Genomic DNA, 878,019 nt, shown 5'->3' with positions numbered 1-878,019 from the left:
ATCTGTAAGTGGTAGCACAAGTGCCACCTTTGATCACAAAACCATGCGGTTTCGTGACGCATCCGGTATTAGCCCCGGTTTCCCGGAGTTATCCCAATCTTACAGGCAGGTTACCCACGTGTTACTCACCCGTCCGCCGCTAACCTTTCGGAGGCAAGCCTCCAAAGGTCCGCTCGACTTGCATGTATTAGGCACGCCGCCAGCGTTCGTCCTGAGCCAGGATCAAACTCTCCAATAAAAGTTTGACTGACTACGCATAGTCGCCTATGCGATTTTTTTAAAACATTTAGAATTAACAGGTACGTTTGTCTTGTTTAGTTTTCAAGGAACTTTTTTCGCCGCTCTTAAAGCGACCATATAAATATATCATCTGTAAAAATAATAGTCAACAACTTTTATAAAAAAAATTAGATTTAAAAAAACTTGCCCTTATTTTATGTAATCAATCGATAAATCATTTCTCTAGCTTAAAGAAATGATCTCTTCATTAACACTGATGAGCGGTCGTGAGAGAGAGTCGTTTTCGTGAAAAACGATTTCTCCTATTTTCCCGTTAGAAAGAACAATAGTAGAATGTTTTAAAGAGTTCATTATGAATATAGTGATTCGCTTCATTACAGCTTCATCATAAAAAATCAGATGCTGCCTCGTAAAGTTCTCAAAAGACATCAGCCAATTTGAATCATTTCTCTTATTTTTTTCTATAAAAAAATCAATAACCGCTCGAGAACCTGAAAGGATTTTACCAAATAAATGAATTTGATCTCCTTTGATAGATAAAGGATATCCGCTCCCATTTATAAGCTCATGATGCTGAAGGATTGCAACCTTTGCTTTTTGCGATATCACCGAAGCGTTTTCTAGCATTTTACAGCTAAGGGCCGGGTGTTTTTTGTAGAGAGCATCAACCTTCCTATCTCCGTGCGAAAGCTGGGATATCCCACAATCAGATAAATAGCCAGCCAATGCAATTTGTACAATATCTCCCCGATCCATTTGCATTTTTGCTGCCGTAATTGCTCCAAGTAGTGCCATACAAATGGAATCTGTGCAGGTAATCCTTCTCTTTCAATTGCAAAAGCTTCTTAAAAACCTTCTCAGGGGATGATAACGACAAATCAACCAACGGCAAAATCGCTTTACGAGCAGAAAAGACATCAACCTTACTCCCTGCTTGCCAAGACATAAAATCCTTTTCGTATGCTTTCACAGTTATCGTAAATTCTTTATCAAAGTCCGACGGCTGATGATTTTGCTCTTTTTCAGACGTATCAACCGGAGCTGCGCTTTCATTATCTATAAGAAAAAACAGCTGAAGCATCGTGATATGTTCCTCATCCAACACTGTTCCTTTTTTTTTAAAAAGGAATGGACGAATAAAGAAAAATATCTTGATTAAGAGTATCTCCCGACTGAAGGCGGTCATTCAACATAAACAAACATTCCTTTCAACATAGAAATGAAATCGAATAATGAGAAAAAAGACCTATATATTTATACATATTATATAAGAAAAAATACCCAATGTCTTTACTTGGTATCTTTATTCCCGACAAAAAAGAGCCAGGAATCATCCTGGCTCTTTTCTTCTTTATTCTTCTTTCGCTTCAATTTCTTCAGCCGTTTCTTCTTCCAGTTCTTCATTTTTTTCAACCAATGCAACTGTAGCAACATGCTCTTGCTCGCCCAAACGGATCAACCTGACCCCTTGAGTTACACGGCCGGTCTGAGAGATATCATTGATATCCATACGGATAATCACTCCGCTGGCTGTAATAATCATCAAGTCCTCTTCCCCGTTTGTCGCTTTGACAGTAATGAGAGAACCGTTATTTTCCGTTATCTTACACGTTTTAAGCCCTTTTCCTCCACGGCTTTGAACTCTGTAATCTTTTGCAGGAGTTCGTTTTCCATATCCCTTTTCCGTTACGATCAAGACATGGGAATCTTCTTCTAGAATCTCCATTCCAACGACTAAATCATCTTCAGAAAGACTGATGCCTTTGACTCCGGCAGCTGTTCGGCCCATTTGGCGGACATCGGTTTCATGGAAACGGATCAGAAGCCCGTCTTTTGTTCCAATAATGATATCCTTTTTGCCATCTGTCAGCCGAACCGAAATCAGCTCATCATCCTCCCGAAGGCCCAGAGCAATCAACCCGTTATTTCGGATGTTGGCAAACTGGGAAAGCGTCGTGCGTTTTGAAATTCCTTGCTTCGTCGTAAAGAAAAGATAAGACGAATCATCAAACTCAGTCACAGGAATAATGGCATTAATCCATTCTCCTTTTTCAACTTCTAACAGATTGATAATCGGAATCCCTTTAGCCGTTCTGCCGAATTCAGGGATTTCATATCCTTTCGCTCGATAAACCTTCCCTTTATTTGAAAAGAAAAGTATCGTATCGTGCGTGGAGGTAGAAATAAGATGTTCAACAAAATCATCTTCGTTTGTTCCCATCCCTTGAATTCCTTTTCCTCCGCGTTTTTGACTGCGGTAGGTTGAAGAAGGGAGACGTTTAATGTAGCCATTGTGAGTAAGCGTGAGAACAATATTCTCTTGTGTAATTAAATCTTCATCTTCGATCGCTTCAATTCCCGCGGTGATAATTTCAGTTCGCCGCTCATCATTAAAGCGCTCCTTGATTTCAATGAGCTCTTCTCTGATAATTTCCAGAACCTTTTCTTCATTGGCGAGGATTTCTTTTAACTCCGCGATCAAGGCAATTAATCCTTTATACTCATCTTCAATTTTTTCTCGTTCAAGTCCAGTTAAACGCTGCAAACGCATATCCAAGATGGCTTGAGCCTGTTTTTCTGTTAATGAAAATTGCTCGATCAAGCCATTTTTAGCGATATCCCCTGTTTGAGAACCTCTGATAAGTGCAATCACTTCATCAAGGTGATCAAGTGCAATTCGCAATCCTTCGAGAATGTGGGCCCTTGCCTCGGCTTTTCTTAACTCAAACGCTGTCCGCCGTTTAATGACAACCTTTTGATGTTCCAAGTAATAAAAAAGACACTGCTTCAGGCTTAACACCTTCGGCTGTCCGTTAACAAGCGCCAAAAGATTGATTCCAAAAGAAGTTTGCAAAGCCGTTTGCTTATACAAATTATTTAAAAGCACATGGACGTTTGCATCTCTTCGTAATTCAATGACAATTCTCATTCCGTTACGGTCTGATTCATCCCTGAGATCAGTGATCCCATCGATTTTTTTGTCACGGACTAGATCGGCTATCTTTTCGATTAATTTGGCTTTGTTTACCTGATATGGCAGCTCTTTTACGATAATAATCTGTTTTCCGGATGCTGTTGTTTCAATTTCCGTTTTTGCCCGGAGTGTAATGGATCCCCGGCCGGTTTCATAGGCCTTGCGAATACCGCTTCTGCCGATAATCTGTCCGGCTGTCGGAAAATCAGGGCCAGGAATGATTTCCATCAGCTCTTGTGTGCCGATTTCTGGATCATGGCTGACTGCCAAAACTCCGTCAATGACTTCTCCAAGCTGGTGAGGGGGAATGTTTGTTGCCATTCCGACTGCAATTCCTGACGCACCGTTTACAAGAAGATTTGGAAACCTTGACGGCATGACAATTGGTTCTTTTTCCGCACCATCGTAATTGTCCTGATAATCAATCGTGTCTTTCGTAATATCGCGCAAAATTTCCATCGCGATTTTTGACATCCGCGCTTCGGTGTAACGCATCGCTGCAGCAGAATCGCCATCTACCGATCCAAAGTTACCATGGCCATCCACCAGCATATAACGATAGTTAAAATCCTGTGCCATCCGAACCATTGAATCATAAACGGCCACATCACCGTGGGGATGGTATTTTCCGATGACTTCCCCAACAATACGTGCAGATTTTTTGTATGGTTTGTCGCTGGTCATACCAAGATCGTTCATGGCATACAATATTCTTCTATGCACAGGCTTCAGTCCGTCGCGGACATCCGGGAGAGCCCGTGAAACGATAACACTCATCGCGTAATCTAAAAAGGACGTACGCATTTCTTGGCTAATATTAATTCCGGTCACTTTCGGTGTGTTATTTTGCTCACTCATAAAAAAAACCTCCCTAAAGGTTTACGTGAAATGACGGGAGCAGAAGTAAATTCCATTCATTTCATTCTTATCTTTCGTGCATAAAACGTCTATTCTTCATTATATCAATAATCTCGTACTTATACACCTCTAATTGATAGAATATCAACAATTTCAAGATTTTTTAAGCTTCTATCAATAGATTCCACCTGGTTTTTAATAAAACAGGAGGCAACTCAGGAAATCAGCATGAGGCTTTTATCCCTGAATCACCCCCTAAAATATTAGATATCTAGATTTTTTACATATTGCGCATTTTCTTCAATGAAATTTCGGCGTGGTTCTACCTTGTCGCCCATTAACATTTCAAATGTTTCGTCTGCATCCATTGCATCTTCCAGCGTCACCTGCAAGAGGGTTCTGGTTGATGGATCCATCGTCGTTTCCCATAATTGGGTAGCGTTCATTTCACCTAGACCTTTGTAGCGCTGAAGACCCGGCTTCGGCGTTTGGGGCAAGTTGCTAAGGACCACTTCCAATTGCTTGTCATTGTATGCATATTCAATGCGCTTGCCCTGTTGAATTTTGTATAAAGGCGGCTGGGCAATGTAGACATATCCGCTTTCCAGAACTTGACGCATGTATCTGTAAAAGAACGTAAGGAGCAGCGTTCGAATATGCGCTCCGTCAACATCAGCATCCGTCATGATGACAACTTTATGGTATCGTGCTTTTTCAATATTGAAATCTTCTCCGATACCCGTGCCAAGTGCTGTAATCATGGAACGAACTTCATTATTCGAGAGAATTTTATCAAGCCTTGCTTTTTCCACGTTTAAAATCTTACCCCTTAGAGGCAGAATGGCTTGAAAATGCCGGTCTCGGCCTTGCTTAGCAGATCCCCCAGCAGAATCCCCCTCAACAATATACAGTTCAGAAATCGAGGGATCCTTTGAAGAACAATCGGCGAGTTTTCCTGGCAAGTTCGATATTTCCAGCGCACTTTTCCGTCTGGTCAGCTCACGGGCTTTTTTTGCCGCCATTCGAGCTCTTGCTGCCATAACACCTTTTTCAACAATTTTCCTTGCTGAATCAGGATTTTCAAGCAGGAAGGTTTCAAACGCTTCAGAAAACAGGTTATCGGTAATTGTTCGTACTTCAGAATTTCCGAGCTTCGTTTTTGTCTGTCCCTCAAATTGAGGATCGGGATGCTTGATACTGATGATCGCTGTTAAGCCTTCCCGAACATCGTCGCCTGTCAAATTCGGATCATTCTCTTTGAAAACGCCATTTTTTCTGGCGTAATCGTTAATCACTCTAGTTAATCCGGTTTTAAAGCCCGATTCATGAGATCCGCCTTCGTACGTATTAATATTATTCACGAAGGAATAAATATTGCTGGCAAAGCTGTCATTGTATTGCAGAGCCACTTCGACAACAATGTTATCTCTTTCCTTCTCAATGTAGACAGGCTCTTCATGCACGACTTCTCTTTTTCGGTTTAAATGGGCAACGTAGCTTTTAATCCCGCCTTCATAGCAATATTCTTTTTTTTGTTCTTGTCCTTCGCGCGTATCTTCAATTGTGATTTGGACACCTTTTGTCAAAAACGCCAGCTCACGAACACGATTCGCAAGCGTATCAAAATCATAGACAATTGTTTCTTTAAAAATTTCCGGATCAGGAGTGAAATGAGTGATAGTACCGGTCACATCGGTTTCACCAATAATTTTAAGATCAGCTTTAGGTACTCCTCTTTCATACTCCTGATAATGAACGTTTCCATCTCTGTGGACGGTGACATCCAGACCTGTTGAAAGTGCATTTACCACAGAGGCGCCAACCCCATGCAGTCCGCCGGAAACTTTGTACCCGCTTCCGTCAAATTTTCCGCCGGCGTGAAGAACGGTCATGATAACTTCGACTGCCGGTCTCCCCATCTTTTCCTGAATCCCTACAGGTATCCCTCGTCCGTTATCCTTTACCGTAATGCTATTGTCTTTTTCGATGATCACATTGATTTCATCGCAGTATCCAGCAAGTGCTTCATCAATACTGTTGTCAACAATTTCCCAAACTAAATGATGCAGCCCTTTGGCACTGGTAGAACCAATATACATCCCAGGTCTTTTTCTTACAGCCTCAAGACCTTCCAGTACCTGTATTTGATTTTCATCATAATTATTGTTTTGCTGTTCCATTGCCATGATCATTCACCTACTCTTTTCTTGAACATATGTTTCAAAGAACTTTCGTCTGCCAACACGTGAAAGACCGCCTCTACAAGTGAGGGATGCATGATGCACGCTTTTTTAAGGTTCTTGATGATAAAGGGGACAGGTACACATTTTTTTCAGTCACAACAAATGACCGGGGCGATCCGCCTGCAGTAGAAATTATTGTTTCGGCGTGCCCGTTTAAAAAATCTTCGACAATTGGAGAATTATTTATTTTGAAATCAAAGATTGCAACGATATCCCGAATGGGAACGACAATGTCATCACCTATATGGATATACACGTTCCTACCCCTTTTCTCTTAGGTTAGCATTCCATTATCGACACGATAGATTGCCGCTTCCTTCAGTGTTTCATGGTCAATTCCTTCAATACTGGTAGTTGTTACAAAAGTCTGCACGCGGCCTTGAATCGTATTGAGCAGATGTGATTGTCTGTAACCATCAAGCTCTGACAAGACATCGTCCAATAAAAGAATAGGAAATTCGCCAATTTCCTCCTCAATTAGGTCAATCTCCGCCAGCTTCAGAGATAGCGCTGTTGTCCTTTGCTGCCCCTGAGATCCGTACGTTTGCACATCTCGTCCATTCACATAAAAAAGAAGATCATCCCGATGGGGGCCGGAAAGCGTTATCCCCCGGTCAATCTCTCTCTTTTTCAAACCGGAAAAAATTTCTTGATATCTTGTAATCATTTTCGACAAATCCGGAGCATCTGATACATCAAGCGACGTTTTGTAGTCAAGAGCGAGCTCCTCCAGCCCTCTTGAAATGCCCAGGTGAATCGGTTTTGCCCATTTTTCCAGCTGAATAACGAACTCAAGACGTTTCGCGACAACCTTTGCTGCTGTTTCAACCAGCTGCTCTGTCAGGACATCGAGCATCGTTTGATCAGATTCTTTTTTTGTTTGCAGAAGCTTTAACATGTGGTTTCGCTGAACCAGGATCTTCTGGTATCTGGAAAGGTCATGCAAATAAACAGGAGAAACCTGGCCGATTTCCATATCAAGAAACCGTCTCCTTACTTGCGGGCTTCCTTTGACCAAGTTTAAATCCTCAGGCGCAAACATAATCGTATTAAAAGCTCCGATATAGCGGCTGAGTTTTTGCTGCTCAATATGATTAACTTTTCCTTTTTTTCCTTTTTTCGAAATAACTAACTGAATCGGAACGGGGCCGTTTCTTTTTATGATCCGTCCTTCTATTTTAGCATACTCTTGGTCCCATTGGATGAGTTCTTTATCATTTGATGTGCGATGGGACTTCGCCATAGCTAGAACATAGATCGATTCCATTAAATTTGTTTTTCCTTGAGCATTTTCTCCTATGATGACGTTCACTTTATTTTGAAACTCAAGTGAGACGCGGTCGTAATTTCGGTAAGATGCTAACGCAAGACTCTCGATATGCAATCCTTTTTTCACCCGCCTCTAATTGACAACTTGAAATGATCCGACTCCCTCAATGTCTACCAGATCTCCGACATAAAGCTTACGTCCTCTTCGGTTATCCGGTTCGCCATTGACCAAAATTGTATGCTCTGACAAAAACCATTTGGCCATCCCGCCAGATTGAATAACCTCCGCCAATTTTAAGAATTGGCCGAGCGTGATCATATTTGTATCAATGGATACTGGATTCGCCATTTTATCGACCTCTTTCAAATATCACTAATTATTCATTATACTAAAAAAACGGAAAACAAGAAAATGAGAATTTTGGAAGATAAAAACGAAAAAACACTTTTTAAAAAAAGTTGCCAGCTTTAGCTGCCGGCAACCTTGAATTAGTATGTTCGAACAGGAAGAATCAACTGCACTATTGATTCATCGTTCGGGGTGCGAATTAAAAACGGGCGCATAGGGCCTGAAAAACTGATATGAATTTCTGTGCCCTCTAATACTTTTAGCGCATCAAGCATGTATTTCGGGCTGAATGATATATTTAACTCTTCACCGTCGAAGCTCTCAGACACGACGGATTCAATTACTTTTCCGATTTCAGGAGAATTCGATGAAATTTCAACAATTTTGTCAGGATTTGCCGATAGTTTTACTACGTTATTCCTTCCCTCTCTTGCCAGCAATGAAGCACGATCAATCGCTTGTAAAAACTCCTTCGTATTGACAATAAAATCTGTATTGCTTTCCTGTGGAATCAGCCTTGATGTATCTGGATAAGTCCCATCTAGCAGCCTGGAGAAAAACAGGATATTTTTCGTTTTGAACAACACTTGAGTATCCGTAACAACGATATCTACCAGCTCCCTGCTGTCATCCAATATTTTGCTCAATTCGGTCAGGCTTTTCCCAGGGATCACGACGTTATAGGATTCTTCATCCCTCAGCTCAAGAGCAGCTTTTCTATAAGCCAAGCGGTGGCTATCTGTTGCCGTGCAAAACAATTCATTATTCCCGATCTTCCAGTTTACACCTGTCAAGATAGGGCGTGTTTCTGAGGTGGACACAGCGAATACCGTTTGCCTGATCATATTTTTCAGTAGATCAGTCGGAATTTGAAAGCCGTGATGCTCTTCTAGTTGAGGCAGCAGTGGATATTCCGATGCATCCAGTCCATTAAGGCTGAATTCAGCTTTCCCTGACCGGATAATCGTTTCATGCTGATTTTGAACTTCAATTTCTACGATAGACATCGGTAATTTTCTTACGATTTCACTGAAAAAGCGTGCTTGTAAGACTATGCTTCCAGCTTGATGAATCGTAACGTTCTCGTTTTCTTCCTCAATGCATGGAATAAAGGATTCAATCGAAATATCTGAATCACTTCCAGTCAATGATACACCCTCAGTAGAAGCTTCAATTTTTATCCCGGTTAAGATAGGAATGGTTGTCCGAGATGAGACAGCCTTTAATACACTTTGTACGCTTTCTACCAGCCGATCTTTTTGAATCGTGAATTTCATGATTCTCCTCCTTGATGATATATATATATTTATATTAAAAAAATAGTAGAAGTAATAGTAGGGCATGTGGATTTGTGGATAAGTACGCAGAGGGAAAGGAAACACAGTCTATCCACATGTGGATAGACTGTGTATGACCATGCGTTTTTTATTCACACTTTTCCCAACTTATCTTAATTGTTCTCTAATCTCTTTTACTTGTTGCTGCAGCAATTCATCATTGCTTAATAGCTTTGAAATTTTTTCATGGGCATGAATGACGGTCGTGTGATCGCGTCCCCCAAATTCTTCCCCGATTTTCGGTAGAGACGAGTCTGTCATTTCTCTTGATAGATACATAGCAATTTGTCTAGGGAATGCGACAGACTTTGTCCGTTTTTTTGCTTTGAAATCTTCAAATTTTATATTAAACTGCTGGCCGACAATCCGCTGTATGTCTTTAATTGTAATCACTTTAGGCTTAGAGGAAGGAATAATATCCTTTAATGCTTCTGCGGCAAGATCCGCATTAATATCTTTATTGATTAAAGACGAATATGCGACGACCCTGATGAGTGCGCCTTCCAGCTCTCTGATATTGCTGTCGATTTGATTGGCGATATACAACATCACTTCATTTGGAATATCAAGCCCTTCCGCCTTTGCTTTTTTCCGCAAAATAGCGATCCTTGTTTCCAAATCCGGCGGTGTAATATCTGTGATCAAACCCCATTCAAAGCGGGATCTGAGTCTGTCTTCAAGAGTCGGTATTTCCTTTGGCGGACGGTCGCTGGAAATGACTATTTGTTTGCTTTCATCATGCAATGCATTAAACGTATGAAAAAATTCCTCTTGTGTTTGTTCTTTCCCTGCCAAAAATTGAATATCATCAATCAGCAGCACGTCTACATTTCGATATCGATTACGGAAATCTACGGCTTTATTATCTCTGATGGAATTAATAAACTCATTCGTGAATTTTTCTGAAGATAAGTAAACAACTTTTGCAGAAGGATTATGGTCCAATACATAATGGCCAATGGCATGCATCAAGTGCGTTTTGCCAAGCCCTACTCCCCCATAGATAAACAACGGATTGTAGGCTTTAGCAGGTGCCTCGGCCACTGCCAAAGAAGCAGCGTGGGCAAAGCGGTTTCCTGATCCGATAACAAATGTATCAAAGGTATATTTCGTATTCAGCATGTTTTGCGGAAATTCAGATTGCTCGTCGTCCTTGGGCATATTCTTTATCGGAGCTTTTGGTGCGATGTTTTGTTCTTCCTGATTTTGCGGAATCACAAACTTAATGGCCAGCTCCTCGCCTGTTAAATCAAAAATCGTCTCGGCTACTAAACCTAAGTATCTTGAATTCAGCCAATCTCTCGCAAATTCGTTTGGAGCAGTTATGGTCATTGTGTCTCCTTGAAGAGAATGGGCTTTTGTTGATTTCATCCATGTTTCAAAGCTCGGTTTGCTTAATTTCCCCTCTATTTTTTCAAGAGCCTTATTCCATAATTCTGATATATTTTCCATGTATTAAAGCGTCCCTCCTTTTTTCAAAATAACCAAGCAGCTACTGTTATATAACACTAAAAAATAACAACATTTAACCCTATTTACGTCAGAAAGCCCCCCTTGTCTATGTAAAGAAAAATTTCAAGGGATGAACTGTACGTAAAACCAGGGTTTAGTGGGAAGAATGAGCATTGTATAATAATTGAGTTATGCACATCAAATGTTGAAAAGAGTATAATATAGTAGAAAAATGTCTTTTAAACTTATTAACACCTTTGTGGAAAAGCTAGTCCTCACCTTGTTAAAAAACTTTCCACAAATTATTCACACTCTGTGGATAAAGTCAAAACTGCATCCAGTTGTTAAGAGTGAAAACACAAATATAATATCAAAATAAAGCTTGAGTTGCAATGGGTGATCTCAACTTATCCACACACCAAACATCCTGTTGATCTTTTTTTGTCCACACTAGTTAAGAATGTGAAAATCTTGTTTAAAACACAAAAAAACGTCGAAATGCGTCCGGAAAGATATCCACAGTGGATAATAGAGATAAATGATCTTTCGACATGGAGAAAAAAAGGGGTTTCTTATTGTCACCCGATGTGATATTCTATATGGGTTACAAATTGGGGAAGTTGACAGTAAAGTGGTGCCAACCATATAATATATAAGACTGTCTTAAGCAGAATATACTCAGTCAATCCTCGAGGGAGGTGTCGTAAGATGAAAAGAACGTTTCAACCAAATAACCGTAAACGCAGCAAAGTTCATGGCTTCCGCAGCCGTATGAGTTCCAAAAATGGACGTCAAGTATTAGCACGCCGCCGCCGTAAAGGTAGAAAAGTGTTATCAGCCTAGGCCACTGAATCCTAATCAGTGGTCTTTTTTACATAGAGGAATACTGGATAAATGCAGCTGGCTGCTCTTCATCCGTCATTTTCTCTGAAAAGCTTGATATCGGAGTGAAGAACGTCATGAAGAAAAAAAACCGATTGAAAAAAAATGAAGAGTTTCAAACTGTATTTCAACGAGGAAAGTCGATGGCAAACCGCCAGTTTGTGATATATATTCTTAACCAGCCGAAGCTGGACGAGTTTCGAGTAGGACTGTCCGTCAGTAAAAAAATTGGCAATGCAGTTACTAGAAACCGGATAAAACGGCTGATCCGCCAGGTCATTCTTGAGGAAAAGGACAAATTGAAATGCAAAAACGATTATGTCATCATTGCTAGAAAGCCTGTGTGCGACATGTCTTATGAAGAAATCAAAAAAAGTCTTCAACATCTTTTCAGAAAATCATTTGTTTATCAATCTGATAGAGGACGTGGCGATAAAAATTGAAAACTTTCATCTTTTTGAAGTAAAGCGCTTCCTCGTGGATTTATCTTATACAATGAAGAGCAATTGGGCACAAATGATGATAGAATACAGGTTAGAAACAGACTTTAATGGATCCACATTGATCAGGTAGGAGGAAAAGTTGTTGAAAAGGCGAAATTTGTTATTGCTAGTTTTAGTTGGGGCATTGATACTGCTTGCCGGTTGTACTCAACTGAATGAGCCGATTACATCTGAAAGTACAGGATTTTGGGACCAATATATTGTTTATCCTTTATCACAAGTTATTATCTTTTTTGCAGAATTAATGGGAAATAACTACGGACTCTCTATCGTTGTTGTTACGATATTAATCCGTTTGCTTATATTGCCGTTAATGCTTAAGCAGCTCAGAAGTTCAAAGGCTATGCAGGCTTTGCAGCCGGAAATTTTGAAGCTTAGAGAAAAATATAGCTCGAAGGACCAGAAAACACAGCAAAAGCTGCAGCAGGAGACAATGTCTCTTTTTCAAAAGAATGGGGTCAACCCGCTTGCAGGCTGCTTTCCTATTTTAATTCAAATGCCTATTTTGCTTGGTTTTTATCAAGCGATTATGAGAACCCATGAAATTAGTAACCATAACTTCCTATGGTTTGATTTGGGAGACAGAGATCCGTTCTTTATACTTCCTATCGTAGCGGGGATTACAACGTTTACTCAGCAAAAGCTGATGATGGCAGGAAATCCTGCAACATCACAAAATCCGCAAATGGCGATGATGTTATGGCTGATGCCGATTATGATTGTTGTTTTTGCGATCAATTTCCCGGCTGCACTTTCACTTTATTGGGTCGTAGGGAACTTGTTTATGATCGGTCAGACGTTTTTAATTAAAACGCCTGAAGTTAAGACAGACACCACACCGCAAAAATCAAAAGGAAACGCAAAAAAATGAAGGAGCTGACTGCTACTGGACGTACCGTCGCTGAAGCAGTAGATTCCGCATTAAAAAAATTAGACGTAAAAATAAATGATATCGAATATGAAGTGATTGATGAAGGGAAAAAAGGGATTTTTGGACTCTTCGGCCATAAACCTGCCGTCGTAAAAGTCATCGAAAAACCTTCTCCAATCCTCGCAGGTAAAAATTATTTGGAACAAATCGTGAATCATTTAGAAATAGAAGCCGAGATCACTGCTTTTGAAAAAGAAAATGTAGTGAGCTATGAGATCAAAGGCAATCAAACGGCGCTTTTGATAGGAAAAAGAGGACAGACTCTCAATGCTTTGGAAACCTTGGTCCAGATGGCAATCAATCGCGTATCCGAAAAATACTTGCAAGTGACCGTGGATGCCGAAGGATACCGGGAAAAAAGAAAAAATACGCTTATTCAATTGGCCCATCGAATGTCGGATCAAGCGATGAAGCAGAAAAAATCCATTCAGTTTGAACCGATGCCGTCAGCAGAAAGAAAAATCATTCATAAAGCACTTTCTAATGACCAGAGGAATATCGAAACATATTCCGAGGGTGAAGGGCGAAATCGCCATGTCGTTATTTCATATAAAGGGAAGAGCGGTTCGAACAATTAAATAGTATGAGAGATACCGGAGCTTTGCAAATGCAAAAGCTCCTTTTTTTTTATAGAGAAAAAAGCATTTCACTGAGAGTAATTATAATTTTTCCCGGTATGATTGAATCAGATCCGTTTAAATTTTCGCTTTTTAGGTGTAAGCTGTTGATAAAAGAAATGGAGCGTAAAAAATATTGTTATTCACATGTGGATAAGTTAAAGTGGTAGAAGTGCAGATTTTTAAAAGGTTCCCTCCTGTGGATAATTTGAAACAGAAACACATTTATGGTATCTTTAAGTGTTGATTGACCAAAAAATCAATTTTTTTTATATAGATAGAATGACAAAAAAGAGGTGAATGAAAGTGGCTGAAGCGGATACGATTGCTGCCATATCGACACCGATGGGTGAAGGTGCAATTGCTATAGTAAGGCTAAGCGGACCGGAAGCATTACCGATCGCAGACTATATTTACAAAGGACCCGGAGAAAAAAAACTTAGCTCCGTGGATTCCCATACCATTCATTACGGACATATTGTCGACACGGAAACGAATGAAACGATTGAGGAAGTCATGGTTTCAGTATTAAAAGCCCCGAGAACTTTTACACGGGAAGATGTCGTTGAAATCAATTGTCACGGCGGAATTGTGACTGTCAATAAAGTTCTTCAGCAAGCTCTTAAAAACGGAGCAAGGCTGGCGGAACCAGGGGAATTTACGAAGCGTGCATTTTTAAACGGGCGGATCGATCTGTCTCAAGCGGAAGCCGTCATGGATTTAATTCGCGCGAAAACAGACCGCGCCATGAACGTGGCAATGGGGCAAATGGAGGGGAAGCTCTCCAAGCTCATTACACAGTTGAGGCAGCAGCTTTTAGAAACTCTTGCCCATATTGAAGTAAATATTGATTATCCGGAATATGACGATGTGGAGGAAATGACTCATCGAATTTTAGTAGAGAAAGCAGCCTTTGTCCGCAATGAAATTGAAGGCCTCCTTCAAACCTCGTCACAAGGAAAAATTCTTCGAGAAGGTCTTTCTACAGTGATCATCGGGAGACCGAATGTCGGAAAGTCATCTCTTTTGAACAGCCTTGTCCATGAAACGAAAGCGATAGTTACAGATGTACCCGGTACGACGAGAGATGTGATTGAAGAGTATGTCAATGTCCGGGGTGTGCCTCTTCGTCTTGTTGATACCGCCGGAATTCGTGAGACTGAAGACATTGTCGAACGAATCGGCGTTGAACGGTCAAGACAGGTGCTGAAGGAAGCGGATTTGATTATGCTTGTCTTAAATTACAACGAGCCATTATCTGATGAAGATATCAAGCTGTTTGAAGCGACTAAAGGAATGGACAGGATTGTGATCGTCAACAAAACGGATCTTTCGCAGGTGCTGGATATGGACCGTGTCCGAGATCTGGCTGAAAACCGCCCTGTCGTTACCACCTCATTATTGAAGGAAAAAGGAATCGATGAATTGGAATCCGCGATTCAGTCGTTATTTTTTTCTGGAGGGATTGAAGCAAAGGACTTAACGTATGTCAGCAACTCCAGGCACATTTCGGTTCTTCAGGAAGCAAAATCGGCGATCAACGATGCATTAAATGGAATTGACCAGGATGTACCGATTGATATCGTTCAAATCGATTTAACCAGGTGCTGGGAGCTGCTGGGGGAAATCATTGGCGACACCGTGCACGAAAGCTTAATTGACCAACTGTTTTCACAGTTTTGTTTAGGAAAATAAAAAAAGGAGGAATTCGTATGTCCTATGAAGCAGGCAATTTTGACGTCATTGTCGTGGGCGCCGGACATGCCGGCGTTGAAGCAGCCCTCGCTTCAGCAAGGCAAGGGGCAAAAACCCTTGTTTTGACGATTAATTTGGATATGATTGCATTTATGCCTTGCAACCCTTCCGTCGGCGGTCCCGCTAAAGGGATTGTCGTCCGTGAAATCGATGCATTAGGCGGAGAAATGGCAAAAAATATTGATAAAACGCACATCCAAATGCGTCTTTTAAATACAGGTAAAGGACCAGCTGTGCGCGCACTTCGAGCACAAGCTGATAAATTTCAATATCAGCATGAAATGAAAGCAACAATGGAAAATGAGCCTAATCTAACCCTCCTTCAAGGAATGGTTGATCGTCTGCTCATTGAAGACGGAGAATGCCGCGGTGTTATTACGCAAACCGGAGCAATCTACCGCTCAGCCTCTGTTGTTCTTACGACTGGAACCTTCCTAAGAGGGAAAATCATTCTTGGCGATCTTTCTTATTCAAGCGGTCCGAATAACCAGCAGCCTTCTATTAAGCTGTCTGAACATTTGGAGGAGCTTGGATTTGACCTAGTTCGTTTTAAAACAGGGACCCCACCAAGGGTAAACAGCCACAGCATTGATTACAGCAAAACAGAAATACAGCCGGGGGATGACGTTCCACGCGCTTTTTCATATGAAACTGTCGAGTATATTACGGACCAGCTTCCATGCTGGCTCACATATACTAGTCCGGAAACTCATGAAATCATTGATGACAATTTGCATCGTTCACCGATGTATTCAGGAATGATTAAAGGAACAGGGCCAAGATACTGCCCTTCGATTGAAGATAAGGTGGTACGATTCAACGATAAGCCAAGGCACCAAATATTCCTTGAGCCGGAAGGAAGAAATACGAAGGAAGTATATGTTCAAGGATTGTCAACCAGCCTTCCTGAAGACGTTCAACAAAAAATGCTTTCCACTATTCCGGGTCTTGAAAAAGCACAGCTAATGCGCGCCGGCTATGCGATTGAATACGATGCAATTGTACCGACTCAGCTTTGGCCGACGCTGGAAACGAAAAAAATCCCTTATCTCTTTACTGCCGGTCAAATCAACGGAACATCAGGGTATGAGGAAGCAGCTGGACAAGGAATTATGGCCGGTATCAATGCGGCCAGAAAAGCGCTCGGCAAGGATGAAGTGATTCTAAGTCGTTCTGAAGCTTATATCGGCGTATTAATCGATGATCTTGTGACAAAGGGGACGAATGAGCCATACCGGCTGCTAACCTCACGTGCAGAATATCGATTGCTATTGCGTCATGACAATGCTGATTTGCGCCTAACGGAAATCGGTCATCGGATTGGCTTAATTTCTGATGAAAGATATAATAAATTTTTAGAGAAAAAAGCCGCGATCGAAGAAGAGAAAAAGCGGCTGCTATCAACAATCATTAAACCATCTGCTGAAAATCAAGAATACATCCGCTCACTCGGAGGAAGCGAGCTGAAGGATGGAATTCGGGCATCAGACTTATTGAAACGTCCGGAAATGACTTACGAAACAGTCACGAAGCTTGCTCCGGGGGATCAAAACCTTAGAGAAGATGTAAAAGAGCAGGTAGAAATTCAAATCAAATATGAAGGCTATATCGAAAAATCACTGCAGCAGGTTGAGAAGCTGAAGAAAATGGAAAACAAAAAGATACCGGATCGATTGGATTATGACGCCATCCGCGGGATTGCCACAGAGGCCAGACAGAAGCTGAAAGAGGTTAGACCGCTTTCTGTTGCCCAAGCTTCACGCATTTCCGGAGTGAACCCTGCAGATGTATCCATTTTGCTCGTCTATCTTGAGCAAGGAAGAATAGCGAAGGTAGCAGAATAGAAAGGATGTCCGCATGAAAATCGATCAGTTTTCCTCCAGCCTCGAAGAGAAGGGGATTTCTCTTTCTCCCCGTCAGCTGGAACAGTTTGACGATTATTACAGCTTGCTTGTTGAATGGAATGAAAAGATGAACCTGACAAGCATCACTGACAAAGAAGACGTATACCTTAAACATTTTTTCGATTCGATCACCGCAGCCTTTTATTTTGACTTTAATAAGGTTAAAAGCGTATGTGATGTGGGCGCTGGAGCCGGGTTTCCAAGCATTCCGCTTAAAATCTGCTTTCCTCATCTCGAGGTAAGCATTGTCGATTCGTTAAAAAAACGAATTACTTTTTTAGAAGAGCTTTCTTCGGCCCTCGGGCTCACTCATACTGCTTTTTATCATGATCGCGCCGAAACGTTTGGCCAAAACAAAAACCACCGTGAAAGCTACGATTTGGTTACCGCACGTGCGGTTGCCCGTCTTTCTGTCCTTAGTGAGCTTTGTTTGCCACTCACCAAAAAAGGCGGAATATTTATGGCTTTAAAAGCCGCTTCGGCTAAAGAGGAGCTCGCTGTCAGCAAAAAAGCAATCTCGCTCCTTGGAGGGAAACAACAAGACACTCACTCCTTCCGTCTTCCGATTGAAGAAAGCGAACGGACGATTATTGTCATTAGTAAAGTAAAGGAAACACCGAAAAAATATCCTAGAAAGCCTGGATTGCCCGGGAAATTACCGATTGAAAGCTAGTTCTCCTTTTCGCCTTGAAATCCGTTTATTCTGCAAAATTCAAGACTTTACGGAAGGAAAAAACATGAGAAAATAGAATTAGTAAATGGGAGTTTCGAAAGGTGGCGTTGGTTCATGAAGCATTCATTCTCTCGTCTCTTTGGAATTGGTGAGAAAGAAGAAGAGGAAGCGGAGTTGTTTGCAGAAGAAACAAATAAAGAAGAAATACAAGAAATAGAAGTCGATGCCATTGTTCCGAATCGTTTTCAGCCCCGCACCATTTTTTCGGACGAAAAGATAAACGAACTGGCTACAACTATTCATACCCATGGCATTATCCAGCCGATTGTCGTTCGTAAGACAGAAGACCAGTCAACCTACGAGATTATCGCTGGTGAAAGACGCTGGCGGGCTGTGAAATCACTTGGCTGGGATAAAATTTCCGCCATTGTTAAGAATTTTAGCGATACAGAGACAGCTTCCGTTGCGCTAATAGAAAATTTGCAGCGTGAGGAATTATCATCAATTGAAGAAGCACATGCGTATGCTAAGCTTTTGGAACTTCATGATTTGACGCAGGAAGCACTTGCCCAGCGGCTGGGAAAAGGACAGTCGACTGTTGCTAATAAGCTGAGGCTCTTAAAGCTTCCGGAAGAAGTCCAGCAAGCAATTCTTCAAAAGAAAATAACCGAGCGCCATGCACGTGCTCTTATTCCATTAAAAGCTCCTGAGCTGCAGCTAAAGCTTTTGGAAGAAATGGTCGAAAAAAATCTGAATGTCAAGCAAACCGAGGACCGTGTCGTGAAGATGCTTGAACAGGACAAGCGGAAGCCAAAGCCAAGAAGAAAAGCATTTAGCAGAGACACGCGTATTGCCATGAATACAATTCGGCAGTCGTTATCTATGGTTGAAGACAGCGGAGTAAAATTAAATACGGAAGAAGAAGAATTCGAAGAGTATATCCAGTTAACGATTCGAATTCCGAAGAAGTAAAGCTCTCCAGCTGATATGGAGAGCTTTTCTTTTTAATTACTGAAGATTAGAGGTGGCATGTGTATACACAAAGAGATTGAGAGTATTTTAGACAATTGGATTGAAAAAACCAATAAAAATGAATTTTATCTCGCCCACTCATTTGATAAACTGATTAATCGTAAAAACAGTGCGGAAGCATTTGAATATATTTCACAAATGATAGATGCGATAGTAGAAACAAACGAGGATTTTATCGCTTCCCTATTGATTTTTTATTTGAATTGCCTTTATGAAAAAGCAAACACAACTGAAATCCATCCTTATCTTTCATCTAAAATAGAGCAATTAGAAGTACATATTTTTCATCTTCAAGGTGAATATTCGAAACGTGAATATCAAGAATTCAAAAGAGATGTAAGATTACTAAGATAACTGTGTTGGATCAGACTAAGCATTATATGTATCTACACGTACTTTTTAACTTTTCACAGTATACCAAGTTGCTGTACTTGTTATTAAAGATATTAAAGGAAAGATGCCGATCCATATAAAAAAGCTGCTATCCCCATTTGCCATCACATACAGAAAAAGAATGGTTAAAATCAGAACAAGAAGGGGTGCGATCCAAATTTTTTTCGCAATCAAAAAACCGATAACTCCAAGAAGTGCAGATGTGATAGGGAAAACAATGAGAATAAGAAACATTGCATTCAGCATATTAGCGACCTTCCTTCACCTTAATAGGAGCACAGATAAGAAAAAAATTCCTTGTAAAATCATTATATAATATCCTAATTTTGGTTGGTATATTTATTTTTAAATTTTCAATCAATTCTGAGAAAAGAGATGAGCTGTTTTTTTATCAATTTATGATTTCAACCTAAGACCCATCTTTGTATACTCTTAATTTTATTTTTTTTGACAAAGTATCAGTGATTTATACTCCATAAAGAGAAACGGCGATGATATTAAAGAGTATTGGGAAGAAATACAATACGATATTACATACAATTCCCACTAAAGATGGCTTATCTTTGTATTTTCGATACAATATAAATCCAAGAAGTGCTCCTATTGGACAAAAGTAAAATGGCATAATCATTGGCAGCCCTTGAATTTTTAAAGGTATGAATCCAGTGAAAAAGTTAACTATTAACAATATTAATGCAAATGGAATAATGATTGAAATCGTTGATATCATACTATTTTTTCTTTCAACATGTTTCCTGTCTCTCATAGAAATCCTCTCCAATTATTTGCAAAGTAACTTTATTCTAAAACAAAAACAAAATGGCGATGAAAACAAGTGCGAAAATAGGATAATAACGGAAAAAATTCTTTCATCCTCTTTTTTGCCGAAATGATCGGTTTATGATAGAAGCTATAATACGTTTACGAATCATAAGCGAATTGGTTCCCGCTGAATCAATGCTGTTTTTTTGGCCAGTAATATCGATACTGATATCATCTCATCCTCTGGTGCTCTGTCTTCAGAAGAAATTATATAAGAATAACAATAACTAAAAAACAGTAAAAGGGATATAAAGGTAATTAGTAAAAAAACGCAATCGAAAAAAACTGAAAAAGAGGAAGGGACAAATTTGGTGCGGAAAAATTGAAAATAAAAAGATACAATTTCAAATGGTCGAATGGCAAAAATCGCTTAAATCACAGAAATTTCTCTAAACGAGTCGAACAATAAATGAAAAAATAAAACTTTTTCATCTTTTTTTTTGATAAAATAGAGAAATGAAAGAAACTTGCTCATATGTGAAAGTAGGTGACATCTTGGGAAAAATTATTGCTGTGACAAACCAAAAAGGGGGAGTTGGAAAAACAACAACTTCAGTCAACCTTGGGGCTTGCTTAGCATACATAGGAAAAAAAGTTCTACTCGTAGACATTGATCCCCAAGGAAATGCAACAAGCGGCATCGGAGTGGAAAAAGCTGATGTAGATCATTGCATATACGATATTCTAGTAGACGATACAAATGTCATAGATGTGATTCGCCCGACATCCGTAGAAAATCTGGATGTCATTCCTGCGACGATTCAGCTTGCCGGAGCAGAAATCGAATTAGTCCCAACCATTTCTCGAGAGGTTCGCTTGAAAAGGGCATTGGAAAATGTGAAACAAAACTATGATTATATGATTATCGATTGTCCTCCATCCCTTGGCCTGTTGACAATCAATGCTTTAACTGCTTCAGATTCAGTTGTTATCCCTGTTCAATGCGAGTTCTATGCACTTGAAGGGCTCAGCCAGCTGTTAAATACCGTCCGGCTTGTGCAAAAGCATTTAAACACAGAGTTAATGATTGAAGGTGTTCTGCTTACTATGCTTGATGCAAGAACAAATTTGGGTATACAAGTAATAGAAGAAGTAAAAAAATACTTTCGGGAAAAGGTTTATTCAACTATTATTCCTCGCAATGTCCGGCTTAGCGAAGCACCAAGTCATGGACAGCCCATAATTTTGTATGATCCTCGTTCAAGAGGAGCGGAGGTTTACCTAGACTTAGCGAAGGAAGTGGCTGCGAATGGCTAAAGGTCTTGGAAAAGGAATTAATGCGCTGTTTACAAATGTCGATTTGTCTGAAGAAAACGTAGAAGAGCTAAAGCTTAAGGATTTACGTCCTAATCCTTATCAGCCTCGAAAAATTTTTGAAGAAGAGGCATTGCATGATTTAAAAGAATCTATCATGCAGCACGGAATCATTCAGCCAATTATCGTCAGAAAAACGATTAAAGGATTTGAGATTATTGCCGGCGAGCGTCGATTTCGCGCTGCAAGCTTAGCAGGTCTATCTACGATTCCTGCGATTGTCAGGGAAGTATCTGAATCATTAATGATGGAAATTGCTTTGCTTGAAAATCTTCAACGGGAGGATCTATCACCTCTTGAAGAAGCCAAAGCCTATGAAGCATTACTCAGCCATTTACAAGTTACCCAAGAACAGCTGGCCAAAAAGCTTGGAAAAAGCAGACCGCATATAGCTAATCACTTAAGATTGCTGACACTTCCAGAAGATGTTCAAGAGCTCATTGCAGACGGAACTCTTTCTATGGGCCACGGAAGAACGATCCTTGGATTGAAAAACAAAAATAAATTGAAGCCTTTGATTAAAAAAATATTATCTGAGGAATTGAATGTTAGACAGGTAGAACAGTTAATTCAACAGTTAAATTCAAATGTTTCACGTGAAACAAAGAAAAAAATTCCGCCTAAAGAGCCTGCAATGAAAGAACGAGAATCATATCTTCAAGAATACTTTGGAACGCCTGTAACGATTAAAAAGCAAAAGAAAAAAGGCAAAATAGAAATCGAATTCTTTTCGAATGAAGATCTGGAGCGAATATTGGAATTGCTGCAAGAGAATAAGTCGTGAGTAACCATCCAATTGTGATGGTTTTTTCTTTACTGTTTTTTGGGGTCGACATATTGCTGGAACGATATATTTTGGAAAGGAATGAATCTTTCTTGTTTAAATGCCGATCTCTCTAATTGATAAATGCTTTCGGCAAGGATATCTGCCATACTGACGACAAGGTGAAGCCTCGTATTTTGCAGAACAAAATACTCCATAAAACCGCTCACATTTACGATGCCATTAATATGAACATCCCCAACCTCTGGTAATTCTTTTTGAACGCCTGCGCCTGGCTTTAAAGGTCCTTTTCCGAGTTGATAGGATCCTACATTTTTTACACGGCCGAGACAAGCATCCACTGCAATAATAAAAGGATCATTATGAGAAAGGTGGATTTCTTCTATTTTTTCCTGCATGTTTACGGCATGGACAGGATCTGAAAGTGTTCCGTAAACAGAAAAATGACGAAGACGCATAGAATACAGCTGAGTACCGACAAGCGGGCCGAATGAATCGCCGGTAGACCGATCTGTGCCAATGCAGAGAACAACGATGGATCTATTCTTTTGTACATTTTCCAAAAAAGAAGATAGAATACGATGGATTTTTTTGGAAGCAAGAGCTTCTTCATGAGAAACATACGTTTTTGGTTGTTCTGAAGAGAAAAGTCCGCCTTTACGAATCATAGTTTCACTTCCTTGTCTTAGTACTAACAGTATTGCTTTGGAGTGTTTTTGAGTATGAATGGTTGTTTACATTATATCCATTTTCGTCTTTTTTTATGCTTTATTTGTCTTTGTGCTGATAGTAGAGTATAGGTGGAGATAACGAGGCATGGTTTTGAGAGTGATTTGATATTAGAAAATAAGTAATCTTTTTGTCTATTAGGGAATAAGTGTCCGTGTGTGTCTAGCGTAAAAGATAAAGGACCGGGCGGGGGTTGCCCGGTCCTTTACGTATTGTCAGTTTCCGCTAAAATGATGGGAAAGACAGGGAGAATTACGGATAAACCGAGTCAGCATCAAGGCAATTTCGTCAGAGGGAAGCGTTCGACCGGTCATGAACCAATGCTGGATCAACCCGAACTGCCCGGAGCCCAGATAAGCGATGATATAACCGGCGGGCTGAACGGACCAACTCGAACCGGGCTGTTCCTGCTTCAGACTTTCGTACAAACGGGTTCCGACCAGATACTGCAGCCGCTCTCTCAATTCGACAGGGGCGGAGGGATGAAAGACGGCCTTGAAAAAAGAAGCATGACGGTGCAAATATCGAAAGGCATCAGCAATAGCCGGGAATGGCGATTTCTCATCCGAATGCTTCATCAGATCGCTCAGCCGAATGGGCTCGAATATTTCCAGCAAGCCCCGCATCCACTCCGTTTGCTCGATCAGGTCGAAAATATCTTTGTAATGCAAATAAAAGGTGCCGCGGTTAATGCCGGCTTTTTGCGACAGATTTTTAACGGTTAACTCCTTGGTCCCCTGATTGCTCAGGATGTCTGTCAGCGCCTGCTCGATGAGCTTGCGGCTCCGAACCGCCCGCAGATCCGTACTTCTCTCCATCATCCTTACTCCTTTCGATAGCCAAACGTAATGGACAATATTTCTTTTGTGTTCTTTATTGAACAGTTCACCTGCATTGTTGATTGTTCCGAACGATTGGCCTAATTATAATGGATAACATAAAGCATATCAACACGTGTTCATTAAAAAGGAGATGGATATTCATGCAATATCGAGATTTAGCGCGCACGGGCGTTAGGGTGAGTCAATATGCCCTTGGGGGGGCGTTTTTGGATCGCTTGCCAGCAAAGAAGAGGGGATCCGAATCATTCACAAGGCGCTGGACGCCGGCATCAATCTGATCGATACTTCCAACCGTTATGGGGACGGAGAATCGGAGAGAATCATCGGCGAGGCGATCAAGGGCAGACGGGACGAGGTTACTCTGGCAACGAAATTCTGGGCGGAGCCGAATGGCGAGCGAAATCAAGGCGCTTCCCGCCGCTGGGTTCGGCAAGCGGTCGAACAAAGCTTGCAGCGGCTGCAAACGGATTATATCGATCTTTATCAGCTGCATCGCCCAGTCGGGGACGTTGCTTTCGAAGAAATTCTGGGCGTGCTGAGCGATCTGGTGCAAGAAGGCAAGATACATCATATCGGCACTTCCAATCATCAAGCCTGGCAGCTGGCAGAGGCGCAGGCGGCGAGCGAGCGTCGCCACTTGCAGCGGTTTGTCAGCGAGCAATCTCCGTACTCAATTCTTAACCGAAGCATCGAGATGGATATTGCCGAAGTCGCTCGGCGCCACGATCTCGCTTTGTTGACTTACAGCCCGCTGGCCGGCGGGCTGCTGACGGGCAAGTATGCGTTCAGTCGGGCGGCCGACAGCGGGTCGCGGGCGGCGCTTTTAAAGGGGCCTGCCGCTCGCATGCTCGATCCGGAATTGCCGGAAAATGCGCAAAAATTCGCGGTCATCGAAGAGCTGAAGCAAGTTGCCGATCAGGCGGGGATGACGCTGGCGCATATGGCTCTAGCGTTTGCCCAGAGCCATCCGGTTGTCACTTCGATCATTGTGGGACCGCGCACACCGGAACAATTGAGACAATATTTAGCTGGAGCGGATTTGACGCTTAGCCCCGATCTGCTGGACGCCATCGATGGGATCGTTCCTCCCGGGAGAAGAATGGACGATCAAGATCCTGCTTGGACGCCGGAATGGCTGGATGCTTCCCGGCGCAGGCGGTAAAGATAAGATAAGATCTGATCGAGCAGCGCAGGGCGAACGCTGGGTGCTGCTTCAGATCTTATCTTTTTCCGGGAATGCCGTATCTCCTCGCGCTCCACGCGATAATTAACGCAACAAGGGGTACCCGTCAGGAAACCGCATTTTCCTGACGGTACCCCTCTATAAACTAAATAAAATGACAAATTTTACAAACATGATACGGGCAGTCTCGTTTATAAAGTGGAGAAATAAAGATTCCGTTATCGATGAGTAACTGCTGCTGAAATTGAAATTGCAGGTGAGGAACAAGCATTCTTCTCATTCAAAATTGAGCAGGATGAATTAAATTGGCCCGATCTCCCATCTAACTTTTTAAAAGAATTTCATGAATTTCATTCTGGGAGTGACGAATTAATAGAGCTTGACTTAGAACCAAGATTTTTCAAAACCAAAGAAGAAGCATTACAAACAGCCATTGATGCCATAGAAAATATTTTACGTAAATATAAAGCACCGGATAAATTGGGATTCCCTTCTTCTGGAACGAATCATTATTTTAAAAAAATAATAGTTTCGTTTATTTTGATTTGATCTTGATATTGCCCTTTCAATATAACATTATGTACAATAGTGGAAAGGAACAACTAAAGAAAGGGTGAAATGGATGGCGGATAAAGACTTCGACCTTAACGATGTGGTTGAAATGAAAAAACCTCATCCCTGCGGAACGAACCGTTGGAAAATCATCCGAATGGGCATGGACATTCGCATTAAGTGTGAAGGATGCGGACACAGTGTGATGATTCCTAGAAGGGAATTCTCAAGAAAAATGAAGAAAATTTTAGTAAAGCATGAAGAGCCTGTTTCTGATTAATAGCCGGTTCTCATGCTTTTTCAATTGAAAAAAGGTGGAAATTTATTTTTACGGGAAAAGCTCAGTGCATAATGAATTTTTAGAACAGTTGCAGGACGAAAGATTAATCGAACGAACGACTTAAATGACGCCTTCGAACCATTATCAGTTGATAGATAGTGCAAGGCTAAAAAAGGATAGTTTGTTCATAAAAACTTGGTTTTCCAGTTTTGCAATCGGTTATTGAAGTACAGTAGACTGTCAATGCAGTATCCTCCGTGTCTAATAAGCTTGCGTTTTTCTCGGCAACTTCCTTATAATTGGTGAAGGTTCGAATGTCAAAAACATGCGCATGCTTTACGATAGAGGAGATGAAGAAATGGCTTTAACAGCTGGAATTGTTGGCTTGCCGAACGTAGGCAAATCGACGTTGTTTAATGCAATAACCCAGGCAGGAGCGGAGTCGGCTAATTACCCGTTTTGTACGATTGATCCGAACGTTGGGATTGTTGAAGTACCCGATACCCGCTTAAACAAGCTTACAGAGCTTGTTAAACCGAAAAAAACGGTGCCAACCGCTTTTGAATTCACGGATATTGCAGGAATAGTGAAAGGTGCTTCAAAAGGTGAGGGACTTGGTAACAAGTTTCTGTCTCATATCCGGCAGGTTGACGCGATTTGCCATGTCGTTCGCTGCTTTCAAGATGAGAATATCACTCACGTATCCGGAAAGGTTGATCCAATCTCAGACATTGAAACGATTAATCTTGAGCTGATTCTTGCTGATCTTGAAAGCGTGGAAAAAAGAATTGGACGTGTCAGCAAAATGGCAAAGCAGAAAGATAAAGAAGCAGTAGCTGAATTCGAAGTCTTAACGAAGCTGAAAGAGACTTTTGAATCAGACAAGCCCGCACGTTCTGTTGAGTTCACCGAAGATCAACAGAAGATTGTGAAACATTTGCACTTACTAACGTCTAAGCCAGTATTGTACGTAGCAAACGTCAGCGAAGACGAGGTTGCAGATCCTTCAGGAAATGAATATGTGCAAAAAGTAAGGGAATATGCTACTGCTGAAGGCGCGGAGGTTATTGTTGTCTGTGCAAAAATAGAATCGGAAATCGCTGAGCTTGAAGGGGAAGAAAAAGAAATGTTCCTGGAAGAGCTGGAAATTGAAGAATCCGGACTAGACCAGCTTATAAAAGCATCCTATTCTCTTCTTGGCCTGGCTACTTATTTCACTGCCGGAGAACAGGAAGTAAGGGCATGGACATTTATTAAAGGCATGAAGGCTCCAGAATGTGCCGGAATCATTCATACTGATTTTGAGAGAGGATTTATTCGCGCGGAAACGGTATCGTATGATGACCTTCTTCAAGCAGGAAGCCATAGTTTAGCGAAAGAAGCAGGCAAGGTGCGGCTTGAAGGAAAAGACTACATCGTAAAAGACGGCGATGTCATTCATTTCCGTTTCAATGTATAAGAGTCTTGATAATAGACGGCAATCTTGTTATAATGTAAACTTGTGAGTAATAGAATTATTGCTCCTTGCCCATTTGTGGGCCGTTTAGTCCAAAAGGAGGTGCTAACAGATGAAAAAGTACGAAGTTATGTACATTATCCGTCCAAACGTTGATGATGAGTCAAAAAAAGCAGTTATTGAGCGTTTTTCTACAGTTTTGACTACTAACGGGGCGGAGATCACTGGAACAAAAGATTGGGGAAAACGCCGTCTTGCATATGAAATCAATGATTTCCGCGAGGGTTTTTACCAAATCGTTAACGTTCAAGCTGATGCTGCAGCCGTTCAAGAATTTGATCGCTTAGCTAAGATCAGTGATGACATCATTCGCCATATTGTTGTTAAAGAAGAAGAATAATTGAAATATATGCTTGAATAAAGCAAAAAGGTGGTCTCTTTCTTATGCTTAACCGAGTTGTATTAGTCGGAAGACTGACAAAAGACCCAGAGTTGCGCTACACGCCAAGCGGAGCAGCTGTTGCTACCTTTACTCTTGCTGTAAACCGTGCGTTTACAAATCAGCAGGGGGAACGAGAAGCCGATTTTATCAATTGCGTGACCTGGAGAAGACAAGCTGAAAACGTTGCAAATTTTCTTAAAAAGGGAAATCTTGCTGGTGTTGACGGCCGTCTCCAGACTAGAAATTATGAAAATCAGCAGGGACAGCGTGTATTTGTTACAGAAGTGAATGCTGAAAGTGTTCAATTTCTTGAACCGAAAAACAGCGGTTCTGGTGGATACAACAGTGGCGGCAGCCAGGGACAATACTTCGGCGGAGACCAGAACGATTCAAATCAATTTAATCAGCAAAATCAGCAAAACCGCAGGCAGGGTAATTCGAACTTTAACGATGACCCATTCGCCAATGACGGAAAGCCGATAGATATTTCAGATGACGATTTGCCGTTCTAAAAAAGAACTGAAGAAAGGAGGGGAATGACATGGCAGGAGGACGCAGAGGTGGTCGTGCGAAACGCCGTAAAGTGTGTTATTTCACTTCAAACGGAATTACGCATATCGACTATAAAGATGTAGATCTTCTTAGAAAGTTTGTGTCAGAGCGTGGTAAAATCTTACCTCGCCGTGTAACTGGTACAAATGCGAAATACCAACGTAAATTGACAGCAGCGATCAAACGCGCACGTCAAATGGCTTTACTTCCATACGTAACTGGAGAGTAAGCTGTATAATAAAAGCAGCCGGGACAGGGTTCCTGGCTGCTTTTATATTTGGGAAGAGGGACATGTATAACGATTAATTGTTATATCACTATATATTGAAAAGTTAGGTTGATTTATTGTCGATATCTCAGAGTGTATTTTATTTCTTCCCTTTACGTTTTTCATATTCTTTTTTCAGCGTAGGGATCACTTTTTCTTTTATGGATTTCTGCACTTTGGGATCACTTAGAGCTTTTTTTAGCATAGATTTTAAAGACATAAGCTTCCTCCTTTATGGTGGAACTTGTATTAAAAATCAAACTTCTTCTCTTTAGCTTACATGGAGATACACCTGATATCAACAAAAAAGGTGTTCCACGTGAAACATACCAGTTTTCTGGTAAGTAATAAACCTCTTCCTAGTTTTACTTCCAATTTCGTGATGTGCTAAAATAGAAACTATGTATACATTCGTTGTTTCATGCTTTTAGATCGAATCGCAAGTCTGACGAGAGGTGTTTTCCCTGAGAAAAACGAATGCGTTAGTTGAAGGAGCTATAATGATTGCTCTTTTGGCTGTTTTGACACTGGCTTCAATTTATCTTCCTGTCATAAGTATGATCTTAATATTTGCCATTCCACTCCCTTCCATCATACATACGATCAGACATGGGGTGAAGCAGGGGATATGGATGGCTGTTGCCAGCTTGCCTGTTCTGCTGATCGTCGGTCAATTGCAGTCGCTTATAGTGATACCGTTTATTATTGCAGGCGTAACGATGGGATTTTACTACAAAAGAAAAGAAACGGCCTATGCAATTGCTTCCGGTGCAATTGCATACGTTATAAGTATTGTCATTTCCTATGCAGCAGGAATCTTATTTTTTCAATTCGACCCTATTTCTTTTTATAACGAAACGATGAATGAGGCCTTTAAAGCATCTCAAAGCCTTATGGGAGCTGTGGGCAATCAAGAGCAAGCAGAAGCACAAATCAAGGTCATGAAAGAACAGATGCAGCTGTTGCCATATTTACTGCCGACTGTGTTTGCTGGGTCAGCTGTTGTCAGTTCATTTATTACCCATTTTATTGCAAAGCCTTTTTTAAAGCGATTTGCATCAGGTACACCTCCTTTAAAACCCTTTAGGGAATGGAAGCTTCCTAAAAGTATCATTTGGTACTATTTAGTAGCGATTTTTCTTTATTTCTTTCCTTTAGAACGGGGAGACTTTTTATATTCAGTTCAAATCAATGCAGAAATCATCCTTGGCACACTTTTAATGATCCAAGGCTTATCTTTTGTGTTTTTCTACTGTTATATGAAAAACATTCCAAAGGCTGTGCCGATAATTGCGGTTATTTTATGTTTTGCTAATCCTTTTATTATGTATGTTGTGAAAATTGTAGGCATTGCTGACATAGGCTTTACTATGAGAGAAAAATTAAAAAAAATGTAGTCAGGAAAGAGGGCTCACGAAGGTGAGGAGTTGATAAAAAATGCCAAGCTTTTATAAGAAACCATTATTTCGTTATCCAATTTATGCCCTGATTGCTTTAACAATCATCGCGGTCTTGTTCCTTTTCTTTTATAATTGGCTGATTGGATTGTTTGGCATTTTGATCCTTGGAGCTATTCTATATTTTCTTCTGCGTGCGGATTATAAGGTTCGTACGGAACTGGAAGAATATATTAGCACTTTGTCATACCGCTTAAAAAAGGTTGGCGAAGAAGCGTTAATGGAGATGCCGATCGGGATCATGCTTTATAACGATAATCATTACATAGAATGGGCTAATCCGTATTTGGCATCCTGTTTTCAGGAGGATTCATTGGTTGGACGATCTCTTTCAGATACCTCAGAACATCTTATTTCGATAATTAATCAAGAGGTTGAAGCGGAAACCATCTCAATAAATGACCGTTTATATGAAATCATGATTAAAAGAGATGAACGGCTGATTTACTTTTTTGATGTAACAGAGCAAGTAGAGATTGAAAAGCAGTATGAAGACGAAAGGACAGTTATTTCCTATATTTTCTTAGACAATTATGACGATATAACACAGGGGTTGGATGATCAAACCCGCAGTACCATTAATAGTGAAGTGACGTCGCTTCTAAACAATTGGGCTCAGCGCTACGGCATATTTATTAAACGTATTTCGTCAGAACGATTTTTAGGTGTATTGAATGAAAACATTCTTTCTGAACTAGAACATTCCAAGTTTTCAATCTTAGATGAAATACGGGAAAAAACAACCCATCACAATATTTCTTTAACGTTAAGTATCGGTGTAGGCGCTTCCGTCTCATCACTCAGCGAATTAGGCGATTTAGCTCAATCCAGTCTTGATCTGGCTCTTGGAAGAGGCGGAGATCAAGTAGCAATCAAACTGCCGAATGGCAAAGCAAAGTTTTATGGCGGCAAAACCAATCCTATGGAAAAAAGGACGAGGGTTCGTGCACGCGTCATTTCCCATGCGTTAAAGGAAATTGTTACAGAAAGTGAACAAGTGATCGTGATGGGGCATACATTTCCGGATATGGATTCCATTGGCGCAGCAATCGGTATTGTAAAAGTTGCACAGGCGAATGGAAAAGAAGGATACATTGTCATTGATGTTGACGAGATCGGCACCAGTGTGTCTCGTCTCATAAATGAAATTAAACAATATGAAGACCTGTGGTCCCATTTTATTTCCCCGGAAAAGGCGATGGATATTTCAACGAATGAAACGTTGTTAGTTGTGGTCGATACTCATAGACCTTCCTTGGTATTGGAGGAAAGGCTGCTCAGCAGATTAGATAAAGTAGTTGTCATCGATCACCATAGAAGAGGCGAGGAGTTCATTAAAGACCCGTTGCTTGTCTATATGGAACCTTATGCCTCTTCAACGGCAGAGCTAGTGACAGAGCTTTTGGAATATCAGCCGAAGCGGCTCAAAATCAGCATGATCGAAGCAACAGTATTGTTGGCAGGAATTATCGTAGATACGAAAAGCTTTTCATTAAGAACTGGCTCTCGTACCTTTGACGCCGCCTCCTATTTGAAATCAAAAGGGGCAGATACAGTGCTGGTGCAAAAGATGTTAAAAGAGGACGTTGACCATTATATTAAACGCGCGAAGCTTATCCAGCATACATCGTTATATAAGGAAAGCTTAGCAATTGCATCTTTGCCTGAAGATACGTTAGACTATTTTGATCAGGTGATTATTGCGCAGGCAGCTGATTCTCTGCTTTCGATGAATGGCGTAGAGGCATCCTTTGCCGTAGCAAAACGGGACGACAATACGGTATGCATCAGTGCACGGTCACTGGGAAATATCAATGTTCAAATTATTATGGAAGCTCTTCAGGGCGGCGGCCATTTGACAAATGCAGCCACCCAGCTTCCTGGAATAACGATAGGGGAAGCTTTAGATAAGTTAAAAGAATCAATCGATGAGTACTTTGAGGGAGGCATTGAAAGATGAAAGTGATTTTCTTGAAAGACGTAAAAGGAAAAGGAAAAAAAGGCGACATTAAAAATGTGGCAGATGGATATGCACAAAACTTTTTAATAAAAAATGGCTACGCAGTTGAAGCCAATACATCAAATATCAATGCGCTGGAAGGCCAAAAAAATAAAGAGAAAAAAGAAGCGGCGCAAGAGCTGGAGAATGCCAAGCAATTAAAGAATACACTTGAAAACTTGACAGTTGAGCTTTCCGCAAAATCCGGAGAAGGCGGAAAATTGTTTGGATCAATTACGAGCAAACAAATTGCTGATCAGCTCAAAAAGGCAAGCGGGATCAAACTGGATAAACGGAAAATCGAATTAAACGATGCGATCCGTTCATTAGGATACACAAATGTGCCAGTAAAGCTTCATCATGAAGTCCAAGCCACTCTTAAGGTTCATGTAGCTGAAGAAAATTAGGTTTAGTAAAGAAGCCAGCAGAAATGCTGGCTTTTATTATGTTGTCGCTATATGTAATCAAACCATATTAAGTAAAACAAGGCAAAAAGAACAGAAAGGAGAAGAGCCCAAAGCTTATGTACATGATGAAGCCGTACCATAGGAAACATAATAACAACAAATAAAGCGGACCACCCGAAATGCCAGCCATTGTGATAAATTAACATACCATACTGATTACCAATCCATTCGATCAATAAAAAAATAAGGATCCATTTTAAGATGTATATGATTTACTGTCTGCGTTTACTTGGGAAATTCGATAAATACACCAAAGTGATCAAAGGATTGATAATTAGATTGTGAACAAAATGAACATTCATAAGATTAAACATTGAATCTTTTCTAAGCTCCCATAAATGATAATGGCTATGCGAGATAAATTCATAAAGAAACGTCGCTAAAGCTGTGTACAGCATTGTCGGATAGTATTTCTCCCAGTTTCTCCAATCTCCTTTCACCAAGGTACTAAGGATTACAATGACAACAAGTATTAAGTTCATTTCAGCTTCTCCTTAGTACTTTTGTAAGTAGTATTATTCACTCCGTAAATACAAATAATACCAATCAGAATTCGAACAGTGAAAAAAGGAAAAGCCTTTAAGTTTTTGATATTTCTTTGCTATCTTCTTTTGTTTGACCTATTGCTGAAAGCACTGCTCCCACAGCTTGAATCCAGCTGCCGTTCACTTCTAATGACTGTTCATCTTCTTCTTTAAGCTCGTAAATGCCTCCCCATGCTTGTAATGAATTACCTATGATTTGCAAAATGTTTCCGGTAATACCGAATACTTTATCAAGTGTTTTTCTGCCATCCAATTCATCTGAAAGGGATACTCCCCCGCCTAAGGCTTGAAGAAAATTTCCTTTAATGATTAATACCTGCTTTGTGTCTTCATCAAATTCAATCACCATTCCAGCAATGACTGTGGTATTTCCAATTGCCTGAATTTCATTTCCAATTTTATCTAATGAAATCGTTTCTTGAGCGTCTGCCATCAGGGCATTCCCGGTTGCCTGAAGAACATTTCCCCAAGGTTAAGGTTATTCAAAAATTCCTCATCGACTCCTTGCAGCGGTGTACTCCCGATAGCAGAAAGAACTGTTCCGATCGCTTGAATCCATGAACCTAATAATCCTTTAAGAAGATGATCCATTTGCTGACCACCCATCGCATCGTTTATTGCTCCCGCTTCTTAAGTAAAGTTGCAAGCGGGAAAGTTTTAGTCTCTTTTTAAGTGTATTCTAATGCTGAAATGTTGTTAAAACGTATATGGATTTAGCACGTTGTAAAAAGTTTTTCAGTATAATAATATATTCGAAGAAAACGATTATTAGAATTGAACACAAGACAAGCATAAAATTAATTTTTTAAATAAACATTGAATCACTGTGAGTAAAGCTTGATTGCCAATAAAGAAAAATCTGGGTTTCTCTTAGGTCTATTTTTTTTCATTTCACATGGTAAAATATAAGTTGACATGTTTTTAGAGAGGATGGTGCCTTGCATGAACGAACTGATAGCGGACCGGCTGCCTCCGCAAAATATAGAGGCAGAGCAAGCGGTGCTTGGGGCGATCTTTTTAGAGCCATCCGCTTTAACACTCGCGTCTGAAGTACTCATACCTGAAGATTTTTATCGAATGTCTCATCAGAAAATATATAATGCTATGCTGCTTCTCGGAGATCGGGGAGAGCCGGTCGATCTTGTAACGGTAACGTCAGAACTGGCCAACACCGAATTGCTTGAGGAAGTTGGCGGAATTTCTTATTTAACAGATATAGCAAATTCTGTGCCAACTGCTGCTAACATCGAATATTATGCAAAAATTGTGGAGGAAAAATCGATCCTCAGGCGATTAATCCGTACCGCCACAACGATTGCACAGGATGGATATACGAGAGAAGATGAAGTCGAGGATCTGCTCAATGACGCAGAGAAAACGATTATGGAAGTGGCCCAAAGAAAAAATACGAGCGCCTTCCAAAATATAAAAGATGTCCTAGTCAAAACCTATGATAACATCGAACAGCTGCATAACCGAAAAGGCGATATTACTGGTATTCCTACTGGATTTTTTGAGCTTGACAGGATGACAGCGGGCTTTCAGCGGAATGATCTCATTATCGTCGCAGCGCGTCCTTCTGTCGGGAAAACGGCTTTTGCGTTGAACATCGCCCAAAACGTGGCGACAAAGACAGATGAAAGTGTCGCGATCTTCAGTCTTGAGATGGGTGCTGAACAGCTTGTTATGCGTATGCTTTGCGCAGAAGGGAATATTAATGCGCAGAATTTACGAACAGGTAATTTAACCGAAGAGGATTGGGGCAAGCTTACGATGGCGATGGGGAGCCTTTCCAACAGCGGAATTTATATTGACGATACACCTGGAATTCGAGTCAGTGAAATCCGGGCCAAGTGCAGACGGCTAAAGCAGGAAAACGGCCTTGGCATGATACTGATCGACTATCTTCAGCTCATTCAAGGGAGCGGGAGGTCGAAGGATAATCGCCAGCAAGAGGTGTCTGAGATCTCACGTGCACTTAAATCATTGGCAAGAGAACTCGAGGTACCGGTCATTGCGTTATCCCAGCTTTCCCGTGGAGTCGAGCAGCGGCAGGACAAGCGCCCCATGATGTCTGACATCAGGGAATCAGGAAGTATTGAACAGGATGCCGACATCGTAGCGTTTTTATATCGTGATGATTACTATGATAAAGAAACAGAGAATAAAAACATCATAGAGATTATTATTGCAAAACAGCGTAACGGCCCTGTAGGAACTGTATCTCTCGCTTTCGTCAAAGAATACAACAAATTCGTCAATCTGGAACGCCGCTTTGACGATGCGGGTGTTCCACCAGGCGCATAGCCAAAAAGCTTTTTCTTAGGAAAAGGCTTTTTAGCTATTTTTCATCATCGTTTTCTGCAATCTTTTTCAGAGAAATTGCCCGATCGAATAGCAGCCTTCTCATGTATTTTTCTAAAAACAGCTTATCTGCAAGCACGCCGAGTAAACCAAACGGCGACTTATATTCAAAGATATCGGTTATCATGGTGCCCCCGGCATGCTGATTGAATAAATGGTGATGTGTGAAGGAAGAAAAAGCACCTTTGACCATCATATCCGTAAAATAATGAGGTTTTTCCATTCTGGTGATTTTTGCAGTAAGCCTTTGGCGGATACCGAAATGAACAGCTTCCCATGTGACAGTGTCTCCTTCTCCCATCAATCCATTGGTTACTCCTGCAATCGCCTTTTCTTTTGTTGTTTGAAGGGTTTTCGTGTGAATGCCAACGTTCCTGGCGCTGTCAAAGCAAATTTCAATCGGAGCGTTGATCCATATTTTTTGTTCGATAATTGGCATGTTCAACGATTCCTTTCTATCATCTATATATCTATTATACTGGTAAACTTTATCCTGCTAGTCTGTAAATTTATCTAACAAAAACAGTTCTATTAACGAACAAAAAGACTTATATGTAAAAATAATGTTCGGATTTTGATTTGACTTTCTTTGTTTGGATTGATAAAATGAATGTGTTTGAAATGATATCGTTTTGGAAAGGGTACGGAGGTGGACGAAAGATGTCATCAGTTGTAGTAGTAGGTACGCAATGGGGAGACGAAGGAAAAGGAAAAATTACAGATTTCCTCTCAGAAAATGCAGAAGTCATTGCACGCTATCAAGGTGGAAACAATGCTGGCCATACGATAAAATTTGACGGTGAAACGTATAAGCTTCATTTAATTCCATCCGGCATTTTTTATAAGGATAAAATTTGTGTGATCGGAAACGGAATGGTTGTAGACCCGAAAGCATTAGTGCAGGAGCTTACATACCTTCATGAGCGGAATATCAGTACTGATAACCTGAGAATCAGCAATAGGGCCCATGTGATTCTGCCTTACCACTTAAAGCTGGATGAGGTTGAAGAAGAACGGAAAGGCGCTAACAAGATCGGAACAACGAAAAAAGGGATCGGACCTGCATACATGGATAAAGCGGCCAGAATAGGCATCCGGATTGCGGATCTTTTGGATCGCGAGACGTTTGAAGAAAAATTGGCACGTAACCTCGAAGAGAAAAACCGTTTGCTGGAAAAAATGTATGAGACCGAAGGCTTTAACATAGAAGATATATTAGACGAGTATTATGAGTACGGACAGCAATTCAAGCAATATGTCGTCGATACATCTGTCGTTTTGAACGACGCCCTTGATGATGGTCGCCGCGTATTATTTGAAGGTGCACAAGGCGTTATGCTTGATATCGATCAAGGAACATATCCATTTGTTACTTCTTCCAATCCGGTTGCAGGTGGTGTAACGATCGGATCCGGAGTCGGCCCATCAAAAATTCAGCATGTAGTTGGAATTTCGAAGGCGTATACGACTCGTGTAGGAGACGGACCGTTTCCAACTGAATTGCATGATGAAATTGGCGATCGAATTCGCGAAGTCGGCCGCGAATACGGAACAACGACAGGAAGACCGCGCCGTGTAGGCTGGTTTGATAGCGTCGTAGTCCGTCATGCGAGACGAGTAAGCGGAATAACCGACTTATCATTAAACTTAGTTGATGTGTTGTCCGGAATTGAAACGCTTAAAATCTGCGTTGCCTACAAGTACAAAGGGGAAATTATTGAAGAATTCCCTGCAAGCTTAAAGGTTCTTGCAGAATGTGAGCCGGTTTATGAAGAATTGCCAGGCTGGACAGAAGATATTACCGGAGTAAAAACGCTAGGAGAGCTCCCGCCAAATGCCAGACATTATTTGGAGCGCATTTCCCAGCTTACTGGTATCCCTCTTTCAATTTTCTCTGTTGGACCTGACCGTTCACAAACGAACGTCGTCCGCAGTGTTTACCGTTTAAGCTAATATAGTGATCGAAAATCCTCTGCCAGTGTGCAGAGGGTTTTTTTGCATGAAGACGCGTAGGGCGGGTATATAAGCAGAAAAATTGGTGCCATGGGAGGATATATTCTGAAAACGGGCGGATAAAATATCTCTATCTTGTATAATAAAGAAAAAATGGAGAGGATTATCCAAAATGAAGATTACTTTAACTCAAGATGCCGATATCATCGCCCGGCTCAACCAGCCAGTACAAGAGCTTCATCATACATTATCTCCAGAAAACTTTAATCCTTATTGTTTCGACGACATCAAAGACTTTTTTAACAGGATTATCCAAAAGCCGGAGCACCTCTTTCTCCTTATTGAAGAAGAAAAACCATTTGGCTATGCCTGGATTGAAATAAAAAAATCCCCAAAAAACCCTTTTAAAAAGGCCTATACATCTATTTATGTCCATCAAATTGGTGTGCTTGATTCCTATCGAAATAAGGGCTGCGGCTCAATGCTATTAGAAAAGATCGATCAGATAGCGGTTGAGCATGGTGCTTCTGAGGTGAAGCTTGACTATTGGACCCAAAATGGTGAAGCCAAAAAATTTTATAAAAATAAAGGCTTTAAGGTGTATAGAGAATCAGTTCATAAGCTTATAACTACCAGTGAAACAGCAAAAAATAAATAGGAAGCTCCTGCGCTCATGCCCCCTTTTTTGAAGAATATTTAGTTTAAGTGAAAAAAGATATTGCCTCACTTTATCATTCTGTGATAATATAAATCTCGTTGTTGTTTACGAGATTTATATTTTTGGATGAAGCTCTTTTAACTCAGTCTTCAAAGCAAGTATCCATTGAGCTGCTTCTAGGATTGCTTCCCGAGATGGAGACGTCGTAATTATCTAGTATCCAAAGAGTGTTATATAGCAAGAGCCATTAGCTCAGTCGGTAGAGCATCTGACTTTTAATCAGAGGGTCGAAGGTTCGAGTCCTTCATGGCTCACCATTTTTTCGTTAAATGAAGGCCCGTTGGTCAAGCGGTTAAGACACCGCCCTTTCACGGCGGTAACACGGGTTCGAATCCCGTACGGGTCATTGCTTTATCTTTTAATCCTCACTTGTCTTTAGGGGGCTGCCCACGACAGCCTTCTAAAGATAGGTACTGTAGATTTTGACGAAGGATAAACAGCAATTACATAGTGTACGGCTCGGTAGCTCAGTTGGTAGAGCAACGGACTGAAAATCCGTGTGTCGGCGGTTCGATTCCGTCCCGAGCCACTTCCAAAGCGTGTTGGCTGACTACAGCTGATGCGTTTTATTTTCTTCTTACTCTCCCCTCTTTTGGTAATATAACCCATAAAGTTTGTAACGTCATTTATACATTCCTATTACATTTTTGTAACGAGTAATATAAGCATCGATTCAATATGGTATTTTAGTTAAGCAGGAAAGTTATCATTGCCTAGAAATGTGACTTTTTGCCTATTTTTCTTTGGAGGTAAAGTCTTGAACAATGACAGACGTAAACTGCGAAAGCGGTTTAAACAGATACTAATACCGATCGTACTATTAAGCTCACTAGCTTTTTCAATATCTTCAGCATCTGCAGAAGAAGAAGACAATGTATTTCTTATTTTCGTAAATGATAAGTACATAGGTACTGTTAGCGATAAAAAATTAGTTGATGAATTTGCGGAAGAGAAAACTAGAAAAGCGCAGCGGGAATTTAAAAATCTATCTTTGACTACAGAGCCGATCCGTGTTGTAAGCAACCAAACGTTTCATCCGCAATCTGATAATCAACAAACGCTTGAAAGGCTGGATCACGAGCTTCCCGTTTTAACAGAAGGATATGCCCTTACAATTGAGGGAGAGGAAGTAGCTTATCTGCAAAGTAAAGAGGATGCTGAACATGCTATAGAAAACATAAAGAAAAAGTACGTTTCAGATAAAACTCTAAAGCAACTTGAAAACGATAAAAAGGAACCGATTAATGAAAAAGATATGTCCATTTTTGATGTATCGCTTTCCAAAAACGTTTCCATCATTCAGAAAAATATTCCGCCGGAAGACGTCCTAAATGTCGAACAAGCAACGAAGCTTATTGAAAAAGGAACACTTGCGAATAAGGATTATAAGGTCCAAGCAGGGGATACTGTCGGGGAAATTGCCGCTCTTTATGACCTTTCTTTAGAAGAGCTTTTGAAACTAAACCCGGGTTTAAAGGAAGAAAGCAAAATCAAACCGGGTGATGCGGTACATATTCAAATGTATGAACCATTTGTAAAAGTTATCGTCAAAGCAGAAAAAAAAGAAAAAGAACAAATCAATTTTCAAACAGAGACAACAGAGGACCCGTCACTTCCTAAAGGCGAAAAAATCGTTCGAGAAAAAGGAGAAAATGGTGAAAAAGAAACCACTTACTCCCTTGTCTTAGAAAATGGAAAAGAAACAAATCGGGAATCAGAAGATGAAGAGATTTTAAAAGAGCCTGTCAAAGAAAAGGAAACGATCGGCACCAAGATCATTCCGGAAAAAGGGACAGGAGATTTCGCTTGGCCGGCTAACGGTGGAATTGTTTCAAGCAAATTGGGGCATAGATGGGGGAAAATGCACAAAGGAATTGATATCGCGGGCCCAAGCAATGATGAGATTAAAGCAGCAGACAATGGAAGAGTGGTCTCAGCCGGTGAAGATGGCGGTTACGGCAATAAAGTGACAATTAACCATAACAACGGAATGGAGACCGTGTATGCGCATCTCAACTCGATAGATGTATCTGTTGGCGATATCGTAACAAAAGGGCAGAAAATAGGTGTAATGGGGTCAACCGGAAATTCGACAGGCACCCATTTGCACTTTGAAGTATATGAAAACGGAACGCTGCAAAACCCTCTGAAATATGTGAATAAATAGATACTCCAGTCATCTCTGGAGTTTTTTCTTATTTAACAACAACAAATGAACGAAGGCGAACCCATAGTCACCCTGGTTTCTAGTGGCTGATATAATAGTCATACAAGTTCAAATGAAAGTAAGAGGCGATCACTGAAGAATGGAAAACACTGATAGATCCCTCATATCATAGAACCATATGGTACAATAAATGAGATATCCTCTTTTAGGACAAATAGGATTTTTTAATATTTGTGGACATAAACGTTATAATGATTGAGACCTTGCTTATTTGCTCGATATTTCAGGATATACTACGAAAGATATACGATAATAGAAGGAAAAGCATCAAGGAGGTTACAGGCAATGGAAAAAAAGATTTTGGTTGTCGATGATGAAAAACCGATTGCAGATATATTAGAATTTAACCTTCGAAAAGAGGGGTTTGAGGTTCATTGTGCCTATGATGGAAATGAGGCGATTGAAATGACAGAGGAGCTTCAGCCGGATTTGATATTGCTCGATATTATGCTTCCTAATAAGGATGGAGTAGAGGTATGCCGTGAAGTACGCAAGAAATACGACATGCCGATTATTATGCTGACGGCAAAGGATTCGGAAATTGATAAAGTGATCGGACTGGAGCTCGGTGCCGATGACTATGTCACAAAGCCTTTTAGTACGAGAGAGCTCTTAGCGCGTGTGAAAGCTAATTTACGCAGGCAAAATACAATTGCTGCCCCTGAGGAAGAAGTAACATCTAACGAAATTCACATCGGGTCTTTAGTTATTTTCCCGGATGCTTACGTCGTATCGAAAAGAGATGTGACGATTGAACTGACTCACCGTGAGTTTGAGCTTCTTCATTATTTAGCAAAGCACATTGGACAAGTCATGACCCGCGAGCATTTGCTGCAAACGGTATGGGGATATGATTATTTTGGTGATGTACGGACAGTAGACGTTACCGTTCGAAGACTTAGGGAAAAAATTGAAGATAACCCGAGTCATCCAAGCTGGATCGTAACAAGGCGCGGAGTGGGTTACTACTTAAGAAATCCGGAGCAGGATTAGCTTTATGAACAAGGTTGGATTTTTTCGATCCATACATTTCAAGTTTGCCGCGATATTTGTGCTGCTTCTCGTCATTGCTATACAAATTATCGGCGTGTACTTCGTACGGCAGCTTGAAACTTCTCTCGTTAATACGTATAAAGATTCAACAAACCAATGGATCGACGTTCTTTCATATAATGTTGAACAAGAAATGAGCAAATCAAGAAATGAAAGCACACCGACTTTAGAAGAAGATATTAATCGGGTATTGGCCAATACCAGAAGAGAAGAAATCCTTGAAATACGCGTTCTTAATTCGTTCAGTGATGTCATTACGAAGTCCGACAGCACAAATTCAGATATCGTTGGGAAAAAAATAAGAGAGTCGATCATCAAAAATTTTCTCATCAATCCTGAGAAGACAAATAGTAAACAATATTATGACGACGAAAACGATCGAAGGGTACTCATCACAGTGACTCCAATTAAATCGAGGGAGTCTCAGGAAAACCTGGGTGCGATATATGTTCTTTCATCGATGGACAATGTCTATGGACAGATAACAACAATAAACGGGATTCTTGCCTCAGGTACGGGAATGGCGTTAGTCGTTACTGCTGCACTTGGAGTGTTTCTTGCGAGAACGATTACCCACCCTTTAACGGATATGAGAAAACAAGCAGTGGAGCTGGCCAAAGGGAACTTTTCACGGAAGGTTAAAATCTATGGCTTCGATGAAATCGGCCAGCTGGCAAGCTCGTTTAATCATTTGACTCATGAGCTGGAAGAGGCACAGCTGATGACTGAAGGCGAACGAAAAAAACTTTCGTCGGTTATTGCCTATATGACGGACGGGGTTATCGCTACGAACAGCAACGGCGCCATTGTTTTGTTAAATAGCCCTGCTTTGGAACTATTAAATGTTTCACGTGAAACTGCCTTGGAGATGCCGATTACGTCCTTGCTAGGGTTAGATGATCATTACACATTTGAAAACCTGCTTGAACTTCAGCAGGAGTCACTCGTATTAGAAATTGAAAAGGACGGAGACGTTTCTGTTCTCCGCGTAAATTTCTCGGTCATTCAAAAAGAACACGGAATCAACGAGGGTTTGATTGCTGTAATCTATGATGTGACAGAGCAGGAAAAAATAGATCAAGAGAGAAGAGAATTTGTTGCAAATGTATCTCATGAACTGCGTACGCCGCTAACAACGATCAGAAGCTACTTGGAAGCATTGGCGGAAGGTGCGCTTGAGAATAAAGACCTGGCTCCGCGTTTTTTAAGTGTCACTCAAAATGAAACGGAACGAATGATCCGTTTGGTGAATGATTTGCTTCAGCTCAGCAAGTTTGACAGCAAGGATTACCAGTTCAATCGAGAATGGATTAACTTTCCACGCCTGATGCTGCTCGTTATAGACCGGTTTGAAATGACGAAGGAGCAGCATGTTGACTTTATACGGGAGGTACCGATAAAAGAATATTACGTCGAAATTGATCAGGATAAGATTATCCAGATCCTCGACAATATCATTTCCAATGCATTGAAATATTCTCCCGAAGGCGGACATATTACCTTTAAGGTGAATGCGAATGAGCAGGAGCAGCTTCTTTATATCAGTGTAAAAGACGAAGGAGTAGGCATACCGAAAAAGGATATTGATAAAATTTTCGAGCGATTTTACCGAGTGGACAAAGCAAGAACGAGAAAGCTTGGGGGAACCGGCCTTGGTTTAGCAATAGCCAAAGAAATGGTACAAGCCCACGGCGGTGATATTTGGGCTGAGAGCGAAGAAGGGAAGGGAACAAAAATAACTTTTACTTTGCCATACAGGGAAGAGCTAGAGGATGAGTGGGATGAATCGTGAAACTCTGAAATCATACTTTTTGATTTTTCTGATATTAGTTAGCTGTTTTTTCACCTATAATATTTGGACTTATCAGCCGTTAAATCAGGCAACTGGTTCTGAGTCTGAGACGTCAGAGAAAGAAGTTATCAGTACTGAGAAAAGAGATTTGAGTGATTTAGTCAGACCTAATCAAATGTTTTTTCACAATAACGGATTGCACTACGGACTGAACCAATCTGATGATTTTGATAAAGTATGGGAAAAAATCAGAAAGTGGAACGTTACGAATACGAGAAATATTTCTGAATCAATGAACCAGGATGACATTAATTTTCCCTCATGGTTATATGGGGAAGACGGCAGCACGAAGCTTGTCCTTTCCTTTAGTGACGAACTCCCAATAGATCTTTTTCGATCATTGTTTCAATGGACGGACGAATCCTATGAAGCGAAATCATTTGATCAAATTGTTATTCCGAGTCTATCATATGACTCGAACAAACGAATTTATTTAGTTTCATCCTCACAGCAAGTTGTTATTGAAGCTACCGTTGAAGCGGCAGACTTTCAGAATTTGATGGCAGAAGTAGATAACAATAAACAAAACTATCCGACCTATTTTACGGAAGACCTTGAGCAAAAGCAGAAACAGTTTTTTTTACCAAATCAACCGTTGCACATGGACAGAAAGCTTTTTGCAACAAAGAACTATTCATCGGAAACTTTTAAAAGCGCGCTGTTTGATAATCTAAAATATGTGAAGCAGGAATCAGGCTTTAACAAAACACTTTTTACAGATGGAATCAAGTTGCTTCAGATTATCCCGAGTCAAAAACAGCTTCAATTCCAAAATCGGAAAATCACTCCGACAACAACCTTGCCTAGTGCCCAGCTTATTAGACGGAGTCTTGAATATTTAAACAGCCATGGAGGATGGACGGACAACTACCAGTTTTTTTATATGACGGACCGGCAGGAAGTTTACTTCAATATGGAAATGGACCACGTTCCGGTATTAAACAATCCTGATAATTCTTATGGCATCCCATCGATTGAATTGCAATGGTCCAATGAAGAATTATGGGATTATAAAAGACCGACCTTTAGTCTTGACGATATTCCGCTTGAAACAAACGATACGGAAATAATGAGCGGCAGTGAGCTCGTGAAGTGGCTTAAGGATCAGAGTATGTACAAGTTTGATGATATTGATCAGATTACGCCAGCATATATGTTATCTCCGAGTGAACAAGACCGTTATGTAGTAGCAACACCAGTCTGGTCACTGGTTCTTAAAAATGGTCAAATCGTTCTGCTTACGGAGAATCTAATGAATGAAAAGGGTGAAGGCAGTGGAGTGGAGTAAAACAACAACAATTTTCATCATTGCCTTCCTGATACTCGATATCTTTCTCGCAGTCGAATATTTTAAAAAGAAAGAAGAACGACCAGAAAATATTGTAAAAATGACCCGTCAGCAAGAAATGGAAGCTGAAGGAATAAAAAATTTGAAACGGCTGCCTACGACTGTAGAAAAAGGTTCGTACATTACCGCTCAAAGAAAGAGCTTTTCCAAGGAAGAAATAGAATCGTTAAGAAATCAAAAACCGTTAAATTCATTGAGTGAACCAAAAGAAGACAACCCTGTCAACGAACTCAACATGGGTCTCACGGCTCCGTATGCGTTAATAGAATCAGATCTTGCAAGCAGGGCAAACGAATTTGTCGCCAAGCAGCTATTAAACGGAAACAACTATAAGTTATGGAAGATAGATAAAGTAAGCAGGCAAATTATTTATTATCAAACCTATAATGGCCGAACACTCTTTGAAGGGGAGGGCACCGATGCCAATATGGGGAAAATTACGATTTATTATAATGACAAAAATGAAGTGACTGGCTACACTCAGTCTATGCTGACAGATATAAAAGAATTAGAGAATCCGGAGCCGATGTTATCAGCTTCAGAAGCCGTGAATGTGATTTACAGCCAAGGCCGTCTGCAGGAAAACAGTGAAATTATTGAATGGGAATTAGGCTATTATACGCAGTATCCGTTGCCCACATTTCGAAATCTGGCTCCCGCTTGGCGCATCGAAATTAAGCGAAAAGATGAAAATGGACAAGAAATATACGAGGAATTTATGGTTCACGCAATTGATGGTGAAATCATTAAAGGAGAAGTAAAGCAGAAAGAAAACGAATAATGGAGTGAGAGAAATATGAGCTTGCAATTCAGCGTGCTCGCGAGCGGAAGTACGGGGAACTCTTTTTATCTAGAGACCGAAGACCATGCATTTTTGGTGGATGCGGGATTAAGCGGTAAAGCGATGGAAGGCCTGATGAGCCAGATCGGCAAAAAGCTGGATCAATTAGACGGAATCTTTGTCACGCATGAACACAGCGACCATATCAAGGGACTTGGCGTCCTCGCAAGAAAATATAAGCTTCCGATTTATGCGAATGAAAAAACGTGGAAAGCGATGGAAAATATGATTGGCACTGTTCATTCAGACCAAAAATTTATTTTTCCGATGGAAGCAGTGAAATCCTTTGGCTCATTGGATATTGAATCCTTCGGCGTTTCACACGATGCGGCAGAACCGATGTTTTACGTGTTTCACTATGGCGGCAGAAAATTAGCATTAATGACGGACACGGGCTATGTCAGTGACCGGATGAAGGGGATCATCCGATCAGCAAACGCATTTGTATTTGAAAGCAATCATGACGTTGGAATGCTGCAAATGGGAAGATATCCGTGGAACATCAAGCGCAGAATATTAAGTGATGTGGGACATGTATCGAACGAAGATGCGGCGCTTGCGATGACGGATGTAATCGGAGATCAAACCTCGAGAATTTACTTGGCGCATTTAAGCCAAGACAACAATATGAAGGATCTGGCCAGAATGTCTGTCAAACAAACTCTTGCATCGAAAGGATTTGTGACGGGGGAAACGTTCGAACTGTATGATACCGATCCAAAGATACCTACCCCTTTAGTTGCCATATAAATTTTTTCATACGAATGACTATAATTCATCGAAATGATCACAATATAGGTAAACGTCTGGCCCAGAGAGGATGAACAGATTGGATACCTATAATCACAAATACATACCTGAAAAACCTCGGAGAAGCCGGAAGGGCTACTTTATCTCGAGTTTGATCGGGGTTATTATCGGAGCTATTCTTGTTCTGATGGCGCTGCCTTTTTTATCAAGCAGAGGCCTTTTGCCATATGATATGCAAACCGGCACGCAGCAAGTTGAACAAGACGCTTCAGAGCTCCCGGTCAGGTCAGTATCTGTCGATGTCAACAATGCAGTTACAGATGTTGTCCAAAGAGTTTCTGATGCGGTTGTCGGAGTTGTTAATATCCAAAAAACGAATATTTGGGATGAAAGCGGCGGAGAAGCAGGAACCGGGTCAGGTGTGATTTATAAAAAAACCGACGGAACCTCATATGTGGTCACAAATCACCATGTGATCGAAGGAGCGACCAATCTTGAGATCAGCTTGAAGAATGGGACTCGGGTAGGTGCAAAGCTGATCGGAAGTGACAGTTTGACCGATCTTGCTGTATTAAAAATCAATAACAGCAAAATAAAAGCGGTTGCTGACTTTGGAGACTCAGATAAAGTAAAACCTGGAGAACCGGTCATTGCGATCGGAAATCCGCTTGGACTGCAATTTTCCGGCTCAGTGACCCAAGGTGTGATATCAGGAACAGAGCGTGCTATCCCCGTTGATTCAAACAAAGACGGAGAGCCGGATTGGAATGCAGAGGTTCTTCAAACCGACGCAGCCATTAACCCGGGGAACAGCGGAGGAGCGCTCATAAATATTAATGGCAAAGTCATAGGCATTAATTCAATGAAAATTGCGGAATCAGCCGTCGAAGGCATTGGCTTGTCCATACCTGTTAATTTGGCTATTCCAGTAATCCAAGATCTTGAATCGTACGGAGAGGTTAGGCGGCCGTTTCTCGGAATTGAAATGAAATCACTCACTGATATTTCCAGCAACCATTGGCAGGAGACGTTAAAGCTTCCTCGAGATGTGACAAAAGGGATCGTCGTTATGGGCGTTGATCCGAATTCACCCGCCGGAGAGGCTGGGATGAAGGAGCTCGATGTCATCACCGAATTTGACGGAAAACCTGTGAACGATATTATTCAAATAAGAAAAGTTCTCTATAAAAAGAATATTGGCGATACCGCACAAATTCGTTTTTACCGTAATGGGAGTCAAAAATCGGCAAAAGTCACTCTCACTGAATCAAATGCGATAGGACGATAAAAAACGCGCAAGGAGCACGGTTAAGCTCTGCGCGTTTCTTTTTTAGAGCAGGCGATGCCCGCCGCCGCCTTGTCCAACTGTATCCGTAACGAAACGGTTTTTTAACAAGTAAAAGACAGCTTCAGCCACTACTTTCATCAGCCCCTTCATTGATTGCCAGTTTTACTGAAGCCAAACCAATTCCAGAGCTGTTTTATTTTGCAGCGTCAACGCTATCACCATCTGCTATTTTGATTGAAAATACCTCTTCTAAGTGGTGATCAAGTGCTTGTAAATATTGATCAATTGCCGGATTTGAGATGACATCATGCAAAGAGAAGGTTTTAAGCGGCTTCATCCCAACATATGCTTGAGTTTTGTGAAAATGGAACAACGCTTCATCGACATTTTTCCCCTCAAAAAACGAGTTCTCATCAAGAAACGCTTCGTTCGGTGAGTTCCAAGTCAAAGAAAGCATATATTTTTTTTCAGTAAATAGCCCTCCCTGTCCGTATTCATCCGAACCAGTGAAAAACACTCCATATTGATAGACCTGGTCAATATAAGTTTTAAAAGAGCCGGGAATGCTAAACCAGTATATCGGCGTTTGGAAAATCACAGCATCGGCCCACTCGAATTTTTTCTGCTCTTCACTGACATCATAACCATCTTGAATAACTGTAGTCTGGATTGAGTAAGTATCCTCCAGCCTTTCCGTGATACGAGAAAAAATGGTTTGATTTAATGTTCCTTTGGCTTGGGGAGGATAGACCTCATGCCCGTTTATAAGTAAAATGTTTTTCACTGTTTTGACCTCCTTTTTATATTAGCCTTCCCCTTCATTATTCGTCTATTACTTCCCTTTGTAAAGTAGTGATATATCATTCATATAATTTCATAAAAGAAAGTAATTGATATATAAGGATTTAAAAAGCTATAATTAAAAAGAAAAGAGGTGTGAAATGTGGAAGAAACGAAAATTATTCTTGAAAGAAGCGATGATGAACAATGCCCTATTGAAAAATCATTAACTATTATTAGTGCAAAGTGGTCATTCTTAATCATTCGGGAATTACTAATAGATGGGACATTGCGTTTTGGCGATCTGTTAAAAGGACTTGAGGGAATCAGTCCAAAAACGCTGTCCTTGCGTTTGCGGGAATTAGAGGAAAATAAAATCATCACTAGAACCGTATATCCGGAAATTCCCCCAAAGGTGGAGTACTCATTAACGGAAAAGGGAAAGCAGTTGGAGGGAATCTTGCTTGAACTGAAACGATTTGGATTAACATTGGAATAAAACGCTTTCATTTATTCACTCAAAATAGGCTTTATTTAAAAAAGGAGATTTTGGGATAAAATAGGCGAACGTCCTGTAAAATTATTCTCGTATCCTTTCGATTTCAGCATCAATTAGATCTGTTCCTTTTTTTAAAAAGTCAAAGATGATCTCAAGTTCTTCTGGTGAGTATTCCTTGCAAAGAGCAATTGTCGATTCAGATAAACCGGAAAACAGCTTTTTAATCGGTTGTCTAGATTCCTGCACGGGGACGATGATAACCCGCCGGCGGTCGTTCGGGTCATTTTCCCTTTTTACATATCCTGCGTTCTCCAAGCGGTCGACCAGTGCTGTTACTGAGCCTGTACTGAGCCCTGTCTTTTTTCCAAGCTCTCCTGCTGTCATAGGTCCGAATTCGATCAAAATATCAGCAGATTTTAAATCGGTATGAACAAGGCCGAGAGACTGGGCGGCCAATTGATGAAAAAGAATCATTCTGGTACTCAGCTTTCGAAAAAGACGGATTGTCGTTTCCTCAAATTGCTCATCATGTAAGTTTTTAGTTGACATTGCTCACCACACCTTATAGAATTTAGTTTGATCATCAAGATATTTAATTACTAAATTATTATTTTTATCTTATCAAATGTTTGCATAAAACGTAAGTGAAACGATATAAGGAGGATAAAATGGACCGAAAAGATTCTTCCAATAAACTGGTGGTAGCCGGACTATTGCTCGGGATTCTCATGGCTGCCATGGATAATACCATCGTCGCGACTGCGATGGGAGCGATCGTGTCGGACCTTGGAAGCTTTGATAAATTTGCCTGGGTAACTGCTTCATATATGGTAGCCGTTATGGCCGGAATGCCGATTTACGGAAAGCTTTCTGATATGTACGGACGAAAACGTTTTTTTGTGTTCGGGCTTATTTTTTTCTTGCTGGGCTCAGCGTTATGCGGAATTGCTCAATCCATGAATCAGCTGATCGTCTTTCGGGCAGTTCAAGGGATTGGCGGAGGCGCGCTGCTTCCGATCGCATTTACGATTATTTTTGACCTTTTTCCGCCTGAAAAACGCGGAAGAATGAGCGGATTGTTTGGCGGCGTATTCGGCTTATCCAGTGTACTCGGACCGCTTTTAGGCGCTCTTATTACCGATTCTGTCGGCTGGCATTGGGTATTTTATATTAACGTTCCAATTGGAATCTTTGCCTTATTTTTTATCATTCGTTACTACAATGAATCACTGGAGCATAAGAAACAAAAAATTGACTGGTGGGGAGCTATTACGTTAGTCGTCTCGGTTGTCTGCCTGATGTTTGCCCTTGAGCTGGGAGGCAAAACGTATGATTGGAACTCCGTTCAGATAATTGGCCTTTTTTCTGTATTTGCTATTTTTTTTGTGGCCTTTTTTATTGCGGAAAGAAAAGCGGAAGAACCGATTATTTCGTTTTGGATGTTTAAAAACCGTCTATTTGCTACCTCTCAGATTCTGGCTTTTCTGTACGGAGGAACGTTTATTATTATTGCGGTATTTATTCCGATATTCGTACAAGCCGTATACGGAAGCTCGGCCACGAGCGCTGGATTTATTCTGACGCCGATGATGCTCGGTTCCGTTCTTGGCAGTATGATCGGAGGAATCTTTCAAACAAAGGCGAGCTTCCGGAATTTAATGATTTTATCCGTTCTGGCCTTTTTTATCGGCATGCTTTTGCTCGGGAACATGAGTCCTGATACGGCAAGGTATATGCTGACAGTGTTTATGCTTGTGGCAGGCTTTGGAGTAGGATTTAATTTCTCCCTGCTGCCTTCAGCCTCAATGAACGACTTGGAACCGCGATACCGGGGCTCAGCCAACTCAACCAACTCCTTCCTCAGATCGCTTGGGATGACTCTTGGTATAACGATCTTTGGTACAATTCAAACAAATGTGTTTACGAATAAACTGGCTGATGCCTTTCGCGGGATGGGCGGAACAGGTCCTATGCAGGATATGGGAGATCCTCAGCAAATTTTCCAGCCTGATACACGGTCTCAAATTCCCGATGAAATCTTGAACCCGATTATTCAAGCGATGTCTGATAGTATCACGTACATCTTTATGCTGACGCTCGTACCAATTGCCATTGCCGCTGTCACCATTCTATTTATGGGCAATGCAAAGGTCAAAACATCGCAGGAAACGGCAGAAAAATCCAATTAAGTGAAGAAACAGCACAGGTTGTATACTTGTGCTGTTTTTTTAAAAGTGAAAGAAATTATACTGAAAATCCTAAAACAAAAAACGTTTTTATAAATGTATGCGTTTTAATACTGCAGAAGCTTTACTAAAATAGGAAAGTTCTAAATTTTTATTCTTGTTAAATTTTTATATGTTGTTTATCATTAGTAATTAACAAATAATTCTTTACTTACTGAAATATATGAAAAGGATGAAGGAAACCATGACAATCGCAAATGAACGGTCCAAATGGATTAATGAAGTTCGGCAGCAAGTCATTGATTGGAGACGGCATCTGCACGAAAACCCTGAGCTTTCTTTTGAGGAAGAAAAAACCGCCGATTTTGTATACAACACTCTCGAATCCTTTGGCGGGATTGAACTGTCAAGACCGACAAAAACGAGTGTGGTTGGGAAAATCAACGGGATATCTCCCGGCAAAATCCTAGCGATTCGAGCAGATATGGATGCTTTGCCGATTGAAGAAAAAACCGGCCTCCCGTTTGCATCAAAAAATCCAGGCGTCATGCATGCTTGTGGCCATGATGGTCATACATCGATGCTGCTTGGCGCTGCGAAAGTCCTTTCTGAAAACAGAACCGGCTTTTCCGGTGAAATTCGCTTGATCTTTCAGCATGGGGAAGAGCTCTTTCCAGGAGGAGCCGAAGAGCTTGTTGAAGCAGGCGTAATGGGTGGCGTTGATTTTGTGATCGGCACCCATCTTTGGTCTCATCTTGAGGTCGGAAAAATCGGTATCGTATACGGCCCGATGATGGCTTCCCCAGATACGTTTCTTATTACGGTGAAAGGGAAAGGCGGACACGCTGCTATGCCGCATAATACTGTAGACAGTATTGCCACGGCTGCCCAATTTGTTACCAATGTACAGCACATTGTCTCCCGAAACATCAATCCACTGAAGCCTGCTGTTGTTTCCGTTGCCAAATTTGTATCGGGTACAACCCATAACGTGATTCCAGGTACAGTGGACATCATGGGTACAGTCAGGACGTTTGATCCGGAAGTGAGAAAAGAAATTCCAATTCTCATGGAAAGGATTTTGAAAGGAATTACAGATGCCCACGGAGCAGAGTATGATTTCGAATATCAATTTGGTTATCGTGCCGTTATTAACGATCAAGACATAACCAAAATAATTGAAGAAATTGCTGTAGATGTATATGGCGAGGAAGCTATCGAACATATGGATCCTGCCATGATTGGTGAAGATTTTTCTGCGTATCAGCAAGTGGCAAAGGGTGCTTTCTTTTATGTTGGGGCAGGCAATGCTCAAAAAGGCATTACATTCCCTCACCATCATGAACGCTTTGCCATCGATGAGGATGCACTTGAAAAAGGAGTTTCATTATTCGTTCATTCAGCTTTTAAATTTCTAGAGTAAGAATTACAACAGGAGGTTGCTTCATGCACGCAATAAAATGGCTGGCTCTAGTTCCTCTCATTGGAATTATTGTTGGCGTTGTATTTTTTAACCAAGTAACACCGTTTATACTCGGCATGCCTTTTTTACTTTTTTGGCTAGTGATGTGGACGATATTGTCCTCTCTTATCATGGGAATTGTATTTAAATTCGACCCTGACAGTAAGGAGGACAAGTAACGATGAATATTGCGCTAATTATCATTTTCGGTGTAATTATCTTATCTATTTTACTAGGTATTCAAGCGAAAAAAGGTAAAGATATGGACCTTGAGCAATGGACAGTCGGCGGAAGAGGCTTTGGTTCTCTTTTCGTGTTTTTGCTGATGGCTGGAGAAATTTATACGACGTTTACGTTTTTAGGCGGAAGCGGTTGGGCCTATGGCAAAGGAGGACCGACGTACTATATTATTTCTTACGGGGCAATTGCCTACATCATGTCTTACTTTCTATTGCCGAAAATATGGCAGTATGCAAAGGATCATGATCTTCTGTCCCAATCTGATTTTTTCGTATCGAAATTTAAAAGCCCTTATTTAGGAGTTTTTGTATCTCTCGTCGGTGTTGTCGCGATGATTCCGTATTTTATCACACAATTAAAAGGGCTCGGGCTGATTGTATCGCAAGCTTCTTTCGGCAGCATTTCACCGACGGCTGCGATTTGGATCGGCGCGATAGCTGTAACGGTTTATGTTATGATTTCCGGGATCCACGGCTCTGCATGGACGGCGATTGCGAAGGATTTTTTAATTCTGGCTGTGGTTTTATTTCTCGGAATTTATTTGCCGCTTCATTATTATGGCGGCATTCAGCCGATGTTTGAAGCTATTCATGCGGCAGACAGTAATTTCTTGGCTCTTCCCGAACAAGGGCAAAGCTCATCATGGTTTATCTCGACCGTTCTTTTGACGGCATTTGGTTTCTATATGTGGCCGCATACGTTCGGTTCAGCTTATACGGCTCAAAACGCAAATGTTTTCCGTAAAAATGCAGCAATCATGCCTTTATATTCTCTTGTCCTTTTATTTGTTTTCTTTGTAGGCTTTGCCGCAATTTTAGAGGTTCCTGGCTTAACAGGAGGAGACACAGATCTTGCGTTGCTTAAAATTTCCATGCAAACCTTTGATCCGTGGGTAATCGGCGTGATCGGTGCAGCAGGAGTATTAACTGCACTTGTTCCGGGGTCACTGATTTTAATGTCGTCTGCCACGCTGTTGTCCAAAAATATTTACAAGGTGCTAAATCCTAAGGTCACTGACCAGCAAGTAGCAAAAACGGCTAAATTCCTCGTACCGGTCGTTGCATTGATTGCCGTGTACTTTACGCTAAACGGCGGGGAAACAATCGTCGCCTTGCTGTTAATGGGATATAGTCTCGTTACACAGCTTTTCCCGGCACTATTATTTAGTTTGATGAAAAACAATTTTGTCACAAAATACGGCGCCTTTGCGGGGATAGGTGCAGGAGTAGCGACAGTCGCCTTCACAACTCTTTCAGGGCACACGATCGGTACACTTCTGCCTTTCTTGCCGCAAGCCGTTAAAGACCTAAATGTGGGCATCATTGCGATGATTATAAATTTGGTTTTCCTTATCGGTGTCAGCTTGGCAACAAAACCTCTGTTAGCTTCGAAATCGTCTGAAGCTATGCTGGAAAGATAAAAGATTGAAAATCCATCCGATCAACTTCGGATGGATTTTTATTAAATGTTTCACATGGAACATTATAGATCTCTCAATTCAGGCGCATTTCGGTGCTTAGTTGCTTGCTCGTAGCCATAAGCAATTTTTAAAAGAGCGGGTTCTTCAAAGGCTTTTGCCGTAAAAGTAATTCCAAACGGTTTCCCCAGAAAGGTGTAGCCAGCAGGAACTGTTATCGATGGGTAGCCGGCTTTTGCAGCAATCTCACTGCCATAATCATCGGCAAAAAGTATGGCGTCAAGCTTGTGCTCATCCATTACGACATCAATGCCTTTTTCCTTTGCTCTCTTGAGGTCGTTCAAACGGTCCAATATATACTCAGTATCCGTCAGTGTTCCGCATTTTTCTTGAGATTCAAGCAAGATTTTTTGTCCAAATTGCAATGCCGACACTCTGTTTTCTTCGTTCCAAACAATGACATCCCGGAGAGAGTGAACCGGAAGATGCGGGGCAGCCTTCGATAAATACGCATTCACTCCGGCCTTGAATTCGTGAAACAGAACACTCGAATCCCACTCCAGCTCAGAAATGGTATCAATGTGAATGAGATCAGCCCCTTGTCTTTCAAGCTCATCAAGTGCATGTTCAAAAATTGAAAGCTCTTCTTCATTCAGTCTGAAAAAATGTTTCTTTTCAATCCCTATTCGTGCACCATGTAACCCGTCGTTTTGAAGACAGCTTGTATAATCAGCCAGCATTCGATCTTTGCCGACAGTTGTAGCTGGATCTTCAATATCTTCACCAGTTAACGCTCCGAGTAATAATGCGGCATCCCATACTGTACGAGCCATTGGCCCAGCCGTATCCTGGCTGTTGGCAATAGGGATAATCCCGGAACGGCTAATGAGTCCCACGGTAGGCTTAATGCCGACAAGGGAATTTTTACAGGACGGATTTAAAATACTGCCGCTCGTTTCCGTTCCTACTCCTGCCGCTGCCAAATTCGCTGCGATCGCCGCACCTGTACCGGCGCTTGAACCGCCCACATCAAACGTACGCGGTCCATAAGGGTTGAGAACCTGTCCGCCTCTTGAACTGTATCCGTTTGTCATATTGTATGCCATAAAATTTGCCCACTCCGTCATATTGGTTTTGCCAAGAATAACGGCACCTGCTTCGCGAAGCTTTTTGACAACAAATGAATCTGTTCGGGCGTAATGATCAGCCAAGGCTAGTGAACCAGCACTGGTATGCATCGAGTCATTGGTATCAATATTATCCTTAATCAAAATGGGAATGCCATGTAAAGGACTTCTTGCGCCATAGGCCGCTCTTTCTGCATCTAAGCTTCGGGCAATGTGAAGGGCATCCGGATTAAGCTCCATCACCGCATTCAGGTGTATCCCATTTTTGTCATAGGCTGCAATTCGCTCCATGTAAAGAATCGTCAGGGCTTCAGAGGATAGCTCCCCATTTTCCATTGCCTGTTGCATCATGTCGATCGTGGCTTCTTCGATTTGAAAGGATGATTTCATCTTTGTCTCCTCTTTTCATATGATTATGAAGTCAAGTCCTATCTGTTTCATCCAATAATACTGTATTAGCGATCGCCAATCATAAGAGTATTCGGCCGGACAATGTCTCCCATTTTCCTTGTGTTTTCCGGGCAATCCCTCCTTGTCGTCTGAAAAAACTGAAAATCTTACAATCTATTATATTATAAATGGTAGATATGAATCGCCTGAGTCGTTTCAGTTTTCACATTATTTAAACCTATTCCGCGTACAGGGCTTATCTTCTAATATCTCTTTTCTCACTTTCGATTGAAGGGACTCACATCTTGTTACTCCTAATACCAGTATAAACTGACTCCTATAATAGGAAAAAAACATTGAGTAAGATAAAAATGAAAAGAGGTGATAATTAATCATGCTGACAAAACGAATGGTTTGGCTCCTTTCTGCAACAGCTGGTTTTACTGTGGCCAATGTCTATTTGAATCAGACATTGCTCGTAAGTATGGCGGATTCCTTTGGTGTCTCGGCGACTCAGATTGGAATGATTGCGACCTTATCCCAGATCGGATATGCACTTGGCAATCTTTTTCTCGTTCCATTGGGAGATCTTTATGAAAGACGGCGAATCATTTTGCTTCTGCTTGCTTTTGTATGTGTGGGATTATTGGCATCGGCTATGGCGCAAAGCTTCATATGGATGGTTACGGCAAGCTTATTTTTAGGGTTTGTGACCATCGTTCCACAGATCATTGTCCCTCTGGCCGCGAGTCTTGCTAAGGCGAATGAAAGAGGAAAAATCCTCGGAAATATTGCGGTCGGATTGGTCTCCGGCATACTAGGCGCGAGACTTGTGAGCGGGTTCGTGGATGCCCAATTCGGGTGGAGAGCTGTATATTGGCTGTCCTTGGGATTTACCGTTCTATTTATCGTTCTTATTCGCCTGGGGCTTCCAAAAAATAAAGAATCACAAAACATGTCGTACAAACAGCTGCTGCTTTCGTTAGGGCCGATCTTTATGAAGGAAAACGTCTTAAAGAGGGTATGCCTCAGCCAGGGGATGATGTTTGCTGCGTTCAGTTTATTCTGGACTACACTCGTCTTTCTTTTAACCTCGCCGCCGTATTCCTACGGAAGCGGAGCGGTTGGCACAATTGGTCTCGTGAGTATTGGCGGAGCATTTGCAGCCCCGGTTATCGGGCGATTTATCGACAATAGAGGCGCCGGTCTTGCAAATATGATCTGTATGGTCATCGGTTTGCTGTCCTTTATTGTTGCGTTTGCCGGCGGCGGATTCTTGCCTGCAGTGATCGCCAGTGCGCTGCTTGTGACTGTAGGTACACAAGCTAATCAAGTGGCATGCCAAGCGAAGCTGTTTCAGCTTTCTCCGGAAAAGAGAAGCCGTTTAAATGGATTGTATATGGTTTCAACGTTTCTTGGCGGTGCACTCGGATCTTTTGTAGGGGTTCAGGCTTGGAGCCATTTCCATTGGACAGGTGTTTGTACCGCAGGCTTGATTATGGTCGCTATCGCTTTGAGTTCAGCAATTGGTTCAGAAAAACAGATGCCAGTGGCGTCACACTAAAATGAGAAAGGTGAGGATTGATAATGAAGCTAGATGAAAACTATACAAAAGGTTTGGAAGTCTTAGAGAAAATTGATAAGGAAAATTACGAGGCTATTGTAAACAGCTTTAAAGATTCAGTTGCTCCGGATTTAGGGGTGCTTGCTGTTTCATTTAATTACGGACAAATCTTTTCAAGACCAGGCTTGGATCTAAAATCAAGGATGCTGGCAACAGTGGCAGGCTTGACGGCGCTTGGAAATACCGAACAATTGCGTTTTTACATCAATGGAGCATTAAATGTCGGATGGACAGAGGAAGAAATCCTGGAAGCAATGATGCAAATGATCATTTATTCCGGCTTTCCAAACGGCTTAAACACAATTCTCACCGTCGCATCGGAAGTTTTTGAAAGCAGAAAAGAAAAGCAAACAATCTAGGGAATTAAAAAACAAGCGAAGAATGATAGAAATGTAAAAGTCATCTAGCGACATAGATGGCTTTTTGTTGTTTATAAAGGGTTTAGCATTAGCTGCCTATCGACTAAAGAAGCATAAACAAAGCCGACCCGGTACACGGATCGGCTGAAATATTATAAGTAAGTAGAATATCTAAAATTAGTTCCTAAAAAAGGCACATCTTAAGAAAGGATCCTATTGCTTGGCTTCTATAATATTAGTTTAAACGAAAGCTCATTATAAGTCTATATCTTTATAAAAAAATAATTTATTGTAGACATACCTGGCCGGGAATATTTGAGAGGAGTGCAGTTGGAAAAAGCTTTTCATGCAGTGCATTGTAATTAATCCTTAGTTAGGGGGGGAACTTTTGCAATGGCTTTCATGGGATCTTAACCTGAAAACCAGGTTAATTGGCGAGACTATCTTCAATTTAATGTATTGGATGTATTTCCCTTTTATTGCGCTCTACTTTAGCGATGCTCTCGGCAAAACAACGGCCGGAATTTTGATGACCTTACCACCGCTTATGAACATCATCGGCAGCATGCTCGGCGGATTTCTATCTGACCGATTTGGACGCCGCCCATCCATGCTGATGGGGTCTTTATTGCGGGTAGTAATGTTTGTACTGTTTGCTATGTCAACATCCCATTGGATTGATTATCTCGCATTTATCGGGATCAGTCTCGGCGGATCAATTTACAAGCCGGCAAGCTCGGCGATGGTAGCCGATCTAATCACGGAAAAGGATCGAAGAAGGGTGTTCGCCACCTTTGTAACAGGTATGAATATTGGGGCCGTATTTGGACCGGTACTGGGAGCGATTTTCTTCTTTCATTACCGGAGCGGATTGCTGTGGACCTGTACGATCGTCTCACTGCTCTATTCCATTGCGATCTTTGTTTTGATTCAGGAAACACTGCCGAATTCCATTAAGAAAGATGAGAAATCGAACACCATGATCTCTGTTCTGAAGGATCAATGGAAAAACTATGCCGTGATCTTCCAAGACAAAGTCTTTTCCCTTTATATCCTGGCTGGCGTTTTTGTTACGGTTGCGTTCATGCAGTTGGATTTGTATTTGGCTGTATACGTGAATGATTATGTGCCGGCACAAACGATGTTTACTTGGAATGACTGGTCGCTTTCGCTCAGCAGCGCAGAGGTGTTCGGATGGATGCTGGGGTTAAACGGACTCATGTTTGTCCTTTGTGTCATTCCTATCACCAAATGGTTTGAAAATTGGAGTGACAGAAATACAATGATTCTTTCAACACTGCTGTTTGGATCAGGAATGTTTTTGATCGGACTAACCACAAACGTTTGGCTGTTGCTCGGATTTATGGTTATATTAACGCTCGGGGAGGTAATCAGTTCACCAGTGGGGCATAGTTTTGTGAGCAAGTATGCACCAGAAAATGCGAGAGGTCAATATATGGGAGCTTCTGATCTCCAATACTCGGTAGGACGCTTTATCGCACCATTGTCGATTGTTCTTTCTGCGTGGCTGCCGCCAATCGGCGTTTTTGGATTTCTATTGCTTTGTACGTTGATCGGTGCTGCTCTTTATGTACGGTTATTTCAAATCATGCCGATAAGTGATCAAGAGAAAAAAGAAGATGGCGTAAGTTAACTACAGGAATGTAGCATGCTGGACGGACCAAGACTGTATTTCAGTTTTGGTCTGTTTTTCTACGCTTATCCATATAAAGTTTCAGAGAAATGGAAGACTTCGTCTGAAGATTCTTTTTATTTTTCATCCCGGCACATTTGTAGGCCTATTCACCCTGGAATGACAGAAAAAGAGGAAAATAAACCTATTTAAGGAAAGAGTCTTTCTCCTTACACTTAAGATGTGGGAAAAGATGACATACACTGAATCCAGTTTTAACGAGGTGAAACAATTGTTCAGCTTGGAGAATCTAGCACAAATCCGCGGTGCCATAACGGGCCAAGTGGCAGATGTGGAAGAAAAGATTGAAAGATTGAAAAAAGCCAAAACAGAAATTGAGCACCAGCAAAATGATTATTTGGGTGAAAGCAAGAAAATTAGTAAACCCGAACTATCGAAATCCTGGACAGGCTCCCGGGCAGATCAGTTTAATGATGTCCGAAATGAAGCCCAGCAAACGATTGAAGACATTTTGAATGATGAATATGAAAGCTACAAAGACAGTATAGATTGGGAGATTACACAATTAAACATTCAAAAGGAAGCACTGTCTTTTGCAGGCATCCTGGCGCGCGAAGCGGAAGAAGTAGCGGACGCTGGAAAAGAGACGTTGGAAGCTGCAGGAGACAAATTTAATGATCTAAAAAGGTGGCTGTTTTAATGACAACGATCCAACTAAGGTCAAAAGAGGTTTTAGCGAAGCTGAATGAAATAAAAAATGAGATTGACGCACTTTCGTTAAAAGGTCCGTCTATGTCCTCTCTCGGAGACAATAAACTTGATTTTACCGCAAAGTGGCGGGAAAGAGAAACGAACATCCATGAGTTGGTCTCTCAATATAAGGAGGCCGTATTAAAAAATCTCGAGGATACACGAGATAACGTAAACACCTTAAAGGAACAGGATGAAGCGATCAAATAAAAATGAAAGAAAGGCTTGGATTGAATGGCGAATAAAGTCTATGAAGCGAAAACATTAGAATCTGCGACAAAAGCACGTGCCGAGGAGTATCAAGAGCTTAAACGCCAAATGAATCAGGTAAAACAGAACATGCAGGCACTTGTTGACCTCGATGGGTTTCATGGAAAAGGTGCGGAGGCAATCAAAGGTTTTTATCAAGCACAGATTGACGTAGTGAATGAGTGGATTCAACTGATTGATAAAAATATTGCCTTTATGAAAGGGATTCCAGGTACTGCAGAGGATTTTGATCTTGCCGGGGATACGGCTGTCCAAGTTCCTTTTGTGGAGGAGGATGTATCGAACAGCCTCAGTCGTGCGAAGGAAATGGTTTCTGAACAGCACCGGGAATTAAAAGGTACATTCAGTCAAATTGACGACTTGGTCTCCCTCACACCTTTTTCAAAAGAATCCTTCCATTCCCAAATCGAGGATTCCGAAAAAAAACGTTCGGAAACGGTAAAAGAAGTGAATGAGCTGGACCGTGTGCTAAAAGAGGAATATGAAATGCTGGAAAGCGATGAAGCCATCGTCACCACACTTTATCAGCAATTGTTGGCTTCGACTGGAAGCGGCGGGAACGTCACCTCGATCCACTTCGATGCCAAGGCCTATCACAACAGCGAAATCTACAAGCTCCGGGAAGAAAATGCCGCCAGACAAGCGGAGTACTTGCAATTTAAAAAGGATCAAATCGAACAAAGGAGACTGGCAAAAGAACAAGAAGAGCTGGAAAACCGTCCTTGGTACGAAAAAGCGTGGGATGCAACCTGCACCTTTACGGGAGAGCTCACAGGATATTATGATTATAAGAGAGCAATAGAAGGTATTGACCCCGTCACAGGCGAAAAGCTATCTACCGCAGAACGTGTCGCCGCCGGAGCAATGGCAGCTGCGGGCTTTATACCAGTAGTCGGCTGGGCCGGCCGGGCAATCAAAGGCGGAAGCGCGATTTATAAAACTGCAAAGGGCTTAAATGCGGCGAACCACGCCTTATACGCCTATAAGAGCACCAAAGGTATGGACATCCTCCAGAAAAGTGAAATGGGTATCTACGGCTTAGTTGCAGCCAACGGCTTTAGCGAAGCAGCAACCGGAAGGGATATGTTCGGCAACAAGCTTTCAGACGAGAAACGCACGCAGAGCCTGACAAATGCACTTGGAATAACGGCATTGGGAGGACTGGCGCGATATGCGGATCATGTGCAAACAAGAAATCTACCTAATACAAAAGCGCCGTACAGCAACCAATATGTCAGCAACAAAATAAACCAAGCCAAAAATGCGCTTGAGAAGGTCAAGAGAAATGTTGGGCAGTTTGAGGTGCCTGTCAAAGTCCGTGTTCAACAGCTAGCAACCCCAAACAACATTCCAATGGCGGCCCACTTTAGCCTCGAGAAAAAGTCAGTGAGCGAGATTGCACAGGCGTTTTCGGTGAGGAATGGTACTAAGGGTACGGGTAAAGAAAGTAAGATTGAAATTGGTAAAACTGATATAGATGCACTAAGGAAAAAATGGAATGTTCCAGAAACTGAAACAGTTGCAGTTGGAAAGACTGATGTAAATGGATTAGAAGATTTGACTTTTGAAGGAGGATCGCCGAAAGTACGAAAAGAAGCTAGATTACCTGATTTAGATGAAGTAATGCCCGACAGGAATATCAAAGCCCCAGGGAATAACCCATTGTTCACTAGGCATGCAGAGGAAGGTGTTCTGAATGAATTTGATTCAGCAGTAATAAAGGCAGGTATAAAACCAGAAGATGTAGTAGGAACATTAAAACTTCATCAATCGAATCCTTCAGGTGTATGTAGAAAGTGTTATCAGGGGTTAGCGAATGATAAAGTTCCGCCTGGTGTGTTAAAGCAATTAAGTTTAAAATATCCTAATTTAAAAATTGAAGTAACATCGGAAATTGATGAAAGCATTAAAGTAACTGGTAGGCTTAATCTAATGATTAAACATGGAAAGTATATTGATTAGTTGGAGGTTAATTATGGCTAATACTAACTTCAGTAGTTTAACAGAAGACGGTAAAGTAGTATTTTTTCTTGGACTTTCAGAAAAAGTTTTGTCGGTATTTTCTCAAAAGGAAGATCAAATTTTAGCCCAGGAAGTTATATATAAATGTTGGGAGTGGCTAAAAGATAAAGAAAATATAGGGGATATTCTTTATGAATTATTAGATAATGAGGAAAATGGTATAACAATAATTCAAGAGATGTCAGATAATGAAACAGACGTCATGGCTTGGAACTGTATTATTGATGCAGTTGCTTATACTAGTAGAAAAGCATTTGAAAGAGAAGGTGTCAAATATTATCCAGAACCAATTGCTTTAGTTGATGATACATTAGTAGACCATTTTATAGACTGTTTTGAAAGATGTATAGAGAATTCAGATAGTTATATTCAGAGAATAAATTTTTTATTGGATGATTACAAGAATGGGAATATTGCGAGTGATTTGCGGACAGAAGTTTTAAGGGAATTACAAATACAAAATTAACTATTACTCTATTATTTTATGAACTTTTTTGGATTAGAGTAATCAAATTAGAAAAGGATGTTTGCAGTTTAGAGTTGCAGGAATCCCTATTATGCATAGAAATAGCACTTGATTTCCTTTTAGGTAACAAGTGCTTTTGTTTTCTTATAAAATATTTATGTCTGGAAGATTAAAAATGATTACTTGAAATTCAAAATTCATGATGGTTGTACCATCTTGGGCAGACATGCAAGATTTGTAAAAGACGACTACGTTTGCTCGTGGTGATAAGCAATAGGAATATTGTAAAAGCACTTTTGATTTACAGTATCATAAAGTTCTTATCCACCTTTCGCCATGGAAGTTATAGGCTTTAAGAAAAAATAAAGATACAATAGAATTAATTGGCAACAGGCGAAAAGCTAACCTCCGCAGAACAAGTAGCTGCCGGAGCAATGGCCGCAGCCGGGTCCATCCCGGTAGGGCGATTAATTGCGGAAACACGATCTATAAATCCGCCAAAGGCTTAAACAACGGCGAACCACGCCTTAGACGCTTATAAGAACACCAAAGGTATGGACATCGTCCAGAAGCAGAAAATTTAAGCGTAATAAAAGTTACCGTATTGACAATCTTTTAAACTTATAAATTATAAGAACCATTAAGTACAGCACTGAATTATCTAGACATAAAAATACCTTAACTGCGTTCTCAGTGAGAAGCGGTTGAGCAGGTACTAATGTTACGGTAATGGTTAAGGGAGCCAGTGGGTTTAAAATGATTTTATTAAAGATGGAATAGTGCGTTAGGAGGTAAACATGTGAAGGTATTTGAGGATTATTTTACAGAATTACAAGCAGATATGGTGGCAGTTTGTTTAGAGTATGTTGATAATAAAGCAGAGGATATCTTTATCTATTGTTCATATGAACCAAAAATGTATGCTTTTGATTTTTTCTGTAAAATTAACGGGAATATTGTCCATAAACATCAACTAAATGAGGCTACAAAAGAATTGGGTAGTCAACACAATCAAGTTTATGATGTTTCAAGAGAAAGACAGAGTGCTGCACTGAAAATTGGTAATCAAAATTTAATGTTTATCCATAATAAGTGTGAAGAGTTCAATAAAGAAATGCCTACGGAAATGAAATTGCATTATAATGTAAAACAAAACAGTCTAAAAGGACAATATAAATATGACTTAATTTATTCGAATGATGACGAACTATTACCTGATGATATTTTTGATTTATGGTTCGAGGAAGTGAAGCAAAATAATTTATAAAAAGCTTACCGAGATTTTTAAATATAACTCAACTTTCGCAGAATAAAAACATGTTCGATTCTTTTTTGGTAGGGCTAACATGGATGATATTAATCCGGATAGAGAGTTTTAAAACGCCATATAAACTTATTAAAAACCGAAAATTGTTACAATATTAGACAAGCTGTATAAGGAGGTACTAACAATTGTGGATCAGAAGCTTGATTTCTTAAAAAAATATACTATGAAGAAAGATGGAAATGTACGCATTATCCTAGAGGATGAAATTGAAAAAATAGATTCATTCCCCCTGTTAGGGGTATGAAAAGGAACGAATGATCGGTGCCGAATGGCCTCTTTATCTGTGCATTGTAGGGTATATATGTTATTCATTTGTTAGCATAATAACAATAGGGAATAACCTTTTTAAAATTAGCAATGGCCATTAAAGGAACAAATACATGTGGTTGATTATTATTGCAAATAATAAAGAATATTCTTGAAAAGCAGCTCATATTTTAATATAATAAAACCTTCTAAATGAAAGCGTTTTATATCGGTTTTAATTACTTAGAATCTTTTTTTATATCGTTAACGTGAGAAAATATGACATATTTCTTGTTTAATCAAATTGATATAATCATAATTTAATAGGTCATTATCTATCTAGATAAGTAGCAAGGAGGAGCATAATTGGAGAAATTTGTTTCTGGTTTAAATGGTGTTTTGTGGAGTGAGCCGGTTATATACATATTAATGATTATCGGTCTAACATTCTCAGTTTTGACTCGTTTTCTGCAGGTTAGACATATTAAGGAAATGATTAAATTGATGTTCCAAGGGAAAAGCTCAGAAGCAGGAGTCTCATCTTTTCAAGCATTATCCATTGCGTTATCAGGACGTGTGGGTACAGGGAATATTGCTGGTGTAGCGACAGCCATCGCATTTGGCGGGCCGGGTGCTGTATTTTGGATGTGGGCCATTGCGTTTTTTGGCGCATCCAGTGCTTTTATCGAATCAACTCTCGCGCAGATTTATAAAGTAAAACAGGATGGGCAATACCGAGGAGGTCCGGCCTATTACATCGAAAAAGGAATAGGATGGAAATGGTTTGCTTTTCTTTTTGCTTTTGCTGCACTGATAGCAATGGCTATTCTTATGCCAGGGGTACAATCGAATTCCATTTCTGAGGGTGTAAAAAATGCATTTGGTATTCATCCCGCGATTACTGGGGTATTAATCGTTCTTTTATTAGGTTTCATTATTTTTGGCGGTGTAAAAAGAATTGCAAATGCAGCCCAGTTAATCGTTCCTTTCATGGCATTAGGCTATATCCTGTTATCTTTAGTCATTGTTATTACGCATATTGACCAATTGCCAGGTGTTATTTCACTAATTTTCAGAAGTGCGTTTGCACTGGATTCCGCATTTGGCGGGCTTATTGGTATGGCTATTTCATGGGGAGTGAAACGAGGCATTTATTCAAATGAGGCTGGCCAGGGCACAGGTCCTCATCCGGCTGCTGCCGCTGAAGTTTCACATCCCGTTAAACAAGGATTGGTCCAAGCGTTCTCTGTATATATTGATACGCTCTTTGTCTGCTCCGCTACAGCGTTTATGATTTTGTTTACGGGAATGTATAATACCGAAGCTGCAGATGGATCTTTCATAGTCAACAATTTAAAAGGGGTTGAAGCAGGTCCTGGATTTACACAGGCCGCTATTGACAGTGTCATCCCTGGATTTGGAGCCGGATTTGTTGCCATTGCCTTATTTTTCTTCGCTTTTACAACAATCATGGCCTACTACTATATTGCAGAAACAAATATTGCATACATTGCTCAAGGGAAAAATAGCAAATGGGCAATGTTGATTTTAAAGCTTGTGATTTTGGCATCTACATTCTATGGGACCGTGAAAACCGCAGAATTAGCATGGGCATGGGGAGATGCCGGACTCGGAATTATGGTTTGGCTGAATATTATTGCAATCGTCCTCTTAGCAAAGCCGGCGCTTGCTGCATTAAAAGATTATGAGAAACAGAAAAAACAAGGCATTGACCCAGTATTTGATCCGAAAGCGTTAGGAATTAAAAATGCTGATTACTGGGAGAAAGAATACAAAAAAGATCACTAATGTAGCTTTGAAATAAAGTTTGATTAAAAATATCCCACAAATCCTCATTCTACGGCATATAAAAAGAATCCATTTTGAAAAAGATTGATCAAAATGGATTTTTTTCTTTTTGAAAGAACATTTCGTAAAAAAGTTTAAAAATGATTACACTTTTTTATAAATAATACAACTTTATTTAAAATCATAGCTAACATATAGATTGCTGACCTAAAAATAATTGGGTCAGTTTTTTTATATTTGCCAACCTTCCCATTTTATACTATGATAGTTCCATGAATATAAAACTATCAGAAGATCAAATCAGAGTACAGATATTTAAAGCATTAGCGGATGAATCACGGTTGGCGATTGTTCGAACATTATACAAAAACCAAAGGGAATTAAGCTGTGGAGAGGTTGGTGAACAATGCAATATTGTTAAGACAACAGCATCGTATCATTTTCGTACGCTTCGCGAAGCTGGCTTAACAATCGTAAGAAAGGATTCAAGAACAAGGTACATTCGTTTAAATTTAGAGACATTTCAAAAGTATTTGCCTGATTTTCTAGACACTTTATAAAACGTTCAGGTAGACAGCTGTATTTTGCCGTTTACCTGGAGTATCGTGTTTCTTTTTTTATTCTATAGTTTCATAATTTTAAAACTATTACACCGGAGGTTATCATGAACAAAACGATTGCTTTATTCTTTTTTATTATGTTCGTCATCGGGACGGATACATTTTTAATTTCTCCTTTATTGCCAATACTTAGCAGCCTTTACGATGTAACTACCGATGTGTCTGGATGGATGGTAAGTTCCTATGCGTTAGGCTATGCATTATTTGCTCTTGTTGCAGGCCCAATTTCTGATAATCTCAATCGGAAGACTGTTATGATTTATGGATTGGCAGCTTTTGCTTTATCTACATTTCTCTGCGGGCTGGCGCCTGATTTTTGGAGCATGTGTGCTTTCAGATTTATCGCCGGAGTAAGCGCAGCATTTGTAACGCCTCAGGTTTGGGCTTCTATTCCTTTAATAGTAAAACCGGATCAGATTGTAAAAAGCATGGGGATAGCCACTGCTGGTTTGGCTGTTTCGCAGGCTTTGGGACTTCCGATGGGAAGCTTCTTGGCTTCGCTTTCGTGGAGGGCACCTTTTTTTGTCTTGGCCGCTTTTTCAATCGTGCTGATTTTCTTAACGGTTTTTATGCCGGCAATCAAGTCCTCTCAACAAATAAACCAGCAATCTATTTTTAATAGATATAAACATCTGTTTTCAGAGTCGCACGTTTTCATCGTTTTCTTTGCCTATCTGCTTTTTCAAACCGGAAATTTTGCGGCGTTTACGTTTTTGGGGACATGGTTAAGTGATGATTATCATTTCAATGTGGCACAAATTGGTACAGCTATGCTGGTACTTGGGATGGGGAATTTTATCGGAAGTTTCTTTGGATCCCGCTACATATCTAAAATCGGTCAAACAAAATCTTTACTTGGTGGAATCCTTCTTATGGGGTTATTGTATTTCTGCCTTCCTTTCTTTCCGAGTGTGATTCTCGTTGAGATCTCGTTCTTTTTGCTGTTTTTTTTCGCAGGTATTCTTTTTCCAATTATGATGAGTCTGTTTCAATCGCTTAACCCCTCCGCAAGAGGAACGATCGCTTCACTGTCTAATTCAGTTATGTACTTTGGAACTACACTCGGTGCATTTATCGCCGGCCAATTATATGCTCACTTTGGAAATTTCAATTCAGTTACATCGTTCACGGCAGCCATGTTTCTTTTATCGATCATTACTTATAAAGCAAGCGGAATTTTGGGTGCTGAACAGAAAGTGAACAAACCTGCATCATAAGCTATAAACTGAAAAACACCTCTCGAAGGATGAGCGGTATTTTATCTTACTACTTGATAAGGTACATGGCTCTGTTCAAATAGCATCTAACGCAATTCTCACTTTTCTTGCAAAAATCAATGGTTTTTCAACAGTTTCAATATTGACATAAATTAAATTGGGATTATCGAACAACCATTCATTATGGATAGACGAAACGGTTATTCCCTGATCACGAATTACAGTAATAAACGGTTCGACTTCATCTTGTAAAAGTGCTATTCTTCCTAAACATAATGCTTTCCCACTGAACTTACTTATTGATTCGAATGAGAAAGAAGAAGTCACCTCAAACCTCTTCTCCAAAATTGTAGCTCTTATTTCATTTCGAGATATTGTAGCCACACATTTTCCACCGGCAAATCCAGGCTGCCCACCTATAATGTCCGCAAACTTGTTGCACAGTGTTTCCTCATTGTTCATCATGATTTATCATCTCCTTTTACCTTTGATCTATGACAAATGACATACATTCACTTTCTTTAATACATCCTATTAACACTTACTTAATGATGTACAGGCAGTTGTAGGTGGGGAATCGTGGATTTATTGTGTAGGAAATAAGAAAAGCCGTTTAACATATTAGTCATGTTTAATATGTTAAACGGCTTATTTTTCGATTTTTAATTTTTTTGTTTTGATAAGATCGTGCCATTTTATTAGACAGCTCAAGCAGTCACTTTTTTTGTATCAATCCAAATCCCAGCCCAACAGGGTCTTCCAAGTATGCTAAATAAAACTCGTCAAACTCCATTTTCCCGCGCACAAGCTCTGCACCGCTCTCTAAAGCTTTTTCGATAGCGTCGTCAATGGATTCTACCTCTATTTGTATCCGGGTTCCCTGAGGATATTCGATAGGTCCTAAACTAATGCCTCCATTAATCCCGGTACTGCCATCGTCTCCTGTAGTTACCGGCCAATAGTCGTAGTTCGGAGCAGCGATTTTCCAATTAAATACCTTAGAATAAAACTCGGCGGCTTTTTTTGGATCCTGGCTGCTTAATTCAAATGCTACAACACGTGCCATTTTAGCTCCCCCTTCACTTTTTTTATTCTTTTCCCATTATCTTTCTGTATGAATCTTTTAATTCCTGCATAAAACGAACGCTGGCACTTCTTTATAAAATCGGTTCTTCAATTTCCCTTATCAACATCCATCGGCCACCTTGAATCTCCCAGTTTTCGATGGTAAATAATTTTGCAACGATTTGTTGTTCTTTTTCAATGATTTGTTCATGCCTTCAATTGCTTCTTCCCGTGTGAAAAATACGGGCTTTTCCCGTTCGTTAGAAAAGAAAGTCACATAATAGCCGGAAGACATCGCTTGCAGAGCTGAAGTTTCGCCGGTATCCATGGCAAGCTCCCAAGCTTTTATATATTCGTCATGAAATCTAGTAAAAGTTAGTTCATCTTCTGTTATAGACTGGCTCAAAAACTCCCCCCTTTTTTTAACAATTGTTATGAAAGTATTCTATTGTTATAATCTGAATCCTTGTTTTGCGATGCTTTTATTGATCAAATCGTTGATTCTTGGGCTTATATATCCATCTTCCGTTCACGTCCGGGATAAAATTTATTCTCTTTCTCCAGCGGATTTTCTTTGGCGCTGAGATGTTCTACGCTAATACTAATGACCGATGTGGCGCTGCCCTTGCTTGAACGATATTTTTCTATATGTTGTTTGGACAAGGGGGTATCGAAATATCCTGGAACATATTTATTTAACAATTGCTGCATAGATTCAGTCGCTTCTGTCAAATCTGTGACGTGGTGCGCTTTTCCAAAAGCCATGACACTCATGTAGGCGGTGTCTGTCTTGGCTGGGACCGGATTAGCGATTGTTCCGTATTCTTCGCTTACCGTAAAGCAAACCTGAGGATTCTCTTTTATCATGTCAATTTTTCGTCCTGTATCGGCTCCGTGGAAATAAATCTTTCCCTGCCACCACACGTAATTTAATGGGACAACGTACGGCTGTTCTTTCTGGGCTAAACCAAGATAACCTACTCTCGCATGGTTCAAAAAGTGTTGAATCTTTTCCTTATCTGTGCACTCTAAGAAATGAAAACGCATTGGCATCATCGCCATAACCTCCTGTATATGTATCTTTATTTTTACTAGTGTAATGATTATTGTCCCTGATTGTTAGAGCCAATTTTAACGTTTATAATAGGGTCAATTATGGAAGACGGAGGTTCACATGCTGGAGATTACGCTTAATTTGTATGAGGACAAAAAAGATCCATATTACGTGCAGTTATATCGGCATATTCGCCAAGAAATCAAAAGCGGGCGCATCCATGCCGGCACGCGGCTGCCTGCGATCAGGCGGCTGTCAGAACACCTGGATATCAGCCGAAACACTGTAGAAGCTGCCTACCTGCAGCTTGTATCCGAAGGCTATGTAGAGAGCAGGCCCCGAAGCGGATTGTATGTCCTTAAGCTAGAAGAAGATTTTTCATTCCTAGAAAAAGTGACCAATCAAGAACCCGGACGACAGGATGCGGAAGAGATCGTAGAAACGAAGCCAGCTGCCTCCCCCGTGCTTCGATGTGATTTTCGAAATGGCACGATTGATTTGAGCTCTTTTCCTTTTTCAGTTTGGAACAAGATCTCCCATCAAATCATGCAAGAGTATACAAACTCTTTGTCGTTATACGGCGATCCGCAGGGTGAGCCCGGTCTCCGACATCAACTAGCAGGATATCTGCGTCAATCCAGAGGGGTTCGATGCTCACCAGACCAAATTATCGTTGGAGCTGGCACCCAGCAGATGCTGCTATTGCTATGTCAACTGCTCGGAACAGAACGACAGCCTGTCGCTGTGGAGGACCCAGGCTATAACGGGGCAAGATCTGTCTTTTCTGAGCTTAACTTCCCGATGGTGCCAATCCCCTTGGAAGAAGACGGAATTGATATGGAGTATCTGATGAAGTCCGAAGCAAAGCTTGTGTATGTAACCCCCTCACACCAGTTTCCGTTCGGCATGATCTTACCGATACATAAACGTATAAAATTGCTGCAGTGGGCAGCTGAACATGACAGGTACATCATTGAAGACGATTACGACAGCGAATTCCGGTATCAGGGGCGGCCCATTCCCGCACTGCAAGGTTTGGATAAGAGTGGCCGAGTCATCTACATGGGGACCTTTTCCAAGTCTCTATTGTCAGGAATCCGTATCAGCTATATGGTGCTTCCTGAATCACTGATTTCAAAATACAAGGACAAAAAAGCATTCCTTGAACCGACAGCCTCCCTTATCCACATGCAAACACTGGAACGATTTATGGAGGAGGGCTGGTGGGAAAAACATCTGCGCAGAATGAAGAATGTGTATAAGAAAAAGCATGCGTTTCTCTTGTCAGCCATCACCCGCTTTTTTGGAGAAAGGGTGAAGGTTATTGGGCAGCATTCCGGTTTGCATATCGTCATTGAGGTGAACGATGGCCGCTCTGAATCGGAGCTTGTTCGCAAGGCTGAAGAAAAAGGAGTGAAGGTCTATCCTACATCACCGTATTGGATAACCTTCGACACTCAGCTGCCTCCCCGCCTTCTATTAGGTTTTGGAGGGTTGTCAGAGAATGAGCTGGAGGCAGGGATTCGATTGTTAAAAGAAGCCTGGACGTGATAGTCGATGACAAAAAAACCCTCCTTAAGAAATTCCTATCTTAAGGGGGGTTTTTATACGTATCAATAATGCATCTGCTCAATCAGCTGGATCAAGATTCATTCCGCAATTCCTTAACCGTCTGAGGATTCTTTTTTCCGAATGTAAAGTAATAAAGAATCGCACTCGCCAGAACCACAAGACTTAATAACAGGATGAGATTACTGTACAAATATGCCTTGGAGTTTAAAACAAACGGATGCAGCGGAAAATTGAGCACGGCCTGCTCCAATACTCTGGCAACGACAGCTGTTCCTACTGCCCCTGAAATAAACGAAGTCATGTTATAAAAACCCATGCCGACTCCGATACGATCAGGAGGCAATATCTGCGTGACACTTTCCGTTAATGCCGTTTGCAAGAAGGAGAATCCGATGTACATAATGATGAGTGACAACGCAATGTACCAGACCCAATAACCGATGGATGAAGACTGCAGCAATAGACTTAACGCAATCAATATCAACCCCAGGTATACGACAAAATGGCTTCCCCTATTCACCGTCAACTTCCCGGCAACTCTTCCGAATATGACTGCGCTAAAAGCACCCGGAAACATGACGAGCCCAATGTTCTCTGTCGATAAACCGTACATATTACTCAGCATCAACGGGATCACAAACATCATCGACATGACCGTGCTGAAGATAAGAAAACCAATGATGAGTCCGCTGCGGTAAAGCGGATTCGTGAATAGGGCTGGATCGACAAAAGGTTCATCCGCCCGCCGGATGCGTATGATAAATAGGACGAGCGCTATCACACCGATAAGCAAATAAAACCAGCTGGCTTCTACTGTAAATAAAATCAAGCTTGAGACCGCGATTCCCATCAGTACGGCTCCAAGAACATCCAATTTGCCTGCGCTCGGCTTTTCTACCGGAAGGAGCTTTTGGAAGAAAGGAATAGCGATTAGTGCAGGTAGCGGCACAAGAAACAAAAAGGACCAGTGGAACGATCCGGCGATATAGCCTCCAAGTACCGGTCCGATGCCGATCGCGAAGGAAACGGTAGATGTGATGATACCAAACATGTTTCCCCGTTCTGCGGGTGAAAAATATTTGGCGACAATGACCATGATAAGTGCCGGTATAGCGGATGCGCCTGCCCCTTGAATCGCACGGGATATAATGATCCCCGGATACCAGGATTGCAGAGCAAACCCCAAAATGGAGCCCATTCCATAAAGGACAATTCCGATCGTGATCAGTTTTTTGACACTAAACAAATCTGAAAGCTTTCCGAAAATAACGGATCCCATACCGAATATGATAATAAAGACCGTAATTACCCAGCTTACACCAGAAGCGCTCAGATCAAACTGCTCGGCAATATCCGGAGTTGATACATTAAAAACTGATTCGTTCAATACGGCAAAAAACAGAATGTAATAAATCCAAATGACACTTTTTTTCATGTTTGACGAATTCGTTTCGGTATAGGTACTTTCCACGTTTTTTACGCTTCCTTTCTTTCTAGGGGGATTCCCTGATTTAACCGGTCCTGAATTTCTTTCCAGCATGACAACGTTTCAAGTAACTGTTTTTCCTGTCCCTTGAGCACTTCGATTTGCTGTTGTACATCTGTAAGCTTGCTTTCGTAGAGTTTGACCGCTTCATATGCGCATTGAAAGTGATCTGGCGACTCGGATTCTGGTAAATGGATGAGGTTTGCGATATCATTCGTTCCCATACCAAGCCCTAAGTAAAATTTAATCAGCTGAATGCGCTCGATGTCATCTTGACTGTATTGCCTGTATCCATTTTCAGTGCGCTTTGGAATCAACAGCTTCTTTTTCTCATAATATCGAAGGGAACGTGCGCTAACGCCGGTTTGCCGTGCCACTTCATTTATGGTAATTCGGATCTCCTCCTTGTTTTGGAATTATCTTGATTATAAAGATTGACATTGTGTCAATGTCAAGAAATTTATTTTCACCTTAGAAATGGCATTAGCCCTTTATTGAAAAGATCGAATATTATAAAAATGGTACTGAGCCATGTTGGCAGGTAAGTCCTAACAATCTATAATTGAGATAGGAATAAGGATCGACCAGTAATCGATGTGAAAATCAGTCGAATGCAGCCAAAAATGAGATCAACTAATAATGGGATCAGAAAGGATTGTCAGCTTATGAAAAAATCACTTCAAGAGCAGATCGCTGAACGTGAGGGGAAGCGTTTCCCTTCCAAGACATATACATCCATCGTGTTAGAACCTGCCTATAATCATGCAAAACAAAATTTCACCGAAGCGATGATTCAAATTCATTATGCACATCTTATCATGCTAGTAGAACAGGATTTGGTTGAAAAAGAGGAAGCGAAAAAAATTGCAGCTGCTGTACGAAGTATTGATATTGATGAGTTGAAATCGAGCAGCTATGATTCTAGATTTGAAGATTTATTTTTTCAAGTGGAACACGCATTGATCGAAAAAGCTGGTGATATCGCTGGAAATTTACATATTGCCCGGAGCCGGAATGATATGGGGATTGCACTTTATCGAATGACGCTGCGCAAGAAAATTACAGAACTAATGAATTCCGGATTGCAGCTGCGCAAGACATTCATTGAGCTGACAAAAGAGCATTGCGATACGATCATGATTGGGTACACGCATACTCAGCAGGCGCAGCCTACAACCCTCGCTCACTATTTTAATGCAATGACCGATACGTTAACAAGAGATTTGAAACGGTTGGCGGCGGCTTACCAAACGGTTAATCGAAGCAGTATGGGAGCGGCTGCACTTACTACTTCGGGTTTTCGTGTGAATCGGAAGCGAGTTCAAGACCTGCTTGGCTTTGAAGAGATGATTGATAATGCATGGGATGCTGTAGCAGGGGCAGATTATATTGCAGAAACGGCATCCGCTGTGCAGCTGTCCGCCCTAAATTTAGGAAGGTCCATACAGGATTTTCTCTTATGGGGGACACAAGAATTTGGTGTCTTTACCCTCTCTGCTCCGTACGTTCAAATAAGCTCCATTATGCCGCAAAAACGAAATCCGGTATCCATCGAGCATATGCGTGCACTATTATCGAGTGTAGCCGGAGATACACAAACGGTGCTGCTAATGATGCACAATACCCCGTTCGGAGATATTGTGGATACCGAAGATGACATGCAGCCCTACATGTGGAAGGCAATCGAAACGTTAGAAGGGATATACCGTCTTCTTTCAAGCGTGCTAATGACAATGGAAGTTAATAAGGAAGTCCTTCTCAATCGCGCAAAAGAAAGCTTTGCCAATGTCACAGAGCTTGCGGATACAATGGTGAGAGTCGATCGGCTATCGTTCCGTCAAGCACACCATGTAGTCAGTTCAACAGTGAAAGCGTTGATCGAAAAAGGAAGCGGATCCCTCCAAGCACTGACACTTGATGTATTAAACGAACACACAAAAAGAATCGTCGGCCGTGAATCAAGGCTTACAAACGAACAGCTAAATAATTGTTTAAGCCCGAAGTACTTTGTTGATATTCGATCGCTTGAGGGTGGACCTTGTCCTGAGCGGATGCGTGAAACCATTAAGATTCGCAATGAAGAGCAAACCGCTTGGGAAGGTTGGCTGGAAGAAAAGACTAGCATTCTATCAAGGTCGGATGATGAAGTGCAGCGCATTATTAATGAATGGAGAGCCGAAGATGAGTAAGCTGCTGCTTGCGGTTGATGGCGGCGCTACGAAAACGATAGCTGTTATTACAGATGCTAAAGGTGCAATACTCGGGAGAGGAAAAGCAGGTTCATCGAATTACCAAGTCGTTGGTGAGCTTGGAGCGGTACAAGCACTTACAAAATCGATTCAAGAAGCGTTGGACGAATCTGGATTAAATGAAAAAAGCCTTACTCGAATTGACAAAGCAGTTTTTGCACTGGCAGGTATTGATACCTCGATGGACGAAAGAACAGTTAAAGGTTTTGTCCGAAAAGCGGTACAGCAATTATCTTTGACGATTCCAGAACTAATAATCGAAAATGATTGCCAATCCGCACTATTAGGTGTAACGCAAGACAAACCAGGTGTATTACTGATCGCTGGCACGGGTTCCATTGCTTTTGCTCACGATGGAAGAGGGACATTTGTACGAGCAGGAGGCTGGGGACACCGGGTTGGGGATGAGGGCAGCGGCTATTGGATCGGCAAGGAAGCGATTCGATCCGTTTTAAAAATGCTTGACGGACGAGAAAAAAATACGATCCTGGCAAGACTCATTTTAGAGCATTTTCAAATTGCCAGCATAGAGGATTTATACAACTGGGTTTACAGCGTGGAGTATACTGTTGACGACGTAAGCGCGCTAACGCAGTCTGTAGAAAAAGCCCGCGAGCTGGGCGACGAAGTGAGTAAGTCTATTTTAGACAGCGCTGCTGAAGAATTGGGGCAATTATTGCTAACGGTTATCCAAAAAACGGACATCGTAAATGATGAATTTGATCTCATTCTGCAAGGCGGTGTATTGCAGCACAATCAATACATACGGGAAAAAGTTAAGTTGCGCATAAAAGAGCAGGCTGAGCAGGTAAAGGTTGTAACAGCAAAGGAAGAACCGATTTTTTATATCATCAATCGTGGTTTGGCGATAACAGAATGATTCATAAAGGATAGAAAGCTATAAGACGATATAAACTGATTCATAGGGAAGACTCTTTTGTGAATATTGTGTGGTAACTCAATTCTACTAGAAAAGGTCTTCCTTTTTTTGATTATTACACAAGATATTTTACGCTCTCAGGAGGAGTTGAATAATGTTATCTCATGAAGCTTTTAATTATGTCAGGTATGAATTTGTTTTTTTTATAATTATTTTGATTGCGTTGTTTATAAATATTGTTTTTCTTAAAAAAAAGCTCGATTTAATCAATTGGTTTACTGTGATTAGCATTTCGTTTATTTGTATAGTTGTTTCAGTTTTAAATCTTATCATGTTAGGATACGCTTCTGACGAATTGAATCTTAGAATGGCTGAATGTACATATATGTTTATTGCAGTAGTGATTTTGGCTGTCATTAATTCTGCTATTTCTTATAAAAAATAATTAATAATGCTATAAAGCATGAAACAGATGAATTTAAATGTTTTTTTGCACTTGCTGCCATATAAAAATACACCCTCGCATACATAAAGTGCGTGAGTGTATTTTAATGATTTAGCAGATAATTGTTCTATTATTATTCCGTTTATGACTTTACTTATTTAAAATAGGTATCTCTCCAAGCAGATTCTTCAATTTAATAGAATCCCACGGCAAATGCTCTGTTATACCTAACCCAACTACATCTGTTTCTTCAGATAGTTCTTTAATCAGATTAAGTAGTTGAGGCATTTGCATTGTTCCCTCAGGAGAAAAATTGAAGGGTGCTTCAGGGTTGGCGAATAATAAAGAACGAAATGCCTTTGGATCAAGTACGTCTAAATCAAGGTGAATAGCTAGGTGCTTAATGCCACTTTCTTTAATCCACTCTTTTATAGGTTCAGTGCTGTTCGTTAACTCTTTTGTTCCAGCAGTTTTAATACCTAGTCTTTGAATAACTTCTGTTTCTTGTTCTGTAGGAGCTATACCTAGTCTTTGAAACGCCTCTGAAATCACTTCTGTTTCTTGTTCTGTAGGGGCTGCTAATCCCGCGATAAAGACATTTTCAGGTTTTAAAGGGGTTTTCACATGTTTGGCGAACTCCTGATCTCCTTCTCCCAAAAGATTCCCGAGAGGTAATGAATGTCCGTTATCATACCCGACATATCTAACTAAATCAGGGTGAGCATCGATCCAAATTAAACCTAACTCCCCGCCGTATCGTTCGTTTAAATAGGCAAATGGGGCTTGTTCGACTAAGCAGTCACCACCAAACATTACAATACGATCTGGCTTATGAGCATCAATGATTTGATGAGCAGACTTCAATTGTTCAAGTAGCTGTTTTCTCCCATTAATACCGTTCTCGTTTTCAAGCGGAGTTCCATCATAAGCTTGAACTGGTACATTAATAAGGGGTTGATCATTGTCTGGAGCGAGCCAAGCAAGCAGTTCGGCTCCAAAAGAGTAGTTAGGGTTGTTTCCCCCTTGCCATTGCGGCATTAACAGGCGTATTGTTTTTTCAGTCATTTTTTTCTCCCCTTTACTTCAAAGTAAGGTTAGTATAAACTGTGCACAAATAAAAAAGTAGTACGTACTTTATTGATAGGTACTACCCGAAAGGATAGTGTAAATATGAGTATGGCTGAATTTAAAGGTAAAGTTAAAAATATTCAAGATACACCTTTTGGTTATACATTGTCAGTTATTGGTGGTAAATGGAAAATGGTTATTATTTACCTCCTAGCAGAAAACCAACCGGTTCGCTTTAATGAACTGAAAAGACAGATAGGAGCTATTACTTATAAAACATTGAGTTCACAACTTAAAGAATTGGAAACGGATGGTATGGTGAAACGGAAAGAGTATCCTCAAGTTCCACCTAAAGTCGAGTACAGTCTCACAGATAAAGCTGAAACACTTTTACCTGTTTTGGAAGGCTTATGTGAGTGGGGGGTAAAAAACCAAAATAATTAAAAACTGCAGATGGCTGGAGAAACCAATTTTTGTGCATCACAAAAAATGTAGAGATACCAGGGTTTACCTCAGCCACCATTTCAGTATTTTTTCCGGAAAAGTAAGGTACCTTTGAAATGGAGTGATTGGTTTTGCGCCCCTTGATTTCTTCATGCTCTCGTCCGCCTGCACAGTTTCATAATGGGCTATGCCTTCTTACATCTATAACAGACGCCTTTTTATCGGAAATCTAAAAAGAAAAACGCTTGCCAGAAAAATTGGCAAGCGTTTTTAATTATTTAAAATACTTTCTTCCAAAACAGCCTTTTTATCCCCGTAAATTTTTGTAATATGGTTTTCTCCCCAGGAACAAAGAGAATCCAAAATCGATTGCAAACTCCAGCCGTATTCGCTGAGTTCATATTCCACTTTGGGAGGGATTTGTTGATAAACGATTCGATTGATGACCCCGTCTTCTTCCAGCTCACGCAATTGCTGAGTCAGCATTTTTTGTGTAATGTTCGGCATTAGGCGCTTCAGCTCACTCGTCCGTTTTTTGCCGTGAGTCAGATGGCAAAGAATGACGCATTTCCATTTTCCGCCGATTATTTCCAGTGTAGCTTCGACAGCGATGTTGTACTTTTTTTTCTGCATATATATCCTCCTTATAGGAACTAAAAAGTACCTATAGAACTTTTTGGTGCCTATAGAACTTTAAAGTGCGTACTTTCCATTAAAACTTATATCAATCATAATATCACTTGCGAGCTCATAGATGTACCCCCAATATTTTTTATCGTAAAACTAAAAGGAGGAGAAAGTCATATGACGATAGATAAAAAACGAAGCACACTGGCATTATTGGCGCTGGCAATCAGTGCATTTGCCATTGGTACAACAGAGTTCATCAGCGTTGGGCTCCTGCCGCTTATCTCTCAGGATATGCAAATTTCGGTAACGACAGCCGGTCTTACCGTTTCGTTATATGCCTTAGGCGTAACAGTTGGAGCACCTATTCTAACTGCCATGACATCCAATATGTCACGCAAGTCCTTATTATTATGGATAATGGTTGTTTTTATTATCGGAAACGGCATAGCGGCCAGTGCAACGAGCATCGGTGTCCTGCTGGCTGCCCGCGTGATCTCGGCATTATCTCACGGGATCTTTATGTCGATTGCCTCTACGATCGCGGCGAATCTGGTTCCTGAAAATCGCAGGGCGAGTGCGATTTCCATGATGTTTACCGGACTTACGGTTGCAACGGTGACCGGGGTGCCGATCGGAACATTTATCGGGCAGCAATCTGGCTGGAGAATGGCATTTCTGGCGATAGTTATCGTCGGCATCATTGCGTTCTTGGCAAACATCTTTCTTGTTCCGTCTCATTTACAGAAAGCAGCTCGTACAACTTTTGGCGATCAGCTAAAGCTGTTAACAAACGGCCGTCTGCTGCTAGTATTTATCATTACGGCTTTAGGCTATGGGGGAACATTTGTCGTCTTTACGTATTTATCACCATTGCTTCAAGAGATTACAGGATTTCAGGAAGGAACGGTGGCAGCGATCTTGCTTGTATATGGAATTGCGATTGCCATTGGGAACATGGTCGGGGGACGACTTGCGAATCAAAAGCCGATTACAGCTTTATTTTATATGTTTATCATTCAAGCAATCGTCCTATTCATTTTGACGTTCACCGTTCCATTTAAAGCTGCCGGACTGATTACAATCATTTTTATGGGATTATTTGCTTTCATGAATGTGCCCGGGCTGCAGGTGTATGTTGTCATTCTGGCTGAGCGGTTTGTCCCGAGTGCCGTTGATGTGGCATCGGCCATTAATATTGCGGCTTTTAACGCGGGAATTGCTATTGGCTCGTATTTAGGCGGGGCAATTACAGATTCGATCGGACTTATTCATACAGCTTGGATCGGCGGCTTAATGGTATCAGGTGCTGTTATTTTAACAGGAGTCAGCCGTTTTCTCGAAACGAAGGACCAACTTACAGTCGCAGTTAAATCATAATTCATACAAAACATTTTTGGGAGGATCATTTACTAATGAAACATTTACAAGATACAGTAACATTGCATAACGGTGTGAAAATGCCAGGCATCGGACTTGGTGTATTTAAAGTAGAAGAAGGTGATGAGCTAATTTCTGCAGTAAAGACAGCCATCGTCCATGGCTATCGCAGCATAGATACTGCCGCAATTTACGGAAATGAAGAAGGAGTCGGCAAAGGGATCCGTGAAGGGATCAAAGCAGCCGGCCTCTCAAGAGAAGACGTGTTTATCACATCAAAGGTTTGGAACGCTGATTTAGGATACGAAGCTACGCTCAAAGCCTATGAAACAAGTTTAGAAAAGCTTGGCACAGGGTATTTAGATTTGTATCTTATACATTGGCCGGTAGAAGGGAAATATAAAGAGGCGTGGAAGGCGCTCGAGACACTTTATAAAGAAGGTCGTGTCAAAGCGATTGGAGTCAGCAATTTCCAAATTCATCACCTTGAGGAATTGATGAAGGATGCGGAAATCAAGCCGGTGGTGAATCAAGTGGAATATCATCCGCGATTAACGCAAAAAGAAATTCAAGCGTTTTGCAGGGCAAACGATATTCAGCTGGAAGCATGGTCGCCACTAATGCAAGGCGAGTTGCTCGATCAAGAGCTTCTGCAAACAATCGCAGAAAGCCATGGTAAATCTGTCGCGCAAATCATTCTGCGCTGGGATATCCAGAATGGAGTAGTTACAATTCCCAAATCAACAAAAGAGCATCGAATCGTTGAAAATGCATCGGTATTCGATTTTGAATTGACGCCAGAGGAAATGGAACAAATTGATGGATTGAATCAAAATCTTCGAGTAGGCCCAGACCCAGATGATTTTGACTTTTAAAAAATAGATAACTCCTCTTTCAAAGAAGAGGAGTTATCTCCCTATACATAGGATTAGGAGGTTTTTATCATGGATTTAAGCTTAAACGGAAAAAAAGCATTCGTTACAGGTTCTACATCCGGAATTGGAAAGGCAATCGCCGCGTCATTGGCAAAAGAAGGCGCCGAAGTCATTATCAATGGACGCCGGCAGGAAAAAATTAAACAAACGATTGATGAAATCCTGAAAGAGTCTCCTGATGCGGTTCTTCACGAGGCAGAAGCCGATCTCGGAACAGAGGAAGGCTGCCAAAAGGTCATGGAAGAATATCCCGAGGTAGATATCCTAATTAATAATCTGGGAATATTTGAGCCTGCGGAATATTTTGAAATCCCGGATGAAGAATGGTTCAAAATGTTTGAAGTCAACATTATGAGCAGTGTGAGATTGACTCGCCAATACTTAAAAGAGATGATTCGTAAAAAGGAAGGGAGAGTCATCTTTATCGCAAGTGAAGCTGCTATTATGCCATCTCAGGAAATGGCGCATTACAGTGCAACCAAGACGATGCAGCTCTCACTTTCCAGAAGCTTGGCAGAGCTGACGAAAGGAACGAATGCAACGGTCAATACCGTCATGCCAGGCTCCACATTAACAGAAGGGGTAGAGTCGATGTTAAATACCCTTTATGAAAATGAAGACCTGACGATTGAAGAAGCAGAGAAGAAGTTTATGGAAGAGAATCGCCCGACTTCCATTATTCAAAGACTCATTCGTCCGGAAGAGATCGCCCATCTTGTCACCTTTGTCAGCAGTCCGCTTTCGTCAGCCGTCAATGGAGCTGCATTGCGCGTTGACGGAGGATTGGTACCTACCGTCTTTTAAAATAAGCTTGAAGATCAGTGAGGCTGATCTTCAAGTTTTTTTGTCTCAAACAAATAAAACGCAAAATCGGTTGGCACCCCCGGATGTCCCAACTGCCGGAGCATGGCTGTGATATTTCCCCGATGGTAGGTGCCATGATTGACAACATGCTGAACAAGCTCAGAGTGGCTTGCCTTTAAGGTTCCATAGCGAGGGTGGCTGTAAGAAGCGATCGTTTCCATATCTCCTGCCTGATGAAAGAATTCCTGAAAGCGTTCAGTTAAATTTTCATACAGCTTTTCCATTTCTTCAAGACTTACTCCCTTCGTCTCTTCTATCCACAAGTCTCTCATTCGAACCGTTTCGTCAAAGCTGTGACCAGACAGAACGAACAGCCACACATTATCGACGAGATAAATATGAGCTGCAGCGTCAGAAATGGAAGGAAACACACTTTGTATTTCTTGCGTGTAAATATCACGAGGGAGTTCATTTAAGTGTTTGAAAACTTTGCGGTTTGCCCATACATGGTAATCGTAATGCTGTAAGGAGTGGTCGGTTGAAGTTCCTTCAGTCTCTTGAGGGTATAACCCTTTTTTAAATACCGCATACCATTCATCTAACTGCTCGCTCTTCATGACGCCTAATTGATCTAAAATCAGCTTTGAAAATTCCAATGCGGCAGTTTCGTTCGCTGTAATGATGTTGCCGTCGCAAATGGCCTGTGCATCGATATAGTTTTCATCCCCGCGGTAATTCGGCGCATTCTGCTTTAAATAAGATAATGTGTACCCTGTATGCTTATTGTTATCGAGAAAACCGTATTTCGCTAAAAACGTCCCCGCATCACAAATCGCTGCGACCGGAATGTTATGTTTCAGGCATTCTTCTATCAAATCTTTTGCCTTATGATTTCTTTCATTCCTCCAATCGTTTCCGCCAGGGAGAATGAACATGGCTACGTTTGAGACATTAGCAAAATCCTTTAGGGAATAGTCAGGAAGAACACGTAATCCGCCCATCGATTGCTTCGGCTCTGTATCGATTGCAATCGTCTTTATTTGATAATCGGTATGCGGCTGATTCAGTTCTGCCATCACATAAGAAGCTTCCCAATCTGCAAACCCGTCAGTAAGAAAAACCAATACTTCTTTCATTATTATCCCTCCTCAGATTTTGATCCCATTGTAATACAACTTGACTGTCAAAAACGGTCAGTGAAGTTCAAGTGTTTGATAATAAGTTAACAATTCAGACGCCGCTTCTATTAATTTTTCTTTCACCAGCTGCGGCTCAAGCACCTGAATCGATTTCCCGTATGATAGCAGGATGAAAGGGGCGTAGTGAACGGCCATGTCTTTTTCAAGCACAAAGCAAATCATATGCTCTGATCGTTCGATAATCATATGGCCGAACAGCCAGTGACTGGCTAAATCATTGATGGCTGGCTGATTTCCTTGAATTCGGATCGGGATGAGCTGCTCTTTGTTCTCAGGGTCGGGCAGCAGATTTTTAAGAAAGAATGTTCTTGCTGAAAAGTCTTTCGGCCGTTCGAATTCGGCATCTGTCCGTGAAAGCCCCTGAATGCGATCGACTCGAAACGTTCGAATGTCTTCCCGCAGGTGGCAATAGGCAACCGAATACCAGCTGTTTTTCCAATGAACGAGTCCATATGGATCAATATGCCGGATTTTTATAGATTCCTCATTCTTAGTCTGATACTCCATGCGAAGTGTATAGCCATCGGCTGCCGACAGCTCAAGCTCTTGAAGGACGGCTTCCAATGATGGATCAACAGGAGCCGTTATAACCTCAAATCCTTCCTCGTGGCGGTGGATTTTGTTTAATTGTTCAGGATTGGTATACTTTTTTAATTTTGAAATGGCTTGCTGCAGGGATTCGCCAAACGGATATCCGGCTTCTTTCGCAAAGGCGGCTGCATGAATGAGAGCCTTCTGTTCATTTGTATCAAAAAACAACGGAATGTCAGTAAAGTCATGAAGCAGACTATAGCCCCCGTTATGGCCGGAGTCTGCTATAATTGGCACGCCGCTTGCGCATAAGGCATCGATATAACGGTACACCGTACGAATATTAATTTCTAAGGCATTTGCGATCTGCTTTGCCGTCACTCGTTTCCGCTCTTTTAGCATCCACAAAATTGAAAGCATATTGTCTGCTTTGGACATCCGTCAATTTCCTTTCCTATCAGAATACTTTTTCTCTATTTTCTATTCCGCATCTTGATAGTAAATTCCTTTTTTCTCTGGTTTGCAAAATGAAAGACGCTGGGATGTTCCAGCGTCAGCGTTTATCCATGTTTCAGTAATAAATTTTTACAAAGGGATGAAGACATATAAGCTTTATTATCCGTAACTCATTTGCTATAATATGGTAATAAAATAGAGGAAACAAGACTATAAAGGTTGGGGAAAGCTTGCAGGGTATATGGGTCTCAAATGCATCATTTTTATCGTAAAACATTCCTTTGTCTAATGGATTAGAAGAATGATTTACTTTTGAAAAATTACAATGAATATTTTGATGAAGAGAAGTGAGGTCGCAGATGAAAAAATGGATTTTTCTAAGCGCTTTAATTGTCACGGGACTTTTTTTGCAACAGGGGTTAGTGGTGAATTTGTTAGAGCTGAAGACCACAATCTTGACCCAATAGGGGATAAAATGGGTTGGCAAGAGGGCAATCCAAATGAAGACCCGGTTGTTGCAAATGATGGTTTAGAAGACGGAGTTAATGATCAGTCTTCTGTGAATATGAAGATAACTAAAGTATCGGATGATATACTTTCCCCCCAAGGATTTGGAAAGTTCGGTGAATGAGTGAACGAACGGCCGAATACCTTAATATATAAATGATCAGTCGAATTTCTTTTGTAGATAATATAAGAAAGTCCTTTTCTAAGCTTATTAAAACAATTGAATCCTCAACTTCTTGACCTGAAGTTGGGGATTATTTCTTTGGGTAACAGATCTTTGTTTCGTTTAAGCACTAATTATTTTTGAGTTTGTTTTTGGATATAGGGATCACCAAATTGGAAGTGTTTTATAAGAGATAGAATGGGTATTAAATAAAATAAGAAACTAAAAAATAATGAGGGAGGAATTATCATGAAAGTTGCTGAAGTCATGACAGCCGATGTTGATTGTTGTACTCCTGAAAATTCTTGTACCGAAGCAGCGGTGAAAATGAAAGACCTTGATGTAGGAGTAATTCCAATATGTGAAAACGAAAAATTATTGGGGATCATAACGGATCGCGATATAGTCGTAAAAGGATTAGCAAACAACCTTTCTGGTGAATCTAGTATTTCTAAATTAATGACAAATGATGTTGTGAGTGGAACCAAAGAAATGTCAGTTGAAGAAGCTGCCAATATAATGTCCCAGCATCAAATTCGTCGACTTCCTATTGTGGAAAATGACAAATTAGTCGGTATCGTTTCTCTTGGTGATTTAGCTGTAAGTCATCAGTCGGATGAAAAATCCGGAAAAACCCTTGAAAATATTTCAGTACCAGCTGAACCCAACAAATAAAACACTTCTCCAAAAGCGCAGTGGACCAGACCGATTTATTTTGACATTAGATCATTTTCATTTTTTGGGAATGTGTGTAGTTGTAGTTCTACCCCTAACTAATTTTACTTTCCAAACAATTTCGTAATACATCCACGTTTAATTGATTGTTGTGAACCTCTCTAACTAAATCATAGATTTTAATGAAGCATCCCTTATCTTTGATACAACTCCAAAATTAAAACAGCTTCTGAGTCTGGAAGCTGTTTTGTTATTGCCAACAACTCACAGTACGATAATGAGTCGATTGATTATACGTGTGATTTTATTTCATCCTTGCTAAGGACCACATCAATGTTTCACCGATGATTCCTCATCATACGGATTGTCCTTTTAATATGGAAAGCTTCTCTGATCATAATTCACTGAAATCCATTTTAACGTCGTAAATTCCTCTAAACTCCATTCACCGTTCAAACGGCCAAGTCCTGATTGTTTTACACCGCCGAATGCCACGATCGGTTCATCGTTTATCGTGATATCATTTACATGAATCATCCCTGTATGTATCTTCTTAGCCATTTCTACTCCGCGGTTGAGATCACCTGTATGAATGGCTTCACTCAATCCATATTCTGTATCATTAGCCAACAAAATAGCTTCTTCCTCTGATTCGAATGGTACAACATACACAACAGGCCCAAATAATTCTTCCTGAGCTATCTGCATATCTGGTGTAACATCGGTTAAAATCGTGGGTTCAACGATAGTTCCGGAAATATTTCCTTTAAGTACAGCTTTTGCTCCTTGCTCCAGCCCTCGATTAATTTGCAATTGAAGATTTACTGCCTGTCTTTCATTCATCACCGGACCGATAACCGTCTCAGGATCTCTAGGATCTCCAACCTTAAGCGAAGCTACCTTAGCTTTGTACTTCTCGATAAATTCCTCATAAATTCTTTTATGAACAAAAATACGGTTTGCAGACATACAAATTTGTCCCTGGTGGGTAAAGCGGCTGAATGTTGCTGCATTTACCGCGTAATCAATATCTGCATCATCCAAAATGATAAATGCGCTGTTTCCGCCTAACTCTAATAGCGGCTTTTTAAAGTTCTTAACTGCCAGCTGACCAATATGACTTCCGACCTTCGTGGAACCAGTAAAGGATATAACTCTTGGAATCGGATGCTCAACAAATGCATCCCCAATCTCATCGATATCTGTTACCACAACATTTAATAACCCCTTTGGAATGCCAGCCTCTTCAAAAATTTTCGCAATCAGGGTTCCTCCAGTAATCGGTGTTTCTTCATGCGGCTTTAACACAACGCCATTTCCCGCACCTAATGCAGGCGCAACCGATTTAACCGATAGGAAAAACGGGAAATTAAACGGGCTGATTACGCCTACCACACCAACCGGAGTACGATATAATCGATTCTCTTTCCCATCCTCAATTGAAGGTAATATTTTTCCTTCTATCCGTAAAGGAAAGGTAGCCGCTTCCTTAATCATATTTTTAACCAAACCGATTTCAAAGGCAGCCTTTAACCTAGTTCCACCTAACTCATCCATAATAATGTTGGCAATATCCTCTTCGTTATCATCGATGTAGCTAACAGCCTTCTCGAGAATATCACGCTTTTGATAAGGATTAACTTTATCCCAATCTTCCTTCGCTTTTAAAGCCGCTTTATAAGATAAATCAACGTCATCTACATTCGCCATTGTAAATGCTGCTAAAACCTCTCCATTATAAGGATTGATGTCGGAAAGCCTGCTCTCGCTCTGACCATCCCTCCAGATTCCGTCTATGTATTGCTTGGAAAGTGATTGAATATTCATTTTTAAATCCTCCTGTAAATTTGGATTTATTATTGATAGTAATAGTAATGTGTCAGCCTCCAATATTACATTTTCGACATTGTACAATAAACTCCTTGCGATGTCGTTAAAACAATGAGAAAATTATGTAAATTTTTTCTAATTTTAGTGGTGATAATTTAATTATGATTATCAAGGGAGGAATTAAGATTGATACTGCATATTGTTGATAATGAAGAATGGTTAAAAGCGAAAGATAAGGGTATTTATGCTCCCTCAAGTTTAGAAAGTGATGGTTTTATACATTGTTCTACAAAAGAGCAAGTAATTGAAGTAGCTAATTTTTTATTTAAGGGACATACTGGTCTGGTACTTTTGTGTATAGACTCAAATAAAGTCAAAGCTAAGATTATTTACGAAGATTTATATGAGACAGGAAAATTATATCCACATATTTATGGTTCATTACATGCGGATGCCGTATTTAAAGTAATTAATTTTGAGCTTAAAAAAGATGGGACTTTTAATTTTCCTAAAGAAATAGATGATATTGCTCTTTAGCTGTGTTGTATTTGAATGAATAAGCTTTAGTAATACCATGAATTTTTGTTTTCCAGCTGCATATCAATTCACCACATTACAAGCAGTAAGCCCCCCACCTCGAAAGACTTTAGGTTATCCTAAAGATGTCTAGGTGGGGGGCGGGCTGCCCGTAAAAGTTAGGATTGGCTTAACCAAACTTGTCAGTGGGGGACGAATGTACGAAGGCTAGTTACTCAGGCATCCTGTGCGGGGGCCTGCACTAGCACATCCTATTTCGTCGAAGCCCCCACTGAAGGTTCACTTTATTTCTTCGGATAGGTATTCACGTTTTGAAAGGTACTCGTTCCGTTCCAGACATTTAAGCCGAAATAACCGGAAGAGAGCGAATTATCTTTGGTTCGGATCGCTAATTGATCATTAAAATGCACCTTTATTTCTTTACCCTCTGTAGTGACTTTTAAGTGATTTGTCGTTTCAGGATCAATTTTAGCGGGATACGTAGCTAAAATTGATGCTTCACCGTCCACTTTTTTCCAAAGTTTCACCATCTGTCCGGGTTGATCAATTGTTGCGACATACGCATTTTTGGCTGTTTTGTCAGAGCGGAACACGAGGCCTCCAGCACCTTGATTTCCTATCTTTACATCTGTTTCGTACGTGAAATCTTTTCCTCTTGAATCTGCTAGTTTAAAAGAGTCGACTGTATCGCTGCCTTGTGTCCCCGAAATGGTATCTGCCCATCGGCCATTTAACGCTTCCCATCCGCTCAGATTTGAATGAAACAAACTGTTACCCCATATGCGGTTAAGCGGATAGACATGAAGGGACTCAAGGGTTACGTCCCCGTCGCTTGAGAAGAGCTCTATCCCGTCACTTGACCCCTTAGGAAAAATTTGATCCGTAATGGATACTTGACCGTCATTGCCGAAGAGTTCAACGGATGAACGATCGACGAGAATACGCATTTTCACATGTCCATCAACGGGTTCTAACGGCGCTTCATGAACTTTGGCAAATTGATCATTAAAATAACTTTCTCCTGAGAAAGAACGGTCGAGATAAATTGTCTTCTTCTCATTGTTATATCCAATCGAAGTTGCTTGATCATCGCCTTTTCGTACCCTGAAACCGAATGCCTTTGAAGTTGTCATTTCGTCTACCTTAAAGTCGGCAACGAGCTCAACTGTATCACCTTTTGCATTCGCCAAAAAATTGGTGTTCGGCTTGATCACTTGAGATGGATATGATTTTTCTTTGCCGCGAAGCGTCTCCAATTCTTGAATCGGTGATTGAACCAGCTTAACCTCGCCATTTTGGGACGTTTTTAATTCAAGCTTTCTCGGAACGGTCATTGCACTTCTCCAAGCAGATGTCGGAGTATCATTTGCATACTTCCAGTTGCTCATCCAGGCAATCATGGTACGGTATTGATCGTTGTTCGGCGCGTTTTCCCATGTGACGCCAGCGTAAAAGTCAGCACCGTAATCGATCCACTCGGCTTCCGGTTTATCAGGTGTGAATGTCTTGCCGTCAAAAGTTCCGACGTAATACTCCATCCCTGAGCCGCCGGCAATCGCTCCATCTCCCAAGCTGGTTGTCAAAACCCACTTCTGCTTATCTTTTTCTCCGTCAACCGGGAGAGGGAAAAGTTCAGGACATTCCAATAGTGTTGCTCCGCTCGCGTTTTGCGGCTTATATTCACTCGCGAATGACCAATCCTTTAAGTTTGGTGACGTATACAGCATCACTTTATCTTTAGCCGCTAAAGGCATAATCCATGATTTTGTTTCTTCGTGCCAAAAGACTTTCGGATCACGCCAATCCGGATCAGGAAAGTCTTTCATAATCGGATTGCCTTCATATTTTGTCCATGTGTTTCCGTCATCCGTGCTGTAGGCCAAGCTCTGGACTTGATGGCCATCTTTGTTTTGCGTGTATAAGGCAACGAGTGCATCCTTGCCAAATCCGCTTGTATTGTTGTGATCAACAACAATACTGCCAGAGAAGATGTCTCCATTATGATCCGGAGTAAATGCAACGGGACGATGCTCCCAATGGACAAGGTCTTTACTTACTGCATGTCCCCAATGCATTGGTCCCCATTTCGCATCGTAAGGATGGTACTGATAAAACAAATGGTATTCACCCTTATGGAAAACCATTCCATTCGGATCGTTCATCCAGTTTGCCTCTGGTGAATAATGGAATTGAGGCCGGTACAGCTCGTTATAATAACTGTTAGCTTGAACTGGTGGTTTAGTTACATTATCATTTTGCTGTGCTTCTTGCTTGGGTTTTACTATATAATAAGTGGTTATGCCAGAAGCGATACACAGCACAAAGACGAGTGAAAAGATGAATATCTTTTTCTTATTCATGCAGTCTCCTGTCTCCTTTAATCATTTTTATTTAATAAATTAGAATTCTAGCATCCTTCTCTATTATTACGCAAGAATCGAAATTTTTTACACCTAAAATTCTGAAAAATTTAAGTATACTAAAATATTACTCCTACTAAAAGGCTAAACCATAAAAACCTTGATAAAAAGAAGTATTATTTCCCAATCAGCCATTGTACTTATTGTATCAACGCCTTTACCGATTCATATAATAACTCAAATTTTATTTTATTGAAATTGACAGAGGTATTTAGTCCCGTTTTTTATGAAAAAGAATTGTTAAAATATATTGACAATTATTGAAAACGCTTTATAATCAAAATCAATCAATACCATTCACTCAAATAATCATTAACGGTCATTTTCGTTCAAAGTGAGTGGTGGAGAAACAATCAGTGGAGGTGAGGGGGGCCAGCTGCACATTGGGCTTTTCTTTATAATATTAATGAAAGCGCTAACAAAGGGGATCAAATTTTATTAACGATGGGGGATAAACAACAATGAAAAAGACTTTAAGATTTGCTTTGGCTGTAATGATGACTTTCATATTACTTTTATTAGGTGCATGCAGTATGGAGGAGCCTACGTCTGGAGGCAGTGAAAACAAAGAAGGCGGAGAAGGAGATCAAATGGTTATCGGCTTGACGGTCGGAACACTTGCAAACCCTTTTTTCGTATCGATGGCTGACGGTGCGAAAAAAGCAGGTGAAGAAATGGGTGCCAAGGTCATCGCTGAAAGCGCCGATTATGATTTGGCAAAGCAAACGACACAAATCGAAAACTTCATTACTAAGAAAGTGGACTTAATTCTATTAAATGCAGTTGATTCAAAAGGAATCGCGGGCGCTGTGGCTCAAGCTAAATCTGCAGGAATTCCGGTGATTGCCGTGGATGTTGATGCAGAAGGCGGAGTAGATGCAACAATTACGTCTGATAACTATCAAGCTGGTAAACTCGCAGGGGAATATGTCGTGAAGGAGCTTGGCGGCAAAGGCAAGATTGCAATCATCGATGGACCGCCCGTTTCAGCCGTAACGGACAGGATTAAAGGGTTTGAAGAAGCCATCAAGGATTCTGGTATCGAAGTTGTAGCGAAACAAAATGGTGAAGGCAGCAGAGAAAAAGCGCTTACAGTAACAGAAAATATTCTTGAAGCGAATCCAAAAGGGTCATTGGATGCCATCTTTGCTATCAACGACCCTGAAGCGCTGGGCGTCCAAATTGCTCAAGAACAAGCGGGACGGCAGGATGAATTCTTTATTGTCGGAGTAGACGGAGCTCCGGAAGCAATAGATGCAATGAAAAAAGAAGGCAGTACGATTGCCGCAACATCCGCACAGCATCCAGATGAAATTGTGAAAGAAGCAATCGAAATCGGTCAAAAGATCAAAGACGGAGAGAAAGTCGAAGGTTTGATCAAGGTTCCGGTTGACCTTGTCACCCAGGATAATTTGGATTCTTATAAAGGCTGGTAAGAGAAATAAGGAACATACAGTCCGCTTATCGGACTGTATGTTCTAACAAAAGGAGGAAGATCTGGTGGGAAGCGAGCAGGTATTCATTGATGCAGGAGAAATGCCGCGGCCTGTACTTGAAATGAAGAACATCAGCAAAACTTTTTCAAGTGTCAAGGTGCTAAAAGACGTAAAAATATCCCTATATCCCGGTGAAGTCCATGCGCTGATGGGGGAAAACGGAGCCGGAAAGTCGACTTTGATGAAGATTTTAGGCGGGATATACACTCCGGATGCAAATGGAGAAATTGTATATAAGGACTCACCCATTGAGTGGAAATCGCCGCTAGAAGCAAGAAACAAAGGGATCAGTGTCATCCATCAGGAGCTGAATCTTTCACCCAACCTAACCATTAGTGAAAATATATTAATGGGTACCAAATTTCCGAAAAAAACCTTTGGGATAGTCGATTGGGAAAAGGTTCATGAGAAAGCGGGAAGCATTCTGCGCTCCATGGGCTCAAGCTTAAACCCCAAGACGCTTGTTTCCAAGCTGAGTGTCGCGGAGCAGCAGGTGGTGGAAATTGCGAGAGCTTTGTCCTTCAAGGCAGAGGTGCTGATAATGGATGAACCGACGGCATCTTTATCTGATAAAGAAATAAATAAATTATTTACGATCATCGAAGATTTGAAGAAGCAAGGGGTAGCTATTATTTATATTTCGCATCGGATGGATGAAATCTTCAAAATATCCGATCGTTTTACTGTTTTACGTGACGGGGATTGGATCGCAAGCGGACCAATCGAAGAAACCAACCCGGAGCATCTGGTCAAATTAATGGTCGGAAGGGACCTGAAGGATCTATTCAAGCGCCAAACGCGCAAGCAGGCCACCGGTAAAAGGGTAACAAACAAACCTGTACTTGAACTTCGGAATGTAACCGATCAAACATTTGTACAGGATGTTTCTTTTCAAGTATATCCCGGGGAAATCGTCGGGATCGCGGGATTGGTGGGTGCGGGAAGAACAGAGCTTGTCCGCGCGATTTTTGGCGCTGCTTCCCTTAAGAGCGGAGAAATCCTCGTTGATGGGCAGCCGGTTCATATCCGAAACCCAATCGATGCGATCAAAAATGGAATTGCCCACGTGCCGGAAAGCCGGAAGGAGCAGGGGCTATTTCTGGATATGTCAGTGAAAGAAAACCTCATCATGACAGAAATGAGCAGCTTTTCTAAATTTGGAATGCTGAGCTGGAGGCAAGCAGGAAGCGCAGCAGGAAAGCACATTCAAAATCTAGGGGTAAAAGTAGCTAATCCTGAATTGCCGGTATCTTCATTAAGCGGTGGAAACCAGCAAAAAGTCGTCATTGCCAAATGGCTTTCGATTCATCCAAAGGTCCTCCTTCTTGATGAGCCAACCCGCGGTGTCGATATCGGGGCGAAAACCGAAATCCACAAAATCATCAGCGGTTTGGCCGAGCAGGGATTGGCTGTCTTGATGATATCGTCTGAACTGCCGGAGGTACTTGGAGTCAGTGACCGGATTCTCGTTATGAGTGAAGGACGTTTAACCGGTGAGCTCCAGCGAGAAGAGGCAACACAAGAGAAGATCATGCACTATGCGACAGGAGGCAAATAACAAATGAAACTAGGATCGGAAGCATCATTACAAAAATCACAGGCAGGATGGAGAGTCGTTGAATTACAAAACCGTCTTGGCATGATCATTATTTTAGCCCTATTGTGTCTTATTCTTTCTTTTACCGCACCTAACTTTTTGGAAGTCTCAAATTTACTCAACGTATTAAAACAAGTATCCATCATTGCGATATTGGCAGCGGGGATGACGATCGTCATTTTGACAGGCGGGATTGATCTCTCTGTCGGCTCGACAGTCGCTCTAACCGGAGTCGTCTCTGTTATGGCTTCTGCAGCGGGAGTAAATACCTTTCTCGCGATGCTTATTGGTATTGGAACAGGCTATATTGTCGGCCTGATCAATGGGTTTCTTACCGCCAAAGCTAAGCTGCCCGCTTTTATCGTGACCTTGGGAAGCTTCACATACGTAAGGGGACTTGCTTATGTCATCAGCGGAGGGTATCCGATCGCGCTTCAGGCTGCCGGCTTTAAATTTGTAGGTGCCGGCTATATTTTCGGCATCCCGGTGCCAATATATATCATGCTGATCGTGTACGTGATTATGTTTCTCGTTTTGAAATACACCATGTTCGGCCGTCATATATATGCCATCGGAGGAAACCAGGAAGCAGCAAGGCTGACAGGAATTAAAGTAGAAAGATCGTTGATCAACGTGTACTCCATTAGCGGGCTTCTTGCCGGACTCGGTGGGGTTGTGCTCGCGGGCCGACTGTATTCCGGCCAGCCGACAGCAGGTCAAATGTATGAACTTGATGCGATTGCCGCCGTCATTTTGGGAGGCACAAGTCTTACAGGCGGAGTAGGGAAAATTCAAGGAACGATTATCGGGGTTCTGATCATGGGTGTCATCAGCAACGGACTGACATTAATGGATGTCAACTACTACTGGCAGCTTGTTGTCAAAGGCGGTGTAATCATCACTGCGGTTCTGATTGACCGTCTGCGTGCCCGAAACTCGTAAGCGAGGGGTGGCTTGTCCGCCCCTTAAAGTCTCTATACTTTAAAAAATTAACAACATATTTGGAGGAAGAGAATGAGACTGATAAGCAGGCTGTTAATTGTTGCTTTGTTATGTTCGGTCGTTTTTCAGTTTAATATAGGAACAGCGGCCGGTGCTGATTATTACAAAGAGCCGTTTCGGAACCAATTTCATTTTTCTCCGGAAGCCAATTGGATGAATGACCCAAATGGAATGGTTTTTTTCGAAGGCGAATATCATCTTTTTTATCAATACTATCCATATGGCACCACCTGGGGACCGATGCATTGGGGGCATGCGGTCAGCAAGGATCTTGTAAACTGGGAGCACCTCCCTATGGCCTTGCTGCCGGATGAAAATGGCTGGATCTTCTCTGGAAGCGCTGTCATTGACAAAAATAATACTGCCGGTTTCGGTCAAAATGCCATGGTGGCTATTTTTACTCATGCAGATGGACCGAAGCAGGTACAGAGTATTGCGTACAGTCTTGACAAAGGGAGAACCTGGACGAAATACAATGGGAATCCAGTTATGCCAAATCCGCCAATTCCAGATTGGCGAGATCCTAAAGTTTTTTGGCATGACGGAACACAAAAATGGGTGATGACCCTGGCAGCGAAAGACAAAATTATGTTTTACACCTCACCTGATTTAAAGAATTGGTCTTACGCAAGCGAATTTGGCCCGGATGGGGGCATTCAGGCAAATACTGCTAAAGGGAAATATGCATACAGCCTTTCAAATGATAGAGGCACCTCTTTCACGTACGAAGGGGACGTTATGAATGTTGAAAAGAATGGAAGGATTGGTGCAGGAGGACTTCTCTTCCGTTCGGATGATCCGGCTAAAAACGGATATGCGGCATTGCTTGACGCCGAAGAAAACAAAGTGAAGCTCGTAAAAATCGAAAACGGAATTCCAACAGAAATTCGCTCCAAAGATATGTCAATTCAACCATCAAAAAGTTACCATTTAAAGGTCGTTACAGATGGACCGAACATTTCCGTTTTTGTGAATGGCACTTCAGAGCTCACAGCTTCAGATACAAGTTTTGAAAACGGTAAATTCGGACTTATCGGGCGCAATTCCACCGCTGTGATTCGGAATGTCACATTTACGAACACGACGAACGTAATCACAAACCTATCCGGTTTTCAACCTGCCGGCGGTGAATGGACAAAAACATTAGAAGGACTGACGGGTTCTTCTCCATCGGACGCATTTACCGTTGCAAACGAGACTGGGACCGACTTAATTTACAAAGCAGACATTAAGGTATCAGGTTCGTCTGGAGGAAAAGGTGCAGGTGCCCTTCTCTTTAAAGCAGACAGAGCCGCCCAGAACGGATACGTTGCCAATGTGGACGCGTTAAATGACAAAGTGAAGCTGATGAAAATCGTTGGCGGGCAGATTTCCGTTCTCGCTGAAAAAACGATTGCTCTGGAAACAGATAGACAATACGAATTAAAAGTTGCCACGTTAGGTGACAACATCAAGGTCTACCTTGATGAAACACTTATTCATGATATACATGATGGCGCCTTTTCAAGCGGACATTTTGGTTTAAATGTTTGGAACGCAAAAGCCGTTTTCCAGAACATTAAGGCAGAAAAAAATATTGTTACCAATGAAACGAACATTAAAAATGGAGATTTTGAAACAGGCAATTTCTCCGGGTGGGAAGTATTATCAGGAAATGCCTTCAGCAATGCTCATGTTACAAATGCTACCTCTTATTGGGGAGGATCGTTTGGACAACAAGGGAATTATCATTTGTGGGGAGCGGCACAGATTCCTTTTGATGAACCAACAGGTGAAGCGAGGTCATCTTATTTCAAATTAGCAGGCTCAGGAGAAATCAATTTCATGCTTGGGGGAGGAAACAACGAATCCACCTATCTGGCTTTGATGAGAGCTTCGGATGATAAGGAAATTTTACGGCAGACCAATACAAAGTGGAAAGAAGATGAAACGTACCGTCGTTATATTTGGGATGCTTCTGCTTTTCGAGACGAGGTCCTCTATCTTAAACTCGTAGATTATGAAAAAAATGGATGGGGACATATCAATGTTGACGACATTAAAGTTAATAATACCGGTAGCATGCCTGAAAACATAGACAAAAAAGCACAACCGGTTGAGGAGAACGGGGAAGCAAGGAATAACGGAACGATCGACAACTGGACCGCCGTATCAGGAGAATGGGTGAACTCCACATATGGAAATAACGGAGGCGTGTGGGAATGCCCGGCTCTATTCCAGCTTCCGGTGGCAGGCGATCCGTCGAAGAAAAAATGGGTCTTACAAGTCAGCGTTGGAGATGGTGCGGCTGCGGGAGGCAGCGGCGGCCAATATTTTATCGGCGAGTTTGACGGCAAAACCTTTAAAAGTGACAATCCTCCGCAAGAAACATTATGGACGGATTACGGAGCTGATTTTTATGCCGCTGTTGAATGGAACAATACCGAAGGACCGAACGGAGAAAAATACTGGCTCGGCTGGATGAGTAACTGGAAATACGCAAACCACACGCCGACGACCACTTGGAGAAGCTCAATGACACTGCCGAGAAAAATGGAATTGGCGCAGACTCCGGAAGGTTTACGATTACAGCAGACTCCTGTTTCGCTTCAATCGCTAAGACTAAGCGGGCAAGGTGTTCAATTCCACAATAAGCTGATTCAGTCCGGTCAATCGCTTTCTGCTGGGAAAGAAGCAGAATCGGCTGAATTCATCGTCGAATTTGATGTGGCAGGTTCAGGAGCGAGTGAGGTTGGCTTGAAAGTGCGAAAAGGTATAAATGAAGAAACGGTGATCGGCTATGATCTTCAGGCAAAAAAGCTGTTTGTGGACCGCAGCAAATCCGGTTCATTTGACTTCGGTCCGGATGTAAAGGGTATCCATGCTGCTCCAATGCCTTCAGAACAAGGGAAAATCAGGCTTCATGTGTTCCTTGATCATTCGTCCGTTGAAGTATTCGGCAATCAAGGAAAAAAAGTCATTACCGATCAGATTTTCCCTGGTGCGGCAAGCAAAGGCGTTGAATTGTACAGCAAGGGCGGTACAGTGAATGTTGCCAAATTTGAGATGTATCCTTTGTCGTCTATATGGAAAGAAAGCCCGTTTTCATCCAATCTCACCGGATGGCAAACAAAAAGCGGATTATGGGCCGACACGATAAAAGGCAAGCAAGGGCAAAGTGAAGGAGATTCCTTTATCCTTTCCAGCCAGACTGGCACAAACTTCACCTATGAAGCGGATATTGAGGTGTTGGACACGGATTCCCACCCAAATGATCCGAATAAAGATACCGTTGACAATCGTGTGGGTGCAGGCGGACTGGTATTCCGCTCGGATAATACAGCCAAAAACGCCTATGTTGCCAATGTCGATATTCACCACGACGCCATGAAGCTGATCCGATTTAATAACGGAGTACCGGAAGAGCTTCAAGTCGTGCCGAAGGATCTGGACCCGAACAAGAAATATCATCTCAAGGCAGTCACGAATCAGAATACGATCAAAATCTACTTGAACGGCGAGCTAGTGATTGAAAAAAATGACGATGTCCTTACTAATGGATATTACGGGTTGAATGTGTGGCATTCGACAACAGCCTTCCAAAATGTCCGGGCAACTCAATAACGAGAAAAAACCATGTTCGGAGCTGATCCGGACATGGTTTTCTAGTTATAAATTTACACTTTTCATCCCGGCTTCATGATAACGATCACCGACAGCAGCTCCAAGCGGCGCTGCTTCGTTGATTCGCGCCACGTCACTTTCTGATAAGTGGATATGAAGGGCGCCGATATTTTCTTCTACATATTTTATTCTCTTCGTACCCGGGATCGGTACGATGTCATTCCCTTGAGCCAGCAGCCAGGCAAGAGCGAGCTGTGAAGGCTGACAGCTTTTTTCCTCAGCTATTTCTTTTATCCTGTCTACCAAATCGAGATTCTTCTGGAAGTTCTCGCCTTGGAAGCGTGGAGAAAAACGACGATAGTCGTCCTCGTCTAAGTCGTCAAACGTTTGAATTTGTCCGGTCAAAAATCCCCGGCCTAACGGGCTGTAAGGTACAAACCCAATTCCCAACTCTCTAATCGTCGGCAGGATTTGTTCCTCCGGTTCCCTGCTCCAAAGCGAATACTCTGTTTGCAGCGCAGAAATTGGATGTACGGCATGGGCCCGCTTAATCGTTTCCGGTGCAGCTTCAGATAATCCAATGTATCGCACCTTTCCTAGCTGAACCAAATCTGCCATGGCTCCAATCGTTTCTTCAATGGGAACCGTAGGATCGACCCGGTGCTGATAATACAGGTCAATATAATCAACACCAAGACGGCGAAGGCTTTTATCACAAGCCTCTCTCACGTAATCCGGATGGCCGTTTACCCCTAAAAAGGTGCCGTCTTCTGCTCTGACGTTGCCAAATTTGGTTGCCACAATCACTTGATTTCGAATGCCTTTGATTGCCCGGCCGACTAATTCTTCGTTTTTTCCGACACCGTACATATCGGCGGTATCTAAGAAATTGATCCCTGCATCAATGGCATAATGAAGTGTTTTGATCGATTCCTCATCATCCCGTGCACCATAAAAATCCGACATGCCCATACATCCCAATCCAAGAGCGGATACTTCCAAGCCTGTGCTGCCAAGCTTTCTTATTTCCACGGTTACCCATCCTTCCATTTTAAATTATATATAAATTTCGATAGGAAACGGGAGAATCCTTTCTGGGAATTGTTAAAGTTTCATGTTTCAGCTATTGTCTGTTGGAATTTATAGTGCCGGAGCTTGGAATGATGCCGGAATTCTGTCCACCTTTAAATACAACCGTAATTTTCCAAGGTAAATTTTTACGGAATATTTATCTTAAATTTACAATTAATTTTTATTCGTTCTGTAGAATCGGCACTAGGTCAAATTTTATCTAAAAAAGGAGAAGGATATTTTGAAGTTGAACCAATTCAAAAAAGCAGCAGCAATCGCAGCCGTATTCTTGCTAACCTTAGGTATGTTTTTTGCAGCTCCCGGTATTTCGGCAAAAGCAGCGGAAAACCCTATGAATGTTACTCCAGATCCAAATGCGCCAAAAGGAAACGTAAAAAAAGTCATTCCTACATTCACTGGGGATGCCAAGACGACAAAAGGATTTACTTGGTATACAACACATGCATCCGGGGCAAGTGATTTGCAAATTGTAGAAAAAACAAATGAAACTCCCGATTTTAGTAAGGCGAAAAAGTTTAAAGGGATCAGCTACGTATCAACAAACGATAAAGAAGAAATCGTACATAAAGCAGAAGCAAAAGGCTTAAAAGCCAATACCGAGTATCAATATCGTGTCGGCGATGAAAAGCTTGGCATATGGAGTGAAGTAGGGACAGTGAAAACAGCGCCCGAATCAGGTGCGTTCACATTTATGAACTTAACCGACCCGCAAGCAAAAACAGAGGAAGAAGCCATTTTGGCCGCTCAAACGTTTAATAAAGCAGCCGAAACGATTAAAGGAGAATCGTTTATGGCGGTAACCGGCGACTTTGTTGACAAAGGCAATATTGAGGATCAGTGGGACTGGCTAATTGAAAATAGTAAACAAACGTGGGGAAATACGACAGTTGCTCCTGCTGCCGGAAACCATGAAAAGCAGCCTAATTCTTTTATAGACCACTTTAACATTCAAGAAGCACCGGGCAGTGATACTACAACCGGCGCATATTATTCATATGATTACAGCAACACTCATTTTGTCGTATTAAATAACAATGAAGATTCTGAAGAATACGCTGATTTTACACCTGCACAAATGAAATGGATGAAATCAGATATTCAAAAAGCGAAGGCAAACGGGGCAAGATGGGTGATTGTTTTAATGCATAAAGGTCCATATACAACCTCCAACCATGCGACTGACTCAGATATTATTGATGAAAACGGGGTTAGAAATAAGATTGCACCAGTCATTGCTGAGCTTGGCGTTGATTTTGTATTCCAGGGACATGATCATATTTATGCCCGTTCAAAACCAATTAATAAGGAAAACAAAGCTACAGAACAAACAAAAATTAAAGAAATGATAAACGGAAAGTCGATTGAATATACAGTCAATCCGGATGGATCGATTTATTTTATTCCAGCCACATCCGGTCCTAAAGTATATTATAAAAATCAAGATCCAATCTTGGGTGATGAATTTTACAGCAAATTTGAACTTGCCGATGAAAACCATGCAGCTAAATATGGATCAGATCCGGAAGATTCATCAAGGCCGGTTCGTGGAGCGATTCAAAACTTCGCAAGTGTAACGATTGACGTCAACCGGTTAACTGTTGTTTCGTATGAAATTGATCGAAATAAAGGAATGGACCCATACATTATTGACCAGTTCGGGATTGAGAAAAAAGATGTACAAGCTCCTGCAAAGCCAAAGGTCGACGATGTAAGTGATGCAGATGCATTCGTCACAGGCACAGCAGATGCGAATGCGAAAGTGACAATCAAAAGCGGAAACAACGAAATAGGCAGTGCTTCAGCCGACAAAAATGGGAAATTTAAAGCTGAGATTCCGAAACAAAAACCGGGAACAGAGCTCACGGTATATGCAGAAGATGCTGACGGAAACAAAAGTGAAGAAGTAAAGGTGACTGTCAGCGATAAAACAGCGCCAGCAAAGCCGAAGGTAAACGAGGTTAATAACGAGGATACAGCCGTTACAGGTAAAACAGAAGCAAATGTAAAAGTCACAGTAAAAGCAGGAAATACCGAATTGGGAAGTGCTTCTGCCGATAAAGAAGGCAACTTCAAAATCGCTATGGAAAAACAAGCGGCAAACACAGAACTAGTTATCTCTGCAGAAGATATGAGCGGAAATAAAAGTGAAGAAACGAAAATCAAAGTCGTTAAAAAAGAGGTATCTGCCGAGCCTATTTCCAATACTAATGAAAATGACGATGACAGCAAAGTCTCAGGAAATGACGAAAGCTCAGACGACAGCAGCCAAAACAATGATATCAACGATAATCAAGAATCAACTGACAGCAGCATGGACGATGTATCAGAAAATGAGTTGCCTGATACCGCAACGAATATGTATACATTGCTTTTAATTGGGGCTGCTTTCATTGTTATTGGTGGCGTTAGCTTTATAGTTAATAGAAGAAAAATGGTTTAGTCTCATTGAAAGGCGAAAAACCAGATCATGGAATTTTCCTGCTCTGGTTTTTTAGTTTCACGTGAAACAAGAATGGTAAATAGATAATGTATGTTATGATAAATATTGGTATTTTATCTGTGGAGGGAGGATCATAAGTTTGCTTAAAATCTTCCGTATTCTAATTGCTGTCATCGTCATTATTTTATCAGGCTTTTCATTACTTACAGATTATACAGGGATATTGCCTATAATGAATTTTTTCTTAGGTTTGATGTTGCTTGTTATGGGAATAGAAGAAATAAAAGCAAACAAAAAACGATTAGGTTATATCTTAATTATTTCATCTGGCGTTATATTTATTGTGTTTATCCTAACTCTAGTCGGTTGAAAAAAATTCCAAAACGAACTAGATGTCTACTTTGAGATTTTCATTTATTCATAATCCTGCTTAACACTTCGTTTTCTAATTCGATCAATTTTGAATCGGCGAGCTGTCTTGGCCGCGAAGAATGATTCTTTACATCCAACCCGATTTTTCCATCTTCAATCAAAATTACCCGATCGGCTAAACGCACTGCTTCTCTGACATCATGAGTGACAAGGAGGGCGGTGAAACCATTTTCCAGCCAAATTGTTTCAATGAGCTGCTGCATCTCCATGCGAGTTAACGCATCAAGTGCACTTAAAGGTTCATCCAGCATGAGCAACGAAGGTTCTCGAACTAGCGCTCGGGCCAAAGCAACCCGCTGCTGCTGTCCTCCTGATAATGTTGAGGGCCATTCATCCTGAAACGAAAGCAAGCCGACGGCATCGAGGACTTTTTCCGCTTTTTCCTTCCATTGTCCATTTAACCCCAATCCAACATTATCGATAACTTTCTTCCATGGAAATAGCCTAGAGTCCTGATACATCATAGTCATATTTTCTTTTGATTCTTCCGGTGTTTGCCCGTTAAACAGCAATGAACCTGAACTAATTTTCTCCAACTTTGCAATCAAACGAAGCAATGTGCTTTTTCCGCTTCCGCTTTTGCCGACAATCGCTAAGAATTGTCCTTTTTCAATAGAGAGATTTATGTCTTTGAGAACTTCTTTTTCTCCAAAACTTTTATTTACATGTTTAAGTACGATCTCTATCGGCTCAATGGCTGTATTTGCTACAGCCATATGTGGTGTTCGCGCTTGTTCCAAATTTCTCACTCCTATGCTTGCTTCCGGTAATTTGGATGCCATCTAAGGGCATATTTTTCACCCAACTGAGTCAGTATATCCGCAAGCTTGCCAAACAAAGCATAAATAACGATACTGACAATAATGACATCCGTTTGCATAAATTGTCTTGCATTCATAGCTAAATATCCGATTCCTTGATTAGTCGCAATTGTTTCCGAGACAATAAGAGTTAACCACATGACACCAAGAGCATATCGAATTCCTACAAAAATTGAGGGAAGAGCACTAGGCAGATAAACCTGCTTAAACAATTGCCATCCTTTTAAACCATACATCTTTCCGACCTCGACAAATCCTGGATTTACGGTTCGAATACCGTGTAACGTATTAATATAGATCGGAAACATCACACCTAAAGCCACTAAAAAAATTTTAGAAGGCTCTCCGATTCCAAGCCAGACAATAACCAAAGGTAATAACGCCAGGTGCGGAATATTCCGTATCATCTGGATGGAGGTATCAATAGCCTGAAAAGAGAAGTTTGACCATCCATTTAAAACACCGAGAAGCAAACCAATAATCCCTCCAATTAAAAGTCCCGTGAAAGCTCGGTACAGGCTGATCTCAATATGATCGACTAGTACTCCGTTTGAGAGTAAACCCCAAAATGACGAGAGGACAGATGTTGGGGCAGGAAATAGGCTCGGAGAAACGACTTCAAGCACAGCTACTATTTGCCAAAGGATTAAAAATAGGACGGGAATAACCCAAGGCAGAGCTTGTTTTTCTAAAACTTTTTTCATGAATCCTCACCTTCAGATGAATTTACTTTTGGTTTCCACTCTGGATCGATAGGCATCACCTCAGAAACATCTACTTTTTTTTCTATAATGCCAAAGCGATAGAAATCATCTGCTTCTTTTTGCTGAGCCTCTACTATTTCCGGCGTAATTCGATCGACACCATACTCTCTTCGATCAATTGCTCTTTCCATGACCTTTACATCGATGCCTATGATCTGTGCGACTTGTGCTGCCACTTCTTTTTTGTGTTTATTTGAATATTGATCGGATCGATCCGTCTCCTCTAATATTGCTTCCACCAAATTTGGATGCTGATCAGCAAATTCTTTTGTTGCATAATAAAAGGTACGGTTTGGGTAATCATCAGGTGTTAAATTATGCTTTAATGTTTTTGGCTTTAGGCTTTCTTCCACACCTGCAAAGAAAGGATCCCATGTAGCGAGAGCATCCACTTCACCTGATTCAAAAGCAGCTCTTCCTTGGGAAGCGTCCGATGTGTACACCCATTCAATATCCTCTTCAGTAAGTCCTTCTTGTTCTATTGCTAAAAGAGCGAGATAATGGTGATTTCCGCCTTTAAAAACCGCTACTTTTTTACCTTTTAAATCTGCATAGGTTTGAATATCGCTGTCTTGTTTTACCATGGTGCCAACGCCCTCTAGATTTGGAATGCTTGCCCCAGTGTATACAAGCTCCTTCCCGGTAGCCTGCGCAAATATTCCCGGTCCGTCTGCTGCATTTCCATAATCAATATTTCCAGTTGAAAGAGCCTCCAGTAATGTCGTCCCAGATTCAAACTCTATCCATTCGACTTTGTATCCGTCTTTTGCTAGCCTTTCATCTAAATAACCATTCTCCTTCAAAATATTTAAAGTGTTACCTTTTTGGTAGCCGATCTTAACTGTTTTGTCCCCGTTTTCTCCACTCGATGAATTTTGACCGCAGGCTGAAAGAATAAGAGTAAAGAAGATTACTAAAAATATGTAGATGAAACCATGTTTTAACTTCATGAGTATCTCTTCCTTTATGGTTGTATTTTTTTTATTTCAGTAGATTGAATGAAGAAGGTAATTGATAGACTCCCCCTGAAATCGATTGATTGTATCCACTATTTTCATTAGTCAAGCTTACTAAGAATGGTCTTTCACCCCTTTCATCCAATACGCTTGAGACGATCCCATCTCCATTCTCTGCGGCAAAAACTAGATTTGTACCAGGTAGATATAACGTCTGGCACTTTGCTTGAAGCGTGTCATCTATAAACACGGGACCAGATTCAAGTGAAAACCAGCGTTTCCAATTCTCCACTGATTTTGTTAAATCGCGGACTGAAAAAACCACCTTAGTAAATGGTAATTTCTTTTCCTGAGTTGATTGAACAATCCCTTGTTCAGAGAGCTCTTTATACCTATCTTCATCACTACTTCCCCAGTCGATAAAGAATGGGAGAGGCAAGTCTGAGCCTTCATCATGTGCATAAAGCAATTCCCATTCAATAAGAGTACCATCCGGACGCCTTCTCGAAAGAGGTACTGGACCATTTGTCGATAATCCTTGGTTTTGGAGACTTTCAGCTAACTGATGCAAATTGTTTGTTCGCAAAGCTATTCGAGCAAATCCTTCTTTAAATCCATCCTTTTCAATAGTAGAAAACGGACTGAATGTGACTTGGGCAGCCTCATTTTCTCTAAATAACTGTCGATCGAATATCCCTAATAACTCGATATAACTTAATCCAAAGTGGCTTAAATAATTATTTGTCCCTCTTGTTTCGTGCTTTCCGCCCTCTACAGAGTGTATTCCGAGTTTAGCTAAGAACTCGCTTGTTTTTTTGGGATGTTCTACGTAATGAATAATATGATCAAAGCTTATATTCATATCAGCAACTCCTTCATCATTTTAAGTATACTAAACAAATAGGAATATAAGTGATTTAAGCATACATTTATTAGAATATCAATATAAAATTCAAATAATTAGTAATTGTAAGAATGATAATGATAAAGATTAATATAAAAAAAGCGGAGCCCTTAAACAGCCGGGTCTCCGCAAGTATCTTTTATTTTTAAGAACTAACATTCTTCAGTTGTACAGCAACAGCTTCTCTAACCAAGATGACGACAATTCCGAGCGCAAGCACGAGAAATACCGAGCCCCCGATTAACGATGGAACGATATGCTCACTAAAGCTGTCAGGAGACGTGATGGCAGACCCCGATCGGAAAATCATCGTGCAAATCGCGATACCGAAAACACCGCCAAGCTCACGGGTTGCATTGCTTACTCCGCTTGCCTCACCTGAAGATGATTCCGGTACAGAGGAAAGAATCCCATGGGCGAGCGGGGTGAAGCTTAGACCCATACCAGTCCCTGTAATCATCATGAAAGGAGCGAGATAACCGAAAGGAGAATCAGCTCCAAATGCCGTGATAATAATGGCAAAACCGGCTACCCCGATTGCTTGCAGCAGCAGCCCAAGAGACAGGACTGGTCTTGTTCCAAGCTTCGTGACGGCAAGACCGGCAAGCGGAGCGGCGATCATCGTGCATCCTGTCCATACCATTTCTCTTACCCCTGCCTCCAGCGGGCTATAGCCTTGTGCCTGCTGCAGAAATAGTGTCAGAAGAAAAATGGTTCCAAAGATTCCCCCATTCATAAGGAATCCAGCAAAAATAAGTGCCGTGTAGCGACTGCTGCGAAAGAAATCAAAGCGGATAAACGGTACCTTGCGTCTTCTTTCGTAAGCATAAAACAACAGTAAAAACAGGATTCCCCCGCCGATTGAACCTACGACAACCATCGAGTCCCAGCCTCTAATATTTCCTTCTTGCAATCCGAAAATGATTCCAAACATACCGGCGCCAAGGAAGAGGATACTGAAAAGGCTGATTGGCTTTGACTCGCCTTTGGATTCTGGCAGCAACCTTAGACCCAGCAGGAGTGCGAGGATGCCAACCGGAACGTTCACCCAAAAAATCAGCTGCCACGGGAGCCCTTCGGTAATTAATCCGCCGACAAGTGGGCCAACAGAAAGCCCGAGGCCTGATATACCGGACCAGATGCCCATCGCTGCAGCCCGTGTATCTTCAGTAAAAACATGATGAACAAGGGTAAGGCTAAGGGGAACGATCGCTGCCCCGCCGATGCCTTGCAAAGTACGGGATAAAATGAGCTCGATTGGACTTCCGCTCAATCCAGAAAACGCCGATCCCAAGGTGAAAAGGATAACTCCCATTAAAAACATCCGCTTTCTGCCAAATCGTTCTCCCAGCATGCTGAAAGGAATAAGCAGTACAGCAAAGGCAAGCGTATAGGAATTCATAAACCATTCCAAATCAGAGATGCTTGCATCGAACGATTCCTGAATCGAAGGCAAAGCAACACCTAAAACCAAATTATCGAGCATCGCCATAAATAGAGCAGCACAAGTAATCACCAATACTGTGACTCTTGTTGATGTAAACATAAGAAATCATCCCTTCAATTATTTATTGATAAATAAATATGATATGGAACTACAGCAAAGCCTAGAACTTCATTGGCTTTGCTGATAAAAAAATCTTATTTCTCTGAATCGTCATCCCATGGAATCAACTTCGGCATATCTAAAACTTCAGCCATAGAGATTAAAAGTCCCGTTCCGATAAATCCACTTGCCTTAGTTTCAGGATCATCCAGCCCTGCATCAGCAAAACGGTCTTTTACACGTTCGAACACCGAATCAAATTCAGCTTTCACATATTCTCTGATCGCTGTTTCTGGAATCGTAAAAGCCATCATGACCAACAAAATTTCGTTACGAGAATCGGTCAAAAGCTCTGTGAATGCTTTGCCCATCTTGTCTTCCAGTTGATATGACGGTGCATCTACGCTGGAAAAAGCATGCATGACTTTTTCGTTTGCTCTCTGTAAAACAGCCAAATACAGTTCTTCTTTCGTTTTAAAAAAATGGAATACGTAAGGCTGTGTCACCCCAACCAATCGGGCTACATCAGCTGTGGTGGTTTTATAATACCCTTTCTCGGCAAAAAGCTCTGCGGCTGCATTCAGGACCTGCTCTTTGCGATTGCGGGCGATTTCCTCTTTACTGCTCATAAACTATCCTTTCTTTTATTTATTAATCAATAAATGAAAGTTACCATAAGGACAATAGCATTGTCAATAAAGACTTTTCCAAGAAAATTAATACTCTCTCCTTCATTGGATGTGATATATTGATTTTATGAAAAATATCAATCAAATTAGTCGAATTTCTCTTCGGGATCAAGTGTATCAAAAGCTGCGATTGGCCATTATCAATCTTGAATTAAAGCCGGGGGAGCGAATTAATGACAAGAACCTGGCTGAGCAATTCGGAGTGAGCAGAACTCCGGTCAGAGAAGCTCTTAAAAGGCTGGAGGATGAGAGCCTGATTGAATCATCCCCGGGAGCTGTGACAAGAGTGACCTTAGTAAATGAACAGGAGGCGAAACACGCGTTTACGGTTGTGGCGACCTTGCATTCCTTAGCAGCCAAGCAGGCACTTCCATTTTTGGACGATTCTCATGCGAAAGAAATGGAAGAAATAAATAAAGAATTTGAACGAGCAATTAATGATGGAGACGGGATGAAAGCTGTAAATGAGGATAGAAGGTTTCATGAGATCATTTTAAAAGCATCCAACAATCCCGAAATCGGCGTTGCCCTTGAACGACTGATGCCGAAAATTCACCGGCTTGAGCTTTTAAAATTCAGCTCGATGAAAGGGACATCCTCTGTCAATGAACACCGCCAAATCATTCACCTCATCAAACAAGCCGATAAAAAGAATCTCCCGCAGCTTATTGAAGAAAATTGGATGAGTCTATCCCAGTTGCTCACAGAGCCATGATTCAGACTGCCCCCGAGATAGAAGGGCAGTCTGTTAAATAATCTAACAGATTAGTGGTATTTCCATATTTTCATGATAAAAATAAGTAGAGCAGATATTGCTTTTTTTCTTTGTTAAAATTGATATATTGGTTTTTGGTTTTTATAAAAGAAGGGAGAGTTGAAAAATATGAGTACACCCACCTATCAGAAAGACGCGCATGAGGTCCATGATCCTGAGGTTCTGAGTAAGGCGAGAGCCATCATTGAAAAATGTTCGTCACCTAAATTGATGCAAAAGGAAGTCATTGATGCTGTTGAACGAAATGCGATATGGAGAGGAGAAGAATGCCTGAATTTATTGGCTCCTGAAGCGCCAACGAGCCCGACGGTCAGAAAGCTTTTGGCGTCAGAGGTCGGAACGAGAGCAGCAGAAGGACACATCGGCCCGACGCAAAGATGGTTTGCAGGTACGACCCATATTGATGAAATCGAAGCTCTTTGTGTAGAGCTGTTAAAGAAGGTGTTTAAGTCTAATTACGCAGATCATCGGCTGGTTGCGAGCATGCTGGGGAACCTTACCGTTTATGCAGCACTGACGAAGCCGGGAGATAACATCATGACGATTCCGCAGCCAACCGGAGGCCATTCCAGCAATCGTTACGACGGGCCCGCCGGAATCAGGGGATTGAATATATACGATGTTCCTATGGATCCGCAGGAGTTGACGGTTGATCTTGATGCGTTTGCAAAAAAAGCGAGAGAGATCAAGCCTCGATTAGTTGCCCTTGGAGCATCCATGACCCTATTCCCGTTTCCATTAAAAGAAATGACACAGATTGTTCAGGAATGGGGAGGAAAGATTTTCTTTGACGGAGCACACCAGCTCGGATTAATCGGCGGCGGCCAATTTCAGGATCCGCTGTCTGAAGGTGCTTGTGTGATGACGGGTTCGTCTGGGAAGACCTTCAGCGGACCGCAAAGCGGAATTATCCTCTGGAATGATCCTGAAATCAACAAGCCGATTACGGATGCGATTTTCCCGGCGCTTGCAGCGACCCATCAGGTGAACCGTGTAGCTGCGTTAGCGGCAGCTGCCGCTGAATTTTTGGCATTTGGTGAGGAATATATGGCGCAAATTGTGAAGAATTCAAAGGCGTTAGGAAAAGCGCTTCATGACAGAGGAGTAACGATGCTCGGCGCTCATAAGGGATTTACGAAAACCCATCAGGTCATAGCTGATGTACGCTCATTTGGGAACGGACTCGATATCGCTAAGAAATTAGGTGATGCAAACATTATTACGAATAAAAATCTCATTCCAAGCGATAAGCCTGAGGATTGGGATTACCCAAGCGGCTTACGGATCGGGACAACTGAAGTCACAAGGCTCGGAATGAAGGAAAACGACATGGAAACTGTTGCAGACTTTATGATCGACGTCCTCGAAGACCGGAAGCAGACGGAACAGGTTCGAAAGGAAGTCATTGAGTTCCGCAAAGCCTATCAAAAAATTCATTATTGCTTTGACTAAGAAAAAGAACTCCAAAGGGGAAAATCCTTTGGAGTTTTTAATAGCCGGTTTCCACAGCCGCATTGACGATGTACATATGATCTGTATTCGTTTCTTCTGATTCATTTGCGCTTCGCGTCGCCATACCGCCTTCTCTCACTTCAACGGAAACAGAACCAAACGGCAGCACCGTTTTCACTTTTTCAACATCGACCTGATCTTTATCTCCGGGAACGGCAAGCTTAATATTCACCTTGAGCCTGTCAAGATCTTTATCGGGAAGAACCTCTTTAATACCCGGAATCGAATTTGAAAGAACAGCATTTTCCACTGCCCGGATTGAAGCCTTCGTTACATCTTTTCCATGCAAATCTATGCCATAGCCAGTCTGTATAAACAGCAAGGTATTCACCGTATCACGCTCCTGTTTTTATTTGTTAGTACTGGTGTTTCCCCCGGAGCTATGATGAGAAACCTTTATTGAAACATTGATATTTACCGAAAATTGAGAATATTGTTGTATGATAGAAAGAAAGGAGGGCGTATTCCTTTGTCTATGAAAAAAGGAAAGGCACTATTTCTTATGATCCTCGTGGTATTATGTTTGTCTGCGTGTTCCAAAAATATGACGTTTAGCGGTGAGAGTGAAAATTGGACAGCTGAATTCTTTCTTTTTCAACATAACGAAATGGAAGATGCGAACATCGTGCTTCGCTATAAAGGTGAGGAGGAGATTAATTCTATCGGTCCATTTGAATATAAAGCTGAGAGCATTGGGTATGGATTTGCCAGGGGAGGAGCCGAATTAAATAAGGAAGGAGTTTTTGAAGACAGTGAGGGACTGAGCGAAAGAACGACTCCTGAAAACGAGGAAATCGAGACGACTGTGAAATGGAAGGGGAAGACGGAAAAAATCATATTAACGTTAAAGACTAATACTGTTGGGCCTCTTTAGGTAAATATGTTTTGCCCCGCCCCAACTCTACCGATAAAGCGCCCCTTTCTAAAAAAGGCGCTTTTTTTCTAAAATAAGGAATACAGTAACTATCTATCTATTAGCCTCTTGAATAGCATCTATAATTTCCACTGGCTTGCTGACTATAAAATCAGGATTTGCTTGGGACAAAAGCTCCTCAAAATCATACCCCCACGTTACTGAGATGATTTTAATGTTACTTTTTCTACAAGCAATAATGTCACGGTGCTCATCCCCAATAAAAATAACATTCTCCCTTGCAACTTTTTCTTTTTTAATGTAATTGTTGAGAGTTAAATGTCTACCGAAAAAACGATGGGACGTGAGGATCTCATCAAAATATTCCATTTGATTTAATTGTAAAAATTGCTCAATGTTTTCTTTAGAATTTGCAGAAAGAAGTATTAATTTAAATCCTGATTCCTTTAATGTCTGCAAAACAGACTGAATATCTTCAACTGGTTCAAGATAAGGAATAGCTTCTTTATATTTTTTGACAATATCGATTGTTAACATTGGAATTTTTACAAGAGGAACATTAAACTTTTTAAAACGCTCTTTAAAAGTAATCGTACGTATGTAATCGCTTTGATCTTGGGGCATTCTTGTGTACTTGTATTTATCTGCAAAGCTATTAAAAAGGTCAAATACTAGTTGTGCTGACTCAACGATAGTTCCATCAAAATCAAAAATAGCTGTTTTAATCATTCTTCACGCTCACTCTTCTTAATTAGTTTAATACTAATGAAAATGTATCGTATTAATTAAATTTTGTAAATATAACTATTTTCTTAAAATTAAATCATTTTAATTGCTCCATTTCCAAGTCCAGAACACCGCTTTAAATCTTTCCGACAAATAAAAAAAGCGCCCCTTTTAAGGCGCTTTTCTGTCTTCTATGCATCTAATTGAGTTTGCACGACTGTCTCTTTTTCAGGTACTGTTCTGAGAATTGGTTTCAGCGCAGAGGCCAGCAGCACGAGAAGGCTGACAAAACCGATTTCGAGCAGAATCGTCGTCGGAGCGTTCAACCTCAAACCTTGATCGAAGAAAAATAATTCACGAAGCCCTTCGACCATAAAGCGCATCGGCAGCCAGGAGTAGATCCACTCACGGTAAAAATCAGACATAAACTCCGGAGCCATAGCCAATAGCGGTGCGCCAAAGAAAAGGGTAAGAATAAAAATCGGAATTCCTCTCAAGCCAATCCATGAAAGAATCGCCGAAATCATTAAGAAAAAGCTAAAATACGTGATCGAAAGAAACAAGGCTGTATCTGTAAATCGAGGGATATCGATGCCAATCCAGTTATCAGAAATCCACGTCGCACCAAATCCGACAAGAAGGGCCAATACTCCCCCAACAAGTACTTGTGTCAGTTTCGCAGCTAATGTTTCGATTCGGTTGGTAAAGACCAATCGATTAATAACGAGAAATAAAATGACGGAGCCAATAATGCTGCCCATCCATATTGGCTGAAATAACGAGACGGGAGCATTGCCGTTCGCGCTGTGAGTGCCGATCTCATTTACGTTAACGACCTTTTTGGTGATCGGGGTCACCAAGGCAGAAGCCTGAGTCGTTGTGACTGTGCCTCCTTGTTTTTCAAATCCTTCTAAAACCTGCGTCCGAACATTATGATTCACATTGTCGACAACTTGATTGAGAATTTGTGAAGCTGCATTCGCAGCGGCTGTGTTCATTCCCTGATTCACGAGGATTTGCACTTCCGGAGCGGACGGCTTTTGCGTTTGCAGGGAAGCCTGCTTCTGGCTGAAATTCTCCGGAATGACGAGAGCAGCGTAATAATCCTGATGATTTAAACCGTCCCTTACTTCTTCCTCACTATTCACTTCAATCCAATGTACAGCATCTTCTTCATTTGCATTCTGGATATTTTCAACAATGGTGTCTCCCATATTTAATTTTTGTTGATTAGGAAGAGTTACTCCTGCATCTTCGGTGACAACAGCAATAGGCAGGTTCGTAGGAGTGGGATTAATGGATGGAATCATCGTAAGGCTAAAGATCAAAACAACCGCCAAAATTATAACGGGCGACAATAAGACTAATCTTTGTTTTAAAAGTTTCATTTTACCATCCTTATCCTAAAAATTTTAATCAGATAATGAACACATTGTTGATTATCTGTCTTGGAATTCATTATAATATGATTAAAAATGAATGCAATAAACAATATTTTTGAAAATGGCCATTACTTAACACATGCATCGTAAATGTTAATTATCTTGATAATTATTTCACAAGGTGGGGAAATATGGAGAAGCAAACAAACGACAGACGAAGTATTCGAACGAAGCGATTGATTCGCGACGCCTTTACGAAATTAATGGAGGAAAAAGGCTTCGAGAGGATCACCGTTAGAGATTTGACGCAAAAAGCAGACATTAATCGCGGCACGTTTTATTTACATTACCGGGATAAACATGATTTGCTGGAGCGGAGTGAAGCTGAGATTCTGCAAGAAATCGAAGATATTCAAAAGATTGCAGGGAAAATCAATCCGATTGAAATATTAAACAGCGACTTTAAAGAACCGTTGCCCTTCATTATGAAGCTTTTTGAATACATTGAAGAGAACGCTGATTTTATCAAGGTAATTTTAGGTCCAAAAGGAAACCCCGGTTTTCAAGTGAAAATTAAAGAAATGATGAAAAAAAATATGCTGCAAAAAATCGTAGAGCATAAAGAAGAGGACACACTGGTTCCTGAGGAATATTTAATTTCATACGTCACCTCTGCATATATCGGAGTGATCCAGCAATGGTTAGACGGCGGCTTGGTTCAATCGCCGCGGGACATGTCTTTAACTTTATCACGAATGAACATTCTTGGGCCTTTTCGTGCGGCGGGATTGTTTAAGCCCGAATAATCAATTGAGGGGAGATAACCATGAAACGAATTGTTTTCGCGATAAGCATTATAGCCATGGCGCTCACTGGCTGCGGCACAAATCAGGGGAGCATTCCCGAGGAAGAACAAGCATGCATTCAGGGCAAAGTTACAGAAGTAAATCATCATAAGCAGACAGGCAATATCCCTGAGGGTGAGAAGCAGGACATAGATCCTGAACAAAGAGTTTCAAGTGATGACCCGGGAGGAACCTCTTCACAGAATGATCACATCGGTTCTATTTTTGTTGAAGGAGAGAAGGAATCCGATAAGTTTGTGATTTCTGTTGATGACAATACGGAAATCATCGGGCAAGCAGAAAAAGAGATCGAGTTTACGGAAATCTCCGAGGGGGCTAAAGTGGAGGTTTACTGTGTTGGTGGAATACAAGAATCATATCCCGCTCAGGGGATGGCAGGAAAGATCATTGTGACCGAATAAAGGAACAAGGATGCTGAACCTTAAGCATCCTTGCCTGCGTTTGATCAATGAAACGTTTGTTTCATTCTTTTTTTCTAACCGCGCGAGCCTTTCGGTAATTTTTTTCAGCTCCTGGACGATCTCGTCGTTTCAAGAATGCTTGTCAATTTCAATTGCAACAAAGCGGATTACCTGGATAAAAATATAGAGAAGGATACAAATAAAAACCAAACCTAATAAAAAATGCCGACTATGTAAACAAAGTTATGAACACCCCATATCTATTTGTAACAAATCCACAACAAGATAGGAAGAATAGTTGTACTCTGGATAACATGTGGATAAAATGTAACATGGCAAAAAAGTTATGCACCTGTGAATTGTTCACAGAAAAATCTCTACTTTTCCACAAATTTTGAGGAGGATTTTTTTTATGAAAAGCTGCGAAGAACATATAGAAACAGTGATTGATATGTATGTAGACGAGGAAGAACTCGCACCAGAAATCAGAAAAATCAAAACTACACACAGTTTATCCACAACCTGTGAATTATGCAACAAACCCGCTGTATATTTAGTGGGGAACGAATGATCGCCTACAAGATACAGACATTTTATCCACACCTGTGGACAAAACATAGGGATAACTTGTTCTTAAGGTGGGGATGATATGTTGATATTGTAAATTTTCTTCATATAAGGTTAATGTTTTTCGACAAATTGGAAAGAAAAACATACATAGCCCCCACTTCAAAGCGAAGTGGGGGCAGTTCGTATTTTTACATTTTATTAATATTGCACGTTCATCTGAGTTTATTTTTTATCAAGGATAATATACTTCGGTTTTATAGCTCGAAATCCTGCCTGGTATTGCTGAACACGACCATTTGCGAGACCCCTTTATGAATGTTCAACCTTTCTTACTTACATCCAAAAGCATAAAGTGCTGCGAAACTACAAAATGTTATGACTACTGCCATTGGCATAGCCGTTTTGGCTTCAACCAATTCCAACGATTGGTGCGGTAACAGATTGACCGTTCGATTCACCATCTTTATAAAGCAATAGCCTCTCCATCTATTGATGACTGGAAAAAAGTACATGTTCATCACGTTGAACAAGATCGTCCTACCCTTTGGATGAATATTCTCTTTAGTCACTAATAAATATGCTACAATTTCAATACATATCCTCAGAGAGGAAGTTGAAATTTATGGGATTGAGAGATAGTCAATGCCAAGTTTTATGGGTATCTAGAATTGATTATTCTAAGAATAGTGGGGTGAAACAACATAGTCATGATTTTTTCCAGCTTCTCTTGGTAATTGATGGAGAAGGGCTCATAGAAATTGGAAACGAAAAATATAACGTCTTAGCAAATCGTTGTTATATATTCAAACAAGGCTATAATCATTCGTTTTATTTTACAAAAAATACGATTACCATTGATTTTAAATTTACTCTGAGCAAAGACATCATTCAATTTATCCAGGAAAATAATGTAATTAATATTTATCAGATGAAGGATATTACTCCATTTAAGGAATTATTTAAACTTTCAATTTTAAAACTTGACGATGCAAATGCCTTGCTTCCATTTAGAATTGATGTCGGGTTTAAGAGTGCCTTATTAGGGATATTACAAGAAAACCTTTCTCAATATGTTGAAAACACTATTAATGTTCCTTTGATCAACACGGATAAAGGCTATCCTATGGTACAATATCTCGAGAAGCATATGCATACAAAAATGAGTCTTGAAGAAATGGCCGATTATTTTGGTTTTCATCCCCACTACCTTATCGAATTATTTAAAAAAAATACAGGAACTACACCAATGCAATATTTGCAAGCTCTTCGTTTGGATAAGGCAAAAGAATATTTGGAATTTACAACCCATACCATATCTGAAATTGCAGATTTCATCGGTTTGACAGCACCATATTTTTCAAGGTTATGCTGCGATCGTTTTGGCAAATCTCCAACTAAATTAAGAGAGCAGATGAGAAAGGTGGTAGGCAAAGATATTGTTTTAGAACAAGATTTCACACTCGATACTCAGCCATTAATTTCAAATAAAACACCTATATGAAAGGGCTTGCATTTCTTTCTATAAAAAAAGCCTCTGTAGTGTTGAGTTACAGAGGCTTCATGATTATGTTAATCCGTTTAAAATTCCCCCCTGTTTTAAACCAATTTTTATTTCGTGAATAAGATCATCGTAATTTTTTTGTGACAGATATTTTTTCGATTTAGGAGAATTAACAAACGCCTCACCCCATTCAGGTGAATCTTTTACCTTGGGTACAACATGAATATGCAAATGTGATACTAGATCACCGTAAATAGCAAAGTTGATCTTATCTGGATGAAAAAGCTGATCTAGCACCTTTGCTACATTTGAGATATCCTCTATAAAGTAATATCGTTCTTCCTGTTTTAGCTGAAAGAGTTCTCTCACATGACGATCAAATGCGATAATGCATCTTCCTTTATGCGTCTGATCCTTATTTAAGTAGAGAGTTGATACATTTAACTTTGTGATTTCTATCATTAAACTCTCCAATGCTTGATCTTTACTGCAATAAAAACAATCCCGATTCTCCATGATAAGCCGCCTTACTCATTCTGTGAAGCATTTACATCACAATCAATGATGACGTGAATGACATCACCACTTCGGTCATTCCGGAGCTTAAATGCTTCTTCAATCTTCTCCAACGGGAAGATATGAGTAATTGTCTCTTTGGTATTTACAAGTCCGTCAGTTACTAACCTCAACCCTTCTTCAAAAAACCTTCGATTATCGATATCACGCTTCGGCTCAGTCGATAAGATGTCCAATCTTTTTTTATGAATTTTAAAAAAATCAATAGGCTTGTGGCTCGTTCCAATACAACCATACATGACAATCCGTCCATTTTGCGCTGCAGCATCAATAGCATCTACCATGCCCGATCCTTCAAGCAGACACGGGATAACGACATCAAATCCATCTGGAAAGTCCTTGCCAACAATATCCATCGTTCTTGTGTCTGCAGCTGGCAATTTATAAGTGTGAGTGGCTCCATATTTTTTTGATAGTTCCAATTTTTCATCAAAAAGATCTGTTGTAACAAGATTTTTAGGACTATAAAGTCTAATCATTTGTGTCATGGCAAGACCGCTTACACCTTGCCCCATGATAAGCACATTCTTATGAGGAGAAATCTCTGCTCTTTCAGCAGTGTGAATAAGAGGAGGCAATACCTCTATAAGTGATCCTTCAATAAGAGGGAAATCCTTTGGCAATACTTTCACAGCAAATGGACTGCAGCATACATACTCGGCAAATGCACCCCAGACATAACGCAGGGAAACGTGATCGCCTTCTCTTAATCCGATCACATTTTTACCAATCTTATCAATGATGCCAGCCACTTCATGACCTAAACGAGTAGGATAAGTCAGAAATTCTGGTTCTCGTGCTCCTCGATAAACTTCAAGATCGCTGCCGCAAATACCAACCCATTTCACTTTGATTCGAACTTCATCTTCTGCAGGTTCAGGTATTAATGCACGTTTGACTGAAATTGAACCGAGATCCTCCATAACCGCACACATTTGTGTTCCAGGTCCATCTTTTTCAACTAATTGCATAGGTGGAACTGTCATTTTTGTTACCATGTTATGACCTCCAAGTAAAAGTTAATAGAATCAGTACATTCAGTTTAATGGAAACGCTTTTATTCATCCATATCGAAAATTCATGTCATTTTAAACAAAATTCATATGTTACATCCTAAATTTTAAAAACCTGAATTTTAGACAATCATATATGTGTTTCAGATATAGCCATAGCCAATACCTCCGAGATACAATGATCACAATCGAAATGAAAGGGGTTACATTCATGGTGAGCCGAAAAGAGTATGAATCAATAAAGCATGAATGCATGGATTTACTTAACAAAGCTGGTATTGTTCTTTCTCCTAGTGAAACCGAGTCACTAGAAATTGCCGATTTTGGTTTAGGTCGTATTCGCGAGCTTGGATTACAGTTAATTACCTATATCAATACGAATCGCTATTGTGCAAAAGAACTGATATTACTTCCTTTCCAAACGTGTCCGGAGCATTTACACCCGCCTGTAAATAATGAAAAAGGGAAAGAAGAGACATTCCGATGCAGGCAAGGTCTTGTTTACTTATATGTGCCGGGACCTAAAACAGAAAACCCGCATTCCGTAATTCCCGCTAATTATAATTTGTATTTAACAGTTTGGCATGAAATCACGTTGCATCCTGGAGAACAATACACGATTCAACCGAATACACCGCACTGGTTCCAAGCTGGGAAAGACGGCGCTATTGTTTCAGAATTTTCTTCAACAAGCACAGATGAAAACGACATTTTTACTGATCCAAATATAAACAGAATGCCAGTTATAACGGATTAAAAGAAGGAGGAGAGAAAAGATGGCAGTCTTATCACTTGAAAAGAGGACGATAAGGAAAGTAACATTACGAATTGTTCCATACATGTTCATTGCTTATTTAGTTGCATTTCTAGATCGGGTAAGTATTACCTACTCTTCAATGGGCGGAATGGATGAGGCATTACAATTAACTGCCAGTACGTTCGGTCTGCTCTCAGGGATATTTTTTATCGGATATTTTCTATTTGAAATCCCTAGTAATCTATTGCTAAATAAGTTCGGGGCGAGAAAATGGATTGGCCGTATCCTAGTTACTTGGGGGATTGTAACCGTTATAACTGCGTGGGTTGAAAGTGCTACTCATCTTCTTATTCTTCGATTTTTATTAGGGGTTGCGGAAGCAGGTTTTTTTCCCGGGATGATCTTGTATATTACTTTTTGGTTCAGACAAAAAGAACGTGCAAAGGTTGTCGCACTATTCATGACAGCTCCGCCAATTGCTAATGCTTTAGGTGCCCCTTTATCAACCTGGATCGTAGAAAATATCCATTGGGCGGGTATGCCAGGTTGGCGATGGCTTTTTATTTTAGCAGGCTTGCCAGCAGTTGTGTTAGGTATTATCACCTTTTTCTATTTAATTGATAAACCGGAAAAAGCAAAATGGTTAACATCGGAAGAAAAAGGATGGTTAAACTCGGAATTAAATAAGGAAAAGGAAAGTAAAATTAAGGTTAATAGTCTTTCAATGAAAGAAGTTTTTAAGAACAAGGTTGTCTGGAGATTTACTTTTATCAATCTCACCTTTGTTATAGGATTATATGGTATCAGTTTCTGGATGCCGCGCATCATCCAATCACTATCAGAACTTTTTACAGACGCAACCTTAGGATTTGTCACCATGATTCCGTTTTTATGTGGTGCAATTACTATGGTATTAGTAGGAAGAAATTCCGATCGGACGGGGGAGAGAAAGTATCACTCAGCGATAGGGCCTCTACTCGGATCGCTAGGTTTAATAGGAGTGTTGATTTCGCCTCATCCTATTGTTTCTGTCATTTTAATTTGTGTAACCACAGCCGGTTTGTATAGTTTTTCTGGTCCCTATTGGGCTTTCGCTTCATCTATGATAACAGCGGAAGCAGCTGTTGTTGGTATTGGTATTGTCAATTCAGTAGGTAACTTTGGTGGGTTTATTGGTCCTTATATGATAGGGATTTTAAATGATGCCACAGGGAGTGTGGTTTTTGGTATTGCTTTTCTTGCCTTGATGTTAATCCTTACAAGTATTCAGCTTTTAACGGTTAGGAAAGAAAAAATAGGAATAATTAATAAAGATCAACCATCTATTCCTAAAAATTTGCAGCAAAAAATGTAAGCGTTTTATTAATATGGAGGAAAATCAGGCTGTATTTCCAAAAGGAAAAACAGCCCGTTTGCTATGCCGTTTCAGAATAATTCCTTTTTCGTATCGAGAAAGAGACAATGGCCGCAGCCAACCCCAAAGCTATCGTACTGCTCGCTGCCCATGGATGATAAAGGACTGTGGATGCCGAATTCACAAGAATTCCCCCTAAACCTGCACCAATAGCCATTCCTAAATGTATAATCGATGTGTTCAAACCAAGTATGAAATTGCTTGACTGAGGTGCTTGTTGAATAAAGTACGAATTAATACCAGGAGCCGCCATAAAGATAAACATCATCCAAATCGTTAATAAAACCAATCCAATAGGCAGTATTGCCGTAAACATAGGCAGAAAAGCAAGAGCACCAAATGAAACTAAAAAACTAAGAGAAATCATGCGGACAGTTCCCCAAGCATCGACACCTGATCCATCCAAGCGTGAGCCGATTACTCCAACCACTCCTAATACAAGCATCATGAGACCGACACCAGAAGTATTTAAATGAAGGATAGTTTCAAAAAATGGAGTTAAATACGTAAACATGATTGAATTACTCATACATAAGATTTATTTGATAAACTAACTTTTGTTGGGAGGTGTCATTTTGGAAAGCTCTTTTGAAGAAAACGAAAAAATTTGTTCAAATATTTGTCAAGTCTTACAGATTATTGGCTCGAAGTGGTCCTTTCCGGTAATTGCGGAGCTGGCTCAAGGACCAATACGATACAATCAACTACAAAAAAAGATCGAAATCATCAGGCCGCAGTCTCTCACAAACACACTGCGCCAATTAGAACAAAATGGCTTTGTCCACCGGCAGGTTTTCCCAACGATACCAGTAACCGTAGAATATTCATTGACAGAAAAAGGCGAGGATTTCCAAAATGTTTTGAAGGAAATGGACAAATGGGCGTTAAAGTGGGTAGGTAACAATGAATAAGGGGCAAATACCAAAAAAGACGCCGGCATATCGGCGTCTTTTGCATTTATTTATTTTTAAGATTGAATAATTTCATGAGGGGATTTTTAAATTTATCGTTAATCCTCAACTCATCCATAATTATCTTCTCTTGATGGTCAGCAATCCATTTTTTTAGCTCTTGTTTGTCCTGACAGTGAGTGTAGTAAGTTTCTCCACACTTACCGACAGCATTTACAACGTATCTGCAAGATGATTTCCCCATGTTAGCCACCTTTACAATCAAATTATCACGTATGGATTATAACAGCTTCTGAAATGGTTTATCCACCTTTTTTTTAATCTTTTACAAATAATTTATTCATACTTTTAGTAAGTGGAAAACCAGGCGTACCGTGTGAGTTTTCTTGACACAATAAGCCGCCCCAAAAGGCTCTGGATCAGGCCATCAGCTATTAATTGAATGGATCAAGCGGGAAGCGGGCTGGACTGACGCTAAGCACTAATAATATGTATGCGAAGGGCAATGCAGTTTTTTCGAACAGCACGGAGTTTGGAAGGACGAAGAAGGAAATATAAAAGGAGAAGCTGATGTCTCTTCCCACATGAGAATAGAAAATGGAAAAGTAATGTATCTATCTAGATATGACAATGTGGAACAAGCGCTAAAAGATGCTAAGTTAACCAGTAAGGATCGAATACGGTGTTGATCAAGCAGTAAATGAGTATTATCATTTTGAAGCTGAGCTAGAAGGCTATGAATTCTGTAGGCCAAAAAGAAGTCAGAAAGCCAGGGAAAAGTCCTTCATAGAGGTTGTGAAGGCCAAAAAGGCGTAAGAAAGCCAGAAAAAAGTCCTTCATACGGGTTAACTTATCGTAAAGTAGATGCTTAAGGCGGCAGCCTCTCAATGAAATTGGTCTGAGTGCAATCTACTGATACCTTTTAATGAAGCACATTGATAAAAGCCTCAACACTTTTTTTATTTTTCATGATGGGCAAATAAACATAAGAAAAAGTTCGGGCAAAGGATTGTTTTTTTAATTGTATAATTGAGTCCCCCAAAACTCGTCAAAAAGCCTTTGCTCAATAAGAGCGAAGGCTTCTTTTTTACCAGATCCTAAGGAGGTCCATTATAGTACAAGTGCCAATTCTGACACGTGTATTTTATAACTTTATCTATTTATCCCAAGTGCTACCTAATTTGTATACATCCAAAGAAGTTATCTTAACATCTCCATCTTTTGAATAGATCTCTAATCCATCACTACTAGGGTCAGGGAAAATTTGATTGGTCAGAACCCTTTCACCATCGTTTCCAAAAACTTCAACGGAAGAACGATCAATGAAAATATGCATCTTAATTTTATTGTCCTCTGAATCTAATGGGGCTGTATAAACACCGGCGAAGTCTTCACTGAAGTCAGTTCGTCCAGATTTTCTCCGATCAACAAATAGTTCTCTCTTCTTTGCATCATATCCGACTTTTGTGAACTCCCCGTGTCCTTTTCGAACATAAAAGCCAAACTCATCTGCTGAACCTAATTCAAACTCAGCTACAATCTCCTGTGTCTGTCCACTTATCTTTGGAATTTTGATATTCTCCGATTGAATCTTACGGTTTTTAAATTCAAATTTTTTATCCCTAATTTTCTTTATCTCATGTATTGGTTTCTGAGTGAGCAGGATCTCACCATTATCTGTCTTTTTTAGCCCCACTTCTCGCGGTATGGACATAGCACTGCGCCAAGGAGATGTAGGGATTTTTTCAGCATAATTCCAATTATTCATCCAAGCTATCCATACTCGTCGCTGATTCATATTGTCCCAAGATTGACTAGCATAGAAATCCTTTCCATAATCCACCCAGTTAATCTCTTTTGGCTCTTGCTTAGTTTTGAAGGTTTTCCCATCAAAATCCCCTATAAAATATTGTCCACCAGAACCACCTGCAACTGCACCTGGGTTAATATCTACGCCCAATACCCATTTTGTATGGTTTGGATTACCGTCTACAGGTATTTCAAATAGATCAGGGCATTCCCAGACACCTCCATGAGCACCCATTCCTTCACCAAATTCACTCTTATATTCCCATTCCTTCAAATTTGATGATGAATATATTTGTATGCGATTACCAGCTGCTACGACCATGACCCACTGTTTTGTATCCTCATGCCAGAAGACCTTTGGATCACGAAAATCTGCAATCCCCGGATTTTTAATAACGGGATTTCCTTTATATTTCTTCCATGTCCGTCCGTTATCCTCACTATAGGCAATACTCTGTTGCTGCGTATCCCCTGCATGAGTGAAAATTGCGACTAATCCGCCTGAACCTTTTTTAAAGAGTCCACTAGTATTATGTTTATCTACAACCATACTGCCTGAAAAAATCATCCCTAATTCATCCGGTTTCAAAGCCACATCGAGGTGTTCCCAATGTAAAAGGTCCTTACTAACAGCATGTCCCCAACTCATATTTCCCCATGTGTTTCCCTTAGGGTTGTATTGATAGAAAAGGTGATACTCTCCCTTATAATAAACCAATCCGTTAGGATCATTCATCCAATTCTGTTCGGGAGTGAAGTGGAATTGAGGGCGATAAATCTCATTATAATAATGACGGTTAGTATTCAATTGAACTCCGGGTAATTCCCCTAATCCTTTTACTTCTCTGGAATCATTGGCTATCGAACTCGTTGGGTACGAGAACAAACCAGCCACTAATGTCACAGTGGTAACAAAGGCTCCTAAACGATAATTTTTTTTCACATGCTCTCCTCCTTAATTGTGGATAAAACACCTAGGGTTTCTTTAGACTGCTAAGCTATCAATTAAAGCGCTTTCAATTAGTATGATATGTCAACCTGTATCATGTGTCAACCGGTTTCATAAATATAATATTGTCATTCAAAATAGGGACTTGGGATGAATGTTGAAGGAAAAACGTTTCGATAGGGATAAAAGCTTTTGGAACAGGAGGACTTGTTGGACCGGTACTTTTAGCAGGATTAGGATATTTTTAATACTCTATAATTATTTAAATAAGGAAATCCATTTGAAAGAGTAATCCTGTGCGTGCAAACTCCTGTAGCGTTTTTCTTAATTAAATAAGTGTTGTAAAATTATAGGTACAGGAGAGTTTGCTCCATACACCATGTGAAGGGAGACGAAAAATGGCAACCGTCGAGTCGAAATACATACAGCAGCATCTTGCAAATGAACGAACTTATCTGGCTTGGATCAGGACGGCGATCGCCATTGGCGGAGTAGGTTTCTTGGTTACGAACCTTCATTTTAACCCTGCTTCTGAAGTGAGTGATTGGGCAGATAAGATCGTTACGGCAATCGGATATTTATCGATCGTCTTAGGAATTTTTACATTAATTTTTTCAACGATCAGCTATCTCCGCAAACGGAAGCAGATCAATGAGCAAACCTTTGAATCCTCGCATGTGATTGTAGTGTTTTTGACTGTTTGCATGATCTTGGTTTTCTTGACCTTTTTTGCTTATTTGTTGCTGCGGTAAATGTTTGGGCTGCCAGGCAGTCCTTTTTTAATTGGAATAATTGTGATCACCATACTTTATGGGGTTATTTGGTTTTAGAGAGCCGTAGGATATAATGAATCATAAGAAATAACTACAAATGCAGGAGCGACGAGCAATGAAAATCACCATAATTACCGTAGGAAAACTAAAAGAAAAATACTTGAAACAAGGAATCGATGAATACATCAAACGCCTATCCGCCTATGCAAAGGTGGACATCATTGAACTCCCCGACGAAAAAGCCCCTGAAAACTTAAGCGAACAGGACATGAGAATCGTAAAAGAAAAAGAAGGCGAACGAATCCTCGCCAAAATCAACCCGGACGACCACGTCATCGCCCTCGCTATTGAAGGGAAAATGAAAACCTCAGAGGAATTCGCTGATACGATAGATAAGCTTGCAACTTACGGAAAGAGCAAAGTCAGCTTCGTTATTGGCGGATCTCTCGGCTTGAGTGACGAAGTATTGAAGCGGGCGGATGAGAAGCTGTCGTTTTCTAAAATGACGTTTCCGCATCAGTTGATGAGACTGGTTTTGGTGGAGCAGGTGTATCGTGGGTTTCGGATTATTCGGGGGGAGCCTTATCATAAGTAAATGAGGTTTCTATAGAAGAGTGGTCTTTTAAGATTGCTCTTTTTAATATTCCGCAAAAATACTAGGAACGAATGTTCGGTTTATCTATTGGCCATTTCGCTTGATAAGGATGAATTTAATGAATTTCTTTCGTTGCACTTGAACTAGTAAAGTCCCAATAGGTAAAAAAGTTTTTGAGTACATGTGCAAACTACTCATACTAGACATTTACCTTACCCGAGTCTCCACGTTGGAACAGGCAGAGGAAGGATACAGTATTGATGAACAGGTCCGGGTGCTGAGAGAAATGTGCGAGTGAGAGGGTTACGTTGTTCATAAAGAGTACGTGGACCGAGGGGAAAGTGGTAAGAATATCAAGGGTAGACCTGCTTTACAACAATTACTCCATGATGCCAAAAGTAAAGACTTTGATTTGGTGCTAGTTTGGAAGGTAAATCGCTTTTCTCGCAAAACAAAGGATTTACTTAATATTGTTGAAGAGCTTGAAATGAGAAACATTGTGTTTCACTTTAAAGGGGGGAGGATTCATCTATTACGGATGAGTTCTCTCCCCCTTTTTCTATTTTAATCGACTCATAAAAAGGAGCAAATAACATTTGAGAATTATTAATGTATTCAGAAATTACATGGAGGAGCATCACCCACATTTAGCCTGGAAGGACTGGAAAGCTGACGTTAAAACCCTTTCAGTGGATGACATAAGAAACGAAGAGGTAAAGGCTAATATTCCAGAAGAACACAAATAAGAACTGACTTGCTGGGTATTCTTCTATGATGGCGGAGTATCGAACGTTGTTTATTTGTTACAGGATAAGCAAGGTCTGAAGGATATCGGCATTGGTCTTTTGAACGATGGTAAACTTGTTAAGCCTATTAGCTTTGTGTGAAGAACTGGTTGTCAGAAAGATAGCACAATTAAATATTTTTACACGTCAGAGAGGTTGGCTCTAAAAGAGTTGCGTCTCTTTTTTCGTGCGTGATTTTATGGTAAAGGAGGTGATAGCATGACACCAATTGACTCATTTAAAGCAGGTGTGGCGTTTGGAGTATCCATCTATGTATTTATAAAGAAGAACACTTATTTTGGAAAAAAAAGGGGGATTAGTAATGCAAAACTTTCTGCTGGGAACAGTCGTTGGGATTGTAGTTTCTTTGGCAACGGAATTAACACAGCACAAAAAACCAAATAGGAGCTATCGATAATGAAAATAATAAAGATAAGATATTGGATGATTTTCAAGAAATTCAAGGTAATTATCAAGAGGAATTTATAGAGTATTTAAAGGGCGAATTTTATTGCTTATATGAATACTTAAGTAATGGTGAATCAATAGACAATTGTACCCTTTCTAACACCCAGACTATGGTAATATTAGAGAATGAAAGAGAATTGAAAATTATCAAAAAAAGAAGTTGTGATATAGAGTTTGTGGATGAAGAAAAGATACAAGATTTAATTACTCCAAGGATTGGTCTTAGACATGAACATGATATTCAGCTTCATTACTGTTTGAAAAGCATACAAAAAGCAATATAAGCTTCAGTCGGAATCAAGAATAAGGAAGAAATCTTCCTTTTCATGTGTAGCCTGCTAGAAGCTTAATACAAAAGGAAGGGAGAAAAGGAATGGAACTAAGTATCTATAAGCAGGTTACTACAAGGGAAGATTTTATTAAATTCTTACGAGAAAAAGAAATGCGTAGAATTGGTGAAAGTAAAACATATACAAGTAGAATTGTGGTAAATGAAGAGGAGAAAGTAGAGCAAGTAATTATTGATTTTTTCTTTAAGTTAGATTCCGAGGAGACAGTTGAAATAGAGTGGGCTAACTATTGGAGTGGTTTTTTTGGGGATGCCTCTAAAAAAACAAAAACTGTTGAATCGGCTTTTGGCATGATTATTCTTGAGTTAGATAATAATTTATATGCTATATCCTTAGGAAGAGGTCATAGCTACGCTAATAACTTTGCTGATATGGATTTTGGCTTCGATATTGCAGAGATAATACATGATGAAACTTCTATTGAAGTTAAATCAGCTAAGTTCTTTAAACAATCAAAGAATAAATCACTTACTCAGTATAATACAAATTCATACGTCACATCAGAAATTGGGGAAAGTCATGAATTGTTAGTAAGTAAGATTAATATTGACGAGAAATATTCTGGTTTCTTGCTATATTCGTATGAGGACAAGATGAGATTTGGTTCAGCTGTAAAACTTGAAATAAGTGATTATACTCCAAGGGATATTATCGATATCGTCCATGAGTTACATTATATATGTTTAAACGAAGAAAAATCAGGAAGCCTACCAAGAATGAATTTCCTGAAAAATAATGTAGACAACCAGCCTATGATTTCTGATTTAAATAGTATGCTATTAGACGCAATTAAGACGGTAGTACCAAGTGTGAGCCTATCATATTTTATGGAAGATGATGGAGGTATATTAATAGAACCAGCAAAAGAAGACAGTGTAGAGATGATTTATGATAGAAGAAGTTATTTACTTGATTCTTATTCAATTGAATCTATTGGTCAGAAACTTAATGAGATTGATTGTATTGATGTATCAAGGGTTTCAATAAGACCAAGGTCTGACAGAGGAAGCCAAATCAGCTTACTTAAAATCTTAGACTATAGTACTGAATATCGCAGAAAAGATTATTGTTTATATAAAGGAAAATGGGCAAGTTTCAATAAGTCTTATATGGATTTTATTGAGCGAGAAATAGTTAAGGTTAATGAGTGTGCAATCTTCATTCCAGGTTATAATCTCACTGATAAAGCCTTAGAAAAAGGAAGGGAGATTCAAGCATCAGATATAGAAGAGTATGACCAAGTTGCATATGCGGAATATCCTTTTAACATTTTCTTAAAGGATGAATTCAATTTTATTTTACTTGATAGAAAGAAGGGGCAACATTTTTATAAAAATGTTGAGTTTGCTGACCTTTATGATGTTAAAGAGAATGCCTTAATTCATGTCAAAATAGGAAGTACTCCTGATATACGTTACTGTATTCAGCAATCGATTCACAGTGCTGAAATATTTAATACCCAAAGTGATGCATTAGAAGTTCATGGTATAGATAGAGTTAAAAAAGTCTCAATGCTTTTAGTGCTACAGTCTGAAAATATTATTCTAGAAGATGGAACAATCGATTTTTCAATTAACAAATCAATTTACCTCAAGATAGAAATCATCGAGTGGTTAACAAAGATGAGGATGTTAGGATATATCCCTGAGATTTTAATTGCCAAGGATTTAAGAGAAACCAAAAGTAAGCCAAAGGAAGAGATTGCTACAACATAATGGAGCTTATTAGGATGTTGCAGCGGGGGTAGTTATCCCTTGGTTTCGAACAGTATTCTATAATTTAGTTAAATTTATTTGTGTTATATTTACTGACAATAACAGAGGAGGAATAAATTATGGAAGAACAAGTTATAAATTTAGGTACAAGACTTGCAGAAGCTTTAGGTAAAAGCTCGTATAGTTGGGTTAGTACTAAAATAACGCAAGCAAAGGAAAAAAAAGAAGAAGGTGAGAAACAACTCATTTATGATGAAATAATCTCTAATTTATTGCAAGATAAAATGGAATTAGAAATGGTAGCACGTGAATATAAAGCCCTATACGAAAAAATTACTATTAGCGACGATGACATTGAGCATCTTCAGAAAACTATTAAACATGTAGTTGAATTATTTAGCACTTCACCAACATTAAATAGCGGTCAAGTTGAAGTGTTAATTAGTTTAGTAAATAAAGACACCTTAAAGACAATGCAATTGTTGGGTTTTAACTATAAAGAAGCAATTGGACAACCATTGACTGAAGTATGCGCAAGTGCTATTCATAGAAGTTTAGGGGGAGGTAAAAATGGCGGTGGAAAAAATCAAAAAAATAGATAGTAAGAAGCTCTGTCATTAATAAGAAAAGTGAAATAGATGGACGATATTAAAATGTATTTTTCTTATAGTGAATTACCAAACCTACCCTTTTACAGAGCAGAAATATATAGAACCTCATTTAGATACATCACGGAGAACCGTATCATAAGTGAGGTTACTAAAAAGTAAGTGGTATAAGTGCCACTATAACATTAATTTTTGAAATTTAAAAAAGAAACTATATTAAATAAGGACTGATGAAATGAGCAACCAAAATCAATTAGAAAAAGCTGTCCGCAGCGCTAAAGCTTCACTTGCCGTTGAAGGGCTTTATGTAACAGCCGAAGAAGAAGCTCTTATTCTAGAACATCTAGAAGGCAAAATTACAGAAGAAGAATTTCATAAACGAGCGTTAGAGCTAATCAATAAGTAAGCCTGTTTCTCAAAATTTGAGAATGGGTTATGTTCACATCTATCTACCGACTAGAGGATTGGTTCTGGATAGAATGAGTAAATTGGAGAAAAACGAAAAACGATGATTTTGTTTCTCAGGTTTTTTTGGACTATTTCCCAAAAACAAAATCATCGCTAATCGCATAAAATAGTTGTACTTGAGGGTTGTAGTGCAAATCACTTAATTTAAAGGTAGTTTCTTAAGTTCCAAAATCAAAAGAAATATTCATTATGCATTCTCTACTCACTTATATTATGGGCTATCCCGGAACTTGTATCTCTTTTCCTAGTTTTTTTAATATGATAAAAGCAAAATAGAAAACAAAAAAATCAAACAACAAATTCCATACTTTAAAACTAATTAGCCAACCTCCATAATAAGCTAACCACTGAGCCGGAAATCCCAAAAAATAGTGAGACTCTTCAATTTGAATCCCAATTCTAGGAACCAAAGAAAAGATAACAACTGTAATGAGACTGAGATAGTGTATTTTTTTCACAATATTCCTCTTTTCTATAAATCTTCTGCAATGGCAAAATCCTCTGACACCTCATAAAGGGTTCGCTAACCTGTAACAACGCAAGAACCAATGATGTGAATAATGCCGTAGTCGAATCCTTCCATTCCTCGCAATAGGCGTAAGAATTCAGCACCCAATCAAGGGTGAAACGAAACGTACATGCACTACTACAATTATACATGACCTTTTACAAAATAAATGAAACTGCCACATCCCCGTCGAATTCAGGGCTGTGGCAGTTTCATTTTCTTCTTTTATTTTGCAAATTAGAATTTATATTGATAGTTTTTAATTTCCCAATCATGAACAGTTGTGCGGTAGTCGTCCCACTCTGCTTTTTTCGCAGCTACATATTCATTGAATACATGTTCTCCAAGCGTTTTAAGACCAATTTCTCCAGCTTCCAATTCAGCAATTGCTGCTTCTAATCCAGCCGGTAAACTGTCAATTCCAAGCTCTTTTCGACGTGCATCTGTCATATGGAAGATATCCTCGTTGATTGGAGCGGGTGCTTGTAATCCTTTTTCTACACCATCTAAACCTGCAGAAGCAATGACTGCAAAAGTTAAATATGGATTAGAAGAAGGATCTGGACAACGTAACTCAACACGCGTACCCATTCCACGTGCTGCAGGAATACGAATTAACGCTGAACGGTTTGAAGCAGACCAAGCAAGGTAGCAAGGAGCTTCATAACCTGGTACCAAACGTTTGTAAGAGTTTACTAGAGGGTTTGTAATCGCAACAAAACCTTTCATATTCTCTAATAATCCAGCAATAAATGAATATGCTTCATTTGAAAGTTGTAATTCATCAGACTCATCAAAGAATAGATTTTCTCCATCTTTAAAGAATGACATGTTAACATGCATTCCTGAGCCGTTGATTCCAAAAACTGGTTTCGGCATAAATGATGCATGCAATCCAAACTGAGCTGCAATTGTTTTAACAACCCATTTGTATGTTATTGCTAAATCTGCTGCACCTAAAGCGTCAGCATATTTAAAGCTAATTTCATGTTGTCCTTCTGCAACTTCATGGTGAAGAGCTTCAATTGTGAATCCCATTGCTTTTAATGTTTTGAAAATTTCAACTCGAACTTTTTCTCCTAAATCTTTTGGAGACGGCTCAAAGTATCCGCCTAAATCACCTAGTTCTGTAGTTGGATATCCTTTTTCATCTGTTTTGAATAAGAAAAATTCTAATTCGGGACCAACAGAAATGGTATAGCCTTTTTCAGCAGCACGTGCAACTGTTTTCTTAAGAACGTTACGTGTATCGCCCTCAAACAATGTTCCATCCGTATTTGTAACAGAGCAAAGGAAACGTGCTTCTGCATAACCTTCTGTTTCAGTCCAAGGCATCACTGCGAACGTATTTAAATCAGGTAATAAGTAACAATCCGATTTATTAATAGGGGAAAAACCTTTAATAGATGAACCATCTAACATGATTTTACCCTCTACAGCATCGTCTAATTGATCTGTAGTGATCGTAATATTTTTTAAGATGCCTTCAATGTCAACAAATTGAAGATGTAATAGTTCTACATTTTTTTCTTTAATTGTACTCTGAATTTGTTCTACTTGTCCTACTTGTTCTAACGTAATTTGAGCCATGATATATAACCTCACATTTTCAGTTCTTTTTTCTCACATTGATTTAAATTATAAATAATTTATAACTTTTGCACAATGGTTTTTGTAATTTTAAAATATTCCAGCAGGAAGTGATATGGATAAAAACTGATAAAAAGAACGTACAATAGTCGGAATCAAATATTCGATGATGGAGTGTAAGGGGTTTTAGGAGGCGTTAATAGAATAAAGACTCTATGTGTTTTAATGGATAAAAAAATATTTGCTAGTTTATTTATATTATAGTTAAGTAGGTGTGGAAATTTTTAATTTATATTGGAGTTGCTATACAATGAAGTATTTCACTTACGATTTATTGACAACAATTAACCATGAAGGTTTAAATGAGGAAAAAATTGAAGCTGCCGAACAACAATGGAATAATAATAGTGTTTTATACGCAAAAACTTTTCAAAGTCTAATTGATAGATTACCTTTTGAGGTTTACGATCGATTTAATGGTTTTGGGTTCCATGAGTATCAGTTAGAAAAGTTGGCTCTCGGTCATACTAGTTTATTGCATACAAATATTGATTTAATTCTTGAGAATGATAATGAACGTTGGAAACTTTCTTTTATCAACATTTCAAATTTCAAATTTAATCATTTAAATCAAGGTGCTATAAACCCGATATTCAATCCTACTTTAGATTCTTGGGTACAAGAAGAATTCTTATCAGTTGATGATGATACTTTGAGCTTCGAAGTATTGTTTGCATCAGGTGCTAACATTCAAATATATTTTAAAAACAATAATATTACGATGGAAAAGTTATAATTAGATCAAGTTTCCAAGACGGTAAGTAAAAGCATGACAATTTCACAAAGTTAAGACGCTTATTCATAGGCTCAAGGATCGGTTTCTGGGCTTGTATAAAGAAAGGCAACCGATTCTGTGTTTACTTAGGAATAAAATTAAATGAATCAATTTAAAGCCCTGCTTAGAGGGCTATTTTTTTTACATGTATGAAAAATAGCGGAGATTGAATTTTTTTAGTAAGCAGAGATGTTTTCAACGAGTCTCCGTTTCAACCCCTTTTTATAGATTAATACATAATAGTACGCAATCAAATTAAGGTTAGATACCATTTTCCAGGGCTTTAAAAGGGTAGTTAGTTTACGGTTTTTTAACAAAATTTTCATAAAGCCAACATGTTTACAAGTTACGGTAGAAGTAATAAAGGAAAGGAAGGAACTGCAACTGAGGATTTTTTTGATAACCATAGTTGAGAGATAAGTTCTAAAGTAGCTGTAAGGGGGGATTTGAATGGACATTATAAAACGCATATGTAATGGGAAAATTGTAACGCCAAATGAAATTATCGAGAATGGAACAATCGTGATAGAAGGCAATACGATTGTAAATATTGAGAGAAATAAAATCTCTCCAGTGGACTTAAATGACATTGACGCCGCTGGGATGTGGGTATTCCCCGGACTAATCGATAGTCATAGTGATGCGATCGAGCAAGAAATACAGCCAAGGCCAACGAGTGTCATGCCTGTTTCCAGTGCATTCTACGAATTGGAAAGAAAATTAGCAGGTCAAGGGATTACTACCATGTACCATTCGTTAAGTTTAAATTATACAGAAAGCAATGGGAATTGGGTACGCCGTAATCATAACGTTGAAGCCATTATTAAGAAAATTCTTGAGTTGACGAAAGAGCAATCATTAATAAGAAATAAGATACATCTTCGTTATGAACTTAGAAATATTGAAGGCTATCCAGTCGTTGAAGAGTTACTGAAAAGGAACCTCATTGACCAGGTGTCCTTTATGGATCACACTCCCGGCAAAGGGCAGTGGCATGATATCGAGATTCAGAAAAAGAAGTTTATGAAGCAGTTAAATCTAACTTCTGAAGAAGCGGATCTCCATATTTTAGAACTGCAGCATGATACAAATCTGAATTTTGATGCTATTAAAGACTTGGCAGACCTTGCTTATCAAATGGGAATTCCGCTTGCTTCCCATGATGATGATACGATTGAAAAAATAAAAATGCTGGAAACATGGAAAGCGGCAATTAGTGAATTTCCAATTTCTTTAGAGATTGCTGAAGAAGCAAGAAGAAGAGGCTTTTATGTTGTCGTAGGCGCTCCAAATCTCCTTTTAGGCGGGTCACATAATAAGAATCTATCCTCTTTCGAAGCCATACAAGCAGGACTAGTCGATATTCTTTGTTCGGATTACTACCCTGGATCCTTATTGCACGGAATCTTCTATTTATATAATCGCGGCCATGATTTAGTCGATGCTGTAAAGCTTGCTACTCTAAATCCGGCAAAGTCATTAGGTTTAGCAGATTTTACAGGCTCCATTGAGATAGGAAAGCGGGCAGATATCCTAATAATCGATGATGAGAAAAATCAGCCGAAGCTACATAAGACGATCCTTGATGGTGAGGTCATTTATCAAATTCAGTATCGGAATTTAGAAAAATCAATCGTGAAATAATACCATTATGAAGCTTTTAAAAATGATAGAAGTAAGACGACGTGCCTTGTTCATCGCCAGCATCTGGCCACTGCTGGAATAGGTGTAGGACCGGATGACGTTTCCTGAGCCGATTTTCTGATTTAATGCGTTTGGAGAAGAAAAGAAAGTCACTATACTACCGGTCAGCTGCATAGCGACTTTCAAACATGGTTTATTTTTAAAGAAGTCAGAGAGATCATTCTACGATCCATTAATTTCGGATCAGATAGTCAAATGCTCCTAAAGCTGCGTTAGCTCCAGATCCCATCGAAATAATAATCTGATTATACGGACCATCTGTACAGTCACCTGCAGCAAACAATCCAGATACGTTCGTAGCTCCATGCTTATCTATTACAATTTCACCGATGCGATTGCGTTCAACGGTCTCGGCTAACCAATCTGTATTTGGCACAAGCCCGATTTGAACAAATACACCTTGTAATTCGATATGCTTCTCTTCTTCTGTATCACGCTCAACATAGGTAATACCATTTACATTATCTGTACCAGTAATTTCTTTTGTTTGAGCGTTCTTAATGACAGTTACGTTAGGAAGGCTGTACAGACGTTTTTGTAGGACATCGTCAGCTTTTAGCTCTGGGTTAAACTCAATAACAGTTACATGCTTCACAATACCTGCGAGATCAATTGCTGCCTCAATACCAGAATTACCGCCGCCAATTACCGCTACGTCTTTTCCTTCAAATAATGGACCGTCACAGTGAGGGCAGTATGCGACACCTTTGTTTTTGAACTCTTGTTCACCAGGCACGCCAACATTGCGCCAACGAGCACCTGTTGAAACGATGACACTTTTACTTTTTAGTACAGCGCCGCTTTCGAGTTCAAGTTCAAAAAGATCTTTCTTTTCGATACGGTTGGCACGCTGTAAATTCATGACATCAATATCGTACTCTTTCACATGCTCTTCAAGGCTTGCAACGAGTTTAGGACCTTCAGTACGCTTCACACTGATAAAGTTCTCAATGCTCATCGTGTCTTGGACCTGACCGCCAAACCGTTCAGCAACAATGCCTGTACGAATACCTTTGCGCGCCGCATAGATCGCTGCACTTGCACCGGATGGGCCGCCTCCAACAACAAGCACATCGTATGGATCTTTATTAGAAAGCTCTGATGCATCCGCACCTTTACCCATCTTGGCAAGAATTTCTTCAAGTGATATACGGCCGCCACTGAAGAATTCACCATCTAAGAAAACCGATGGTACTGCCATGACATTTTTGCTTTCTGCTTCTTCTTTGAACGCCGCACCATCAATCATCGTGTGCGTAATGCCAGGATTGAGAATGCTCATCACGTTTAGTGCTTGTACAACGTCAGGGCAGTTGTGGCAGCTAAGGCTGATGTAAGATTCGAAGTGGTATTCACCGCTAATGTTTTTAATTTGATCAATAACGTTCTGATCAACCTTTGGCGCTCTTCCGCTAACCTGCAGCAAAGCTAATACTAATGAAGTAAATTCGTGGCCTAAAGGAACACCGGCAAATGTGACGCCAGTATCTTCGCCGACACGATTTACACTAAAGCTCGGCGTTCTCGTTAATTGTGTTTTCTCAACTGTAATTTTAGATGACATGGAAGCTAGCTCATCAACGAGAGCTAGCATGTCATTTGATACGTTATCGGAGCCAGTACTTACTTTCAGCACTATATCACTTTCAAGTAGTTGAAGGTATTGATTTAATTGTGCCTTAATATCTGCTTCAAGTACCATTTACCGCACTCCTTATAACTTTCCTACAAGATCAAGGCTAGGCTTAAGTGTTTCAGAACCTTCCTGCCATTTAGCCGGGCAAACTTCACCTGGATTATTGCGAACATACTGTGCTGCTTTAACCTTGTTAACAACAATACTTGCATCACGGCCAATGCCACCTGCGTTAATTTCAGCAGCTTGGATGATACCGTCTGGATCGATGATAAACGTACCGCGATCAGCAAGACCTTCTTCTTCGTTTAGAACATCGAAGTTGCGAGAGATTGTTTGAGATGGATCTCCGATCATGGCATATGTAATTTTGCCAATCTTTTCTGAAGAATCGTGCCATCCTTTATGTGTAAAATGAGTATCTGTTGAAACGGAATATACTTCAACTCCAAGTTCCTTCAAAGTAGCATACTCGTTTTGTAAGTCCTCAAGCTCAGTAGGGCAAACGAAAGTAAAGTCAGCTGGGTAAAAACAGAATACACTCCACTGACCTTTTAGAGTCTCGTCAGTAACATCGATAAACTCACCATTTTTGTAAGCTTTTGCGTTGAATGGTTTTACTTCAGATCCGATAATAGACATAATAAATCTTCCTCCTAGATGTAGTTTGAGAAATAACATAAAGTGAATACTTTAGTTATCTATAATTATTCTAATTACATATTTATTATTAAGTAGGATTTGTTTTTTGTCAAGAAAAAATATAAATTTGTTTTTTGTTTTTATATTGAATGCAATAGATTAATAATAAGTCCCGAAATGGAATGCTTGGTCCGGTTAGAAGGAGAAATGGTAGATTCGTATTAGTACATAAACTCAGTCACACTCTAAGTGAGTGGATGGAAATTGTAAAGGTCAATAAACAGGTAAAGGGAAGAGACATTTTAATAATTTTTCTCTTTCCCTTTATATAACTAACCAAAAGGTGAACAAGACTCTAAATTTCGCGAAATATACTTTCTAAATCCTTGTATCCTCTAACATCATCCCTCTTTGGATCGTCGGATTCTACCGTCCACTCTTTATTAATAGGAGCTAACTCTCCATTGTTGTTTTTTATATAGGGGATATGGATATGAAAGGTTTTACCGTCTTTTTTAACTGTATAACCCATATAGTATCGTTCAGCTTGTCCTTCTTCTTCAAAAATGCCGACATTTTCTATACCGAATTTATCTATATAATGCTCAAATGACTGTTGTAATTCATTAATAATTTGTTCTCTTGATAAATAATCCATCAATTTTGCTCCCTTCCTAATAAAAATCATATAGTTAATATGTCTCTCTCTGTTTTTATTAAACGTTCAACATCATAAAAAGTCAGGATTAATTTAACAAAAAACTCGAATATTTGGTAAAATTATTTCAATTAACTTGATAATGAATTACCGACAATTGACTTACTCAAGCACTTTCTTTGATGGAAAAGGTATAATAAATTAGCAGAAGCAAACATTAAAAAAAGTTGCAATGTGCTTTATAGAATGTGAAAAACGTTTATGATTTCTGTTTTCATATAAAGGGAAAACAATAAAAGACAAGAAAATCAAAGGAGGAACCATGACAAAAAGTAAACAAACAGAATGGAACTTCGACAACACCTACGCCCGCCTGCCAAAATCATTTTTTTCCGACACCAACCCAACTCCTGTAAACTCACCAGAACTCGCCATTTTCAATGATCAATTGGCAGAGTCTTTGGGTTTAAACGCAGAGGCACTAAATACCGAAGACGGCGCGGCGATGTTTGCTGGAAACGAGATCCCAGAAGGGGCTTCGCCTCTTGCGCAAGCTTATGCGGGGCATCAATTCGGGCACTTTACGATGTTGGGTGACGGACGCGCGGTGCTCTTAGGGGAGCAGATTTCGCCTAAAGATGAGAGGTTTGATATTCAGCTGAAGGGGTCAGGCAGAACGCCTTTTTCTCGCGGGGGTGATGGTCGGGCGGCGCTGGGGCCGATGCTTCGCGAATACATTATTAGCGAAGCGATGCATGCGCTTGGTATTCCTACCACCCGCAGTCTGGCAGTTGTGACAACTGGTGAGCCAGTCATCCGTGAAACCGAGCTACCTGGTGCCATACTAACCCGTGTGGCTGCCAGTCATCTCCGCGTTGGGACTTTTGAATACGCGGCGAGATTGGGCAATGTAGAAGAGCTTCAGGTTCTGGCTGACTATGCAATCAAGCGTCATTATCCAGATATTGAAGATAATGAAGACCGATATCTTTCGCTTCTTGAAGAAGTGATCAAACGTCAGGCTGAGCTTATTGCCAAATGGCAGCTGGTTGGTTTTATTCATGGGGTGATGAACACTGATAACGTGACGATTAGCGGAGAAACGATCGATTATGGACCTTGTGCCTTTATGGATACTTATGATCCGGAAACAGTGTTTAGTTCCATTGACGTTCAAGGCCGTTATGCTTATGGCAACCAGCCATTGATTGGCGGATGGAATCTTGCACGATTTGCTGAGACGCTTTTGCCGCTTTTACATGAGAATCAGGATCATGCTGTCGAATTGGCTCAGGAAAAGATTTCAGACTTTAGCAACCTCTATCAATCCCATTGGCTCAAGGGAATGAGAGCAAAACTGGGGTTATTTAACGAAGAAAAAGAGGATGAAGCGCTTATAAATGATCTTCTCAGTATGATGAAGGAGCATCGGGCGGACTATACCAACACCTTCCGAGCTTTAACTTTTGAAAAACACGATGATACAGCCCTGTTTGGGATCCCGGAATTTACTCAGTGGCATGAGCGCTGGCATGTGAGACTGAGCAGACAACAGGAATCGAAAGACTCTGTCAATCAATTGATGCAAAACAGCAATCCTGCAGTTATCCCGCGGAACCACCGGGTAGAAGAAGCATTAGAAGCCGCAGTGGAAAATGGAGACTATAGCGTGTTGGGAAAGCTGTTGGATGTTCTTTCAAAGCCTTATGCTCACTCCGCCGAACAGGAAGAATACTGTGCAGTTCCTAAGTCAGCAGCCCCTTACCAAACTTTTTGCGGTACCTGATAGAAAGAACTTTACTATTACCGAATGCAGCCCTCATGGCGGCATTCTTTTTTATTGAGAAAAAGCCACTACTCAGCTTGAAGCACATTAATAAACGTCTCAACACTTCTTTTATTTTTCATGATGGGCAAATAAACATAAGATAACGTTCGGGTAAAGGTTTGGTTTTTTAATGGAATGATGGAGAGATCCCCGGATTTTACTTCCCTTTCTATTACACTATTGGACAAAAGAGATAGTCCCATCCCGTTAAGAATGCATTCTTTTATTCCTTGACTGCTGCTGATCGTAAGAATTGATTTTACTTTTAACCCATTTGAACGGATAAAGTGGTTTAAATATTCTCGTGTGCCTGAACCTTCTTCTCTCGTAACCCATTCCCTGTTGTGAAGGTCAGCCGTTGTCACTTTTTTCTGATGAGCAAGCGGATGATCGTTGGAAGATACGATGGACAGCTTATCTTCCATAAATGGATGGACTGACACTTCTTTCTCATCCGTTTGTCCTTCAATTAAACCAATGTCTACTTTAATCATTCGCACGTATTGAACAATCTCGTTTGTATTTCCAATGACCACTTTCAGGGTAAGCTGCGGGAAGTCTTTTTGAAGCCGAGACAGAAAAGCAGGCAAAATATACTCTCCGATTGTAAAGCTGGCCCCAATGATCAATTCTCCCTGTACATCATTATGATGGACTAAGATATCTTCTTTCGTCTGTTCATACATCGTAATCATTTGCTTGGCGCGATTGTACAAAATTTCACCGGTAGGCGTGATTTGTACGGATTTAGGAGACCGTACAAACAGCTTCGTTTGAAATTCCTTTTCTAAATTTTTTATATGCAAGCTTACACTCGGCTGTGAAATATGAAGGATTTCCGAAGTCTTTGTGAAATTACCCACTTCTACCAGGGTGACGAATGTTCGTAAAGCATCGTAATACACGTTCACTCCTCCTTATTATTAGTGAAACTAATAATAACAATCATTTATATATATTTCACTAATGATTATTCCTTCTATAAAGTATAAAGGGAGAACACAAAGGAAGTGAACGAACATGGGTAAGGCGATCGAAAGTGTCAAACCACATATATCGATTCCTAATATGAAGGGGACAGGAATTACATTAGTGATCGCGTTAGCCGCTATGTATTTATCTCATTTTCCTTTTTTATCAATGATGGGCCAATTGGTCATTGCCATATTATTAGGAATGATTTGGAGGGCAGCATTTGGCCTTCGTGAGAATCTTCAGCCGGGCGTAGCTTTTTCCAGCAGGAAGCTATTAAGGATGGGAATTATTTTATTAGGAATGAGAGTCAATGCAACGGACATTTATCATGCCGGAAGCAGCGTGTTTCTGCTTGCAGTTATTGTGATCGCATTTGCTCTTATTGTTGTTTATGGATTAACTCGCATGTTTGGAGTGGAAAAGAGATTAGGGATTCTTACGGCTTGCGGAACGGCTATTTGCGGGGCAGCAGCCGTAGTGGCCATTGCACCGCAAATCAAGGCAACGAAAGAGGAAACGGCAATAGGGGCTGCTGTTGTTGCTATATTAGGTACATTTTTCACATTGGCTTATACAGTCATGTATCCCATTTTGAATTTATCCCCGACCGGATATGGAATATTTGCTGGCGGAACATTGCATGAAATCGCTCACGTGATTGCAGCCGCAGAGCCTGATGGTGCTGCAGCAGTTGATATGGCAGTCGTCGTAAAACTAACAAGAGTGGCATTATTGGTTCCTATCGCATTAATCATTGGTTTTTTCATTCAAAGAGGCAGTAAGGAGAATACCAAGTTTACCTGGTCCGCGGTTCCATGGTTCATATTTGGATTTCTTGCGATGAGTATGTTCAATATGCTCGGAATTGTTTCTGAGTCGGCCGCTGGCATTCTTGTTAAGATCGCTTATTTGTTAATCGGAATGGCCATGGCCGGACTAGGGATGAATGTCGAAATAAAAGCATTTCGAAAAGCAGGAATTAAAGCTTTTGGAGCAGGCCTTATCGGATCGGTGCTTTTAGCGGGGGTAGGGTATGGTTTAGTGTTTTTATTTCATTTGAATTGACCGCGATTCGTTAGATAAATATTTCAAACTCTTTCGCTTCCCTTCCAGCTCTTAACCAAAAATTTGTGCAGCAATCCCGAATAATGTTTTGTTTCTAGGTGGCAAAGTAACAGAATTGATTACCATTATTGGGGGTTGATTCACTTTAACAAATCCCCTTTTCTTCAAAAATAACATAAACTCATCTTTACCTGCTGGCACATCAATTCTTAATTTCCCCTGATACTCTGAAGATAATTTATCTATTAGAAGTGATGCTGTTTGGTGGTCAGATGCTACAATAGGACCTAATATAAGATTTATTGGTCCTAGAATGGAAAGTCCGTAACCTATAATTGTTCCATTTTTATCTTTTACAACAAAACACTTTTCAGACTGTTTTATTCTATTCATAAGAAAATGACTTCTTCTATCTCCAAAGGCTTCCTCATCAAGCTTAAGAATGTTATTAAAATTAACTCCATTAAACTCTTCAATGATAACATCACTGTTATTCAACGGTTTAGTAGTATCTATATAGTTTTCACAAAGATACTTATGAACACTATCAGCAGTTTTAAAGCCCATTTTTTCATATAAGGGTTTTCCTTCTTCTGTTGCAATTAGCATAATAGAAGTGTCTTTAGAAACACTTTCTATACATTTCAATGTAGCTGTTTTCCCTAAGCCCAAGCCTCTATATTCTTTATTAACAATGACCATTCCGATTGAAGCTAAATTAGTATCGTAAGGAATTATTGCAGCACTTGAGACGATGTGCCCCTCAGTATTTTTATGTCCGAATATTTTACCAGATGACATAACAGTCCCGATTTCATGTTCATCATAATCCCAGCCAACTGATGCGGAAAGTTTAATTAACCCAGGAACATCATTATGATCATATTGGACTAATTCTGATATTGTTTTACCGTATTTCACCATTAAGATGTCTCCTTCTTTATTTATCAATCTTTATAGAAAAAAGGCTGATTTAAAAGATTTGATTCAAACTTAAGACTCTTTATTGTTAAGTTACTATTATACAGTTTGGCTGGTGTTGTTGTAGCATATTATACAATATGGTATTGGCTATAGCTGAAGGGAAATATAGTTATAGGCCTATGAAAACTTTAGCTATTTATTTTACTGAATCACTGCTTCAATGATTTTTTCAATAGCGAGCCTTTCCTTCAGACCGATACTTTACTCATTAGTGCAGCAAAAACAAACGCAGCTCGATTGAAAAATGTTTCGTTGACGAATGAAACAATTTAGCACAAGATATTTATAGTTACTAGAATTAGCTTCCTAGATAATTAATGTGGAGGGAATCGGTATGCTGCATTCTCGGATGATTTCTATTTTGCAAGAACTGATGGCAACCTCGTCAACTGTGACAAGCGAGCATTTGGCGAACATCAATCAAGTTACATCTAGAACGGTTAGAAATGATATGAAGGAATTGGACCGATTGCTTTCTGAACATGGAGCTGCCATTCATTCTGTTAGAGGAACGGGCTATGAGCTTAAGATTTTTGATGATCGATCTTTTTATAAGCTATTAAAAGAAGAGACTCACTTTTTCAATCGTGGGATCATCCCAACTCTCCCGGAAGAGCGTACACAGTATTTAATCAGGCGTCTACTTCTTGCTGATCAATATATTAAGCTTGAGGACTTAGCCGATGAATTGTATGTCAGCAAATCGACCGTCCAAAATGATTTGCGGGAAATCAAGAAAACGTTTCAAAACTATGGAGTTGTCTTGGAAAAACGACCCAATTACGGGTTGAAAGCAAAAGGGAATGAGTTGAAGCTGCGCTATTGTATGGCGGAACATATTTTTAATCGACGGGAAGTAAAATCAAATTTGTTTGATGAGCGGATTTCAATTTTGCCTTCAGATGAAATATCGGCCATCCGCCATCATATTCTGGAGCATATAAAAGCTACTCACATTACATTATCGGATATTGGCCTGAATAATTTGATTATTCATATCGCGATTGCATGTAAGCGCATACGAAATGAGAATTATGTGTCGATCTATCCGGATGATCTAAAAGACATCGTCAAGCAAAAGGAATATGAAGTCGCAGTTCAAATTGTAAAAAGCATTGAATACGATCTACATCTTGTTTTTCCGGAGGCAGAGACAGCTTATATTGCCATTCACCTCCTGGGTACTAAACTAGCAAGCTATAAGAGTGAAAAAGAGTTAGAGCTTCAAAGCTTTATTGGTCAAGATATCTATGATCTGACAAGGACGATACTAGAAACCATTGAAAATGAGTTAAAACTTGATATTAAAAATGATCAAGAGCTTCTTACGGGTTTGAGCCTCCATTTAAAGCCTGCCATTAATCGGTACAGGTATGAGATGAACCTCAGAAATCCGATGCTTGATGAAATCAAAGCAAATTATCCTTTAGCATTTGAAGCTGGAATTCTTGCGGGTATGGTGTTAAAAGAAAAATTAGGAATTGAAATGCACGAAAATGAAATTGGCTATCTTGCCCTGCATATAGGAGGGGCGATTGAAAGGAAAAAAATAAGCAATAAGCCAAAGCGATGCATTATTGTTTGTGCATCTGGAGCAGGAAGCGCAAGGCTCCTGCATTATAAGCTGAAGTCTAAATTTGGGACGAGCCTTACAATTTTGGGAACGACACCGTATTACAAGCTAAATCAGATGTCGCTCGATTCCCTGGATTTTATTGTGACTACGATTCCCATTTCTGAAGCTCTGCCTTTGCCGGTTATCGAAGTAAATACGATTTTGGGCGGAAATGACCTGGACAAGGTAGAATCGTTTATCCATAAGATAGAAGACAAACCTTTCGAATATACAAAAGAAAAGTTAGTATTTCTCCAGCAAACCTTCGACACAAGGGATGAAGTACTGAATTTCTTAGGCGAGCAGCTCGAGCAATTAGGACTCGTAAGTGAAGCGTTTATTGATTCTGTTTTTGAAAGAGAAGCTGTATCGCCTACATGTTTTGGCAATCTGACAGCCATCCCCCATCCGATCATGCCGCAGTCGGACACAACGTTTTGGGCAATTTGCACGTTGCAAAAACCAATTGAATGGGCGGATAAACGAGTCCAATTTGTCTGTTTGTTATCCGTTGAAAAAAACACCGACGCTGATTTGCAACACATGTATGACTTGTTGGGGGGCATCATCGATGATGTATCGCTCGTCAAGCGTCTATTGAAATGTAAAACCTATCCGGAGTTTATTTCGATGTTTCAAAAAAAACAATCCTGTGTGTAAAGCCGGGATTGTTTTTTAATCTTTTTCCGCAGTCAAAGGAAAAAGATTGTGTGTAAATGTAAGCGTTATTATATTACGATTTGAATAGAAAGAAACATGAAGCCCAAGCATTTTACTATGGCGGGCTGACATATTTTCTACTATCTATTGGAGGGGATACAGATGAATATTTTACTATGTTGTGCAGCAGGAATGTCGACCAGTTTACTCGTAACAAAGATGGAAAAAAGCGCTCATGAACAAGGTGTGGACTGTAAAATTTGGGCTGTTCCGGGAGATGCCGTCAGAAAACATATCGATGAAGCAGATGTGTTATTGCTTGGACCGCAAGTAAGATATTTGCTGCCGCAATTAAAAAAATTAGGAGAGGAAAAAGGGGTTCCTGTCGATGTCATTAATTCGGTCCATTATGGGACTTGCAACGGCGGTGAAGTTTTAAAATATGCTAACCAGCTAGTTGCAGTAAAGTAAGCAAGGGGAGTGTTCTCTATGAATAAAGTAAATCTCTTTTTAGAAAATAGAGTAATGCCCATTGCTGGCCGGATAGCAGGACAAAGGCATTTATTGGCATTGCGTGACGGTATTGTTCTCACAATGCCACTTATTATCGTCGGCTCTCTATTTTTAATCTTAAGCAATTTGCCAATTCCGGCTTATTTAGACATGATGGCCCGTTTGTTTGGCGACGAGTGGTCTGTGAAGCTGTCCTACCCGGTTGGCGTGACATTTGACATTATGGCCCTTGTTGCCTGTTTCGGAATTGCCTATCGCTTAGCGGAACGATACGAGGTCGATGCATTGTCATCAGGCGCAATTGCCGTTGCTGCCTTTCTGTTGGCAACTCCGTACGAGGTTCCGTTTTTACAGGAAGGTTCCGACACTCCGATTATGGTAGACGGGGGAATTCCAGTCGTATTGATGGGCAGCCAAGGTTTATTTGTGGCGATGATCATCGCTCTTTTCTCGACTGAAGTATTCCGCTTTGTGATTAAAAAGAATATTGTCATCAAGATGCCGGACGGAGTGCCTCCAGCGGTAAGCCGGTCATTTATTGCTCTTATTCCCGGTTTTCTCATTATTACGATCATATGGATCTTGCGTTTAATCGTTGAGCAAACCAGTTTTGGAAATTTGCATAACGTTGTCGGTGATGTGCTGGGACAGCCAATGAGTGTACTTGGAGGAAGCCTCATCGGAAGTTTAATTGCCATGTTGATTATGATGGTCCTTTGGGCTTGCGGGTTGCACGGATCGAATATCGTTCTTGCCGGGATTATGGCTCCGATTTATTATGCGGCCATGGATGAAAACCGCTTAGCCTTCCAAAGCGGAGAAGAGCTGCCGAATGTTTTCACACTACAGTTCTTTGAAGTATGGATTAATGTGGGCGGAAGCGGGGCAACATTGGCTCTTGTGGTGGCGATGGTCATCTTTGCGAAAAGCCAGCAAATGAAGTCGTTGGGAAGACTCGCTGTTGGTCCGGCTTTCTTTAACATCAATGAACCGATTATCTTCGGGATGCCGATTGTCATGAATCCGTTGCTGTTAATTCCTTTTATTTTTACTCCGCTTGTCACTATTGTTACGACGTATATTGGCATGTCGACCGGATTAGTCGCTAAGCCTGCTGGTATCGCGGTACCTTGGACCATGCCGCCTATCGTCTCTGGATACTTGGCAACAGGAGGAAGCATATCGGGTGCTATCTTGCAGGTGTTCAATTTCTCCATATCGTTAGCGATTTATTATCCATTCTTAAAAATGTGGGATAAGCAAAAAGTAAAAGAAGAAAATGCTTCTGAAGAGACAAGTGATATATCAGTAGAAAAAACTCAGGAAGAACGAGTGATGTAAGGAGGAACATGAAATGGAAAACCTACAAGAACAGATTTTTCAGCTTATTCTTCATGGCGGGAATGGAAAAAGCTTAGCAATGGAAGCGATTACTTCAGCTAAAGGAGGAAAATGGGCTGATGCAAGAGAGAAACTCGATCAAGCATCAAACGAGTTGAATAAAGCACATTATATCCAAACATCATTAATCCAAGGAGAAATCAAAGGAGAAGCCGCTGAAATTTCTCTCTTAATGATTCATGCCCAAGACCACTTAATGAATGCAATGACAGTGAAGGATTTGGCTACAGAATTTGTTGAGTTGTATGAAACGATAAAATTATCAGGAGGAATCAGCTTATGAAACAAGGAATTAAAATCGTAACCATTGGCGGAGGCTCTAGCTACACCCCTGAACTTGTCGAAGGATTTATTAAAAGATATGAAGAGCTTCCAATCAGCGAACTTTGGCTTGTCGACGTGGAAGAAGGAAAAGAAAAATTAGAGATTGTTGGTAATCTGGCGAAGAGAATGGTGAAAAAATCTGGTCTGCCTATCGATATTCATCTGACTCTCGATCGAAGAGAAGCGTTAAAGGATGCTGACTTCGTTACTACTCAGTTCCGAGTAGGATTATTGGACGCTCGTTCAAAAGATGAACGCATCCCTTTAAAATACGGAGTTCTGGGCCAGGAAACAAATGGACCTGGAGGCCTATTCAAAGGTCTTCGCACCATTCCTGTCATCCTGGATATTTGTAAGGATATTGAAGAACTGTGCCCGGAAGCGTGGTTAATTAACTTTACGAATCCTGCCGGAATGGTAACCGAAGCCGTGTTACGCTACAGCAATATCAAAAAAATCGTCGGCTTGTGTAATGTGCCAATCGGTATGGAAATGGGCATCGCAAAGTTATTAGACGTAGACCATTCCAGAATCCGCATTGATTTTGCAGGTCTTAATCATATGGTATACGGATTAAATGTGTATCTCGACGGAGTCAGTGTCAAAGACAAAGTAATGGAAATGCTGAGAGATCCAAATAACAGCAGTTTTGTTAAAAATATTGACGGGCTGGGCTGGGAACCTGAATTTACCAAAGCATTAAACGTATTAACGTGTCCTTACCATATGTATTATTACAAGACACAGGAAATGGTAGAAAAAGAAATTGAAAACTATGAAAAAGGGGAAACAAGAGCGGAAGTTGTTAAAAAACTTGAAAAAGAATTGTTTGAACTTTATAAAGATCCGAATCTAGACATTAAGCCGCCTCAGCTTCAGGAACGAGGAGGCGCGTATTACAGCGATGCAGCAGTAAGACTTATCACCTCTATATATACGGATAAAAGAGACATTCAGCCGGTAAATACGATGAATAACGGTGCAATCGCAAGCATTCCAAATGACTCTGCAGTGGAAGTCAGCTGTATCATTACGAAAGATGGTCCAAAGCCAATTTCGATTGGAGATCTTCCTGTTCCTGTAAGGGGGCTTGTCCAAACGATTAAATCATTCGAACGTGTCGCGGCAGAAGCAGCGGTAACCGGAGATTACGATAAAGCGGTTATGGCACTGACGATAAATCCGCTGGTCGCTTCTGATAAACTAGCAAAACAAATCGTCGATGAAATGTTGGAAGCCCATAAAGATTATCTACCGAAGTTTTTTAAAACAGTGGAAGCGTAACAAAGAAAGCCTGCAAGGATCATGATCCTTGCAGGCTTTTTAATTGCTTAGGAAACGATAAAATCTGGAACCTATTGAAAACCCCCCACATGACAAGTGGCTAAATTGCGAATTTTATTGCAGCGGACGTTTTTTTAAATAGGAATAATCGGCAGTACACGAGGAAGGCGAATGATTTCGCATCTGGGCACAAAAAAAGCGAAAGTGGTCGCAATAAATTCGGAAGAGGGCACAATAAAATGAAAACTGGTCACAATCATTCCCGGAATGGGCAGAAAAACCCGGAATGTGCGTCATCTCCAAGCCGCTGAACTACTTCCAGCGGTCGCTTCTCAAATGAGCACCGATGAAAACGGGCAGTACACGAGGAGGGCGAAAGATTTCGCATCTGGGCACAAAAAAAGCCGAATGTGGTTTTTATCCTTGCTCCGCTTGCAGCAACAACAGCAACCTATTTAGCGATGGATTTTGGCTGGGTAGCCAAACCAGCTGGTATCGCTCTTCCTTGGACGATCCCTCCGATTATTGGAGGGTACTTGGCTACAGGCGGAAAAATTTCTGGTGCAGTCATGCAGCTGGTCAATATAGGAATATCCCTGATGATTTACTACCCATTCTTTAAAATGTGGGATAAACAAAAGATGATAGAAGAGAACGCTGCTGTGGAAAGCGTGGAAGTGATGCAAGCAGAGGAAAAAACGGCGTTGAAAGGGTAAGAGGTGAAAAGATGGCTTGGAAAAAAACAAGCTATTTTTACTTCATTGCGATGCCTATAAGGAGGGCTGAAAACTGGTCTAGTACAAGGGCAGGGGTTGGCCGCCCCTGCCAATTGTTGAATGAAACGGTTCTCTTTTTGTTTCTATCAGGGAGATTTACTCCTTTCGACCAATCATTTTTTGTGCAAAATCAGGGTCTTCCAGCAGTGGGCGTCCGATAGCCACGGCATCTGCTAGCCTGTCCCTGATGATTCGGTCTGCAAAGCTGCGGGTATAGATTTTGCCGACTGCGATAACAGGTACGTTAAGATGCTGTTTAATTGCAGCTGCATCAGGCAGTTGATAGCCTGGATGAATATCCGCAGGCTGGACGGGCAGCAGACCGCCAGATGATACGTCAACCGCATCAAGAAGCCCGTCAGTTTCAAGTGGTTTGAGTATCAGCCCCAGCTCCTGAGGATTTAGGCCGCCGTCGATATAATCGGTCGAGGAGATACGTACGATCACCGGATAATTGCTGCCGGTTTCAGCGCGTATTGCGGCAAGGGTGTCTCGCAAAAATTTCGTCCTGCCGTGACGCGTTCCGCCGTATGCGTCGCTGCGATGATTGGAGATCGGCGACAGGAACTGATGAATCAAAAATCCGTGAGCCGCATGTACCTCAATCCCATCAAAGCTCGCCTCGATACTGCGTCTAGCGGCCAGGTGATAACTTTCAATGAGGCCCTCAATTTCGGAGATCGACAATTCTGCAGGCTTTCCGTACGAATCGTCATAGGGGATCGCGCTAGGAGCAATGAGACGATTCGTTACTTCCGGTGCCGATTTTCTTCCTCCGTGAGACAATTGAACGAATATAGGTGTATGCCGGGTATGAACGGCTTCGGTTACTCTTTTCAACGCTTCGGTGTGTCGATCCGAATAAATGCCGATGTCGTTTGGCCAAAGTCTGCCGTTATTGGACACAGCCGTCGACTCCACTATCATTAAACCGATCCCGTTCGCCCTGCTCAAGTAATGCTGAATATGATGCTCTGTAGCATAACCTTCCGGCGAGCCTTTATACTGTTGCATAGGCGCCATAATTAACCGGTTACGAAGCTTGATGCCACCAATGGTGAGAGGGGTGTCAAGGGAAAGTGAATTTGTCTTGATCATTTGATATCCACTCCTTCAAATTCTATTTGAATGACATTTTATATGGTTGGAGTTACAATTTACATATATAAATAAAGTTATTAAGAAACAAAATTATTTATATTAAAGTTAAAAATACGATTACAGCATATAAAATAAAGGAGAAGACTCATGATGGACAGAATCGACAGTAAAATACTATCACTGCTACATGAGAACGCGCGAATTTCTGCTGCCGAAATCGGCCGGACGATCGCTATGACACAGCCGGCAGTTACCGAACGAATTCACAAGCTTGAGGAAAAGGGGATCATAGCAGGCTACAGGGCGGTCCTTTCGCCCAAGAAACTGGGTAAAGACGTCACGGCGTTCGTGCAGTTTAAAACGAGCAATTGTCTGGACTTCCAGGAATTCTGCTCGCAATCCCCAGATGTCATCGAATTGTACCGCATTAGCGGGGAGTATAATTTCTTGATGAAAATAACTACCGCATCGATGGAGTCGTTGACCGCTTTTCTCGATACGTGCGGCCCGTACGGTTTCTCTTCAACGCTTATCGTGCTTTCGGAAGCGATTCAGAATAAGAGTATGATTGCTGAGGATGGAGATTATATACAAGATACTTGAAAAATGATGGAAGTCTCAGTGGAACATAGCGGTTTGTGTTGCTTTGAATAGAGGGAGACTCAATTTCAACAAGCTTGTCCCCCTCTCTTGCCATTTAATATGATCTCTCTTTTCCTGTCTTTTGAAAGGAAAGCCAATTTTGTTTACAAAAAAACTCCCAATCTGGCACAAAACCAAATCAGGAGAAAAGACTGCTAGATTACTGGTAATAAAGCTTCCCTTTATCATCGATATAAACAGACTTAATAATCGTTCTTTGGAATTTCTCTTTATCTAAGCTTCCATCAATATCGATCGTCATATTGTAGACACCTTCACCAATGTTTGGCAGCTTAAAGGTTTCGTTATTTTTTTTCTGTCCTTTTACTTTTCTTTGTTTGAGCTTTCCGTTTTTATTATAGTATTCAATCGTCATATCTGTTTTTACCTTCAGCTTCTGATCCTTTAGGTTCACCTTCAGATCACCGTTTGCAAGAGTTGTACTAAGTAAATCGTTTAATGGACTGACAAAGGATGCGTTCAACAAGTAATGCTCTTTTTGATCAGAGTTCGCTTGTATCACCCATTTCCCTTCCTCAGGATTTTCTATTTTAATTGAATGATGATAAGACCCTTTTAAATTATCCGATTCTTTAGTCGTTGTAAAAGCTGTATAAGTTTTATTGTTAGGAGAGATAAGAGTCAATTCTGTTCCTGATTGATCACTAGCCCAATCAATATTGATCTCTTTCACTCCTTTTTCTACATAAATATCCTCATTTTTCGTTCCTTCGTACTCGCCCCCGCGGGTGTAATTGCCAGCCTGATTATCAGCAGGTGCGCTGTTTTCTAAGCTTTGTGCTTGAAAGCTTGCAGAAGAATACTGAGTTTCATTCAAATAATTCTTAAAAAGCTGAAAGGTAGATGACCCTACCCTAATTGTGGAATGGTCCCAACTTCCTACTTTAATCTCAGTTGCATATGGAAGTCTTGAACTATTCACAGTCACAACACCATCATTACTGCCGTAAGCTCTTAAATATAGACCTCCCCAATACATCGAGCTTCCGAAGCTTCCCCATTCGGTCCCGCCAAAGGTGTAAATCGGAGCTTTATTCACATAAGGATGATTGTCTGTTAAAGAGCGAAAATACTCCATGTAACCTGTTTGCATGGAATATGTCCCATCATTTTTGCTCCCCAATAAGTCAGCCAGCCAACCGGCCCAGCTGCTATAAGCTAAATCAGCTAATTGTGAGCCGTGATGAGGGGTAGATAGTGTAATCACTCTCTCAACATAAGGGTATGCTCCATTATGAATAAGAGCGACCTGAGTATCAATTCCACCTTTGCTATGAGCGACTACAACCACTTTTTCACCGAAGTGATGATACATTTCCTCTAGTTTCTGCTTTAGCAGATACCCATTGTCCCACATGTTTTTGGTTGGATATAAATCGATGAATGCCGTTTCATATCCGTTTTGGTAGGCGGTATTATACATGTCGTTATCCAGATGCCAAGTGTCAGACGAGCTGTTTAATCCATGTACAAATAGAACCGGACGATTGGAAGGCGCAACATTCGCAGGAGTCGCTCCAACATACCATTGACCTGGGGTTCCTTGTAGCTCACTACCTCCGATAGATCCTGCCTTACTGATTGCCGGAACGAAAAAGAACAAAGCGACAAGAACAATCAACACCTTTTTCATCTTTACCATTTTTCCTCTCACCTTCACTAATTTTTAGGAAGTCATGAGGCGTGTCTAAGAGGAGATCCCATAATAATATAACGGAAGGAAAAGGTAAACGAATACATAAATTAGAAAAAACAGTTAAAAACTAATAGTTTATTCCTAATTTATACATTTATTTAATGCGAAAGACTTACTTGCTAAAGCATTTTTGTCTTTAAATATCAACAATACAAGTCGATTATTGTTAAAAAAATTTAAAAGTTTGTTTAGAGGATGTTTAGAAATAGGCATTAATCTTAAAATAGATTTTCATTCAAGAATCCGAAGTGTGAAATTATTGAAACTTAAAAAAAGCTGGTGGTTATTAGTCATTGTATCTTTGGGAGTAATCGTTCCTTTTGCAGCACCATATTTAACATTCGATCCTGACAATAGCCGCATACGCATGACATCGACAACCATCCAATTTCCCCTATTAGTTGCTCATATTATATTTGCATGTGTTGCCCTAATATCAGGTTTTTTTCAATTCATAGATCGTATTCGAATGAAGAACCCCAAAGTTCATCGCTATCTAGGAAGGATATATGTGATCAGTGTCTTTATAAGCGGAGTACTTGCATTGGCGACTATTTACTATATTGAAAACTTTTCGAAAGCAACTTCTTTCCTTGTTTTATCGCTAATATGGTTATTTACTTGCTGGAAAGGGTATCGTACCGCTGTAAGAAAAGACTTTGCGAGCATCGCAAATGGATGATACGGAGTTTTGGTGTCACTTTAGTAGCAGTAAGTGGACGTGTAGCGGTGCCAGTATTGCTATTAACCTATTATACTTTAAATGGGTTCTCTCTCCCTGGAGGAAGAGAGAAGATGGTGGAGGAAGTTTTAAATGTTAATATATGGGTAGGGCTAATTGTTAATTTTATAATAGTCGAGTACTTAAATCAAAAATAATAGACAGTAGATGAGGGGATACACAACTAAAACGGTGAGTAGTTTTGATTAAATTGCAGGTTAATATAAGAGAGGGAGACTCAAGCCCCTTGAGTCTCCCTCTCGTGCTATTTAAAAAGAAGACTTAAGATGCTGTACCAACGCTTCTGCACTTTCATTCACTTGCTCTGTTGTAATAGTGTTAGCTCCATGAGTTAAGTACATTGGCAGAAAATGCATGCCTGTAAAGTTGGCCATTGCTTGAAATGGCTTTGTTATTTCACTCATACTGAAGTGATTAGAGCCGCCTGCTTGATAGGCTTCCTCTGGTGAGCCTATAGAAATCGCTAAACTAAATTCTTTTCCTCGCAATTTTGTCCCCTCTGATCCATATGCCCATCCGTATGTAAGGACAACATCCTGCCACTCTTTTAATAATGATGGACTGCTGTACCAATAAAGCGGGAACTGGAATACAATTCTTTCATGATCCAATAATAGCTTTTGTTCGCGTTCGACATCGATTCGTTTATCAGGATATTGTGCGTATAAGTCATGGACGGTAATATCTTGTTCCTGCTGTAATCTTTCCATCAAAGCCTTGTTTATGACTGAATTTGCTAAATTCGGATGAGCGACAATGACTAATGTTTTCATTCATATTCACCTCTAGTTATTATTTGTACGTGAAAATGTTAATTTGAAAAACGACTAAGAAGTAAAGTGGCTTTACAACATTATTTGTATATGCAAATGAAAGAGTAAAAAAAGATGAAATTAACTTTTCTTTTCTAATTTAATGCATGCATCGTTCAGCATTTTACTTAATTCAAGACTAAATTCTTTCCCTAACGATTTCGAGTAGTCTGCATACAATTCATTTAAAGAAATTCGAAACTGCTCGTAAACTTTTTCGCCTTCTTCTGTTAAAGAGATGTAGGATTGCTTGCCGCACATTTTTCTGGACACAAGCTTTTGTTTTTCAAGCTTATCGATGAATCTCGTACTTGTAGAAGGAGCGATTGACATTTTTTCGCAAATTTCTTTTTGGGTAATTTGCGGGTGGAACTTAACAATCATGATCATATAAAGATAAGAAGGTGCAAGGTTACTGAAATCAAATGTTTTTTCCGCCAGCTTTGTAATATTTCGCGCAAATCGGTTAGCGGTAAAAAATAAGCATTGAGTTAGTAATAGTTCTTCTTCGTTCAAAACCTTCAGTCCCCTCTTTCATTTGCATATACAAATTAACATGGTGGGATGTGTGATGTCAAACAAATTATTCCGTCAAAAAAAATAACAGCCACTCCTAACAAGAAATACCACGTGGACTATACCAACACCTACTGCGCATTAACTTTTGACATGAGGATACGATCCTGTTTGAGACCCCGGAATTTACTCAGTGGAATGAGCATTGGCAAGCAAGACTAGGCAGACAGTAGGAATCGAAAGCCTCTGTCAATCAACTGATGCAAAACAGCAATCCTGCGGTCATCCCGTGGAACCATCGGGTAGAAGAAGCGTTGGAAGCTGCAGTGGAACAAGGAGACTACAGCGTGATGGAGCGGCTTTTGGATGTTCTTTCAAACCCTTGCGCACACTCCATAGAACAGGCTGAACACTGTACGGTCCCAGAGTCAGCAACTCCTTACCAGACCTTTTGCGGTACTTGATATATGCAAAAGAAACGAATCTTGAATTTAAGGTTCATTAGAAAATCCCCCTAATGCGAGGGGGGATTTTCTAATAGCTGAAACAGAAATAATTCAACTTGGAAATGTACATAACCCCTAGCTTTGATTAACGTTTTGTCAGTTTTTCGTGTTAACTTCTATAAAAGCTTGAAAGGAGGTGTCTTACAATTATCTTTGCTGTTTTGATATCTGTGTCTAATGACCATTGACGGTAATGCAGATATTCAAAGACCTGCGATGACACACTGTTTGATAGCCTCTACGCTAACGAATTCAAATTTATTTAACGGATCCCTTTGTTGAATGAAAGGAGTTTTAAAATAAGTTGCGATAAGAGCAGCCTATTTCGGTAAGCAAAAGTGTTTCGTGTTCAGGACCTTTGGATAAACTTTCAATTTAGAAAACATGGATAATCTGAAGAGGTGTCCATTTGGATTAGAGGTTCTAGTATTAAGGCAGAAAAAAATTATTTAAGATCTAAAAAATCAGGTATATTTTGACTGTGACTGAATTAAATGGTAAAATCGGTATAGTTTAAGCCTCATAAAAGAAGTTATGAGGGTAATTGGTGAATTTCTGTCAAGCTTTATCTCAATTGTAATTCCACTGCTAATCAAGCTAATTACAAATGATATTGCTTCTGAATAACTGGGCATTTGGATACCTCCAATCGTCATAATCAACCAATTCAATATACTAATTATAGTATAAGCTAATAGTGCATCTAGTAGTCTCTTTATAGTCTAGCAATAGCCTATAATTCGAAAGGAGAGTATGCTTGCAAGGGTTTCTTTTAAAGAGTAATAGACTACGATTACATACCCTTGCTAGCTCTGCCAAAAAATGAATAAGCAAAAATATAGAGTTAAGGGATATACACATCTAGATAATAAAAAATCTATCGAAAAAGTTAAGAATAATATACAAAATCCCAGATGGATTGCTAAACATGGATTTTATCCATTTATACATTTTAAAATTAAGTTTCACAAGTATAATAGAAAGCTTAAAAAGCCGAAAGAAAAAATCCGAAAAATATTTTATGCTTCTCATATCGATAGCTTTATTTATAAGTATTATGGTGACAAATTAAATAATCACTATAATTCTGTTGTTGAAGAATTAGGTATTAATGATGTTGCTATTGCTTATAGAAATAACTTATCCGGGAAAAGTAATATTAATTTTGCTAAAGAAGTTATTGATTTTATCAAAGCACAACAAAATGCATATATCTTTGTTGCAGATTTTACTAATTTCTTTGATACTTTGGACCATAGGTATCTAAAAGAGAAAATCCGCTATACCCTAAAAAAGGAAACCTTACCTGATGACTATTATAATGTCTTTAAAAATATAACGAGATTCAGTTATTTTATAAAAGATACAATAGAATCTGACTTGAAAATCAAATATACTGAAAGTGAAATAAAAAATAAATATAAGTATTTTACCGAAGAAGAGTTTAGAGCTTTTAAGCATAAAAATATATATAAGAATTCTAAGAGTTTTGGAATTCCTCAAGGAGCTGGAATTAGTTCGGTCTGTTCAAATATTTATCTCTTAGATTTTGATGAAAAAATAAAGAAGTATGTAGATGAGCGAAATGGATTATATAGAAGATATTGTGATGATTTAATTATAGTAATTCCTCATGGGGGAGACGCCCAGCTCTATAATTTTCAAATTCATCAACAATTTGTGGAAAATGTAAAAAAGCAGGTTCCAAATTTAGAGATTCAACCTGAAAAGACTGGAAATTACTTTTACACTAATAATAAAATAATGGACTTAGAATTTAATGAAACAAAATTAGATTATCTAGGGTTTAGCTTTAATGGCGAGGAGGTTCGAATCAGAGAAAAAAGTCTTTTTAAATATTATACGAGAACATATCGAAAAATAAGGATATGTAATCGTAAGTCAAAAGAGTTCGCTCGTAAATCCTATAGAAGAGAGTTATATAAAAATTATTCACACTTGGGTAAAAATAAGAAGGGACATGGAAATTTCCTGAGCTATGTCTCAAGAGCACAGAAAATATTTGATGAAAAATCTAGTACTGAAAACCTTATGGAAACTCAAGTGAAAAATCATTGGAAAAATATTGAATATCGATTAGAAGACCCAAAATTATAAAGACAAGTCTGATTCTAGTTAATTAAGAGCAGGCTTTTTTTATTTATATATATCTTAAAATAAATTTCTAACACCTTAGATGTAATAATGTGTAAAATGGGTTCTTATTAGGGCAGTAGGGGCTTTATATGTTCCAGCTAAGAATTCCTCTATTTAGATGAAAGGACTATACGAAGATATTTATCGTCGGTAGAAGAGGGGTTAGTCAAGGAAGTTATGCAAACTGATATAGCTAATAAGCTGAATTGGAAACTTTATGTTTCTCTTGGGGAGATGAGGAAGTTGCCTGTAGCAGTAGGAATTACAATACCAAATGTAGGGGAAAAGAAAAAAGGAAAAGCAGGTACAGTCTCTGTTCAAATGAGTAAAGCGCCTACTGTCGACTCGCAATTTGATAAGTTATTTAAGTATCTTGAGCCTGTGCTACAGTACTTAAGGGATTTGAACTCGCAATTTGGTCTCAGCTTGAAAATGGACAATTTGTATACTATTCATCTGAGGTATCTCTACCAAAAGGATATGAAAATGCTTAACTCCTTAAGTATAGGTACTGACTTTTATGATTTCGCAAAAAACTGGGTAGAAAATGGTGATGCTTTCGAAAAGTTATAGAAGAAAGCAATGGCAATAGAAAAGAAGCTGCTTAAAAAGTATTTACGAATATATATTCACTTCCAATAGATTCACAAAGAAAGTATTGCAAAAATCATTCATGATAACTTGAGAGATTCAATTCTTGAAGACCTAACTTTTGGTAGAGCATTAAACTTTGGCGAGAGAAGAGCATGTTCTAAATACTAGTGATAGAAATACATTTTTTGAATCAACCTTAAAAGGTGTTGATAGAATTATGAATCGAGAAGAAAGACGAAAATAAAAATGATTTGTTTGATATAGCAACTAAACCAGCCGTAACAATTTTACTAATCGAAATTGTCTGATAATAAACAAGTAGGGGGAAGTGATAAAATGACACATTGGTTTGAATATTCAATAGTCGCAGTACATATGAAAAATGCAAAAGATTGTATAGAAAAAATGCAAAAAGTGACATTCAAAGAGATAGGTTATAATTATGGTAAAGTAGAAGAGGGTATTTTTTTTAATAACACAAGGTATGGTGTTTTAGCTATTTATAGTATTAATGCTACCCTAGAAACAACAGTTGCTATGACATCAAGAGTATTAACAGTAAAAGCAAAACATTTTAATGTTAGGGTTGATAAACTAACTGAAAAAGGAATAATTACAAAGGATTTGACCCTAAAAAATCTAATACAGTTAAGAAAGATAAGAAATCTTATATCTCATTGGGAAGAAAATCATTTAGAGCTTTTAGGAACTTCAAGTTATTTACCTGTAATGTTTTCTAAAACAGTATCTAAAAATAAGAACGAAGAGTTAATTAGTATGCTTACACCAGACCGGATGAACCAATACTTAGACGATTTAGCAGGTTTGTTAAATAATATAATACATAATATTGATAAGGAAAAATATAATAGGTTGTATTATAGTCTTAAGCAAATTAGAGATGGACTACTTGTAATTGGATATTAGATCAAGCGTGAGTGGATCAAAGGGAATTTTGGTAATAGTCATTAAAGTAGAAAAAATTCATATAGTTTTCATCTACTTCAACTGTGTTTTTTAACGGTGGTCACGTCATTAATAAAGGGGGAGAATGCCTCTCTATTAAAGAATACCAAAAGAATTTTGCATCCTAGAATAGTGTTATACCTTTTCCTACTTCTCTAAACCCTAAACCATCAACAAAAATCAACTGATGTATAAAACAAATACCTTACTAGGAGCCACCCTAATGGACATCCAAAAAAAATTGATCGTAAATTCAGAAAAGGGAAATTTGTTAATAGAATTAATACGTTCAATTAGTGAGTGCAAAAGTTTTTATTTTAGTGTCGCATTTATTAATTTTAGTGGCCTTCAGCTTTTGCTTGATCCATTAAAAGAAGCAGGAGAAAAAGGAATCAAAGGGAAGATCATTACGTCTACTTATCTAAATTTCACCGATGCAAAGTCCTTAGAAAAGATAAGAGAGTTTAACAATGTGGAGCTAAAGGTTTTTGTTACAGAAAAGGAGCTCGGTTTTCATACGAAAGCTTATATTTTCGAGTACGAGGAAAGCTATAAGGTGATTATCGGTTCATCCAATATTACACAAAGCGCCCTTAAAAGTAATATTGAATGGAATGTTGAAATCGTTTCTAAAGAAAACGCTGGTTTTATAGAAGAGGTTTTAAAGGAATATCAAATTTTGTGGGACAGTAGCGTCTATGCTGATCAGGATTTTATTGATAGGTATGAAGGTTTTCTTAAGAGTCTCAAAAAATCGCAAATGACCCATCAACTGATCTATGAAAATCGGAAATATATTGTTCCAAATAGAATTCAAAATCGTGCGATTGAGAATTTAGAACGGCTTAGACATTTTGGCGAAAGAAAAGCTCTGGTGATTGCAGCCACTGGTACGGGGAAAACCTATATGTCAGCCTTTGATGTCAAAAGGTTCAAACCAAAAAAACTTCTTTTTATTGTCCATCGCGAAGAAATTTTAAGAAAAGCAAGAGATAATTTTGAAATGCTCCTTCCGAATGAAGGCCTTACTTTCGGGTTGTTGACAGGAAATCAAAAGCAAAAACACGTTGACTATGTATTTGCTACTATTCAAACAGTGTCCAAATGCTTTCATGAATTTAAGAAGGATGAGTTTGATTACATCATTATTGATGAGGCTCATCATGCAACGAGTCCAACCTACCAAGGTGTTTTAAATTACTTCGAGCCACAATTCACTCTTGGGATGACTGCATCGCCAGAAAGAAGCGACAATCATAATGTGTTTGAGCATTTTGATAATAATGTCGCGTTAGAAGTACGATTACATGAGGCTTTAGATGACGAGCTGATCATTCCTTTTCATTATTTTGGCATCACAGATTTTGAAGGCATTGACCTAAGAGGTGTTTCAATTGATGACATAGCTGAAGTTACCAAAAGGTTAAAGGTGAATGAACGTGTTGATTTTATCATTGAGAAGATGAATTTTTATGGGCACGATGGAGAGAAAAGAAAGTGCCTAGGATTTTGTGCAAGTATTGAACATGCGACCTTCATGGCGGCGGAGTTTAATAAAAGGGGCTACCTAAGTATTAGTTTAGATGGCACTGATACAGTTGAGCAACGCGGAAACTATATTCAAAGATTAGAAGATGAAAATGATGAGTTACAATGCATCTTCACAGTAGATATCTTTAATGAAGGCGTAGATATCCCTTCTGTAAATACTGTATTAATGCTCAGACCAACGAACTCTCCAATTGTCTTTATTCAACAATTAGGAAGAGGACTGAGAAAGTACAAGAATAAGAGCTTTTTAACAGTTCTTGATTTTATCGGTAACCATAATAAAGCCTTTCTAATTGCCATCGCGCTAAATGGAAGTAGATATTATGATAAAGAAAGTCTTAAGGTAGCCATTTCAACGGGATTTGCTAATATCCCAGGATGTACACATATTCAAATGGATAAAATATCTCAGGAAAGAATTTTAGAGCAAATTGATAAGGAAAACTTCAATTCCATGAAATATTTAAAGGAAGAGTATTTCGAATTTAAGAAGCTCAATCAAGGATATATTCCATATTTCTTATTAGATTATCTGAAATTCGATGCGGCACCTGATCCTATTAAATTTATTGATCGTGAAAAAACGTATTTACAATTCGTAGCCAAGGTTGAGAAGGATGATCATCTGAAAAACCTGTTACATAATGAAATTTTTGAACAGACATTAAAAGAATTATCAAGCAAGCTGCCATTAAAACGAATACACGAATTTGTTATCATTCGATATCTTTTTGATCACGATGAAATATCTCTTGAAACAGCTACGCTTGAAATTTTAAAAATGGTTAAAGACGTTGATGGGGATAGTGTATTACATGCATTTGAGTGTTTAAATCAGGATTATTATGATAATATCCAGAAAAACAACAAACCGCAATTATTTACGAATAGTAGCGGTATTCTAAAGAAGACTCGAGCCTTTCCGCAATTGCTAGAGAAGAAAGAATATAGAGATTACATCGAAGATATCGTGAATTATGGGATTTTCCGCTATGAAAAAGAATATAAACAGGAATACTATGGTGTTCCGCATTTTAAACTGTACGAACAATATCAAATGACCGACGCTGCATTGCTTTCCAACTACCGAAAAATTCACACAGCCTTTCGAGGTTCAGGGTTGCTAACAAATGGAAATGATTTTTTCCTATTTATCGACTTGCACAAGGAAGAGGATATTAAAGAAAGCATTAATTACAATGATCAATTCCTTGATGAACAAACCTTTCAATGGGAGACGCCAAATAGTACAGCTCAATCATCTGAAAGAGGAAAGAATATAATTCATAATAAACAACGGGGAATTAACCTTCACTTGTTTGTCAGGAAGTACAAGGAAATTGATAAAAAAACGCAGCCATATATTTATATTGGGAAAGGCGATACTGTTCATTATGAAGGAGAAAAGCCAATTACTACCCAAATCAAATTGGAGAACGAAGTCCCGGCAAATTTGTATATCGAATTCACTGAAAAAGTATAGTCTTCTCAATTAAGAAAAGACTATTTTTCCGATATTAATTGTTTTACAGCAGGAACGTCAGCTGGTGCCCACTTTAACGAATCAAGGTTCTCTCTTTTCAACCAAATTAATTTTGAATGTTCACTACGAATCGGCGTTCCTTTGACAATGCTGCATTTAATAGCAATTAGGTTGATAATAAACGTATCATATTCATGGACATTTTCATTCAGTATTTCTTTCGTTTCGATTTGACACTGCAATTCCTCGTTTATTTCTCTTACTAAAGCGGAGAAGATATCTTCATCTGCCTCCACTTTGCCACCAGGAAATTCCCACATGTTTGGAATCTTCATTTCCGGAGATCTTAGTGCACAGAGAATTTCTTCTTGATCATTTTCAATAACAGCTGCAACTACTTTGACTACTTTTTTCAATGTTATCCCTCCATTTGTAATGATAGCATGTTTGAGAGGGTGATTCTTGATTTATTATCTATTCAGTCAAGGCTTTCTCATCGGGCAAAACTGACCGCAGCCTCACACTCCTATACCATTGAAAACAAAGAACAATGATCAATACAAGGTCTACAGCATCTCCCCCATAATACATAATCATTGCACCTTGATCAGCTTGCTCTCTCGAAACACCGCTAGGCGGATAGGCATAGATCATTTTCGAGAGAATGCTGTGGCCGGCTAACGCAATGATTAGGACAACTGCCCTGTACATAAAACTGTGGCGATATGGGTCTGGATCAATCGAGAGAATGGAAGAGGTAAAGACGTATCCCACCAAAAATATATGGATATGAACCAGGATATGGACAAGGGTATTCTGGTTCATTACTGCGTATAACTCAGTCATATATAGAACCCATAGTCCGCCGATATTCAAAACTGTAGCTGTAATGGGATCAGTCAGGATGCCAACGGGTCTGCTTTTTAATAGTTTGGACAGGCGTCTTGCCGCTGTAATTGGAATTGCCCGAAGAATGAGTGTCATAGGGGCAGCTAAAACGAGCAGAAGCGGCGCCAGCATGCCGAGCAATAAATGTCCGATCATATGTGCGGTGAAATCCATATGTGCTTTTTGTACCAACGGGCCAATTACGCTGGCTGCTACGCAGATGATGCCTGTACTCCAAAGCAGGTAGCGGTGCAGCGGCCATTTTTTGTATCGGCGGTTGGATACGATTCTCGCAATAAAATAAAGTACGATTAATAAGAAGAAGGCAACAGCCAGGACTGGCTCAATTAAAGCTTGATCGCTTGAATGAGTGTGATGGACGTGTTCACTGTTCATTATAAGAACCTCTCTTTATCTGCACAGGCCGCTTATTCGAGAGGGAATTGAGGATTGCTCCAATAACGATCATAATAATAGCGGTAACATTCCAAACAATATCGTAAGGAACCACATTTACATAATAGCGGATTTGGTGAAGCCCCATGAGCTTGTGCTGGATGATGCCGTCATAAAGCTGGAACACACCAGCGCCAAGAAACATACCGCCAATCCATCTTTTGCGAAAAAATGATTTCTGCGGCGGAGATCGGCCACCATGAAGAGTGATCCGACCGTTGCAAACCAGCTGAAGGCGTGAAATAATCCATCGGAAACTAGACCAATTGCCGTTGTCGATTTATCGTAGAAATGATGCCAATGCAACAGCTGATGAAAAACCATTTCGTCGAAAAAGGCGATAAGTCCAAGACCAAAGAGAATGCCAGACCAGAGATTGCGTGACTGGTATTTCGGTTCATCTTTCTCATTTGTTTTCCTGGCAGCCATCATATCCTCCCCTTGTCGTTTTTTCTTTTTTCTATATGTATGGTTTCCTCATTTTAGTAGGTGTAAACTGTATCCAACTACGTTTGCATGATTCGATTAAGTAGTGTGAGGAATTCATCCTGCTGCATGTTTCGTTAAAGTTGCTGTATCGGATCAATCCGTTTTGGGTAGTCAACAACAATGATATTTTCTATTATTCCTTTATTGGTTGCTAAAAAATCCTGATGCTCAGGGTGCTTTAAGTAATCACGGCTCGCTTGCAAACTCTCAAAGGTCACTCTCATGCTGACTGTATAGCCATGGATATGCTGCGTTTCTTCGGTTGAGTTGACGCCTGCACTTAGATCAATAATGCCGGGGATTTTGTCTTTAAACTTTAACAGCTGATGGACCAACTCTGACTTTTCCGCAGATGTTAAATCCGATTGAAATTTAAAGATGATGAGATGTTCGTACATGGATGTTTCCACCTTTAGTTCGAGATGCTTGTACTCAGAAACAGAATGAATATAAAACTAGTTTCTTTTCATGGTATTCCCTTTCGTTTTTTTAAATAAACGATATGTTGAATCTATGAAAAAAGGCGAGCAAGCACCAAAGCACTCACTCACCTTCCAATCTAATACACCTTATCTCCATTAAAAATCGAATTCTTCACAATCACATAATCAACATTTCGAATCGCATCCAGCTTATTGCCACCAGCATAAGAAATAGAGGATTGAAGGTCTTGCTCCATTTCTGTCAATACGTCCTGCAGCGATCCTTTATACTCAACATACATTTTCTTTCCTTCTACATTTTTCCGTTCACCTTTTTGAAATTAAGAGGCGGAGCCAAAGTATTCTTTGTAGAGCTTTCCGTCAATCTCGACGGTTTCTCCCGGTGACTCTTCGTAACCGGCAAACAGGGATCCGATCATGACCATCGTCGCTCCGAACCGGATTGATTTTGCGATATCTCCGTGGGTGCGGATGCCGCCGTCGGCGATAATCGGTTTGCTTGCCGCCTTGGCGCACCAGCGCAGAGCCGCCAGTTGCCAGCCGCCGGTACCGAATCCGGTTTTGATTTTTGTGATGCAGACCTTACCAGGCCCAATCCCAACTTTTGTTGCATCCGCTCCTGCGTTTTCCAGTTCTCTTACCGCTTCCGGAGTCCCGGCGTTTCTGGCAATTACGAAGCTGTATTCTTCCTCTTTCACGCCGACACTGATCGAAGCGAATAATCCTTTTTCGTGCATCTCTTTAATGAATACGGTACGTTTTTCCGGTTCAAATCGGTGCATGACATAAAAGTAACCATTTCCGCTAAGGTAATGGCGATTTTTTCATCAATAATTGTTTGCATATTTGCAGGTACGACAGGAAGCTTAAATTTTCGTCCGCCGAAGGTGACTGAAGTGTTTAATTTCGTTCGTCCTTAGGTGCTATACACCATTTATCAAATCAGGTCAAAGGTTTTTGCTTTTTATCATTTTTATCGTCCGAATGAAAGTTAATTAAAAAACAATATTGACACTGAATAAAGAACATGTCATAATCCAAGTAAATTTATATGAATGATAAAAAATATTCTTATCAAGAGCAGGCGGAGGGACTAGCCCGATGAAGCCCGGCAACCGACTCATGAGCACGGTGCTAAATCTTGCAACAGAAATGTTGAGTGATGAGAAGTTGTTTTTTCGAAAACCTCTTCTTATGTGGAAGAGGTTTTTTCATTATACAGGAAATGACTTTCAGTAATGCTGAAATGAAAGGAGGCGTTGGCAATTATGGCAGAAGTAATTGCTGTTTATCAATTGGCTGCTGAGCCAGAAAAGCTGGAAAAGAAAGCGGAGGATATTGCCCTTGGATTAACGGTCGGCTCCTGGACCAACCTTCCTCTGTTAGAGCAGGAGCAATTAAAGAAACATAAAGGCCGTGTGGTCGAAATAAAAGAAATCGGTGAAACATTGCCTTCTGGGAAGAAACTTTCGGAAATACATATTGCGTTTCCAAGTGATAATTTTTCAAATGATTTACCGGCGATTTTAACGACAACCTTCGGGAAATTATCGCTTGATGGTGAAATTAAGCTGCTCGATTTAAAGCTTGATCCGGAGCTTGAAAACGATTTTCCCGGCCCTCGTTTTGGGATAAAAGGGATTCGCGAGAAATTAGGCATCTATGACAGACCGCTCGTAATGAGCATTTTTAAAGGGATCATTGGGCGAAATATGGAGTATTTGCTGGGTCAATTGCGGGAACAGGCCTTGGGCGGGATTGATATTGTGAAGGATGATGAGATCCTGTTTGATAATGACCTGACCCCATTTGAACAACGGATTTCAGAAGGGAAGAAGGTTCTCGACCAGGTGTACGAGGAAACCGGGCATCGGACCTTATATGCTGTCAATTTAACAGGGCGGACTTTTGATTTAAAAGAGAAAGCAAGAAGAGCGAAAGAGCTGGGTGCGGATCTTCTTTTGTTTAATGTTTTCACTTATGGTCTTGATGTGTTGCAAGCCTTGAGGGAAGACGAGGAAATCGCCCTTCCGATTATGGCTCATCCTGCCTTTAGCGGCGCGCTGGCTTCTTCTGAAAAATTTGGCCTTTCCCATCACCTGCTTCTCGGGAAATTGTTAAGACTTGCGGGAGCGGATTTGTCGCTGTTTCCTTCACCATATGGCAGTGTTGCGCTAGAGAAGGATAAGGTCTTGGCGTTAAAGGAGGAGCTAATTAAAGAGTCTACACTATCATCTGTCTTTCCAGTCCCGTCTGCAGGGATTCATCCCGGACTTGTCCCTCTGCTCGTGCAAGATTTCGGCAATGATTGTGTCATTAATGCGGGCGGCGGAGTTCATGGACATCCGCAGGGAGCCAGAGGAGGCGGGAGAGCATTCCGTCAAGCTGTCGACCTCGTTCTATCCGGAAAATCACTGGCCGATGCACCGCCTGATTCCGAGCTTCAAGAGGCGATCAAGCTTTGGGGATGGAAGGAAGAGGTTCAGCGGTGAGTAAGCCCATCATCTTTTGCGACTTTGACGGAACTGTAACGAAGAAAGACAACATTGTAAACATCATGAGGCAATTCGCCCCGCCGGAATGGGAGAAATGGAAGGATGACGTGTTATCTCGGAGCGTGAGCATTCAAGAGGGAGTCGGAAATATGTTTGCACTTCTGCCCTCTTCCTTACAACAGGAGATTACGAGATTTGTTTTAGAGAATGCTGTCATACGTGAAGGCTTTAGCGAGTTTGTCCAGTTTACAAAAGAACAGCGAATTCCTCTCTATATCGTCAGCGGGGGAATGGACTTTTTCGTAAACCCTATGCTTGAAGGCTTTGATTTAATTTCTGGGGTGTTTTGTAATGAAGCGGATTTCAGTGAAGACAAGATAAAGATTCATTGGCCCCACAAGTGTGATGAGAAATGTTCGAATCAAAATTGCGGATGCTGCAAGCCGGCCATTATTCGGAACATATCCAAGGATGATACATATGTGATTGTCATTGGCGATTCGGTTACTGACTTGGAAGCAGCAAAATGCGCGGACACGGTGATTGCGAGAGATTATTTAGCTGAAAAATGCGAAGAACAATCGATTCCTTATCGGGCGTTTGAAACGTTTTATGATTGTATAACTGTTTTAGAAGGCTTGCTGCAAAGAGATCAAAATACTATCGATGAAGTAGGTGAACCAAATGAGTTACGTTTTAACTCGACATCATGAGCTTGCCGAGATCAAGGAGGAGCTGGCAGAACGTGATTGGTTTATGGGGACGAGCGGCAATTTGGCCATCAAAGTCCAGGATGACCCTTTACAATTTCTCGTGACAGCGAGCGGCAAGGATAAACGGAAAAAAACAAAAGAGGATTTTTTGCTTGTCGATCAGAACGGCGATCCTGTTGGCAGCACCAACGTAAAGCCATCGTTTGAAACGCTGCTTCATTGCGAAATATACAAGAAAACTGCTGCCGGCTGCAGTCTTCATGTCCATACGGTGGCCAACAATGTCATTTCTGAGCTGTATGGCGATGAAGGGAAAATTGTTTTCCAAGGACAAGAGCTCATAAAGGCTTTTGGTTATTGGGAAGAGGATGCCGAGTTAACGATTCCGATCATTCACAACTATGCACATATTCCTAGATTAGCAGAAACCCTTTCATCCTTTGTCAACGACGACAAAGGAGCGGTTCTTATTCGAAACCACGGAATTACCGCTTGGGGAAAAGACGGTTTTGAAGCGAAAAAAATCCTCGAAGCATGCGAGTTTTTATTTCAATACCAGGTCACATTGCTGCAAACAAAAGCTGGCCGGGCAATCAAAATATAAGGAGGAAATAACATGACAACGATTCGTATTCAAGAAACAAACGAAGTAATTGAAAACCAAGAGGAAGTCATTGAATTTTTGCAGGAGCAAGGCGTGATTTATGAGGAGTGGGATATCGAAAAGTTACCTGAACGTCTGCAAGAAAAATTTCTATTAGACGAAGATGAAAAGCAAGAAATCATCAATGCATTTGAAGATGAAATCAAAGATATTTCAGCAAGACGAGGATATGAGGCGTGGGATGTGATCTCGCTTGCTGAGCATACTCCGAACCTTGAAGAATTGCTGAAGAATTTCCAGCGTGAGCACCATCATACAGACGATGAAGTCCGCTTTATCGTCAGCGGACACGGAGCTTTCGTTATTCAAGGGAAAAACGGACAATTTTTTGAGGTGCATTTAAACCCAGGAGACCTTATTTCAGTCCCAGTCGGAGTGCGCCACTATTTCACGTTAGCAGAGGATCGTAAAGTCGTTGCTATCCGTATCTTTGTGACAGCAGAAGGCTGGGTGCCTGTATACGAAGCAGAGAATGCTAAGTAAAGAGATACAGGAGGGGAATGCTTTGAAGGATTTTACATCTGCTTATTTTACGATGAATGAACAGGATGCCCTGGAATATATCAAACAAAAGGGCGGTTTCTTTGGGGAGAATGCAGATCTCCATTGCCAGGAAATTGGTGATGGAAACCTGAATTATGTATTTCGAGTCGTGGATCGAAAGAGTGATCAGTCCATTATTTTGAAGCAGGCGGGACCGGTAGCGCGTATTTCCGACCAATTTAAAGTGTCGCCGGATCGAAATCGGATTGAAAGTGACATTTTAACGCTTTACGGAGAGCTTGCTCCTGATTTCGTCCCGGTATTCTATTCCTATGATCCGATCATGAATTGCTGCCTCATGGAGGATTTGTCTGATCATGAAATTTTGCGATCGGCCCTTTTAAACCATAAGAAGTTCCCTTTATTTGCGGAGCATATCACGACGTTCCTAGCAAACACGCTGCTGCTCACGTCAGATGTCGTGCAGGAGCATAAGGCGAAAAAGGAATTAGTCAAAAAGTTCACGAATCCGGAGCTTTGCGAAATAAGCGAGGATTTGGTTTACACTGAACCATTTTACGATTGCGAGCAAAACGATGTATTTGAAGGGACTCGCGAGTTTGTTCGCGAAACGATCTGGAACGACCATCAATTAAAATTTGAAACGGCGAAGCTGAAGTTTGATTTTATGACAAAGGCACAGTCGTTGCTTCATGGTGACCTTCATACAGGATCGATTTTTATTAAAGAAGATTCGACAAAAGTGATTGATCCGGAGTTTGCTTTTTACGGTCCGGCTGGATATGATGTCGGCAATTTGATTGCGAATTTGATATTCGCTTATGTCAATGCAGCTTTTACGATAGAAGACGATAAGGAAAGAGCGGATTATTTAAGCTACTTGGAACAAACGATCAAAGATGTCATTGAACTGTTTCAGGAAAAATTTCTGCAGCTGTGGGATGAAAAAGCGACAGAGCAAACAGCTGTTTTGCCTGGCTTTAAAGAAATTTATTTAGATGCCATCATCGAAGATGCCGTAGCTGTAACAGGGCTTGAGCTGTGCAGAAGAATTATCGGAATCGCTCATGTCAAAGATATGACATCAATTGCCGAGCAGTCAGACCGTGTCACAGCAGAGAAAATTTGCTTAACAGCAGGGAAAGCCTTTATTCTTAAGCGGTCTGAGATTCGAACGGGAAACGATTTTTTCAATCGATTACGTGATAGCGTCCGCCTGTATAAGGAAGGAGTAAGCAGCCATGACAACACCAGTAGCGGCGATTCAATCCGTGCAGCTCGATGATGAACAGAATGCGCTTATTTTATTAGACCAAACACTTTTGCCAAATGAAAAAGTCTTTTTGCAGCTGACCACGGTGGAAGAAATTTGGGACGCCATTTACCGGCTGAAGGTTCGGGGAGCGCCTGCGATTGGAATTGCCGCAGCATATGGAGTTTATTTAGGAACAAAGCAATCAAATGCTGCAACATTTTCTGAATTATCTGCGGATTTTCAAGCAGTAAAGCAATATCTTGCATCTTCGCGTCCAACGGCTGTGAATTTGTTCTGGGCATTAAATCGAATGGAAGAACGGTTAAAAAAAGAAGCGGAAAAAAGCGTACAGGAGATAAAGGATGCGCTAAGGGATGAAGCGGAAAGCATTCGATTGGAAGATGAGAAAATTTGCTACTCAATAGGCGAGCATGCCCTTTCCTTGCTTCAGCCTGGCTGGGGACTTTTAACTCATTGCAATGCGGGAACAATAGCCACGGCTAAGTACGGTACAGCGCTTGCGCCGATTTATTTAGGACAGGAGCAGGGGTATGATTTTCAAGTATTCGCGGATGAAACGAGGCCGCTTCTCCAAGGGGCGCGGCTAACCGCTTGGGAACTGCAGGAGGCTGGTGTCGACGTCACTTTAATTTGTGACAATATGGCCTCGCATGTCATGAAAGAAGGAAAGGTGCAGGCCGTTCTAACCGGATGTGACCGGGTAGCTGCTAATGGCGATACTGCCAATAAAATCGGTACCTCCGGCTTGGCTGTATTGGCAAAGCATTACGGAATTCCGTTTTATATATGCGCTCCATTATCGACGATCGATTTCGAATGTAAAACAGGAGAGGACATCCCCATCGAGCTGCGAAAGCCGGAAGAAATCACGACAACGTGGTACGAAAAGCCGATGGCTCCTGAAAATGTGAAGGCTTATAATCCTGCGTTTGACATTACGGACCATGAGCTGATTACGGGAATCGTCACAGAAAAAGGAATTGCCTATCCTCCGTATCAAGAAAGTTTGGCTTATTTGCGTACGAAGGATTGATAGTGGGAGAATTATACTGGTTAAACAATAGTATTTAATATAAATTAAAGTGGCGAAGCACCTGCTCCGCCGTTTTTTTCGTTAACAGAACTGTTATTTCCGATGGTTATCAATTAACGAAAAAGTTTCTCCATGAATCACACTTCGTACATGGTCCGTTTTAAGAAAGTCATGTGGAAAGCACTTTTGAAGTCCCTAGATCCCAAACCCTCTCCAAACGTCATCGTTTCAAGAGCGAGCCCCGACACTCGTAATCCACTGTTCCCTAATAACTTATATCTCATATTTTATATTGCTGGACAGAACAATCTTATATCGATAATTTTTTCTATCAGATAAAGTATTGCCAAAATCAGGTTTGCTGTGATAGGATAAATTTCAATAAAACATATTATTCACACCTGTTAAGTATGAATTTCAATTTGGTAAGAGCAATTATGAGTGATTAGCTTTGTAAATAATATCAAATGGCCAATTATTCTTGGACCTGAAGCAAACAATCCAATCTAGTGTAAAAAGCGGAAGAATAGGGATATACATGTTTTGGGGTTTCAGAGCACCATCCATGTGTTATCTATTTTAACACTAGAGTCGAGTCGATCCTTGCATTGGAAAAGCATTAGATGGACCTCTTTTATCCACGATGCGTTACAGTGCGGTACCGCGAATAACTAAAAAGACTTCGAAGATCAATGGAGATAGCTGAATATAGAAGTTCCTTTTTTTTATAATAAATTGTTAATTTTTTCTATCTTGGTTAAGTGGTAGGCGTAACAGAGGAAGGTTTAAATATCTTGAAAAAGGGCTAGAAAAGTTTAGGGAGTAGGGGAAGTATAGGTTAAATCATATTTTTTAGATGTGAATAAAGGGTTTTAGAGATATTTTGATTATACTCCACTCAAGTTTTAGATGAACAATTACAAGTTTGGGAAACGGAGATGCTAATGATGCAAAGATTACTAGTAAACAGAGGTATTACCGCATGTATCGTATTACTAGGTTCCTTGTTTTTAGTTTTTTCTATTAATTATTTTTTGCCCAGTGATGTAGTCGATCAGTTGTTAGCTGAAAATGGATCTAATCCAGAAATAGCCGAAAATCTTCGAAAAGAGCTTGGATTAGATTTACCGTTTCATGTGCAATTTTTTAATTATATAACGAACTTGTTTCAAGGCGATTTTGGTCAGTCCATCATAAATGGTGAGCCCGTTATTGAGAAAATTTTTGCTCAACTTCCGGCAACGATCATGTTAACGATAGCAAGTGCTGCCATTGCCATCTTTATAGGAGTTACGTTAGGAGTTTTAGCTGCTATTCATCATAATAGCCTTATTGATTATATGGCGAGAATCGTTGGTTTAGTTGGAATATCAATGCCTACGTTTTGGTCAGGCATTTTATTAATATTGATTTTTTCGATTCAATTAGGATGGTTTCCAGCAATGGGATCAAATGGTTTTAGTACGTTAGTTATGCCTGCTGTAACACTAGGATTAGTAGGGGCTGGTTTTATTGTTCGGATTGTTCGAAACAGTATGCTTGAAGTGATAAATGAATCATTTATTTTAACTCTGCGTTCCAAGGGAATTTCCGAACGGTTAGTGATGTATCGACATGCTTTACGGAATGCACTTATTCCTGCAATTACAATGATTGGAATTATTATTGGAGATTTTTTAGGAGGTGCTGTCGTTATTGAAACGGTATTTGCTAGGCAAGGAATCGGCCGCATTGTCGCAGATGCCATAATGGCGAAAGATTTACCAGTTGTACAAGGTGTGGTTTTCTTTTCAGCAATTATATATGTTTCCATTAACTTGCTTGTAGACATCTCATATTCATTGATTGATCCGAGAATTAGACGTAGCCAGTTAGGAGGTTTCAGCAAATGAGAGAAGCAAATTCAGTACTCGTGAAACAAAAAATGGCTTCTGTACCTCAACGAAAATTTTTTCGTCTTAAATTTTGGGGCTTAGAAAATTTGTTTATCTATTTAGCGGTATCTATTATCGTTTTTTTAACGATTTGTGCCATCGTACCGCAATGGATTGCCCCTTATTCTCCTACTGAAATGTTTTCAGATCAAATATTGCAGTCTCCTTCAGCAAATCATTGGTTTGGAACAGATTATTTTGGAAGAGATGTTTTTAGTGTCGTTGTATATGGCAGCCGCTATTCCATATTAATTGGTTTCTCAGCCGTGTTAGTTGGAGGGATAATTGGCAGTTTAATTGGAGCTATTGCCGGCCATGTTGGAGGAATTGTGAATATGATTTTTATGAGGTTGATTGAAATTTTACAGACGATTCCTGGTTTGTTACTGGCATTAGCATTTGCAGCTGCGCTCGGTGCCAACTTTTTAAACATTGTACTGGCGGTTTCACTTGCTTCGTTACCAAGCTATGCAAGAGTTATATGTGGTCAGATTGTTAGCGTGAAAAATCGGCCATATGTATTAGCATCAAAATCAATTGGTACGTCTAATATTATGATTTTTTTGAACCATGTTTTGCCAAATTCTTATCCTCCTTTGTTAGTAATGGCTTCCAATGGTCTCGGCGTAGCTATTTTAACGGGAGCAGGTTTAAGTTTTCTTGGACTAGGTGTTGTGAGTGAGATCCCAGATTGGGGAGCTTTATTATCTCAAGGCAGAGGTTATTTAGCTGCAGCCTGGTGGATTGCGACTTTTCCTGGTTTAGCTATTTCGATGTTTGTTCTATCGGTGAATATAATTGGTGATCGTCTTCGTGATTATTTTGATCCGAAAAAAAGAATAGCTTAAGGGGGGATATTGTTGAGTACGTTATTAAATGTCCAAGACTTAACAGTAGATTTTAAGACAAAAAAAGGCTTATTAGAAGCCATATCGGATGTCAACTTTACTATAAGACCTGGTGAAACGGTTTGTTTAGTTGGAGAATCAGGAAGTGGGAAATCAGTTACTTCTAAAGCCATTATGAGATTAATTGATTACGAAAATGGAAAGATATCGAATGGCCAAATTTTATTTAATCAAGATGATTTAGTTACAATGTCTAAAAAAAACCTAAATCGAGTACGCGGGAAAAAAATATCTATGGTATTCCAAGAACCGCTAGCGGCTTTTGATCCCGTTTTTACGATCGGGCAACAGCTTACAGAGATAATTCTTCAACATACAAATGTTACAAAAAAGCAAGCGTGGATAAAGGGAGTTACTTTACTAAAAAGGGTGGGAATTTCTGAACCCGATATACGAATGAAGCAATATCCTAATGAATTATCAGGTGGCATATTGCAACGGGCAATGATTGGGATGGCGCTTGCGTGTGAACCGGAGCTGCTGATTGCCGACGAACCAACGACGGCCTTGGATGTAACTATTCAAGCACAAATTATTGATTTATTAAATGAGTTAAAAACAGAGTTTAATATGGCAATTCTTCTAGTGACACATGATTTAGGTGTTGCCGCACAGCTAGCCGACCGAATTATTGTGATGTATGCAGGGAAAATAGTGGAAGAAGCGACTGTTCAGCAGCTATTTCAAAAACCACATCATCCTTATACTCGCGGCCTTTTACAATCGATCCCGAAGAAAGAGAAACGAAAGCTTTATTCAATTGAAGGTTCGATTCCTAACCTTTCAGAAATGCCGATAGGATGCAGGTTTCATCCAAGATGCCCTTTTGCTACAGAAAAGTGTCAAGCGGAAAGTCCTCCATTATTTTTTGTAAATGATCGGTACAGTGCTTGTTGGTATACAGAGAAGTTGGTGGAGGATAAAAATTGGTTTGAGCAAGAAACGGTTAACCATTCTCCTTTACGGGTGAAGGAATCTAAAGAAGAGGAAGAACCTGGAGAAGTCATCGAGAAAAAAGATTTATTTGAGATTAAGGGACTAAGTAAATATTACGCTTTAAAACAATCAGGTAAACAGATTAAAGCCGTAGATCAAGTGTCATTTTCCATTAAAGAAGGAGAGACATTTGGGTTAGTAGGTGAATCTGGGAGTGGAAAATCGACATTAGGTCGAGCGATTCTTCAACTGGAAAAAATGACATCAGGTGATGTGTTGTTTCAAGGACAATCATTGTTACAGTTGAAAAACTCGGAAATGAGAAAAATCCGGAAAAATATGCAAATGATTTTTCAAGACCCTTATGGCTCCATTGACCCACGCTGGACCATCGGTGAAATTATTGCTGAACCGTTAAAAGTACATCAAAAAAGAAAGGCAACGAAACAAATAGAAACAGAAGTGAAAGAGCTTTTAACAAAAGTGGGACTTAATCCTGATTGGCATCAACGTTATCCTCATGAGTTCTCAGGCGGACAGCGGCAAAGGATTGGTATAGCAAGAGCAATTGCTGTAAATCCATCATTTATTTTAGCTGATGAAGCGGTTTCGGCATTAGATGTTTCAGTGCAAGCACAAATTATTAATCTGTTAAAAGAGCTGCAGCAATCGCTGAGGCTAACGTATCTATTTATCGGACATAACTTAAATATTGTACGTCATATTTCTGATCGGGTAGGTGTGATGTACTTAGGGAAAATAGTTGAAATTGCTCCTAGTGAAGAGTTATTTAACCGCCCTGCTCATCCCTATACAGAAGCGTTAATAAGGTCTATTCCTCATTCTGATCCGACGAATCTAAAGAAGAACGTTGTTTCCATTCAAGGAGAAATTGCATCTCCGGTTAATTTGCCCTCAGGCTGCCGATTCCGAACGCGGTGTCCGTTTGCGACGGAGCGTTGTAGCGAGGAGGTGCCTGAATTAAAAGAATTTAAACCAGGACGCCATGTTGCATGCCATTACTCTTCATTAGTTTTTGATAACGAAAAGAAAGTTATTTCATAGTTTGAAGGGATGAATATGATGATTACAAGAAACAAGCCACACAAGAAAATACTTATTCAAATTGCATGCCTCCTGTTTCTTTTAGCCGGTTGCTCTAATGCTGGTAATTCGAACTCATCAACTATAGGTACAGAAGAAAGTAAGTCGAGTAAGCCAGTGTCTGGTGGAGAATTTACATATGCATTATCCACTCCTCCGGATACTTTGGATCCCCAAGCAAGTGGTTTTGCAGTTTCGTACAGGGTACTTAAAAGTATTTTTGAAACGTTAGTATATCAGTCTAAAGATAATACGATTGAGCCTTGGCTTGCTACAGAATGGGATATTTCTGAAGATCAAAAGTCTTACACATTTAAATTAAGAGACGATGTCACTTTTCACGACGGTTCTAAATTTAATGCCGAAGTGGTGAAATATAATTTTGAAAGAATATTAAATCCAAAAACAAGAGCTACAACTGCAGCGTCCTATCTAGGAAAATTTAAATCTATAGAAATATTAGATGACTATACAATAAAAATTAACTTATCTGAACCATCGGCTACATTTTTAACTCTATTAGCTCATACAAATCTCTCCATTGTCTCACAAGAAGCTGCAGAAAAGTATGGAGATCAATTCAATGCCCATCCCGTAGGGTCAGGTCCTTTTAAATTTGTTGAACAAGTAGAAAATGATCGGATTGTACTGGAGAAGAATGAAAATTATCATGGAGGATACCCTTTTGCTGAACATGATGGCCCGGCCTATTTGGATAAACTTGTTTTTAAAATCATACCTGAAGAGGCAACTCGAATTGGAAGTGTCCAAAGCGGGCAAGTGAATGCGATTGAAACTGTACCTCCACAAGATGTAGTTTCAATCAAAGCGAATAATCAATTAAACATTCTTGAGGCAGCTACAGGAGGACTTCCCTATACGTTGTTTATCAATCAAACGACGGCACCTTGGGATGATGTAAAAGCAAGACAAGCTTTAAAGGCAGCTATTGATGTAAAGACGATTGTGAATACATTATACTTGGGAACGTATAAAAGAGCATGGTCTTCACTGGCGCCTATTACCTTTGGTTATGATAAGAGTCTCGAAAATAAAGACTCATATGATGTGAAAAAAGCGAACCAATTATTTGATGAATTGGGTTGGGAAAAAGCATCTGACGGATTACGTAAAAAAGATGGAAAAACACTTACTTTACGTATACTTAACGATGCTATCAATCGTGAGAAAAGACAAGATATTTCACTAATGGTTCAACAACAATTAAAAGAAGTAGGCGTACAAGTGGAACTTATTACAACAAATGATCCATTGAGTATTCTGAAGGATGCAAAAGGATACGATCTTCGTGGAAACAGCCGAGTGGCTTTAGATCCTGATGACTTAACTCTTTTTTATCATTCTCAAAAAACTCGTGATACGGGAGGACTTAATCTTAGTTGGATAAAAGATAAGGAAATCGATACTTGGTTAGAGAATGCCGCTGTAGAATTAGATAAAGAAAAACGGGCGGATCTCTATAAGCAAGTGCAACAAAAATTAATTGATCAGGTTGCGGTTATTCCAATTTATGATTTCCCATATACAGTTGCTGCAGCTAAAAAAGTGCAGGGGCTAAAGTTTGATTCGCTTGGCTATCCTTTATTTTTTGATGTGAATTTACAAAAATAGGAGGAATTCCAGAATCGTGTTGAAAAACACAGGTCACCTGTATGATAGGTGTTTAGCTTAGTTATTCAATGAAAAATAGAGACTGCATCACATATCATACAGGATTTTATTAATCAAACGTTTATCCCGTAAAAGTCCGATTGGTTCAACTAACAATCAGTGGGGGACGAATGTACGAAGGCTAAAAGCTCAGGCGTCCTGTGCGGGCGCCTTCACTAGCATATCCTATGCGTCGACCCCCCCACTGATTGAAGTTTCACTTTATTAAAGACAAAAAATATGAAACCGGTTAATCAATAGATAACAAAATAATATGAAGGGGGTTTAAAAGTTGAAATTTGTTTTGATTAGCCTTTTGAGTAATCACCCAAACGGCGTGACCGGAGAAGTATTTACTGAGCAACAAATGTTTCAAAACGTGCTAAATCAGGCTGTTCTCGCTGAAGAACTTGGTTTTGATGGCTATGGGGTGGGTGAGCGTCATGGTGCACCATTCTTGTCTTCCTCACCGGCAGTGACGCTGACGGCCATTGCAGCTCAGACCTCAAAAATCCGTTTGTTGACTACAGTAATGGTTCTGAGCGTGCTTGACCCGGTACGTGTGGCTGAAGATTATGCTACACTAGACCATCTTTCAGGCGGACGACTAGATGTAATAATTGGTAAAGGGAACGATCCGCGACATTATCCGCTTTTCGGGATTACCGAGGAGGAGCAATGGGAATCTCTTGCAGATCGGTATAAGCTTCTGAAGCTCTTATGGAATGAAGTAGGCGTCACTTGGGAGGGGAAATATCGCCCGCCTATAAACAATGTAACCACAAAACCTAGACCTTTTCAAAAACAAATTCCAGTGTGGCATGGCAGTGCATCAAGTCCGCTTTCTACTGAGCTTGCTGCGAAGTATGGCGAACCTATTTTTTCATCGAATACGTTTCATCCGATGGCTAAGTACAAAGCGTTAATTGATCACTATCGCGAACGTCTAGCTTATTATGGCCATGATCCTAAACAGGCAGTAGTCGGATCAGGCGCAAGAGGCTTGTATTTGGCAAATACTACGGAAGAAGCAATTAAACGCTATCGCCCGTATTATGATGCCCATATGAATACAGAAGCATCGAGGTTCAATCAACCGCCTTTTAGAGATCTGGAAGATCACATTCAAAACGGATCTGCACTAGTTGGCAGTACTGATCAAGTGATCGAGAAGATTTTAAAATACTACGAGGCTTACGGACATCAAGTGCAAAGTATTAGTGTAGAGGGATTAAGTAAAAATGAGCAGCGAGAGCAACTCGAGAGATTCGCCACTGAAGTTATGCCGGTGTTGCGACGTGAGATCCCAAGCACAGTATGGGACAGTAAACGGCCAACACTGATATAAAGTGTTCATTCCTAAAAAAGTGTCTAATCCTTTCATTGGCAGAACTATGTAATATCATCAGGTATTGGGTTAGAGAATTCGACGTATAAATAAAAAACAGGTTGTACCTCCTTGTAACGCTTCTTCCTCTTATTAATCTAGACAAAAGAATCACCGAGGTTTAAGGACATCCCCCATCTATTGGCTTCTTAAAAAAGAAACACGAAGAAGTTAAGGTTGAATGTCCTTTTGTGGTGGTACAATGCTTAGGGCGAATAATAGTCCCAAGTGAGTTCTCTACTTGGGACTCGTTTAAGTCGCGTTAGCGATTTTGTTCTAAAGTATTATTTCCGATGGTTATCAATTAACGAAAAAGTTTCTCCATGAATCACACTTCGTACGTGGTCCGTTTTAAGAAAGTCATGTGGAAAGCCTAACTCGATTTTGCTTGCTTCATCGAGTTGTTTGAGATGATCTGCGCTTAATGTGAAATTCAAGCTATCCAAATTATCTTTTAGCTGAGTTGCTTTTCTTGCGCCAACGATCGGAATGATTTGGTCAGATTGCTGGCGTACCCAATTGATGGCCACTTGTGCCGGAGATTTGTCGATTTCATTGGCGATTTCCACAACAAGCTTCGCGATTTCTTTATTTTTTTGAGTTAAACGAGGGTTGTCCTGAGAAAGCCGTTTAGACTCTGAATTTGCATCCTCTGATTGATTCAAATACTTGCCTGTCAGCGCCCCGCCCGCAATCGGCGCCCATGCGGTGACTCCGATATCGAACGCTTTTGCCATAGGCAATAGGTCTCTTTCCGGCGCTCGCTGCAACAAGCTGTATTCAATTTGCAGTCCGATGAATGGAGTCCATCCACGTAAAGCAGCTAACGTATTCGCTTGGGAAATGATCCAAGCAGGTGTATCAGAAATCCCGACATACAACACCTTGCCAGCTCGTACTAAATCATCTAACGCCCGCATGACTTCTTCAACAGGTGTGAGAAAATCCCATGCGTGGAGCCACAGTAAATCAATATAATCGGTTTGCAGCCTTTTTAAACTGCTTTCAACGGACTGAACCAAATTTTTCCGATGATTTCCTCCGCCATTGGGGTCGGTACTCCGATTCGTTAACGTATACTTCGTACCAAGTACTATTTGCTCTCTGACCGGTTTGATAAACTCACCTAGAAATGCCTCACTTGATCCATCGGTATAGAAGTTGGCAGTATCAATGAAATTGCCGCCGGCTTCTACAAACAGGTTAAACATGTCTTGGCTTTCACTTTTTGAAGTTCCTAGATCCCAATCCTCTCCAAACGTCATAGTTCCAAGAGCAAGCTCCGACACTCGTAATCCGCTATTCCCTAACAGCTTATATCTCATGTTTACTGCTCCTTTTCGTTATGATTTGGCTTCTTTTTTAGTCTAGAGCCTAGAGTGCACTCGAGGTCAAGAATTATGTATTCTACCACCCGAAATGCATGGAGATGTTTAAACGGTTCAATTAAATGGAAAAGTCCAGAGTAGATATGTTTTTAAACAAAGGTGGTGGATAAAATGAAGTATGGCATTCATTTTGGGTACTGGACACAGGAGTGGGATACCGATATCAAACCGCTAATCCCCAAGGCCGCAAATCTTGGTTTTGATGTGTTGGAAGTAGGGCCATTTCCAGGATTGATGGAGCAGGACCAACAGGAAATGAACGAGGTAAAACGCATTGCAGCTGACCATAACATCGAGCTGACCTATTGCTTGGGTTTATCACCGGATTTGGATCTTACTTCTCCAGATGATACTACCCGGATAAAAGGGATTCGCTACATTCAGCAGCTTATCGAATCGGTGTATCAAATGGGCGGAAGCCAGTTAAGCGGCATTTTATACAGTGATTGGCCGGCCATGTACAAAGAAGTCAAAACGATGGATGATAAAAAGAATGCGTTGGTTCGGGCGGAAGAATCGTTAGAGGTGGTTTTAGAAACCGCTGTCTTCTACGGTATTCATTGTTCCTTGGAGCTTGTTAACCGCTTTGAGCAGTGGCTGATGAACAGTGTGGATGAGGGGGTTGCTTTTCAGGAAAGCTTAAACCATTCGAACTGTTCTCTATTGCTGGATACCTTTCATATGAACATAGAAGAAGACGACATTCCCGCAGCAATTCGTCGAGCCGGACAAAATATTGGTCATTTTCATGTTTGTGAAAACAATCGAAAAGTGCCTCGTCCAGGGTCAAGATTGGATTGGCCAAGCATTCTTCAAGCGTTGAAGGATATTGATTATTCAGGACGGATCGTCTTTGAACCGTTTGTGAAGCCTGAAGGAACAATTGGGAAAGACATTCGCATCTGGCGCGATCTTAGCGGCCAAGCGAATGAGGAACAAATCGACCAGCAGCTGAAAGAAGGATTGCACTATTTGAAATCTACATTTTCTCATTAATCGATACTAGAAAAGGATAGTCTTCTCGGTTTCGAGGAGGCTATTTTTCCGATAGTAATTGTTTTACCGCAGGAATGTCAGCAGGCACCCATTTTAAGGAATCAAGATTTTCTCTTTTAAGCCAGATTAATTTTGAATGTTCGCTCGGTGTTGGAGTTCCCTCAACAATACGGCATTTAATAACGATTAGATTAATAATGAACGTGTCATATTCATGGAGATTTTCAATTAGGATTTCTTTCGTTTCAATTTGGCAGCTCAATTCCTCGTTTATTTCTCTTACTAACGCGGAGAAGATATTTTCGTCGGCCTCTACTTTCCCTCCTGGAAATTCCCACATATTCGGGTTATTCATTTCCGGAGATCTTAGTGCACAGAGAATCTCTTTTTGATCATTTTCGATAACGGCCGCGACGACCTTGACGGTTTTTTTCAATGTTATCCCTCCAATTGTAATCACGTGAGGGAGATTCTTGATAAGAACATAACATAAGCCACTATATTAAATAGTTTAACTTCCTCTTTGGAAAAGTCCTTCCTAGTATTGTTTATGATCAATCTCAGGATAAGAGCCTCAGATTCATATTCTCATTATGCTCATGATTAGATTCTTTTTCCTTCCCCACTGCTGAGAATGGGGTTGTTTTTTAATTTTTTTTATGAAAGAAATCGGAAATTGCATGAATAATCTCTGTTCCTTGATACAGAAATAAACTAAGGGCTGTTAACGAAAAACACGCAATTATAATACTTCTCAACCAAAACATCATCAATACCTCCTTAATATTGCTTATAGGGTAAGAGTCTCAGATTCCTGTTCGTATTATGGGGGTGATTAGTCGGTAACCAATTCTTTTTTCTTCTTCACTCTCGCTGTCAAGTAGTACGTGCCGGATAAACACCTCGTTACATTCTCTAAATGCAAATTGTTGACTGACGTCCAAGGCAACGACACCTGCTTATCCGACTAACATTTGTCGCATGAAGTCCGTTAAATGGCCTTCTTTAATTGTTTTTGATTATCTTTCATTCTCTTTCTAAGACACATAAAGGCAAAAAGACATAATCCTGCTCCAATTCCCATTGTTAAATTAGCAAAAACAGTCAACAAAAAGGTAACCATTAAAATCAATGAATGTCCCGATTTTTCTTTTAGGATACTAGCAAATTGTTCCTTTTTGCTTATGTTCCATGACACAACCATCAAAACCGGAGCTAGGCTAGCAAGCGCAACATGGGAAGCATAGGGTGCAAGTAATAATAATACTAATAAAACGAATAAAGCATGTGTTATTCCTGCAATTGGCGATGAGCCACCATTTTTGATATTTGTGACGGTTCGTGCTACCTCCCCAGCCGCTGGAATTCCATGAAATAAAGGTATAACCATATTTACAATGCCCTGTCCAATTAGCTCTTTTTTACTGTTATGCTTTGAACGAGTCATTTCATCTGCAACTCGAGCCGTTAATAAAGATTGCAATCCAATAAGGATGGCAATTACAAAGGAAGATGGCAAGAGATATATGATTTTTTCTATGGTCACCTTAGGAAAATCAGGTAAAGGTAATTGATGTGGGATTTCCCCATAAATAGAACCGATGGTTTCTATTTGATTCGAATAGAAAAAAGACGAAACTAGACTTGAGACAAGGATGCCTAGTAAATAGGAAATCCCTCCAACTTTAGGAAAATAACGTTGCGCAATTACAATAATCAGTAAACAAAGAAGTGCAGTGATTATAGTATAGATGCCTACAAGGTAGAGATTTCCTACTATTTCCTTGATATTTAAATGAAAATATTCGTATTTTTCAATATTGTGCAATCCTAGAAAGTTTGGAATTTGACCGCTGAATATAATAACCGCAATACCAGACTGAAAACCAATAATAATTGACTGAGGAAAAAATTTGATTAAATTTCCTACCTTGCATAGCCCAAAGATGATAAGCAAAATACCAGCCATAAACCCGGCAATTAATAAGTTTTCAAATCCGAATTGCAAAATAATACCCAATAAAACCGGAACAAAAGCACCAGTAGGACCTCCAATCTGAAATCTGGATCCTCCTAAAATGGAAATCAATAAACCGGCCACAATCGTTGTATAAAGTCCTGTGACAGGAGATGTTCCAGAAGCAATCGCAAACCCTAATCCCAATGGAATAGCTATAATACCAACAACAGTTCCTGATAGCACATCTTTTTTTAAGTTGTGTAAGGAATAGTCTCTGAACGCGTCTAAGTTCACGTACGTTACCCTCCCAATTGAATTATTAAAAAGGTTATTTTGTAACTTGAGTTAATACGAACAATGGGATTTTCGGTAAATATTATTAATGTTAATATGACGAGAGTTAAGACTTATCACAGTGACAGGGACACTATAGATATTTACTCTATTTAGATTCACCACAAAATAATTCTCATTTTAAAAGCAGAAAACATGCCTCCAATAATGAAGTGTAGAGGCAATACCCAACTTTACCTGAAGCAAAATCAAATACCATCAATTAATGGAGGCACAACAATCACTTGCTGCTTGAGAAAAACTACATAGTGACTGGGTTGGATTTCTTAGAATTGGCCTGTTTATATCCATCTGTGATGAGATCTAATTTACCTGTTTCAGGACAGATCACCATACCATGAACGGAAATATTTTCTGGCATTAAAGGGTGGTTTTTAATCAAATGAACACTATTTTCCACATTCTTCTCTACACATTCAAAACCCGTCAGCCATTCAGATACATTAATACCGGCATTAACTAGAGTATCAATTCGATCTTCGCTAACACCATTTTGCTTTGCGCTGTCTAGAATGGAACCAGGTTCAAGGCCTTCCATTCCACATCCGCGGTGCCCAATCACACATACTTCTTCAGCTTTTAATCCATATATAGCTACAAGAATACTGCGCATAATGCTGCCAAAAGGATGCGATACCACAGCTCCAGCATTCTTGATGATTTTCGCGTCCCCGTTTTTTAAACCCATCGCTTTTGGAAGTAGTTCCAGCAAACGAGTATCCATGCACGTGAGAATAACAATTTTTTTATCTGGAAACTTTGAGGTCTGAAATGCTTCATAATTTTTTTGGTTTACAAAGGAATTATTAAATTCCGTAATTTTCTGAATAATAGACATGGATTTTCCTCTCCTTCGTAATTAGCTTAAAAAGATTTTTTTATTGATTTTATTGGTTTGTTTCTTCAGGTTTTATCGTTTCTATTTGCTAATATTCATTCCATCCTCTCACCCGGCAAAATTACAAACACACATATGTTTAACCCTCCCTTGGAAACGATTTTAAATTGGTCAAAGGCAATGCCTGATCAGTAAGAGCTACATCGTAAGATTGAATTGTACAACGATTCAAATTGTACAGTATGCAAAACCAGAGTCTATCATTCTGCGATAACAAGATGATTTATCGGGGTAAGAGAACGTTTTCAGGAAGATATGTGAAAGTATTAGTCTGATTAATGATGTTAATTTTGGAGAATAGAAGTTAGTATAGGTATCGACTGGCTCTCGCAACAAAAGTAAACAAACTTTAACAGAAAGTAAACAAATTTAGGAGGGGTATTTTCTGTCCATTTTCCCTCGACCGTCAGATAAATAGTCTAATAGGATTAAAGAAAAGACATCGAACATCCATTTAAATAAGAAGAAAGTCATAAGGTAGAGAGTGTTCTCAGGGGAAATATAAAAACTCATAAATATTTCAAATTATTGTAAAAATTCATAATTTCTTTACAATACTACTTTATAATTGTGAAAACATAATCAAACGCAAAGAACCTTTACAAATTTAAAAAGTGGTTGAAGTGTTCCAATGATCTCTATTATGAAGAATTTGTTTAAGATAAAGTTCATGCATGTGTAGGAGGGAACCAGAAGGTTGATTTTTTTTCTTTCCATAATTGAATCGTTTGTCTATTTGTTTTTAGTTTTCACCATATTTGGTATAGATTGGGCACGTTTCAAGAAACATGCCGTTTGTTTTATTGGTCTTTTATCTTTATTCAAGTTATTATTGTTCTTAAAATTTCCCATTGAGTTGACAATGATCGCTCACGCTATTTTCAATATTTTTTTATTGAGAAATCTTTATCTCTTCTCGTGGAGTGTGGCTGCTCTAATTAGCCTGTCCCAATTAGCTATCCAATCAATGGTAGAGAACATAATGATTCATTTGTGTGATGTCACTTCTCTTTATTACCTTAAGGATAAATTGGAATACTCGGTAAGGGAATTACTCATCATGTTGGGTATTGACTTTTTGCTGTTTTTAATCGGACTATTTTTCTATTTAAAAAAGATATCTTTCTTAAAATGGTTTACAGTCCAACATACTGAGTTTACGAATTACCTCCTCTTTCTAATGGGGGTGTTCCTCATTCAAGATGAGCTCATAAGCCTGATCAGTATACGAAATCTAAAAATGACACAACAGTCTGGGGATTATTTTATTATCATCTCGATGATTTCAATTGGAATTATGGGAATAACCATGTTTTTGCTATATTCTTTTGGAAAGAAACTTGAACTTCAAACCATGGAACAAACTGAAAGAGTTTACCTACGGAATATAGGGGAATTGATTTCCTCCGTTCGTGCTCAACGGCATGATTATCACAACCACATGCAGGTGATTTCCGGGTTAATCCACCGGAAGGAATACGAAGAAGTTTCTGAGTATCTAAACGAATTGAATGTTGAGTTACAATCGCAACAGGCAATATTGCATTTAAACCATACTGCCCTGAGCGCATTATTTCAGGCAAAAAAAGAAATCGCACAAGTTCATCATGTTACGATGAAGATTGATGCTTATACATCGATTCCTTCTATGGAAATTAAATCCTTTGAACTGGTACAAATTCTGGGAAATCTTCTTGATAACGCCATTGAGGAAGAAATAAAAGTTCCTTCTAATAGGCGAATGATAAAGGTAACAATAGACCGAATGATGAACAGCATGGTTGTTTTTCACGTTCATAACCTCAATTCATGGATTGAAGCGAACAAGATGAGCATAATCTTCCAGGAAGGATATACAACCAAGGAAGGACATAAAGGGATTGGTTTGCTAACTGCAAAACGGCTTTCGTTAAAATATCAGAGTCATATTGAGGTTGAAAGTGACCCGGAATCAGGAACAACATTTTCTGTTTTTATCCCTTTTTCGAAAAAGAAGGAATGAAAGGAGGATCCGAAGTGTCCTATACCGTAGTAGTTGCCGAAGATAATGAGAAAATACGAAATGAACTAGTCGAGTTTATGAAATATAATGGATTTACTATCATGGCTGAAGCAAAATCGGCAAAAGAAACAAAAAAATATGTACAAAATCTGCGACCGCAAGTTTTGTTTGTGGATATTAAAATGCCGGATGGAGATGGATACACGATTGCCAAAGAGTTACGTTTGCAAATTCCTGACTTGCGCATTGTGTTTATTACTGGAACGACAGAATTTGCGTCTCAAGCGTATGAGATCGAGGCTGTTGATTATGTTGTCAAACCCTTTTCCCATGAGCGTTTATATCAATGCTTTAAGCGCATTGATAAGTCTTTTGAAACCAGTCAAACGACGCAATTTCTTCCTCGGTTAAGCATCCGAAGCCGGAACATCGTGGAAGTTATAGACCAAGAAGAAATTATATTTATTAGTACAGAAAATAAATCTACCCAAATTATGGTTGCTGGAAAACCGACTAAAGAAATCAGAACATTGGAATCTTTGAAAAATATGGAGGAAAGACTTGATCCGTCTATCTTTATACGTACCCACAAGAGCTACATTATTAATATCAAACATATCAGCCGAATTGAGCCTTCGGGTCAAACTTATGTTGTATTTTTCAAAAATACATCAAAGATGGCGTTTGTCAGCCGGAATTATTTATCTAGCTTGTATAAGAGGTTACAGATAGATTAGACCGACATACGGAGGTAAGATGAAATGGCATTTATTCTAATGACAGCTTTTTTTATCGCGATTATCATAGGAATTTCTATCAGTTTTAATAAAAAACCCTCGCTACAATACGGAATTCTATTTATGGTATTAAGTATTATCTTATTTATTGTAAGTTTTATTGTTGGAAGATGGGAAGGAATGGGGCTCGGTGTTATTAGTGTTTCGTTGCTTATCTCATCGATAATCTCCCTCTTTTTCATATGTTTTTTAAGGTTTTCTAAAGGTTAGATTTAAAATAAGAAGGTGTCTCAAAAGCATAGCTTTAAAGACATCCTATATTTTTGAATGATGAAAGCTTTTTAATCTAGCAAGTATCTATTTATTGGTAAGACTAAGACTCTTTGTTGTTATATTAGTTTTTTTAATGTAAAAACAATTAGAACGGCCAAAATAATAGTTGGAATGATTAAGAAATTTAACGCAAGCACCGATAAATAACTTTCACGAAGAATTAATGCTATAACCGATATTGTAACCATGGCCCTTGTAGTATAAGTATAATGATTCTTTTTGCTAGACGTTACTAGTTTAATATTGAGATTACTGTTAGGTATTTAAGGTTTTATGACGAATACAATGTCAGAAATGTACCCATTTGTGCTCATTTCTTTTGCACTCTTAGCTTTTGTTTTAGGAATCAAAGAACTAAGAGTTAATCAAAATAAACCAATTACAATAATATTTTTTCTATCATCTGTTTTTTTTGTTTGTAATTTCTATTTTTCTCCTGTTTCTACCCCAGTGATCAAACCTGGTTTTAAACTTAAAAAAGGATGCCCCAATATAAAGTTTTAGGGAATCCCTCTTTTCTTCTAAAGTACCAAACTTACATATATCAAAGATGCAAGTGATCGCTTCCCCAGCTGCACATTGCTTTAAGAATGGGTTCAAGTGACTCGCCGTATGGCGTTAAAGAGTATTCAACTTTAGGAGGGATTTCATTATATATTACGCGGTAAATCAAACCATCTTGCTCTAACTCCCTAAGTTGATTCGTTAACATCCCTTGAGTAATTCCATCCAACTGTTTTCTCAACTCACCAAACCGTTTTGTTCCTTCTTCGGAAAGAATAAATAAAATTAACGGTTTCCATTTCCCTCCAATTACTTTTAGGGTAACTTCAATTGGGTATTTAAGTGATTGTTTTACCATCATAAACCCCCTTTTTATCGACTACTTAATCATTGCGTTGTGTGAACTTTGGATATGCTCCACGTATTTCCGCGCTTCTGATGAAATGTATTCATCCAAACCTGCATCTGCATTATATGTGACAAATATCGGGAGAAAGCTTCCGTTGCACTTCCATAGCGTGGCTTGGATAGGTCTGAAATATTCACTAATTGTAAACCAATTATCCCCGCCAGCACGGAATTCTCTTTCAGTTCCCCCTGCTGTGGTTGCAATAATAAACTCTTTCCCTTTTAGCTTATCGCCTTGCGACCCAAATGCCCATCCGTACGTCAACACATCATCAAACCATTTTTTTAAGAGAGGAGGGCAACTGTACCAATAAAAAGGAAATTGAAAAACGATACGATCATATTTTAATAGTAATGCTTGCTCTTGCTCGATATCAATGCTCCAATCGGGGTATTTTTGATAAAGATTCACAACTGTAATCTCTTCGTGCTTGCTCAACTCATGCATAAAAGAGCGGTTTGCTCGAGATTCCTCTAGATTAGGATGTGCAACGATAACCAGTACTTTCATATCAATCATCCTTTTCGATTTGTTTTTCTAACTAAAAATGATTATTTCATGCTGAAATAAGAATAAAAAGTACTTATTTTTTTCGTACTTAGTACGTTTTTTCGTACCATTGGGAGGATAAAGGTCTCTACAAAGTAATCTCCCAAAATTCAAGGTCTTCCATCACGAGGTCATAGCTTGTCTTAATATCCGCCCATCGAATACTTCGTTTATGTGAAATTGGCAGATATTCTTTCCCGTTTAAACTAGTAAAATATTCAATAATTCCGGAAGCTTGAACGGCTTCTTCAAGGTACGAATATAATAGAGTTAAACACTTTTCTTCCATCGAATTCCCGTTTACTTGATATTTCAACGGCAGGAAATTATGACTGGCCGCTACTTGATGTTTGAATGAAAAGTGGGCACTATAGGTAAATCTTGCTTTCTTTTCGCTATTGTAATTATTTTCAAAATATAAATGTGTGAAATCTAATTCCGTTTTAAAAACATTTGGTTGTTCCGGCGATACAGGGTTTAAGCCAAACGAACCCGTAGGCAGTCTCATTGGCGAAGCGATGTAGATATATTGAGTCATACTCTTACTCCTTTTATAACGGTATTGCCAAAGCTATTTCACTAATGCTGCTCTCAAATTGACACCATATTCTAAATAACCCTTTAAACAGGTCAACATGTAAACCCAGCCCTCTTTATTATCTATTAATTGATTGATTAACTCCGTATCATTTTCTTTAAAACCTTCTTGGTTAACTTCAATAATGGTACTCGAATCATCCGACTCTTTTAGCTTAATCGTAACAATATGTCCTTCCTCATCTTGAAAGATGATTTTGCTATTTTTCTCTACTTCCAATATTTCTATATCGCCTTGGGCATCGTATTCCTCATACCTCAATGTTATCGTCTTGCCCTCTTCCCATCTCTCAGAGCTCGACGAGAACCAAAAACTCCCGATTTTTTCAGGGTCTACAAAGGCTTCGAATACTTCATTAGCTGGCTTTCCTATTTTCATTTTCGTAAGGTTGTTCACACTTATCAACTCACTTTCTATTTTTTTCCTCTTCCTCCTTCTATATTGGCATGGAATATTGGGTAAGTAAATGAACCATCACAGTAGAAAGGAATTTCTTATGTTGAAAAATACTATAAAATCTCGGCTTGTAGATATAGGAGGGAGGCGAATTATTTCGCAAGTGGGCAGAAAAAAATCGCAAGAGGTCGCAATAAATGCCGAACTGGGCAAAAAAAATAAAAACCGGTCACAATTATTCCCGAAGTGGGTAGAAAAACCGGGGGTGAGTGGATGTACATCCACGCTGTTGAATGACCGGCGGTGGCCGTTTTTTTGTCATGTTGGAATAGGTGAGAAATCAATGCAGGGGGAGGACGAATTATTTTTCAAGTGGGCAGAAAAAAATCGCAAGTGATCGCAATAAATGCCGAACTGGGCAAAAAAAATAAAAACCGGTCACAATCATTCCCGAAGTGGGCAGAAAAAACGGGGGTAAGTGGATGTGCTGCCATTTTAGCAGGTTAGATTGATAATTGGTATTCATTGTCTTGTATCCCCTAAGAAAGGTATAATACAGTAAATAAAAGAAACTCACTAAATATTAAATGTACCTCGTCGTTCTCTATTTCTACTAAAATTCATTGCAAATATCTCTGCAGGAGGTCACTATGAACTGGTTTACTTTTGTTTGCTTAAGTATTGTCTTTCTCATCACTCCTTTTCAATGGGGCCTGTATTATGAACCGGACATCCGTCTTTGGGAATTGTTAATTTTTGCACTGTTTATTCTTAATGTCATCTGGTATTGGGTGAAAGAACCCGAGGTTTTAATAAAAAATAAGTTGTATTTCCTTGTCTTGCTTTTGCCCTTTATGTATTTGATCACGGTTCCTTTTGCTTTAAACCAAGAAGGCAATTGGAATACGATTTTCAGATTTTCTACATATGCTTTCTTTTTTCTTCTATTAATTTGGACGAAGGAATCGCCGAGGGTCAACAGGCTCTATCCGTACGTCTTTCACGTATTGGGAGCTGCGTTTCTGCTTTTTGCTGTTGCCAATCTGTTTGGTCTGATTCGGCTTGACATGTTTATGGTTGGCTGTGAACCAACACGTTCATGCGGACCGGTTCGGTATCCGAATACGTTTGGCGCGATCATGGGCGCCTATTGGTTTTATATCTTTGCGATCTTTATTCGTCGAAAAACGTTTCGTAGGTTAGACGTTCTTCTCATTATTTTGCTTGCCGGATATGGTGCGATTCTATTGCATACGTATTCTCGGGGATCCTATATCTTTTTTGCGGGTACATTTGCTCTGGCATTTCTTCTCTTAATCAAGCAATGGAAAAAATTCATTTTGTTTTCGGTTTCTGCCCTTGTGCTATTTCTGGTTGCGTTTAATTTATTAACCTTCGACCAGCATAAAGGGATTCGATTGATTCCTGACAGTTTAATAACGAGAATCTCGGAAATCAGTCTCTCGACACAAAATGCAGTTACAAGGTTTGATTTCTACAAAGAAGCGTTAGCTATGAGTAAAGAATCTCCGTTGATTGGCTTTGGCGGCGACAGCTGGACAATCTATTATCCTAAGTATGCGAATCGATTATTCGGGCTTAATCAAGTGCACAACGGGTATCTGGACTTCTTGATCGAGATTGGCTGGATCGGCATAGCAGTATATGCTCTGTTTTTTGGTCTGATGGTCTTCCTAATTTTTAAATCTGGAAAAGCATTAAAACATCGAATTGGGGTTATTTTGGCATTAACGATGTTGTTCGGACATGGGATGGTTGATTATGACTTTTCATACGGGACCTATTGGCTGCTTATTTTCTGGTTAATTGCCGTAGGGGTTGGTGTCCGCCCGTTTGCGAAAGAAAATATTGTTTACAGATAACTAGGGGACTCCCGAGTGAATTCGACGAAAAGTATTGTTGAAAAGCTAAATCTGAATAAATATCCAACCAAGCTGATTCTAAATCTCCCTGATGATATTCATGACTTCAATGAATTGGAATATGACACTGATATTGAAAAGGGTCTTTATCTTCGTGTTTAGCTTGGAGGATTTTGCGAAACAGCTTCAGTACGTGATCGAAAAACTAGTCATAAGCGATAAAGGCTATTTATTCTTTGCGTATCCCAAGAAGAACAACCGGCAATACAAAGAGTATATCGACCGTGACAGCTTCTATGAGGCAATCCCTATGGATGAGGAAGGGTTCGTTTACGAAAGCCGCTTAAAGTTTTCAAGAATGGTCAGTTTAAACGAAGTGTTTACAGTAGTTGGCCTCAAGTCAGATCCGAAGAAAGCGAATAAGGCCGGCACACAAAAAAGTCAATGTGTTGATGACTATATTAAGAACGTTGAAGATATAAAGCAATATTTGAGCAAGAATGAAGATGTATTGAAAAGATACAATGAATTAACCTTTGGCTATCAAAAGGATTGGGCGCGATACGTTTATAGCGCCAAAAGAAAAGAAACACAAGAAAAACGATTGCTGGAGATGGAAACAATCGTAGGAGAAGGCTATAAATCGATTGATTTGTATCGTAGAAACAGGAAATGAGAAACGTTGTATTTATTCGATCAGTTGGGGAAATCCCACTGATCGAATGGTCCATTTTGTACGTAGCGCTTAAGCCTCTTACTTACTCTTTTCTCGGCCACTCCCCGACAAATTCAACCTCATCATATTCGAAGAAGTTTTTCAGAATGTCTTCGCGATCATCAAGGAAAAGCTGATCCGCCACCGCAGACGCAAGCTTCGGAATAGCGTGTCTCATACCTGATAGTGCAGAGGCTGAAAGACCGCAGCTGATTAAAGCTGAGTAGTTAAAGGCAAACAACCCATGCAGGAGCCTTTTTCCTTTTTCATCACGGCTGGTGAGCGCAAAGCCGGGGCTGAGGTAAGGGTGCGCGTCAAGCACTGGATTCGCCGCCTCTTCCGGAGCCTTATAGATGTCTCCCCAGCGGGCGATATGGCTTTCTACAGACTGCAGCTCCGGACGCAAAGCTGGATCGGTGAGAAGGCCGGTACTGATGATCAGGAAGTCGAAAGTGAATTTGCCCTGAGGCGTTGTCACTACTGCCCCCTCGCTTGTCGCTTCGACATCAAGCCATGGAGCGCCTAAGTGCAGCTGAAATCCTGGCCATGAGGCGGCGCGTTCAAATGTATCATTGGTTGGCGGCTGATTTTGCTTAAAGAAATGGGAGATCACCGCATATTTATCTTCGTCTGACAAGGCGTGGAAGCGTTCGATCATGCCGGAAACCTCCATCTGGCGGATCGGATTGATTTGAGGCAGCTTCTTGCGGCGGACAAAGACATGGGCCTCAGCCACACCTTCTGTTAGTGCAAAATTGGCATTATCAAAAGCAGAGGCTCCGCCGCCTAAAATAGCAATCTTCTTGCCTTGAAGCCCTTCAAAATCAATAAGCTTAGAAGTGTGAGAATAGAGATGACTCGGTAATTTTTCAGAAATCATCTGCGGTACATGCCATTCTCCTCCGCCCTGTATGCCGGTGGCCAGAATGACTTTGCGTGCCAGTAAGGTGTCTGATGGTGCTCCCGCTCCTTCGATATGAAGGCGGTAGATCCGTTCTTCAGTTGGCTCGATCTGCTTAAGCTTTACCTCATTCATGACAGGCAGATTGAGAACCTTCCGATACCAGCGCAAATAGTTCATCCAGTCGCCTCGTGGAATCTTATCGACTTCTTCCCATCCTTGCGGGCCGAATTGCGCTTCCCACCAGGAGCGGAAGGTCAGAGAAGGTACCCCGAGGTCAATGGAGGTCAAATGCTTGGGCGTTCGCAGCGTCACCATACGGGCATAGGTTTCCCACGGACCTTCTAATCCTTCCGGGTTTTCGTCGATGACGAGGATATTGGATACCCGCTCGCGCAACAGCCCGAAGGCAGCTCCTAAGCCGCATTGGCCGCCGCCGATAATCACTGCATCGTAAACATGTCCTTCCGAAGACCTATGCTTGCGCACCCAGTCTGGTCCCCCATAGGCAATATAGGAAAGATCTGTTTTCACTTGTTCGTTTAAAGCCTCTACACTCATGATTTTCATTCCCTTCAACTATGTCTCTAAGAGTTCACAATCTTTCCCGCATATGCTAAAGCTGTAATATGTTCCTCTTTTATCCACCCCAAAGAGAAAACACAGCTTAATGTAATGTTTTATAACATCATATGTGCTTATCTTATATCTTATCATGTCAATAATTATATTGAATGTTTATAATGTCTAAAATTTCTAGAACAAATTGTTCATAATCACTAGCAGGGAGCTGCCGGGCACAATGAATCCACTAGAGACCGAGATTTTTTAGTCCAATTCAGTTGAGTAATCTAGTCATCCTGTTATGTTGACTAATTGTAAAAACGCAATGCTATTAAAGCGCTTATTATTAAGTGATCTTAGTCTTTATGTAATGAATATGTAATAAACGGTCTTTGTTAATATTTGCGTGATAAATTAAAGGTGTTGCCATCGGCGGAGCAAGCCTTTGGATGTCAAATGGCAAAAACGAAGCCGAACATCGAACAAGTGAACGCCGCGATTAATAAATCGAACGATGCAAGAGGCAAATAATTTTAAATCATTAAGCAAAGAGTAGAGAATAAAGCTATAGATGTAGCTTTGTTCTCTATTCCTTTTTATCCGCTAACTACAGACTGTAAGCCCTTCACTGAATCAATTTATAAATGAGAGGATTGAGGAAAATGAGACAAACGAAAATATATGGCCATCGCGGTAGCATGGGAATTACTCCGGAAAACACGTTATTAAGCTTTCGTCATGCTTTGGATTCAGGCGTTGATGGGATCGAGCTTGACGTGCAGCTGACAAAAGACGGAGAAGTCGTTGTGATTCACGATGAAACAATTGATCGAACGACAGACGGTACAGGATATGTGAAAGAGTACACGCTAAATGAAATACAGCAATTTAGTGCAGGCATAAAATTCTCACATTTCGAACTGTTTGATAGAAATGTTTGGGAGAAAGAGCGGATTCCGACGCTGGCAGAAGTGTTGGAATTGATTGCTCCTTATCAGATTGAGTTAAATATCGAATTAAAAACCAATATTTTTGCTTATGAAGGCATCGAAGAAAAAGTATTAGCCATTGTGAATCAGTTTGATTATGCCGATAAAATTATTTACTCATCCTTTCATCTGCCTTCCATCCTAAGATTAAAAAAGCTTGAACCAAGTGCAAAAATCGCATGGCTAGTCCTATATGAACTGAGCCGCCCTTCTGAATACGTTGAAAGCCTGGAATTAGAGGGATTACACCTCCACAAAGATTTATTGCTGCAGGGTGATGTTCAAAGTGCCGATGATTTTAGCATCCGTGTGTGGACGGCCAATGATGAAAAGGAAATAGAACAATTATTAAGCACGAATCACGTTGAAGCGATTATGACGGACTTTCCGAAGGAAGCCATTTCGTTAAGACATGCTATCAAAGTGTAAAGCTGTTTCATTCGTATGACGACCAATGCTGGGTTTTTCTAGGCGGACGATTGGTTGTGGTTTCATACATAGATCGCTTCCGTCAAATTTTCTTTTATTCGACCGTATATCACTATATTGAAGAGCCCTTTGTATTTTAAGAAAGGGCTCTTTTTTCACTATATTAAAGTAATAAGGAATTTTTCAAAACTTTTGATTCATACTAAAGACGTGTTCACTATTTTCTATATTCGATCATGATTGTTCCTAAAATAGAGTTTTGCCTTTTCTTTTTACTCATATCAACCCTCCCGCTTTATTATTTGACATTAACAAAAGATTTGATTTTCCCCTCCTCGAAATCTCTGGGTAGAGCTTCTCTTGATAAATCAGCAATCACACTTCTACAACAGTCCCCACATTACAATAAAAGAATCTATCCCCAAATTCATGCGCCAACTGATTAGCGACCTGAAGTCCTGTACAATGTGAAACGCCTAAGTATTGCAAATTCATCTCTTTTAATGCCTGAATACTTTTATCTTTCTGCTCTTCGCCAACGGGTGATAAATGGGTACCGCCGATGACAGTATGAATGCGGTTTTCACCTGTCTTTTGAACAGCGTAATTAAGTATATTGATGATCCCTGCATGGGAACATCCGAGAATCACAAACAAGCCTTTTTCGGTTTTCATAATAATGGACTGGTCATCCGTGACTGGATCTTGGACATACCCGTCTTTTGTCTTCAAAACGATATCGGTATCGCCGGTCTCAAAATTCGTAACCCTGGGAACCTCTCCCGTTAGGAAAACATCTGGCGCAATTTCGCTGAATTCTGTGTTGAACTTAAAGTTTGCCCCGTTGCTTTCAAGTGCAACTTTTGAAAAAGGAACTCCGATGTATTTGTGGCCTTCGCGTACAAGATATCCCTCTTTGAACAACTCTGGATGTGCATAGACATTAATCGGTTTTTCCCTGGCTGATTTTACAGCTTCCATTAAACCCCCTGTGTGGTCGATATGATGATGACTAAGTATGATTCCTTTAATGCTGGATAAATCTTTTTTAAATACATGAGCATTATTAAGTAGTGCCTTTCCTGTCCAGTATCAAAAAGATAGTTTCCGTGGTTTGTTTCCAGAAAAACGGCCCAGCCGTGTTCTGCAATCGCTCCTAAGTTACCGAATACACTGTTTTCAGAAAGAACTGTTGCCCTGAATTTCATATCAAATCCCCCTAAATTAGTTTAGATACTAAACTATATACTTAAAAAAATTATTTCTCCAAAAACTCATTTAGCTTTTGAATGCATTTTTCGAAAATTTGGATCTCCTTTTCGTCTAGTTGAGCGCTAAGTTCTTTGTAAAAATTCAGATGTAATTCTTCGTGGACACGGAAAGCGTTTTTTCCTTTTTCAGTCAGTGAGATGATTACAGCCCTAGAATCATTTGCGTGAGGGGAACGTTTAACGAGACCTTTGGATTCTAGACGACGGAAAATCTGCGTAACAGCACCTTTCGTAATACTGAGACGGGCAGCAAGCTCGCTCATAAGGATACCGCCTTCGCAACCAATTGCGTCGATCGTGTGAATTTCGCTGGGCGTCAGTGGTCCACCTTCCCCGAAAGTACGAGGATGGCGTTCGAGTTGTCGCAGCTTCATGATTAAACGGCCAAGATTTTGACTGCCTGTTTTACTGCTATTATGGTTATTTGATTGGATTTTATTGTTATTCATAATTTTAGTTTAGTAGCTAAACTTTTATTCGTCAACAATTTTATCACTTAATCGCTTAAAGAAAATTGTTTCTTAATCTGACTTATGCATATTTATCTGATAATCAGACATTTAAATCAATATCAAGAAACAAAAAAACATCTATAATATTCATTTACAGGAATATTCTCAAAAGGGTATATTGAATGCAGGAACACTAATAAAAGAAATTCGAACCATGATAACAAACAATAGTCCTGCCAAAGGTGATTCTTTACCGGCACTGAATTGGATGAAGAGGTAAACAGCTTTCCTGCGTGCTCCAAACGGCAACACTTTTAGAGTACGAAGGAAAGACACAGCTCACATTAACACGACAGCAGTACCTTGTAGGTATGGAGGAAGGATGGGAGAAAAGCCTAGATCTCGCCGAAGAACTAAAATAAGGGGTGATTTTTATGGAAAAAGTAATTTCAAAAGACGGTACCACTATTGCTTTCGATCGACTGGGTGAAGGGCCGGCGATCATATTGGTAGGCGGTGCGTTAAGCTACCGATCGCACGGGAAACAGGTGCAGCTAGTCGAGCTCTTGGCGAAGCACTTCACGGTAATTAACTATGACCGTCGGGGGCGGGGGGATAGCAGTGACACGTTGCCGTATGCGGTAGATCGTGAAATTGAAGATATCGAGGCATTGATAGATGAAGCAGGTGGATCTGCATTTGTGTACGGTATGTCCTCAGGTGCAATCCTTGCCCTTGATGTCACTAACAAGCTTACCAATAAAATCAAGAAGCTTGTGGTGTTTGAGCCGCCGCTTGTCCCCGACAACAGTCGTCCTCCATTGCCTGAGGATTACGTAGAACAGATCAACGAGGCTATAGCGGCTGGTAACCCCAGTGAAGCGGTCGATATCTTTTTGACGCAGGCAGTGCTCATTCCTCCTGAATACCTGCCAGCTTTGAAGGAAGACCCGATGTGGAAAGACTTTAATGCTGTGGCACACACACTGGCCTATGACGGTATTATCGCGAAAGATGTGATGGCGGGCAAACCGTTACCACCCAACAAGTGGTCATCAGCAACCTCCCCCACACTAGTGATAAGCGGCGGGAACAGCGAAAAGTTTTTCCATGACTCTGCAAAAGCGATCATCAATAACCTAACCGATGCGAAGTATCATGTTTTGCAAGGCCAGGGCCACGACGTTGCCCCGGAAGCCATCGCTCCCGTGTTAGTAGAGTTCTTAAACGGCACCGGTCAGAGCTTTGTCGCGGCGACAAACAAAAAAAGTTAACGGAAAACAGTCCGCAATTTTTTTTACCTGAGGTTAGGGAATCTCCCTAATCTTTTTGTATTTGGTGTGAAAAATCCGCATTTGATTCCAGGAGAACACTCCCTATTTTAAATTCCACTCATGGGCATGATTACGTATAAATTTAATATCTTTTTGATAATGATCGTAATGACCTTCACTGATCATATTTTGAAAAGCAGTATCGCCTTCATTCGCTTTTCTGGTCATCGTCTTGCATAGGCCTTCTAATCGTAATAATACGAAGTCAATAATTTCAGTCGGTACCTTCTCCCCATAGGATTCAAAAAATAATTTAACTCTCTCTTCTCGAAGCTTTGCATGCAATAAAGGATCATAATGAATTTTCTCACCTTTTTCAGAAAGATAAAATCTGCTTAAAGGCACACAAGTATAGAGAGTATACGCCACGTCCCAAAGCTTAGGGCCAGGTCCGGCAACATCAAAATCAATAATTCCTACAGGCGTCTTATTATGAAAAATAATGTTATAGATAGCAAAGTCATTGTGGCACAACACCTCTGCCTTTTTAGGAGTGTTGTCTAACCATTCCCAATCATCATCTATTGGAAAATCACTGACGGAATCATGATAACGACGTTGCATTTTGGCAATTTGACTTAAAACGTCATTTGACCACATATAGCTCTTTAATGGATAATTTCCCGCTTCCCCTTCGAAAAAAGATAATATTTCTCTGCCCTTCTCATCGATGCCTAAAAACTTTGGAGCATAATCAAATTCTTTATCTGATAAGTGGATTAGTAATTTATGAATTTTAGTGCTGTTTGACTTCATTTTCCGTCTAACGGTATTTCCAACACGACATACTTTAGAGACATTTCCACCGGTTAATATCTCTTCGTTTGGCATATGGCCTCTCCTTTCTCATAGAACTGAATAACTTAGAGTTTCAATTCACACACGTAAAACTCCTTTAGATTCTGGCTCGTATGTTAGAGAAAAGTACACCTTTCTGTAGAACATGACGGCGGTACTATTGCCATAGTCTTAATTTATTGATAATTGTGCATTTCATTATTCATAAATATATAATTAATAGTATGGTAAATTCAGGGGTGAAGGATTAGTTAAAGGATTTTTCGAGTGCTGATTAAGTGAAATTTTATGAGGAGGGGTTCAAAATGATTCGTTTCGAGAAATGCTCTATAAAAGGATCTCGAGAATTAAATGAGGATGTGCTTGTTGTAAACGAACAGGATCAAATTTTTGCTGTGATTGATGGGGCGACATCTGTAACCCCTTATAAAAATCGTAATGAAGAAACTGGCGGCTTTATTGCAGCGAATTTATTAGGGTCATTTTTACAGGATGTTGATAAAACCAGCAGTCTTGAAAATCAAGTGCTTCTGGCAAATGACTCATTACACGAATTGATGGTTGAAAGTGGTATCGATACGAATAAAAAAACGGATTTGTGGAGTGCAGCTTTTGTTGTTGTACGTATTAAGGAAACAACGCTTGAATATGTTCAGACAGGCGATTGTATGTTATTTGCCAGATATTCAGACGGGCAGATACGAACAATTACTCACGATCAAGTAAGCAGGTTTGATTCGAAATCTTTAAAAAAATCACTCGATGGAAAGCGGTTAGGCTATCACGATCCGAATGAATTATTTCAATACTTACTCCCAACAATCAGAGAAAATCGGAATATGGCGAATACGTTTGATGGATATTCTGTATTAAATGGAGACCCGAGGCTGGCCGACTTCTTGGAAAAAGGAACGATAAACCTATCCGGTGTGGAGAGGATTTACATGATATCTGATGGATTGTTTTATCCTTCAACGTCAATCGAGGAAAAAACAGACTGGAATGCTATCGTATCAACAATTGATCATTTCGGAATATCAAATTATGCAAACAAAGTGATTCAAATGGAAGAATCTGATCCTCAGTGTGATAAGTATCCCAGATTGAAAACATCTGATGATAAAACTGGAATCGTCATTGACCTAAGCCAGAAAAGAGAATTTGCAAAATCGGAAACTGTTCAGCATGCAACAGCTAAAGATGTATAAAAAAGGATAAGCATCAGCCTATCCTTTTTTAATTCTCTACGGATGTGATCATTTTCAACGCTTCTACAGGATCTGAAGTATTTGGCACGGCTTCATACACATCTTGACCGTTTTGCCAAATGGCTGCGTTATGACCCTCGTTTTCATAATCGACACTGATCTGGCCATATTTGTTCGGGATTGGCAGCGTATTTGTCTCAAGAAATTCAACCATATCTTTTGCATCGTCTTCCAAATTAATCGCATTATCTGTATTGGCTCTTAAATTTAAAAACCATCTGCCTTCGTTCCAGCTTAGATATTTTGAACCGGCGGCACCTTCCTGCAATCCTTTAATCCCGTGTCCCAAGTCGATATTTTCTTGCTGAACCTCTTGATAGCCTGTCTCTTCTTGAGCTGATTGTGCTGAATCGTATTTCGTTCCCGTCAATGTGACAAGTTGATTCTCTTCGCCAAGATCGTTCAACTCCGCGTCATTAATTTGCAGAGGCTTGTCTGTTTGAAAAATAATCACGCTGTATCCGGCTGATTTGTTGTCAATGGCGGCGCTGTAATAGGTATTATCATCTTTAGGAATATCGGTTGGGGCGACAAACGGCACGTCTGTTTTTAAATTGGCTTCGACGTCTTTTAGTAAAGCTTCGAGTGACGTATAGCTTTTCTCAGAAGTGTTTTCATCCTGGGCGTTATTAGATTGATCAATAATTTGTACTTGATGCTGATTCGATTGAACCCCTTTCGCTGATGAGCAGCCTCCTAAGATTAATGTAGGAACAAGCAAACTAGATGTAAGAATCATTTTTTTCATGCGATGCATCCCCTTCCATTATTTGGTCACTCATAAAACGATTCCCTAGATGAAATGAAAAATAACATCCTCAGGCATTTTTTTATATTCTTTTCCTTTTCGTCTGTTTCCCTTGCTGTAGTTTCCTTCTGATAGATTTTAAGAAAGGCATCAGATCGGAGCTTTCCGTAAATGACTTTTACAATTCACTGTTCCTTGCCACTTTCATTTGAGTGAAGTATATAGGTACTTTCCGTTCTATAGCTTTCTGTTTCATTTGTTGTTATTGCATAATAAGCTTCAACTGCGATTCTTAGTGAATTTATTCAGCTGCTGGTTTTAAATCCCGCTGTTGTCGTTTGTATGCCAATACCCCGAAGATAACAAATAGTGCTGTAACGCCGAGTTCAATTTCTAATTTTTTCAACGTATCCTCCTTTCTTTATTGGTATCAGTAAGTACATTTCACATTTTATAAGCAACCGCTTCATGAAGAAATTGATTCATCTTTCAATTCACTTACACGGCTGTAAGGTAGCCCGTGTCTTTTGTGAATCTTACTATTACATGCCATAATATACCTAAGCAAAGGAGAGTCGGATAAATGCAAAAAATTATGATCGTAGAAGATGATCCGAAAATCGCGGAATTGCTGCATTCGTACATTATGAAATACGGGTATCACGTCATTTTAGTCACTGAATTTGACCATGTGATGGATGAGTTCAGGAAAAACAAGCCCGATTTGGTTCTTCTCGATATCAATCTGCCAAGCTTTGACGGATATTATTGGTGCCGGCAAATTCGTACAGAATCGATTTGTCCTGTTCTTTTTATTTCGGCACGTACAGGGGAAATGGATCAGGTGATGGCTTTGGAAAACGGCGGGGATGATTTTATTACGAAGCCGTTCCACTCTGAAATTGTCATGGCGAAAATTCGAAGCCATCTGCGCCGGGCTTATGGAGAATATGCGCATAAGACTGAGGAGCGGGTGCTGGAAAGGGACGGGCTTCAGCTTTTCCCTGAGAGGCTGGAATTAAAATTCGGAACAAATATGGCTTCTTTGACAAAAAAAGAATCGGACATAATTGAAAGTTTAATAGAGCGGTACCCGAGAGTTTCCGGACGAGAAGATTTACTTGAAAAGCTATGGGACGATCTCGCGTATGTAGATGAAAATACACTTAATGTGAACATTACACGCGTCAGGAAGAAATTTCAGGAGCTCGGTATAGAAAACGCGGTAGAAACTGTGCGGGGCGCAGGATACCGCTTGAACGTATCTTGGGCAAAGGCGGGAGAGGAATGAAGCTTTTTTTCAAAGAGCATTCGCTATTAATTGCCGTTCAGACGCTGCAATTTTTCTTCATTTTGTTGATCTACTGGCTTGACGGGTACAGGAACATCAGGCCAGCGCTTTATGCCGCTTTCCTCGGATTTTTCTTTCTCGGATGCTACCTTCTCTATCACTATTATAGCCGCCGCAGGTACTATCAGCGTCTTAGCCAGCCATTGGAGTCGCTTGACGATTCTTTTCAAAAAACGGATCTGTCGCCTGCAGCAGAAGCGCTGGACCAGTTATTGCATAGCCAGTACAAATACTATCGCCAGGAATTAAAAGCGTCAGAACGCGATCGAAATGAGCATCTGATGTTTATGGATCAGTGGGTGCACCAAATGAAAACACCGCTGTCCGTTATTGAACTGACGGCGCAAAACCTGGATGAGCCGGAATCTTCCAATATACGTGAAGAAACGGAGCGAATGAAGATAGGTTTACATACGATTCTGTATATGGCTCGGCTTCGTACAATCGAGAAGGATTTTCACGTCAAACCGGTCCATTTATCGAAAATAGTTCATGAAGTAAACAGTGACAATAAGCGCTTCTACATCCGCAGCCAGGTATATCCGAAATTGCAGGAGCAAAAGGAAAACATGACAGTGGAAACCGATGAGAAATGGTTGTTTTTTATCCTGTCTCAGTTCGTGAACAATGCGGTGAAATATTCTAAGGGAATAAGCAATAACATCGTCATTATCCTTTATGAAAAAGATGAGGAAGCAGTACTGGAGGTGGCCGACTTTGGGGTCGGCATTCCTGATATGGATCGAAAACGAGTTTTTGACCCGTTTTTCACAGGGGAGAATGGCCGGAAATTCAGGGAATCAACGGGAATGGGCCTTTATGTAGGCAAGTCAGCTGCGGATCATCTAGGTCACCGAATCGAGCTGGAAACGGAGGAGGGTAAAGGTACGACGATCCGAATCATTTTCACGTCAACACAAAACCTTACATCCATGTAATATAAGTGAAAGAAGAATCGATAGTTGCCCCTCTTTATCTTTAGGTACACTGATCACAGATCGAATGATAAATACGAAAGGAGATCTTGTGATGCTTCAAGTAAAACAAGCGAGTAAAGTTTATGAAGGGAAAATTGCTTACCGGGCATTGACGGATATCAATTTAACCATTGATAAAGGTGAATTTGTCGGAATTATGGGACCATCCGGCAGCGGGAAAACAACACTGTTGAATATGATCGCAACGATTGATGAACCGACAACGGGCGAAGTTTTACTCGACGGTCGTAATCCGCACCTGCTGAAAAAAGATGAATTGGCGAAATTCCGCCGCCGTGAGCTGGGCTTTGTGTTTCAAGATTTTAATTTGCTCCACACATTGACTATTGAAGAAAACATCGTTCTTCCTTTGACACTGGACGGAAAAAACGTTAGTGATATGAAACAAAAGGCAAAAGATATTGCCGGAAAACTTGGGATTTCAGAAATCATGAAAAAGCGTATTTTCGAGATTTCGGGTGGACAAATGCAGAGAGCAGCTGTGGCAAGAGCTATGATTCATTCGCCAAAGCTCTTGCTTGCCGATGAGCCGACAGGAAACCTTGATTCCAAGTCGTCTAAGGATGTCATGGAAATGCTAGAAGCAATCAATCGAAACGAGCAGACAACGATGATGCTTGTCACCCATGATCCTCAGGCAGCCAGCTATTGCAATCGGGTCGTCTTTATCCGCGACGGGAAGTTTTATTCGGAAATTCACCGCGGCGATAACCGCCAGGCTTTTTTCCAAAAAATTATCGATACACTTTCCTTGATGGGAGGGAATGCAAATGACCTTTCGTCAGTTCGCGTTTAATAACGTTACCCGCAATAAAAGGCTGTATATAGCGTACTTCCTTAGCAGCATGTTTACGGTGATGGTATTTTTTACTTTTGCAGTTTTTGCTTTTCATCCAGCATTAAGCGGTGATGCTCTGAATTCAGATATGGGCGGTAAAGCTTCCTTTGGACTTTATGTGGCGGCAGGTATCATTTACGCCTTTTCCTTTTTCTTCGTTTTATACTCGATGAGCGCCTTTCTTCAGTCTCGTAAGAAGGAGTTCGGGGTATTGATGGTTCAGGGAATGTCTATGCGCCAGATTCGAACGATGGTTTTTCTGGAAAACATGCTGATCGGATTTTTTGCGACCATCGGAGGAATTGCTCTCGGATTGGTATTTACCAAGGTGATATTACTGGCAGCGGAAAATGTGCTGATAATCGAAAACAAGCTGAATTTCTATTTTCCGCTGATGGCCATTCTTTTAACGCTTGCTTCCTTTATTGTTTTGTTTTTGTTCATTTCATTCTTTGTTTCCTTTGTGCTTCGCTCCAGAAAACTGATTAACCTAATAAAAGGTGACAAGAAATCGAAAGGGGAGCCAAAGGCGTCAATCTTTTTAACGATTCTGGCCGTTTTATTGCTTGCCTCCGGTTATTGTTTAGCTTTGATGACAAAGGGAGTTCAGGTGTTTAATGTCATGCTTCCGGTGGTTATCGTTGTGATTCTAGGGACGTATTTATTGTTTACTCAGTTAAGTGTATTTGTGATTCGAAGACTTAAGAAAAAGGATACCGTCTTCTGGCGTAAAACAAATATGCTTTTGTTTTCTGATCTATCCTTTCGGATGAAGGATAATGCGCGGACGTTTTTTATGGTGGCTATTATTTCAACCGTCGCATTTAGTGCGATCGGGACTCTATACGGATTACATTCACTGCTCACCGGATCAACAAAGAACTTTAATGCCTATACTTTTTCGTACACCTCTCAGGAAGATAATACTGAGGAAGAGAAGGATGTAGCTTTTATTAATGAAACGTTAAATAACAAGCACATTGAGACAGAGAAGATGGAAACGATACTCGGGTACTTTGATATGAATGGACAGGAACAATTGATCGCAAGACAATCTGATTATAATCAATTTGCAGAGTTGATCGGGGAGAATAAAATTGAGCTGGCTGACGGAGAAGCAAAAGTTGTAGACTTTGAAGGATACCCATACAGCAATGGAAAACAATTGCTCAATGAACCAATCCCTCTTGAATCGGGACTGCAGGTTCAGCCAAAAGAAATCATCCAGTCAAAAGCTTTACCTAATTTGAAATCGTATTATGTTGTCACTGATGAAGATTATGAACAGTTGAAAAATCCGATAAATGTAGAAAGAATCTATGCCTGGCAGGCTGAATCAGGAAACAAGCAGACAGTGATTGAGGCGGGAGAGATTTTATCGAAAGACCTCGAGCCCTATCAACTCAAGGCTAAGGATTACGAATTGTATGATATCAATAGACAATTCGGTCCGGTCTTGTTTATTGGATTATTTATCGGCGTCGTCTTTTTCGTCTCTGCCGGAAGCTTCCTTTATTTCCGCCTTTATTCCGATTTAGACGATGATAAACAGAAGTTTAAAGCCATTGCCAAAATGGGATTGACCGAAAACGAACTGAAAAAAGTGCTGAACAGGCAAACTGCGATTCTTTTCTTCGCGCCAATTTCTGTCGCTCTTATCCATGGAGCCATTGCACTTACAGCCTTGTCCCATGCGTTTCAATATGATTTATTTAAAGAGTCTGCCGTGGTGCTTGGTGTCTTTTTCGCCATACAGGTGATCTACTTTTTCGTCGTCCGCTTCTTCTATTCGAAGCAGATTCAAGCAGAAATCTAAATTGTTGTGCCTAACAAGGAAGTTGTCTTGTTAGGCATTTTTTAATGGACTGCGTGTTTAATAAGAAAATTCTTTTTTCTAGTTTTACACCTTTTTCACATGATGAACAGATCGCTCGTTTTGCACGTTTCCTGTATTTAATAATTCGTATGGTTCGATTAAAGCTACATATGCTTCTTCTTCTGCCAAAGGCATGTGTTCTACACCTTTAGGGATTACTACCATTTCCCCCTCTTTTAAAACTATATCTTGATCCCGAAGCTTTATTGTAATTTGACCTTTCACTACTAAAAATAATTCATCGGAATCATCGTGATGATGCCATAAAAATTCCCCTTTAATTTTAACCAATTTCATTGAGGAATCATTTACACTAGCAACACTTATAGGCTGATAATAGTCGTGAATCTGATCAAACGCAGATAAAAGATTTACTTTCTTTATCATTTCTCCCCTCCGGCTTTGCGTCTTATTTTCATATTAGCAGAATGATGATGTCAGGCAACTGAATTGCCAGCAAACAAGAAGAAAGTAATTGAAGATGCTGCTTCATTCATCGAGCGAGGAGAGCACTTAGAGGTTCGAGACCGACAAAAAGAATATAGTTATATCGAAAAATCTACTGTTGTATTAGAAAAATATAATTGTAGGATGTGGTATTTTGAGGTTAAAAGTAATAATTCCGGTTGTTGTTTTTACGTGTTTACTGTTTATTGCCCCCAATTCAATCTTTGCGCAAGAAGTTTTACATAAAGGAAGTCGAGGAGAAGAAGTTTATAAATTGCAAGAGGATTTAAAAAAAATGGGTTACTTTACTGATCAGCCGACAGGGTATTATGGTTCTATTACAGATAATGCTGTTAGACAATTGCAGCTAGATACTGGATTATCACAAGATGGAGACGTTGGATCCGAAACACAGCAAAAATTAGATGATATAGAAATGATGGCAAAGGTTGTTCAGGGAGAAGCACGCGGTGAGCCGTATGAAGGAAAAGTTGCTGTAGCTGCTGTTATTATAAACCGAGTGTCAGAATCAGGTTTTCCTAATAATACTCACGATGTTATTTTTCAGCCAAATGCTTTTACAGCTGTAAATGATGGTCAATATAATTTGACTCCTGATAGCGATTCTTATCATGCAGTGATTGATGCTTTAAAAGGCTCGGACCCTACATTCGGTTCGGTTTATTATTATAATCCAACTATAGCAACTAATGATTGGATCTTCACTAGGGAAACAGAGATTAAAATAGGAAACCACATATTTGCAAAGTAAAAGATAACCTAAAAATCCCTCAAATCAAGGTTCTTTCATATGTGTAGCTTTCAAAGAAAGTTGCACTGAAAAAAGTCCAACCGTTTAAAAAAAGTTTGATCAAAATCTGAACTGAAAGTATATTCTCTCTAATTAGCCTTACAGGGTGCTCAACAAAAAAAGAACTAGTCTTAAAGCCGATTTCCTTCACAAAGGGGAATCGGCTTTATTCTAATTAGATTTATAGTAGGAGATTAAATAGGAGATACAAAGTTTTAAAGCTTAACTTATTATGAGGATGTGACTAATCAGGGATTTCTTGGGATAAAAAGCTTTTTTGATAGGAATAACAGCAAGGTGTTAAGAAGTTAATTTTAGATGAATTTAATAGAGAGACAGCAGGAATTTAGGGGGATTTTAGATAGAAGCGGGTTAGGGGTGAAAGTATGCAAAGCAATAAAGAAGATTCTTCATTTAAAGATATCTCTTGGAAAAGTTTTTTCTTAATGTACGGCATTTCCATAACGATACTATTCGGGGGCGGGTTCTTGATTCGATTTTTTCGTGATGGTGATTTTTTTATCCTTGAATTTGTTGCAGGAGTTATTGGTGTTATTTTATTATCGGTCGGTGTTTTTTTAAAGAACAAATAACTATACTACTACTCCATCCTTAACTTGACCCTTACGTCACGTAATGGTTTATATTGAAGTTACCGGTAAAAATAGTCGCGCGAGATGAGGGGATGGTCATCGAAAGTAAAAAGTATTGGAAAGTAGGAGAACTTGCAAAGCTAACAGGATTAACAATTCGAACTTTACGATATTATGATCAAATTGGCTTGTTTTCACCGTCCGTCTATTCTGATTCTGGATACAGACTGTATGACGAATCTGACATATCGCGATTGCAGCAAATTTTAACCTTAAAGGATTTGGGCTTATCGCTGGAGGAAATTAAATCTATTTTATCTGATGACAATTACAATCCATTCGACGTCGTATCACTTCAAATAGCCCGTCTAAAGGAAAATATCAGAATTCAACAAAAACTTTTAAAGGAATTACAGAATGTATCTAGCCTTATGCAAAATCATGAACCACCGACTGTTGAGGATTTTACAAATCTATTAGGAATGATGAAGAAGAGTCACGAGAGATATTTTGCCGAAAGGAAAATGAACATGGAATACCAATTCGACAGGCTCGGCAATTTTCTTGCCAAGCATCCGAATGAACCAAACTAAGGAGGAATATGTAATGAGCAAACGATTTGTAACGCATGATACTTTTGTGATTGAAAGGGCTTACGAATCCCCGCCTGCACAGGTGTTTTCGGCCTGGGCGGATCCTGTAGCCAAGGCCAAGTGGTTTACGAAGTCTGACGAGTTCGATTTTCGAGTCGGCGGGCGAGAGAGCAGTCGGGGTGGTCCTCTTGATGGACCTGTATACACTTTTGACGCCTATTATCAGGAGATCGTTCCTGACGAGCGCATTGTTTATTCCTATACCATGGATCTCGATGAAACTCGCATTTCCGTATCAGTGACAACAGTGGAGTTCAAGCCTGCTGAAGGCGGAACACAGCTGATTTTCACCGAACAGGGGGCATTCCTCGACGGCCATGATTCACCAGCCGACCGTGAGCACGGAACGAAGATTATGCTGGACAAGCTGGGAGAGGAGCTGCAAAAAGAGTACTCTCCTAGGAGCAAGGGATGAAGAGCACCATGACTGGGAGTGACAGTCAAGCTGGCATACGGGAGTGGATCGGTCTGGCAGTGCTGGTTCTGGCTTGCTTGATCGTTTCTATCGATGTTTTCGTACTAGTCCTTGCACTGCCGTATTTGAGTGCGGACCTGGGTGTAAGTAGCATTGAACAGCTGTGGATTATGGACATCTACGGGTTTATGCTCTCCGGGTTCTTGATTACGATGGGTACTTTGGGCGATCGCATCGGCCGGCGTAAGCTGTTGTTGCTGGGGGCAGCGGCATTTGGTTTGGCTTCAATACTAGCGGCATTCTCCACGAGCCCCGAAATGCTGATCGCGGCCCGCGCTCTGCTTGGCATCGCTGGGGCTACGTTGGCTCCATCTACCCTGGCGCTGATCAGCAACATGTTTAACGATCCAAGGCAGCGGGGTCTGGCCATTAGTATATGGATGGCAGGCTTCATGTGCGGAGCAGCCTTTGGCCCGTTAATCGGGGGTGTAATGCTGGAAAACTTATGGTGGGGCTCTGTATTCCTGCTAGGCATACCTGCGATGATACTGCTGCTCGTGCTTGGTCCTGTGCTGCTGCCTGAATATCGTGACACGAATGCCGGACGTTTGGATCTAGTGAGTGTCATACTTTCGTTAGGAGCGATCCTGCCCATCGTCTATGGCTTTAAGGAACTGGCCAAGAACGGTTTGCATCCGCTGAATATCTTCGTCATCGTGGCCGGCTTGGCTGTTGGTGTGATATTTGTACGACGTCAACATGCTCTTCACGACCCGTTGCTTGATCTTCGACTGTTTATCAACCGCGAGTTAAGCACAGCGATGGGTGGGCAGCTGTTTTGCACCATGCTGATGGGGGTGATTATGGTGTTAGTCACTCAGTACCTCCAGCTTGTCGAGGGATTAACGCCATTGAGAGCGTCTTTGTGGATGATACCTGCTGTGGCAGCGCAAATGACTAGTTTCTTGCTATCACCTCTTCTCGCACGTCGAATCCGTCCGGCATATTTGATAGGAGCCGGATTGGCTGTCTCGGTGACTGGCCTCTTCTTGCTCACCCAGGTCGATATGAGCACCGGTATCACGACGTTGGTGATTGGTTACGCCCTCACGAACTTCGGTTCAGGGCCGCTAATGACCCTGTCACCCGATCTGATCGTCGGATCCGCTCCTCCCGAGAAAGCGGGATCTGCAGGAGCGATGTCTCAAACTAGTAGTGAGTTAGGCTTCGCCTTAGGACTTGCTGCACTAGGCAGCATTGGCACATCTGTGTATCGTAACCAGATTGCTGATGGCATTCCCGCAGGTACCCCAACCGAGTCAGTACATGCCGCCAGTGACACTCTTGTCGGAGCTGCAAAAACAGCTCAAAATTTGCCAAGTGAAATTGGTATGCAGCTCCTCGCCTCTGCTCGCGAGGCGTTCGCCAGTGGAATGAACACAGTTGCCACGATCAGCGCCATACTTTTGATCGGTGTTGCTGTATTTGCAGTTACCCTTCTCCGTCATATACGACCTAGCGGAGAGACACAGCAAGAACAGGTCGACAGTATTCCAGCCCCCGTAACCGACACCGAGAACTAGCCATGCTAGTTATATAAAAGAGTTTGGCCATAGTAAGGAATTAAGGCTTGTAAGGTCTCCTGAATACTTTAAAGACTAATATACGATAATGTATATTAGTCTTTAGAGTACACAATAAGGAATGAGGAGCATCTTCATGAGACTAAATTTTCTACCTATATTATTACTAGTTTTAATAGGAATTCTAGCAGGGTGTCAAGAAGGCAGCTCTTCAAATGAATCAAAAGAGGCAGCAAGCGCAGCTGAAGACAGGGAAGCTAAGGATATTAAAATCAACGAAGCTCCTGAAAATGTCACTTCTCCTTCTGATGCCGCGATTCATCAGTATGAAGTTTCTTTTAAAAACGGTGAGAAGGCTTTTCCAGAAACAAGCTCTATCATCACCGAAACAACGCTAGGCAATCATAGTATAGTGGCGATTCGTTCTCCGGAAGGGAAAAATAAGTATACCGTTTTTCTCTATGAAAATAAAAATGAATGGATAATGAATGGATTTATGAGATTAGGAGTAGCAGAGGAAAATTCTTTTACAGGTAATGGCTTGAATTTACCAATGAAAAAATTTAGTTCAAGCAATATTGAATTGGCAGATAAGAATCAAGAAGCTTGGGCATTTGTTGATGAAGAAAAAATCATTACCATTGCTAGATTTAATCAATTATCCTTCGAGGAGAACCCAGAAACGAAAATTATTTCTCTCAATAACGGATATGAAGCTTTTATCTCGAAAGATAAGTTCAAAAATAGCTTTTTGTACTATTTTGATACTGAAAAAACGGTTGTTGTTTCAGGGAACGTAAAAGAAAAATAGCTTGTTGAATTAGCAAATTCATTACCTTCCGTTGTTCCTCCCGACTTCCCAAGTGCAGAAAAATAGGGTATCCCAACTTCAGGATCCCCTACTTCCGATGCATTTTAAATTTCAAAAATAACTCATTATAATAAGCCAGATTTTTTCGCCCGAGGTTCTCATATACCTCCAGCTTCTCCGTTAGCTCCGGCGGGGGATAGAATCTTTCATCAGCGACCATTTCTTCCGGCATGTATTTAAGAGCCTCTTTGTTTGGTGTCGAATAGCTGACGTATTCTGTATTTTGCGCTGCAACCTTCGGATCGAGCATGAAGTTAATAAATTGATGGGCCGCATCCACGTTTTTTGCCGTTTTTGGGATGACCATATTATCGAACCACAGGTTGGAGCCTTCCTTTGGAACGACATACTCCAAATCTTCATTTTCAGCCATGATTTCTGATGCTACACCTGACCATACGAGGCCAATCGCCGCTTCTTTATTTTCAAGAAGCATCCGGTTTTCGTCTCCGACAATGGCTTTTACATTTGGGGTTAGCGTGTCCAGCTTTTCCTTCGCTTTCTCCAAATGGTCCTTGTTTGTATCGTTAAGCGAATAACCTAAGCTGTTCAGTCCCATTCCGATGACTTCTCTCGCGCCGTCGATCAAAAGGATTTCATTTCTTAGATCAGAATCCCACAGGTCGTTCCAGGTCGTAATTTTCGTGCCGTTCAGCATGCTTGGGTTATAGACAATGCCGACGGTTCCCCAGAAATAAGGGATAGAGTACTGATTGCCGGGATCAAACGGGAGATTCATAAATCGCTCGTCAATATTCTTTAAATTCGGAAGCTTCGAATGATCGAGAGGGATGAGCAAGTCCTCCTGTCGCATCTTATCAATCATATATTCCGATGGGACGGCAATATCATACGTCGTGCCGCCCTGTTGGATTTTTGTCATCATCGCCTCATTGGAATCAAACGTTTCATAAATCACCTTGATGCCTGTCTCTTTTTCAAAGCGATCGATTAACTCGGTATCAATATAGTCGCCCCAGTTATAGATCGTTAACGTGTTGCCGCCTGAAAAGCCCTGCGAGGCGTTCAATCTCGCTATTGCAAATAAAAGCACCGCAGACACAAGGATAACTGTTAGAAAAACACGGATCAGTTTATTCATTTTCTAACCCCCATTCCACTCGGCTTGTTGCGCTGTGTAATAAAGTAGTAGACGATGACAAGCAGGATCGTGAATAGGAAAAGCAAGGTCGATAAAGCGTTAATATTCAATGAGATTCCGCGGCGCGCCAACGAATAAATTTCAACGGAAAGTGTGGTAAACCCGTTTCCAGTCACAAAGAAGGTAACGGCGAAATCATCGAGTGAGTACGTTAACGCCATAAAGAAACCGGCGAAAATTCCGGGTGTAATATACGGTAAAATCACCTTTGTCAGCACATCCAGCCGGCTCGCCCCAAGATCCAGAGCCGCGTCAATTAACGTCGGGCTCATCTCCGATAATTTCGGCAGTACCATCAGGACAACGATCGGAACGCTAAAAGCGATATGGGACAGGAGCACCGAATAAAAACCAAGCTGTATTCCGGCCATCGTGAACAAGATTAGAAAGGATGCTCCGATAATCACGTCGGGACTGACAATCAGCACATTATTTAACGATAACCACGTATTTTTCGTTTGCCTCCGTTTAAACGAGCGAATCTCCAAAGCACCGATCACACCGATGATGGTCGAAATGAGCGCCGATAATAAAGCAATCACCGCAGTATTTAAAACAATAATGAGGAGCCTTGTATCGCTAAACAATTCTTTGTACCAATCCAAGGTGAAGCCTTCGAAATTGTACATCGTCCCCCCGCTGTTAAACGAGTAAATAACTAGGAAAAAAATCGGTGCATAGAGGATGAAAAAGACCCCAACCAAAAATACTTTAGATAATGGAGATATTTTTTTATCCACGTTACACACCTCGCTTTCCGTTGCCTGTAACAGACATCATCAGAAACATAAAAAAGATTAAAAAGACCGCAATGGTAGAACCCATCCCCCAGTCCTGCGTCACAAGAAAATGCTGTTCAATCGCAGTTCCAAGTGTAATGACACGGTTTCCGGCGATCAATCTCGTTAGCATAAACAAGGATAGTGCCGGAATGAAGACAAGCTGGCAGCCGGATTTCACGCCGTCTATCGTGAGCGGAAAGATGACACGTCGGAAGGTTGTCCATTTGGAAGCTCCTAAATCATTGGCGGCGTCCAAAAGCGTCGGGTTGAGTTCATTGATTGAATTAAAAATCGGCAGAATCATGAACGGGATAAAGATATAAACCGACACAAACACGAAGCTGAAATCAGTGAATAATAGCTGCTTGGATCCAACCCCGATCAATTCCAAAAAGCTGTTTGTCACACCATACGTTCCGAAAATACCGAGAAACGCATAGGCTTTTAACAGTAAATTGATCCAAGAAGGGACAATGATTAGTAGAAGCCAAAGCTGCTTATGCTTTGTCTGTGTGAGCAAATATGCAGTCGGGTAAGCAATAACAAGCGAAATCAACGTGATCAAAAGTGCATACCAAAGTGAACTGAGCGCCATTTGAAGGTACACAGGAGTAAAAAAGTTTTGGTAATTGGTAAACGAAAAATTTCCTTCAATATCGATGAAGGAATAATAGAGAACAAGGACAATTGGCGCGATTACAAATAGTGCAATCCAAAGCACATAAGGCAGCATATATAAATTCCGGGTCAGCTTATTTTCCATGAGCGTCTCCTGCTGAATACGCTTCTAAACGGCGGTCGAATTCTTCCTCTGTTTCCCCAAAGCGCATGACGTGAATCGCTTCCGGATCAAAAAAGAGGCCGATTTGATCTCCAACCGTCGCTTTTTTCGTGGAATGGACGAGCCATTCATTGCCGTCTTGGTCGTAGCTGCTGATTTCATAATGGACACCGCGAAACAACTGGGAATCGACACGCACTTGAAGCTTCCCGTGTTCCAAAGAGGTGATTTCCAAATCCTCCGGACGGATCACAATCTCTACCGGCTCATTCTTGTCCAAACCGCGGTCGACGCATTCGAACCGCTTTCCAACGAATTCGACGAGATAATCGTCAAGCATGATCCCTTTGACAATATTGGATTCCCCGATAAAATCAGCAACAAATCGGTTGATCGGCTCATCGTAAATATCTGTTGGCGAACCGCTTTGCTCGATTTTCCCTTTATTCAAAACAAATATCTCATCTGACATTGCCAACGCTTCCTCTTGGTCGTGGGTGACAAAGATAAAGGTAATCCCCAGGCGCTGCTGCAGCTCTCGCAATTCATACTGCATTTCTGTACGCAGCTTCAAATCGAGTGCTGACAAAGGCTCATCAAGAAGAATGACCTCCGGCTCGTTGACAATCGCCCGGGCAATCGCAACTCGCTGTCTTTGGCCGCCTGACATTTCTCTGATTTCCCGAGTTTCATAGCCTTCCAGGTTGACGAAGCTGAGCGCTTCCCTTACTTTCGATTCGATGTTCGTCTTGCTCATTTTTTTAATCCGTAATCCGAACGCCACGTTTTCAAATACATTTAGATGAGGAAAAAGCGCATAATCCTGAAATACTGTATTCACCTGCCGTTTATTGGCAGGCACGTTGTTGATTTTTTTTCCGTTAAAATAAATCTCTCCCCCGGTTGCCTCTGTAAATCCGGCAATTAATCTTAGAATGGTAGTTTTCCCGCATCCGGAAGGGCCGAGGAGCGTATAAAATTTCCCGCGCTCAATCTCAAAGCTTACATGATTCAGAACTGCTGGATCATTGTCGAATTGTTTTGTCACATTTTTAAATTGAATAATAGCATCGTTCTTCATAGCATTCTCCCTTTTGCTGGATTATCAAAAGCCAGGGGGCGATCCAACTTCAATTGTCCTTTATTTTGAGTTTGGAAATAATTATACAATAAACGATTTATATTTAAAATTATCAAAAAGTAAACACTGGCAGTATTCGATCATGCGGATTATAAAATTGTTCCGATCCTGTGCATGTTAATAAATAATTTACTAAGTAATAACACACAAAAAAGCTCTAAAAACTTTTACGTTTTTAAAGCCTTTTTGCACACATTAAAACAATTTAAAAAACATTTTATCTCCCTTTATTAATAGAAGGATAACCTGCAAAGCCGAATTTTCCTCCTACCACTTCTTTTACCTCATGGATAACAATAAAGGAAGCAGGGTCGATTTTTTGTACATTCTTTTTGATTTTTAGCAGTTCATTCTTTTTAATTACAACATAGATAATTCGTTTATCTTTATTAACATAGTATCCATATCCATAAAAAATGGTTGCGGCATTCCCAAATTCACTAGTAATGACCTGAGCAATTTCTTCATATTTATCAGACATAATAGTCATTGCTTTTTTATTGTGGAAGCCCTCAATTACTAAATCAACTATTTTAGCGGACAAATAAACAAATATAAACGTATAAAGTGTGTTATTGATACCGATAGCGAATACAGAAGCTAATATAATGACACTGTCCATATAGAACATGCTTTTTGAAATGTTATAGCCTTTTGTATAATTTAATAAATAGGCTAAAAGAGTAGTTCCGCCAGTAGATCCTTCAGCAATAAAAATCAGCGCTAATCCTGTCCCCATTAATACCGCACCAAACACAATACCTAAAATCATGTCATGAACTGCAAATGGAATAAAGCTTACAATACTAAGGAAAACAGAGGTCATAATAGTACCTAGTACAGTATAAAGAATCGTCTTTTTCGTTAAAAATTTATAAGCTAAAGCAATAAAAATAAGATTAACGATAAACGTACTGACGCTTGTAGGTATATGAAATAAATAATATAAAACCAGAGCTATACCAACCGTACTTCCGTCCCCTAACTTATTTGGGATCACAAAAAAATCAATAGAAGCAGCAACAAGAAATGCTCCAACAATAATTAAAAGGATATCTTTATAAATTGTTTTCAATATGCGAAAACCTCCTTAATAGTTTAGAATATCCCACCTATGCTTCGCTTATAAGTGGGGGCTTACCTCTATAAAATTTTTAAAGATAAAAAACGCCTCAGAAATTGACTAGTTAAAAAACTAATCAATTTCTAAGACGAAAAGAATGATGATACTTATTTGCATGTCAATGAATGATTACCCTCAATGTCAATGATGATATAAGCATCTCAACTTTATGTCAATGTTATAAAAAATGTTCAATTTTTCAAAAAATAAACTAAATATATTCAAAAGGATATGTAATATAAAGGGAACTCTTTGCGACGACTGTAAAGGGTTTTTAAGTTTGTTTTATTCAATTTTGAGGGTTCATCGCATTACTATATCCGAACTAACTTATAGTTGTCGAATCAGAATGTGGAAGCAGCAATTGATAAAGAGATATAATTGATATAACTTACTTCTTTTTGGAGGTGTTCAGAAGAAATGGAAGCAAATTTCAATTTAAATGGAAAAGTAGCGTTGATCACAGGAGCTGGCAGAGGTATCGGAAGAACACTTGCAGAGGGGCTGGCTAATGCGGGGGCTAATGTCGTGTTAGTGGCGCGAACGTTAGAAGAATTAGAACAAGCAGCTGCGGAAATTACTAATCATTCAGGAAAGGAAACGCTGGCAATGGTTTGTGACGTAACAGACAGTGACTCAGTACAAGAGACAGTCAATCAAGCAATGAACCGTTTTGGCCAAATTGATATTTTAATAAACAATGCGGGGACGAGTGTAAGGGAAACGGCGTTCAATATATCGGAGGACGACTGGGAGAAAGTAATGAATGTCAATTTCAAGTCTGTATTTCTTATGTCAAAGGCAGTCGGTAAGCATATGGCAGAGCAAAAGTATGGAAGGATCGTCAATGTTGCCTCTGTGGCCTCTTCTCTTAGTCTTTCATCAGGAACCCCGTACGGACCAAGCAAAGCAGGCGTTGTGCAACTGACCAGGCAGCTGGCCAATGAGTGGGCAGAGCAAGGCATTACTGTAAATGCGATCAGCCCTTGGTTTTTCAAAACGTCTCTGAACGAAAAATCACTGGAAAACGAAGAGTTTCGGACGCTTATCGAGAAAAGGACTCCTATGAGAAGGTTGGGACAGCTGGAGGAACTTATTGCACCTGTTATTATGTTTTGTTCGGATGGTGCGAGTTATATCACTGGGCAAAACTTATTTGTTGATGGCGGCGTTACAAATTATGCGTTTTAGGTGGTGAAAAGGGGTAAAGCCACGATTGTGAAGATTTATCACACATAAACGGGCAGTTAGCCCCTACTCAGAAGAATAGGTGAAAACTGCCCGACTTATACTTTATTTTAAAAATTAGGGGACACGGATCATCTATTTCAAATCAAATAAATTTTTATACACTTTAAAAATTTTATCCAGTTTGTCGAAGGCTTTTCCATCACTAGCTCCACCTTCAATTACCGGACATTCTAAATCACATTTCGGGCTTTCTGTTTGCGATACCGTCATTAACCCGAATTGCAATTCATTAACAATTTGAGTGGTTGCACCATCAACTGCTAATTGGATAGTTGGGGCAAGGGTACCTCCAAAGTGAGCGAATTGGAATTCGGCTGGAAGAGTACCAACTTGTTGAATCGGAATACCCTGCAGGTTAAAGTTATCAATGAAGCTAAGAACGGTAAAGTCTGGAAGAACTAGCCAAGAATATGCTTGGAATGGCTCTTGAGGTGGGTTTGTAATGACAAGTCCCCCGTCATTTAACGGAATGTAATCTCCCCGAAGTGCATCGGCTACAAACCCGTACAAACCATCTGGTCCAGGTCCTGGTTCAAGTCCAGGTGCAAATGTAAACTCGTGGGAGTCCGTGAATAAATAGTAAAGACCGTCTCTGACAACGATATGAGGTCGTTCTGTTTGTTGATTTAAACAAGTCGCTTCAAGTAAAGCTGGAAGCAGCTCCCATTCAGTAAAGTTATCATTTTGAAGAAGGGCAATTCCGATATTTCCCGAAAATTGATTAGCTTCTGGTGGTACACCTGGTCCGCAATCAATTTCATCAGCAGTGCCCCCGACATTTCCCTCGAATAACAAGTATTCACAGCCTGTTGCTGGATCTTTAAAGAAAAATGGGTCACGGAAAGCATAAATAATGCCGCCGCTGGATTGTTCTTGTGTTTGATACAGCACTCCATCTGGCTCTAAAATAATTTGGTGCGCTGAAAAGTTATCAAATAGAACCCCATTGAGATCAGAAAAAACATCGCTGCTTGCAAGAGCAATTCGCTGTTCAAATGTGGTTTCGGTCTCACCTCGTCTGCCGGTTGCAGTATAAAAGAAATATACCGTTCCATCATTGTCCAGCATTGTAGAACCTGCCCATTGACGGGAACCTAATGCTGTTCCAGGCGGGAAGACTTCTCCTCCTTGGATCCAGTCAAGACCATCTCTAGAATACCAGTACGCAATTCTTGCCACGTCATGACGCTGGCCAGGTAATACGCTGCGGGGCGCTGATAGAGCAAAAAGTACTCTCCAGCCGCCTGGGAGAACAGCAATCGAACCATCTCTAGTTGTTAATGGCCACATATCCCAAATCCATAAGTCTGCTGATATTCTCGGGAATGGTTCGTTGATTACATTCGTAACGTTGTCTGGAGTGATTCGAATTTGTTCTGCTTGTTCCCTGGTCCAAACCGAAGGCTCAACATTTTGATGTTCTCTTAAACAACGGTCGAAATCTCTGCTAGGATCATAATCGCAAAACTGCCTAACTTCTTTTCTACTGAAGGTACGAAACTGTGTAACTTGAGCGCCTCCTCCAATACTGCTTGGGAAATTTCGGTTAGGTTGCCCACCTAGGATAGGAGACTTAGACAGCTGATTTTCTGTAGAACCAGCAATCGGAAAAACCTGCTTGCAAAACTTTCCGTCTTTATGAAAACCTGACAAGTTTATACACCCTTTCTTTCAACTTTAATAAGCTCATAAACATGTTATGTTCGATCGATAGAAAAGGTATAGACAAGCGTTTAGTCTCTATATATATTAAAAAAATTGATAGAACTGACCAGCACCCTATTAGCAACTATCTCGATTCTCTAATCTTGGAGACAAGGATCAAACGACTATTGCAAAAGAACAAAGTAAATTCAAAAACAAAGAGATTTATCGGACGAATTTAGGTGAAAATAAAAAGGCCTATGCTGAACTTAGCATAGGCTACAAAATATTGACTTTGGTAGACCAGGAAATGCTTTCATTTTATCGTTCAATATAGATATAAATAATCGAGATTGTAAAATAAATCACTCATGGTTAGACCTTTGCTCCAAATCTGAGATCATCTTTTTATATCTTTTTTCAGTTAAAGGATAGAAACATATGATGATTATAGAAAGTAAAATAAATACTCCTGGTATCAAGGCATTCATATTTTTAATAGCGTTAAGTGAAGTTAAAGTCTGCTCTACATTAGGCACATAGCCTGCGATCCCTAAATAAATGGCAGAGAACGACCCAGCAAGTGCAACTCCTAATTTATTAGTAAAACTCATGCTGGAAATAACAACTCCATCTGCCCGAACTCCAGCTTTCCATTCCGCATAATCTACACAATCCGCAATCATACCCCAAGCAAGCGTATTTAAGGGAGTTGTAAAGAATCCCGAAGCAAATAACCAAATGAAAATTAACGTGACTGAAGTATAAGGAGTAAAGTGCAGCCCGACGTACGAAATAAGAGATATAGCAGCTGATATAATCATCATGTTCTTTCTACCCCACTTTTTGGAAAATGCAGGTATGAATAAGTTACTAATTAACGCTGCACCAAAAAATAAAACGGTTCCCAAGAACACTAATTCCTTTTGATGGATATTGTACGTAAAGTAGTACACCATTGTACTGATTTTAATATTAAACCCAATTGAAAACACCAAAAATGCTGAAGTTAGAATTAACAAAGGCTTGTTTTTAAATAAAACAGATAAAGTCATTTTAATTCCATGTTTCTTGCTTTTTTTAGGGACAACTCGTTCTCGTACTGTAAAAAAGCTAAGGAGGTTCAAAATTATACTTACAATTGCATAGACTAGAGCAGTCATCTGAAATCCAAACGCTTGATTCTCCCCTCCAAAAGCTGTTGCAAGTGGTGTTGCACACGAAATGGAAAGAAGGATCCCTATATAAACCAATACCATACGAGTAGTCGTTAATATCGTTCTTTCTTGCACATCATTAGTAATCCGCCCTGTTAAGCTGTTAACTGGAATCGTTTGCATACTAAAGGACATGCCCAGTAAAATATAGGTAACGTACGCATATAAAATGTTCCCAGTTGGTCCAAAGGGAGGGGAGGTAAAACACAAGAATAAGAATAATGCGAAAGGAAGTGAGACCCACAATAAATATGGCCTTGCTTTTCCCCACCGCGTATTGGTTTTATCCATAATGACTCCCATTATAGGATCAAAAATAGCATCTAAAATTCGAACGACCAAGAATAAAGTGGCGATAACCGCGGGGTGAATGCCGCCGACATCCGTATAAAAGAATAGAAGATACGCGTTAACAAATTGGAAAACAAGATTATACGACATATCACCAAGTCCGTATCCAATTCGTTCTGACCAGGGCAAACCAGCATTAGTATAGGGTTTATTTCTGTTTTTCGCCTCTGCTACCGTTATTTGTTCTGGTTCTATCATGGATCTACCTCCTGAATCCGTTTTCAATATTAAGCTTCATTGGGAGTATTCAAGTCGATAAGATGGAAATGCCAAACCAATCTCCTCCATCTCTCCTCCTAATAACTTCTTGAGTAGTAAACCTTTTAAACAATGATCAACTTGTCCCTTCAACAGCCTGTCTATCTCATCGTGATATTTAAAAGATAAAATATCGGGAGGGATTGATATTGTTATTCTGCTAGATATCAAATCCGCTCCAGGAGTGTTAAACCGCTTTCTAATTATGCACTTTCATTTCATCAGTTTGATTATCGCCCACTCGGGTGCTGCCATTTGGATAGACAATAATTTTTAAGCTTTCATTCTTAAAGTTAAGTGCTCGTTCCATCGCCTCACGTGTATCTTCTAACGTAAATTTATCCGTCACAAGATGCTTAGTGTCAATGATACCGGAAGCGAGAAATTGGATTCCTTTTGGATACGTGTTGGCATAACGGAAAATGCCGTAAATATCAATCTCATTGTCCGCAATAAATGGTACATTAAGAGGAATTTCATTCTGGGCAGGCAAGCCCACAATGGCAAGCTTACCGCCACGGAGCAATGAAGCCAGTGCGGTTTGCAGCGCTTTCGGATTTCCGGCTGTTTCCCACGCCACGTCAACTCCTCTGCCATTCGTAATGGTTTTGATTTCATTTAGAGGGTCTTGTTCCCGAATATTGATCACATGAGTTGCTCCCATTTTTCTTGCTGCCTCAAGCCGCAGCGGCTCCAAATCGGTCACGATGATTGTGCCTGCCCCAAATGCTTTTGCGGCAGCAACAGCCATTAAACCGACCGGTCCCATTCCCATAATCGCAATGGTTGATCCCGGCTGAAGTTTCGTTCTCATCGCTGCATGAATACCGACAGAAAATGGCTCTATCAGGGCAGCATCTTCAAATGAAAGAGAATCTGGGATTGAAAAGACAAAGTCCTGGCGAATTTTTATATATTGGACAAACGCGCCGTCCACCGGTGGCGTTGCCAAAAATTGTACATCGGGGCAAAGGTTATAACGTCCTTCTTTGCACGCTTCGCAATGTCCGCAGGTTACACCTGGTTCAACAGCAACGCGATCGCCGACGTTAAAACGATTGACAGACGATCCTACAGCTGCCACCTCACCTGAGCATTCATGACCAAGGATAAATGGTTTCTCCACAATGTAATTACCAATCCTGCCATGAGTATAATAATGCAAATCCGACCCGCAAATTCCAACGGCCATAACCTTAATCAATACTTCGTCATCACCGATTTGAGGTACAGGTATTGTTTCAATGTTAATTTCTCTTGTACTGTGCATAACTGCTGCTTTCATCGTTTTTGGTACTGTGTTATTCATCGGCAATTTTCCTTTCTTTAAATAAAGTTTTTATATACCTATTAAAATGATTTATATTAGAATGAATATAAATTCATCTTATAACCCGGGCGGTTGACGATGTTATCGCATACAATTTAAAATGTTATCGCATACATAATAGAATGTATAATCTAATTTTAGATTCTCATAAAGAGATTGAGTAGTTTTTTATACTGTATAAAAGTACAGTTGCGCTGTACTTTTTAATTTTTGATGCATCGATAGAAGAAAATAAGCAGGAGGTGTGCAGGAATAATGGCTGAACTAGAAGATCAGATACAATTTGCGGAGCTGTTATCGCAGGGGGTTAAGTCACTAAAACTCCATCCTGATTATAAGATTAGCAGAAAGAAAAGTGAAAATGTTTCTGTGGGGCAGTCTTATGTAGATAAAATCGCTTACCAGATTGGGGTCTCGTCTAACACAATTAAAAGCTGGATAGGACAAATGGGTCCGAAATATGTTCCTGGCCGGATTGATGACGGGAAGCTTTTCGGTATGATTTGGATCATTATGAAAAGTGACATGGATATACAGTGGTTTATTAGATTACTAGAGACGACTTCCCTCCCTGTGCTCAAACCTGCATTACCTGTATGGGTAGCTTCATGTCTGAAAAAAGCAAAAATGCTCAGAAAAGACGGGTCATTCGGCGCACCTCTTGATGAAGAGATTGAACACGTAATTAGACGATTGTTTCATGATATACCAGATAGCAAAAAAATTGCGCTTACTGACCATCCAATGACGCATAACTTGCCAACACGCTGGTCAGGGGTCTTTATCGGACGGAGATTTGACTTGGAAGCGATTCGGCAATGGCTGCTGTCTCCTTCACCGGTATGTTTAATTACCGGATGGGCCGGTATGGGGAAAACGACGACAGCTCTTGAAGCAGCATATGCATGTGTGAGGGATTCCCATGGAGATTCTGTTCGTGTCGACGCAGACTGGCCAATATTTAACTGCATCATCTGGGTCAGTGCTGATTGGAAAGGGTTAACCTTTAGTGATTTCCTGAATACAATCGCTTATCAGCTCGGACGAATGGAACAAATCGATACATCGATTAATGAAAAACGTTTTGTTGTCCGCAACGCGTTGGCAAACTATTCTAGGGAAGAACGGGTGCTGCTTGTTATAGACAGCATTGATACGGCGGAAAGTGAAATTCGCGAATTCATTACCAACCTGCCTCAAGGTGTAAAAGTCATCCTGACATCTCGCGAGAACTTGAATCAAACATATCGGGATGCCTTTCGGGAAATGGTTACGATTCAGCTGAAGGGCCTTGAAATAGCTGAAGCGCTTGATTTTCTTTCTCATGAAGTTCGTCGTCATTTACAAACATGTAATTCACCGAATAAACGAGAAAAGATCAAACAATTATTGAATATATCCCCAGAAATCCAGCACCAGTTAATTTTGGCGACAGCGGGAAACCCTAAAGCGATTGCTCTTAGCATAGCCTATATTTTAGATGATGACATTCCTGCGGAGCAACTGATTCAGGAACTTGGGAAAGCCGGCTACTCCCTCTTGGAATTGTTTGAATTCCTCTTTGGCCGTACATGGCAGCGATGCAACGAAGATACCCGGCGTTTATGGCAGGTGCTATGCTTTTTCAGCAAACCTCCTGATGAAGAGAGCTGGGCAACAGCTGCTGGATTAGATGTTCGGAATTTTCATTATGCCGTTGAACAGATGCGGGCCTATACCTTGATTCAACCAGAGCGTATAGAAGGGGATTTGCAATATTTGGGACATCAAACGGTTGTAGCATACGGCGAACAACATTTGTCCGAGAATCAGGAATTTGAAAAGGAAGCGCGCAGTCGATGGGGCAGGTATTATGTTGAATATTTGGAAACCCATTTAAAACGAAAGCAGCTAAATTCTGAGTATTGGAGTTACTTGCTTGGACGTGATTTGGATCAAATGAAAAAAGAGTGGCCGAACATACTTAAGGTCATAAAGTGGGCAAGCCAAACTGGAGAAAAGGAGCTATTAATTGAACTGGTAACGCGCGTCAGTCATTTTTTAAGCCGGGTTAACTTGCCATTACGAATCGAATATGGAATGAAAGCTGCTGAATGTGCCAATCAATTAGAAAACCATCCGCTTGAGGCATTATTTCGAATAGATACTGCGGGTTGGGCCCTTATGGAAGTCAATGATTTGGATGGAGCGCTCCAGCAAATCGAAACAGGGCTTAAGGTCCTGGAGGGATTAACTACTGATCATAAGGATGTAAACGATTTAAAGGTTTGGGGACTTGCCTTAAAAGCGAGACTTTATTTAAAAGCAAGCTGCCTTAAGAAAGCAGAAGCCATTTTAGAAGAAATCATAGATACTCCTGCTTCGCCCCTTATCCAACATAGAGTTTTATTAGTTCGGGGGGACCTATGCTTTCTGCGTAGAAATTATGAAGAGGCAATTCAATTATACAAAACAGCCAATGAAATAAGCAAAATCTATGGCGGTGAAAAAACGATAGAAGCCTATTTTAATCTAGGTGTCGCTTATGTTCATTGTGATGAATTCGAGGAGGCGGTATCATCTTTTCATAATATTCTCTATGACAAAAATAAGGCGAATCAGATTGAGTTAATTTATTATCATTATGGGATGGCCCAATTGTTATCCCGCAAAAGGGACCATGCAAAAGCACTGCAATCAATTGAAAAGGCTATCAACCTTATTGATTCATGGGAACCAACCATAAGTATTCGAAAAGAAGTTGAACGGTTTAGTAAGTTAATCAAGGAATTGTAAAGACAATAGAGTATTTTAAAATTAACATAATCGCTGAGATTAAAAACTTGGTTGAGAGCCTTTGAAACGTTGGTAATTATGTTTTGCGGAGTGTAGTGAACGACGAACGCCTTTATGATATTAAACTCAAAAGTAGACACAGTTTGTGATAAAACTAATTAATCATATGAGGTGTCTACATGAGCAGAAAAACGTTTGATGAAGGTTTAAAAAGAAGCACTGCAGATGATGATCGAACAAAACAAGTTCGTTGCCAAAACAGTCCTGGATCTAGAGATCAGTCCCAACACGGTTCATAATTGGAAAAAGAAATACTCTAAGGAGTTCATTAAAAGCGCGGTAGAGGAAAAAACCAAAAAATTATGTCTGCTTTATTGATCTATACCAAATTTTGCTCTATTAATTTTATTGAAGAGGATACACTTGTTTTCTTAAACTTACTGGGCAAGGTAGTTAAATAGAAAGTTAACACTTGAAGAGTTGAAAGTGACTTTTTTCCAAAGCAAAATGAATTATAAGGGGATAATTATTTAATGACAAACAATAATAATGAGATTACTAGTGAAAGTAAAAATGAGAGGGGCATTTTTTTAATCACTGGGATAATGGCAGCAGGTAAATCTACAATTGCTCAACTCCTTTCAGAACGTTTGGAAAAGAGTGTCCATGTTCGTGGAGATTTGTTTAGAAAAATGATAGTAAATGGTGGAGTCGGAATGTCAGACACCCCTTCAATTGAAGCATTAGAGCAATTAAGACTTCGTTATAAACTCGCAGCTAAAGTCTCTGATGAGTATTATCAATCAGGATTTAATGTGGTTTTACAGGATGTAATTATTGGACCTATGCTACAGGATATTGTTGAATATATTCAACATCGACCCCTGTATGTAATTGTGTTAACACCCCGTCCTGAAATTGTGGCTGCTAGGGAAGCATCTCGACCGAAAAAAGGGTATGGTGCAATGGATATCTCTTCTCTTGAAAGTGTCTTGCAATCAGAAACCCCAAGGATAGGTATGTGGATTGATTCATCAAATTTAACACCAGAAGAGACAGTTGATGAAATTCTAAGAAGAGTTTTTACAGAAGCGAAAATTCAATAGTTCAAACAGCTAATTAAGCCTGTTTGTAATAGAGATTGATAAGAAACCTGTTTATTAGAGTGTTTTTTCTTCAGCAAACGGTCAATTTAATTGAGTAAGTGTATGGGACTAACAATGATTTCTTTAAATAAGTCACCTTGAATCAATGTACATTCCCTAAACATAGTGCATAGAATAATTTTATAAATCTGTGAAGGGAATAAGATAAATGTACTATGTTCCTTATATGTATCCATATCCTTATTGTGTTAACACATCAATGTATAACTATGGAAGACAGCCTGTTTATTGGACTATTCCTAATGGGAAAGAACATGCTAAACGATTTGGTTTATTACAATCATCAAAGGGAAGAGATAAAATTGAGTTAAAAGATTATGGACCAGAACCCTTTGCAGTTAATATCAATGAGGCTACGAAGCAAAACAGTACGTATCGTACAGCTTTATGGACAGGAAATCATTTGCAAGTTACATTAATGAGTCTCAATGTTGGTGAAGATATCGGTTTGGAAATTCACCATAGCGTTGATCAATTCTTACGTATTGAACAAGGTCAAGGGGTTGTTCAAATGGGTAAGAGTAAAGATAAATTAAACTTTAAAAGAAAAGTCTATGATGACTCTGCCATTATGATACCTGCTGGAACATGGCACAATGTAACCAATACAGGTAATTTACCGCTAAAACTTTACTCGATATATGCACCTCCACACCATCCACATGGTACTGTACATGTAACAAAAGCCGATGCCGTGGCAGCTGAATAAAACTATCAGATGAATCATTTTAGTTGATGTACCAAAAGTTTGCAGTGTACAGTTTAATACTATTTCAGTTACTTGGCATCTCGAGTTTTTTAAACGCGTTGCTGTTGTTCGGTCTAGAGAGAAGGGGAACATTCCAATATGATAGCACTTCAAAATTGCACGACAAATAAACTGAAGATATTTTTGTCGCATTAATTAACAAAAAGTTGTTTTTTCGTCAATATAGTATATATTTAGTTTAATAGCTTGTTTGCGTGTCCTTAGGAGAAGACCGTAGGATCTATTCCTGCAAAACACTACCCGGTTACCTTAATCTAAGACCAATCATAAAAAAGGTCAACCAAGAATAACTTGGTTAACCTTATAATACGAATACCCATCTGTCAGGCGGGTGCAACCTCAATTTCTAACTTTCTGTTAAACAAATGTTTTTTATCATTTATGCTTCCAAAACTTTAAATGCTTCTCTTACTTTCCTAGCAAAATCCAATGGTGGTTCAACTGATTCAAAGTGCATATACATTGCTCGTGGTTCTTCGAATAACCAATGGTTATGAATTGCTGTTACAATAATATCTCGTTTTCTAAGTTCAGTTAATAAGGGATTGACTTCTTCCTGTAATAGCACTGTTTCACCTAAATTCAAAGCTCTTCCTCTACTATCGACATCTTCAAAAGAAAAAAATTGCGGAACGACCAATGGAGATTTAGTGGGTCTTCCAAGAATAGTAAAATCTAGGTTTCTAAACTTTTGCACAAGACAAACATCATTTTCATCTAAACTACCCATTCCCCCGAGAATCTCGGCATATTTCTGACAGAGGTCTTTGCGTTTTCCCCACAACATAGATTTACCTCATTTCTTAACTAATTTTGAAGGAGTTTCACTTTAAATAAATAATTTCCCTTCTCTACTAATAGTATGATTCGTCCTATAAATTCGAAATGGACAAGGGTATAGGGTGAAAGTGGAAAATATTCAAAGTAATAATAAAATAAAACGGCAAAAAAGATAGAAAAAATAATCCCCGACTGGAACAAAACTAGCACATTTTGTATACTACAATTGTGTAGTTTCTATAGAGGAGGATCAGGATTGCAGAAAAATCACTTATCTATTTTATCTAAATTGCTCGGACCGCTGGAGCTTCAGATTATGAAAATCATTTGGGAGCGTGGTGAAGCTTCAGTGCAAGAGGTTCTTAACGATTTAAACAAAGAAAATGATTATGCCTATACGACCATTATGACAATCATGAGCCGGTTGGTTGACAAAGAGATTCTGCATCGAATAAAGTCCGGACGGTTTTATGTTTATAAACCGGCATATGGTCCGGAAGAATTTATTGAGCGCATGTCATCACAAGCTGTTATAGAGCTGCTCGATGATTACGGGGATGCCGCTATCGCCCAGTTCGTCGGGAATGTTAGCACAAACCGGGAGCAGCTGGTTAAGTTAAAGCATTTCATTGAAAAGCTGGATCAGGGGGAAGGGGAAAAGGATGAAACGTAATACGTTTCTTAAGCTGTTTGCTGCTACTGTTTTTATCGAGGCAAGCTTCTTTATTACTGCGATCGTTTCGACGAATGCGGCGATCAACACCATGTTGGATTGGATGATCTCATGCTGCAGATTCGTTTTTCAAAACCATCGGATTCCGTTGACCTTCTTTATTTTCTCGTTCCTCATTTTGATCGTACGTACTCTTTTTGTTGGGCGAACATTGCGGATTCTGCGAAGAACTCATAAATTGATTTCTTCTTTGCGATTCCGAGTTGTCGAATGGAACAATCCCATTATTGATAAATTTAGCAATAGCAAACGAGTCCCGGTAGATGTGGTGTATACCACCGAACCCTATGCTTTGGCTTACGGTTTGTTTCGCCCCCGCATCCTGCTCAGCCATTCTTTGATTGAGATCATGGACGAACGGGAACTTCTAGCCATTTTAGAACACGAGTATTATCACTGTACACAAAAAGATCCGATCAAAATTTTGTTTGCCTACGGAGCAAGCTGTTCTTTGTTCTTTTTACCTGTAATCAAGCATCTGCGTGATCGCTACTTTTTGGAGAAAGAGCTTGATGCGGATCAATACGCGATTCAATCTATTGGCGAAAAAGCCCTTGCTTCTGGTTTGTACAAGTTATTGCAGTTTAATTTTGAGAAGCTGCCGAATACTGCAACGGTTGGGCTAAACAATTCGATTGATGCCCGTATTGAAGCAATAGTAAATGGAAATTCTGCGAAAGAAAAAATATCGACGAAGGCATGGATTCTTTCCTTTGCCAATCTTACTGTTATTACTGTTCTTATTGCTGCCTTATTAACCTCCTTATCGCATGTTCAAGTGTAACAATTGACAGACAGTCTTTCTAAATACTACAATAGTGTAGTAAATAGTCAGGCTGCTTGCTTGCGCATATAAAGGAGGAATTCAGATTAAGATGAGCGTGTCCGAAGCCAAAAGGCACAGCAATTCCTGGCAATCCTATGAAGCAGCAGAATTTTGGCGACGCAATGCAGCGGAGCGTATGCGAATAATTGGAAACGCAACGCAACTGATGCTCGAAGCCGCTCAAATTAGGTTAGGCAGCAGGGTGCTCGACATTGCAGCAGGTACTGGGGATCAAAGCCTTATGGCTGCACAAGTTGTCGGGTCGGCAGGATATGTTCTCTCGACAGATATCTCATCCAGCATGATCAAGGTGGCAACTGAGGTTATACGACAGGAAGGGTTAACCAACGTTGAGACCAAAGTCATGGATGCCCAGAACATCGATCTGGTACCTGATTCATTCGATTCGGCCATTTCGCGTCACGGTTTGATGTTTATCCCTGATCTTCAAAAGGCTTTGACCAGAATTAACAGAGTTCTCCGAACGGGCGGCAAGTTTGCGGCATTGGTCTGGTCAAAAGCGGAGAACAATCCGGTGCTTGGATTGCCCATATCTATTTTTTATCGATATACGGGGATTCCACTTCCGAAGCCTGGAAGTCCAGGGGTGTTCGCTCTCAGCGATCCCTATGCTCTTTCAGATGCTTTTCGGTCCGCAGGTTTTCATGAAGTAAGGGTTCAAGCTGTTCCACATGTTCATCGCGCATCCTCAGCGGAAGAATTTGTAAGCGCTCGTGCGAATGCTACGTCCGGTCCTCTTGGAGAGGCATTCAGTTGGTTAAGCGAAGCTGATCGTAAAAAGGCGAAATTGGAAATCGTGCAAGCTCTTCGGAAATTCGACGGAGATAACGGCTTTGAAGGACCAGGTGAATCGCTGCTTGTGGTTGGGAGTAAATGAGTAAATGCCAAATTGCAACTCTTTGCGATGATTACTTGTATTGCGGCACTGGGAAACAAGCGATGATTCGCCGAGACCAAGTTGTCACTCCTATATGTTTATGATTCTTGTTTATTTAAAAAAGTGGTGGGAAAACTTACATGGTGTAGAAAAAAATTATGGTCAAGGAGGCAAAATGTATGCCACATGAACAGTATCAAAAGCTTCTTCAAACGTTACATGAATGTATGACGGAATGTAATCATTGTTTTGATGCATGTTTAAAAGAGGAAGATATGAAAATGATGTCTGAATGCATTCGGTTAGATAGGGAATGTGCTGAGATTTGTGGTTATCTAGAACAGGCAATCGCACGAGGAACCCCATTTGTTTCTGAATTAGCTTCTGTTTGTGCTGCGGTTTGTGAAGCCTGTGGAAATGAATGTAAAAAACATGATCATGATCACTGTCAAAAATGTGCTGAAACCTGCTTTAAATGCGCAGATCACTGCAAAGAAGTAGCTTAGAGATTTTAAAAAAGATGTAACCTTTAAAAAGCTTAAAACGAGAACATAACTTGATTTTAAGCATTTTTAAAGGTTAATAAAAAACAATCCACATACCTTAGGGGGGTAAAGTAACAATGTTGAGGAGGTGGAGGTTGAAATCGACCAATGTTGTTGATCAGATGGTGAAAGAAAAAGTCACCATTCAGATAAAATGAAAAATAATTTAATAACAAGATTACATTAAATTGAAGGACAAATAAGAAAAAGAAGCGTGGTACAGTAAAAAAGGAGGATTTTTTACATGCTGAAAAAACAGGTTATATTGTCTTTAATTGCAACTCTTTTCTTAATACTTGGTGCCTGCGCCAACGCTAATGATGAAAACACAAAAAACAATGAACACGCAGAACATGGGGAAAAAACGGAAGACATAGAAGGCATGGATCATGATAATATGAACCATTCTAGCTCAGGTGAAGTTCCTGAAGGTTTAAAAGAAGCAGAAAATCCAACCTATAAAGTTGGAAGTCATGCAATTATCGAAACAGATCACATGGCAGGTATGAAGGGTGCTGAGGCAACGATTGTAGGTGCATATGATACGACCGTTTATACGATTTCGTATACTCCGACAACTGGCGGAGACAGAGTGGAAAATCATAAATGGGTGATTCATGAAGAGTTACAAGATGCTGGTGAGGCACCATTAAAGCCTGGAACAAATGTTAAAGTAAATGCAGACCATATGGAAGGTATGGATGGCGCAACTGCTGAAATTGATTCTGCCGAAAAAACGACTGTATATATGGTTGATTTCACTCAGACAAATGGTGGCGAAGAAGTGAAAAATCATAAATGGGTCACAGAAGGTGAGCTATCGCCTAAATAAAGTTTAAACAAATTACAACCTAGCACCTATCTTCAATAAAGATGGGATAGGTGCTTAAGCTAAAGAAACCCATAATTTGTAATACATTGAAAAGGTTAACCTAGTACTCAAGACTTAACAATTGTTAAGGACAAAATTTAATGTCATTCAGATTATGTTTATCGAAGGTTTTATGATGAATGTTTTAAAAATATCACTTTATATACCATAGGGGGGTATAGTAATATGTAATTGAGGAGGTGATCCAATGTCAGTTAATTTAGAAAGCATTGATCATATGATTGAAATCGATCAATGCTGTTCATCAGATGGTGAAAGAAAAAGTCATCATTCAGATAAAGTGAAAAACAATTTAGTAACAAGATTAAATCGAATTGAAGGGCAAATTCGCGGGATAAAAGGATTAATTGAAAAAGATACGTATTGTGATGATGTCTACCTCTACCACAAATGTAAAACATCAAAACAAAAAAGGAAAGCTCCGAATCCCTTCCTAATTTTCATTGATCTAAAAGATATAAAAGATCATACATTTAGCCCTAATATGTATGATCCTTATTTGTTATTCACGCAAAATAAGTTTTAAAAACGTGCGAAAAAATATATAAGTTAAATATCAAGGTATTGAATGATGTCACAACTTACTTCAATAAATAAACGTAAGAAAAAGAGTTATCAACATATAATGTTCGAGGAATATTATTGTTATCAATAAAATGGTCTATCTAGCAATGGTAGTTGGCCTGTTGCCATGGTAAAATAAGGTTGGATTTTACTGGCGGGGGAGGCACCAAACAATGGGTCTGACCATTTTACATATCGAAGACGATCAAGAAATAGGTTCTTGGGTGAGCGAATTTTTAAACGACTGCGGCTACGAAGTCATCTGGATTACCTCAGGATATGATTCTATGAAGCATATGGAGCGAGTCGATCTTGTTATTTTGGACATTATGCTTCCTGGACTGGACGGATATACGGTTGGCCAGCGTCTGAAGCAAAAGTATCCGAAAACGCCGATCCTCATGCTGACAGCGAGAACGTCAATGGAGGATAAATTGCAAGGGCTCGCCTTTGCCGATGATTATATGACAAAACCGTATCATCCTGACGAGCTAGCTGCCCGGATTCAAGTGCTGTTAAGGCGCTTTGGGGTTGTTTCTACGGAAATAATACAGCTCATGCACCTCCGTGTTGATCAGAATGCGAACCGCATACTTAACACAGTTTCCAACGAAGAAATCGTGTTGACGGGCAAGCAATTTCATATTTTTATGTATTTGTTAAACCACCTAGATCAAATCTTAACGAAAAAACAAATCTACGAAGCGGTGTGGGGAGATTCCTACATAGAGGGGGACAAAACGCTGATGGTCCACATTCGCCATTTACGCGAAAAAATTGAGCTCGATTCCAGCAAACCGCAAATCATCGAAACGATTCGCGGCATTGGATATCGGATGAGACCATGAATATCCTGCAATCATTAATGACCAGATATTTGCTCCTAATCCTATGCGCTTTAGTGCTTTTGCCTATCATTCCAGCAATTTATTATTTTCCGCAAATTTTGTTCAATCGCTCGCTATACGATATACAAGAAGTAGAGAGTGCGTTGAAACGGGAGGCTGCTGAATTAGACGATCAGCCAGCGAGTGAGATTGATCTTCGTCTTCAGGCGTTTCATAACAAGTATCCTGAAGGAGAGATTTTTTGGATCGATAAAAATGGGAAATCCAGATTTGTTCAGGATCGGCCGGTAGACATTCCGGAAAATTGGACATTTGTTGATGCTCTTGCATTTTTGGAAGAGAACAAATTCGAAGCCCAAACTTTTTTACAAAATAGCGATCCTCAAGCTACGTATACAATTTCGTCATTAATCGGAGATGACTCTCATCAGGGAGTCATCGTCTTTCGGATTTTACAAGTGAAGACAAACCTCGGCAATATGTCATTATTTAAGGACTACTTATTTATCGCCTTTTTCTTTATTGTCAGCGGGGCTTTTTTGATGCTTTCTTGGTTCTTTTTTGTAAGCATACGCAAAAGGCTCGTCCAGCTCCAGTCTGCAATGTCTGATATGGGAACTGAAGGCATCCCTGATAAGGTCGTGATTAGAAAAAAAGATGAGATTGGCAGACTGCAAGGAGCATTTAACGAGATGATCAGGCAATTAAAGTCCAGTCGGGAAAGTGAGAAGAAGGAAGAGCAGCTTAGAAAGCAGCTGATCGCCAATATCTCCCACGATTTGCGTACGCCTTTAACAGTGATCAGGCAGCATGCGTATTCAGTACAAATGGATCCGTCATCTCCAAAAGGGAGAGAATCTCTACAAATTGTTGTGAACAAGCTGGGTGACGTCGACAAAATGATCAACAACCTTCTTTCCTATACACTGCTTACTGCTGGAAAGCATCCCATTAATAAGAAAGACACCGATATATTAGACGTGCTCCGCAATTCGATAGCGGAATGGTATCCGGTTTTTGAAAAGCACGGATTTCAAGTGGATATTGATTTGCCGGAAAAAGCGTTGATATGGCACGTAGACTCTTTATGGTTCCGGAGCATTTTGGATAATTTGTTTCAAAATGTACTTCGTCATGCGAATTCTGGCAAATATATTGGAATCAAAACAGTTGAGCGAAATGGTTCTACTTTCATTGCTATAAAGGATAAGGGAGAAGGCTTTGAGCATGAATCTGAAGCTAAGGGTGCGGGTATCGGCCTTTCGATCGTGTCACTGATGACAAAGGAAATGGGGTTAGTATGGGAAGTGGCTGCTTCTTCAGATGGAACGTGTATTTATTTGGGGAGGGAAAAGTTAAACAAAACTTAAACTTGATGTCATCTTAATGGTCATCCTAGCAGACTATTCTATTCGTATGGAAAGGCTTCTTTCGTTTAAGAAAGTGCCGCTGTTTATAAAATTATGAATAGAAAGGTCGATGAACAGGATGGAAATTCGCGCACAAGGATTGGAGAAAAAATCTGCTCCCCGTCTCTGGCACTGGTCCTCTTGGATAGGATATGCCGCTTTGGCCTGGTCAATCGTATATGGGATCGTGCACTTATACTGGCTGCTGGGAGGAGAAGGATATCCCTTTATCCAGGAAGAAATGGTCATGTTTTCTGCAATGGTGACGTACCTTCCGGCTCAAGCAGGAAGCATCGCTTTTGTTGTTCTTTGTTCTCTTGGCGTTTTCTTTGGAATCGCTATGCATAAAGCCTGGGGAAGAGTGGTGCCTTACTGGTTGATCATGACATATGCATGGGGATTGGCTGCTGTCTTACTCCTTTTTGTCCCTGATAGTAGTTTAATTATGATTATGGCTTATGCTTTCTTATTTAAATTTGATTTCAGCTGGCTAATATTCAATCAAATCATTTGTATTATAGGTGCTTTATTATGGATCTTTGCAGCTGTTTCTTATTTTCGGAGAGTCCGCCAAGCGTGTACTTATTGCGGGCGGACAGAGAATGGAAAAGCATTTGTTCTAGTAAGGTGGGGGAAATGGATCACTTATATCGCTGCATTTGCTCCTATCCCTTATGCTTGTACTCGAATTGTTTGGGCGTTCGGAGTTGCTTTCGGTGTTGACAGTCAGTTCTTTGAGGTGAATCCAATTGCTCAGATAACATCATTGGTCTTTGGCGGAATATGTATAGGCGGCGGCCTCCTTACGCTTGGACTCATTCAGAAATGGGGGGAAGTGTTCCCGCGCTGGTTTCCGTTTGTGGGCGGGAAGAGAGTTCCCATATTGCTGGCCGTTATTCCCGCGTCGATTGTAGCGATTGCGGTAACTGCTGCCGGTGTTGTCTTTACTTTCACTTTTTTTGCGATACAGCTGCAGCTCATGCCAGCTGAAGGAATCTTATTAAACGACATTTGGGGAACGATTGGACCAATGCTTCTATGGATTCCTTGGGGAACTGCCCTTGGCTTAGCGGCTATCTCTTACTATTACCGCCGTCGCGGCCGATGTAAGTATTGCAATGGTTCTGAATGTTGATGTTTTCAAACGAGAAGCAATCTAGTATCTCAACCCGTTCTTCATGGTTCTCAGCATGGCCGAAATGGGCAGGATACGCAGCTGCAGGATGGTCGCTCATTTATGCCGTGTTCGGAATATACTGGGGATTGGGAGGTTCCCATTTTCCTTTTGGTGAAAATGACCCTCGTGCAATGATGATGGGATCATTTTTGACGAGTTTGAGGGCAGACACAGGTGGTCTCACTATCGCTGCTACAAACTTTATAGGCTTTGCGGTTGCATTAGCGATGGTTAAAACGAGTGGCCGCCTTATTCTCGGCTGGGTGTTGCTGTTCTTTAGCTGGTTGATGTGCGTGACGCTTTTATTGGTGATTCCCGATGTACGAATCGTGCAGAACTTCGCGTATTTATTCGTGTTACACGTGGAACTTGTCGATTGGCTCGTACTAAATCAGGTCTTTTGCATAGCAGGTGGATTTCTCTGGGGAGCAGCTGCCTTGTCCTACCACAGGAAATTAAACGAAGCATGCGGCTGCTGCGGCCGAAAAGACGATTCCCACGGAGCTTCAGTGAAATCTGCAGCACGTTGGGGAAAGCGGTTCACCTATATCGCAGTTGTGATGGCGCTCCCCTATGCAATTGTACGCTGGGCTTGGGCTTTTGGAATCCCTTTGGGGACAACATTGGACACGAATTCGAGTCCGACTTTAATCATGATGGAATTATTTTTGGGAGCCATGTGTATAGGCGGCGGAATACTGACTCTGGGTCTTACTCAGCGATGGGGAGAAGTATTTCCGCGCTGGTTTCTATTCATGGCCGGAAAGCCGGTTCCCGTATGGTTAGCAGTTGTTCCTTCTACACTTATGGCGGCTATCATTACGCTTGCAGGAGTGAAAATGGCTCCACCGATCATCATTATGATGCTAAACGGGAGTATCACAATGGAGAATTGGGGCGAGGCCGGACCATTTCTTTCTTGGCTTCCGTGGGGAGTTTCCCTTGGTGCAGCTACTGCGGCCTACTATATCCGCAGGCGGGGACGTTGCCGACATTGTGGCCGGTTGTAGGTATTTTGGAAATGAGGGGTTTAGTTATTTGAAAGAGAATTTTTCTCTCTTTGCATCTCCCAAAAGATCTTTAAAACCCTTTGGCCTGGTCGGGATATTCTTTTTTGGTCGCTCCCTAAATGTTTCTTGCTAATATGAGCAAGTAGCGGAATATATGTGCTTCATACGCGATATATGTTCCGCTTACGGAATATACGTGCAAATCCTACTCATTAATTTACTTAATAATGGGAAAGAAAAAGGAATCCAATAAATATGAACTGCCCCCTGTCTACTTGACAGGGGGCAGTTCAATATATGACTTACATACTAGATTGATATTCAACCATTTTTTGATTTCACTTTTAAGGAAACGTTTTTCACCATTAAAATTCGTATAAGGAATAAACCGATATGTATCCCAAGAATTCGTTCCGTTTTTTAAAGATATCTTTTCTCTTGTATCTTTTTGAATGATCTCATCTAATTCATCAGGGGAAATAGATAAGTAGTTTGCTAATTCGTTTTCAGTTAATATTTCATTTTCCATAGCGATGTTTTACCTACCCTTAAAAGAATCTGAAATAATGAGTGTACATAGTAAAATTGCTGCAGAGATAATAAGAATATTGATAGTACTAATTAAACCTTTTAATTTCATTATACGCTCCTTGATTTTTTTATAGTTTAAAATATTTCAAGAAAACGATCAATGAATCATTTTGAAAGAGAAATAACTTTGCATATAATTGGATAAAAAGGAGAGCAATTTATGGGCAAAATGATCGACTATTACTCCCGATTTGATGAATGGGGGCGGCTGGATCGTGAGCCATTGGAATTTCAGGTTAATTGGCACTTTATTCAGGCGTATTTACCGAAAACAGGAAAGGTATTGGATAATGGTGCCGGACCCGGAAAATATGCTATGCGATTAGCGCAGCAAGGGTATGAAGTTACATTAACCGACCTTGTCCCAAGACTCATAGAGATTGCAAAAGAGAAAGCAACCGAATTGGGTGTTGCCGGACGATTTGCAGGATTTCACGTTGCGGATGCAAGAGATCTATCTGCTTTACGGGATGATCAATTCGATGCAGCACTTGCGCTTGGCCCGATGTACCATTTGCAATTGGAACAGTCTCGAAAAGAAGCGATTCAAGAGCTGTATCGGGTAACAAAAAAAGATGGAATTGTATTTGTCGCGTTCATGCCAAGAATCAGACACGTGCTGTCATCTCTGCAATTTCCGGAGCATTGGCGGCCGAATGACAACATGGAGTCAATCAAGGAATTTATCCGTACTGGCGAGTTTGATCATAGTGACGAGGGACGCTTTACAGGAGCGTATTATTTTCGTATTGAAGACATTAAACCCTTCATGGAGTCAAACGGATTTGAGACATTGAATTTGATTGGCTCATCTAATATAGGCAGCCTCTTATCAAACGAGCAGTGGGAATATTGGAAAAACCGGGGAAAAGGTGAGTTTGTCCAGCTGATAGAGCTATTAAAAGATACTGCAGCAGATCCGGCGATTTTAGGAATCTCATCGCATTTGCTTTATATAGGTAAGAAAAAGTAATAGAAAAAAGGCATCCAAATGAATATAGGATGCCTTTTTAAGCGTTGATGTCATTTGTATTTTACTGAGCCGCCGTTTACAGGGAATTCAGCACCATTTACGTAGGAGGATTTGTCAGACGCTAAAAATAAAATGACGTTTGCAATTTCCTCTGGCTGGCCGATCGAACCGCGGGGAATTTGCCGGACGTTTTTAGCAAAGTGTGAAACGGCTTCTTCGCGTTCTTTATTAAACATTTCTGCCAGCATATCGACCATTCCGCCAGGCTTGTTCCACATTTCTGTTCTTGTTGGTCCGGGGGATACAACATTCACACGAATATCACCGCCGAATTCATTGGCAAGAGCTTGTGTGAGATTTAGCACTCCAGCCTTACTGGCACTGTAGTCAATCGCAAACGAGTCCGGAACATGGCCGCTTTCGGAAGCGATATTGATAATGCTTGCGCCTTTTTGTTTTTTCATATGTGGAATTGCTTCTCTTGTTAAACGTACTATGGCAAATAAATTCGTCGCAAATGTTCTTTCCCAAATTTCATCGGTCACATCTAAAAAGCTGTCCTTGTAGATCGCAATGCCTGCAATGTTTGCAAGGATATCGATCTGACCGAATTGAGAAATTGCAGCATCTACTAATTTTTTGCAGCTGCCGGGTTCAGTTAAATCAAGCGCTATTGGGAGAAATTGATCCTTTCCCGCTAAATCCTTGATGTCTTCGATGGTGAGGCTGGCTCCGACTACCTTCGCGCCTTCGTTCAATAAAGCCTTTGTTGTCGCAAGACCAATCCCATCGTTCGCACCGGTCACGATTGCGACTTTTCCTTCTAATTGATAACTCATACAATCCATCTCCTTTAACATGGTACCTAACAATAAATTTACCTATTGCCGGTGTAATTAAACATGGATGTAAAAATGGAGAAAATTTTGCTTTCTCAATTCGAAACTTCTAAATGAGAGGTCTGATCTGAAATACCTCTCTGGCCAGTTATAGAAAATACGCAATTATCTTATATTTATTTTTAGGTAAGATGAAATGTTTGATACGACAAACCAAAGAGGTGGATTGTGTTGAAGAAAAAAATTGCATTTATAGTATTATTCGTGACAATCTTGATGTTCGGTGTAATTAATGGAGGAGGACTCTATGAGGAAATAGTGATCAGTCCGGTTTGGAGTTCGTCACCGTATTTAATCTTTCATTTACGATCAGCATCACATCATAGGAATCATCCATGAGTTTGCTGAAGCTTTGTGCTAACTCTTTGGCAGGAAAGACAAACTGAAACGTCTCCTTGCCGCTCATTGGAGATTTCATAAGGGCCAACCGATGACTGTCTGTACATAGAAACTCTAAACTGTCATTTTTCTTTTGGATTAAGACACCTTGCAAAATAGGTCGCGTGGCTTGGTCCGCAGCTGCGAATGCTACTTTGGCCAATTCCACTTTGAATAGTTTAGTATCAAGCGTAATTTGAGAAGACGTATCCTCAATAAGATTCACGGATGGATACTCTTCAGAATCCATACATATCAATTCAAATTTACTTTTTCAGTTATCAATTTAATTAGTCCTCCCTCTAGTCACATATGATTCATTGAAATGAATTTGTATAAGTTGAGAGAAATATGAAATCGACTTAAATCATACTTTTACCGCCATCAACAGGTACGTATGAACCTGTGATGACGTGATATAGAAATAGCCAACACGAATTCTTTCGTATCGGCTTATTAAAACAGTGAAACTTTTTATAAAATTTTCGTTTTGGGGGTACTTCAAAATATTAGCTTGATGGGCATGTGGTAGGACCCCTTTAATGACTGGGCAGCCATCCATTCCATAATTGTTATTGTTTTTCCATTAATTGTTGCTGTACTTTCGTTGTTAAACACATAAACCCATGAGGAATGTCCATCGTATTGATATGGGGTGCCGTCTTCGTTTTTGTACAAACCTGTAGTGTCATGAACATCATCAAATAAAGATAATTGAACATTATTGGCCCCAGCTTCGATCAAACGGTCATACGTCGGAAGTGTATTGATTGTTGGATCTAATGTTGTATCATTTTTAGCTGTAACGAACCAGATTGGAGTGTCCTTAATTGTCTGAATGTCTTCATTCGTAATTAATCGATCATTTAAACCTTCACATACCGGAAATGCTGCTGCAAAGTACCCTGGATAATCACGAATCATCAGCATTGTCATATATCCACCGTTAGAAGCTCCGCCGATGTAGATTCGATTTGGATCAATGTCACGGTTTTTAGCAACATAATCTTTGATTAAAGATATAAGTGCTTCTTGATAGATAGACGTTCCATCAGCTTTTCCTGTAAAACCGTCCATCCATCTAGTTGGTGTCTGAGGCACTAAAACATAAGCGCTTTCAAAATAGGATTGGATTTCTTCTGTCGCAAAGTTAACTGCTTTATTTGCAGAAAGTGGAATCGTAGTATCTGTGCCGCCTTCTCCGCCACCATGCAACCAAATAATTAGTGGATTCTTTCCTTTGTCTTTGGATGGCGCATAGTCTGCATAAGTTAAAGTAACATTATCATACGTTGCTTTTCCGGATGAGAAATCATCTACAATCTCTTTCGTTCCCCCTGCATATGTATCAGCAACTAATCCTGAAATTGTTCCTGACCTTGAAATAATATCTTCCGCCTGAGTTATCGTATAGTCAGAATTCACCCATTCATTAAATTCACCATCATAGTTAAGTGCAGAACCTAATGATACAGTTGGTCCAATTTCCATTTCTAATACGACATATTTCCCTCTTCCAACAGGGTTTCCTTTTTTATCAGCAACATACGCTTTAGTGACTGTTCGGTAACCTTCTTCCAATAACGGAGTTGCCAACCTGTCATCACTTCTTGCTACGTGTACTTTAAAAGTATCCTTCGTTACTGAATTCCGATTCACCGGCTTCCCTAAATCAACAATTACCTTTGTAATAGCTGCGCCCCAGTCATGGATTTCTGTAACCGTACGATATGACGTTGGCTCTGCAGGTACTTGCTTTGCAAATGCATCTACGCTGAAAGAAAATGTAATAGCTCCTGCAAAAATAAATAGTATGAAAGTTCTGACACTTCTTTTGATTATCTCTTGCATTCCCCTCTGCCTCCTGTGTTTCATCAATTACGTTGCCTTTTAACATGATAATATTGTGCCTTTATAATAACCGTTTAGCCACTCTCCTTTTCTAATATGTAAACCCTTACAATAAATAAGTTTAACATGTGAAAATCTGTTTTCAATCAAATTAATAATTTTATGTAAAAAATAGTAGGAATGTAATGATTAATCTCAGTGTCATGTGCTACAAGGGTCTAAAACGATCTGCCAATGCCGATTTTGGTTATTCACTACGAAAACAACCGACACCAGCACACTACTAATGATAGAAAAAAACCATTTTTTTGCTTTTTGAGTAGATTTCATTTGCTTCCTTTTTTATTAAATTTATTTACGTTGATTTTGAAAGTTACAGCTCCTTCCGATTAAGTAATAGAAGAATCTTCTCTAACCGTTTTTCGGGACATCGAGTCCCTGTAAGCCGGTTGATTCAAAGCGTTGCAATGAATCAATGAGTCTCTTAAAAATCAGTCTGCTTCTAAAGGTATCCTGTTTTTAAGTCGACTGCTGTCCCAAAAAACCGTTGCATCATAATAAACTGCTTTTTATTGGATAAAAAGGAGGTTTGTGGGATTATATGGAGAATAAGATTTTTCAAGTCAAAACGGGAGAGGAGGGATGAGTATGAAGAAGTTTAAAATGATTGTCACTGCATTGATAGTTGCGTTATTAGTCCCTTCTTCTGCATTTGCAAGCAGCATGAAACCTTTGGGTACTGGGAGTTGGGATTATAAAGTAAAAACTTTAAATCAGGTGGAGGCGATTTTAGGGTTTGTCTTCCCTATTATAGTCCAAAAGGTTATTACTATTTATTTGAAGAAGATGCATATAACCCAGACGATCAAGTAAAATCTGGCGTTTACTTTGGTGATAGTACAAGTGATGATTTTTATTATACGGAATCAGCCCATGGATTTTATTGTCATGTCTTCAAAGATGTCAATGCTTGGGTCGATGGCTCTAATAATCAAGCTGAATTTTATGTGAAAAGATACTCTGATAATGGAACAGTATATGTAGAAGCCTGGGATTGAATTCGTAAGGGCCAATATGATGATTAAAATAGATGATAATCAAAAGCCCTTCATACGTATGGAGGGCTTTTAATTCTTTCCATTACTTAATCAAATTAATTGGGAAGAGATCAAAAAACACTTACAATTTTATAGTAAGTGAGGTGTGATTTCTTTGTTATTTTTCCTATGTTATTAGAATCAGTGAAGGAGCCATTTGACGACGACAACTATATTTCAGAGGTCAAATTCGATGGAATAAGAATCGTGCTTTCAAAGAATAACTGGATTGAATATAGGCATAACTACATTTTTTAACTCCGAAAGTTGAGTTATTAATCCTAGTTGACATATAGGAATTATGTGTATAAAATTAAATAAATTTAGAGAGGAGATGTACGAAAAGACAAAGCTTTTTTTCGTGTGAAAATAATACTAACCAATATTGTTGGTTCAACTCATTTGGAGCAAATTGATAGGCTAACGATGATACAGAAATTTTAATCACGATTATCTATGAAACTCCCATTTTGCCATATTGTATTTGGCAATATACGAAATGAGATTTTGGATGTATTGGGTATAGTGGCAGAAAAAAGTTCGATCTGTTTTTTTCATAGATTGCAGAATAAGTAAACAAGACAGGATGCTTGGAGTGGAAAAAAAGGATATACATATTGAATTAACGGAACAAATTCGGGCTTTGTTTAACAATGAATTTGACTTGGTGGCTAATATGAGCAATATGGTTGTCTCTGATCTTTGAAAAGATCTTTAATTTAAATGTCACGACATTTTATCGCTGGAAAAATGATGCATTAATATTGGGCCCGTTTTAAGGAAGGGTAGCTTGCATGCACATTTCTCTTAATAAAGGTGTTTGTGTGAAGATTGCATTTATGAAAAATACGGAGATTGTTGCTGATGTTCATCAGTTTCCCAGACATATTGCCTGTGACCCGTGCTCAAATTCAGAGTTTGTCGTGCCTGTGTTTTGGCCGGACAGCGATAGATTCTTTGGTGTTTTAGATTTAGACAGCCCTCTTTTTGACCATTTTGATGCGATTGATGCAATGTACCTTGAACAACTTGTGCAGCTGGTTTTTGGACATAAGAATTAGATTATCTTGTGTGGAAGTAAAGTAGGAGGAGAGGCATTGGTTTATTTTCAGTCTTCTGAACGTGTTAGAAAGCTTCCAGTTAATTTTTTCGATCAGCTGGACAATAGATTAGCTGAATCAGAGCATTCAGGGAAGCCCTTTATCAATCTTTCCAAAGGGAATCCGGATCTCCCAACTCCGGGGCATATTGTTGAATCCTTAAAAAGAGCGGTCGATAAGCCGGAAAATCAGGCTTATCCTCCTTTTCTCGGGAAAGAAAATGTTCGGTTAGCGATCACCGATTTCTATAAAAAAGAGTATGGGGTGACATTGGATCCGTTAAAAGAGGTCGCCATTTTTCATGGTGCTCACATTGGTATTACCGGAATTCCGCAGGTACTGCTTAATCCCGGAGACTATATGCTCATTACTGATCCGTGCTATCCCATCTATTATTCCTCGGCCATTCTATCACAGGCACAGACTTACGCTATGCCTTTAGAGGAGTCGAATCAGTTTCTTCCGGATTATAGCCGGATTCCAAAGGATATTTTAAAAAAAGCACGAGTGCTGCTGCTGAATTATCCTAATAATCCGACCGGTACGCTTGCGACAAAGGCGTTTTGCGAAGAGACGATTGATTTTGCCAGAAAGTATCATATTCCGGTGATTAATGATTTTGCCTATGCTTCACTTGGATTTGATCACAACAAACCATTGAGTCTCCTGCAAACGGAGCATGCGAAGACCGTAGGTGTTGAAGTTTATACGATGTCTAAAACTTATGATATGGCAGGATGGCGGTTTGGATTTGCTGTGGGCAATGCATCGATTATTCAGGCATTGAACCATTTTCAAATGCATGCCTACAGCACAGTATTTGGTGCGGTTCAGGATGCGGCAGCTTGTGCGCTGAAGTCGTCCCAGAAATGTGCAGCTGATATTGTAAGCACCTATCAGCGTAGGCGTAATGTATTGATCGACGGCCTGCGGCGTATCGGCTGGAATGTTGCATCGCCGCCGGGGACATTTTTTGCCTGGCTGAGGGTGCCTGAAGGTTATGATAGCCAGTCTTTTTCTGACTTGTTATTCGATCATGCGCATATCGTCGTGGCTCCGGGGATTGGGTTTGGAGAAAATGGCAATCAGTTTGTAAGAATCAGCTTGGTGAACAGTGAAGATATATTGGCAGAGGCTGTTGACCGGATTGAGGCGCTTCACTTATTTAAATAATGTTTTCTAAGTTGGGAGATTGAGAGTGAAAAATGATTACGATTGAATTAAAAGATAAAAATGTACTAATTATAGGGGGGAGTTCCGGCATTGGCAAGGGAATCGCCGATCTGTTTCTTGGAGCCGGCGCAGGAGTAGCCGTGGCCGATATCGCTTTTGACCAGAAAGTGGATCAGAAATCAGAACGTTTGGTTCATCTTAGACTGGATGTCACCAATCAATCGGATGTGGCTCAGGCGGTGAAAACGGCGACTGATTTGCTAGGCTCGATTCATATTCTTGTTAATAGCGCGGGGATATCGACGATGGATTATGCCGTAGATATTAAAGAAGAAGACTGGGACAGAGTCATGGATGTCAACTCCAAAGGAACTTTCCTAGTCACACAGGCGGTTGCCCGTCAGATGATCGAACGGGGTATTGAAGGCAGGATCATCAACATAGCCTCGCAAGCCGGAAAAAACGGTTACCGCTGTATGGGAAATTATTGTTCATCGAAACATGCAGTACTGGGATTTACGAAAGTCATGGCCATCGAATTGGCTCCTAAACAAATTTTGGTCAATGCGATCTGTCCTGGCATTGTGGAGACGAGTATGAAGCATCGAGAGCGGATTGACGGTGCCAAATTAAGAAACATGACGCCGGAACAGATATATGAGGAAGACTGTTCGCAAGTTCCGCTTGGCAGGACAGCTCTCCCGTCCGATGTAGCTAATGTCGCTCTCTTTTTGGCTAGCCCCCTGTCTTCCTATATGACAGGTCAGGCGATTAATGTGACAGGCGGTATGACGATGAATTAACAGCAGAGTTGACGGCAATTTATTCTATCGGTAAAGGAGTTCAGCACGATGTCTTTTCATTTGGTATCCAGAGTCGGGCCTCAGCAGTATATCTCTGAAGAAGGCGCCTATAATTATCTGCCGGAATTTCTCAAGGTGCTGTCGGCCGCTCGGGTTCTTATTCTTCATGGTGTAAAATCTTGGCACAAAACGGCTCCTTATCTGCCCGATCTAAATGGAGCGGGTTTCGATGTACACGAGATGACCTTCGGAGGCGAATGTTCGTATCAGGAGATTGACCGTGTCATTCAGAAAATCCGGGAATCAGATATTGATCTTGTTATCGGGCTTGGTGGTGGAAAAGTGATCGATACTGCGAAAGCCGCGGCTTTTAAATCTGGCGGGCGTCCGCTGGTGATACTGCCGACAATGGCGAGCAATTGTGCGGCATGGTCGGCACTCAGCGTTATTTACAAAGATAATGGTGTATCCATTGGACATGAGATTTATCCAAAACAGTCCAGTCTTGTGCTCATAGAGCCTCGGGTAATATTGGATTCTCCCATTGATTATTTTATTGCCGGTATTGCTGATACACTGGCGAAGTGGTATGAGTCCGACAGTTTGCTCACCCATGTTCATCAGAATCATCTTTCCATTCTGTATGCAAGAGAGTCCGCTAAACTTTGTCGGGACATTCCGTTGAAGTATGCAATACAGGCTGTGGAGGATATGAAACGAGGCGTTTTATCCGAGCCCTGGCAGCTCGTGATGGAAACGAATATAATTGCTGGCGGCCTTGTCGGCGGGTTCGGCGACGAATACGGACGGGCAACTGCAGCGCATTCGATCCATGATGCACTGACCGTTTTCCCTGAGACAAAACATATCCTGCATGGCGTCAAGGTGGCCTATGGGATCATGGTTCAATTAGCACTTGAAGAAAAGTGGGAGGAAGTCCGTCGTCTTCAGCCGTTTTACCAGTGCCTAAAGCTGCCTATGAATCTGCGGGATTTACACCTTGATGCGCGTCCTGAAGAAGATATTCGCAAGCTAGCCGCTTATTCTGTGAGTCCGGACAAAACGATTCATTTGCTTCCTTTTGAAGTGACTGAGACCTCCGTCTTTGAAGCAATTCAACGTCTGGAAAAATCCATCTATATATAAATATGGATATTTTTTTACATTCATAAGAAACATCAATAGTGAACTCGTTTCAGCAAGCTAAAACATCGGGGAATCAGATGGGGACCTCACTTGATTGGAAAGTCCCACTTCGCTTAGAGGTGGGAGCCTTAACCTTTTATAAAAGATAAAATGAATCCTTTTACTTATCCAGAGCGGCGGAGGGACTGGCCCAATGAAACTCGGGAAACCAGCAGAATCACTATGTTGCTCATTCCAGGAACACATGGTTGTGTTCAAAAGATGGGGAGAACCACAAACAAGACTTCTTATCTTTGAGACTTTTTGATAGAAAATAATTGAAAGGGGGCCTGTACTAATGTCAGCGTCAGAGATTATTCGTATGGAGCATGTGGTTAAAGTTTTCACGGATGGTAAGAAAGAACATCCCGTATTAAAAGGCGTTAATCTCTCAATTGAAAAGGGGGATATATTTGGCATCATTGGCTATAGCGGTGCTGGAAAATCGACGCTGGTCAGATGTTTTAATGGGATTGAAAAACCAACGGAAGGCAATGTTTTCTGTGAAGGCCGCAATATCGTTGGTTTAAAAGCAAAAGAACTAAGGGCAGTCCGAAGAAAGATTGGTATGATTTTTCAGCAATTCAATCTCATGCCTTCCCGAACGGTTTTTGATAATATTGCTCTTCCTTTGAAACATAGCGGCTTAACTAAGAAAGAGATTAATGAGCGAATTACGGAATTGCTGCAGCTGGTTGCGCTGCCGGACAAAAGAAATGCCTATCCTTCTCAGTTGTCCGGCGGTCAGAAGCAGCGCGTGGCGATCGCTAGGGCACTGGTTAACCGGCCGAAGATCCTTTTGTGTGATGAGGCAACAAGTGCCTTGGATCCCAAGACAACGAAGTCGATCCTTTATTTATTGAAGAAATTAAATAAGGAATTGGGATTAACGATTGTGGTGATTACCCACGAAATGTCCGTTGTCAGAGAAATATGCCAAAAGGTCGCGGTGCTCGATAAAGGGGAGATCCTTGAGGAAGGTGATGTTTACTCAGTTTTTTCAAATCCGCAGCAGGAGCTGACGCAGTCATTCATTGAAACGACGTCAACGTTAGGCAGTGTGGAAAACTTAATTAAAACAAAATCTCCTGTGGTGCAGCTGCAGCCGGGACAATTGCTGCTTAAAATGAGCTATACCTCAAACAGTGTTTCCGAGCCGCTCATTTCTTATATATCAAGGGCGTATAACGTTGATGCAAATATTGTCTTTGGGGATATTCAAATCTTAAGCGATAATCCACTTGGGGGATTAATTGTTATTTTAAGCGGTCAGAAGCCGGATATTGATCATGCGCTGCAGTATCTGAAAAAAAGGCATTTTGCGATTGAGGTGCTAAAAAACCATGGGTAACTTGATACAATTCTTGCTTCCTAATGTTTCTCAAGTGATGGATGAATTTTATCTTTCAATTATTCAAACGCTGAAAATGGTATTTGAGTCAGGACTTATCTCTTTTCTGCTTAGCCTAGTGATAGGGATCATTCTGGTATCCACAAAAAAAGATGGGATTTTAGAGAATACCTTTATTTTTAATATTTTTGATAAGTTGATCAACCTGTTCCGTTCGATTCCATTCATTATTCTCATTGCAGCATTAATCCCGATTACCCGATTGATTTCCGGGACAGCTGTCGGTGTACAGGGCACCATATTCCCGCTTATTGTTGGCATTACGCCCTTTTTCTCCAGACAGATCGAGTCCGCTTTAAGTGAAGTGGATGAAGGACTGGTTGAATCAGGGATTGCCATGGGGTTATCGCCTTTTCAAATTATTGTTTCCGTCTATTTAAAAGAAGGTATCTCTTCCATCGCGCGAGTAACAACGATAACTGTCATCAGTCTGATCGGACTCACGGCGATTGTCGGCGTTGTCGGAGGCGGAGGGATCGGCGATTTCGCGATTCGTTACGGCTATCAGCAAAATCAATTAGATGCTACCTATCTATCGATTATTGTTCTCTTAATTTTTGTCAGTATCGTTCAAATAATAGGCACATTGATTACCAAAAAAACCACGCATTAGGAGGAATTCATCATGAATAAAATCACAAAAATCAGCAGTTTAGTTCTCATATTTAGTTTTATACTGGTTCTTGCTGCCTGCGGTTCGTCTTCAAACGGCAGCTCGGACAAAGTAAAGGAAGTAAAAGTTGGGGTTGTCGGCAACAGTGATGATCCGATCTGGAAACAGGTCAATAAAAATTTAGCAAAAGATAACATCAAAGTAAGCCTTGTGAAATTTACAGATGGAATCATTGCCAATCAATCTCTAGATAATAAAGAGCTGGATTTAACGGCTTTCCAGCACAATGCATTCTTGAATCAGGAAGAAAAGCAAAAAGGGTATAAATTTACCGTCATCGGCCAATCCTATATTGTTCCTTTAAACGTCTATTCGCATCATCTTAAGAGTATCAAACAGGTTAAAGAAGGGGATAAAATTGCTATCCCGAACAACGTCACGAATGCTGGAAGAGCACTCAAAGTTTTGGAAAGTGCGGGCTTGATCAAACTTGATCCAAGCAAAGGGTACTCACCAGCTGTGAAAGATATTACAGAAAATAAACTGCACTTGAATATTGTCGAAGTTGACCCTGCTAAGATCCCTAGTCTGCTTCCAGACTTTGCTGCAGGGATCACAAATAGCAACTTTATCATCGATAATAAAATGGATCCGATAAAAGATTCGATTTATCATATTCAACCGGATCTCAATGACCCGAATAACAAACCGTGGATCAATGTCATTGTTTCAAGTACTGCAGACAAGAACAACAGCACGTATAAGAAAGTGGTCAAAGCTTATCAGACACAATCGGTCGCAAACACCATTAAAAAGACATATAACGGTGTATATGTCCCTGCATTTAAGTAATGAAAAAAGCGCATGTGAGGAGATCTGAATTATGGCAAAAGTTGAAAGTTTTACCCTTGATCATACGAAAGTCAAGGCCCCTTATGTTCGGTTAATTACCCAAAAGGCGACATCATTCAATTTACGATCTGCGTTTTGTACAGCCTAATGAAAAGTCCCTAGCCTCTTTATAGCGCGTATGAAATAACGAATAATTAGTGAATGACTAAAATACTAAATTTCGCTTATATCTCGCGAGAAATGTTACTCTCCATATTTCTTCTTATGATACATGTTGACAATGCTTGCAATATCGGCGATGTGTGGATTTAAAATAAAGTCACGATATTTATAAAAAGTTGCGACGTTTTCAATAATGTCGTACCGTTTATTAAAAAGTTTAACCGTTTTTAAATGGTAATTTTAAAGAAAATATTCTCGTAGCAATATTTTTGAAAACTTTTGATCAAACTTTTTTATAAAAAATGTATACTAATTCACAAGAAAAGAATCCATTTTGATCAATCTTTTTTCAAAATGGATTCTTTTCTTGTGCCGTAAAATATGGGTTTGTCTAAGGTTTTAGCTACATGAACCACAAGAATAGACCCTCCCATATTAAAGCCAAAGCTCCAAGTTTCGACTGGCTGATATTTTACAAAAATTAATTGTACATAAATCAAAGATTAATCATTGATGGTCCTTTCTGTACTTGCCATATCTATGTTTAACCATTTCAATGTTACTTCTTATGATACATGGAGATAGAAAGCATAAAATTAGCCCTTCCAGTTGGAAGGGCTAATCTTGTGAATCAACACAATGCCTTTCATCATCAAAGTAAACCCTTTCATTGCTAAAGTAAATGGGAGCAAACTCTTTCACCGATGTATGTAAGAGCAAAGGTGCACATATTAGAATGAAATTAAGGGCAAAAACACATGGATATGCTTCAATTGGCGAACTTGGGCTCAATTTTTACAACATTATAACAATTGAGAAGGGGGATTTTTTTGAATTAAATCAATTATTGAGCTTCAAAGACAGAATATTTGTTGATTAAGTTGGGGAGAGAATGTTTATCGTTTGGATGGTGGTATTAAAGTACAAGAAAATAACTCAATTTTGATGTACGACATTTTATTGATTAGGAGGAATGAGCATGAAAAAGTTTAAAATGATTATCGTTACACTGGGCATTGTGTTGTTAAACAATTGGCCGTAATCACACCAAGCAATCATGATGAAACGTTTCCGAGTATTAGGAGCTCCTTTTGACTTTCGAAGGGAGGATGGTTCCCCAAGGGGGATTATAATCAATCTTTACAGATCGATGTCCCGAAAAGCCGTTGCATACGCTTGGATATATTTTATCCAAGCGTTTTTCATTAAAATTGTTCTATGTCGTTTATCACATTTCTCAATACTCCAATAGATTCCACAGCGTTTTCGTCATATTCTAAACTATGATTAACATTCGGAATTAACTTCGGAGTGATATTTGAGTTTTCTACTATTTTCAAGTATCTTTCTTCGGTGTAACAAGGGTCTTTGTCTCCAGTTGAACTAACCTGAATAAAAAAACGCTTTACTCTTTATTAAAGTAAAGCACCCGTTAGCGAAATAAGGGAGCAATCGTTATCAATAGCATTGAAAAACAAATTAAGAAAATACTTATTTTATTTGAGAGTTTTTCTTTTCCTTTACTTTTATAAAATCCTGAAAATTGAAGGCGATTTCTATATAATACAAATAGTAAAAGTAAGATTGCTACACCAACAAACCATCCACCAGTTGGATTATCTACGTTTATTTCCATACTCGCATAGATTAAATTAACTAAAGCTCCCATTAAACTGCCAAGAATAAAAATGATAGCTACGATGCGAAATAATTCTAAGATTACCCTAAGCATAATTCATCTCCCCTTTCAAAAATTATACCGCATTTAAACTACTCTTATTGTACTAACCTGCTTCGTTAGGACAATAAAGAAAAGTCGATGCCATCTTGAAGTATCACACCCGTTAGTCCAATAAAGATTAAATAGGATTTATCCAATAAAAGTTAAAGCGACAACAATCAAAGAAAAAATTATTGCTAATATTGCATCATGTTTTGCAGTATAAAATCATTTCTTTATACTCTTTTTTGTTCTATTTAATATTCGCTTGCAGAACAACTTTATCGACGTGATTACATATTTCACTGGCGGTATGTCAAAATCCATCAATTATTGGCCCGATAACTATTAATTACCCTTAATTTATTTGATTTGCTCCGCCAACTCTAAAATAATTCCCTCTAGCCCACGACAGTAGCATAACTTATATCTTTCTTCATAGTTTTGTATCTCACTAAAGATTTCCATACATTTCTTTTTCAATTTGGCAACAAAGGCTTCAATATCTTCAACAGCAAATGCAATATGCCGGATACCCAGGGTATTTGCAAAAGGTTGCTGAATATCTTTTTCATCTGACGGCGTATAAAATTTGATTAGCTCTATCCATACCTGACCGTCTGGCGTCCTCAGTCCTACACATGCTACTTTAACTCATTAAGCCCAACTACCTGATCCATCAACTCTCCTTCCATATACGCCATTAGGAAAGGATTTTATTAATATCTGTTTACAATAAAAAGACGTCGTTATGACGTCTTTTTATTGTAAACTGTATTAGCCCTTCCACCCGGGAGGGCTAATCTTGTGAATTAACACAATGCATTTGTGTTAGATTCGCAAGTTAACTAAAGCCAATCATGGGCTTTTTTATTTACTCTTTACATCTACAATACCGTTAAATCTAATTAAATTTGTATCTCCCATTATATCCTTCACATGACTGACAACTCCCTCAACCTCTCGAAAAAACCCATCGTCGTATAATTCAAAGGTCAAAGCAAACTTGTACTTAAATGTTTATTACTCAGTTTCGACTGGAAACCAACCTGGGACATCTAGAATAAATTTCCACAATGAATCAGGAATAACTAATTTATCCTGATCCTTTTCGGATAGAGTTGTTTTAATTTCTCCCTCACGTCCTTGGACGATCATCTTAATCCAGTCTGGTTCCATTATGATTTCACGTCCTAATGCGATGAGCGGAATACCTGTTTGCAAGGCTTTAATGGTATCCAGAGGAGTACGAATGTTTCCAACTCCAATGACAGGAACCTGACTGCCCACACGTTCTTGAATGATCTCTAATCGGGTGCGGGAATCATCGATACCGCGTCGTGGAACAGACCAAAAGTCATTCAAGGAAATATGTAGATAATCAAGTCCTTTAGATGCGATAGCTTCTACAAATACAAGAGTATCTGCCATCGTAATTCCTGGTGTTTCTGGCTCTTCAGGAGAGACACGATAACCAACAATAAACGGTTCTTTCGCATGTTGGCGAATGGCCCGCTTCACCTCGTCTATTAGCTCTAAAGGAAAAGTCATGCGTTTCTCAATGGTTCCTCCCCAACGATCACTACGTCTGTTGGTATAAGGTGAAAAGAACTGCTGAATGAGACATCCATTCGCACCATGTATCTCAATTCCATCGAATCCCGCTTCGATTGCACGTCGAGTAGCTTCACCAAATGCATGAATAATCTCGACAATCTCTGTATCAGTCAATATATGCTGTAAAATATCTTCCTCTTTGTCTTCGGGGATAGCACTAACACTCACAACGTCTCCATTTAACGGAAGTGATTTTCGCCCCCCATGGAAAATCTGTAGAACAGCTTTTGCACCATGATCCTTAATGGTAGAAGCGAGTCTGTTTAAACCAGGGATCATGTCGTCACTATCAACTGCGGCTGATCCTGCCAATCCACCATTAGGCATTACCGATGTGCCAGCCGTTATGACCATGCTTACTCCATTTGCACGACGTGCATAGTATTTTATTTCCATATCTGAAATGGAACCATCTGTATTTGAAGCACCATGAGTCATTGGAGCCATGACAATTCGGTTTTTTAACTGAGTACTATTTGGTAATACAAATGGTTCCAAAATAGGTTGATATCGATCCTTCATATGAAATATCTCCTTTTCATGGAGTCAACCACTCCACTATCTCTTTCTTTATCTAGTTGTAAAAAAGCAAAAAGGCCAGCCCATCTGTTTATACAGTGTTCTGGCCACCAGTTGCCTGGTAAGCATTTACTAATATTAAGGTATCAATTACTAGTAAATCTATTGGTTTAATTGAATATTAAGTGATGTCTAGTAGATTGTCAATATTTTTGGTTCTGATGCAAACCTCGGAACATATTTAAGAGAGCCTTATAATTTAATTTAAGTTAACAAGTTAGAGGGAGGGACAAGCTTTGAGTGATGCCAATGAACAAGTAACAGTATGTGAGTGGATTCTAAATTATTATGGGAACGGAAACGGTGAGGAAGACAAGGAACCGTCTGCTTAAAAATATGTAAAAAAATCCACTGAAGAATATACAGGGGTCATTTGCCTTGATTCAAGAACCCGATGGTATTTCGCTTATTTCTTTTTGGGTCCCGTTCCATATACTTGCGAATATCTTTCTAGTTATCGCATTAGTCATGTACTGGAAAGAAAAACGTCCTAGAAATCTACTTCTTGCTGTGCTTGGACTTTATCTTCTCATACGGATCGCAACCTTCTTTTATTTCGTTCCGGAGATTACTGATTTTATGAATACACCTCCAACTGGTCCCTCTTCTGTAGCACTTGCTGCTCGGGCAGATCAATGGACAACTTTAAGCTGGCTCCGAACAATTGGTGAAATCGCAGTCAATGTCCTTCTTTTGTTAGCGATCACCAAGCCTGGCAAAGAGAGTGGAAAAACTGCCTGATCTATCTCGCAATCCCGGGTAATATGAGACACAAAGAAACAGCTGCTCTGAAGGGAAACAAGAGCAGCTGTTTTCATTTGTACTTTGACTTAATCAAACGTTTGTTTAATCTCCTTGATGATCACAATCGCCACTTGAAAGCGCTTACTAAAATTGTGTTCAACGGCAAATAATCGATGGATTTATCTTTTATAATGAAAGTAAGTCAGGCGGGGGTGTTGACAATGAAGGTTGAATTAAACGATGTCGTTCTCCATTTATTAGTGAACCAATCATCTTCAATTGAATCAATAGAAAAAGACATCAAGCAAAAGAAACACGTGATTAAAGAGTATATAAACGATATAAATGCTTGCTTAATAAAAGAGAATAAAGGTTGTATTCTCCTGAATGATGATAACGGGAATATTTTAATATCTGAAGCTACGAGAGAAAGCCTGTACCAGATGCTGAAGGAATCAAGGTTTATCAATTTGGATTATATCTCTCCGGAAATCAGAATTCATTTGATCCTGATTAAGCTATTAACGGATTGCAACTGTGATTCGCTTCAAGACTTGGCTGATTTTGTCGGTGTCAGTAAAAATACGCTTCTAAATGATATGAAGGCCGTAAAAGAAGTCTTGCTTAGCTATTCGTTGCAGTTAGAGTACTCCCGCAGCTGCGGATATCAGATTCACGGCTCTGAATTTAATATGCGCAAGCTTCTAGTGACCGAAGCCAAGAAACTGCTTTTGAATGATTTTGGAGCTGCGCTCTTTGAACGAAAAAAAATGGTTGATGAAACCGAGCTTTTCTTTTTAAAACAGCGGCTGATAAAAATGGAGAATGAGCTTCAGGTTTCGTTGACAGATGAACAGCTTGAAGATTTGCCGTTTGTTCTTCATTTACTAATTAAGAGAATTTCAGAATTTCAAGTCGAGTGGACGTCTGAACTGGATGATTATGATTTGGTCAATACGAAAGAGTACCAGAGTCTGAAGGAAATGTTCTGGGGAACCGGGGTGCTGAGTGAAAAGGATAAATTATACTTGTCACTTCAAGTCCTGTCTTCAAGCATGCTGGAGTCAGCGCTGGACCTATCGGGCAGTATGGACCTTATGCTGGCTGTAGATGGATTTTTAGAGAATTTAGAAGGTTATTTGGCTACTGCATTAATGAATAAAACGGAGCTTAAGCACAAGCTTATCTTACATTTAAAACCGGCAATTTACAGAGCGAGGCTGCGATTAAATATGAGAAACCCTTTAAAAGAACAATTTATCACTGAATTTCCTTCAATCTACTCGATTGTATCCAAGTCTATTCATCCGATAGAGGAATTCGCACGCAAGTCTTTCCTTCAAGAGGAAATCGTCTATATTGCTATGCTTGTTCAAGCATGGATTTACCAAACGGCAGAGCAGAGGGACCATGTGTTCACAGCATTGGTTGTTTGCCGGAATGGCACCTCAGTATCAAAGCTCATGCTTGAATCTTTGAGAGGAATGTTTCCCCATTTTCATTTTATTGGCGCTTTTGCTGAGAGGAATTATAAAAAGCATGAGCATGAGGTCGATTTTATTTTCTCAACGGTACCGCTAAACACATCGAAGAAAACGTTTCTCGTTGATCCAATTTTAACGAAAGAAAATCGCAAAGCGTTAAAAGCAGAATTAAGAAAATGCATTGACAAGGATGATGAAAAAAAAGCAAAAGAGCTTTTCTACCAATTGAAAGAACATATTGACATCAAGGATTATCAGGCGATTCAAAACAAAATTACTGATTTCTTTAAAGCGCCTGCCCTGACAAGCGTACAAACGAAGCACGGAGAAACCATTTTTTCATTTTCTTCCCGGCATATCTTATTTTCCGATCGAGATATGACGTGGGAGGAAGCAATCGAAACAGCCATGAATCCAATGATGCAAAGGAAGTCAGTAAAAGAAAGCTACTGTAGAAAAGTGCTGGAATTATTTCAGAAAGAAAGCAGCCGGATGATGATCGGGCCAGGAGTGTATCTACCCCATGCAAGTCCAGGTGATGGGGTGGAAATGGAAGATTTCAGCCTGCTCATTTGCAAGCATCTTGTTGAAATGCCTGATGGAGGTGCAGCAAAAATGATGGTGATATTGTCTCCTAAAGACTACAAACATCACGTTCCGACACTCCTGCATTTAAATGAAATTTTCTTGGATGAAGCGAAAGCTGACAAGATTTTTCAAGCCAAAAATGAAATTGATGTGTTAGAGGTCATATCTCCTGTATCTGAAAAGGGGGTGAGCGCATTTGATTGAAGCAAAAATTTTCAAGGAGGAGCTCGTTTTCACACAGCTGAAAGCAAAGTCGGCAGAAGAAGTACTATCATTTGTCGGAAGAAGCTTAGCTGAATTAGGATATGTGAAAGAGTCCTTCATACCGGGCATTTTAGAGAGAGAAAGAAATTATCCTACCGGACTGGCGTTAAACCGTTTTAATGTCGGTATCCCGCATACTGATACCGTTCATGTAAACTGCCCATTTATAGCGGTCGTTAAAAATGAAACGAAGGTACCCGTTATCCATATGGGAACTGACGACGAAGAAATCTGGGTTGATTGTTTTTTCGTACTGGGGATTAAAGAACCGGAAAGCCAGGTTGAGCTGCTGCAAGTGTTAATGGAAAAGTTTAATGATCAAACATTTGTCACGGAATTAAAATCAATTCATGATAAGCAGCAAATGATTAGCTTTTTAAAACATACATTTTAGGAGTGAGTGCGATGAAGAGGGTTATAGTAGCTTGCGGATCAGGTGTAGCGACAAGTCAAACTGTAGCATCAAAGGTAAAGAGAATTCTTGAGCAAAATGGGGTTCGGGCAAATGTCGAAGCAGTCGATATAAAATCGCTGGAGCATTACGTAAAATCAAGTGACGTCTACATTGCCATTACGAAATCTAAAAAAGAATATTCGATACCAACCTTAAACGGAATCGCATTCTTGACAGGGATGGGGATGCAGGAAGAAACAGAGCGGCTGATCGCCTTATTAAAATAAAAAGAGGTGAATAAGATGGATCTATTGCAAAGCGTTATTCAGTATGTATTGGATCTTGGCGCCGCAGTCTTCGTCCCTCTCTTGATGGTGATCGTGGGAATTGCCGCAAAAATGAAGTGGAAGGACGCACTCGGGGCAGGGATCATTTTAGGAGTTGCGTTTGTTGGGATGAATATCGTCATTGGCTTTATGCTGGATGCATTGACTCCGGCAGCTCAAGGACTGGTGGAGAGGACCGGAATTCAGCTGACGATCATTGACGGCGGCTGGACCTCACTGGCAACATTGGCATGGGCCTGGCCGTTGGCATTCTTGATGTTCCCTTTGCAGCTTTTAATAAACGGCATTCTATTAATCTTCAATAAAACGCAAACCTTAAACGTTGACTTATGGAACGTTTGGGGAAAGATTTTGACGGCTGTATTAGTCATTGGAGTGACAGGAAATATCTATATCGCTTTTTTTGTAGCCGCGATTCAGATTGTTTTCGAATTGCTGCTTGCGGATGTGAACCAGAAGCAGATCGAAAAAATCACGGGAATACCGGGGGTCACTGTTTCGCATGGCATGATGCTGTTTGGAATATTTCTGCTTCCCTTCAATTGGCTTTTAGGAAAAATACCAATTTTTGACCGGCATGTAGATGCAGATACCTTAAAGGAAAAGCTCGGGATTTTTGCAGAAAATCATGTCATGGGCTTTATTATCGGTTTGTTGCTCGGGATTGTAGCTGGGTACTCGGTTCCTGATATGTTGATGCTGGCCGTCCAAGCAGCGGCTGCACTGACCTTATTTCCCATGGTTGCAAAGTTATTTATGCAAGCGCTTTCTCCTTTATCGGATGCCATTTCTGAATATATGAAAAAGAAATTTCAAAACAGGCAGCTGTTTATCGGGCTGGACTGGCCGATTTTAGCGGGAAGCAGTGAAGCGTGGGTTGCGATGATTTTAATGGTTCCGATCACATTAATCTACGCCATTATTTTGCCCGGAAATAACATTTTGCCTTTTGCCGGGATCATCAACATTTCCTTTGCTGTGCCGGCGCTTATCATTACTGGCGGAAATCTGTTAAGAATGCTGTTGCTCGGAATCATCTCAACGCCCGTCTTTTTGTATACGGCTACGGGATTTGCACCGACGATCACTCAATTGGCAAAGGATACGGGAGCGGTAACCCTAAAGGATGGCCAGCTTTTATCATGGAGCACACTGGAATATCCTGATTTCCGATATATTTTTGCACAGGCGGGTGAGATTACAGAAGGCAATTTCTTAGGTATTATTCTTGTCGCGGTTTGGATTGCGTTGTTTATCGTTTATTACAAAATGATGAGCAAACGAACAGAGAAAATTGAAAGTCAATCAGGCTTTGAAAAGGAGATTTCATCGTGATCTATACGATTACTCTCAACCCAGCAATCGACCGTCTGATCAAAGTCAGGGGATCTTTAACAAAAAAGAAAACAAATCGTGTCAATAATACAGAATTCGACCTGGGAGGCAAAGGGCTGCACGTTTCCCATGTACTAACCAAATTTCGTATTGAGAATCAGGCGCTCGGGTTTATAGGGGAAAATAATCTGGAGCAAATGAAAAAGATTCTGGAGATAAAAGAAATCAACCATCAGCTCTTTGTTGAAAAGGGGGCTTCGACAAGAGAATGCATTGTCATCGTCGATGATTCTCATAACGGAAGCATGATGGTCACAGAAGATGGATTTCATGTATCGGATGAAAACCATCAGCTGCTTATCGATTTCATTCAACAACAGGTCACTTCAAAGGATATGGCAATCATTGCTGGATCTTTGCCGCCCGATTACACCTTACAAAAATTAAAAGAAATCATGAGGATGTTAAAGAAAAAAGGCTGCTTTATCGGCTGCGATCTATCTGGCGAAGCCCTTACTGCGGCAGTTGAAATGGAAGTTGATTTTATTAAGCCAAATCAATTTGAGGCAGAAGAGCTGTTTGCGAATCAAGAGTCTCATTTTGTTGATAACATTCGGAAGCTTGCCAAAAAAATTGCCTATGTAGTTGTTTCATTAGGTAAAGACGGAAGTTATGTGGTGCATGGGGAGGAGATGTATCGTGTGCTGCCTCCCCAAATCAAGGAGAGAAATGATACAGGTGCGGGAGATGTATTTGTCGGAGCATTTTTAGCCCAATTGGCAAAAGGAGCCGACTTGCAGACTGTGATCAGATATGCGACAGGGTGTTCAGCTTCGAAGGTGACGAAATCGGATTGCACCAGCTTTGACATTCATGAAGCGGAAGGTTTTTTTAACGAAATTACTATTTTTCAAATGGGGGAGAATCAGCATGTTATATCGTAAAGAACGAGAAGACTTGTGCAAGGTTGTAAAGTTAATGTTTGACCGTTTTGAAACCAATGCTGCTGGAGGAAATGTCAGCGTCCGGATGAATGAAGAGCACATTATCATGACACCAACATTAATGTCCCAACAAAAATTTTGTGATCTAAAGCCCTTTGAAATTCTTGTCGTCGATATGAATGAACAAAAAGTCGAGGGCGAAGGAAACATTACCCGCGAAATCAATATGCACATGGCCTGTTACAAAAGCCGGCCGGACATCGGCTGCGTGCTGCACTCCCATCCGAGAGAATCCTTGGTTTTTGCCACTGTCGGCATGGACCTTCCCAATCTGACAGAAGCGACTCAAAAGCTGGGGCACATCCCGACCTTGCCGTTTGCACCAGCGACTTCAAGGGAATTAGCAGATATCGTCCGGGACTATTTAAGCACTCTTGCTCACCGTCCGGTTCCATTCGCTATGCTATTGAATAAACACGGGATTCTTGTTCTTGATAAAACTCTGCATAAAGCATACGACATGCTGGAACGAATTGAATATAACTCATACGTTGCTTCAAAAGCACTGGTCTTCGAAGCATTAAATATTAAAAAAATGAAGAAAGAAGCTTATAACTACAATTTAGAGGAGTAGTAGGACGTGAAAGCTATCGTTCATATATGGATTTTTATTAGTGCATTTTTACTCGTTGCCGGATTCTTGCTTTCCTCGGTTTTCCTTTCATTGCTGGCCTTAGGTGCAGCAATTGTGGTCCACAGCATATATAAAAAATCAAATTTCACTTGAATCCCGGGTAATCCCCGGGATTTTTTAAGTGTTTTTAAACTCTAAAGCATCCACATTACGAACAATATCAGAAATATATTTCATCGTGATCCTCACAGCTTCCTCAGGCTCATAACTGCTTCGATGGTTTAAAATATTTGTAAACATTCCCTGCCAGATAAGGATTGTCATTTCGTTTACAGCATCAATGCTTTCCTCTTTTATATACCCTTCCTTCATGGCAATCTCCAAGACGGATCTTCCTCTTTTTGACACATTCCGTTTGAACAAAATCGGTTTGAGTTCATCCGGAATATTAATTAAATCATTAGGAAATATTTTATAATAATTTGCCAACATATTTTCCGGATGATCACCTAAATCCATGATGAAAACCGCCTGGAAGATTTTCGGCTGTTTAAACGAATGGGTGCAAAAGCATTCCCACGCCAAAACGTATTTTTCAATAGGGTTTTTTCCTTTTTCCATATATTTAGCGACATCGTCGGTATAGGTTTTCAAGAATTTCATGGAGGCAAAAAAGATGAGATGGGAAACCTCGGAAAAATAATTATAAATGGTGGCACTATTGTAGCCTGCCCGATCAGCCACCTTTCTTATCGTAACTTTTTCGATGCCTTCTTCTTGAATAATTTCAGCTGTTGCATCGACAAAATACTTCCACATACGGCTTTTTTGAATTTCTTTATTATTCATCGTCATTCTCCTCACATCTATTCACGTGTCTTATTAGTTTACCATTTAAAGTTGGTTAATTTACATCAGCAAAAAGGGTGTGTTAATATAATCATAATAAAAAATATAATCATGATTATCAATATAAATTAACGTAGGAGGTAAATGAATGGTTTTTAACGTACGAGACTCTAACCTATCTATTAAGAAAGAATTTCCGCGCAAAGTAAGTGAGATAGAGCATGTTTGGATTCCAATGTCGGACGGGACTCGGCTTTCTGCCCGGATTTGGCTGCCGGAGGACGCAGAGGAGAATCCGGTGCCCGCTATCTTGGAATATATCCCATATCGTAAAGATGACTTTACGGCATTGCGAGATTCCATCCGCCATCCTTACTTTGCCGGACATGGCTATGCAAGCATTCGCGTCGATATTCGCGGAAGCGGTGATTCGGAAGGAATTATGTATGATGAATACTTGCCGCAGGAGCAGGATGATGCTATAGAGGTATTAAACTGGATTGCGGCGCAGCCTTGGTCCACAGGGGATGTAGGCATGATCGGCAAATCCTGGGGAGGTTTCAACGGGTTGCAAGTGGCTGCACGCCGTCCTCCTCAGCTAAAAGCGGTCATTACTCTCTGTTCAACCGACGACCGTTATGCGGATGATGTTCACTATAAAGGCGGCTGTATGCTGTCATCAGACATGCTATGGTGGGCTTCAACAATGCTGGCGTACAACGCAAGGCCGCAAGATCCGCGCATTGTGGGAGAAGAGTGGCGCTCAAACTGGCTCGAGCGACTCGAAAAAACACCTCCGTTTGTGGAGGAATGGGTGAGACACCAACGCCGTGATGACTATTGGAAGCATGGATCTGTGTGCGAGGACTACTCTGATATTAACATCCCGATATTTGCTGTCGGCGGCTGGGCTGATGGGTATACAAATGCGATCCCGCGCCTGCTTGAGGGACTGTCAGGACCGCGTAAAGGACTGATCGGTCCTGGGCGCACGAATATCCGGAGGTTGCCGTTCCCGGGCCGTCGATCGGTTTTCTCCAGGAATGCCTGCGCTGGTGGGATCACTGGCTGAAAGGGAACGACACCGGTATTATGGATGAGCCGATGCTAAGGGCATGGATGCAGGACAGCGTGCCGCCGCATACGGAATATCCTGAACGTCCGGGACGTTGGGTAGCTGAATCGCAATGGCCTTCGCCAAATGTTACCCCTGAGCATTATTATCTTGCGGAACAAAAGCTGGTGAAAGCACCGGAAGAAGAGCAAGCAATTATGGTTACAGGAATGTAGGGTTACGGTCATTATGCCGGTGTCTTCTGTCCGTTTGGCCAGCCTGGTGATTTACCCGCAGACCAACGTCTGGAAAATGGATTGTCAGTCTGCTTTACATCGGAGCCGCTGGAAGCCCCAATGGAGATTCTTGGCCATCCTGAGGTCACGGTTGAGTTGACTTCTGACCGCCCGAACGCTTTGCTTGCTGTACGCCTGTGTGACGTGGCGCCAGACGGATCATCGACAATGGTAACCTGGGGAATGCTTAATCTGACGCATCGAGACAGTCATGAATTCCCAGAGCCGCTGGTTCCTGGAGAGAAGTATACGGTGAATGTAAAGCTTAATGTCATTGGTCACGTACTTCCAGCTGGACACAGATGGCAGGTCGCACTGTCACCAACCTTCTGGCCGCAAGCATGGCCATCCCCGGAGCCAGTCACTCTAAATGTATTCCCGGGTGAAAAGACTAATCTCAAGCTTCCGGTGCGTCCGCCTCAAGCTGCAGATGATGAGCTGCCTGACTTTGGTGTACCGGAAACTGCTAAAGTAGCTGATCGGGAAATCCTTCGGACGGAAAGCCGTACACGAGAGGTTAAGCATGATGTCGTTCAAGGGGTGTGGACCTTAGAAGACTTTTCTGATGAAGGATCGCGCAAGCTTTTGCAAAATGGTCTCGAATATGGCAGCACTAACCGAAACATTTATACAATTGAAGAAGGCGATCCTCTCTCTGCAAAAGTTCGCTGTGAATGGACGTTGCATATAGGTAGAGAAGATTGGCAGACAAGACTGGAAAATGTCAGTACGATGTCAGCCGATGCAACAAATTTCTATCTTGAGAACACAGTCACAGCATTTGAATCAGACAAACAGATCTTTACGAAGACATGGAATGCTGAAATTCCCCGCGATCATATGTAGGGATCCTGATTTAATTTTATTTCCCCTTTGGTTTTCCAAAGGGGGATTTTTTTGCGATAAAAAGTATGATGTTTCTAACAATTACCATTGACTTTAAAAGTTGTAAGGAAATATAATATTTTTACATAAAATATTCAGAAAAATTTGAAATGTTTCAAAAGAAAGCTGAAATGATTGGATCATATGCAATAGAAAGACTCATCAAAAAGTAATGAGTCTTTCTATTACAAAAAATAATTGTATACAATTATACGCTTATACAGAAAAGCCATTTACATGAATCGTTTACGAGGAGATGTGCAAAATGAACCGTTTTGACACCCGGGCTCGCAGAATGTCAAAAGACTATGCTTATTTAGAACTCAAGCAAAAAATCATCTGCGGCGATTTGGAACCTGATCAAATTGTGAGGGAAGAAAATCTGGCGGCGTTGTTGGAAATCAGCCGGACTCCATTACGGGAAGCAATACAGAGGCTGGAGATAGAAGAATTTTTGATTCGGCAGCGAAATGGAAGATTGAAAGTCGCTTCAGTTACCAAGCAAGAAGTAAAAGAGATATTTCAGATTCGGAGTATGCTGGAAGGGTTCATTGCAAGGGAGGCTGCAATAAATGCAAAAGAAGAGGATATTCAACATTTAACAGCAATGCTGGAGAAACTGAGGCAATCTTTTAAATTAGGCCATAGGCAGGACTTTGTCTCGTATGGATTTGAGTTTCATGACTATTTATCCGAAATGAGTGGTCTTAAAACGTTCGAAAAAATATTGAATATTTTAAAGGATCATGCACTCCGGTACTGCCGGTTCGTTTCAAAGTATGGTGATTGGGACGTAAAAGCCGATGAGGAACACAGTCTTATCTTACAAAAAATTGCAGAGAAAAATCCGGATGCTGCGGAAAAAGCGATGCAGGTACATATTTTAAGGAGTCTATCAACCTCGATTCAAAGGATTGAAGAAATAGAAAGTGATAGAAAGGGCTGATTCTCACGATGACAAAAGACTGGAGTATGGACACAAAAATTATTCATGATAACCAATTTCCCGATCCAGAGACAAGAGCAATTTCTCAAAGTGTCGTACCGGCTGTTGCTTATGCATTTCCAGATGCGGAAACGGCGGCAGAAGTCGTGTCGGATGGAGCAAAAGGAGTGTATTACGGCCGATATGGGAATCCGACATTACACGTATTGGAAAGAAAAATTGCAGCATTGGAAGGTGGAGAAGCTGCCCTCGGCGTTGCCAGTGGAATGGCTGCTATATCCATTGCATTATTGGGCTTTTTAAAACATGGCGACCATGTCGTTGTGACAAAGGATGTTTATGGAGGAACATACAGTTTCCTAACGTCACTCGCCCCAAGGTTTGGTATTGAAGTTGACTTTGTCGACTGTACGGAAATCGTTTCATTACTAAGCGCCATAAAACCAAACACAAGAGCGGTCTACATTGAGACACCGTCTAATCCTCGGCTAACTGTACTCGATATCAAAATAATCGGGGAACTATGCAAAGCGCACCAGCTTCCATTAATTGTTGATAACACGTTTATGAGCCCTTGTCTGCAAAAACCTTTGGACATCGGGGCTGATATTGTCATTCATAGTGCGACGAAATATATTAACGGACACGGTGATGTACTCGCCGGATTCGTGGTCGGCAAAAAAGACGTGATTGAATTTATGCGAAAAAAACTGATGGGAGACTTAGGACAGAATTTAAATGCGTGGGAATCATTTCTCATTCTGAGAGGAATAAAAACCATGGGATTGCGAGTTGAAAGACATTGCAGCAGTGCACAAAAAATTGCTGAATTCCTGGAATCACACCCTTTTGTAGAAAAAGTGTATTACCCGGGCCTGAAATCCCATCCGCAGCATGAGCTCGCAAAAAGACAGATGTTAGGAATGGGTGGAATCATTTCTTTCGAAGTGAAAGGAGGCCTTGTTGAAGGGAAGAGACTTATCAACGCTTTACAATTGGCTATGATCTCGTTCAGCTTGGGTGATCCGGAAACATTAGTACAGCATCCTGCATCAATGACTCACGCAGCCATACCTAAGGAAGAGAGACTCAAGTTTGGCATCTCAGACGGATTGATTCGCCTTTCAGTCGGACTGGAGGACGCAAATGATATTATCAAAGATTTGGACCAGGCTTTAAGCAGCTTATTCTCAGTGTCTGGGCGCTAAGTGAAATGCAGGAGTTGTGAGGCTGAAAACAAAGATTAAGAGAGGAAGGGCCTATGATTGAATTAAAAAATGTCTACAAAACGTATCAGCGCAAAGGGGTCTCTAATGAGGCTCTAAAAGGGATCGACTTAAAGGTTGAAAAAGGAGATATATTCGGTGTTATTGGCTACAGCGGGGCGGGCAAAAGCACATTAATCCGTCTGGTGAACTACTTGGAAAGGCCGACGAAGGGTCAGGTGTTCGTTGATGGACAAGCGTTAGACAGCTTTAACGTGAAGCAATTACGCGCAGCTAAAAAGCAAATCGGAATGATATTTCAGCATTTTAATTTGTTGGAGTCTAAAAAAGTATACGACAATGTGGCATTACCACTTGTTTTGTTGAAAAAGAGTAAACAAGAAATCAAAAAGCGAGTGAATGAACTTCTCGAGTTTGTCGGGTTAAGTGACAAAGCAGGCAGCTATCCCAACGAATTGTCAGGCGGCCAAAAGCAGCGTGTCGGGATTGCGAGAGCACTTGCATCAAACCCTTCCATTCTTTTGTGTGATGAAGCAACATCTGCATTGGACCCTCAGACAACAAGCTCCATCTTGCAATTATTGAAAAGAATTAATAAAGAGTACAACATTACGATCATGATTATCACGCACGAAATGGCTGTCATTCAAAAAATATGCAATCGGGTTGCGGTCATGGAAGAGGGCGAGATTATTGAACAGGGTTCGGTTCTGGAAGTATTTGGACATCCGAAGCATCCGACGACGGAGAATTTTGTTCGGACAGTCATTCACAATCGAATTCCTGTCAGTATACAAAAGACATTAGAAAAAGAAGACAGGCAGCCTTATAAATTGGAGTTTGTCGGTGATTGTGCATCTGAACCGATTATTTATGAATTGATTCGCAATTATAACATCAAAGTTAATATTTTATTTGCCAACACGACGGAGATACAGGGGACAACACTTGGCAATTTGGTGGTCCATTTAATTGGAGAGGATTCAGCTGTCGATCAAGCCTTGTCATTTTTAAGAGAACAAGGCGTTATGATTGAGGAGGTAGATGAAGCATGATGTCAACTACGATTACGTTAGATCAGTTTTTACTGGCGATCAATGAGACGCTGTTTATGGTGGGGATGTCATTATTGATCGGTTCATTAATCGGGATTCCATTGGGAATATTGCTGGTTGTAACAAGGCCAGGCGGCGTACTGCAAAACCAAGGAATTTATGCGATTTTAAATCCGATTATCAATATTGTCCGTTCATTGCCGTTTATCATACTGCTCGTTGCAATTATTCCGTTTACTCGGTTAATCGTCAATACATCAATTGGAACGAGTGCGGCAATTGTTCCGCTGATTATATATATCGCGCCATATATCGGACGCTTAGTCGAAAACTCTTTGCTCGAAGTGAATCCGGGAATTTTGGAAGCAGCAGAAGCAATGGGGGCAACACCCTTTCAAGTGATTTGGCATTTTTTGCTTCCGGAAGCATTCGGATCATTAATTTTATCATTAACGACGGCAACGATTGGCTTGATTGGAGCCACCGCGATGGCTGGAGTCGTTGGCGGCGGCGGTGTTGGTGATTTGGCGATTTCCTATGGTTATCAACGGTTCGATACGGTCGTCGTAGTTGCAACCGTTGTTGTATTAGTTATTTTTGTACAAGGAATCCAATCAACCGGAACATTATTGGCGCGAAAAGTCCGACGAGACTAAGAGCAGACGATAATATTTGCGAAAATGGAGGGTATTTGAATGAGCGAATGGACAAAGAAAGATCGATTTGATGCTATACTTACTGGTGAACTGGCAGACAGGCCGATGGTCAGCGGCTGGCGTCATTTCATAGACAAAGAACAGACAGCCGATGACTTAGCGGAAACGACTGTAGCCTTCACAAAAAAATTCGATTGGGATTGGGTGAAAATCAATCCTAGGGCAGCGTATTTAGCAGAAATATGGGGAAATACGTACGATTTCCAAGAATACAGATCTGTTTTCCCTAAACAAACGAGTACAGTAGTCCCAGCTGCTTCACGTGTATGGGATATCCAAGAAAAAAAGGCGGCGCATTCTGCTCCATTAGCAGAACAGCTTCAGGCTGTAAAACAAATTCGAGAGGGACTTCCGAATACTCCTCTTATCCAGACGATCTTTTCACCGTTGTCCATCTTATTATTTTTGACAGGCCAGTCTGCTTATTTCAATAGTGAGACGATTTTCGGAATCGAAAAGCCTGTTCAAATTGAAACATTGATAACAGAACAACGAGCAGGTGTCCATCATGCTTTGCATGCGATCGCATTAACTTTGGCGGATTATATAACGGAGCTAAGATCTGCCGGAACTGATGGGATATTCTATGCAGTTACGGGTACTGCTCATCCCGGGTTATTTGACGAAGCAACGTTTAATGAGTTTTCCAGACCGTATGACTCGATCGTTCTTGATGCTGCACGGTATGGGAAGCGTGTCCTTCATACGTGCGGTCCTTATTCCCATCCGGAACGGTTCAACGATTATGAAATTGAGGGGATCAGCTGGGACACGAAGGCTATGGGTAATCATGATTTGGATGCTTCCCTGAAAGCGACAAAGATTGGAGGGGTTGACCATACTTTATTTGCAACAAATGAAATTAGCCGCATTCAAGAACAGGCTGAATCAGCATTAAGAGTAATGGCAGATAAACCTTTTTGCTTAGCGCCAAATTGTTCAATTCCAGTCAATGTAACAGACGAGGCGCTGCTGCAATTTAAAAATTTTATAGTTGAAAAGGAGACAATGTAATGAAAAAATTATTTTTTACTATTTTCGTTGGACTTATATTCATTTTGGCAGGGTGTGGACAAGAAGGAAGCTCAGGTGAAAATGCTGAAGAAAAGAAAGATATTACGATCGGATTTGGCGTTGGGACGTATGAAGAACAATTTCGTAAAGGAATTCTGCCGATTTTAGAAGAGAAAGGATACAAAGTAAATATTAAAACCTTCTCTCAAAACATGCAGGTGAATCCGGCAATGAAGGATGGATCAATTGACGCGAGCATATTCCAGAGCACAGCTTACATGGAGGCGATCAATAAAGAGATAGACGCCGATATGACAGGTATTACCTTTGTTCCGAGTGCTCCGCAAAGTTTGCATTCCACTAAGCATCAGTCACTCGATGAAGTCAAAGATGGTACGACAGTTGCACTTCCAAATGATCCAGTGAACCAAGAGCGTGCCGTCAGGATATTAGAAGATCTAGGTTGGGTAAAAGTAAAAGAAGATGCGGGAACAGCAGATTTTAATATTAGTAGTGTAGAACCGGATAAATATAAAATCTCATTCAAAATATTGGACCCGGCCCAAATCTTAGTATCTCTTCAAGATGTTGATTACGGTGTCATAAATGGAAACTATATTGCAAATTCGGGCAAAAAGATTACCGATTCACTGAAGATCGAAAATACGCCGAAGCAGCATCGAATTATCGTATCCATCAATAAAAAAGATGAAAATACGCAGTGGGCAAAAGATTTAAAAGCTGCATACGAATCAGAAGAGTTTGAAAAGTATATTAAATCCGAAGATAAATATGATGGTTTCATTCTGGTTGAAAAATAGAAAGTGAGTGGACTGCAATGTATGAATTAAATAACAGCAGATTGCTGCCGGACTGTAACGAAGTGTCTTAAGCGGACAACGGAGTTAGGAGAGGGTAATCAATGACAACAGTACAATGGGACCATATCGTCCATTATGTGAATGATCTGGATGACGCCATTCAAACCTTTAATGAAAATGGACTGACTGCGTTCAAAGGAGGTTCTCATACAGAGTGGGGCACTTATAATGCACTTAGTTATTTTGGTTTGACCTATATTGAGTTTTTAGGGGTTGAAGACCGAGAAACAGCAATCAATGCAGATGTACCCAATTTAGTCGTCAAAGATGCTGTGGCCGCTTTACCGGAACAAGAAATGTTGAGCCGTGTTGCGATTCGAACCGATGACATTCAAACGATAGCGGCTTCATTGAGATCGCATGGTTTGGAACTGTCCCCTATTATGGATGGGAAGCGCGTGGACACTAACGGAAGATTGATAGAATGGAAAATGATGACGATAGACGGGAACTTTCAAGGGCTCGTCTACCCGTTCGTCATTCAGTGGAAAGACACAGATGCTGATCGCCTGGCTAATTTGAACGATTCAGGGATCATCCAACCGCATCCGGCTGGTCATGTCGAGATACAGTCAGCAGTTTTCAATGTTACGGACCCTGTTTCTGCTGCTTTACATTGGCAAGCTTTATTTGGACTATCAGTTGTAGAATCTGATGCTGCTTCTGTAACCCTTGGCATCGGAGAACAGACCTTTATTTTCAAACAGGGAAATGTGAATCAGTTCTCTAAAGTAATTTTTCAATCGGAGGCTAATCATTTAATAGGAAAAACGATTAATATTGGCGATGGGGAATACGTTTTTCAAAAATAATGAGTAGTTTAGAGCCATGTGATGTACATGGCTCTATTATTAACATAGCCTTTTAGGTTATCGCGATCTCACCCACTGCAATTCCTTAATAATATCGGAGTATTGGCGATCCAGCCTATGAAACCATAATATTGCAATTTGAATCAGGGAAAAAATCACCGGTAGATAAATAAACAGGAATTGAATAGCGAAATTGGCTGAAGCGCTTACTGTCGTTTGGCCACCAATGTATCCCCCTATAGCTAAGCCCCATCCTACTGCCGCTGTCCCCAATCCGCTGCCCGCTTTAGTTCCGAAGCTTCCCGCACTGTATACAAGTCCCTCCGTACGAATACCGGTTTTCCATTCACCGTACTCGACAGTATCAGCCAGCATAGCAAAAACAGTCCCCATAATTGCAGCTGTTCCAAGTGCTTTAATGATTAATCCAGCAATAACTAAAGCCAGGCTGGTTGGTTGGAACGCTACTATCAACGATCCGGCAATCATGATGAAACTTCCAATTAAAGAGGCATTTCGCTTTCCAATTCGTTTAATAATGGGAGCTAGAACTCCAAAGCCGAGCAACTGCGGCAGCAAGCTTGCCATTCCCAGAATTCCGACTAGATCGCGATCCTCCAAAATATATTGTGCGTAAAAAACATTGATGCCGCTTCCCAATGCATTATTTGAGAAAAAAACAATCGTGAATGCAACCATTAATCCCCAATATTTATTTCGGAACAACGCTTTTACCCCGCGCTTAAATGGAACATCCTTATGAACGACGGAGGGTTTCACGCGCTCTCGTGTAGACGTAAATGTAAACAAAAACAGAAGCGTGCCTATTATACCGAAGATAGAAAAAGTGAAGATCCAGCCCGTCTTGCCACCTCCGAAAACGCTTACTAATGGCAATGTAAAAAAGGTAATAAAGAGGGCTCCTAAATTCGCCAGTACCATACGGAAGATATTCAGGACGGATCTTTGGTAGGCATCCTGTGTGAGCAGTGAATTTAAAACACCATAAGGGACATTAATAGCTGAATAAATAAAATTCATGAGGAGATACGTAATATACACATAAATTAACGTAGCAACAGGTCCTGTATTCGGTACCGTAAACAAGAGAATTCCGGAAATAGAGAATGGTACCGCCATCCACAACAACCATGGGCGTGCCTTTCCATGCTTGCTCTTTGTCTTATCAACAAGAGCTCCTATGCCGATGTCTGCAAAGGCGTCTAGAATTCGTGCTACCAACATTAGCGTTCCTACGGCTCCGGCTGCCAAGCCAACAGTATCAGTGTAGAAAAACGTCAAAAATGTCGCAGTTGCGAAAAAAAGCAAATTGCTTGCAAAATCGCCAAAGCCGTATCCAATCTTTTCTTTCATCCCAATTTTTTGCAACATTGAATCGTTGCTGGTCTCCTTGTATACAGGTTTCTCTTTCGTAATCATAAGTTACATCCCCTTTGTTTTAATATTCCGATAATTAAAATATAAAGATCTGGCAGGCTAATTAGCTTAGCCAGACCTCTTTTAAATGAATTTTAATTTGAAAGTTTGTATACACGAGCTTCGTAAGGGAGTAATGTAAATTTGTTAATACTTTCTTCAGGATTTACTTCATTATTTGCGATTAGCAAGTGGTTGTTTGCGTATTTCCAATCCGTTGGAAGAACGAAGTCCGCCGGTTCCCTTGAAAAATTAAGGATTACCAACACAGCCTCATCCTCCAATGTTCTCAGGCAAGCATATACTCTCTCGTCATCTTCCAGGATAGGACGATAGTCGCCGTACACAATAACATCATTCTCTTTGCGAAGCCGGATCAGTTCCTTGTAATAGTAGAAGATAGAATCGTTGTCCTTTAACGACTGCTCGACGTTAATCTTTTTGTAGTTTGGGTTTACTGCTATCCATGGATTTCCCTCAGAGAACCCTCCATGCGGCAGGTCATTCCATTGCATGGGGGTACGAGCATTATCGCGGCCTTTGGAGTATATGTAATCCCAGGCTTTCTGTATATGTTCGTCCCCTTTGGCGGAGCTTTCATGGTAGAGGTTTAAGCTTTCTACATCCTTATAATCTTCAATGGAATTGAACTTTACGTTTGTCATGCCGATTTCCTGGCCCTGATAAATGAAAGGTGTTCCCTGCATAGTCATTAGGAAAGTAGCCAACATTTTTGCTGACTCTTTATGATATTTCTGATCATCTCCGAATCTTGATACGGATCGCGGCTGATCGTGGTTCTCTAAATAAGATGCGTTCCAGCCTTTTGCATGCAGTCCTGATTGCCATCTTGTCACGATCTTTTTCAAATCTGGAAGCTGCCATGGTTTTAAATCCCATTTGCCTCCGATTCCGCTATCGAGCCCCATATGTTCGAAATGAAAAATCATATTGAAGCTTCCAAGTGCTTCATCGACATACAAAAGAGCATCATCAGGCGATACGCCGTCCGCTTCTCCTACTGTCATAATGTCATAATTGTTAAACACTCTCTCTTTCAGCTCTGCCAAAAAATCATGTATTCCCGGCTGGTTTCGATGACAATCCCAAGCAGGTACATAGAGCTCTCCAGACAAATTGGGCGCATCCGGGAGTCCATCTTTCTTTTTAATAAACGAAATGGCATCGATACGAAATCCATCAATTCCTTTATCCAGCCACCAGGTGGTCATCCTATATAACTCTTCGCGAACTTCGGGATTTTCCCAATTCAAATCAGGCTGCTTCTTAGAGAACAGGTGCAGGTAATATTCATCTGTCAGTTCATCATATTGCCATGCAGAACCTCTAAACAGCGATTCCCAGTTGTTCGGTTCTTTTCCGTCTTTGCCTGGACGCCAAATATACCAATCCCGTTTCGGATTATCTTTGGAAGAACGCGATTCTATAAACCACGGATGTTCATCTGATGTGTGATTAAGCACCAGGTCCATAATTAGCTTCATATCTCTTTGGTGAATCTCTTTCAAAAGCTGCTCCCAATCCGCCATTGTTCCGAAGATATCCATAATATCTGTATAATCACTGATATCGTAACCGTTATCATCATTGGGTGATGGATAAACTGGGCAGATCCAGATCACATTTGCACCCAGCTCTTTTATATAGTCCAATTTGGAAATGATGCCTTGCAAATCCCCTATTCCGTCACCGTTGCTATCTTTGAAGCTGCTAGGATATATCTGGTATACGACGCTCTCTTTCCACCATTTCTTTTGCATATTTCGAAACTCCTTTGCGTGATTTTGATGCTGCCTGAAATCGTTCGTTGCCCCCAAAATTCTATTGAAAAAGCAGCAGAAATATGGTTGATGAAACCGATTAAAAAACCTTTTAGGTAAACGGTTTCCTGTTAAATACATTTCATCCTAAGAAAATAAACCCCGAAAACAAAATGATCTAATGAAAATTGCGTTAGAATCATAATTTCATGACGAAATGAAATAAACACAGGTAAACGTTTTCCTGTAATTAAGATATAACGCTTTCAATTCTTTTGTCAAGATAAATTTATATACTAACCACTTATAGTTGACTGGATGAAAGTCTTTGAATATAATATGTCTCAAATCTCCGGGAAAATATTTTCCTGATCGATGTATGCTCGATTTGAACTTTCCAAGAAAGATGGCGAAATCAGTTGAAAATAACGATTAAAGATATTGCCCAAATGGCTGGAGTATCTATTGCTACCGTTTCCCGAGTCATAAATAACAGTAAACCCGTCAATCATGATGTCCGTATAAGGGTTCTGAAGGCGATGGAGCAAACGAATTTTCTCCCCAATGCAATGGCGAGAAATCTTGCCAAGAAAGAATCCCTTCTACTTGGCGTCATGGTGCCAGAAGTGAAAAATACCGTTTTGGATGATTTAATCAATGGTATCAATCAAGTGTCCAGACTGTACGGCTATAACATCATGCTAAGCTTAACCGCCGGAACCCTTGAAAATGAGCTCCATTATTTTAATATGTTTCGTGAAATACAGGCGGACGGTATTATTTTAGCCAGTGAGAATCTAAAAGAAGAGCTTGTTAAAGGTATCAAAGTATCCAATATTCCACTCATTTTGGTTGGCCGGGATAGTTTAGATACAGTTCCGACTGTTCACGTAGATAACGTTACTGCAGCTTATGAAGCGGTGACTTACCTTATCCAACAGGGGCATCGAAAAATTGCCATGCTTCGGGTACGAAGCGGAGATATTGCCTCAGGAGATCACCGTTATCAAGGATACGTGCGAGCGTTGAATGAGGCGGGTATTTCCATCTACAAGGATTGGGTTGTGGAAAGCGGGATTTCTGTAGAGGATGGAATAACTTCTATGCGTAAGATTTGCGAAGCCGAATCAATGCCAACTGCAATATTTTGTGCTACAGACAGAATAGCGATCGGGGCGATGAATTATTTGCTGGAAATAGGGTTACGCGTTCCCGAAGATGTCTCTATCTTTGGCTTTGATGGTATTGATATGTCATCCTTTATTCGTCCAAAATTGTCAACGGTTAAATACTCTGCGGAGGAAATTGGCATGACTGCAGCGCGTAATTTAATCAAATTGATCAGAGGCGAGGAAATCTCTTCCCGGCATTGGATCGTATCACATTATTTAGAGAATAGGGATAGTGTTTGTACATTGAATTAAAACGATCTTATATTTGCCTCGGCCTGTGAAGTATTCAGCTTGCAATCTGTGTATATGGAAGTCATTCTTTCAAAAGAGCTTTCCCTATAAAAGGAGAAGCTCTATTTTTTATCTTTTATCATCAAGCAAAATGAAAGTGTCAAGAATGCTTGGTAAAATAAAATGGATTTCATATTAGCCTGCGAGACCAATATAACCTTGGCATATATTGATCGCTCATAAAAGGCTTGCTGGAATAAGGAAATACGAATAAGGAAAGACTCTTTCAAAAAGGGAGTTTTTCAGAAGTGATTGGACTCATTATCGCAATTATATTATTTAATTCGGTTGCTTTTTTAACAATTAAACGACTTACTACAAATCAAATTGTCCATATTTGGACGTTTACAATTTCTTTTCAATCACTCGTTGATTTGTATTTGGATTTTCAATACAAAGGTTATTGGTATTTTACTGCAAATCATATTGAGTGGTTTGCTTTTCTTCCGCTTACAATGGTTATACCACCGGTAAATACGATGTTTTTAAATTGGTATCCCTTTCATTCTTCGCTTGTAAAGCGGTTTATTTATACCTTTTTGTGGGTTCTGTTTATTCTGTTTTATGAGTCATTAACGTTACTGCCCGAACCCTGGGGTTACTTTCATTACGGGTGGTGGAAATTAGGTTATTCAGCCATTTGCGACCCGATTTTGCTGATACTTGTATTAATTTACTACAAGTGGATACGTAAAATTGAAAAATCAGCTAATCTTTAGTAAATAGGCTGTTATGTTATTTTTTATCTACAGAACCCAAATGAAGGACAATTCTCAGGCGCTTTTTCTGCATATTGTCCTTCATAACTCAAATGAAGGACAATTCCCTGTCACTTTTGCTCTATAATGTCCTACAGAACCCGTATGAAGGACAATTCTCAGGCACTTTTTCTGCATTTTGTCCTTCACAGCCTTCTTGCGACTTACCCCCATCATCCCCGAACAATCTCTCTGTCCCGCTCTAATAAAACCCTAAGAAATCATCACACTTGTATGCGCATCTGGCAGGATAAATAGTTTCGCGCTTTGTTAACCACATTTACGTTTTCTTGAAAAGCGACGGAATAAATTGAATTTTAGAAAAAATACATGTTAGATTTCCTCTCTAAAAGAAGAACATTGGTTAGATCCTTTGATAGAATGAGACTAATTTATGGAATAAACAATGTTTTATCCGTTTTACTGCAACAGTGTATTCGTTTTTGTTCCCGACGATTGGTAGATCTTGTCTGTATTTCGGTTATAGATTTGCAAGTTTACACAGAGATTCTCTATTAAATAAGTTATTAAACCCTATTTTCTCACCTGGGTTTTAATAAAATTTATTAACAAAAGGAGGATGTAACTTGAGTACCATTTCACCGGAAGCGACAAATGCATTGAATGTGAAGGATCCATCGCTGTACAATGAGGATCTTGCACCAGTTCCCAAGGAGAAAAGAAATTGGAATTGGATCAATTACACGACGGTATGGATGGGAATGGTTCATAACATCGTGGCGTATGAGACAGCGGGAAGCTTGCTTGGGTTAGGTATGAGTGTTTGGCAGGCGTTAGCAACTGTAATTATTGCAAATATTATTCTTATTATTGTTATGTGGCTGAATAGTGTTGCCGGTGCAAAATATGGTCTGCCGTTCCCGGTTTTAGTTCGTGCTTCTTTTGGCTATAATGGAGCCCATTTTCCGATACTTATTCGGGCATTTGTTGCTATTTTTTGGTTTGCGGTGCAGGCGTATGCCGGAAGTATGGCAGTAGGTGCTGTATTAGGTGCATTAATACCGGGGTGGAACAGTTTATCCGCCTTTAATATTTTAGGCATGGGTTTAAACGAGGCAATTGCAGTAGCACTGTTCTGGATTTTACATGCCTATATCATCTCTCATGGAATGGAACGCGTTAAATTTTTTGAGCTTTGGGCAGGACCGCTCGTTATTGTATTAGGTTTAGGGCTTGTCGTATGGGCGATATTCGTTTCGAGAGGATTAGGACCTCTATTTGAAGAACCTTCTACACTATCAGGGGGAGAATTTTGGGGCATATTCTGGGTTTCGGTAACCGGTCTTGTAGGTACTTGGGCGACATTGATTCTGAATATTCCGGATTTCACTCGTTTTTCTCGAAGTCAAAGGGATCAGGTGATCGGACAGGCGATCGGATTGCCGGGAACTGCCATTCTCTTTGCTATCATGAGTATTATCACGACATCAGGCACGGTTATTGCCTTTGGCGAACCGATTTGGAATCCTGTAGAGCTTTTGCAGAGGTTTGACAACCCTATAGTATTAATTTTGGGGGCTTTTGCTTTACTCATTGCTACGTTGTCAGTAAACGTGGCAGCTAACGTCGTTTCTCCGGCGTACGATCTTGTGAACCTGCTTCCTCAGAAACTGACTTTTGTAAGAGCAGGGCTTATATCTATCGTAGTTGCTATATTTTTCATGCCATGGCTTTGGTTCGATAATGCCGGAACGATTTTTAATGTTCTAGGAGCAATAGGGGGCGCACTCGGCCCTGTCGCCGGAATCATGGTAGCGGATTTTTATTTTGTAAGGAAAGGGAATTATGACTTAGATAGCTTTTATAAAAAAGACGGGATCTATGCTTATAAAAATGGCTGGAATCCGAAGGCGCTTATTGCATTAGGCATTGGATTACTCGCTTCCTTTATCGGTTTAATCATCCCGGCTTTACAGCAGCTTTATACCTATTCTTGGTTTTTAGGGATAGGGGCTGGCTTCGTATCCTATTTGCTGTTAATGCGAACTTCAAGCTCAGGACAGGAAGCTGAAATTGAAAAAGCCCCGCCGACAGTTAATTAAGAGACTTCAACTTCCAACGATAAATAAAATTCTTTCAAAAGGGTTAAAAGTTATGTTCAACTTTTAGCCCTATTTTTGTAAAAATCATATCATGTTTCAGATTGCTGCATAAGATCCTTCATCGAAGAAAACGATGCCCGTTCGAAGGAGGGAATGAATTGGTCAAGCAGTTCTTCAAGCGGTTTATTTGATCCCTTGGTTAATTCATCTAACAGTCGTTTTCCATCAGAGGAATCGCTTTCTGCAAACAGAGATGTTACAATTTGCGGATTGAACAGTTCGCGTGGATGTAAAAATAACGAATTCACCAGCCAATACAGTCCGTACAATTCATAATTAGATTGCTCCGTCGCCGATTTAAGAATGTATTCAAAATAGTTCTGTGCAAATTTCAATCCTTTAAATGGTTCAGAGCCCACATACTCTACACCCGGCCAACGCAAATCGGACACGCAATTCAACCATCAAGCGGGTTCTATTGAATCTTGCATTTTTTTGAGTACGCTAAGCTCAAAATCAGGCTCAGGATTGTTGTGCTGATCTCTCAGGCTAGCTTCAAGAATTTCTGCTTCGATCGCCGCGACAGTCATTCCTTGACCATAGATCGGATCAAAATTGCAAAAGGCATCTCCCATGACCAATAAACCGGATGGCCATCGTTTCATCTGTTCAAATCGTTGGCGGAATAATTCCGGCAAGCGATAACCCCGCGGAGCCGCTATAGGCTCAAGCTCTTGCCTTACTTCCGCAAACAACGGGCTGGCAAGCTGGGAAATCTCACGTTCGTATTGCTCCGGATTCGTTGAAGGGTAACGGCCGCCTAGATTCCAAAGTACAATTTCTGCTCTATTATTCTCAATGATGGAAAATACCCCTGCATTTGTTCCTTTAACTGGATCACCTGCTAAGTGAATCACATTCCATTTTGCCGCCAGATGGGGAGGGATTCTATAGTGGCGGGTGCTATATCCAAGCGATACCTTCAGCATCTCTGGCTTTGGTACGGCATAGCCAATCTCTGTAAGCCACCTGACTACTTTCGAGAAACGTCCGCTGGTATCGATTACAAGGTTTGCTGTTATCTTTTGCTGCTGCTGTTCGGCTGAATCGCGATCCCGAACTTGAATGCCGGTAATCGTAGAACGATCCGTTGATGAAAGCAGACGAATAACTTCTTTCTTGCAAAGGAAACGAACATTGGAAATGGCTTGAACACGCTTTCGCAATACCCATTCCAGCAGCGCTCTGCTGAATGTTGCCTCATTCTCTTGGTTTGCCATAACCATGCTTCCATATGAATTAATCATATGATTTAATTTGTTCAAAGCCGAAGGGGCTCCGTGTGCCAGCAATTCCTCGTTATAGCCAGGGAAGAAACGTCCCAAAATCAATATGCCGCGTGGAGTTAATCGATGGGGCTGAAAAGCTTGGGGAGTACCGGAACGGTTCTCGGGCTTATCAGGAAAGTCATCACGATCGATAATCAGAACTTCGTTATAATATCCTGATAGCACTCTTGCAGCCAGTAAACCTGCTATACTTCCGCCAATGACAATCACTCGTTCTGTATTCTTCTCTGCTAATGGAAATTGCCTATCTAGCATAAAAAATACCTCCCATTCGGTTAGTTGAGTACTCCATAGATTATTTCTACATTTATTTACACCAAATCATTTGAATGTTGATTGACTTATACAGTCAAAATAAGAATAAGTGCAATTTTCTGATTTGTCAATAAAATAATTCGGATGAAAAAGGGTTGATCTTGGAATCAGATCAACCCTTTCGCTTTTAATCAAACAATTGTTTAGAAGAAATGAAAAAACAACCCAAAAATAGAGTGCAAATAACCGCAATGAACCCAAATCCGCCGAAAACATCATATTTGGATGAAAAATAACCAAAGCCCAAACCTAGTATGATTAGAACAGCATTTAGCCCTAATGACTGAAACGAATCCATGGTTGCTCTCATGGAGGAATCGATTCGATGATGCAAATATCCTGTTGTAATAGGCTCAATGATCCCTGATATCAGACAAATGAAAAAAATAGCCAACAAACTCGTATAGTCCTTTATCATGGATACATAGAAAAGCCCAATGGCAAAAGCAGTGGTCACGCCCGATAATATCGTCCGGTATCGGAAGCGTTTTTTTATTGCATGCGCCAAGATATTGCCCGGAAGCCTCACGATCATAATGACTGCCGAGAACAGTCCGAAATATAAAACTGGAATCTCCAACCGGTTCAAATAAAGCTGCCAGAACTCATCAATGAAGCTTATGGCTGCGCCGGTAACCATGCCAGAGAGCAGCACAAGACAAACACTAGGATGTTTTCTGAAAAAGTGTAAGGAAACTGTTAGATATTCTTTGATCTTAATAGACTCATCGGATTTGCTTTTAATAACGGGCTCAACTAATAGTAGCGATACACACACAGACACAATCATACTGACAACAGATATCCAATAATTCAACTCAAAAGCATACCTGCTTGCCAAATAACTCCCTGATAATGCTGCCAAGATGATGGCAGAGAAATCACACACATTCAAGCGGCCGAGATACTTTTCAAAGGTGCGCTCCTGGCCAGTTTCCAGCAATGAATCATAAAGCAAAGCATTTTCTGACCCGCTGCTTGCCGAACGTGCAATGCCCGCTAAAAAAACAGCGACGGCAAACTGCCAGAATTCCGTTGCAAACAGCAGGATGAGAAACATGAAACCTTCTAATATGGTGCTTAACACGATCATTTTCTTCCGTCCCCACTTATCGGCGATAATCCCTGTGGGAACCTCCAACAATACAACAGTGACCGCAAAAATGATTTCTGTATATACGACCATCTGGATGGTCATACCTCTTTGTTCCCAAAACAATCTCTCAATGACATAAGCAGGTATTAGATTGTAAAAAAACCGGATTGCATACAGCTTCCTAATATTTGCTTTCACACTCATAACTTGAGCTCCTCTCATATTTTGATTGCAATTAGTCAATCAAAATACGGAGGTGCCCGTGAACGGAGTGATTCTGAATATTAGCAGGGGGGTCTTGCGTATTGTTTCATCATTTCATCTCCTTCACCTTCAGTTTGTTACAATCATCATACGGTGTAGGAAATAATTGGTCAATATAATCATTCCATAAAAAAAGCAATCCCCTTCTTGGCTAGGGAATTGCTTATTTTTCGGATGAAATTAAGTCTGCCACAAGAATATAGCGCTCTGGGGCGGCCCCGATAAAATCAAACGGATAACAGGTGGAGACAGTTAGTGTTGCTTTAGGTTTTGGTACGATTACTGTCCGGTCATTCTTGTCCACAATACGTACTTTTCTTACTTTATACGTAAATTTACCTGCGGAAGTCTGAACGACAAGCAGGTCGCCTTTCCCAACCTCGCCCAACTTACGGAACACTGTATCCCGGTGTCCTGACAGGACTGAATTGTCTTTTTCACCAGGCAACACACTTCCAGCGAAATGTCCCACCCCTTTTTCCAGTTCATCTTCATCTGTGCCGTGATAGATTGGAAGCTTTGCCTCCAGCTTCGGAATAATAAGATCGCCAATCACTTCTCCAATTTCAGGACGATCTTGGTAGAGTGGTTCCTGCTCTTGTTCCTTTTCGTTTGCAGCTCCCAAATTCACTTTGTAGTCTTCAGCATTTACTTGACCTGTCTTAAAAAGCAGGTAGCCTTTTAAAAAAGTATAGGCATTCGTTCCGCTAAACCACAGTCCAAACAAAATAAGTGCAGCAGCCAGGGAAAGAAGAAGCAAACGTTTGTTGCGTTTGCTCCTTCTCCTTCTTTTAATAGCACTTCTCATTCATTAGATTCCTTTAGCTCTGATGCGGCGGAATAAGAAAATACCAGCTGCAACAAATGCTAATCCAGCTAAAGTGTTTACAGCATAATCGGAAGCAGTTGTTGGAAGCTTGGCTCCTTTCACGGTTTTTACAGGTGATTTCTCCGCTTTTGGAGCTTCGGGTGCTGGATTATTTTCTGTCACGATTTTCTCTGCTTCTTTAATGTTTTTCCCGGTTTCTTGAATGATTTCTGCGCCAAACATATCTGCAGTTAACAATACATCAGCGAGAAATTCCCCTTGTTTGTTGTATATTTCGATTAACAGATCATATCCGTTTGTTGTGTTCATAGAAATCAAATCGTTAAGTGAAACTGCTTTTTTTTCACCGTCTTTTGCAAGATAATACTTTGTTTCTACTTGGAAAAGATCAAGCATGTCATTAAAAATATCAAAAATCTCTGCGACTTGTTCAGCAGTAAGCTCTTCGGCTGTTTCAAAATTCTCAAACGCCATCATTCGATTACTAAGCTCAGTCATCTTTTCTTCAAACGCAGGATCGGATAAATTAAGAGTTTCAAGATGATTAAAGAGTTTCTCAAGTTCCTTGTCTGTCAGACCAAATTCTGTGAAAAGACCAGAAAATTCGTCTATGTATTTATCGCCGTGTATATAAATATCAATAGTAAGCTCAAGATCTTCAATATATTCATAGTTTTCAAGAGAATCGTCTTTTTCTTTTAAAAACTGCTCGAGCGCCTCTTTTGATTCAAAGTCGTAATCCTTAAGAAGCTGCTGAAGATTGTTATCATCAATCGGTGTACCTTCCGAGCCATTTAAGTAAAAGTCCACAAATTCTTGAAGCTCTTCAGCAAATATAATAGAGGCGCCCTCTAATACGTCCTGACCTTCTTCTAGATCACCATTTTCAACAAGAAGTGCGTTTAACTCATCACGGGTCAAATCAAATTCCTGAAGTATAGACTGAATAGATTCTTCAGAAAGTGGTGTTCCAAGCTCATCGATAGACTCAAAATCTCCTAATTTCCACTCTTTGCTATCAAGATAATCAAGATAGTCTTGCTTATCCCAGCCAATATTCTTTAAAAACTCATCAAATTTTGGTTCGTTCGACTCAATTGCGAAAGTCATCACAGGTAAAGCTCCAAAGGCAATAACAACTGCTAACAGTAGTGATACTAAGCGCTTCATTCTATTCCCCCTAGCATTTTATAGTATAATTCCCAGAATATTATATTTTAAAAGAGTGAATATAGATATAGGACATTTTTACTATATTCGATGTTATGGTATGAAAATCGACATTTCTGAAAGAAAAAATCGTGTGACAATAAAAAAACATTTGTAAAGCGTTTTCAATTGTTTTATAATCGACTTAATCAAATTAATAAACCGGTTTATAAAAAGTGAGTTGAAGCAAATCGATGAATCATGTGATTGTTCCTTTAAATGTTTTTCCCAAGAATCAAGTCATAGAAAAAGGGCAGGAGTCTTTTCTTCCGCTCATCGCCCAGTCAGGAGCATATGGAGCAGAAATCCGCAGGGAACTGTTTCAAGAAGCGCAAGGTCTACCGCTTAAAAATATAAAAATCGAGTTGCAAAGGCACAGTCTGTATATCGTATACTCAGCGCCGATTGAGCTTTGGAAGGAGGGAGGAAAGCTAAACAACAGCCAGCTAGAAATGGTAATTGATGAAGCATACCGATTAGGAGCAAAGATTCTTAAACTATCATTAGGTCACTATCAAAAATCAACTTCGGACATACGTCTTCTAAAAGAAGTACTGCGGAACAGCAGAATAACAGAAAACAACCTGAAATTGTTGATAGAAAATGATCAAACGCATCATGGCGGGAATATTGACAGACTTCGCGAGTTCTTTGAAACCGTTTACGAACACAAGGTGCCAATTGAAATGACCTTTGATACCGGCAATTGGGATTATGTGAATGAATGTGGGGATCAGGCCGTACGTCAGCTGTCAAAGTATGTTGCCTATATCCATCTTAAACAGGTTGAAAGCATTGACGGTGAACGAGTTACCATACCGATTTCTTTGGAAAAATGGAGAGAGATAGAATCGTATTTTCCAAGAAAAATGTTAAAAGCGATAGAGTTTCCAATACAGTCATTGGATCAAATCAAAAAGTATATCGAAATGTTCTTGGAAAAAACGAATGAAAGTGAGGAGTCTTTGTGAATCAGTTAGATGTTATTACTTTTGGAGAAGCCATGGCTATGTTTATCGCGGATGAACCAGGATCGCTGCACAAGGTCAAGCAATTTACACGAGAGCTGGCCGGAGCTGAAACGAATGTGGCAATTGGTTTGGCAAGGCTCGGGCTTAAGTCGGGATGGGTGAGCAAGGTAGGGGAAGACGCTTTTGGAAGGTTCATCATCGATCGATTACAAGAGGAGCATGTCGATATCGGCAATGTTGAAGTGGACAACAGATACCCAACCGGATTTCAATTGAAATCGAAGGTAATCAAAGGCGATCCGGAAGTACAATATTTTCGAAAAAACTCAGCTGCAAGCCAATTAAACAAAAAGGACTTCAATAGCGCATATTTTCAATCAGCCAGCCATTTGCACATGACGGGAATACCTCTGGCAATCTCATTGCATACGAGAGAATTTGCTGAGCATGCGCTGAATTTTATGAGATCATCTGGGAAAACAGTAACATTCGATCCCAATTTGCGCCCTTCTTTATGGAATACAGAAGAAGAAATGGTAACAGTCATTAATAAAGCAGCATTTCAAGCCAATTATGTGATGCCTGGTTTGACAGAAGGGGAAATTTTGACCGGCTATAAAAATCCTAAGGATATCGCTGCCTTTTATTTAGACAGAGGGGTTGAGCTCGTCATTGTTAAGCTCGGGGAAGAAGGCGCTTATTACCAGTCGAAAAGTGAAGAAGGAATTGTAAGCGGTTTTAAAGTTCCCGAAGTCATTGATACTGTTGGGGCAGGCGACGGATTTGCTGTAGGAGTCATTAGTGGATTATTGAAACACTTGACGATAGAAGAAGCTGTAACTCGTGGAAATGCCATCGGCGCCATGGCCGTTCAATCTCAGGGAGACAACGATGGATATCCAACAAGAAATCAGCTAAACGAATTTTTAGAGAACAATAAACAGGGAGTGAACTAAGGTGAATCAACCAATTGCAAAAAAGCGATGGCTCCGATTAATCCCGGTCGTATTCATTACCTACAGCCTTGCTTACTTAGACCGTGCGAATTATGGGTTTGGCGCTGCTGCAGGACTTGCTGAAGATCTTCATATTACTCCGGCAATCTCTTCTTTACTCGGATCACTGTTTTTCTTGGGATATTTCTTTTTCCAAATTCCCGGCGCGCATTATGCTGAAAATAAAAGCGCGAAAAAGCTAATCTTCTGGTCGCTGATTTTATGGGGTGCGCTCGCCAGTTTAACAGGGATGGTATCGGACATCAGTCTCCTCTTTGGTATCAGATTTTTGCTTGGTGTTGTAGAAAGCGCTGTCATGCCGGCAATGCTCGTATTCCTTAGTCACTGGTTCACAAGTGCTGAACGATCCCGGGCAAATACCTTCTTGATTTTAGGAAATCCCGCAACGATCCTTTGGATGTCGATCGTCTCCGGATACCTATTAAATGCTTTTGGCTGGAGATGGATGTTTATTATCGAAGGTCTACCTGCGATTCTATGGGCATTTTTCTGGTGGAAACTAGTAAATGATAAGCCGAAGGACGCAAAATGGCTGAATGAAAGAGAAAGACAATTGCTTCAAGAAGAATTAGAAAAAGAACAAAAAGGGATAAAGCCTGTCAAAAATTACGGAGAAGCCTTTAAAAACAAAACGGTCATCCTGCTCAGCCTTCAATACGCACTATGGAGCATCGGCGTTTACGGGTTTGTCATGTGGCTGCCTTCCATCATTAACGCTGCTCCGAACATGGATATCGTGACAACAGGATGGCTTTCTTCTATTCCTTATATTCTTGCCATCGTATTAATGCTTGGAGCCTCCTTTTTATCAGATAAATTGTTAAATCGCGGGAGCTTTGTGTGGCCGTTTCTTTTGATTGGGGCCGTTTCGTTCTATGCTTCTTACGAAATTGGCACGAGTAACTTTTGGCTATCTTTTCTTTTGTTAGTGATTGCCGGGGGAGCAATGTACGCTCCATATGGTCCGTTTTTTGCGATTATTCCTGAAATTCTCCCGAGGAATGTAGCCGGAGGTGCTATGGCGTTAATCAATAGTATGGGGGCGTTAGGTTCTTTCGCCGGATCATACATCGTCGGGTACTTAAACGCCGCAACAGGAGGATATGGGGCGTCCTACATTTTTATGGCGGGATCACTTTTCTTTTCAGCAATTTTAACTGTGTGGGCACTGCATAAACCAAAAAAGAAGAGAGTCGCTACCCTGCCAGTACATTCAAGTTAATAGAAAAGGAGATGTTTCAAAATGCAAGTTGAAGAAATAAAACAGCGCGCGGTTGTCGCAGTGATCAGAGGTACAACACTTGATACGATTATTCCAATCGCTGAAGCCTTGAAAGCAGGTGGCGTCACAGCTTTAGAAATTACAATGGAAACGCCAAAAGCACTGGACATCATTGAGAAGCTATCGGATGAGTTGGGACCAGAAATTTTGGTTGGAGCAGGTACAGTACTTGATCCAGAAACGGCGAGAGCAGCAATCCTGTCAGGAGCACGGTTTGTTTTTTCGCCCACAGTAAGAAAAGAAACGATTGAAATGACCAAAAGGTACGGCATTATCAGTGTTGCAGGAGCCCTCACACCAACAGAAATACTGACAGCTTATGAATTTGGCGCTGATTTGATTAAAGTTTTTCCTGCAGCTGCAATGGGAGCGGAATATTTTAAAAGCATCTCCGGCCCGCTCCCGCAGATTCCGTTAATGCCAACGGGGGGCATCGATATAAATAATACAGGTACCTTTATTAAAGCGGGAGCGGCTGCAGTCGGTGTCGGAAGCACGCTTGTTAATACCAAGGAGAAATTATCAGAAGGTTATTTGCTGCAGCTTACGGATAAGGCAGAACGATTTATCAAAGAAGTAGAGCAAGCCAGAGATGGTAAAACGCTTGCAGGTCGTTTATAATTTAATAAATCGGTTTAGTTTGATCTTCTGCTACGAATAAATTGATTGAAAAAACAATGAAGGAGTTTCGTAAAATGAAAATTCAATTAGCGCTCGATCGCTTAACGATTTCTGATGCCATCCGTTTAACCGAGCAGGTCAGAGACTATGTCGATTGGATTGAGGTAGGAACTTCATTGATTAAAGAGTTTGGGGTAGCAAGCATAAAAGCCATGAAGGAAGCCTTCCCGGAAAAAGTGATTGTTGCCGATTGCAAAACGATTGATAATGCCAAATATGAATTTGAAATGTGCTATGAAGCAGGTGCTGATATTGCAACAGTAATGGGGGTCTCTCCAGCTGCCACCTTGCAAACGTGTGAAGCTACAGCGAAAAAATATGAAAAACAAATGATGATCGATTTATTGAATGTGTCAGAAGAGAGAAAGAAAAGCCTATTAATTTATCAAAACGCCATTTTTTGTGATCATGTAAGCAAGGATGAGCAGGAAATACAGGGATTGAAAAATGAAAGCAACGGATCACAATCAACTCTGAAATCCTCCGGGGTACGCTGGACGGTGGCAGGCGGAATTACATTCGATCCGATTGAAAGACTAAAAAAACTTAACCCGACTGCCGTTATTATCGGATCAGCGATAACAAAAGCAGATCAGCCGTCAGCCGCAGCTGCCCGTTTTCGAGAATTGATAGGAGGTACTCCATATGGAAACGTTAGATAGAATCATAGAAGAAATCAAATTTGTTTCAGGGAAAATTGACAAACTTCAGATCGAAAAAATGGCCGATCTCCTCGCACGTTCAGAACGAATCTTTGTCATTGGCGAGGGACGATCCGGCCTGATGGCCAAATCCTTTGCGATGCGGTTAATGCACTTAGGAGCAACGGTTTATGTAGTTGGTGAAACGATTACACCATCGATTGAAAAGAATGATGTACTTGTTGCTGTATCAGGTTCTGGTACAACGAAAAGTGTCGTTTGGACAGCAGAGAAAGCACGCTCGTTAGGATGCTTTGTGGCCGCAATAACGACCGATCCCGAATCTGAGCTCGCTTCCTACTCTTCACTAACCCTGCAAATACCGGCGGCTACTAAGTATCGTCGTGAAAATGAATTAAAAACGATCCAGCCGCTCGGTTCCTTATTCGATCAGTGCGCGCATATTGCATTTGATACGGTATGCTTGGAGTACGGAAGAAAAAACGAAGTAGGTCACGATCAGGCTTTCCAAAAACATAGTAATATGGAATAAACATACAAAAGAGAACTGACTCAGAAAGGAACAGTCTGTATCGTGTTCACTACAGGAAAAAAAGAAAGTATCAACCATCTCTAATTTGTTAATGATAGCAAAATAGGAGGTGTGATACTATGGCTCAAGATGTTCTTTGTGAAGTCAACAACTGTACGTATTGGGGTTCTGGAAACAAATGTAATGCGGATGCTATATATGTAGTTAGTAATAAAGGTAAAGAAGCATCAACTAGTGAAGAAACAGATTGTAAAACATTTAAACCAGAGCATTAATTTTTCTGAAGGTAACCAAAATCTTGGTTACCTTTTACTATTTATAGTATTGATAATAACTATCATTTTCATACAAATTACTTTTATTTTTACATCTCATTTATCACATTCGTTTGTATCTTCAGATTTATGATTTTTTCAATGATCTGTATGATGAAAGAGAAGAAACCGAAAAGGATTGATGGGATATAAGAAAACTTGGTGTGAGTTATAACATCACTAAAGGAAAAAACACACTTAATTCTTATTTTTTTATAAAAAGGTATTGATAAGCTTTCGATTTCTTTTGGAGTGTTGATCGTTGTGATTATGTCAGACAAAAACCAAAAAAACCAGCTGGTGTTTATCAATACAAATGAGATTGTGGAAACAGAATTTAGATTGGTCATTTAAAACTTATCTAGACCTAAATCGTAGAAAGTCATAAAAATTAAAGGGTGATACATATTAGTCATATATAATATGTATCGCCCTTTTACTTCTTCCACTATAAAATTATTCTGTGTTAATCTTCCAGTTGAACTTTTTGGTTATTCTTAGAATTGCCTGCATAAGCAAAAAGTGGTTCACTAAGTTTGAATTCAAAGGCTTCTCTATCAACTCTGCCAACAGTCATGTTGCTATCATAAAGCTGCAAGAGAAAATTGGCCATTTCATCGCTTGTATGGTATGTACTAAAAGTTTTGTCATAGTCATACTCGCTTGTATTGTTTGCCACTTTTCCAAATTCGGTTTTGGTTGCGGCAGGTGCCAAAACTTTAGCTTGTAATTTTGCATTGGCGGCTTTCAGTTCATGGGCCAATCCCTCGGTGAATGCACTGACAAAAAACTTGGAAGCACAGTAGGTAACGGCCGTTGGCACGATTGTGTATCCGCCGACTGAAGATATATTGATTAGTTGTGTACCATCCACGTCTTTATAATCGCGCACATACAAGGATGAAAAGATAGTCAGGGCTTCCACGTTTAGGCGCAGCAATGTTTCAATCTTTTCCAAGTCTTGACTGGACACACTGTTATAGCTGCCGAAACCTGCATTATTAATCCATGTTTCGATTTGATACGGAATTAACTCTCGATAGAGTTGATGGGCGTTTTGACTAACGGATAGATCGACTGCTTTTATCACAATATCCAGCTCAGGAATTTCCTGCAAGATTTCTCTTTTCAGTTCGTTCAGGTTGTTTTCACGGCGAGCAACAAGTATGATATTTTTCTTGCGTTTTGCGAAAGCCTTAGCTGTCGCGTAACCTATACCAGAGCTTGCTCCGGTAATAACTGTATATTTCTCCTGTGTATCCATTTTAATCTTCCCCTTTAACTTGGCATACTGACCCCTAATATAAATTTGGGTAGCAAAATAATTTCAAACGTGTTTGTTTTAATGTGAGAATTTTCTCAACATTTCATTCGTGGGTATGCTTGGGCGAAACTCAAAATTATTTGCCTGTTCTATTTGCGTATTTTTGCGGGATACCTGAAGACAGTTCTTAGATTATAGTTCTACTTTATGTTATCGGACACCAAAAGCTCTTTCTAACGCAGCTGTATTCTCATAAATCTGATAACTAAGAATACGACCATTGTTAATTCGGCAAATAACTGACCACTCACTTTCGAATAAACTTCCAGTTTTTCTGACAATATGTTGAAAGGTACCCCAAGCAGCAGCCCATTCTCCCTCTCCCATAATATGATTAATTTGAAAATGTTGAGTGTCGAAAGAAGTTGCCAAAATTGCAATAAACTTTTCAACTCCCTCTTTCCCTTTAAAAGTTCCGTACAAAGGAAGCTGATCAGACGATTCCTTTCTCATAGCAATAAAGGTTGCATTTTCATCCACTAATTGAAGAGCTTTTTCCGTATCTTTACTCCATAATGCTTCAAAAAAACTTTTTACTGTTGTGGCTGCTTCTGTCATTTAAACTCCACCTCTCCTAAGTAGATATCAACTCATAAATCTACTTTAGTTGTTAGAGCGCGCTCGAAGTCAACATGTTTTTGTTTTTAGGATAATCCTAATTCGAGCTCTTTGTACAATTCGATTTTTTTATCCAGTACGTCGGAGTTTTCCTGTAAAGCTGCAATTTTCCCTCTAACTAGGACTTGATGCTCCTCAAGCATTTTCCGTCGTTCTGTTACTGTTGATTCCCCCTCACGTCGAAGATCAGAATAACGAAGCATCTGCTGAATAGACATTCCCGTCTCCCGCAAGCGAAGCAGAAAAATGATCCAACTCATGTCTTCCTCTGAGTAAAATCGCTTACCGCTTTTGTCACGTTGGATATCATGAAGAAGCCCGATTTTTTCATAATAACGTAGTGTATGAGTGGTTAATCCTGATCGGCTAGAGGCTTCTTGAATCGTAGAAAAAAGTTCTGTATTGTTCAATGTAATCAGCTCCTAAAAATTTCCTTTCTAGTAATATTAAATGTTCCTGGTATAAGAGTTAATTTTCATTCGTATTGTAACAGAATAATGATTGGGTTACCTGGAAAGACTTGAACGCTGAATAATTGTCCTGCCGGGATCGTAAAGGTAAACGGTGTCAGGACAATTGTGTTCGCCTGTTTTATTACGGATCATGGAGTTTAAGTGAAAAGGGGAAAAGTAGGATTTTAAGTAAACAAAAGTACTTAAGTTGTCTTTATGGCAGCAAACGAAAATACATAAAAACAGGGTTGGTGAGAAGAAAGAGTTTAATATTAAACAACCTTTTCCTATCGCAACAATTACTTATTTATTTTTATCTATTTAAGAAGAGCAGGCATTTCGCCTGCTCTTTTCTTTAGAGTTTCGTTAAAATCTTTCGAATATAATTTTAGATTATTCTGCAGAGAACAAGTCAGTTGAGATGTATCTTTCTCCAGTATCAGGAAGCAATACGACAATCGTTTTGCCGGCATTCTCTGGTCTTTTGGCAATCTCAACGGCCGCAAATGCCGCCGCACCAGAAGAAATTCCGACAACTAAGCCTTCACTTCTTGCCAATAATTGAGCTGTCTCAATTGCTTCTTCATTTTCCACTGTAAGAATTTCGTCAACGACAGATCCGTTATAGTTATCCGGCACAAAACCAGGGCCGATGCCTTGAATTTTGTGAGGACCCTTTTGGCCTCCGGATAATATAGGGGAACTAGTCGGTTCAACTGCAACAACTTTTACTGAGCTTTTTTTCTCTTTTAAAACTTCTCCTACTCCGCTAATCGTACCGCCGGTTCCAACACCGCCGACAAAAATATCCACTTCACCGTCAGTGTCGCGCCAAATTTCTTCCGCAGTCGTTTTTCTGTGGATTTCCGGGTTGGCCGGGTTTTTAAACTGTTGAGGTATATACGAATTTGGAGTCTCGGCAGCCAATTCTTCCGCTTTTTTGATGGCGCCTGGCATACCTTCCGGAGCTGGAGTAAGAACAAGTTCTGCACCTAAGGCCTTCATCAGCTTTCTGCGCTCAATACTAAAGTTCTCCGGAAGGATAATTTTTAGTTTATATCCAAGAGCTGCTGCTGCAAAAGCCAAGGCTACGCCAGTATTACCGCTGGTAGGTTCGATAATAACTGAATCTTTATTAATTAACCCTTTTTCTTCTGCATCTTTAAGCATTGCAAATCCAATTCTGTCTTTTACACTTCCTGCAGGATTGAAGTATTCAAGTTTGGCAATGATTTTTGTTCCTGCGTTGTTTTCTTTGTTAAAATTAGCAAGCTCCAACAACGGGGTATTACCAATCAATTGTGTAAGATTGTTTGCAATATTGGCCATTTTACTCTCCTCCATATGTAATTCTGATTATCTTTATCGGATAATTAAATATTACTACTTATTGATGGGAAATACAAATATGAATTGCTAAAAAATGATAGTGTTTAAAAACGAGCATGAATACATTTTCCTATGTATTAAAGAGGTTGATTACTATTTCGTTTTGATAAGGAAGATTTCCTTTAGGCAACTTTTCCTATTTGGTAATACTTTATTATATTTACAAAAAGGAACATCGCGAAGTCTGTGGGAATTACGCCAGAAATCTAAAAATACGAAGTGCTACCCGCTTCTCTTATTTCATTTTGATGTAGGGTTCGTCCCACGAATTTAAGTTAATAATTCTTTGAGAAACGAATGTGGTAGAACCCTACATTAATAAATCAATCTTTATTTTCCTCTGCGAGTGACACTTCGGCGGCCGTCCACACTAATTGGAACTTCGCCTTCTACAGTAACCCTTCGCACTACGCGATGTTGATCGCCATAGTCATTTATTGCGTAATGTTGTGTTGCACGATTGTCCCAAATCGCTACGTCGCCAGCTTCCCAGTGCCAACGTACAGTGTTTTCTAAAGAAATGATATGATTCTGCAAAACTGAAAATAGATGAAAAGAATCAGAGGACGACAAACCTAAAATCTTTTTTGCGAAATGCCCGAGTATTAATGTGCGTTCTCCTGTTTCTGGATGTACTTGTACAACAGGATGTTCAGTCTCGATAACAGTAGAGGTAAAGACTTCTGTAAAATGTTTTATTGCTTTTGAAGATGCTTGTGTGTGGGATCCTAAGTAATCATATTCATTGCTATGCAAGGCCCAAAGACGGTCAGCTAGATCACGTAACTCAGGAGAAAGATCTTGATAGGCCGCTGCAGTATTTGCCCAAACGGTATCTCCTCCAAAAGGTGGAACAACAACTGCACGAAGGATTGACGCTTTTGGATATGCATCAACAAATGATACATCTGTGTGCCAGGAGTTGGCTCTTCCTCCTCCATGAGAAGAATCCAGCTCGTGGATATAGTCTGTTTCTTCCCTAGTCGGTACTGTTGGATGCGAAACTAAATCTCCCAATAACTGTGCAAACGCTTCTTGGCTCTTGTCGTCAAGATGGTTTTGTCCTCGGAAGAATATCACTTTATATTTCAGCAGTGCCTGCTTTATAGCATCAATCGTTGGAGTATCAAGGTCATCAGAAAGACGAACTCCTTGTATTTCAGCTCCGATTCGTCCGGCTACAGGGTGTATTTCCAAATTTTTATCAGTTAAATTGCTTTTCTCAACTAAACTCATATTATTACCTCCTGTAATTTCCACTTCTGTGGGTGATTTAATAAAAAACACTTTTGATCATTTAAGACACTAGGTTATTCATTCATTCTTCAGAGATTCAAGAGCTCGTATATACCTGCCTCCTTTTTACTCGATGGGTTCGTTTCTGAATTAAAAGCTTGCCGTATCAGCTAATACAGCGGCATTTAGATGACTGGTTAGCAATTCGGCTTTTAAAACATAGTAAACGCATCGATTTTATAAAGATATTAGAACCTGTTTAGAAGGAAGTCAAGAAAAAATATAAATATATTTAAAAGAGTGCCCGATTTATTGAAAAATGCTTTGACAAAGATTTTTACACAAGTTATAGTGTTATTCAAATAAAACCAATAAGAATAATAAGAATTAAAATCTTGGTCTGTCCTTTAGTCTGAAAATTTTAGAAAGGGGAGCTTGTACATGAGCAAGGAGCTAGAAAATTCGATTGAAATAAAAGAACTTTTTAAAGCCTATGACGGAAAGTCGAAAGTAAATGTGTTACAAGATATTAATCTCGATATCCGTAGCGGTGAATTTTTTATATTACTCGGACCAAGTGGTTGTGGTAAATCTACGTTGTTAAATATTATTGCGGGATTTATTAGTAAATCAGGAGGGGATCTTTTTATACAGAATAAAGAAATAAGCGGACCAGGAAAAGAAAGATCAATGGTGTTTCAGCAGCCTGATGCAGCCTTGTTCCCTTGGTTAAATGTAAGAGAAAATATTGAATTTGGAATGAAAATGCAAAAGGTTAGTAAAAAAGAAAGAAGCTCTATATCGGATAAATACTTACAGTTAGTTGGATTGAGCGAGCATGAGAAAAAATTACCAGAAGAGCTTTCTGGAGGTATGAAGCAACGTGTCCAAATTGCAAGGGTGTTAGCGAATAACTCGGAAATTTTATTGATGGATGAGCCTTTTGGAGCCCTGGACGCGCAGACAAGACGTACGATACAGCAGGAATTCATTCGCATATGGCTACATACAAAGAAAACAATCATTTTTGTCACTCATGATATTCAAGAAGCCATTCTATTGGGACAAAGAATAGGCATTATGTCAAAAGGGCCTGGTTCTTTTATTGAGAGTATCTATGATGTGAAACTTCCTTACCCTCGTGATATAACATCTCAAAATTTTAACGAACATTATAAAATGATTCAGTCTCACTTTGAAATCAATTCAAATACGAATAATCGTTTTAATGTAGATGAAGTTAGCGAAATTATTTAATAGAGAAAGGAGTGGATGGGATATTGCTAATATTAGTTAAAATCAGAAATTTTATCACTTCTGAAAATATAAGGCTCGGTTTTTTGGGGTGGGTTGCCGGAATCATTATTTGGCAGATCATCTCATTGTTCTCAGAACCTGAATTTTTTCCTGGACCGTGGGAAACCTTTCTCGGCGGTATTGAGTTAGTAAGTGATGGAACCTTGCAAAATTACGCTCTTATAAGCTATGGACGTATATTAACTGGATGGACACTTGGAAGTTTAATTGGGATTCCGATCGGTTTATTAATGGGGAAATTCCGATATATTCGTTTATTGCTAGAATCGTATTTGAATTTTTTTCGATTTATACCTGCTCTCGTATTTGTAACCTTATTTATTCTTTGGTTAGGAATAGGGGAGCAATCCAAAATCGCCCTTATTACTTATACGACTCTTTTTGTAGTCACACTAAATACAATGGCCGGTGTCCTTGCCATTGATGAAAATAAATTTCGAGCGGCAAGATCAATGGGGGCAACGGAGGTACAGATATTACTACATGTAATTCTTCCCGCGACCGTCCCTTATATATTTAATGGAATTCGTTTAGCAATGGGGAACTCTTTTATGGCGATTGTCGGGGCAGAAATGTTAGCAGCAAAAGAGGGAATTGGGTATTTAATTTGGACTTCCAGATTATATTTGAAAACCGATTGGATATTTGCTGGCATAATCACACTCGGCTTAATGGGATTTTTTATGGATAAAGTTCTGACAAACGCAGGCAGTTTATTGTTGAAAAAATACGGTGTGCGTAAAGCAAGCATTAATAAGAGAGAATTTGGTCAACAAGCCTCCTAAAAAGAAAGGATATTGATAATGAAATCAAAAAAATATCTTCCTAAAATTCTTTTTTCTTTCATAATCATTCTCTCATTTATTCTCGGTGGATGCGGTCAATCAACATCAGGGGATAAAGGAAATGATAGTAAAGGACAGAAAGTTTCTATAGCTCTGGATTCCGGTGTATTTTCAATTCCATTTCGTGTAGCGGGGGATCAAGGATTCTTTGAAAAACATGGGGTTAATGCGGAATTTTCTACTTATTCGTTTGGGATAGATACGTTAAACACTGTTATTTCGAAACAAGCTGATATTGGGATTGCAATGGACTACGCAGCATTAACCCGATTAGGAAAGGGAGATTTGAAAATTATTTCACGTTTTTCTTTACCTAATCCCAGTCGTTCACAATTCATTGTTAAAGATCGTATTAATAAACCAGAGGATTTGAAAGGCAAACGTTTAGGGGTACAAAACGGCACTGCAAATGAATACATTTGGGCAAGATATTTAGAGAAATTTAATTTGAAAAAAAGTGATGTAACGTTTTTACCATTGACCTCAACAGCAGAAATGTATGCAGCTTTTGAAAGAGGAGAGATAGATGGTGCCTGGTTTGAGGGTTCTTTTCTTGCCAGGGCTAAAGAGGTTGAAGAAACAAAAGTTTTGAATGACCTTAACGATATTGATTTTGCAATGAGGGGCTATGTAGTTGCTAGTGAAGATTTTGCACAAAATAAAGTAGCGGTTAAGAACATTTTGAAAGCTTTAAATGAAGCAAATCCATATATAAAGGAACACCCGGATCATGCAGCTGATTTAGCTTTTAAAGAATTGAAATTACCTGCAGATAAAGTTCAAGAAGAATTAAAAAAAGATTGGGTGTTTGATATTGCGTTTACTCAAGATGATATAAATCATTTACAAGATATTTTGGAATGGACTCAAAAAAACGCGTTAATAAAGGAAAAGTTTGATATTGAGGATAAAACCGCAATTGATCCTTTAAAGGAAGAATATCCAGATAAAACAAAGCAGCTTGAAAAATAAATTAATTGTTATGTAAACTAGAGCCCTTTTGTATAAGGGCTTTTAGTTTGATCGATTATTCTAATGTGTCTTTCCGGTTTTTATAAGTTCCACAATCATTTATCTTGATTATCCTCGGTGCTCTCACTTTCCTGTTCGGACGGATCGCGCTGCGGCTCAATGTCATCGTTCTGCTGCTCTTTCTTTTTCTGCTCAATTGAGTCATTTTGTTTGTCTGGATTTTTTTCACTCATGGATGCACACCTCTTTTCGTATTTAGTAATGCTTTACCCGGAATAATGAGTAATAAACGGTTTTCTCTTTTTGAAATCTATTAGGAAAAAAGCAGGGTATTAATAAGGGGAGGTTCCTTATAAAAAAGGGTATTATGAACCCGAGGTAATTAAAACAGAAAAAAACAGGCTCCTATATGATAGGAACCTGCCTGATGAATATTACTTAACAACCGAAGCTCCAATTAAGGATTTAGGCGCTTCACCGAGAGCTAATTTACAAATGTTAGCGTACCCAATCTCTTGATAGTTTTCAGTTAATAATTGTTTTAATACCGAGAAACCACGAGCATTTTTTAAACCGCTTAATTCTTTTTTATAAAGGTCAATCACAAATTCATCGATACATTTTGGTGAGTATTTATCAGGGTTTACATTTAATAGCAAGCAGCCCATATAATGAAACTTAAACTGGAGCTGGCGCGTAAGATGTATTAAGTGAACAAACCTGTCAAAAAGATCAGGGTGAGCTGTCTTGAACTCTTCAACGGCCAGTTTAGTCGTTTGCAAGTCACTCATAGAAGCGATAGTCATAAACAATACCTCCCTTTTACAACTGGAAAAGCCACCGGATCAATCCCATGGCTTTTTAACTGTAATAAATTGCGCCAGTTCCCGGCTTTTTTCTCTTCTTAGTTTGCGGATTTCTGCTCGCTCTTTTCCCGTTTCATAAAGATATTGTTCTTCTTCTGTCTCCGGGATAATGCTTGGAACTTCAATCGGCTTTTTGTTTTCGTCCAGTGCGACGAATGTTAAAAATGCCGTTGCAGCTATACGTCGTTCCCCGCTCATCATATCTTCAGCGATAACCTTGCAAAAGATTTCCATGGAGCTTCTTCCGGTATAGGAAACAAAAGATTCGATACAAACTGAATCTGATTGACGAATAGGGTGCAAGAAATCTATGGAGTCTGTTGATGCTGTCACACATTCTTTCACTCTAGCGTGTCTACGGGCAGAAAGTGTTGCACATCCATCTAATTTTTTCATCAGAACTCCGCCGAAAAGAGTATAATAGTTATTTAAATCGCTAATTAACACTTGATCAGTGTTTACGATACGTGTTTCAGACGTTTTTCTTGCCGTTGCTATTGCCATTGTATGACACCTTCTTCTTTGTGTTCTCAGGAGAAATCATATTTATCTACATAAAAAGTGTACTCCTTTCACTTTTTAGTGTAAAATGGTTAAAATTTATCTTGAACATAACTAATAATTATGTAAACGCTATCAAAATCCCTTATTTGGTTATAAAAAAAGCACCTTCGTATTAGGAAGGAGTGCTCAATGGTTATCGTATTTTAAAGAAATTCGATCTTTTGTGAACTGAAGGAATTCCTTTGCGACATAGGAAATATAATAATCTTTTTTCCAAATGATTGCTAAATCCCAGCTGATTGACGGATCCGTAACTTTTACTGCCTTCACACGTTCATCAAGATATTCGCAAGTGCTTTTAGGGAGTAAGGTGACTCCTAATTTGCTAGCGACCATTTCTTCAATAAATTCCCATTGTGAGCTTTCCGAGATGATGCTTGGTTTAAATCCTGACTTAGTGCATGCAGCAACAATTCGATCTCGTAGCGCAAAGTCTTTATTAAAAAAGACAAAGTTTTCATGCTCAAGTTCAGCCATCGGAATTTTCGTTTTATCCGCCAATCGATGTTCCGAATCGACGATCAGCATTAACTCTTCCTTCATGAAAGGATGGCAATCAAATAATTCCTGATTTGTCGGAAGAACAATCACACCGAAATCAAGCTTGTCGTCTATAATATTCTCTTCAATTTTTTTTGAACCGTCTTCAACTAACTCGAAGGTGATACCGGGATATTCTTTATGGAATTGCCCCATAATTGTTGAGAAAAACAAAGAATTAATGAGCGGAGGCAAGCCAATTCGAATATGGCCTTTTTTTAAATGAGAAATATTTTCCAGCTCTGTCTCCAATTGATGAAAGGCTTTATCAATGATTTTTGCCTGCTCATATAGAACACGTCCGGCATCAGTCAAAGTTAATTTTTTCCGCGAACGATTGAAAAGGACAACTCCGAGCTCTTCCTCTAAATTTTTAATCATTTTGCTAATGGCCGGCTGCGTGACAAACAAATGGTCAGCTGCGCGGGTAAAGCTATTTAAACGGGCAACTTCGATAAAATACTGTAGCTGTTTGATATCCAATACTTTCACCTGCTTGCAAACGGAAATTTATACAATAAAGTACCAATCGTTATTATGAAAAAATAAGACTATTTGTAGTGTAGCATATTATTGCAAATAAAATTTAAAGAATGTTCGCCAGCCCCTATACGAAAACAGGGTCTCATACTTTGAGACCCTGTTTCCTTAAATCGCGATTGATTGAATGATGAAACGGTGCTGTTTTACAAAGTATCCTTCCGTTTGAATCATTTGGATCCTTGTATTTTTCTATCGTAAAATCAGGTATTTGCCATGGGATAGCTTTTAAATAATAGACTATCGCTCCAATATCATAAAATCTTTGAACAGGAAATTCTTCAGCAAAAGACCATCTGTGATACCGCGTTTTCTCCGCTCATCCTCCGGCATGGCGGCATGCGACATCTCAGCCAGATCTGCCCCTTGTGTAATTGGCTGCTGGAAATATGGTGTCAGGAATGTATTGTCGGACAATCAACAATAGCTTGTGTGCTCTCGCCAACTGCGCATACGCTGCAATGTCGATTTCCTGCATCAGCGGGTTTGTCGGTGTCTCCAGGAAGATCGCTTTTGTCCATCCGTTATCATCGCTGCTGTTTCTTCCACAGTCCGAAATAGAGCGTAAATCGGCGTCACTCCGAATGATTCTAAAAAGAAATCGAACAGTCGATAAGTTCCTCCGTATATATCCTCCGGCACAAGCAGTGAGTCGCCAGATCGGAAAAGTGATAATACAAGTTGGATTGCTGCCATGCCCGAGCTGCAGGTAAATGCCTGATCGCCCTTTTCAAGCTTTGCGAACCCATCCTCCAGAACAGATCAAGTCGGGTTCTTCGTCCTGGAATAATCATAACCGGTTATTCCCCTATTCCGCTATGTACATAGGCGGTGGAAAGATAAACCGGCGGATTGACAGCCCCTGTCACTCCATCACTTCGATTACCTATCTGTACAAATGTCGTCTCCAAGCTACTTCCTATATTGTTTCTCACCCTTCTATAAAAAAAGACCCTTCTCCCCAAAAAGGAAGAAGGTTCAGTCATAACCAAATCAGCTTCTTATCTTTAAGGCGGATACCTTTTGGAATTAGCACCGTGTCTTGACAGACTGGTTGCTGAGACATCATAGGGCCAAGTCCCTCCGTCTCTCTTGATAAGAAAATTATTATTTATTTTTTATATTAAAGATATGTTACATACAGGAAAATCCGGTCAAGTCATTTTTTAAAGTTTTCTATCAAGTACAATTATTTCTGTTGAATTTTTTAGCTACAGCAGTTTCTGATGGCACTCTAAGTTAAAAAATAGGATTGACACCCAGAACTTTTCGGTCTATCCTTACAACTAATATTTCTTATCCAGATTGGTAAAGGGAATGGCCCTGCGAAGCCAAAGCAACAGGCTGCAAGCCGCAGTACTGTGCTAATTCCAGGTGTTTGTCACCGAAGATAAGAAGAGCAGAAGCTTAAAAAAGGCCCTCTTCTATTCGGAAGGGGTCTTTTTTAAAGGCAAAATCCGACTAATTCCATAGTAAATATCAAGATTATTACATACAGGAGGCTACATGATGGAGACCATGAAGCAGACACTTGCGGAGGTACATACAGAATTGGAAAATGATTTCGCAGAAGTCGTCAAATGGCGGCGATATCTGCATCAGCATCCTGAATTAAGTTTTCAGGAGACGAAAACCGCCCGTTTCATCGCCGATAAGCTGCGCAGCTTCGGCTACGAAGATATCCAGACAGATATCGGCGGGTATGGCATCGTCGCATCGCTGTCAGGGAAAGAGGCAGGACCTACGATTGCCCTCAGAGCTGATTTCGATGCCCTGCCGATAGTGGATGAGAAAGAAACAGCCTATCGATCCAAAATACCTGGCGTGATGCACGCTTGCGGACATGACGGCCATACTGCTGCTTTGCTGGGGACTGCCAAAGCATTGATCAAGCATAAAGACAGCCTGAAAGGCATAGTTGTCTTCCTGTTCCAGCCTGCTGAGGAAGTACCGCCCGGCGGTGCCAAGGCAATGATTGAAGATGGCGCACTTGACGGTGTCGATTATGTCTATGGCGCTCATCTTAACTCTGCTGCCCCTGTCGGGAAGATCGGTGTCGGTGAAGGATTCAAAATGGCCGCAGTGGATAAATTTGCGATCACCATCCAAGGAAAAGGTGGTCATGGCGCAGCACCACAAGAGGCTGTCGATCCAATCGTCATCGGCAGTGATATCGTAAGTGCTTTGCAGAAGATTGTCAGCCGAAGAGTCAGCCCACTGGAATCTGCGGTGGTGACACTGGGTGTATTCCAGTCCGGTAACGCATTCAATGTCATACCGGATACCGCCAAATTGGAAGGCACAGTGCGGACGTTCAATGCCGACATCCGCAAGCAGGTCAGACAGCAAATAGAAGCCATCGTTTCCGGAATCACGAGCGGTTTCGGTGCGACTTATTCCATCGATTACCTGCACGGCTATCCTGCGCTTTATAACCATCCAGAGGAAACTGCTCTTTTGCAGCAGCTATTCTCTGAACAATTCGGTGAAGAACAGGTAATAGAACTTGAAACTGGGATGGGAGCAGAGGATTTCGCTTATTACTTGCAGGAAAAACCCGGCAGCTTTTTTAAAGTCGGCTCCCGCAATGAGGATACAGCCACACACTATCCGCATCATCATCCGAAATTCGACATCGATGAGCGGGCATTGCTCATCACGGAGAAAGCATTCACGAAAATCGTATTCTCGTTATTGGGAAGCTAAGGAGGAAATGTCTTGAAGAAGAAATTTGCACTCATACTATTCGGCTTAGCGGCCACCATCGCCTTATTCGGCTGCTCCGGCAATTCCAGCAGCAGCTCCGGTACAAGCGGCGGAGAACCTGTTGAAGGCGGCGACTTGAATGTTGCCATGACGGCGGATCCCGACACACTGGATTGGATGTATTCCGGCGAAAGTGTTGCGAGAAAAATCGGCTGGCATATCTATGAAGGTTTGTTCGCCCTGGATAAGGATTACCAGGCTCGTCCTTTACTAGCTGACGACTATACCGTCAGCGATGACAAGAAAACATACACCATCACCCTTCGTGATGGACTGAAATTCCACAACGGCCAGGACGTAACTGCCGAGGATGCCAAAGCATCGATCGAGCGCTGGCTTAAGGTCTCTTCCGTCGGTAAGATCACAGCAACACATGTGAATTCTGTCGAAGCAAAAGATGACTTGACATTGGTCATTACGCTGAAAGACCCATATACCGCTTTGCTAACCGATCTGGCTGCTCCGAAAGCATCTGCTGTCATCATTCCTGCCGATATCGCGGAAGCTGCGGGTGAACAGCCGCTGAAAAATGAACAGCTGATCGGTACAGGTCCATTCAAATTCGATTCCTGGAAGCGCGGCAACGAAATCGTCCTTTCCAGATTCGAAGATTATCAATCTCGCGAAGAGGAAGACTGGGGCGGTCTGACTGGTAAAAAGACAGCTTATCTGGATACGATTCATTTCAAGATCGTGAAAGACCCACAAGTAATGCTCAATGGATTGAAGACAGATCTATATGATTATGTACAGTCCATCCCACTTGATTTGTATGATGTAGTCGATACCACACCTAATGTCGAACCAGCTATCTCAAGCAATGGATATTCCGTCATCACCCCGGATAAATCCGAAGCGCCATTTGACGATATAAAAGTCCGTGAAGCACTTCACGCAGCGCTTGATAAAGAGGCCATCGCCAAGGCTACTTATGGTAATAGTGAATTCTATAATCTGGATGGAGCCCTGTTCACGCCCGATCAAACAGCTCTTTACTTGGATCAAAACATCGATAATTTCGAAGCTTATGATCCAGATGAGGCGAAAAAGCTGCTGGAGGTCAGCTCTTATGATGGGCAGCCGGTGAAAATCATCTTCTCGAATGACCATGCAGAGTATAAGAAAATCGCCGAAATTGCAGAACAGCAGCTGGAAGCAGCAGGCTTCAATGTCGAGCTTGAGTCCTATGAATGGGCAACCTACCTGGAAAAATGGAGCGTTGCTGCTAACTGGGATATGGTCGTAGTTGGCTGGTCTCCGTTCTTCTCGCCAAACCAAGCCGGAATGGTCAGTCAGGATTCCAACAGCAGCGGCTGGTATAACAGCGAACGCCCGGCAGGAGCTTGTCACACAGTGGGGTGAAGCAGAAGATGAAGCTGCCCAAAAAGAAATACTGGCTGAGCTGAATAAGACAATCTACGATGAGCTTCCGTTTGAAAAAGTAAGCAACCTTTCCACTTTGGATGCACGCACTTCCAAGCTGCAGGATTATGAAGATTGGTATGGTCCGCGCTTCTGGAATACATGGAAATCCAAGTAATGCCCCGAGGAAATCGCCTGCGTTACCGCTGGCGGTTTTCTTCCATTTCTAAATAAAGGAGTGATTCTTGTGCTTCACTATACAATCCGCAGGCTCCTGTCTGTCATACCCGTCATGCTCGTGGTCAGTATCATCGTATTCCTGCTCGTTCACCTGACACCTGGCAATCCAGCCTTCATCATCCTTGGTGAAGATGCATCCCCTGAAGCCGTTGCACAGCTGGAAGAACAGCTTGGCCTGAATGAGCCCCTATATATTCAATTTTTCGACTGGCTCAAACAAGTCATCACTGGTGACCTAGGAACAAGTGTCTATTCAGCCCAGCCGGTCACGGAACTGATTTTTGCCAATTTTGGTCCGACTTTCAGTTTGATGATCTTGTCCCTGCTCTTTATTTTGATCATCTCCATTCCGATTGCGATCCTGATTGTTTCTTTACGTAAAACGATTCTGGATCCATTATTCACAAACGCATCCCTGCTCGGTGTGTCGGTACCGGAATTCTGGCTTGCCATCTTGCTCGTGCTGGCATTTGGGGTGACATTCCCGATATTCCCGGTTGCCGGTTATATGCCGCTTGCCGAGGGTTTTGGACCCTGGCTTTATCACTTGCTTCTGCCTGCTTTTGTACTGGCGCTTGTAGAGATTGGTATCATCGCAAGGATGCTCAGGGACAGCATGCTTGATTCCGTGAATCAGGATTATACAAAAACGGCACGAGCAAAAGGTGTCCGTGAACGTGATGTATTGATGAAGCATGTGTTCGCCAATGCGCTCATTCCGACAACGACTGTCCTTGGCGCCACTGTCGCAGGGCTGCTTGGCGGGACGGTCATCATCGAAACGCTGTTCACCATCCCAGGAATCGGACAGCTGCTGATCGACTCGATTCACCGACGGGATTATCCGGTGATTCAAGGCGTGGTACTGTTCATCGCTGCCATCTACGTCTTCGTCAACCTCGTCGTCGATCTCTTGTATGCATTCCTTGATCCAAGGATCCGCTATGACTAAAGCCAAAGGAGGTACATAAACGATGATGTCCAAGAAAAGGAACATTATTGCATTGACTATATTCCTATTGATTGCCCTGGCAACCATTACTGCCAATTGGTGGCTGCCAGTCTCCCCTACGGCGATGGATGCCAACCAGCGACTGCTGGCACCGTCTGGCGCTCATTGGTTCGGCACCGATGATTTCGGTCGTGACATTTTCGCCCGTGTCATCGTCGCTGCCCGTGTGTCTTTAGCTGTCGGCGTCATTGTAGCCATCATTGCGACAGTCATCGGTACATTGATCGGTCTTGTATCCGGCTATTTCTGTAAAACCGATTTTATCCTGATGCGGATTGTGGACGGCTTTCTCGCTTTTCCTGCCCTGCTTTTGGCATTGGCACTTGTAGCGGCACTCGGCGGAAGCATCACGAATATCGTCATCGCCCTTACGATTGCTTTCTTCCCAGTCATGTCGCGCGTGGTCCGCTCCGCCGTACTGCAAATCAATAATGCGCAATACATTGAAGCAGCCCGGACAACAGGGACTAGCAATATCGTCATTTTATTCAAATATATATTGCCGAATGTACTCTCCCCTATCATTGTGCAAAGTACATTCATTTTTGCCAAAGCAATACTCGCAGAAGCTGCACTCAGCTTTCTCGGTGTCGGTGTCAATCCATCCACGCCGACTTGGGGAAATATGCTGCAGGAATCACAGATTTATATTACGATCTCTCCCTGGTTCTCGATTTTCCCTGGTATCGCAATCGTCATCACCGTCTTATCGCTGAACATACTTGGCGATGGACTTCGGGATGCTTTCGATCCGCATAGCATCAAGAAAAAGCGGAAACGCAAACCAAAACAAACAGCACCAGCTGCCTAGAGGAGGTTACATTATGCTAGAAGTAAAGGATCTGCATGTCCACCTGGATACACCAGCCGGCCTCGTCAAAGCGGTTGATGGTGTATCCTTCCGACTGGAAGCTGGGCAGACCATCGGCATTGTCGGGGAATCGGGCAGCGGAAAAAGCGTCCTTGCTCATTCACTGACAAAGCTGAACCCGGAACCGCCAGCAACCTATCCAAAAGGAGAAATCCTCTTCGAAGGAGAAAACATCCTGACAATGGATAAAAAGCGCCTGCGCAATCTGCGCGGGAAAGAAATCGCAATGATTTTCCAGGATCCGATGTCCAGCCTTAATCCTGTTTTCAAAATCGGCAGACAGCTGATGGAAGCCATCCAGACCCATCAAAAGCTTCCCAAAAAAGAAGCTCGCCAAAAAGCGATCGAGCTGCTGGAAGATGTCGGCATTCCAGATCCGGAACGCCAGTTGCAGAATTACCCGCATCAATTCTCCGGCGGGATGCGTCAGCGTGTCCTGATTGCCATTGCGCTTGCTGCCAGGCCGAAGCTGCTCATCGCGGACGAGCCGACAACAGCTTTGGATGTAACGATACAGACACAGATCATTGAACTATTGAAAAAGATACAAAAGAAATATGGTACAGCCATCATCATGATTACCCATGACCTCGGAGTGGTGGCAAATCTGTCAGATCGAATCCTCGTCATGTATGCAGGCAAAATCGTCGAGTCCGGCAGTACAGCAAATATTTTTTATGACACGGCCATGCCGTATACATGGTCGCTGCTGCGCTCGATTCCAAGACTGGATGCAGCTGGTTCCGAACGGTTGCTGCATATCGAGGGGAATCCGCCTAATCTGATACATCCGCCCAATGGCTGCAATTTCCATCCCCGCTGCCCATTTGCACGAGACGCTTGTCTTCAAACCGATCCTGCGCTTACTGAACGCGGCACCGGCCACTGGGCTGCTTGTGTGCTCAGCAAGGCACAATTCGATGAAGAAAAACAAGCTGTGGCAGAGCAGAAAGGAGTGCTGCTATCTTGACCGCATTATTGGAAATCAAGGATTTACACGTCCATTTCCCGATCAAGAATGGTGTATTGCAGAAAACGACTGATCATGTGAAGGCTTTGAATGGTATCGATTTGACCGTCCATAAAGGAGAAACTTTAGGGATTGTTGGGGAATCCGGCTGTGGGAAAAGTACACTTGCCAGAAGCATCGTCGGATTGCATAAGCCTACTTCCGGCGATCTCCTTTTCAACGGAAAGCCGTATACAGATGCATCTTCCAAGGAACTTTACGAGCTGCGCCGCAATATGCAAATGGTTTTCCAGGATCCGTATACAAGTCTGAATCCGCGCATGAAAGTGAGTGAAAGCATTGCTGCTCCTTTGAAGGCATACAAAAAGACAAAAAATCTGGAATCCCGGGTAAAAGAGCTGATGGAGCTTGTCGGATTGAATCCCGATGACCATTATAACCGGCTGCCGCATGAATTCTCCGGCGGTCAGCGTCAACGGATCGGAATCGCCCGCGCCCTTGCCCTGGAACCAAAGCTGATTGTCTGTGACGAGCCTGTCAGTGCACTGGATGTATCTGTCCAAGCCCAAGTGATCAACTTATTTCAGGATCTTCAGAAGTAATTGGATCTGACCTATGTATTCATTGCGCACGATCTATCCGTCATCAATCATATTGCCGACCGCGTCGCCGTCATGTACCTTGGCAAAGTGATGGAAAAATCCAATCGTGAAACATTCCAGACACATGCGCAGCATCCTTATACCAATGCATTGCTATCCGCTGTGCCTTTGCCAGATCCCGACAAGGAACGGGCACGGGAACGCATCGTATTGAAAGGCGAACTGCCTTCCCCTGCCAATCCGCCAACAGGCTGCGTATTCCATCCCCGTTGCCCGAAAGCGACGGAATTCTGTAAGACGAACATCCCCGTCCTGGAGGAACGCGGGGTGCCTGGACAGGAAGTAGCTTGCTTCTTCCCTGTTGGTGCGGAAGAGAAAGCGAGGATTACGTTATGATAAAATTCCTTTGTCTTTTGCTTTTACGGTTTTCGGCTCGTTCGGTACGGCCGAAGGCAAATGGAACAGGAACCTACGGAATGTAGGCGCAAGCCGTACAGTCCGTGGTTATCGGGCCATTTAGTGCCGAAGCGACACGTACAGAATGACAGAAAGCGTTTTTTGCTTTCTGATCAGTCTGTAGTGCTGCCGCCCAAACAAAAAACAAATAGAACGTTTTATACAGTAAAGGACTTTTAAAAATCTCTTCCTGACGGTGTTTTTTCAATCGTCATGATCCAATCTAATTCGTCGCTTGTTCTTTTTATTCATTATCCAAAGGAATGAAAACTTGAAAGATAAAAGCAGACTGATTTGGCCAGCTTTACACTAGCTGAAATATGACATATATAGCAACTTCAGCTACAAGCAAATAAATAATGTACCTGGAATAATTATATACGTCATCTTCATAATTTTTTTCACCTTTGAACGTCCATGCGATGCGAATAAACCCAATAGTGTTAATAATAAGATGATCTCACTTATTAGTTTAAAAGACATTCTTCCTCCCCCATTACAGGTTATGCTTTACCACTCATTCCGACATTGCCATCCATAGTAACCCAACTCGATTGCAATAGTTGATGCACTAACTTTAAAACCGGCTTTAATTAACGAATTAAAAATCAATCTGGCAGCTAAATCATATTGCTTTGTTGTGACGTAGGTCCAGATATAACCTTGTAACCATTGTCTTGCAATATTACCATAACTATCCAACCTGCTGGGTAAGAAAGGTGCCATTATCAGAAAGAATCCTTCGAACTTCTTTTATAGAGTAAGATTCATGCCGATTCAGAATTAAGTCGAATTGAGAGTCTTGGAAGGGAAGATCTGTATCCCCGTCAATGCTGACCACGTTTATTCCCATAGGTTCGAGCATCTTTTTAGCAAACAGGGACATTAGGCTTGTAGGCTTCAGTCGCAATGACAGATCCGGTAAAAGGTCCCAGCAAGGATAGGAACTCTCCGCCGCCAGTCCCCATATCCAACATCGAGTGAGCACGGTGAATAAGTGAAATCGCCATGCTTCCGTAAGACCAAGAAAGCAAGCTGCTACTCATACGGCCGGTTTCAGAAAGAAAGGAAAAATCCCATCCGGAAAATTGATGATCAGCATGTTTCATGAAATGTATAAAATTAGAATCGTTTATCATTCGAGTACCTCCGTTCTTTTTTGCAGTTCATGGGATTTAGCTGTCCTGCTTTTCAGGAGGTCCCCGTATCTCGTGATAACATTGTTATATAAATGGTTCCAGCATTCTATGCCGCTCCTATTCAGGTTGAACCAAAATTTTCACTTGGTTTTTTTCTTTCACAAGGGCATTAAATCCTTCTTCAATCAGGTCGTCTAAATCGATTTTTTTCGTTACGAGTTTATCGGCTGAGAAAAAGCCTTTTTTCATCAATGAAAGGACTTCAGGAAAGACGTTACGGTAACCAATAATTCCTTTTACAGTGCGTTCTTTGATCACAATATCGTTTGGAAGGATCTCAGCCCCTTTTTCCCATATGCTTACGATCACGGTTTCACCGGAAATATTGGTTGATTGAATCGCTTGACGCAGGACAACAGGGACACCAGTTACCTCAAAAGACACGTCAACCCCGCCGTTTGTCAGTTTGGTTATTTCTTCAACTGTATCCCTAACTTTTGATGGATCAATAATGATTGCTCCGAGCTCTTCAGCTTTTTGCTGCCGTTCTGAAGAAAGTTCAACCGCATAAATGTCAGAAGCACCAGCTGCTTTCAACGCTTCAATGACTAACAGTCCGATCGGTCCGCACCCAAAGACAGCCGCTTTGTCACCTGCTTTCAATTTGCTTGAACGAACGGCATAAAGAGCAACGGCTGACGGTTCAACGAGTGCCCCTTGTTCATAAGAAAGCTCACCAGGCAGCTTAAATACCAATTCTTCATCAACAGAAACATATTCTGAGAAGCCTCCGCCGCCGCCGGCTAATCCAAGGAAGCCCATTTGTTCATCAAGGTTGTATGCGCCTTGGTGACCGTGGGTAGCAAAAATAGGTTCAACGACCACGCGATCGCCGACTTGAAAGTTTTTCACAGATTCCCCGACTTTAACAATCTCACCGGAAATTTCGTGGCCCATGGTGACAGGTGCTGTTTCTTTCGTTAGGGGGTGCGGCTTGTCAACAGGTATAAAAATAGGACCTCCTAAAAATTCATGCAAATCACTTCCGCAAATACCGCACCATTTAATTTTGATTTTCACCTTGCCAGGTTCGACTTTTGGTTCCTCAATGTTTTCAATGCGAATGTCTTTTTGATTGTGCCATCTTGCGGCTTTCATGAATAATCACTCCTGAAATCACTGAATTTAAGCTATATTGACGATGCATACAATATGAGTTTTAAGATATATTAGTTTGGAGAAACAAGAGTTATAATTTAAAAGGTGACACTTGCTAAAAATATGTAAGCTCATTTTACTAAATATCCCCCAACCAACATGGATTCATATCGGAATGCAAATGATAGCTTAAGTTAATTGTACATCTAATTAAGTTTTAATTTAAATATTAATGCTCAATTTTTCCAATTTGATATATTAAAAAGAAATTATGAAAAAGCTGAAGTTTAATGGATTCTTTAATCATTTCATGTGGGTATTGGGTGTCATTGCTGTATGGGAATTTTTGCACGGAGCAACGTCAATAAAACAGAAGGAGGAATGATTATGGAAAGCGAGATCCTGAAAATATTTGATGATCAACGAAATGAAAAAGGGACTGCAACACGTGAAGAAGTGCACAAAAAAGGGTTTTGGCATGAAACGTTTCATTGCTGGTTTGTTAGCAGGGAAGATGATGTTGAATACCTTTATTTTCAGCTTCGCAGCGAGACAAAAAAAGATTACCCAAACCTTTTTGACATTACGGCCGCAGGGCATCTATTAGCTGACGAGACAGTGCGCGACGGAATAAGGGAAGTAAAAGAGGAGATAGGAATTGATCTATCATATCATGAGCTTGTCCCTTTAGGTGTTATTAAATATTCCCTTCAAAAGGAAGACTTTCTTGATAATGAAATGGCCAATGTCTTCATGTACGAAAACAGCATCGATATGCATGAATTTGAACTGCAAAAAGAAGAAGTATCCGGCATTGTAAAAGTCGAATTTACTCAGTTTTATAAGCTTTGCACAGGAGAGGCGGATGAAATAAGAGTACAGGGATTTCAAATGAATAGAGATGGAAAACAACTGACACTTAATCAGCTTGTAGGGAAGGATAAATTTGTTCCGCATGATAGTATATATTATGAAAAGGTTCTAAGCCTCATTAAAGAGAATCGCTGAAGAGGATATATCCACCCATTATAGGAATATATCCTCCCGTTTTTTAAATATATCCGACTATTAGAGGGAAATATCCTCTCTTGCTCTTAATATATCCGCTTGAGCGGATCACTCCTTTTTGAGCGGATGCGAAGCATAAAAATCTTCAACTTTTGTCTTATCAGCTAACGTTTCTTCAATCACTGTTTGGGTCCATGCTGGTACATCGGTGGACAATTCGTGCAAATCCATTTTGTAAAAGTCCTCTAATTCGTTTCTTGAGATCGTAAAGGAGTACGGACCCTCTTCAGTCGCAAAATGAAAGGTGACCTGCTCGACATTTTGAATCAAAATAAATAGAGAGGTGGAGTTGTAAAGAAAGATCCCCTTGTTAGCAGGCGAAGCCAAATCTTTCGGCGAGTTTTCCTGTAAGTTGTAATTCACAGTCAAGCCGTATGGGCTTTTCTTCGTCTGTAATGATATTTGTTGTTGATTTTGGCCGTTTGGTACAGGCAGCTTATTGAGTATTCCGATGACAGCGCCATTGTCTCCAATATAGCTGTCTCGATAAGGTAGGAGGTCACGGATGTTTTTTTCAGTCGTATTTGTTGAAAGGTACAATGACTCTGTTTGGGCTCCGTGGTCCTGCTGATGAATGACTGAAGTGAAAACAGTAATGCAAAAGATGAGTACGACGGCCGCTCCCGCAAATATATTAAAAACTTGCTTACCTTTAGTCCCGAAATGTTTTGTGCTTTCTTGTTCCATTAAGGTTCGATGGATATTCATTTTGACTTCTTCCCTTAAGCTGGGCTGAGGCATTGAACTTAAACGTTTTTCTAGCGTATCTTTATTAGAATTCATCAGCAATTTCCCCCAACTCCTTTTGTAATGCAATTTTTGCTCTGTGATAAGTTGTATGTACCTTTTTTTTGCTCCATTTCAATATCTCCGCCGCTTCTTCCGGTGATCCCCCGAATAATTAATATGTCCCGGTATGTTCCATGCAGCGTTTGAATCGCTTGAAAAAGCCTTTTGTTTTCTTCATTCAATTGAAGAATGGTTTCTGGTGTTTCTTTGGTGGCTGATTCGTGCTTATCATTAAGAGAAAGAAACTCCTTCCATTTGTTTCTTTTCTTTTTCCTGAGTTCATCAACCGCAACATTTCTCGCAATACTGTACAACCATGTCTTCGGGCTTGAGGTTCCTTTGAAGGAGTCAATCCCCTTTATAGCTTTAATAAACACTTCTTGAACAAGATCCTCCACATCTGAAGTTCCCATCCGGTAAATAAAAAAATGATAAATATCATTGCTGTATTGATAAAACCAATCAGAAATTATTTTCTTGCTTTCCATAGACTAGCCCCCGGTATTTCGCTTCTACTATATTAGACGAATGCTTGGTCAATTTATCTCAGGAAGATTTCTCAATTTAATTAAAAATAACACCATTCTAATTTTTGAACAGTGCCTGAGCATCAATTTTTTTGGATAAAATGCTGTAAAATGAGCAATACGATTTGATTTTTTAAGAATTTTCCGCATTCTTAAGAGGGGAGATCAGACCGAACTCCTGAAGATTGCTTATTAGAGATGAGTACGACGCATATCCAGGCTTAAAGAAGAAGAAATTTCTAAAGGTAGAGGTTCAGCAAACATTACAGAATAAAAATATAAAAAGGCTGACATCAAAAAAGAGTCAACCTCAATTGTTTGCTTATGGTCTATTACTGAAGTTCTTCTAGTAAATCGTCGAGGCGGTCGAACTGTGAAGCAAATCCTTGGACGACGCCCATATCCATTACTTGCTTAAGATTCTCGATTGAAGTGAATTCAGAACGTGTAATAAGTTTCGTTTTATCTTCAAGTTCAATGAATTCCATTGTTATCTTAATCTCTGGCATCCCGCCGACGGGTTGGCCATCCTCATCTACAAACTGATCAGTATAGACAATTTTTTCGGGGACGATTATCTCATGATATACAGCTTTTCCCCAAGATTCCTGGCCGAAAAATTCTCCTTGGTTCTCATCTGTGCAACGCATGCAATAAAGCCATACGCCGTCAGGCTTAAACTCAAATTTACGATTTTCTGTTTGCCATCCTCTTGGTCCCCACCAGTTGGCCAAATGTTCAGGGTCTGAAAACACTTCGAATAAGAGAGTTCGCGGTGCATTAAAGATCCTCTCCATAACAAGTACTCGTCCTTCTACGTTCGTAGTAAAACTGTTTTTCACTTTGTTTTCGGACATTTCCCTTCCTCCAGTCATTTTTTTCGAGGGATTGTCAGTCTTTTTTCGGCAACCCACTCAAATAATCATCCAATCGATCAAATCTTTCTTGCCATGCACCTTGAAAAGATTCCAGCCAATGATCTAGATCTTGGAATGGCTGCTGCCGTAGCTTGTAGATGCGCCGATTAGCAACCGGTTGCACCTCGACAAGTCCGGATTCATTTAGTATGCGGAGATGCTTGGAAGTTTGTGGCTGGAGGAGACCAAGGCGTTCAGCAATTTCCCCTACAGTGAGAGGACCTTCACGCAAAAGTTCGACAATGTGTAGTCGGTTGGGCTCGGCCAGTGCATTCATAGTTGTTGTGATTTTTACGCCCATATAACTTTTCTCCTTTCACTTTAAATATAACCATTTCGGAATATTCTTGTCAAGGTATATTGAGGATTCCGTTGTATACGGTGAACGAGGAGCTCTATATCTTGAAAAATAAAGAAGCAGCATAATGCCTGCTTCTGTTTTATTTTAACCAAAAGATTTTAAGATGATAAGAATAATAAAAAAACAACCTATAGTCAGTCTACTTTTTTTCCTCTCGTCGATTGCCCGACGATAAGCTCTGCGCGAATCGATATTTTATTTTCTGCTTCTTCCTGATTCATTAGGTTCAGCAATGTTGCAAGTGCTGTTTCGCCCAACGCCTTTTCGTTTTGGCGGAGATGAGTGAACGGAGGCTGGCCGAACATAGTGGGCGGGCTGTCAAAGCAGATTAAATCAATGTCTTCGGCGAGATGCTTCGATTGTCGTTTAATTGCTTCTGCAGCAAGTAAGGCAATCGGGTATTCGAAGGCGAAAATGGCGGATATCTCCGGATACTGTCTTAGGTGGCGAAGGATTTTTTCTGCTTCCTCCTCAGGGATTCCGCTATCTCCATGAATGGAAGTCAGCCAGTGCTTTCTTTGAAAAAAAATACCTCGGTCAGCGCTGAATTGAATGACCGCTTTTGATCTTTCTTCAAGGACATTATTCGATTGTAGCGAGGGGGACAGGATGGCAATATGTTTATGTCCCAAAAAAGTCAGATATTCCAGACCGGCTTGGACGGCCCTTGAATTATCCGTTCTAACGGATGCCATGTTAATTCCATTGATTGTCCGGTCGACGACGACGATAGGGAACTGGGAGATGACAAGCTGAAGGATGCGTTCGCTTATATATTCTGATTTAGCGGGGAATACAATGAGTCCGTCTACTCCAAATTCCATTAGCTCTTTAATGGCCTCATCCTCTTTTTCCGGAATTCCGTAGGTTAAGCGAAGAACGACCATGCATTTTCCCGCAGCAAAGGCTTCAATGGCAGAGACGATTTCTGTTCCGTAATGCTCAGTCATACTAACCATCACCAGACCAATCACTTTTTGTGAAGATGAATTCTGATTTATGGTTGTTTGGTTTTTTACAAAAGTTCCCCGGCCTACATGACGTTCGACAATTCCTTCAGCTGCAAGCATTTCAAGTGCCTTCTTACTCGTGATTCGGCTCACGCCGTAGGCAGAAGCCAGGTCCAGCTCAGAAGGAATTTGCTCACCTGTTTTATAGGTGCCATTAAGAATATCCTGTTTAATTTGTTCATAAAGGTTTTTATATAATGATTTAGACATGAAGATCTCACTTTCTTTATGAATTGATATATCCAATTTCAGCGTAGCATAGAAATTTTAGAATAACAATCGTGAGAAATGCCTGTTTATCAATGATTAAAAAGAGTGAAATAAAAAGTATATGTTTACATATCAATTAGGGCCATTATATAATAGCAACAGATTTACCAATCTATGAAACTCAAATTGAATGCGCTTACAACATTCTTTATGATCTCGTGTGAAAAAGTGTACTAAGGGGGTTCACGGAATGACAAAAAGGAAGTTTGTTTGGTTTGCAGCGGTGCTGATTGGTGTTCTAATGCTTTCGACTTCTTGCTCCAGTGCATCAAATTCAAAAGAAGGGGACAAAAAGACGGTTACTGTCGTCTTTCGATCTGCCGGTTCTGAGGATCCGCTAATGAAATATTTTGATTCAGATGTTTTAGAGGAATTTGAAAAGGAGCATTCGGATATTGACGTGAAAATTACTCCGATTACTGCAAGTGAAGGTGATTACTTTTCCAAAGTAGCGCTTCAGATGAAATCCTCAAGTACTGCCCCTGATGTCGTGGCAGAGGATACATTTATGCTGAACTCGGATGCCAATGCCGGTTATCTCGCGTCCATCGACGATCTTGTTTCTAAGTGGGACGGATGGGAGCAAATCATCGACAATTTAAAAACAGGTGTCACTGCAGAAGATGGGAAGGTATACGGAGTGCCGGCTACATCCGATTCAAGAGGGCTTTGGTACAACAAAGAAATTTTCAAAAAAGCAGGCCTGCCAGTTCCGTGGCAGCCGAAAAATTGGGAGGATATTTTGGCTGCAGCCCGGACTGTGAAAAATAAAGTCCCGGATGTCAATCCGCTGTTAATGCAAGTCGGCAGGGCGAATGGTGAAGCTGTTTCGATGCAAACACTGGAAATGCTGCTCTACGGGACAGGTGACACATTATATAATGAGCAGTCAAAAAAGTGGGTGGTAGACAGTAAAGGGCTGCAAGATTCATTTGCCTTTATCGACCAAGTGTTTAATAAAGATAAAGTTGGACCTGAGTTGTCGGTCGTTATGAGCGGACAGTCAGGGAATATCGCGTTTGAAAAGCTGATGCCTGAAGGTAAATTGGCGATTGGATTAGATGGAAGCTGGAATGCGGGACGTTGGACGGAGAATGGACCTGCGCCGATTGAAAACGTCGAGGAAAAAATCGGCTTTGCCCCGATGCCGACCCAAAACGGACAGGAGCCGGGAACAATCACCATGTCCGGCGGATGGGCTTGGTCAATTTCTGAGAAATCAGATCTTAAGGAAGAAGCATGGGAGTTTATTCAGTTTTTGATGGAAAAAGAGAATAGCGTCAACCGTACGCTCCAGGATGGGAATTTAAATACACGGAAGGATGCCGTTGAGGTAGAGGAATATATAAACCGCCCGTTCGCAAAGGAAGCTCAAGAATATTTGAAGGCAGCTCAGTTCCGTCCGGCGAATGACAAGTATCCAGCTGTTTCAACACAGATCCAAACAGTTGTCGAAGCGGTGGCGACCGGCAAGCTGACTCCTGAGAAGGCAGTACAGCAATATAAGAGCGGAGTCGAAAGAGTAGTCGGAAAGGAGAACATTGAAGTCAAGTAGAATATTCTTCAATCAGTGGAGGGACATTCTAGTCCCCTCCTGCTTTTTATGGAGGATTAGCGAAAGGTGATGCTAAGAATCATGAATCGTTTATTTTTAATTGTTGGAAGGGGGAAAAGAAGATGGGAATTCCATCCCCCGATTTGAAAACAAGCCCTATTGTCATGAAACGGAATAGAAATCATGAAAGCAGAAAAGCAATTTTTTTCTTACTGCCTTCTTGGATCCTTTTGCTGCTGTTTTTTATCACACCGGTTCTCCTGACGTTTGGCTTTTCTTTTACGAATTTATCTTTAACCGGGGCTGATGCTGCGAACATTCAATTTGTAGGCTTTCAAAACTTCGTCAATATGTTTCAAGATCCCGAGTTTCGCATCAGTGTCTATCGCACCCTCGTCTTTTTATTTTTTTCCGCAGTCATCGGCCAGGTGCTGCTCGGATTAATTCTTGCTGTTCTTATGAAAGAGAAAAACATAACATTCCGCCGCTGGGTCGGAATGATTGTGATCGCCGGCTGGGTGACGCCTGAAATCGTCGTTGCGTTTTGCTGGGTGGCTTTCTTAAGTGATGATGGAACATTGAATACGATCCTGCAGACTTTTGGCCTCACCTCCGTATCATGGCTCTTTTCTTTTCCAATGGTGAGTGTGGTCATCGCAAATATTTGGCATGGGACAGCCTTTTCGATGATGGTGTTTCAATCTGCCTTGGATGATGTGCCGAAAAGCATTCAGGAAGCGGCAGTTATCGATGGAGGCTCTCGCTTTCAAATTTTCAGCAAAATTACTTTGCCGCTGGTGAAGGGTTCAATAGTGACGAATATGATGCTTGTAACCTTGCAGACATTGGGCGTATTTACGCTGATTTATACGATGACAGGCGGAGGTCCGGGAAATTCTACGCAAATCCTGCCAATTTTTATGTATAACCAAGCATTTGTTAATTATCAATTTGGCTATGGAACTGCAATCTCCCTTGTTTTGCTGGTCATTGGCATTATCGCCAGCTTGCTTTATATGCGCTCGATGAAGGTGAAACTTTAAAAGGAGAAATTCATATGAGGATATCAAAAAAGGAGAAAGCCGTTCATTATGTCATTCTTGTTTTTCTTGCGCTCTGTTTTCTGCTTCCGTTGTTGTGGATCCTTCTGTCATCAGTAGATTTGCATGCCGGGCAGGCCATTAAGCTTCCTGAAAAAGTGACGCTTGAAAATTACAGCTCCATCCTGTTAGATCCTGCGAACCTGCGATCCTTTGCCATCGGCCTGTTTATTTCACTAGGCCAGGCGGCAATTGTTGTTCTCGTCGCGGGACTTGCGGCGTATCCATTATCCAGGTATCGATTAAAATATAAGAAATCGTTTTTGCTTTCGATTTTGTTTATGACAGCACTTCCGATTACAGCGGTTATGGTACCTGTGTATCAATTGTTTTTGTTTTTACGGCTGCAGGATTCCATTTTAGCTACGACGTTGTTTTTAGCGGCGTCGGCTCTGCCGTATGGAATCTGGATGATGAAAAACTTCATGGATTCAGTTCCGCTTGAGCTTGAAGAATCGGCATGGGTGGACGGGGCTTCTGTACTTACCGGACTGCGAAAGATAGTTGCTCCGCTCATGCTTCCCGGAATTTTTACGATTGCGATTTTCACCTTCACAGGAAGCTGGGGGAATTTCTTCGTACCTTACATTCTTTTGCAAACGCAGGAGAAGCTGCCTGCATCAGTCACACTGTATCAGTTTTTCGGAAGCTATGGCATGGTGGAGTATGGAAAATTAGCGGCCTTTTCCCTGCTTTATACCCTGCCGTCCATCGTCCTTTACAGTTTTTCGCAAAAATACATGTCCAAGGGATTCAGCTTAGGAGGAGCAACAAAGGGATAAATGTGAAAGGGGAATACAGATGTCTTTTTTAAAGAAAAAACAAATCGAGAAAAGAATTGAAGAACTTGAACAGCACCGCTATCGCGAGCGGAGAAGCCTTGAGGTCTTTTTTTCAAAAGAAGATGAAGAAGCTTTAGTTGCCCCAAAGGTGCCTGAGCCTTCTGATTTTAAGGAAACGATTAACGTGGGAAGCTATTGGCAAGGAAGAGATCGTTATCTTTGGCTTGCAAAAGAAATCACTATTCCGAAAGAATGGGCAGAAGATACGGTTGTCGGTCTTTTTGACTTCGGAAAAACAGGGGAGGGGGGCAATTCCGGTTTTGAATCGCAATTGTATGTGAACGGAAAGATGTATCAGGCGATCGATTCGAACCACAAGGAATTGTTTTTTGAAAAAGAATGGAGCGATTCGCCAATTTATTTAGCCTTCAGGCTTTGGTCCGGTTTAGAGGGGGGAGGCGAGCGGAAGGATCAGGAGCATAAAATCGCCCAGGCAGAAATTGCGATCTTGGACGAACAGACAGACGACCTCTATTATACGGCCTATGCGATGCTGGAAACGATAAAAGTGCTGCAGGATCACTCTCCTGAACGGGTGAAGCTTTTGTCCCTTTTGGATAAAGCCTTTCGCATCATAGACTGGAAAGAGCCCGGATCGGATCCTTTTTATCACTCAGTTTATCGTACGAATGATTTTTTACAAGCGGAAATAGACCAGCTGGAAAAGCATTCAGACGTAACGATCCGCTGTATCGGACATACGCATATTGATGTCGCTTGGCTCTGGCGTCTCAAGCATACGAGAGAAAAAGCAGGCCGTTCATTTTCTACGGTGCTGAGGCTGATGGAAAAGTACCCGGATTATATATTCCTGCAAACCCAGCCGCAGCTTTACGCTTACGTCAAAAAGGACTTTCCGGAGCTTTATGAAGAGATGAAGCGAAGGATTGATGAAGGAGTCTGGGAAGTTGACGGGGCGATGTGGCTTGAGGCCGACTGTAACCTTCCGTCTGGAGAATCGCTTGTCCGCCAAATCCTCGAAGGCAGCAAGTTCATTAAGAATGAGTTTGGGAAAGACGTTCATTACTTGTGGCTGCCTGATGTCTTCGGATATTCATGGGCTCTGCCGCAAATTTTAAAGAAATCTGGCATTGACACGTTTTTAACCTCAAAGATTAGCTGGAATCAGTTCAACCGGATGCCGAACGACACCTTTACATGGAGAGGGATCGACGGAAGTGAGGTTTTGACACAATTTATAACGACGCCTGACCCGGGAAGCCCTGAAAATTCCTGGTTTGCCACGTATAATGGACAAATCCTTCCTACTACGGTAACGGGAACGTGGGATAACTACAAGAATAAGGAGCTCGCAAAGGAATTGCTGCTATCATACGGCTATGGCGACGGGGGCGGGGGCGTCAATCGGACCATGCTGGAAATGCGGCGTCGCTTGGATAAGATGCCAGGTCTTCCTCATGTAAAAACCGGAAACGTCCGTCCGTATTTTGAGGAATTGAACAAACAGGTAAAGGAAACATCAGAGTTTGTGCCGACGTGGGATGGTGAGCTGTACCTTGAGTACCACCGCGGTACATATACGAGCCAGGCATACAATAAAAAAATGAACCGTCTTCTTGAATTAAAGCTGAGAGAAACAGAGTTTATGCATGTTTGGAAAGCTGTATCCTTGGGAGGTTGGGAGACCTATCCAACGACCCGGCTGGAGGAAAGCTGGCGGACGCTTTTACGAAATCAGTTCCATGATATTATTCCGGGCTCCTCTATCCGGGAGGTATATGAGGATTCCAAAAAAGAATACGAGGAAGCTGAAGAAACGGTCGATCAACTGCTTCATGATGCTGTTCTTGCATTAACAGAACGTAAGGGTCGAGCATGGACGATTTATAATTCATCAAGCTGGTTGCTGGATGGAATCGTTGAGGTTCAAACAGACGAGGAAGGCACATGGGTGGATGAAGCAGGAAATGAACTAACAGCTCAGAAAAAGGATAACAGCTGGCTTGTTGAAGTGAAGCAGGTACCGGAAACCGGCTGGAAACAAATCGAACTGCAGCCTTCACAGAACAGGAAGCCTCTTGCCGCCGACTGGTTTGACTTTGAGGAGCAAGTGCTCGAAACACAGTTTTATCGAGTGGAATTTAATGAGCAAGGACAAATCCAGTCTCTATTTGATAAAGAAGCCGGCAGACATGTGCTTGCTGAAAATGAAAAAGGAAATGTATTTCAGATATTTGAGGATAAGCCGCTCGAATTTGATGCCTGGGATATTGATATTTACTATCAAGACAAAATGACCGAGGTTTCAAATCTCGAGGATTTCAAGCTGAAAAAAGCGGGTGCTCTGCAAGTTTCAATTGAAGCCAGCTGGCGCTACGGGAAGTCAACCATCACGCAAGAAATGATTTTTTATAAAAACCGGAAAGTGATAGATTTCTCCACTCATGTCGATTGGCACGAGCAGCAGCAGCTCTTGAAGGTCGCTTTCCCTGTCAGAATCAGGGCTACGCAGGCTACCTATGATATTCAATTTGGCAATGTGAAGCGGCCGACCCATTGGAATACGTCATGGGATATGGCAAAGTTTGAAACGGTTGCCCATCAGTGGGTCGATTTTTCTGAACAGAACTACGGAGTCAGCCTGCTCAATGACTGTAAATACGGCCACGACATTAAGGATCACGTCATCCGCCTGTCTCTAATTAAATCGGCAAAAGCGCCGGATTTTATGCAGGATCAAGGAAATCATCACTTTACTTATTCTTTATACCCGCACGCAAACAGCTGGGTCGAAGCGGAAACGGTAAAGGAAGCATGGAAGCTGAATCACCCCTTTACAGTTTCAGAAGGGTTTGCGAAAGGAAATCAGCAGCTCTTTGCCATCAATCATCCATTTCTCCACTTGGATGCAGTGAAAAAAGCAGAAGACAACGAGGATCTCATTATTCGCTTTCATGAATTTGCCGGCGGAACACAGGACGTCACGATCACACCTGCCTTTCAGTATGATGGCTGGCTGGAATGCGATCTTCAGGAACGAGGCACAGCAGAGGAGAAAAAGGCAGGTCCTATCAAGTTAACGGTAACACCTTATGAGGTGAAAACCGTGCGGATCTATAGAGGGGAGTAAAAAGGAGAGGCCGACACCTAAAACAGAGTCGGCCTCATTCTTATTTATTTTGATCGCTGTTCAAATTTCTCCTTAGATCTGACTGTTGTTTTTTCGCTAAATCATCGGTTGCAGCGCTGGTAAATTTCGCATTAACATCTGAGTTTTTTTCGGTGAGACTGCGGTTATTGTCTTTTTCCATGGATTGACCCTCCTCAGGTACTGTGAAATGTTCGGTTATATTTTTACCGATTCATGAAAAAGAATTCCTTATATAGGCTGCTTTTGTAACTTTTATATTTATTTCACACCTTTTTTATACTATTTTGCGTGAATAACAAATAATAGACCATACATATTAGTTCTTACTAAATATGTATGGTCCAATTTACGTTCCTTTTCAACAAGTGCGGTCTTTTCTTTAATAACTACTTGCGTTAACTGGTTTCGTATTATAGGAAATGAACATCTGTCGATCATAGAGCTTATCCACGTCTCATCTAAAGTTACTAGTAATAAACTTCATAAATTCATCATCCGATGATTCCTTTCTTTTGTTCTCCAGAAATTTTGCATCTTCACCTGCAAGATATCGAAAACGCTCTGTTTGATCTATTGCGGCTTCATAAATCACCTTAGCCACGAGTTCCGGTGTAGAGACGTTGGTCTGAAAACTTTCCATTTGCTTTTGAAGTACCTTTTCATGATAGGTTTTATACACTTCCAAGGATTCATCCATTATCAATTCCAAGGATCGACCTGTAAAGTCCGTGGCAATGTTTCCAGGCTCTATCACTTTTACCTTAATATTTTGAGTTGCTAGTTCATAGTAAAGTGATTCCGAAAATCCTTCAATTGCCCACTTGCTCGCATGGTAGAGGGATATAAGTGGAAAGGCAACACGTCCACCAATAGACGATAAATTAATAATCATTCCTGCCTTGTTCGTTCTGAAATGGGGCAGAATGGCTTTGGTTGAATTCATAACACCAAACACATTCACATCAAATTGCTTTTTGACCTGAACATCAGTCGCAGCTTCAAAAGGGCCAAATGCAGCATAACCCGCATTATTCAGCAGGACATCAATTTTACCGAAATGTTCAATTCCTTTTGTGATAGCATCTTGAATCGTTGCTTTTCGCTCGACATCTAGCTTTGTCACCAAGACACAATCCAATCGATTTAATTCCGTTTCTTTCTCTGGAGACCGCATGGTAGCCACCACATTCCATCCCCGCTCTGAAAAATAGTTGGCAGTTGCTCTTCCAATACCCGAAGAAGCTCCTGTAATTAAAATCGTCTTCATCTTTATCCCCTCCTTGTTTGATTCTTCGCAAAAAGTATATAACACAAAATAAACAAAGTAAACTAAAATTACTTATTTAGTATAGTGCGTTTCTTTTTCTTATATTGTTTATTTTGTACAATAATTCGATATAATGGTGTATGTAAAGAAAGGAGGCTTATTCTTGTGAAAAAATCAGCAAGTACTGACAAATACATCGAAAAGATCAAACCAATTATAAGAAAAACCAGGTTTAGTCAACTGACAATAGATGATATCGCAAGGTGTATGGATATTAGTAAAGGAACACTTTATAAGAATTTTTCAACGAGAGACGAGATCATAGAGGTAGTCGTAGCGCATTATATTAACTACCTCGATGAAGCAGATACCATTGTACAAGATGAAAATTTTTCATTTGCCGAGCGTTTCCAAAAAACGTTTGAACATTCATTGAAATGTGTTATCTATGTATCTGATTTGTTTTTAATTGATCTTAAAGAATCCTATCCATATTTGTTTGAAAACCTTGTGTCTGCCCAGCAAAATCGTATTAAAAACCTAGAGTCTTTCTTTAAAGCCGGTATGAATCAGGGGATATTTAACCGGATAAATGCTGTGTTGTTTATGGTTCAAGATGATGCTGTCCTTCGTCGCATCATGGTACCTTCATTTTCCATAAAGTATGATCTTACCTTAAAACAAGCACTTATGGACTTTTATCAAATGAAAAAGTATCAGCTGTTTAAACCGGAATATCTCAATACAGTTAATGATTCAGTTATTGAGAAAGAGATTGTTCAAACCCTATCGACAATCACATAAGCGCTGAACGTCTTTTAAAGGACAAAATCCTTCTTACTGGACTTAAGTGAAAATTTGTGAGTACAAAGATTAGAGGCCATTAACACCCTTTAATTCTTGGTATGGTGTTAATGGCCTCTAAAGAATTGTTTAAATGGTAAGCTTTAAAATTTTCAAATAACATGTACAAATGCATCTGAGTTTTTTTCGGTGAGACTGCGGTTATTGTCTTTTTCCATGGATTGACCCTCCTCTTTTTCAATGTGTGAAACCTCATGCTCTATCGTCACCCTATGTAAAGGTGTCACTTAGACATAGTTTACCCGATCAGTTTAATGCCATTCGTTCTTCTTATATGACAGCATAGGAAATGCGGCAGATCATAATATGGGAAACTTTATTCTAGTCTGCCGCTTAATTCTAGCGATTAGCTAAATCACATATTTCTACTGAGCTCATACTTTTCCTCGTAAAAGAGTAAGCTGCTGAAAAAAAAGCCAAAATCACAATGAATCCCCCTACCCAGGCATTTATGGTGACAGGATATTGATTCACAATTAAACCGCCAATTGCAGATCCTAAAGCCACCCCGATATGCAAAGAGGAAGTATTGAAACTTAATTGAATATCCGTAGATTCCGGAGCCGATTTTATCAAATAGCTTTGGATTGCAGGGCTCGGTGCCATATTAAATGTACACCAAACAACGACCACGATAAGTAAACTGATCAAGGAAATTGTAGCCAATGGCAGTAAAAGTATTGCTGTTGCGTGTAACAGAAGAGTAATAAAAATAGTTTTTCTGGCCCCGAGTTTATCCGATGCCAAGCCGCCAATCCAACCTCCTGCAATTCCTGCTAACCCATACACCAGCAAAATAAAACTAATCATTGAAGTTGATAAATTCATCGTATCGTGTAGAAACGGCGTAATATAGGCATAGATTGTAAATTGCCCGGTCATCTGTAAAATCGAAATGGCATGTGCGGAAACGATCTTCGGATTTTTCAGGGTCCGAAGCTGTTCCCGCAAACTTATCGTTGGTTGCGGTGCAACTTTGGGTAAAAAACGAACAATACATAACAAAACGATCAAGGTGAGGGCGGCAACCAGTGCAAATGTCGTGCGCCAGCCCCATTGTTCACCAATTAATGTTCCTAAAGGTACTCCTAGCACCAAAGATGCACTGATTCCCATGAAGATAATGCCAATCGCTCGACCTCTTAATTCGGGAGCAACTACATTCGCAGCTAAAGTTATCGAAAGAACAACGACTAGTGAACAGCTTGCAGCCAGAATAACTCTTGTAATCAAAAGTATGGTGAAATTCGGACTAAGCATTGAGATCATATTTCCGGTAAAAAAGACAAGCATTGCTATTATTAATAATTTCCGTCGTTCCACTTTTGACGTTAAAGCGATGAGTACAGGAGATCCAAAAGCGAATACAAGTGAGTAGACGGTGACCAGTTGACCAACTATCCCAACTGGTACTTGGAGGTCTGTAGCAATCATGTCTAAAATACCCCCAATGACAAGCTCTACTGTACCTACGACAAAGGATGCGAACGCCAAAATAAGTATTCTTTTATCCATAAAAGTTCCCTCCCTTGTATTAAGCGGAACTTGCCGTTGGCCGCACAATAATCTCGTTCACATCGACTTCAGCCGGCTGCTCGACGGCATATAAGATCGAACTCGCAATGGCGTCAGCCGGAATTGAAATGCGGCGATATTCAACCATTCTCTGTCGGGCCTCGTCGTCAGAAATACTGTCAGCAAGCTCTGATTCGGTAACTCCGGGTGACACAAGTGTTACGCGAATGTCGCCGCCAACCTCCTGACGCAAGCCTTCAGAAATGGCACGGACGGCGTACTTCGTCGCGCAATATACTGCTGCTGTTGGCGTTACACTGTATGCGCCTATCGAAGCGATGTTAATGAACTGGCCAAATCCTTGTTCTTTCATAATCGGCAGTCCCGCAGCAATTCCGTGTAGGACACCGCGGATATTCACGTCAATCATGCGATTCCACTCATCGGCCTTCAGCGCTTCCAGAGGAGAGAGCGGCATAACACCGGCGTTGTTCACAATCACATCAACTCTTCCATAAGTATCTTTTGTAAATGTAATAAACTCCTCCATTTGCTCTCTTTTTGTTACATCTAGCTCTCGATAATCGGCAAAGCCGCCTTCTGAACGGATCTCGGAGGCAAGAGCCTCTAATCGATCCGTTCTCCTTGCTCCTAAAACTACGCGGGCTCCCCTTTGAGCAAGCATACGTGCTGTCGCTTCACCGATCCCACTGCTTGCACCTGTAATAACTACAACTTTTTCAGATATGTTTGACATGTCTTCTCTCCTTGTGAGCTATTTATGTTTTTCTCGATAAAAAACCATTCCCGCGTGGTATAAAACATCATCGCGAAATTCGCCATCTGCAGTAAATCCAGTGTCATCTACATAATCAATGTGGTTTCCTTTAATGGTATAGCTCCCAGTGTAGGCACTTTTGATCGTGCCGCGTGCCTCGTCATAACGGCCATTAGGCAGGAGTTCTTGGCGGATATATCCGTCAGCGGTGACCCACATTCCGACATAAGGGTGATGCTTAGTATTTTGAGACTCCATTTTTTCTTCTCCTCTTTTGTTTGGATTACTTTCCGTTGTTTCTTCGCGGTTCTCTCGAGATGCATTCTCATTTGTTGCACATGCCTCTAAAGCAAACAAACTGATGAGAAAAAACGGAATTGTACGCCTGGCAATTAAGTTCACCTTTCTACCCTCCTTGGATTTGGATAAGTTAAGTATGAAACAAGATGGTTTTTAAGGGGTAGAGGATTAATACTGAATTATTGCCTAATTCTCCAAACTCAAATAAAATTGAGCTAACTATTAATATGGGGGGAGTTAGTATGGCGAGAGAAACAAAAATGGGATATAACGATCTCGAACGTCAAATTGAATTAGCGCAGTTGATTGAACGTTTTACTGACAAGGATGGAATACATTCGACGGCAATTCAATCGCTCTCTTTCATTCGTGCTTCCAAAAAAGGGGACCCAATTTATACAATCCATAAACCGGCTTTATGTATCGTCGCTCAAGGGAGAAAGCTAGTGATGCTCGCGCAGGAAAGGTATTATTATGATCCTTCTCAGTACCTTGTTGTTTCTGTCGACTTGCCAATTTCCGGGCAGATTCTCCAAGCTACCTCTCATTCTCCCTACTTGTGCCTCAGATTAGATTTTGACTTTCAGCAGATAGTTGACATTATGAATGAATCCGATAAACCATTGGGCGAAAAAGGAAGCTCTGAACGAGGATTGTTTGTTAGTAAAACGAATGTATCTCTTCTTGATGCCGTTATAAGACTGGTTCGGCTGTTAGAAGCACCCGAGGATATTCCCGTGCTGGCTCCACTCGCCATTCGGGAAATTCTTTACCGGATTCTTATGGATGAACACGGTGATTCTGTAAAGCAAAGGGCAATGATTGGCAGCCATGCACAGCGTATTGCGAAAGTAATTGATCTAATACAGAAAAATTTTGCTGAGCCTTTGCGGATAGATGTATTGGCGTCAGCTGCAAATATGAGCTCCTCATCGATGCATCATCACTTTAAAGAAGTAACGGGGATGAGTCCAATGCAATATCAGAAACAGTTGAGACTGCAAGAGGCTCGCCGCCTGCTGCTTTCAGAAACTGCAGACGCGGCAAATGCAGGCTTCCAGGTCGGTTATGAGAGTCCATCCCAATTCAGCAGAGAATATTCAAAACTGTTTGGTTTGCCGCCGATTAGCGATATCAAGCGGCTTCGTGAGTCTTGAATGTTTTTGTTTCAATATGTTGTTTGACTCCGCAGCCATGCAATAATATTTATTTTTGGAGGAAATGAATGGATTTAATAGATTTGCTTAAAAGTAGTTACTTATGGCATCTTTTTAGTTATGAGAAAAAGAGTTGTTTACGAGATAACCAGGCAAATAATGCATTTCATGAAGAAGTGAAAAAGGAATGTTATTTGTTCTATCAGCACTCGGAGTATGCGCTAATCCTCGAAAATGCATCGTGTCTCACTGCTGCTGACCTTTTCAATGAGGGGGATGTTTATATCACAGATAAAAAGTTCACCTGGACATATGTAAACACCCATGAGTCTTATTTAGGTCCTTACTTTAGTCGTAAAAACAACGAATAGAGCCGTAAATTATTTATACCGGTTTATTCACATCTTACATCTCTAAGCATCAGATTTTTTGACTTGAATCGTACTTTGATTTAAAATATGTTTAAACATTTAAACGTAGTTATCGAATTATAGGAGTGTTTCCATGGGTTCCAAGGCAGCTATAGAAAATTTCCGGACGTGTATCCCTCTTTTTCAAGCCCTTAGCGATGAATATAGGCAAGATATCATATTATTGTTGGGAGAGAAGGAACGCTTGACGGTTAGCGAAATTGCTGAACAGTCAAAGCTTTCGAGACCGGCCATTTCACATCATTTGAAAATTCTAAAACAGAACCATCTTGTTTCTGTAGAACAGCAAGGGACGAAACGGTATTACTTCCTCACGCTTGCACCTGCCTTAGAGCAGCTAAAAGCACTCATTCTTACGATAGAGGCAGATTGTAATTAAAACGAAGGATTGACAAGTGGTTTTCCCTAAATGATTTGAGTTTCATTATTGACTTTTAGTTTGAGTGTTTAAACGTTTAATCAATTATGAATAAAGAAAGAGGGAACGCAATGAAAAAAACCACAGTGTTAGTAACAGGCGGTACAGGATATTTGGCATCTTGGATAGTCAAAGACCTGCTGAAAGAAGGACATGATGTCAGAATTACAGTACGCGATAAAGGCAAGGAGGAAAAATACGAGCATTTACGTCAAATCGAGAAAGAGACTCCAGGGAATTTGTTCATTTATGAAGCGGACCTATTAAAAAAAGGGAGCTTTGATCTAGCCGTCGAAGGAACAGAATTCGTCTTCCATACGGCTTCTCCTTTTTATCTCAGCGGTATCAAAGATGCTTACAACGAATTAGTAAAGCCGGCAAAAGAAGGCACGCGTAATGTGTTGCTTTCTGTAAATAAAGCAGATTCCGTAAAACGAGTTATACTTACTAGCAGTGTAGCAGCGGTTCATGGTGATAATCGTGATATGAATGGGAAACAAGAGTTTACAGAAAAGGATTGGAATGAGAGCAGCTCCGTAGAACACCAGCCTTACAACTATTCGAAAACAGTAGCAGAGAAAGAGGCTTGGAGCATTCAGAAGGAACAAAATAACTGGGATCTCGTAACGATCAATCCAAGCTTTATATTAGGACCCTCATTAACAAAACGGGCGGATTCTACAAGTATTTCAACCATTCTTGATTTACTAAAAGGCACATATAAAACGGGCGTGCCTAAATTATTTTTCGGTATGGTAGACGTTCGGGATACGGCCAAAGCACATATACTTGCTGCCTTTACGGAAAATGCTTCGGGGAGATACATCATCTCTGGAAAAGAAGCATCAGTTTTTGATATGGCAAAGATATTAGAAGGAAAATTCCCAGATCAATATGCACTACCAAAGCGGGAAGTACCAAAGCCATTGATGTGGCTTATTGCCCCAACGCTTGGGTTTACCAGGAAATACGTTTCAACTAACGTCGGCCACAGCCTGAAATTAAACAATAGCAAAAGCATAAAGGATCTGGGTATGAACTATCGAAGCCTTGAAGCCACTTTGATTGATCAAAAGAATCAATTAGATGAAGCAGGCCTAATTTAAGTTTTGATTTCCAGTAGATTAGTAGCGTCATGAAACAGAACTTGTATCCTAGTAATTTGTAACTTTCGTCCAATTGATTTATTTCTCAAGCTATGTCCGTTGAATCGATACAGTAAGCGTGCTATTTATTGAGTAATGACAAATCAAATAGGAGAGATGAATCAATGGCGAGTGAGCAGAACATAAAAAAGGCTGAACGGTACGCGACCCTTATCCCGATGAAGGAGCTTCGTTCAAAAGAGGATCAGTTATACCCTTTTTCAGTGTATGGGCGATTGAGGAAAGAGACGCCGGTACGTTATGACGAGAGCAGAGGCTGCTGGGATGTTTTCCGGTATGATGACGTACATTTCGTGTTAAAGAATCCAAAGCTGTTTTCATCACAGCGTGGAGGAGAAAGCGGCTTTCAAGGCAGTATTCTGACGATGGATCCGCCGCGGCACTCGAAGATGAGAAATCTAGTGAACAAGGCTTTTACACCAAAAGCGATAAGGAATTTAGAGAAACGAATCGAAGATGTGACAACGTATTTGATCGACCAAGTAAAAGAGAACGAGAGGATGGATATTGTCCATGATCTTGCCGGCCCGCTACCGGTGATCATCATCGCTGAGCTGCTTGGAGTACCTGCGAAGGATCGGGAGCTTTTTAAAACGTCCTCAGATATTCTCGTGGCAGGAGCAGAGGATGATTCGGAAAAAGCCTTTGAGCGAATGGCGCAAAAACGCAAGGAAGGCAGCGAGTTTTTAAGAGATTATTTTATTAAGATTATTGAAGAAAGAAAAGCTCATCCCGAAGAGGATTTAATATCCCTCTTGCTGTCGGCGGAAATTGACGGTGAAAAATTAACAGAAGATGAAATACTGGCGTTCAGTATCCTGCTGCTTGTGGCGGGGAATGAAACGACAACCAATTTAATCACAAATGCAGTCCGTTATCTGGTAGAAGATAAAAAGATTCAAGAACATGCTCGTGCTGATCTTTCATTGATTCAGAATCTAGTAGAGGAAACATTGCGTTTTTACCCTCCTATCCAAGCTATTGGCCGAGTTGTAAAGGAAGATGTTGAGATAGGTGGTCAATTTATCCAAAAAGGCTCACAGGTCGTTAGCTGGGTAGCCTCGGCAAACCGTGATGAAGATAAATTCGAAGAGGCTGATCGTTTTTTATTGGAAAGAAAGTCTAATCCTCATATGAGTTTTGGCTTTGGCATCCACTTTTGTTTAGGCGCTCCGCTTGCACGTCAGGAAGGTGCCATCGTTCTCTCTACTCTGTTGAAGAAGTTTTCCGACCTTTCAAAGTTTGAAGAAACAGCTTTGGAACCTATTCAAAGCCCATTTGTTTTCGGAGTGAAAAACCTTCTTGTTCAAATGAAAAAATAAAAAAAGCTGTTCCGTATATGAACCTATGATTCATATATGGAACAGCTTAAAAATTTTTTTAAACGAATATATCTAAAACAAGAGCTAGTCCAAATGCGATAAATGCTAGCAATGTTTCCATGACTGTCCACGTTTTAAAGGTTTCTTTCACGGATAACCCCAAGTATTCTTTAACTAACCAAAATCCTGCATCGTTTACGTGAGATAGCATTAACGATCCTGCGCCAGTAGCGATAACCAACAATTCTAAATTGACATCGCTCATATTGGCGATGATCGGAGTGATGATACCGGCTGCTGTTGTCAAGGCAACTGTTGCAGAGCCTGTAGCGACTCGAATTAAGCCGGCAACCAAAAAGGCAAGCACGATAGGTGAAAGTGACAATTGCTCGGACATATTGGCAATGGTAGTACCAACACCGCTATCGATCAGAATTTGCTTGAATCCGCCGCCTGCTCCGATGATAAGAGTAATTGAGGAGAGAGGCAGCAAGCATTCTTCGGTTAATTTTTTGATCAAGTCACCATTCATGCCTTGTCGGTAGCCTAAGAAGATATACGCAGCAAACACAGAAAGCAAAAGAGCCATGACAGGGCTTCCAATAAACGCGAGAAGATTCTCCACAAACTCTGGCAGCGGCAATAATGGCGCTATAATCGATAAGACCATGAGTAAAATAGGCAAAACGATTACGACAAAAGAAATTCCAGTGCCCGGAAGCTGTTTTATTTTCGTTTCAACCCGAATGATTTCTGGTTCTTTTTCAGGAACCACACGTTTATGAATCCATTTAGCAAATATCGGCCCCGCAATAATTGCGGCCGGGAATGCAATAATTAAGGAATAAAGAAGAACTCCTCCCAGATCAGCATTATAAATCCCAATTGCCGTCATTGCACCTGGGTGCGGCGGAACCAAACCGTGGACGATGGACAAACCGGCGAGCACGGGTACTGCAATCAAGAGAATGTTTTGATTGGTTGATTTTCGAATCGCTATCGCAAGCGGAAGCAAAATGACTAAACCGACTTCAAAAAATACCGGAATCCCAATGATGAAACCAGAAAGCAGCATCGCCCATGGGAGTTTTTTTGCACCGAATTTTTTAATGAAAAATTCTGCGACCTGCATTCCTGCCCCGGAGTCAGACATCATTTTTCCTAAAATTGTGCCTAATGCAAGAATTCCGACTAAATGGCCAAGAACACTGCCGACTCCATGTTCGTAGGCTTCGACAATCTTGTCCATGGATAGTCCGGAAAATACTGCTAAGAAAAGGCTTGCAACAGTTAGGCTGATAAATGCATGCCATTTCCAGAGTGATACCCCTAAAACAACGATAACAATAGATAATAGTGTGATGATCAGAAGATAGATCTCCATCTTGTTCCCCCATTCTTAGTAATCGTTTTCAATAATGACTACTGTGTCGTTTGCAACCGCTTAAACTTAATAGTAGAGACTCTATTCCCATTTGTTCTTTCCCTTTATACTAATTTTATCATAAATTTAATAGATATTATATTTTGATGTCTCGAAGTGTTAGTTGAGATCGTATCACTGCACGTAAAAAGGCCACCCGTAATTAGGTGGCCTGGAATCGTTTAAGGAACATGCCTTAATCTTTAAAAATGGAGTCAATCTTATCAATTTCTTCTTTCGTTAGCTCAACGTTCAATGTTTTTAAGTTGTTTATTACTTGTTCGGGTTTTTTTGCACCAGGAATGATTGTGTCAATAGCATCCCAGGTTAAGTACCAGGCAAGGACAACATGCGCCACCTCTGCATTTTTCGCATTGGCGATTTCACGTACCTGATCTACTTTTTCCAAGTTGCGAATAAACGCTTCCCCTTGAAACAGCGGAATTTTTGCCCGAATATCATTGAATTTCGTATCTTTTGTATATTTGCCGCCTAACAACCCTGAGGCGAGCGGGAAGTAAGGAACAAATGAAATATTATTTTCTGCTGTGTACGGCAATAGATCTTTTTCTGCTTCCCGTTTGAAAAGGTTGTATTCAGCCTGCAGAACGTCTACGTAGCCGTCTTTATTAGCTTCTTTTAATTGCTCGATGGAAAAGTTAGACACACCTATGCTTTTTATTTTTCCTTGATCCTTTAGCTCTTTGAGCGCGCCGACCGCTTCGTCCTTTGGTGTGTGTTCATCTGGAAAATGAATGTAAAACAAATCGATGTAATCGGTTTGAAGCCGTTTTAAACTGCTTTCCACGGCATCTTTTAAAAACGCAGGCGAGTTATCAAATTCCACCTCGCCATCCACAAACTTATGAGCACCCTTCGTTGCGATGACAACTGAATCTCTGGATCCTCTTTCTTTGATGACCTCCCCGATTAGCTCCTCTGAGCGTTCAGGTCCATAAATAAAAGCAGTATCTAAAAAATTGATGCCATGATCCAAAGCCGTACGAACAAGTTCTTTACCAGTTTCTTCGTTTAAATCAGGATAGAGGTTATGACCTCCTACAGCGTTTGTGCCAAGGCCAATGGGATTCACGATTAAACCTGATTTTCCTATTTCGATTTGTTCAGCCATTTAATATGTCATCTCCTTTTCCTAGATAATCATATCTTATCAAAATGGCGTGAAAGAATAGAAATAACTAGCTCATACTAGATTTGCACTTCACTCATTAATGCGAGAGTATTGTCTTCTGTATCTTTAAAGAACGCCATCCACGTCTCTATTTGTCCTATTTTGGCAACGAAAAGAGGTATTTTCATGTTTTCTTTTCTGAGCGATTTTCTTTAATAATCAGACTAACAGCCTTAGCAATTGCATCTCTTGTCTCACTTGGCATTTTTGCGGCATCTGTATCGTGCGATGGACCAAAAGGATTTGTTGCAGACCATGCGGTAGCTAAGGCCATGATGGCAGTCAAGAGAAAACCAGGAGTAAATGTCGTTCCTACCTGTCCGGCGCTTTGCGCATTCGTTATCGCTTTAATTTTCTTGTCACGGGCAGAGGCTCTCTCAGTTAAGCTGCCTACCTTCTGTTCCAAACTGTACCATGCCATTAGCCGCATTAGATCGGGATGTGTCATAGCAAAATCGAATACTCTTGCCGCATAACCAGGAAGATCCTCAGGTGTAAAGTCAATTTCTTCATAGACGCGTGTTAGGTGTTTTTGGAGAACAGTTGTAAAAAGCGTCTCTTTATTCTCAAAGTAAATGTAAATCAGGTTCTTGTTGCATTCAGCATTTTTAGCTATGCGATCAACACGCGCGCCCGCAATGCCATAGGAGGAGAATTCCTTCATAGCTGCCTCTAGAATCCGTTCTCTTGTTGCTTCAGCGTTTCTCAAATGATGTCCCTCCTATAAATTGAATTTTGTTTACAATATATCACATAGATCAATCATTTGACCAACCGGTTAGTTAGGTGTATATTCTAACTAACTAGTTGGTTAGAAAACTAGTATTCTTAATGAAAGAAGGAATTCACGTGACACAGATCAACACAAAGATTGCCATTGTTACAGGCGGAAGTCGCGGCATTGGCCGAAGCACTGTACTTAGTCTTGCAAACCGCGGCATTAACTCGATTTTCACTTACAATTCTAATCAAGAAGAAGCTGAAAAAGTCGTCTCCCTAGTACGAGAATCGGGGCGCAATGCCATCGCCTTACAGTTAGATACCGGTCATGTCAGCACGTTTGACTCCTTTGTCCAAAGCATAGGTCGGGCGCTCAAAGAGCTGGGAGCTGAGCGATTCGATTACCTCGTGAACAATGCCGGTATCTCGCATCACAATGCATTTGAGAAGACGACCGAGGAAGAGTTGGATAAGCTTTACGAAGTTCACTTCAAGGGAGTGTTCTTTCTAACTCAGAAGTTGTTACCGCTTATCAATGATGGCGGCCGGATTGTGAACATCTCCACAGGTCTTACACGCATCGCTGTGCCGGAAAGCGGTGCCTACGCATCCATGAAAGGTGCGGTCGAGGTCCTGACCCGTTATATGGCGAAAGAATTAGGTCCGCGCGGAATCGCTGTCAACACTGTCGCCCCAGGAGCCATCGCGACTGATTTCAGCGGTGGCATGGTCCGCGATAATCCTGAGTTGAACAAGCATATTGCAGAGATGACGGCTCTTGGTCGTGTAGGTCAACCCGAAGACGTCGGTCAGGCGATCGCCTCGCTGCTTTCCGACGAGAATCGATGGGTCAATGCCCAGCGCATAGAGATATCTGGCGGAATGTCGATCTAACGTCAAGGGGCGTCTATAATAAAAAGGAGTAAGGCAAGTTGAGCCTTACTCCTAATATCCCGCATTAACGGGCAGTAAGACCCTCACCTCAAGGTTATGAGTGTAAACGAGGAATACTAGGTGGGGGATAACTGCCCGTAAAAGCCCGATTGGTTCAACTAACAATCAGTGGGGGATTGATGTACGAAGGCTAAAAATATAACCTCCTATTGCAAAGCCTTCACTAGCATATCCTATGCGTTGTCCCCACTGCTTGAAGTTTCACTTTATGTGTATGCTATTTTTTCATTACCTCAGCCACAATCTCAAACGACCGAAGACGTGCTTTATGATCATAAATTTGACCGTTTATAATCATTTCATCCGCCCCGGTTTCATTTAAAAAGTTCTGCAATTTATCTTTAACCGTTTCAGGACTTCCGGCAATGGAAGAGCCTAGCTGCTGCTCGAGCGCCTGTTTTTCATAGTCACTCATGAGGTCTTCCAAGTGATCCACAGGCGGACGAAGCGGCGAAAGGTTATTTCTGATCAGGTTTAAAAATTGCTGATGCAATGAAGTCTCCAGGCGCTTTGCTTCTTCATCTGTATCTGCGGCTGTAACGTTCACACCAACCATCGCATACGGTTCGCTAAGAATGTTAGATGACTTGAAGGAACGGCGGTATAGATCGAGAGCCGGCAGCGTATGCTGTGGTGAAAAATGGCTGGCGAAAGCAAATGGGAGACCTAACTGTCCGGCAAGCTGTGCGCTGTAGCCGCTTGAACCGAGCAGCCAAATCGGGATATCCGATCCTTCGCCCGGAATCGCTCGAATAGGCATTCTTCCAGAAGCTGATAACGGATCAAAATAGGCTCGGAGCTCTGCTAATTGCTCAGGGAAATCATCACCGTCGCTTCTGCGGTCGCGTCTTAGCGCATGGGCTGTCAGCTGGTCTGTTCCGGGCGCGCGGCCAAGACCGAGATCAATGCGTCCGGGGAAGAGAGCTTCAAGCGTACCGAATTGTTCGGCAATGACAAGAGGCGCATGGTTTGGCAGCATGATTCCGCCAGATCCGACGCGGATTTTCGATGTGCCCGCTGCCACATGGCCGATAACCACAGAAGTGGCTGAGCTTGCAATCATAGGCATATTATGGTGCTCCGCCAGCCAATATCGATTGTAGCCCCATTTTTCTGCATGCTGGGCAAGATCAAGTGTATTTTGCAACGACTGAGAAGGGCTTCCTCCGTCAATAATTGGTGAAAGGTCCAGCACTGAAAATTTTATATCGCTTAATTGTTTTGCTTTCTTATTTTCAGACATCGCTTCATCTTCCTTCGTTTATGATCATGTATCAGGGTCATTCCCCAAAAACATATTTACATTTTATCAAGCGATGACGCCGGCTCAAAATATAACGACTTGGGATTAAGGGATCAGCCGTTTAATCAAACGTTTAATTAAACGGCAGCTCCTTGCATATTAAGCAGGGAACCGATATGATTTGGTTAAATCAACCATCCATAAGAAAGGGTGAACAAAGATGGCAAACCAGCTGCCGCCGGGTCAATTTGAAACAGAGAAATGGCCAATTTTGCATCAGGGTGACGTTTACCAATTTGATGAAGACACATGGAATTTCAGGTTGTTTGGCAAGGTAAAAGAAGAAATCACGTTATCCTATTCGGACGTAATGAATCTTCCAAAAACGGTATCAACGATTGACATGCATTGTGTAACAACTTGGTCCAAATTCGGTTCAAGCTTTGAAGGAATCGCACTGCGTGAACTGGTAAACTTAGTTGAGCTTGAGAAGGATGTCAGCTATATTAAAATTTACGGCTACTATAACGGAGACCGGTTTGGCTATTCTGCGAATTTGCCGCTTGAAGCGCTGCTTGGAGACGATGCTTTGTTCGTGTACCGGTGGAAGGATTCGAATGAGAAGGAATGGGAGGGCATATCTCCAAAGCACGGGTATCCGCTGCGATTTATCCCGCCGGAGTCCTTCTATTTATGGAAGGGTTCGAAATGGGCGTCTGGCATTGAATTTATGAAGGAAGATGAAGCAGGATTTTGGGAGGAATTGGGCTACTCGATGACGGCAAATTCGTTTAAAGAGGAGCGATATCGCTAATTTTTTCGCGGAATGGAGCGAACTTAATCTCTGCATTCGTATATTAGGCCAACCGGAATGACTGGTTGGCCTTAAATTTATTTCAATAAAACGGCCGAAAGGAGAATTGTATGGTTACCTTGCTTATAGCAGATAGAGATCCTAATGAATGTATCGGTATTGAATGGCTCGTTAAAAACTATTCGATTGGGTTTGAGCGGCAATATCTGGTTCATACGATGGATGATTTAGTAAAGACGATTGAAGAGGACAATCCGTCTGTTCTTTGTTTAGAAATTGATTTAGTACCGGCCTCACAATTCGAAACGGTCAAGAGATTAATCCAGCGATATGCGATCAAAACGATTGTTGTAACAGCGGAGGCTACATTTGAAAGAGCATTGCAGGCATTAGAGGTGAGGGCCTATGAATTTTGGGTCAAACCGTTTTCCTTGGAAAAGGTAAAAAAGACACTGCAATCAGTCTATCGACAATCGAAGACGCCAAAAAGGAATAGCGTTCTAATCGAAACAAATCAAAATCCGATTGGATACAATCATTTGCTGCAGAAGAATGATAAAACAAGAGGAATAAAATTTGTTAGTCTGCTTCAAATGAATAAAAGCCGCTTAGCGGATCTTCATCGGTTCTTAAAAGAATACCCGTTTCCTTCATCGGTTGCGATTTTGCCATTGAGTGAAATGATTGCTGTTGTACATACGGATAATAACCTGGATGCAGCAGATGTTTATCAGGAGCTGAGAACGATTTTAAGAGAGTGGAATGAAAGGTATCAAGAAGCGGTAACGATCGTCCTTTACTACTCAAAAAATACCTCCATTTCACTTCACGAAAAATATTTGAATGCATTGAATGCGTTTGAAATCCGTTTTTTTCAAGGGAACCGTGACATCACGCTAATTGAAGACGATGTGAAATGGGAAACGATTGATCCCTTCCTCACCTCCTCAGAACAAAGGGCATGGATTGAGATGTTGAACAATAAAGATAAAGAGAGCATTAAACACTGGATGTATCAGCAATTTCTCAACATCAAAGAGCCATATCCGAGCCCTGGATTACTTCGAATTCGCTTAACAAGCATTTTAGCGCAAATCCGCCGCTTTATGAAAAACTTTCATTTGGACACGGTAAATCCGTTTGAAATGTCGTATCAGAAGGTATTTCAATCGATCTTATATGAGACAGTCTTGTACCGAATTGTTCAGGATTTGCTTTTATTTGTCTATGAAGTCATTGACGGTGTGAGCCTCCAGCAGCAAAAAGCAACAACAGATATTGTGGAACAAGCGATACATTATATCCAAACCCATTATAAAAATCCGAATCTTTCCTTAGAGAATGTGGCCAATTTTGTGGATAGAAGCTCCTCATATACGAGTCATATACTGGCGAAACGATTAGGGACCAATTTTCGGGAACTGGTCAATCAGATGAGAATGAAGGAAGCGGAAAAGCTGCTTCTAGGAAGCAACATGGGCATCCAGCAGATCTCTTATGAAATAGGTTTTCGGAATGCTAATTATTTCAGCCGCGTATTTAAACAAAAGCACAATACAACGCCCAGAGAATTCAAAGCGAAAAAAAGCATCTGAATCGAAAAAAAATGCTATAAATACAAAAATAAATGCTAATAATAGTGATCTGATCGAAAAAGATTATCTTAATTTCAAAACTTCTATTCTATTTTTCTGAGGCGATTCTTATTAAAATAAAATAAATAATCAGAAAATTCCAAAGAGTAGGAGGATTAATATGGATCAAATCAATGAAAAAAAAGAGGTCAAACAATACAAAGGCTTTGAGCTGCATTCAAAGGGCTGGATTCAGGAAGCAGCGCTCAGGATGCTAAATAATAATTTGCACCCAAATGTAGCTGAAAATCCGGATGAGCTCATTGTATATGGTGGAATTGGAAAAGCCGCAAGAAATTGGGCGTGCTACGAAGCAATCGTGGAAACCCTTCAGTCTTTAGAAAATGATGAAACGCTCCTTGTGCAATCAGGAAAACCGGTTGCCGTCTTTCGGTCTCATGAGGATGCCCCCCGTGTGCTGATCGCAAACTCTAATTTAGTTCCGGCTTGGGCCAATTGGGATCACTTTCATGAATTGGATAAAAAGGGACTCATGATGTACGGACAAATGACAGCCGGAAGCTGGATTTATATCGGGAGCCAGGGGATTATTCAAGGAACGTATGAAACCTTTGCCGAATGTGCCCGCCAGCACTTTCACGGGAGTTTAAAAGGAACAATTACGGTAACAGCAGGACTCGGAGGGATGAGCGGTGCGCAGCCGCTTGCCATTTCGTTAGCTGGCGGTGTATCGATCTGCATTGAAGTCGATCGTTCCAGAATTAAACGGCGTCTCGATACCAAATATTTAAACACGATGACTGAAGACCTGCAGGAAGCTATCAACATGGCACTTGAAGCAAAGCAATCAGGAAAAGCGATCTCCATCGGCTTGCTTGGAAACGCGGCGGAAGTTTTAAATGAAATGACAGAGCTTGGATTTACTCCTGATATTTTAACAGACCAAACCTCTGCTCATGATCCTTTAAATGGATATATTCCTATCGGTTATTCATTAGAGGAGGCGGAGAACTTGCGAAAAACGGACGGAAAAACCTACATTTCTAAGGCGAAGCAAAGCATTAAGGAGCACGTTCTTGCAATGCTGAAAATGAAGGAACAGGGAGCCGTTACATTTGACTACGGAAACAACATCCGCCAGGTGGCAAAGGATGAAGGAGTCGAAAATGCCTTTGATTTTCCCGGGTTTGTGCCTGCATACATCAGGCCGCAATTCTGCGAGGGAAAAGGGCCTTTCAGATGGGCAGCTTTATCAGGGGACCCTGAAGATATTTATAAAACGGATGAGGTTATTTTAAAAGAGTTCGCTGAGAACACTCATTTGTGCAACTGGATTAAAATGGCGAGGGAAAGAATCGAATTTCAGGGACTTCCTTCCCGAATTTGCTGGCTTGGTTACGGAGAACGAGCGAAATTTGGAAAAATCATTAATGAGATGGTTGCTTCTGGTGAACTGTCAGCACCAATCGTCATTGGCCGTGATCACTTGGATTCCGGTTCCGTCGCTTCGCCAAACCGGGAAACTGAAGCGATGAAGGACGGAAGTGACGCCGTTTCCGATTGGCCGATATTAAATGCGTTAATCAATAGTGTCGGGGGAGCAAGCTGGGTGTCAGTCCATCACGGCGGGGGTGTCGGCATGGGTTATTCGCTTCATGCGGGCATGGTCATTGTAGCAGATGGAACGGAAGCTGCAGCGAAGCGGATCGAACGTGTGCTTACAACAGATCCGGGAATGGGGATCGTCCGCCATGCCGATGCCGGCTACGAAACAGCCGTTCAATCAGCAAAAGAACACGGAATCCATATCCCGATGATTACGAAATAGGAGGCTGCTAATATGACAAAGCCACTCTTTATTCGCCGCGCAAGCCAGCTTGCCACTTTAAAAGGGTCTTCGCAAAAACCGCTTGCCGGAGATCAAATGAAGGATTTGCGGATCGTCGAAGGCGGGTCACTATGGATTGAAGACGGAGTCATTATTTCTGTCGGAGCGGATGAAGAACTCGCTGCAAAGCACAGATCCCAGCTTCAAAACGCAGAACTCATCGATGCGGATGGCTGCCTTGTCACACCTGGACTTGTAGACCCGCATACCCATTTGGTGTTTGCCGGCACTCGGGAAGATGAATTTGATATGCGTTTAAATGGGGCAACCTATATGGAAATTATGAATAGTGGCGGGGGAATTTACGCAACGACAAAGGCGACCCAGGAAGCTTCAGAAGAACTGCTGTACAAAGAAAGCGCAGCTAGGTTGGACCAGTTTCTTCTTCAGGGCGTAACGACGGTGGAAGCAAAAAGCGGATATGGATTGAATCTTGAAACCGAATTAAAACAGCTTCGCGTCGCACAAAGGCTCCAAAACGAGCATGCCGTCGATCTCGTCAGCACCTTTATGGGGGCGCATGCCATCCCCCGTGAGTACAAAGAAAATCCGGATGCATTTGTCGACCTTATCATTCATGAGATGATTCCGAAAGTAGCCGAGCTGGGTCTTGCCGAATTTAATGATGTGTTTTGTGAACATGGCGTGTTTACTCCTGCTCAGTCAAAGCGAATTTTGGAAGCAGGACTGGATCATGGACTCCATCCTAAAATCCACGCGGACGAAATTGAACCTTATGAAGGTGCAGAATTAGCAGCAGAGGTCGGAGCTGTCTCAGCTGACCATCTTCTGAAAGCGTCAGATAAAGGAATCAAAAGGATGGCGGAAAAAGGAGTCATCGCGACGCTTTTGCCGGGCACCGCTTTTTTCTTGATGGCTGAATCAGCGAATGGCAGAAAAATGATTGATACAGGGGTCCCTGTTGCTTTATCGACGGATTGCAATCCAGGTTCTTCCCCGACGCTTTCCCAGCAGCTCATAATGAATCTGGGCTGTGTCAAAATGGGGATGACACCTGCAGAGGTGCTGGCAGCGGCAACGATTAATGCGGCGCATGCGATTAAGCGGGGGCATCTGGTCGGCAGTCTCGAGGAAGGCAAACAAGCGGACGTAGTTATCTTTGATTTGCCAAATTACAAGAGGCTCCAATACCAATATGGAGTGAATCATGTGAAGCGCGTGATTAAAAAAGGGAGAACAGTGGTTCATCAAGGAAGATTAGTGTAGAAAGGAGAAATGAAAAATGGATGACCTGAACCTGGTAAAAGAAAAATCACAACTAACCAATGCCCTTGTCTCTTCTGTTTTACGATTTGTCGGCTACAGCCTGATCGGGATCTTTATTTTCTTTGTCCCGATTACGATTGGGGGCACTTCATCAATCCTTTTAGATCATATTGTAACCTGGATAAGAACTTCATTTTCCGGAGCAGTTCCATACTATGCCCTCCTTGTCGTGGTAGCAGGTGCAGCGCATCCATTCCTGAATAAAAGCTGGAATAAAGATCGTATCAGTATTATTTTTTCAATATTAAAAATTTTGGGTGTTTTACCAACATTCATGATGGTCTTTCATTTAGGACCGGCTTGGCTTATGCAGCCTGATATCGGTCCATTTCTTTTTGAAAAGCTTGTCATCCCCGTAAGCTTGCTTGTCCCGGTAGGGTCGGTTTGTTTAGCCGTTTTGGTCGGATATGGATTGTTGGAGTTTATTGGAGTACTGCTTCAACGAGTGATGAGACCAGTATGGAAAACACCTGGCCGGTCAGCAATTGACGCCGTCGCATCGTTTGTGGGCAGCTATTCAATCGGACTGCTTATTACAAATCGTCTTTTTAAAGAAGGAAAATATACCATTAAAGAAGCTGCCATTATTGCTACCGGTTTTTCTACCGTGTCTGTTACCTTCATGGTGGTAATCGCAAAAACACTTGGACTAATGGAGTATTGGAATTTATATTTCTGGATTTCCTTAGCTGTAACATTTATTGTTACTGCAATCACTGTTCGTATTTGGCCGTTGAATAAAATGAGTGATGATTATTATCAAGGAGAAGGCGATCCGGAAATGATCGTTCGAAAACAAATTTTTCAGCATGCGTGGAAAAGTGCAATGACAACCGCTCAGCAAGCACCTTCTTTATGGAATCTGATCTGGTCGAATTTAAAAGACGGTTTTCTTATGACAATGAGTATTCTTCCATCGATAATGTCCATCGGGCTGTTAGGTCTGATATTAGCTGAGTTCACCCCGTTTTTTGATTGGCTAGGGCTTCTGTTCTTGCCGTTTACTTGGATCCTGCAATTACCGGAGCCATTTTTGGCAGCGAAAGCAGCTTCAGTAGAAATAGCAGAAATGTTTTTGCCAGCTTTGATTGTTGTCGACGCTCCGATCATTACAAAATTTGTCACGGTGTCGTTTCTGTATCAGCGATATTGTTTTTCTCTGCCTCGATTCCATGTATGTTGGCAACAGATATTCCATTCAAAATCCGGGATTTACTATTCATTTGGTTTGAAAGAACGGTGTTAACCCTTCTTATTGTAACACCGATAGCCTATCTTTTTTTCTAAAAATCCAAACAGCAGGTGATCATTATAATGGAATCTACTAAACTTCGTATACAGCCAGACCGTTTACAGAAAAGTATCGAGAAGCTAGCATCGTTTGGGAGAAATGAGCAGGGAGGACTAGATCGAACCACATTTACGCCTGCGGAATTGGAAGCGAGAGATTGGTTAAAACAAGAGCTTCAGTCGCTCGGCCTTGATGTCGTCGTTGACCAGGCGGCAAACATTTGGGGAAAGCGTCCTGGACGTGAAAGCGGACTGCCAGCGATTGCGTTCGGCTCCCATATTGATACCGTTCCAAATGGCGGGAAGTATGATGGTGCACTCGGTGTTTTGCTTGCGTTGGAAGTAATGAAAGTTTTGCAGGAAAATCATCTAACTACTCGCCATCCGTTAGAATTGGTTTCCTTTAGCGCTGAGGAACCAAACCCCTTTGGCTTATCGACATTCGGCAGCAGGGCGATTACGAAAAAATTAACGAAAAAAGACATTGAAGGAGTTAAAAATACGGATGGAGAGCTTTTGACTTCCGCGCTCAAACGCGCCGGCGGCGATCCTGAACTTTTTGAAGAAGCAGCCCGCGATCCAAAGGAGCTAACCGCATTTCTCGAGGTTCATATTGAACAAGGAAAAAGGCTGATCAATGAAGGCATTCCGGTCGGTATCGTCACAGCAATCACTGGAATCTACCGGGAAGAAATCGTTGTTTTCGGTGAAGCGAATCATGCCGGTACGACGCTTATGAATGATCGTAAGGATGCCTTGGCAGCAGCTGCGGAGCTCATTTTAGCGCTTGAAGCCACTTGTAAAAACCATCCGAAAAACGAAGTCGTCGGGACTATCGGAACAATCGCTGTACAGCCGAATGCCGCCAACATTATCCCCAGGGAAGCAAGGCTGACGCTGGAAATTCGCGGCGAAACAAAAGAGCAAATTGAAGAGGTGCGATCGAAATGGCAGAGTCAATTGGAAGAAATAAAATCGAAACGCAGCGTTCGAATTGAGCAAAAGGTTCTCCTCGATCAACCTCCATCACCCATGAGTGAAGAGATTATCCAAGTGATGAAAGAGCAAGCTGACTCATTAGCATTGCCTTATTCTACTCTAGGAAGCATGGCGGGCCATGACGCGACTCATATGGCATCCATTACGAAAAGCAGCATGCTATTTGTACCGAGTATTGACGGGAAAAGCCATTGTCCTGAAGAAGAAAGTAAGCATGAGGATACTGAAAAAGTGGGCAATGTATTGCTTCAGACCATTCTAGCGTTAGATAAAAAAACTAGATTAGGAGGTTTATGATGGCGACATTATTTTGCGCAGCCAGGGTTTACACGAACGATACGTTTCAAAACGATCAAGCGATTTATGTTGAGGATGAAGAAATCAAAGAAATAGGTCCTAAAAAAAGCATGCTTGAAAAGTATAAAGGAGTACAAACGGTCGACTGGAGCCACAAAGCCATTCTGCCGGGTACGATTAATGCGCACAATCACTCCTTTCAAAGTCTTCTAAGGGGGATTGCTGCCGACCGGCCGTTTCTCGAATGGCGTGACGAAGCGCTTTATCGATATACTCCTTTACTGGACGAAGAAGCAATTTATACAGGAGCCTTATTTGCTTTTGGCGAAATGCTGAAATATGGCGCTACCACAGTCAGTGACTTTTTCTATGTGCATAATGGCGGAACGGCGACAGACGAGGCGGTCATTCAAGCGGCAAGGGATATAGGTATACGACTTGTGCTGGCGCGAACGATGTATGATTGGGACGGAGCGCCGACGAGCTATCTGGAAACGGTAGAAAAAGCGGTGGAGCGGACTAGAGCGTTAGCAAAAAAATACCAGGGCAGCGAAATGGTTCACATCCATCCGGCTCCCCACAGTCCGCACGGAGCATCACCGGAAATGATCAAAGCTGGCCACAGGTTGGCAAAAGAGCTCGATACGCCCTTTCATATTCATGTCGCAGAAGAAATGTTCGAGGTCGAGGAAACGTTAGAAAAATACGGCTTGAGACCTGTCCACTATTTGGATTCACTAGGAGTCGTCGATGAACGGATGCTTGCTATCCATCTGGTTTGGCTTGAGGACTCGGAGATTCAACTTCTTGGAAACAAAAACGCTTCTCTTGCTTATTGCCCATCCAGCAATATGTACCTATCAGACGGAGTAACTAACATTCCGGAGCTTCTCCAATCCGGAGTGCGAATTACGCTAGGTTCAGACGGTGCATGCAGCAACAATCGAATCAGCGTGTTTGAAGAAATGAGAATGTGCTCCTTGCTTCAAAAAGTAACAAAGCTGGATGGAACGTGCATTACTGCAAAGCAAGTATACGATATGGGAACAAAGACAGGTGCTGAGCTCTTGAGGCTTCCGGTCGGAGAACTAAAAGAAGGTTTGAAAGCGGATTTCGTCTCGGTTGATTTGAATGACCTGTCCCTTTCCCCGAAAACAGAGCTATTTGCCAACATCGTTTACTCCATGCAGCCGAATGCAATTAAGGATGTCGTCGTGAATGGAAAAACCATTGTAGAAAACGGCGCGCTGCAGAGCGTATCGGAGCAAAGTATTGTGAAACGGGTGGATGACTTGTTTGAGAAGTGGAATGTCTAAAACAGAATCTTAGTTTCTATAAATCAAAAAAAACTCAAATTGGGTACACGATAAAAATAAAGATCACAGTGCTGCTGAAAGTAAGATGGTTGTTGCAGTGAAGTCAAATAAAACCCAGGCTCCTGTACCTTTAAAATCTGAAATGCGTACAGAAGGTATTCCTTATGTTAAACAAATATTAGTTAAAGCACTTCGTTATGGTGGTCCTACCCTAGTAAACTTTATTAAAAAAATTCCATATAAATGGGCTCAAAAAGCTGGTGAAGCTTGTGCTAAGTTAAGTGGGGACATAAAGCGGCTGACGTTATAGATGAAATGACAGGTTTTAAGGAAACAGGGGTTACTTGGGCTTTAGTAGAACGCAGAACTGTAAATATATGATAAAAACTTGTGTCTTGACTTGAGCGAAAGTCTTCACAAAACTTTGATCTGCAAATTTTCATAGCCTTTTTTGTCAAACACTAATGTTTAAACCTATGTTGAAAGGGTGTGTGCAAAGTTGAATGAAACTGAAAACAAACGTGTTGACAATATGGATGAAAACATTGAGGAAATGTCACTAACGATTAAAGAAGCTGTTCAATATATTGGAGAATCATCTGTTGTTGTTCGTAACTGGATGCGAGAGCTGAAATCCCATATTCCTACTATACAAGGAGAGAACGCCAGCAGGTTGAGGGCGCAGCCTAGGAGGTTCGAATTCTAGTTTTTTCAACTCCGGAATAATATCATTTGCGATTGCAGCAGATACACAGAATGTAACCATCCAACAATTTGCTTCATTTTCTCTAGGTTAAGTAAAAAATAAAATGATCGCTAACAACAGAGTACAAATGAATAATATATGTCATAACTCCGAAACAATCTTTAAAATATCTGTGGGGTGTTGTGCAACATAGTCTGCACTATTTAAAAGTTTAATTGAATCGTACCCCCAAGTTACTGCAGCACAGCAAAGTTGATTCTTTTTAGCAGCTTTAATATCCCGTAGCTCATCACCGATATAAATAACGTCTTTTTTGTTTAACTTATTTCTTTTTAAAAAAGTGGAAATGTCTTTTGATTTAGAAAAAGGATTAAACGAATAATGAGTGTAATCAAACATGTTAATTGAATTACTTGTTAAAAACTGAGTCGTTACATCACGGGAGTTGGTTGTCAAAAATCCTAAACGGTACCCCCTTTGTTTTAGTTCATGAATCACCTCATTTATGCCGTCAACAGAGTTCAAATTAGGGATGTATTTTTGATACCTTTGTTTAATGGTTATCCCAAGACTTAGCAACTTGTGCATGGGGATGTTGAGTCTTTTAAATCTGTCAGTTATTGATAATGTACTTAAATATGCAACTTCCTCTTCGTTAATTTTTTTGTAACCCTTCTTTTCAGCAATTTCATTATAAATAGTAATTGCTAGAGATCTGGTATTTACAATAGTTCCGTTGAAATTAAAAAGTATAACTTTAGACATTATCATTCTCCTATCCAGATTTCATTTCACCTAATCGCACCATCAACATTTTTCCACGAAAATATTCTAATTTGAATTTATCGTATTACTTCAAATTTGTAAATAAAGCTATGTTCTTAAATATAAATCAAAAATTAAGCGCTTTATTTTGTTTTTATTTACTCAGTTCTTTTGATTGGCTGATATCTAATGAATATATGAAATCAAATGAGGAACTGCTCCAAAGGGGGATTTAGATGTAACTACTACTGCTTGGTTAGGTTCTGCATCGGACAGCAAGGACCTGCGTTATGAGCAATATGAGCAACTATATTTTTCAAAAATTATAAATTTTCTGTCAAAAGATGTTACACATGAGTTGGCGAACACAATTAATTGAATCATAATCATAAATGTGGGATCTACTAGAAAAATTTGAGAGAGGAGATAAGATGATGAGTAAAATTACATTGAAATAGCACCACCGTATAATTAGTGTTAAAGCTAAACTGATGATCCGGTATTCCGATGTTTCTTCTTGAAGTCAATTACCAAGTACTTTTGAGGAACTTTTTACGTGCCTTTTTAAAACAAATTTACCTATCTGGAGGAATGTGAAATGGAAAAAATGTGTATGGAAATGACGATGATGACATGTATGGAAAGGATGATGTGTGAAATGAATTGTATGAAGATGATGATGGATCAGATGGGTGACATGAACATGGAAATGAATATGGACATTGATCAAATGATGCCTAAAATGAAAGAGTGCGATGAAATGATGACATCTATGATGGACATGATGGTTAGCATGAAATGAAAGCGTTATAGCACATATGAAGGCACTTTATCCAAATAGGATAAGACGCCTTTATATTCACATTCCATTTTATAAAATAGGGAATTCGGGGTTTCCCGGACATTGTTGATGACGGTGCTGAAGCAAAGAGCGAGTGAAGCGCATTATATTGGGTTTATGCGGTAGCTGAAAGATGAGCGCATCGCGGCTTTTGGACGCTTGATCTATGATATTGGCTATGAGGAGATATCGTTTTATTGAGTAAAACTATTGCACAAAAGAGCTCAAAAAAAACGACCCGCAACCGGCTAAGCGGTCACCGAGTCACTTCATTCTATTATTTCTTCTTTTTATCATAATATTGGACAGGATACATGGAGCCTTCAGAAACCATTTTGTTATCTTCAATATCTTTGGAATCAGGGTTTCCTGCTTTGTCTACTGGGAACGAGTCTAATTGTTTCTTATTTGTGATTTTTGAGATTTCAGATTTCATTCTTCCGATCAAACCTTTTACTTTTTGGCGGTTCGTTTTATCTTTTAACCAATAGGATGTGACAACTCCAGCACCAATTGTTGATACGGCAACGGTTGAAATTAGCGTTTTCTGTTTCATCACGATCTCTCCTTTTTTGGTTCTGGTTTTTAGATAATATTCCCGCGATTATCTTTATTAAACATAGCGAACAAAAGACACACCGCCTTATACGACGATGTGTCCTTTTTGATAATATTACCAGACAAACAATCCGACCATTGCTGCACTTAATAAGGATACGGCAATTCCGCTGACAAAAAGCTTCCACACATTTTTGCCGATGATAGCCGATTTTTCTCCGCTCAATACGGAGTTATACGTTCCGTAAATCATACCGACAGTGCTGAAGTTCGCAAATGATGTTAAGAATGTAGTAGCTACTGCGATTGTATGAGGCGGGAGTGAATCCAGCTGCGTTTTTAAATCGCTCATGGCAATAAATTCATTTGTGGCGAGTTTGATTCCCATTAGCTGTGCAACATACATGGCATCATGACCTGTTAGTCCAAGTAATACGGCAAATGGGCTGAATATATAGGAGAAGATGCTCTGTATAGTTAGCCCTTGTATAAATAAACCTAAAATTCCATTAAGCGCTGCAGTTAATGCCACGTAACCGATTACCATAGCCAGGATGACAATTACCATGTTCATTCCAACTAACATGCTGTTGGAAATGGTCGAGAAGAAATCTTTTTTCTCTTCTTTCGGTGGTACATAAACGATGTCTTCTTCTTTTGTCACGTCAACCGGATTTAAGATATTCGCTATGATAAGCGCATTTAAGCAATTTAATGGTATGGCAGTAAACACATATGTGGCAGGTACCATGGCTAAATAAGAACCAATAATTGATCCGCTGATGCTGCTCATACTCATCAGTCCAAACGTAAGCAAACGTCTGTCATTGACTGCTGATAGTTGTTGGCGAATAACAGCTAGTGCTTCTGTATTCCCAAGAAACATCATTTGAATCGAGAAAAAACTCTCTAACTTCGGTAATCGAGAAGCTTTTGAAATCACCCAGCCTATTTTGTCAATAATCCATGGTAAAATACCGAAATAAGATAAAATATCAAAGAATGTGACTACAAAAATGATCGGAAGCAATGCGCTAAAGAAAAAGTCAACGGTTGGGTTAGCCATGGCCGATGGGAAGGCAAAAGAAATTCCTTCGCTTGCACATTCTACCAGCCAAGTGAAGAATGAACCAATCTGATTAATGACCCAGCTGCCGATCTTTGTTCCTAACATAAACCATGTGATAAGCAATTCGAGAACAATTAACGATAAGATTGGTCTCCACTTTACTTTCTTCTTGTAAGGAGAAAATAAGTAAACCACTGCCGTGACAACAATTAGTCCTAAAATATTCAATAAAAAGTACATAAAAGCAACTCCCAGCTATATTTTTGACAAACAAAAAAACTCTTATCTTCCACGGATCCTAACAAAAAACAGAAAGCGTGAAAAATAAGAGCAACAAGAAACGAATAGGACAATACATTCCTTTTATTGTTCATTTATCCAAACTTTTCTGTAGTCTAGTCATTTACGGTTACTAGGTAGAAACGATCAGTCCATATTACCGATCATATACAGAAACAATATTAATTTTATGAAACAGGTGTATTTTAACTTGGGAAATTTCAAAAATCAACCTTATGAGACGTTTTCAAAATAGTCTATTTTTCGTAATAAAGAGCTGAGTAAGTTTTTTGTTAGCCCGCTGGTTATTTATAAACACTCCATAGTTTTTTTCATCATATGAAACATTATGGAGGTGATACGATGAAACCTGACTTTGAAAACGGCGCTTCTCACGTTTGGTATCCAGCTTCAACGGAAGATATTTCCGTTGAACAAGAAGAAGTAAATGAGGTTGAAGAAGAATCGTTACCATCCGACGAACCTAAAGGGCCTTTCCTGAATTGGCTTTAATTCGCTCCGAATGTCAATATGTAAAACCGGCCATCATAAGAATAGGCTGGTTTTATTTCTTTTTTCACGATCCAAAAGATTGCATCGTTCAGTCTTCTGTTCTATGATGGTACAAGCTGTGTTTTAATTTATATTCTGCATAAACGTGCGTGATATTATAAATGTTTTCCAAATTTTAAAATGAGTTGTCAAATTGTTATACTATCAGTAGGCTGTAATTATCGTGTGAAAATATTTAAAAAGAGGGTTACTAATGAGTAAAACATCTATTTACGGATTGACATTAGATCAATTGACTTCTTGGCTTGTGGAGCATGGACAGAAAAAATTCCGTGCACAGCAGGTTTGGGATTGGCTATATGTAAAACGGGTTACGGAATTTTCGGAAATGATAAATGTGAATAAAGACTGTATTCAGTTATTAGAAGAGCATTTTGTATTGCACACATTAAAGCAAGAAGTTAAACAATCATCAGCTGACGGAACTGTGAAATTTTTATTTAACTTGACGGATGGCAACCTGATTGAAACGGTATTAATGAGGCATAAATACGGCTTGTCGGTTTGTGTGACCACACAAGTAGGGTGTAACATTGGCTGTACGTTTTGTGCAAGCGGTTTGTTGAAAAAAAGCCGTGATTTATCCGGCGGGGAAATCGTGGAGCAGATTATGAATGTTCAGCACCATTTAGACGAAGCGGGACAAGGGGAAAGAGTTAGTCACGTTGTAGTGATGGGGATTGGCGAGCCATTTGATAACTTTGAGAACATGGTCGACTTTTTGCATATCATTAATTCCCAAAAAGGGTTGGGCATTGGCGCCCGCCATATTACAGTGTCTACGAGCGGCCTTGCCAATAAGATTTATGAATTTGCTGATTTGAATATTCAAGTGAACCTTGCGATTTCGCTGCATGCACCGAACAACGAGCTGCGCACACGGATTATGAAAATCAACCGTGCTTATCCGCTCGAAAAATTAATGCCGGCAATCGATTACTATTTAGAAAAAACAAACCGAAGAATTACATTTGAATATATTCTGCTTAAGGATGTCAATGATCATAAGGAAGAAGCCTTACAGCTTGCTTCACTTCTCGGCGACAAACGCCATCTTGCGTACGTAAACTTAATTCCATACAATCCTGTATACGAGCATGACCAATATCAAAGAAGTGATAAAGAAGCGATATTGGCGTTTTATGACACGCTTAAAAAGAAAGGCATAAATTGTGTCGTCCGCCAGGAGCACGGAACCGATATTGATGCCGCATGCGGACAATTACGAAGCAAACAAATAAAAAAGACCAAAGCTTGAACGTGATCATTTTGGGAAAAACGTGTTGATTTAGACACGTTTTTTCTTTTTTTCTCACAAATCTTTAGTCGTAGTCAGGCTGTTGTAATATTGCTCCTTAAACTCCATTGGCGAAAGGCGGATAAACTTTTTAAACATTCGATTAAAGTGGGCTAATCAGACTGCGGAAATGGCAGAAAACTACTTACTTAAATATAGTTAAACTATAAGGTTGTCGAAGAAACCTTCGGCAGTTTTTTTATATTTTGAAAGTAAATAATCGCGTAAAAATACCGATCAATAGAACAAGCCGGAGGGGAAAATTTATTATAATAGTAAAAGCTAGCCTCTATTAAAAACCAAGCAAGGAGTAAAAATCATGATTGATTTCGACCAGCAGCAGCGTATACATATCGGAAAGGTAATGAAATATATTGAACAAAACTTGGATCAGAAACTGTCTTTGGAGCAGTTGGCCAAAGTATCGTCCTACTCTCAATTTCATTTTCACAGAATATTTACCGGGCTGATCGGCGAAACCCCTTCAGATTATGTAAAAAGAATACGAATGGAGAAAGCGGGCATTTTCTGATTTACGAGCCCGGGATGACGGTAACGGAGATTGCACTCACCTGCGGTTTTTCTTCTCTTTCTTATTTTACCGCATCGTTTACATTATGTTCCCAGAGGTTCTATGAAAAGATATTCAATGATTACAGCTATAGAGACATTGCTAAGGAACTCCAAGTAAATCCTAAGATTATTAAGGACTATTTCATTTCAGAAGGTTTGATTAAAGGCTGATGAAGAAGTAAACAGGCTATGGCCAAATACAGCTGTAGCCAGTTATTGTGCCTGAAAAAGTTTCCAAACCTGCCCCCAAATTTTTTATCGCTGCTTTCACTTTTCTTATAGTGAAAAAACCGAGGGGCATACTTTAGTTTAAGTAAGCACCCTTTAGCTGACCAACGTAATGAACAAAAACAAAAGTTTACTTATTTGCCTAATTCTTAATCTCTTCTGTTTCTTTCAGCATATTATGTTGGGTACCTATCTGAAAAGGAGCGAAATCATATGGTATTTTTGCCACCACAAGGTCTAACCAGACAGCAACCACAATCGCCTCCCCCGCCATTCATTCCACCTAAGCCTTCTGTATCCTATATAATTGACTGTTTATACCAAAACACTTTTGTTTGGCTAATAAATGGAGAAGGCTTTTGGTTTTACCCAACTCGCGTCGAGTATGATGAAGTTTCTGGATATAGATGGAACGGTGTCTTCTGGACGTTTTATGGTATTGATCCAAGATTTATTGATGCTGTTGCCTGTCCTCCAATCCCTACTCTTTACTAAAAGCAAAAGCTAAAACTGTCACCAAATATTACCGACAAAAGATTTCGTGGCTGCTTGTACAAATAGCGGGGGACGACACTTTATTATCAGGTCTTGGGTTTGGATTGATGATTGGGCTTTTGGCAGCATTCGTTTTTTTGAAAAACACTGTCTTCTGTTTAACGACGACGAAAATTTATGCAATTGCAATGGGTGAACACATGATCTCATTTATGCTGCTCGGCATGCTGCATGCTCTGTGGAGATAAGTTATAGATCAATGCTAGTTATATGCCTACACAAGGTGATTTATCGTGAATAAAATGGGATGGATATTTAACCATATTTTGAAAGGGTGTAACATTGTGTATCCATCTTGCGCTGTACCATACGATCTCAAAAGAGAAACCTTATGCCAAGTTCAACCATGGGTTCATTATGGTTTAAATGAAGCTCAATTCACATCTGTCCCCCATGCTATGACGGAAGTTGCAGCTATCGCCTATCTGATGGGTAAAGGATATGATCCGAGAACAGCACATCGAATAGTCGAATCATGGGAAGTTAATGAAGTATTTTATTTGTAATAGTAATTATTCACCTGTGAAGGGTAGCGCGAGCTGCACCTTCATTTTTTTTGAATTAAAAAACAAATGACAAAAATTAATATTTGTCATTTGTTACTTGGTGTGTTAATCTCAAAATATAAATATAGAACATTGAATTTGCAACTATTGATTATGGAGGTGCTGCTAAGGTCAGAATCCTCTTATATAAAAGAAAAGGAGAGTGCATTGGTTTAGATGATGGATAAGAAAAACAGTATTTTAAGTAAGAAAGATATTTTAGATGCAGCTGAAAAAACATTGCGCCGTTTTGGACCGAATAAAACATCAGTGACAGATGTGGCGAAAGAATTAAATATCAGTCACGGAACAATTTATAGACACTTTCCGAATAAAGCTGCTTTAAAGGAAGCTGTAACAGAAAGGTGGCTGGAGGAGGAAATTATTGCTCCTTTGAAGCGATTCACTCATTCAGAAGAGTCTGCTTCAGCTCATTTGCTGAAAGAATTTATTTTCGCACTTTGCTCACTTAAGAGAAGCCATGCGGAAAATGATGAAGAAATGTTTAAAATGTATGCAGAAGTGACAGTCGAATCTACAGAGATCGTTGAAAACCATGTCAATTGCATTATTGAAATGTTAAGTCTAATTATTGAAAAAGGGATTCATGCAAAAATCATAAAAGATATAAATCATAACAATGCTTTATCTCGTTCTATTTTTTACGCGACGACAAGATTTCATCATCCATCGCATGCATACGAATGGAAAAGCGAAACGATTGATGAAGAACTTGATCTGGTTTGGGCGCTAATAAAAGAGGGTTTTGTCGTTTCAAAAGCGGAACATAAGAAGCAGGCCGAAAATAAATAAAGCGAAAGAAGGAAGAGATATGACTACAAAATTAAACGGAAAAGTTGCGATCGTGACAGGGGCTTCGAGAGGAATAGGGAATGCGATAGCTGAACAATTAGCAGATTTAGGGGCAAAAGTAGTCATTAATTATTCCAGCAGTCCTGAAAATGCTGACGAAGCGGTAAAGCTGATTCAAGAGAAAGGCGGCGAAGCGATCGCTTTACAAGCGGATATTAGCCAACTGAGCGATCTCGAAAATTTATTCACCGAAACGATCAATGCTTTCGGAAAAATAGATATTCTTGTGAATAATGCCGGTTTAATGGTGAATAACCCTCTCTTGGAAGTAACTGAAGAAGAATTTGATAAGCATTTTGCGATCAATGCAAAAGGGACCTTCTTCGCGTGCCAATTAGGAATGAAGCATATGGAAAATGGAGGGCGGATTGTGAATATATCCACTTCTGTTAATGGACAAATGTTTCCGGCTTACAGTGTATATGCAGGAACAAAAGGAGCTGTTGAACAATTTACAAGACAGCTTGCCAAAGAATTTGGCCCTAAACGGATTACGATTAATGCTGTTGCACCGGGTCCGGTGAACACAGAGCTTTTTACTGAAGGCAAAACGGAGCAGCAAATAGAAGGCATCAAGAAGATGAATGCTTTTCAGCGAATCGGCGAGCCAGAAGATATTGCAAATGTGATTGAATTCTTAGTCAGCTCACAATCTCAATGGATCACTGGTCAAACGATTCGGGTAAATGGCGGGTTTATTTAATCGGGTTGCGGGTTGTTTTGTCGTAAAATGAATCATTGAAAAAGGACCCATTTGCGGTCCTTTTTCTCTATTAAACTTTAGGTATTTCATTTCCTTCTAATAGCGCTTTCAAATTTTCTAAAGATGGATCGAAACCTTTTATATTCATTGTAACTCTTGTTCCGTTTCTCTCCTCTTCTAATACGATTGATATAAGTGTTTGTTGTGAGTCCAAGGAAAAGGAAAATTCCTGATATAAATGAACTTTTTGAATGGTTAAGGTCATAGGAAGTTTTTCAGTTAGATGATTATGAGCGCTGGGCATTAACGTAAAAGTGATTTTCCCCCCAATCTATAGGCTGGGAATATCCCAAGGCGAGCCTGGTGCATACCATTGTAAAAGCTGGGCTTCATCAGTAATAGCATTCCAAACGGTTTCTTTCTTCGCGTCAATCCAAACAGTGCTTTTACCTTCTGCAGTTCCCATCCTTCATACCTCCGCTCATTCATTTCAATATGCTTTTTTTGGATGCCAGTCCTCGCTTCCGGATGGGAGCAAATCGAATAAAGGCCAGACGATGCAATAGTCGTCCCCTGGACCAAAGGGTGCTTTAGCATGGCGGGAGATTTGTCCGTTGTGATTCTTTACAAAGACTGAAACTCCTGGATAGAATGATCCGTCCTCTGATTGAAACCCCATGTCTTTTGTAAAGGTTGAATCCTTTGTGGAGACCATTTTAAAGGTCCAGCCCCTTTCTTTTGCAAATTGAGATTGAGTCTCGTAATCGTTTGGCGAGGCAACGACAAAGGAAGCCTTGTTGTTCAGATGAGGTAAAACACCGTTAAACCCATCTGCCCACATCGTGCAATAAGAGCAGGATTTTCCCATGTTATGAATAAGAATAAGCTCGTCTTTTTCTTGAAATAAGCTTAAAAGAGATACATCTTTTCCGTTTTCGTCTTTGAAAATATAATTCTCGACTTCCAGATTCGGGAGGCTTGTTCGTAAATTGGCTAAATCTTTTTTCTTTTTCATAAGCTCTTGTTCCAACGAATCGATTTCTTTTTCTAAAGAAGCGGCAGAATCCATATGCATTCTTTCTATTCTCCTTTACATACCTTATTTTAAAAGTCTGATAATTCTATCATATCAAAGTTCTACACAAAAAATTTATTTTGATTTGCTTTTTTTGATAGAATTTTACTGTGAGAATTTGTTAGAAAATAAGCAAAGGGGAAGAGGGATATTATGATTCATCAAACGATCCAGCTGTGGGAGGAAAATGAATATGAGAAAGAAAGCCGCGCGGGGTTTATTCCGACGTTAACCGCCTATGTGCAGGAGGGCGATTCTTTACGCGGGGCAGTTGTGATTGTACCGGGCGGGGGCTATGGTTTTATTAGTCCGGCTGAGGGAGAGCTGGTCGCAGAAAAGTTTCTCCAGGCAGGCTATCATGCTTTCATACTTACATATACGGTAAATGCGCTCGGTGATCAAAAGCCGGTTAAATTACAGGCATTGCGGGATTTGGCAAAGGCTGTGATTACGATTCGAGAAAATGCCGATCATTGGTCAATTGATAAAGACAGACTGGCCGTTTGCGGTTTTTCGGCAGGCGGACATCTTGCGGCGAGCCTGGCGGTTCATTGGCAGCAGCCGTTTTTGCAGGAATTAAAAAGGGAAGGAGAGGTGTCTCACATACCGAATGCAGTCATATTATCGTACCCGGTCATAACAACAGGTGAACGGAGACATAGCGGATCTGTTGTAAATTTATTAGGTGATAAGCCAACGGAAGAGATGTTGGAGTTTATGTCACTGGAGAATCATATCAGCGACAGCACTCCACCTGTCTTTCTTTGGCATACGGCAGATGACGCCAGAGTTGCTGTAGAAAACAGCCTGTTATTCGCAACAAACTTAAGTGCCCGGCAAAGACCGTTTGAACTGCATATCTACCCGCAAGGCAGGCACGGAATATCCACTGCTGATGAACAATGGGCGAATCGAAAGCATGACAGCACATCACCTTTGCTCGCGCCGTTGAAGCATGCGGTATTAGAAAAATTAAAAAATGGAGTACACAACGATCGTGAATTGGGAGAAGTAACGTCATGGGAAGACTTTTATCATAAAAAAGAGAATCAGATGGGAAAGCCCGTTCCGGACACTCATGTTGCAACCTGGATGGGACTTTGTTTGGAATGGCTTGATCGAACGTTAAAGGAGAAAAAATGAATCATATTTTATACATTGAAGATGAAGAAGAGATTGGCAAGTGGGTAACTCGAGAGTTGGAAAAACAAGAATACAAGATTACGTGGCTTAAAGAAGGGAAAGACATTTCGGTTTATTTGCCGGAGGCTGATCTCGTCATTTTAGATATTATGCTTCCCGGGCTGGACGGTTTTTCGCTGGGCCGCCGCATAAAAAAGGAAAAACATGAGGTGCCCGTCTTAATGTTAACCGCCCGTACGGCGATTGAGGATAAAGTAGAAGGACTTACCTTTGCCGATGACTATCTAACCAAACCGTTTCATCCGGAGGAGCTGGCGGCCCGCATTAAATCATTGCTCAGGCGCTTCGATCGAGGGCAGGAAAAGATGATCCTGCATCATTTGGAAATCGTTCTGCCTGATGGCACGATTACAAATCGTGAAACGGGAGAAGACATCATTTTATCAGGGAAGCAATATCAAATTTTTCAGTTTTTCTTAAAGCACCAAAATCAAATTCTGACAAAAGAGCAAATCTATGAATCAGTTTGGGGAGAGCCTTACATTGAAGGGGATAAAACGCCGATGGTTCATATCCGCTATCTTCGCGAAAAAATTGAAAAGGATCCTTCGTCACCAAAAATTGTTGAAACGATCCGCGGGGTCGGCTACAGGGTCAAATCATGAAGTGGAGACATTCGATCCTTACACGTTATTTACTCGTGGTATTTTTTGCTTTAATCTTGCTTCCAATGGGGATCCCGATTGTATCCATTCTTGTTTACACACCATATGATATGCAGCATAACAGCCAGCCATACAGCGAAGAGAAAATCGAAAGGGATTGGCACGATGAAGTAAGTACCTGGTTGGAACTATTTCCTGCAGAACGTCAAGATCGTATGAAGCAGTGGAAGGAAAGGTATCCGGAGGCTTCCTTCTTCATTGTAAATAAAAATGGACGTACCTCAGAGAAGCTGCCTGAGAATTTGGACGTGCAGCAAGAATGGACGTCAGGAACGACGGCTGAATTTATTAAAAAGCGATATGGGAATGATCCATATACAGTCATCGCCTTTATCGGAAATGACCAGAAAAATGGGCTTGCTGTAATTCAAATTCCAAGATCTGTTCTGCATCCGCCGATTCAAATCAATCCGCTTTTCATCGGGCTGGGGCTGCTTTTATTGCTTTTGATTTTCATTGCTGCGTCTCTTTGGTTTATTATCCGTCTCCGAAATCGAATCCGGCATCTGCAGCAAACGATGGATCATTCTGAAAATGGAGCGCTTCCCAGTCAGGTGAAAATCGGGAAGATGGATGAGATCGGCCAGCTGCAAAACGCATTCAACAAAATGGTCGTTGAACTAGAAAAGAGCCGGAAAAGGGAACAGGAAGAGGAATCCCTGCGCCGCCAGCTCATTTCGAATCTTTCTCATGATCTCAGGACACCGTTAACGACCCTTCAGGCACATACCTATTCATTATCAAGAGAACGGTTAAGCGATACTGGCCGGGAGTCCGTACAGATTCTCGATCAGAAAATAACCCTTTTGGACCGGTTGATTGATAATTTGCTCTCTTATACTTTATTAACAGCAGGGAAGTATCATATGGATATTCAGGAGCTGGACATCAATCGATTCTTGCGTTCGCAGGTGGCATCATGGTATCCGGTTTTCGAGAATGAAGGAATTGAAGTTGACGTTGATTTACATCCTTTAATTCATCCCAAATGGCACGTGGATATTCATTGGATGGAGCGGATTGTCGACAACTTATTTCAAAACGTTGTACGTCACGCCAAGCAGGGCGGCTATATTCGCATTCATACCTTGCAAAGGGATTCGGCAGATGGGTTGATTATCGAGGATCGCGGACCCGGGTTTGCGGGAATTTCTAAAGAAGCAGGAGCTGGGATCGGTTTAACGATTGTTTCTAAGATGATCAAAGATATGAATATGGACTGGAAGATTGCTTCATCGGAAACCGGAGCAAAAATATGTATCTATTATCCTCATTAATTGAACACCGGGGCCTTATCCAAGGCTTCGTTTTTTTATGTTGAAAACCGCACGACGCACGTGGGCCGAAAAACCCGGGATAAGCGGATGTGCTGCCATAGAATCACATGTCACTGCCACAGAATGGACGAAGAGTGACCTGTTTTTTTCGGGCACGATCGTGAAGTGGCAGGTATGAGGGGGATGTATTTTTTAGCAAGTGGGCCAAAAAAAATTGAAACTGGTCGTAATAAATGGCGAAGTGGTCACAAAAAATTAAAAACCGGTCGCAATCATTTTCGAAGAGGTCACAATAACCTGGGATAATCGGATGCGCTGCTATTGAATCAGCATACCCTTGCCGTAGAATGAACGAAACTAGACGTTTTTTTAAACAAAACTTAAACACCCCTGGTCTCCTCTTTAACTTCGGGCATCTACAATAAATGTCGAGGTGATCGTAATGGAAATGATTGTACAAACAAAAAATCTAACAAAACGCTTTGGCCAGGAGCTGGCTGTAAAAGGGATCGATTTATCCGTAAAAAAAGGAGAGATCTATGGTTTTCTTGGAGCGAATGGCGCCGGTAAAACAACAACGATTCGAATGCTGCTCGGGCTCTTGAATCCGACTCATGGATCGGTTGAAGTGTTTGGCCAGGATATTCAAAAAAACAAACTGACAATCCTAGGCAAGGTAGGTTCATTAGTGGAGTCGCCATCCTACTATGGGCACTTAACAGCAGAAGAAAATCTGGAAACGCTCAGAAAAGTCCTGAATCAACCGAAACGGCGCATTCAGGAAGTTTTGGCGATCGTAGGACTGAGCAATACAGGCAAGAAAAAAGTAAAGGGCTTTTCGCTAGGCATGAAACAGCGGTTAGGTCTTGCTGCAGCTCTGCTTCGGGAACCGGAGCTGTTAATTTTAGATGAACCGACAAACGGATTAGACCCTCAAGGGATTATTGAAATTAGAGAACTGATCAAGCGCTTGCCGAAAGAGCAAAATATGACAGTCATTATCTCCAGCCATTTGCTGTCGGAAATCGACCAAATGGCAACATCGGTAGGCGTCATTTCGAAAGGCGAGCTTATTTTTCAGGATTCGATCGCTGTCCTGCGAAAACAAGCCGGACAAATGGTTCAGCTTAGAGTTAGTGATCCGAAAAATGCGGCGAACATCCTGCTCTCTCACGGAATTGAAGCCAGTGTGCAACAAGGGGTGCTCCGTTTGCCTGAATCACCGGATGAAAAAATTGCGAAGATCGTTAAGCTTCTCTCGAAACATGACGTATCAATTTATCGGGTCGAGGAGGAAAAACGGTCACTTGAAGACATCTTCTTGAATATGACCAAAGAGGAGAAAAGTGCATGATTGGATCGCTTATAAAAATAGAATTGTTAAAAGTCAAAAGAAAGGGATTATGGTTTCTTGTCTTTCTCGGTGCTTTCGGGGTCATTTCTCTTCAAGCAGTGAACTACGGCGTGCGGTACGATTATTTAATTACCCAGTATGACAATCAATGGGCAGGCGTCTTTCAAAATGTGAATATGTTTTTGCCCTCAGCTGTACTGCTTGGATCATGCATTGTCGCTTCCATGATGGCGGGTATTGAACACCAGACCAATGCCTGGAAACAAATTTTTGCATTGCCGGTTAAGAAAAGAGACGTATACTTTGCCAAATATTTTGTTCTTTTTATGATGATCCTGACCGCCAGTTTTCTCGTTTGGATAGGGACGGCATTGCTCGGGTTGGCTCTTGGCTTCGGTCCGGATGTGCCATGGGTGGCGGCAGCTAAAAATAGTTTTTTTCCTATGCTTGCTGCCATGCCGATTTTAGCGCTCCAGCTATGGCTGTCCATGACGTTTGACAATCAGGGAATCAGCCTGACCGTAGGGATTTTAGGAATGATCGTTGCCATGTTCGGTGGAGGCAATCTAGTGGCTGATTGGGTCATATGGACGTGGGCGAATGCCTATCCGTGGGAAGCAGAATCTCTTCAGTTTGTATGGCTTGGAATAGCGCTGGGAATAGCACTCTACGCAGGCGGTGCGCTCGATTTTTCAAGAAGGGAGCGGAAATAAACGATGATTTTTTTTAAAAGCTTGCAGCTGGAATGGTATAAGGTAAGAAAATCGAAAATACTATTGCTCATTTGGCTGGGGCCGATGATTGCTCTCATGGTGGGATTATCAGGATCGAATGAGATGGGGACAAGTCCATGGCATGAGGCATTAATGTATATTAGTATGGTGTACGGTCTTCTCTTCCTTCCGTTGTTTATCGGTATTCTTGCGGGAAGCATATGCAGGTACGAGCACCAGAATAATAGCTGGAAGCAGATGCTGACACTCCCCGTAACAAGATCAACCGTCTTTTGGTCAAAATACGTGCTCATTTTATTGATCGTTTCTTTTCTTCAGCTCATGGTGTTCGTTGTTTTTAGGATAGCCGGGACTATGGCGGGATACGGAGAACCCTTTCCGATTGGAACGATAGCCAAAAGCATGATTGGCAGCCTTATCGCTGTCTTTCCTATTGCCGCTCTATTGCTGTGGGTAGGGATTGCCTGGACGAGCTTTGCTGCTCCCTTTGCATTAAATGTGATTTTTACATTGCCGTCTATAATGGTTGCCAATTCAGAAACATATGGTCCAATCTATCCGTGGACACAGCCGTTTTTAATGATGATGCCGGTTAACGAAGGGGAAGTGTTTTACGTGCCGCTGGCCAAACTTTCTCTGGTGATCGGAGGGAGCTTGATTGTCTTTTTGGCAGGCGGGCTGATGTATATGAAGAAAAAAGCGATTTAGTGCCAACGTATGAGTGATAATCACTTGATATTGTGAAATGATCGTCCTGAGGATTTAACAGTCGATGCACATTTGCCGCGGAAACTTCCAATCGACTTGGACAGCCGAGGGCGGGTATGATGCAGCTGCCGAAACGATTTTCGATGGGTTAAACGTGGACGGGCTTTTCCTTGAATTTGATGACGAGCGTTCAGGTGGTTTTGAACCTCTCCGTTATGTAAAACGACCTGATTTGCAGATCGTTCTCGGTCTTGTCACGTCAAAATTCGGAGAACTGGAAAACCCTGATGACATCAAACGCAGAATCGAAAAAGCAGCCAAATATGTTGACTTAAGCCAGCTTTCGCTCAGCCCACAATGCGGCTTTGCTTCAACAGAGGAAGGGAATTTACTGACGGAAGAACAACAATGGGAGAAACTGAAACACGTGGTTCACATTGCGAATGATGTATGGAAGTAAGCGTAAAAAAAGCCGATGTTCTCGTACAGAGAAGCATCGGCTTTGCAAGTTTTTAGAAAAATCTCTTTTTCCAAAAGATAATTGCTGTACCGCTTGATAAAATGACGGCAAATAATATCGTTAACCAAAAAGCATGCGGATTTTTTTGAAAAGGCAAATCAACGTTCATGCCGTAGAAGCTGGCGACCATAGTAGGAAGCGATAAAACGATGGTAATGGAAGTCAGAAACTTCATCACGATATTCAAATTGTTAGAGATAACTGAAGCGAAAGCATCCATCATTCCGCTTAAAATACTGCTGTACGTATCGGCCATTTCAATGGCTTGTGTATTTTCGATAATTACATCGTCTAATAAATCCTTGTCTTCATCGTACATCTTTAAATGATTTAATCTCATTAATTTTTCTAAAACGATTTTGTTCGCCTTCAATGATGTAGTGAAATATACCAAGCTTTTCTCAAGAGCAAGAAAGGCGTATAATTCTTTATTTTTCATTGATTGATGCAATTCGTTTTCAATTTCATTTGTTTTTTTATTGATTTGCTTTAAATATCTTAAATAATAGGTAGAGATCACATAAAGAATCTGCAACGCAAATCTTGTTCGTTTATAGGTATAAAAGTCACGGATTTTTTGATTGCTAAAGTCGTTGAGAATAGGGGTATCCTTTAAAGACACAGTAATGAAACAATTTTTTGCTATTGCCATACCGATAGGAATTGTTTCATAAATGGGAAAACCTGCATCATCGTGGGTAATGTATGGAAAATCAACGATAATTAAGATATTATCGTCTTCTTTTTCAATTCGGGATCTTTCTTCATCATCAAGTGCATCTTTAATAAAATCTGTTGGAATATCTAAATTATTGCAAATATAATTGATTTCATCTGTATTCGGGTTGATCATATTAATCCAGCAACCCTTGGTAATTTCATTTGTTTTTTGAAGTTTTCCTGATTCGTTGCTCAAATAAATGTCTAACATGATTTAGCCTCCTCTTCTTCGTGAGGAGTCAAAAATGTTCCAGCCACACAAAAGAGTTGATGTTTTTCTTCGTAATCAATCTTCTGAGTATTGGTACATTTATGACTTCCTCAATATTCGAGCTGGGTTCGGGTTCGCTGCAACTTCGACTACTCAAAAAAATCAACTCCTTTTCATAAAATATGGGGAAACACCTTTATTATCATACTCTTACAGTGTGTTGTTGTAAACTCGATTTTTATCTTTATTTTGAAATAAGTTATTTAAGCAGTTAAAAACCACAGGGTTTCCTCTGTGGTTTCATTTCTTGCTGCTTATTAAAATACAGATTAAGTTAAATCTTACCGTACTCTTTCGGAGACTTGCCGATAACCCTCTTGAAATCTTTGATAAAGTGGGATTGATCGTAATACCCAAGTTCCAAAGCTAGCTGCGACCAATTCGGTCTTTTCCCTTTTTCGGCAAGTTCGGCTGCCTCATGGAGACGGGCTCGTTTGATGACCCATTTCGGACTTACGCCGACAAACTGATTGAACATCCGTTGCAGCGTTCTTTTGTTTATCTTAAACATGTGAGCTAATTGTTCAACTTTCGTTATCTCCCGATTTGCAGCTATATGTTCTGCGATTTGAGTCGTTAGTTCAGCATTTTTATTTTTCTCTGGAAGATGTTCGCGAAAGAAATTTTCGACAAGCTGAATCCTCATGTCTTCATCTTCAAGTGTAAACAATTCATCCTCTACTTTCTTAACATTCGTTCCGAACACTTCTTCAATGGGGATGCTGCGATTCGTTAGCTGAGAAACCGGGGAATTGATAAAAGAGTGAAAAGCGCCGGGCTTGAACTTGATCCCAAACACCTGTCCTTCATCCTTTAGAAGATGTGACGACGTTTCCTTTGAGATTCCATATATTCTCGAATTTCCTTTCTCAAACACCATGTTCACACAAGGATGAGAAAGAATCTTTTGGCGATAAGGAGCCTGTCCTCTTAAGTCCCACTTGACTGTCCAATAGCGCTGAATAAAAAAATGAAGATCCTCTGAGGGAGTGTGCCGCAAAAGTGTGTACTTCAGATCGCCTGTTTTCTTATTTAATATTCCTTTGTTTGGATGCGCTTGATTTGTCTCCACAGCTTCCACCCCTGGACAAATTTTTAACCATGTCGCATTTTTACAATCATCCGTAATTTCTTAATGGTATTATTTTCTATAGTAACAACAAGAATGAATGGTGGCAATAAGGATAATGGTGCCTATTTTGCTGAAGGAGTGATAATTGTGAAGGATCTTAAATTTGTGTTTTATATCGGGGCTCGTCCCGAAGAATTGTGGAATGCATTGATCTCGCCTGAGGGGACGAAAAAAACGTTTGCTGGTACAGTGATCCGATCCACCTTTAAAGTGGGAGACTCACTGGAATATGTTGGGCCGGGCAATGACGGAGAAGAAACGGTTCATGTATATGGCAAACTGTTGGCATTTGAACCGAATAAAGTGTTCAGCTTCACTGAGCATCCCGGACCAAGCTATCGTTCAAACCATGCTGAGCTTGAATCGAGAGTGACAATTACCCTTGAACAAGTGGGACAATGCACAAAATTAACCTTAGTTGATGACCAGTGGACAGAGGGCCATCCTTCTTATGAGAGCACAGAGCAGCATTGGCCGATGATTCTAAGCAATATCAAAACATACGCCGAGACCGGGAAGGTTTTGGAGTTAGGGTTTTAAAGTTAGAGATAGCGTCTTTAGATGCTATCTTTTTTTGTCTGATTAATACTGAACAACCGAACTGCTTTGTTGTTTTTGTTCGAGTCGATAGTCAGACGGGGAGAGGCCGACGGATTTACGAAAAAGCGTAGAGAAATGCGAAGAGCTTTTAAATCCGACTTCGTAGGCGATCGCCGTAATGCTTAGGCTCGTATGCATAATTAACTCTTTTGTTGCTTCCATCCGTTTAGTTGTTAGAAATTGAGCAGGTGGCATCTTCATTTCTTCTTTAAAAATCCGTTGTAAATAAAACGGGCTTGCGTAGACACGTTTCGCTATGTCTTCAAGTGACAGCTCGCAGGAATAGTTATTTATTAAAAAGTCAGTAGTTTTTTTAATTATTTGTTCTCTTGGATTGAGGTTTGAAAACAGATCCGGGCGACATCTTTTACATAAAGTGACCCTGACTTTGAATTTTATCAAGCAAAAATTCTTGCGTACAATTCGTCTAAAGCAGCAGTTAATCAGCTTACTGTCCATTTTGCATATGAGTTAAAGGATACACCTATTAAAATAAACTCTGCTTGTCCAGGTTTTACGGCGACAGATTTAAATCAATTTCAAGGCACTCGCACGGTTGAACAGGCAGCCACAATTGTCGTTCACCTTGCAACTCTCCCGGAAGATGGACCTAATGGTGGTTTCTTCGATGAAAACGGAGTAGTTCCGTGGTAACTTTATTCATTTTACAATGAGTGTGGATTACCTTAGTCCTTGCCAAAAAAAGTGACGCTTTATTTCAGTATAGTCGCCTTCTCTATCAAAAATCATTTATACTAGATTATGATAGCGATTTCACATAAGGAAGGCGGAATAAAAGATGAGTTATCAGGCTTCTGGTCGTCGTTATGAAACGATGATTTATAACAGATGTGGCAATAGCGGATTGATGCTGCCTGCTCTATCGTTGGGTTTGTGGCATAATTTTGGCGGGAAGGACTCCTTCGAAAACAGCAGAAGCATGGTCAGATATGCATTTGACGCAGGGATCACACATTTTGATTTAGCTAATAATTATGGACCGCCTCCTGGTTCTGCCGAAGAAACCTTTGGAGAAATATTAAAAAAAGATTTGCTGCCGTACCGGGACGAACTCGTTATTTCATCTAAAGCAGGCTATGAGATGTGGCCGGGGCCTTACGGAAATAATGGATCAAGAAAATATTTAATAGCCAGCCTTGATCAGAGCTTAAAACGAATGGGACTCGAATACGTCGATATATTTTATCATCACCGGCCAGATCCAGAAACTCCGTTAGAAGAGTCCATGCAGGCGCTGGATCATATTGTGCGGCAGGGTAAAGCATTATATGTGGGAATCTCTTCTTACAGCCCTGAGGAAACGAGAGCAGCTGCAAAGATCTTGAAAGAGCTTGGAACACCTTGCTTAATCCATCAGCCGATTTATTCAATGCTGAAAAGGGATGTAGAAAAAGGGCTGCTTGACGTTTTAGATGAAGAAAAAATAGGCGCGATCGCTTTTTCTCCGTTGGCACAAGGTCTTTTAACTGACAGATACTTAAATGGAATTCCCGATGATTCCAGGATTTCCAAAGGAAGCGGCTTTTTAACATTGTCCGCTATTAATGATGGAATATTGACAATGCTGATAAATTTAAATGCAATTGCAGAAAAAAGAGGTCAAACCCTTGCCCAAATGGCACTGTCCTGGGTGCTAAGAAGGAAAGAAATGACCTCGGTCATAATTGGAGCAAGCAGAATATCCCAAATCGAAGAGAATCTCAAAAGCTTGGAGAATCTGACTTTTCTAGAAGAGGAAGAAAGTGAGATTGAACAGATCCTTTCTAGGAATGGGTATTAATAGGGTTAATCAACGTTTGTTTAAGGGACTTTCGAATTGAAGATCGCCGAATACCGGAAAATTCAAAAGACTGCAGATCGCGCTGCAGTCTACCATTCTATTAATAATTGCGAATAATCGTCTCCGCCACGTATTCCTCCAATGACATAATCGCTTCAATCACGCTTTCAGCGGTGATTTTCTGATCCATCAAATGAATCGATTCCGCGGGGGTGGCAGCAGCTTCCGCCACAATTGCGATCTTCTCTCGCTCCTCCACATTCAATCGTAAGTCAGAAAGAGAGTAAGGCAGGTTTAACTCCTGGTAAAGGGTGATCAACTTCGAAACGTCTTCCCACTTTTTTTCGAGGACAAGTTGAACAAGAATTCCATAGGAGACTTTTTCACCATGTAATAGATGGTGAGTTTCTTCTATTTGTGTTAACCCGTTATGAATGGAGTGTGCGCCTGCAATTCGTCCAAAGTTGTCTCCGAATCCTCCTACCATTCCGCCTGCAATGATGATCGTTTCAACCACTTTAATAAAGGCGGAAGAGAGTACACTCTTGTTTTGATCTTCAACCGCTTGGCTGCTGAGGTCAAACAGTACTTGCTCGCACGTTTTCGCAGAATAATAGGCAATGTCAACTGCAAGCGGACGTTCATTCAGGCCGCGGATGAGCACGTCTGCTTCATACCATTTGGCCAGCGTATCGCCGATTCCTGCTATAAAATATTCGACTGGCGATTCAAGGATGATCTGTGGTTCAACCAGGACAATATTGGCACTCTCCGTATGATACCGGTAATAAATGAACTGTCCTGCGTCTGTATAGTACACACTTAACGGAGTCCACGCGGCACAGGACGATGCAAGAGTAGGGACTAAAATAACGGGAGCCTTTGTTTCGGTACCGACGGCTTTTGTTAAGTCTAAGATTTTTCCGCCGCCAATGCCGATAACGGCTTCATACTCTTCTTTTTGGATGATTTCCCGCAGGCGGCTGATTTCAGATAAGGAGCATTCTCCCCGGTATTTCTCATAGTGGACGCGAACCGATTCAAAAGAAGGGAGAAAGGGTTTTGCGGCATGAAGAGATTTTTCCCCGTGAATAATCAGGCATTTCGTAACCGTTCTTTCCGTTAACATATCTTCAAGCTCTTTAAGAATTCCTTCTTTGCATTCATAGGTTTGGGGAGCTCCCCTGACAATCAACTGATCGGACATTCATCTCATCCTTTCTAGCAGAAAAAGCAATACCGGGACCGGTACTGCTTTTCTATTTGTTTTTTTGCTTAGCGCTTTTCCATCCACTCTGGTTTGCCAAAACCTTTGAATTCTTCATCAATCACTTTTTCAAATTCTTCTGATTCGACAGCAGCTTTAAGATCTTTCGCAAACTGGCTGTCAACATCCTTCGTATTGACAACTACACGGTTTCTGTAATCATCCGGCATGCTTTCCAATTTTAATGCATCTTGCAGATTCATCTTAGCAGCTAAGGCATAGTTCCCAGGAACAGCAGCCAAATCAGCACTGTCAACTTGGCGTGGAAGGCCTGCAGCCTCAACAGGTACAAATTTAAGGTTTTTCTTATTTTCTACTACATCTTTTTCAGATACAGTTAGCGGATTTGTTTTCGGATCAAGCTTAATAAATCCTGCATCCTGAAGGACCAAAAGTGTTCTTGCCAGGTTCGGCGGATCATTCGGGATGGCGATGGAGCTTCCATCCTTTACTTCATCCAATGACTTGTATGTGTTTGAATAAAGACCCATTGGGGCAGTTGGAACAATAACAACTTCAGATAGCTCTAAATTGTTTTCTTTTGCAAAGCTTTCCATGAAAATTTTGTGTTGAAAAAGGTTTGCATCGATGGATCCGTTGCCGAGCTGTTTGTTTGGCTGAACATAATCTGTAAACTCAGTTACTTTTACTTTGTAGCCTTCTTTTTCTAAAATTGGTTTAATTGCTTTCGTTACCATATCACTGTATGGGCCGGCTGTAGCGCCGATGTTAATTTCCTTGTCACTATCAGCGTTCCCGTTATCTTGTCCGCAAGCCGCAAGCAGCCCGATTGATAGTAATAATGTAACAATGAATAAAAGCTTTTTCATGTTGTTTTTTCCTCCTGATTAACGCTTGTCAATTTTTTTAGAAGTGAAATCACCCAAAAATTGTACGAATTGTACTAAACATATAAGGATGATGACGGTTGTGAACATAACTGTATTGTCATAGCGGTAATATCCATAGCGGATCGCTAAATCTCCGACTCCGCCGCCTCCAATAATTCCCGCCATAGCGGAGAAGGCAATTAAGTTAATTAATGTAATGGTAACGCCTTGAATTAAGCCGGGACGTGCTTCTGACAAGAGAACATCCTTAATAATCATCCACGGGGTTGCTCCTGCTGCAATCGAAGCCTCAATCATGCCTTTGTCGATTTCACGAAAGGTTGTCTCAACGATTCGAGCGAAAAACGGAATCGCAGCAACCGACAGAGATACAGAGGCAGCAGTAGGCCCCGTTGTATTTCCAACTAACAGATCGGTAAAAGGGAGCAAGAGCACCAGCAAAATGATGTAAGGAATCGACCGGGTCATATTGATGATAAAACCAATGATTGATTTAATGGGACGATTCTCTAAAAACAATCCTTTATCTGTTACAAATAAAATGATACCTAACGGAAGACCGAGCAAAATAGCGACTATAAGTGCGATCACAACCATATAAAGGGTTTGGAAAAAAGCGGTGTTTAGTTCAGGCAATAGTTGAATCAAAGAATCAAGCACCCGAAATCACCTCCAAGCTCTGTGTTTTTTCTGAGATGTACCGGGTGGCATTTTCTACGTCTGCCACGTCGCCTACCAGCTCCATAATAAAGATGCCAAGCGGTTTTTCTTTAATGTACTCAATTTTTCCATGCAGAAAATTCCCTTTTACACTGAAGCGTTGAAATACATCGGAGAGAATGGCTTCTTCCGCAATCGAGCCTTTGAATTGAATTTTCACAATTTTCCCTTTACTATGTTCCAGAATCTGAGAAGGAAGCTCGAATTGCATCACCGTGTCGATGAAATCCCGGGTTAACGGTTGTGATGGATTGGAGAATAAGTCATAAACCGGACCTTCTTCTACTACTTTCCCATCCTGCATAACTGCCATACGATCACAAATTTCTTTTACGACTTCCATTTCATGAGTGATGATCACAATTGTAATGCCAAGCTCCTGATTGATCCTTTTTAACAGGTTCAAAATGGATTTTGTTGTGCTTGGATCAAGAGCTGATGTGGCCTCATCACATAGAAGCACGGATGGATCATTGGCAAGTGCTCTCGCAATGCCTACCCGCTGCTTTTGTCCGCCGCTGAGTTGCGCGGGATATGCGTCATGCTTTTCCGCCAGCCCGACCATTTCTAATAATTCATTTACCCTTTTCTTTATCTTGGCTTTCGGATAATTGGCCGCACGCAAGGCAAAGGACACATTTTCAAACACTGTCTTGGCATTCAGTAAGTAAAAGTGCTGAAAAATCATACCGATTTTCAAGCGAGCCAGACGTAATTTACTTGGAGAAAGCTTCGTTAAATCAACCTCATCTATGATAATCTGACCGGATGTTGGTCTTTCCAGCAAATTCATGCATCTGATCAAGGAGCTTTTTCCTGCTCCGCTGTATCCGACGATTCCGAAAATTTCTCCGGTTTTGATTGATAGGTTTACATGATCAACGCCTGTAACTTTCTTCTTTTTTGTCTCATACACCTTTACAAGGTCTTTGACTTCTATCATACTTTTGTCACCTCTTGTTGCATTTGTAGGCATTAAAAAAGCCTCTTTCCAAAACTGAAAGAGGCATCGTGTTTATTGATGGCTTATCTTTCAGAATCATTACATTCTGCAGGAAGTAGCACCTTTCCATTTGCATGGCGGTTGCCGGACTTCATTGGGCCTGATCCCTCAGTCACTCTGGATAAGTTATCATATTATAAAATTGTGGATGAATACTTATAAATAATACCATGCAAAATAAGAAAGTCAATAATTGATCTTAAATAATTTCAAAAATTCAGATAGAAATTCTTGGTATTAAAAAAGGAACCTGTAATAAACAGGTTCTTACTTAAGCGGCGGTCCGAAGCTCGAGAGCCACTTGTTTGATTTGATGATTATCCATCTCAATTACGACCCAACGATGCTCTCCATGGTCAATAAAATCGCTCTCCGCTATTTCATTGTTTTGAACTTGTATCCAACCGCCTATCGTATCCACTTCTTCACTTTCTTCGAATGTCAAACCGAATTGCTTCTCAAGATCTGAAAGCAGAACGCGACCGTTAATATGATAAATGCTGTCACTCTGTTGTTGAATATCCGGAACTTCATCATCATCGAATTCATCACGAATTTCGCCAACGATTTCCTCCAAAATATCCTCCATTGTGATGACTCCTGCTGTACCTCCGTACTCATCAATAACGACAGCGATATGAACTCTATCCTGTTTCATTTTCAGCAATACGTCTTGCAGCGGAGTTACCTCATGGATCATCGGCATCTCATGGACAAAATCAACCAGTTTACGTTCCCGGCCAGCAGCATAGCTCGTGAGCATTTCCTTCACGTTTACAAATCCAATGATATGATCCTTATCGCCATCCGCTGTCACAGGATAACGAGTATACTGGTGTTCATCCACAAATGCAATCACCTCGTCGCGGCTCATGGCCTGCGTAAGTGTAACCACTTGCATGCGGGGCACCATGATGTCCTTCGCCACGCGCTCATCAAAATCAAAAATGTTTTGCATATAGGATAGCTCCGTCTGATTGATTTCTCCGCTTTGATAGCTTTGCGACATGATGATTTTTAGCTCTTCCTCAGAGTGTGCTTGTTCATGAGTGGCAGGTTGAACACCGAAAATACGAAGCATCACACGAGCAGAACCGTTCAATGTCCAAATCAAAGGAGCCATAATCTTTCCGAACCAATAAAGCGGACGGGCGAACACCATAGTCATTTCTTCTGCATATTGAATTGCCAGTGTCTTAGGCGCAAGCTCACCTATGACGACATGTAGAAATGTAACAAGGGCGAAAGCAATGGCGATAGAAATAACCGTGGAGACCGCATCCGGTATACCAAATTGGTGAAATAAAGGATGCAGAATCTTTTCAACTGTCGGTTCCCCTAACCATCCAAGCCCAAGCGCAGTCACTGTAATCCCAAGCTGACACGCGGATAAATAATAATCCAAGTCATTGACCAATTTTTTGACAATCACCGCTTTTTTGTTGCCTTCAGAAATGAGCTGGTCAATTCGAGACATCCGAACTTTTATTACTGCAAACTCTGATCCAACAAAAAAAGCCGTCAGCACGATAAGAAAGGCGACTAGCGCCAAATTTATTACTAATATACTGTCCAATTAATTCCCTCTTAGCCTGAGGGATTCACCTCCGGGTGGTTTTAAAGTAATGTCAGCAATTGCATAACAATTGCAAGTCTATTTGTCAGCTCTTTATGCACGAGCTGTTTTTCTTTTTGAGGAGCATCTTTAAGTGCTTCCTCCAGAGCCGTTAGCTTTTGCTGCAGGCTATTTATATCATCTTGAACTTCACACAAAATCGGTTCGACTTTTTTATTGCTGCTTGGATCCTGAAGAGCCTCCGTAATTTCTCCGAGTGACATTCGCTGGCTTTTCAGCAGTTTAATTCGATCCAATGTATGAAGAACACTTTCCGGATAAAGCCGGTAATTCGATGGTGAACGCTCGAAATCGAGCAATCCACGTTGTGTATAATAATCTATTGTCCGCGGCGATAGACCGCTTAATTTTGCAACTTGACCTATGCGAAGCAAGGACTTCCCAAAGACATCCCCTCCTGACGATACAAAAACCTACTATTAAAATAGCACGTTTTCAAAAAACTGTACAGTGGTACGTTTTGGTTTTGTCGTTGTGAATTGAATTCGCTGGAGAAGGGATCCAAAGGTTCTTAGAAAAAAAGAAATTCTTTTCGATAGGGGATACCATACTTACGTCGGACAATAGCTATTAAACTATTTTCTATAATGATATGGTTTTGCGACGTTGAAATATCTTTAGTAGCCAATAAATAAGAATTCCGCTTAGAATAAAGAACGAGAGAAGGCAGGCTAAGCTCATTATCGGCTGAATTTGATAGGCGTATAAAAATTTATCAATTTCATAAATGTTTTCTGGATCCGTGACCGTTTTGGGAGTGAAAACAACATGATCTTTCCAATCTTCTGAAATCATAAGATAAGATCCCGTCCAAGACGTGAAAAAGAGGGAAAACGAAAATATAGGTATCATCACAAGGAAAACAAGAACACGAATAATTCGTGGCAATTTACTCACCTCCTAAAAGAGTATCTTTTTGTACACATTCTTTTTAGATTGACCTGGATCCTTAATCACTATATGATCATTTTTCACCATTCTAACATCTTTAATATTTAACACTGTAGCCAAAAAATAAAGGTGCATCCAGCTAGCTGTTTTACAGCTGCAGGATGCACCGCTTAGTTTCTTTAATTAGACGGCTTGCAAAGGATAGGTGACTTTAAGCAAGTGTCTTTAATGCGGCTCAGTTAGTTGTAGCCGAAATAGCAGATAGATCAGATGCTTACAGTATCACTTTTAGAGGAGTCTCCATATTTAGGATTTGGTCCATGCTCATTATCGCCTGCTTGGCTATCTAAACAAGCCAATACAAATATGGCAAGACCACCGAGAAAAGGAACAAGGTAGATTAACAGCAGCCATCCACTCATTCCAATATCATGCAATCTACGTGCTGTAACAGCTAAACTTGGTACCAGAACGCCTAAAGCATAGATTCCTGTTAAAAGACCTATAATTATGGCTACTGCCGGATTAGTTATTAATGCTTGTAAAATAAAAAGCACTATGAATATTATGGCATTAAATAGATTATAAATCCATAATTCCTTACGTCTTGCTCTTCCATAGAAATTTGCGTAATTCTTTAACACTTTTGAATACCATTCCATTTATTTAATTCCCCTTTATGACAGTCATTCTTTCATATACTTTAGGTAAATCCCGGCCGTCTACGAAACCTTTGTTTTCTATTTGCTTTCCTATCCTTTGTTTATATTATAAAGAAATGTAACCAAAAAATCCCTAAAAAATGTGTTCTGAATAATATGACTTATTTAAAAAGGGAGAAGTATGGGTATGAAGATATATAGTCTCTACTTTAGTGTGAACCATTTCCTAAATGACAATGTTTTAGCGATTTTTACTTAAAAAAGTATGTATATCAAAAAAGGCAGATCACCAAAAAGGTGAAGTCTGCCCCAGAGTGAGATTGAATCATGCATACCAAGTGCTATTTAACCAATACCAATATTTGATTAGAACCTGTACGTTTCATTACACGATACCCTTTCCTGGCTTTCGTCGCTATTCCCTCATCATTCGGTTTGCAATAACTACCTGGTTGACAAGTACCGTCATCCCGAACCAGTAGCTTTCCAACAAGACCAACAGCCATCCATTCCTGCTTATCGAGACGTGAACTGCAATTTTTCGACCAGTTTGGATTTATTTTTTTTCTATTAATTTTACGTTCTTCCCGTAAAATGTTTCCCTTATTATCTTTTTCAGGAGGAATGATGACTTCTTCGTAAATTGGCCTGTTCCATTTATCAAGCATATATTTACTGCATTCAGGATCTTGAATATCTGCCAAGACAGCAGGATTAGAACTGGTTATGCCCACTATATAGTCATCCCTGGAGTTAGCTTTTCGGATTTTCTCTGTTTCCCCGTCAAATGCAACAAAGTAACCAACTCCAATCAATTGGCCATTTGATGATTCAAACATTTCAGCAAAGTCACAGGCCACTGGAGCCACAATATTTGCAGATACATCACCTTCAAAACAAGCAGAACCATCATTTAAAATTTTGGCAACAACCCCGCCAAGTGCACCGTTAACGAGATACCAGGAAAAATCCAAATCATCAGGATTCATAGGATCTGGACCTCCACCTTGGCCCATCACATGAACCCCATCAAAACCGTTAGCTGTTGTGTTAAGTCCTTCTGTATGAGCAAAGTTTCCATCTGCAATCGTACCGTTTCCTTCCGCATGGGAGGCTTCTCCACTAGCGGTTGTGCTGTGCCCTTCCGCGTGGGAACGCGACCCGCTGGCAGTTGAACCCTCCCCTTCTGCATGGGAAGCGTTCCCACTAGCGGTTGTGCTTAATCCTTCTGCATGAGAAGCAAATGCACTCGAAGTTGTATCAACGCCTTCTGCATGTGAACCAACGCTTCCACTGGCATCTGTAAAGGCGCCTTCGGCATGAGAGACAGTTCCACTTGCTATCGTCATAAACCCCTCGGCATGAGAAACATCTCCAGTGGCTTGTGTGTCTCTTCCTTCCGCATGAGAGTATGATCCTCCAGCTAGAGTCCCTCCCCCTTGGGCATGAGAGGTGAGTCCGCTGGCGGTTGTGAGATATCCTTCTGCGTGGGAAGCGACTCCACTAGCTGTGGTAGAGGTACCCTCTGCATGTGCGGTGTCAGCTGCCGCTGTCGATTGGGTAAGATAACCTTCTGTGTGGGAAGCACTCCCCCCTGCAGTAGTTGTGTTTCCTTCAGTATGGGAAGCCTCCCCATTTGCGGTCGTTTGATATCCTTCAGCATGAGAAGCTGTTCCGTTGGCGGTTGTATTCAAACCTTCCGCCTCCGAACAATCACCGATTGGATTTTGGTTACATCCATTGGACATATTAATTTCAGTCCTTTCTATGAGATTTATAAAAAACTTGATATGAGTTTTTTCATTATAAGAGCATTGAAATTTTGTCAGGCTTCTCCTAAAAGAATGGAGATAAAGCCTAAAAGGTGAAAATTAAGGTTATTGCTAGTTTGATTGACGGTTAATTTTTGAGAATAAAATGGGATAGACTATCATAGAACCTGTTAAAACTTGAGTTCATGAGGAAAGAATGAAGTATAAATATTGAGGTAGTAAAGTTCGTTTATGAAAGTCTTTTTATAATGATCATCAAAAAATGTGCGCGAAATGTTTCGAATTGAACAAATAGGACGTGCAGATCAAAAAATAAACAAAAGTGATAAATTCATCTAATTGAACACGAATAGTTGAAGTTGCTGAGTTACCATCCATTCCAACTTGTCCGAGCATTACTGGGGGAAATAATAGCATAACTAGCATTCTGAGACGTTCGTCCATCCAGAAATGCCATAGTTCCCTCTTTCTTAACATTTATTTCAATGTATGACCTTCAAGAGTAGAGTGTAACGGCTATTAACATATTAAAAACTTGTTGAGAGAGGAATCTAAAGGTATCTCCTATATTATTTGAATTAATCACATTCAAGTCTACGTTTTTAAACAAACGTGAAACCTATAGGCGGATTTCTGGAAAATCGTTTGTGTTTCCTACTCCTATTATGATTTGAGAATCCTTTAGGTCAAAGGGCTTTTTTTCATAACAAGGTCAATCAACTACTCTTCATGAGACCCCAGATAGTAAAGTAAGTTACTATCTCGGTTGGTTTCGTATTCTAATTATCTTTCTTATCCTTAAAAAGAAAAATAAGGAGGTAAGGTGATGAGACAAAAAGCATGTACTTACGTTTTGGTCTTGTTAATTACGCTCATAGGATTGGAATTAGGAGGCGGCATTTATGAAGAAATTGTGGTTGCTTCAGTCTGGAGTTCATCCCCGACACAATCTTTTGCTTTGCTTCAAGCGGAAAATGGTCTCCCTTTGCACCATTTCTGGATGCCTTTGCATTTGATTTCCCAGGTTGTCATTTTGTTGGCCTTGTTGTTATGTTGGAAGGAACCACATCGCAGGGACCTTATTCTTACAGCAATTCTTGGCTATGTTGTTTTGCGTGTTCCAACATTTCCTTATTTCATTCCAGAATTACAATCGTTTACATAAACTTCTCCTGATGGTTCTTTTTCCCCGGAACTTGCCGACCGGGCAAAATTATGGGTCAATCTTAGTTGGGTAAGGATGGGGATTATCGCAGCAATCTTTGTTATGATGTGGAAAGCGCTTGGTATACCTCGAAAAAAGGAAGAGGAGTAAAAGTTAGTTGTTCAAATATTTAAGAATAGATGTTATCCCCTTTTGTTATAGATTTACTTATCAGGTGGAGTAGATCCTCCACCTGATACCCCGAAGTTTCAGCTTGATGAAATGAAATCACTTAATGTCTTCACTTCGGTTGGTGTAATCAGTTTTTGATCAGAGGTTTACAGAATCACTTGTCAGTGGTTGTTCAAGTTTAGGATTTGATCCATATGTATTGTCGCCTTTTTGGCTATCGAAACATGCTAACACAGTTATGACAAGTCCTCCAATATAAGGGACGATTAAGATTAATTGCAGCCATCCGCTTATTCCTATATCGTGTAATCTGCGTGCTGTAACAGCTAGAGTTGGTATCACAGTAAATAAATAATAGCTTACAATTAAAACTAATCCTACATAAAATAATGTTATATTTAAAAATGATGAGAATGTAATAAGAATTGCAGCGATGATTAAGAAGTTAAAGAGGGCAAACAACCAGTATTCTTTACGTCTTGCTCTTCCTTTGAAATTCGCATAATTTTTTATCACTCCTACATACCATTGCATTTTTAAGTTTCTCCTTTCATTGTTTTCGAATGCCGGATGGAAATTTACGACTTCATTCTGATGCTTTATTAACCTAGCAAATGAAATGCATCACATGTCGTAAGTTTATTATAAAGGAAATAATCCAAATAATCCCTTATTAATGTGTTCTAAATCATATATCTCGTAATCGACCTCTGCAAATAAGTCTATTGATAGATAGAATGTACAGATAGAAACAACTCCTATTACAATTAGAATATAACTTAGAAAATCGGTGAATAAGTAGCAGTACTGGAGGAGATAAATTGAAGCGATTATGTGTGCTACCGTGCGGAGCGAAGAAGATATGGGACGTGGAGCCCGATACTGGCAGCATTCAAGCTGAACATGCGTATTTAAGTCCGTTCCATCGTGCCTGTCAAAGATATGCCAAAACATTTTTTCACGACTGGGTTATCCTTTCCGGAAAACATGGCTTCTTAAAACCGGATGACTGCGTTCCCGAAAATTACGACGTGACGTTTGGGACAAACCAACCGGAAATCATTCGAATGGGCGACCTTAAACAGCAGTATGAAACAAAGCATCTGGATCAATTTGATGAGATTGTTGTCTTGGGAGGCAGAAAGTTTCGCCCGATTATCGATGAAGTCTTTCAAGAGCCGCATAAGGTTCGTTATCCATTATCGAAATATAAAGGGATTGGCTATATGCTAAAGGCGTTGAATGAAGCGGTGGAGAGGGAAGAAGAAATAAATAATTAAAAAACCGCTATATGGCGGTTTTTTAAAGATAATATTTTAATGAGCTCTTCCCGCTTTTATTTCTTCCTCCCATCTTTTAGAGCCGGTACCCGGGACAGGCCCGTTCAAAAGCGGATCATTCGTCTCTTCCATCCATCTTTGAACCTTTTGGCGCAGCTCTATTGCAATTTCTTTATATTTTTCATCGGCAATAAGATTTGATTGTTCTAACGGATCCTGCTCTAGATCGTACAGTTCTTCAAGTTCATTAGGAACATAATATTCTTCACGGACTTCTTGACCGGATAAGCTTTTATGGGCATCCAGCGGCATATAAATTTTCGGCCCGTTCTCGAAATTTTTTACGTATTTGTACCGATCGGTTCGAATACCCCTCATAGGATGATAGCGATCATGCCACGTTAGTTCACAGAAAAACTCGTCACGAATCTTTGCATCGTCTTCACTAAAGACTTTGGCAAAGCTTTTACCGTCCAAGTCTTCAGGGATCGCGATTCCGGCAAGTTCCAAAATGGTCGGCATTAAATCGATATTACACAGAAGATCAGAGTTCGTTTTCCCTTCTTGGATGTATTCAGGATGATAGATAATGAGAGCCGTTTCCAATCCTGCTTCTTTAAATGTTCCTTTTGCTCGTGGAAAAGCAATGCCGTGATCTGTCGTATAAACTACAATAGTGTTATCTTGCAGGCCTGTTTCGTTCAACGTATGGAGGATACGTCCGATCGCCTTGTCCAATACTTTGACGGATCCATTCATTTGTGAAAGATCCTTACGGGTATTTGGAGTATCAGGAAGGTACGGCAAAACGCTGACTTCTGTTGTTTTATCAGCATAAGGCTCATATTCATCAAATTCTCGGTGAGTTTCAAAAAATCCTATATTTAAATAGAAAGGCTGGTTGGAATCAGCTGATTTTTCTTGTAAAAAATCAATCGCCTGATCAGCAACTTTGGGAGCTCTATCCCCTTCCACTTCAATGAAACGATCGTATCCAAGCTTGTAAGTGGAGCTGAACACCCTTTCTTCGATAGGTGCAGATTCTCCGATCGTTTCATGACTTAAGCCGATCAAAGATGTTTCATATCCTGCTTTTTGGAATTCTTTCGGGATAGTTGTAATTTCTCCGTTAATATGAAACCCTAAATGAGCCAAGCCTATTAAACCATTGTTGTGGGGATACCGTCCGGTTAAGATACTGCCTCTGCTGGGACTGCACTGAGGAGCGGGACAAAAATACTGCTCGAACCTTATTCCTTTAAAAGCCAATCTATCAATATGGGGTGTTTGTACATGATGGCCATAACAGCCCAGATATCTACCTGTATCATGAGAAATCATTACAATAATATTTGGTTGAGACATTCTTCATCATCCTCCCTTTCTTATTCCTTACATGATTTCATCTATCTGAGACTTTAAAGTCGATGCTTTAGCGCCAAAAACCGCTTGTACTCCATCGTTTATTTTCAAAACACCAGCTGCTCCAAGTTCTTTTAGGCGTGAATCGTCAACTTTGTTTACGTCTTTCACACCTACCCTTAATCGAGTAATACAAGCATCCAAGTTACTGATATTCTCTTTGCCGCCAAGTGCCGCCAACACTTCGATTGCTTGATCCGCCGTCTTTTTACTTTTTTTCGTTTCTAGATCCTTTTTGGTATAAAGGCGAGTTTCTTCTACATCTGGTTCCCGTCCGGGAGTTTTATAATCGAATGTTCGAATCAAAAATCTAAACACAAAATAGAAAATGAAAAAGTAGATGACTCCTAGAATTAGAATCGTAACCCAATTGTGATTAAGGTTAGGCAGTGCATTAAACAAGATAAAATCAATAAATCCGGAGCCGCCGGCATATCCTGCGTGAATATCCAGGGCATTAGCTAAAGCGAATGCGGTTCCGGTTAAGATCGCATAAACAACATACAAGAAAGGCGCCACGAAGAGGAATGTATACTCTAGTGGTTCAGTAATGCCAGTTAAAAATACAGGAATGGTTGCTGCTATAAGTAAAGCTTTTGTCTTTTTCTTTTTGTCGTTTTTCGCACAATGATACATAGCTAGGGCTGCACCGGGAAGGCCGAACATAACCGGGATAAACTTTCCTCCAATGTAGGCTCCGCCGGTAATGGGGACCGATGGATTTCTTAAGGCATCCATCACTTGTGCAATATAGATGTTTTGGTCCCCGGCAATTTTAGCCCCATCTGCTGTTTGATAGACTCCGCCGATATCAGTAAAAAGAAGAGGAGCATTATAAATGTGATGCAACCCAAAGGGAATGAGCAGCTTTACGCTTCCCCCGTATAAACCTACTGTGAAAGGATTCGTATGATTAGCTACAAATCCTCCCATCAATCCAATTGCTTGTTGAACGGAGGGCCATATGAAATAAAAAATAACAGCAGAAATAATTGCTCCAAATGATGAGATGATAGGAACAAATCTTTCTCCGCCAAAAAGAGAAATGGCTTCAGGAAGCTCAATTTTGTGGAATTTATTATAGAGATAGGCAGTTAAAAAGCCGATGAAAATTCCGCCGAAAACGCCTAATTGGAGGGTTTGTATCCCTAATTCCGTTCCAATCATCTTTTCAGATACTTGCAGTTCATTAATTTTAAGAAGCGTGCTAATAACCGTATGCATAATGAAAAATGAAATAAGTGCTGATAATCCGGCCATCGCCTTATTTGTCCAGCTTGCAGCAATTGCCACAGCAAAAAGGACAGAAAGGTTTGCGAAGACGGCCTGGCCAGAGCTTTGTAAAAGTAATCCAGCGGCTTGGAATCCTTTCGAAGACAAAAACGGAAAGATCTGCTGAATATTAGGATTAATAAGAATACCGCCAATGCCCATTAGTATTGAGACTAACGGAAGGATTAAAACTACAGTCATCATAGCCTTACCGATTCGCTGGACAAAATTAAAAGAAAAATAGATTTTCATAAAATAATGGCTCCTCAGCTTTAAATTTATACAAAAGATTTGTATGATAAAGATCATAAGTTGATTATTCCTATCAGTCAAGTGGGATTTTCAGCAATCTACCAATGTCTGAAAAAGTACTCTCCAAGTAAATGTAATAAAAATGACTATATTTTTTAGAAAAAATGAGAAGGAGCAATAAAAATGAAGAGTGATAAATTACCGTCATGCTGCGTGATTACTAGAGGTGAAATAAAGCATAAATCAGACTTCATACAAGATTCAGACGGGAATGATAATGTTAATAAAGAAGAAATGGTGCTGATTCAAGGCGGCGATTTTTTAATGGGAACAAACGATAAAGAAGGTTTTCCACTAGATGGAGAAGGTCCTGTTCGAAGTGTAGAAGTCGAATCGTTTTATATAGATGTTTGCACTGTAACTAATGGAAATTTCCAGGAATTTATTAACAGTACGGGATATGTAACTGATGCAGAAAGGTATGGATGGTCTTTCGTCTTCTATCAATTTGTTTCTAATGAGGCTGCTCAACGTGCAGATCGGGTGAGTCAGACCCCTTGGTGGTTAAAGATTGATGGGGCATGCTGGAAACATCCAGAAGGGGAAGATTCCAGCATTCATGATCGAATGGATCATCCGGTAGTCCATGTTTCTTGGAACGATACAGCTGCTTATTGTGCGTGGGCAGGAAAACGCCTTCCTACCGAAGCCGAATGGGAATATGCAGCTCGCGGGGGATTGGTTCAAAAAAAATATCCATGGGGAGATGAATTACAGCCAAACGGAGAACATTACTGTAATATTTGGCAGGGTGAGTTTCCAAATATCAATACAAAAGATGATGGTTTCGCAGGAACGGCTCCAGCTAAATCGTTTCCTCCAAATGGATATGGCCTTTATAATCTTTCGGGAAATGTGTGGGAATGGTGCACGGATAATTTCCGCTCAAAATTTCAACCTTTTGGGCAGGAAGAAATGAAAGTCATTCGAGGCGGCTCGTATCTTTGTCACGATTCCTATTGCAATCGATATCGTGTCGCTGCTAGAACCTCTAACACCCCAGACAGCTCTACTGGGCATATGGGGTTTCGTTGTGCAGCTGATTGTTGAAGCAGAAGTTAAAGATAACTAGATTATGGCACAAAATATAACATAATTTTGCATACTCACAATTGACTACTATGATTCCTTAATTATTGAGGAAGTATAGAGATAATTGATGAGTATTTTTTTCGGCATAATAATATATCCCCTTTTTTAGTGGAAAGAAAACACCACGACAGATTATCTGACGCAACACAAAAAAGTTTGTGTGAGACCCACAAAAATTATCAGAATTTTTGTATTTTCGGAATCTTGAGATATTGTCCGCCTCTTTTGTAAAATCAAACTATAGAAAAATATATTTTCGCTTTATAGAAATAGGGAGGTGTCTGATATCGAATTGGTGACAAGAGATTTTTTCTTATTTTTGTCGAAAAACAATGTGATGAATCGAATGGCTAAAAACTGGGGCATTGGATTTGTCAGAGGGAAAATGATTGGCGGAAATAATTTCAATGAGTCTTTAGTATATATAAAGAAACTCAATGACCAAGGAATGACCGCTACAGTTGACCATCTAGGCGAGTTTGTGGGAAGCAGCGAGGTAGCAAGGGAACGGGCAGAAGAAGTCATTCATACCATTGAAACGATTGCCAGAGAAAATGTGAACGCCCAGGTTTCCTTAAAAATGACATCGCTTGGACTTGATATTGATGAAAAGCTTGTACGGGAAAACATGACAAGGATCCTCGAGACGGCAGAAAAGCATCAAATCATGGTGACGATTGATATGGAGGATGAAGCCCGCTGCCAGAAAACCCTAGATATTTTTAAGGAATTCAGGTTACGTTACTCGAACGTCAGCACTGTCATTCAAGCCTATCTCTACAGAAGCGAGAGCGATTTGGATGAGTTGAATCCGCTCCGGCCATTTTTGCGGCTAGTAAAAGGAGCGTATAAGGAATCTCCTAAGGTCGCTTTTCCTGATAAAAGCGATGTTGATCAGAATTATAAAACATTGATCAGGAAACAGCTTCTCAGCGGAAATTATACAGCAATAGCAACACATGATGATCATATGATTGCGTATGCGAAACAGCTAGCCAAAGACAATCAAATTCCCGCGAGCCAATTCGAATTTCAAATGCTTTACGGCATGCGGAACGCAACACAGCAAGCACTGGTGAAGGACGGTTATAACGTAAGAGTGTATGTTCCTTACGGGGACGACTGGTACGGCTACTTTATGCGACGTCTAGCTGAACGGCCGGCGAATATCGCATTTGCTTTTAAAGGAATGACGAAAAAATAGGCAAAGGAGAGACGAAAAAAGATGACAATACCATACAGACATGAGCCATTTACTGATTTTTCAATACAAAGCAACCGCGAGGCCATGGAAGCAGCATTAGAAAAAGTAAGCGGAGAATTAGGAAAGGATTATCCGCTTGTCATTGGCGGGGAGCGCTTCGTGACAGAAGAAAAGATCGTTTCCATTAATCCGGCGAACAAAGAAGAAGTCGTTGGAAGTGTTTCAAAAGCGACGAGAGACCATGCTGAAAAAGCAATTCAGGCTGCGGCGGAAGCTTTTGAAGAATGGAGATATACCGATCCTGTAGAACGCGCGAATATTTTGTTCAGAGCTGCTGCCCATGTGCGCCGCAAAAAATTTGAGTTCACAGCTCTACTCGTTAAAGAAGCCGGGAAGCCTTGGAAAGAAGCGGACGCTGATACGGCAGAGGCGATTGATTTCATGGAATACTATGCGCGCCAAATGATTGAACTTGCAGGTGGAAAACCGATAAACAGCAGGGAAGGAGAAAGCAATTCCTTTGTCTATACTCCTTCTGGCGTTACGGTTTCGATTCCGCCTTGGAACTTCTTATTCGCGATTATGGCCGGTATTACAGTAGCGCCGATCGTGGCAGGAAATACAGTGGTGCTGAAGCCTGCCAGCGCTTCGCCAATCATCGCGGCTAAGTTTGTGGAGGTATTAGAGGAAGCAGGATTGCCGAAGGGTGTTGTGAACTTTGTACCTGGCAGCGGCTCAGAGGTAGGAGATTACCTGGTGGACCATCCGATAACCAGCATCGTTACCTTTACGGGATCAAGAGAGGTCGGGACCCGGATCTTTGAACGCGCGGCAAAGGTTCAGCCGGGACAGACACACCTTAAGCGTGTAATTGCTGAAATGGGCGGAAAGGATACTGTCGTAGTAGACGATGACTGCGATATTGAATTGGCGGCCCAATCCATTTTCACCTCGGCGTTCGGTTTTGCCGGACAAAAATGCTCGGCAGGCTCGCGAGCTGTTGTACATGAAAAGGTGTATGACCAAGTCTTGCAGCGGGTGATTGAAATTACGGAATCACAAATTACCGGAAACCCTGAAAAAGCTGAAACGTATATGGGGCCGGTTATTGATCAAGGCTCTTTTGATAAAATAATGGGGTATATCGAAATCGGCAAGGAAGAAGGACGGTTAGTAAGCGGAGGCAAAGGGGACGATTCCAAAGGGTACTTCATTGAGCCAACCATTTTTGCCGATTTGGATCCGCAAGCTAGAATCATGCAGGAAGAGATTTTCGGTCCCGTAGTAGCCTTCTCAAAAGTCAGCAGCTTTGATGAAGCGATCGAGGTTGCCAATAATACAGAATACGGCTTAACTGGCGCTGTCATCACAAATAATCGCAAGCATATTGAGGTGGCAAAGCAAAAGTTCCACGTAGGGAATCTTTACTTCAACCGCAATTGTACAGGCGCAATTGTCGGCTACCATCCGTTTGGAGGGTTTAAAATGTCCGGTACTGATTCGAAAGCAGGGGGACCTGATTATTTAATCCTTCATATGCTTGCTAAAACGATTAGTGAAACCTATTAATCCAAGTTTTACGGATAGGAAGCCTTAGCTTTCTATCCGTCTTATTAAAATAAGTTCACTTAGTTCAAGGAGGAGAAAAACATCGTAAATGGTCAATTAATTACATCAATTTGTATTTACATGGCAGGTATGCTGCTTATAGGCTACTTTGCTTACAAGCGAACTTCCAATCACTCCGATTACATGCTTGGAGGAAGATCGCTGGGTCCCGCTGTCACCGCGTTAAGTGCAGGAGCGGCAGATATGAGCGGTTGGCTTTTAATGGGACTGCCGGGCTCTATGTTTTCAACAGGTTTAAGTGCTTCGTGGATTGCAATCGGATTAACGACAGGAGCTTATATTAACTGGATTTATACGGCTCCAAGACTTCGTGCCTACACTGAAATTGCTAATAACTCCATAACCATCCCATCATTTTTAGAAAATCGCTTCTCTGACAAAAGCAAACTTCTTCGAATTTTTTCGAGTTTAGTCATCATAGTTTTTTTTACGTTTTATGTATCCTCCGGCATGGTATCCGGTGGAGTATTGTTTAATAGCATATTAGGACTCGATTATCATACAGGACTTTGGATTGTGACTGGCGTTGTCGTTGCCTATACTCTGTTCGGCGGATTCCTGGCAGTGAGTTGGACAGATTTTGTGCAGGGGGTCATTATGGTGGTTGCCCTTGTTCTAGTGCCAATTGTTGTTTTCATGAATACAGGCGGGCCAAGTGCAGCGTTCGCTACAATTCAATCGATTGATCCTAAGCTCCTTGATATTTTTAGAGGGACAAGTGTGCTTGGCATAATTTCGTTGTTGGCTTGGGGCCTTGGTTATTTTGGCCAGCCGCACATCATCGTTCGTTTTATGGCGATATCTTCTGTGAAAGAAGTAAAAAACGCAAGACGGATCGGCATGAGCTGGATGATTTTTTCAGTAGTGGGTGCTTTTTTATCAGGCTTAATTGGAATTGCTTACTATTCTCAAAATGGACTGGAGCTAGAGGATCCCGAAACTATTTTTATCCAGCTTGGTAATATTCTTTTCCATCCGCTTATTACCGGATTTATCATTTCTGCAATTTTAGCGGCGGTAATGAGTACAATCTCTTCTCAGCTGTTAGTAACGGCAAGTTCATTAACAGAGGATCTATATAAGACAGTCGTCCGAAAAGCTCCTTCAGAAAAGACGCTGATTTACCTTGGCAGATTGTCGGTCCTCTTGATTTCAGTGATTGCAATGCTGCTTGCTTGGGAAAAAAACAGCACCATTCTGGATTTGGTCGGGTATGCGTGGGCAGGCTTCGGCGCTGCTTTCGGTCCAGTTATAATATTGAGTCTGTGCTGGAAACGAATGACCGCGTGGGGGGCGCTTTCTGGTATGGTAACCGGTGCACTCACAGTGATCATTTGGGCAAACAAGGGTCTATCAGACGTGCTTTACGAAATCATTCCCGGATTTGCCGTCAGCTTACTTTTTATCTTTATCGTTAGTTTGTTAACATCCAATCCATCTGCTGAAGTCGAGAAGGATTTTGAAACGTATAAAGGTGCTTTATAATTTAGACAAAAGGGGAGATAACTTTTTTATCTCCTTTTTTGTTTGAAAATTTTGTTCCTTTCTTCTATACAATAAATAGAAGGTTTTAGTATGATTAAAGAAAAATCAATGGGGAGCTACTTGGATGAATGAGCTGCTAGAGCGTGTTTACTCAATATTAGATATTGATAAAATAATTGATTTAATCAGCTTTGAGTTAAAAAAACCCGTCATAGTGGAAAGCGCTGACTTCTTTTTGTTAGCTTATAATTCATATTATATTAACCATTATGATTTAGCGAATCAGCAAACGATTTTTTCGAAAAAGTGCCCTTTGCCTATTTTTGAAAAGTTTATGGAATATGGGGTTATTCATAAACTGAAAACGATTGATACGCCGTTTCGTGTGGATCGAATGGAGGAAATCGGGCTGAATCCAAGAGTTGTCGTCAGCGCTAAGCATAAGGATAATATCATGGGATACATATGGATTCAGGAGATTGAAACACCTATGACGGATTCAGAATTGGAATTTTTATATCACACGTCTTTCCAAGTAGGGCAAATCATCCATAGCAATAATAAACAAAAAAGCTCGAAAAAGGGAGAGGAGCTATATAAAAAAGCGATTCTGAATCAATTTGAGTCAGAGCTGAAAATTCGGGAAGAAGCTGTGGAAGCGGGCGTTAAATTACCAGTATCATTTTCAGTGATGGTGCTTCAGGCGCCTGGTGAGTATATTGAAGATGTGAAGAAAGATATCCAGTCCTATCTCAATTTGAAAAACGATTTGAACCGCGTACTCATTGCGCAATCAAGAATCGTATCAATAATAGGAGGATCTGCTTCAGGTCATTCAACCGAATCAACAGCCTTAGATGTCATTGCGGGGATTTTAGACCATATCCCTGCGGATCAACGTTCAGCCATATTTATCGGAATTGGAAATGAATATTCAGATGTGATGTCTTTTCATAGGAGCTATTTAGAAGCGCTTGAAGTTATTAAAGCCGCTGACCTATTAGGAAGCCAAACCAATATTCCATATGAGTTTGAGAAATTGGGAATTTATCGTTATCTCGATTTTATTGCGACAAAAAACAAAGAGCTCAATTACGTAAATAAAGAATTACAGCTATTAAAGGAAAAAGACCGAGATGGCAAAAAGGAGTTTCTTAAAACGCTAGAGGTGTACCTGCTGAATGATTGTAAAATTAAACCTACTTCTGAGCAGCTGTTTATCCACCCGAATACATTGAATTACCGTATGAAAAAAATACTGGAATATACATCCCTGGACGTAAAGGATTTCAAGTCAAAATGCCAGTGGCTTCTTGACTTAATGCTGATGAAAAATGAAAGCGGTAAGTAAGGAATCGGGCAAAGGTGTAAATAATTCTGTGAACGGTGCAATTATTCGTGTGATGGTGCAAAAAATCACGTGAATGGCGTAAATAATCGTGGAACGGTGCAATTAATCTCGCGACCAGTGCAAATAATTGGACAATGGTGCAATAAGTCGCGGGACGGGCAAATAATCCCGAGAATGGTGCGATTATTCGTGTGACGGTGCAAAAAATCACGTGAACGGTGCAATTAATCTCGCGACCGGTGCAAATAATCGGGCAACTGTGCAATTAACCCCGAGAACGGCGCAATTAATCCAGTAAAAGTGCAATTCTCCACGAGAACCGTCCAATTAAACTCGGTCACCGTGCAATTAACCAAGGTTTCTTTACGATTTTCTAATGTTATCTACGACAATAAAACCAGGGAGGACGACTCCCTGGTTCATCAGCTAAAAATGAAACCCATTCGTATATTGCTGGACGGCTTCTTTGCTAAAAAAGTAGATCGCAGCTACCGTTAAAATAGCCAGAATCGCATGTTCAGCCTTACTGCCTGTTTTTGTTGTGACCGGAAAACGAATGGTGAGTTTAAAAGGATAGAATAGTTTAATTCCTGATCGAGTGGCAGCATCCAACAGCAAATGGCTGATCATCCCCGCAAGAATCCCCAATCGAATTGGATCATTTGAGACGTAATGTGATAAAAATACCGCAGCAATCAGCAAAAATAATAAGCTGTGCGTAAACGTGCGGTGTCCGAAGATCGCGCTTATGATCTTAGAAAGCAACGGGAGACGGCTGCCGATCTTGCTTCCGCTATGGCATATATCAGGCAATAATCCTCCTGCCGCCCCGGCAACCGCTGTAAGTATTGGATCGTAGTGTGTCATTGCAGATAAAGCTGCACCAGCAGCAATACCGCCCGTGATGTGTGTTTTTCCTGTCAACCCGTTCATCCTCTCTTTTCTAGAAACTTTTATTATTACACCATTTTTATTACAGTTCAATCAGAAAATGAGGAGGGAGAAAATGCTACAATTTCGTTCGGGTTGATGTAACCGTTCATCGTGATACAGCTATAAAATTTCGCAGAGATTCTTATATTGTAAGTTTCGGTGATGATTCTTATTTTGGAGAGGATGAAGACTATGTAAAGTGGCTCCAGCTAAAAACGAAACAATTTCCTGAAGGATTCGTAATGGTCGAAGAGAACGGTGAATCTATCGGGCTGCTAGAAATGCAAGTTCGCGAATACAACGGATATCAAATAGGCTACGTCAATCTATTTTATTTGGTTCCTAAAAAAAGAGGACATGGTGCGGGGCGATATCTTTATGAGTACGCGATTAAATTTTTTAAGAAAGAAAGAGTAAAAGAATATCATTTAACTGTATCACCGACGAACAAACAAGCGATGAGATTCTATAAAAAAATCGGGATGAAGGAAATCGGTACAGAAAAAGACGGCAGGGTCATCCGGATGAAAGGAAAGATTGGGTAATCGAAAAAAGGGCTGGCTATGTTCTTGCGATGATTTCTCCATTTCGAATAGAATACAGGTCAGATGTACCTGTCTTACTTCTTTCCAACCCTTTCATCCAGTGGTATGTTTTAATAGTGAGGTGTTGGTTCGTGTACAGAGTATTAATTGTGGAAGATGATAAAAAAATTACAGAAATTTTAAAAAATCACTTAAGTAAGTATGGATACGAAGCAGAAGCTGTCATACGGTTTGACGAGATAATAAAGAAATTTGAAGAGTATGCTCCGCATCTTGTACTGCTCGATATTAATCTGCCATTCTATGATGGATTTTATTGGTGCCGAAGGATTCGAACGATTTCAAATGTGCCTATTTTGTTTATTTCTGCCCGTACCGATGATTTAAACCAAGTCATGGCAATTGAACATGGCGGGGATGATTATATCGCGAAGCCGTTTCACTTAGATGTCGTGTTAGCGAAAATTAAGAGCTCTATTCGCCGGGCATATGGCGAGTATGCGTTTCGGCAAGAGGAGAAAGAGCAACTAGACGTGAACGGATTAATTATTGATTTAAATAAAATGCAAGTCCTTTGGAAAGACGAACTGCTTTCCCTTTCTCATAAAGAATTTCTGCTGCTGATGAAGTTTGTCAAAGAAAAGCATCGGGCAATATCCAGAGATGAGCTTCTTGAGGAGATATGGGACGAGCAAACATTTGTGGATGATAACACGTTGACCGTCAATGTTAACAGACTGCGAAAAAAACTGGACGAGCTTGGATTATCACAGTCTATTGAAACTGTACGAGGCTACGGCTATCGTTTCTCTGTTCATTGGGGAGGAGAGTAGAATATGTTGTTTTCTTATCTTCGAGATAGAAGCATGATTCTGCTAGGGCTTGTTTTTTCGTATGTAGTAATGGCAGCAACGGCAATTTTAATATTCATAGAACAGGAGCTTTCTATTCCGTACGGAGCTCTTTTTTATGTGTTTTTGTTAGGTGTCTTTTTTTTAGCAGTCGGAACTGCTATTGATTATGTGAGACAGAGAAGCTTTCGCATCCAATTAAAAAAACAGCTGGAGAGCGATTCAGATCCGCTCCAATCCGGTTATGCCCTTGCTTCTGCAGAACCCTGTACAAAGGAACAGGAATGGTGGGTGGATTTGATCTTGGCGATGAATCAGAAGTATGAAGAGTCGCTGCAGCAGATGACAGACAAAGAAAAGCAGCAGCAAACTTTTACAAATCAATGGATTCATCAGATGAAAACTCCCGTCTCTGTCATATCCCTGCTTATCCAGGAAGGGAAACAGCACCCAGGGCCTGACTTTATGTATCAGCTGTTGAATGACATCGAAGAGGAAAATGAAACGTTCAGCTCAGGGCTGGATAGAATGCTGCAACTGTCAAGACTTGAGGCATTCTCCACCGATATGAAATCGGAGAAAGTGGACCTGAAGAGTTTTTTGACAGAAATCATTAATCGGGAAAAAAGGCAATTTATTAAAAGAAGAATCTTTCCGAAGCTGAACATACCAGATACGCTTATCGTATTTAGCGATAAAAAGTGGCTCGATGTTGTCATCACTCAAATATTGCAAAACGCTTTAAAGTACTCCGTACAAGGAGAGGGAAAGGAGATATGGATCACGGGGAAGGAAGAGCGGCCAAACACAATAAGTCTATCAATTACCGATTTCGGACAAGGCATCCCCGATTACGACCTGCCGAGAATATTTGATCCATTTTATACAGGAAGCAACGGAAGAACACAAAAGGAAGCAACAGGGATGGGACTTTATATTGCAAAAATGGTCTGCGATCAGCTTGGTCACCACTTAACCGCTCAATCTGAAGAGAAGCGCTTTACGTCATTAACGATCGAGTTTACAAGCCTTACATTACATAGGTGACAATTTTGTAAGAAAAGCAGATACTTTGAAAGAAAAATCGATGGGAGCAATCTCTCCTTCTTTTTATAATGAATCTATCAAAAGGAGGAATTGCAATTGACAGCCGTACTAGAAACGAAAAAACTATCAAAAACGTATCATTCGAAAAAAGGCGACCTTTCTTATCAGGCGTTGGACAACGTTACATTATCCGTTGAAAAAGGAGAATTCACAGGGGTAATGGGACCGTCCGGCAGTGGAAAAACGACTCTATTAAATCTTCTGGCCACAATCGATCAGCCAACTGGCGGAGAATTGACGATAAACGGCACGAATCCAAAGCAGTTGAAGGATTCCAAGCTTGCTTTGTTCCGAAGGAGAGAACTTGGCTTTGTTTTTCAAGATTTTAATCTCTTGGAGACATTAAATATAAGGGAAAATATACTGCTGCAGCTTGCTCTGGATAAAACAAATTTAAAGGAGATGGAACGGCGGCTCAAGGAAATTGCTGATATTCTTGAAATCAGCCATATTTTAGAGCATCGTCCGTATGAAGTGTCGGGAGGACAAAAACAGCGGGCTGCATGTGCAAGAGCAGTGATTCACCAGCCCGCGCTTGTCTTGGCGGATGAGCCGACTGGAAACCTCGATTCAAAGTCAGCCAAACAGGTCATGGATACTCTGGCAAAACTGAATCAAACGAAAGAAACAACGATATTAATGGTTACCCATGATCCGACAGCTGCCAGCTTTTGTAATCGGATGTCTTCATAAAAGATGGGAAGTTGTTTTCTGAAATTCACAAAGGTTCGAATCAGCAAACCTTTTATCAAAGTATATTGGACACCTTAAGCGTACTGGGAGGTGACTTTCATGAACATGCGAGTTATCGCCCGTAAAAATGTGCTTGGGAATCTGCAGCGTTACCTGGCTTATTTTTTAAGCTGCGTATTTTCCGTCACGATTTTCTTTATTTTCTCATCCTTTATCTTTCATCCGGATGTCAATCCCGAAAATATATACGGAGCCGGCCTGGTTGTACCCGGACTTATTTCTTGCTTAGTGATTATCGTTGTCTTCTCTCTTTTCTTTGTTGCTTATTCTAACTCGAGCTTCTTGCAGGTTCGGAAAAAAGAATTTGGGATGTTGTCGCTTTTCGGAATGACAAAAAGTCAGCTGAGACGGCTCGTCTATTATGAACAAACGGCCATTTCACTCGTTGCTATTATTGCGGGAATAGGTGTGGGATTGTTGTTTACGAAGCTGTTTTATTTAATCATGAGTGCCTTTTTAGACATGAAAGTGCCGATATCCTTTCAACTAGTTCCAAAAGCATTGATGTTAACAGCGATTGGCTTTTTCGTATTGTTCCAGTTCATGACGTTTTTTTCGTTTTTTCAAATCAAAAAATCCCAAATCGTTGATCTGCTCTCAGCCAGACAAAAGCCAAAGCCGATGCCGAAGTTTTCGAAATGGCTTGTGTTTCTGTCCGTTTTATCCCTGGCATCCTGCTACTATCTTGCCTATACAGCGGGAATCATGAAGATGCTGATCCGAATGTTTCCGATTCTAATCTTAGTTCTAATCGGCAGTTATTTCTTCTTTACGCAAAGCAGTGTGGCCTTCATTCGAGCGCTGACAAAAAGAAAGGCAAGTTTTTATAAAGGGACAACGATTATAACTCGTTCCAACAATTTGTTTCGGATAAAAGATCATGCGGTCATGTTGTTTTTGGCAACTATTATTACTGCAGTTATTATGACGGCCTCCGGTGTTATTTTCATGTTTTACACAGACTTGAAAAATCAAGTTGAAACAACGTCTCCTCAGGCGATAGGGTGGGTGGAGCACCATGCTGATACGTTTCAGGCACTGAAACCAAAAGATGTTGAGAAGGAGCTGGAGCAAGCTGGTGAAAAAATCGCCTACAAGGTAAATGAGCTGGCCATACCGATCACTTTTGATTCTGATTCTACAGGAATGATGATTGCGGAATCGAGTTACAACAAGGTGGCAAAGGAAAAGGGTTTTGAACAAGTAAAACTTAAGAAAGGGGAAGCCTTTTTTAACTTTCCTTACCCGTACGTAAATATGGAAATTCTTCCGATCGGTAAGAAAGCTGAGATACAGATCGGCAAGGAACACGAGACATTTTTGATAAAACCGCAAAGCAATGAAGGAGTTCTGGTACCGCAAGGAAGGGCAAGTACGCTGCTTATTGTTCCTGATAACGAATTCAAAGAAACTCTGGCAAAGATACCCGAACATGAGCAAGTGCGTTTAATGGGGTACGAGCTAGAAAACTGGGAAGGAGCAGTTGAGGTATCTGAAAAACTTGAGAAGATGGTGGCGGATGATCATCAAACCGCTTTTCTGGCTAGAGCACCAGGATATCAAGTATTTAAGAAAGCCCTTGCATTAACCTTGTTTCTTGGATTGTTTGTCAGCTGCTTGTTCTTTGTAATTCAAGGTAGCTTCCTGTATTTGCGCTTGTTTACGGAGGTGGAGGATACAAAGATCCAAATGCTTGCTTTACGGCGCATGGGTGTCACGAAAGAGGAAATGAAAAAAATCCTTAGCAGACAAATTAGCTTTTTGTTCTTTATTCCGTTTATCGGTGGAGCGATTCATGCCACATTTGCGTTTAAGTCGTTAAGCAACATGCTCGGCTCGAATCTTCTAGTTGGATCACTCACTGTTTTCGGTATCTATTTCGCTTTTCAGCTTGCTTATTACGCTGTTACGCGATATATCTATGTGCGAACAGTTTTGAGATAAAGTTTTGATATTGAGTTGTGCCGTATAATAAAACGAAATACTTAGAATAAGTATATCGAGCAATATAGAGAAGACCGATTTCCGTATTTAAGTTGAGAAATCGGTTTTTTCATTATGTAACCACATAAATAGCAGTGACAAATGCATAGTCAGAGTAAGTGTTAAATTTTTTTTATAAAAATCCTAACAAATGTCCTTGACACTCCATCTACTTAGTAATATTATGTAGTAGTACTTAGTGTTGTTAAGTACTGATGGAGATGGTAATAAGGAGGAGTTATGAAAGAATTAACTGAAATGCTCAAAGGTGTTTTGCAAGGTATTGTACTTCAAAAGATTCAGGAAGGAGAAACCTACGGATATGAAATTACAAAGTACCTAAATGATTTAGGCTTTGAGGATATTGTGGAAGGAACGGTTTATACAATCCTTCTGCGAATAGAGAAAAAAGGTCTCGTGGAAATTGAGAAGAAGAAATCAGAACTTGGGCCAATGAGAAAATTTTACACGTTGAATGCTAACGGAGAGCAGGAGCTCATAAATTTTTGGCAACGATGGTCATTTATTGAACAAAAAATGAACGAAATAAAGGGGAAAAGAAATGTTTAAAAAATTTCTTCAAGAAAAACGGGAATATCGTAAATTTAGAAAAAGAATAAATGAACTGCCTGATGAACATAAAAAGGCGATGATTGCGATTGAAAAATATATGTGGATGTTTGCTAAGGGAAGCGGTATGTTCGAATATTTAAAAAATATATTAGAGATGTTTGAGGATAGTGCAAAAGAGGGCTTAAGTGTACGAGATATCGTTGGGAATGATATAGCAGAATTTGCCGATTCATTCTTAGCTGAGTTCCCGGAAGAAACTTGGATAGATAAGGAAAGGAAAAAATTGAGAAATTCGATTAAATAAGGGGGTAAAACGATGAGTTCAACTGTGATGGAAATTAAAAATGTAAAAAAGAGTTTTAAAGGAAATGAAGTATTGAAAGAAATAAATATCACTGTGAATAGAGGTTCCATCTATGCCTTATTAGGACCTAATGGCGCTGGGAAAAGTACACTCTTAAAAATTATTACTGGACTTCTAAATAGTGATAGTGGAAGAGTGACAATTAATAATATAAATGTTGCAGAAAACCCAACGGCTGTACAAAAGTTATTTAGTTTTAGTTCACAAAATACAACCGTCGACGGTGTACTCACTGGTTATGAAAACTTAGTTTTAATCGCAAAATTGAGACATGAGCCTAATCCGAGAAATGTCGCTTTAAACTTGTTGAAAACCTTTAGGCTGATTGATGCAAAAGATAAAGCTGTTTCAAATTATTCAGGAGGCATGCAACGCCGGCTTGATTTAGCAATGAGTTTAGTTGGAGATCCGGAAATCGTTTTTCTAGACGAACCTACTACTGGACTAGATCCAAGCAGTAGACTCGATCTTTGGAATAAGATTAAAGAGTTGAAGTCACAAGGGAAAACAATCTTTCTAACGACGCAATATTTAGATGAAGCGGATTATTTGGCTGATAAAATTGTGTTTTTGCACGATGGCAAAATAATAGCGACTGGAAGTCCAGATGAAATGAAACGTATAGTGGGAGAAAACAAATTATTTATTGAATTTAATAATATCCTAGATCTCGAGAAATCATCAAAACTTTTACAAATATACTCTCCTCAACAAACGAATAGCTGCGAACTCTCCATTAATTTAACAGAGGAAATAAAGACCACTTTGAATATTTTCAGTATTCTAACTAATGAAAAAATTGTAATTAAGAGCTTCAAAATGATTACCCCGACTCTTGATGATGTTTTTATGACACTTACGAAAGGAAGAAAATCATGAATATGAAACAATATATTGGAGACACTCTTGCACTGTCTAATCGAATTATGAGGCATAATATACGGAGTATTGACACTTTATTGACAGTTATTGCCATGCCTGTTATGATTCTTTTAGGAATGGTTTATGTATTTGGCGGAGCTATTCAAATTCAAGGAGTTTCCCAAGATGAGTACATTAATTACGTACTTCCTGGAATCTTATTAATCACGATTGCCAGCGGTTCAGCCTACACCTCTTTACGGATTAACTTAGATAAAACTTCAGGCATGTTTGACAGGTTTAAATCAATGCCTATCTCAAAATCAGCTGTATTAGGAGGTCAGGTTATAGCTTCCGTTATCTTTATGTTAGTTTCAATTAGTGCCGTTCTATTAGTAGGATTTCTTATAGGATTTAGAAGTAGTGCAACATTTTCTGAATGGCTTCTTGTGGGATTATTACTTGTTCTGTTTTCTCTCACAGTAACATGGCTTTCGGTACCTTTTGGATTGGCTGCCGGAAGTATTGAAGGGGCTAGTTCTTTCTCTTACATCTTATTGGGGATGCTTTTTGTCAGCTCCGCATTCGTTCCTGTAGACGGGATGCCAAAGATCGTGGGCATTTTCGCAGAAAATCAACCAATGACACCGATAATTCAAACAATCAGAAATCTATTGAATTCAAATGTCGTTGGTAATGACTTGTGGGTTTCCATTGTTTGGATGGTAGTGATAATCATTCTATCTTATGTAGTGGGAATACGGGTTTATAAAAGAGTATAATCTCAAAAGTATCATTAACAGGCATAAATTGTCGCTCTCTTATCATCATGCAGAAATAATACTGCTTTCAGACCGTCTGAAAGGTGATTTGACCCAGTATGCTTTGTATAATGCGTCTTTTTAGTTTTTACAAAAATAGGAGTATCATCGAATAAAGTGAACCTTATCATTTATTCCTGCTGTCAGGATTCTTTAAAAAATCAATGCCTGATTTTCGGCGGCAGCTGTTTTCTATAAGAGCTATAATCAAAGGGTAAGCTTAGTTAAGAGGAGGCAAAGCCCGTGCTAACGTCCGATAAAAAAGAATTTTACGAAGCATTGCTTGATAAAAAAACAGAATATGAGGGCATTTTTTACGTGGGGGTCAAGACGACAGGTGTTTTCTGCCGTCCGACATGTCCGGCGCGTAAGCCAAAATTCGAGAATTGTGAATTTTTCGAGACGGCTCAGCAAGCCCTTCTTGCTTCTTTTCGTCCTTGTAAACGTTGTCGTCCGCTTTCTCATCCCAATCATGTTTCAGAGCTTGTGCGAACGCTTGTAGAAGCAGTTGAGGAAAACCCGGAGAAGCGGTGGAAGGATAAAGATTTTCAGGAATTATCCGTAGATGCTTCAACCGCCAGACGTCAATTCAAAAAGAGATTTGGAATGACTTTCGTTGAATATGCAAGGGCACGCCGTATGGGTCTGGCGATGAAACAAATCAGGGTGGGTGAAACGGTAATGGACGCCCAGCTTTCAAGCGGATATGAATCGAGCAGCGGGTTTAGGGATGCTTTTTCCCGTATTATGGGAGAGGCGCCGGCTTTGGTGGAAAATAGCAGTGTCTTAAAAGCATCATGGCTGGATACGAAGCTTGGCCCGATGATAGCAATCGCAGACGAGGAATTTTTGTTTCTTTTGGAATTTGTTGATCGCAGAGGTTTGGAACGTGAGGTAGAACGATTGAGAGAAAAGACAAAATCAGCGATCATACCAGGGCGCACGCAGCCGATCAACTTGATTGAAAAAGAGCTGACTCAGTATTTCAATGGTGAATTAAGAGAATTCAAAACGCCTTTAGCGTTACTTGGATCGCCTTTTCAGAAGAGTGTCTGGCATGAACTGAAAAAAATACCAATCGGACAAACAGCTTCTTATTCAAGAATCGCTGAATCAATTGGCAATCCCTCTGCCTTCCGGGCTGTGGCACGGGCGAATGGTGCAAATCAGCTTGCCATAATTATTCCTTGTCACCGTGTGATCAACGCAAATGGCGAATTGGGCGGCTATGGCGGCGGGCTATCCCGAAAAAGATGGTTAATTAATCATGAAAAACTGATAAAAAAAGTGTTATCAAAGTCGCGCTAACCAGGACAAGCTCTTTTACGCAAAGTAAAAGAACATTTTCGTATGTTTGAATCCGGCTTGAACCACAAGAGCCACTGTGATAGGTAACTTTGATTTCTATTGCCTTTTTGCGAGAAATCATAGTGAATGAAAAAGCAGACAAAAATTAAGAGGATGAAGATTTCTCTTCATCCTAGGCATCCCAAATCAATCATAGAACCATGCGAATGATTCTCCACTGGAGTATTTTTTTAAATAAAATTCGGCTTGGTCATCGGTCCCATCAACAAACCCGCCGATATCTTTGTAGACATGACAGCCGTTTGAATCGAAATCATTACTTCCTGCTGTTTTAAAGTAGACGCCAGTTTTTACTTGATCGTCTGGATTATACGGATCTTCTTCAAATAATTGATAATAACCTGGTTTGCTTTCAGAACTGAGACAAATTTTATAATCTCCGCCGCCAGAAGGCCAGATGTCTGACTCATCACTAAATCTGTCTCCGCCTAATAAATCCCATTCTCCTGCTGCAGCAGTCGCTGTCCATAACGGTACGATGGAAGCAAACAGTAAAACGAGAAAAAATATATGGATTCTTTTCAATTCCCCAAACCCCTTCTTTTTTTATGTTTAATTCATTGAAAAGTATACCTATCTTCGAGTGTTAATTTCATAATGAATTTGACATATTTTTTTCATAATGAATTTGACATATTTTTGATGGGGTCATAAGCTATTCTATCTCTGACCAAGGGGCAACCAACTCAACTTTGATTCGGTCGGGATCCTCGAAATAGACGGCATAATGCTGCGGACCTCCCGCGTATGGTTGCTTGTCCTCGTATAAGATCGGGATTCCTTTTTCCTTTAATTTTGCAGTCATTTGATCGACGTGTTCAATCGATCTTGCATGAAAGGCCAAGTGGTTAAGCCCGACTCTGCACCTGTGGTACGGAACATCCTGATATTTTTCCTTTGCCTGAACAAAGACGAGATATGTATCCCTGTATTTCCAACTCGCACCTTCGTCCCATTTCTGAAACAGTGAATAATCAAGGTCATCGAGGAGCCAGCTCCAAAAATCAATGCTTTTCTCTAAATCTGAAACATAGATTTCGATATGGTGCAGCAAATAAACACCTCCAGCTTAAACAATCGTTTGATTAAACCAATTATAGAACAAGTGTTCCTGTCATTCAAGGTGAATTTGATAAATTTAGAAGGGTTTGAAACATAGATTGAGAATTATTAAATAAAGAACATCAGAAAGAGAGGGAAGGATATGGCACAGCAATGGAACGTTGGAATTTTTCTGTTTGATGAGGTAGAGGTTTTAGATTTTGCCGGACCGTTCGAGGTGTTTTCTGTCACAGCTTTGGATGACGGATCGAAGCCTTTTTCTGTGAAAACCATTTCTGAAAATGGAAATATGGTATCAGCAAGGAATGGATTAAAGGTTCAACCTGATTATCGCTTGGATCAGATGCGGGAAATAGATATCTTGATCATTCCGGGAGGCTACGGAGCAAGAGTAACAGAAATACATAATGAGCATGTTATCGGATGGATATCTAATCAAATGGCAAAGGTGAAGCTGATGGCCTCAGTTTGTACAGGGGCGTTCCTTTTAGCAAAAGCTGGGCTGCTGAACGGAAAAAGAGCAACAACGCATTGGGCGAGCATTGAACAAATGAAAAAGGATTTTCCGGAGGTTAGCGTCCAGCAAAATGTAAAATTTGTAGACGAAGGAAACATCATCACGTCAGGAGGGATTTCCGCCGGAATTAATATGTCCTTTCACATTGTGAAGCGTCTGTTAGGAGAAAAGACAGCAAAGGAAACTGCCAGACGGATGGAATATGATATAGAGATTTGAACGATATTGAAAAAAGCTCAAGAGGGTTCTTGAGCTTTTGGCCGGATTAACCAATCCATTTCGTATACGATTCAAAACTCGTTTTCTTCGGTTCCTTTGGATCAATGTCCGGGTAGCCTAAGTAGATAAATCCGACAACCTGGCCGTTATCAGGAAGGCCGAAAAATTCCGCCACTTTTTTGTGGTAGCAAATATCACCAGTTCTCCAAACCGCACCTAAACCTTCTGCGTGTGCGGACAAAAGCATGTTTTGAACAGCAGCGTGTACAGCAGCGAATTCCTCTTGCACGATGACTTTTGGATTGTCGCTAGGTTCCACGCCAACTGCGATGACAACAGGTGCGCGCAATGGGTTTTTTCTGTTTTTATCTAGTCTGACTTTGTTTTCTTCGGTTTCCGGATCGTCCATCGTATCCTTTACTATATCCGCTAATACATCACCGAGCTGAAGCCTGCCTTCTCCTTGAAGGACAAAAAACCGCCATGGCTCTGTGCGAAAATGATTCGGCGCCCAAACAGCTGCATCCAGAATTTTTTCAATCAACGCTTTAGGCACTTCATCTTGTTTTACTTTTCCTATGCTTCTTCTGCTTTTAATTGCCTCATATAATTCCATTTCGTCACCCTCTTTTCTTTTTCAATCCCCAATACTTATCATAAATCAAAACGCCTGAGAAAGAAATTGTTAGCCAGTATGATTCATAAGAATGGGAAAGCCAGTGCTATAATGAATGAAAATGAAAGCGAGGAGGAACGGGAATGTCGTGGGTTTCAGCCTTTGATATAGGGACCACTTCCGTAAAAGGAATTTTAATAAGTAAGGACGGAAGCATAAAGGGAGAAAAAACATATCCTCTTCAAACGTATTATGGAGTGAATGGAGAGATTGAACAGAGTCCGGAAGAATGGCGGGACGGAATCATAGAGATCTGCCGTTATTGGATGCAGAATGTAAAGGTTGAACCTGAAGACATTAAAGCTATTACATTTAGCGGCCAGATGCAGGATTTGATTTTTGCTTCGCGGCTTCGAGTTCCTCGTGCAATTCTTTATTCTGATACACGAGCGAAATCCGAAGCGGAGAGGATTAACCTTGAAATTCACCAGTTAACCGAGATTGCAAACAATCCGATTGATGCGTCTTCGCCATTTGCCAAATGCTTATGGATGCAGTCTCATCAGCAGGAAATTTACGAGAGCTGCGAAGCTTTTTTGTTTAGCAGTAAGGATTATTGCATTTATGAGCTGACGAATCAGCTGGTAACAGATCCTGTCACAGCTGCGACAACCGGGATGATGAATCTCAGAAAAAAAGAATGGCAAAAAGAGTGGCTTGGCAAATTTGAAATCCCGATCGCCAAAATGCCGGATATCCGCTATCCTGATCAATTAGCCGGTCACGTGACAAAGCGGGCCGCTGAGCTTACTGGATTTATGGAAGGGACGCCCGTCCTCTCAGGCAGTGGTGATGCTGGTGCTACGACAATCGGAGCAGGAGCCGTTAGAGAAAATGACAGCTATCTTTACCTTGGAACAACAGGGTGGGCAGCGACTGTACAAAAAGAATTTGGAGAATCAGGAGATTTTATGTTTACCCTGTCACATGTACTTCCCGATTGCTACATATCGATTGCCCCACTATTAAATGTCGGAAATGTATACCTATGGGCGGGGAAAACCTTCGCAAATGGAATGGATGAACTGGAACAATTGATTGCTGAATCACCACCGGGAGCTAACGGTCTGTTCTTTTTACCTTATTTAAATGGAGAAAGGTGTCCGGTTAATGATCCAGATGCAAAAGGGATCTTTTATGGGATGACGATACATACCAAAAGAGCTGATTTTGCACGAGCTATTGTCGAAGGTCTCTGCTATTCCTATCGCCAAATTATGAATCTCGTAATGAACGACAGACGTCCTGCCTCAATTACAGTAATTGGCGGCGGAGCTAGAAGTAGAGTGTGGTGCCAGATCACAGCCGACGTGCTCGGGACTGAGGTTCATGTTCCCGAAAATAGTGAATATCTTCCGGCTGTCGGTGCGGCTTCAAACGGATTTTGCTACCTCGGCTGGGTCAGGAATTATGAAGAATTTGCCGACAGGTTTATAAAGGCAGATCGCACCAATGTATACAGTCCTCTGAATCAACAGATCTATCATAAAGGGTTTGAGACTTATGAAAAGCTATATCCCGCTTTTTGTTTGACACATCCTCCGATCTCATAGTGTTCTCGCGATTATTTCGGTTAGACGCACACAGCTGGAGAGGGAGCCGTATTCCTTTGCCTCTAGACTGCAAGAAGTTATGTTTTCATTTCTAAATAGAAAAAGGCTGCTATTGTCATAAGACTAAAAGCAGCCGCTTAGTTACAATGATCTTCACCGCAGCATGACCCGCCATCTTTATCAAGCTGAATCGTGGTATGCTTCAGGTGAAATTGCTGTGAAAGCATGACCTGAGTTTTTTCTAATAGCAGCTGATGGGAGAAATTTTCTTCAACGACCATATGGCAGCTAAGTGCTGGGAAGTCTGAAGAAATCGACCAAATATGCAAATCGTGAATACTCTTTACTCCATCCATGGCTAGCAAGGAATTTTTCACTTTTTCCACATCGATTTGTATTGGCGTCCCTTCCATAAGAATATGAAATGAATCCTTTAAGACCCGATAACCGCTGATCACGATAAGAAGGGCAACCAAGACACTAGCAATCGGATCCGCGTAACTCCATCCGAAGAACATAATAAGCAGGGCAGCAGCTATTGCACCGACAGATCCGAACAGATCTCCTAACACATGGAGAAATGCACTTCTTACGTTTAAATTCTCATCTTTGTCCCCCCGCATTAAAATGTAGGCGGCACAAACATTGACAATAAGACCAATGAAAGAAACGACAAGCATTCCGGAGCTGATCACTTCAGCCGGCTGAAGAATTCGTTGATACGCTTCCCAAAAAATATAAAGAGAGATAAGAAGCAGCGTCAAACCATTCAGAAAAGCAGCTACAATCTCAAAGCGCCGGTAGCCAAAGGTTTTGGAGAAGGAAGCCTTTCTTTCTCCGAAGACCATTGCAAAGTAGCTCAATCCAAGGGCAGCTGCGTCACTAAGCATATGACCAGCATCGGACAGCAGTGCAAGGCTGTTCGTAAGAAGTCCGCCGATGATCTCGATGATCATGTACGAGGCGATAATTAGAAAGGAAAGCCTTAATGCTGATTTGTTGGTGCTAGAATGATGACCATGACCATGGTGATGATCATGACTGTGAGAATGTCCCATGAAATACACTCTCCTTCCTATATATGAATGTATGATCATATATATTATTTCATGTTTGCTAAAAGTGTTCAATAGATTTCTTCAGCCTTATAGTGTAACCAATTACTGTTTCATAATGCCGTGCAATATCAATGTTTCTAACTCCAGCTTTACCCGTGATAAGTCCTTTTCTTCAACCATTTCAAGGACTTGCCCCATTGCATTTTGCCAGATGGTGAAATAAAGCATGATGGTGTCGATTGATACATTCGGATTATTCTCAATGATGAGATGACGGTATTACAGGCACATAAGCATCAGCAATTTCATATCACCCTTGCTAATTCGAATTCGGCTGATGCCCTCGTCCAAGAATTCCATCAGTCCGTGCGAATTGACCCTGTCCGAGTGTCTGTTTCCTTGCAGGGTGATCCGAACAGCATGGTAAGAACTCTTGCAAAATACGATATCAAAGGATTTACGATGGAAGAGGAAAGCTTGGAGAAAATTTTTATGAACCATTATGGAAAAGAGGCTATGTAAATGAATGGAGCATTGTATTGGTTTATGATGAAGACCGGGTGGAAATCGCTTTTAGGGTATACGGGAGGGGCGATCCTGTTGGTCGCCTCCTTTGTTGCTCTATTTCCGACAATGGCAGACTCCAATCAGCTTGATCAACTGATCCAACAATATCCCCCAGCTTTGCAGGAGGCATTTGGATTAAGTTTGGGGATGGACACACTCGTCACATTTCTGGCTGTTGAGCATTATAGCTTAATGTTCCTTCTTGTTCTCGGTGCCTACGTGATTTTCACGTCCAATCGCTTAATGGCAAAGCTGGTTGACCGGGGAAGTATGGCTTATATATTAGCCACTCCTGTCTCAAGAACGAAAATCGCGATCACTCAGGCTCTTGTATTGCTAAGCGGAGTTCTTGTTATCATAGCGGCAACTGTGGGAGCGGCTTTTCTAAGTTCGATTATTTTTGCTCCGGATTCTGAATTTGGCAGTGTCGCCGGATTTTGGCGGCTGAATTTCATAGGTTTGTTGTTATTCTTTGCTGTGTCGGGCTACTGCTTTCTTTTCTCGAGTCTTTTTGGGGATGAAAGGAAGATGCTGGCTTTTTCATCTGGTTTAACCCTGTTGTTCTATGGGTTGGATATGATGGGAAAAATTACGGAAGATGTAGAATGGCTACGTGATTTTACGATCTTTTCGCTGTTTGATTCAAGCAAGTTAATCGAAAGCAGAGATGACCTGGCTGTAAATACGATTATTCTTGGTGCAGTTGCGTTGGTTACGTTTGGATTAGCCGTATTGGTGTTTAGAAAGAAAAGTTTGTCGTTGTAAATGATGAATCGAAACCGTCTTTGGCGGAGTGCGAACACCTCTCCATATTTTTGGGGAGGTGTTATTTTGTTTTAATTGAATATTATTAGTTGCAGGGTAGAGGGGGAGGATTGTTATGAATAAAGGGAAGAAATCAATAGCAGTTGTAACTGGTGTAAGCCATCCTAAAGGAATAGGAGCCGCAATTTGCCGGAAATTAGCAAGTGTGGGCACAGATATTTTCTTTACTCATTGGAGCAGCGAGGTAGAGTGGTCTCAATCTTTTTTAAAGGAGATAAAAGAATTGGGAGTACGCTGTGAAGGTTTAGAGATTGATTTATCAGACGTTGAGGCATCTGTTAAACTACTTGACACTGTTACTGCCGAATTAGATTTCCCATCTATTTTGGTTAATAACGCTGCACACTCTGTAAGAGATGGATATGAACATTTAGATGCGAAAACTTTGGATGAGCATTATTCAGTAAATATGAGAGCGGCTTTTCTCCTTTCCGTTGAATTTGCTCGGCGTTTTAAAAAATTGAATCGATCATCTGGAAGGATTATTAATATGACCTCAGGACAGGACATTGGCCCAATGAGGGAAGAATTGGCTTATGCAGCGACCAAAGGTGCAATTTCAGCCTTTACACGTTCCTTATCAGCAGAACTCGCACCATTAGGTATTACGGTAAACGCCGTTAATCCTGGCCCTACGGATTCGGGATGGATGACAGAAGAGATAAAGCAAGTGCTTTCGCCGAATTTTTTACTAGGACGCGTTGGAAAACCGGATGATGCAGCTCGTCTGGTGGCATTCCTTGCAAGTGAAGAAGCTGGGTGGATAACTGGACAAGTCATTCATTCTGAAGGGGGATTTTTACGAAGCTGAGAAATTATTATTCGATAAGTTTTTTTCGGTTGTCAGTAATCTACATTTGTGATAGGATAAAAGAGAACAAATGTTCGATGTGATTTATGAGAATAGCCTGCAATATAAATATGAAATATGTATCTGTTTTTTGTCGGATTGAATTGTTAGAATATTCATAAGTATCATAGGGGAGGCGATCAGAATGGCTGGACAAGAAGAGAATCTAATCGAAAAGCTTTCTGAAGAACGTGCTGAGGCAAAGTCTGTCTATTTGGCTTCAATGAAGAGTCGGGACTACTATGATGTGAATAGGGATAAAGAAATACAAGGTAGCTATTATCGCGATGTAGCATTTGATCGGGACAGCCTTCATACATTGTTGGAGAAAACTCATCAAAAGCAGTTGGATTACTCTCCCCATCGTTATGTATATCCGTGGGTAGATCTTCAGGAGAACGGCAAGCTGAAAAGCTTATACTCCGGAAAAGGCATGGATCCAATAGAAGTCATTGAAGAAGATATTCGGATGCTTGAAAGAGGAGCGGCGGGAGCTTTAGCCGAAATCACGTTGAATTGTGAACACGTTGTACCGCAATCATGGTTCGATCGGAAAAACCCAATGAGGGGAGATCTGCATCACCTGTTTGCCTGTGAACCAACCTGTAACAGCAGCCGCGGAAACAGTCCTTATTATGACTTCAAAGACTACACTCCAGAGGCTGGCGTTTCCGGAATCAAAGAAGGCTGCGGCAAGTCAGAAGATGAAAAGTTCGAGCCGGAATACGGAAAAGGAATCGTAGCCAGAGCCACCCTATACTTTTTAATCAGATACCAAGGCACAATCAACAGCTCTAAAGCAGATCAACAGCTACTATTAGAGTGGCACCAAAAATTTCCCGTATCCGTTTACGAAAAACACAGAAACCTCGCAATCTACGAATTGCAAGGTAATCGAAATCCATTTATTGATTTTCCTGAAAGGGCTGGGGAACTAAGTAAGTAACTACAGAAATTGATTATGCTATTTTTCTATAATCCACATAACTTATAAAAATGTTTTGCAATTAAAATATAAGATAAAATTACTTTTGCATTTGCTCTTGACAATAATTATGCATAAGAATCAACACTATAAGTAATAGGGTTTTCGGCAATCACTGTTCCTTTATCTTGGTTAACAATAAAGGATGTACCAGCAATAGCTGTTATAATTGCTGCAGTTGCAATGATATTTTTTATTTTTTTCATTTTCTCACCTCCTTTTGCATTTGTTTATTTCGTGATTGTGAAGATCTTTCCAAAAAATAATAGGCGTTTTCTAAATCACCATTTTTTTTGAAATAATTTGAAATACTTTTACTTTGAAATTCTAAGTCGTAAAATAAGTATTGTTTTTCTATTTGGTTTAATAGATTATTAAAAGCAACCTTGTCCATGCTATTATTTGCTATTAAACTTTCAATTTTAAATTTAATTTCATATTCAATATTGTTATGTTCTTTACAATATTCTAAACCCTTTTGCATCAATGCATTATTTGGGTTATTAATTTTGTTATAATTTGAGGCTAACAAATAAATGGAGCGAATATAATGCTTAGACTCTGAATATTCTTTGCATTCGAGAGCTTTATTAATATAAAAGACGCTTTTTTCGAATTTTTTCTGACGAGCATATACAATTGCTAAATTATGCATTGAAGAAGAAATAAAAATGTTACTTTTTGCTCTTTTACTGTCATTAAGAGCTTCCAGAAAAAATTTCTCTGCTAAATCGTATTCTTCGATATCTAAATAATTAGCACCTAAAAGTTGTTTACAACCCATTAGGTACATATCAAAATTTTCATATCCTGTAAAAATCCCTTGTGCTTTTTTTGTATGATTAATTGAAAAAAGCGTTTGTCTTACTTGAAAGTAAAGTTTTGCGATTCTGTAATGATACAAAGCCATCTCAATTTCATTTGAGATATTTCTTAATTTCAATTCAGCAATTGTGTAATAATTAATCGCAGTATTTAAATTATTTTTATTAAACTCTATTGTGCCTTTATTTAAATAAAAATAGTATGAAAGCATATTATCGATTTCATCCAGAGAAGTATTTAAAAGTGATTGATCAAACACAAATTCTGCTTTTTGAGTATGAAAGGATGGAAAAGTAGAGTCGTGCTTGTACGACAAAAGTGAATAATAGTACTTCAAATCTTCTTTTAACTCGATATTAGGGATTATTTCGTCTATCTTATCTTTTAAGTCAAAAGCTCCCTCACCGTCATGCTTTCGGATACGTAAATACCATTCGTTTAATAGATCGGCAATGTCTATAGTTGAGATATTTTCATTCGCAACTGTTTCAGATTCTCCCATAGATCTGCCCCTTTTGAAATTTTCTGATTTTACCTTATTATACCATGTCTACTGGAGATAATAGTAGGGAAAAAGGTCGTGGATGAACTAGGTAAAAAGAATCGTTTTTCGACAAAAAAGGAAACCAGGCTACATAATCACCGGATTTCCTCATTTGAAAGCAGCTATTATTCATCTGTAAGGCCTACTTTTTCTCTTTATCCATAATGCCGTTGGCTAGGACAGTGATGTGACGTATTCCGCTTATCATTTCATTTCCGCAAAGAGGGCAGGATGGCTGGCTGCTGCTGGTGAAATTTTTTCTCATCCAACCATTGCAGTTTTCCTGAGAACATTCCCATGTATTAATGTCATCTGTCGGCAAGGGCTCTTGATTTGCTTTATTATAATAAGCCATGATTCACTTCCTAGTTAAGATTTTTTGTCACTCTTTATCATCTCATACTTATTGGTGTTTGCACCTAGTTTCTCCAAAAAATAAAACAATTATCAGTGGATAAGCAGTAAATATTTGCTATAATGAGCAAAAGAACTACGGAAGCAGGTTATGGTATTATGCTGTCCTTATTTACCTTATTGTTAGAGCGTAAGCCTTGTTGGTTGTGATCAAAATCTGTCTAAAATGGTGAATCAGCCAGAGACAACAAGCTTGTCTTCTTCGACATCAGCTTTACATAATGAAAACCTTGGCGAACTTAAAAATCTATAAAGAGAACAGGACCTTAATTTAAATGTATCACAGTATTTCATCTGGAAATAGCCTACGTGTGCCGATTTAAGAGTTTCGAGAGCATATGAAATGGCTAAAAAGACAATAGGTATTATACTCTTAACCCAGAATAAGCTAATACCGTTCTTTTACACCGCCGCAACATTTGAATTAATACTACAATTGTTTGGGAGGATGCAATGAATGCTAATGGAAGCCATCTGTGAAAAAAGAACATACTCCCGAGAATATGATTCCCATGAACATAGCTATGGACAATTTCTTTTTCCGCTTAAAGGCAATATGGATTTGCTAACAAAGGAGCAAAAAATCGAACTTGATCGAGACCATGGCCTTTATTTGCCGCCAGCATGCACCCATACCTTCCGTTCATCCACTCGAAACGAATGCCTCGTGCTAGATATTCCAGAGCGGTTTTTAACGAAAAACACATCAAGCATGTTTATTCCAATCGATCAGCAATGGTCTTCCATACGTTTTTTACTTTTGGAGGAGGCAGCTTTACAACGATCCTCTTCTTCAGCATTGACGGAATTGACCGGTTATGTCAGCCGAAAGTTAACGAAGTCGCCTTCCTCTTCCATTGAGTACATCCATCGGCATTTTCTAAAGTCGATTTCGGTGGAAGAATTAGCAAACATCGAGCACTATCATCCGACTTATTATTCCGCTTGGTTTAAGCAAAAAACAGGAAAAAGCCTAAAAGCATACCTTTCCGAATTGCGAGTAAAAGAAGCGATGCGCCTGTTACGGGAAACTGATTGGACCATCACACGCATTAGTGAAGAATTTCAGTTTGAGCACTCTTCTTCGTTCACAAGGTGGTTCAGAAGCTACGCAGGTGTAACCCCTAAGCAGTACCGTCAATAATCTTATATGTATATCTATAATTTGATATATATTCAGCTCATTCTGATTTCATTCATAAAAAATGAATCCCCCTGTACCGGCATGCAGGGGGATTCACATGTTGACGACATAGGAGCTGAGGGTTCCTGTGGTAAACTGAGACAAAAAAAGGAGAAAGTTCAATGAAGCAGCATGACTTTACAGAAGGAAATTTGATAAAGCAGCTGATGTTGTTTTCTGCACCGATTATGCTGACCAATTTGCTGCAGGTGTCCTATCAATTCATCGACAGTTTGTGGGTGGGCAACCTGATCGGAAGCCGTGCACTCGGGGCGGTATCGGTTGCCAGTGTTGTCTTGTTTACGGTTTTGTCCTTTATCATAGGCCTGAATAATGCGACTCTTACGATATTGTCTCAGCAAAAGGGAAAGAACAACATAGATGGATTAAAAAGCTATTTAAATGCGTTTGTCGTAATCCTTACGATTTTAGCTGTTTGTCTTGGAATTATTGGTTTTGTGTTTGCCGAATTTATTCTTATGCTATTACAAACTCCGCTAGCAATGCTTCCGGAAGCAGCTGCCTTCTTAAAAATTAATTTTCTTGGGATTTTGTTTTTGTTTGGATATAACTTTATTGCTACTGTGCTCCGCGCGCTTGGTGACAGTAAGACGCCGCTGCGTTTTGTTATCATCGCGGTCGTGTTAAACATCATTTTGGCGCCAATTTTTATCTCCGGGTTTACTTGGGGAGTGGAAGGAGCGGCAATTGCGACGGTTCTTTCTCAGGGTTTAGCATTTGTTTACGGTATGATTGTTTCGATAAAAAAAGGCCTGATTTCTTTTGTCATGCCATCCTTGCCGAAAAAAGAAGAGGTTCTGTTAATCATGAAGCTGGGCATTCCATCCGGCTTGCAAATGACAGTTATAGCGGCGGGTAGTACTGCGATTATGAGTGTAGTGAATTCATTTGGAGAGGATGCGGTGTCTGGATTTGGCGCGGCACAGCGCTTAGACAGCCTGATCCTGCTTCCGGCGATGGCCCTTGGGACAGCTGTTAACAGCATGGCTGGGCAAAACATGGGGGCACACCGCTTCGAACGAGTACATAAAATCTCCTGGTATGCCGTGATTTATAATTTTTGCATCATGATCACAATTGCTTTGCTGCTGGTGTTTTTTGCTGAATTCGGGGTCCGGCTGTTTTTACAGGAGGAGGCCGCCGTGCAATTCGGGACCGATTATTTAAAAATAATCGCCTTTTTTTATCCGTTTCTCGGCATTAATTTTATTTTAAACGGAACGGTACGAGCTGCGGGGGCGATGTATGCAGTACTCATATTGAATATCATTTCTTTTTGGGTGCTCCGTTATCCGATGACGTATCTCTTTTCTTCCATGATCGGAGAAAACGGAATTGCTTTGGGCATGGGCGTAAGCTTTTTCATCAGCAGTTTTTTCGCAGTTCTCTATTATCGCTATGGAAAATGGAAAACTAAAAAATTGTTTGCGTAAGGCGCTTTTTTAGGGAGAAAGCGCCACGTCCTCTTCTTTGCGGCTACATTATGCTTTTACATCAGTGAGTCAAAAGTGTTGTGAATCGTTTTGAGAGTGAAGTAGGATTAAGGTGGTTATTCTGTAAAGCGTTTACTTTTTCGGAAGTTCGGGTAATTTAAATTCCACCAGACTTCGAAAGGGGATGTACATACTGAATAATTTTACTTATTTAGACTATGGAATTCTCATTGTGTACCTGATTCTTGTAGGAGTGTTTGCGACATACGTAGGAAAGAATCAACGATCGACGAAGGATTATTTTCTTGGCGGAAGAAAAATAACATGGTGGGCCATCGGAATTTCGGTCATGGCTACCCAGGCGGGAGCCATCACTTTTATCGGAACTCCTGGCTGGGGCTATGAAGGCGGATTGGAGCAGATCGTAACGTTCATCAATGTTCCGCTCGTCATGGCGTTTTTAATAGTCACATTTGTTCCTTTCTTCTATAAATCTGAAATTTATACTGCCTATGAATATCTTGAACGAAGGTTTGACCAAAAAACGAGCACGCTGACCTCTTTATTATTTTTGATTTCACGAGGCCTGGCAACGGGGATTACGCTATATGCTCCAGCCCTTGTATTATCAGTGATAACTGGATGGAGCACGACAATCACGATTGTTTTAATGGCCGTGCTGTCGATTGCCTATACGGTTTTTGGCGGTATTCGTGCGGTTATTTGGTCGGACGTTATTCAGATGATTGTCCTCTGGTTTGGCGCGGTAGTCAGTTTATGGACCATTTTCACTTTGCTTCCGGGAGGTCTTGGAGCTGCAATGACAGTTGCATCGGAAGCGAATCTATTGAATTCCTTTAATTTTTCGCTAGATTCGTCAGCAGAATACACTGTATGGGCAGGCGTTATCGGAGGAGTTTTCTTTCATGCAGCCTATTTTGGTGCAGATCAAAGTCAGATCCAGCGTGTTCTTACAAGCAAATCTGTGAAAGAAAGCCAGTTTTCGCTTATCTTTACAGGGATCATAATGGTTCCGCAAATGCTGTTATTCTTGTTTATTGGCGTTCTTCTGTATGTGTTTTACAGCTACCACGGTGCTCCTCACTATAATGACATAAATGAACTGTTTCTAAGATTTATCGTCAATGAACTTCCCACAGGCATTACTGGTTTAATTATAGCCGGTGTATTTGCGGCAGCAATGTCCAGTCTTGATTCAGCGCTTAACTCACTCTCAGCTGTCACCGTTCACGACATTTATAAGAAATTTTTTAAGAAAAAAGCATCCGAAGCTCATTACTTGAAAGCCTCACGCTGGGCTACGATTTTTTGGGGCGCTTATGCGATGGTGTTTGCTTTTTTCGCTGGCAGCCTTGGTCCGCTTATTGAAGTTATTAATCAAATTGGTTCCTATTTTTATGGATCTCTTCTCGGAGCATTCCTACTTGCCTTATTTACGAAACGGGCGAACGGCTGGGGTGCATTTATCGGAATTTTGGCAGGGATGGCCGCCGTTTTTCTCACAGAGCAGCTTGTTGAAATCTCCTGGCTTTATTACAGCATGATTGGCACCATAGTCTCAGTCGTAGTTGGGTATTTAATCAGCTTAGCTGGAGAAAAACCTGATAAAGCTAAGCTTGCAGGCTTAACCATGTACAAAAAAGAAATTGATGAAGCAGTGGAGAAAAGGGCAAAAACAGCTGAAGAAATTGAAGTAGAACAGGCAGAACGCAGCATGGGAAAATGGCCATTTCTTTTAATCGGATACTTTATTTTGATCATGGCTTTCCTTTTCTGGCTGCAATCAGTGTAAAGAGAGGATCTGAAGGAGAATGACACGTAAACTGCTCGAACCAGTTGTCAGTAAAGAAGAGGCAGTTCGCGCGCTAAATGGGCACTTGGACAATTGGCTGGCAAAATTCATTTATAAAAAGAAACGCTTGAAATCAATTGAAAAGGTTTACTTACCTTATTTCTGTTTTCCTTATCGCCTGGATAGCAGATCATTAAATGGTGAGATCGTGGGACTAATCGCCATTGAAACCTATGAAGGGATTTCTGCCATTTTGCCCGTGAATCATCCATTACTTGAGATAGAGGAGCACTTGACGTTTCTCCCCTTTAAGCAGTTGATATCGAAGGAACAGGCATATGAAGCTGTTTATTGGGATCTGTTTCAAAAAGAAAAAGACCGCAAAACAATTTCTTTGAAAATTGAGGAGCCATTTCTTATTTATGTCCCTTATTGGATTGGTTACTTACAAGGGAAGGAATACGATATTCTGCCTTTAGATGCGGTGACTGGACAGATTGACCTGAAAATGAAGCCGTCTCTTTTGCATGCGTTTTTGCAAGAGGATCAGATTCAGAAAATTCATTAAGGCAGCCGTAATGGATTTGATTTCTTATTTCAAGGACAGAATTCATAATTATGTGTAGAAAACACTCGAGCAAAAATTGCCCGAGTGTTTTATTTTATAATTTGTAATGCCGAATGCTGAGAATAGACATATGTGAAGCCAAGTTTTTCATAGAAATGCTTGGCTGTATCCTCCTCATATGTGACAGCATACATGGAAGAGATTTCTTCTTTGTTATCAATAAACATCGTTTTCAACAGCTGTCTTGCAAGGCCCGTGTTTCGAAAGCTTTCGCTGATAAACAAATTTTCCGCCTTCGCTATGCCATTCTCATCATCAATAAATAATTCGCCGGATCCCGCAGGTTTTCCGCCGCAAAAGGCAAGATACTGCTTGATTTTCGGCAGTTGATAGATCGTTTTATTTAATATCTGCTTTTGATCGGCAAAACGCTCGGAAATTTGCAGGTCATACGCTTTGTTTATGGAAAGATACTGATCGAGCAGTAATTCATTTGTTACTTCTAGAGTTGTATTGTCTTCCCGCGAAAGCCATTTCGAAACCGCTTCTTGATCGACTTTGTAATACAGCATTCGGTCCTGGGTGAACCCATTCTCGGAAAGAAAGTTTTTTAATTGCGGCCCAGCCTCTTCCCCTACAGGAAAGTAGTACCTCGTATGCCCCATGCCATCCTTTAGATTCCGGTTTTTCTCATCCTCATGCACGTTTTGAAAAAAAGAAACATCGGGCATCCTTTCAAAATAAATAAAATTATGATCGTACATTAATGGAACTAATGGATTTCTATATAGGTATACAGGCGGCTCGGCAGGCTGCGGCTGATTCATATATTGATAATATTTTATTTCAGTCTCAGTGAACATGACGGCCTCCTGTGATTCTATTGGAATGAATGTTTTGAACAGTTGTTTCCCTGCGTATTATACCTCAGGAAGCGCCCACACCGAAACGCTTTTTTCATTGACGGGAAAGACAGCTGTCCCGTCCTCTTGAATTGTTATTTGGTCCGATCTCGTCCGGGTGAAATCGACCCATACTTCTCCCGCACGTTCTTCTCCAACATACATTCGCTTCTGTCCGTCTTTTCCATTAGAAATAACAACTGCACAGCCTGAATGCAGGATCTCCGGATGGCCGTGGCGAACCCATCCGATCGTATTCGGGTGGTCGAAGTAATCGGTTTGTTCTCCATATGCTTTGTGATACCGCGCGTAAAGGAGAGGATCGATGGCTTCTTTCTTTCCATCTACCTGTTCTTCTCCGCCAATTCCGAAATAGTCGCCGTAAAAAACGCAAGGATATCCATCCTGGCGAAGCAAAATAAGGGCATAGGCACTTTGTTTAAACCAATCCTCCACCCATGATTCAAGAGATTCGTTTGGCTGTGAGTCATGATTATCTACAAAGGTTACGGCGTGAAGCGGATGGGTTTGAACCAGGGTATCATTAAAAATGGTTGAAAGGTCAAATTCACTTCCGGACACTGATGCTTCATGGAGCTTATAATGCAGGGATACATCAAATAGGTCGATACTGTAATCGATGTGATTTAAAAACTCCTGGCACGCTTTTAGTTCGGGATTCCAAAACTCTCCGACAAAATAGAAATTACGGCCGCGATAACGAATCATTTCCGTAACAAATTCTTTAATAAAATCATGATTAATATGTTTAATCGCATCGAGCCTGAAGCCATTGCACTTCGTTGTGTCCGCCAGCCATTTTCCCCATTGAATCATTTCTTTTTTTACCCCGGGATGATTATAATCAATGTTGGCGAACATCAGGTAATCATAATTTCCAAATTCATCTGTGACGTTTTTATTCCAATCTTTATAATCACCGATAATTTTATAAATGCCGGTCTTGTCTCGTTTTGCGTCATAATCGGTACCATTAAAATGCTCAAAGCTCCACTTGAAAGAAGAGTATGTGTCTTTACGGTTAGTAAAATTGAATTTTGTCCATCCTTCAATATCGAAAGGGTCTGAAATTTCCTTCGTTCGATCAAATTGGTCGACTTCGATAACCTTGAATACTTCTGTTTCATCTGCCCCGGCTTTGTGATTCATTACGACATCAATATACACGTTGATTCCATTATTTTTGCAAGCGGCAATTGCATCCAGCAGTTCTTGTTTAGTTCCGTATTTTGTTCTCACCGCACCTTTTTGATCAAATTCGCCGATATCATAAACATCATAAACCCCGTATCCGGTATCTTCAACGGATTGTGCTTTTGTAACAGGCGGGATCCAGACAGAATCAATGCCTCTCTTTTTTAATTCAGGAGCCAGCTTTTTTAACAGCTGCCAATGAGATCCATCGCTTGAGACATGCCACTCAAAGAATTGCATCATTGTATGGTTTCTTTTCAATGTGATTTCCCCCGCTTCTAATGGAAATGTCTCTTATTTATTATTTAGAAACTTACCCCGATAAACGGGTTTAAGTTTTACGGAATTGAAGATGTCTAGGTGGAGATACTGTGGACTATTATTTATTTCGATATCTAAATATTGACAATGTCTCGTTTTATATAAATGTGTGATTTTTCAAAATTATAACACCCTTCGCCATAAAAAGCATGATATTGGGAAGATATACATTCAAAATTATAGCAGGATGACGAAGTAAGGCGAAAGTTAAAATCGAATAGGGTGAAAAACTTCATAAGATTATTAAATGCAATGAAAAACGGGTATGTTACATGTAACCATATGAGAAAAGGGGACTAAAAACATGAACTTTATTATAACGAAGGTAGGAGAATACGAACTTCAAGTTGCATATGAGGTTGGACTTGTTCGAATAAATTCCGATGAAAATCTTTACTCATTGCTTGATAACGAGAAATCTGGCGCAAGTACGATAGCTGCTGTCGTAAAAAATAAATATCAAGCCATTTTTGGGAAGGAGTTGGATATTGAAACCAATTCACTGGCGATAGAAATTCTCGGACATGTGTATCCAAATAAAATCATTGATGCCACAAGGTCTGTACCTATGCCTGAAAAAGCAAAAGAGTTTATTAATATGCTACATGACAAAGCAAGCGTGATTGATTGCGGAGAACGGGGTAAGGACGAAAACCGGATGATTTGGGACACGATTGATGCTGCATCAAGATCGTTCATTTCAATTTAAGAAAGACAAAACAGACTCAATGACCGAGTCTGTTTTATCTATTAAACTTATTTGACCATGAGTACGACTTTTCCTCTGCCGTGTCCTGTCTCAATCTCTCGGTGCGCCTCAGCAGCTTGATTGAGAGGGAAGGTCTGTCTTATGTGAATGTCCAACTTACCCTGGGAGTAGAGGTCAATCAGTTCGGCGAGTCGGGAAGAGGAACGATTGCTGCGAATCCAGCGAACTCCAAGTTGATCGGCAAGATCGTAAGCGACGATCGTTCCGATACGGGATTTATCCCTTACCAATTCCACCGAGGCATGCAAGGCATCCCCTCCAGCGGCATCAAATGCGGCGTCAATACCATCAGGTGCAAGGGCACGAACCCTTTCAACCAGACCATCCCCATATGAGACCGGGATTGCGCCGAGTGAGCGCAGGTAGTTATTGTTTTGTTCGCTGGCGGTGCCGATGACTGTTGCACCCCATTCCTTGGCCAGCTGCACGGCAACGGTACCGACACCGCCTGCAGCGGCATGAATCAAAACGGTGTCTCCTTGGCTAACTCCGAGCTCCTGCAATGCGGTGTGAGCCGTCTGCCCGGAAGCTGACATTGCACATGCTTTTTCCCAAGGCATATCCTGCGGCTTGGAAACGACTTGGTCGGCACTCACCACAACATATTCAGCATAGCATCCGAGAACTTGGAAGCCGAGCACCTTACTGCCGACAGAAAATCCTGTTACACCGTTACCAATTTGATCAATAACTCCTGTAAACTCATTGCCCGGAATTTGCGGGAAACGCACTGTCGCCCCAGAGGGAGACCATCCTTTGCGAACAGCGCAGTCAACCGGCTGTACGCCTGCGGCCTTGACGCGGACCCTTACCTCACCGGGACCGGCTTGTGGTGTATCAACCTCCAATATCTGCAGAACCTCGGGAGGTCCAAAGGAGGAAAACGCTGCTGCTTTCATTGAATATCATTCCTTTCCGATGATTTAACGATTCATTAACAGTCATGATTGATTGCTTGCTACCAAAGCTGGATTACACTAGAGATCATCCGTGTTATTTCTAAGTCTACATACTGCTGCTATCTGAAACGGTCATTTTGGCATACATCATAAGTTCTTCCATAACCCCTTTAATACCGGCTTTGGCATCCTCCGTTAATGTTCTGTTTTCATAATCGAAGTTAATCGGATCAAGGACTAGCTGCTTGGGAATGACATTGGCATAGACACCCCGCATGACCGTTCGAATATTTGTTAAAGCGTTGATTCCGCCTTTTCCGCCGCCTGCTGCTGCGATAATGGCGACAGGCTTGTGGGCAAATTGTTCAAAGCTTAAGAAATCAATCGCATTTTTTAATGCTCCGCTCATCCCGCTATGATATTCGGGAGATAGTAACACAACTGCGTCAGAATGTTTTACCGTATCCCTAAGTTTTTTGACATTTTCTAAAGAATACTGTTGCTCTTCCCCGTTGAAAATCGGTAAATCATACTCACTTAAATCAAAGTATTCGGTTTGATACGTACTGGCAATGTAATCAGCTGCGATTTTCGTCCGCCCTTTTTTTCTTGCTGTTCCGTTAAAAATGGTTATTTTCACGTCTCCTACTCCCTACTCCCTGTACTTGTTTTTCATAGCAATCCGTATAAAGCTCATGTATTCGGCTCATGGTTCAGTTTTTTCGTGTACTTGTTTTTTCTTTCTGCTTTGCCGAATTGAAAATAATAGAGTAATAGAATACTTACATGTAAAATCACAAGAACAATATAGATATTGCTGTATACAAACGCGTCTCGATGTAAATTTACCGGATTCCAATGAAAATTTGCTCCCTGGTCAACAACCTTGCTGTATATCCCGGCTGATACAGCCCCGGCAAGAAAGTTCAGCATCGCCAGCAGTCCCATGCCAACCCCGCTCTGGTCTTTTGGTAACGTCCGGGAAATCGAATTGGACAGGGCGATGTACATGAACGATTGCCCCACATTGCCGAAGACAAGAAAGAAAGCAATGAACACCGGCAAGATTCCCGCAAAGGAAGACAGCAGTACAAAGCAGATCAATAACAGGACCGATGCCATGTATAAAAGAAATGAATTCCCTTTAACATCGGCCAGTTTGCCGCCTTTTTGTCCCAAAAAAGCGGTGGCGACAGCAGCAGGAACCATTGCGAAACCGACGAGCCCCGGAGCCAGATGATTGACATCGCTCAACAATTGCGGACTTAAGAAAGGGAGCGAGTATCCGACTCCAGTTGCCAGGAATGCAATTATCAACCCAAGAGAATAACCCTTATTTCTGAACAGTGCCGGCTTAATAAAAGGCTCCTTGATTGAACGTATTCTCACGAGAAACAAAACAAATAAAAACAAGCACCCTGTGCCAGACAGCAATGAATTATTTGTGATGGCCAGAAGCAGTAAAGCTATTGTTCCAGCGAGCAGCCCGCCCCCAATCCAATCGATTTTCTCTTTCTTACCAATTTCTTCGACTAAATATTTTCGGTAATAAGGCAAGGTAAACAACGTAAGGAGCGGCATACAGAACAGCCATCGCCAATGAAGAACGCTGACCATTAAAGCGGCGACGACAGGGCCCAATGCATTTCCGATCGCTAAACCGGTCATCGATATCCCTAAAGCGCGTCCCCGACTCTCCGGCGGAAAGTAGCGAACCGGAATAATTGAAGCCGTTGCTGGAATGACTGCGGCACCCATGGCCTGCAATATCCGGCCGAGAAGCACCATCCAGTAGTCTTGGGAGGCAAGCCCTATCATGGATCCGATAGCAAAAAAGATCAATCCGAATGTCAGCAGATTTTTGAGTTTGTAGGAATCAGCCAGTTTCCCGTAGATAACGGTTCCAATCGCATAGATCAGTAAAAAGGCTGACGATACCCAGCTTACTTGCGAGTATGAAAGATGATAATCTGCGCTAATCTCGGGTAATACGATATTGAACATCGTCGCGCTCATGACAGAAATGACAAGTGTGAATGCGAGAAGACGAATGATTTTTTCTCGTGATTGCTGCTGGATTCCGGTTTCCACTTCTTTCCCTCCCTGTCTAAGTAACGGGTGGCATTAACTTAAACCATCCTCTCGAAAGAATATTGTCAGTAAACAAGAATTATTTTACAATCAAATATAAATAAATAATACTATATCTTTTTGCATATAATACATAACTTTCAATATATGAATGGAGTGGAGAAAAGGTGGAGTTGCTTCAATTAAAGTATTTTCGAACGGTTGCCAGAATGGAGCATATGACGAAAGCATCTCAAGAACTGCATATCGCACAGCCGGCCCTGAGCAAGACAATTGCCCGGCTGGAAGAGGATGTGGGTGTACCATTGTTTGACCGGCAGGGACGGCAAATCCGGCTTAATACGTTTGGAGAGGTATTTTTGAAAAAAGTAGAGACAGCACTCGATGCACTTGAAGAGGGAAAGAAAGAGGTGAATGAACTCGCAGGGCTTGAGCATGGGAGCATTCATTTGGCAACTTCGACTTTAGATCGCCTGTCGGAGCCTTTGGGACATTTTCTTTCTCTTCATCCGGAAGTCAATTTTCGCATTACGCAAGTTTCAATGGAAGAAATGGAAGAGCTGGTTGAAGCGGGTAAGGTTGATTTTGGTTTTACAGCGCTTCCGATCGAAAAGCCAGATTTTAGCGCAATGCCTGTACTAAACGAAGATCTTTATCTGGCTGTCCCTCCCGGCCATCGATTAGCGGGGCGCAGCAGCGTCTCTTTAAGCGAGGTGGCTGATGAACCATTTATCGGATACAAAGAAGGCTTCCTTTTTCAAAAACTGAATGATTCTTTTTTTCGGAAGGCTGGGATAATGCCTAATTTTGTCTGTCGGGTAGACGAACCTGCAGCTATTGCAAGTCTTGTTCGTGCAGGGCTGGGTGTTGCACTGGTTGGGGGATGCGGAAGAGGCGGAGATTCCCCGCTTACACTTGTTTCTATTAAAACTCCTGTTTGTCAGCGTAATTTTCAACTGATATGGCACAAGAAACGATACCTTTCTTTGGCAGCTCGCAAATTTTCGGATTTTGTTGTCCAGTACTTTTCCGAATTGCAGGGGGCAAATAAATAGGCATGCTTAAGCACTTACTGTCGGTTCAAGAACTGTTAATGTGTTATTGAAGGTATTCATATTTACCATCGCGCCTATAGGAACAGCAGCTTTATAATAGCCGTGTGCCGTTGCCAGGTTTGTCATTAGCGGTTTTCCGAGGGGGACAACGAATTCGTTGATCAAATCCTCGTAAGTTTTGCCGTATGCAGCCTGGCAGTTCGTGCATTCCCCCATAATGATGCCGATGCAATCATTAAATTTTCCAGCCATCTTTAAATGGTTCATATACCGAAAAACGGTATTTATCGGTTCATGTGTTTCTTCAAGAACTATAATTTTCCCCCTAGTATCGGTTTCAAAAGGCGTTCCAAGTGTGCCGACAAATGAGGCTATATTGCCGCCGACAAGCGTTCCTGTCACGTTGCCTTGAACTCTGCTTACTAATTGAATATCCGGTGGATTTTGGATCTGCCTCATCCACGAAAACACAGACGTCGACGAAAAAAACTGGTTAAAATTATAGGCGGGAGTTTCCGGCGTGAAATCAATAAGCAGAAGACTTTGGAAGGAGAGTAAATTCGCGAATTGATGCAGTGCATTTAACAAGACGGTGATATCACTGTAGCCAGTCACGATTTTCGGGTTGCTTTGAATGGTTTGGAAATTCAAGTAAGGAAGAATTCCCGCTACACCCACGCCGCCTCTTGTAGGAAGAATCATTTTGACTTGATTATTTTCAAACATTCTCATCAAATCTGCGGCACGCTCTTCATCTGTACCTGCCAAATACCCGTTACTGGCATAGACATTGTTGCCCAAAATAACTTGAAACCCTATGTTTCTTAAAAACTGTATCCGCGCATTAATCTCTGCTTCACCCAACGGACTCCCTAACGTTACAATTCCCACAGTGTCGCCTCGTCGTAAAATTGGGGGCCGGATGGCCATAAGCATCCATTCCTTCCCGAATAAAAATGACTTTTTAAATTATATTTGCAAATTGAATGAACGATGACGAATATTCGGTACTTTATTAAGCGCCGGTCCGTTTTTTCACATCGGCTGCAAGCTCAACCAGTGAAAATAAGATGGCTCACAGTAATTCTATTTCTAAAGGAATATCTATACTAGTCATGAATGAATCGACGATCGAAAACACCATCCAATTACAAAAGCACTCTACTAAAAACGTAATAAGACTGCCGGGAAGGGAAATATAGCTTTTGATCACTAGAATTAAAGCTTTGCTTAAGATGAGTTCTGTCGGAATTCCTACAAGATAGGTAAACAATATGAAAAGTAGAATGGATGTATAAGAATCATAAGTGACACCAAAAATACGAAAAACTCCGGTGATGCCAAAAAAAAGTAACTCCAGACAATATTGCTAACGAGACAATGATAATAATGCCTATACCGCCAATGACAATCAATTTTTCTCCGATCGCCATTTCTTTATACGAAGGTTCTTTTTCTTTCAAATTCTTTCCTCCCTTCTCCTTTTATTATTGTAACAAAGAGTGGAAATAATGGAATAAGTTTAAGAGAGAGGCAATGGGAAGCCTGTCTTATTCCTGATAAGCTTAGAGCAGCCTGTGTTGCGGAGCAATTTCCATATTTTTAAATACGCTTTAAATTCAAAATTGTAAAATTATTATTTACAAATTGAAAATACTAGTATAGGATATCTACATAGCAAAGAGAGGAGACATTCTGAAATGAATACCTGCACTTATACAAATTTTTCTATTATTCTCATATTATGCTGAGCGGACTGAAACAAAGCCATTCTTAAAATGGAATTGTTTGAGTCCTGTTTATGGTTACTAAACCAGGCGCTCAAGCATACATGTGAGAAGCGCCCATCCGAAAAGGACGGGTTTTTTATTTGCAGTCATATAAATTAATTTAGTTAGAGGAGCTTACGAGATGAAGAATTACGTAGTCGAACGAATGTATAAAGCATCAGCCGCCATTGCAAACGCAGTGTTGGTTACTCTTGGAATTGGTCTGCTTTTCGAAACCTTTGGCAAGCTTACAGGTTTTGAGGCATTATTAATAATTGGCGGAGTCACAAAAGTCTTGTTAGGACCGGCTATTGGAGCAGGGATTGCACATGTACTTGGAGGAAACACGTTGGTAATTTTCAGTGCAATAGCGTGTAGTTCAATTGGGGGAAATTCGATTAAACTTGTCGATGGCGCAATGACGATTGTTCCCGGACAGCCGGTTAGTGCGGTGCTTGCAGCCGTTATTGCAACCTGGGTTGGAAAACGACTGACTGGCCGTACGAAGCTAGATATGATGGCGATACCAGTTGCAGCAATTTTTGTAGGAGGATTAAGCGGAGTCGTACTTGCTGCAATAACTACGCCGCTTCTGCAATGGATTAGCGGATCGATTGCAACATCAGTAAACGGATCTCCGCTTGTCTCTTCAATGGTCATATCTTTGGTTTGGAGCATATTGCTAATGACACCTGCGTCATCTGCTGCCTTGGCTATTGCTTTACAGATGGATCCTGTTTCTAGTGCAGCTGCATTAATTGGTTGTACCGTTCAGTTTGTCGGCTTTACAGCAATGTCAATCCGCCAAAATGACTTGGGCGGGTTTTTGGCGCAGTCGATCGTTACGCCAAAGGTTCAATTTCCGAACTTAATTAAACGGCCGATTCTTGTCGTGCCGCCGTTTGTCGCAGCTGTCATTTGTGCTCCGATCGCAACGCTCGTTTTTAATTTTCAAGTATCATACGAGCTTGCTGGTCTGGGATTAAATTCATTGATTGCACCACTGAATATATTAGCAAATCAAGGAATCACCGGAATCATGATTTATGTAGGTATTGGAATGGTCTTGCCGGTTATTATCACTCTTTCGCTTTATTTCCTTTTAAAGAAAGCTGGATTAGTGAAATCCGGCGACTTGCACATGGAAGTTCGATAGCATATAAAAAGGGAATCGGGAAAGCATACTTGCTTCTCCCGAGTCCCTTTTTTGTTATCCGTAATAACCAATAAAATTGAGAAAAGCAGTTCCCCCAAAGGTAACGATCAGACAAATAACGAATATGAATACTGCCACTCGCATGCTTTTAAATTGAAATCCTATAATTATAGTAGCGAGTAAAGTAAACACCAGCCCGAATGTTATCGAAGCCATTGGCGTGGTTGGGGTTAAAAAATCATACCAATGGATAACGTTCATTTTTTCCGCTCCCCTTTGAGATCTGCCTGCTTACCCAGTGATATCAGTATAAGCTTTCGGTTTTCTTACTAAGCTCATAATGCCGGCAATAAGGTAAAGAATGGCGGGCAAAAATCCGAATCCGAAAGAAATGAGTCCCGTTAAAACCGCGCCTGCAATGTATAAAATGCCAGCCAATTTCGGCTTTTTATTCCCTTTAATATTGAATACAGCAATCAATCCGAGAATCAGCCCGATGAGAGCTGCAATTGTAAACGCCCATCCTCCGCTGCTTATCATTGCCGCCATCATATCAGTATCACCCGGGTTTAAGGTTGGATCTTCTGCAGCAACATCCTCCAATCCTTGCTGGAAATCTGCATTTCCATTTAATGAGAGTAATAAAACCCCAAAAAGTAACATAATCCCTGAGCAGACAGCTCCGATTATACCCAATGTAATTTCAGCTGTACGTTTCACTAGTTTGTTCCTCCTATAATAATCTTTTTCTACTATTTTATATTATCTTTTTTTAGAAGCTATTCCAATAGCTTCATTTATTTATTTCCTATTACCTAATCCAAGATTCCTTCATGCGGTCAATCATCCAGCGCCGGACTATTTTTTTACTCCAGCCTGTGTGATTACGTTTTAACGCTTGTACTCTCCAGTACATGGGCGGATGCGGCATAAATTGAAATTCCAGTATTCGAAAGAGCCACCACTCCTCCCGTTCAAGAGAATTTGATGAACTTTTTTTCTTCTCATTAACAGCTATGCTGTATTCCATGGATTTAGCTATGGCCTCGTCTTGGCGCAAGGCAATACAGGAGAGGCTTTCAGCCATTTGCTGTGTACCGCCGGGAAGAAAGGACGATCCTAAATGATCAGCGCGAACCTCCATCCATTGGGAATTTGAATGTTTATAAATACTTTATAATTTGAGAGTTGAGGCGTCGTCCATACCATTCGTCCTCTTAACCATAACCGATTTAATAAAAAAACAAGGATAGACAAGAAGGTAAAGATTAACGAGCCACCAGGACCAATCAAAGTCCAGACGTATGGTCCAAAAAGCAATCGCCTGAAGTCCTGCGCAAAAGGTCAGTACTAAAGAAATTAACGCATAGCTGCGCCAAAGTGGATTTTTTCTTGCATAGAAATACAGGCTTAAAAAACCTGTTGCAGATACGAGTAAATCGAGCGGAAGAAAGGACCAGTTCCATGAGACTAAAATCGGATTGTGATAATCCTTAAACAAATATTCTTCCGGAATCCATCCGAAAAATGTGATTGTCCAGTAAAGCAAAAATCCAATGTCTGTCACAAGAAAAAAGTATTTTAGCCTTTCCATTTTAGTGAGCCTCTCCAGTAAAGTTTAATATAACAACTCCGGTCACAATTAACAGAATAGCGATGATTTTTAAACCGCTCAATTGCTCCCCGAAGTAAAAAAAGCCAATGATTGTGATAAGGATGATTCCCATTCCCGACCAGATCGCATAGGCCACTGAAACATCGAGGCTTTTTAATGAAAAAGCAAGAAATGTAAAGCTTGCAGCATAAAAAGGAACCATGAGAATAGAGGGAACGATTTTCGTTAACCCGTCTGAAAACTTCATAGACGCTGTCCCTGCGACTTCAAGTAAAATTGCTAATAACAAATAGAACCAGTTCATTTCTCTTCTCCTTTCATAGAAATGCCGTTTAGCAGAATATCGATCATTTCGTTCAGAGCGCTTTGAATGGATAATTGATTTCCAAGGATAAATTTTGAATCAAATATCTTGTTTATTCCGCTTAGATACATTTGAATAAACAGCTCTGGGTTCACTCGCTTGATTTTTCCTTCTTCTATCCCTTTCTCCAGCAAGAAAAGAACCTCAGACCATTCTTCTTTAATAAAACGATCAAGCTTTACCCATTGATTGTAGTGTGATTTTTTTATATTAGATATCAATTGCGGGTCCATCAGCTGAAAATCCTCTGGAACATAGGTGAGAATCAGTTTAATCTTCTCCAATGAATTTAATTGTGCGTGACAAGCAATTTCCTGTTCCTTAGCTTGGATTTGATAAATGAACCGGTTGATGACTTCCTCGACAATTTCATCCTTTGAGGAAAAATGCTCGTATATCGTCCGCCTGCTTACAGACAGACGGCTCGCTAAATCACTGATTGTAAAAGAAATCCCTTTTTTGTGAATGAGATGGATCGTCTCATCAACAATTCTATTTTTCAATTTGTCTTCCGCCTCCTTGAACTTTTGGTACTTATTTATTTTCATTAGTACCAAAATGATTATAGCAAATATTAAACAATTTGTTATATTATATGTAAAATTTAACTTAATTTAAGCCGGGCATTCTTTTTAATTAAGCTCAGCTTGATATAGTGGGCTTATTCATAGGAATAAGGAGAGACACAAACAGTGAGCGAATATAAATCGTTAGACATTAATAACCGAATTGTTTGGCTAGATCAGGCAAGAGGCTTTGCATTATTAGGTATCCTGCTTGCGAACATGCTGCTGTTTCAGTATGGAATGTGGGAGGATTTAACCTTTAGGCCATTAAATTGGTATGATCGGGCAGCCTTTGAATGGACCAATATTTTCGCAGTACACAGCTTTATGCCCTTATTTGCTTTTTTGTTTGCGTTCGGAATGGTCATTATGAAGGATCATATGAACCAAAAAGGAAATTCTAAATTTCGAAGGGTTTTTTTTCGCAGATTTTTATTTTTGGGAATCGTAGGCTATCTACACGGCACCTATATTTGGGATGGAGATATTTTATTAAGCTACAGTGTGATCGGTCTAATTTTACTCTTTCTCTTTTTAAACAGGAAGCCAAAAACGTTATTGGTCTGGTTTATCATATTTATGGCTTTATCAACCCTTCTGACATATGGAGGAGCACCTGAAGCACCGGACCAAGAGATGAAAAACTTTTTAGAACAATCCCAGCAGATTATGCAATATGGAAGCTATCAAGAAATCGTTGACCATCGTGTAAATGACCTTCCGCCAATTTTCAATGACACCGGGCTTCTCGTCGTCATGTTGATTATAATGCCGTTTTTTTCATTTCCGCCATTTTTGCTTGGTTTGTATGTTGCAAAAAAACGGTGGCTGCATAAGCCGGAAAATCATTTGAAAGGGATCAAAAAAGCTTTTTGGCTTTCCTTATTTCTCGGCTTTTCGCTAAAATCACTTACACTCATCTGGGATGAACCGATTGTATATATGCTGAGCGAGGGAATCGGACCGCTGGCATTAACTGTTTTTTATATTACTTCTATTGTACTATTGGCGCAATCAAGAGCATGGAAGAAGATGCTAAAGCCATTCGGCGCACTCGGACGTCTTTCCTTATCAAATTACCTGATGCAAAGTGTCATTATGACGACCATCTTTTATGGTTACGGCTTAGGTTTATATGGCAGAATAGGAGTTCTCGCAGGGATATGCTTAGCCTTTGCTTGTTATGCCGTGCAGCTGATAATCAGCGTCTGGTGGCTGAAGCATTTTAAAATGGGGTTATTCGAATGGCTGTGGCGAGGGGTCACTCATTTGAAGGTACCGGAATTAAGGCGTAAGAGAAGGATGCTGCCGGAGCAATCAAATCAGGTGAAGGTTTAAGAGGCTCCGTTTTTCGGTATATTTTAAATAGAATGGTGTGTTGGAGGTGTACAGTTGGAACCAAAGTATTGGACAGAAGATGATGTAAAAGCGACTTTGCCGATAAGGGATGCAAAAGGTCATAAAGGAACTTACGGCACTGCTCTTCTCCTGGCTGGAAGCGATGATATGCCAGGTGCTGCTCTGCTTGCCGGACTTGGAGCGATGAGAAGCGGACTCGGGAAGCTCGTGATCGGAACATCTGCCAGTGTGATCCCGTTAATTGTTCCTGTGCTGCCTGAAGCGACCTATTGGCGGGATGGATGGGCTAACGTAACAGAAGATACAGCAGAGGAAGGCTACCAGGCGATTGCTATTGGCCCTGGGCTTGAAGCTTCAGAAACTGTAAATAAGGCGATTGAATTGCTATTAAAAGGAAATCAGCCGCTGGTACTTGATGCTGGAGCGCTGTCTGAACGTTCCTATCCAAAGCGGAAAGCTCCGATTGTTTTAACGCCTCATCCCGGCGAGTTTTCCCGCATCACCGGTATGGAAATCAAAGAGCTGCAACAAGACCGAGTCGGCTCTGTCACGTATTGGGCAAAAAAGCTAGGTGTCACGATTGTACTAAAAGGAGAAGAAACCGTGATTGCGTTCCCCGATGGAAATTGTAGAAAAAATCCAACAGGAAACGCGGCGCTCGCCAAAGGAGGAACTGGGGATACATTAACAGGAATGCTGCTTGGCATGCTTTGCTGCCATAGTAATCCGAAAACAGCTGTTTTGAACGCAGTCTATCTTCACGGTGCATGTGCTGCAAAGTGGACAGAAAACAGATCCAACCATACAATGCTAGCCCATCAGCTGACAGATGTGCTCCCAGAAGTATGGAAACAATTTGAAGAATAATTCCCTTGAATTCTTGTGCAGATTTGTTACAATACGATAGGTGAGCTACAATGTGCGTACGATAATTAAGTTTTAACCTTTAAGCTGTAATAGGGAGTTTTAAATCGAAGCCGGAATGTCATGCCTCCATTATGAGAGGACGACAGGAACGTTTCTGCGAGCACCCACTTTTTAGAAGTGTGGTCTAAAACTTTCTTATGGAAGTACGGCAATTGGAGCTTTCCTAAAAATGGATGAAAATAAAGTGCATTTCACTTGTTTTTCATCTGATAATTGAGTAGACTATGTTCATAAGCTGCTTTGCGCGTATGATAATTAAGTTTTAACCTTTAAGCTGTAATAGGGAGTTTTAAATCGAAACCGGAATGTCATGCCTCCATTATGAGAGGACGACAGGAACGTTTCTGCGAGCACCCACTTTGAGGAGTGTGGTCTAAAACTTTCTTATTTAGATACGGCAAATGCAGCTTCTTAACTCAAAAACAATCAGCCATTCCCTTTATCGGGAGTGGCTTTTTAATTTTAGATGAAATTTACAGCTCGTATCTGAATTATCGCCATAAGAAAAATATGGAAGTAAACTTTAGGGGTAATCTGGAAGAATATCCATCCTTACGTTAGATTCTCTTAATATAAGTACCATACGAAAAAAGAATCCAGGGTGTTTGGGGAAGACCAGGAATCTGAAGGAAGCGGATATAAATCCTGTGAGAAATTCTTGCAATAATATTTACAAAGCTAATAAATATAAGCAATATATAGAAGCGAATATATAGAAGCGGTGATGGATGTGTTTCAATAAGAACCACTCCCCGATGAAAGTCTGCTTTGGGAAATGTGAGAATCTCATTCTGACTCCCCGCATATCCGCAAAATCAATTTAGTGCATTGATCGCTGTGTTGATATCATTGTTGATAATGTGAACGCCTGGAAAACAGGCGAACCAATGATCAATGTTATAGATACGAGTAAAGAACACTAAAGTGAGGGGTGTTCCAATGTATAAAAAATTAAAAAACCTACCATTAACTGATCAAGTAGAAGCCCTAACAGCATCTCTTGTCCAAACATTAAGTATAAATGGGACAGATGGAGAAGTTAAAATTGCAGAGAAGATTGAACAAATTTTACGCAGCTTTCCTTACTTCAAACAACGTCCTGATCAAGTATGGACTCAAGAATTACCGAATGATGCAATTGGCAGAAAGAATGTTTTTGCACATATTAAAGGGAATGTAAATTCGAAGAAAACGGTCGTATTTCATGCCCATATTGATACAGTCGGGATTGAAGATTTTGGTGCGCAACAGTCGATTGCCAATGATCCAGCAGAATTATTGAAGTATTTTCAAACATATTCAAATGATGAAGAGATACAGACACAGGCTTTGACTGGGGATTGGATGTTTGGACGCGGAGCATTAGATATGAAAAGTGGTGTTGCGGTTCATTTGATGAATGTTCTCCACTTCAGTGAGCATCTTGAAGATTGGGATGGAGATATCATTTTTATGGCAAATCCAGTCGAAGAAAATCAACATTCAGGTGTCATTGCTGCTGTAGATGAGTTGTTGCGACTCCGCGTGGAAGAAGGTTTGGATTATGTAGTAGCGGTCAACACTGACTATATTTCTGCCTTATACCCTGGTGATACAAACAAGTATATTTTCACTGGTGCTGGAGGAAAGCTATTACCTTGTTTTTATGTGTATGGCCGCGAAACCCATGCAGGACAAACGCTGAATGGTCTCGATCCAACGCTGATAACTTCTGAATTAAATAAACGTATCAATAACAATATGAAATTAACGGAACACATTGAAGGTGAATTGATTACACCTCCTTCTGCTCTCTACCATAGAGATACAAAAGAATTTTACAATGTACAAACAGCAGTAACAAGTCATTTATATTTTAACTTTATGGTACTGGAAGCTTCTCCAAAGGATATTATGGAGAAGTTAAAAGTGGAAGCAAAGGCAGCGGCAGCGGAGATAAAAGCCTATTATGAAGAGAATTATAAGGCCTTTGCCCGTGTGAATCAGTTCCCATCTGATCGTCCAAATTGGGATATAAATGTGTATAGTTATGCAGAATATTGTGAGAAGCTCTCTGTACAAGGAATAGATGTGAAAGCTGCTGCATCACAAGTGCTCAAGGAAAATCCGGCGCTTGAGTTACGTGACCTCTGCTTTAAAGTAGTTGATCGATTGCGAGAGTTAGATCAAGCAGTAACGCCATGTGTTATTGTTTTCTATGCACCGCCATATTGTCCACATAATTATTTAACGGGAAAAGATGCAAGAGATCGCGAAATTTTACAAACTATTGAGGAAGCAACAGCGAGAACTTCTGCCCGTACGAGTGATACGTTTTTAGTGAAGAAATTTTTCCCCTATTTAACAGATAGCAGTTATTTATCACTTCATGATACAGATGAGGAAGTAGACTATCTTGTGGACAACTTTCCGGAATGGAACAAGATTTACCCAGTGCCAATTAAAAATATACGAAAATTAAATATCCCTTCTATTAATGTTGGTGTATACGGATTTGATGCTCATCGTTGGACAGAACGTGTATATAAACCGTATTCCTTCGATACAGTACCACGACTCATTAGAAATATGACAAGATCTTGGTTAAAGGTTGCGGTTAACCAATGATAAGAAAAGGAAAAGGTAGAAAAACGCGCGAATAAAGTATTATCTCCAGTTGCACTAAGAGCAACTACTGTTGGCGTACGAATTACTCCTGCAGTTATCAATTTAAAGGTGACAGCGTTATTGAAATAATTTCAGGACGGTTCAAGACCCTTTGCGGAATCACGCTGTTTCCAAGCCCTCTGCTGACAATCATTGAAGAATGGTTCATGTTATACTTCCCGGAAGTGTATTGTGGAAAAAAGCCTTGATTTGGAGCGATCACACCTCTGATAAAGGGAATTCTAAATTGCCCGCCGTGAGCATGACCGGAAAGAATCAAGTCCATATCGAATTGCGTATATAGTGAAAACAGTTCCGGGCGGTGTGATAATAAGATTTTAAATGAACCTTCTTTCTTGATACCTTGAAGTGAATTCTTTATCGCTTCTTCAGCAGCGATGTATTCTGTAATCGATTCGTTTCCCATAGAAGGATCATCAATCCCAAGAATGTAAATTTCCTCCTGGCCAATTTGTATAGAACCATGAGTATTTCTCATGACATTCACACCTAAACCCCTTAGCTTTTCCTCTAATGAACTGAACTTTCCCGACCACCGTTGAGTAATTTTTTGTTTCTAAAACAATCTTATCATTTTCACTGACAGCAGATGACAGTGTAGTTCGTTTATGATGAAGGAAACCAGATTACAAGGAGGAAATGAGTAATGAATTCATTAAAAATGTACGACTACCACCAATGGGCGAACAAACAAGTGATTGACCGCTTAAAAGAACTTCCGGAGAGCATTTATGATAAAGAAATAAAGAGTGTGTTTCCTTCCATAGCCAAAACGCTCTCTCACATTTACCTTGTCGACTCAGGGTGGCTCGAAGTGATGTCTGGAAAAAGCTTTGAGGAAGCTTTGCAATTGGAGGAGCAGGTAAGTAATTTAACTAAAAATATGGGTATTCATGAAATCGAAGTGATTTTTTCCAACTTATATGAGCGATTCAACGCGTTTCTTAATAGTCAGCCTGATATGGAAAAAATCATCGAATTTGATAACCCGTGGGCCGGACCGACTGCAGTCAGCCTTTCTGACATGATTATCCACATTGCAAATCACGGAACGTATCACCGAGGCAATATTGCAGCCATGCTGCGTCAATTAGACCATTCCTCCGTAATGACCGACTACGCAGTGTTTTGGTACGCGAATCAACCGAAGTAGTAGAAAGATTTTTAGATCTAAAAAGTGAAAAAAGGTTATATGCATTTTTCACCATCGATTGGACAGGATAACAGTGAAATCACTAACAAAGGAGGGAAGATACGTGAAGATAAAATGGCTGCGGATCCTGTCAGTACTTTTTCTGTCCATTTTGATGGTTACGGGTTGTAATGCTGCAAATGAAGATAACGATAACGATGCTCCGGGAGTAGATGAAAACGACACAATGAATAAAGATGATGAAAAAGATAAAGAAAGAGACCCGGAAGACCCTGCTGAGGACCCAGAGGATATGGGCGATAGAGATCGAAAAGATGAATAATTGAAATGGATTGGAAGGAGCCAGATGCCTAGATATGTCAAGGAGTCTGGCTTGTTTTGTTACGATTTAAGCAACTAAATTGGAATATGAATGTAACTAACAAAGGTGATGCCGACTTGTAGTACTGAGGGTAAATAAAATGAAGTGCTTTTCGGGTTTATTGTAGTTGTAGAGTGGATTTTCATCACTTCTAAAAAAACAAATATCAAAAAAGACTGTAGCATTTTTTAGATACGTTATTGAGGGGATGGAAACCTACCTTGCTGCTTGAAAGGTTGTTCCCATTGTAGGGGTTAATAGAAAAAAATGGAATAGTTAGCTTGGGCAAAAGTATATTTATCAAGAAACTCTATGTTTTATGTCAATGTAGTGGATTTTGCTACCGGGCCCCCTATTCATTAATCCTGGAAGCTGTAAGAGTAAGTGGATTTTGCACAAAAAAATTAGGATTATTCACGGTTACTCGAACTTGATATCTAACATTATTAAGTTTGGTAGTTGGCACATCTACGTGTGAAAATGGCACTGTAGTTACATCATCATTTCCTTTTCCAGCATCCTCGTCATCAACTTCAAAGAATTGTGAATAAATTACCTGAGTACCTGTTTGAGGAGAGGTTCTTGTAATAGTTAGGGTTACTTCCGAGAAAGTATTAATATTATTATTATTTGCTGTAATAATACCATTTAACCATACTCTGTCTCCTGCATTGATTTTACGAAAATTCACTTGAAGGATTGGAACTGGAGGTGCTGGCTCTGGTGGTATTGGTATAATAATATCTGTGTTTTTTTCATCAAATTTAAATTCAAAGTACTCTCCTTTTTTACGATCATGACGATTATATTTTTTTATTTTAATCACCTTTTCATAGATTTTCTATATATTATTCATTTAATTGAAAGAGTGCTTGTCTGTCTGCCTCAAGGTTCTGGTCCAAAAATTTCAAGATACTTGCAAACAATCTCTAAGAATTGGACAAACCGATACTAAATCGTGGTAGTAGAATATAAAATTGGTATTAAATTATTTTATTCCTGAACGAATATCTTTCTCAAGTTGCTAACCATTACCAAAACTTAAGAGTATAGACACTGTTTTTAAAATGCTTTACGTCAAGGCATCGAGAGGTTTCATAACTTAGGTCATATATGACTGAGAAAGTGTTGCATAACGAAAAAGTTGTTTACTGAACAATGAGTTATTTACTAGAAAAATGATAAAAAAGTATTTTTTCAAATGGAGCAGTTGGCTGAGAAGTAATAGCAATTATGGGTTTCTAACAGTTAGTGGGGTTTGGGATACCCCACTAGTTAAAGTTCCGCTTATTCCCCGTTTATTGTACCGAATCCATCAAATCCTTTATATTTTAATTTTATATCTCCATATTTGTCGATATCAGTTATGTCTATGACAGCAACTATTTTTTGAGGTACTGCAGCCGGTGAATAAAACAAATCTTCTTTTTTTGTATCTCCGTTTTTAAGTTTATATTCTATATATAAACTTAAATCGTCATTCGCTGTTTTAATATCATCATTTCTTATTTTCGCTGCATTTTCTGAGTCTAATGGTGTAATTTCTCCAATGTCCTGAAAATCTGGATTTTCGGAGTAACCTAAAGTGAATTTTATTTTTGGAGTAGGTTGGTTGCTCGTATTATTAACTTTTATTGTAACTCCATCATCATATTTGATAAATTCTCCTTCTTGAGCTACTGCTAATAAGAATAGCAAGACATATCCAAGTATAATTACTATCGCAATTCCACTGAAAACGAACATTGTTATTTTTATTCGTGTATTAAACATCTGGTCCCCCGAATAATAAATTTAAATTTAGCGCAATGGAAAGGTATCTCGAAAACGTTTCGAATTTTTAGTGTGCTGATATCAGATCATTATTGTATAGGTAACCAATTAACTTTCCAGATACCTTCTGCGTTTTTTGATAGCGCAAATGCAGGTCCCTCAGTCTCTTTAGAGGTGATAACAGCGTATTTGTCATCGGTAATGGTTTCATACAATGTTTTTGACAAAAACCCTTCACGAGAACTTGGATTGTTCTCTGACTGAACAGCTTGGATATATTCATTATAATTTGGTTTTTCATAGTTTGGATCATTGTTATGAAGAGCGTATTGGGTCTTATAATCTTTTTGATCGTCACAATAATAATAAAGATAAAAAATATCCGACGGTTTAAGGTTTTTGAGCAATTCATCATCTAAGGAGATAGAGTATTTCTCGTAAATACGCATTAGATTATCCGGTAACCGAATACCATTTTTATCGTCTGTTAACAGTGAGAACTTTTGAGAGTCGTCAATACTTTCCGTAGATCTTAAGTCAGTAAGGATTTCTTTTATATGAACTTCAGCAGAGTAATTAGTTGCGTGCTGAATGCTTAATTTATCAATGGAAATTGATAAATTAGGAAAGGGTTCTTTCTCTTTAACGTATTTAATTAATTGGTTTTGATCTTTTTCTGTAAAAGTTATCACCTTAATCATGCCACGCTCAACCGGGAAAAGTTTTTGTGAATTCTCTGTTGGTTCAAAAAGAATGTTCTTATCATTATCTAAATAAAGTTTACCAGTGATTTTGGTGTTACCGGAGAATGTTTTCATTTTTGAATTATCTTCTATTAGTGTCCATCCCTTTGTCTTTTCTCCCACCTCATTATTTTTGTAAACATTAGTGTTGTTCTCATTTTCAGAACTGTTATTAATTATTAATCCAAATGCACATATTGCTGCTGAAGTAACGACCGTAATAAGGATAGGAAGAATAGGACTTTTTTTCTTAGCATTAAATTGATTGGTATTAATTTTATGCAGCACTTGTTGCTTTTCAAAATTTGTAAAAACGGGTTGAGCGGCCATTTCATTTTCAAGAGTCTTTTTTATTTCTTTATTATATTTACCCATAAAGCTCACCGCTTTCTTTTAGGTTTAGCTTTTTCTTCAGCTTTTCCTTCCCTCGATACAACCTGGTTTTTATTGTTGCTGCTGGCAGACCCGTTACTTCAGAAATTTCCTTAACTGTCATATCGTTATAATAGTGAAGGAAAATAAGTTCCCGATATTTAGGGGGGAGAGTCAAAATATTATTGTAAAGTTCCTTTCTATCATGCTGGGACATTATTTCTTCTTCTGGAGTTTTATTTGTATCTTTATTAGAAATTTTGTGTAATAAAATATGATTAAAATGCCAACTCTTCAAATAATCTTTCGACTTATTAATCGCTATAGAAAATACCCATGTTTTTAATGATGATCGGCCTTGAAACGTGTCAAGTTTTTCAAAGACAGTTAAAAAGACATCTTGAGTTAAATCACTAGCTGTTTCCCAATGCTTTACATATGTAAAAATCAGCCGTTTGATCGAAGTACCATGCTCATCCATTAGCTTCTCAATCGTCTTTACCCGATCTTCGCGAGAATTATTATGATTGGTCAAAAGCAGTACCCCCTTTTCTTATTAATAATTTTGACGATGCAAATTGGGAATTGGCTTCAAAAAAATTTTTGGGGAGTATCAGAATGTCGGTTAAGGTCTTATTCATTTATTTTATGAGTGGTTTTTGAATGATTCATTACTACATTGACAGTTAATCAATTAGTATTTTACTAAGGTCTATACGGAGTGAAAGGCAAAAGAGATTTCGATATCTGAGGTGATGAGAAGGAGGAGATTCGACAGGAAAACTCGAATAAACTATTGATAAAAACTTTAATTTGGGAATCAGTTTCGCTGCTTTTTACCAAAATAATAAAATGAAGGACAAAATGCAAACAAACATACTAGGAGCAGAAATAAGAAGGAATCTGGTTGACCAAGTTACTCTTCTTTTCAATGACTCTCTTGATTCAACCGCTATATCAAGTCTTCTGGAGTCTGGATCATTAAAAGTTCCGCCAGTCATAATTATAGCAAGTACTAAAAATAAACCACCTGTAATTCCAGTTATTTTAGGAATAAAATTTATATCTTGCAACCATACAAGAGCAATAAAGTCTACGATTAATATAATAATACCAATCAATAAGTATTTCTTCATAAAATTCTTCCTTTGAAACAAACTCACCCACTCCTGTCCTTTAAAGCTTGATTTAATGATACTATACATATTTTGAGAAAAAATGTATATAATTTCAATTTAACATAAGCCCTAACAAAAATTAAATATGTTCTTTGAATTGTGGTTGTGATTGAAGGGATAAGAGGGAACGGAGCAGCTTATTTCAACTTCCTCATAGTGAAAAATCTTGAGGGAATTGTTATGAAAAAAGTTAACTCTCCCGACGAATGGCTGAAATAACCAAGGTATAGTTTTATATTCTTGAAACCTGATATCAAATTTATCAACCATTGCGGATATTATACGGACGTGAATAAGTTGTCCATAACTTATGAAAGGAAATACATGGAATATATTAACTTTAGAACGAAAGGGGGGAAACAATATGCCAGTTTATATACCTGATAACTTGCAAGGTTCCGGTAATACGACTACAACTGTCCTAGACGACAATACTCCTACTCTTCTATTTGAATGGGGGCATTTTATTGAAAATACTCCTAACCTGTTAATGGTCAATGGTGGTTTCGCACTACAAAGTTCTGGTGAAGGCACAAGTATAGTTGCAGTGGATCTCACAATGGATAATTCCTCCACCGACTCAAAATCCATCAGTCTGTTAAGCACCGGATCCCAACTGACAGAAGGTATTACCGTAGATGTTGGTGCTCGACTACAAAACGTAACCCCGGGTCATCATATTTTCAGACTCATTGTCACTAGAGAATCAGCAACCGCCGGCATAGTTATTAGTGCAGGATTAGGTGCAGTAACTTCCATTTCTGGTCCTGCGTAATAGTAGTTTAGGAGCACTCCTTGAAGTGATTCTTGTTGAACTTACACAAGTATAGAGCAATACAATCGAGTCTTTTTTATTTTGCAAATTATTGCTTAGAAATTTTCGTATCTAATAGGGGAAAAGCCAGCTGCCAATGCTTCCAAAATCAATTCTTTCCATTCTTCATCTAATTCATTGGATCTCAATTTTTGTACAGTCCTATGCATATTTTTAATCCGATGCGAACGTTTAATTCATAAAGAAAAAAGAGCCGGAAAACCTTATATATCAAGGTTTCCGGCTCTTACTCATTTGACGTCCCAGATAGGAATCGAACCTACGACCTACAGCTTAGGAGGCTGTCGCTCTATCCTGCTGAGCTACTGGGACACAGAACTATATTTTAACTGATTTCTAAGAAAAGGTCAAAAAATCAATCGAATTCAGGGGTTTTCTGCAATAGGCCGAATCCTCCTCTTATTTTGTAAATGAGCTGTGGTTAATTACACAGATATCCCAAGTAATTGCACAGTTCTGACTCATAATTGCATAGATACCCATAATAATTGCACAGTTCTGTACCATTTTTGCACGGATCCGCCTCATAATTGCTCAGATGCACGATTTTATTGAACAATTCCCTCGACAGGGGTTTTCCCTCCCCGTTAACTAAATTTCCGAGCCTCTCAAATAATACCTTTCTATTTCTTCCTTAGGGACCATGCTTCCGCCGGTGGCCCAGACAATATGCGTAGCGTTTTTCATTTTCTCATTCAGGCCTTGTTCGTTTAAGAATTGCTTGCCTGATGCTTCGTTGAACAATTGTACAGGTCCATAGAAGCCAGCTAAAGCGGAAGGCTCTAAGTAGATGTTTTCCGTATCTGCGGTTGTTTTTAATAAAGAAAACAGGCGGTCGTCGTTTATCGTGTAGCTTCCGCTTAGCATTTGGCCAACAGTTTTTCCGACAAAGCCTGATGCCCGGCCTACAGCAAGGCCGTCAGCTGCCGTTCTATTGTCCAAATCAAAATCCTGAACAGATACGCCGTTATGAAGGCCTGTCACGAGTCCAAGCAAGAAACAAGGGGAGTGGGTCGGCTCAGCGAAGAAGCAGTGAACATTCTCTTGAAAAATCTGTTTTAAGCCAAAAGCAACTCCACCCGGACCACCGCCAACACCGCAAGGGAGATAGACAAATAAAGGGTGGTCATGATCAACCAAGATGCCTTTTTCCTTCAGCTGTCTTTTTAATCGAGAGGCCGCTGTTGCGTAGCCAAGAAAAAGATCTTCGGAATTTTCATCGTCTATAAAGTGGCAGCGGCTGTCAGTTAGTGCCTGTTTTCTGCCTTCTTCAACTGCTTTGCTGTAGTCGTCCTCGTACTCTTTCACAGTGACACCCTTATTCCTCAGTAAATCCTTTTTCCACTGCTTGGCATCCATGGACATGTGAACGGTGACTTGAAAGCCAAGAGCGGCACCCATAATTCCGATGCTTAGTCCTAAATTGCCCGTAGAACCGACAGATAACTGATAGCGGGAAAACAATTTTTTAAAAGGGTCTGTGTTCAAAACAGAATAATTATCCGATAGTGCTAACATCCCGCCTGCAATTGCTGTTTCCTCTGCAAACTTCAAGACTTCATAGATCCCGCCCCGTGCTTTTATTGATCCGGAAATGGGCAGGTCATGATCACATTTAACGAGCAGTCTCCCGTCAATCTTCGTTTCGTATTGATCTTCTATTGCTGCTTTCAAAGCGGGAATGTTCCGTAAAGGAGACTCGATCAGTCCATTTTCAGCCTTGGTTTCTGGAAAAATCGTTTGAATTAGCGGTGCGAAACGCTCTAGTCTCTTTTCGGCAGCCTCAATGGCATCTGGATGCAAATTTTCGGGTTTATGCTGACCTCTATAATCTGGATTAGTCCAGAACACCTCTTTTTTATCACTCACATCCTGTAAAATCGGATGTTCTTTTTTCCAGTCTGGTATCGATTTTCCTGCAAGGTGTTTCATAGGCTCCTCCTATGGATCACAATTTCTTGATTTTGAGATATTACTTTTGAAGGTTTTTTAATAGAAAGTGCCATTACAATTGAAAGGACAGAGACTCCAATTAAAAACCAAAAAGCTGCATCATAAGTTCCGAAAGAATCAATCATAAATCCCATTACTAAAGGAGAGATAAACCCTGCAGCTTGTGCTCCCATATTAATAATACCCATTGCAGATCCAATAACTCTGTTTGGCATCATTTTATGTGGGAGAGAAAAGGTTACAGTAAAAGCAAAGCTTTTGAACACCATGCAAATGTTCATACAAATCATGGCTGTAACTAACGATTGAGTGGTAAACATAAAATAGAGAAAGACAGCAGACACAAGCATTCCAATGGCGGCATAATACTTTTCGTGGTTCGGTATAAATCGCTGGATAAGCCAGCCGCTAAATAACATTGCAACTCCGGTTGAAATACCTGGAAGAGCTGCGAAAAAACCCATCGACATCATGTCCATACCCCTGGAATCCATTAAATAAGAAGGAATCCAAGAGGCGAGTCCCCAATTGACAATACCTGCTGCAAACCACATGATTGTTATTTTCCAAAGTTCAAGATTAGCCAAAACCTCTTTTAAAGGTACCTTGTTTGTTTCATTACTCTCTCTTTCTTGCCTCGGCACTTTGTAATAAACCCAAAAGACGGCAGTCATTATTACACCCAACAGTCCAAGGACGATAAACATATTTCTCCAGCCCATCCATAAGATCATTGGTGCGGCTACAAGCGGAGCAAGAGCAATACCGAAATAATTGGAAGACATAAGAATAGAGGACGCATTTGACCGTTCGTTTTTCGGATAAAAGTCGGCGATTCCTTTTTGAGTGGCAGACGGATACCCACCTTGACCAATTCCGAACAGGAAGCGAATGATGAGTAACGAAGCCAATGACCATACTAAACCTGTTAAAACAGTAAATACAGACCATACAACGACTGACCAAAGTATAATTTTTCTTGAGCCGAATTTGTCTGTCAGCCATCCTCCTGGAATCTGCATAAGGGCATAGGAGAAAAAGAAGCTGCTAAGGATCATTCCTACTGCGGAAGGTGATAAGCTAAGCTCCTCTTTAATTGATACAACGGCAACGCTCATGACCATCCGATCAAGATAGTCCACTAGATACCCTATAAACAAAAGAATTAAAATGACATGTTTATTACGCTGTTTTCCAATTGTATAATCCATATTAATCCCTCCTGATTACTTTTCCTGCGGCTGTGCCAGTATAATTACCTTGTGAGACGGTATGAACTCCATTGATAAACACATCGTGAATTCCAATAGGACGTTGAAGAGGGTGATCAAAAGTCGCTTTATCCTCAATCTTATTTGGGTCAAAGATGACGAGATCAGCAAAATAACTTTCTTTTATTAACCCACGGTTTTTCAGACGCATCATTTGAGCGGGAGCACTAGTCATCCTGCGAACTGCTTGTTCAATAGTCAAAATCTTTTTCTTTCGGACGTATTCGCTTAAAACTTTTGGAAATGTTCCGTATAATCTTGGGTGGGGCTTCCCGCCGAATATCCCGTCTGACCCAACCGATTGTAGCGGGTGGCGAAGTCCCAGTTCAACGTCTTCTTCATATCCCCAGTGAATGGTCATTGCAACGTTGCCCCTTTCCTCTAACAACAGATCAAAAGCGGCATCAGCGGGTTTTTGCTCTCTGGATCTAGCGATTTCTACCATCGTTTTTCCTTCGAGCGGTTTGTTCTGATCTGTCATAACAGAGGTAATGACAATGTTTTCCCATCCGCAGCTTAATACCCAATTCTCAAAAGTGGTATTGCTTGCGAAATCTTCTTCAATTCGTTTTCTATTTTCTGAATCTCTAAGCCTCTCTAGCATTTTTAGGGATCCTCCAGCATGGACCCAAGGGGGAAGAATAGCTTGAAAAACAGTGGAGGCTGCAGAATAAGGATATTGGTCAAACGTCACCTCAATCCCTTCATTTCTTGCCATTTCCATTTTTTCAAGAGCCATTGAAAACTTGTCACGATTCTTATGGCCAATTATTTTGAAGTGTGAGACATGAAGTCTGGCTCCAGATTGCCTTGATATATCAATGACTTCCTCCAAAGCTTCCAGTGAGTGAATACTTTCATTGCGAATATGTACCACAAAGCATCCATTGTAGGCAGCAGCACCCTTACAAATTTCAATCAGCTCTTCTTTATTTGAAAAAACATTTGGTGGATAAACGAGACCTGTTGATATCCCAATTGCTCCTTGTCTCATCCCTTTTTCCACGAGCTCACGCATTTTCACGCATTCTTCTTGTGTAGCTTCTCTGCCCTCAAATCCCATCACAAGCGTACGAACTCCGCCGTGTGGCACTAAGTAGGCGGCGTTGCCGATTATATCTGAGTTTTCCAAAAATGATAAATACTCATCAATACTTAACCAATTCCAATCACCAATATCCCCATTAAGTCCGCTCAACTGCTTTTGCCAGATAGGCTTGGTTACTTCAGAAACAGGGGCAACCGAAATGCCATCCTGACCAAACAGCTCTGTAGTTACACCCTGCAATACTTTTATTTTGTGAATGTCAGGAATAGTGCACAATAAATCTGAATGGACGTGTGGATCAATAAAACCGGGAGAAATAATATTTCCTCCTGCATCAATGCTCTTCCTTGATTCAATGCTTGTAAGGTCGCCGATTTTTTTAATGATTTCACCTTTTATACCAATATCTGCTTTAAACCATGGATTGCCGCTTCCATCAACTACCCTGCCGTTTTTTATTACAGTATCTAGCAAAATATCATTCCTTTCTCAGGTTACAAAATTTCACGCTAAGTGCAATGGATAGATAGATTCTTTAATGTTTTTAAACTGAAATGTACTCAAGTCAGAGGTGCTTAAACCAGGCGAATCAACGGTAATGATTTCTTTGGCAATGGTTTGAAAAGCTGCACGGAAATGATGGCTTGATTTTAGGGCAACAGCCTTATAGGTAGTTACATCAATTCCATGTAACAAGAACACCTGATCGTCAAATGTTTGCGAGCGAATAGAGGTGACAATCACATCGACATTTCCAATTTGTAAACGAGCCGACTTTCCAAGATTTACTTTACTGCCCTTCCACATGGGAGAGGTTTGGTGAAAAGATCCATCTGTCAAGCATTTTACATAGGCTGTAACAGAGAGAGGGCTTCCATGAAAGGAATCGGTTTTGCCACCAAGTTTAATAGAAATAGTACTGCCTGCCCCTGCTTTGTGTGCGGCAAATGCTGCTTCAGGATCATAAATAAAGCCAAAACAAGTTCCAGGTACATTTGCCTCCAGCATAGCCTTTAATAAACATGTTCCGTCTCCAGAAGTTCCGGCGCCAGGATTGTCAGATGCTTCATTAATTACAATCGGAAAATCATTCCTTGACATGGCATACTGAATAGCTTCTTTCGGACTGTAATAGGTTTTGAAAAAACGTTCTCTTGCCTCCCAAATGTTTTTAACTATCTCCTCACAAAGTTTTCTAGCAAGCTCGACATTGTTATTGGTTGTAACAATTACACTTGCGCCATTTTCAGCAAAATCTGAATATGGAAATCCATGGTAAAATGTACAATCGATTACATCAGGAAGGTCTTCAAATGTACGGCAAAGGTCATTTAATTCCTTTACAGGAGATAGATACGTAGTAGATGTAGGGATCATTAACGGAAGCTTTTTGTAAGCAGCAGACACCTTTACTGTTCCTTGAACAAGCTGAAAAGCAAGGTCCATGGCTTCCATTCCTCTTTCATATGAATCTGTATGGGGATATAAATTGTTCCCGATATAAAGATTTGCAGCTTTTATCATTTTGTCTGTTACGTTTGCATGAAGGTCTAAATTTACGACTATTGGAGTCTTTTCTCCAACTAGTTCTCTAATGGCTGCTACAAGGTCTCCTTCTATATCCTCCGTCTCCTCAGCTACACCTGCTCCATGCAAATAGAAACATACAGCATCAATCGGACCTGCTTTTTCCAGCGATTTCAGCAAGTTATCTTTTGCCGCAAGATAGGTTTCTTTTGTAATGATTCCAGATGGCACAGTAAAGGCACTAAAAGTTGGTATGAGTTCAACTTTGAGTTCTTCACCTTTATCGATCATCCCACCCAGAAAATCGTTGACACCCTTGTGCTTTTTTATAAGATCGGCTCCAATATCCCACTCCCATAGCTTAAATAGTTCTATTGTAGTTTTTATTGTTGAAAATGTGTTTGTTTCATGTACTAACTGCCCAATAGCAACCCTCATTAACTCACCTCCTTTTCTATGCTAAATTAATTCTGTACAATTGACGGGGTCTTCCTCGGTTAATAGGCTGCTCCTCACCTACTACTTTAGCGAGTTCGTTTTTTTCAAGAATAGATAGAATTCTTCTTGCACTTCTTACTGTAATGCCGAGGCCGTTTGATAATTCTAGCGCTGTGATACTTGTGTTCCCAATGCTGCTGCAATAAGAAAGAAGCTTATTAATAGTTGCTACGCTCAATCTTGCTTTTTTAGCCAGAGAAACTTTTCGCGGGTTATCACTTCTAATCGAGTATTCAAGATGAAAAAATTCTCCAATTGGTCCATGGATCGTTCCATCGATATCTGCAGCGTAACAACTGCCCATATTTAATTTTGCTTTGTTTAAAGCTTCTCTGGCTTTTATCTCTCCTTCGTTTGCTGTTCGGCCAAATCCAATACCTAAACATGCTTGAATCCCTGTTTTGACGGCAATGTCATTTAGAAGACTAATATGAGAGAAATGATTTGTAGCCTCTTCCATGGCTCCTCTAGTAGTTACGAACCGCATCTCTTCACGGTTCGACCAGTCGAGTAACGCTTGAGCTTTTTCACCAAAATCAATAAGAATATTTTGCAGTACAACACGTTTTCTTTGTTTATCGTAAGCGGTAAGCCGGTCTGATAAATTGCTGAATCTTATAATGCCTATCGCGAGTTGGGTGTTAGCCTGTTCAAGGGTTTTCCCTTCTAAAAGCACTTGTTCTAAGCTTGAATAAATGGAGGATCTGGTTGGGACGACTTGAAAAGCAGGAACACCAAGTTCTATTAACCTGTCATATACAGATCTTACGCAAGTGATAGCAACATCTATTGCTTGTTTGATCCAGAGATTATAGTGAAAGTATACGAGCTGTTCAGTTCCCTCTCTTATATTAAAGTCTTTAACAAACAATTCAGCCACGTTAATTTCAAGTTCATCAAGAGATTCTTGAACATCATTTTTTTCTAGTGTGTCAATGCTGATTCGAGGAGTATTATTCATAAGATTACGTCCGGTTTCATTAATCATTTTGAAAAGAACCCGATATAATGTGGTACCTGTAACAGGAACATAAACCATTGGTTTTGTGAATCCATTAAGTTCCTGTTTCACTATCTGGTAAGGGATGAGCCCTGCAAATAAAATGATATCGGCATTGTTTTTATGCCTATCTAGAATCGTTAATGTCTCTTTTTCTGTCGTATATGAAGCGGGAATCAATGTTAATTCAGGATAGGTATGTCCAATATTTAAAATAAGAGAGACTGTATCTTGTGGACCGATTACCAAGATAGTTAGAGGCATGGTTTTATCTCCTTAATTTTTAATCAATTCTGAATTTTCTGCTTTGCTTAATAATAACTGGGTACTGGAATTAAAATCAATGTCCGTAAATAGACCTTAAATCTATTTACACTGACCCTCATAAAAATAGAAAACAAAAAACTCTTTCTCGCTTTATCATGGTAGTATGTTAAAATGATAGAAACTATCGAACGAAGGGAAAGAGACTTCATGAAGCGTGTAGCAATCATTGGCAGCAGCGGAGGGAACTTGTTTAATTTGGGCGGGAAACAGCCAAAACTCCTCCTTCAAGAAATAGAATCGCAATGTAAAGCAGCCGGGCTGGAGATTTCTGCTGTGCAATTTGTAGAAGCAGCAGAATCTATGGATTCAGCAAAAGCTGCGACAAAAGCCGGGCTTTGGCACCTGAATCAATTCTGGGAAGTTGAAAAACAAATGGAAGGAACGCTGAATGACGTTAATCACGAAGCATCCATTATTGATAGAAAAATAGAACAAGAAATTCTGGCGGGAACGATTGACGCGTTAATTTGTATGAGTGCTGATCCAAAGGGAGCTAATTCACTTGCGATAAAGGCGGCAAGCGAGAAGCAAATTCCGATTGTAGGGACCGGAGGCACGTCAATGGCGCTTATTAGCTCATCAGGCGGTAAGGTTATTGCCACATCAGGTACGACTGGAACGACAAATCGAACGAGAGCCGTATCCTTTGTCACCTCGTTAAGCAAGCACTGGGGGTTGAGTTATCGTCCTGTTCTCGGAAATGCATCTCAAGTGAATGGATCATCAAAGGGTACTGGCTTGAAAAATATCAATATTCGCGGAATCATGATGGCGGGGCTCCCGGGATTTATTGCGATGGCGATTATTTTGGCCTTAAGCCAAATTCCTGGCTTGTCCGCTTTTGACAAAGTGTTTGAAACTTTGATCGGCGCATTGCCTGTTATTCTTTCTGTTATTGCTGCAAAGCAGGTTTCCGAGCTGGATGAAGTCTCGATCGTAGCAGGCGTAGTCGCAGGGGTTCTTTCTGTGAACGGGGGAATTATCGGAGGCATCATCGGCGGGATCTGTGCCGGGCTTATGGTTAAGTTTTTGTTTCGAAAATTCGTGGAATGGAAGTTTCCGATGACAACCGTCAACATCGCAGCAGGAGGGTTTGCCGGGCTGCTATCGGGGCTCTTGGTTTATTTCTTTATCGGCCCGGTTGCTCTAGCTGCCGGGGATCTGATCAAACAAGTAATAGAGCAAGCGATCGCCTTCAATCCGTTGCTGGCCGGGCTTCTGGCCGGGCTTCTTATTTGGCCGGCGATGTTGGGCGGGATATATCATGCGGCGATTCTGCCCGTCGTTTTGCTTGAAATGGAGAAAACGGGAAACAGCTTTTTAGGAGCAGTAGATTTGGTTAGCTTAGTCATGGTGGCAGCAGGCATTAACTTGGCCAATATTATCAGCCCGCGCGATAAGGGAGAAGCTGCAGTGGCAGCTCCAGGCTTTTTGATTAACGTTGGATTTGGAACCTTTGTGGAATCTGCGTATCCGTTCATGTTTTCCAACAAGCTTGTTTTTGCGGGAGCTCTAGTATCCGGGGGAGTCGGTGGAGCGATCGTCGGATTGTTCCAAGTCCGTGCGACAGCTTACGTTCCTTCAGTTACAGCGCCGCTTTTAACCAATCACGTAACAGGCTTGATTTTGGCGATGGCAGCTGCGCTAATTTCCGCTTTTGTCATTACTTTTGTTGTGAATCGAGTGTATTCGATGAAAAGTAAAGCGTAATAGTATACATGCTCCGGTTGGGACTTGCTGTTTCTGCCGGAGCATTTTTTTGTAGCTAACTGGATTTCTTTCCTGACCGGGGTTTTTTGTGACCTTACATAAGTTTTTTCTGCCCGTTGCTGAAATTATTGCGACCACTTTTCGTTTTTTTCTGTCCTTTATCGAAATTTTTCGCCTGCGACCATAGGGGTGTTCACAAAATGTTTATTTCTTGAAAAAAATAGACGGAAAACACTTGAAAAAGTTTGTGAAGTATTGCACAATATAAATGTGAAATGTTTCACATACCAAATCATCAAAAAGGAATGATGAATGATGGCAGGAAGAAAAGTGAATCGTGTTGCATTAATTGGAGCTGGATTTGTAGGCAGCAGTTACGCCTTTGCATTAATTAACCAAGCAATTACAGACGAATTAGTGATTATTGACGTGAATAAGGACAAAGCGTATGGTGACGCACTTGATTTAAACCACGGAAAAGCATTCGCTCCACATCCGACAAAAACGTGGTATGGAACTTATGAAGACTGCAAAGATGCCGATGTCGTATGCATTTGCGCCGGTTCAAATCAGAAGCCTGGTGAAACAAGATTGGAATTAGTCGATAAAAATTTGAAAATATTCAAAAGTATTGTAACAGAGGTAATGACCAGCGGATTTGACGGAATCTTTTTAGTCGCTACGAATCCTGTTGATATCCTTACTTATGCGACATGGAAATTCAGCGGGATGTCTAAAGAAAGAGTGATCGGAAGCGGCACAACTCTGGACACAGCAAGATTCCGCTTTATGCTCAGTGAATACTTTGGCACAGCCGCGCAAAATGTGCATGCTTTAATTATCGGTGAGCATGGAGATACAGAGCTTCCGGTATGGAGCAGCGCTTATGTAGGCGGAATTCCTGTCAGAGATTTACTCGAGAGACATGAGCAGTATAAGCAAGCGGATTTAGAAAATATTGTAGATAAAGTAAAGAATGCGGCTTATGAAATCATTGAGAAAAAAGGCGCGACCTATTATGGGGTTGCGATGAGCTTGGCTAGAATTACAAAGGCCATTCTATCTAATGAAAACAGTGTATTAACAGTAAGCACCTATCTTGACGGGGAATATGGCGAAGAAAATATATATATTGGTGTACCGGCTGTCGTCAATCGCGAAGGAGTAAAAGAAGTAATGGAATTGAACTTAAACGAGAAAGAAAAAGAACAATTCCGGCATAGTGCACGTGTTTTGAAAGAAATTCTGAGCCCGCATTTTGAATCTGTCACTTCTTAAGGATATTTTTTATAGCGGTACGATAATATAGACAAAGGACATCGGTTCCTTTGTTTTTTTGTATGAACGATTAACCGATATCTTTCGTCATATAAGTAGAGCATACTCAAAAAGGGGGCGTATCACCGGTTGGATCAGGCGGAAGAAAGAGAATTGGTTGCGAGAGCAAAAAATGGGGAAGATTCGGCTTTTACGAAGCTGTTTCAATCCAACTATATGTTTTTATATAAATATGTAATGAAGCTTACCCTTCAGCCTGATCTGACGGAGGATCTGATTCAGGAAACTATGCTGAAGGCATACGTCCACCTTCAAAGCTTTCAAGTGAATTCAAAGTTTTCTACTTGGCTCATTTCTATCGCATCCCGCTTATTTATTGATCAAGAGCGTAAGAAAAAAAGAGAGAAGAAACGTTACGAAAAAGCAAAGGAAGACGTCATTCGAAAGGCACAATGGAAGGTAACGGCTAATGGAGAGGAATGGACGGAAATATTGGAGTTGTTTGCCGGAATCGATCCAGATGTCCGTACGCCAATATTGCTGAGGCATTATTACGGCTTTACCTATCCGGAAATTGCGAAAATGCTCGGACTGAAGGAAGGAACGGTAAAAACCCGTGTTCACCATGGGTTGAAGCGGATTCGAAAGGAGTGGTCGTAATGAAGGAAAGCAAAGAGTGGACAGAACAATTTAAATCAGAGCTCAACAAATTAGAAGACATGCAGGAAGTAGAGGTTCCGGAGCAATATCAGCTGATGAATGTCTTACAAGAATATAAAGCCCGCCGACAAAAAACATTTAAACGTGAAATTGTCGCATTTTTACTCACCGCGATTCTGGTTCTTGCCATGCTCGTATTAATTAGCTTGAAAGTAACAACGGCTTTTCTATGGATTCAAGGCTTGGCGCTTTTTTTCATTCCGATCATTTTTCTAGCCGAAAAAAAACGCAGGAGCAAGCAGGATGAGGTGACCAAGCTTTGACACATGATCAACATGTAATACTTGCGATTCTGCTTGTAGCGCCAATTTTACTTACACAAAGCATTTTTCTGTTTTTGGATGCGAAGAAAAAAGGGGCGTATGCGTGGTTTTGGGGGCTTTGGGCACTGATTCAATTTCCGTGGCCTTCTATCTTTTACTATTTTTTTGTGGTTCGCCCTTACCGGAAAAAGAGCTAAGGATACCGGCATGCAGCTGCTGCCGGTGTTTTTCTTTATAAGAAATTTGTCGAATAATCGATATATTAGAATTTCCGTCGATAAAATAAAAAAATCGCCGATATCATTTTGAACTTTACCCCAATTGCTTCAAAAACAACACTCGATCGTGATTTTGTCCGTCATAATTGGATTTGACAGAAATTCCATCTACCGTTTTATCGCCTTTCTCAATTATAAAACCCATCCTGGTATGATAATCGATCGATGCCTTATTTACTGGTGACGTAATACAGCGAACGATTGAGCGGCCGTTTTCCTTTACTTCGCGAAAAAATTCAACATATAACTGCTTGCCGATTTGCTGTTTTCGGTAGTCGGGATGAACACCGACAAAGTGAATGTAGGCTTCTGTGGGACTCGATTGGGACAAGAACCCTATGAGGAAACCGATGATTTCACCTTTCTTTTCGGCGATAAAACTAGTATTCTGAAAATGATCGAAGAATAATTTTGGCAGCATATCAGACATCTGTCTGCCGCCCCACCAATCGTTGATTAACGGGGAAATAATATAATAATCAGAAGATTGAACGTTACGAATGTGCATAATGAACCTCCTCGTTTTTAATATCAATACATAGGGAGATGAAATTAAACAGCTATCCACGTCTCTCGTTGATAATGAAAGTTTATCACTACAAGGGTTAAAATAGAGTATTAGACGGTTATCAAAAAAAAAGAGAAAATTGGACATAATGATCTGTGACACAGGGCATAGCAGTCAGGTAAAAAGAACAATTAAAGGAGTGCCATTTGTGAGTAAGAAACCCGCCTATGAACCTCTTCCGATACAATTTTATAATAAGCCCACATTGGAGCTGGCGAAGGCTCTGCTGGGCTGTCTGCTAGTAAAAGAAACGGATGAAGGTATTTGTTCAGGATATATCGTAGAAACAGAAGCTTATCGTGGTCCCCATGATCGTGCGGCACACAGCTTTGGCAACCGGAGGACAAAACGGACAGAAGTGATGTTTGCTGAAGCTGGAAGAGTTTATACGTATACGATGCACACCCATACGCTTATCAACGTCGTTTCTGCTGACGTTAATATACCAGAAGCCATCTTAATCCGTGCTGTCGAACCATATGAAGGACTGGATTTGATGGAAACTAGAAGGCCCGGGAGACAACCGCGAGAATGGACAAACGGGCCCGGAAAGCTGACGAAGGCTCTTGGAATTACTTCTGATGATTACGGAAAACTTTTCACGGAGTGGCCCGTATATATTACTGCAGGCTATCTACCAACCCATATCTCTTCCGGACCTCGGATCGGCATCGACAATACGGGGGAAGCCCGCGACTATCCTTGGCGCTATTGGATCACTGGAAATACGTATGTATCCAGAAGGTAAATGGCACACTAGTATCAGGTTTTTAAATGAAAGTGATAGGGTAGAGTAAAAGAAGTACGTATCCCTAATTCATCCTGCACAATTCGGGATAAACTACCTTGAACGGAAAGGATCGGTCATCAATGAAAAAATTCATCCGAAATGTGATTAAGTGGGCTCCGGTTATTTATCCGGTCGTCAAAAAAATTCTCAACGAGAGGAAAAAGAAGAAAACAAGATCGAATTTTAATTAACTAGAGCGGCTGAAAATCTTCAGCTGTTTTTTTTATTTAAAAACATATTCTTCCAAGATTATGATATGATCTATTATATTCTGTAAAAAGGAAGTGCAGCATGATCCGCCGTTTTTTTACTTATTATATCCCTCATAAAAAATTGTTTTTTATCGATTTTACCAGCGCCGTTATCGTTGCGTTATTGGAGCTCGCTTTTCCGCTGACGGTTCAGTGGTTCATTGACAAGCTTCTGCCAAGCGAAAACTGGCCGGCCATTGTTTGGGTCAGCATTGGTTTGCTGCTGCTTTATTTGCTAAGTACGGGTCTTCAATACGTGGTGAATTATTTAGGCCACAAGCTCGGCATCAATATCGAGACCGATATGCGAAAAGCACTGTTCAGCCATGTCCAACGGCAATCCTTTCGTTTTTTTGATAATACGAAGACCGGTCATATTATCAGCCGGATCACCAATGATTTAAATGACGTCGGAGAGCTTGCCCACCATGGTCCGGAAGATCTGTTTATTTCTATTATGACCTTCATTGGCGCTTTTTGTATCATGTTGAGCATTAATGTTCAGCTCGCGTTAGCCTCCATTTTAGTTGTTCCGTTTTTAATTTGGCTGATTATTTACAGTAATTTAAAAATGAACAAGGCGTGGAAACAAATGTACAGCGATATCGCAGACATCAATGCGCGAGTGGAAGACAGTGTGTCTGGCGCACGAGTCGTTCAATCCTTTACGAATGAAAAACATGAAGTTACCCGTTTTGTAAAGGATAATCAAAATTACCGCCGGGCCAAGCTGTTTGGCTACCGAACCATGTCAATCGGGCTGTCAGGTATCTACATTATGACCCGCTTGATTACGCTGCTTGTCCTTGTGTACGGAGCTTGGCTTAGCTATACTGGAAACTTGAGCTACGGGGAGCTCGTCGGGTTTATCCTTTACGTGAATGTGCTATTGAAGCCGATTGATAAAATCAGTGCATTGATGGAGCTCTATCCGAAAGGAATGGCCGGCTTTAAACGATTTATCGAGCTGATGGATTCAGAGCCAGATGTGAAAAATCGCGAAGACGCTATAGAAATTACTTCGTTAAAAGGGGATATTAAGTTTGCCAACGTAAGCTTTGGCTACGACAAGAGCAAACGAGTGCTTAACGGATTGAGTATGAATATCCGTGTCGGTGAGACGATCGCGTTTGTCGGCCCTTCAGGAGCTGGAAAAACAACCATCAGCTCACTGATTCCGCGTTTTTATGATGTTAACGGCGGTCAAATCACAATTGACGGAATAGACATTAGAGACATGACAAAGGAGTCGCTGCGTTCACAAATTGGAATCGTTCAGCAGGACGTCTTTTTGTTCACCGGAACCCTTCGTGAAAATATTGCTTACGGAAGCCTGAATGCCTCGAACGATGAAATAGAAAAAGCGGCAAAATTGGCTCATCTTGAGAGCTTTATTGCTTCCTTGCCGAATGGATACGATACGCAAATCGGCCAAAGGGGATTGAAGCTATCAGGCGGCCAGAAACAGAGAATCGCAATCGCCAGAATGTTTCTGAAAAATCCGCCGATCTTAATTTTAGACGAAGCGACCTCAGCTCTCGATACAGAATCAGAGCTGATCATTCAACGAGCGCTGACGGAGCTTTCAAAAAACAGAACGACTCTTGTAATTGCGCACCGCCTCGCCACAATCCGAAATGCTGACCGCATCATGGTCATTACGGAAAAAGGAGTTTTGGAAGAAGGACGGCATGATGAACTGATTAAAAAGGGCGGACTATTTGCAGACCTGTATAACATACAATTTCAGAAAGTATAAAAAACGAGGATGCTCTTTCATCCTCGTTTTTTTCTCGTAAGCATTATTTGATATCCGATCAGCAAAAGCAAGGATGCAATTGAAATGTATAGGCCAATAAAGAAATAAGGTGTTGTATACGTCATTTCGATTTGATAGGATCCTTTTTCTAAAGGGACACCTATAAATGCTTTGTTCACGATAATAGGATCTATTTTCTCTCCATTTACGTGCACGGTCCAGCCGTTGCTGAATGGGATAGAGGTCGTTAAAATTCCTTTTTGCGTCGACTCTATTGTTCCACTCACTTTTCCTTCGGTAACAGTTGCATTCTCCATCCCTTTAGTTTTTAATTCGAGAGTCTCCTGGTCATCCGGCGGCACACGGTATACTTCAATCCGATCCAATTGATAGGTGCCGGGAGACAGACGGACGGTAATTTCGTCTTCGTCATACATCCCTAAGTTAAAAAGAGTCTCTTTCACAGGGAAGGTGTAGATATTACTTTCAGAATTTCGAATCGTTTGTTTGCCGCCTGCACGGATCTCAAAGGAATTTCCGTTTACCTCGTTTATTTTAATTTTAACCATCGTTTCTTCTGCAGAATCGCTTTTGTTTACTGGAATATGAATGGCGGCATTTTTGTCGGCTGTAAGTCGATTGCCATGTGTCTCAATATTTTCATAAGATACATTCACAGAAACCTTAGAGACAGGAAGATCCTTTACTGAATAGCGATGAAGGCCGTCGGTATGTTTTTCATCGATAACTGCAGCTTTTGCGAGCAGTGAATCTCTGTAAGGGGTTGCAAGCTGATCAAACTCTTGCTGCGTCACATAGTTGTACTGCATATAAGCAATCGGCAGTGCATAAGGATTTTCATAAATGCTTAGATTTTCGGTCTCACGTATTTTCTTCGCACCGAACGGAATAGGTGAGTAATCCTTATCGTAAATCATGTATTTCACTCCGAGCGCATTGTGCAGATGAAAACGGTCATCAAAATTGCGAAAGATGTTGACGCTGTTTGACGAGTGCAAGATTGAATAGTCTTCTTTGAAAAAACGGTGCACTTTCTTATTTATCATGCTTTGATAGGCGCTCGTTCCATTAAAGTCCTGAATCATTGGTGTGTTTTTTGCTCCAGCCTCACTCATAATTCTGTAGAAGCCTGGGTCATTTGCTTGGATCTGGCGGATAGCTTCAGCTGCTTCTTTATTCTCTAAATCCTGTGAGTCAAAGTAGGAAGATGTAATGTTATTTTGTCCGTAATGGCCGGCTAAGGTGGTTTTAGAATAAAAATAATCAATCATCAGGATATTGCCTGCAATAAGTAAACATAGCAGAAGGCTAACCCATGTTGTCTTTAAATATCGAATCGAAAAGAAGACAGCTGTCACAAGCAGCGTTCCGATCAATAGTAAGCGATCCGACCCGGAAATCGCCGTTCCGTTCATAATTGCTGGCTTCATCTGGATCGTACCAATGAGTGCTGCAGCGCATAATCCGACCAATAAAAGATTCATAGACTGATGGTATTTTACGATCGTATCAAAGCTATATGAAGCAGCAAGGGAGACAGTAAAAACCAACAGATAAACCCATCTCGATTGCATGTCTGATAGACCATTGAAAAAAGAGAAACTAAAAGGGATAAAATACAGACCGTACATAAACAGAGCTAAAACGGTGATTCTTTTCCCCTCGATTGAAAGTCGTGAAAAGGAAAGAACAATGAGAAACAAAGTAGCAATCGGCAGGCCAAGAACGTAATACGGATCGTCTATAAAAAACGTTTTATGCAAGGCAGAAACGTAATAATCGCTTGTGAAAAACAATGGAACATTTGGTGATCCGAAGCTTCGATCAGCGTGAAACAATGAATTAACAGCAGGGAGAAATGCAAAGGCCGCAAGACCAAGCGCCAACAAGTAATGACCGGATAAATAAAGGATGTCTCTAACAACCAATATCAGCTTGCGGTGGTGATACGTGAATATCGCATACAAAAACAAAAAGACGCTAGACATAAAAGCGAAATAAAAGTTGGAAGAAATCATAAGAGCCGCAGCCAAGACAAAAAGTAAGGGCTTTCGATCCCGGGCAAGCCGTTCATAACCGAGAATGACCAACGGCAGCCAAACGATCGCATCAGCCATGAAATCCCATAGCATGGAATGCCGTAAAAAGATGATCGATCCGCCGTATATAAGCGGGGATATGATGGCGGCAGCCTGGCTCCTGTTTCCTTTTATTAAAAGTAAATACATGAAGAGCATGGAAAGAAATGATTTGTACACGCTCATCCACAGCTTTATCGTAAATACATCTTGAAGGTTTGTTTGCTTAAAGATCAAACTGATCCAAAAAAAGATTGAAGTTGTATAATAATAGCCGAATTCCCCGAATAAATCCCCGCCGATGCCGTATTGCCACGACCAAAAAAAGTCGCCGCTTGTAAACATCTTTGATAACAGAAGCAAAAAAGCCCCGCCCTGATGCAAGGAATCACCAGTCCCTGTAAAGTAAGAATGGCTTGAAAATAAGAAATAAAAATGTATGAATACAGCAAATAGTGCAAAAACAGAAATCGAAAGTAAGAAAGATCTTTTTGTTTGATTCATTGTACACATCCTAAGCTGAAAAAATTGCTGTACATAAAAAATAGCAGAAACTCGTATGAGTATCTGCAAAATAGAATAGAAATTTACAAAAATTTAACAATGTTTTAACAATGTTATTTTTCAATAATATGTTGATATGATCCATGAGTGAATCACTTGCTTGCAACTTTTTGTTCGTATTCGGTACTGACAGCAGCATTTTCTGGAGGGTGAAGCCTCATCAATGCAACATACCCTACAAATGAAACAAACACACCAACAAACCAAGAAATATCATACAAGCCTTTAAATGCGGGTACATAGAAACCAATTAATGATATAAACGCACCGAGTAAAGTAGCGAGGAACGCACGATAATTGTAGCCTTTATAGTACGTATACTGCCCATCTACTTTGTATAACTCGTCGACATTTAACTCTCGTTTTCTAATGATAAAGTAATCTGCAATCATGACGCCAGCGACTGGTCCCAGCATTCCTCCAACTAATCCGAGAAATGAAAACACACTTGTTTCATTCTCCATCAGCTTCCACGGAACAGTAAACAACGCGATCATTGCGGTAATATAGCAGCCTCGTTTAAAATTGATAAATTTAGGCAATGCATTTGCTAAGTCATATGCTGGAGAAACTATGTTTGCTGCGACGTTAACGGATATTGCAGCAACACAAAGGGTAATAACCGATAATGCAATAACAAACGGATTATCAAATTGCGCCAAAATATCAACAACATCCCATATTGGTTCGCCAAATGCAACTTGTGAACCAGAAGTTACAGTGATACTTGCGAAAGCAAATAACGCAAACGTACCTGGCAATCCGTAAAATTGACCTCTGATTTGCTCTTTTTGTGATTTTGCAAAGCGGGTAAAGTCAGGTATGTTCAGAATCAGTGTAGCCCAAATCCCGATAATTCCAGTTATTCCTCCGACAAACGGCCAAAATGCTTCTTCAAAGGTTTGGAATTTTCCCGGTTGCTCATAAATTGGTCCTAAACCGCCGGCGATATCGATCGCCCACCATACCATTCCGCCGAAGACGAGATAGACGAGAGGTCCCGCCCATACTTCGAATTTTTTAATCGATTCCATTCCATGATTTAAAACTAATAAATGAATCGCCCAGAAAAATACGAATGATAAGAGACCGGATAAATGAAGCCCGAATAAATTCCACTCTCCGCCAATGTTACCCCAGCCTGGCCAAATATTTAATAATAAAATGTTGATTGCCGTACTCCCGGCAAATGTTTGGATACCGAACCACATGATTGCAACAAAACCGCGAATTAATGCCGGAATGTTAGCGCCGTATACCCCGAAAGATGAACGAATCAATACTGGAAACGGTACACCGTATTTTGCTCCAGCATGTCCATTTAATGCAAGTGCCGCGTATAGTATGAGGGACGCGATTGTAATAATAGCTAACACCTGCCACGGAGACAGTCCGATCGCGATCATTCCGCCAACTGTTGCATATGTTGGGATATTATGAATGCAGCCCATCCAAATGGAAGCAAAGTTAACAGCTTTCCATGTTCGTTCCTCTTGTTTGATAGGAAGTAAATCTTCATTGCTTAAAGAATTTGATTTCTCCCCATCTTTTAAAATTGACCAGCGACTCATATATAATCTCCTTTCCCATGTAAGGTTATTTAACGTCTAATGTTATATAATATAATTGAATTGTCTGATTATTACACTGGTCAATTTGAACAAATTTTTTAGTTTTTTTTGATGTATTAAACAAAAGGGCATTTGGGGGATCTGCGAATAGGGGGAAAGGTGGAGCATACTGGAATCAGTGATGTTGAAGAAACCTTTTTCAGTAGGCCTTGAAAAAGTAAAAAAACACCCTGCTGAAGAAAGGCAGCAGAGTGCTTTTTTATATAGCGAAAAATACGAGGACTCCAATAATCATAAGAAAAAGAATTATGAGACCTCCTAAAAGGGAGACAGCGAGGACAATGCAGCCCGCAGCTGTTCTGTTCGTAACCAGCAAGTAAACTCCTAACGTAATCAAACTGAAGAAAAATCCTAAAATTCCCCATATCCATGGATTACGGTTATGCTTCGGGGCATCGATTGCTAGAAAGACAGCTATTGCAACAGAAACTATAAAACCTAAAGATAATTCCATAAAGGTCTCCTTTATATGGTGCGAGTATAAATCTAGATTATCATACTATGCTGGTAGGAAAACAAGTTAAACAAAAAAATCCATATGAGGCTTATCTTTTTTGTAGTACTCCATACGATTTTGAAGAGTTCCGGTATGAAATTCGAATTTATGTCCGTCCGGATCTGTGAAGTAGATTGATTTTTTATCCTTAACGTCCCGTTCTCGTCCTAGAAGGATATTGACTTCCAACTGCTTTAACTTATTCAGCATCGAATTGAAATCCTGTTCATCTATGGAAAACGCGAGATAGGTATATGACTGGTGAATCTCATTTCGTGGAATCTTTTCCTCAAGATTAAGTGCGAGCCAAAGCCCATTTAGGTCAAAATAAGCTGTTGTTCTCCCTTTTACCAATAGCTTGGCATCAAATACGCTCTGATAAAATGCAATAGACTGATCCAAATTGGACACAGAAAACAGAAGATGATTGATTCCTTTTATCATGCGGGCTCCTTTTGATAAAGTTGGTATTTTGTTAAACGGGTAATAGCAGAAATTACTATATCGCAAATAAAGTCGGAAGATCGCAAGTAAATGTAGAACATCGCAAATAAAACCGAATTCAAATGAAAAAAAGCCGATCCAGACTATGGGATCGGCATTCTTTCTACAATTAATTCACTTTTTCTTTTTCAACGGTGCTGACTTCTGTGGTCCAGCCGAATTCGTCAGACTGGTCGCCTCGTTGAATGCTTGTAATCGTGCTGTACAATTTTTTCGAAATTGGGCCGGTTTCTCCGTTATTGATTACGAGGCTTTCGTTTTTCCAGATAAGCTCTCCAACAGGTGAGATGACAGCTGCTGTTCCGGTTCCGAATGCTTCTTCAAGTTTGCCTTCTTTGTGGGCTTCCGCAATTTCTTCGACCGAAATTTTCCGCTCAGTAACAGGGAGTCCCCAATGCTTCAATAGCTGAAGAACAGAGTTGCGTGTGACCCCTTCAAGAATGCTGCCGTTCAATGCTGGAGTGATAATTTCACCATTAATTTTAAAGAAGATATTCATGCTTCCGACTTCTTCAATGTATTTTTTCTCAAGTCCGTCAAGCCATAGCACCTGGGAAAATCCGCTGGCTTCTGCTACTTCTTGTGCTTTCAAGCTTGACGCGTAGTTTCCGGCTGTTTTCGCAGTACCGGTGCCTCCAGCTACGGCACGTACAAATTCGCTTTCTACTGCGATTTTCACTGGAGCAATTCCTTCTTTATAGTAAGATCCAACTGGAGAAAGAATAATGATCAGTTTATAGGTTTTTGAAGGAGCTACACCAAGATAGGATTCAGTTGAAATGATGAACGGGCGAATATACAGCGATGTTCCTTCTTTTTCTGGAATCCATTCTTTATCAACAGTAATAAGCTGCTTCAATGCCTCTAAAACAAACTCTTCATCCACACGTGGAATACAGAGCCTGTCATTTGATTTGTTTAGGCGTTCCATATTTTTTTCAGGTCTGAACAAAAGAACCTTTCCTTCTTTTGTCAAATATGCTTTTAGGCCTTCAAACACGGTTTGCCCATAGTGGTAAACCATCGCTGCCGGTTCCATGGCGATTGCTTGATAAGGTACGATTCTGGGGCTGTGCCAATTTTCTTCAACAGAATAATCCATGACAAACATATGGTCAGTAAAAACTCTGCCAAACGCCAGCTCGTCAGATTGAGGCTTTGGTTTTTTAGATGAGGTGAGCTGAATGCTGATTGAACTTTTTTCCATAATAAGAAAACTCCCTGCTATAAATTGATTAATCGTTATTGAACGAAAATGTTTTATACTCTATTGTATACCTTCAAAAAATATAAGCAATAGGTTTTGGCCGAAAAGTTAAGGGAATTTTTAGATAATTGCTCTTGGTTGATTTAAGGGGAAGAGTTTTTTTATACTTTTTATATACATAATTAAGAGGAGATGTTATTAATGCCATCATCATTGCAAGGAAAGACTGCCATTATTACTGGGGCAGGAAGAGGAATTGGAAAAGCAGCTGCAATTGCATTTGCACAAGAAGGAATCAATGTCGGTCTAGTTGGCAGATCGCTCGCTAACTTAGAGGATGTAGAAAAGCAATTAGCTTCTTACGGGGTTAAAACACTTTCGGTATCTGCTGATGTTCAGGATTTGGCTTCTGTAGAAAAAGCTGTACAGACGATAAAGGAAGAGCTTGGCGAAATCGACATTTTAATCAATAATGCTGGAATCAGTAAATTTGGCGGCTTTCTTGATCTTACTCCTGAGGAATGGGAATCGATTATCCAGGTCAACGTGATGGGAGTATACAATGTCACAAGAGCCGTGCTGCCTGGCATGATTGAAAGAAAAAGCGGGGACATTATCAATATTTCTTCCACAGCCGGACAAAAAGGAGCACCTGCAACAAGCGCATACAGCGCATCGAAGTTTGCTGTTCTTGGCTTGACTGAATCACTGATGCAGGAAGTAAGAAAGCATAATATTCGAGTAAGTGCACTAACACCAAGCACAGTCGCAACCGATATGGCGAAGGATTTGAACCTGACAGACGGCAATCCGGAAAGTGTAATGCAGCCGGAGGATCTTGCCGAATTCATGGTTGCCCAACTGAAAATGAATTCACGCGTTTTTATAAAAACTGCGGGACTGTGGTCAACAAATCCTTAAAAAGAGCGGAATTCCCGCTCTTTTTTATGCCGAATTTTATCGAAAAATCGATATATTTCTATTTTCGTCGATAAAATGAAAAAAGCGACGATATCCAAGGCTGCCTCATGAAGAAGCAGCCTTGAAATAAGCGGACAATGCAAGGTCGATGGCTTCCATCCCTTCAATTGGCTCGCAGCCGAGGGGCTCTCGCGCATATCCGCCTGCAATCCCCAGCTTTCGCATTGCGTATTTCATTCCAGTCGGGGAAGACATACCAGTTAGTGCTTGTGCCACAGGCTTTACTCGCTCCAAAAGCTGCTCGGCTTCCTCTTTGTTCCCTTGCATCAGAAATTTCACAACCTCATTCATTTCTTCAGGAAACAGATTGCCGATCACGCTTGTGAGTCCGTCATACCCAATTGAAAAATGAGCGGAAATTTCCAAGTCAATCCCGGAAAAGACGGCTGTTTTTTCTCCAGTAAGCTGTTTAATAACGCGAGCTTTATTAGGATCGCCTGTTTCTTTGACTGCAATGACCTGCGGAACTTCTTTCATTATTTTTGCAATCGTTTCTGCGTGAAGATCAACCGCTGTTCGTAACGGATTATTGTACAAAAGAATCGGCAGTGAACAAACCTCGGCGATTTTCTTTATGTACGAGAGAGCCTCTTCCTGAGAAACACGTACGTAAGGAGGCATGCCGAGCATGATGCCGTTCATTCCTGCTTGTTCAGCAGCGCTCGCCAGCTCAACAGAGTCTTTTGTTTGAACTGCAGCAACTCCTGCATATAACTGCAATTCTCGGCTGGAATGCTTCCTCGCCAATCGGTACAGCATTTTTCTTTCCTCAACTGTCATGGAATGCTGTTCTCCCGTCGAGCCGCAAATAAGCAGTGCGGGAACCTTCTTTTTTTGATAAAAATCGATTAATGATGAAATTGCATCTTCATCTATACTTCCAGATCGGGTGAATGGAGTCACCATCGCAACGCTGTACGGAACAAAAGCCATTCTAACTTCCTCTCCTTTTCACTCATTAAATAAGCTTATACATATAATACTCGTTTACCGGCTTTCCATCTATGAAAAGCGAGTTGATTTTTTCACCTTCAATATTAAAGCCCACCTTTTTGTAGAGGCGAAGGGCTTTTTCATTGTTTTTGATCACAGTTAATTCAAGCCTTGTGATCCCGTTGTTTTTAGCCCATTGAAACGTTTTGTTGAATAGTCTCGAAGCAATGCCCTGCCTCTGAAATTGTTCGTGGACGCCTAAGACCAAATAAGCGGAGTGTTTGTTCCTGTTTGCTTTACCTCCGAGTGCCATCATATATCCGCCAAGCTGTCCATTTTCTTCGGCTACAAAAAGAGCGGAATGTTTGTCATTAACAAACGCGTCGATACGTCTTTTTTCTCTTTCGGCATCTGCAGCTCTTTCATTCGGTTCAAAAAGCATAAATCCTGACTGGTCAATTTCAAAAAGAAGCTCGGCGAATGCCTTCGCGTCTTCCGGCTGAACGGGTCTGATATCCATCTGAATTTACAGTACGCTTCCGCCGGAAATTTTAATCGATTCGCCGACAATATTAGGAGCTGCGTCTGTTAGTAGAAATGCAATGGTATTTGCGACTTCGGCGGGAGTGGTAATTCGTCCGGATGGAATTCCTTTTTCAATTTCAGCGAGTTGTTCTTCAAAGGAAACTCCATTTTGTTTTGCATTTCTTTCGATCACATCTCGACCCATCTTTGTATCGACATAGCCAGGGCAGACAGCATTTACTCGAATGTTTGCTGGAATGGCTTCGACAGAAAGAGATTGGGTAAAGCCGATCAGTGCGAACTTGCTTGAAGAATAGGCAGCGTTTCCATAGGTGCCCCTTAGACCGGATAAAGAAGAAACATTAACAATTGTTCCGTTCTTTATTTCGAGCATTTTTTTATACACAGCTTTTGTTAGCATGATTGTCGACGTCAGATTAAGATGCATCATGCGATCTAAGTCTTCTTCCTTCAGCTCATCGACTGTCGTACCACCGGCAATAGCGGCACTGTTGACCAAACCGGTAATATTCCCGTGGATGGCCTCGGCTTCCTCGAGAAGCTGAGCCCGATCTTCTTCTTTTGTTATGTCCGTGGCTCTCACAAAGATTTTTTGTTTGTCTGTCATTGCTGATAGCTCGGTTGCTAATTCAGAAAGCTTCGATTCATTTCTTCCTGTAACGGTCAGCCGTGCGCCCATTGCCGCTGTAACTTTCGCGGTTTCAAATCCAATTCCCCCTGTAGCTCCGGTGATTAACACATGTTTCCCCTCTAATGCTGATGAAGAAAAAATTGTCATAATTGGTCATCTCCTTATACGTTTTATATTCTCTTTTTCCCTATTCACTAGAAGTAACAAACGAATAAGCTGTCGAACGGTTTTGGCTGACAATTGAAATAATTTGAAATATAATGGTAACATAATAGTAATATTGTAGGTAAATATTACTAATGACCGGAGGGATGATATGGATCAAGAAAACTTTCAATATCTTTATGATACAAATCATCATCTTCTATATCCTTTTGTCTATTATCTTATCAAAGACAGGGAATCGGCTGAAGAAGTCCTTCATCGAATTTATGAAAAAGCATTGGATAAAAAGCTGTTTCTAATGGAAAAAGAGACGAGCAGGTCCGCACTCTTTGTCTACGCAAGAAATTTATGTTTTTATTATAGGTTGAAGAGCATTTTCCGGCTGCACCCAACAGATGATTCGGCTCTAGAGGAGGCGGACATTTACCACTCTCTTTCATCATGCCGTTTTATTGAGCAGCAGGTGATTATTTGTATACATATATTAAAGCTTACTTACGAGGAAACAGAAAACATTCTATCCATCCCCGCAAATAAGGCGGAGGAAATTGAGAAAAAAGCAGTTAGAAAGATGACGAAAAAAATGACAGCGGCCGGAATGGATTGATGTAAAATCGACCGGCTGCTATTTTTATGAAAAAATTTCCTTTCCGACACATAATTTATTGAATAAGGGGAAAGATATTCCTAATTTGAAAAGGAGTGAGTTAACATCATGAACATTCAAAAAGGAATAGCTGCTGCCTGGATTTTAGGTGCTTCACTCATATTGTCTGCCCCTGCACAAGCAGCACCCCCAAAGGAAAACTCTGAGAAAAAAGTAGAACTGACAGAAAAACAACTCAATGAATTGTCTGTTTTACATAAGGAAGTGTTAGAAAAAAACAAGCAAATTATTAACAAACAAATTGAATACGGCTTGATGAAAGAGGAGAAAGGAAAGGTTATCATTTCAATGATGGAGAGACGGTTTAAAGAGCTTGAAGAAAACGGATTTGCCTATAAGCACTCCCGCCATCACCATCATTATCGCGACCGGTAAGCGAACATGAAGACAACTAAGAATTTACTTGAACGAATCACTTACCTTTGCGCCTGCGGTTACCAAAAATGCAGCGGGCCAAGCAGCTATGTTAGCACAATGGTCCAAGCTGTAAATATGATGACGCTGTCAATGTCTTATTACTAAGCTAGCTGGATATGGTTCTTCCGTATCCAGTTTTTTTCTTTTAATCATGCTAAGATAGGAGGCGAGAGGAGAAGAGACCGATGAAAATCAAAGAATTGAAAACAAAAGCACAAGTGGCGGAAGCTTATCCGGTAATGAAACAGCTGAGACCTCATTTAAGCAAAGAAGAATATTTAGCGCGAGTGGAACGTGCCGCTCAATTGATGAATTACCGTTTACTCGCCCTTTATGAGGAATGAAAACCAGTGGCAGCTGTTGGGTTTTTGCCGAGATTTTCAATTAACCAAGGCGATCATGTATGGGTAGAGGATTTAGTCACAGACGAGAACCATCGTTCAAAAGGGTACGGACAGCTGCTGTTAACAGAAGTTGAAAAGTGGGGAATCGAGAATGGGCTCGGTACGATTTCTCTCTCTTCCGGATTGCAGCGAGAGAATGCCCATCGATTTTATGAGGATAAAATGGAGTATGAAAAATCAAGCTATTTATTCAGGAAAACTTTAAGATAGATTTTATCCCCTTCTCTAAAAAAAGTTCGGTGCAACCGCAACCAGGTGATGTGCGTCTTACATTGTGAAGGAGTTGACACGAATGCAGCTTACCAAAGAAGATATGGCAAACTTAAAAGATGTAATGGAGAACTGGAAAAACGAGCTTCTCGTGTACAAATTTGCCCTTGATCAAATGAATACAAAATTTTCGATCATCAGTCAGGAATACAATCTGATACATGGTCATAATCCGATAGAGCATACAAAATCAAGAGTAAAGAGCTTTGAAAGCATCGTGAATAAATTGGCAAGAAAAAATTTAGAAGTGACCACGGCTCATGCGAAAGAACATATTCATGATATTGCAGGGGTTCGAATCATTTGTTCGTTTCTTTCTGATATTTATAACGTAGTTGATATATTGAAACAGCATAATGACCTGGAGATTCTAGGGATCAAGGATTATATTAAAAACCCGAAGGAAAACGGCTATAGAAGCTTGCATTTGCTGATTGAAACACCTGTTTATTTAACGAACGGAGTCGAAAGAGTAAAGGTGGAAATTCAGATTCGAACGATTGCTATGGATTTTTGGGCAAGCTTGGAGCACAAAATTCATTATAAGCTTAACAACGCTGTTCCTGAACTTCTAACCGAAGATTTAAAGGAAGCGGCAAATATCGCAAACTATTTAGATGAAAAAATGCATGGCATAAATAATGAGGTGGATAGCGCAAAAAAGGAGCCTGAAGAGGAAAGATAGGTTTCTCTGGGATCAGTCACCGAAATCCGCGAAAGCAAACAAACCTTTCTAATAAAGAAAGATTTGTTTGCTTTGTATCTACAATTATTTCACGGCTCCTGCTGTCAGCCCGGCAATAAAGTACCGTTGAAGAAAAAGGTAAGCAATGATCATTGGTGCTGATGAAAGGAGTACACCTGTAAAAAGCATGGGATAGTTGGTCAAGTATTCTCCTTGAAAACCAAGCAGCATTAAAGGCAATGTCTTTTTTGAATCATCAGTTATGTAAAGCAGCGGATTTATTAGATCGTTCCAGTACATGACAGATAGAAAAATGGCAGCAGATGATAATGGTGCGATAGACAGGGGCAAAAAGATCTTATAGTAAATCTGCCAATTGTTTGCTCCATCAATTTCAGACGCTTCAAATAAACTGCCGGGAATCGTTCTGGCAAAGCCAGAAAGGATGAATACAGCGACAGGAAGCGTTCCGGCAACATTTACGATGACCAGTCCCGTTAAGGAATTGGTCAAATTCAAGCTCGATATCAATTGATAAAGAGGAAGCATATTCACTTGGGCAGGCACCATCATTCCAAGTGCGAAGAAGGAAAAAATAATTAATCCAATCCAAGTTGCCAACCGCCTTATTGCAAATGCGATTAAACTAGCAAAAAACAACGTAATGAAGATAGAAAAACATGTTACGATCAAGCTGTTTGTAAAATATAAAAGAATCGATTGCTCCTGAAAAAGATTTAAATAGGATTGCAGTTGAAATTCTTTCGGCAAAGAAAAAGGACTCTCAAACAGCTCTGCACTTGTCTTAAAGGTTGACAGGATGATCACACTTACCGGCAAAATGATTACCATGGCATAAATCGTTAATAGACTAATTTTACTAATACGGAAAATCACAGCTTATCCCCCTCCCACTAGTAAGTAATCGAATTGGCGCGCAGCAGTTTAAATTGCACAATAGTCAATACAGCCACAATCAGCAAAAAGAACATCGATATGGCAGTGGCGTATCCAAACTGGTTGTTTTGAAAAGCAGTGTTATAGATATAGGTAGAAAGAATTTCAGTTGCATAGTTTGGTCCGCCACGGGTCATGGCAAAGATTAAATCAAACGCTTTAAAAGACTGAATCGTCGTATAGGCAATCACAATGGTAGCAGCAGGTGCTACGAGAGGCCATGTCACATGCCGGAACGTTTGCCATTTTGATGCACCTTCCAGCTGCGCTACCTCATAGAGATCCTCAGGTATGGTCTGCAATCCTGCTACAAAGATGACGATCATTTGCCCTGCATGAAACCAAACCTGTACAAGGGCGACCGAATAGATAGCAATCGTTTGATTTCCTAACCAATTTTGGGAAAGAGGATCGAAATTCAAAAAGTGAAATAGTGAATTTAATACCCCAATATTTGGATCGTACATAAACAGCCAGATAAATGAAACAGATACCGAGGATAAAATTGTCGGAAAAAAATACAGCGCACGCAAAAAAATATTTGTTTTCGTATTTTTTTTAAGAAAAAGTGCGAATAACAGAGAAAAAACAAATTGCAAAAGGACGACAACCAACATAAATTTCAAATTATTAGTTAGAGCCGTGCCAAAGATTGTATCAGTGGCCATTCGCTTGTAATTATCCAACCCTACAAACTCAAACGTTTCAGTGAATCCATCCCAGTTTGTCAAGGAATAAAATAACGATCCAAATGTCGGGAAAACAAAGAAAATTGCATAGATGAGAAACCCGGGCAAAATAAATAGATACAGAGTTTTGGAATATTTCATATTGGCAGACGACCTCTCTATGTTGAAAATCAGCGGAAGGAATCCCCCTCCCGCTTTTTAGGCTAATTCGAAATATTTTGATCGACTAGGCCTTGGGCTTTATTCGCTGCATCTTCAGGAGATGTGCCGCCTAATACATCTTGTATTGAACCCGTAACCGCCTTTTCCACATTGGCGTTGGTGATTGTGTACCTTGGCTGGAAAAGCGTCTTCTTATTTATCCACGGTTCCAATTTCTTTAGAGCCGGAGATGTATACGTTACATCATTGACGGTCACATGCTGTGCTGTATCATTGGCATATTCAGTAGCAATATCCTTTTGGCTTAAAAAGGATATGAATTTTTCAGCAGCCTCTTTCTTTTTTGATTGGTTATTTACAGCGAGCATAAAAGTAGATGTATGAATGCCTTCATATTTAGCCTCATTAGCCGGGACAGTAATAGGAGCTAACGAATCCAGTTCGATGTCGGGATTTTGCTGCTGGATGCTGCTAATGGAGAAAGAACCCATCGCAAACATTGCTGCTTTTTCTTGAGCAATCAAACTGATCGCTCCATCTTGTTTTGTTCCGAGAACATCGTTTTGAAAATATCCCTTTTCGTTTAGCTCATTTATTTGAGAAAGTGTTTTAACCCACCACTGATCTGACAATTTCGTATTTCCGTCCTGTAAATTACGCAGCGCGTTTTCATCAGGCTGGTTGTTCATGACCATACTGTTCATGAATTGGGCCGGTGCATTATCGCCGGGAAAAGCAATAGGAATATACCCATTTTCTTTTAACGTCTCACACAGTTGAAGGAATCCTTCCCAATCTCTTGGCGGCTTAAGATTCAATTTTTCAAAGATAGCTGTATTATATACTGGTTGATTAAATACAAGCTGATAGGGAACCGCCAGCTGTTTTCCGTCTTTTTGCCCATTTGTTATTAGATTTTGATTGTATTGTTTTACAAACGCTTTGTTCGTAAGGTCAGAAAAATATCCTGCCTTAGAGAGTAATTCAAATTGAGCACCTGGAAAGGAAGTAAATACATCTCCGGCCCCGCCGCCTCTTAACCTTGTCTGTAGGACAGTTGTATATTGGTCTGAGGGGATTACGCTCATTTTTACTTTGATTGTTGGATTTTCATCCTCAAATTTCTTTATCAGTTTGTTAAATACCTCAGCATCTTCTCCGCGCCAGTGCACGAAGCTTATAGTAGTTTGGTCGCCTTCATTGTTTCCGGAGGAATTCGAAGAACAGCCAGTAATCAAGAAAATAAAAATGAATGTTAATGCCAAAAGCAACTTGTGCATTTCGAAATCTCCCTTATTGTGATATTTTATCGGCTATTCTTTCTTCCGTATGAAAATCGGTATTTGTAAAGGTTTTATCTCCTTTATCCAAGTCTAATAGAGGGAAAAGTAAATCCGCTACTTGGTAAGCCTCTTCCAGATGAGGGTACCCGGAAAGGATGAATGTTTCGATTCCCAAGTCCTCATACTCTTTTAAACGCTCTGTCACCGTGTAAGGATCTCCTACTAGTGCCGTACCGGCGCCTTCCCGGACTAATCCGACTCCCGCCCACAGATTCGGGCTGATTTCAAGGTTCTCTTTATTGCCATTTTGGAGGGCAAGCATTCTTCTTTGGCCTTCAGATTCATGTTTGGCTAACGATTCCTGCGCGGCTTTGATTGCAGATTCATCTACGTATTGAATTAATTCATGAGCTGCCTGCCATGCTTTTTCCATCGTTTCTCTCACAATCACATGCAACCGTATGCCAAACCGAAGGGTACGACCTTGTTCGGCAGCAAGTTTTTTCATTTTCTCAATCTTTTCTTTCACTTTATGAGGCGGTTCTCCCCAAGTTAGATACACATCTACATGCTTTGCAGCGATATTTTGGGCAATTTCTGAAGATCCGCCGAAATAGAGCGGCGGGTAGGGCGATTGGACAGGAGCAAACACATTTTTTCCGCCTTCTATATCGAAATATTTGCCCGTATAAGTCACGCTTTCTTCGGTCATCATTTTTTTCCATACTTCCAAAAATTCGTTGGTGACCTCGTATCTTTCCGTATGATTTAAGTGAATGCCGTCTCCTTTGTGCTCAGCCGGGTTACTTCCCGTCACGATATTTAACAAAAGCCTTCCTCCTGACATTCGGTCGAACGTAGAAGCCATCCTTGCGGATAAAGTCGGCGGCATGAGTCCTGGTCGCAATGCAACCAAAAATTTCATTCGTTTTGTAACAGAAATTAGAGATGAGGCAGTTACCCATGCATCTTCACATCCGCGGCTCGTTGGCAATAATGCTCCATGGTAACCTAATGAATCCACTGCTTGGGCAATCTGTTTAAGATAATCAGGCGTTATTTCGCGCTTTCCAAATTCGGTACCTAGATATTTGTTGTCTCCGCCTGTTGGGAAAAACCAAAAAACTTCCATCTGTATTTCCTCCCCATGATGAATTGTCTTTTTTTATTCTGCTTTATGAAAAGAGACACTTGAGTCGCCAATTTTTCTTCTGGCAAACTTTATGAGAAGATAATAAACCTATTTTTCTTATAATTCAAGTCGGAATAATAGTGATTCAAAAGATTATGAGGAGAGTCAATTTTGATTTTTCTGCGTGTTTTTTAGGTCACATCGAGAGGTAAGCGTTTTCGCTTCGGGGTTTTTCTTTTTGCTTGCTGATCGTTTGAGAGGTCTAAAAAATAAATTGTTGACATTTACACTAATGACATACTTTAGAATTTAATTCGATCACATTTTGAAAGGAGTTTTTCCGTTGGAAAGTAACAATAAAAATGAGAAAGTGAACAATGAAAAGACGTATCAGTTAGTGATGGAACCGTGATAGCAGACAATGACCATTCACCTGTGACGGTCATCGGACTCGGCCCGATGGGGCAGGCGATGGCGAACGTTTTCCTAGATCACGGCCATGAGGTGACCGTATGGAACCGGACTATGAGTAAGGCGGACGAACTTGTGGCCAAGGGCGCCACCCGGGCGTCAACGGTCAATGAGGCGCTAACCGCCAACGAGTTGGTAATTCTAAGCCTAACGGACTACGATGCGATGTACGCCATTCTTGAACCTGCTTCTGAGAACCTGCCCGGCCGGGTTTTCGTCAACCTCAGTTCAGACACTCCGGAGAAGGCGCGCGAGGCGGCGAAGTGGGTGGGCGTACGCGGCGCCCGGCATATCACCGGCGGCGTACAGGTCCCGCCTTCAGGTATCGGACTTTCAGAGTCCTCCACCTACTACAGTGGTCCAAGAGAGGCCTTCGAGGCTCACCAAAAGACCTTGGAGATGCTGACTGGCAGCGACTACCGGGGCGAGGACCCGGGACTTGCTGCGCTTTATTACCAAATCCAGATGGATATCTTCTGGACGTCCATGCTCAGCTATCTCCACGCCCTCGCGGTAGCCAATAAGAACGGCATCACAGCAGAGGAGTTCCTGCCGTATGCCTCGAAGACGATGTCATCGCTTCCACAGTTTCTTGAGTTCTACACGCCGCGACTCGACGCGGGTAAGCACCCAGGTGACGTGGACAGACTTGCCATGGGCTTCGCAAGCGTCGAACACATCGTTCACACCACCAAAGACGCCGGTATCGACATTTCGCTGCCCGCCGCTATTCTGGAGGTCTTTAAGCGCGGCATGGAAAACGGCCACGCCAGTGACAGCTTCACCAGTCTGATCGAAATCTTTAAAAAGGACGGAGTAACTGCTTAGCGCCTAGTAAGTATTAAATATAGATGATCTTGATGGTTGTTTACTCAGCAAAACATTTACGAACATAGTGAAACTTTGTAACTATTAAATACAAAAAAGTTCTTTGTGTGGGGAGTAAAGACCTGCTGAAATGCAAGGTTTAACCCCTTATACCAGTATGGAATAAATAGTGGAGGAAACAGCATGACATTACGCATATTTATCGCAGGTGGGTACGGGATTGTTGGCAGCGCAATCGCCCGGCATATCCGGAAAGTCAGCAAGGACATTGAAATTGTGCTTGCAGGGCGAAATCCAGATCACGGCACGGCGCTTGCATTAGAACTCGGTAATGCCAGAACAGCTCTCTTGGATTTGAAGAACCTAGATGGATTAGACGATCTGGCGCAGTACGACCTCATTGTAGCTTCTTTGCAGGACCCTGCTGATTCCTTAATCCAGGCAGCTCTCGACAAAGGAATAGCCCATATCGGTATAACTAAACTTGCCGACGAGATTGCGTCTCTTGCAATTGCTGCATGGAGAACAAAACCGCAGCGCCCAATCGTTCCGCTGGGCCATTCACAGTCTGGAGTCATGACGCTAGTTGCGCTGAAAGCAGCTGAATCATTCAGCCGGATAGATTCGATTAATTTAGCAGGGCTCTACGATGACCGTGAATTGATGGGTCCGATGACAATCGGCGATGCTGAAGGATTCATCGGACGTGCTCTCCTTCGCAAAGACGGCAAATGGGTATGGGTCGATGCCAGTAAACACCAAAGAAATGTCCTTCTAGCGGATGGAAGCCATTTGGAGGGCCTTCCGATGGGATTGCTCGATACTATAAGCTTAGCAGCTGCCACTGGCGCACCCAACGTTCGTTTTGATTTCATTCAGGGAGAATCCATCGGGACCCGTGCTCGAGGTCAGGCATCGCAAGACCTTTACATTGAGATCGAAGGCATTTTGAAGTCCGGCTTACTGGCTAAGCGACGGACGGTCGTATCCGACCCTAAGGGCCAGGCTCATCTCACTGCCCTCGGTGTACTGGTCTCGATTGAGCGTATCCTCGGTTTGGACGGTAAGCCAGCTGCTGCGGGCGGGATTCAATTGCCTGAGACGCTGGTGTCTGTGGATGCGGCTATCGCACGGTTCGAGGAGTTCGGAGTGCGGATGTTTGACCATTCATGAGATCGTTTATGTAGTAACTAAAGCCAAATTTCTCAGTGTGATAAGCGAGAAATTTGGCTTTTTATATTTTATTTTTCATGACGTTGTATTTTCAGAGCTTACGTCTCCTTGAAGATATGTCCGTACTAATATGTAATAAAAAACGATTTCCACTTATATTCTCGGGACAAAAGTGTTATTTCCGAATGGAAAATTTATCTCGGCATCGTTCCAGTAGCGGTCCAATACAGGATCGACCCATCCGGCGCGTTTGGCGGCCAGCTTCAGCCAACCGTTTTTCCGATAAATCCAACGCCGTTCAGGAAGCATCGTGAACAGCTCTTCTGGCGTTGTTCCATCCAATACGACGAAATCGGCTTCGTTGCCGACACGAACGCCGTACCCTTCTATCCCAAGGATTGAGGCAGGAATTTCCGTGATCATCTGCAGGAGGGTTCGAATATCTGCGGGACTGCCCATATGTGCCGCGTACGCTGTCAAAAGTCCGATTTGAATGAGATCGCCCCTGCCAAAAGGGTGGAATGGGTCGTGAATATTGTCCGATGCTGTTGCCAGCGGGATTCCGGCAGCCAAAAGTTCTTTGACTCGAGTTATGCCGCGTCGAACTGGAAACGTGTCGTGCCTACCTTGTAAATACAGGTTGGCCCCCGGTAATGTCACGGCATCTATCTTGGCTTCTGTCATTCGTTCGATAAGGGAGCCTGCATCAGCGTCACTCATAGAAGCCAAAGAGCACAAATGGTCGACCGTTACCCGCCCGGAAAAGTCGAAATCAATCGTTCTTTTCGCGATATGCCCGAGTGTACGGACATGAGGATCATCGTTTTCGTCGGTGTGGAGGTCGATTGGACAATCATGCTTTTGTGCAAGACGAAATAGCCGGTCAATGTCCTGCTCTGGTGTCTCCGATAGATGAGGCGCGCCGCCAATTCCAGACATCCCCATTCGTATCGCTTCTTCAAGCACTTCAATTTCATCACTATTAAATCCGGAAATGGGCGTAAGCGGAAACAGTTGAAGGTCAACGTAAGGAGATAAAGCCTCCTTTGCTTCCAATGCAGCCTCAACGGTTCGAAGGGCGACAGCCGATCCGTATTTCACATGAAAGTCGAGGTGAGTTCGAATGGCAGTCGTTCCGAACGACACGGCTTGAAGTGCTGAGCGCATAATACGCAATTTAATTTCTTCCTTGGAAAAAGCGGGAACAGCTTCAGAATAATTCTGTACAGCTTCCCACAATGTACCCGACTTATTTCTCACTTGCGGCAGGCAAAACGATTTATCCAGATGCATGTGAGCATCTATAAGACCGGGGAGGAGCACCTTTCCTTGCAAATCCAACTTCTTCTCATTTTCGCCTATTCCGGTCATTGAATCGATAGGAACAGCATCTGGTGTAAAGATAAGATCATCCTGCTTATTAATGGACGTCCACTGTCCATTTTCGACCGATAATGAATACAAATGTTTTTCGTCGTTCATCGGTAATTTTACATTGATTAAACTCAATGAATGAATCATCACAAGAAGACTCCTTATAAAAAGATATTTATTTTTCCTAGCTAGTTGAATTGCTGCTGACAAGACGGCAGCCTTCAGAATGATAGTGGCTTTCTAGTCCCTAAAGCAACTATAGAATAGTGCAAATAATTGCACAAAGATTCTGTGATTTTATGTAACATAATCTTCGGTGGATCACATTTTGGAAGCCATTGTTAGATAAAAACGTGCGGCGATACAGAATGAATAATTTATGATAAGGTATAATAACCATAATAGTTGATTGATTTGGAGAGTGAAAAGACGAAATGAAGTTTCGCAAGGCAATTAAATCAGAAGCAAATAAAATCATTGATATGTATGATGCTGCAGTTCGGCAGATGAATAATAAAGGTCTCTATCAATGGGATCACAACTATCCAACCAAAGAAATCCTCCTGCAAGATATTGACAGGCAATGCTTATTTGTCATGGAGGAAGATGGACAAATCTATGGAGCCATTGTATTAGACGAATTTCAGGATAAGGAATGGGATGAAGTCAATTGGACCTTGAAAAGTGAACCATCTCTAAATGTTCATCGTTTGGTCGTGCATCCTGATTCTCAAGGTAAAGGAGTAGCGAAAAAAATAATAGCATCTTCTGAAGAGTTTGCGATAGACAACGGCTACAAACAGATTCGGCTTGATACATATTCTGAGAATACGGGTGCGATGAAGCTTTACTTAAAATTGGGCTTTAAAGAAATTGGAACAGTGGATTTCGGCAGAGAGAAATTGTTTGTATGCTATGAAAAGCTGTTGGTCAAGCAAGAAAGTGCCGGCTAATTCCTATTAAAACAGACGACGAAACACAGTCGTCTGTTTTTTAATGCAGACATGTTTAAACGTGCTATAGTAAAATAGACATATTGAAATCGGAGCAGATTCTCTTAAGTTTCTATTTAAAAAGGAGATTTGAATGTAGATGAGCATGATTACTGTAAAAAACTTAAAAAAATCTTTCGGAAGCAATGAAGTGCTCAAAGATATTAATGCATTAATTGAAGAAAAAGAAGTTGTGTGCGTAATTGGCCCTTCCGGCTCTGGAAAAAGCACGTTTCTCCGCTGCTTGAACAAACTTGAGGAGATTACATCAGGCGAAGTGATCGTAAACGGACATGTTATTACGGATCCTAAGATTAATATTAACGCTGTGAGGCAGGACGTTGGCATGGTGTTCCAGCATTTTAATTTGTTTCCTCATAAAACGGTCCTAGAAAACATCACGCTTGCACCGATTAAAGTACGTTCTGCTGATAAATCGTCGGCGGAAAAAATGGCCCTTGAGCTTTTGGATAAGGTCGGTTTGAAGGAAAAAGCAGGAAGCTATCCAAGCCAGCTGTCAGGCGGCCAAAAACAACGTGTCGCAATTGCACGCGCACTCGCAATGGAGCCCAAGGTGCTTCTATTTGATGAACCTACCTCTGCGCTTGACCCAGAAATGGTCGGCGATGTCCTTGAAGTAATGAAACAGCTTGCAAATGAAGGGATGACAATGGTTGTTGTGACCCACGAAATGGGCTTTGCAAGAGAGGTTGGTGACCGCGTCATCTTTATGGACGGCGGGTACATTGTTGAAGAAAATAAACCGATTGAATTGTTTTCGAATCCGCAGCATGAACGGACCAAGTCTTTTTTAAGCAAGGTATTGTGAGGATTTAGATCACAACAGAAGAAAAATAGATATGTTTACTAGAAAAAAGTGTTTCTTTTTGAAGAGGCACTTTTCACTTTGTTTTCCTAACAAGCATGTGGTTCGACCTCATCTTAACGATATTTTTACTGTTGTATTCATACCTAACGGAGGTTATGAAATAAGAGAATTATGAAGAGGGTGGAAATCAAATGGGGAAATTTTCGCAGAAATTATTAAAATATTGGCTTTCTATTCCTAGATGGTTCAAAGTATTCATTTTGAGTTCTTTCACCATTTGTTTCATATGGATATTATTCGTTAAAGGTATAAATACTTTGCTTGATTTTCGTCTTGATCTGGCAGAATTGATAATTTTCGCAATAGCCGCAGCTGTTGTTCTATATATTTTTAATCGAAAAAAAGAGTGAAACTTTCATTGCATTCGCTCGTAAAATGTAATAGAGGGGTGATTTAATGATCAGATATTTTTCCGACAACTTATTTTCTGCGGGAATCACCGAAATATATAATGAGAACAAAGAAACGACGGGGTATTTGGATTTGAAAAATGTGTTTACGTCGACTTTATCGGTAATGGATGCAGAACAGCAGGAATTGGTAAAAGGAAAAATGGGCTTTTTTGCTCACTGGACTGTATCGGATGCGAACGATAACAAACTCGGAATGCTAAAACAGAAATTTACACTATTCTCTAAAAAATATCACTACTTCAAACCAAATGGCGAAATAAAATATTCAATCGAATCAGAAGCTTTATCGAAAGAGTACGATATTTTAGATGACAAAGGTACGTTAGCTGCCAAATTTGAACGAGTAAGCCACTTCTTTTCATCACCGGCATATAAACTGCACGTAATAAACGATGGGTATTTAGAGGAAATGATTGCAATCGTTATGGGAGTAGGTAAGATGCAAAATCAAAATGCTGCGGCGGCAAGCTCCAGTACCACTTAAAGGCAGGGATATATCCTAAAAAGAAATCGAATATATCCCCTTCTTTTAATTATCCTCTTAATAAAAACTCGTTGCCATCCGGATCTTTGAATTGAACAAACGTACCCCATTGCATTTTTTGCGGTTCGCTGAGAAGTTCGACACCATTTTTCTTCATTTCTTCATAAAATTCTTCAATATTTTCGGTTTCAAATACGATGGAGGCCTGTTTCGTTTCGTAACCTTCAATCATCGATCTCGGATAGAGTACGAGTTTTGATTCCGCATGTCTAGGAGCCACTTCAAGCCAGAACGCATGAGGTCCCATAGGATGTTCGGCAGTGACTTCAAAGCCCATTTTTTCTGTCCAGAATGTTTTCGCCTTCTGCTGATCTTCTACATAAACAGCGACAGTTGCTCCTTTCAGTTTCATCTTGCACTATTATACCAATCGTCAAGAATGAAATTCAGAAAATATGGTACGATAAAGGCAACATATTTGATTGGAATGAAGCAATTGTGGAACATACAGTATCCTTGAAAACAAAAGCAGTGAAAAAGTTTAAGCAAGGCTATCCCTTGATAACAAAAGATGTGGTAAATCATTTGAGTGAATCAATAGAGGAAGGGAACGTTCTTAAGCTGGTTGACGAGCAAAACCGCTTTATCGGCAAGGGCTATTACGGCATTCAAAACAAAGGGATTGGCTGGGTTCTCACGAATGACGCCGGTGAAGAGTTTGATACAGCGTTTTTTAAGAGGAAGCTCCAAAAGTCGATAAAGGAGAGAAAGCCTCTATATGATAACCCAGATACGACCGCGTTTCGGGTGTTTAATGCCGAGGGTGACGGTATCGGCGGAGTGACGATTGACTTCTATGGTGGCTATTATTTAATTCAATGGTACAGCAAGGGCATCTACGAATTTCGTTCATATCTGCTAAAAGCAATGGATGAGCTTGTGGAGTACAAAGGGATTTATCAGAAAAAACGGTTTGATAAAGCCGGCCAATACGTAGAGGAAGATGACTTTGTCAAAGGAGAACGAGGAGATTTTCCGCTGTTAATTAAAGAAAACGGCATCCGTTATGCGGTCGATTTGAACGAGGGTGCGATGACAGGCATTTTTCTCGATCAACGCAACGTCAGAAAAACGATTCGCGACAAGTATGCAAACGGAAAAACCGTGTTAAATACGTTTTCTTATACGGGAGCTTTTTCTGTAGCTGCGGCCCTAGGTGGAGCTGTGAAAACAACGAGTGTCGATGTGGCAAACAGAAGCCTGCCAAAAACGAAAGAGCAATTTCTCGCCAATGGCATTGATCCTGATACACAAGAAATCAAAGTGATGGACGTGTTCGACTACTTTGGCTATGCCGTGAAGAAAAACCTGGCGTATGATCTCGTGATTTTGGATCCGCCCTCTTTTGCGAGAACAAAAAAACGTACGTTCAGTTCCCAAAAGGATTACAAGCAGTTAATCAAGGACGCCGTCTCGATTACTGCAAAAAAAGGTATTGTCATCGCTTCTTCGAACACGAGCTTAATCAGCATGGCTAAATTCAAAGGTTTTATCGAGACTGCGTGTAAAGAATCAAACCGTCGCTATCGTATTCTCGAGGAATTTTCGTTGCCTGATGATTTTAAAACAACGAAAGCTTTTCCAGAGGGAAATTATTTGAAGGTGGTCTTCTTTCAGGTGCAGTAGATGTCACGGTGCGGATCAATTGTGCAATAAAGCGGGCATTCTGTGCAAAAAAGTTGTGGAATCGTGCAATTAATAGGCTCTACTGTGCAATAAAATAAAGAAATTGTGCAATTAATTAAGTTCACTGTGCAATAAAGATACGCAACTGTGCAATTAAGCAGGCACCGGCGATTTTTTCCGTTTATATCGATCCTTAAGAAGTATGCATAATAAACTGTCTACTATATAGGAGTAACACCAATCGAACTATGCAATTTCCGACCTAAACAATCCCACTTGAGGATGACTCGGCCAGCCGTGCCGGAGCCATCCTCTTTTTAAACTTCAAAAATCAAAAACGATCATCTAATAAAGAGCGTCTAATAAATAGAAAAACAAATAAAGAGGTGTTCGGGGATTGATTACTGTGAAAGATATCCATAAAACATACGGGACACAGCCTGTTCTGACAGGGATGAATTTTACAATCGAAAATGGAAAGATTGTCGGCCTGCTCGGACCGAACGGATCTGGCAAAACGACGATGATTCGGCTGTTAAATGGAGTGATCCTGCCTGATCGAGGGGAAATGTCCATCAACGGCTTTAGCTCAACAATCGATGGACACACGATTCGCCAAATGAGCGGGATAGTAACCGAAAGTGCCGGACTCTATCATGAAATGAGCGGTGAAGACAATCTGACTTTTTTCGGAGAGGTGTACGGTATTAGAAAAGTAAAGGAACGTGTTCGTGAATTGCTGAATGAGTTTGACCTTTACGACCATCGAACAAAAATGGTTGGCGCTTACAGCACGGGGATGAAAAAGAGGCTTGCACTTGCGAAAGCTTTACTTCATAAGCCGGCGCTATTGTTTCTCGATGAGCCGACAAATGGCCTGGATCCAGATGGAATAAGAGACGTGATGCATTATTTAAAGAAGCTAAATCAAAATGAAAAGACAACGATATTGATCTGTTCTCATGTCCTGCACCAATTGGAGGATATTTGCGATTCATATATATTTATGGAGAATGGCCGGGTTTTGGCAGAAGGAGCTCTTCGTGAATTGGAGGAGACGTTTCAAACAGGTATCAAGCTGAAACTAGAAACCGGATTAAAGGTTGAAGGAACAATTTGGTTTGGCTATCCGGTTGAGCGCATAAATGAGTCGACTATCCTGTTTACCCTTCAATCAAAAAATGATATTTCACCGCTGTTAAAAACCATTTTAGAAAAAACATGGGTACATTCTGCTTCTATTGAAAACTTGAGCTTGGAATCAGTTTATTTTGAAGTCAGGAGGAGAAACAATGGATAAAAAAATAGTGTGGATTATCGCCAAAAAAGATATAAAGTCGATCTTGGCGATTAAACAGATCTGGCTGCCGATGGTGATTTTGCCGGCGGTACTTTGTGTACTAATGCCGAGCGTAGTCGTATATCTTCTCCAAACTGATAAATTTTCTGCTGTGAACGGGCTGGGCCAAATGCTCAAGCTAATTGGCCAAATACCGGGGGAGGCCGGGGAGACTGTAAGGAGCCTCGACAATCAAGAAAGCCAGGTGATTTATCTATTTGTGAATTATATGCTGCCTTCTCTGTTCCTGCTTGTTCCGGTGATTACTTCTATGCTGATTGCGGCGAATAGTTTTGTCGGCGAAAAAGAAAAAAGGACACTGGAAAGTCTTTTATTTTCCCCGATTGCGATCAAGGATTTATTTATCGGGAAGATGCTTGCCGCTTTTTTGCCGGCAATTACTTTATCGTTAGGAGGATTTTTGCTTAGTGCAATAGGGATCAATCTTCTAACGTATCGTCAATTTAATGGGACTTTATTTCTAACGGTAAACTGGCTGATGTTTGTTTTGCTTATAGTGCCTTCGATTACGATTTTGACAATCTTATTTAATATATTGATATCAGCCCGTGTTAAAGGATTTCAGGAGGCTCAGCAGCTAGGTGGGATTATTGTGCTGCCTGTTATTGGATTAATGCTTAGTCATGTGAGCGGTTTGTTTTTTTTCAGTCCTATTATTATCCTGATTATCGCTTTGCTGATCATCGCCGGAAGCGCAGTGCTGCTGTGGCGGATTGCCAAAATGAATGAGAGGCATATTTTGTTCGAAAAACAAGTGCATTAACAAAAGAAAAAAAGCCATTTGCTTATAGTTGCAAAATGGCTTTTTTACCATGAAATCATCGTTACTAAAAATGGAGCGGCACATAGCGTGATAATTGCTGCCAGAATCATTGATATGCTGGAGATGGTACCGGACACAGAGCTAAGTTCAAAAGCTTTGGATGTCCCTGCTCCGTGGGCACTCGTTCCGAGAAGCACTCCTCTGGCGATTTCGTTATCGATTCGGAAATAGCGTATGACAAGCGGACCGATGACGGAACCGAAAATAGCGGTCAGGATGACGAATACAGCCGTAATTGCGGGAATTCCCCCGATCATTTTAGAAACGTCCATTGCAATAGGCGTCGTAACAGAACGCGGCATCATGCTTTCAATTAAATCTGTACCAAGGTTGAGTAATTTTGCGATCACTATCGTCGAGAGAATTGCTAATATAGAACCCAGTGCAACATTGAACAAAATTTCCACCGCGTATTTTTTTAATACCGGATAATATTTGTAAAGCGGTATAGCAAAGGCAATCGTCGCAGGCTGGAGCATATTTGTTAAAAGCTGCCCGCCTTTATTGTAATCCTCATAAGATGTTTCCATAAGGAGTAATCCAGCCACTAAAAACAACGGTGTAACTAATAGTGGGGAAGTATAAAACCTTGGGTGTTTTTTATATACCTTTTTCATTACGATATATAGGGCGACTGTAGCAAGAAGACTAATGAAACTGATCAGCATATTTTTTTCTTCTCCTTTCGTTTCGCAATGAACTGAGTTAAACTCCCGGTAGTTACCATCACAAAAAAAGTACTCATAATAACAATGAGCAGGATGCTTATACCGTATTCTGACATTAATGTTTTATATTCGATAACACCAACGGCTGATGGGATGAAGAACAAAAGCAGTTCTCCAAGCAGCCATAATGCTCCAATCTCCAGCCATTCCACTTTAATCACTTTGAAATGAAGCAAAATGAATAGTACGATAAGACCAAGAATGCTTCCTGGAATATTTATGTGAAGAATTTCAACGACAAAATTCATAAATCGAGCAAAAATAAACAAAAGAGCGACCTGCAGCGAACCAATAAGAAACTTTTTCATTTTCAGCACACCCTTTCTTATAGTAATTAGTGTACAGGACGTTTTGTTATAGGTAAAATATATAAAAAGAATAGGTGATATTACTTTTATCTATGGAAGGTGAGTTCAAACATTGGATATTCGCCATTTAACTTATTTCTTGGAGGTCGCCCGTTTAAAAAGCTTTACGAAAGCGGCGGAATCATTATACGTATCCCAGCCGACCATTAGTAAAATGATAAAAAACCTTGAAGAAGAACTCGGAGTAGAGCTGTTCTACCGCAATGGCAGACAAATTGAACTGACAGACGCCGGAGAGAGCATGTACATTCAGGGGAAAGAAATAACAAAATCATTTCAAAATCTGACCTCTGAAATTAATGACTTAATGAATGTGAAAAAGGGGCATATTCGAATCGGGCTGCCGCCTATGATTGGTTCCGGTTTTTTTCCGAGGGTCATGGGCGATTTTCGCAAAAAATATCCAAACGTGACATTTCAGCTGTTCGAGCATGGATCGATTACCGTTCAAAACAGTGTAGGCGAAGGATCGTTAGACATTGGCGTAGTAGTTTTGCCGGCTAATGAAGAAATTTTTCATAAGTTTACGATAGTAGAAGAGAATCTGATGTTGATTGTCCACCCTTCTCATCCGTTTGCCAATGAAAAGGAAGTGGAGCTGAAAGATCTGCATGACCAGTCGTTTGTCTTCTTTCGAGAAGATTTTGTCTTGCATGATCGAATAACCATGGAATGTGTGAAAGCAGGCTTCCATCCAACCGTGATTTATGAAACCTCGCAATGGGATTTCATCAGCGAGATGGTTTATGCCAACTTAGGGATAGGCCTGTTGCCGGAAAGAATCTGCAGAGACTTGGACCCGGAAAAAGTACGGAAAATTCCCCTTGTGAACCCGTCAATTCCATGGCACCTGGGTATCATCTGGCGGAAGGATAGATATTTGCCATTTGCTGCAAGGGCATGGATCGACCATACGACATCCTATATGTGGCGTTCGGTCAGAAAATAATTGTTATCCTTGGAGAAGGAACGGGTAAAAAAGGAATACCTTAAGGAGGAGAATACGATGAATAGTGAAGTTATTCGAAGGCATCGAGCTGCAGTCGTGACTAAATCTCCGCTTGTTCATAATATTACGAATAATGTCGTCACGAATTTTACAGCAAACGGACTATTGTCGCTAGGCGCGTCACCTGTCATGGCTTACGCAAAGGAAGAGGTCGCCGACATGGCGAAAATATCCGGTGCGCTCGTCCTGAATATTGGTACGCTGAGCACAGAGACGGTGGAGTCCATGCTGATTGCGGCGGGATCGGCAAATGAAAACGGAGTGCCTGTTATATTCGATCCAGTCGGAGCCGGAGCAACTCCGTTTCGGACGGATGTGGCGAGAAAGATCATGCGTGAGGCGAAAATAACCGTGATTAGAGGGAATGCGGCAGAAATCGCAAACACGCTTGGAGAAGAAAACTGGACGATTAAAGGTGTAGACGCTGGAGAAGGCGGAGGCGATGTCGTCAGCCTGGCCAAAAAAGCTGCAGGCAAATGGGGCTGTATCGTCGCGATCACTGGGAAAACGGACGTCATTACGGTTGGGAGTCACACATGGACCGTGCATAACGGACATCAGCTGCTGACGAAAGTAACTGGAGCCGGCTGTTTATTAACCTCTGTCATTGGAGCGTTCTGTGCCCAGGCTGATAATCATCTCGAGGCAGCAGTATCGGCGGTCGCATATTATGGGGTAGCTGCTGAAATCGCTGGGGAAAAAGCAGGCAATAACGGTCCAGGCAGCTTTCAAATTGAATTTTTAAATCAGCTTGCAGAGACGACTGATGAGGCGATCGACGAACGCTGCCTGATCAAAGAGGTGCAATAAAATGGCTCGTGTCACACAAGAAGAAATAAAAGACTATCTTTCCGTTTATTTTATTATGGGGTCAAACAATACAGAGGCCGATCCTCTGGAGATTATCGAAAAAGCGATAAAAGGAGGAACATCCCTGTTTCAATTCCGCGAGAAAGGAACAGGTGCCCTTGCCGGAGAGGACAAGCTTGAGCTGGCTGCCCGTGTGAAAAAACTGTGCAATCAGTATAGCATTCCATTCATCATCAATGATGACGTAGACCTTGCCCTGCAGCTTGAAGCAGACGGGGTTCATATTGGACAAGAGGATGCAAATGCCTTATCGGTTCGTAAAAAAATCGGCGGAAAAATTATGGGAGTGTCCACTCACAATATAAATGAAGTCAAGCAGGCAATAGACGACGGTGCTGATTACGTCGGGGTCGGTCCCATTTATCCAACCGAAACAAAAAAGGATACGAGGGCGGTCATGGGGCTTGATCTGATTAAACAAATCAGAACACTCAAGCTCGATATCCCTGTCGTCGGGATTGGCGGAATTACGAGCGAAAATACGCCTCCTATCATTCAAGCAGGTGCAGACGGTGTCAGTATGATCAGTGCTATAAGCAAGGCGAAAGATCCGGAGCAGGCGGCGCGTCAATTTCGCCTGAAGGTAGATGAAGGCAAGCTTTCGCTTTAAAAAACAAGCACAATCTTTTTGCAGATTGTGCTTGTTTTTCTATGAATCCATATGGATACCGGTATTTGCCTTTACTTGGATTTCAGCATAAGCGTCTGTGTCTGCCTTCTCAGGGGAAAGAATCGTTCCTAAATAGGCAGCTAAAAATCCGAGTGGGATCGAGATGATGCCGGGATTTGAGAGTGGGATCAACGGTTCACCAGTAAAAATAGCAGATCCATCAGGACTCCACACGCTAGGGCTAATAGAAACAAGAACCAAGGCGCTTAATAGACCGACGAGGCTGCCTGTTAATGCGCCCACCGAATTAAAGCGTTTCCAAAAAACAGTAAAGATAATGAGAGGCAGGTTGGCGCTGGCTGCCACTGCAAACGCAAGGGCCACAAGAAAAGCGACATTAAGAGATTGGGCAAAGATTGCTAACAGGATAGAAAGAACCGAAACCCCGATAGAAGCCCATCTTGCAGCCACCATTTGTTCTTTCTCAGTTGCCTCTCCTTTGCGAATAATCTGGCTGTAAATATCATGGGCAAAGGCGGATGCGGCCGAAAGAACGAGGCCGGTCACAACAGCTAAAATGGTAGCGAAAGCAACTGCTGATACAAAAGCGAATAAGAAGTCTCCTCCCAGAGCCTGAGCAAGAAGAGGCGCTGCCATATTGCCGGCTGCATCACCTTCTAAAATTGCATCTGTTCCTACAAATGCTGCCGCACCGAATCCCAAAAAGACTGTCATAATATAAAAGATCCCAATAATCCATGTGGCAGACACAACGGATTTTCTTGCGGTCTGTGCATCCCGCACGGTGTAAAAACGAATGAGAATGTGAGGAAGCCCTGCAGTACCGAGCACAAGTGCCAAATTAAGAGAAAGGGTCTCCATCGGAACATTGTATTTATTTCCCGGGTTTAAAAAATCGGTTCCCAGCGGTGTGGCGGCTTTCATCTGCTCAAACATATCGGTAATGCTAAACCCGAATTTTGCAAATACCATAATAGAAATAATGAGTGTTCCAGCCATAAGAAGCCCGGCTTTAATGATCTGGACCCAGCTGGTCGCGATCATGCCGCCAAAAACGACGTAAATGGTCATTAAAATACCAACTATTAATACGGCAATTGTGTAGTCAATTCCCAGAAGCAAACGAATGAGTGCACCTGCGCCGACCAGCTGGGCTATCATGTAAAAGGTCGAGATGGCAATCGTATTGAGTGCTGCGACTCCTCGTATTTTTTTCTGTTTAAATCGGGCGGCAATCATATCTGCCATCGTATATTTTCCTAAGTTCCTGAGCGGTTCTGCCACGATATACAATACCACTAAATAGGCAACGAGAAAGCCAATGCTATAAAAGAATCCGTCAAAGCCGTTTAAGGCGATCATCCCGGCAATACCAAGAAATGAGGCCGCCGACATGTAGTCGCCTGCGATTGCCATTCCGTTTTGAAATCCGGACAAACCTCCTCCGGCAGTATAAAATTCACTCGTTGTCTTCGTTTTTCGTGCTGCAAAATACGTGATGACAAGAGTAAGACCGACAATCGCCAAAAAAAGAATAAATGCTGTCATACTCATGCATCTGTTCCTCCAATCTCATTTTTTAAAGCGTTTACATCTTGGTCGAATTGTGCTGCCTTTTTAGAATATAATATACAAAGAACCCACGTCATGATAAATTGAGTAATGGCAAACAGCCAAGCCCAGGTAATAGCTCCGATCGCCGGCTGATTGAGGAACGTAAAGTAGGATGTCAAAACTGGCAGAGAAAAATAATAAACAAAGAAGAATATAGCAATGGGAGCAATAAATAAGCGCTTTCTTTTCAGTAATCTTTGAAAGGCTGGTGATGAAGCAATTTCACGGTAATTTAATTCTTTCTTTTCTGTCATGGCTTCCTCCTTAGAAAAATAATTTGACTATTGACCCGCGTCAGTTAAGATTATGGAGTTGCCCGGTTCTTTATTCAAATAGTTTCATATAGAGAGCCATATCAATTAGTGTTATTTGTACAAGAAATGACGTCAAACGTATTGATTGCGCCATTTCTGCAATTTTGTCTGGCTTGATCGTGGGTCAATACAGCTTTGTCTTCAATCACATGTCATAAGTAAACGCTGTCTTACTTATCCCTTTTTCTCTCTTGAAAGAAGAAATTCTTTTACATCATTAATGCTCAATCCGATTTTTTTGGCTTCCAGGATTAGAAACACCCAATCTGCATCTAATTTTACCTCATCCATTTCCTCTTTCATAGCATCCCCCTGCTTTCTTAAGACTTGTAAAACAGCTGACCGTTTCTGACAAAATGTCTTAACAAATGACAAATTTCACAGAGCAGAGAATCAAACTACTACCACATCCCTAAAAAAATGACTAATTAATCCATATATTCTTATAATTCATGATAATCAATCCTTGGGTTGCTGGGTAGTATTCAAATAAAAAATAAGCGGAAAGACCTATCAAACTGAGAGTAGAATAGTCGATATAAGTAAATTGATGAAATGGTGCTGTTCGCTACTAGAAAACGGTGGTGTGTTATCTTGTCGATTCCACTTATTTAACAATTTTAAACATGTTAAAATAGAATTCGAGAACTGAAGGATGGATGAAAAAAGGAGGAAATGAAATGGCAGTGTTAGTATGTGGAGGAGCAGGATTTATCGGAAGCCATGCGGTGGCTGCATTATTAAATAAAGGAGAAACTCCTGTTATTATCGATAATGTACAGACAGGGCATAAAGAGGCGGTACTCGCTGGCGCGGTTTATTATGAGGGCGATTTACGAGATTATGATACTTTAAAACGCGTGTTTACAGAAAATGAAATTGATTCAGTCATGCACTTTGCAGCGGATTCTCTAGTTGGAGAAAGTATGGCAGAACCGTTAAAGTATTATGATAACAATGTGTACGGTGCGGTCTGTCTGCTAAAGGCCATGAAGGAATTCGGGGTAAAATCAATCGTTTTTTCATCAACAGCAGCTACATACGGGGAACCGAAGCATGTACCAATTTTAGAAACTGACGAGACGAACCCGGCGAATCCTTACGGTGAAACAAAGCTGGCGATTGAAAAGATGCTGAAATGGGCGGAAGAGGCCTATGGAATACAGCACGTCATTCTAAGATACTTTAATGTCGCAGGGGCCCATCCGGAAGGTCTGGTAGGAGAAGACCATCAGCCGGAAACTCATTTGATTCCGATCATCCTTCAGGTAGCGCTCGGAAAAAGGGAACAGATTAAAATATTTGGTGATGATTATCCTACAGAGGATGGGACATGCATAAGAGATTATATTCACGTTATGGATCTTGTAGAGGCGCACATCCTCGCACTTGAGCATCTTGGGAAAGGAAAAGGAAGCGGTATCTTCAACCTGGGCAATGGGACAGGCTTCTCAGTAAAGCAAGTAGTTGAGACTGCCCGCAAGGTAACGGGCCACGCAATACCAGCAAAAATCGCACCGCGGCGTGCGGGTGATCCGGCACAGTTGATTGCCTCATCTGATAAAGCGATGAGTGAACTTGGATGGAAACCTCGCTATGCAGATCTAGATACGATCATAGAAAGCGCATGGGCTTGGTTTAAGAAGCATCCAAATGGTTATTCTGATAGTAAGGGATAATGAAAGAATACTTTTTGGCATATTGACCAAACTTTTTTATTGTGGTAAACCTTTATAGGATAGAAACATCTACTCTATATGTTTGAGTGCCCAAATCCTTTCGTTAAAAAGAACAATCGTGGACAAAATATGTCGAATTTATGACATTTAGTTGAACTTAGATTGAACTTTTGAAAAAGATAAGGTCATCAGATAAGGATTTTGTTAGCATTACATAAGTAGAATATGCTTCTTTTCAATCATCGTATTAAAAAACAACATAACATCTATAGGAAGGAAGGTGATCCTCATGTTCAGAGCATATAAACCACTGATATTATTAGCTATGGCTGTTACAATGCTTTTGCTTGGCGGGTGCAGCAATGCGGCGGTTCTCGATCCTAAAGGCCCGGTAGCCGAACAGCAAAAAGATCTTATCCTTCTGTCAATCGGCTTCATGCTGTTTATCGTTGGCGTGGTTTTCGTTTTGTTTACAATTATATTAGTAAAATATCGCGAGCGTAAAAATAGCAAAAGCAAATATGATCCCGATAATGAAGGGAATACATTTTTAGAAGTGGTCTGGACTGTGATCCCTATAATAATTGTCACAGCATTAGCGATACCAACGGTTCGTACGATTTATTCATTGGAAGAAGCACCGAAAGTTAGTGAAAATGAAGAACCTTTGGTAGTTTATGCAACATCAGTCGATTGGAAATGGATTTTCAGTTATCCAGAACAAGAAATTGAGACTGTGAATTACTTAAATATACCTACAGACCGTCCGATTTTGTTTAAGCTTACGTCTGCGGATTCTATGAACTCCCTTTGGATTCCTCAGCTTGGCGGTCAGGAATACGCCATGGCCGGAATGGAAATGGAGCAGTACCTTCAAGCAGATGAGGAAGGGACTTATAAAGGGCGTAATGCAAACTTTAACGGCGACGGGTTTGCCGAACAAAAATTTAATGTGAATGCCATGGAAGAAAACGATTTTAACGAATGGGTTTCCCAAACACAAGGCGACGCTCCGAAACTGACCGAGGATATGTATAATTACTTAATGCTTCCTGAGCACGTGGGTGAGCAAGAATATTCGTCTACACATCTTGGGTTTGTTTCTCACGGTGAAGACGCGGAATATGCTTTAGGCGCCCGGGAGAAATTAGGGTTTAAGCCTACACTTCCTCATTCGAAGGCTCATACAGAACAACCATCATTCTACGATAAATATGAAGATCCTAAAGAGAAATAAAACTCGCCAGGAAAGGAGGAAGCTTAAATGAAATGGGATGAATTTTTTGTCACTGGTGATCCGTTAATACTTGGAGCTCAAATTTCAATAGGATTAACGTCGATTGCCATCCTTTTTGTACTGACTTACTTCAAAAAATGGAAATGGCTTTGGTCAGAATGGATCACGACCGTTGATCATAAAAAATTAGGGATCATGTACATCTTGGCAGCTGTTTTGATGCTTTTCCGCGGCGGAGTCGACGGATTGATGATGCGTGCCCAATTAACGCTTCCTAACAATGAATTTTTAAACTCACAGCACTATAATGAAGTCTTTACAACACACGGAACAATCATGATTCTTTTCATGGCTATGCCATTTTTAATCGGATTGATCAACGTGGTTGTTCCGCTTCAAATCGGAGCACGAGATGTTGCATTTCCGTATTTAAACAACTTAAGCTTTTGGACCTTCATGATCGGCGCCATGCTGTTTAATATTTCCTTTGTTATCGGAGGATCTCCGGCAGCAGGCTGGACGGCTTACATGCCGCTGGCAGGAAATGAAATGAGCCCTGGTCCTGGGCAGAACTATTACCTGCTTGGCTTGCAGATTACCGGTATTGGTACCCTTCTTACAGGGATTAACTTTTTTGTAACCATTTTAAAAATGCGTACAAAAGGTATGACGCTGATGAGAATGCCGATGTTTACCTGGACAACTCTCATTACAAGCATGATTATAATATTTGCTTTCCCTGTACTTACGGTTGCTTTAGCACTTATGACCTTTGACAGATTGTTTGGAACAGCATTTTTCACCCTCCAAAACGGCGGAATGCCAATGCTTTGGGCGAACCTGTTCTGGGTTTGGGGACATCCTGAAGTTTACATTGTTATACTTCCGGCGTTTGGAATATTCTCTGAGATTATTTCTACGTTTGCACGAAAACAGCTTTTCGGTTACAAAGCTATGGTTGGTTCTATAATTGCAATCTCTGTTCTCAGCTTCGTCGTGTGGGTTCACCACTTTTACACAATGGGTAACAGTGCAGCGGTTAACTCATTTTTCTCGATCACGACGATGGCAATATCGATTCCGACCGGTGTGAAAATATTTAACTGGCTCTTTACGATGTATCGAGGAAGAATCAGGCTGACAACACCAATGCTTTGGGCACTCGCATTTATCCCGAACTTTGTTATCGGCGGGGTGACCGGGGTCATGCTTGCAATGGCAGCAGCAGACTACCAGTATCATAATACGTACTTCCTTGTATCTCACTTCCACTACGTATTAATTGCCGGAACCGTGTTTGCTTGCTTTGCCGGATTCGTCTACTGGTACCCGAAAATGTTCGGCCATAAATTAAATGAACGGATCGGCAAATGGTTCTTCTGGATATTTATGATCGGATTTAATGTTTGTTTCTTCCCGCAGTATTTCTTGGGACTTCAAGGAATGCCGCGCCGTATTTACACATACGGTCCTGAAGACGGCTGGACAGCATTGAATATGCTTTCTTCATTCGGAGCATTGTTAATGGGTGTTGGTTTTATTATCCTTTGCTACAACATCTATTACAGCTTCCGTTATTCAAAACGAGAAACAAACGGAGATTCATGGGAGCTTGGACGTACGCTTGAATGGGCAACTTCATCTGCGATTCCACCGCATTACAACTTTGCCGTGCTTCCTGAAGTTAAATCAATGGATGCTTTCTGGCAAATGAAGCATGATAAAGTGGATGTCCATCCAGAAAGCAAGTTCAAGAAAATTCATATGCCGAACTATTCGGGACGGCCGTTTGTTATGTCTTGCTTCTTCGGATTTGCGGGCTTCGGATTGGTGTTTGAATGGTACTGGATGGGGATTGTCGGAGTTATCGGCGTTTTCATCACGATGATTCTACGTTCATTTGATTACGAAGACGGCCACTATGTAGGCTTAGACGAAGTAAAAGAAACAGAATTGAAGAACAAGGAGGCGTGACGGATGGAGCATGCAGAACAAACCAATACCAATGCCCCTTTGGAATACCAGTCTGAAGTAGGCCGGTTAAATATTCTCGGGTTTTGGATTTTCCTTGGTGCTGAAATCGTGCTGTTCTCAACATTATTTGCGACCTACTTTGCTCTTCGGGAAAGAACAGCTGGCGGAATTTTACCAAGTGAGCTTTTTGAACCAAACCTTGTAATGATCATGACATTCCTGCTATTAACGAGCAGCTTCACCTGCGGAATTGCTATTCACGAGATGCGCAGAGGAAGTTTAAAAGGCGTAATGATTTGGATGATTCTCACTCTGCTATTGGGGGCAGGTTTTGTATTCTACGAGATTACGGAATTTATGCATTACGTGCATGAAGGAGCGACGTTATCTACAAGTGCTTTCTGGTCATCCTTCTTCGTCCTGTTAGGCACACACGGACTTCACGTATCGATCGGAATTTTTTGGATCATCGGGATTTTGCTGCAAACAGCGAAGCGGGGGTTGACACCTAAAACTTCTTCCAAGCTGTTCATCTCCAGCTTGTACTGGCACTTTTTAGACGTTGTTTGGATCTTTATCTTTACAGCCGTCTATCTCATAGGGATGGTGAATCACTAATGGCAGCTAATAGCAAAACAGCTGAACACAATCACTTTCCTTGGAAGCATGTGATCGGGTTTGGAATGTCTATCGTTTTAACGTTAATCGCATTTGCAGTCGTACTTTGGACAGATTTTAGTACGCCGGCCAAGCTTTGGATTATATTTGGATTGGCACTTATCCAAGCTGCTGTCCAGCTGTTCCTGTTCATGCACATGAGTGAAAGCGACAACGGAACGATTCAAGTTGGCAATACGCTTTTTGGATTCTTTACAGCGATTGCGATTGTCATCGGAACGATCTGGATTTTCGCAGCTCACTATCATCATGGCGATAATATGGATGGCCACTCTCCTTCCCAGGGAGAAAAGCCTTCAGAACAAAACCATCACGATCATTAAATAAAAGGCCTGCGAAATGCAGGCCTTTTATTTGTATAAAATAAGAGTACTCGGCGCAAATACAGCCGAGTCTTTTTTAATGCCGCCTGTATTTTTTTATCAATGGAAGACCGTATAGAATGAAGATTGCAACGTGGGCTACGATGACGTTAATGGCGAAGAGTGCGATCATAAGAGTATGTCCTGTAGGAGATAAGCTGCTAGTCATATAAAAACCAAAGAAGATCCACATTAAAATAATCGGCGGAATGGACGAGAGAGCCACTTTCTTGTTCTCAAGCCATAGAAATAATGGAGTAGCACTTGCCAACATAAGATAAGCAAAAAACATATCCAATTAGATCACTCCTTTCAAGAAATGATAGCGCTACCAAAATTGTTTTCAAAAATGAAATTATGTCGAAAAAAGCAACGTTTTGTGAACGTTTTGTTACAGATATTATACCACAAAATAGAAAAAATGATACACTAAGAAAGCAATTAATATTCAGACGTTTTTCTCATTTTTTTGTCAAGAAAGTGAAAAAGTGAAGATATAGGAGGAAGTATATGCAGATCGTAAGGCTCACAGAAGAAAAAGATATTTTGGAAGCGATTAAACTATCTAGTTACGCCTTCCAAAATAAAGTTTCAGAGGACCGATTGGAACAGGTGAAAAGAAAATATGCCGGGCACGACGTGTTTGGATCGTTTGAAAACGGAAAGCTATTATCGAAACTTCATCTAATTTCACACGAATCAATGATCGAAGAAACGGTAATGAAAATGGGCGGAATCGCCGGCGTTGCGACGTGGCCTGAAGAAAGAAGGAAGGGGACTGTTAAAAAGCTTTTGCTCCATTCCTTAAAAACAATGAGAGAAAATCAGCAAGCCATCAGCTTTTTGCATCCTTTCAAAATTTCATTCTATCGAAAGTACGGCTGGGAAGTTGCATTTTATAATAAATCGTATCATTTACAATCAGAGCATCTTAAAGCAATAAAACCTGCAGGAGGGTATGTGAATAGGCTGGATGAAACACAAGCTACGAAGGTGTGCGGGACGATTTATGATACATATAAGAAATCGGCAAACGGGCTTATCAGCCGGAGCAGCGATTATTGGAAGGAAACCGTGCTAAAAGGTTATTTTAATGCGGTTTATTATTCTGAGGAGAACGAACCTCTCGGCTATCTGATTTACGATGTTGAAAAGAAAAAAATGACGGTTACAGAGTATGTTTACTTGAACAGAGAAGCGCAGGCCGGGTTATGGAATTTTATTTGCCAGCATGATTCCATGCTGGATGAGGTCTCAATGACTGTCAGTGAGACGGAGGACTTAGATTATCGATTGGATAATCCAAGAATCAAACAAGAGCTCCATCCATATTTTATGGCAAGAATCGTTGACGTTAAATTATTTCTTGAGCTTTACCCTCTTCGTAATAACATCGATCAATCCTTTTTGATTCGGGTCCATGATGAATGGGCAGAATGGAATCATGCAGTATGCTCATTTGATAAGCATGGGGTAAAGCTGGTCAACGATGATGCAGATAGTCGCATTCTAACCGTGGATATAGGATCTTTAACAGCCTTTTTGCTTGGAGCACGTTCCGCTCGTTTTTTATATGAAACAGGAAAGATAAGCGGCGACAAGCACGAGATGGAAAGACTCGATCAAACGATTCAGCCGAAAAAAACAGAATTAAAGGATTTCTTTTAAAAATGAGAAAAGAGAGACCGGTTAACAGGTCCCTCTTTTTTCTCGCTTTAAAATAGTAAATGTGCGACAAGTGTAATGACAGGCAGTGTTATTAGCGTACGTACGAAAAAGATAATCACCAAATCGATGAAAGAAACAGGGATTTTTGAACCGAGCAAAAGTCCGCCTACTTCCGACATATAAATCAATTGTGTTACTGAGACACACGCAATAATAAATCGCGTCATGTCGCTTTCTATGCCTGTCGCGAGGACAGACGGGAGGAACATGTCAGCAAAGCCAATTACCAGAGTTTGCGACGCCTCAGCTGCCTCAGGGATTTGGAGGAGCTGGAGCAATGGCGTAAACGGCATTCCCAGCCATTTAAAAATTGGCGTAAACTCGGCAACAATGAGAGCGGCTGTCCCGAGCGCCATGACGATCGGGGCGACACCCATCCACATATCCAGCACGTTTTTGGCGCCTTCTCTAAAAAAGCGGCTTACATTGGTATTCGTTTTTGCCTTAGCGACAGCCAGGGACAATCCCCATGTAAAAGGAGTATATCCTTTAGGAATAACCTCTTGATCATTGTCGCTGCTGCCATTGATATACGTATCCGGTTTTCGCGACAAAGGCGGGATACGAGGGGAAACGATAGCAGCGACGACGCCAGCCAGCAGGACGGTTAAGTAAAAAGGAAGAAACATTTTAGGAAGACCGACCTGATTTATGATAACGAGACTGAAGGTGATGGAGACAACAGAAAAGCTTGTCCCGATAATTGCTGCTTCCCGCTTTGTATAAAAACCTTCCTCGTATTGCTTGCTCGTTAACAGGACACCTATCGTTCCGTCGCCAATCCATGAAGCGACACAATCGATTGATGATCTTCCGGGAAGCTTAAATACCGGCCGCATCAATTTGGTCATCAGCGCTCCGAATAACTCAAGCAGCCCAAAATTCATAAGCAGCGGCAAGAAAAGCCCCGCAAACAAAAAGACCGAAAATAAAACCGGCAGAAGATCACCTAATAAAAGTCCTCCTGTTGCTTCTGAATAGATAACATCTGTGCCGAATTGAAAGTACGTTAGTATCGCAAATACCATTCCAAAAAAGCGGACGACAAACCAAAATGCCGGCGGGTTGAAAAGTTGATTAAAAAATGGCCGATTCTTAATAAAAGCCGGCTGAAAAGTTTTTGTGATCAGCGTCATAAAAAAGGTAATAGTAATAATAATTGTCATGATGAGCGGAAGCGAACCTTCTAAAAGAGATTGCAGCCAGCCGGAAAGCAAGGCAATCGATATCGTAACACCGTCTGCGGTTTGTATAGGAAGCATAAATAATATAATCCCTAGTAAAGAGGGAATAATAAATAGTAAATAATCTCCCATTGATGCTTTAGATTTATTCAATAGAAACTCTCCTTAATTTATTTCTTGCAGCAAAACAGATTCTATTGTAATATATTTTGCCGAAAAAGCAAATTCGTATCACAAATTTGTCACAGTCGCAAAATAACTTTGAATGAGCACTTTGACACCGAAACATTTTTTCGTTCTGTCCGTCCTATTGTAGGAATAGAAAAAATGTAGGGAAGAAATAAAAAAGGAAAAAAGCTTCTCATTCAATCTTTGGTATGGTTGCTGTATAATGAAAATTAGTGTTTCGGAAGAAGGAGTAAAGCGGGGATAAAAATGAGTTCAACAAAAAAGCAAACGAGCCCCTACTATCAAGGGGATTTAATATTTATTATTGTAGCGTTTTTCCTTATAAGTGTAGTATCTGTCTATAGTGCGGTTGGAGGAGGCACTGCATCAAAGCAAGTGCTCTATTATCTTTTGGGAATATTAGTGGTTATCGGACTTCTTTACTTTGATTTAGAGCAGCTGGAGAAGCTGAGCTTGTATGTATACATTGGGTTTGCATTACTTTGTGCCATCTTGCTTGTAAGCCCTTCTTACATTGGTGGTATTAGGTTTGCAGAACCGGTAAATAACGCGAAGAGCTGGTTTTTTCTCCCGGGTTTTAGTTTACAGCCGTCAGAGTTTATGAAAATCGGGATCATTATGTATATGGCCTCTGTCATTGGGAAAGCATCGCCAAAAGGAAGACGTACATTGAAAGAAGATATTTATCTTCTTTTGAAAATCTTTGCTATAGCAGGAATTCCGATTCTTCTCATCATGCAGCAGCCGGACTTTGGAACATCGATGGTTATTGTTTTTATTATGGGTGTGATGATTTTTTTATCGGGAATTAATTGGAAATTAATAGCAATTATTGGAGGATCTGCTGCAACGATCATTACGATCTCTTTCTATATTGTGGTTAATTTCCCCGATTTCGCGGAGAATGTATTACATATACAAAAATATCAGATTGATCGTGTAATGACATTTATTAGTCCGGATCAGCAAACTGCGGATGCCAAGCTTCAGAGTGAAAACGCCGTAAAAGCAATTGGTTCAGGTGAATTGACTGGGAACGGCATTGGTAACCTAAAGGTGCACGTACCAGAGGCTGAAACGGATTTCATCTTTGCTGTCATTGGTGAAAGCTTTGGCTTTCTAGGCTGTACCATACTGGTGATATTCTTTTTCTACTTAATTTACCGGTTGGTTGTACTGACCGATCGAATTTTTCCGTTTAATAAATTTGCTTCCTATTTTTGTATCGGATATACAGCGCTGATTGTTATTCATACGTTTCAAAACATTGGCATGAACATTGGCCTCATGCCGATTACCGGGATTCCCCTCTTGTTTATCAGCTATGGAGGAAGCTCTGTGCTTGCCGTGTTAATTGGATTTGCGATCGTATACAACGCCAGCTACCATTTGTCGAAATATCAAAGCTATATGTTTAAATAAGGATAAGGGCAGTCTCACGAATAGGTGAGGCGGCCTTTTTTACTGTAACGCGCCTCGTGAGGCCTTGTCTTTAGGAATTTCTCTCTCATTTCAAGCTTTCTCGCTTTCTGAGAGTGGGCTTAATTGGATATGATAAGAGATAAGGAGGGAGACACATGAACCAAATCATTGAAACAATATTAGATCACCGTTCCGTTCGTTCGTTTACGCAGGAACGTCTGACGGCAGAAGAAATTAAGCTCCTTGTAGAGGCTGCACAGGCGGCGTCAACATCTAGCTACATACAGGCTTATTCGATTATTGGCGTGAGTGACCATAAGCTAAAGGAAAAACTTGCGGACTATGCAGGAAATCAGAGCTATGTAGCGGAAAATGGACACTTTTTTGTCTTTTGTGCTGATTTACATCGTCATGAGCAAATAGCATATGAAAAAGGAGTCGATATAAAAGCGACAATAGAGAGCACAGAGGCCTTTATGATCGCCGTTATTGACGCGGCTCTTGCTGCACAAAATTTAGCCATCGCTGCAGAATCAATGGGGCTTGGCATATGCTATATCGGAGGCATCCGCAACCATTTGAAGGAAGTATCCGAAATCCTAGAAACGCCGGAATACGTTTTGCCTTTATTCGGTATGGCGGTTGGCCATCCAGCCCAGCAAACAGACAAAAAACCGAGGCTGCCGTTACAAAGTGTGTACCATGAAAACAAATATGACGGAGAATCTGCCATTGCTAAGCTTGCCGAATACGATGAAACAATCTCTTCATATTACCGGGCGAGAACGGACGGAATTCGCACTGAAACATGGACAGACCAGATTACAAACCGGTTGAGACATACGAAACGAACCTTCATGAAGGAATTTGTCGAGGAAAAAGGTTTCAGTAAAAGATAATTAGTGGGAGAACAACTTCTTAAAAAATATATAAACAACCAACCAAATGGGCAGGCAAATGAAGGAGCCGAAGAGACAGCCCTTTGCAAAACTGCCGCTTTCTGCTTCTTTTGCAGATTTTTTAGTGTCCAACTTGTCCATTTTCAAAGCCTCCTTTATTTAAAAAGTCATAACAATATACGGAGGGAATCGGTATGAAGCTCAGTATACTTGATCAATCACCAATATCCGAAGGCAGCAGTGCGGAAGCTGCACTTAAGCAAACGATAGAACTTGCTAAATATGCAGAAGCTCTTGGATACGAAAGGTTTTGGGTTTCGGAGCACCATTTTTCAAAAAGCCTGGCAGGATCAAGTCCGGAAGTACTGGTAGGTGCAATCGCAGCGCAAACAAAAACAATTCGAGTTGGTTCAGGAGGCGTGATGCTTCAGCATTACAGCCCGTACAAGGTAGCTGAAAATTTTCGCGTGCTGGAAGGCTTGTTTCCCGGACGAATTGATCTTGGGATCGGGCGCGCTCCAGGAGGAATGCCGATATCATCAATGGCTCTCCAGGAGTCAAAAAGGCGCCGTGTTGATATTGACCCCGAGCAATTAGATGATTTAGTAGCGTATCTATATGATTTGGCTGATGAGAATCATCGCTATCCCAACCTTACAGCGGCTCCTCATATTCAATCAGCCCCTGAGCTTTGGATGCTCGGTTCATCTGGCAAAAGCGCACAAACGGCAGCCCGGCTGGGAGCCTCCTACACATTTGCCCTTTTTATCAATGGAGAAGGCGGTGAGGAGGCTGTCAGGAGCTACAAAAAGAAATTTACATCCACTGTCGCAGGACAAAAAGCGAAGGCGGCGGTAGCCGTATTTGTATTATGTGCTGAAACTGAGAAAGAAGCAGAGAATCTTGCAGTCTGTCTTGATTTTGCACTGCTTGCCAATGAGCAGGGGATGCTTAGAAATGGATTCCCTTCCCTTAAAACAGCGATTTCTTATTCGTACTCTCAATTTGAAAAAGCAAGGGTAGAAGAAAATCGCAAACGAATGGTTGTCGGTGATCCGCAGAGTGTGAAAAAGCAGCTGCATGCGATTGCTAATGCATACGAAACGGATGAGCTGATGATTGTTACGATTACCCATAATTTTCAGGACAAACTGAATTCATACAGGCTTCTGGCAGATGTAATATTGAATTAAAGCCTGATATTGAATATTTTAAGAATGAAGCGTAAAACGAACAGAACCAATAGTCCTCCGACATACAGAGCAGAAACAATCCAACTTAGAGGCATAATAATGAGTGTGTCAACGACGTCCTCTGCGGCCTTTTTAAAAGGCTGCTTTTTTCCGTGACTGGAATGGACAGCGAAAAAAACTAGCGAGAGAAGGAAAAAGCAGATAACAAAGATGGCAAAAATGAACAGGAAAATAAATGAGAACATGGCAGTAAAGTCCCCCGGCTTTCAAGTGATATGTAGCTTTTTGTTTTTTTAGTTTAGCATAAAAAAGCCTTGTTGAGTGGTTCTCAACAAGGCTTGTCATTATTCGACGATAAAAGGTTCTTCGGTCAAAACCTGACTTGATTTTCCTGCTTTTATCGCATACGCAAGAAGATAATATTCGCCTGGCGCAAGGTCGTCTGTGCCATTCACTTTTCCATCCCAGTTAAAGGTCTGGTAGCCTTTGCCGACTTTCTTGTATGTCCCGGCTTCTCCAATGAAATTAAGCTCCGCGTCATACACCAGGAATGCTGTTTCCTCAGCTCCGCCAGGATAATAGGCTTCGATTGCGTAGGAGCCTTCTGTGACGCCAGGCAGTACTTCAACAGATGTGACTCGAGGATAGTCCGGTTCTTTTACGATAAGCAAGGTCGGAACTTCTACAACAATTTTTCCGCCTTCACGTACTAGTATATTCCCTTCATATGTTCCCGCTTTTGCCTTCTTGGCATTCACTTGGACGCTCATATGAGCCTTGCCTTTTTTATTTGCGGGGACAACGACACGATCCGTCGTTCCTTTGATTTTGATTCCATTTGCTCCTTCCCCTTCAAATGTATATTCCATTGTGTAAGCTTTTCTGATATTTGAAAGGTTTTCAATCGTAAATGAATGCCTCTTCGTTTGTTTTCCTTTATCCTTCATGTAAGTGCCGAATGAATAGGTGGCCGGCGACACGATGGTTTCGGTATTTATTGCATCGACAATTCGTACACTGCCTGTTCCTTGTGTATTATGAGGATAGATATTGCCGTCCGGGTCCGTTAACTTATCAGCAGTATTCATAAGAGTCGCTTTCAGCTTGTCGACTGTCCATTCTGGCTTTGCCTCTTTAAGCAAGGCCACTGCTCCTGCCACGTGAGGCGACGCCATGCTTGTTCCTTGCATGGAAGCATATCCATATGGATTGGCTGGGTCATGAGTCGGCACCGTACTAACGATATTAACTCCTGGAGCTGAGATATCAGGCTTAATCATCCAGCTATCAATTACCGGACCGCGAGAAGAGAAATCAGCCATTAATTCGCCAACCTCCCTTTCCACTGCGAAGGAAAAATTAGCAGATGTATTGCCATTGTTCATATCACTTACAAGAGCTTCGCCATCTTCCTTGGATAATTTGATCGTAGGAAGTGATATGCCCGGAACGTTCGGCGCTATTTCACCGGGTACGTTGTTATAGACAACAACACCTATAGCTCCTGCTGCTTTTGCATTATCGGATTTATCGACAAATGGCAAAACGCCTCTTTGTACTACAGCAACTTTTCCTTCCACGTCTAAGCCTTCAAAATCGCTTTTATCACCGATTCCAGCGAAAACAAGCTCGACATCTTTATTGTTCAAAGTCCCAATATCATCTTCGTTGTTATACCCCATAACCTTGGCGGATGCGTACGGGGCAAAGTTTACACTATATTCTGTAAAGGGGAGCTGAGTGGCTCCGACTGAAATAGCTTCTCTTGAAGTTCCTGGCGAACCGACTGTCCAGTTATCAGGACCGCTGTTACCGTTTGAGGTTACGGCTGCCACGCCTTCAGACATTGCCCAGTCAAGTGCTATACTTGTCGCCCAATCTGGATTATTCAATGAGTTGCCCAATGATAGATTCATTACATCTGCACCATCCAAGACAGCACGTTCAATTCCCGCGACAACATCCTCTGTCGAACCAGAGCCTCCAGGACCCAATACGCGATAAGCAAGAAGTGAAGCATCTGGCGCCACTCCTTTAATCGTACCGTTCGCTGCTACCGTTCCAGCTACATGAGAACCATGCTGGGTTGCTTCACCGCGAGGGTCTCCCACTGGTGTTTCTTGCGGAGAGTAATCGTTATCGACAAAATCATAGCCTTTGTAAGCTCCAAAGTTGTTTTTTAAGTCCGGATGTGTGTAATCAACACCTGTGTCAATAACAGCAACCGTCACGCCTTTTCCTGTATAGCCCGACTCCCAGGCTTTATCTGCACCTATGTATGGGGCGCTTTTATCCATTTGCGGACTGACCGCATCTTGCGGAACGGCAACATCACCGCCCTTTATGTCGTCAGTTGTATATTCTACGTTCGGATAGACAGCTTTAATTTCCTCTATTGCAAGCAGCTTTGGTACTTCGCTTGCCGGAAGCTTCATGGAGAAACCGGAAAAAACATGCTCATATTCACGATTTACTTTTCCGTTTCTAACGGATTTCGCTGCTTTGTTTTTCGCGGTATCTCTTGCTGCCTTTAATGTAGCTTTTGTTTGTTTCTTGCCCGTTTTTTTGGCTTCAACCATCGATTTTTCTTTCAGTTCTACCATAACCGTAGTTTGTTTATCGGAAGTTGTATCAATCTCCCCGAAAATTTTAGCTTTGTTTAGTTCGGTGGATGCCTGAGCAGAAACGGATAGAGCCTGCACACCCGGTATAAATGTGGACAATACAAAAACGAGTGCAATAAAAAATGTAGAATACTTGATTAAACTTTTTTTCAATAGTGCTCCTCCTCGTTATAATGATGCTGGTTCCCTTGTCATATGATTTAACAGCATCTGTAAAAGTAGTTAACTTTAGTAGGTTTCAAGTTTAAGAGACTTTATTCCTTGTGCCATTAGACTTAATTTGGATAGGTCTTATATCCTGTTTTCAATAAACTCACGAAATATTTCCTTTTAATTCAAACGAAAGTCATGGGAAATTTATTTTATCCACAAAAAAACGTGGATAAGTAAATAATTCTGTGGGCAGATATGGTAGGGAATACGTGTTCTTCTACAAAATGTGGACTATCATTGTGTATATGTGGATATCTATTGTGGATAATATGTGTTTATCCTTGGGATAGTTTGTGAATAAGCTTAAAAAAGCTCTTACTCTATTTATTTTCAGTTAAATCTATCAGATTTCAACAAAACTTCTTAAAACTAGTACGATTTTTCACACAGATTGTGACAAACCTCGTTATTCAACCAAGATATGATAGGGACACAAGTTTCATAGATTAGCTTGCGGAGGGATTAATGTGAAAAATTTGATAGAATCAATGATAATAAGTATAGAACTTATCATAGGATGGGTGTTCCTTATAAATATGCCGGTGTATCAGCTAACTGGAGGATCCTTGATCGTTATTAACAGAAAAATGGACGAGCCGAAACAACTGCTTCAGAAGAAAAAGAGGAAAACAACAGGAAATAAGCAGAAGGCGGAGCGTGCTTTCTTTCAAAGCAACTTACAAAACGGTATCAAAGAGTCTCCATGTAAAGTCAGGGCGGGACCAGTATTTTGGAACACCTTCATTATAAGGAAGGAGGAAGATGCTTATAAAAATATAAAAGCAATCGGAAAAATTCATCAAAAGAAAATCTTAAAAACTTCAAATGTCAGGGTGGCTCCTACATGAAGTATTCATTTGAACCGTTCACATAGAGTGAATCTTCAATCAGTTGGGGCGCTGATTGTTAGATGATCGATTGTAATTTACAGGCAATTAACCCGGCAAAGTTATTCTGTCTGTTTAATTTGGGATACATGATTCCGCGAGATAACTGAAGAAGGTGCAAGGGCACGGAACGGAAATGGTGAGCTTCAGGTTATCTTTTTGATGTGGCGGAACTTACAATTGAATAGGTATAAAATGAGGATGGGAGATTAACGCTTGAATATCAGGGGTTCCCCATCCTGCTTTTAAGGTTGCTCCTGAACATTCTATTTTTCCCGGGAAATAAAGTGAAGCATAATATCATTCTTTCTACTTATTTCCAAATGGAATTAATCATGCTATGATTGTATATGTGTATGGTTTTTTCAGAATGTTCAATAAGGAGTGATTTTCATGAATAACCGAAGGCAGAAAATAACCCCGTATCGAATAGAAGTGATTGCGAATCATATTCAAGATAAACAAGAAGAGTATAAGGAAGTGCTCATGCGCATACGAAAACTGATTTCAGAAAGCGAAGAAGAAGATGTGCTTTATAAAGAGGTAAAAGAAAGGCTCTCACGAACTTATGATCAAATGAAGGAATATGCGTTATTCTTACAATCAATTGAAGCCTATCTTAGAAAGTCGGCTCATCAATTGAAAACAAAATAACCCCTTTTTGCCCTGCTTACCGCGCAAAAAAGGGTTGGAAATACTAGTTTGATCCATCAAGTCTCCATGCAGAGTGCTTCGTCGGACCGACATATTGGTTAATTGGAAAGGAGTGGCGAATAGCATCTGTGATAAATTTCTTCGCTGAATAAACAGCTTCCTCCACATCTGCCCCTTTTGCAAGCTCTGCTGTAATTGCTGCAGAATAGGTGCAGCCTGCGCCATGCGTGTTCAACGTATCAATTCGTTCACCCTCAAGGACTTCGTATGTCTCTCCATCGAAAAGTAAGTCTACTGCTTTTTCATGCTCAAGCTTACCCCCGCCGGTAATAAGAACATACTTCGCTCCACGTTCATGGATAGCTTTCGCTGCTTCCTTCATTTGCTCTATGGTTGTAATTTCTCCTAAACCGCTCAATTGTCCAGCTTCAAATAAGTTGGGAGTAATCACCGTGGCAACAGGTGTTAACAGATCACGCAAGGCTGCTGCTAGTTCAGGGTAAAGAACCTCGTTTGCTCCCTTACAAACCATAACTGGATCAATCACAACATTTTTCAATTGTTTTGATTTGATGGTATTGGCAGCAAGCTCAACAATTTCTACTGTCGGCAGCATTCCCGTTTTCATTACGTCAATCCCGATCCCGTCCACAATGGTTGAAATCTGGGCTTTAATCGTTTCAATATCTATAGGGAAAACCTGATGGTTCCAATTATTATCCGGATCCATGGATACAATAACCGTTAGTGCGGTCATTCCGTAAACATTATGTTCTTGAAATGTTTTTAAATCAGCTTGGATTCCTGCTCCGCCACTCGAATCGGATCCTGCGATAGTAAGTGCTTTTTGCATTGACATGACTCTAGTTCCCCTCTCATTACAGAAAATCAGAATTTCTTTATTTTATATTATAGTCCCCTTTTCAGAAGATCACAAACATACGGAAGTATTGACAGAATGGAGAAAGTTTCCTATGATTTACATACTTATGATTACTAGGTAGGTGTATTTCATGTTTAACCGTGAACTAGTGAAGGGAAGCACTGCCATTCTCATTCTTCAGCTCTTGAAGGAACGAGAGATGTATGGCTATGAGTTGGTTAAGGAAATGAACCAAAGAAGCGAAAATACGCTTCAAATGAAAGAAGGCACATTGTATCCATCACTTCATAAGCTTGAAAGGCAAGGATATGTTCTTTCTTATTGGGAAAAGCAAGAAAAAGGTCCGGACCGTAAATATTATAAGCTCTCAAGCGAAGGAGCACGGCTTTTGAATGACAGAGTTAGCGAGTGGAAGGAATTTTCAAGCATGATGAACAAAATGCTGAAAAAGGAATTTGCAAATGAAGAGTAAGCATTTGTATAAGGCAGATCTTAAAAGAGCGCTAAGTCGTGTTCATGCCGATGAATTACTCGTAAAAGAAATTTTCTCTCACGTTGAAGAGAGCTATAGATATTTGAAAGATAATGGATACTCGGAAAGTGAAATCTACGAAAAACTTCAGGGAGAAATAGGCTCTCCAACGGAAATTGCCAAAGCGTATAAAGGTCAGGCGGCTCCTACAGTGAAAGTGTATTCAAGCTTTTATATTATGCTTAATCTTTTGTTCTTCATTGGAGGTGTAATAGTAACCGCTCTGTATTTGTTTGTTGATATTCCTTTCATCACGGCATTATGGTCGGCGAAATGGCTGATTCTATGCGGATATCTTATCTTTTGGATGCTCTTGGGCTATCAAGGCGGAAGGGAATACGGAGTAAATGGTAGGAAAATTATGAATCTGACCGTTTTCGTCGCAATACTCCCTAATTTTTTCTTCATGCTGATCGTTTTATGGAATCTGATTCCCGGAAAGCCTTATGAGACAATGTTAACTCCGGATTTTTTTCTGGCTTGCATCGTAAGTACTTTCTTGTTTCCGGTCGTCAGCAAAATTGGTTTCTTGTTCGGCAGGCGGATTCTCGTGTAGAGGGGACTTGTTCCTAAGCAAGTCTTTTTTTAAATATATACCTAGAATTACTATGTAATAGAGGAGCTGGTACATATGGTGAAAGCAGCGGGAGCCTTTCTTTTCGGATTTATTTTGCACATCGGAGCATTGCTTAGTACAGTGATTGCTTTTTGTTTCACCATTCCTTTGATGATTGGCTTTTCCTTTTTGCTTGAATTGGTTCATGCTGACGATACAGATTTTCTATTTGTTTTGTCTCCGAATCTTGCAATGATGCTCCTTGTTTATTCTATCGTATGGCTCATTGCGATACGCTGCATTAAGTTTGCTCACGCTTCTGCAATTTTCTTTTCAGGAGGAGCACTTCTACTCAACTTATTCATGCTGTATTTATATTTCAGCTCAGGTGAAAGCTTCAAGGAATTAGCAACGGATTGGAATAATGAAGGATGCGGCCCGTTTCCAGCTGCCTTAGTTTTTTTATGCTTCTGTTACTCCACTGTCCTATTGCCCGCCTATATTTACTGCGTTCGAAGGTGGGTGCTGAACTCAGGAGATCAGTGGAAAAAACGGCTGCTACAAGTCTTCGCAGCAATGGTTGTTCTGCTGTTTGCTCTTGTCATGGCGACGTTCGGATTTGTACAATAAGAAGAGGTCAAAAAACGAACAGGAGACAGGTATGAAGCTTTCAATTGTCATTGTTACCCATAACCGACTAGAAGAACTTTGTGAGTTGCTTGAAACCATTGCCGGCCAATCGGTGAAAGCAAATGAAATTGTGATCGTAAATGATGCAGGGGAATCTGTGGAGACTGTAAAAGCTCTTTACAATGAACTGCCTATTACGATCCTAAACCTTAAAGAAAATGTGAAGCATGTTAGAGCAAGAAATGAAGGAGTTAAACAGGCATCGGGAGACGTCATTATGCTCTTTGATGACGATGATTTAATGACACCCGGCCATATTGAACGGATGCTGAAAGCCTTGGAATCTAGTGATTTTGCTTATTCTGATGCGGAAATTGTCTCATTTCAAGATAAAAATAAAACGCGCTATCCAGTAAGCAGAAAGCTTTTTGCCTATACGTTTGATATTGAGGAAATGAGGAAATTTTCAACCTATGTCCCATCAGGAAGTGTTTATAAGCGCAGTATTCATGAGAAAATAGGAGCTTTTGACCCTGAAATGCACAATTATTGGGACTGGGACTTTTTCCTTCGTGTCTCAAAAGAAGGCTTTACGATCAAAAGGGTACCCACAGCTAGTGTGATCTATGCCTTTTCAGACAATGGTGATAACCAGTCAGCCGAGCTTCACGGAGCACGGGAAAACTATTTAAAAGCCTTATGTGAAAAACACCAATTAGGTGATCTTCCAACAAAAAATTTCGCTGTCCTGCTGGAGGAGCCGGCCGTGAAAAAAAGAGAATCCGCAAGCGAAAGGGTATGGGATGGTGAACCGGTGAAATCAAGGCTGGTCGACGGTCAGTGATTAAGGCTTTTAGGGTGGACTGGCGGTTTTTTTAAGTGGATCGCTTGAGATTTTTTGCACACTGATTAATTAAATCTGTTGCTTATCCTTCAGACATCTAACATATCTCCTATTCAAGTTCTGTCGATAGATTGCTATAATCGTAGATGGAAAAGGAGGCCGCATCAATGAAGCAACTGCTGAACGACAGCTGGTGGAACCAGTTAAAAGAAGAATTTGCAGCACCCTATTATCTGGAACTGAGAGAACTATTAAAAAAAGAATATAACAATCAAACCATATATCCTAATAAGGATCATATTTTTAATGCCTTGCACTATACCACATATGAAGACGTAAAAGTGGTGATTCTTGGACAGGATCCATATCATGGGCCGAACCAGGCACATGGACTTAGTTTTTCTGTACAAAAAGGCGTTAGGCAGCCCCCTTCGCTAAAAAATATATTTCTGGAGCTGAAGGAGGATATTGGCTGCAGCCTGCCGAACCACGGGTCACTAGAAAGCTGGGCAAAACAAGGGGTTTTGCTGTTAAATACGGTGCTTACGGTACGAAAAGGCCAGGCTAATTCCCACAAAGGAATAGGCTGGGAAACCCTCACTGACCGTATCATTGACGTCCTAAATATGAGAGAAAAACCAGTCGTCTTCATTCTATGGGGAAGACATGCGCAAATGAAAAAGGAACGGATTGATACGTCCAGGCACTTTATTATCGAATCCCCGCATCCGAGCCCTTTTTCAGCGCATAAAGGCTTTTTCGGCAGCAAGCCATTTTCACAGGCCAATCATTACTTGGAAAAAATCAATGAAAAGCCGGTTGATTGGTGTATTGAGGACGAATAGCGATACAGGCACATAAGAACTAAATCAAGCACATAAATTGAGAACAACCTCTAATACCGACACAAACCATTGGAAAATCTGCCAGCGAATTCTGCGGGCAGATTTTTAACATTTATTTTCATTTAACCTCTGAAACTACTTTTTTAACTGGTATTGATGCAAAGAAAATCGCAGCAAACACAAGTGAAATGCCTATCACATGTAAAAAAGTCAGTTTTTCACCAAGTATAAGGATTGACAAAATGGCTGTACTGACAGGTGTGATAGCGGATAATACTCCGGCTGTTCCGGCCGAGATTTTTGTCAATCCTTGATATAAAAGTAGAAAGGCCACCACAGTAACAATTATTCCGTAATAGAGGATGATCCCATATGTCTCAAACGTAATCACAGGCAGCGAGACTTTTTTAAATTCTTGCAACGAAAAACGAAAAAACATAATTGCACCATAGATGGAAACGACTGTGGAAATTCCGAGCGGGCTGACTCTGGCGGAGACAAGCTTCCCTAAAGAAACAAACAAGGCCTCGCATATGACAGCAGCTAAAATAAATACGTTTCCCAATAAGTGCCCGTCTGTTTCATTTCCGGCAGAAAACCCGGTCAGCTGCAATACGGAAGCACCTGTAACAGCAAGCAAAATAGCGGCAAAGCGGTGGAGTGTCAGCCTCTCGCCAAAAAGAAAAAAAGCCAGCAGACAAACTGCTGCCGGCGCAGTGCTACTAATAATGCCGGCGTCAATTGCTGATGTGGATTTTAATCCTGTGAGCATAAAAATGTTAAATAAGAATACGCCGCAGAGTGCCTGCAACAACAGAAGCAAAGCATCCTTTATTTTTAAAGAAGGGCGCCCTTCATATAACAACCAAATCGGCACTAGGATAGCTGAAGCAATAAGGAAACGAAGCTCTGAGATTAAAAAAATCGGAAGCTTCTGAATGGACAGCTCGCCAGCAACGATCGAGCTTCCGACGATCACCATCGCAAAACGTATAGATAGGATTTCATCTAGCATATTCACCGTCCTGCTTGAGCAAATCAGCAGCCACATCAAGAATACTTTCGGGATACTCCGCAAGCCTATGGCAGAAATACAAAAACCAATCCTGTCCGTATGTTAAATATCTTTTAGTTTTATAGCCTTTTTCCTTCAGTTCATCCAGTACCCCTGTGTTCACGCCGTAAAGCATTTCAATTTCGGTATAAGGGATGGAAATAATTTGTCTATTTTCCAGTGCTTGAAGGAGCTTCGAGTCGTGAGTGGCAATGGACAGCTTTTTGTCCGCATCAATGATTGCTTTAGCAAAAGTTATGTAGCTTTCATTTAATTCGGGTGACCTGGACAAGGCAATCGAGACATCTTCTTTATAAGCCCCTTTGACAAGTCGTATTTTACCTGGTGACCTTAGTACGCGTGTGAGATCCTTCTCGGTGCGAAACAAATGTGCTTGTATCGTAATTCCTACATTCGGAAAGAGTCTTGCTGCTTTTTCATAAACATTTAATATACTGTCAGTTTTAGAGGACTCTTCCATGCTGATCATGATATCAATGTTATACGATAAAGCAGAAGCTGACAGAGAAATGAGATGTTCATATTGCTTGTCTTGGTCGCCGTTTAAGCCAATATGAGATAAATCGAGGGAAACGGTTTGTTCAATTCCTTTTTGCCCCATTACATGAATAAGCTGCTCAAATTCATTTATGGCTTGAATGATTTCCTCATTACTTCTCGCGTTTTCCCCAATGTATTCAAGTGAGACGGAATGTCCGCTACGAATAAAGCGTTCATCCTCAGTTAAAGCTTCTTCTCTTTTTTCTCCGCATATGTACATGTTTTGCCGCTTTTACAAGCACCTCGTATACCTCAGGTGAATTCTTGACAAAATCCTTAATTTCCGGACTACGGGCAATACTTTTTAACGCTTGCTGAATTGTTACTTTCTCACCGGCTCCTTTTTTTGTCTTTCATCAAAGGTAGCATGGTAAAATGGTTTTACTTAGACCCAATCACGTATTTATTTATTAGAGCCACTTTGAAAAGGAGTGAACAAAGCTGCTTTTATCGATTGATCGATGTAAAAATATTCCTTTGATTCGCCAGGTCTACAATGAAATAAGTGGAAAAATTTTAGATGGCAGTCTTCCTGCAGGGGAAAAGCTTCCGTCGTCACGAGAGCTGGCCAAAGCGATTCATGTATCAAGAAACGTCGTTTTAGAGGCATACGATCTGCTGATGGTTGAAGGCTTTGTTTTTTCAAAAAAAGGCTCAGTAACATATGTGGCAGAGGGTGCCTTTTTGAAAAGGGAATATTGGGAACAGCCTGTTTCTTCTCCCATTCATAGCGTACATAAAAAAGAAATGATCCATTTTCGTTCCGGAATACCCGATTTAAGGCATTTCCCCCGTAAAATTTGGGCCAGGCTATCACAAGCCGTGTGGACCGAGATATCAGATCATACACTTGGCTACGGATCACCTGAAGGGGCAGAGGAACTTAGGAGAGAGCTAGTTTCTTATTTGCTTAAAACAAGAGGAGTCAAATGCTCGAAGGAACAAATCGTGATAACTTCCGGAGCAACACAAGCTTTAACGATAGTAGGAAGAATGCTGCTGAGGGAAGACGATCCGGTAGTGCTGGAGGATCCAATCACAGATGATATTCAGCAAATCTTTAAAAATGCAGGCGGTAATCTTTACCCTGTATCTGTGGATGAAGAAGGACTGGATACCTCTTTGCTTCCCGAAAACGTAATCCCTGCATTTACATTTGTGACACCCTCCCATCAATTTCCGCTTGGCGGGACTCTTTCCATCCAAAGAAGAATCGAATTGCTTCAGTTTGCTAGGAAAACCAATTCGTATGTTGTAGAGGATGATTACGACAGTGAATTCCGTTATGACGGGCCGCCTCTTAGCACGCTGCAAAGGCTTGATCCACATCGAGTCATCTATATAGGATCGTTCAGCAAAATTTTATCGCCGGCTCTGCGGATCGGCTACATTATTCTTCCGAGCAATTTGGTTGAAAAATGCCGATCCGTCAAATGGTTTTCCGATCTGCATACACCTGCTCCGGAACAGCTGGTACTTGCGCGTTTTTTGGCAGCGGGACATATGGACCGATATGTAAGCAAAATGAAGAAAGTGTATCGACAAAGAAGAGATTTGATCATTAACAAATTAAAAGAAGCTTTTCCAGCGGATATTCAAATTTCCGGGCATTCGACAGGCTTGCATTTCATTGCCGATTTTCCGTTTGCGACTTTTTCAGAAAATGATTTACTCCAAATGGAAGAAGACGGAGTGAAGCTCTATTCTGTTGAACAGCATGCGATAACGAGGGGAATCCATAAGGGAAAGCTTGTCATTGGCTACGGCCATTTAAACAACGAAGAAATTCAGCAAGGGATTCGTTGTTTAAAAAATGCAATAGACCGTCTTATGTGAAACCTGTTCGTTTTTGTTAAAATATAAAGAGAAAAGTTTATGTTACGGAGGAACAAATCATGAATATTCACATATCAGGCCTGCTTCAAAAAATGGAGGAGGAACTCCAAAAGGCGAAAAACAGCAACGGGAACGAGGAGATCAAGCTCCATGCCGCGGTGATCAAATCGCTGTGCGACGTTATTCTTGAGTCCGGCCAATCGGACATTCCAAAAGTCCAAGAAAAAAAGGCACCAGCAATAAGTGATCAATCGGAATCGATGCTTCATCAATTAATGGGAGCGGAAGGAAGCCGAAAATACGAAGAAACGAAGAAAAAAGAGAAAAAAGATGATGAAGCAAACGGTGATTCTATATTTGATTTTTAAACAAAAAACCGACAATCTTGTGTCTGACGAAGACGAATCGGCCAGTAAAGCATTAAAATTAAATTGATCTTTTTTGAATAGAAGGGCGGTAAACTAATATGAAAGTATTTATTATCATAGGAGCCATCAATGCCATGATCGCAGTAGGGCTTGGTGCTTTCGGCGCGCACGGGCTTGAAGGCAGGATTCCTGAGAAATATCTTCAGACATGGGAAACAGGCGTGAAATATCATATGTACCATGCGTTAGGTATTCTGGCTGTTGCGTTACTTTTTGACAAAATAGGCAGTGTGGCCAGCTTGACTGCAGCGGGATGGCTCATGTTTGTAGGGATCGTACTGTTTTCCGGGAGCTTGTATGTATTAAGTCTTACACAAATTTCAGTGCTCGGTGCAATCACCCCTCTAGGCGGATTGTCCTTTATTATCGCCTGGGTTCTTGTCGTAGTAGCTGCTGTGAAGTTTTTGTAAGAAAAAAACACCTTCGAAAGCGGAAGGTGTTTTCCTATCTAGGAGAATAGCTGGCCATACTGTATGGATATTCATAGGCGATAGGTTCATCGAAAGTAATATAATCGAGATATACGGTAAGGAGGAGATACCTTACTCCTGTTTTTGGATCACTAAGGATAATATGATCTCGTCCTGCTGCCTCAATTTCCCCTTTAAATACTTTTGCATTCCATTCTTTATTGTTTTCAAAGGTCATGTAAACTGTGGCAATTTTTCCTCTGTTAAGCCTGAGAATATTTTCAATGTAAGACTCTTCAAGCGGCAGCTGTCCAGGAGCGGACGGACCGGATGGTGTTGGTGCAGACGGCATTGGAGGCACCTGCAAGCCTTGCTGCTGCCCCGGCTGTCCTTGTTGTTGATCTTGCTGCTGCCCCGGCTGTCCTTGTTGTTGCCCTTGCTGCTGTCCTTGCTGTTGTCCCTGCTGCCCTTGGGGATAAGGAAAGCCCTGCTGCTGCCCTGGCTGTTGAAACCCCTGCTGCCCTTGGGGATAAGGGTTTTGCCCGAATTGTTGAGGGGAAAAGCCTGGCTGCATAGATTGTGAAAATTGATTTCGAAATCCCTTCAATTTCCTTCCTCCTTTTTCATAGACAGATAGACGACGCTGCTTTTTGCCTTCTGCCTCAAATCACTAATTTTGTAAGTGTTTTTTATGGATGGCAAGAAATAAAGACTAAATTCTTTCATCCATTCAAACTTATGTTGTGAAGGGAACGGATATGCACTAAATGACAGTAAAACAAAAAAGCTCCCCGGAGGAAGCTTAAAAAGACAAAGCGAGGAATGGTAATAAAATAACCAGAAACAGCAGGAGAACGAAAAAGGCTGATATAAGGCAAGCTCCAAGGCTCCTCCATCCGGAAAAACGATGTGCTTCAGCAACACTTAATACAAAAACGACAAAACTCCATATCGATAAAGGGATCTCAAAAATGAATAGAATCATCTTGGGGATATTTGTAATGTCGATGCTCCAGAACATACTCGAGAATGCATCTAATCCAAACAGCAGCAATTTGGGGATCCAAAAGACAGCGAGTAAGATTGTCAGTACGTTTTGCCCTCTCGTAACTGCCGTTCTTAGATCTTCAGCGTCCCCTTCACCGCCAAACCAACTTCCTGTCACTCTTAGTATAAAACCAAACAAATATAAGGCGATGATTCCCATAATTGCTCCAACGATAATATTAATGATAACGTTCGATGCTGTTAGACTGTCTTTTTCCAACTGCTCTATTGATGTAATGATGCCAGCTAGAGCTGCAAGCAGTCTGGCGTTTTTTTCTGGAAATGGAGAATCAAGAAATTCTCTGATGATGCTTCGAGGAGCGATCCAAACCTTGAACCAAGGCGTCACCCCATACGGCTGCGCTTGATCTTTCGTTTCCATTCGCTTCACTCCTCATGAAATTAAAATTGAACGGATTCTTCAATGAATGCTTTTAAATCACTAATAGCAACCCGTTTTTGTTCCATCGTGTCACGATTGCGAATCGTTACTTGTTGATCTTCTAATGAATCAAAATCAAATGTAATACAGAAAGGTGTACCGATCTCGTCATGACGGCGGTACCGTTTACCGATGGAACCTGCATCGTCATAGTCAATCATGAAGTATTTAGCTAAATCTTCAAATACTGCACGGGCTTCGTTTGAAAGCTTTTTCGATAGTGGCAATACCGCCGCCTTGTATGGTGCTAATGCCGGGTGCAGCCGCATGACCGTCCGTGAAGAGCCGTCCTCTAACGTTTCTTCTTCATACGCATCAATCATATAGGCCAATGTTACCCGGTCAGCGCCTAAAGCTGGCTCGATGCAATAAGGTACGTAGCGCTCGTTCGTTTCCTGGTCTATATAGTTAAAATCTTCACCAGAATGCTCCATGTGCTTTTTCAAATCGTAATCAGTACGTGAAGCAATCCCCCATAGCTCACCCCAGCCGAATGGGAACTTATATTCAAAGTCTGAAGTTGCGTTACTGTAGTGGGATAGTTCATCCTCTTCATGGTCGCGAAGGCGAATATTTTCTTCTTTTAGACCGAGTGACAATAACCAGTTATTGCACGTTTCTTTCCAATACGTAAACCATTCCAGCTCAGTACCCGGTTTGCAGAAAAATTCGAGCTCCATTTGTTCAAATTCACGAGTACGGAATGTAAAGTTGCCTGGAGTAATCTCGTTACGAAAACTTTTGCCAATTTGGCCGATACCAAATGGAAGCTTTTTACGCATCGAACGTTGGACATTTTTAAAGTTAACGAAAATCCCTTGAGCTGTTTCAGGGCGAAGATAAATTTCGTTTGTCGTGTTTTCAGTTACCCCTTGGTGGGTTTTGAACATTAAGTTGAATTGGCGAATTTCTGTGAAATTGGCAGAGCCGCATTCAGGACATGTAATGTTGTGCTCTTTGATAAGGTTTGCCATCTCATCAAATGAAAGACCGTCGACAATCATTTCAATGTCTTTCTCTTGAAGCTTTTCTTCGATTAATTTATCCGCACGATGACGCGCTTTGCAGTCTTTACAATCTATCATCGGGTCGTTAAAGTTACCTAAGTGGCCGGATGCTTCCCACGTTTTCGGGTTCATTAAAATCGCCGCATCCAATCCCACATTGTAAGGGGATTCTTGAACGAATTTTTTCCACCAGGCTTTCTTAATATTATTTTTTAATTCGACGCCAAGCGGACCGTAATCCCATGTATTGGCAAGACCGCCGTAAATCTCAGACCCTTGAAAAATAAAGCCGCGATGCTTGGAATGAGATACGATTTGATCCATTGATTTTGACATATTTGTTTCCTCCTGTAATTAGGCTGTTGTTTATATAATAAAAAAATCTCTCGTCCCCGGGCACTTCACTGACATGCCCAGGGACGAGAGATAAATTCCCGCGGTTCCACCCTGATTGATACAAAAACTGTATCCACCTTATATAGGATATACTCTGGATTGCCTTTTCCTAAAATCATTCTCTAGGCTTTCACCATCCCTAGATCGCTTGGTTGAAGAGGATTTTAGTACTATTGATCCTTCACCGTACAAATATAAATTTTTGTAGCTATATGCTAGCATATTCCAAAGTGAGAAACAATATTTAGACGAAAATAATTATATTTCATTTGCTCTGGCAAATGTTTTAAACATAAAAGAAAGCAGGCAGCTTGTCAGCATCAATCAAGTTGCCGACAAAAAATGATCCGAATTCGCCGTAGCGCGCGCTTACCTCATCAAATCTCATTTCGTAGACCAGCTTTTTAAATTGAAGGACGTCATCGGAAAACAAAGTGACTCCCCATTCGTAATCATCAAAACCGACGGATCCGGTGATGATCTGCTTCACTTTCCCTGCATAGCCGCGGCCAATCATTCCGTGGCTTCTCATCAGACTTTTCCGCTCGTCCATTGAAAGCATGTACCAGTTGTCATTGCCCTGTCTGCGTTTATCCATTGGATAGAAGCAAACGTGTTTTGATTCCGGCAATTTAGGATAAAGCCGTGCCCGAACATGTGGGTTTTGATAGGGATCGCCTTCTCCATCCGCCAAGTAATTGCTTAGTTCAACGACAGAAACGTAAGAGTACGCCGGTATTAAATATTCGGCAATCGCTGACTTATTAAATTCAAGCTCAATTTCATTAAGCTCTTCCATTGTTGACCGCAGAATCATCAGCATAAGATCAGCTTTTTGGCCGACAATGCTGTATAGAGTGCTGTCTCCGCTTTCGAGGTCTCTTGCTGCTCCCCATTTTTTTAATAGTCCAGTAAACTCTTGAATGATTTTTTCACGTTCATCTCCTGGCAACAGCTTAAAGGAAGCCCAATCGATAAGGCGGAAATCATGCAAGGCATACCAGCCGTCCAACGTTTTTGCTGCTTCATTTGCTTGCTGTTCACTCATTATATTCACTCCTAAACAATATGTACTCGTTATTTTCTTTACTATAACATAGTTTGTTCGATTCTTCGGAGATGAAACCTTGGGCGGATTTGGTATATTTTGTGTCAGAAAGGTGAAAGTAAAATCAGCATTCTTTTGCTTAAATTAATTTGAAAAATAAGAAATTGTTTTGAAAGCGCTATAATACAAAGTGAATGTTTGAATTTGTTTGCAAGCATAGTATCCTTAACTTATGTACTTACCAAGGAGGTAACAAAGTGGCAGATTTATTTACACTCATTGAAGAAAAAGTAAAAGGGAAAGACGTCCGAATTGTTTTTCCGGAAGGAACAGACGACCGGATATTAACAGCTGCAATTCAGCTAGCAGGCAAAAGTATTCTTCAACCAATCGTTGTTGGAAACAAAGAGGAAATTACAAAAAAAGCTGATAGCTTACATTTAAAGTTAGACGGCGTTGATATTTATGATCCACATACATACGAAGGATTGGAAGAGCTGGTTCAATCATTCGTTGAGCGCCGTAAAGGCAAAGTAACGGAAGAGCAAGCGCGAAAAATCCTCTTAGATGAAAATTATTTTGGAACGATGCTTGTCTATAAAGGCCTTGCGGATGGACTTGTAAGCGGCGCAGCACATTCAACGGCTGATACCGTTCGCCCAGCACTTCAAATCATAAAGACAAAAGAAGGAATCAAAAAAACGTCCGGCGTCTTCATTATGGTTCGCGGCGATGAGCAATATGTCTTTGCAGACTGTGCCATCAATATCGCCCCAAACAGCGACGATTTGGCAGAAATCGCAGTGGAAAGTGCAAACACAGCGAAAATGTTCGATATCGATCCTCGTGTGGCCATGCTGAGCTTTTCAACAAAAGGATCCGCAAAATCGGATGAAACAACAAAAGTAGCAGAGGCAGTAAAAATAGCGAAAGAAAAAGCACCTGATTTGACATTGGATGGAGAATTTCAGTTCGATGCCGCATTTGTCCCGTCTGTTGCTGAGAAAAAAGCTCCGGACTCTATTATTAAAGGAGACGCTAATGTCTTTGTATTCCCGAGCCTTGAGGCCGGCAACATTGGCTACAAAATTGCGCAGCGTCTCGGAAACTTCGAGGCTGTCGGACCGATCCTTCAAGGCCTCAATCAGCCTGTGAACGATCTTTCGCGCGGATGCGACTCTCAGGATGTTTACAACCTTGCGCTGATTACAGCCGCTCAAACCCTTTAATAAAAATCCTGCAAACAATGGTTTGCGGGATTTTTGTATGGCTTATGCTATAATGATGTCGGTTTGAAATCGTATGGAAAGGGTTATTGATAGATGTCGAATCATTCGATTGAATTACTTATTCAGCCGGAGTGGCGGATTATTGACCAATCCGGAATGGGCTTTCATTTTGATGCTAAGGAATCCTTTGCCATCGATGATACTCTATGTACATTCGTTGGAAAAGGTATCTCTCCTGCGACTGCTCGTTCATGGGTTCACCATGATACCATTGTCCTCGGAATCCAGGATACGAAGCTGCCCTATTTGTTAGAAGGGGTCGAGCTTCTTGAGGACGCAGGCTACCGGGTAATCGTCAGAAATTCAGGCGGACTCGCCGTAGTTTTAGATGAAGGCGTACTTAATATCTCGTTAATTTTCCCGGAAAATAAAAAGGGGATTGATATCGACAGCGGGTATCGGGCGATGGTTGAATTGATAGACGGAATGCTCGCTTCCTTTGGTGTAGAAATAAAGGCATATGAAATCATTGGCTCGTACTGTCCCGGAAGCTATGATTTAAGTATCGGAGGCAGAAAATTCGCCGGTATTTCCCAACGCCGGATGCGGGGCGGAGTTGCTGTCCAAATCTATATCTGCGCAAATAAAAGCGGAAGCAAACGAGCAGAGCTGATTAAACAATTTTATGAGACTGCTTTAAAAGATAAAAGGAATGCTGTAAAGATTGCCTATCCTGAAATCGTTCCGGAAAGTATGGCCTCCCTTTCAGAAATAATCGGACAAGAGATAACAGTTCCTGATTTAATGCTCAGGCTCCTTACCCAATTGAAAGACCTGAGCCAAAGAATTTACTCTGCTCCTTTATCTGAAGAAGAACAAACGGAATTTAATAAAAATCTAAAAAGGATGGTTGACCGGAACGAAAAGGCTTTTATATAGGCTTTCTTTCGATTCTGTTTAAATACGAAAACGCCAACTATATTAGCAAACTTGTATAAATCTTTCTCAATTTGGAAATTCTAATATCAACCAAATAATATGGGGGTTGAGAAAGATGACAAAGCAAAGACAGGATGCATGGTCTGAAGAAAATGATCTATTGTTAGCAGAAACGGTACTGCGGCATGTAAGAGAGGGCAGCACACAACTGAATGCGTTTGAGGAGGTCGGCGACAAGCTGAACCGCACCTCAGCAGCTTGCGGCTTCCGCTGGAACGCTGTCGTAAGGCATCAATATGAAAAAGCACTATCGCTCGCGAAAAAACAACGAAAACAGAGAATGAGAGCTATGGGAAAAGGCCAGCAGGCGAAAAAACGCCTTCTGTACAATCCGCCGGCTGCGGGTCAGGTGACAGAAGAAAAGAAACCGCTTGAGAACGAACAAAAAGAAAAGGTTCCGGCAATTTCCGAAGAGCATTTGCCTTATGTAGATGAGAGCTTTAAAGAAGAGTTAGCTAGTTTATCCCATCTATTAACTGGCTCTGCTCAGCCTGAAGTGAAGACTCAAGACGAGCTGACAATGAGTGACGTCATTGATTTTCTTAAAGGATATCAAGGTCAAAAATCTACAACATTACAGCTTGAAAATGACCGCTTGAAAAACGAAAATCAAGAACTCCATCTTAAAATTGAAAAACTGGAAGCCGAAGTCAAAAAGCTTGAAAAGGATCAAGTGACAGTTCAAGAGGATTATGAAACACTAGTGAAAATCATGAACCGTGCAAGAAAGCTAGTTTTATTTGAAGAAGAAGACCATTCATCTTCCCCTACATTTAAGATGGACCGTAACGGAAATCTTGAAAAAATGGCGGAATAATAGCAAACAGCCTCGGGTCCCTATGGAAATGTAGGGCCCCGAAGCTGTTTTTGTTTGCAAGATCGCTTGTCGTGCAATTAACTTTGGTAACGGTGCAAATATTGCTGTTATCTGTGCAATTCCTGGTCCAACGGCGCAATTATCCTTGTAACCGGTGCAATTCCCAAGGGCAACGGTGCAAATATCGTTGTTACCGGTGCAATTCCCAAGGTCAACGGTGCAATTATCGCTGTTATAGGTGCAATTCCGGGGACAACGGTGCAAATATCCCTGTAACCGGTGCAATTCCCAAGGTCAACGGTGCAAATATTGCTGTTATCAGTGCAATTCCCCGGGTCAATGGTGCAATTATCATTGTTACCGGTGCAATTCCCACAAAACAACCCGTCCGCACCCTCAATTCTCAATCTACTGTCCACTCGCGACAATAGAAGAGCGAGCACCCGATCGATCCCCTGGCGCCAATCAGCGCAAGCGGCCTGATCATCAGCGCTATCCCTAACGTCGTCGCCAGAGTCTAGAGCATGTTCAGCTGATCGCCGGTTTTCCGGATCCACTTTAGCAGCTTGCGGTCTTGATCAGGGGCTGCAATTACGGAAATACCAATTGGTAAGCCGTCTACTTCAGCCCAAGGGAGAGTGATTTGCGGAAGTCCTGCTAATCCAGCAATACAGGTCATTTCAAGCGTCTGCATTCGCGTTTGATTTAATGCTTCGCCTACCGCGTTTCTAAGCGGGGCTGGTCCCGGAGCCGTCGGCATAATCAGCACGCCGTTTTTCCCGAGAAGGGCTTGCATTTGCTGGCGCAGTCTTTTTCTGACATTGTTGTATTTTTCTCTGATTTCTTTATCCAAGGTGCTTGCCCAGTCGAAGCGGCTGGCAATATCTTCGCCGAATTCAGGTTTTTCTTGTTTGATCCATTCTCCGTGGATCTCCCAAATTTCAAGACCTTGTAAATGACGGAACGCTTCTCGCAGATGAGACAGTCCATTAGGATGCAGGACAGTTTCGGATTGATCCGGTACCGTTTTCGCCATCTGATCGATAATGTCTTTTACAGCTAGCTGGGTTTGCGATTCCAGCTGGCTTGTAATATCAGGAACGAGAAGTGCTTTCTCAAAATCCTCATCCCCATCCTGCAAAAAGTCGTCCGCCTCTTCAAAAAGGACCTGGCACACTTTTTCAAACACATCAAATCGTTTAGAAAGAATTCCTGCCGTATCAAACGTAGGAGCAAGCGGGATTAACCCGTCGGTTGAGATAAGCCCGTGTGTTGGCCGATAGCCGTATACACCGCAGTAGCTGCCGGGTATGCGGATGCTTCCGCCTGTATCTGTCCCAACGGTGAAATCAGCAAGACCTGCTCCTGCAGCTACGGCAGAACCACTCGATGAACCGCCGGGGATCCGTTTGGAATCAGCCGGGTTGACAGGCGTACCGTAGTGGAGGTTTTCTCCATTTAAGCTGTACATCAATTCATCGGTTATAGTCGTTCCTTTTAATGTGGCTCCGTTTTGCAATATAGTTTCTATAATCGCAGCATGCTTCTTAGCTTTCTGGTGAGTCTTCAGCCAATCCGGATTTCCGGCACTTGACGTATAATTTTCAATATCAAATACATCCTTCACTGAAAAGGTCAAACCATCAAGAGGTCCTGATTTCAAAGGCTTCACAGTAATCGTTTCGTTTATGTAAGCATTCCAAGCTGTAGTCATTCACTTTCCCTCCGTCACATGAATAATGTGTATATTCTGACTTTAAATCGAGAAAAAAGCAAATGTTTTATGAAGATTTGCAATTGATTCTCTGCTTGCAAGGATCCTTAAATCCTTGTAAAATAACGGATAGCGTATAGAACTATGAAAAAATGCAGATCGTATGAAAGGAAGCGTATGAAATGGGTAACGAATTTCGAGTGTGCGATGATTGCCAAGCTACCAATCTGAAGACGCTGTTGCCGCGCCTGAAAGAAGTTGATCCCGATTCTGATATAAAAATTGGCTGTCAATCCTACTGCGGACCGGGACGAAAAAAGTCATTTGCTTTCGTTAATAATCGGCCTGTTGCTGCACCAGATGAAGATCAGCTGATTGAAAAAGTAAAAAGAAAAGTGAGATAAACTCATCAAAAGCCATGGCCGATGCCGGGCTTTTTATTATCAAATAAAAAAATACTATCACTCAAAATGCATGGGACAGGCTTTTTGACCTACGAAACAAAAACAAGGAACAAATTCAAGGATGTTTTCAAAAAAAAGACCGTTTATAATAGAAAACATATCTCGGAAAGAAGTGGACGGATTTATGGCTTATGAAAAAGAGAAACTATCTGAAGAAAAGGTATTTAAAGATCCTGTTCACCGCTATGTGCATGTAAGGGACAAGCTGATATGGGATTTAATTGGCACACGTGAGTTTCAGAGACTGAGACGGATTAAGCAGCTCGGAACCACATATTTAACCTTTCACGGGGCAGAGCATAGCAGGTTCGGCCACTCTCTTGGCGTATATGAAATTGTCAGGCGTATGGTCGATGATGTGTTCAAAGGCAGGCCGGAATGGGACAACAGTGAGCGTGATTTATGTCTTTGTGCCGCCTTACTTCATGATTTGGGCCATGGGCCATTCTCCCATTCATTTGAAAAAGTGTTTCATTTAGACCATGAGAATTTCACCCGTGAAATCATTTTAGGTGACACAGAGGTCAACCAGGTGCTAAGGCGGGTCGGTGAAGATTTTCCTAAAGCCGTTGCTGAAGTGATCGAAAAAACGTATAAGAACAAGCAGGTAATCAGCCTCATTTCAAGCCAGATTGACGCAGACCGGATGGATTATCTTCAACGCGACGCCTATTATACCGGCGTCAGCTACGGCCACTTTGATATGGAACGGATACTCCGGGTCATGAGGCCGAGAGATGATCAGGTCGTTATAAAACAAAGCGGCATGCATGCTGTAGAAGATTACATTATGAGCCGATATCAAATGTATTGGCAGGTGTATTTTCATCCTGTAACGAGAAGCGCCGAAGTGATATTATCGAAAATTTTACATCGCGCAAAGCAGCTTTATGAAGAAGGCTACCAATTTAAACATACTCCGGCTCACTTTTACTCAATCTTTGAAGGGAAAGTAACCCTGTCCGATTATCTCAAGCTTGATGAGTCCATTATTCTTTATTATTTTCAAGCATGGGAAGAAGAAGAAGACAGCATACTTTCCGATTTGTGCAAGAGATTTAGCAACCGTCGCCTTTTTCAATACGTAGAATTTAACCCAAACGAAGAAATGGTCAAGTTTTTTGAGTTAACGACGTTATTTAAGCGGGCGGGAATCGATCCAGACTATTATTTAGTTGTTGATTCTTCCTCCGACCTTCCATATGACTTTTATCGTCCGGGAGAGGAAGAAGAACGCCTCCCTATTCATTTGCTTACGCAGGACGGCAGTTTAAAGGAGCTTTCCAGACAATCTGATATCGTCGATGGCATTTCGGGAAAAAGGCGTACTGATCATAAGCTCTATTTTCCCCAGGATTTGATTATGGACCTTTCCGTAAAACGAGCGGCTAAATTAAAAATAAAAGAATTGTTAAAACTGACTTAAGAGATAAAGGAGATGAAGGGGTTTTGTTGAAAGAACACGCAAAGCTGATGAAGGTCTTCTCGGAATCGGGGGAAATCATCGGCCGCAAGAAGCTGCAGAAAATGATTTATATTGCAAAAAAATTGGATCTTCCCTTTTATGAAAAATATGATTTTCACTTTTACGGCCCTTATTCGGAAGAATTGACGCTGCAAGTCGAGGAGCTTTGCAATTTAGGTTTTCTGAATGAGGTAAAAGAAAAAAAGGGCGGTTATTATCAATATCGTTACGCCTTGACTGACCAAGGAAACGAATTCTTGAATCGCGCCGAGGTGAATATGCCGCCGATTAAAGAGTATATGCTCGATCTAAACGAACAGTCATCCCGGTTTTTAGAGCTTGTCTCAACGATTTTATTCTTTGACAATCTTGAAGATGACGAAAAAAAAGACAAGGTTTTTACTGTTAAGAGCAAGCTGCGTTATACAGATGAAGAATACGCAGAAGCGATCGGGTACATAGGTAAACTAAAGCAGATCAACGAAAATCCGTCTCACTAGGGCGGATTTTTTTGTTGGAGTATCAATGTTCAACGAATCCCATTTACTGTATGATTGAACAAAGGGGGATGTTAAATGTTGGAGCAATCGGTTTTAGAGGTGTTTCAAAGAATTGTCGGCGCTGAAAATGTTGAGCATACGAAAGCAAGCCTATTCTCTTATTCGTATGATGCAACACCGGGCTTTCAATCGATGCCGGATGCTGTTTTGTCTCCGAGAAACAGCGAAGAGATTGCGAAGATTATTGACGTGTGCCGCGAACATCGAATCCCAATCGTCCCTAGGGGTTCAGGAACCAATCTGTGCGGCGGGACGTGCCCAACTGAGGGAGGGGTCGTTCTGCTTTTTAAGCATATGGATAAGATTTTGGAAATTGATGAAGAAAATCTGACAGCTACCGTTCAACCGGGGGTGAATACGCTTGATTTTATTCAAGCTGTTGAGGAAAAGGCTCTGTTTTATCCGCCGGATCCAAGCTCTATGAAAATATCAACGATCGGCGGCAACATCAGTGAAAATTCCGGCGGGCTGAGAGGATTAAAGTATGGCGTCACCCGCGACTATGTCCTTGGCCTTGAGGTCATTCTCGCCAATGGAAAAACGATTCGGACAGGCGGGAAATTGGCAAAAGACGTTGCTGGATACGATTTAACGAGACTTTTCGTCGGGGCAGAAGGGACATTGGGGATTGTCACTGAAGCAACGTTAAAGCTCATTCCTCCTCCCGAGACGAAGCAGACAATTCTCGCGATCTATGACGATATCGGTGCTGCTGCAAGAAGCGTTTCGTCGATCATAGCAAATAAAATCATACCGGCGACGCTTGAATTTTTGGATCAGCCAACCATTAAGGTGGTAGAAGATTTTGCGCGGATTGGATTGCCAACTGAGGCTGATGCGATTCTATTAATCGAGCAGGACGGGGCTTTTGAGGTTGTCTCCCGCGACATACTTAAAATTGAAGCGATTTGCTTACAGGAGAACGCATTAAATGTAAGCGTTGCCAAAACCAAGAAGGAAGCGGAGGCTTTAACAACCGCAAGAAGATCGGCATTGTCGGCGCTTGCCCGTTTAAAACCGACAACGATTCTAGAAGATGCCACCGTACCGCGGTCGAAGGTAGCTGAGATGGTGCTGGCCATTAAAGAAATTGCTCAAAAGCATCAAGTCGAAATTTGTACATTTGGCCATGCGGGAGATGGCAATCTGCACCCGACCTGTATCACCGATTCGAGAGACAAAAGTGAATATGAACGCGTTGAAAAAGCCTTTGAAGAAATTTTTGAGAAAGCGATAGAGCTTGGCGGGACGATCACAGGTGAACATGGGGTCGGCCTCATGAAGGCGCCTTTTCTGGAATGGAAGCTGGGTGAAGCGGGCGTCGAGGCGATGAAAGCAATCAAGACGTCATTAGATCCCGAAAACATCTTAAACCCTGGCAAGATTTTTGCAAAGGCTTCCCGCAAACGGGTGGTGTCCGGTAATTGAATACGCAAGAAAAAATTCAAACCGATTTTAAAAAACGGATGGATGAAGAAGAGCTTTTGAACTGCATGCGCTGTGGTTTTTGCCTACCTTCATGCCCGACCTATATTGAAACAAATAAGAATGAGGCTGCCTCTCCAAGAGGGCGAATCGCTTTAATGAAGGGTGTCGTTGACGGACATATCGAGCCTGATAAGGATGTAGAACGTCAGCTCAATTTATGTCTAGGCTGCAGGGCATGTGAGCCGGTCTGCCCAGCGGGGGTCAAATACGGCCAATTACTCGAAGAGGCGAGAGACATTATCGAGCAGAATAAAAAGCACAGCTTGCCTGTCAAAGTATTGCGAAAAGCGGTTTTTCATCACTTTTTCCCTTATCCTAACCGCATCCGCGGAGTGATGGGGCTTATGTCTTTTTATCAAAGAAGCGGTCTTCAGACGGTTGTGAGAAAAAGCTGCGTATTGAAGCTCCTGGGCGAAAATTTGTCTGATATGGAAAAAATACTGCCGAAGGTGCCGGAGATAAGGAAAATGAAAAGCCGTCCGCACCATGTAAAACCCGAGGGGAAAATAAAAAAACGAGTGGCATTCTTTAGTGGCTGTTTGATGGATACGATGTTTTTACCGACAAACGATGCAACGATCAAGCTGCTGCAGCTTGCCGGCTGCGAGGTCGTTATTCCGAAGGAGCAATGTTGCTGCGGAGCTCTTCATGGCCATAGCGGCGAGAAGGAAAAAGCAAAGGAGCTGGCCAAACGAAATATTGAAGCGTTTGAGGATCTGAAGGTTGATGCCATTATCACTAATGCCGGAGGCTGCGGAGCTTTTCTTATCGAATACGATTATTTGCTTAGAGACGACCCCAGATGGGCTGAGCGGGCATTGGCATTCTCCTCAAAGCTGAAGGACCTGTCCGCTGTGCTCACGGAACTCGATTTTCACAAACAAAAGCTTTCTTTACAAAATGAAACGATGACTTATCAAGACTCCTGCCACCTTAGAAACGTCATGGGAACCTCATCACAGCCGAGGAAACTGCTTCAAGCGATTCAAGGGAGCGAGTACAGGGAAATGAAGAATGCCGATCGCTGCTGCGGGTCAGCGGGCATTTACAATCTCGTCGAACAAGAGATGTCCATGCAGATCCTTGACCATAAGATGGAGAATGCCGAAGCATCCGCAGCAACCATTATTGTGACGGCTAATCCCGGGTGCTTACTTCAAATGAAGCTGGGCATACAAAGGGAGGGTCTCGAGAATAAGGTGCGAGCCGTCCATATCGCAGATCTCTTAGTAGAAGCCATAGCAGATGATAAAAACCAGAAACCACTTTAGGGTGATCTGGTTTCTCTTTGTTATTTTATTTATACATAGGGCATGTAGAACCATCAATAATTTTGTGTAAATGCCAGGGGAAATTAACTCATGAAAAAGTGCAAGGTTATTATCTGATCTGTTTTCCTCGGAATTCTTCTATTATCCGGGATTTTAATCAACGAAAATAGTCATCAAGAAGAATCAAATGATTTCAAAACAGCGGAGAACGGTTGGTTTGGTTAAGTCCGTTTGAGTGAAATGTTTTAATATAATACAATGAATACTACGGGAAAAGATAAGTGGTTATACTTTTTAATTTCAGAAGAGTGGGCGTGAAGAAATGATTAAAACAGCTATTTTCGATTTTGATGGAACCATTGTTAACTCAAGAGGACTAATGGTGAAATTTTATAATGAGCTGGCTGAGAAATATAACTATAAAATTATTGAGCCTGATGAAATTGAATATTTAAGCACCTTGTCTATTCCAGATCGATGCAAAGTACTAAGGGTTCCTCTTTACAGAGTGCCTCAGATGGGGATGTATGCAAAAAGCAGATATCAGGAAACTATTGGTTCCTTAAAGACGAATGAAGGAATTAGAGAGTTGGTTTTCGGCTTGAAAGAAAAAGGGTATGTTCTTAGTATCATTTCATCAAATTTGAAGCCGAGTATCCGTACCTTTTTAAAAAATAATAACATGGATATTTATGATCACATTTATCCAGCAAAAAAATTTTTTGGTAAGAATCATACAATCAATACTTTTATGAAGAAATTAAAAATAAGTTATGACGAGGCTGTATATATTGGCGATGAATTAAGAGATATAGAAGCCTGCCGCAAATCAAATATTAGGATTATTTCAGCTGCATGGGGATATGATTCAGCTGAACTGTTAGCAAAAGAAAATCCAGATTATCTTGTTTATCGTCCGAATGATGTCCAAAGTGTAATTGATGAAATGGACAAAGAAAGCACGATGATATGATTAAAAACCGACGGAACTCCGTCGATTTTTTAATTCGCCCCAAGTCTGCGTATCGGCAGCTTCCAATTATAAGTGTAGGAAAGGACACGCATAATAGTTACGAGGCCAAATAATATATACAATTCCCAAGAGTTTGAAGCGATTTTAAGTCCAATAAGTATGCCAGCAAGAATAGCCCATACTGCATATATTTCGGACCGTAACACAATCGGTTTCCGTCCGGCTAATAAATCGCGAATAATTCCGCCGCCGATTCCTGTTAAAACAGCTGCAACAATCACTGCACTGAGTGGATGGTTCATGTTTGAAACATATATCGCACCTTGAATCGCAAAGGCAGATAAACCGAAGGCATCGAACAGATTGCCCCATCTTTGCCAATGCTTCAGGAGATTAGACGGGAATAAAAACACTGCTGTTATGGATAACAAAGCAATTTGAAAAAATAATCCCTGCTCCCATAAAGCAGAGACTGGAACACCGATTAACAGGTTTCTTATTGCCCCGCCGCCAAAGGCAGTGACAATTCCTAAAATATAAACGCCAAAAATATCATATTCTTCTTCCATGGCAATAATGGCTCCGCTGACAGCAAAAGCTATTGTACCAATCATACTTAAAACTTCCCAAGTCATTTCTTATCCGATTTCTCCTCTATTACTAATTTTATTAATAAACAATAGTCATTCACTCTTTTTAACAAACAATAAAATGTTATCACGGAAGCAGAAAAATACAAGAAAATTTTTATTGAAAAATACAGCTGCGGGCCGAGAAAAAAATCGATTGAAGATTTTTTGGCATAGGCAGTTTAATGATTGTCTCAGGAATTTTATATGGTATTACTTCCTAAAGAGAACAGCAGCAGTGAAGTCGTGACAAAAAAAGCTGTCGGTTTAGAAAAGAAAGAAAGGATATAGTATACTAAAAGGAAGAGCTTTAAGAGAAAGAGGGATTTTGCCATTTGGATATTTTTTCGAACTTTTTAGCGTTTCCTTTAGAATATATTCCGTTTGTCGCGATCACGTTAATCGCCGCCTTTACTGTCCATGAATTTTCTCATGCTTATGTTGCATACCGATTTGGAGATTCGACTGCGGAAAAACAAGGGCGGCTGACACTGAACCCGATCAAGCATTTGGATCCGTTTGGGACGATTTTGATATTTCTCGTTGGTTTTGGGTGGGCGAAGCCTGTCCCCGTTAACCGGTTTTTCTTTAAAAACCCTCGCAGGGCAGGAATACTCGTTTCATTTGCTGGACCGTTCAGCAATCTGGTCTTAGCGTTTCTTGGACTTTTCTTGCAGGTGATCCTTGCGAAGCTGCCGTTTATTGCCGGACTGCCTGACGGATACTTGCAGTCTCTCACATTGTTTTTTAATATTTGGGTGCATTTAAATTTGGTGCTGTTTTTATTTAACTTAATGCCGTTTCCTCCTTTGGATGGATTTCGGATCATACAGGACCTTGTTTCCCCTGATGTACGGGCAAAAATGACCCAGTACGAGTCTTATGGCGCCATTTTATTCTTAATTTTAATCATAACGCCGTTAGACAATATCTTAATCTGGCCGGTTTTAGATAGGGGAATGCGATTCACCCTTAATGTCTTTAATACACTATTACAACCATTGCTTTAGGAGGTTTTCTTATGGAAGGCGGAAAAAAGAAAAAATCGATTGGTTTTAATATCATTAAAAATGATCCTACGGACGGCCATGGCGGATATGGAGTAGGCGCACTAAGCCTGGATAACATTTCTCCTGTATTTGTTGATGTTGAGGAGAAGGAAGCATTTGTTGATATCGGCGCCATGCACGCGAGAAGCACGGTAGAAAAAGGAATCAAATTTCTTCCCAATAAAGAGGAAGTGCCAAACGGAAAGCCGTTTTGGCTTGTATGGGTTACGATCGACCGAAAAGAAGAAGGGCCGTATTATGCCGGTGTCACAGCCTGTGAGATGACGGTAGACAGGAGCATTCGACGCGGCTACAAATCTCTTCCGGAGCACGTCAATCTTATGGACAAATCGATGAAAAGAAAAATAATTGTTGATAAAATGGATGACAGCTCCAAGCAAGTGCTTGCAGATTTTCTTCAAAAGCACGACAAAGGATTTTGGGACCGATCAACAGATGAGTTAAAAGATCAACTCTTACAAAAGTAAAGTAAGAATTTTCTGTGAAAATATACTCAAATAAGATGGACATATACTCTCAAATTTGATATATATATTCTAATAGCTGGTTTTACACCAGACCATGGAGAGCTTCGGGCTGAATCTAAGCCCGGGGTTTTTCATTTATGGATCTTGCGGATATAACGATAATTATACTCAAATAAACAGAGTCACTTGATCCGTCGTCGATCAAGTGACTCTTAATTTGTTAACCGGCTCCCAGCCACTTTTCCCACCATTTTGGCCGCTTATTTTCTTTCTCAGCTGGTTGTACATTTTTTTCTTTCTTCTTCATCTCACCATTACCATAGCATACACCCGTCGGTTCGGTTCCTTTTACAAAATAGGTAAAGTGTTTATTGGCACAGCCAGGACCTGCTTCGAAGCCGGTCTTGGGATCGATATATATTCCTGACACGCCTGCAGGCGGTTTGAAAAAAGCTTCTGGTTCGTTTTCCAATGCTTTTTCCATAAAGCCGGCCCAAATCTGCTTGCTGTAGCTTTTTTCAGCAACAGAGTCGATCGTGTAGGTTTTATCATAGCCGGTCCACACGCCGGAAACCAGTCCTGGATAAAAGCCGATCATCCAGCTGTCTGTTTCTGTCGTGCCGGATTTCCCGGCATAGGTGCGGGTCAATTGATCAGAAATCGTACGACCTGTCACCGAAGTATAGCTGTTTAAGGCTTGGTCGAACATTCCCGTCATCATGCTTGCGGTGACAAATGCCGCCTTTTTATCGAGAATCTGTCCGTCGCTGTTCGACTCTTCATAAAGTACATTGCCTGAGGCGTCAGTCACCTTCTTGATAAATACCGGAGTAATTTCCCTGCCGCCATTTGCAAGAATGCCGTAAGCGTTAATCATTTCAATCGGTTTTATGGGCGACGTCCCTAGCGCCAGAGAAGGAACCTCAGCGAGCTCATCCTTTATTCCCAGTTGCCTTGCTGTCTGAATGAGCTGATCCATCCCGAGAAATAAATGCGTTTTTACAGCAAATATATTATCCGACAAGGCAAGAGCTTGAAGAAGCGTAATGTTGCCATTCGCATAATAACCATTGTAATTAGCGGGTGAATAGGCTTTTCCGCCGGGCTCAATCGTAAATGTAGTAGCCTCGCTTTTCATTAGGGTTGATGGAGAAAACCCGTGCTTGATTGCATTGTAATAGAGAAGGGGCTTCATCGTTGAACCTGGCTGCCGTTTTGCTTGTGTCACTCGATTGAAAGGGCTTTTCTCATAATCAACACCCCCGACTAATGCAAGCACGTGGCCATTCCCGGGATTCATTGCGGCAAATCCAACCTGGATTTTTGACGTGTTATCAATACGGCGGTTAATCTCTTGTTCGGCAATTTCTTGCATGCGAGGATCGAGTGTTGTATATACGTGTAAACCGCCAGTCTCTATTTCTTCTTTCGATAGCTTCAGGGTATGCTCCAGTTCTTTCAATACCGCATCATAAAAATAAGGGGCTGGTTTTTTTGGCATATCACTATCTTTCAGTTGACGTATAGACAGGGTTCGCCCACGCAATGTGCTTTCTTCTTTTTCAGAGATAAAATTTTGCTCTTCCATCATATGAAGTACAGTTTGCTGTCTTTCAATTGCTTTATCTCTATTGATATACGGTGAATAGATGCTCGGTCCTTTTGGGATGCCTGCTAACATTGCCGCTTCTTCAATATTCAAATCCTTAGCTGGCTTATCAAAATAAAACCACGAGGCTGCCTCCACGCCGTAAGCTCCGTGCCCGTAATAAATCGTGTTTAAATAGCCCTCCAGAATTTCTTCCTTTGAGTAATTTTGTTCAAGGCGTATCGTATAAAAAGCTTCGTTCAGCTTTCTTTTCCAGGTTTTATCATGATCCAAATATAAGTTTCTGGCATACTGCTGGGTGATTGTGCTTGCCCCCTGCACCATCGCCAATGCTTTAAAGTCTGCAAAGGCAGCTCCGGCGATCCGTTTGATATCAAAGCCGTGATGATCAAAAAAATGCCGGTCTTCTACGGCAACAGTCGCATTGATGATTGCAGGGCTCATTTCATCGAGGGAAACCCAATACCTTTTTTCGCCGTGATGGGTTTCGCCAAGCTTAGCTCCGTCATTTGCATAAAGAATGGTAGACTGATTCACCTTTACCGACGGAGGTCCCTGCCACTTCGCAACGAGAATGACACTTAATAGAATCGTTGAAAGAATGGCTAAAGCAAATAGACAGATGAAAAAGCAAGCGCGCAAAGTTTTCATCGTCATTCTAAGGCGTTTATTTGCCATCATATCCAATGCCTTCACCCCCTACCTGGTTTATCTTTATTTAGTATGTGGAAAGTAAGGGGCATCTAAACATAAAAAGAGCTGAAAAATCATTTAGTGCGCTTCATCTTTACAATTTTTCCGGCTTACACTATACTTTTTCCTTGGGCAAAAGATGAAATTAATAGAATCTAAAATCCATAAAGTGAACCTCAATCAGCGAGGGTCTTACTGCCCGTTAATACGGGATAAATATCAAATGACTGAAAGGGAGTAAATGAATGAGCGAACTATGGTATACAGAAAAGCAGACGAAAAACTTCGGCATCACAATGAAGGTCAAACAAACCCTCCATCGTGAACAGACCGATTATCAGCTGCTGGAAATGGTAGAAACAGAAGAATTCGGGAACATGTTGTTTCTTGACGGGATGGTTATGACATCAGAAAAAGACGAGTTTGTTTATCATGAAATGGTTGCACACGTGCCGCTCTTCACCCATCCAAATCCTGAAAATGTTCTAGTAGTAGGTGGCGGTGACGGTGGAGTTATCCGCGAAATACTAAAGCATCCACAAGTAAAAAAAGCAACATTGGTGGATATCGATGGAAAAGTGATCGAATACAGCAAAAAATTTCTGCCATCCATTGCCGGTAAACTTGAGGATGAGCGGGTAGAAGTGCTGGTTGATGATGGCTTTATGCATATCGCTAAGGCTGAGAACGAGTATGATGTAATCATGGTCGATTCAACGGAGCCTGTAGGGCCTGCCGTTAACCTTTTTTCAAAAGGGTTTTATTCCGGAATATCAAATGCGCTAAAAGAAGACGGCATTTTTGTCGCGCAAACAGACAATCCATGGTTCACTCCAGATTTAATCACAAATGTCCAGCGTGATGTCCGTGAAATCTTCCCGATTACTAAGCTTTATCTTGCAAACATACCGACGTATCCGAGCGGTTTGTGGACATTTACAATCGGTTCAAAAAAATACGATCCGTTAGCTGTTGAAGACGACCGCTTTTTTGATATCGATACAAAGTATTATACGAAAGAAATTCACAAGGCAGCCTTCGTGCTTCCGAAATTTGTGAGTGATCTGACGAAATAGCTTAAAATGTAGAATTCACTAAATGTTAGTGGATTCTTTTTTTGAATGATAAATGAAAAAATAGAAATGCTAAGGAGGGATTTTCATGGCTTTATATTGTGAAGGAGGAAGTTGATGGCTAGTGAAGGGAAGTTTAAGAAAACCATCTCATTATTTGATCTGATTCTTATTGGACTGGGAGCAATTTTTGGTTCAGCTTGGTTGTTTGCCGTTAGCAATGTCGCTTCTAAAGCAGGGCCGATCGGTAGTTTATCCTGGATCATAGGAGGAATAATCGTACTATTAATCGGTTTTATTTATGCCCAGCTCGGTGCAGCCATACCTAGAACCGGGGGAATATTACGCTATCCGGTGTATTCTCACGGGCCATTGGTCGGTTACCTTATCTCTTTTATTACTATCGTTGCTTACACGAGCTTGATTTCTATCGAAGTGACAGCAGTCAGGCAGTATATCGCGTATTGGTTTCCGAATCTGACAGTGGAGGGTTCAGAGTCGCCGACAATATTGGGCTGGTTTGTCCAATTTGGGCTGCTTTGTTTATTTTTTCTCCTCAATTATTGGAGTGTAAAAACTTTTGCCAAGTCCAATATTATTATTTCTATTTTTAAATATTTTGTCCCGCTTACAATTATCGTTGTCCTTCTATTTCATTTTAAATCTGCCAATTTAACAGCAGCTGGGTTTGCACCTTTTGGATTCCAAGGCATACAGGCGGCGATTTCTACAGGCGGAGTTATGTTTGCCTATCTGGGGCTTCATCCTATTGTATCTGTCGCAAGTGAAGTGAAGAATCCGCAGCGAAACATTCCGATTGCCTTGATCGTTTGTATTGTCCTGGCTGCCGCGATCTATACTACTCTGCAATTGCTGTTTATCGGAAGTATACCAACCGATATGCTGAATAATGGGTGGGAAAACATTCAAAGTGAATTTCCGCTTCCTTTCAAAGATATTGCAGTTATGCTTGGATTGGGTTGGCTTGCTACTCTAGTCGTAATGGATGCCATTCTATCTCCGGGAGGAAACGGCAATATTTTTATGAATACAACAGCACGTTTAGTATACGCGTGGTCGCATACCGGGACTCTGTTTAATGTTTTTTCTAAGGTACATAAAGAAACGGGTATTCCCCGTGCTTCGCTATGGTTATCCTTTGGCATGTCAGTTTTTTGGACGCTGCCTTTTCCGTCCTGGAACGCGCTTGTTAATGTCTGCTCCGTTGCCTTGATTCTCTCATATGCGGTGGCTCCAATCTCGTCTGCTGCGTTCGAAGTAAATGCAAAAGACCTTAAGAAGCCATTTAATTTAAAAGGAATGAGTGTGATCGCGCCTATTTCATTTATTTTTGCCACTTACATTGTCTATTGGTCAGGCTGGGGTACGATCTCCTGGCTGTTGGGGTCTCAGCTCGTTATGTACGTCATTTATTTGGCTTTCTCAAAATATGTCCCAAAAGAAGAGGTCAGCTTAGCCCAGCAGTTGAAATCATCTTGGTGGATCGTGGCCTACTATTGCATGATGCTTGTGATATCCTATTTTGGCAGCTTTGGAGGAGGACTCGGGCTATTGAGTAATCCGGTTGATCTCCTGGTTACTGCTGCGGGTGCTCTGGTGATTTACTACTGGGCAAAGTATACGGGCCTTCCAAAAGCAATCATTGACTCAGATCGAACTGAAAGTAGCTCCTTGGATGTTGAAAAATGATATACACGAATAGAATGCTATTTCTTTTTATGAATAGCATTCTTTTTGTTTTCTAGCTGGATTTTTGTTAAATTTTCTCAAATATTGCAAAGAAATTTAATGTTTTAAAATAATTTGTCATATGATCTTACTTAAAATACAAACATCGTCAAAATATATGTTACTGTATGCAAAAAGAATCGTACTGTTGGCGGTGTTGAATTCTGTTAAAAAAATTCAGAAATATCAAAACAGTGAAAAAGTACTAAAAGGAGGAACACATGTGATTAAAGAATGGCACGAGCAAGCAGAGGGAATGTTCCAACAAATGGTCGAATGGAGACGTCATTTACATAAAAATCCCGAGCTCTCCTTTCAAGAAGTTGAAACGCCAAAAATGATTGCCGGAATACTTGAAAGCTATGGTATTGAAGTTCAAACAGGTGTTGGAGGAAATGGAGTTGTCGGAAAAATATCTGGAGGAAAGCCGGGAAAAACGATTGCATTGCGCGCCGATTTTGATGCGCTCCCTATTCAAGACGAAAAAGAAGTGGAGTATAAGTCGGAAGTTCCGGGTGTGATGCATGCCTGCGGTCATGACGGACATACGGCAACCTTGCTTGCAGTAGCAAAAGTATTAAGCGAAAATAAGCACCTTCTTGCTGGTAATGTCGTGCTTATTCACCAGCATGCTGAAGAAGTATTCCCCGGTGGAGCCAAAAGCATGATCGACGACGGATGCTTGGATGGGGTGGATGTGGTCTTCGGCACTCACTTATCTTCACGAGCCCCGCTTGGAACGTTTTGTTATCGAAGTGGATATACAATGGCGTCAGCCGATTCCTTTGAAATAAAAATTATCGGGAAAGGCGGGCATGGTTCTTCGCCTCACGAAACAATTGACTCGATTGCTATCGGTGCTCAGCTGGTTAACCAGCTGCAGCATATCGTAAGCAGGCGGGTAGATCCACAAAAATCTGCTGTCGTTTCTGTCGGATCCTTCCATGCTGGCAATGCCAATAATGTAATTGCTGACTCTGCGGTTATTACGGGCACTGTCAGAACGTTTGATCAAGAGATTAGAGCCTTTGTTGAAGAAGAGCTTCGAAATATTGTCGACGGGGTGTGCAAGACGTTCCAGGCCGAATATGAGGTTATCTATAAAAATGGCTATCCTGCCGTTTACAATCATGAGGCGGAAGTCGAGGTGTTTAAAGAGGTGATTTCTTCTTCCGCAGGTGAAGAGACACTGGTAGAAACACCGCCGATTATGGGAGCAGAAGACTTTGCCTACTATTTGCTGAAAAAGCCGGGAATGTTTTATCACACAGGTGCCAGAAATGAAGATATCGGAGCGATCTATCCCCACCATCATCCGAAATTTGATTTTGATGAACGGGCGATGGTGCATGCTGCAAAATCTCTTTTGTCCCTTGTCTATCATTATTCTGCGGTCAAAACTGCCGAGTCGGTAGTCTAAGAAGCTGGCAAACAACCAATTGGAGGTGTGCAAGAGTGGCCCAACCATTTTTCAAAGTAGATAAATTAAAAACAGCATTTTCAACAGATAAAGGGGAAGTTGTATCGGTTGAAGAGGTTTCCTTTGCGCTTGAAAAGGGTGAAACACTTGGCATTGTTGGAGAATCAGGCTGCGGAAAGAGCGTTACCTCTTTGTCGATCATGCGTCTTTTGGGAAAGCATGGATATATAAAAGAAGGCTCAATTCAGTTAAATGGAATTGACATCCCCAAGCAGACAGAAGCGGATATGAGGCACATCCGCGGCAATGAAATCTCAATGATCTTCCAGGAGCCGATGACGTCGCTCAACCCTGTTTTCACGATTGGGAACCAGCTGATTGAATCGATCAGGCTTCATACGGACATGAACGCAAAAGCGGCGAGAGAATATGCGATTGAAATGCTGAAGAAAGTAAAAATTCCAAGGTCGGAGGAAATTATCGACCAGTATCCCCATGAGCTCTCAGGCGGTATGAGGCAAAGGGTCATGATCGCAATGGCCTTATCCTGTCAACCGAACCTTTTAATTGCCGACGAGCCTACAACTGCTTTGGATGTCACGATACAGGCGCAGATCCTGCAGCTAATGAAGGATTTACGGGAGGATTCCAAAACCGCCATCATTTTAATTACCCACGATCTAGGAGTCATTGCCGAAATGGCTGATAAAGTACTTGTTATGTATGCCGGTCAAGTGGTAGAGGAAGCGGATGTTTTCACATTATTTGATGATCCGAAGCATCCTTATACGAAAGGGCTGATGCAATCGATCCCACATCTGGAATCGGACAAGCATGAAAGGCTCTATTCGATACCTGGAACAGTTCCTACTCTTCAAAATATGCCGAAGGGATGCCGGTTTCATACGCGGTGCCCACTTGCAATGGAGAAATGCCTTGAGGAGAAGCCGCAGTTGGATTCCCTTGCCGGAAAAGAGGCGCATAAGGTCAGGTGCTGGTTGTATGAAGATCAGTTATACAGCGAGGCTGCTTTAGAATTGGAGGTGCGTGCATGAGTGTTTCGATGGCTGAGAAGAACATAATTGAAAAGCAAACGGACAAGCCGCTCATTGAAATTAAGCAGCTGAAAAAATACTATCCGATCAAAAAAGGGATTATATCGAGGACCGTTAGCCACGTCAAAGCAGTGGATGGATTGAATTTTGCTATTAATCCAGGTGAAACGTTGGCGCTGGTTGGCGAGTCCGGCTGCGGAAAATCGTCAACAGGTCGGACGATAGTTAAGCTGGAAGAGCCGACGGAAGGGCAAATCATTTTTCAAGGAAATGATTTATCGACACTTAAAGGAAATGACTTGCGAAAGGTACGCCTCAATCTGCAGATTATTTTTCAGGATCCTTATTCATCACTGAATCCGAGAAAAAGAGTGGGAGATTTGCTGGCTGAGCCGCTTTTGGCACACAAGCTGGCCGGCAAAGAGGAGGCAAACAAGAAAGTGGAGGAGATCCTTGAAATCGTCGGCCTTACGAAACTGCATAAAAATCGATATCCCCATGAGTTTTCAGGCGGGCAAAGGCAAAGAATCGGAATTGCCCGTGCGTTAATTCTGGAGCCTGATTTAATTGTGTGTGATGAACCAGTTTCCGCACTTGATGTTTCCATTCAAGCGCAAATCCTTAATTTGTTAAAGGATTTGCAGAAAAAATTCCGTTTAACCTATTTGTTTATTGCTCACGGATTAGGAGCAGTGAAATACATTAGTGATCGAATCGCCGTCATGTATCTTGGAAAAATTGTTGAAATCGGAAAAACGGAGGACATTTTTAAACATCCGAAGCATCCATATACGCAAGCGTTGTTAAACGCCTATCCAATCCCAAATCCACATTTGCGGGACCGGGAAAGAATTGTGCTTGAAGGAGATGTACCCAGTCCTGCGAATCCCCCGAAAGGATGCAGCTTTCACACAAGATGCCCAATCGCGAAGGACATTTGCCGACAGCAAACACCGAAGCTGCTTGGCAGCGATCAATCTGTTGCTTGCCATTTTCCGCTGCAAGGAGGTGTGAACTAATGTTCCAGTATATTGTGCGAAGGACGCTTATCGCAATCCCTGTTCTGCTAGGGGTAACGATCTTTAATTTTCTCATTGTAAACATGGCACCCGGCGATCCTGTCGAAATGTATATTAATCCTGATGCAACTGAGCAGGATATCCAAATCAAAAGGGAAGCCCTTGGCTTGAATGACCCTATTTATGTCCAATACTGGCACTGGCTGATCAATGTATTTAAAGGAGACTTTGGCAATTCCTTTACGACGTATGAACCGGTCATGGGTATGATTGCTGAAAGGATTGGCCCAACCCTTCTTCTGATGGGATTTTCTCTTGTTATTGCCTACTTAATTGCCATTCCGATCGGGATCATCAGTGCGACGAAGCAGTATTCATGGACAGATTATTTAACGACAACGTTCTCGTTTCTCGGTATCTCAATTCCGCATTTCTTTCTCGGTTTGGGAGCTATCTATGTTTTTGCATTAATTTTTCAGGTGCTGCCAACCGGAGGCATGAACACGTTAGGCGGCTCCGGCGGATTTATGGATACTTTTCTTCATATGCTGTTGCCGGGCCTTGTTCTGGGAACAGGCATCGCAGGAAGTATGGTCCGCTACGTCAGATCGAGCATGCTGGAGGTGCTGGGGCAGGATTATTTACGGACAGCCAGGGCCAAAGGAGTAAAAGAATTTGTTGTCACAAATAAACATGCGCTGAGAAACGCACTTATTCCAATTATTACAATTGTCGGTATGGACATCCCTTTATTGATCGGGGGAGCAGTTGTTACCGAACAAATCTTTCAATGGCCGGGGCTGGGCCAATTAACGATCCAATCCATTGGATCCCGGGACTATCCTACCCTGATGGCTGTCAATTTATTGGCTGCGTTCGCTGTATTATTCTCTAATTTACTGGCTGATGTTCTATATTCCGTAGCTGATCCGAGAATCAAATACAACTAACAGAAAGGAGTGCCTGCTGTGTCTTTGGCAAATCCAAAGGTCGATACAGAGATAAAATTGCCCGATGTGACGGAATCTTTAGGGAAAGAAGAAAGCAATCTGCGTGTCATTACGCGAAGGTTTTTTAAACATAAGCTGGCGGTTGTCGGACTTGTTATTTTTACATTGATTGTTCTTGTTGCTATATTTGCTCCGGTTCTGGCGCCACTTAGTCCCTATGCCGTACATGGGGAATTCGCAGCCTCTCCGTCAGCTGCCCATGTCTTGGGTACTGATCAAGTGGGAAGAGATTTATTAAGCAGGCTGATTTATGCTTCCAGAGTTTCTCTCTCAGTAGGGATTGGGGCTGTTGCGATTTATATCGTCATCGGAACTGTTCTTGGGGCAATTGCCGGCTACTTCGGCAAATGGGTGGACGCGGTAATTATGCGTTTAACAGATATTTTTATGTCATTTCCATACTTAATGGTCATTCTTGTATTGGTGAGTATCGTTGGCCCGAGCCTTTTTAACCTTATTGTCGTAATTGGGTTGCTTGGTTGGCCATCTGTCGCCCGCCTCGTCAGGGGGAGTGTACTGGCTGTGAAAGAAATGGATTATATTAAATCGGGTGTTGCTCTTGGCTACTCTGCACCTAAGATCGTGTTTCAGCACATTTTGCCGAACTGTCTGGCTCCGATACTGGTCAATGCGACGTTTGGAGTGGCGTCTGCTATTATTCTCGAAACATCATTAAGCTTTCTTGGTATGGGTGTGCAGCCGCCAACCGCAAGCTGGGGAAATATGCTGACGGAAGCACAGTCTCTCACAGTATTAGGAACTCAGCCCTGGCTTTGGATTCCGCCTGGTTTAATGATTGTACTATCCGTTCTATCGATTAATTTTATGGGCGACGGGCTGCGAGATGCCTTGGATCCAAAAAGCTTTAGATAATACATCAGTTTGTAATTACGGAGGGGAAAACCTATGAAGGCTTTAAAAAAAATTTATTGCAGCATCGCCATCTTATCTTTGATCGTGCTTGCAGCCTGCGGCGGCGGGGGAACGAACACCTCATCAAACAGTTCCGGAGGGCAAAGCATGTTTATCGGCATGGTCAATCCGCCTGTTACCTTTAATACGATTAATACAACAGATGTTGCCGGACAGTTTATCGAAAAATTTATGTTTGATACGTTTTTGGATATGGATGCGCCGCAAAGCTTTACGCCCAAGCTGGCGGAATCATTTGAAACAACCGATAATCAGAATTTCACAATTAAAATCCATCCAGATGCCAATTGGTCTGACGGGAAGCCAGTGACAGCAGATGATGCCATTTTTACTCTGAATCTTGTTGCGAATCCGAAAACAGAAACAAGCGTAGGTAACTACCTTACGATCATTGATGGATTAGACGCAAACGGAAAACTTGCTGAAGGGAAAACGGAAATCCCATCGGTGGTAAAAGTCGACGATAAGACGTTTACTTTTAAAACAAAAAATCCTGTCGATGAGAATTTAGTGAAAGAACAGCTCGGTTCAAAATTTATGATTTTGCCTAAACACGTGCTCGGTGATGTAAAACCGGAGGATCTATCGAAGGATCCATTTATGCAAAAACCGACGGTAACCAACGGCCCGTTTAAATTCACGCAGTATAAGAAAGATCAATATGTCGAATTTGAAGCAAATAAAGACTACTATAAAGGCGAGCCAAAGCTGAATAAAATGTTTGTGAAAATCATGCCTGCTGCAAATATAGTAGCGCAGCTGCAAACAGGTGAGCTTAGCATGAATGCTGCTGGCGGAATTGGAAAAATTGCCGCCCAAGATTTCGAAACGGTACAAAATCTCAGCAATGTTACGACCAAGTTCGATAAAACGTTTGGATACCAAACCATCATGTTTAATACCCAATCAGAAAATGTCGGCGATGCGAAAATCAGACAAGCGATTGCCTATGCAATTAATCGTCAGGCCATCGTGGACAAGCTGTTAAAAGGTCAAGGAGAAATTGTCGATGGACCGTACACATCCGTCAGCCCTTATCTAGATAAAGAATCTCAGAAGTACACGTATGATCCTGAAAAAGCAAAGCAGATGCTGCAAGACGCCGGCTGGGACTTTAATAAGCCGCTAAATATTATCGTACCTACAGGAAACAAAGTTCGAGAACAATCTGCCGATATTATCACCCAGGACTTGGAAGCGATCGGGTTAAAAGTGAAAACAACGACCTACGATTTCCCAACACTGCTGGCTACTGCGAAAAAAGGAGCCTATGATATCATGTTCATCGGCTTTACGAATACACTTGATCCAGATATTTCTACTATTTATAAAACCGGCGGTTCATCGAACTATCCAAAATACAGCAGTAAACAGACTGATGAATTACTAGAAGCAGGCAAAGCCGAGCCTGACGTAGAAAAACGAAAAAAAATCTATTCAGAGCTGCAAAAATTATGGAATGAGGACCTGCCTGTATTCACACTATACTCTGACAATGACTTTGCAGCAGTAAGCAAAAAAGTAGAAGAGGGAGAACCGAAAGTATTCGGCTTTCATAAAGATCTTCAAAATTGGTCGCTGACTGGAGCAAATTAAAACGAGCACCGGAAGTAATTTTCCGGTGCTTTTTGGATTTCAAGCCAAGCGTGCGATTATCAGGCAAGATCGCTCGTAAATAAGGTGGAATAGCGCATAACAGAGGAAAGATCGCGCATAACGAGGGAAAATCGCACATAAATGAGGGGAAATCGCGCATAACCGAGGGAAGACCGCGCATAACGAGGAAAGATCGCGCATAACCGAGGGAAGATCGCGCATAAACAAGATAGAATCGCGCATAAATGAGGGGAGATCATGCGAAATCCCAAACGATCTAGTATTTCTTATACAAGATCACAAAAAAATCCCGAAATCACAAATAACGGGACAAGATTGCCAAAAAAATCTCAAAATCGCAAATAAACAGGACAAGATCGCAAATAACACCTAAAAATCGCAAAAATCAGGTTCAAGATCACATTCAAGATCGCACAAACCTATTAAATCACGAGTACACAGAAAAGTTTGCACAAGCCCCCGTTGAAAATCTAAAATATATCAAAAAATACAAGCATACTGCTCATTTCGCCCTAGCCACCGAAAAGCCTCTTACCATTCCTGAAGAAAATTCAAAAGAACTGGTTTACAGCAATCAAACTTTTAAATTTTTCTTTTTTAACAAAGGCTCACAAACTCCTTTTACACCGGCCAGAGCTAACACAGCCAGTAATATCGTCTGCGGCCCGACATAAGCATCCGTTGGGTCAAAATATTCCTCCAGGGTATGGGCTCCTCCGGAATCTCCTCCGCCTCCCAGGGTAACTGCGGGAATACCGAGGTTGATCGGAACGTTGCTGTCTGTGCTGCTTGGCTGATCCAATTCCGGCTGATATCCCAAGCTTTCTGCAGAGGCAAGTGAGGCTTGGACGATCAAGCTGTCTTCGGGCTGGGTTCCGGCCGGTCGGTCGCCGACTAGCTTGCATTGAACAGAAATAGCATCTTGCGTCCAATGGGCGTTTTCTTCGTCCGCTGCTTGCTGGATATAACCTAAAATAACTTGTTCCAGCTTTGCTAATTCTTCTTGGGCAACGGATCTAATGTCTACTAGCATCGAGGCGTTTTGAGCAATCGTGTTGACTGAGGTTCCCCCATTTATGACCCCGACATTAAATGTCGTTTTCGGTTCCTTTGGCAGCTGAATAGAAGAAATATGATGAATCGCCCGCCCTAACGCATGAATGGCGCTTGCCGTTCCAAAGCTGCCGAAGCTGTGTCCGCCGGGTCCTGTAAACGTCACTTCGTATCTTCGGCTGCCGACACCTTGATAAACAACTCTGTCCGGAGTACCTGGCTCAATCGAAATAAAGCCGTCGATGTCGTTGCGATTTTGAAACAGAGCTTTTACACCATACAAATCACCAAGCCCTTCCTCGCCAACGGTAGCCCCGATCAGCAGGTCGCCCTCTGTTTCTATTTCCACATTCTGAAGCGCCCTGGTCAAGGTTAAAACAGCAGCCAGCCCCCTGCCGTCATCACTGATACCCGGCGCATATACCTTTCCGTCTTTTACAGCAGCTTTCACATCTGTCTCCGCAGGGAAAACGGTATCAAGGTGAGCGCAAATTACCAGTTTTGGACCATTTCCGGTTCCTGAGCGGAGGCCGAAGACATTCCCCGCCTCATCAGTTTCAATTTGTTGCAGCCCTAACTCTTTAAGCTTTTCGGCATACCTTTGGCCGCGGGCATCCTCGTAAAAAGTGGGGGCGGATATCTCGGTCAGTTCAATTTGATCAGTAGTCGTCCGATCGTTGTCTGCTTTCAGAAATTCCAAGCCTTTTTTCACTTTCAAATCATTCGAAAGATCTTCGAATACCGCTCGAATGTGGTTAGAAATAAATACCATAGTTAACTCTCCTTATCTGTAACAGTGCTTCTATTAAGTATATATTTTTTTCGACTTAACTGAAAGTTCTGATAAAATTATTTATGATAAACGGTAGAGGAAGTGTACAGATTCATGAGAGACAGAGGGTCTGCTGTTTTAATAGAAAACAACCAAGTCGCTTTAATCAAGCGAAAAAGAGAAGATTCAACTTATTATGTCTTTCCGGGAGGCGGAATCGAAAACGGAGAAACAGCTGAACGTAAAAATTACTGTGAAAGGCCTTCTGGCAAAAGTGAAGTTTATGGTATGCAATATTTTTTTCTCGCTGAAATCATTGGAGGTGATTTTGGCACTGGGCAGGGAAAGGAATTTTCCAATAAGAAAAGAGGCACTTATGAGCCGATGTGGATCGATATTCATTCTCTTTCTTCCATAGATATAAGGCCGCGGGAAGTTTCCGCGAGAATTCAAAGCTTGTTTGCATAAGGCAGGTTGAACTTTTTCCCGTGAATGATTATACTAGTCAAGTCATAGAGCAAACATGAAAAGGGAGTGCCGCAATGAATCGGGAGACACCCGTCAGCATTCATGTTCAATCGGTCGTAAACGAAGGAAAAGATACGGAGACGATTGAATTTCAGACGACAGGTCAATATTATTTAAAAAATAATAAAATTTATCTCGTTTATCATGAGGAACACGATTTAGGAAAAGTGAAAACAACGGTGAAAGCACACTCAGGTGAAGTGCTCATTATGAGGACCGGCGCGATCCGGATGAAGCAGCGGTTTTTGCCGGATGTTCATACGAGGACACTCTATAAAATGCCGTTTGGAGAGCTTGAACTGGGCGTGGAAACTAAAGAAATCGAAATTGGCTCCGGTACTATTCGACTTGTTTATGACATGCTTGTTGATCACGATCAGAGACATTTACATACATTGACTATCGCTTATAAGGAGGAGCAGGGATGAGTATTGTTGAAAAAATAAAAAATCAGCTGAAAGAAGAAATAAAAGCCGCTGTACTTAATGCAGGCTTGGCAGACGAAGCAGAAATCCCGGAGGTTGTTCTTGAAACACCGAAGGATAAAAGCCACGGCGACTACTCAACTAATATGGCGATGCAGCTTGCGCGTATTGCGAAAAAAGCGCCGCGGCAAATCGCTGATGAAGTCGTGTCTTCATTTGACAAGGAAAAAGCATCGATTGAAAAAATTGAAATTGCAGGACCGGGCTTTATTAATTTTCACATGAATAATCATTATTTAACAGAATTAATTCCTGCAGTGCTGGAGGCTGGCGAAGCTTACGGGGAATCAAACGTAGGCAAAGGCGAAAAGGTTCAGGTAGAGTTCGTCTCTGCCAATCCAACGGGAGATCTTCATTTAGGCCATGCGAGAGGTGCAGCAGTCGGAGATTCTCTTTGCAATACTCTTAAAAAAGCAGGCTATGACGTCAGCAGGGAATATTATATTAATGACGCAGGAAACCAAATCAACAATTTGGCGTTATCAGTCGATGCCCGTTACTTTCAGGCGCTGGGTCTTGAGAAAGACATGCCGGAGGACGGATACCACGGGGAAGATATTATCGAAATCGGAAAAAAAATAGCCGACGAATACGGTGACCGGTTTATTCATGAGGAAGAGATTGGGCGTTTGTCCTTCTTCCGCGAATATGGCTTGAAATACGAAATGGATAAACTGAAATCCGATCTCGAAGAATTTCGTGTGCCGTTCGATGTTTGGTATTCAGAAACCTCTTTATATGAAAATAAAAAAATCGACCAAGCACTAGAAATCTTAAAGGAAAAGGGCTTTATTTACGACGAGGATGGAGCTACGTGGTTTCGGTCAACTGACTTCGGTGATGACAAGAACCGGGTGCTCATTAAAAACGATGGCACCTACACGTATCTTTTGCCGGACATCGCCTACCATAAGGATAAATTAGACCGGGGATTTACCAAGCTAATCAATGTGTGGGGAGCTGACCACCACGGATATATTCCGAGGATGAACGCGGCAATCGAAGCAATGGGCTATCCGAAAGAGACGCTTGAAGTCGAAATCATCCAGCTCGTCCACCTCTATAAAAACGGAGAAAAAATGAAAATGAGCAAAAGAACCGGAAAAGCGGTTACGATGCGTGATTTAATCGAAGAGGTAGGCCTTGACGCTGTCCGGTACTTCTTCGCTATGCGGAGCGCTGATACACATATGGATTTTGATTTGGACCTTGCCGTGTCAAAATCCAACGAAAACCCTGTATACTATGCGCAATACGCTCATGCCAGAATTTGCAGCATGATAAGGCAGGGTGAAAGCCTCGGGATTCAAACAGAAGGCACTTTAGATCTGAAGGAAATTCATTCAGAAAAAGAATACGATCTGTTAAAGACGATTGGAAGCTTTCCTGAAATCGTGGCAGATGCTGCTGAAAAAAGAATTCCTCATCGCGTAACAAACTATATTTATGAGCTGGCGTCAGTACTGCACAGCTTCTATAACGCAGAAAAAGTGCTCGATCCTGAAAATGAAGAAAAGAGCCGGGCCCGTCTTGCCCTAATGAAGGCGACGCGTATTACATTGAAAAATGCATTGGAGCTGATCGGTGTATCAGCGCCGGAAAAAATGTACTCTTAATAAAAAATCTCCTTGCTGTTACAAGCAGCAAGGAGATTTTCTTGTAGAAGATGGAAACTGCCCATGCACCCTGCTAAACTAAAAGAAAGCGAAAGGAGGAACATAGGTGCAGAGAATAGAACGCGATCTTGGCAACGGTTTTCTGATCTCAACAGATAAACAAAAGCTGAATATTGAATTGATTCATACATTTTTAAGTGAGGAATCTTATTGGGCAAAAGATATTAAGAGAGAAGCTGTAGTGAAACTCATCTTGAATTCACCGTTATGCTACGGGATTTATGAAGCGTCAACAGGGAATCAAGCAGGGTTTGCCAGAGTTGTCACTGATTTTGTCAAATTCAGCTGGCTGGCGGATGTGTTTGTTCTGCCCGAATACCGGGGACACTCACTGGGGAAAAAACTGATTCAAAAGATTGTCAGCCATCCAGAGCTTGAAGGATGCCGCTTTATGCTGGCAACGAAGGATGCGCACGGTCTTTACGAAAAATATGGTTTTTCTTCTTTAGAGAATTCTGAAGATTTCCTAATGAGGCCCATGGATATGAAGATTGTCGAAAAGGCACTGTAAACAAGAAAAAGGCTGAGTTACAAGTCTCAGCCTTTTAATAGGGCGTTATTACTCCAAAGTTTCTCAAATCGATTAACGATATGTTTAGCTTCTTTTCCTTCAATCACGATGACGTACTCTGAATCCGGATTTATCATTCTGTACGTTTCGAAATCTATTATATCTTTTATTTTCCCCATTGACTTTTTTGAGTAAATATAGATTTGATGGCTTACGTTTTGACAGGAGTGATAAAGTTCTATCATATTTCTTAGGGTCATTTTCTTCGCTGTAATTTTAAAAGATTTAATGTTTGACATATGTAGCCCCTCTCTCCTTATATATTTATTCCCCTATACCCTTATTTTCAAGCGGATAAACATTAACGTGCAAGAAAAGTCATTGACTGAATGACCATTCATTAATTATGATAAAGCTAAGCGTTAAAAACCTTGATCCGCAAAAAAGGGGGATGGGGCTATGAATGTTTGGAACTGGGTCAATGCAATTGCGTTCCTTATTGTAACCGCTTACTCAATTTATTTGTTCGTCTACGTCATTCGAACAAGGATTGCATACATTCAACTTGGCAAAAAGGAAGCATTTGACCAGCATTTTAAGGAACGGATGAAAAATATTTGGATTCAAGTTTTTGGCCAGAAAAAACTTTTGAAGGATAAAAAAAGCGGGCTGATCCATGTCGTATTTTTTTACGGTTTTATTCTCGTTCAATTTGGGGCTATCGATTTTATTGTAAAAGGCCTTATTCCGGGTAGTACTCTTCCTCTGGGAAGCTTATATCCAGGTTTCACTTTTTTTCAAGAGGTGGTAGCGTTTTTAATTCTCGCTGCTGTTGCCTGGGCGTTTCACAGAAGATATGTAGAGAAGCTTGTCCGCTTGAAAAGAGGTCTTAAACCTGGACTCGTACTTTTATTTATTGCCGGTTTAATGTTTACGGTTTTGCTTGGCAACGGGATGAATGCCATTTGGCATGGACACGGATTGACATGGAATGAACCGATTGCTTCTCTTTTTGCGCTTGCATTTGGAGCTGCAGGAATCGGGAAAACGGGGGCAGCCATCATTTTTTATCTGTCTTGGTGGGGGCATTTGCTTATTTTGCTCACTTTTCTTGTCTATGTACCCCAATCAAAGCATGCCCATTTAATCGCAGGACCCGTCAATGTTTTTATACAGCGCCTTTCAAATCCGGGAAAGCTTGAGAAAATTGATTTTGAGGATGAAACCAGCGAAAGCTTTGGCGTCGGAAAAATAGAGGATTTTCGCCAATCTCAGTTGATTGACCTTTATGCTTGTGTGGAATGCGGGAGATGCACAAATATGTGTCCTGCGACTGGTACAGGAAAAATGCTGTCACCGATGGATCTGATTTTGAAATTGCGGGATCATTTAACGAATACGGGGGCGGCCGTGACTTCCCAGCTTCCTTGGGTTCCTGCATATGCATTTAAGCATACTAAAGGAAATCAGCTTGCTATGGCAGGAGGAAGCAGCGGAACTCAAGAAGCAGCAGCGGCGGGAGATGACCATCCAAGCCTCATTGGCGGCGTCATAAAGGAAGAGGAAATCTGGGCATGCACGACATGCAGAAACTGCGAGGATCAATGTCCTGTGATGAATGAGCATGTAGATAAAATCATTGACTTGCGCCGCTACCTCGTTCTAACAGAAGGAAAAATGGATGCAGATGCCCAAAGGGCGATGACAAGTATCGAGAGGCAAGGAAATCCGTGGGGGCTAAACAGAAAAGAACGAGAACGATGGCGTGAGGCGAGTGAGGTTTACATTCCAACAGTCAAAGAACTGAGAAAAGATGAAAAATCATTTGACTATTTATTTTGGGTCGGCTCGATGGGTTCTTATGATAATCGAAGCCAAAAAATCGCATTGTCATTTACCCGGCTGATCCATGAGGCAGGTGTCTCGTTTGCTATCTTAGGCAATAAAGAAAAGAACTCAGGAGATACTCCCCGCCGCCTCGGCAATGAGTTTCTGTTCCAAGAACTTGCCGAAAAAAACATCCAGGAATTTGCGGAAAATGATATACAAAAAATCGTAACGATTGATCCCCATGCCTACAATCTATTTAAAAACGAATATCCCGACTTTGGTTTTAAGGGAGAGGTCTATCACCACACCGATCTTCTCGCCCAGCTATTAAAAGAAAAAAGGCTGAAGCCGGAATTTCAGGTAGAAGAAAGGGTCACCTTCCATGATTCATGCTACCTCGGCCGGTATAATAACGTTTATGATCCGCCTAGAGCGATACTCGCATCGATCCCTGGAATTGAGCTGGTCGAAATGGAAAGACACCGTGAAAACGGAATGTGCTGCGGAGCCGGTGGCGGCCTCATGTGGATGGAAGAGGAATCGGGAACTAGAATGAACGTCGCAAGAACCGAGCAAGCGTTAAAAACGAACCCATCTGTCATCAGCACGGGATGCCCGTACTGCCTTACGATGATGGGAGACGGTACGAAAGCCAAAGAAGCAGAAAGCCAAGTCGGAACCTATGACGTTGCCGAGCTACTGGAACGGTCTGTCTTTGGCTCTACGGGTTGAAGACTATGATAATAGGGGTCAAAGATCGCTGGATCGCTTATAAAAACAGAGAAGGTCTTTCGAAAACATTGACTTTAGATTGCGGTGAAAGTTGTCACTCCAGCCTTTGGAAGTGCGGTGGTCTATTCTGTGGGAAAATCACCCCGTGAATACGTGGTGATTTTTTAGCGAAAAAAAGAAAGAAAATTAACATGAATAATGGTGGCATAAACTGTATGGATTTGTTTATAATGAGTGGTATGGTTTATTGTAGGTACAAGAGCGCGAATTCAAGGTTCGCCTTATCAACAATAGTAAAAAGATAGATACATACATGTAATAGAAAGGGAGTGTCTGAATTGAGTTTAAATCAATACTCACAGGAGCAGCTTAAGGAAATGTCTTTAGTGGAAGTTGCTTTTGAAATTTTCTCAGACCAAAAAAAAGCAATTCCGTTTAAGGATTTGCTTAATGAGATTGCTTCTTTAACAGGCGTTAGAGAGGAAGAATTAGCTGACCGAGTAGCTCAGTTCTATACAGACTTAAATATCGATGGAAGATTTTTAGCCTTGTCTGACAACACGTGGGGACTTAGAAGCTGGTATCCTTATGATCAGCTTGATGAGGAAACTCAGCCTACAGTGAAAGCTAAAAAGAAGAAAGCCAAAAAAGTCATTGAAGAAGATTTGGACCTCGACGAATTTGAGGAAGTTGATGAGGATGACATTGATTTAGACGATGTCCCTGTTGATGCCGTAGATGACGACGATGATGACGACGATTTTGATGAAGATGAAGATTTAGATGATGATCTTCTTGAAGATGAAGACTTCGACGAAGACGATGAAGATTTTCTCGAAGACGATGAAGAAGACGGAGATGACGACGAAGATTTAGACGGAAAATAACAGTCTTGACTTTCAAAGTCGAACTAGGTAGTATGTATTTTGGGCACTTCAAAAAAGAAGACGAACTGAACGTATAATATGCTCCCTTTCAAAAAAATGAAAGGGAGCTTTCTATTTTTCTAAGGTTAAGGGAACACTCCCTTTAAAAACCAGTATCGTTTTTACATTATAATCGTGGGGTTATGAAGCCGCCGCGAATCCAAAGTTTCACTTTGATGACAAGGAAGGAGCACTATTTAATGACAAAATATATTTTCGTAACTGGCGGTGTTGTTTCCTCGCTGGGAAAAGGGATTACAGCTGCCTCACTTGGAAGGCTGCTAAAAAACAGAGGGCTGAATGTTACCATCCAAAAATTTGACCCTTATATCAATGTGGACCCGGGCACAATGAGTCCATATCAACACGGAGAGGTTTTTGTTACAGATGATGGTGCTGAGACCGATCTTGACTTAGGTCATTATGAGCGATTTATTGATATTAACTTAAATAAATTCAGCAATGTAACGACTGGGAAAATTTATTCTACCGTATTGAAAAAAGAACGAAGGGGAGATTACCTTGGCGGCACAGTGCAGGTAATCCCTCATATTACCAATGAAATTAAAGAACGTGTTTACCGTTCAGGCAAAGAAACGAATGCGGATGTAGTTATTACAGAAATTGGCGGTACTGTAGGGGATATTGAATCTCTTCCATTCCTTGAAGCGATTCGCCAAATGAAAAGCGATATCGGACGAGAGAATGTCATGTATATCCACTGTACATTAGTTCCATATATTAAAGCAGCGGGCGAAATGAAAACTAAGCCGACACAGCACAGTGTAAAGGAATTAAGAAGCCTCGGCATTCAGCCGAATGTCATAGTTGTAAGAACAGAAATGGCAATTTCACAGGAAATGAAAGACAAAATCGCGCTATTCTGTGACATTGATCCAAAAGCTGTCATTGAATTAGAGGATGCTGAAACTCTTTATTCCATCCCGCTTGATCTTCAAAAGCAAGGTCTCGACATGTTGGTTTGCGAACAAATGAATTTAAATTGCAATGCGGCTGATATGACAGAATGGAAGCAGCTTGTGGAAAAAGTAAGCAATCTTTCGAAGACAGTTTCCATCGCACTGGTTGGAAAATATGTTGAATTGCAGGATGCATATATTTCAGTAGTGGAGTCTCTTCGTCATGCAGGCTATGTGTTTGATTCCGATGTTGAAATCAAATGGGTCAATGCTGAGAAATTAACAGCAGAGAATGTCGGGGAGCACCTTCAAGGAGCGGACGGTATTCTTGTACCAGGAGGATTTGGTGACCGCGGAATTGAAGGGAAAATCCACGCGGTGAAATTTGCACGTGAACGAAAAGTGCCTTTCTTTGGAATCTGTCTCGGTATGCAGGTTGCGTCTATTGAATACGCAAGAAATGTGTTGAATCTGGAAGGGGCACATTCAGCTGAAATTGATCCGCTGACTCCGTATCCAGTGATAGACCTTCTTCCTGAACAAAAGGATATTGAAGATTTAGGCGGCACTCTTCGCCTCGGAATTTATCCTTGTAAGCTGAAAGAAGGAACAAAAGCATTCGAAGCGTATCAAGACGAAGTGATTTATGAACGCCACCGCCATCGCTATGAATTCAACAATGAATTCAGACAAACCATGGAAGATAACGGGTTTATTTTCTCAGGTACTAGTCCAGATGGACGCCTTGTCGAAATCATCGAGCTTGAAGACCACCCTTGGTTCGTCGCATCCCAGTTCCATCCGGAATTCACATCAAGACCGACAAGGGCACAAGCCTTGTTTAGAGATTTCATAGCGGCATCAATTAAAGCGTCAGAAGAACAATAATAAAAAAAGTGACTCGGGCAAATGCCGTGAGTCACTTTTTTTTCTGTCTTACAAACCATGGAGTTCACCAGATCGATTCGCATGGGAATGGATAATTGCATAGATTTAAAATAAATTAAGAAAATTTAACCGTTCATTAAAATGATGAACCGAAATCGTAATAATGAAAGGATTTCGTTTTTTCTTACTTCCAGGCGGACAAATATTTCTTTCGGTATTTGCTATCTTCCTCCGATTCAATCAATGTCATTGCTATTTCCTTAATATGCTCATCATTGATTTCATCGTATAATTTTTTTAAACCTTCAATCATATCGTATCGAATCAAGGTATAATGTTTTTCGTTCATTCCATTTTTGAAGCGTTCAATAATATGATTGAGTACCATTTCTTTTTGTTCTGGCCCAGCTAAACCAACCTTCCAAATCGATTGTAAACTATGCCGGGCGGTGACAAATTTCGGATCCTTGGTCACTTCCCATAACGCTGGAAAATCGCAAAGCATCCGTTTATCCGGATCACTGATTGCTAAACCAGCAAGAAACTGTGCGGCCCTCGATCTCCTGTGATTATCGGGATCGGTCAGCCATTCTATTAATTGATCCCAAACTTCATAGGCCCAGTCTACTTTTCCTTTTGTGGCATCCATAATATTCTGAAAGGCTTCCAATTGTAGGCTTTTGTCCTTTGCTTCTAGATTTTCAAAATAAGATTTCGTTATACTATCCATCGTATCACCTTAAAATGATTAGTTATTATACTTTTTTTACTTGGGCTCTTTCAAAAAACGCAAGTTCCTTATAAAATCTACCCGCTTATAATCGCCTGGATCTGCAGCTGCTCGCACAAATTGTCAGCTCAGTAATCCTCATTCATACTCATCTAAAATTTCTTTTAACGTCAGCGCCAATGCATGATATACATAAAGTCCCGCCATTAACGACGGATATCCGATTCTTTCGCCGGTATCGTCAGGTACAAGCGGTTTTTTCAGCTTTGTGTCAATCCACACGTCGCAGTAATTTTCAAATGCTTCTCTGCCTTCTGTTGACACTGCGATGATGCCTGTTTCTTGTTCATGGAGACTGCGGACGAGGTCTAGTTCGTCTTGTTCTGTCGTTCCTTGGAGAAACATTAGCACTTTGTCCTGCGGTGTTATTTCTCCGATTTCTTCCGGGAACTCTTTGACATAGGGAAGGGTTTCCCTGCCATAAATCGCTTCCTTGGCGATCCCTGAGAATTCATTTTTTCCGTATATATAAACGGTATGTCCGCTGATAGCTGATTGGGCAAGCATTCTGGCTCCGTCTTCTATTGCTTCTTCTTCTTGGTCGTGAATTCTTTTAAATAGTCCAGAAAGCTGGGTCGTAAAAATTTTCAGCATGTCTTGCTGTCCCCTTTGCATAATAATATGATTTCATTATATCTCACCTTGCCATATAGAAAAATATCAGCAGAAATTGTCGGAAAGTTGCCGATTATAATTAAAGGAAATAAGAAGATGGAACAGAATAGTTTAAATAACGAATAAAGTGTAAAATTATGAAATTGGGGTGTAAAATATAATGAAGGAAAAAATTTTAATCGTTGACGACCAATATGGGATTAGAATTTTATTAAATGAAGTTTTTCATAAAGAAGGCTATGAAACTTTTCAGGCGGCCAATGGAATGCAAGCACTTGATGTAGTAAAAAACCATCGTCCCGACCTTGTGCTGCTTGATATGAAAATTCCTGGAATGGATGGAATCGAAATTTTGAAACGTATGAAGGTGATTGATGAAGATATTCGAGTGATCATCATGACAGCCTACGGGGAATTGGATATGATACAGGAATCAAAAGACCTCGGAGCTTTGACCCATTTTGCGAAACCGTTCGACATTGATGAGATAAGAGATGCAGTAAAAACATACCTCCCGCTGAAATCTAATGGTTCCTATTGAGGATATCTTCTCTCAATGTTGCCGAATGGATTAAAAATTGGTATCCTATAGATGGAGAAAAGCCATGCACGCTATCTAATTAGTTTACATATGACTTTTTTTAAGTCATGCTAGGATAAATAGCTTTTTTCTAAAAGGAAACTAGGCTACATAAGGAGGATTTTCGACATGCCTTTAGTATCTATGACGGAAATGTTGAATCAAGCAAAAGAAAAAGGTTATGCAGTTGGTCAATTCAACTTGAATAACCTAGAGTTTACACAGGCGATTCTTCAAGCTGCAGAAGCTGAAAAATCACCAGTAATCCTTGGTGTATCAGAGGGCGCCGGAAGATACATGGGAGGATTTAAAACGGTTGTTTCTATCGTTAAAGGGCTTATGGAAGACTACAACATCACAGTGCCTGTAGCTATTCACCTTGACCACGGTTCAAGCTTTGAATCTTGTGCAAAAGCGATCCATGCAGGCTTTACGTCTGTTATGATTGATGCATCTCACCATCCGTTTGAAGAGAATATTGCGATCACTTCTAAGGTTGTTGAGCTTGCCCACTTCCACGGTGTATCTGTAGAAGCTGAACTGGGCACAGTTGGCGGACAAGAAGATGATGTTATTGCGGAAGGCGTAATTTATGCCGATGCAAAAGAATGCCAGGAATTAGTTGAACGTACTGGAATCGATACTTTGGCTCCAGCGCTTGGCTCTGTGCATGGCCCGTACAAGGGAGAGCCAAATCTTGGATTCAAAGAAATGGAAGAGATTGGTGCTTCAACTGGACTTCCTCTAGTACTTCACGGAGGAACTGGAATTCCAACTGCAGATATCAAAAAAGCAATTTCTTACGGTACTGCAAAAATTAATGTGAATACAGAAAACCAAATTTCTTCTGCTAAAGCAGTTCGTGCTGTGTTGGCAGAAAAACCTAATGAATATGATCCACGTAAATACCTTGGACCGGCTCGCGAAGCTATTAAAGAAACGGTTATCGGTAAAATGCGTGAATTTGGTTCTTCTCAGCAGGCTTAATGGTATTGGCTAGTGCCTTTAACAGGCTGCTGGCCAATAAAACCGCCTGAATACATCAGGCGGTTTTATCGCAATTTGTTAGAAAGCGCAAACATAAAAGGAGGATGTAGTATGTTATTTTTTATTGATACCGCAAATATTGAAGATATTAAAGAAGCCCATGAGTTAGGTATTCTTGCCGGTGTAACCACTAATCCTAGTTTGGTAGCAAAAGAAAACGTATCATTCCACGACCGTCTGCGCGAAATAACAGATATTGTGTCAGGTTCAGTAAGTGCTGAAGTCATTTCTCTCGATGCAAACGAAATGATTGAAGAAGGAAAGGAACTTGTGAAAATTGCTCCGAATATCACAGTGAAAATTCCGATGACACCTGATGGCCTGAAAGCTGTTAAGGCTTTAACCGATCTTGGGATCAAAACAAATGTGACTTTAATCTTTAACGCCAATCAAGCGCTTTTGGCTGCAAGGGCAGGAGCGACCTATGTTTCTCCATTCCTTGGACGTCTAGATGATATTGGCCATGACGGGCTTGAATTGATTTCTGAAATAGCCCAAATATTTGAAATTCATAAACTCGATACGCAAATTATTGCTGCATCCATTCGCCATCCTCTTCATGTTACAGAGGCCGCTTTAAGAGGCGCTCATATTGGAACCATGGGATTAAAAGTTATTAAAAGCTTAACGAAGCATCCTCTTACAGATAAAGGGATTGAGCAATTTTTAGCGGATTGGAACAAAGAGCTTTCTTCGTAGGTTGAAAGAAGACAAGCGGGAGAATCCCCGCTTGTCAGATCTTCCTATAGGATGCTGGAAACTACTGTGTTTCTAGTGAACCTCATAAAGCTTCGTAAATTCTTCAATAATCTTCGGAAAAATTGTATTCTTTCCTGTTGAATTGGATAGATTTTTGAAAGGCACATTTTTCTCCGCCGCTAATTCTTCCTAAAGGCGGGATTTCTATACTTCGACTAGTACGCCTTTGAATTCTTGCAAGAAATTCTACTCTTTAAAAAGTGACCTCTTCAGAAAGGGAGACGATTATGGAAAAGTTAAACATTGCAGGGGGCGAGCCTTTAAGAGGGTCTGTCCATATAAGCGGAGCGAAAAATAGCGCTGTTGCCCTTATTCCTGCAACGATTCTAGCGGATTCAACAGTCACCATTGAAGGTCTTCCGAAAATTTCCGATATTTTCATTTTGCGTGATTTGCTTCGGGAAATAGGAGGAAATGTCCATTTGGAAAAAGGAGAAATGGTCGTAGACCCAACTCCGATGATTAGTATGCCGTTGCCAAATGGAAAAGTAAAAAAACTGCGGGCATCCTATTACTTAATGGGAGCGATGCTAGGGCGGTTCAAAAAAGCCGTCATTGGTCTTCCTGGAGGCTGCCATCTTGGACCTCGTCCGATCGATCAGCACATTAAGGGCTTTGAAGCACTCGGTGCAGAAGTCACCAATGAGCAAGGGGCGATCTATCTAAGAGCCGAGAAGCTGGTAGGGGCCCGGATTTATCTCGATGTCGTCAGTGTAGGTGCAACGATTAATATCATGCTTGCAGCTGTCATGGCAGAAGGAAAAACGATCATTGAAAACGCAGCAAAAGAGCCTGAAATTATTGATGTTGCAACACTTTTAGCGAATATGGGAGCAAAAATTAAAGGTGCCGGGACAGACGTCATAAGGATTGAGGGAGTAAAATCTCTTCATGGCTGCCGACACGCGATTATTCCTGATAGGATTGAAGCGGGTACTTTTATGATTGCCGGCGCAGCGATGGGCAAAGAGGTTCTCATTGATAATGTGATTCCAACACACTTGGAATCACTCATTGCCAAGATTCGTGAAATGGGGATTCGAATCGAGACGAGCAATGATCAGGTCCTGGTAATTGGAGGGCAAAAGGAAATCAAGCCTGTCGATATAAAGACACTCGTTTATCCGGGCTTTCCGACTGACCTTCAACAGCCGATGACGGCTCTGCTCACAAAGGCCAGAGGCACAAGCGTCGTCACGGATACCGTCTACTCCGCACGTTTTAAGCATGTTGACGAGTTAAGGAGAATGGGCTCCGACATCAAAGTGGAAGGTAGATCAGCAATCATTACCGGCACAAAGAGCTTGCAAAGTGCAAAGGTAAAGGCAAGCGACCTCAGGGCCGGAGCGTGCCTTGTTGTCGCAGGCCTTATCGCAGACGGCGTAACCGAAATCACTGGCCTTGAGCATATCGACAGAGGCTACAGCAATTTGGAGGAGAAGCTGACCAGACTTGGCGCTGCCGTTTGGAGAGAGAAACTTTCTCAAGAGGAAATAGAACAGCTGCAAAATTCGTAGCATCAAAAAAAGCAAACAAAGGGGAACGATAACAATGGAGAGAAGTTTATCAATGGAATTGGTACGTGTGACGGAAGCTGCTGCTTTAGCTTCTGCGAGATGGATGGGGCGCGGAAAAAAAGATGAAGCTGATGATGCAGCAACAAGTGCAATGAGAGATGTATTTGATACCATTCCAATGAAAGGGACAGTCGTTATTGGCGAAGGGGAAATGGACGAGGCGCCAATGCTTTATATCGGGGAAAAGCTTGGAAACGGGTACGGCCCCCGTCTGGATGTAGCGGTAGACCCTCTTGAAGGGACCAATATTGTTGCCAGCGGCGGCTGGAATGCCCTTGCGGTAATTGCCGTTGCTGACCATGGAAATCTGCTGAATGCACCGGATATGTATATGGATAAGATTGCTGTAGGTCCGGAAGCCGTAGGTCTCATTGATATTGAAGCGCCTGTGATTGATAATTTAAAGGCAGTTGCGAAAGCAAAAAATAAGGATATTGAAGATGTCGTAGCAACGATTTTATATCGTGAGCGTCATGAAAAGATTATTTCTGAGCTTAGAGAGGCCGGCGCCAGAATAAAGCTGATCAACGACGGTGATGTCGCTGGCGCCATTAACACCGCTTTTGACCATACCGGCGTTGACATCTTGTTTGGCTCTGGCGGAGCGCCTGAAGGAGTATTGTCAGCCGTTGCCTTAAAGGCTCTCGGAGGAGAAATTCAAGGCAAGCTCCTGCCGCAAAGCGAGGAAGAACTAAAAAGATGTGCAGCAATGGGCATCGATGTTAACAGAGTCCTTCGGATGGAAGACCTGGTTAAAGGTGATGACGCCATTTTTGCAGGAACCGGCGTTACTGACGGAGAGCTGCTTAAAGGTGTGCAATTTAAAGGAAGCGTTGGAACAACTCACAGTGTAGTTATGCGTGCAAAATCAGGTACCGTCCGTTTTGTAGACGGCCAGCACAGCCTGAAGAAAAAACCCAACCTCGTAATTCGTCCATAATCGAAAGGATTTTCTTCATCAAAAGAAAAAGCGGGACCATCCTGCTTTTTCTTTTAACAAGCAAAAGACATCTCTATCATTTTGATGTCAAAAAGGAATTACGCTTGAATATTCTTTTAAAATAGGGTAAAACTAAGAGGTACTGCTATTTTCTGCGTATCCTGCTTCTTTTTAGTCAGGGCAAATCTATTTTCCCTGCCGCAAAACTTTTATGTCTTCACATGAACCAGCCCGGAATTTTTCATTCCCTTCAGTCTATACACTCAGTATTTAAATCCTATTGCCTTAATCCCTTTAAGGACAGACGTGTAATGTAAGAAGAAGCTGATTTATCTTGTGATATATTTCAATAATGCAAATGGTTTATGAAAGTAGAAAGCGTACACATTATGATTAGAAAAGTGTGGTGTTCTTATGAAAGTTGTATCTATTTCAACTTTAGAAAATATGAAATTAAAAGAGCTGTATGAATTGGCGAGACATTATAAAATCTCCTATTACAGCAAACTGACAAAAAAAGAACTGATTTTTGCTATCCTAAAGGCAAATGCAGAGCAGGAAGACTTGCTCTTTATGGAAGGCGTACTGGAAATTATCCAATCAGAAGGCTTCGGTTTCCTCCGCCCGATTAACTATTCACCAAGCTCAGAGGATATCTACATTTCTGCTTCGCAAATCCGTCGTTTTGACTTAAGAAATGGGGACAAGGTCTCCGGAAAAGTACGTCCGCCGAAAGAAAATGAACGGTACTACGGTTTGCTTCACGTGGAAGCTGTCAATGGCGATGATCCTGAAACTGCGAAAGAACGTGTTCACTTCCCGGCTCTGACCCCTCTATATCCAGATAGACAAATGAATCTGGAGACGAAGCCTCATGGGCTGTCAACGAGAATAATGGACATTATTTCTCCTGTTGGTTTTGGGCAGCGCGGACTGATTGTTGCTCCGCCAAAAGCCGGAAAAACGATGTTGCTAAAAGAAATTGCAAACAGCATAACAACCAATCAGCCGGAAGCTGAGCTTATTGTTCTGTTAATTGATGAGAGACCTGAGGAGGTAACGGATATTGAGCGTTCCGTCGATGGTGATGTCGTAAGCTCTACCTTTGATGAGGTTCCGGAAAACCATATTAAAGTGGCAGAGCTTGTTTTAGAGCGCGCCATGAGGCTTGTGGAGCATAAAAAGGACGTTATCATCCTAATGGACAGCATTACCCGGCTTGCCCGTGCATATAATCTCGTCATTCCTCCGAGCGGCAGAACTCTTTCCGGAGGGATTGACCCCGCGGCCTTCCACAGACCAAAACGCTTTTTTGGAGCTGCGAGAAATATCGAAGAAGGCGGCAGCTTAACCATTCTAGCTACAGCTTTAGTCGATACGGGTTCACGTATGGATGATGTGATTTATGAAGAATTTAAGGGAACGGGAAATATGGAGCTTCATTTGGATCGTGCTCTAGCGGAAAGAAGAATATTCCCGGCAATCGACATCAGAAGATCTGGTACTCGAAAAGAAGAACTTCTTGTGCCGAAAGAGCATCTTGACCGCCTTTGGGCTTTACGGAAAACGATGTCCGATTCTCCGGATTTTGCCGAGAAATTTATGAGGAAAATAAAGAAAACCAAAACCAATCAGGAATTTTACGATTTGTTGACTCAAGAGTGGAAGCAGGCAAATATGACTCCTGCTACAAGAAGATAATAATGTATTGAAATTATCTTCTGATTCTGATAAGATGACTTTATGTGCTTTCCGAATGATATTGATTTTGGAAAAGTAACTCTGTTTCCGGAAAGGATTCAGGGCGGAAGGAGATGACTATCTATGAAAACGGGAATCCATCCTAATTTCAATAGAGCGACTGTGAAATGTGCTTGTGGAAACGAATTTGAAACAGGTTCAGTAAAAAACGAGGTGCGCGTTGAGGTTTGTTCTGAATGCCATCCATTCTATACTGGCCGTCAAAAATTTGCTTCTGCTGATGGTCGCGTTGATCGTTTCAATAAAAAATACGGACTTAAGTAATTTTTGGATATTAAAAGTAGGCAAGCATTGTTCTTGCCTGCTTTTTTTGTCGTTAGACCTTATAAGGATCAAGCCCTGTCCTTTTAATCTTATCCTCGTTTTTCATAAAATAGTGCTATGAAATGGGAAAAATAGGAGAATATATAGGGGGATATTCATTCTTTTGTTTTATTACCTCTATGATTCCATTTATAATGAATATGGAACCAAAAAAGAATTGCAAGGAGTAATATATGGCACAGTTATTTTTTAAATACGGGGCAATGAACAGCGGAAAATCGATCGAAATATTAAAAGTAGCACATAATTATGAAGAGCAAAATAAAACCGTATTAATTTTTACATCCGGAATCGATACAAGAGACAAGATCGGTTACGTCTCTAGCCGGATCGGATTTAGTAGAGAAGCGATCCCGATTTTTGACGAGACCAATATTTATAATATCGTCCAGGAATACGAGCCAAAGCCGCATTGCGTACTCGTAGATGAGGTGCAATTTCTTAGAAAAGAACATGTGTTGGAATTGGCGAAAATTGTAGATGAACTAAATATCCCTGTGATGGGCTTTGGTTTAAAAAATGATTTTCAAAATGAACTGTTCGAAGGAAGCAAGTATTTATTACTATACGCGGACAAGATTGAAGAAATGAAAACCATTTGCTGGTTTTGCGAACGAAAGGCTATTATGAATTTACGGGTTGATAATGGAAAGCCTGTATACACCGGTGACCAAATCCAAATCGGAGGGCATGAATCCTATTACCCTGTATGCCGCAAATGCCATGCTAATCCGCCATTATAATCAAGACATCTGAAGCTTTTTTCAGGTGTTTTTTTTCGAAAACACCGTCGATTTCGAGAGCATTAACCCGATAAATAGAATCCGTTGATTGTAATAAATTTTTTATATTTAATTTGAGTTCAATTAAAGGTTAATCATTTAAAACAAAGTTCGATTATTGAAAATAAAGATTGATGAAAATAACCCCTGATATAGGGAGGATTTCTTATGATATATGATAATCAAAATAAAACAATTACCACTAAACGGCTGATACTAAGACTGTTTCAAAAATCTGATGCAGGAGCTGTTACTAAACTTTGTAATAATTATAACCTTTATAAAAATACATTGTATCTACCTTATCCATACTCTATAGAGGATGCTTTTTCGTGGATTGAACATCATCTTGGTAATTTTAATGCAAATAAATTATATGAATTTGCTATAACGGATAAGGAAAGTGGAGAATTATATGGAGCTATAGCGCTATCTAATAACCAAAAATTTAATAATGGTGAAATAGCCTATTGGATTGGTGAAGATTTTTGGGGAAATGGATATGCTACAGAGGCAGCGCAAGCTATATTACAATTTGCATTTGATGAAAAGCAATACCATAAAGTATTTGCTCGTTACTTTGATTCAAATCCTGCTTCAGGGAGAGTTTTGCAAAAATTAGGCATGAAAAAAGAAGGGATATTAATTGACCATGTGAAGAAAGAAAATCGATATGAAGATCTAATATATTGTGGAATTATTAACCCGATAGGATTATAGTTCTTATAAAGGAACAACTCCTAATTCGCATCAATTATCTAGCAAATAATAAACAAGCAATATTGGGATATTCCATGATTTACAATTCATTTCGGTTCTGTTTTCGAGTGCAAGGGTAGATTTTACATAAAAGAAAAAGGGAATACGCACAACGAAAACCGTCTTAAGCTTGCTTAAGACGGTAAGGGGAGACATAATCATAAAGCAATATTTTATTATACGATGTTACTGTGATTGAGCGCTTATAATTTATTCTCTATCGGAATTGCAACAGGAGTCCGAGCTTTTTGAGTGATCATATTCATCGTGGAGGCGCCACCATTTATAGGGCGGGGTTTGCGGCCATCCCTCAGGTGAATCTTCCCAACCCTCCTGCCGGCCGAGTGCTGTCAGATCGAGGTATTGGAAGTTAGGGTTCAGCCATTCGGTGCCGTCTAAGGTATAGTAGGTACGGAAGATGCTGTCGCCATCACGGAGAAAAACGCTCAAACCCGGCACCTCGCCATTATCTGTAGTTTTCTCGAAATCATAGTTAAAGTCGCTGCCAAACGAGGAGAACCACGGTACGGTCCAGCCCATGCGCGCCTTGAACGGCTCAATCTTGGACAGCGGCGCACGGGAAACGAGGACCAAGGAGGTGTCGCGGGCGTACAAATGAGCAAGATGGCCGATTCCGTCGACCAGCATTGAACAGCCAACGCAACCCTTGTCCCAGCTTGGGTCGAACATATAGTGGTAGACGATGAGTTGGCGTCGTCCTTCGAATAGTTCAAGCAAGCTCTTTGTGCCGTCCGGGCCCTCGAAGATGTAATCCTTGTCGTTCTGGACCATTGGAAGCCTGCGGCGTTCTGCGGCCAACGCGTGCAATTCATGGGTGAGTTCCTTCTCCTTGACATGCAGCTTTTCGAGAGCATCATGCCATTCTTCCTGTGACACAATTTTCGGCTGTTGAGCAATTTTTTCATTATTTTTCATATAGATCCTGCTCCTTTCTGTTTCTTAAAAATTTGCTTTTGTAAGTTCTATAATCCAGAGTGTTCAATGACACGCTTCATCTCTTCAATTTTCCCTATATGAATCGCCTCATGAACGATCACAAAACCTGTTATTTCTCCAAACGTTTTATGTCCGAGAAAAGGTGTTTCGAATGCATCATTTAATCGCTCAGAAGGAAGCTGTTGAAGGTGAACCGGCTGATCCTTCAACTTTGTGATTAGCTCGTCTAAACTGGGTGCTTCCGCTTTCCAATCAGTTGGCTGAGTACCAGTGGCAAATAATTCGACATAGTGTGCTGGAAGATGGATGGTATTGTCGGAGATACCGAACATTAATTGGTCTGTAACGGTTAATACATGCCCGATATGCCATTGAATCGTGTTGTTAAAACCGTCTGGCTGCACTTTTGCTTTTTCCTGCGAGACTGATTCTGCTGCTTCAATCAACCAACCTCTTGTCATTTCAAATTGTTTGAACAATAGATGGTTCATGTTCTATCTCTCCTTTTCCTCTGTCGTTCTCCTAGTGCGTCATTTTCTTCTTTGATTGTCAATCTGTGTGCTGTAAAATCGCTGGAATGACAATATCCCAGACTGTTTTTGGCAGCTCGTGTCCAATCTGTTCTAAAGTAATTAATTTGGCACCTGGAATCTCCTTCTCAAGGGCGAGTGCGTTGCCATAGGGAAAAAAGGGATCCTCCGTACCGTGAACCACAAGAGTCGGGGCAGTCACCTCTCCGAGTCGCTCCCTCCAACGATCCCCCTTTTTAATCAAAGGCGGGTTTTTCATGCTCGACGCAATATTGACGGTACGGTCAAAGATGCGATCTGCGAGACTATGTTTGGTTGTTTTGTCGAAGAACTGTGAATTGGAAAGAGCATGTCCAAAATTGACAATGTAATCGATTACTTCAGATCGATTAGACCAGTCGGGATCCGCCATTCCCCTGAGCTTTGCCATGAACTTATTCGAGTGTTCCGGAAGGTCGGGGTCATTGGCTCCGTGAGCAGTAGGTCTTGTTGAGATCAAGGTGAGTGATGCAACCCGATCGGGATAATCAAGTGTTGCAAGCTGGCTGATCCATCCGCCTATTGCAAAACCTACGAAATGGGCTTTGGCCAGACCAAAATGGTCAAGCAGGCCTACAGCATCTGCTGCCAAATCACGGAGGCTGTACCGGGGATCCCCCGGCTCGTAGTTGACTGATCGCCCGAAGTCGCGGAGATCGTAGCGAATAACGAAACGGGAGCTTTCCGCGAGGCGCTCGCAGAAATCGTTGTCCCACCAGTGCATTGAGCAGGACAACGGGGCGCCGCTGATAAGTAGAATCGCCGGGTCTTTAGGACTTCCGAATGTCTCGGCACAAAGTTCCACCCCATTTGCTTGGACCATCTTTTCGTGGTTTTTTGTCACTGAATTCTCCTCCTTAGTTTAGCTGCCGGAATTTTTAGTCATTTAATCTACTGTTCATATTGTAAGTTTACTATATTTACAAGTTTAGAATTTCTTCTCGATTGCTGTTTATGGACTTAAAAGATTGATGTACTTTTTCATAAATTTAAGGACAAAATATTCTTAACATGCAAAAACGTATTCAGGTCCTTATTACTATATATTGCTTTTAGAACTAATCTTTCTGTCATGAAAATCTGCCATTTTTACTAAACATCTGATTCTAATGTATGTTTTTTTTAACTAAAAAAATTGAGTAATTTGATGAATAATTAATCTAATTAAATAATATTGTTTTATGCTAAAGGCAGGCATACAATGGACAAGAATTATCCTGCATGTAAATAAAGGTTGTAATCGGATTCATTTAGGCGCTTGCCGATTTCGAAGAAAGGAGTTAATAATGAACAACATCGTAAAAACAAAGGAAGGGTACTATAAAACTGCTCTACGAGGTAAAGACGTATTATCAATTCCGAGGTTAAATAAAGGTGTGGCATTTACGTTGGAAGAACGTGAAGAGCTAGGACTTGAAGGTCTGCTGCCTCCTAAAGTGCTTACACTCGAACAGCAGGTTGAACGGGCTTATGAGCAATTTTCTACACAGCCTGACCGGCTTCGCCAAAATGTGTACTTAAACGATTTGCAAAATAGAAATGAAGTTTTGTTCTATAAACTGCTTAAAAATCACCTGAAAGAAATGCTTCCTGTTGTCTATACGCCGACCGTCGGTGAAGCGATCCAGGAATACAGCCATGAATATCGCCGTCCGCACGGTATTTATCTTTCAATAGATGACATAGACGGAATTGAAAAGGCATTTGAAAATTTACACGCGACTGCCGGTGATATCGATCTGATCGTGACGACGGATTCAGAAAGTATTTTAGGTATCGGAGATTGGGGAGTAGGCGGTATTAATATTGCGGTAGGAAAGCTGGCGGTCTATACAGCTGCAGCTGGAATCGATCCCGGCCGAGTAATCCCTGTTGTTCTTGATGTAGGAACAAACAATCAAAAATTAGTGAACGATCCGCTTTATATCGGAAACAAGCATCCGCGAGAGACCGGAGAAAAATATGATGAGTTTATTGATGCCTACGTGAAAGCAGCCACTAAATTTTTCCCATCAGCTCTTTTACATTGGGAGGATTTCGGCAACTTTAATGCGCGTAATATTATGAAGAAATACAATCATAAATTGCCAACATTTAATGATGATATCCAAGGAACCGGAGCTGTCACACTTGCTGCGGTATTATCTGCGGTTAAGAAATTAAATACCAGCTTGAAAGACCAGCGAGTTGTTATTTTTGGCCCTGGGTCTGCGGGCATCGGAATTGCAGATCAGATCCGTGATGCGATATCGCTTGATGGCATAACAAAAGAAGAAGCGGAGAAAAAATTCTGGGCAGTTGATTATCGCGGCCTTCTTATTGAAGGAATGGAAGATATACGTGATTTTCAAAAGCCGTATTTGCGTGCAAAAGATGAAGTTGAATCATGGGCAAAGAATGAAAAAGGCGAGATCTCTCTTTATGAAGTGATCAAACAAGTGAAACCAACGATTCTAATTGGTACATCTGGAGTGGCTGGAGCATTTTCTGAAGAAATTGTCAAAGAAATGGCTGCTCACACGGAACATCCGATCATTCTTCCTATGTCGAATCCGACGAATCTTGCCGAAGCGGTTCCAAGTAATTTGCTTGAATGGACCGACGGAAAAGCATTGATTGCCACTGGAAGTCCTTTCGATCCAGTTGAATACAAAGGCGTAACATACGAAATCGGACAGTCAAATAATGCGTTTGTTTTTCCTGGACTTGGCCTCGGAACGATCGTTTCCAAAGCACAAGTGATGAGTGATGCGATGTTTGCAGCTGCAGCAAATGCGGTGGCGAATATGACAAATACAGAGAGCAATGAAGCCGGATTGCTTCCGAAGGTTGATGAATTGCAAAAAGTATCGATTCAAGTCGCCGTTGATGTTGTTAAGGCTGCGGTCGATGAAGGAATAGCAAGAGTCGTCCCTGAAAATATAGAAGAAACAGTTAAAGCTGCGATGTGGGAGCCGGCGTACCGGTCTATCATTGGAAATTAATATTAATATAGAAAATTTAAGTTAGTCTACAGGAGGGATAACGATGAACTTTTTTTCCATACTTATCCTTTTAGCACCTATATTTTTTGTTATCCTCTTGGGATGGTTTGCGGGCCGTTATGGCGGATATGATGGGAAATCTTCAAAAGGAATCAGTTCTTTTGTTACAAAATATGCACTTCCTGCACACTTTTTAGCAAGTACGCTTGCGACACCAAAGGACGAATTCAAAGCGGAGATCCCTCTGATGGTAACGCTGGTTTTGGGGATCATCGGTTTTTACATTATCGTATTATTGGTCGTTCGTTACGTATTTTCATATCAATTGACTGGAGCGTCCATGTTCTCGCTAAACTCAGCCCAGCCAACTTTTGCGTTTATGGGGATTTCTGTATTAGGAAGCTTATATGGAGCAGGTGAGGTGGCCATTCCGATTGCCATTACGGGAATCGTTGTTAATGCTTTGCTTGATCCTTTATCAATTATAATTGGCACGATAGGAGAAAAAGCCGCTGATCGTACCGAAGGGCTTGGAAAGGTGACCCTAAAAGCGATTTTACATGGTTTATCAGTTCCGCTTGCGTGGGCGCCTCTTCTTGGCACATTGCTGGTATTTCTGGGATTTAAAGCTCCTGATCTGATCGGAAATATGCTGGATATGATCGGCACCACCACTTCTGGAGTCGCGTTGTTTGCGGTAGGGGTTACAGTGGGAATTAAGAAAATAAAATTTAGCTTTCCGGCATTTAGCATTGCTTTCTTAAAAACAGTTGTACAGCCGATATTTACATTTGGTATTGCTTTGCTTATAGGACTTACGGCAGATGAAGTAACGAAGTCAGTTCTGCTCGTAGCCTTTCCGGGTTCAGCAGTTGCAGTCATGATTTCTACTCAGTTTAAAAGCCAAGAAGCCGAAACAGCATCAGCTTTTGTGATTAGTGCAATCCTGTCATTAATTACATTGCCCATACTTATTTCACTTCTTGTATAACGAAAGAAAGAACCTTTATCGTGTGATAAGGGTTCTTTTTCTCATTTATATTCGATCATTATGAAAACGAGAATAAGGATTTCAGCCGTTTTTTTGGTTTTTGATTCTCGATAGAAGCGGCCATTTCAGTGGCAGCTAGCTTCTCATTCGATTTTTGCAGCTGTTCCTCCATATCAACAAGCTTTGATTGAAGGTCTTCGAGTTCTCTTCGATGCTGCAGGAGCTGATAGGAAACAACATCATCGGCTTTTTGGGTCAGCTTTTTTTCAAGATTGGAGATGATTTTCCCCATATGCTCCATTTCCGCATTGGCTCTTTGGCTGAGGTTCTCAAGCTTTTGTTCTAAAGCAATGATGTATTCCTTCTGTCCATGGTCAAATCCCGTTCTTTCTGTCCAAACAAAAGCCTTTTTGTGGTTTTCGCTTTTACTGGCAACTTCATGCATGGATGCGCCGTTTTTTAATTGGTCTTTAATTTTTTTTAGCGCCTCAACATCTTCATTGGTAAATTCATAATGGCCATATTCGTTCCGAGATGCAGGGAAATCGAGCTGTTTAACCCACCGCTGTACCGTTTTTGTAGAAACCCCGAGTTCACTTGCGACGACAGTTGTGTTCATTTTCCATACCTCCCTTTTTCAGAAGGTATTCTACTTGCTAAAGAGAGTATCCTTTCTGTTAGACAAAACAAGAAGTAATTCGGCAAAGAAAGTGCTGCTTCAATTAGATACGAGCCAAATGTCGATTCTTGTGATCAGCCTTCATAAAGCTCAAGGGGAAGCCCGTCTGGATCGCTAAAGAAGGTAAAAGCTTTTTCTGTATAGGGATCAATCCGAATCGGTTCGGTTTGAATGCCTTTTTTGTTCAAGTGTTCAACTGCTTGATGAATGTTGTCGACCTTGAATGCCAGATGGCGAAGACCGGCTGCTTCCGGACGTGACGGCCTTGACGGTGGAGAAGGGAAGGAGAAGAGCTCGATTGCATAATCCCCATTTAGCGAAAGGTCGAGCTTATAGGAATCTCTTTCTTCCCTGTAGACCTCGGCGATAATTTCGAATCCGAGTATATCCGTATAAAAAGATTTTGACTTTTCATAATCAGTGCAAATAACAGCGATGTGGTGGATAGCTTGCAGCATAAGAAAAAACTCCTTTTATATAGATTTTTTTCGCTCAGTTTAATCTTATCAAATTCGCTTTGCTGTGAAACGTGAAAATTGGACTGTATTTGCTTTTGACGGCATGCGTTCACTGTACTATAATTAAAATGTTATGCGTATATAAAACAGAGGTGAAGTCTGTGTTAGATCGGCTAAAATCAATTGAAGATCGCTATGAAGAATTAAATAAGCTGTTAAGTGACCCAGAAGTCATCAGCGATTCAAATAAGCTTAGAGAATATTCAAAAGAACAATCCGATATTCAAGAAACTGTTGAAGTATATAGAAGGTATCGAACGATAACGGAAGAATTGCAAGATGCAAAGGCGATGCTCGAAGAAAAGCTGGATGCCGACATGCGTGAGATGGTTAAAGAAGAAGTGTCAGAGCTTCAGGCTGAGGAAGAACAATTGGCTGAGCGATTAAAAATTTTGCTCATTCCAAAAGATCCGAACGATGACAAAAACGTAATTATGGAAATCAGGGGCGCTGCCGGCGGAGAAGAAGCGGCGTTGTTTGCTGGAAACCTGTATCGTATGTACAGCCGCTATGCTGAAATTCAAGGCTGGAAAACTGAAGTGATGGAAGCAAGCGTCACAGGTACCGGCGGATACAAAGAAATTATTTTCATGATCAACGGAAATGGTGCTTACTCAAAGATGAAGTACGAAAATGGAGCCCACAGAGTTCAGCGTGTTCCGGAAACAGAATCCGGCGGAAGAATCCATACATCTACCGCGACTGTAGCCTGCCTTCCTGAAGCAGAGGAAGTTGAGGTCGATATTCATGAGAAGGATATCCGTGTCGATACATTTGCATCAAGCGGTCCTGGAGGCCAAAGCGTAAATACGACGATGTCAGCTGTACGATTGACTCACCTTCCAACAGGTGTCGTAGTGTCCTGTCAGGACGAAAAATCGCAAATCAAAAACAAAGAAAAAGCAATGAAGGTTCTTCGTGCTAGAATTTATGATAAATTTCAGCAGGAAGCTCAAGCGGAATATGACCAAAATAGAAAGTCAGCGGTTGGTACAGGTGACCGCTCCGAGCGTATTCGCACCTATAATTATCCGCAAAACCGGGTAACAGATCATCGCATCGGCTTAACGATTCAAAAGCTGGACCAAATCATGGAAGGAAAGCTTGATGAATTTATTGATGCATTGATTGTTGAAGACCAATCAAGCAAGCTTCAAAGGGCTGAAAACTAAATGAACACCGTATTTGAGGCCCTTAAATGGGCTTCTTCTTGTTTGAAAGAAGCAGGAAGAGACGAAAATGCAGCAGAAATCCTGCTGCTTCATGAATTAAACACGGACAGGAGCCGGCTGCTGGCAAGCCTGCATGACTCAATTTCTAATCTGCAGCTGGATCGGTTTAGCTCAATGGTTAAAAGACATGCAGAAGGTATTCCAGTGCAGTATATAACTGGAAAGGAATATTTTTACGGACGCGAATTTGTCGTAAACGAAGATGTCTTAATTCCACGTCCGGAAACGGAAGAGGTCGTTTTGTTCGCACTGTCGAAAATCGAAACGGTTTTTCCGGGTGAAAAAGGACTGCGGGCAGTTGATGTCGGGACAGGAAGCGGAGCGATTGCGATTACGATGGCATTGGAAAACTGCGAACTTTTCGTAACAGCCACCGATATTGCACAAGCTTCTTTGAAGGTAGCCTCTGAAAATGCCAAACGGCTTGGAGCCAAGGTCGAATTCGTTTGCGGAGATTTGCTCAAGCCGCTTGTCCAAGCGAATCAGAAAGCGGATATCATTGTCTCCAACCCTCCCTATATTTCGCTGGAGGAACTAGATACCCTTTCTGAAACGGTCCGACTCCATGAGCCGGTACGAGCTTTAACTGATGGTTCGGACGGGTTAGGCTTTTATAAACGCTTCATGGAGGAATTGCCCAATGTCTTGGCTGATCGCTGCATCGTTGTATTTGAAATCGGGCACACTCAGGGCGAGGCCGTCCGATCGCTTTTATTGAATGCATTTCCGCAAGCGGAAGTCCAGGTGAAACAAGATATCAATGGAAAAGACCGAATAGTCTATGCGGTTATCGCAAAGGAGGAAGCAGTGCCTAGCTGATGGCGCTTCTTCTTTTATTTGGTCTCGTATATCATTGGGAGAATTGTAATGATAGCTCAGGTAAACAAATATTGAAAGACTACTTGATGGATTTTGGAAGATGTTCTACTCTATTTCCAACCTCGAGGATCTTGAATTAGGACTTCCTTTAAATAACATTAGCGATTTTGTTATTTGACTTAATTTTTATTACAGCTGAAAGAATAGCTATGTGTAAGAGGGTTATGAAGTATTAATTCTACCTCTCCATTAGTTTCGTAACATTTAGTAGTTAATAACTCTATTTCTTTATTATTGAATGCACTCGCAGAAAAAGTTAATAAAGAAGAAACAAGAAGAATTGTTGCAAAAATAATGGATATTCCCGCAACGTGCTTGTTTTTCATCAGGGTCATTTTACAGTCTCCTTTTATTTTAACGATCATTTATATAAATTAATTATACCAATAAAATACAGTCAACAAAAGCGCGTGTATGGAGGTGACGATCGGATTTCAGGATTGTCAGTTTCATATACACATGAACATGGGCTGCGCTGATTCCTCTTCAAACATGGAGCCCTGCCTTGCTTAATAAGGCATAACTTCAACCTTCCTCACGTTTACATCCATTTCTTTATATGAGATTCGTATGAAAGTATTAAGAAAAAATAAGAATAATAGATTCTATTTGTTTAAACCGGATTTTCTCTGTCCATACTATTCATAGATATCGGGGGAGAGGAACGGTGAGTAAAAAATGAAAAAATCATTTTTAGCATATATCTATATTTACTGTTTGCTAATCGGAGCGATCGCCAGTTTATATAAAGAGGAAACGGCTCAATCGACCAGCGGTGAAACCAAAGTCATTCCTGATGAAGCGATAAGGCTTCGCATATTGGCGAACAGCGATGCTGAAGAGGATCAGGAACTTAAGCGAAAAATCAGAGATGAAGTGAAGGGCGAAATTACATCCTGGGTACAGGATTTAACGTCTGTTGAAGAAGCGAGAAACGTCATCCGCTCAAGGGTTCCTGAGCTTGAAGAAGTGGCAGAACAAGTGATGGATCAGGAAGGAATGAGTCAAAAGATTTCGGTCGAATTCAATAAAGTTGCATTTCCGACAAAGCTTTACGGGAACTTCGTCTATCCGGCAGGCGACTACGAAGCGGTATTAATTACTCTCGGAGAAGGGCAGGGAGCGAACTGGTGGTGTGTCCTGTTTCCGCCTCTATGCTTTCTCGATTTTTCAAATGGAGAGGCTGTCCAGGAGCCGGAAGAAGAAGAGTCTAATGAGAGTATTGAAGAGAAAGAAGAATTAAGCTCTCTTACTGAGGAAAATTCAGAAGATGAAGAAGAACCTAAGGTCAAATTCTTTTTAGTTGAATGGTTTGAAGGTCTTTTTTCTTAAATGAACGGGCATATACCTGCACATACCCTCATAAATTGAAGTAAGGAGATAAACTATAGGGGTGACAGTGTGTACTATCAAATGAGGGTGGCGGAGAAGTCGGACGAGCAGGCAATTATTCAGTTTTTACAAGAGGCGAATGTAGGGCATGAAGGGGTTGGAACTCAAGGCAGCAAATTTATTATTCTCGAAGAAAACAATAAAAAAATTGCAGCGTGTTTAGGGTTGGAAGAGTTAGGGGATAGTCGGGGTATATTGCGATCATTGGTTGTTTCCGACAAGCTGAACCAGGGGCATATTGTTTCGCTTTTTCAAAGCATGCAGTTACTTTGCGACCATGAAAGGATTCGGACCTTGTACTTGGTTGCCAACCAACAGGCCTCGTTCGAATTTTTAGATGTGATGGGGTTCAAAAAAACAAAAAACATTCCCCAAGCCATCCACCATTCAGAGCATGCAGCAGAAGCGCTGAAATCCAAAGGAGCGGAACTTATGGTGAAAGAAATGAGGGATTGTGGATAACGGTTTTTTTTCAACATCTTATTCACAAACATATCCACTGGCAAACAAGTGTTATCCACAATATGTGGACAACACTTGTTTTTCTGTTATTCTTGACTTATACTTTCTACAGTAATTTTTGCGGAAAATGCTTATATAACTAGGAGTATTTTAAAAGATTTAGAGGAGTTTTGGATAAAATGAAAACGATGCAATGGACTGTGGATGCAAAAAAGGATTTATCCACAAATTATTCACAGATTTCACAGGCTGCGCAGCTATTGCAAAAAAATGAGGTAGTTGCCTTTCCGACAGAAACGGTTTACGGCCTCGGTGCTAATGCAATGAGTACGGAAGCGGTCATGAAAATATATGAAGCGAAAGGGCGTCCGAGTGATAACCCGCTTATTGTCCATATCTCGAAAATAGAGGATCTCGAGCGATTCACAGAAAATATTCAACCATACGCAGAAGAACTTATCAAAAGCTTTTGGCCGGGTCCGCTGACAATTGTGGTCCCTTGCAAGCAGGGGAAGCTATCAACAAAGGTGACTGCCGGGCTTGATACAGTAGCAGTCCGAATGCCGAGTCATCCCGTTGCGATGGAAATCATTAAACAAAGCGGTCTGCCGATTGCCGCTCCAAGCGCGAATTTGTCAGGAAAACCGAGTCCGACAAAGGCTGTTCATGTATTGAATGATCTGGATGGAAAAATTGCCGGGATTATTGATGGCGGACCAACTGGAGTGGGGCTTGAATCAACGGTTGTTTCTTGTATCGGCGAAGCACCTGTGATTTTAAGACCCGGTGGAATCACGAAAGAGGAGCTGGAGAGAGTAGCAGGTCCGGTGCGAATGGATGAGGCGTTAACGGATGAAAGAAAGGCGCCGATCTCTCCAGGGATGAAGTATAGGCACTATGCTCCGGTAGCTCCGCTAACAATTGTTGATGGAAGACCGGAGCAAATACAAGAGCTTGCTGACCGGTATAGGCAGGAAGGTCTGAGAGTAGGAATATTAACAACAAAGGAGCGGGAATCTGTATATAATGCTTCTTCGGTTAAGTCATGCGGCAGCCGGAGCAAGCTGGATACCGTAGCCTATAGTTTATATGATACGCTTCGAAGCTTTGATGATGATGAGCTTGATATCCTTTTAGCCGAAAGCTTTCCGGATGAAGGGGTTGGAAAAGCGATTATGAATCGGCTTCTTAAAGCAGCAGGAAATAAAATGCTCCAGCTTTAGGTTTAGCCTCGGGGAGTAAGTTCTATCTCTTCTTGGACATGCATAAGCTATCGTTACAGGTGTGTCCAAGGAGGTTACGGATGAACATTGACTTCTTGATGGGGGAAATACTTACATTATGTATAGTGGCGTTTGCGCTTGGAATGGACGCCTTCTCAATTGGTCTTGGAATGGGAATGGTTAAATTGCGGCTCCAGCAAATTTTTCGAATCGGAGTAGTCATCGGCCTGTTTCATATTATAATGCCGCTGCTTGGCATGGCTGCCGGGTATTTTTTGTCAGGAGTTCTAGGTGAAGTGGCTGTATATATAGGCGGAGCGTTGCTTGCGATTCTAGGTGTTCAGATGATCTATGCCTCACTAAAAAAAGACGAGGCTCCCTTCGTTACTCCTACCGGATATGGATTGCTCCTTTTTGCCATTAGTGTAAGCTTGGACAGCTTTTCTGTTGGTCTCAGCTTGGGGATCTATGGAACAAAGCCGCTGTTAACGATTTTGATGTTTGGCTTATTTAGTATGGTACTGACATGGTTTGGGCTGTTGATCGGTAAAAAGGTTCAGGAACATTTTGGTACATATAGTGAAGCCCTTGGAGGAGCCATATTGCTTGGTTTTGGATTAAAATTATTATTGCCTATCTAAACGCAGCGAATCATAGGATTGGCTGCTTTTTCTTATATAAAAAAGAAACAGGAGAGAACCTGATGCAACGTTGTTATCGTTTTAATGCTTTTTCCTATATAATATCGTTAAAGGAGTGATCGGAGTGAATATATTGTTCGTTTGTACCGGCAATACTTGCAGGAGTCCGATGGCTGAAGCTTTATTTAAGTCAGTTGTTGAGGAAAAAAATATAGATGCGTCCGTTCGATCTGCCGGGATTTTCGCTGTTAAAGGAGGAAGGGCATCTATTCAAGCGATGGATGCTTTATTTGAAAAAAGCATCGCATTAAACCATAAAACATCTCCTCTAACAGAAGAAAATATGGAATGGGCTGATCTTGTTCTGACGATGACAGAGCAACACAAGGAAATACTTTATAAAAAATTTGCCGAATATAAAGAAAAGATCTATTCGTTAAAAGGCTATGTCAATAATGAACCAGGTGATATTGCCGATCCATTTGGCGGACCTTTATCCGTCTACCAAGGCACTCGTGATGAATTGAGGGACCTCATCATGAAGCTCATTAGCAAGATAGAGGAATAGCTTTAAAATTACGATCGTGAAGGGTAAAATGAAAGTGAATAGCATGAGGAGAAGGAGAGCATAATCATGAAGGTTGCCATTGCTTCTGACCACGGAGGCATTCATATACGTGAAGAAATCATTAATTTAATGAAAGAAATGAAGATCGATTACTTGGACATAGGCTGTGATTGCAATTCGGGCTCCGTCGATTATCCCGATTATGCATTTCCGGTGGCGCATAAGGTCGCTTCAGGTGAAGTGGACAGAGGCATTTTAATTTGCGGAACCGGGATCGGAATGAGCATTTCTGCGAATAAGGTAAACGGTGTTCGTTGTGCGCTTGCTCATGATACGTTCAGCGCAAAAGCAACAAGAGAGCATAATGATACGAATGTTCTAGCCTTGGGCGAACGAGTAATTGGCCCTGGGCTTGCAAGGGAAATCGCTAAAATATGGCTAACGACAGAATTTCTCGGTGGCCGTCATTCCAAAAGAATTGAAAAAATTTCAGATTATGAAAAATCTACCCTATAAAGGATGATGAGCATGCAAAACCTGCAGCAGGATTGGCTTTTAATCCTCAATGAATTTCAGGAGAAGACAAGCTTAAAGGAAAATCAGCTGATTGTTATTGGATGCAGTACGAGTGAAATAGCTGGAGAACATATAGGGACTTCCGGAAGTGAAGAGATTGCGGAGATTATTTTTCAAGGGCTTGCCAAACTGAAAAAGGAAACTGGGGTTGAAGTCGCTTTTCAATGCTGTGAGCATTTGAACCGTGCAATCGTCGTTGAAGAAAAAATAGCTGCTGCAAGAAACCTCCCTGTCGTTTCTGCAATACCTGTTAAACGCGCAGGAGGTTCAATGGCTGCGTATGCGTATCAAAACATGGATGAGCCGGTTCTTGTAGAGCACATTCAGGCAGATGCTGGGATCGACATTGGAGATACCTTTATCGGCATGCATTTAAAACATGTAGCGGTTCCGGTCCGGCTTTCTGTACGTTCACTGGGATCCGCCCACCTCACCGTGGCGCGAACACGTCCGAAATTAATCGGCGGTGAACGAGCCGTTTATTTGAAATAATTTGCTGGATCCTATTGAATAACGAACTATCATTATTTTATTTTATTCTAATATTCGGTTTTGGGGTTGAAAATGCAATTATTTTAAAAAAACTTTTACATTTTGCAGAAAAAACATGTACAATAGTTATGGAATAAAATATGACAACACGGATGTCGATAGGAGAGGAATTTGCATATGAAATATTTACCTGAGCAAGACAAGCAAGTGTTTCAATCGATTCAGAATGAGCGTAAGCGCCAGCAGTCTAAAATTGAATTGATTGCTTCTGAAAACTTCGTATCTGAGGCTGTGATGGAAGCTCAAGGATCCGTCTTAACGAATAAATATGCCGAAGGATATCCCGGAAAAAGATATTACGGCGGCTGTGAATATGTTGATGTTGTAGAGGATATTGCCAGAGATCGTGCGAAGGAAATATTCGGTGCAGAGTATGTAAATGTTCAGCCTCATTCAGGCGCTCAAGCCAATATGGCAGTATATTTTACAATTTTAGAGCCTGGCGATACAGTGCTCGGTATGAATCTTTCTCACGGCGGACATTTGACACACGGCAGCCCTGTTAATTTCAGCGGTGTACAGTACAACTTCATTGAATACGGAGTAGACAAGGATACCCACATTATTGATTATCAGGATGTCCGTGAAAAAGCCCTTAAACATAAACCTAAATTGATTGTTGCTGGTGCAAGTGCTTATCCACGCGTCATCGATTTTGAAAAATTCCGTGAGATAGCAGACGAAGTTGGGGCGTATTTTATGGTTGATATGGCTCATATCGCCGGCCTTGTCGCCACAGGACTTCATCCGAACCCGGTTCCTCATGCCCACTTTGTTACAACGACTACTCACAAAACATTGCGCGGACCTCGCGGCGGCATGATCCTATGTAAGGAAGAATTCGGCAAAAAGATTGATAAGTCAATTTTCCCTGGAATCCAAGGCGGACCGCTGATGCACGTTATTGCTGCAAAGGCAGTTTCGTTCGGAGAAGCATTAACAAACGAATTTAAAGACTATTCAAAACAAGTCGTTGAAAATGCGAACAGACTGGCAGAGGCTTTGTTAAAAGAAGAAATCCAGCTTGTTTCCGGCGGAACGGACAACCATTTAGTATTGCTTGATGTCAGATCGTTGGGCATTACCGGAAAAACTGCTGAACATGTGCTTGATGAGATTGGAATTACCGTAAACAAAAACACAATACCTTTTGACCCGGAAAGCCCATTTGTAACAAGCGGAATTCGCATCGGAACAGCTGCAGTGACAGCGAGAGGCTTTGACTTAGAAGCGATGGATGAAATCGCGGCAATTATTTCACTAGCCCTTAAAAATCCGGAAGACGAAGAAAAACTTAAAGAAGCTGCACAACGCGTAGAGTCTTTGACAGAAAAATTCCCGCTTTATTCTGAAATTGATTATTAAGAAAATTAACCTGATTTCTGTAAAAGGAAATCAGGTTTTTATTTAGAAAAAAATGCCTATTTCACTCAATCGTTGAAAACTGTTGTCTTTTTTTGTAGAATCAATTGAAGTGTAAGATGAGAGCGGCCTGCTGCTTAATAAGAAGGAGTGAAGGATAGTGGGAAAGGTATATGTGTTTGATCATCCGTTGATTCAGCATAAGCTTACATACATCCGTGATGTAAATACGGGAACAAAAGAATTCAGAGAATTGGTGGACGAAGTTGCTACTTTAATGGCTTTTGAAATAACAAGAGATTTGTCAACGGAAGAGGTGGACGTACAAACACCGGTTCAGAAGGCAAAATCCAGAGTCATTTCCGGAAAGAAGCTGGGAGTCGTTCCGATTTTAAGAGCGGGGCTGGGAATGATTGATGGCATTCTAAAGCTGATACCTGCTGCGAAAGTAGGCCACGTCGGACTTTATCGTGATCCTAAGACGCTAAAGCCGATTGAATATTACGTCAAGCTTCCATCTGACGTCGAAGAACGCGAATTTATCGTTGTCGATCCAATGCTTGCGACAGGAGGATCTGCGGTTGAAGCTTTGAACAGCATGAAAAAAAGAGGAGCGAAAAATCTTCGCTTTATGTGCTTAATTGCAGCCCCGGAAGGTGTAGAAGAAGTTCAAAAGTATCACCCTGACGTTGACATTTATATCGCAGCACTCGATGAAAAGCTGAATGAAAAAGGATACATCATTCCCGGACTTGGTGATGCAGGAGACCGCATGTTTGGAACGAAGTAACGGGAAAAAGATGGTATTTAGAGGGATGAGGCTTGGCCTGTCTCTCTTTTTTATGTTCTAAAATGATTTAGGAGAATGATATTATCGGGTCGAACGTCTCGATCAATGTCATTACCTGTAAGTAGTTCGCACAAAAAAGAATAGGCAGTGAACTTGTACAATTCTGTTTTTGCTAAAAATGTGAACATTCTGTGTAGCCTTTAGATGCGAACGGTTTTTTAACTTTAAACAGATTGACATACAATAGGCGCTATTGTATGCTAAACAAGGGTAATTTGATAAGGTTTTCATACCCCCTTTAACTCCCCTGGTATATGCCCTTTTTTATGAGAATAAACCTCATCATCCGTATGGCTTTTGGCCTATTATTAAATCTTTCGAATGTGGCTGCTGCCTTTTATGGGGAGATGGCTGGATGGTTGGTTTTATTTTCACCTTTGTTAAAAGCACTTTATTCTTCATCTGGGTTTTTCTGTAAGGGTTTTTCCTGCAGACTATTCCCCGGAGAAACACAATATTTTCATCAGGAGACTGAGTAGTAGATGAGCGATCCCAGCCTAATGCTTCGCAGACAACTTAAGTATTTGTTTTTTATTTTGGCAGTCTGCTTTTTAGGTGCTGGATTTACAATGTTCAAGACCGAATTCCAGGGACTCATTTTGGGAACTGTGTTCAGCATGATGAATCTATGGTTATTGGTCAGAAGAATGAAGGCTTTTGGACAAGCAGCAGAAAACGGCAAGGCATTCAGGTCTGTTGGCTCTGCCGCCAGAATAGCGAATGCTGTTATTGCAGTAGCTATCGCCTACCGCTTTTCAGATCAGTTTAACATGGTGGCAGTCATTGTTGGATTGATGATGATTTATCCTGTTATTTTGATAGATTCCTTTATCCAACTAAAACGTTCATCGGCGAAAGTGAGGTGAATACCCATTGACACACGGAGCTCAGACATGGGAGTTTTTAGGACTCACATTTAACTTGTCGAATGTCCTGATGATAACAGTGGCTAGCGTTATTGTCTTTATCATTGCGGTAATTGGGACAAGAAGACTTGCCATGCGTCCAACAGGTATGCAAAATGCGATGGAATGGATTATAGATTTCGTTCGCAGCATTATCAGCAGTACGATGGATTGGAAGACGGGTGCAAACTTTTTAGCACTTGGTGTCACACTGCTTATGTACATATTTGTCTCCAACATGCTTGGCTTGCCAATGGCGATTACCGAGGGCCACAATCTTTGGTGGAAATCACCTACGGCAGACCCTGCGATAACCTTAACTCTTGCTGTAATGGTTGTCTGTTTGACCCATTATTACGGGGTGAAAATGAAGGGTGCAAAAGGCTATTTCTCAGATTATTTCAGCCCGATTAAATTTTTGTTCCCATTGAAAATCATTGAAGAGTTTGCAAACACTCTTACTCTTGGATTGCGGCTTTATGGAAACATATTTGCCGGAGAGATCCTGCTCGGCTTGCTTGCGGGTCTTGCAACTAATTTTTATACTCAAAACGTTTTTCTTGGCTTGCTGGGAACGATCGGTTCTTTCCCGCTTACCCTTGCTTGGATGGCATTCAGTTTATTTATCGGAACAATCCAGGCGTTTGTATTCACCATGTTAACAATGGTATATATGGCACATAAAGTGAGCCATGACCACTAATTAGAAACCCATATCCATATATCGATATAATTTAAAGGAGGATTTTATAATGAATTTATTGGCAGCTGCAATTGCAATTGGACTTGCTGCACTAGGTGCAGGTATTGGTAACGGACTTATCGTATCAAAAACAGTTGAGGGAGTTGCTCGTCAGCCTGAAGCAGCGGGACAACTTCGTACGTTAATGTTTATCGGGGTCGCTCTAGTAGAAGCTGTACCGATTATTGCTGCGGTTATCGCATTGCTTGCATTCTTTTTATAAGAAAGCCTTATATGAAAAACGAGATGGCGAAGAACATTCCAAGCGAACCTTCGCCATTCCTTTATGTATGATGAAATCGAAATCCATAGAATTCAGCTAAGACTGTGGAAGGGAGTTGACGTTAGAACGATGGTAAAAGCACCTTTGGTTTTAGGAGCCGGTGGGTTAGATTTTAACGGCGGAGATATCTTATTTCAAATAGCAGCCTTCTTGGTATTGCTGTGGCTGCTGAAAATATATGCTTTAAAGCCGCTTTTGAATGTGATGAAGCAGCGTGAGGATCATATTGCCAGCGAGATTACGTCCGCTGAAAAACGAAATGCGGAAGCGAAGCAGATGATTGAAGAGCAGCAGGAGCTTTTGAAAAAGGCGAGAGCAGAGTCTCAAAGCCTGATCGAGAATGCGAAAAAGCTGGGTGAACAGCAAAAAAGCGAGATTATCCAAGCAGCACGTAATGAATCAGAGCGTTTAAAGGAATCAGCGAAACAAGAGATTGTCAAGGAAAGAGAGCAGGCAGTTTCAGCGCTGCGTGAACAGGTTGCTTCCTTGTCTGTCTTGGTTGCCTCGAAGGTTATTGAAAAAGAGCTTGATGAACAAGCCCAAGAGCAGCTGATTCAGGATTACCTGAAAGAAATCGGAGAAAGCCGATGAGCGGATCAGATATCAGCAAGCCATACGCAACTGCTTTGTTTGAGATTGCGCTTAAACGCTCTGCTTTAAACGAAATTGAAGAAGAACTTCAGGTTGTGAGAGAGGTGTTTTTGGCTGAAAATCAGCTAATAAACCTGTTACTCAATCCTAAAGTTTCCGCCGAATCAAAAAAAACGCTGATCAAAAAGTCGTTTGCAGCCATATCTGAACCGGTTCTTAACACATTGTTTTTAATGATAGACCGCCACAGAATACGGGCAATTCCTGAGCTTGCCGTGGACTTCTCCAGTCTTGCGAATAAGATTCGCGAACGAGAAGATGCAATCGTCTATTCAATAAAGCCGTTACAGGAAAAAGAGCTTACCGCTCTATCTGAAGTTTTTGCAAAAAAAGCCGGAGTTTTCTCTCTTCGCGTACGCAACGAGATCGATCCGGATTTAATAGGCGGTGTGAAAATCCGCATTGGAAACCGAATCTATGACGGCAGTATCAGCGGCAAATTAGCCCGTATCGAACGTCAGCTGTCAGGAGAAATATCGTAGAAGGGGTGAAACCTAAATGAGCATCAAAGCTGAAGAAATTAGTGCGTTAATTAAACAGCAAATAGAAAATTACCAATCAGAGATCGAAGTTCATGATGTAGGTACTGTCATACAAGTCGGAGACGGTATTGCCCGTGTTCATGGATTAGACCATGTAATGGCAGGAGAGCTTGTTGAGTTTTCCAATGGTGTCATGGGTCTCGCTCAAAACCTTGAGACGTCAAACGTAGGTATCGTTATCCTCGGTTCTTACAAGGGAATTCGCGAAGGAGACGAAGTGAAACGGACAGGACGTATCATGGAGGTTCCAGTCGGTGAGGAGCTCATCGGACGTGTCGTGAACTCTCTTGGACAGCCAGTTGATGGCATGGGACCGATCTTAACGAGCAAAACTCGCCCGATCGAAAGCAAAGCACCTGGCGTCATGGCGCGTAAATCGGTTCACGAACCGCTTCAAACCGGTATTAAATCTATCGATGCGTTAATTCCAATCGGCCGCGGCCAGCGTGAGTTAATCATCGGAGACCGCCAAACAGGTAAGACATCTGTAGCGATCGATACGATCCTCAATCAAAAAGATCAGGATATGATCTGTATCTACGTAGCAATCGGACAAAAGGAATCGACTGTACGAGGTGTTGTAGAAACATTACGCAAAAACGGTGCCCTTGATTATACAATCGTCGTAACCGCTTCTGCATCCCAGCCAGCACCGATGCTGTTCCTTGCTCCTTATGCAGGGGTAACGATGGGTGAAGAATTCATGTACAACGGAAAGCATGTTTTGGTTATTTATGATGATCTTTCAAAACAGGCGAATGCTTACCGCGAACTTTCTTTGCTTCTTCGTCGCCCGCCAGGCCGTGAAGCGTTCCCTGGAGATGTTTTCTATCTTCATTCCCGCTTACTCGAGCGTGCGGCCAAGTTAAATGATTCACTTGGCGGCGGGTCTATGACAGCCTTGCCGTTCGTTGAAACACAGGCTGGCGATATCTCGGCGTATATTCCAACAAACGTTATCTCGATTACTGACGGCCAAATCTTCCTTCAGTCTGATTTGTTCTTCTCAGGAGTACGTCCAGCGGTTAACCCGGGACTTTCAGTTTCGCGTGTTGGAGGATCCGCACAAGTTAAAGCGATGAGAAAGGTAGCCGGTACTTTGCGTCTTGACCTTGCATCATATCGTGAGCTTGAAGCTTTTGCCCAGTTCGGATCTGATTTGGACAAAGCAACCCAAGCGAAGCTGAATCGCGGTGCGCGTACTGTTGAAGTTCTAAAACAAGGATTGCATCAGCCGCTCCGTGTCGAGAAACAGGTTGCAATTCTTTATGCATTGACAAGAGGATACCTTGATGACGTTCCGGTAGCCGATATTCAACGCTTTGAAGAAGAATACTTTATGTTCCTTGAACAAAATCACAAAGGGCTTCTTGAATCGATCAAAACGACAGGAAACCTTCCTGAAGATGCAGAGTTCAAAGGAGCCATTGAGGCATTTAAACACACGTTTGCGCCTAGCAGCTGAACTGAATTAAAAAGATGAGAAAAAGCAGTGATCTTTTTCTCTCTTTTCAAAAAATACGAGAACGCAAAAATAAGGTGGTGAAACCTTTTGGCCTCATTACGGGATATAAAATCAAGGATCAACTCGAATAAAAAAACGAGCCAAATTACAAAAGCCCAGCAAATGGTTTCGGCTTCTAAATTAAACCGTGCGGAGAACAGTGCAAAGGCGTTTGTCCCTTATATGGAAAAAATACAGGAAGTTGTAGCGAATGTTGCGCTTGGCACGAGCGACGCGACCCACCCCATGCTAAAAAAGCGCCCGGTGAAGAAGACCGGATATGTTGTCATTACATCTGACCGCGGATTGGCAGGAGCATTTAACGTTAACGTACTTAGAGGAGCTTATCAGGCAATCAACAAGCGCCATAAATCAACGGATGAGTATGCTGTCATCGCAGTAGGTAAAGTATGCCGAGACTTCTTCAAAAAACGTGGAGTGCCAGTCATCGCCGAAAAAACCGGCATTAGTGATGAGATGACTTTCATGGAAGTTAAGGATCTAACCTACCAGACGCTGCAAATGTTCACCGATGAAACGTTTGATGAGCTGTACATCTTCTATAACCACTATGTGAGCGCAATAGCTCAGGAAGTAACCGAAAAAAAATTACTTCCGCTAACGGATCTTGCGACGGGTAAGAAGACGGCAAGCTACGAATTTGAACCTTCAGAGGAAAGCATATTGGAGGTTCTCTTGCCTCAGTATGCCGAGAGCCTTATTTATGGTGCGTTGCTCGACAGCAAAGCAAGTGAGCATGCAGCAAGAATGACGGCGATGAAAAACGCTACCGACAATGCAAAAGAGATTATTGATTCTCTTACACTTTCATACAACCGCGCACGCCAAGCAGCGATTACTCAAGAGATTACAGAAATCGTCGGCGGTGCAGCTGCTTTAGAATAGCCGTAGTTTGATAGGAGGGAAAGCGATGAATAAAGGACGTGTAAGCCAGGTGATGGGACCTGTCGTCGACGTAACATTTGAAGACGGTCATCTGCCTGATATCTATAACGCACTAAAAATTTCACATAAAGCTCAAAGTGAAAATGAACAAAGTATTGAATTAACATTAGAAGTTGCCCTTCATTTGGGTGATGATTCCGTTCGCGCGATTGCGATGGATTCTACGGATGGAGTTACTCGCGGAATGGAAGTAGCTGACCAGGGAGCTCCAATCTCTGTACCGGTCGGAAACGCAACACTCGGCCGTGTGTTCAATGTATTAGGTGAAAACATTGATTTAGATGAACCAGTTGGAGCGGATGTAAAAAAAGATCCGATCCACAGACAAGCTCCGGCATTTGATCAGCTATCTACTGAGGTTGAGATTCTTGAAACCGGCATTAAAGTCGTTGACTTGCTGGCTCCTTACATCAAGGGCGGTAAAATCGGCTTATTTGGCGGAGCCGGTGTAGGTAAAACGGTATTAATCCAAGAGTTAATTAACAACATCGCTCAAGAGCACGGCGGAATATCTGTATTTGCCGGCGTCGGAGAGCGTACTCGTGAAGGAAATGATCTTTTCCACGAAATGAGCGATTCAGGCGTTATTACAAAAACAGCGATGGTATTCGGCCAAATGAACGAGCCTCCTGGAGCACGTATGCGTGTAGCTTTAACGGGCTTGACAATGGCTGAACATTTCCGTGATGAACAAGGACAGGATGTACTGTTCTTTATCGACAACATTTACCGCTTTACACAAGCTGGCTCTGAAGTTTCTGCCCTGCTAGGCCGTATGCCTTCTGCCGTTGGTTATCAGCCTACGCTTGCGACAGAAATGGGACAGCTGCAAGAACGGATTACTTCAACAAACGTAGGTTCTGTTACGTCGATCCAAGCGATCTATGTACCTGCCGATGACTATACTGACCCGGCTCCGGCTACGACGTTTGCTCACTTGGATGCAACGACAAACCTAGAACGTAAATTATCAGAAATGGGTATTTACCCAGCAGTTGATCCGCTTGCTTCGACTTCAAGAGCGCTTTCTCCCGAAATTGTCGGTGAAGAGCATTATGAAGTGGCTCGCAGGGTGCAGCAGACTCTCCAGCGCTATAAAGAACTGCAAGACATTATTGCGATTCTTGGCATGGATGAGCTTTCTGATGAAGACAAGCTTGTCGTTCAACGTGCGCGCAGAATCCAGTTTTTCTTGTCGCAAAACTTCCACGTAGCCGAGCAGTTTACCGGACAAAAAGGATCTTACGTACAAGTAAAAGATACAGTAGCAGGATTTAAAGCCATTCTTGAAGGCAAATATGATCATCTTCCGGAAGATGCATTCCGTCTTGTCGGCGGGATTGAGGACGTCATTGAGAATGCGAAAAATATGGGTGTAGAAGTATAAACCGTCCTAGGAGGTTAAAAGCATGAAGACCTTAAAAGTCAATATCGTTACTCCTGACGGCCCTGTTTATGAAGCTGATATTGAAATGGCAAGCGTAAGAGCTGAAAGCGGAGAACTCGGCATTTTGCCTGGCCATATCCCGACTGTAGCCCCTTTGCAGATAGGTGCGGTTCGTCTGAAAAAGGATGCTGAACTAAAGCTGGTTGCAGTCACCGGAGGCTTTCTTGAAGTCCGTCCGGATACAGTCAATATTCTGGCCCAAGCAGCTGAAACTGCTGAAAATATCGATGTGGAAAGAGCAGAAGCAGCTAAAAAACGTGCAGAAGAGCGTCTGAACAAAGCATCGGAGGAAATTGATTTGGTTCGGGCAGAGCTTGCTTTAAAGCGAGCAATTAACAGGCTGGACGTTGTCGGAAAATAAGGTAAACCTTCAATCAGCAGGGGTTCGACATACTTTGTTTTGCCTCGTTCTTGAATCTGATTGTTAGATGAACCGATCGGGCAATCTAGTAAGTTCTTACTGCCCGTTAATGCAATATTACGATGGGATTTCTCATCGTGAACAGGGGCGGTCCATAACGGACTGCCTTTTTTAAGTATTTCATATACCCCCTCATTGTTAAAACATTCTGACAATAATCATTTTATCATCTTTATCCCTCTTACTAATATACTAGGAAAGGGCAATTCAAGGAGGCTAAGGAAATGGAAATACTCGCTCAACAAGCTATCGTTGGGATGATTGTCCACCTCGTCTTTTTCGCAATCACTTGGTGGGCTCTTCAATCAGTCAACATCGATCCTCTCATTAGAAAAGGCATGATTGTGCAGGCCAGGCTTCTTATGATTTTGCTGACAATTGCGATCGGTTCAACTGTAAGTGATTTTTTCCTGGATTATTTAAATTATTCACAACAGCTTCCCTATCTTTTTTAGAAGAACCCTAAAGGTTTTTGAATAGGCCCTTTAGGGTATAAGGTAATTAACGGATATAGCACAATTCGTCAAATCGACAAGGGTTTTGACGAGGATTTCCACGTATGCTTTCCTGCTATCTGAGCAAGAATGGATAGTAGGAGAGGATGATTCGAAATGGTAAAAAATAAATTCAAATCAACATTTGTTTTTGCACTTATTCTTATTGGCACGATAATTGTGGTTCATAGCTTACAGGCCAAAGAGGAAACGCCGCTTTCCCAGTTAGCAAAGGCATTGGAAAAACACGACACCGATATTACGGAATGGACACTGTATGCAAAGAAAAACTTACAGTTGAACAGAAAAGATTTTTTTCGAAAAATGAAACATTTAGAGACCCAATATCGTCAATATAAGTGGTCGATAAAAGAAGAAGATCATGTTGTCAAGGCGACAGGCATATTATATAACGAAAAAAATCAGACAACCATGAAATTACAGCTCGTTTCAACCCTCAAAAACGATTCATCAAGCTCGTACTTATTGTATGAGCAATCAGGAGCATTTGTACGGGATAACTGGAGTCATACATATGAGCAGTTTGAACGGAAAGTTTACGACATACTTCAAGAGAAGGTTACAATTTTTTCTTGTCTTAAAGGCGAGTTAAATGGTATGATGAATATTGTTTTGCAAAAAAAAGCAAAAGATTTAGCAGATGAATTTTCTGCCGAGCCGGTTGAACAGCTAAATGAACCAAATTTCGTATCAATATCAGCTTATACAACGAGATGGAAAAATTATATATCGACTGCTGATCATAAAATGAATCTGCAGATCGCGATTCGAAGCTCAGGAATGGGCGGAAAACATATGATTGTGATTGGAACACCAATCGTAACGTCTGAATATTAATATATAGAATTATGGACGCGGAGGGGAATACTTTGGAAAAAATCATCGTCCGCGGCGGTAATAAGTTAAACGGTACAGTGAAAGTTGAAGGAGCTAAAAATGCCGTTTTGCCAGTCATCGCTGCATCCTTATTAGCCAGTGAAGAAAAAAGCGTAATTTGTGATGTGCCTACGCTCTCCGATGTATATACAATTAATGAAGTGTTACGTCATTTAGGAGCAGAAGTACATTTTGAGAACAATCAAGTCGTCATTGATGCATCATATGAGTTAACCACTGAAGCCCCATTTGAATATGTACGTAAAATGCGTGCTTCCGTGCTTGTAATGGGCCCGCTGCTTGCTCGCACAGGCCGTTCCAGAGTAGCTCTGCCAGGGGGATGTGCAATTGGTTCAAGACCGATTGATCAGCATCTTAAAGGCTTCGAAGCAATGGGAGCCGAGATTAAAGTAGGAAACGGATTTATTGAAGCCGAAGTAAACGGCAGACTAAAAGGTGCAAAGGTTTATCTTGATTTTCCTAGTGTAGGGGCTACGGAAAACTTAATCATGGCTGCGTCTTTGGCAAAGGGAACTACCATTCTTGAAAATGTTGCAAAAGAGCCGGAAATAGTGGATCTTGCTAACTATATTAATGCTATGGGCGGAAAAATCCGCGGTGCGGGTACTGGTACAATAAAAATTGAAGGTGTGGAAAAGCTTAAGGGTACTCATCACCTGATTATCCCGGATCGAATTGAAGCAGGAACTTTTATGGTAGCCGCTGCAATTACGAAAGGAAACGTATTAGTTCAAGGAGCAGTTCCAGAACATCTCACCTCGTTAATTGCAAAGATGCAGGAAATGGGTGTTACCATTATCGAAGAAGGAGAGGGACTCAGAGTCATTGGTCCCAACCAATTAAAGTCCATTGATATCAAAACAATGCCGCATCCTGGATTTCCAACTGATATGCAGTCGCAGATGATGGCATTGCTATTATGCGCAAACGGAACGAGCATGATCACAGAAACTGTGTTTGAAAACCGTTTTATGCATGCAGAAGAATTTAGGCGCATGAATGGTAATATCAAAATTGAAGGTCGCTCGGTTATTATCAATGGTCCTGTTCCTCTGCAAGGAGCAGAGGTAGCTGCAACCGATTTGCGTGCTGGAGCCGCACTTATTCTTGCCGGGCTGGCAGCTGATGGATACACAAGAGTAACCGAATTGAAGCACTTAGATCGAGGCTATGTCAATTTCCATAACAAGCTTGCAGGCTTGGGAGCCGATATTGAACGAGTAACTGAAGAAACAGCCGTTGAATTAACGAGCTTAACCGATTTAAAAGCATAATTGGGGTTCACGTAAGTACCATCTGATTTGCTCGCAATAATTTTTTTATAGATCAGTATGTCACCCGAGTGGCATGCTGATTTTTTTGCAAAGTCATTAAAAACAGTATGCACTTTTTTGCAAAAAAGAATACGTAAATAATGAAAACAATCGGACTGCAAAAAGGACTGGATGTCATATTAGCTTGTCCTCCCCCATATGAATAAAGTAGAGACAAAAAATATGGAGGCAGCTGTTATGAAAAAATTGGCACTAGTACTATCAGGATTAAGTCTAATCATTCTTCTCATCCCGACGATCCTTGTCCTACCTTTCCATGAAGGTTCGAACGGAGCGGCACCGAAAAATCAAGCTAAGGGGGTACCTAAGCTGGAAGATTCATCAGTTTCGGTTTCTGTGTACCGAACAGCAAAGCAGGAAGTGGAAAATATTCCATTGGAGGAATACGTTATAGGAGTCGTCGCATCCGAAATGCCTGCAGATTTCGAAGAGGAAGCGCTAAAAGCTCAAGCGCTGGCGGCAAGAACCTATATTGTCAGGCAAATGACCGGTAATAAAGCAGTAAGCTCGCCAAAAGGGTCGCTTGTCGATGATACACAAATGTTTCAAGTTTATAAAAACAATTCCGAATTGAAGAAAGCATGGAAGAAAAATTTTGATAAGAAAATCAAAAAAGTTACAGACGCGGTTGCTTCTACCCAGGGGAAAATCCTTACATATGATGGAAAGCCTATTTCACCTTCATTCTTTTCTACAAGCAATGGTTATACGGAAAATTCCGAAGCTTATTGGCAAAATAAAATCGAGTATTTGAAAAGCGTAAAAAGCAGCTGGGATGAAAAATCACCAAAATTTAAGGATACAAAAAAGTTCTCTGTCGCAGAATTTGAACAAAAGCTTGGCGTAAATCTGAAGGACGGGAACAGCATTGGCGAAATTACTGCACGTACACCAGGCAAAAGGGTGGCCACAGCAGTCATCAATGGAAAAAGCTTAACCGGAAGAGAAATTCGTGAAAAGCTAGGGTTAAGATCAGCTGACTTTCAGTGGGTACGAAATAATGACACGATCACAATTACTACAAAGGGTTTCGGGCATGGCATCGGAATGAGCCAGTACGGTGCACATTATTTGGCCGAAGATGGCAAGACCGCGGAAGAAATAGTGAAGTATTATTATAAAGGGGTGGAAATTTCTCCATCCGATCAATTCCTCAACACGTATACGGCGAAAAAATAACCTAAAACCGTTTATCTTATCCAAAAGATAAGCGGTTTTTTTCTGTCCATAACTTGAAAAAACCATGGATGTACGAGTATAGTAATGTAAAACACTTTTATAATAATTAACATTAACGAGTTTGTTATGTGAAGAACTTATCAGAGACAGTTTACAATAGATGAAAGCACAGGCTTTTCGGCTTGCAATGACAAAATTGCTGAAGAATTGTCGGATTCGTCAGAAATTGTTCAATCAAGAACAGAAAAAGTGGAGGTGAGCTTCGTGGAAAAGTCAATCACTGATCAACTAAACCGTCCGCTCAGGGACTTAAGAATATCTGTCACAGACCGCTGCAACTTACGATGTACGTATTGTATGCCAGCTGAAATATTCGGACCGGATTATCCGTTTCTTGAGAAAAAAGAACTTCTCTCATTTGAAGAATTAGAGCGGCTTGCCCGTTTATTCGTTCAAAAGTTTGGCGTTGAAAAGATTCGTCTGACAGGCGGGGAGCCTTTAATGAGAAAGGATATGCCTCAATTAGTAGAGATGCTAGCGCGTATAGAAGGTTTGAACGATCTGGCGATGACAACCAACGGTACGCTGCTCCCTATATATGCAGAGCGGTTAAAAAAAGCCGGTCTAAACCGGGTGACGATCAGCCTCGATTCATTAGATGATGACCGATTTAAAAGAATAAACGGCCGCGGTGTCCCGATTAAAAAGGTGCTGGAAGGTATCGAAGCAGCCAGGAAGGCAGGTTTAGGAGTAAAAATCAATATGGTCGTCCAAAAAGGGGTGAATGAAGAGGATATTCTCCCGATGGCTCATTATTTTAAAGAACAAGGGCTAATCCTCCGATTTATCGAATTTATGGATGTCGGAAATACAAACGAATGGAATCGTAAAGCGGTATTAACGAAACAAGAAATCATCGAGCGAATTCATAAAGAAATGCCAATCACTCCGATTGCACCAAATTATAAGGGGGAAGTCGCGACGAGATACAGCTACACAGATGGGGACGGTGAAATAGGTGTCATTTCTTCCGTTTCTGATGCGTTTTGCTCAACCTGCAACAGAGCCAGGCTATCAGCCAGGGGAGAACTGTTTACCTGCTTATTTGCTTCAAGCGGGCATGACCTAAGGAAGTTAATTCGAAGCGAAAAAACAGAGGAAGAGATCACTGAATTCATCAGCCGGATCTGGAAAAACCGAACCGACCAATACTCAGTGGACCGTACACTTTCAAAGCCAGTGGATAAAAAGAAAATTGAAATGTCTTATATTGGGGGATAATGAATTTCGGAGCATATTCATTTCCCGCATCATGCATCTCGTAGTTGAAAACCGGGAAAAGAAAAATATGTTTTCAGCAAGAGAGAGGGTGATGAAATGTTTGAATTAAAAGATTTGATTACGTTTTTCTGGTCGTTTTTTCTCATCTTGCCGATCGTTTCACTTGTCCATGTTGCCGGGCACAGCTTCTTCGCTTTTATTTTTGGCGGGAAGGCTTCAATGGAAATCGGCTTAGGAAATCTTTTGGTGAAAATTGGCCCGATCAAAGTAAAGAGCATGTATTTTATTGATTCATTGTGTCAGTACAATTCATTGAAATTGGATAATCGTTTAACCAATGCTCTCGTCTATGCTGGAGGGGCGATTTTTAATCTTGGTACAATTTTTTTGATCAACAATTTGATTATCAACAACGTACTAGAGCCACATCTTTTTTTCTATCAGTTTTCGTATTTCTCAGCCTATTATACGTTTTTCGCACTTATCCCTGTTCAATATTCAAAAGACCATTTAAGTGATGGGATGGCGATATTCAAGGTGCTTAAATACGGAGAGCGGCAACAGGCCACTCATTAATACTCTCTAGCATGTCTCGTGGTAACAGGAACGGGAATAGGACTAAATAAGACGATGCCGAAATTATGACTTCATGAAAAATAATCTTCGCTCTCTCTAAGATAGGTTCTCTGTTAATATGAGAACCTATTTATGTTCTATATTAAATACTTTGTGCAATCACTCGGTCTCCTCTGCTCTCAGGCTGGGATATGACTATAAATTCAACGTCTGTATCAGATTCGTTCATCATTTGAGGGGGAACTTGAGGGGGAACCTCCACGCCTTCCTGCGAATGAATTGTTATGCGTTCACCATCCACTTCTAATACCGCGCTTCCTGACAAAACAAGGAAGAACTGCCGTGCTGCAGAACGATAGTGCCTTTCTTCCTCTGTATGGGCTGGCATTCGTTCATGGATTACACTTAGGTGCTTTGTTTTGACTAAATGCCAACCGTCACAATTATCTCCCCAATTATAATGTTCAGCAGTTTGTTTGGTAATCTTCATTCTTATTCCTCTCCATTCAATAGAAAAACTGCAGATTTCTCTGCAGTTTAGTTTAGATCGTCACAGGAAAACCCTTGCTGCTTTAGCATCTTTGCAATATTGGCATAATAGCTTTTTTCATAAAAGCTTGCGACACGCTGGGTCCACGGGGCAGGCATTATTTTATTATACTGCTCAAGAATAGCCTTTTGATCTTGCTTATAGGTTTCTTCGTGAAGAACTGCTTCGACTGGCAATCTCGGCTTCTGTCCAGGATCTTCTGCACCATATCCGACACACAGTCCTGAGATAGGAATGACATGCTTTGGCAACTGTAGGAATTCAACGACTTCGAGAGAGTTTCGTCTGACGCCGCCAATAGGGACGGTTCCAAGCCCTACAGATTCGGCTGCAGCGATGGCATAACCCATTCCAAGACCCACATCAGTTGCTCCGACAAGCAAGGAATCTACATCGTTTAGAGCCTCCAGCGTTTTCCCCTCGATTTCTCCAGCAAGCGAAGCTCGATAAAAATCCGCACAAAACACGAGGAATAACGGAGCCTCTTCTATGTGCTTTTGATTGCCACAAAGGCGGGCGAGCTCTTTTTTTCGTTGTTCATCCTTGATAGCAATGATTGAAACCTGCTGGCCATGAATCCATGATGGAGCAGATTGAGCTGCTTTTATAATCAAGTCTAGTTTTTCAGCTTCGACAGGATTATCCTTATAGCTGCGGTACGATCGATGATTATGTAAGGTTTCTATTGTTGGGTTCATAAGATAAGTCCTCCACATTCTTTTCTTCTTAGTTTACCCGACTGGAAGAAAAGGATCAAAAAAAGCCATTCAGAGGCGTGGATATTGAATACCTTGTCCTGGTGGATGAAGGACGCTTCTTTTCCAAAAAAGAAAATGAAATCAAAGTTTTCCGCCAGATCTCCCAGTTTTTCAATAAGCACCTCGTTCACTAATACGGAACAGTTTATCCTCCATGCTTGCAAAAAAAAGAACTATGCACTACAATCTGTAGTGAACGGAGTGTGAGTATGAACATTAAGAATTTCAGATACGGTGAGGCAGGGCTTAATCGTTTTTTCGGTCCTTTGGAAGCCAAAATTATGGAAATTCTTTGGGGAGCGGATGAACTGAGCATTAAGGATGTTCAAAAGCGTCTGGAACAAGAAAAGCCCCATAATTTTAATACGGTTATGACCGTTATGACCCGTTTAATAGACAAAGGAGTTTTGCAAAAGAGAGTCGAGGGCAGGCTTTCTCTGTTTCGGCCGATTCAGTCAAAAGAAAGCTTTATCGAAGAACAATCGAAAAAATTAACAGAAAATCTGCTAGATGAATTTGGCGGCGTTGTTATTAACCATATGATTGACGTTCTCGATGAGGTTGATAAGTCCTTGCTCGATAAATTAGAACACAAAATTCAGCAATTAAAAAAGGAACAATCGTCATGATGTGCTGGAAGAGGAGATCTGTTTTTGTTGTCGCATTAAGTTTTGCCATTGCATTTTTCGTCTGGAGCCAGATGGGAATGTACATAGCGCATCTCCTTTTTGGAGTCGACGTTGAAGTGAATTTCTTTAAGCTATGCATCAGCTTATTTAAAGAAGAGTCTCTTTATTACTTTTTAGTTATCTTTCTTTTGAATGCCTTTATTGCTTATACTGTTCTGCTCACTTTATATAAAGTGGCCGAACAGTACGTGTTGTCCAAAAGGTTTAAGACGAAACTTTCTCATTTAAATAATCATGAATTGACGACTCTTTTCAATCAGAAATTTAACCGTAAGAAGAACGATATTTTGGTGATCGATCATGACCAATCGCTGGCATTTACGCATGGGTTCATAAAGCCTACAATTGTTCTATCCACCAGCTTGATTAAAATTCTTGAGAATCATGAGCTTGAAGCGGTAGTCCAGCATGAAACTTATCATCAAAAGAATTATGATTCACTGAAAATATTCATCCTTCAATTGATATCACAAGGATTGTGGTTTATCCCAATAACGAAGTGGTCTTATCAGAATTATAAAATCATCAGTGAGCTGCTTGCCGACAAATATGCGATCAGTAAAACAGGGTCCGAGCTTGGATTGAGCAGTGCTTTGGTAAAGCTGATTAAAATATGCTTCAAAGAAAACGCCAGGCCTGTGTTAGTTCATTTCTCGGATGAATCTGTCAATTATCGGCTGCAGCAATTGGTGAGTCCGAAAAATTCCATTCCGGTAAGCCTTAACAAACGATCAGTTTTCATATCCATTCAGGTTTTGATTTTCTTAATGGCGATGATTATTATAGCTATCGCCTGATTTTATTCAATCATTGCACGACCGAAAGAATTTAGGAGGATAACAATGGCCAAGCCAAATATAAAAGTCAAAAAAACAAGATCGAATCAATCATCCAAGATCATGTTCTGGGTTCTTGCCCTAATTTTCGTATGCTTTCTTGCCCTCATCTTTGTTGTGAAAAATTCAGGTTCAACAGAAGCGTCTGCTATCAATTATACCGACCAACCGTTTATCGGTGATGAATCAGCCCCTGTGAGCATCGTTGAATTCGGTGATTATAAGTGTCCGTATTGCAAAGATTTTAATAAATCCTTTAAACCATTAATTGAAAAGGAATTAGTGGAAACAGGACAGGCAAAATTCTATTTTATGAATTATTCCTTTATTAATGTCGACTCCACTCGTGCTGCGAAGTATGCAGAAACGGTATATCACGAATTGGGAAACAATGCATATTGGAAGTTTCATAACCTTTTGTACGATAAACAACCGGATGATCCAAGCTATGAGCAAATCGATTTCTACACGGATTCACTTCTTAAGGAAACTTTGAAGGAAATAGCAACTGACGAAGAAGCTGCTAAGGTAACAGATGCAGTTCAAAAGGGGTCGTATGATGACGAATGGGATAAGGACATGTCTCAAGTCAAAGAAGCGGGTATAGAAAGTACCCCGACGATCCTTGTAAACGGAAAGAAGTTTGAGGGGCAAGACTTTAACGACTTAAAAGAGATGGTCGAGAAAGAAGCAAAAGAAAACTAGAAAGCCGGCCTAACGCAGGCCGGCTTTCAAATATAACCTTACTCGATTTCTTTTCCAAGTATCACGAGATCGTACCTTTGTCCATCCATTTCTGCGATGCCAGGCATGTGTGCCCACTTTTCAAACCCGAACTTTTCAAACAGTTTGATGCTCGGTTGATTGTGGCCGAAAATAAACGCCATGATCGAGCGAATGCCGAGTGCAGGTGCCATTGACAATGCTTCTTCAATAAATAAAGTGCCAAGTCCTTGTCCCCGATGCTTTTCACTGATGTAAATGCTTATTTCCGCCGTTTTATCGTAGGCAGGCCTTCCGTAAAAGGATTCGAAGCTTAACCACCCGCATATATTATTCTCTTCGTCCTCCATGACATAGAGAGGACGTTTCTCATTGTGTCTCGAATACCAATCCATTCTATCCTCTACCGTCACCGGCTCCGTATCGGCAGTGACCATTCGTGATGCAATCGTTGAATTGTAAATTTCAACAATCTTAGGGAGATCTTCTATTGTTGCTTTTCGGAATTTATCGTTCATCATGACACCCCCTCCGATATATTTTGTGTATTTGAACTCCTGCTCCTTGCTGAAGAAGGTAAAAATCCATACGATAATCATATATAGTAATAGCACAATTGTCAGTAAAAACTTCAAACTTTTTTTCATCATCATGAATTTTTTTCGTGCTTCTGCAAACACTATGAAGAAAAAAATTTTTCAATATGTATATATTTTCTGAAAAGTGTTCAGAATGTTGCTGAGGTGATGAACAATGAGAGAGGAAGAAAAGAAACGAACTTCTCTTCAACGGTTTTTCCGTAAACGTTGGGTATTCCCAGCAATCTATTTACTCAGTGCAGCAGTTGTTTTAACAGCAGTTCTTTGGTATCAAGCAAGTTCAAACGATGTAAAGGATCAGATTACGGACAATGGCAACGAAACATCGGAATCAAATACGAACGATGCGTTGGAAGTAAGCAAGCAGGTTGAAAATGTAAAAATGCCAGTTTCGACTCCGGAAAGTGTTTCTGTGATTACGAAATTCTATGAAGCAGACGCAACTCAAGAAGACAAAGAAGCAGCACTTGTAAACTATAAAAACCAATACAGCTTAAGCAAAGGAATCGACTTAGCTGAGAAAGACGGAAAAGAATTTGAGATTTCCGCTTCCTTGAGTGGTACGGTTGCTAAAGCTTCAAAAGATCCAGTGCTGGGACATGTTGTTGAAGTTGACCACGAAGATGGATTGGCTACTGTGTATCAGTCTCTTGCTGCTGTAAGCGTTGCAGAAGGTGACAAAATTGAACAAGGCCAAGTCATCGGTACTTCAGGTAAAAACCTTTACAATGAAGAAGCCGGAAACCATGTTCATTTTGAAATTCGCAAAGACGGAGTTGCTTTAAATCCAGAGGAATTCTTCAATAAGCCTGTGACAAGCATTAAACAAGCTTCAACTGAGCAGGCGTCTGAAGAAGCAAAAGAGAAGCAGCCGGCAGAGGAGCCTGCACCATCAGAAGAGCCTGCACCATCAGAGGAGCCTGCGAAGGAAGATACTGAAGAAAAGGGCAAAGCTGACGAAAAAGGTACAGAAGATAAATCTGGATCAAAAGACAGCAGCCAAGTAGAAGAAGGTTCATCTGAATCGTAAGAATTGTGGAAACACCTGTCAAATGACGGGTGTTTTTTAAATAGACGGTAAACATTTCTGGTTTTCATTTCGTCTACTGACAAACATCTTTCATTGGAAAACTTGTACATATTTTGCTTTTGATTTTTATATAATGGATAAATATAGATATTTCTACAAAGGGGTCCGAGTGTATGCTTCTTGCATTAATTCTTTTATTTATGGGTTTTATGCTCGTTCTCATATGCACTGAGAGCTTTCAGCTGCTAATGAGATACCATCATGTTTCCTTTAATCTTCATAAAAACCCGAACTTGTCTTCTTTTTTTGACTTCAACTTTGCTGAATTTCAATCAAATGACGTGGTAATCCAAAAAGCTGGGCATACCCTCTGTTTTTTCATTTTGGTGATCCTGTTTACCTTGTACTTTCGAAGTCTTAAAAGTGCGGTTGCCGTTTCAATCGCTTTCGCATTTTTTACGGAAATTGTTCAAATGTTTTTCGGAAGGCATGGGTGTTTGAGAGATGTCATTATTGATAGCATCGGCATTTTGTTATTTGTAATTATTTATACGGTATTTTCGCTGAATCGGATGACACCGATGAACCGATCTTCCTTAAAGTGAACCTTTAATCTGTGGGAGTCTTAATGTTGGAGAAAATAGTAAAAGCCAATCCTGTGATAGGATTGGCTTTAATTTTCTTAAAGAGCGGATGGACCCTCGTTGCCCGTGCGAATATCGATCACTCTACCGATTTCGTAGACGAAGATTTTACCATCTCCGGGTTCTCCAGTGCTTAGAGCCTTGCGGGCAGCTGCAATGACATCATCTACAGGTACCGAGCTGACAACAATCTCAATTTTTAAACGATCATATACATTTTGTTCTTTCTTCACTCCGCGATATAGCTCGGTATAAGGCTTTTGTAAACCGCTGCCTTGGCTATGTGTGAATGTGATACCGGAAACACCGATTTGCGCCAGCTCTGCTTTTAATTTCACCACATTGTTAGGACGCGTGATTATTTCCACTTTATACATTTGACCGCTCATTTTTGTCACTCCCTAATAAATTAGTCTTGATATGCTCGCTCTCCGTGCATCGTCAAATCTAAGCCAGTAGACTCTTCCTCGTCGGTTGCACGGAATGTAAAGAAGATATTTACCACCTTAATAATAACAAATGTTACAATTCCTACAAAAAGATAGGTGGCCACAATGGCAACAAGCTGCTTCCAAATTAAGCTCACATCTCCGTAGAATAGTCCATTTGCTCCGGCATCGTTTACGCTTGTTGTAGCGAATAAACCAGTTGCTATACCACCCCAAGTTCCGCCGATACCGTGAAGTCCGAACGCGTCAAGCGCATCGTCATAACCGAATTTCTTCTTAAGGGAGAATACACCCCAGAAGCATATTGCGCCTCCGATAAGTCCGATTAAAATGGAAGCCATTGGAGTAACGAAACCTGCAGCAGGAGTTATAGCTACAAGTCCGGCAATAGCACCAGATATTCCGCCAAGCAAGGTTGGTTTTTTGTTTATTAGCCATTCGATGACAAGCCAGCCGATAATACCTGCAGCTGCAGCCGTACTTGTGTTAATAAAAGCATACATACCTACACTGCTTAAAGATAGTGCGCTTCCTACGTTGAAGCCGTACCATCCAAACCATAGAAGAGCTCCGCCGAGTAGGGTAAGCAGCAGGTTGTGCGGAGAGGCTTCGCTTGCATCCTTGCGTTTTCCAAGTACAATTGCAGCGACAAGTCCGGCAACACCTGAAGCGATATGAACGACGTTTCCGCCGGCAAAGTCCAATGCGCCCATTGACATAATCCAACCGCCGCCCCATACCCAGTGGGCAACAGGAGAGTATACTAAGAGAACCCATAAGATTGTGAATACAAGAAACGCAGGGAATTTAATTCTTTCCGCGTAACCACCTGAAACGATCGCTGTCGTTAATACAGCAAAAGTCATCTGAAACAACATGAACAGGCTGTGAGGAATAGTTCCGCCTTCAAGAGGCTCGTATCCTACTCCATTCAAGCCGATATAATCAAGTCCACCGATAAATGCATTTCCCGATGAGAACGCTAGAGTGTAGCCAACGAGGATCCAAACAATCGATACGATAGCTATTGTCGAAAGGCTGTGCATCGCCGTGCTTAGAACGTTCTTACCCCGTACCAGACCTCCGTAGAATAGTGCCAAAGCCGGGGTCATTAACCATACGATGATGGTACATACAAACATAAAAACTGAATCTCCCATTTCCATAACTAGTAACCTCCTATAATAAAAATGCATAATTGCTATAAATCTTATTATAGAGATGAAGTAAAAGAAGATAACACATTGTTGTCATATTTTCTAACATGAAATATTTTCTGACAAAACAGTTTACTTCTTTAACCCTGGTAGAATAGGACTATCGTGGAAGCTGAAAAACCCAGCTCAGAAGCTGGGTTTCGGGTACTTAATGAATAGCGGATGCGGGGTTGTTTGCACCGCTTTTCGATTTTCTTCTGCTCCACGGATAAAGATAAAGTGAAATAAGCGCGAAAATTGAAGCAAGCAAATATAAATTGGAAAAACCGCTAAACGTTACCAGGATGCCAAGAATGTACGAACCAGTGGCAATGCCTGTATCAAAAAAGGTGAAAAAGGTCGCAATTGCATAGCCGCTTCGGTTTGCAGGCGATGACTGGATCGCAATTGTTTGCATGCATGGAAGGAGGGTGCCGTATCCAAGGCCGATAACCGCTCCAGATAATAAAAGCATTACGCTGGATGAAGTAAAAGCCAGCATCAATAAACCAATCGAAAACAATAGAATGGAAGGATAGATAACAATTCCAGGGCCGACCCTGTCAAACAATCTTCCTGTAAACGGCCGAGAGATAATCATTGTCGCTGCAAAGCATAAAAAGAAATAGCCGCTTGCGTCCATTAAATTAAGTGAATGTGCATAAACGGATATGAATGAAATAACAGACGAATACCAAAAGGATATGGACAATCCTACAATAGCGATCGGAAGCACCTTTTTTTCAAACATATTTGAAAGTGTAAATGCGAATGAAGTTGATCCTTTTACTTCCTTAACTTTCAACGGGAGACAGCAAAAAATGCTGACCAAAGCAAAGATCGAAAAAAGTAAAAACAAATTTGAAAAGCTTACTTTGCCAATTAAGTTCAATCCGATAAACGGTCCAATGACAACAGCAAGGTTCATGGACATGACAAAGTAACCGAGACCTTCACCCCTGCGATTTTTAGGGATAATGTTCGCTGCAATAGCTCCGGTTACCGTTGTAATAATGCTAAACCAAATTCCTTGAAAAAATCGAAGAGCAAGCAGCATATAGAAATTATCAATAAATACATACAAAAAAGCTGAAAAAGTGAATAAGGTGACTGAAATAATAGCTATTCTTTTCTGTCCGAACCGGTCGATAATCATGCCTGAAAGCGGCCGCAAAATGATAGCGGCAAGCAAAAATACGCTAGTCACAAACCCAGCCTGTGATTCTGTTCCGTCCATCCCATCGAGTACATAGACAGGAAGCACAGTAATGTAAGAATAAAAAACGGTAAATATCAAAAGATTTACCAATACGACTAATATAAAATCTTTCGTCCAAATGGGTTCTGATGATGGTTGTTTCATTTCGTATTCATCTCCGAGCCTTGCTTAGTAAATTTAAGGATAAACTGATACATTTGTTCTTTTTCCTGTTCGCTAAAGCAAGATAGTGTGTGATCTTCAAATTCCTTCAGTTTAAGTTGAATATCATGGTATTTATTTACTGCTTCTTCAGTTAACGCCACAACCTTCTCTCTTTTATCATTACCGAGCGTTCGATATATCCAGCCGTTTTCTTCTAAACGCTTTATGGTTCGAGTAACAGTAGGCGCCTCGACATGAAGGTATGTCCAAATCTCCTTCTGTGTCATGGGGCCGAATTTATGCAGACAATAAAGGATCGTCCATTGGGATCCGTAAAGTCCATACTCCTCAAGCTGTTCATTTGTTTTTTTAGAAATGGATCTTGCAGCCTGATTAAACATGTGAAAGAGCTTTCGGTTGATACTCTCCATTGGGATAATTACTCCTTTGATTTCAATATTACTTACCTAGGTAAACAAATCCGTTTGATTAGTGTAACGAAATATTTATCTTATGTAAAGTCATTCTAACGAATCGTTCAAACAATTGTTCATTTTCTATTGAATAAGACGTGGTTTCCTTCAGTATTTTAACGAGAAATTTGAGAAACCCCTTGTCCCTATTGACTTTTGTAGCATATATCCCTGCCTTGGCTAATAAACTGTTACAAACCTAATAAAGAGAGTGTTTGAGGTGAGGGATCGTGGAATATTTTCATATGCCTAATTTGAAAAATAGACTACAACTAAGAAGCTGTTCACATGAAATAAATATGAAAACGAGTCTCATTTCACACTTCTCACATCCATCTTAGGGAGGTCGAGTGGTGTGCACGATTACATCAAAGAGCGTACAATCAAGATTGGCAAGTATATCGTGGAGACAAAGAAAACAGTTCGCGTGATAGCGAAGGAGTTTGGAGTTTCCAAAAGTACCGTCCACAAGGATTTAACAGAAAGGCTGCCCGAAATTAACCCAGATTTGGCCAATGAGGTAAAAGAAATTCTTGATTATCATAAATCCATTAGACATTTAAGAGGAGGAGAGGCAACAAAGCTCAAATATAAGAAAGAGGATATTTTAGAAGGAGAGCCTGTACAATAATCGACGCATAAATCTTCACGATGCTCCTTCTTAATTTCTCTAGCAAATTCCACAAAAATTTGTAAAGAACTTTTACAAGATCAAGCCAATTTTAAAAAAATATGATAAAATATTTAATTAGGGTAGAAGTTGGATTTTTGCTGTGAAACAGAGTTCAAGGAGGATAAATATAGATGTTTGCAAGGGATATTGGAATTGACCTTGGTACGGCAAACGTACTGATTCATGTAAAAGGAAAAGGAATTGTTTTAGATGAGCCATCCGTTGTAGCGCTTGATAAGAACAGCGGCAAAGTATTGGCTGTTGGAGAAGAAGCAAGACGGATGGTTGGACGTACACCAGGGAATATTGTTGCCATTAGGCCTTTAAAAGATGGTGTAATTGCTGATTTTGAAGTAACTGAGGCCATGCTTAAATACTTCATTAACAAATTGAATGTAAAAGGCCTTTTTTCAAAACCACGCATGCTTATTTGCTGTCCGACGAACATAACCAGTGTCGAGCAGAAAGCGATTAAGGAAGCAGCCGAAAAAAGCGGCGGAAAACAAGTATATCTTGAGGAAGAGCCTAAAGTGGCCGCGATTGGCGCAGGAATGGATATCTTCCAGCCAACCGGAAACATGGTTGTTGATATCGGAGGCGGGACGACGGATATCGCTGTCATCTCAATGGGGGATATTGTCACCGCCTCTTCAATAAAAATGGCCGGCGATAAATTTGATCTGGAAATATTAAACTATATCAAGAAAGAGTACAAGCTCTTAATTGGCGAACGTACCGCTGAAGATATTAAAATGAAGGTGGCAACAGTATTCCCTGATGCACGTAACGAAGAAATTTCCATTCGGGGCCGGGATATGGTATCAGGATTGCCAAGAACAATTTCAGTAACGAGCAAAGAAGTTGAAGGTGCTCTTCGTGAATCCGTTTCAGTGATCGTACAAGCTGCCAAATCGGTGCTTGAAAGAACCCCTCCTGAGCTCTCGGCTGATATTATTGACAGAGGAGTCATTATTACCGGCGGCGGAGCCCTGTTAAACGGACTCGACCAATTGCTTGCCGAAGAGTTGAAGGTACCTGTTCTGGTAGCAGAAAATCCAATGCACTGCGTTGCGATAGGAACAGGTGTCATGCTCGACAATATGGACAGGCTTCCAAAGAGAAAGCTCGGTTAAAGTCATTCCCCATTCAATTTATTGGATGGGGTTATATTTTTTTATAAACATTATTGCTGTCCTTGACGATATAAATGCTAGAAAAGATAGATCTATTATAGAACGTGAGTTCCTTTATTGCAACAAGTTTTAAATTTTCTTCCCTGAGGTGAAATTATGTTTAAAGGGCTTTATTCAGCAACATCAGGCATGCTCGCTCAACAACGTAGAACGGAAATGCTCTCGAATAATATCGCAAATGCCAATACATCCGGATATAAAGAGGATCAAGGTTCGATCCGCGCTTTTCCCGAAATGCTTCTAAGCCGAATGGAATCTGATTCTTTTGCAACTGAGAATGGCAACCGTTCTTTTACAAAGCAAAATATTATCGGTTCTCTTAATACTGGAGTTTATATGCAAGAAATGAAGCCGTTGTTTACACAAGGGAATTTGAAAACGACGAATCAGCCTACGGATAACGCACTAATTGAAGCAGATGTACCTGTAAATGAAGAAACCAATGAAAAAGCAGCATTATTTTATGCCGTCCAGCTTCAAGGCGGAGAAGTCCGTTATTCAAAAAGCAGCACCTTTTCCCTTAATGAAAACAATGAGTTGACGATTCACGGAAATCCTGTTCTTTCCACAAACGGACAGCCAATTTCGGTAGCCAGCGAGGATTTTCAGATTTCTCAGGATGGCGTCGTATCGGAAAACGGGCAAAATCTTGGACAAATTGATGTGCGGATGGCTTTGGACACAAGAGTATTGGCACGAGAAGGAAACGATCTTTATCGCACAGAGGATAATCAGGAGCTGCCAAGTGCTGCAGGGACTGGAGAGGCGGCCTACTCCATCAAGCAAGGAGTGATCGAGCTCTCCAATGTTGATGTCTCTAGGGCTTATACAGATATGACGATGGCCTATCGTTCATTTGAAGCGAACCAAAAGGTGATTCAAGCTTACGATAAAAGCATGGACAAAGCTGTTAATGAAATTGGTAAAATCGGATAATTTGCACCGAATGAAACAAGGTTTATGAAGCGGAGGAACAAAAATGCTCAGATCAATGGTCAATGCATCCAATACAATGAATGAGCTTCAGAAGCAAATGAATATCATTGGGCATAATATGTCTAATATAGATACAGCTGGATACAAAAGCAAAAATACAAGCTTTTCTGAACTCATGAGGCAAGAGCTAGAGCAAGTGCAGGAAGAAAATAATCAAGTAACAGAAAACAGGCTTACTCCAGAAGGACTCAGACTAGGAACGGGAGCAGTGTTAAACGAACGTTTGTTTCAAGCACAGGGCAGCTTGAAAGAATCAGGACGAAAGCTGGATTTTGCTTTGACTAAGCCGTATCAATTTTTTCAAGTAAATGCAGAAGGAGAGACCCGCTACACTAGAGATGGTGCTTTCTATTTGTCCGTTGTTCAAAATGATCCTGAGACTGTGCAGCTTGTAAATAAAAGCGGGCACCCTGTCCTGGATGCACAAGGCAGCCCAATCTCCTTTAACAGAAGCTATAAAGAACTAAATGTCAATGAGAACGGCGGACTGACAGTTGTTCCTCAAGATGCAGGTGTTACTGAACAGTTTGATCTTGGCGTGGCAACCGTAACGAAGCCTCAAGCCTTAAAAGAGGAAGGCGGAAATCTTTTCTCGATCGATCCCGCCGAGGGCGATGCTTTTATAAACCTTAACGGAGCTGGCAGAGACGTATCCATTAAGCAGGGAGCGCTCGAAATGTCCAATGTCGATCATATGGAAGAAATGACCGATTTGATGACTTCTCAAAGGTCGTATGAAATGAATGCACGGGCCGTAACTTTAGGTGACCAAATGCTTGGCTTAATTAACGGAGTGAGGTAAAATTACCTTTTAGGAACAGTAAAAAGGAGTTTTACAAGTGAGCCCAAATTCTGAAGTGCAGGTGAACACCAGATACAAGAGACGAAAAGCAGCAAAAACAAAAGAAAAAAAGCCGACGATTTGGAATGTTCGGGTGCGTTTGATTCCAATTTGGCTGCGGCTTATTTTGGTTGCTTTCTTTATGGTCTTGGCACTTATTGGCGGATGGATCGTCGGCTATAGCGTGATAGGTGATGGAAACGCGGGAGACGCGTTGAAATGGGACACATTTCAGCACCTGTATGATCTCGTGAATAAAAAAGTGGATTGATCGTTCGCTTCATTCGGCAAGTATCGATGCCTCGCATTAAACGGGAGGAACAACTGCCCTTACATGCAAAATGGCTTCACCTGACAATCAGATAATTGAATGATAGCAAAAACCCCGTCGACCTGTGCGTCGAACCCTAACTGATTGATATGTAAAGGAGATTTTAAACACATGCTTGATATTCAGCAAATTAAAGAAATCATTCCTCATCGATACCCATTTCTTCTGGTTGATCGTATTACTGAAATTGAAGAAGGAAAACGGGCGGTCGGCTACAAAAACGTTTCAGCCAACGAAGAATTCTTTAATGGCCATTTTCCCGACTATCCGGTTATGCCGGGTGTGCTTATCGTAGAAGCACTTGCCCAAGTAGGTGCCGTCGCGATGCTAATAAAGGAAGAAAACAAAGGAAGGCTTGCCTTCTTTACCGGAATTGATAATTGCCGCTTTAAAAAGCAAGTGAAACCGGGTGACCAGCTTCATCTCGAGGTTGAAATGACGCGCGTACGCGGCCCGATCGGCAAAGGAAAAGGCGTAGCCACCGTTGATGGAGAAATCGTCTGCGAAACAGAGATTATGTTTGCGCTTGGAGACAAAGAAAACTAAAACAGGCTGCCGGCTATGCTGGCAGTCCGTTTTTGTGAAGACCGCAAAAACGTAAGATCGCAAATAAATCATGAAGATCGCAAAAATAAGGACAGGATCGCATTTTCGATTATTTGAGCGAATACAGCGATTGACTTGGATTTTACTATCCTATAGGTGATTATGTTAACTAATTGACTTTTGTACAAACCATGCAACTAAGAAAAGTATCATGATAATTAACCAAAAAAGCATCTTTTTTTTCATATCACGGTTGTTATTATTAGGCATGCTATCACTCCAAACAAATTTAACTTTACTATTAGTAAGTATTTCATACCGCAGGGATTGGATATCCCCAAATATGTTTAACATTAACCCCATATCCTTGATCTTTGCGAATAAATGCCTATGCACCAACGTAGATTGATTTTCCAACTATTTAACAATAGCACTATGCACCAACTCAGTCCATCTATTTACAATATTTTGAAATTAAAGACCTACTCAGTAATAAGTCTTTCGTCCGTTCCTTCCCAGAAAAAATACAATTGGAATTTGTTCACAAAACAAGAAAATGATAAAAGACCTACTAAATAATAGGCCTCTTACATTAACGATGTCGCTAGGCACAGGAATAAGAAATACTCATCTATCTAAATGAATCCCAATTAGAACTTTACGATAGCATAAGTTACAAATTTCTGTTGCCCTCCTGGGAAATGTATTAAAATCGAAGAAAGATACATATCAGGAAATTTGTATCCTCAACTGTCAGTGTTACACAACCTTTTATTAATATTGCTCGTCTGTAATCTTTCGTGTTAATGCCAATAAAAGGGGAGTGAAAAAATTGAGCATGTTTTCTCTATTCCAATCCAAATGTGCCATTTGCAAGAAAAAACGGAGCGGCCTTAGGAAATACCTAGATGATCGTGGAGAGATCATAAAAGTCTGCCCAACCTGCAGCGAATACGCAGAAAGGCGTGCCTACAGAAAACTATAATGGAGCATCCCGCCTTGACACTGCTCTCATTAACCGTCATATTAGTAACGGAAATAAAATGAAAGCAGGTGAAGTCCGTGTGGAAAGAGTTTAAAGCATTTGCAATCAAAGGTAATATTATCGACCTTGCTATCGCGGTCATTATCGGATCAGCATTTAGTAAGATTGTCACTTCTTTGGTAAATGATATCATCATGCCTGTCGTGTTATTGCTTATTGGACGGGTTGATTTTTCATCTTTAACTTACTACGACATAAAATATGGTGCCTTCATACAGACCGTTGTTAATTTCTTTATCGTTGCCTTCTCAATTTTTATCGTGATTCGTTACGTATTGAGGCATAAGAAAAAAGAAGAAGTCAAAGAGACCCCTGTTGATCCGCAGGAAGAGCTGTTGCGTGAAATCCGCGATCTTTTAAAAAATGAGCGGGAAAGAACATAGAATAGAAACGCAAAAGGAGAGCACATATTAACAATAAATATGTACTCTCTTTTTAATTTAGGGAAGAACTGATAACAGTTTCGAAAGTGAGTGTATGCCAATCACTTCTTTCTGACGTTGTTTATCCCATCTATTTAAACCATATACCGATCATTCCAGCATACCGTCAATATCAAAGGAAATCATTGGATCCCCTGCTTTTTCAGATGTTAGAACTGATTTTAACAAGCGTCCTTCCGCGAACTTGCCCTTTTAATAGTGTAGGAAGAGCATCAGGAAGCTCATGTAATGTGACCTCCTGGTGGATAAAGTCTTCAAGGTTTGCAGGCTTTAAATCTGTTGCGAGCCGTTCCCATACTTTCATTCGTGTTTCCATCGGACAATAGACAGAATCAATTCCTAACAATTTTATCCCTCTTAGGATAAACGGAAACACCGAGGTAGGCACTTTTGTTCCAGCAGTTAACCCGCTTACAGCGACAGCTCCGCCATTTTGCAGCTGACTTAAGATCGAAGCTAAAGGCTCCCCGCCAACGGGATCGACAGCCGCAGCCCATTCCTGTTTGCCCAGAGCTTTTAATGTCCCGTTATAAACCTTATCCCGAGAAACGATAGAAGAGGCTCCGAGCCCTTTTAAATAGTCTTCTTCAGACTCTTTGCCAGTACTTGCTTCTACTTCATAACCTAGAGACGAAAGAAGTGCAACAGCAAAGCTGCCAACCCCTCCTGTTGAGCCGGTAACTAGAACTTTTCCTTTTTGCGGCGAGAGATGATTCTGTTCTAAATCTTGAATTGATAAGGCAGCTGTGAAGCCGGCCGTGCCGATAATCATCGCTTCCCGTAAAGTGAGTCCTTTCGGCAATGGTACGATCCAATCTGCCGGAATACGGGCAAACTCACTGTAACCGCCATAATGAGATACTCCTATATCGTAGCTCGTTGCGATAACCGCGTCTCCTTCTTGAAAACGAGAGTCATCGGAAGAGACGACAACGCCAGCCAAATCAATTCCAGGTACAAATGGATATTTTTTCACAATATTACCGTTCGGAATTGCTGCAAGGCTATCTTTATAGTTCACACTAGAATAATGGACACGTATTAACACTTCGCCTTCAGGTAAATCTTTAGAAGACAATCTATCAATACCTACAGTAAATTTTTCATCGTGCTTGTTAACAATCAGTGCGTCAAATGTTTGTGTCATTATGATGCCTCCGTTGCTTAAAATATAGTTCTCTACAAATTATAGAGCATGAAATTTTATAAAAAAAGAAAAGCGGCTTAGGACGTTAATTTTACGAACAAAGCCGCTTTTCATATATAACTAAATGTTGTTTCCTTTATTTTGAGGGACAGTTGTTGATTCCTGCCCATAATAGCTATGATGTGTTGCAAAAAAAGTTCCTCCCGAGACGTCTTTGACGTTGTGAATAACAACAAAAGCATTCGGATCAATTTCTTTTATAAGCCTTTTTAAATGCAACAATCGATGTGAGCGAACAACTACATAAAGGACACTTCGTTTTTCTTTGGTATACTCGCCATGACCTTCAAACATCGTTGCACTTGAAGACATTTCATTCATGACTCTATGTGAAATCTCTTGGATTTTGGGAGAAATGATATTGACTGCTTTTTTAGAATCAAAACCGCCAAGAACATAATCAGTTGCTAATTTCCCGATAAAGAGTGCGATTAAAGTGTACATTGTATAGACAGGCCCGATAATAAAAATTCCGGCCAACACGACAAGTGCATCAAGTGCAAATCCGGTTCCGGTTAAATTCCAGCCTAAACGCACTTTTAACATCAATGCTATGATTGAAGTTCCCCCTACTGAACTTCCTGCTTGATAAATGAGACCAAAACCTACACCGGTTAAAAGACCGGCAAAAATTGCAGCAAGCAACGGATCTTCCATAGGCTTGCCCAGATTTTCTGTAAGATAAATGAATAATGACAAAAGGGGAACATTTAATATCGTTTTGTAAATCATGTGACGTGGGAGGAATTTAATTCCAACCGCTAATAATATAATAAATATAACAAGGTTAGAGATACTGGGAGATATCCCTAAACCGAAATAAATTAATAGAGACAGACCAACAATTCCGCCTTCAGCGATATGGTTAGGCATTGCAAGCAACGTAACTGAAATGGCGAATAAAAACGTTCCAATCACAATGTAAATGATGTTTTTCATAACACACCTCCTCATTATCGCCTTACATTTTACATGGTTGATTCGATTTTCGAAAGTATAATAGCAAACAAAAAATGCTTGACATTTGAAAACAAGCTTTAGTTCAGACGAAATGAAAAATAGTGGATCAGCTATGTTTCACACAACATGGCTGATCCACTATTTTTATTCGGTGGTTACGAATACAGATTTTTCCGAAAGTTCTCCAAAAGCTCTTGTCCGGTATATCCTTCTTCAAGCAGTTCTTCAAGGATTCCCTCAGATTCCTGTTTGAACCGATTGGAAACCATTCTTCCATCAAGCAAAATGGAAACGCCCTTATCCAGGGTGATTATATTTTTAGCCGTTACTAATAAGTGGGCAGGATGATTGGTTTTTTTAGTAATGGTAACCCATATATTGAATTCTTCATTCTTGTCCAGATACTTTTCGAATGTATCCCTCTGATCATTTGATATGACACATTCAAGCAACCAATGATTATCGCTTTCCTCCTGATTAATGACAAGACCTTGATCGATATGAATTTCTTTGTGAGTCTCGGTGCCATCGACTCGTTCCTCAATCGCCAAGTCGATCAGCTTAAAGGTTTTCATTACATTCACCCCGCAGACTGTAAATTTCTCCTCGTTCATTATAGCACAGAATTGAGAAAGCAAAGCTACAGAGCGTGAATGTAAATAGCAAACTTAATAAAATAAGGATTTCACTTCAATAAAGTACAGGAAAGTAAAAGCTGCACCAATAAAGAGAGAAAAACCTCTGGTTTAACGACTGTATAATCGTTTTATCGCTTTTTTCCTTCTGTGGCAATCTCGATTACAATGGTACCACCTTAGCTGAAAGGAGGAAGTGAATGTTTAATCAAGTCATGCTGGTCGGACGATTGACGAAGGACCCCGAGCTTCGTTATACGTCTGATGGCGCACCTGTGGCCACTGTCACACTAGCTGTAAACCGCAACTTCAGAAATTCCGAAGGTGATATCGAAACCGATTTCGTCAACTGCACCCTTTGGAGAAAAACGGCCGAGAACACAACAAATTACTGTCGCAAAGGTTCTATTGTCGGCGTAAGCGGAAGAATTCAAACCCGCAACTATGAAAATGCAGATGGCAACCGCGTCTATGTAACGGATGTAGTCGCCGATTCCGTTCGATTCTTAAGCGGCAAGCCGCGCGAACTGGTCGAAACGTAAGGAACTAAACAGGCCTACCATCACCTCTTTAGAAAAAATCACAATACCTTCTTCATCATCCCCCATTTTCCAGTCTTAGACTGGATTTTTTTATCTACTGATTCAATCTTTAGCTTGTCTGTTTTAGCTATATATTTTGATTCACCTACACTTTCTAATACGATCATGGTATAGTATGAAAAAAGCAACTGATTTACTTGGTTTATTATTTCACGAGTATTTTCATTAGGAGGTAGAAAAATATGAGTAACGTACTAATTATTTCTGGCAGTCCAACTCCCGGGTCACGTTTGAATGGAATCATTGATTACAGCCAAAACAAACTAGAGGAATCAGGTTTTGAAGTTGACCATCTTATCGTTTCAGAGCTCCCGAGTGAAGACTTAATCAAAGCCAATTTTGCCAGCGAGGCCATTAAGGAAGCTCAAGCAAAAGTTGAAAAAGCGACAGCCGCGATTATTGCAAGCCCTGTTTACAAAGCTTCATACACAGGCGTATTAAAAACATTCCTTGATTTAATCCCGCAAAAAGGTCTTCAAGGAAAAATTGTTTATCCGTTATTTGTCGGCGGTACGATCGCGCACTTTTTAGCGATCGATTATTCACTAAAACCGGTTGTCTCAGCACTGGGGGCCACCAATATTCTTAACGGCGTCTATGCCCTCGATCAATGGATTACCAGAGTTGATGCGAATCAATTTGAGTTAACGGAGGAACTGACGAATCGTTTGGAAACCTCACTTGACGTACTGATTCATGAAATAAAAAGCAAGCCTAGGGGAGTGGACCAGACAGCTTCTGAACAGCCGTTAAAGTAAGATAGATACCCGTGCAACTAATATGTGATGAGCTTCAAATATAGGGTTAAAAGCTGTTATTATAAGTGTAATAACAGCTTTTTTCTATTAAGTTAGCTCTCTGCGATTTTTCTGATTTTCCGGCAATATGCTGCAATCACAATCATATCATTAAGCATCTAACAGGAGGCGTATCAATGACACATAGCTACATCTCACACTTGGAATGCCCTAAATGCAATCGGGAATTTCCTCATAACGAAATTCAGCAGTTATGCAGCTGCGGTTCTCCGCTCCTTGTCCGCTATCATCTGCAAGAGCTGCGGGCAAAATTAAAACCAGATCAATTAAAAGAAAGAGAGAATTCCCTTTGGAGATATCACGAGCTTTTGCCGGTGACGAATCCTGAACATATTGTATCGCTCGGAGAAGGGATGACACCGCTTCTCCCAATGAAGCGTTCGGAAGCGGATATGAATATTCAGCGGCTTTTCATGAAGGACGAAGGCATCGTGCCAACCGGTTCTTTTAAAGCAAGGGGGGCAGCGGTAGGAGTTTCAAAAGCAAAGGAGCTCGGCGTTACTGAACTCGCTATGCCGACCAATGGAAATGCCGGAGCTGCCTGGGCGCTTTATGCAGCCAGAGCAGGCTTGAAATCAACGGTGGTAATGCCTGTGGACGCTCCAAAGATCACAAGAAATGAAACTGCTATTTCCGGATCCAACTTATATTTGGTGGATGGCTTGATTAGCGATGCAGGAAAAATTGTAGGAAAGGCTATACAAGATTTCGGTCTTTACGATGCTTCAACGTTAAAAGAGCCTTATCGTATAGAAGGAAAGAAGACAATGGGGCTGGAAATTGCCGAACAAATGAATTGGTCGCTTCCTGATGTCATTCTCTATCCTACCGGAGGGGGAGTAGGCATTATTGGTATATACAAAGCACTCTCAGAGCTAAAAGAGCTGGGCTGGGTAAAAGGCGAGCTGCCGAGGCTCGTGGCCGTCCAGGCAGAAAACTGCGCCCCGATCGTCAAAGCTTGGGAAGAAAGAAACTCCGAATCGGAATTTTGGGAAGACTCCCAAACAATTGCATTTGGCATAAACGTTCCAAAAGCACTCGGAGACTTTCTCGTGCTTGAAGCGATCTATGAAACGGACGGATGTGCGATTTCGATTGAGGATGCTGTGATTCTTGAGGAGCAAAAGAAAATCGCCTATCTTGATGGAGCCTTTATATGTCCCGAAGGCGCTGCTACCTTTGCTGCGGCCAGAGAACTTAGAAAGAAAAATTGGATCAAAGAAAACGAAACCGTAGTTGCGTTAAATACTGGAGCAGGAATCAAATATCCTGATACGGTAAATGTAGAAGTTTCTGTTTTGCAAAAGAATGAAAGTATAAGCAGCAATTCATGAAGAGAACAGCCTTTATCCAGGAGTAAACCTGGATAGAGGCTTTTTTAATAAATCTAGAAAAAAGGTATTAAATGAACTATGGAAGAACTTATTAGGTGATCTCACTTTTTGGAAGGAGTTGGAGAAGTGAAAATTGCTGCACTTTATGATATTCATGGGAACCTGCCTGCACTGAATGCAGTGTTTGAGGAGCTCAAGGAGGTACAACCTGACCTAATTATCATTGGAGGAGATATCGTCTCTGGACCCATGCCTGTACAAACACTGGACCGTCTTTCTTTAGAAGGTGATAAGGTACGCTTCATCCGCGGCAATGGAGATCGGGAAGTTGTCATTGCATTTGATGGTCAGTCTCTCTCCCATTTGACGGAGAAAGGACGTAAGAGTCAGCAATGGGTCGCTAAACAGTTAACACATTCCCACAGAGATTTCCTCGCCCAGCTGCCAGAACATATAACACTTAGTGTTGAAGGATTAGGGGATATCTTATTCTGCCATGCCACACCGCGTAGTGACGAGGAGATCTTTACACCAAATACCTCAATGGAACGACTTACCGCCATCTTTAATAATGTTGATCAGCAAATTGTTGTTTGCGGACATACCCATATTCAGTTTAAGCAGCAGGTAGGAGGGGTGTGTGTTCTTAATGCCGGGAGTGTAGGAATGCCATTTGCTGACCACCCAGGTGCTTATTGGCTCTTACTTGGCCCAGGAGAGTATGAGTTTCGGAGAACGACATACGATAGGGAAGCGGCAATGAAAGAAATCAATTTTAGCAGTGACCCTCAAGCTCCAGACGTACTCAAGTTAATTGCAGAGGCTGAAGGGATGGCAATGTTAGAGAGCATAGAGGATAAAGACTGAGGTATGCTCATCTCAAGCTTGGCCAGTCGCGATCAAATCCTACGTGCTTAAGATTAATGAAAAAGCTGACTTAGGCACGTAGATTGAACAATCTCATACAATCCTCTTCCTCAGCACAAGCTGCTCGCCCATCACGCCTTCCATTCGTTTTCCTGTATCGAGAAACCCAACCTGTTCATACAGTCTCCGCGCAGGCATGTTTTTTAGGTTTACAGAGAGAACAACATCTGTAATTTCGGAATGATGTTTTTTTACAAAGTCATTTAAGGCGAGCAGCCCATGATGGGCAAATCCCATTCTTTGCTTACGAAAATCAATCGAAAAAGAGGTTAATAGGATAGCTGTTGAGATATCAGTGTAATTCTTGACGATTTCTCCTGTATGTAGAACAAAAAAACCGACTACTTCTTCGTTGGCTAAGATGACGATCGGTGATTTTGTTTCCGATGAATAAAGCATATTGGCTGGCAAAGCAGTATATTTGGCTTGTTCTTCAGGAAGCTCGTAGACCGTTAAAGCAGGAAGATATTTTAATTGGTAATAATCAAGCATTACGTTTGTCATCTTTCGTTCCTCCGCTAAGCTGTTTCAATTTTTCAAAATCCTCATAAATAAGGGGTAATAATGAGCGATTGTAAAAAATGCTGGCCGGGTGGAAGGTTGGAAAAAGGATATATTCCTCCTCTCCCAACACCAGCTGATTATTTTCTAGGCTGTCAAGTTCAAGAATTGAAGTTTGGCAGGCTTTCCCGTGAATTTCCGTCATTTTCTCCTTTTTTCCGGTCAGCCGCTCAAAAGCGACAGCACCCAATGCGACGATGATGTACGGCTTGATTTTTTTGATTTGATAATCAAGCAAAGGTGCATGGGCAATGATCTCCTTTTTATTTGGCTTTCGATTTTCTTTCTTAATCACCTTTTTGCCCCGAATGATTTTTTCCTTCACGCGAAATGGCCTGCTGCGGACTGTGCTAGTGATGTAGATTTCTTCTCTGTTAAGTTCGGCATGCTCAAGAAATCGATCGAGCTCAACACCTGCTCTTCCGCAAAAAGGAATTTCTTTGATGATTTCTTGTTCGCCGGGTGCTTCGCCAACAATCATAATTTCAGCTGTTTCTGAACCCCCGCCAAGAAGAAAACCTTCTACCTGAAAAGGAGAAATTCTTTTTTTGCAGGCATCAAACAATTCAATTGGGATATCCATATCCCCACTCCTTTAATCATTAAACAAACGTTTATTTCATTTAGTATAAAATAAAAAACTCTCCGCAAAAAGATGGAAGGTAAAAAAATGGTTTGAAACATAAAGAATAAGGGAATATCATAAAGGTTATTAAATCGTACGAGTTTTATGTATTACATTTTTACCAAGTAAGAAGGAGAGACCAAGAAAAATGAACCTGGAATCTGACACTCCTAAAAATCAGAAACTGATAAATAAAGCTCTGGATTACGCGGAAGTAGGCGTCACGATCACTGATCCTACACTCGAGGATAATCCAATTGTTTATGTGAACAATGGTTTTTTAAAGATGACTGGATATTCTGAAGAGGAGCTAATCGGAAAAAATTGCAGACTTCTGCAAGGACAGGGAACGGACAAGGAATCTGTTCGAAAGATTCGGGAGGCAATTGATAATCGGAATTCCATTAAGACTCAGCTGTTAAATTATCGAAAAGACGGAACAGAATTTTGGAATGAACTAACCATTGAGCCTCTTTGGATGGAAGAGGAAGGAAAGCTTTATTTTGTCGGGCTGCAAAAGGACGTTACCGAGGATATCAATCGGCAAAAACAGCTGTCAGAATTTACGGATGAAATGTATAAGCTTTCGACGCCAATTGTACCGGTAAGAGACGGACTCAGTATCCTTCCTATTATTGGAACTCTAACTGAAGTTCGCTTCGAAAATTTAATTTCCACTGTGTCAACCTACATAACAGATGCGAAAGATGACTACTTTATCATTGATCTTTCGGGGCTTGTTGAAGTAGATTCATTTGTTGCGGACGCTATTTTTAAGCTGAACAATTTAATTAATCTAACAGGAACAGAACTCATAGTTACTGGAATAAAGCCAAACCTCGCAATGGCTATGGCGCAGCTCCATGTAGAGTTTAAATCATTAAAAACGTATATGAACGTTAAATCGGCTTTAAAGCAGATTAAGTGAGAAAAAAATTAGATGGACTAGCCAGAATAAGCATCTTCAATTATTATAGAAATACGAACGTAAGTTCTATAAAAATTAGGAGGTTGTGATATGAGTAAAGTTTTACGATTTGAATTTCAGGTTCCAAATCCTGAAGAAGCAATTGAGTTTTATTCAAATTGTTTTGGCTGGAAGTTTGAAAAGATGCCTGGGACGCACGACTATTGGTTTATTTTGACAGGTGAAAGTGATAGACCTGGTATCGATGGAGGATTAATGAAATCTCCTGATGGCGCTACCAGAACGACAAATTCCATTGAAGTCTCTTCGGTTGACGACTATCTTAAGATTGTTGTAGATAATGGAGGCAAGGTAGTAGTGCAAAAAACAGCAGTCCCGGGGATGGGTTACTTCGCTTATTGCTTGGATAATCAAGGGCTGCTTTTTGGTGTATCTGAAGAAAATACAGAGGCTTAATAACAAATGTGAGAGAGTATGTAGGGAAAATTTATTAAAACTCCTTATCAAAAGGAGTTTTTTAGCTGAAATCAAAGAAAATGATAATGAGCAGGTATGGAATTAATAAAAAAATGGCCCCGCTATGACGGCGAAAGCCATTCCCCAGCAGTTCTTTTCATTTGAAACTGTTTTAGGGAATAATTGTACTGTACTCGGGATAATTGTGGCCGTTCACGTGGAGAATTGCACGGTTGTTGGAATAATTGGCCCGTACTCGAGAATAATTGCACGGTTGTTGGAATAATTGCACCGTTATCAAAATTAATTGCATTTCTTCAACAGCTTATCCACACGCTTCTTTTGAGGATCCGATAGCATGTCTCTTCGGTTGATGAGAACTTCCTTAAAGTCTAATACATTTTCAGGTGTTACACATACAAATGCCCGCTCTGCATGCTGGCCAACTTCCTTTGGTCTGCACGTGTTCAAGTGTTCGATGATGGCTCGAAACATGGTCGGCTCATATTCTTTATTTGCTTTTGCCAGCTCGGCAAACAGGGTGATGCTGTGGTCTCTTGTGATGACGCTGCCTTTTTCATAGGCATGAAAGATCGTTTCTCTCTGTTCAAAAAGCTGGGCCGGTTTAAGGTGGGCAATTTTTGATAGTGCGGTCATTGCACCCCAGACCATTCGGTTATTTTTCGAGTTTAATTGTTCAATTAAGATCGATACATACGGGGCAATGAGTTCAGGTTTTCTTTCGCCGACTTCACTTATCACCTTTATGCAATCTGCAGCGATTTTTTTATTGGTATTGGCTAAATCGTCAACGATCTCCTTAATTCCAGCAGCATTTTCCTCAGCACATAATTCTTCGGCTAAAGCAATATTTGGTTGTTCGTCTTCACGATCCAGATAATAAGCAATTTGTTTGATCATTGCGTTGACTCAACTCCTTGACTATATCTTTTCAAGCTCATCAATGAATGCCGGCCTTCTTTTATATGTTTGTTGAAGGTTTTCAATTAACAGATGGGCATGGATGTCGCCGCTAGCTTTTTTGAATGTTTTGATCTTCTTACACACCTTTTTATATTGCTTTCTATTACTCGATTCATGAGCTTCAATTTCTATCCATTCGGCAAATAATTTGATGACTTCTTCAAAATAATCTTTAATAAGGTACGGATGAAGATATTCAATCTCCGGTTTATGATTTTGACAATACCTTAAAAGTTTATCAGACATTTTTTCGGTTTTTAATATTTCAACATATGTGGAAGGAGGGTAAGATTGTTTTTCAAAAGTTTCTATCATTTCTTGCAAGACATTGTTCCACTCTTCTGGTTTGTATAGTGTTTTAAGCCTAGAATAATATGTGTACTCATTTTTATATACAAAATCTTGCAGTAACTTCTTCTGCATGGTGACGTCGCCAAGTTTTTCATAAGCAAGCAGCTGATATTTTTTCCATTTATCAACAAGTCCCGGATATTCCTTGTCAATTTCTTCTCCTTCTTCACATAAGGACAATACTTGTGAAAATTCACCTTTTTCTATTAAGTGAGTAATCGCTTTTTCTCTAAAGGGGTTTAAACCCAAATGCTCAAAAATAAATTTTAATCCCTTTTCTTCTTCATCGAAACGCTCAATTAGCTGTTGCTTGAGAAGCAATAATTGTTCTTTTTTATATTCGGAAAACCAAGACTCTCCGCTTAAATTCTCTAGCATATTATGAATCTGTTTTTCTAATTTGGACCTTAAATCTGAAATGCTGCAAAAGTATATACAAATTTCTAAAAGTCTTATTCGCAAGTCATCCCAGCTATCATAACGTTTATGCTGCGCTTCCTTCATCAACTTTTTGAAAATACCCTTCTTTTGAGAATCCTTTAATTGATGAATATTTGAAGTTAATGCTTGATCTATTATGTCAAAACTCTCTTCGATAACACTGCCCACAAAACCATTTGAATCATCACAATATTGCAGCATATCGACAACAGGTGATAAAACAGTGATTGAAAGGAACACTGCACTTTCCGTATCGCCAACTTCCATCTTTTTATCAGCTTTTTTAAGCGTCATCTCTGCTCCCCGCAGCGCATCGCTTACACGGTTCCACTCAATAAATCCGCGACTTTTAGCTTTGTTTATATATTCTTTAATTAATTTTTTGCTGGATTGAATCTCGTCCTCTTTTGCTCCGTATTGAAATAAAATATTTTTTTTAATATCATAATTTTCTTCCGAGAGCTTAATAATCATTTCCTGCAATTCATCATAAGAGAGATCAGCAAGTGTTTTTCTGATGTCACTTTTCTTATTTTTCAGAGGTGAAATGTAATTTCTGCCTTAACGCATAAAAAGCTGCGGCTTGGTGTTTACAATAATCTCCCCGATCATAAGGGCAGTCACAAAATGAAACTACAATCTCATTATCGCCGTCAATAGACACTTCAACATTGTAATTTGAAGTCCCGACAACTTGAACAAGATACTGATTTTGCTTTATTTCATCTATCGTTTCAATTGACCATGATTAAAATAATCGAAGCCGCGTTCCAAAATAACTTTATCAAAATGATTTTCGAAATCGAAAAGATTCATCTAACATAACTCCTTTAAATGAAGGATAAATAAATTTTAGCATGTTTATCGATTCAATTTCGACAGTAAAAACTTTTGGGAGTGATAGGTCTGAAGAGAGAGGTAGCACTTACAAAGAAAGTTTATAAAGATAGGCAAAACGAGAAGCGTCGAACCTCCAATATATCGACGACCTTCCAGATATACCGGCGATCCCTATCATTTTTACAATTTTACCGCCAAACCGTCAGAAAAACGAATACAATTTATCAACTATAAAAAGAGGCCGGAACAAAGTCCAGCCTCTTTTTTCAACGATTCTTACAACCAGGTAGATACTTCTGTGACAGGAAAACGACCGCTTTGGTGAGCGGGTTTCACTGATTTGCCGACAGATATGAGCATAACCGGAACATATCTTGAATCTATATCGAAAGCTTCGACAAAGGCTTCTTTATTAAAGCCGCCGATCGCACACGTGTCATATCCCTTTGCTTTGGCTGCGATCATAAACTGCATAGCAGCAAGGGAAGCGTTTGAAAATGCCGCTTCTCTCGGATACGTCTCATTGGTGTAAGCCCGATTGATCTGGCCTAAAAGAGTGTCTTTTACTTCTTCTGTCATATACCCGGCTTCTGCAAGCGGACCGTAGATTGCTTCTCCATTTAAATTCGCTTTCACATCACCCAAAATAGCAACAACAGCAGAAGCTTTGACAATTTGATCTTGATTGAAGGCGATCGGAAGAAGCTTTTGCTTCGACTCATCGCTGTGGAATACGGTAAAGTGCCAGTGCTGCAGGTTCCATGCGGAAGGTGCTTTAGTGGCAAGCTCTAAAATTTGCGTAAGGTCTTCTTTTGAAATTTTTACATCAGGATCGTACGCTCGAATGGAAGTTCTCGTGTTTAATACTTCGATTGTATCTGTGAGTGTCGTCATGGCAGTTCCTCCTACAGTTTTTCATATTGAACTTACAAAAAGTAAGCTTGTATTCCTATCTTATCGGTTGATCAAGTCAAAATCAACTACGACGATTATACAATTAAAAAAGACCAGATCCAAGTGGACCCAGTCTCTCTATTAAACCTCTCGTTTGACAGGAATCTCGTTCGTCCGTTTGCTGAATATCTTTCCAATCAATACCCTTCCAAATTTGATTCCGGTTTCCTCTACGACTTTAAATAAAATCAGTGAAACCAGAATGTTGATGACTAAGAAAGCAAGTAATGAGACGGCTGCAGTCTGTATCACTCCTAAATCTGTGTATGATATAACCGCATTGACAACTATCGGAATAATGATCATGTGCGTTAAATACAATGAATACGAAATATCAGCGCCAATTTTTGCAGCTTTGTTGGATAAGCATTGCTTGATTATGTAAAGAACCGAATTGACCCGCGGGTGAACCAAGCGCTTTACGTCATCGGAAAACATCAGCGTAATGATGCCTATCGTGACAAGTATCGTCCAGCGTCCCTGGAAGGGCAAGACAAGAAGAATCCACATGCCAAGATGAAACCGGCTCGCTCTTTTTAAGGCAACACATGCCATAATCATTCCCAGTACAAAAAAGTGAAGCTTAAACACTATGAGGGAAGGTGCGCCGAAATCAGCCAGTATTCCGGAGCTGTCCCATGATCCGAAAAGCTTTGGCGCCAGAAACCCGATGACAAATGAAGCTCCGGTAAAAAGAAGCAGTGTCTTGTTAATTAAAGCTTCGTTTCGGAAGAAAATCAAAAACAAAATAGGGAAAACAAGATAAAACTGCATTTCTAAAGAAAGACTCCAAGCCGGACCTAGCAAGCTGGTATTTTGCCCGGGAATCAGGCCATGTAAAAATGTGAGATGCGAGAACAAGTCACTCATCCCTGGAATCGCTGCAGAATTAAAGGTAGTTCCGAAGCTTGCTTCCTTGCCAGTAAAAAAAGAATAGTTAGAATGCACATATTGAAAGTTCGTTTTAAATAAGACGAAAGCAGCCAATATCGCGACGAAATAAATAGGATATAATCGGACAAGCCGCTTCAGCCAAAATTTAAAAATCGTCGTCTTATCACTCGGCGGCTCTTTTTTTTCTTTTAGTAGGTAGTGATACATCATTAGGAAACCGGTTATAATCATAAATCCATCAACGGCAGGACCTGCACTTAGCAAAATATCACTAATCAACGGAACGGAAATAAGCTCTTTTCCCCCCGTGTACGTATAGAAATGACCTACGGCGACCCACAAAGCCAATAGAAGACGAGTACCATCTAAAAACTTAGTATCGATCGGTTTCATTGGTTACTCCTTTCCTATGAGGTTTGTTTTGCCTGATTAATAACAGGTTCTTGGACTTTTCTTCCATACAGCTTATTGATCAGCGTTCGTCCAAGCTGGATACCGTTCTTTTCAACTGAAAGATAAAGCAGGTAACAGATGACGAAATTCACAAGCAAGGAAATCAATAGTGATAAAACAAGAATTGCCTGCTTGCTGCTCACATAAGGCTGCAATAATTGGATTGAGACTAAGATCATTGGCGGCATAAGGATCGTATGCAGCAAATAAAAGGAGTAAGAGATATCGGCGCCAATCTTAAATGGTTTAATCGATAAAGCCAATTTGAAAAAGTTAAGAAAAGAATAGATGCTTTTATGCAAATATGGCCGATATACCTCTAACATCGTCATAACGAATAGGAATCCCAGCAGCAATATTGTTAATTTGCTTTGAAGTGGCAATACAACCGCCATAGAAAGAATGAGAAATAGCATATGAGTTTTTTTCAGAGCCACTGAAGCCAGCAGCATGCCAAACAAAAACAATGGAAGCTTATACAACAAAATAGACGGCGCTCTAAAGGTTGCGTAGAGCCCTTCCTGCGGATGATGTCCGAAAAGCTTTATAGTAACAAGTGATAATACTGAAGTTAAAACGATAAAAACACCGAGACGGTATTTGACCGCATTTTTTGTACCAAAAAATACAAAGAACAGAAACGGGAAAAGAAAATAAAATTGCATTTCCAACGACAAGCTCCATGCGGGTCCAATAATTCCTAAAACATGAGAAGGTATAAACCCATGGACAAAGGTTAAATGGCTAAATAAATTCGATAATGTCATTCCAGCTCTGTCGATTGAAGACTTAGCACTCCACTCTTCATAGGAAATATTGCCGAAGAACATCAATGATTCGCTTCTGCAGTAGATAATAAACTCATAAGCGAAAAACCCAAGTAAAATTGCCAGCAAATAAACGGGATAAAGCCTGAAAAAACGTTTGATCCAGAATTTAGAAAATGTACTTCTTAAATAATAAGGATCCTTATGTTCTCTTAAAATATAGTTATACATCATCAAAAATCCGGTAATCACAATAAAGCCATCTACAGCTATCGTCCCATCGGGTACAGAAAATGGAAGCTTGTAGGCGACCATACTATTAAAATGAGAAAGCGCTACCCAAAGAGCCAATAGAAAACGGGTTCCATCTAAAAATTCCGTGTTTAGCTGTCTCATAGATCCTCCTTATTATTCCTTAAATTGATCGGAATGATCGGATATTTACTTTTAAAGTACACCTCCTATAGGACTGTCGAAAATAAATTTTCTACTGTTTTCTTAACCTTATAAAATAGTAATATTTAATATTATTTTTTAAAAGTACAATTCGACTTATATCGAGCGTTTTTTTTCCTTTCATTCCTAGTCATATCAACCCCTCTTATATGACAATTAAAAGACAATTCTGTTAATCCAGTGCCATTCGTCCTGAGTCAAACGTTAAGAATGGAGGATCTTCTCCAAAAGCAGAATGAAATAAGAGAAGTGATAAAGTGGGTGAAATAAAAATAGAAGGTCGCCATGAAGACATGACGACAATTTAACAAAACGATGATGAGTATAGACCTATCGATCATTATTCAGCGAGGATTTTGTTAATTCGGCAAATTTCTTTGCTGCGGGGGAAAGGTTATATCTTGTAGCAAGACCAATCGACCGATAGCTGTCTATTTCTAATGGAATGGCACGGACACCTGGCAAAAGTGAATTTAATACCATTTCCGGTAAAATACTAATGCCAATATGATGTGCTACCATAGACATAATTGCACTTTCTTCCATTAATTCAAAGCGGACATTCGGCTGGACATGATGTTTTTCGAATAAAAGCTTAACATCATGATAACCGCCATATGCAGGCATAATAAACTGTTCGGTCTCTAATTGTTTAAATGAGATCGATGATTGATTGTATATTACTCTCGCTGGAAACAATACACAGGAGCCGGTCTTTTGTTAGCGGGATGACATCAAATTGATTAGAGTGGCTGACGTTAATAAAGCCGCAATCAATTTCTCCGCTCAATAGCCACTGTTCAATTTCAATATAATCACCTTCTAGTAGTTCGATTCTAATATCAGGATATTTCGCTTCCATTAATTTAACAATATTAGGAAGCCAATTTGTGGAGACGCTGGTGAAAATACCGATTCTTATCGTTCCTTTTGTAAGGCCGACGATATTGGCAGCTTCTTGCTGGACTTTCTCGTTAAAATGCAACACCTTCCGTATTGTCAGCAGCATCGTATCTCCTTCATTGGTTAATGTAATGCCTGAACGATTCCTGTTTACTAAGGCAAAACCAAATTCTTTTTCAAGACTATGAATCGCATGGCTGACGGCAGATTGAGTTAAGCCTAATAAATCTGCAGCTTTTGTGAAGCTGTTTACTTCGGCCACTTTATTGAGGATTTCATACTTAATGATGCTCATGGCTGTACCTCCTTAACATGAAATTAATTCATGTAGACGATTATAAAAATTCGTTTTATTAATGTCAATTTTCCTTTTATACTGTGGATAGATATGACGGAAATTGGAGGAGATCTGCATGAGTTATCAAGCAAGAGCCAATATGGTATTAGTTGTCGTAAATATCTTTTGGGGCTTATCTTATGTTTTTATGAAGATGGGTCTTAGTTCTCTTCAAACTTTTAACATAATAGCACTCAGGTGTCTGATTGCTTTTTTTATCGCAGGCATAATCCTGTATAAACACCTCATTCAGGTGAATGTTCGTACAATGATTGATTCGGCTATGCTGGGGATACTATTGTTTCTCGTTTTTACTTTTGTAACATATGGCGTTAGCATGACGTCTGCCTCGAACGCAGGATTTCTTGTCAGCATGACTGTCATTTTCGTTCCAGTCGTTCATAGTGTACTGATTAAGCGTCTTCCGCCTTGGCCGATTCGTATTGGGGTAGTGGTTACGTTAACCGGGATCGGACTATTGACGTTAAAGCATTCGTTTCGTATAAATCCTGGTGATCTTTTATGTATCAGTGCTGCTTTTTGTTATGCCATCCATATCCTATTAACCGGAAAAGCGACAAGGCATGCTAATTCAGTTACACTCGGTATTTTTCAGCTCGGTTTTGCAGGGATACTAGGATTAATATGCAGTTTTCTCTTTGAAACTCCTTCCCTGCCATCTACAGGGCAAGCCTGGATTGCTATACTAGGCTTAGGGATTTTGTGCAGTGCGATCGGCTTTGTTGCCCAGGCGGTTACGCAAAAATACACAACACCATCAAATACTGGATTAATCTTTTCGACGGAGCCTGTTTTTGCTGCTTTGTTTGCCTTTCTTATGTTAGGGGATGTTTTTACGCTAAGAGATGTTGTTGGTTCTGCTATCGTCATACTTGGTATTTTGATTGCACAAATCGATAAAAACTTATTTTCGAAAATAAAACGTTCTTATAGAAATTTCTATCAACATGGATATTTAAAGGATCAAAAAAAGTAAATGCAGATGAAAGAAGGGCACTCCAAGCGTTTGGCTGAAATGTGGTTTTTTATTTTTCTCAAATTGAAGGGAAAACCATCATTATCGTTTATCTTTCTCCGGAATAAAAAAATTGCACAAGAGCAGCATTATGGAAAACACAATAGAATGAAGAATAACGGGTTCGGTTTTGAAGTGCAAAAATTAAATTAGCTAAATAAATAACACCTGTTTTAGCATAAGTTTTTGACCGTAATTAACATTAAAAATAGAAACAGAAAAAGCTTCGGTTAATTTCCGATGCTTTTTTAGATTTATTGCTGAAAGTTATTGTCGAATGTGATTTGCATACGGGTCATATAAACCCGTAAGTAATACAACGCTTCCTGATAAAATTATTGTTCCTACTATTAACAATCCATTGCCAATAATTTTATCGTTCTTTTTTCGTGAGAATATCCCTAGTGAAATAAAAATTATTGCGATGGGTAATTAGTACGAGACCTAAACCAATGTTCAATGGTTATTCCTCTCCTTTAATGATAAAGACATTTTTTTATTTAATAGGTATATTTTAATAGATAATCAGAACAAACCTTTATAAATTATTTTAAATAATCAGTTCTCGCTGATATTCCGATTGCGTTTGTGTATCGCTTTTTGATGGTGGTTGTACGAGTATTTAATACTAAGCTGCTTATACTTAAATCACCAAAAAACTTAAATCAACAAAAATAATAGGTCCAAATCATATGCGATTTGGACCTAAAATAGATACACTGATTAAGTTTTTGTACTCATAACCGAACCCGTTAAATGAAGAATCCACCTGTGTTTTTCGCTGTCAAAGAAGAGAAGGCAAATACATCGATAGAAACGGAATGAAGCCGATAATTAACAGCCCGAGCACCATTACTAAAAAGAAGGGGATGGCTGATTTCGATATTTGTTCGATGGATACCTTGCCGATCGCCGTGGCAACGAATAAGTTGGCTCCAAACGGCGGAGTAATAAAGCCGATAGCTAAAGCCATCACCATGATAACTCCAAAATGAACAGGGTCAATCCCAACCTGAGTTGTAATCGGCAGAAAAATTGGAGTCAAAATCAGAATAGCGGGGATCGTGTCGATAAAACATCCTACAATCAGTAGAAATCCAATGATCAATAGCATGACGATATACTTGTTATCAGAAAATGAGGTAATTGCTTCGGCAATCGTTTGGGGAATATTCTCAATATTTAAAACATAGGCGAAGCACACAGATAATGCGATTAAATACAACGTAGCGCCAACAATTTTAAGCGTTTCAACCATACTGTCGTAGATATCCTTCCAGCTTAGCTCTTTGTGCAGAAATTTACCAACGACAAACCCATAAATGATCGCAACAGCCGCGGCTTCAGTCGGTGTAAAAATACTCCCGTAAATCCCGCCAAGTATAATGACGGGGGTAAGCAGCGCCCATTTCGCATCATAAATCGTTTTTAATAGATGTTTGACGTTAATTCCTTTTTTTGCGCCTGCCATCCCGGTTTCTAAAGATGCAGCGACTTCGATATCTGTTTTTATGTTTCCCACGCCTTTTCTCACAAGAATGAGATACGAGACTGCCATTAACAAGATCCCGATAAGAACTCCCGGCAGAATGCCTGCCATAAACAGCTTGCCGATGGAAACATTTCCTGTCACACCAAACAGAACAAAAGGAATGCTGGGCGGGATAATAACACCGATTGCGCCTCCCGATGCGGTTAACGCTGATGCAAATCCTGCTCCGTAGCGCTCCTTTTTCATCGCTGGTATGACAAACGAGCCAATCGCTGCGACAGTTGCCGGTCCGGAGCCGGAAATGGCTGAAAAGAACATACAGGCAAGAACCGTCATCATCGCGAGGCCGCCTTTAACAAAGCCAATCAGAGAGCCGGCTAAATCAAGCAGTCTTTTCGAAATGCCGCCTTTTCCCATCAAGATACCAGCCAGCATAAAAAACGGAATTGCCATAATCGGAAACGAATCCAGTGAGGTAAATACTTTTTGTGCCATCGTAAGTAGAGGAATATTATCACTGAAAAACACGATCGTTAACAAGGTTGCCATCCCGATAGAGATTCCAACCGGAACACTTAAAAAAATGAGTGCCAACAAGACAATGAACAAAAATAGTGTGATCAATGGCTACCCCTCTCTTTCCTTGGAACTGAGAACTATATACATTTTTTGAAGCAATCGAATGCTCATTAAGCCCCCGCCAATCGGAACGATCAAGTAAAGGATCCACATCGGAATTTCTATCGAAGGGCTTAATTGCCCCGTCATTTTCATTTTCATAATTAAGATGGTTCCTTGATACGCAAGGAAAAAAGCAAACAGAAACCAAATAAACAACACGAAGCACTCAAACCATTTCAACAAGTGCTTCGGAATGATTTTTTTAATAAGCTCGACCCGAATATGGCTGTTTACCCGAACCGCATAGCTTGTCCCAATCCACGCAATCCATATAAGAATGTACCTGGACAATTCCTCGCTCCATCCCAATGAGACATCGAGAACATATCGGGTAAGAACCTGAAGGGAGACAAGAATGACGATAAAGGCAAGAGCGGCTACCAATAATATTTCTTCAAGTTTTTTATCCAACAGGGCAAGCATGATCGTTTCCCTCCCAACTATTTTACTGTTGCTGCATCAAGTTCATCGTTTCAGGGCCGATGAGTTTCTCATATTTTTTGATAACCAGTTCTAATTCTTTTTTAAATACAGCTTCCTGCTCCGGTGTTAATTGATTGATTTTCATTCCTATTTCCTTTAACTCCGCCAGATTTTTTTCTTCTTGCTCTTGTGTAAATGATCGCTGCACTTGGTTGGCTTTGCTTGTTTCTTCCTTTAGGATTTGCTTAAGATCGTTCGGCAATTGATCAAAAAAGTCTTTATTTATTACGGTAATGAGAGGAGCGTACACCTGGTGAGTCAATGTCAAATATTTTTGCACCTCATAAAATTTTGACGAATAAATAAGCGTAACAGGATTGTCCATACCATCAAAGGTTCCTTGCTGCAGGGCAGAATATGTTTCGGAAAAACTAAGCGGTGACGCATTAGCTCCTAATTCGTTAAACGTCTCCTGATAGAGCTTGTTCTCAATAACCCGTAATTTTAAGCCTTTTAAATCATCCGGCGTTTCAATCGGCTTGGTATTATTGGCAATCTGGCGGAACCCGTTTTCAGCGTATCCCAGGCTCACCAATCCATTAGAGAGAAGGTCCTCGTTTAATTTTTTTCCCAATTTTCCATCGACGGCTTTTCTCGCTTCTTCAATCGACTGAAATGAAAACGGCAAATCGAAGACCATGAACTTTTTATTAAACGTTGAAATCGTTGGCGTTGCGACAACCGTCATCTCAATATTGCCCAGCTGGACAGCTTCAACGGCTTCCCGATCAGAACCGTACAGCTGTCCTCCTGGATAAATCTCAAGCTTTAATCTTCCGTCTGTTTTTTCTTCCAAGCCTTTTTGCAGCTGGACAAGAGCTCGGTGGGAGGCGTGGCTTTCTGAAACAACATGAGTCAATCGTAAGGTATATCCTTTCGCTGTGGAATTTTCTGATTTGGCTAAACCTAAAGATCCGCAAGCAGATAAAATCGTTAGGAGTGAAAAGGAAATGGCGACTAAGAATACCTTTTTATCTCTCATAAAACTCTCCTTTCCGATATCGCTCATTGCAAAACTGTAAAGGCATCGTCTAAAACAGTAATGATTTCGCTTATTTGCTCCTTCGTAATGATCAGCGGTGGAGCAAATACTAACGAATCCGCTCCTTCATACGTAATTCCGCGGCAAATCAGTCCACGCTGCTGCAAATCAGCAACTAACTTCGGTGCGATTGGCTCTGAAAATCGTTTGTTCGTTTCTTGGTCTTCTACCAATTCAATCGCGCCAAGCAAGCCGAAGGTTCTTACTTCCCCTATGATTGCGTGCTTTTGTTGCAACTCTCTAAATCCTCTATATAATTCTTCACCCATTCTTTTGGCATTCTCAACGAGCTGCTCGCTCTCAATGATTTCCATGTTTTTTAAGGCTACAACACACGCTGTCGGATGTCCGCTGTACGTATATCCGTGGAAGAACGTTCCTTCAGAAAGCTCAATCAAATCGTTGTAGATCGTTTCAGAAATGATCACACCCCCAAGAGGCATATAACCGCTTGTAACTCCTTTCGCAAAGCAAAGCAAATCAGGCGTGATTCCGAATTGCTCCACGGCAAAATATGTACCTGTCCGGCCGAAACCCGTAATGACTTCGTCGGCAATGAACAAAATGTCATGCTGCTCACAAAGCGCTTTTATTTCTATAAAGTAATTTTCAGGAGGGAAAATAACCCCGCCCGTACCTTGAATCGGCTCCGAAATATACGCGGCGATCGTGTCAGCACCTTCTGATTCAATAAACTCTTTAAACGCCTCAACGGAATAATTGTCAATATGATAAAAATCCGGAGCGGTTGAAGGGGTAAACTTGCGGAACGCTTCAAGGCCTGTGGCACTCGTTGCTCCCATTGCCACCCCGTGATAGGACCGTTTTCTCGAAACAATTTTCTTTTTCTCCGGCTTCCCTTTCAGCATCCAGTAGTGTCTGACCAGCTTGAACGCTGTATCGTTTGATTCCGAGCCACCTGACGTAAGGAAGACGGTATTCAAATTTCCGGGAGCCTTTTCCGCTAATTTGGCTGTCAATCGGATGGCGGGTTCATGGCTGAATGTGGTAAAGCTTGAGCTGTAAGCAAGCTTGGACATTTGTTCTAGAGCGACTTGGCCAAGCTCCTGTCTTCCGTGGCCGATATGGACATTCCAAAGGCATGAAAGTCCGTCGATCACCGTGTTTCCATGTATATCCTTCAAATAGATTCCGCTGCCTTCCGTAAAAATGACGGCCGGTCCTTCTTCCTGATGTTGTTTAATCGAAGAAGAAGGATGCAGATAGTGCTTTTTATCCAGCTCCCGTAATTCTTCAATGCTGTGTGTCATTTCATTCGTTATTGTTTTGTTCATTTTAATTTCCTCCTCTAATGTAATATTTTTGCTCTTTCTTTTTTATAAATTATTTCGCCGCCAATTATCGTCATCTCAACCGCTGTATCCCGCACTTCTTCCGCAGAAAAAGACATAAACCCTTTAGGGAGGACGACTGCGTCGGCAAATTTACCAATTTCCAGCGTCCCTTGTTCATGCTCGGCGAAAGCCGCATACGCCGCATTCACGGTATACATTTGAAGAGCTTCCTCTAATGAAAGGCGTTCTTTAGGTGACAGGACAGTACCTTTTAGCGTTTCCCGCTTCATCGCACAATACATGCCATAGAGAGGTGAGCTGGTTACAACCGGGCAATCCGAGCTTCCTGCTGCTTTTATCCCCCTTTCGAAAAAGGTTTTTAATGGTTTGAGACGCTCCGTGACTTTCGGCTGCAAGACTTTGTTGTACACATCCCCGGCAGCGTTCAGAAAGCTTGGCTGAGGAACGGGGATAAGCTTCAATTCAGCTAATCTTTCGATAATTTCCGGTGTTGTGACGCTCGTATGCTCGATTCGATGCCTGTGATTGGCCCGCGGGAATGCGTTCAAAGCTTTTTCGTAAGCGGCAATCACCTGAAGGATGGCACGGTCGCCTATTGCGTGAATCGCCACTTGAAACCCTTCGCGATGGTAATCTAACACTTTTTTCTCTAATTCCTCCGTGCTAATCACCATGGCACCGCGCTCTCCAGCAGGATTAATGTACTCTTCAGAAACAGCGGCGGTCCTGCCGTTTAAGGTGCCGTCCGAAAACATTTTGATCGATCCGATTTTCAGCTTGTCGTTTCCGAATCCGGTCGTGAGCATCAATTCATTTGCAGCTTCAAAAAATGAATCAAGGATCATACCGTACACTCTCACGTTCAGCGACCGATCGATGCTCATTTCCTGGAACGCGCGAAATTCGTTCATCGAGTTAGTGAAAAAGCCCATGCCGGCTTCATGCACGCCAGTAATTCCGAGGCTTGTATACTCACGATCTGCAAAGGTGATTGCATCTTTGATTTCGTCCAGTGTGAAAGGGGGGAGTATGCGTTTTACGATGTCGGCTGCCTTTTCCTTCAAAATGCCTGTTGGCCTGCCGTTCATATCTCGGACGATTTCACCGCCAGCTACATCCGAAGTATTTTCATTGATGCCTGCCAGCTGCAGCGTAGTTTGATTGACGACAGCCGTATGAAGGCAATTCCTTAAGATATAAACCGGGTTAGAGATTTCGGCAAAATCAGCAGCGGTTGGAATTCTTTTTTCTTGGAGTTTCTCTTCATTAAAGCCGATTCCAATCACCCAATCGTCCTTGTTTAACGTTGCGGCCTTCTCTTTAACGGCATTGACAAGATCCTTGATAGAATCGACGTTACAATTGACCTGTGACAAATAAAAGCCGAAGTTGACCATGTGCTGATGGGCATCAATGAAACCGGGGAGAACCGTTTTCCCTTCCAAATCAATGGAAACAGTCTGATCTCCCAGCCATTTTTCCATGTCTTTTTTCGTGCCAAGCCCGATGATTCGGCCATTTTTAGCTGCAAGCGCTTCGTACTCTCTTTTATTCTTATCCATCGACACAATACTACCGTTATACATCACGACATCAGCATACATACTTTCATCCCTCCCGATTAGTTGATAGAAAATTTACCAAGATGTTTGAAAATTCGATAAATTAAATGTATAAATATACAGTTAAATGAAATGACGGAGGTGTGACGGTTGGAACTAAGAAATTTAAAGGCTTTTCATAGTGTCGCAGATTGTTTAAACATTACGAAAGCAGCTGAAAAATTAGGATACTCTCAGCCGGCAGTAACGACCCAAATCAAAATACTTGAGAGAGAAATAGGGACAAATTTGTTTGAGAGAGTCGGAAGGCAAATCGTCCTGACTCCTTCCGGCAACATTATGAAACAGTATGTCGATCAAATGTTATTGCTGCTGGAGGACATGACTGAAAAGATAAATGAGACGAAACAGGCCGTAAAACCAATCATAATCGCTGCGCCGGAATCCTACTGCATTCACTATTTACCTTTTTTAGTAGCTGATCTTGTTCGCCAAAACATCAATCTCCAACTCATCACATGCAGCAGCAATCGGGTGATGGAGCTGATTTCTCAAGGTAAGGCCGATATTGGTGTTGTGGCTGGTTCAGTTTCTCCAGCCGAATTTGAAACAACCGTACTTGAGAAGGAAGACTGCTTGCTTGTAATTTCTAGTGAAGTTTATCGAAAAAACAAAACTATCGATTTCCTCAAAACGTACCCTTATATTTCATTTCAGACAACAGATAGCTATAAAAAGATTTTGAATGATTGTTTAAATCAACTAGGTTTTTTACCTTCTTCAATCGTTGAGTTTGAAAGCGAAGAAGCGATTAAGAAATCTGTTTTAAACCAAACAGGCATCACCTTATTAAGTGCAACAATGGCGAAATCTGAAATTGAGTCGGGTGCTTTACATATTCTTCATCGATTCCCGGGCGTGATCACAACCTCTCTGTTATTATCGAAAAATGGGCATCGTCCGGATATTTCTTTAGCAGCTGACATCATCCGAAGTAAATGGTTATCGATTCCAGCAATGAAGCATGTCATTTAAATTGAATTTATCGTAGCATAAACTATTTTTCAGATAAAATTGAATATTTTAATAGTTTAATAAAATTATTTTATAGTAATAGCCTTAGCCTTGATGAAACACAGTGGCAGCATGCTTTTCGCCTGATAGATATCGTCATATTATCTTCCGTCTGTTTTATAGTATTTAGAATTTTCTGATATGATTGGTAGAAAAATATGACGGAGGGAAAGGATAATATGGAGAAAAAGGAACGCGAACTAAAAAAAGTGCTCAGTCGTTTTGACGTTTTATTTATGGCGATCGGCGCAATGCTCGGTTGGGGATGGGTAGTGTTATCAGGAAATTGGGTGACCTCAGCGGGCTCGTTCGGATCGATGACGGCGTTTCTCATCGGGGGCTTGCTTGTCATATTCGTTGGGCTCACCTATTCCGAGCTAACGTCTGCCATGCCCGAAGTCGGGGGAGAGCACGTTTTTGTCGACAGGGCGCTCGGCAAAAAGGCTTCTTTTATCGCATCGTGGGCGATTACGTTCGGATATGCCTCGGTTGTCGCATTCGAAGCCGTAGCCTTGCCAACCGTCGTGGAATATCTTTTGCCCAATTATCAAGCCGGCTATTTGTGGACACTGGCTGGATGGGACGTCTATGCTACTTGGGCATTGATCGGAATGATCGGCGCCGTAATTTTAACGGTAATCAATTACATTGGGTTAAAGCCGGCTGCCTTGTTTCAAACCGTGTTGACCATTGTGATCGTTCTTATCGGAGTCATGCTTATATTCGGATCATTTACGGGCGGAGATGGAGCTAATCTTGAACCGTTTTTTGTCGGTGGAACAGGCGGGATAATGGCTGTTCTCATTATGGTTCCGTTCATGTTCGTAGGCTTCGATGTCATCCCGCAAACAGCAGAAGAAACAAATCTCCCTCATAAAGAAATTGGCAAAATCCTGATTGTATCTGTCATTTGCACGGTCATTTTTTACCTTAGTGCCGTATTTGCCGTATCTATGGCGCTCGATGCCGAAACTTTAAGGACATCCGCCTTGCCGACAGCTGATGCAATGGCTGTATTATTCGGTTCTGATATATTTGCTAATATCTTAATTCTTGGCGGAATCGCCGGAATTATCACAAGCTGGAATGCATTTGTTATCGGTGGAAGCCGAGTATTGTATGCGATGGCGGAATCCGGGATGCTTCCTTCATGGTTCGGAAAACTGCATCCAAAATACAAAACGCCTTCAAACGCTATTCTCTTTCTCGGCATTTTAGCTGTCCTTGCTCCTTTACTTGGAAGACCCGCACTCGTATGGATCGTAGACGCAGGAGGTCTCGGAGTGGTTGTTGCTTACTTTATGGTTGTCCTATCATTTATTGTTCTTCGCAAAAAAGAGCCTGACATGGCGCGCCCCTTTCGAGCTGGAAAAGGACCAGCGGTTGGCTGGATTGCCCTCGTCTTAAGCTTCGGATTTATCGTGCTGTATATGCCGGGCATGCCGGCTGCACTTGTTTGGCCATATGAATGGTTGATTCTCGCGGGATGGACTCTAATTGGCGTCTACTTTTTTGTGCGAATGTCTAAAGGACGTTATGAGACCCGGGAAAAAGCAGTGAAGGAGGGAGGGGTGAAGACGCCGGTTCGTCATATCGATGGGTAAAAGAAGCGGACCATATCATTGGATCTGCTCTGCTGAAGACCTTTAAGATTGGGGCTTGTGTAATACTAAATCCATCTATTTAAAGAGAGTACCAATAAGAAAACTTTGATGTTCGGCATCAAAGTTTTCATCTGAAAATTATTTTTTACTAATATTTGTTTCATAAATTAGCATTGATGATTGATCATCATCAGGTACAGCGTACAGTTTAATTCCTTGTGTTGTATTTTCAAGAAATACTGGATTACGTGTTACAACATGTCCTTTAGGAGAAAACAGAGAAATTGGCAGTTCATGAACCATATCCATTGTTTTCATATCCAGTAAGGCTAGTCCGCCCAATTCATATTTCGCAGTTGATGGTGCTGGTTGCGGCAATTCAGTGATACCACTGCATACCATATGGTTTTTTCCAGCATTCTCGCAGTCTTGATAATCAATAAAGTGGCTAGGATTACTTGATTTTCGAAGAATTTTTCCTTTTTCATTAAACTCATAAAATGATCTTGAACCCCAGCTAATAGCTTTTAAAGTTCCTTTTTTTCTATCACGAAGTATTCCTCCAATGTGGTCATTCGTGCGAAATACTTCTTGGGACTCCATCGTTTCCGGATTCACTTTATAAATGATGGACTTGCTATTTGGGCGATACTCTGCAACAGAAACCCAGATCGATGTACCGTCAAATGCAATTCCTCCGGGATGATACATATCTCCTTCACCAAGCTTTATATCTTTTAGAAGCTTTCCTTCTTTGTTAAAAAGAAAAAGGTGTCCGACACCTTTACCAGTAGTACGATCATAACCGTCTTTCGGCTTGTCGTATTTAACAGGTTTTTCAATGATTTCTACAGAAGACATGTAGTACAAGTCTCCAACTTTCGTCAATCCTTGTGGATGATATGTGTTAAATTTCAGATCGATTTCTTCTTTCTGTTCCCAACCATTATCTCGAGTAAGTTGTTGGAATTTTTCTGTCAGTTGTTTTCCTTCTTTATCAGAAGATAGCGTGTCAGGATTTGCAAGCACTGTTGCTCCTGTTCCAATAACAAGCATGGCAGCTAGTACAAAAATGGCTTTTTTCATCATTTCATCCTCCTGATTTTTAAGTGAGTAAAAAAATTTTAAAATGATTCGGACCGTAAAAAATCGATTAACAGGTGGTATTCTTCGCCCCAAAATCATCTTAAAGATCCCATATGTATCTTAATATGAAAATGTTAAGTTAAAATAATTGGAGTCTTAGATATTTGTAAAAATACCGATTTTTCTTTTGTGAAAAATCACATGGATATTTTGGATGGCCGAGAAAACGCAGTCATTGTCGGATGCTTCGGACTTGATTAAGAAAAGAAAAACTCAGGTGTGAAATCGCAGAAGGAATCGGGAATTTCGCTCCCGTGTTTCCCGGATAGAAAAGCGGAAAAAAGCGGAGGGAAAATTTCGCTAATCCGGCGATTCTCTAATTAAAAAACACCTCTTCAAACAAATTGCCTAAAAGAGGTGCTTTCCTATCAATCTTCTGAGATTATTTTTTCCCAATAGCCTTCACAATTTCCACGGAAAATTCAGCGCCGTATTTTCCCGCCGTTTCCAAGTCCTCAATTTTATCTCCGGATACTTCAGAGTTTGACACGGTTCTGATAGATAAGTAAGGAACGTCATAGCTTTTTGACACCTGGCCGACTGAAGCAGCTTCCATTTCTTCTACACTTGTTCCTGCCTTTTCATGGAACCATTGAATGCGATCGACTTCTCTGTTCCAAACGTCTGCACTGCCGACTTTTCCTTTAACCACTTTTCCGTGCTTATACTTATCAGCTACACTTAATGCCGCCTTCACTAGCTTGGGATCGCTCTTAAATGTTTCGTATGTCTTTAGTTCGCCGTTTTCTCTCATGCCCGTACCATCAAATTTCCATGATTCTGGCTTCATTCCTTCGCCGTCATCCCTATGATCCGTAATGAATCTGCCGATATTCATGACTTCAGTTCCGATTACGGTATCAAAGACGTGGAGCTTCGGATCATGGCCGCCTGCTGTACCTTGGTTAATAATCGCTTTTGGATGGTATTTTTCGATTAGCAATGTAGTAGAAGCAGCTGCGTGAACCATCCCTACTTCAGTTCTTGAAACGATGACGGGTATACCATTAATTTTCCCGCGATAAAATGTGTAGCTGCCGTGGGTTTCTTCTTTATATTCCCCCATTTTCTTAAGTAGAGCAGAAATCTCCATATCCATCGCGCCTTGAACTGCAATAGGCTGAGAAGACTCTTTCTGCGATTGATTGTTTTTCGCAAGCGCAGTGAATCCTTGAAAACCTAAAATTAATGCAACAATCGTGAACAATGCCAGTAACTTTTTTTTCATAAAAATCCTCCTTCTAATAGTAAAAATATAATAATTCATAGAGTATAATATAATTTTTATACGAAAACTAAGGACGATGTTATTAAATATTTTCAGTACTATTTAACTATTAATTTTCCAATTACACATGAAAAATAAAGTTGACAATAAAAGCAGCGCTAATCACATACATGATCCAATGAATCTCTTTCGCTTTTCCTGTCAATAACTTAATGAATGTAAAGGATAAGAAACCGAATGTTAATCCTTCACCAATACTAAACGTTAAAGGCATAAGGATAATGGTAAGAAAAGCAGGTACAGCATCTGTTACGTCGCCTAATGGAATATTCTTTATTTCCGTCAGCATAAAAGCTCCGACCATAATTAAAATAGGAGCTGTTGCAAACGCTGGAATAATGCTGATTAAAGGAGTAAACAAAATGCTTAACAGAAAAAGAAATGCTACTACGAGCGCCTTTAGCCCTGTTCTTCCGCCTTCTGCAATACCTGTTGCATTTTCTACATATGCATTCATCGCTGTAGACCCCATTGCGGCACTTGCCATCGTAGCGACAGAATCTGCAACCAATGCTTTATCCAGACCTTCAATCTCGCCTTTTTTGTTCATTAATCCAGCCTTTTTAGACAGCCCAATCATAGAGCCTAAATTATCAAAAAGCTCGACAAGAGTGAAAGAAAAAATGATAGAAAGGAGGCCGTAATGGAGAGCAGCTTTTATATCCATTTGTAAAAAAGTTTCAGACATACTTGGAAGCGAAAAAGACAAAATATGATTCACACTTTTTGGCGCTTCTACAATTCCTATAAACATCCCGACAATCGAAAGCAGCAAAATACAAATTAGCGCTGCTCCTTTGATTTTTCTGGCCGTTAAAACGGTGACGATTAGAAAACCAATGAGAGCGAGTAAAGGGGCAGGCTTTGTGATTTCACCAAGTGAAACAAAGGTTTCCTCATTGCTTATAATAATTCCGGCTTGTTTAAACCCGATAAAAGCGATAAATAACCCGATTCCGACAGCAATTGCACTTTTTAACACCGAAGGGATTCCATCAATAATTTTTTTGCGTAATCCGGTGATTGTCAGGATAAAAAATACCAATCCCGAAATAAAAACGGCCCCTAATCCTGTTTGCCAGGTTAATCCTTGGCCTAATACGACCGTATACGCAAAAAAAGCATTAAGTCCCATTCCCGGCGCTACAGCAATTGGCATATTCGCCCATAATGCAAAGAGAAGGGTAGCAAGGACAGTGGCAAAAATTGTCGCAGCAATGGCGGCTTCTTTTGGGATACCTGCATCTGCTAAAATGGCAGGATTCACAAAAATGATATAGCTCATTGTCATAAATGTTGTAATCCCTGCAAGAACCTCAGTTTTTACATTCGTGCGACGTTCTGTTAAACGAAAAAATTGATCTAACCAGTTGCTTGCATTCGTAGCATTCTCCGTTTTTTCATATAACGGCAATTCCATTCGCCTCCTTTTTATCATGTAAAGTTAAGTTGTGACCTTTTTACGTCCCGCTTCGCTTCCGAACGTGATACCTAACTCGCCCAGCCATCTTCTATAAGCAATACTAAGCCTGTCCGGTGTAAGGTGCAGCTCTGCCTGTAAATCCAGCGGCAGCTCCTCAGGTTTCTGGCTTTCGACGACCGTTGTATCCTGTTCGATAATGACCTGCTGGAAATCGCGAAAATATTGATCGGGTTGATCAAATCCATAATTTCTTGAAACTAAGGCAAACACCGTTGATTTTCTCTCTTCCTCAGGGCGAACGGCAAATAGCATGGAAAAAATCTCTTTCGTTTCATAATTTACTTTTTTCAACCGAGCCAATGTTGGACTTAAAATTTCAAACGTATAGTGGATGGTTGCATAATTTCCTGTCCCATCGGCATCTGCATAGACAGGGATTTCATCAGTAACGAAGCGGTTTTCTCGCCAATGTACTTTGTAATCAGGGATTTCAGCATAATTTGAGTCACCAAGAATGCCTTCATGCACGAAAGCCAGATGGCTGACATCTAAAAAGTTTTCAACAACTCGAGGTGCAGCAGCATGCAGCGTATGCGGATTCGCAAACACAGTCTTAAACGAAGGATCCTCGAATTCGACGTACTCTGGGACAGGGTTCTCACTAGCTGATAATTTCACCCAAATGAGTCCGTATTTTTCTGTACAGCTATAGACGACTGCTTTTGCTTTCGGCGGTATGACTCGGCCAGGTGGCTGCTGCGGAATTTTGACACAATTGCCCTCTGTATTGTATTCCCAGCCATGATAAGGACAGACAATACAGTCATTTTCTACTTTTCCGAGTGATAGCTCAGCACCTCGATGAATACACAAATCTTTAAAGGCTTGAATTCCATTACTCGTTCGAAATAGCACAATCCGCTCTCCCAAAATGACGACTTGCATAGGATCATCTGTCAGCTCGTGCGAATATGCTGCAGGCTGCCAATCATTTGCTAATACCGGATCTTTAGCCATCCTCTATTCCTCCAATTCACTTGTTTTTTGCGGCAAAGGGTTCATCCGCTACTTTAATCGATTCTGTCGGACAACCCTCGTACGCATCAATCAGGTCTTCCTCTAAATCTTCTTCTACCTCGGTTGTGCCCGTATTGTGATCAAGAATCACTTTGGCCAGCCCTTCTTCATCGTAATCAAAGATGTCTGGAGCAGCGGCTCCGCATGCCCCGCAAGCAATACAAGTATCTTTATCAACAATCGTAAATTTCCCCATTTATTTATCTCCTTTTTAAGCAAATACCGACGTACTATGAAGCGGCTGGACTTTTGATTTTGGATCTAAGTATGATTTCGCGTTGTTTACTGCGGTAGGCGCCTCGCCAAAACCGGTAGCAATCAGCTTCACTTTTCCATCAAATGTGCATACATCACCTGCTGCATAAACTCCCGGAATGTTTGTTTCCATTCGAGAATTGACAACAATCGAATTTTTCTGAATTTCCAATCCCCAATTTTTTATAGATCCGAGCGATGAGATGAATCCGTAGTTTACTATGACATCATCAACCTCAACGGCTTCTTTCGTTCTGTCTTTTGCATGCTCTAATACGACCTTTGTGATTTTGTCATTGCCGGCGAACTCTGCCGGAACATAAGGCGTTTTTATCGTTACGTTAGAACCGTGTAATTGTTCAACGCTGTGTTCGTGTGCCCGGAATCTATCCCGGCGGTGAACGAGTGTTACTTTCTCCGCGATCGGCTCGAGCATGAGTGCCCAATCTACTGCAGAATCCCCGCCTCCACAGATCATAACTTTCTTACCACGGAATGCTTCCAAGTCATCGATGAAATAATGTAGGTTTGCACTCTCGTATTGTTCTGCTGCTGCAAGCTCAATTTTTCTAGGTTGAAATGCGCCATTACCTGCTGTGATAATGATCGTTTTTGTAACATGCTCCTCTTTATCAGTGGTCAGCTTAATCGTTCCGTCTCCCTGAATCTCAAGGCCTTTTGCAACTTGTTCTAAACAAATCGCCGGATTGAACTGAGCCATTTGCTCTTTCAGGCGATTGACTAATTCCTGCGCTCGAATTTTCGGAAATCCGGCAATATCATAAATATATTTTTCCGGATAAAGAGCAGAAAGCTGGCCGCCAAGCTGTGGCAGCTTTCGATAATTTTTACAGAAGAATTTCGCATTCCTCCGTAAAAGGAGGCAAATAACCCTGTAGGTCCTCCGCCAATAATTGTAATGTCGTATAATTTCATATTTGAATACTCCAATCATTGATTTAACTCGTATAAATTGTTCCGAGACCTAATTGTTTAAGAATTTTCCGGTAAGCAACCGATGTTTTGTCTGCCATAATATGAGCCTCCATCTGCAAGTCCAGCGGCAAATCTTCAGGCTTTTGGTTTTCAACCATTTCCCTGTCCTCCGTGAACACTTGAAGATTAAACGCATAGACATCTTCAACAGGAGAATCCTTGTCAAAGTTTCTCGCAATTGGAGCGAACAATCTAGTTTCTCTTGCTGAAATCGGACAAACGGCATTCATAATCCACAATTCTCCCCCGTTAGGAAAATAAACCTTTAATGTAGCTGTAAACGGAGGATATACATCAAAGACACGAAGCCATTTGAAATCTTCCGGATTCAGGTGCTGCATTTCCTTCGGATAATTGCTAACCGTACTCAAATATTCGACGTGCAGTCCGTAATCAGTATTGTCTACCTGATAACGGGGAACAAAAGCGTTGTTTCGGTCACCGAACGTTTCCGTATGCACCCAGGCAAAGTGGGCTACATCGAGAAACCCTTCCATTTGTCTCCCGGCAGATCCTTTAATATCAAACGAGGGACAAACAATCTGTTGGAAATCCGGATCATCCCAAGCAGAAAATGACGGCATATTGTCGATTTCGCCCGATAAAGACGTCCACACTAATCCAAACCGTTCGACAACAGGATAAACGGACATACACAAGCGCGGATTAATTTTGGCATCTGGATGAGCTGGAATCGATGTGCATTTGCCGTCCGTTCCGTATCGAAACCCATGATAAGGACAGACGATATCTTCACCCTCAACCCATCCCATACTGAGAGGAGTCCCGCGGTGAACACAAAGATCACGGGCAACAACGATTTTACTGTTCGTGCGATAGACGACTAGGTTTACATCAAGAAGCTTAACGGCTAACGGTTTCTCAGTAACTTCCGTCTGTTGCGCGACAGGGTACCAATATTTACTTAAAACAGTCCAATCCTCATAGCTAAATGTACAGTCACGTGGAAGATCTACGGCCTTATTTTTAAATGTAGGAGTTCCTTTCATCGTTCTTCATCCTTTCCACTACTTCTTTGACTCTAATAAAAAAGAGCCGTGAAGATAGAAGAAATATATTCTTCCATCTTCACGGCTCTTTCCATCCGTAAACAGAGGATAAGCGTCCGCTACAAAACTTTATGTGGGTTGCTGAAAAAACGAGTATGACGAGTTTCCAACAATCAAAGTTTGTTATTCAAATGTTAATAGCAAATAACTGTGCAAGAGCGCTCGTTTCCAGGATCATAATCTCTGAATAAGGCGGTTATTTTTATATCAAACTCCTGCTCTACTTTCTTTTTCAGTAGTTTTTTATACTTTAGCGATAAAGCATAATCAATTGAAAAGACTAGTTCACTATGTTCATCCATTAAAGCATCCAAAGCCGGGATACGCTTAGATCTGGAGAAAATAAGAATCTTTCCATCCTGTATTTCAATATTTTGATCATGCACGCCGACTCTAAAGATTTCTTTATTTATTTCGTTGAAAAGGGTGGCCAATCTCTTCTTAAAATCCTGATCCATTATGTCTCTTCACCTATTTCACTATCTTTAAGTATTAATATTATTTGCAAATGATAAACTAATCAATTTTTTTGTGAGGTTTTCTGACTCATAATGTAGTCTGTGCAACGGAATAGCAGCTATGAAAATTCATGCTTGACAACAAATCAATTTAGTTATAAACTGACATCAAGATATAAGTTTAGTACTTAACTGACAACAAAAGAGGTGATTGTGTGAAAGAAAGAAAAACGGATTCCTCCTTATCGAAGCAAGATGAACGAATCGGTATTTTATTATGGTTCCGTCTTTCACGTTTTTATAATCAGAGTATCCGTGAAACCAATCAGCATTTAAAAAATTGGGACCTGTCGGCAGCGCAATTTGATGTTTTGGCTCAAGTCGGCTCCCATAAGCGATTGTCTCAGCAAGAGCTTGCTAAAAAGCTACTTGTCACCAAAGGCAATATCACGCAGCTACTAAACAAAATGGAAGAATTGGGGCTGGTGAAACGGGAGCAGGAATGGAAAACAAAATATCTTTCCTTAACTGACAACGGAAAAGCGTTATTTGATGAAGTAGTTCCGAAGCAAGAGCATTTTCAAGCCGCTCAGTTTAACGAGTTGAACCATGAAGAAAAAAAACAGCTGCTTGAGCTTCTCAAAAAAATTCAAAAATAAAGGAGGGTGTCTCATGGAATTAAAAGGAATTCACCACGTATCTGCATTAACAGCAAAAGCTCGTGAAAACGTTGATTTTTACACAAAGGTATTAGGTCTCCGTCTTGTGAAAAAGACGGTTAATCAGGACGATACTTCTGTTTATCATTTATTCTATGGAGATGAAAAAGGGAATCCCGGTACAGAATTGACCTTTTTTGAAATCCCAATGATTGCGAAGAAGCATGAAGGGACGAACAGCATTTCCGCAACTTCCCTTCGCGTTCCAAATGATCGAGCGATCGCTTACTGGAAGCAGCGTTTCGAAGAATTGAATATTGAACATGAAGAAATAGCCAATCAGGCTGGCCGTTTCACTTTAGCATTCAAGGATTTTGAGGGACAGCACTTGATTTTAGTGTCTGATGAAAATAATGAAGGAGTCCAAGGCGGAATTCCATGGAAAAAAGCTCAGGTCCCTGCAGAGTACGGAATTGTCGGCTTAGGTCCGGTTAAATTAACTGTAAAAAACGCAAAAGCTACAATCGGCATTTTAACAGAGCTGCTGGGCTTCCGTATTAAAGGAAATGAGCAAGACACTGTAGTACTTGAAACGGGTGAAGGCGGAACTGGTGCTGAAATTCACGTAGAAGAAAAGACGGATTTCCCTCCCGAACGCCAAGGACGCGGCAGCGTTCATCATGTAGCCTTTCGCGTAGATAATGAGGAAGAGCTGCACGAATGGATAAAGCGAATTCGTGAAGCGAAAATACCTAATTCAGGGTTTGTTGATCGTTTTTACTTCCGTTCGCTATACTTCAGAGAACCTAATGGGATTCTTTTCGAACTAGCAACCGATGGACCGGGTTTCGATTCGGATGAAGATATCGAACATTTAGGAGAATCACTCGCTTTACCGCCGTTTCTTGAGCCAAAAAGGGAAGAAATCGAAGCCAAATTAAAACCGTTAAGATAAAAAATTTTAGCTATATATCTCGAATTAATAATATATCAATTAGGAGTGAATATTATGTTAGATACAGGATTATTGTTGATAAGATTAGTGATTGGACTGCTCTTTGTCGGACATGGTGCGCAAAAATTGTTTGGCTGGTTTGGCGGGCATGGCTTAAAAGGAACAGGCGGCTGGTTTGAATCGATGGGCATGAAGCCGGGTGTTACAATGGCGTTAGCAGCGGGACTGGCGGAATTGATTGGCGGGGTATTATTCGCTTTGGGGCTTTTCACACCGCTGGCAGGAGTAACAATTGCCGGAACGATGGTAATGGCTATTGTGAAAGTCCATGGACCAAACGGGTTGTGGGCGACTGAAAATGGCTACGAGTATAATTTGGTTCTATTAGCAGCCGCTATTGGTATCACATTGACCGGGCCTGGACAATATGCAATTGATGCGCTTATATTTTAAATCAAATGGAGGGATGAAACGATGAACGGTTTAAAAGGAATCCATCACGTAACGGCGATTACAAGCAGCGCGGAAAAAAACTATGATTTTTTCACAAATATTTTAGGGATGCGCTTAGTGAAAAAGACAGTAAATCAAGACGATATCCAAACATATCACCTGTTTTTTGCAGATGATAAAGGCAGTGCGGGAACAGATATGACCTTCTTTGACTTCCCAGGCATTCCAAAAGGGACTCACGGTACCAATGAGATTTCAAAAACCTCGTTTCGAGTTCCTGACGACGTAGCACTTGATTATTGGGAAAAACGGTTTGATCGCTTAGAAGTAAAGCACTCCGGCATCAAAGAACAATTTGGCAAGAAGACACTTTCTTTTGTCGATTTTGATGACCAGCAATATCAAATCATCTCAGACGAAAACAATAAAGGAGTTGCTTCCGGTACACCGTGGAAAAATGGTCCGATCCCGCTGGAATATGCGATCACCGGTTTAGGCCCGATCTTTATCACGATTGCGAATTTCGATCATTTTAAAGAAATGATGGAAAAGGTTCTATTATTTAAAGAAATCGCGCAAGAAGATTCCTTTCATCTATTTGAATTCGGTGAAGGAGGAAACGGTGCACAAGTCATCGTGGAACAAAACGTGAATCTTCCTCAAGCACAACAAGGCTTTGGTACAGTTCACCATGCGGCATTCCGTGTTGAAGATCGTTCGGTGTTGAATGAATGGATTCAGCGGATGCAAAGCTTCGGAATCCAATCATCGGGCTACGTCAATCGACACTTTTTCGAATCATTGTACACAAGAATTGCGCCGCACATCTTATTTGAATTTGCCACAGACGGACCGGGCTTTATGGGAGACGAACCGTATGAAACACTGGGAGAAAAATTATCCCTGCCGCCATTTTTAGAACCGAAACGCGAGCAAATTGAAAAAATAGTACGTCCGATTGATACAGTGCGAAGTACGAAAAAATTTGTGAAAGAATAGACCTGCACATTGCCATGTCATGTATCTATGGAAAACGGGTATAGTAAACTACGGTCTTTTCTCGAGAACTCTTACTCGAGGGAGGGCCGTTTAATTTAGCAGTATCTCTAGAAAAGGGTTAATCAGGGGGAACTATGCAATTAATGTCCGTGTATTGTGCAATTATAGCTAAGATCTGTGCAAATAAACCCGGCATCTGTGCAAATAAAGTCAATATCTGTGCAATTAAATGTAGGAATTATGCAATTCCACATGAGTTCTGTGCACTTCCCAGCCGAAACACCGTTTCCACTTGAATCCATCTCGCTACCATCGTCCATCCCAGTCTTAAACATCATCTCGCCGCAACCAAAATCGCAACCACCTCAGACCCAGTCGTAATCACCATCGCAACCGCAACCATCGCTACCACCACCCATCACAACCCCATCCCCCACAAAAAAAAACCAACCCAGCACCAGCCGAGTCGGTTCTTTCTACTTCACCAAAATTCACTTACTCCCCAGCGTAAACAGCTCCTCTAGTTCATTAGTAGAGAGCTCGGTGATCCAGTTTTCGCTTTGGATGATTTGGTTGTTCAGGCTTTGTTTTTTCTCGAGCATGCCGTCGATTTTTTCTTCGATTGTCCCTGTTGTGATCAGCTTATGGACATGGACGAAGCGGCTTTGCCCAATCCGGTAGGCGCGGTCAGTCGCTTGGTTTTCGACGGCGGGGTTCCACCAGCGGTCATAGTGGATGACGTGGTTGGCCGCTGTCAGGTTCAAGCCGGTGCCGCCCGCTTTTAATGAAAGAATCAAAAACGGAAATTCTTTGTTTTGAAATTGCTGAACGAGTTGGTCTCGTTCTGTTTTTGAGAGGCTGCCGTTCAGAAATTTGACGGGCACGCCAAAGGATTTTTCAAGAATGCTTTTCATCATTTCGCCCATTTGAATGTATTGGGTGAAGATGAGGCAGCTTTCGTCCTGCTCATTGATCGCTCCGGCCAGTTCGATCAGCTTTGTGAATTTTTCTGAACGGCCGTTCAACAGCTCAGATTGTTCCTTTAAATAAAGAGCCGGGTGGTCGCAAATTTGCTTTAGTTTGCCCAGCATGCTCAAAATCAAAGCTTTTTTCTGCATTCCGGCAAGAGAGACCATATGATCAAACGTGTCCTTTACGAGCTGCTCATAGAGCGATGCCTGCTCGACAGATAGCGGAATGTATTCCTTTTGCTCCAGTTTTTCCGGGAGATTTAAGGCTACTTCTTCGTCCTGCTTCGTGCGGCGGAGCAGGAACGGTTTAATGATCTGCTGGAGCTTGTCGATCCGTTGTTCATCGCGGTCTTTTTCGATGGGGAGCACGTAGCGTTTATGGAACGCGCCCAAACTTCCGAGATACCCTTTGTTCATAAAGTCGAAAATCGACCATAATTCGGTCAGTCTGTTCTCCATCGGTGTCCCGCTCAATGCGATGTGATGCTCGCCGACGAGCTTGCGGATCGCCCTCGATTGCTTCGTATGAGCATTTTTTATGTTTTGCGCTTCATCCAGACAGATGGTGCTCCACCGGACTCCTTCAAGCTCGTCAAAATCTGAATGTGATAAGCCGTATGTTGTGAGAACGACATCGGTTTCCGCATAATGTGAAGCGAAATCCTCTTCCTTTGGCCGGTTCCCTCCATAATGAAGCTTTACCTTCAGGTCGGGGGCAAAGGTTTCAAGCTCCCGCTGCCAGTTTCCGAGTACGGACGTCGGGCAGATGATAAGGGCAGGCGCAGATTGGCCTTTTTCTTTCACATGGAGCAAATAGGTGATCATTTGAATCGTTTTTCCGAGTCCCATGTCATCCGCAAGACAAGCGCCAAACCCGCTTTCCCGTAAGAAAAGCAGCCAGTTGACGCCGTGCTCCTGATACGGGCGCAGCTTTCCGTTAAAACCTTCCGGAACAGGGTAGGAAGGCAAATTCTCATTGTTTTTCAGCTTTTGAATCATTTTCCGTAAAGAGTTCGACAGCTCAAACTGGATCGATGCGAAAGCCGAGGAATCAAGCAGCTCGTCAGCGTTCCCGACTAGATTCTCTTCGTCTTGCTCTGACAGCTCTCTCGCCAGCACATCCGACATATGAAGCCCTTCGATTTCTGCACGCTCCATCAGCTTTTTCATTTGCTTAATAAATTCCGGGTCAATTTTCACCCATTGTCCGCGAATATTGACGAGCCGGCGATTGCCTGCTACGAGCTCGTTAAATTCCTCTTCTGTCAGTTCAACGCCGCCTGTGGCAAACTGCCAGTTAAAATCCATCAGCGCGTTCATACCGACAAATGATTCACCGCGGGGAGAGGAAGAAACCTTCGCCTTTAGCATCATGGATGATTCCTTCACGATTTGCCACCAGGACGGCAGCAAAATCTCAACGCCCATATTGACGAGTGTTTCGCTATACTCGGAAAGGAACAGCCATGCTTCTTGCTCCGTCAGCTGCGACGTACCGGAATCAAAGGAAAGCCAGGGCACGACGTGGGCAAATCGATCTTGCTCTCTTGCGATTTTATCTGCATGCTTCTGCCACGATTTTTTCAACTTGTTCAGTCCGGTGAAAAAGCGGAGATCGCCGTTTTTTTTGTCTCGTAAAAATTGTTCAAGCTTCCACTCGTCGCCGTCAAATTCGGGCTCGTTCAAGCGAAGTCCCACAGTAAACGGGGTCTCGTCTTCATACCAGCCAATCGATTCAAGAAAATCTTGCTCATCGAGAAATAAGCTTTTGAATTCCAGCAGGTGAAGCTGCCGATTCCGGACGGTTTCCCATTTTTCATGTAAAGAAGGTATGAAAGCGACATAATCCTCTACAGCATAGGAAAACCATTCCAATTGAAATCCTTCAAGAACACCGTCTTTGTCCTTCCAGCGGAGGGCTCCATTCTTCCAAGCTTCATAATCAGGCAGAAAATCGCCATCCTCGATGAATTCATAAATCGTCGATGCAGCCTCCATCAGAGAATCGGTTTCTTCAGTAAGATGAATCGTGCAAAAGGAGTTAAACGAGCTTTTCCCAAGAAGCTCGACAGCCATCCAAGGGGTAAGCAGAATGGCAGAATCCACATCTTCAAGAAAGGTGCCGTAATACGAGGACTCATGCCACTGAAAGAGCAGCTTTTCCATTAACGGCAATGGCAGCGGAATTTGCTCCTCATCATAGCAGGTCAAAAGAAACGAGAAATTTTCAGTTTGTTCAACGTGCACATAAGCTTCCTTCAGACTAGCCATCGATTAACTTTCCTTTCCTTAGTTCCTCCTGAAAAGCGCGGAGGCGTTTATGCTGCTTCGAGAGACGTATGATGTATTGATCCCAGATTTCGACTCTCTTTGCCTTTTTATATAAGGTCTTTAGCTTCTTTAAATTTCGTACCGCTTCCTTGTAAACGCTGCGATTTCTGAATCTTAACAGGTGAGCGATCTCCCGGTGGTAGGATGGAATTAATGCTTCAGGTGCTGACTTGCCTACTTCCTTCAGCAAATCCCGTTCCAGCTCGGAAATAGAAAACCCGATCATGCTGTGAATTTCCACCCATTCGGTATACCGGCCTTTGTCAAATAAGAAATAGCTGTATTCTGTAAAGGTATACGGCAGGCATTTGCGGCAAAAGTGCTCAAACATTTTGTTGTCCGCAGTTTGCTCGGTGTATTTTTGCAGGAGCTCAAAGAAATCAGACACCGTGCTGCGAAGTTCCCTGTACGGTAAATTCTCCCCGCAATAGTCCTCGGCAATGCCGCCAAGCTGTCCGTACCACTTGCTGAGCCTTTTCCACTCGTTTCTGCGCGTGATTTCAGCGAGCCAATGCAGGACAAACGGAAAAACGGCAGGTTTAAAACCCTTTACCCGTTCGAGTACAAGGTCATCGTTTTTTTGCAAAATGTGCAAAAACAACAAGCCGAGATCTGGCTCGATATAATCGTCTTTTTCAAGAACTGGCTCAAGAGCGGCCATCTCTGCCTTGATCCATTTTGGCCGGTTCAAAATACTTCTCCATAGTTCTTCATAAATAAATACCCGTTCATAATAAAAGTGGCGCTTTTTCAAAAGAAGCTCGCGAAGAACCCCCGTAGTTTTTTCTAAAAACGGATCTAGTGAAAACGATATGGCATAAGCCTGCATTTGCGAGAGAGAGGACAAAATGGTGTCCATCAGCTGCTCAACGTATGGATTTAAGCTGTAAAAATCCCGTTTCGGATCAACCCGTTCCTTGTCAATTAACGTATGCATCGCTTTCCATGTCGCGAGAGCCGTATGGATTTGATAGAGGCCTTTTAGCTCTTCCTTTTGTGGCTGCTGCTTTTTTATGGCGGACAAATAGCCGTAATAAAGGCTTTGCATTGTTTGCTGCCGTGCGGGTGTCCGCTCTTCCCAGCGCTCAAACTCCACTTGAAAAAATGACAGCCATCCTTCCAGCGTCTCCAGTGAAAAGGACGCTTGCTGCTTATCAGAAAAAAGCAGATTGGCCGGCTTTTCCTTCCATAAGTCTACAAATGTACCGATTGGCTGGTAATGAGCATAAATATAAAGAAACGCTGCAATAATGTGACGGCATATTCCTTCGTCTTTGCAGGAGCATGTGCCGGAAGAAACGTGCAGAAGATTCACCAATACCTGACACGGTACAGGCTCCTGATCCTGAACGTAAGCAGCCGCTTGAAAGAAGCTTTTGGCTTTTACTCCGTAGACTGCATCCTGCCGATAGAGCTGCAAAGCTTCTTTTACCAAACGGACATTTTCTTCACTGTATGGAAGAGCCTGCTCGAAGTCTTCCGCGGCCTGCAGCACATCTTTCTTATCAAAGGATTCCTGAAGCATAGATCCCGCTCCTTATCTTTTAAAAAAGTTCCCAATTGTTCTATTATAACGTAATCCATAATTTCGCAAAAGTTTTTCTTCAAGAAAGGACATAAATTGAAGGGACCTGTCGAAATATGTTTTAGAAATTGCATCCAGATTCATAACAGCTTATAATTGTAGATAGTTTTCACTAATGGAAACGAAAGGAACTAGAATAATGAGTGAAAAGTCTTTAAATCAAGAACAACTTTTAAAAATTCTTATGCATGCGTATACTCTTGGCGAAGAATCCCATGATATGACAACAACAGAGCTCTTAGAAGATTTAATCTTGAAAATAAAAAACGGATACGCGCTCTAAAAGAAAAACCGCAGATTGCTGCGGTTTTTCTTTTTAATAGATTCTTATATAAGACGGGCTTTGTTTTAGCTTAAGCTTCACTTTTCCATTCAAGGGAACGTTGCGGCTCTCTCCTGTGAGTGAGACCAGTTTTCCTGTATTGCCGTTTGCCTCTATTTCGTAATCGTGCTCCTTCGAGGTTGTCCAATAAACGATCACCTGTCTACCCTCTTTTTCAAACACCAACACGTAATCGTCGTCATTCCCTGTATTGATCCTTTCTTTGAAGTGAAACCCAGACAATTGCCCAGTAAAGGTTTTATATGCCGCATAGGCCGGCTTTTGTTTTCCCTTTGAATCGAGCAGCCCGTAGTTATGCACTTCTACCTTTGGATCCGTGCCGTTGTCGCGAAGACCGTACCAGATGCTGACGGGAATCTCCGCCATTTGATTCACAGCCAGCATTCGAACGAGATATTCCGCTTGCTTTTCTCTTGCAAAATCAGCCGGCATACTTGTCGTCGAATATCCCCACTCACCAGAAAAGACGGGCAGTTCTTTATTCGAATATTTCTTAATCAATTCCCGTAAGCGGGCGTACTCATTGATTACCGATTCCGGCGCTTTCTTTCGATATGGATGGACGGAAACGGCGTCGATTTGCTCAAGGACTCCTTTTTGAAATAGCTTCTCTAGCCAAGCGAATGTTTCATTCGTTAAAGCAAGGGCAGCCGGAGCAGAGACCGTTCCTGTAGGATCAGCCTGCTTGATGATCGGGGCAGTTTCATTTACCAGCGCTGCATAATCATCGATGCCCGGCTGAGGAGACCAGTGCAGATCAACATTCGGTTCGTTCCAAATTTCCCATATCGCGCCGCGATCCTTGTATCTCTCGGCAGCGGTTTTTACAAATTGAGAAAATCCGCTGAGTCCGCCTTGCGTTTGAATCGACTTATCCTGTTCATACAGCTTATTGCTGTAGCTGAAAATAAAATAAGGCTTCATCCCGTAACGATCAAGCAGCTCAACAAAACGATCAAATTGGCTGAAATCATATTGTCCCGGGGAAGTCTCAACCTTGTGCCATGATAAATCGATTCTCACTAATTTTACACCCAAAGTAGAAAGCTGCTTGATATCGTCTTCGTTTATGTCATGAATATTCACGCCTATTCCGTTTGGCAGCACCGGTGTGTTTTCATTATAAATACGATCACTTTTCGGCTCGAACTTGATTCCACCCTCGATCTCGCGGTATTTACCTATGTTCTCTTCACTACGATCCGGCTGAAAAATAAAAAACCTTGCAATGAGGATCAAGGTGAAGAAGAGAATAGCCCAAAAGGCTATTCTTTTTCTCGATCGATTCATTTGTTTCGCAATTCCTTACGTGACACAGAATATATGGCGGACAACAAAGCGATATGGAACCATAAGTAAGGCCGTAAAATGTTTTGGTTGAATTGCAGGATGAGCAGCAAGCAGATAAGTGAAAAAACCATCGAGCGCATCATGACACTGTATTCGCTATTGCGTAAAAGTTTGCTTAATTTAAATGGCTTTACCATGATTGTTATCAGGTAAGCTATAAAGATCACAAAGCCGATAATTCCAGTTGCGGCTAAAATTTCCGCAAATACGGATTGCCCTTCAAACGTGGAAGCTACTTCTTGATCTGTCACGGTCACACCGTATAGCTGGCCGATCGCTGGTGCAACACCGCCAAGGCTCACCCCATATATCGGATTATTGAGAAACACCTGCAGTGTGCTAAAGAAGTCTTCTAACCTGTATACCACGGAATGGGCAGGTGTACCGCCGATACCTGTCCCGCTGAGCAATGACGTTTCCGCGCCGGAACTTGAAAGAAGAGAAATCACGATAACACCAGCAGCAAGAGAAGCAATGAATACGATGGCTAAATATTTCATATAAACGGTTCCTATTAAAAACCCCTTGATAAACAGCCAAATGTATCTTAACAGCCAAATCGCCATTAGCACTAATCCCATTCGGGAAGAGCTTAAAATCAAAGCTGCTGTAATAATGAGGAAAAAGATGCCCAGTCTTTTTTTCGTGAACAGCTTCGTTTTCGATTCAAAAAACATATAGGATACGAGAACCCAGCCGGTAATTAAATATGTAGCGTAATAGGAGGGTTCATAGGAGAACCCGTTTACTCTCGGCAAGACCCCTTGTATCCACCACTGGGTAACAAACGGGGGAGTAATTCCCGCGATGCCCATAACAAATTGCAGAATCCCAAACAATGAGATAATAAGATAGGAGTAAATATACCAGCGGAACATCGTATCCACTTTGTCCTTACTATTGATAAAGTATACGATCGCAAAAAGCATCAGAACGTTGAGCAGCAGCCAAAAGGCGTACCCAAGGCTTCTCGTAAGAAACGTCGTATTTGGAATAGTGGCCAAAACAATAAACGTCCAGAAGAGTAAATAGATGCTTCCTAACGGTAATTTAAGTGTACCGGATTGTAAGGATGCGAAAGCCCACCAGCCAGCTATTAAAAGGGTTAAGATTTGGGCGCCTCGCAGGGTGAAACCTCCAGGCTGAAAAACCAAAAATAAATCCGAGGAAGCAGTTAAAGAAATACATATAATAATGAATACCATCAACGGCATCTTTTGGTTTTGAATGAGTGAGTAGTAAGCATCTTTCAAATTCAATCGCTCCTTTGGAATAAGCCATCTTTATTTGCAAGAAAAAAGTAGAATCGTCAAACTCTGATGAAATACTTACAATTTGTATTAATCATGACACGATCAAGAAGCGGATTCAATAGGAATAAAAGCACAGGTAGTGGCAGGCTCGGGGGGGCTTTCCCGGGGGTGCAATAATAAAAGGATAGGGAGCGAGAGCAGCAGAATTGCCGAAGATTACCTTGCTTTTAAAGGACTGGTAAGGTGTGAAACCGAAGGTGCAGCTCGCCGCCTGATAAACCACTCGCTCCAAATTTAACCAATAACACATCTTTTCTACCAGTCCTTTCTAACCATTTGTCAGAGCATTGATAAAAAAATGAAAAAAATGATAATAGAAGCTCCTGTCTGTTAAAGGATAAGGAAGCTTGTCGATTCATAAAACTTCTGAAGATATTTATATTGTAGAAAGTCGACAAAATACTTCATTCTTGAAAAATTGCCCAGCCTCCTTCTAGAAAAAAACATTTATTCACTATCAATTCTCGTAAAATTCTGTCGGTGATTCAGCCTGCCCCTACTAAAAGAATCATGCCTGGCAGCTGATTTTTTGGACTGTATTCCGACGTTCGTTATATTGCTTAAGTCTAAGGTCCTCAGAGGAGTAGGCTATTGGTTTAGTTCAAATGGGACTGTCAGAGATTAAAGACCTAACCGTAATATTACAGAAAATTCTGACTATTGTTACAATGTTAACAATCTTAAAATAAAAACGCTTACAATACGCTGAATAAGTGAAATTTGTAACCAAAGATCCTTTTTTATCCATAAAGGAAGGTAATTATAACTAAAAATCAAAATCTCAGACTCGAATGAAATCTGACAATATATGAAAAACGGGTAAGTATAAAGACTTAAATTTCAGCTCCAGCCCCTTATTCTGCAAAGGCTTACTTGAATGAAAGAATGCTAGTATGAAAGATGGTGTAGCGCTTTCAAGATTTTCGAAAATAAAAGAAGAGTCGTATCTAGTCGCAAGCTGGGACCTAAAATAGGATAATCTGAGTCTTTAAGAAACGAGATAACAATGTATAATCGGTTGTGTGATAAACATTTTCCATTCAAAACAAAATATTTCCCAAATACTGCAAGATGAATTACTAGAAAACATGCGTCAAGGGAGGATATCATGGAAGAAACTATTAGCTTAAAGGAACTTTTTTACACAATCAAAAAGAGATTAGCTTTAATTATTGCCATTACATTAATCTTAACGGTGGCGGCTGCTGTTTACAGTAATTTGACAGCAAAACCATCCTATCAGGCTTCGACACAAATTCTCATTAATAGGACAAATGCAGAAGAAGAAGAAGTTTACAATAATGAAATTCAAACCAACATTGAGTTGATCAGTACATACAATGTTATCATCAAGAGCAAGCCGATTTTACAGAAAGTCAAAGATGAATTAAATTTACAGGAATCTACTACTGTTCTCGAAGGCAAAATATCAGCCGCAAGTGAAAAAGGATCACAGGTCGTTGAAATTACTGTCACGGATGAGGATCAACAAAAAGCAGTAGACATTGCCAATTCGGTTGCTGGAGTATTCCAAGAGGATATTCAAGATATTATGAAGGTTGACAACGTCAATATCTTGTCTGAAGCAGAAACTGCGACGTCAAGCGGCTCAAATACCCAGATGATTATTGCACTCGCGTTTTTCGTTGGCTTAATGGCCAGCTTGGCACTTGCTTTTATCCTTGAATATATGGAAAACACGTTTAAATCTGAGGAAGAAATTGAAGAGAAGCTAGGCGCTCCGGTTCTGGGAACTATTTCAATGATTGACAGAGAGCTTAAAGACGGAAAAATTCAATATGAGCATCAAGTAAGGGGTGAGAATATTGGCTCGTAATCCAGTACCTTTGAACAACCAAACCTTAATTACGCTTTTGAAGCCATCGTCACCGAGCTCGGAGCAGTTCCGAGCGATTCGGACAAATATCGACTATGCGGCAGAGGAGCAAAAGATCCGTTCAATTCTAGTCACTTCCGCAAGTCATGAAGAAGGGAAATCTATGACTGCAGCCAATCTTGCCGTCGTATATGCCCAGCAAGGAAAACGAGTTCTACTAATTGACGCCAATCTGAGAAAGCCGTCTATGCATAATATCTTCAGCTTGAACAACTCAGCCGGACTGACTGAGGTATTGCGGAAGCAGCAGTTATTGGAACAAGTCATTCAAGGGTGCAGTGTACCTAATTTGACTGTCGTAACAAGCGGAAAGAGAACGTCGAATCCTGCCGAGCTCTTGTCCTCGAGCATGATGGAGGAATTACTGGCAGAAGCTTATATGAAGTATGACATCGTCATCTTTGATTCTCCAGGGATCCTGTCGGTAACCGATGCACAGATTCTTGCTAAGAAAACCGATGGCTCAATTCTTGTGGTATCAAGCAAAAAAACGAAAAAAGACCGCGCACAAAAAGCGAAAGAGCTGCTTTCTTCTTCGAAAAGAAGGTTCCTCGGAATCGTGCTAAACGGTAAACGAATGAAGACAGACTCGGTCAATTATTATAACGAGGCAAAATAAATCAACAGCAGGCGTTCGAGATTTGCTCCCTGCAACAAGAAGCAAATCTCGGGCGCAGGCAGATGCTCACTATTAGACAAGCTGTTCGTTTTGGTGCCTCACAACGAAAAAAAGAGGCGTAAGACAAAAAAGCCCCATAAAAAGAATATGTCTCGCGAAAGGTTTGAAATAAAGTGCTTGTTAATCTGGATGTTCTTTATTCAGAACGATACATACAAACAAATCAACAGAACGTACGTTATAACATGATTTTGGGTGATATCTCATAACCCTTATCAAGTGAGGTACTCGGTTGTGCTGTGGGTGTGAAGCCTTGCACCTTAGACGCTGGTCGTCAGAGGCAGAATGTGAGGGCGGGTTCGATGCCCGATTACAGCGATTCCGAGAGTAAATAGACAATGGATTTCTAGGATAACACTATCTTTTGTCTTTTTACCTGGGAAGATATTTATTATCCTCTGAGTTAAATAGACGAAAAAACGTGAAAAGGGAGAGATAATTCATGAAAAAAGTAAAAAAAGCAATTATTCCCGCTGCAGGTCTTGGTACAAGATTCTTACCCGCTACGAAAGCGATGCCAAAGGAAATGCTTCCCATTGTCGATAAGCCGACGATTCAGTACATCATTGAAGAAGCCATTGAGTCAGGAATTGAAGACATCATCATCGTAACAGGAAAAGGTAAGCGTGCGATCGAAGATCATTTCGATTACAACTTTGAGCTTGAGCAAAGCTTAATCGAAAAGAAAAAATTTGAGCTGTTAGAAAAAGTACGCCATTCATCTGAAATCAATCTTCACTATATCCGCCAAAAGGAACCGAAGGGATTAGGGCACGCCGTTTGGTGCGCACGTAAATTCATCGGAGAAGAGCCATTTGCTGTGCTTCTTGGCGACGATATTGTTCAAGCAGAGACACCTTGCACAAAGCAACTCATCAATGAATACGAAAAAACCGGCTCATCCGTTATCGGTGTTCAAACTGTTCCTGAAGAACAAACATACCGCTATGGAATTATCGATCCGGAATCCAAGGATAAAGATCTTTACAAGGTTACAAAGTTTGTTGAAAAGCCTGAAAAAGGAACTGCTCCATCGAACCTGGCGATCATGGGAAGATATCTGCTGACTCCGGAAATTTTCACGTATTTAGATAAGCAGGAAAAAGGCGCAGGCGGAGAGATCCAATTAACCGATGCAATTCAAAAGCTGAACGAAGAGCAAGCCGTATACGCGTACGATTTTGCTGGAACCCGTCACGATGTCGGTGAAAAATTTGGATTTATTAAAACCACCATTGAATTTGCGCTCCAGAAAGAGGATATGAAAGACGAATTACTATCCCTTATGGAAAACCTGGTCAATCAGTCGAAAATTCAAATTTAATAAGGGGGAAAAGACATTGTCTGATTTTGCGAATCCAGGTACCCAAAGAAGAGATGCATCTGCTGCCATTAGCTTGACACATGATGATATACAGACTAGCTCAATCTATCGAGTTGGAAAACGGACGATCGATTTCACGGGCGCGCTGTTTGGACTCATTTTTCTTAGCCCGTTATTTTTGATCGTTGCCCTATTGATCAAATTAGAAGATCCGAAGGGACCTGTCTTTTTCACACAAATTCGCGTCGGCAAAAATGAGGCACCGTTCAAAATCTATAAATTTCGTTCAATGGTCAGCAACGCTGAAGAGCTGCTCGCTGACCTCTTGAAGCACAATGAGGTTTCAGGAGCGATGTTTAAAATGAAAAAGGATCCGCGGATCACGAAGATCGGACGGATCATTCGCAAAACGAGCATTGACGAACTGCCGCAGCTCATCAATGTATTAAAAGGCGAAATGAGCCTTGTCGGTCCAAGGCCGCCGCTTCCGAGAGAAGTCAATGAATATACCCAGTACGACAAGCAGCGTTTGCTTGTGACTCCGGGCTGTACAGGGCTCTGGCAGGTGTCCGGCCGCTCAAGCATCGGCTTTGAAGAAATGGTCGAGCTTGATCTTCACTATATCCGGACCCGGTCACTTTGGAATGATATGAAAATTGTTTTTAAAACGGTTTTCTTGTTAGTCGGATCAAAAAACGCAGCCTAAAATTTTTGACTCGCGGTAGGGGGATTCAATATGGCAAGAAAATTAAATATCTTATTTGCCAGCCATACGTATATGGGAGGCCCATTTGTTGTAGGCTCCCATCATCTTGCGAAGGAATTGAGCAAGCAGGGAAATGACGTCTATCATATCAGCACTCCCATCAGCCCGTTTCACTTATTGAAAATCAGAGAAACGGAGAACAAAACACGCTTTAAACGATACTTCCTTGGAGAAAAAACGGTCAAGGTGAATAACCACCTGCGAGACATCCTCGTTTGGTCGATGGTTCCTTGGCAATTATCGACGAAGCAATTCGCAAAAGACGGCAGAAACTTATCCCTTGGCGGTGTGAAAAAAACGATCAGAAAAAACAACATCCGCGATATCGATATTCTCTTTATCGACCAGCCATCGCTCATTGGCATTGAAGAAATCATTAAGCCGAAGCTGCTCATCTTCCGGCCGACCGATTTAAATGAGTACATGACAGGCGATCAGCATATCGGCAAAGCGGAGGCGTTACTAGTCGAGCGGGCGGACGGCATTGTCGCAACGTCGATGCCGGTCCTGGAAAAAGCGAAGGAAATCAACAAAATTCCGGACAAGCCCTTTGCCTTGATCGAAAACGGCGTCGAGTATGACCACTTTCTCTATCACCCGAAAAACGTGAAGGAGCGAACCGACTCACTGATTCATATCGTGTATGTCGGGGCGCTGGACGAACGCTTTGATTTCGAAGCAATCAGGTATATCGTCGACACGATGGAAAATATCAAGCTGACGGTCATCGGACCGATCAATGACCGCTTCAAGAAGAAGATCTACAGAAATGATCGGATTTCTTATCTTGGGGCCAAGGATTATTCAGAAATTCCGTCTTACCTGCACAATGCAGACCTTGCCATATTACCGTTAAGCGACCATCCGTCGAATAACGGGAGAAGCCCGATGAAGCTGTACGAATTTGGAGCGGCGGGCTTACATGTGGTCGTAAGGAAGACGGATGAGATTAAGAGAAGGAATTTAAGCTTTGTTCATATGTACGAGGATTTCAGGGAAATACCCGCACTTATTGACAAAATTGATCTTTCTACGAAGGAAAAAATTAAAACAGCAAAGCTATCCGAGCCTTATTCGTGGAAAAGCAATGCTGAAAAAATACTTAACTTTTGCGAAGGAATTTCTTATCAATTGCCCCAAAATGAAAGGGATTTTCATAGAGAAGCTTAAAGTGAATCTTCAATCAGTGGGGGGGGTCGACGCATAGGATATGCTAGTGAAGGATTTGCAACAGGACATTGCGTAATTAGCCTTCGTACTTTATATCCCCCACTGATTGTTAGATGAACCAATCGGGCTTTTACGGGCAGTTAACCCCCCACCTATTTCCTTCGACTCTCGGAACCCTGAGGCGGAGGTCTTACTGCCCGTTAATGCGGGATAAAATGAATGAAATGACAAAGGGGGCAATGACCCGTGCGTGAGCTAATTGTTGATGCAAGAATGATTAACGCATCCGGAATCGGAACCTATTTAAAAAACATTTTGCCTTACATGTTTGAAAGGTTCAAGAAGCAAGACAACGTTCGAATTACGCTACTTTATAATTCGGAAGACAAAGAGACCATTCAGAAGTACAGTGCAAAAGGCACGGATATCAAGCTGGAAGCCGTCGATAAAGGCATCTACTCGATCTCCGAGCAGCTGTATTTCTTGAAGAAAAAATACAGCAAAAATACGGTGTTTTGGTCCCCTCATTACAACATTCCTTACTTTTACAATGGGGACTTGATCGTAACCGTCCATGATGTTTATCACTTGGACGATCCGCTCGGTACGTTATCCAAAGCGGAAAAAGCATACGCAAAAATCTTTTTTACGCGAATCAGGAAGAAAGCGAAAAAAGTCATTACGATCTCAAACTTTTCGAAGGACAGACTGCTGGAGCAGGCGAAGATCAAGCAAAATGTCGAAGTGATCTACAACGGGGTATCCGATGTATGGAGACAGTACGAAACATTTGAAGCGAAAGGCTTTAAGTATTTCATCTATGTCGGAAACGTTAAGCCCCACAAAAATCTTCAAGTATTGCTTGCCGCTTTTACAGAATTGAAGCTTCCAGATTACAAGCTTGTAATCGTAGGAAAAAAGGAAGGCTTCATTAATGGAGATCAAGAAACGAGCTCGCGAATCGATAACGAGAATATCATTTTCACAGGCAGAGTCAGCGACGAAGAACTCATGTCGTATGTGAAGTCGGCAGAAGCGCTTATTTTCCCATCATTGTATGAAGGATTCGGACTTCCGCCGATTGAAGCGATGGCGATGGGCTGTCCGACGATCGTTTCGAATGCGGCTTCGATTCCTGAAGTCAGCGGAGACGCTTCGCTTTATTTTGACCCGTTAAACAAGGAAGACTTAAAGCAGCAAATGCTGACGCTGATCAATGATGACAAGCTTAGGGCTGAGCTTGTGAAAAAAGGCATCGCCCATGCTGAAAAATTCAAGTGGAAGGATGCGGCTAAAAGCACAATTAAGATCATAGAGGAAGTGGTGTTGAGATGAAGGTAGCTATTATCCATGACTGGTTAACGACATATGCCGGCGCGGAAAAAGTATTGGAAGAGATTCTGAAGATCTATCCGGAAGCGGATGTGTTTTCCACGGTTGATCATTTGGAAGATAAGGATCGCGCGTTTTTGCAAAATAAAAAAGTAAACACCACCTTTATCCAAAATTTGCCGTTTTCTAAAAAGAAATACCGCAACTACCTGCCGCTTATGCCGTTTGCGATCGAGCAGTTTGATCTTTCGCAATATGATCTGATCCTTTCAAGCTCTTATGCTGTAGCCAAAGGAGTCATAACGGGACCGGACCAGCTGCATATTTCGTACGTCCATTCCCCGATCCGCTACGCATGGGATCTTCAAGCCCAGTATTTAAAGGAAAGCAATTTAACGAAGGGGCCGAAAAGCTTGCTAGCCAGGTACCTGTTATTTAATATCCGTAACTGGGATTACCGGACGGCAAATGGTGTAAATCACTTTTTATCGAACTCCGATTTTATCGGGAAACGGATTGAAAAGGTCTACCGCAGACAATCAACAACGATCTATCCGCCGGTAGACGTCCACCGCTTCCAGATGAAAAAAGAAAAGGACGATTTCTACGTAACCGCATCGCGGATGGTACCTTATAAAAAAATCGACCTGATCGTCTCGGCGTTTTCAAAAATGAAAGACAAAAAGCTGATTGTCATTGGCGACGGGCCAGACTTCAAAAAAATCCACGCGAAAGCGGGAGACAACGTTCAGCTGCTCGGCTACCAGCCATACGAAGTCCTGGTGGATCATATGCAGCGGGCAAAAGGATTCGTCTTCGCCGCAGAAGAGGATTTCGGGATTACGCCTGTTGAAGCTCAGGCGTGCGGAACACCGGTCATCGCTTTCGGAAAAGGCGGATCGTTGGAGACAGTTAAATCGATTGACACAAGCACGAAACCGACTGGAGTGTTTTTCGAGCGGCAGGATGAGGAATCAATTATCGCGGCCGTCAAACGCTTTGAAGAACACGGCCATTTAATCAATCCGGTCTTCTGCAGAGAGCATGCGATGCGGTTTTCGCCGGAAACGTTCCGAAACGAGTTAAAAAGCTTTGTCACGGAAAAAACGAATGAGTTCTACCAAACACAGAACAAGATTAGAAACGCAAACTAGTTTTACTGAATGGAGGCCGGCTAACCATGCGTGTATTTATGGAACCTAAAGAAAATCCCGGCAACAGTTACAACCATTTATTATCTAACTCGTTGGAGCAAAAAGGTGCCGACGTCATTGCGTTAAATAAGAAAACGATCATCAAGGTGTCCAAGGGCGATATCGTCCATTTTCACTGGCCTTCCCATCTGTACAGTGGGAATTCGCCAATCAGTACCGCGATTAAATCCGTTACCTTTATGGGGATTCTGAGCTACTTCAAGCTAAAGCGGGCGAAAATCGTCTGGACGATGCATAATGTGTGGCCGCATAACGTGAAAAAAACGCGATTCCAAAAATGGTACCGATCGCTCGTTTGCTCGTTCATGAACAAAATCATCATCATGAACCAAGGGCTGTCGGGTGAAATCAGCCGGCAATTCAACGTGGATACTGGCAAAATTGACGTGATCAAGCACGGGCATTACATCGGCGAATATCCGTCAAAGCAAATCGATGTCCGAAAGCAGCTGAATATTAAGGAAACCGATTTTGTCTACGGTTTTATCGGCGCTATTTCTCCGTATAAGGGAGTCGAAGACCTGATCGAACAATTTCAAAAAATCGAAGGGGATCACTTAAAGCTCTTGATTTGCGGTAAGGTATCGAAAAGCTTCAACAAAGAGATATTCGACTCAATTAATGACGACCGGATCATCTTGAAGCTCGAATTCATACCGGATGATGAGCTCCATGACTATTTAAATGCGCTTGACGCGATGGTGCTTCCTTATAAAGTGATCACCAATTCCGGATCAGCCATCCTGGCGCTTTCCCATCACGTCCCATTAGTGATTCCTAATGTGGAGACGCTGAAGGAATATATTCCGGAAGGATGCGCCGCTTATTTCGATAAAGGTGATTCTGCAGGCTTAAGAGACGCCATGCGTGACATTACGAAGCTGGACAAGCAAGAGTATGAAAAGGAACGGGCGAAGCAGATCAAAGAGTTAAGCTGGGAAAACATTGCCGAACAAACGATACAAGCCTATGAATCAACCTTTCCGCTCGTTGCGCGTGAAAAAGAAGGGAAAACGGTTAAATCATGAGCAGAGAAAAGAACTTTATGAAGAATATCCTGATTTATACGATCGGCAATTTCTCGTCCAAGCTGCTCGTCTTTATCATGCTTCCTGTCTATACCTATTATCTAAGCGTCAGCGAGTACGGCCAGTTTGACCTGATCGTCACGATTGTCAGCCTGCTCCTTCCGCTCGTTTCCTTTCAAATGAGTGAAGGAATCTACCGGTATTTATTAGATGCTAAGAATGAGGAAGATCAAGCACGGGTCATCACGAACGGACTTCTCGTTGTCTTTAGGAATGTCCTCATCTTCAGCTTAGGCTTTGCTTGTGTGAATTTCTTTGTCAAAATTGACTATTTCTTTTTGATTGAAGGCTATTTATTAGCACTGGTGCTATCAACCGTTTATTTGCAAATTGCCCGGGGGCTGAAGCGAAACCTCGAGTTTGCGATTGCGGGGATCGTCTCAACAGTTGCCAACGTTACCATGAATATCGTCTTAATTGTCGTTTTACATTTAAAGGTGGAGGCGCTCCTTATCTCGGTCATCACGACATCGGTCACGATCGTCCTGTACATCGAAATGCGGGTGAAAGTCTTAAGATTCATAACGTTCAAACTAATTGCGGGCGATGTGACGAAAATGTTAACCCTTTACTCGCTCCCGCTCATCCCTAATTTAATCAACTGGTGGGTGATGAATGCATCCGACCGCTTGGTGCTGAATTACTTTATCGGGTTTGAAGCGAATGGGGTTTACGCCGTCGCTACCCGGTTTGCCACGATCATCATGGTGATAAACCAAATATTTTATCTCTCGTGGCAGGAGACTTCGATTACGGAATACAACTCGAAGGACCGGAATGCGTTTTATTCGAAGATGTTTGATAAGTATATGAAGTTTCAATTCAGCGGCTTGTTTGGTTTACTCGCCTTCAGCTTTCTCTTAATCGCATATTTCATCGACGGAGATTTTAAAGAAGCCTATTACTATATGCCGCCGCTGTTTATTGCGATGATGTTTTCGGCGTTTTCCTCCTTTTACGGGACGGGTTTTCAAAGCGCCAAGGAGACGAAGGGTGCCTTTTACAGCTCGATTGCCGGCTCGGTCTGCAACATGATCTTAAACTTGATTCTCGTTCCGCAAATCGGAATCATGGGCTCGGCCATATCAAACGCGACATCGTTTTTCGTCATGTGGGTGCTCAGAATCTATCAAACAAGAAAATATTTCTCCATCACGATCGATTTCAAGATGCTCGGTTCCCTGTTTATCCTGCTTGCAGGTTTTCTTGTGATCTATTATTCAAATGTCTTTGCGCTAAAGATAGCTGCGGTAATAGCCGCGCCAATCCTGTTTTTGTTTTTGAATAACTGGATGGTAAAAGGTATTTTTCGAAAAATAAAATTTAGCCCGGTAAAGGAGAAACTATGAGAATCGTATTATGGGGTTATTACGGAACAAACTACGGCGACAATATCATGATGGATACGATCGTAAAATTTCTAATTTCTAATGACGTCAAAATTACGCTTGTCGATTTATTCAAAGGGAATTTGAAAGAGATGTATAAAGACGAGCCGCGAATTGAAGTCGTTGAATTTTACCGATTAGGCAAGGTGAAGAAGCTGATGGCCCTGCGCAATTTCGCAAAAGCGGAGCTTAATCTGTGGGGCGGAGGCACGATCTTTACCGATGAAGACGGGGATGGAAATTACTCTTTCTTTTCCCTGGTCAAGCTATTCGGCGGGAAAATCGGCTATATCGGCGTCGGCATCGGAAACTTGACGAAGCAGGAACGAGTGAAAAGGACAAGATATCTTTTAAACGCAAGCTCGTTTCTCGTCTTCAGAGACAGTACATCGCTGTCCCGCGCCAAAGCGATTTCTGACAAAAACACGTACCATTTAGCAGAAGATTTGTCGTATCTGTTTTTTGAAACGGTGGCAAAGGATACGGAGCAGCCTGCTCATCCTGAACCATATATGTTAATCACATGGCGGAACCTGAAAAGGTATGTACCTGCTGAAAGGGAACAGTCGTCAATGAAAGCTGTCGTAGCTTGTGCCAAGCACGATTTGGACAACAACATCATTCAGAAGGTTGTGCTTTCGCCAATGGATACTAGACACGACATCGAAAGCTGTCAGATGCTGATGAAGCTGCTTGATGAAGAGAGCATTCCGTACGCTTATGATGATTCGACAGATTTTGAGTATATGACCAAGCTGATCAAGCACGCGACGATCCACTATTCCGGCAGGCTGCATGGCAGTGTCGCTTCCGAATACTTCGGCATCAATACAGTCGCCATGTGCTACAGCCCGAAAATGGAGTACTTTTATCAATCGATCAAGGCGGATAACTATATCAATATAACGGAAGAAGGGATGACACCTGATGCTTTAATGAAAAAGGTGGGCCGCAACTCAATTAGCTTTGACGAAAAGATCGCAAGCTCGTACAACAATATTACGTATTTTGACAATTTCTTAAAACAAAAGATCATAGGAGGGCAAGCAATATGAAATTGATTCTTCTTTCAGGCGGTTCAGGAAAAAGGTTATGGCCACTATCTAACGATTCCCGTTCAAAGCAGTTCTTGAAAATTTTAGAAAACGAACAAGGCATCGCAGAGTCCATGGTTCAGCGTGTATGGAATCAATTAAAGAATGTTAATCTGTCCAACAATACCGTCATTGCAACAAGTAAATCACAGGTAGATATGATCCAAAGTCAGCTAGAAAATGAAGCAGGTCTCATCATCGAGCCATGCCGTCGCGATACGTTCCCGGCCATCGCGCTTGCAGCAAGCTTCCTATACAGTGAAGGCGGAGTGAACCCTGATGAAGTTGTTGCCGTACTTCCTGTCGATCCCTATGTACAAAATAACTTTTTTGATAAAGTCAAAGAGCTCGAAACAGTCATAAGCGAAACGAACTCCGATTTGGCCTTAATCGGTGTCACACCGACGTATCCATCTGAAAAATACGGCTATATCGTTCCAGAAGCGAATAGCGGTGATTCAGCGTACTCCTCTGTTGAACGATTTACGGAAAAACCGAAGGAGAATGTCGCAGAAGAGCTAATTGAAAAAGGAGCGCTGTGGAATTGTGGCGTGTTTGCCTTCAGACTTCGCTATGTCCTATCAATTTTAGAGCAAAAAGGGTATCCGACCGATTACTTCGAATTGCTCGCTCAATACGAATCATTCCCGAAAATCAGCTTTGACTACGAGGTTGTTGAAAAAGCGGAGAAGATTTCAGTCGTTTCCTACGACGGCTACTGGAAGGATCTTGGAACTTGGAATACGTTAACGGAAGAAATGAGTACGAAGCAGCTTGGCAAAGGCGTCATCTGCGACAAGACACAAAACACGCACCTTATTAATGAGCTCGACATTCCGGTTACTGTGCTTGGCGCAAACAATTTAGTCGTCGCCGCTTCACCGGATGGGATTTTAGTCGCTGAGAAGGAAGCGAGCCCGCAAATCAAAGAACTTGTCTCTGGATTTGACCAGCGCCCGATGTATGAAGAACGCCGCTGGGGCTGGTACAAAGTTCTCGATTATACAAAATTCGAGGATGGCTCAGAAACGCTGACAAAACGAATCGGCATCGCTCAAGGCAAAAACTTAAGCTATCAGCAGCACTATCAACGCAGCGAGGTATGGACCGTCATTAAAGGTTACGGCGAATTTATTTTAAACGATCAAATTTTCCAGGTGAACCCGGGAGATGTCTTGGAAATCCCAGTATCCGCGAAGCATTCAATCCGTGCGATCAGCGAATTGGAAATCATCGAAGTACAACGCGGCTCACAGCTTGTTGAAGAAGATATCATCAGACTAGAAACCGATTGGGATGCCATTTTAGAATCCATTAAAGCGGCTACCGTAGCCGGATAAAAAGGAGCGGAAAAATATATGAAAATATCAATTGTAGGAACGGGATATGTCGGCTTGGTAACTGGCGTCAGTCTTTCGGAAATTGGCCATCACGTGACGTGCATTGATATCGATGAAGAAAAAGTCAATAAAATGAGAAACGGCATCTCGCCGATTTTCGAACCGGGCCTAAACGAGCTCATGACAAATAACATCGCCAAAAACAGACTTCGCTTCGAAACGGATTATGAAATTGGCTTTGCTGATGCAGAGGTCATTTTCATCGCCGTCGGCACACCGCAAAAAGAGGACGGCCAGGCAGAACTGAAATACGTAACTGCAGTAGCCGAACAAATCGGCGAAAACGTGAAAAACGACGTCATCGTCGTCACGAAAAGTACGGTTCCAGTTGGCACGAATGACTATATCTTAGATACGGTGAAAAAAAATCTCGCCCGTCCGGTGAAAATCACTGTCGCCTCCAATCCTGAATTCTTAAGAGAAGGCTCAGCCATCCAGGATACATTCCACGGCGACCGCATCGTCATCGGAACAGGCGATCAACAATCGGCAGACAAGCTGGAAAGCATCTTTCAACCGTTCGGTATTCCGATCTACCATACGGACATCAAAAGTGCTGAAATGATCAAATATGCATCCAACGCGTTTCTTGCAACAAAAATCAGCTTTATCAATGAAATCTCAAACATTTGCGAGAAGGTCGGCGCGGACATCGAAGCCGTCGCCACCGGAATGGGACAAGACAAACGAATCGGCAGCCAATTCCTAAAAGCCGGCATCGGCTACGGCGGCTCCTGCTTCCCGAAAGACACAAGCGCGCTGGTGCAAATTGCCGGAAACGTCGCTCACAACTTCGAGCTGCTTAAATCGGTTATTCAAGTGAACAACAAGCAGCAAGCATTACTCGTACAAAAAGTCATCACCCGCCTGGGCAAAATCCAAGGCAAAAAAATCGCACTGCTCGGCCTAGCATTTAAACCGAACACAGACGACATGCGGGATGCGCCATCGATCATCATCGCCAAACAACTCGATGCGTTAGAAGCCAACATCACCGCTTACGATCCAATCGCAACTGAGCATGCAAAACGAATCCTTCCTGACACTGTGGAATATAAAGACAGCATCGAAAGCGCAATTAAAGATGCGGACGCTGTACTGATTCTAACTGACTGGAAGGAAATCAAAGAATTCCCGCTGGCAAAGTATAAAGAGTTAATGAAGGCTCCTCTTATCTTTGACGGCAGAAACTGCTTCGAGCTAGAAGACGGCTATCAAGCAGGTGTTGAGTATCACTCTGTAGGAAGAAAAAGTGTTGTTCCTGTTTGGAATTAAGAGTATTTGAAAGAAACCATCCTGTTCCACTTTTTTATTAAGTGGGCGGGATGGTTTTTTTTGTCGTTTTCTAATGTGAAAAATATCGGAAAATTTCGATATATCAATGTTTCAAGTCCAAAGACCTATTCAATACTCTATCAACTATTACGATAAAGGATAGATAAAATCTAAGAAAATTAAAAAAATTCAGGTAATTAGCTACTATTCATGTAAAGGTAAAGTCTTGTACGATTAAATAAAAAGTCTTGGGAAAAAGGATGGATCAGAAATCAGTGGCAGAAACTGTCGATCTTCTGAACAATCGGTTCGATTCAGCCTTATCCTGCTGGTTTCTTCCCCATGAGTGATAGAGGAAGGAAACATGGACTTATGTCATGTTTACACACCATCAGTCTTAACGGCAGTAGATGCGCAAATTTTAGGGAACCAAGTCAATGGATCCAAGCGGCAAAACGAATAAAGATCTGGTCGTAAAAGCAAAGGAAACATTAACCTCTTCAAAAAGCAAATTAATCAGAGCCGTACAAAAATGGAGTAAAATTCTTAATCTAATTATCACGGAAACAAGGAAGTTTCTGATTCTTTTCGGTAATCATAAGATCAAAAGGAGAGGGAGGAGTTTGTTAGATGACGGCTTCAAGTCCTTTGCCGAAAGCATTGAGATGGCAAAAGAAGCATGCAGCCAAGGGATTACTACAATAATAAGTATTCCCTTTGATCACGTCCCAAGATATGCTGTAAAGCTTCTGTTTAGTATTCAGATAAAAAGATATATACCCATTATCACACATACGGAAATAAACTGGAAAATCATGCTAAATCCGAAGCGATCGCTTAATCTAATAAAAAAAGGAGTAGAGTCTCAAGTTACAGCTTCCAGTCATGCAGGGAACTTTGGAAAAAACATAAAAAAATTTTCCCGGCAGCTCATTTATCATCAGATACACATAACCGAACAAACCGTCAATTTGAAAGCGGTTAAAATATGATTAAGAAAGTATTTGGGCAGGATTATGTTTAATTTTTCACAGAGAATTCGCAGTTTTTGAGCGAAGGAAAACGAATATTAAAGAGACGCCAAGTTGAAGTGAGAAGAAGGATGATATTATGGTTATTTTAAATATTCTATATGAAACAAGTGATGTTACTAGCTGATGAAAAAAATCGTAAAGGTGGAGTAATATGGACAACGCAGCTTCTAAAAATAAACCTTTAGTAAATGTAGAAGCAACTGATTCAAACAATTCACCCAATGTCACTCAAAAACAAAGTTTTCTTTATCTAGCAATTAAAAGAGTAGTCGATATTATAGGAGCTCTTGCAGGTTTGGTTGTAACTGCTCCAATGTTCATATTAATAAGTTTACTGTATTTATTTGGTGACAACAAAGGACCAGTCTTTTTTTGTCAAAATCGAGTAGGTAAAAATGGTCGAATATTTAAAATGTTTAAATTTCGTTCAATGATTGTAAACGCGGAGGCAGTATTAAAAAATAATAAAGATCTTTACAATAAATACTTACAAAATAATTACAAACTAATACCAGATGAAGATCCTCGTATAACAAAAATAGGACGATTTTTAAGAAAAAGCAGCTTAGATGAATTGCCTCAACTTATAAATGTTTTAAAAGGTGAAATGAGTCTAGTTGGTCCTAGACCGGTAATCCAAGAAGAGTTAAAAGAATACAATCATCGTTTAAAAGATTTCCTTGCTGTTAAGCCAGGGGTTACAGGTTATTGGCAAATTTGTGGAAGAAGTCAAGTAGGGTATCCGGAACGTGCAAATTTAGAGTTTTATTATATTGATCATCAAGGTTTTAAGTTGGATTTAAGGATTATTTTTAATACATTTATATTGGTAATAACCAGAATGGGAGCATATTAATAACAAAACTTGAAATACTGTATTTTAATAAGTGATATTGATTGGAGAAAGTATATGGGAAAAGCGGGTTTTTTAGATGGAGATAAAGCACCGGGATACTATGGTATTGGTCAGAAGATAGCATATGCAGGTTTTATGCAACCTATAGATCAAGCAGTATACCGTCAATATCTTTAAAGGAAGAAACTGTTTTGAGCTTGGAGACGGCAATCAAGCAGGTGTTGAGCATCATTCTGTATGAAGAAAAAGTGTTATTCCTGATTGGATCTAACAATAAAGAAAGATGTTTTTCCCCCATCCCGTACCACTTTATTAAGTGGGCGGGATGGTTTTTTTGTCGTTTTATTACGCACCGCAATGCAGATAAATTGTGGCATAGAAGCATTTTAGGTCTAAAGACCTATTAAATTCTCAATTTTCTCTTACGATAATTGATAGAGAAGGTCAAGTGAAAATTTAAATAATTCAGGGTACTTAGTTGCTATTCATGTAAAATTAAAGTCTAGTACAATGATATGAATAATCTAAAATCAAGAAAGGGGATTTAGTAAAAAAGGATGGCAAATAGAGAATATTTAACTCCTGAAGAAATCGAGTACAGGAAAGAGAGGAAGAAAAAAATTTTTTATCTGTTAGTGCCGATTTTTGCCACAATTTTAGGTGGGGGAATAACGTTGTTAATAGGGAACTTATAGCGCTTACATAAAATTTGAAAAAATCGGCACCTGTCAATTTGTGTCGATTTTTGTCATGAAAATATTGGGAAGTAGGTCTTTTCAAGTGAATATAAAGATGTATAATCAATATATATAAATATAAATGCCTAGTAAATATTATCTAAAAATAGTTTCTGGACATAGTTAATTAAGTACAAAAGCACCAAGGAGGACATGATGGAAGAAACTATCAATTTAAAAGAAATATTCTCGATATTGAAAAAAAGAATGTGGCTAATCATCATAATTACAATGATTGCAACAATGACGAGTGCAGCAGTCAGTTTTTTTGTTCTGACTCCTACATATGAGGCATCGACTCAAATTCTCGTGAATCAATCGAAATCGGATGAGCAAGCTTTTAATTACAACGAAATTCAAACAAACTTAGAACTAATTAATACATATAATGTCATTATTAAAAGCCCTGCTATTCTTCAAAAAGTGAAGCAAGAGTTGAACCTTGAAGACTCGGTTGAACAGATGAACAGCCAGATTTCCATAGAAAGTGAAAATCAATCTCAGGTTGTAAATATTTCTGTTCAAGATCCCAACCAAGCAAAAGCAACAAATATTGCGAATACGGTAGCTAATGTTTTTGAAACAGAAATTAAGAATATTATGAATGTAGACAATGTAAGTATTTTATCCAGGTCTGAAATAAACCCAAGCGCTGCACCTGTTAGTCCAAATATTAAAGTTAATATAGCGATTGCATTTGTTGTCGGCCTAATGGTGAGTATAGGACTAGCATTTTTATTAGATTACTTAGACAACACTATTAAGTCAGAAGAAGAAATTGAAAAAATGCTTGAATTGCCAGTGCTTGGAACGATTTCTAAGATCAACCGCGAGATGGAAATGAATACAAAGAAGCAAAAGAAATTAGAAAGTAATGTAAGAGGTGAATCTCTTGGCTCGTAATCACAGAAAAAATTTCAGATTGAATTCACGCAGCTTGATAACTATTATGGAGCCTAAATCTCCAAGCTCAGAGCAGTATAGAACCATACGCACAAATATAGAATTTTCTTCAGTCGATAAAAACGTTCGTTCCATTCTAATAACTTCAAGTGGACCAGGGGAAGGAAAATCAACAACTGCGGCCAATTTAGCTGTTGTGTTTGCTCAGCAAGGAAAACGTGTGCTTTTAATTGACAGTGATCTAAGAAAACCAACTGTACAATACACATTCCAACTTGATAATACGGATGGTTTAACAACTGTTTTGCTTAAACAAATGTCTTTAAAGACGATTGTCCAAAAATGCATGGTTGACAATCTAGATATTTTAACTAGCGGACCTATACCGCCAAATCCAGCTGAACTGCTGTCTTCGAAATCTATGGGTAAACTTTTGGAAGACGCCTATAAAATATATGACATCATTATTTTTGACTCACCTCCCGTTCTGGCAGTTACTGATGCTCAGATTCTTGCAAATCATACAGATGGGTCTCTATTAGTTGTATCCAGCGGGAAAACCGAAAAAGAGTTAGCCGTAAAGGCGAAAGAAGTGCTTTCTTCTACAAAGAGCAAGCTTCTAGGAGCAGTATTAAACGGTAAAAAGCTAGAGCAAAGCTCGTACTATTATTATTACGGCGGAAAGTAGAACATTAAATAAAGAAAGGGGGGCATGATCATGATAGATATCCACTGCCATATATTACCTGGATTGGACGATGGTCCGGAGGAAATGGATGAAAGTATAAATATGGCAAAAGAAGCTGTTTCTCAAGGTATTCATACGATCATCGCTACTCCTCATCATAAAACAGTTACATATAATAATGAAAAAGAGTCGATATTACCTCTTATTTCATCATTGAATGAAGAAATTAAAAAAGAGAATATTCCATTAAATATTTTTCCGGGACAAGAGCTTCGAATAAATGGCGAGTTAATTGATGAATTCCAAAACGATCGATTGTTAGGACTCAATCAATCGAAATATTTGTTGGTAGAATTTCCATCTGATCATGTCCCGCGTTATGCTGAAAAATTATTGTTTGATCTTCAATTAGCAGGTCTAACACCTGTTATTGCACATCCTGAACGCAACAAAGAAATAATAGAGAATCCTGATCAATTATATAAATTAGTTAAAAATGGTGCTTGTACACAATTAACATCCGCCAGTATAACAGGTCATTTCGGTAAGAAAATAATGAAATTTTCAAATCAGCTTATCGATGCATCCCTTGCACATTTTTTAGCATCGGATGCTCATAACTTAACAAATCGTTCTTTCCTTTTTGAGAAATCTTTAAAATCAGTAAAAGATAAATATGGTAATGATATGGTATATCTCTTTACAGAGAATGCGGAGCTGCTTTTTAAAAATCAATCAATTATTAAAGAGCCCCCGAAGAAGGTTAATAAGAAGAAAATACTTGGATTGTTTTAAAAAGTGATTCTTCTCGACTGTGAGTTCTTTATTAAGAACTAAATATTCGTTTTGAAGTTCATCTTAGGGTGATGCCTCCCAACCCCTATCAAGTGAGGCACTCGGCTTTGCTGTGGGTCATTGCACCTTAGACGCGAGTCGTCATTAGCAGAGTGTGAGGACGGGTTAGATGCCCAATTATTATAAATTAATATGTCCTTAGGTTAATTTGTCTCTTTACCTTTGAAGATAATATTTATCCTCTAAGTTAAAAAGATAAAGACAAAAAGGAGAGATAATGTATGAAAAAAGTGAAAAAGGCAATTATTCCAGCAGCTGGTTTAGGCACGAGATTCTTACCCGCAACAAAAGCAATGCCAAAGGAAATGCTGCCCATAGTTGATAAGCCAACGATTCAATACATTATCGAAGAGGCGATAGAATCAGGAATTGAAGACATTATTATTGTTACAGGAAAAGGAAAACGAGCGATTGAAGATCACTTTGATTACAATTTTGAGCTTGAGCAAAACCTGATCGAAAAAGAAAAATATGAAATCTTAGAAAAAGTAAGACAATCTGCTGCAATCAATCTTTATTATATTCGCCAAAAAGAACCAAAAGGGTTAGGACATGCTGTATGGTGCGCTCGAAAATTTATTGGAGATGAGCCGTTCGCTGTATTACTAGGTGATGATATTGTTCAATCAGAAATCCCATGCACAAAGCAATTGATTACAGAATATGAGAATACGGGATCTTCCATCATTGGAGTACAAACTGTACCTGATAATCAAACCTACAGATATGGAATCATAGATCCAGAAACAAAAATTAATGATTTATACAAGGTAACTCGATTTGTAGAAAAGCCTGAAAAAGGAACTGCTCCTTCTAATTTAGCAATAATGGGTCGATACCTTTTAACCCCTGAGATATTTGAGTGTTTAGAAAAACAAGAGTCAGGTGCAGGGGGAGAAATACAATTAACCGATGCGATTCAAAAATTAAATGAAACCCAGTCAGTATATGCTTTTGATTTTGCTGGGGTACGACATGATGTTGGAGAAAAATTTGGGTTTATAAAAACAACACTGGAGTTTGCTTTACAGCATGATGATCTTAGGAAAGACTTGCTTGTTTTAATGGATAAACTGGTAGAGGATTCAAAAGTTTATAGGTAGGAGAGAGGAGCGAGGTGGATGTCAGGATTTCCAGATGGTGGCGAGAAAATTCAAACATCATCTACACATCTATTAACTAAAACAGATATACACGTAAGTGTTACTTATTCACTTGGTAAAAAGATGATTGATATCACAGGTGCTCTTATAGGAATAATTTTATTAAGTTTAATATTTTTTATAGTCGCTATATTCATTAAGCTTGAGGATCCGAAAGGCCCAATATTTTTCAAGCAAGTCCGAATTGGGAAAAATGAAAAGCCGTTTAAAATGTATAAGTTTCGTTCTATGGTCAGCGATGCAGAAGAAAGATTAACGGAACTTTTAAAGCATAATGAGGTTTCTGGTGCAATGTTCAAAATGAAAAAAGATCCAAGGGTGACGAAAGTAGGAAAATTTCTAAGGAAAACAAGTATCGACGAGCTGCCACAGTTAATTAACGTACTAAAAGGAGAAATGAGCTTAGTTGGACCAAGGCCCCCTCTCCCAAGGGAAGTTGAGGAATATACAAATTATGACAAACAGCGATTACTAGTTGTCCCAGGATGCACAGGCCTTTGGCAAGCCAGCTCGAGAAATAGTGTAGGGTTTAAAGAAATGGTTGAATTGGATTTAGAATATATAAAGAAGAGATCATTGATATTTGATTCCTATATTATCCTAAAGACAATATTTATATTATTAGGTTCTAAAAATGCATATTAAAGGGTGAGACTTTTGGATAAAAACAAGAAAATCTATGTTGCTGGACATAGAGGTTTAGTAGGTTCTGCAATAAAGAGAAAATTAGAAACAGAAGGTTATGAAAATATAATTGTTCAAACGAGTAACGAACTAAACTTAATTGATAAAGAGAAAGTAGATCAGTTTTTTGAGAAAGAAAAACCAGATTATGTGTTTCTTGCAGCTGCAAAAGTTGGTGGGATTGTTGCTAACAACGAGTTTCCTGCGGACTTCATTAGAGATAATTTGCTCATACAAACCAATGTAATCGATGCTGCTTATCGAAACGGAGTAGAAAAGCTACTATTTCTCGGCAGTACTTGCATCTATCCCAAATTAGCTCCCCAGCCATTGAAAGAGGAGTACCTACTTACTGGTGAATTAGAACCTACAAATGAGCCTTATGCGATAGCAAAAATAGCAGGTATAAAAATGTGTCAATCTTATAATCGTCAATATGGAACTAATTTTATATCTGTCATGCCAACTAACCTGTACGGTCCGGAAGATAACTTTGATTTACATACATCACATGTGCTTCCAGCATTAATTCGTAAATTTCATGAAGCTAAAGAAACAAATGCTGATTCTGTAGAAATTTGGGGAACAGGTACACCTAAAAGAGAGTTCCTTTATTCAGATGATTTAGCAGATGCGTGTGTTTACTTGATGGATAACTATACAGGAAATGACATCATTAATATCGGGGTAGGGGAAGACATTGCCATTAAAGACCTTGCTGAAACTATTCAAAATGTAGTCGGATTTAATGGGAAACTAACCTTTGATACATCCAAGCCTGACGGAACTCCTAGGAAGCTTGTGGATGTTACAAGGTTAAACGATATTGGTTGGAAAGCACAAACCAATTTAAAAGAAGGTATTCAAAAAGCCTATCAATGGTTCCTTGAGAATGAGTTAACAGCAACTAAATAATAAATACTAAATAATGGAGATGATATATTAATGAAAACGGCGTTGATTACTGGTGTAACTGGACAGGATGGATCTTATTTAGCGGAACTTCTTTTAGAAAAAGGATATAAGGTGTATGCCTTAAGAAGACGAACAAGTACACCTAACTATGAAAACGTTGAGCATATTAAAGATCAATTAGATTGGATTGATGGAGACTTAACAGATTTGGCTTCTTTAATCTCAGCTGTTCAAATCTCGCAGCCAGATGAGGTCTATAACCTAGCAGCACAATCATTCGTAGCAACTTCTTGGCCACAGCCACTTGCGACAGCCCAAATTACAGCAAATGGTGTAACAAACATGCTAGAAGCTGTTCGTATAATCAAACCAGATGCTCGCTTTTATCAAGCTTCAAGCTCAGAAATGTTTGGGAAAGTGCTCGAAATACCTCAGAAAGAAACAACACCTTTTTATCCTCGTAGCCCATATGGAGTAGCAAAAGTATACGGCCATTGGATTACTGTTAACTATCGTGAAAGCTTTAATATGTATGCTTGTTCCGGCATTTTATTTAACCATGAATCACCACGACGTGGTTTAGAATTCGTAACTCGTAAAGTAACAGACGCCGTAGCACGTATTAAATTAGGATTGCAAAATGAGCTTAGAATGGGTAATTTGGATGCACAGCGAGATTGGGGATTTGCTGGTGATTATGTTAAAGCAATGTGGTTAATGCTTCAACAAGATACCCCGGATGATTATGTTATTTCTACTGGAGAAACACATACAGTTCAAGAGTTAGTTGAAATTGCTTTCAATCATGTTGGACTAAATTGGAGTGAATATGTAGTTATTGATGAGAAATTTGTACGTCCAGCGGAAGTGGATCTACTTTTAGGTGACTGTTCGAAAGCAAAAGAAAAATTAGGTTGGGAGTTAGAAGTTGGTTTTAAACAACTAGTTGAGATGATGGTGGATGAGGATTTAAAGAAATTACAGTCTGATAAGATTTCTCAACTAAACTAAGTTTTTAAAATAATAAAGTCATTACTTTACAGATCAAGTATTTTGATTCGAATATGGGAAATTCACTCTGAATTTGAATTAGTATTTAAGGTACACTATTTAAAATTAAAATAGAGTAAATAATATTGAATATCACTATAAAAATCTGATTAAATCTAATTGAATAATAAGATTATGTTTAAAAAAGTTTTGACAGGGTTAACAAAGAAAACATGATAATAAATATTATAGTTCAATTAGAGGTAAAGAATTTATTAATAGTGATAGTAGTTTTATTTAACAAATAATATTATATTATGATGGAATCGTTCGCAAAGTATCTTATAAAATTAAACATTAAGTTATTAGGTCTATTTTGTATGGCAAAAATCTAATTCTCTATAATGAGGGTAGTGAGAAATGGTCTTAAAAAATTGCAAATTATTAACAACGGCATTACTACTAGCAATAATGGTAGGCATCAGTGTACCTTATATTATTAAATTGGTACAAATAGAAACTAATCTACTAGCACCTATTTACTTAATAGTATTATTAGGAATAATATTATTGTCTGTTTATTTAAGTGTAAAACAATTAGGGGAATTTGATGTGTTTTCCCCCTTTATTATTCCTAATTTTCTTTTTTTAGTTATTTATATATGTAAACCTATTTATGTGTTAGTAACTGGTGAGATTGGTGTCGGTACATTTAATGTACATTTACTTACAGATAATGAACTACAGGTTTTTGATAATGCTCTATTGTATATTATAATAGGTGTCTGTATTTATAATACAACATTATTTTATTTATTAAACATAAAAACAAAAAATTTATTAGAGATAAATAAAAAAAAATTGAGAACAAATTTCGAGAAAATAGTTAAGATAAAGTGGATAAGAGTAATTGCCATAATATCGGTAATATTTTCTTTTGTAATCATTATGACGCTAATCCTTAAAGCAGGAGGACTCAATAATTATTTAGATAATTTAGCATTAAGAAATATATACTTAAGAGATGCGGGCTATCTACTTATATTGGCTAATTTGTGTAAATTAACTTTATTTATTTATACTGTAAGGATAATATTTTTTAGAAACAGCAGAATTGATATTACAATATGGCTAGTCTTGCTTCTAAGCACCATAACAACTCTGGTTTTAACAGGCGGTAGATCATCAATTCTATATAGTATATTAATTCTAATAATAATAAAGCACTACTTTAATAAAAAGATAAAATCTCGTAATGTATTAATATTGAGCCTTTTTCTTTTCTTTTTTATTATTATTGTTTACAGAATAGTTCTTAGGGATAAATTTTTTGCTTCTAATAATAATTTGGGATTTTGGGATATTTTACATAATTCACTTTCTGACTTCCCAAGATATTTTTTCGGCGGATACGATACTGTTCAATTTGATGCTCTAATAACTCTTTTAAGTGAAAAAGGAACATATGATTTTTTATTAGGTAAAACTATTTTAGCTGCTATAATGTCACCGATTCCAAGGGATTTATATCCAGATAAAGGATACGGGGCAATGACCTATTTTACGGAACAGTTTTTCCCTCAATTCTATTATCCAAATCATGTTGAAATTAATATTTCATTTTTAGGTGAAATGTATCTAAACTTTGGATTATTAGGAATTATTATAGGATTCTTTTTACTTAGTGTTATTTTAGGAGTATTGTATAGATTGTTATTGACAAAAGGAAATGGATTGATTGCAATTATTTATGCAATTACCATTATTAGAATTGTTAGTTTATTAAGAGGGGATCTTTTTAATTTTTATATTTATTATATGCAAGATATTATTCCATTACTGTTTATAGTTATAGTCCTTAGATTGAGCATAAATAAGTCATTAGCTAAGTAGAAAGAAGGGGATGAAAGTTAATAAATTTGTATAAATGAGGGAACCCTTTTAAGAGAGTATATAACTGAATAACTTATTATTCATAAAACTTTACTAATAATGAGTAAAGAACTGATCAAATTCTATATGATAGACTCTGATGTATCTTATAATAAAAAATATGCTGACACTATATGGGCAATTACATAGCATAACATTTCTTGTTTCATCTTTTCTAAAATGATATTATTTGCTTTTTTTGGACAAAGTAGGATGTAATTGGCACACAAAAAACAAAATTCACTTATCGCCTTATATTAGAGAAGGATTGTAGTGCGTAAATGCTAGCGTACATTCTTTCGATCAGTTCAGTGAAATTAGACATTGTCAAGATTTTTTGAAACTTGAGGAGCATAAATGAAACAAGGGATGCCCTTTGGAACGTTTATAATGAGTAACGGTCTTTTCAGAAAATTATCCATCGTAACAATAGTAATGCCACCTGCCAATCTCTAAGCTCTATTTGGAGTGTTACATTAGTGTATTTTCATCAGTTTCAAATTTTAAGAGTTAGAGAGATTTCTGATATAAGAAGGTTAATAGGGGAAGCCTCTTTTATTCTCCTTTTCGATGAATTTGATTTATACAAAATTTTTTTGTTCTCTCGCAGATTTGAAACTGGATACATTTTTTTATGATGAAAAAAGAGGAGAAATATAACAGAAATGTTGAAAGTATTGTTAAAAATAGTTTTTCTTAGATATGGTTTATTTGAACAGAGTTTAATATCTTTGTTAAATTTTTTAATTATTATTTTTTATAGTAGGTTTATGACTATAGGGGATTTCAAAGATTTTGTACTGATTTATTCAGCGGTTAGCTTAGTATTCATAGTATGTTCAAGTTTTTTTTCAGCACCGATTTTAGTATTTTTACCAACACAATATAAAAATAAATCGTCAGTTTATATAAAATATCTCACAAAATATAATGTTATTTTGACATTTTTTTTTAGTAGTGGTGTATTAGTATTTATGAATTTGTTTGTATTAAAGATTTCTTTAATTGAAGGGTTTTATTCCATAATATTTTCAATTTCTTGGGGACAATATGAATTGTTAAGAAAACTAAATTATGGACGTGGTACAGTTAAAAACTTATTTATTGGCAGTATAGTGCTAGTATTATGTTTTTCAGTTCTGAACTTCATCTTAAAACTTTCAATAGATACTCAGAAAAGTTTTATAATATTATCTTCAAGTTATTTACTGGCAATCTTTGTAGTATGGTTATTACAACTTGTGAATAGTGGTAAAGATATAGATAGTTACAGTTTGAATAAAAAGAAAGTTAGAAAAAATCATTGGGAATTTGCTAAATGGACGGTAATTGGAAGTATACTTTATTGGGCATGTACTCAAGGTTTTTTTATATTAATTTCTTATTTTATTTCTGATGGAGAACTTGGTGGATTAAGAACAGCAATGAATTTATTGGGGTTAATTACGATAATACTTGTTCTTTTTGAGAATACTTTCACTCCAAAAATATCTACGTTATACAAAGAACAAGGAATTAATGCAGTAAAAGAATATGTTAATAATCTTCACTCTAAGGTTACCCCTTTTTTTTTACTAACAATAGTAGTAGTTACAATGGCTTCTTATTATTTTTTTGAAATTATATTCGGTGAAAATTTTAAAAATTATAAATATTTAACAATTATATTTGGAATATATCAATTTGCATTGGGACTAAATAGACCTTCTGTAGTTGCATTACGTGCTTTAAATAAAACTAAGAATTTCTTCACTGGTAATTTTATTGGTACCGTAATTACTTTATTATTAGGTTTGATTTTAACTATTAACTATCAAGAGTTTGGTTCTGCTTTAGCCATAGCAATTTCAGGAATTTTTGTTACTATCTATTTTAGAAATTCATTTAGTAAAGAAGTAAATAAAAATAAATAGTAAAATCTTAGAAAACAAGGAGAAAAAACTACATGAAATATTTATTTGTCAATGCATATTCTTCAAAAAATAGAGGAGATGCCGGTATTGTTGTAGGAATGATTTATTTAATTAAAAGTATTGATCCAAATGCAGAGATACAAATTATGTCTTCTTATTGGAAAGAAAATACTGATTTTTATAATCAATATGGAGTTTCCTCAGTAGAGCCAGTTTGGGAACTAGAAAAGGGTCAAAAAAGTTATTTGAGATATATTAATGGATTAAAGTCTGTGCTTGGTGTACTTTTAAATCGAGATAATAAATCTATTCAATTGTACAAAAATGCAGATGTAGTTCTTAGTGTAGGTGGGGGATATTTATATTCTTCTAGAAAAGGTCCTTTAGGAATAGGCTTACTAAATTCTTTGTTTCATATATGGGTAGCAACCAAAAAAAAGAAAAAGGTTCTTGCTTTTCCACAAAGTGTAGGGCCAATAGATAATAAAATTGATAAATTTATTGTGAAAAAAGTATTAAAAAAATTAGATATATTTATTAGTAGAGAAGAAATTTCTACAAAATTCTTAAAAGAAATAGGGTTGGGAAATTTGGTCGAAATTGCTGATATTGGCTTTACATTACCTGGTAAAGAAGTTGTATATCCGAAGATTACAAAAGAATCTGGAATGAAAATTGGTTTGACTTTGTTAGATTGGAGGTTTTCAAAGAAAGGGATTGGAGATAGAGAGATTGAAGTTTACGTAAGTAAAGTGGCTGAAATCTGTAATAGAATATCTTCTAAGAACAAAAATTGTACATATTATATCTTCCCTCAGGTAACCGTTGGTGAGGGTGATACTGATTATGAAGTTTCTCAAAAGTTGTTAAGGAAGATTAAATCTAAGAATGCTATAATAGTAGATTTGGATGGATTTAGTAATAAACCAGAAGAATTAGTCTATTTGTACGGAAAAATGAATTTATTCATAGGCAGCAGAATGCATTCTACTATTTTTGCTCTTGCTGGTGGTACACCTACCATTGCATTGGCATATCAGCCTAAAACTAAAGGTACATTTAAAAAACTAGGTCTTGAAGAATATGTCTATGATGTCAATAATTTTTCAATTGACGAAATTTATAAAAGTATAGAAGAAATTATTGAATCAGGAAATTATCCAATTGAAAAAGTTACACAGGAAATAGAACAAATAAAAATTGGACTTAAAGGCAAATTAATTTGATAAGAATAAAATATAAAAGGTTTATTAAAGCAGGTGTGTCTAATTGAAAGAAATTATAATTATAGGTCCCATTCCTCCTCCTATTCATGGTGAAAGCGTTGCTTTAAAGCAGATTATTGAGTCAAAAAATTTTAAATCGAAATACAAATTAAAAGTTATAAATACTAATAGAGCAGTAATTCATCAAGTGGGGAAGTTTTCTTTTAGAAAAATCTTACAAGACGTAATAATTATTATTAAAACATTTTTGAATTTAATCAATCGCAAAAAACATGCATTATATGTTTCTATATCGCAAACTAAACTTGGGTTGTTTAGAGACTTAATACTTATTCAGTTAGGTAATCAATTTGCATCAAAAACGATAATTCATTTACATGGAAATAACTTAGGTAATATTCTTGATTCCTTATCACCATTCCAGATGAAATTTGTAAAAAAGGTTTTAGGGAAAGTTACAACTGGAATAGTTTTAGGGGAAAAATTAAAAAGTAATTATAGAGGCCTTGTACGTAATGTTCAAATTGTAGCCAATGGTGTAGATTTAAATTTTATCTCCGATAAAGATATCGATGAAGCTAAATCACTTAAGACAAATTCTAAAATTAATATAGTATACCTTAGCAACCTTATGAAGGAAAAAGGTTATATTGAGTTAGTGAAAGCAGTTACAGAATTAATTGATGAGGGTTATTCTATCAATTTAACTCTAGCAGGTGCAATACATGATGAGAAAGATTATTTTGTAATGAAAAAGTTTATTGAGAAACATGGTTTTGATAATTCCATTAGGTACATAGGAATTGTAACGAATTTAAAAAAGAAAAAATTATTATTAGATTCTGATTTGATGATATTGCCCTCTAACTATGCTGTAGAAGGTCAACCAATTTCTATTATCGAAGGTATGGCAGCTGGTTTGCCTATAATATCTACTCAAAGAGGGTGTATTGAAGACTTAATTAATTCAAATGGTATTTTATTAGAAGAAGGATCATCAACTTTAATTAAAGAATCGATTGTTAGTATTATAAATGATCCGGAAAAAATGAATTTATATAGTCAAGCAAGTCGTCAACACTATTTAACAAACTTCTCTGATAAAAAATATATTGATAATATTATTAAAGCTATCGAGGAGAAATAATATGAAAAAAAAAAGAATAGTATTTGTCATTAACTATTTTTATCCTGACTTTGCCTCGACTGGTCAGTTACTTACAGAACTATGCTTGGATTTACAAAAGGACTTTTTGATTACAGTCATTGCTGCTCAGTCAGGGAATTATACTGGTGAACAATCAAAAACAATCACATTATTTGAAGAAGAATATTTAGAGAATATAAAGATCGTTCGGGTTCGTTTACCGAAAGTTGATAAGACTTCGAAAATGAGTCGAATGAAATATGTATTATCTTATTTTCTTTTAGCTAATATTGCATTATTAAAAGAAAAAAGTATTGATGCTATTTATACAATTTCTCAACCACCTATCCTAGGAGGTTTAATCGGGACGATTGGTAAATTTTTAAAAAAATCCAAACATATTTATAATATTCAAGACTTTAATCCAGAGCAAGCAATGGCAGTTAATTATACAAGTAAACAATTCATTTTTAAACTAGCTAAAAAAATGGACATGGTGAATTGTCGATATTCAGATTGTGTTATCGTTGTTGGAAATGATATGAGTGAAACATTAAAAAAACGTTTTAAGAATGAAAAAGTGCCTCACTATGTCGTGATTAATAACTGGACGAATGAAGACGAGATTATCCCATTAACAAAAGAAGAACCACATATTCAACAGTTTCTTAAAGATAATAGTTTAGAAAATAAATTTATTATTATGTATTCAGGTAATATAGGTTTATATTATGATCTAGAAAATATAATTAAGGTAACGGATTATTTTAAAAAATATCAAGATCTTGCGTTTGTTTTTATAGGAGAAGGTGCAGTGAAGAAGGATATGCAGTCTTTTGTTGAGACAAATGGCATTTCAAACGTACATTTTTTACCTTATCAATCAAAAGAATTTATTAAGTATTCATTAAATGCTGCAGATGTTCATTTAGTTGTGAATCAAAAAGGAATTAAAGGTGTGTCTGTTCCAAGCAAGATATACGGAGTTATGGCAGCTGGTAAGCCAGTTCTTGGTGTATTAGAACAAGAGAGCGAAGTTCAAATGTTAATAGATAAGAGCAATTGTGGAGTGGTTTCGGAGCCTCAAGATTATTCAGGTATTATTGAGAAAATTAATTACTTGTATAAAATGAAGAGAGAAGAATTATCTGATCTTGGATTTAATGGAAGAAACTATTTAGAACAGTATTTAAAACGTGAAATTTCAATTAATAAATATCGAACAGTACTAAAAAAAATAGTTGAATCCTGAGACCTGTTTTATAACAGGTCTCTTTTTAATGGAGGTATAATGATGAAATTAGTTTTATTGTCAGGTGGTTCTGGTAAGCGTTTGTGGCCGTTATCGAATGATACTCGTTCGAAACAGTTCTTAAAAGTGTTGGAAGGAAAAAGTGGCGTCAAGGAATCCATGGTCCAACGGGTGTGGGGGCAAATCGAAGCCGTTGGATTAAGTGATTCAACAGTTATTGCGACTTCTAAGATGCAGCGTGATATGATTTATAGTCAAGTTGGTGTAGATATCCCATTGATTATCGAACCGGAACGCCGTGATACGTTTCCAGCCATTGCTTTAGCAGCATCCTATTTTCATTCAGAAGAGCAAGTCGCAATAGATGAGGTTGTCGTCGTGCTGCCAGTCGATCCTTATGTAGAGGATGGTTTTTTTGAAGCTGTTAAAGGTTTAGAGAGTGTGTTACGTGATTCAAAGGCAGATTTAGCTTTAATGGGTGTGAATCCTACATATCCGTCTTCAAAATATGGATATATTGTTCCTAAAGAAATAACAGAGCATAATTCCTTTTTTTCAGTCAACCGTTTTACAGAAAAACCAACTGAGAAGGCTGCAGAAGAGTTAATCGAACAAAAAGCACTTTGGAACTGCGGAGTTTTTGCGTTCAAGTTAGGCTTTTTGCTAAATAGTTTAGAAGAAAAGAACCTCCCTCTTCAATACGATACATTGCTTAATAATTATGGATTGCTTCCAAAGATTAGTTTCGATTATGAAATCGTTGAAAAATCAGAGCATATTGTTGTTCTTCCTTATGATGGGTACTGGAAAGACCTTGGCACTTGGAATACATTAACCGATGAAATGGCAACGAATCAAATTGGCAATGGTGTTCTTTCAAGTGATTCAGTAAACACTCATCTAGTAAACGAACTTGATATCCCAGTTACAGTGGTCGGTACGACGGATATAGTTGTTGCTGCTAGTCCAGATGGTATATTAGTTGCTGATAAAGCATCAAGCCTTCGTATTAAAGAGTTAATTGGAGAGTTCAATCATCCACCAATGTATGAAGAACGTCTTTGGGGATGGTCAAGGACACTAGATTATGCAAAATATGACAACGGGAAAGAAATGGTAACTAAACGTATATGTATTCATGCTGGTAAAAATTCAACCTATCACTATCATCAGAGTCGTGATGAAGTATGGACAATTGTTAGAGGTGAAGGGGAGCTTGCTTTAGACGAAAATATTCACCGCGTGAAATCAGGAGATATTATTCATCTTCCTGCAGGTAAGAAGCATGGGCTGCGAGCGATTACTGAACTTGAATTTGTAGAGGTACAGACGGGAGAGGGAATAAGCGATGTTGATACTATCCGTCAATATTTTACTTGGGAAGAAATCCTGACTCATTTTCAAACATCGAAATCGAAAGTTATTGTATAATGAAGAGAATTGTGTAATATTAATCCGAAGATGGCTACGGGCATATCGCCCGTAGTATTACATTTATTCGAAAGTTTCTTGAGGGAAAATAAGTGGTCATGATACCAAGCCGATAAATTAGAACCTAGGGCTTCATTTCACTCTTTTTCTATCGAGATTGGTTAGTAGTTAGGAGCGCTTGGTTCTGAGATTTTTCAAAAAGGTGTGCATTACTTAAATAAAATTTCCTCTTAATTTTTAATTTCGGGAATTTCCCTTCTTTATTACCGCCAATAACTAGGCGTACCTTTTGCATTTTGCTGGAAGCAAAGAACCAAGATTCAGTACTTCTTATTCAACAATCATTGACTTCCTATATTCTTTTTACCCGGTCGTTCTTCTAAACAAAACATTTTATTCCAATCGTTTATCATCTATAATAGATGAGCAGAAACAAAACAATTTAACAATTTAAACAGACAAGATATCTCTAGATAAAAATCAGACAGTGAAAAACATCGAATTCATCATTATAGAAGGGCGTTAAGTCTAATTTTCATCTGATAGGGACTAAATTTGCGATTTAAGATCATAAATTAAAGTATTCATAATAAGGTTATGGCATTACAAATAATAATTAGGAGAATTGAATATATGGTAACATTCGAAACGTTTAAGAAGTTGGCATCCTTTGCTGATAACAAGGGTTGTAAGGTTATATTTGATGAGAACAAGAAGATTAGTTTTAATTCATCTAAAATGACCATAACCGTACCCCAGTCTATAACATTGGAAAATGCGTATGCGCTTGCCCATGAAATCGGTCATTTGATTGATCACTTGAACAATGAATTAGATCATGATAAATGGTTAAATGACATGTCTTATCGTATTACAGCTGAAATGAGTGCTTGGGTTCATGCCTATAAACTACTCAGTCATTTAGATATTTCATTAGACAATTATCATACACATGTTAACTCGAAGCTCTCGAGTTATTTCAAATATCATAATGTGGTGCAGCCAGTTTAATAATGATTTTTATTTAAAAATAGAGCCATTAAAATCATACTTATATAAGGTCGATAATTACTGCAAATTTATCTAATTTCAGATAAAAGATAATCGATTCTTTGTTAATATGGATATTAAATGAACGATTTAAGAGGCTAATCCAAGACGTAGTTATCACGAAAGATTTGTGGAAGTTCCATTCCCTCATGGAGAGTGGATCTTCTAAGCAAATGATTTTCATTTCGGATATGTAGTGATTTTCCCGTTGAGATGTTGATGGTATTTGAAAGGATTCTATAGGTGATTATGATCTCATCGGTCTCAATACCCGTTCAATTCCTTCTGTAATTGTACTCCATTTTTCCACTCCTCTTGCGATACTTAACTGTCCAGTTTTTGTGTTAGCAGCATGAGCTTCATACCTATTTCCTACACTATAAATTAGAATATCGAGGTCTCTTTCTTTCACAATGATTCGTTCCATTCTTATCATTGCATTCACCTCACCTTCTATTTACCACTTCAACAAATAGGTAAAAAGTCCTTTAAATTAGGAAATTTTATTTTATGTTTCTAATAGAAAGTGCTAAGAATGGTTTGTTACCTTATGATTTTGTACGGTCTTATTTTGATCTATTTATCTAAGAATCTAACAACCTTCAATTTTTTCCTATTCTAGGTTATTTCACCAATAGACTGATATACTTATCTTACTAAACCAAAAGGAGATGCACATATGAAAGTAGGGATACTAGGAACAGGCTTTGGCTCTTATCACGCCGACATTTATCGTAAAACGGAAAACGTCGATTCAGTTATCATTTTCGGGAGAAACGAAGAGAAACTTAAAAAACTTGAACAAGATTTGCAAATAACAGCTACCAACAATATTGATAACATTATGACGAACAAAGAAATCGATTTAATCGATGTCTGCCTTCCAAGCACCTTACATAAAAAGTATGTCATTGATGCTTTGAAAAATGGAAAGAATGTTTATTGTGAGACACCTGTTGCGTTAACCCTTGAGGATGCCATCGCGATGAAGCAGGCAGCTGACAAATATGGGAGAAAAGTTTTTGTTGATCAATTTATTAAATTCGAACAACCCTATCAATATATTTATTCGCTTGCCCAGCAAAATACATATGGGAAGTTAAAGGCTTTGCACTTGAAAAGAAAGACTCCTCCGTTATGGGGCGATTTAGGGCTGAACCACATCACAACCAATTTCATGATTCATGAGATTGATTTTGTCACTTGGCTAATAGGCAGTCCAAAGCAGATGACAGCTGCCGGTCTCAATGGGAAAGCAGGAACGTCACACGTTGATGCACTTTTCCATTATGATGATACAGTTGTTGAGGTCCAATGCTCTTCTATGATGCCAGGTTACCATCCGTTCACTGTTGCTTATGAAGCCGTTTTTGAAGATGCAACGGTAGAGTACGTGGAGAATGGACATAAGGATAGAAGTGAAATGTCTCTAAAGCTATTTACGAACGACGGTCAGGAAGAAGTCAAAGTAGAGAATAGTGATTGTTATGCAGAAGCCATTAAGCACGTACTGGAGTGCTGCGAGAAAGATATTCCGACAAGCTTGAGTATTGATGATGCGATTCCTTCATTAGAGATAGCCATAGAGATAAAAGAGATGCTGATAAGTACAAATACCTAATTGCAGTAAGATCATAAAATGGAAAACCGTACAATTGACATTTCCTAAAAAAGTGATAAGGTAGTGCTTATACAAGTGAATCAGTGAATTATCCGCTAGGGGGACCTTTTTAGAAGGTTGAGATTAAAGTAGGACTTTAAGACCCTTGGAACCTGATCTGGTTTATACCAGCGTAGGGAAGTGGAGTTGCGGGATCTATATGTCTATCATTATTTTCCAATACAACCACTTTCTTATTGCTGGTAAGAAAGTGGTTTTTTTATTTATCTAAGAAAAAAAGGAGATGTACCATCATGCAAAAAGGATTAAAGCTGACTGATATTTTAGTTACAATTATTATCGCTTTTATTTTCGGGATAGTTTATAAATTATGGGGACCTGTTTACAGCTTGGTTTCAACGGTCGGGCTTCATGTTGATCAGCTGCTTTATGGGATGTGGTTTATTGCAGCAACTGTTGCTTTTTTAATTATTCGTAAACCGGGTGTTGCTGTATTAGCGGAGGTTGCTGCGGCACATGGAGAATTTATTTTTGGCGGCCAGTGGGGAGTAGCTACACTTATATTCGGTTTGGGTCAAGGTCTGGCGGCTGAACTAATTTTCGCTGCTTTCCGTTATAAAAGGTATGATCTTTTCACTGTTTCTTTGGCAGCTGTGTTATCAGCGATAGCTTCACTTGTGATCGACTATTATTACGGGTATATCGGCGACCTGGCGCCTTGGAATTTGCTGCTTTATGTTGGGTTTAGAGTCGCTGGTTCGATTATCATTGCCGGAATCTTTGCTTATCTAATTGTCCAAGCGCTGGAGAAGACAGGCGTTACCAACCTTGTTCGCCCGGCTTCAAGTAAAGATTATCGAGCGTTGGATTAATTGTGAGGTGGGTGTTATGACATCCTTGACGAATGTAAAGGACTTGCGGTTGAAATTTCCGGGGGCGGAATCCTTGTTATTCAAGGATTTTTCCCTTTCTTTTCGTAAAGGAGAAAAAGTATTGCTGTTGGGTCCATCTGGTTCAGGAAAATCCACGCTTTTGCAAGTATTGACGGGACTCATCCCGAATTCTGTGGAAGTACCAATGAAAGCAAAGGAAGTGACGGTTCCTGATTCTTGGGGCTTTTTGTTTCAGGATCCTGATACACAATTTTGTATGCCCTATGTCGATGAAGAGCTCGCCTTTGTTCTTGAGAACCTGCAAATACCCCGGGAACAGATGCAACGCTTGATGAAGCATTATTTGCAACAAGTCGGACTTCACTTTGACAATCTTCATACGAATATTCAAACCTTGTCAGGCGGTATGAAACAGCGATTGGCGATTGCCTCAGTGCTGGCGCTTGAGCCGGATGTCTTATTCCTAGATGAACCGACTGCTATGCTCGATCCAGAAGGGACGAAAGAGGTTTGGCAAACGATCAAAGAGGTTGGCGAGGAGAAAACGGTCATCATTGTCGAGCATAAAATTGAAGAAATTGTTAATTTCGTCGATCGCGTGATTCTGCTTAGTGATCAGGGAACGATCATCGCAGACGGCTCCAAAGAAGAAGTGTTTGCAGAATTCAAGGACGTACTGATTGAACAAGGAATATGGTACCCGAACGTATGGAACGATTATATCGAATCTCGCCGGAAACTTGCGCCGAAGCAAAGCATCAATCAAGAAAAAACGGCCATTTCTCTTTCCGCGTTTGCAGGATTTCGAGGGAAAGAGAAAAAAATAGATGTAGGGCAAGCGAATGTCTATCTGGGGGAATGGATCGCCGTCCTTGGAAAAAATGGAGCGGGGAAAAGCACGCTCTTGCACGCTCTCATGGATTTGATTAAAACAAAGGGCTCCTACACCATATTTGACCGGGATCATAAAAAAATCAAAACATTGACCGATGACGTGACCTTTGTGTTTCAAAACCCTGAATTTCAATTCGTCACCAATTCCGTCTATGAGGAAGTCGCCTATACACTTCGATTAGAAAAATGGAGTGAGGAAAGGATTTCTGCCCGAGTGGACGAGCTGCTTGAGAGTTTTCGTCTAAAGGATCACAAGCAAAACCATCCGTATCAATTATCAATGGGACAAAAGCGGAGATTATCGGTTGCTGCCGCGATTGTCAAAGAACAGCCGATCCTACTGTTGGATGAACCGACATTTGGCCAGGATGCGAAAAACACGTTTGCTATCCTCGAGCAGCTTGAAGCACTCCGGGAGAGCGGCACAACGATCGTGATGGTGACGCATGATATGAACATCGTTGAGCATTTTGCGTCCAGGGCTTGGTTGATCGAAAATGGAAAGCTGATAGAGGACGATTTAACGGCCGAAAAAATAGAAAGTGCTCGTTAGGAGAGGACAAGTATGCCATTTGATTTTGCATTTAAAGAAACGTGGCTGCATAAAGTAAATCCCAGCTTAAAATTTGGCAGTATGGTGATCCTGTTTGTTTTGATTTTGTTTATTCATGATATCAACGTGATCATCAATGTGATGTTCGGTACCATCTTGCTCTATTTGTTTTTTACAGGCCATCCATGGAAGCGGTTATTGCTAATCGCGGCTCCTTTTCTGCTTATTTTTATCACGTCATCAACGTCGATGATCTTTTTTGGAAAAGGGGAGCATACGTGGTTTCATTGGGGGCTTATTGATATTACGGAAGAAAGTTTTTTTCGCGGATTGCATTTGGGCTTTCGCGGGATTGTTTTTGCCGTAATCGGTGTCGTTTTTTCTTTAACGACAAGGCCTGTATTTTTGTTTTATTCCCTCATGCAGCAAGTCAAAGTAAAACCAAAATACGCTTATAGCTTTATGGCGGCGGTACGCCTATTGCCGATCATGCTGGAGGAGCTGCAAACGCTGCGTTATGCCTTAAAGGTGCGCGGAGTTGGACAGCAAAAAGGGGTTTTAAGCTTTTTTCATAAGCTGAAATCTTACTCCATTCCGCTGCTGTCCCAAAGCATACGCCGCGCTCACCGGATTGCCGTAGCCATGGAAGCGAAGCGCTTTTCGAATACGACGAAACGGACTTATTATTATCAGATCGGATATTCGCGGGTTGATCTATGGTTTGTGATCTATTTTATCATCATTATTTCGTTATCTTATTTTATTGCTGTGTATTTTCCTTACTTCGGGGTACGTGATGTTCGGTTTACCGTTTAAGTTGCTCGAGTCAAATAAAATAGCAGGAAACCCGTTCTATTTAGAATCGGGTTTTTTTAACATATAGCAATTGCTGTTCTTTTAACCACTCTATTACACTCGGATTTCCCATTAAAACCATCCTTTCTTATAAAAAATTGAAACATTTTTCCGTTGATGTTTACACAAGATATATGTATAATACAAATCGTAATATTTACGATTTGTAGAAAAGGAGTGTCATAATGAAGATTTCATTTGCAAAGGGGTTAAGCATATTAACTATTATTTCACTACTAATATTGGTAGGCTGTCAGAATTCAGGTTCATCCGAAGGCAAGTCTAATGAAACTAAACCATCCTCATCAGTTGCAGAAGACTCTTCTGAAACGCAAGAGCAAACATCTGAAAGTCACACACATGAAAGTGAACACGATCACGACCATGAGCACGATCATAGTCATGCCCACGATGAAGAAACAGAAAAAATTTATGAAGGCTATTTTGAAGATAGTCAAGTAAAGGATCGTTCACTCTCTGATTGGGAAGGAGACTGGCAATCTGTATATCCATATCTACAAGATGGTACTCTTGACGAAGTATTTTCTTATAAAGCAGAACATGAAGGTGACAAGACAGCTGAAGAATATAAGGAGTATTATAATAAAGGGTATAAAACAGATGTTGAGCGTATCTTGATTCAACAGGATACTGTAACGTTCTTTAAAAATGGAGAAGAAAATTCTGGTGAGTATATCTATGACGGGTACGAAATTCTAACATATGATGCGGGAAATAGAGGAGTAAGATACATATTTAAACTAGCTGAAAAAGTCGAAGGACTTCCTCAGTATATTCAATTTAGTGATCATAGTATCTATCCGAATGAATCTGATCACTACCACCTGTATTGGGGTGACGACCGGAAAGCTTTATTGGATGAAGTCAAAAACTGGCCTACCTACTACCCTTCAGAAATGAATGGACATGATATTGCCCACGAGATGATGGCGCATTAAATGAGGGGTACGATGATTATTACTTTGACAAATATGTAAAATTCAAAGGTTATCAATTCAGAATACTTTTTAATACTGAAAAAATAATTAAAAATATTAAGAGCGTAAAAGGCTTAGGAACCACCTAAGCCTTTTAGCTGTTGAATAAAAAGTGAAAACTTATTTGGGAATTGCTTAATAATACCTTCTGTAAGTGTATCAGCTTTTTTAATAATATGGTCAAAACCTTCATCAAAAGCTTTAATAACTGCATCCCAATCCTTATTGAGTCTGGCTGAAAGATCGTCTGCAACTAATTTTAAATGCATGTATAACAATTCCTGTAATGCTTTTTTCGGCAAATTTGGATTGGCGCTGCTGAGAAACTGAGCAATATCATCAGCGTTTTTATACCATTCCGTATTGAATTTTTTCACACTCGCTTCGTCTCCGCTTTTTGCTGCGTCGACTATTTTACCTGCAATGAGGATGTGCTCTCTTAACAGCTCAGTCAGCTTGATTCCTGCTTGTTCGCCATAATAAGGCTTTATTGCGTTCCCTAGATCTTCCTGGTTTTTCAATAGCCTTTCAGCACTTTTTGTTGATCTTCCAATCCTTCAGTGGCGCTTACGATATAATTTCTTGTCCATATGACATGGTCAGTCCAGAGTTTCCTTAAGTCCCCCTTTAATTGTACAGCAGACTGGCTTAAGCATGGATTTCCGCTGCCTTTTGCCTCAGCTTGAGCTGGTGAATAGATCAAAGCAAAGGACATAAACAAGAGAATTATTTTCAGGCACAGTTTTTTCATAGATAGCTTCTTTTTTTTGTTTACATGATGTTATTTTTGCTTTTTTCACTGATTTCATTCTTCTACACATAAAAAATAGCCGAAACTCTCCGTAAAGAGAATTTCGGCTGCATGTTTGCAGATTAAAAATACAAAGAGAGAATACCCACGTACTCTTTAATCGCGGCAAAAGCAAGATCATTACCTGAAGGGGTAAATTGATTCGGGTAAATCACAAGTCGTTCGTTTACCGTGTAGTCAGTCGGAAACGGCTGTACCGCGATGTCAATCCGATCAAAATTCCGCACCGCACGCTCCATCTGCAACGCAGAGGCAACCAATATCGGCTTCGTGTATCTATTTTTCTGCAATATTTCTTTCGTAAATTCTGCGTTTTGCTTCGTATTTACACTTCTATTTTCTTCGATAATTTTATCCTCAGGTACCCCTAACCGTATAAGCTGGCGCTTGGCAATGGCGGCTTCCACTCCGGAATCCGGAAATACCTGTCCGCCGGAAAGAATTATCGGAAGCTCAGTCTGCTGGTAAAGGCCATACGTCGTTAGCAGCCGATTGGCAGCGCCTTCTGACAGTTGGCCTTCTCCATCAATATCAGGTGTATCTGAAGTGGCACCAGAGCCCAGCATCACAATCACATCACCGCTTGCCTCAGCTGGCGGCTCATATCGATTCTCTAACGACTGCGTAAGCAGGACGCCGGTAAAGGGAATCGTGAGAAGATACCAAAGAAAAGCAAGAACTAATGTCATGCGCGCAATCGCCTTATTTCGGCGGTATGCCCAGATGCCTAAAGCGATTAGTAATGTAACGAATAATCCGGGCGGGAGCAGGAAGCCATAGATGAATTTGATGATGTATACCACGAATGAGACACCTCGTTTGTTGGATGGGATGGTTTATTTTTTTGTAGGTTTGATCGTCTTTCTTAATCGTACCATTAATTCTTTTAGATAGACTAGTATTCTTAGATTTCACATGAGTTGTAAAGAAATAAGTTCTATTTTTCATATTAAAGGGTTAGGTGTTGAAAAAATAATGTTAGAAAAAGTTTATTACTTCGATCCGATGTTATAGAGAAGAATAAAGAACTTTAAGCTTAAAAAATAGAAATCTTCTCATAGGAAGAGGTATATTTATTACTTAAAAGTCTGAAAATCAATCAAATTTGTCTTAGAAAAAGACAATATAGATAAAAAGAATCATTACCATAGATTCATTTTGAGTTTTCTGCACATCGTTTTATCCATTCATCTTCCATATTACGGTACAATTTTGTTATGAATATCCATGGAAAGGATTTCTCTTTATGACAAAAATATTTGAAGCTGATGTCTTAATTTCTGCAATGGAAAAACGATCAAACGAGTATCAAGAGTTTAAAGAGAAGTTATTAACATTAAAAAAAGCCTTTTTAGAGCTTGCCGACCTTGAGAGTTTTCAAGGAAAAGGCGCAAATGCCATCAAAAGCTTTTATCAGGAACAGGCTGGTGGTGTCGATGGCTGGATCGATCTAGTCGATGAGCAGCTTGCCTTTTTTGACAGTATTTCAGGATACATGGAGGATGAAAATGTATCAGGAAATACAGTCATCCAACTTCCGTTTTTAGAGGATGAACTGTCGAACGGAATCATGAATGCTAAGAACATGGTCAACGAGCAGCGGGCCGAGCTAAAAGCAACGTTACATAAGATTGATGACCTCGTCTCGATTCATCCCTTCAGCAAAGAGCCGTTTTATTCCGCAATAAACGATGCTGATCGAGAGCTCAGACGAGCAAGAAAAGCTGTTCAGAAAGTGGATCATCAATTAGAATCAGAGTATCAATCATCTGAAGCTAACCAAGAGTATGTCCGTGATTTCTTTCAGCAGTTGACAGGAGCCACCGGCAAAGGAAATTCTGTCACTCCGATCAATTTCGACGCTGCTGCCTTTCACAAAAGCGAAGTGTACCAAAGAAAACAAAAGATTGATAAGCAGACGGACGAGTACCTTGCACGAAAGGAAAGAGAAGCTGAAGAACGAAAGATTGAACAGCTGAAAAAAGAGTTAGAAACCATCCCGCCTTTTACAAAAGAGTATGTGGAAAAAGCGGATGAGATTGGAATGGCGAATTTCTCACCAGAAGAACAGCAGCAAATCGTCCAGATGGCTGAGTCACTTCAAATGGGTGATATTTTTAAAGGGATTGGCGTGGGGTTATTTGATGTGGGAAAAGACTTCGTCGTTGGAATCTATGATTTTGTTACAAACCCGGGAGGAACGGTAGAAGCTGTTGTAAATTCTGTTTCCCATCCAGTAGATACGTACAACCAGATTTCAAAAGCCATTGCTGATTCATATGAACGCGACATGGTAAATGGGGATGCGTATTCACGATCACACTGGGTGTCTTATGCACTTGGTACGATAGCAACTTCCATTGTAGGTACAAAGGGTGCAGGAGCTGTTTCAAAGACAGGTATTGCCACCACGAAACAAGTAGCTAAGACCGGAATAACCAAAACAAAAACTGCCGTACAAAATAGGTCTGTAACTGATTTGCTGCCGTATGCGCCACAACATCAAGTAGCCGCAGCAGGAGCTTCAGGTGGAATTCCATTCAATTCTGTAAATAGTGTATGGTTAAGAGATCAATTAATTACCATGGCGAAGAAAGAAAGGGCATTAAATAGAAAGCCATTTACAGGCAAAGAAGTTGATGTTCCTTGGTTGAATAAAGATAGATATGACGCAAAAGATGTTGAAGGGTACGTAAAAGTTGGAGATAATGTAAAAGATGTCAGTCGAAGAGTGTATACACTTAAAGATATTGATCTTAATAGAATAGATCCAGATACAGGAAAAACTAATCTACAGCTCATGAAAAAAGGTGAAGCACCTTTTGCAAATGATGGTACAAAGGTAAATTTGCATCACTTGATTCAAAATGAACCAGGGTCTATGGTAGAGATACCAGGAAGCTTGCATACTAAATATACTAAAATCCTGCATGGTTTAAAAACAAATGGTGAGAGTTTTCGAAATGATATTAATCTCGAAAAACAATATAATAACTTTAGGAAAAAGTATTGGAAATGGAGAGCGAAACAATTTGCGAAACAAGATTAAAGGATGGATGGTTTAAATGGATTACACAAAAGTACTGGATTTTATTAATCAAAATAGTGAAGATGATGATTTTACAGGGGGTATAAGTGAAGAAAAGATTAACGAAATCCAAGAAAAACTCCAGGTTTTACTTCCCAAGAGCTATAAATGGTTTTTGAGAAATTATGGTTCTGGTGGAATATATGGAGTTAATATTTTAGGACATGGAAAAGTATCTGCAAGAGTTGTTACTGTTACTGAAGAATATAGAAAATATTATAATTTAACAAATGGTATTGTTGTTATTGAATATATTGATGAATTTTCTTATTGTCTAGATACAAACAAAATGAAAAATGGAGAATGCCCAGTTATATTATGGGATAATCATGAAGGATATGGTCGTACTGTAGCTAATAATTTTCTTGAATTTTTATTAGATGACCTAGAGCAATCCAAAGAGAACTGGGAAGAAGATGAAGATTGGAATGATGAGGATTGATAAAAAACAATCCTTCCGTTAGCCGGTTAAGGAACAGTGATAATCCTATATTTATTCATTATTTTGCTGCAATTTATAATTAGAATCATGGATTTGAAAAGGTAGGAGTATCATGACATTCCCAAATGAAAATATTAGAAGAAAACTAGCTTTAATTAATGCTAGAAAAGAAATGAAGAAATTATTTAGAACTAATTGAATTTAAAGACAATGATTCAGTTTTGATTATGCAGTTTGAAGAAGTATTGAAACAGTTTCGTAGAATTGGCTCTACACCATCATTTCAAAAACCAGCTGGAGATTTTAAAGATAATTATATTTCATGGATTAAAAGTTCTTTAAGTTTCCAGAATGATAAAGAAGAACTGTTGATATTAGTCCCTAATTGTTTAGAACCGATATGGGCAAATGTTAAAATATTAAATTTCGCAATGGTAATTGAGGAACTTTGGGATATTTCTCAAACTAATGAGTTTACACTAGCTGATAAAAACACCGATCATATTGTACAAGTTTATTTTGAAGAAGAGGGTTATGAAATTCATATAGAACGCTGTAATACGAGCTCTAATTGACTCGTGAATTAAAGTAAAGGTAAAACCTTGAAAGGGCTACATGTCTTTCAAGGTTTTTTAATTAAATGTTTTACGAGATCAGTTAATTACCATGGCGAAGAAGGAAAGGGCATCAAGTAGAAAGCCGTTTACAGGCAAAGAAGTTCATGTTCCTTGCTTGAATAAAGATAGATACGGCGCAACAGATTTTGAAGGGTGCGTAAAAGTTGGAGATAATGTAAAAGATGTCAGTCGAAGAGTGTATACACTTAAAGATATTGATATTCATCAAAAAAATGAATTTGGTGTAACAAATCTAGAGTTAATGAAAAATGGTAATGCTCCATATGCAAAAGACGGAACATAAATAAACTTACATCACCTTATTCAAGAAAAACCTGGAACTATGTGGAAATCCCGAATAGTCTCCATTCGAAATACAGTAAAGTAATTCATGGACTTAGAGGGAATGGAGAAAGTTTTCGAAACAACGAGGAATTAAAGAAGCGATATGACCATTTTCGGGCTAGGTATTGGAAGTGGAGGGCGAAACAGTTTGAAAAATCAGGACGAGGTGTTTTTATGTTCGATTATGTAAAAGTTGAAGACTTTATAAATAATAATAAGGAAAGAGGCATATTCACAGGAGGAACAAGTGATAAAAATATAGATGAAATAGAAGATTCTCTTAATGTGAAACTACCCGAAAGTTATAAGTGGTTTTTAAGAAAGTATGGAGCAGGAGGAATGTTTGGTGTACTGATATTAGGATATAACTTTGATTCCGCATCGGTTGTTAAACGTACAGAAGACTATAAAAGAGACTATGGATTAACTGATGGACTTGTAGTTATAGAGGATATTGACATATATTCCTATTGTCTTGATACAAACGAAATGACTAATGGAGAATGCCCCGTGATAGTATGGGATAATCTTGGTGGGTATGAAAACATTGAAGCAGAAAGCTTTATTGAATTTTTATATAATCGACTTCAAGACAAAAAAGAAAACTGGGAAGAAGATGAAGATTGGGACGACGAGGATTGATAAAAAGACAAGCTCTTCGTTTATTTGGTGGGCTTAAGTTGTGTTCCCCAAAAAGATTCCATTGGCCCATTATCAATACATTTCCCCACCCGTGACATACTTTGTGTCATCTCTGCTTTTTTTATTTTGCGTTTGAAGCCATGAGAGGTGTATTGGAACCCACGATCGCTATGGATAAGAGGTGGTCTCCATCCATCCGGGCGGGAGCAGGAAGCCATAGATGAATTTGATGATGTATACCACGAATGAGACACCTCGTTTGTTGGATGGGATGGTCTGTTCTTTTTTTATGTTACCATTCACAACTTATAGATAGAATATTTTATTTCTGATTCTAATATTGAAAAATAAAAAACTTTATACTGCTCTTTTTAAGAAATGTCAAAATGTGTCGCGATCATTTGTATTTTTGTAACAATAAATAAAACGCTTACATTGGTGAATAGTTATTGAATATAGGCGTAAATGTCGAACAATGTCGTTCGTTTTTTAGAACAACACTCTTTTATTCGTTCTTTTAAAAGGTATAATGGAGTTGTTAATAAATCGATTCTAATCAAAAAAATAGGAGGATATCATGGAACAGGCTATAAGCTTAAAAGAAATTTTTTTAATTCTTCGAAAACGGCTGACCTTAATCGTGTTGGTGACATTCGCTGCAACTTTACTAAGCTTTTTTGTAAACTACTTTTATCTCACTCCAACCTATCAAGCTTCAACTCAACTTCTAGTTAGCCAAACAAGATCTGATGAACCTCGTTTCGATTATAACGAGATTCAAACCAACTTAGAGCTAATTAATACATACAGCGTCATTATTAAAAGTCCAGTCATCCTGGAAAAGGTAAAAGAGGACTTAAATCTGGATGAATCAATGGAATCGTTGAATTCCATGATTACAGTATCGAGTGAAAATGAATCACAAGTCATTAGACTATCGGTAGAGAACAGTAATTTTGAACAAGCAACAGCAATTGCAAATAAGGTCGGAGAAGTTTTTCAAGCAGAAGTCAAAAATATTATGAATATCGACAATGTAAGTGTGTTGTCTGAAGCGCAGCAGGATAGCAATCCTGTACCGGTAAGCCCCCGCCGTACACTTAATATTGCAATTGCTTTCATAGTTGGTTTAATGGCTGGTGTCGGCTTAACTTTTATTCTTGAATATTTCGATAATACAATCAAAAGTGAAAATGAGATTGAGACTCTTTTAAAAGTTCCTGTGTTGGGTTTAGTTTCAAATGTATCAAAAAAATCAATATCTGAAGACAAAATCGATAGACCGACAGCTAGTGTTGTAAAAGAGAGCGGTAATGTCATCTAACACTTGATATAATTGTGGTTTCTTGGATTCCTTAATCGTTTGTCGTTAGATACTCTAAATGATCTTAATATACCCAAGATTGAAATCATACAATAGTTAAAAAATAACGAAGCAAATTTAAGGAGAGAAGAGTAGAATGAGAGAAGTGAAAAAAGCAATCATACCTGCTGCTGGATTAGGAACAAGGTTTCTTCCTGCAACTAAAGCAATGCCGAAAGAAATGCTTCCGATCGTAGATAAGCCTACTATTGAATACATTGTCGAAGAAGCCATCGAGTCTGGCATTGAAGACATTATTATTGTAACAGGTAAAGGAAAAAGAGCGATTGAAGACCATTTTGATCATAATTTTGAGCTTGAACAAAATTTGTTTGAAAAAGGGAAGTTCGAACTTTTGGAAAAAGTGAAACAGTCTTCTTCCATTAATCTTCATTATATAAGACAAAAAGAGCCGAAAGGATTAGGGCATGCGGTATGGTGTGCGAGAAAATTCATCGGCAACGAACCATTTGCTGTTCTTTTAGGAGATGACATTGTTCAAGCTGATATTCCTTGTACAAAGCAATTAATCAATGAATATACAAAAACGGAATCGTCTGTCATTGGAGTCCAATTTGTAGAGGATGACCAAACAGAGCGCTACGGCATAATTGACCCGGTTTCTAAAGAAGATGACCTATATAAGGTGGCCACATTCGTTGAAAAGCCAAAGAAAGAAGATGCACCATCAAATTTAGCGATCATGGGCCGTTACATACTTACTCCGGAAATCTTCAATTTTTTAGATAATCAAGAAACAGGCGCAGGAGGAGAAATCCAACTGACAGATGCAATTCAGAAATTAAACGAAGTCCAATCTGTATACGCCTATGATTTTTCTGGAACAAGATATGATGTAGGTGAAAAGTTCGGATTTATTAAAACGACCATCGAGTTTGCTCTGCAACATAAAGAGCTGAAAGAGGAATTGCTTCGTTTTATGGAAAGGTTAGTTGACGAAAGAAGAATTGAGATGTAGAACAAGGCATTTTGTCCTCAGGCACATCTATTCGAATAGGCTGCCGTCTGATAATGGCAGCCTCCACATTAATCCCCACAAAGCATTTTCCGATTAGCAGCACCTCCTGACAACTTCAACAGAGCTGAAGCCTCTTATTTTGATGAAATCACCGTTAACTAAGATAGAATTGAAATTTCTGAAGTTTGATCCTTAACTTTGTATTTTAAATGTAGAAGTGTGTCGTCTTGAACACTGCAACCACAATACAATTGGTATCGCTTACATAAAAATTTGCGCTTATTTTATCTATTATAATCGGATATTGTCGTTCGTTTTTTAGAACGGAAACTATTTCATTAAGGTATAATAATAATGGAATTCGAATACAACTTATGGAGGATATGTAAGTAAATATTAGACATAATTACATACTTAAGTAATGTTTATTAATGATGCTATTTACTCATTCTATTGGCATAATTTATCTTCTAACTTCAATTTATGATCTAGGTACCTCACTACTATTCTTACATAGAATTTCAAAAAGTTCGAAGATACATATGATCAGAGGTTTCTAGGGAAGTCGATTTAAGCAAATAACTAACACTGTTCTTTATTAAGAACAAACTCTTTTGTTTACGTATATAAACAAAAAGAAAGTATACAGGTTAAACCTTCCCAATGCACATTAACATACATAGATTAGAGGTTAGTGTACATAAAGGAAGTTTTAAAAACAAAATTCATGTAAAAAGGGGTGTTAAGAAATGCAAGAAACAATTGTAAGAAGGGAAACGACGACATTACCTAAAGCTCCTAACATTCGCCACACATACATGAAACCAAGAATCGCCGTATTCATTCCTGCTCACAATGAAGAGAAGTCTATCGAAGATTGTTTACAAGGTTTGTATGACCAATCGTTGCCAAAAGGTGTTGATCTTGACGTTTATGTAATTGCTGACAACTGTACTGATAGAACAGAAGAACTTGCTAAAGCCTTTGGCAAAGAATATAAAACAAATGTAAACGTCATCAAAACTGTAAACAATAAACAGCGTAAAGTCGGTGCATTAAACACAATATGGAAGCAAATTTATGGAGATATGCTAGATATTCACTACACTGAAATGACTGAATATCAACAGGTATATCAAAGATCAGTAAAAGCCATACTCGGGATGGACGCTGACAGCAGGCTTGCTCCGAACGCCCTGAAATACATGTGGGAAGGTCTAATGAGTGCGCGGAATATCGGGGGAGTTATGGCGAAGTATACGATGAGAATGCCAAAGAAAAAGAGTAAGCTTTCAAAGGATGACCCTTATTACGAAGAAAAAATCGCCAGTGGACAATACGGCGGTCCTATCGCTCGCTGGTGGACACATCAGCAAAAGCAAGATATGGCGAGCTGGCTTTTAGATTTGCAATATCGAGGCGGAAGCACATACGTATTAGGCGGGCAGGCAACATTGTTCCGACCGGAAGCTTTACAGGATATTGTAAATAACAATAAGCTTGATGCTCCTTGGCAATACGAAAGTGATGTAGAAGATATGCTGCTGACATGGCAATTACAAAAATCGGGATGGAAAACATTAATTAGCCCAAAGGCCCGCTGCTTTGTAGATGCGATGAAATCTTACCACGCCTTCAGGCAGCAGAGAAATAAATGGTCATCAGGTACAGTTGATTTGTTAACAAATAAAGATATAGATATTAAAACGAGGCATACAGGGAGAATTTGGAGATCCCAAGGTAAAATGGTGATGGATTTAGTGATTCGTGTGATGTTTATTGCTTTACTGACAGTCTCATTAGCAACCGACCAATTTGTCTGGTCTTGGATTTGGTTAATACCAATTGGCTTAGCTTCTGTTCTTAATATCATATTGGCGGTGAAAACTCCAATGAGCCGGCCGATAGACGTTATTTTAGCCGGGCTTCTGATAAGTCCGGAGCTTTATTTGTTGGTAAACCTAATGACATTTTGCCAGGTTTGGTTTGAGAAATTATCAACCGATAAAAAGGATGGCTGGGCAAATCAGTATATGGCTGAAAGCGGACAGACAAAGAGTAAACTTACACAAGGTCTATTATTGCTAATTTTGTTGATAACTTCTGTTGTTCTTGCTTGTATGTATTTTAGGGATTATCTGACAAGTTCCGTTGTCCAAGAAGCGACACACCCATACTTAATGTCCGGCTGGATTGTTTTAACGTACTTAACAATATTTGCATCATTGATTATGCTGCGTCAAATTTGGTCGCTTAGAGCAAGACATACAGCTTAATAGAATCGCAGTCTATCAAAAAGGGTGTCCTAAAAGCTGGGACACTCTTAATTTATGTGTTTAATGAAAAATACCCTCTATACCTTTTGATAGGCATACAGGGTTATAAGAAAATCATATTTTTTTAATTAGCTTGGATTTTTGATATCAAAATCGTCTTCAGAAATAATGTCAATTATAACTGTTCCTTTTCCAGCCATCGTTTGATTCATGTTTAGAACTTCTAGAGTCGGCTCTTTCCAGATTTTTTTCTCCATTACTATCACCTCCTTCATATTTGAAGCATAGAGCAATAGTTTCTTTTAAAGAACAGTAAATGATAACTACAAAAACCGTCATATAGCTTTATAATACGATGAAAACTCTTTATTTAGAACAGAATACCACTAGATTTTGCAAGCGTCAATTGTTTGTAACTGAAAAAATTCATGATTGGAAATAATCTGACAAAAACGGAGGGTTAGCTGTCGAAATATAAAAATTAAGAGATGAAATTGTTCTCTTTTGTTCTTTTTAATGATATAATGTTCTTTAAAAAGAACATTAGGGGGGGTTAAAATGACGTATGATACCTCAAAAGTTTGGTCATGGTTTATTTTGAGTTTATTCCTATTGTCGTTTTATTATCTATCGTACAGATACCCATTGCAATACAATAGTGCGACAACAAGCTATGCCTATTCCGACACCCCGATGTTATATCAGCTTGGCAAATATGCAATTTTTGCAGGAATACTGCTACTGTTTTTGATGCTGCTATTATCTTTAAAAGAATCATCGTTTTTCTATCAAAAATCAGTTTGGGTAGATATTACAACTGTTTTTGTCCTATTCACGTTTTCAGTAAGTAATTTTATATTCATGAAAAATGATTATTTGCTGCAAACAGGTTTGTTTTTTTCAGTACCTTTGTTGTTTTATGGTTTTCCGTTTCAACGAATCAATTACAATATTATTAACAGGTGCATAGAGGTATTTATTTATGTGGCAATTATTGTTGAGGTCTATCAACTGATTAATTATTATGCGTTTGGAAGGCTTCCAGCTCTCGGGTATCCGAATTCATTATCAGTTCGATTTGGTTCAATTTGGGACGATCCGAACGGCTTTGCTTTAATCATTCCGTTTTTAATTCCATTTGTCATCAAAAGCAGCTTTAGTATCGCAAAAAAGACTCTTTTAATTATTTCTCTTTTGGCAACGCTTTTATTCACACAATCAATCACAGGTGTATTTACCTTAATTATGTCTGGATTGATAGGTTTAACTATGCTTTACTTATTTGATTCTAAGGCTAGATGGCTAAAATTAATTGTGGGAATTCTATTTGGAATTATAATTTTTTACTCGGGTTTTAAAATCTCTATAGAGCCATCGGAATTCTGGACAAGTTATATGGAGTTGAAACAGGGAAGCTTTGAAGGACATGGAGCAGGGTTTCTCCATTTAGAAAATTTAAAACCTGAATATTTGCTCGGTTTTAATACAGAACCACTTGGAAAATACGCAGAAACTGGTTATCTTAACTTGCTGCTTAATTTTGGTATATTCTATCTCCTGGCTTTCCTTTATATAGGGATTGTAACTATAAAAAGGCTGGCCGAGATTATTGAAAATAATAGAGGCAGCAAGCATATTCGGCTTTTTTACGCAGCATTCTTTTATGTGATTGGTTTTTATACTGCTATGATCAATTTGCCTATTGAAACGGTGTTCCCTTTAAACTTAATTTTAGTGTTATGTATCGTTCTCTCATACACCGGAAAATTAGAAGGAAACAGAGATGAAATATAAAAGAGATTAATCTGCTGCATAGGCAATGAGGGGTGGCGTCAGGAAAATTCGGATTCACAACGTTATGAGATTTTTGCAATTAAAAGACCCGATTCCTTCAGTAAGGGCATCGGGTTTTCTTCTATTTAGTAAAAGAATAGCAGTGTTTAATTTTTAATACTTTATAATAGAGTGTACACACAGCAACATAAAAAATGAAAGAAGAAGCAATAACAGCAGTTATAGGAATCTTCCTGTTCTGTTCTTCCGGCTTTTTTACTTTGGTCATTAGTTGAGCAGCCAGACATGCCTATCGTACCGAGGGAGCGTAATGCCATCAACATACCATTTTACCATGCAATACCTTTTGGATGTTTTAAAACTACGCTGCACAATTACCGTAGCTAACGATATATGTTCTTGTCCTCCAACAGTTGCGGATCGAGGGTCAAATAGTCCGCAGGTAAATAGGTGTTTTCCTAACGCTGAATAGGCTAAACGGTTTTATTCTGGTTTCATTTTGAAGGGAGCGACAATACAATGGATTATGAGATTTTTGATTTGGGTGACGTAAACTTGCAATCAGGAGTGACGTTACCGAGCGCTTTTCTTGCTTATAAGACTTATGGAAGATTGAATGAAAAGAAAGATAATGTCATCGTCTATCCAACTGCTTTTGGCGACCAGCATGTTCAGAATGAATGGTTGATTGGAAACGGCATGGCACTAGATCCGCAGAAATATTTCATTATCGTTCCAAATCTGCTGGGCAACGGATTATCATCGTCTCCCAGTAACACGCCTCCCCCATTCGACCGGGCTAATTTTCCGCAGGTAACCATCTATGACAACGTTAAATTACAGCATCGGCTGGTGACCGAAAAATTTGGCATTCAAAAGATCGCTCTCGTAGTTGGATGGTCAATGGGAGGCATTCAATCATTCCAATGGGGGGCAAGTTATCCAGACATGGTGGAACGAATTGCACCTTTCGCCGGAGTTGCCAAGACCTGGCCCCAAACGTTTGTGGTCCTGGACGGAATGAAAGCTTCGCTCATGGCAGCAGTTAGCTTCGATTCAAGTAAACTAAACCAGTTGACCTCTGCAGACATGCGCGCCGTTGGCCGTGTCTATGCGGGGTGGGGCTTATCGCAGGCGTTTTACAGAGAGGAACTTTATCGTGAGCTGGGATATGACTCATTGGCAGATTTTGTGGCTGGCGTCTGGGAAGATAGCTTTATGAAGATGGATCCGCACAATTTCCTGGCCATGTTATGGACAGGCCAATTTGCAGATATTAGTGCAAATCCCGCCTATAACGGAGATTTCGATGAGGCGCTCAAAAGCATTAAAGCGCTTGCCTGCGTCATGCCAGGGAGCACGGATCTCTTCTGCACGGCGGACGATAACAAATACGAGGCTAAGCTTATACCTAATGCTGTTTTTGATCCTATCGAGTCGATCTGGGGTCATTTTGCCGGTCGCGGAATCAACAGTGCCGATAATAAATTTATTGATGACAACCTAAAACGCTTGTTGACGCTTAGTACAAACGGATAGATCATCATTAGCATTGGAGTGTCCTGTCAGTGAGGTGAGGAAAATGAATATTGAATTTCGGAATGCTTATGAAAAAAATCTGAAACATATTGTTTTCAAGGAGGTAAAACATGGATGACATTTCACCGAAAGAAGCGGCGTTAAAGGTGAAACGGTGGCCAAAAGATACCATAGAGGCGGGGCGTCGTCATACCGTTGGACTTAAATCGGACGGCACGGTGACGGCTGTGGGTGATAATAAATATGGCCAATGTAATGTAAGCGGTTGGCTCGATATTGTAGCGGTCGCGGCTGGTAATGTTCATATGGCGACGAACACGGGTAATGCTCATACAATCGGTCTTAAATCTGACGGTACTGTGGCGGCTGTGGGTTGGAATAAACATGACCAATGCGATGTAAACGACTGGCGCGATATTGTAGCGGTTGCGGCGGGTTGGTGTCGTACCATTGGGCTTAAATCGGATGGTTCGGTGGTAGCTGTGGGCCGAAATAATGAAGATGAATGCAATGTAAGCGGCTGGCATGATATTGTGGCGGTCGCGGCGGGTGACTGGCATACCATCGGTCTTAAATCTGACGGCACGGTGACGGCTGTGGGTAATAATCGGTATGGCCAACGCAATGTAAGCGACTGGCGCGGCATAGTGGCGGTTGAGACGGGTTATCTTCATACTGTTGGTCTTAAATCGGATGGCACGGCGGTTGCTGTGGGTCAAAATAAGGTAGGCCAATGCGATGTGAGCGACTGGCGCGGTATTGTGGCGATAGCGGTGGGGAGTAGTCATACCATCGGCCTTAAATCGGACGGTACTGTGGCGGCTGTGGGCTGGAATGAGTATGGTCAATGCAATGTAAGTGACTGGTGCGATATTGTAGCAGTTGCGGCGGGTTGCGCTCATACCATCGGCCTTAAATCTGATGGAACGGTGATTGCTGTTGGTGATAATGAATATGGTCAATGCGATGTAAGCGACTGGCGCGGCATCCAACTGCCTGGCAATTAGTTTTCGGTGTTAAGCAACAATTAGACCCGATTGCTGAATAGTATGACTGCCGTTATTTAACAACTTTATTGTTAGGGCGGTGCATGAGTCCACTCCCCAATGAGAATAACTTAGCTGACAAATGCGCCACTTCGGCGTATTTTTATTTTGAACAAACAAGAGAATATTCCGCCCTCACTTTTTTCTATTAAATTCATATCTTAGTATGAATAAATTCTATTAGAATAGGTGGGGACATATGGATTATTGGCTTAGATTAAAAAGGTTATTGACTATATTGCTTAATTTACTGAGACGGTCAAATCGGATTATATTAGAAGATAAGAAGATAATTTCCAACGGATTCGGTGTAAACATTAACCAGCCTCCAAATGAAATGGATGTCCAGCTCATTCGTGATGCGGGATTGCATTATGCAAGAATAGATTTAATCTGGGAAGCTATAGAACGAGAAAAAGGGGTTTATAATTTTTCTTCTTTTGATCGAACCGTAGATTTACTAAAACAAAATAGAATAACGCCTTATTTCATTTTGGCGTATTCAAACCCGTTATACGAAGAAGACAGATCAGTTGTTACAACAGAAGGGCGATTTGCCTATATAAAATTTGCACAAGCAGCTTTAGAAAGGTACAAAGGATTACAAGCATTTTGGGAAATTTGGAATGAACCGAATCTTGAAGAATTTTGGAGTCCTCAACCAAGCATAGAGATGTACTCATATTTACTAAAAAGCGTTGCACCATTTATAAAATTAAAAGATCCAAGCGGTATAGTAGTTGCACCTGCCATGTCTCAGATTAATAGTACCCATCGACAATGGCTAGAAGCGCTCTTACAGGAAGGAATACTTAAATATATTGATGCTGTGTCAGTACATCCATACCCTGGCGGAAACCCGGAATTAATGATTAATGACTATCACCAGCTTGAAGCCTTGGTGCAAGAATATGCTATAAAACCGATGCCCATCATTTCAGGGGAATGGGGCTATACAACAGATAGGATTGCGGAAATTACACAAGCTCAATATATGAGTAGAATGTTTTTAATTAACTCGATGTTAGAAATTCCGATTAGCATTTGGTTCAACTGGAAAGATCAGGTTTTTGACGGTTACGGTTTATATCGAGTTGATGACACCCCTAAGCCTTCTTATCAAGCTCTATCAGTTTTAACAGCCGCCCTAAATGGATTTATATTTACTGATAGAATAGAAGGCACTCGATCAGACGAGTATGTATTATTATTCAATCACACTTCAACTGGCAAGAAAGCACTGGCACTTTGGACAACCGGTGAACCTGGCCAAATTAATATTCCTTTTGAGTCCGGCACTGGCCAATTGGTTTCTATGCTTGGAGAAACAAGCAGCATCACTTGGGAGGACAGATTAATTATAGATGTAACCCAAAGCCCGGCTTATCTTTTAGTAGATTAGTTTAATCTTCTAACCTCAGGCGCCTGAAAAAGGTGTCTTTTTCTTTTATAGATAAAAAGAATCGTTACAAAAGATTCATTTTAAATTTTCTGCACATCATTTTATCCATTCATATTCCATATTACGGTACAATTTTGTTATGAATATCCATGGAAAGGATTTCTCTTTATGACAAAAATATTTGAAGCTGATGCCTTAATTTCTGCAATGGAAAAACGATCAAACGAGTATCAAGAGTTTAAAGAGAAGTTACTTACATTAAAAAAAGCTTTTTTAGAGCTTGCCGATCTTGAGAGTTTTCAAGGAAAAGGCGCAAATGCCATCAAAAGCTTTTATCAGGAACAGGCGGTTGGTGTCGATGGCTGGATCGATCTAGTCGATGAGCAGCTTGCCTTTCTTGACAGTGCTTCCGGATACTTGGAGGATGAAAATGTGTCAGGAAATACAGTCGTCCATCTCCCGTTCTTAGAGGATGAACTGTCGAACGGAATTATTAATGCAAAGAACATGGTCAACGAGCAACGTTCTGAGCTAAAGGAAACGTTACATAAGATTGATGACCTTGTCACGATTCAGCCCTTTAGTAAAAATCCGTTTTATTCAGCAATAAACGATGCTGATCGAAAGCTAAGGCGAGCAAGAGAAGCTGTTCAGAAAGTGGATCATCAATTAGAATCAGAGTATCAATCATCTGAAGCCAACCAAGAGTATGTCCGTGATTTCTTTCAGCAGATATGCAAGATAGACCTATTTCTAATTTGCTGCCGTATGCTCCGCAACATCGATTAGCCGCAGCAGGAGCTTCTGGTGGAATTCCGCACAGTGCAGTAAATGGCGAATGGTTACGGAATCAATTAATGACCATGGCGAAGAAGGAAAGTGATTTTAATAAATCTCCCTTTAATGGGGAAAGGATTAATGAGTCTTCTTTGCAGAATAAGGATACAGGTAAAGGTGATAAGATAGCTAGCGAAGCTTTAGGAACTAGAACTGCTAATAAAGGTGTAGTATTTGGAGATGAGTGGGATGATTTTCTTAAAGGAAAATATGGAGTTGATAATGTAGTTTGGGAAACTGAAACAATTTATGAAATTAACAGATTGGAAAATGTAGATAATTTTAGGTCAGGAGCTTTGGAACATATACTTGAAGGCGAATTGAATGCTCGAGGAAGGGCTGTTGGTTTTCATTATGAAGGAATGCCTACTCAGAAAGGCTCTATTGTTATTGGAACTGAGTCTTTACCTAACTCAAAAGGAGTTTATACTGCAATGGTAGAGGTTGATGATGTAGTGAAAAGTGCAAATTCATCCTTTTTCCCTAAAGATTGGAATCTGCAGCAAATAGTTAATGGTATTAATGAGGCGTATGTAAATAGACAGTTTATCAGTGGTAATAGATATAGTGGTGTTTTATCGAATGGTTTAGAGATACAAATGTATTTGGATTCAAGTGGGAATATAATATCTGCTTTTCCAATATATTAATTATAAGGAGATTTAATTAATGAAATTTTATTTTAAACAGAGAGAGATACATGGTCAGTCAAAAATAATTACGATTTTTGAGGATGAAAAATATATTAGTTTAGAAGATATTTTGAATTTTGAATTGATTTCTGTTGACGAAATTATTGATAAAGTCGATTCTGTTATGTTGGGTAAGAGCTCTTTACAAGAAATAGGAAATGAAAGATGTTTAATTAGTGTTACTAAAGATGGTATTGAAATATCAGATTTATTTGAGGGAATAATTGATGATGACGAACTTTATCCAGTAGTTAAACTATCAAATGATGAGTTTAGGAAGTTTTTGCTTAATTGGAAAAAACAAAAAGAAAGTTTTATGTATTCAACGGATAATTTATAGAACACTAAATTTATTTATAATTTTATAGAAACTCTGTGTTCAAATAAAACAATGAAATTGCAAGATACTTTTTAGAATCAGAAACTCATTACGTAAAGCACTTGATTGTCTTTAGGCAAACAGGTGCTTTTATGTTTTTATCAATGGACAAAACTCTCTAACAAGGGGATTGTCTCATAGAGAAAGTAAAACGATAAATTGGCCAATGTTTGAAGATGATGTTTACCCACCAAATCCTTTTAAAAGAAGGGAAGAGTAGATATGTCACAGTGGAAAGACTTGTTGATAGAAATAGAAAAAATGAAGAAAAATATGGAAGTTCGCTTAGAAATCCAGCATCAGATACAGAAATTATAAAAATGAAACAAACTATTCAGCAGAAATTAGGAAACATTGTATTACCTGGGTCATATATTCAATTTCTAAAGAAAATAAATGGATTAGACTTTAATGGATTAGCAATCTACGGTGTTGATGAAACTCTACGTGATAAGGAAGTAGATGAAGAGGTTCATGGATTTATTGAGATAAACAAGCTTTGGTATGAAAATGATTGGCAAAAGCAATATATATTTTTTGGCGACTCTGATACAGCATGGTATTGTTACGACTTAAAAGAGAGTGTATATGTAGAACTTGATAAACCCTCAGGAACTTTGATTAAGTCATTTGATAGTTTTGATTCCATGTTGAGTGATGCACTTGAAACAATTCTTTTGTAATGAAATTATATGCTTAGGAAAAGTCTTTCTTATGGTTGTGAAAGAATTTATTGATAGAACTTAGTTGAGTCAAACCAAGACGAACTTTTACTTGGTGTTATTGTTAGGAGTAAGAAAATAATTGTTAAAATGTAACCTTGATTGGCAATATGCCTTTCAAGGTTTTTGGGTATATATATTGCTATGGTTAAAAAACTGAAATTGATCAAATAGTCATGAAGGTTTTATCTTCTTAGCAGGACAGTTGATTATAGATGAAAATTCTTCTATTGTAATCTTTTTAGCACAATAAGTCTTGTTGACTTTTAGCAGTTTTTATTTCATATTTAACTTAGTAAGTACTTAGTAAGTTAAGAACTATTTAGGAGTGATCGCATGGAAAAAACACTACGTCAAATACAAGCAGAAGAAACTCGAAATAAACTTTTAACTGCCGCTCTAAAGTTATTTTCTCAGAAGGGATTTAAAGAAAGTACAGTAAAAGAAATTGGTAAAGCCGCGGGAGTCACTGATGGATTAATTTATCACTATTTTAAATCTAAAGACGAATTGCTTAGTGCTGTCCTTGAAAAGTATACCGTTAACCGTTCTCTTAAAGACTCTTTACCTGACTTTAACGAGGAACAAACTCTTCATGAACAACTGACTATATATTTCAAGTTAATGTTCAAATATCTTCGAATGCGTCAAGATTTTATTGTTATGTGTTTTTCAGAAGCACAACGTAACCCTAAAATTCATGAAAAATTATTAGAAATTATTCAACAAGGGTGTAATCAGCTAGAAGAGTTTATTATCGGAAGAACTGACAAGAAAATAGATCAGGTGACAATACAAAATCTTGTTACATCATTTTTTCTTTATTTTATTATGTGGGGAAGGTTTTGCGAAGATGACACGGCTATAAACTATCACCTAGAGCAAAGTATCAAGGATTTTTTAAAAACGATAAAGTAAAGTCAAATGTAAAGGAATGAAAAGAAATGAATACTTTTCATAACGGTGTTCTTATCGTAGGTGGAGGTCCAGTAGGTTTAGCCCTTTCTCTTGTATTATCAAAATATAAGATTCCTTCTCTCATTCTTGAAGCAAGAGATGAGCCTACATCAAAGGATGAATCAAGGGCCATTACATGGATGCCAAGGGGAATGGAATTTCTAGAATGGTTGGGGATATTTAGTCATTTCAATGAAAAAGGAGTACGGCGGATTTTACACCAATTTGAGAATCAACGTGGAAAACTTCTTGGGTGGTCGTTTGATACACTGGAGACTCCCTATCAATTTTCTCTTCAATTACCCCAGCACGATACGGAGGTAATACTCGAAGACATTGCGAGAAAAACAGGAATCGTAGAAATTCGCAGGGGTCATAAGGTATTGGGTGCTGCTCAAACAAAAGATAAAGTTACCGTTAAAGTTCAAAGTAAAGAAGGGTCATATGAACTGTCCGCCCCTTTGGGAGTTGGATGTGATGGAGCGAGTAGTGTCATTAGAGGCAAGTTAGGAATCGATAAAACTTGGAGAGATTACGGTATGGATTCTGCAGTTGCAGATTTTGAAATGGAATGTGGTCTTCCTAAAAACATTTCGAATATTGTTTTGGACCCTTACAGACCTTACGGATTTTTTTATTTTGCACCCAGGAGATGGCGTTTCATTTACCGCATAAATAAAGGTGAGAGTCGGGAAGAGGCAACAAGTGCGGATTTTATAAGCAAGTTATTAAAAGAAAGGTTACCGGATGCTAATGTCCGCCAGATGCTTTGGGCGAGTGCTTTCCGTTTAGGACAAGGACAAAGCCATACTTATAGAAAAGGGAGATGGCTTTTGGCGGGGGATGCTGCTCATGCGATGGGGCCTTCTGCTGGAGCTGGTATGATGGTAGGAATACTCGGTGCCTGGCGTCTTGGATGGAGGCTTGCATTGTCACTGAAAACGCACAAAGATTTCAGTGCTTTTTTGGATGATTACTCTGTAGAACAAAGAGTGGGGGCAAGTGAAATCCAAAACAATAATGCACTGATATTCCGGAATATCGCGATTACCAATCTATTTTTAGCCGAAGGACGTTCGCTTTTGATAAAAACGATTTCCAATTTATCCGCCATTGGGAAGAAAGCGATGGAAAAGGAGGCACTGCTTAGCCAAATACTTCCTGTTGATCACTCATTTGATCAGATTAGGCCAGAAGGAAGCATTTCCTTGAAAAAGTTTGGAAAATGGGTAACGGGCAAAAGGGTTCCCTATATTTTAGAAGAAACAGATTTTCACCCCCTAAGAAAAATGGGTCTGGAGCATTCACTAATTTCTATTGGTCGATATCAACCTGAAGAGGAAAAAAGGTTATTTGCTGATATTTATAAAGGTATAGCTTTTCCGGTTAATAAAGATTTGCTAATTCCAAATAAAAATTCTAAATATCGAAATGGATCACAAGCCTACATATTCGCACTTGTAAGACCGGATCAACATATAATATCTATATTTAAAATAAAATAATAAAATTACATCTGTGTAAAAAAGTTCTGTCTTCTTCATCGAAGGATATATTTACAGCAAAACAACTTAGAGATATTCATATTGGTGAACCAGAATAAAAGGTAACTTGGTATCATCATCATAAAATACGGACACCGTGGCTTCAATAACTGGATCATTGCAGGAGTGTATTTTAAAATGAACGAAATTCCAGAAGAATGGTTGAAAAAAATAGTTAGAAAGCAAGACATTGATGAGTTAATTAAAAAATTCTATGAGTTTTGTACTAATAAAGCAATTAAAGAAGAATACGGAAGTCTCTAAAGATTAGGCAGTAGTCGCAGCGTGAAGGAATGGAGATAGCACCTCGATTGATAATGTTATTCATTTTTAAAAAAGTATGATCAGAAGTACCTCGAAATAAGGTTACCTCGTTTTTTAATCCTTAGCGTTGCACTCATAATACATAATACTCAAAAAAATAACAATGGATTTTTCATCTTATTGATAGAAATATCTATTCAATAAAGAATTGACTAGAAATTATGACGAGTGTATGATAGACAAATAAAACATATATGATAACTAGGAATTAAAGCGGTTAGCTGAATGAAGGGGGATTATTGTGGCGTTAAAGCGTAAATTGAGAATTGGAACAATGTTAAATGGGTCAGGAGGGAATATGTCATCCTGGCGCCATCCTAAAGCAGTGGCGGATGGAAGCATTAATATTGGGCACTATCGAAAACTTGCCCAAAAAGCAGAAGAAGGAAAGCTAGATTTCCTATTCGTAGCCGATGGCCTTTACATAACCGAGCAAACCAGGCCTAATTTATTGAATCGTTTTGAACCAATTACACTAATAACTGCATTGGCAAGTGCGACTGAGCATATTGGAGTGGTAGCTACTTTGTCTACTACCTATAGCGAACCATTTACAGTTGCCAGACAATTTGCGTCAGTAGACCATATTAGCGGAGGGCGTGCGGGATGGAATGTGGTGACTTCACCTCTTGAAAAATCCGCAGCTAACTATAATAAAGGTTTGCATCCTGAGCATGATTTGAGATACAAAATTGCCAGTGAATATTTAGAAGTTACAAGGGGTCTTTGGGATTCATGGGAGGATGATGCTTTTATCCGGGATAAAGAGTCGGGCGTCTTCTTTCATCCAGAAAAGCTGCATCACTTACATCATAAAGGTGAGTTTTTTTCTGTCGAAGGACCGCTTAATATCGGTCGATCCCCGCAAGGCCATCCGCTTATTTTTCAAGCAGGATCATCAGAAGCGGGGATGTCATTTGCTGCTCGTGAAGCAGACGCGATTTTCACCAGGCATTTGACACTAAAAGATGCACAGAAATTCTATAAAGATGTAAAAAACCGGGCAGATAAAGCTGGCCGCGATAAAAATGACCTGTTTGTTTTCCCTTCTATTACTTCGTTTGTCGGTGAAACTGAAGCAGAAGCTATAGAAAAATATCAACAAGTGACAGAGCTTGTTGATGAAAAAGCTGCACTGGATTATTTGGGGCGTTACTTTGATCATTATGATTTTACGCAGCACCCGCTTGACGAGCCTTTCCCAGACATTGGAGATTTAGGGCGCAACGGATTCCAAGCAACAACAGAACGGATTAAGCATATTGCAAAAAACGAAAATCTAACATTACGTGAGCTTGCCTTTAGAATTACAACACCTAAGGATGACAATGTTTTTATTGGTACGGCTGAGCAGGTAGCTGACTCCATTCAGGAATGGTTTGAAGCGGAAGCAGCAGATGGCTATGTACTCGGTAATCAAATTCTGCCGGAAGGACTTAATGATTTTGTTGATAAAGTCATTCCAATTTTACAAAAGAGGGGCCTATTTCGTACAGAATATGAGTCAACTACTCTACGAGGAAATTTAGGTCTGGATGTCCCGCGGAATCGTTTTGTATCTGCGCAGGATAAAGTACATAATCGTTGATAGAACGGATATATCGCTATCATTAAACCTACTATATTAATGAGTTTAATAAGATTAAATGACTGAAAGAAGGAAAGATTCATGAAACTAAGTATATTAGACCAAACTCCGATTAGCGAGGATGAGATGCCAAAGGATGCCTTTCTTCATACGATTGACCTGGCTCTAAAAGCAGAAAAATGGGGGTATCACCGTTTCTGGGTATCAGAGCATCATCATTCACCGAAAGTGGTTGGATCAGCTCCAGAGGTTTTGATCTCTTACATTTTAGCTAATACGAGCAAAATTAGAGTTGGATCAGGTGGGGTTATGCTTCAGCATTACAGTCCTTATAAAGTAGCAGAGGTCTTTCATGTGCTAGAAGCTCTTGCACCAGGAAGAGTCGATCTTGGAATTGGCAGTGCTCCTGGTGGTCTTCCTCTCTCTACTGAGGCGCTGCAGCAGGGGAACAGCGGTAAAACTCTTGAAGAAAAATTGCTGGAATTAAGGCAGTTTCTACACGGCACTGTTCCTGCTGAACATAATCTTTATGGGCTGAAAGCTATTCCTGAACCAGAAAATTCACTTGATTTTTATTTATTAGGAACAAGTCTTAAAAGTGCAAAAATCGCATCTGAATTTGGCAGTCCTTATGTATTTGCCCAATTTATTAATAGTGATAGTGATGAGCTTGAGGCAGCAATTCAACAATATCGTTCTTCGTATAAATTTCGCAGTGCTGAGAAATCTGCTTATGTTATTTTGGCGGTGTCTGTCATTGTGGCTAGTACAGATGCTGAAGCGAAAGTGCTGAAAAGCAAGGAACAGCATGTAAAAATCACTTTTGAAGATGGGACAAAGATTAACGTGGACGACATACAAAAAGCAGAAGAATTTGTACGTCAGTCTGAAAAACTGGCAAAAATTGAAGTGAAGGAAAAAACGGTAATCGCTGGTTCACCTTCAACAGTATACGAAGCTCTTGATGAATTAAAAAAGAAGTATCAAGTGGATGAGTTTATCATTGTCACAAAAATCCAGGATCGTAAAAAGCGGCAGCGGTCCTATGAACTGTTGGCTGATGAAGTAAAAAGTAAATCAAAGTCTACAGTATAAACAATAAAAACATACCTTTAGGAGCGAATACTCTGTGAAAAAACGAAATTTCATACATATAACATTAATTTTATTTATTTTTATTCTTATTCTTGCAGCATGCGGCCAAAGCGGGGAATCCAACTTGGCAGGAAAGCAAGAAAAAGCAGCAGAGGGTAATAAAGTGATTCGGGTTGGAACAAGCGGAAAAACGATTCCCAGTTCCTATTATGATGATAATAAAAAGTTGGTTGGCTATGACATAGACGTTATTAATGAAATAGCAAAACGAAGCGGTTATAAGGTTGAATACACAGTTGCAGATTTCAGTGGTTTATTTGGTTTAATCGAAAGTAATCGAATTGATACGATAGCCAATCAGGCTGAGATCACTCCCGAGAGGGAAAAGAAATTTAACTTTACGGAACCATATGTTTATTCAGCGTGGCAGCTGGTTGTACGCGGTGACGATGATAAAATCCGATCACTAGAGGACTTAGACGGAAAGATAATCGCACAAGGGATGGGAACCGCAAAGGAAAAATATTTAGAGGATTATAAGAACAAACATGGCATTGATTTTGATCTGAAATCATACGAGGATAGCGGCGGCATTTTTCTTGATATCGTAAACAAGCGTTTGGATGCTAACCTTGTAGACTATCCAAGCGGGCTTATAAAAATTGAAAAATCAGGACTTGATTTAAAGTATGCGGGGGATCCGTTTGAACCCACTGTGTTCGCTTTTCCTTTTAAAAAAGATAATCAAGAGCTTCAGAAGCTTTTTGATGAAAAGCTGGCTGAGCTTAAAGAAGACGGCACATTGAAAAAGCTTTCAGAGAAATGGTTTAAGCTGGACGTGACGAAGCCCTTAGACATTGATTGAGAAAGGAGAAACGAATGGATTTTGATTTTAAGTATTTAATAGAGATGTTTCCTCTTCTGATACCGTATGTGCCTATGGTATTAATAATGGCTGTGTTATCTACTTTTTTTGCTATTGTATTAGGGCTTTTGCTTGGATTGATTACTAAAAGCAAAATACCTGTGCTGTATCAAATTACACTTGTCTATATTTCTTACTTTAGGGGAACTCCTTCTCTAGTGCAGATCTTTCTGTTTTATTTTGGTTTGCCGCAGCTGTTTCCGCAATTCGCTTTTATTAATGGTTTTACAGCTGTGATTATTGCTCTCAGTTTAAGAAACTCAGCTTATCTCTCAGAAGTCTTTCGTTCTGCATTATCAGCAGTAGAACGCGGGCAGATGGAGGCGGCACTTTCTGTAGGAATGACGAAATGGCAGGGGCTTCGCAGGATAGTCTTTCCACAAGCAACCCGAATAGCCATCCCTCCTACCGGAAATTTCTTTATTATGATTATTAAAGAAACCTCACTTGCATTTACTATTGGATTAACAGATATGTTTGCCCAGGCAAAGCTTGCTGCAGCAGGAACATATAATTTTTTTGAAAGCTATCTAGCTGTTGCAATCATTTATTGGGGACTTACTGCATTGTTTGCTTTCATTCAATCATTGTATGAAAAAAGATTAGATAAGCCTTATGAACAGGGAGTAGCTGTTTAATTAATCGGTGGATTAGACAAATCAATCAATAACAAAAGGTCGTAAGGAGGATAGAGCTTGCTATGGAAAAATTCCGATCGGCTGAAGTTAGTGATGCAAAGATTCTGTTAGATCTAACACAGAGAGCGTACAGGCCAATTCGAGAGCTCGGCATCACATTTGATACTGCATATGCAGATTTGGATTTTGTTAAGAAAAATATTAAAGATAATCTTTGTTTCATCTTAGAATCAGAAGAAGGAGAGGTTCTGGGCACCATCTCTTTGCGCATGCCTTGGGGTGACCATCCGGGACCATTTGGAGTCCCTCATATCTGGTGGTTTGCCGTTGATCCTTTAGTAGGAGGAAGTGGAGTAGGATCGAAATTGCTGAAGTGGTGCGAGGAGAGTGTAGTGAGAGATCTTTTGAAAAGCCCGGCGGTCTCACTTGGAACAGCTGATAATCACCCATGGCTGGTTCAGATGTATGAGCAACGAGGCTATCGCATCCTCTCCCGCCGAGATTCAGGTAAGGGTTATGGAATTGTATCCATGAAAAAAGAATTGTTATAGCAGATAAATCAATGGAATCATAGTGTTGTTTTTAAATATAACTGAGAGTCTAACATCATGATATTAAAAACCCTTCCAATTGGAGGGGCTGCTTTATGTCCATAACGGTAAAAAACTCAAACATTATTGTGGAATAAATTTACCTACGGCTCAAATCTCTAAGAAATGAATACGGTCCAGGGACGGTATCTCAAAGGCTCGGATACCGGTTCCACCAAAAGACCCCTCATTAGACCAAAGCGCACACCGGGGTGCAAATGTGATGTTATCAAATTCCAAGTCTTCGGTGACTTCGAAGCCGGTACCGGAAAGAAATCGATTGGAAGTTTCATTGCCTGCTGTATCCGTCTGAACAGTATAAACCCGAACGTCATTAAATTCATTTCCAAGATTTATGACTAGATTAAGCCATAGGTTTATTCCGTCAGATTCAACGCCAGTAACCCTACTGGAGAAGCCATCTTGTGGAGGTGTTTGGAAACTGTTAATGAATGAACCGTCCTTACGGATGTTGTATACAGATCCCCCTAAATTCGTGCTAAAGAAGAGCGTATCAGTAGCCGGATCAACGGTAATACCACTAACGAATCCAGGAAATCTGTCATCCGGGTCAAGTGGAACTGTGTCACTATAGTTGATTGTATCAAGGACAGCCGCCTCATCCCCTGATATGGAGATTTTATCTATGTCAGAAGTTCCTTCGAATCCACCAGCCCAAAAAACGCCTTCCGTGCTGTCAAATTTCAGAGCACCGTAATCAATGCGTGTAGGGATGGATGATACAAATGTACCTGTAGTGGTCACCCTGTGGATATTTCTATCTCCAACCCTTGTGAGATAAAGAAACTGACCATCAAAAGCAACAGCACGGCCGAAACCACGGGCTTCGATGGGAGCTTGAAATTCGCGAAGAATATCTCCTAATGCCATTTGTTAATTCCTCCTTCATTGATCTCATGATATGGAAGGTCTGACATAGTCCTTTTTTCCAACCGTTATTGTATTGTATGAATCTATTGATGTTGTGCTTCTCTATCATTGAATAAGAATTGTAAGAAATGGATTGGACAGTAGTCGCAGCGTGAAGGAATTGAGATAGGAAATGAGAAAGGTATTTATAATGGCCGTTTTTTTAATAGTAGATGTTTCATTGCATTCCAATGGAGTGTTAAAAACGCAATAAAATATTTAGTTCCTTTTAACTGCACCTAGATTGATCGTAACGAAACTCCCCCCGACCATAGTCACTTCCTAACAGCCTTTACACTTTATTAACCGATTATTTATATCAATAAAACAATGGTATGATCTAATAAAGGAGCTAAATAATGTAAAGGAGGATTATGATGAAAAGACGATTGTTGACTTTCGCTTTGCCAGTCGTTGTTACTCTTATTGCGTTTTTTGGTCTGTTTCCGAACACTTCATTTGCTGCTACATACAATGCTACCATTGATAGGGTGGTAGATGGTGACACAGTTTATCTTAATGAAACTATCAATGGGACTTACAAAGTAAGAATGCTTTCAATCGATACTCCTGAAACCAATTATCAAGGAGAAGCTCAAGAGCCATGGGGTACTGAAGCTAAAAATTATTTGAATCAACTTCTTCCTTCTGGAACTCAAGTAACGATCGAAACTGATGCTGAGGAAACCGATGCTTACGGCCGGTTGCTTGCTCACGTTCATAAAGGCTCTTTAGATGTAAATGAAGAGATGGTTCGTCAGGGGCATGCCGCGACTTATTATATTTGGCCAAATATGCTTCATTTTGAGGAGTACCAGCAGGCTTATTTGGAAGCGAAACAAAACGGCCGGGGAATTTGGGATCCGTCTAATCCTATGCAGGAACTGCCATTTGAATTTCGTGATCGTGTCTCTGGACAATCTCAAGATAAGTATGTAGGAGATTTCTATACAAATAAGTATGTTGTACCTAGCGATTATCAACAAATTCCGATTGAGAACCGCGTGTACTTCTTTAATGAGTCAGATGCTCTTTCTGCTGGATATACAAAAGAAGGTTCATCTGGAGGCGGTGGAGAGATTTCTGATGAGCTGGTAATCAATGAGGTGCTTCCTGCATCCGGGACTCAATATAGCAAAGAGTTCGTCGAAATTTATAATCCTACCGATTCTGCTGTTGATTTGTCTGGATATATTCTTGATGATTATGTCGATGCTGGTTCTGCGCCTTATACGATTCCAAGCGGCACGACGATTCCTTCTAAAGGATACTTTGTATGGGAACCAAGCAACTACTATAATAACTCTGGCGACGACGTGACTTTAAAAACTCCAAATGGGGCAGTCATTGATCAGTATCACTACGGTTCTGCTTCTGCGGATAAATCCTGGGTACGTCTGCCGGACGGAGGAAGCTGGTCTTCCACAATGGATTCTACGCCGACCAAGGCAGCTTCTAACAATTAATCAAAAGACTGAACATCGTGTTTTGCTGCTCCTTAAATGAGGCTCATTTAAGGAGTATTTTTTATCCCATCGAATTTTTTTCTTCACCAAATATCCTCATTGAAATAGGGGAGAACCGGAAATGTTTTTTTCGAGGAAGATCAGCGGGGGAGAAGTGATTTGCCCCCGCTGATTGAAGCTTCATATTAAAGTGATCCTCTTCACATATTACACCATAAAATACTGGTATCTCGATCCGATATCAAGGACTGAGAGTTTGGCAGTGACACCGGATTCAGGGAAGTTCTTATTCGTGATAACCAGCTTTCCTGATTCCACTGAAAACGTTGGACCGTAATACATTGCGGCGTTGTGATTTTTGTGATTCGCTAAATTGGTGACTGTCCCTTTATCATCTCCGACATTTCTGTATACAAGCAGCGTATAGGCATAGTTGTAGTCAGCAGCTTGCAAGTAGATGGTGATAATGGAAGATACTCCGTTTGTAACGGCTATCGTCTCATTGGCACCAGTCGTTAATTGAAATAAGTGCTGGCTTTTTTTAGTTTGGACATTGATGGTTCGGTCAGGATTGACTTGCACTCTGTCACATAAGACCAGGTTTCCGAGCTGTGATTGATCGTCAAGCGCTGATACGGCACCAATCAAATAGACAGGACTGTCTTTTTTAGATACCATTTCCACTTTATATCCGGAATCGCCGTGATCAAAGTTCTCGATCGAAATCGTTCCGTAAAAGGTGGCAGGTTCATTCCCGTCGTTTTTAATAATCGGTGTTTGACCTCTTGTCCAAATGTTGAATTCCAATGGGGCGTTAAACGGAATACAGTTTTCACCAATCCTGATTTTAGGCTCTGTTTCCTCTGCACCTTGGTTTATCGTGCAGCTTCTAATTCCGGTGCCGTGAAAGCTCTCGACGTTGTTTGATTGCTTGTACTCGACAGCTGTTTTGCAGGAGCCTCTGAAGTCGCAGTGTGAAGCGGTACATGCTTCCGTGAATTCTTGTAAGATCTCATTATGAAACAAGATACCCACCTTGTTCAGCTCAAATTGGCAAAAGTCGACACGAAACCCATTGACTCCGGCAATTTCGATTCCGATTGAATTCTCGTTTCCGTGAAAACCAACGCCAAACAGCATTCCACCAGTCATCATACCCCAGCCGCCATGTACTTTGATTGCCGGTTTACCAGCAGGAAGGTTTTCGCCGTTAATCACGGTGCGGCGGAATCCTTTTCCGAAGATCAGAGGCTTTTTATCGCCGCTGTCTATCAGAATTGTATCTGAAATCACATACGGTTTATTTTCATTAAGATGAATCGGAATCCAGCCTTCATTTTCCGATGCATTAATCAATCGCTGAAGTCTTTTCGTGTCATTGGTTTCTCCATCTTTCCGAGGAAAATCCGAACTCTTTACGCCGTCAATATTCGAATAGGCTTGGGCCGTTTCAGTTTCGAACATTCCGGGAATCCCCATTGCACCCGCCGATAGTGCCAGTGCGCCTGCACCTACTCCTCCAGCTTTTAAGAAGTCACGTCTGTTGTATCGATTTTCTTTTTGATTCGTCATAAAAGTACCTCCCAGTACGATGATTTATTGATTTTAAGTAAAATATTCTCACGACTTGTTCTAAGGACTCTATGATTTTCTGTTTGACATCAATTATGCTGGCGTTTTCTCAACATTAATTAATATGCAGTGTTAGAATATTGCTCCGATATCAAGAACGGAAACATAGGCACTGACAACGTCTGCAGGAAAGTTGTTATTCGTAATGACTAGTTTCCCTGTTTCTACTGAAAAGGTTGGGCCGTAATACATAGCGGCATTATGGTTTTGGTGAAGCGATAAGTTAGTGACTGAGCCTTTATCTTCCCCATCATTGCGATGAGCAAGCAGCGTATAGGAATACTCGTAATCTGCTGCTTTTAAGGATACGGTAATAATGGAAGATATTCCGCTTGGAATAGAAATTGTTTGATTAGCGCCTGTCGTTAACTCAAACACGTGCAGGCCGTTTTTTCTTTGAACGCTGACGGTTCGGTCAGGGTTTACTTGTACTCCTTCACACAAGACTAAGTTTCCGAGCTGTGATTGGTCGTCAAGCGCTGATGCGGCTCCGATAAAATAGACCGGTCTGTCGTTTTTGGAAACCAATTCTGTTTTATATTGGATATCGCCTTGACCAAAGCTCTCGATGGAAATGTTCCCGTGGAAGGTCGCAGGCTCTTTTCCTTCGTTTTTAATAATCGGTGTTGTCTTTCTTGTCCAAATATTAAAATCCAATGGGGCGTTAAATGGGAAACAGCCTTCACCGATTCGGATTTTAGGCTCTGTTTCCTCTGCACCCTGATTAATCGTGCAGCCTTTAAGGCCGGAACCGTGAAAGCTCTCAACGCCGTTTGATTGCCGGTACTCAATTGCTGTATTGCAGGAGCCTCTAAAGTCACAGTCAGATGCGACGTTATACTCTGTAAATTCGCTATATCTCTCATTATGAAACAATATGCCAATCCGGTTAATCTCGAACTGGCAAAAGTCGATGCGAAACCCGTTTGTCCCGGCAATTTCGACTCCGATTGAATTCGAGTTTCCGTAAAATCCAATTCCGTACAGCCTTCCGCCAGTCATCACTCCCGAGCCGCCGCTGACTTTTATCGCTGGTTTACCTGAGGGAAGTTTTTCGCCGTTAATCACGGTTCGGCGAAAGCCTTTTCCGGAAATAAGTGGCTTTGTATCGCCGCTGTTGATATGAATCGTGTCTGTAATGACATATGCATTGTTTTCATTAAGATGAATAGGAGCCCAGCCTGCTGCTTCCGAGGCATCAATCAATCGTTGAAGTCTTTTCGTATCATCGGTTTCCCCTTCATTCCGGGGGAAATCAGAGCTCTTTACCTCTTCTATTTTCGAAGCGTCCTGGGTTGCAGCTTCTGACTTGCCGGGGAATACCAATGTTCCAGCCGCCAGTGCACCTACGCCAATTCCACCTGCTTTTAAAAATCCGCGTCTGTTATATCGATTACTCATGAATAAGCCTCCTGCTACGATGATTTATTGATTTTTAGCTGTAAATAATGCATGAATGTTCTCGTTTGCTTTCGTATTGGCTGTTTGAATGTTTCCTTTTTCAATGACAATGACCTGATCAGCTGCTTGAATTGCAGACAGCCGATGAGCGACGACGACAATAGTCACTTGTTCTTTTAATCGATGTAAGGACTCTAATATGATTTTTTCATTCTCGGTATCAATTGCGCTTGTTGCTTCATCTAAAATCAATAGGGACGGTTTTCTAAGTAGTGCTCGGGCAAGAACGATTCTCTGACGTTCTCCGCCTGACAGCCGCACACCTCTGTCTCCGAGACGTGTGTCCAGTTGATCCGGCAGGGCTTCGACAAAATTCGCGGAAGCGGCACGCAATGCCTCCCATAGTTCTTCCTCTGCAGCCTCCGGTTTAACGAGAAGCAGATTGTTCCGAATCGTGTCGTTAAATAAAAATGGGTCCTGCGGAACATAGCTAATTGACGGCTTCAGCCGGCTCATCATTTCTTCCGTCATTACTTCCTCATCCACTCGAATCTCGCCTTTTTCCGGTTGGTTCAGCCCCATTAAAAGATCGATAAACGTGCTTTTTCCCGCACCTGATTGACCGGCGATCGCTGTCATTTTGTTGGCCGGTATAGTTACGTTGATATCCTGAAGCGTGTATTCTTCAATTGCAGGATTGTAACGGAAATCAACATGTCTGAATTCAATCGAACGGGTAAGATGAATCGGGTTTCCCTTTGATAAAAGAAAGCTTTGCTTCGCCTCTGCGCATTCCTTTTGCAGTTCGATGATGCTTTGGAACGCTGGCAGAAGAGAGCCCATATTTTCCAGACTCGACTGGATTTTGGCCAGCTGCGGCCATAGTCTGGCAAAGATGACGATGATTAATAGAATACTTGCTGACGGAAGCTTAAGAACTTGAACGGACAGAAAGACGAATGCGGCGATGACGGCCCCTGCGGATATGCGGTACAGAAACGTAGAGTTTGCGCTTAACACGGCAAAATGTATCGTATTTTTCTCCAACCGCCGGCAAAGATCGCGAAATCGGTTGAATTGCTTTTCTTCAAGCTGGTTGCTTTTAATATCTTTGATCCCGTTTAGATCATCTGTCAATTGCCCCATGTATTCATGGGCATATTGAGTCGTGCGTTTTCCCAGCAGATTGGCCTTCTTTACAAGCCTTCTTGAAAAAAGAGCAAGAATGGCGCACGAGCACAGAACAAAGGCGGTCATTTCAAATGACAGCCAAAAGGCGATCGCTAACTGAATGAGTGTGAAAATGACAGATGCGATCAGCTGTAAAAATAGATTCGTTCCAGAACTGACCCGGGCCAGTTCGGTCGTCATCAGGTTGCTCAACTCGGATTTTCTTTTTTTTAAGAAAAATCCCCAATTGGCTTGGATGAGATCCCGATAGGTTTGCAGGCGCAAATTGAGCACGAAGCCTTGCTTGATTTTTGCATTCCATATTGATTGCTGCCTCTGAAACAACCCAGTTGCAATAATAATAAAGAGAAACAAACCTAAAACGATTGGCAAGTTTAATGCTTCCTCTGGGAAAAAGCCGGACACCCATGAAAAAATGGTTCCATTTGCATCCAAGACGCCGATCAGACTCAGCATCGGAATGATTAATAAAATGCCGATTCCCTCTAAAAAGCCGACGGCGACCATACCGAGCAGGTTCAAATAAAGAACGCTGCCTGTGTGAGAGTGCAGGCTTTTAGCAAAATGAAACAATTCCTTCATTATCTACACTCCCTCAAAAGCTTTATTTTTTCTTAGCTTTCGTACAACGACTAAAAAGGGACGGAGCACAAAGTACAAGCCGTGCAAGTATTTCGGTAATTTAATGAGAGCTTCATCTCTTGGACTTGGATAAAACAATACGATTAATAAGGCCAAATACTTTTGCGAAATTGTACCATTCAAAGCAAACAGATACCGCTCATGCTTTGTGCGAATATGCTCGGGAAGCGGAGTTAACACAAGAATCGACGTAATATAAATCAGTGCTTGATGGGCCAATTTATAAGAGCCTAATTTTAGCTGCTTCATCATATTCGCGGATAAAGGCGTTTGAAATAGCTGATGAGCCAAGATCAAGGCTTGCCCGACGAGGATCATGTTCTTAAAATCATTTTTTCTCAACAGCTTGTCCGGGCTTTGCATCTGATCGGCGCATCTATGTATATCATAGAGCCATTTCAAACGAAACCATCCGTGACGAGCTCCGTGGGATATGAGATATAAAAATAAATCCTTATCACCCGGATAGTACACTGGAACGCTTGTCAGCTTCGACTCATTTTTCCGCGCCCACAAATCTTCGAACGAAGGCTCTTTTGCAGGAAACGGGGATAGCCTCCAGTGAATTTCAACGGATGTCTTCCGTTCCTTATGGTGATATTCAAAATGATGCTCCCGCCATTTCACTTCGTTCAGTACGGTATTAGCCTCATCCTTTTCATAGCCGAGCTCAAAAAGCATCTGTTCTGTTCTTTCCAGATCCTCCTTCGGCACAAGAATGTCTAAATCCTTAGATTTTCGCATCGAAATATCACCATACAATTCATGAGCAAGGATCGGTCCTTTTAAATGCAGGGATCTGATGTTGTGTTCATGAAAGGCTTTAGCGACACGGTCCATTTCTCCGCAAAGGTAGAGAATTTTTAGCGTATTGTTTTGATATCTCATTTGCAGCGCGCGAACGACGATGGAAGGAACCCACTTTTCCTTTACAGATTTTAGCTTATGGTAAAGGACAGGATAAAGATGATGATGGTCGGCAAGCTTGATAAAATGATCCCAGTTAGCTGCAGCAAATAAATGCTGATGCTCTTCCAGCATTTTTTCATTTTCTTTCGGAAAATTGTCCAGCTTTAAAAACAACAGCAAAAGCTGCAGCTCATTCGGAAAGCTATCGACATCGATTGCATACTTATCCTTTTTCATGTTGAACAATCTCCTCTTCCTGAGTCTTCCATGCTTTCGCATAGGTTGCGACCACAGTAAACTGATCCATCACATCGTCACCGGTTACGTAAATATCTCCACTCCTAAGCCAGGCGTGGGCTATCATTTTTCCGTTTTCATCCTTGCCAGTCCCAAGGTAAAGGGTGCTTTCAATTCCTCGGCGCTGCAGCATATTCATGCCCGCAAAGGCTCTTGCCAAGCAGTGGGTCTGCCAAGGGGTATGGCGGTGCATCAAGGCGATCGCCCTGGCAACCTGTCTCACTTTTCTTGCTTCCTCCGCATTCGCAGCGAGCGGGGTTTCCTTCATATGAAACCCAAGTGAGGGCGCGACCTTTGAAAAAGGGAGCCAAACCATAACTCTTCCCTTGGCCAATGCGACAACTGCTTCGACGAGCAGTAATTTTTTTGCGCGATTGAGAGCTAAAAATTTTTTTAGCTTTCCCATGCTACATCACTTCTGATCCTTTGCCGGACTGAATCAAGCCTTCCTTCTGCAGGTTTTCCAAAAAGGCGATGACCTGCCTTTCGCATTGCTCGCGGTTGACGTCATATTCGGACTGGAGGTGTGTGACCAAATCACTGACTTTGATCGGCCTGACAGCAGCATCCCAGATCGCGCCGCCAATTTCTCCAAGATTATAATACTTGCTGTTTTTAATGCTCATCATTACTTTTTCTCCATCCATATTGCTGGCGATATATCCTTCGTTTTGCGCAACCACTGAATCAGGAGTGATCTTTTTATCCATGAGTTATACCTCCCTTGAAATTTCTTCAACAACGTGTTCGGCAAGCAGCTGCGCGGTAAACCCTTGCTGCGGCCGCTTCAGATGATAGATTGCCGTGTGCCCCGCAATCTGTGCGGATGTATTGAAATGCCATTCCACTAAATCAAATTTTTGGATAAGAAATTGGCGGAACGTATGCCGGAATAGCAGCTGGATTTTCTCCAAAGGCTTTACTTGCTCAAGGATCACATCCTCGTTATCTGTTTGGACTGAAAGCTCGAAAATGCCTGTAAGCGGTGTGAGCTCTTTACAGAATTCGGCATCTCTAGGAATGGCATATTTTGTTTCCCGATCAGCGAGAGGCTTATAGTCCTCTGTATTCAATGAGAATTCTAGAATGCTGTTTTCCCAGAGTTTTTGCTGAGGATAGGCGGGAATAACATACGGCACACCTTCTTTAAAGGAAAGAGCTATCAAATCATCACTCAATAGCTTGTACCCCTTCTTCATAAAAACGGAAGAGAGGGTCGATTTTCCTGCGCCTGACTCACCTACGAACGCATAGGCTTTTCCGTTCAGAACAATGGCGCTCCCGTGTAAGGGAAGAATGCTGTTCTGCAGAAGAAGCGCGCCCATACAAGAACCCAAAATGTACAAACGGATTTTATCTTCTGTTGATCCCGGCAATGGAGAAATGAAAATGTGCTTTCCGTCTATTACTTGATAGATAGCGTTCCCCGGCACCTTGAATATAAAGTAGCCTTTTTTTGCGACCGCAACCTGCTTTTGGCCAAGAGAATGGGAGTTCCATTCTTGTGAAAGATCCTTATAGCGTATCTCGACATCTATTTTGCTGTCTGGTGCTGCCTGCATAAGCTCCGGCAATGCGATATCACTATTTATACGTAAACCAAACGCCTCATAACAGGGTTTAGTAGGATTATCGATCATTATTTCATTCACCCCTATGCTTGAAAAAGCCCCCATACGTTCTTAGTATAAGGGGCTGATTGTAAAAGTTTTTCTTACCGATTAGCTAGGGTTGGTGATGTCTAAGTCATCGTCAGAGACAATGTCAATGCAAGTAGTACCTTTACCAGCCATTGTTTGATTCATGTTCAATACTTCAAGAGTAGGCTCGTTCCAAGTCTTTTTCATATGTATCACCTCCTTTACTGGATCGTTTTAGAAAGCGATAGAAGATCAAGCTTCTCATCGCAAATCGGATTTCTTTATTAAATGCCTCTTCTACCGGAGGGTTTTTATCCAGTTTTGAAAGAACCGTTTGAATAAAAGGGATGCTGATGTATTCAGCTGCTTCCGGATCTTTTACCATATGATTCAGTTCATTAAGAAAACTTTCCCAATGAGGCGCAGTCCGGTGAATCCAATCCGAAGCCTGTATGCCTCTTGATGTATGATTTAATCGAACCTTATCTGGCAAATATCCTTTCGTTGCCCGTCTGATGAGGGCGCGATCGACGCCGTTTTGAACATATTCTTCAAATGGTACGGACAAGCAAAATCGAACGACTCTCGGGTCGCATGTAGGATCGCGCTCCCACACGCCATAGGCTAACGAAAGCTTTGTTGCCAAATTGCCGTTTTTTGATGGAATCTCAAGGCTCTCCATTTGGTACATTCTTGCCTCGATGGAATCCTTCGGCCCGTTCAATGCAAAGCTGTTTCTTTGTGAAATTTTTTCATAAATATTCGTTTGTTTTGCAAGCTCCGGCGAAATAATCGAGAGCTCCTCGCCAGATTGCTTTTTCCAGTTAAAGGACTCTGCGGCTCGATTCAATAGGATGGACAGGATTCGTTTTCGGCCAATACCTTTGATTTCAGAAAAATGCTTGATTTCTTTTTGCAGCTGATACCATTTCCCTTTTTTCAATAGCTGGACGTAATAATCAAGGGCGGGCCCCCATGAAATCGTATAATTGCCACGTGATCCTGTGAGCAAAATTCCCGCGCCATCGGCTTGGGCATGTTCGTAGCACCCTCTCGTCCAAAACGTTGCTTCAAAATATTTATACGGCATTTCTAATAAATCAAGCCATACGTCTACCTCGGAGAAGGGGCTTTTTCCTTTAAAATCAAGGTAATGGTCTTTAATATTTCCGACATGGTTGACCGTTGATCGAATGTAGGGACGTTCGTCAGCAAACGACCGTTTCGGCGTCCAATCAACAAAATCCTCCGGCGGAATGTAGCTGTAGGTGTACAGCGATTTTCCTTCTGTTCTCAGGTGCTTGGAAGCAAAGCTCGCAACCGAACCAGAGTCCAGACCGCCGCTTAAATGGGAAGCGACATTTTTATAGGTTCTTGTTCTTGCTCGTACTGCTTCTCCAAAGACATCCCGGAAAGCCTCTTCATAATCGCGCGGGTCTTTCAGCCGTAAAGGCTCTGTATCCGCAAGTCTTCCGTATCTTTTCAACTGAAGGCCCTCCGTGGTTACAGTCATGCTGTGGGCAGGAGGGATCTGCCTGATGTCCTTGTAAAGCGTAGATTGAACGTCAGTTGATTCATACATCCTTGACAAGGCTAAAAACTCTGCAAGCCATTCCTTGTTCCATTCTCTTTGAATGTAGTCGAGAGAAAAGAGCGGCTCGATCAAGGTACAAAAGGCAAAACGGTTTAGATCTTTATAATAGTGAAGCGTCCGGCATCCGAGCATATCGCGCGCGCCGAAAATTTTCTTCTTTTTTATGTCCCAGATGATGTACGCAAAATCTCCGAGCAGATGCTTAGGCGAATTCTCGCCCCATTTTGCGTAAGCAAGCAAAATTAGCTTGCTGTCTGTAATAAGCGGCTGGTCACTAGCTTTTATCTGCAGCTTTTCAAACAATTCCTCGCGGTTATCCAATATCGAGTCAGAGGTGATAACTAGCTCTCTTTCCTCATCGTGATAAGGCAAGCGTTCCTCGATCGATTCAGGTGTAATCCACTGGGCATGGCAGCCGAGAAAAACGTTATGATCGTGCCACGTTTGTGTAACATCGGCAGGGAATGGCAGAAGCCGGGTCATGAACTCAGAGCTTTGGAATGGTGAGACAGGTTCTTGGTTAAAATGGACGAGACCCAGGATCGCACTCATTTTTTCTGACCCCTTTGCTCGGCCAGGTTTGTCAAAAATCCACTGAAAGGGATAAGCGACTTAAAGCGATTGAATCGAGTTCTTACTGATTGAAGTTCCTGCATAAGCTTTGTTTTTTCTGTCAAGTTCGTTGCCAGTCTTTGCTCTAGTGTTTTAATGGTAATATTCATCTGCTGGATTTCATTAAGAAGCTCCTGCCGTGAATCGGAAGGATGTTCTTCGTTTGTTGTTACATTTGAAAAATCTTCCGACTGCACTGCTTGCATATGATATGCCTCTTCCCATTCAGTTTCAGAATTATTCAAAAATTGCTTCCTTACCTTTTGGATAAACTCATGATCAGGATCTTGTTCAAAGCGGGCGCCTGTGATCTTTTCAGCCTCCTGAAGCTCTTTTTCATAGCCCAATTCACGAAATACATTGGCACCAAGCAGGCGGCAGTAGGCTTCGATTTCTTCCTTCGTTAAAAGGTCCTTCCAGATTTCAATCGAATCTGTGTGAGCTTTCGAATGCTCATATACATTTGGATCACCGACCCCCATGCTGGCAAACATTCTCCCTTTAGAGCTGTCCAGCTGGTCTCCGTATATCTCCATTCCTTCCTCGTAGGACACGTTCAAAAATTCACATAGCTTTTCAACCTCATATTTCGGATTGGTGACGAGCCGTTCATAGGAAAGTCGAAAGGCCTGCGGGTGATCAGTTGAAAAATAATCATAATAGCGAAAAAATCCGACCGTTAAATCAACTATTTTTATATTAAACGTAGGTTTACTAAGTTCTTCGATCAGTGAAAACGCCTTCTTATTCTGGTTTACTTTTTTATAGGAAGCCAGAATACTAAGGGGGTTCCGGATCAGCCAGATTCTCTTAGACTCTGGAAAAAGCCGGTCAATGAATTCTAAAATGTAGTAATACCGCGGGGATTTATCAACGATCAGGCTTGCATTACTTGAATGAAGCAGACCGTTATAAGTCTCAAGGGCAAACGCTCGGGCTGAATCGACAAAGGCATTATCAGTCACCATTCCATTAAAAAAACGGCTGATAATTCTCTTCCCTCCGTACGGACGATTTTCCGGTCGCTTTAAATCATAGAGGCTCATTAAATACCACATTTCTTGGGTTGCAAGCACTTTACTGTGATTTTGCAGCAAAATAGTAGAAAGAGAGCTGCCGCTTCTCGGAACACAGAGAAGAAATACTAGATTCTTACCGGTTTTATCAATCAAGATTTCAGCCTCCTTTACAAAGAGATACAAAGAGATCGTTTGCTAAAAAATGGCATTTCATCCCACGGTTCTACATAATATTCGGTTTCGAATTGCTGTTGAGGTCAGATTACATCAGCTTTCAGGGGTTGTCAATCAGTTGTTCTAATTATAGGATTATAGCCTTAACCCGCTAGGCACAGCGGATTAAGCGGGTCGAATAGGATAGGTCATTAGATCCTTGCGTAATGATTCATCTATGAATATAGGGGTCAAATGTATAAAAAAACGTTGAAATTTATTAAATTGTTATTTCAATTGTTACAAAAAGCAAAGAATTGAAGCAATTTTAAGTAAAAATTAGAATTATTTATGAAATGTTTGGTAGGTCTTTCCGCCGAGTCACTTATGTACTGATTGACTTGAACACGCGGGAATAGAAGGTTAATAAAATAAAATAAAAACCGCTTTTACCAAGAGTTTTTAGGCAGAAAAAAATTTTAATCAACAGCCTAGTTAATCTGATACAGCATTCGGTATAAAGCGGTTACATAGTAGGAAAGAAGTATGTCATGCTAGAGAGGTTTTTTAGGTGCTTCAGTGGCGATGATATAAGGACGGCGGAATTCTTGGGGATCATTCTCGATTCGGCGTGTTTTGTAGAGATTTGTTACAATGAATAGTGCAACGATGATTATGGGAGGCAATTATGAAAAGAGGAATAGGTGCTTTTGCACTGGTGATGATGCTATTCGTGCAGGGATGTGCTGCAAACGAAGAACAATCAGATAAAAATCGGCAAAATTCGGCAGAAGATTCTGCTCCTGACAGCGACGCGAAACAGTCAGAAAAGCTGACGAATGATGAAAAAGCTTCGAAGATCGTATCCGAGCTCGAACAATTGAGCAAGGAAATACTCAATCAATATCAAGACACGAAAATAGACAGCATCAAAGCAAACCAGCAAAACGACAGCACGGCATTTACAGTCGAGGTTAAGCTCTCCTATAACGGAGTCTTGACCCAAAGTACAGTACTAAGCCACGCAGCCGAGCTCGCCCGCCACTTATCCAAATATGAGAACGAAGGTTATGTCAAGAACCTAACCATGCAATGGAAGCTGGCGGATGAAAAAAACTACGGCACAAACCTGATACTCGTCAACGAAGGCGGCGAATTGCGGCTTAAGGACGGAGATTTTGCTGAAGGGGTTGAGTAAGCGGGTAGGATTTGTTTGTGGAAGCGGCTGTGATCGTGACTGCGATCGCGGCCTATTTTTTATTATTAAGAACGCTTCGGCAGCTAATGATGGATATATAGCATACATGGCGGGAAAAATAGAATTTGCTTTGGCAGTTGTTTCTATCCATATGTAAGTAAAACCATTATAAGAATCAATCTCCCTTATCCGCCAGCATCTTCTCCTCGAGTGTTGTTTGTAGAAGTAGATGGTCTGTACATAAAATATCAACTCATGAAAATACGAAGAGGAATAGACGAAGTATCAGCCGTTCAAGTTTCACCAAGGGTGAAGATTAAAATTATCATAAACCTGCTCCTCTTGATCCTATGTTTTTAATTAGGTTTAATATAGAAAATCCTTGTGGACTAATTCTTTATACTGGATGCTTAAATAGAAAACAACAGAGGGTCTTTTGCAGAAGGGTTAAGTGATGAGGTATTAACAAAGTATTTTTTCAAATAACTTTTTACACCTATTTACGGGAAATGATACCCACTGATTGAATTTTTGCTTTATTAAAGTTAAAATAAAACGATAAAAAACCGGTTATAAATTTTACATAAAAACCATTTGTTGTAAGAAATGAGGATTTGATTATGGCTCACACTTCTGAGAGTACAAAAACTAAACGCATTACAAGTAATATTTTCAAAGGTTCAATTGGAAATCTAATTGAATGGTACGACTGGTATGTATATTCTGCATTTGCCATATATTTTTCATCCCAGTTTTTTCCTGAAGGAGACCAGACAAGCCAACTGCTTAACACGGCAGCTATCTTTGCTGTTGGTTTTCTAATGCGTCCATTAGGGAGTCTGCTGATGGGACGTTTTGCTGATCGTTATGGCCGCCGTTCTGCTCTGTCACTCTCTATTACTATTATGGCTAGTGGTTCCTTAATTATTGCCTGTACCCCAAGTTATAGTTCTATTGGTTTGCTATCTCCTATAATTTTAGTTTTTGCACGTTTGCTTCAAGGAATATCTTTAGGGGGAGAGTATGGGACCTCAGCAACTTATCTTTCAGAGATGGCTAGCAGCGGTCGTCGAGGTTTCTATTCAAGCTTTCAATATGTCACTCTTGTAGCTGGACAGATGGTAGCATTAGGAGTCCAAATCATTCTACAGTCCACCTTAAGCGAAGCAGATATGACCTCTTGGGGATGGCGTATTCCATTTGTCATTGGAGCATTAGGGGCGTTAAGTGTTCTATGGCTGCGTCGCACAATGGATGAATCAGAGCAATTTTCTAAGATGGATTCTAAAGCCCGGGAGAATGCCGGCACTATAAAAGCTCTACTGAAGCACCCTAAAGCCGTGTTAACAGTTATAGGACTAACACTTGGCGGAACTGTCGCTTTCTACACTTACACAACATATTTACAAAAGTTTATGGTGAATTCTGTAGGACTTGATAAAGGTGTTGTCACTTGGATTAACTTTATAGCTTTACTAATATTTGTTGTACTTCAACCGATAGCTGGTATGCTATCTGATCGAATTGGCCGTCGCCCCTTATTAATTAGTTTTGGTATTTTAGGAACATTGCTGACAGTACCTTTATTCCTGATGATGAAACAAACGACCAGTCCTGTTATTGCTTTTATTCTAATGACGATTGGGCTTATCATTGTAACGGGTTATACTTCTATTAATGCAATTGTAAAAGCTGAGCTCTTTCCAACTGAAATTCGTGCTCTTGGCGTAGGTCTCCCTTATGGTCTTACCGTTGCCATTTTTGGTGGCACAGCCGAATTTATCGCCTTATGGTTTAAAAGCATTGGAATTGAATCACTATTCTTTTTTTACGTATCTGCCTGTATTGCTATAAGTTTTATTGTTTACTGGCGTATGGGTGAGTCTTCAAAAAGCTCACGTATTGAATCTGAGCTGGAAACTAAAAAATAACCATATAACGGTAAAATATTTTAAGTATAACGGCTAATCGAAATTTTTTTAAAATTTATAAAAATGCGGATTATGCATGACATAATCTATAAAAAACGTTGATATTAATTAAATTGTTATTTCAATTGTTCGAGTATGTGGCTGAGGAAGAGGAAGTGGACGATTTGGAGTGCGCGGGATGTGTACTTCGAATCGTTCTTTTTTTGCTTGGGAAGTGGTGGGTTATGGGATTGCTGGTTTTAGGCGAAGATTGTGTAGATGTAGTGGTGAATTTGCAAGGGTGGCGGCGGGGGTGTAAGTGGTTAAGAAAGTAATTGCACAGATGTGGGAAGGAATTGCACGGTTGCGGTGTATAATTGCACAGATACATGAGAGAATTGCACGGTTAGGCGCAATAATTGCACCGATAAGAGGATTAATTGTACAAATACCGCGCATAATTGCACATTTGGAGGGTTTGGTTGCATTGTTACATGCCCAATCTATATAGGTGCGGAGTGAAGCAGCTGCAAGGAGTTATATTCAATTTAATCCTTATTATATGTATGATTTGATTTTCATAATTTATCTTTCGTTTTCTTCTATGATTTTTTCATATCGCTTCTTTAAAATAAAATCTATCATACTAAGGATTGAAGAAGATCATATGAATTTTCCAAATACCTACATCAATGAACAAGAGATTAAAAACACAGCAATAAAAGTACAAAACCAACTTAAGAAGAGATAATAGGTTCCACTAGATCCCAACCCATTTTTTTTCAAAACATCCTCTAAAGTTTGTTTCCCTCAAAACCACTTTTGTTTTTTTCAACAAAGTTTTGCAGTCTATTAACATTCAGCTAATCTTCACTTGCTATTCTATAGGTAGTACATCTGCTAATGATGAAAAGGTAAGGAGGCTTTATTATGAATGATAATTCTCAAAAAGGATTAAACAGACGCGATTTTATTAAAATTGGCGGGATGAGCACGCTTGCGTTAACACTTGCATCTACTGGTCTTCCTACTGACTTATTCAACTCTAATACGGCTGAAGCCAAAGAACACGATGATGTGAAGCTTCAATTTAATCGCAATGGGAAGTTCAAAGTCGTACAGTTTAATGATTCACAGGATGATGAACGTACTGATCGCCGGACGATTGAATTGATGGAAAAAGTGCTCGATTCAGAAAAGCCGGATTTTGTTGTGCTTAATGGTGACATCATTGAGGCAGGCTGTGATTCAGCTACTGAGATGAAGCAAGCGATGAATAATGTTGTTCAGCCTATGGAAAAACGGAAGATTAAATGGGCTGTAACCTTCGGAAATCATGATGAAGATTCTACTCCAAAGAGCGGTTTAGATGAGGAAGATATGCTTAAGGTGTATCGATCCTACAAATACAATATGAATAAGCCTGGAGAGAAGAACCTTACCGGAACTGGCAATATGAATCTTCTTATAAAGAATTCCAAAGGCAATCGCGCGGCTTTCAATCTTTGGCTGATGGACAGCGGAAGGTATGCGCCGAAAATGATTGCCGGCCAGGACTTTAATGGCTATCCGAAGTGGGATTGGCTCCGTTTTAACCAGGTAAAATGGTATTATGAGACTTCCAAGAAGCTTGAGAAGCAATGGAAGCACAAGGTTCCTTCACTCGTTTTTATTCATATTCCGCTTTGGGAGCATCGCTATATGTGGTTTGCCAGTGTGGACGAGAGAACAGAAGAAAACCATGCCAATGCCGTAAAAAAGCATAATATCGTAGGCGAAAGAAATGAAGACGAATGCCCGGGTCCGATCAACAGCGGCATGTTTTCGGCTATGTTGGAGAGAGGCGATGTGAAAGGCGTATTTTGCGGACATGACCATATCAACACGTACGCAGGGAATTATTATGGAATTATGCTAGGCTATGCAGGCAGCGTAGGGTTTGGTACATATGGCCTTCCTGATGCAGAAAGAAATCGATTGCGCGGTGCCAGAGTTTTTAATTTAGATGAAAATACGGAAGAAGTTTTAGTAGATACCCATATGGTTTTCGCTAAGGATTATGGAATAGACTTAACTGCTAACGATCAAAGTATGGATCCGGCGCCGTTAGAGGAAGAAAAAGTAAATAAATAAGGAGGTAGGATTCATGCTGCAAAATATAGGGATTCCCGGTTTATTTCTGATTCTCGTTATTGCATTAGTCATTTTCGGCCCGTCAAAATTGCCGGAACTCGGACGTGCAGTAGGATCAACATTAAGAGAGTTCAAAAAATCAACTCAAGATTTGGTGTCAGGTGAAGAGGCTGAGGAAAATAAGCCGAAAATCAATAAGGCGAAAGAAACGAAATGAAAAATCGAGAAAGATGTGAGCAGCTTCTTTTGCTTGCATCTTCCTTTTGTGAACTGAGGTGTTTATCCAGGGCTGTTTATCGCCGAAAGCAAAAAAGTCCATTAGAACTTAATACACCGTAAAATAGGTAATATACTTCATCGAGACTAGTAAGTGAGCTAGTCTTTTCTTGACATGAAATTGGAATAAATTAAAAGTATTACAGGGCATAAAGGCTAGTCGAATAGTGAGTTGGAAGATGATACAAGTCTTTAGACTGAAAAAACTCCACCTGAAAATTGACTAAATCTTTTTTGCTTGTTAGGATTGAAAGGGTATTCAATTTATTTAATAAAGGGGTACATAATGGCTGATTTTACTAGCATCGCGATTTTAATTCCTGCCTATAATCCTGATGAGAAATTGACGTTCCTTGTTGAAGGTTTAATCAAGGAAAACTTCAAACATATTCTTATCATCAATGATGGCAGCAAGATGGAATGTGAAAGAATTTTTGACTCCGTATCTTCGTTTAAAGAATGTGAAATCGTAAATCATGCAGTCAATTTGGGCAAGGGACGTGCTTTAAAAACAGGCTTTAACTATCTATTGAATACATACAAAGAACTGACGAAGCTGGTCACAGTAGATGCTGATGGACAGCATTCAATCAAAGACATTAAAAGGGTTGCTCAGAAACTAGCAAATACCCATGACAGTTTAGTTTTGGGCGTCAGAAATTTTTCTGCAGAAAATATTCCTTTTAGAAGCAGATTCGGAAATAAAGTCACTGAAAAGGTGTTTCGTTTTGCGAGTGGCGTTCATGTTTCGGACACGCAAACTGGCTTAAGAGGAATTTCCTATTCCTTCTTAAAAAAGCTGATGAATGTGAAAGGCGAACGGTTCGAATATGAAATGAACATGCTGCTTGAGTGCAAGGCGAACAATATTTCCATAGAAGAAGTTGAAATTGAGACCATCTATTTAGAGGAAAATAAATCGTCTCATTTCAATCCGATCGCAGATTCGATCAAAATCTATTCCGTTTTCTTTAAATACATTTCTTCATCCCTCTTATCTTTTGGCCTGGATATTTTGTTCTTTTCTATCCTTTTAGTACTTTTACAAGGAATTCTTCCTACGTATTACATCATAGGCGCCACAATCGGAGCCAGAGTCCTATCCTCGCTGTTTAATTATATGGTCAATAGAAATCTCGTTTTTCATAGTAAATCAAAGAATACATTAGTTAAATACTATACATTAAGCGTATGTCAGATGTGCATATCCGCACTAGGGGTCTATCTCTTATATCTGTTAATCGGACAAGGGGAAGTCGCCATCAAAATTGCTGTTGACACATTTCTGTTTATTATCAGCTTCTATATCCAGAGAGAATGGGTATTTAAAAAAGTTAGAAAAAATGATGGTTTGATCACAAATGAATAGTTCGCTCATATCGTTTGTTTTCTTAGTCGTGTCATTGGCAGGCTGGGGGATGTTTATCCATAAAAAACTAAAAATCAACGCGGCATTCATCCCTTTATTTCTTTTTTCTTCGATTACCTGCCTGGTTTTCGCTGCTGGTCTATTAAATATAATGCCGCTGATGGTGAGCTTGATTTTTTATGCCGGCATATTGCTCTTTGTACTGTGTATTTATTTACTGGTGAAGAAAAAGTACAGCATAAAAAATCTGCTGGTTCCGTCTTCGCTTGTTTTTGTCCTTTTTTCAGTTGCAATTGTACTTTTATTAAAAGGCTTGATCTTAATTCATTATGATAATTTCAGCCATTGGGGACTTATCGTGAAAGAAATGTTCAGAATCAACGGATTGCCGGACGGAACGACAATGATTTCTTTTCGTAATTATCCGCCGGGAAGTGCCGTTTTTATTTACTTTATCGGTAAGATTATCGGCTATACAGAGAGCCATGCATTAATGGCGCAGGGGATATTAATTGCTGCTAATATAGCGGTGCTGTCTGTCTTCTGTAAATGGAAAAAAATCAGCCATCTATTACTGAGCATCGTTCTAAGTACCGTATTGATAGCAGTCATAAAAAATAACCTTTATAACTTATTGGTCGATACGCTGCTAGGTTTTACCGCTTTATCGATATCAATCATTGCCTATTATTACAGAGCCGATTGGAAAAAGAGCATGATCATTAATACACCTTTGATGATTTTACTCACTCTGATAAAAGACAGCGGAAAATTCTTTTTGATCATTAATATCGTTTTAATTGTGTGGTTGATTTATGTACATTACATAAAAGGCAAAAAACCTAAAATGACACACAGTAAGATACTCGTTTATGCTATGGTATTTATGATTTTAGTTCCTTTGGGATCAAATTTCTTGTGGCTGAAGTATACTCAAAAAGCGTATCCCGAGGCTTCATATTCAAGCAATAAATTCGCTGTAAACATTGACAAGGTCAACAACAATGAGAAGTCGGAGGAGTTTAAGGAAACCCTTGCGCCATCTTTAATTGATGCTGCAGCAAATTTCAATTCGCCTCTTTTTAAAAGCTTATTGCTTTTAAATGCATTGCTTGTAGCCATGGCATTCATCGTTTATTTGTGGAAAAGAGAAAAATCGAAGCGATTGTTCTATCTTTTCTTATTTGGGAACTTGACCTATGTCTTTTATCTGTTCGGGCTCTATTTCATGTATCTGTTTTTAATGCCAGAAGGGGAAGCGAGTAAACTAGCCGGGTTTAACAGATATAATTCGTCGATTGTCATTTACATAGCCGGCTTATTCATGACTTTTATCTCGTATGAGTTCTCTAAGCTATCTAAAAATAAAACGATAAACGCATTCGCCGCATTGGTTCTCGCGGTTTTGTTTGTACTTCCTTTTCAAGACAACCTTGCTGCAGTAACAACAAGGCCGGATGTTGAATCATCACTTAGACTGCAAGTGAAAAATGATTTTAGCAAGGTTAGAGGAAGTCATTCTAAAATTTCTCATGTGATTTATTATAGCCCTCGGAGTAAAAAAGATAGAGGTTATCTGAAATACCTTCTGATGTACGAACAGCTTTCTAATAAGTATAGTATTGTAACAAGCAGCTCTACTGAAAAGGAAAGAAAAGCTCTAAACGATTTAATCAAGAAATCCAGCCATATCGTCGTATTGGATTCAGATCCTAACTTTAATCAATATTTTTCCCAATTCGTATCGACTGACAGGATCGAAGGAGTATATAAAATAACAAATATAAAGAGTGACACTATGATTCATCGGTTGGATTAGGGAGATGAACAGCAAAAACAGTGTAAATTCAAATGTGAATTACACTGTTTTTATATACGGATGACAATTTTTTCTTTCTTAAATCCAGGCACCAGTCGTTGTACCGCATGAAGCTTCCCGGCGGGTATTCCATTTCGTATTCGCAGATGAACGAGAAGCCAAGCTTCCGGCAAATCGCATTCGACGAGCGGTTATTGACGGACGGGAACGCGTGAATCTTCCTGTGCTTTTGCTCCGCACAGGCGATTGCGATAGTCTCTTCTACAGCCGCGGTCGCAATACCTCTGCCCTGGAACTGCGGCAGAACACCCCAGGTGATCTCGTACACGGCCTCTTCCTCCCGAATGCGTTCCCAGTATCCGGTGACTCCAACAGCTTCAAGCTCAGGGAGCAGAATGATGCTGAACATACGGCCTCTCCCTGTCCCGCCGATTTTGACATAGCGCTTGTGACGCGCGAGAATCTGCTCCTCGGTCTCCGGATCTCCAATGTGTTCTAATATTTCAGGTGCATTCATTCGATGCAGAAGGGCCAGATCTTTTTCTGCCCAAGGCTCAAGCCGTACTTGTAGTGTGATCGTTCGCTCTGCCATCTCTCTCACTCCTAATCTTCATTTATAATATGGCTAGGTCAAGGATGGGGATTTCTATGAGATGATAATGGAAAATAGAAAGTCATCGACATCTACTCAAAATGGAGGAAAAAATGTTTCATGCAATTATTCTTTTAATATTGGGTTTATCCGTTCTTGTTCATGGTTTTATCGCTTTAAAAAGAGAGCTGTCTGACAAACGTGATTTAATTCCTTCAACTGAGGAACTATTAAACGGCAATGGATGGTTTTATCTGACTGGTGCTTCGTTATTTTTTCAATTTGTTTTTCGTGGTCAGCAATTTGGATCTGAATATTTCGTCCAAGCGTTTTTAGTTAGTTCAGGCATTCATTCTTTGTTCCAACTTCTTTTAAGTAAAACGGAAAAACCGTTAATAGGTTATAAGGCTTGTAGTGTTGCAGTTGTTAGTTTTCTGCTGGTTTTCATTTGAAATGAATGATAGTGATAAAAAGAAATAATAATAGTGTCAATTTCCATTTAACGTTGAGTAAAAACATAATATCCTCCCTGTCAACTATTATTAAGTTTATTAGTAACATTTTATCAGAAAAAAGGGTTCGAACAATTAAAATGGAATAGTAAAGTAGAGAATTTAGGTAATGTGATACTTTTTTACACCCTATTTGTCATGAAACTATATGTGAAAAGGAGGATTTCATGAAGAACGATATTTTAGTTTTCATTCAAACAGGCAAACCAGGGGTTACAGATGAGGACATTAAGTCTGCAGAAGAAAAATTAGGAGCTGTTTTTCCCGAAGTTTATAAAGAATTTTATAAATTAGTTAATCAAGCTGAAATAGGTGAATGGATTCTCTTTCCTATTAAAGATCCAAATCATCTCAGGAAGAGCTGGGATGATATTGTAAGGCAAAATCTAGAAGTAAGAGATGAAAATATGCCCGAAGATCTGATTGCAATCGGGGATGACGGCAATGGAGATAAACTATGCTTTCAAGTCATTAATGGAAAAATGAGTGAAAAGATTTATCTATGGGATCACGAGACAAATGAAATTGAGGAATACGCACCTAATTTAATAGAATTTGTTAAATTGGAATCGGAAGCCGAGGAAGGATAAAAACATGATAAAAAATTTATTCAAGAAAAGCTATAGTGAGAAAGATTTTTGGAACTGGTTTGAGAAGAATTCCGAGGATTATTTTCAGCTAAAGGAAAGCCGCTATGAATCCTTATTTAATAAGCTTCACTCTCAATTATCAAAGATTAATCCTGATTTGGTATTTGAATTTAGCGCAGAGCTTGATAGCGGAAAAAGAGAATTTATCATCAGTGCTGATGGCATCGTTGCAGCCTTTCCGGATGTCATTCGGTTAGTGGAAGCTGCCCTGAATTAAAAAATTTTAATATTATCGCTTTCAGGCAACGAGGAAATGAAGATGAAATTCAATTTAATGATATCGAACTAAACATTGATGATATGTTTTTTACTTATAAAAACGATCAACATAATAATCTTGTTAATGTGATCATTTACATGAAAGGTTTTACAGAAGAGAATGAAGATTTCATAGACGCGGCTTTTATTTTGCTCGACAATCTCGTCGGAGAGTATGATGTTGGCGTAAAAATTGGTGAAATCGAATTTAGATCGTATCAAGGGGAACAAGGTGCAGTACCTATTAAAGAATTACCTGCTGTGGTTGATGCGTTGTAAAAAATGGAGGTGGTTATTTGGTTGATGAATTTTATACGATTCAAGAAAAATATTCTTTAATCATTTCCACGAACGATAAATACAATAAGGAAAAAAGAGAGTACGATGTTATTAGCAAAACGATAAAGAAGGTATTTTTATATTTATCTACTAAATATACTCTGTATATCTATTATATAACGAATCAAAAGAACAGACAAAAAAACCAGGATTTCATTCCGCTAAATAAATTTTTTTCTAAAAAAATTATTGTAATTGAGCCATTAGACAAAGCTATTTTTAACAACGAATATATATTAGAGTTATTTATTTTTGGAATAAAAGATAAAAAAATGACAAGAGAGTATTTTCTGAAAGAATATCGGAATATTAATGAATTTGATGAGTTTTTATTTAATAAAGGAGGTCTGATCGCACAAGTTTATGATTCATCTTATGTGAAAATAGATTCTACGGATATTGATATAATCCAAGGACTTAAACATTTCTTATAATTTTTCTAACTTAGGCCACACTTATACAGGTATCAATTGAGGTCTTTTACATCATTTTGAAATAATTTTTCGTCATAAAGTTAAATAAAGTTTATACTTAATATATATAGATCCACAAGGAGGAAAGTTGAAATGGCACCACAGGAGCAAGTCAAGTTCGATTTACATACTCATCATGATAGGTGTGGACATGCAGAAGGAACGATTTCTGATTACATCGAATCGGCGATTGATAAAGGGCTTCATTATATTGGGATTTCTGATCATTCGCCGCACTTCTACAGTGAAGACGACCATCTCTTTCCCGGAATTACAATGCCAATCAGTGAATTTCAAAGCTACGTTCAAGAGGTTCTCGAGCTGAAGGAGAAGTACAGAGACAAAATCCATGTCCTGCTGGGAATGGAGAGTGATTTTTTTCCTGAGCATCACAAGTTTTATGCAGAGCAGATCGAAAAATATCCGTTCGATTATGTAATTGGATCTGTCCACTATGTAAATGAAATCAATATTTTTCAAAAAGATCGTTGGGAAGGCGTAAACGAAGAAGAACAAATCAGAACAAAGGAAGAGTATTACAGGTTAATTCAGGCCTCTGCCCGGAGCGGATCCTTTCAAATTTTGGGACACATAGATGCTATGAAAGGCTATTATCCAGAGTTTTCTGTTATTCCAACCAACTTGGTGGACGAAACGCTGCAGGTGATTGGTGAGAACAATGTAGCAATCGAGGTCAATACATCCGGAAAAATGAAATATTGCGGCGGCTGGTATCCATCTGATGAGCTTTTGGAACGAGCGAATTTCTACGGAGTCGACATTACATTCGGTTCGGACTCCCATGTCGCTACGCGAATCGCCGACGACTTTGACGAAGTAAAGAAAAAGCTGAAGCAAATCGGTTTTAAAGAAATGGTTTATTTTGTCGAAAGGGAAAGGCGAGCGGTTCGGTTGTGAGGGGTGTGGAAGAGTGTGAATTTTTGTTTCTTTAAAAATAAATATTGGTTTTTTCGGAGGGGAAATTGGTAGATAGATAAAGGTTGAAATACAAAGTAATCCATTCACTTAACAGCTAAATTAAGTGAATGGATTTTAATAATCATTCTGCATAAGAATTGTTTTTTTCTAGTGCACCAATATTTCTGTCTGTTGCTAATTCAGACTGGTGCGAATAGGCGATAATGGTACCGACGATTATTGTAATAGCTAAAGTGAGTATTATAATTCTCTTTTTAGTAATCATAGATACATTCTCCTCTTTGAATTTGTCTTTGTGCCTCTACCATTTTGAGAAGAAATCTTGTGGAGCTTTCGTAATCATTTTGACTTTCGAATAAAATTGCCGAACTATATGCACATTCTTCAATATAAGCGAAAAGTTTCTTTTCTTCTAGTGTACTAAAAATCTCATATATTTTCTCCGGTTTAGCTGTTTCAATATATAAGGAATTTAAAAATTCATATAACAGTTCAAGTAGATAATCAGGATTTTGCTCTAAATCCTCCAATCCTTCTTGAATTATTGTTTTTCCTTTCTCAATTTCGCTGGTTTTTAAAAATGCCCAACTTAAGCCAAACAAGATACGTGAATGAATATCCGGTTTATGTGACCTACTTAATTTAGCCGCTTTGTTAAAAAATTCAATAGCCTTTACATAGTCTCTTTCTCTTGAATAGTTATTAGCAGTATTATATAAAGTTGAGCAGATTAGCTTGTCATTTTCTAGTTCTTGAGAAAGCTTTAAAGCATTTTTTAAATGGGGACGAGACTTTTCAAAATATTTTAGATCATCATAATTACCTGCAATCATAAACAAACACTGAATTTTACGAATTTTATAAAGCTCGATTTTATCAAATATTTTTAAAGCTTGTAAAATGTGATGCATGGATACATGCGTTTGTTTCATCATATAAAAAGACTCTCCAACTTTATAATGAAATTCAGCTTTCTCAATTTCATCAGTTACAAATGGTAGCTGTTTTTCTGCCTTTAAGTAATATCCAATCGCTTCAACATATTCTTTTTTTTCATATTCATACATACCACGGAAAAAGAAGGAATAAAACTGGAGGATGCCTGATAGTTTTTTCTGTGAGGTTTCTATTTTCTCTAAAAGCTCAAATGTAGTCGGCCGGTCGCCGTACTTATTTGTTGGTTCTATGTAATCTAACATTAGCTGGTGACGGAAAGCCATAAGCTGATAGTACATCAATACTTCTTGTTCGTTCTCCAATTCACTTATTTCCTGCTCAACTTCCGTTTTTAAAATCTCCGCATCTGGCACACTAAATTGACGGATCATCCTGTACCATTCATAAATTTTAATGCCGACTTTTGAAGAAGAAATGACTTGACCCACAAAAGACCCCCTAGTAAATCTCTATAATTAATATATTATCATTACTAATTAATGTAAAGATCGAAAAAATACCGCAATATTTATTTCGGCATGGCGCAATAATAGAAATGTTTTTGTAACATTATGTAACAACCTATGTATTTTGATTGATATTTTATAGAAGATTAGTTAAAACTCTCTAGAAAAAGTGATAAAAAAGAAATTTTAACACGGATGAAGCTATACAATATACCTTTCTTTAGTTGCAAAAAGTAAGAACAAAAAGGTCTTTTTCACGAAGCGGAGTTGCACAGTTTTTGGTACTTAAATCTCTTTCTAATAAAATTCCCACTTTAATTGCAAAAGGTGTTTCATAAAAGGATTTTGTAGAGCTCTCTATTTTAGTGAATGTACACGATATTTACGGACAGTTCAAGTATCCGCAAGCGGTCGGTTTTTGTTTTTAGTGCTTATTGTTCATTTTAAAAATGAGCATTGACCATATAAATGTTAATATTTATATTAATTTTATATAGTTAAAATAAGGGAGAAATTGCGAGAATATTGAAGTTGCAAAATTTATTTCCTGTTTATTTACACTTTTCAGAAATAAGGAGGGTTTACTTTCATGCCGGAAAAAAAGTTAAGCAGACGTAAATTTTTAGGATATTTAGGAGCTGGTATAGCAACCGTTGCCGCTGTCAACTTGCCGATTAAAGCCTTTGCAGAAATTACCGATCCACAAACACCGCCGGATAGTGATCCGACGGAATTGCCGAACGATCCTGGAACATGGGGAGATGCCGTCTCAGAAATAGAGAAGGAGCTTCCGCAGGATCCGAATGTTCTGCTAATTGACGTTGAAGAAATATACAAACGAAATATGTAAATCACAAAGGAGGTTTAAAAAATGTCTCTTCGAGTAGATTTGATCAGTACAGCTGCATCCCAAATTGGTTACGTAGAAGGATCAAATAATAATACGAAGTTTGGAACTTGGTTTGGTCTAAATAATGAGCCATGGTGTGCAATTTTTGTCAGCTGGTGTGTTGCCCAATCAGGAATTAAAAGCGTTTATAATGGAGGGCGGCCGCTTTTCGCGCATAGCGCAGCTGTCCGGGAACATCGATGGTTTCATGAGTATTATGGAGAATATTTTTCTAAGTCAACTTTTCTAGATGTCATTCAAAACAATCCTTTACGTGCAACAGGCAGTCTGATCTTTTTCAGCGGTGACTCTCATATTGGTATCGTAGAACGCTTGAATCTAGAGGAGAAAACAGTGGTAACGATTGAAGGAAATACGTACCTTCCCTCTAGAGGAGAAGACTATCAAGGTGTGTTTCGCCGATATCGCAATCTGTCAGATTCGAAAATAGTTGGATTTGCGCTGGTTTACTATGAAGAATATGAAGGCACCACTTCTCCGCCAAAAGTTAAACCTGTTCCGCCTCCATACGGTAACAGCGGGGGAGGGGAAGTTCCAGTTAGCTTCCCGGGATCAAGGTATTTTTATATTGGAGCGAACAACAACTATGTCACTCTGTTAGGCAAGATGCTGATAAAAGCCGGTTATGGCAGCTACTATCAAGTTGGAGCAGGACCTCGTTTTACAGAAAGCGATCGCAGCGCCTGTGCAGCTTTCCAAAGGGCTCAAGGGTGGAGCGGCAGTAGTGCTGACGGAATTCCCGGACCTACTACTTGGGAACGCCTTACTTCTATCTACTATGGCAGCGGCGGAAGTGGAGATGATACCAGCTGGCCGCCGGCATTTCCAGGGACTCAATATTTTCAATCAGGTGCTTCGAATCAATACGTGACTGCGTTGGGCGTACAATTAGTAAAAGTCGGATTCGGCCGACATTATTCCGTTGGGCCTGGTCCGACATGGGGAGAAGCTGACAGGCTGAACTGCAAAGAGTTTCAAGAGGCACAAGGATGGACAGGCAGTGATGCTGATGGGTATCCTGGTCCGTCTACTTGGCAGCGGCTGTTTGATATCGTAGGCAGCTCGCCAAACGTGTCTGTATTTCCAGGCAGCCATTTCTTCGGTCCCGGTTCAAACAATGAATACGTTACAGCAATGGGGAAACAGTTAATTAAAAAAGGCTACCAACAATATTATTCTGTTGGTGCAGGTCCGAAATGGAGCGACTCTGACCGTCAAGCATGTGCGGCTTTTCAACGTGCGCAAGGATGGACAGGCAGTGACGCTGATGGATATCCAGGTCCTAGTACATGGCAAAGGCTTTTTGCATAATACGTGAAAAATGAAGCATATAAAGTCAAAGTATGTCAAAAAAATAATTCGATTGTTTGAGGTGATTCCATTCTTAGTATGCTATAATTTCTTGGAACTCACGAAATAGTTAACGCAAAAAAGCTTAGAAGGAGTGATTAGATATGCCAAATGTTGGAATCCCTGGACTGATTCTTATATTAGTTATTGCGCTTATTATTTTTGGACCGTCAAAATTGCCGGAAATCGGACGCGCTTTCGGTAATACTCTAAAAGAATTTAAGAATGCCACCAAAGATTTAGTCTCGTCAGATTCGAAAAAAGAGGATAAAAATTCTTAATGTCAATCGAGAAGAAGAGATTAGATGCTAATCTCTTTTTGTTTCTTATGAGGTGAAAAAAATGAATGATCAGGAAATTGAATTAACCGAGCATTTGGCAGAATTAAGAAAAAGACTGATTTATGTCCTTGGCTGCTTTTTAGGTTTTCTTGCGTTATCTTTTTTATTTGTCGAGCAAATTTATAATTATCTGGTTAAGGACTTGGAATTTAAACTTGCTTTACTTGGTCCTGGAGATGTTTTATGGATATATTTTAAGCTATCAGCTGTAAGCTCGATTGCTTTTACGATTCCTGTAGCTGCTTTTCATATTTGGCGGTTTGTTTTACCTGCTCTTAAAGAACATGAAAAAAAGGCGACCTTTGTATTAATACCTGCTTTGTTTTTCCTTTTTATTTCCGGAATTTCATTTGGCTATTTCTTTGTGTTTCCCACTTGTCTTTCCTTTATGCAAACGTTGGCAGGAAATGAATTTCAGCCATTTTACACGTCGGAAAAGTACTTTAGCTTTATGCTTAACTTAACTGTCCCATTTGGCGTTTTATTTGAACTGCCGGTTGTGATTCTTTTTTTAACCTCGATCGGAATTTTGAATCCGAATACGTTAAGGAAAACGAGAAAAATTTCTTATTTTCTCATTGCAGTCGCATCAGTTTTCTTGACACCGCCAGACTTCATTTCTGACATTCTTGTTTTAATACCACTTATCTTTCTTTATGAGATTAGTATCAGTTTATCTGCATTTATCTACCGAAAAAAATTGAAGAAACTAGAGCTGCTAGATTCGAATACTTCATCGGAAATTTAGCTGTAGGGAAGATAAATCGCGTTAAAGGTCGGATATATTGCCAGGATGGGCAGAAAAAAGAGGTTGGCTCAGTGAGGAGTCAACCTCTTAAAATTGCATTACTCCGCTGCCATCCCTTTGATCAGTAAAGCAAAGGTTTTCATGTCGCCGACCAGATATGTTTCTTCGACATCCGCCGGCCGGACCTCGCCATAGCGGTTTACCCAGCAAGACTCGATCCCTAGTTCTGTGGCTGGCACAACATCATATTTGAAGCCAAATCCGGTATGAAGAATTTCTGATTTTTCCAGGCCTAAACGTTCGAGGGCAAGATGAAATCCTTTATGACTCGGTTTATAGGCTCCCGCTTGCTCGGCGGTGATGATTTCGTCAAATTCAACACCGAGTTGTTTTACAGTTTCTTGGATAATCGCATCATCAGTATTTGTAATGAGTGCGATTTTTGTGTATTTCTTTAATTCCAGCAAGGCGTCTTTCGTATCCTCGAAGAGCTGCCATGTTCCCATTGATTCAGAAAATCGGGCAGCATCATCCTCGTTAAATGGCAGATTATTCTCTTGAAAGGTCATCTGCAGCGTGTTTTTCAGGACTTCTTTATAGGGGCGGTACTGTTCTTGAATGTACTCGAATTGAATTGCTTCCCACCGTCGTTGCAGTGCGATAATATCGACATCAAAAACGTTGTGCTTTTCAAGAATATCTGTAAAACACCTTTGAACTTCACTTTCCCAATCAATCAGTGTACCGAAACAATCAAACGTAATTGCTTTTGGCGCTGGCATATTCATTCCTCCCTTTTTTCATATTCTAAAGGTCTGTACAAGTATTATTTTTACTAGATTCAAGATGGTTTTATCATAATTTAATATGTATCATAGAAAGGGGGGTGCAGCAAATGAAGACAAGACAGCCAAAAATTGTCGTTTACAGCCCGAATCAAGCAAAAGACTATGAGAATATGATCAGAAAACAAGGGTATACCAATGTTTTTTCTGCATCGAGTCCGGCAGAAGTAAAAGAGATCATAGCAGATACAGAGATATTACTATGCTGGAAGTTTCCTTTGCATTTGCTTTCGGAAACAGACTCTATAAAATGGATTCAATCGCTGGGAGCAGGTGTTGATGATTTGGTCAGTTCACCACATGTTTCAAAGCAATCACAGCTTACACGGATTGTCGATCAATTCGGCGTGCCGATTGCCGAATACGTGTTTAGTTATTTTCTCCATTTCAATCAACGCATCACAGCCATCCAATCGGCTCAAAAGGAGAAAAAATGGGCTCCGTTTGAACCAGAGCTTTTATCAGGAAAAACGATTGGAATTGCCGGCTTAGGTTCGATAGGCGGGGAAATGATCAGGAAAGCACGCGCTTTTGATATGAAGATTCACGGTTTAAGCGTTAGCGGTAAGCAAGCACAGTTTGTTGACAAGCATTTTCATCCGGATGAGTGGCGTGAGTTTGTCAAAGAGCTTGATTATCTTGTTTTAGTGCTTCCTTTTACAGAAAATACTTATCACGTTGTCAATCGAGATATTCTTTTAGCGATGAAGCCTTCCGCTTATCTAGTCAATGTCGGAAGAGGGCAAGTGGTGGCCGAAGATGATCTGATCGATGTGTTGAAGTCAGGACATCTGCGCGGCGCCGTATTGGATGTGTTTGAGCATGAACCGCTTTCAGAAGAAAGTCCGCTTTGGGAAATGCCGAATGTTTATGTCACGCCTCATCTTTCAGGAATAAGCACTCCGTCGAGGGTCGGACATTTTTTTCTTGAAAATCTAAAGAGATATATAAATGAGGAAGAGCTTGCAGGGATTGTGGACCGGAATTCAGGATATTAAATCACAATGGAGAGGCGGCAAAAAAAATGATGAAACGTCCAGAAATCAGTGAATATAATGAGTACTATGAAAAATACATAAGCTTAGTACCGGATGGGGATATCTTGCAAATATTAGACGACCAAATGAAAGAAACGATTCGCTTGTTACAAGATTTGACTGAAGCAGAGGGGCAATTTCGATACTCACCTGAAAAATGGAGCTTGAAAGAAGTTCTTGGCCATATTGCAGACACCGAGCGTGTGATGGGATACCGGCTTCTCACCTTTGGCCGCGGCGAGACTGCTTCACTTCCTGGATATGATATTGATGGATATGTTTCCAACGCTGTATTTGATGAACAGCCGGTGCAAGATCTTCTTGACAATTTACATTCTGTCCGACAATCTACATTGCAATTACTGGAGAGTTTCACTGAAGAAGCTTGGCTGCGGGGCGGTATCGCAAGCAACTTTGAGGTTACTGTCCGTGCCCTTGTATATATCGTAGCCGGCCACGAGCTCCACCATCGTCAAATCATCCAAGAACGCTATTTAAAATAGACCCGCCAAAATGGCGGGTTACTTATTTATATCCTCCACTCATGAAGCTCCAGCCGTCTGACTCCTTTGGTTATGTAAGGGTCGGCTTCCGCCAATTCTTTTGCTTCCTCAAGTGACTCTGCCTGGTAAATCACCATGCCGCCTGCTCCATCGGCAAATGCCCCTTTTTTGAAAACCTTTCCTTCATCACTTAGCTTTTGCAAGTATTCTAGATGATCAGCTCTGTAGGTCTGATTTAATTCCGGTTTTTCCATAAAAAGAATCGCCGCATAATAGTTCATTTTAAAACTCCTCTCAATTTTCTGACTCTAGTATACGTCAAACAGCAGTAATCTTAAATATAAAAGAAATGATATTCTTCTATACTCCACCTTTCGTTCAGATCACGTGGATGGCGCGGAAACTTCCCCCGGTCGTCTACGAAGCATTTCAGCTTGCTTTTGTAGGGGACGAAGGATTTCTTCAGCGTCTCTTTTTGCAGAGACAAATTTCTTCGTATCGCTGCCCCAGCCGATAAAAATCATATCGGATCCGGCGCATGCTTTCTCGAAATAGGATCGATTTACTTGTTCGTAGCTCTGCTCGCTTTTCTTTAGCTCGCTTGAATCAGAAGTCATATAGGCGAACAAATTAACGACGATAAATTTGTCATAATGCTGATCGATAAAATAATTCGTCAAGCTCGTGACGGTTTTATCGCTTTTTAAGACATCATCGAGGCTCGGATGCAGCAAAATGACGCAAGCACAAGGTCTGTATTTATTCCATGTTTTCTCGTAATAGTACCGGTATTTATGGTTGTCTGATAATACTGCGAGCATGGCCATATTTTGATGAATTTCAACCATTTCGTTACCTCACTGTAATTGTTTTCTCTATTCTATATTTCGGTTAATAGGTCTATTAACTTAATGGTAATTTGTTACTTTAGACCTAAAAAAAGAAAGGGGAAAAGCAAAGGAATGTCGAATGAACAGAGGAAGAAAGGAGAGTTCGCATTGATAGTAAAAGAAAGAAAAGTACCGCTGCATCTTAAAAAAATTGAAGCTATTAAAAGAAGAATTGATTCAAAGCATTCCAAGCAACCTGCATTGGCAGAAGAGCGATCCAAACGTTTGGCAGGATTTCGCGGAGCAGTCGCTCGATTATTATTTCTCCCAGCTGCCGAAGAAGAATTATTATATTCTCCACGATGTTAGAATTCAACGAAATCATTTCTTTCAATTGGATACTCTGATTTTAACAACTCGTTTCCTGATCCATCTTGAAGTGAAAAACATCTCCGGTACGCTTTACTTTGATCGATCCTTCAACCAGCTGATCCGCACCTATGACGGAAAGGAACAGGCATTTCCAGATCCATTGCTGCAGGCGAAACGACAGCAGAAGCACCTTCAATCATGGGTCGCAGAAAACCAATTTCCCGCAATGCCGATACTTCCTTTAATCGTAATCAGCCATCCCTCGACCATCATAAAATCGGAAGTCGGGGGCAGTATGCAAAAAGTCATTCACGCGGCAGCTCTTCTCGATAAAATCGAACAGCTGGAACAAAAATATCAGAAAGAAATACTACAGATAAAGGATCTTAAGAAAATGTCCCGACTTTTAATCAAACAGCACACACCATCAAATCCGGACATTTTGAAAACCTTTCAAATTAATGAAAAAGAAATAAAGACAGGAGTCCACTGCCCAAAATGTTCGTTTCTACCATTGGAAAAAAGCAAAAAAGGCTGGTACTGCCCAGCTTGCATGGACTATGACAAACATGCCCACATCGAGACTTTGAAGGATTACGCCTATCTAATAGGACCAACCATAACGAACCAGCAGGCAAGAGAATTTTTGCAGGTGGATTCTCGATCAATCGTAACGAGACTGCTGACAGCATTAAATCTACAATATACAGGGAACTTGAAAAGCCGAAAGTATACACTACCATTAGAATTTTATGAGTGATTAATTAGTGAACTGCAGAGCGAAAAAAATTAGAAGATCGCGCAAAACGAGAGTCGAATCGCTCATAAACTCAGAAGATCGCGCATAACGGGTGAAGATCGCTCATAAACTCAGAAGATCGCGCAAAACGCGAGTCGAATCGCGCATAAACCTAGAAAAACGCGCAAAATGCGTGTCGAATCGCTCATAAACTGAAAGGATCGCGCATAACGGGTGAAGATCGCTCATAAACTCAAAAAATCGCGCAAAACGCGAGTCGAAACACGCATAAACTCAGAAAATCGCGCGAAACGGGTGAAGATCGTGCATAAACCCAGAAGATCGCGCAAAATGCGAGTCGAATCGCGCATAAACTCAGAAAATCGCGCAAAACGGGTTCAGATCACTCATAAACCCAGAAAATCGCGCATAACGAGTTCCAGATCGTTCATAAATCCAGAAAATCACGTATATTCGAGAACAGATTTCTTCTATATTCGAAACAAATCGAATATCCCAGGTATATTAATTAATTTTCTTGCAGATCATGCGACAAATTCCCTCATCCCCAGAAACACCAGAAATAAAGCGCGCAAAAAAAGATCCCTTGCGATTGAAGATAAGCTTTTCCAAAGCGGTTCTTCAATCAACAGGGATCTTTAAAAAATCTTACTTTTGCTAGAGACTTAATTTTTATCAAAGGAATACGTGATCACCCGTTCAAACAGCTGGCTGCCTTGTTCAATATGCAGAGTGAACGGGATTAAAGCAATTATGAAGATTAGAACAAGCCTTTTTGTTTTAAATCTCATAATGACATTCTCCTTTTTGAATTTGTTGTCTGGCGAAGATTGCTTTTCGGTAGTAAGAATTTGCTTTGTCGAAATTTTGATTTTCAGTGTAGTAATTGGCTACATCAAGTGACAATTCCTCTAAATCTGAAAATAAATTTTTCGATTCGAAGTATTGAAAAGATTCTATAATTAATTGCTCATCGTATTGAAGATAAGTCGCCTTAAAAAGCATAAACTTAGCGTGGCATTCCTCGTCCTTTAGGCGAATGGCATAGTCTATCCCTTTTTCGTACAGATTTTCAGCTTCCTTAAACTGATTTTGTTTGATTCGGACCCGCATTAAATTGAGAAACACCTTTGGCAGAAAAAATGAGGTTTGTTCTTCGTAAATATCTGCTGCAAATAAATAATTCTCTAATGCGTTCTCGTAATCATTTTCATAAAAACTGCAAAGGCCCAAATTAAAATAAGCCGTTGCCTGCAAATGAAGATCTTTTTCTTTGAGGCTTTTTGTCTCCAATAGGGCTTCGCGAAAGAATTCCTTCGCTTTGTCATAATTCAGCACATCGATCAGATTCCCTCCAATAATAAATCGGCATTGGACTCTTTTGATGGTATAAAGATCATATTGTTTGAAGATTTCAAGAGCTTGCATGGCGTAGTTCATTGAAAAAGGAGTTTGCTGCATGTAATAGTAAGCTTCGGCAATTTTGAGATGGAATTCCGCTCGTTCAATTTCGTCTTTTACTTCTTTTAGCTTGGTTTCCGCATTTTTATAACAGCCGATTGCAGTTAAATAATCCCGTTGTTTCAGGTGATACATCCCTTTAAAAAGATAAAAATAGTAATCCAGCAATCCGGTTAGCTCGTCTTTTTTATCTTCAAGCTGCTTCAGCCGATTGTTTACATCTCCGGCTGACTCAGGTTTTAAATAGCTCAACATAATTTGATGACGGAAGTCCAGCAAAGAATAATAAAGAAGCACGTCTTGATTTTCTTCCATCTCATCTAAAATGGAGAAAATCTCATTCTTTAAAATCTCGGCTTCTTCGACCTTATTTTTGCGGATGTAGCTGTACCATTCATTTAGCATGGTAGCGACACTTTCGGCTGATCGTTTTATCATCTTGCGTCTTCAATCCTTTCCGTCATCTTCTATGTATAATACTACCATGAAAATTTTAATTATGCGGATAGAAAAAGCTGATTATGATCAAGTGAAAAAAGAAAGAAGATATGGAATCCTCTGAATTTCCGAGCATAAATATTAAAAATAGTATACATGGAATAAACATATCTGGAAAGTAGAGGATTTTTCCAGATGTGCTTGAGTAATAAATTTCTGTTTTCTTTTTGAGAAACAATCGTTATAATATTGAAATAACTATTGTTCTATTCTGAAAAATCATACAATTACTATTAGGAGTGAAATTGATGAGAGGCAGTTTGTTTAGAAAAAAAGGGATTGAGGACATGCTTGCATCTGTGTCAAAAGGAAATACCCTGAAAAAAGAACTAGGGACTTTTGATCTGACGATGCTCGGGATAGGCGCTATTATAGGGACCGGAATTTTTGTGTTGACCGGTACCGGTGCGACCACAGCAGGACCAGGACTAATCGTATCATTTATTATTGCTGGATTGGCTTGTTTATTCGCGGCGTTGGCGTATGCTGAATTTGCTTCGACCGTACCTATATCCGGTTCAGCCTATACGTATACATATGCAACAATGGGAGAGCTGTTGGCTTTTATTATCGGATGGGACTTAATTCTTGAATATTTGCTTGCAGTAAGTTCTGTTTCAGTCGGATGGTCTGGGTATTTTCAATCCTTCTTAAAAGGAATCGGGTTGGAGCTCCCCGTTGGATTAACTGCTGCACCTGGGGCGGTGAAAGGTGCGACTACGTATTTTAACCTTCCTGCTTTTTTAATCGTCATGCTGATTACAATATTATTATACGTAGGTGTTAAAGCATCGAAACGTGTGAACAACATTATGGTTATTGTGAAAGTAGCCGTTGTCTTATTTTTTGTTGTAATGGCTTTTACGTACGTCAAGCCTGATAATTGGACACCATTTTTGCCGTTTGGCTTTAATGGGGTATTTGCAGCAGCGGCAATTGTGTTCTTTGCTTTCATCGGATTTGATGCAGTTGCTTCTGCTGCAGAAGAAACAAAAAACCCGAAGAAAAACCTCCCGCGCGGAATTGTTTTGTCGTTGCTGATCTGTACATTGTTATATGTCGTAGTAACTGGGATTATGACAGGAGTTGTACCGTTTGCTCAATTCGAAGGGGTAACGAATCCTGTATCGAGTGTGCTTGAGGTGGCCGGCCAGAACTGGGCAGCAGCTATTATTGATATTGGCGCTATTCTTGGAATGACAACGGTTATGCTCGTCATGCTTTATGGGCAAACGAGAGTCATGTTTGCGATGTCTCGCGATGGATTGGTTCCTTCTATACTATCAAAAGTACATCCTAAGCATGGAACCCCGTATATTTCTACTTGGTTTTTTGGAATCACAGCTGCATTACTTGGCGGATTTGTTCCGCTTGACGAATTGGCGAGTCTTGTGAACATTGGTACGCTGTCTGCATTTGTCTTAATAAGCATTGCTGTGATCGTGTTAAGATATACCCGCCCGGATCTTCCAAGAGCATTCAGGTGTCCGGCAGTCCCGGTTATTCCAGCTCTTGCTGTCGTGTTTTGCGTATTTCTGATTTATAATCTCGGATCAGTCACCTTCATCCGTTTCTTAATTTGGTTGGTAATTGGATTGATTGTTTACTTTTTATATGGGAGAAAGCATTCGAAGTTGAACGAATACTAAGTGATAAAAGCACTGATGCCAAATGAGTACATCAGTGCTTTTTTGAATCTCTGTTTCTCTTTATTCCACAAAATTTCGCTAACTTTTCCCGGGAAATTTCGGGCAGGTAAGAGGTTGTCCGCCAGCATTTTTATTAATTATGTCGAAGCCAAAGCTCCTGGTAATATAGAAAATGTCTGATATTATTCCCTATAAGACAAGTATCAAAATTCCCCTTATCCCTATGCCCACCACATTTGTGAAGGTGTTTCTTCTATTAATACACTTTGTAAGTTCGAAACAGCTCGTTTAAATCCTTCTTCAATCGACATGATTGGATCTTCATGTTCAATGCTTACGACATAATCATATCCGTACGTACGAAGTGCACTCATCATATCTGACCACTCTTTTACATCGTGGCCGCAACCAACGGATCTAAACGTCCAAGCACGCGTTTGTACTTCTCCATACGGCTGCATATCAGTCAGACCATACATATTGATATTATCTTGATCCAAGTATGTGTCTTTTGCGTGGAAATGATGAATAGCATTTTCTTTCGCTAAAATTTTTATTGCTCCTACAGGATCGATACCTTGCCACCATAAATGACTTGGGTCCAAGTTAGCACCAATTGCTTTACTGGTTTTTTCGCGAAGCTTTAATAATGTATACGGTGTATGTACTAAAAATCCGCCGTGCAATTCCAACCCGATTTTCACATTGTGTTTTTCTGCATATTCCCCGAGCTCTTTCCAATATGGAATGAGCTTATTTTCCCACTGCCAATTTAATACATCTCCGTATTCATTTGGCCAAGGAGTCACTGGCCAGTTTGGATATTTAGCACCTTCTTGATCTCCTGCTGTTCCAGAAAAACAGTTAACAATTGGAACGTTTAATAATGATGCTAATTTAATTGTTTTACGAAGCGTATCATCAGACTCTTTTGCAAAGCCTTCGTCTGGTGAGATTGGATTGCCATGGCAGCTAAATGCGCTAATTACTAGCCCTCGGTCTTCTACTTCTTTTAGATAATCTCCTCTTTTTCCTGCATCTTCAAGCAATTCATCTAATGGGCAGTGATGATTTCCTGGATAGCCGCCCGTACCGATTTCAACCGCATGAAGACCTTCTGCTTTTACTTTATCTAACATCTCTTCAAATGTAAGATTTGCAAATAAAACCGTAAATACCCCAAGCTTCATTTTATTTTCCCCCAGTTTTATCTATAATTGCGAGACGTGAAGTGCTGCCACTAACTTTAGCATCTCCTTGGCGGGGTGCTGTTCATTTTAGTATACAGTTTAATTGGGAAAACGCCTTCGATATTGGTAGCACAAAATATTTCAAAATTCATTACGAAAGTTTATTCGGTATACAAACTGCTTCTACTACTTTAAAGATATCTTTTAAATGGAGTGAAAGATACCCTGTAACGGCGAATTTAACATCGAACTTAGCTATTTATATGCTGTAATATGCCTTCTGCCGGCTGTTCCTCATGCACACAGGTAAATTGCTTCGTCTGACTTGATTTTAAAGCAGCTAAAATAACAGCAAGAGATTTTAATCCTTCTTCACCAGTGACAGCTGGCTCTTCATCTGTAACAATACTGTGTACAAATTGTTCAATCACGTGAGAATTGCTTTGTCCGCCTTCATCATTCGACTGAATTTTTCCTAATTCATAATTGACAACTTCTCCTGTAGCGTACTGAACAACTAGTGAATAAACGGGGTGTTCTTCTAGACGAAGAATGGCTTTCTCTCCGTATATAATGGTCGAGTTATCTTCATTACCTTTATAAGCCCAGCTTGCTGCCAGCGTTCCAATGATACCGCTCTCAGTTTTCAAAATACATACTGCATTATCATCAACAGCAGCGAAATCTTTAGCGTTGGTTTCAACAAATGCACCAACCTCAACAATTTCCTCTCCCAATAAATAACGAAGCAAATCCGATTTGTGCACGCCTAAGTCTCCCATCGCACCAATAAATGCTTCTTCTTTTTTAAAGAACCAGCTTTCTTTTCCGTCTACACTCCATTGTTCAGGTCCACCGTGACCAAAAGCTGTACGGAAGCAATAGACTTTTCCGATTTCTCCATCTTCAATCAGCTGGCGGGCTTTTTGATGGGAAGAAACAAAGCGTTGATTATGGCCGATCATTAGTTTTTTGCCGTTTGTTTTTGCTGCTTCGATCATTGCTTGTGCTTCTTCTTCTGATGTAGCCATTGGTTTTTCACATAATACATGAATGCCTGCGTTTAAAGCTGCAATCGAAATCAGCGCATGCAGATAGTTTGGTGTGCACACACTGACTGCATCAACAGTACCGCTTGTTAAAAGTTCTTCATAATTTGTGTATGCATTTACGCCATATTGCTGTGCTACACTATTTACTCGTTCTTCATTCACGTCACAAACAGCTACTAATTCAACATTTTCATTCATTTTATATTCTGGTAAATGGCGATTTTGCGCGATGCTTCCACAGCCAATGACCCCTACTTTTACTTTTGCCATAATTTCTATCCCCTTAATTTCATATGATTTAATTTTTTACGGTGATTTGTTCAAGTGGTTGTGCATTCCCATAGACAGGGCGTTTTCTTTCTAACGGTTTTGCCCATTGAATGGCATTTATGATTACACGTTGGATATCTTTATTATGGTACGTTGGATAAGTTTCATGTCCTGGTCTAAAATAGAAGATTTTCCCGTTTCCGCGTTTAAATGTGCAGCCGCTTCTGAAAATTTCTCCTCCTTCAAACCAGCTTGTAAATATTAGCTCATCCGGAGCCGGAATATCAAAATGCTCCCCATACATTTCTTCACGATCGAGCTCAATAAACTCTGGGATTCCTTCTGCAATCGGATGACTTGGTTCTACTACCCATAAACGTTCTTTTTCATCCGCTTCACGCCATTTTAAATCACAGCTTGTACCCAACAATGTTTTGAATATTTTCGAAAAATGACCGGAATGCAGCACAATTAGTCCCATACCATCTAATACACGCTGTTTTACTTTTTCGACTACTTCATCTGCTACTTCATCGTGTGCTAAATGTCCCCACCATACTAATACATCTGTTTGATTCAATACATCATCTGTGAGTCCATGTTCTTCTTCGTCTAATGTTGCGGTTTGAGTGCGAAACCCTCCTTCTTCTAAAAAAGAAGCAATGGCCCCATGTATTCCTGCAGGGTAAATTTCACTTACGACTGGATTTTTTTGTTCGTGTCGATTTTCATTCCATACTGTAACATTTACCAAATTAACAAGCCTCCTTCTAGATTTTTCAGTAATTAGTATAAAAAATATGGACAACGAAGGATATGCTTAATTTTGCTGTCTTTCTATTCAAATGTGTCATCCGCTTTCATTAGCTTAAAAATTGAAAGAAAAAATAAGCCGAAATATAGTTTCTTATATTTTTAAAAGTGTTATATTCTAATCAGGAGGAGTGAAATATGTCTTCAACACATAACAATGATCTCAATAATTTAGAAGCACATAACGAGGAAGTTATTTACCAAAATCCATTGCTTTTTCTGAAAATATGGGAAATCAATATTAAAAAAAATGATTTCACCTCAATAGAGAGCCACCCTTGGCATTATCATAAAGAAGTAGAATTTATTGCTGTTGTTGAGGGGAAATTAGGTGTACAGACTAAAAATAAATATGTCTGTATGGGACAAGGTGATGTTATGGTTTTAGGTGCATCTCAACCACATCGTTCTAAGCCTCTTTCGGATAATTTACGTTACGTTGTGTTCCAAATTGACTTAAGAAAACATTTTGACCAAAGTACAATGCCTTATCTATATTGTTTCTCTGAACTGACCAATCCTTTAGATGAATTAAACTATATCTTTGAAGAAAATCAATTTGTAAAAGGTGAAATACATACTTTAATTATGGAAATTTTTAAAGAATCACAAATACAAATGAGAGGCTATGAAATTGCTATTAGTTCTGTCATTAAACAAATACTGCTCTTGCTTTTAAGAAACGACACACATAATATTTTGAGCTACACAGAAGAAGCTGGTTTAAATAGATTGCAACCAGTTCTTGAATATATAGACAAAAACTTAGAGGATAAGATTACTGTGGAAGAGGCTTGTTCATTGCTAGGCTTAAGCTATCACTATTTCATAAAATATTTTAAGAAAATAATGGGTACATCCTTTATTGATTATGTTAACTATCAGCGAATAAAAAAAGCCGAACGTCTATTAATGACCAGTGATCTAAGTATTACAAATGTGGGTTATGATGTGGGTATCTCTAATATGGCTCAGTTCTATAAATTGTTTAGAAAGTATAATGCATGTTCGCCAAAAGAGTTTAAGCAACGTATGGAAAATGAATTAGGAGTTATGATGGAAGCAGCACCTCACTAGTCTTATTGGTCGTGGCTATTGCTTAGTTTTATGTAATACCTTTTTCTAAATTTATAAAAAAAAGAGAGTACACAGGTACTCTAATTAGATTATTGCCGCAGTGCACTGTCAACTTCAGCGCGTGTCGGCATGCCGCCTTGAGCGCCAAATTTCAAGACGGATAAAGAGGCGGCTCGATTTGCAAAAAGAAGAGCATCTTCCATCTTCATTTTTTCAGCCAGCGCAATGGCAAGTGCTGCGTTGAAGGTGTCTCCCGCTCCCGTTGAATCAACAGCTTTAACGGGAAACGACGGAAACTGTTTTTCTTCGATGCCATTATGGTAGCGAACCCCGTTTTTTCCTTTCGTAATCAACAATTTATTTGGATACGCTTTCAGTGCTTCCTCTTCGGTACGACCGTTTAGTAAAACAGATGCTTCGTATTCATTTGGGGTAAGATAGGTTGCTTTCTCAATGATTTCCTCCGCAACCTGTCGTGCGGGTGCAGGATTCAACAGGACAGGTATCTTCAGCTTCTCACAATGATCAATTGTATATTGAACCGTTTCTTCAGGTATTTCCTGCTGGATGAGTACGATGTCGGCTTTTTTCAGGATTTCCGTCGCTCCGAGTACATAATCCGGAGTAACATGGTCATTTGCTCCTTTGACGACAATAATACTGTTATCGCCCTCTGAGAGAATGATATGTGCAGTCCCGCTTTTTGTGTTATCTGCCTTCTCCATATAATCAGTGTGGACACCGTTATTCTCTAAGTTTTTTAAAATGCTTTCTCCGTAACTATCATTTCCTGTTATGCCAAGTATAAAGACGTCTGCGCCGAGTCTGCTTGCCGCTACTGCCTGATTGGCTCCTTTTCCTCCTGGAACCGTTTGAAAAGAGTTCCCCAAGACTGTTTCGCCAACAACAGGCCTGATATCAGTAGTAACAACCAAATCCATTGACACACTGCCGATCACGCAAATTGTTGTCATATAACTCACCTTTTTTATCCAAGATTATCACTACAATAAAGAGATTGGCAATCTATATTCTTATTACATTACTACTTTAAAATAAAGATGGAATAAGTACGAACAAAACATGATTCGGTTGATCACTTTTGTTCAAAAATCGGTGTTTAACATTTGGCGGAATGCGTACGACATCTCCCTCGTCTAAAAAATATTCAATTCCTTCCATTTCAACATACGCTTGACCTTTCATGACGACAGCGATTTCTTCTTGTTCGTCGTGAGAATAGTAATCTTCCGTCGTACTTGCGTGTGCATTTAAATCCATCATTAAGAGTTCAATATGTGCCTTCATAAAATCCGGCGTTAACACATCGTAAACAATATGGTCACTATTTTCTCGATACACTTTCTTGCGGTCTTGTTTTCTCAAAATGAGAGAATCCGTATCGAAATCATTGATAAAGAGAGAAAAGAGCGGAACTTTTAATGCTTTCGCAATCAGTTCCAATACGCTTAACGAGGGATTTGCCTGCCCTCTTTCAATTTGGCTGATAAGCGAAGTGCTGATTCCTGCATAATCGGCGAATTCACGAATTGTCATACCATTTTTCTTTCGATAGCTTAATACCGTTGGACCGAGGCGATGATGGAACATATTAAAACCCCTTATACAAAATAATGTGTGTTGAATCCCTTTTGTGCTGACATGATAAACATGGGAAAAAATACTATATTAAATGGCATAAAAAATTTATATTTATTTTGTACATTATATTGTATTTGCCGAAAAAAATAATAGGGTCATTAGAACCGAATCAAAGCACAAGACGCGTAAATGGAATTGCTCAATATCATTCAATTATCACACTAGGAGGCTTTATTATGACTAATCAAAAGAGTAAGCAATACAACAGACGTGACTTCTTAAAAGCTGGGGGAGCAGGCATAGGTGCACTGGCACTGTCGGCAGGTACAATGGGGATTCCCGGAATGTTCGAAACCGAAACGGCCCAGGCCTATTCGAATATTGACGGCGTAAAGAGTTCGGATTTTCCCCGGAAAGATGGGGAAGCAGATGATACGAAAAGACTTCGACGATTGATTAAAGCATCAGAATATTCAGGATGGGTTCCTATTCACCTCAACGAAAACAATGCTTATGTGATCTCAGATACAATTCTGATAGACAGCGGCGATAAAAAGCCTCTTATCTTCGGAAAAGGATTCCGCCGCACCGTGATTAGCGGCGAAAACCTTCCAGCTGGAAAACCGGCAATCAAAGTACATGGCGGCTGGGGAATGATGACTGGCGGAATGCTGTTTGGCGTTGGTTTTCGCGGAAATGAGAATTCAATCGGAATCGAAGTGGCCGGAGTCAACGGGTTTCGTGTCGATTTTTGCCAATTCGAGTTAAATCAGGTGGGTATCATGTTCCATAATGGGATTTTACAAGAATTCACCGAAGGCTGCATTGCATCCTACTGTGACTTCAGAGCCTCTTGCAAAACAGCTGTCGAATATAAGCAATCAAATAATGTGGAAAGCTTTCACGGCACAGGCATCAAAAGCTGCACGATTAATCAAGGCGCTGGCGAAACAGAACCTAAAATCAAAATCGGAAAGGACTGTATCCCGTTTAACGCCCCATTGGAATTCAACATTTGGACAAGAGGCGAAACTCCAATTATTAAAAACGAAGGTAATGAACCCGCAACCTTCTACGGAACGATTTCGATTGAGAGTTTTGATCACGGCGATTCCGGGTATAAAGTGGAAATGGTATCTAAAAATGATAGTCCTGTCTATTTGATTGGTTCCGTATCGGCGCTTGACGATCAATCACAGCTCGGAAACCTGGTCTTATGTGATAGAGTGCAAATCAATCCTGACCGAACTATCAATGTCCAAAGAAAAAGATACCAGAACGCATTCCAATTAATGACAGGCGCGAACCCTACAATATCCGTTACAAACGGAGTATCCTCCATCGTATCTGTCTACTTACAGGCAGCTAATTATAATTATGCGTATACGCTGCTCGTATATCGAAATGTGGGAGATGATAAAGGGACAGTCACTAATCTATCACTTCACCAAAATCACAACGCCGCAATGTATTACGGACCAACGTTTTCCATTGAATCAGGAAAGCTGGTTATCACGAATAAGAACTTTCCTGATTCCGGAGTAACCGCCAACATATCAGTTCTTGATATTGGTTCAAGATTCCAGTATTTTATGATGTAAGAGATTGTGAAGTCTATCACTTTATCAATAGAACTAATACCATCTTATTATAATAACTTTTTATTTTTCGAGACAATTAAACGAGGCAGACATGCTGGTAATGGAAAATTCACCAGGTCTCAAGCTAGTACAGGTGATTTCGATTGCTGACATGTCTGGCGGCTATTGAAAGAGTCGTGTGACACTTAGGAGGAAAAGGCAACCAATTGGCATATATATTTATTAAGGAAGTTCACAAAAATGAAGATTATTTTGATTTAGATTATAACCCTGAAGTAACTATATCTTTTGCTTCTCCAGATATGAGTTATATGATGGCAGAAGCTGCATTACAACTTATGAAACCGAAAAAGATTATTCAAAATCGCGATAAAGTTTCCCTTTTCTATGAGACTTTTATTCTCAGTGATTATTATAATGTAAAAGTTATTGGTGGATTAACGAGTGGTTATGATGGAAGCGGAGTAAGAGCTTTTCAACAACTTCTTGAAACATGCGGTATACCAGGAGAAGAAAGTGATGAATACATTACATCAAGTCAATATACAAAAGCGGTTTTAACTGTTGAAGTTGAATAGAATACAGAAGGACAGGGGTACACCTGTCTTTTTTGTGTGAAAGATCAATTTTCCTCCAGAATGAAGATTCTCACTTAATTCTCCGGAATTTTTTGCTTTATTTAATTAAAAAAACCTTCTAAAGGAGAAAAGAGTATTTTTTTCCTATTTCCAATCTAAAAACAAGCAATTAAACTTAAAATTATGTAAAATAAGGACATACGACTCATTTAATAAGGAGAAAAGAAGGATGACAAACAGGGAAGGTTATCAACAGTATGTTTCTGAAGCTAATGAGCTTGCGAACCAAGAAGATATTATCTACCAGTCCCAGCTCGTCATCAGATCGGAAATCTCTATGCTGTTTCAGGACCTTATGGCAGCTTACAAGTTGTTGGACGCTTCAGATTTGGACTGGAGCGGGAAAGCAAAGGAAGAATTTATAATCTTAAGGGAGCAGCTGTACGAAATCATTAAGGGATTCGACCGATTAGGTGATGAAGCTGATTATTCTTTAACGGACGTTCGGAAAGAATTAAATGATTATTATGATCAGTTGATGGGTAATGCCAGAAAATACCTTTAATCGTCTGGAGGGTTATCAATGAATGTCGTTAAGTTACATCCGGAAAAACTAGAAAGCCTTCAACAGGAATTATTCGCCAGAAGGATGTCGGTTGAAGCAGATTATCAACGTCTTCGCCATAAAGTAGATCAGCTTACCAGCTTATTTCCTGCAATCGAAGAGCATAAAGCGTCAAAGGATCTTGTACATGTGATTGAAGCACTTAACGATTTTATGAATACGACAATAACTATTGAAACCCTGCTTCACCAAACCGCGAGTTCCTTCAAAGAAACGGAAGAAGCTCTTGGGAAAATCGATGCTGCCTCGCTGGAGAATTCCAAATAAAAAACGATCAGAATCACTGACCGCTTTTTACTCCACTTGCCATTCGCTTGTGTTTGGACAGCTTATATTTTTCTTCGAATGCGCCCGAACCGAGGAAGACTCCAGCTAATATAAAGGCAAACCCGATGATTTGTGTCAAAAGAATCTTTTCCCCTACAAAAAGCACAGCCCCAATGAGGGCGAAAAATGGATTTAAGTTTAAGAAAATCGCTGCTTCTGGTGCCCCGATTTTTCCGAGAGCACTGTTATAGGCCATATGTCCGATCGCTGTGGCGAAAACGGCAGAGCCTAAAAAAACAAGCCAGCCCAACCATGAGCCTTTGCTTAATGTTGTTAACCCGCCAGGTTCTGTCACTAAACTGATGAAAAAAAGGATAACTGAGCCAAATAACAACATATATCCTGTCATCAATCTAGGATCGAGCGTTTTCGCTGCTTTTTTAATCAGTATAAAGCTTAGCGCTTGTGAGGAGATCGAAAGAAAAACATACACGTCCCCGAAGGAAACGCTAGTCACTCCGCTACCTTCCGCAATAATAAAAAAGACACCTGAAAACCCTGAAATGATTCCGAGTCCCTTGAGCAGCGAAATCTTATTTTTAAGAAAAATAATCGCCATTATGGAGGTTAATATGGGTCCTAAACCGAGAATCAGACCCCCATTTGATACTGAAGTAAACTTCATCCCAACCGACAAAAAATAATGGTGGGCAACCACGTTCAAAAGACTTCCTGCAAGCACGTAGCCCGTTTCTTTTTTTGTCAGCCAGCGAACTTTTTTCAGTGAAAATAAAACAGCCATCACGACGATGCTTGCTGTCAGTATACGAAAGGACGTTATGGTCACAGGAGAAAATTCAGCTACCAGAAGCTTCAAGGCTGTTACATTAAATCCCCAGATCATCATTATGAAAAACAAGACGATATAGATAGTTGACTTTTTCACCGTTATCCTTCTTTCTTAGCCAACGATAAATTTTTTACTTTTTTAGCAAAACGTTTTCAATAAAGTAGGCTACACCATTTTCGACATTGCTTTTTGTCACATAGGTGCTCATTTCTTTTAATTCGTCCATGGCATTGGCCATGGCAATTCGATTGTCCGCTTCCTTAAACATGGAAATGTCATTCGGACTGTCTCCAATTGCATAAATATTTTCTTTCGGAATTTGATATTTTTCCGCTATCAGCTTGACTGCTCTCCCTTTTCCGGATTCTTTTGGCAAAATCTCGAGAATGTGTTTGCCTGATGAAGTGATGCTGAGTGCTGAATTTTCCTCAAGAATTGTTCTTGCTTTCAGCAATTTCTCACTATCGAAGGAAAAGCATAACAGCTTATAGACGTTTTCATTACTTCTGAAAATCTCATGAATGTCTGGCACAGGCTTAATGCCAAATTGCTTAAACTGAGTGAGCGCTCCTTGCCAAAGGGTTTCATAATCCTCGTCCGGATTTGCCGACTGTACAACATCAAGCTCAGCCTTCAGCTTTTCTTCTCCGTCAAAAGGGGATAGAAGGGCATCCTCCGTATAAACTTCAAAATAAATATTTTCATTGGTAAGATAGTCCGCAACTTCTGCGGCGACTGTTTTATCCAATGTGAGATGGCTTAGAGGCTCGTATTGAAAGTCATGGACAGTTCCGCCATTTGCTGCAATGATCGGAATATCCAGATCACCAAGCAGTGACTTTACGTCAAAGGTAGCCCTACCTGTACTGATAGCCACTATACAATCTGAATCCAAAGCCTTTTTTATCGCTCTCTTGTTTTCCTCAGATATCACGCTTTGCGCATTCAGCAACGTTCCATCCAAATCAATTGCTATTAGTTTCATATATGTACCCTCCAGACTCTCTTCAAATGTTCAAATTCGTTCCATGTACTAATGTGACATTGCTTTTGCGTTTAGTCAATATGAAGCACGTAGGATTAATCAAAATTTTATTTTACTATACTATCAATTGGAAAGTTTGAATTGTATGTAAAGGTGGAATTTATGTTATAAGCTTTTTAATTTGGAAAGAGGGAGGAAATACGGGTGAAAAATCAGAAGTCAAATGCGCTGCTTTACTTTTTTGGGGCGCTCGGGGGAATGCTTTACGGATATGATACCGGAGTTGTTTCCGGTGCGATCTTGTTTATAAAAGAAGACTTGGGTTTGAATGCGTTTACTGAAGGACTTGTTGTAAGCGCAATATTAATAGGTGCAATCTTCGGTGCCGGATTTGCAGGAAAACTGACAGACCAGTTTGGCAGAAAAAAATCGATCATAGGCGCTGCTTTTCTGTTTATTATTGGGGCATTGGGCACAGCTATAGCACCTAATACGGCGGTTATGGTACTTGCGCGGATCGTGCTCGGCCTTGCTGTAGGCTGTTCCACCACAATGGTTCCTCTATATCTGTCTGAGCTTGCTCCTCAGGAAAAACGAGGGTCACTGACTTCATTAAATCAGCTAATGATCACGATTGGAATTTTGCTTTCTTATATCGTCAACTACGGGTTTTCCGAATCAGAAGGTTGGCGCTGGATGCTTGGACTTGCCGTTGTACCTTCAGTAATACTCTTAGTTGGAATGGCTTTCATGCCTGAAAGCCCAAGGTGGCTGTTAATGAATAACCAGGAAGGTAAGGCGAAATCAATACTTGGGCGTATCAGAAGTGAAAGCTCTGTTGACGAGGAAATTAAAGATATTATGGAGACTGAAAAAGAAGATAAGGGCGGATTAAAAGAGCTATTTCACCCTTGGGTGCGTCCCGCGTTAATTGCCGGTCTTGGCCTCGCCTTTTTACAGCAGTTTATTGGGACAAACACGATTATTTATTATGCACCGACAACATTTACTAACGTTGGCCTTGGTAACTCAGCTGCTTTGCTAGGTACGATTGGAATCGGAACTGTCAATGTACTCATGTCTCTGGTAGCTATTCGTGTAATAGATAAAGTTGGTAGAAAGCGGTTGCTCATGTTTGGGAATATCGGTATGGTACTTAGCCTGACAGTGCTTTCCTTTGTTAATCTGTTTTTTGCATCGAGCGTTGCTGCTGCTTGGACAACCGTTATCTGTCTGGGACTGTTTATCGTTATTTTTGCTGTAACCTGGGGGCCGGTCGTTTGGGTCATTCTTCCAGAGATCTTCCCTCGCCACGTGAGAGGGATCGGAACGGGTTTATCAACATTATTTCTCCATTCGGGCAACCTGATTGTCACGCTGACCTTCCCCGTTTTGTTACAAGCGATGGGAGTCAGCTACTTATTCCTGGCCTACGCTGTAATCGGAGTCCTTGCTTGCCTTTTTGTATACTTTAAAGTGCCGGAAACGAAAGGGAAGAGCCTCGAAGAAATCGAAGAGACGCTGCGAGAGAAGAGCGGGACAGCCTTTGCCGGTATTGCTCAATTTGAGAGAGACTTAACTTCTGAACGGACGAAAGAAGGGATTCTGGCTGCAAGGAAGCGAGGAAAGTATCCAGGAAGACCGAAAACCGATGAAGAAAAGGTTAAGTATGCCTTGTATCTTATAGATCAAGGGTTGAGTCGTACAGATGCTGCTGAGAAGGCTGGTATTTCTCGAATGACTTTATATCGTAAAATGCATAATAACAGGGTATAAAATCGATGGCTCAAATACTTGAGTTAGATAAGGTAAAAGATACTGCAATGGATTTAGCGAAAAGTATTCATTTTTCCAAATTATGTAATTTTATAGAATATAGGGAGAGAATAGTGGTCTTAAAAACTTTAAGATTTTCTCCTATATATTTTTTAAATAATTTTTATAATGAACGTTATATATATAAAGGTGTGAACTTTATGAATGCAAAAAAATTGATAGCAGTAGGCTTGCCTATGATTGCCGTGACGTATGGTTTATCTCGGTTTAGTTATGGTCTAATGCTTCCATATATTAACGAAACAATGAATATGGATCAATCCACTAGTGGCTTAATCTCGTCTTTATCATATATTGCTTATTGTATAGCAATCATATTTGCAATGGCGTGTTCTAATAAGTTCACTCCAAGATCTATTCTTGTGGTAGCTGGATTATCATCCATTATTGGTTTAGGTATAATCTCCATTTCTCCTAATTCGGTAGTGCTAGGTTTAGGTATATTCCTGGCAGGGCTAAGTACAGGATTATCATCCCCACCATACGCTAATATTGTTAGCACTAAAGTAGAAACAAGATTACAAAATCAGGCTAATTCATGGATAAATTCCGGTACAAGTATTGGAACAGCTTTTACCGGGGCAATTGCTATCCTTATGGCTAATAGTTGGAGAGAAACGTATTTGATATTTATGGTCATTGCTATTTTTGTACTTGTTGTTAATTATAAAGTACTTCCAAAGCAGCAGGCTTCAGAAAAGAAGGTGATGGTTGGCTTCTCTAAAAAGGAATGGAGACACTCTATTCAACTAATTATTGCCTCTTTACTTATAGGAATATCCTGCTCCGCCTACTGGACATTCTCAAGGGACTTTATGTTAAATTTAGATAATGTCCCCACACACCTAAGAGAGTGGTTTTGGGTAATTATTGGACTAGCAGGTTTACTAGGAGGAACTGCTGGTGCATTTATAGATAAGTTTGGTTTAATGAGTGCGTACAGGATTTCTGTATTAGCACTTTCAACTACGTCCCTAATCCTAGGAATTTTCCCAGATAATAATATAACATGGTTCCTGTCACCAGTTCTTTTTGGAAGCTCTTATATTTTCATGACAGGGGTCTTAATAGTATGGGGGATTTCCGTATTTAAGACTAATCCATCATTCGGATTAGGTGTACCGTTCTTAATACTTGCACTTGGGCAAGCAATAGGGACTATTTTCTCAGGGGTAGTAGCTGATATATCAGGATATTATACTCTTTTTATTGGGGCTTCTATAATTGGTTATGTAACCTTAGTATTTAAACCCAAGACAAATTAGATATTTTTTTTTCGAATCTTCCGTTATAAGGTGCAGTAGTTGAAGAATATACTACAACAATGATCAATCTTTATTATAAAAATAAAATTGAAATCTATTGGAGAGGAATCTATTTTGATCAATCTTTTTTCAAAATGGATTCTTTTTATTGGTTATGAAATATGGGTTTGTAAGCTATTTTTGATCAAACTTTATTTTAAAACGGGGCGCATATTCTGGAACAAATAGGCACTTTTGTGGAATAAGGAAGCGCATTCTATTACACTAGGAAATAGGTTTAACGGGAATATTCTTAAATAAACTTTTTGAGGGGTTGCATATTACTATGACTAGCTATGCCAATCAAGTTGTTTTAAACATTCGTTTCAAAGTTAAAGCAGGCAAAAAAGAAGCTTTTCGAAAATCACTTTATTCACTTGTTGAAGTGATGTCAAACGAACCTACCTTTATAAATGCTATTATAAGTGATGATATTGAAAAACCAGATGATCTTGTAATTTATGAAATCTGGCAAGGTACAAAAGACAGTTGGTTACAGGAAGAATTGCCAAAGCCTTATCGAAAAAAATATGAAGAAGTTCTTGGTGATCTGCTTGAGGATAGAATAATAAGTTATTTAACCCCAAACGGAGAATGGGGAAGTAATTTAACGAATGTCAGTCGCTGATTTAAACTTGGCCAGTTATCTTTAGGCAGGTGTAATAGGAAGAAAAACTGTTTATAGTCGCTGTTTTTTAAGGTGCTTTCAACTTGAATAAGAAGCACTCACTACTTATTAAAGGGTTCTGATAGGAGCATTTGTTGGGTTTGTTCTTGGCTTTGCTATTCGGCTTGTCATGGAATTGGTTGAAAAGAAAAATAAAAGAGTTCTAAAAGGCAAACATTCGGAAGTAATCTTAATTGTAAATTGTGAAGAAACACAAGCTGGATTAATTAAGAATATACTTTGGAGTCATTTTGCAATTGGTGTAGCAAAAGTAAAATGATGAATCAATATTTGTTGATCACGTATAAAACTAAAGTTTGTGAAGAATTATACGTAAACTATAGGGTGCTTTACTTGAAGAAGTCAAATAAAAAAGTCGGTTCCTTAACGTACAGGGAATTCGACTTTTTTATGTTTGAATTTGCTTAGCGTACAAAATTTCCGAAATGTTGGCGAAACCCCTAATCTTAAACATGTTTTTTTCTCCCTTCCTTATACAGTTCTTCTGAAGTATAAACCCTCTACTGTACTGGAAAGTCAAGAGTATGTTTTTTAAAAAAAAGGAACACTCGTGATCATATTGTAAAGATGGAAAACACTGGAAATCCATGTATTTAAGTCATTGATGACTTAGGAAGGTTCTTTTGATCCTGTTCTTTTTATATTTATTTTTAAGACCATACCATCAACATCCAAAAAAAAAGCTCACTTTCACTTCATTAGAAAAAATGAAATGATCATGAGTTGATTTCATCTCAATAGGTTTTAGTTTTTAAATCCACCTTATAAGGTCATTATTTTAGATTTTCTAGAATTCGTTCACTTGTTTTTTCTAGTTTTAAAGGCAGTAAACTTGTCTTTTCCGGAGCGAGATGATTTAGCTTTTCATAAACAGCCTCTGAAGCATAGATATAATCAACTGAATGAATGATTTCCCCTAGGTTCCTCTTTTCGGAAATCCCCCCTGCAATACTCACAATATGTTGAATACCTGCTTCTTCCACCCTATTTGCCATCCACTCTCCACCTTTATCTCCAAGACAGATAAACGCAACTTTTGTTCCTTCCTTTAATTTCGCGATATTCATCAGATCAATTGGTGATAATGTTGCGCCGATCGTATAAATCGGTAGGTTGATTCTACTAAAATGGGCTTTAACCTCATCTGCGTGGTTTAAAGTGGTGATGATCCCGTTGATCTCCTTAACATCAAGAACATCCTCCTCGATATCTCTCATATCTTCGATGAAGAGTTCTGTGATATGAGCCCCTGTATGCTTCTTTATTTCTTCTGAATAAAAAATATGATCATGCTCTTTACATTCGATAAATAAGAAACGAGCTGAATGGGGATTTTCTATAAAGAAGTGATGATGCATAAATGTGGAGGCCACGAACTCATCGAACGTAAACCCTTTCTCAATCGCGGTCTCGATCGATGTTTTAACGATGTCATCTAAGTCTTTCTTCTGAACTAAGCTTCTCACTTGTTGTGAATCCCTAATTTGTGTCCTCCGGCCTTTTTGCATTAAAAGGAAGCCCTCTTCTTTGAGCTGAGTATAAACCCAGTTAATTGTATTTCGGTTAATCGTTAGTTGGTCAGCTAACTGGTTTACGGTGGGTAGATAATCTCCGGGAAGTACATATTCCATTTTAATTAAAAATTTAATTTGTTCTTTTAGTTGGATGTTAATCGGAATAGGTAACTCTGAATCGACGATCAGACTTAAGGTATTATACGTTCTCATTTTCATACCTCCTTATATTCATAATAAACTATGTATTAACTTATCTCAAGACTTGAAGGTAATTTAAGTGTGTTTCTGTTGACATTACAGTAGACTGAAGAGTATTATTAAAAACATATATAACTATGTAACTATGTAACTATGTATTTAAAGAGAGGTGGATAATGTGAATGAAGATCAGACGAAAGTAATCAAATCGCGTGGATCCTTTTTTTCGAGATATCTGTCAAAGATGAAAACGAAAGAAAGAACGCCAATGAAAGCTTTACCTGAAAATGCGGTCATGGGGTTTCTTGGGGGTTTTCTAACCATATTCGTTCTTATGGCGTTATCAAAGTTCTCCGGTAACACTTGGATCATGGCTCCTTTCGGGGCAAGTTGTGTCTTAGCCTTTAGCGCTTGGAATGTTCCGTTTTCCCAGCCGAGAAACATCATCGGGGGACATATGATTTCAACTCTCGTTGGGCTGATCATCCTTTCAACCATCGGTGATTCTTTATGGGCAGTGGCATTAGCTGTCGGTCTAGCGATAGCTTTGATGGTCATAACGAAAACGACCCACCCTCCTGCAGGAGCAGATCCTTTAGTTGTTATCCTCTCAAAAAGTCAGTGGAGTTTTTTATGGTTTCCTTCTTTATTTGGAGCTCTTGCAACCGTTGTCATCGCTCTAATAATAAATAATCTTCATAAAGAACGGAAATATCCTACGTTTTGGTACTAAGCGCTTTACATCGCAGATGAAAGGAGGTGAAAACGTGCATGGAGATGGGGTTTCATTGTGGAGAGTTGAAAGCTCAGAAACGAGCTGGCGTTAGGCTGCCTGATGATTTCGCTAACAAGATGTACAAAAACTTTGTTCCGAAAACGGCACTAGGTTTCTTGCAACAACAACCCATTGTTTTTTTAGCTTCCATTGACAGCAGTGGTCGTGTTTGGGCGTCCATCATTCATGGAGAACCTGGATTTGTCGATTTGGAGGATGAAAGAAAATTAGTGATTGCAGGGTATACTCCTCCTGAAGATCCTTTGTTGAAGAACGTCTATGACAATGGCCATATAGGAGCTCTATTCATGGACTTTTCAAATCGACGTCGTCTGAGAGTAAATGGGAAAGCTACATTTGATCATGATAAGCTTGTCATTTGCTCTGAACAAGTGTACGGAAATTGCCCAAAGTATATTACGACCCGTTCATTTCAATCGAATATGAATAACGAAAAGCCTGTTGTTACTACATTCTTGACGAATCAGCTCAATGTTGACCAAATGCAATGGATCGAAACCTCAGATGCTTTTTTTATTGCAAGCACGAATAACGAAAAAGAACTGGACGCGTCCCATCGCGGAGGAAATCCTGGCTTTGTTAAGGTATTGAACGAAAACAGTCTGTTTTTCCCTGATTATTTTGGGAACAACATGTTTAATACGTTGGGGAATATAGAGGTCAATGCTCATGTCGGTCTGATCTTTATCGATTTTAAAACTCGGAAGACGATGCAGATGACAGGCAGAGCGAAGGTTCTATGGGAAGAAGGTGCCTCAATAGATTTTCCAGGAGCTGAGAGGATGGTATTTCTCGAGATTGATAACGTTATAGAAAGCAACAACGTTTTAAGCTATACGGCAGAGCTTTTAGAGCTCTCCCCATTTAATCCAAAATAAATTTTTACATTCTACTATGAGCAAATATCCCATTATGGGAATAAAATTGGAGGAAATTGTGATGGCAAACAAATTTGTTATTATCATTCAAGCAGGAGCACAGGATGCAGGTAAGGCATTACACGGTTTATTATATGGCCAAGAGCTACATCATGCTGGGTATGAAGTTGAGATTGTATTCGATGGTGCTGGAACGACTTGGGTAGGTGAGTTTGAAAAAACGGATCATATGTTTCATCCAGTATTTAAAGACGTTATGAAACTTGGAATCATTAAAGGGGGTTGCCAGGCTTGTTCTGGATTCTTTGATGTTAAGGAAGAAGTAAAGAATGGAGTTGGCTTCGCTGGTCCGGAGGCAGAAAGCGGTAAACATTTAGATTTTGCTGGTTATATTAAGAAAGGGTTTCAACCGATTATTCTTTAATGTGACAGATTTGTATTTCGGCTGTCTATTTTCTACGTCAGCAATATGTTTCCGCAATCTCTTCTTTTTGATCAACGATAATATGCATAGTTGCATCCATTTGTTTGAGTCCGATTTGAAGTTGCAGTTAGGTTACGATAAATCCCAATGATCCGCAATACCTTGAATGTCTCGGATCTATTTCGTTTTTTTCTTCCTTCACCAACAGATGGTATGTAATCTTCGAAACGATGTTTATAAAATCTTGCTGAATCTACAGCAAGATTTTATTGTTTTGCAATCTGCGCCATTAGTTCATAATTGTTTTTCCAATTTGGCTTAGTGACAGGGTTCCTGCTGTAGACCGCAAAGTAAAATTGAAGAAATAATAAAACACGCCTATTTTTTTATTCTTCAAGCTTTCTTCTGTTGACTGCTCTATATAAGGAACCTTGAGATATTCCAGTTGCTGAGACTATCTCCTTTATAGAATACCGGACGAAATATTTGAATAATCTGAAAACCGTTAGTATAATAGAAAAAAGGTCAAGGAGTTGATTTCCTATGAAAAGGAATTTGCTTAATACATCACCACAACCTGAAGTAAACGGCATGAATTCTGAATTGGCTGAAATGGTGTTAAACAAAGCCCTTCGTGATTTCCGAAAAGAGCAAATCCGAAAAGAGATTGACCAGTCATTACAGAATCGAAACAAAGAAGAATTCCTGCGACTAACAGAGGAATTGAAGAATATTTCTTAACTTTTGTATATATATCGAGATGATTTTGAGACAAAATGAACTTAACATAATCAAAGTTATAAGGAGTAAAGAAGCCCAATCTTTTAGACATGGGCTTTTTTGTTTGTAAAGGTGTACTTTTATGAATGATGCAAGTCTCAATAAAGTCTGCTCAAAATAATTTGTTGGGCATGTTGTTTACATTTATAAATCAAGAGATATGACAGCTTGATCTTTTTCATCTTGTGTAATTCCTATATATCGTAATGTCACCTTTTCACTGCTGTGATTGAATAATTCCATAAGAATCGCAATGCTTGTTCCTTTCTTGTATTGGTGATAACCAAACGTTTTACGGAGCGAATGTGTACCAATGTTTGTAAGGCCAACCTCTAAAGCTGCATTTTTTATAATCTGCCATGCTTGTACTCTACTGATAGGCTTGTTTTTAATAATGAAAGGTGTACTTTAACTATGAAAGGATGATTGACATGATTGATCACATCGATATGGAGATCATACGCTGTTTACAAAGCAACTCAAGAATGCAATGGAAACAGATCGGGCAGCTTGTCCATCTGTCTGGTGTGGCCGTAGCCAATCGAATTCAGCGTTTGGAGGAGATCGGGGTCATAGAAGGGTATACGGTCCGGCTGAACGAAAAATTGCTGGGAACATTTACTGTATTTTTATTATCGTTCAGATGAAGGATTATAGGCATACGAAGTTCCAGGAATTTATTCAGGAGCGAGATGAAATTAAAGAAGCTCACCGTGTCAGCGGGGAGCCGTGTTTTATTTTAAAAGCCCAGGTACCTGACCAAAATCAGCTGTCCAAGCTGTTGGATGAGATTCTGGTCTACGGCCATTATAAAATCAATATTTCCATTGGGCAGTATAAATGAACCTCCGGATAGGCAGTCGCATTAAAAACGACATTTTCAGATGAAGAAGGGGTTTTTGTTTTGGAGTAACTATCGGATCTAGTCTCGATATTAACTTTGTTTTACTATCAACCACATATGAATTCTTGATGATGGTGAATAAGACCACAATGTACTAAAACGGAGTAAAACAGCCATAACATTTATGTGTCTAGGATACATTTGTACTACATATATGTCTTCCAATGGATCAGTAGCGTATCCTGCACTAATAACCTGTTGCCCATTCAATCGAAAATCTACAATTTCATTTGGCTTCATTCTAACTTGAGTCGGTTCCCATAAATAACGGATGAAGCCATGCCCAAGATCCTGTTTAGTCGCTTCATCAACATCCAGTTCAAAACGTCTATCAGGTATGTCTCTATAAAAACTTTCTGGATTCACTCCTGCAATCCTTCGGCTACGGCACTTTAAAAGGGAAAGTTACCGAGTGGATTTGAACCACTTAGATTGCGTGACTGCGGGGCCCACAGAAAAAGCAGGATTAATCCTGCTCAGCTTGTAGGAAAACGCCGTTTTCTCTACTACAGGTATTTGGCTATATTCATGTCAAAATTTGCTTAGCGTACAAAATTTCCGAAATGTTGGCTGTACCCCTTTTAGCGCTTGGAGATAGAAAGCATAAAATTAGCCCTTCCAACTGGGAAGAGCTAATCTTGTTGAATTAACACAATGCCTTTCATCATCAAAGTAAACCCTTTCATTGCTAAAGTAAATGGGAGCAAACTCTTTCACCGATGCATGTAAGAGCAAAGGTGCACACGTTAGAATGAGATTAAGGGCAAAAACACATGCATATGCTTCAATTGGCGAACTTGCGGCTCAATTTTTACAACATTATAACAATTGAGAAGGGTGATTTTTTTGAATTAAATCAATTATTGAGCTTCAAAGACAGAACATTTGTTGATTAAGTTGGGGCGATAATGTTTATCGTTTGGATGGTGGTATTAAAGTACAAGAAAATAACTCAATTTTGATGTACGACATTTTATTGATTAGGAGGAATGAGCATGAAAAAGTTTAAAATGATTGTCGTTGCACTGGGCGTTGTGTTGTTAAACAATTGGCCGTAGTCACACCAAGCAATCATGATGAAACGTTTCCGAGTATTAGGAGCTCCTTTTGACTTTCGAAGGGAGGATGGTTCCCCAAGGGGAATTATAATCAATCTTTACAGATCGATGTCCCGAAAAGCCGTTGTATCATAATGAAAGAGCTTGTTTTGGAAAGGATAGTAGATTTATAGGATTATATGGATAATAAGATTTTTCAAATCCAAACGGTAGAGGAGAACTGAGAATGAAAGTTATGAAAATGTTTAAGCCTAAAAAGGTAATAGTTCCAGTGATTATGATGGTGTTTTCTCTGATTATGACAGTCTCTGTTCCGTTTACCGCTTCTGCGGCTGGTTGGGATTATATGGGGGAAGATTGGTTTAGAACACAAAGTAAAAACTTTAAATCAGGTGGAGGCGATTTTAGGGTTTGTCTTCCCTATTATAGTCCAAAAGGTTATTACTATTTATTTGAAGAAGATCCATATAACCCAGACGATCAAGTAAAATCTGGCGTTTACTTTGGTAATAGTACAAGTGATGATTTTTATTATACGGAATCTGCCCATGGACTTTATTGTCATGTCTTCAGAGATGTTAATGCTTGGGTCGATGGCTCTAATAATCAAGCTGAATTTTATGTGAAAAGATACTCTGATAATGGAACAGTATATGTAGAAGCCTGGGATTGATTCATAAAGGCTAAAATGAAGGATGGTGATGATCGAACCGATAGGCTGCAGGGTAAACTACCGATGGAAAACGAAAAAAGAAGTTGGAGCTGGTGCAGAAACCAAGATAGGATTAATCTACCATGAGTGCTTTCCAAAGGGAGCGACATTCTGTGATGCACCGTGGTCGTAGGAGTCAGACTAACGGATGGGCTCTAACGCACCATAGTTGATCGACCTTCTTCTCCCAGCCGTAGTAGAAGTATTGACGGCTTCTCCATTTTCATCCTCTGTGGTGCAGCGCTGTTTCTTGCGCTGCATGGATGCTAACGGGCAGATTTACTCAACAAACTGGCACGAAAGAACGGCTGATTAAACGGGCGCATGATTTTTTGTTTGTTTCCGATGTCACAATCAGGGCCTTACATTGTTATATGTACAAAACGTAAAGGAGCTGGGAAAGATGAACGACTTGACATGCATAATCATCGGAGGCGGCTATGCAGGGCTACAAGCGTTCAAACAAATACAGGCAACGACACGGGACGTGGCGAACGGACGGCGGATTCGGTTTGTTCTGATCGACAAGCAGCCCGGTCACTTGCGCAAGTCGCTGCCAAACCCACAGCTTCACAGTATGACCATATGCTGATGTTTTTAAACCTAGAGACAAAATCTTTATGTCTCGAGCATCCTATTGTCTTTTTAACGTTGATGTTGAGCTTAAAGCTCATGTTTTTAAAAGCGAGTTAGACGTAATGGTGCTCTACGTGCAATTTAGACTCTCACAGAAAAAAAGTTATTAATGAATGTCACAAATCCAAACCATTCCCCGTCTTAGTTTATGAAAGACTAAACAGCGAAGGAAGGTATGGTGGATGAAACAGTTTGATGTGGAAAGCATTGATGGATGCATTGCAGGTTGGGTGGCAGCAATGATCCAGCATGGACGATCGAGAAACTCGAATTGGAACTGTTTATCCAACGTTTAACCGAACCTAATTATCTTTTCTGGTCGTAGTTTAGTCTGTGTGTGGTTGATTGAACCTGTACCGCACCAGGCGTTGTCATTATTATTTGGGTAGATTGTGCCTCGGGTACAGTCTATGGAAAAATCGTTCAAGAGGTGAAAAAAATGACAAAATTATTTGATGAAATTCGGCAATTCCATGAAAGCTTTGAACAAAAAGTCTTGATCGAAAACAAAAGACTCATAGCACAAGCAACAAAAGAATTGGCCGAATCGAATATGGCAAAGGGATTATCGATTGGTGAACAAACGCCTGATTTTACATTAAAAGATCCCACAGGCGTTTCCATTACCCTTTATGAAGAATTGAAAAAAGGACCTGTCATCTTAACTTTCTATCGAGGCGGATGGTGTCCGTATTGCAATCTAGAATTAAGAGCTTACCAACGAGTATTAAAAGATATTACCGCAGCAGGAGGACAATTAATTGCTATTAGTCCTCAAACTCCTGATTCTTCACTCACGACGAAAGAAAAAAACGAGTTAGAATTTCTTGTTCTAAGTGATACGAACGGAAGCGTTGCTGAAAACTACAATTTAATATTTAAGCTACCTGATTATCAAATTAAAATTTATAAGGAATATGGTGCGGATCTAACAATCCATAACGGAAATGATACATGGGAGCTCCCAGTTCCAGCAACTTATATTATTGACCGATCAGGAAAAATTCGATTCGCGAGTGTAGATCCTGACTTTACAAAAAGAGAAGAGCCCACAAGAATGGTAGAATTGTTAAAAGAGGTTCTGTAAAAATTCAAAAATTGATTGTAGGGAAAATTCCTCATCGCTATCAAGTTAAGGTTTTATAGTACCCCAAAACGAAATTTTGGGCTTCCTCGTAACAAAGAAGCTCATCATTTTGGGGGTATTCATTTTGCTTAGTTTGATGGCCCAGTGAGAGAGTGAAAATGAACTTCACTCACTCCATAGTGGTGAAAAGCTTGCAAAACTCTTTTTTGATGTTCTTCTTCTTAAATAATAGCCGGTTTTCATCACGTTAAGGGTGAACATCGGTAGCCACAAGTAATAACATGAAGAAGTATCACTCAACCCTAATCGACCAATCAGATGGAGCCCCACCTTTAATGCGTCCCCGCCGGGTGTTTTTCTTTCCTTATAACAATGTCCTTTTTTATTTCAGGTCACTGGGGACATACCAATAATCATTTTTGTTGTGTTCCGCAAGGTATTTTTTAAAGTCTTCCGATTTGTAGGCTTCGACAACGGCTTTCGCCCACTTAGTGTTTATGTTTTTCTTGTCCACCGTGGCGACCAGCTCCAGATCCTTGATGAGGGATTCAGACAGCAGCGATTTTTTCGGATCAATGTGAGATGCGTAGACGATGCTGCCGGGCAGGATGCCAAAGTCGATGTCATCCATGGCACGCGGGATCTGGGCGGAATCCATGGTTGTGATATTTAAATGTTTCGGATTAGAGATGATGTCTTTCTGTGTTGCTGTCAGCGGAGTAACACCCGGTTTCAGTTTAATCCATCCCGCTTTCTGCAACAGTAGATACGCGCGTCCTGCGTTGGATGGATCCTGTGGAATAGCCACTTTTGCACCGTCCTGTACTTGATCGATGGTATTATGTTTGTTAGAGAAAATACCGGCCCTTACCGTTGGAATATGAACAATAGGCGTAAGGTTTGCCTGCTTTTCCACGTTAAAGTTTGTAAGATATGCCGTATGCTGGTCAACATTCAAATCGATATTTCCTTCGCTTAAAGCTATATCTGCCTGAAGGAGATCAGAAAAGTTGGTCAATTTGACGGTGTAGCCTTCTTTCTCAAGAATAGGCTTTATCGCCGATATAAAAAGTTCACTGTATGGTCCTGGCGAGGTTCCCACCCGAATTGTTTTTTCATCAGATGAACCTCCAATGCCGCAGGCGGCTAAGCTGAGCACCAGCAACCCAACAATAAGTATGAACGCATTCTTCTTGTATATATGTCTTCCCATGTTTCATTCTCCTCTGTTTATTTTCCCGATTCTTCAAGAAACAGAAAACAACACAGCGGACCGTCAGTTTTTTTGTTTATTGATTGCTGCTGAGCCGACCGCTGCCCTTTACTTTATTTTCCTTCAAAGCTTAACTTGTTTTTTTCAGGAGTATAATCAAATTCCTTTTCCGATTTAGCAATAATAACAGTGGCTAAGGAATTTCCAATCACATTTAGTGAGGATCTTCCCATATTTACAAAGAAATCAACTGCCATTAATAAAGCCACTCCTTCTGCAGGTAATCCAAGTTGATGAGAGGCTGCTAATAAGACAACTACGACCGCCGATGGAACAGCTGCGATTCCCTTAGTAATGATGGCTAAAAATAAAACGATCGTAATAATTTGTCCTAATCCTAAAGTCTGATGAAAAGCATTTGAAATAAAAATGACTGCTAAACTAATGTAAATAGACGCGCCATCAAGATTAAAAGAATATCCCAGGGGTACCACAAAAGATGTCACGGAACGAGAGGCGCCAAATTTTTGCAAACGTTCAATAACGGAAGGCATAACAACACCCGAACTGCCCGTTGTAAATGTTAGTAGAAGAAGATCTCCAATATTTTTTAATAAGTCAATATAAGGGACACGAAATATCAAACTAATAATGGGGAACAATATCACCGCGGTTATCAGAAATGCAGCATAAGCTATTAAAACAAATTGTCCCAATGAAATAAGATTGTGTAATCCATACTTTGCAACGTCATAGGCTAAAAAACCAAAAACCCCCACAGGAGCAAATGAAATAGCATATTCTACAAGTTTAAACATTGCTTGCGACCATGATTCAAAGAAACTAACTACTGGTTTAGCTTTTTCACCTATTGCATTTAACGAAAAACCTAGAAAAGAGGCAAAAAATATTATGGGTAATAAATTTCCTGAAGCAAAAGCATCAAATATATTACTAGGGATAATGTCAAGAAGAAAAGTCTTAAAGTCTATACTATGAGCAACTCCCCCTAATGAAGAGGTGTCCACATTTCCCACGTTAATATTGTCTCCGATAGATAGCACTTGTCCAAGAACGATTCCCAAAACAATTAGAAAAGTAGTGACAATTTCAAAATAAATTAATGATTTTATAGCAATTTTCCCAAACCTTTTTGCATTGCTAATACCAATAATGCCTAAAACTATTAATGGGAAAACAAGTGGAACAATAACCATTTGTATTAAGTTTAAAAAAGCTGTCCCTAATATTTGTAAATGAATTCCCCATGTTTTACTAAAATATCCTACTAAAATACCTAAAACAATGCCGATTATGACTTGATATGTTAAATTTAATTTCTTTTTTGGTTTTTGCTCTGATGTGTTTTCTTTCACTTTAAAATTCTCCTCTGTAAATAATATGGCTTATTCATATATGATTTTATAAAAACTAGAATAGATAGAGGACATTTGAATTTCTTAAGTTTATGAATCTTGACCAGTCACCTTTTTGGCTCTTCTATGCCGCCTTTCATTCCAAAATGGTAGAGCAGCTACTAGTCCTTTAGATCATTATGTTTAAACTAACGAATAAGATAGATAAATATTTAATCTAACCCATTCAAATAGATCTTGGGATTCTAAAGAATTTAGCTGTTTATCTTCTGACATTTGAATTCCTCCTTAATTATTAAATCATATAAAATTTATCGGAATAATAAACTTTGTTCTTAATATACTTAGCATGATTTTAATTGTCAATTACTTTTTTATATTAAATTATCAGGAGTTAATTGCACAAATTATTAAGATGAAATTTAAATTTTATGTTTCATAAAAAAAATAAACCAAGTTGACTTAACGGAATACTATGTTTTAATATGGTCATTGAAATGATAATTTTGGAAAAACAGATATCTGAAATAATAAATAGGGGTGAGGCATTAATCGTAAATGTGAATTTCTTATAAAAGGGGAGGAGAAAAGAAATGAAGAAGAATGTAATACTTATTTTTATACTTTCTGCCGTCATTGTATTACTTTTGGCAGGGTGCCAAACAGAACAGTCTGGAGCAGAACAAAGCAGCAATGAAGGAAATAAAGGTGATGTACAAGGTATTAAAGACGAGGTGATTAAAGCTTCTGATCCTTCAAAATCTCCGCAAAATGCAACAAACCGCAAAGATACGGTAGTTGTAGCTCTTCAAGAGCCAGGCGGTATTTTCACACCTTATTTTTACTCGAATGGCTACGATGGTAATGTGACATCTGCTATATTTCCGCCACTTGTAGACATTGATAAAGAAGGAAAGCCAACCCCTGGTCTTGCCGAGAACTGGGACATATCAGACGATGAGTTAACATATACATACCATTTACGAAAAGGTCTGAAATTTGACAACGGGACTCCATTAACTGCCGATGATGTAGCTTTTACTCTTACTCTTTTGCATGATCCGGCATATGACGGTGGAACGGATATTTTAGAAGCGAAAGTTAAAGGCGGGAAAGAATACAAGGAAGGCTCCTCTAAAGAGATTGGAGGCATTAAAGTCATTGATCCGCAAACGATTGAGATCACTACAGAAGAAGTGAATGCGAGAGCACTTCGTTTGCTTGGTGGCCAGGTTCTTTCAAAAGAATACTATGGCAAGGACTATAAATACGGGAACTTAGATTATATTAAGGATCTTTATTCGAAGCCGGTTGGCGCCGGTCCGTATAAATTCGATAAATACATTCCTGGTCAAGAGGTTCGGTATAAAGCAAATGAATACTATTATGGCGGAAAGCCTGAGGTTGAGAACTTTATATACAAAACAACTGAAGGCGATGGATTACAGTTTTTTGAAACAGGAGAAATTGACTATAGTGGTTTTCCTGCAAATAATGACAATTTTGAAACACTGAAAAGCTTGGGTTTTGCAAATATAAATCTATATACTTCAAGTGCATATAGCTACTTGACATTCAACCATGAAAAACCATTTTTCAAAGACAAGAAAGTGAGACAGGCTTTTATTTACGGGCTAAATCGCCAATCCATTCTCGATACTACATATCAAGGCTACGCGCAGGTAGCGAATGAACCCGTATCTCCTACATCATGGGCTTATACAGATGACATAAATCCATATGAATATGATCCTGAAAAAGCAAAAGAATTGTTGGATGAAGCAGGGTGGAAAGAGGGGTCTGATGGCATACGTGAAAAAGATGGTACAAGGTTGACGATACGCTATTTCACCTCAAAAACGCCATTATCTGATGTTTTGATTCCAATTGCTAAAGAGAATTATAAAGAAATTGGTATTGAACTAGAGGCTGAGCAGATGGATTTCAATGCACTATTGTCAAGAGTTGAAAAAGGCGATCATGATCTTGCGTCCTTCTCAACTCCAATGCTGACTGATCCATATAATGGAGTTGTCGATTTCCATTCCGAAAAGCCGGACGCTGTTACTGGTTACAAAAACGGAAAAGTTAATCAGTTAATTGATGAAAGCATTAGTACGAATGATATCAAGAAACGCACCGAAAAGTATCATGAGCTGTATAAAGAATTAAGCGATGATCCGCCTTATATTTTCCTGGGATATACTAAAATTCTTTCGGCCCATAATGCGAGAATTGAAGGCTTTGAACCGAACGGATACCGGGGAATTACCCCAAATCTTCCGAAATTGATAATAAAATAAGACAAATTTAATCATAGAATGTGGCAGCCTGCTGATCGAATAATCGGCAGGCTGGCCACACTTTTCTTTTAGAAGGAGGCATGAAATGAAGGCATACATTATCAAACGATTTCTCTATATGATTCCAACCCTGTTAGGTGCATCTATTCTAATCTTTTTTCTCTATGCATTAACGCCTGGAGATTTTGTGGATTCAAATTCCAGTCTGACAGCTGAGAGAAAGGCCGAGCTAAAATTGTTGTATGGGCTTGATCAGTCGATTATCCAGCGCTATTTCACTTGGATCGGTAATGTTTTTACAGGTGACTTCGGGTTCTCATTGCAATATCAACAGCCTGTCTCATCATTATTGTCTGATTACATATGGAATTCATTTATTATTGCTTTTGCATCCCTCATCTTAACATGGGTAGTAGCTATTGTGATTGGGGTTATTTCTGCGACAAGACAGTATTCTTTTTTTGATTCGGCAGTTACATTGGGTGTTTTCGCTGCAATGTCACTTCCATCCTTTTTTATAGGCCTGCTCTTAATAAAGATCTTTGCCGTCGATCTAAATCTATTCCCAGCTGGCGGAATGAGTACCACTGGCAGTAATGCTACCGGTTTTTCATACATTCTTCAGGTACTTGATCACATGTTTCTCCCAGTGGTCGTTTTGACAATGCTCAGCGTAGGTTCGCTTACCCGTTATTTTCGGACAAATATGCTTGAAGTTGTTAAACAGGATTTTATCAGAACAGCTAGAGCAAAGGGGTTAAAAGAAAAAGTAGTGATTTACAGACATGCCTTACGAAATGCATTACTACCAGCTATTACTTTGTTCGGTTTCGAATTGCCTGCTTTATTCAGTGGAGCTATTGTTATCGAACGGGTTTTTAATTGGCCCGGGGTAGGTTCTATTTATATGCAGGCATTTACTGTAAGAGACTATCCGCTTTTAATGGGATTTACAATGTTTATTGCTGTATTAACCGTAGTCAGCAACTTATTGGCAGACCTTTTATACGGAGCAGCAGACCCCAGGGTTCGAGTGAAATAGGAGGGGAATAAGTTGGAGAGTGTGAAGGGAATTTCTAGAGAACATGTGAACACAAGATCGATAAAGAAACCAGTATCAATTTGGAGATTAACCTTTCGAAGACTAATGAAAAACAGAATGGCAATGGGAGGATTATACTTCCTTGTTTTTATATTTGTTTTTTGTTTTATTGGACCTCTATTTTCTCCTTATGCAGGAAATAAAGTGGATACATTAAATATCAATAGTGCACCGAATGCCTCTCACTGGTTGGGGACTGACAAGCTTGGCAGAGATATTCTTACCAGGGTGATGCAAGCAGGAAGAATATCCCTAACGGTTGGTCTTGGATCCATGGTACTTTCTGTTTCAATTGGGGCAGCACTTGGGATTGTTGCAGGATATTATCGTGGAATAGTAGATCAAGTGATTATGAGAACAGCGGATGTACTAATGACGATACCTGGGCTTCCACTTTTGTTCATTATGGCAGCAGTTATGTCCGATTGGAAGGTGCCTGCGGATACTAGGTTATATATCGTCATGATCATGCTGAGTTTCGTTGGTTGGCCGGGACTTGCCCGACTCGTAAGAAGCCAGGTTTTGAGTTTAAGAGAACGTGAATTTATGCATGCAGCTGACGCCTTAGGTCTCAAGGATAGAAGAAAGCTATTTGGTCATTTAATGCCTAATATTATTCCTATACTTATTGTCTCGGCTACTCTAAGTGTTGGGGGCGCAATATTAAGTGAATCTGTACTTAGTTATTTTGGTTTGGGAGTCGTTCCTCCAACAGCTTCATGGGGCAATATGATAGACTCAGCCAATTCACTAATCGATTTTCAAAGAAGACCTTGGCTGTGGATCCCTCCTGGATTAGCAATATTTGCAACGGTAGTAAGCATTAATCTACTTGGTGATGGTTTGAGGGATGCCTTAGATCCGAATATAAAAGGGAGGAAGTAATACATGTCAACCGCACCAAAAACCATTATGGATATAAAAAATATTAGTATTCATTTTTCAACTGAAAACGGAATCGTAAAAGCTGTTAACGACATCAGCTTTCGTATAAAAGAAGGGGAAACGGTGTGCATCGTTGGAGAGTCGGGCTGCGGGAAGAGTGTAACCGCGATGACCTTAATGGGTTTAATTGATGAAGCTACAGGAAAAGTTATGAGCGGTGAGGTTTGGTTTAACGGGCAGGATCTTTTAAAAGCTAGAAAAAGAGAGATGAATCGTTTAAGAGGTAACGACATTGCTATGATTTTTCAAGAGCCCATGTCATCCCTAAATCCAGTGTTGAAAATTGGCCATCAAATTGAAGAAGCAATCCTTGAGCATCGGCAGATTTCCAGAAAAAATGCCAAGAAGTTGGTCCTCGAGTTGATTGAGCTTGTCGGGATTCCCGGAACAAAAAAAATTGCAGAAAGCTACCCCCATCAGTTAAGCGGAGGAATGCTGCAAAGAATAATGATCGCGATCGCTTTAAGCTGCAACCCTAAGTTATTAATAGCAGATGAACCTACGACTGCCTTAGATGTTACGATTCAAGCGCAGATCCTTGAGCTATTAAAAAAGGTTAATGAGGAGAAAAACACATCTATCCTTTTAATTACCCACGATCTTGGAGTTGTGGCAGAAGTGGCGGATTATGTCGTGGTTATGTACGCAGGGAAAATTGTTGAGCAGGCATCAGTATATGAGCTATTTAAAAATCCACAGCATCCTTATACAAAAGGATTATTAAAGTCAAAACCAGTGATAAACCAAAGAAAAGACAGGCTATATTCGATTCCTGGCCAGGTGCCAAACCTAACCAATGTAGATGGCTTTTGCCTATTTAGTGATAGATGTGAATATTGTATGCCGGTATGCCGAGAAAAGCAGCCGGCATTAAAAAAGACAAAAGTCGGTCATCAGGTTGCTTGCTGGTTGCAAGAGGAGGAGACAGGATGAAAGAGAATTTAATTGAAGTACAAAACCTAAAAAAATATTATCCTGTTTCTGGAGGACTTTTTGGCAGAAAGATTGGACAAGTAAAGGCCGTTGATAATGTCAGTTTTACAATTAAACGGGGGGAAACTTTTGGCCTTGTTGGGGAATCAGGAAGCGGAAAGAGTACTATTGGGCGCACAATATTGCGTCTATTAGATAAAACAGCAGGAAGCGTTATGTATGATGGAATCGATCTTTTCTCACTCTCTAAGCAAGAAATGAGACTGCTTCGAAAAAAGCTGCAATTTGTTTTTCAGGATCCATTTAGTTCACTCAATCCGCGAATACGTATTGGTGATGCCATTGGTGAAGCAACACTCGATCATCAGCTATTAGGAAAAAAAGAAGTAAGAAAGAGAGTGGAAGAGGTACTCGAGCTTTGTGGGCTACCTTCTTATTATTATGATCGTTATCCTCACGAATTCTCAGGGGGACAGCGGCAGCGCATCGGAATTGCTAGAGCGGCCATATTAAATCCTGATCTAATTGTTGCTGATGAACCTGTTTCTGCTTTAGATGTCTCTATCCAAGCCCAAATCATTAATCTATTCAGTGATCTGCAGAAGGAAAAGGGATTAACATACTTGTTTATTTCTCATGATTTAAGTGTTGTTGAGCATCTTTGTTCACAAATAGGGGTACTCTATCTTGGCAATCTCATGGAAATGGCCCCAAGAGACAAGATTTTCTCAAACCCGCTTCATCCGTATACGAAAGCCCTGTTATCTGCAGTTCCAATTCCTGATCCTACTCAGAGAAGAGATCGTATCGTTCTTAAAGGAGATATTCCTGATCCTTCGTCTCCTCCTCCAGGATGCAAATTTCATACGAGATGCCCATATGCTGAAGAAATTTGCAAAGATAAAGCACCGGAATATAGAAAAGTAGAAGAAGATCGATTTGTGGCTTGTCACTTTGCATAAATTTTATAACCTAAATGGGGTTGTCCATAAAGTCAGTCAAGATGACTTTATGGAGAGCCCCTTTACTAATTCCACAACAATAAAAAGAATACAAAAGTCACGGCATAGACCAGGAATAAAGCTATCGATGCCTTTACAAGCTTGTTCTTCGTGTTAAAAACTTCTTTCGCGCCATTGACAACGATGTTGTAACCGAAGCAAATAATTGACGATACAAAAGCGGCGAGTGAAACGATAAAGAGAATGATCTCCATTAAACTAGCCCTCCTTCCTGGCTATCCCATCAGCCATTGCGGTTTTTTTGAAAATAGATGCAGAACGAAAAAAGAAACTGCGATATAGGCAAGCAAGATGAAGCTGCCAAAGACATATAGCATTGGGTTTTCATAGGAAAACGACGGCTCAAAAATCCAGATAGAGACTCTGTATGCAAACGCAAATGGATTGATGATTGAAAAATCAGCGCCAATCATTAAGGTCGTTGCAAACATTATTCCTAACGCTGCGAATGAAACTATTAAGATATTTTTTGTCCAAATCATAAATGTCGCAACGGCTGGAACTGCTGCCAGGCTAATCAGGGTAAAGACGACAGAGCTTAGCAGCCTGTTTGCTAGTAGTGAAAGTGATGCCTCTTCTGAAAACAGAATCTGCATGAAAAGCAGCAGGCCGAAGTGATTAAGCAATGAAAGGGCGAAAATGCTGATCGCAATACAATACATTTTGGCGAGGATCATTTGCCGGGCGGAGTACGGGTAGCTCAGCCAGTTCATGACCGTTCTGTTTTTGTATTCCTGATAAAAAAGAAATCCGGCGAACACCATCAAGACAGCGGGAAACAAAAAGCTATATTGATTAAAAACAGTGAAATAATACCACTCAATATCCGGTTCTCTCTTTGATAGTTTCATAGCAAACGTATTTAATAAGAGCGGAAAAAAGCTGACCAAAACAACGAACGGTATGAGCATCAGCCGTTTCCATTTCATCCATTCCGTCTGAATCAAATGAATCATATTAAGCTTCCCCCTGTTCTAAGAGCTCAAGGTACAATTCTTCTAAGGTGAGTTCTTTTTTTACGGAGATTTTGCACTTCAGTTTTTCGACAGATTCCGTGATTTCTGACAAATCTCTTGCAGAAGCCATTGTGATTGAACTCTTTTCGAGACGGATCATGGAGTGGTGAAAGATTGCGGCCAGCTTTCGCAAATGCTCCTCCGATCCTTCTATTTGATAAGAATGAAACGTTTGGTTATGGTCGGGCACTGCTGCACGAAAGACGATTTCTCCATTTTTCATGATCAGCAGCTCATCTGCCAGTTTGCTGATCTCACTAAGAATGTGGCTGGATAGAAGAATGGACCGCTTTTCATTTCTTGCCAGCTCAAGCAGAACGTCACGCATTTCTTTAATTCCTCGCGGATCAAGTCCGTTTGTCGGCTCATCAAGCAATAAAAATTCCGGATCATGGATCATCGCTCGAGCCAATCCCAGACGCTGTTTCATGCCAAGAGACGTTTGCGAAAATTTTTTCTGGATATGCTCAGTTAAGCCAACCCTTCCAAGCATACTTCGTATATGTTCACGGTCCGTTTTTAATCGGAGAGTTTTCATATGCAATATTAAATTTTCCTCCAAGGTTAAATGCTCATAAAACCCTGGATATTCAATAACACTTCCTACACGGTGCAGGTAATCCTTTTGTGAATCGATGGGCTCACCTTTATACGTTACTTGTCCGTGATCCGGCGTGAACACACCGAGAAGAGATTTAAGGAGTGTCGTTTTTCCAGCCCCGTTTGGCCCGAGAAGGCCGTATATTCTCCCTTTCTGGAAATGGGCGCTAATGTTTTTTAACAACGGCTGTTTGTTCAGGGAAAAGGTTAGGTCATCTACTGTTACGAGTACATCGCTCAATGTTTTCCACCTCTTTCAATAATGTGTTTCAAGTATAAGAAAGAGAGGTTAAAACGATGGCAAACGGAAGGTTAAAATCTGGTTAAAGTCCTTCTTTTTTTAATATGTGAATTTCTGTTCCTTCATTCGAGCTATGGACTGTAAGCTCTAAACCCATCTGGCTTGTCATCTCCTTGACAATGGTAAAGCCAATATTTGCTCCGCGGTTTTCAGAATCAGCTGCCATCCCTGGACCTTTGTCTTTAATGATGAGCCGTTCATAAGTATTTGCCTCATCTGTTTTCACAAGGAGGTAGCGTCCGTCCTTTGCGTGGCGAATGACATTTTGGAAAAGGTTATCAAGGATTCGTGTAAACCACTGCTTATCGATGAACCATTGGAACTGTTTATCGAGTGAAACATCCGTCAGAATCTCGTTTTCTTCCAGCATTGGATACCATTCGACTAATTTGTCCCTGATCAGCTTTGATAAATCTTGCTTCTGGGGCTTCATCGGAATTTTATGCGCGTGGAGAAGGGCAACGTAGGTAAGGTTGTCCATCATTTGGCTTGCTGATGCAGCCTTAGCTGTCATAATATCCAACGACTTTTTCCCTTCCAATGATAAAGGCTCCTTTTGCAGTTTATAAGCATGAGCATTCATCACGGTAAGCGGCGTCCGTAAATCGTGCGAAAGATCGGCAATCAGTTTTCGTCTGATTTCTGATTCCTTCTGTTCTTGCTCACGGCTCGCTTTAAGCTCGGCGATCATATCGTTAAAAGCATGCTCAAGCTCGCCGATTTCGTCTTTCTGAATGATTTTCACTGGGGCAGGAATCGTCTTGTCAGTACCTAGCTGCATTTGCTTGCCTAATTGGATGAGCCTATTTTTTATTCTCTTGAAAAATAACCATGACAAATAAATAAATCCAGCCCAAGCTAATAACATAAATAGAAAGTAAACGGGGGCATAAAGGCTGCTATTTCTTTGCCACTTGTTTAAAAACAGGGAATCATCCATTCGGAAATACAGCACCGAATCATCCTTTAAAGGCACTAGCAGCATAAAGTCGCGGCTGCCTTTCATCTTTTCAGTCTCTGCAGCTGCTTGAGACGGAGTCCATTTCTCTGTTTCTTTCTGATTTGGTTTTATCAGTTGCCCATCGGAAGCCAAAATGGAGACAGTTGATTCGGGATATTCGTTTTTCAACTGTTCCATCAGCTGTTGCTTGTTATTAGGCGCTATTTCTGCTGTTGTTTCATTTACCGATTCTGTCACGGTTTTCTCGTCATAGCTCGGATGAAGATCAGGTGCAAAAAAATTGACGCCGAAAAAAAGGAATAAGGAAATACCGAAATAAGTAAGGGGAAGCATAAAAATCGACAGCACAATGAGCATGACGTACTTTTTTGTTAGATTCATTGCTTCACTCTGTAGCCGATTCCCCGGATTGTTTCGATTATGAGGGGATGATTCGGATCCTTTTCGATTTTTTTTCGCAAGTAGCGGATATGTACACTCAAGGTTTTGTCCCCTTCCACATACGTTTGATCCCAAATCAATTCGTACAGCCGTTCCTTTGTTAGAATTTGATTTGCATGCTTGACCATCGTAAACAGCAGCTTAAATTGGGTTTCCGTTAAAGGGATCGTTTCATCGGTTTCTAGATTGAAAACTTCATAGCCTTCCAAATTTATTTTCAGATGGCGGATATGAATGATGCTTTCTTGCTTTTTATCATATCTTCTCAAGCAGATTTCCATCCGGGCAGTCAGCTCATCTGGATGAAAGGGTTTCGTAATGTAATCATCGGCAAATTCAAGGCCATTTAACTTATCATCTATGGCAGAACGGGCAGTCAAAAGGATGATAGGGAGGTTCGGATGACGGCTCTTTATTCTGCTGCCGATCGTAAATCCATCTAGCCCCGGAAGCATGACATCAAGCAGAATCAAATCACAGTCCTCCAGATAATTGATCAAGTCTTCTCCGCTCTTTATCCAGGTTGTACGGTACCCTTTTTCCTGTAAATGTTCGACTATTACTTCTCCTATTTCTTTCTCGTCTTCAACAATGACAACATGGTTTGCCATTTTCACACCGCCTAATCTAATGTTGAACTCCAAAACTACTCTATCAATTTATGAAAAGCATGGCAATTTTTGCGAGGGAGAACAAATCAAGTTTGGTCCGCTCCCTATAGTTCCTAACAGAGTGGATTGGCGTATATTAAGAAATCGCCTTCATATACTGATACAGGAATCATCCATCAAGTACGATGAGAGGAGCATAATTGATGGAATCTAGGTTTACAAATAGGACGAATGATATACCGCAGCCGATCAGAGATGATGGTGCAGGTGCGACGGATCTCGGACCTCGAGACGTTATGAGGGACCTTGAGAATCCCGACATGCTGGTTCCGCCGTCACCGACGCTGGAACGATCCCTAATTTAAAATTTTCTTACTCTGATACCCATATGCAGTTAAATCACGGCGGCTGGTCTCGGGAAATAACGGTTAGGGAGCTGCCGATCGCAACCACGCTTGCGGGGGTGAATATGCGCCTGACCCCGGGCGGTGTACGTGAGTTACATTGGCATAAGCAGGCGGAATGGGCCTATATGATTTTGGGACGTGCACGAATCACTTCAGTCGATCAGGATGGAAGGAACTTTATCGCAGATGTAGGCGAAGGAGACTTATGGTACTTTCCCGCTGGAATTCCGCACTCGATTCAAGGGCTGGAGGAAGGATGTGAATTTCTGCTTGTCTTTGATGACGGCAGCTTCACCGATCTTGACACTTTCTCTATTACCGATTGGTTCGCGCATACACCTAAGGAGGTTTTGTCGGCGAATTTTGGTATACCAGTAAGTGCCTTTGCCCGTATTCCAAAAAAACAGCGATACATTTTCCAGGCAAACGTACCCGGCTCATTAGAAAGCCAGAAGGTACCGGATCCATATGGCACTGTGCCGAAGAGCTTCACACATCGGCTGCTTGCCCAGAAGCCCATCGTTACTCCTGGCGGGACGGTTCGCATTGTTGATTCCAGCAACTTCCCGATATCGACGACGATCGCTGCGGCATTGGTTGAAGTCAAGCCGGGCGGAATGAGAGAAATGCATTGGCATCCGAATAACGATGAGTGGCAGTACTACCTTACGGGAACCGGCCGCATGACAGTCTTCGGAGCGAGCGGTACGGCCAGAACGTTTGATTATCGGGCAGGTGATGTAGGATATGTTCCGTTCGCTATGGGACACTACATCCAAAATACAGGTACAAAAAGCCTTTGGTTTCTGGAAATTTTCAAAAGTAATCGCTTTGCCGATGTGTCATTAAACCAGTGGATGGCGCTGACTCCGAAAGAGCTCGTTCAAGAGCACTTACATGCAGGGCCGGAATTGATAAATGCGCTGCGGAAGGAGAAATGGCCGGTCGTCAAATATCCGGGGTTTTCTTATTACCCAAAAAATGAGTAGGGCAATCAGTACAAAAAAACCCTTTCTATTAAAAGAAAGGGCTTTTCGTTACGATGATGAATCGGATTCTTGGCTCGCTTTACCAGCCAGGAAATCTTTGATAGCTTGGCTGTTTTCTTCGATGTCCAGATCAAGTACGGATCCAATATTACTATAGCTCTGATCTGTATATGAACCGTCGACCGGTATCCGCAGAGTATCAACTTCTTTTGTATCACCAAGTACAATATCTCTTCCTAAGCCTAAAAAGGCAGTTGATGGGACATTGGTTGTAACATAAGGTTCAATTGTACCAAGAATTTTCGGCAGCTGGGTGATGCTTTCTATGTCCGTTGCTTCTTCTTTCATTTTTGACAAGACTTCCTGCTGGCGTGCGACGCGGCCAAAATCACTTTGGGTGTCTTTTCGGTAACGGACATATCCTAGAAGCTGTTTTCCTTTTAAGGTTTGTTCTCCTGGTTGAAGCGTCATTCCGATACCTTCTGACATCTTGTGCGGAACATTGACTTTTATCCCGTTCGGCGCAACGATATCCGCCACTTTTTCAAAGCCTTCAAAGTCGACAATGGCGTAGTAGTTAATATCTATTCCGAAATTTTCTTCAATCGTTTTGCGTAACAGGTCAGGTCCGCCAAATGCAAAAGCAGCATTTATTTTATTATTGCCGTAGCCTGGAATACTTACGTAGGAATCTCGCATGATGCTGATGAGCTTTGGCTGTTTTTGTTTATCCGAATAATGGGCGATCATAATTGTATCGGTTCGCGCGAGTTCTTCCCCGCGGCTGTCACTTCCCAAAAGGAGGACGTTCATTTCGCCGTTATTTGGGATCGAACCGTCAAATTGATAGTCTTCTTTTTTAGGCGCATCCTCGCTTGCGGCCGATTTCCCGCTATTATATTGGACAATCCAATAAGCAGTACCTGCTATTAATATAAAAACCATAAGAAAAAGAATGAAGCGAAACCACCTAAATTTTCTCTTCTTTTGTTTTTTTAAGTCAGTTCTATTCATAACATATATCTCCATTTGTTTGACTTTACTGTTCGGTTAATTGATGAAGCATAAGCTATTATAGCAAAAAAACGATAGTTTGAGAAATAATTATTATATAATGGAAAAAGGTGGTTGCGGGTGAGGTGGGAAATTAAAAAAAGGATAGAGTTAGCAGTTGATGATCCCGCGTTAACTCTACCCTTCCTATTAATTAATGGATGACTTAGGCACTCCTTGTACAGTCTTCTCTTTTGTATTTGCCTTCCGTTTAATAAACATGGAGAGAACAAAACCAACGAAAGAAATCACAGTTGCGACGAAAAATGCACTGTTTACACCATGTGTTGCAGCTGCGGATGATGATGCGTTCGAAGCTGCGGATGATGTTGAAAATACGGTGATTAATACGGCTGTGCCGATAGATCCTCCAATTTGGTTCAACGTATTGATCATCGCAGTTCCATGCGGAATCAATCGGTTGTTAAGCTCATTGAGCGCAGCTGTCATTATTGGCATCATAACCATGGAAATCCCGGCCATCCGAATCGTGAACATGACGGTCATATACCAAAATGGCGTTGCATCATTTAGGAACGAGAAAGGCAAAGTTGAAGCAGTTAATAAAAACAATCCTGTAATTGAGAGCCCTCTTGCTCCGACCTTGTCAAAAATTCTGCCGGTAATAGGCGACATAATTCCCATCATTATTGCGCCGGGAAGAAGCATCAAACCTGAGTCGAGTGCTGAAAACCCTCTTATATCCTGAACGTAAATCGGCAAAACTGTTTCTGCACCTATAAGTGACGCAAAGATCACGATTCCTATTGCTGAACTGATCGCAAACAAAGGAGATTTAAACACTCGAAACTCCATGATCGGAGCTGACAAAATCAGCTGCCTCCAAATAAAGAGAACAAGTGCAAGCGCACCGCCAATCAGGGAAAACATAACTTGTGACGATGACCATCCGTCAGAACCTGCCACGCTGAAGCCATATAGCATCCCTCCGAAACCTAAAGTAGACAACAAGATTGAAAGAATATCTAATTTCGGGTTCGTTTGCTCGGTTATATTTTTGAGAGAATACCAGGCAAAGGCGATATTAATCAAAGCAATCGGCAGGATAATATAAAACAAGAGTCTCCATGAACCATGGCCAATGATCCAGCCGGAAAGTGTTGGTCCTATGGCGGGGGCAAAGGAGATAACCAATCCTACGAATCCCATAACTGATCCGCGCTTTTCTTCAGGAAATATATTCAAGAATATCGTTTGCATTAATGGAATTAATATGCCTGCTCCTGCCGCCTGGATTACCCTTCCAACAAGCAAAGCAGAAAAAACGGGGGCAACAGCGGCAAGAAATGTGCCAAATGCAAATAACCCCATTGCTGCCAAATATAACTGTCTCGTCGTAAATTTAGAAATCAAAAAAGCCGTAATCGGAATCATGATCCCATTTGTTAATAGGAAAATGGTAGTTAGCCATTGTACTTGGCTTGGGTTGACATTCATATCATGCATTATGATCGGTAGAGCGGTGATTAATAACGTCTGGTTCAAAATCCCAACAAACGCTCCCGCGATCAGAACAGCAGCAATAGTCTTTTGATTAATCGGCTTGCTTCCTTTATCCAATGATCGTGTCACGGGTATCATTCCTCCTTTGGATCCCGCATTAACAAAGCAGCAAAACCTTAAACCTCCAGGCTTTTTGGTCATTGAAGTAGGGGGGTCTCCGTTAGCATGTCTCATGGATCGCTCCCGTTGTTTGGAGTCATTATCTCATCGAACCTCAGATGCAAAGCCTGACGAAAATCGATGTCAATGACATCCTAATTTCCTGCAGAATAACATATTAAGAAATTACCCGAATGAATTCAAAGATATGAACTTGGAGAGATTGATTTACAAAACTTTAATTTTTGACAATCGAAGCAAAAAATTGAGCAATCCCGGTGAACATGCTACGATAAAACAAAGTTATATAGTGGGAATTCATTCGTAGAGAGGCTGTGATTTTTATGTCAGTAATCGTATCGCCAAATTGGGTATACAAACAGGTCAACGAGCATCCGAATGATACAGTGATAGTTGATGTGCGATTTCATTTAACCAAGCCTGAGCAAGGTCGAAAAGAGTACCTTGCCGGACATATTCCGGACGCTTTTTTTCTTGATCTGGACTTAGATTTATCAGGAGATCTAGGAGAACATGGAGGGAGGCATCCACTTCCGGATGTCGAAAAAGTCACGAAGGCACTCGGGGATATCGGGATTCATTCAAAGTCAACAGTCATTGCATACGATGATAATGAGGGAATGTATGCCTCGCGTTTTTGGTGGCAGCTCCATTATCTTGGTCATGAAAACATTCATATTTTAGACGGCGGCTACAAAAACTGGCTGGAAAGAGGCTTGGAGGCTTCTACAAAGCTGCCGGAAGCAGTAGCTGTTGAGTATGTGCCGCGTGTAAGAGAAGAAGCGCTTGTCGATGTGAATGGTGTAAAAGCAAGAATCGGAAATTCAAACTCCGTGCTGGTCGATTCTCGTGATCAAGCGAGATATTTAGGAGCAGAAGAACCGCTTGACCATAAAGCGGGCCATATTCCCACTGCTGTCAATTATTTTTGGAAAAACGTGATCGATGATGAAGGCAGATGGAAAAGTGTAGAGGGATTAACAGAGAATTATGCAGGGCTTGATAAAACGAAAGAAATCATTGTGTACTGTGGATCAGGCGTTTCGGCATGTCCGAATGTGATCGGTTTAAAGCAAGCCGGATTTCAAAACATAAAGCTGTATGCCGGAAGCTGGAGCGATTGGATCAGCTATCCGGAAAATGAAATAGCAACAGGTGAAGAATCGTAATCCGGTTCTTCATCTTTTTATCGTTCGATGTTCTATAAATGGAAAATAGGACGTTTCGATAGGAAGTAGCCCGGATAAACCTTTGCCTGACTGTATCGAAAAAGGGTGAAAATATTCCCTGGATGGCAGGGGTGATTCTGTGATAGCGGGCAGTAAGACCTCCGCCTCTGGTCCTTTGATAATGAGGGGAATACGCAATAATCCCCGCTGGTTATGGTTTTCCCCATACAGGTAGGATGGAGCATTGACCATCTATAGGCGTTCCGCCATAATTAAAGTAAAAAGAAGGTATACATACTGAGGGGTTTCAAAATTTACTAGTTATAATAATGAAATTACTAGCGAAATGGGGAAATGCAATGAGCCAATCACCAATCTTTTTAATTCCAGAATTCAAGGATCGAATTTGGGGAGGAACTGCACTAAAGGATCAGTTTGAATATGACATCCCCTCAGAAACTACGGGCGAATGCTGGGCAATTTCAGCACATCCGAATGGCCCAAACAAAGTAGCATCAGGTCCCTATGAAGGCAAAACCTTGATTGAGCTGTGGGAGAATCATAGAGAGCTGTTCGGCAACGTTGAAGGAAAGGCGTTTCCGTTGCTTACGAAAATACTAGACGCGAACAAGGATTTATCTGTACAAGTTCATCCGGATGATATTTATGCGAACGAAAACGAAAACGGTGAGCTAGGTAAAACGGAATGCTGGTACATCATTGATTGCAAAGAAAATGCAGAGATGATTTACGGTCATACTGCTAGGTCAAAAACAGAGCTGGTTACAATGGTAAACAGTGGGGACTGGGACGGCCTTCTGCGAAGAGTAGCGATTAAGCCGGGAGATTTTTTCTATGTGCCGAGCGGGACGATTCACGCATTATGTGAAGGGACCCTTGTTCTTGAAACTCAGCAAAGCTCGGATACGACGTATCGTGTCTATGATTATGACAGAACCGATCAAAGCGGTAACAAACGGGAGCTTCATTTAAATAAAGCAATCGACGTAACAACTGTTCCGCACGTTGATGGCTTAGTGGATGAATCTACGTCTCAAAAAGAAGGAATCACGATCAAAACATTTGTACAGGCTGAATATTTTTCTGTTTACAAGTGGGATGTTGACGGACAAGCTGAGCTTTCTCAAGAACATCCATTTATGCTTGGCAGCGTGATTGCTGGAGAAGCCGCATTGCTTCACGAGGGAGTCTCCTATCCTCTCAAAAAAGGAAGCCACTTCATATTGCCGGCTGAAACAGGCGATTTTCAAATTGAAGGGACATGCACAATTATTGCTTCCCATGTGTAACGCGGACTATAGCGGGTTCGCCTGACGAATAAGTCGGGCGGCCTGCTTTTTTTGAAGAATAAAACATAAGCGCATATACCTCTTACATAAAATGGACAAAAAGAGCAAAAGAGGTGGACGCTTTTGAGAAGAAGGAAAGTTACTGCCGCAAAAATGATATTTTTTCTTGCTGCAGTGGCCATTCTCTGTGTTCTAGCCGCCTGGTTTGTTCATTCGATCAGCAAGAGTGAACAAGAGCAAGTCATTGACAAGTTTTATAAAAGTGAGCAGGAAGGCGACTTCGGAAGCTCATGGAATCTCTTTCACTCCTCTATGAAAGACAGATTCTCAAAAAATGCTTACGTAACGGAGCGATCCCATATTTATATGGGACACTTTGGAGTCCAAACCTTTGATTATGAAATAGGGAACATGAAAAAAATTGACGATTGGCAAAACCCGGGTACAAGCCAAAAAGAAACCGTTTATCAGACCGAAGTGAAGCTGCTATTTAAAAGTAAATTCGGGACGTTTTCGATCCTCCAAAAAGTGTATGTTGTGAAAGAAAAAGAAAAATGGGTAGTTCTTTGGGAATACGAAAATAGATAAAATTAACATAAAAATAGTAATAAATACCTAAAAAATCTATTTTTCTGTTAGGGAATTATGTATAATCAAAGTGGAACTAAGATCAGCCCCACCTGAATTTCCCTCAAGGTTCCTTCTCCTAAGAAGAACATCAAGCAAAATTGAAGTCGAATTTTTTTTGAAAGAGAGGGCAGAAAAGCTAAAATCAAAAAATCTATTTAAAAAGGGAGATCGCATGATTATCGCAGATGATTATTCTATTAATCTAAGTACAATGCTTTTGAAATCCACTTTTTCTGAATACGGAGAACTTCACACCATCGTATACGAACTGAATCAAGAAGTGTATGTGAAAAAGTCGCCAATGACAATCCTTGAAGAAAATATTTTGCAGCTTGGAACGACGTATGAAGGAATTATTCAGGCGACAAAATATTTGCTTCCAGGGCAAAAAATGCTGTGCGTTCTATTCTCGGCTCTTGATCGAATCTGCTTTTTTAATACGACCTCAATTTTAAGGCACGACAACCTATTGCTTGCTTATTCTCACATCGCAAAAATAGCGCCCAGCGGAAAGGGCTCATTATTAACATTCACAAATGGCAAACAGCTGTATGTTCCAGTCTTTCATCGAATATTGGTAAACAGAAGAAGCCATGCGAGCTATGTTGCCGATACGTTTGCCAATAATTACAGAGCTATTCAAAACGGTCAAATAAATCCAATATTCATGGAAAACAACGATGGAAATGACTATGGAGATTTTATACAATAGAAGTAAGCGGGGCAGCCCATGCCACAAGCTTTAAAAGGTGTGCGGCTGCTTTTTTCATTGGTGTACTATTCGTTCCGTTATATTTGGGGACAAGCTCTGAAAAATCGCCGGGCAAACTGAATCCCTGCACAGCAGTTTAGATGCTGTTAGCCTTGCAATAATGAACGAAGGCTAAAACTTGGTTTTATTACAGCGCTTTCACTATCGGTTTCCCACACTGATGAGGTTCAGTAAATTGTACTAAAGTTTCTTGTAAAAAAAGAGGTGCAACATTGAGTAGAAATTATCAGATCATGTACGTCGGAATGTTTTTGTTTTTGTCACTTATCGCGGCTTTCCCGTTTTTTACGAATGACTCACTTCACTTCGGTCACGACTTAGGGGTTCACCTTTTGCGGATCGAAGGGATCAAAGAAGCTCTGCAGGATAACAAATTACTCGCTGATATTAGTACGGTCTATTTGCAGGGCTTTGGTTATCCGATGGATCTTTTCTATCCTAATTTGATGCTGTATATTCCGGCAATCGCTCGTGTGTTGGGTTTTTCCATGATCCACTCGTACAAAATTTTTATGTTTATCACTGTATTTTTTACCTTTATCTCCATGTTTTATAGCGTTTTGAAGATCTCAAAGCATCAAAGTATCGCATTTTTTGCATCCGTTTTTTACACGATGTCAGCTTATCGAATGATAGATATCTATATTCGTGCTGCAGTCGGGGAAATCGTAGTTTTGGTCTTTATCCCTCTCGTTTTATTAGGAGTATACTATGTCTTATATGAAGACAATAAGAAATGGTACATACTGACGATAGGTTTTACCGGAGTCCTTCTGTCGCACATTTTGACTACGCTCTGGACTTTTGGACTTCTCCTTCTAATAACCTTGGTGTCCTTTCAGAAATTGATGAAAGAGAAACAAAGGATCTTATCATTGATTTATGCAGGAATAGCAACCTTTGGCTTGACGGCTTATTTTACCCTGCCGATGGTGGAGCAATACATATCATCCGATTTATATATCAAGCACACATCTACCTTCGCGGCCGATGAAAGTGCGTTACATTGGATAAACTTGATTAAAACTTCCATACTAAATGTACATTATCCTATGAATGTAGGGCTTGTATTCCTTCTCCTTCCTTTCATAAGGATATTCGTTAAAAAGAAAAGCAGTCTGATAAAAACTGCCGATTGGCTCACCTTCATGGGAATTGCCTTTTTGTTAATGAGTACCAATCTATTTCCATGGGGGATTGCAAAAGGAGTTCTTGGCAATATTCAATTTCCGTGGAGATTGCTGCTATACACAACGTTGTTTTTTTCAGTATCAGGTAGCATCTATCTGTACGAATTGTTAAAAGGACGCAAGGATATATTAAGAATTTTCTATATCCTTATTCCTTTGATCATGCTCCTGAGTAATGCGCCTTTATTTAATTATTATTTGAAAGATCAAAAAGTCTTATTAAAGGAAGACAAAGAAGAGCTTAATTCATTGTGGATCGGGGCGGGGAAAGAGTATTTGCCAGTCAATATTACGCTCGATGATATCAGAAAAAGAAGCAAACATAAATTGACAGACAATGATAACGTGGAAATTGAGAATTATCAAAAGAACGGAACCGAAATATCCTTTACTTATCATACCGAGCAAAAGCAAACGATCGAGCTTCCGTTAATCTATTATAAAGGGTATCACGTATATGATACCCAAAATGGTGAAAGAGAAGAGCTGCCCATCGAATTAGGGGAGAAGGATTTTATTTCCGTCACCTTGCAAGGCGACGGAAAATTGACAACTGAGTATGAACGTACCTTCATTCAAAAATGCTCTTCCTATTTGTCTTTGCTTACGCTCATCTTGGCGTTAATCTTTTTTTTCTTCAGAAAACGAAGTTGCGGCTATTCGCTTTCTGCGAGTGAAAATAAGTAATCCGATAAACAAAAGCAAAGAGAGAATGCTGACGGCAACACCGGTTATAAATCCCGGAGAAATGTAGGTTGCCTCGATTGTATTGGTTCCCTTGCGCAGATCGATTCCCATAAAAGCTCCTGCAACCCTTTTTACCTCAGCTGGCTGGCCGTTAACCTTTACGGACCAGCCTTTATCAAATGGGACAGTTAGAAAAAGCGTTCCGTCTTCTTTTGAGTCAATCGTCCCTGAAAAGCGCCCATCGTCATAATGCGAAAACTGCATGCCGTTTTCTTTCGCTGTTTCAGCGACAGCAGGAAGCTTGTCGTTATTGAGAGTGAAAAGCTCAAGCTGGTGTATGTTAAGCTGATCCTTCATAAGAATGATTTCCAGCTGTTTTTCTTTTCCATTGGATGGAGGCAGAGGAATTGCACCATTTGATAAAGTATCCGGGTATGTTTGCCGTCCGTATCCGCTATAGAAAATTTTCGATTCATTTATTCTTGTCGGACGCATATAAAAGTACAGTTGCTTGTTCTCTTCGTCTGAATCAAATTTGAGAATAACTTTTCCTTCCCGCTTTGGATCAATTTTTTTGTATGTTGACTCATCTTCCTTCGTTACATTGACTAGCTCAACGCTCTTTGGTTCGATTCTGTCAAACAGATTTGCACCTTTTTGCACGCTATTAGCCAAAAGCTGATTCATTGTATAAGGATTTGCCTCGAACCTTCCAAACATGCTGCTGTCAGAAAGCTTCTCAATCTCATCATTTACCATAAAGCCAGGCGGAAAGGCGTTAGGATTTTCGAAAATGGCAAGTGGCGAAGTAGACAGAGTCTTCATATCTGGGAATTTATTCTGGTTACCTGAAATATAATAAGCCGTCCCCAGAAATGCATCTGAAAATAGTGTGCCTCCCGTATTCGAAATCCATTTGTCCGTATCTTGAGTTGTATAACCAAACGCACGCATGGTTCTTGTCAGGCTTGCATCAGTCACTGAACTAAAATGGGCGATTGATGGATAGTTATACAGCATTCCGTCGTTATTGCTTTTCTTGTAATCGGAGGAAATCCGGTAAAAGCCCTCGGGGTTCGCCTCTTCAATTTTTTTAATGCTTTGTGTCATATCTTTATTAAGGACAACATCTTCATGCGGCCGAAAATGAAATTCGCGATCCATTTTTTTCATTGTCATCCATCCGTTAGAAGATAAATCGGCTGTAACCAATACAAGAATGCACAAGCTGATGACAACTGTAAACCTTGACCAAGCTGCACGAAAATAAAGAACGACAGCAAACAGAGAGATCAGAAGAAAATTCCATAACACGTTTTTAACTGCCATCACACTGGTTGGAACCTGAAGGAAGCAAATAAGCAATGTAATGCTGATTACTCCGTAAGCGATCCAAATGAATTTTCTGTCGCTTCTATCTAAAGTAATAAATGTTTTAAATGCCATAACCGCCAATAAAAAAGAAAATATAAAAGAAAAGCGGTAAGGAAACCACGTAGGAGGTGTAAAACCGTGCCACATGATATTAAACAGATCAATCTCAAAGCCGATATACACCAAGAATGCAAGCAAACCAAATACTGCTTTATCGCGCCTGCTGATTTTTTTGGAAATGAAAAAAATTACAACCAAAAAAAGCGTGAGCAGGCCGGTATAAATATTTGCATGATCCAAGGTATTTGTTTTTAATGTGTCGTAAATTCCGTTAAAAAGCTTAGCCAGGGTTAGAAACGGCGAATGGATTCCAGGATCAAATGAAAACCTATTGCTGGCTACATTCCTTAAATTTAAGTATGTCGGAAAAATGATCACAAAAGAAATCCCTGCTGATAGCAGAGTGCCGAACCCAAAGCGAATTGCTGTACGCACTTTTTGTTTTTTTTCTGCCGTATGGTATAGAAGGGACAATAAAAAATAACCCGCAGTAAAAATCCCTACCATATAAGACAGATAGAAGTTGGATATGAGCATAAGCGACAGTGAAATCGTATAAATCGTATAGCTCTTCTTATTTATGATATGGTCTACGCCAAGGATTATCAGCGGAAGATAGATCAGAGCATCAAGCCACATGATATTTTGCGCATAGACGATTGCGTAACCCATTAATGAGTAAGTAACAGAAAAAATCACGATGGCTAATTTTTTCATCGCATCGATTGAGCGTAAATAAAAAGACATCGTTAAGCTGGAAAACCCTATTTTGATTAAAGTGACCGCCAATATCGTTTCCGGAAGAGCGCTGCGGCTAAACGCTACCATAATCAGATTGAAAGGGCTGCTTAAATAATATCCGAACAACCCGATTTGATTCATGCCAAGAGCAGCATTCCAGCTGTAGAAAAAGCTATCTCCATTATGAAAGAGATCATGATAATAGTGAAAGTAGACCCGATATTGCTGAAACAAGTCTACTAAGAAAATGGAGCGATCTCCAAATGGATAAATATTCAAAAGAAAGTAATTAAAGGTCATCAAAATAATAGGTAGTAAAGTACAAGAAATTGGTACAATAAATTTAGATGAATTGTTGAAAAAGGAGCGCAATGTAACACCTCATAAAAGTCATTGGATTCTTATCTCTATTGAACGTTATAGCATAAACAGCAAATTGGTAGTTGATCTTAACATAAGATTTACGAAAATTTTACACTTCTTAACCTTAACATAATGGAAATTTCTTTACTATAGAGGGTAGCGGTAAAATTTTAAACAAGATACAATGGTGTAACCGCCACTTCTGATACTTATAAAGGAGTAATGGAAAATGAACCGACAACTTCTTACGATATTAATTCCTATGTACAATGAGGAAGAAGTCCTAGATCAGCTATATTTGCGTCTGCTGCAGGTAGTAGATGAGATTCCATCCTATGATTTTGAATTCTTGTTTGTCGATGATGGCAGCAAGGACCGTTCTTTGGAAATGGTTCAAGAAATGAGAACCTTTGATAAGAGAGTATCGTATATTAGCCTGTCCCGAAACTTTGGAAAAGAAGTCGCCATGATGGCAGGCTTTGATTATGCCAAAGGTGACGCTTTAATCATTATTGATGCAGACTTGCAGGATCCACCTGAGCTAATCGAGGAAATGATCGGCTTCTGGGAACAGGGATACGACGATGTATTTGCAAAACGGAGGCACCGGAAAGGGGAAACCTGGCTGAAAAAATGGACGGCAAAAACGTTCTATCAAGTATTGCAAAAATCATCCCGTATGCCGATTCAAGAAAATGTAGGAGACTTCAGGCTGCTAGACCGGCGTTGTGTGGAGGCGTTGAAACAGCTTCGTGAATCGCAGCGCTATACGAAAGGCATGTTTGACTGGATTGGCTATCGCAAAAAAGAAATTTTGTATGACAGAGATGAACGAGCCGCCGGCAAAACAAAATGGAACTATTTAAAGCTTTTTGATTTGGCGATTGAAGGTATTCTGTCCTTTACAACCGTGCCATTGCGCCTTTCATCCATTCTTGGACTAGTTATTTCAGGAGCATCGTTCTTATTTTTACTATATATTGTCTGTAAAACGATCTTTTTTGGAGAAAGCGTAGACGGATATCCTTCCTTAGTGACCGTCATTGTTTTGTTAGGGGGCATTCAGCTCATTGTCATCGGGATCATCGGGGAATATCTCGGCAGAATCTTTATCGAAACAAAGAAACGTCCGCTTTATTTTGTCGATGTATATAATGACAGAAAAGAAGAAAATTCTGGGAAAAGGGAAGAAAGAAGCGTACGTGAAAGAGTGAAATCTCCCTTATAAAATTTAAGGAAGAGAGAAGTGATTTCTGACATGCATCCCGTACTAAAAAAGCTTCAATATAAGGATCAGGGCCAGCCGGTGTTCATTCTTAACGCACCACTGACCTATGATGAAATGTTAGCTGCTTTTCCCGGAGATGTTCATAAGGAAGCAAAAGAGAAGTACTATCCCTTTGTACAAGCTTTCGGAGCCTCTAATGAAGAGCTGCAAGCATTGGCCAAAACGGCGGCAAGTGCCACAGAAGATAATGGTTTGTTATGGCTGTGCTATCCAAAAAAGTCTTCAAAAAGGTACAAAGGCTCTGATTGCAGCCGTGAAAGTGTTACCGGCATGCTTGCCGATGAAGGCTATGAGCCGGTGAGGCAAATCGCGATTGACGAGGATTGGTCCGCCATTCGTTTCCGGAAGACAGAGCATATCAAAACAATGGTCCGCAAATTTGCAGTAACGGAAAAGGGAAAGGAACGAACGGAAAGAAATTGAGTGAAAAACCCGGCGTGTGCACATGCACAGCCGGGCTTTTAAATGCCTTTTTTATAAATCATATTGACGTTATCATCGAGTTCGTCTTCATCTTTTTGATAGATGATTTGATCTACGACACGTTCGCTTGATTTGCCGTCCAAGTCATCGAAGAAATAATTAACAAATGAATCGATTTGTTTAAAGTCATATTGCTCATTTTTAATAATCGAAATCATTTGCTCTGACGTTTTTGCAAGCGGGCCTGGAATAAAGGAAAAATAATCATAATAAAAATCGCGTTTACGGATGTAATCATCGACATCATAGCTGAAAAAGATCATCGGTTTGTTTAACAAGGCGTATTCAAAACAAACAGAAGAATAGTCAGTTACTAATATATCAGTTACGAGCAAAAGCTCATTGATTTCTCTAAACGAGGAAAAGTCGTAAAAGAAATCACTGTATTGATATGGAATGTTTGCATCGTTTTTCACAAACGGATGGATTTTAAACAAGAAGATGTAATCATCTTTTAATTCTTGATAAAGTCTCTCAAAGTTTAACACTTCAAACGGGTAGTGAGCGGACTGCTGTCCGTTTCCGCGAAAGGTTGGCGCAAACAAAATGACCTTTTTCTCTTTCAAAAATGGGAACTCTTGATACAAGCGTTCTTTGACAAAAGCTTTTTTCGCATCGTCAAAAAAGAAATCAGTTCTCGGCACTCCTGTGGAGATGACATTTTCAATATTGATTCCGAAGCCTTCCGCGTAGTGCTTGCGAATATTTTCCGAGCTGACGACTACCTTCGTATAATTCCGATGGTTCTTTGAGTGCGGCGATGGACCGCCCGGTAAGCCGATCCGGCTGTAGCCAAACGTTTTAAAGGCGCCCACTGCATGCCAAAGCTGAATGAGCTCCGCATTTTTTCTAATTTTTAATGGATAAACGATTGGATAAAAATCGTCAATAAAAATATATTTAGCCGTCGCAAAATGATAACCCATAGATATAAGTTCCAAAAACGATTTTCGATCACGGATACTGCTTTTTAAGAAAAACTTAAAATCAAAGTCTTCTTCCCTTTTGAGCAGCTCATCATAGACAAACTCAAAGTTTCCCGACATATCAACACGGCTGTCTGATGCGAATACAATTTTTTTCTCCTGAATAGGGGAGAAGCAGCAAAGTCGATAAACCCATCTGAAAAAGAAGGAATTTATTTTTTTTAAGTAACGGTTTGCTTCTTTGCCCGTATCTAATTCAAGCAAGCTCGGATCAATTTCCTGAAGCTTATTAGATGACAGATTGATTGTTTTTTCGTCTTCATCATACGTGACAATTAAATTAAATTTCATTAGCTTTTTAGCTGAGTGAAAATCCATTTTTGTTGCGTACACGTCATTTAAAAGGAAGTTGCTTACGTTTCCAACCGTGTGAACTTCCTGGTGTTTGATATTGTTGTCATCAACGACTTCAATTTCTAAGAAAAGCTTATATTCTCCGGCTGGGAGGGGCTTGTCATTCATTAGCTTGGAAAAGTTGATATGCTGATGAAAGCCGGCCCATTTATATTTTTCAAATAGTACGGGGTGAATGCTTACATCGACCTGGTTAACCAAGGTATCGCGCAGCGAAACGGTTTTAAAAAGCTTTCCGCCTGAAACCAATAAAAGCCGTTTTCTGACCTGATCTTCCTTCATTAAAGGGAGATCCTTTATATACATATAACCGGCAATCGTTAATATCGATCCATTCCATGAGAAATTTGATATTTTTCGAACTGGAACTTGTTTGTTCTCTTCAATTTGTTCAGTTTTATCAAAGATGGAGAACACCCTGTCCGGTCCGGTATATTCCTCGGCTACAGTCTTGCTTGTATTTTTTCGTTTTTTAAATCGTAATAGCCTGTTTTTAATTCTTCGTGCCAGCTTCACTTTTACCCTCTCTTTCTCCTGCTTGCTTCCAAAAATGATTCAATCCATTCGGCTGCCCGATTTGAGGATTGGCCATCCTGATGAGTGATAAATTTTTGCGAAAATGCTTCAATTTGGTACTTATCGACATTCCCGCTTTGAGAAATATCCCTTGCTAACTCAGCTGTATTTTTTGATATCGGACCTGGGACAAACGTTTCAAATGGGTAATAAAAGTCGCGTTCTTCCGTGTATTCTTCCAGATCCGGGCAATAAAAATAAATTGGTTTTTTAAGTAGGCTGTATTCAAAAATGACGGATGAATAATCCGTTAGCAATGCATCGGACAAAACCATAATATCATACAAAGAATAGTGATCAGTCATATCACAAATAAAAGGATCATCTTCCAAATTCACATAGTCCTTCATATATGGATGAAGATGGACGAACAGCACATACTTTTCAGGATCGTCCAAACTTTGCTTGAACGCCTGCAGATCTAAAGGAATTCTTTTTGATTCCTGGTAATGGCCGCTCCCGCGAAACGTTGGAGCGTATAATAGCTTCGTTTTCGATTTTAATCCGGGAAAGCTCTGCTGAAATTCTTCAACCAGCTTGTGTAAGTGATCCTTTTTAAAGAAATAATCCGTTCTAGGGACACCTAATGGAAGCACACGTTTTTCATCCATATTGAAAGCCTCTGCAAAGTGCGGAATCGCCTCAGCGGAACTTACAAGCGAGTAGTCATAATTCGAATGGACAGGCACGACTTTTAAATAAGCGGACGATGGCCCAAATGGCTTGTCCTTAATGCTGTATCCGAACTTTTTAAACGCTCCGCATGCGTGCCATAATTGAATCGAGATCGTTTCTTTTCTCTTTTTGATTACGTAAAGCGGAAAATAATAGTCATCCAATAGCAGCACCCGGGACGTCGCAATATGATACAAAGATGAAAATAAGTGAAAAACATACGCTGCTTTACCTGCCAAACCCGTATTCATTTTTTTTAATAAAAGTTTAATTTCGATCGCCGGATTTTCGTTTAAGCGAGCATGCAGCGCTTTAAAATTGTCGCTCAGCTCCTCGTCACGATAGGAGGCGATGACGACTTTGTTTCGTTTGACAGGAAATAAAGCAGAAAGGAAACCGTATGTCCCTCTGAATATGATCTTAACCAGTTTAGTTATTAAAAGATTCACGTTTTAAATTTCCCATTCGAGTACAGTTTTCCCCCAAGAAGAGGTCAGATCCGCTTCAAATGCCTTAATAATATCATCGATGCAGCGCACCGGATGGCTGTCACCAACAAGTGTTTCCAGGTATTCGACGACTTCAGGATAGTTTGAAAGAAAATTCACGGTACGGACAAAATCCTCACGGCCGCTTCGGCTGCTTCCAATCAAAGTGATTCCCTTTTCCAGAACCAATCGTGTCGATACTTCAACCGGATATTCAGAAACACCGAGCAGGGCGACGCTGGCTTCCGGGTGAACATGTTCAATAATTTGTTCTATTGCAGATTCACTTCCTCTGCCGCCTACGCATTCAAAGGCATGGTCAATCATGACATGCTCAGGGATATCGTTAATCTGGTAGGTCTCATCCACAAATGAAAAATGTTCAAGCTTATAAGGAGTTTTCCCGAAAATGATCACTTTACTATCAGGATATTTTTTTTTCAAAATCAGAGCTGTAATAAACCCTAGATTTCCGTCTCCCCATACGCCAAAGGTATCGCGTTTTTTATGGGCAATCCGTTCAAAACGACTTAACGCATGAATAGTGATCGTGATCAATTCGGTAAACGCCGCAACTTTAGGATTCACATTCGTTGGAAGTTGTACGAGTCGATCCGGATCCATAAACATATAATCCTGCATAAATCCGTCATATCCGCTTGAACGGAATTTACTTGTCCGCAAGTAGTTTTCCGCGATGATTTCCGATTGCTCGGTCGGCAGATTCGGAACCATAACGACGTAGGTCCCGATTTCAAAGGTTCCGGTTGGATCATACATGACCTTCCCAATGCCTTCATGGATCAGAGCCATCGGGAGTTTTTTATCCATCGCTTCTTTTCCGCGAGTTCCTGTATAGTACCTTTGGTCAGCGGCACAGATCGACAAATGAGTTGGGCGCACGACTACCTTATTTGCATTAATATTTTTATCTTTATAGGTCACTTCAAACTGACGTGCTGAAACAAGTCGATACGTTTGATTAATCATTGTGAAATTCTCTCCTGTAAAATGGCGTTAGCCACTTTTAAGTCATAAGGTGTTGTTACCTTAATGTTAAATACTTCACCTTTTACCATCTTCACTTTTTCTCCCGCTATCGAACAGATTTTGCAAGCATCCGTTAAGATCGCTTTTTGTTCAGGGGATAATTGCTCATATAAGCTAACTAACTTTTTAATGCGAAAGCTTTGCGGCGTTTGTCCTTGATACATTTTATCCCTTACTGGAATGTCAGAGATGAATTCGCTGTCGTCCGATTCGATAATTGTATCTACCGCAGTGATGACGGTATCCACCGCGTCATATTCCATTGCCGCATTGATATTTTCTTCGATAATTCGATGAGTTAAAAAAGGGCGCACAGAGTCATGGGTTACGATAATGTCATCGTCATTCAGCCCAAATTCATTTTCAATATATTTAATCCCGCTCATAATCGATTCGTTTCGGTCAGATCCGCCTTCAACAACGACTAAACGATCATTATCGCCGATAAATTTCTTTAAAATGTCTCTCGTGTGATTCAGCCATTCTTTCGGAGAGACGATAATGATTTTGTCGAATCTGCCATTTAACATAAATTTCTCAACGGTATGAATGATGATCGGGCGATTGTTTAAAGGTAGGAATTGCTTTGGCATATTCACATTTCCCATGCGCGAGCCCTTGCCGCCTGCAAGTATTTCTGCATAAATCATTATAGTAAACACCTTCCTTGATTAAACGAAATAATTATTATCAATAAATCAATTCATTTTCACTGTTAAATAATCTAAAAGCCTTTGGGTAGAGTTTCCTTCGGAATACCGATTCCACTCGTTAGAAAATTGCTTCACTTCCCGCTTCAATAGAGAAGTGTCTTTCAATTGTTTAATCAGCATGGCAGCGTCGCTGCACGCTTGTCCGGGAATAACGGATAAATAATTATCGATAAGGCCGCGTTTTTTGTCGTATTCCTCTAAATCATACGTAAAGAACAAAACGGGCTTGTTCAATAAAGCGAATTCAAAAGGGACCGAGGAATAGTCAGAAATAAGGATATCGCAGGCTTTCAATAATTCATCCAACGCAATATCGGATACATCTTTTATCCACGGGCTGTCGACATGTGAAAACTGGTTTTTCATAACGGGATGAAGCTTTATCAGTAACACATATTCTTCGTTAAGGTCGTCTTTTAAATGGCTCTCTTTAAACGGAAGCCTGACGCGGCCGAAATCTTCATCTCTAAAAGTAGGTGCATACAGCAAAATTTTTTTTTCGGAGGATATAGCGAGACGCTCTCTTATTTGATTAGACTGCGTTTCCTTTTCGAAATACATGTCAGTCATAGGAACGCCGATTTTTAAAAAATGATTTTCTTCCACTCCGAAGCTTTCTTGAAAAATATGAGCCATATGCTCAGATCCGACGACGATTTTGTCAAAGGATCTGTATACTTTCTTATAACGGGCAAAATCACGTTCAGAATAATTCTGGATTGTCAAATCCTTCAATCCGAATTTCTTAAACGCGCCGTTTGCATGCCAAATTTGAATGCATTCAATATCAGGACGATGACGTAAGGCCGTAACCATCAAATAGTAATTATCGATAAGAACGGCTTTGCTACTGAGCATGCAATGAATCGCTTTTACGATGTGAACAGGGTTTTCCTGATCAATCACCGAGCAATTTTGATTAGGGAATTCATTGGCTAATCCTTTAGCATGTTGAGTGAGCAGCACCTTCAGCTTAAAATCAAATGCATCGTTCTCATACGCTTTTAAAATCGCCCTGGCATTGTCCGGAAAAGAAGCGATAAGAACGATACGTTTCTTTGGTTTCACCCAAAAGAAAAGCTTGCCAAGGCAAGTGATATAAAAGGCATATATACTTTTTAAAATAGACTGTAAATTCATTTAGCGATCATACTTTCTAGCATAGGGAATCGTACTTACATATTTCTTGAACTATCCTTTATATGTTCGGGATACGGATACTTTTTTATGTCTCTCTCGTTTCGAATGACAGCAAGAAAGTACTTTGGAATGTTAAGCATTCTTCTCCATCTCGATGGGTTAGATATCAGCCTGTAAAACCATTCAAGATTTAATTTAATGAAAAATTCGGGTGCTCTTTTCGCAGTTCCGCTAAACACATCAAAGCTTCCCCCAAGACCAATAGCAGTTGCTTGCGGAAAAAGGTGCCTGTACTGGTAAATAAAATGCTCTTGATTCGGAAAGCCTAACGCAACAAAGACCAAATCCGGTTTGGCAGCGGCGATTTCCTTTGCCACTTTTTCTTTATCTTCCACAAATCCATCTGAAGAGCCGGCTAATTCGATATTCGGATACTCAAGCTTAATTCGTTGAATGGTACTATCTAATACATCCTTTGTGGCTCCGTAAAGGAATATTTTCTTCTTTTTATCATTTGCCAAAGTTAAGAGCGATGTAAAGATATCGTATCCTGCTATTCTTCCTTGAAGCGGGTGCCCGATAAGCTTGGATACCATGACGACTCCGATTCCATCAGGAAGTATAAAGTCAGAGGAAGCTAAAACGTGACCGTAATCTTCATCCTCAACTGCTTTATAACCAATTTCAGGATTTGCTGTAACGATAAACGCCCCTCGGTTTTGATTGAGATAGGAAGACTCCAAGTGCGACATAAATGCATCTAAGTTTGAATTTACAAAAGACAGTCTGTTAATTGTTGCGGTTTCCATGGAGTATCCTCCTTTTCATTGAATAATATTCGTATATATCTAGAGATTAAGTTTGTTTTGATTAGGTAAAGCTTTTACACAAATTTGGGAAACATCCACTCTATCATACCACAAAATCTTAATAATAAATTAACATTATTGTTACATTGAATTAATTTATTAACGAATGATTTATGTAGAGTTTACAGTAATATTTCGAAATTGGTCAGTTTTTATGGTTGGGAATCGAAACCGGTTCAAAAAATAGACGATTATCAGGCGTTTTACGTTTCAAATTAAATTTTTTCGGGGCAGTAATTCGCGAAAAAAATTGTAAATATCAATTAACAAATCGTTCACATTTACTAAGAATATTTACAATATGCCGCTTGACGCAGGGGATTTGACTGTGGAACTCACGGTGCTCTTGGACAGAAAAGAGTTGAAAAGAAAATTTACATTCTTTAAAGTAGAGTTTGATTATTCATTCCCGATCATTTTCGGGCGATTTTTTAAAAAATGTTCACTTCAGCATAGAGTTTTTATTTGTAAAGGAAAGGAGGGACTCTGGTGAAAAAAGTGATCACATATGGAACGTATGATTTGTTTCATTGGGGACATCTGCGGCTGTTGGAGAGGGCGAAGGAGCTCGGCGATTATTTAATCGTCGGATTGTCGACAGATGAATTCAACTCACTTAAAAACAAGAATTCCGTGGACAGCTACGAGAAACGCAAACAAGTATTGGAGACGTTAGATCTTGTGGACGAAATTATTCCGGAAGAAAATTGGGAACAAAAAATAGAAGATGTAAAAACCCATCAGGTTGATATTTTCGTAATGGGTGATGATTGGGAAGGGAAATTTGATTACCTGAACGAGTATTGCGAGGTCATTTATTTGTCCAGGACTGAAGGGATATCAACGACCCAAATAAAAAAAGAGATGTTTGATTAAGGCATGATTTTCGAGTTTTTTGCAGGATGGAAAGGGCAAAAAAGCTTTCTTGGGAAAGGTATAAAAGTGAAAAAAGCCCTGACATCTGATACAATAATCTGCGGCGCTTCCAAAGAGCTCCCTAAATCATTTAAGTCTAAGGAAGATATAAAATGAACGCATTAGTTAGAATACTGAAAGAGCAATTCACTTCATTCCCGTTAATTTTACGCTTGGCCGTCTATGAGACGAAGTCTACGTATCAAATGAATTATCTGGGAGTGTTTTGGCAGTTTTTAAATCCCCTGATTCAAATGTTAGCCTATTGGTTTGTTTTTGGAATGGGGCTTCGGCATGGTGGTGCTATGAGGACCGGGTTGGATGAACCAGTTCCATTTATTATATGGATGCTTGCGGGGTTGATCCCGTGGTTTTTTATCAGTCCGACGATACTTGACGGATCAAATAGTGTGTTTAGGCGGATCAATATGGTAGCAAAGATGAATTTCCCTATCAGCTCACTGCCGTCAGTCGTAATTGCATCGAATTTATTTAGTTTTTTCGTCATGATTGCGGTATACATCGTTGTGCTTTTGTTGAACGGAATCTATCCAAGCTTGCATTGGATCCAGTTTATTTACTACTTTTTGTGTATGGTTTCTTTTATGTTTGCATTCAGTTTATTCAATTCAACGATCAGCGTCTTGGTCAGAGATTACCAGCTATTGCTTCAAGCGGTGACCAGGCTTTTGTTTTTCTTGCTCCCGATTTTTTGGGACATCTCGGAGCAAATCGGAGAAAAATTCCCGGAGTTGCTTCCGGTTATTAAGCTGAATCCGCTGTTCTATATTATTGACGGCTTCAGAGACAGCTTTTTAGATGGACAATGGTTCTTTCAAGACATGAAATACACGCTCTATTTTTGGGTGTTTACGTTGCTTTTGTTAACGGTAGGCTCGATTTTGCATTTGAAATTCAGAGACAAGTTTGTTGACTTTCTTTAAAATAGTAAGGAGATTGTACGATGAAACTAAAGGTTTCGTTTCGAAATGTTTCAAAGCAGTATCAATTATATGAGAAACAATCGGACAAGATTAAAGGCTTGTTCTATCCAAATAAAAATAACGGCTTTTTTGCCGTGCGCAATGTCTCCTTCGATGTGTATGAAGGGGAGACGATTGGATTTGTAGGGATCAATGGGTCCGGAAAATCTACTATGTCTAATTTATTGGCACGAATCATCCCGCCGACAAACGGTGAAATTGAAATGAACGGACAGCCTTCGCTGATCGCTATTGCAGCAGGATTGAACAACCAGCTTACAGGAAGAGATAACGTCCGCTTAAAATGCTTAATGATGGGATTAACAAATAAAGAAATTGACCGTCTTTACGACAGTATTGTTGAGTTCGCTGATATTGACGAGTTTATTAACCAGCCGGTGAAAAACTATTCCAGCGGTATGAAATCCCGTCTTGGTTTTGCAATCTCGGTTCACATTAATCCGGATATTTTAATCATTGATGAAGCTCTTTCGGTTGGTGACCAAACCTTTTACCAGAAATGTGTCGACCGGATCACTGAATTTAAAAAACAAGGAAAAACGATCTTTTTCGTCAGCCATTCGATCGGGCAAATTGAAAAAATGTGTGACCGCGTAGCTTGGATGCACTTCGGTGAATTGAGAATGTTTGATGAAACTAAAGCTGTTGTTAAGGAATACAAAGAATTCATCGATTGGTTTAACAAGCTCTCAAAGTCAGAAAAAGACAAGTATCAAAAGGAGCAGAAGGCAGCTCGTAAAAAAGCGGCTGTTGTTGAAGGGATAGAAGAGGCTGATAAAGGATCGGCAAAAAAGAAGCCGAAGAAGAAGGATAAGGGCATATTGATCAATGCTCTGCAAATCTCTTTTCTTTCGCTGTTGCTGGTTGCCATTGCCGCTTCAATGTTCATCGACAAGCCTCTCCGGACGATTTTATCTTTCGGGATATTATAGATGCATAACAAAACAGACTGTAATCGATACAGTCTGTTTTGTCTTTTATTTTCCTTCAGTATAAGTAGCGAGAAGCTTTTCAATAAAAGGAACAAGGTCCTTTCTAAGCTCGGCATCCTGCATGGCAAATTCCAGCGTCGTTTCGATAAATCCTAGCTTTTCTCCCACGTCATAGCGTTTGCCTTCAAAATCATAAGCAAATACACGCTGAATTTCATTAAGCATTTGAATCGCGTCTGTCAATTGGATTTCTCCGCCGGCACCTACTTCTTGTTTTTCAAGATACATAAAGATTTCCGGGGTGAATATGTAGCGTCCGAGAATTGCTAAATTTGAAGGTGCTGTTCCCGGTGCAGGCTTTTCAACGAATGTCTTTACTTGATATCTGCGGCCTTCATTCGTTAACGGATCAATAATGCCATAACGGTTCGTTGCGTTTTCAGGCACTTGCTGAACGCCGATCACTGAAGATAGTGTATTTTCATACTCATCCATTAACTGGCGCAAGCAAGGCTTTTTGGCTTGGACAATATCATCGCCGAGCAAAACGGCGAATGGCTCGTCACCGATGAAATTGCGGGCGCACCATACAGCGTGTCCAAGACCCTTTGGTTCCTTTTGTCTTATGTAATGAATATCGACAATGTTAGACGCTTTTTGGACCTTTTCCAACAGATCGATTTTTCCTTTTTCTTCGAGATTGCGCTCAAGCTCAGGTGCGTTATCGAAATGGTCTTCAATCGCTCGTTTTCCTTTTCCGGTAACGATAATAATATCTTCAATGCCTGATTCAATCGCTTCTTCGATAATATATTGGATTGTAGGTTTGTCGACAATTGGAAGCATTTCCTTTGGCATAGCTTTAGTTGCAGGTAAGAATCTAGTTCCAAGACCTGCGGCAGGGATAATTGCTTTTCTGACCTTCTTCACGACGATTCCCTTCCTTTTAGAAAATTAATATTTTTGAACTAAAATCAATGTACCACATATCGACAATTTATTAAACTTTCGGTAAGTTACGTCGAATCGACAGGGCAAAACTTATGATTTCTTTAATAAAAAAGAATTTCGTGGTATCTTATATGAAAGCATTTTATAAATGTAACAATTAATGAGGTGTCATAATGAAAAAAGTATTTATGGTTGTCCATTTGATAGATGTGAACAAAGGCGGCATGACCACTGCCATGCTAAATCGCTCGAAAATGCTCGTTGATAACGGTTTTGCGTCAGATTTGGTCACCTTTGATTATAATCCAAAATACCCAAATATTATTAAAGAATTAAGAGAAATTGGAAAGCTTGATGAAAAAGTAAATATTTTGAATGTCAATGAATACTATAGAGATTTGAACACATCAGGAGAAACAGATACGTCTTATTATGACCAAATGTCTCAAATTGAACAGGAAGGATATCATATTCAGGATGATGAATTCAAAACGAAAAATTACATTAGATATTTTTCGAATGGTGTCTATAAAATGTATAAAAAATGGACCAAAACAGGGTTTTTAAGCCACATTGACCATTTTAACGATACGAGACAACGGGTAAGAAGAGAAGAATTTCATCAAAATAAATATTTGCACAGAGAAGTTGGGTATGACCCAAAGAACAATAAAATGAACATGGAACGGTATTATACTCCGGACGGTTTTTGCTACCTAATGCGCTGGTATGACAGTGAAACTGAAAAACAGCAGCAGGTCTTTTTGTTCAATAAAGACACAAACAAAGCACAAATGTATAAAAACAATAAAGAATACCATGCGGACTGGCTCAATCGTATTTGTAAAGAGGAAGAAGAAAGGCCGTTTGTCATCTGTGACGGACCGGGCAGCTCAAGTAAAGTCAGAGCGATGAAGGCGGATGTTGCGAAGAGAATTTATATGGTTCATATCAATCACTTCGAAAAGCCTTATACGTACGGAAGCAAGGTTAAAACGGATCATATCGATTTTCTTGAAAACATTCATGAGCTCGACGCTCTTGTCGTCTTAACTCATGACCAAAAAAAGGATATTGAAAGACAATTCGGCAGTCACAATAACATTGTCATTATACCGAATTCCCTTCCTTATTCTGAGGTGCCTGAAGTTACAAAAGACGAAAGAAAAGTCAGCATGTTCGTCAGATATCATCGCCAAAAAGCCATCGACGAAGCGATACATGCTTTTGCGAGGGTTATAAAAAAAGTTCCGGATGCAAGGCTCGAAATATACGGCCACGGAAGCGAAAAAGACAATTTAATCGAGCTCATCAATCAGCTGAACCTGACAGAGCATGTGTTTATAAAAGGATATTCAAAAAACGTGAAGAAGGAAATGGCGGAGTCAATCGTTACTCTTATGACCTCTGAATATGAAGCTTTCGGTTTATCCATTATCGAATCCTTTATCAATGGCACGCCTGTTGTCAGCTATGATTGTAATTACGGTCCTCGCGACGTCATACAAGATGGACAAGACGGATTTATTGTCAAGCAGAAAGATCAAAAGGCTTTAGCGGCTCATATCATTAAGCTTTTGAAAAATCCACAACAAGCAAACGAAATGGGGCAAAAAGGAAGAGAAAATGTGTTGGATGAGTTTACCAACCAAGCGGTATTGGATAAATGGCTGAACCTGTTCAAAGAATTAGATAAAAAGTAAGAAAGCAAGCGGCTATTGGAGATGGAGTTTTCATGAACAAGATATATTCTCTTATTTACGAGATTGACGTGAATAAAGGGGGCATCACGAGCTCAATGATGTCCCGTTCTTTTCTTTTTGCTGAAAAAGGCTATTCAATCGATTTAATCACCCTTGATTACAAGGATAATTATGATGAAATCGAAAAAAAATTAAAAAAGAACGGACGGCTTCACCCAAAAGTAAATCTGCTCAATGTCTATCAATACTATCAAGAGAAGCACAGGAACTATCCTATGTCTTTTGAACAAATATCGTACTATGAAAAAAGTTGCAAAGCAGATCAAGATGGGTATGTTGTTTCCTTTAAAAATGATACAACAGCCGACTACTTTTACAACGGAGCTTATGAAATGCAAAAAGTATGGTCGGCAGATGGAAGGCTTTTGCATAAGGTTCTTTATAACGGTTATTCAAAAGTACGAAAAGAAGAGTTCCACATAGATGGCTATGTTCAAAGAGAAACGCTGTTTGACAAAAACACCGGATTCAAAAAAGTGATACGTTATCTCGCTCCTGACGGCTTTTGTTATTTAACCGAATGGTTTAATGATAAAGGGAACATCAATGGAGTACTGCTGTTTGACAGGGACTCTGTTCATTTGCAAAAATTCAACAACCATCGTGATTTTCACACATATTGGCTTGAACAGCTCTGCATGAAAGAAGAAGATCCGATTATCATTTGCGACGGGGTTGGCAGTGCAAATAAAGTGAATGCGATGAAGAATGGAATCGCAAGAAGATATTACTGTGTCCATTCCAATCATCTTGATTTTCCTCATACGTATGGAAGTCCTGTCAGGGAAAATCATCGTTATGCTCTGGAGCATATTGAGGACTATGACGGCCTGATAGTGTTGACGGAAGAGCAGAAGGAAGATATAGAAAAGGATTTTCCCTCAAAAGATAACATTTATGTGATTCCGCATGCACCTAGGAGGTTACATCTTACGGAACCGATCGATAAAAAGAAAAATCTTTTTGTTATGATCGCCAGATACCATGAGGAAAAAGGAATCGATAAAGCGATTAAAGCAATGGCTCACCTAAAAGAAACTCATCCAGGCATTGAGCTTCATATTTATGGAAGCGGACCGAACGAGCAAGAATATCGAAAGCTGAGAGAGCAGCTCGGGGCGGACAATGTGCAATTGCACGGATATGCCTCTGACCCGGGAACCCTTTATTCAGAAGCATTAGCCACGCTGCTTACCTCAAAATTTGAAGGCTTCAGCTTGGCGATTTGTGAATCTTTTTCGTGCGCCACCCCAGTTATTAGCTTTAACGTTAAATACAGCCCGGCAGAATTAATCGAGAATGGGAAAACGGGGCTTTTAGTTGAGAAAGATAATATTGAAGAATTGGCAAACAGCATTGCTTTCTTTTACGAAAATCCTCAGCTGGCAATTGAATGCGGGTCGCTTGCACAGGAAAAAATAAATGATTGCTACAATGAAGAAATTCTCATGAATCGCTGGGAAAACGTCCTTCAGCTAAAAAAATAGCTTTGTATGCGGCCAAGTTTACTTTATGCGATGAAAGAACAATCTATTTACAGGCAAGAATTGGAGAGTCAGATTTTGAAGATTAGTATTGCAGTACCTACATATAATTCTGAACGCTATATTTCGCGCTGTCTTGATAGCTTGATTCATCAGAGCATGCCTGACACTGATTATGAAATCATTTGCGTAGACGATTATTCAAACGATCAAACAGTGAAGATTCTCAAGGAATATAGCCGAACGTATAAGCAGCTTTCTCTTATTTTACGAAGCGTGAATTCGGGTGGACCGGGAGAACCGAGAAACGAAGCGATTCAGGTGGCGAAGGGAAAATACATTTTCTTTGTGGACTCAGACGATTATTTGGAGGAAGAAGCGTTAGAGCGTATGTATACGTACGCAGAACAGAACCAGTCTGATATTGTTCTCGGGAAAATGAAGGGTGTAAACGGGAGAGCGGTGCCCGCTGCTATATTTCAAGAAAACCTTCCCGAAGCCGATCTCATTCAATCAAGCTTAGTCTATGCGATGGGTCCTACTAAGCTGTTCAGGCTGTCGCTGCTGAAAGAAAACAATATATTTTTCCCAACCGGGATTCAAGCGACCGAGGATCAGGTGTTTGTCATGAAGGCCTATTTATGTTCTAAGCGAATTTCTGTGTTAGCTGATTATACCTGCTATTATGCAGTTCAGCGAGACGAAGGCGAGCATATGACTTTCGCATACGTACCGCCCTATGACTATTATGAGGCGATGCAGGCCGTTGTTGATTTAATCAAGGATTCGCATCTTGAGCTAAATCGCAAAGAAGCTTTGCTTGCGAAATTTATGAACCGTCATTTTGATTTTTCTCGCACAACCGACTTTTTGGAAATGATTGAAGAAGAAGAAAAGCAGAGAGAATGGATGGCAGCTCTGCATAAATTCATCGTCAGTTATATCCCGGAATCAATCGACAGCAAGGTTCATCCTGATCATGGCTTTAAGCTGCATTTGATTCGAACGAATGATTTTCCGGGGCTGAAATCGTTTGAAAAAGAATTAAAGGATCTGCAATCCTTCACCTCTATTAAAGAAGGAAAGCTTGTTGCACATTTTCCTTCATTAGTGAAGGCCAACTATCCGAAAAAGCAATTGACAGTCAACCGGAAAAATAAATTGCAATCATTCCTGTCTTCGATCCAGATTAGCCATAACGTAATACAAGTGTCTGGTACAGCCGGGCATTCGGCGATGAAAAATAATGAATTGACGCAAATGGTGAAGGCAATTTGGATTCATCGAGAAACAAAAAAAGAAAAAGTCTTTTTATCAGATCAAATAATAAATGAATCCTTTGTTTTTTCAATGAAATTTGATGATATCGCTGAAGAACCGGCAGATTTGGGTGTGTGGGATTTTTACATTGAAAGCTCAATCGATGGATATACGAAACGGACAAGAGCCGGCAATCAAAAAAATCCGTATCCTTATTCCGATCATGCGAAGTATATCGGGAATAACGGGCATTATGTTTACGAAGCAAGGCCGCACTTTACCACGGACTCTGACGATTTGTCGCTGGAGCTGAGAGAAGTTTCCTCCATTGAAATAGATGTATACGAAGAAGACAGTTTTTCCGCAGTGACGTTGGAGTTTCCCGATCAGCAATTATTTTTTCCGGAGAAGTCCCAGGTTTTTATAAAATGCATCGATTTTGAAATTTTAGTGCCGGTTAAAACAATCAAATCGCTACCTGAAAAAACGTTAGTCCGCATCGATAAACAAATTTTGAGCAGGTATATGCCTGTCTTTGATAATCATGAAATCAGGTGCGCGTTGTCGATTAATTCCCGAAATTGCAGGCTAAAGCCTCTGAAAGAAAGCAAGTCAGTTTTTCTTTATAAAAAATCGATGGAAAAGAAACAGAGTCTATTTAAAACAAAGAAAAAAGTGGAATATTACTTGAAAGCGGAAAACGCTGAATTTTACTTGTCTCACCATTCTTAAACAGAGAGGCGGTTTTAAAATGAAGCCACTCAAGGTTATGTCCGTTTTTGGCACCAGGCCGGAAGCGATAAAAATGGCTCCGCTCGTGCTGGAGATGAAAAAGCATCAAGAAATTGAGCCGCTTGTTACAGTAACTGCCCAGCATAGGCAGATGCTTGATCAGGTGCTTCATGCATTCGATATTACTCCTGATTTTGACTTGAATATTATGAAAGAGCGGCAAACATTGTCTGAAATTACGTCCAACGCGCTCGTAAAATTGGATAAGCTGTTTCATGAAGTTAAACCTGATATCGTTTTAGTTCATGGTGATACGACAACGACCTTTGCCGGAAGCCTTGCAGCTTTTTATCACCAAATTCCGGTCGGACATGTGGAAGCAGGCTTGAGGACGAGAAATAAATACTCTCCTTTTCCGGAGGAGCTGAACAGGCAAATGACCGGATGTGTAGCCGACTACCATTTTGCCCCCACCCTTCAGGCACAGCAAAACCTGTTAGATGAAGGGAAAAATCCGGATTCGATATTTGTAACCGGCAATACAGCGATAGATGCATTGAATACGACTGTTACTGAAGATTATATTCACCCGGTGCTTGATAGAATCGGAAGAGGGAGAATGATCCTGCTGACCGCCCACCGCAGAGAGAATATCGGGGAGCCGATGAGGAACATTTTTCATGCCGTCCGTCGAATCGTGAATAAATTTTCAGACGTTCATGTCGTTTATCCGGTACACATGAATCCTGCTGTCCAACAGATTGCCAATGAAATATTGGGTGATTTGGATCGAGTTCACTTAATTGATCCTTTGGAAGTGATTGATTTCCATAACATTGCGGCCAGATCATTCCTTATTCTAACTGATTCCGGCGGGATACAGGAGGAAGCCCCTTCTCTCGGCAAGCCGGTACTCGTATTGAGAGATACGACTGAGCGGCCGGAAGGAATAAAAGCAGGAACGCTTAAATTGGCAGGCACGGATGAAGGGCATATTTATCATCTGGCAGAGCAGTTGTTAACGAATCGAGAAAAATATAGAGAGATGTCTCAAGCATCCAATCCTTATGGGGATGGATCAGCATCCAAACGGATTGTGCAGGAGATATTGTTCCGGTTCAACTATTCGATGCAAAAAGCACTTCCTTTTAAATAGAGGCCTCAATAAAGGAATAGTCCTCAGGAAATTTATGGATGGTTCTATTATAAGGAAGAAGTTTACTGACCCCAGAAGAGAAAAGGGTGTTCTAAAAGTTCGGATACCCTTTAATCTTTGATTGAGGTATAAAGTTAAAACAAATCACATGTTTAAATGAGATATTTATAAAAATTAGCGGTTTCATAACTAAAGCAGTCTAGCTGCCGCTGGGTAATAATCATTCTGATAGATAGGTATCCATCATATAAGCCGGATCCATGATGTGATCGCTTATCTATTTTGTTGTGTTCGCAAGTGGACGGTCTGTATTAGATTGGTTATATGTCGTTTTGTACCAAGCAACTGTTTGGCGAATCGCTTCATCTTGCGGAGTAATAGAAAATGAGAATTGTTTTTGGAATTTATTTGAATCTACAATGAAATCATTTAAGTGCTGATACATTATTTCGCGGAATTCTCTCATGCCGGAATTAAATATTCCTGCAATATCAACGATGAATTTTCCGGCAGTTCTATACTTTGGTGTTGTTCCGAGCTCATCAGCAATTTTTTGTACGATTTCACGTGTAGTCGTGGGTTCGGGAGCAGGAATATGCCAAATTTCACCCAATGCTTCCTGATGTTCTCCAAGTATAATGAGTCCATTGGCAAAATCACGAATGAAAATATAGGAGTGCTTCTTATCAGGATTCCCCAGAATATTTGCAGGCTTACCTTCCATTAAACTTTTAATCACCTGTTCGCCTAATGACGAATTCTTGACACGCGGCCCATAAAAATCCGTACCTCTGCCAATTGTCGCCTGCACTTTACCGGATTTATGGGCATTCATTAATTTTGCGGCCACTTCAGCCCGCACCTTTGTTTTCTTGCCAACTGTATTATATGAAGAATTCTCATGTAAAGGCTCATCATGAGGGCCGTAAGCATAAACATTATCTGCGTAAACTATTTTGATCTGATGCTTTGCCGCAGCTTCGATGATATTATCCATCATAATGGGAAACAACTCCGGCCATGATGAATAGGGAATTCCTATACAGTGATATATCACAGATATCTCATAAGAATTGCAAATATCCAATACACTATCAAGATTAGTAGCGTCTCCTTTTATTACCTTCACAGACTGAGGAACATCCGCTTTTCCGCTCCTATTCACTAAGAGCACTTTTTTGTCTTCTTGAATAAGCTGGTCCATAATAGTAAGCCCTAAAGGTCCTGTTCCGAAAATCGCATGATACCCATTCGTCATTTGTTTTACCCCCAGATAGTAATTTCTAATACATTTTATCACTTTTTAAACAACAGCTGTTTACAAAATATTAAAGAAAATTTAAATTTTTGTAAATATTAGTATGATAATGTATAATAGGTCACAAAAAGTCCTTCTAAAAAACTATTCAAGGGGAAGATAAGCATGAATCAGACAAACGAACCAATTGCCATTATCGGAATGGGTTGTAGGTTTCCAGGAGGAGGAAATAACACCGAAGAATTTTGGCAGAATCTTGTAAGTGGGAAGGATTCCATTACAGAGATTCCAAAAGATAGATGGGATATCGATCGTTATTATGACCCAAATAGCAAGAAAAAAGGCAAATCAAAGGCGAAATGGGGAGGGTTTCTTGATAAGATTGCGGAGTTTGACGCGGAGTTTTTTGGGATATCACCAAGGGAAGCCAGCTTATTAGATCCCCAGCAAAGGCTGTTGTTAGAAGTTACATATGCAGCGTTTGAAGATGCAGGACTGCCAGTTGATAGTTTAGCAGGCAAAAACATAGGAGTATACATAGGAGCCTTTACGCTTGATTGGAAATTGCTTCAATTTACAGAAAGTAATCGAAGTATGATCGATTCGCACTCTGCAACAGGTTCGATGATGACTTTATTATCAAATCGTTTATCGTATGCATTTGATTTGAAAGGTCCTTCTCTATCAGTTGACACAGCTTGCTCCTCTTCTTTAGTCGCACTGCATCTTGCCTGCCAAAGTATTTTACAAAAAGAATCTTCTATGGCGGTAGTCGGCGGCGTTAATGTTATGTTAAAACCAGAATATTTTATCGCAGAATCAAAAGCAGGAATGCTCTCTCCGGATGGCCGTTCGAAGACGTATGACAGCCGCGCAAATGGGTATGTTCGCGGGGAAGGTGCTGGAGTAATTGTATTAAAACCTCTTTCTAAAGCAATTGAAGACGGTGATTATATCCATTCACTCATACGCGCTTCAGGGAGTAACCAGGATGGTCAAACATCCAGTATTACTGTACCAAGCGGTCAATCTCAAGAAAATCTGATGAGAACTATATACGAACAAAATGGAATATCACCTTCTAGTATTCAATATATTGAAGCTCACGGTACTGGAACACCGGTTGGAGATCCAATCGAGGCGAAAGCAATTGGAAAGGTCTATTCCCAAGGGCGTTTAAACGGACAAAAAACGTTGATTGGTTCAGTAAAAACGAATATTGGCCATACAGAGGCTGCCGCTGGAATAGCCGGTGTCATTAAAACAGTTATGAGTATGAAAAATAATTTGATTCCAAAACACCTTCATATGAATAAAGTCAATCCTGATATTGACTTTGAAGAATTGGGATTAAAAGTTCCATTAGAAAACACACCTTGGCCGGAAACGAATGGTCCTAAAAGGGCTGCAGTCAATTCCTTTGGATTTGGCGGAACCAACGCACATGTTTTAATTGAAGAATACACCACAACACAAGATAACCTCTATGATGATAACCAACCAGAAGAAAATAACCTTATACCACTATCTGCTAAAAGTAAACAAGCATTATATGACTTTGCTAACCAACTAAAATTATCACTTCCACACAGTCAGACAACTTTGACAAGCTTAGGATATACTTTGTCCCGAAGAAGAGATCACCATTCTCATAGATTAGCAATCATAACCGATTCAATAAGCGATTTACAGAATAAACTTGATATATATTTATCTGAAACAACAAACTCACTTCTTCTTGAAGGGGTCGTGACAAATAAATCACCATTAGTATTTGTATTAACAGGTATGGGCCCTCAATGGTGGGGAATGGGACATGAATTGTATCAAAAAGAAACTATATTCAGAGATATGATCGATAAAATTGATGAGATTTTTCAAGATTTATCAGGCTGGTCTTTACGAGATGAAATGTTGAAAAATGAAACCGATTCATCCATGGACCAAACCAAACTTTCGCAGCCAGCTAATTTCGCCGTTCAAGTTGCCCTATGTGAATTATGGAAATCCAAAGGGGTTTTACCAGATGCGATTATTGGCCATAGTGCCGGAGAAGCAGCGGCTGCCTTTGTCTCCGGAGCTTTAAGTCTTGAAGATGCTGTTAAAGTAATCTACACAAGAAGCAGATTGCAGCAGCTTTTAACCGGAAAAGGAAGAATGCTGGCAGTTGGAATGTCAGAGGAAGCCATCGAGAATTATATTGGGATGTACAAAGATGTTGTATCCGTCGCGGCGATTAATAGCCCGAATTCTATAACGCTTGTTGGCGATGAGGATGCTTTAGATAAAATTTCTAAAAATTTAGATAATGATAAAGTATTTCAAAAATACTTGCATGTAAGTGTTCCTTATCATAGTCATTACATGGAAGAGATTAAGGAGGAGTTGTTAGACTCCCTGCAGGATATAAAGACTCACAAACCAGTCATTCCAATTTATTCAACTGTTGACGGGAATCAATGTGATGAATCCTATTTCGATGCAGAATATTGGTGGAATAATGTAAGGCAGCCTGTTCGCTTTGCCAAGGGTTGTATGGAGCTTATTATGAGAGAATTTCGCTCTTTCCTTGAAATCGGACCGCATCCAGTTCTTGCATCATCCATAAATGAATGCCTAAAACAATGCGGAGTTGACGGCGAAACTTATTCTTCTCTGCGCAGAAAAGAACCTGAAATCGAGTATGTAAACAATACCTTCATGCAATTATATGTGAATGGTTCTGAGATTAATTGGGACATGCTGTATCCAGAGCAGAGATATATTACAAAGGTTCCATTGTATCCTTGGCAAAAAGAGTATTATTGGGCAGAAACAGAAAAAGCAAAAAGAGATAGATTAGGGAACCAAGAGGCTCATCCAATATTAGGGGAACGTATAGGCTCGATAAATAATGTTTGGAGAAATCAATTAAATCTTAACCATGTGCCTTTTATAAGTGATCATAAAATTCAAGGAACAGTTGTTTTTCCAGGTGCCGGTTATGTGGATATGGCTATATCATCGGTTGCAGAAATTTACGGAAAAAACAACGTAACTTTCAATGTAGAAAATATTCAATTCAAAAAAGCTTTATTTTTAACGGCCGACCAAGATGTTGAAATGAATTTTACTTACAATGACAGAAATGGCGAGTTTCAAATATTTAGCCAAGCGAGCGGAGAGGAACATCAATCCTGGGATCTTAACGCAGCTGGGGTAGTTTTGCCTGTTGCAGCATCAGGTGAACAAATCGAGATTGAAACTCTTAAAAGCCGGATTACTGACACAGTCAGCAAACAGGAATGCTATCAACATTTTCAAACATTAGGATTAGAGTATGGTGAACAGTTCCAAGGGATTGAGCTGTTATGGAGAAATCAAAATGAGAACGAGTCTTTGGCTCAAATTCAAATCAAACCACAGCTGTTAGAACATGTTAATGAATATACCATCCATCCTGCAGTTCTAGATTTATGCTTTCAAGTAATGGCTGCGGCACTGCCTTTTGAGCAAACTCCAACCGTTTATATGCCGGTCGAAATCAAAAAAGGGAAAGTATACAAATCTCTAACGGATCAGATGTGGGTATATGCAAAAATTAATGAAAAATCTGAAGGCAACTTAATTGGCGATATTTATCTAGTAAATGAACAGGGAGAAGTGATTTTAGAGATTAATCAATGTAAAGCCGTTTCCTTAAAAGATGTGGATCATTCACCATCCGTTCAACAAAAATTATATGAATTACAATGGAAGGAATCTGAATGGAGACAGGAAGAAAAGAAGGCGGCGGCAGGAGAAGGATATTGGCTTATTTTTGCTGACAAAGGAGGAGTGGGACATAAAATAGCTTCTTCACTTGAGAAAGAAGGGGAGAAGGTAAAGCTTGTCCAACATTCCTTAGAAAATTCTCAATCTAGCATTGTCATAAATCCAAGTGCACAAGATTCATATCAAGAGTTATTGGAAACCTATGACTGTAAGCGAATCATTCATTTATGGAGCCTTGATTTATCAAACAATCAATCTTTAAACAGGGATGCTTTACAAGAAGCGGAAAGATTGTCCACAAATTCAGTTCTATTGTTATTAAAGGCTCTCTCCGAAAATAAATCAGCGAATAAAGAAGGGCTGCTGTGGTTGATTACTAGAGGAGCACAGAAAATTACTGATTCAGACTCGGAAATGAATTTATCTCAATCCAGCCTATGGGGTATGGCAAAGGTGATTGGCCATCAAGAGTTCTATCATCTATTTGGGGGAATTATTGACTTAGATATTAACGGAACAGATGATGATTCACAAAATATTTTAAATGAACTCTCTTTTGGAGATATGGAAGACCAAATTGCTTACAGAAAAGGAAAAAGGTTTGTCGCAAGAATGGAAATCAATCAATTTAGTGACAGTCATACAAAATCTTTTCCTGTCCATTTTAATCCATCTTCTACGTATCTGATCACTGGGGGACTTGGTTCATTAGGGATTGTTACAGCGAAGTGGATGATTTCGAATGGAGCCCGCCATTTTATCTTAATGGGAAGAACACAGCTTCCAAATAGACAAAGCTGGAGAGATATCGACAGCAATCATCTTCATTACGCGAAAATTAACTCTATTATTGAGCTGGAGCGATTAGGGGCAACAATTCATGTAGCATCTGTTGATATTGCAGATAAAGATCAATTGACAGAGTATCTGGATGGATTCCATAAAATGGGCTTCCCGGAGGTGGGAGGTATTATTCATTCAGCTGGCACAGCAAAACCTCAGTTAATGAAGGATATGGAAGTAGGAGAATTTAATAAAGTGCTTCGTCCAAAAATATGGGGTGCATGGAATTTACATGAATATTTTGATGGCAAGGATTTAGAATTCTTCATCATGTATTCTTCAGTCGCTTCACTTGTTGTTTCTCCGGGACAAAGCAATTATTCAGCTGCCAATGCGTTTCTTGATGCCTTGTCTAATTATCGGAATTCTCTTGGAAAGCGTTCCGTAAGTGTCAATTGGGGACCGTGGAAAGAAGTAGGGATGGCTACAAAATTGGATTTGAATACTTTCTTCATTGATAGGGGCTTATATCCAATGAACCCGGAAGAGGGCTTAGAATGTTTAGAAATGATTTTAAGTCAATCAAAATCACAATTGGCCGTACTAGGAGCAGATTGGAATAAAATTGCCATACGGAATTATCCGGTGGAGTATACGCCAATAATGGTTTCTTCCTTAATCGATACGGCTTCGAATACAAAAACAATGGATTCAAAACAGACTGAGAGCATTTTAGCTAAAATTCAAAGTTTACAAGATGAAAGTGAAAAATTAAACGCCATCCAAGAATATTTAACCGATACAGTGGCAGCTGTTTTACGTATGGATAAAACGAAACTAAATCACTCGCAATCTTTAACCAGCTGGGGACTAGACTCTATGATCTCCATTGAATTAAAGAATTTTATCGAACGGGATTTACATGTGGAAATGGCAGTTGTCGATTTATTAAAGGGAATAAATATTTTAGATCTTTCCGAGCATATTCTTGCCATCATTTCAGAATCTGATCAATTAATAGATGATGTTGAACTCTCTGAGCTTTTAAATGAAATGGAATCATATTCACCAGCAGAGCTAGAGTCAGTATTAAAAGAAATTTCAGCAAGTAAAGAAGGGGAAAAGATGCGATGAATAGGTTATTGGATACTATTTCTGGATTATCGGAAGAGAAAAAAGCGTTAATACAAAAAGAGTTGCAAAAAAGGCTTGAAAAGGAGAAGAAAAAGATTGTTCCGGGGGAGAGAGGAAAAACAGCTTTCCCTCTCTCTTCAAGCCAACAAAGAATGTTCTTTCTAGAAAAATTGGATGCCGGCAATCCTTTCTATAATATTCCTGGCTGCTTAAAATTCAAAGGCTTTTTAGATCTGGTGGTTTTGGAAGAAGCCCTCAATCTATTGATCCAAAGGCATAATGTTCTTCGTATGCATTTTGTTGTCAACGAGGATGGAGATGGATTCCAAAGAATTAACGATCAATTTAACAAAATCGAGTTGGTGGTAAAAAACGTTCAAGGCTATACGAATGAACAAATTCAAGAACTCATTACTAGTCTGCTGCAACAGCCGTTTTACTTAGAAAAAGGTCCATTATGGAGCGCTTCTATTTTACAAAAAGATGCAGAGGAATCTCTGCTTGTTTTATCTTTCCACCATATCATTTTTGATGGGTGGTCTCTTGAAAACTTCATACAACAGCTGTTAACGATTTATAAACAGATTAGTGAAGAAAACGTAAGAACAGAAGTTAATCTAAATGATTTGCAATATACTGATTATGTAGAATGGGAAAAGTCCTACATGACAGAAGAAAAAAAGGAAAAACAGTTAGCCTTTTGGGAGAAGGAGTTAGAAGGGTGTACTGAGCTGCTTAATCTCCCTTTAGATTATCAACGGCCAAAAGAACAGAATCATAAGGGAAAGCTGTACTCAATAGAGATGCCAAGAGAGGTATATCATCAGTTATCCGAAGTATGTAAAGAGAATGATACAACATTGTTTATGATGACTCTTGCAGCATTTAAGGTTTTACTAAGCCGAAATTCTAACCAAGAAGATATTATTGTAGGGTTCCCCATCTCCTGCCGTGATCAAGCTGAAATAAAAGACTTAATTGGCTTATTTGTGAATACTTTACCGATTAGAAGCAAGTTATCCTCTCAATTATCATTTATCGATTTGTTAAAGCAAGTGAAATCGAATTCTTTACAGGTGTTCGAAAATAAATATGTTTCATTTGATTCTGTAGTAGAACGAGTTCGCCCGACTAGAGAATTGAGTTACAATCCGATCTTTCAAGTTTTGTTTTCTTATCAAAATGCCATCCCATCAGTACAATTAGAAAATCTCATCGTTGATTTTGAACATATTGATCCGGGAACCTCTAAATTTGATCTATCATTAGACATTTTTGAAGGAAGCGGCGACGTTTTGCCGAAAATAGTATTTGAGTACAATACGGATCTATTTCATGGCAGTACCGTTCAAAGAATGGCAAATCAATATTTACATTTATTGAGTCAAATCGCAAAGGATCCTGAACAAAGCATCTCTCATCTCAATTTACTGACAGAAGATGAGGAAGAAGAGCTTGCTAAGCTGGGAAGCGGCCCCGAGCAATTTTATGATTCTTCTGAATCTGTGATGGCATTGTTTGAGAAAGCAGTTCATGCTAATCATGAAAGTGTTGCACTCTCGTATCGCGATCATTGTTATAGCTATGATGAATTGAATAAAGCAGTCAATCGTTTCGCCAGCTATCTAAACAAACAAGGTGTGCAAAAGAATGAATTAGTTGGTATATCGATCGATAAATCGATGGAAATGGTAATCAGCATGCTGGCTGTATTGAAAATTGGAGCAGCCTATGTACCTATTGATCCTCAGTATCCGATCGAAAGACAAGAATTTATCATAAATGACAGCGGTATAAAAGTGCTTATTACATCTCACCAAGTAAATCACGATTTGTCACTTGCGCTTAATGAAGTCATTGTTCTAAATGATTCGGTTATTGCTGAATTGAAGGAGATGGATGACGAGTACCAAGCAGTAGAAGTCAATTTAGACGACACAGCATATATCATCTATACTTCTGGTACTACCGGCCAGCCTAAAGGTGTCATTATTTCTCATGGCAATCTTGTAAATGCATACTTCGGCTGGGAAAGAGCCTATTCTTTGTCCGATGGTATAAAGACACATTTGCAAATGGCGAGTTTTTCCTTTGATGTTTGTACGGGGGATATCATACGGGCGCTGCTCTCCGGTGCAAAACTTGTTTTATGTCCTCCTGAATTTTTGACAGATTCTGAAGAATTGTATCAATTAATAGTAAAAGAACAGGTTGATTTTGCTGAGTTTGTTCCAGCAGTTTTCCGTCATCTTATTCAGTTCTTAGAGGATACCAATCAAAAACTGGACCATATGAAGATTGTTGTCCTTGGTTCTGATGTTTGGTACATGGATGAATATAAACAGTTTCAGTCTTATTTGAATCCAGAGGCTAGATTGATTAACTCCTATGGTTTAACGGAAGATACTATTGATTCCACTTTTTTTGAATCGAATCACGAACATTTGCCACAGGCATCGACTGTTCCGATTGGAAAACCGTTGGCAAATAAACAGCTGTTTATTCTGGACTCTGAACTCAATATGGTGCCATTTGGCGTTATAGGGGAGCTTTATATTGGGGGAAAAGGCGTAGCAAAAGGCTATATGAATCGAAATGAATTAACGAATGAAAGATTTATTTATCACGCAGTTGGTGAAGAATCCATCTATTTATATAAAACAGGGGATTTAGCACGATTTTTGTTAGATGGAAATATTGAACTGATCGGCAGAACGGATAGTCAAGTGAAAATCAGGGGCTTTCGTGTGGAATTAAATGAGGTAAGTGCTGTTCTTTTGAAATTTGCGGATTTGAAAGACTGCATTGTAGTAGATTATGGTGATCATAATGATAAGCAGCTAATTGCTTATTATGTAGAGAGCGATAAAGAAATTCATACTCAAGATTTAAGAAACCATATGAAAAAGTCCTTACCAGACTATATGGTTCCTAATCAATTTATCAAAATTGATCAGATTCCGCTTAGTGCAAACGGAAAAATCAATCGCCAGCTGCTGCCTGCTCCTGATTTAGAAAAGTATTTATCCTCTTATGTGGCGGCAAGAACTTTAAATGAAAGCATGTTACAGGATATATGGGAACAAATATTTGCGCAGCCGCGTATTGGAGTAAATGATAATTTCTTTGAATTAGGCGGCCACTCGCTTATGGCGATGCAAATTACCAGTCAAATTCGTAAAGCGTTCCATATTCATGTTCCGCTAAAGGCGATTTTTGAAGCGCCAACCATAGCCAAATTAGCTGAATATATCTCCAAGCTTGAAGGAAAAGGGCAAAATGATGTATTTGATCTTCCGGAATACAAACCTGATAAAGAAAATAAGTATGAACCTTTTCCGTTAACCGATGTACAACAAGCGTATTGGGTAGGAAGACAGGAAATATTTGAGCTTGGGAATGTGACGACGCACAGCTATGACGAATTAGAAGCTGAGAATCTGGATGTTGAGGCTTTTGAACAAGCATGGAATCAATTAATTATGCGGCACGAAATGCTGCGGACGGTAATTTCTGAAGATGGCTACCAGCAAACATTAAAAGAAGTACCTTATTATAAAATAAAAGTATTAGACTTTGAACATTCAAATGAAGAACAGTGCTCAATTGGTTTACAAGGGGTTCGAGACGAAATGTCTCATCAAAAATTAAGTGTGACACAATGGCCGACCTTTGACATTCGAGTCACAAAGCTAGCTCGTAATCAAGCTAGAATTCACTTTTCTACCGATGCCTTGTTTTGGGATGTTTGGAGCTTTGTCAATTTAGTTAGGGAATTGGTTGTAATTTACGAAGATAAGTCTGAGATGCTGCCAGAATTAGACTTTTCATTCAGAGATTATGTATTTGCTGAACAAGAAATTGTCAAGAACACCAAAAAATATGAAGAAGCAAGAGAGTATTGGAACAATAAAGTGAAATTCTTGCCTCCAGCGCCTGAACTTCCGATAGCTCAAAATCCGCGTTCTATCTTAGAGCCGAAATTTACAAGATATCATCGCGTGCTGGAAAGAGAACGATGGGAAAAATTAAAGAATAAAGCAAGCAGCTATGGGATTACTGTTACGGGACTTTTATTAGCGGTACATGCAGAAGTATTTGCTGCATGGAGCAAGGAACCTGCATTCTCGTTAAATTTGACGTTTTTAAGCCGGCATGCTGTACATCAGCAGGTGACAGATATCGTAGGAGAGTTTACCTCATTAACTTTATTGGCTATCGATCAGCAAATTGGGAGTACATTTATCGAAAGGGCTCGCAAAATCCAAAAAGAATTATGGGATGATTTAGAGCATAATTATATTTCTGGAGTTGAAGTGCTTAGAGCCTTGACTAGTGCCCAAGGTGATGCAACACAGGCAAAAATGCCGGTCGTATTTACTTCAGCACTTGTAGTGCCGGTACCTGACCAGGAAGATACACCGATTCCATTTAAGCCAGTGAGTGAAAACGGGATTACCCAAACATCCCAAGTGTGGCTGGATTGCGGAGTTTGGGAAGATACTAAACGATTGTTGTGCAACTGGGATGTTGTAGAAGAAGTGTATCCTGAAGGATTTATTAAAGACATGTTTGAGTGCTACTGGGCATTTGTCCAGAAATTAGCTGTAGATGATGCGATCTGGGAAGAAAAGGTGATTCCTTTAATTCCGGATGACCAAAAAGAATTAAGAGCCACGATCAATCATACGGAAAAAGAGTGGGAAGAAGGACTCCTGCATTCTAATTTCGAGAAACAGGCTGTACAGAAACCAAATGCAATTGCAGTTGAGACGAGTGATCGTTGTTTTACGTATCAGGAAATAGACCAAAAAGCGAATTCATTGAGTAATTATGTAATAGAATTAGGGGCAAAGAAAAATCAAGCAATTGGCATCATCATGGACAAAGGCTGGGAACAAGTAGTGGCTGGATTATCTGTATTAAAAGCAAATGCTGCCTATTTACCGATTAATCCTGATTTACCTAAGGAGCGCATCGATTATCTGATTCAGAAGGCAGATATCCAGATTATTCTTACGCAGTCGTGGCTAGAGTCTGATTTTAAAGAAAATCGTAACGTACATGTAATAGACGTTGATACCTTTGATTACCTTTCTAACGATGAAAAAGCGCCCCAAATTGAGGCGAATCCAGATGATTTAGCCTATGTTATTTTTACATCTGGCTCAACAGGTGAACCGAAGGGTGTTATGATCTCACATCAAGCAGCGTTGAATACAATCTTAGATGTTAATGAACGTTTCGGTATAACGGAAAAGGATAAAGTGTTAGCATTGTCTAGTTTTACCTTTGACCTTTCTGTCTATGATGTTTTTGGCATGTTAGCATCCGGTGGAACCATTGTTATTCCGGATAAGGAGAAAGCTTTAGACCCTATACATTGGTATGAATTGATAAACGAAAAACAAATTACGGTATGGAATTCTGTGCCGCAGCTTATGTCTTTATTGGTCGAGTATATATACAGCAACAACATGGATCTTCCAGAGTCTATTCGGTTAGTTATGCTAAGCGGTGACTGGATTCCGTTGTCATTGCCAGAACAAATGAAAGATTTATCTGGAAATGATAATCTGCAAGTGATCTCATTAGGTGGTGCCACAGAAGCTTCCATTTGGTCAATTATGTACCCTATCCACAATGTGAAATCAGGATGGAAGAGTATTCCTTATGGTAAACCAATGAAAAATCAAAAAGTGTATGTGTTAAATAAGTTTTTAGAGCATTGCCCTACTTGGGGTTTTGGAGATATTTATATCGGTGGAGTTGGAGTAGCGGAAGGGTATTGGAAGGATGAAGAAAAAACGAAAAATAGTTTTATTATTCATCCTCAGACGGGAGAACGCCTTTATAGAACAGGAGATATAGGGCGTTATCTGCCGGATGGTAATATTGAACTGCTTGGACGTGAAGATAATCAAGTGAAAATTCAAGGATATCGAGTAGAACTTGGAGAAATCGAAGTAAACCTGAGCCAGCATCCACAGATTGAAAAATGTGTCATTTTAGCCAGCAACAAGAATGACATAAAAAGCCTAATTGCTTTCTATATCTCAGAGAATCATATTGAACCGGATCACTTACACCATTTTCTTGAAAACAAAATAGCTAGTTATATGATTCCTTCTCAATTTATATGTATTGACACGATTCCGCTAACGTCCAACGGAAAAGTTGATTACAAAAAGTTGAATTCACTTGTCAAAGAGACAACGCATGCAGCTGAAAAATGGGAGCCTCCTGTTACGGAAATGCAACTGAGTATTACAAAATTGTGGTCTGAGATTTTAAATGTCGACGAGAAAGAGATCGGGATAAATAATAGTTTCTTTGAATTAGGCGGGGATTCGATGCAGGCGATTCGAATGATGACAAAACTCCAAAAAGAATTGTCCATGCAGCTATCTTTGAAGGATTTTTATCAAGAGCCAAGTGTGAGCTCTTTAGCCAATCTTGCTGAGCAAAAAATGTTCATTGGAGCAAATGGAAGTTTATAAGATTTGTACACGAGAGAATAAAATCATTGAAGTGCTGTTCCTTTCTCATTAAGCAAAAGGACAGCGCTTCTACCAAAATGAAAGAGTGAGGAATTTGCAGAATAAATGGGTAATAATCGATGAAGTAAAACCAGAGGCGAGAATGAGATTGTTTTGTTTCTCGTATGCTGGTGGAGGAGCTAATGTTTACAAAACATGGAACAAATATTTGCCGGATGATCTTGAGCTAGCGAGTATTGAGCTGCCGGGAAGGGGAAGAAGAATCACTGAACCATCTATTCGTCATAAGGATATTTTAGTGGAGACGTTAAAAAAAGCCATGATTCCTTATTTAGAGGAAAAACCATATTGTTTCTTTGGTCATAGTATGGGAGCTTTAATCGCTTATGAATTGATCCAGTCTTTAAATAAAAGTGAAGGATTGCTGCCAAGGCACTTTTTCCCTTCAGCTCATAGAGCTCCTCATCTTCAGAGAAGCACGAATAAAACGACGTACAATTTACCAGATGATGCGCTTATTCAGAGGTTGAGAGAGTTAGATGGAACACCGGAAACTGTTCTAAATAATAAAGAATTATTAAATATAGTGCTTCCTATTATGAGAGCAGATCTTCAGATTTGCGAAACATACCAATATTCTGCTGATAATAAAGTATTATCTGTCCCTATTACAGCATTCGCTGGAAAAGGTGATAGAAGTGTTGCAGTGGAATCCATCGATGCATGGAGTTCACTGACAAGCAGAAGCTTTGATTGCATTAAGATGGAAGGAAATCACTTTTTTATTCATCAGCATGAACAGGTGATTGTCCAAAAAATAGCAGAGACTTTAGAATTATCAGTAGTGTGAGTTATGAGTACGCAGTTATTTCTAGCGGAATTACCGGATGCGATAGATGAAGAGATGATCAATAAAGCGATTTGTTTGCTTCCTCCTATTAAAAGAGAGAAGATAAAATCCTTTTATCATATAGAAGACTCTATAAGAAGCTTACTTGGGTATATGATGCTTCAAAAGGTCTTGCCACGCAGCCAGTATCCTGATTCCATTAGCTTTACAGAGTATGGAAAGCCTTTTGTGAAGAATCAAAACCATTTTCAATTTAATATTTCTCATTCAATGCGTTTGGTTGTATTAGCAGTTTCTAAGTACGAAATAGGTGTGGATATTGAATATATAAAGCCAGTCTGCCTAGATTCAATGAGTGGGGCACTTACGAAGGAAGAGTATGCATATCTGCAATCTCTTCCTGATGATGAAGCCGAAAAATATTTCTATACGATTTGGACAGTAAAGGAAAGCTTTTTAAAAATGATCGGAACAGGGCTGAGTCTGTCACCGGATCGACTAAATACAAATGTATATTTTGATAGACCCACTATAACATTAGACGGAAAACAGCAAAATGTATCTTTTCAGACCTTTCAAGTCGAATGCCGCTATCAACTAACTGTTTGTATACGTGGGACCTGTCAGATAAATAATATGGAAACGCTTGATGCTGCAGAGCTATTAAAAGACTTGGTTGAAAATGAAAATATGAAATAATATAAAGATAAAGTTGTTTGAGTCATAAGGGATTAATGTCAGTGGTTTTTGTTTGATAGTACGCACAAATATATTAAACCGAGCAAGTAGAAAGGTTGTTTAGATCATTGACAGAAACCAGTAAATTAACAATGTTTTTTAAATGGGGCATGTTTGTATTAGGGTTTAGCATCGTTATATATGCTATTATTCAATATGGGATTATCGGCTTGGCGAATTCTGGATTTTATTTTGTTAAAGTCGATTATTATCAAGAGAAACTATCCAGTATATGGGATGTAATGATATTAATCCATATTTTTGGATCGGCAATCCCCTTGCTAATTGGTCCCTTCTTATTTATCAAAAAGATTCGAAAAAATAACCTGTCCATTCATCGAATCATGGGATACATATATGTGGGAGGCATTTTAATCGGAGGACTCTCGGGATTCTATGTAGCCTTTTATTCTACGGGGGGGATTATTTCCCACGTTGGTTTTATTATCCTTTCTGTTTTATGGATTTTTACGACCCTGATGGCGACTTACCATGCGGTGAAAGGAGAGATACTTTTTCATCGAGCGTGGGTAATAAGAAGCTACAGTTTAACTTTTGTGGCAGTAACATTACGGTTGTGGCTCGGGTTATTTGCTATGATATTTGGCGGTGAAGCTTATGCTTCCTATTACATAGTGATTTCATGGCTATGCTGGGTGCCCAATATAATCATAGCATGGATTTTTACAGCTCCTTATATCAATAAGGGAAAACAATATCGAAAAATTTCTATTTAGAGTGCAAAAGCAGCAAAAGAAAAAAGGATCAATTTTCTTTTGCTGCTTTACTTTTTAGAGAGCTTATCGGACAGCGAATTTTAAATTAGTTTTTGCTTGCCGTTTTGTCCATTTCTAAATTTTCTTTCAGTTCTTTCGAAATCGCAAGCCGGTCATCTTCGTTCACTTGATAATAATACACGCCGCCTATTTTTCCCCCTGTGCCTTTCAATTCGTGTTGAACGACATGATCAGCCGCTTGTTTATAGTTCGATTGAATGTCCCACATATTATCAAATGAAAGGTTTGTTTTTACATTATCTTCAACAACATTAAACATGTCTCCGAATTTCGTGATCGATGAGATATTAGCGCCTTTATCAATAATACCTTCAATCACTTGCCTTTGCCGGTCTTGACGGCCAAAATCGCCTCTCGGATCATCATACCTCATTCTTGAGTAAGCGAGTGCTTCTTTTCCGTTTAGATCTAACTGGCCTTCATTAAATGAATATCCATCATAGTCAAAAGCAAATGTACTGTTTACGGTAACTCCGCCAAGAGTATCTACGATGTCTCTGAAGCTTTCCATATTTACTTTTACGAAGTAATCAACAGGGACATCAAGAAAATTTTCAACCGTGTCAATCGTCATTTGCGTTCCGCCGTATGCATAGGAGTGGTTAATTTTATCCATCGTGCCTTTCCCCACCAGCTCTGTATACGTATCACGAGGAATACTTACCATTTCCGTTGTCTTTGTTTGGGGATTGATTGCCATATAGATCAGAGAATCTGAACGGCCGCTGTCGCCGCTTCTTTCATCGACACCCATAATTAAAACAGACACAGGATCCTTTTTGTTCACATCTACTTTTTCAACACGCCGGTCTGACGGATTGATTTCTTCATTAATACTGGCTACAGTCTTTGCTGCTTTATCCCAAAGGAAGTAGGCATAACCCCCTGCAACTAATATGAATATACCAATGATGGACAGGACGATTGCTAACACCTTTTTTTTCTTTTTTCTTTTTTTCTCAGCTCTCATATTTCCTCACCTTATTTTTAGTAGTTTAATTTGATTATATTGGTAAGACATAATCCAAACAACCTAAATCTTTTAGATTACAAAAATTAGACGAAAAGATCCGAAAAATGGTTTCAAAGATCATTTTTTTCCTTTAAACTTATTACGTAATGTCGATATAGAGGTAGAGGTGAAGAAATTTGAAGAAATTTGTTTTATCTATGTCACTGATGCTTTTCTTAGCCGGCTGCGGAACGAATGAGGCTGCTCCTGAAGATCAGAAAAACAGTGACAACCAGACAGAAAACAGCAGCAGCGAGACAGAATCCAGTGAAGTAAGCAAAAGTGGAACATTTTCTGGTTTGGCAGACGAGCACACGATAGCTGTCGAGATTGATGGGGAAGAAACTACATTTCAAGTAGATTCAGAACTGCAAGAGAAGGCAAAAGGAATTGAGGATGGTACTTCTGTTGAAGTGAAGTATGTAGAAGCAGATAATGGAGTATTGGAGCTTAAAGAAATAGAAACAAAATAAAAACAATTTAGGATCCAGATGGGGGAATGCAATCTTGAAATGTGTGAAGCGCCTGCTTCTGCCGTCAGTGGTGGCGTCTGCCTTGTTATTGCCACTGGCCGCACCTGCAAGCGCAGGAGAGAATGATACGATTTCTGTTAAGCTAAAAAACTACATAGGAAACAAAGAGAGTTTGTTTATCGATATTAATGGAGAATACAAGGTTAATGGAATGGCAGACACGACCCGTTACGGAGGAGATACACGTTTTGATGTGGCGAACAACGTAGCGAATGCCGGATGGACAAATCCCGCGAATGTTATTGTTGTCAATCGTGACGCGTTTGGTGACGCGTTAGCCTCGACTCCTCTTGCCTACAAATTAGACGGGCCGATCCTCTTAACTGATGCGAATCGCCTCACCCCAAAAACAGAAGAAGAAATAAAAAAATTGAATCCAGATAATATTTTAATTATTGGCGGCACGATCAGTGTATCGAAGAATGTGGAAAAAACGTTGTCAAACTACGGGAACGTCAATCGGATTGGCGGGGCGACACGTTACGAAGTAGCCAAAAACATTCAAAAAAGCTATTTTCCGAGTGCTAGTGGTGCTGTTGTGGCAACAGGAATGAAATTTACGGATGCACTGTCGAGCGCTTCGTACGCTGCAATGAACGGATATCCGATATTGCTTTCAGGAAATAATACCATTCGAAACGATTATACGATTCCAAGCCGTGTGGTTATTTCCGGCGGGCGTTTAAGTGTCAGCTCAGGCATTGAAAATACGCTTAAGCAGAAAGGTGCTTCTGTTGAGCGAGTAGACGGAAGATCAAGATATGAAGTATCCGCTAATTTAATCAAGCAGCTAGGAATGAAAGCAGATAAAGTATTTCTTTCAAACGGCCAAACATTTGCTGATGCACTTACAGGTTCGGTACTCGCGGCAAAGGAAGGAAGCTCGCTGCTTTTGATCGAACCAAACAGTCTTCCCGATCCAGTGAAAAACTTACTTAACGAACAGAATACATCTAAATACAGCTTGCTCGGCGGAATCATTTCGATCACCGACACGGTGCAAAACAGCCTAAGCGGTATGTTGACCGGAAACGGATATACTGTTGAATCGATCAACGGAAATCTTGAATTAAAGCAGCACGGGGCAAAAATTAAAAACCTGGGCACGACTTTTACAGCTCAGCCTGTCGATTACAATAAAGACGTCATGAGCATTAGTGGAAGAAGATACTTAGGAAACATGAATTTTGCGGTAGAAGCTGGCAGGTTTGTCCGGCCAACGAATGAAAACATACCATTTGAAGATTACATAAAAGGTGTCGTCCCTCGAGAAATGCCTGCAGGCTGGCATGTGGAGGCATTAAAGGCCCAAAGCGTTGCTGCAAGAACTGTAGCCGTAAAAAACAAAGGGAAAACAATTGATGATACGACCAGCTATCAAGTTTTCGGCGGCTATGAATGGGACAGCAGAACCTCCGGGTTAGTAGAAGAAACAAGAGGAAAAGTGCTGAGAGATCAATACGGAAAGCCAATTACTGCTGCATTTTCTTCAAATAATGGAGGACATACTGAGGACAGCAGTGCCGTATGGGGAACTTCATTGCCTTATCTGTCTGCCCAGCCGGATCCGTTTAATCCAAATTTTGAATGGAACTATCTATTAGACAGACAGAAAATCAAAGATATGTTTTACAGTACTTTAAAGTCAGATATTGAAAAGCAATTGGGAAATACGAAAACCGTAACGATTGAAGAAGTAACGAATGTCAGTACTAGAGGTACGACTAGGGGACAGCGGGCAGAATTCGTAACCGTTGACGTTAAGTATTCAGCCCAAGATAATCTATCAGGTGCAGTCTCACCTGGTAATGGAACGGTTACCATAAAAGCGGGTGATTTTAGATCAAAAGCAGGATCAACTAATATTAAAAGTACGATGTTCCATATTGAAAACAAAGACGGTTCGTTCATCTTTTATGGCAGAGGATACGGCCACGGAATTGGAATGAGCCAGTATGGGGCTCAAGCTAGAGCGAATGCTGGACAATCGTATATCGATATTTTGAAGTTTTATTATCCTGGTGCAAATCTAACAAATTATTAATCTGAAAAGAGACACGTCAGAGGCGTCTTTTGATGCCTTTGATCCCGTCTCCTTTTCGCTTTTTTGACTTAAAAACTATCTAAATTTGGAGGGAACATTTTTGTGGTTACATGTAAAGAGCATAATACTCATTATGTTCGGGCTAATCTTATTTATCCCTAATGCTTTCGCTGCCAATTCAGTGGAGCGTCTTGATGGCGCTAGCCGTTACCAGGTGGCTGTCAATGTATCGGAAAAAGGGTGGAACTCTGCAGATACAGTGATTGTCGCCAACGGAAACGCCTATGCAGATGTATTGGCTGCCTCGCCTTTGGCTTATCTTCACAACGCGCCCATATTGTTGACAGAGAACAACAAGCTTACAGGTCCTACGAGGGATCGAATCAAACAGCTCGGAGCGAAAAAGGTTATCATTATTGGCGGAGATATTAGTGTTCAAAGAAATGTGGAACACGAAATTAATAAACTCGTAGGGTCAGTTGAACGAATTGGAGGAGCCAGTCGCTATCAAGTGGCGGAAAATATTGCGGGAAAGCTTCCGAACCAATCAAAAGCTGTCATAGCGAACGGTACCGCATATGCGGACAGCCTTGCAATCGCTTCCTATGCGGCTAGAAACAAAATTCCGATCTTGCTCACAACCTCGGGGGCGATTCCACAGCCAACGATAGACGCGATGCGAAATAAAGGAACATCTTCCACGATTGTCGTAGGCGGAGAAATCAGTGTAGAAAAGAGTGTGTACGATCAGCTCCCTTCTCCAACGCGAATCGGAGGAGCCAGCCGTTTTGAAGTAGCTTCAAACATTGCTGATAAATATTATTCTTCATCGAAAGAGTCTTTTATCAGCAACGGCTATGCTTATGCTGATGCTTTGTCAGGATCAGTTTTGGCTGCAAAGCAAAACCGGCCGATGCTGTTTACAGATGCAAAAACATTGCCGGAAAAAACCAAAGATGTTATTGGTTTGAAGAACATAAATTCGTTCACAGTGCTCGGCGGTACAATATCCGTACAAACAAATGTGATGAATCAATTAAATAATGCCGCCAAAATATTATTTATTGATCCTGGTCATGGCGGAAGTGATCCGGGTGCAATAGGATATGCAGGTATTAAAGAGAAAGATGTTAATCTTGCAATATCAAACAAAGTCGTAAAGAAACTAGATGCAGCAGGAGAATTTACAATTGCTTCTAGAACAGGAGATACGTATCCAACTCTTGATGATCGCGTCGAAAAAGCGAATGCTGCAAATGCAAACATTTTTATTAGTATCCACGCTAATTCAAGTGACAACAATAATGTAGTAGGTAGTGACACATTTTATTATAATGGTTCTGCAAGCAGTAAAAGATTAGCTCAGGAACTTCAAGAGAGAATCCCGAAAGCGATGGAAACCAGAGATCGTGGAATTTCTGAGGGAAATTGGATAAAGGTTATTGATAAATCAAACATGCCAGCTGTATTAGCGGAAACTGGATTCGTATCTAATAGTAGTGATGCTAGTAAATTAAATGATCCATATTATCAGGACAGAGTAGCCCAAGCCATTTATGAAGCGATCAAAGCATACTATAAATAAAATCGAATTGATCATCATCAGGTAGTCTCCCGGGGGCTACCTGTTTTTTAATATTCTATGGTAGAGTAGATACGGAGATAAAAAGAATGGAGTTCTTGTCCGAACAAAAGGGAGGAGAAAGATGAAAAAATCGATCTGTATTCTTTCTATATTGTTTTTGTTCATCAATATACAGACGACCTATGCGGAAGCAGATGATCGTTCTAGTGACATTCGTAAAACTCAAATAGACGGATTATTTGATGAAGAAAAAGATTTTAGTCAAAGAGAGTTAGTTATTAAATTCGAGCCTTCTATTAAAGAAGAAGAGAAATCTCAAATACTGGCTAACTATCATCTATCAGAACAAACTTATAATGAAAATGGCGGTTTTTCTCTTGTATCAGCTTCTCCGGAGTCTGAATTGAAAGGCACCGCTGAGAGATTAAGAAACGATAAGCGTGTACAGTTTGTCGAACCGAACTTTGTCATAGAGTCCGCTTACGTACCACAAGAACCTGGCTATAGTCATCAATGGTCATTAAAGAAGATCAACATGGAAAAAGCCTGGGATATTACGAAAGGATCTTCCGACATCACTGTTGCAGTAATTGATGGAGGTTTACAAAGTGATCATCCTGATTTAAAAGGGAACGTTTTGCCTTCATATAACGCGGTTACCGGCGGGAAAACAATTACTGCTGACAAGCACGGCACTCATGTGGCAGGTATAATTGCCGCTTCTTTAAATAAGCTGGGCATTACCGGCATCGCTCCAAATGTGAAAATACTGCCGATTGATGTTTTTGAAGGAAAAGAAGCAAATGCGTATGATGTTGCTGACGCTATCATCTATGCAGCAGATCACGGGGCGAATGTCATTAACCTGAGCCTAAGCACGACCAACTATGCGCAAGTAATGGAAGAAGCCATTCATTATGCCCGGTCGAAGGGAATCGTGACAGTAGCATCTGCAGGTAATGATGGTTCTGATGTCCCTGAATATCCAGCTGCTTTAGATTCAGTGATATCTGTCTCATCAACGAATAGTCAGGATGCACATTCGAACTTTTCCAATTATGGGCCGGAGATTGATATTTCTGCTCCGGGAGAAGGAATCTACTCGACAGTGACCGGCAGCAAGTATGGAACAATGAATGGAACTTCCATGGCTGCGCCTGCCATTTCTGGAACTGCAGCTTTGATCCTTTCAAAAAATCCTTTGCTGTCCGCAGATAAAGTGACTAGCATTTTAATGAAGTCTACAATCGATTTAGGTGAAAAAGGTAAAGACATATTATTTGGAAACGGTCGTATTGATGTTGATAAGGCGATGAAAAATACGCCCTTACCGGTGGATCGTCTTGATGGAGCAAGCCGTTACGAGGTAGCGGCCAATGTTTCTAAAAAAGGATGGAGCACGGCAAATACTGTCGTTATTGCCAACGGAAGCGCCTATGCAGATGTGCTGGCTGCCGCGCCTTTGGCCTACCATCACAATGCGCCCATTTTGTTGACAGAGAACAACAAACTGACTGGTTCAACGAAGGAACGTATGACCCAACTGAAAGCCAAAAAAGCAATTATTATTGGCGGCAGCCTAAGTGTTCAGGACAATGTTGCAAATGAAATAAAAAAGCTCGTGGGTACAGTTGAACGAATCGGAGGAGACAGCCGCTATCAAGTGGCGGAAAACATTGCGGGAAAGCTTCCGGGCCAATCAAAAGCAGTCATTGCCAACGGAACAGCATATGCAGACAGCCTCGCTATTGCTTCCTATGCGGCGAAAAACAAGATTCCAATCCTGCTGACAACTTCGGAATCACTGCCAGAGCCAACTGCGAATGCTTTGCGAAACAAAGGAACGTCATCCACGATTGTTGTCGGAGGAAAAATCAGTGTCGGCGAGAATGTGTACCAGCAACTGCCTTCTCCGACGCGAATTGGCGGTAACAGCCGCTTTGAGGTTGCTTCACACATTGCAAAAAACTATTTTTCTACATCTAATGAAGCCTTTATCAGCAATGGCTATGCTTATGCGGATGCCCTTTCCGGATCAGTATTGGCTGCAAAACAAAACCGCCCTATGATGTTTACAGATGCCCGGTCATTGCCAAATGCAACGAACGAAGTCATCACCTCAAATAAAATGAAGGGATTCACGGTACTGGGCGGTAAAAAATCAGTAAGTGATCAAGTGGTTCGTCAATTGGAGACTTTCGAAATACCGCAATAATACAGCATAATTATGAATAATGAAATCTATTAGAAACAGATAGCCAAATTGGTTATCTGTTTTTTTGATTGTTGTAGTTTAAATATGGATATTAAGTAAACATCATCCTATTATTCTAACCTTTACAATAAAAATACATTAAAGAAATATTCTCGTAATGATAGAGTCAGACTTTAACACTATCTTTACAGATTCTTTACTTTCGTATGCTAAACTCTGCATAGCACGGCAAAACAGTCCTATTCTATCGTGAGGTGTGTGTTAAGTGAATGCAGAAAAAAGCATGAATTTGTATAGGCAGTATCGTGTTCGTCAAGACCGGTCCCGGCCATTGTCCGTGAAAGCACAAAAATATTTAATAGTAAAGCGGATGCTGGATATTGCATTTTCAATCATTGGTCTTGTTTTTGCTTTTCCGGTAATCCTTTTTTTTGCTATGCTAATTTCAATTGAAACACCGGGTTCACCATTTTATATACAAGAACGCGTCGGTATGAATGGGAAGTATTTTAAGGTCATCAAGCTAAGGTCAATGAGAAAAGATGCCGAGAAAAGCGGTGCAAAATGGGCTGAAGCGAATGATCCGAGGATTACAAGGATCGGTTCTTTTATTCGCAAAACGAGAATTGATGAATTGCCTCAGCTGCTGAATGTGCTTCTCGGAGACATGAGTATAGTAGGTCCAAGACCGGAAAGACCTTGCTTCACTGCAGAATTTAATAACCAAATACCCGGGTTTACAAACCGTTTAATTGTAAAGCCTGGTTTAACAGGCTGGGCACAAGTAAACGGCGGATATGAAATCAGCCCGAAAGAAAAACTTATTTTTGATCTATATTATATTAATCACTTGACTTTTCTAATGGATATTAAGATTATGTTAAAAACGTTTAAAGTTGTGTTAACTGGAGACGGAGCCAGATAAAAAGTAGGGAAGTTTATGTCAGCCATTACAAAGCAAATACTGGGCGGAGCAAAGTGGACAAGTCTGTCAACGTTACTCATTACGGTTATCCAAATCGGACAATTCGCGCTCTTGGGCAATCTCATGACAATATCGGAATTCGGTCTTGTCGGAATGATCACAACGATTACCGTGTTTGCCCAAATTATATTCGATATGGGTATCGGGGCAGCTCTTATTCAAAAAGAAAAAGTGACAGATAATCAGCTTTCAACTTTGTATTGGCTGAATATCTTATTTGGTCTGCTCGTTTTTGGGGCTTTATTTGCGCTAAGCCCATTAATTGCCGACTTTTATCATCGTGAAGAGCTCACAGGTCTCATACAGATTTTGTCCATCATGTTTATTATTGCGCCTTTCGGACAGCAATTTCAATATTTGCTGCAAAAGGATTTGAACTTTCAGCTCCTGAGCAAGATTGAAGTTTTGTCCATTCTCTTATCTTTTGCGGTGCTTATCGTTTTGATTTTTTCGGGGAGTTCGATTGTCGCGTATGTAATTTCACAAGTTTTTTTGTATTCCTTTCGAGGGCTTGCTTATTTTGCGGTTTATCAAAAAAAATGGAGGCCGTCTTTTGTCTTTAAATTAACAGAGGTCAAAGAGTTTTTTTCATTTGGCGGCTTTCAGCTCGCATCAAGGCTTGTGAATCGAATCGGTGCAAATATTGATATGATTCTAATCGGAAGATTTCTCGGGGCAGAAGCACTCGGAATATATAATTTGGCTTATCAAATCGTAACCATTCCAGTATTAAAAATTAATCCGATTATTACTAGAGTCGCGTTTCCGGTCTTCTCTAAGCATCAAAACGATCATAAAGTGATATCAGAAGGATTTTTAAATATGACGAAGATGCTTTCGTTTATCACTTTTCCACTGCTTATTGGCTTGATTGCTGTCTCTGAATTGTTTATCGAAGTGTTTTTCGGAGAACGCTGGCTTGTAGCGATTCCAGTATTAAATGTATTGGCAATCGTGGGAATCCTCCGGGTGATTATGAATCCGAACGGAAGTGTTCTTTTAGCAAAAGGAAGGGCGGATCTCGCATTTTACTGGGATTTTGGAGTCATGATTTTGTACGGACTATCCCTTTATGCTGCGGTAATGTCAGGTAATTTGCTTATGGTTGCCTGGATTTATGCGGCCGTTAGCTTCATTAATTTTTTGATAGGAAGATGGCTCGTCAAGTATTTAATCCGTTTAAGTATCAAAGATTACGCAGCCGCGTTAATGCAGCCTTTGCTGCTTACACTGATTATGGCTGGAGTGGCTTATTGCGTGAACGTCTTAATACAGTCCATTCTTCCGGATAAAACAGTTTTGCAGCTTTCCCTGTCTGTTGCAATAAGCGCAGTTTGCTATGGAATATTAGTATTTCTTTTTAATAAACAGATCGTTCGAAATCTTTTCAATAAAAGAACGAGAGGGCAATTACGATGAAGGTGTTATGGATTACAAGCACGTATCCAAGTGAACAGAATCCGGGGACAGGCATTTTTCATGAGACTCAAGCACAGGCATTAAAAAGGCTTGGAATTCATGTGGAAATTATATGCCCAAAACCCGTTAATTTGCCTTTTATTAGAGGGCTAAAAAAACAATATAAGATGAATGAAAATGTTCCGGCATATGAAATCAGAAATGGAATTCCGGTACACCGCCCATCCTACCGTGCGGTTCCCGGCCAGTTAAAGTGGGCCCAGCCGCACAAAAGAATTGCAGGCGCGGTGCTCCGAACGATGAAGAACAATTCCATTAAGCCTGATCTCATTCATGCTCATTTTGCCATGCCTTCAGGAGGAGCTGCGGCGATCGTTTCTGAATCAGCATCTGTACCATATGTGCTTACGCTTCATGGAAGTGATGTGAACGTCTATCCTCATTACAGCAGGAGTGCGTACCAGGCGTTTTTGCTGGCGGTTCAATCTGCCTCTATGGTCTTTTCGGTCAGTGAGGAACTAAAGAAAAAGGCAGAGGAAATGGCGGGAGTATCGCCCGTGTTCCTTCCAATCGGTGTAGATTTTCACCGGTTTCAAAAGCCGGCATTAGATAAGATGGAACTAAGAAAAGCGCATGCGCTGCCAGCTGATAAAGTTATTCTTACATTTGTAGGAAGGCTGGTAAAGGATAAAGGCGTTTATGAGCTGGCTGAAGCAGTAAAGAGGCTGGAAAGCAATTATTTTGCTGTTTTTATAGGAGATGGACCGGAAAAAGAAGCGCTGCAAAGCAGCTTGGGAGAAAAAGCGAAATTCACCGGCCAAATCGCAAATTCCCTTGTAACAGAGTATCTCTCATTGTCTGATCTATTTGTTCTTCCTTCCTACCGCGAAGGAATGCCGACAGTTGTAATTGAAGCACTTGCATTGGAAACACCTGTACTCAGTACAGCTGTTGGAGGGGTTCCCTCTTTATTCGGGAGACACAAAGATTTGTTAGTGAGTCCTCAATCGGCTGATGCGCTCTTGAATGCAATTGTTGATTTTACTGAAAAAGACACATATACGCCTGAAATCGTAAAAGAACTTCACGAACAGGTACGATTGGAATACGATGCAGATAGAAATGCTAAGTTTTTGGCAGACCATTATCACAATGCATTGACAACTTTTAAGAAAGAAAATCAAGAGAACCTTCAATCAGAGGAGGATTCCCGTATTACCCGCTGATTAAAAGTAAACCAACCGGGCTATTACGGGATAGTCTCTTGTATAATTCTTACTACCCGTCATACGAGACACTTTGAAAGATTCGGTTTAAAGGGCATAAAATCCGTCCAAAATAGTTAAGAAAATGCCTACTTGCCAATCATTCATCAAGAAGGGAACGATGATTTTGAAAACAATTGCCGTCATAGGAACTGGATATGTAGGATTGGTTTCAGGCACCTGCTTTGCTGAGAAAGGGAATAAGGTTATTTGCTGTGATATTGATTCGAATAAAATAGAGAATTTGAAAAAAGGCATTATCCCTATCTATGAGCCGGGTCTTGAAGAGATGGTTCTGAATAATTTGGAAAATGAACGGCTCACATTTACAGTAAATATCGGTGATGCCATTCGTGAATCTGATATTGTCTACGTCGCAGTTGGTACACCAATGTCAGAATCAGGCGAAGCAGACTTAACCTTTGTAAAAGCTGTCGCGCAAACGATTGGCGAAAATTTAAATTCGTATAAAGTAATTGTTAATAAAAGTACGGTGCCTGTGGGAACAGGAAAGCTTGTGGAATCAATTGTCCGCGACGTCTCAGATGGACAAATTCCTTTTGATGTTGTATCGAATCCAGAGTTTTTGCGTGAAGGCTCGGCCATTAAAGATACAATGAATATGGAAAGAGCTGTGATCGGTGCCACAAGTGAAAAAGCCGCCGAGATAATCAAGGAATTGCATCAGCCGTTTACGGATAAAATTGTTACCGGCAGCGTGGAAAGTGCAGAAATGATTAAATATGCGGCTAACGCATTTCTGGCTACAAAAATCTCATTTATTAATGATATAGCCAATATTTGTGAACGTGTAGGAGCCGACGTAAAGAAGGTTTCAGAAGGAATCGGCCTCGATAGCAGGATAGGAGCAAAGTTTTTAAATGCCGGAATTGGTTTTGGCGGATCCTGCTTTCCGAAGGATACGACTGCACTTCTTCACATCGCTAATTCCGTTAATTATCCGTTTAAATTAATTGAAGCCGTAATTGAGACTAATGCGAACCAAAGGCAAATCATGGTTCAAAAACTTCTGGATGTGTTTGGGGATATAAAAGGAAGAAAAATATCCATTTTGGGTTTGGCTTTCAAACCGAATACAGATGATATGAGGTCTTCACCGGCGATCGATATCATCCCCAAGCTTGTTGAGCTGGGAGCGGAAGTATGTGCCTATGACCCAATCGCAATTAAGGAAGCAAAAAAATATTTAGGTGAACAAATAACCTATAGTGAAAACTTATACGAAACGATAGAAGGTACCGATGCTTGCTTGATTTTAACGGAATGGGAAGACGTCAAAGCTATCGATTGGAATAGTTTCAAAGCGAAAATGAATCAGCCGATTTTAATTGACGGCAGAAACTTATTCGAGCTTGAAAGTATGAAGCGTGAAGGAATTATTTATCACTCAATCGGACGTCCTGCCATAAAATATGAAAACACCATAAAAGCCTAGAGATAAGGGAGTTTTTCAAATGGAAAAGGTAGTAGTGACTGGCGGAATGGGGTTTATCGGATCACATATTGTTGAAGAGCTCCTTAAAAAACAATATGAAGTGGTTGTTATCGATAACGAGTCTACCGGAGACAGAAAGAATATCAGTCATTTGCCCATCGAGATTTGTGAAATGGACATTACAGAGCCAGAAACGATTAGCGCCATCAAGAAGATCAATCCGGACTATATCATTCATCAGGCAGCCCAAGTAAGCGTTTCTGAATCGATTAAGGATTTTCTTAATGATGAAAACATCAATATTAAAGGTGGTTTGAACATACTGCACGGAGGAATTGAGGCAGGAGTGAAAAAAATCGTTTTTGCCTCATCAGCTGCCGTATATGGAAATCCGCAGTATGTGCCTGTTGATTTAAAACACAGCACGAATCCTGAATCACCCTATGGTTTGACCAAGCTGATGTTTGAAAACTATTTAAAGTTTGCCAATACATTTTACGGCATCGATTATTGTATATTGCGATACAGCAACGTATACGGTCCTCGCCAAAATGCAAAGGGCGAAGGAGGAGTCATTTCGATTTTCTCAGACATGCTTTCAAGCGGGAAAGCACCGGTCATTTATGGTGACGGGGAGCAAACGAGAGACTTCATTTACGTCGGCGATATTGCCAAAGCAAACGTTCAAGCGATCACATCAAAACCTAATGTGTGCCTGAATATTTCAAGCAATTCTTCGATTACAATAAACGAATTGTTCTCGACAATGAAAAAAATCACCAACTCTGCACTTGATCCTGTATATGAACAGGAAAGAGCGGGTGACATCCGTCATAGTGTGCTATGCAACAATGAAACAAAAGAGCTGCTGAATTGGTCGCCTGAGATGGAGATTGAGGAAGGATTAGAAAAGACTGTTGCCTTTTATCGAAATTCCATTCATTCTTAGTCGTAGCAGGAATGCGAGAGAAGGGGGAGATGAATGATCAATCGTACATACATCAATCAAGTGTTTTTTGGATCCGCGGCAATCGTTATCGGTTTGCTGCTTACATACGTTTTTGTTTCGAAAAATTCCAGTCCGTATCTCCTGCTCATTGCAGGATGTGCGGCAATCGGATTTCTTGTATTGGTCAGGCAGGTTGTCAGTTTGGAGCAGCTTTTTTGGCTGACTCTTTATCTGCTGATCGCAGCGACGTTTTTGAATAATGCCATCTACTCAATCGATGTGGGACCGTTCAGCTTATTCCCTTACCGCCTTCTTCTTGTGGCGGCGCTCGTTTTATTTATTGTCAATGCGTGGCAAAATAAGGGGCTGCATCAATCGTGGGATGATGTAAGAGTGAAAGGAATGCTTTCTTTTTTCCTTTTTTGGCTGGGGTATGGTTTTATTTCGCTTTTGTGGACGAAATCATTGACAGATGGGTTAAAGTACTTATTTCTTTTAGGTATGGGCACAGCCTTTATTTGCTTAATCGTCATGCACTTTACTAAATTAGAACGACTGGTTACATTTTATTCCATTTGGATGGTAATGACAGTACTGTTGATGCTGATCGGTTTTTATAATCATTTTACCATGCAACATTTGCCGAGCTCATCTTTGTACAGCGGCCCTGAATATAAACAGCATTATCCGACGTCAGTGTTTTTTAATCAAAATGATTTTGCAACTTTTTTATCGATTACATTCTTTTTTTATTTGTCCGTTTGCAAAAACGTCAAAAATGGGTATGTCAAAGGCTCTGCTTTTATTCTTTCACTTTGTTCCGTCGTTCTTATAGGCTACACAGGCTCGCGGGCAAGTTTGTTGGGGATTGCTTTAGGACTGGCTGTCTATGTATTTATCATGCTGCCCCGCCTTTTAAAAAAGTGGGCGGTCATTCTCTCGGCAGCATGCTCAATTTTATTTGTAACCCTGTTCTACAACAAGATTGCGGGAGTTATTTACCGACTGTTTATTGCTCCGTCAAATTCAGCCTATAGCAATGAAATGCTGCCTTCGAATGAGGCACGTGCCAATTTACTAAAGAACTCTTTTCATTATTTTCTGGACTCCTTCGGTTTTGGAGTAGGCGTTGGCAACGTTCCGTATTATTTGCAGAATGAGCCGATTTTTGCAACAAACCAAGTAGAGCAGGTTCATAATTGGCTCGTTGAAATTCTAGTCAACTTTGGCCTTGTTATTTTTCTTGGATATGTCCTGCTTTATGCTTTTCTGTTTATACAGCTTTATCAATTTTACGGAAAAGGACTTGGCCGAAACGAAAAAATGCTTATTGAAGGGACTCTTGTAGCTTTGGTCAGCTTCTTGGTATCCAGCATCAGCCCAAGCTCTGTTTCAAATCTTTTCTTTCATTGGGTGTTCCTAGCCTTGGCTATTTCCATCGTTAATGTGATGAAGAAAAGAAAAGCGGAAGGACTAACGATAAGAGGTTCTTCATTTTATTGAAAGTGGGGAGAATGAATTTATGAACGGCTTACTTAAACGAATAGGAGTCAGAATCAAAAAATACATCGTATTTTTAATTGTACTGCCTCTATTGCTTGGGATTGTTGGATACTTTATTTCTCCAAGCGTTCAGACGAATGAGAATACTGCTTCGATCACAATAAAAACTGGAAGTTATAACGATGCTTCTTTAAATGACACAAAAGAAATTCCAGTTTTGTTGACGAGTGATTCATTTTTAAAGGAGACATTTCCTGACTTTTCTTCAGAGCAAGTAGAGGAAGTGAAGCAGAAATTAATGATCGAGATTCAATCCAACCATTTGTTTCAGCTAAGTTATCAAGGTGAGGATTCAAGTGAGATCCTGAAAAAAATCTCAGAAACATTTATGGCGAAAGATCAAAAGCTGTTTTCGAGTAAGCAATCTGTCATTCAATCAAATATTGAAGAACTGGAGAATGAAGCCGTAAGCGATGATTCCAAGGTGGATAAGCAAAGGTTCCTTTATGAGCTTGAAACGACGATGCTTACCATAGAGCCAGCACAAACGATTTATCCTTTAACGGCGGAAGAAGAAACAAAATCTGCTGGTATGTCAGCAAAAAAACGAGTGGTTTTAGGTGTATTAATTGGATTGGCCATCTCATTCTGCCTTGTAGTTGTTCCTGAGATTTTTCGAGAAACCAATGACTAACATGACGGAGTTGAACAAGTAATGAACCGCAAACCGCTTGTATCTGTAATTACCCCTTCATATAATGCGGAAAATTATATAAAAGATACGATTGAGTCTGTTCGTAACCAAACCTATCAAGACTGGGAGCTGGTTATCGCTGATGATTGCTCGACAGATCGGACAAGACAGATTATTGAGGAATATACAAAAAAGGACGATCGTATTCGCGGGGTGTTTTTGAAGGAGAATGGCGGCGCTGCCGTCGCCCGCAACTCTGCTCTTGAAGCTGCAAAAGGGCGTTACGTTGCTTTTTTAGACAGTGATGATCAATGGAGACCGGAGAAAATGGAACGCCAGTTGGAATTTATGAAAAAAAACAACTACGCGTTTACATTTACCGGATATGACTCAATTACTCAAAGCGGCAAGCTGCTCGTTAACAAAATAGATGTTCCTGAAGTACTTACGTACGATGATGTATTGAAAAATACGATAATTGGATGTTTAACCGTTATGTTAGATCGTGACCAGGTCGGTGATGTTAAAATGCCTAATATCCGTACGAGGCAGGATCTTGCCACTTGGCTTTCCATTTTGAAACGCGGATTTAAAGCATACGGGCTGAATGAATCACTCGCTATATATCGAATTGTAGAAAATTCAATTTCACGGAATAAATGGAAGGCTGCACAAAAAACTTGGTTTGTGTATCGCGAAATTGAACATCTTCATCTGTTAAAAGCATCTTGGTGCTTTATTCATTATGCTAAAAATGCAGTGAAAAAAAGGTTATAACTAAACACATCACCAAAACCGGTGATGTGTTTGCTTGTTTACAAATGTCATACAAATTTAATCTTTCTAAAGGCTCAGATCTTTTATGAATGCTTGTTAACTTGAAGACGTAAGCTGTATAATGGATGAAGATGAATTGAATACTATTACTACTTTATACTATGAAGGAGACTTAACCATGTCCTATGAGCGCATAATTTTTGCGTTTTTTGTCTCTCTGCTAACCGTCATTATTATTACTCCGTTTATTAAACGTTTTGCGATTAAAATAGGAGCAGTGGATCGTCCCGATAAGAGAAAGGTACATAGCAAGCTTATGCCTAGAATGGGAGGGCTTGCGATTTTTATTGGGGTTGCAGCAGGAGCTGTTGCCATGGGGCTTTTTGAGTCCAGTATAAGAACAATAAGCATTGGGGCAGTAATTATCATTATCCTTGGCATGCTCGACGATAAGTTTAATTTGAGTGCAAAAGTAAAATTTGCCGTACAAACTCTGGTAGCCTGTATGATTGCCAGTTCAGGCCTGACAATGGACTTCTTTTCAGTTCCATTTTTTACTGACCGCCTTGAATTGGGATGGCTTGCCTTTCCTGTGACCGTGATATGGATTGTTGGCATTACTAATTCCATTAATTTGATCGACGGGTTGGATGGGCTGGCTGCAGGTATTTCTGTCATTGGACTAAGCACCATTGCTGTAATGGCATTAACTGCAGATAAAATACTTATTTTATCGATATCAGCACTTGTTATTGCAAGTACACTGGGTTTTCTTTTTTACAATTTTCATCCGGCAAAAATATTTATGGGAGATACAGGATCCCTTTTTCTCGGCTATATGATTTCCGTATTGTCGCTTTTAGGTTTGTACAAAAGCGTGACTCTTTTCAGTATTGTCGTGCCCGTTATCATTCTAGGTGTACCTATTTTTGATACGAGTTTTGCGATTATCCGGAGATTACTTAACAAACAGCCAATCTCTTCACCTGATAAGTCACACATCCATCATCGTTTAATGGCATACGGATTATCCCATCGAATGACGGTTATTGCCATCTATTTAATTGGGGTCATCTTTAGTCTCAGTGCTATTTTATTATCAAGCGCAACAATTTGGCTTTCTCTTTTCATTCTGTGTATGCTTATCCTCTTCATGCAGATTATTGCAGAGGTTACCGGTCTTGTGAATGAAAAATATAAGCCGTTTACCAAGTTCTATAAACGAATGGTGAAAAAAAATTAAAAAAATCATGCCGTTTTTGGCATGATTTTTTTGTTAGGAATTTGAACTGGAAGAATCAGAAGCTGTTGAATTGTCCTCTGATTTCGATTCTTTCTCAGACGCTGTCCCGGTTGTTTCACCTTCCATCTTTAAATGCTGCCGTAACGTAGTGGATAAGGTTTGCAGCTTGTCTGCATCCGGTTCGAAATAATAAACGTTTTGCCCTGAGGAGTTCGGGAGATAGACATCCGATCCCTCAAGAGTCAAGGATTCTATGTTTTCGCTCTTAAAGCCGCTGTAAATTCTGTGTAGACCGAGAGCCTGGGTAATTCTGATGTTTGTTTCGATATTTTTACTGGCTGCTGACGTAATATTATCGATGTTCGACAGATTTTGCGGCTTGGACATCTGATCAATCGCAGCGGCAATCACTTGTTTTTGGCGGTCATTTCGGCCAAAGTCTCCGCGTGGATCTTGTTTTCTCATTCTGGCAAAAGCCAATGCCTCTTCACCGTTTAAATGCATCGGTCCTTCTGTAAATTCAAGGCTTTTATTTTTTGAGACATCACTTTTTTCTGTAAAGTCAAATGGCACGTCGACATCGATGCCGCCCATTTCGTTTACGACATCCTTAAAGCCGCTAAAATCAACTGTGGCGTAATAGTCAATAGGAATATCAAACAAGTCCTCTACTGTCTCAATTGTTGCTTCTTTGCCTCCATAATTATACGCATGAGTAATTTTTGTTGTTAATCCATTTTGGCCGGCAATTTCTGTTCGAGTATCTCTTGGAATACTCATCATTTTCATCGATTTCGACTTCGGATCAAGAGTCGCTAAAATCAAAGAATCTGAGTGGCCATCCTCGCCTCCTGTTGAATAATTCTCGATTCCCATAAATAAAATGGAGAAGGGCTCCTGATTGATCTCGACAACATTCTCACGGAGCTTAGATTTGTCACCGCGTTCCAGCTCATCATATGTACGATCTACAGCGTATATTGTATTAAAGAGTTTGTATCCTGCAAATGCTCCTGCGCCTACAATGAGGAGCAGAAACAATAAGACAATTCGTTTGAAAATGATCTTTCGTTTATTCTTTTTTTTCCTTACTCGAACTCTTATACGTTCAGCCATTTGTTAAATCTCCTTTATTATGGGGAATGTCCTTTTCCAGATACGTTATTGGTCCTTCATTACTGTCACTTTTGCTGTTTGTTAGCTCTGTCATCCATTTCAAATAGGCATCTTTGTCATTTTCCTCAACATATACGTCAAAGGTTACATCGTCTGCATAGTGAATATTCGTTAATAAATATGGAGATTCCCGCAGTTCATTCTCAATTTTCCCGAGCCAGGTGTAATCGACTTGAGTAGACATAAGGCGCATCAGCTTTCTTTCGACAATTCCAATTTCGTTTAAGCCTTCGGAAACGGACTTTCCATAAGCCCGGATGAGTCCGCCTGCTCCAAGCTTAATTCCGCCAAAATAACGGGTAACGACGACTACAGTATCCTTTAACCCGCGTTTTTTTAAAACCTCCAGCATTGGCACTCCGGCAGTACCGCTTGGTTCCCCATCGTCATTTGCTTTTTGGATTTGATCGCGTTCACCGATTAGATAGGCTGAACAATTGTGTGTTGCATTCCAGTGCTCTTTTTTTATCCTTTGAATAAACTCCTGAGCTTCATTTTCAGTAGCTGCTCTTTTTATGTGGCTGATAAATCGGGATTTATTAATGACTATTTCATGAGATCCTTCTTCTTTTACAGTCAAATAGCTATCCAACATGCTTGAATTACCTCCTGCAAGCAGCTGTTTTCTTCAATTTCTTACTTACCTTAGTATTTTTGTTCGTATTTTTTTATGATAGAAAAGAATATTGCACATCATATAACGTATGCGCATTCTTTCATTATAAATCGACATGTTTCTTAGATCAATGATAACGATAATTACAAATAGATAACAATGCAATGTACGGAGGGAAAAAGGTTGGGAACTTCCAAGAAAATAGATTCCAATGTACTAGACTCGATCATCGTGAGAATGCTGAGTACCGTTGATGGAAGTAAGGATGAAGTCTTCCAGATCGGTGAACAATCCCGTCAGCAATATGAACAGTCTGTAGAAGAACTAAAGCAAGTGAAGCAGCAGGTAAATGAAGTTATCGAGGTTGGGGACAAGCTTGAGGTTCATACACGCATGGCCAGAGGAAGACTTTCTGAAGTCAGCAAAAACTTCCATAAATTCAGTGAGGAAGAAATCCGAACAGCATACGAAAAAGCCCACAAGCTGCAGGTAGAGTTGACGATGATTCAGCAACGCGAAAAACAGCTCCGTGAGAGGCGTGATGATTTGGAGCGCCGCCTGCTCGGCCTGCAGGAAATCATTGAACGCTCAGAATCGCTGGTAAGCCAAATTACTGTTGTTTTAAACTATTTAAATCAGGATCTTCGTCAGGTTGGGATTTTGCTTCAGGATGCTCAGGCAAAGCAGGATTTTGGACTTCGAATTATTGAAGCTCAGGAGGAAGAACGAAAAAGAGTATCAAGAGAAATTCATGACGGCCCTGCACAAATGCTGGCCAGTGTGATGATGAGGTCTGAGCTCATCGAACGAATTTTTAGAGACAGGGGAACCGAAGAAGGCTTTAAGGAAATTCGGGGCTTAAGGCAAAATGTGAGAAACGCTTTGTACGAAGTGAGACGAATTATCTATGATCTTCGTCCAATGGCTCTTGATGACTTGGGGCTCATCCCGACTCTTAGAAAGTATTTAAATACAACGGAAGAATACAATGGCAAAATTAAAATTCTTTTTTCGACAATTGGGGATACAGAGACGGTCCGGATGCCTCCCCAGTTCGAGGTCGCCCTCTTCCGGCTCGCGCAAGAGGCAGTGACAAACTCCATGAAGCATTCGGAAGCCACTGAGATATCTGTCAAAGTAGAAATGACAAATTCAGCCGTCACATTGATTATTCGAGATAATGGAAAAGGCTTTGATATAAAAGAAACAGGCAAAAATAAAAGCAAATCATTTGGACTGCTTGGCATGAAAGAAAGAGTAGATCTGCTAGACGGAAAAATAACGATTGATTCAAAAATAGGTCTTGGGACTTTTATTATGGTCCAAGTACCCTTTGTTCTATGAAAATAGAGACAAAAGACATATTGACCCAATTTCGACAGTATAGAAAAATAAGAATGGGGAGGCGTGGCTTGTGAATAAAGTAAACATAGTCATTATTGACGATCATCAGTTATTCCGTGAAGGTGTCAAACGTATTTTGGATTTTGAACCAACCTTTGAGGTTATTGCTGAAGGAGATGACGGAGACGAGGCTGCGCGCATCGTTGAACATTATCATCCGGATGTAGTCATCATGGATATCAACATGCCGAAAGTGAATGGCGTGGAAGCAACAAAACAGCTTGTTGAGCTCTACCCTGAATCTAAGGTCATTATATTATCTATACATGATGATGAAAATTATGTAACCCATGCATTAAAAACCGGCGCTCGCGGGTATCTGCTAAAGGAAATGGATGCAGATACGCTAATTGAAGCAGTAAAAGTTGTAGCAGAAGGAGGATCATACCTCCATCCAAAGGTTACGCACAACCTAGTAAACGAATTCCGCCGTCTGGCAGTAAGCGGCGCTCCGGCAACTACACAGCATGAAGTCTTTCCGGAAATCCGCCGGCCTTTGCATATTCTGACCAGAAGAGAATGCGAAGTGCTGCAAATGCTTGCAGATGGAAAAAGCAACCGAGGAATCGGCGAATCATTATTCATCAGCGAAAAAACAGTAAAAAATCACGTCAGCAACATCCTGCAAAAAATGAACGTAAACGACAGAACCCAGGCAGTGGTCGTCGCCATTAAAAACGGCTGGGTGGAAATGCGATAATAAAAAATCCCTTGCGAATATGCAAGGGGTTTTTGCTGTTTATAGGGGATATATTCCGAGGAAGGGGGGATATACGGCGATAATGGTCGGATATAATTCAATAATGGTACGATATATGACGGAAACGGAATAGGTCGGATAAAATGCCAGTTCCGTCATTTCAACCATACAAATTCCTTTGTCCGATAATTTGACTCCCGGATGAACAATCCTCTGTTTCAAAAAACTTACCTTTTACTTTTTCTTCACTGACTCTCATGGCTCCCCCTAAGCGCCAAATCTATCTATCCCCAATTAAAAATCGCAATCTCCTTCAATTATAAAGTAAACCAAAATTTATCCCGCATTAACGGGCAGTAAGCCCCCACCTCTAAAGACTTAGGTCAATCCTCAGAAGTCTAGGGGGGGAATCAACTGCCCGTAAAAGCCCGATTGGTTCACCTAACAATCAGTGGGGACGAACAAAACCCCCACTGATTGAAGTTTCACCTTAATTATTGATTGAAGATTCACTAATTAACTTAATAAAAGCTTTCAATACACTCGACGTATTGTTTTTACACCATGTATAACAAAGGGTGATGTCTGGGGTCTCCTCCTTAATATAGAGATATTTTATACCAGGACGCTGAAAATTTTGAACAGACTCTGGAACTACGGAAACACCTATTTCTGTGGCCACAAGATTTACAATCGTATGCATGTGTATCGCTTCCTGGACAACGTTTAGCGACATACCATGACGGTTGAAAAAATTGGTCAACAGATCATAAAAATAACTCCCGTATTTTCTAGGAAAAAAAATAAAAGGATCGTTTCCAATTTCTTTAATTGAAATACTCCCTTTTTCTGCTAAAGGGTGTTTTTCGGGCAGAACAGCAACCAATGGTTCTTCTGAATAAATTTTTGATTCATAATTTTCATTGCAAATAAAAGTCCGCATAAATCCGATATCAATCCTATTTGCTTGATGCGCCTCCAATTGTTGAGATGAGGTCATCTCTTTTAGGGACAAAGTGACTTCTGGAAAAGCTGATGTATAGGCTTGGATAATTTCTATTAAATATCGGTCCATGGCCGAACCTATAAAACCGACTCTCAACCGTCCAACTTTTCCTCTGGCAGCTAACCTTGTCATTTCCACTCCCTTTTGCAGTTGTTGGAGGGTATGACGTGCTTCAGTGAGAAAGACTCGCCCAGACTCAGTCAACTCTACTTTTCGTTTTGTACGACGAAAAAGATTTGTGCCTAATTCATTCTCAAGCTCCTTGATTTGTTGGCTTAAGGGTGGCTGTGCCATCTTCAAGCGTTCGGCCGCACGTGTAAAATTTAATTCTTCAGCTACAGCGATAAAATAACGTAAATGCCTTATTTCCATTTTATTAATATCTCCTATATATAAGATTATAAGTAATTATATATTAGACGAATAATAAAATCGATTTCATAATAAAAGGAGAGTAGCATGAACCAAATAAAACTTTAAAAGAGGTGCTAGTTTTATGCTGCAATTGCATAAAGGAATAACGTTGATTCTTTTTATTGGGATCCTTATTTCTTCGTTGATTCAAAATACTTCTGTACAAGCACATCACGGATGGTCTTATTTCGACACTTCACAGCCTTTGTACTTCTCTGGAACAGTGGTGGAAGTAAATTGGAAAAATCCGCATCCAGAACTTATTATACGTGTTCCGGATAAACTGACCCTTGCTGAAAATATCAAAGAAATTGATGTCCCGCCTGAACTTGAAGAACTGAATTTCCAAAACACACTAGAGAATCTTAAAGTATTGCCGAGTCCCGGTGGAAATTGGACTCTCATATTGGCTCCAACAACACGACTAAATGAATGGGGAATGCCGGAAGCTCCTCAAACAGGAGAAGAAATAGCAGTATTTGGCTATATCAGTTGTGATTCTCAGAAAGAAGTCAGACCTGAATTGATTGTATTTGACGAAAATCGAAGTGTCCGCCAACGCTCTGTTTCTCTTCCGGAAACAAATTGTAAACGGGATGCTGATTCATCTGCAGCTTCCCTTAACAATTCGGACCAAGAATCAATTGCCATGAATGAAGAACAACAGAAAGATTCACTGTTTGAAGCGAATCAACCCATTCTCTGGATTGTAGGGCTTTTTGTTCTATTCGGCATTTTAGCAGCAATTGTTGTGTGGCGGAAATTATGGAAACGAGGGTGAGTGATGTTAAATCGAAAAAAGATGAAAATTAGCTTGTCGTTTTTTTCAATTTCTCTTTTTACAGCCCTTTTTTCTCTGATGATATTTTCCCAGTTTATTGTCTTCTCACCTTTCGTAAACAGTCTAATTTGGCTTGAAGGTACCTTACTCTCACAATCTGTACGTATAAATCCTTGGTTTTATCCTATATCAGAAGTAGTCCACATTTTAGGATTGGCCATATTGACGGGGAGTACAGCGTTGTTTGATCTCAGGTTATTAGGTTATGGAAAATTCTTGTCAGTAAAAAAAACAGCAGATTTCTTGTTGCCCCTTGCCCATTTAGGTTTTTTTCTAGTTGTCCTATCCGGTACTTTTCTTTTTTTAAATGATCCAAGGGCTTTGATGAACAATACTGCTTTTCAAATAAAAATATTGCTCATTTTGCTAGCTGGTATCAATGCATTTGTTTTTCATGTGAGAAACTTAAAATGTGCAGAAATAGAAATTAAAGAGTTTTCATCTGTCAAAGCAGCAGCAATTTGCTCCATATTTCTATGGATAGCTATTATTGCTCTAGGCCGCTTTGTTGCTTATATTTAGAATTTATGTTTTTGCATGAAAACACGAAATGGCCCTAAAGAAAACACTAAATTTAATAAATAAAAATCCTGCTAGAGTAGTGGTCTAGCCTCAAAAAAGTGGAAATATAGAAAAACCCCGGAGTAATTTCCTCGTTAAAAGGAATTGCTCCCTTTTTCTATCGGGATCTATTTATCATCATCATGATGACATGATATGGAGCCTCTCCACGCATGATTCTCCGCACAGGACTCAGCTATTCTATATACTGGCTTCACCTACTATGTTATTATGCGTTGCTCCACATCAAGTCGTGCTCCTACCTAATGAAGTGATTGGTGAAAATGCTAGTTTTTTAAGAAATACTCTTGGTGATGCAAAGAGGCTATTTTGAACTATATAAAGATAACAGTTGACCAAAAAGGTATCTTAGCTCTTTTCTACTCTTGGAAGTTATGAAAATCTTCCTATAAACAACCTTGCCAATCTATTCATCTTCTAGCTAAAATAAGAAGAAAGACGTGAAAGGTTTTGTTTATATGAAAATAGCGGTTTTGACCGACAGTACAGCATACATACCTGAAGACATCATGAAAAAGCATAATATTTATATGATACCTCTTAACGTCGTGATTGAGGGCAGATCCTATAAAGAAGAAGTTGATTTAAGCTGGCCTGATTATTATGAAAAAGTAAAAGAATTGAAGGAGCTGCCGACCACTTCTCAGCCGTCTTTTGGAGAATTTCTCACGATGTACGAAAAGCTGGCGGAGTCTTACGATGCGGTGATCAGCGTGCATTTGTCCAGCGGGATTAGCGGAACCTTTTCGAGCAGTGTTTCAGCAGGAGAAATGGCGGAAAACATCAAAGTATATCCTTTTGATTCTGAGATCAGCTGCATGATTCAAGGATTTTATGCGATTGAAGCATCAGAATTAGCGGAACAAGGCATGGAACCGGAGGAGATACTTCAGCACTTAGAAGCGCTGAAAAAACGGACGCGGGCTTATTTTATGGTCGATGATTTGGCTCATTTGCAGCGGGGAGGGCGACTAAGCGGAGCTCAAGCCTTTATTGGCGGACTGCTGCAGATTAAACCGGTTCTCCATTTTGTCGATAAGCTGATCGTGCCTTTTGAGAAAATCCGTACTCGGAAAAAAGCGTTGAACCGAATTTATGATTTATTTGCCGAGGATGCTGGTAAAGGCATTCCCATTCGTGCCGTTGCTTTTCACGCGAACCGCGAAGAGGAAGCAGACGAAATGATCAAAGAGCTGCAAAGCAAATATCCGCACGTCGAATTTTATAAAAGCTATTTTGGAGCTGTCATTGGAACACACCTTGGTGAAGGATCATTGGGTTTAGGTTGGCAGTTGAAGGAATAATCGCTGAAATCTCCTTTTCGAACGGGGATTTCTTTTTTTCCTTTTTTGACAAATAAAGTATTAACTCGCACACTTAAGAAAAAAGGGTGAAAACAGTGAGAACCTACAAGCATTGGACGTCGAAAGAAATCAACCGGTTAATGGACATGCGAGAGAGACTTGGAATGACGTATCGGGCCATTGCCACAGTCCTGAACCGACCCTCTATCAGTGTGGAAAAGCGTTACCGAAAACAAAAAGGACATTATTCCGATGCCGGTCAATGAGCTGCAAGATTTCCTTCAGAACAAACATCTTCTCAGCAATGAGCTTCCTTTTGAGCAGCAAATCATTACCGAAAGTATTGAAAAAGGTCTGATCCTTTCTGAACCAGGCATTACGCAAAAGAAAACCGGCTGGATCTGCAATCGCTGCGGACAGGACAACCCTTCGTATTTTGCTTTTTATCCCTGCTATCATTGCAAGAAAGACTGCGTGTATTGCCGTTCGTGCATTATGATGGGGAGGGTAAGCGAATGTACTCCCCTCTTAACCGCTGAGGGCAGTAACTCTATATCAATTGATAATGCTCAATTAACCTGGAGCGGCAAGCTTTCGGAAGGACAGAAAAACGCTTCGACACATATCGTTCGAACCATTGATGGGTCTGATGAATGCCTGATTTGGGCAGTCTGCGGGGCAGGCAAGACAGAAATTTTATTCGAAGGAATTTTGCATGCGATAAGGAATGGCAAGCTCGTATGCATTGCAACTCCTAGAACGGATGTCGTGCTAGAGCTTGCTCCAAGGCTAAAGGACGCGTTTTCCGGATTCGAGATCGCCGCGCTTTACGGAGGAAGTAAAGACCGCGGCACACGTAAGCCGCTCACTATCTCAACGACTCATCAGCTCCTCCGCTATAAAAATGCCTTTGACGTCATCATTATTGATGAAGTCGATGCCTTTCCTTATTCAGCTGATAAAAAGCTGCAGTTCGCCGTAAAGAAGGCAAGAAAACATGTCAGTGCCTGCATATACTTAAGCGCAACCCCATCAAAGGAAATGAAACGTGATGTAGAAAAAGGCCAGCTGCATGCCGTCCGCATTCCAGCCAGATTTCATCGGCGTCCCTTGCCTGAGCCCTCATGGAAATGGATCGGAAACTGGGAGAAAAAATTATCAAAAAACAAACTGCCTCTCGTGTTAACGAATTGGGTGAAAAACCATTGCGAGAAGAACAATCCGATCTTTTTATTTGTCCCAACGATTCCGAATCTTACACAAACGGTGAAGCTATTAAAACGCATCGGATATTTTACTGAAGGAGTTCACGCAGAAGATAAAATGAGAAAAGAAAAGGTCCAGCAGTTCAGAGATCAACAGCTCCAAATACTCGTGACGACCACGATTCTTGAAAGAGGAGTCACCGTGAAAAATGCCCAGGTCGGTGTGCTCGGTGCGGAATCCGCGATCTTTACCGAAAGCGCGCTAGTCCAAATTGCCGGAAGAGCCGGGCGGCATCCGGAATTCGCAAAAGGGCATGTCGTCTTCTTTCATTACGGAAAAACAAAAGCAATGCTGGAAGCCAGAGCCCATATAAAAGAGATGAACCAAATAGCTCTGCGTGACCAGCAAATCAACAGGTGTTAAAAATTACAAAAAAATGATAGTATGAACAAAAAGTAATAAGGAGTTGACCGTATGCTGATCAATGCAAAGGAAGTGGTCTTTAAGGCTCTTCTTCATCAATATGTGGATGATTTGAATATGCCATGTACGTGCGAGAAGTGCTTAGACGATGTGATGGCAATTTCATTAAACAACGTCAAGCCGAAATATATCTCGGATTCTGACAAGCTCGCATTTGTCACCTCAGATCTCGTTGATCGTCAAACAAAGACCTCCTTGCTTGTGATTTTAGTTGAGGCAGCAGCTATCGAGTCAAAATCTCCCCATTGCAAGTGGAAAGAAATATGAAGATCTGTTTATTATGCGAAGCCAAACTGGACAAGGATTTCATTTGGAGTTCCCTGCTTTATACAAAAAGAGCCGAGCGATTATGTCTGGATTGCCGAAATAAATTTCAAAGAATATCAGGTAGTCTCTGCAAAAAGTGCGGCAGAGAACAGACAGCAGAAGAACTGTGCCACGATTGCCTTCAATGGGAAGCTGATCCCGAGACGAAAGGGCTGCTGACACAAAACCGCTCTGTATTTCTTTATACGGAAGAAATGAAGGAAGCGCTTGCCAGATATAAATTCAGAGGCGATGCCGAGCTAGTGTATGCCTTTGAGTCCTCCTTTTTATCCGCGTTCAAATCTTCTTATCCTAATAAATCTTATACCTTAGTTCCTATTCCATTGAGTGAAGATAGAATCAAGGAAAGAGGCTTTAATCAAACTGAGCTTCTTGCTTCTCTGTTAGACCTCCCCACCGCTCATCCTTTAATAAGGAAGAAAAAAGAAAAGCAATCGAAAAAAAGCCGGAGAGAACGTCTGCGGCAAGATGATGTTTTTACGACAGAACATCATTCTGTTTTCGGAAAGGATCTTATTTTGATCGATGACTTATATACGACAGGATCGACGCTTCACCAGGCTGCTCGTTGCTTAAAGAAAATCGGCGGTGCGAATTCTATTTCTTCTTTTACACTAATCAGGAGCTGAAAAAATCAGCGTGTTTGCCGATAGTATAGGTAACAAGAAGATTGGAGCCGTGCAAGATGAATCAATTAGCAAATTGTCCAAAGTGCAACGCTTTGTTTGTGAAAAATGAGTGGCAATCTATTTGCCATGCTTGCTTAAAAGAGGAAGAAAAACAGTTTGACGTCGTCTATGATTTCTTAAGAAAGCAAAAAAACCGGCAGACTACATTGCTTCAGGTATCTGAAGAGACCGGAGTCCGTGAAGAGTTAATCTTGAAATTCATTAGACAAAAACGGATTCAGCTTTCCAAATTTCCGAACCTTGGCTATCCGTGTGAACGCTGCAAAACAATCATTCGCGAGCAGCGATTTTGCGCAAAGTGCCGTGAAGAAATGACAAATCAATTAGATCCTTTGAATCAGAGCGAACCAGCAAATACTATAGATAAATCTAGTTCAAAAGAAACGTATTATGCCATTCGAACCAAAAACAATCAACCGCCTAAACTTCCTTGAAATGCTGTCGATAAAGGAAGTAAGATAATATGCCAGACCGTAACTTGAAAGTGAGTGAACCACTATGAAAATTAATCGAATGAGTACGCAGCCGATTAATCCCTACCTTAAAACATATGAAAAGCAGAATACACAACCGGCAAAGTCCCCAAAGCAGGATAAGCTTGAAATATCTAAACAAGCAAAAGAACTTCAAAAGGCTCCGGAGGTTAATATGGAGAGACAAGAAAAACTTGCGGAGTTGAAACGGAAAATCGACAGCGGCACCTACGAAATTGATGCAAAAGGAATCGCGGAAAAACTGGTGAACTTCTATAAAAACAAGTAAGAAAGGAATGAAATCATGTCAGCTCAACCTGTGTTGGATGAACTGGACAAGCTTTGCACGTTACATGAACATTTATTAAAGCTGTCTCAAGAGAAGACAGAAGCGATTAAAAAGGATGATCTAAAGTTGCTCTCACTCATCCTGACTAAAGAAAAAAAGTATCTCCAGGCGATTGATCAGACAGAAAGAAAAAGAGAAGAGCTTACAGCTGCGTTTCTCGGCTATCAAACGGAGGCGACAATTAGTAACTGCATCGATAAAGCTGAAGGCGAAGACAAAACGAAATTCGAAGCGCTTTACAGCAGGCTGGCTCCACTCTTAGCGAAGCTTCAGGAAGTCAATTCGATCAATCAGCAGCTAACTCACCAAGCCCTTCAATTTGTTTCCCTTACCTTTGACATGATCGCTCCAAAAAATTCAGAAACGGGCAACTATGGACAAGCGAAAAAAGGAAAACCGCAAACCGGAAATCGTCTCGCTTTGTTTGATTCACAGGCTTAGAACGGAGGAAATAAAATGAGATCGACCTTTATGGGTCTTGAAATATCCAAGCAGGGAATGTATGCGCAGCAATCCGCCCTACATACTACGGGAAATAATATATCCAATGCTAATACTCCCGGATACTCAAGGCAAAGGGTAACATTTGAGGCCGGAAATCCTTATCCATCCATTTCAATGAACAGCCCTGCCATTCCCGGACAAATGAGTACAGGCGTCAATGCGCAAACGGTCGAGCGGGTCAGAGACAGCTTTTTAGATGGTCAGTACCGCGATGAAAACAACAAAACAGGATATTGGCAATCACGAGCGGATGCTATGAAGCAAATGGAAGACATAATGAATGAAATCGGCGACAACGGCTTAACCAGCACAATGAATAAATTTTGGGGATCGCTTCAGGATCTTGCCGCGGGTCCCGGCAACTCAGGCGCACGGTCGGTAGTCGTTGAAAATGGTACGGCCGTCGCTGAAACGTTTAATTATTTGTCCGACTCGTTAAAAAATGTCCAGGGCAATCTAAGAAAAGATTTAGAAAACGGGGCGGATACGGTCAATTCACTTGTCAGCCAGTTAAATGAGATTAATAAACAAATCGGACAGGTCGAGCCGAATGGTTATCTCCCGAACGATTTGTACGACCAGCGCGATCAATTGCTGGACGAGCTAACCACCTATGCAAATATTAATGTCACTTATAACGATCCGAAAGGTCAAGCCCTTCCAATGGCGGAAGGGACAGTTAATATCGAGCTATTAGATGCAAATAAAAATACGCTTGGATCTCTACTGAATGGAAACACCAATCAATTCAATCAGATGAATGTTGAGTATGACAATGGTTCGGGACTTGTCAGTGGAATGAAAGTGGGCAGCCAGACCATTAATGCTGATCAGTTTACGAGTATCGGCAAGGTGAAAAGCCTAATGGATTCCTATGGGTCCATCGAATCTGCCGGCAAAGAGCAAGGTGTATTTCCGGAGATGCTGCAAAAGCTCGATCAGATGGCTCATTCATTTGCTGAAAAATTTAATGCTGTTCACCAGAGCGGAACAACATTAAAAGGCGATAATAGAGCGGCATTTTTTGATTTCAATCCCGGAGGAAACTTATCGTCAGGAGCAGCTTCTCTCATTAAAGTAGCGGATACGATCAAAGCATCAACCGATAATATCGCGGCTTCCGGAAATGGAGACCTAGGTGACGGAAGCAACGCGACCAGGCTTGCTGAAGTAAAAAATGATCCCGCGATAGCTGATTACTATGAAGGAGTGATAGGCGAGATGGGGGTTAAAGCAAGAGAAGCCAATCGTCTCGCCAGCAACAGCACACTTTTGACATCAATCGCCGATCAACGGAGGCAAACGGTCAGCGCGGTTTCTCTCGATGAGGAAATGACGAACATGATCCAATTCCAGCATGCGTACAATGCCTCAGCCCGAATGATTACCTTGCAGGACGAAATATTGGATAAAATCATTAACGGCATGGGTGTCGTTGGAAGGTAGGGAATAGAGCTGTGCGAATCACTCAAGGAATGCTTTCACAAAACTCGTTGCGCCATATTACTTCTAGCTACGAGAAAATGGGAAAGCTGCAGAATCAACTGTCAACTGGAAAGAAAATCACAAGGGCTTCCGACGATCCTGTAGTCGCGATGAAAAGTATGCAAAACCGAACGTCACTTGAGGAAGTGAATCAGTATACACGTAATTTAACAGAGGCGGGCTCATGGCTTGATAATACAGAAACAAATATAACCGAAGGCATCGATGTCCTCTCTCGTATCAGAGAATTGGTCGTTAGTGCAAATAATGAAACAAACGGTCTCGAAGAAAGAAAGGCGATCGGCGTCGAAATTGGCCAATTAAAGGAACAAATGATTAGTTCGGCCAATTCACAGGTCGCAGGAAAGTATATTTTTAATGGGACGAAAACGGACCAAGCCCCAATTGTGAAAAATGATGATGGCTCATACACATATAACTTTGAAAACTATGAAAGCACCTCTGATGTAAATATCAATGTCTCAAAAGGAGTAACGCTAAAAGTCAACTCCGATCCGAACGAAGCATTTGGCGGAAGCTCTACAAGCGGGCAAAATATCTTTGAAATGCTGACTGATTTAGAGAATGAACTCAAAACAGGAACTCTAAACAACGAAAAGTCTTTTTTAAGTGATATTGACGGGTTTTCCAATCAAATGATTGCTGAGCGTTCAGACATAGGCGCGCGAACAAATCGGATGGAATTGGTAGAAAGCCGACTGGAGCAGCAAAAGGTCGTAGCGACGAGAATGCTTTCTGATAATGAAGATGTTGATTTTGAAAAAGTCATTACCGATTTACTTTCCCAAGAGAGCGTCCACAGAGCAGCACTATCAACCAATTCGCGGATTATTCAGCCAACCTTGATTGACTTTTTAAGATAAGCGGCTTGGGCTTCCTGAGCACGCTTTTTTGATTAAGATTGGAAAGTTCGAATATCTATCATAGGAGAAGTGCTTTGTTGGAAATGCGTGGTGGGCTGGTGCGCCAGTGAGATGATTAGAAATCATGAAAGGTGTCAGGGGATCTGTGCAATTATCATAGTAAATTGTGCAATTCTTGACCATTTCTGTGCAAATATCTAATAGAACTGTGCATTTTTGTTGCTCTTATGTGCAATTTTCTCGGGAAACTGTGCAATTCCGGCACTCTTCTGTGCAATTATCTCGGTAAACTGTGCGATTCCGGCTCTTTTTTGTGCAATTAAGCAAGTGGTTTAGTCTTTTCTCCAGAAGGTAGCAACGGACCCTTAGATCGTAGATAATTTTACTAGGATTAAAAATGGCAACCAATCAGCTACCGAATCTGTTATGATAGAATGTAACACAATATTTGGAAAATGAGGAATATAAATGAAAAAATTCCATTTGAACGTCCCACTGACCATTATGATGAACGGATTCTCTCGATTAATGAACAAATTTGTGCGTTATTAAAGCAACGGAAGGAAATTTCAAACAATAATCCGGGATTTCCACCTCTAGAAGAGATCTCGAGATGGGCTGAAGAATACGGCCATTATGAGGAGCTTTTAAGATCGATATTTTTGACGTTAATGGATGAGGACGAATTTCGACCAGTCGTTGAACCAAAGGATTTTAGAAAGTATATTCCTGTATTATAATCGGTTGAACAAGGAGAGTATTACAGTTACCTTTATCCGACAGTATTCGAATGCCAGTGTGGTCAATTTTAATATTGATTGGCATGATAACAAAGTTGATCGAGAGAACAGAGAACAGAGAACATCATAAATTTTTTGAATTGTATATAAATGATCACTTTAATTGCAGTTTTTCCGGTGGATCTGGATCGGAAGGGCAGATGACGAACAATTATATCATCTCCCCACCATTACCTGATGACATTTCAGGCTTTGATTTCGTTTTTAAGGAAAAAAGTGCTCCTTTTCTTAGAAAATCAACAGGTAATGAGATTGTCATTCATGTGGATTGAATTTAGTAACAAGAAAGTGTTGTGAGGAGGACTGAATATGCAGCTTCCAAGGCTAATGATGGAAAGCACTCAAGGACGGATCGGTATTACGATACGATCTGCTAACGTGTCGATTGAGCAAGAGCCTGCTGATATTGACATCAAGCAACCGCCTGCCAAGCTGGAAATCACAACGACTCCTGGAAAGCTTACGATTGATCAGACGCAGGCATGGGAGGATATGGACTTAAAGCATATTTTCAGACGGATTGAAGAAGCAGCTAATCGGGGAAAGCAGGATGTCTTAGAGGGGATGTCAAGAAGAGCGAGCCAAGGTAACGAAATGATGAGGATTGAAAACAAGGGGAACCCGATGCCTGAGCAAGCAAAACAGAACAGCGAGCGGCGTCCTTTTGAATTCAATATCGGTTTTATCCCTTCTCATTTTAGCGTAAAAACAAATTATGAGCCGGCACAGGTCAAGGTTGAAGCGGAACCGCAAAAACCAATGATTGAAGTGACCCCGAAAAAGCCTATAATAGGTTATAGCCCCGGTGAGGTCACGATTGATATGCAACAGAAGCCTTCTCTGCATATCGACGTGATTCCGCCTGAAGAATAAGCGAATAAAGGAATGAACGTATGATTATCCAAACGAGATACCATGGTGAAACCGCCATTCACGAGGAGGAGATCCTCTCCTTTGAAAACGGTCTGCCCGGATTTTTAAATGAAAAGAAATTTGCCATCCTCCCGTTATCCGAGGATTCACCGTTTCTAGTCCTGCAATCGGTGTCGACAGAGGAGCTTGCCTTCATCGTAACAAGCCCTTTTCTGTTTTTTAAAGACTATGAATTCGATCTGGATGAAGCTACAACAGAAATGCTGGAACTGGAATCAACAGAAGACGTCGAAGTTATCGTGCTATTAACGATTGAAGAACCGTTTGAAAAAACAACGGCCAACTTAAAAGCTCCGGTCATCGTCAATCGTAAGAACAAGCTGGCAAAGCAGGTCATCCTGCAAGACGCTGCCTATCAAACAAAGCACCTAATTGGAGGTGCTTAAGCATGCTCGTTCTCTCAAGAAAGAAAAACGAAAGCATCCAAATCGGCGATGACATTGAAATTAAAATCATCGCCATCGAAGGCGACCAAATCAAAATCGGCATCGAAGCCCCAAGGCACATCGACATCCACCGTAAAGAAATTTACGTCGCCATCCAGGAAGAGAACAGCAGAGCAGCAAATCTCTCAGGCAATCTATTGAGTCTCTTATCCTCACAAAAAAAGTGAGGATTTTTTTGTGCCAATTTGTAAACTTGTGCGACGAAAGACCGATATTAAACATGTAGCAAGCAGCAGGGACGGCCGCCCTCTTGCTTCTGCAAAAAAGCACAAGGACGTGCGAACATACACTCAAGGAGGAAATCAAAACAATGAGAATTAATCACAATATTGCGGCGCTGAATACGCATCGACAATTAGGTGCAGCTTCTAACGCTCAATCAAAATCAATGGAAAAATTATCTTCCGGACTTCGTATTAATCGTGCAGGTGATGATGCTGCTGGTCTAGCTATCTCTGAAAAAATGCGTGGGCAAATTCGTGGTTTGGATCAAGCTTCTCGAAATGCACAGGACGGGATCTCTTTGATCCAGACTGCTGAGGGAGCATTAAACGAAACTCACGATATTCTTCAACGTATGCGTGAACTGGCTGTTCAAGGTGGTAACGATACAAATATAGATACTGACCGTGGCGAAATTCAAAAAGAAATTAACTCCCTTACTTCTGAAATAAACCGTGTTGGTAATACAACAGAATTCAATACTCAAAAGTTATTGAATGGTGATAAGGATGGATCAACAGATTCTACTAAAAGTCTTAAATTTCAAATTGGTGCAAACGAAAATCAAAGCTTATCCCTTGATATTGCTGATATGAGAGCAAGTGCACTAGGAATTACCACTACTGGTACTGATGCCAAATTAGGAGTTACTGATGGAACAAGCAGTACGATTACTGAGCAAGCTCTAGATGTATCTTCTCATGATTCAGCAGCTTCTGCGGTAACTAAAATTCAATCTGCAATTGATAAAGTTTCTGCTGAACGTTCTAAATTAGGTGCAAACCAAAACCGCCTAGAACACACAATCAACAACCTGGGAACATCTTCTGAAAATCTAACAGCTGCTGAATCTCGTATTCGTGACGTAGACATGGCGAAAGAAATGATGGGTCAAACGAAGAATTCTATTCTTGGTCAAGCAGCACAAGCAATGTTGGCTCAATCCAATCAAATGCCTAAAGGAGTGCTTCAACTTCTTAGATAATTGATTGCAGGGCGTCTAGTCCGGCAATGGATTAGATCATCACTGGGTGAATTGCTGGAACTTCCTTAGAGCTTTTCTGACCACAGCATAGCTGGAAACGGCAAGTGTGAGGGTTTGAAAACAGAAGAGATTGGATAATCAGCAGCCAAGCCCCTGTTCCGAAAGGATGGGGAAGGTTCAACGACTAGAATGCACTGCCTAAAGTTTAAAGCTATGGCAATGAGATTCGTAGGATGAGAAATCATTCGAAGTGCCCAGCCCCATGAAAATGGGTGAAGATATAGTCTATTCTATCGCCGAAAGGCATAGCGGCAAAGCAAGCCAACCAACAACCACAAGGAGTTTTACAGCTTCTTCGTTAATTTCAGAATCTTTGAAAGAGACTCTAGTTTTTTAGGGTCTCTTTTACATTTCGTTCTATAATGTCCGTGAAGGGCACATTTAATATACATTTTTGATAAACACTGGTTGAATCATAGATAAGCAAAATAAATCCTTGAACATCTTTTCTCTTGCTTAACACGAAATTTACATGAAAATTGTTTTAAACCTTTAAATTCCTCCCACAAATCCGGATTCAACAATAAATCGTTCACTAAGTTCAGTCAAAGAATGTAAATTAATCTGTTCTTCCGCTTAATTTCCAATCTTTTTCCTCTGAAAAGGAGAAAATACCTATTCCAACCTGGTCTAAATATCCTTACACTATCCATATGAAACCAATTTGGCAAAAAACAACAAGATGAACCAACAGAAAAATCCAAAATGAAAGGGCATCTTGTGGGTATGATGAAAATATATGAAGCAAAAACTTTAATATCAGCTATGAATGAACGGATCAATGAATATTCTGAATTTAGGGATCAAATGGTCCGGTTAAAAAAAGCGTTTCAAAATCTAATTGGACTCGATGGCTTTGAAGGAAAAGGGGCAGAGGCGATTAAAGGATTTTATGGCGCGCAAGTAGATGTAGTGAACGCTTGGCTTGATTTAATAGATAAAAACGAAGCGTTCATGAAAAGCATTTCCGGTATCATTGAGGAGCATGAGCTTTCCGGAGAAACGGTGGTGCACTTGCCATTTTTAGAGGATGATGTTTCTTTTGGACTCAACGTCTCAGAGAAAATCGTGACTGAGCAGCAGGCAGAATTAAAAGCAACACTTAACAAGATTGATGATCTTGTTCCAATCGAGGCATTTACCAAATATCCGATTACTTCCGCATTCAATGATGCAGAACAACATCGGTCGGAAACAATTGAGAAGATCAATTCCTTAGACAGCAGCCTCAAAAGCGAATATTCAATGCTTGAAGAGGATGAGTCGATTGTTGCCGCGCTGTACCGGCAGCTGCTTGCTTCCACGGAAAAGAATGGACAAGTCACTCCGCTGCACTTTAACGCAACTGCCTATCGCAACAGTGACGTTTTCCAAATGAGAGTGGAGGCCAAAAAGCTCAACAACGACTACCTGATGATGAAAAACGAGCAAGAGGATTCCAGGCGTCTCGTTAAGGAACAAAAAGAACTCGAATACCGCGCTTTGCTGGACAAAGCATGGGATGCTGCCTGCAACTTTACAGGAGAATTCTCAGGTTATTATGATTATGTACGAGTAACACAGGGCATTGACCCTGTTACCAAGCAAATGCTGAGTGAGACAGACCGCGTTACAGCCGGTGCACTTGCGGCAGCTGGATTTTTCCCGGCGATCGGCTGGGGTGGCCGAAAAGGTGTAGACGCTACCTATACTATTGACGCTTACAAAAACAGAAAAGGCTTCGACATCCTGCAAAAATCGGAAATGGGAATCTACGGACTTGCCTCAGCTAATGGCGTGGCTGAAGGAATCATTGGTAAAGACATGTTTGGAAACGAAATCTCAGAGGAAAACGGCAGGAGAGCTTAAACAATTCAGGGCTTGGATTCCTTCATATAGTCAGGCATGCTCCGCCGCCGAAGTAGAAATTTTCTCTCTATCGAAAGGGATTGCCAGGTTATCTGAAAAAGTCAGCAGTCAGCTATACATTTCGGATATATCAAGAGCTCCATTCTCCGGTATTTGCATACTACCAAAGAAAAGAGCCCTATTTTCATAAATTCGTTTCGAAAAATTTAGTAAATCAGCCCAACAATGATGGCTGTTAAAAAGCTAACAAGTGTTGCGCCATAGACCAATTTGAGGCCAAATCGTGCGACAACGTTACCTTTTTCAGCATGTAATCCTTTCACCGCTCCAGCAATAATCCCGATGGATGAGAAATTTGCAAATGAAACAAGAAAGACAGAAACAATCGCTGTTGTTCGTTCTGAAAAAGCAAAATTACCTTGTGATAAATTGGTCATTGCAACAAATTCATTTGTCACTAATTTGGTTGCCATAATGCTTCCTGCATCGACGGCGCTATTCCAAGGAACACCCATTAAGAAAGCGAATGGAGCGAAGATGTATCCCATGATTTCTTGGAAGCTGATGCCAAATATGCCGTTAAATACAGCATTAATCATTGCGATGAGAGCAACGAATCCAATTAACATGGCTGCGACAGTAAAGGCTACGCGAAATCCGTCCATAATGTATTCACCAAGGACTTCAAAGAAGGTTTGTTTCTTTTCGTAATCTTCAATTTTGATAACATCTTCTTCCGATGATACATTGTAGGGGTTGATAATTGATGCAATAATAAATCCGCCAAATAGATTAAGAAATATAGCAGTGACGACATATTCAGGTTTGATCAAAACCATATACGAACCGACAATAGACATAGATACCGTCGACATCGCAGAAGCACAAAGCGTATACAAGCGATGCGGAGGCAAGCTTCCAAGTTGTCTTTTGACTGATATGAAAACTTCGGATTGTCCCAAAATTGCTGACGCAATACCGTTATAAGATTCCAGTTTTCCCATACCGTTAATCTTGCTTAGAAGAAAACCTATGCCGGTAATGAAAAGGGGAAGTATCCTCCAATGCTGCAGAATACCGATCAGGGCTGAAATAAAAATGATCGGTAGTAATACACTGACAAAAAAGCTCATCTGATTTGCATTTACTAATCCGCCGAAAACAAAATCGATGCCTTGATTCGCAAAATTCAAAAGTTCAGAGAACCCATTTGAGATCCCTTTAATTAGCCAATTTCCTACCGTTGTTCTTAACAATAAGAATCCGAGAAGAAATTGAATCACAATCATGACTGCAATCGGACGATATTTAATGTCCTTTTTATTATTGCTGACGATCCAGGCTAAACCCAAAGTTATTAATAAACCGATGATTCCAATTACGTATCTCATTGTTCCTCCTTATTATAATAAAAATATGCTCGTGCGATTGAAACTCCTTATCCGTTCCTTAAGCTTCTTTTGATATTGACAAGCTTTTAATTGATTATGTTTTACAACTGTTTCTTTAGTGCTCCACTTGAATTTTTTTCATATATAAAGCAGTATATCCCTACTTAAAAGTAATAAGCCCCTAATTAGGAGCTGCATTGTTGTGTTGTTAATAATATGTTTCTTAGAATTCAAAACTCCAAGTGGAGGTAGTTTGGGTCAATATCAACATTTATTAGCAAAAACAACCTGGCTTTTTCTATAAAAGAAATTTTTCTAATGGAGCAGATGAAATGTTCTGAGTATGAGTATAACAAAACATTTTCTATTATAACAAAACATGTTCAAATATGACACATTTCTTTCAATCATTTTTACCTGGTCGATTTCAGATAAACTCCATATTTTTGGGGTATATTTCAAAAAATTGCGGAGAAATAAATGACGTGCAGAGTTATGCTGGTATAAGAACTCTGCACGTCAAAGTTGATTTAATCAATTTTCACTGTTTACGGGATGATTCATTCATCATCCAACTTAATGATAGCTTTGGTAATTTTGTAATTGATATTTCCTGCCAAAACATCAGGGACATCTTCAAGATTGATTTCATGCGTGATTAGCTGCTCGGCATCAACTGTTTTGTCAGCTAAGATATGTATAGCATCTCGCATGGAATAAGGATTGACGAATGCGCCTTTAATGGTTAACTCTTTAAAGAATATATCGTAGGCGTTCACTTGAATTAAGTCATCTGGGTTGGAGACGCCG

At 40.4% G+C, this 878,019-nt stretch carries 853 protein-coding genes, 4 tRNA genes, 1 rRNA gene, 2 other RNA genes, 36 pseudogenes and 7 riboswitches (1 of these 903 running past the window's edge); of the genes and pseudogenes, 568 read left to right on the top strand and 328 right to left on the bottom strand.

Going from position 1 to position 878,019, the window contains the following annotated elements:
- The 10 genes from JOC74_RS13510 to dnaA all read right to left on the bottom strand — a co-directional run.
- Positions 1–238 (bottom strand): 16S ribosomal RNA (locus JOC74_RS13510); the annotation flags it as partial.
- A 224-nt stretch (positions 239–462) separates the two neighbouring features.
- A complete protein-coding gene (locus tag JOC74_RS13505) occupies positions 463–1,035 on the bottom strand; it encodes an HD-GYP domain-containing protein (RefSeq protein ID WP_082364172.1) in 573 nt (190 codons plus the stop codon).
- On the bottom strand, positions 947–1,342 hold the full coding sequence (locus JOC74_RS13500) for a hypothetical protein (protein ID WP_053605046.1): 396 nt from the start codon (positions 1,340–1,342) through the stop codon (positions 947–949). Before JOC74_RS13500 ends, JOC74_RS13505 begins: the two co-directional genes overlap by 89 nt.
- 249 nt (positions 1,343–1,591) lie before the next feature.
- Positions 1,592–4,072, bottom strand: a complete 2,481-nt coding sequence (gyrA, locus tag JOC74_RS13495; protein WP_053605045.1) for a DNA gyrase subunit A — start codon at positions 4,070–4,072, stop codon at positions 1,592–1,594.
- A 263-nt stretch (positions 4,073–4,335) separates the two neighbouring features.
- Positions 4,336–6,252 carry a DNA topoisomerase (ATP-hydrolyzing) subunit B gene (gene gyrB, locus JOC74_RS13490; protein ID WP_053606167.1) on the bottom strand — a complete coding sequence of 639 codons (1,917 nt, stop codon included), beginning with the start codon at positions 6,250–6,252 and terminating at the stop codon, positions 4,336–4,338.
- Positions 6,253–6,331: 79 nt separating this feature from the next.
- Positions 6,332–6,571, bottom strand: a complete 240-nt coding sequence (gene remB, locus JOC74_RS13485; RefSeq protein ID WP_053605044.1) for an extracellular matrix regulator RemB — start codon at positions 6,569–6,571, stop codon at positions 6,332–6,334.
- 18 nt (positions 6,572–6,589) lie between these two features.
- Positions 6,590–7,699 (bottom strand): DNA replication/repair protein RecF, encoded by a 1,110-nt coding sequence (gene recF / locus JOC74_RS13480; protein WP_211086172.1) that lies wholly within the window; start codon positions 7,697–7,699, stop codon positions 6,590–6,592.
- Between the two features lie 18 nt (positions 7,700–7,717).
- Complete coding sequence (gene rlbA / locus JOC74_RS13475) at positions 7,718–7,933, bottom strand: ribosome maturation protein RlbA (RefSeq protein ID WP_053605043.1); 216 nt, start codon at positions 7,931–7,933, stop codon at positions 7,718–7,720.
- A gap of 140 nt (positions 7,934–8,073) precedes the next feature.
- The gene (gene dnaN, locus JOC74_RS13470; protein WP_211086171.1) at positions 8,074–9,210 is read right to left on the bottom strand and encodes a DNA polymerase III subunit beta; all 1,137 of its coding nucleotides are present in this window, start codon (positions 9,208–9,210) and stop codon (positions 8,074–8,076) included.
- A gap of 168 nt (positions 9,211–9,378) precedes the next feature.
- Complete coding sequence (gene dnaA / locus JOC74_RS13465) at positions 9,379–10,722, bottom strand: chromosomal replication initiator protein DnaA (RefSeq protein WP_053605041.1); 1,344 nt, start codon at positions 10,720–10,722, stop codon at positions 9,379–9,381.
- Between the two features lie 708 nt (positions 10,723–11,430).
- Between dnaA and rpmH the strand changes: the two genes are divergently transcribed.
- The 9 genes from rpmH to JOC74_RS13420 all read left to right on the top strand — a co-directional run bounded on the left by rpmH (position 11,431) and on the right by JOC74_RS13420 (position 19,373).
- Positions 11,431–11,565, top strand: a complete 135-nt coding sequence (gene rpmH, locus JOC74_RS13460) for a 50S ribosomal protein L34 (protein ID WP_053605040.1) — start codon at positions 11,431–11,433, stop codon at positions 11,563–11,565.
- A 116-nt stretch (positions 11,566–11,681) separates the two neighbouring features.
- Positions 11,682–12,047 (top strand): ribonuclease P protein component, encoded by a 366-nt coding sequence (gene rnpA / locus JOC74_RS13455; RefSeq protein WP_053605039.1) that lies wholly within the window; start codon positions 11,682–11,684, stop codon positions 12,045–12,047.
- 139 nt (positions 12,048–12,186) lie between these two features.
- Entirely contained in the window at positions 12,187–12,978 is a 792-nt protein-coding gene (spoIIIJ, locus tag JOC74_RS13450) for a YidC family membrane integrase SpoIIIJ (protein ID WP_225970269.1), read from the top strand.
- Complete coding sequence (jag, locus tag JOC74_RS13445) at positions 12,975–13,616, top strand: RNA-binding cell elongation regulator Jag/EloR (RefSeq protein WP_053605037.1); 642 nt, start codon at positions 12,975–12,977, stop codon at positions 13,614–13,616. The genes spoIIIJ and jag overlap by 4 nt, the downstream gene beginning before the upstream one ends.
- A 339-nt stretch (positions 13,617–13,955) precedes the next feature.
- Complete coding sequence (gene mnmE / locus JOC74_RS13440; protein ID WP_053605035.1) at positions 13,956–15,350, top strand: tRNA uridine-5-carboxymethylaminomethyl(34) synthesis GTPase MnmE; 1,395 nt, start codon at positions 13,956–13,958, stop codon at positions 15,348–15,350.
- 17 nt (positions 15,351–15,367) lie between these two features.
- On the top strand, positions 15,368–17,254 hold the full coding sequence (gene mnmG / locus JOC74_RS13435; RefSeq protein WP_053605034.1) for a tRNA uridine-5-carboxymethylaminomethyl(34) synthesis enzyme MnmG: 1,887 nt from the start codon (positions 15,368–15,370) through the stop codon (positions 17,252–17,254).
- A 13-nt stretch (positions 17,255–17,267) separates the two neighbouring features.
- The gene (rsmG, locus tag JOC74_RS13430; RefSeq protein WP_053605033.1) at positions 17,268–17,987 is read left to right on the top strand and encodes a 16S rRNA (guanine(527)-N(7))-methyltransferase RsmG; all 720 of its coding nucleotides are present in this window, start codon (positions 17,268–17,270) and stop codon (positions 17,985–17,987) included.
- A 114-nt stretch (positions 17,988–18,101) separates the two neighbouring features.
- On the top strand, positions 18,102–18,959 hold the full coding sequence (gene noc, locus JOC74_RS13425) for a nucleoid occlusion protein (protein ID WP_053605032.1): 858 nt from the start codon (positions 18,102–18,104) through the stop codon (positions 18,957–18,959).
- Positions 18,960–19,016: 57 nt separating this feature from the next.
- Positions 19,017–19,373, top strand: a complete 357-nt coding sequence (locus JOC74_RS13420; RefSeq protein WP_053605031.1) for a hypothetical protein — start codon at positions 19,017–19,019, stop codon at positions 19,371–19,373.
- A gap of 45 nt (positions 19,374–19,418) precedes the next feature.
- Here the strand turns inward: JOC74_RS13420 and JOC74_RS13415 are convergent, their stop codons facing one another.
- Both JOC74_RS13415 and JOC74_RS13410 read right to left on the bottom strand, forming a co-directional pair.
- Positions 19,419–19,658, bottom strand: coding sequence for a DUF2651 family protein (locus tag JOC74_RS13415; RefSeq protein ID WP_053605030.1), 240 nt, complete (start codon positions 19,656–19,658; stop codon positions 19,419–19,421).
- A gap of 220 nt (positions 19,659–19,878) precedes the next feature.
- Entirely contained in the window at positions 19,879–20,178 is a 300-nt protein-coding gene (locus tag JOC74_RS13410) for a YnaG family membrane protein (protein ID WP_053605029.1), read from the bottom strand.
- Positions 20,179–20,729: 551 nt separating this feature from the next.
- Here JOC74_RS13410 and JOC74_RS13405 point away from each other — a divergent pair.
- Together JOC74_RS13405 and JOC74_RS13400 are read left to right on the top strand one after the other, a co-directional pair.
- Positions 20,730–21,491, top strand: coding sequence for a ParA family protein (locus JOC74_RS13405; protein WP_053605028.1), 762 nt, complete (start codon positions 20,730–20,732; stop codon positions 21,489–21,491).
- Complete coding sequence (locus JOC74_RS13400; protein WP_053605027.1) at positions 21,484–22,332, top strand: ParB/RepB/Spo0J family partition protein; 849 nt, start codon at positions 21,484–21,486, stop codon at positions 22,330–22,332. Before JOC74_RS13405 ends, JOC74_RS13400 begins: the two co-directional genes overlap by 8 nt.
- A 29-nt stretch (positions 22,333–22,361) precedes the next feature.
- Here the strand turns inward: JOC74_RS13400 and yyaC are convergent, their stop codons facing one another.
- Both yyaC and JOC74_RS13390 read right to left on the bottom strand, forming a co-directional pair.
- Positions 22,362–23,000: a spore protease YyaC gene (gene yyaC, locus JOC74_RS13395; protein WP_053605026.1), complete on the bottom strand. Its 639-nt coding sequence runs from the start codon at positions 22,998–23,000 to the stop codon at positions 22,362–22,364.
- Between the two features lie 276 nt (positions 23,001–23,276).
- Positions 23,277–23,879: a TetR/AcrR family transcriptional regulator gene (locus tag JOC74_RS13390; RefSeq protein WP_053605025.1), complete on the bottom strand. Its 603-nt coding sequence runs from the start codon at positions 23,877–23,879 to the stop codon at positions 23,277–23,279.
- 208 nt (positions 23,880–24,087) lie between these two features.
- Here JOC74_RS13390 and JOC74_RS13385 point away from each other — a divergent pair, with 208 nt between their 5' ends.
- From JOC74_RS13385 to rplI, 9 genes are all read left to right on the top strand, one after another.
- Entirely contained in the window at positions 24,088–25,065 is a 978-nt protein-coding gene (locus JOC74_RS13385; protein ID WP_225970406.1) for an aldo/keto reductase, read from the top strand.
- A gap of 643 nt (positions 25,066–25,708) precedes the next feature.
- Positions 25,709–25,918 (top strand): DUF951 domain-containing protein, encoded by a 210-nt coding sequence (locus JOC74_RS13380; RefSeq protein ID WP_053605024.1) that lies wholly within the window; start codon positions 25,709–25,711, stop codon positions 25,916–25,918.
- Positions 25,919–26,276: 358 nt separating this feature from the next.
- Positions 26,277–27,377: a redox-regulated ATPase YchF gene (gene ychF / locus JOC74_RS13375; RefSeq protein ID WP_053605023.1), complete on the top strand. Its 1,101-nt coding sequence runs from the start codon at positions 26,277–26,279 to the stop codon at positions 27,375–27,377.
- Positions 27,378–27,486: 109 nt separating this feature from the next.
- Positions 27,487–27,774, top strand: a complete 288-nt coding sequence (rpsF, locus tag JOC74_RS13370; RefSeq protein ID WP_053605022.1) for a 30S ribosomal protein S6 — start codon at positions 27,487–27,489, stop codon at positions 27,772–27,774.
- A gap of 44 nt (positions 27,775–27,818) precedes the next feature.
- Entirely contained in the window at positions 27,819–28,328 is a 510-nt protein-coding gene (gene ssbA, locus JOC74_RS13365) for a single-stranded DNA-binding protein SsbA (protein WP_053605021.1), read from the top strand.
- A 29-nt stretch (positions 28,329–28,357) separates the two neighbouring features.
- Positions 28,358–28,597: a 30S ribosomal protein S18 gene (rpsR, locus tag JOC74_RS13360; protein ID WP_010332656.1), complete on the top strand. Its 240-nt coding sequence runs from the start codon at positions 28,358–28,360 to the stop codon at positions 28,595–28,597.
- Between the two features lie 539 nt (positions 28,598–29,136).
- Positions 29,137–30,033 (top strand): YybS family protein, encoded by an 897-nt coding sequence (locus JOC74_RS13355; protein WP_053605020.1) that lies wholly within the window; start codon positions 29,137–29,139, stop codon positions 30,031–30,033.
- A gap of 40 nt (positions 30,034–30,073) precedes the next feature.
- On the top strand, positions 30,074–32,053 hold the full coding sequence (locus tag JOC74_RS13350) for a DHH family phosphoesterase (protein ID WP_053605019.1): 1,980 nt from the start codon (positions 30,074–30,076) through the stop codon (positions 32,051–32,053).
- On the top strand, positions 32,050–32,499 hold the full coding sequence (gene rplI, locus JOC74_RS13345) for a 50S ribosomal protein L9 (RefSeq protein WP_053605018.1): 450 nt from the start codon (positions 32,050–32,052) through the stop codon (positions 32,497–32,499). Before JOC74_RS13350 ends, rplI begins: the two co-directional genes overlap by 4 nt.
- A 272-nt stretch (positions 32,500–32,771) precedes the next feature.
- On the opposite strand, the gene JOC74_RS23560 is transcribed toward rplI, so the two are convergent.
- On the bottom strand, positions 32,772–33,041 hold the full coding sequence (locus JOC74_RS23560) for a hypothetical protein (RefSeq protein WP_225970267.1): 270 nt from the start codon (positions 33,039–33,041) through the stop codon (positions 32,772–32,774).
- A 97-nt stretch (positions 33,042–33,138) separates the two neighbouring features.
- A pseudogene (locus JOC74_RS13335) lies at positions 33,139–33,695 on the bottom strand (DUF6944 family repetitive protein).
- Positions 33,696–34,046: 351 nt separating this feature from the next.
- On the opposite strand from JOC74_RS13335, the gene dnaB reads away from it, so the two are divergent.
- The gene (gene dnaB, locus JOC74_RS13330) at positions 34,047–35,411 is read left to right on the top strand and encodes a replicative DNA helicase (RefSeq protein WP_053605017.1); all 1,365 of its coding nucleotides are present in this window, start codon (positions 34,047–34,049) and stop codon (positions 35,409–35,411) included.
- A gap of 34 nt (positions 35,412–35,445) precedes the next feature.
- Here dnaB and JOC74_RS13325 read toward each other — a convergent pair whose 3' ends face one another.
- Positions 35,446–35,907 (bottom strand): SRPBCC family protein, encoded by a 462-nt coding sequence (locus JOC74_RS13325; RefSeq protein ID WP_053605016.1) that lies wholly within the window; start codon positions 35,905–35,907, stop codon positions 35,446–35,448.
- 221 nt (positions 35,908–36,128) lie between these two features.
- On the opposite strand from JOC74_RS13325, the gene JOC74_RS13320 reads away from it, so the two are divergent.
- The 12 genes from JOC74_RS13320 (at position 36,129) to JOC74_RS13265 (ending at position 47,498) form a co-directional block, all read left to right on the top strand.
- Positions 36,129–37,421 (top strand): adenylosuccinate synthase, encoded by a 1,293-nt coding sequence (locus tag JOC74_RS13320; protein WP_053605015.1) that lies wholly within the window; start codon positions 36,129–36,131, stop codon positions 37,419–37,421.
- Between the two features lie 172 nt (positions 37,422–37,593).
- A complete protein-coding gene (locus JOC74_RS13315) occupies positions 37,594–38,079 on the top strand; it encodes a GNAT family N-acetyltransferase (protein ID WP_053605014.1) in 486 nt (161 codons plus the stop codon).
- Positions 38,080–38,320: 241 nt separating this feature from the next.
- A tRNA-Lys gene (locus tag JOC74_RS13310) sits at positions 38,321–38,396 on the top strand.
- 17 nt (positions 38,397–38,413) lie between these two features.
- A tRNA-Glu gene (locus JOC74_RS13305) sits at positions 38,414–38,485 on the top strand.
- 110 nt (positions 38,486–38,595) lie between these two features.
- Positions 38,596–38,668, top strand: a tRNA-Phe gene (locus JOC74_RS13300).
- Positions 38,669–38,896: 228 nt separating this feature from the next.
- On the top strand, positions 38,897–40,306 hold the full coding sequence (locus tag JOC74_RS13295) for a M23 family metallopeptidase (RefSeq protein ID WP_053605013.1): 1,410 nt from the start codon (positions 38,897–38,899) through the stop codon (positions 40,304–40,306).
- A gap of 345 nt (positions 40,307–40,651) precedes the next feature.
- Entirely contained in the window at positions 40,652–41,359 is a 708-nt protein-coding gene (walR, locus tag JOC74_RS13290) for a cell wall metabolism DNA-binding response regulator WalR (RefSeq protein WP_053605012.1), read from the top strand.
- Between the two features lie 4 nt (positions 41,360–41,363).
- The gene (gene walK / locus JOC74_RS13285) at positions 41,364–43,211 is read left to right on the top strand and encodes a cell wall metabolism sensor histidine kinase WalK (protein WP_053605011.1); all 1,848 of its coding nucleotides are present in this window, start codon (positions 41,364–41,366) and stop codon (positions 43,209–43,211) included.
- Positions 43,201–44,559: a YycH family regulatory protein gene (locus tag JOC74_RS13280; protein ID WP_053605010.1), complete on the top strand. Its 1,359-nt coding sequence runs from the start codon at positions 43,201–43,203 to the stop codon at positions 44,557–44,559. Before walK ends, JOC74_RS13280 begins: the two co-directional genes overlap by 11 nt.
- Positions 44,528–45,400: a two-component system regulatory protein YycI gene (locus tag JOC74_RS13275; RefSeq protein WP_053605009.1), complete on the top strand. Its 873-nt coding sequence runs from the start codon at positions 44,528–44,530 to the stop codon at positions 45,398–45,400. Before JOC74_RS13280 ends, JOC74_RS13275 begins: the two co-directional genes overlap by 32 nt.
- Positions 45,401–45,415: 15 nt before the next feature.
- Positions 45,416–46,210 (top strand): exodeoxyribonuclease YycJ, encoded by a 795-nt coding sequence (yycJ, locus tag JOC74_RS13270; protein WP_053605008.1) that lies wholly within the window; start codon positions 45,416–45,418, stop codon positions 46,208–46,210.
- A 79-nt stretch (positions 46,211–46,289) separates the two neighbouring features.
- Positions 46,290–47,498 (top strand): S1C family serine protease, encoded by a 1,209-nt coding sequence (locus tag JOC74_RS13265; RefSeq protein ID WP_225970266.1) that lies wholly within the window; start codon positions 46,290–46,292, stop codon positions 47,496–47,498.
- Between the two features lie 193 nt (positions 47,499–47,691).
- Here JOC74_RS13265 and JOC74_RS13260 read toward each other — a convergent pair whose 3' ends face one another.
- A complete protein-coding gene (locus JOC74_RS13260) occupies positions 47,692–48,282 on the bottom strand; it encodes an NAD(P)H-dependent oxidoreductase (protein ID WP_053605006.1) in 591 nt (196 codons plus the stop codon).
- A gap of 159 nt (positions 48,283–48,441) precedes the next feature.
- Between JOC74_RS13260 and JOC74_RS13255 the strand changes: the two genes are divergently transcribed.
- Positions 48,442–48,777, top strand: a complete 336-nt coding sequence (locus tag JOC74_RS13255) for a winged helix-turn-helix transcriptional regulator (RefSeq protein ID WP_053605005.1) — start codon at positions 48,442–48,444, stop codon at positions 48,775–48,777.
- An 81-nt stretch (positions 48,778–48,858) separates the two neighbouring features.
- Here the strand turns inward: JOC74_RS13255 and JOC74_RS13250 are convergent, their stop codons facing one another.
- On the bottom strand, positions 48,859–49,326 hold the full coding sequence (locus JOC74_RS13250; RefSeq protein ID WP_053605004.1) for a MarR family winged helix-turn-helix transcriptional regulator: 468 nt from the start codon (positions 49,324–49,326) through the stop codon (positions 48,859–48,861).
- Between the two features lie 119 nt (positions 49,327–49,445).
- Between JOC74_RS13250 and JOC74_RS13245 the strand changes: the two genes are divergently transcribed.
- From JOC74_RS13245 to JOC74_RS13230, 4 genes are all read left to right on the top strand, one after another.
- On the top strand, positions 49,446–50,966 hold the full coding sequence (locus JOC74_RS13245; RefSeq protein WP_053605003.1) for an MDR family MFS transporter: 1,521 nt from the start codon (positions 49,446–49,448) through the stop codon (positions 50,964–50,966).
- Between the two features lie 241 nt (positions 50,967–51,207).
- Positions 51,208–52,386: a M20 family metallopeptidase gene (locus tag JOC74_RS13240; protein WP_053605002.1), complete on the top strand. Its 1,179-nt coding sequence runs from the start codon at positions 51,208–51,210 to the stop codon at positions 52,384–52,386.
- 23 nt (positions 52,387–52,409) lie between these two features.
- Positions 52,410–52,604 (top strand): DUF3311 domain-containing protein, encoded by a 195-nt coding sequence (locus JOC74_RS13235; RefSeq protein WP_053605001.1) that lies wholly within the window; start codon positions 52,410–52,412, stop codon positions 52,602–52,604.
- A 2-nt stretch (positions 52,605–52,606) separates the two neighbouring features.
- Positions 52,607–54,085 carry a sodium:solute symporter family protein gene (locus tag JOC74_RS13230; protein WP_053605000.1) on the top strand — a complete coding sequence of 493 codons (1,479 nt, stop codon included), beginning with the start codon at positions 52,607–52,609 and terminating at the stop codon, positions 54,083–54,085.
- A 62-nt stretch (positions 54,086–54,147) separates the two neighbouring features.
- On the opposite strand, the gene JOC74_RS13225 is transcribed toward JOC74_RS13230, so the two are convergent.
- The gene (locus tag JOC74_RS13225) at positions 54,148–55,599 is read right to left on the bottom strand and encodes an amidase family protein (protein ID WP_053604999.1); all 1,452 of its coding nucleotides are present in this window, start codon (positions 55,597–55,599) and stop codon (positions 54,148–54,150) included.
- Positions 55,600–55,993: 394 nt separating this feature from the next.
- On the opposite strand from JOC74_RS13225, the gene JOC74_RS13220 reads away from it, so the two are divergent.
- The 12 genes from JOC74_RS13220 (at position 55,994) to JOC74_RS13165 (ending at position 67,963) form a co-directional block, all read left to right on the top strand.
- Positions 55,994–57,163, top strand: a complete 1,170-nt coding sequence (locus JOC74_RS13220) for an MFS transporter (protein WP_211086170.1) — start codon at positions 55,994–55,996, stop codon at positions 57,161–57,163.
- A 23-nt stretch (positions 57,164–57,186) separates the two neighbouring features.
- Complete coding sequence (locus JOC74_RS13215; RefSeq protein ID WP_053604997.1) at positions 57,187–57,582, top strand: carboxymuconolactone decarboxylase family protein; 396 nt, start codon at positions 57,187–57,189, stop codon at positions 57,580–57,582.
- A gap of 388 nt (positions 57,583–57,970) precedes the next feature.
- Entirely contained in the window at positions 57,971–59,236 is a 1,266-nt protein-coding gene (locus tag JOC74_RS13210; protein WP_211086169.1) for an MDR family MFS transporter, read from the top strand.
- 232 nt (positions 59,237–59,468) lie between these two features.
- Positions 59,469–59,936 carry a YwqH-like family protein gene (locus JOC74_RS13205; RefSeq protein WP_158320322.1) on the top strand — a complete coding sequence of 156 codons (468 nt, stop codon included), beginning with the start codon at positions 59,469–59,471 and terminating at the stop codon, positions 59,934–59,936.
- A complete protein-coding gene (locus JOC74_RS13200; protein ID WP_053604994.1) occupies positions 59,936–60,196 on the top strand; it encodes a YwqI/YxiC family protein in 261 nt (86 codons plus the stop codon). The genes JOC74_RS13205 and JOC74_RS13200 overlap by 1 nt, the downstream gene beginning before the upstream one ends.
- Positions 60,197–60,220: 24 nt before the next feature.
- Positions 60,221–62,218, top strand: a complete 1,998-nt coding sequence (locus JOC74_RS13195; protein ID WP_053604993.1) for a ribonuclease YeeF family protein — start codon at positions 60,221–60,223, stop codon at positions 62,216–62,218.
- A 13-nt stretch (positions 62,219–62,231) separates the two neighbouring features.
- Positions 62,232–62,744 carry an Imm6 family immunity protein gene (locus tag JOC74_RS13190; RefSeq protein WP_053604992.1) on the top strand — a complete coding sequence of 171 codons (513 nt, stop codon included), beginning with the start codon at positions 62,232–62,234 and terminating at the stop codon, positions 62,742–62,744.
- Between the two features lie 383 nt (positions 62,745–63,127).
- Entirely contained in the window at positions 63,128–63,253 is a 126-nt protein-coding gene (locus tag JOC74_RS13185; protein WP_148564346.1) for a pre-toxin TG domain-containing protein, read from the top strand.
- 290 nt (positions 63,254–63,543) lie between these two features.
- Positions 63,544–64,011, top strand: a complete 468-nt coding sequence (locus tag JOC74_RS13180; RefSeq protein WP_082364165.1) for a DUF600 domain-containing protein — start codon at positions 63,544–63,546, stop codon at positions 64,009–64,011.
- Between the two features lie 672 nt (positions 64,012–64,683).
- Positions 64,684–66,126 carry an alanine/glycine:cation symporter family protein gene (locus JOC74_RS13175; RefSeq protein ID WP_053604991.1) on the top strand — a complete coding sequence of 481 codons (1,443 nt, stop codon included), beginning with the start codon at positions 64,684–64,686 and terminating at the stop codon, positions 66,124–66,126.
- Between the two features lie 272 nt (positions 66,127–66,398).
- Positions 66,399–66,686 (top strand): ArsR/SmtB family transcription factor, encoded by a 288-nt coding sequence (locus JOC74_RS13170; RefSeq protein WP_053604990.1) that lies wholly within the window; start codon positions 66,399–66,401, stop codon positions 66,684–66,686.
- A 104-nt stretch (positions 66,687–66,790) separates the two neighbouring features.
- Positions 66,791–67,963, top strand: a complete 1,173-nt coding sequence (locus JOC74_RS13165) for an MFS transporter (RefSeq protein WP_053604989.1) — start codon at positions 66,791–66,793, stop codon at positions 67,961–67,963.
- Between the two features lie 75 nt (positions 67,964–68,038).
- Here the strand turns inward: JOC74_RS13165 and JOC74_RS13160 are convergent, their stop codons facing one another.
- The 4 genes from JOC74_RS13160 to JOC74_RS13145 all read right to left on the bottom strand — a co-directional run bounded on the left by JOC74_RS13160 (position 68,039) and on the right by JOC74_RS13145 (position 70,084).
- Positions 68,039–68,428: a DUF1259 domain-containing protein gene (locus JOC74_RS13160; RefSeq protein WP_192841120.1), complete on the bottom strand. Its 390-nt coding sequence runs from the start codon at positions 68,426–68,428 to the stop codon at positions 68,039–68,041.
- 250 nt (positions 68,429–68,678) lie between these two features.
- Positions 68,679–69,029: a VOC family protein gene (locus JOC74_RS13155; protein ID WP_053604988.1), complete on the bottom strand. Its 351-nt coding sequence runs from the start codon at positions 69,027–69,029 to the stop codon at positions 68,679–68,681.
- A 120-nt stretch (positions 69,030–69,149) separates the two neighbouring features.
- Complete coding sequence (locus JOC74_RS13150) at positions 69,150–69,434, bottom strand: hypothetical protein (RefSeq protein ID WP_053604987.1); 285 nt, start codon at positions 69,432–69,434, stop codon at positions 69,150–69,152.
- Between the two features lie 104 nt (positions 69,435–69,538).
- Positions 69,539–70,084, bottom strand: a complete 546-nt coding sequence (locus JOC74_RS13145) for a pyridoxamine 5'-phosphate oxidase family protein (protein ID WP_192841119.1) — start codon at positions 70,082–70,084, stop codon at positions 69,539–69,541.
- Positions 70,085–70,202: 118 nt separating this feature from the next.
- On the opposite strand from JOC74_RS13145, the gene pdxR (JOC74_RS13140) reads away from it, so the two are divergent.
- Complete coding sequence (pdxR, locus tag JOC74_RS13140; RefSeq protein ID WP_053604986.1) at positions 70,203–71,633, top strand: MocR-like pyridoxine biosynthesis transcription factor PdxR; 1,431 nt, start codon at positions 70,203–70,205, stop codon at positions 71,631–71,633.
- Positions 71,634–71,724: 91 nt separating this feature from the next.
- On the opposite strand, the gene JOC74_RS13135 is transcribed toward pdxR (JOC74_RS13140), so the two are convergent.
- Positions 71,725–73,125 (bottom strand): MFS transporter, encoded by a 1,401-nt coding sequence (locus JOC74_RS13135; RefSeq protein WP_225970265.1) that lies wholly within the window; start codon positions 73,123–73,125, stop codon positions 71,725–71,727.
- A gap of 5 nt (positions 73,126–73,130) precedes the next feature.
- The gene (locus JOC74_RS23950; RefSeq protein WP_053604985.1) at positions 73,131–73,517 is read right to left on the bottom strand and encodes a MerR family transcriptional regulator; all 387 of its coding nucleotides are present in this window, start codon (positions 73,515–73,517) and stop codon (positions 73,131–73,133) included.
- Positions 73,518–73,805: 288 nt separating this feature from the next.
- Here JOC74_RS23950 and argH point away from each other — a divergent pair, with 288 nt between their 5' ends.
- From argH to JOC74_RS13115, 3 genes are all read left to right on the top strand, one after another.
- Positions 73,806–75,329 (top strand): argininosuccinate lyase, encoded by a 1,524-nt coding sequence (gene argH, locus JOC74_RS13125; protein WP_053604984.1) that lies wholly within the window; start codon positions 73,806–73,808, stop codon positions 75,327–75,329.
- Positions 75,322–76,269, top strand: coding sequence for an N-acetylglucosamine kinase (locus JOC74_RS13120; RefSeq protein ID WP_225970264.1), 948 nt, complete (start codon positions 75,322–75,324; stop codon positions 76,267–76,269). Before argH ends, JOC74_RS13120 begins: the two co-directional genes overlap by 8 nt.
- 154 nt (positions 76,270–76,423) lie before the next feature.
- Complete coding sequence (locus JOC74_RS13115; RefSeq protein ID WP_053604982.1) at positions 76,424–76,714, top strand: hypothetical protein; 291 nt, start codon at positions 76,424–76,426, stop codon at positions 76,712–76,714.
- Between the two features lie 150 nt (positions 76,715–76,864).
- On the opposite strand, the gene JOC74_RS13110 is transcribed toward JOC74_RS13115, so the two are convergent.
- A complete protein-coding gene (locus tag JOC74_RS13110; protein WP_053604981.1) occupies positions 76,865–77,779 on the bottom strand; it encodes an arginase family protein in 915 nt (304 codons plus the stop codon).
- A gap of 105 nt (positions 77,780–77,884) precedes the next feature.
- Between JOC74_RS13110 and JOC74_RS13105 the strand changes: the two genes are divergently transcribed.
- A complete protein-coding gene (locus JOC74_RS13105; protein WP_053604980.1) occupies positions 77,885–78,226 on the top strand; it encodes a winged helix-turn-helix transcriptional regulator in 342 nt (113 codons plus the stop codon).
- A 270-nt stretch (positions 78,227–78,496) separates the two neighbouring features.
- On the opposite strand, the gene JOC74_RS13100 is transcribed toward JOC74_RS13105, so the two are convergent.
- Positions 78,497–78,859 carry a winged helix-turn-helix transcriptional regulator gene (locus tag JOC74_RS13100; RefSeq protein ID WP_053604979.1) on the bottom strand — a complete coding sequence of 121 codons (363 nt, stop codon included), beginning with the start codon at positions 78,857–78,859 and terminating at the stop codon, positions 78,497–78,499.
- A gap of 171 nt (positions 78,860–79,030) precedes the next feature.
- Between JOC74_RS13100 and JOC74_RS13095 the strand changes: the two genes are divergently transcribed.
- The 3 genes from JOC74_RS13095 (at position 79,031) to JOC74_RS13085 (ending at position 81,972) form a co-directional block, all read left to right on the top strand.
- On the top strand, positions 79,031–80,233 hold the full coding sequence (locus tag JOC74_RS13095) for an MFS transporter (protein ID WP_053604978.1): 1,203 nt from the start codon (positions 79,031–79,033) through the stop codon (positions 80,231–80,233).
- A gap of 35 nt (positions 80,234–80,268) precedes the next feature.
- Entirely contained in the window at positions 80,269–81,108 is an 840-nt protein-coding gene (locus JOC74_RS13090; protein WP_053604977.1) for an aldo/keto reductase, read from the top strand.
- Positions 81,109–81,177: 69 nt separating this feature from the next.
- Entirely contained in the window at positions 81,178–81,972 is a 795-nt protein-coding gene (locus JOC74_RS13085; protein ID WP_053604976.1) for an SDR family NAD(P)-dependent oxidoreductase, read from the top strand.
- Positions 81,973–81,986: 14 nt separating this feature from the next.
- Here JOC74_RS13085 and JOC74_RS13080 read toward each other — a convergent pair.
- The 3 genes and pseudogenes from JOC74_RS13080 to JOC74_RS13075 form a co-directional block, all read right to left on the bottom strand.
- A pseudogene (locus JOC74_RS13080) lies at positions 81,987–82,499 on the bottom strand (DinB family protein); the annotation flags it as partial.
- A 33-nt stretch (positions 82,500–82,532) separates the two neighbouring features.
- A pseudogene (locus JOC74_RS23545) lies at positions 82,533–83,108 on the bottom strand (type 1 glutamine amidotransferase family protein); the annotation flags it as partial.
- A 57-nt stretch (positions 83,109–83,165) separates the two neighbouring features.
- Entirely contained in the window at positions 83,166–84,140 is a 975-nt protein-coding gene (locus JOC74_RS13075) for a helix-turn-helix transcriptional regulator (protein WP_053604975.1), read from the bottom strand.
- Between the two features lie 343 nt (positions 84,141–84,483).
- Between JOC74_RS13075 and JOC74_RS13070 the strand changes: the two genes are divergently transcribed.
- Together JOC74_RS13070 and JOC74_RS13065 are read left to right on the top strand one after the other, a co-directional pair.
- Positions 84,484–84,789 (top strand): hypothetical protein, encoded by a 306-nt coding sequence (locus tag JOC74_RS13070; protein WP_053604974.1) that lies wholly within the window; start codon positions 84,484–84,486, stop codon positions 84,787–84,789.
- Between the two features lie 288 nt (positions 84,790–85,077).
- Positions 85,078–85,503, top strand: coding sequence for a CBS domain-containing protein (locus tag JOC74_RS13065; protein ID WP_053604973.1), 426 nt, complete (start codon positions 85,078–85,080; stop codon positions 85,501–85,503).
- A gap of 372 nt (positions 85,504–85,875) precedes the next feature.
- On the opposite strand, the gene yfmT is transcribed toward JOC74_RS13065, so the two are convergent.
- Positions 85,876–87,330, bottom strand: coding sequence for a benzaldehyde dehydrogenase (yfmT, locus tag JOC74_RS13060; protein ID WP_211086168.1), 1,455 nt, complete (start codon positions 87,328–87,330; stop codon positions 85,876–85,878).
- Between the two features lie 189 nt (positions 87,331–87,519).
- Between yfmT and JOC74_RS13055 the strand changes: the two genes are divergently transcribed.
- Entirely contained in the window at positions 87,520–87,870 is a 351-nt protein-coding gene (locus JOC74_RS13055; RefSeq protein ID WP_053604971.1) for a DUF952 domain-containing protein, read from the top strand.
- Between the two features lie 284 nt (positions 87,871–88,154).
- Here the strand turns inward: JOC74_RS13055 and JOC74_RS13050 are convergent, their stop codons facing one another.
- Entirely contained in the window at positions 88,155–90,230 is a 2,076-nt protein-coding gene (locus tag JOC74_RS13050; protein WP_082364160.1) for a glycoside hydrolase family 32 protein, read from the bottom strand.
- Between the two features lie 521 nt (positions 90,231–90,751).
- On the opposite strand from JOC74_RS13050, the gene JOC74_RS13045 reads away from it, so the two are divergent.
- From JOC74_RS13045 to JOC74_RS13030, 4 genes are all read left to right on the top strand, one after another.
- The gene (locus JOC74_RS13045; RefSeq protein ID WP_053604970.1) at positions 90,752–91,726 is read left to right on the top strand and encodes an ABC transporter substrate-binding protein; all 975 of its coding nucleotides are present in this window, start codon (positions 90,752–90,754) and stop codon (positions 91,724–91,726) included.
- A 100-nt stretch (positions 91,727–91,826) separates the two neighbouring features.
- Positions 91,827–93,344: a sugar ABC transporter ATP-binding protein gene (locus JOC74_RS13040; RefSeq protein ID WP_053606160.1), complete on the top strand. Its 1,518-nt coding sequence runs from the start codon at positions 91,827–91,829 to the stop codon at positions 93,342–93,344.
- 81 nt (positions 93,345–93,425) lie between these two features.
- Positions 93,426–94,325 (top strand): ABC transporter permease subunit, encoded by a 900-nt coding sequence (locus tag JOC74_RS13035; protein WP_225970405.1) that lies wholly within the window; start codon positions 93,426–93,428, stop codon positions 94,323–94,325.
- A gap of 72 nt (positions 94,326–94,397) precedes the next feature.
- Positions 94,398–97,988: a glycoside hydrolase family 32 protein gene (locus tag JOC74_RS13030; RefSeq protein ID WP_053604968.1), complete on the top strand. Its 3,591-nt coding sequence runs from the start codon at positions 94,398–94,400 to the stop codon at positions 97,986–97,988.
- A gap of 45 nt (positions 97,989–98,033) precedes the next feature.
- Here the strand turns inward: JOC74_RS13030 and JOC74_RS13025 are convergent, their stop codons facing one another.
- Complete coding sequence (locus tag JOC74_RS13025; protein ID WP_053604967.1) at positions 98,034–99,020, bottom strand: aldo/keto reductase; 987 nt, start codon at positions 99,018–99,020, stop codon at positions 98,034–98,036.
- Between the two features lie 280 nt (positions 99,021–99,300).
- Here JOC74_RS13025 and JOC74_RS13020 point away from each other — a divergent pair, with 280 nt between their 5' ends.
- Positions 99,301–101,520: an Ig-like domain-containing protein gene (locus JOC74_RS13020; RefSeq protein WP_082364157.1), complete on the top strand. Its 2,220-nt coding sequence runs from the start codon at positions 99,301–99,303 to the stop codon at positions 101,518–101,520.
- A gap of 139 nt (positions 101,521–101,659) precedes the next feature.
- Positions 101,660–101,890, top strand: a complete 231-nt coding sequence (locus JOC74_RS13015) for a DUF3953 domain-containing protein (protein ID WP_053604966.1) — start codon at positions 101,660–101,662, stop codon at positions 101,888–101,890.
- A 40-nt stretch (positions 101,891–101,930) separates the two neighbouring features.
- Here the strand turns inward: JOC74_RS13015 and JOC74_RS13010 are convergent, their stop codons facing one another.
- The 6 genes from JOC74_RS13010 to JOC74_RS12985 form a co-directional block, all read right to left on the bottom strand.
- Positions 101,931–102,668, bottom strand: coding sequence for an ATP-binding cassette domain-containing protein (locus tag JOC74_RS13010; RefSeq protein ID WP_053606159.1), 738 nt, complete (start codon positions 102,666–102,668; stop codon positions 101,931–101,933).
- A 35-nt stretch (positions 102,669–102,703) separates the two neighbouring features.
- Positions 102,704–103,477: an ABC transporter permease subunit gene (locus tag JOC74_RS13005; RefSeq protein ID WP_053604965.1), complete on the bottom strand. Its 774-nt coding sequence runs from the start codon at positions 103,475–103,477 to the stop codon at positions 102,704–102,706.
- Positions 103,474–104,487: an aliphatic sulfonate ABC transporter substrate-binding protein gene (locus JOC74_RS13000; protein ID WP_053604964.1), complete on the bottom strand. Its 1,014-nt coding sequence runs from the start codon at positions 104,485–104,487 to the stop codon at positions 103,474–103,476. Before JOC74_RS13000 ends, JOC74_RS13005 begins: the two co-directional genes overlap by 4 nt.
- A 31-nt stretch (positions 104,488–104,518) precedes the next feature.
- Positions 104,519–105,355: a VOC family protein gene (locus JOC74_RS12995; RefSeq protein WP_082364155.1), complete on the bottom strand. Its 837-nt coding sequence runs from the start codon at positions 105,353–105,355 to the stop codon at positions 104,519–104,521.
- Between the two features lie 187 nt (positions 105,356–105,542).
- Positions 105,543–106,943, bottom strand: coding sequence for an MFS transporter (locus JOC74_RS12990; RefSeq protein WP_053604963.1), 1,401 nt, complete (start codon positions 106,941–106,943; stop codon positions 105,543–105,545).
- 95 nt (positions 106,944–107,038) lie between these two features.
- Complete coding sequence (locus JOC74_RS12985) at positions 107,039–107,572, bottom strand: TetR/AcrR family transcriptional regulator (RefSeq protein WP_053604962.1); 534 nt, start codon at positions 107,570–107,572, stop codon at positions 107,039–107,041.
- 127 nt (positions 107,573–107,699) lie between these two features.
- On the opposite strand from JOC74_RS12985, the gene JOC74_RS12980 reads away from it, so the two are divergent.
- Together JOC74_RS12980 and glyA (JOC74_RS12975) are read left to right on the top strand one after the other, a co-directional pair.
- A complete protein-coding gene (locus JOC74_RS12980) occupies positions 107,700–108,347 on the top strand; it encodes a GntR family transcriptional regulator (RefSeq protein ID WP_053604961.1) in 648 nt (215 codons plus the stop codon).
- Positions 108,348–108,515: 168 nt separating this feature from the next.
- Positions 108,516–109,859 (top strand): serine hydroxymethyltransferase, encoded by a 1,344-nt coding sequence (gene glyA, locus JOC74_RS12975; RefSeq protein ID WP_053604960.1) that lies wholly within the window; start codon positions 108,516–108,518, stop codon positions 109,857–109,859.
- A 37-nt stretch (positions 109,860–109,896) separates the two neighbouring features.
- Here glyA (JOC74_RS12975) and JOC74_RS12970 read toward each other — a convergent pair whose 3' ends face one another.
- Complete coding sequence (locus tag JOC74_RS12970) at positions 109,897–110,250, bottom strand: Lin0512 family protein (RefSeq protein WP_053604959.1); 354 nt, start codon at positions 110,248–110,250, stop codon at positions 109,897–109,899.
- Between the two features lie 138 nt (positions 110,251–110,388).
- Here JOC74_RS12970 and JOC74_RS12965 point away from each other — a divergent pair, with 138 nt between their 5' ends.
- Positions 110,389–110,793, top strand: coding sequence for a hypothetical protein (locus JOC74_RS12965; protein ID WP_053604958.1), 405 nt, complete (start codon positions 110,389–110,391; stop codon positions 110,791–110,793).
- A 93-nt stretch (positions 110,794–110,886) separates the two neighbouring features.
- Here the strand turns inward: JOC74_RS12965 and JOC74_RS12960 are convergent, their stop codons facing one another.
- Positions 110,887–111,522: an HAD hydrolase-like protein gene (locus tag JOC74_RS12960; RefSeq protein ID WP_053604957.1), complete on the bottom strand. Its 636-nt coding sequence runs from the start codon at positions 111,520–111,522 to the stop codon at positions 110,887–110,889.
- Between the two features lie 188 nt (positions 111,523–111,710).
- Positions 111,711–112,907 carry a YhgE/Pip domain-containing protein gene (locus JOC74_RS12955; protein ID WP_053604956.1) on the bottom strand — a complete coding sequence of 399 codons (1,197 nt, stop codon included), beginning with the start codon at positions 112,905–112,907 and terminating at the stop codon, positions 111,711–111,713.
- Between JOC74_RS12955 and JOC74_RS24305 the strand changes: the two genes are divergently transcribed.
- From JOC74_RS24305 to JOC74_RS12930, 5 genes are all read left to right on the top strand, one after another.
- A complete protein-coding gene (locus JOC74_RS24305) occupies positions 112,877–113,020 on the top strand; it encodes a DUF1145 domain-containing protein (RefSeq protein ID WP_148564368.1) in 144 nt (47 codons plus the stop codon). The two genes, JOC74_RS12955 and JOC74_RS24305, sit on opposite strands and share 31 nt — an antisense overlap.
- Before the next feature lie 72 nt (positions 113,021–113,092).
- On the top strand, positions 113,093–113,707 hold the full coding sequence (locus tag JOC74_RS12945; RefSeq protein WP_053604955.1) for a TetR/AcrR family transcriptional regulator: 615 nt from the start codon (positions 113,093–113,095) through the stop codon (positions 113,705–113,707).
- 20 nt (positions 113,708–113,727) lie between these two features.
- The gene (locus tag JOC74_RS12940) at positions 113,728–114,168 is read left to right on the top strand and encodes a DUF3221 domain-containing protein (RefSeq protein ID WP_053604954.1); all 441 of its coding nucleotides are present in this window, start codon (positions 113,728–113,730) and stop codon (positions 114,166–114,168) included.
- 412 nt (positions 114,169–114,580) lie between these two features.
- Positions 114,581–114,739, top strand: a complete 159-nt coding sequence (locus JOC74_RS12935) for a CxxH/CxxC protein (RefSeq protein ID WP_082364153.1) — start codon at positions 114,581–114,583, stop codon at positions 114,737–114,739.
- 621 nt (positions 114,740–115,360) lie between these two features.
- Entirely contained in the window at positions 115,361–116,239 is an 879-nt protein-coding gene (locus JOC74_RS12930; RefSeq protein WP_053604953.1) for a helix-turn-helix domain-containing protein, read from the top strand.
- A gap of 63 nt (positions 116,240–116,302) precedes the next feature.
- On the opposite strand, the gene JOC74_RS12925 is transcribed toward JOC74_RS12930, so the two are convergent.
- Together JOC74_RS12925 and JOC74_RS12920 are read right to left on the bottom strand one after the other, a co-directional pair.
- A complete protein-coding gene (locus tag JOC74_RS12925) occupies positions 116,303–116,701 on the bottom strand; it encodes an HIT family protein (RefSeq protein WP_245212891.1) in 399 nt (132 codons plus the stop codon).
- 65 nt (positions 116,702–116,766) lie between these two features.
- Positions 116,767–117,813 carry a zinc-dependent alcohol dehydrogenase gene (locus JOC74_RS12920; RefSeq protein ID WP_053604951.1) on the bottom strand — a complete coding sequence of 349 codons (1,047 nt, stop codon included), beginning with the start codon at positions 117,811–117,813 and terminating at the stop codon, positions 116,767–116,769.
- A 226-nt stretch (positions 117,814–118,039) separates the two neighbouring features.
- Here JOC74_RS12920 and JOC74_RS12915 point away from each other — a divergent pair, with 226 nt between their 5' ends.
- Entirely contained in the window at positions 118,040–118,585 is a 546-nt protein-coding gene (locus JOC74_RS12915; protein ID WP_098945257.1) for a D-lyxose/D-mannose family sugar isomerase, read from the top strand.
- A gap of 19 nt (positions 118,586–118,604) precedes the next feature.
- On the top strand, positions 118,605–119,939 hold the full coding sequence (locus tag JOC74_RS12910) for an MFS transporter (protein WP_053604950.1): 1,335 nt from the start codon (positions 118,605–118,607) through the stop codon (positions 119,937–119,939).
- A 61-nt stretch (positions 119,940–120,000) separates the two neighbouring features.
- Here the strand turns inward: JOC74_RS12910 and JOC74_RS12905 are convergent, their stop codons facing one another.
- Complete coding sequence (locus JOC74_RS12905) at positions 120,001–120,513, bottom strand: MFS transporter (protein ID WP_053604949.1); 513 nt, start codon at positions 120,511–120,513, stop codon at positions 120,001–120,003.
- 61 nt (positions 120,514–120,574) lie between these two features.
- Here JOC74_RS12905 and JOC74_RS12900 point away from each other — a divergent pair, with 61 nt between their 5' ends.
- Positions 120,575–120,910: a winged helix-turn-helix transcriptional regulator gene (locus JOC74_RS12900; RefSeq protein WP_211086167.1), complete on the top strand. Its 336-nt coding sequence runs from the start codon at positions 120,575–120,577 to the stop codon at positions 120,908–120,910.
- A gap of 46 nt (positions 120,911–120,956) precedes the next feature.
- Here the strand turns inward: JOC74_RS12900 and JOC74_RS12895 are convergent, their stop codons facing one another.
- Positions 120,957–121,154, bottom strand: a complete 198-nt coding sequence (locus tag JOC74_RS12895) for a hypothetical protein (RefSeq protein ID WP_053604948.1) — start codon at positions 121,152–121,154, stop codon at positions 120,957–120,959.
- Between the two features lie 912 nt (positions 121,155–122,066).
- Positions 122,067–123,662 carry a glycoside hydrolase family 32 protein gene (locus tag JOC74_RS12890; RefSeq protein WP_053604947.1) on the bottom strand — a complete coding sequence of 532 codons (1,596 nt, stop codon included), beginning with the start codon at positions 123,660–123,662 and terminating at the stop codon, positions 122,067–122,069.
- Positions 123,663–124,066: 404 nt separating this feature from the next.
- Here JOC74_RS12890 and JOC74_RS12885 point away from each other — a divergent pair, with 404 nt between their 5' ends.
- The 9 genes and pseudogenes from JOC74_RS12885 to JOC74_RS12845 all read left to right on the top strand — a co-directional run bounded on the left by JOC74_RS12885 (position 124,067) and on the right by JOC74_RS12845 (position 129,368).
- Positions 124,067–124,420, top strand: coding sequence for a YidH family protein (locus JOC74_RS12885; RefSeq protein ID WP_053604946.1), 354 nt, complete (start codon positions 124,067–124,069; stop codon positions 124,418–124,420).
- A 136-nt stretch (positions 124,421–124,556) separates the two neighbouring features.
- Entirely contained in the window at positions 124,557–125,036 is a 480-nt protein-coding gene (gene rlmH, locus JOC74_RS12880) for a 23S rRNA (pseudouridine(1915)-N(3))-methyltransferase RlmH (RefSeq protein WP_053604945.1), read from the top strand.
- Positions 125,037–125,349: 313 nt separating this feature from the next.
- A pseudogene (locus JOC74_RS23540) lies at positions 125,350–125,604 on the top strand (recombinase family protein); the annotation flags it as partial.
- Positions 125,605–125,632: 28 nt separating this feature from the next.
- The gene (locus JOC74_RS23535; RefSeq protein ID WP_225970263.1) at positions 125,633–125,782 is read left to right on the top strand and encodes a hypothetical protein; all 150 of its coding nucleotides are present in this window, start codon (positions 125,633–125,635) and stop codon (positions 125,780–125,782) included.
- Between the two features lie 258 nt (positions 125,783–126,040).
- Positions 126,041–126,226, top strand: coding sequence for a hypothetical protein (locus JOC74_RS12865; protein WP_053604943.1), 186 nt, complete (start codon positions 126,041–126,043; stop codon positions 126,224–126,226).
- A gap of 35 nt (positions 126,227–126,261) precedes the next feature.
- A complete protein-coding gene (locus JOC74_RS12860) occupies positions 126,262–126,573 on the top strand; it encodes a hypothetical protein (protein WP_225970262.1) in 312 nt (103 codons plus the stop codon).
- An 89-nt stretch (positions 126,574–126,662) separates the two neighbouring features.
- Complete coding sequence (locus JOC74_RS12855) at positions 126,663–128,354, top strand: DUF6119 family protein (protein WP_053604941.1); 1,692 nt, start codon at positions 126,663–126,665, stop codon at positions 128,352–128,354.
- Positions 128,355–128,473: 119 nt separating this feature from the next.
- Complete coding sequence (locus JOC74_RS12850) at positions 128,474–128,956, top strand: hypothetical protein (RefSeq protein ID WP_211086166.1); 483 nt, start codon at positions 128,474–128,476, stop codon at positions 128,954–128,956.
- A 241-nt stretch (positions 128,957–129,197) separates the two neighbouring features.
- A complete protein-coding gene (locus JOC74_RS12845) occupies positions 129,198–129,368 on the top strand; it encodes an antitoxin VbhA family protein (RefSeq protein ID WP_192841118.1) in 171 nt (56 codons plus the stop codon).
- 280 nt (positions 129,369–129,648) lie between these two features.
- Here the strand turns inward: JOC74_RS12845 and JOC74_RS12840 are convergent, their stop codons facing one another.
- Entirely contained in the window at positions 129,649–129,888 is a 240-nt protein-coding gene (locus JOC74_RS12840) for a hypothetical protein (RefSeq protein ID WP_053604939.1), read from the bottom strand.
- A gap of 287 nt (positions 129,889–130,175) precedes the next feature.
- On the bottom strand, positions 130,176–131,528 hold the full coding sequence (glnA, locus tag JOC74_RS12835; protein ID WP_053604938.1) for a type I glutamate--ammonia ligase: 1,353 nt from the start codon (positions 131,526–131,528) through the stop codon (positions 130,176–130,178).
- Between the two features lie 310 nt (positions 131,529–131,838).
- Between glnA and JOC74_RS12830 the strand changes: the two genes are divergently transcribed.
- Both JOC74_RS12830 and JOC74_RS12825 read left to right on the top strand, forming a co-directional pair.
- Positions 131,839–132,324 carry a hypothetical protein gene (locus JOC74_RS12830; protein WP_053604937.1) on the top strand — a complete coding sequence of 162 codons (486 nt, stop codon included), beginning with the start codon at positions 131,839–131,841 and terminating at the stop codon, positions 132,322–132,324.
- Positions 132,325–132,813: 489 nt separating this feature from the next.
- The gene (locus JOC74_RS12825; protein ID WP_053604936.1) at positions 132,814–134,007 is read left to right on the top strand and encodes an alpha-D-ribose 1-methylphosphonate 5-triphosphate diphosphatase; all 1,194 of its coding nucleotides are present in this window, start codon (positions 132,814–132,816) and stop codon (positions 134,005–134,007) included.
- 232 nt (positions 134,008–134,239) lie between these two features.
- Here JOC74_RS12825 and ahpF read toward each other — a convergent pair whose 3' ends face one another.
- The 3 genes from ahpF to JOC74_RS12810 form a co-directional block, all read right to left on the bottom strand.
- Positions 134,240–135,769: an alkyl hydroperoxide reductase subunit F gene (gene ahpF, locus JOC74_RS12820; RefSeq protein ID WP_053604935.1), complete on the bottom strand. Its 1,530-nt coding sequence runs from the start codon at positions 135,767–135,769 to the stop codon at positions 134,240–134,242.
- A gap of 12 nt (positions 135,770–135,781) precedes the next feature.
- The gene (gene ahpC, locus JOC74_RS12815; protein WP_053604934.1) at positions 135,782–136,345 is read right to left on the bottom strand and encodes an alkyl hydroperoxide reductase subunit C; all 564 of its coding nucleotides are present in this window, start codon (positions 136,343–136,345) and stop codon (positions 135,782–135,784) included.
- Between the two features lie 355 nt (positions 136,346–136,700).
- Positions 136,701–137,003, bottom strand: coding sequence for a DUF5634 family protein (locus JOC74_RS12810; RefSeq protein ID WP_053604933.1), 303 nt, complete (start codon positions 137,001–137,003; stop codon positions 136,701–136,703).
- Between the two features lie 322 nt (positions 137,004–137,325).
- On the opposite strand from JOC74_RS12810, the gene JOC74_RS12805 reads away from it, so the two are divergent.
- On the top strand, positions 137,326–138,789 hold the full coding sequence (locus tag JOC74_RS12805) for a protein adenylyltransferase SelO (RefSeq protein WP_053604932.1): 1,464 nt from the start codon (positions 137,326–137,328) through the stop codon (positions 138,787–138,789).
- A gap of 68 nt (positions 138,790–138,857) precedes the next feature.
- On the opposite strand, the gene JOC74_RS12800 is transcribed toward JOC74_RS12805, so the two are convergent.
- A complete protein-coding gene (locus JOC74_RS12800) occupies positions 138,858–139,736 on the bottom strand; it encodes a LysR family transcriptional regulator (RefSeq protein WP_053604931.1) in 879 nt (292 codons plus the stop codon).
- A gap of 115 nt (positions 139,737–139,851) precedes the next feature.
- Between JOC74_RS12800 and JOC74_RS12795 the strand changes: the two genes are divergently transcribed.
- On the top strand, positions 139,852–140,871 hold the full coding sequence (locus tag JOC74_RS12795) for a YeiH family protein (protein WP_053604930.1): 1,020 nt from the start codon (positions 139,852–139,854) through the stop codon (positions 140,869–140,871).
- Between the two features lie 51 nt (positions 140,872–140,922).
- Here the strand turns inward: JOC74_RS12795 and JOC74_RS12790 are convergent, their stop codons facing one another.
- Positions 140,923–141,795: a GNAT family N-acetyltransferase gene (locus tag JOC74_RS12790; protein ID WP_053604929.1), complete on the bottom strand. Its 873-nt coding sequence runs from the start codon at positions 141,793–141,795 to the stop codon at positions 140,923–140,925.
- Between the two features lie 394 nt (positions 141,796–142,189).
- Here JOC74_RS12790 and JOC74_RS12785 point away from each other — a divergent pair, with 394 nt between their 5' ends.
- The 6 genes and pseudogenes from JOC74_RS12785 to JOC74_RS12760 all read left to right on the top strand — a co-directional run.
- Positions 142,190–144,130: a BglG family transcription antiterminator gene (locus JOC74_RS12785; protein WP_053604928.1), complete on the top strand. Its 1,941-nt coding sequence runs from the start codon at positions 142,190–142,192 to the stop codon at positions 144,128–144,130.
- A gap of 162 nt (positions 144,131–144,292) precedes the next feature.
- Positions 144,293–144,601, top strand: coding sequence for a PTS sugar transporter subunit IIB (locus tag JOC74_RS12780; RefSeq protein ID WP_053604927.1), 309 nt, complete (start codon positions 144,293–144,295; stop codon positions 144,599–144,601).
- A gap of 18 nt (positions 144,602–144,619) precedes the next feature.
- The gene (gene celB / locus JOC74_RS12775) at positions 144,620–145,984 is read left to right on the top strand and encodes a PTS cellobiose transporter subunit IIC (RefSeq protein ID WP_053604926.1); all 1,365 of its coding nucleotides are present in this window, start codon (positions 144,620–144,622) and stop codon (positions 145,982–145,984) included.
- A 13-nt stretch (positions 145,985–145,997) separates the two neighbouring features.
- A complete protein-coding gene (locus JOC74_RS12770) occupies positions 145,998–146,327 on the top strand; it encodes a PTS lactose/cellobiose transporter subunit IIA (protein WP_053604925.1) in 330 nt (109 codons plus the stop codon).
- Positions 146,324–147,652, top strand: a complete 1,329-nt coding sequence (locus JOC74_RS12765) for a 6-phospho-beta-glucosidase (RefSeq protein ID WP_053604924.1) — start codon at positions 146,324–146,326, stop codon at positions 147,650–147,652. Before JOC74_RS12770 ends, JOC74_RS12765 begins: the two co-directional genes overlap by 4 nt.
- A 410-nt stretch (positions 147,653–148,062) precedes the next feature.
- Positions 148,063–148,368 (top strand): annotated as a pseudogene (locus JOC74_RS12760) (oligo-beta-mannoside permease IIC protein); the annotation flags it as partial.
- 156 nt (positions 148,369–148,524) lie between these two features.
- Here JOC74_RS12760 and JOC74_RS12755 read toward each other — a convergent pair.
- Positions 148,525–149,526, bottom strand: a complete 1,002-nt coding sequence (locus JOC74_RS12755; protein WP_053604922.1) for an oxidoreductase — start codon at positions 149,524–149,526, stop codon at positions 148,525–148,527.
- Between the two features lie 153 nt (positions 149,527–149,679).
- Here JOC74_RS12755 and JOC74_RS12750 point away from each other — a divergent pair, with 153 nt between their 5' ends.
- On the top strand, positions 149,680–150,132 hold the full coding sequence (locus tag JOC74_RS12750) for an Lrp/AsnC family transcriptional regulator (RefSeq protein ID WP_053606156.1): 453 nt from the start codon (positions 149,680–149,682) through the stop codon (positions 150,130–150,132).
- A 199-nt stretch (positions 150,133–150,331) separates the two neighbouring features.
- Here JOC74_RS12750 and JOC74_RS12745 read toward each other — a convergent pair whose 3' ends face one another.
- Positions 150,332–151,834, bottom strand: coding sequence for an esterase/lipase family protein (locus JOC74_RS12745; RefSeq protein ID WP_225970261.1), 1,503 nt, complete (start codon positions 151,832–151,834; stop codon positions 150,332–150,334).
- Between the two features lie 313 nt (positions 151,835–152,147).
- On the opposite strand from JOC74_RS12745, the gene JOC74_RS12740 reads away from it, so the two are divergent.
- A complete protein-coding gene (locus JOC74_RS12740; protein ID WP_225970260.1) occupies positions 152,148–152,570 on the top strand; it encodes a DUF2306 domain-containing protein in 423 nt (140 codons plus the stop codon).
- Between the two features lie 308 nt (positions 152,571–152,878).
- Here JOC74_RS12740 and JOC74_RS12735 read toward each other — a convergent pair whose 3' ends face one another.
- The gene (locus JOC74_RS12735) at positions 152,879–153,403 is read right to left on the bottom strand and encodes an NAD(P)H-dependent oxidoreductase (RefSeq protein WP_053604921.1); all 525 of its coding nucleotides are present in this window, start codon (positions 153,401–153,403) and stop codon (positions 152,879–152,881) included.
- A gap of 120 nt (positions 153,404–153,523) precedes the next feature.
- A complete protein-coding gene (locus tag JOC74_RS12730) occupies positions 153,524–153,958 on the bottom strand; it encodes a MarR family winged helix-turn-helix transcriptional regulator (RefSeq protein WP_225970259.1) in 435 nt (144 codons plus the stop codon).
- Positions 153,959–154,060: 102 nt separating this feature from the next.
- Here JOC74_RS12730 and JOC74_RS12725 point away from each other — a divergent pair.
- Positions 154,061–154,422, top strand: a pseudogene (locus JOC74_RS12725) (protein adenylyltransferase SelO family protein); the annotation flags it as partial.
- 248 nt (positions 154,423–154,670) lie between these two features.
- On the opposite strand, the pseudogene JOC74_RS24300 reads toward JOC74_RS12725, so the two are convergent.
- Positions 154,671–154,827: pseudogene (locus JOC74_RS24300) on the bottom strand (LysR family transcriptional regulator); the annotation flags it as partial.
- Between the two features lie 459 nt (positions 154,828–155,286).
- Between JOC74_RS24300 and JOC74_RS12720 the strand changes: the two are divergent.
- From JOC74_RS12720 to JOC74_RS12705, 4 genes and pseudogenes are all read left to right on the top strand, one after another.
- Positions 155,287–156,582 carry a reverse transcriptase domain-containing protein gene (locus tag JOC74_RS12720; protein WP_053604918.1) on the top strand — a complete coding sequence of 432 codons (1,296 nt, stop codon included), beginning with the start codon at positions 155,287–155,289 and terminating at the stop codon, positions 156,580–156,582.
- Between the two features lie 153 nt (positions 156,583–156,735).
- Positions 156,736–157,194, top strand: a pseudogene (locus JOC74_RS12715) (DUF6414 family protein); the annotation flags it as partial.
- Between the two features lie 357 nt (positions 157,195–157,551).
- Positions 157,552–158,142 (top strand): hypothetical protein, encoded by a 591-nt coding sequence (locus JOC74_RS12710; RefSeq protein WP_053604916.1) that lies wholly within the window; start codon positions 157,552–157,554, stop codon positions 158,140–158,142.
- Positions 158,143–158,368: 226 nt separating this feature from the next.
- Entirely contained in the window at positions 158,369–161,215 is a 2,847-nt protein-coding gene (locus JOC74_RS12705; protein ID WP_312883819.1) for a DEAD/DEAH box helicase, read from the top strand.
- 20 nt (positions 161,216–161,235) lie between these two features.
- Here JOC74_RS12705 and JOC74_RS12700 read toward each other — a convergent pair whose 3' ends face one another.
- From JOC74_RS12700 to JOC74_RS12680, 5 genes and pseudogenes are all read right to left on the bottom strand, one after another.
- Complete coding sequence (locus JOC74_RS12700; RefSeq protein WP_053604914.1) at positions 161,236–161,631, bottom strand: (deoxy)nucleoside triphosphate pyrophosphohydrolase; 396 nt, start codon at positions 161,629–161,631, stop codon at positions 161,236–161,238.
- 58 nt (positions 161,632–161,689) lie between these two features.
- On the bottom strand, positions 161,690–162,499 hold the full coding sequence (locus JOC74_RS12695; protein WP_053604913.1) for a cytochrome c oxidase assembly protein: 810 nt from the start codon (positions 162,497–162,499) through the stop codon (positions 161,690–161,692).
- Positions 162,489–162,991, bottom strand: a pseudogene (locus tag JOC74_RS12690) (DUF2243 domain-containing protein). Before JOC74_RS12690 ends, JOC74_RS12695 begins: the two are co-directional and overlap by 11 nt.
- Positions 162,992–163,122: 131 nt before the next feature.
- Positions 163,123–163,446 (bottom strand): Dabb family protein, encoded by a 324-nt coding sequence (locus JOC74_RS12685; RefSeq protein ID WP_053604912.1) that lies wholly within the window; start codon positions 163,444–163,446, stop codon positions 163,123–163,125.
- A 161-nt stretch (positions 163,447–163,607) separates the two neighbouring features.
- Positions 163,608–164,404: pseudogene (locus tag JOC74_RS12680) on the bottom strand (GMP reductase); the annotation flags it as partial.
- A gap of 155 nt (positions 164,405–164,559) precedes the next feature.
- A riboswitch (SAM riboswitch) is annotated at positions 164,560–164,660 on the top strand.
- Positions 164,661–164,759: 99 nt separating this feature from the next.
- Here JOC74_RS12680 and JOC74_RS12675 point away from each other — a divergent pair.
- The 11 genes from JOC74_RS12675 to JOC74_RS12625 all read left to right on the top strand — a co-directional run bounded on the left by JOC74_RS12675 (position 164,760) and on the right by JOC74_RS12625 (position 178,077).
- Positions 164,760–165,983: a 2,3-diketo-5-methylthiopentyl-1-phosphate enolase gene (locus JOC74_RS12675; RefSeq protein WP_053604911.1), complete on the top strand. Its 1,224-nt coding sequence runs from the start codon at positions 164,760–164,762 to the stop codon at positions 165,981–165,983.
- A complete protein-coding gene (locus JOC74_RS12670; protein ID WP_053604910.1) occupies positions 165,980–166,699 on the top strand; it encodes a 2-hydroxy-3-keto-5-methylthiopentenyl-1-phosphate phosphatase in 720 nt (239 codons plus the stop codon). The genes JOC74_RS12675 and JOC74_RS12670 overlap by 4 nt, the downstream gene beginning before the upstream one ends.
- The gene (locus JOC74_RS12665; RefSeq protein ID WP_053604909.1) at positions 166,671–167,303 is read left to right on the top strand and encodes a methylthioribulose 1-phosphate dehydratase; all 633 of its coding nucleotides are present in this window, start codon (positions 166,671–166,673) and stop codon (positions 167,301–167,303) included. Before JOC74_RS12670 ends, JOC74_RS12665 begins: the two co-directional genes overlap by 29 nt.
- Positions 167,304–167,315: 12 nt before the next feature.
- Entirely contained in the window at positions 167,316–167,846 is a 531-nt protein-coding gene (gene mtnD, locus JOC74_RS12660) for an acireductone dioxygenase (protein WP_053604908.1), read from the top strand.
- Between the two features lie 22 nt (positions 167,847–167,868).
- Complete coding sequence (gene mtnK, locus JOC74_RS12655; protein WP_098945256.1) at positions 167,869–169,152, top strand: S-methyl-5-thioribose kinase; 1,284 nt, start codon at positions 167,869–167,871, stop codon at positions 169,150–169,152.
- A complete protein-coding gene (gene mtnA / locus JOC74_RS12650; protein ID WP_053604907.1) occupies positions 169,109–170,176 on the top strand; it encodes an S-methyl-5-thioribose-1-phosphate isomerase in 1,068 nt (355 codons plus the stop codon). Before mtnK ends, mtnA begins: the two co-directional genes overlap by 44 nt.
- A gap of 947 nt (positions 170,177–171,123) precedes the next feature.
- A complete protein-coding gene (locus JOC74_RS12645) occupies positions 171,124–172,068 on the top strand; it encodes an ABC transporter permease (protein WP_053604906.1) in 945 nt (314 codons plus the stop codon).
- Positions 172,065–172,958, top strand: a complete 894-nt coding sequence (locus JOC74_RS12640) for an ABC transporter permease (RefSeq protein WP_053604905.1) — start codon at positions 172,065–172,067, stop codon at positions 172,956–172,958. Before JOC74_RS12645 ends, JOC74_RS12640 begins: the two co-directional genes overlap by 4 nt.
- 12 nt (positions 172,959–172,970) lie before the next feature.
- The gene (locus JOC74_RS12635) at positions 172,971–175,019 is read left to right on the top strand and encodes an ABC transporter ATP-binding protein (protein WP_098945254.1); all 2,049 of its coding nucleotides are present in this window, start codon (positions 172,971–172,973) and stop codon (positions 175,017–175,019) included.
- A gap of 15 nt (positions 175,020–175,034) precedes the next feature.
- The gene (locus JOC74_RS12630; RefSeq protein ID WP_082364144.1) at positions 175,035–176,690 is read left to right on the top strand and encodes an ABC transporter substrate-binding protein; all 1,656 of its coding nucleotides are present in this window, start codon (positions 175,035–175,037) and stop codon (positions 176,688–176,690) included.
- Between the two features lie 331 nt (positions 176,691–177,021).
- Positions 177,022–178,077: an LLM class flavin-dependent oxidoreductase gene (locus JOC74_RS12625; protein WP_053604903.1), complete on the top strand. Its 1,056-nt coding sequence runs from the start codon at positions 177,022–177,024 to the stop codon at positions 178,075–178,077.
- Positions 178,078–178,400: 323 nt separating this feature from the next.
- Here JOC74_RS12625 and JOC74_RS12620 read toward each other — a convergent pair whose 3' ends face one another.
- Entirely contained in the window at positions 178,401–179,441 is a 1,041-nt protein-coding gene (locus JOC74_RS12620) for an aldo/keto reductase (protein ID WP_053604902.1), read from the bottom strand.
- A gap of 174 nt (positions 179,442–179,615) precedes the next feature.
- Between JOC74_RS12620 and JOC74_RS12615 the strand changes: the two genes are divergently transcribed.
- On the top strand, positions 179,616–180,500 hold the full coding sequence (locus JOC74_RS12615) for a D-psicose 3-epimerase (protein WP_053604901.1): 885 nt from the start codon (positions 179,616–179,618) through the stop codon (positions 180,498–180,500).
- 40 nt (positions 180,501–180,540) lie between these two features.
- Here JOC74_RS12615 and JOC74_RS12610 read toward each other — a convergent pair whose 3' ends face one another.
- The 3 genes from JOC74_RS12610 to JOC74_RS12600 form a co-directional block, all read right to left on the bottom strand.
- The gene (locus tag JOC74_RS12610) at positions 180,541–180,936 is read right to left on the bottom strand and encodes a (deoxy)nucleoside triphosphate pyrophosphohydrolase (RefSeq protein WP_053604900.1); all 396 of its coding nucleotides are present in this window, start codon (positions 180,934–180,936) and stop codon (positions 180,541–180,543) included.
- A gap of 555 nt (positions 180,937–181,491) precedes the next feature.
- Entirely contained in the window at positions 181,492–182,754 is a 1,263-nt protein-coding gene (locus JOC74_RS12605; protein ID WP_053604899.1) for a SulP family inorganic anion transporter, read from the bottom strand.
- Between the two features lie 301 nt (positions 182,755–183,055).
- A complete protein-coding gene (locus JOC74_RS12600; RefSeq protein ID WP_053604898.1) occupies positions 183,056–183,652 on the bottom strand; it encodes a beta-class carbonic anhydrase in 597 nt (198 codons plus the stop codon).
- Between the two features lie 1,042 nt (positions 183,653–184,694).
- On the opposite strand from JOC74_RS12600, the gene JOC74_RS12595 reads away from it, so the two are divergent.
- The 3 genes from JOC74_RS12595 to JOC74_RS12585 are packed head-to-tail and all read left to right on the top strand — an operon-like array spanning position 184,695 to position 186,721.
- The gene (locus JOC74_RS12595) at positions 184,695–185,714 is read left to right on the top strand and encodes a sensor histidine kinase (RefSeq protein ID WP_211086164.1); all 1,020 of its coding nucleotides are present in this window, start codon (positions 184,695–184,697) and stop codon (positions 185,712–185,714) included.
- 14 nt (positions 185,715–185,728) lie between these two features.
- Positions 185,729–186,451, top strand: coding sequence for a LytR/AlgR family response regulator transcription factor (locus JOC74_RS12590; RefSeq protein WP_053604896.1), 723 nt, complete (start codon positions 185,729–185,731; stop codon positions 186,449–186,451).
- A gap of 24 nt (positions 186,452–186,475) precedes the next feature.
- On the top strand, positions 186,476–186,721 hold the full coding sequence (locus JOC74_RS12585) for a YesK family protein (protein WP_053604895.1): 246 nt from the start codon (positions 186,476–186,478) through the stop codon (positions 186,719–186,721).
- Positions 186,722–187,328: 607 nt separating this feature from the next.
- Here the strand turns inward: JOC74_RS12585 and JOC74_RS12580 are convergent.
- The 4 genes from JOC74_RS12580 to JOC74_RS12565 form a co-directional block, all read right to left on the bottom strand.
- Positions 187,329–187,646, bottom strand: coding sequence for a winged helix-turn-helix transcriptional regulator (locus JOC74_RS12580; RefSeq protein ID WP_082364139.1), 318 nt, complete (start codon positions 187,644–187,646; stop codon positions 187,329–187,331).
- Positions 187,647–187,667: 21 nt separating this feature from the next.
- On the bottom strand, positions 187,668–188,207 hold the full coding sequence (locus JOC74_RS12575; RefSeq protein ID WP_053604893.1) for an NAD(P)H-dependent oxidoreductase: 540 nt from the start codon (positions 188,205–188,207) through the stop codon (positions 187,668–187,670).
- A 127-nt stretch (positions 188,208–188,334) separates the two neighbouring features.
- A complete protein-coding gene (locus JOC74_RS12570) occupies positions 188,335–188,784 on the bottom strand; it encodes a hypothetical protein (RefSeq protein ID WP_053604892.1) in 450 nt (149 codons plus the stop codon).
- Between the two features lie 33 nt (positions 188,785–188,817).
- On the bottom strand, positions 188,818–189,240 hold the full coding sequence (locus tag JOC74_RS12565) for an SRPBCC family protein (RefSeq protein WP_192841117.1): 423 nt from the start codon (positions 189,238–189,240) through the stop codon (positions 188,818–188,820).
- 163 nt (positions 189,241–189,403) lie between these two features.
- Between JOC74_RS12565 and JOC74_RS12560 the strand changes: the two genes are divergently transcribed.
- The 4 genes from JOC74_RS12560 to JOC74_RS12550 all read left to right on the top strand — a co-directional run bounded on the left by JOC74_RS12560 (position 189,404) and on the right by JOC74_RS12550 (position 191,799).
- Positions 189,404–189,637, top strand: coding sequence for a hypothetical protein (locus JOC74_RS12560; protein WP_211086163.1), 234 nt, complete (start codon positions 189,404–189,406; stop codon positions 189,635–189,637).
- Positions 189,638–189,890: 253 nt separating this feature from the next.
- Complete coding sequence (locus tag JOC74_RS12555) at positions 189,891–191,123, top strand: O-antigen ligase family protein (protein WP_053604889.1); 1,233 nt, start codon at positions 189,891–189,893, stop codon at positions 191,121–191,123.
- A 15-nt stretch (positions 191,124–191,138) separates the two neighbouring features.
- The gene (locus JOC74_RS23530; protein WP_225970258.1) at positions 191,139–191,285 is read left to right on the top strand and encodes a hypothetical protein; all 147 of its coding nucleotides are present in this window, start codon (positions 191,139–191,141) and stop codon (positions 191,283–191,285) included.
- Positions 191,278–191,799: a YdeI/OmpD-associated family protein gene (locus tag JOC74_RS12550; protein ID WP_225970257.1), complete on the top strand. Its 522-nt coding sequence runs from the start codon at positions 191,278–191,280 to the stop codon at positions 191,797–191,799. Before JOC74_RS23530 ends, JOC74_RS12550 begins: the two co-directional genes overlap by 8 nt.
- Before the next feature lie 82 nt (positions 191,800–191,881).
- Here JOC74_RS12550 and JOC74_RS12545 read toward each other — a convergent pair whose 3' ends face one another.
- The gene (locus JOC74_RS12545; protein ID WP_053604888.1) at positions 191,882–193,300 is read right to left on the bottom strand and encodes a flavin-containing monooxygenase; all 1,419 of its coding nucleotides are present in this window, start codon (positions 193,298–193,300) and stop codon (positions 191,882–191,884) included.
- Positions 193,301–193,965: 665 nt separating this feature from the next.
- Between JOC74_RS12545 and JOC74_RS12540 the strand changes: the two genes are divergently transcribed.
- Positions 193,966–194,721 (top strand): glycerophosphodiester phosphodiesterase, encoded by a 756-nt coding sequence (locus JOC74_RS12540; RefSeq protein ID WP_053604887.1) that lies wholly within the window; start codon positions 193,966–193,968, stop codon positions 194,719–194,721.
- A gap of 375 nt (positions 194,722–195,096) precedes the next feature.
- On the opposite strand, the gene JOC74_RS12535 is transcribed toward JOC74_RS12540, so the two are convergent.
- The 3 genes from JOC74_RS12535 to JOC74_RS12525 are packed head-to-tail and all read right to left on the bottom strand — an operon-like array spanning position 195,097 to position 196,441.
- Entirely contained in the window at positions 195,097–195,723 is a 627-nt protein-coding gene (locus JOC74_RS12535) for an MBL fold metallo-hydrolase (protein WP_264080195.1), read from the bottom strand.
- Positions 195,702–195,929, bottom strand: coding sequence for a hypothetical protein (locus tag JOC74_RS12530; protein ID WP_053604885.1), 228 nt, complete (start codon positions 195,927–195,929; stop codon positions 195,702–195,704). Before JOC74_RS12530 ends, JOC74_RS12535 begins: the two co-directional genes overlap by 22 nt.
- A gap of 50 nt (positions 195,930–195,979) precedes the next feature.
- Positions 195,980–196,441: a MarR family winged helix-turn-helix transcriptional regulator gene (locus JOC74_RS12525; protein ID WP_053604884.1), complete on the bottom strand. Its 462-nt coding sequence runs from the start codon at positions 196,439–196,441 to the stop codon at positions 195,980–195,982.
- Positions 196,442–196,878: 437 nt separating this feature from the next.
- Here JOC74_RS12525 and JOC74_RS12520 point away from each other — a divergent pair, with 437 nt between their 5' ends.
- The gene (locus tag JOC74_RS12520) at positions 196,879–197,718 is read left to right on the top strand and encodes an alpha/beta fold hydrolase (RefSeq protein WP_053604883.1); all 840 of its coding nucleotides are present in this window, start codon (positions 196,879–196,881) and stop codon (positions 197,716–197,718) included.
- 102 nt (positions 197,719–197,820) lie between these two features.
- On the opposite strand, the gene JOC74_RS12515 is transcribed toward JOC74_RS12520, so the two are convergent.
- The gene (locus JOC74_RS12515; RefSeq protein WP_053604882.1) at positions 197,821–198,609 is read right to left on the bottom strand and encodes an aminoglycoside phosphotransferase family protein; all 789 of its coding nucleotides are present in this window, start codon (positions 198,607–198,609) and stop codon (positions 197,821–197,823) included.
- 272 nt (positions 198,610–198,881) lie between these two features.
- On the opposite strand from JOC74_RS12515, the gene JOC74_RS12510 reads away from it, so the two are divergent.
- Complete coding sequence (locus JOC74_RS12510; protein ID WP_053604881.1) at positions 198,882–199,784, top strand: protein phosphatase 2C domain-containing protein; 903 nt, start codon at positions 198,882–198,884, stop codon at positions 199,782–199,784.
- A gap of 28 nt (positions 199,785–199,812) precedes the next feature.
- Here JOC74_RS12510 and JOC74_RS12505 read toward each other — a convergent pair whose 3' ends face one another.
- Positions 199,813–200,592 carry a hypothetical protein gene (locus JOC74_RS12505; RefSeq protein WP_053604880.1) on the bottom strand — a complete coding sequence of 260 codons (780 nt, stop codon included), beginning with the start codon at positions 200,590–200,592 and terminating at the stop codon, positions 199,813–199,815.
- Between the two features lie 583 nt (positions 200,593–201,175).
- Here JOC74_RS12505 and JOC74_RS12500 point away from each other — a divergent pair.
- From JOC74_RS12500 to JOC74_RS12485, 4 genes are all read left to right on the top strand, one after another.
- Positions 201,176–201,883: a response regulator transcription factor gene (locus JOC74_RS12500; RefSeq protein ID WP_211086162.1), complete on the top strand. Its 708-nt coding sequence runs from the start codon at positions 201,176–201,178 to the stop codon at positions 201,881–201,883.
- Positions 201,880–202,881 carry a sensor histidine kinase gene (locus JOC74_RS12495; protein ID WP_053604878.1) on the top strand — a complete coding sequence of 334 codons (1,002 nt, stop codon included), beginning with the start codon at positions 201,880–201,882 and terminating at the stop codon, positions 202,879–202,881. Before JOC74_RS12500 ends, JOC74_RS12495 begins: the two co-directional genes overlap by 4 nt.
- Positions 202,882–202,972: 91 nt before the next feature.
- On the top strand, positions 202,973–203,737 hold the full coding sequence (locus tag JOC74_RS12490) for an ABC transporter ATP-binding protein (RefSeq protein ID WP_053604877.1): 765 nt from the start codon (positions 202,973–202,975) through the stop codon (positions 203,735–203,737).
- Positions 203,712–205,595 carry an ABC transporter permease gene (locus tag JOC74_RS12485; RefSeq protein WP_053604876.1) on the top strand — a complete coding sequence of 628 codons (1,884 nt, stop codon included), beginning with the start codon at positions 203,712–203,714 and terminating at the stop codon, positions 205,593–205,595. The genes JOC74_RS12490 and JOC74_RS12485 overlap by 26 nt, the downstream gene beginning before the upstream one ends.
- Before the next feature lie 84 nt (positions 205,596–205,679).
- Here JOC74_RS12485 and JOC74_RS12480 read toward each other — a convergent pair whose 3' ends face one another.
- On the bottom strand, positions 205,680–206,042 hold the full coding sequence (locus JOC74_RS12480) for a cupin domain-containing protein (RefSeq protein ID WP_053604875.1): 363 nt from the start codon (positions 206,040–206,042) through the stop codon (positions 205,680–205,682).
- A gap of 214 nt (positions 206,043–206,256) precedes the next feature.
- Between JOC74_RS12480 and JOC74_RS12475 the strand changes: the two genes are divergently transcribed.
- From JOC74_RS12475 to JOC74_RS12450, 6 genes are all read left to right on the top strand, one after another.
- Entirely contained in the window at positions 206,257–206,874 is a 618-nt protein-coding gene (locus tag JOC74_RS12475; RefSeq protein WP_245212890.1) for a cell wall hydrolase, read from the top strand.
- 425 nt (positions 206,875–207,299) lie between these two features.
- Complete coding sequence (locus tag JOC74_RS12470) at positions 207,300–207,506, top strand: hypothetical protein (RefSeq protein ID WP_053604874.1); 207 nt, start codon at positions 207,300–207,302, stop codon at positions 207,504–207,506.
- A gap of 92 nt (positions 207,507–207,598) precedes the next feature.
- Positions 207,599–208,099 carry a MerR family transcriptional regulator gene (locus JOC74_RS12465; protein ID WP_053604873.1) on the top strand — a complete coding sequence of 167 codons (501 nt, stop codon included), beginning with the start codon at positions 207,599–207,601 and terminating at the stop codon, positions 208,097–208,099.
- 13 nt (positions 208,100–208,112) lie between these two features.
- Positions 208,113–208,574 carry an SRPBCC family protein gene (locus tag JOC74_RS12460; protein ID WP_053604872.1) on the top strand — a complete coding sequence of 154 codons (462 nt, stop codon included), beginning with the start codon at positions 208,113–208,115 and terminating at the stop codon, positions 208,572–208,574.
- Positions 208,571–210,157, top strand: a complete 1,587-nt coding sequence (locus JOC74_RS12455; RefSeq protein WP_082364134.1) for an MFS transporter — start codon at positions 208,571–208,573, stop codon at positions 210,155–210,157. Before JOC74_RS12460 ends, JOC74_RS12455 begins: the two co-directional genes overlap by 4 nt.
- A gap of 136 nt (positions 210,158–210,293) precedes the next feature.
- Positions 210,294–210,968, top strand: a complete 675-nt coding sequence (locus JOC74_RS12450; RefSeq protein WP_053604871.1) for a hypothetical protein — start codon at positions 210,294–210,296, stop codon at positions 210,966–210,968.
- An 88-nt stretch (positions 210,969–211,056) separates the two neighbouring features.
- Here JOC74_RS12450 and JOC74_RS12445 read toward each other — a convergent pair whose 3' ends face one another.
- The 5 genes from JOC74_RS12445 to JOC74_RS12425 form a co-directional block, all read right to left on the bottom strand.
- Complete coding sequence (locus JOC74_RS12445; protein WP_053604870.1) at positions 211,057–212,130, bottom strand: ABC transporter substrate-binding protein; 1,074 nt, start codon at positions 212,128–212,130, stop codon at positions 211,057–211,059.
- Positions 212,127–212,930: an ABC transporter permease gene (locus tag JOC74_RS12440; protein ID WP_053604869.1), complete on the bottom strand. Its 804-nt coding sequence runs from the start codon at positions 212,928–212,930 to the stop codon at positions 212,127–212,129. The genes JOC74_RS12445 and JOC74_RS12440 overlap by 4 nt, the downstream gene beginning before the upstream one ends.
- A gap of 1 nt (position 212,931) precedes the next feature.
- A complete protein-coding gene (locus JOC74_RS12435) occupies positions 212,932–213,735 on the bottom strand; it encodes an ABC transporter permease (RefSeq protein ID WP_053604868.1) in 804 nt (267 codons plus the stop codon).
- Complete coding sequence (locus tag JOC74_RS12430; protein WP_053604867.1) at positions 213,725–214,834, bottom strand: ABC transporter ATP-binding protein; 1,110 nt, start codon at positions 214,832–214,834, stop codon at positions 213,725–213,727. The genes JOC74_RS12435 and JOC74_RS12430 overlap by 11 nt, the downstream gene beginning before the upstream one ends.
- 277 nt (positions 214,835–215,111) lie before the next feature.
- Positions 215,112–215,969, bottom strand: a complete 858-nt coding sequence (locus JOC74_RS12425) for a YitT family protein (protein WP_053604866.1) — start codon at positions 215,967–215,969, stop codon at positions 215,112–215,114.
- Positions 215,970–216,437: 468 nt separating this feature from the next.
- Here JOC74_RS12425 and JOC74_RS12420 point away from each other — a divergent pair, with 468 nt between their 5' ends.
- Positions 216,438–217,208 (top strand): SDR family NAD(P)-dependent oxidoreductase, encoded by a 771-nt coding sequence (locus JOC74_RS12420; protein WP_053604865.1) that lies wholly within the window; start codon positions 216,438–216,440, stop codon positions 217,206–217,208.
- Between the two features lie 132 nt (positions 217,209–217,340).
- Here the strand turns inward: JOC74_RS12420 and JOC74_RS12415 are convergent, their stop codons facing one another.
- The 3 genes from JOC74_RS12415 to gutB all read right to left on the bottom strand — a co-directional run bounded on the left by JOC74_RS12415 (position 217,341) and on the right by gutB (position 222,047).
- On the bottom strand, positions 217,341–218,921 hold the full coding sequence (locus tag JOC74_RS12415; protein ID WP_053604864.1) for a glycoside hydrolase family 68 protein: 1,581 nt from the start codon (positions 218,919–218,921) through the stop codon (positions 217,341–217,343).
- Positions 218,922–219,277: 356 nt separating this feature from the next.
- On the bottom strand, positions 219,278–220,678 hold the full coding sequence (locus tag JOC74_RS12410; protein ID WP_053604863.1) for an MFS transporter: 1,401 nt from the start codon (positions 220,676–220,678) through the stop codon (positions 219,278–219,280).
- A gap of 259 nt (positions 220,679–220,937) precedes the next feature.
- Positions 220,938–222,047: a sorbitol/xylitol/iditol dehydrogenase GutB gene (gutB, locus tag JOC74_RS12405; RefSeq protein WP_053604862.1), complete on the bottom strand. Its 1,110-nt coding sequence runs from the start codon at positions 222,045–222,047 to the stop codon at positions 220,938–220,940.
- A 276-nt stretch (positions 222,048–222,323) separates the two neighbouring features.
- Between gutB and JOC74_RS12400 the strand changes: the two genes are divergently transcribed.
- The 3 genes from JOC74_RS12400 to JOC74_RS12390 all read left to right on the top strand — a co-directional run bounded on the left by JOC74_RS12400 (position 222,324) and on the right by JOC74_RS12390 (position 226,718).
- Complete coding sequence (locus tag JOC74_RS12400) at positions 222,324–224,843, top strand: tetratricopeptide repeat protein (protein ID WP_053604861.1); 2,520 nt, start codon at positions 222,324–222,326, stop codon at positions 224,841–224,843.
- A 533-nt stretch (positions 224,844–225,376) separates the two neighbouring features.
- Positions 225,377–225,949: an AAA family ATPase gene (locus tag JOC74_RS12395; RefSeq protein WP_053604860.1), complete on the top strand. Its 573-nt coding sequence runs from the start codon at positions 225,377–225,379 to the stop codon at positions 225,947–225,949.
- A 208-nt stretch (positions 225,950–226,157) separates the two neighbouring features.
- Positions 226,158–226,718, top strand: coding sequence for a cupin domain-containing protein (locus tag JOC74_RS12390; protein WP_053604859.1), 561 nt, complete (start codon positions 226,158–226,160; stop codon positions 226,716–226,718).
- A gap of 439 nt (positions 226,719–227,157) precedes the next feature.
- Here the strand turns inward: JOC74_RS12390 and JOC74_RS12385 are convergent, their stop codons facing one another.
- On the bottom strand, positions 227,158–227,565 hold the full coding sequence (locus JOC74_RS12385) for a DUF1259 domain-containing protein (protein WP_053604858.1): 408 nt from the start codon (positions 227,563–227,565) through the stop codon (positions 227,158–227,160).
- A 249-nt stretch (positions 227,566–227,814) separates the two neighbouring features.
- Here JOC74_RS12385 and JOC74_RS12380 point away from each other — a divergent pair, with 249 nt between their 5' ends.
- The 11 genes and pseudogenes from JOC74_RS12380 (at position 227,815) to JOC74_RS12335 (ending at position 236,460) form a co-directional block, all read left to right on the top strand.
- Positions 227,815–228,231: a BlaI/MecI/CopY family transcriptional regulator gene (locus tag JOC74_RS12380; protein ID WP_225970255.1), complete on the top strand. Its 417-nt coding sequence runs from the start codon at positions 227,815–227,817 to the stop codon at positions 228,229–228,231.
- The gene (locus tag JOC74_RS12375) at positions 228,221–229,075 is read left to right on the top strand and encodes a M56 family metallopeptidase (protein ID WP_053604857.1); all 855 of its coding nucleotides are present in this window, start codon (positions 228,221–228,223) and stop codon (positions 229,073–229,075) included. Before JOC74_RS12380 ends, JOC74_RS12375 begins: the two co-directional genes overlap by 11 nt.
- A 178-nt stretch (positions 229,076–229,253) precedes the next feature.
- Positions 229,254–230,015, top strand: a complete 762-nt coding sequence (locus JOC74_RS12370; RefSeq protein WP_158320318.1) for a class I SAM-dependent methyltransferase — start codon at positions 229,254–229,256, stop codon at positions 230,013–230,015.
- Positions 230,016–230,194: 179 nt separating this feature from the next.
- Complete coding sequence (locus JOC74_RS12365) at positions 230,195–230,521, top strand: four-helix bundle copper-binding protein (protein ID WP_053604855.1); 327 nt, start codon at positions 230,195–230,197, stop codon at positions 230,519–230,521.
- A gap of 127 nt (positions 230,522–230,648) precedes the next feature.
- A pseudogene (locus tag JOC74_RS24150) lies at positions 230,649–230,744 on the top strand (CsoR family transcriptional regulator); the annotation flags it as partial.
- A gap of 60 nt (positions 230,745–230,804) precedes the next feature.
- Complete coding sequence (locus JOC74_RS12360; protein ID WP_053604854.1) at positions 230,805–231,392, top strand: YdhK family protein; 588 nt, start codon at positions 230,805–230,807, stop codon at positions 231,390–231,392.
- Positions 231,393–231,639: 247 nt separating this feature from the next.
- Positions 231,640–231,978, top strand: a complete 339-nt coding sequence (locus tag JOC74_RS23945; RefSeq protein WP_082364129.1) for a metal-sensing transcriptional repressor — start codon at positions 231,640–231,642, stop codon at positions 231,976–231,978.
- 211 nt (positions 231,979–232,189) lie between these two features.
- Positions 232,190–232,864, top strand: a complete 675-nt coding sequence (locus JOC74_RS12350) for a response regulator transcription factor (RefSeq protein ID WP_053604853.1) — start codon at positions 232,190–232,192, stop codon at positions 232,862–232,864.
- Entirely contained in the window at positions 232,861–234,234 is a 1,374-nt protein-coding gene (locus tag JOC74_RS12345; protein ID WP_053604852.1) for a sensor histidine kinase, read from the top strand. Before JOC74_RS12350 ends, JOC74_RS12345 begins: the two co-directional genes overlap by 4 nt.
- A 109-nt stretch (positions 234,235–234,343) precedes the next feature.
- Entirely contained in the window at positions 234,344–235,408 is a 1,065-nt protein-coding gene (locus JOC74_RS12340; protein WP_148564344.1) for a DUF3995 domain-containing protein, read from the top strand.
- Positions 235,402–236,460, top strand: coding sequence for a hypothetical protein (locus tag JOC74_RS12335; protein WP_245212889.1), 1,059 nt, complete (start codon positions 235,402–235,404; stop codon positions 236,458–236,460). The genes JOC74_RS12340 and JOC74_RS12335 overlap by 7 nt, the downstream gene beginning before the upstream one ends.
- Before the next feature lie 271 nt (positions 236,461–236,731).
- Here the strand turns inward: JOC74_RS12335 and JOC74_RS12330 are convergent, their stop codons facing one another.
- Complete coding sequence (locus JOC74_RS12330; protein ID WP_053604850.1) at positions 236,732–236,989, bottom strand: hypothetical protein; 258 nt, start codon at positions 236,987–236,989, stop codon at positions 236,732–236,734.
- Positions 236,990–237,211: 222 nt separating this feature from the next.
- Between JOC74_RS12330 and JOC74_RS12325 the strand changes: the two genes are divergently transcribed.
- Positions 237,212–238,024 (top strand): class I SAM-dependent methyltransferase, encoded by an 813-nt coding sequence (locus JOC74_RS12325; RefSeq protein ID WP_053604849.1) that lies wholly within the window; start codon positions 237,212–237,214, stop codon positions 238,022–238,024.
- 50 nt (positions 238,025–238,074) lie between these two features.
- On the opposite strand, the gene JOC74_RS12320 is transcribed toward JOC74_RS12325, so the two are convergent.
- The 3 genes from JOC74_RS12320 to JOC74_RS12310 all read right to left on the bottom strand — a co-directional run bounded on the left by JOC74_RS12320 (position 238,075) and on the right by JOC74_RS12310 (position 241,152).
- Positions 238,075–238,863 carry an SDR family NAD(P)-dependent oxidoreductase gene (locus tag JOC74_RS12320; protein ID WP_053604848.1) on the bottom strand — a complete coding sequence of 263 codons (789 nt, stop codon included), beginning with the start codon at positions 238,861–238,863 and terminating at the stop codon, positions 238,075–238,077.
- 322 nt (positions 238,864–239,185) lie between these two features.
- Positions 239,186–239,527 (bottom strand): DNA polymerase III subunit beta family protein, encoded by a 342-nt coding sequence (locus JOC74_RS12315; protein ID WP_053604847.1) that lies wholly within the window; start codon positions 239,525–239,527, stop codon positions 239,186–239,188.
- 275 nt (positions 239,528–239,802) lie between these two features.
- Positions 239,803–241,152: a prolyl oligopeptidase family serine peptidase gene (locus tag JOC74_RS12310; protein WP_053604846.1), complete on the bottom strand. Its 1,350-nt coding sequence runs from the start codon at positions 241,150–241,152 to the stop codon at positions 239,803–239,805.
- A 648-nt stretch (positions 241,153–241,800) separates the two neighbouring features.
- On the opposite strand from JOC74_RS12310, the gene JOC74_RS12305 reads away from it, so the two are divergent.
- The 11 genes and pseudogenes from JOC74_RS12305 (at position 241,801) to JOC74_RS24455 (ending at position 249,534) form a co-directional block, all read left to right on the top strand.
- Complete coding sequence (locus tag JOC74_RS12305; protein ID WP_053604845.1) at positions 241,801–242,025, top strand: hypothetical protein; 225 nt, start codon at positions 241,801–241,803, stop codon at positions 242,023–242,025.
- Positions 241,971–242,210 (top strand): annotated as a pseudogene (locus JOC74_RS24460) (YndA family protein); the annotation flags it as partial. The gene JOC74_RS12305 and the pseudogene JOC74_RS24460, both read left to right, overlap by 55 nt.
- 168 nt (positions 242,211–242,378) lie before the next feature.
- Positions 242,379–242,495, top strand: a pseudogene (locus tag JOC74_RS23520) (ATP-dependent DNA ligase); the annotation flags it as partial.
- 593 nt (positions 242,496–243,088) lie between these two features.
- Positions 243,089–243,310, top strand: a complete 222-nt coding sequence (locus JOC74_RS12300) for a GAF domain-containing protein (RefSeq protein WP_211086161.1) — start codon at positions 243,089–243,091, stop codon at positions 243,308–243,310.
- 36 nt (positions 243,311–243,346) lie between these two features.
- A complete protein-coding gene (locus tag JOC74_RS12295; RefSeq protein WP_053604844.1) occupies positions 243,347–244,522 on the top strand; it encodes an aminotransferase class I/II-fold pyridoxal phosphate-dependent enzyme in 1,176 nt (391 codons plus the stop codon).
- A 32-nt stretch (positions 244,523–244,554) separates the two neighbouring features.
- Positions 244,555–245,325 carry an SDR family NAD(P)-dependent oxidoreductase gene (locus tag JOC74_RS12290; RefSeq protein ID WP_053604843.1) on the top strand — a complete coding sequence of 257 codons (771 nt, stop codon included), beginning with the start codon at positions 244,555–244,557 and terminating at the stop codon, positions 245,323–245,325.
- A gap of 48 nt (positions 245,326–245,373) precedes the next feature.
- A complete protein-coding gene (locus JOC74_RS12285) occupies positions 245,374–246,471 on the top strand; it encodes an iron-containing alcohol dehydrogenase family protein (RefSeq protein ID WP_053604842.1) in 1,098 nt (365 codons plus the stop codon).
- A gap of 161 nt (positions 246,472–246,632) precedes the next feature.
- A riboswitch (SAM riboswitch) is annotated at positions 246,633–246,739 on the top strand.
- A 69-nt stretch (positions 246,740–246,808) separates the two neighbouring features.
- Complete coding sequence (locus JOC74_RS12280) at positions 246,809–247,861, top strand: methionine ABC transporter ATP-binding protein (protein WP_245212888.1); 1,053 nt, start codon at positions 246,809–246,811, stop codon at positions 247,859–247,861.
- The gene (locus JOC74_RS12275; RefSeq protein WP_053604841.1) at positions 247,854–248,534 is read left to right on the top strand and encodes a methionine ABC transporter permease; all 681 of its coding nucleotides are present in this window, start codon (positions 247,854–247,856) and stop codon (positions 248,532–248,534) included. Before JOC74_RS12280 ends, JOC74_RS12275 begins: the two co-directional genes overlap by 8 nt.
- A gap of 12 nt (positions 248,535–248,546) precedes the next feature.
- The gene (locus JOC74_RS12270) at positions 248,547–249,386 is read left to right on the top strand and encodes a MetQ/NlpA family ABC transporter substrate-binding protein (protein ID WP_053604840.1); all 840 of its coding nucleotides are present in this window, start codon (positions 248,547–248,549) and stop codon (positions 249,384–249,386) included.
- Between the two features lie 31 nt (positions 249,387–249,417).
- On the top strand, positions 249,418–249,534 hold the full coding sequence (locus JOC74_RS24455; RefSeq protein ID WP_225970253.1) for an S-ribosylhomocysteine lyase: 117 nt from the start codon (positions 249,418–249,420) through the stop codon (positions 249,532–249,534).
- A 1,446-nt stretch (positions 249,535–250,980) separates the two neighbouring features.
- Here the strand turns inward: JOC74_RS24455 and JOC74_RS12260 are convergent.
- From JOC74_RS12260 to JOC74_RS12250, 3 genes and pseudogenes are all read right to left on the bottom strand, one after another.
- On the bottom strand, positions 250,981–251,280 hold the full coding sequence (locus tag JOC74_RS12260) for a hypothetical protein (RefSeq protein WP_225970252.1): 300 nt from the start codon (positions 251,278–251,280) through the stop codon (positions 250,981–250,983).
- 351 nt (positions 251,281–251,631) lie between these two features.
- Positions 251,632–251,963 (bottom strand): annotated as a pseudogene (locus JOC74_RS12255) (VOC family protein); the annotation flags it as partial.
- 328 nt (positions 251,964–252,291) lie between these two features.
- Positions 252,292–253,407: an NADH-dependent flavin oxidoreductase gene (locus JOC74_RS12250; RefSeq protein WP_053604838.1), complete on the bottom strand. Its 1,116-nt coding sequence runs from the start codon at positions 253,405–253,407 to the stop codon at positions 252,292–252,294.
- Between the two features lie 435 nt (positions 253,408–253,842).
- Between JOC74_RS12250 and JOC74_RS12245 the strand changes: the two genes are divergently transcribed.
- The 8 genes from JOC74_RS12245 to JOC74_RS12210 all read left to right on the top strand — a co-directional run bounded on the left by JOC74_RS12245 (position 253,843) and on the right by JOC74_RS12210 (position 260,351).
- Positions 253,843–254,205, top strand: a complete 363-nt coding sequence (locus JOC74_RS12245; protein ID WP_053604837.1) for a hypothetical protein — start codon at positions 253,843–253,845, stop codon at positions 254,203–254,205.
- A gap of 224 nt (positions 254,206–254,429) precedes the next feature.
- Positions 254,430–256,484 (top strand): BglG family transcription antiterminator, encoded by a 2,055-nt coding sequence (locus JOC74_RS12240; protein ID WP_053604836.1) that lies wholly within the window; start codon positions 254,430–254,432, stop codon positions 256,482–256,484.
- Positions 256,477–256,938, top strand: coding sequence for a PTS sugar transporter subunit IIA (locus tag JOC74_RS12235; protein ID WP_053604835.1), 462 nt, complete (start codon positions 256,477–256,479; stop codon positions 256,936–256,938). The genes JOC74_RS12240 and JOC74_RS12235 overlap by 8 nt, the downstream gene beginning before the upstream one ends.
- A gap of 11 nt (positions 256,939–256,949) precedes the next feature.
- Entirely contained in the window at positions 256,950–257,225 is a 276-nt protein-coding gene (locus JOC74_RS12230; RefSeq protein WP_053604834.1) for a PTS sugar transporter subunit IIB, read from the top strand.
- A gap of 15 nt (positions 257,226–257,240) precedes the next feature.
- Positions 257,241–258,620: a PTS galactitol transporter subunit IIC gene (locus JOC74_RS12225; protein WP_053604833.1), complete on the top strand. Its 1,380-nt coding sequence runs from the start codon at positions 257,241–257,243 to the stop codon at positions 258,618–258,620.
- A complete protein-coding gene (locus JOC74_RS12220; protein ID WP_053604832.1) occupies positions 258,617–259,564 on the top strand; it encodes a 1-phosphofructokinase family hexose kinase in 948 nt (315 codons plus the stop codon). The genes JOC74_RS12225 and JOC74_RS12220 overlap by 4 nt, the downstream gene beginning before the upstream one ends.
- A complete protein-coding gene (locus tag JOC74_RS12215; protein ID WP_053604831.1) occupies positions 259,551–260,198 on the top strand; it encodes a class II aldolase/adducin family protein in 648 nt (215 codons plus the stop codon). The genes JOC74_RS12220 and JOC74_RS12215 overlap by 14 nt, the downstream gene beginning before the upstream one ends.
- A gap of 6 nt (positions 260,199–260,204) precedes the next feature.
- Positions 260,205–260,351 (top strand): hypothetical protein, encoded by a 147-nt coding sequence (locus JOC74_RS12210; RefSeq protein WP_158320317.1) that lies wholly within the window; start codon positions 260,205–260,207, stop codon positions 260,349–260,351.
- A 24-nt stretch (positions 260,352–260,375) separates the two neighbouring features.
- On the opposite strand, the gene JOC74_RS12205 is transcribed toward JOC74_RS12210, so the two are convergent.
- Positions 260,376–261,047, bottom strand: coding sequence for a TetR/AcrR family transcriptional regulator (locus JOC74_RS12205; protein WP_053604830.1), 672 nt, complete (start codon positions 261,045–261,047; stop codon positions 260,376–260,378).
- Between the two features lie 235 nt (positions 261,048–261,282).
- Here JOC74_RS12205 and JOC74_RS24145 point away from each other — a divergent pair, with 235 nt between their 5' ends.
- The 10 genes from JOC74_RS24145 to JOC74_RS12165 all read left to right on the top strand — a co-directional run bounded on the left by JOC74_RS24145 (position 261,283) and on the right by JOC74_RS12165 (position 269,932).
- Positions 261,283–262,119, top strand: a complete 837-nt coding sequence (locus JOC74_RS24145) for a CocE/NonD family hydrolase (protein WP_312883817.1) — start codon at positions 261,283–261,285, stop codon at positions 262,117–262,119.
- Between the two features lie 32 nt (positions 262,120–262,151).
- Positions 262,152–262,337: a hypothetical protein gene (locus JOC74_RS24140; protein ID WP_312883816.1), complete on the top strand. Its 186-nt coding sequence runs from the start codon at positions 262,152–262,154 to the stop codon at positions 262,335–262,337.
- 120 nt (positions 262,338–262,457) lie between these two features.
- Positions 262,458–263,243 carry a CocE/NonD family hydrolase C-terminal non-catalytic domain-containing protein gene (locus JOC74_RS24135; protein WP_312883815.1) on the top strand — a complete coding sequence of 262 codons (786 nt, stop codon included), beginning with the start codon at positions 262,458–262,460 and terminating at the stop codon, positions 263,241–263,243.
- A gap of 304 nt (positions 263,244–263,547) precedes the next feature.
- Entirely contained in the window at positions 263,548–264,228 is a 681-nt protein-coding gene (locus JOC74_RS12195) for a GntR family transcriptional regulator (RefSeq protein WP_053604829.1), read from the top strand.
- Between the two features lie 8 nt (positions 264,229–264,236).
- A complete protein-coding gene (locus JOC74_RS12190; RefSeq protein WP_053604828.1) occupies positions 264,237–265,436 on the top strand; it encodes a trans-sulfuration enzyme family protein in 1,200 nt (399 codons plus the stop codon).
- Positions 265,437–265,489: 53 nt separating this feature from the next.
- Positions 265,490–266,509 (top strand): methionine ABC transporter ATP-binding protein, encoded by a 1,020-nt coding sequence (locus tag JOC74_RS12185; protein ID WP_053604827.1) that lies wholly within the window; start codon positions 265,490–265,492, stop codon positions 266,507–266,509.
- Positions 266,506–267,165 (top strand): methionine ABC transporter permease, encoded by a 660-nt coding sequence (locus JOC74_RS12180; RefSeq protein WP_053604826.1) that lies wholly within the window; start codon positions 266,506–266,508, stop codon positions 267,163–267,165. Before JOC74_RS12185 ends, JOC74_RS12180 begins: the two co-directional genes overlap by 4 nt.
- Before the next feature lie 39 nt (positions 267,166–267,204).
- The gene (locus JOC74_RS12175; protein ID WP_053604825.1) at positions 267,205–268,239 is read left to right on the top strand and encodes a uroporphyrinogen decarboxylase family protein; all 1,035 of its coding nucleotides are present in this window, start codon (positions 267,205–267,207) and stop codon (positions 268,237–268,239) included.
- Positions 268,239–269,060: a MetQ/NlpA family ABC transporter substrate-binding protein gene (locus JOC74_RS12170; protein WP_053604824.1), complete on the top strand. Its 822-nt coding sequence runs from the start codon at positions 268,239–268,241 to the stop codon at positions 269,058–269,060. Before JOC74_RS12175 ends, JOC74_RS12170 begins: the two co-directional genes overlap by 1 nt.
- 101 nt (positions 269,061–269,161) lie before the next feature.
- On the top strand, positions 269,162–269,932 hold the full coding sequence (locus JOC74_RS12165) for a VOC family protein (RefSeq protein ID WP_053604823.1): 771 nt from the start codon (positions 269,162–269,164) through the stop codon (positions 269,930–269,932).
- 57 nt (positions 269,933–269,989) lie between these two features.
- Here JOC74_RS12165 and JOC74_RS12160 read toward each other — a convergent pair whose 3' ends face one another.
- Positions 269,990–271,372, bottom strand: coding sequence for an MFS transporter (locus JOC74_RS12160; RefSeq protein ID WP_211086160.1), 1,383 nt, complete (start codon positions 271,370–271,372; stop codon positions 269,990–269,992).
- A gap of 92 nt (positions 271,373–271,464) precedes the next feature.
- Positions 271,465–273,150, bottom strand: coding sequence for a glycoside hydrolase family 13 protein (locus tag JOC74_RS12155; RefSeq protein ID WP_053604821.1), 1,686 nt, complete (start codon positions 273,148–273,150; stop codon positions 271,465–271,467).
- 416 nt (positions 273,151–273,566) lie between these two features.
- On the opposite strand from JOC74_RS12155, the pseudogene JOC74_RS23940 reads away from it, so the two are divergent.
- From JOC74_RS23940 to JOC74_RS12140, 4 genes and pseudogenes are all read left to right on the top strand, one after another.
- Positions 273,567–273,704: pseudogene (locus JOC74_RS23940) on the top strand (LacI family DNA-binding transcriptional regulator); the annotation flags it as partial.
- Positions 273,690–274,574 (top strand): LacI family DNA-binding transcriptional regulator, encoded by an 885-nt coding sequence (locus JOC74_RS12150; protein ID WP_312883823.1) that lies wholly within the window; start codon positions 273,690–273,692, stop codon positions 274,572–274,574. The pseudogene JOC74_RS23940 and the gene JOC74_RS12150, both read left to right, overlap by 15 nt.
- A gap of 287 nt (positions 274,575–274,861) precedes the next feature.
- Positions 274,862–275,332: a hypothetical protein gene (locus JOC74_RS12145; protein WP_053604820.1), complete on the top strand. Its 471-nt coding sequence runs from the start codon at positions 274,862–274,864 to the stop codon at positions 275,330–275,332.
- A 626-nt stretch (positions 275,333–275,958) separates the two neighbouring features.
- Positions 275,959–277,434, top strand: coding sequence for an NCS1 family nucleobase:cation symporter-1 (locus tag JOC74_RS12140; RefSeq protein WP_053604819.1), 1,476 nt, complete (start codon positions 275,959–275,961; stop codon positions 277,432–277,434).
- 89 nt (positions 277,435–277,523) lie between these two features.
- On the opposite strand, the gene JOC74_RS24130 is transcribed toward JOC74_RS12140, so the two are convergent.
- The 5 genes from JOC74_RS24130 to JOC74_RS12120 all read right to left on the bottom strand — a co-directional run bounded on the left by JOC74_RS24130 (position 277,524) and on the right by JOC74_RS12120 (position 282,457).
- Entirely contained in the window at positions 277,524–277,886 is a 363-nt protein-coding gene (locus tag JOC74_RS24130) for a hypothetical protein (protein WP_312883814.1), read from the bottom strand.
- Between the two features lie 12 nt (positions 277,887–277,898).
- Positions 277,899–279,038, bottom strand: coding sequence for an FAD-dependent oxidoreductase (locus tag JOC74_RS12135; RefSeq protein ID WP_312883813.1), 1,140 nt, complete (start codon positions 279,036–279,038; stop codon positions 277,899–277,901).
- A 187-nt stretch (positions 279,039–279,225) separates the two neighbouring features.
- On the bottom strand, positions 279,226–280,398 hold the full coding sequence (locus JOC74_RS12130; protein ID WP_053604818.1) for an MFS transporter: 1,173 nt from the start codon (positions 280,396–280,398) through the stop codon (positions 279,226–279,228).
- Between the two features lie 223 nt (positions 280,399–280,621).
- Positions 280,622–281,266 carry a class D sortase, LPxTATN-specific gene (gene srtD, locus JOC74_RS12125; protein ID WP_053604817.1) on the bottom strand — a complete coding sequence of 215 codons (645 nt, stop codon included), beginning with the start codon at positions 281,264–281,266 and terminating at the stop codon, positions 280,622–280,624.
- Between the two features lie 3 nt (positions 281,267–281,269).
- Positions 281,270–282,457, bottom strand: a complete 1,188-nt coding sequence (locus JOC74_RS12120; protein ID WP_053604816.1) for a processed acidic surface protein — start codon at positions 282,455–282,457, stop codon at positions 281,270–281,272.
- A gap of 233 nt (positions 282,458–282,690) precedes the next feature.
- Here JOC74_RS12120 and JOC74_RS12115 point away from each other — a divergent pair, with 233 nt between their 5' ends.
- The 7 genes from JOC74_RS12115 to JOC74_RS12085 all read left to right on the top strand — a co-directional run bounded on the left by JOC74_RS12115 (position 282,691) and on the right by JOC74_RS12085 (position 287,915).
- Entirely contained in the window at positions 282,691–283,467 is a 777-nt protein-coding gene (locus tag JOC74_RS12115; protein WP_053604815.1) for a sugar phosphate isomerase/epimerase family protein, read from the top strand.
- Positions 283,464–284,423 carry a sugar kinase gene (locus JOC74_RS12110; protein ID WP_082364118.1) on the top strand — a complete coding sequence of 320 codons (960 nt, stop codon included), beginning with the start codon at positions 283,464–283,466 and terminating at the stop codon, positions 284,421–284,423. Before JOC74_RS12115 ends, JOC74_RS12110 begins: the two co-directional genes overlap by 4 nt.
- A gap of 1 nt (position 284,424) precedes the next feature.
- Entirely contained in the window at positions 284,425–285,705 is a 1,281-nt protein-coding gene (locus JOC74_RS12105) for an MFS transporter (protein ID WP_053604814.1), read from the top strand.
- 21 nt (positions 285,706–285,726) lie between these two features.
- A complete protein-coding gene (locus JOC74_RS12100) occupies positions 285,727–286,386 on the top strand; it encodes a bifunctional 4-hydroxy-2-oxoglutarate aldolase/2-dehydro-3-deoxy-phosphogluconate aldolase (RefSeq protein ID WP_053604813.1) in 660 nt (219 codons plus the stop codon).
- A gap of 74 nt (positions 286,387–286,460) precedes the next feature.
- Positions 286,461–287,108: a 3-hexulose-6-phosphate synthase gene (gene hxlA / locus JOC74_RS12095; protein ID WP_053604812.1), complete on the top strand. Its 648-nt coding sequence runs from the start codon at positions 286,461–286,463 to the stop codon at positions 287,106–287,108.
- Positions 287,092–287,640, top strand: a complete 549-nt coding sequence (hxlB, locus tag JOC74_RS12090; RefSeq protein ID WP_053604811.1) for a 6-phospho-3-hexuloisomerase — start codon at positions 287,092–287,094, stop codon at positions 287,638–287,640. The genes hxlA and hxlB overlap by 17 nt, the downstream gene beginning before the upstream one ends.
- A 119-nt stretch (positions 287,641–287,759) precedes the next feature.
- Positions 287,760–287,915: a DUF1540 domain-containing protein gene (locus JOC74_RS12085; RefSeq protein ID WP_082364115.1), complete on the top strand. Its 156-nt coding sequence runs from the start codon at positions 287,760–287,762 to the stop codon at positions 287,913–287,915.
- Between the two features lie 505 nt (positions 287,916–288,420).
- Here JOC74_RS12085 and JOC74_RS12080 read toward each other — a convergent pair.
- The 5 genes from JOC74_RS12080 to JOC74_RS12060 form a co-directional block, all read right to left on the bottom strand.
- On the bottom strand, positions 288,421–289,218 hold the full coding sequence (locus tag JOC74_RS12080; RefSeq protein WP_211086159.1) for an SDR family NAD(P)-dependent oxidoreductase: 798 nt from the start codon (positions 289,216–289,218) through the stop codon (positions 288,421–288,423).
- A gap of 210 nt (positions 289,219–289,428) precedes the next feature.
- Positions 289,429–289,836: a nuclear transport factor 2 family protein gene (locus JOC74_RS12075; RefSeq protein WP_053604809.1), complete on the bottom strand. Its 408-nt coding sequence runs from the start codon at positions 289,834–289,836 to the stop codon at positions 289,429–289,431.
- Positions 289,837–289,922: 86 nt separating this feature from the next.
- On the bottom strand, positions 289,923–290,306 hold the full coding sequence (locus JOC74_RS12070; RefSeq protein ID WP_053604808.1) for a MerR family transcriptional regulator: 384 nt from the start codon (positions 290,304–290,306) through the stop codon (positions 289,923–289,925).
- Between the two features lie 435 nt (positions 290,307–290,741).
- A complete protein-coding gene (cysK, locus tag JOC74_RS12065; RefSeq protein ID WP_053604807.1) occupies positions 290,742–291,677 on the bottom strand; it encodes a cysteine synthase A in 936 nt (311 codons plus the stop codon).
- Positions 291,678–292,067: 390 nt separating this feature from the next.
- Positions 292,068–292,973: a TauD/TfdA dioxygenase family protein gene (locus tag JOC74_RS12060; protein WP_053604806.1), complete on the bottom strand. Its 906-nt coding sequence runs from the start codon at positions 292,971–292,973 to the stop codon at positions 292,068–292,070.
- Positions 292,974–293,414: 441 nt separating this feature from the next.
- Here JOC74_RS12060 and JOC74_RS12055 point away from each other — a divergent pair, with 441 nt between their 5' ends.
- From JOC74_RS12055 to JOC74_RS12045, 3 genes are read left to right on the top strand one after another with little or no spacing between them, the layout of a single operon-like run.
- A complete protein-coding gene (locus JOC74_RS12055; protein ID WP_053604805.1) occupies positions 293,415–294,230 on the top strand; it encodes an ABC transporter ATP-binding protein in 816 nt (271 codons plus the stop codon).
- Positions 294,231–294,253: 23 nt separating this feature from the next.
- On the top strand, positions 294,254–295,075 hold the full coding sequence (locus JOC74_RS12050) for an ABC transporter permease (protein ID WP_225970251.1): 822 nt from the start codon (positions 294,254–294,256) through the stop codon (positions 295,073–295,075).
- An 18-nt stretch (positions 295,076–295,093) separates the two neighbouring features.
- Positions 295,094–296,107, top strand: coding sequence for an ABC transporter substrate-binding protein (locus JOC74_RS12045; protein WP_053604804.1), 1,014 nt, complete (start codon positions 295,094–295,096; stop codon positions 296,105–296,107).
- A gap of 95 nt (positions 296,108–296,202) precedes the next feature.
- Here JOC74_RS12045 and JOC74_RS12040 read toward each other — a convergent pair whose 3' ends face one another.
- The 6 genes and pseudogenes from JOC74_RS12040 to JOC74_RS12015 all read right to left on the bottom strand — a co-directional run.
- Positions 296,203–296,340: a 3-methyladenine DNA glycosylase gene (locus JOC74_RS12040; protein WP_098945253.1), complete on the bottom strand. Its 138-nt coding sequence runs from the start codon at positions 296,338–296,340 to the stop codon at positions 296,203–296,205.
- Positions 296,341–296,541: 201 nt separating this feature from the next.
- Positions 296,542–296,913 carry a hypothetical protein gene (locus tag JOC74_RS12035; protein ID WP_053604803.1) on the bottom strand — a complete coding sequence of 124 codons (372 nt, stop codon included), beginning with the start codon at positions 296,911–296,913 and terminating at the stop codon, positions 296,542–296,544.
- A gap of 39 nt (positions 296,914–296,952) precedes the next feature.
- Positions 296,953–297,477: an acyl-CoA thioesterase gene (locus tag JOC74_RS12030; RefSeq protein WP_053604802.1), complete on the bottom strand. Its 525-nt coding sequence runs from the start codon at positions 297,475–297,477 to the stop codon at positions 296,953–296,955.
- 186 nt (positions 297,478–297,663) lie between these two features.
- Positions 297,664–298,560 (bottom strand): cidABC operon transcriptional activator CidR, encoded by an 897-nt coding sequence (gene cidR / locus JOC74_RS12025; protein ID WP_053604801.1) that lies wholly within the window; start codon positions 298,558–298,560, stop codon positions 297,664–297,666.
- Positions 298,561–298,725: 165 nt separating this feature from the next.
- A pseudogene (locus JOC74_RS12020) lies at positions 298,726–298,900 on the bottom strand (SAM-dependent methyltransferase); the annotation flags it as partial.
- Positions 298,901–298,971: 71 nt separating this feature from the next.
- Positions 298,972–299,540: pseudogene (locus tag JOC74_RS12015) on the bottom strand (PLP-dependent transferase); the annotation flags it as partial.
- A gap of 75 nt (positions 299,541–299,615) precedes the next feature.
- Positions 299,616–299,719: riboswitch (SAM riboswitch) on the bottom strand.
- A gap of 191 nt (positions 299,720–299,910) precedes the next feature.
- A riboswitch (SAM riboswitch) is annotated at positions 299,911–300,014 on the top strand.
- Between the two features lie 112 nt (positions 300,015–300,126).
- On the opposite strand from JOC74_RS12015, the gene JOC74_RS12010 reads away from it, so the two are divergent.
- From JOC74_RS12010 to JOC74_RS11980, 7 genes and pseudogenes are all read left to right on the top strand, one after another.
- Entirely contained in the window at positions 300,127–301,323 is a 1,197-nt protein-coding gene (locus tag JOC74_RS12010; protein WP_211086158.1) for a M20 metallopeptidase family protein, read from the top strand.
- Positions 301,324–301,335: 12 nt separating this feature from the next.
- Positions 301,336–302,745: an ABC transporter substrate-binding protein gene (locus JOC74_RS12005; protein ID WP_211086157.1), complete on the top strand. Its 1,410-nt coding sequence runs from the start codon at positions 301,336–301,338 to the stop codon at positions 302,743–302,745.
- Positions 302,630–302,923 carry a hypothetical protein gene (locus tag JOC74_RS12000; RefSeq protein ID WP_211086177.1) on the top strand — a complete coding sequence of 98 codons (294 nt, stop codon included), beginning with the start codon at positions 302,630–302,632 and terminating at the stop codon, positions 302,921–302,923. The genes JOC74_RS12005 and JOC74_RS12000 overlap by 116 nt, the downstream gene beginning before the upstream one ends.
- A 69-nt stretch (positions 302,924–302,992) precedes the next feature.
- A complete protein-coding gene (locus tag JOC74_RS11995; protein WP_082364112.1) occupies positions 302,993–303,937 on the top strand; it encodes an ABC transporter permease in 945 nt (314 codons plus the stop codon).
- 22 nt (positions 303,938–303,959) lie between these two features.
- On the top strand, positions 303,960–304,808 hold the full coding sequence (locus JOC74_RS11990; RefSeq protein ID WP_211086156.1) for an ABC transporter permease: 849 nt from the start codon (positions 303,960–303,962) through the stop codon (positions 304,806–304,808).
- 13 nt (positions 304,809–304,821) lie between these two features.
- Positions 304,822–305,838 carry an ABC transporter ATP-binding protein gene (locus JOC74_RS11985; RefSeq protein ID WP_053604796.1) on the top strand — a complete coding sequence of 339 codons (1,017 nt, stop codon included), beginning with the start codon at positions 304,822–304,824 and terminating at the stop codon, positions 305,836–305,838.
- A pseudogene (locus JOC74_RS11980) lies at positions 305,832–306,836 on the top strand (ABC transporter ATP-binding protein). Before JOC74_RS11985 ends, JOC74_RS11980 begins: the two are co-directional and overlap by 7 nt.
- Before the next feature lie 757 nt (positions 306,837–307,593).
- Here JOC74_RS11980 and JOC74_RS11975 read toward each other — a convergent pair.
- Together JOC74_RS11975 and JOC74_RS11970 are read right to left on the bottom strand one after the other, a co-directional pair.
- Positions 307,594–308,035 (bottom strand): annotated as a pseudogene (locus tag JOC74_RS11975) (class I SAM-dependent methyltransferase); the annotation flags it as partial.
- A gap of 117 nt (positions 308,036–308,152) precedes the next feature.
- A complete protein-coding gene (locus JOC74_RS11970; protein ID WP_053604792.1) occupies positions 308,153–309,193 on the bottom strand; it encodes a 2,3-butanediol dehydrogenase in 1,041 nt (346 codons plus the stop codon).
- Between the two features lie 387 nt (positions 309,194–309,580).
- On the opposite strand from JOC74_RS11970, the gene JOC74_RS11965 reads away from it, so the two are divergent.
- On the top strand, positions 309,581–310,201 hold the full coding sequence (locus JOC74_RS11965) for an NUDIX hydrolase (protein WP_053606144.1): 621 nt from the start codon (positions 309,581–309,583) through the stop codon (positions 310,199–310,201).
- Positions 310,202–310,309: 108 nt separating this feature from the next.
- On the opposite strand, the gene JOC74_RS11960 is transcribed toward JOC74_RS11965, so the two are convergent.
- From JOC74_RS11960 to JOC74_RS11940, 5 genes are all read right to left on the bottom strand, one after another.
- The gene (locus JOC74_RS11960) at positions 310,310–311,044 is read right to left on the bottom strand and encodes a DUF4825 domain-containing protein (RefSeq protein WP_053604791.1); all 735 of its coding nucleotides are present in this window, start codon (positions 311,042–311,044) and stop codon (positions 310,310–310,312) included.
- Complete coding sequence (locus tag JOC74_RS11955) at positions 311,044–311,538, bottom strand: sigma-70 family RNA polymerase sigma factor (RefSeq protein WP_312883811.1); 495 nt, start codon at positions 311,536–311,538, stop codon at positions 311,044–311,046. Before JOC74_RS11955 ends, JOC74_RS11960 begins: the two co-directional genes overlap by 1 nt.
- Positions 311,539–311,909: 371 nt before the next feature.
- Complete coding sequence (locus JOC74_RS11950) at positions 311,910–312,434, bottom strand: SRPBCC family protein (protein ID WP_053604790.1); 525 nt, start codon at positions 312,432–312,434, stop codon at positions 311,910–311,912.
- 34 nt (positions 312,435–312,468) lie between these two features.
- Entirely contained in the window at positions 312,469–312,795 is a 327-nt protein-coding gene (locus JOC74_RS11945; protein WP_053604789.1) for an ArsR/SmtB family transcription factor, read from the bottom strand.
- 194 nt (positions 312,796–312,989) lie between these two features.
- Positions 312,990–314,075: a GntR family transcriptional regulator gene (locus tag JOC74_RS11940; RefSeq protein ID WP_053604788.1), complete on the bottom strand. Its 1,086-nt coding sequence runs from the start codon at positions 314,073–314,075 to the stop codon at positions 312,990–312,992.
- Between the two features lie 250 nt (positions 314,076–314,325).
- On the opposite strand from JOC74_RS11940, the gene JOC74_RS11935 reads away from it, so the two are divergent.
- The 4 genes from JOC74_RS11935 to JOC74_RS11920 all read left to right on the top strand — a co-directional run bounded on the left by JOC74_RS11935 (position 314,326) and on the right by JOC74_RS11920 (position 320,723).
- Positions 314,326–315,690, top strand: a complete 1,365-nt coding sequence (locus tag JOC74_RS11935; protein ID WP_053604787.1) for an extracellular solute-binding protein — start codon at positions 314,326–314,328, stop codon at positions 315,688–315,690.
- A gap of 164 nt (positions 315,691–315,854) precedes the next feature.
- The gene (locus tag JOC74_RS11930) at positions 315,855–316,733 is read left to right on the top strand and encodes a carbohydrate ABC transporter permease (protein ID WP_053606143.1); all 879 of its coding nucleotides are present in this window, start codon (positions 315,855–315,857) and stop codon (positions 316,731–316,733) included.
- Between the two features lie 14 nt (positions 316,734–316,747).
- A complete protein-coding gene (locus tag JOC74_RS11925) occupies positions 316,748–317,572 on the top strand; it encodes a carbohydrate ABC transporter permease (protein ID WP_053604786.1) in 825 nt (274 codons plus the stop codon).
- A gap of 19 nt (positions 317,573–317,591) precedes the next feature.
- On the top strand, positions 317,592–320,723 hold the full coding sequence (locus tag JOC74_RS11920) for an alpha-mannosidase (protein ID WP_082364109.1): 3,132 nt from the start codon (positions 317,592–317,594) through the stop codon (positions 320,721–320,723).
- A 40-nt stretch (positions 320,724–320,763) separates the two neighbouring features.
- Here JOC74_RS11920 and JOC74_RS11915 read toward each other — a convergent pair whose 3' ends face one another.
- Both JOC74_RS11915 and JOC74_RS11910 read right to left on the bottom strand, forming a co-directional pair.
- On the bottom strand, positions 320,764–320,904 hold the full coding sequence (locus tag JOC74_RS11915) for a hypothetical protein (RefSeq protein WP_158320316.1): 141 nt from the start codon (positions 320,902–320,904) through the stop codon (positions 320,764–320,766).
- 294 nt (positions 320,905–321,198) lie between these two features.
- Positions 321,199–322,011, bottom strand: coding sequence for an SDR family oxidoreductase (locus JOC74_RS11910; protein ID WP_053604784.1), 813 nt, complete (start codon positions 322,009–322,011; stop codon positions 321,199–321,201).
- 165 nt (positions 322,012–322,176) lie between these two features.
- Here JOC74_RS11910 and JOC74_RS11905 point away from each other — a divergent pair, with 165 nt between their 5' ends.
- On the top strand, positions 322,177–322,815 hold the full coding sequence (locus JOC74_RS11905) for a TetR/AcrR family transcriptional regulator (protein WP_053604783.1): 639 nt from the start codon (positions 322,177–322,179) through the stop codon (positions 322,813–322,815).
- Positions 322,816–323,214: 399 nt separating this feature from the next.
- Here the strand turns inward: JOC74_RS11905 and JOC74_RS11900 are convergent, their stop codons facing one another.
- The 3 genes from JOC74_RS11900 to JOC74_RS11890 are packed head-to-tail and all read right to left on the bottom strand — an operon-like array spanning position 323,215 to position 325,426.
- Positions 323,215–324,390, bottom strand: coding sequence for an MFS transporter (locus JOC74_RS11900; protein ID WP_053604782.1), 1,176 nt, complete (start codon positions 324,388–324,390; stop codon positions 323,215–323,217).
- 19 nt (positions 324,391–324,409) lie between these two features.
- Positions 324,410–325,147, bottom strand: a complete 738-nt coding sequence (locus JOC74_RS11895; RefSeq protein ID WP_053604781.1) for an SDR family oxidoreductase — start codon at positions 325,145–325,147, stop codon at positions 324,410–324,412.
- A gap of 18 nt (positions 325,148–325,165) precedes the next feature.
- A complete protein-coding gene (locus JOC74_RS11890; protein WP_053606142.1) occupies positions 325,166–325,426 on the bottom strand; it encodes an Atu4866 domain-containing protein in 261 nt (86 codons plus the stop codon).
- A gap of 284 nt (positions 325,427–325,710) precedes the next feature.
- On the opposite strand from JOC74_RS11890, the gene JOC74_RS11885 reads away from it, so the two are divergent.
- The 5 genes from JOC74_RS11885 (at position 325,711) to JOC74_RS11865 (ending at position 329,962) form a co-directional block, all read left to right on the top strand.
- Positions 325,711–326,625: an AraC family transcriptional regulator gene (locus JOC74_RS11885; protein WP_053604780.1), complete on the top strand. Its 915-nt coding sequence runs from the start codon at positions 325,711–325,713 to the stop codon at positions 326,623–326,625.
- Positions 326,626–326,693: 68 nt separating this feature from the next.
- Positions 326,694–326,996, top strand: coding sequence for a DUF4275 family protein (locus JOC74_RS11880; protein WP_053604779.1), 303 nt, complete (start codon positions 326,694–326,696; stop codon positions 326,994–326,996).
- Between the two features lie 133 nt (positions 326,997–327,129).
- The gene (locus tag JOC74_RS11875) at positions 327,130–327,435 is read left to right on the top strand and encodes an ArsR/SmtB family transcription factor (protein ID WP_053604778.1); all 306 of its coding nucleotides are present in this window, start codon (positions 327,130–327,132) and stop codon (positions 327,433–327,435) included.
- Between the two features lie 110 nt (positions 327,436–327,545).
- Positions 327,546–328,580 carry an NAD-dependent epimerase/dehydratase family protein gene (locus JOC74_RS11870; protein ID WP_053604777.1) on the top strand — a complete coding sequence of 345 codons (1,035 nt, stop codon included), beginning with the start codon at positions 327,546–327,548 and terminating at the stop codon, positions 328,578–328,580.
- A 164-nt stretch (positions 328,581–328,744) separates the two neighbouring features.
- A complete protein-coding gene (locus JOC74_RS11865) occupies positions 328,745–329,962 on the top strand; it encodes a cytochrome P450 (protein WP_053604776.1) in 1,218 nt (405 codons plus the stop codon).
- Positions 329,963–330,020: 58 nt separating this feature from the next.
- Here the strand turns inward: JOC74_RS11865 and JOC74_RS11860 are convergent, their stop codons facing one another.
- From JOC74_RS11860 to JOC74_RS11850, 4 genes and pseudogenes are all read right to left on the bottom strand, one after another.
- Positions 330,021–331,346, bottom strand: a complete 1,326-nt coding sequence (locus tag JOC74_RS11860; RefSeq protein ID WP_053604775.1) for a GntP family permease — start codon at positions 331,344–331,346, stop codon at positions 330,021–330,023.
- Positions 331,347–331,581: 235 nt separating this feature from the next.
- Complete coding sequence (locus JOC74_RS11855; RefSeq protein ID WP_053604774.1) at positions 331,582–332,517, bottom strand: aldo/keto reductase; 936 nt, start codon at positions 332,515–332,517, stop codon at positions 331,582–331,584.
- A gap of 77 nt (positions 332,518–332,594) precedes the next feature.
- Positions 332,595–332,696 (bottom strand): annotated as a pseudogene (locus JOC74_RS23515) (VOC family protein); the annotation flags it as partial.
- Between the two features lie 5 nt (positions 332,697–332,701).
- Positions 332,702–333,286 (bottom strand): TetR family transcriptional regulator, encoded by a 585-nt coding sequence (locus JOC74_RS11850; RefSeq protein ID WP_053604773.1) that lies wholly within the window; start codon positions 333,284–333,286, stop codon positions 332,702–332,704.
- A 140-nt stretch (positions 333,287–333,426) separates the two neighbouring features.
- Here JOC74_RS11850 and JOC74_RS11845 point away from each other — a divergent pair, with 140 nt between their 5' ends.
- Positions 333,427–334,191 carry an SDR family NAD(P)-dependent oxidoreductase gene (locus tag JOC74_RS11845; protein WP_225970249.1) on the top strand — a complete coding sequence of 255 codons (765 nt, stop codon included), beginning with the start codon at positions 333,427–333,429 and terminating at the stop codon, positions 334,189–334,191.
- A gap of 277 nt (positions 334,192–334,468) precedes the next feature.
- Here the strand turns inward: JOC74_RS11845 and JOC74_RS11840 are convergent, their stop codons facing one another.
- Positions 334,469–335,494 carry an LLM class flavin-dependent oxidoreductase gene (locus JOC74_RS11840; RefSeq protein WP_053604771.1) on the bottom strand — a complete coding sequence of 342 codons (1,026 nt, stop codon included), beginning with the start codon at positions 335,492–335,494 and terminating at the stop codon, positions 334,469–334,471.
- 220 nt (positions 335,495–335,714) lie between these two features.
- Here JOC74_RS11840 and JOC74_RS11835 point away from each other — a divergent pair, with 220 nt between their 5' ends.
- From JOC74_RS11835 to JOC74_RS11795, 9 genes and pseudogenes are all read left to right on the top strand, one after another.
- A complete protein-coding gene (locus JOC74_RS11835; RefSeq protein WP_053604770.1) occupies positions 335,715–336,308 on the top strand; it encodes a molybdopterin-dependent oxidoreductase in 594 nt (197 codons plus the stop codon).
- A gap of 110 nt (positions 336,309–336,418) precedes the next feature.
- Positions 336,419–337,903: a helix-turn-helix domain-containing protein gene (locus JOC74_RS11830; RefSeq protein ID WP_053604769.1), complete on the top strand. Its 1,485-nt coding sequence runs from the start codon at positions 336,419–336,421 to the stop codon at positions 337,901–337,903.
- Between the two features lie 160 nt (positions 337,904–338,063).
- On the top strand, positions 338,064–339,731 hold the full coding sequence (hutU, locus tag JOC74_RS11825; RefSeq protein WP_053604768.1) for a urocanate hydratase: 1,668 nt from the start codon (positions 338,064–338,066) through the stop codon (positions 339,729–339,731).
- Positions 339,732–339,743: 12 nt separating this feature from the next.
- Complete coding sequence (gene hutI / locus JOC74_RS11820) at positions 339,744–341,018, top strand: imidazolonepropionase (RefSeq protein ID WP_053604767.1); 1,275 nt, start codon at positions 339,744–339,746, stop codon at positions 341,016–341,018.
- A gap of 16 nt (positions 341,019–341,034) precedes the next feature.
- Positions 341,035–342,365 (top strand): annotated as a pseudogene (locus JOC74_RS11815) (YjiH family protein).
- A gap of 27 nt (positions 342,366–342,392) precedes the next feature.
- Positions 342,393–343,664, top strand: coding sequence for a Zn-dependent hydrolase (locus tag JOC74_RS11810; RefSeq protein WP_053604765.1), 1,272 nt, complete (start codon positions 342,393–342,395; stop codon positions 343,662–343,664).
- A complete protein-coding gene (locus JOC74_RS11805; RefSeq protein ID WP_053604764.1) occupies positions 343,664–344,980 on the top strand; it encodes an amidohydrolase family protein in 1,317 nt (438 codons plus the stop codon). The genes JOC74_RS11810 and JOC74_RS11805 overlap by 1 nt, the downstream gene beginning before the upstream one ends.
- Positions 344,981–345,065: 85 nt before the next feature.
- Entirely contained in the window at positions 345,066–345,290 is a 225-nt protein-coding gene (locus JOC74_RS11800) for a hypothetical protein (RefSeq protein WP_211086155.1), read from the top strand.
- A gap of 189 nt (positions 345,291–345,479) precedes the next feature.
- Positions 345,480–345,686, top strand: a complete 207-nt coding sequence (locus JOC74_RS11795) for a hypothetical protein (RefSeq protein WP_053604762.1) — start codon at positions 345,480–345,482, stop codon at positions 345,684–345,686.
- Positions 345,687–345,827: 141 nt separating this feature from the next.
- Here the strand turns inward: JOC74_RS11795 and JOC74_RS11790 are convergent, their stop codons facing one another.
- Positions 345,828–346,451 (bottom strand): HAD-IA family hydrolase, encoded by a 624-nt coding sequence (locus tag JOC74_RS11790; RefSeq protein ID WP_053604761.1) that lies wholly within the window; start codon positions 346,449–346,451, stop codon positions 345,828–345,830.
- Between the two features lie 598 nt (positions 346,452–347,049).
- Here JOC74_RS11790 and JOC74_RS11785 point away from each other — a divergent pair.
- Positions 347,050–347,253, top strand: coding sequence for a hypothetical protein (locus JOC74_RS11785; RefSeq protein WP_053604760.1), 204 nt, complete (start codon positions 347,050–347,052; stop codon positions 347,251–347,253).
- Positions 347,254–347,569: 316 nt separating this feature from the next.
- Here the strand turns inward: JOC74_RS11785 and JOC74_RS11780 are convergent, their stop codons facing one another.
- Together JOC74_RS11780 and JOC74_RS11775 are read right to left on the bottom strand one after the other, a co-directional pair.
- Positions 347,570–347,848: a YbyB family protein gene (locus tag JOC74_RS11780; RefSeq protein ID WP_053604759.1), complete on the bottom strand. Its 279-nt coding sequence runs from the start codon at positions 347,846–347,848 to the stop codon at positions 347,570–347,572.
- 117 nt (positions 347,849–347,965) lie between these two features.
- Complete coding sequence (locus JOC74_RS11775) at positions 347,966–349,159, bottom strand: purine nucleoside transport protein NupG (RefSeq protein WP_053604758.1); 1,194 nt, start codon at positions 349,157–349,159, stop codon at positions 347,966–347,968.
- 131 nt (positions 349,160–349,290) lie between these two features.
- Positions 349,291–349,392, bottom strand: a riboswitch (purine riboswitch).
- Between the two features lie 169 nt (positions 349,393–349,561).
- Between JOC74_RS11775 and JOC74_RS11770 the strand changes: the two genes are divergently transcribed.
- From JOC74_RS11770 to JOC74_RS11740, 7 genes are all read left to right on the top strand, one after another.
- Positions 349,562–349,711, top strand: coding sequence for a hypothetical protein (locus tag JOC74_RS11770; RefSeq protein ID WP_158320315.1), 150 nt, complete (start codon positions 349,562–349,564; stop codon positions 349,709–349,711).
- 253 nt (positions 349,712–349,964) lie between these two features.
- Complete coding sequence (rlmN, locus tag JOC74_RS11765; RefSeq protein ID WP_053604757.1) at positions 349,965–351,029, top strand: dual-specificity RNA methyltransferase RlmN; 1,065 nt, start codon at positions 349,965–349,967, stop codon at positions 351,027–351,029.
- A gap of 358 nt (positions 351,030–351,387) precedes the next feature.
- Positions 351,388–351,600 carry an AraC family transcriptional regulator gene (locus JOC74_RS11760; protein WP_211086154.1) on the top strand — a complete coding sequence of 71 codons (213 nt, stop codon included), beginning with the start codon at positions 351,388–351,390 and terminating at the stop codon, positions 351,598–351,600.
- Positions 351,601–352,471: 871 nt separating this feature from the next.
- A complete protein-coding gene (locus JOC74_RS11755; RefSeq protein WP_158320314.1) occupies positions 352,472–352,612 on the top strand; it encodes a hypothetical protein in 141 nt (46 codons plus the stop codon).
- A 96-nt stretch (positions 352,613–352,708) separates the two neighbouring features.
- On the top strand, positions 352,709–352,930 hold the full coding sequence (locus tag JOC74_RS11750; protein WP_225970248.1) for a hypothetical protein: 222 nt from the start codon (positions 352,709–352,711) through the stop codon (positions 352,928–352,930).
- A 216-nt stretch (positions 352,931–353,146) separates the two neighbouring features.
- Positions 353,147–353,782 carry a TetR/AcrR family transcriptional regulator gene (locus JOC74_RS11745; RefSeq protein ID WP_312883809.1) on the top strand — a complete coding sequence of 212 codons (636 nt, stop codon included), beginning with the start codon at positions 353,147–353,149 and terminating at the stop codon, positions 353,780–353,782.
- A gap of 19 nt (positions 353,783–353,801) precedes the next feature.
- Positions 353,802–354,545: an SDR family oxidoreductase gene (locus tag JOC74_RS11740; protein WP_053604756.1), complete on the top strand. Its 744-nt coding sequence runs from the start codon at positions 353,802–353,804 to the stop codon at positions 354,543–354,545.
- 70 nt (positions 354,546–354,615) lie between these two features.
- Here JOC74_RS11740 and JOC74_RS23510 read toward each other — a convergent pair whose 3' ends face one another.
- From JOC74_RS23510 to JOC74_RS11730, 3 genes are all read right to left on the bottom strand, one after another.
- The gene (locus JOC74_RS23510; RefSeq protein ID WP_245212887.1) at positions 354,616–354,810 is read right to left on the bottom strand and encodes a hypothetical protein; all 195 of its coding nucleotides are present in this window, start codon (positions 354,808–354,810) and stop codon (positions 354,616–354,618) included.
- 66 nt (positions 354,811–354,876) lie between these two features.
- Complete coding sequence (locus tag JOC74_RS23930; RefSeq protein ID WP_264080137.1) at positions 354,877–355,011, bottom strand: SRPBCC family protein; 135 nt, start codon at positions 355,009–355,011, stop codon at positions 354,877–354,879.
- A gap of 24 nt (positions 355,012–355,035) precedes the next feature.
- Positions 355,036–355,620, bottom strand: a complete 585-nt coding sequence (locus JOC74_RS11730; RefSeq protein WP_053604755.1) for a DUF899 family protein — start codon at positions 355,618–355,620, stop codon at positions 355,036–355,038.
- A gap of 153 nt (positions 355,621–355,773) precedes the next feature.
- Between JOC74_RS11730 and JOC74_RS11725 the strand changes: the two genes are divergently transcribed.
- From JOC74_RS11725 to JOC74_RS11695, 7 genes and pseudogenes are all read left to right on the top strand, one after another.
- Positions 355,774–356,763, top strand: coding sequence for an alpha/beta hydrolase (locus JOC74_RS11725; RefSeq protein ID WP_053604754.1), 990 nt, complete (start codon positions 355,774–355,776; stop codon positions 356,761–356,763).
- Positions 356,760–357,428, top strand: a complete 669-nt coding sequence (locus tag JOC74_RS11720) for a response regulator transcription factor (RefSeq protein WP_053604753.1) — start codon at positions 356,760–356,762, stop codon at positions 357,426–357,428. Before JOC74_RS11725 ends, JOC74_RS11720 begins: the two co-directional genes overlap by 4 nt.
- Entirely contained in the window at positions 357,425–358,765 is a 1,341-nt protein-coding gene (locus JOC74_RS11715) for a HAMP domain-containing sensor histidine kinase (RefSeq protein ID WP_082364100.1), read from the top strand. Before JOC74_RS11720 ends, JOC74_RS11715 begins: the two co-directional genes overlap by 4 nt.
- 442 nt (positions 358,766–359,207) lie before the next feature.
- Positions 359,208–360,119: an ABC transporter ATP-binding protein gene (locus JOC74_RS11710; protein WP_053604750.1), complete on the top strand. Its 912-nt coding sequence runs from the start codon at positions 359,208–359,210 to the stop codon at positions 360,117–360,119.
- Positions 360,116–360,832 (top strand): ABC transporter permease, encoded by a 717-nt coding sequence (locus JOC74_RS11705; RefSeq protein ID WP_053604749.1) that lies wholly within the window; start codon positions 360,116–360,118, stop codon positions 360,830–360,832. The genes JOC74_RS11710 and JOC74_RS11705 overlap by 4 nt, the downstream gene beginning before the upstream one ends.
- Positions 360,833–360,835: 3 nt before the next feature.
- The gene (locus tag JOC74_RS11700) at positions 360,836–361,561 is read left to right on the top strand and encodes an ABC transporter permease (RefSeq protein WP_053604748.1); all 726 of its coding nucleotides are present in this window, start codon (positions 360,836–360,838) and stop codon (positions 361,559–361,561) included.
- 39 nt (positions 361,562–361,600) lie between these two features.
- Positions 361,601–362,021 (top strand): annotated as a pseudogene (locus tag JOC74_RS11695) (uroporphyrinogen decarboxylase/cobalamine-independent methonine synthase family protein); the annotation flags it as partial.
- Positions 362,022–362,073: 52 nt separating this feature from the next.
- On the opposite strand, the gene JOC74_RS11690 reads toward JOC74_RS11695, so the two are convergent.
- Both JOC74_RS11690 and JOC74_RS11685 read right to left on the bottom strand, forming a co-directional pair.
- A complete protein-coding gene (locus JOC74_RS11690) occupies positions 362,074–363,012 on the bottom strand; it encodes a magnesium transporter CorA family protein (protein ID WP_053604747.1) in 939 nt (312 codons plus the stop codon).
- A gap of 334 nt (positions 363,013–363,346) precedes the next feature.
- The gene (locus JOC74_RS11685) at positions 363,347–364,144 is read right to left on the bottom strand and encodes a helix-turn-helix domain-containing protein (protein WP_053604745.1); all 798 of its coding nucleotides are present in this window, start codon (positions 364,142–364,144) and stop codon (positions 363,347–363,349) included.
- 93 nt (positions 364,145–364,237) lie between these two features.
- Between JOC74_RS11685 and JOC74_RS11680 the strand changes: the two genes are divergently transcribed.
- The gene (locus tag JOC74_RS11680) at positions 364,238–364,744 is read left to right on the top strand and encodes an SRPBCC family protein (protein ID WP_053604744.1); all 507 of its coding nucleotides are present in this window, start codon (positions 364,238–364,240) and stop codon (positions 364,742–364,744) included.
- 42 nt (positions 364,745–364,786) lie between these two features.
- Here JOC74_RS11680 and JOC74_RS23925 read toward each other — a convergent pair whose 3' ends face one another.
- Positions 364,787–365,263, bottom strand: coding sequence for a helix-turn-helix domain-containing protein (locus tag JOC74_RS23925; RefSeq protein ID WP_082364098.1), 477 nt, complete (start codon positions 365,261–365,263; stop codon positions 364,787–364,789).
- Between JOC74_RS23925 and JOC74_RS11670 the strand changes: the two genes are divergently transcribed.
- Together JOC74_RS11670 and mgrA are read left to right on the top strand one after the other, a co-directional pair.
- Positions 365,213–365,458 carry an SDR family NAD(P)-dependent oxidoreductase gene (locus JOC74_RS11670; RefSeq protein ID WP_082364357.1) on the top strand — a complete coding sequence of 82 codons (246 nt, stop codon included), beginning with the start codon at positions 365,213–365,215 and terminating at the stop codon, positions 365,456–365,458. The genes JOC74_RS23925 and JOC74_RS11670 overlap by 51 nt on opposite strands.
- 145 nt (positions 365,459–365,603) lie before the next feature.
- A complete protein-coding gene (gene mgrA, locus JOC74_RS11665; RefSeq protein WP_053604742.1) occupies positions 365,604–366,605 on the top strand; it encodes an L-glyceraldehyde 3-phosphate reductase in 1,002 nt (333 codons plus the stop codon).
- 100 nt (positions 366,606–366,705) lie between these two features.
- On the opposite strand, the gene JOC74_RS11660 is transcribed toward mgrA, so the two are convergent.
- The 9 genes from JOC74_RS11660 to JOC74_RS11620 form a co-directional block, all read right to left on the bottom strand.
- A complete protein-coding gene (locus JOC74_RS11660) occupies positions 366,706–367,812 on the bottom strand; it encodes an iron-containing alcohol dehydrogenase family protein (protein WP_211086153.1) in 1,107 nt (368 codons plus the stop codon).
- 68 nt (positions 367,813–367,880) lie between these two features.
- Positions 367,881–368,702 (bottom strand): MetQ/NlpA family ABC transporter substrate-binding protein, encoded by an 822-nt coding sequence (locus tag JOC74_RS11655; protein WP_053604740.1) that lies wholly within the window; start codon positions 368,700–368,702, stop codon positions 367,881–367,883.
- Between the two features lie 18 nt (positions 368,703–368,720).
- The gene (locus JOC74_RS11650; RefSeq protein ID WP_082364356.1) at positions 368,721–369,320 is read right to left on the bottom strand and encodes a methionine ABC transporter permease; all 600 of its coding nucleotides are present in this window, start codon (positions 369,318–369,320) and stop codon (positions 368,721–368,723) included.
- A gap of 55 nt (positions 369,321–369,375) precedes the next feature.
- The gene (locus JOC74_RS11645; RefSeq protein WP_053606139.1) at positions 369,376–370,386 is read right to left on the bottom strand and encodes a methionine ABC transporter ATP-binding protein; all 1,011 of its coding nucleotides are present in this window, start codon (positions 370,384–370,386) and stop codon (positions 369,376–369,378) included.
- A gap of 80 nt (positions 370,387–370,466) precedes the next feature.
- Positions 370,467–370,574: riboswitch (SAM riboswitch) on the bottom strand.
- A gap of 143 nt (positions 370,575–370,717) precedes the next feature.
- Positions 370,718–372,022, bottom strand: a complete 1,305-nt coding sequence (locus JOC74_RS11640; protein WP_053604738.1) for a hemolysin family protein — start codon at positions 372,020–372,022, stop codon at positions 370,718–370,720.
- A gap of 41 nt (positions 372,023–372,063) precedes the next feature.
- Entirely contained in the window at positions 372,064–372,456 is a 393-nt protein-coding gene (locus JOC74_RS11635) for a MerR family transcriptional regulator (protein WP_053604737.1), read from the bottom strand.
- Positions 372,457–372,664: 208 nt separating this feature from the next.
- Positions 372,665–372,970, bottom strand: coding sequence for a DUF4306 domain-containing protein (locus tag JOC74_RS11630; RefSeq protein ID WP_053604736.1), 306 nt, complete (start codon positions 372,968–372,970; stop codon positions 372,665–372,667).
- Between the two features lie 269 nt (positions 372,971–373,239).
- Complete coding sequence (locus JOC74_RS11625) at positions 373,240–373,635, bottom strand: DUF805 domain-containing protein (protein WP_053604735.1); 396 nt, start codon at positions 373,633–373,635, stop codon at positions 373,240–373,242.
- A 341-nt stretch (positions 373,636–373,976) separates the two neighbouring features.
- Positions 373,977–375,329: a peptidase G2 autoproteolytic cleavage domain-containing protein gene (locus JOC74_RS11620; protein WP_053604734.1), complete on the bottom strand. Its 1,353-nt coding sequence runs from the start codon at positions 375,327–375,329 to the stop codon at positions 373,977–373,979.
- Between the two features lie 904 nt (positions 375,330–376,233).
- On the opposite strand from JOC74_RS11620, the gene JOC74_RS11615 reads away from it, so the two are divergent.
- Positions 376,234–376,572, top strand: coding sequence for a hypothetical protein (locus JOC74_RS11615; protein ID WP_053604733.1), 339 nt, complete (start codon positions 376,234–376,236; stop codon positions 376,570–376,572).
- A 309-nt stretch (positions 376,573–376,881) separates the two neighbouring features.
- Here JOC74_RS11615 and JOC74_RS11610 read toward each other — a convergent pair whose 3' ends face one another.
- Positions 376,882–377,277: a DUF805 domain-containing protein gene (locus tag JOC74_RS11610; RefSeq protein WP_053604732.1), complete on the bottom strand. Its 396-nt coding sequence runs from the start codon at positions 377,275–377,277 to the stop codon at positions 376,882–376,884.
- Between the two features lie 287 nt (positions 377,278–377,564).
- On the opposite strand from JOC74_RS11610, the gene JOC74_RS11605 reads away from it, so the two are divergent.
- Positions 377,565–378,023, top strand: a complete 459-nt coding sequence (locus JOC74_RS11605; RefSeq protein ID WP_053604731.1) for a DUF6884 domain-containing protein — start codon at positions 377,565–377,567, stop codon at positions 378,021–378,023.
- Positions 378,024–378,059: 36 nt separating this feature from the next.
- On the opposite strand, the gene JOC74_RS11600 is transcribed toward JOC74_RS11605, so the two are convergent.
- Complete coding sequence (locus JOC74_RS11600; RefSeq protein ID WP_053604730.1) at positions 378,060–379,388, bottom strand: sulfatase family protein; 1,329 nt, start codon at positions 379,386–379,388, stop codon at positions 378,060–378,062.
- 27 nt (positions 379,389–379,415) lie between these two features.
- A complete protein-coding gene (locus JOC74_RS11595; protein ID WP_053604729.1) occupies positions 379,416–380,969 on the bottom strand; it encodes a PTS transporter subunit EIIC in 1,554 nt (517 codons plus the stop codon).
- A 183-nt stretch (positions 380,970–381,152) separates the two neighbouring features.
- Between JOC74_RS11595 and JOC74_RS11590 the strand changes: the two genes are divergently transcribed.
- From JOC74_RS11590 to JOC74_RS11570, 5 genes are all read left to right on the top strand, one after another.
- Positions 381,153–382,079, top strand: coding sequence for a formylglycine-generating enzyme family protein (locus tag JOC74_RS11590; protein WP_053604728.1), 927 nt, complete (start codon positions 381,153–381,155; stop codon positions 382,077–382,079).
- 328 nt (positions 382,080–382,407) lie between these two features.
- On the top strand, positions 382,408–383,325 hold the full coding sequence (locus JOC74_RS11585) for a proline dehydrogenase family protein (RefSeq protein ID WP_053606138.1): 918 nt from the start codon (positions 382,408–382,410) through the stop codon (positions 383,323–383,325).
- Positions 383,326–383,346: 21 nt separating this feature from the next.
- The gene (gene pruA, locus JOC74_RS11580) at positions 383,347–384,894 is read left to right on the top strand and encodes an L-glutamate gamma-semialdehyde dehydrogenase (RefSeq protein WP_053604727.1); all 1,548 of its coding nucleotides are present in this window, start codon (positions 383,347–383,349) and stop codon (positions 384,892–384,894) included.
- A 108-nt stretch (positions 384,895–385,002) separates the two neighbouring features.
- Positions 385,003–386,439: a sodium/proline symporter PutP gene (putP, locus tag JOC74_RS11575; protein ID WP_264080193.1), complete on the top strand. Its 1,437-nt coding sequence runs from the start codon at positions 385,003–385,005 to the stop codon at positions 386,437–386,439.
- Positions 386,440–386,563: 124 nt separating this feature from the next.
- Positions 386,564–387,790: a PucR family transcriptional regulator gene (locus JOC74_RS11570; protein ID WP_053604725.1), complete on the top strand. Its 1,227-nt coding sequence runs from the start codon at positions 386,564–386,566 to the stop codon at positions 387,788–387,790.
- 426 nt (positions 387,791–388,216) lie between these two features.
- Here the strand turns inward: JOC74_RS11570 and JOC74_RS11565 are convergent, their stop codons facing one another.
- Complete coding sequence (locus JOC74_RS11565; protein WP_053604724.1) at positions 388,217–388,714, bottom strand: metal-dependent hydrolase; 498 nt, start codon at positions 388,712–388,714, stop codon at positions 388,217–388,219.
- Positions 388,715–388,845: 131 nt separating this feature from the next.
- On the opposite strand from JOC74_RS11565, the gene JOC74_RS11560 reads away from it, so the two are divergent.
- From JOC74_RS11560 to JOC74_RS11515, 10 genes and pseudogenes are all read left to right on the top strand, one after another.
- Positions 388,846–389,268, top strand: a complete 423-nt coding sequence (locus tag JOC74_RS11560) for a GNAT family N-acetyltransferase (protein WP_053604723.1) — start codon at positions 388,846–388,848, stop codon at positions 389,266–389,268.
- 131 nt (positions 389,269–389,399) lie between these two features.
- Positions 389,400–390,101 (top strand): response regulator transcription factor, encoded by a 702-nt coding sequence (locus JOC74_RS11555; protein ID WP_053604722.1) that lies wholly within the window; start codon positions 389,400–389,402, stop codon positions 390,099–390,101.
- 3 nt (positions 390,102–390,104) lie between these two features.
- Positions 390,105–391,166: a sensor histidine kinase gene (locus JOC74_RS11550; RefSeq protein ID WP_082364087.1), complete on the top strand. Its 1,062-nt coding sequence runs from the start codon at positions 390,105–390,107 to the stop codon at positions 391,164–391,166.
- 96 nt (positions 391,167–391,262) lie between these two features.
- Positions 391,263–392,044: pseudogene (locus tag JOC74_RS11545) on the top strand (ABC transporter ATP-binding protein).
- Positions 392,019–393,923, top strand: a complete 1,905-nt coding sequence (locus JOC74_RS11540) for an FtsX-like permease family protein (RefSeq protein ID WP_053604721.1) — start codon at positions 392,019–392,021, stop codon at positions 393,921–393,923. Before JOC74_RS11545 ends, JOC74_RS11540 begins: the two are co-directional and overlap by 26 nt.
- Positions 393,924–394,202: 279 nt before the next feature.
- Positions 394,203–394,532, top strand: a complete 330-nt coding sequence (locus JOC74_RS11535; protein WP_053604720.1) for a PadR family transcriptional regulator — start codon at positions 394,203–394,205, stop codon at positions 394,530–394,532.
- A complete protein-coding gene (locus JOC74_RS11530) occupies positions 394,525–394,839 on the top strand; it encodes a DUF1048 domain-containing protein (protein WP_053604719.1) in 315 nt (104 codons plus the stop codon). The genes JOC74_RS11535 and JOC74_RS11530 overlap by 8 nt, the downstream gene beginning before the upstream one ends.
- Before the next feature lie 12 nt (positions 394,840–394,851).
- Positions 394,852–395,778 carry an ABC transporter ATP-binding protein gene (locus tag JOC74_RS11525; RefSeq protein ID WP_053604718.1) on the top strand — a complete coding sequence of 309 codons (927 nt, stop codon included), beginning with the start codon at positions 394,852–394,854 and terminating at the stop codon, positions 395,776–395,778.
- Positions 395,775–396,542 (top strand): ABC transporter permease, encoded by a 768-nt coding sequence (locus tag JOC74_RS11520; protein WP_376773380.1) that lies wholly within the window; start codon positions 395,775–395,777, stop codon positions 396,540–396,542. The genes JOC74_RS11525 and JOC74_RS11520 overlap by 4 nt, the downstream gene beginning before the upstream one ends.
- Before the next feature lie 282 nt (positions 396,543–396,824).
- Positions 396,825–397,889: a bifunctional transcriptional activator/DNA repair enzyme AdaA gene (locus tag JOC74_RS11515; RefSeq protein ID WP_053604717.1), complete on the top strand. Its 1,065-nt coding sequence runs from the start codon at positions 396,825–396,827 to the stop codon at positions 397,887–397,889.
- A gap of 186 nt (positions 397,890–398,075) precedes the next feature.
- Here JOC74_RS11515 and JOC74_RS11510 read toward each other — a convergent pair whose 3' ends face one another.
- Both JOC74_RS11510 and JOC74_RS11505 read right to left on the bottom strand, forming a co-directional pair.
- On the bottom strand, positions 398,076–398,474 hold the full coding sequence (locus JOC74_RS11510; protein ID WP_053604716.1) for a YndA family protein: 399 nt from the start codon (positions 398,472–398,474) through the stop codon (positions 398,076–398,078).
- Positions 398,475–398,604: 130 nt separating this feature from the next.
- Positions 398,605–399,003 (bottom strand): VOC family protein, encoded by a 399-nt coding sequence (locus tag JOC74_RS11505; RefSeq protein WP_053604715.1) that lies wholly within the window; start codon positions 399,001–399,003, stop codon positions 398,605–398,607.
- A 150-nt stretch (positions 399,004–399,153) separates the two neighbouring features.
- On the opposite strand from JOC74_RS11505, the gene JOC74_RS11500 reads away from it, so the two are divergent.
- On the top strand, positions 399,154–399,747 hold the full coding sequence (locus JOC74_RS11500; protein ID WP_053604714.1) for a DJ-1/PfpI family protein: 594 nt from the start codon (positions 399,154–399,156) through the stop codon (positions 399,745–399,747).
- Between the two features lie 46 nt (positions 399,748–399,793).
- Here JOC74_RS11500 and JOC74_RS11495 read toward each other — a convergent pair whose 3' ends face one another.
- Entirely contained in the window at positions 399,794–400,363 is a 570-nt protein-coding gene (locus JOC74_RS11495) for a nitroreductase family protein (RefSeq protein WP_053604713.1), read from the bottom strand.
- A 143-nt stretch (positions 400,364–400,506) separates the two neighbouring features.
- Between JOC74_RS11495 and JOC74_RS11490 the strand changes: the two genes are divergently transcribed.
- Positions 400,507–401,976 carry a xylulokinase gene (locus JOC74_RS11490; RefSeq protein ID WP_053604712.1) on the top strand — a complete coding sequence of 490 codons (1,470 nt, stop codon included), beginning with the start codon at positions 400,507–400,509 and terminating at the stop codon, positions 401,974–401,976.
- 137 nt (positions 401,977–402,113) lie between these two features.
- On the opposite strand, the gene JOC74_RS11485 is transcribed toward JOC74_RS11490, so the two are convergent.
- Complete coding sequence (locus JOC74_RS11485; protein WP_053604711.1) at positions 402,114–403,034, bottom strand: cation diffusion facilitator family transporter; 921 nt, start codon at positions 403,032–403,034, stop codon at positions 402,114–402,116.
- 270 nt (positions 403,035–403,304) lie between these two features.
- On the opposite strand from JOC74_RS11485, the gene JOC74_RS11480 reads away from it, so the two are divergent.
- The 4 genes from JOC74_RS11480 to JOC74_RS11465 all read left to right on the top strand — a co-directional run bounded on the left by JOC74_RS11480 (position 403,305) and on the right by JOC74_RS11465 (position 406,222).
- Positions 403,305–403,556 (top strand): hypothetical protein, encoded by a 252-nt coding sequence (locus JOC74_RS11480; protein WP_053604710.1) that lies wholly within the window; start codon positions 403,305–403,307, stop codon positions 403,554–403,556.
- Positions 403,557–404,366, top strand: coding sequence for an efflux permease Rv1217c-related protein (locus JOC74_RS11475; RefSeq protein ID WP_053604709.1), 810 nt, complete (start codon positions 403,557–403,559; stop codon positions 404,364–404,366).
- A 115-nt stretch (positions 404,367–404,481) separates the two neighbouring features.
- Positions 404,482–405,237 carry an SDR family oxidoreductase gene (locus tag JOC74_RS11470; RefSeq protein ID WP_053604708.1) on the top strand — a complete coding sequence of 252 codons (756 nt, stop codon included), beginning with the start codon at positions 404,482–404,484 and terminating at the stop codon, positions 405,235–405,237.
- Positions 405,238–405,421: 184 nt separating this feature from the next.
- On the top strand, positions 405,422–406,222 hold the full coding sequence (locus JOC74_RS11465; RefSeq protein WP_053604707.1) for an endonuclease I family protein: 801 nt from the start codon (positions 405,422–405,424) through the stop codon (positions 406,220–406,222).
- A gap of 107 nt (positions 406,223–406,329) precedes the next feature.
- On the opposite strand, the gene JOC74_RS11460 is transcribed toward JOC74_RS11465, so the two are convergent.
- From JOC74_RS11460 to JOC74_RS11450, 3 genes are all read right to left on the bottom strand, one after another.
- Complete coding sequence (locus JOC74_RS11460) at positions 406,330–406,467, bottom strand: hypothetical protein (protein ID WP_158320312.1); 138 nt, start codon at positions 406,465–406,467, stop codon at positions 406,330–406,332.
- A complete protein-coding gene (locus JOC74_RS11455; RefSeq protein WP_053604706.1) occupies positions 406,464–407,588 on the bottom strand; it encodes a tetratricopeptide repeat protein in 1,125 nt (374 codons plus the stop codon). The genes JOC74_RS11460 and JOC74_RS11455 overlap by 4 nt, the downstream gene beginning before the upstream one ends.
- A gap of 184 nt (positions 407,589–407,772) precedes the next feature.
- Positions 407,773–407,985, bottom strand: a complete 213-nt coding sequence (locus JOC74_RS11450; RefSeq protein WP_053604705.1) for a cold-shock protein — start codon at positions 407,983–407,985, stop codon at positions 407,773–407,775.
- Between the two features lie 516 nt (positions 407,986–408,501).
- On the opposite strand from JOC74_RS11450, the gene JOC74_RS11445 reads away from it, so the two are divergent.
- From JOC74_RS11445 to JOC74_RS11430, 4 genes are all read left to right on the top strand, one after another.
- Positions 408,502–409,188, top strand: a complete 687-nt coding sequence (locus JOC74_RS11445) for a helix-turn-helix transcriptional regulator (protein ID WP_225970247.1) — start codon at positions 408,502–408,504, stop codon at positions 409,186–409,188.
- A 161-nt stretch (positions 409,189–409,349) separates the two neighbouring features.
- Positions 409,350–410,681 (top strand): MATE family efflux transporter, encoded by a 1,332-nt coding sequence (locus tag JOC74_RS11440; protein WP_053604704.1) that lies wholly within the window; start codon positions 409,350–409,352, stop codon positions 410,679–410,681.
- A 232-nt stretch (positions 410,682–410,913) separates the two neighbouring features.
- A complete protein-coding gene (locus JOC74_RS11435) occupies positions 410,914–412,494 on the top strand; it encodes a sodium:solute symporter family protein (protein ID WP_211086151.1) in 1,581 nt (526 codons plus the stop codon).
- Between the two features lie 19 nt (positions 412,495–412,513).
- Positions 412,514–413,062, top strand: coding sequence for a hypothetical protein (locus tag JOC74_RS11430; protein WP_053604702.1), 549 nt, complete (start codon positions 412,514–412,516; stop codon positions 413,060–413,062).
- Between the two features lie 89 nt (positions 413,063–413,151).
- Here the strand turns inward: JOC74_RS11430 and JOC74_RS11425 are convergent, their stop codons facing one another.
- The gene (locus JOC74_RS11425) at positions 413,152–413,925 is read right to left on the bottom strand and encodes a GNAT family N-acetyltransferase (RefSeq protein WP_053604701.1); all 774 of its coding nucleotides are present in this window, start codon (positions 413,923–413,925) and stop codon (positions 413,152–413,154) included.
- A 57-nt stretch (positions 413,926–413,982) separates the two neighbouring features.
- Positions 413,983–415,440: an alpha-amylase gene (locus JOC74_RS11420; protein ID WP_053604700.1), complete on the bottom strand. Its 1,458-nt coding sequence runs from the start codon at positions 415,438–415,440 to the stop codon at positions 413,983–413,985.
- Positions 415,441–415,804: 364 nt separating this feature from the next.
- Here JOC74_RS11420 and JOC74_RS11415 point away from each other — a divergent pair, with 364 nt between their 5' ends.
- A complete protein-coding gene (locus tag JOC74_RS11415) occupies positions 415,805–416,209 on the top strand; it encodes a hypothetical protein (protein WP_053604699.1) in 405 nt (134 codons plus the stop codon).
- A gap of 47 nt (positions 416,210–416,256) precedes the next feature.
- Here JOC74_RS11415 and JOC74_RS11410 read toward each other — a convergent pair whose 3' ends face one another.
- The 3 genes from JOC74_RS11410 to JOC74_RS11400 form a co-directional block, all read right to left on the bottom strand.
- A complete protein-coding gene (locus tag JOC74_RS11410) occupies positions 416,257–417,168 on the bottom strand; it encodes an NADP-dependent oxidoreductase (protein ID WP_053604698.1) in 912 nt (303 codons plus the stop codon).
- Between the two features lie 106 nt (positions 417,169–417,274).
- Complete coding sequence (locus JOC74_RS11405; RefSeq protein ID WP_053604697.1) at positions 417,275–417,808, bottom strand: NADPH-dependent FMN reductase; 534 nt, start codon at positions 417,806–417,808, stop codon at positions 417,275–417,277.
- Between the two features lie 53 nt (positions 417,809–417,861).
- A complete protein-coding gene (locus tag JOC74_RS11400; RefSeq protein ID WP_053604696.1) occupies positions 417,862–419,259 on the bottom strand; it encodes an MFS transporter in 1,398 nt (465 codons plus the stop codon).
- Positions 419,260–419,426: 167 nt separating this feature from the next.
- Between JOC74_RS11400 and JOC74_RS11395 the strand changes: the two genes are divergently transcribed.
- The gene (locus JOC74_RS11395) at positions 419,427–420,314 is read left to right on the top strand and encodes a LysR family transcriptional regulator (protein WP_053604695.1); all 888 of its coding nucleotides are present in this window, start codon (positions 419,427–419,429) and stop codon (positions 420,312–420,314) included.
- Positions 420,315–420,320: 6 nt separating this feature from the next.
- Here JOC74_RS11395 and JOC74_RS11390 read toward each other — a convergent pair whose 3' ends face one another.
- From JOC74_RS11390 to JOC74_RS11380, 3 genes are all read right to left on the bottom strand, one after another.
- Entirely contained in the window at positions 420,321–421,244 is a 924-nt protein-coding gene (locus tag JOC74_RS11390) for a S66 peptidase family protein (RefSeq protein ID WP_053606134.1), read from the bottom strand.
- Between the two features lie 145 nt (positions 421,245–421,389).
- Positions 421,390–421,635, bottom strand: coding sequence for a YrvL family regulatory protein (locus tag JOC74_RS24295; RefSeq protein ID WP_376773390.1), 246 nt, complete (start codon positions 421,633–421,635; stop codon positions 421,390–421,392).
- A complete protein-coding gene (locus JOC74_RS11380; protein WP_158320311.1) occupies positions 421,616–421,777 on the bottom strand; it encodes a hypothetical protein in 162 nt (53 codons plus the stop codon). The genes JOC74_RS24295 and JOC74_RS11380 overlap by 20 nt, the downstream gene beginning before the upstream one ends.
- 448 nt (positions 421,778–422,225) lie before the next feature.
- Here JOC74_RS11380 and JOC74_RS11375 point away from each other — a divergent pair, with 448 nt between their 5' ends.
- On the top strand, positions 422,226–423,239 hold the full coding sequence (locus JOC74_RS11375) for a PTS sugar transporter subunit IIC (protein WP_053604694.1): 1,014 nt from the start codon (positions 422,226–422,228) through the stop codon (positions 423,237–423,239).
- Positions 423,240–423,293: 54 nt separating this feature from the next.
- On the opposite strand, the gene JOC74_RS11370 is transcribed toward JOC74_RS11375, so the two are convergent.
- The 6 genes from JOC74_RS11370 to JOC74_RS11345 all read right to left on the bottom strand — a co-directional run bounded on the left by JOC74_RS11370 (position 423,294) and on the right by JOC74_RS11345 (position 425,721).
- Positions 423,294–423,500 carry a hypothetical protein gene (locus JOC74_RS11370; protein ID WP_053604693.1) on the bottom strand — a complete coding sequence of 69 codons (207 nt, stop codon included), beginning with the start codon at positions 423,498–423,500 and terminating at the stop codon, positions 423,294–423,296.
- Between the two features lie 30 nt (positions 423,501–423,530).
- Positions 423,531–423,959, bottom strand: coding sequence for a DUF4064 domain-containing protein (locus JOC74_RS11365; protein ID WP_225970246.1), 429 nt, complete (start codon positions 423,957–423,959; stop codon positions 423,531–423,533).
- Between the two features lie 91 nt (positions 423,960–424,050).
- A complete protein-coding gene (locus tag JOC74_RS11360) occupies positions 424,051–424,383 on the bottom strand; it encodes a hypothetical protein (protein WP_148564342.1) in 333 nt (110 codons plus the stop codon).
- Between the two features lie 30 nt (positions 424,384–424,413).
- A complete protein-coding gene (locus tag JOC74_RS11355) occupies positions 424,414–424,833 on the bottom strand; it encodes a YvaD family protein (RefSeq protein WP_053604691.1) in 420 nt (139 codons plus the stop codon).
- 1 nt (position 424,834) lies between these two features.
- Positions 424,835–425,158: a DMT family transporter gene (locus JOC74_RS11350; RefSeq protein ID WP_053604690.1), complete on the bottom strand. Its 324-nt coding sequence runs from the start codon at positions 425,156–425,158 to the stop codon at positions 424,835–424,837.
- Complete coding sequence (locus JOC74_RS11345) at positions 425,155–425,721, bottom strand: TetR/AcrR family transcriptional regulator (RefSeq protein WP_053604689.1); 567 nt, start codon at positions 425,719–425,721, stop codon at positions 425,155–425,157. Before JOC74_RS11345 ends, JOC74_RS11350 begins: the two co-directional genes overlap by 4 nt.
- A 189-nt stretch (positions 425,722–425,910) precedes the next feature.
- Here JOC74_RS11345 and JOC74_RS24125 point away from each other — a divergent pair, with 189 nt between their 5' ends.
- From JOC74_RS24125 to JOC74_RS11320, 5 genes are all read left to right on the top strand, one after another.
- Positions 425,911–427,122 (top strand): DUF418 domain-containing protein, encoded by a 1,212-nt coding sequence (locus tag JOC74_RS24125; RefSeq protein WP_053604688.1) that lies wholly within the window; start codon positions 425,911–425,913, stop codon positions 427,120–427,122.
- A gap of 54 nt (positions 427,123–427,176) precedes the next feature.
- Complete coding sequence (locus tag JOC74_RS11335) at positions 427,177–428,010, top strand: NAD(P)H-hydrate dehydratase (RefSeq protein WP_053604687.1); 834 nt, start codon at positions 427,177–427,179, stop codon at positions 428,008–428,010.
- Between the two features lie 39 nt (positions 428,011–428,049).
- Positions 428,050–428,235, top strand: a non-coding RNA gene (gene ssrS / locus JOC74_RS11330) — 6S RNA.
- A 64-nt stretch (positions 428,236–428,299) separates the two neighbouring features.
- A non-coding RNA gene (gene ssrS / locus JOC74_RS11325) (6S RNA) lies at positions 428,300–428,484 on the top strand.
- Between the two features lie 525 nt (positions 428,485–429,009).
- On the top strand, positions 429,010–430,677 hold the full coding sequence (locus tag JOC74_RS11320; protein WP_053604686.1) for a M20/M25/M40 family metallo-hydrolase: 1,668 nt from the start codon (positions 429,010–429,012) through the stop codon (positions 430,675–430,677).
- A 97-nt stretch (positions 430,678–430,774) separates the two neighbouring features.
- Here the strand turns inward: JOC74_RS11320 and JOC74_RS11315 are convergent, their stop codons facing one another.
- Entirely contained in the window at positions 430,775–431,215 is a 441-nt protein-coding gene (locus JOC74_RS11315) for a metallophosphoesterase (RefSeq protein ID WP_053604685.1), read from the bottom strand.
- A gap of 168 nt (positions 431,216–431,383) precedes the next feature.
- On the opposite strand from JOC74_RS11315, the gene JOC74_RS11310 reads away from it, so the two are divergent.
- Together JOC74_RS11310 and JOC74_RS11305 are read left to right on the top strand one after the other, a co-directional pair.
- Positions 431,384–431,890: a DinB family protein gene (locus JOC74_RS11310; RefSeq protein WP_053604684.1), complete on the top strand. Its 507-nt coding sequence runs from the start codon at positions 431,384–431,386 to the stop codon at positions 431,888–431,890.
- A 103-nt stretch (positions 431,891–431,993) separates the two neighbouring features.
- Positions 431,994–432,212: a hypothetical protein gene (locus JOC74_RS11305; RefSeq protein WP_053604683.1), complete on the top strand. Its 219-nt coding sequence runs from the start codon at positions 431,994–431,996 to the stop codon at positions 432,210–432,212.
- 391 nt (positions 432,213–432,603) lie between these two features.
- On the opposite strand, the gene JOC74_RS11300 is transcribed toward JOC74_RS11305, so the two are convergent.
- The 5 genes from JOC74_RS11300 to JOC74_RS11280 all read right to left on the bottom strand — a co-directional run bounded on the left by JOC74_RS11300 (position 432,604) and on the right by JOC74_RS11280 (position 436,275).
- A complete protein-coding gene (locus JOC74_RS11300; RefSeq protein ID WP_225970245.1) occupies positions 432,604–433,077 on the bottom strand; it encodes a hypothetical protein in 474 nt (157 codons plus the stop codon).
- Between the two features lie 461 nt (positions 433,078–433,538).
- Entirely contained in the window at positions 433,539–434,024 is a 486-nt protein-coding gene (locus tag JOC74_RS11295; RefSeq protein ID WP_053604682.1) for a hypothetical protein, read from the bottom strand.
- Positions 434,025–434,113: 89 nt separating this feature from the next.
- Entirely contained in the window at positions 434,114–435,142 is a 1,029-nt protein-coding gene (locus JOC74_RS11290) for a hypothetical protein (RefSeq protein WP_053604681.1), read from the bottom strand.
- The gene (locus tag JOC74_RS11285; protein WP_082364353.1) at positions 435,135–435,620 is read right to left on the bottom strand and encodes a sigma-70 family RNA polymerase sigma factor; all 486 of its coding nucleotides are present in this window, start codon (positions 435,618–435,620) and stop codon (positions 435,135–435,137) included. Before JOC74_RS11285 ends, JOC74_RS11290 begins: the two co-directional genes overlap by 8 nt.
- 355 nt (positions 435,621–435,975) lie before the next feature.
- Positions 435,976–436,275, bottom strand: coding sequence for a DUF5316 family protein (locus JOC74_RS11280; RefSeq protein WP_148564341.1), 300 nt, complete (start codon positions 436,273–436,275; stop codon positions 435,976–435,978).
- Positions 436,276–436,681: 406 nt separating this feature from the next.
- On the opposite strand from JOC74_RS11280, the gene JOC74_RS11275 reads away from it, so the two are divergent.
- The gene (locus JOC74_RS11275) at positions 436,682–437,092 is read left to right on the top strand and encodes a hypothetical protein (protein ID WP_053604678.1); all 411 of its coding nucleotides are present in this window, start codon (positions 436,682–436,684) and stop codon (positions 437,090–437,092) included.
- Between the two features lie 298 nt (positions 437,093–437,390).
- Here the strand turns inward: JOC74_RS11275 and JOC74_RS11270 are convergent.
- From JOC74_RS11270 to JOC74_RS11245, 6 genes are all read right to left on the bottom strand, one after another.
- Positions 437,391–437,464, bottom strand: a tRNA-Arg gene (locus JOC74_RS11270).
- 279 nt (positions 437,465–437,743) lie between these two features.
- Positions 437,744–439,084 (bottom strand): D-serine ammonia-lyase, encoded by a 1,341-nt coding sequence (dsdA, locus tag JOC74_RS11265; protein WP_053604677.1) that lies wholly within the window; start codon positions 439,082–439,084, stop codon positions 437,744–437,746.
- Positions 439,081–440,316 (bottom strand): MFS transporter, encoded by a 1,236-nt coding sequence (locus tag JOC74_RS11260; RefSeq protein ID WP_211086150.1) that lies wholly within the window; start codon positions 440,314–440,316, stop codon positions 439,081–439,083. Before JOC74_RS11260 ends, dsdA begins: the two co-directional genes overlap by 4 nt.
- Position 440,317: 1 nt before the next feature.
- Entirely contained in the window at positions 440,318–441,898 is a 1,581-nt protein-coding gene (locus tag JOC74_RS11255; RefSeq protein WP_053604674.1) for an N-acyl-D-amino-acid deacylase family protein, read from the bottom strand.
- 30 nt (positions 441,899–441,928) lie between these two features.
- Positions 441,929–443,389 carry a M81 family metallopeptidase gene (locus tag JOC74_RS11250; protein ID WP_053604673.1) on the bottom strand — a complete coding sequence of 487 codons (1,461 nt, stop codon included), beginning with the start codon at positions 443,387–443,389 and terminating at the stop codon, positions 441,929–441,931.
- A 16-nt stretch (positions 443,390–443,405) separates the two neighbouring features.
- The gene (locus JOC74_RS11245) at positions 443,406–444,713 is read right to left on the bottom strand and encodes a helix-turn-helix domain-containing protein (RefSeq protein ID WP_053604672.1); all 1,308 of its coding nucleotides are present in this window, start codon (positions 444,711–444,713) and stop codon (positions 443,406–443,408) included.
- A gap of 210 nt (positions 444,714–444,923) precedes the next feature.
- Between JOC74_RS11245 and JOC74_RS11240 the strand changes: the two genes are divergently transcribed.
- The 5 genes from JOC74_RS11240 to JOC74_RS11220 all read left to right on the top strand — a co-directional run bounded on the left by JOC74_RS11240 (position 444,924) and on the right by JOC74_RS11220 (position 448,944).
- On the top strand, positions 444,924–446,486 hold the full coding sequence (locus JOC74_RS11240) for a PTS sugar transporter (protein WP_053604671.1): 1,563 nt from the start codon (positions 444,924–444,926) through the stop codon (positions 446,484–446,486).
- A gap of 315 nt (positions 446,487–446,801) precedes the next feature.
- Complete coding sequence (locus JOC74_RS11235; RefSeq protein ID WP_053604670.1) at positions 446,802–447,764, top strand: L-lactate dehydrogenase; 963 nt, start codon at positions 446,802–446,804, stop codon at positions 447,762–447,764.
- 129 nt (positions 447,765–447,893) lie between these two features.
- Complete coding sequence (gene sigY / locus JOC74_RS11230; RefSeq protein ID WP_053604669.1) at positions 447,894–448,424, top strand: RNA polymerase sigma factor SigY; 531 nt, start codon at positions 447,894–447,896, stop codon at positions 448,422–448,424.
- Positions 448,424–448,747, top strand: a complete 324-nt coding sequence (locus JOC74_RS11225; RefSeq protein ID WP_053604668.1) for a DUF5345 family protein — start codon at positions 448,424–448,426, stop codon at positions 448,745–448,747. Before sigY ends, JOC74_RS11225 begins: the two co-directional genes overlap by 1 nt.
- Positions 448,744–448,944 (top strand): hypothetical protein, encoded by a 201-nt coding sequence (locus JOC74_RS11220; RefSeq protein WP_053604667.1) that lies wholly within the window; start codon positions 448,744–448,746, stop codon positions 448,942–448,944. The genes JOC74_RS11225 and JOC74_RS11220 overlap by 4 nt, the downstream gene beginning before the upstream one ends.
- 115 nt (positions 448,945–449,059) lie before the next feature.
- On the opposite strand, the gene JOC74_RS11215 is transcribed toward JOC74_RS11220, so the two are convergent.
- Positions 449,060–449,533, bottom strand: a complete 474-nt coding sequence (locus JOC74_RS11215) for a GNAT family N-acetyltransferase (RefSeq protein WP_053604666.1) — start codon at positions 449,531–449,533, stop codon at positions 449,060–449,062.
- A gap of 208 nt (positions 449,534–449,741) precedes the next feature.
- Between JOC74_RS11215 and JOC74_RS11210 the strand changes: the two genes are divergently transcribed.
- The 3 genes from JOC74_RS11210 (at position 449,742) to JOC74_RS11205 (ending at position 452,393) form a co-directional block, all read left to right on the top strand.
- On the top strand, positions 449,742–450,341 hold the full coding sequence (locus tag JOC74_RS11210; protein WP_053604665.1) for a DNA-3-methyladenine glycosylase: 600 nt from the start codon (positions 449,742–449,744) through the stop codon (positions 450,339–450,341).
- Positions 450,342–450,463: 122 nt separating this feature from the next.
- Complete coding sequence (yxzF, locus tag JOC74_RS23490; protein WP_225970243.1) at positions 450,464–450,574, top strand: small protein YxzF; 111 nt, start codon at positions 450,464–450,466, stop codon at positions 450,572–450,574.
- 100 nt (positions 450,575–450,674) lie between these two features.
- Positions 450,675–452,393 (top strand): ABC transporter ATP-binding protein, encoded by a 1,719-nt coding sequence (locus JOC74_RS11205; protein WP_211086149.1) that lies wholly within the window; start codon positions 450,675–450,677, stop codon positions 452,391–452,393.
- A gap of 17 nt (positions 452,394–452,410) precedes the next feature.
- On the opposite strand, the gene JOC74_RS11200 is transcribed toward JOC74_RS11205, so the two are convergent.
- The 5 genes from JOC74_RS11200 to JOC74_RS11180 form a co-directional block, all read right to left on the bottom strand.
- Positions 452,411–454,996: a YfhO family protein gene (locus JOC74_RS11200; protein WP_053604663.1), complete on the bottom strand. Its 2,586-nt coding sequence runs from the start codon at positions 454,994–454,996 to the stop codon at positions 452,411–452,413.
- Positions 454,997–455,148: 152 nt separating this feature from the next.
- A complete protein-coding gene (locus JOC74_RS11195) occupies positions 455,149–456,627 on the bottom strand; it encodes an allantoin permease (protein WP_053604662.1) in 1,479 nt (492 codons plus the stop codon).
- A 259-nt stretch (positions 456,628–456,886) separates the two neighbouring features.
- Positions 456,887–457,141: a hypothetical protein gene (locus JOC74_RS11190; protein ID WP_053604661.1), complete on the bottom strand. Its 255-nt coding sequence runs from the start codon at positions 457,139–457,141 to the stop codon at positions 456,887–456,889.
- A 66-nt stretch (positions 457,142–457,207) separates the two neighbouring features.
- Entirely contained in the window at positions 457,208–457,627 is a 420-nt protein-coding gene (gene fosM, locus JOC74_RS11185) for a FosM family fosfomycin resistance protein (RefSeq protein ID WP_211086148.1), read from the bottom strand.
- A gap of 169 nt (positions 457,628–457,796) precedes the next feature.
- Positions 457,797–458,894, bottom strand: a complete 1,098-nt coding sequence (locus JOC74_RS11180) for a branched-chain amino acid aminotransferase (protein ID WP_053604659.1) — start codon at positions 458,892–458,894, stop codon at positions 457,797–457,799.
- A 201-nt stretch (positions 458,895–459,095) separates the two neighbouring features.
- Here JOC74_RS11180 and JOC74_RS11175 point away from each other — a divergent pair, with 201 nt between their 5' ends.
- On the top strand, positions 459,096–459,815 hold the full coding sequence (locus tag JOC74_RS11175; RefSeq protein WP_053604658.1) for a 3-ketoacyl-ACP reductase: 720 nt from the start codon (positions 459,096–459,098) through the stop codon (positions 459,813–459,815).
- A 105-nt stretch (positions 459,816–459,920) separates the two neighbouring features.
- On the opposite strand, the gene dapA is transcribed toward JOC74_RS11175, so the two are convergent.
- From dapA to JOC74_RS11160, 3 genes are read right to left on the bottom strand one after another with little or no spacing between them, the layout of a single operon-like run.
- Positions 459,921–460,808: a 4-hydroxy-tetrahydrodipicolinate synthase gene (gene dapA / locus JOC74_RS11170; protein WP_053604657.1), complete on the bottom strand. Its 888-nt coding sequence runs from the start codon at positions 460,806–460,808 to the stop codon at positions 459,921–459,923.
- A gap of 25 nt (positions 460,809–460,833) precedes the next feature.
- A complete protein-coding gene (locus JOC74_RS11165) occupies positions 460,834–461,328 on the bottom strand; it encodes a GNAT family N-acetyltransferase (RefSeq protein ID WP_053604656.1) in 495 nt (164 codons plus the stop codon).
- A 6-nt stretch (positions 461,329–461,334) separates the two neighbouring features.
- Positions 461,335–462,132, bottom strand: a complete 798-nt coding sequence (locus JOC74_RS11160; RefSeq protein ID WP_053604655.1) for an SDR family NAD(P)-dependent oxidoreductase — start codon at positions 462,130–462,132, stop codon at positions 461,335–461,337.
- Positions 462,133–462,301: 169 nt separating this feature from the next.
- Between JOC74_RS11160 and JOC74_RS11155 the strand changes: the two genes are divergently transcribed.
- The 4 genes and pseudogenes from JOC74_RS11155 (at position 462,302) to ywaC (ending at position 464,593) form a co-directional block, all read left to right on the top strand.
- On the top strand, positions 462,302–462,757 hold the full coding sequence (locus tag JOC74_RS11155) for an RNA polymerase sigma factor (RefSeq protein ID WP_053604654.1): 456 nt from the start codon (positions 462,302–462,304) through the stop codon (positions 462,755–462,757).
- A 108-nt stretch (positions 462,758–462,865) separates the two neighbouring features.
- Positions 462,866–463,192, top strand: coding sequence for a DUF2680 domain-containing protein (locus tag JOC74_RS11150; protein WP_053604653.1), 327 nt, complete (start codon positions 462,866–462,868; stop codon positions 463,190–463,192).
- Between the two features lie 227 nt (positions 463,193–463,419).
- Positions 463,420–463,848 (top strand): annotated as a pseudogene (locus JOC74_RS11145) (GNAT family N-acetyltransferase).
- Between the two features lie 82 nt (positions 463,849–463,930).
- Positions 463,931–464,593, top strand: a complete 663-nt coding sequence (ywaC, locus tag JOC74_RS11140; RefSeq protein ID WP_053604652.1) for a GTP pyrophosphokinase YwaC — start codon at positions 463,931–463,933, stop codon at positions 464,591–464,593.
- An 84-nt stretch (positions 464,594–464,677) separates the two neighbouring features.
- Here ywaC and JOC74_RS11135 read toward each other — a convergent pair whose 3' ends face one another.
- The 4 genes from JOC74_RS11135 to ssuD form a co-directional block, all read right to left on the bottom strand.
- The gene (locus JOC74_RS11135) at positions 464,678–465,490 is read right to left on the bottom strand and encodes a carbohydrate ABC transporter permease (protein ID WP_053604651.1); all 813 of its coding nucleotides are present in this window, start codon (positions 465,488–465,490) and stop codon (positions 464,678–464,680) included.
- 17 nt (positions 465,491–465,507) lie between these two features.
- A complete protein-coding gene (locus JOC74_RS11130) occupies positions 465,508–466,380 on the bottom strand; it encodes a carbohydrate ABC transporter permease (RefSeq protein WP_053604650.1) in 873 nt (290 codons plus the stop codon).
- A 62-nt stretch (positions 466,381–466,442) separates the two neighbouring features.
- On the bottom strand, positions 466,443–467,681 hold the full coding sequence (locus tag JOC74_RS11125) for an ABC transporter substrate-binding protein (protein WP_053604649.1): 1,239 nt from the start codon (positions 467,679–467,681) through the stop codon (positions 466,443–466,445).
- Positions 467,682–467,694: 13 nt separating this feature from the next.
- Positions 467,695–468,816 carry an FMNH2-dependent alkanesulfonate monooxygenase gene (ssuD, locus tag JOC74_RS11120; protein WP_053604648.1) on the bottom strand — a complete coding sequence of 374 codons (1,122 nt, stop codon included), beginning with the start codon at positions 468,814–468,816 and terminating at the stop codon, positions 467,695–467,697.
- A gap of 459 nt (positions 468,817–469,275) precedes the next feature.
- On the opposite strand from ssuD, the gene JOC74_RS11115 reads away from it, so the two are divergent.
- Complete coding sequence (locus JOC74_RS11115) at positions 469,276–470,115, top strand: NAD(P)-dependent oxidoreductase (protein ID WP_082364352.1); 840 nt, start codon at positions 469,276–469,278, stop codon at positions 470,113–470,115.
- A 183-nt stretch (positions 470,116–470,298) separates the two neighbouring features.
- Positions 470,299–471,288, top strand: a complete 990-nt coding sequence (locus JOC74_RS11110) for a saccharopine dehydrogenase family protein (protein ID WP_053604646.1) — start codon at positions 470,299–470,301, stop codon at positions 471,286–471,288.
- 153 nt (positions 471,289–471,441) lie between these two features.
- Here JOC74_RS11110 and JOC74_RS11105 read toward each other — a convergent pair whose 3' ends face one another.
- Positions 471,442–472,809, bottom strand: coding sequence for an amidohydrolase family protein (locus tag JOC74_RS11105; RefSeq protein ID WP_053604645.1), 1,368 nt, complete (start codon positions 472,807–472,809; stop codon positions 471,442–471,444).
- 287 nt (positions 472,810–473,096) lie between these two features.
- On the opposite strand from JOC74_RS11105, the gene JOC74_RS11100 reads away from it, so the two are divergent.
- From JOC74_RS11100 to JOC74_RS11090, 3 genes are all read left to right on the top strand, one after another.
- Positions 473,097–473,615 carry a GNAT family N-acetyltransferase gene (locus JOC74_RS11100; protein WP_053604644.1) on the top strand — a complete coding sequence of 173 codons (519 nt, stop codon included), beginning with the start codon at positions 473,097–473,099 and terminating at the stop codon, positions 473,613–473,615.
- Positions 473,616–473,754: 139 nt separating this feature from the next.
- Positions 473,755–474,483 carry an amino acid ABC transporter ATP-binding protein gene (locus JOC74_RS11095; protein WP_053604643.1) on the top strand — a complete coding sequence of 243 codons (729 nt, stop codon included), beginning with the start codon at positions 473,755–473,757 and terminating at the stop codon, positions 474,481–474,483.
- Between the two features lie 456 nt (positions 474,484–474,939).
- Positions 474,940–475,440, top strand: a complete 501-nt coding sequence (locus JOC74_RS11090) for an LURP-one-related family protein (protein ID WP_053604641.1) — start codon at positions 474,940–474,942, stop codon at positions 475,438–475,440.
- Positions 475,441–475,489: 49 nt separating this feature from the next.
- On the opposite strand, the gene JOC74_RS11085 is transcribed toward JOC74_RS11090, so the two are convergent.
- Positions 475,490–475,852: a VOC family protein gene (locus JOC74_RS11085; protein WP_053604640.1), complete on the bottom strand. Its 363-nt coding sequence runs from the start codon at positions 475,850–475,852 to the stop codon at positions 475,490–475,492.
- Between the two features lie 86 nt (positions 475,853–475,938).
- On the opposite strand from JOC74_RS11085, the gene JOC74_RS11080 reads away from it, so the two are divergent.
- From JOC74_RS11080 to JOC74_RS11070, 3 genes are all read left to right on the top strand, one after another.
- The gene (locus tag JOC74_RS11080; RefSeq protein ID WP_053604639.1) at positions 475,939–477,126 is read left to right on the top strand and encodes a class I SAM-dependent rRNA methyltransferase; all 1,188 of its coding nucleotides are present in this window, start codon (positions 475,939–475,941) and stop codon (positions 477,124–477,126) included.
- Between the two features lie 406 nt (positions 477,127–477,532).
- Positions 477,533–478,426 (top strand): ABC transporter ATP-binding protein, encoded by an 894-nt coding sequence (locus JOC74_RS11075; RefSeq protein WP_225970401.1) that lies wholly within the window; start codon positions 477,533–477,535, stop codon positions 478,424–478,426.
- On the top strand, positions 478,419–479,249 hold the full coding sequence (locus tag JOC74_RS11070) for an ABC transporter permease subunit (RefSeq protein WP_211086147.1): 831 nt from the start codon (positions 478,419–478,421) through the stop codon (positions 479,247–479,249). The genes JOC74_RS11075 and JOC74_RS11070 overlap by 8 nt, the downstream gene beginning before the upstream one ends.
- A gap of 44 nt (positions 479,250–479,293) precedes the next feature.
- On the opposite strand, the gene JOC74_RS11065 is transcribed toward JOC74_RS11070, so the two are convergent.
- A complete protein-coding gene (locus JOC74_RS11065) occupies positions 479,294–479,977 on the bottom strand; it encodes a CidB/LrgB family autolysis modulator (RefSeq protein ID WP_053604636.1) in 684 nt (227 codons plus the stop codon).
- Entirely contained in the window at positions 479,971–480,345 is a 375-nt protein-coding gene (locus JOC74_RS11060) for a CidA/LrgA family holin-like protein (protein ID WP_053604635.1), read from the bottom strand. The genes JOC74_RS11065 and JOC74_RS11060 overlap by 7 nt, the downstream gene beginning before the upstream one ends.
- Before the next feature lie 112 nt (positions 480,346–480,457).
- Between JOC74_RS11060 and cidR (JOC74_RS11055) the strand changes: the two genes are divergently transcribed.
- Genes cidR (JOC74_RS11055) through thiE form a run of 3 tightly spaced genes read left to right on the top strand, consistent with a single transcriptional unit; the run spans position 480,458 to position 482,894 of the window.
- The gene (gene cidR, locus JOC74_RS11055) at positions 480,458–481,354 is read left to right on the top strand and encodes a cidABC operon transcriptional activator CidR (RefSeq protein WP_053604634.1); all 897 of its coding nucleotides are present in this window, start codon (positions 480,458–480,460) and stop codon (positions 481,352–481,354) included.
- Between the two features lie 57 nt (positions 481,355–481,411).
- A complete protein-coding gene (thiM, locus tag JOC74_RS11050) occupies positions 481,412–482,224 on the top strand; it encodes a hydroxyethylthiazole kinase (protein ID WP_053604633.1) in 813 nt (270 codons plus the stop codon).
- A 1-nt stretch (position 482,225) separates the two neighbouring features.
- Positions 482,226–482,894: a thiamine phosphate synthase gene (gene thiE, locus JOC74_RS11045; protein WP_053604632.1), complete on the top strand. Its 669-nt coding sequence runs from the start codon at positions 482,226–482,228 to the stop codon at positions 482,892–482,894.
- A 39-nt stretch (positions 482,895–482,933) separates the two neighbouring features.
- Here thiE and JOC74_RS11040 read toward each other — a convergent pair whose 3' ends face one another.
- From JOC74_RS11040 to sinI, 3 genes are all read right to left on the bottom strand, one after another.
- Complete coding sequence (locus JOC74_RS11040) at positions 482,934–484,469, bottom strand: solute symporter family protein (RefSeq protein ID WP_053604631.1); 1,536 nt, start codon at positions 484,467–484,469, stop codon at positions 482,934–482,936.
- Positions 484,466–484,783, bottom strand: a complete 318-nt coding sequence (locus JOC74_RS11035; protein WP_053604630.1) for a DUF485 domain-containing protein — start codon at positions 484,781–484,783, stop codon at positions 484,466–484,468. Before JOC74_RS11035 ends, JOC74_RS11040 begins: the two co-directional genes overlap by 4 nt.
- Positions 484,784–485,017: 234 nt before the next feature.
- A complete protein-coding gene (gene sinI / locus JOC74_RS11030; protein WP_082364072.1) occupies positions 485,018–485,146 on the bottom strand; it encodes a DNA-binding anti-repressor SinI in 129 nt (42 codons plus the stop codon).
- A 377-nt stretch (positions 485,147–485,523) separates the two neighbouring features.
- Between sinI and galE the strand changes: the two genes are divergently transcribed.
- The 5 genes from galE (at position 485,524) to qoxD (ending at position 490,734) form a co-directional block, all read left to right on the top strand.
- The gene (galE, locus tag JOC74_RS11025; RefSeq protein ID WP_053604629.1) at positions 485,524–486,522 is read left to right on the top strand and encodes a UDP-glucose 4-epimerase GalE; all 999 of its coding nucleotides are present in this window, start codon (positions 485,524–485,526) and stop codon (positions 486,520–486,522) included.
- A gap of 289 nt (positions 486,523–486,811) precedes the next feature.
- Entirely contained in the window at positions 486,812–487,759 is a 948-nt protein-coding gene (qoxA, locus tag JOC74_RS11020; RefSeq protein ID WP_053604628.1) for a cytochrome aa3 quinol oxidase subunit II, read from the top strand.
- 27 nt (positions 487,760–487,786) lie between these two features.
- Entirely contained in the window at positions 487,787–489,733 is a 1,947-nt protein-coding gene (gene qoxB, locus JOC74_RS11015; RefSeq protein WP_053604627.1) for a cytochrome aa3 quinol oxidase subunit I, read from the top strand.
- Positions 489,734–489,736: 3 nt separating this feature from the next.
- Positions 489,737–490,351 (top strand): cytochrome aa3 quinol oxidase subunit III, encoded by a 615-nt coding sequence (qoxC, locus tag JOC74_RS11010; protein ID WP_053604626.1) that lies wholly within the window; start codon positions 489,737–489,739, stop codon positions 490,349–490,351.
- Positions 490,351–490,734 carry a cytochrome aa3 quinol oxidase subunit IV gene (qoxD, locus tag JOC74_RS11005; protein WP_053604625.1) on the top strand — a complete coding sequence of 128 codons (384 nt, stop codon included), beginning with the start codon at positions 490,351–490,353 and terminating at the stop codon, positions 490,732–490,734. The genes qoxC and qoxD overlap by 1 nt, the downstream gene beginning before the upstream one ends.
- Before the next feature lie 76 nt (positions 490,735–490,810).
- On the opposite strand, the gene JOC74_RS11000 is transcribed toward qoxD, so the two are convergent.
- Entirely contained in the window at positions 490,811–491,065 is a 255-nt protein-coding gene (locus JOC74_RS11000; protein ID WP_098945324.1) for a spore morphogenesis/germination protein YwcE, read from the bottom strand.
- Between the two features lie 218 nt (positions 491,066–491,283).
- On the opposite strand from JOC74_RS11000, the gene JOC74_RS10995 reads away from it, so the two are divergent.
- Complete coding sequence (locus tag JOC74_RS10995) at positions 491,284–492,441, top strand: GNAT family N-acetyltransferase (RefSeq protein ID WP_053604623.1); 1,158 nt, start codon at positions 491,284–491,286, stop codon at positions 492,439–492,441.
- A 47-nt stretch (positions 492,442–492,488) separates the two neighbouring features.
- Here JOC74_RS10995 and JOC74_RS10990 read toward each other — a convergent pair whose 3' ends face one another.
- Positions 492,489–493,817, bottom strand: coding sequence for a YjiH family protein (locus JOC74_RS10990; protein ID WP_098945322.1), 1,329 nt, complete (start codon positions 493,815–493,817; stop codon positions 492,489–492,491).
- A gap of 303 nt (positions 493,818–494,120) precedes the next feature.
- Between JOC74_RS10990 and rodA the strand changes: the two genes are divergently transcribed.
- Both rodA and nfsA read left to right on the top strand, forming a co-directional pair.
- Positions 494,121–495,296 (top strand): cell shape-determining peptidoglycan glycosyltransferase RodA, encoded by a 1,176-nt coding sequence (rodA, locus tag JOC74_RS10985; protein ID WP_053604621.1) that lies wholly within the window; start codon positions 494,121–494,123, stop codon positions 495,294–495,296.
- A gap of 155 nt (positions 495,297–495,451) precedes the next feature.
- The gene (gene nfsA, locus JOC74_RS10980) at positions 495,452–496,195 is read left to right on the top strand and encodes an oxygen-insensitive NADPH nitroreductase (RefSeq protein WP_053604620.1); all 744 of its coding nucleotides are present in this window, start codon (positions 495,452–495,454) and stop codon (positions 496,193–496,195) included.
- On the opposite strand, the gene JOC74_RS10975 is transcribed toward nfsA, so the two are convergent.
- Complete coding sequence (locus tag JOC74_RS10975) at positions 496,196–496,336, bottom strand: hypothetical protein (RefSeq protein ID WP_192841116.1); 141 nt, start codon at positions 496,334–496,336, stop codon at positions 496,196–496,198.
- A 53-nt stretch (positions 496,337–496,389) separates the two neighbouring features.
- Here JOC74_RS10975 and JOC74_RS10970 point away from each other — a divergent pair, with 53 nt between their 5' ends.
- Positions 496,390–497,388: an LLM class flavin-dependent oxidoreductase gene (locus JOC74_RS10970; RefSeq protein ID WP_053604619.1), complete on the top strand. Its 999-nt coding sequence runs from the start codon at positions 496,390–496,392 to the stop codon at positions 497,386–497,388.
- Between the two features lie 344 nt (positions 497,389–497,732).
- Here JOC74_RS10970 and JOC74_RS10965 read toward each other — a convergent pair whose 3' ends face one another.
- Complete coding sequence (locus tag JOC74_RS10965) at positions 497,733–500,165, bottom strand: S8 family serine peptidase (RefSeq protein ID WP_053604617.1); 2,433 nt, start codon at positions 500,163–500,165, stop codon at positions 497,733–497,735.
- A gap of 527 nt (positions 500,166–500,692) precedes the next feature.
- Here JOC74_RS10965 and JOC74_RS10960 point away from each other — a divergent pair.
- Entirely contained in the window at positions 500,693–501,073 is a 381-nt protein-coding gene (locus JOC74_RS10960) for a hypothetical protein (protein ID WP_053604616.1), read from the top strand.
- A gap of 432 nt (positions 501,074–501,505) precedes the next feature.
- Positions 501,506–501,766 (top strand): DUF2489 domain-containing protein, encoded by a 261-nt coding sequence (locus tag JOC74_RS10955; RefSeq protein WP_053604615.1) that lies wholly within the window; start codon positions 501,506–501,508, stop codon positions 501,764–501,766.
- Positions 501,767–501,809: 43 nt separating this feature from the next.
- Here JOC74_RS10955 and JOC74_RS10950 read toward each other — a convergent pair whose 3' ends face one another.
- The gene (locus JOC74_RS10950; protein ID WP_211086146.1) at positions 501,810–502,625 is read right to left on the bottom strand and encodes a bifunctional hydroxymethylpyrimidine kinase/phosphomethylpyrimidine kinase; all 816 of its coding nucleotides are present in this window, start codon (positions 502,623–502,625) and stop codon (positions 501,810–501,812) included.
- A 154-nt stretch (positions 502,626–502,779) separates the two neighbouring features.
- Here JOC74_RS10950 and JOC74_RS10945 point away from each other — a divergent pair, with 154 nt between their 5' ends.
- The 5 genes from JOC74_RS10945 (at position 502,780) to JOC74_RS10925 (ending at position 506,056) form a co-directional block, all read left to right on the top strand.
- Positions 502,780–503,121, top strand: coding sequence for a PadR family transcriptional regulator (locus JOC74_RS10945; RefSeq protein ID WP_053604613.1), 342 nt, complete (start codon positions 502,780–502,782; stop codon positions 503,119–503,121).
- A complete protein-coding gene (locus tag JOC74_RS10940; RefSeq protein ID WP_053604612.1) occupies positions 503,111–503,737 on the top strand; it encodes a hypothetical protein in 627 nt (208 codons plus the stop codon). Before JOC74_RS10945 ends, JOC74_RS10940 begins: the two co-directional genes overlap by 11 nt.
- A gap of 75 nt (positions 503,738–503,812) precedes the next feature.
- Positions 503,813–504,367 carry a hypothetical protein gene (locus JOC74_RS10935; RefSeq protein ID WP_053604611.1) on the top strand — a complete coding sequence of 185 codons (555 nt, stop codon included), beginning with the start codon at positions 503,813–503,815 and terminating at the stop codon, positions 504,365–504,367.
- A gap of 31 nt (positions 504,368–504,398) precedes the next feature.
- Complete coding sequence (locus JOC74_RS10930) at positions 504,399–505,211, top strand: glycosyltransferase family 2 protein (RefSeq protein ID WP_053604610.1); 813 nt, start codon at positions 504,399–504,401, stop codon at positions 505,209–505,211.
- A gap of 167 nt (positions 505,212–505,378) precedes the next feature.
- Positions 505,379–506,056, top strand: a complete 678-nt coding sequence (locus tag JOC74_RS10925) for a uracil-DNA glycosylase (protein ID WP_053604609.1) — start codon at positions 505,379–505,381, stop codon at positions 506,054–506,056.
- Positions 506,057–506,174: 118 nt separating this feature from the next.
- Here JOC74_RS10925 and JOC74_RS10920 read toward each other — a convergent pair whose 3' ends face one another.
- Entirely contained in the window at positions 506,175–507,071 is an 897-nt protein-coding gene (locus JOC74_RS10920) for a DMT family transporter (protein WP_053604608.1), read from the bottom strand.
- Entirely contained in the window at positions 507,061–507,891 is an 831-nt protein-coding gene (locus JOC74_RS10915) for a proline dehydrogenase family protein (protein ID WP_225970242.1), read from the bottom strand. Before JOC74_RS10915 ends, JOC74_RS10920 begins: the two co-directional genes overlap by 11 nt.
- Positions 507,892–508,148: 257 nt before the next feature.
- Here JOC74_RS10915 and pdxR (JOC74_RS10910) point away from each other — a divergent pair, with 257 nt between their 5' ends.
- From pdxR (JOC74_RS10910) to JOC74_RS10900, 3 genes are all read left to right on the top strand, one after another.
- Complete coding sequence (pdxR, locus tag JOC74_RS10910) at positions 508,149–509,507, top strand: MocR-like pyridoxine biosynthesis transcription factor PdxR (RefSeq protein ID WP_225970241.1); 1,359 nt, start codon at positions 508,149–508,151, stop codon at positions 509,505–509,507.
- 59 nt (positions 509,508–509,566) lie between these two features.
- Positions 509,567–509,875, top strand: coding sequence for a YwdI family protein (locus tag JOC74_RS10905; protein ID WP_053604606.1), 309 nt, complete (start codon positions 509,567–509,569; stop codon positions 509,873–509,875).
- A 98-nt stretch (positions 509,876–509,973) separates the two neighbouring features.
- Positions 509,974–510,345 carry a DUF423 domain-containing protein gene (locus tag JOC74_RS10900; protein ID WP_053604605.1) on the top strand — a complete coding sequence of 124 codons (372 nt, stop codon included), beginning with the start codon at positions 509,974–509,976 and terminating at the stop codon, positions 510,343–510,345.
- 34 nt (positions 510,346–510,379) lie between these two features.
- Here JOC74_RS10900 and gerQ read toward each other — a convergent pair whose 3' ends face one another.
- The 4 genes from gerQ to hemQ form a co-directional block, all read right to left on the bottom strand.
- A complete protein-coding gene (gene gerQ / locus JOC74_RS10895) occupies positions 510,380–510,952 on the bottom strand; it encodes a spore coat protein GerQ (RefSeq protein ID WP_053604604.1) in 573 nt (190 codons plus the stop codon).
- A gap of 195 nt (positions 510,953–511,147) precedes the next feature.
- Positions 511,148–511,774: a YIP1 family protein gene (locus JOC74_RS10890; RefSeq protein WP_053604603.1), complete on the bottom strand. Its 627-nt coding sequence runs from the start codon at positions 511,772–511,774 to the stop codon at positions 511,148–511,150.
- A 20-nt stretch (positions 511,775–511,794) separates the two neighbouring features.
- Positions 511,795–513,177 (bottom strand): glycine--tRNA ligase, encoded by a 1,383-nt coding sequence (locus JOC74_RS10885; protein ID WP_053604602.1) that lies wholly within the window; start codon positions 513,175–513,177, stop codon positions 511,795–511,797.
- 346 nt (positions 513,178–513,523) lie between these two features.
- Positions 513,524–514,285 carry a hydrogen peroxide-dependent heme synthase gene (gene hemQ / locus JOC74_RS10880; RefSeq protein ID WP_053604601.1) on the bottom strand — a complete coding sequence of 254 codons (762 nt, stop codon included), beginning with the start codon at positions 514,283–514,285 and terminating at the stop codon, positions 513,524–513,526.
- A gap of 257 nt (positions 514,286–514,542) precedes the next feature.
- On the opposite strand from hemQ, the gene pta reads away from it, so the two are divergent.
- The 3 genes from pta (at position 514,543) to JOC74_RS10865 (ending at position 517,330) form a co-directional block, all read left to right on the top strand.
- The gene (gene pta, locus JOC74_RS10875) at positions 514,543–515,514 is read left to right on the top strand and encodes a phosphate acetyltransferase (RefSeq protein ID WP_053604600.1); all 972 of its coding nucleotides are present in this window, start codon (positions 514,543–514,545) and stop codon (positions 515,512–515,514) included.
- Positions 515,515–515,607: 93 nt separating this feature from the next.
- Complete coding sequence (lipL, locus tag JOC74_RS10870; protein ID WP_053604599.1) at positions 515,608–516,453, top strand: octanoyl-[GcvH]:protein N-octanoyltransferase; 846 nt, start codon at positions 515,608–515,610, stop codon at positions 516,451–516,453.
- A gap of 115 nt (positions 516,454–516,568) precedes the next feature.
- Complete coding sequence (locus JOC74_RS10865) at positions 516,569–517,330, top strand: prespore-specific transcription regulator RsfA (protein ID WP_053604598.1); 762 nt, start codon at positions 516,569–516,571, stop codon at positions 517,328–517,330.
- A gap of 107 nt (positions 517,331–517,437) precedes the next feature.
- Here JOC74_RS10865 and JOC74_RS10860 read toward each other — a convergent pair whose 3' ends face one another.
- Positions 517,438–517,887: a hypothetical protein gene (locus JOC74_RS10860; RefSeq protein ID WP_148564340.1), complete on the bottom strand. Its 450-nt coding sequence runs from the start codon at positions 517,885–517,887 to the stop codon at positions 517,438–517,440.
- Positions 517,848–519,044: an amidase gene (locus JOC74_RS10855; RefSeq protein WP_053604596.1), complete on the bottom strand. Its 1,197-nt coding sequence runs from the start codon at positions 519,042–519,044 to the stop codon at positions 517,848–517,850. The genes JOC74_RS10860 and JOC74_RS10855 overlap by 40 nt, the downstream gene beginning before the upstream one ends.
- Before the next feature lie 182 nt (positions 519,045–519,226).
- On the opposite strand from JOC74_RS10855, the gene JOC74_RS10850 reads away from it, so the two are divergent.
- The 6 genes from JOC74_RS10850 (at position 519,227) to JOC74_RS10825 (ending at position 525,265) form a co-directional block, all read left to right on the top strand.
- Positions 519,227–519,448 carry a YuzB family protein gene (locus JOC74_RS10850; protein ID WP_053604595.1) on the top strand — a complete coding sequence of 74 codons (222 nt, stop codon included), beginning with the start codon at positions 519,227–519,229 and terminating at the stop codon, positions 519,446–519,448.
- Between the two features lie 184 nt (positions 519,449–519,632).
- Positions 519,633–520,934 (top strand): HD domain-containing protein, encoded by a 1,302-nt coding sequence (locus JOC74_RS10845; protein WP_053606132.1) that lies wholly within the window; start codon positions 519,633–519,635, stop codon positions 520,932–520,934.
- Positions 520,935–520,957: 23 nt separating this feature from the next.
- On the top strand, positions 520,958–521,473 hold the full coding sequence (locus JOC74_RS10840; protein WP_053604594.1) for a YwgA family protein: 516 nt from the start codon (positions 520,958–520,960) through the stop codon (positions 521,471–521,473).
- A gap of 75 nt (positions 521,474–521,548) precedes the next feature.
- Positions 521,549–522,961: a glycolate oxidase subunit GlcD gene (gene glcD / locus JOC74_RS10835; RefSeq protein ID WP_053604593.1), complete on the top strand. Its 1,413-nt coding sequence runs from the start codon at positions 521,549–521,551 to the stop codon at positions 522,959–522,961.
- A gap of 38 nt (positions 522,962–522,999) precedes the next feature.
- Complete coding sequence (locus tag JOC74_RS10830) at positions 523,000–524,292, top strand: (Fe-S)-binding protein (RefSeq protein ID WP_376773389.1); 1,293 nt, start codon at positions 523,000–523,002, stop codon at positions 524,290–524,292.
- Between the two features lie 322 nt (positions 524,293–524,614).
- Positions 524,615–525,265, top strand: coding sequence for an HAD hydrolase-like protein (locus JOC74_RS10825; protein WP_053604591.1), 651 nt, complete (start codon positions 524,615–524,617; stop codon positions 525,263–525,265).
- A gap of 29 nt (positions 525,266–525,294) precedes the next feature.
- Here JOC74_RS10825 and JOC74_RS10820 read toward each other — a convergent pair whose 3' ends face one another.
- Entirely contained in the window at positions 525,295–525,900 is a 606-nt protein-coding gene (locus tag JOC74_RS10820) for a trimeric intracellular cation channel family protein (RefSeq protein ID WP_053604590.1), read from the bottom strand.
- 335 nt (positions 525,901–526,235) lie between these two features.
- Between JOC74_RS10820 and JOC74_RS10815 the strand changes: the two genes are divergently transcribed.
- Both JOC74_RS10815 and JOC74_RS10810 read left to right on the top strand, forming a co-directional pair.
- Entirely contained in the window at positions 526,236–526,904 is a 669-nt protein-coding gene (locus tag JOC74_RS10815) for a site-2 protease family protein (protein ID WP_053606131.1), read from the top strand.
- Positions 526,905–526,915: 11 nt separating this feature from the next.
- On the top strand, positions 526,916–527,431 hold the full coding sequence (locus JOC74_RS10810) for a YwhD family protein (RefSeq protein WP_053604589.1): 516 nt from the start codon (positions 526,916–526,918) through the stop codon (positions 527,429–527,431).
- Positions 527,432–527,651: 220 nt separating this feature from the next.
- Here the strand turns inward: JOC74_RS10810 and JOC74_RS10805 are convergent, their stop codons facing one another.
- The gene (locus tag JOC74_RS10805; protein ID WP_053604588.1) at positions 527,652–529,727 is read right to left on the bottom strand and encodes a transglycosylase domain-containing protein; all 2,076 of its coding nucleotides are present in this window, start codon (positions 529,725–529,727) and stop codon (positions 527,652–527,654) included.
- 251 nt (positions 529,728–529,978) lie between these two features.
- Here JOC74_RS10805 and speE point away from each other — a divergent pair, with 251 nt between their 5' ends.
- From speE to JOC74_RS10765, 8 genes are all read left to right on the top strand, one after another.
- Positions 529,979–530,809: a spermidine synthase gene (gene speE / locus JOC74_RS10800; RefSeq protein WP_053604587.1), complete on the top strand. Its 831-nt coding sequence runs from the start codon at positions 529,979–529,981 to the stop codon at positions 530,807–530,809.
- Between the two features lie 114 nt (positions 530,810–530,923).
- Positions 530,924–532,516: an APC family permease gene (locus JOC74_RS10795; RefSeq protein ID WP_053604586.1), complete on the top strand. Its 1,593-nt coding sequence runs from the start codon at positions 530,924–530,926 to the stop codon at positions 532,514–532,516.
- A gap of 262 nt (positions 532,517–532,778) precedes the next feature.
- Entirely contained in the window at positions 532,779–533,975 is a 1,197-nt protein-coding gene (locus JOC74_RS10790) for a M20 family metallopeptidase (RefSeq protein WP_053604585.1), read from the top strand.
- Between the two features lie 35 nt (positions 533,976–534,010).
- Positions 534,011–535,030, top strand: coding sequence for an ABC transporter ATP-binding protein (locus JOC74_RS10785; RefSeq protein ID WP_053604584.1), 1,020 nt, complete (start codon positions 534,011–534,013; stop codon positions 535,028–535,030).
- A complete protein-coding gene (locus tag JOC74_RS10780) occupies positions 535,027–536,049 on the top strand; it encodes an ABC transporter ATP-binding protein (RefSeq protein ID WP_098945250.1) in 1,023 nt (340 codons plus the stop codon). The genes JOC74_RS10785 and JOC74_RS10780 overlap by 4 nt, the downstream gene beginning before the upstream one ends.
- Positions 536,049–536,999 (top strand): ABC transporter permease, encoded by a 951-nt coding sequence (locus JOC74_RS10775; protein WP_053604583.1) that lies wholly within the window; start codon positions 536,049–536,051, stop codon positions 536,997–536,999. Before JOC74_RS10780 ends, JOC74_RS10775 begins: the two co-directional genes overlap by 1 nt.
- Positions 537,000–537,023: 24 nt before the next feature.
- Complete coding sequence (gene opp4C / locus JOC74_RS10770; RefSeq protein WP_376773388.1) at positions 537,024–537,932, top strand: oligopeptide ABC transporter permease; 909 nt, start codon at positions 537,024–537,026, stop codon at positions 537,930–537,932.
- A gap of 33 nt (positions 537,933–537,965) precedes the next feature.
- Positions 537,966–539,588, top strand: a complete 1,623-nt coding sequence (locus JOC74_RS10765) for an ABC transporter substrate-binding protein (RefSeq protein ID WP_053604581.1) — start codon at positions 537,966–537,968, stop codon at positions 539,586–539,588.
- Positions 539,589–540,183: 595 nt separating this feature from the next.
- Here JOC74_RS10765 and JOC74_RS10760 read toward each other — a convergent pair.
- Positions 540,184–541,434 carry a M20/M25/M40 family metallo-hydrolase gene (locus tag JOC74_RS10760; protein ID WP_053604580.1) on the bottom strand — a complete coding sequence of 417 codons (1,251 nt, stop codon included), beginning with the start codon at positions 541,432–541,434 and terminating at the stop codon, positions 540,184–540,186.
- 114 nt (positions 541,435–541,548) lie between these two features.
- On the opposite strand from JOC74_RS10760, the gene JOC74_RS10755 reads away from it, so the two are divergent.
- The 4 genes from JOC74_RS10755 to JOC74_RS10740 all read left to right on the top strand — a co-directional run bounded on the left by JOC74_RS10755 (position 541,549) and on the right by JOC74_RS10740 (position 544,634).
- Positions 541,549–541,902, top strand: coding sequence for an NUDIX hydrolase (locus JOC74_RS10755; RefSeq protein WP_053604579.1), 354 nt, complete (start codon positions 541,549–541,551; stop codon positions 541,900–541,902).
- A 74-nt stretch (positions 541,903–541,976) separates the two neighbouring features.
- The gene (locus tag JOC74_RS10750; protein WP_053604578.1) at positions 541,977–542,390 is read left to right on the top strand and encodes a YwiB family protein; all 414 of its coding nucleotides are present in this window, start codon (positions 541,977–541,979) and stop codon (positions 542,388–542,390) included.
- Positions 542,387–544,063 (top strand): arginine--tRNA ligase, encoded by a 1,677-nt coding sequence (gene argS / locus JOC74_RS10745; RefSeq protein WP_053604577.1) that lies wholly within the window; start codon positions 542,387–542,389, stop codon positions 544,061–544,063. Before JOC74_RS10750 ends, argS begins: the two co-directional genes overlap by 4 nt.
- A 106-nt stretch (positions 544,064–544,169) precedes the next feature.
- Positions 544,170–544,634: a GNAT family N-acetyltransferase gene (locus JOC74_RS10740; protein WP_225970240.1), complete on the top strand. Its 465-nt coding sequence runs from the start codon at positions 544,170–544,172 to the stop codon at positions 544,632–544,634.
- A 26-nt stretch (positions 544,635–544,660) separates the two neighbouring features.
- Here the strand turns inward: JOC74_RS10740 and JOC74_RS10735 are convergent, their stop codons facing one another.
- Positions 544,661–544,933, bottom strand: coding sequence for a hypothetical protein (locus JOC74_RS10735; RefSeq protein WP_053604576.1), 273 nt, complete (start codon positions 544,931–544,933; stop codon positions 544,661–544,663).
- A gap of 160 nt (positions 544,934–545,093) precedes the next feature.
- On the opposite strand from JOC74_RS10735, the gene JOC74_RS10730 reads away from it, so the two are divergent.
- The 3 genes from JOC74_RS10730 to pyrG all read left to right on the top strand — a co-directional run bounded on the left by JOC74_RS10730 (position 545,094) and on the right by pyrG (position 549,930).
- Positions 545,094–547,196 (top strand): heterodisulfide reductase-related iron-sulfur binding cluster, encoded by a 2,103-nt coding sequence (locus JOC74_RS10730; protein WP_053604575.1) that lies wholly within the window; start codon positions 545,094–545,096, stop codon positions 547,194–547,196.
- Between the two features lie 338 nt (positions 547,197–547,534).
- Entirely contained in the window at positions 547,535–548,083 is a 549-nt protein-coding gene (gene rpoE / locus JOC74_RS10725) for a DNA-directed RNA polymerase subunit delta (protein ID WP_053604574.1), read from the top strand.
- Between the two features lie 239 nt (positions 548,084–548,322).
- Positions 548,323–549,930, top strand: coding sequence for a CTP synthase (gene pyrG, locus JOC74_RS10720; RefSeq protein WP_053604573.1), 1,608 nt, complete (start codon positions 548,323–548,325; stop codon positions 549,928–549,930).
- Positions 549,931–550,114: 184 nt separating this feature from the next.
- Here the strand turns inward: pyrG and JOC74_RS10715 are convergent, their stop codons facing one another.
- Together JOC74_RS10715 and JOC74_RS10710 are read right to left on the bottom strand one after the other, a co-directional pair.
- A complete protein-coding gene (locus JOC74_RS10715; RefSeq protein ID WP_053604572.1) occupies positions 550,115–550,660 on the bottom strand; it encodes a hypothetical protein in 546 nt (181 codons plus the stop codon).
- 138 nt (positions 550,661–550,798) lie between these two features.
- Positions 550,799–551,314 carry a DUF2529 domain-containing protein gene (locus JOC74_RS10710; RefSeq protein WP_053604571.1) on the bottom strand — a complete coding sequence of 172 codons (516 nt, stop codon included), beginning with the start codon at positions 551,312–551,314 and terminating at the stop codon, positions 550,799–550,801.
- A gap of 178 nt (positions 551,315–551,492) precedes the next feature.
- On the opposite strand from JOC74_RS10710, the gene JOC74_RS10705 reads away from it, so the two are divergent.
- The 9 genes from JOC74_RS10705 to JOC74_RS10665 all read left to right on the top strand — a co-directional run bounded on the left by JOC74_RS10705 (position 551,493) and on the right by JOC74_RS10665 (position 559,825).
- Positions 551,493–551,876, top strand: a complete 384-nt coding sequence (locus tag JOC74_RS10705; RefSeq protein WP_098945249.1) for a response regulator — start codon at positions 551,493–551,495, stop codon at positions 551,874–551,876.
- A 168-nt stretch (positions 551,877–552,044) separates the two neighbouring features.
- Entirely contained in the window at positions 552,045–552,902 is an 858-nt protein-coding gene (locus tag JOC74_RS10700; RefSeq protein WP_053604569.1) for a class II fructose-bisphosphate aldolase, read from the top strand.
- Between the two features lie 111 nt (positions 552,903–553,013).
- Positions 553,014–553,661 (top strand): fructose-6-phosphate aldolase, encoded by a 648-nt coding sequence (gene fsa / locus JOC74_RS10695; protein ID WP_053604568.1) that lies wholly within the window; start codon positions 553,014–553,016, stop codon positions 553,659–553,661.
- 287 nt (positions 553,662–553,948) lie between these two features.
- Positions 553,949–555,238: a UDP-N-acetylglucosamine 1-carboxyvinyltransferase gene (gene murA, locus JOC74_RS10690; RefSeq protein WP_053604567.1), complete on the top strand. Its 1,290-nt coding sequence runs from the start codon at positions 553,949–553,951 to the stop codon at positions 555,236–555,238.
- Positions 555,239–555,272: 34 nt separating this feature from the next.
- Entirely contained in the window at positions 555,273–556,238 is a 966-nt protein-coding gene (glpX, locus tag JOC74_RS10685) for a class II fructose-bisphosphatase (RefSeq protein ID WP_053604566.1), read from the top strand.
- A 414-nt stretch (positions 556,239–556,652) separates the two neighbouring features.
- Positions 556,653–557,939 (top strand): transcription termination factor Rho, encoded by a 1,287-nt coding sequence (gene rho, locus JOC74_RS10680; protein WP_053604565.1) that lies wholly within the window; start codon positions 556,653–556,655, stop codon positions 557,937–557,939.
- A gap of 123 nt (positions 557,940–558,062) precedes the next feature.
- Complete coding sequence (gene rpmE / locus JOC74_RS10675; RefSeq protein WP_053604564.1) at positions 558,063–558,263, top strand: 50S ribosomal protein L31; 201 nt, start codon at positions 558,063–558,065, stop codon at positions 558,261–558,263.
- Between the two features lie 233 nt (positions 558,264–558,496).
- Positions 558,497–559,066, top strand: a complete 570-nt coding sequence (locus JOC74_RS10670; protein ID WP_053604563.1) for a thymidine kinase — start codon at positions 558,497–558,499, stop codon at positions 559,064–559,066.
- A gap of 207 nt (positions 559,067–559,273) precedes the next feature.
- Positions 559,274–559,825 carry a GNAT family N-acetyltransferase gene (locus JOC74_RS10665; protein ID WP_053604562.1) on the top strand — a complete coding sequence of 184 codons (552 nt, stop codon included), beginning with the start codon at positions 559,274–559,276 and terminating at the stop codon, positions 559,823–559,825.
- Positions 559,826–560,074: 249 nt separating this feature from the next.
- Here the strand turns inward: JOC74_RS10665 and JOC74_RS10660 are convergent, their stop codons facing one another.
- From JOC74_RS10660 to JOC74_RS10650, 3 genes are read right to left on the bottom strand one after another with little or no spacing between them, the layout of a single operon-like run.
- Entirely contained in the window at positions 560,075–560,800 is a 726-nt protein-coding gene (locus JOC74_RS10660; RefSeq protein WP_053604561.1) for a DUF899 domain-containing protein, read from the bottom strand.
- 47 nt (positions 560,801–560,847) lie between these two features.
- Entirely contained in the window at positions 560,848–561,312 is a 465-nt protein-coding gene (locus JOC74_RS10655; protein ID WP_053604560.1) for a DinB family protein, read from the bottom strand.
- 58 nt (positions 561,313–561,370) lie between these two features.
- A complete protein-coding gene (locus tag JOC74_RS10650; protein WP_211086144.1) occupies positions 561,371–562,234 on the bottom strand; it encodes an alpha/beta fold hydrolase in 864 nt (287 codons plus the stop codon).
- Between the two features lie 442 nt (positions 562,235–562,676).
- On the opposite strand from JOC74_RS10650, the gene JOC74_RS10645 reads away from it, so the two are divergent.
- Both JOC74_RS10645 and JOC74_RS10640 read left to right on the top strand, forming a co-directional pair.
- Positions 562,677–564,374: an NAD-dependent malic enzyme gene (locus tag JOC74_RS10645; RefSeq protein ID WP_053604559.1), complete on the top strand. Its 1,698-nt coding sequence runs from the start codon at positions 562,677–562,679 to the stop codon at positions 564,372–564,374.
- Between the two features lie 43 nt (positions 564,375–564,417).
- Entirely contained in the window at positions 564,418–565,365 is a 948-nt protein-coding gene (locus JOC74_RS10640; RefSeq protein ID WP_053604558.1) for an AEC family transporter, read from the top strand.
- A 58-nt stretch (positions 565,366–565,423) separates the two neighbouring features.
- Here the strand turns inward: JOC74_RS10640 and racA are convergent, their stop codons facing one another.
- Together racA and JOC74_RS10630 are read right to left on the bottom strand one after the other, a co-directional pair.
- On the bottom strand, positions 565,424–565,984 hold the full coding sequence (racA, locus tag JOC74_RS10635) for a chromosome-anchoring protein RacA (RefSeq protein ID WP_053604557.1): 561 nt from the start codon (positions 565,982–565,984) through the stop codon (positions 565,424–565,426).
- A 134-nt stretch (positions 565,985–566,118) separates the two neighbouring features.
- Complete coding sequence (locus JOC74_RS10630) at positions 566,119–566,502, bottom strand: VOC family protein (RefSeq protein WP_053604556.1); 384 nt, start codon at positions 566,500–566,502, stop codon at positions 566,119–566,121.
- Between the two features lie 161 nt (positions 566,503–566,663).
- On the opposite strand from JOC74_RS10630, the gene prfA reads away from it, so the two are divergent.
- Both prfA and prmC read left to right on the top strand, forming a co-directional pair.
- Positions 566,664–567,734: a peptide chain release factor 1 gene (gene prfA, locus JOC74_RS10625; protein ID WP_053604555.1), complete on the top strand. Its 1,071-nt coding sequence runs from the start codon at positions 566,664–566,666 to the stop codon at positions 567,732–567,734.
- Positions 567,735–568,613 carry a peptide chain release factor N(5)-glutamine methyltransferase gene (gene prmC, locus JOC74_RS10620; RefSeq protein WP_053604554.1) on the top strand — a complete coding sequence of 293 codons (879 nt, stop codon included), beginning with the start codon at positions 567,735–567,737 and terminating at the stop codon, positions 568,611–568,613.
- A 179-nt stretch (positions 568,614–568,792) separates the two neighbouring features.
- On the opposite strand, the gene JOC74_RS10615 is transcribed toward prmC, so the two are convergent.
- Positions 568,793–569,008 carry a hypothetical protein gene (locus JOC74_RS10615; RefSeq protein WP_053604553.1) on the bottom strand — a complete coding sequence of 72 codons (216 nt, stop codon included), beginning with the start codon at positions 569,006–569,008 and terminating at the stop codon, positions 568,793–568,795.
- Positions 569,009–569,351: 343 nt separating this feature from the next.
- Between JOC74_RS10615 and spoIIR the strand changes: the two genes are divergently transcribed.
- From spoIIR to JOC74_RS10495, 24 genes are all read left to right on the top strand, one after another.
- Positions 569,352–570,005 (top strand): stage II sporulation protein R, encoded by a 654-nt coding sequence (gene spoIIR, locus JOC74_RS10610; protein WP_053604552.1) that lies wholly within the window; start codon positions 569,352–569,354, stop codon positions 570,003–570,005.
- Between the two features lie 69 nt (positions 570,006–570,074).
- Positions 570,075–570,527 carry a GNAT family N-acetyltransferase gene (locus JOC74_RS10605; protein ID WP_053604551.1) on the top strand — a complete coding sequence of 151 codons (453 nt, stop codon included), beginning with the start codon at positions 570,075–570,077 and terminating at the stop codon, positions 570,525–570,527.
- 179 nt (positions 570,528–570,706) lie between these two features.
- The gene (locus JOC74_RS10600) at positions 570,707–571,750 is read left to right on the top strand and encodes an L-threonylcarbamoyladenylate synthase (RefSeq protein ID WP_053604550.1); all 1,044 of its coding nucleotides are present in this window, start codon (positions 570,707–570,709) and stop codon (positions 571,748–571,750) included.
- Between the two features lie 80 nt (positions 571,751–571,830).
- Positions 571,831–572,391, top strand: coding sequence for a manganese efflux pump MntP (locus tag JOC74_RS10595; RefSeq protein ID WP_053604549.1), 561 nt, complete (start codon positions 571,831–571,833; stop codon positions 572,389–572,391).
- Between the two features lie 124 nt (positions 572,392–572,515).
- Positions 572,516–572,959 (top strand): low molecular weight protein arginine phosphatase, encoded by a 444-nt coding sequence (locus tag JOC74_RS10590; protein WP_053604548.1) that lies wholly within the window; start codon positions 572,516–572,518, stop codon positions 572,957–572,959.
- Between the two features lie 66 nt (positions 572,960–573,025).
- Positions 573,026–573,475 carry a ribose 5-phosphate isomerase B gene (rpiB, locus tag JOC74_RS10585; RefSeq protein ID WP_053604547.1) on the top strand — a complete coding sequence of 150 codons (450 nt, stop codon included), beginning with the start codon at positions 573,026–573,028 and terminating at the stop codon, positions 573,473–573,475.
- 12 nt (positions 573,476–573,487) lie between these two features.
- Positions 573,488–574,027, top strand: a complete 540-nt coding sequence (locus JOC74_RS10580; RefSeq protein WP_053604546.1) for a TIGR01440 family protein — start codon at positions 573,488–573,490, stop codon at positions 574,025–574,027.
- A gap of 177 nt (positions 574,028–574,204) precedes the next feature.
- Positions 574,205–575,452, top strand: coding sequence for a serine hydroxymethyltransferase (glyA, locus tag JOC74_RS10575; RefSeq protein WP_053604545.1), 1,248 nt, complete (start codon positions 574,205–574,207; stop codon positions 575,450–575,452).
- Positions 575,453–575,609: 157 nt separating this feature from the next.
- The gene (gene upp / locus JOC74_RS10570) at positions 575,610–576,239 is read left to right on the top strand and encodes a uracil phosphoribosyltransferase (RefSeq protein ID WP_053604544.1); all 630 of its coding nucleotides are present in this window, start codon (positions 575,610–575,612) and stop codon (positions 576,237–576,239) included.
- 542 nt (positions 576,240–576,781) lie between these two features.
- The gene (locus JOC74_RS10565; RefSeq protein ID WP_053604543.1) at positions 576,782–577,165 is read left to right on the top strand and encodes an ATP synthase subunit I; all 384 of its coding nucleotides are present in this window, start codon (positions 576,782–576,784) and stop codon (positions 577,163–577,165) included.
- Positions 577,166–577,172: 7 nt separating this feature from the next.
- Positions 577,173–577,907, top strand: a complete 735-nt coding sequence (gene atpB / locus JOC74_RS10560) for a F0F1 ATP synthase subunit A (protein ID WP_053604542.1) — start codon at positions 577,173–577,175, stop codon at positions 577,905–577,907.
- Between the two features lie 49 nt (positions 577,908–577,956).
- Positions 577,957–578,169 (top strand): F0F1 ATP synthase subunit C, encoded by a 213-nt coding sequence (gene atpE, locus JOC74_RS10555; protein ID WP_053604541.1) that lies wholly within the window; start codon positions 577,957–577,959, stop codon positions 578,167–578,169.
- Positions 578,170–578,298: 129 nt separating this feature from the next.
- Entirely contained in the window at positions 578,299–578,820 is a 522-nt protein-coding gene (atpF, locus tag JOC74_RS10550) for a F0F1 ATP synthase subunit B (RefSeq protein WP_053604540.1), read from the top strand.
- On the top strand, positions 578,817–579,362 hold the full coding sequence (locus JOC74_RS10545; RefSeq protein ID WP_053604539.1) for a F0F1 ATP synthase subunit delta: 546 nt from the start codon (positions 578,817–578,819) through the stop codon (positions 579,360–579,362). Before atpF ends, JOC74_RS10545 begins: the two co-directional genes overlap by 4 nt.
- A 16-nt stretch (positions 579,363–579,378) precedes the next feature.
- Entirely contained in the window at positions 579,379–580,887 is a 1,509-nt protein-coding gene (gene atpA / locus JOC74_RS10540; protein WP_053604538.1) for a F0F1 ATP synthase subunit alpha, read from the top strand.
- 87 nt (positions 580,888–580,974) lie between these two features.
- Complete coding sequence (atpG, locus tag JOC74_RS10535) at positions 580,975–581,832, top strand: ATP synthase F1 subunit gamma (RefSeq protein ID WP_053604537.1); 858 nt, start codon at positions 580,975–580,977, stop codon at positions 581,830–581,832.
- Between the two features lie 25 nt (positions 581,833–581,857).
- Positions 581,858–583,279: a F0F1 ATP synthase subunit beta gene (atpD, locus tag JOC74_RS10530; protein WP_053604536.1), complete on the top strand. Its 1,422-nt coding sequence runs from the start codon at positions 581,858–581,860 to the stop codon at positions 583,277–583,279.
- 22 nt (positions 583,280–583,301) lie between these two features.
- The gene (locus JOC74_RS10525; RefSeq protein WP_053604535.1) at positions 583,302–583,700 is read left to right on the top strand and encodes a F0F1 ATP synthase subunit epsilon; all 399 of its coding nucleotides are present in this window, start codon (positions 583,302–583,304) and stop codon (positions 583,698–583,700) included.
- Positions 583,701–583,984: 284 nt separating this feature from the next.
- Positions 583,985–584,215 carry a DUF1146 family protein gene (locus JOC74_RS10520; protein ID WP_053604534.1) on the top strand — a complete coding sequence of 77 codons (231 nt, stop codon included), beginning with the start codon at positions 583,985–583,987 and terminating at the stop codon, positions 584,213–584,215.
- Between the two features lie 156 nt (positions 584,216–584,371).
- Positions 584,372–585,112 carry a YwmB family TATA-box binding protein gene (locus JOC74_RS10515; RefSeq protein WP_053604533.1) on the top strand — a complete coding sequence of 247 codons (741 nt, stop codon included), beginning with the start codon at positions 584,372–584,374 and terminating at the stop codon, positions 585,110–585,112.
- A 32-nt stretch (positions 585,113–585,144) separates the two neighbouring features.
- Positions 585,145–586,446: a UDP-N-acetylglucosamine 1-carboxyvinyltransferase gene (gene murA / locus JOC74_RS10510; protein WP_053604532.1), complete on the top strand. Its 1,302-nt coding sequence runs from the start codon at positions 585,145–585,147 to the stop codon at positions 586,444–586,446.
- A 237-nt stretch (positions 586,447–586,683) separates the two neighbouring features.
- Positions 586,684–587,685 (top strand): stage II sporulation protein D, encoded by a 1,002-nt coding sequence (gene spoIID, locus JOC74_RS10505; RefSeq protein WP_053604531.1) that lies wholly within the window; start codon positions 586,684–586,686, stop codon positions 587,683–587,685.
- Between the two features lie 264 nt (positions 587,686–587,949).
- On the top strand, positions 587,950–588,966 hold the full coding sequence (gene moaA / locus JOC74_RS10500) for a GTP 3',8-cyclase MoaA (protein WP_225970239.1): 1,017 nt from the start codon (positions 587,950–587,952) through the stop codon (positions 588,964–588,966).
- A gap of 96 nt (positions 588,967–589,062) precedes the next feature.
- A complete protein-coding gene (locus tag JOC74_RS10495) occupies positions 589,063–589,542 on the top strand; it encodes a hypothetical protein (protein WP_053604530.1) in 480 nt (159 codons plus the stop codon).
- 142 nt (positions 589,543–589,684) lie between these two features.
- Here the strand turns inward: JOC74_RS10495 and JOC74_RS10490 are convergent, their stop codons facing one another.
- Both JOC74_RS10490 and JOC74_RS10485 read right to left on the bottom strand, forming a co-directional pair.
- Positions 589,685–590,032, bottom strand: coding sequence for a cupin domain-containing protein (locus JOC74_RS10490; protein WP_053604529.1), 348 nt, complete (start codon positions 590,030–590,032; stop codon positions 589,685–589,687).
- A gap of 47 nt (positions 590,033–590,079) precedes the next feature.
- Positions 590,080–590,790, bottom strand: coding sequence for an NADPH-dependent oxidoreductase (locus tag JOC74_RS10485; protein ID WP_053604528.1), 711 nt, complete (start codon positions 590,788–590,790; stop codon positions 590,080–590,082).
- Positions 590,791–591,059: 269 nt separating this feature from the next.
- On the opposite strand from JOC74_RS10485, the gene JOC74_RS10480 reads away from it, so the two are divergent.
- From JOC74_RS10480 to JOC74_RS10470, 3 genes are read left to right on the top strand one after another with little or no spacing between them, the layout of a single operon-like run.
- Complete coding sequence (locus JOC74_RS10480) at positions 591,060–591,479, top strand: BlaI/MecI/CopY family transcriptional regulator (RefSeq protein WP_053604526.1); 420 nt, start codon at positions 591,060–591,062, stop codon at positions 591,477–591,479.
- Positions 591,476–592,336, top strand: coding sequence for a M56 family metallopeptidase (locus JOC74_RS10475; protein WP_053604525.1), 861 nt, complete (start codon positions 591,476–591,478; stop codon positions 592,334–592,336). Before JOC74_RS10480 ends, JOC74_RS10475 begins: the two co-directional genes overlap by 4 nt.
- 45 nt (positions 592,337–592,381) lie before the next feature.
- Entirely contained in the window at positions 592,382–593,080 is a 699-nt protein-coding gene (locus JOC74_RS10470; protein WP_098945248.1) for a thioredoxin domain-containing protein, read from the top strand.
- A 38-nt stretch (positions 593,081–593,118) separates the two neighbouring features.
- Here the strand turns inward: JOC74_RS10470 and JOC74_RS10465 are convergent, their stop codons facing one another.
- On the bottom strand, positions 593,119–593,616 hold the full coding sequence (locus tag JOC74_RS10465; RefSeq protein WP_053606126.1) for a GNAT family N-acetyltransferase: 498 nt from the start codon (positions 593,614–593,616) through the stop codon (positions 593,119–593,121).
- A gap of 235 nt (positions 593,617–593,851) precedes the next feature.
- On the opposite strand from JOC74_RS10465, the gene spoIIQ reads away from it, so the two are divergent.
- Both spoIIQ and JOC74_RS10455 read left to right on the top strand, forming a co-directional pair.
- Positions 593,852–594,727 carry a stage II sporulation protein SpoIIQ gene (gene spoIIQ, locus JOC74_RS10460; protein WP_053604523.1) on the top strand — a complete coding sequence of 292 codons (876 nt, stop codon included), beginning with the start codon at positions 593,852–593,854 and terminating at the stop codon, positions 594,725–594,727.
- Between the two features lie 173 nt (positions 594,728–594,900).
- On the top strand, positions 594,901–595,332 hold the full coding sequence (locus JOC74_RS10455; protein ID WP_053604522.1) for a VanZ family protein: 432 nt from the start codon (positions 594,901–594,903) through the stop codon (positions 595,330–595,332).
- A 77-nt stretch (positions 595,333–595,409) separates the two neighbouring features.
- On the opposite strand, the gene JOC74_RS10450 is transcribed toward JOC74_RS10455, so the two are convergent.
- The 4 genes from JOC74_RS10450 to JOC74_RS10435 form a co-directional block, all read right to left on the bottom strand.
- Positions 595,410–595,760, bottom strand: coding sequence for a P-II family nitrogen regulator (locus tag JOC74_RS10450; RefSeq protein ID WP_053604521.1), 351 nt, complete (start codon positions 595,758–595,760; stop codon positions 595,410–595,412).
- A 20-nt stretch (positions 595,761–595,780) separates the two neighbouring features.
- Complete coding sequence (locus tag JOC74_RS10445) at positions 595,781–596,986, bottom strand: ammonium transporter (RefSeq protein WP_053604520.1); 1,206 nt, start codon at positions 596,984–596,986, stop codon at positions 595,781–595,783.
- A 199-nt stretch (positions 596,987–597,185) separates the two neighbouring features.
- Positions 597,186–598,379, bottom strand: coding sequence for an MFS transporter (locus tag JOC74_RS10440; RefSeq protein WP_053604519.1), 1,194 nt, complete (start codon positions 598,377–598,379; stop codon positions 597,186–597,188).
- The gene (locus JOC74_RS10435; RefSeq protein WP_053604518.1) at positions 598,376–598,810 is read right to left on the bottom strand and encodes a MarR family winged helix-turn-helix transcriptional regulator; all 435 of its coding nucleotides are present in this window, start codon (positions 598,808–598,810) and stop codon (positions 598,376–598,378) included. The genes JOC74_RS10440 and JOC74_RS10435 overlap by 4 nt, the downstream gene beginning before the upstream one ends.
- A gap of 397 nt (positions 598,811–599,207) precedes the next feature.
- On the opposite strand from JOC74_RS10435, the gene spoIIID reads away from it, so the two are divergent.
- From spoIIID to mscL, 7 genes are all read left to right on the top strand, one after another.
- Complete coding sequence (gene spoIIID, locus JOC74_RS10430; protein ID WP_053604517.1) at positions 599,208–599,483, top strand: sporulation transcriptional regulator SpoIIID; 276 nt, start codon at positions 599,208–599,210, stop codon at positions 599,481–599,483.
- Between the two features lie 173 nt (positions 599,484–599,656).
- Entirely contained in the window at positions 599,657–600,658 is a 1,002-nt protein-coding gene (gene mbl, locus JOC74_RS10425; RefSeq protein ID WP_053604516.1) for a cell shape-determining protein Mbl, read from the top strand.
- Between the two features lie 156 nt (positions 600,659–600,814).
- Complete coding sequence (locus JOC74_RS10420) at positions 600,815–601,654, top strand: flagellar hook-basal body protein (RefSeq protein ID WP_053604515.1); 840 nt, start codon at positions 600,815–600,817, stop codon at positions 601,652–601,654.
- A gap of 43 nt (positions 601,655–601,697) precedes the next feature.
- Positions 601,698–602,516, top strand: coding sequence for a flagellar hook-basal body protein (locus tag JOC74_RS10415; protein WP_053604514.1), 819 nt, complete (start codon positions 601,698–601,700; stop codon positions 602,514–602,516).
- Positions 602,517–602,553: 37 nt separating this feature from the next.
- Entirely contained in the window at positions 602,554–602,826 is a 273-nt protein-coding gene (locus tag JOC74_RS24120) for a DNA-directed RNA polymerase subunit beta (RefSeq protein WP_053604513.1), read from the top strand.
- A gap of 171 nt (positions 602,827–602,997) precedes the next feature.
- A complete protein-coding gene (fabZ, locus tag JOC74_RS10405) occupies positions 602,998–603,432 on the top strand; it encodes a 3-hydroxyacyl-ACP dehydratase FabZ (RefSeq protein WP_053604512.1) in 435 nt (144 codons plus the stop codon).
- A 1,062-nt stretch (positions 603,433–604,494) separates the two neighbouring features.
- On the top strand, positions 604,495–604,860 hold the full coding sequence (gene mscL, locus JOC74_RS10400) for a large conductance mechanosensitive channel protein MscL (protein WP_053604510.1): 366 nt from the start codon (positions 604,495–604,497) through the stop codon (positions 604,858–604,860).
- A gap of 202 nt (positions 604,861–605,062) precedes the next feature.
- On the opposite strand, the gene JOC74_RS10395 is transcribed toward mscL, so the two are convergent.
- The 3 genes from JOC74_RS10395 to JOC74_RS10385 all read right to left on the bottom strand — a co-directional run bounded on the left by JOC74_RS10395 (position 605,063) and on the right by JOC74_RS10385 (position 607,662).
- A complete protein-coding gene (locus tag JOC74_RS10395; RefSeq protein WP_053604509.1) occupies positions 605,063–606,067 on the bottom strand; it encodes an NADPH:quinone oxidoreductase family protein in 1,005 nt (334 codons plus the stop codon).
- 120 nt (positions 606,068–606,187) lie between these two features.
- Positions 606,188–607,066 (bottom strand): YitT family protein, encoded by an 879-nt coding sequence (locus tag JOC74_RS10390; protein ID WP_053604508.1) that lies wholly within the window; start codon positions 607,064–607,066, stop codon positions 606,188–606,190.
- 176 nt (positions 607,067–607,242) lie between these two features.
- Positions 607,243–607,662 (bottom strand): YwpF family protein, encoded by a 420-nt coding sequence (locus tag JOC74_RS10385; protein ID WP_053604507.1) that lies wholly within the window; start codon positions 607,660–607,662, stop codon positions 607,243–607,245.
- Positions 607,663–607,922: 260 nt separating this feature from the next.
- On the opposite strand from JOC74_RS10385, the gene ssb reads away from it, so the two are divergent.
- The 4 genes from ssb to JOC74_RS10365 all read left to right on the top strand — a co-directional run bounded on the left by ssb (position 607,923) and on the right by JOC74_RS10365 (position 611,343).
- Entirely contained in the window at positions 607,923–608,264 is a 342-nt protein-coding gene (ssb, locus tag JOC74_RS10380) for a single-stranded DNA-binding protein (RefSeq protein WP_053604506.1), read from the top strand.
- Between the two features lie 242 nt (positions 608,265–608,506).
- Complete coding sequence (gene ssuE / locus JOC74_RS10375; RefSeq protein ID WP_053604505.1) at positions 608,507–609,082, top strand: NADPH-dependent FMN reductase; 576 nt, start codon at positions 608,507–608,509, stop codon at positions 609,080–609,082.
- 176 nt (positions 609,083–609,258) lie between these two features.
- Positions 609,259–610,476 (top strand): threonine synthase, encoded by a 1,218-nt coding sequence (locus tag JOC74_RS10370; protein ID WP_053604504.1) that lies wholly within the window; start codon positions 609,259–609,261, stop codon positions 610,474–610,476.
- Positions 610,477–610,602: 126 nt separating this feature from the next.
- Entirely contained in the window at positions 610,603–611,343 is a 741-nt protein-coding gene (locus tag JOC74_RS10365) for a metallophosphoesterase family protein (protein WP_053606125.1), read from the top strand.
- A 93-nt stretch (positions 611,344–611,436) separates the two neighbouring features.
- On the opposite strand, the gene JOC74_RS10360 is transcribed toward JOC74_RS10365, so the two are convergent.
- Both JOC74_RS10360 and JOC74_RS10355 read right to left on the bottom strand, forming a co-directional pair.
- Positions 611,437–611,907, bottom strand: coding sequence for a GNAT family N-acetyltransferase (locus JOC74_RS10360; RefSeq protein ID WP_053604503.1), 471 nt, complete (start codon positions 611,905–611,907; stop codon positions 611,437–611,439).
- Positions 611,888–612,547 carry a uracil-DNA glycosylase gene (locus tag JOC74_RS10355; RefSeq protein WP_053604502.1) on the bottom strand — a complete coding sequence of 220 codons (660 nt, stop codon included), beginning with the start codon at positions 612,545–612,547 and terminating at the stop codon, positions 611,888–611,890. Before JOC74_RS10355 ends, JOC74_RS10360 begins: the two co-directional genes overlap by 20 nt.
- A 190-nt stretch (positions 612,548–612,737) precedes the next feature.
- On the opposite strand from JOC74_RS10355, the gene ytvA reads away from it, so the two are divergent.
- Both ytvA and JOC74_RS10345 read left to right on the top strand, forming a co-directional pair.
- Positions 612,738–613,517 (top strand): YtvA family blue-light photoreceptor, encoded by a 780-nt coding sequence (ytvA, locus tag JOC74_RS10350; protein WP_053604501.1) that lies wholly within the window; start codon positions 612,738–612,740, stop codon positions 613,515–613,517.
- A gap of 90 nt (positions 613,518–613,607) precedes the next feature.
- Positions 613,608–613,973, top strand: a complete 366-nt coding sequence (locus tag JOC74_RS10345) for a VOC family protein (protein WP_053604500.1) — start codon at positions 613,608–613,610, stop codon at positions 613,971–613,973.
- Between the two features lie 303 nt (positions 613,974–614,276).
- Here JOC74_RS10345 and JOC74_RS10340 read toward each other — a convergent pair whose 3' ends face one another.
- The 7 genes and pseudogenes from JOC74_RS10340 to JOC74_RS10310 all read right to left on the bottom strand — a co-directional run bounded on the left by JOC74_RS10340 (position 614,277) and on the right by JOC74_RS10310 (position 621,311).
- Complete coding sequence (locus JOC74_RS10340; RefSeq protein WP_053604499.1) at positions 614,277–614,894, bottom strand: hypothetical protein; 618 nt, start codon at positions 614,892–614,894, stop codon at positions 614,277–614,279.
- 21 nt (positions 614,895–614,915) lie between these two features.
- Positions 614,916–616,223, bottom strand: coding sequence for a hypothetical protein (locus JOC74_RS10335; protein ID WP_053604498.1), 1,308 nt, complete (start codon positions 616,221–616,223; stop codon positions 614,916–614,918).
- A gap of 55 nt (positions 616,224–616,278) precedes the next feature.
- A complete protein-coding gene (locus JOC74_RS24290) occupies positions 616,279–616,413 on the bottom strand; it encodes an SWIM zinc finger family protein (protein WP_158320309.1) in 135 nt (44 codons plus the stop codon).
- 452 nt (positions 616,414–616,865) lie between these two features.
- A complete protein-coding gene (locus tag JOC74_RS10325; protein ID WP_053604497.1) occupies positions 616,866–617,483 on the bottom strand; it encodes a nitroreductase family protein in 618 nt (205 codons plus the stop codon).
- A 141-nt stretch (positions 617,484–617,624) separates the two neighbouring features.
- On the bottom strand, positions 617,625–618,830 hold the full coding sequence (locus JOC74_RS10320) for an acyltransferase family protein (protein ID WP_053604496.1): 1,206 nt from the start codon (positions 618,828–618,830) through the stop codon (positions 617,625–617,627).
- 14 nt (positions 618,831–618,844) lie between these two features.
- A complete protein-coding gene (locus JOC74_RS10315; protein WP_053604495.1) occupies positions 618,845–620,053 on the bottom strand; it encodes an acyltransferase family protein in 1,209 nt (402 codons plus the stop codon).
- 390 nt (positions 620,054–620,443) lie between these two features.
- Positions 620,444–621,311, bottom strand: a pseudogene (locus JOC74_RS10310) (LysR family transcriptional regulator).
- A gap of 118 nt (positions 621,312–621,429) precedes the next feature.
- Here JOC74_RS10310 and JOC74_RS10305 point away from each other — a divergent pair.
- Entirely contained in the window at positions 621,430–622,350 is a 921-nt protein-coding gene (locus JOC74_RS10305; RefSeq protein ID WP_053604493.1) for a DMT family transporter, read from the top strand.
- Between the two features lie 823 nt (positions 622,351–623,173).
- On the opposite strand, the gene JOC74_RS10300 is transcribed toward JOC74_RS10305, so the two are convergent.
- The 5 genes from JOC74_RS10300 to JOC74_RS10280 are packed head-to-tail and all read right to left on the bottom strand — an operon-like array spanning position 623,174 to position 629,007.
- Entirely contained in the window at positions 623,174–624,505 is a 1,332-nt protein-coding gene (locus JOC74_RS10300) for a TRAP transporter large permease (RefSeq protein ID WP_053604491.1), read from the bottom strand.
- Between the two features lie 3 nt (positions 624,506–624,508).
- Positions 624,509–624,985: a TRAP transporter small permease gene (locus JOC74_RS10295; RefSeq protein WP_053604490.1), complete on the bottom strand. Its 477-nt coding sequence runs from the start codon at positions 624,983–624,985 to the stop codon at positions 624,509–624,511.
- Positions 624,986–625,007: 22 nt separating this feature from the next.
- On the bottom strand, positions 625,008–626,027 hold the full coding sequence (locus JOC74_RS10290; protein ID WP_053604489.1) for a DctP family TRAP transporter solute-binding subunit: 1,020 nt from the start codon (positions 626,025–626,027) through the stop codon (positions 625,008–625,010).
- Between the two features lie 23 nt (positions 626,028–626,050).
- Complete coding sequence (locus tag JOC74_RS10285) at positions 626,051–627,382, bottom strand: aminotransferase family protein (protein WP_053604488.1); 1,332 nt, start codon at positions 627,380–627,382, stop codon at positions 626,051–626,053.
- Positions 627,383–627,396: 14 nt separating this feature from the next.
- Positions 627,397–629,007 (bottom strand): amidohydrolase, encoded by a 1,611-nt coding sequence (locus JOC74_RS10280; RefSeq protein ID WP_053604487.1) that lies wholly within the window; start codon positions 629,005–629,007, stop codon positions 627,397–627,399.
- Positions 629,008–629,115: 108 nt separating this feature from the next.
- Between JOC74_RS10280 and JOC74_RS10275 the strand changes: the two genes are divergently transcribed.
- Complete coding sequence (locus JOC74_RS10275; protein WP_053604486.1) at positions 629,116–630,000, top strand: LysR family transcriptional regulator; 885 nt, start codon at positions 629,116–629,118, stop codon at positions 629,998–630,000.
- A 218-nt stretch (positions 630,001–630,218) separates the two neighbouring features.
- Positions 630,219–631,643: an APC family permease gene (locus tag JOC74_RS10270; RefSeq protein ID WP_053604485.1), complete on the top strand. Its 1,425-nt coding sequence runs from the start codon at positions 630,219–630,221 to the stop codon at positions 631,641–631,643.
- 138 nt (positions 631,644–631,781) lie between these two features.
- Here the strand turns inward: JOC74_RS10270 and JOC74_RS10265 are convergent, their stop codons facing one another.
- The 8 genes and pseudogenes from JOC74_RS10265 to JOC74_RS10230 all read right to left on the bottom strand — a co-directional run bounded on the left by JOC74_RS10265 (position 631,782) and on the right by JOC74_RS10230 (position 639,356).
- Positions 631,782–632,729, bottom strand: a complete 948-nt coding sequence (locus JOC74_RS10265; protein WP_053604484.1) for a DUF6454 family protein — start codon at positions 632,727–632,729, stop codon at positions 631,782–631,784.
- 442 nt (positions 632,730–633,171) lie between these two features.
- The gene (locus tag JOC74_RS10260; RefSeq protein WP_053604483.1) at positions 633,172–634,017 is read right to left on the bottom strand and encodes a 5'-methylthioadenosine/S-adenosylhomocysteine nucleosidase; all 846 of its coding nucleotides are present in this window, start codon (positions 634,015–634,017) and stop codon (positions 633,172–633,174) included.
- A 121-nt stretch (positions 634,018–634,138) separates the two neighbouring features.
- Positions 634,139–635,497, bottom strand: coding sequence for an NCS2 family permease (locus JOC74_RS10255; RefSeq protein ID WP_211086143.1), 1,359 nt, complete (start codon positions 635,495–635,497; stop codon positions 634,139–634,141).
- A gap of 24 nt (positions 635,498–635,521) precedes the next feature.
- The gene (locus tag JOC74_RS10250) at positions 635,522–636,517 is read right to left on the bottom strand and encodes an aromatic ring-hydroxylating dioxygenase subunit alpha (RefSeq protein ID WP_053604481.1); all 996 of its coding nucleotides are present in this window, start codon (positions 636,515–636,517) and stop codon (positions 635,522–635,524) included.
- Between the two features lie 16 nt (positions 636,518–636,533).
- Positions 636,534–636,773 carry a ferredoxin gene (locus tag JOC74_RS10245; protein ID WP_053604480.1) on the bottom strand — a complete coding sequence of 80 codons (240 nt, stop codon included), beginning with the start codon at positions 636,771–636,773 and terminating at the stop codon, positions 636,534–636,536.
- Between the two features lie 15 nt (positions 636,774–636,788).
- A pseudogene (locus JOC74_RS10240) lies at positions 636,789–637,768 on the bottom strand (NAD(P)/FAD-dependent oxidoreductase).
- A 23-nt stretch (positions 637,769–637,791) separates the two neighbouring features.
- Positions 637,792–638,838, bottom strand: a complete 1,047-nt coding sequence (locus JOC74_RS10235) for a Rieske 2Fe-2S domain-containing protein (RefSeq protein ID WP_053604478.1) — start codon at positions 638,836–638,838, stop codon at positions 637,792–637,794.
- Between the two features lie 194 nt (positions 638,839–639,032).
- A complete protein-coding gene (locus JOC74_RS10230; protein WP_053604477.1) occupies positions 639,033–639,356 on the bottom strand; it encodes a Na-translocating system protein MpsC family protein in 324 nt (107 codons plus the stop codon).
- Positions 639,357–639,571: 215 nt separating this feature from the next.
- Here JOC74_RS10230 and JOC74_RS10225 point away from each other — a divergent pair, with 215 nt between their 5' ends.
- The 4 genes from JOC74_RS10225 to JOC74_RS10210 are packed head-to-tail and all read left to right on the top strand — an operon-like array spanning position 639,572 to position 642,422.
- Positions 639,572–640,015 (top strand): MarR family winged helix-turn-helix transcriptional regulator, encoded by a 444-nt coding sequence (locus JOC74_RS10225; RefSeq protein WP_053604476.1) that lies wholly within the window; start codon positions 639,572–639,574, stop codon positions 640,013–640,015.
- A gap of 13 nt (positions 640,016–640,028) precedes the next feature.
- The gene (locus JOC74_RS10220) at positions 640,029–640,970 is read left to right on the top strand and encodes a ring-cleaving dioxygenase (RefSeq protein ID WP_053604475.1); all 942 of its coding nucleotides are present in this window, start codon (positions 640,029–640,031) and stop codon (positions 640,968–640,970) included.
- 54 nt (positions 640,971–641,024) lie between these two features.
- Positions 641,025–641,423 carry a DoxX family protein gene (locus JOC74_RS10215; protein ID WP_053604474.1) on the top strand — a complete coding sequence of 133 codons (399 nt, stop codon included), beginning with the start codon at positions 641,025–641,027 and terminating at the stop codon, positions 641,421–641,423.
- A 21-nt stretch (positions 641,424–641,444) separates the two neighbouring features.
- Complete coding sequence (locus JOC74_RS10210; protein ID WP_053604473.1) at positions 641,445–642,422, top strand: ring-cleaving dioxygenase; 978 nt, start codon at positions 641,445–641,447, stop codon at positions 642,420–642,422.
- A 491-nt stretch (positions 642,423–642,913) separates the two neighbouring features.
- Here the strand turns inward: JOC74_RS10210 and JOC74_RS10205 are convergent, their stop codons facing one another.
- On the bottom strand, positions 642,914–645,664 hold the full coding sequence (locus JOC74_RS10205) for a DEAD/DEAH box helicase (protein WP_053604471.1): 2,751 nt from the start codon (positions 645,662–645,664) through the stop codon (positions 642,914–642,916).
- The gene (locus JOC74_RS10200) at positions 645,657–647,249 is read right to left on the bottom strand and encodes an SWIM zinc finger family protein (RefSeq protein ID WP_053604470.1); all 1,593 of its coding nucleotides are present in this window, start codon (positions 647,247–647,249) and stop codon (positions 645,657–645,659) included. Before JOC74_RS10200 ends, JOC74_RS10205 begins: the two co-directional genes overlap by 8 nt.
- 199 nt (positions 647,250–647,448) lie before the next feature.
- Between JOC74_RS10200 and JOC74_RS10195 the strand changes: the two genes are divergently transcribed.
- Positions 647,449–647,592: a YwzD family small protein gene (locus tag JOC74_RS10195; protein WP_098945247.1), complete on the top strand. Its 144-nt coding sequence runs from the start codon at positions 647,449–647,451 to the stop codon at positions 647,590–647,592.
- Positions 647,593–647,625: 33 nt separating this feature from the next.
- On the opposite strand, the gene JOC74_RS10190 is transcribed toward JOC74_RS10195, so the two are convergent.
- Together JOC74_RS10190 and JOC74_RS10185 are read right to left on the bottom strand one after the other, a co-directional pair.
- Positions 647,626–648,942 (bottom strand): cellulase family glycosylhydrolase, encoded by a 1,317-nt coding sequence (locus tag JOC74_RS10190; RefSeq protein WP_053604469.1) that lies wholly within the window; start codon positions 648,940–648,942, stop codon positions 647,626–647,628.
- Positions 648,939–650,255 (bottom strand): O-antigen ligase family protein, encoded by a 1,317-nt coding sequence (locus tag JOC74_RS10185; protein ID WP_053604468.1) that lies wholly within the window; start codon positions 650,253–650,255, stop codon positions 648,939–648,941. The genes JOC74_RS10190 and JOC74_RS10185 overlap by 4 nt, the downstream gene beginning before the upstream one ends.
- 1,168 nt (positions 650,256–651,423) lie before the next feature.
- Here JOC74_RS10185 and JOC74_RS10180 point away from each other — a divergent pair.
- The 29 genes from JOC74_RS10180 (at position 651,424) to JOC74_RS10045 (ending at position 683,679) form a co-directional block, all read left to right on the top strand.
- Positions 651,424–652,152: a YveK family protein gene (locus JOC74_RS10180; RefSeq protein WP_211086142.1), complete on the top strand. Its 729-nt coding sequence runs from the start codon at positions 651,424–651,426 to the stop codon at positions 652,150–652,152.
- Entirely contained in the window at positions 652,133–652,831 is a 699-nt protein-coding gene (locus JOC74_RS10175; RefSeq protein ID WP_312883799.1) for a CpsD/CapB family tyrosine-protein kinase, read from the top strand. Before JOC74_RS10180 ends, JOC74_RS10175 begins: the two co-directional genes overlap by 20 nt.
- 502 nt (positions 652,832–653,333) lie before the next feature.
- Positions 653,334–654,215, top strand: coding sequence for a UTP--glucose-1-phosphate uridylyltransferase GalU (gene galU, locus JOC74_RS10170; RefSeq protein WP_053604465.1), 882 nt, complete (start codon positions 653,334–653,336; stop codon positions 654,213–654,215).
- Between the two features lie 67 nt (positions 654,216–654,282).
- The gene (locus JOC74_RS10165; RefSeq protein ID WP_053606124.1) at positions 654,283–654,921 is read left to right on the top strand and encodes a sugar transferase; all 639 of its coding nucleotides are present in this window, start codon (positions 654,283–654,285) and stop codon (positions 654,919–654,921) included.
- Between the two features lie 30 nt (positions 654,922–654,951).
- Complete coding sequence (locus JOC74_RS10160; protein ID WP_053604464.1) at positions 654,952–656,151, top strand: glycosyltransferase; 1,200 nt, start codon at positions 654,952–654,954, stop codon at positions 656,149–656,151.
- 246 nt (positions 656,152–656,397) lie between these two features.
- The gene (locus JOC74_RS10155) at positions 656,398–657,486 is read left to right on the top strand and encodes a glycosyltransferase family 4 protein (RefSeq protein WP_053604463.1); all 1,089 of its coding nucleotides are present in this window, start codon (positions 656,398–656,400) and stop codon (positions 657,484–657,486) included.
- On the top strand, positions 657,483–658,637 hold the full coding sequence (locus tag JOC74_RS10150) for a glycosyltransferase family 4 protein (protein WP_053604462.1): 1,155 nt from the start codon (positions 657,483–657,485) through the stop codon (positions 658,635–658,637). Before JOC74_RS10155 ends, JOC74_RS10150 begins: the two co-directional genes overlap by 4 nt.
- A gap of 26 nt (positions 658,638–658,663) precedes the next feature.
- Positions 658,664–659,725, top strand: coding sequence for a glycosyltransferase family 4 protein (locus tag JOC74_RS10145; protein ID WP_053604461.1), 1,062 nt, complete (start codon positions 658,664–658,666; stop codon positions 659,723–659,725).
- The gene (locus JOC74_RS10140) at positions 659,722–661,134 is read left to right on the top strand and encodes a lipopolysaccharide biosynthesis protein (RefSeq protein WP_053604460.1); all 1,413 of its coding nucleotides are present in this window, start codon (positions 659,722–659,724) and stop codon (positions 661,132–661,134) included. The genes JOC74_RS10145 and JOC74_RS10140 overlap by 4 nt, the downstream gene beginning before the upstream one ends.
- The gene (locus JOC74_RS10135; RefSeq protein WP_053604459.1) at positions 661,131–662,228 is read left to right on the top strand and encodes a polysaccharide pyruvyl transferase family protein; all 1,098 of its coding nucleotides are present in this window, start codon (positions 661,131–661,133) and stop codon (positions 662,226–662,228) included. The genes JOC74_RS10140 and JOC74_RS10135 overlap by 4 nt, the downstream gene beginning before the upstream one ends.
- Positions 662,225–663,607, top strand: a complete 1,383-nt coding sequence (locus tag JOC74_RS10130; RefSeq protein ID WP_053604458.1) for a sugar phosphate nucleotidyltransferase — start codon at positions 662,225–662,227, stop codon at positions 663,605–663,607. Before JOC74_RS10135 ends, JOC74_RS10130 begins: the two co-directional genes overlap by 4 nt.
- A gap of 18 nt (positions 663,608–663,625) precedes the next feature.
- A complete protein-coding gene (locus JOC74_RS10125; RefSeq protein ID WP_053604457.1) occupies positions 663,626–664,942 on the top strand; it encodes a UDP-glucose dehydrogenase family protein in 1,317 nt (438 codons plus the stop codon).
- 623 nt (positions 664,943–665,565) lie between these two features.
- On the top strand, positions 665,566–665,934 hold the full coding sequence (locus tag JOC74_RS10120) for a CpsB/CapC family capsule biosynthesis tyrosine phosphatase (protein WP_211086141.1): 369 nt from the start codon (positions 665,566–665,568) through the stop codon (positions 665,932–665,934).
- 193 nt (positions 665,935–666,127) lie between these two features.
- Entirely contained in the window at positions 666,128–666,832 is a 705-nt protein-coding gene (locus tag JOC74_RS10115; RefSeq protein ID WP_053604455.1) for a sugar transferase, read from the top strand.
- A 54-nt stretch (positions 666,833–666,886) separates the two neighbouring features.
- A complete protein-coding gene (locus JOC74_RS23920) occupies positions 666,887–667,009 on the top strand; it encodes a hypothetical protein (protein ID WP_264080134.1) in 123 nt (40 codons plus the stop codon).
- 716 nt (positions 667,010–667,725) lie between these two features.
- Complete coding sequence (locus JOC74_RS10110) at positions 667,726–668,472, top strand: YveK family protein (RefSeq protein ID WP_053604454.1); 747 nt, start codon at positions 667,726–667,728, stop codon at positions 668,470–668,472.
- The gene (locus JOC74_RS10105) at positions 668,462–669,160 is read left to right on the top strand and encodes a CpsD/CapB family tyrosine-protein kinase (RefSeq protein ID WP_376773376.1); all 699 of its coding nucleotides are present in this window, start codon (positions 668,462–668,464) and stop codon (positions 669,158–669,160) included. The genes JOC74_RS10110 and JOC74_RS10105 overlap by 11 nt, the downstream gene beginning before the upstream one ends.
- A gap of 30 nt (positions 669,161–669,190) precedes the next feature.
- A complete protein-coding gene (locus JOC74_RS10100) occupies positions 669,191–669,955 on the top strand; it encodes a tyrosine-protein phosphatase (protein WP_053604453.1) in 765 nt (254 codons plus the stop codon).
- 281 nt (positions 669,956–670,236) lie between these two features.
- Positions 670,237–671,118, top strand: a complete 882-nt coding sequence (gene galU / locus JOC74_RS10095; RefSeq protein WP_053604452.1) for a UTP--glucose-1-phosphate uridylyltransferase GalU — start codon at positions 670,237–670,239, stop codon at positions 671,116–671,118.
- A gap of 18 nt (positions 671,119–671,136) precedes the next feature.
- Positions 671,137–671,823, top strand: coding sequence for a sugar transferase (locus tag JOC74_RS10090; protein ID WP_053604451.1), 687 nt, complete (start codon positions 671,137–671,139; stop codon positions 671,821–671,823).
- 12 nt (positions 671,824–671,835) lie between these two features.
- A complete protein-coding gene (fcl, locus tag JOC74_RS10085; protein ID WP_053604450.1) occupies positions 671,836–672,777 on the top strand; it encodes a GDP-L-fucose synthase in 942 nt (313 codons plus the stop codon).
- 30 nt (positions 672,778–672,807) lie between these two features.
- On the top strand, positions 672,808–673,788 hold the full coding sequence (gene gmd / locus JOC74_RS10080) for a GDP-mannose 4,6-dehydratase (protein WP_053604449.1): 981 nt from the start codon (positions 672,808–672,810) through the stop codon (positions 673,786–673,788).
- A 399-nt stretch (positions 673,789–674,187) separates the two neighbouring features.
- Positions 674,188–675,660 (top strand): O-antigen polymerase, encoded by a 1,473-nt coding sequence (locus JOC74_RS10075; protein WP_053604448.1) that lies wholly within the window; start codon positions 674,188–674,190, stop codon positions 675,658–675,660.
- Between the two features lie 704 nt (positions 675,661–676,364).
- A complete protein-coding gene (locus JOC74_RS10070) occupies positions 676,365–677,612 on the top strand; it encodes a lipopolysaccharide biosynthesis protein (RefSeq protein ID WP_211086140.1) in 1,248 nt (415 codons plus the stop codon).
- Positions 677,613–677,644: 32 nt separating this feature from the next.
- The gene (locus JOC74_RS10065) at positions 677,645–678,838 is read left to right on the top strand and encodes a polysaccharide pyruvyl transferase family protein (protein ID WP_053604446.1); all 1,194 of its coding nucleotides are present in this window, start codon (positions 677,645–677,647) and stop codon (positions 678,836–678,838) included.
- A 43-nt stretch (positions 678,839–678,881) separates the two neighbouring features.
- Entirely contained in the window at positions 678,882–679,985 is a 1,104-nt protein-coding gene (locus JOC74_RS10060; protein WP_053604445.1) for a glycosyltransferase family 4 protein, read from the top strand.
- A 1-nt stretch (position 679,986) separates the two neighbouring features.
- Positions 679,987–681,237 carry a glycosyltransferase family 4 protein gene (locus JOC74_RS10055; RefSeq protein ID WP_053604444.1) on the top strand — a complete coding sequence of 417 codons (1,251 nt, stop codon included), beginning with the start codon at positions 679,987–679,989 and terminating at the stop codon, positions 681,235–681,237.
- 42 nt (positions 681,238–681,279) lie between these two features.
- Positions 681,280–682,668 carry a sugar phosphate nucleotidyltransferase gene (locus tag JOC74_RS10050; protein ID WP_053604443.1) on the top strand — a complete coding sequence of 463 codons (1,389 nt, stop codon included), beginning with the start codon at positions 681,280–681,282 and terminating at the stop codon, positions 682,666–682,668.
- A gap of 633 nt (positions 682,669–683,301) precedes the next feature.
- Positions 683,302–683,679: a hypothetical protein gene (locus JOC74_RS10045; protein WP_053604442.1), complete on the top strand. Its 378-nt coding sequence runs from the start codon at positions 683,302–683,304 to the stop codon at positions 683,677–683,679.
- A gap of 286 nt (positions 683,680–683,965) precedes the next feature.
- Here the strand turns inward: JOC74_RS10045 and JOC74_RS10040 are convergent, their stop codons facing one another.
- The gene (locus JOC74_RS10040; RefSeq protein WP_053604441.1) at positions 683,966–684,154 is read right to left on the bottom strand and encodes a hypothetical protein; all 189 of its coding nucleotides are present in this window, start codon (positions 684,152–684,154) and stop codon (positions 683,966–683,968) included.
- 243 nt (positions 684,155–684,397) lie between these two features.
- On the opposite strand from JOC74_RS10040, the gene JOC74_RS10035 reads away from it, so the two are divergent.
- From JOC74_RS10035 to JOC74_RS10015, 5 genes are all read left to right on the top strand, one after another.
- Positions 684,398–685,339: a Gfo/Idh/MocA family protein gene (locus tag JOC74_RS10035; RefSeq protein WP_053604440.1), complete on the top strand. Its 942-nt coding sequence runs from the start codon at positions 684,398–684,400 to the stop codon at positions 685,337–685,339.
- An 87-nt stretch (positions 685,340–685,426) separates the two neighbouring features.
- A riboswitch (TPP riboswitch) is annotated at positions 685,427–685,535 on the top strand.
- A 97-nt stretch (positions 685,536–685,632) separates the two neighbouring features.
- Positions 685,633–686,211 (top strand): ECF transporter S component, encoded by a 579-nt coding sequence (locus tag JOC74_RS10030; RefSeq protein ID WP_053604439.1) that lies wholly within the window; start codon positions 685,633–685,635, stop codon positions 686,209–686,211.
- Between the two features lie 16 nt (positions 686,212–686,227).
- Positions 686,228–687,679 carry an ABC transporter ATP-binding protein gene (locus JOC74_RS10025; RefSeq protein WP_053604438.1) on the top strand — a complete coding sequence of 484 codons (1,452 nt, stop codon included), beginning with the start codon at positions 686,228–686,230 and terminating at the stop codon, positions 687,677–687,679.
- 12 nt (positions 687,680–687,691) lie between these two features.
- Positions 687,692–688,495, top strand: coding sequence for an energy-coupling factor transporter transmembrane component T family protein (locus JOC74_RS10020; RefSeq protein ID WP_053604437.1), 804 nt, complete (start codon positions 687,692–687,694; stop codon positions 688,493–688,495).
- A 224-nt stretch (positions 688,496–688,719) separates the two neighbouring features.
- Complete coding sequence (locus JOC74_RS10015) at positions 688,720–689,493, top strand: metal-binding protein ZinT (RefSeq protein WP_053604436.1); 774 nt, start codon at positions 688,720–688,722, stop codon at positions 689,491–689,493.
- A gap of 113 nt (positions 689,494–689,606) precedes the next feature.
- Here JOC74_RS10015 and JOC74_RS10010 read toward each other — a convergent pair.
- Both JOC74_RS10010 and JOC74_RS10005 read right to left on the bottom strand, forming a co-directional pair.
- A pseudogene (locus JOC74_RS10010) lies at positions 689,607–690,283 on the bottom strand (glycosyltransferase).
- Positions 690,284–690,405: 122 nt separating this feature from the next.
- Entirely contained in the window at positions 690,406–691,146 is a 741-nt protein-coding gene (locus tag JOC74_RS10005; RefSeq protein WP_211086139.1) for a YdcF family protein, read from the bottom strand.
- Positions 691,147–691,589: 443 nt separating this feature from the next.
- Between JOC74_RS10005 and JOC74_RS10000 the strand changes: the two genes are divergently transcribed.
- From JOC74_RS10000 to JOC74_RS09980, 5 genes and pseudogenes are all read left to right on the top strand, one after another.
- The gene (locus JOC74_RS10000) at positions 691,590–693,392 is read left to right on the top strand and encodes a T7SS effector LXG polymorphic toxin (protein ID WP_053604434.1); all 1,803 of its coding nucleotides are present in this window, start codon (positions 691,590–691,592) and stop codon (positions 693,390–693,392) included.
- Positions 693,393–693,408: 16 nt separating this feature from the next.
- Positions 693,409–693,873, top strand: a complete 465-nt coding sequence (locus JOC74_RS09995) for an SMI1/KNR4 family protein (protein ID WP_053604433.1) — start codon at positions 693,409–693,411, stop codon at positions 693,871–693,873.
- A gap of 112 nt (positions 693,874–693,985) precedes the next feature.
- Positions 693,986–694,448 (top strand): annotated as a pseudogene (locus JOC74_RS09990) (hypothetical protein).
- A gap of 70 nt (positions 694,449–694,518) precedes the next feature.
- Positions 694,519–694,988: pseudogene (locus JOC74_RS09985) on the top strand (HNH/ENDO VII family nuclease); the annotation flags it as partial.
- A 21-nt stretch (positions 694,989–695,009) separates the two neighbouring features.
- Complete coding sequence (locus JOC74_RS09980) at positions 695,010–695,477, top strand: SMI1/KNR4 family protein (protein WP_053606122.1); 468 nt, start codon at positions 695,010–695,012, stop codon at positions 695,475–695,477.
- A gap of 41 nt (positions 695,478–695,518) precedes the next feature.
- Here the strand turns inward: JOC74_RS09980 and JOC74_RS09975 are convergent.
- Positions 695,519–695,659 (bottom strand): annotated as a pseudogene (locus JOC74_RS09975) (IS3 family transposase); the annotation flags it as partial.
- Between the two features lie 395 nt (positions 695,660–696,054).
- Between JOC74_RS09975 and JOC74_RS09970 the strand changes: the two are divergent.
- The 3 genes from JOC74_RS09970 to JOC74_RS09960 all read left to right on the top strand — a co-directional run bounded on the left by JOC74_RS09970 (position 696,055) and on the right by JOC74_RS09960 (position 700,095).
- Positions 696,055–696,801 (top strand): YveK family protein, encoded by a 747-nt coding sequence (locus JOC74_RS09970; protein WP_053604430.1) that lies wholly within the window; start codon positions 696,055–696,057, stop codon positions 696,799–696,801.
- A gap of 136 nt (positions 696,802–696,937) precedes the next feature.
- Positions 696,938–697,819 (top strand): UTP--glucose-1-phosphate uridylyltransferase GalU, encoded by an 882-nt coding sequence (gene galU, locus JOC74_RS09965; RefSeq protein ID WP_053604429.1) that lies wholly within the window; start codon positions 696,938–696,940, stop codon positions 697,817–697,819.
- Positions 697,820–698,568: 749 nt separating this feature from the next.
- Positions 698,569–700,095: a glycosyltransferase family 2 protein gene (locus JOC74_RS09960; protein WP_053604428.1), complete on the top strand. Its 1,527-nt coding sequence runs from the start codon at positions 698,569–698,571 to the stop codon at positions 700,093–700,095.
- 128 nt (positions 700,096–700,223) lie between these two features.
- Here JOC74_RS09960 and JOC74_RS09955 read toward each other — a convergent pair whose 3' ends face one another.
- Complete coding sequence (locus tag JOC74_RS09955) at positions 700,224–700,352, bottom strand: paeninodin family lasso peptide (RefSeq protein ID WP_148564339.1); 129 nt, start codon at positions 700,350–700,352, stop codon at positions 700,224–700,226.
- 301 nt (positions 700,353–700,653) lie between these two features.
- Between JOC74_RS09955 and JOC74_RS09950 the strand changes: the two genes are divergently transcribed.
- From JOC74_RS09950 to JOC74_RS09875, 16 genes are all read left to right on the top strand, one after another.
- Positions 700,654–701,889: an O-antigen ligase family protein gene (locus tag JOC74_RS09950; protein WP_053604427.1), complete on the top strand. Its 1,236-nt coding sequence runs from the start codon at positions 700,654–700,656 to the stop codon at positions 701,887–701,889.
- A 519-nt stretch (positions 701,890–702,408) separates the two neighbouring features.
- Positions 702,409–703,428 carry an alpha/beta fold hydrolase gene (locus tag JOC74_RS09945; protein WP_053604426.1) on the top strand — a complete coding sequence of 340 codons (1,020 nt, stop codon included), beginning with the start codon at positions 702,409–702,411 and terminating at the stop codon, positions 703,426–703,428.
- A gap of 110 nt (positions 703,429–703,538) precedes the next feature.
- Complete coding sequence (locus JOC74_RS09940; protein ID WP_211086138.1) at positions 703,539–704,435, top strand: RCC1 domain-containing protein; 897 nt, start codon at positions 703,539–703,541, stop codon at positions 704,433–704,435.
- A gap of 238 nt (positions 704,436–704,673) precedes the next feature.
- A complete protein-coding gene (locus JOC74_RS09935) occupies positions 704,674–705,876 on the top strand; it encodes a GH39 family glycosyl hydrolase (protein ID WP_053604424.1) in 1,203 nt (400 codons plus the stop codon).
- A 168-nt stretch (positions 705,877–706,044) separates the two neighbouring features.
- Positions 706,045–706,665, top strand: coding sequence for a T7SS effector LXG polymorphic toxin (locus JOC74_RS09930; RefSeq protein ID WP_053604423.1), 621 nt, complete (start codon positions 706,045–706,047; stop codon positions 706,663–706,665).
- A complete protein-coding gene (locus JOC74_RS09925; RefSeq protein ID WP_082364051.1) occupies positions 706,611–707,363 on the top strand; it encodes an EndoU domain-containing protein in 753 nt (250 codons plus the stop codon). The genes JOC74_RS09930 and JOC74_RS09925 overlap by 55 nt, the downstream gene beginning before the upstream one ends.
- A 19-nt stretch (positions 707,364–707,382) precedes the next feature.
- Positions 707,383–707,745 carry a hypothetical protein gene (locus tag JOC74_RS09920; RefSeq protein ID WP_053604421.1) on the top strand — a complete coding sequence of 121 codons (363 nt, stop codon included), beginning with the start codon at positions 707,383–707,385 and terminating at the stop codon, positions 707,743–707,745.
- Between the two features lie 269 nt (positions 707,746–708,014).
- Positions 708,015–708,467 carry a YrhA family protein gene (locus JOC74_RS09915; protein ID WP_053606121.1) on the top strand — a complete coding sequence of 151 codons (453 nt, stop codon included), beginning with the start codon at positions 708,015–708,017 and terminating at the stop codon, positions 708,465–708,467.
- 375 nt (positions 708,468–708,842) lie between these two features.
- Entirely contained in the window at positions 708,843–709,424 is a 582-nt protein-coding gene (locus JOC74_RS09910; RefSeq protein WP_053604420.1) for a TetR/AcrR family transcriptional regulator, read from the top strand.
- A gap of 26 nt (positions 709,425–709,450) precedes the next feature.
- Positions 709,451–710,968 carry an FAD-dependent oxidoreductase gene (locus tag JOC74_RS09905; protein ID WP_053604419.1) on the top strand — a complete coding sequence of 506 codons (1,518 nt, stop codon included), beginning with the start codon at positions 709,451–709,453 and terminating at the stop codon, positions 710,966–710,968.
- Positions 710,969–711,145: 177 nt separating this feature from the next.
- Positions 711,146–711,271 carry a hypothetical protein gene (locus JOC74_RS09900; protein ID WP_312883798.1) on the top strand — a complete coding sequence of 42 codons (126 nt, stop codon included), beginning with the start codon at positions 711,146–711,148 and terminating at the stop codon, positions 711,269–711,271.
- Between the two features lie 301 nt (positions 711,272–711,572).
- The gene (locus JOC74_RS09895) at positions 711,573–712,919 is read left to right on the top strand and encodes an LLM class flavin-dependent oxidoreductase (RefSeq protein WP_053604418.1); all 1,347 of its coding nucleotides are present in this window, start codon (positions 711,573–711,575) and stop codon (positions 712,917–712,919) included.
- 81 nt (positions 712,920–713,000) lie between these two features.
- Complete coding sequence (locus JOC74_RS09890) at positions 713,001–714,014, top strand: LLM class flavin-dependent oxidoreductase (protein WP_053604417.1); 1,014 nt, start codon at positions 713,001–713,003, stop codon at positions 714,012–714,014.
- 34 nt (positions 714,015–714,048) lie between these two features.
- Complete coding sequence (locus tag JOC74_RS09885) at positions 714,049–714,879, top strand: transporter substrate-binding domain-containing protein (protein WP_053604416.1); 831 nt, start codon at positions 714,049–714,051, stop codon at positions 714,877–714,879.
- 14 nt (positions 714,880–714,893) lie between these two features.
- Complete coding sequence (locus JOC74_RS09880; RefSeq protein ID WP_053604415.1) at positions 714,894–715,577, top strand: amino acid ABC transporter permease; 684 nt, start codon at positions 714,894–714,896, stop codon at positions 715,575–715,577.
- 62 nt (positions 715,578–715,639) lie between these two features.
- Positions 715,640–716,128, top strand: a complete 489-nt coding sequence (locus tag JOC74_RS09875; RefSeq protein ID WP_211086137.1) for a GNAT family N-acetyltransferase — start codon at positions 715,640–715,642, stop codon at positions 716,126–716,128.
- Positions 716,129–716,278: 150 nt separating this feature from the next.
- Here JOC74_RS09875 and JOC74_RS09870 read toward each other — a convergent pair whose 3' ends face one another.
- On the bottom strand, positions 716,279–717,058 hold the full coding sequence (locus tag JOC74_RS09870) for a hypothetical protein (RefSeq protein WP_053604414.1): 780 nt from the start codon (positions 717,056–717,058) through the stop codon (positions 716,279–716,281).
- 416 nt (positions 717,059–717,474) lie between these two features.
- Here JOC74_RS09870 and JOC74_RS09865 point away from each other — a divergent pair, with 416 nt between their 5' ends.
- Positions 717,475–718,563: a thermonuclease family protein gene (locus tag JOC74_RS09865; RefSeq protein WP_053604413.1), complete on the top strand. Its 1,089-nt coding sequence runs from the start codon at positions 717,475–717,477 to the stop codon at positions 718,561–718,563.
- Positions 718,564–718,770: 207 nt separating this feature from the next.
- On the opposite strand, the gene JOC74_RS09860 is transcribed toward JOC74_RS09865, so the two are convergent.
- The 10 genes from JOC74_RS09860 to JOC74_RS09815 all read right to left on the bottom strand — a co-directional run bounded on the left by JOC74_RS09860 (position 718,771) and on the right by JOC74_RS09815 (position 729,653).
- Positions 718,771–720,135, bottom strand: coding sequence for a twin-arginine translocation signal domain-containing protein (locus JOC74_RS09860; RefSeq protein WP_053604412.1), 1,365 nt, complete (start codon positions 720,133–720,135; stop codon positions 718,771–718,773).
- Between the two features lie 132 nt (positions 720,136–720,267).
- Positions 720,268–721,596, bottom strand: coding sequence for a twin-arginine translocation signal domain-containing protein (locus tag JOC74_RS09855; RefSeq protein ID WP_053604411.1), 1,329 nt, complete (start codon positions 721,594–721,596; stop codon positions 720,268–720,270).
- A gap of 24 nt (positions 721,597–721,620) precedes the next feature.
- On the bottom strand, positions 721,621–723,369 hold the full coding sequence (locus tag JOC74_RS09850; RefSeq protein WP_053604410.1) for an ABC transporter ATP-binding protein: 1,749 nt from the start codon (positions 723,367–723,369) through the stop codon (positions 721,621–721,623).
- Between the two features lie 3 nt (positions 723,370–723,372).
- Positions 723,373–724,575 (bottom strand): nucleotidyltransferase domain-containing protein, encoded by a 1,203-nt coding sequence (locus tag JOC74_RS09845; RefSeq protein ID WP_053604409.1) that lies wholly within the window; start codon positions 724,573–724,575, stop codon positions 723,373–723,375.
- Positions 724,562–725,041 carry a lasso peptide biosynthesis B2 protein gene (locus JOC74_RS09840; protein ID WP_053604408.1) on the bottom strand — a complete coding sequence of 160 codons (480 nt, stop codon included), beginning with the start codon at positions 725,039–725,041 and terminating at the stop codon, positions 724,562–724,564. Before JOC74_RS09840 ends, JOC74_RS09845 begins: the two co-directional genes overlap by 14 nt.
- A gap of 1 nt (position 725,042) precedes the next feature.
- Complete coding sequence (locus JOC74_RS09835) at positions 725,043–725,345, bottom strand: lasso peptide biosynthesis PqqD family chaperone (protein WP_053604407.1); 303 nt, start codon at positions 725,343–725,345, stop codon at positions 725,043–725,045.
- A 3-nt stretch (positions 725,346–725,348) separates the two neighbouring features.
- Positions 725,349–726,275: a phosphoenolpyruvate carboxykinase (ATP) gene (locus JOC74_RS09830; RefSeq protein WP_053604406.1), complete on the bottom strand. Its 927-nt coding sequence runs from the start codon at positions 726,273–726,275 to the stop codon at positions 725,349–725,351.
- A gap of 81 nt (positions 726,276–726,356) precedes the next feature.
- A complete protein-coding gene (locus tag JOC74_RS09825; RefSeq protein WP_148564338.1) occupies positions 726,357–726,482 on the bottom strand; it encodes a paeninodin family lasso peptide in 126 nt (41 codons plus the stop codon).
- Entirely contained in the window at positions 726,451–728,421 is a 1,971-nt protein-coding gene (locus tag JOC74_RS09820) for an asparagine synthase-related protein (RefSeq protein ID WP_053604405.1), read from the bottom strand. Before JOC74_RS09820 ends, JOC74_RS09825 begins: the two co-directional genes overlap by 32 nt.
- The gene (locus JOC74_RS09815) at positions 728,418–729,653 is read right to left on the bottom strand and encodes a sulfotransferase family protein (RefSeq protein WP_053604404.1); all 1,236 of its coding nucleotides are present in this window, start codon (positions 729,651–729,653) and stop codon (positions 728,418–728,420) included. Before JOC74_RS09815 ends, JOC74_RS09820 begins: the two co-directional genes overlap by 4 nt.
- Positions 729,654–730,341: 688 nt before the next feature.
- Between JOC74_RS09815 and JOC74_RS09810 the strand changes: the two genes are divergently transcribed.
- From JOC74_RS09810 to JOC74_RS09780, 7 genes are all read left to right on the top strand, one after another.
- Positions 730,342–730,851, top strand: a complete 510-nt coding sequence (locus JOC74_RS09810; protein WP_053604403.1) for a hypothetical protein — start codon at positions 730,342–730,344, stop codon at positions 730,849–730,851.
- Positions 730,844–731,008 (top strand): hypothetical protein, encoded by a 165-nt coding sequence (locus tag JOC74_RS09805; RefSeq protein WP_158320308.1) that lies wholly within the window; start codon positions 730,844–730,846, stop codon positions 731,006–731,008. The genes JOC74_RS09810 and JOC74_RS09805 overlap by 8 nt, the downstream gene beginning before the upstream one ends.
- Positions 731,009–731,471: 463 nt before the next feature.
- A complete protein-coding gene (locus tag JOC74_RS09800) occupies positions 731,472–732,782 on the top strand; it encodes an MFS transporter (RefSeq protein ID WP_053604402.1) in 1,311 nt (436 codons plus the stop codon).
- Positions 732,783–733,691: 909 nt separating this feature from the next.
- Positions 733,692–734,894, top strand: coding sequence for a metallophosphoesterase family protein (locus JOC74_RS09795; RefSeq protein WP_053604399.1), 1,203 nt, complete (start codon positions 733,692–733,694; stop codon positions 734,892–734,894).
- Between the two features lie 13 nt (positions 734,895–734,907).
- Positions 734,908–735,111 (top strand): twin-arginine translocase TatA/TatE family subunit, encoded by a 204-nt coding sequence (locus tag JOC74_RS09790; protein WP_053604398.1) that lies wholly within the window; start codon positions 734,908–734,910, stop codon positions 735,109–735,111.
- 345 nt (positions 735,112–735,456) lie between these two features.
- Complete coding sequence (locus tag JOC74_RS09785; protein WP_053604397.1) at positions 735,457–736,539, top strand: bifunctional glycosyltransferase family 2/GtrA family protein; 1,083 nt, start codon at positions 735,457–735,459, stop codon at positions 736,537–736,539.
- Positions 736,532–738,358 (top strand): hypothetical protein, encoded by a 1,827-nt coding sequence (locus JOC74_RS09780; RefSeq protein ID WP_148564337.1) that lies wholly within the window; start codon positions 736,532–736,534, stop codon positions 738,356–738,358. The genes JOC74_RS09785 and JOC74_RS09780 overlap by 8 nt, the downstream gene beginning before the upstream one ends.
- Before the next feature lie 28 nt (positions 738,359–738,386).
- On the opposite strand, the gene JOC74_RS09775 is transcribed toward JOC74_RS09780, so the two are convergent.
- Positions 738,387–738,950: a GNAT family N-acetyltransferase gene (locus JOC74_RS09775; protein ID WP_053604395.1), complete on the bottom strand. Its 564-nt coding sequence runs from the start codon at positions 738,948–738,950 to the stop codon at positions 738,387–738,389.
- A 113-nt stretch (positions 738,951–739,063) separates the two neighbouring features.
- On the opposite strand from JOC74_RS09775, the gene JOC74_RS09770 reads away from it, so the two are divergent.
- From JOC74_RS09770 to JOC74_RS09750, 6 genes are all read left to right on the top strand, one after another.
- Positions 739,064–739,402: a hypothetical protein gene (locus JOC74_RS09770; protein WP_053604394.1), complete on the top strand. Its 339-nt coding sequence runs from the start codon at positions 739,064–739,066 to the stop codon at positions 739,400–739,402.
- Positions 739,403–739,629: 227 nt separating this feature from the next.
- Positions 739,630–740,052: an SMI1/KNR4 family protein gene (locus tag JOC74_RS09765; RefSeq protein WP_053604393.1), complete on the top strand. Its 423-nt coding sequence runs from the start codon at positions 739,630–739,632 to the stop codon at positions 740,050–740,052.
- Positions 740,053–740,056: 4 nt separating this feature from the next.
- Entirely contained in the window at positions 740,057–740,329 is a 273-nt protein-coding gene (locus JOC74_RS23485) for a hypothetical protein (RefSeq protein ID WP_225970236.1), read from the top strand.
- Positions 740,330–740,469: 140 nt separating this feature from the next.
- A complete protein-coding gene (locus tag JOC74_RS23480) occupies positions 740,470–740,649 on the top strand; it encodes a hypothetical protein (protein WP_225970235.1) in 180 nt (59 codons plus the stop codon).
- 17 nt (positions 740,650–740,666) lie between these two features.
- Positions 740,667–741,143, top strand: coding sequence for a hypothetical protein (locus JOC74_RS09755; protein WP_053604392.1), 477 nt, complete (start codon positions 740,667–740,669; stop codon positions 741,141–741,143).
- 132 nt (positions 741,144–741,275) lie between these two features.
- Positions 741,276–742,100: a histidinol-phosphatase gene (locus JOC74_RS09750; protein ID WP_053604391.1), complete on the top strand. Its 825-nt coding sequence runs from the start codon at positions 741,276–741,278 to the stop codon at positions 742,098–742,100.
- Positions 742,101–742,242: 142 nt separating this feature from the next.
- Here the strand turns inward: JOC74_RS09750 and JOC74_RS09745 are convergent, their stop codons facing one another.
- Together JOC74_RS09745 and JOC74_RS09740 are read right to left on the bottom strand one after the other, a co-directional pair.
- Positions 742,243–742,386 (bottom strand): hypothetical protein, encoded by a 144-nt coding sequence (locus JOC74_RS09745; RefSeq protein ID WP_158320307.1) that lies wholly within the window; start codon positions 742,384–742,386, stop codon positions 742,243–742,245.
- Entirely contained in the window at positions 742,376–743,506 is a 1,131-nt protein-coding gene (locus tag JOC74_RS09740; RefSeq protein WP_053604390.1) for a response regulator aspartate phosphatase, read from the bottom strand. Before JOC74_RS09740 ends, JOC74_RS09745 begins: the two co-directional genes overlap by 11 nt.
- A gap of 607 nt (positions 743,507–744,113) precedes the next feature.
- Here JOC74_RS09740 and JOC74_RS09735 point away from each other — a divergent pair.
- The 4 genes from JOC74_RS09735 to tatC all read left to right on the top strand — a co-directional run bounded on the left by JOC74_RS09735 (position 744,114) and on the right by tatC (position 746,873).
- Positions 744,114–744,374: a twin-arginine translocation signal domain-containing protein gene (locus JOC74_RS09735; RefSeq protein ID WP_053604389.1), complete on the top strand. Its 261-nt coding sequence runs from the start codon at positions 744,114–744,116 to the stop codon at positions 744,372–744,374.
- A 21-nt stretch (positions 744,375–744,395) separates the two neighbouring features.
- Entirely contained in the window at positions 744,396–745,745 is a 1,350-nt protein-coding gene (locus tag JOC74_RS09730; protein WP_053604388.1) for a peptidoglycan-binding protein, read from the top strand.
- A 143-nt stretch (positions 745,746–745,888) separates the two neighbouring features.
- A complete protein-coding gene (tatA, locus tag JOC74_RS09725; protein WP_082364043.1) occupies positions 745,889–746,065 on the top strand; it encodes a twin-arginine translocase TatA/TatE family subunit in 177 nt (58 codons plus the stop codon).
- A 61-nt stretch (positions 746,066–746,126) separates the two neighbouring features.
- On the top strand, positions 746,127–746,873 hold the full coding sequence (gene tatC, locus JOC74_RS09720) for a twin-arginine translocase subunit TatC (protein ID WP_053604387.1): 747 nt from the start codon (positions 746,127–746,129) through the stop codon (positions 746,871–746,873).
- A 98-nt stretch (positions 746,874–746,971) separates the two neighbouring features.
- On the opposite strand, the gene JOC74_RS09715 is transcribed toward tatC, so the two are convergent.
- Positions 746,972–747,655, bottom strand: a complete 684-nt coding sequence (locus JOC74_RS09715) for a haloacid dehalogenase type II (protein ID WP_053604386.1) — start codon at positions 747,653–747,655, stop codon at positions 746,972–746,974.
- A 113-nt stretch (positions 747,656–747,768) separates the two neighbouring features.
- On the opposite strand from JOC74_RS09715, the gene JOC74_RS09710 reads away from it, so the two are divergent.
- Both JOC74_RS09710 and JOC74_RS09705 read left to right on the top strand, forming a co-directional pair.
- Positions 747,769–748,716: a D-2-hydroxyacid dehydrogenase gene (locus JOC74_RS09710; protein WP_053604385.1), complete on the top strand. Its 948-nt coding sequence runs from the start codon at positions 747,769–747,771 to the stop codon at positions 748,714–748,716.
- A 26-nt stretch (positions 748,717–748,742) separates the two neighbouring features.
- Entirely contained in the window at positions 748,743–749,258 is a 516-nt protein-coding gene (locus JOC74_RS09705; RefSeq protein WP_053604384.1) for a DinB family protein, read from the top strand.
- Positions 749,259–749,284: 26 nt separating this feature from the next.
- On the opposite strand, the gene JOC74_RS09700 is transcribed toward JOC74_RS09705, so the two are convergent.
- Together JOC74_RS09700 and JOC74_RS09695 are read right to left on the bottom strand one after the other, a co-directional pair.
- Positions 749,285–749,539 (bottom strand): YciI family protein, encoded by a 255-nt coding sequence (locus JOC74_RS09700; RefSeq protein WP_053604383.1) that lies wholly within the window; start codon positions 749,537–749,539, stop codon positions 749,285–749,287.
- A 102-nt stretch (positions 749,540–749,641) separates the two neighbouring features.
- Positions 749,642–750,106 (bottom strand): DUF1643 domain-containing protein, encoded by a 465-nt coding sequence (locus JOC74_RS09695; protein WP_053604382.1) that lies wholly within the window; start codon positions 750,104–750,106, stop codon positions 749,642–749,644.
- Positions 750,107–750,299: 193 nt separating this feature from the next.
- Here JOC74_RS09695 and JOC74_RS09690 point away from each other — a divergent pair, with 193 nt between their 5' ends.
- The gene (locus tag JOC74_RS09690; protein WP_225970234.1) at positions 750,300–751,220 is read left to right on the top strand and encodes a nuclease-related domain-containing protein; all 921 of its coding nucleotides are present in this window, start codon (positions 750,300–750,302) and stop codon (positions 751,218–751,220) included.
- 665 nt (positions 751,221–751,885) lie between these two features.
- On the opposite strand, the gene JOC74_RS23915 is transcribed toward JOC74_RS09690, so the two are convergent.
- A complete protein-coding gene (locus JOC74_RS23915) occupies positions 751,886–752,011 on the bottom strand; it encodes a hypothetical protein (protein WP_264080131.1) in 126 nt (41 codons plus the stop codon).
- Positions 752,001–753,119 (bottom strand): response regulator aspartate phosphatase, encoded by a 1,119-nt coding sequence (locus JOC74_RS09685; RefSeq protein ID WP_053604378.1) that lies wholly within the window; start codon positions 753,117–753,119, stop codon positions 752,001–752,003. Before JOC74_RS09685 ends, JOC74_RS23915 begins: the two co-directional genes overlap by 11 nt.
- Before the next feature lie 308 nt (positions 753,120–753,427).
- Here JOC74_RS09685 and bcaP point away from each other — a divergent pair, with 308 nt between their 5' ends.
- Complete coding sequence (gene bcaP, locus JOC74_RS09680; protein ID WP_053604377.1) at positions 753,428–754,828, top strand: branched-chain amino acid transporter BcaP; 1,401 nt, start codon at positions 753,428–753,430, stop codon at positions 754,826–754,828.
- 221 nt (positions 754,829–755,049) lie between these two features.
- On the opposite strand, the gene JOC74_RS09675 is transcribed toward bcaP, so the two are convergent.
- The 3 genes from JOC74_RS09675 to JOC74_RS09665 form a co-directional block, all read right to left on the bottom strand.
- Entirely contained in the window at positions 755,050–756,018 is a 969-nt protein-coding gene (locus tag JOC74_RS09675) for a sugar phosphate isomerase/epimerase family protein (protein ID WP_053604376.1), read from the bottom strand.
- A gap of 251 nt (positions 756,019–756,269) precedes the next feature.
- Positions 756,270–757,340: a Gfo/Idh/MocA family protein gene (locus tag JOC74_RS09670; protein ID WP_053604375.1), complete on the bottom strand. Its 1,071-nt coding sequence runs from the start codon at positions 757,338–757,340 to the stop codon at positions 756,270–756,272.
- A 28-nt stretch (positions 757,341–757,368) separates the two neighbouring features.
- On the bottom strand, positions 757,369–758,094 hold the full coding sequence (locus tag JOC74_RS09665; RefSeq protein ID WP_053604374.1) for a ThuA domain-containing protein: 726 nt from the start codon (positions 758,092–758,094) through the stop codon (positions 757,369–757,371).
- Positions 758,095–758,291: 197 nt separating this feature from the next.
- Between JOC74_RS09665 and JOC74_RS09660 the strand changes: the two genes are divergently transcribed.
- Positions 758,292–759,230, top strand: a complete 939-nt coding sequence (locus JOC74_RS09660) for an AraC family transcriptional regulator (RefSeq protein WP_053604373.1) — start codon at positions 758,292–758,294, stop codon at positions 759,228–759,230.
- 89 nt (positions 759,231–759,319) lie between these two features.
- Here JOC74_RS09660 and rbsK read toward each other — a convergent pair whose 3' ends face one another.
- Entirely contained in the window at positions 759,320–760,204 is an 885-nt protein-coding gene (gene rbsK / locus JOC74_RS09655) for a ribokinase (RefSeq protein ID WP_053604372.1), read from the bottom strand.
- 76 nt (positions 760,205–760,280) lie between these two features.
- A complete protein-coding gene (locus tag JOC74_RS09650) occupies positions 760,281–760,841 on the bottom strand; it encodes a helix-turn-helix domain-containing protein (protein ID WP_211086136.1) in 561 nt (186 codons plus the stop codon).
- Positions 760,842–761,068: 227 nt separating this feature from the next.
- Here JOC74_RS09650 and JOC74_RS09645 point away from each other — a divergent pair, with 227 nt between their 5' ends.
- From JOC74_RS09645 to JOC74_RS09630, 4 genes are all read left to right on the top strand, one after another.
- Positions 761,069–762,433, top strand: a complete 1,365-nt coding sequence (locus JOC74_RS09645) for a twin-arginine translocation signal domain-containing protein (RefSeq protein ID WP_053604370.1) — start codon at positions 761,069–761,071, stop codon at positions 762,431–762,433.
- Between the two features lie 206 nt (positions 762,434–762,639).
- Positions 762,640–763,011, top strand: a complete 372-nt coding sequence (locus JOC74_RS09640) for a hypothetical protein (protein WP_053604369.1) — start codon at positions 762,640–762,642, stop codon at positions 763,009–763,011.
- 229 nt (positions 763,012–763,240) lie between these two features.
- Positions 763,241–763,576 carry a hypothetical protein gene (locus JOC74_RS09635; RefSeq protein ID WP_053604368.1) on the top strand — a complete coding sequence of 112 codons (336 nt, stop codon included), beginning with the start codon at positions 763,241–763,243 and terminating at the stop codon, positions 763,574–763,576.
- An 18-nt stretch (positions 763,577–763,594) separates the two neighbouring features.
- Positions 763,595–763,903 (top strand): hypothetical protein, encoded by a 309-nt coding sequence (locus JOC74_RS09630; RefSeq protein ID WP_053604367.1) that lies wholly within the window; start codon positions 763,595–763,597, stop codon positions 763,901–763,903.
- A 13-nt stretch (positions 763,904–763,916) separates the two neighbouring features.
- Here the strand turns inward: JOC74_RS09630 and JOC74_RS09625 are convergent, their stop codons facing one another.
- Positions 763,917–764,849 (bottom strand): DMT family transporter, encoded by a 933-nt coding sequence (locus JOC74_RS09625; RefSeq protein WP_053604366.1) that lies wholly within the window; start codon positions 764,847–764,849, stop codon positions 763,917–763,919.
- 34 nt (positions 764,850–764,883) lie between these two features.
- The gene (locus JOC74_RS09620; RefSeq protein WP_211086135.1) at positions 764,884–765,738 is read right to left on the bottom strand and encodes a Cof-type HAD-IIB family hydrolase; all 855 of its coding nucleotides are present in this window, start codon (positions 765,736–765,738) and stop codon (positions 764,884–764,886) included.
- Between the two features lie 204 nt (positions 765,739–765,942).
- On the opposite strand from JOC74_RS09620, the gene JOC74_RS09615 reads away from it, so the two are divergent.
- The 3 genes from JOC74_RS09615 to JOC74_RS09605 all read left to right on the top strand — a co-directional run bounded on the left by JOC74_RS09615 (position 765,943) and on the right by JOC74_RS09605 (position 769,506).
- On the top strand, positions 765,943–767,514 hold the full coding sequence (locus JOC74_RS09615) for a sugar porter family MFS transporter (RefSeq protein ID WP_082364038.1): 1,572 nt from the start codon (positions 765,943–765,945) through the stop codon (positions 767,512–767,514).
- Between the two features lie 5 nt (positions 767,515–767,519).
- Positions 767,520–768,839 (top strand): MFS transporter, encoded by a 1,320-nt coding sequence (locus JOC74_RS09610; RefSeq protein WP_312883796.1) that lies wholly within the window; start codon positions 767,520–767,522, stop codon positions 768,837–768,839.
- A gap of 325 nt (positions 768,840–769,164) precedes the next feature.
- Entirely contained in the window at positions 769,165–769,506 is a 342-nt protein-coding gene (locus JOC74_RS09605; protein ID WP_053604364.1) for an antibiotic biosynthesis monooxygenase family protein, read from the top strand.
- An 833-nt stretch (positions 769,507–770,339) separates the two neighbouring features.
- On the opposite strand, the gene JOC74_RS09600 is transcribed toward JOC74_RS09605, so the two are convergent.
- The gene (locus JOC74_RS09600) at positions 770,340–771,293 is read right to left on the bottom strand and encodes a GntR family transcriptional regulator (protein ID WP_053604363.1); all 954 of its coding nucleotides are present in this window, start codon (positions 771,291–771,293) and stop codon (positions 770,340–770,342) included.
- Between the two features lie 232 nt (positions 771,294–771,525).
- On the opposite strand from JOC74_RS09600, the gene JOC74_RS09595 reads away from it, so the two are divergent.
- From JOC74_RS09595 to JOC74_RS09585, 3 genes are all read left to right on the top strand, one after another.
- Positions 771,526–772,014, top strand: coding sequence for an HPP family protein (locus JOC74_RS09595; RefSeq protein WP_082364350.1), 489 nt, complete (start codon positions 771,526–771,528; stop codon positions 772,012–772,014).
- 38 nt (positions 772,015–772,052) lie between these two features.
- Complete coding sequence (locus JOC74_RS09590; protein WP_053604361.1) at positions 772,053–772,955, top strand: pyridoxamine 5'-phosphate oxidase family protein; 903 nt, start codon at positions 772,053–772,055, stop codon at positions 772,953–772,955.
- 61 nt (positions 772,956–773,016) lie between these two features.
- Positions 773,017–773,379, top strand: coding sequence for a hypothetical protein (locus tag JOC74_RS09585; protein ID WP_225970233.1), 363 nt, complete (start codon positions 773,017–773,019; stop codon positions 773,377–773,379).
- A 386-nt stretch (positions 773,380–773,765) separates the two neighbouring features.
- On the opposite strand, the pseudogene JOC74_RS23475 reads toward JOC74_RS09585, so the two are convergent.
- Positions 773,766–773,852: pseudogene (locus tag JOC74_RS23475) on the bottom strand (recombinase family protein); the annotation flags it as partial.
- 70 nt (positions 773,853–773,922) lie between these two features.
- On the opposite strand from JOC74_RS23475, the gene JOC74_RS09580 reads away from it, so the two are divergent.
- Positions 773,923–774,120 (top strand): IDEAL domain-containing protein, encoded by a 198-nt coding sequence (locus tag JOC74_RS09580; RefSeq protein WP_053604359.1) that lies wholly within the window; start codon positions 773,923–773,925, stop codon positions 774,118–774,120.
- 183 nt (positions 774,121–774,303) lie between these two features.
- Here the strand turns inward: JOC74_RS09580 and JOC74_RS09575 are convergent.
- Positions 774,304–774,549 (bottom strand): annotated as a pseudogene (locus tag JOC74_RS09575) (tyrosine-type recombinase/integrase); the annotation flags it as partial.
- Between the two features lie 41 nt (positions 774,550–774,590).
- Here JOC74_RS09575 and JOC74_RS09570 point away from each other — a divergent pair.
- Positions 774,591–774,806, top strand: a complete 216-nt coding sequence (locus JOC74_RS09570; protein ID WP_211086134.1) for an Lrp/AsnC family transcriptional regulator — start codon at positions 774,591–774,593, stop codon at positions 774,804–774,806.
- Entirely contained in the window at positions 774,803–775,003 is a 201-nt protein-coding gene (locus JOC74_RS09565) for an Lrp/AsnC ligand binding domain-containing protein (protein ID WP_211086133.1), read from the top strand. Before JOC74_RS09570 ends, JOC74_RS09565 begins: the two co-directional genes overlap by 4 nt.
- Before the next feature lie 90 nt (positions 775,004–775,093).
- Here JOC74_RS09565 and JOC74_RS09560 read toward each other — a convergent pair whose 3' ends face one another.
- Positions 775,094–775,429: a hypothetical protein gene (locus JOC74_RS09560; protein ID WP_053604358.1), complete on the bottom strand. Its 336-nt coding sequence runs from the start codon at positions 775,427–775,429 to the stop codon at positions 775,094–775,096.
- Between the two features lie 918 nt (positions 775,430–776,347).
- On the opposite strand from JOC74_RS09560, the gene JOC74_RS09555 reads away from it, so the two are divergent.
- The 4 genes from JOC74_RS09555 (at position 776,348) to JOC74_RS09540 (ending at position 778,556) form a co-directional block, all read left to right on the top strand.
- Positions 776,348–776,794, top strand: a complete 447-nt coding sequence (locus JOC74_RS09555) for a YndA family protein (RefSeq protein WP_053604357.1) — start codon at positions 776,348–776,350, stop codon at positions 776,792–776,794.
- A 28-nt stretch (positions 776,795–776,822) separates the two neighbouring features.
- Positions 776,823–776,966, top strand: a complete 144-nt coding sequence (locus tag JOC74_RS09550) for a hypothetical protein (protein ID WP_158320306.1) — start codon at positions 776,823–776,825, stop codon at positions 776,964–776,966.
- Positions 776,967–777,200: 234 nt separating this feature from the next.
- A complete protein-coding gene (locus tag JOC74_RS09545) occupies positions 777,201–777,425 on the top strand; it encodes a hypothetical protein (RefSeq protein ID WP_225970231.1) in 225 nt (74 codons plus the stop codon).
- A 483-nt stretch (positions 777,426–777,908) separates the two neighbouring features.
- On the top strand, positions 777,909–778,556 hold the full coding sequence (locus tag JOC74_RS09540) for a peroxiredoxin-like family protein (protein WP_053604355.1): 648 nt from the start codon (positions 777,909–777,911) through the stop codon (positions 778,554–778,556).
- A gap of 382 nt (positions 778,557–778,938) precedes the next feature.
- On the opposite strand, the gene JOC74_RS09535 is transcribed toward JOC74_RS09540, so the two are convergent.
- Positions 778,939–779,769 carry a MetQ/NlpA family ABC transporter substrate-binding protein gene (locus JOC74_RS09535; protein ID WP_053604354.1) on the bottom strand — a complete coding sequence of 277 codons (831 nt, stop codon included), beginning with the start codon at positions 779,767–779,769 and terminating at the stop codon, positions 778,939–778,941.
- A gap of 113 nt (positions 779,770–779,882) precedes the next feature.
- Entirely contained in the window at positions 779,883–781,145 is a 1,263-nt protein-coding gene (locus JOC74_RS09530) for a dicarboxylate/amino acid:cation symporter (protein ID WP_053604353.1), read from the bottom strand.
- A gap of 593 nt (positions 781,146–781,738) precedes the next feature.
- Between JOC74_RS09530 and JOC74_RS09525 the strand changes: the two genes are divergently transcribed.
- From JOC74_RS09525 to JOC74_RS09505, 5 genes are all read left to right on the top strand, one after another.
- Entirely contained in the window at positions 781,739–783,448 is a 1,710-nt protein-coding gene (locus JOC74_RS09525; RefSeq protein WP_053604352.1) for an ABC transporter substrate-binding protein, read from the top strand.
- Between the two features lie 85 nt (positions 783,449–783,533).
- A complete protein-coding gene (locus JOC74_RS09520; protein ID WP_053604351.1) occupies positions 783,534–784,490 on the top strand; it encodes an ABC transporter permease in 957 nt (318 codons plus the stop codon).
- A 45-nt stretch (positions 784,491–784,535) separates the two neighbouring features.
- Entirely contained in the window at positions 784,536–785,435 is a 900-nt protein-coding gene (opp4C, locus tag JOC74_RS09515; RefSeq protein WP_225970398.1) for an oligopeptide ABC transporter permease, read from the top strand.
- A gap of 3 nt (positions 785,436–785,438) precedes the next feature.
- Positions 785,439–786,428, top strand: a complete 990-nt coding sequence (locus JOC74_RS09510) for an ABC transporter ATP-binding protein (protein WP_053604350.1) — start codon at positions 785,439–785,441, stop codon at positions 786,426–786,428.
- The gene (locus JOC74_RS09505) at positions 786,425–787,390 is read left to right on the top strand and encodes an ABC transporter ATP-binding protein (protein WP_053604349.1); all 966 of its coding nucleotides are present in this window, start codon (positions 786,425–786,427) and stop codon (positions 787,388–787,390) included. The genes JOC74_RS09510 and JOC74_RS09505 overlap by 4 nt, the downstream gene beginning before the upstream one ends.
- Before the next feature lie 65 nt (positions 787,391–787,455).
- Here the strand turns inward: JOC74_RS09505 and JOC74_RS09500 are convergent, their stop codons facing one another.
- From JOC74_RS09500 to JOC74_RS09480, 5 genes are all read right to left on the bottom strand, one after another.
- Positions 787,456–787,644: a hypothetical protein gene (locus JOC74_RS09500; RefSeq protein ID WP_053604348.1), complete on the bottom strand. Its 189-nt coding sequence runs from the start codon at positions 787,642–787,644 to the stop codon at positions 787,456–787,458.
- A gap of 21 nt (positions 787,645–787,665) precedes the next feature.
- Positions 787,666–788,406 carry an ABC transporter permease gene (locus JOC74_RS09495; RefSeq protein ID WP_053604347.1) on the bottom strand — a complete coding sequence of 247 codons (741 nt, stop codon included), beginning with the start codon at positions 788,404–788,406 and terminating at the stop codon, positions 787,666–787,668.
- 1 nt (position 788,407) lies between these two features.
- A complete protein-coding gene (locus JOC74_RS09490; protein ID WP_053604346.1) occupies positions 788,408–789,307 on the bottom strand; it encodes an ABC transporter ATP-binding protein in 900 nt (299 codons plus the stop codon).
- 82 nt (positions 789,308–789,389) lie between these two features.
- Positions 789,390–790,709 (bottom strand): sensor histidine kinase, encoded by a 1,320-nt coding sequence (locus JOC74_RS09485; protein ID WP_053604345.1) that lies wholly within the window; start codon positions 790,707–790,709, stop codon positions 789,390–789,392.
- Positions 790,706–791,380 carry a response regulator transcription factor gene (locus tag JOC74_RS09480; RefSeq protein ID WP_053604344.1) on the bottom strand — a complete coding sequence of 225 codons (675 nt, stop codon included), beginning with the start codon at positions 791,378–791,380 and terminating at the stop codon, positions 790,706–790,708. Before JOC74_RS09480 ends, JOC74_RS09485 begins: the two co-directional genes overlap by 4 nt.
- Positions 791,381–791,583: 203 nt before the next feature.
- On the opposite strand from JOC74_RS09480, the pseudogene JOC74_RS09475 reads away from it, so the two are divergent.
- Positions 791,584–792,776: pseudogene (locus JOC74_RS09475) on the top strand (oxalate decarboxylase family bicupin).
- 48 nt (positions 792,777–792,824) lie between these two features.
- Here JOC74_RS09475 and JOC74_RS09470 read toward each other — a convergent pair.
- Complete coding sequence (locus tag JOC74_RS09470; protein ID WP_098945245.1) at positions 792,825–793,790, bottom strand: LCP family protein; 966 nt, start codon at positions 793,788–793,790, stop codon at positions 792,825–792,827.
- Between the two features lie 189 nt (positions 793,791–793,979).
- Positions 793,980–795,410, bottom strand: coding sequence for an MDR family MFS transporter (locus tag JOC74_RS09465; RefSeq protein WP_053606118.1), 1,431 nt, complete (start codon positions 795,408–795,410; stop codon positions 793,980–793,982).
- A gap of 386 nt (positions 795,411–795,796) precedes the next feature.
- Here JOC74_RS09465 and JOC74_RS09460 point away from each other — a divergent pair, with 386 nt between their 5' ends.
- The 4 genes from JOC74_RS09460 (at position 795,797) to JOC74_RS09445 (ending at position 799,294) form a co-directional block, all read left to right on the top strand.
- Positions 795,797–796,642: a sulfurtransferase gene (locus tag JOC74_RS09460; protein WP_053604342.1), complete on the top strand. Its 846-nt coding sequence runs from the start codon at positions 795,797–795,799 to the stop codon at positions 796,640–796,642.
- Positions 796,643–797,001: 359 nt separating this feature from the next.
- The gene (manA, locus tag JOC74_RS09455; RefSeq protein ID WP_053604341.1) at positions 797,002–797,952 is read left to right on the top strand and encodes a mannose-6-phosphate isomerase, class I; all 951 of its coding nucleotides are present in this window, start codon (positions 797,002–797,004) and stop codon (positions 797,950–797,952) included.
- Between the two features lie 123 nt (positions 797,953–798,075).
- The gene (locus JOC74_RS09450; protein WP_053604340.1) at positions 798,076–798,540 is read left to right on the top strand and encodes a hypothetical protein; all 465 of its coding nucleotides are present in this window, start codon (positions 798,076–798,078) and stop codon (positions 798,538–798,540) included.
- A gap of 214 nt (positions 798,541–798,754) precedes the next feature.
- The gene (locus JOC74_RS09445) at positions 798,755–799,294 is read left to right on the top strand and encodes a competence protein ComK (RefSeq protein WP_148564336.1); all 540 of its coding nucleotides are present in this window, start codon (positions 798,755–798,757) and stop codon (positions 799,292–799,294) included.
- Here the strand turns inward: JOC74_RS09445 and JOC74_RS23910 are convergent.
- Complete coding sequence (locus JOC74_RS23910) at positions 799,284–799,409, bottom strand: hypothetical protein (RefSeq protein ID WP_280881971.1); 126 nt, start codon at positions 799,407–799,409, stop codon at positions 799,284–799,286. The two genes, JOC74_RS09445 and JOC74_RS23910, sit on opposite strands and share 11 nt — an antisense overlap.
- A 157-nt stretch (positions 799,410–799,566) precedes the next feature.
- Between JOC74_RS23910 and JOC74_RS09440 the strand changes: the two genes are divergently transcribed.
- Entirely contained in the window at positions 799,567–801,231 is a 1,665-nt protein-coding gene (locus JOC74_RS09440) for a putative glycosyltransferase family protein (protein ID WP_053604338.1), read from the top strand.
- Here JOC74_RS09440 and JOC74_RS09435 read toward each other — a convergent pair.
- Positions 801,166–803,778: a YfhO family protein gene (locus JOC74_RS09435; RefSeq protein WP_053604337.1), complete on the bottom strand. Its 2,613-nt coding sequence runs from the start codon at positions 803,776–803,778 to the stop codon at positions 801,166–801,168. The genes JOC74_RS09440 and JOC74_RS09435 overlap by 66 nt on opposite strands.
- Before the next feature lie 220 nt (positions 803,779–803,998).
- Between JOC74_RS09435 and JOC74_RS09430 the strand changes: the two genes are divergently transcribed.
- Positions 803,999–804,997 carry a glycosyltransferase family 2 protein gene (locus tag JOC74_RS09430; RefSeq protein WP_053604336.1) on the top strand — a complete coding sequence of 333 codons (999 nt, stop codon included), beginning with the start codon at positions 803,999–804,001 and terminating at the stop codon, positions 804,995–804,997.
- Positions 804,998–805,018: 21 nt separating this feature from the next.
- Positions 805,019–805,480 (top strand): hypothetical protein, encoded by a 462-nt coding sequence (locus JOC74_RS09425; RefSeq protein WP_053606117.1) that lies wholly within the window; start codon positions 805,019–805,021, stop codon positions 805,478–805,480.
- 38 nt (positions 805,481–805,518) lie between these two features.
- On the opposite strand, the gene JOC74_RS09420 is transcribed toward JOC74_RS09425, so the two are convergent.
- From JOC74_RS09420 to JOC74_RS09395, 6 genes are read right to left on the bottom strand one after another with little or no spacing between them, the layout of a single operon-like run.
- Positions 805,519–807,396 carry a CDP-glycerol glycerophosphotransferase family protein gene (locus JOC74_RS09420; RefSeq protein ID WP_053604335.1) on the bottom strand — a complete coding sequence of 626 codons (1,878 nt, stop codon included), beginning with the start codon at positions 807,394–807,396 and terminating at the stop codon, positions 805,519–805,521.
- A gap of 2 nt (positions 807,397–807,398) precedes the next feature.
- On the bottom strand, positions 807,399–808,580 hold the full coding sequence (locus JOC74_RS09415; RefSeq protein WP_053604334.1) for a CDP-glycerol glycerophosphotransferase family protein: 1,182 nt from the start codon (positions 808,578–808,580) through the stop codon (positions 807,399–807,401).
- A gap of 3 nt (positions 808,581–808,583) precedes the next feature.
- Positions 808,584–809,609 (bottom strand): ribitol-5-phosphate dehydrogenase, encoded by a 1,026-nt coding sequence (locus JOC74_RS09410; RefSeq protein WP_211086132.1) that lies wholly within the window; start codon positions 809,607–809,609, stop codon positions 808,584–808,586.
- Entirely contained in the window at positions 809,606–810,319 is a 714-nt protein-coding gene (locus JOC74_RS09405; protein WP_053604332.1) for an IspD/TarI family cytidylyltransferase, read from the bottom strand. Before JOC74_RS09405 ends, JOC74_RS09410 begins: the two co-directional genes overlap by 4 nt.
- A gap of 48 nt (positions 810,320–810,367) precedes the next feature.
- The gene (locus JOC74_RS09400) at positions 810,368–811,522 is read right to left on the bottom strand and encodes a CDP-glycerol glycerophosphotransferase family protein (protein ID WP_053604331.1); all 1,155 of its coding nucleotides are present in this window, start codon (positions 811,520–811,522) and stop codon (positions 810,368–810,370) included.
- Positions 811,523–811,557: 35 nt separating this feature from the next.
- Complete coding sequence (locus JOC74_RS09395) at positions 811,558–812,331, bottom strand: WecB/TagA/CpsF family glycosyltransferase (protein ID WP_053604330.1); 774 nt, start codon at positions 812,329–812,331, stop codon at positions 811,558–811,560.
- 549 nt (positions 812,332–812,880) lie between these two features.
- On the opposite strand from JOC74_RS09395, the gene tagD reads away from it, so the two are divergent.
- The 3 genes and pseudogenes from tagD to tagH all read left to right on the top strand — a co-directional run.
- Positions 812,881–813,267 (top strand): glycerol-3-phosphate cytidylyltransferase, encoded by a 387-nt coding sequence (gene tagD / locus JOC74_RS09390; RefSeq protein ID WP_053604329.1) that lies wholly within the window; start codon positions 812,881–812,883, stop codon positions 813,265–813,267.
- Positions 813,268–813,419: 152 nt separating this feature from the next.
- On the top strand, positions 813,420–814,250 hold the full coding sequence (gene tagG / locus JOC74_RS09385; protein ID WP_053604328.1) for a teichoic acids export ABC transporter permease subunit TagG: 831 nt from the start codon (positions 813,420–813,422) through the stop codon (positions 814,248–814,250).
- Between the two features lie 20 nt (positions 814,251–814,270).
- Positions 814,271–815,239, top strand: a pseudogene (gene tagH, locus JOC74_RS09380) (teichoic acids export ABC transporter ATP-binding subunit TagH); the annotation flags it as partial.
- 48 nt (positions 815,240–815,287) lie between these two features.
- On the opposite strand, the gene galU (JOC74_RS09375) reads toward tagH, so the two are convergent.
- Positions 815,288–816,172 carry a UTP--glucose-1-phosphate uridylyltransferase GalU gene (gene galU / locus JOC74_RS09375; RefSeq protein ID WP_053604327.1) on the bottom strand — a complete coding sequence of 295 codons (885 nt, stop codon included), beginning with the start codon at positions 816,170–816,172 and terminating at the stop codon, positions 815,288–815,290.
- Positions 816,173–816,366: 194 nt separating this feature from the next.
- Here galU (JOC74_RS09375) and JOC74_RS09370 point away from each other — a divergent pair, with 194 nt between their 5' ends.
- From JOC74_RS09370 to wecB, 4 genes are all read left to right on the top strand, one after another.
- A complete protein-coding gene (locus tag JOC74_RS09370) occupies positions 816,367–817,896 on the top strand; it encodes a glycosyltransferase (RefSeq protein ID WP_053604326.1) in 1,530 nt (509 codons plus the stop codon).
- Positions 817,897–817,928: 32 nt separating this feature from the next.
- Positions 817,929–819,443 carry a glycosyltransferase gene (locus JOC74_RS09365; protein ID WP_053604325.1) on the top strand — a complete coding sequence of 505 codons (1,515 nt, stop codon included), beginning with the start codon at positions 817,929–817,931 and terminating at the stop codon, positions 819,441–819,443.
- Between the two features lie 75 nt (positions 819,444–819,518).
- Complete coding sequence (locus JOC74_RS09360) at positions 819,519–821,432, top strand: glycosyltransferase family 2 protein (protein ID WP_245212883.1); 1,914 nt, start codon at positions 819,519–819,521, stop codon at positions 821,430–821,432.
- Positions 821,433–821,451: 19 nt separating this feature from the next.
- Complete coding sequence (gene wecB / locus JOC74_RS09355; protein WP_053604323.1) at positions 821,452–822,588, top strand: non-hydrolyzing UDP-N-acetylglucosamine 2-epimerase; 1,137 nt, start codon at positions 821,452–821,454, stop codon at positions 822,586–822,588.
- Positions 822,589–822,865: 277 nt separating this feature from the next.
- On the opposite strand, the gene JOC74_RS09350 is transcribed toward wecB, so the two are convergent.
- Positions 822,866–823,846, bottom strand: coding sequence for an NAD-dependent epimerase/dehydratase family protein (locus tag JOC74_RS09350; protein ID WP_053604322.1), 981 nt, complete (start codon positions 823,844–823,846; stop codon positions 822,866–822,868).
- Positions 823,847–824,011: 165 nt separating this feature from the next.
- On the opposite strand from JOC74_RS09350, the gene JOC74_RS09345 reads away from it, so the two are divergent.
- From JOC74_RS09345 to JOC74_RS09325, 5 genes are all read left to right on the top strand, one after another.
- Positions 824,012–829,516 carry a type I polyketide synthase gene (locus JOC74_RS09345; protein WP_053604321.1) on the top strand — a complete coding sequence of 1,835 codons (5,505 nt, stop codon included), beginning with the start codon at positions 824,012–824,014 and terminating at the stop codon, positions 829,514–829,516.
- Positions 829,513–836,016 (top strand): non-ribosomal peptide synthetase, encoded by a 6,504-nt coding sequence (locus tag JOC74_RS09340; RefSeq protein WP_053604320.1) that lies wholly within the window; start codon positions 829,513–829,515, stop codon positions 836,014–836,016. The genes JOC74_RS09345 and JOC74_RS09340 overlap by 4 nt, the downstream gene beginning before the upstream one ends.
- 94 nt (positions 836,017–836,110) lie before the next feature.
- Positions 836,111–836,866, top strand: coding sequence for a thioesterase II family protein (locus tag JOC74_RS09335; RefSeq protein WP_053604319.1), 756 nt, complete (start codon positions 836,111–836,113; stop codon positions 836,864–836,866).
- A gap of 3 nt (positions 836,867–836,869) precedes the next feature.
- Complete coding sequence (locus tag JOC74_RS09330; RefSeq protein WP_053604318.1) at positions 836,870–837,565, top strand: 4'-phosphopantetheinyl transferase family protein; 696 nt, start codon at positions 836,870–836,872, stop codon at positions 837,563–837,565.
- Positions 837,566–837,672: 107 nt separating this feature from the next.
- Entirely contained in the window at positions 837,673–838,341 is a 669-nt protein-coding gene (locus tag JOC74_RS09325; protein WP_225970229.1) for a DUF2306 domain-containing protein, read from the top strand.
- A gap of 85 nt (positions 838,342–838,426) precedes the next feature.
- On the opposite strand, the gene tagU is transcribed toward JOC74_RS09325, so the two are convergent.
- The gene (tagU, locus tag JOC74_RS09320) at positions 838,427–839,371 is read right to left on the bottom strand and encodes a polyisoprenyl-teichoic acid--peptidoglycan teichoic acid transferase TagU (protein WP_053604317.1); all 945 of its coding nucleotides are present in this window, start codon (positions 839,369–839,371) and stop codon (positions 838,427–838,429) included.
- Between the two features lie 179 nt (positions 839,372–839,550).
- On the opposite strand from tagU, the gene lytA reads away from it, so the two are divergent.
- From lytA to JOC74_RS09255, 14 genes and pseudogenes are all read left to right on the top strand, one after another.
- A complete protein-coding gene (gene lytA / locus JOC74_RS09315; protein ID WP_053604316.1) occupies positions 839,551–839,886 on the top strand; it encodes an acidic lipoprotein LytA in 336 nt (111 codons plus the stop codon).
- 43 nt (positions 839,887–839,929) lie between these two features.
- A complete protein-coding gene (locus JOC74_RS09310; RefSeq protein WP_312883822.1) occupies positions 839,930–841,990 on the top strand; it encodes a SpoIID/LytB domain-containing protein in 2,061 nt (686 codons plus the stop codon).
- Positions 841,991–842,090: 100 nt separating this feature from the next.
- On the top strand, positions 842,091–843,575 hold the full coding sequence (locus JOC74_RS09305; RefSeq protein WP_053604314.1) for an N-acetylmuramoyl-L-alanine amidase: 1,485 nt from the start codon (positions 842,091–842,093) through the stop codon (positions 843,573–843,575).
- Positions 843,576–843,696: 121 nt separating this feature from the next.
- Positions 843,697–844,854: pseudogene (locus tag JOC74_RS24115) on the top strand (S8 family peptidase); the annotation flags it as partial.
- Between the two features lie 33 nt (positions 844,855–844,887).
- Positions 844,888–845,769 (top strand): annotated as a pseudogene (locus tag JOC74_RS24110) (cell wall-binding repeat-containing protein); the annotation flags it as partial.
- A 286-nt stretch (positions 845,770–846,055) separates the two neighbouring features.
- Positions 846,056–846,715: a sugar transferase gene (locus tag JOC74_RS09295; protein ID WP_053604313.1), complete on the top strand. Its 660-nt coding sequence runs from the start codon at positions 846,056–846,058 to the stop codon at positions 846,713–846,715.
- Positions 846,716–846,730: 15 nt separating this feature from the next.
- Positions 846,731–848,194, top strand: a complete 1,464-nt coding sequence (gene tuaB / locus JOC74_RS09290; RefSeq protein WP_053604312.1) for a teichuronic acid biosynthesis protein TuaB — start codon at positions 846,731–846,733, stop codon at positions 848,192–848,194.
- Entirely contained in the window at positions 848,191–849,420 is a 1,230-nt protein-coding gene (gene tuaC, locus JOC74_RS09285) for a teichuronic acid biosynthesis protein TuaC (protein ID WP_053604311.1), read from the top strand. The genes tuaB and tuaC overlap by 4 nt, the downstream gene beginning before the upstream one ends.
- Before the next feature lie 160 nt (positions 849,421–849,580).
- The gene (gene tuaD / locus JOC74_RS09280; RefSeq protein WP_098945244.1) at positions 849,581–850,915 is read left to right on the top strand and encodes a UDP-glucose 6-dehydrogenase TuaD; all 1,335 of its coding nucleotides are present in this window, start codon (positions 849,581–849,583) and stop codon (positions 850,913–850,915) included.
- A 19-nt stretch (positions 850,916–850,934) separates the two neighbouring features.
- A complete protein-coding gene (locus JOC74_RS09275) occupies positions 850,935–851,864 on the top strand; it encodes an NAD-dependent epimerase/dehydratase family protein (RefSeq protein ID WP_053604310.1) in 930 nt (309 codons plus the stop codon).
- Between the two features lie 33 nt (positions 851,865–851,897).
- Positions 851,898–853,367 (top strand): teichuronic acid biosynthesis protein TuaE, encoded by a 1,470-nt coding sequence (tuaE, locus tag JOC74_RS09270; RefSeq protein WP_053604309.1) that lies wholly within the window; start codon positions 851,898–851,900, stop codon positions 853,365–853,367.
- Between the two features lie 19 nt (positions 853,368–853,386).
- Positions 853,387–854,061, top strand: coding sequence for a teichuronic acid biosynthesis protein TuaF (gene tuaF / locus JOC74_RS09265; RefSeq protein ID WP_053604308.1), 675 nt, complete (start codon positions 853,387–853,389; stop codon positions 854,059–854,061).
- 21 nt (positions 854,062–854,082) lie between these two features.
- Positions 854,083–854,838, top strand: a complete 756-nt coding sequence (tuaG, locus tag JOC74_RS09260; RefSeq protein ID WP_053604307.1) for a teichuronic acid biosynthesis protein TuaG — start codon at positions 854,083–854,085, stop codon at positions 854,836–854,838.
- Positions 854,839–855,016: 178 nt separating this feature from the next.
- Positions 855,017–856,081 (top strand): glycosyltransferase family 4 protein, encoded by a 1,065-nt coding sequence (locus JOC74_RS09255; protein WP_053604306.1) that lies wholly within the window; start codon positions 855,017–855,019, stop codon positions 856,079–856,081.
- A 33-nt stretch (positions 856,082–856,114) separates the two neighbouring features.
- Here the strand turns inward: JOC74_RS09255 and JOC74_RS09250 are convergent, their stop codons facing one another.
- Both JOC74_RS09250 and JOC74_RS09245 read right to left on the bottom strand, forming a co-directional pair.
- Positions 856,115–857,197 carry an LCP family protein gene (locus JOC74_RS09250; protein ID WP_053604305.1) on the bottom strand — a complete coding sequence of 361 codons (1,083 nt, stop codon included), beginning with the start codon at positions 857,195–857,197 and terminating at the stop codon, positions 856,115–856,117.
- A complete protein-coding gene (locus tag JOC74_RS09245) occupies positions 857,190–857,852 on the bottom strand; it encodes a YigZ family protein (protein WP_053604304.1) in 663 nt (220 codons plus the stop codon). Before JOC74_RS09245 ends, JOC74_RS09250 begins: the two co-directional genes overlap by 8 nt.
- 180 nt (positions 857,853–858,032) lie before the next feature.
- Between JOC74_RS09245 and degS the strand changes: the two genes are divergently transcribed.
- A complete protein-coding gene (degS, locus tag JOC74_RS09240) occupies positions 858,033–859,217 on the top strand; it encodes a two-component sensor histidine kinase DegS (protein WP_053604303.1) in 1,185 nt (394 codons plus the stop codon).
- 70 nt (positions 859,218–859,287) lie between these two features.
- On the top strand, positions 859,288–859,977 hold the full coding sequence (degU, locus tag JOC74_RS09235; RefSeq protein WP_053604302.1) for a two-component system response regulator DegU: 690 nt from the start codon (positions 859,288–859,290) through the stop codon (positions 859,975–859,977).
- Positions 859,978–860,467: 490 nt separating this feature from the next.
- On the opposite strand, the gene JOC74_RS09230 is transcribed toward degU, so the two are convergent.
- Positions 860,468–861,355: a LysR substrate-binding domain-containing protein gene (locus JOC74_RS09230; RefSeq protein ID WP_053604301.1), complete on the bottom strand. Its 888-nt coding sequence runs from the start codon at positions 861,353–861,355 to the stop codon at positions 860,468–860,470.
- Positions 861,356–861,479: 124 nt separating this feature from the next.
- On the opposite strand from JOC74_RS09230, the gene JOC74_RS09225 reads away from it, so the two are divergent.
- The 18 genes from JOC74_RS09225 to JOC74_RS09140 all read left to right on the top strand — a co-directional run bounded on the left by JOC74_RS09225 (position 861,480) and on the right by JOC74_RS09140 (position 875,818).
- A complete protein-coding gene (locus JOC74_RS09225; RefSeq protein WP_053604300.1) occupies positions 861,480–862,178 on the top strand; it encodes a DUF6152 family protein in 699 nt (232 codons plus the stop codon).
- 3 nt (positions 862,179–862,181) lie between these two features.
- Positions 862,182–862,760, top strand: coding sequence for a DUF6644 family protein (locus tag JOC74_RS09220; RefSeq protein WP_053604299.1), 579 nt, complete (start codon positions 862,182–862,184; stop codon positions 862,758–862,760).
- Positions 862,761–863,278: 518 nt separating this feature from the next.
- A complete protein-coding gene (locus tag JOC74_RS09215; protein WP_211086130.1) occupies positions 863,279–864,124 on the top strand; it encodes a fatty acid kinase binding subunit FakB in 846 nt (281 codons plus the stop codon).
- Between the two features lie 95 nt (positions 864,125–864,219).
- Complete coding sequence (locus JOC74_RS09210) at positions 864,220–864,390, top strand: hypothetical protein (protein WP_211086129.1); 171 nt, start codon at positions 864,220–864,222, stop codon at positions 864,388–864,390.
- The gene (locus JOC74_RS09205; RefSeq protein WP_211086128.1) at positions 864,377–865,753 is read left to right on the top strand and encodes an ATP-dependent helicase ComFA; all 1,377 of its coding nucleotides are present in this window, start codon (positions 864,377–864,379) and stop codon (positions 865,751–865,753) included. Before JOC74_RS09210 ends, JOC74_RS09205 begins: the two co-directional genes overlap by 14 nt.
- Positions 865,754–865,804: 51 nt before the next feature.
- Positions 865,805–866,080, top strand: coding sequence for a late competence protein ComFB (gene comFB / locus JOC74_RS09200; protein ID WP_053604297.1), 276 nt, complete (start codon positions 865,805–865,807; stop codon positions 866,078–866,080).
- On the top strand, positions 866,077–866,769 hold the full coding sequence (locus tag JOC74_RS09195) for an amidophosphoribosyltransferase (RefSeq protein ID WP_053604296.1): 693 nt from the start codon (positions 866,077–866,079) through the stop codon (positions 866,767–866,769). The genes comFB and JOC74_RS09195 overlap by 4 nt, the downstream gene beginning before the upstream one ends.
- Positions 866,770–866,825: 56 nt before the next feature.
- On the top strand, positions 866,826–867,263 hold the full coding sequence (locus JOC74_RS09190; protein ID WP_053604295.1) for a TIGR03826 family flagellar region protein: 438 nt from the start codon (positions 866,826–866,828) through the stop codon (positions 867,261–867,263).
- 64 nt (positions 867,264–867,327) lie between these two features.
- Entirely contained in the window at positions 867,328–867,591 is a 264-nt protein-coding gene (flgM, locus tag JOC74_RS09185; protein WP_053604294.1) for a flagellar biosynthesis anti-sigma factor FlgM, read from the top strand.
- 15 nt (positions 867,592–867,606) lie between these two features.
- Entirely contained in the window at positions 867,607–868,092 is a 486-nt protein-coding gene (locus tag JOC74_RS09180) for a flagellar protein FlgN (protein WP_053604293.1), read from the top strand.
- A gap of 15 nt (positions 868,093–868,107) precedes the next feature.
- Complete coding sequence (gene flgK / locus JOC74_RS09175) at positions 868,108–869,601, top strand: flagellar hook-associated protein FlgK (protein ID WP_053604292.1); 1,494 nt, start codon at positions 868,108–868,110, stop codon at positions 869,599–869,601.
- 11 nt (positions 869,602–869,612) lie between these two features.
- Positions 869,613–870,524, top strand: a complete 912-nt coding sequence (gene flgL / locus JOC74_RS09170) for a flagellar hook-associated protein FlgL (protein WP_053604291.1) — start codon at positions 869,613–869,615, stop codon at positions 870,522–870,524.
- A gap of 455 nt (positions 870,525–870,979) precedes the next feature.
- Positions 870,980–871,264 carry a hypothetical protein gene (locus tag JOC74_RS24105; protein ID WP_312883794.1) on the top strand — a complete coding sequence of 95 codons (285 nt, stop codon included), beginning with the start codon at positions 870,980–870,982 and terminating at the stop codon, positions 871,262–871,264.
- A gap of 369 nt (positions 871,265–871,633) precedes the next feature.
- Positions 871,634–872,197, top strand: a complete 564-nt coding sequence (locus JOC74_RS09160; RefSeq protein ID WP_053604290.1) for a DUF6470 family protein — start codon at positions 871,634–871,636, stop codon at positions 872,195–872,197.
- 20 nt (positions 872,198–872,217) lie between these two features.
- Entirely contained in the window at positions 872,218–872,643 is a 426-nt protein-coding gene (fliW, locus tag JOC74_RS09155) for a flagellar assembly protein FliW (protein ID WP_053604289.1), read from the top strand.
- Between the two features lie 2 nt (positions 872,644–872,645).
- Positions 872,646–872,870 carry a carbon storage regulator CsrA gene (gene csrA / locus JOC74_RS09150; protein WP_053604288.1) on the top strand — a complete coding sequence of 75 codons (225 nt, stop codon included), beginning with the start codon at positions 872,646–872,648 and terminating at the stop codon, positions 872,868–872,870.
- 143 nt (positions 872,871–873,013) lie between these two features.
- The gene (gene hag / locus JOC74_RS09145) at positions 873,014–873,910 is read left to right on the top strand and encodes a flagellin Hag (RefSeq protein WP_053604287.1); all 897 of its coding nucleotides are present in this window, start codon (positions 873,014–873,016) and stop codon (positions 873,908–873,910) included.
- A 786-nt stretch (positions 873,911–874,696) separates the two neighbouring features.
- Positions 874,697–875,818, top strand: coding sequence for a ribonuclease YeeF family protein (locus tag JOC74_RS09140; protein WP_158320305.1), 1,122 nt, complete (start codon positions 874,697–874,699; stop codon positions 875,816–875,818).
- 206 nt (positions 875,819–876,024) lie between these two features.
- On the opposite strand, the gene JOC74_RS09135 is transcribed toward JOC74_RS09140, so the two are convergent.
- Together JOC74_RS09135 and JOC74_RS09130 are read right to left on the bottom strand one after the other, a co-directional pair.
- A complete protein-coding gene (locus JOC74_RS09135; protein WP_053604285.1) occupies positions 876,025–877,209 on the bottom strand; it encodes a NupC/NupG family nucleoside CNT transporter in 1,185 nt (394 codons plus the stop codon).
- 560 nt (positions 877,210–877,769) lie between these two features.
- Positions 877,770–878,019 carry the 3' end of a zinc-dependent alcohol dehydrogenase family protein gene (locus tag JOC74_RS09130; protein WP_211086126.1) on the bottom strand. It continues 758 nt past the right edge of the window, so the window shows 250 of its 1,008 coding nt (coding positions 759–1,008); its start codon lies off the right edge, out of view; the stop codon is at positions 877,770–877,772.

The sequence above is a fragment of the Bacillus capparidis genome, from assembly GCF_017832095.1.
In the GTDB taxonomy this organism is placed as follows: domain Bacteria; phylum Bacillota; class Bacilli; order Bacillales; family Bacillaceae; genus Bacillus; species Bacillus gobiensis.
The sequence above is the reverse complement of the archived record's forward strand: the minus strand, read 5'-3'. Positions and strand labels throughout refer to the sequence as shown.

Excerpts from the sequence above, each read along its gene's own strand:
- JOC74_RS12960 (WP_053604957.1), bottom strand. The coding sequence starts at position 111,522 with ATGATTAAAACAGCTATTTTTGATTTTGATGGAACTATCGTTGAGTCA.
- JOC74_RS11460 (WP_158320312.1), bottom strand. The coding sequence starts at position 406,467 with ATGAAAAAAATAAAAAATATCATTGCAACTGCAGCAATTATAACAGCT.
- JOC74_RS10525 (WP_053604535.1), top strand. The coding sequence starts at position 583,302 with ATGAAGACCTTAAAAGTCAATATCGTTACTCCTGACGGCCCTGTTTAT.
- JOC74_RS23920 (WP_264080134.1), top strand. The coding sequence starts at position 666,887 with ATGGGAAAAGCGGGTTTTTTAGATGGAGATAAAGCACCGGGATACTAT.
- JOC74_RS10115 (WP_053604455.1), top strand. The coding sequence starts at position 666,128 with ATGGACAACGCAGCTTCTAAAAATAAACCTTTAGTAAATGTAGAAGCA.
- JOC74_RS13380 (WP_053605024.1), top strand. The coding sequence starts at position 25,709 with ATGGCGGATAAAGACTTCGACCTTAACGATGTGGTTGAAATGAAAAAA.
- JOC74_RS09230 (WP_053604301.1), bottom strand. The coding sequence starts at position 861,355 with ATGGAAATAAGGCATTTACGTTATTTTATCGCTGTAGCTGAAGAATTA.
- JOC74_RS11425 (WP_053604701.1), bottom strand. The coding sequence starts at position 413,925 with ATGTTCACTGAGACTGAAATAAAATATTATCAATATATGAATCAGCCG.
- JOC74_RS12770 (WP_053604925.1), top strand. The coding sequence starts at position 145,998 with ATGGAAAACCTACAAGAACAGATTTTTCAGCTTATTCTTCATGGCGGG.
- JOC74_RS09850 (WP_053604410.1), bottom strand. The coding sequence starts at position 723,369 with ATGAAGGAATTGTTTCATTTTGCTAAAAGCCTGCACTCTCACACAGGC.
- JOC74_RS12850 (WP_211086166.1), top strand. The coding sequence starts at position 128,474 with ATGGAAGAACAAGTTATAAATTTAGGTACAAGACTTGCAGAAGCTTTA.
- JOC74_RS13100 (WP_053604979.1), bottom strand. The coding sequence starts at position 78,859 with ATGCAGAAAAAAAAGTACAACATCGCTGTCGAAGCTACACTGGAAATA.
- JOC74_RS13035 (WP_225970405.1), top strand. The coding sequence starts at position 93,426 with ATGATCATTATTTTAGCCCTATTGTGTCTTATTCTTTCTTTTACCGCA.
- JOC74_RS12845 (WP_192841118.1), top strand. The coding sequence starts at position 129,198 with ATGAGCAACCAAAATCAATTAGAAAAAGCTGTCCGCAGCGCTAAAGCT.
- racA (WP_053604557.1), bottom strand. The coding sequence starts at position 565,984 with ATGAACACAACTGTCGTCGCAAGTGAACTCGGGGTTTCTACAAAAACG.
- JOC74_RS10900 (WP_053604605.1), top strand. The coding sequence starts at position 509,974 with ATGAAAGTATTTATTATCATAGGAGCCATCAATGCCATGATCGCAGTA.
- JOC74_RS11715 (WP_082364100.1), top strand. The coding sequence starts at position 357,425 with ATGAAGTGGAGACATTCGATCCTTACACGTTATTTACTCGTGGTATTT.
- JOC74_RS12270 (WP_053604840.1), top strand. The coding sequence starts at position 248,547 with ATGAATAAAATCACAAAAATCAGCAGTTTAGTTCTCATATTTAGTTTT.
- JOC74_RS10385 (WP_053604507.1), bottom strand. The coding sequence starts at position 607,662 with ATGAAAACCTTTAAGCTGATCGACTTGGCGATTGAGGAACGAGTCGAT.
- JOC74_RS12675 (WP_053604911.1), top strand. The coding sequence starts at position 164,760 with ATGGCAGAAGTAATTGCTGTTTATCAATTGGCTGCTGAGCCAGAAAAG.
- JOC74_RS11720 (WP_053604753.1), top strand. The coding sequence starts at position 356,760 with ATGAATCATATTTTATACATTGAAGATGAAGAAGAGATTGGCAAGTGG.
- JOC74_RS11280 (WP_148564341.1), bottom strand. The coding sequence starts at position 436,275 with ATGAAGAAATACTTATTGATTGGTATTATTATATTAATCGTAGACTTT.
- JOC74_RS09880 (WP_053604415.1), top strand. The coding sequence starts at position 714,894 with ATGGATTTTGATTTTAAGTATTTAATAGAGATGTTTCCTCTTCTGATA.
- JOC74_RS10665 (WP_053604562.1), top strand. The coding sequence starts at position 559,274 with ATGATATATGATAATCAAAATAAAACAATTACCACTAAACGGCTGATA.
- JOC74_RS13030 (WP_053604968.1), top strand. The coding sequence starts at position 94,398 with ATGAGACTGATAAGCAGGCTGTTAATTGTTGCTTTGTTATGTTCGGTC.
- JOC74_RS13145 (WP_192841119.1), bottom strand. The coding sequence starts at position 70,084 with ATGATGCCAATGCGTTTTCATTTCTTAGAGTGCACAGATAAGGAAAAG.
- JOC74_RS11520 (WP_376773380.1), top strand. The coding sequence starts at position 395,775 with ATGAATATGAAACAATATATTGGAGACACTCTTGCACTGTCTAATCGA.
- pdxR (WP_053604986.1), top strand. The coding sequence starts at position 70,203 with ATGCTGGAGATTACGCTTAATTTGTATGAGGACAAAAAAGATCCATAT.
- JOC74_RS12720 (WP_053604918.1), top strand. The coding sequence starts at position 155,287 with ATGAATAAGCAAAAATATAGAGTTAAGGGATATACACATCTAGATAAT.
- JOC74_RS09485 (WP_053604345.1), bottom strand. The coding sequence starts at position 790,709 with ATGAATCTAACAAAAAAGTACGTCATGCTCATTGTGCTGTCGATTTTT.
- JOC74_RS09840 (WP_053604408.1), bottom strand. The coding sequence starts at position 725,041 with ATGGGAAAGCTAAAAAAATTTTTAGCTCTCAATCGCGCAAAAAAATTA.
- JOC74_RS10930 (WP_053604610.1), top strand. The coding sequence starts at position 504,399 with ATGAAGCTTTCAATTGTCATTGTTACCCATAACCGACTAGAAGAACTT.
- JOC74_RS12905 (WP_053604949.1), bottom strand. The coding sequence starts at position 120,513 with ATGTTTACGTATTTAACTCCATTTTTTGAAACTATCCTTCATTTAAAT.
- tuaC (WP_053604311.1), top strand. The coding sequence starts at position 848,191 with ATGAAGGTGTTATGGATTACAAGCACGTATCCAAGTGAACAGAATCCG.
- JOC74_RS11775 (WP_053604758.1), bottom strand. The coding sequence starts at position 349,159 with ATGTACTTTTTATTGAATATTTTAGGACTAATTGTTGTCACGGCAGTG.
- JOC74_RS12350 (WP_053604853.1), top strand. The coding sequence starts at position 232,190 with ATGGGTCTGACCATTTTACATATCGAAGACGATCAAGAAATAGGTTCT.
- JOC74_RS10130 (WP_053604458.1), top strand. The coding sequence starts at position 662,225 with ATGAAATTGATTCTTCTTTCAGGCGGTTCAGGAAAAAGGTTATGGCCA.
- JOC74_RS10935 (WP_053604611.1), top strand. The coding sequence starts at position 503,813 with ATGGTGAAAGCAGCGGGAGCCTTTCTTTTCGGATTTATTTTGCACATC.
- JOC74_RS12080 (WP_211086159.1), bottom strand. The coding sequence starts at position 289,218 with ATGGATACACAGGAGAAATATACAGTTATTACCGGAGCAAGCTCTGGT.
- JOC74_RS10775 (WP_053604583.1), top strand. The coding sequence starts at position 536,049 with ATGTTCCAGTATATTGTGCGAAGGACGCTTATCGCAATCCCTGTTCTG.
- mnmG (WP_053605034.1), top strand. The coding sequence starts at position 15,368 with ATGTCCTATGAAGCAGGCAATTTTGACGTCATTGTCGTGGGCGCCGGA.
- JOC74_RS12135 (WP_312883813.1), bottom strand. The coding sequence starts at position 279,038 with ATGCTAGATAGGCAATTTCCATTAGCAGAGAAGAATACAGAACGAGTG.
- rnpA (WP_053605039.1), top strand. The coding sequence starts at position 11,682 with ATGAAGAAAAAAAACCGATTGAAAAAAAATGAAGAGTTTCAAACTGTA.
- JOC74_RS09795 (WP_053604399.1), top strand. The coding sequence starts at position 733,692 with ATGAATGATAATTCTCAAAAAGGATTAAACAGACGCGATTTTATTAAA.
- hxlA (WP_053604812.1), top strand. The coding sequence starts at position 286,461 with ATGAAAATTCAATTAGCGCTCGATCGCTTAACGATTTCTGATGCCATC.
- JOC74_RS12865 (WP_053604943.1), top strand. The coding sequence starts at position 126,041 with ATGACACCAATTGACTCATTTAAAGCAGGTGTGGCGTTTGGAGTATCC.
- JOC74_RS23925 (WP_082364098.1), bottom strand. The coding sequence starts at position 365,263 with ATGGACAGTAAGCTGATTAACTGCTGCTTTAGACGAATTGTACGCAAG.
- JOC74_RS11310 (WP_053604684.1), top strand. The coding sequence starts at position 431,384 with ATGAATTCATTAAAAATGTACGACTACCACCAATGGGCGAACAAACAA.
- JOC74_RS11350 (WP_053604690.1), bottom strand. The coding sequence starts at position 425,158 with ATGAACTGGTTCTATTTGTTATTAGCAATTTTACTTGAAGTCGCAGGG.
- JOC74_RS09535 (WP_053604354.1), bottom strand. The coding sequence starts at position 779,769 with ATGGGAAGACATATATACAAGAAGAATGCGTTCATACTTATTGTTGGG.
- dnaB (WP_053605017.1), top strand. The coding sequence starts at position 34,047 with ATGAACGAACTGATAGCGGACCGGCTGCCTCCGCAAAATATAGAGGCA.
- JOC74_RS11985 (WP_053604796.1), top strand. The coding sequence starts at position 304,822 with ATGCTAGAAGTAAAGGATCTGCATGTCCACCTGGATACACCAGCCGGC.
- JOC74_RS11830 (WP_053604769.1), top strand. The coding sequence starts at position 336,419 with ATGGTTACCTTGCTTATAGCAGATAGAGATCCTAATGAATGTATCGGT.
- JOC74_RS13155 (WP_053604988.1), bottom strand. The coding sequence starts at position 69,029 with ATGGCACGTGTTGTAGCATTTGAATTAAGCAGCCAGGATCCAAAAAAA.
- JOC74_RS23510 (WP_245212887.1), bottom strand. The coding sequence starts at position 354,810 with ATGACCTTAACCATTCAAAAAGTTCATTTATATCAGGAATTTTCCTTT.
- JOC74_RS09865 (WP_053604413.1), top strand. The coding sequence starts at position 717,475 with ATGAAAAGACGATTGTTGACTTTCGCTTTGCCAGTCGTTGTTACTCTT.
- mtnA (WP_053604907.1), top strand. The coding sequence starts at position 169,109 with ATGACAACACCAGTAGCGGCGATTCAATCCGTGCAGCTCGATGATGAA.
- JOC74_RS09955 (WP_148564339.1), bottom strand. The coding sequence starts at position 700,352 with ATGGAGAAAAAAATCTGGAAAGAGCCGACTCTAGAAGTTCTAAACATG.
- JOC74_RS10370 (WP_053604504.1), top strand. The coding sequence starts at position 609,259 with ATGACACATAGCTACATCTCACACTTGGAATGCCCTAAATGCAATCGG.
- JOC74_RS11880 (WP_053604779.1), top strand. The coding sequence starts at position 326,694 with ATGGATTTAATAGATTTGCTTAAAAGTAGTTACTTATGGCATCTTTTT.
- JOC74_RS09540 (WP_053604355.1), top strand. The coding sequence starts at position 777,909 with ATGACAAAATTATTTGATGAAATTCGGCAATTCCATGAAAGCTTTGAA.
- cysK (WP_053604807.1), bottom strand. The coding sequence starts at position 291,677 with ATGGCCAATATTGCAAACAATCTTACACAATTGATTGGTAATACCCCG.
- JOC74_RS11295 (WP_053604682.1), bottom strand. The coding sequence starts at position 434,024 with ATGTTTAATACACGAATAAAAATAACAATGTTCGTTTTCAGTGGAATT.
- JOC74_RS10045 (WP_053604442.1), top strand. The coding sequence starts at position 683,302 with ATGGTAACATTCGAAACGTTTAAGAAGTTGGCATCCTTTGCTGATAAC.
- JOC74_RS12935 (WP_082364153.1), top strand. The coding sequence starts at position 114,581 with ATGAAAAGCTGCGAAGAACATATAGAAACAGTGATTGATATGTATGTA.
- JOC74_RS23930 (WP_264080137.1), bottom strand. The coding sequence starts at position 355,011 with ATGGGAACTGCAGAAGGTAAAAGCACTGTTTGGATTGACGCGAAGAAA.
- JOC74_RS09940 (WP_211086138.1), top strand. The coding sequence starts at position 703,539 with ATGGATGACATTTCACCGAAAGAAGCGGCGTTAAAGGTGAAACGGTGG.
- JOC74_RS09920 (WP_053604421.1), top strand. The coding sequence starts at position 707,383 with ATGAAATTTTATTTTAAACAGAGAGAGATACATGGTCAGTCAAAAATA.
- JOC74_RS11245 (WP_053604672.1), bottom strand. The coding sequence starts at position 444,713 with ATGCCTCTAACTATCTTGGTAATCGGTCCACAAGATACAGTCTCTCTT.
- JOC74_RS23485 (WP_225970236.1), top strand. The coding sequence starts at position 740,057 with ATGATAAAAAATTTATTCAAGAAAAGCTATAGTGAGAAAGATTTTTGG.
- mnmE (WP_053605035.1), top strand. The coding sequence starts at position 13,956 with ATGAAAGTGGCTGAAGCGGATACGATTGCTGCCATATCGACACCGATG.
- JOC74_RS12055 (WP_053604805.1), top strand. The coding sequence starts at position 293,415 with ATGAGCAAGGAGCTAGAAAATTCGATTGAAATAAAAGAACTTTTTAAA.
- JOC74_RS12240 (WP_053604836.1), top strand. The coding sequence starts at position 254,430 with ATGAAGGTTGAATTAAACGATGTCGTTCTCCATTTATTAGTGAACCAA.
- JOC74_RS12525 (WP_053604884.1), bottom strand. The coding sequence starts at position 196,441 with ATGAATAACAATAAAATCCAATCAAATAACCATAATAGCAGTAAAACA.
- JOC74_RS11595 (WP_053604729.1), bottom strand. The coding sequence starts at position 380,969 with ATGAAAATCTATTTTTCTTTTAATTTTGTCCAGCGAATCGGTAAGGCT.
- JOC74_RS13225 (WP_053604999.1), bottom strand. The coding sequence starts at position 55,599 with ATGAAATCATCCTTTCAAATCGAAGAAGCCACGATCGACATGATGCAA.
- JOC74_RS10865 (WP_053604598.1), top strand. The coding sequence starts at position 516,569 with ATGACAAAGCAAAGACAGGATGCATGGTCTGAAGAAAATGATCTATTG.
- JOC74_RS12630 (WP_082364144.1), top strand. The coding sequence starts at position 175,035 with ATGATGATTACAAGAAACAAGCCACACAAGAAAATACTTATTCAAATT.
- JOC74_RS12480 (WP_053604875.1), bottom strand. The coding sequence starts at position 206,042 with ATGATAAAGAAAGTAAATCTTTTATCTGCGTTTGATCAGATTCACGAC.
- JOC74_RS12035 (WP_053604803.1), bottom strand. The coding sequence starts at position 296,913 with ATGACTATCGCTTCTATGAGTGACTTGCAAACGACTAAACTGGCCGTT.
- JOC74_RS12445 (WP_053604870.1), bottom strand. The coding sequence starts at position 212,130 with ATGAATAAACTGATCCGTGTTTTTCTAACAGTTATCCTTGTGTCTGCG.
- JOC74_RS12120 (WP_053604816.1), bottom strand. The coding sequence starts at position 282,457 with ATGAAGCGCTTAGTATCACTACTGTTAGCAGTTGTTATTGCCTTTGGA.
- JOC74_RS09405 (WP_053604332.1), bottom strand. The coding sequence starts at position 810,319 with ATGATTTATGCAGAAATACTTGCAGGCGGCAAGGGCTCGCGCATGGGA.
- JOC74_RS11285 (WP_082364353.1), bottom strand. The coding sequence starts at position 435,620 with ATGGATGAGCATGGTACTTCGATCAAACGGCTGATTTTTACATATGTA.
- JOC74_RS12530 (WP_053604885.1), bottom strand. The coding sequence starts at position 195,929 with ATGAAATTCAGGGCAACAGTTCTTTCTGAAAACAGTGTATTCGGTAAC.
- JOC74_RS10070 (WP_211086140.1), top strand. The coding sequence starts at position 676,365 with ATGTTGAAAGTATTGTTAAAAATAGTTTTTCTTAGATATGGTTTATTT.
- JOC74_RS09140 (WP_158320305.1), top strand. The coding sequence starts at position 874,697 with ATGATGAAAATATATGAAGCAAAAACTTTAATATCAGCTATGAATGAA.
- JOC74_RS13220 (WP_211086170.1), top strand. The coding sequence starts at position 55,994 with ATGCTGACAAAACGAATGGTTTGGCTCCTTTCTGCAACAGCTGGTTTT.
- JOC74_RS11235 (WP_053604670.1), top strand. The coding sequence starts at position 446,802 with ATGGCAGGAAGAAAAGTGAATCGTGTTGCATTAATTGGAGCTGGATTT.
- JOC74_RS10280 (WP_053604487.1), bottom strand. The coding sequence starts at position 629,007 with ATGTATGCTGATGTCGTGATGTATAACGGTAGTATTGTGTCGATGGAT.
- argS (WP_053604577.1), top strand. The coding sequence starts at position 542,387 with ATGAGTATTGTTGAAAAAATAAAAAATCAGCTGAAAGAAGAAATAAAA.
- JOC74_RS11095 (WP_053604643.1), top strand. The coding sequence starts at position 473,755 with ATGAGCATGATTACTGTAAAAAACTTAAAAAAATCTTTCGGAAGCAAT.
- JOC74_RS10190 (WP_053604469.1), bottom strand. The coding sequence starts at position 648,942 with ATGAATCGATCGAGAAAAAGAATAGCCTTTTGGGCTATTCTCTTCTTC.
- JOC74_RS10215 (WP_053604474.1), top strand. The coding sequence starts at position 641,025 with ATGTTAGATACAGGATTATTGTTGATAAGATTAGTGATTGGACTGCTC.
- JOC74_RS12495 (WP_053604878.1), top strand. The coding sequence starts at position 201,880 with ATGAAGCTTTTTTTCAAAGAGCATTCGCTATTAATTGCCGTTCAGACG.
- JOC74_RS09215 (WP_211086130.1), top strand. The coding sequence starts at position 863,279 with ATGAAAATAGCGGTTTTGACCGACAGTACAGCATACATACCTGAAGAC.
- fsa (WP_053604568.1), top strand. The coding sequence starts at position 553,014 with ATGTTATTTTTTATTGATACCGCAAATATTGAAGATATTAAAGAAGCC.
- JOC74_RS10355 (WP_053604502.1), bottom strand. The coding sequence starts at position 612,547 with ATGGATATCCCAATTGAATTGTTTGATGCCTGCAAAAAAAGAATTTCT.
- JOC74_RS12855 (WP_053604941.1), top strand. The coding sequence starts at position 126,663 with ATGGAACTAAGTATCTATAAGCAGGTTACTACAAGGGAAGATTTTATT.
- JOC74_RS11950 (WP_053604790.1), bottom strand. The coding sequence starts at position 312,434 with ATGTCCGAAAACAAAGTGAAAAACAGTTTTACTACGAACGTAGAAGGA.
- JOC74_RS09960 (WP_053604428.1), top strand. The coding sequence starts at position 698,569 with ATGCAAGAAACAATTGTAAGAAGGGAAACGACGACATTACCTAAAGCT.
- JOC74_RS09340 (WP_053604320.1), top strand. The coding sequence starts at position 829,513 with ATGAATAGGTTATTGGATACTATTTCTGGATTATCGGAAGAGAAAAAA.
- JOC74_RS13250 (WP_053605004.1), bottom strand. The coding sequence starts at position 49,326 with ATGTCAACTAAAAACTTACATGATGAGCAATTTGAGGAAACGACAATC.
- JOC74_RS24135 (WP_312883815.1), top strand. The coding sequence starts at position 262,458 with ATGGAGATTCTTGGCCATCCTGAGGTCACGGTTGAGTTGACTTCTGAC.
- JOC74_RS12185 (WP_053604827.1), top strand. The coding sequence starts at position 265,490 with ATGATTGAATTAAAAAATGTCTACAAAACGTATCAGCGCAAAGGGGTC.
- JOC74_RS10220 (WP_053604475.1), top strand. The coding sequence starts at position 640,029 with ATGGAATTAAAAGGAATTCACCACGTATCTGCATTAACAGCAAAAGCT.
- JOC74_RS12705 (WP_312883819.1), top strand. The coding sequence starts at position 158,369 with ATGTATAAAACAAATACCTTACTAGGAGCCACCCTAATGGACATCCAA.
- JOC74_RS12465 (WP_053604873.1), top strand. The coding sequence starts at position 207,599 with ATGGTCATCGAAAGTAAAAAGTATTGGAAAGTAGGAGAACTTGCAAAG.
- mtnD (WP_053604908.1), top strand. The coding sequence starts at position 167,316 with ATGACAACGATTCGTATTCAAGAAACAAACGAAGTAATTGAAAACCAA.
- JOC74_RS12790 (WP_053604929.1), bottom strand. The coding sequence starts at position 141,795 with ATGGTGAAATACGGTAAAACAATATCAGAATTAGTCCAATATGATCAT.
- JOC74_RS09345 (WP_053604321.1), top strand. The coding sequence starts at position 824,012 with ATGAATCAGACAAACGAACCAATTGCCATTATCGGAATGGGTTGTAGG.
- hutI (WP_053604767.1), top strand. The coding sequence starts at position 339,744 with ATGACAAAGCCACTCTTTATTCGCCGCGCAAGCCAGCTTGCCACTTTA.
- JOC74_RS12805 (WP_053604932.1), top strand. The coding sequence starts at position 137,326 with ATGACAAAAAGTAAACAAACAGAATGGAACTTCGACAACACCTACGCC.
- JOC74_RS10600 (WP_053604550.1), top strand. The coding sequence starts at position 570,707 with ATGAAAACGATGCAATGGACTGTGGATGCAAAAAAGGATTTATCCACA.
- JOC74_RS23945 (WP_082364129.1), top strand. The coding sequence starts at position 231,640 with ATGTCAGTTAATTTAGAAAGCATTGATCATATGATTGAAATCGATCAA.
- JOC74_RS12955 (WP_053604956.1), bottom strand. The coding sequence starts at position 112,907 with ATGAAACTTTTAAAACAAAGATTAGTCTTATTGTCGCCCGTTATAATT.
- JOC74_RS11070 (WP_211086147.1), top strand. The coding sequence starts at position 478,419 with ATGGATAAAAAAATAGTGTGGATTATCGCCAAAAAAGATATAAAGTCG.
- JOC74_RS12485 (WP_053604876.1), top strand. The coding sequence starts at position 203,712 with ATGACCTTTCGTCAGTTCGCGTTTAATAACGTTACCCGCAATAAAAGG.
- JOC74_RS12500 (WP_211086162.1), top strand. The coding sequence starts at position 201,176 with ATGCAAAAAATTATGATCGTAGAAGATGATCCGAAAATCGCGGAATTG.
- JOC74_RS13085 (WP_053604976.1), top strand. The coding sequence starts at position 81,178 with ATGGATTTAAGCTTAAACGGAAAAAAAGCATTCGTTACAGGTTCTACA.
- JOC74_RS11725 (WP_053604754.1), top strand. The coding sequence starts at position 355,774 with ATGATTCATCAAACGATCCAGCTGTGGGAGGAAAATGAATATGAGAAA.
- JOC74_RS09750 (WP_053604391.1), top strand. The coding sequence starts at position 741,276 with ATGGCACCACAGGAGCAAGTCAAGTTCGATTTACATACTCATCATGAT.
- JOC74_RS11790 (WP_053604761.1), bottom strand. The coding sequence starts at position 346,451 with ATGTCTAAAGTTATACTTTTTAATTTCAACGGAACTATTGTAAATACC.
- qoxD (WP_053604625.1), top strand. The coding sequence starts at position 490,351 with ATGGCAGCTAATAGCAAAACAGCTGAACACAATCACTTTCCTTGGAAG.
- JOC74_RS12600 (WP_053604898.1), bottom strand. The coding sequence starts at position 183,652 with ATGTCTATTATTCAGAAAATTACGGAATTTAATAATTCCTTTGTAAAC.
- JOC74_RS12375 (WP_053604857.1), top strand. The coding sequence starts at position 228,221 with ATGAAACGTAATACGTTTCTTAAGCTGTTTGCTGCTACTGTTTTTATC.
- JOC74_RS10025 (WP_053604438.1), top strand. The coding sequence starts at position 686,228 with ATGACATCCTTGACGAATGTAAAGGACTTGCGGTTGAAATTTCCGGGG.
- JOC74_RS10515 (WP_053604533.1), top strand. The coding sequence starts at position 584,372 with ATGGTAAAAAATAAATTCAAATCAACATTTGTTTTTGCACTTATTCTT.
- JOC74_RS09600 (WP_053604363.1), bottom strand. The coding sequence starts at position 771,293 with ATGAGAACGTATAATACCTTAAGTCTGATCGTCGATTCAGAGTTACCT.
- JOC74_RS13355 (WP_053605020.1), top strand. The coding sequence starts at position 29,137 with ATGATTGCTCTTTTGGCTGTTTTGACACTGGCTTCAATTTATCTTCCT.
- JOC74_RS09775 (WP_053604395.1), bottom strand. The coding sequence starts at position 738,950 with ATGGCAGAGCGAACGATCACACTACAAGTACGGCTTGAGCCTTGGGCA.
- JOC74_RS11190 (WP_053604661.1), bottom strand. The coding sequence starts at position 457,141 with ATGGAATTATCTTTAGGTTTTATAGTTTCTGTTGCAATAGCTGTCTTT.
- flgK (WP_053604292.1), top strand. The coding sequence starts at position 868,108 with ATGAGATCGACCTTTATGGGTCTTGAAATATCCAAGCAGGGAATGTAT.
- JOC74_RS24140 (WP_312883816.1), top strand. The coding sequence starts at position 262,152 with ATGCTAAGGGCATGGATGCAGGACAGCGTGCCGCCGCATACGGAATAT.
- JOC74_RS10820 (WP_053604590.1), bottom strand. The coding sequence starts at position 525,900 with ATGACTTGGGAAGTTTTAAGTATGATTGGTACAATAGCTTTTGCTGTC.
- JOC74_RS10615 (WP_053604553.1), bottom strand. The coding sequence starts at position 569,008 with ATGACCCTGATGAAAAACAAGCACGTTGCGGGAATATCCATTATTTTT.
- rpsF (WP_053605022.1), top strand. The coding sequence starts at position 27,487 with ATGAAAAAGTACGAAGTTATGTACATTATCCGTCCAAACGTTGATGAT.
- JOC74_RS12150 (WP_312883823.1), top strand. The coding sequence starts at position 273,690 with ATGGAGCAAACGAATTTTCTCCCCAATGCAATGGCGAGAAATCTTGCC.
- atpD (WP_053604536.1), top strand. The coding sequence starts at position 581,858 with ATGAATAAAGGACGTGTAAGCCAGGTGATGGGACCTGTCGTCGACGTA.
- JOC74_RS11110 (WP_053604646.1), top strand. The coding sequence starts at position 470,299 with ATGACATTACGCATATTTATCGCAGGTGGGTACGGGATTGTTGGCAGC.
- atpE (WP_053604541.1), top strand. The coding sequence starts at position 577,957 with ATGAATTTATTGGCAGCTGCAATTGCAATTGGACTTGCTGCACTAGGT.
- JOC74_RS09570 (WP_211086134.1), top strand. The coding sequence starts at position 774,591 with ATGATTGATCACATCGATATGGAGATCATACGCTGTTTACAAAGCAAC.
- fabZ (WP_053604512.1), top strand. The coding sequence starts at position 602,998 with ATGCTTGATATTCAGCAAATTAAAGAAATCATTCCTCATCGATACCCA.
- JOC74_RS11900 (WP_053604782.1), bottom strand. The coding sequence starts at position 324,390 with ATGGATAAAAGAATACTTATTTTGGCGTTCGCATCCTTTGTCGTAGGT.
- JOC74_RS10325 (WP_053604497.1), bottom strand. The coding sequence starts at position 617,483 with ATGACGACACTCACAGATACAATCGAAGTATTAAACACGAGAACTTCC.
- nfsA (WP_053604620.1), top strand. The coding sequence starts at position 495,452 with ATGAACCAAATCATTGAAACAATATTAGATCACCGTTCCGTTCGTTCG.
- JOC74_RS12360 (WP_053604854.1), top strand. The coding sequence starts at position 230,805 with ATGCTGAAAAAACAGGTTATATTGTCTTTAATTGCAACTCTTTTCTTA.
- JOC74_RS09870 (WP_053604414.1), bottom strand. The coding sequence starts at position 717,058 with ATGGCATTAGGAGATATTCTTCGCGAATTTCAAGCTCCCATCGAAGCC.
- murA (WP_053604567.1), top strand. The coding sequence starts at position 553,949 with ATGGAAAAGTTAAACATTGCAGGGGGCGAGCCTTTAAGAGGGTCTGTC.
- qoxB (WP_053604627.1), top strand. The coding sequence starts at position 487,787 with ATGAAATGGGATGAATTTTTTGTCACTGGTGATCCGTTAATACTTGGA.
- JOC74_RS11655 (WP_053604740.1), bottom strand. The coding sequence starts at position 368,702 with ATGAAAAAGCTTTTATTCATTGTTACATTATTACTATCAATCGGGCTG.
- JOC74_RS12515 (WP_053604882.1), bottom strand. The coding sequence starts at position 198,609 with ATGCCAAACGAAGAGATATTAACCGGTGGAAATGTCTCTAAAGTATGT.
- JOC74_RS10390 (WP_053604508.1), bottom strand. The coding sequence starts at position 607,066 with ATGAAAAACATCATTTACATTGTGATTGGAACGTTTTTATTCGCCATT.
- JOC74_RS10475 (WP_053604525.1), top strand. The coding sequence starts at position 591,476 with ATGATGTGCTGGAAGAGGAGATCTGTTTTTGTTGTCGCATTAAGTTTT.
- gyrA (WP_053605045.1), bottom strand. The coding sequence starts at position 4,072 with ATGAGTGAGCAAAATAACACACCGAAAGTGACCGGAATTAATATTAGC.
- JOC74_RS09525 (WP_053604352.1), top strand. The coding sequence starts at position 781,739 with ATGAAGAAGAATGTAATACTTATTTTTATACTTTCTGCCGTCATTGTA.
- JOC74_RS10090 (WP_053604451.1), top strand. The coding sequence starts at position 671,137 with ATGTCAGGATTTCCAGATGGTGGCGAGAAAATTCAAACATCATCTACA.
- JOC74_RS13420 (WP_053605031.1), top strand. The coding sequence starts at position 19,017 with ATGTGTATACACAAAGAGATTGAGAGTATTTTAGACAATTGGATTGAA.
- JOC74_RS11700 (WP_053604748.1), top strand. The coding sequence starts at position 360,836 with ATGATTTTTTTTAAAAGCTTGCAGCTGGAATGGTATAAGGTAAGAAAA.
- JOC74_RS09460 (WP_053604342.1), top strand. The coding sequence starts at position 795,797 with ATGTCAGTAATCGTATCGCCAAATTGGGTATACAAACAGGTCAACGAG.
- JOC74_RS09195 (WP_053604296.1), top strand. The coding sequence starts at position 866,077 with ATGAAGATCTGTTTATTATGCGAAGCCAAACTGGACAAGGATTTCATT.
- JOC74_RS09675 (WP_053604376.1), bottom strand. The coding sequence starts at position 756,018 with ATGAAGCTTGGGGTATTTACGGTTTTATTTGCAAATCTTACATTTGAA.
- JOC74_RS10700 (WP_053604569.1), top strand. The coding sequence starts at position 552,045 with ATGCCTTTAGTATCTATGACGGAAATGTTGAATCAAGCAAAAGAAAAA.
- JOC74_RS13010 (WP_053606159.1), bottom strand. The coding sequence starts at position 102,668 with ATGGCTGTAGCAAATACAGCCATTGAGCCGATAGAGATCGTACTTAAA.
- JOC74_RS11660 (WP_211086153.1), bottom strand. The coding sequence starts at position 367,812 with ATGTCCGATCAGTTGATTGTCAGGGGAGCTCCCCAAACCTATGAATGC.
- ytvA (WP_053604501.1), top strand. The coding sequence starts at position 612,738 with ATGAACCTGGAATCTGACACTCCTAAAAATCAGAAACTGATAAATAAA.
- JOC74_RS10230 (WP_053604477.1), bottom strand. The coding sequence starts at position 639,356 with ATGGATCAGGATTTTAAGAAGAGATTGGCCACCCTTTTCAACGAAATA.
- JOC74_RS12420 (WP_053604865.1), top strand. The coding sequence starts at position 216,438 with ATGGAAGCAAATTTCAATTTAAATGGAAAAGTAGCGTTGATCACAGGA.
- JOC74_RS09935 (WP_053604424.1), top strand. The coding sequence starts at position 704,674 with ATGGATTATTGGCTTAGATTAAAAAGGTTATTGACTATATTGCTTAAT.
- JOC74_RS13105 (WP_053604980.1), top strand. The coding sequence starts at position 77,885 with ATGAGTATGGCTGAATTTAAAGGTAAAGTTAAAAATATTCAAGATACA.
- JOC74_RS12280 (WP_245212888.1), top strand. The coding sequence starts at position 246,809 with ATGTCAGCGTCAGAGATTATTCGTATGGAGCATGTGGTTAAAGTTTTC.
- JOC74_RS10235 (WP_053604478.1), bottom strand. The coding sequence starts at position 638,838 with ATGAAAGGAACTCCTACATTTAAAAATAAGGCCGTAGATCTTCCACGT.
- JOC74_RS10270 (WP_053604485.1), top strand. The coding sequence starts at position 630,219 with ATGGAGAAAAAGGAACGCGAACTAAAAAAAGTGCTCAGTCGTTTTGAC.
- JOC74_RS12765 (WP_053604924.1), top strand. The coding sequence starts at position 146,324 with ATGAAACAAGGAATTAAAATCGTAACCATTGGCGGAGGCTCTAGCTAC.
- JOC74_RS11550 (WP_082364087.1), top strand. The coding sequence starts at position 390,105 with ATGTTGTTTTCTTATCTTCGAGATAGAAGCATGATTCTGCTAGGGCTT.
- JOC74_RS11885 (WP_053604780.1), top strand. The coding sequence starts at position 325,711 with ATGGCGAGAGAAACAAAAATGGGATATAACGATCTCGAACGTCAAATT.
- JOC74_RS09710 (WP_053604385.1), top strand. The coding sequence starts at position 747,769 with ATGAAGACAAGACAGCCAAAAATTGTCGTTTACAGCCCGAATCAAGCA.
- JOC74_RS13000 (WP_053604964.1), bottom strand. The coding sequence starts at position 104,487 with ATGAAGTTAAAACATGGTTTCATCTACATATTTTTAGTAATCTTCTTT.
- JOC74_RS12930 (WP_053604953.1), top strand. The coding sequence starts at position 115,361 with ATGGGATTGAGAGATAGTCAATGCCAAGTTTTATGGGTATCTAGAATT.
- JOC74_RS12945 (WP_053604955.1), top strand. The coding sequence starts at position 113,093 with ATGGAGAAGCAAACAAACGACAGACGAAGTATTCGAACGAAGCGATTG.
- walK (WP_053605011.1), top strand. The coding sequence starts at position 41,364 with ATGAACAAGGTTGGATTTTTTCGATCCATACATTTCAAGTTTGCCGCG.
- JOC74_RS11650 (WP_082364356.1), bottom strand. The coding sequence starts at position 369,320 with ATGGTTGTGATCGCACTTATAGTCGCTATTTTGCTCGGTCTTCCGTTA.
- JOC74_RS11430 (WP_053604702.1), top strand. The coding sequence starts at position 412,514 with ATGACACGTAAACTGCTCGAACCAGTTGTCAGTAAAGAAGAGGCAGTT.
- JOC74_RS12285 (WP_053604842.1), top strand. The coding sequence starts at position 245,374 with ATGTCTTTTCATTTGGTATCCAGAGTCGGGCCTCAGCAGTATATCTCT.
- JOC74_RS10670 (WP_053604563.1), top strand. The coding sequence starts at position 558,497 with ATGGCACAGTTATTTTTTAAATACGGGGCAATGAACAGCGGAAAATCG.
- JOC74_RS11260 (WP_211086150.1), bottom strand. The coding sequence starts at position 440,316 with ATGGATTATACAATTGGAAAACAGCGTAATAAACATGTCATTTTAATT.
- JOC74_RS10545 (WP_053604539.1), top strand. The coding sequence starts at position 578,817 with ATGAGCGGATCAGATATCAGCAAGCCATACGCAACTGCTTTGTTTGAG.
- JOC74_RS11180 (WP_053604659.1), bottom strand. The coding sequence starts at position 458,894 with ATGGAAAAAAGTTCAATCAGCATTCAGCTCACCTCATCTAAAAAACCA.
- JOC74_RS12180 (WP_053604826.1), top strand. The coding sequence starts at position 266,506 with ATGATGTCAACTACGATTACGTTAGATCAGTTTTTACTGGCGATCAAT.
- JOC74_RS12470 (WP_053604874.1), top strand. The coding sequence starts at position 207,300 with ATGCAAAGCAATAAAGAAGATTCTTCATTTAAAGATATCTCTTGGAAA.
- JOC74_RS10970 (WP_053604619.1), top strand. The coding sequence starts at position 496,390 with ATGAAGCTCAGTATACTTGATCAATCACCAATATCCGAAGGCAGCAGT.
- JOC74_RS11275 (WP_053604678.1), top strand. The coding sequence starts at position 436,682 with ATGCCAGTTTATATACCTGATAACTTGCAAGGTTCCGGTAATACGACT.
- JOC74_RS10755 (WP_053604579.1), top strand. The coding sequence starts at position 541,549 with ATGAGAGACAGAGGGTCTGCTGTTTTAATAGAAAACAACCAAGTCGCT.
- JOC74_RS10110 (WP_053604454.1), top strand. The coding sequence starts at position 667,726 with ATGGAAGAAACTATCAATTTAAAAGAAATATTCTCGATATTGAAAAAA.
- celB (WP_053604926.1), top strand. The coding sequence starts at position 144,620 with ATGAATAAAGTAAATCTCTTTTTAGAAAATAGAGTAATGCCCATTGCT.
- ychF (WP_053605023.1), top strand. The coding sequence starts at position 26,277 with ATGGCTTTAACAGCTGGAATTGTTGGCTTGCCGAACGTAGGCAAATCG.
- JOC74_RS10140 (WP_053604460.1), top strand. The coding sequence starts at position 659,722 with ATGAGCAGAGAAAAGAACTTTATGAAGAATATCCTGATTTATACGATC.
- galU (WP_053604465.1), top strand. The coding sequence starts at position 653,334 with ATGAAAAAAGTAAAAAAAGCAATTATTCCCGCTGCAGGTCTTGGTACA.
- argH (WP_053604984.1), top strand. The coding sequence starts at position 73,806 with ATGAAAAAATCACTTCAAGAGCAGATCGCTGAACGTGAGGGGAAGCGT.
- JOC74_RS09945 (WP_053604426.1), top strand. The coding sequence starts at position 702,409 with ATGGATTATGAGATTTTTGATTTGGGTGACGTAAACTTGCAATCAGGA.
- fosM (WP_211086148.1), bottom strand. The coding sequence starts at position 457,627 with ATGATAAAAGGAATCAATCATCTTCTGTTTTCTGTGTCCAATTTGGAT.
- JOC74_RS10730 (WP_053604575.1), top strand. The coding sequence starts at position 545,094 with ATGAATGTTTGGAACTGGGTCAATGCAATTGCGTTCCTTATTGTAACC.
- JOC74_RS09950 (WP_053604427.1), top strand. The coding sequence starts at position 700,654 with ATGACGTATGATACCTCAAAAGTTTGGTCATGGTTTATTTTGAGTTTA.
- JOC74_RS13275 (WP_053605009.1), top strand. The coding sequence starts at position 44,528 with ATGAAAAGGGTGAAGGCAGTGGAGTGGAGTAAAACAACAACAATTTTC.
- JOC74_RS13315 (WP_053605014.1), top strand. The coding sequence starts at position 37,594 with ATGAAGATTACTTTAACTCAAGATGCCGATATCATCGCCCGGCTCAAC.
- JOC74_RS12570 (WP_053604892.1), bottom strand. The coding sequence starts at position 188,784 with ATGACTCAATATATCTACATCGCTTCGCCAATGAGACTGCCTACGGGT.
- JOC74_RS10250 (WP_053604481.1), bottom strand. The coding sequence starts at position 636,517 with ATGGCTAAAGATCCGGTATTAGCAAATGATTGGCAGCCTGCAGCATAT.
- JOC74_RS12205 (WP_053604830.1), bottom strand. The coding sequence starts at position 261,047 with ATGAATAATAAAGAAATTCAAAAAAGCCGTATGTGGAAGTATTTTGTC.
- JOC74_RS13160 (WP_192841120.1), bottom strand. The coding sequence starts at position 68,428 with ATGATGAACAATGAGGAAACACTGTGCAACAAGTTTGCGGACATTATA.
- JOC74_RS12045 (WP_053604804.1), top strand. The coding sequence starts at position 295,094 with ATGAAATCAAAAAAATATCTTCCTAAAATTCTTTTTTCTTTCATAATC.
- JOC74_RS10995 (WP_053604623.1), top strand. The coding sequence starts at position 491,284 with ATGCAGATCGTAAGGCTCACAGAAGAAAAAGATATTTTGGAAGCGATT.
- JOC74_RS12370 (WP_158320318.1), top strand. The coding sequence starts at position 229,254 with ATGCGAATAATTGGAAACGCAACGCAACTGATGCTCGAAGCCGCTCAA.
- JOC74_RS09660 (WP_053604373.1), top strand. The coding sequence starts at position 758,292 with ATGTCTTCAACACATAACAATGATCTCAATAATTTAGAAGCACATAAC.
- JOC74_RS11155 (WP_053604654.1), top strand. The coding sequence starts at position 462,302 with ATGGATCAAGAAAACTTTCAATATCTTTATGATACAAATCATCATCTT.
- JOC74_RS11375 (WP_053604694.1), top strand. The coding sequence starts at position 422,226 with ATGAAGAATTACGTAGTCGAACGAATGTATAAAGCATCAGCCGCCATT.
- rpsR (WP_010332656.1), top strand. The coding sequence starts at position 28,358 with ATGGCAGGAGGACGCAGAGGTGGTCGTGCGAAACGCCGTAAAGTGTGT.
- JOC74_RS10810 (WP_053604589.1), top strand. The coding sequence starts at position 526,916 with ATGGAAGGCGGAAAAAAGAAAAAATCGATTGGTTTTAATATCATTAAA.
- JOC74_RS11710 (WP_053604750.1), top strand. The coding sequence starts at position 359,208 with ATGGAAATGATTGTACAAACAAAAAATCTAACAAAACGCTTTGGCCAG.
- tagU (WP_053604317.1), bottom strand. The coding sequence starts at position 839,371 with ATGAGAGCTGAGAAAAAAAGAAAAAAGAAAAAAAAGGTGTTAGCAATC.
- JOC74_RS12780 (WP_053604927.1), top strand. The coding sequence starts at position 144,293 with ATGAATATTTTACTATGTTGTGCAGCAGGAATGTCGACCAGTTTACTC.
- JOC74_RS12100 (WP_053604813.1), top strand. The coding sequence starts at position 285,727 with ATGCAAGTTGAAGAAATAAAACAGCGCGCGGTTGTCGCAGTGATCAGA.
- JOC74_RS12980 (WP_053604961.1), top strand. The coding sequence starts at position 107,700 with ATGAAAAATATCAATCAAATTAGTCGAATTTCTCTTCGGGATCAAGTG.
- JOC74_RS11410 (WP_053604698.1), bottom strand. The coding sequence starts at position 417,168 with ATGAAAGCAGCAGCGTTTTCCTCCTTTGGACCTCCCGAGGTTCTGCAG.
- JOC74_RS10360 (WP_053604503.1), bottom strand. The coding sequence starts at position 611,907 with ATGACAAACGTAATGCTTGATTATTACCAATTAAAATATCTTCCTGCT.
- JOC74_RS12390 (WP_053604859.1), top strand. The coding sequence starts at position 226,158 with ATGTACTATGTTCCTTATATGTATCCATATCCTTATTGTGTTAACACA.
- JOC74_RS10285 (WP_053604488.1), bottom strand. The coding sequence starts at position 627,382 with ATGAACAAAACAATAACGAATGAAATGACACACAGCATTGAAGAATTA.
- JOC74_RS11730 (WP_053604755.1), bottom strand. The coding sequence starts at position 355,620 with ATGCATATGGATTCTGCCGCTTCTTTAGAAAAAGAAATCGATTCGTTG.
- JOC74_RS10295 (WP_053604490.1), bottom strand. The coding sequence starts at position 624,985 with ATGCTTGCCCTGTTGGATAAAAAACTTGAAGAAATATTATTGGTAGCC.
- JOC74_RS11755 (WP_158320314.1), top strand. The coding sequence starts at position 352,472 with ATGATTGGGCTTTTGGCAGCATTCGTTTTTTTGAAAAACACTGTCTTC.
- JOC74_RS09770 (WP_053604394.1), top strand. The coding sequence starts at position 739,064 with ATGTTTCATGCAATTATTCTTTTAATATTGGGTTTATCCGTTCTTGTT.
- tuaG (WP_053604307.1), top strand. The coding sequence starts at position 854,083 with ATGAACCGCAAACCGCTTGTATCTGTAATTACCCCTTCATATAATGCG.
- JOC74_RS11355 (WP_053604691.1), bottom strand. The coding sequence starts at position 424,833 with ATGGAAAGGCTAAAATACTTTTTTCTTGTGACAGACATTGGATTTTTG.
- JOC74_RS10265 (WP_053604484.1), bottom strand. The coding sequence starts at position 632,729 with ATGAAAAAAGCCATTTTTGTACTAGCTGCCATGCTTGTTATTGGAACA.
- JOC74_RS12455 (WP_082364134.1), top strand. The coding sequence starts at position 208,571 with ATGAAGAGCACCATGACTGGGAGTGACAGTCAAGCTGGCATACGGGAG.
- JOC74_RS11035 (WP_053604630.1), bottom strand. The coding sequence starts at position 484,783 with ATGACAGAAAAGAAAGAATTAAATTACCGTGAAATTGCTTCATCACCA.
- JOC74_RS12940 (WP_053604954.1), top strand. The coding sequence starts at position 113,728 with ATGAAACGAATTGTTTTCGCGATAAGCATTATAGCCATGGCGCTCACT.
- yycJ (WP_053605008.1), top strand. The coding sequence starts at position 45,416 with ATGAGCTTGCAATTCAGCGTGCTCGCGAGCGGAAGTACGGGGAACTCT.
- JOC74_RS24145 (WP_312883817.1), top strand. The coding sequence starts at position 261,283 with ATGTCGGACGGGACTCGGCTTTCTGCCCGGATTTGGCTGCCGGAGGAC.
- hxlB (WP_053604811.1), top strand. The coding sequence starts at position 287,092 with ATGGAAACGTTAGATAGAATCATAGAAGAAATCAAATTTGTTTCAGGG.
- JOC74_RS12130 (WP_053604818.1), bottom strand. The coding sequence starts at position 280,398 with ATGAGTGTGAAAGCAAATATTAGGAAGCTGTATGCAATCCGGTTTTTT.
- thiM (WP_053604633.1), top strand. The coding sequence starts at position 481,412 with ATGAATAGTGAAGTTATTCGAAGGCATCGAGCTGCAGTCGTGACTAAA.
- ahpC (WP_053604934.1), bottom strand. The coding sequence starts at position 136,345 with ATGTCTATTATCGGATCTGAAGTAAAACCATTCAACGCAAAAGCTTAC.
- JOC74_RS11100 (WP_053604644.1), top strand. The coding sequence starts at position 473,097 with ATGAAGTTTCGCAAGGCAATTAAATCAGAAGCAAATAAAATCATTGAT.
- dapA (WP_053604657.1), bottom strand. The coding sequence starts at position 460,808 with ATGGCTTTTGTTCCGTACAGCGTTGCGATGGTGACTCCATTCACCCGA.
- JOC74_RS10315 (WP_053604495.1), bottom strand. The coding sequence starts at position 620,053 with ATGAGACAGCTAAACACGGAATTTTTAGATGGAACCCGTTTTCTATTG.
- JOC74_RS11450 (WP_053604705.1), bottom strand. The coding sequence starts at position 407,985 with ATGGCTTATTATAATAAAGCAAATCAAGAGCCCTTGCCGACAGATGAC.
- noc (WP_053605032.1), top strand. The coding sequence starts at position 18,102 with ATGAAGCATTCATTCTCTCGTCTCTTTGGAATTGGTGAGAAAGAAGAA.
- JOC74_RS10760 (WP_053604580.1), bottom strand. The coding sequence starts at position 541,434 with ATGGTATTTATTTCTAACCACATTCGAGCGGTATTCGAAGATCTTTCG.
- tuaD (WP_098945244.1), top strand. The coding sequence starts at position 849,581 with ATGATTTTGAAAACAATTGCCGTCATAGGAACTGGATATGTAGGATTG.
- JOC74_RS11920 (WP_082364109.1), top strand. The coding sequence starts at position 317,592 with ATGTCTTTTTTAAAGAAAAAACAAATCGAGAAAAGAATTGAAGAACTT.
- JOC74_RS12260 (WP_225970252.1), bottom strand. The coding sequence starts at position 251,280 with ATGCTTAGGGTAATCTTAGAATTATTTCGCATCGTAGCTATCATTTTT.
- JOC74_RS13090 (WP_053604977.1), top strand. The coding sequence starts at position 80,269 with ATGAAACATTTACAAGATACAGTAACATTGCATAACGGTGTGAAAATG.
- tatC (WP_053604387.1), top strand. The coding sequence starts at position 746,127 with ATGAATGATCAGGAAATTGAATTAACCGAGCATTTGGCAGAATTAAGA.
- JOC74_RS13065 (WP_053604973.1), top strand. The coding sequence starts at position 85,078 with ATGAAAGTTGCTGAAGTCATGACAGCCGATGTTGATTGTTGTACTCCT.
- bcaP (WP_053604377.1), top strand. The coding sequence starts at position 753,428 with ATGAGAGGCAGTTTGTTTAGAAAAAAAGGGATTGAGGACATGCTTGCA.
- JOC74_RS10855 (WP_053604596.1), bottom strand. The coding sequence starts at position 519,044 with ATGACTACAGCTTGGAATGCTTACATAAACGAAACGATTACTGTGAAG.
- JOC74_RS13245 (WP_053605003.1), top strand. The coding sequence starts at position 49,446 with ATGGACCGAAAAGATTCTTCCAATAAACTGGTGGTAGCCGGACTATTG.
- JOC74_RS10495 (WP_053604530.1), top strand. The coding sequence starts at position 589,063 with ATGTTTGAATTAAAAGATTTGATTACGTTTTTCTGGTCGTTTTTTCTC.
- JOC74_RS11490 (WP_053604712.1), top strand. The coding sequence starts at position 400,507 with ATGTCGTGGGTTTCAGCCTTTGATATAGGGACCACTTCCGTAAAAGGA.
- JOC74_RS10945 (WP_053604613.1), top strand. The coding sequence starts at position 502,780 with ATGTTTAACCGTGAACTAGTGAAGGGAAGCACTGCCATTCTCATTCTT.
- JOC74_RS13230 (WP_053605000.1), top strand. The coding sequence starts at position 52,607 with ATGAATATTGCGCTAATTATCATTTTCGGTGTAATTATCTTATCTATT.
- mgrA (WP_053604742.1), top strand. The coding sequence starts at position 365,604 with ATGAGTTATCAGGCTTCTGGTCGTCGTTATGAAACGATGATTTATAAC.
- JOC74_RS13110 (WP_053604981.1), bottom strand. The coding sequence starts at position 77,779 with ATGACTGAAAAAACAATACGCCTGTTAATGCCGCAATGGCAAGGGGGA.
- JOC74_RS09745 (WP_158320307.1), bottom strand. The coding sequence starts at position 742,386 with ATGATTACTAAAAAGAGAATTATAATACTCACTTTAGCTATTACAATA.
- JOC74_RS11085 (WP_053604640.1), bottom strand. The coding sequence starts at position 475,852 with ATGAAACTGAAAGGAGCAACTGTCGCTGTTTATGTAGAAGATCAGCAG.
- JOC74_RS11495 (WP_053604713.1), bottom strand. The coding sequence starts at position 400,363 with ATGGAATTATATGAGGCAATTAAAAGCAGAAGAAGCATAGGAAAAGTA.
- JOC74_RS13280 (WP_053605010.1), top strand. The coding sequence starts at position 43,201 with ATGAATCGTGAAACTCTGAAATCATACTTTTTGATTTTTCTGATATTA.
- JOC74_RS12985 (WP_053604962.1), bottom strand. The coding sequence starts at position 107,572 with ATGAGCAGTAAAGAGGAAATCGCCCGCAATCGCAAAGAGCAGGTCCTG.
- JOC74_RS09510 (WP_053604350.1), top strand. The coding sequence starts at position 785,439 with ATGTCAACCGCACCAAAAACCATTATGGATATAAAAAATATTAGTATT.
- JOC74_RS12430 (WP_053604867.1), bottom strand. The coding sequence starts at position 214,834 with ATGAAGAACGATGCTATTATTCAATTTAAAAATGTGACAAAACAATTC.
- JOC74_RS12115 (WP_053604815.1), top strand. The coding sequence starts at position 282,691 with ATGAATCATGTGATTGTTCCTTTAAATGTTTTTCCCAAGAATCAAGTC.
- JOC74_RS10765 (WP_053604581.1), top strand. The coding sequence starts at position 537,966 with ATGAAGGCTTTAAAAAAAATTTATTGCAGCATCGCCATCTTATCTTTG.
- JOC74_RS10195 (WP_098945247.1), top strand. The coding sequence starts at position 647,449 with ATGAGTGAAAAGTCTTTAAATCAAGAACAACTTTTAAAAATTCTTATG.
- comFB (WP_053604297.1), top strand. The coding sequence starts at position 865,805 with ATGCTGATCAATGCAAAGGAAGTGGTCTTTAAGGCTCTTCTTCATCAA.
- JOC74_RS09620 (WP_211086135.1), bottom strand. The coding sequence starts at position 765,738 with ATGAAACTAATAGCAATTGATTTGGATGGAACGTTGCTGAATGCGCAA.
- JOC74_RS13320 (WP_053605015.1), top strand. The coding sequence starts at position 36,129 with ATGTCATCAGTTGTAGTAGTAGGTACGCAATGGGGAGACGAAGGAAAA.
- atpF (WP_053604540.1), top strand. The coding sequence starts at position 578,299 with ATGGTAAAAGCACCTTTGGTTTTAGGAGCCGGTGGGTTAGATTTTAAC.
- JOC74_RS09785 (WP_053604397.1), top strand. The coding sequence starts at position 735,457 with ATGGCTGATTTTACTAGCATCGCGATTTTAATTCCTGCCTATAATCCT.
- JOC74_RS13200 (WP_053604994.1), top strand. The coding sequence starts at position 59,936 with ATGACAACGATCCAACTAAGGTCAAAAGAGGTTTTAGCGAAGCTGAAT.
- JOC74_RS11200 (WP_053604663.1), bottom strand. The coding sequence starts at position 454,996 with ATGAATCAAACAAAAAGATCTTTCTTACTTTCGATTTCTGTTTTTGCA.
- JOC74_RS10065 (WP_053604446.1), top strand. The coding sequence starts at position 677,645 with ATGAAATATTTATTTGTCAATGCATATTCTTCAAAAAATAGAGGAGAT.
- JOC74_RS11615 (WP_053604733.1), top strand. The coding sequence starts at position 376,234 with ATGAGACAAAAAGCATGTACTTACGTTTTGGTCTTGTTAATTACGCTC.
- JOC74_RS09495 (WP_053604347.1), bottom strand. The coding sequence starts at position 788,406 with ATGATTCATTTGATTCAGACGGAATGGATGAAATGGAAACGGCTGATG.
- JOC74_RS10020 (WP_053604437.1), top strand. The coding sequence starts at position 687,692 with ATGCCATTTGATTTTGCATTTAAAGAAACGTGGCTGCATAAAGTAAAT.
- JOC74_RS10075 (WP_053604448.1), top strand. The coding sequence starts at position 674,188 with ATGGTCTTAAAAAATTGCAAATTATTAACAACGGCATTACTACTAGCA.
- lipL (WP_053604599.1), top strand. The coding sequence starts at position 515,608 with ATGTCGAATCATTCGATTGAATTACTTATTCAGCCGGAGTGGCGGATT.
- csrA (WP_053604288.1), top strand. The coding sequence starts at position 872,646 with ATGCTCGTTCTCTCAAGAAAGAAAAACGAAAGCATCCAAATCGGCGAT.
- JOC74_RS11915 (WP_158320316.1), bottom strand. The coding sequence starts at position 320,904 with ATGGAAAAAGACAATAACCGCAGTCTCACCGAAAAAAACTCAGATGTT.
- JOC74_RS10415 (WP_053604514.1), top strand. The coding sequence starts at position 601,698 with ATGCTCAGATCAATGGTCAATGCATCCAATACAATGAATGAGCTTCAG.
- JOC74_RS12745 (WP_225970261.1), bottom strand. The coding sequence starts at position 151,834 with ATGGTAAAGATGAAAAAGGTGTTGATTGTTCTTGTCGCTTTGTTCTTT.
- JOC74_RS11360 (WP_148564342.1), bottom strand. The coding sequence starts at position 424,383 with ATGGAGGTTCGCGCTGATCATTTAGGATCGTCCTTTCTTCCCGGCGGT.
- rlmH (WP_053604945.1), top strand. The coding sequence starts at position 124,557 with ATGAAAATCACCATAATTACCGTAGGAAAACTAAAAGAAAAATACTTG.
- JOC74_RS09670 (WP_053604375.1), bottom strand. The coding sequence starts at position 757,340 with ATGGCAAAAGTAAAAGTAGGGGTCATTGGCTGTGGAAGCATCGCGCAA.
- rpiB (WP_053604547.1), top strand. The coding sequence starts at position 573,026 with ATGAAGGTTGCCATTGCTTCTGACCACGGAGGCATTCATATACGTGAA.
- JOC74_RS13350 (WP_053605019.1), top strand. The coding sequence starts at position 30,074 with ATGCCAAGCTTTTATAAGAAACCATTATTTCGTTATCCAATTTATGCC.
- JOC74_RS10490 (WP_053604529.1), bottom strand. The coding sequence starts at position 590,032 with ATGAAGATTACCAAACAAACTGCTGAACATTATAATTGGGGAGATAAT.
- JOC74_RS13045 (WP_053604970.1), top strand. The coding sequence starts at position 90,752 with ATGAAAAAGACTTTAAGATTTGCTTTGGCTGTAATGATGACTTTCATA.
- JOC74_RS11480 (WP_053604710.1), top strand. The coding sequence starts at position 403,305 with ATGACGGTATTACAGGCACATAAGCATCAGCAATTTCATATCACCCTT.
- JOC74_RS09220 (WP_053604299.1), top strand. The coding sequence starts at position 862,182 with ATGTTAAATCGAAAAAAGATGAAAATTAGCTTGTCGTTTTTTTCAATT.
- JOC74_RS10320 (WP_053604496.1), bottom strand. The coding sequence starts at position 618,830 with ATGAAACCGATCGATACTAAGTTTTTAGATGGTACTCGTCTTCTATTG.
- ywaC (WP_053604652.1), top strand. The coding sequence starts at position 463,931 with ATGCAGCTTACCAAAGAAGATATGGCAAACTTAAAAGATGTAATGGAG.
- glpX (WP_053604566.1), top strand. The coding sequence starts at position 555,273 with ATGGAGAGAAGTTTATCAATGGAATTGGTACGTGTGACGGAAGCTGCT.
- JOC74_RS09470 (WP_098945245.1), bottom strand. The coding sequence starts at position 793,790 with ATGAATAGAACTGACTTAAAAAAACAAAAGAAGAGAAAATTTAGGTGG.
- JOC74_RS10465 (WP_053606126.1), bottom strand. The coding sequence starts at position 593,616 with ATGAACGATAAATTCCGAAAAGCAACAATAGAAGATCTCCCTAAGATT.
- JOC74_RS12325 (WP_053604849.1), top strand. The coding sequence starts at position 237,212 with ATGGGCAAAATGATCGACTATTACTCCCGATTTGATGAATGGGGGCGG.
- pruA (WP_053604727.1), top strand. The coding sequence starts at position 383,347 with ATGACAATACCATACAGACATGAGCCATTTACTGATTTTTCAATACAA.
- JOC74_RS11535 (WP_053604720.1), top strand. The coding sequence starts at position 394,203 with ATGAAAGAATTAACTGAAATGCTCAAAGGTGTTTTGCAAGGTATTGTA.
- JOC74_RS11680 (WP_053604744.1), top strand. The coding sequence starts at position 364,238 with ATGAATGGTGGCAATAAGGATAATGGTGCCTATTTTGCTGAAGGAGTG.
- JOC74_RS10825 (WP_053604591.1), top strand. The coding sequence starts at position 524,615 with ATGATTAAAACAGCTATTTTCGATTTTGATGGAACCATTGTTAACTCA.
- rpmH (WP_053605040.1), top strand. The coding sequence starts at position 11,431 with ATGAAAAGAACGTTTCAACCAAATAACCGTAAACGCAGCAAAGTTCAT.
- JOC74_RS10455 (WP_053604522.1), top strand. The coding sequence starts at position 594,901 with ATGCTTCTTGCATTAATTCTTTTATTTATGGGTTTTATGCTCGTTCTC.
- JOC74_RS10040 (WP_053604441.1), bottom strand. The coding sequence starts at position 684,154 with ATGATAAGAATGGAACGAATCATTGTGAAAGAAAGAGACCTCGATATT.
- JOC74_RS11800 (WP_211086155.1), top strand. The coding sequence starts at position 345,066 with ATGGTTGTTGCAGTGAAGTCAAATAAAACCCAGGCTCCTGTACCTTTA.
- JOC74_RS11840 (WP_053604771.1), bottom strand. The coding sequence starts at position 335,494 with ATGTCTGAAAATAAGAAAGCAAAACAATTAAGCGATATAAAATTTTCA.
- JOC74_RS23480 (WP_225970235.1), top strand. The coding sequence starts at position 740,470 with ATGAAAGGTTTTACAGAAGAGAATGAAGATTTCATAGACGCGGCTTTT.
- JOC74_RS11225 (WP_053604668.1), top strand. The coding sequence starts at position 448,424 with ATGAAGGAAAGCAAAGAGTGGACAGAACAATTTAAATCAGAGCTCAAC.
- JOC74_RS12490 (WP_053604877.1), top strand. The coding sequence starts at position 202,973 with ATGCTTCAAGTAAAACAAGCGAGTAAAGTTTATGAAGGGAAAATTGCT.
- JOC74_RS11570 (WP_053604725.1), top strand. The coding sequence starts at position 386,564 with ATGAATGAGCTGCTAGAGCGTGTTTACTCAATATTAGATATTGATAAA.
- JOC74_RS11925 (WP_053604786.1), top strand. The coding sequence starts at position 316,748 with ATGAGGATATCAAAAAAGGAGAAAGCCGTTCATTATGTCATTCTTGTT.
- JOC74_RS09205 (WP_211086128.1), top strand. The coding sequence starts at position 864,377 with ATGCCGGTCAATGAGCTGCAAGATTTCCTTCAGAACAAACATCTTCTC.
- JOC74_RS09730 (WP_053604388.1), top strand. The coding sequence starts at position 744,396 with ATGTCTCTTCGAGTAGATTTGATCAGTACAGCTGCATCCCAAATTGGT.
- JOC74_RS09225 (WP_053604300.1), top strand. The coding sequence starts at position 861,480 with ATGCTGCAATTGCATAAAGGAATAACGTTGATTCTTTTTATTGGGATC.
- JOC74_RS11290 (WP_053604681.1), bottom strand. The coding sequence starts at position 435,142 with ATGGGTAAATATAATAAAGAAATAAAAAAGACTCTTGAAAATGAAATG.
- rlmN (WP_053604757.1), top strand. The coding sequence starts at position 349,965 with ATGAGTAAAACATCTATTTACGGATTGACATTAGATCAATTGACTTCT.
- dsdA (WP_053604677.1), bottom strand. The coding sequence starts at position 439,084 with ATGAAACACCTTGCAGGAAAATCGATACCAGACTGGAAAAAAGAACAT.
- hutU (WP_053604768.1), top strand. The coding sequence starts at position 338,064 with ATGGATCAAATCAATGAAAAAAAAGAGGTCAAACAATACAAAGGCTTT.
- JOC74_RS10990 (WP_098945322.1), bottom strand. The coding sequence starts at position 493,817 with ATGGGAGATTATTTACTATTTATTATTCCCTCTTTACTAGGGATTATA.
- rbsK (WP_053604372.1), bottom strand. The coding sequence starts at position 760,204 with ATGACAACAATTTGCGTGATCGGCAGTGTGTCAATGGATTTGGTTGTT.
- JOC74_RS13415 (WP_053605030.1), bottom strand. The coding sequence starts at position 19,658 with ATGCTGAATGCAATGTTTCTTATTCTCATTGTTTTCCCTATCACATCT.
- JOC74_RS12085 (WP_082364115.1), top strand. The coding sequence starts at position 287,760 with ATGGCTCAAGATGTTCTTTGTGAAGTCAACAACTGTACGTATTGGGGT.
- wecB (WP_053604323.1), top strand. The coding sequence starts at position 821,452 with ATGAAGCCACTCAAGGTTATGTCCGTTTTTGGCACCAGGCCGGAAGCG.
- JOC74_RS10050 (WP_053604443.1), top strand. The coding sequence starts at position 681,280 with ATGAAATTAGTTTTATTGTCAGGTGGTTCTGGTAAGCGTTTGTGGCCG.
- JOC74_RS12995 (WP_082364155.1), bottom strand. The coding sequence starts at position 105,355 with ATGAATATAAGCTTTGATCATATTATTCATTACGTAGAACATCCCAAA.
- JOC74_RS09645 (WP_053604370.1), top strand. The coding sequence starts at position 761,069 with ATGACTAATCAAAAGAGTAAGCAATACAACAGACGTGACTTCTTAAAA.
- dnaN (WP_211086171.1), bottom strand. The coding sequence starts at position 9,210 with ATGAAATTCACGATTCAAAAAGATCGGCTGGTAGAAAGCGTACAAAGT.
- JOC74_RS10580 (WP_053604546.1), top strand. The coding sequence starts at position 573,488 with ATGCAAAACCTGCAGCAGGATTGGCTTTTAATCCTCAATGAATTTCAG.
- gmd (WP_053604449.1), top strand. The coding sequence starts at position 672,808 with ATGAAAACGGCGTTGATTACTGGTGTAACTGGACAGGATGGATCTTAT.
- JOC74_RS11115 (WP_082364352.1), top strand. The coding sequence starts at position 469,276 with ATGGGGCAGGCGATGGCGAACGTTTTCCTAGATCACGGCCATGAGGTG.
- JOC74_RS13390 (WP_053605025.1), bottom strand. The coding sequence starts at position 23,879 with ATGGAGAGAAGTACGGATCTGCGGGCGGTTCGGAGCCGCAAGCTCATC.
- JOC74_RS11160 (WP_053604655.1), bottom strand. The coding sequence starts at position 462,132 with ATGACAATTTTTTCTTCATCAGCATTAGAGGGGAAACATGTGTTAATC.
- thiE (WP_053604632.1), top strand. The coding sequence starts at position 482,226 with ATGGCTCGTGTCACACAAGAAGAAATAAAAGACTATCTTTCCGTTTAT.
- JOC74_RS12385 (WP_053604858.1), bottom strand. The coding sequence starts at position 227,565 with ATGTTGTGGGGAAAACGCAAAGACCTCTGTCAGAAATATGCCGAGATT.
- JOC74_RS11215 (WP_053604666.1), bottom strand. The coding sequence starts at position 449,533 with ATGCACATTCGTAACGTTCAATCTTCTGATTATTATATTATTTCCCCG.
- tuaF (WP_053604308.1), top strand. The coding sequence starts at position 853,387 with ATGAACGGCTTACTTAAACGAATAGGAGTCAGAATCAAAAAATACATC.
- JOC74_RS10470 (WP_098945248.1), top strand. The coding sequence starts at position 592,382 with ATGGCCAAGCCAAATATAAAAGTCAAAAAAACAAGATCGAATCAATCA.
- JOC74_RS09565 (WP_211086133.1), top strand. The coding sequence starts at position 774,803 with ATGAAGGATTATAGGCATACGAAGTTCCAGGAATTTATTCAGGAGCGA.
- JOC74_RS09700 (WP_053604383.1), bottom strand. The coding sequence starts at position 749,539 with ATGAACTATTATGCGGCGATTCTTTTTATGGAAAAACCGGAATTAAAT.
- JOC74_RS09330 (WP_053604318.1), top strand. The coding sequence starts at position 836,870 with ATGAGTACGCAGTTATTTCTAGCGGAATTACCGGATGCGATAGATGAA.
- JOC74_RS12710 (WP_053604916.1), top strand. The coding sequence starts at position 157,552 with ATGACACATTGGTTTGAATATTCAATAGTCGCAGTACATATGAAAAAT.
- JOC74_RS11475 (WP_053604709.1), top strand. The coding sequence starts at position 403,557 with ATGAATGGAGCATTGTATTGGTTTATGATGAAGACCGGGTGGAAATCG.
- JOC74_RS12785 (WP_053604928.1), top strand. The coding sequence starts at position 142,190 with ATGCTGCATTCTCGGATGATTTCTATTTTGCAAGAACTGATGGCAACC.
- JOC74_RS13205 (WP_158320322.1), top strand. The coding sequence starts at position 59,469 with ATGACATACACTGAATCCAGTTTTAACGAGGTGAAACAATTGTTCAGC.
- srtD (WP_053604817.1), bottom strand. The coding sequence starts at position 281,266 with ATGAGAAGTGCTATTAAAAGAAGGAGAAGGAGCAAACGCAACAAACGT.
- JOC74_RS23915 (WP_264080131.1), bottom strand. The coding sequence starts at position 752,011 with ATGAGATTTAAAACAAAAAGGCTTGTTCTAATCTTCATAATTGCTTTA.
- JOC74_RS11370 (WP_053604693.1), bottom strand. The coding sequence starts at position 423,500 with ATGAACGTTATCCATTGGTATGATTTTTTAACCCCAACCACGCCAATG.
- JOC74_RS12410 (WP_053604863.1), bottom strand. The coding sequence starts at position 220,678 with ATGATAGAACCAGAACAAATAACGGTAGCAGAGGCGAAAAACAGAAAT.
- JOC74_RS24105 (WP_312883794.1), top strand. The coding sequence starts at position 870,980 with ATGAGGAATATAAATGAAAAAATTCCATTTGAACGTCCCACTGACCAT.
- JOC74_RS09480 (WP_053604344.1), bottom strand. The coding sequence starts at position 791,380 with ATGGCAAACCATGTTGTCATTGTTGAAGACGAGAAAGAAATAGGAGAA.
- JOC74_RS13115 (WP_053604982.1), top strand. The coding sequence starts at position 76,424 with ATGTTATCTCATGAAGCTTTTAATTATGTCAGGTATGAATTTGTTTTT.
- JOC74_RS12155 (WP_053604821.1), bottom strand. The coding sequence starts at position 273,150 with ATGCAAAAGAAATGGTGGAAAGAGAGCGTCGTATACCAGATATATCCT.
- JOC74_RS12310 (WP_053604846.1), bottom strand. The coding sequence starts at position 241,152 with ATGCAAGAGATAATCAAAAGAAGTGTCAGAACTTTCATACTATTTATT.
- yfmT (WP_211086168.1), bottom strand. The coding sequence starts at position 87,330 with ATGAATATTCAATCACTTTCCAAGCAATACATAGACGGAATCTGGAGG.
- JOC74_RS12540 (WP_053604887.1), top strand. The coding sequence starts at position 193,966 with ATGAGACAAACGAAAATATATGGCCATCGCGGTAGCATGGGAATTACT.
- JOC74_RS12215 (WP_053604831.1), top strand. The coding sequence starts at position 259,551 with ATGTTATATCGTAAAGAACGAGAAGACTTGTGCAAGGTTGTAAAGTTA.
- jag (WP_053605037.1), top strand. The coding sequence starts at position 12,975 with ATGAAGGAGCTGACTGCTACTGGACGTACCGTCGCTGAAGCAGTAGAT.
- JOC74_RS11485 (WP_053604711.1), bottom strand. The coding sequence starts at position 403,034 with ATGGGACATTCTCACAGTCATGATCATCACCATGGTCATGGTCATCAT.
- JOC74_RS11205 (WP_211086149.1), top strand. The coding sequence starts at position 450,675 with ATGATCCGCCGTTTTTTTACTTATTATATCCCTCATAAAAAATTGTTT.
- JOC74_RS09830 (WP_053604406.1), bottom strand. The coding sequence starts at position 726,275 with ATGATCGATAATCCTACTAAACCCTGTTATGAGGCGTTTGGTTTACGT.
- JOC74_RS12190 (WP_053604828.1), top strand. The coding sequence starts at position 264,237 with ATGACAAAAGACTGGAGTATGGACACAAAAATTATTCATGATAACCAA.
- JOC74_RS11690 (WP_053604747.1), bottom strand. The coding sequence starts at position 363,012 with ATGTTAGACATTTATTTGAGCAACGAATCAGGAAAACTTCAAAAAACA.
- JOC74_RS12825 (WP_053604936.1), top strand. The coding sequence starts at position 132,814 with ATGGACATTATAAAACGCATATGTAATGGGAAAATTGTAACGCCAAAT.
- JOC74_RS11645 (WP_053606139.1), bottom strand. The coding sequence starts at position 370,386 with ATGATAGAAGTCAAAGACCTTGTAAAGGTGTATGAGACAAAAAAGAAG.
- JOC74_RS11590 (WP_053604728.1), top strand. The coding sequence starts at position 381,153 with ATGAAGAGTGATAAATTACCGTCATGCTGCGTGATTACTAGAGGTGAA.
- JOC74_RS10485 (WP_053604528.1), bottom strand. The coding sequence starts at position 590,790 with ATGAACCCAACAATAGAAACCTTACATAATCATCGATCGTACCGCAGC.
- JOC74_RS09810 (WP_053604403.1), top strand. The coding sequence starts at position 730,342 with ATGAAAAGAGGAATAGGTGCTTTTGCACTGGTGATGATGCTATTCGTG.
- JOC74_RS10915 (WP_225970242.1), bottom strand. The coding sequence starts at position 507,891 with ATGTACATATGCGGAGAAAAAAGAGAAGAAGCTTTAACTGAGGATGAA.
- JOC74_RS11870 (WP_053604777.1), top strand. The coding sequence starts at position 327,546 with ATGAAAAAAACCACAGTGTTAGTAACAGGCGGTACAGGATATTTGGCA.
- JOC74_RS12340 (WP_148564344.1), top strand. The coding sequence starts at position 234,344 with ATGAACAGGATGGAAATTCGCGCACAAGGATTGGAGAAAAAATCTGCT.
- JOC74_RS09135 (WP_053604285.1), bottom strand. The coding sequence starts at position 877,209 with ATGAGATACGTAATTGGAATCATCGGTTTATTAATAACTTTGGGTTTA.
- JOC74_RS11740 (WP_053604756.1), top strand. The coding sequence starts at position 353,802 with ATGACTACAAAATTAAACGGAAAAGTTGCGATCGTGACAGGGGCTTCG.
- JOC74_RS10435 (WP_053604518.1), bottom strand. The coding sequence starts at position 598,810 with ATGGAGAGTATCAACCGAAAGCTCTTTCACATGTTTAATCAGGCTGCA.
- JOC74_RS12290 (WP_053604843.1), top strand. The coding sequence starts at position 244,555 with ATGATTACGATTGAATTAAAAGATAAAAATGTACTAATTATAGGGGGG.
- JOC74_RS09250 (WP_053604305.1), bottom strand. The coding sequence starts at position 857,197 with ATGGCTGAACGTATAAGAGTTCGAGTAAGGAAAAAAAAGAATAAACGA.
- ssuD (WP_053604648.1), bottom strand. The coding sequence starts at position 468,816 with ATGGAAGTTTTTTGGTTTTTCCCAACAGGCGGAGACAACAAATATCTA.
- JOC74_RS11955 (WP_312883811.1), bottom strand. The coding sequence starts at position 311,538 with ATGGAAAGCAAGAAAATAATTTCTGATTGGTTTTATCAATACAGCAAT.
- JOC74_RS13170 (WP_053604990.1), top strand. The coding sequence starts at position 66,399 with ATGAATATAAAACTATCAGAAGATCAAATCAGAGTACAGATATTTAAA.
- JOC74_RS11910 (WP_053604784.1), bottom strand. The coding sequence starts at position 322,011 with ATGAAGACGATTTTAATTACAGGAGCTTCTTCGGGTATTGGAAGAGCA.
- hag (WP_053604287.1), top strand. The coding sequence starts at position 873,014 with ATGAGAATTAATCACAATATTGCGGCGCTGAATACGCATCGACAATTA.
- JOC74_RS11805 (WP_053604764.1), top strand. The coding sequence starts at position 343,664 with ATGGCGACATTATTTTGCGCAGCCAGGGTTTACACGAACGATACGTTT.
- JOC74_RS11935 (WP_053604787.1), top strand. The coding sequence starts at position 314,326 with ATGACAAAAAGGAAGTTTGTTTGGTTTGCAGCGGTGCTGATTGGTGTT.
- JOC74_RS13095 (WP_053604978.1), top strand. The coding sequence starts at position 79,031 with ATGACGATAGATAAAAAACGAAGCACACTGGCATTATTGGCGCTGGCA.
- JOC74_RS09820 (WP_053604405.1), bottom strand. The coding sequence starts at position 728,421 with ATGAGTGCGATCCTGGGTCTCGTCCATTTTAACCAAGAACCTGTCTCA.
- JOC74_RS11320 (WP_053604686.1), top strand. The coding sequence starts at position 429,010 with ATGTATAAAAAATTAAAAAACCTACCATTAACTGATCAAGTAGAAGCC.
- JOC74_RS10290 (WP_053604489.1), bottom strand. The coding sequence starts at position 626,027 with ATGAGAGATAAAAAGGTATTCTTAGTCGCCATTTCCTTTTCACTCCTA.
- JOC74_RS11090 (WP_053604641.1), top strand. The coding sequence starts at position 474,940 with ATGATCAGATATTTTTCCGACAACTTATTTTCTGCGGGAATCACCGAA.
- JOC74_RS11600 (WP_053604730.1), bottom strand. The coding sequence starts at position 379,388 with ATGTCTCAACCAAATATTATTGTAATGATTTCTCATGATACAGGTAGA.
- JOC74_RS11250 (WP_053604673.1), bottom strand. The coding sequence starts at position 443,389 with ATGAGGGTTGCTATTGGGCAGTTAGTACATGAAACAAACACATTTTCA.
- tatA (WP_082364043.1), top strand. The coding sequence starts at position 745,889 with ATGCCAAATGTTGGAATCCCTGGACTGATTCTTATATTAGTTATTGCG.
- JOC74_RS09845 (WP_053604409.1), bottom strand. The coding sequence starts at position 724,575 with ATGAAAAAGGATAAGTATGCAATCGATGTCGATAGCTTTCCGAATGAG.
- JOC74_RS09800 (WP_053604402.1), top strand. The coding sequence starts at position 731,472 with ATGGCTCACACTTCTGAGAGTACAAAAACTAAACGCATTACAAGTAAT.
- JOC74_RS10200 (WP_053604470.1), bottom strand. The coding sequence starts at position 647,249 with ATGCTTCAGGAATCCTTTGATAAGAAAGATGTGCTGCAGGCCGCGGAA.
- JOC74_RS09605 (WP_053604364.1), top strand. The coding sequence starts at position 769,165 with ATGACTAGCTATGCCAATCAAGTTGTTTTAAACATTCGTTTCAAAGTT.
- JOC74_RS09705 (WP_053604384.1), top strand. The coding sequence starts at position 748,743 with ATGATGAAACGTCCAGAAATCAGTGAATATAATGAGTACTATGAAAAA.
- JOC74_RS12895 (WP_053604948.1), bottom strand. The coding sequence starts at position 121,154 with ATGGGGAAATCATCTTGCAGATACGTTGTAAATGCTGTCGGTAAGTGT.
- JOC74_RS11455 (WP_053604706.1), bottom strand. The coding sequence starts at position 407,588 with ATGGGAGAATCTGAAACAGTTGCGAATGAAAATATCTCAACTATAGAC.
- JOC74_RS23560 (WP_225970267.1), bottom strand. The coding sequence starts at position 33,041 with ATGAACTTAATACTTGTTGTCATTGTAATCCTTAGTACCTTGGTGAAA.
- JOC74_RS12920 (WP_053604951.1), bottom strand. The coding sequence starts at position 117,813 with ATGGTAACAAAAATGACAGTTCCACCTATGCAATTAGTTGAAAAAGAT.
- JOC74_RS10480 (WP_053604526.1), top strand. The coding sequence starts at position 591,060 with ATGAACATTAAGAATTTCAGATACGGTGAGGCAGGGCTTAATCGTTTT.
- JOC74_RS10035 (WP_053604440.1), top strand. The coding sequence starts at position 684,398 with ATGAAAGTAGGGATACTAGGAACAGGCTTTGGCTCTTATCACGCCGAC.
- rsmG (WP_053605033.1), top strand. The coding sequence starts at position 17,268 with ATGAAAATCGATCAGTTTTCCTCCAGCCTCGAAGAGAAGGGGATTTCT.
- JOC74_RS10955 (WP_053604615.1), top strand. The coding sequence starts at position 501,506 with ATGAATAACCGAAGGCAGAAAATAACCCCGTATCGAATAGAAGTGATT.
- JOC74_RS09835 (WP_053604407.1), bottom strand. The coding sequence starts at position 725,345 with ATGGATAAAAAGATCACTCCTGATTCAGTGGTTGCGCAAAACGAAGGA.
- JOC74_RS10715 (WP_053604572.1), bottom strand. The coding sequence starts at position 550,660 with ATGGATAGTATAACGAAATCTTATTTTGAAAATCTAGAAGCAAAGGAC.
- rlbA (WP_053605043.1), bottom strand. The coding sequence starts at position 7,933 with ATGGCGAATCCAGTATCCATTGATACAAATATGATCACGCTCGGCCAA.
- JOC74_RS12165 (WP_053604823.1), top strand. The coding sequence starts at position 269,162 with ATGACAACAGTACAATGGGACCATATCGTCCATTATGTGAATGATCTG.
- JOC74_RS10145 (WP_053604461.1), top strand. The coding sequence starts at position 658,664 with ATGCGTGTATTTATGGAACCTAAAGAAAATCCCGGCAACAGTTACAAC.
- JOC74_RS09275 (WP_053604310.1), top strand. The coding sequence starts at position 850,935 with ATGGAAAAGGTAGTAGTGACTGGCGGAATGGGGTTTATCGGATCACAT.
- JOC74_RS11440 (WP_053604704.1), top strand. The coding sequence starts at position 409,350 with ATGAAGCAGCATGACTTTACAGAAGGAAATTTGATAAAGCAGCTGATG.
- qoxC (WP_053604626.1), top strand. The coding sequence starts at position 489,737 with ATGGAGCATGCAGAACAAACCAATACCAATGCCCCTTTGGAATACCAG.
- JOC74_RS09970 (WP_053604430.1), top strand. The coding sequence starts at position 696,055 with ATGGAACAGGCTATAAGCTTAAAAGAAATTTTTTTAATTCTTCGAAAA.
- JOC74_RS09980 (WP_053606122.1), top strand. The coding sequence starts at position 695,010 with ATGTTCGATTATGTAAAAGTTGAAGACTTTATAAATAATAATAAGGAA.
- atpA (WP_053604538.1), top strand. The coding sequence starts at position 579,379 with ATGAGCATCAAAGCTGAAGAAATTAGTGCGTTAATTAAACAGCAAATA.
- JOC74_RS11470 (WP_053604708.1), top strand. The coding sequence starts at position 404,482 with ATGAATAAAGGGAAGAAATCAATAGCAGTTGTAACTGGTGTAAGCCAT.
- JOC74_RS09350 (WP_053604322.1), bottom strand. The coding sequence starts at position 823,846 with ATGACGAATGGGTATCATGCGATTTTCGGAACAGGACCTTTAGGGCTT.
- gutB (WP_053604862.1), bottom strand. The coding sequence starts at position 222,047 with ATGAATAACACAGTACCAAAAACGATGAAAGCAGCAGTTATGCACAGT.
- JOC74_RS12695 (WP_053604913.1), bottom strand. The coding sequence starts at position 162,499 with ATGAACAGTGAACACGTCCATCACACTCATTCAAGCGATCAAGCTTTA.
- JOC74_RS13165 (WP_053604989.1), top strand. The coding sequence starts at position 66,791 with ATGAACAAAACGATTGCTTTATTCTTTTTTATTATGTTCGTCATCGGG.
- pyrG (WP_053604573.1), top strand. The coding sequence starts at position 548,323 with ATGACAAAATATATTTTCGTAACTGGCGGTGTTGTTTCCTCGCTGGGA.
- JOC74_RS11315 (WP_053604685.1), bottom strand. The coding sequence starts at position 431,215 with ATGAGAAATACTCATGGTTCTATACAAATTGGCCAGGAGGAAATTTAC.
- JOC74_RS10565 (WP_053604543.1), top strand. The coding sequence starts at position 576,782 with ATGAGCGATCCCAGCCTAATGCTTCGCAGACAACTTAAGTATTTGTTT.
- JOC74_RS10000 (WP_053604434.1), top strand. The coding sequence starts at position 691,590 with ATGACAAAAATATTTGAAGCTGATGTCTTAATTTCTGCAATGGAAAAA.
- JOC74_RS12795 (WP_053604930.1), top strand. The coding sequence starts at position 139,852 with ATGGGTAAGGCGATCGAAAGTGTCAAACCACATATATCGATTCCTAAT.
- JOC74_RS12300 (WP_211086161.1), top strand. The coding sequence starts at position 243,089 with ATGAAAAATACGGAGATTGTTGCTGATGTTCATCAGTTTCCCAGACAT.
- JOC74_RS09400 (WP_053604331.1), bottom strand. The coding sequence starts at position 811,522 with ATGAATTTACAGTCTATTTTAAAAAGTATATATGCCTTTTATATCACT.
- JOC74_RS12275 (WP_053604841.1), top strand. The coding sequence starts at position 247,854 with ATGGGTAACTTGATACAATTCTTGCTTCCTAATGTTTCTCAAGTGATG.
- JOC74_RS13120 (WP_225970264.1), top strand. The coding sequence starts at position 75,322 with ATGAGTAAGCTGCTGCTTGCGGTTGATGGCGGCGCTACGAAAACGATA.
- glyA (WP_053604545.1), top strand. The coding sequence starts at position 574,205 with ATGAAATATTTACCTGAGCAAGACAAGCAAGTGTTTCAATCGATTCAG.
- JOC74_RS12885 (WP_053604946.1), top strand. The coding sequence starts at position 124,067 with ATGGCAACCGTCGAGTCGAAATACATACAGCAGCATCTTGCAAATGAA.
- JOC74_RS11240 (WP_053604671.1), top strand. The coding sequence starts at position 444,924 with ATGAAGCGTGTAGCAATCATTGGCAGCAGCGGAGGGAACTTGTTTAAT.
- JOC74_RS10255 (WP_211086143.1), bottom strand. The coding sequence starts at position 635,497 with ATGGAATTGCCGTTATATGAAAAAACGGAGAATGCTACGAATGCAAGC.
- JOC74_RS12060 (WP_053604806.1), bottom strand. The coding sequence starts at position 292,973 with ATGAGTTTAGTTGAGAAAAGCAATTTAACTGATAAAAATTTGGAAATA.
- JOC74_RS13040 (WP_053606160.1), top strand. The coding sequence starts at position 91,827 with ATGCCGCGGCCTGTACTTGAAATGAAGAACATCAGCAAAACTTTTTCA.
- JOC74_RS10125 (WP_053604457.1), top strand. The coding sequence starts at position 663,626 with ATGAAAATATCAATTGTAGGAACGGGATATGTCGGCTTGGTAACTGGC.
- JOC74_RS09900 (WP_312883798.1), top strand. The coding sequence starts at position 711,146 with ATGAACGAAATTCCAGAAGAATGGTTGAAAAAAATAGTTAGAAAGCAA.
- JOC74_RS10420 (WP_053604515.1), top strand. The coding sequence starts at position 600,815 with ATGTTTAAAGGGCTTTATTCAGCAACATCAGGCATGCTCGCTCAACAA.
- JOC74_RS13195 (WP_053604993.1), top strand. The coding sequence starts at position 60,221 with ATGGCGAATAAAGTCTATGAAGCGAAAACATTAGAATCTGCGACAAAA.
- rodA (WP_053604621.1), top strand. The coding sequence starts at position 494,121 with ATGAGTTCAACAAAAAAGCAAACGAGCCCCTACTATCAAGGGGATTTA.
- JOC74_RS12580 (WP_082364139.1), bottom strand. The coding sequence starts at position 187,646 with ATGGTAAAACAATCACTTAAATACCCAATTGAAGTTACCCTAAAAGTA.
- sinI (WP_082364072.1), bottom strand. The coding sequence starts at position 485,146 with ATGAAAGAGGAAATGGATGAGGTAAAATTAGATGCAGATTGGGTGTTT.
- JOC74_RS10395 (WP_053604509.1), bottom strand. The coding sequence starts at position 606,067 with ATGACACAAACATTTGACGCACTGATTGTTAACAAGCACGATGAAAAA.
- yyaC (WP_053605026.1), bottom strand. The coding sequence starts at position 23,000 with ATGATTCGTAAAGGCGGACTTTTCTCTTCAGAACAACCAAAAACGTAT.
- JOC74_RS10440 (WP_053604519.1), bottom strand. The coding sequence starts at position 598,379 with ATGAAACAACCATCATCAGAACCCATTTGGACGAAAGATTTTATATTA.
- JOC74_RS12320 (WP_053604848.1), bottom strand. The coding sequence starts at position 238,863 with ATGAGTTATCAATTAGAAGGAAAAGTCGCAATCGTGACCGGTGCGAAC.
- JOC74_RS09790 (WP_053604398.1), top strand. The coding sequence starts at position 734,908 with ATGCTGCAAAATATAGGGATTCCCGGTTTATTTCTGATTCTCGTTATT.
- JOC74_RS09430 (WP_053604336.1), top strand. The coding sequence starts at position 803,999 with ATGAACCGACAACTTCTTACGATATTAATTCCTATGTACAATGAGGAA.
- JOC74_RS12830 (WP_053604937.1), top strand. The coding sequence starts at position 131,839 with ATGAAGTATTTCACTTACGATTTATTGACAACAATTAACCATGAAGGT.
- JOC74_RS11930 (WP_053606143.1), top strand. The coding sequence starts at position 315,855 with ATGAAACGGAATAGAAATCATGAAAGCAGAAAAGCAATTTTTTTCTTA.
- JOC74_RS10890 (WP_053604603.1), bottom strand. The coding sequence starts at position 511,774 with ATGGAAACGAAAGATCAAGCGCAGCCGTATGGGGTGACGCCTTGGTTC.
- JOC74_RS10830 (WP_376773389.1), top strand. The coding sequence starts at position 523,000 with ATGGATGAAGAAGAGCTTTTGAACTGCATGCGCTGTGGTTTTTGCCTA.
- flgM (WP_053604294.1), top strand. The coding sequence starts at position 867,328 with ATGAAAATTAATCGAATGAGTACGCAGCCGATTAATCCCTACCTTAAA.
- prmC (WP_053604554.1), top strand. The coding sequence starts at position 567,735 with ATGAACACCGTATTTGAGGCCCTTAAATGGGCTTCTTCTTGTTTGAAA.
- JOC74_RS13005 (WP_053604965.1), bottom strand. The coding sequence starts at position 103,477 with ATGAAAAAAGTTTTAGAAAAACAAGCTCTGCCTTGGGTTATTCCCGTC.
- JOC74_RS09905 (WP_053604419.1), top strand. The coding sequence starts at position 709,451 with ATGAATACTTTTCATAACGGTGTTCTTATCGTAGGTGGAGGTCCAGTA.
- qoxA (WP_053604628.1), top strand. The coding sequence starts at position 486,812 with ATGTTCAGAGCATATAAACCACTGATATTATTAGCTATGGCTGTTACA.
- JOC74_RS11810 (WP_053604765.1), top strand. The coding sequence starts at position 342,393 with ATGGAATCTACTAAACTTCGTATACAGCCAGACCGTTTACAGAAAAGT.
- JOC74_RS10520 (WP_053604534.1), top strand. The coding sequence starts at position 583,985 with ATGGAAATACTCGCTCAACAAGCTATCGTTGGGATGATTGTCCACCTC.
- JOC74_RS12345 (WP_053604852.1), top strand. The coding sequence starts at position 232,861 with ATGAATATCCTGCAATCATTAATGACCAGATATTTGCTCCTAATCCTA.
- glyA (WP_053604960.1), top strand. The coding sequence starts at position 108,516 with ATGAGTACACCCACCTATCAGAAAGACGCGCATGAGGTCCATGATCCT.
- JOC74_RS11165 (WP_053604656.1), bottom strand. The coding sequence starts at position 461,328 with ATGGATATCAGACCCGTTCAGCCGGAAGACGCGAAGGCATTCGCCGAG.
- JOC74_RS11705 (WP_053604749.1), top strand. The coding sequence starts at position 360,116 with ATGATTGGATCGCTTATAAAAATAGAATTGTTAAAAGTCAAAAGAAAG.
- JOC74_RS12365 (WP_053604855.1), top strand. The coding sequence starts at position 230,195 with ATGCCACATGAACAGTATCAAAAGCTTCTTCAAACGTTACATGAATGT.
- JOC74_RS12665 (WP_053604909.1), top strand. The coding sequence starts at position 166,671 with ATGAGTTACGTTTTAACTCGACATCATGAGCTTGCCGAGATCAAGGAG.
- JOC74_RS12250 (WP_053604838.1), bottom strand. The coding sequence starts at position 253,407 with ATGAAGGATCGATATCAACCTATTTTGGAACCATTTGTATTACCAAAT.
- spoIIQ (WP_053604523.1), top strand. The coding sequence starts at position 593,852 with ATGAGAGAGGAAGAAAAGAAACGAACTTCTCTTCAACGGTTTTTCCGT.
- JOC74_RS12335 (WP_245212889.1), top strand. The coding sequence starts at position 235,402 with ATGTTGATGTTTTCAAACGAGAAGCAATCTAGTATCTCAACCCGTTCT.
- JOC74_RS10780 (WP_098945250.1), top strand. The coding sequence starts at position 535,027 with ATGAGTGTTTCGATGGCTGAGAAGAACATAATTGAAAAGCAAACGGAC.
- JOC74_RS12910 (WP_053604950.1), top strand. The coding sequence starts at position 118,605 with ATGGCAGTCTTATCACTTGAAAAGAGGACGATAAGGAAAGTAACATTA.
- JOC74_RS11760 (WP_211086154.1), top strand. The coding sequence starts at position 351,388 with ATGATTGATTTCGACCAGCAGCAGCGTATACATATCGGAAAGGTAATG.
- JOC74_RS09735 (WP_053604389.1), top strand. The coding sequence starts at position 744,114 with ATGCCGGAAAAAAAGTTAAGCAGACGTAAATTTTTAGGATATTTAGGA.
- JOC74_RS09635 (WP_053604368.1), top strand. The coding sequence starts at position 763,241 with ATGACAAACAGGGAAGGTTATCAACAGTATGTTTCTGAAGCTAATGAG.
- JOC74_RS09995 (WP_053604433.1), top strand. The coding sequence starts at position 693,409 with ATGGATTACACAAAAGTACTGGATTTTATTAATCAAAATAGTGAAGAT.
- walR (WP_053605012.1), top strand. The coding sequence starts at position 40,652 with ATGGAAAAAAAGATTTTGGTTGTCGATGATGAAAAACCGATTGCAGAT.
- JOC74_RS11940 (WP_053604788.1), bottom strand. The coding sequence starts at position 314,075 with ATGTCTAAATCATTATATAAAAACCTTTATGAACAAATTAAACAGGAT.
- JOC74_RS09825 (WP_148564338.1), bottom strand. The coding sequence starts at position 726,482 with ATGAAAAAGACTTGGAACGAGCCTACTCTTGAAGTATTGAACATGAAT.
- JOC74_RS11610 (WP_053604732.1), bottom strand. The coding sequence starts at position 377,277 with ATGCAATGGTATGTAGGAGTGATAAAAAATTATGCGAATTTCAAAGGA.
- JOC74_RS09630 (WP_053604367.1), top strand. The coding sequence starts at position 763,595 with ATGAATGTCGTTAAGTTACATCCGGAAAAACTAGAAAGCCTTCAACAG.
- JOC74_RS12225 (WP_053604833.1), top strand. The coding sequence starts at position 257,241 with ATGGATCTATTGCAAAGCGTTATTCAGTATGTATTGGATCTTGGCGCC.
- JOC74_RS11860 (WP_053604775.1), bottom strand. The coding sequence starts at position 331,346 with ATGGAGATCTATCTTCTGATCATCACACTATTATCTATTGTTATCGTT.
- JOC74_RS09585 (WP_225970233.1), top strand. The coding sequence starts at position 773,017 with ATGGCAAACAAATTTGTTATTATCATTCAAGCAGGAGCACAGGATGCA.
- JOC74_RS09190 (WP_053604295.1), top strand. The coding sequence starts at position 866,826 with ATGAATCAATTAGCAAATTGTCCAAAGTGCAACGCTTTGTTTGTGAAA.
- JOC74_RS11855 (WP_053604774.1), bottom strand. The coding sequence starts at position 332,517 with ATGGCTGAACAAATCGAAATAGGAAAATCAGGTTTAATCGTGAATCCC.
- JOC74_RS12010 (WP_211086158.1), top strand. The coding sequence starts at position 300,127 with ATGGAGACCATGAAGCAGACACTTGCGGAGGTACATACAGAATTGGAA.
- JOC74_RS11415 (WP_053604699.1), top strand. The coding sequence starts at position 415,805 with ATGAACTTTATTATAACGAAGGTAGGAGAATACGAACTTCAAGTTGCA.
- mbl (WP_053604516.1), top strand. The coding sequence starts at position 599,657 with ATGTTTGCAAGGGATATTGGAATTGACCTTGGTACGGCAAACGTACTG.
- JOC74_RS11500 (WP_053604714.1), top strand. The coding sequence starts at position 399,154 with ATGGCACAGCAATGGAACGTTGGAATTTTTCTGTTTGATGAGGTAGAG.
- JOC74_RS09550 (WP_158320306.1), top strand. The coding sequence starts at position 776,823 with ATGATCGAACCGATAGGCTGCAGGGTAAACTACCGATGGAAAACGAAA.
- JOC74_RS13410 (WP_053605029.1), bottom strand. The coding sequence starts at position 20,178 with ATGAGAGACAGGAAACATGTTGAAAGAAAAAATAGTATGATATCAACG.
- JOC74_RS11780 (WP_053604759.1), bottom strand. The coding sequence starts at position 347,848 with ATGAAACAGAAAACGCTAATTTCAACCGTTGCCGTATCAACAATTGGT.
- JOC74_RS12990 (WP_053604963.1), bottom strand. The coding sequence starts at position 106,943 with ATGTTTACATCAACAAGAGTCACAGTATTGGTGATTACTTGTGCTGCT.
- gyrB (WP_053606167.1), bottom strand. The coding sequence starts at position 6,252 with ATGGAACAGCAAAACAATAATTATGATGAAAATCAAATACAGGTACTG.
- JOC74_RS09685 (WP_053604378.1), bottom strand. The coding sequence starts at position 753,119 with ATGATAAAACGATCAGCCGAAAGTGTCGCTACCATGCTAAATGAATGG.
- JOC74_RS10135 (WP_053604459.1), top strand. The coding sequence starts at position 661,131 with ATGAGAATCGTATTATGGGGTTATTACGGAACAAACTACGGCGACAAT.
- JOC74_RS13070 (WP_053604974.1), top strand. The coding sequence starts at position 84,484 with ATGAATATTTTGATGAAGAGAAGTGAGGTCGCAGATGAAAAAATGGAT.
- JOC74_RS13215 (WP_053604997.1), top strand. The coding sequence starts at position 57,187 with ATGAAGCTAGATGAAAACTATACAAAAGGTTTGGAAGTCTTAGAGAAA.
- JOC74_RS12030 (WP_053604802.1), bottom strand. The coding sequence starts at position 297,477 with ATGGCAATAGCAACGGCAAGAAAAACGTCTGAAACACGTATCGTAAAC.
- tuaB (WP_053604312.1), top strand. The coding sequence starts at position 846,731 with ATGTCAGCCATTACAAAGCAAATACTGGGCGGAGCAAAGTGGACAAGT.
- JOC74_RS12750 (WP_053606156.1), top strand. The coding sequence starts at position 149,680 with ATGGACAGAATCGACAGTAAAATACTATCACTGCTACATGAGAACGCG.
- spoIID (WP_053604531.1), top strand. The coding sequence starts at position 586,684 with ATGAAAAAATTGGCACTAGTACTATCAGGATTAAGTCTAATCATTCTT.
- JOC74_RS09520 (WP_053604351.1), top strand. The coding sequence starts at position 783,534 with ATGAAGGCATACATTATCAAACGATTTCTCTATATGATTCCAACCCTG.
- JOC74_RS09245 (WP_053604304.1), bottom strand. The coding sequence starts at position 857,852 with ATGTTGGATAGCTATTTGACTGTAAAAGAAGAAGGATCTCATGAAATA.
- JOC74_RS10950 (WP_211086146.1), bottom strand. The coding sequence starts at position 502,625 with ATGTCAATGCAAAAAGCACTTACTATCGCAGGATCCGATTCGAGTGGC.
- JOC74_RS12460 (WP_053604872.1), top strand. The coding sequence starts at position 208,113 with ATGAGCAAACGATTTGTAACGCATGATACTTTTGTGATTGAAAGGGCT.
- JOC74_RS11530 (WP_053604719.1), top strand. The coding sequence starts at position 394,525 with ATGTTTAAAAAATTTCTTCAAGAAAAACGGGAATATCGTAAATTTAGA.
- JOC74_RS12620 (WP_053604902.1), bottom strand. The coding sequence starts at position 179,441 with ATGAGATATAAGCTGTTAGGGAATAGCGGATTACGAGTGTCGGAGCTT.
- JOC74_RS12195 (WP_053604829.1), top strand. The coding sequence starts at position 263,548 with ATGAACCGTTTTGACACCCGGGCTCGCAGAATGTCAAAAGACTATGCT.
- JOC74_RS09580 (WP_053604359.1), top strand. The coding sequence starts at position 773,923 with ATGAAAAGGAATTTGCTTAATACATCACCACAACCTGAAGTAAACGGC.
- JOC74_RS09650 (WP_211086136.1), bottom strand. The coding sequence starts at position 760,841 with ATGTTCCATCATCGCCTCGGTCCAACGGTATTAAGCTATCGAAAGAAA.
- JOC74_RS12450 (WP_053604871.1), top strand. The coding sequence starts at position 210,294 with ATGAGACTAAATTTTCTACCTATATTATTACTAGTTTTAATAGGAATT.
- ahpF (WP_053604935.1), bottom strand. The coding sequence starts at position 135,769 with ATGGTACTTGAAGCAGATATTAAGGCACAATTAAATCAATACCTTCAA.
- JOC74_RS13075 (WP_053604975.1), bottom strand. The coding sequence starts at position 84,140 with ATGTCCAAAGCAGACAATATGCTTTCAATTTTGTGGATGCTAAAAGAG.
- JOC74_RS13235 (WP_053605001.1), top strand. The coding sequence starts at position 52,410 with ATGCACGCAATAAAATGGCTGGCTCTAGTTCCTCTCATTGGAATTATT.
- JOC74_RS11125 (WP_053604649.1), bottom strand. The coding sequence starts at position 467,681 with ATGCACAAGTTGCTTTTGGCATTAACATTCATTTTTATTTTCTTGATT.
- JOC74_RS12915 (WP_098945257.1), top strand. The coding sequence starts at position 118,040 with ATGGTGAGCCGAAAAGAGTATGAATCAATAAAGCATGAATGCATGGAT.
- JOC74_RS11875 (WP_053604778.1), top strand. The coding sequence starts at position 327,130 with ATGGGTTCCAAGGCAGCTATAGAAAATTTCCGGACGTGTATCCCTCTT.
- JOC74_RS10245 (WP_053604480.1), bottom strand. The coding sequence starts at position 636,773 with ATGGGGAAATTTACGATTGTTGATAAAGATACTTGTATTGCTTGCGGG.
- JOC74_RS12040 (WP_098945253.1), bottom strand. The coding sequence starts at position 296,340 with ATGAGTGAAAAAAATCCAGACAAACAAAATGACTCAATTGAGCAGAAA.
- JOC74_RS10180 (WP_211086142.1), top strand. The coding sequence starts at position 651,424 with ATGGAAGAAACTATTAGCTTAAAGGAACTTTTTTACACAATCAAAAAG.
- JOC74_RS11060 (WP_053604635.1), bottom strand. The coding sequence starts at position 480,345 with ATGAAAAAGTTTCTTATTGGTTCGCTGCAGGTCGCTCTTTTGTTTATT.
- rpmE (WP_053604564.1), top strand. The coding sequence starts at position 558,063 with ATGAAAACGGGAATCCATCCTAATTTCAATAGAGCGACTGTGAAATGT.
- hemQ (WP_053604601.1), bottom strand. The coding sequence starts at position 514,285 with ATGAGTGAACAGCAAGCAAATGAAGCAGCAAAAACGTTGGACGGCTGG.
- JOC74_RS10210 (WP_053604473.1), top strand. The coding sequence starts at position 641,445 with ATGAACGGTTTAAAAGGAATCCATCACGTAACGGCGATTACAAGCAGC.
- JOC74_RS11945 (WP_053604789.1), bottom strand. The coding sequence starts at position 312,795 with ATGGGCGTAAAAATCACAACAACTATGAATGCACTGGCCGAGCCCAAC.
- JOC74_RS09445 (WP_148564336.1), top strand. The coding sequence starts at position 798,755 with ATGATTATCGCAGATGATTATTCTATTAATCTAAGTACAATGCTTTTG.
- JOC74_RS11000 (WP_098945324.1), bottom strand. The coding sequence starts at position 491,065 with ATGTTTTTTGCTTATCTTATGTTGGCAAGTGCTACTCCATTATTTCTA.
- tuaE (WP_053604309.1), top strand. The coding sequence starts at position 851,898 with ATGATCAATCGTACATACATCAATCAAGTGTTTTTTGGATCCGCGGCA.
- JOC74_RS24455 (WP_225970253.1), top strand. The coding sequence starts at position 249,418 with ATGGCAAAAGTTGAAAGTTTTACCCTTGATCATACGAAAGTCAAGGCC.
- JOC74_RS11130 (WP_053604650.1), bottom strand. The coding sequence starts at position 466,380 with ATGAAATATTCCAAAACTCTGTATCTATTTATTTTGCCCGGGTTTCTC.
- JOC74_RS12735 (WP_053604921.1), bottom strand. The coding sequence starts at position 153,403 with ATGAAAACATTAGTCATTGTCGCTCATCCGAATTTAGCAAATTCAGTC.
- JOC74_RS10750 (WP_053604578.1), top strand. The coding sequence starts at position 541,977 with ATGAATCGGGAGACACCCGTCAGCATTCATGTTCAATCGGTCGTAAAC.
- fliW (WP_053604289.1), top strand. The coding sequence starts at position 872,218 with ATGATTATCCAAACGAGATACCATGGTGAAACCGCCATTCACGAGGAG.
- JOC74_RS09695 (WP_053604382.1), bottom strand. The coding sequence starts at position 750,106 with ATGGTTGAAATTCATCAAAATATGGCCATGCTCGCAGTATTATCAGAC.
- JOC74_RS10645 (WP_053604559.1), top strand. The coding sequence starts at position 562,677 with ATGAACAACATCGTAAAAACAAAGGAAGGGTACTATAAAACTGCTCTA.
- JOC74_RS12520 (WP_053604883.1), top strand. The coding sequence starts at position 196,879 with ATGGAAAAAGTAATTTCAAAAGACGGTACCACTATTGCTTTCGATCGA.
- JOC74_RS10920 (WP_053604608.1), bottom strand. The coding sequence starts at position 507,071 with ATGCTAGATGAAATCCTATCTATACGTTTTGCGATGGTGATCGTCGGA.
- JOC74_RS13190 (WP_053604992.1), top strand. The coding sequence starts at position 62,232 with ATGGCTAATACTAACTTCAGTAGTTTAACAGAAGACGGTAAAGTAGTA.
- JOC74_RS13240 (WP_053605002.1), top strand. The coding sequence starts at position 51,208 with ATGACAATCGCAAATGAACGGTCCAAATGGATTAATGAAGTTCGGCAG.
- JOC74_RS11445 (WP_225970247.1), top strand. The coding sequence starts at position 408,502 with ATGCTAATGGAAGCCATCTGTGAAAAAAGAACATACTCCCGAGAATAT.
- JOC74_RS11835 (WP_053604770.1), top strand. The coding sequence starts at position 335,715 with ATGGCAAACCAGCTGCCGCCGGGTCAATTTGAAACAGAGAAATGGCCA.
- JOC74_RS09590 (WP_053604361.1), top strand. The coding sequence starts at position 772,053 with ATGGAGATGGGGTTTCATTGTGGAGAGTTGAAAGCTCAGAAACGAGCT.
- JOC74_RS12160 (WP_211086160.1), bottom strand. The coding sequence starts at position 271,372 with ATGATTACGAAAGAGAAACCTGTATACAAGGAGACCAGCAACGATTCA.
- JOC74_RS10015 (WP_053604436.1), top strand. The coding sequence starts at position 688,720 with ATGAAGATTTCATTTGCAAAGGGGTTAAGCATATTAACTATTATTTCA.
- JOC74_RS11990 (WP_211086156.1), top strand. The coding sequence starts at position 303,960 with ATGATGTCCAAGAAAAGGAACATTATTGCATTGACTATATTCCTATTG.
- JOC74_RS11150 (WP_053604653.1), top strand. The coding sequence starts at position 462,866 with ATGAACATTCAAAAAGGAATAGCTGCTGCCTGGATTTTAGGTGCTTCA.
- galU (WP_053604452.1), top strand. The coding sequence starts at position 670,237 with ATGAAAAAAGTGAAAAAGGCAATTATTCCAGCAGCTGGTTTAGGCACG.
- spoIIR (WP_053604552.1), top strand. The coding sequence starts at position 569,352 with ATGAAAAAATCATTTTTAGCATATATCTATATTTACTGTTTGCTAATC.
- JOC74_RS12505 (WP_053604880.1), bottom strand. The coding sequence starts at position 200,592 with ATGAAAAAAATGATTCTTACATCTAGTTTGCTTGTTCCTACATTAATC.
- JOC74_RS10100 (WP_053604453.1), top strand. The coding sequence starts at position 669,191 with ATGATAGATATCCACTGCCATATATTACCTGGATTGGACGATGGTCCG.
- tagG (WP_053604328.1), top strand. The coding sequence starts at position 813,420 with ATGAACGCATTAGTTAGAATACTGAAAGAGCAATTCACTTCATTCCCG.
- JOC74_RS11895 (WP_053604781.1), bottom strand. The coding sequence starts at position 325,147 with ATGTCAAACATATCTGAAAAAGTTGTAGTTATTACAGGTGCAAGCAGT.
- JOC74_RS12075 (WP_053604809.1), bottom strand. The coding sequence starts at position 289,836 with ATGACAGAAGCAGCCACAACAGTAAAAAGTTTTTTTGAAGCATTATGG.
- JOC74_RS10150 (WP_053604462.1), top strand. The coding sequence starts at position 657,483 with ATGAAGGTAGCTATTATCCATGACTGGTTAACGACATATGCCGGCGCG.
- glnA (WP_053604938.1), bottom strand. The coding sequence starts at position 131,528 with ATGGCTCAAATTACGTTAGAACAAGTAGGACAAGTAGAACAAATTCAG.
- JOC74_RS12170 (WP_053604824.1), top strand. The coding sequence starts at position 268,239 with ATGAAAAAATTATTTTTTACTATTTTCGTTGGACTTATATTCATTTTG.
- JOC74_RS12595 (WP_211086164.1), top strand. The coding sequence starts at position 184,695 with ATGATTCATTTGTGTGATGTCACTTCTCTTTATTACCTTAAGGATAAA.
- JOC74_RS09555 (WP_053604357.1), top strand. The coding sequence starts at position 776,348 with ATGAAAGTTATGAAAATGTTTAAGCCTAAAAAGGTAATAGTTCCAGTG.
- JOC74_RS11890 (WP_053606142.1), bottom strand. The coding sequence starts at position 325,426 with ATGGAGTCTCAAAATACTAAGCATCACCCTTATGTCGGAATGTGGGTC.
- JOC74_RS10260 (WP_053604483.1), bottom strand. The coding sequence starts at position 634,017 with ATGAAAAAAAAGTTACTGGCATTGTTCACGATTGTTGCATTAATTTTA.
- JOC74_RS13400 (WP_053605027.1), top strand. The coding sequence starts at position 21,484 with ATGGCTAAAGGTCTTGGAAAAGGAATTAATGCGCTGTTTACAAATGTC.
- JOC74_RS12510 (WP_053604881.1), top strand. The coding sequence starts at position 198,882 with ATGATTCGTTTCGAGAAATGCTCTATAAAAGGATCTCGAGAATTAAAT.
- JOC74_RS10710 (WP_053604571.1), bottom strand. The coding sequence starts at position 551,314 with ATGCTGAAAATTTTTACGACCCAGCTTTCTGGACTATTTAAAAGAATT.
- JOC74_RS09370 (WP_053604326.1), top strand. The coding sequence starts at position 816,367 with ATGAAAAAAGTATTTATGGTTGTCCATTTGATAGATGTGAACAAAGGC.
- glcD (WP_053604593.1), top strand. The coding sequence starts at position 521,549 with ATGTTGGAGCAATCGGTTTTAGAGGTGTTTCAAAGAATTGTCGGCGCT.
- JOC74_RS10205 (WP_053604471.1), bottom strand. The coding sequence starts at position 645,664 with ATGGCTAGTCTGAAGGAAGCTTATGTGCACGTTGAACAAACTGAAAAT.
- JOC74_RS12555 (WP_053604889.1), top strand. The coding sequence starts at position 189,891 with ATGAACTGGTTTACTTTTGTTTGCTTAAGTATTGTCTTTCTCATCACT.
- JOC74_RS11745 (WP_312883809.1), top strand. The coding sequence starts at position 353,147 with ATGATGGATAAGAAAAACAGTATTTTAAGTAAGAAAGATATTTTAGAT.
- JOC74_RS12575 (WP_053604893.1), bottom strand. The coding sequence starts at position 188,207 with ATGAAAGTACTGGTTATCGTTGCACATCCTAATCTAGAGGAATCTCGA.
- JOC74_RS09160 (WP_053604290.1), top strand. The coding sequence starts at position 871,634 with ATGCAGCTTCCAAGGCTAATGATGGAAAGCACTCAAGGACGGATCGGT.
- JOC74_RS11040 (WP_053604631.1), bottom strand. The coding sequence starts at position 484,469 with ATGAGTATGACAGCATTTATTCTTTTTTTGGCGATTGTCGGTCTTACT.
- JOC74_RS10735 (WP_053604576.1), bottom strand. The coding sequence starts at position 544,933 with ATGTCAAACATTAAATCTTTTAAAATTACAGCGAAGAAAATGACCCTA.
- JOC74_RS12615 (WP_053604901.1), top strand. The coding sequence starts at position 179,616 with ATGAAGTATGGCATTCATTTTGGGTACTGGACACAGGAGTGGGATACC.
- JOC74_RS09855 (WP_053604411.1), bottom strand. The coding sequence starts at position 721,596 with ATGAGTAATCGATATAACAGACGCGGATTTTTAAAAGCAGGTGGAATT.
- JOC74_RS11960 (WP_053604791.1), bottom strand. The coding sequence starts at position 311,044 with ATGAATTCTAATAAAGATACGCTAGAAAAACGTTTAAGTTCAATGCCT.
- JOC74_RS13050 (WP_082364160.1), bottom strand. The coding sequence starts at position 90,230 with ATGAATAAGAAAAAGATATTCATCTTTTCACTCGTCTTTGTGCTGTGT.
- JOC74_RS10795 (WP_053604586.1), top strand. The coding sequence starts at position 530,924 with ATGGCTAGTGAAGGGAAGTTTAAGAAAACCATCTCATTATTTGATCTG.
- JOC74_RS09410 (WP_211086132.1), bottom strand. The coding sequence starts at position 809,609 with ATGATTAATCAAACGTATCGACTTGTTTCAGCACGTCAGTTTGAAGTG.
- JOC74_RS12175 (WP_053604825.1), top strand. The coding sequence starts at position 267,205 with ATGAGCGAATGGACAAAGAAAGATCGATTTGATGCTATACTTACTGGT.
- JOC74_RS11970 (WP_053604792.1), bottom strand. The coding sequence starts at position 309,193 with ATGAAAGCCGCAAGATGGCACAATCAAAAAGACATTCGCATTGAAAAC.
- JOC74_RS10055 (WP_053604444.1), top strand. The coding sequence starts at position 679,987 with ATGAAAAAAAAAAGAATAGTATTTGTCATTAACTATTTTTATCCTGAC.
- JOC74_RS10660 (WP_053604561.1), bottom strand. The coding sequence starts at position 560,800 with ATGAAAAATAATGAAAAAATTGCTCAACAGCCGAAAATTGTGTCACAG.
- JOC74_RS09715 (WP_053604386.1), bottom strand. The coding sequence starts at position 747,655 with ATGCCAGCGCCAAAAGCAATTACGTTTGATTGTTTCGGTACACTGATT.
- JOC74_RS10630 (WP_053604556.1), bottom strand. The coding sequence starts at position 566,502 with ATGCTGCAAGCTATCCACCACATCGCTGTTATTTGCACTGATTATGAA.
- dnaA (WP_053605041.1), bottom strand. The coding sequence starts at position 10,722 with ATGGAAAATATATCAGAATTATGGAATAAGGCTCTTGAAAAAATAGAG.
- JOC74_RS11965 (WP_053606144.1), top strand. The coding sequence starts at position 309,581 with ATGGAAAGCGAGATCCTGAAAATATTTGATGATCAACGAAATGAAAAA.
- JOC74_RS11540 (WP_053604721.1), top strand. The coding sequence starts at position 392,019 with ATGAACATGCGAGTTATCGCCCGTAAAAATGTGCTTGGGAATCTGCAG.
- JOC74_RS09860 (WP_053604412.1), bottom strand. The coding sequence starts at position 720,135 with ATGACGAATCAAAAAGAAAATCGATACAACAGACGTGACTTCTTAAAA.
- JOC74_RS11525 (WP_053604718.1), top strand. The coding sequence starts at position 394,852 with ATGAGTTCAACTGTGATGGAAATTAAAAATGTAAAAAAGAGTTTTAAA.
- rplI (WP_053605018.1), top strand. The coding sequence starts at position 32,050 with ATGAAAGTGATTTTCTTGAAAGACGTAAAAGGAAAAGGAAAAAAAGGC.
- JOC74_RS10905 (WP_053604606.1), top strand. The coding sequence starts at position 509,567 with ATGAATATTCACATATCAGGCCTGCTTCAAAAAATGGAGGAGGAACTC.
- JOC74_RS09890 (WP_053604417.1), top strand. The coding sequence starts at position 713,001 with ATGAAACTAAGTATATTAGACCAAACTCCGATTAGCGAGGATGAGATG.
- JOC74_RS12810 (WP_053604933.1), bottom strand. The coding sequence starts at position 137,003 with ATGGATTATTTATCAAGAGAACAAATTATTAATGAATTACAACAGTCA.
- JOC74_RS10340 (WP_053604499.1), bottom strand. The coding sequence starts at position 614,894 with ATGATCAAACAAATTGCTTATTATCTGGATCGTGAAGACGAACAACCA.
- JOC74_RS12400 (WP_053604861.1), top strand. The coding sequence starts at position 222,324 with ATGGCTGAACTAGAAGATCAGATACAATTTGCGGAGCTGTTATCGCAG.
- JOC74_RS12395 (WP_053604860.1), top strand. The coding sequence starts at position 225,377 with ATGACAAACAATAATAATGAGATTACTAGTGAAAGTAAAAATGAGAGG.
- ssb (WP_053604506.1), top strand. The coding sequence starts at position 607,923 with ATGTTTAATCAAGTCATGCTGGTCGGACGATTGACGAAGGACCCCGAG.
- manA (WP_053604341.1), top strand. The coding sequence starts at position 797,002 with ATGAGCCAATCACCAATCTTTTTAATTCCAGAATTCAAGGATCGAATT.
- JOC74_RS12685 (WP_053604912.1), bottom strand. The coding sequence starts at position 163,446 with ATGTACGAACATCTCATCATCTTTAAATTTCAATCGGATTTAACATCT.
- JOC74_RS10940 (WP_053604612.1), top strand. The coding sequence starts at position 503,111 with ATGAAGAGTAAGCATTTGTATAAGGCAGATCTTAAAAGAGCGCTAAGT.
- JOC74_RS12585 (WP_053604895.1), top strand. The coding sequence starts at position 186,476 with ATGGCATTTATTCTAATGACAGCTTTTTTTATCGCGATTATCATAGGA.
- JOC74_RS10845 (WP_053606132.1), top strand. The coding sequence starts at position 519,633 with ATGGCTTATGAAAAAGAGAAACTATCTGAAGAAAAGGTATTTAAAGAT.
- degS (WP_053604303.1), top strand. The coding sequence starts at position 858,033 with ATGCAATGTACGGAGGGAAAAAGGTTGGGAACTTCCAAGAAAATAGAT.
- JOC74_RS09395 (WP_053604330.1), bottom strand. The coding sequence starts at position 812,331 with ATGGAAACCGCAACAATTAACAGACTGTCTTTTGTAAATTCAAACTTA.
- ssbA (WP_053605021.1), top strand. The coding sequence starts at position 27,819 with ATGCTTAACCGAGTTGTATTAGTCGGAAGACTGACAAAAGACCCAGAG.
- JOC74_RS11065 (WP_053604636.1), bottom strand. The coding sequence starts at position 479,977 with ATGCTGATCAGTTTCATTAGTCTTCTTGCTACAGTCGCCCTATATATC.
- JOC74_RS11785 (WP_053604760.1), top strand. The coding sequence starts at position 347,050 with ATGGAAAAAATGTGTATGGAAATGACGATGATGACATGTATGGAAAGG.
- JOC74_RS10975 (WP_192841116.1), bottom strand. The coding sequence starts at position 496,336 with ATGGACAAGTTGGACACTAAAAAATCTGCAAAAGAAGCAGAAAGCGGC.
- speE (WP_053604587.1), top strand. The coding sequence starts at position 529,979 with ATGAGCGAACTATGGTATACAGAAAAGCAGACGAAAAACTTCGGCATC.
- JOC74_RS09925 (WP_082364051.1), top strand. The coding sequence starts at position 706,611 with ATGCAAGATAGACCTATTTCTAATTTGCTGCCGTATGCTCCGCAACAT.
- JOC74_RS09875 (WP_211086137.1), top strand. The coding sequence starts at position 715,640 with ATGGAAAAATTCCGATCGGCTGAAGTTAGTGATGCAAAGATTCTGTTA.
- JOC74_RS09610 (WP_312883796.1), top strand. The coding sequence starts at position 767,520 with ATGGCTCAAATACTTGAGTTAGATAAGGTAAAAGATACTGCAATGGAT.
- JOC74_RS10885 (WP_053604602.1), bottom strand. The coding sequence starts at position 513,177 with ATGTCAAAATCAATGGATCAAATCGTATCTCATTCCAAGCATCGCGGC.
- JOC74_RS11865 (WP_053604776.1), top strand. The coding sequence starts at position 328,745 with ATGGCGAGTGAGCAGAACATAAAAAAGGCTGAACGGTACGCGACCCTT.
- JOC74_RS10850 (WP_053604595.1), top strand. The coding sequence starts at position 519,227 with ATGGGTAACGAATTTCGAGTGTGCGATGATTGCCAAGCTACCAATCTG.
- yxzF (WP_225970243.1), top strand. The coding sequence starts at position 450,464 with ATGAAAAAATTCATCCGAAATGTGATTAAGTGGGCTCCGGTTATTTAT.
- JOC74_RS11195 (WP_053604662.1), bottom strand. The coding sequence starts at position 456,627 with ATGAGTCGCTGGTCAATTTTAAAAGATGGGGAGAAATCAAATTCTTTA.
- JOC74_RS13325 (WP_053605016.1), bottom strand. The coding sequence starts at position 35,907 with ATGCCAATTATCGAACAAAAAATATGGATCAACGCTCCGATTGAAATT.
- JOC74_RS11175 (WP_053604658.1), top strand. The coding sequence starts at position 459,096 with ATGCCATCATCATTGCAAGGAAAGACTGCCATTATTACTGGGGCAGGA.
- JOC74_RS09595 (WP_082364350.1), top strand. The coding sequence starts at position 771,526 with ATGAAAACGAAAGAAAGAACGCCAATGAAAGCTTTACCTGAAAATGCG.
- JOC74_RS09910 (WP_053604420.1), top strand. The coding sequence starts at position 708,843 with ATGGAAAAAACACTACGTCAAATACAAGCAGAAGAAACTCGAAATAAA.
- JOC74_RS10345 (WP_053604500.1), top strand. The coding sequence starts at position 613,608 with ATGAGTAAAGTTTTACGATTTGAATTTCAGGTTCCAAATCCTGAAGAA.
- JOC74_RS10305 (WP_053604493.1), top strand. The coding sequence starts at position 621,430 with ATGAGTTATCAAGCAAGAGCCAATATGGTATTAGTTGTCGTAAATATC.
- JOC74_RS09500 (WP_053604348.1), bottom strand. The coding sequence starts at position 787,644 with ATGGAGATCATTCTCTTTATCGTTTCACTCGCCGCTTTTGTATCGTCA.
- JOC74_RS09930 (WP_053604423.1), top strand. The coding sequence starts at position 706,045 with ATGACAAAAATATTTGAAGCTGATGCCTTAATTTCTGCAATGGAAAAA.
- JOC74_RS09780 (WP_148564337.1), top strand. The coding sequence starts at position 736,532 with ATGAATAGTTCGCTCATATCGTTTGTTTTCTTAGTCGTGTCATTGGCA.
- JOC74_RS10030 (WP_053604439.1), top strand. The coding sequence starts at position 685,633 with ATGCAAAAAGGATTAAAGCTGACTGATATTTTAGTTACAATTATTATC.
- JOC74_RS09365 (WP_053604325.1), top strand. The coding sequence starts at position 817,929 with ATGAACAAGATATATTCTCTTATTTACGAGATTGACGTGAATAAAGGG.
- rho (WP_053604565.1), top strand. The coding sequence starts at position 556,653 with ATGAAAGTTGTATCTATTTCAACTTTAGAAAATATGAAATTAAAAGAG.
- ssuE (WP_053604505.1), top strand. The coding sequence starts at position 608,507 with ATGAGTAACGTACTAATTATTTCTGGCAGTCCAACTCCCGGGTCACGT.
- galU (WP_053604429.1), top strand. The coding sequence starts at position 696,938 with ATGAGAGAAGTGAAAAAAGCAATCATACCTGCTGCTGGATTAGGAACA.
- JOC74_RS10655 (WP_053604560.1), bottom strand. The coding sequence starts at position 561,312 with ATGAACCATCTATTGTTCAAACAATTTGAAATGACAAGAGGTTGGTTG.
- JOC74_RS12640 (WP_053604905.1), top strand. The coding sequence starts at position 172,065 with ATGAGAGAAGCAAATTCAGTACTCGTGAAACAAAAAATGGCTTCTGTA.
- JOC74_RS10925 (WP_053604609.1), top strand. The coding sequence starts at position 505,379 with ATGAAGCAACTGCTGAACGACAGCTGGTGGAACCAGTTAAAAGAAGAA.
- JOC74_RS10160 (WP_053604464.1), top strand. The coding sequence starts at position 654,952 with ATGGCAAGAAAATTAAATATCTTATTTGCCAGCCATACGTATATGGGA.
- JOC74_RS11465 (WP_053604707.1), top strand. The coding sequence starts at position 405,422 with ATGGCTGGACAAGAAGAGAATCTAATCGAAAAGCTTTCTGAAGAACGT.
- JOC74_RS12755 (WP_053604922.1), bottom strand. The coding sequence starts at position 149,526 with ATGATCAAGACAAATTCACTTTCCCTTGACACCCCTCTCACCATTGGT.
- JOC74_RS09765 (WP_053604393.1), top strand. The coding sequence starts at position 739,630 with ATGAAGAACGATATTTTAGTTTTCATTCAAACAGGCAAACCAGGGGTT.
- JOC74_RS11770 (WP_158320315.1), top strand. The coding sequence starts at position 349,562 with ATGAAACCTGACTTTGAAAACGGCGCTTCTCACGTTTGGTATCCAGCT.
- JOC74_RS12435 (WP_053604868.1), bottom strand. The coding sequence starts at position 213,735 with ATGGAAAATAAGCTGACCCGGAATTTATATATGCTGCCTTATGTGCTT.
- JOC74_RS09180 (WP_053604293.1), top strand. The coding sequence starts at position 867,607 with ATGTCAGCTCAACCTGTGTTGGATGAACTGGACAAGCTTTGCACGTTA.
- JOC74_RS10445 (WP_053604520.1), bottom strand. The coding sequence starts at position 596,986 with ATGGAAATGGGAGATTCAGTTTTTATGTTTGTATGTACCATCATCGTA.
- JOC74_RS11105 (WP_053604645.1), bottom strand. The coding sequence starts at position 472,809 with ATGATTCATTCATTGAGTTTAATCAATGTAAAATTACCGATGAACGAC.
- JOC74_RS12925 (WP_245212891.1), bottom strand. The coding sequence starts at position 116,701 with ATGATAGAAATCACAAAGTTAAATGTATCAACTCTCTACTTAAATAAG.
- JOC74_RS10640 (WP_053604558.1), top strand. The coding sequence starts at position 564,418 with ATGAACTTTTTTTCCATACTTATCCTTTTAGCACCTATATTTTTTGTT.
- JOC74_RS10335 (WP_053604498.1), bottom strand. The coding sequence starts at position 616,223 with ATGATTATTAAGCTCTCGGAAGAAAATTATGATATTAAAAAAAATATT.
- JOC74_RS09255 (WP_053604306.1), top strand. The coding sequence starts at position 855,017 with ATGTCCTATGAGCGCATAATTTTTGCGTTTTTTGTCTCTCTGCTAACC.
- JOC74_RS12230 (WP_053604834.1), top strand. The coding sequence starts at position 256,950 with ATGAAGAGGGTTATAGTAGCTTGCGGATCAGGTGTAGCGACAAGTCAA.
- JOC74_RS11390 (WP_053606134.1), bottom strand. The coding sequence starts at position 421,244 with ATGGCCATCCGGCCCCCAATTTTACGACGAGGCGACACTGTGGGAATT.
- JOC74_RS11625 (WP_053604735.1), bottom strand. The coding sequence starts at position 373,635 with ATGGAATGGTATTCAAAAGTGTTAAAGAATTACGCAAATTTCTATGGA.
- JOC74_RS12545 (WP_053604888.1), bottom strand. The coding sequence starts at position 193,300 with ATGAGTGTAGAGGCTTTAAACGAACAAGTGAAAACAGATCTTTCCTAT.
- JOC74_RS09505 (WP_053604349.1), top strand. The coding sequence starts at position 786,425 with ATGAAAGAGAATTTAATTGAAGTACAAAACCTAAAAAAATATTATCCT.
- galE (WP_053604629.1), top strand. The coding sequence starts at position 485,524 with ATGGCAGTGTTAGTATGTGGAGGAGCAGGATTTATCGGAAGCCATGCG.
- JOC74_RS10450 (WP_053604521.1), bottom strand. The coding sequence starts at position 595,760 with ATGAGCGGTCAAATGTATAAAGTGGAAATAATCACGCGTCCTAACAAT.
- JOC74_RS10595 (WP_053604549.1), top strand. The coding sequence starts at position 571,831 with ATGAACATTGACTTCTTGATGGGGGAAATACTTACATTATGTATAGTG.
- JOC74_RS12645 (WP_053604906.1), top strand. The coding sequence starts at position 171,124 with ATGCAAAGATTACTAGTAAACAGAGGTATTACCGCATGTATCGTATTA.
- JOC74_RS12305 (WP_053604845.1), top strand. The coding sequence starts at position 241,801 with ATGAAGAAGTTTAAAATGATTGTCACTGCATTGATAGTTGCGTTATTA.
- JOC74_RS12330 (WP_053604850.1), bottom strand. The coding sequence starts at position 236,989 with ATGGAAAATGAAATATTAACTGAAAACGAATTAGCAAACTACTTATCT.
- JOC74_RS13505 (WP_082364172.1), bottom strand. The coding sequence starts at position 1,035 with ATGGCACTACTTGGAGCAATTACGGCAGCAAAAATGCAAATGGATCGG.